Origin of the sequence: Arthrobacter sp. zg-Y919 (assembly GCF_030142045.1) — a bacterium.
In the GTDB taxonomy this organism is placed as follows: Bacteria; Actinomycetota; Actinomycetes; order Actinomycetales; family Micrococcaceae; genus Arthrobacter_B.
The window spans coordinates 511,119-1,428,308 of record NZ_CP126242.1; the positions used below are offsets into that span (position 1 = coordinate 511,119).

The 917,190-nt window shown below is 66.1% G+C and carries 838 protein-coding genes, 15 tRNA genes, 3 rRNA genes, 1 other RNA gene, 5 pseudogenes and 3 riboswitches (2 of these 865 running past the window's edge); of the genes and pseudogenes, 555 read left to right on the forward strand and 307 right to left on the reverse strand.

Annotated features, from left to right (window positions below; genetic code table 11):
- Positions 1–560 carry the 5' portion of a tyrosine-protein phosphatase gene (locus QNO10_RS02465; protein ID WP_229949157.1) on the reverse strand. 208 nt of this gene lie to the left of the window's left edge, so the window shows 560 of its 768 coding nt (coding positions 1–560); its start codon is at positions 558–560; its stop codon lies beyond the left edge, outside the window.
- Positions 561–716: 156 nt separating this feature from the next.
- On the opposite strand from QNO10_RS02465, the gene scpC reads away from it, so the two are divergent.
- Entirely contained in the window at positions 717–2,243 is a 1,527-nt protein-coding gene (scpC, locus tag QNO10_RS02470) for a succinyl-CoA:acetate CoA-transferase ScpC (RefSeq protein WP_229949160.1), read from the forward strand.
- Between the two features lie 20 nt (positions 2,244–2,263).
- Here scpC and QNO10_RS02475 read toward each other — a convergent pair whose 3' ends face one another.
- The 3 genes from QNO10_RS02475 to QNO10_RS02485 are packed head-to-tail and all read right to left on the reverse strand — an operon-like array spanning position 2,264 to position 3,839.
- Positions 2,264–2,644 (reverse strand): RNA-binding S4 domain-containing protein, encoded by a 381-nt coding sequence (locus tag QNO10_RS02475; protein WP_229949162.1) that lies wholly within the window; start codon positions 2,642–2,644, stop codon positions 2,264–2,266.
- A gap of 13 nt (positions 2,645–2,657) precedes the next feature.
- The gene (locus QNO10_RS02480) at positions 2,658–3,545 is read right to left on the reverse strand and encodes an HNH endonuclease (protein WP_229949164.1); all 888 of its coding nucleotides are present in this window, start codon (positions 3,543–3,545) and stop codon (positions 2,658–2,660) included.
- A 3-nt stretch (positions 3,546–3,548) separates the two neighbouring features.
- Positions 3,549–3,839, reverse strand: a complete 291-nt coding sequence (locus tag QNO10_RS02485; RefSeq protein WP_229949166.1) for a DUF1540 domain-containing protein — start codon at positions 3,837–3,839, stop codon at positions 3,549–3,551.
- A gap of 137 nt (positions 3,840–3,976) precedes the next feature.
- Here QNO10_RS02485 and zapE point away from each other — a divergent pair, with 137 nt between their 5' ends.
- Positions 3,977–5,062 carry a cell division protein ZapE gene (gene zapE / locus QNO10_RS02490; RefSeq protein ID WP_229949168.1) on the forward strand — a complete coding sequence of 362 codons (1,086 nt, stop codon included), beginning with the start codon at positions 3,977–3,979 and terminating at the stop codon, positions 5,060–5,062.
- A gap of 16 nt (positions 5,063–5,078) precedes the next feature.
- Here zapE and QNO10_RS02495 read toward each other — a convergent pair whose 3' ends face one another.
- From QNO10_RS02495 to QNO10_RS02510, 4 genes are all read right to left on the reverse strand, one after another.
- Positions 5,079–6,050 (reverse strand): hypothetical protein, encoded by a 972-nt coding sequence (locus QNO10_RS02495; protein WP_229949170.1) that lies wholly within the window; start codon positions 6,048–6,050, stop codon positions 5,079–5,081.
- The gene (locus tag QNO10_RS02500; RefSeq protein WP_229949172.1) at positions 6,047–6,418 is read right to left on the reverse strand and encodes a DoxX family protein; all 372 of its coding nucleotides are present in this window, start codon (positions 6,416–6,418) and stop codon (positions 6,047–6,049) included. The genes QNO10_RS02495 and QNO10_RS02500 overlap by 4 nt, the downstream gene beginning before the upstream one ends.
- Positions 6,419–6,568: 150 nt before the next feature.
- The gene (locus tag QNO10_RS02505) at positions 6,569–8,275 is read right to left on the reverse strand and encodes a glycoside hydrolase family 13 protein (RefSeq protein ID WP_229949175.1); all 1,707 of its coding nucleotides are present in this window, start codon (positions 8,273–8,275) and stop codon (positions 6,569–6,571) included.
- A 216-nt stretch (positions 8,276–8,491) separates the two neighbouring features.
- On the reverse strand, positions 8,492–9,469 hold the full coding sequence (locus QNO10_RS02510) for an aldo/keto reductase (protein ID WP_229949243.1): 978 nt from the start codon (positions 9,467–9,469) through the stop codon (positions 8,492–8,494).
- Positions 9,470–9,604: 135 nt separating this feature from the next.
- Here QNO10_RS02510 and QNO10_RS02515 point away from each other — a divergent pair, with 135 nt between their 5' ends.
- The 4 genes from QNO10_RS02515 (at position 9,605) to QNO10_RS02530 (ending at position 15,933) form a co-directional block, all read left to right on the forward strand.
- Positions 9,605–11,113 (forward strand): CHAD domain-containing protein, encoded by a 1,509-nt coding sequence (locus tag QNO10_RS02515; RefSeq protein ID WP_229949177.1) that lies wholly within the window; start codon positions 9,605–9,607, stop codon positions 11,111–11,113.
- Positions 11,114–11,192: 79 nt separating this feature from the next.
- Complete coding sequence (locus QNO10_RS02520; protein WP_229949178.1) at positions 11,193–12,761, forward strand: MFS transporter; 1,569 nt, start codon at positions 11,193–11,195, stop codon at positions 12,759–12,761.
- Between the two features lie 129 nt (positions 12,762–12,890).
- Complete coding sequence (locus QNO10_RS02525; protein WP_229949180.1) at positions 12,891–13,964, forward strand: lipid II:glycine glycyltransferase FemX; 1,074 nt, start codon at positions 12,891–12,893, stop codon at positions 13,962–13,964.
- Positions 13,965–14,025: 61 nt separating this feature from the next.
- On the forward strand, positions 14,026–15,933 hold the full coding sequence (locus tag QNO10_RS02530; RefSeq protein WP_331460335.1) for a threonine/serine exporter family protein: 1,908 nt from the start codon (positions 14,026–14,028) through the stop codon (positions 15,931–15,933).
- A gap of 73 nt (positions 15,934–16,006) precedes the next feature.
- Here QNO10_RS02530 and QNO10_RS02535 read toward each other — a convergent pair whose 3' ends face one another.
- Positions 16,007–16,870, reverse strand: a complete 864-nt coding sequence (locus tag QNO10_RS02535; protein WP_229949182.1) for a siderophore-interacting protein — start codon at positions 16,868–16,870, stop codon at positions 16,007–16,009.
- Positions 16,871–16,898: 28 nt separating this feature from the next.
- A complete protein-coding gene (locus QNO10_RS02540; RefSeq protein ID WP_442860261.1) occupies positions 16,899–17,678 on the reverse strand; it encodes a uracil-DNA glycosylase in 780 nt (259 codons plus the stop codon).
- 125 nt (positions 17,679–17,803) lie between these two features.
- Between QNO10_RS02540 and QNO10_RS02545 the strand changes: the two genes are divergently transcribed.
- The 4 genes from QNO10_RS02545 (at position 17,804) to groL (ending at position 21,253) form a co-directional block, all read left to right on the forward strand.
- Positions 17,804–18,112 (forward strand): DUF3263 domain-containing protein, encoded by a 309-nt coding sequence (locus QNO10_RS02545; RefSeq protein ID WP_229949184.1) that lies wholly within the window; start codon positions 17,804–17,806, stop codon positions 18,110–18,112.
- 67 nt (positions 18,113–18,179) lie between these two features.
- Positions 18,180–18,806: a LytR C-terminal domain-containing protein gene (locus QNO10_RS02550; protein ID WP_269437842.1), complete on the forward strand. Its 627-nt coding sequence runs from the start codon at positions 18,180–18,182 to the stop codon at positions 18,804–18,806.
- A 197-nt stretch (positions 18,807–19,003) separates the two neighbouring features.
- Complete coding sequence (locus tag QNO10_RS02555; RefSeq protein ID WP_229949186.1) at positions 19,004–19,207, forward strand: cold-shock protein; 204 nt, start codon at positions 19,004–19,006, stop codon at positions 19,205–19,207.
- Between the two features lie 408 nt (positions 19,208–19,615).
- Positions 19,616–21,253 (forward strand): chaperonin GroEL, encoded by a 1,638-nt coding sequence (gene groL, locus QNO10_RS02560; protein WP_227922944.1) that lies wholly within the window; start codon positions 19,616–19,618, stop codon positions 21,251–21,253.
- A 112-nt stretch (positions 21,254–21,365) separates the two neighbouring features.
- Here groL and QNO10_RS02565 read toward each other — a convergent pair whose 3' ends face one another.
- The 6 genes from QNO10_RS02565 to QNO10_RS02590 form a co-directional block, all read right to left on the reverse strand.
- Positions 21,366–21,656, reverse strand: coding sequence for a WXG100 family type VII secretion target (locus QNO10_RS02565; protein ID WP_229949188.1), 291 nt, complete (start codon positions 21,654–21,656; stop codon positions 21,366–21,368).
- Positions 21,657–21,822: 166 nt separating this feature from the next.
- On the reverse strand, positions 21,823–23,238 hold the full coding sequence (locus QNO10_RS02570; RefSeq protein WP_229949190.1) for a sensor histidine kinase: 1,416 nt from the start codon (positions 23,236–23,238) through the stop codon (positions 21,823–21,825).
- A 55-nt stretch (positions 23,239–23,293) separates the two neighbouring features.
- Positions 23,294–24,007, reverse strand: a complete 714-nt coding sequence (locus QNO10_RS02575) for a response regulator transcription factor (RefSeq protein WP_227913521.1) — start codon at positions 24,005–24,007, stop codon at positions 23,294–23,296.
- A 90-nt stretch (positions 24,008–24,097) separates the two neighbouring features.
- A complete protein-coding gene (locus QNO10_RS02580) occupies positions 24,098–25,744 on the reverse strand; it encodes a DNA repair helicase XPB (protein WP_229949192.1) in 1,647 nt (548 codons plus the stop codon).
- The gene (locus QNO10_RS02585; protein WP_229949194.1) at positions 25,737–28,172 is read right to left on the reverse strand and encodes a helicase-associated domain-containing protein; all 2,436 of its coding nucleotides are present in this window, start codon (positions 28,170–28,172) and stop codon (positions 25,737–25,739) included. The genes QNO10_RS02580 and QNO10_RS02585 overlap by 8 nt, the downstream gene beginning before the upstream one ends.
- A 39-nt stretch (positions 28,173–28,211) precedes the next feature.
- A complete protein-coding gene (locus QNO10_RS02590) occupies positions 28,212–28,520 on the reverse strand; it encodes a hypothetical protein (protein ID WP_229949196.1) in 309 nt (102 codons plus the stop codon).
- A 247-nt stretch (positions 28,521–28,767) separates the two neighbouring features.
- Here QNO10_RS02590 and QNO10_RS02595 point away from each other — a divergent pair, with 247 nt between their 5' ends.
- From QNO10_RS02595 to QNO10_RS02605, 3 genes are read left to right on the forward strand one after another with little or no spacing between them, the layout of a single operon-like run.
- Entirely contained in the window at positions 28,768–29,151 is a 384-nt protein-coding gene (locus QNO10_RS02595; protein ID WP_229949198.1) for a cold-shock protein, read from the forward strand.
- A 21-nt stretch (positions 29,152–29,172) separates the two neighbouring features.
- Complete coding sequence (locus tag QNO10_RS02600) at positions 29,173–29,757, forward strand: DUF3027 domain-containing protein (protein ID WP_229949248.1); 585 nt, start codon at positions 29,173–29,175, stop codon at positions 29,755–29,757.
- Positions 29,758–29,811: 54 nt separating this feature from the next.
- Complete coding sequence (locus QNO10_RS02605) at positions 29,812–31,092, forward strand: MFS transporter (RefSeq protein ID WP_229949200.1); 1,281 nt, start codon at positions 29,812–29,814, stop codon at positions 31,090–31,092.
- A gap of 66 nt (positions 31,093–31,158) precedes the next feature.
- Here the strand turns inward: QNO10_RS02605 and serC are convergent, their stop codons facing one another.
- Complete coding sequence (serC, locus tag QNO10_RS02610) at positions 31,159–32,286, reverse strand: phosphoserine transaminase (protein ID WP_229949202.1); 1,128 nt, start codon at positions 32,284–32,286, stop codon at positions 31,159–31,161.
- 220 nt (positions 32,287–32,506) lie between these two features.
- On the opposite strand from serC, the gene QNO10_RS02615 reads away from it, so the two are divergent.
- The 9 genes from QNO10_RS02615 to fdhD all read left to right on the forward strand — a co-directional run bounded on the left by QNO10_RS02615 (position 32,507) and on the right by fdhD (position 40,184).
- Positions 32,507–33,205, forward strand: coding sequence for an iron-dependent transcriptional repressor DtxR (locus QNO10_RS02615; RefSeq protein ID WP_229949205.1), 699 nt, complete (start codon positions 32,507–32,509; stop codon positions 33,203–33,205).
- Between the two features lie 100 nt (positions 33,206–33,305).
- Positions 33,306–33,489, forward strand: a riboswitch (cyclic di-AMP (ydaO/yuaA leader).
- A 111-nt stretch (positions 33,490–33,600) separates the two neighbouring features.
- Positions 33,601–34,257: a M23 family metallopeptidase gene (locus tag QNO10_RS02620; protein WP_229949208.1), complete on the forward strand. Its 657-nt coding sequence runs from the start codon at positions 33,601–33,603 to the stop codon at positions 34,255–34,257.
- 148 nt (positions 34,258–34,405) lie between these two features.
- Positions 34,406–34,564: riboswitch (cyclic di-AMP (ydaO/yuaA leader) on the forward strand.
- Between the two features lie 3 nt (positions 34,565–34,567).
- A complete protein-coding gene (locus tag QNO10_RS02625) occupies positions 34,568–35,371 on the forward strand; it encodes an NlpC/P60 family protein (protein ID WP_229949211.1) in 804 nt (267 codons plus the stop codon).
- A gap of 26 nt (positions 35,372–35,397) precedes the next feature.
- Positions 35,398–36,180, forward strand: a complete 783-nt coding sequence (locus QNO10_RS02630) for an NlpC/P60 family protein (protein WP_229949213.1) — start codon at positions 35,398–35,400, stop codon at positions 36,178–36,180.
- Positions 36,181–36,448: 268 nt separating this feature from the next.
- A complete protein-coding gene (locus tag QNO10_RS02635) occupies positions 36,449–36,949 on the forward strand; it encodes an HNH endonuclease (protein WP_229949215.1) in 501 nt (166 codons plus the stop codon).
- The gene (gene mobA / locus QNO10_RS02640) at positions 36,949–37,626 is read left to right on the forward strand and encodes a molybdenum cofactor guanylyltransferase (protein ID WP_229949217.1); all 678 of its coding nucleotides are present in this window, start codon (positions 36,949–36,951) and stop codon (positions 37,624–37,626) included. The genes QNO10_RS02635 and mobA overlap by 1 nt, the downstream gene beginning before the upstream one ends.
- Positions 37,627–37,662: 36 nt before the next feature.
- Positions 37,663–37,947, forward strand: coding sequence for a DUF6457 domain-containing protein (locus QNO10_RS02645; RefSeq protein WP_229949219.1), 285 nt, complete (start codon positions 37,663–37,665; stop codon positions 37,945–37,947).
- Positions 37,944–39,239 (forward strand): molybdopterin molybdotransferase MoeA, encoded by a 1,296-nt coding sequence (locus tag QNO10_RS02650; protein WP_229949221.1) that lies wholly within the window; start codon positions 37,944–37,946, stop codon positions 39,237–39,239. Before QNO10_RS02645 ends, QNO10_RS02650 begins: the two co-directional genes overlap by 4 nt.
- Positions 39,240–39,338: 99 nt before the next feature.
- Complete coding sequence (fdhD, locus tag QNO10_RS02655; RefSeq protein ID WP_229949222.1) at positions 39,339–40,184, forward strand: formate dehydrogenase accessory sulfurtransferase FdhD; 846 nt, start codon at positions 39,339–39,341, stop codon at positions 40,182–40,184.
- Positions 40,185–40,237: 53 nt separating this feature from the next.
- On the opposite strand, the gene QNO10_RS02660 is transcribed toward fdhD, so the two are convergent.
- Positions 40,238–41,947: an ATP-binding response regulator gene (locus QNO10_RS02660; protein ID WP_229949223.1), complete on the reverse strand. Its 1,710-nt coding sequence runs from the start codon at positions 41,945–41,947 to the stop codon at positions 40,238–40,240.
- A 194-nt stretch (positions 41,948–42,141) separates the two neighbouring features.
- Here QNO10_RS02660 and QNO10_RS02665 point away from each other — a divergent pair, with 194 nt between their 5' ends.
- A complete protein-coding gene (locus QNO10_RS02665) occupies positions 42,142–44,031 on the forward strand; it encodes an ABC transporter ATP-binding protein (protein ID WP_229949224.1) in 1,890 nt (629 codons plus the stop codon).
- 3 nt (positions 44,032–44,034) lie between these two features.
- Here QNO10_RS02665 and QNO10_RS02670 read toward each other — a convergent pair whose 3' ends face one another.
- The 3 genes from QNO10_RS02670 to QNO10_RS02680 form a co-directional block, all read right to left on the reverse strand.
- Positions 44,035–44,781, reverse strand: a complete 747-nt coding sequence (locus tag QNO10_RS02670) for a glucosamine-6-phosphate deaminase (protein ID WP_229949225.1) — start codon at positions 44,779–44,781, stop codon at positions 44,035–44,037.
- A gap of 222 nt (positions 44,782–45,003) precedes the next feature.
- Positions 45,004–45,077, reverse strand: a tRNA-Arg gene (locus tag QNO10_RS02675).
- A gap of 32 nt (positions 45,078–45,109) precedes the next feature.
- Complete coding sequence (locus QNO10_RS02680) at positions 45,110–45,643, reverse strand: MarR family winged helix-turn-helix transcriptional regulator (RefSeq protein WP_229949226.1); 534 nt, start codon at positions 45,641–45,643, stop codon at positions 45,110–45,112.
- 85 nt (positions 45,644–45,728) lie between these two features.
- Between QNO10_RS02680 and QNO10_RS02685 the strand changes: the two are divergent.
- Positions 45,729–47,690 (forward strand): annotated as a pseudogene (locus QNO10_RS02685) (MMPL family transporter); the annotation flags it as partial.
- A gap of 21 nt (positions 47,691–47,711) precedes the next feature.
- Here QNO10_RS02685 and QNO10_RS02690 read toward each other — a convergent pair.
- Positions 47,712–48,356, reverse strand: a complete 645-nt coding sequence (locus QNO10_RS02690; protein ID WP_229949227.1) for a hypothetical protein — start codon at positions 48,354–48,356, stop codon at positions 47,712–47,714.
- Between the two features lie 92 nt (positions 48,357–48,448).
- Between QNO10_RS02690 and QNO10_RS02695 the strand changes: the two genes are divergently transcribed.
- The 5 genes from QNO10_RS02695 to QNO10_RS02715 all read left to right on the forward strand — a co-directional run bounded on the left by QNO10_RS02695 (position 48,449) and on the right by QNO10_RS02715 (position 55,586).
- Positions 48,449–49,252: an inositol monophosphatase family protein gene (locus QNO10_RS02695; RefSeq protein WP_229949229.1), complete on the forward strand. Its 804-nt coding sequence runs from the start codon at positions 48,449–48,451 to the stop codon at positions 49,250–49,252.
- Positions 49,253–49,344: 92 nt separating this feature from the next.
- Positions 49,345–51,795 (forward strand): DNA helicase PcrA, encoded by a 2,451-nt coding sequence (gene pcrA / locus QNO10_RS02700; protein WP_229949231.1) that lies wholly within the window; start codon positions 49,345–49,347, stop codon positions 51,793–51,795.
- A gap of 201 nt (positions 51,796–51,996) precedes the next feature.
- Complete coding sequence (gene sucC / locus QNO10_RS02705) at positions 51,997–53,166, forward strand: ADP-forming succinate--CoA ligase subunit beta (protein ID WP_229949233.1); 1,170 nt, start codon at positions 51,997–51,999, stop codon at positions 53,164–53,166.
- A 36-nt stretch (positions 53,167–53,202) separates the two neighbouring features.
- Positions 53,203–54,105, forward strand: coding sequence for a succinate--CoA ligase subunit alpha (gene sucD, locus QNO10_RS02710; protein WP_227905829.1), 903 nt, complete (start codon positions 53,203–53,205; stop codon positions 54,103–54,105).
- Positions 54,106–54,182: 77 nt separating this feature from the next.
- Entirely contained in the window at positions 54,183–55,586 is a 1,404-nt protein-coding gene (locus QNO10_RS02715) for a sugar porter family MFS transporter (RefSeq protein ID WP_229949235.1), read from the forward strand.
- Between the two features lie 63 nt (positions 55,587–55,649).
- Here the strand turns inward: QNO10_RS02715 and QNO10_RS02720 are convergent, their stop codons facing one another.
- From QNO10_RS02720 to QNO10_RS02730, 3 genes are all read right to left on the reverse strand, one after another.
- Positions 55,650–57,206 carry an alpha/beta hydrolase family protein gene (locus QNO10_RS02720; protein ID WP_229949252.1) on the reverse strand — a complete coding sequence of 519 codons (1,557 nt, stop codon included), beginning with the start codon at positions 57,204–57,206 and terminating at the stop codon, positions 55,650–55,652.
- 285 nt (positions 57,207–57,491) lie between these two features.
- Positions 57,492–59,276 (reverse strand): BCCT family transporter, encoded by a 1,785-nt coding sequence (locus QNO10_RS02725; protein ID WP_229949728.1) that lies wholly within the window; start codon positions 59,274–59,276, stop codon positions 57,492–57,494.
- A 384-nt stretch (positions 59,277–59,660) separates the two neighbouring features.
- Positions 59,661–60,791: a VIT1/CCC1 transporter family protein gene (locus QNO10_RS02730; RefSeq protein WP_229949253.1), complete on the reverse strand. Its 1,131-nt coding sequence runs from the start codon at positions 60,789–60,791 to the stop codon at positions 59,661–59,663.
- A 334-nt stretch (positions 60,792–61,125) separates the two neighbouring features.
- On the opposite strand from QNO10_RS02730, the gene QNO10_RS02735 reads away from it, so the two are divergent.
- Together QNO10_RS02735 and QNO10_RS02740 are read left to right on the forward strand one after the other, a co-directional pair.
- Positions 61,126–62,907 (forward strand): long-chain-fatty-acid--CoA ligase, encoded by a 1,782-nt coding sequence (locus tag QNO10_RS02735; RefSeq protein WP_283995888.1) that lies wholly within the window; start codon positions 61,126–61,128, stop codon positions 62,905–62,907.
- 16 nt (positions 62,908–62,923) lie between these two features.
- Positions 62,924–64,090, forward strand: coding sequence for an AI-2E family transporter (locus tag QNO10_RS02740; protein WP_229949255.1), 1,167 nt, complete (start codon positions 62,924–62,926; stop codon positions 64,088–64,090).
- Positions 64,091–64,214: 124 nt separating this feature from the next.
- Here the strand turns inward: QNO10_RS02740 and QNO10_RS02745 are convergent, their stop codons facing one another.
- Entirely contained in the window at positions 64,215–65,888 is a 1,674-nt protein-coding gene (locus QNO10_RS02745; protein ID WP_229949257.1) for an FAD-dependent monooxygenase, read from the reverse strand.
- A 124-nt stretch (positions 65,889–66,012) separates the two neighbouring features.
- On the opposite strand from QNO10_RS02745, the gene speB reads away from it, so the two are divergent.
- From speB to QNO10_RS02770, 5 genes are all read left to right on the forward strand, one after another.
- Complete coding sequence (gene speB / locus QNO10_RS02750) at positions 66,013–66,981, forward strand: agmatinase (protein WP_229949259.1); 969 nt, start codon at positions 66,013–66,015, stop codon at positions 66,979–66,981.
- Positions 66,978–68,651, forward strand: a complete 1,674-nt coding sequence (locus QNO10_RS02755) for a thiamine pyrophosphate-binding protein (protein WP_229949260.1) — start codon at positions 66,978–66,980, stop codon at positions 68,649–68,651. Before speB ends, QNO10_RS02755 begins: the two co-directional genes overlap by 4 nt.
- Positions 68,644–68,922 (forward strand): ACT domain-containing protein, encoded by a 279-nt coding sequence (locus QNO10_RS02760; protein WP_229949261.1) that lies wholly within the window; start codon positions 68,644–68,646, stop codon positions 68,920–68,922. The genes QNO10_RS02755 and QNO10_RS02760 overlap by 8 nt, the downstream gene beginning before the upstream one ends.
- An 88-nt stretch (positions 68,923–69,010) precedes the next feature.
- A complete protein-coding gene (locus QNO10_RS02765) occupies positions 69,011–69,523 on the forward strand; it encodes a MarR family winged helix-turn-helix transcriptional regulator (protein WP_229949263.1) in 513 nt (170 codons plus the stop codon).
- A 41-nt stretch (positions 69,524–69,564) separates the two neighbouring features.
- Complete coding sequence (locus QNO10_RS02770; protein ID WP_229949733.1) at positions 69,565–71,202, forward strand: MDR family MFS transporter; 1,638 nt, start codon at positions 69,565–69,567, stop codon at positions 71,200–71,202.
- Positions 71,203–71,204: 2 nt separating this feature from the next.
- Here QNO10_RS02770 and QNO10_RS02775 read toward each other — a convergent pair whose 3' ends face one another.
- From QNO10_RS02775 to QNO10_RS02795, 5 genes are all read right to left on the reverse strand, one after another.
- Positions 71,205–72,362: an FAD-dependent oxidoreductase gene (locus QNO10_RS02775; protein ID WP_229949265.1), complete on the reverse strand. Its 1,158-nt coding sequence runs from the start codon at positions 72,360–72,362 to the stop codon at positions 71,205–71,207.
- Positions 72,352–73,095: a class I SAM-dependent methyltransferase gene (locus QNO10_RS02780; RefSeq protein WP_229949267.1), complete on the reverse strand. Its 744-nt coding sequence runs from the start codon at positions 73,093–73,095 to the stop codon at positions 72,352–72,354. The genes QNO10_RS02775 and QNO10_RS02780 overlap by 11 nt, the downstream gene beginning before the upstream one ends.
- Positions 73,092–74,303: a type III polyketide synthase gene (locus QNO10_RS02785; RefSeq protein WP_229949269.1), complete on the reverse strand. Its 1,212-nt coding sequence runs from the start codon at positions 74,301–74,303 to the stop codon at positions 73,092–73,094. Before QNO10_RS02785 ends, QNO10_RS02780 begins: the two co-directional genes overlap by 4 nt.
- A gap of 129 nt (positions 74,304–74,432) precedes the next feature.
- On the reverse strand, positions 74,433–75,215 hold the full coding sequence (locus tag QNO10_RS02790; protein ID WP_229949271.1) for a cytochrome c oxidase assembly protein: 783 nt from the start codon (positions 75,213–75,215) through the stop codon (positions 74,433–74,435).
- Entirely contained in the window at positions 75,208–75,696 is a 489-nt protein-coding gene (locus tag QNO10_RS02795; RefSeq protein WP_229949273.1) for a DUF2243 domain-containing protein, read from the reverse strand. Before QNO10_RS02795 ends, QNO10_RS02790 begins: the two co-directional genes overlap by 8 nt.
- A 77-nt stretch (positions 75,697–75,773) precedes the next feature.
- On the opposite strand from QNO10_RS02795, the gene QNO10_RS02800 reads away from it, so the two are divergent.
- A complete protein-coding gene (locus QNO10_RS02800; RefSeq protein ID WP_229949275.1) occupies positions 75,774–76,067 on the forward strand; it encodes a DUF503 domain-containing protein in 294 nt (97 codons plus the stop codon).
- A 50-nt stretch (positions 76,068–76,117) separates the two neighbouring features.
- Positions 76,118–78,622 (forward strand): Tex family protein, encoded by a 2,505-nt coding sequence (locus QNO10_RS02805; RefSeq protein ID WP_229949277.1) that lies wholly within the window; start codon positions 76,118–76,120, stop codon positions 78,620–78,622.
- Between the two features lie 5 nt (positions 78,623–78,627).
- Here QNO10_RS02805 and QNO10_RS02810 read toward each other — a convergent pair whose 3' ends face one another.
- Genes QNO10_RS02810 through QNO10_RS02820 form a run of 3 tightly spaced genes read right to left on the reverse strand, consistent with a single transcriptional unit; the run spans position 78,628 to position 80,084 of the window.
- The gene (locus QNO10_RS02810; protein WP_229949280.1) at positions 78,628–78,852 is read right to left on the reverse strand and encodes a hypothetical protein; all 225 of its coding nucleotides are present in this window, start codon (positions 78,850–78,852) and stop codon (positions 78,628–78,630) included.
- A gap of 21 nt (positions 78,853–78,873) precedes the next feature.
- Positions 78,874–79,566, reverse strand: a complete 693-nt coding sequence (locus tag QNO10_RS02815; protein WP_229949282.1) for an HAD family hydrolase — start codon at positions 79,564–79,566, stop codon at positions 78,874–78,876.
- A gap of 11 nt (positions 79,567–79,577) precedes the next feature.
- The gene (locus QNO10_RS02820; RefSeq protein ID WP_229949284.1) at positions 79,578–80,084 is read right to left on the reverse strand and encodes a very short patch repair endonuclease; all 507 of its coding nucleotides are present in this window, start codon (positions 80,082–80,084) and stop codon (positions 79,578–79,580) included.
- A gap of 122 nt (positions 80,085–80,206) precedes the next feature.
- Here QNO10_RS02820 and QNO10_RS02825 point away from each other — a divergent pair, with 122 nt between their 5' ends.
- A complete protein-coding gene (locus QNO10_RS02825; RefSeq protein ID WP_229949286.1) occupies positions 80,207–80,440 on the forward strand; it encodes a YegP family protein in 234 nt (77 codons plus the stop codon).
- 90 nt (positions 80,441–80,530) lie between these two features.
- Here the strand turns inward: QNO10_RS02825 and QNO10_RS02830 are convergent, their stop codons facing one another.
- Positions 80,531–80,674 (reverse strand): hypothetical protein, encoded by a 144-nt coding sequence (locus tag QNO10_RS02830; protein WP_229949287.1) that lies wholly within the window; start codon positions 80,672–80,674, stop codon positions 80,531–80,533.
- Between the two features lie 199 nt (positions 80,675–80,873).
- Here QNO10_RS02830 and QNO10_RS02835 point away from each other — a divergent pair, with 199 nt between their 5' ends.
- Positions 80,874–82,544 carry an FAD-binding dehydrogenase gene (locus tag QNO10_RS02835; RefSeq protein ID WP_229949289.1) on the forward strand — a complete coding sequence of 557 codons (1,671 nt, stop codon included), beginning with the start codon at positions 80,874–80,876 and terminating at the stop codon, positions 82,542–82,544.
- A gap of 258 nt (positions 82,545–82,802) precedes the next feature.
- Here QNO10_RS02835 and QNO10_RS02840 read toward each other — a convergent pair whose 3' ends face one another.
- On the reverse strand, positions 82,803–83,336 hold the full coding sequence (locus tag QNO10_RS02840; protein ID WP_229949291.1) for a hypothetical protein: 534 nt from the start codon (positions 83,334–83,336) through the stop codon (positions 82,803–82,805).
- A 243-nt stretch (positions 83,337–83,579) separates the two neighbouring features.
- On the opposite strand from QNO10_RS02840, the gene QNO10_RS02845 reads away from it, so the two are divergent.
- Positions 83,580–84,203, forward strand: a complete 624-nt coding sequence (locus QNO10_RS02845; protein WP_229949293.1) for an FMN reductase — start codon at positions 83,580–83,582, stop codon at positions 84,201–84,203.
- A 1-nt stretch (position 84,204) separates the two neighbouring features.
- Here the strand turns inward: QNO10_RS02845 and QNO10_RS02850 are convergent, their stop codons facing one another.
- The 4 genes from QNO10_RS02850 to QNO10_RS02865 all read right to left on the reverse strand — a co-directional run bounded on the left by QNO10_RS02850 (position 84,205) and on the right by QNO10_RS02865 (position 89,647).
- Positions 84,205–84,657: a MarR family winged helix-turn-helix transcriptional regulator gene (locus QNO10_RS02850; RefSeq protein ID WP_229949294.1), complete on the reverse strand. Its 453-nt coding sequence runs from the start codon at positions 84,655–84,657 to the stop codon at positions 84,205–84,207.
- A gap of 65 nt (positions 84,658–84,722) precedes the next feature.
- The gene (locus tag QNO10_RS02855) at positions 84,723–84,983 is read right to left on the reverse strand and encodes a hypothetical protein (protein ID WP_229949295.1); all 261 of its coding nucleotides are present in this window, start codon (positions 84,981–84,983) and stop codon (positions 84,723–84,725) included.
- A 192-nt stretch (positions 84,984–85,175) separates the two neighbouring features.
- Complete coding sequence (locus QNO10_RS02860; RefSeq protein WP_229949296.1) at positions 85,176–88,517, reverse strand: DEAD/DEAH box helicase; 3,342 nt, start codon at positions 88,515–88,517, stop codon at positions 85,176–85,178.
- 149 nt (positions 88,518–88,666) lie between these two features.
- Complete coding sequence (locus QNO10_RS02865; protein ID WP_229949297.1) at positions 88,667–89,647, reverse strand: hypothetical protein; 981 nt, start codon at positions 89,645–89,647, stop codon at positions 88,667–88,669.
- A gap of 133 nt (positions 89,648–89,780) precedes the next feature.
- Here QNO10_RS02865 and QNO10_RS02870 point away from each other — a divergent pair, with 133 nt between their 5' ends.
- The 4 genes from QNO10_RS02870 to QNO10_RS02885 are packed head-to-tail and all read left to right on the forward strand — an operon-like array spanning position 89,781 to position 93,590.
- A complete protein-coding gene (locus tag QNO10_RS02870; RefSeq protein ID WP_331460336.1) occupies positions 89,781–90,302 on the forward strand; it encodes a gluconokinase in 522 nt (173 codons plus the stop codon).
- A gap of 30 nt (positions 90,303–90,332) precedes the next feature.
- Positions 90,333–91,736, forward strand: a complete 1,404-nt coding sequence (locus QNO10_RS02875) for a GntP family permease (RefSeq protein WP_229949298.1) — start codon at positions 90,333–90,335, stop codon at positions 91,734–91,736.
- A 16-nt stretch (positions 91,737–91,752) separates the two neighbouring features.
- Positions 91,753–92,526 carry an SDR family oxidoreductase gene (locus QNO10_RS02880; RefSeq protein WP_229949299.1) on the forward strand — a complete coding sequence of 258 codons (774 nt, stop codon included), beginning with the start codon at positions 91,753–91,755 and terminating at the stop codon, positions 92,524–92,526.
- 14 nt (positions 92,527–92,540) lie between these two features.
- Positions 92,541–93,590, forward strand: a complete 1,050-nt coding sequence (locus tag QNO10_RS02885; RefSeq protein WP_229949300.1) for an L-idonate 5-dehydrogenase — start codon at positions 92,541–92,543, stop codon at positions 93,588–93,590.
- A 79-nt stretch (positions 93,591–93,669) separates the two neighbouring features.
- On the opposite strand, the gene QNO10_RS02890 is transcribed toward QNO10_RS02885, so the two are convergent.
- The 3 genes from QNO10_RS02890 to ppk2 all read right to left on the reverse strand — a co-directional run bounded on the left by QNO10_RS02890 (position 93,670) and on the right by ppk2 (position 96,324).
- On the reverse strand, positions 93,670–94,455 hold the full coding sequence (locus tag QNO10_RS02890) for an alpha/beta fold hydrolase (RefSeq protein WP_229949301.1): 786 nt from the start codon (positions 94,453–94,455) through the stop codon (positions 93,670–93,672).
- Complete coding sequence (locus tag QNO10_RS02895; protein ID WP_229949304.1) at positions 94,452–95,174, reverse strand: FadR/GntR family transcriptional regulator; 723 nt, start codon at positions 95,172–95,174, stop codon at positions 94,452–94,454. Before QNO10_RS02895 ends, QNO10_RS02890 begins: the two co-directional genes overlap by 4 nt.
- A gap of 121 nt (positions 95,175–95,295) precedes the next feature.
- Positions 95,296–96,324 carry a polyphosphate kinase 2 gene (ppk2, locus tag QNO10_RS02900; protein ID WP_229949306.1) on the reverse strand — a complete coding sequence of 343 codons (1,029 nt, stop codon included), beginning with the start codon at positions 96,322–96,324 and terminating at the stop codon, positions 95,296–95,298.
- Between the two features lie 131 nt (positions 96,325–96,455).
- On the opposite strand from ppk2, the gene QNO10_RS02905 reads away from it, so the two are divergent.
- Entirely contained in the window at positions 96,456–97,457 is a 1,002-nt protein-coding gene (locus QNO10_RS02905) for a GmrSD restriction endonuclease domain-containing protein (protein WP_229949308.1), read from the forward strand.
- A gap of 39 nt (positions 97,458–97,496) precedes the next feature.
- Here the strand turns inward: QNO10_RS02905 and gluQRS are convergent, their stop codons facing one another.
- The 7 genes from gluQRS to QNO10_RS02940 all read right to left on the reverse strand — a co-directional run bounded on the left by gluQRS (position 97,497) and on the right by QNO10_RS02940 (position 103,832).
- Entirely contained in the window at positions 97,497–98,402 is a 906-nt protein-coding gene (gene gluQRS, locus QNO10_RS02910; RefSeq protein ID WP_229949310.1) for a tRNA glutamyl-Q(34) synthetase GluQRS, read from the reverse strand.
- Positions 98,403–98,867: 465 nt separating this feature from the next.
- Entirely contained in the window at positions 98,868–100,244 is a 1,377-nt protein-coding gene (locus tag QNO10_RS02915) for an amino acid permease (protein ID WP_229949737.1), read from the reverse strand.
- A 215-nt stretch (positions 100,245–100,459) separates the two neighbouring features.
- On the reverse strand, positions 100,460–100,897 hold the full coding sequence (locus QNO10_RS02920) for a VOC family protein (protein ID WP_229949312.1): 438 nt from the start codon (positions 100,895–100,897) through the stop codon (positions 100,460–100,462).
- Positions 100,898–100,906: 9 nt separating this feature from the next.
- Complete coding sequence (locus QNO10_RS02925; protein WP_229949314.1) at positions 100,907–101,392, reverse strand: SRPBCC family protein; 486 nt, start codon at positions 101,390–101,392, stop codon at positions 100,907–100,909.
- A complete protein-coding gene (locus tag QNO10_RS02930; RefSeq protein ID WP_229949317.1) occupies positions 101,392–101,898 on the reverse strand; it encodes an SRPBCC family protein in 507 nt (168 codons plus the stop codon). The genes QNO10_RS02925 and QNO10_RS02930 overlap by 1 nt, the downstream gene beginning before the upstream one ends.
- Positions 101,895–102,263 (reverse strand): ArsR/SmtB family transcription factor, encoded by a 369-nt coding sequence (locus QNO10_RS02935; RefSeq protein ID WP_229949739.1) that lies wholly within the window; start codon positions 102,261–102,263, stop codon positions 101,895–101,897. Before QNO10_RS02935 ends, QNO10_RS02930 begins: the two co-directional genes overlap by 4 nt.
- Positions 102,264–102,437: 174 nt before the next feature.
- The gene (locus QNO10_RS02940; RefSeq protein ID WP_229949319.1) at positions 102,438–103,832 is read right to left on the reverse strand and encodes an FAD-binding oxidoreductase; all 1,395 of its coding nucleotides are present in this window, start codon (positions 103,830–103,832) and stop codon (positions 102,438–102,440) included.
- 426 nt (positions 103,833–104,258) lie between these two features.
- Between QNO10_RS02940 and QNO10_RS02945 the strand changes: the two genes are divergently transcribed.
- The 5 genes from QNO10_RS02945 (at position 104,259) to mmsB (QNO10_RS02965) (ending at position 109,435) form a co-directional block, all read left to right on the forward strand.
- A complete protein-coding gene (locus tag QNO10_RS02945; RefSeq protein WP_229949321.1) occupies positions 104,259–104,648 on the forward strand; it encodes a hypothetical protein in 390 nt (129 codons plus the stop codon).
- 161 nt (positions 104,649–104,809) lie between these two features.
- Positions 104,810–105,244: a VOC family protein gene (locus QNO10_RS02950; RefSeq protein WP_229949324.1), complete on the forward strand. Its 435-nt coding sequence runs from the start codon at positions 104,810–104,812 to the stop codon at positions 105,242–105,244.
- Positions 105,245–105,496: 252 nt separating this feature from the next.
- Positions 105,497–106,615 carry a multiple monosaccharide ABC transporter substrate-binding protein gene (gene chvE, locus QNO10_RS02955; RefSeq protein ID WP_229949326.1) on the forward strand — a complete coding sequence of 373 codons (1,119 nt, stop codon included), beginning with the start codon at positions 105,497–105,499 and terminating at the stop codon, positions 106,613–106,615.
- 70 nt (positions 106,616–106,685) lie between these two features.
- On the forward strand, positions 106,686–108,233 hold the full coding sequence (mmsA, locus tag QNO10_RS02960; RefSeq protein ID WP_229949329.1) for a multiple monosaccharide ABC transporter ATP-binding protein: 1,548 nt from the start codon (positions 106,686–106,688) through the stop codon (positions 108,231–108,233).
- Positions 108,230–109,435 carry a multiple monosaccharide ABC transporter permease gene (mmsB, locus tag QNO10_RS02965; protein WP_442860263.1) on the forward strand — a complete coding sequence of 402 codons (1,206 nt, stop codon included), beginning with the start codon at positions 108,230–108,232 and terminating at the stop codon, positions 109,433–109,435. The genes mmsA (QNO10_RS02960) and mmsB (QNO10_RS02965) overlap by 4 nt, the downstream gene beginning before the upstream one ends.
- A gap of 84 nt (positions 109,436–109,519) precedes the next feature.
- Here mmsB (QNO10_RS02965) and QNO10_RS02970 read toward each other — a convergent pair whose 3' ends face one another.
- The 3 genes from QNO10_RS02970 to QNO10_RS02980 form a co-directional block, all read right to left on the reverse strand.
- Positions 109,520–110,521: a sugar phosphate isomerase/epimerase family protein gene (locus QNO10_RS02970; protein ID WP_229949330.1), complete on the reverse strand. Its 1,002-nt coding sequence runs from the start codon at positions 110,519–110,521 to the stop codon at positions 109,520–109,522.
- 54 nt (positions 110,522–110,575) lie between these two features.
- The gene (locus QNO10_RS02975; protein ID WP_229949333.1) at positions 110,576–111,772 is read right to left on the reverse strand and encodes a Gfo/Idh/MocA family protein; all 1,197 of its coding nucleotides are present in this window, start codon (positions 111,770–111,772) and stop codon (positions 110,576–110,578) included.
- 61 nt (positions 111,773–111,833) lie between these two features.
- Positions 111,834–112,874, reverse strand: coding sequence for a substrate-binding domain-containing protein (locus tag QNO10_RS02980; protein WP_229949334.1), 1,041 nt, complete (start codon positions 112,872–112,874; stop codon positions 111,834–111,836).
- A 163-nt stretch (positions 112,875–113,037) separates the two neighbouring features.
- Here QNO10_RS02980 and QNO10_RS02985 point away from each other — a divergent pair, with 163 nt between their 5' ends.
- The 3 genes from QNO10_RS02985 to QNO10_RS02995 all read left to right on the forward strand — a co-directional run bounded on the left by QNO10_RS02985 (position 113,038) and on the right by QNO10_RS02995 (position 116,898).
- A complete protein-coding gene (locus QNO10_RS02985) occupies positions 113,038–114,570 on the forward strand; it encodes a sugar ABC transporter ATP-binding protein (protein ID WP_229949335.1) in 1,533 nt (510 codons plus the stop codon).
- A complete protein-coding gene (locus QNO10_RS02990) occupies positions 114,567–115,622 on the forward strand; it encodes an ABC transporter permease (protein WP_442860264.1) in 1,056 nt (351 codons plus the stop codon). Before QNO10_RS02985 ends, QNO10_RS02990 begins: the two co-directional genes overlap by 4 nt.
- An 82-nt stretch (positions 115,623–115,704) precedes the next feature.
- Entirely contained in the window at positions 115,705–116,898 is a 1,194-nt protein-coding gene (locus QNO10_RS02995) for an ROK family transcriptional regulator (RefSeq protein ID WP_229949336.1), read from the forward strand.
- Positions 116,899–117,122: 224 nt separating this feature from the next.
- On the opposite strand, the gene QNO10_RS03000 is transcribed toward QNO10_RS02995, so the two are convergent.
- Positions 117,123–117,914 (reverse strand): Ltp family lipoprotein, encoded by a 792-nt coding sequence (locus tag QNO10_RS03000; protein WP_229949337.1) that lies wholly within the window; start codon positions 117,912–117,914, stop codon positions 117,123–117,125.
- Between the two features lie 348 nt (positions 117,915–118,262).
- On the opposite strand from QNO10_RS03000, the gene QNO10_RS03005 reads away from it, so the two are divergent.
- Together QNO10_RS03005 and QNO10_RS03010 are read left to right on the forward strand one after the other, a co-directional pair.
- On the forward strand, positions 118,263–119,447 hold the full coding sequence (locus QNO10_RS03005; RefSeq protein WP_229949338.1) for a GDSL-type esterase/lipase family protein: 1,185 nt from the start codon (positions 118,263–118,265) through the stop codon (positions 119,445–119,447).
- A gap of 167 nt (positions 119,448–119,614) precedes the next feature.
- On the forward strand, positions 119,615–120,022 hold the full coding sequence (locus QNO10_RS03010) for a very short patch repair endonuclease (protein WP_331460341.1): 408 nt from the start codon (positions 119,615–119,617) through the stop codon (positions 120,020–120,022).
- A gap of 170 nt (positions 120,023–120,192) precedes the next feature.
- Here the strand turns inward: QNO10_RS03010 and QNO10_RS03015 are convergent, their stop codons facing one another.
- Positions 120,193–121,590, reverse strand: a complete 1,398-nt coding sequence (locus QNO10_RS03015; RefSeq protein WP_229949340.1) for a hypothetical protein — start codon at positions 121,588–121,590, stop codon at positions 120,193–120,195.
- A gap of 184 nt (positions 121,591–121,774) precedes the next feature.
- On the opposite strand from QNO10_RS03015, the gene QNO10_RS03020 reads away from it, so the two are divergent.
- Together QNO10_RS03020 and QNO10_RS03025 are read left to right on the forward strand one after the other, a co-directional pair.
- A complete protein-coding gene (locus tag QNO10_RS03020; protein ID WP_229949341.1) occupies positions 121,775–122,983 on the forward strand; it encodes an MvaI/BcnI family restriction endonuclease in 1,209 nt (402 codons plus the stop codon).
- Between the two features lie 443 nt (positions 122,984–123,426).
- Positions 123,427–124,797, forward strand: coding sequence for a DNA cytosine methyltransferase (locus tag QNO10_RS03025; protein WP_229949743.1), 1,371 nt, complete (start codon positions 123,427–123,429; stop codon positions 124,795–124,797).
- Positions 124,798–125,399: 602 nt separating this feature from the next.
- Here the strand turns inward: QNO10_RS03025 and QNO10_RS03030 are convergent.
- Together QNO10_RS03030 and QNO10_RS03035 are read right to left on the reverse strand one after the other, a co-directional pair.
- Complete coding sequence (locus QNO10_RS03030; RefSeq protein ID WP_284162338.1) at positions 125,400–125,621, reverse strand: hypothetical protein; 222 nt, start codon at positions 125,619–125,621, stop codon at positions 125,400–125,402.
- A gap of 97 nt (positions 125,622–125,718) precedes the next feature.
- Entirely contained in the window at positions 125,719–125,931 is a 213-nt protein-coding gene (locus QNO10_RS03035; protein ID WP_331460342.1) for a DUF1998 domain-containing protein, read from the reverse strand.
- Between the two features lie 15 nt (positions 125,932–125,946).
- On the opposite strand from QNO10_RS03035, the gene QNO10_RS03040 reads away from it, so the two are divergent.
- Positions 125,947–126,096 (forward strand): hypothetical protein, encoded by a 150-nt coding sequence (locus QNO10_RS03040; protein WP_229949344.1) that lies wholly within the window; start codon positions 125,947–125,949, stop codon positions 126,094–126,096.
- A gap of 139 nt (positions 126,097–126,235) precedes the next feature.
- Here the strand turns inward: QNO10_RS03040 and QNO10_RS03045 are convergent, their stop codons facing one another.
- Positions 126,236–126,622: a hypothetical protein gene (locus QNO10_RS03045; RefSeq protein ID WP_229949345.1), complete on the reverse strand. Its 387-nt coding sequence runs from the start codon at positions 126,620–126,622 to the stop codon at positions 126,236–126,238.
- Positions 126,623–126,894: 272 nt separating this feature from the next.
- Between QNO10_RS03045 and QNO10_RS03050 the strand changes: the two genes are divergently transcribed.
- The 3 genes from QNO10_RS03050 (at position 126,895) to QNO10_RS03060 (ending at position 130,706) form a co-directional block, all read left to right on the forward strand.
- On the forward strand, positions 126,895–127,479 hold the full coding sequence (locus tag QNO10_RS03050) for a hypothetical protein (RefSeq protein WP_229949346.1): 585 nt from the start codon (positions 126,895–126,897) through the stop codon (positions 127,477–127,479).
- 206 nt (positions 127,480–127,685) lie between these two features.
- A complete protein-coding gene (locus tag QNO10_RS03055) occupies positions 127,686–128,948 on the forward strand; it encodes an arginine deiminase (RefSeq protein WP_229949347.1) in 1,263 nt (420 codons plus the stop codon).
- A gap of 309 nt (positions 128,949–129,257) precedes the next feature.
- Positions 129,258–130,706, forward strand: coding sequence for a basic amino acid/polyamine antiporter (locus QNO10_RS03060; RefSeq protein WP_283995889.1), 1,449 nt, complete (start codon positions 129,258–129,260; stop codon positions 130,704–130,706).
- A gap of 135 nt (positions 130,707–130,841) precedes the next feature.
- Here QNO10_RS03060 and QNO10_RS03065 read toward each other — a convergent pair whose 3' ends face one another.
- The gene (locus tag QNO10_RS03065; RefSeq protein ID WP_229949348.1) at positions 130,842–132,095 is read right to left on the reverse strand and encodes a serine hydrolase domain-containing protein; all 1,254 of its coding nucleotides are present in this window, start codon (positions 132,093–132,095) and stop codon (positions 130,842–130,844) included.
- Positions 132,096–132,414: 319 nt separating this feature from the next.
- On the opposite strand from QNO10_RS03065, the gene QNO10_RS03070 reads away from it, so the two are divergent.
- On the forward strand, positions 132,415–133,572 hold the full coding sequence (locus QNO10_RS03070; protein ID WP_284162339.1) for a sensor histidine kinase: 1,158 nt from the start codon (positions 132,415–132,417) through the stop codon (positions 133,570–133,572).
- The gene (locus tag QNO10_RS03075; RefSeq protein WP_229949350.1) at positions 133,569–134,234 is read left to right on the forward strand and encodes a response regulator transcription factor; all 666 of its coding nucleotides are present in this window, start codon (positions 133,569–133,571) and stop codon (positions 134,232–134,234) included. Before QNO10_RS03070 ends, QNO10_RS03075 begins: the two co-directional genes overlap by 4 nt.
- A 51-nt stretch (positions 134,235–134,285) precedes the next feature.
- Here QNO10_RS03075 and QNO10_RS03080 read toward each other — a convergent pair whose 3' ends face one another.
- The 5 genes from QNO10_RS03080 to QNO10_RS03100 are packed head-to-tail and all read right to left on the reverse strand — an operon-like array spanning position 134,286 to position 139,635.
- On the reverse strand, positions 134,286–135,455 hold the full coding sequence (locus tag QNO10_RS03080; protein ID WP_229949351.1) for a serine hydrolase domain-containing protein: 1,170 nt from the start codon (positions 135,453–135,455) through the stop codon (positions 134,286–134,288).
- A complete protein-coding gene (locus tag QNO10_RS03085) occupies positions 135,452–136,426 on the reverse strand; it encodes a glycoside hydrolase family protein (protein ID WP_229949352.1) in 975 nt (324 codons plus the stop codon). The genes QNO10_RS03080 and QNO10_RS03085 overlap by 4 nt, the downstream gene beginning before the upstream one ends.
- 34 nt (positions 136,427–136,460) lie before the next feature.
- Positions 136,461–137,285 carry a carbohydrate ABC transporter permease gene (locus QNO10_RS03090; RefSeq protein ID WP_229949353.1) on the reverse strand — a complete coding sequence of 275 codons (825 nt, stop codon included), beginning with the start codon at positions 137,283–137,285 and terminating at the stop codon, positions 136,461–136,463.
- A complete protein-coding gene (locus QNO10_RS03095) occupies positions 137,285–138,274 on the reverse strand; it encodes a carbohydrate ABC transporter permease (protein ID WP_269437849.1) in 990 nt (329 codons plus the stop codon). The genes QNO10_RS03090 and QNO10_RS03095 overlap by 1 nt, the downstream gene beginning before the upstream one ends.
- Entirely contained in the window at positions 138,274–139,635 is a 1,362-nt protein-coding gene (locus tag QNO10_RS03100) for an ABC transporter substrate-binding protein (protein WP_229949354.1), read from the reverse strand. Before QNO10_RS03100 ends, QNO10_RS03095 begins: the two co-directional genes overlap by 1 nt.
- A 163-nt stretch (positions 139,636–139,798) precedes the next feature.
- Between QNO10_RS03100 and QNO10_RS03105 the strand changes: the two genes are divergently transcribed.
- Positions 139,799–140,809 carry a LacI family DNA-binding transcriptional regulator gene (locus QNO10_RS03105; RefSeq protein WP_229949355.1) on the forward strand — a complete coding sequence of 337 codons (1,011 nt, stop codon included), beginning with the start codon at positions 139,799–139,801 and terminating at the stop codon, positions 140,807–140,809.
- On the opposite strand, the gene QNO10_RS03110 is transcribed toward QNO10_RS03105, so the two are convergent.
- Positions 140,791–142,065 carry an MFS transporter gene (locus QNO10_RS03110; RefSeq protein WP_229949356.1) on the reverse strand — a complete coding sequence of 425 codons (1,275 nt, stop codon included), beginning with the start codon at positions 142,063–142,065 and terminating at the stop codon, positions 140,791–140,793. The two genes, QNO10_RS03105 and QNO10_RS03110, sit on opposite strands and share 19 nt — an antisense overlap.
- A gap of 26 nt (positions 142,066–142,091) precedes the next feature.
- Between QNO10_RS03110 and QNO10_RS03115 the strand changes: the two genes are divergently transcribed.
- A complete protein-coding gene (locus QNO10_RS03115) occupies positions 142,092–142,682 on the forward strand; it encodes a TetR/AcrR family transcriptional regulator (RefSeq protein WP_229949357.1) in 591 nt (196 codons plus the stop codon).
- Here the strand turns inward: QNO10_RS03115 and QNO10_RS03120 are convergent.
- Positions 142,645–143,226: a DUF6650 family protein gene (locus QNO10_RS03120; protein ID WP_229949358.1), complete on the reverse strand. Its 582-nt coding sequence runs from the start codon at positions 143,224–143,226 to the stop codon at positions 142,645–142,647. The two genes, QNO10_RS03115 and QNO10_RS03120, sit on opposite strands and share 38 nt — an antisense overlap.
- A gap of 367 nt (positions 143,227–143,593) precedes the next feature.
- Here QNO10_RS03120 and QNO10_RS03125 point away from each other — a divergent pair, with 367 nt between their 5' ends.
- Positions 143,594–144,682: a hypothetical protein gene (locus tag QNO10_RS03125; protein ID WP_229949359.1), complete on the forward strand. Its 1,089-nt coding sequence runs from the start codon at positions 143,594–143,596 to the stop codon at positions 144,680–144,682.
- 30 nt (positions 144,683–144,712) lie between these two features.
- Here the strand turns inward: QNO10_RS03125 and QNO10_RS03130 are convergent, their stop codons facing one another.
- A complete protein-coding gene (locus QNO10_RS03130) occupies positions 144,713–146,026 on the reverse strand; it encodes an acyl-CoA dehydrogenase family protein (RefSeq protein ID WP_442860265.1) in 1,314 nt (437 codons plus the stop codon).
- Between the two features lie 37 nt (positions 146,027–146,063).
- Here QNO10_RS03130 and QNO10_RS03135 point away from each other — a divergent pair, with 37 nt between their 5' ends.
- Positions 146,064–147,248, forward strand: coding sequence for a thiolase family protein (locus QNO10_RS03135; RefSeq protein WP_229949360.1), 1,185 nt, complete (start codon positions 146,064–146,066; stop codon positions 147,246–147,248).
- Between the two features lie 127 nt (positions 147,249–147,375).
- Here the strand turns inward: QNO10_RS03135 and QNO10_RS03140 are convergent, their stop codons facing one another.
- Positions 147,376–148,026 (reverse strand): DUF4352 domain-containing protein, encoded by a 651-nt coding sequence (locus QNO10_RS03140; RefSeq protein WP_229949362.1) that lies wholly within the window; start codon positions 148,024–148,026, stop codon positions 147,376–147,378.
- A gap of 218 nt (positions 148,027–148,244) precedes the next feature.
- On the opposite strand from QNO10_RS03140, the gene QNO10_RS03145 reads away from it, so the two are divergent.
- On the forward strand, positions 148,245–148,634 hold the full coding sequence (locus QNO10_RS03145; RefSeq protein WP_229949363.1) for a VOC family protein: 390 nt from the start codon (positions 148,245–148,247) through the stop codon (positions 148,632–148,634).
- A 195-nt stretch (positions 148,635–148,829) separates the two neighbouring features.
- Here the strand turns inward: QNO10_RS03145 and QNO10_RS03150 are convergent, their stop codons facing one another.
- Positions 148,830–149,384: an FMN-dependent NADH-azoreductase gene (locus QNO10_RS03150; protein ID WP_229949368.1), complete on the reverse strand. Its 555-nt coding sequence runs from the start codon at positions 149,382–149,384 to the stop codon at positions 148,830–148,832.
- Between the two features lie 80 nt (positions 149,385–149,464).
- Here QNO10_RS03150 and QNO10_RS03155 point away from each other — a divergent pair, with 80 nt between their 5' ends.
- Positions 149,465–149,803, forward strand: coding sequence for a winged helix-turn-helix transcriptional regulator (locus QNO10_RS03155; protein ID WP_229949369.1), 339 nt, complete (start codon positions 149,465–149,467; stop codon positions 149,801–149,803).
- Between the two features lie 4 nt (positions 149,804–149,807).
- On the opposite strand, the gene QNO10_RS03160 is transcribed toward QNO10_RS03155, so the two are convergent.
- The 12 genes and pseudogenes from QNO10_RS03160 to QNO10_RS03210 form a co-directional block, all read right to left on the reverse strand.
- Positions 149,808–150,605 carry an HAD family hydrolase gene (locus tag QNO10_RS03160; RefSeq protein WP_229949752.1) on the reverse strand — a complete coding sequence of 266 codons (798 nt, stop codon included), beginning with the start codon at positions 150,603–150,605 and terminating at the stop codon, positions 149,808–149,810.
- A gap of 5 nt (positions 150,606–150,610) precedes the next feature.
- A complete protein-coding gene (locus tag QNO10_RS03165) occupies positions 150,611–152,467 on the reverse strand; it encodes a cysteine protease StiP domain-containing protein (RefSeq protein WP_442860270.1) in 1,857 nt (618 codons plus the stop codon).
- Between the two features lie 132 nt (positions 152,468–152,599).
- Positions 152,600–153,529: pseudogene (locus QNO10_RS14605) on the reverse strand (phosphoribosyltransferase domain-containing protein); the annotation flags it as partial.
- A complete protein-coding gene (locus QNO10_RS03170) occupies positions 153,436–154,584 on the reverse strand; it encodes an HpcH/HpaI aldolase/citrate lyase family protein (RefSeq protein ID WP_231707596.1) in 1,149 nt (382 codons plus the stop codon). The gene QNO10_RS03170 and the pseudogene QNO10_RS14605, both read right to left, overlap by 94 nt.
- 47 nt (positions 154,585–154,631) lie before the next feature.
- Positions 154,632–155,540 (reverse strand): hypothetical protein, encoded by a 909-nt coding sequence (locus tag QNO10_RS03175; RefSeq protein ID WP_229949373.1) that lies wholly within the window; start codon positions 155,538–155,540, stop codon positions 154,632–154,634.
- Positions 155,541–155,543: 3 nt separating this feature from the next.
- Positions 155,544–156,095, reverse strand: coding sequence for a TerD family protein (locus QNO10_RS03180; RefSeq protein ID WP_229949376.1), 552 nt, complete (start codon positions 156,093–156,095; stop codon positions 155,544–155,546).
- Positions 156,095–156,604: a hypothetical protein gene (locus tag QNO10_RS03185; RefSeq protein WP_229949378.1), complete on the reverse strand. Its 510-nt coding sequence runs from the start codon at positions 156,602–156,604 to the stop codon at positions 156,095–156,097. Before QNO10_RS03185 ends, QNO10_RS03180 begins: the two co-directional genes overlap by 1 nt.
- A 38-nt stretch (positions 156,605–156,642) precedes the next feature.
- A complete protein-coding gene (locus QNO10_RS03190; protein ID WP_229949380.1) occupies positions 156,643–157,836 on the reverse strand; it encodes a toxic anion resistance protein in 1,194 nt (397 codons plus the stop codon).
- Positions 157,837–157,924: 88 nt separating this feature from the next.
- Positions 157,925–158,506, reverse strand: coding sequence for a TerD family protein (locus tag QNO10_RS03195; RefSeq protein WP_229949382.1), 582 nt, complete (start codon positions 158,504–158,506; stop codon positions 157,925–157,927).
- Positions 158,507–158,537: 31 nt separating this feature from the next.
- Positions 158,538–159,119 (reverse strand): TerD family protein, encoded by a 582-nt coding sequence (locus QNO10_RS03200; RefSeq protein WP_229949384.1) that lies wholly within the window; start codon positions 159,117–159,119, stop codon positions 158,538–158,540.
- Between the two features lie 26 nt (positions 159,120–159,145).
- A complete protein-coding gene (locus QNO10_RS03205; RefSeq protein ID WP_229949386.1) occupies positions 159,146–159,736 on the reverse strand; it encodes a TerD family protein in 591 nt (196 codons plus the stop codon).
- A 12-nt stretch (positions 159,737–159,748) separates the two neighbouring features.
- Positions 159,749–160,858 (reverse strand): DUF475 domain-containing protein, encoded by a 1,110-nt coding sequence (locus QNO10_RS03210; RefSeq protein ID WP_229949388.1) that lies wholly within the window; start codon positions 160,856–160,858, stop codon positions 159,749–159,751.
- A gap of 295 nt (positions 160,859–161,153) precedes the next feature.
- Between QNO10_RS03210 and QNO10_RS03215 the strand changes: the two genes are divergently transcribed.
- A complete protein-coding gene (locus QNO10_RS03215; protein ID WP_229949391.1) occupies positions 161,154–161,459 on the forward strand; it encodes a variant leucine-rich repeat-containing protein in 306 nt (101 codons plus the stop codon).
- 98 nt (positions 161,460–161,557) lie between these two features.
- Here the strand turns inward: QNO10_RS03215 and QNO10_RS03220 are convergent, their stop codons facing one another.
- Positions 161,558–162,370, reverse strand: a complete 813-nt coding sequence (locus QNO10_RS03220) for an anti-sigma factor (protein ID WP_229949393.1) — start codon at positions 162,368–162,370, stop codon at positions 161,558–161,560.
- Positions 162,367–162,990, reverse strand: coding sequence for a sigma-70 family RNA polymerase sigma factor (locus QNO10_RS03225; RefSeq protein ID WP_229949395.1), 624 nt, complete (start codon positions 162,988–162,990; stop codon positions 162,367–162,369). The genes QNO10_RS03220 and QNO10_RS03225 overlap by 4 nt, the downstream gene beginning before the upstream one ends.
- A gap of 350 nt (positions 162,991–163,340) precedes the next feature.
- On the opposite strand from QNO10_RS03225, the gene QNO10_RS03230 reads away from it, so the two are divergent.
- The 4 genes from QNO10_RS03230 (at position 163,341) to QNO10_RS03245 (ending at position 166,195) form a co-directional block, all read left to right on the forward strand.
- A complete protein-coding gene (locus tag QNO10_RS03230) occupies positions 163,341–164,114 on the forward strand; it encodes a hypothetical protein (RefSeq protein WP_229949397.1) in 774 nt (257 codons plus the stop codon).
- Positions 164,115–164,138: 24 nt separating this feature from the next.
- Entirely contained in the window at positions 164,139–164,831 is a 693-nt protein-coding gene (locus tag QNO10_RS03235) for a class F sortase (protein WP_229949399.1), read from the forward strand.
- Positions 164,832–164,934: 103 nt separating this feature from the next.
- Positions 164,935–165,324: a hypothetical protein gene (locus QNO10_RS03240; RefSeq protein ID WP_229949401.1), complete on the forward strand. Its 390-nt coding sequence runs from the start codon at positions 164,935–164,937 to the stop codon at positions 165,322–165,324.
- Between the two features lie 70 nt (positions 165,325–165,394).
- Entirely contained in the window at positions 165,395–166,195 is an 801-nt protein-coding gene (locus QNO10_RS03245; RefSeq protein ID WP_229949403.1) for an enoyl-CoA hydratase/isomerase family protein, read from the forward strand.
- A 57-nt stretch (positions 166,196–166,252) separates the two neighbouring features.
- Here the strand turns inward: QNO10_RS03245 and QNO10_RS03250 are convergent, their stop codons facing one another.
- Positions 166,253–167,290: a nucleoside hydrolase gene (locus tag QNO10_RS03250; protein ID WP_229949405.1), complete on the reverse strand. Its 1,038-nt coding sequence runs from the start codon at positions 167,288–167,290 to the stop codon at positions 166,253–166,255.
- Between the two features lie 83 nt (positions 167,291–167,373).
- On the opposite strand from QNO10_RS03250, the gene QNO10_RS03255 reads away from it, so the two are divergent.
- Positions 167,374–168,504: an NAD(P)/FAD-dependent oxidoreductase gene (locus tag QNO10_RS03255; protein WP_229949407.1), complete on the forward strand. Its 1,131-nt coding sequence runs from the start codon at positions 167,374–167,376 to the stop codon at positions 168,502–168,504.
- Positions 168,505–168,560: 56 nt separating this feature from the next.
- Here the strand turns inward: QNO10_RS03255 and QNO10_RS03260 are convergent, their stop codons facing one another.
- Complete coding sequence (locus tag QNO10_RS03260) at positions 168,561–169,745, reverse strand: ROK family transcriptional regulator (RefSeq protein ID WP_229949409.1); 1,185 nt, start codon at positions 169,743–169,745, stop codon at positions 168,561–168,563.
- A 199-nt stretch (positions 169,746–169,944) separates the two neighbouring features.
- On the opposite strand from QNO10_RS03260, the gene xylA reads away from it, so the two are divergent.
- The 4 genes from xylA to QNO10_RS03280 all read left to right on the forward strand — a co-directional run bounded on the left by xylA (position 169,945) and on the right by QNO10_RS03280 (position 174,142).
- Positions 169,945–171,132, forward strand: a complete 1,188-nt coding sequence (xylA, locus tag QNO10_RS03265) for a xylose isomerase (RefSeq protein WP_229949414.1) — start codon at positions 169,945–169,947, stop codon at positions 171,130–171,132.
- Between the two features lie 103 nt (positions 171,133–171,235).
- Positions 171,236–172,657, forward strand: a complete 1,422-nt coding sequence (locus QNO10_RS03270) for a xylulokinase (RefSeq protein ID WP_229949416.1) — start codon at positions 171,236–171,238, stop codon at positions 172,655–172,657.
- A 9-nt stretch (positions 172,658–172,666) separates the two neighbouring features.
- Positions 172,667–173,602: an aldose-1-epimerase gene (locus QNO10_RS03275; protein WP_229949418.1), complete on the forward strand. Its 936-nt coding sequence runs from the start codon at positions 172,667–172,669 to the stop codon at positions 173,600–173,602.
- Between the two features lie 9 nt (positions 173,603–173,611).
- Positions 173,612–174,142 carry a GNAT family N-acetyltransferase gene (locus tag QNO10_RS03280; protein ID WP_229949420.1) on the forward strand — a complete coding sequence of 177 codons (531 nt, stop codon included), beginning with the start codon at positions 173,612–173,614 and terminating at the stop codon, positions 174,140–174,142.
- Between the two features lie 81 nt (positions 174,143–174,223).
- Here the strand turns inward: QNO10_RS03280 and QNO10_RS03285 are convergent, their stop codons facing one another.
- A complete protein-coding gene (locus QNO10_RS03285; RefSeq protein ID WP_229949422.1) occupies positions 174,224–176,065 on the reverse strand; it encodes an HNH endonuclease in 1,842 nt (613 codons plus the stop codon).
- A 164-nt stretch (positions 176,066–176,229) separates the two neighbouring features.
- Positions 176,230–176,619 (reverse strand): VOC family protein, encoded by a 390-nt coding sequence (locus QNO10_RS03290; protein ID WP_229949424.1) that lies wholly within the window; start codon positions 176,617–176,619, stop codon positions 176,230–176,232.
- 142 nt (positions 176,620–176,761) lie between these two features.
- On the opposite strand from QNO10_RS03290, the gene QNO10_RS03295 reads away from it, so the two are divergent.
- Complete coding sequence (locus QNO10_RS03295) at positions 176,762–177,682, forward strand: DUF5996 family protein (protein WP_229949426.1); 921 nt, start codon at positions 176,762–176,764, stop codon at positions 177,680–177,682.
- A gap of 16 nt (positions 177,683–177,698) precedes the next feature.
- Here the strand turns inward: QNO10_RS03295 and QNO10_RS03300 are convergent, their stop codons facing one another.
- Together QNO10_RS03300 and tcuA are read right to left on the reverse strand one after the other, a co-directional pair.
- On the reverse strand, positions 177,699–178,382 hold the full coding sequence (locus tag QNO10_RS03300; protein WP_229949428.1) for a GntR family transcriptional regulator: 684 nt from the start codon (positions 178,380–178,382) through the stop codon (positions 177,699–177,701).
- A 92-nt stretch (positions 178,383–178,474) separates the two neighbouring features.
- Complete coding sequence (gene tcuA, locus QNO10_RS03305; RefSeq protein ID WP_229949430.1) at positions 178,475–179,953, reverse strand: FAD-dependent tricarballylate dehydrogenase TcuA; 1,479 nt, start codon at positions 179,951–179,953, stop codon at positions 178,475–178,477.
- A 219-nt stretch (positions 179,954–180,172) separates the two neighbouring features.
- On the opposite strand from tcuA, the gene QNO10_RS03310 reads away from it, so the two are divergent.
- From QNO10_RS03310 to QNO10_RS03325, 4 genes are all read left to right on the forward strand, one after another.
- The gene (locus QNO10_RS03310; protein ID WP_229949432.1) at positions 180,173–181,153 is read left to right on the forward strand and encodes a Bug family tripartite tricarboxylate transporter substrate binding protein; all 981 of its coding nucleotides are present in this window, start codon (positions 180,173–180,175) and stop codon (positions 181,151–181,153) included.
- Positions 181,150–181,779, forward strand: coding sequence for a tripartite tricarboxylate transporter TctB family protein (locus QNO10_RS03315; protein ID WP_229949434.1), 630 nt, complete (start codon positions 181,150–181,152; stop codon positions 181,777–181,779). Before QNO10_RS03310 ends, QNO10_RS03315 begins: the two co-directional genes overlap by 4 nt.
- Positions 181,779–183,320 carry a tripartite tricarboxylate transporter permease gene (locus tag QNO10_RS03320; RefSeq protein WP_229949436.1) on the forward strand — a complete coding sequence of 514 codons (1,542 nt, stop codon included), beginning with the start codon at positions 181,779–181,781 and terminating at the stop codon, positions 183,318–183,320. The genes QNO10_RS03315 and QNO10_RS03320 overlap by 1 nt, the downstream gene beginning before the upstream one ends.
- A 183-nt stretch (positions 183,321–183,503) precedes the next feature.
- On the forward strand, positions 183,504–183,959 hold the full coding sequence (locus tag QNO10_RS03325) for a DUF3817 domain-containing protein (protein ID WP_229949438.1): 456 nt from the start codon (positions 183,504–183,506) through the stop codon (positions 183,957–183,959).
- Positions 183,960–183,980: 21 nt separating this feature from the next.
- Here the strand turns inward: QNO10_RS03325 and QNO10_RS03330 are convergent, their stop codons facing one another.
- From QNO10_RS03330 to QNO10_RS03345, 4 genes are read right to left on the reverse strand one after another with little or no spacing between them, the layout of a single operon-like run.
- On the reverse strand, positions 183,981–185,303 hold the full coding sequence (locus tag QNO10_RS03330; protein WP_229949440.1) for a multidrug effflux MFS transporter: 1,323 nt from the start codon (positions 185,301–185,303) through the stop codon (positions 183,981–183,983).
- Between the two features lie 36 nt (positions 185,304–185,339).
- Complete coding sequence (locus QNO10_RS03335; RefSeq protein ID WP_229949442.1) at positions 185,340–186,188, reverse strand: NAD-dependent epimerase/dehydratase family protein; 849 nt, start codon at positions 186,186–186,188, stop codon at positions 185,340–185,342.
- Between the two features lie 3 nt (positions 186,189–186,191).
- A complete protein-coding gene (locus QNO10_RS03340) occupies positions 186,192–186,893 on the reverse strand; it encodes a type 1 glutamine amidotransferase domain-containing protein (RefSeq protein WP_229949444.1) in 702 nt (233 codons plus the stop codon).
- A 43-nt stretch (positions 186,894–186,936) separates the two neighbouring features.
- The gene (locus QNO10_RS03345) at positions 186,937–187,827 is read right to left on the reverse strand and encodes an aldo/keto reductase (protein WP_229949447.1); all 891 of its coding nucleotides are present in this window, start codon (positions 187,825–187,827) and stop codon (positions 186,937–186,939) included.
- A gap of 127 nt (positions 187,828–187,954) precedes the next feature.
- On the opposite strand from QNO10_RS03345, the gene QNO10_RS03350 reads away from it, so the two are divergent.
- The 4 genes from QNO10_RS03350 (at position 187,955) to QNO10_RS03365 (ending at position 191,424) form a co-directional block, all read left to right on the forward strand.
- Complete coding sequence (locus tag QNO10_RS03350; protein WP_229949449.1) at positions 187,955–188,347, forward strand: VOC family protein; 393 nt, start codon at positions 187,955–187,957, stop codon at positions 188,345–188,347.
- A 124-nt stretch (positions 188,348–188,471) separates the two neighbouring features.
- The gene (locus QNO10_RS03355) at positions 188,472–189,293 is read left to right on the forward strand and encodes a (Fe-S)-binding protein (protein ID WP_229949451.1); all 822 of its coding nucleotides are present in this window, start codon (positions 188,472–188,474) and stop codon (positions 189,291–189,293) included.
- Positions 189,293–190,810 carry a LutB/LldF family L-lactate oxidation iron-sulfur protein gene (locus QNO10_RS03360; protein ID WP_229949453.1) on the forward strand — a complete coding sequence of 506 codons (1,518 nt, stop codon included), beginning with the start codon at positions 189,293–189,295 and terminating at the stop codon, positions 190,808–190,810. Before QNO10_RS03355 ends, QNO10_RS03360 begins: the two co-directional genes overlap by 1 nt.
- Complete coding sequence (locus QNO10_RS03365; RefSeq protein WP_229949459.1) at positions 190,807–191,424, forward strand: LutC/YkgG family protein; 618 nt, start codon at positions 190,807–190,809, stop codon at positions 191,422–191,424. Before QNO10_RS03360 ends, QNO10_RS03365 begins: the two co-directional genes overlap by 4 nt.
- 23 nt (positions 191,425–191,447) lie before the next feature.
- Here QNO10_RS03365 and QNO10_RS03370 read toward each other — a convergent pair whose 3' ends face one another.
- From QNO10_RS03370 to QNO10_RS03385, 4 genes are all read right to left on the reverse strand, one after another.
- Entirely contained in the window at positions 191,448–192,860 is a 1,413-nt protein-coding gene (locus tag QNO10_RS03370; protein WP_229949460.1) for a DUF5129 domain-containing protein, read from the reverse strand.
- 170 nt (positions 192,861–193,030) lie between these two features.
- The gene (locus QNO10_RS03375) at positions 193,031–194,086 is read right to left on the reverse strand and encodes an alpha/beta hydrolase (RefSeq protein ID WP_229949463.1); all 1,056 of its coding nucleotides are present in this window, start codon (positions 194,084–194,086) and stop codon (positions 193,031–193,033) included.
- Positions 194,087–194,261: 175 nt separating this feature from the next.
- Entirely contained in the window at positions 194,262–196,001 is a 1,740-nt protein-coding gene (locus QNO10_RS03380; RefSeq protein WP_229949466.1) for an L-lactate permease, read from the reverse strand.
- 123 nt (positions 196,002–196,124) lie between these two features.
- Positions 196,125–196,853: a YoaK family protein gene (locus QNO10_RS03385; protein ID WP_442860266.1), complete on the reverse strand. Its 729-nt coding sequence runs from the start codon at positions 196,851–196,853 to the stop codon at positions 196,125–196,127.
- 122 nt (positions 196,854–196,975) lie between these two features.
- Here QNO10_RS03385 and QNO10_RS03390 point away from each other — a divergent pair, with 122 nt between their 5' ends.
- The gene (locus tag QNO10_RS03390; protein ID WP_229949471.1) at positions 196,976–198,787 is read left to right on the forward strand and encodes a gamma-glutamyltransferase family protein; all 1,812 of its coding nucleotides are present in this window, start codon (positions 196,976–196,978) and stop codon (positions 198,785–198,787) included.
- A 169-nt stretch (positions 198,788–198,956) separates the two neighbouring features.
- A complete protein-coding gene (locus tag QNO10_RS03395) occupies positions 198,957–199,919 on the forward strand; it encodes an L-lactate dehydrogenase (protein ID WP_229949473.1) in 963 nt (320 codons plus the stop codon).
- 33 nt (positions 199,920–199,952) lie between these two features.
- Here the strand turns inward: QNO10_RS03395 and QNO10_RS03400 are convergent, their stop codons facing one another.
- Positions 199,953–200,678 (reverse strand): DUF72 domain-containing protein, encoded by a 726-nt coding sequence (locus tag QNO10_RS03400; protein WP_229949474.1) that lies wholly within the window; start codon positions 200,676–200,678, stop codon positions 199,953–199,955.
- A 179-nt stretch (positions 200,679–200,857) separates the two neighbouring features.
- Between QNO10_RS03400 and QNO10_RS03405 the strand changes: the two genes are divergently transcribed.
- The 4 genes from QNO10_RS03405 (at position 200,858) to QNO10_RS03420 (ending at position 203,429) form a co-directional block, all read left to right on the forward strand.
- Positions 200,858–201,847, forward strand: a complete 990-nt coding sequence (locus QNO10_RS03405; RefSeq protein WP_229949476.1) for an LLM class flavin-dependent oxidoreductase — start codon at positions 200,858–200,860, stop codon at positions 201,845–201,847.
- 47 nt (positions 201,848–201,894) lie between these two features.
- The gene (locus tag QNO10_RS03410) at positions 201,895–202,365 is read left to right on the forward strand and encodes an acyl-CoA thioesterase (RefSeq protein WP_229949478.1); all 471 of its coding nucleotides are present in this window, start codon (positions 201,895–201,897) and stop codon (positions 202,363–202,365) included.
- 108 nt (positions 202,366–202,473) lie between these two features.
- Complete coding sequence (locus QNO10_RS03415; RefSeq protein WP_229949480.1) at positions 202,474–203,049, forward strand: DUF421 domain-containing protein; 576 nt, start codon at positions 202,474–202,476, stop codon at positions 203,047–203,049.
- A gap of 176 nt (positions 203,050–203,225) precedes the next feature.
- Positions 203,226–203,429, forward strand: coding sequence for a cold-shock protein (locus tag QNO10_RS03420; RefSeq protein ID WP_146362594.1), 204 nt, complete (start codon positions 203,226–203,228; stop codon positions 203,427–203,429).
- Between the two features lie 383 nt (positions 203,430–203,812).
- Here QNO10_RS03420 and glsA read toward each other — a convergent pair whose 3' ends face one another.
- The gene (gene glsA, locus QNO10_RS03425; RefSeq protein WP_229949482.1) at positions 203,813–205,627 is read right to left on the reverse strand and encodes a glutaminase A; all 1,815 of its coding nucleotides are present in this window, start codon (positions 205,625–205,627) and stop codon (positions 203,813–203,815) included.
- Between the two features lie 207 nt (positions 205,628–205,834).
- On the opposite strand from glsA, the gene QNO10_RS03430 reads away from it, so the two are divergent.
- The 7 genes from QNO10_RS03430 (at position 205,835) to QNO10_RS03460 (ending at position 212,944) form a co-directional block, all read left to right on the forward strand.
- A complete protein-coding gene (locus tag QNO10_RS03430; RefSeq protein ID WP_146362590.1) occupies positions 205,835–206,038 on the forward strand; it encodes a cold-shock protein in 204 nt (67 codons plus the stop codon).
- A 277-nt stretch (positions 206,039–206,315) separates the two neighbouring features.
- On the forward strand, positions 206,316–207,614 hold the full coding sequence (locus QNO10_RS03435) for an Nramp family divalent metal transporter (RefSeq protein WP_229949484.1): 1,299 nt from the start codon (positions 206,316–206,318) through the stop codon (positions 207,612–207,614).
- A gap of 185 nt (positions 207,615–207,799) precedes the next feature.
- Positions 207,800–209,290, forward strand: coding sequence for a serine/threonine-protein kinase (locus QNO10_RS03440; protein WP_269437852.1), 1,491 nt, complete (start codon positions 207,800–207,802; stop codon positions 209,288–209,290).
- Positions 209,291–209,317: 27 nt separating this feature from the next.
- Positions 209,318–209,722, forward strand: coding sequence for a YchJ family protein (locus tag QNO10_RS03445; protein ID WP_229949488.1), 405 nt, complete (start codon positions 209,318–209,320; stop codon positions 209,720–209,722).
- Positions 209,723–209,871: 149 nt separating this feature from the next.
- On the forward strand, positions 209,872–210,927 hold the full coding sequence (locus tag QNO10_RS03450) for a zinc-dependent alcohol dehydrogenase family protein (RefSeq protein ID WP_229949490.1): 1,056 nt from the start codon (positions 209,872–209,874) through the stop codon (positions 210,925–210,927).
- Positions 210,928–211,055: 128 nt separating this feature from the next.
- Positions 211,056–212,072 carry a zinc-binding dehydrogenase gene (locus QNO10_RS03455; RefSeq protein WP_229949491.1) on the forward strand — a complete coding sequence of 339 codons (1,017 nt, stop codon included), beginning with the start codon at positions 211,056–211,058 and terminating at the stop codon, positions 212,070–212,072.
- Positions 212,073–212,194: 122 nt separating this feature from the next.
- A complete protein-coding gene (locus QNO10_RS03460; protein ID WP_229949493.1) occupies positions 212,195–212,944 on the forward strand; it encodes a sulfite exporter TauE/SafE family protein in 750 nt (249 codons plus the stop codon).
- 10 nt (positions 212,945–212,954) lie between these two features.
- On the opposite strand, the gene QNO10_RS14560 is transcribed toward QNO10_RS03460, so the two are convergent.
- Positions 212,955–213,644, reverse strand: coding sequence for a hypothetical protein (locus QNO10_RS14560; RefSeq protein ID WP_331460337.1), 690 nt, complete (start codon positions 213,642–213,644; stop codon positions 212,955–212,957).
- A 196-nt stretch (positions 213,645–213,840) separates the two neighbouring features.
- Here QNO10_RS14560 and QNO10_RS03470 point away from each other — a divergent pair, with 196 nt between their 5' ends.
- Complete coding sequence (locus QNO10_RS03470) at positions 213,841–214,737, forward strand: phosphodiesterase (RefSeq protein ID WP_229949495.1); 897 nt, start codon at positions 213,841–213,843, stop codon at positions 214,735–214,737.
- Here QNO10_RS03470 and QNO10_RS03475 read toward each other — a convergent pair.
- The gene (locus QNO10_RS03475) at positions 214,734–215,159 is read right to left on the reverse strand and encodes a pyridoxamine 5'-phosphate oxidase family protein (RefSeq protein WP_229949497.1); all 426 of its coding nucleotides are present in this window, start codon (positions 215,157–215,159) and stop codon (positions 214,734–214,736) included. The two genes, QNO10_RS03470 and QNO10_RS03475, sit on opposite strands and share 4 nt — an antisense overlap.
- Before the next feature lie 141 nt (positions 215,160–215,300).
- Here QNO10_RS03475 and QNO10_RS03480 point away from each other — a divergent pair, with 141 nt between their 5' ends.
- A complete protein-coding gene (locus tag QNO10_RS03480; RefSeq protein ID WP_229949500.1) occupies positions 215,301–216,974 on the forward strand; it encodes a catalase in 1,674 nt (557 codons plus the stop codon).
- Positions 216,975–217,063: 89 nt separating this feature from the next.
- Here QNO10_RS03480 and QNO10_RS03485 read toward each other — a convergent pair whose 3' ends face one another.
- The gene (locus QNO10_RS03485) at positions 217,064–218,509 is read right to left on the reverse strand and encodes a stealth family protein (protein WP_231707606.1); all 1,446 of its coding nucleotides are present in this window, start codon (positions 218,507–218,509) and stop codon (positions 217,064–217,066) included.
- Between the two features lie 336 nt (positions 218,510–218,845).
- Between QNO10_RS03485 and QNO10_RS03490 the strand changes: the two genes are divergently transcribed.
- The 3 genes from QNO10_RS03490 (at position 218,846) to QNO10_RS03500 (ending at position 221,284) form a co-directional block, all read left to right on the forward strand.
- Positions 218,846–219,559 carry a hypothetical protein gene (locus QNO10_RS03490; RefSeq protein WP_229949501.1) on the forward strand — a complete coding sequence of 238 codons (714 nt, stop codon included), beginning with the start codon at positions 218,846–218,848 and terminating at the stop codon, positions 219,557–219,559.
- A gap of 212 nt (positions 219,560–219,771) precedes the next feature.
- On the forward strand, positions 219,772–220,380 hold the full coding sequence (locus tag QNO10_RS03495; protein WP_229949504.1) for a DUF6318 family protein: 609 nt from the start codon (positions 219,772–219,774) through the stop codon (positions 220,378–220,380).
- A 190-nt stretch (positions 220,381–220,570) separates the two neighbouring features.
- Positions 220,571–221,284, forward strand: coding sequence for a hypothetical protein (locus QNO10_RS03500; protein WP_229949506.1), 714 nt, complete (start codon positions 220,571–220,573; stop codon positions 221,282–221,284).
- A gap of 45 nt (positions 221,285–221,329) precedes the next feature.
- Here QNO10_RS03500 and QNO10_RS03505 read toward each other — a convergent pair whose 3' ends face one another.
- From QNO10_RS03505 to QNO10_RS03515, 3 genes are all read right to left on the reverse strand, one after another.
- Positions 221,330–222,124, reverse strand: a complete 795-nt coding sequence (locus QNO10_RS03505; protein WP_229949508.1) for an MSMEG_6728 family protein — start codon at positions 222,122–222,124, stop codon at positions 221,330–221,332.
- Positions 222,125–222,136: 12 nt separating this feature from the next.
- Positions 222,137–222,685 (reverse strand): GNAT family N-acetyltransferase, encoded by a 549-nt coding sequence (locus QNO10_RS03510; RefSeq protein ID WP_229949510.1) that lies wholly within the window; start codon positions 222,683–222,685, stop codon positions 222,137–222,139.
- A gap of 83 nt (positions 222,686–222,768) precedes the next feature.
- The gene (locus QNO10_RS03515; RefSeq protein ID WP_229949512.1) at positions 222,769–223,404 is read right to left on the reverse strand and encodes a DUF1684 domain-containing protein; all 636 of its coding nucleotides are present in this window, start codon (positions 223,402–223,404) and stop codon (positions 222,769–222,771) included.
- A gap of 22 nt (positions 223,405–223,426) precedes the next feature.
- Here QNO10_RS03515 and QNO10_RS03520 point away from each other — a divergent pair, with 22 nt between their 5' ends.
- Together QNO10_RS03520 and QNO10_RS03525 are read left to right on the forward strand one after the other, a co-directional pair.
- Positions 223,427–224,173: a sulfite exporter TauE/SafE family protein gene (locus QNO10_RS03520; protein WP_229949516.1), complete on the forward strand. Its 747-nt coding sequence runs from the start codon at positions 223,427–223,429 to the stop codon at positions 224,171–224,173.
- A gap of 116 nt (positions 224,174–224,289) precedes the next feature.
- Positions 224,290–225,540, forward strand: a complete 1,251-nt coding sequence (locus tag QNO10_RS03525) for a cell division protein PerM (protein WP_284162439.1) — start codon at positions 224,290–224,292, stop codon at positions 225,538–225,540.
- Here QNO10_RS03525 and QNO10_RS03530 read toward each other — a convergent pair.
- A complete protein-coding gene (locus QNO10_RS03530) occupies positions 225,537–225,962 on the reverse strand; it encodes a hypothetical protein (protein ID WP_229949521.1) in 426 nt (141 codons plus the stop codon). The genes QNO10_RS03525 and QNO10_RS03530 overlap by 4 nt on opposite strands.
- A gap of 40 nt (positions 225,963–226,002) precedes the next feature.
- Here QNO10_RS03530 and purN point away from each other — a divergent pair, with 40 nt between their 5' ends.
- On the forward strand, positions 226,003–226,581 hold the full coding sequence (gene purN, locus QNO10_RS03535) for a phosphoribosylglycinamide formyltransferase (RefSeq protein ID WP_229949522.1): 579 nt from the start codon (positions 226,003–226,005) through the stop codon (positions 226,579–226,581).
- 7 nt (positions 226,582–226,588) lie between these two features.
- Here the strand turns inward: purN and QNO10_RS03540 are convergent, their stop codons facing one another.
- Positions 226,589–227,941 carry an MFS transporter gene (locus tag QNO10_RS03540; RefSeq protein WP_229949525.1) on the reverse strand — a complete coding sequence of 451 codons (1,353 nt, stop codon included), beginning with the start codon at positions 227,939–227,941 and terminating at the stop codon, positions 226,589–226,591.
- Positions 227,942–228,055: 114 nt separating this feature from the next.
- Between QNO10_RS03540 and QNO10_RS03545 the strand changes: the two genes are divergently transcribed.
- The 4 genes from QNO10_RS03545 to QNO10_RS03560 all read left to right on the forward strand — a co-directional run bounded on the left by QNO10_RS03545 (position 228,056) and on the right by QNO10_RS03560 (position 232,865).
- Positions 228,056–228,508, forward strand: a complete 453-nt coding sequence (locus QNO10_RS03545) for a hypothetical protein (protein WP_229949527.1) — start codon at positions 228,056–228,058, stop codon at positions 228,506–228,508.
- Positions 228,509–228,732: 224 nt separating this feature from the next.
- Entirely contained in the window at positions 228,733–230,346 is a 1,614-nt protein-coding gene (gene purH / locus QNO10_RS03550) for a bifunctional phosphoribosylaminoimidazolecarboxamide formyltransferase/IMP cyclohydrolase (protein WP_229949528.1), read from the forward strand.
- A gap of 177 nt (positions 230,347–230,523) precedes the next feature.
- On the forward strand, positions 230,524–231,759 hold the full coding sequence (locus tag QNO10_RS03555) for an NADP-dependent isocitrate dehydrogenase (RefSeq protein WP_283995890.1): 1,236 nt from the start codon (positions 230,524–230,526) through the stop codon (positions 231,757–231,759).
- Positions 231,760–231,902: 143 nt separating this feature from the next.
- Positions 231,903–232,865 carry a bile acid:sodium symporter family protein gene (locus QNO10_RS03560; RefSeq protein ID WP_269437853.1) on the forward strand — a complete coding sequence of 321 codons (963 nt, stop codon included), beginning with the start codon at positions 231,903–231,905 and terminating at the stop codon, positions 232,863–232,865.
- A gap of 323 nt (positions 232,866–233,188) precedes the next feature.
- On the opposite strand, the pseudogene QNO10_RS03565 reads toward QNO10_RS03560, so the two are convergent.
- From QNO10_RS03565 to QNO10_RS03575, 3 genes and pseudogenes are all read right to left on the reverse strand, one after another.
- Positions 233,189–233,581: pseudogene (locus QNO10_RS03565) on the reverse strand (Hsp20/alpha crystallin family protein); the annotation flags it as partial.
- A gap of 232 nt (positions 233,582–233,813) precedes the next feature.
- Entirely contained in the window at positions 233,814–235,283 is a 1,470-nt protein-coding gene (locus QNO10_RS03570) for a glutamate-cysteine ligase family protein (protein ID WP_229949531.1), read from the reverse strand.
- Positions 235,284–235,289: 6 nt separating this feature from the next.
- Positions 235,290–235,823 (reverse strand): hypothetical protein, encoded by a 534-nt coding sequence (locus QNO10_RS03575; protein ID WP_229949533.1) that lies wholly within the window; start codon positions 235,821–235,823, stop codon positions 235,290–235,292.
- 234 nt (positions 235,824–236,057) lie between these two features.
- Between QNO10_RS03575 and QNO10_RS03580 the strand changes: the two genes are divergently transcribed.
- Genes QNO10_RS03580 through QNO10_RS03590 form a run of 3 tightly spaced genes read left to right on the forward strand, consistent with a single transcriptional unit; the run spans position 236,058 to position 237,867 of the window.
- The gene (locus tag QNO10_RS03580) at positions 236,058–236,816 is read left to right on the forward strand and encodes a hypothetical protein (protein WP_284162340.1); all 759 of its coding nucleotides are present in this window, start codon (positions 236,058–236,060) and stop codon (positions 236,814–236,816) included.
- Positions 236,816–237,241 (forward strand): phage holin family protein, encoded by a 426-nt coding sequence (locus tag QNO10_RS03585; protein WP_229949539.1) that lies wholly within the window; start codon positions 236,816–236,818, stop codon positions 237,239–237,241. The genes QNO10_RS03580 and QNO10_RS03585 overlap by 1 nt, the downstream gene beginning before the upstream one ends.
- A complete protein-coding gene (locus QNO10_RS03590) occupies positions 237,238–237,867 on the forward strand; it encodes a DUF3618 domain-containing protein (protein ID WP_229949541.1) in 630 nt (209 codons plus the stop codon). Before QNO10_RS03585 ends, QNO10_RS03590 begins: the two co-directional genes overlap by 4 nt.
- 150 nt (positions 237,868–238,017) lie before the next feature.
- Here the strand turns inward: QNO10_RS03590 and QNO10_RS03595 are convergent, their stop codons facing one another.
- From QNO10_RS03595 to purU, 7 genes are all read right to left on the reverse strand, one after another.
- The gene (locus tag QNO10_RS03595) at positions 238,018–239,106 is read right to left on the reverse strand and encodes a Gfo/Idh/MocA family protein (protein WP_229949544.1); all 1,089 of its coding nucleotides are present in this window, start codon (positions 239,104–239,106) and stop codon (positions 238,018–238,020) included.
- A gap of 182 nt (positions 239,107–239,288) precedes the next feature.
- The gene (locus tag QNO10_RS03600) at positions 239,289–240,371 is read right to left on the reverse strand and encodes a substrate-binding domain-containing protein (RefSeq protein ID WP_229949545.1); all 1,083 of its coding nucleotides are present in this window, start codon (positions 240,369–240,371) and stop codon (positions 239,289–239,291) included.
- 54 nt (positions 240,372–240,425) lie between these two features.
- Positions 240,426–241,718, reverse strand: coding sequence for a multiple monosaccharide ABC transporter permease (gene mmsB / locus QNO10_RS03605; RefSeq protein ID WP_229949547.1), 1,293 nt, complete (start codon positions 241,716–241,718; stop codon positions 240,426–240,428).
- Entirely contained in the window at positions 241,715–243,292 is a 1,578-nt protein-coding gene (mmsA, locus tag QNO10_RS03610) for a multiple monosaccharide ABC transporter ATP-binding protein (protein WP_502864963.1), read from the reverse strand. The genes mmsB (QNO10_RS03605) and mmsA (QNO10_RS03610) overlap by 4 nt, the downstream gene beginning before the upstream one ends.
- Before the next feature lie 231 nt (positions 243,293–243,523).
- On the reverse strand, positions 243,524–244,738 hold the full coding sequence (locus QNO10_RS03615) for an ROK family transcriptional regulator (RefSeq protein WP_229949552.1): 1,215 nt from the start codon (positions 244,736–244,738) through the stop codon (positions 243,524–243,526).
- Positions 244,739–244,788: 50 nt separating this feature from the next.
- Positions 244,789–245,316 (reverse strand): gamma carbonic anhydrase family protein, encoded by a 528-nt coding sequence (locus tag QNO10_RS03620; protein ID WP_229949555.1) that lies wholly within the window; start codon positions 245,314–245,316, stop codon positions 244,789–244,791.
- 31 nt (positions 245,317–245,347) lie between these two features.
- A complete protein-coding gene (gene purU / locus QNO10_RS03625) occupies positions 245,348–246,220 on the reverse strand; it encodes a formyltetrahydrofolate deformylase (RefSeq protein ID WP_229949768.1) in 873 nt (290 codons plus the stop codon).
- 54 nt (positions 246,221–246,274) lie between these two features.
- Here purU and QNO10_RS03630 point away from each other — a divergent pair, with 54 nt between their 5' ends.
- Entirely contained in the window at positions 246,275–246,811 is a 537-nt protein-coding gene (locus QNO10_RS03630; RefSeq protein WP_229949557.1) for a GNAT family N-acetyltransferase, read from the forward strand.
- Here the strand turns inward: QNO10_RS03630 and QNO10_RS03635 are convergent.
- A complete protein-coding gene (locus QNO10_RS03635) occupies positions 246,780–247,856 on the reverse strand; it encodes an FAD-dependent oxidoreductase (RefSeq protein WP_229949559.1) in 1,077 nt (358 codons plus the stop codon). The two genes, QNO10_RS03630 and QNO10_RS03635, sit on opposite strands and share 32 nt — an antisense overlap.
- A 317-nt stretch (positions 247,857–248,173) precedes the next feature.
- Here QNO10_RS03635 and glyA point away from each other — a divergent pair, with 317 nt between their 5' ends.
- From glyA to QNO10_RS03660, 5 genes are all read left to right on the forward strand, one after another.
- Positions 248,174–249,457 carry a serine hydroxymethyltransferase gene (gene glyA, locus QNO10_RS03640; protein ID WP_283995891.1) on the forward strand — a complete coding sequence of 428 codons (1,284 nt, stop codon included), beginning with the start codon at positions 248,174–248,176 and terminating at the stop codon, positions 249,455–249,457.
- A 101-nt stretch (positions 249,458–249,558) separates the two neighbouring features.
- Positions 249,559–250,452: a bifunctional methylenetetrahydrofolate dehydrogenase/methenyltetrahydrofolate cyclohydrolase gene (locus tag QNO10_RS03645; RefSeq protein WP_229949772.1), complete on the forward strand. Its 894-nt coding sequence runs from the start codon at positions 249,559–249,561 to the stop codon at positions 250,450–250,452.
- 78 nt (positions 250,453–250,530) lie between these two features.
- Entirely contained in the window at positions 250,531–251,496 is a 966-nt protein-coding gene (locus tag QNO10_RS03650; RefSeq protein WP_229949561.1) for an ABC transporter ATP-binding protein, read from the forward strand.
- A complete protein-coding gene (locus tag QNO10_RS03655; RefSeq protein WP_229949563.1) occupies positions 251,489–252,382 on the forward strand; it encodes an ABC transporter permease in 894 nt (297 codons plus the stop codon). Before QNO10_RS03650 ends, QNO10_RS03655 begins: the two co-directional genes overlap by 8 nt.
- On the forward strand, positions 252,379–253,212 hold the full coding sequence (locus tag QNO10_RS03660; RefSeq protein WP_229949565.1) for an ABC transporter permease: 834 nt from the start codon (positions 252,379–252,381) through the stop codon (positions 253,210–253,212). Before QNO10_RS03655 ends, QNO10_RS03660 begins: the two co-directional genes overlap by 4 nt.
- Positions 253,213–253,214: 2 nt before the next feature.
- Here QNO10_RS03660 and QNO10_RS03665 read toward each other — a convergent pair whose 3' ends face one another.
- Complete coding sequence (locus tag QNO10_RS03665; protein WP_229949568.1) at positions 253,215–253,736, reverse strand: O-acetyl-ADP-ribose deacetylase; 522 nt, start codon at positions 253,734–253,736, stop codon at positions 253,215–253,217.
- A gap of 89 nt (positions 253,737–253,825) precedes the next feature.
- On the opposite strand from QNO10_RS03665, the gene QNO10_RS03670 reads away from it, so the two are divergent.
- From QNO10_RS03670 to QNO10_RS03685, 4 genes are all read left to right on the forward strand, one after another.
- The gene (locus QNO10_RS03670) at positions 253,826–254,329 is read left to right on the forward strand and encodes a hypothetical protein (protein WP_229949570.1); all 504 of its coding nucleotides are present in this window, start codon (positions 253,826–253,828) and stop codon (positions 254,327–254,329) included.
- A 118-nt stretch (positions 254,330–254,447) separates the two neighbouring features.
- Positions 254,448–255,275 (forward strand): exodeoxyribonuclease III, encoded by an 828-nt coding sequence (locus QNO10_RS03675; protein ID WP_229949773.1) that lies wholly within the window; start codon positions 254,448–254,450, stop codon positions 255,273–255,275.
- A gap of 12 nt (positions 255,276–255,287) precedes the next feature.
- Complete coding sequence (gene trpS / locus QNO10_RS03680; protein WP_229949571.1) at positions 255,288–256,322, forward strand: tryptophan--tRNA ligase; 1,035 nt, start codon at positions 255,288–255,290, stop codon at positions 256,320–256,322.
- A 4-nt stretch (positions 256,323–256,326) separates the two neighbouring features.
- Entirely contained in the window at positions 256,327–256,926 is a 600-nt protein-coding gene (locus QNO10_RS03685) for a 2'-5' RNA ligase family protein (RefSeq protein WP_331460338.1), read from the forward strand.
- Here QNO10_RS03685 and QNO10_RS03690 read toward each other — a convergent pair.
- The 5 genes from QNO10_RS03690 to sdhC all read right to left on the reverse strand — a co-directional run bounded on the left by QNO10_RS03690 (position 256,923) and on the right by sdhC (position 261,255).
- On the reverse strand, positions 256,923–257,699 hold the full coding sequence (locus tag QNO10_RS03690) for an alpha/beta hydrolase family protein (protein ID WP_229949572.1): 777 nt from the start codon (positions 257,697–257,699) through the stop codon (positions 256,923–256,925). The genes QNO10_RS03685 and QNO10_RS03690 overlap by 4 nt on opposite strands.
- A gap of 80 nt (positions 257,700–257,779) precedes the next feature.
- The gene (locus QNO10_RS03695; RefSeq protein ID WP_227914227.1) at positions 257,780–258,556 is read right to left on the reverse strand and encodes a succinate dehydrogenase iron-sulfur subunit; all 777 of its coding nucleotides are present in this window, start codon (positions 258,554–258,556) and stop codon (positions 257,780–257,782) included.
- Positions 258,556–260,322, reverse strand: a complete 1,767-nt coding sequence (gene sdhA / locus QNO10_RS03700) for a succinate dehydrogenase flavoprotein subunit (RefSeq protein ID WP_229949574.1) — start codon at positions 260,320–260,322, stop codon at positions 258,556–258,558. Before sdhA ends, QNO10_RS03695 begins: the two co-directional genes overlap by 1 nt.
- 67 nt (positions 260,323–260,389) lie before the next feature.
- Entirely contained in the window at positions 260,390–260,872 is a 483-nt protein-coding gene (locus tag QNO10_RS03705; RefSeq protein WP_229949577.1) for a succinate dehydrogenase hydrophobic membrane anchor subunit, read from the reverse strand.
- Between the two features lie 5 nt (positions 260,873–260,877).
- On the reverse strand, positions 260,878–261,255 hold the full coding sequence (sdhC, locus tag QNO10_RS03710) for a succinate dehydrogenase, cytochrome b556 subunit (RefSeq protein ID WP_146363726.1): 378 nt from the start codon (positions 261,253–261,255) through the stop codon (positions 260,878–260,880).
- A 236-nt stretch (positions 261,256–261,491) separates the two neighbouring features.
- Here sdhC and QNO10_RS03715 point away from each other — a divergent pair, with 236 nt between their 5' ends.
- The 18 genes from QNO10_RS03715 (at position 261,492) to QNO10_RS03800 (ending at position 281,604) form a co-directional block, all read left to right on the forward strand.
- On the forward strand, positions 261,492–262,631 hold the full coding sequence (locus QNO10_RS03715) for a mannose-1-phosphate guanylyltransferase (protein WP_229949581.1): 1,140 nt from the start codon (positions 261,492–261,494) through the stop codon (positions 262,629–262,631).
- A 97-nt stretch (positions 262,632–262,728) separates the two neighbouring features.
- Positions 262,729–263,919, forward strand: a complete 1,191-nt coding sequence (locus QNO10_RS03720) for an amidohydrolase (protein WP_229949583.1) — start codon at positions 262,729–262,731, stop codon at positions 263,917–263,919.
- 291 nt (positions 263,920–264,210) lie between these two features.
- A complete protein-coding gene (locus QNO10_RS03725) occupies positions 264,211–265,293 on the forward strand; it encodes a BMP family lipoprotein (RefSeq protein WP_442860267.1) in 1,083 nt (360 codons plus the stop codon).
- A gap of 171 nt (positions 265,294–265,464) precedes the next feature.
- Positions 265,465–267,009, forward strand: coding sequence for an ABC transporter ATP-binding protein (locus QNO10_RS03730; protein WP_229949585.1), 1,545 nt, complete (start codon positions 265,465–265,467; stop codon positions 267,007–267,009).
- A complete protein-coding gene (locus tag QNO10_RS03735; RefSeq protein WP_442860268.1) occupies positions 267,006–268,373 on the forward strand; it encodes an ABC transporter permease in 1,368 nt (455 codons plus the stop codon). Before QNO10_RS03730 ends, QNO10_RS03735 begins: the two co-directional genes overlap by 4 nt.
- Positions 268,370–269,656, forward strand: coding sequence for an ABC transporter permease (locus QNO10_RS03740; protein WP_229949587.1), 1,287 nt, complete (start codon positions 268,370–268,372; stop codon positions 269,654–269,656). The genes QNO10_RS03735 and QNO10_RS03740 overlap by 4 nt, the downstream gene beginning before the upstream one ends.
- Before the next feature lie 43 nt (positions 269,657–269,699).
- Positions 269,700–270,131, forward strand: coding sequence for a cytidine deaminase (locus QNO10_RS03745; protein WP_229949589.1), 432 nt, complete (start codon positions 269,700–269,702; stop codon positions 270,129–270,131).
- Positions 270,128–271,417: a thymidine phosphorylase gene (locus QNO10_RS03750; protein WP_229949591.1), complete on the forward strand. Its 1,290-nt coding sequence runs from the start codon at positions 270,128–270,130 to the stop codon at positions 271,415–271,417. Before QNO10_RS03745 ends, QNO10_RS03750 begins: the two co-directional genes overlap by 4 nt.
- Positions 271,418–271,798: 381 nt before the next feature.
- Positions 271,799–272,467, forward strand: coding sequence for a DedA family protein (locus QNO10_RS03755; protein WP_229949785.1), 669 nt, complete (start codon positions 271,799–271,801; stop codon positions 272,465–272,467).
- A 19-nt stretch (positions 272,468–272,486) separates the two neighbouring features.
- Positions 272,487–273,623, forward strand: coding sequence for an adenosine deaminase (locus QNO10_RS03760; protein WP_229949593.1), 1,137 nt, complete (start codon positions 272,487–272,489; stop codon positions 273,621–273,623).
- Entirely contained in the window at positions 273,616–274,314 is a 699-nt protein-coding gene (locus tag QNO10_RS03765) for a MazG nucleotide pyrophosphohydrolase domain-containing protein (protein WP_229949596.1), read from the forward strand. Before QNO10_RS03760 ends, QNO10_RS03765 begins: the two co-directional genes overlap by 8 nt.
- 170 nt (positions 274,315–274,484) lie before the next feature.
- Entirely contained in the window at positions 274,485–275,771 is a 1,287-nt protein-coding gene (eno, locus tag QNO10_RS03770; RefSeq protein WP_229949598.1) for a phosphopyruvate hydratase, read from the forward strand.
- A 409-nt stretch (positions 275,772–276,180) separates the two neighbouring features.
- Positions 276,181–276,840, forward strand: coding sequence for an FtsB family cell division protein (locus tag QNO10_RS03775; protein WP_229949600.1), 660 nt, complete (start codon positions 276,181–276,183; stop codon positions 276,838–276,840).
- A gap of 63 nt (positions 276,841–276,903) precedes the next feature.
- Positions 276,904–277,581 carry a DUF501 domain-containing protein gene (locus QNO10_RS03780; protein WP_229949602.1) on the forward strand — a complete coding sequence of 226 codons (678 nt, stop codon included), beginning with the start codon at positions 276,904–276,906 and terminating at the stop codon, positions 277,579–277,581.
- 29 nt (positions 277,582–277,610) lie between these two features.
- On the forward strand, positions 277,611–278,555 hold the full coding sequence (locus QNO10_RS03785; protein WP_229949787.1) for a Ppx/GppA phosphatase family protein: 945 nt from the start codon (positions 277,611–277,613) through the stop codon (positions 278,553–278,555).
- A complete protein-coding gene (locus QNO10_RS03790; RefSeq protein WP_229949604.1) occupies positions 278,552–279,967 on the forward strand; it encodes a S8 family serine peptidase in 1,416 nt (471 codons plus the stop codon). The genes QNO10_RS03785 and QNO10_RS03790 overlap by 4 nt, the downstream gene beginning before the upstream one ends.
- Positions 279,968–280,036: 69 nt before the next feature.
- Positions 280,037–281,422, forward strand: coding sequence for an NAD(P)/FAD-dependent oxidoreductase (locus QNO10_RS03795; RefSeq protein WP_229949606.1), 1,386 nt, complete (start codon positions 280,037–280,039; stop codon positions 281,420–281,422).
- A 105-nt stretch (positions 281,423–281,527) separates the two neighbouring features.
- Positions 281,528–281,604, forward strand: a tRNA-Leu gene (locus QNO10_RS03800).
- Positions 281,605–281,666: 62 nt separating this feature from the next.
- Here QNO10_RS03800 and QNO10_RS03805 read toward each other — a convergent pair.
- The gene (locus QNO10_RS03805) at positions 281,667–282,197 is read right to left on the reverse strand and encodes a hypothetical protein (protein ID WP_229949608.1); all 531 of its coding nucleotides are present in this window, start codon (positions 282,195–282,197) and stop codon (positions 281,667–281,669) included.
- A gap of 212 nt (positions 282,198–282,409) precedes the next feature.
- Between QNO10_RS03805 and QNO10_RS03810 the strand changes: the two genes are divergently transcribed.
- Positions 282,410–283,801: an ABC transporter substrate-binding protein gene (locus QNO10_RS03810; RefSeq protein ID WP_229949610.1), complete on the forward strand. Its 1,392-nt coding sequence runs from the start codon at positions 282,410–282,412 to the stop codon at positions 283,799–283,801.
- A 129-nt stretch (positions 283,802–283,930) separates the two neighbouring features.
- Here the strand turns inward: QNO10_RS03810 and QNO10_RS03815 are convergent, their stop codons facing one another.
- The 4 genes from QNO10_RS03815 to QNO10_RS03830 all read right to left on the reverse strand — a co-directional run bounded on the left by QNO10_RS03815 (position 283,931) and on the right by QNO10_RS03830 (position 288,026).
- The gene (locus QNO10_RS03815; protein WP_229949612.1) at positions 283,931–284,674 is read right to left on the reverse strand and encodes an ABC transporter ATP-binding protein; all 744 of its coding nucleotides are present in this window, start codon (positions 284,672–284,674) and stop codon (positions 283,931–283,933) included.
- A complete protein-coding gene (locus QNO10_RS03820; protein WP_229949790.1) occupies positions 284,671–285,618 on the reverse strand; it encodes an ABC transporter ATP-binding protein in 948 nt (315 codons plus the stop codon). Before QNO10_RS03820 ends, QNO10_RS03815 begins: the two co-directional genes overlap by 4 nt.
- 116 nt (positions 285,619–285,734) lie before the next feature.
- A complete protein-coding gene (locus QNO10_RS03825; RefSeq protein ID WP_229949614.1) occupies positions 285,735–286,715 on the reverse strand; it encodes a branched-chain amino acid ABC transporter permease in 981 nt (326 codons plus the stop codon).
- Between the two features lie 9 nt (positions 286,716–286,724).
- Positions 286,725–288,026 (reverse strand): branched-chain amino acid ABC transporter permease, encoded by a 1,302-nt coding sequence (locus QNO10_RS03830; RefSeq protein WP_229949792.1) that lies wholly within the window; start codon positions 288,024–288,026, stop codon positions 286,725–286,727.
- Positions 288,027–288,372: 346 nt separating this feature from the next.
- Here QNO10_RS03830 and QNO10_RS03835 point away from each other — a divergent pair, with 346 nt between their 5' ends.
- From QNO10_RS03835 to QNO10_RS03860, 6 genes are all read left to right on the forward strand, one after another.
- Positions 288,373–289,215 carry a Bax inhibitor-1/YccA family protein gene (locus tag QNO10_RS03835; RefSeq protein ID WP_229949616.1) on the forward strand — a complete coding sequence of 281 codons (843 nt, stop codon included), beginning with the start codon at positions 288,373–288,375 and terminating at the stop codon, positions 289,213–289,215.
- A gap of 186 nt (positions 289,216–289,401) precedes the next feature.
- Positions 289,402–290,109 carry an ANTAR domain-containing protein gene (locus tag QNO10_RS03840; RefSeq protein WP_229949618.1) on the forward strand — a complete coding sequence of 236 codons (708 nt, stop codon included), beginning with the start codon at positions 289,402–289,404 and terminating at the stop codon, positions 290,107–290,109.
- Between the two features lie 43 nt (positions 290,110–290,152).
- The gene (locus QNO10_RS03845) at positions 290,153–291,115 is read left to right on the forward strand and encodes an aldose 1-epimerase family protein (protein WP_229949619.1); all 963 of its coding nucleotides are present in this window, start codon (positions 290,153–290,155) and stop codon (positions 291,113–291,115) included.
- A gap of 48 nt (positions 291,116–291,163) precedes the next feature.
- Positions 291,164–292,387 carry an AI-2E family transporter gene (locus QNO10_RS03850; RefSeq protein WP_229949621.1) on the forward strand — a complete coding sequence of 408 codons (1,224 nt, stop codon included), beginning with the start codon at positions 291,164–291,166 and terminating at the stop codon, positions 292,385–292,387.
- The gene (ilvA, locus tag QNO10_RS03855) at positions 292,384–293,625 is read left to right on the forward strand and encodes a threonine ammonia-lyase (RefSeq protein ID WP_229949624.1); all 1,242 of its coding nucleotides are present in this window, start codon (positions 292,384–292,386) and stop codon (positions 293,623–293,625) included. Before QNO10_RS03850 ends, ilvA begins: the two co-directional genes overlap by 4 nt.
- A gap of 4 nt (positions 293,626–293,629) precedes the next feature.
- On the forward strand, positions 293,630–294,211 hold the full coding sequence (locus tag QNO10_RS03860) for a rhomboid family intramembrane serine protease (RefSeq protein ID WP_229949626.1): 582 nt from the start codon (positions 293,630–293,632) through the stop codon (positions 294,209–294,211).
- A 33-nt stretch (positions 294,212–294,244) separates the two neighbouring features.
- Here the strand turns inward: QNO10_RS03860 and greA are convergent, their stop codons facing one another.
- On the reverse strand, positions 294,245–294,736 hold the full coding sequence (gene greA / locus QNO10_RS03865) for a transcription elongation factor GreA (RefSeq protein WP_229949628.1): 492 nt from the start codon (positions 294,734–294,736) through the stop codon (positions 294,245–294,247).
- 222 nt (positions 294,737–294,958) lie between these two features.
- Positions 294,959–295,417: a DUF4307 domain-containing protein gene (locus tag QNO10_RS03870; protein ID WP_229949630.1), complete on the reverse strand. Its 459-nt coding sequence runs from the start codon at positions 295,415–295,417 to the stop codon at positions 294,959–294,961.
- A 57-nt stretch (positions 295,418–295,474) separates the two neighbouring features.
- Here QNO10_RS03870 and mca point away from each other — a divergent pair, with 57 nt between their 5' ends.
- Genes mca through QNO10_RS03885 form a run of 3 tightly spaced genes read left to right on the forward strand, consistent with a single transcriptional unit; the run spans position 295,475 to position 298,880 of the window.
- On the forward strand, positions 295,475–296,392 hold the full coding sequence (gene mca, locus QNO10_RS03875; protein ID WP_231707585.1) for a mycothiol conjugate amidase Mca: 918 nt from the start codon (positions 295,475–295,477) through the stop codon (positions 296,390–296,392).
- 51 nt (positions 296,393–296,443) lie between these two features.
- Complete coding sequence (locus QNO10_RS03880; RefSeq protein WP_229949632.1) at positions 296,444–296,758, forward strand: hypothetical protein; 315 nt, start codon at positions 296,444–296,446, stop codon at positions 296,756–296,758.
- Between the two features lie 10 nt (positions 296,759–296,768).
- The gene (locus QNO10_RS03885; protein ID WP_229949634.1) at positions 296,769–298,880 is read left to right on the forward strand and encodes a thioredoxin domain-containing protein; all 2,112 of its coding nucleotides are present in this window, start codon (positions 296,769–296,771) and stop codon (positions 298,878–298,880) included.
- Here QNO10_RS03885 and trhA read toward each other — a convergent pair.
- The gene (gene trhA, locus QNO10_RS03890) at positions 298,877–299,527 is read right to left on the reverse strand and encodes a PAQR family membrane homeostasis protein TrhA (protein ID WP_229949796.1); all 651 of its coding nucleotides are present in this window, start codon (positions 299,525–299,527) and stop codon (positions 298,877–298,879) included. The genes QNO10_RS03885 and trhA overlap by 4 nt on opposite strands.
- 285 nt (positions 299,528–299,812) lie before the next feature.
- Between trhA and QNO10_RS03895 the strand changes: the two genes are divergently transcribed.
- The 4 genes from QNO10_RS03895 (at position 299,813) to QNO10_RS03910 (ending at position 303,127) form a co-directional block, all read left to right on the forward strand.
- Positions 299,813–300,574 (forward strand): isoprenyl transferase, encoded by a 762-nt coding sequence (locus QNO10_RS03895; RefSeq protein WP_229949636.1) that lies wholly within the window; start codon positions 299,813–299,815, stop codon positions 300,572–300,574.
- Positions 300,575–300,727: 153 nt separating this feature from the next.
- Positions 300,728–302,056, forward strand: coding sequence for an RNA 5'-3' helicase PhoH2 (phoH2, locus tag QNO10_RS03900; protein ID WP_229949638.1), 1,329 nt, complete (start codon positions 300,728–300,730; stop codon positions 302,054–302,056).
- Positions 302,057–302,118: 62 nt separating this feature from the next.
- Positions 302,119–302,652: a prepilin peptidase gene (locus QNO10_RS03905; protein ID WP_229949640.1), complete on the forward strand. Its 534-nt coding sequence runs from the start codon at positions 302,119–302,121 to the stop codon at positions 302,650–302,652.
- Positions 302,653–302,656: 4 nt separating this feature from the next.
- Positions 302,657–303,127 (forward strand): NUDIX hydrolase, encoded by a 471-nt coding sequence (locus tag QNO10_RS03910; protein WP_229949642.1) that lies wholly within the window; start codon positions 302,657–302,659, stop codon positions 303,125–303,127.
- 80 nt (positions 303,128–303,207) lie between these two features.
- On the opposite strand, the gene QNO10_RS03915 is transcribed toward QNO10_RS03910, so the two are convergent.
- The 5 genes from QNO10_RS03915 to QNO10_RS03935 all read right to left on the reverse strand — a co-directional run bounded on the left by QNO10_RS03915 (position 303,208) and on the right by QNO10_RS03935 (position 308,580).
- The gene (locus QNO10_RS03915; RefSeq protein ID WP_229949644.1) at positions 303,208–304,926 is read right to left on the reverse strand and encodes an MDR family MFS transporter; all 1,719 of its coding nucleotides are present in this window, start codon (positions 304,924–304,926) and stop codon (positions 303,208–303,210) included.
- Complete coding sequence (locus QNO10_RS03920) at positions 304,923–305,648, reverse strand: TetR/AcrR family transcriptional regulator (protein WP_229949646.1); 726 nt, start codon at positions 305,646–305,648, stop codon at positions 304,923–304,925. The genes QNO10_RS03915 and QNO10_RS03920 overlap by 4 nt, the downstream gene beginning before the upstream one ends.
- Before the next feature lie 167 nt (positions 305,649–305,815).
- Positions 305,816–307,237, reverse strand: coding sequence for a class II fumarate hydratase (locus QNO10_RS03925; protein ID WP_229949648.1), 1,422 nt, complete (start codon positions 307,235–307,237; stop codon positions 305,816–305,818).
- Positions 307,238–307,278: 41 nt separating this feature from the next.
- The gene (locus QNO10_RS03930; protein WP_229949650.1) at positions 307,279–307,941 is read right to left on the reverse strand and encodes a carbonic anhydrase; all 663 of its coding nucleotides are present in this window, start codon (positions 307,939–307,941) and stop codon (positions 307,279–307,281) included.
- Positions 307,942–307,986: 45 nt separating this feature from the next.
- The gene (locus QNO10_RS03935) at positions 307,987–308,580 is read right to left on the reverse strand and encodes a DUF4245 domain-containing protein (protein ID WP_229949652.1); all 594 of its coding nucleotides are present in this window, start codon (positions 308,578–308,580) and stop codon (positions 307,987–307,989) included.
- A gap of 157 nt (positions 308,581–308,737) precedes the next feature.
- Between QNO10_RS03935 and glpX the strand changes: the two genes are divergently transcribed.
- Entirely contained in the window at positions 308,738–309,778 is a 1,041-nt protein-coding gene (glpX, locus tag QNO10_RS03940; RefSeq protein WP_229949654.1) for a class II fructose-bisphosphatase, read from the forward strand.
- 120 nt (positions 309,779–309,898) lie between these two features.
- Positions 309,899–310,927, forward strand: coding sequence for a lipid II:glycine glycyltransferase FemX (locus QNO10_RS03945; RefSeq protein ID WP_229949656.1), 1,029 nt, complete (start codon positions 309,899–309,901; stop codon positions 310,925–310,927).
- A gap of 3 nt (positions 310,928–310,930) precedes the next feature.
- Here QNO10_RS03945 and manA read toward each other — a convergent pair whose 3' ends face one another.
- From manA to QNO10_RS03965, 4 genes are all read right to left on the reverse strand, one after another.
- The gene (gene manA / locus QNO10_RS03950; RefSeq protein WP_229949658.1) at positions 310,931–312,253 is read right to left on the reverse strand and encodes a mannose-6-phosphate isomerase, class I; all 1,323 of its coding nucleotides are present in this window, start codon (positions 312,251–312,253) and stop codon (positions 310,931–310,933) included.
- Positions 312,254–312,315: 62 nt separating this feature from the next.
- Positions 312,316–313,935: an LCP family protein gene (locus tag QNO10_RS03955; protein ID WP_229949660.1), complete on the reverse strand. Its 1,620-nt coding sequence runs from the start codon at positions 313,933–313,935 to the stop codon at positions 312,316–312,318.
- A 7-nt stretch (positions 313,936–313,942) separates the two neighbouring features.
- Positions 313,943–314,473: a 5-(carboxyamino)imidazole ribonucleotide mutase gene (purE, locus tag QNO10_RS03960; protein WP_229949662.1), complete on the reverse strand. Its 531-nt coding sequence runs from the start codon at positions 314,471–314,473 to the stop codon at positions 313,943–313,945.
- 4 nt (positions 314,474–314,477) lie between these two features.
- Positions 314,478–315,644, reverse strand: coding sequence for a 5-(carboxyamino)imidazole ribonucleotide synthase (locus tag QNO10_RS03965; RefSeq protein WP_229949664.1), 1,167 nt, complete (start codon positions 315,642–315,644; stop codon positions 314,478–314,480).
- 181 nt (positions 315,645–315,825) lie between these two features.
- Here QNO10_RS03965 and QNO10_RS03970 point away from each other — a divergent pair, with 181 nt between their 5' ends.
- Positions 315,826–316,389: a GtrA family protein gene (locus QNO10_RS03970; RefSeq protein WP_229949666.1), complete on the forward strand. Its 564-nt coding sequence runs from the start codon at positions 315,826–315,828 to the stop codon at positions 316,387–316,389.
- Here QNO10_RS03970 and QNO10_RS03975 read toward each other — a convergent pair.
- Entirely contained in the window at positions 316,367–317,101 is a 735-nt protein-coding gene (locus QNO10_RS03975) for a TIGR03089 family protein (protein WP_229949668.1), read from the reverse strand. The genes QNO10_RS03970 and QNO10_RS03975 overlap by 23 nt on opposite strands.
- A 337-nt stretch (positions 317,102–317,438) precedes the next feature.
- Between QNO10_RS03975 and QNO10_RS03980 the strand changes: the two genes are divergently transcribed.
- The 3 genes from QNO10_RS03980 to QNO10_RS03990 are packed head-to-tail and all read left to right on the forward strand — an operon-like array spanning position 317,439 to position 323,070.
- The gene (locus QNO10_RS03980) at positions 317,439–317,978 is read left to right on the forward strand and encodes a WhiB family transcriptional regulator (protein WP_229949669.1); all 540 of its coding nucleotides are present in this window, start codon (positions 317,439–317,441) and stop codon (positions 317,976–317,978) included.
- On the forward strand, positions 317,978–321,412 hold the full coding sequence (locus QNO10_RS03985) for a glycosyltransferase family 2 protein (RefSeq protein WP_229949799.1): 3,435 nt from the start codon (positions 317,978–317,980) through the stop codon (positions 321,410–321,412). The genes QNO10_RS03980 and QNO10_RS03985 overlap by 1 nt, the downstream gene beginning before the upstream one ends.
- On the forward strand, positions 321,412–323,070 hold the full coding sequence (locus tag QNO10_RS03990) for a DUF5719 family protein (RefSeq protein WP_229949670.1): 1,659 nt from the start codon (positions 321,412–321,414) through the stop codon (positions 323,068–323,070). Before QNO10_RS03985 ends, QNO10_RS03990 begins: the two co-directional genes overlap by 1 nt.
- A gap of 7 nt (positions 323,071–323,077) precedes the next feature.
- Here the strand turns inward: QNO10_RS03990 and QNO10_RS03995 are convergent, their stop codons facing one another.
- Positions 323,078–323,590 carry a metallopeptidase family protein gene (locus QNO10_RS03995; protein WP_229949672.1) on the reverse strand — a complete coding sequence of 171 codons (513 nt, stop codon included), beginning with the start codon at positions 323,588–323,590 and terminating at the stop codon, positions 323,078–323,080.
- Positions 323,591–323,755: 165 nt separating this feature from the next.
- Between QNO10_RS03995 and QNO10_RS04000 the strand changes: the two genes are divergently transcribed.
- The 4 genes from QNO10_RS04000 (at position 323,756) to QNO10_RS14565 (ending at position 327,882) form a co-directional block, all read left to right on the forward strand.
- A complete protein-coding gene (locus QNO10_RS04000; RefSeq protein ID WP_229949675.1) occupies positions 323,756–324,142 on the forward strand; it encodes a DUF3499 domain-containing protein in 387 nt (128 codons plus the stop codon).
- A gap of 89 nt (positions 324,143–324,231) precedes the next feature.
- Entirely contained in the window at positions 324,232–324,417 is a 186-nt protein-coding gene (locus QNO10_RS04005) for a Trm112 family protein (RefSeq protein ID WP_229949677.1), read from the forward strand.
- Positions 324,418–324,452: 35 nt separating this feature from the next.
- On the forward strand, positions 324,453–325,937 hold the full coding sequence (gene ahcY, locus QNO10_RS04010) for an adenosylhomocysteinase (RefSeq protein WP_229949679.1): 1,485 nt from the start codon (positions 324,453–324,455) through the stop codon (positions 325,935–325,937).
- A 133-nt stretch (positions 325,938–326,070) separates the two neighbouring features.
- Positions 326,071–327,882: a TIGR01906 family membrane protein gene (locus QNO10_RS14565; protein ID WP_331460339.1), complete on the forward strand. Its 1,812-nt coding sequence runs from the start codon at positions 326,071–326,073 to the stop codon at positions 327,880–327,882.
- A gap of 84 nt (positions 327,883–327,966) precedes the next feature.
- Here the strand turns inward: QNO10_RS14565 and QNO10_RS04020 are convergent, their stop codons facing one another.
- Both QNO10_RS04020 and QNO10_RS04025 read right to left on the reverse strand, forming a co-directional pair.
- On the reverse strand, positions 327,967–329,775 hold the full coding sequence (locus QNO10_RS04020) for an AMP-dependent synthetase/ligase (protein ID WP_229949681.1): 1,809 nt from the start codon (positions 329,773–329,775) through the stop codon (positions 327,967–327,969).
- A gap of 43 nt (positions 329,776–329,818) precedes the next feature.
- The gene (locus QNO10_RS04025; protein WP_442860269.1) at positions 329,819–331,486 is read right to left on the reverse strand and encodes a dolichyl-phosphate-mannose--protein mannosyltransferase; all 1,668 of its coding nucleotides are present in this window, start codon (positions 331,484–331,486) and stop codon (positions 329,819–329,821) included.
- 67 nt (positions 331,487–331,553) lie between these two features.
- Between QNO10_RS04025 and rsmI the strand changes: the two genes are divergently transcribed.
- Both rsmI and QNO10_RS04035 read left to right on the forward strand, forming a co-directional pair.
- The gene (gene rsmI, locus QNO10_RS04030) at positions 331,554–332,444 is read left to right on the forward strand and encodes a 16S rRNA (cytidine(1402)-2'-O)-methyltransferase (RefSeq protein WP_229949803.1); all 891 of its coding nucleotides are present in this window, start codon (positions 331,554–331,556) and stop codon (positions 332,442–332,444) included.
- 114 nt (positions 332,445–332,558) lie between these two features.
- A complete protein-coding gene (locus QNO10_RS04035; protein WP_229949683.1) occupies positions 332,559–334,040 on the forward strand; it encodes an NAD-dependent succinate-semialdehyde dehydrogenase in 1,482 nt (493 codons plus the stop codon).
- 25 nt (positions 334,041–334,065) lie between these two features.
- Here QNO10_RS04035 and QNO10_RS04040 read toward each other — a convergent pair whose 3' ends face one another.
- Genes QNO10_RS04040 through QNO10_RS04050 form a run of 3 tightly spaced genes read right to left on the reverse strand, consistent with a single transcriptional unit; the run spans position 334,066 to position 338,881 of the window.
- Complete coding sequence (locus QNO10_RS04040) at positions 334,066–336,417, reverse strand: transglutaminase TgpA family protein (protein WP_229949685.1); 2,352 nt, start codon at positions 336,415–336,417, stop codon at positions 334,066–334,068.
- The gene (locus QNO10_RS04045) at positions 336,414–337,754 is read right to left on the reverse strand and encodes a DUF58 domain-containing protein (RefSeq protein ID WP_229949687.1); all 1,341 of its coding nucleotides are present in this window, start codon (positions 337,752–337,754) and stop codon (positions 336,414–336,416) included. The genes QNO10_RS04040 and QNO10_RS04045 overlap by 4 nt, the downstream gene beginning before the upstream one ends.
- 44 nt (positions 337,755–337,798) lie before the next feature.
- Positions 337,799–338,881, reverse strand: coding sequence for an AAA family ATPase (locus QNO10_RS04050; protein WP_229949688.1), 1,083 nt, complete (start codon positions 338,879–338,881; stop codon positions 337,799–337,801).
- A 144-nt stretch (positions 338,882–339,025) separates the two neighbouring features.
- Here QNO10_RS04050 and QNO10_RS04055 point away from each other — a divergent pair, with 144 nt between their 5' ends.
- Positions 339,026–339,955 carry a TatD family hydrolase gene (locus QNO10_RS04055; RefSeq protein ID WP_229949689.1) on the forward strand — a complete coding sequence of 310 codons (930 nt, stop codon included), beginning with the start codon at positions 339,026–339,028 and terminating at the stop codon, positions 339,953–339,955.
- 310 nt (positions 339,956–340,265) lie between these two features.
- Positions 340,266–341,414, forward strand: coding sequence for a resuscitation-promoting factor (locus tag QNO10_RS04060; protein ID WP_283995892.1), 1,149 nt, complete (start codon positions 340,266–340,268; stop codon positions 341,412–341,414).
- 1 nt (position 341,415) lies between these two features.
- Here the strand turns inward: QNO10_RS04060 and QNO10_RS04065 are convergent, their stop codons facing one another.
- Positions 341,416–342,627, reverse strand: a complete 1,212-nt coding sequence (locus QNO10_RS04065) for a helix-turn-helix transcriptional regulator (RefSeq protein ID WP_229949690.1) — start codon at positions 342,625–342,627, stop codon at positions 341,416–341,418.
- A gap of 259 nt (positions 342,628–342,886) precedes the next feature.
- Here QNO10_RS04065 and rsmA point away from each other — a divergent pair, with 259 nt between their 5' ends.
- Genes rsmA through QNO10_RS04080 form a run of 3 tightly spaced genes read left to right on the forward strand, consistent with a single transcriptional unit; the run spans position 342,887 to position 346,646 of the window.
- Positions 342,887–343,771 carry a 16S rRNA (adenine(1518)-N(6)/adenine(1519)-N(6))-dimethyltransferase RsmA gene (rsmA, locus tag QNO10_RS04070; protein ID WP_229949693.1) on the forward strand — a complete coding sequence of 295 codons (885 nt, stop codon included), beginning with the start codon at positions 342,887–342,889 and terminating at the stop codon, positions 343,769–343,771.
- Between the two features lie 19 nt (positions 343,772–343,790).
- A complete protein-coding gene (locus tag QNO10_RS04075) occupies positions 343,791–344,747 on the forward strand; it encodes a 4-(cytidine 5'-diphospho)-2-C-methyl-D-erythritol kinase (protein WP_229949695.1) in 957 nt (318 codons plus the stop codon).
- 6 nt (positions 344,748–344,753) lie between these two features.
- On the forward strand, positions 344,754–346,646 hold the full coding sequence (locus tag QNO10_RS04080; protein ID WP_229949697.1) for an ABC-F family ATP-binding cassette domain-containing protein: 1,893 nt from the start codon (positions 344,754–344,756) through the stop codon (positions 346,644–346,646).
- A 90-nt stretch (positions 346,647–346,736) separates the two neighbouring features.
- On the opposite strand, the gene QNO10_RS14610 is transcribed toward QNO10_RS04080, so the two are convergent.
- On the reverse strand, positions 346,737–347,183 hold the full coding sequence (locus tag QNO10_RS14610) for an NUDIX hydrolase (RefSeq protein ID WP_229949805.1): 447 nt from the start codon (positions 347,181–347,183) through the stop codon (positions 346,737–346,739).
- Between the two features lie 6 nt (positions 347,184–347,189).
- A pseudogene (locus QNO10_RS14615) lies at positions 347,190–347,774 on the reverse strand (TetR/AcrR family transcriptional regulator); the annotation flags it as partial.
- A 276-nt stretch (positions 347,775–348,050) separates the two neighbouring features.
- Here QNO10_RS14615 and QNO10_RS04095 point away from each other — a divergent pair.
- The 12 genes from QNO10_RS04095 to sufU all read left to right on the forward strand — a co-directional run bounded on the left by QNO10_RS04095 (position 348,051) and on the right by sufU (position 368,170).
- Positions 348,051–348,122 (forward strand) — tRNA-Gln (locus QNO10_RS04095).
- Positions 348,123–348,197: 75 nt separating this feature from the next.
- On the forward strand, positions 348,198–349,730 hold the full coding sequence (gene glmU / locus QNO10_RS04100; protein WP_283995893.1) for a bifunctional UDP-N-acetylglucosamine diphosphorylase/glucosamine-1-phosphate N-acetyltransferase GlmU: 1,533 nt from the start codon (positions 348,198–348,200) through the stop codon (positions 349,728–349,730).
- On the forward strand, positions 349,730–350,713 hold the full coding sequence (locus QNO10_RS04105) for a ribose-phosphate diphosphokinase (protein ID WP_229949700.1): 984 nt from the start codon (positions 349,730–349,732) through the stop codon (positions 350,711–350,713). Before glmU ends, QNO10_RS04105 begins: the two co-directional genes overlap by 1 nt.
- 247 nt (positions 350,714–350,960) lie before the next feature.
- Positions 350,961–351,569 carry a 50S ribosomal protein L25/general stress protein Ctc gene (locus QNO10_RS04110; protein WP_229949702.1) on the forward strand — a complete coding sequence of 203 codons (609 nt, stop codon included), beginning with the start codon at positions 350,961–350,963 and terminating at the stop codon, positions 351,567–351,569.
- A gap of 66 nt (positions 351,570–351,635) precedes the next feature.
- Positions 351,636–352,223 (forward strand): aminoacyl-tRNA hydrolase, encoded by a 588-nt coding sequence (pth, locus tag QNO10_RS04115; RefSeq protein WP_229949705.1) that lies wholly within the window; start codon positions 351,636–351,638, stop codon positions 352,221–352,223.
- 348 nt (positions 352,224–352,571) lie between these two features.
- Positions 352,572–355,166, forward strand: coding sequence for a helix-turn-helix transcriptional regulator (locus tag QNO10_RS04120; RefSeq protein WP_229949706.1), 2,595 nt, complete (start codon positions 352,572–352,574; stop codon positions 355,164–355,166).
- 31 nt (positions 355,167–355,197) lie between these two features.
- On the forward strand, positions 355,198–357,888 hold the full coding sequence (locus QNO10_RS04125; RefSeq protein WP_229949708.1) for a helix-turn-helix domain-containing protein: 2,691 nt from the start codon (positions 355,198–355,200) through the stop codon (positions 357,886–357,888).
- 362 nt (positions 357,889–358,250) lie between these two features.
- The gene (locus tag QNO10_RS04130) at positions 358,251–360,467 is read left to right on the forward strand and encodes a LuxR C-terminal-related transcriptional regulator (RefSeq protein ID WP_229949710.1); all 2,217 of its coding nucleotides are present in this window, start codon (positions 358,251–358,253) and stop codon (positions 360,465–360,467) included.
- A gap of 295 nt (positions 360,468–360,762) precedes the next feature.
- Entirely contained in the window at positions 360,763–363,522 is a 2,760-nt protein-coding gene (locus QNO10_RS04135; RefSeq protein WP_229949712.1) for a helix-turn-helix transcriptional regulator, read from the forward strand.
- On the forward strand, positions 363,519–366,272 hold the full coding sequence (locus QNO10_RS04140; protein WP_229949714.1) for a helix-turn-helix transcriptional regulator: 2,754 nt from the start codon (positions 363,519–363,521) through the stop codon (positions 366,270–366,272). The genes QNO10_RS04135 and QNO10_RS04140 overlap by 4 nt, the downstream gene beginning before the upstream one ends.
- Before the next feature lie 119 nt (positions 366,273–366,391).
- Positions 366,392–367,708, forward strand: a complete 1,317-nt coding sequence (locus tag QNO10_RS04145; RefSeq protein ID WP_283995894.1) for a cysteine desulfurase — start codon at positions 366,392–366,394, stop codon at positions 367,706–367,708.
- Positions 367,709–368,170 carry a Fe-S cluster assembly sulfur transfer protein SufU gene (gene sufU, locus QNO10_RS04150; protein WP_229949716.1) on the forward strand — a complete coding sequence of 154 codons (462 nt, stop codon included), beginning with the start codon at positions 367,709–367,711 and terminating at the stop codon, positions 368,168–368,170.
- 156 nt (positions 368,171–368,326) lie between these two features.
- On the opposite strand, the gene QNO10_RS04155 is transcribed toward sufU, so the two are convergent.
- The 3 genes from QNO10_RS04155 to QNO10_RS04165 form a co-directional block, all read right to left on the reverse strand.
- On the reverse strand, positions 368,327–369,109 hold the full coding sequence (locus tag QNO10_RS04155) for a hypothetical protein (protein ID WP_229949718.1): 783 nt from the start codon (positions 369,107–369,109) through the stop codon (positions 368,327–368,329).
- A 532-nt stretch (positions 369,110–369,641) separates the two neighbouring features.
- The gene (locus tag QNO10_RS04160) at positions 369,642–370,955 is read right to left on the reverse strand and encodes a UDP-glucose dehydrogenase family protein (RefSeq protein WP_229949721.1); all 1,314 of its coding nucleotides are present in this window, start codon (positions 370,953–370,955) and stop codon (positions 369,642–369,644) included.
- A 69-nt stretch (positions 370,956–371,024) separates the two neighbouring features.
- A complete protein-coding gene (locus QNO10_RS04165; protein WP_229949723.1) occupies positions 371,025–372,620 on the reverse strand; it encodes a sensor histidine kinase in 1,596 nt (531 codons plus the stop codon).
- A 192-nt stretch (positions 372,621–372,812) separates the two neighbouring features.
- Between QNO10_RS04165 and QNO10_RS04170 the strand changes: the two genes are divergently transcribed.
- Complete coding sequence (locus QNO10_RS04170) at positions 372,813–373,637, forward strand: response regulator transcription factor (RefSeq protein WP_229949727.1); 825 nt, start codon at positions 372,813–372,815, stop codon at positions 373,635–373,637.
- 85 nt (positions 373,638–373,722) lie between these two features.
- On the opposite strand, the gene QNO10_RS04175 is transcribed toward QNO10_RS04170, so the two are convergent.
- The gene (locus QNO10_RS04175; RefSeq protein WP_229949815.1) at positions 373,723–375,399 is read right to left on the reverse strand and encodes a sensor histidine kinase; all 1,677 of its coding nucleotides are present in this window, start codon (positions 375,397–375,399) and stop codon (positions 373,723–373,725) included.
- A 101-nt stretch (positions 375,400–375,500) separates the two neighbouring features.
- A complete protein-coding gene (locus tag QNO10_RS04180; protein WP_229949817.1) occupies positions 375,501–375,875 on the reverse strand; it encodes an Hpt domain-containing protein in 375 nt (124 codons plus the stop codon).
- A gap of 633 nt (positions 375,876–376,508) precedes the next feature.
- Between QNO10_RS04180 and QNO10_RS04185 the strand changes: the two genes are divergently transcribed.
- The 5 genes from QNO10_RS04185 (at position 376,509) to QNO10_RS04205 (ending at position 379,944) form a co-directional block, all read left to right on the forward strand.
- Entirely contained in the window at positions 376,509–377,006 is a 498-nt protein-coding gene (locus QNO10_RS04185) for an alternate-type signal peptide domain-containing protein (protein WP_284162341.1), read from the forward strand.
- 85 nt (positions 377,007–377,091) lie between these two features.
- Positions 377,092–377,640, forward strand: a complete 549-nt coding sequence (locus QNO10_RS04190) for a hypothetical protein (RefSeq protein WP_229949820.1) — start codon at positions 377,092–377,094, stop codon at positions 377,638–377,640.
- A 14-nt stretch (positions 377,641–377,654) separates the two neighbouring features.
- Positions 377,655–378,416, forward strand: coding sequence for a signal peptidase I (locus tag QNO10_RS04195; RefSeq protein ID WP_229949822.1), 762 nt, complete (start codon positions 377,655–377,657; stop codon positions 378,414–378,416).
- Positions 378,416–379,357: a hypothetical protein gene (locus QNO10_RS04200; RefSeq protein ID WP_229949825.1), complete on the forward strand. Its 942-nt coding sequence runs from the start codon at positions 378,416–378,418 to the stop codon at positions 379,355–379,357. The genes QNO10_RS04195 and QNO10_RS04200 overlap by 1 nt, the downstream gene beginning before the upstream one ends.
- Positions 379,354–379,944: a hypothetical protein gene (locus tag QNO10_RS04205; protein WP_229949827.1), complete on the forward strand. Its 591-nt coding sequence runs from the start codon at positions 379,354–379,356 to the stop codon at positions 379,942–379,944. Before QNO10_RS04200 ends, QNO10_RS04205 begins: the two co-directional genes overlap by 4 nt.
- Here the strand turns inward: QNO10_RS04205 and nhaA are convergent.
- From nhaA to QNO10_RS04225, 4 genes are all read right to left on the reverse strand, one after another.
- The gene (gene nhaA, locus QNO10_RS04210; RefSeq protein ID WP_229949829.1) at positions 379,941–381,305 is read right to left on the reverse strand and encodes a Na+/H+ antiporter NhaA; all 1,365 of its coding nucleotides are present in this window, start codon (positions 381,303–381,305) and stop codon (positions 379,941–379,943) included. The two genes, QNO10_RS04205 and nhaA, sit on opposite strands and share 4 nt — an antisense overlap.
- A gap of 166 nt (positions 381,306–381,471) precedes the next feature.
- Positions 381,472–381,693, reverse strand: coding sequence for an SCO4848 family membrane protein (locus tag QNO10_RS04215; protein WP_229949831.1), 222 nt, complete (start codon positions 381,691–381,693; stop codon positions 381,472–381,474).
- Positions 381,694–381,696: 3 nt separating this feature from the next.
- Complete coding sequence (locus QNO10_RS04220; protein ID WP_229949833.1) at positions 381,697–382,200, reverse strand: DUF2505 domain-containing protein; 504 nt, start codon at positions 382,198–382,200, stop codon at positions 381,697–381,699.
- 125 nt (positions 382,201–382,325) lie between these two features.
- The gene (locus QNO10_RS04225) at positions 382,326–383,003 is read right to left on the reverse strand and encodes a hypothetical protein (protein ID WP_229949835.1); all 678 of its coding nucleotides are present in this window, start codon (positions 383,001–383,003) and stop codon (positions 382,326–382,328) included.
- 279 nt (positions 383,004–383,282) lie between these two features.
- On the opposite strand from QNO10_RS04225, the gene mfd reads away from it, so the two are divergent.
- Positions 383,283–386,882, forward strand: a complete 3,600-nt coding sequence (gene mfd / locus QNO10_RS04230; RefSeq protein WP_229949837.1) for a transcription-repair coupling factor — start codon at positions 383,283–383,285, stop codon at positions 386,880–386,882.
- 9 nt (positions 386,883–386,891) lie between these two features.
- Here the strand turns inward: mfd and QNO10_RS04235 are convergent, their stop codons facing one another.
- From QNO10_RS04235 to QNO10_RS04250, 4 genes are all read right to left on the reverse strand, one after another.
- Positions 386,892–387,029, reverse strand: a complete 138-nt coding sequence (locus QNO10_RS04235) for a hypothetical protein (protein WP_229949839.1) — start codon at positions 387,027–387,029, stop codon at positions 386,892–386,894.
- A 151-nt stretch (positions 387,030–387,180) separates the two neighbouring features.
- Entirely contained in the window at positions 387,181–387,432 is a 252-nt protein-coding gene (locus QNO10_RS04240) for a hypothetical protein (protein ID WP_229949840.1), read from the reverse strand.
- A gap of 39 nt (positions 387,433–387,471) precedes the next feature.
- Entirely contained in the window at positions 387,472–388,146 is a 675-nt protein-coding gene (deoC, locus tag QNO10_RS04245; RefSeq protein ID WP_229949842.1) for a deoxyribose-phosphate aldolase, read from the reverse strand.
- A 135-nt stretch (positions 388,147–388,281) separates the two neighbouring features.
- Entirely contained in the window at positions 388,282–388,443 is a 162-nt protein-coding gene (locus QNO10_RS04250) for a hypothetical protein (protein WP_229949845.1), read from the reverse strand.
- A gap of 235 nt (positions 388,444–388,678) precedes the next feature.
- On the opposite strand from QNO10_RS04250, the gene QNO10_RS04255 reads away from it, so the two are divergent.
- The 3 genes from QNO10_RS04255 to QNO10_RS04265 all read left to right on the forward strand — a co-directional run bounded on the left by QNO10_RS04255 (position 388,679) and on the right by QNO10_RS04265 (position 391,900).
- Positions 388,679–389,710, forward strand: coding sequence for a hypothetical protein (locus tag QNO10_RS04255; RefSeq protein ID WP_229949847.1), 1,032 nt, complete (start codon positions 388,679–388,681; stop codon positions 389,708–389,710).
- 163 nt (positions 389,711–389,873) lie between these two features.
- Entirely contained in the window at positions 389,874–390,335 is a 462-nt protein-coding gene (locus QNO10_RS04260; RefSeq protein WP_229949849.1) for a DUF7793 family protein, read from the forward strand.
- Positions 390,311–391,900 (forward strand): putative bifunctional diguanylate cyclase/phosphodiesterase, encoded by a 1,590-nt coding sequence (locus tag QNO10_RS04265; protein ID WP_229949851.1) that lies wholly within the window; start codon positions 390,311–390,313, stop codon positions 391,898–391,900. Before QNO10_RS04260 ends, QNO10_RS04265 begins: the two co-directional genes overlap by 25 nt.
- A gap of 20 nt (positions 391,901–391,920) precedes the next feature.
- On the opposite strand, the gene QNO10_RS04270 is transcribed toward QNO10_RS04265, so the two are convergent.
- The 3 genes from QNO10_RS04270 to QNO10_RS04280 are packed head-to-tail and all read right to left on the reverse strand — an operon-like array spanning position 391,921 to position 395,121.
- Positions 391,921–392,484 carry a dihydrofolate reductase family protein gene (locus QNO10_RS04270; protein WP_229949853.1) on the reverse strand — a complete coding sequence of 188 codons (564 nt, stop codon included), beginning with the start codon at positions 392,482–392,484 and terminating at the stop codon, positions 391,921–391,923.
- A gap of 17 nt (positions 392,485–392,501) precedes the next feature.
- Positions 392,502–394,265: a phospho-sugar mutase gene (locus QNO10_RS04275; protein ID WP_229949855.1), complete on the reverse strand. Its 1,764-nt coding sequence runs from the start codon at positions 394,263–394,265 to the stop codon at positions 392,502–392,504.
- 55 nt (positions 394,266–394,320) lie between these two features.
- Positions 394,321–395,121 (reverse strand): purine-nucleoside phosphorylase, encoded by an 801-nt coding sequence (locus QNO10_RS04280; protein ID WP_229949857.1) that lies wholly within the window; start codon positions 395,119–395,121, stop codon positions 394,321–394,323.
- A 91-nt stretch (positions 395,122–395,212) separates the two neighbouring features.
- Between QNO10_RS04280 and QNO10_RS04285 the strand changes: the two genes are divergently transcribed.
- Positions 395,213–396,619 carry an NAD(P)H-quinone dehydrogenase gene (locus tag QNO10_RS04285; protein WP_229949859.1) on the forward strand — a complete coding sequence of 469 codons (1,407 nt, stop codon included), beginning with the start codon at positions 395,213–395,215 and terminating at the stop codon, positions 396,617–396,619.
- A 221-nt stretch (positions 396,620–396,840) separates the two neighbouring features.
- Positions 396,841–398,256, forward strand: a complete 1,416-nt coding sequence (locus QNO10_RS04290; protein ID WP_229949861.1) for an MFS transporter — start codon at positions 396,841–396,843, stop codon at positions 398,254–398,256.
- Between the two features lie 91 nt (positions 398,257–398,347).
- Here QNO10_RS04290 and QNO10_RS04295 read toward each other — a convergent pair whose 3' ends face one another.
- A complete protein-coding gene (locus QNO10_RS04295; RefSeq protein WP_229949863.1) occupies positions 398,348–400,150 on the reverse strand; it encodes an acetyl/propionyl/methylcrotonyl-CoA carboxylase subunit alpha in 1,803 nt (600 codons plus the stop codon).
- Between the two features lie 432 nt (positions 400,151–400,582).
- On the opposite strand from QNO10_RS04295, the gene QNO10_RS04300 reads away from it, so the two are divergent.
- Positions 400,583–401,344 carry an endonuclease domain-containing protein gene (locus QNO10_RS04300; protein ID WP_229949865.1) on the forward strand — a complete coding sequence of 254 codons (762 nt, stop codon included), beginning with the start codon at positions 400,583–400,585 and terminating at the stop codon, positions 401,342–401,344.
- Between the two features lie 142 nt (positions 401,345–401,486).
- On the opposite strand, the gene QNO10_RS04305 is transcribed toward QNO10_RS04300, so the two are convergent.
- The 5 genes from QNO10_RS04305 to QNO10_RS04325 form a co-directional block, all read right to left on the reverse strand.
- Complete coding sequence (locus QNO10_RS04305; protein ID WP_229949867.1) at positions 401,487–402,122, reverse strand: Maf family protein; 636 nt, start codon at positions 402,120–402,122, stop codon at positions 401,487–401,489.
- Positions 402,123–402,215: 93 nt separating this feature from the next.
- The gene (locus QNO10_RS04310; RefSeq protein ID WP_229949873.1) at positions 402,216–403,607 is read right to left on the reverse strand and encodes a dicarboxylate/amino acid:cation symporter; all 1,392 of its coding nucleotides are present in this window, start codon (positions 403,605–403,607) and stop codon (positions 402,216–402,218) included.
- 173 nt (positions 403,608–403,780) lie between these two features.
- On the reverse strand, positions 403,781–405,511 hold the full coding sequence (locus QNO10_RS04315) for a DUF885 domain-containing protein (RefSeq protein ID WP_442860271.1): 1,731 nt from the start codon (positions 405,509–405,511) through the stop codon (positions 403,781–403,783).
- 43 nt (positions 405,512–405,554) lie between these two features.
- A complete protein-coding gene (locus QNO10_RS04320) occupies positions 405,555–405,812 on the reverse strand; it encodes an acyl-CoA carboxylase subunit epsilon (RefSeq protein WP_229949876.1) in 258 nt (85 codons plus the stop codon).
- Positions 405,809–407,332: an acyl-CoA carboxylase subunit beta gene (locus QNO10_RS04325; RefSeq protein WP_442860273.1), complete on the reverse strand. Its 1,524-nt coding sequence runs from the start codon at positions 407,330–407,332 to the stop codon at positions 405,809–405,811. The genes QNO10_RS04320 and QNO10_RS04325 overlap by 4 nt, the downstream gene beginning before the upstream one ends.
- A gap of 320 nt (positions 407,333–407,652) precedes the next feature.
- Here QNO10_RS04325 and QNO10_RS04330 point away from each other — a divergent pair, with 320 nt between their 5' ends.
- The 6 genes from QNO10_RS04330 (at position 407,653) to QNO10_RS04355 (ending at position 412,474) form a co-directional block, all read left to right on the forward strand.
- Entirely contained in the window at positions 407,653–408,510 is an 858-nt protein-coding gene (locus QNO10_RS04330; protein ID WP_229949878.1) for an SDR family oxidoreductase, read from the forward strand.
- Positions 408,511–408,589: 79 nt separating this feature from the next.
- Entirely contained in the window at positions 408,590–409,450 is an 861-nt protein-coding gene (locus tag QNO10_RS04335) for a biotin--[acetyl-CoA-carboxylase] ligase (protein ID WP_284162342.1), read from the forward strand.
- Between the two features lie 34 nt (positions 409,451–409,484).
- Positions 409,485–410,054, forward strand: coding sequence for a PH domain-containing protein (locus tag QNO10_RS04340; RefSeq protein ID WP_229949882.1), 570 nt, complete (start codon positions 409,485–409,487; stop codon positions 410,052–410,054).
- Positions 410,047–411,192, forward strand: a complete 1,146-nt coding sequence (locus QNO10_RS04345) for an adenylate/guanylate cyclase domain-containing protein (RefSeq protein WP_229949884.1) — start codon at positions 410,047–410,049, stop codon at positions 411,190–411,192. The genes QNO10_RS04340 and QNO10_RS04345 overlap by 8 nt, the downstream gene beginning before the upstream one ends.
- 106 nt (positions 411,193–411,298) lie before the next feature.
- Positions 411,299–412,129 (forward strand): PP2C family protein-serine/threonine phosphatase, encoded by an 831-nt coding sequence (locus tag QNO10_RS04350; RefSeq protein WP_229949885.1) that lies wholly within the window; start codon positions 411,299–411,301, stop codon positions 412,127–412,129.
- A 27-nt stretch (positions 412,130–412,156) separates the two neighbouring features.
- Entirely contained in the window at positions 412,157–412,474 is a 318-nt protein-coding gene (locus QNO10_RS04355) for a DUF6457 domain-containing protein (protein ID WP_229949890.1), read from the forward strand.
- A gap of 75 nt (positions 412,475–412,549) precedes the next feature.
- Here QNO10_RS04355 and QNO10_RS04360 read toward each other — a convergent pair whose 3' ends face one another.
- Positions 412,550–414,898: an FdhF/YdeP family oxidoreductase gene (locus tag QNO10_RS04360; RefSeq protein WP_229949891.1), complete on the reverse strand. Its 2,349-nt coding sequence runs from the start codon at positions 414,896–414,898 to the stop codon at positions 412,550–412,552.
- 233 nt (positions 414,899–415,131) lie between these two features.
- Between QNO10_RS04360 and ligA the strand changes: the two genes are divergently transcribed.
- Together ligA and QNO10_RS04370 are read left to right on the forward strand one after the other, a co-directional pair.
- Complete coding sequence (gene ligA / locus QNO10_RS04365; protein ID WP_229949893.1) at positions 415,132–417,387, forward strand: NAD-dependent DNA ligase LigA; 2,256 nt, start codon at positions 415,132–415,134, stop codon at positions 417,385–417,387.
- Positions 417,387–418,178, forward strand: a complete 792-nt coding sequence (locus QNO10_RS04370; protein ID WP_284162343.1) for an inositol monophosphatase family protein — start codon at positions 417,387–417,389, stop codon at positions 418,176–418,178. The genes ligA and QNO10_RS04370 overlap by 1 nt, the downstream gene beginning before the upstream one ends.
- Here the strand turns inward: QNO10_RS04370 and QNO10_RS04375 are convergent.
- Together QNO10_RS04375 and QNO10_RS04380 are read right to left on the reverse strand one after the other, a co-directional pair.
- Positions 418,147–418,743: a GNAT family N-acetyltransferase gene (locus QNO10_RS04375; RefSeq protein ID WP_229949899.1), complete on the reverse strand. Its 597-nt coding sequence runs from the start codon at positions 418,741–418,743 to the stop codon at positions 418,147–418,149. The two genes, QNO10_RS04370 and QNO10_RS04375, sit on opposite strands and share 32 nt — an antisense overlap.
- 56 nt (positions 418,744–418,799) lie before the next feature.
- Positions 418,800–419,552 carry a class I SAM-dependent methyltransferase gene (locus tag QNO10_RS04380; protein ID WP_229949901.1) on the reverse strand — a complete coding sequence of 251 codons (753 nt, stop codon included), beginning with the start codon at positions 419,550–419,552 and terminating at the stop codon, positions 418,800–418,802.
- A 147-nt stretch (positions 419,553–419,699) separates the two neighbouring features.
- Between QNO10_RS04380 and QNO10_RS04385 the strand changes: the two genes are divergently transcribed.
- The 8 genes from QNO10_RS04385 (at position 419,700) to QNO10_RS04420 (ending at position 427,546) form a co-directional block, all read left to right on the forward strand.
- Positions 419,700–420,176 (forward strand): TraR/DksA family transcriptional regulator, encoded by a 477-nt coding sequence (locus QNO10_RS04385; RefSeq protein WP_229949903.1) that lies wholly within the window; start codon positions 419,700–419,702, stop codon positions 420,174–420,176.
- A gap of 128 nt (positions 420,177–420,304) precedes the next feature.
- Positions 420,305–420,799 carry a GNAT family N-acetyltransferase gene (locus QNO10_RS04390; RefSeq protein WP_229949908.1) on the forward strand — a complete coding sequence of 165 codons (495 nt, stop codon included), beginning with the start codon at positions 420,305–420,307 and terminating at the stop codon, positions 420,797–420,799.
- A gap of 173 nt (positions 420,800–420,972) precedes the next feature.
- The gene (gene gatC, locus QNO10_RS04395) at positions 420,973–421,269 is read left to right on the forward strand and encodes an Asp-tRNA(Asn)/Glu-tRNA(Gln) amidotransferase subunit GatC (protein WP_227924393.1); all 297 of its coding nucleotides are present in this window, start codon (positions 420,973–420,975) and stop codon (positions 421,267–421,269) included.
- Between the two features lie 8 nt (positions 421,270–421,277).
- On the forward strand, positions 421,278–422,780 hold the full coding sequence (gene gatA / locus QNO10_RS04400; protein ID WP_229949910.1) for an Asp-tRNA(Asn)/Glu-tRNA(Gln) amidotransferase subunit GatA: 1,503 nt from the start codon (positions 421,278–421,280) through the stop codon (positions 422,778–422,780).
- Complete coding sequence (gene gatB, locus QNO10_RS04405; protein ID WP_229949914.1) at positions 422,781–424,298, forward strand: Asp-tRNA(Asn)/Glu-tRNA(Gln) amidotransferase subunit GatB; 1,518 nt, start codon at positions 422,781–422,783, stop codon at positions 424,296–424,298.
- 98 nt (positions 424,299–424,396) lie between these two features.
- The gene (locus QNO10_RS04410) at positions 424,397–425,296 is read left to right on the forward strand and encodes an aminoglycoside phosphotransferase family protein (RefSeq protein ID WP_229949916.1); all 900 of its coding nucleotides are present in this window, start codon (positions 424,397–424,399) and stop codon (positions 425,294–425,296) included.
- A gap of 20 nt (positions 425,297–425,316) precedes the next feature.
- A complete protein-coding gene (locus tag QNO10_RS04415) occupies positions 425,317–426,474 on the forward strand; it encodes an NAD(P)/FAD-dependent oxidoreductase (RefSeq protein WP_229949917.1) in 1,158 nt (385 codons plus the stop codon).
- 184 nt (positions 426,475–426,658) lie between these two features.
- Positions 426,659–427,546: a hypothetical protein gene (locus QNO10_RS04420; protein ID WP_229949919.1), complete on the forward strand. Its 888-nt coding sequence runs from the start codon at positions 426,659–426,661 to the stop codon at positions 427,544–427,546.
- A 231-nt stretch (positions 427,547–427,777) separates the two neighbouring features.
- Here the strand turns inward: QNO10_RS04420 and QNO10_RS04425 are convergent, their stop codons facing one another.
- Positions 427,778–428,077 carry an acylphosphatase gene (locus QNO10_RS04425; protein WP_229949921.1) on the reverse strand — a complete coding sequence of 100 codons (300 nt, stop codon included), beginning with the start codon at positions 428,075–428,077 and terminating at the stop codon, positions 427,778–427,780.
- Positions 428,078–428,172: 95 nt separating this feature from the next.
- On the opposite strand from QNO10_RS04425, the gene QNO10_RS04430 reads away from it, so the two are divergent.
- The 3 genes from QNO10_RS04430 to QNO10_RS04440 are packed head-to-tail and all read left to right on the forward strand — an operon-like array spanning position 428,173 to position 431,198.
- A complete protein-coding gene (locus QNO10_RS04430; protein WP_229949923.1) occupies positions 428,173–428,535 on the forward strand; it encodes a dihydrofolate reductase family protein in 363 nt (120 codons plus the stop codon).
- 42 nt (positions 428,536–428,577) lie between these two features.
- Entirely contained in the window at positions 428,578–429,366 is a 789-nt protein-coding gene (locus tag QNO10_RS04435) for a CPBP family intramembrane glutamic endopeptidase (RefSeq protein ID WP_229949926.1), read from the forward strand.
- A gap of 29 nt (positions 429,367–429,395) precedes the next feature.
- Positions 429,396–431,198 (forward strand): glycoside hydrolase family 2 protein, encoded by a 1,803-nt coding sequence (locus QNO10_RS04440; RefSeq protein ID WP_229949983.1) that lies wholly within the window; start codon positions 429,396–429,398, stop codon positions 431,196–431,198.
- 90 nt (positions 431,199–431,288) lie between these two features.
- Here QNO10_RS04440 and QNO10_RS04445 read toward each other — a convergent pair whose 3' ends face one another.
- Both QNO10_RS04445 and QNO10_RS04450 read right to left on the reverse strand, forming a co-directional pair.
- On the reverse strand, positions 431,289–432,266 hold the full coding sequence (locus QNO10_RS04445) for a hypothetical protein (protein WP_229949928.1): 978 nt from the start codon (positions 432,264–432,266) through the stop codon (positions 431,289–431,291).
- Between the two features lie 159 nt (positions 432,267–432,425).
- Positions 432,426–433,076: a VOC family protein gene (locus QNO10_RS04450; RefSeq protein WP_229949929.1), complete on the reverse strand. Its 651-nt coding sequence runs from the start codon at positions 433,074–433,076 to the stop codon at positions 432,426–432,428.
- A 160-nt stretch (positions 433,077–433,236) separates the two neighbouring features.
- Positions 433,237–433,353, forward strand: a riboswitch (SAM riboswitch).
- Positions 433,354–433,430: 77 nt separating this feature from the next.
- On the opposite strand from QNO10_RS04450, the gene QNO10_RS04455 reads away from it, so the two are divergent.
- The 4 genes from QNO10_RS04455 to QNO10_RS04470 are packed head-to-tail and all read left to right on the forward strand — an operon-like array spanning position 433,431 to position 436,746.
- Positions 433,431–434,747, forward strand: coding sequence for a bifunctional o-acetylhomoserine/o-acetylserine sulfhydrylase (locus QNO10_RS04455; protein ID WP_229949931.1), 1,317 nt, complete (start codon positions 433,431–433,433; stop codon positions 434,745–434,747).
- Positions 434,748–434,752: 5 nt separating this feature from the next.
- Positions 434,753–435,901, forward strand: coding sequence for a homoserine O-acetyltransferase MetX (gene metX, locus QNO10_RS04460; RefSeq protein WP_229949934.1), 1,149 nt, complete (start codon positions 434,753–434,755; stop codon positions 435,899–435,901).
- A 60-nt stretch (positions 435,902–435,961) separates the two neighbouring features.
- Positions 435,962–436,402 carry an SRPBCC domain-containing protein gene (locus QNO10_RS04465; protein ID WP_229949936.1) on the forward strand — a complete coding sequence of 147 codons (441 nt, stop codon included), beginning with the start codon at positions 435,962–435,964 and terminating at the stop codon, positions 436,400–436,402.
- Positions 436,403–436,434: 32 nt separating this feature from the next.
- Complete coding sequence (locus QNO10_RS04470; RefSeq protein WP_229949938.1) at positions 436,435–436,746, forward strand: hypothetical protein; 312 nt, start codon at positions 436,435–436,437, stop codon at positions 436,744–436,746.
- Here QNO10_RS04470 and QNO10_RS04475 read toward each other — a convergent pair.
- Positions 436,743–437,594, reverse strand: coding sequence for an SGNH/GDSL hydrolase family protein (locus QNO10_RS04475; protein WP_442860272.1), 852 nt, complete (start codon positions 437,592–437,594; stop codon positions 436,743–436,745). The two genes, QNO10_RS04470 and QNO10_RS04475, sit on opposite strands and share 4 nt — an antisense overlap.
- Positions 437,595–437,678: 84 nt before the next feature.
- On the opposite strand from QNO10_RS04475, the gene QNO10_RS04480 reads away from it, so the two are divergent.
- Complete coding sequence (locus tag QNO10_RS04480) at positions 437,679–438,341, forward strand: alpha/beta hydrolase (RefSeq protein ID WP_229949940.1); 663 nt, start codon at positions 437,679–437,681, stop codon at positions 438,339–438,341.
- On the opposite strand, the gene QNO10_RS04485 is transcribed toward QNO10_RS04480, so the two are convergent.
- Entirely contained in the window at positions 438,338–438,568 is a 231-nt protein-coding gene (locus tag QNO10_RS04485) for an RNA-binding S4 domain-containing protein (RefSeq protein WP_229949942.1), read from the reverse strand. The two genes, QNO10_RS04480 and QNO10_RS04485, sit on opposite strands and share 4 nt — an antisense overlap.
- Before the next feature lie 89 nt (positions 438,569–438,657).
- Here QNO10_RS04485 and QNO10_RS04490 point away from each other — a divergent pair, with 89 nt between their 5' ends.
- The 16 genes from QNO10_RS04490 (at position 438,658) to QNO10_RS04565 (ending at position 457,393) form a co-directional block, all read left to right on the forward strand.
- Positions 438,658–439,686: a DMT family transporter gene (locus QNO10_RS04490; RefSeq protein ID WP_229949944.1), complete on the forward strand. Its 1,029-nt coding sequence runs from the start codon at positions 438,658–438,660 to the stop codon at positions 439,684–439,686.
- 155 nt (positions 439,687–439,841) lie between these two features.
- Entirely contained in the window at positions 439,842–441,230 is a 1,389-nt protein-coding gene (locus QNO10_RS04495) for a glycine--tRNA ligase (RefSeq protein ID WP_229949946.1), read from the forward strand.
- Positions 441,230–442,135 (forward strand): GNAT family N-acetyltransferase, encoded by a 906-nt coding sequence (locus QNO10_RS04500; protein WP_229949948.1) that lies wholly within the window; start codon positions 441,230–441,232, stop codon positions 442,133–442,135. Before QNO10_RS04495 ends, QNO10_RS04500 begins: the two co-directional genes overlap by 1 nt.
- A gap of 115 nt (positions 442,136–442,250) precedes the next feature.
- Positions 442,251–443,423, forward strand: coding sequence for a tRNA dihydrouridine synthase DusB (gene dusB, locus QNO10_RS04505; protein ID WP_229949951.1), 1,173 nt, complete (start codon positions 442,251–442,253; stop codon positions 443,421–443,423).
- Positions 443,424–443,431: 8 nt separating this feature from the next.
- On the forward strand, positions 443,432–444,715 hold the full coding sequence (locus QNO10_RS04510; protein WP_229949953.1) for a deoxyguanosinetriphosphate triphosphohydrolase: 1,284 nt from the start codon (positions 443,432–443,434) through the stop codon (positions 444,713–444,715).
- Positions 444,716–444,839: 124 nt separating this feature from the next.
- Entirely contained in the window at positions 444,840–447,890 is a 3,051-nt protein-coding gene (locus tag QNO10_RS04515) for a thioester domain-containing protein (protein WP_229949955.1), read from the forward strand.
- Positions 447,891–448,002: 112 nt separating this feature from the next.
- On the forward strand, positions 448,003–450,087 hold the full coding sequence (gene dnaG / locus QNO10_RS04520; protein WP_229949957.1) for a DNA primase: 2,085 nt from the start codon (positions 448,003–448,005) through the stop codon (positions 450,085–450,087).
- A gap of 73 nt (positions 450,088–450,160) precedes the next feature.
- Positions 450,161–450,233: transfer RNA gene (locus QNO10_RS04525), tRNA-Asn, on the forward strand.
- A gap of 135 nt (positions 450,234–450,368) precedes the next feature.
- Positions 450,369–450,441: transfer RNA gene (locus QNO10_RS04530), tRNA-Asn, on the forward strand.
- 267 nt (positions 450,442–450,708) lie between these two features.
- On the forward strand, positions 450,709–452,145 hold the full coding sequence (locus tag QNO10_RS04535; RefSeq protein WP_229949959.1) for a sugar porter family MFS transporter: 1,437 nt from the start codon (positions 450,709–450,711) through the stop codon (positions 452,143–452,145).
- Positions 452,146–452,243: 98 nt separating this feature from the next.
- Complete coding sequence (locus tag QNO10_RS04540; RefSeq protein WP_229949961.1) at positions 452,244–453,032, forward strand: phage holin family protein; 789 nt, start codon at positions 452,244–452,246, stop codon at positions 453,030–453,032.
- Positions 453,033–453,068: 36 nt separating this feature from the next.
- The gene (locus QNO10_RS04545; protein ID WP_229949963.1) at positions 453,069–453,704 is read left to right on the forward strand and encodes a CDP-alcohol phosphatidyltransferase family protein; all 636 of its coding nucleotides are present in this window, start codon (positions 453,069–453,071) and stop codon (positions 453,702–453,704) included.
- A gap of 48 nt (positions 453,705–453,752) precedes the next feature.
- Positions 453,753–454,682, forward strand: a complete 930-nt coding sequence (locus QNO10_RS04550; protein WP_229949966.1) for a DMT family transporter — start codon at positions 453,753–453,755, stop codon at positions 454,680–454,682.
- Complete coding sequence (locus tag QNO10_RS04555) at positions 454,682–455,875, forward strand: glycosyltransferase (RefSeq protein WP_229949969.1); 1,194 nt, start codon at positions 454,682–454,684, stop codon at positions 455,873–455,875. The genes QNO10_RS04550 and QNO10_RS04555 overlap by 1 nt, the downstream gene beginning before the upstream one ends.
- Before the next feature lie 60 nt (positions 455,876–455,935).
- Positions 455,936–456,009, forward strand: a tRNA-Ile gene (locus tag QNO10_RS04560).
- A 199-nt stretch (positions 456,010–456,208) separates the two neighbouring features.
- Entirely contained in the window at positions 456,209–457,393 is a 1,185-nt protein-coding gene (locus tag QNO10_RS04565) for an acyl-CoA dehydrogenase family protein (RefSeq protein ID WP_229949972.1), read from the forward strand.
- Positions 457,394–457,467: 74 nt separating this feature from the next.
- Here the strand turns inward: QNO10_RS04565 and QNO10_RS04570 are convergent, their stop codons facing one another.
- On the reverse strand, positions 457,468–458,043 hold the full coding sequence (locus tag QNO10_RS04570) for a M23 family metallopeptidase (RefSeq protein WP_229949974.1): 576 nt from the start codon (positions 458,041–458,043) through the stop codon (positions 457,468–457,470).
- Positions 458,044–458,501: 458 nt separating this feature from the next.
- Between QNO10_RS04570 and rpsB the strand changes: the two genes are divergently transcribed.
- From rpsB to QNO10_RS04600, 6 genes are all read left to right on the forward strand, one after another.
- A complete protein-coding gene (gene rpsB / locus QNO10_RS04575; RefSeq protein WP_229949976.1) occupies positions 458,502–459,407 on the forward strand; it encodes a 30S ribosomal protein S2 in 906 nt (301 codons plus the stop codon).
- Between the two features lie 129 nt (positions 459,408–459,536).
- Positions 459,537–460,376: a translation elongation factor Ts gene (gene tsf / locus QNO10_RS04580; protein WP_229949986.1), complete on the forward strand. Its 840-nt coding sequence runs from the start codon at positions 459,537–459,539 to the stop codon at positions 460,374–460,376.
- Between the two features lie 135 nt (positions 460,377–460,511).
- Entirely contained in the window at positions 460,512–461,243 is a 732-nt protein-coding gene (pyrH, locus tag QNO10_RS04585; protein WP_229949989.1) for a UMP kinase, read from the forward strand.
- 292 nt (positions 461,244–461,535) lie between these two features.
- On the forward strand, positions 461,536–462,093 hold the full coding sequence (frr, locus tag QNO10_RS04590) for a ribosome recycling factor (RefSeq protein ID WP_229949991.1): 558 nt from the start codon (positions 461,536–461,538) through the stop codon (positions 462,091–462,093).
- 77 nt (positions 462,094–462,170) lie between these two features.
- Positions 462,171–463,058 (forward strand): phosphatidate cytidylyltransferase, encoded by an 888-nt coding sequence (locus QNO10_RS04595; RefSeq protein WP_229949993.1) that lies wholly within the window; start codon positions 462,171–462,173, stop codon positions 463,056–463,058.
- A gap of 182 nt (positions 463,059–463,240) precedes the next feature.
- A complete protein-coding gene (locus QNO10_RS04600; protein ID WP_229949995.1) occupies positions 463,241–463,819 on the forward strand; it encodes a DivIVA domain-containing protein in 579 nt (192 codons plus the stop codon).
- A 20-nt stretch (positions 463,820–463,839) separates the two neighbouring features.
- Here the strand turns inward: QNO10_RS04600 and QNO10_RS04605 are convergent, their stop codons facing one another.
- From QNO10_RS04605 to QNO10_RS04620, 4 genes are read right to left on the reverse strand one after another with little or no spacing between them, the layout of a single operon-like run.
- Positions 463,840–465,336: a sodium/solute symporter gene (locus QNO10_RS04605; RefSeq protein ID WP_229949998.1), complete on the reverse strand. Its 1,497-nt coding sequence runs from the start codon at positions 465,334–465,336 to the stop codon at positions 463,840–463,842.
- A 26-nt stretch (positions 465,337–465,362) separates the two neighbouring features.
- A complete protein-coding gene (locus QNO10_RS04610) occupies positions 465,363–465,743 on the reverse strand; it encodes a hypothetical protein (protein ID WP_229950000.1) in 381 nt (126 codons plus the stop codon).
- The gene (locus QNO10_RS04615; protein WP_229950002.1) at positions 465,740–466,480 is read right to left on the reverse strand and encodes a LytR/AlgR family response regulator transcription factor; all 741 of its coding nucleotides are present in this window, start codon (positions 466,478–466,480) and stop codon (positions 465,740–465,742) included. The genes QNO10_RS04610 and QNO10_RS04615 overlap by 4 nt, the downstream gene beginning before the upstream one ends.
- A 10-nt stretch (positions 466,481–466,490) precedes the next feature.
- Positions 466,491–467,702 carry a sensor histidine kinase gene (locus tag QNO10_RS04620; RefSeq protein ID WP_229950004.1) on the reverse strand — a complete coding sequence of 404 codons (1,212 nt, stop codon included), beginning with the start codon at positions 467,700–467,702 and terminating at the stop codon, positions 466,491–466,493.
- 225 nt (positions 467,703–467,927) lie between these two features.
- On the opposite strand from QNO10_RS04620, the gene QNO10_RS04625 reads away from it, so the two are divergent.
- Both QNO10_RS04625 and QNO10_RS04630 read left to right on the forward strand, forming a co-directional pair.
- Positions 467,928–468,299 carry a DUF485 domain-containing protein gene (locus QNO10_RS04625; protein ID WP_229950006.1) on the forward strand — a complete coding sequence of 124 codons (372 nt, stop codon included), beginning with the start codon at positions 467,928–467,930 and terminating at the stop codon, positions 468,297–468,299.
- 68 nt (positions 468,300–468,367) lie between these two features.
- Complete coding sequence (locus QNO10_RS04630; protein ID WP_229950209.1) at positions 468,368–469,924, forward strand: monocarboxylic acid transporter; 1,557 nt, start codon at positions 468,368–468,370, stop codon at positions 469,922–469,924.
- A gap of 37 nt (positions 469,925–469,961) precedes the next feature.
- On the opposite strand, the gene QNO10_RS04635 is transcribed toward QNO10_RS04630, so the two are convergent.
- Complete coding sequence (locus tag QNO10_RS04635; RefSeq protein WP_229950008.1) at positions 469,962–470,450, reverse strand: Lrp/AsnC family transcriptional regulator; 489 nt, start codon at positions 470,448–470,450, stop codon at positions 469,962–469,964.
- Between the two features lie 178 nt (positions 470,451–470,628).
- On the opposite strand from QNO10_RS04635, the gene pdhA reads away from it, so the two are divergent.
- Genes pdhA through QNO10_RS04650 form a run of 3 tightly spaced genes read left to right on the forward strand, consistent with a single transcriptional unit; the run spans position 470,629 to position 474,151 of the window.
- Positions 470,629–471,762: a pyruvate dehydrogenase (acetyl-transferring) E1 component subunit alpha gene (pdhA, locus tag QNO10_RS04640; RefSeq protein WP_442860274.1), complete on the forward strand. Its 1,134-nt coding sequence runs from the start codon at positions 470,629–470,631 to the stop codon at positions 471,760–471,762.
- Complete coding sequence (locus QNO10_RS04645; RefSeq protein ID WP_229950009.1) at positions 471,759–472,778, forward strand: alpha-ketoacid dehydrogenase subunit beta; 1,020 nt, start codon at positions 471,759–471,761, stop codon at positions 472,776–472,778. Before pdhA ends, QNO10_RS04645 begins: the two co-directional genes overlap by 4 nt.
- Positions 472,778–474,151, forward strand: coding sequence for a dihydrolipoamide acetyltransferase family protein (locus QNO10_RS04650; protein WP_229950011.1), 1,374 nt, complete (start codon positions 472,778–472,780; stop codon positions 474,149–474,151). The genes QNO10_RS04645 and QNO10_RS04650 overlap by 1 nt, the downstream gene beginning before the upstream one ends.
- A gap of 79 nt (positions 474,152–474,230) precedes the next feature.
- On the opposite strand, the gene QNO10_RS04655 is transcribed toward QNO10_RS04650, so the two are convergent.
- Together QNO10_RS04655 and QNO10_RS04660 are read right to left on the reverse strand one after the other, a co-directional pair.
- Positions 474,231–474,698, reverse strand: a complete 468-nt coding sequence (locus QNO10_RS04655) for a GNAT family N-acetyltransferase (RefSeq protein WP_229950012.1) — start codon at positions 474,696–474,698, stop codon at positions 474,231–474,233.
- A 65-nt stretch (positions 474,699–474,763) separates the two neighbouring features.
- Complete coding sequence (locus QNO10_RS04660; RefSeq protein ID WP_229950013.1) at positions 474,764–475,393, reverse strand: TetR/AcrR family transcriptional regulator; 630 nt, start codon at positions 475,391–475,393, stop codon at positions 474,764–474,766.
- Between the two features lie 142 nt (positions 475,394–475,535).
- Between QNO10_RS04660 and QNO10_RS04665 the strand changes: the two genes are divergently transcribed.
- The 18 genes from QNO10_RS04665 (at position 475,536) to QNO10_RS04750 (ending at position 494,415) form a co-directional block, all read left to right on the forward strand.
- On the forward strand, positions 475,536–477,140 hold the full coding sequence (locus QNO10_RS04665) for a carboxyl transferase domain-containing protein (protein ID WP_229950014.1): 1,605 nt from the start codon (positions 475,536–475,538) through the stop codon (positions 477,138–477,140).
- A 6-nt stretch (positions 477,141–477,146) separates the two neighbouring features.
- Positions 477,147–479,333: an acetyl/propionyl/methylcrotonyl-CoA carboxylase subunit alpha gene (locus tag QNO10_RS04670; RefSeq protein WP_229950016.1), complete on the forward strand. Its 2,187-nt coding sequence runs from the start codon at positions 477,147–477,149 to the stop codon at positions 479,331–479,333.
- Positions 479,320–480,483, forward strand: coding sequence for an acyl-CoA dehydrogenase family protein (locus QNO10_RS04675; RefSeq protein WP_229950019.1), 1,164 nt, complete (start codon positions 479,320–479,322; stop codon positions 480,481–480,483). The genes QNO10_RS04670 and QNO10_RS04675 overlap by 14 nt, the downstream gene beginning before the upstream one ends.
- A 44-nt stretch (positions 480,484–480,527) precedes the next feature.
- Entirely contained in the window at positions 480,528–481,313 is a 786-nt protein-coding gene (locus QNO10_RS04680) for a CoA transferase subunit A (protein ID WP_229950021.1), read from the forward strand.
- A gap of 1 nt (position 481,314) precedes the next feature.
- Complete coding sequence (locus tag QNO10_RS04685) at positions 481,315–481,956, forward strand: CoA transferase subunit B (RefSeq protein WP_229950022.1); 642 nt, start codon at positions 481,315–481,317, stop codon at positions 481,954–481,956.
- Between the two features lie 31 nt (positions 481,957–481,987).
- Positions 481,988–482,494: a MaoC family dehydratase gene (locus QNO10_RS04690; RefSeq protein WP_229950213.1), complete on the forward strand. Its 507-nt coding sequence runs from the start codon at positions 481,988–481,990 to the stop codon at positions 482,492–482,494.
- A 45-nt stretch (positions 482,495–482,539) separates the two neighbouring features.
- Entirely contained in the window at positions 482,540–483,352 is an 813-nt protein-coding gene (locus tag QNO10_RS04695) for an HpcH/HpaI aldolase/citrate lyase family protein (protein WP_229950023.1), read from the forward strand.
- Between the two features lie 31 nt (positions 483,353–483,383).
- Complete coding sequence (locus QNO10_RS04700) at positions 483,384–484,061, forward strand: NAD(P)H-binding protein (protein ID WP_229950025.1); 678 nt, start codon at positions 483,384–483,386, stop codon at positions 484,059–484,061.
- Between the two features lie 69 nt (positions 484,062–484,130).
- Complete coding sequence (gene dxr, locus QNO10_RS04705; protein ID WP_229950027.1) at positions 484,131–485,375, forward strand: 1-deoxy-D-xylulose-5-phosphate reductoisomerase; 1,245 nt, start codon at positions 484,131–484,133, stop codon at positions 485,373–485,375.
- A 37-nt stretch (positions 485,376–485,412) separates the two neighbouring features.
- Positions 485,413–486,756: a M50 family metallopeptidase gene (locus tag QNO10_RS04710; protein ID WP_229950029.1), complete on the forward strand. Its 1,344-nt coding sequence runs from the start codon at positions 485,413–485,415 to the stop codon at positions 486,754–486,756.
- A 377-nt stretch (positions 486,757–487,133) separates the two neighbouring features.
- Positions 487,134–487,601 carry a hypothetical protein gene (locus QNO10_RS04715; RefSeq protein WP_229950031.1) on the forward strand — a complete coding sequence of 156 codons (468 nt, stop codon included), beginning with the start codon at positions 487,134–487,136 and terminating at the stop codon, positions 487,599–487,601.
- Between the two features lie 540 nt (positions 487,602–488,141).
- Positions 488,142–488,780, forward strand: coding sequence for a MarR family transcriptional regulator (locus tag QNO10_RS04720; protein WP_229950033.1), 639 nt, complete (start codon positions 488,142–488,144; stop codon positions 488,778–488,780).
- The gene (locus tag QNO10_RS04725) at positions 488,781–489,137 is read left to right on the forward strand and encodes a hypothetical protein (protein ID WP_229950035.1); all 357 of its coding nucleotides are present in this window, start codon (positions 488,781–488,783) and stop codon (positions 489,135–489,137) included. It begins immediately after the preceding gene.
- A 48-nt stretch (positions 489,138–489,185) separates the two neighbouring features.
- The gene (locus tag QNO10_RS04730) at positions 489,186–489,476 is read left to right on the forward strand and encodes a YciI family protein (RefSeq protein ID WP_229950041.1); all 291 of its coding nucleotides are present in this window, start codon (positions 489,186–489,188) and stop codon (positions 489,474–489,476) included.
- 137 nt (positions 489,477–489,613) lie between these two features.
- A complete protein-coding gene (ispG, locus tag QNO10_RS04735) occupies positions 489,614–490,780 on the forward strand; it encodes a flavodoxin-dependent (E)-4-hydroxy-3-methylbut-2-enyl-diphosphate synthase (protein WP_229950043.1) in 1,167 nt (388 codons plus the stop codon).
- Positions 490,755–491,639: a GNAT family N-acetyltransferase gene (locus tag QNO10_RS04740; RefSeq protein ID WP_331460343.1), complete on the forward strand. Its 885-nt coding sequence runs from the start codon at positions 490,755–490,757 to the stop codon at positions 491,637–491,639. Before ispG ends, QNO10_RS04740 begins: the two co-directional genes overlap by 26 nt.
- A gap of 172 nt (positions 491,640–491,811) precedes the next feature.
- Positions 491,812–493,611 (forward strand): proline--tRNA ligase, encoded by a 1,800-nt coding sequence (locus QNO10_RS04745; RefSeq protein ID WP_229950218.1) that lies wholly within the window; start codon positions 491,812–491,814, stop codon positions 493,609–493,611.
- Between the two features lie 6 nt (positions 493,612–493,617).
- The gene (locus QNO10_RS04750; RefSeq protein WP_229950045.1) at positions 493,618–494,415 is read left to right on the forward strand and encodes a sulfite exporter TauE/SafE family protein; all 798 of its coding nucleotides are present in this window, start codon (positions 493,618–493,620) and stop codon (positions 494,413–494,415) included.
- Here the strand turns inward: QNO10_RS04750 and QNO10_RS04755 are convergent.
- Positions 494,412–495,398, reverse strand: a complete 987-nt coding sequence (locus QNO10_RS04755; protein WP_229950047.1) for an aminoglycoside phosphotransferase family protein — start codon at positions 495,396–495,398, stop codon at positions 494,412–494,414. The genes QNO10_RS04750 and QNO10_RS04755 overlap by 4 nt on opposite strands.
- A gap of 85 nt (positions 495,399–495,483) precedes the next feature.
- Positions 495,484–496,725 (reverse strand): DUF4439 domain-containing protein, encoded by a 1,242-nt coding sequence (locus tag QNO10_RS04760; protein WP_229950049.1) that lies wholly within the window; start codon positions 496,723–496,725, stop codon positions 495,484–495,486.
- Positions 496,726–496,811: 86 nt separating this feature from the next.
- On the opposite strand from QNO10_RS04760, the gene rimP reads away from it, so the two are divergent.
- From rimP to rbfA, 5 genes are all read left to right on the forward strand, one after another.
- Complete coding sequence (gene rimP / locus QNO10_RS04765) at positions 496,812–497,438, forward strand: ribosome maturation factor RimP (protein ID WP_442860275.1); 627 nt, start codon at positions 496,812–496,814, stop codon at positions 497,436–497,438.
- Positions 497,439–498,410 (forward strand): transcription termination factor NusA, encoded by a 972-nt coding sequence (gene nusA / locus QNO10_RS04770; protein WP_229950054.1) that lies wholly within the window; start codon positions 497,439–497,441, stop codon positions 498,408–498,410.
- 48 nt (positions 498,411–498,458) lie between these two features.
- The gene (locus tag QNO10_RS04775) at positions 498,459–498,854 is read left to right on the forward strand and encodes a YlxR family protein (RefSeq protein WP_331460344.1); all 396 of its coding nucleotides are present in this window, start codon (positions 498,459–498,461) and stop codon (positions 498,852–498,854) included.
- A 132-nt stretch (positions 498,855–498,986) separates the two neighbouring features.
- Positions 498,987–501,872, forward strand: a complete 2,886-nt coding sequence (infB, locus tag QNO10_RS04780; protein ID WP_229950056.1) for a translation initiation factor IF-2 — start codon at positions 498,987–498,989, stop codon at positions 501,870–501,872.
- Between the two features lie 71 nt (positions 501,873–501,943).
- Positions 501,944–502,417, forward strand: a complete 474-nt coding sequence (gene rbfA, locus QNO10_RS04785; RefSeq protein ID WP_229950058.1) for a 30S ribosome-binding factor RbfA — start codon at positions 501,944–501,946, stop codon at positions 502,415–502,417.
- 83 nt (positions 502,418–502,500) lie between these two features.
- Here rbfA and QNO10_RS04790 read toward each other — a convergent pair whose 3' ends face one another.
- A complete protein-coding gene (locus tag QNO10_RS04790) occupies positions 502,501–503,658 on the reverse strand; it encodes a pyridoxal phosphate-dependent aminotransferase (protein WP_229950061.1) in 1,158 nt (385 codons plus the stop codon).
- A 75-nt stretch (positions 503,659–503,733) separates the two neighbouring features.
- Here QNO10_RS04790 and truB point away from each other — a divergent pair, with 75 nt between their 5' ends.
- The 8 genes from truB (at position 503,734) to QNO10_RS04830 (ending at position 511,699) form a co-directional block, all read left to right on the forward strand.
- The gene (gene truB, locus QNO10_RS04795; RefSeq protein WP_229950063.1) at positions 503,734–504,642 is read left to right on the forward strand and encodes a tRNA pseudouridine(55) synthase TruB; all 909 of its coding nucleotides are present in this window, start codon (positions 503,734–503,736) and stop codon (positions 504,640–504,642) included.
- Positions 504,643–505,017: a hypothetical protein gene (locus QNO10_RS04800; protein WP_229950065.1), complete on the forward strand. Its 375-nt coding sequence runs from the start codon at positions 504,643–504,645 to the stop codon at positions 505,015–505,017. It abuts the gene before it with no gap.
- On the forward strand, positions 505,014–505,463 hold the full coding sequence (locus QNO10_RS04805; RefSeq protein WP_229950068.1) for a hypothetical protein: 450 nt from the start codon (positions 505,014–505,016) through the stop codon (positions 505,461–505,463). Before QNO10_RS04800 ends, QNO10_RS04805 begins: the two co-directional genes overlap by 4 nt.
- An 84-nt stretch (positions 505,464–505,547) precedes the next feature.
- On the forward strand, positions 505,548–506,225 hold the full coding sequence (locus QNO10_RS04810) for a DUF4345 domain-containing protein (protein ID WP_229950070.1): 678 nt from the start codon (positions 505,548–505,550) through the stop codon (positions 506,223–506,225).
- Between the two features lie 103 nt (positions 506,226–506,328).
- Entirely contained in the window at positions 506,329–507,312 is a 984-nt protein-coding gene (locus QNO10_RS04815; protein ID WP_229950072.1) for a bifunctional riboflavin kinase/FAD synthetase, read from the forward strand.
- 145 nt (positions 507,313–507,457) lie between these two features.
- Positions 507,458–507,727 (forward strand): 30S ribosomal protein S15, encoded by a 270-nt coding sequence (gene rpsO / locus QNO10_RS04820; protein ID WP_229950074.1) that lies wholly within the window; start codon positions 507,458–507,460, stop codon positions 507,725–507,727.
- 345 nt (positions 507,728–508,072) lie between these two features.
- Complete coding sequence (locus QNO10_RS04825; RefSeq protein WP_229950076.1) at positions 508,073–510,298, forward strand: polyribonucleotide nucleotidyltransferase; 2,226 nt, start codon at positions 508,073–508,075, stop codon at positions 510,296–510,298.
- Positions 510,299–511,699 (forward strand): M16 family metallopeptidase, encoded by a 1,401-nt coding sequence (locus QNO10_RS04830; RefSeq protein WP_442860276.1) that lies wholly within the window; start codon positions 510,299–510,301, stop codon positions 511,697–511,699.
- Positions 511,700–511,778: 79 nt separating this feature from the next.
- On the opposite strand, the gene QNO10_RS04835 is transcribed toward QNO10_RS04830, so the two are convergent.
- Together QNO10_RS04835 and moaA are read right to left on the reverse strand one after the other, a co-directional pair.
- Positions 511,779–512,039, reverse strand: a complete 261-nt coding sequence (locus tag QNO10_RS04835; RefSeq protein ID WP_229950078.1) for a MoaD/ThiS family protein — start codon at positions 512,037–512,039, stop codon at positions 511,779–511,781.
- On the reverse strand, positions 512,040–513,185 hold the full coding sequence (moaA, locus tag QNO10_RS04840) for a GTP 3',8-cyclase MoaA (RefSeq protein ID WP_269437871.1): 1,146 nt from the start codon (positions 513,183–513,185) through the stop codon (positions 512,040–512,042).
- Between the two features lie 56 nt (positions 513,186–513,241).
- Here moaA and modA point away from each other — a divergent pair, with 56 nt between their 5' ends.
- The 9 genes from modA (at position 513,242) to QNO10_RS04885 (ending at position 520,657) form a co-directional block, all read left to right on the forward strand.
- A complete protein-coding gene (modA, locus tag QNO10_RS04845; protein WP_229950080.1) occupies positions 513,242–514,066 on the forward strand; it encodes a molybdate ABC transporter substrate-binding protein in 825 nt (274 codons plus the stop codon).
- The gene (locus QNO10_RS04850) at positions 514,056–514,910 is read left to right on the forward strand and encodes a molybdate ABC transporter permease subunit (RefSeq protein ID WP_229950083.1); all 855 of its coding nucleotides are present in this window, start codon (positions 514,056–514,058) and stop codon (positions 514,908–514,910) included. Before modA ends, QNO10_RS04850 begins: the two co-directional genes overlap by 11 nt.
- An 83-nt stretch (positions 514,911–514,993) precedes the next feature.
- Complete coding sequence (locus tag QNO10_RS04855) at positions 514,994–516,484, forward strand: molybdopterin-dependent oxidoreductase (RefSeq protein WP_229950227.1); 1,491 nt, start codon at positions 514,994–514,996, stop codon at positions 516,482–516,484.
- A 109-nt stretch (positions 516,485–516,593) separates the two neighbouring features.
- Entirely contained in the window at positions 516,594–517,922 is a 1,329-nt protein-coding gene (locus QNO10_RS04860) for a molybdopterin molybdotransferase MoeA (protein ID WP_229950085.1), read from the forward strand.
- A gap of 46 nt (positions 517,923–517,968) precedes the next feature.
- On the forward strand, positions 517,969–518,463 hold the full coding sequence (gene moaC, locus QNO10_RS04865; RefSeq protein WP_283995895.1) for a cyclic pyranopterin monophosphate synthase MoaC: 495 nt from the start codon (positions 517,969–517,971) through the stop codon (positions 518,461–518,463).
- On the forward strand, positions 518,460–518,951 hold the full coding sequence (locus tag QNO10_RS04870) for a MogA/MoaB family molybdenum cofactor biosynthesis protein (RefSeq protein WP_229950087.1): 492 nt from the start codon (positions 518,460–518,462) through the stop codon (positions 518,949–518,951). Before moaC ends, QNO10_RS04870 begins: the two co-directional genes overlap by 4 nt.
- On the forward strand, positions 518,941–519,378 hold the full coding sequence (locus tag QNO10_RS04875) for a molybdenum cofactor biosynthesis protein MoaE (RefSeq protein ID WP_229950089.1): 438 nt from the start codon (positions 518,941–518,943) through the stop codon (positions 519,376–519,378). Before QNO10_RS04870 ends, QNO10_RS04875 begins: the two co-directional genes overlap by 11 nt.
- 17 nt (positions 519,379–519,395) lie before the next feature.
- Positions 519,396–520,154 carry a 4-hydroxy-tetrahydrodipicolinate reductase gene (gene dapB, locus QNO10_RS04880; RefSeq protein WP_229950091.1) on the forward strand — a complete coding sequence of 253 codons (759 nt, stop codon included), beginning with the start codon at positions 519,396–519,398 and terminating at the stop codon, positions 520,152–520,154.
- Between the two features lie 8 nt (positions 520,155–520,162).
- Complete coding sequence (locus QNO10_RS04885) at positions 520,163–520,657, forward strand: hypothetical protein (protein ID WP_229950093.1); 495 nt, start codon at positions 520,163–520,165, stop codon at positions 520,655–520,657.
- On the opposite strand, the gene QNO10_RS04890 is transcribed toward QNO10_RS04885, so the two are convergent.
- Entirely contained in the window at positions 520,654–521,841 is a 1,188-nt protein-coding gene (locus QNO10_RS04890) for a heparan-alpha-glucosaminide N-acetyltransferase domain-containing protein (protein WP_229950095.1), read from the reverse strand. The two genes, QNO10_RS04885 and QNO10_RS04890, sit on opposite strands and share 4 nt — an antisense overlap.
- Positions 521,842–522,018: 177 nt before the next feature.
- Between QNO10_RS04890 and dapA the strand changes: the two genes are divergently transcribed.
- The 6 genes from dapA to QNO10_RS04920 all read left to right on the forward strand — a co-directional run bounded on the left by dapA (position 522,019) and on the right by QNO10_RS04920 (position 529,287).
- Positions 522,019–522,936, forward strand: a complete 918-nt coding sequence (gene dapA / locus QNO10_RS04895) for a 4-hydroxy-tetrahydrodipicolinate synthase (RefSeq protein WP_229950097.1) — start codon at positions 522,019–522,021, stop codon at positions 522,934–522,936.
- Between the two features lie 6 nt (positions 522,937–522,942).
- A complete protein-coding gene (locus tag QNO10_RS04900) occupies positions 522,943–524,634 on the forward strand; it encodes a ribonuclease J (RefSeq protein ID WP_229950099.1) in 1,692 nt (563 codons plus the stop codon).
- Between the two features lie 96 nt (positions 524,635–524,730).
- Positions 524,731–527,622, forward strand: coding sequence for an FtsK/SpoIIIE family DNA translocase (locus tag QNO10_RS04905; protein ID WP_229950101.1), 2,892 nt, complete (start codon positions 524,731–524,733; stop codon positions 527,620–527,622).
- Complete coding sequence (pgsA, locus tag QNO10_RS04910) at positions 527,601–528,233, forward strand: CDP-diacylglycerol--glycerol-3-phosphate 3-phosphatidyltransferase (protein ID WP_442860278.1); 633 nt, start codon at positions 527,601–527,603, stop codon at positions 528,231–528,233. Before QNO10_RS04905 ends, pgsA (QNO10_RS04910) begins: the two co-directional genes overlap by 22 nt.
- Positions 528,230–528,715, forward strand: a complete 486-nt coding sequence (locus QNO10_RS04915; RefSeq protein WP_229950103.1) for a CinA family protein — start codon at positions 528,230–528,232, stop codon at positions 528,713–528,715. The genes pgsA (QNO10_RS04910) and QNO10_RS04915 overlap by 4 nt, the downstream gene beginning before the upstream one ends.
- Before the next feature lie 146 nt (positions 528,716–528,861).
- Positions 528,862–529,287 (forward strand): helix-turn-helix domain-containing protein, encoded by a 426-nt coding sequence (locus QNO10_RS04920; RefSeq protein WP_269437869.1) that lies wholly within the window; start codon positions 528,862–528,864, stop codon positions 529,285–529,287.
- A gap of 164 nt (positions 529,288–529,451) precedes the next feature.
- Here QNO10_RS04920 and QNO10_RS04925 read toward each other — a convergent pair whose 3' ends face one another.
- The gene (locus tag QNO10_RS04925; protein WP_229950105.1) at positions 529,452–530,057 is read right to left on the reverse strand and encodes a MarR family winged helix-turn-helix transcriptional regulator; all 606 of its coding nucleotides are present in this window, start codon (positions 530,055–530,057) and stop codon (positions 529,452–529,454) included.
- A gap of 105 nt (positions 530,058–530,162) precedes the next feature.
- Between QNO10_RS04925 and QNO10_RS04930 the strand changes: the two genes are divergently transcribed.
- The 8 genes from QNO10_RS04930 to dapF all read left to right on the forward strand — a co-directional run bounded on the left by QNO10_RS04930 (position 530,163) and on the right by dapF (position 538,604).
- On the forward strand, positions 530,163–530,387 hold the full coding sequence (locus QNO10_RS04930) for a DUF3046 domain-containing protein (RefSeq protein ID WP_229950107.1): 225 nt from the start codon (positions 530,163–530,165) through the stop codon (positions 530,385–530,387).
- Positions 530,388–530,626: 239 nt separating this feature from the next.
- Positions 530,627–531,679, forward strand: coding sequence for a recombinase RecA (gene recA / locus QNO10_RS04935; protein ID WP_229950108.1), 1,053 nt, complete (start codon positions 530,627–530,629; stop codon positions 531,677–531,679).
- Positions 531,680–531,808: 129 nt separating this feature from the next.
- The gene (locus QNO10_RS14575) at positions 531,809–532,735 is read left to right on the forward strand and encodes a regulatory protein RecX (RefSeq protein ID WP_331460345.1); all 927 of its coding nucleotides are present in this window, start codon (positions 531,809–531,811) and stop codon (positions 532,733–532,735) included.
- Between the two features lie 197 nt (positions 532,736–532,932).
- On the forward strand, positions 532,933–534,156 hold the full coding sequence (locus tag QNO10_RS04945; protein ID WP_229950110.1) for a coiled-coil domain-containing protein: 1,224 nt from the start codon (positions 532,933–532,935) through the stop codon (positions 534,154–534,156).
- Positions 534,157–534,257: 101 nt separating this feature from the next.
- Entirely contained in the window at positions 534,258–535,058 is an 801-nt protein-coding gene (locus QNO10_RS04950) for an aggregation-promoting factor C-terminal-like domain-containing protein (protein WP_229950112.1), read from the forward strand.
- Between the two features lie 71 nt (positions 535,059–535,129).
- A complete protein-coding gene (gene miaB / locus QNO10_RS04955; RefSeq protein ID WP_283995897.1) occupies positions 535,130–536,650 on the forward strand; it encodes a tRNA (N6-isopentenyl adenosine(37)-C2)-methylthiotransferase MiaB in 1,521 nt (506 codons plus the stop codon).
- Positions 536,650–537,648: a tRNA (adenosine(37)-N6)-dimethylallyltransferase MiaA gene (gene miaA, locus QNO10_RS04960; RefSeq protein ID WP_442860279.1), complete on the forward strand. Its 999-nt coding sequence runs from the start codon at positions 536,650–536,652 to the stop codon at positions 537,646–537,648. Before miaB ends, miaA begins: the two co-directional genes overlap by 1 nt.
- On the forward strand, positions 537,645–538,604 hold the full coding sequence (dapF, locus tag QNO10_RS04965) for a diaminopimelate epimerase (RefSeq protein ID WP_229950114.1): 960 nt from the start codon (positions 537,645–537,647) through the stop codon (positions 538,602–538,604). The genes miaA and dapF overlap by 4 nt, the downstream gene beginning before the upstream one ends.
- Here dapF and QNO10_RS04970 read toward each other — a convergent pair.
- Positions 538,601–539,212, reverse strand: coding sequence for a class I SAM-dependent methyltransferase (locus tag QNO10_RS04970; protein ID WP_229950121.1), 612 nt, complete (start codon positions 539,210–539,212; stop codon positions 538,601–538,603). The two genes, dapF and QNO10_RS04970, sit on opposite strands and share 4 nt — an antisense overlap.
- Positions 539,213–539,378: 166 nt before the next feature.
- Here QNO10_RS04970 and hflX point away from each other — a divergent pair, with 166 nt between their 5' ends.
- Together hflX and QNO10_RS04980 are read left to right on the forward strand one after the other, a co-directional pair.
- Positions 539,379–540,950 carry a GTPase HflX gene (gene hflX, locus QNO10_RS04975; protein ID WP_229950123.1) on the forward strand — a complete coding sequence of 524 codons (1,572 nt, stop codon included), beginning with the start codon at positions 539,379–539,381 and terminating at the stop codon, positions 540,948–540,950.
- A complete protein-coding gene (locus tag QNO10_RS04980; protein WP_229950124.1) occupies positions 540,943–542,988 on the forward strand; it encodes an ATP-dependent DNA helicase in 2,046 nt (681 codons plus the stop codon). Before hflX ends, QNO10_RS04980 begins: the two co-directional genes overlap by 8 nt.
- A gap of 85 nt (positions 542,989–543,073) precedes the next feature.
- Here QNO10_RS04980 and lexA read toward each other — a convergent pair whose 3' ends face one another.
- Positions 543,074–543,883 (reverse strand): transcriptional repressor LexA, encoded by an 810-nt coding sequence (gene lexA, locus QNO10_RS04985; RefSeq protein WP_229950126.1) that lies wholly within the window; start codon positions 543,881–543,883, stop codon positions 543,074–543,076.
- Positions 543,884–544,361: 478 nt separating this feature from the next.
- On the opposite strand from lexA, the gene QNO10_RS04990 reads away from it, so the two are divergent.
- The 8 genes from QNO10_RS04990 to QNO10_RS05025 all read left to right on the forward strand — a co-directional run bounded on the left by QNO10_RS04990 (position 544,362) and on the right by QNO10_RS05025 (position 550,498).
- The gene (locus tag QNO10_RS04990) at positions 544,362–544,772 is read left to right on the forward strand and encodes a LysM peptidoglycan-binding domain-containing protein (protein ID WP_229950128.1); all 411 of its coding nucleotides are present in this window, start codon (positions 544,362–544,364) and stop codon (positions 544,770–544,772) included.
- A gap of 80 nt (positions 544,773–544,852) precedes the next feature.
- A complete protein-coding gene (locus tag QNO10_RS04995) occupies positions 544,853–545,953 on the forward strand; it encodes a histidinol-phosphate transaminase (protein ID WP_229950130.1) in 1,101 nt (366 codons plus the stop codon).
- Between the two features lie 136 nt (positions 545,954–546,089).
- Positions 546,090–546,707, forward strand: a complete 618-nt coding sequence (hisB, locus tag QNO10_RS05000; protein WP_229950133.1) for an imidazoleglycerol-phosphate dehydratase HisB — start codon at positions 546,090–546,092, stop codon at positions 546,705–546,707.
- Entirely contained in the window at positions 546,704–547,342 is a 639-nt protein-coding gene (gene hisH / locus QNO10_RS05005) for an imidazole glycerol phosphate synthase subunit HisH (RefSeq protein ID WP_229950135.1), read from the forward strand. The genes hisB and hisH overlap by 4 nt, the downstream gene beginning before the upstream one ends.
- 8 nt (positions 547,343–547,350) lie before the next feature.
- Positions 547,351–547,509: a CG2302 family histidine operon protein gene (locus QNO10_RS05010; RefSeq protein ID WP_229950136.1), complete on the forward strand. Its 159-nt coding sequence runs from the start codon at positions 547,351–547,353 to the stop codon at positions 547,507–547,509.
- Between the two features lie 22 nt (positions 547,510–547,531).
- Positions 547,532–548,281: a bifunctional 1-(5-phosphoribosyl)-5-((5-phosphoribosylamino)methylideneamino)imidazole-4-carboxamide isomerase/phosphoribosylanthranilate isomerase PriA gene (priA, locus tag QNO10_RS05015; protein ID WP_229950137.1), complete on the forward strand. Its 750-nt coding sequence runs from the start codon at positions 547,532–547,534 to the stop codon at positions 548,279–548,281.
- A 2-nt stretch (positions 548,282–548,283) separates the two neighbouring features.
- Positions 548,284–549,132: an SseB family protein gene (locus QNO10_RS05020; RefSeq protein ID WP_229950138.1), complete on the forward strand. Its 849-nt coding sequence runs from the start codon at positions 548,284–548,286 to the stop codon at positions 549,130–549,132.
- A gap of 34 nt (positions 549,133–549,166) precedes the next feature.
- Positions 549,167–550,498 (forward strand): MFS transporter, encoded by a 1,332-nt coding sequence (locus QNO10_RS05025; RefSeq protein ID WP_229950140.1) that lies wholly within the window; start codon positions 549,167–549,169, stop codon positions 550,496–550,498.
- A 112-nt stretch (positions 550,499–550,610) separates the two neighbouring features.
- Here the strand turns inward: QNO10_RS05025 and QNO10_RS05030 are convergent, their stop codons facing one another.
- Positions 550,611–551,039 (reverse strand): DUF1844 domain-containing protein, encoded by a 429-nt coding sequence (locus QNO10_RS05030; protein WP_229950142.1) that lies wholly within the window; start codon positions 551,037–551,039, stop codon positions 550,611–550,613.
- Between the two features lie 389 nt (positions 551,040–551,428).
- On the opposite strand from QNO10_RS05030, the gene infC reads away from it, so the two are divergent.
- The 5 genes from infC to QNO10_RS05055 all read left to right on the forward strand — a co-directional run bounded on the left by infC (position 551,429) and on the right by QNO10_RS05055 (position 555,532).
- Positions 551,429–552,445: a translation initiation factor IF-3 gene (infC, locus tag QNO10_RS05035; RefSeq protein ID WP_229950146.1), complete on the forward strand. Its 1,017-nt coding sequence runs from the start codon at positions 551,429–551,431 to the stop codon at positions 552,443–552,445.
- 109 nt (positions 552,446–552,554) lie between these two features.
- Positions 552,555–552,749, forward strand: a complete 195-nt coding sequence (gene rpmI / locus QNO10_RS05040; RefSeq protein ID WP_146363238.1) for a 50S ribosomal protein L35 — start codon at positions 552,555–552,557, stop codon at positions 552,747–552,749.
- 119 nt (positions 552,750–552,868) lie between these two features.
- Positions 552,869–553,522, forward strand: a complete 654-nt coding sequence (gene rplT / locus QNO10_RS05045) for a 50S ribosomal protein L20, sunset domain variant (protein ID WP_229950148.1) — start codon at positions 552,869–552,871, stop codon at positions 553,520–553,522.
- 18 nt (positions 553,523–553,540) lie between these two features.
- Positions 553,541–554,458, forward strand: coding sequence for a TrmH family RNA methyltransferase (locus QNO10_RS05050; protein ID WP_229950150.1), 918 nt, complete (start codon positions 553,541–553,543; stop codon positions 554,456–554,458).
- Positions 554,459–554,584: 126 nt separating this feature from the next.
- Positions 554,585–555,532 carry a cation diffusion facilitator family transporter gene (locus QNO10_RS05055; protein WP_229950152.1) on the forward strand — a complete coding sequence of 316 codons (948 nt, stop codon included), beginning with the start codon at positions 554,585–554,587 and terminating at the stop codon, positions 555,530–555,532.
- On the opposite strand, the gene QNO10_RS05060 is transcribed toward QNO10_RS05055, so the two are convergent.
- Positions 555,465–556,718: an MFS transporter gene (locus QNO10_RS05060; protein WP_229950154.1), complete on the reverse strand. Its 1,254-nt coding sequence runs from the start codon at positions 556,716–556,718 to the stop codon at positions 555,465–555,467. The two genes, QNO10_RS05055 and QNO10_RS05060, sit on opposite strands and share 68 nt — an antisense overlap.
- 210 nt (positions 556,719–556,928) lie before the next feature.
- Between QNO10_RS05060 and QNO10_RS05065 the strand changes: the two genes are divergently transcribed.
- Positions 556,929–557,741 (forward strand): putative protein N(5)-glutamine methyltransferase, encoded by an 813-nt coding sequence (locus QNO10_RS05065; protein ID WP_229950155.1) that lies wholly within the window; start codon positions 556,929–556,931, stop codon positions 557,739–557,741.
- A gap of 9 nt (positions 557,742–557,750) precedes the next feature.
- A complete protein-coding gene (locus QNO10_RS05070; protein ID WP_229950158.1) occupies positions 557,751–558,233 on the forward strand; it encodes a (deoxy)nucleoside triphosphate pyrophosphohydrolase in 483 nt (160 codons plus the stop codon).
- Between the two features lie 4 nt (positions 558,234–558,237).
- Here the strand turns inward: QNO10_RS05070 and QNO10_RS05075 are convergent, their stop codons facing one another.
- Positions 558,238–559,353, reverse strand: a complete 1,116-nt coding sequence (locus tag QNO10_RS05075; RefSeq protein ID WP_229950160.1) for an Rv2578c family radical SAM protein — start codon at positions 559,351–559,353, stop codon at positions 558,238–558,240.
- Between the two features lie 38 nt (positions 559,354–559,391).
- On the reverse strand, positions 559,392–559,901 hold the full coding sequence (locus QNO10_RS05080; protein WP_229950163.1) for an eCIS core domain-containing protein: 510 nt from the start codon (positions 559,899–559,901) through the stop codon (positions 559,392–559,394).
- A 104-nt stretch (positions 559,902–560,005) separates the two neighbouring features.
- Between QNO10_RS05080 and pheS the strand changes: the two genes are divergently transcribed.
- From pheS to QNO10_RS05100, 4 genes are all read left to right on the forward strand, one after another.
- On the forward strand, positions 560,006–561,103 hold the full coding sequence (gene pheS / locus QNO10_RS05085) for a phenylalanine--tRNA ligase subunit alpha (protein ID WP_229950165.1): 1,098 nt from the start codon (positions 560,006–560,008) through the stop codon (positions 561,101–561,103).
- Positions 561,104–563,644 (forward strand): phenylalanine--tRNA ligase subunit beta, encoded by a 2,541-nt coding sequence (pheT, locus tag QNO10_RS05090; protein ID WP_229950167.1) that lies wholly within the window; start codon positions 561,104–561,106, stop codon positions 563,642–563,644.
- 102 nt (positions 563,645–563,746) lie between these two features.
- A complete protein-coding gene (locus QNO10_RS05095; RefSeq protein WP_229950169.1) occupies positions 563,747–564,136 on the forward strand; it encodes an HAD family hydrolase in 390 nt (129 codons plus the stop codon).
- Positions 564,137–564,364, forward strand: a complete 228-nt coding sequence (locus QNO10_RS05100; RefSeq protein WP_229950170.1) for an HAD-IA family hydrolase — start codon at positions 564,137–564,139, stop codon at positions 564,362–564,364.
- Positions 564,365–564,402: 38 nt separating this feature from the next.
- Here the strand turns inward: QNO10_RS05100 and QNO10_RS05105 are convergent, their stop codons facing one another.
- Complete coding sequence (locus QNO10_RS05105) at positions 564,403–565,365, reverse strand: quinone oxidoreductase family protein (protein ID WP_229950172.1); 963 nt, start codon at positions 565,363–565,365, stop codon at positions 564,403–564,405.
- A gap of 120 nt (positions 565,366–565,485) precedes the next feature.
- On the opposite strand from QNO10_RS05105, the gene argC reads away from it, so the two are divergent.
- The 11 genes from argC to QNO10_RS05160 all read left to right on the forward strand — a co-directional run bounded on the left by argC (position 565,486) and on the right by QNO10_RS05160 (position 576,514).
- Positions 565,486–566,517 carry an N-acetyl-gamma-glutamyl-phosphate reductase gene (argC, locus tag QNO10_RS05110; RefSeq protein WP_229950175.1) on the forward strand — a complete coding sequence of 344 codons (1,032 nt, stop codon included), beginning with the start codon at positions 565,486–565,488 and terminating at the stop codon, positions 566,515–566,517.
- On the forward strand, positions 566,517–567,713 hold the full coding sequence (gene argJ, locus QNO10_RS05115; RefSeq protein WP_229950177.1) for a bifunctional glutamate N-acetyltransferase/amino-acid acetyltransferase ArgJ: 1,197 nt from the start codon (positions 566,517–566,519) through the stop codon (positions 567,711–567,713). The genes argC and argJ overlap by 1 nt, the downstream gene beginning before the upstream one ends.
- 13 nt (positions 567,714–567,726) lie before the next feature.
- Complete coding sequence (gene argB / locus QNO10_RS05120) at positions 567,727–568,653, forward strand: acetylglutamate kinase (RefSeq protein WP_229950179.1); 927 nt, start codon at positions 567,727–567,729, stop codon at positions 568,651–568,653.
- Positions 568,646–569,968: an acetylornithine transaminase gene (locus QNO10_RS05125; protein ID WP_229950181.1), complete on the forward strand. Its 1,323-nt coding sequence runs from the start codon at positions 568,646–568,648 to the stop codon at positions 569,966–569,968. The genes argB and QNO10_RS05125 overlap by 8 nt, the downstream gene beginning before the upstream one ends.
- Positions 569,965–570,930 carry an ornithine carbamoyltransferase gene (argF, locus tag QNO10_RS05130; RefSeq protein ID WP_229950185.1) on the forward strand — a complete coding sequence of 322 codons (966 nt, stop codon included), beginning with the start codon at positions 569,965–569,967 and terminating at the stop codon, positions 570,928–570,930. The genes QNO10_RS05125 and argF overlap by 4 nt, the downstream gene beginning before the upstream one ends.
- The gene (locus QNO10_RS05135; RefSeq protein WP_229950188.1) at positions 570,927–571,463 is read left to right on the forward strand and encodes an arginine repressor; all 537 of its coding nucleotides are present in this window, start codon (positions 570,927–570,929) and stop codon (positions 571,461–571,463) included. Before argF ends, QNO10_RS05135 begins: the two co-directional genes overlap by 4 nt.
- Positions 571,464–571,561: 98 nt before the next feature.
- Positions 571,562–572,770, forward strand: a complete 1,209-nt coding sequence (locus QNO10_RS05140; RefSeq protein ID WP_229950191.1) for an argininosuccinate synthase — start codon at positions 571,562–571,564, stop codon at positions 572,768–572,770.
- Positions 572,771–572,774: 4 nt separating this feature from the next.
- Positions 572,775–574,232 (forward strand): argininosuccinate lyase, encoded by a 1,458-nt coding sequence (gene argH, locus QNO10_RS05145; protein ID WP_229950193.1) that lies wholly within the window; start codon positions 572,775–572,777, stop codon positions 574,230–574,232.
- A gap of 99 nt (positions 574,233–574,331) precedes the next feature.
- Positions 574,332–574,853 carry a pyridoxine/pyridoxamine 5'-phosphate oxidase gene (locus tag QNO10_RS05150; RefSeq protein WP_229950195.1) on the forward strand — a complete coding sequence of 174 codons (522 nt, stop codon included), beginning with the start codon at positions 574,332–574,334 and terminating at the stop codon, positions 574,851–574,853.
- A gap of 67 nt (positions 574,854–574,920) precedes the next feature.
- Positions 574,921–575,778, forward strand: a complete 858-nt coding sequence (locus QNO10_RS05155; protein ID WP_229950198.1) for an SRPBCC domain-containing protein — start codon at positions 574,921–574,923, stop codon at positions 575,776–575,778.
- 58 nt (positions 575,779–575,836) lie between these two features.
- Positions 575,837–576,514: a DNA-3-methyladenine glycosylase gene (locus QNO10_RS05160; RefSeq protein ID WP_229950200.1), complete on the forward strand. Its 678-nt coding sequence runs from the start codon at positions 575,837–575,839 to the stop codon at positions 576,512–576,514.
- 91 nt (positions 576,515–576,605) lie between these two features.
- On the opposite strand, the gene QNO10_RS05165 is transcribed toward QNO10_RS05160, so the two are convergent.
- On the reverse strand, positions 576,606–577,598 hold the full coding sequence (locus QNO10_RS05165) for an aldo/keto reductase (RefSeq protein ID WP_229950203.1): 993 nt from the start codon (positions 577,596–577,598) through the stop codon (positions 576,606–576,608).
- Positions 577,599–577,770: 172 nt separating this feature from the next.
- Here QNO10_RS05165 and QNO10_RS05170 point away from each other — a divergent pair, with 172 nt between their 5' ends.
- From QNO10_RS05170 to thiL, 14 genes are all read left to right on the forward strand, one after another.
- Complete coding sequence (locus QNO10_RS05170; RefSeq protein ID WP_229950204.1) at positions 577,771–578,325, forward strand: adenine phosphoribosyltransferase; 555 nt, start codon at positions 577,771–577,773, stop codon at positions 578,323–578,325.
- 149 nt (positions 578,326–578,474) lie between these two features.
- Entirely contained in the window at positions 578,475–580,736 is a 2,262-nt protein-coding gene (locus QNO10_RS05175) for a HelD family protein (protein WP_229950207.1), read from the forward strand.
- A gap of 13 nt (positions 580,737–580,749) precedes the next feature.
- On the forward strand, positions 580,750–582,075 hold the full coding sequence (gene tyrS / locus QNO10_RS05180; RefSeq protein WP_283995898.1) for a tyrosine--tRNA ligase: 1,326 nt from the start codon (positions 580,750–580,752) through the stop codon (positions 582,073–582,075).
- A gap of 565 nt (positions 582,076–582,640) precedes the next feature.
- A 16S ribosomal RNA gene (locus QNO10_RS05185) occupies positions 582,641–584,167 on the forward strand.
- A gap of 519 nt (positions 584,168–584,686) precedes the next feature.
- A 23S ribosomal RNA gene (locus QNO10_RS05190) occupies positions 584,687–587,821 on the forward strand.
- A gap of 273 nt (positions 587,822–588,094) precedes the next feature.
- Positions 588,095–588,211, forward strand: a 5S ribosomal RNA gene (gene rrf / locus QNO10_RS05195).
- Together the 16S, 23S and 5S rRNA genes form the textbook arrangement of a ribosomal RNA operon.
- A 146-nt stretch (positions 588,212–588,357) precedes the next feature.
- Positions 588,358–589,107 (forward strand): DUF1648 domain-containing protein, encoded by a 750-nt coding sequence (locus tag QNO10_RS05200; protein WP_229949092.1) that lies wholly within the window; start codon positions 588,358–588,360, stop codon positions 589,105–589,107.
- 45 nt (positions 589,108–589,152) lie between these two features.
- Positions 589,153–589,926 (forward strand): fumarylacetoacetate hydrolase family protein, encoded by a 774-nt coding sequence (locus QNO10_RS05205; protein WP_227923562.1) that lies wholly within the window; start codon positions 589,153–589,155, stop codon positions 589,924–589,926.
- Complete coding sequence (locus QNO10_RS05210) at positions 589,926–590,528, forward strand: hypothetical protein (protein ID WP_229949091.1); 603 nt, start codon at positions 589,926–589,928, stop codon at positions 590,526–590,528. The genes QNO10_RS05205 and QNO10_RS05210 overlap by 1 nt, the downstream gene beginning before the upstream one ends.
- A gap of 39 nt (positions 590,529–590,567) precedes the next feature.
- Entirely contained in the window at positions 590,568–592,085 is a 1,518-nt protein-coding gene (gene gltX / locus QNO10_RS05215) for a glutamate--tRNA ligase (RefSeq protein ID WP_229949090.1), read from the forward strand.
- A 12-nt stretch (positions 592,086–592,097) separates the two neighbouring features.
- Positions 592,098–592,826, forward strand: coding sequence for an HAD family hydrolase (locus QNO10_RS05220; protein ID WP_229949089.1), 729 nt, complete (start codon positions 592,098–592,100; stop codon positions 592,824–592,826).
- 111 nt (positions 592,827–592,937) lie between these two features.
- Positions 592,938–593,009 (forward strand) — tRNA-Gln (locus tag QNO10_RS05225).
- 122 nt (positions 593,010–593,131) lie between these two features.
- A tRNA-Glu gene (locus tag QNO10_RS05230) sits at positions 593,132–593,204 on the forward strand.
- 131 nt (positions 593,205–593,335) lie between these two features.
- Positions 593,336–594,346, forward strand: coding sequence for a thiamine-phosphate kinase (thiL, locus tag QNO10_RS05235; RefSeq protein ID WP_229949088.1), 1,011 nt, complete (start codon positions 593,336–593,338; stop codon positions 594,344–594,346).
- Between the two features lie 39 nt (positions 594,347–594,385).
- Here thiL and QNO10_RS05240 read toward each other — a convergent pair whose 3' ends face one another.
- Entirely contained in the window at positions 594,386–594,814 is a 429-nt protein-coding gene (locus QNO10_RS05240) for a potassium channel family protein (protein ID WP_229949087.1), read from the reverse strand.
- Between the two features lie 53 nt (positions 594,815–594,867).
- Positions 594,868–595,587 carry an IclR family transcriptional regulator gene (locus tag QNO10_RS05245; RefSeq protein ID WP_229949083.1) on the reverse strand — a complete coding sequence of 240 codons (720 nt, stop codon included), beginning with the start codon at positions 595,585–595,587 and terminating at the stop codon, positions 594,868–594,870.
- A 111-nt stretch (positions 595,588–595,698) separates the two neighbouring features.
- On the opposite strand from QNO10_RS05245, the gene leuC reads away from it, so the two are divergent.
- The 6 genes from leuC (at position 595,699) to QNO10_RS05275 (ending at position 602,317) form a co-directional block, all read left to right on the forward strand.
- Entirely contained in the window at positions 595,699–597,168 is a 1,470-nt protein-coding gene (gene leuC / locus QNO10_RS05250; protein WP_229949082.1) for a 3-isopropylmalate dehydratase large subunit, read from the forward strand.
- A gap of 11 nt (positions 597,169–597,179) precedes the next feature.
- Positions 597,180–597,779 (forward strand): 3-isopropylmalate dehydratase small subunit, encoded by a 600-nt coding sequence (leuD, locus tag QNO10_RS05255; protein ID WP_229949081.1) that lies wholly within the window; start codon positions 597,180–597,182, stop codon positions 597,777–597,779.
- A gap of 226 nt (positions 597,780–598,005) precedes the next feature.
- The gene (murA, locus tag QNO10_RS05260; protein ID WP_229949080.1) at positions 598,006–599,346 is read left to right on the forward strand and encodes a UDP-N-acetylglucosamine 1-carboxyvinyltransferase; all 1,341 of its coding nucleotides are present in this window, start codon (positions 598,006–598,008) and stop codon (positions 599,344–599,346) included.
- Positions 599,347–599,355: 9 nt separating this feature from the next.
- Entirely contained in the window at positions 599,356–600,123 is a 768-nt protein-coding gene (locus QNO10_RS05265; RefSeq protein WP_229949079.1) for a lysophospholipid acyltransferase family protein, read from the forward strand.
- Complete coding sequence (locus QNO10_RS05270) at positions 600,120–601,163, forward strand: NAD(P)H-dependent glycerol-3-phosphate dehydrogenase (protein WP_229949077.1); 1,044 nt, start codon at positions 600,120–600,122, stop codon at positions 601,161–601,163. Before QNO10_RS05265 ends, QNO10_RS05270 begins: the two co-directional genes overlap by 4 nt.
- Positions 601,164–601,174: 11 nt before the next feature.
- Positions 601,175–602,317 (forward strand): D-alanine--D-alanine ligase family protein, encoded by a 1,143-nt coding sequence (locus QNO10_RS05275; protein ID WP_231707569.1) that lies wholly within the window; start codon positions 601,175–601,177, stop codon positions 602,315–602,317.
- On the opposite strand, the gene QNO10_RS05280 is transcribed toward QNO10_RS05275, so the two are convergent.
- Positions 602,314–602,862, reverse strand: coding sequence for a DUF3515 domain-containing protein (locus QNO10_RS05280; RefSeq protein WP_229949073.1), 549 nt, complete (start codon positions 602,860–602,862; stop codon positions 602,314–602,316). The two genes, QNO10_RS05275 and QNO10_RS05280, sit on opposite strands and share 4 nt — an antisense overlap.
- 26 nt (positions 602,863–602,888) lie before the next feature.
- On the opposite strand from QNO10_RS05280, the gene QNO10_RS05285 reads away from it, so the two are divergent.
- The 12 genes from QNO10_RS05285 to QNO10_RS05340 all read left to right on the forward strand — a co-directional run bounded on the left by QNO10_RS05285 (position 602,889) and on the right by QNO10_RS05340 (position 624,267).
- Entirely contained in the window at positions 602,889–603,890 is a 1,002-nt protein-coding gene (locus QNO10_RS05285) for an LCP family protein (RefSeq protein WP_229949071.1), read from the forward strand.
- Between the two features lie 767 nt (positions 603,891–604,657).
- On the forward strand, positions 604,658–605,857 hold the full coding sequence (locus QNO10_RS05290; protein ID WP_229949069.1) for a glycosyltransferase family 4 protein: 1,200 nt from the start codon (positions 604,658–604,660) through the stop codon (positions 605,855–605,857).
- The gene (locus QNO10_RS05295; RefSeq protein WP_229949067.1) at positions 605,854–607,611 is read left to right on the forward strand and encodes a glycosyltransferase family 4 protein; all 1,758 of its coding nucleotides are present in this window, start codon (positions 605,854–605,856) and stop codon (positions 607,609–607,611) included. The genes QNO10_RS05290 and QNO10_RS05295 overlap by 4 nt, the downstream gene beginning before the upstream one ends.
- Entirely contained in the window at positions 607,611–608,492 is an 882-nt protein-coding gene (locus QNO10_RS05300; RefSeq protein ID WP_229949063.1) for an ABC transporter permease, read from the forward strand. The genes QNO10_RS05295 and QNO10_RS05300 overlap by 1 nt, the downstream gene beginning before the upstream one ends.
- A complete protein-coding gene (locus tag QNO10_RS05305) occupies positions 608,485–609,372 on the forward strand; it encodes an ABC transporter ATP-binding protein (protein WP_229949060.1) in 888 nt (295 codons plus the stop codon). Before QNO10_RS05300 ends, QNO10_RS05305 begins: the two co-directional genes overlap by 8 nt.
- On the forward strand, positions 609,373–611,274 hold the full coding sequence (locus QNO10_RS05310) for a glycosyltransferase family protein (protein ID WP_229949058.1): 1,902 nt from the start codon (positions 609,373–609,375) through the stop codon (positions 611,272–611,274).
- Positions 611,255–612,541, forward strand: a complete 1,287-nt coding sequence (gene wecC, locus QNO10_RS05315; RefSeq protein WP_229949056.1) for a UDP-N-acetyl-D-mannosamine dehydrogenase — start codon at positions 611,255–611,257, stop codon at positions 612,539–612,541. The genes QNO10_RS05310 and wecC overlap by 20 nt, the downstream gene beginning before the upstream one ends.
- Before the next feature lies 1 nt (position 612,542).
- Positions 612,543–615,677, forward strand: coding sequence for a bifunctional glycosyltransferase/CDP-glycerol:glycerophosphate glycerophosphotransferase (locus tag QNO10_RS05320; RefSeq protein WP_229949054.1), 3,135 nt, complete (start codon positions 612,543–612,545; stop codon positions 615,675–615,677).
- Positions 615,670–618,384 (forward strand): bifunctional glycosyltransferase/CDP-glycerol:glycerophosphate glycerophosphotransferase, encoded by a 2,715-nt coding sequence (locus tag QNO10_RS05325; protein WP_229949052.1) that lies wholly within the window; start codon positions 615,670–615,672, stop codon positions 618,382–618,384. Before QNO10_RS05320 ends, QNO10_RS05325 begins: the two co-directional genes overlap by 8 nt.
- A gap of 292 nt (positions 618,385–618,676) precedes the next feature.
- Positions 618,677–619,387 (forward strand): phosphocholine cytidylyltransferase family protein, encoded by a 711-nt coding sequence (locus tag QNO10_RS05330; protein ID WP_229949050.1) that lies wholly within the window; start codon positions 618,677–618,679, stop codon positions 619,385–619,387.
- A gap of 212 nt (positions 619,388–619,599) precedes the next feature.
- Positions 619,600–623,226, forward strand: a complete 3,627-nt coding sequence (locus QNO10_RS05335) for a bifunctional glycosyltransferase/CDP-glycerol:glycerophosphate glycerophosphotransferase (RefSeq protein ID WP_229949048.1) — start codon at positions 619,600–619,602, stop codon at positions 623,224–623,226.
- A gap of 120 nt (positions 623,227–623,346) precedes the next feature.
- On the forward strand, positions 623,347–624,267 hold the full coding sequence (locus QNO10_RS05340; protein WP_229949046.1) for a GT-D fold domain-containing glycosyltransferase: 921 nt from the start codon (positions 623,347–623,349) through the stop codon (positions 624,265–624,267).
- A gap of 62 nt (positions 624,268–624,329) precedes the next feature.
- Here QNO10_RS05340 and wecB read toward each other — a convergent pair whose 3' ends face one another.
- A complete protein-coding gene (wecB, locus tag QNO10_RS05345; protein WP_269437838.1) occupies positions 624,330–625,466 on the reverse strand; it encodes a non-hydrolyzing UDP-N-acetylglucosamine 2-epimerase in 1,137 nt (378 codons plus the stop codon).
- A gap of 101 nt (positions 625,467–625,567) precedes the next feature.
- Positions 625,568–625,735, reverse strand: a complete 168-nt coding sequence (locus tag QNO10_RS05350) for a hypothetical protein (protein ID WP_284162358.1) — start codon at positions 625,733–625,735, stop codon at positions 625,568–625,570.
- A 334-nt stretch (positions 625,736–626,069) separates the two neighbouring features.
- Between QNO10_RS05350 and QNO10_RS05355 the strand changes: the two genes are divergently transcribed.
- The 3 genes from QNO10_RS05355 to rsmD are packed head-to-tail and all read left to right on the forward strand — an operon-like array spanning position 626,070 to position 629,906.
- Positions 626,070–627,029: a DAK2 domain-containing protein gene (locus QNO10_RS05355; RefSeq protein WP_229949095.1), complete on the forward strand. Its 960-nt coding sequence runs from the start codon at positions 626,070–626,072 to the stop codon at positions 627,027–627,029.
- Entirely contained in the window at positions 627,019–629,244 is a 2,226-nt protein-coding gene (locus QNO10_RS05360; protein ID WP_229949040.1) for an ATP-dependent DNA helicase RecG, read from the forward strand. Before QNO10_RS05355 ends, QNO10_RS05360 begins: the two co-directional genes overlap by 11 nt.
- Positions 629,245–629,300: 56 nt before the next feature.
- Positions 629,301–629,906 (forward strand): 16S rRNA (guanine(966)-N(2))-methyltransferase RsmD, encoded by a 606-nt coding sequence (gene rsmD / locus QNO10_RS05365; RefSeq protein WP_229949038.1) that lies wholly within the window; start codon positions 629,301–629,303, stop codon positions 629,904–629,906.
- Here rsmD and QNO10_RS05370 read toward each other — a convergent pair.
- Together QNO10_RS05370 and QNO10_RS05375 are read right to left on the reverse strand one after the other, a co-directional pair.
- Entirely contained in the window at positions 629,903–630,679 is a 777-nt protein-coding gene (locus QNO10_RS05370; protein ID WP_229949036.1) for a spermidine synthase, read from the reverse strand. The two genes, rsmD and QNO10_RS05370, sit on opposite strands and share 4 nt — an antisense overlap.
- Positions 630,676–631,941: an aminotransferase class I/II-fold pyridoxal phosphate-dependent enzyme gene (locus tag QNO10_RS05375; RefSeq protein ID WP_229949034.1), complete on the reverse strand. Its 1,266-nt coding sequence runs from the start codon at positions 631,939–631,941 to the stop codon at positions 630,676–630,678. Before QNO10_RS05375 ends, QNO10_RS05370 begins: the two co-directional genes overlap by 4 nt.
- 40 nt (positions 631,942–631,981) lie before the next feature.
- Here QNO10_RS05375 and coaD point away from each other — a divergent pair, with 40 nt between their 5' ends.
- Positions 631,982–632,452, forward strand: coding sequence for a pantetheine-phosphate adenylyltransferase (gene coaD / locus QNO10_RS05380; RefSeq protein WP_229949032.1), 471 nt, complete (start codon positions 631,982–631,984; stop codon positions 632,450–632,452).
- Positions 632,453–632,461: 9 nt separating this feature from the next.
- On the opposite strand, the gene QNO10_RS05385 is transcribed toward coaD, so the two are convergent.
- Positions 632,462–633,043, reverse strand: a complete 582-nt coding sequence (locus QNO10_RS05385; RefSeq protein ID WP_229949030.1) for a YdcF family protein — start codon at positions 633,041–633,043, stop codon at positions 632,462–632,464.
- A gap of 237 nt (positions 633,044–633,280) precedes the next feature.
- Here QNO10_RS05385 and QNO10_RS05390 point away from each other — a divergent pair, with 237 nt between their 5' ends.
- From QNO10_RS05390 to mutM, 4 genes are all read left to right on the forward strand, one after another.
- Entirely contained in the window at positions 633,281–633,847 is a 567-nt protein-coding gene (locus tag QNO10_RS05390) for a YceD family protein (RefSeq protein ID WP_229949094.1), read from the forward strand.
- 2 nt (positions 633,848–633,849) lie between these two features.
- Positions 633,850–634,053 carry a 50S ribosomal protein L32 gene (rpmF, locus tag QNO10_RS05395; RefSeq protein ID WP_146364453.1) on the forward strand — a complete coding sequence of 68 codons (204 nt, stop codon included), beginning with the start codon at positions 633,850–633,852 and terminating at the stop codon, positions 634,051–634,053.
- Positions 634,054–634,141: 88 nt separating this feature from the next.
- Positions 634,142–634,849 carry a ribonuclease III gene (gene rnc, locus QNO10_RS05400; protein WP_229949028.1) on the forward strand — a complete coding sequence of 236 codons (708 nt, stop codon included), beginning with the start codon at positions 634,142–634,144 and terminating at the stop codon, positions 634,847–634,849.
- Between the two features lie 12 nt (positions 634,850–634,861).
- Positions 634,862–635,857 (forward strand): bifunctional DNA-formamidopyrimidine glycosylase/DNA-(apurinic or apyrimidinic site) lyase, encoded by a 996-nt coding sequence (gene mutM, locus QNO10_RS05405; RefSeq protein WP_229949026.1) that lies wholly within the window; start codon positions 634,862–634,864, stop codon positions 635,855–635,857.
- Positions 635,858–635,872: 15 nt separating this feature from the next.
- On the opposite strand, the gene QNO10_RS05410 is transcribed toward mutM, so the two are convergent.
- Positions 635,873–636,268: a VOC family protein gene (locus QNO10_RS05410; RefSeq protein WP_229949022.1), complete on the reverse strand. Its 396-nt coding sequence runs from the start codon at positions 636,266–636,268 to the stop codon at positions 635,873–635,875.
- Positions 636,269–636,476: 208 nt separating this feature from the next.
- Between QNO10_RS05410 and QNO10_RS05415 the strand changes: the two genes are divergently transcribed.
- The 4 genes from QNO10_RS05415 (at position 636,477) to QNO10_RS05430 (ending at position 640,262) form a co-directional block, all read left to right on the forward strand.
- The gene (locus QNO10_RS05415) at positions 636,477–636,989 is read left to right on the forward strand and encodes a winged helix-turn-helix domain-containing protein (protein ID WP_229949020.1); all 513 of its coding nucleotides are present in this window, start codon (positions 636,477–636,479) and stop codon (positions 636,987–636,989) included.
- Position 636,990: 1 nt separating this feature from the next.
- Positions 636,991–638,076: a serine hydrolase domain-containing protein gene (locus QNO10_RS05420; protein ID WP_229949018.1), complete on the forward strand. Its 1,086-nt coding sequence runs from the start codon at positions 636,991–636,993 to the stop codon at positions 638,074–638,076.
- Complete coding sequence (locus tag QNO10_RS05425; protein ID WP_229949016.1) at positions 638,076–638,708, forward strand: hypothetical protein; 633 nt, start codon at positions 638,076–638,078, stop codon at positions 638,706–638,708. Before QNO10_RS05420 ends, QNO10_RS05425 begins: the two co-directional genes overlap by 1 nt.
- Positions 638,709–638,828: 120 nt before the next feature.
- Positions 638,829–640,262, forward strand: a complete 1,434-nt coding sequence (locus QNO10_RS05430; RefSeq protein ID WP_229949015.1) for an HNH endonuclease — start codon at positions 638,829–638,831, stop codon at positions 640,260–640,262.
- 15 nt (positions 640,263–640,277) lie between these two features.
- Here the strand turns inward: QNO10_RS05430 and QNO10_RS05435 are convergent, their stop codons facing one another.
- From QNO10_RS05435 to QNO10_RS05450, 4 genes are read right to left on the reverse strand one after another with little or no spacing between them, the layout of a single operon-like run.
- Positions 640,278–641,096 carry a serine hydrolase domain-containing protein gene (locus tag QNO10_RS05435; RefSeq protein ID WP_229949014.1) on the reverse strand — a complete coding sequence of 273 codons (819 nt, stop codon included), beginning with the start codon at positions 641,094–641,096 and terminating at the stop codon, positions 640,278–640,280.
- Between the two features lie 9 nt (positions 641,097–641,105).
- Positions 641,106–642,113: an NAD-dependent epimerase/dehydratase family protein gene (locus QNO10_RS05440; protein ID WP_229949013.1), complete on the reverse strand. Its 1,008-nt coding sequence runs from the start codon at positions 642,111–642,113 to the stop codon at positions 641,106–641,108.
- The gene (locus tag QNO10_RS05445) at positions 642,110–644,725 is read right to left on the reverse strand and encodes an alpha/beta fold hydrolase (RefSeq protein ID WP_229949012.1); all 2,616 of its coding nucleotides are present in this window, start codon (positions 644,723–644,725) and stop codon (positions 642,110–642,112) included. Before QNO10_RS05445 ends, QNO10_RS05440 begins: the two co-directional genes overlap by 4 nt.
- Positions 644,719–645,744, reverse strand: coding sequence for a 3-oxoacyl-ACP synthase III (locus QNO10_RS05450; protein ID WP_229949093.1), 1,026 nt, complete (start codon positions 645,742–645,744; stop codon positions 644,719–644,721). The genes QNO10_RS05445 and QNO10_RS05450 overlap by 7 nt, the downstream gene beginning before the upstream one ends.
- A 214-nt stretch (positions 645,745–645,958) precedes the next feature.
- On the opposite strand from QNO10_RS05450, the gene smc reads away from it, so the two are divergent.
- Positions 645,959–649,558 carry a chromosome segregation protein SMC gene (smc, locus tag QNO10_RS05455; protein WP_229949011.1) on the forward strand — a complete coding sequence of 1,200 codons (3,600 nt, stop codon included), beginning with the start codon at positions 645,959–645,961 and terminating at the stop codon, positions 649,556–649,558.
- Here the strand turns inward: smc and QNO10_RS05460 are convergent, their stop codons facing one another.
- Both QNO10_RS05460 and QNO10_RS05465 read right to left on the reverse strand, forming a co-directional pair.
- Entirely contained in the window at positions 649,559–650,290 is a 732-nt protein-coding gene (locus tag QNO10_RS05460) for a glutamine amidotransferase (protein WP_229949010.1), read from the reverse strand.
- Complete coding sequence (locus tag QNO10_RS05465; RefSeq protein WP_229949008.1) at positions 650,287–651,516, reverse strand: MFS transporter; 1,230 nt, start codon at positions 651,514–651,516, stop codon at positions 650,287–650,289. Before QNO10_RS05465 ends, QNO10_RS05460 begins: the two co-directional genes overlap by 4 nt.
- A gap of 62 nt (positions 651,517–651,578) precedes the next feature.
- Between QNO10_RS05465 and ftsY the strand changes: the two genes are divergently transcribed.
- Positions 651,579–652,766, forward strand: a complete 1,188-nt coding sequence (gene ftsY / locus QNO10_RS05470) for a signal recognition particle-docking protein FtsY (RefSeq protein WP_229949006.1) — start codon at positions 651,579–651,581, stop codon at positions 652,764–652,766.
- A gap of 65 nt (positions 652,767–652,831) precedes the next feature.
- Here the strand turns inward: ftsY and QNO10_RS05475 are convergent, their stop codons facing one another.
- Complete coding sequence (locus QNO10_RS05475; RefSeq protein ID WP_229949003.1) at positions 652,832–654,487, reverse strand: hypothetical protein; 1,656 nt, start codon at positions 654,485–654,487, stop codon at positions 652,832–652,834.
- A gap of 233 nt (positions 654,488–654,720) precedes the next feature.
- Here QNO10_RS05475 and QNO10_RS05480 point away from each other — a divergent pair, with 233 nt between their 5' ends.
- From QNO10_RS05480 to QNO10_RS05550, 15 genes are all read left to right on the forward strand, one after another.
- The gene (locus tag QNO10_RS05480) at positions 654,721–656,019 is read left to right on the forward strand and encodes an ammonium transporter (protein ID WP_229949001.1); all 1,299 of its coding nucleotides are present in this window, start codon (positions 654,721–654,723) and stop codon (positions 656,017–656,019) included.
- A complete protein-coding gene (locus QNO10_RS05485; protein WP_146364419.1) occupies positions 656,016–656,354 on the forward strand; it encodes a P-II family nitrogen regulator in 339 nt (112 codons plus the stop codon). Before QNO10_RS05480 ends, QNO10_RS05485 begins: the two co-directional genes overlap by 4 nt.
- Positions 656,355–656,515: 161 nt before the next feature.
- On the forward strand, positions 656,516–658,099 hold the full coding sequence (gene ffh, locus QNO10_RS05490) for a signal recognition particle protein (RefSeq protein WP_229948999.1): 1,584 nt from the start codon (positions 656,516–656,518) through the stop codon (positions 658,097–658,099).
- Between the two features lie 85 nt (positions 658,100–658,184).
- Positions 658,185–658,787, forward strand: a complete 603-nt coding sequence (locus QNO10_RS05495; RefSeq protein ID WP_229948996.1) for an alpha/beta fold hydrolase — start codon at positions 658,185–658,187, stop codon at positions 658,785–658,787.
- Entirely contained in the window at positions 658,784–659,302 is a 519-nt protein-coding gene (locus QNO10_RS05500; protein WP_229948994.1) for a GNAT family N-acetyltransferase, read from the forward strand. The genes QNO10_RS05495 and QNO10_RS05500 overlap by 4 nt, the downstream gene beginning before the upstream one ends.
- Positions 659,303–659,311: 9 nt before the next feature.
- A complete protein-coding gene (locus QNO10_RS05505; RefSeq protein WP_229948992.1) occupies positions 659,312–660,193 on the forward strand; it encodes a VOC family protein in 882 nt (293 codons plus the stop codon).
- A gap of 194 nt (positions 660,194–660,387) precedes the next feature.
- Positions 660,388–660,795, forward strand: coding sequence for a 30S ribosomal protein S16 (rpsP, locus tag QNO10_RS05510; RefSeq protein ID WP_229948989.1), 408 nt, complete (start codon positions 660,388–660,390; stop codon positions 660,793–660,795).
- 1 nt (position 660,796) lies between these two features.
- On the forward strand, positions 660,797–661,039 hold the full coding sequence (locus tag QNO10_RS05515) for an RNA-binding protein (protein ID WP_104053842.1): 243 nt from the start codon (positions 660,797–660,799) through the stop codon (positions 661,037–661,039).
- A gap of 178 nt (positions 661,040–661,217) precedes the next feature.
- Entirely contained in the window at positions 661,218–661,778 is a 561-nt protein-coding gene (gene rimM, locus QNO10_RS05520) for a ribosome maturation factor RimM (protein ID WP_229948987.1), read from the forward strand.
- On the forward strand, positions 661,779–662,558 hold the full coding sequence (trmD, locus tag QNO10_RS05525) for a tRNA (guanosine(37)-N1)-methyltransferase TrmD (RefSeq protein WP_229948984.1): 780 nt from the start codon (positions 661,779–661,781) through the stop codon (positions 662,556–662,558). It abuts the gene before it with no gap.
- Between the two features lie 233 nt (positions 662,559–662,791).
- On the forward strand, positions 662,792–663,151 hold the full coding sequence (gene rplS / locus QNO10_RS05530) for a 50S ribosomal protein L19 (protein WP_146364401.1): 360 nt from the start codon (positions 662,792–662,794) through the stop codon (positions 663,149–663,151).
- A 5-nt stretch (positions 663,152–663,156) separates the two neighbouring features.
- Positions 663,157–663,867: a signal peptidase I gene (gene lepB, locus QNO10_RS05535; RefSeq protein WP_229948982.1), complete on the forward strand. Its 711-nt coding sequence runs from the start codon at positions 663,157–663,159 to the stop codon at positions 663,865–663,867.
- A gap of 11 nt (positions 663,868–663,878) precedes the next feature.
- The gene (lepB, locus tag QNO10_RS05540; protein WP_229948980.1) at positions 663,879–664,643 is read left to right on the forward strand and encodes a signal peptidase I; all 765 of its coding nucleotides are present in this window, start codon (positions 663,879–663,881) and stop codon (positions 664,641–664,643) included.
- The gene (gene rnhB, locus QNO10_RS05545; RefSeq protein WP_229948978.1) at positions 664,640–665,386 is read left to right on the forward strand and encodes a ribonuclease HII; all 747 of its coding nucleotides are present in this window, start codon (positions 664,640–664,642) and stop codon (positions 665,384–665,386) included. The genes lepB (QNO10_RS05540) and rnhB overlap by 4 nt, the downstream gene beginning before the upstream one ends.
- Before the next feature lie 7 nt (positions 665,387–665,393).
- The gene (locus QNO10_RS05550) at positions 665,394–665,714 is read left to right on the forward strand and encodes a DUF2469 domain-containing protein (RefSeq protein WP_227901490.1); all 321 of its coding nucleotides are present in this window, start codon (positions 665,394–665,396) and stop codon (positions 665,712–665,714) included.
- On the opposite strand, the gene QNO10_RS05555 is transcribed toward QNO10_RS05550, so the two are convergent.
- On the reverse strand, positions 665,686–666,276 hold the full coding sequence (locus QNO10_RS05555) for a GNAT family N-acetyltransferase (protein ID WP_229948976.1): 591 nt from the start codon (positions 666,274–666,276) through the stop codon (positions 665,686–665,688). The two genes, QNO10_RS05550 and QNO10_RS05555, sit on opposite strands and share 29 nt — an antisense overlap.
- Before the next feature lie 42 nt (positions 666,277–666,318).
- Here QNO10_RS05555 and QNO10_RS05560 point away from each other — a divergent pair, with 42 nt between their 5' ends.
- The 4 genes and pseudogenes from QNO10_RS05560 to QNO10_RS05575 all read left to right on the forward strand — a co-directional run bounded on the left by QNO10_RS05560 (position 666,319) and on the right by QNO10_RS05575 (position 669,199).
- On the forward strand, positions 666,319–666,909 hold the full coding sequence (locus tag QNO10_RS05560; RefSeq protein WP_229948974.1) for a 2'-5' RNA ligase family protein: 591 nt from the start codon (positions 666,319–666,321) through the stop codon (positions 666,907–666,909).
- Positions 666,910–666,952: 43 nt separating this feature from the next.
- Positions 666,953–667,692 (forward strand): annotated as a pseudogene (locus QNO10_RS05565) (SDR family oxidoreductase).
- Between the two features lie 24 nt (positions 667,693–667,716).
- Positions 667,717–668,745, forward strand: coding sequence for a hypothetical protein (locus QNO10_RS05570; RefSeq protein ID WP_229948971.1), 1,029 nt, complete (start codon positions 667,717–667,719; stop codon positions 668,743–668,745).
- Positions 668,746–668,842: 97 nt separating this feature from the next.
- The gene (locus tag QNO10_RS05575; RefSeq protein ID WP_229948969.1) at positions 668,843–669,199 is read left to right on the forward strand and encodes a YraN family protein; all 357 of its coding nucleotides are present in this window, start codon (positions 668,843–668,845) and stop codon (positions 669,197–669,199) included.
- Positions 669,200–669,275: 76 nt separating this feature from the next.
- Here the strand turns inward: QNO10_RS05575 and QNO10_RS05580 are convergent, their stop codons facing one another.
- Positions 669,276–670,112 (reverse strand): hypothetical protein, encoded by an 837-nt coding sequence (locus tag QNO10_RS05580; protein ID WP_229948967.1) that lies wholly within the window; start codon positions 670,110–670,112, stop codon positions 669,276–669,278.
- A 323-nt stretch (positions 670,113–670,435) separates the two neighbouring features.
- Between QNO10_RS05580 and QNO10_RS05585 the strand changes: the two genes are divergently transcribed.
- From QNO10_RS05585 to QNO10_RS05605, 5 genes are all read left to right on the forward strand, one after another.
- On the forward strand, positions 670,436–671,983 hold the full coding sequence (locus QNO10_RS05585; RefSeq protein WP_229948965.1) for a YifB family Mg chelatase-like AAA ATPase: 1,548 nt from the start codon (positions 670,436–670,438) through the stop codon (positions 671,981–671,983).
- Entirely contained in the window at positions 671,980–673,221 is a 1,242-nt protein-coding gene (dprA, locus tag QNO10_RS05590; protein WP_229948963.1) for a DNA-processing protein DprA, read from the forward strand. The genes QNO10_RS05585 and dprA overlap by 4 nt, the downstream gene beginning before the upstream one ends.
- A 48-nt stretch (positions 673,222–673,269) precedes the next feature.
- Positions 673,270–673,815 carry a methylated-DNA--[protein]-cysteine S-methyltransferase gene (locus tag QNO10_RS05595; protein WP_229948961.1) on the forward strand — a complete coding sequence of 182 codons (546 nt, stop codon included), beginning with the start codon at positions 673,270–673,272 and terminating at the stop codon, positions 673,813–673,815.
- An 80-nt stretch (positions 673,816–673,895) separates the two neighbouring features.
- The gene (locus QNO10_RS05600; protein ID WP_229948959.1) at positions 673,896–674,840 is read left to right on the forward strand and encodes a tyrosine recombinase XerC; all 945 of its coding nucleotides are present in this window, start codon (positions 673,896–673,898) and stop codon (positions 674,838–674,840) included.
- 171 nt (positions 674,841–675,011) lie between these two features.
- Entirely contained in the window at positions 675,012–675,515 is a 504-nt protein-coding gene (locus QNO10_RS05605) for a DUF3145 domain-containing protein (RefSeq protein ID WP_229948957.1), read from the forward strand.
- A 93-nt stretch (positions 675,516–675,608) separates the two neighbouring features.
- Here the strand turns inward: QNO10_RS05605 and fabF are convergent, their stop codons facing one another.
- From fabF to QNO10_RS05645, 8 genes are all read right to left on the reverse strand, one after another.
- Positions 675,609–676,847: a beta-ketoacyl-ACP synthase II gene (gene fabF / locus QNO10_RS05610; protein WP_229948885.1), complete on the reverse strand. Its 1,239-nt coding sequence runs from the start codon at positions 676,845–676,847 to the stop codon at positions 675,609–675,611.
- A gap of 79 nt (positions 676,848–676,926) precedes the next feature.
- On the reverse strand, positions 676,927–677,172 hold the full coding sequence (locus QNO10_RS05615) for an acyl carrier protein (RefSeq protein ID WP_055240832.1): 246 nt from the start codon (positions 677,170–677,172) through the stop codon (positions 676,927–676,929).
- Positions 677,173–677,286: 114 nt separating this feature from the next.
- Positions 677,287–678,348, reverse strand: coding sequence for a beta-ketoacyl-ACP synthase III (locus QNO10_RS05620; RefSeq protein ID WP_229948882.1), 1,062 nt, complete (start codon positions 678,346–678,348; stop codon positions 677,287–677,289).
- Complete coding sequence (locus QNO10_RS05625; RefSeq protein WP_229948879.1) at positions 678,345–679,298, reverse strand: ACP S-malonyltransferase; 954 nt, start codon at positions 679,296–679,298, stop codon at positions 678,345–678,347. The genes QNO10_RS05620 and QNO10_RS05625 overlap by 4 nt, the downstream gene beginning before the upstream one ends.
- Positions 679,299–679,407: 109 nt before the next feature.
- The gene (locus tag QNO10_RS05630) at positions 679,408–680,631 is read right to left on the reverse strand and encodes a PucR family transcriptional regulator (protein WP_229948877.1); all 1,224 of its coding nucleotides are present in this window, start codon (positions 680,629–680,631) and stop codon (positions 679,408–679,410) included.
- 108 nt (positions 680,632–680,739) lie between these two features.
- Positions 680,740–682,251 (reverse strand): carboxyl transferase domain-containing protein, encoded by a 1,512-nt coding sequence (locus QNO10_RS05635; RefSeq protein WP_229948874.1) that lies wholly within the window; start codon positions 682,249–682,251, stop codon positions 680,740–680,742.
- Complete coding sequence (locus tag QNO10_RS05640) at positions 682,248–683,468, reverse strand: CaiB/BaiF CoA transferase family protein (RefSeq protein WP_229948870.1); 1,221 nt, start codon at positions 683,466–683,468, stop codon at positions 682,248–682,250. Before QNO10_RS05640 ends, QNO10_RS05635 begins: the two co-directional genes overlap by 4 nt.
- A gap of 57 nt (positions 683,469–683,525) precedes the next feature.
- Positions 683,526–684,887: an SLC13 family permease gene (locus QNO10_RS05645; RefSeq protein ID WP_229948867.1), complete on the reverse strand. Its 1,362-nt coding sequence runs from the start codon at positions 684,885–684,887 to the stop codon at positions 683,526–683,528.
- Positions 684,888–685,066: 179 nt separating this feature from the next.
- Between QNO10_RS05645 and QNO10_RS05650 the strand changes: the two genes are divergently transcribed.
- Positions 685,067–685,762 (forward strand): FadR/GntR family transcriptional regulator, encoded by a 696-nt coding sequence (locus QNO10_RS05650; protein WP_229948864.1) that lies wholly within the window; start codon positions 685,067–685,069, stop codon positions 685,760–685,762.
- A gap of 81 nt (positions 685,763–685,843) precedes the next feature.
- Here the strand turns inward: QNO10_RS05650 and aceE are convergent, their stop codons facing one another.
- A complete protein-coding gene (gene aceE, locus QNO10_RS05655) occupies positions 685,844–688,588 on the reverse strand; it encodes a pyruvate dehydrogenase (acetyl-transferring), homodimeric type (protein ID WP_231707478.1) in 2,745 nt (914 codons plus the stop codon).
- 303 nt (positions 688,589–688,891) lie between these two features.
- Here aceE and QNO10_RS05660 point away from each other — a divergent pair, with 303 nt between their 5' ends.
- The 6 genes from QNO10_RS05660 (at position 688,892) to gnd (ending at position 693,414) form a co-directional block, all read left to right on the forward strand.
- Entirely contained in the window at positions 688,892–689,311 is a 420-nt protein-coding gene (locus QNO10_RS05660; protein WP_229948860.1) for a DUF3052 domain-containing protein, read from the forward strand.
- The gene (locus tag QNO10_RS05665; RefSeq protein WP_229948858.1) at positions 689,308–689,772 is read left to right on the forward strand and encodes a peroxiredoxin; all 465 of its coding nucleotides are present in this window, start codon (positions 689,308–689,310) and stop codon (positions 689,770–689,772) included. Before QNO10_RS05660 ends, QNO10_RS05665 begins: the two co-directional genes overlap by 4 nt.
- 68 nt (positions 689,773–689,840) lie before the next feature.
- Positions 689,841–690,749, forward strand: coding sequence for an NAD-dependent protein deacetylase (locus tag QNO10_RS05670; protein WP_442860260.1), 909 nt, complete (start codon positions 689,841–689,843; stop codon positions 690,747–690,749).
- Positions 690,750–690,834: 85 nt separating this feature from the next.
- Positions 690,835–690,910 (forward strand) — tRNA-Val (locus tag QNO10_RS05675).
- A 110-nt stretch (positions 690,911–691,020) separates the two neighbouring features.
- The gene (locus tag QNO10_RS05680) at positions 691,021–691,875 is read left to right on the forward strand and encodes a serine hydrolase (protein WP_229948854.1); all 855 of its coding nucleotides are present in this window, start codon (positions 691,021–691,023) and stop codon (positions 691,873–691,875) included.
- Positions 691,876–691,977: 102 nt separating this feature from the next.
- Positions 691,978–693,414 carry an NADP-dependent phosphogluconate dehydrogenase gene (gnd, locus tag QNO10_RS05685; protein ID WP_229948852.1) on the forward strand — a complete coding sequence of 479 codons (1,437 nt, stop codon included), beginning with the start codon at positions 691,978–691,980 and terminating at the stop codon, positions 693,412–693,414.
- A 79-nt stretch (positions 693,415–693,493) separates the two neighbouring features.
- On the opposite strand, the gene epsC is transcribed toward gnd, so the two are convergent.
- The 3 genes from epsC to msrA form a co-directional block, all read right to left on the reverse strand.
- On the reverse strand, positions 693,494–694,078 hold the full coding sequence (gene epsC / locus QNO10_RS05690) for a serine O-acetyltransferase EpsC (RefSeq protein ID WP_229948850.1): 585 nt from the start codon (positions 694,076–694,078) through the stop codon (positions 693,494–693,496).
- Positions 694,079–694,127: 49 nt separating this feature from the next.
- Positions 694,128–695,063 (reverse strand): cysteine synthase A, encoded by a 936-nt coding sequence (cysK, locus tag QNO10_RS05695; protein ID WP_229948848.1) that lies wholly within the window; start codon positions 695,061–695,063, stop codon positions 694,128–694,130.
- 80 nt (positions 695,064–695,143) lie between these two features.
- The gene (gene msrA / locus QNO10_RS05700) at positions 695,144–695,668 is read right to left on the reverse strand and encodes a peptide-methionine (S)-S-oxide reductase MsrA (protein WP_229948846.1); all 525 of its coding nucleotides are present in this window, start codon (positions 695,666–695,668) and stop codon (positions 695,144–695,146) included.
- Between the two features lie 168 nt (positions 695,669–695,836).
- Here msrA and QNO10_RS05705 point away from each other — a divergent pair, with 168 nt between their 5' ends.
- The 3 genes from QNO10_RS05705 to QNO10_RS05715 all read left to right on the forward strand — a co-directional run bounded on the left by QNO10_RS05705 (position 695,837) and on the right by QNO10_RS05715 (position 698,501).
- Complete coding sequence (locus tag QNO10_RS05705; protein WP_442860259.1) at positions 695,837–696,718, forward strand: Nif3-like dinuclear metal center hexameric protein; 882 nt, start codon at positions 695,837–695,839, stop codon at positions 696,716–696,718.
- Positions 696,719–696,785: 67 nt separating this feature from the next.
- Positions 696,786–697,526, forward strand: a complete 741-nt coding sequence (locus QNO10_RS05710) for a zinc ribbon domain-containing protein (protein WP_229948832.1) — start codon at positions 696,786–696,788, stop codon at positions 697,524–697,526.
- Between the two features lie 3 nt (positions 697,527–697,529).
- Positions 697,530–698,501 carry a reverse transcriptase-like protein gene (locus tag QNO10_RS05715; protein WP_229948830.1) on the forward strand — a complete coding sequence of 324 codons (972 nt, stop codon included), beginning with the start codon at positions 697,530–697,532 and terminating at the stop codon, positions 698,499–698,501.
- Here the strand turns inward: QNO10_RS05715 and QNO10_RS05720 are convergent, their stop codons facing one another.
- A complete protein-coding gene (locus tag QNO10_RS05720) occupies positions 698,502–699,266 on the reverse strand; it encodes a YaaA family protein (protein ID WP_229948828.1) in 765 nt (254 codons plus the stop codon).
- A 94-nt stretch (positions 699,267–699,360) separates the two neighbouring features.
- Here QNO10_RS05720 and rnpB point away from each other — a divergent pair.
- The 3 genes from rnpB to QNO10_RS05735 all read left to right on the forward strand — a co-directional run bounded on the left by rnpB (position 699,361) and on the right by QNO10_RS05735 (position 702,779).
- Positions 699,361–699,765: RNase P RNA component class A (rnpB, locus tag QNO10_RS05725), an RNA gene on the forward strand.
- Between the two features lie 126 nt (positions 699,766–699,891).
- Positions 699,892–701,205 (forward strand): MFS transporter, encoded by a 1,314-nt coding sequence (locus QNO10_RS05730; protein ID WP_229948826.1) that lies wholly within the window; start codon positions 699,892–699,894, stop codon positions 701,203–701,205.
- A 110-nt stretch (positions 701,206–701,315) separates the two neighbouring features.
- Positions 701,316–702,779, forward strand: a complete 1,464-nt coding sequence (locus QNO10_RS05735; protein ID WP_283995883.1) for a glyceraldehyde-3-phosphate dehydrogenase — start codon at positions 701,316–701,318, stop codon at positions 702,777–702,779.
- Between the two features lie 94 nt (positions 702,780–702,873).
- Here QNO10_RS05735 and def read toward each other — a convergent pair whose 3' ends face one another.
- From def to QNO10_RS05760, 5 genes are all read right to left on the reverse strand, one after another.
- Positions 702,874–703,446: a peptide deformylase gene (def, locus tag QNO10_RS05740; protein ID WP_229948823.1), complete on the reverse strand. Its 573-nt coding sequence runs from the start codon at positions 703,444–703,446 to the stop codon at positions 702,874–702,876.
- Between the two features lie 38 nt (positions 703,447–703,484).
- Positions 703,485–704,642 (reverse strand): acyl-CoA dehydrogenase family protein, encoded by a 1,158-nt coding sequence (locus tag QNO10_RS05745; RefSeq protein ID WP_229948820.1) that lies wholly within the window; start codon positions 704,640–704,642, stop codon positions 703,485–703,487.
- 165 nt (positions 704,643–704,807) lie between these two features.
- Positions 704,808–704,883, reverse strand: a tRNA-His gene (locus QNO10_RS05750).
- A gap of 140 nt (positions 704,884–705,023) precedes the next feature.
- Positions 705,024–705,626, reverse strand: coding sequence for an oligoribonuclease (orn, locus tag QNO10_RS05755; RefSeq protein ID WP_283995882.1), 603 nt, complete (start codon positions 705,624–705,626; stop codon positions 705,024–705,026).
- A 51-nt stretch (positions 705,627–705,677) separates the two neighbouring features.
- Complete coding sequence (locus tag QNO10_RS05760; protein ID WP_229948818.1) at positions 705,678–706,169, reverse strand: hypothetical protein; 492 nt, start codon at positions 706,167–706,169, stop codon at positions 705,678–705,680.
- 378 nt (positions 706,170–706,547) lie between these two features.
- Here QNO10_RS05760 and mptB point away from each other — a divergent pair, with 378 nt between their 5' ends.
- On the forward strand, positions 706,548–708,089 hold the full coding sequence (mptB, locus tag QNO10_RS05765; RefSeq protein ID WP_229948816.1) for a polyprenol phosphomannose-dependent alpha 1,6 mannosyltransferase MptB: 1,542 nt from the start codon (positions 706,548–706,550) through the stop codon (positions 708,087–708,089).
- On the opposite strand, the gene QNO10_RS05770 is transcribed toward mptB, so the two are convergent.
- Positions 708,052–709,317, reverse strand: coding sequence for a glycosyltransferase family 87 protein (locus QNO10_RS05770; RefSeq protein WP_229948814.1), 1,266 nt, complete (start codon positions 709,315–709,317; stop codon positions 708,052–708,054). The genes mptB and QNO10_RS05770 overlap by 38 nt on opposite strands.
- Positions 709,318–709,435: 118 nt before the next feature.
- Between QNO10_RS05770 and QNO10_RS05775 the strand changes: the two genes are divergently transcribed.
- Entirely contained in the window at positions 709,436–709,855 is a 420-nt protein-coding gene (locus QNO10_RS05775) for a DUF3224 domain-containing protein (protein ID WP_229948811.1), read from the forward strand.
- A 15-nt stretch (positions 709,856–709,870) separates the two neighbouring features.
- On the opposite strand, the gene QNO10_RS05780 is transcribed toward QNO10_RS05775, so the two are convergent.
- From QNO10_RS05780 to QNO10_RS05800, 5 genes are all read right to left on the reverse strand, one after another.
- Positions 709,871–710,608: a M50 family metallopeptidase gene (locus QNO10_RS05780; RefSeq protein WP_229948810.1), complete on the reverse strand. Its 738-nt coding sequence runs from the start codon at positions 710,606–710,608 to the stop codon at positions 709,871–709,873.
- Positions 710,609–710,634: 26 nt separating this feature from the next.
- Complete coding sequence (locus QNO10_RS05785) at positions 710,635–711,399, reverse strand: anti-sigma factor (RefSeq protein ID WP_229948808.1); 765 nt, start codon at positions 711,397–711,399, stop codon at positions 710,635–710,637.
- Entirely contained in the window at positions 711,380–711,952 is a 573-nt protein-coding gene (locus QNO10_RS05790; RefSeq protein ID WP_229948807.1) for an RNA polymerase sigma factor, read from the reverse strand. Before QNO10_RS05790 ends, QNO10_RS05785 begins: the two co-directional genes overlap by 20 nt.
- A gap of 62 nt (positions 711,953–712,014) precedes the next feature.
- On the reverse strand, positions 712,015–712,674 hold the full coding sequence (locus QNO10_RS05795; protein WP_229948805.1) for a class F sortase: 660 nt from the start codon (positions 712,672–712,674) through the stop codon (positions 712,015–712,017).
- An 88-nt stretch (positions 712,675–712,762) separates the two neighbouring features.
- The gene (locus QNO10_RS05800) at positions 712,763–713,590 is read right to left on the reverse strand and encodes a DUF4397 domain-containing protein (RefSeq protein ID WP_229948803.1); all 828 of its coding nucleotides are present in this window, start codon (positions 713,588–713,590) and stop codon (positions 712,763–712,765) included.
- Positions 713,591–713,771: 181 nt separating this feature from the next.
- On the opposite strand from QNO10_RS05800, the gene QNO10_RS05805 reads away from it, so the two are divergent.
- From QNO10_RS05805 to ettA, 4 genes are all read left to right on the forward strand, one after another.
- A tRNA-Arg gene (locus tag QNO10_RS05805) sits at positions 713,772–713,844 on the forward strand.
- Between the two features lie 257 nt (positions 713,845–714,101).
- Entirely contained in the window at positions 714,102–714,722 is a 621-nt protein-coding gene (locus QNO10_RS05810; RefSeq protein ID WP_229948801.1) for a single-stranded DNA-binding protein, read from the forward strand.
- Positions 714,723–714,793: 71 nt separating this feature from the next.
- Entirely contained in the window at positions 714,794–715,258 is a 465-nt protein-coding gene (locus QNO10_RS05815; RefSeq protein WP_229948799.1) for a DUF6993 domain-containing protein, read from the forward strand.
- 118 nt (positions 715,259–715,376) lie between these two features.
- On the forward strand, positions 715,377–717,059 hold the full coding sequence (ettA, locus tag QNO10_RS05820; RefSeq protein ID WP_229948796.1) for an energy-dependent translational throttle protein EttA: 1,683 nt from the start codon (positions 715,377–715,379) through the stop codon (positions 717,057–717,059).
- 76 nt (positions 717,060–717,135) lie between these two features.
- On the opposite strand, the gene QNO10_RS05825 is transcribed toward ettA, so the two are convergent.
- On the reverse strand, positions 717,136–718,020 hold the full coding sequence (locus QNO10_RS05825) for an acyl-CoA thioesterase (RefSeq protein WP_229948794.1): 885 nt from the start codon (positions 718,018–718,020) through the stop codon (positions 717,136–717,138).
- Positions 718,021–718,163: 143 nt separating this feature from the next.
- Here QNO10_RS05825 and QNO10_RS05830 point away from each other — a divergent pair, with 143 nt between their 5' ends.
- Together QNO10_RS05830 and QNO10_RS05835 are read left to right on the forward strand one after the other, a co-directional pair.
- Positions 718,164–718,637 (forward strand): acyl-CoA thioesterase, encoded by a 474-nt coding sequence (locus QNO10_RS05830; protein WP_229948792.1) that lies wholly within the window; start codon positions 718,164–718,166, stop codon positions 718,635–718,637.
- Entirely contained in the window at positions 718,638–719,309 is a 672-nt protein-coding gene (locus tag QNO10_RS05835; RefSeq protein WP_229948789.1) for a DUF8185 domain-containing protein, read from the forward strand.
- A 22-nt stretch (positions 719,310–719,331) separates the two neighbouring features.
- Here the strand turns inward: QNO10_RS05835 and QNO10_RS05840 are convergent, their stop codons facing one another.
- From QNO10_RS05840 to QNO10_RS05860, 5 genes are all read right to left on the reverse strand, one after another.
- Positions 719,332–719,817: a globin gene (locus tag QNO10_RS05840; protein WP_229948788.1), complete on the reverse strand. Its 486-nt coding sequence runs from the start codon at positions 719,815–719,817 to the stop codon at positions 719,332–719,334.
- Positions 719,810–720,472: a mechanosensitive ion channel family protein gene (locus QNO10_RS05845; RefSeq protein ID WP_229948786.1), complete on the reverse strand. Its 663-nt coding sequence runs from the start codon at positions 720,470–720,472 to the stop codon at positions 719,810–719,812. The genes QNO10_RS05840 and QNO10_RS05845 overlap by 8 nt, the downstream gene beginning before the upstream one ends.
- Positions 720,473–720,522: 50 nt before the next feature.
- Entirely contained in the window at positions 720,523–721,041 is a 519-nt protein-coding gene (locus tag QNO10_RS05850) for an OsmC family protein (RefSeq protein ID WP_229948784.1), read from the reverse strand.
- 57 nt (positions 721,042–721,098) lie between these two features.
- Entirely contained in the window at positions 721,099–723,651 is a 2,553-nt protein-coding gene (gene pepN / locus QNO10_RS05855) for an aminopeptidase N (RefSeq protein ID WP_229948946.1), read from the reverse strand.
- A 112-nt stretch (positions 723,652–723,763) separates the two neighbouring features.
- Positions 723,764–726,994: a hypothetical protein gene (locus QNO10_RS05860; RefSeq protein ID WP_229948781.1), complete on the reverse strand. Its 3,231-nt coding sequence runs from the start codon at positions 726,992–726,994 to the stop codon at positions 723,764–723,766.
- A 246-nt stretch (positions 726,995–727,240) separates the two neighbouring features.
- Here QNO10_RS05860 and QNO10_RS05865 point away from each other — a divergent pair, with 246 nt between their 5' ends.
- Both QNO10_RS05865 and QNO10_RS05870 read left to right on the forward strand, forming a co-directional pair.
- Positions 727,241–727,711 carry a ribose-5-phosphate isomerase gene (locus QNO10_RS05865; RefSeq protein ID WP_229948944.1) on the forward strand — a complete coding sequence of 157 codons (471 nt, stop codon included), beginning with the start codon at positions 727,241–727,243 and terminating at the stop codon, positions 727,709–727,711.
- A complete protein-coding gene (locus QNO10_RS05870) occupies positions 727,711–728,616 on the forward strand; it encodes an Fpg/Nei family DNA glycosylase (protein ID WP_229948780.1) in 906 nt (301 codons plus the stop codon). Before QNO10_RS05865 ends, QNO10_RS05870 begins: the two co-directional genes overlap by 1 nt.
- Positions 728,617–728,725: 109 nt before the next feature.
- On the opposite strand, the gene QNO10_RS05875 is transcribed toward QNO10_RS05870, so the two are convergent.
- Positions 728,726–728,799 (reverse strand) — tRNA-Gly (locus QNO10_RS05875).
- Positions 728,800–728,949: 150 nt separating this feature from the next.
- Between QNO10_RS05875 and QNO10_RS05880 the strand changes: the two genes are divergently transcribed.
- The 6 genes from QNO10_RS05880 to QNO10_RS05905 all read left to right on the forward strand — a co-directional run bounded on the left by QNO10_RS05880 (position 728,950) and on the right by QNO10_RS05905 (position 734,238).
- Positions 728,950–729,023 (forward strand) — tRNA-Pro (locus tag QNO10_RS05880).
- A gap of 54 nt (positions 729,024–729,077) precedes the next feature.
- Positions 729,078–730,430 (forward strand): trigger factor, encoded by a 1,353-nt coding sequence (gene tig, locus QNO10_RS05885; RefSeq protein ID WP_229948778.1) that lies wholly within the window; start codon positions 729,078–729,080, stop codon positions 730,428–730,430.
- Between the two features lie 278 nt (positions 730,431–730,708).
- On the forward strand, positions 730,709–731,329 hold the full coding sequence (locus QNO10_RS05890; RefSeq protein WP_229948941.1) for an ATP-dependent Clp protease proteolytic subunit: 621 nt from the start codon (positions 730,709–730,711) through the stop codon (positions 731,327–731,329).
- 49 nt (positions 731,330–731,378) lie between these two features.
- Positions 731,379–732,053, forward strand: coding sequence for an ATP-dependent Clp protease proteolytic subunit (locus tag QNO10_RS05895; protein WP_227921049.1), 675 nt, complete (start codon positions 731,379–731,381; stop codon positions 732,051–732,053).
- A gap of 169 nt (positions 732,054–732,222) precedes the next feature.
- On the forward strand, positions 732,223–733,515 hold the full coding sequence (gene clpX / locus QNO10_RS05900; protein WP_229948776.1) for an ATP-dependent Clp protease ATP-binding subunit ClpX: 1,293 nt from the start codon (positions 732,223–732,225) through the stop codon (positions 733,513–733,515).
- Between the two features lie 66 nt (positions 733,516–733,581).
- On the forward strand, positions 733,582–734,238 hold the full coding sequence (locus QNO10_RS05905) for a mycothiol-dependent nitroreductase Rv2466c family protein (RefSeq protein WP_229948774.1): 657 nt from the start codon (positions 733,582–733,584) through the stop codon (positions 734,236–734,238).
- Positions 734,239–734,303: 65 nt separating this feature from the next.
- On the opposite strand, the gene valS is transcribed toward QNO10_RS05905, so the two are convergent.
- Together valS and QNO10_RS05915 are read right to left on the reverse strand one after the other, a co-directional pair.
- The gene (gene valS / locus QNO10_RS05910; protein WP_229948773.1) at positions 734,304–736,931 is read right to left on the reverse strand and encodes a valine--tRNA ligase; all 2,628 of its coding nucleotides are present in this window, start codon (positions 736,929–736,931) and stop codon (positions 734,304–734,306) included.
- Between the two features lie 47 nt (positions 736,932–736,978).
- The gene (locus tag QNO10_RS05915; protein ID WP_229948771.1) at positions 736,979–737,302 is read right to left on the reverse strand and encodes a hypothetical protein; all 324 of its coding nucleotides are present in this window, start codon (positions 737,300–737,302) and stop codon (positions 736,979–736,981) included.
- Positions 737,303–737,682: 380 nt separating this feature from the next.
- Here QNO10_RS05915 and QNO10_RS05920 point away from each other — a divergent pair, with 380 nt between their 5' ends.
- From QNO10_RS05920 to ndk, 6 genes are all read left to right on the forward strand, one after another.
- A complete protein-coding gene (locus tag QNO10_RS05920) occupies positions 737,683–738,627 on the forward strand; it encodes a hypothetical protein (RefSeq protein WP_229948769.1) in 945 nt (314 codons plus the stop codon).
- Between the two features lie 9 nt (positions 738,628–738,636).
- Positions 738,637–739,422 (forward strand): SDR family oxidoreductase, encoded by a 786-nt coding sequence (locus tag QNO10_RS05925; RefSeq protein WP_229948765.1) that lies wholly within the window; start codon positions 738,637–738,639, stop codon positions 739,420–739,422.
- A gap of 338 nt (positions 739,423–739,760) precedes the next feature.
- A complete protein-coding gene (ileS, locus tag QNO10_RS05930) occupies positions 739,761–743,063 on the forward strand; it encodes an isoleucine--tRNA ligase (RefSeq protein WP_229948763.1) in 3,303 nt (1,100 codons plus the stop codon).
- Positions 743,060–744,439, forward strand: coding sequence for a bifunctional folylpolyglutamate synthase/dihydrofolate synthase (locus tag QNO10_RS05935; RefSeq protein WP_229948761.1), 1,380 nt, complete (start codon positions 743,060–743,062; stop codon positions 744,437–744,439). Before ileS ends, QNO10_RS05935 begins: the two co-directional genes overlap by 4 nt.
- Before the next feature lie 10 nt (positions 744,440–744,449).
- The gene (locus QNO10_RS05940) at positions 744,450–744,926 is read left to right on the forward strand and encodes a DUF4233 domain-containing protein (protein ID WP_229948759.1); all 477 of its coding nucleotides are present in this window, start codon (positions 744,450–744,452) and stop codon (positions 744,924–744,926) included.
- Between the two features lie 39 nt (positions 744,927–744,965).
- A complete protein-coding gene (gene ndk, locus QNO10_RS05945; protein ID WP_229948757.1) occupies positions 744,966–745,382 on the forward strand; it encodes a nucleoside-diphosphate kinase in 417 nt (138 codons plus the stop codon).
- Positions 745,383–745,464: 82 nt separating this feature from the next.
- Here ndk and QNO10_RS05950 read toward each other — a convergent pair whose 3' ends face one another.
- Complete coding sequence (locus tag QNO10_RS05950) at positions 745,465–746,565, reverse strand: SDR family oxidoreductase (RefSeq protein WP_229948756.1); 1,101 nt, start codon at positions 746,563–746,565, stop codon at positions 745,465–745,467.
- 124 nt (positions 746,566–746,689) lie between these two features.
- Between QNO10_RS05950 and QNO10_RS05955 the strand changes: the two genes are divergently transcribed.
- Positions 746,690–747,328 carry a CG0192-related protein gene (locus tag QNO10_RS05955; RefSeq protein ID WP_229948754.1) on the forward strand — a complete coding sequence of 213 codons (639 nt, stop codon included), beginning with the start codon at positions 746,690–746,692 and terminating at the stop codon, positions 747,326–747,328.
- Positions 747,329–747,335: 7 nt separating this feature from the next.
- Here the strand turns inward: QNO10_RS05955 and QNO10_RS05960 are convergent, their stop codons facing one another.
- A complete protein-coding gene (locus QNO10_RS05960) occupies positions 747,336–747,995 on the reverse strand; it encodes a vitamin K epoxide reductase family protein (protein ID WP_442860253.1) in 660 nt (219 codons plus the stop codon).
- 438 nt (positions 747,996–748,433) lie between these two features.
- Between QNO10_RS05960 and QNO10_RS05965 the strand changes: the two genes are divergently transcribed.
- The 15 genes from QNO10_RS05965 to QNO10_RS06035 all read left to right on the forward strand — a co-directional run bounded on the left by QNO10_RS05965 (position 748,434) and on the right by QNO10_RS06035 (position 762,445).
- On the forward strand, positions 748,434–751,715 hold the full coding sequence (locus QNO10_RS05965; protein WP_229948751.1) for an Rne/Rng family ribonuclease: 3,282 nt from the start codon (positions 748,434–748,436) through the stop codon (positions 751,713–751,715).
- A gap of 342 nt (positions 751,716–752,057) precedes the next feature.
- Positions 752,058–752,369, forward strand: a complete 312-nt coding sequence (gene rplU, locus QNO10_RS05970) for a 50S ribosomal protein L21 (RefSeq protein WP_146361875.1) — start codon at positions 752,058–752,060, stop codon at positions 752,367–752,369.
- Between the two features lie 84 nt (positions 752,370–752,453).
- On the forward strand, positions 752,454–752,717 hold the full coding sequence (rpmA, locus tag QNO10_RS05975) for a 50S ribosomal protein L27 (protein ID WP_104053918.1): 264 nt from the start codon (positions 752,454–752,456) through the stop codon (positions 752,715–752,717).
- Positions 752,718–752,824: 107 nt separating this feature from the next.
- The gene (obgE, locus tag QNO10_RS05980; protein ID WP_229948749.1) at positions 752,825–754,402 is read left to right on the forward strand and encodes a GTPase ObgE; all 1,578 of its coding nucleotides are present in this window, start codon (positions 752,825–752,827) and stop codon (positions 754,400–754,402) included.
- 54 nt (positions 754,403–754,456) lie between these two features.
- Positions 754,457–755,668, forward strand: a complete 1,212-nt coding sequence (gene proB, locus QNO10_RS05985; protein WP_229948748.1) for a glutamate 5-kinase — start codon at positions 754,457–754,459, stop codon at positions 755,666–755,668.
- Positions 755,665–756,981, forward strand: a complete 1,317-nt coding sequence (locus tag QNO10_RS05990; RefSeq protein WP_229948746.1) for a glutamate-5-semialdehyde dehydrogenase — start codon at positions 755,665–755,667, stop codon at positions 756,979–756,981. Before proB ends, QNO10_RS05990 begins: the two co-directional genes overlap by 4 nt.
- A 120-nt stretch (positions 756,982–757,101) precedes the next feature.
- Positions 757,102–757,335, forward strand: coding sequence for a hypothetical protein (locus QNO10_RS05995; RefSeq protein ID WP_229948743.1), 234 nt, complete (start codon positions 757,102–757,104; stop codon positions 757,333–757,335).
- Between the two features lie 35 nt (positions 757,336–757,370).
- On the forward strand, positions 757,371–757,994 hold the full coding sequence (nadD, locus tag QNO10_RS06000) for a nicotinate-nucleotide adenylyltransferase (protein ID WP_269437828.1): 624 nt from the start codon (positions 757,371–757,373) through the stop codon (positions 757,992–757,994).
- Positions 757,995–758,060: 66 nt separating this feature from the next.
- Positions 758,061–759,362, forward strand: coding sequence for a hypothetical protein (locus tag QNO10_RS06005; RefSeq protein WP_229948741.1), 1,302 nt, complete (start codon positions 758,061–758,063; stop codon positions 759,360–759,362).
- Between the two features lie 24 nt (positions 759,363–759,386).
- The gene (gene rsfS / locus QNO10_RS06010; RefSeq protein ID WP_229948739.1) at positions 759,387–759,773 is read left to right on the forward strand and encodes a ribosome silencing factor; all 387 of its coding nucleotides are present in this window, start codon (positions 759,387–759,389) and stop codon (positions 759,771–759,773) included.
- A gap of 10 nt (positions 759,774–759,783) precedes the next feature.
- Positions 759,784–760,467, forward strand: a complete 684-nt coding sequence (locus tag QNO10_RS06015; RefSeq protein ID WP_229948737.1) for a histidine phosphatase family protein — start codon at positions 759,784–759,786, stop codon at positions 760,465–760,467.
- A gap of 126 nt (positions 760,468–760,593) precedes the next feature.
- A tRNA-Ala gene (locus tag QNO10_RS06020) sits at positions 760,594–760,669 on the forward strand.
- A gap of 49 nt (positions 760,670–760,718) precedes the next feature.
- A tRNA-Ala gene (locus tag QNO10_RS06025) sits at positions 760,719–760,794 on the forward strand.
- A gap of 171 nt (positions 760,795–760,965) precedes the next feature.
- Positions 760,966–761,628, forward strand: coding sequence for a nicotinamide riboside transporter PnuC (gene pnuC, locus QNO10_RS06030; RefSeq protein WP_229948735.1), 663 nt, complete (start codon positions 760,966–760,968; stop codon positions 761,626–761,628).
- Between the two features lie 82 nt (positions 761,629–761,710).
- Positions 761,711–762,445 carry an NUDIX hydrolase gene (locus QNO10_RS06035; protein WP_229948733.1) on the forward strand — a complete coding sequence of 245 codons (735 nt, stop codon included), beginning with the start codon at positions 761,711–761,713 and terminating at the stop codon, positions 762,443–762,445.
- Positions 762,446–762,475: 30 nt separating this feature from the next.
- Here the strand turns inward: QNO10_RS06035 and QNO10_RS06040 are convergent, their stop codons facing one another.
- From QNO10_RS06040 to QNO10_RS06050, 3 genes are read right to left on the reverse strand one after another with little or no spacing between them, the layout of a single operon-like run.
- Positions 762,476–763,177 carry a lysoplasmalogenase gene (locus QNO10_RS06040; protein ID WP_229948731.1) on the reverse strand — a complete coding sequence of 234 codons (702 nt, stop codon included), beginning with the start codon at positions 763,175–763,177 and terminating at the stop codon, positions 762,476–762,478.
- A gap of 56 nt (positions 763,178–763,233) precedes the next feature.
- Positions 763,234–764,541, reverse strand: coding sequence for a D-arabinono-1,4-lactone oxidase (locus QNO10_RS06045; protein WP_283995881.1), 1,308 nt, complete (start codon positions 764,539–764,541; stop codon positions 763,234–763,236).
- Complete coding sequence (locus QNO10_RS06050; RefSeq protein WP_229948727.1) at positions 764,538–765,839, reverse strand: amino acid deaminase/aldolase; 1,302 nt, start codon at positions 765,837–765,839, stop codon at positions 764,538–764,540. The genes QNO10_RS06045 and QNO10_RS06050 overlap by 4 nt, the downstream gene beginning before the upstream one ends.
- Positions 765,840–766,036: 197 nt before the next feature.
- Here QNO10_RS06050 and QNO10_RS06055 point away from each other — a divergent pair, with 197 nt between their 5' ends.
- Positions 766,037–767,134, forward strand: coding sequence for a fatty acid desaturase family protein (locus tag QNO10_RS06055; protein ID WP_229948725.1), 1,098 nt, complete (start codon positions 766,037–766,039; stop codon positions 767,132–767,134).
- Between the two features lie 62 nt (positions 767,135–767,196).
- The gene (locus QNO10_RS06060) at positions 767,197–768,270 is read left to right on the forward strand and encodes an App1 family protein phosphatidate phosphatase (RefSeq protein WP_229948721.1); all 1,074 of its coding nucleotides are present in this window, start codon (positions 767,197–767,199) and stop codon (positions 768,268–768,270) included.
- Positions 768,271–768,310: 40 nt separating this feature from the next.
- On the opposite strand, the gene QNO10_RS06065 is transcribed toward QNO10_RS06060, so the two are convergent.
- Entirely contained in the window at positions 768,311–769,411 is a 1,101-nt protein-coding gene (locus QNO10_RS06065) for an FUSC family protein (RefSeq protein WP_229948716.1), read from the reverse strand.
- A 40-nt stretch (positions 769,412–769,451) separates the two neighbouring features.
- A complete protein-coding gene (locus tag QNO10_RS06070; protein ID WP_229948714.1) occupies positions 769,452–770,390 on the reverse strand; it encodes a LysR family transcriptional regulator in 939 nt (312 codons plus the stop codon).
- 440 nt (positions 770,391–770,830) lie between these two features.
- On the opposite strand from QNO10_RS06070, the gene nrdH reads away from it, so the two are divergent.
- From nrdH to nrdF, 4 genes are all read left to right on the forward strand, one after another.
- Positions 770,831–771,076 (forward strand): glutaredoxin-like protein NrdH, encoded by a 246-nt coding sequence (nrdH, locus tag QNO10_RS06075; protein WP_227901614.1) that lies wholly within the window; start codon positions 770,831–770,833, stop codon positions 771,074–771,076.
- A 101-nt stretch (positions 771,077–771,177) separates the two neighbouring features.
- Positions 771,178–771,687: a class Ib ribonucleoside-diphosphate reductase assembly flavoprotein NrdI gene (nrdI, locus tag QNO10_RS06080; protein WP_442860252.1), complete on the forward strand. Its 510-nt coding sequence runs from the start codon at positions 771,178–771,180 to the stop codon at positions 771,685–771,687.
- Positions 771,657–773,822, forward strand: coding sequence for a class 1b ribonucleoside-diphosphate reductase subunit alpha (nrdE, locus tag QNO10_RS06085; RefSeq protein WP_269437827.1), 2,166 nt, complete (start codon positions 771,657–771,659; stop codon positions 773,820–773,822). Before nrdI ends, nrdE begins: the two co-directional genes overlap by 31 nt.
- Positions 773,823–773,876: 54 nt before the next feature.
- Positions 773,877–774,851 (forward strand): class 1b ribonucleoside-diphosphate reductase subunit beta, encoded by a 975-nt coding sequence (nrdF, locus tag QNO10_RS06090; RefSeq protein ID WP_229948712.1) that lies wholly within the window; start codon positions 773,877–773,879, stop codon positions 774,849–774,851.
- An 82-nt stretch (positions 774,852–774,933) separates the two neighbouring features.
- Here the strand turns inward: nrdF and QNO10_RS06095 are convergent, their stop codons facing one another.
- Positions 774,934–775,392, reverse strand: coding sequence for a DUF2975 domain-containing protein (locus QNO10_RS06095; protein ID WP_229948710.1), 459 nt, complete (start codon positions 775,390–775,392; stop codon positions 774,934–774,936).
- Positions 775,393–775,526: 134 nt separating this feature from the next.
- Here QNO10_RS06095 and QNO10_RS06100 point away from each other — a divergent pair, with 134 nt between their 5' ends.
- The 4 genes from QNO10_RS06100 to QNO10_RS06115 are packed head-to-tail and all read left to right on the forward strand — an operon-like array spanning position 775,527 to position 778,419.
- Entirely contained in the window at positions 775,527–776,132 is a 606-nt protein-coding gene (locus QNO10_RS06100; RefSeq protein ID WP_229948707.1) for a DinB family protein, read from the forward strand.
- Between the two features lie 9 nt (positions 776,133–776,141).
- The gene (locus tag QNO10_RS06105; protein WP_229948705.1) at positions 776,142–777,110 is read left to right on the forward strand and encodes an ABC transporter ATP-binding protein; all 969 of its coding nucleotides are present in this window, start codon (positions 776,142–776,144) and stop codon (positions 777,108–777,110) included.
- On the forward strand, positions 777,107–777,901 hold the full coding sequence (locus QNO10_RS06110; RefSeq protein ID WP_229948703.1) for an ABC transporter permease subunit: 795 nt from the start codon (positions 777,107–777,109) through the stop codon (positions 777,899–777,901). Before QNO10_RS06105 ends, QNO10_RS06110 begins: the two co-directional genes overlap by 4 nt.
- Positions 777,902–777,957: 56 nt before the next feature.
- Complete coding sequence (locus QNO10_RS06115; RefSeq protein WP_229948701.1) at positions 777,958–778,419, forward strand: hypothetical protein; 462 nt, start codon at positions 777,958–777,960, stop codon at positions 778,417–778,419.
- Positions 778,420–778,443: 24 nt separating this feature from the next.
- Here QNO10_RS06115 and arfB read toward each other — a convergent pair whose 3' ends face one another.
- The 5 genes from arfB to QNO10_RS06140 all read right to left on the reverse strand — a co-directional run bounded on the left by arfB (position 778,444) and on the right by QNO10_RS06140 (position 781,767).
- The gene (gene arfB / locus QNO10_RS06120) at positions 778,444–778,866 is read right to left on the reverse strand and encodes an alternative ribosome rescue aminoacyl-tRNA hydrolase ArfB (RefSeq protein ID WP_229948699.1); all 423 of its coding nucleotides are present in this window, start codon (positions 778,864–778,866) and stop codon (positions 778,444–778,446) included.
- Between the two features lie 70 nt (positions 778,867–778,936).
- Positions 778,937–779,506, reverse strand: a complete 570-nt coding sequence (locus tag QNO10_RS06125) for a DUF1697 domain-containing protein (protein WP_229948697.1) — start codon at positions 779,504–779,506, stop codon at positions 778,937–778,939.
- The gene (locus QNO10_RS06130) at positions 779,503–780,285 is read right to left on the reverse strand and encodes an alpha/beta fold hydrolase (RefSeq protein WP_229948696.1); all 783 of its coding nucleotides are present in this window, start codon (positions 780,283–780,285) and stop codon (positions 779,503–779,505) included. Before QNO10_RS06130 ends, QNO10_RS06125 begins: the two co-directional genes overlap by 4 nt.
- A 149-nt stretch (positions 780,286–780,434) precedes the next feature.
- Entirely contained in the window at positions 780,435–781,268 is an 834-nt protein-coding gene (locus QNO10_RS06135) for an SDR family oxidoreductase (RefSeq protein WP_229948695.1), read from the reverse strand.
- Between the two features lie 70 nt (positions 781,269–781,338).
- Entirely contained in the window at positions 781,339–781,767 is a 429-nt protein-coding gene (locus tag QNO10_RS06140) for a VOC family protein (RefSeq protein WP_229948693.1), read from the reverse strand.
- A gap of 100 nt (positions 781,768–781,867) precedes the next feature.
- Here QNO10_RS06140 and QNO10_RS06145 point away from each other — a divergent pair, with 100 nt between their 5' ends.
- Complete coding sequence (locus QNO10_RS06145; RefSeq protein ID WP_229948690.1) at positions 781,868–782,851, forward strand: helix-turn-helix transcriptional regulator; 984 nt, start codon at positions 781,868–781,870, stop codon at positions 782,849–782,851.
- Positions 782,852–782,866: 15 nt separating this feature from the next.
- Here the strand turns inward: QNO10_RS06145 and QNO10_RS06150 are convergent, their stop codons facing one another.
- The 5 genes from QNO10_RS06150 to QNO10_RS06170 all read right to left on the reverse strand — a co-directional run bounded on the left by QNO10_RS06150 (position 782,867) and on the right by QNO10_RS06170 (position 786,897).
- Positions 782,867–783,433 (reverse strand): MOSC domain-containing protein, encoded by a 567-nt coding sequence (locus QNO10_RS06150; protein ID WP_229948687.1) that lies wholly within the window; start codon positions 783,431–783,433, stop codon positions 782,867–782,869.
- A 31-nt stretch (positions 783,434–783,464) separates the two neighbouring features.
- A complete protein-coding gene (locus QNO10_RS06155; RefSeq protein ID WP_229948685.1) occupies positions 783,465–784,769 on the reverse strand; it encodes a Y-family DNA polymerase in 1,305 nt (434 codons plus the stop codon).
- The gene (locus tag QNO10_RS06160; RefSeq protein WP_229948683.1) at positions 784,762–785,181 is read right to left on the reverse strand and encodes a LexA family protein; all 420 of its coding nucleotides are present in this window, start codon (positions 785,179–785,181) and stop codon (positions 784,762–784,764) included. The genes QNO10_RS06155 and QNO10_RS06160 overlap by 8 nt, the downstream gene beginning before the upstream one ends.
- Positions 785,182–785,288: 107 nt before the next feature.
- Positions 785,289–785,807, reverse strand: a complete 519-nt coding sequence (locus tag QNO10_RS06165) for a TM2 domain-containing protein (protein WP_229948681.1) — start codon at positions 785,805–785,807, stop codon at positions 785,289–785,291.
- Positions 785,808–785,889: 82 nt separating this feature from the next.
- Positions 785,890–786,897 carry an NAD-dependent epimerase/dehydratase family protein gene (locus QNO10_RS06170; protein WP_229948679.1) on the reverse strand — a complete coding sequence of 336 codons (1,008 nt, stop codon included), beginning with the start codon at positions 786,895–786,897 and terminating at the stop codon, positions 785,890–785,892.
- Between the two features lie 121 nt (positions 786,898–787,018).
- Here QNO10_RS06170 and QNO10_RS06175 point away from each other — a divergent pair, with 121 nt between their 5' ends.
- Together QNO10_RS06175 and QNO10_RS06180 are read left to right on the forward strand one after the other, a co-directional pair.
- On the forward strand, positions 787,019–787,864 hold the full coding sequence (locus QNO10_RS06175; RefSeq protein ID WP_229948677.1) for an aldo/keto reductase: 846 nt from the start codon (positions 787,019–787,021) through the stop codon (positions 787,862–787,864).
- 25 nt (positions 787,865–787,889) lie between these two features.
- Positions 787,890–788,234 (forward strand): hypothetical protein, encoded by a 345-nt coding sequence (locus QNO10_RS06180; RefSeq protein ID WP_229948675.1) that lies wholly within the window; start codon positions 787,890–787,892, stop codon positions 788,232–788,234.
- A 53-nt stretch (positions 788,235–788,287) separates the two neighbouring features.
- Here the strand turns inward: QNO10_RS06180 and QNO10_RS06185 are convergent, their stop codons facing one another.
- Positions 788,288–788,617, reverse strand: a complete 330-nt coding sequence (locus QNO10_RS06185) for a hypothetical protein (RefSeq protein WP_229948674.1) — start codon at positions 788,615–788,617, stop codon at positions 788,288–788,290.
- A gap of 77 nt (positions 788,618–788,694) precedes the next feature.
- Here QNO10_RS06185 and QNO10_RS06190 point away from each other — a divergent pair, with 77 nt between their 5' ends.
- Complete coding sequence (locus tag QNO10_RS06190; protein ID WP_229948673.1) at positions 788,695–789,399, forward strand: SOS response-associated peptidase; 705 nt, start codon at positions 788,695–788,697, stop codon at positions 789,397–789,399.
- A 70-nt stretch (positions 789,400–789,469) separates the two neighbouring features.
- On the opposite strand, the gene QNO10_RS06195 is transcribed toward QNO10_RS06190, so the two are convergent.
- Positions 789,470–790,444: an aldo/keto reductase gene (locus QNO10_RS06195; RefSeq protein WP_229948671.1), complete on the reverse strand. Its 975-nt coding sequence runs from the start codon at positions 790,442–790,444 to the stop codon at positions 789,470–789,472.
- Between the two features lie 98 nt (positions 790,445–790,542).
- Between QNO10_RS06195 and QNO10_RS06200 the strand changes: the two genes are divergently transcribed.
- The 3 genes from QNO10_RS06200 (at position 790,543) to QNO10_RS06210 (ending at position 792,952) form a co-directional block, all read left to right on the forward strand.
- Positions 790,543–791,328, forward strand: coding sequence for a thioesterase family protein (locus QNO10_RS06200; RefSeq protein ID WP_229948668.1), 786 nt, complete (start codon positions 790,543–790,545; stop codon positions 791,326–791,328).
- A 3-nt stretch (positions 791,329–791,331) separates the two neighbouring features.
- Positions 791,332–792,072 carry a lipoate--protein ligase family protein gene (locus QNO10_RS06205; protein WP_229948665.1) on the forward strand — a complete coding sequence of 247 codons (741 nt, stop codon included), beginning with the start codon at positions 791,332–791,334 and terminating at the stop codon, positions 792,070–792,072.
- A 100-nt stretch (positions 792,073–792,172) separates the two neighbouring features.
- A complete protein-coding gene (locus QNO10_RS06210) occupies positions 792,173–792,952 on the forward strand; it encodes a pullulanase X25 domain-containing protein (protein WP_229948664.1) in 780 nt (259 codons plus the stop codon).
- Here QNO10_RS06210 and QNO10_RS06215 read toward each other — a convergent pair.
- The 3 genes from QNO10_RS06215 to QNO10_RS06225 form a co-directional block, all read right to left on the reverse strand.
- The gene (locus QNO10_RS06215; protein ID WP_229948662.1) at positions 792,949–794,391 is read right to left on the reverse strand and encodes a lipase maturation factor family protein; all 1,443 of its coding nucleotides are present in this window, start codon (positions 794,389–794,391) and stop codon (positions 792,949–792,951) included. The genes QNO10_RS06210 and QNO10_RS06215 overlap by 4 nt on opposite strands.
- Positions 794,392–794,452: 61 nt before the next feature.
- Complete coding sequence (locus QNO10_RS06220; protein ID WP_229948660.1) at positions 794,453–795,136, reverse strand: SDR family NAD(P)-dependent oxidoreductase; 684 nt, start codon at positions 795,134–795,136, stop codon at positions 794,453–794,455.
- Between the two features lie 159 nt (positions 795,137–795,295).
- Entirely contained in the window at positions 795,296–796,018 is a 723-nt protein-coding gene (locus tag QNO10_RS06225) for an SDR family oxidoreductase (RefSeq protein ID WP_229948656.1), read from the reverse strand.
- A 61-nt stretch (positions 796,019–796,079) separates the two neighbouring features.
- Here QNO10_RS06225 and QNO10_RS06230 point away from each other — a divergent pair, with 61 nt between their 5' ends.
- The 3 genes from QNO10_RS06230 to QNO10_RS06240 all read left to right on the forward strand — a co-directional run bounded on the left by QNO10_RS06230 (position 796,080) and on the right by QNO10_RS06240 (position 798,139).
- On the forward strand, positions 796,080–796,436 hold the full coding sequence (locus QNO10_RS06230; protein ID WP_229948651.1) for a MerR family transcriptional regulator: 357 nt from the start codon (positions 796,080–796,082) through the stop codon (positions 796,434–796,436).
- A gap of 76 nt (positions 796,437–796,512) precedes the next feature.
- Positions 796,513–797,019, forward strand: coding sequence for a CGNR zinc finger domain-containing protein (locus tag QNO10_RS06235; RefSeq protein WP_229948649.1), 507 nt, complete (start codon positions 796,513–796,515; stop codon positions 797,017–797,019).
- Between the two features lie 268 nt (positions 797,020–797,287).
- Positions 797,288–798,139, forward strand: a complete 852-nt coding sequence (locus QNO10_RS06240) for a PIG-L deacetylase family protein (RefSeq protein WP_229948647.1) — start codon at positions 797,288–797,290, stop codon at positions 798,137–798,139.
- On the opposite strand, the gene QNO10_RS06245 is transcribed toward QNO10_RS06240, so the two are convergent.
- The 3 genes from QNO10_RS06245 to QNO10_RS06255 all read right to left on the reverse strand — a co-directional run bounded on the left by QNO10_RS06245 (position 798,136) and on the right by QNO10_RS06255 (position 800,810).
- A complete protein-coding gene (locus tag QNO10_RS06245) occupies positions 798,136–798,954 on the reverse strand; it encodes a DUF427 domain-containing protein (RefSeq protein ID WP_229948645.1) in 819 nt (272 codons plus the stop codon). The genes QNO10_RS06240 and QNO10_RS06245 overlap by 4 nt on opposite strands.
- 129 nt (positions 798,955–799,083) lie before the next feature.
- On the reverse strand, positions 799,084–799,725 hold the full coding sequence (locus QNO10_RS06250; protein WP_229948644.1) for an MBL fold metallo-hydrolase: 642 nt from the start codon (positions 799,723–799,725) through the stop codon (positions 799,084–799,086).
- On the reverse strand, positions 799,725–800,810 hold the full coding sequence (locus QNO10_RS06255; protein ID WP_229948643.1) for an S-(hydroxymethyl)mycothiol dehydrogenase: 1,086 nt from the start codon (positions 800,808–800,810) through the stop codon (positions 799,725–799,727). The genes QNO10_RS06250 and QNO10_RS06255 overlap by 1 nt, the downstream gene beginning before the upstream one ends.
- Before the next feature lie 211 nt (positions 800,811–801,021).
- Here QNO10_RS06255 and QNO10_RS06260 point away from each other — a divergent pair, with 211 nt between their 5' ends.
- The gene (locus QNO10_RS06260) at positions 801,022–802,038 is read left to right on the forward strand and encodes a zinc-dependent alcohol dehydrogenase family protein (protein ID WP_229948642.1); all 1,017 of its coding nucleotides are present in this window, start codon (positions 801,022–801,024) and stop codon (positions 802,036–802,038) included.
- Between the two features lie 67 nt (positions 802,039–802,105).
- Here QNO10_RS06260 and QNO10_RS06265 read toward each other — a convergent pair whose 3' ends face one another.
- Positions 802,106–802,330, reverse strand: a complete 225-nt coding sequence (locus tag QNO10_RS06265; protein WP_229948929.1) for a mycoredoxin — start codon at positions 802,328–802,330, stop codon at positions 802,106–802,108.
- Between the two features lie 134 nt (positions 802,331–802,464).
- Between QNO10_RS06265 and QNO10_RS06270 the strand changes: the two genes are divergently transcribed.
- Positions 802,465–803,247: an SOS response-associated peptidase gene (locus tag QNO10_RS06270; protein WP_229948641.1), complete on the forward strand. Its 783-nt coding sequence runs from the start codon at positions 802,465–802,467 to the stop codon at positions 803,245–803,247.
- 9 nt (positions 803,248–803,256) lie between these two features.
- Here the strand turns inward: QNO10_RS06270 and QNO10_RS06275 are convergent, their stop codons facing one another.
- Complete coding sequence (locus QNO10_RS06275) at positions 803,257–803,715, reverse strand: VOC family protein (protein ID WP_229948640.1); 459 nt, start codon at positions 803,713–803,715, stop codon at positions 803,257–803,259.
- Positions 803,716–803,811: 96 nt separating this feature from the next.
- Here QNO10_RS06275 and QNO10_RS06280 point away from each other — a divergent pair, with 96 nt between their 5' ends.
- From QNO10_RS06280 to QNO10_RS06290, 3 genes are read left to right on the forward strand one after another with little or no spacing between them, the layout of a single operon-like run.
- Positions 803,812–804,150 (forward strand): chorismate mutase, encoded by a 339-nt coding sequence (locus QNO10_RS06280; RefSeq protein ID WP_229948638.1) that lies wholly within the window; start codon positions 803,812–803,814, stop codon positions 804,148–804,150.
- A gap of 51 nt (positions 804,151–804,201) precedes the next feature.
- Positions 804,202–804,771 carry a DUF2087 domain-containing protein gene (locus QNO10_RS06285; protein ID WP_229948635.1) on the forward strand — a complete coding sequence of 190 codons (570 nt, stop codon included), beginning with the start codon at positions 804,202–804,204 and terminating at the stop codon, positions 804,769–804,771.
- Complete coding sequence (locus QNO10_RS06290; RefSeq protein WP_229948633.1) at positions 804,764–805,543, forward strand: tyrosine-protein phosphatase; 780 nt, start codon at positions 804,764–804,766, stop codon at positions 805,541–805,543. The genes QNO10_RS06285 and QNO10_RS06290 overlap by 8 nt, the downstream gene beginning before the upstream one ends.
- A 10-nt stretch (positions 805,544–805,553) precedes the next feature.
- Here QNO10_RS06290 and QNO10_RS06295 read toward each other — a convergent pair whose 3' ends face one another.
- Entirely contained in the window at positions 805,554–806,597 is a 1,044-nt protein-coding gene (locus QNO10_RS06295; protein ID WP_229948631.1) for a DUF2776 family protein, read from the reverse strand.
- A gap of 272 nt (positions 806,598–806,869) precedes the next feature.
- Here QNO10_RS06295 and QNO10_RS06300 point away from each other — a divergent pair, with 272 nt between their 5' ends.
- The 6 genes from QNO10_RS06300 (at position 806,870) to pgsA (QNO10_RS06325) (ending at position 815,835) form a co-directional block, all read left to right on the forward strand.
- Positions 806,870–808,591 carry an MDR family MFS transporter gene (locus QNO10_RS06300; RefSeq protein ID WP_229948628.1) on the forward strand — a complete coding sequence of 574 codons (1,722 nt, stop codon included), beginning with the start codon at positions 806,870–806,872 and terminating at the stop codon, positions 808,589–808,591.
- A gap of 185 nt (positions 808,592–808,776) precedes the next feature.
- Positions 808,777–809,088: a DUF6504 family protein gene (locus QNO10_RS06305; RefSeq protein ID WP_229948625.1), complete on the forward strand. Its 312-nt coding sequence runs from the start codon at positions 808,777–808,779 to the stop codon at positions 809,086–809,088.
- A gap of 20 nt (positions 809,089–809,108) precedes the next feature.
- Positions 809,109–812,522 (forward strand): DNA polymerase III subunit alpha, encoded by a 3,414-nt coding sequence (locus QNO10_RS06310; protein ID WP_229948622.1) that lies wholly within the window; start codon positions 809,109–809,111, stop codon positions 812,520–812,522.
- 75 nt (positions 812,523–812,597) lie between these two features.
- Positions 812,598–814,610, forward strand: coding sequence for a threonine--tRNA ligase (gene thrS / locus QNO10_RS06315; RefSeq protein WP_229948621.1), 2,013 nt, complete (start codon positions 812,598–812,600; stop codon positions 814,608–814,610).
- A gap of 16 nt (positions 814,611–814,626) precedes the next feature.
- Positions 814,627–815,211, forward strand: a complete 585-nt coding sequence (locus QNO10_RS06320; RefSeq protein WP_229948619.1) for an HIT family protein — start codon at positions 814,627–814,629, stop codon at positions 815,209–815,211.
- 3 nt (positions 815,212–815,214) lie between these two features.
- Positions 815,215–815,835 (forward strand): phosphatidylinositol phosphate synthase, encoded by a 621-nt coding sequence (gene pgsA, locus QNO10_RS06325; protein ID WP_229948615.1) that lies wholly within the window; start codon positions 815,215–815,217, stop codon positions 815,833–815,835.
- 79 nt (positions 815,836–815,914) lie between these two features.
- On the opposite strand, the gene QNO10_RS06330 is transcribed toward pgsA (QNO10_RS06325), so the two are convergent.
- Complete coding sequence (locus QNO10_RS06330; RefSeq protein WP_229948613.1) at positions 815,915–817,939, reverse strand: M3 family metallopeptidase; 2,025 nt, start codon at positions 817,937–817,939, stop codon at positions 815,915–815,917.
- Between the two features lie 118 nt (positions 817,940–818,057).
- Between QNO10_RS06330 and QNO10_RS06335 the strand changes: the two genes are divergently transcribed.
- A complete protein-coding gene (locus QNO10_RS06335) occupies positions 818,058–819,374 on the forward strand; it encodes a CapA family protein (protein ID WP_331460331.1) in 1,317 nt (438 codons plus the stop codon).
- Between the two features lie 470 nt (positions 819,375–819,844).
- Here QNO10_RS06335 and QNO10_RS06340 read toward each other — a convergent pair whose 3' ends face one another.
- A complete protein-coding gene (locus tag QNO10_RS06340; RefSeq protein WP_229948611.1) occupies positions 819,845–820,444 on the reverse strand; it encodes a class I SAM-dependent methyltransferase in 600 nt (199 codons plus the stop codon).
- A gap of 358 nt (positions 820,445–820,802) precedes the next feature.
- Here QNO10_RS06340 and QNO10_RS06345 point away from each other — a divergent pair, with 358 nt between their 5' ends.
- A complete protein-coding gene (locus QNO10_RS06345) occupies positions 820,803–821,909 on the forward strand; it encodes a type I phosphomannose isomerase catalytic subunit (protein WP_229948609.1) in 1,107 nt (368 codons plus the stop codon).
- Positions 821,910–821,945: 36 nt separating this feature from the next.
- Here the strand turns inward: QNO10_RS06345 and QNO10_RS06350 are convergent, their stop codons facing one another.
- Together QNO10_RS06350 and QNO10_RS06355 are read right to left on the reverse strand one after the other, a co-directional pair.
- Positions 821,946–822,692, reverse strand: a complete 747-nt coding sequence (locus tag QNO10_RS06350) for a type 1 glutamine amidotransferase (protein WP_229948607.1) — start codon at positions 822,690–822,692, stop codon at positions 821,946–821,948.
- A complete protein-coding gene (locus QNO10_RS06355) occupies positions 822,689–823,960 on the reverse strand; it encodes a Mur ligase family protein (protein ID WP_229948605.1) in 1,272 nt (423 codons plus the stop codon). Before QNO10_RS06355 ends, QNO10_RS06350 begins: the two co-directional genes overlap by 4 nt.
- Positions 823,961–824,237: 277 nt before the next feature.
- Here QNO10_RS06355 and QNO10_RS06360 point away from each other — a divergent pair, with 277 nt between their 5' ends.
- From QNO10_RS06360 to QNO10_RS06395, 8 genes are all read left to right on the forward strand, one after another.
- On the forward strand, positions 824,238–824,996 hold the full coding sequence (locus tag QNO10_RS06360) for a YebC/PmpR family DNA-binding transcriptional regulator (RefSeq protein ID WP_227921280.1): 759 nt from the start codon (positions 824,238–824,240) through the stop codon (positions 824,994–824,996).
- 11 nt (positions 824,997–825,007) lie between these two features.
- Positions 825,008–825,604 (forward strand): crossover junction endodeoxyribonuclease RuvC, encoded by a 597-nt coding sequence (gene ruvC / locus QNO10_RS06365; protein ID WP_229948604.1) that lies wholly within the window; start codon positions 825,008–825,010, stop codon positions 825,602–825,604.
- Between the two features lie 77 nt (positions 825,605–825,681).
- Positions 825,682–826,308, forward strand: coding sequence for a Holliday junction branch migration protein RuvA (ruvA, locus tag QNO10_RS06370; protein WP_229948602.1), 627 nt, complete (start codon positions 825,682–825,684; stop codon positions 826,306–826,308).
- A gap of 1 nt (position 826,309) precedes the next feature.
- Entirely contained in the window at positions 826,310–827,386 is a 1,077-nt protein-coding gene (gene ruvB, locus QNO10_RS06375) for a Holliday junction branch migration DNA helicase RuvB (protein WP_229948600.1), read from the forward strand.
- Between the two features lie 120 nt (positions 827,387–827,506).
- Positions 827,507–827,944, forward strand: coding sequence for a preprotein translocase subunit YajC (locus tag QNO10_RS06380; protein WP_229948598.1), 438 nt, complete (start codon positions 827,507–827,509; stop codon positions 827,942–827,944).
- A 93-nt stretch (positions 827,945–828,037) separates the two neighbouring features.
- Positions 828,038–829,759: a protein translocase subunit SecD gene (gene secD, locus QNO10_RS06385; protein WP_229948595.1), complete on the forward strand. Its 1,722-nt coding sequence runs from the start codon at positions 828,038–828,040 to the stop codon at positions 829,757–829,759.
- Positions 829,759–830,775 (forward strand): protein translocase subunit SecF, encoded by a 1,017-nt coding sequence (secF, locus tag QNO10_RS06390; protein WP_229948594.1) that lies wholly within the window; start codon positions 829,759–829,761, stop codon positions 830,773–830,775. The genes secD and secF overlap by 1 nt, the downstream gene beginning before the upstream one ends.
- A gap of 175 nt (positions 830,776–830,950) precedes the next feature.
- Positions 830,951–833,392, forward strand: a complete 2,442-nt coding sequence (locus QNO10_RS06395) for a RelA/SpoT family protein (RefSeq protein ID WP_442860251.1) — start codon at positions 830,951–830,953, stop codon at positions 833,390–833,392.
- Positions 833,393–833,404: 12 nt separating this feature from the next.
- Here QNO10_RS06395 and QNO10_RS06400 read toward each other — a convergent pair whose 3' ends face one another.
- The 3 genes from QNO10_RS06400 to QNO10_RS06410 form a co-directional block, all read right to left on the reverse strand.
- Positions 833,405–834,016 (reverse strand): hypothetical protein, encoded by a 612-nt coding sequence (locus QNO10_RS06400; protein WP_229948591.1) that lies wholly within the window; start codon positions 834,014–834,016, stop codon positions 833,405–833,407.
- Between the two features lie 94 nt (positions 834,017–834,110).
- Positions 834,111–835,529: a DUF349 domain-containing protein gene (locus tag QNO10_RS06405; protein ID WP_229948589.1), complete on the reverse strand. Its 1,419-nt coding sequence runs from the start codon at positions 835,527–835,529 to the stop codon at positions 834,111–834,113.
- Between the two features lie 53 nt (positions 835,530–835,582).
- Positions 835,583–836,350 (reverse strand): peptidylprolyl isomerase, encoded by a 768-nt coding sequence (locus QNO10_RS06410; protein ID WP_229948587.1) that lies wholly within the window; start codon positions 836,348–836,350, stop codon positions 835,583–835,585.
- A 182-nt stretch (positions 836,351–836,532) separates the two neighbouring features.
- Here QNO10_RS06410 and hisS point away from each other — a divergent pair, with 182 nt between their 5' ends.
- Positions 836,533–837,888, forward strand: coding sequence for a histidine--tRNA ligase (hisS, locus tag QNO10_RS06415; RefSeq protein ID WP_229948585.1), 1,356 nt, complete (start codon positions 836,533–836,535; stop codon positions 837,886–837,888).
- Positions 837,889–837,964: 76 nt separating this feature from the next.
- Positions 837,965–838,975, forward strand: a complete 1,011-nt coding sequence (locus tag QNO10_RS06420; protein WP_229948583.1) for an adenosine deaminase — start codon at positions 837,965–837,967, stop codon at positions 838,973–838,975.
- 6 nt (positions 838,976–838,981) lie between these two features.
- Here the strand turns inward: QNO10_RS06420 and QNO10_RS06425 are convergent, their stop codons facing one another.
- The gene (locus QNO10_RS06425) at positions 838,982–840,283 is read right to left on the reverse strand and encodes an APC family permease (protein WP_229948581.1); all 1,302 of its coding nucleotides are present in this window, start codon (positions 840,281–840,283) and stop codon (positions 838,982–838,984) included.
- 125 nt (positions 840,284–840,408) lie between these two features.
- On the opposite strand from QNO10_RS06425, the gene aspS reads away from it, so the two are divergent.
- From aspS to QNO10_RS06440, 3 genes are all read left to right on the forward strand, one after another.
- On the forward strand, positions 840,409–842,202 hold the full coding sequence (gene aspS / locus QNO10_RS06430) for an aspartate--tRNA ligase (RefSeq protein WP_229948579.1): 1,794 nt from the start codon (positions 840,409–840,411) through the stop codon (positions 842,200–842,202).
- Between the two features lie 128 nt (positions 842,203–842,330).
- Positions 842,331–843,167, forward strand: coding sequence for a PhzF family phenazine biosynthesis protein (locus tag QNO10_RS06435; protein ID WP_229948577.1), 837 nt, complete (start codon positions 842,331–842,333; stop codon positions 843,165–843,167).
- A gap of 10 nt (positions 843,168–843,177) precedes the next feature.
- Positions 843,178–844,227, forward strand: a complete 1,050-nt coding sequence (locus tag QNO10_RS06440; protein WP_229948575.1) for a nitronate monooxygenase — start codon at positions 843,178–843,180, stop codon at positions 844,225–844,227.
- Positions 844,228–844,240: 13 nt separating this feature from the next.
- Here the strand turns inward: QNO10_RS06440 and QNO10_RS06445 are convergent, their stop codons facing one another.
- Positions 844,241–844,828, reverse strand: coding sequence for a Vms1/Ankzf1 family peptidyl-tRNA hydrolase (locus tag QNO10_RS06445; RefSeq protein WP_229948572.1), 588 nt, complete (start codon positions 844,826–844,828; stop codon positions 844,241–844,243).
- A 67-nt stretch (positions 844,829–844,895) separates the two neighbouring features.
- Between QNO10_RS06445 and QNO10_RS06450 the strand changes: the two genes are divergently transcribed.
- The 13 genes from QNO10_RS06450 to nusB all read left to right on the forward strand — a co-directional run bounded on the left by QNO10_RS06450 (position 844,896) and on the right by nusB (position 857,404).
- Positions 844,896–846,311 (forward strand): replication-associated recombination protein A, encoded by a 1,416-nt coding sequence (locus tag QNO10_RS06450; RefSeq protein WP_229948571.1) that lies wholly within the window; start codon positions 844,896–844,898, stop codon positions 846,309–846,311.
- Between the two features lie 176 nt (positions 846,312–846,487).
- The gene (gene rpsD / locus QNO10_RS06455) at positions 846,488–847,114 is read left to right on the forward strand and encodes a 30S ribosomal protein S4 (RefSeq protein WP_146361840.1); all 627 of its coding nucleotides are present in this window, start codon (positions 846,488–846,490) and stop codon (positions 847,112–847,114) included.
- Between the two features lie 225 nt (positions 847,115–847,339).
- The gene (locus tag QNO10_RS06460; protein ID WP_229948568.1) at positions 847,340–847,714 is read left to right on the forward strand and encodes a DUF948 domain-containing protein; all 375 of its coding nucleotides are present in this window, start codon (positions 847,340–847,342) and stop codon (positions 847,712–847,714) included.
- Positions 847,715–847,751: 37 nt separating this feature from the next.
- Positions 847,752–848,006: a hypothetical protein gene (locus QNO10_RS06465; protein WP_231707476.1), complete on the forward strand. Its 255-nt coding sequence runs from the start codon at positions 847,752–847,754 to the stop codon at positions 848,004–848,006.
- Positions 848,007–848,100: 94 nt separating this feature from the next.
- Entirely contained in the window at positions 848,101–850,794 is a 2,694-nt protein-coding gene (gene alaS / locus QNO10_RS06470) for an alanine--tRNA ligase (protein WP_229948567.1), read from the forward strand.
- A gap of 1 nt (position 850,795) precedes the next feature.
- The gene (ruvX, locus tag QNO10_RS06475; RefSeq protein WP_229948564.1) at positions 850,796–851,368 is read left to right on the forward strand and encodes a Holliday junction resolvase RuvX; all 573 of its coding nucleotides are present in this window, start codon (positions 850,796–850,798) and stop codon (positions 851,366–851,368) included.
- Positions 851,365–852,573, forward strand: a complete 1,209-nt coding sequence (gene mltG / locus QNO10_RS06480; RefSeq protein WP_229948562.1) for an endolytic transglycosylase MltG — start codon at positions 851,365–851,367, stop codon at positions 852,571–852,573. The genes ruvX and mltG overlap by 4 nt, the downstream gene beginning before the upstream one ends.
- Before the next feature lie 29 nt (positions 852,574–852,602).
- Complete coding sequence (locus QNO10_RS06485) at positions 852,603–853,460, forward strand: shikimate dehydrogenase family protein (RefSeq protein WP_229948559.1); 858 nt, start codon at positions 852,603–852,605, stop codon at positions 853,458–853,460.
- 32 nt (positions 853,461–853,492) lie between these two features.
- Positions 853,493–854,701 (forward strand): chorismate synthase, encoded by a 1,209-nt coding sequence (gene aroC, locus QNO10_RS06490; RefSeq protein WP_229948557.1) that lies wholly within the window; start codon positions 853,493–853,495, stop codon positions 854,699–854,701.
- Positions 854,691–855,227, forward strand: a complete 537-nt coding sequence (locus QNO10_RS06495) for a shikimate kinase (RefSeq protein ID WP_229948555.1) — start codon at positions 854,691–854,693, stop codon at positions 855,225–855,227. Before aroC ends, QNO10_RS06495 begins: the two co-directional genes overlap by 11 nt.
- The gene (gene aroB, locus QNO10_RS06500; protein WP_229948553.1) at positions 855,228–856,349 is read left to right on the forward strand and encodes a 3-dehydroquinate synthase; all 1,122 of its coding nucleotides are present in this window, start codon (positions 855,228–855,230) and stop codon (positions 856,347–856,349) included. It begins immediately after the preceding gene.
- An 84-nt stretch (positions 856,350–856,433) separates the two neighbouring features.
- A complete protein-coding gene (gene efp / locus QNO10_RS06505) occupies positions 856,434–856,997 on the forward strand; it encodes an elongation factor P (RefSeq protein WP_227911484.1) in 564 nt (187 codons plus the stop codon).
- Entirely contained in the window at positions 856,994–857,404 is a 411-nt protein-coding gene (gene nusB / locus QNO10_RS06510; RefSeq protein ID WP_229948550.1) for a transcription antitermination factor NusB, read from the forward strand. Before efp ends, nusB begins: the two co-directional genes overlap by 4 nt.
- A gap of 45 nt (positions 857,405–857,449) precedes the next feature.
- Here nusB and QNO10_RS06515 read toward each other — a convergent pair whose 3' ends face one another.
- Positions 857,450–858,655, reverse strand: coding sequence for a PrsW family intramembrane metalloprotease (locus QNO10_RS06515; protein WP_229948548.1), 1,206 nt, complete (start codon positions 858,653–858,655; stop codon positions 857,450–857,452).
- Between the two features lie 144 nt (positions 858,656–858,799).
- On the opposite strand from QNO10_RS06515, the gene pyrR reads away from it, so the two are divergent.
- From pyrR to QNO10_RS06580, 13 genes are all read left to right on the forward strand, one after another.
- Positions 858,800–859,384: a bifunctional pyr operon transcriptional regulator/uracil phosphoribosyltransferase PyrR gene (gene pyrR / locus QNO10_RS06520; RefSeq protein ID WP_229948546.1), complete on the forward strand. Its 585-nt coding sequence runs from the start codon at positions 858,800–858,802 to the stop codon at positions 859,382–859,384.
- Positions 859,381–860,376, forward strand: coding sequence for an aspartate carbamoyltransferase catalytic subunit (locus QNO10_RS06525; RefSeq protein ID WP_229948544.1), 996 nt, complete (start codon positions 859,381–859,383; stop codon positions 860,374–860,376). Before pyrR ends, QNO10_RS06525 begins: the two co-directional genes overlap by 4 nt.
- Positions 860,373–861,710, forward strand: coding sequence for a dihydroorotase (locus tag QNO10_RS06530; protein ID WP_229948542.1), 1,338 nt, complete (start codon positions 860,373–860,375; stop codon positions 861,708–861,710). Before QNO10_RS06525 ends, QNO10_RS06530 begins: the two co-directional genes overlap by 4 nt.
- Complete coding sequence (locus tag QNO10_RS06535; RefSeq protein WP_229948540.1) at positions 861,710–862,225, forward strand: PH-like domain-containing protein; 516 nt, start codon at positions 861,710–861,712, stop codon at positions 862,223–862,225. The genes QNO10_RS06530 and QNO10_RS06535 overlap by 1 nt, the downstream gene beginning before the upstream one ends.
- A 38-nt stretch (positions 862,226–862,263) precedes the next feature.
- Positions 862,264–863,409: a glutamine-hydrolyzing carbamoyl-phosphate synthase small subunit gene (carA, locus tag QNO10_RS06540; RefSeq protein ID WP_229948921.1), complete on the forward strand. Its 1,146-nt coding sequence runs from the start codon at positions 862,264–862,266 to the stop codon at positions 863,407–863,409.
- Positions 863,409–866,705, forward strand: a complete 3,297-nt coding sequence (carB, locus tag QNO10_RS06545; RefSeq protein WP_229948537.1) for a carbamoyl-phosphate synthase large subunit — start codon at positions 863,409–863,411, stop codon at positions 866,703–866,705. Before carA ends, carB begins: the two co-directional genes overlap by 1 nt.
- Complete coding sequence (gene pyrF / locus QNO10_RS06550) at positions 866,698–867,594, forward strand: orotidine-5'-phosphate decarboxylase (RefSeq protein WP_283995880.1); 897 nt, start codon at positions 866,698–866,700, stop codon at positions 867,592–867,594. Before carB ends, pyrF begins: the two co-directional genes overlap by 8 nt.
- Before the next feature lie 115 nt (positions 867,595–867,709).
- Entirely contained in the window at positions 867,710–868,027 is a 318-nt protein-coding gene (gene mihF, locus QNO10_RS06555; RefSeq protein ID WP_229948535.1) for an integration host factor, actinobacterial type, read from the forward strand.
- 27 nt (positions 868,028–868,054) lie between these two features.
- Positions 868,055–868,639: a guanylate kinase gene (gene gmk, locus QNO10_RS06560; RefSeq protein WP_284162437.1), complete on the forward strand. Its 585-nt coding sequence runs from the start codon at positions 868,055–868,057 to the stop codon at positions 868,637–868,639.
- Between the two features lie 26 nt (positions 868,640–868,665).
- The gene (rpoZ, locus tag QNO10_RS06565) at positions 868,666–868,929 is read left to right on the forward strand and encodes a DNA-directed RNA polymerase subunit omega (RefSeq protein ID WP_231707475.1); all 264 of its coding nucleotides are present in this window, start codon (positions 868,666–868,668) and stop codon (positions 868,927–868,929) included.
- A 30-nt stretch (positions 868,930–868,959) separates the two neighbouring features.
- On the forward strand, positions 868,960–870,204 hold the full coding sequence (gene coaBC / locus QNO10_RS06570) for a bifunctional phosphopantothenoylcysteine decarboxylase/phosphopantothenate--cysteine ligase CoaBC (RefSeq protein ID WP_229948530.1): 1,245 nt from the start codon (positions 868,960–868,962) through the stop codon (positions 870,202–870,204).
- 55 nt (positions 870,205–870,259) lie between these two features.
- Positions 870,260–871,483: a methionine adenosyltransferase gene (gene metK / locus QNO10_RS06575; RefSeq protein WP_229948525.1), complete on the forward strand. Its 1,224-nt coding sequence runs from the start codon at positions 870,260–870,262 to the stop codon at positions 871,481–871,483.
- Between the two features lie 6 nt (positions 871,484–871,489).
- Entirely contained in the window at positions 871,490–873,607 is a 2,118-nt protein-coding gene (locus QNO10_RS06580) for a primosomal protein N' (protein WP_229948523.1), read from the forward strand.
- 9 nt (positions 873,608–873,616) lie between these two features.
- Here the strand turns inward: QNO10_RS06580 and QNO10_RS06585 are convergent, their stop codons facing one another.
- The 4 genes from QNO10_RS06585 to QNO10_RS06600 form a co-directional block, all read right to left on the reverse strand.
- The gene (locus tag QNO10_RS06585; RefSeq protein WP_269437825.1) at positions 873,617–873,751 is read right to left on the reverse strand and encodes a hypothetical protein; all 135 of its coding nucleotides are present in this window, start codon (positions 873,749–873,751) and stop codon (positions 873,617–873,619) included.
- Between the two features lie 153 nt (positions 873,752–873,904).
- A complete protein-coding gene (locus QNO10_RS06590) occupies positions 873,905–874,639 on the reverse strand; it encodes an MBL fold metallo-hydrolase (protein ID WP_229948521.1) in 735 nt (244 codons plus the stop codon).
- A 37-nt stretch (positions 874,640–874,676) separates the two neighbouring features.
- Positions 874,677–876,392 (reverse strand): HNH endonuclease, encoded by a 1,716-nt coding sequence (locus QNO10_RS06595; RefSeq protein ID WP_229948519.1) that lies wholly within the window; start codon positions 876,390–876,392, stop codon positions 874,677–874,679.
- Between the two features lie 318 nt (positions 876,393–876,710).
- Positions 876,711–877,682, reverse strand: coding sequence for a phosphotransferase (locus QNO10_RS06600; protein WP_229948518.1), 972 nt, complete (start codon positions 877,680–877,682; stop codon positions 876,711–876,713).
- Between the two features lie 122 nt (positions 877,683–877,804).
- Between QNO10_RS06600 and QNO10_RS06605 the strand changes: the two genes are divergently transcribed.
- Together QNO10_RS06605 and QNO10_RS06610 are read left to right on the forward strand one after the other, a co-directional pair.
- The gene (locus QNO10_RS06605) at positions 877,805–878,239 is read left to right on the forward strand and encodes a MarR family winged helix-turn-helix transcriptional regulator (RefSeq protein WP_229948515.1); all 435 of its coding nucleotides are present in this window, start codon (positions 877,805–877,807) and stop codon (positions 878,237–878,239) included.
- 55 nt (positions 878,240–878,294) lie between these two features.
- A complete protein-coding gene (locus QNO10_RS06610) occupies positions 878,295–879,308 on the forward strand; it encodes an NADP-dependent oxidoreductase (protein WP_229948514.1) in 1,014 nt (337 codons plus the stop codon).
- 37 nt (positions 879,309–879,345) lie between these two features.
- On the opposite strand, the gene QNO10_RS06615 is transcribed toward QNO10_RS06610, so the two are convergent.
- From QNO10_RS06615 to QNO10_RS06625, 3 genes are read right to left on the reverse strand one after another with little or no spacing between them, the layout of a single operon-like run.
- On the reverse strand, positions 879,346–880,437 hold the full coding sequence (locus QNO10_RS06615) for a glycosyltransferase family 4 protein (protein WP_229948916.1): 1,092 nt from the start codon (positions 880,435–880,437) through the stop codon (positions 879,346–879,348).
- A 2-nt stretch (positions 880,438–880,439) separates the two neighbouring features.
- Positions 880,440–881,369: an alpha/beta fold hydrolase gene (locus QNO10_RS06620; RefSeq protein ID WP_229948512.1), complete on the reverse strand. Its 930-nt coding sequence runs from the start codon at positions 881,367–881,369 to the stop codon at positions 880,440–880,442.
- A complete protein-coding gene (locus QNO10_RS06625) occupies positions 881,370–882,206 on the reverse strand; it encodes an aldo/keto reductase (protein ID WP_229948510.1) in 837 nt (278 codons plus the stop codon).
- Between the two features lie 197 nt (positions 882,207–882,403).
- Here QNO10_RS06625 and QNO10_RS06630 point away from each other — a divergent pair, with 197 nt between their 5' ends.
- The 7 genes from QNO10_RS06630 to QNO10_RS06660 all read left to right on the forward strand — a co-directional run bounded on the left by QNO10_RS06630 (position 882,404) and on the right by QNO10_RS06660 (position 891,838).
- Positions 882,404–883,147 (forward strand): MIP/aquaporin family protein, encoded by a 744-nt coding sequence (locus QNO10_RS06630; RefSeq protein ID WP_229948508.1) that lies wholly within the window; start codon positions 882,404–882,406, stop codon positions 883,145–883,147.
- Positions 883,148–883,211: 64 nt separating this feature from the next.
- Entirely contained in the window at positions 883,212–884,735 is a 1,524-nt protein-coding gene (gene glpK / locus QNO10_RS06635) for a glycerol kinase GlpK (RefSeq protein WP_229948506.1), read from the forward strand.
- A gap of 169 nt (positions 884,736–884,904) precedes the next feature.
- Positions 884,905–886,257 (forward strand): flavin-containing monooxygenase, encoded by a 1,353-nt coding sequence (locus tag QNO10_RS06640; protein WP_229948505.1) that lies wholly within the window; start codon positions 884,905–884,907, stop codon positions 886,255–886,257.
- Positions 886,257–887,195 (forward strand): bile acid:sodium symporter family protein, encoded by a 939-nt coding sequence (locus tag QNO10_RS06645; protein WP_229948504.1) that lies wholly within the window; start codon positions 886,257–886,259, stop codon positions 887,193–887,195. Before QNO10_RS06640 ends, QNO10_RS06645 begins: the two co-directional genes overlap by 1 nt.
- On the forward strand, positions 887,192–888,142 hold the full coding sequence (locus QNO10_RS06650; protein ID WP_229948503.1) for an SDR family oxidoreductase: 951 nt from the start codon (positions 887,192–887,194) through the stop codon (positions 888,140–888,142). The genes QNO10_RS06645 and QNO10_RS06650 overlap by 4 nt, the downstream gene beginning before the upstream one ends.
- A 223-nt stretch (positions 888,143–888,365) precedes the next feature.
- A complete protein-coding gene (gene leuS, locus QNO10_RS06655) occupies positions 888,366–890,867 on the forward strand; it encodes a leucine--tRNA ligase (protein WP_442860258.1) in 2,502 nt (833 codons plus the stop codon).
- A 95-nt stretch (positions 890,868–890,962) separates the two neighbouring features.
- Complete coding sequence (locus QNO10_RS06660; protein ID WP_229948501.1) at positions 890,963–891,838, forward strand: DegV family protein; 876 nt, start codon at positions 890,963–890,965, stop codon at positions 891,836–891,838.
- 367 nt (positions 891,839–892,205) lie between these two features.
- Here QNO10_RS06660 and QNO10_RS06665 read toward each other — a convergent pair whose 3' ends face one another.
- On the reverse strand, positions 892,206–892,571 hold the full coding sequence (locus QNO10_RS06665) for a hypothetical protein (RefSeq protein WP_229948500.1): 366 nt from the start codon (positions 892,569–892,571) through the stop codon (positions 892,206–892,208).
- A gap of 1,105 nt (positions 892,572–893,676) precedes the next feature.
- Here QNO10_RS06665 and QNO10_RS06670 point away from each other — a divergent pair.
- From QNO10_RS06670 to holA, 3 genes are all read left to right on the forward strand, one after another.
- Positions 893,677–894,489 (forward strand): helix-hairpin-helix domain-containing protein, encoded by an 813-nt coding sequence (locus QNO10_RS06670; RefSeq protein ID WP_229948498.1) that lies wholly within the window; start codon positions 893,677–893,679, stop codon positions 894,487–894,489.
- Positions 894,490–894,533: 44 nt separating this feature from the next.
- Positions 894,534–897,197 (forward strand): ComEC/Rec2 family competence protein, encoded by a 2,664-nt coding sequence (locus QNO10_RS06675; RefSeq protein ID WP_229948496.1) that lies wholly within the window; start codon positions 894,534–894,536, stop codon positions 897,195–897,197.
- Between the two features lie 192 nt (positions 897,198–897,389).
- A complete protein-coding gene (gene holA, locus QNO10_RS06680; protein ID WP_229948494.1) occupies positions 897,390–898,424 on the forward strand; it encodes a DNA polymerase III subunit delta in 1,035 nt (344 codons plus the stop codon).
- Between the two features lie 189 nt (positions 898,425–898,613).
- Here holA and rpsT read toward each other — a convergent pair whose 3' ends face one another.
- Together rpsT and QNO10_RS06690 are read right to left on the reverse strand one after the other, a co-directional pair.
- The gene (rpsT, locus tag QNO10_RS06685; RefSeq protein WP_227911452.1) at positions 898,614–898,874 is read right to left on the reverse strand and encodes a 30S ribosomal protein S20; all 261 of its coding nucleotides are present in this window, start codon (positions 898,872–898,874) and stop codon (positions 898,614–898,616) included.
- Positions 898,875–899,047: 173 nt separating this feature from the next.
- Complete coding sequence (locus QNO10_RS06690; protein ID WP_229948491.1) at positions 899,048–899,653, reverse strand: type II toxin-antitoxin system PemK/MazF family toxin; 606 nt, start codon at positions 899,651–899,653, stop codon at positions 899,048–899,050.
- A gap of 186 nt (positions 899,654–899,839) precedes the next feature.
- On the opposite strand from QNO10_RS06690, the gene lepA reads away from it, so the two are divergent.
- Together lepA and hemW are read left to right on the forward strand one after the other, a co-directional pair.
- A complete protein-coding gene (lepA, locus tag QNO10_RS06695) occupies positions 899,840–901,693 on the forward strand; it encodes a translation elongation factor 4 (RefSeq protein WP_229948489.1) in 1,854 nt (617 codons plus the stop codon).
- Positions 901,690–902,922, forward strand: coding sequence for a radical SAM family heme chaperone HemW (gene hemW, locus QNO10_RS06700; protein WP_229948487.1), 1,233 nt, complete (start codon positions 901,690–901,692; stop codon positions 902,920–902,922). Before lepA ends, hemW begins: the two co-directional genes overlap by 4 nt.
- A gap of 43 nt (positions 902,923–902,965) precedes the next feature.
- Here hemW and QNO10_RS06705 read toward each other — a convergent pair whose 3' ends face one another.
- Positions 902,966–903,394 carry a DUF4870 domain-containing protein gene (locus QNO10_RS06705; protein WP_442860250.1) on the reverse strand — a complete coding sequence of 143 codons (429 nt, stop codon included), beginning with the start codon at positions 903,392–903,394 and terminating at the stop codon, positions 902,966–902,968.
- 117 nt (positions 903,395–903,511) lie between these two features.
- A complete protein-coding gene (locus tag QNO10_RS06710) occupies positions 903,512–904,360 on the reverse strand; it encodes a DUF3097 domain-containing protein (protein ID WP_229948485.1) in 849 nt (282 codons plus the stop codon).
- Between the two features lie 266 nt (positions 904,361–904,626).
- Here QNO10_RS06710 and hrcA point away from each other — a divergent pair, with 266 nt between their 5' ends.
- The 3 genes from hrcA to QNO10_RS06725 all read left to right on the forward strand — a co-directional run bounded on the left by hrcA (position 904,627) and on the right by QNO10_RS06725 (position 907,681).
- Positions 904,627–905,640: a heat-inducible transcriptional repressor HrcA gene (hrcA, locus tag QNO10_RS06715; RefSeq protein ID WP_229948483.1), complete on the forward strand. Its 1,014-nt coding sequence runs from the start codon at positions 904,627–904,629 to the stop codon at positions 905,638–905,640.
- Between the two features lie 105 nt (positions 905,641–905,745).
- On the forward strand, positions 905,746–906,888 hold the full coding sequence (gene dnaJ / locus QNO10_RS06720; protein ID WP_229948482.1) for a molecular chaperone DnaJ: 1,143 nt from the start codon (positions 905,746–905,748) through the stop codon (positions 906,886–906,888).
- Position 906,889: 1 nt separating this feature from the next.
- On the forward strand, positions 906,890–907,681 hold the full coding sequence (locus QNO10_RS06725) for a 16S rRNA (uracil(1498)-N(3))-methyltransferase (protein ID WP_229948480.1): 792 nt from the start codon (positions 906,890–906,892) through the stop codon (positions 907,679–907,681).
- Positions 907,682–907,720: 39 nt separating this feature from the next.
- Here QNO10_RS06725 and QNO10_RS06730 read toward each other — a convergent pair whose 3' ends face one another.
- The gene (locus tag QNO10_RS06730; protein WP_229948478.1) at positions 907,721–908,692 is read right to left on the reverse strand and encodes a GerMN domain-containing protein; all 972 of its coding nucleotides are present in this window, start codon (positions 908,690–908,692) and stop codon (positions 907,721–907,723) included.
- A 371-nt stretch (positions 908,693–909,063) separates the two neighbouring features.
- On the opposite strand from QNO10_RS06730, the gene QNO10_RS06735 reads away from it, so the two are divergent.
- The 7 genes from QNO10_RS06735 to recO form a co-directional block, all read left to right on the forward strand.
- On the forward strand, positions 909,064–910,134 hold the full coding sequence (locus tag QNO10_RS06735) for a PhoH family protein (RefSeq protein ID WP_442860257.1): 1,071 nt from the start codon (positions 909,064–909,066) through the stop codon (positions 910,132–910,134).
- Entirely contained in the window at positions 910,131–910,607 is a 477-nt protein-coding gene (gene ybeY, locus QNO10_RS06740) for an rRNA maturation RNase YbeY (protein ID WP_229948475.1), read from the forward strand. The genes QNO10_RS06735 and ybeY overlap by 4 nt, the downstream gene beginning before the upstream one ends.
- A gap of 20 nt (positions 910,608–910,627) precedes the next feature.
- The gene (locus QNO10_RS06745; RefSeq protein WP_442860256.1) at positions 910,628–911,938 is read left to right on the forward strand and encodes a hemolysin family protein; all 1,311 of its coding nucleotides are present in this window, start codon (positions 910,628–910,630) and stop codon (positions 911,936–911,938) included.
- On the forward strand, positions 911,931–912,860 hold the full coding sequence (era, locus tag QNO10_RS06750) for a GTPase Era (RefSeq protein WP_229948470.1): 930 nt from the start codon (positions 911,931–911,933) through the stop codon (positions 912,858–912,860). The genes QNO10_RS06745 and era overlap by 8 nt, the downstream gene beginning before the upstream one ends.
- A gap of 85 nt (positions 912,861–912,945) precedes the next feature.
- Entirely contained in the window at positions 912,946–914,469 is a 1,524-nt protein-coding gene (locus tag QNO10_RS06755; RefSeq protein WP_229948469.1) for an LCP family protein, read from the forward strand.
- 176 nt (positions 914,470–914,645) lie between these two features.
- Entirely contained in the window at positions 914,646–916,388 is a 1,743-nt protein-coding gene (leuA, locus tag QNO10_RS06760) for a 2-isopropylmalate synthase (RefSeq protein WP_229948468.1), read from the forward strand.
- A gap of 66 nt (positions 916,389–916,454) precedes the next feature.
- Positions 916,455–917,190, forward strand: the 5' portion of a protein-coding gene (gene recO, locus QNO10_RS06765; RefSeq protein ID WP_229948467.1) for a DNA repair protein RecO. It continues 14 nt past the right edge of the window; the window shows 736 of its 750 coding nt (coding positions 1–736); the start codon lies at positions 916,455–916,457; the stop codon falls past the right edge of the window.

Sequence of the window (917,190 nt, forward strand, 5' to 3'; positions counted from 1 at the left end):
AGCCGTCGGTAGACCCCGGGTAAACGGTTCTGCGTCAGGGCATAGTCCTCGGCGATGGCCTCCGGCTCAGCCCCCAGCACCGCCAGCAGTGCTGCGGCGAACAGGCCGGTGCGGTCCTTGCCGGCGGCACAGTGGAACAGCACCGCACCGGGGGAGTCAGCCACGGCCTGCAGGCCCCGCACGAGGGCCTCTTTCTGTGAGAGGAGAAGCTTCGCGTACCACTGGCCCACGTGCTCCGGGGAGCGGACCGAGTCCAGCAGGTGCACGGCCGGTTCCGTCGGTGTGCCCAGGGAATCGGTCAGGGGCAGGGCCAGATACTGCACCGGGTGGTCCGCGGACGGGCCACGTCCGGTGCGTTCCGCTTCGTCCGCCGAGCGCAGATCGATGATGGTGCGCAGGCCCGCCTTCACGAGTTCGGCCACCTGTTCCGCGGTGGTGGTCGCGACGTCGTCGGCCCTGAACACCAGGCCCGTGCGGATCTTCCCTCCCTCCACGGGAATCCCGCCCAGATCCCGCAGGTTCGCCAGCGGCGTCGGGGCGGGAACGATGGGTTTAGGCATGGCAGGTTTCCTCCCGGGTACCGTCCGCAGGGCATGGCCGGCGGCGCGTGTGGGCACCATCTTAGGCACGATCGACAGCCTGTGCCGGGCCCAACTATGAGGCATGGCTCACATAGCGATAGGGTGAATTGATCTCGTTCTCTGAAAGGCTCCACCATGCACTGCCGCATCTCCCATCCCGGACTCCAGAAACTCGTTATGACCGCCGAGCAGGCGGCGGCACTGATCAGACCGGGAATGACGGTGGCAATGAGCGGTTTCACGGGGGCCGGCTACCCCAAGGCTGTCCCGCAGGCGCTCGCCGCCCAGATGGAAGCGGCACATGCCAAGGGCGAAGACTTCCAGATCAAGGTCCTCACCGGTGCCTCGACGGCCCCGGAGCTCGACGGCGTGCTGGCCAAGGCCGGCGGTATGGAACTGCGCCTGCCGTACCAGTCCGATCCCACGCTCCGGAAGCGGATCAACGACGGCGAACTCGAGTACATCGACATCCACCTGGGGCACGTGGCCCAGTACACCTGGTTCGGGTTCTACGGGCATGTTGACCTGGCCGTAATTGAGGTGGTCGGCATCAACGAGGACGGCAGCCTCATCCCGTCCTCCTCGGTGGGGAACAACAAGACCTGGCTGGAGCAGGCGGACAAGGTCATCATCGAGGTGAACCGCCAGCAGCCGGAAGCCATGGACGGCATGCACGATGTCTACTACGGCACCGCGCTGCCCCCGCACCGCAAGCCGATCATGCTGGTGAACCCGGATGACCGCATTGGCGAGCCGTACCTGCGCCTGGACCCGGACAAGGTCATCGCCGTAGTGGAAACCGATGCGCCGGACCGCATGACGCCGTTCGCAGCGCCGGATGAAACCTCGCAGCAGATTGCCGGGCACCTGCTGGACTTCTTCGACTCCGAAATCAAGGCCGGACGGCTGACCGATAAACTCCTTCCGCTGCAGTCCGGGGTAGGCAACATTGCCAACGCCGTCCTCGCCGGCCTCTCGACCGCCGGGTACACGGGGCTCACCGCCTACACCGAAGTGATCCAGGACGGGATGCTGCACCTGATCCGTGACGGCGTGATCCGGGTGGCCTCCGCAACGTCCTTCTCGCTCAGCCCGGCAGGGATCGAGGAGTTCAACTCCAACATCGACTTCTACCGCAAGCGCATCATCCTGCGTACCCAGGAGATCTCCAACCATCCCGAACTGATCCGCCGGCTGGGGTGCATCGCCATGAACGGGATGATCGAAGCCGACATTTACGGCAACGTGAACTCCACCCACGTGGCCGGCACTGCCATGATGAACGGCATCGGCGGCTCCGGGGACTTTGCCCGCAACGGCTTCCTCTCCGCCTTTATGTCCCCGAGCACGGCCAAGGGCGGGAAGATTTCCGGGATCGTCCCCATGGCCGCGCATGTGGACCACACCGAGCACGACACCATGCTCATCATCACCGAGAGGGGCCTGGCCGACCTCCGCGGCCTCTCACCCAAGCAGCGGGCACGAGTCATCATCGACAAATGCGCCCATCCGGACTTCCAGCCGCTGCTGCAGGACTACTTTGAGCGCGCCAGCCGGGACAGCCTCGGCAAGCACACACCGCATCTCCTGGACGAGTCCCTGGCCTTCCACCAGCGGTACGTGGAAACGGGAACCAGCCTGCCGGAGCCTGCGGGCCTTTAGGCCCCTGAGTTGCGGGGCGCCTAGCTTCCGCGCAGCCGGTCCAGTTCGCGGCGGTCCTTCTTGGTGGGGCGCCCCGCGCCCCGGTCCCGGACCGGTATCCCCAGTGCCGGGGCGGCGGGCCGGGCGGGCGTGTGGTCGGTGAAGCAGTGCGACGCCGCCTCCGCGCCGACGCGTTTGGCTATCAGTTGCCGCACCTCCAGGATCCGCTCGAAGCCGGGCTGCCGGATCCGGACGGTGTCCCCGGGCTGCACCGGCTGCGCCGCCTTGGCCGGATTGCCGTTCAGCCGGACGTGGCCGGCACGGCATGCGGCAGTAGCCGCGGAGCGGGTTTTATAGGCCCGGACGGCCCACAGCCAGGCGTCCACCCGGACGGATTTGGAAGTGCTTGCTGGAATGCTCATGGGAATTCCGAGTCTAGCGAAGTCCGCGCAGCCGGGCAGCGTCATCCAGCGCCTGCTGCTGTTCCGCAGTCACCACGGACCCGACGACGACGGCAGCCACCCCGGTCCCGGCAGGGTCCACCTCCGCCGCCGCATCCGGGGCAGCGGAGAGCAGGGCACGAACCTCCGCCGGGGTGTAGGGGACCGGCACCCGGGTGTGTGCCACGGTGTGGCAGGTGGGACACAGCGGCACCAGGTCCGACACCGGATCCAGGATGTACCCGGCCGGCAGGTCCGGGCCCGGCACCAGATGGTGTACTTGCAGCAGGGCCTGGGCTCCGGGGCCATACCGCTGGACGGGGACCAGCCCGCAGGCCGCGCAGCTGTCGCCGTGGTAGGCCAGGCACAAGCGCCGTGCCTCGGCGTCGTGCTCGTATCTATTGGCGGGCTGCAGGACGAGGGCCTGGGCGTCCAGCGTTCCCGGGACCGGGCTCAGGGGATCCGGTCCGGAACCGAGGAACCCGGACCACAGCCGGCGCAGCGCGGGAACCGAGGCAGGGGGAACGGCCGCAGCGCCGCCGTCGGACAGGGCAGGCAGGGCCGGCACGCTTTCCTGCAGAAGCACTGCCGGCAGTTCCTCGCCCAGGGGCAGCAGCAGATCGAAGTCCACCGTGACGGCTCCGGGTCCGCCGTGGTTTTCGTCGGAAGAGACGATGCCGTGGCCCGCCAGTCCGCGCGGCCCCCGCCCGCTGTTTCCGCACAGCACGAGCCAGACCTCGGCGCCGGGTGCCGGCCGGGCTCCGGACAGCGGAACACTCCGGCGGACGGTTCCGCCGCCGGCTACGGTGCTTACGGCAGGGCCGTAACCGCCCGGCCAGGGATCCGGCAGGTCAGCATTCCACGGGAGAAGGACGGAAGGCACCGGTCAGCGGGGCTGATAGGTAAGGCAGTCCGCCAGTTCGGCGCCGGGCCCCACCCGGACATCATGGGCGTCGCACATCAGGTGGTTGTTGAACCGGCACTCGTTGCGCTGGCAGGCGCCAACCTGGGCGAGGACCTTCGGCAGGCCACCGGTCGCAGACGTGTCAATGAAGGTGGCGCAGCTGGCGTGGTCCGGAGTGCCGCCGACGGTGATGGCGTAGGCGGTGCAGCCCTCGTGGTTGAAGTCGCAGCTGGACACCGTGCAATCCTGCACGTGGGCAACATGATCGGTCATGGTTCCTCCCAAAAGGTGGTCATTCGTTCCGTGCCTGGTGTCGAACGTACCACCGCCGCGCGGGAATAATTAGCGCGAATTTCCCTACCCTATTAGGCGGGTTTGGCCTGTGCCGTCCGGTTGGGTAGAACGGAAGGATGACCGCACCACGGGCCTCAGCCGCCGCCGCCGAATTCCACCTCGCAGCGCGCGGGCAGGGCCTGGACCTGGATGCCGGGCAGCTGGCCGTCCTGCCGGCGTTGGCCCGGGCTGCGGACGCGGCCCGGTCCCCGGAACCCGCGCCGGACCAGTCCTCCGTCTACCTGTGGGGGCCGCCGGGGCGCGGCAAGACCTGGCTGCTGGACACCCTGTTCGCTTCCGTGGACATCCCGGACAAGCGCCGGCTGCATTTCCACGACTTCTTCCGGGAATTGCACGCCCTCGTTTTCGCCGGCTACGGAAACCCGGGGTACCGGCAGGATTCCGCCTTCGCCGCAGCACTGGACCGGATGCTGGGTTCGGTGCGGCTGCTGTGCTTTGACGAATTCCATGTCAACGACCCCGCCGATGCCGCCTTCATCACCCGCCTGCTCCGCACCGTGCTGGACCGCGGGATTGTCTTGGTGGCCACGTCCAACTACGCGCCGGAGGAACTGCTGCCGGACGAAATGTTCCACCATCTCTTCGAACCCGGGATTGCCCTGATCACGCAACACCTGCAGGTCAGGGCACTGGACGGGGACGTGGATTACCGCACCGTTGCCCGCTCCCGCCACGCCTCCGGTTTCGCCGCCGGGCACCACCTGCGCAGCGACGGCGCCGGGATGATGGCCTCCGCCGGGCTGGTCCCTCCCTCCCCGGCGGAAGCGGTGAAGCTGACGCCCGGTACCCGGACGCTGCGGGCGCTGCGGGCCGACGGCGCGCAGCTGTGGTTCGATTTCGAGGACCTCTGCCACGCCCAGTCCGCCACCTCGGATTACCTGTCCCTGGCCCAGTCGCACCGGCACTGGGTGATCAGCGGAGTGCCGGCAACCGGCGGATCCAACCCCTACGGCTGGCAGCGCTTCGGCAACGTCGTTGACGTGCTGTACGACGCCGGGTGCCGCCTGGACGTCATAGGGCTCCCGGATTACGACGGCGTGTTCCCCGGAACGGCCCATTCCACCGATCTGGCACGGATCCGCAGCCGGTTCGGGATGCTGCAGGGACTGCCGCAGCCCGAGCCGGGGTGGCTGGGCAGCTAGGGCCGGACGCCCGGCGCTAGCTGCCGTCGTCGGCGAGGTTTTCGGCGTCCGCCAGCTTCTGCCGGGCCTTTTCCGCCGTCCGCCGGGCGGAACGGGAGGCGCGCCGGGCCTGGTCCCGCTCGCGCTCCAGTTTCCCGGAGCGCCGGTCCACGGCGGACACTTCCCGCTCGAGCTGGCGGATCCGTTCCCGCAGTTCGTCGATCTCATCCGTGAGTTCGTCCCGGTGGCCGGCGGATTCGTCCACCGCCCGCTGGGCGGTGTCGAGTGCTTCCTGCGCCTGCTGCTCCGCGCCGGCCGCTTCGTCCAGCTCAACGCGGGCCGTCCGGACGGCCCGCTGTGCCTCGGCCTGCCGCCGTCGTACCGCGGCGCTGTCCTGGCTGCCGCCCTTGGAACCGGAGGTATCCTTCGCACTGCGTCCGGCCGGGGTGCGAGAGCCCGCCCCCGCGCCGTGCGGCACCGAATCGGGGTCGGCAACCGCGCCGTCCAGGTCCACCTCTTCCCAGCCGCTGGCGGCGAGGGACCGGACCAGCTGGCCGCTGGCGACGACGTCGGCTGCCGAGGGATCGGTCATTGCTGCCCAGAGGGTCTGTTCGGCCTCGCCGGCCAGGGTTTCGCTGACGGGGTGGTCCAGTTCCGCAGCCAGGTCCCGTGCGTCCCGGATGATGGCGCGCAGCAGCCGTTGGCGTTCTGTGCTGAGCCGGCGCAGCTGTTTCTGGTCCAGATCCTCCTGGGCCTCCCGCAGGGCCGCCCCCAGTTCCAGCACCTGCCCAAGCTCTTCCTGCCGCTGGTGGGCCAGCAGGTTGACCAGCCAGGCCGCCGTCGACGGTTTCGGAAGGGCCTTGATGCGGGTGGCCAGATCCTTGTTCCCGGCTTTCCCGGCCGCTGCGGCCTTGGCATTGCGGGCGGCGGTAAACTCAGCGGGCAGCAGCGAATAGAGGTCGGCGACGGCGGTGCCAAGCGAAGAGGGGCCGGCGTCGTCGGCGCTCACGCGAAGAGGCCAAACCGGCCCAGTGCCACCACCAGGGAAAGCACCATCAGGATGACGGCGAGGGCAATCCGGTTCCGCTCGCCGCGGCGCACATGGACCAGGACGGCCAGCGCCATCAGCACGGCCAGCGCGGAGGCTGCCACCGCCGTCAACACGGGCAGGACGCCGGTGACCCCGGGGAGGATCAGGCCGAGGGCTCCCAGGACTTCGAGGACGCCGATTAGTTTTACGGTTCCCGCGGAGAAGTCCTCCGGCCAGCGGAGGTTCTCCTTGAGGCGGTCATAGCCCTGGAAGATCTTCATAAAGCCGACCCCGGCAAACAGCAATGCCAGTACCAGTTGAACAAGCCACAAGAGCAGAGACAGCATGGGTACCTAAGCGTCTTTCTGTGTACGGGCGGGGGCGGCGCACGGAACCACTGGGGAAACTACTGGGCAACCACTATGGAACCATCACCATCCAAGCATCGTCTGTCTGCCGGGAACTGCGCAATAAGCCGGCGTGGCGCGGTGCGGCGCCTAGCCCACCCGGACCCAGGCGCTGCAGTCCGGCAGCAGGTACCCGTCCCAAACGGCACCGTTCCGGCTGCAGGCAATCAGCTCTCCCGCCGGCAGCTCCACATCCGTTCCACCCATGTTCATAACGGCAATAACATTGCCGTTGGCGAAGGCAAGCACCTGCTCGGAGTCGTAGCCGGGCCACCAGGCCAGCGAACCGTTGCCCAGGTCCAGCTCGCGGCGCAGGTCCAGGGCGATCCGGTAGAGGTTCAGTGTTGAGTCCGGGTCCTCCCGCTGCACACCGCGGGCCAGCTCGCCCCACCCCTGCGGCTGCGGGAGCCAGGATTCCCCGGTTCCGTTGAAGCCGAAAGCCGGACCGTCCGGTGTCCATGGCAGCGGAACACGGCATCCGTCCCGGCCCAGCCGTTCGCCGGCGGTGCGGTGGTACGTCGGATCCTGGCGGAAGGCGTGATCCATCTGGGTGTGGTCCGGCAGGCCGAGTTCCTCGCCTTGGTAGAGGTAAACACCGCCGGGCAGTGCCAGCATCAGCAGCGTGGCGGCGCGGGCACGGGTAATGCCAAGGTGATGGTCAGGCTGGGTATCCGCCGCGCCGATACCGTCGCCCGGGCGTTCCTGCCAGCCGGTTTGGCCGAAGCGGCTGGTGTGCCGGACGACGTCATGGTTGGACAGGACCCAGGTGGTCGGGGCGCCCACGCTGTCGAACGCACGCAGGCTGGACTCGATGACGTGGCGCAGGGCCGGGGCGTGCCAGGGGTGGTGCAGGTAGGAGAAGTTGAACGTCTGGTGCATTTCGTCCGGGCGCACCCAGTCGCTGAGGCGTTCGATGGGGTCGATGGTCGCTTCGGCGCAGAGCACCCGGTCGCCGTCGTAGGAGTCCAGGATCTTCCGCCAGGAGCGGTAGATGTCGTGGATGCCGGGCTGGCCGAACATCGGGGCCGCGTGGCCGGGGAACCCTTCGGAGGAGGACCCGTCGGCCCGTCCGCCCCAGTCCGGGAGCCCGGATTTCTTGATCAGGGCGTGCGCGACGTCGACGCGGAACCCGCCGACGCCGCGGTCCAGCCAGAACCGCAGGATCTTCTCGAATTCGGCGTGCACTGCCGGGCTGTCCCAGTTGAAGTCCGGCTGGGAGGTGTCGAACAGGTGCAGGTACCACTGCCCGGGGGTGCCGTCGGGTTCGGTGACGCGGGTCCAGGCGGGGCCGCCGAAGTGCGACTGCCAGTTGTTCGGCGGGTTTTCCCCGTGTTCCCCGGTGCCGTCGCGGAAGATGAACAGGTCCCGGGCCGGGGAGCCGGCGGGGGAGGCCAGGGCAGCCTGGAAGAGGGGGTGCTGGTCGGAGCAGTGGTTGGGGACCAGGTCCACGATGATGCGGATGTTATGGCGGGAGGCTTCGGCGACGAGGGCGTCGAAGTCGTCCAGGGTGCCGAAGAGGGGGTCCACGGAGCAGTAGTCGGCGACGTCGTAGCCGGCGTCCTTCTGGGGTGAGCGGTAGAAGGGGGAGAGCCAGATGGCGTCGATGTCGAGTTCGGCCAGGGTGGGGATCTCGGCGGTGATGCCGGGCAGGTCCCCGATGCCGTCACCGTTCAGGTCACGGAACGAGCGCGGGTAGATCTGGTAGATCACCGAGGACCGCCACCATTCACGACCGGTGGACGCCGGGTGGACGGGAACTAATTCGGTCAAGGAATCATCAAGAACGGTCCGGAACATTTGGCTATCCTAGGTGCGCGGACGCCAGGACCGAAACGTTTCCTTTTGTGTGTCGCTAACGGTTTGAATTTCCTCTTGATTACGGGCACTAGAGATGAAATAAGACTTTTCGAACGTGTTTTCCGCCTTTTGATATCAGCTGGTTCCGCCGGCTGGAGCACGCGCCAACGGGGTGCCGCCGTCGTTCCGCCATGTTGTCCGGACCTGGGCTGAAGCTCAGAACCCCGCCACGGGACGGGGGCGGTAGGACTCCTCCAGAGCGGCGAATTCCTCTTCGGTCAACTGGATATCCAGGGCCTCGATGTTGTCATCCAGGTGGGAAGCCGCCGTGGCACCGATCAGCGGGGAGGCGACCACAGGATTCGCCAGCACCCAGGCGAGGGCGATTTGGGCGCGGGTTGCACCGCGGCCCTCGGCGACGTTGCCCACGGCATCGGTGATGCTGTGGTCCGCTTCTTCATTGCCGCGGTAGAGCTCATGGCCCTGCTCGTCGTAGCCCTGGCGGACCGTCCGGGCCCCCCACGGGCGGGCCAGGCGGCCGCGTGCAAGCGGAGAGTAAGGCAGCGCCCCAATCCCCTGGTCCGCGCAAAGCGGAAACATTTCCCGTTCCTCTTCCCGGTAGAGGAGGTTGTAGTGGTTCTGCATCGTAATGAACTGCGCCAAGCCGTGCTTCTCCTGCAGGGACAGGGCCTGGGCGAATTGCCAGGCGTGCATGCTGGATGCACCCAGATACCGGACCTTGCCGTCCCGGACCAGCTGGTCAAGGGTTTCGAGGGTTTCTTCCAATGGGGTGCTCCCGTCCCACCGGTGCACCTGGTAGAGGTCGATGTACTCAGTGCGCAGCCGCCGCAGGGTCTCCTCCACCTGCCACAGGATGTGTTTGCGGGACAGCCCCCAGCCGTTGGGTCCCGGCCCCATTTCGCCGTGTACTTTGCTGGCGATCACCACTTCTTCCCGCCGGCAGTATTCCGCAACTGCCGCTCCCAGAATTTCCTCGCTGTGGCCGGCGGAATACACATTGGCGGTGTCGAAGAAATTGATCCCGAGTTCCACCGCGTGCCGCAGCAGGGATTTGGCCTCATCCTCCCGGAGGGTCCACGCGTGTGCGCCCCGGTCCGGGGAACCGAACCCCAGGCAGCCCAGCCCGATGGCCGAGACCGTAGCCCCTGACTTGCCGAGCTTGCCGTATGTCATCGAGTTCATCCGCTGGCCTCCGCTGCTGCCGTGCCGGTTCGATTACCGAGATGCTACCGGGGCCGGGGCTCCGCCGGGTAGACAGGACGCGGAAGGGCTCCCGGCAGCCGCCCACACGGACCTATACTGGCGCACATGGTCGCCGGAACGGGTACCGAAAGCCGCCGCAGCTTCACGGCGGGGGAAGCACTGATGCTGCCGCCGCTGCATGAGTTGGCAGGTGTCGCCAAAGTGGCGCAGCCGAGGGAAGGCCGGCGCACGGAAGTCCGTTACGACACCACTGATCGGGCCCTGAAACGGCACGGCTTCCGCCTTTCCCGAATCACGGACCACGACGGCGGTGCCCGCTGGGAGCTCAGCGCGGTGTCCCTGGACCCCTCCACACGCGTCAGCGCCGGGCAGGATGCCGGGATTCCGCCCGAAGATGCGGTCATACCGCCGGAGCTCATGGAGGACGTCCAGGCGGTTGCCCGGGGGCGGGAGCTGCTGCCGGCGGAAACCCTCACGACCAGCTTCCTGGACTACGGGCTTTTAGACGGCACGGGGGCGGTCCTGGGCAGCGTGACGGACGAACGCGTCGTGGGAAGCGGGCCGGATACCCCCGGAAGCGGGCGGCGGGTCTGGGTGGTCCGTGCCGGTGACGAGGGCTTGGCTGAAGCGGCGGAGGCCGTCCTCCTCGCCGCCGGTGCCGCCATGACCGGACCCGGGACCGCGGAGGAACCGGAGCTGGAGCAGGCCGGGCCCGACACCGCAGGGACCGGTGCCGTGCCGCTGACCACGGACGGCCCGGTGTCCGCCGTGTTGCTGCAGTACCTGCGCGCGCAGTTCGACGAGTTGCTGCGGCACGAACCCCGGGTGCGCCGGGGGGAAGCGGACGGAATCCACAAGATGAGGGTGGCCACCCGGCGGCTGCGCTCGGCCCTGTCCAGCTACCGCAGCACGATGGACCCCGAGCCGGGGAACACCCTGCGTGAAGAGCTGCGCTGGCTTGCGGGAGTCCTCGGCCAGGCCCGGGATGCCCAGGTGATGCGGCACCGGCTCCAGCAGCTCATTGCTGACGAACCTGGCGACCTGGTGATGGGCCCCGTTGCCGCCCGCGTGGATGAAGAACTGCTTTACGAGTATCGGCAGGCGTACGGACAGATTCGGGAAGCACTGCACTCCCGGCGGTACTTCCAGGCGTTGGATGCGTTGGAAGCGCTGGTGGACGGACCGTCCTGGACCGGAACGGCCCGGGAGCCGGCAGGCCCTGCCTCCGCCCGCATGATCCGGCGGGACCGGAAACGCCTGCACCGCCGGGTACGCGCTGCCCGGACCCAGGAAGGTGAAGCCTATGCAGAGGCGCTGCACGATGCGCGCAAGGACGCCAAGCGGCTGCGTTACGCGGCCGAAGTCTGGGGTCTCGTGCAGCCCAAGGAGGCGAAGGTCATGGTGGACGCCGCCGAGCATGTGCAGAAAATCCTTGGTGAGCACCAGGACAGTGTGGTGACCCAGGGGTACCTGCGGCGCATGGGGGCAACGGCGTCGGCCGCCGGTGAGAACGGATTCACCTACGGCCGGCTCCATGCGCTGGAACAGGTCCGCGCCCGGGCCGCGCAGGAGCGCTTTGACCATGCCTGGAAAGGCTTCCCTTCCAAACCCTGACCGGAGCCGTTATCTGGACCCTGCGGGAGGGTCCGACGTACCCTGCTTTAAACCGGGGGACCTCGACGGAGGAATTCGAATGGAATCGCCCTGGGCTCCGCTGCGCCGGAGGATGTTCCTCATCCTGTGGCTTGCGCAGCTGGGCTCCAATATCGGCACCTGGATGCAGACCGTGGGCGCCCAGTGGTTCCTGGTGGAAACCAGCGACAACCCCGCCCTGGTTTCCCTGGTCCAAACCGCGAACCTCGCGCCCTCGCTGCTGCTGGGACTTATTGCCGGGGTACTGGCAGACGCCTTCAACCGGCGGCGGCTGATCCTGGGCGCCAACATTTTCGCTGCCGGTGCCGCCTCCGTACTGACAGTCGTGGCCGCCCTGGACCTGCTGGATCCGGATTCGCTGCTGCTGTACACGTTCCTCATCGGCTGCGGCATGGCGCTGAGTGCACCTGCCTGGCAGGCCATCACACCCACCCTCGTGCCCCGGGAGGAAATCCAGGCGGCCGCGGCCCTCGGCAGCGTGGCCATGAACACCGCCCGCGCCGTGGGCCCGGCAGTGGCCGGTGTGCTGGTGGCCCTGGCAGGTCCGGCTTTTGTGTTCGGGATAAACGCACTGTCCTTCATTGGCACCTCGCTTGCGATCTACAGCTGGCGGGCGCCCCGCGACGATCCAGCCGAGCGGGAACACATGGGGGAGGCGCTTGCCGCAGGAATCCGGTACATCCGGGCTGCCCCGCTCATCCGGCGGATACTGCTGCGGTCCGGGTTGTTCATTTTCCCGGCCAGTGCCCTGTACGCCCTGCTGCCCGTAGCCGTCAACGGACATATTGGACTGGGCTCGGCGGGGTACGGGTTGCTGCTGGGAGCGTTGGGCTTCGGTGCCGTACTGGGCGTGGTGCTCCTGCCCCGGCTGCGCTCGATCCTGCCGGATAACGTGCTGCTCGGGGCCAGCGCCGTGGCTTTTGCTGCCGGAACCTTTGCCGCCGGTTACCTGCCAGCGTGGGCCGTGGCACTGCTGTTGGTGCTCGCGGGGTTCGCCTGGATCTCCACGTTCTCCACCTTGAACGCCGCAATGCAGCTGACCCTGCCCGAATGGGTCCGTGCCCGCGGTTTGTCGGTCTATCTCATGGTTGCCTCGGGGGCGCAGGCCGTCGGCGCCGTCTTCTGGGGGTCCGGTGCCACCGGCGCCGGGTACGCGCCCACCCTGGCCTTCGCCGCCGGTGTCCTGGTGCTGGCAGGAGCCAGTGTCCTGGTGCTTCCCCTGCTGCCGGGAACCGGCCGGTTGGACCGCCGCGTGGCGGGGGCGGAACTGCACCTTCCGGCAGCAGCCAGAGAGCCGGACCCCGCAGCCGGTCCTGTGACCGTCCTTATTTCCTACGAGGTGCCGGCGGAGCGGAACGCCGATTTTGTGGATGCAATGCACAGAGTCCGCCTGTCCCGCATGCGCACCGGTGCCACCGACTGGGAACTGGTGCATTCAGTCACTGACCCGGACCAGTTTCGGGAAATCTACGACGTGCCGACCTGGCGGGAATATCTGCGGCAGGAACAGACCCGGACCACGGGGGAGGACCGCCGGATTATCCAGGATGCGTGGGACCTGGCTGAGGCGGAACCCCGGGTCAGATGGTTCCTGCCCGCGTCCGCCTAAGCGTTCGGTCCGGCGCCGGTGCAACGGATAGACTGGGAGCCGGTTCGAAGGCCGTTTCCGCGGCGGGCCGGCGCGTTGGTTGCGATGCGCTGAAAACGATGCAGTGAACAAACCATTAGTTGAGGTATTTTGCGAGATTTTAGTGCACGCCTGGCCACTGCCGAGGAGATCGCCAACTGGGATAAGCACGTGCTTGCCAACCCCGGCGGCGGCAATGTCCTCCAGTCTGCATCCTTCGCGGAAGTTAAGTCCCACCACGGCTGGAATCCCGTGTACCTGGCCTTCACCGGGCCCGACTACGTCACCTACACGCTGGCGATCGAGAAAAAGGTTCCGGTACTCGGCAGCCTTTGGTACCTGATTAAGGGACCCGACGTCGCCGCCCCCGAAGACGTGCCCCTGGTGGTCGAGGCCCTGACCCGGTTCATTAAGCAGACCCGCCGCAAGGTTTTCGCGATCAAGGTCGAGCCGGACATCGTGGACAGCGAAGAGGTCCAGGCGCTGTTCACCGGCGCCGGATTCATCAAGACCTTCAACCTGCAGCCCAACGATTCAACGGCGCTGCTGGACACGACGCCGGACGAAGAGCAGCTGCTCAAGAACCTCTCCTCGCGCGGCCGCAACGCCGTCCGGCGGGCCATCCGTGAAGGCGCAGACGTCCGCCGCGTGGAGCCCACCGAAGAAAACATGCGCACCATGTACCGCCTGATGGCGCACATTGAGGACCGCTCCGCGGCGCGACTGCGTTCCTACGAGTACTACCACCGCTTCTGGTCCAACTTCGTGGCTGCCGGGCAGGGGCGCTTCTACTTTGCGTTCGAGGACGGCGAGCCCACGGTGGGTGCCTTCGTGATTGCCTACGGCAACAAGGGAACATACAAGGACGGCGGATCCAAGCCACGCCGTTCCCAGTACGGTGACTCCCATCTGGTCCAATGGACGGCGATCACCGAGCTCAAGGACGAGTGCGGCATTACCTCCTACGACTTCTGCGGCACTCCGCCCAGCAGTCAGCTCAAGGACAAGAGCCACCCGCACCACGGACTCGGCCTGTTCAAGACCAGTTTCTCGAAGACCGTCACCGATTTTGTGGGCTGCTATGACTTTGTGGTGGATCCGGTTCGCTACCGTATCTGGAACACCATCGGAGAACGGGTAGCGCGGCAGATTTACTGGCGCCGCCACCAGCAGCCGTTCTACTAAGCAGCAGTTCCACCAGGCAATACCCCGGGCAGGGTCCCGGAACAGGCGAAAGGGCTAGTCCTTGGAGAACACATCCGATCCGGGTGGGCGCAAGCCCGGATCGAATCCGGATTCGGCACCGAACCCGGACCCGGCCGCGGGGCTTATCCCGCTGATCAGCATGCCGGCGGGCCGCCGCGTCCAATCCGGAAAACGCCAGGCGGGAACACCGCCCGAAAAGGCACAGCCCGGAAAAGCACAGTCCGGGAAAGCGCAGTCCGGGAAAGCACAGTCCGGGAAAACGTCGGGCCGGCAGGAGAAGCGGCAGGCCGGACGGCCGACGTCGGGCATGGAACCCGGGCAGCCGCCCGCCACCACTGACATGCCCACCACTGCCCTGCGCAGCACCCGGCCCAAACCGCCGCCTCCCACAACGTCGGTGGCCCGGCCGGCCGGCTCCAGGATCTCCCGGCCCCAGACCAACCGCATCCGGACGACGGCGGACCCGGGCGAGAAACGCCCCCCGCGCCCGCGCAGGACGGCACCGGCAGGTCCCGCACCGCTGGGCTCCCCGGCGGTCCGGGCCGACCGCTCCTCTGCCGCAGCACGGCGGATGCTGCGCAAACTCGTCCAGGGGGAGAACCCGCCCACCCAGGCCATGTCCATTGTGGAGCGGCTGGCAGGCAGCCCCTACGCCAACCCGCTGGTGCGCACCGGCGGTCCGGACGCGAGTGCCCGCAAAACCCTGGATCTCGCGCTGGGCATGGCCGAGTCCATGTTCCGCTACGGCGCCGGTGCGCTCGAAGTGGAAACCGCCATCATCGCGGTGACCGCCGCCTTCGGGCTGGAAAGCATCGAAGTGGACATCACCAACCAGTCAGTGCTGCTGAACTACTCCCCGAAGGACCAGACCCCCATCACGGTAATGCGCGTGGTGCGGTCCTGGACGAATAACTATGCCGGCCTGGGCCTGGTTCACCAGCTGGTGACGGAGATTATCGACGGCGGGCTCTCCCGTGCCGAGGCGTCCAACCGGCTTAACGAGATCACGCACCAGCCCAAACCGTTCCCCCGCTGGGCGGTCACGGCGTCCGCAGGTGTCTTCGCCGCAGCCATCGTCGGGTTTATCGGCGGTGGTCCGCTGGCGTCCCTGGTGGGATTCACCGGCACCGTGATGGTCAGCCTCCTCCAGCGCGTGCTGGGCAGGTGGCGGGTTCCGGACTTCTTCACGACGGCGGCCAGCGGCTTCGTGGTCACGGCGATGGCCATGCTGTTCTGGTCCATGGAGGTGCCGATTTCGCCCGGCATTGTCGTCGCGGGCGGAATTCTCGTGATGCTGCCCACCGGCCGCCTGGTTTCCGCGGTGCAGGATGCGATCAACGGGTTCCCCGTGACGGCATCGGGCAGGTTCCTGTCTGCCTTCCTGACGTTCGGCGCCCTGGTGGCCGGCATTGCCGTGGCGCTTGTCCTGGGAGTCCTGATGGGAATGGGGAGGCTGAACGTCACCGACGTGGCCTCGTCACAGTATTCCTTCGCCGTGACCCTGCTGTTGCTGGCCATTGCCTTGGCCGCCATCTGCGTTGTGGAGCAGTCCCCACGCCGGCTGGTCCTCCCCACGGTCCTCATCGGCGTGGCCGGATTCCTGGTCTACCAGGCGGCGGAAGCAGGCGGCATGGGTGCGCGCCTGACCCCGGCGGTCTCTGCCATCTTCATCGGCATGGTGGCCCGCATCGTGGCCCTGCGGATGGGCGCCCCGCAGCTGATCGTCGCCGTGCCCGCAGTCCTGTTCCTGTTCCCGGGACTGGCGATCTTCCGGTCCATGTACGGCCTGAGTATCGGGACCGAAGAGATGTACCAGGGGGTAGTGGGGCTCTTTGACGCGCTCACCGTCATCCTGGCCATTTCCGGCGGCGTGGTGCTGGGCGACAACCTGGGCCGCCCCTTCACCCGGAACCTGAACGGCAACGACCGGCGCAACCGCCGGCGTTAGCTGCCCAGACAGAAGAGCCCGTCCCCGCCGCTGCGGGACGGGCTCTTTGCTGTGTGGCACCGTTTCCGGTTGGCTACAGGATCTTGCCGACGGGGGTGCGCTTTTCCGCCTGGAAAACGTCTTCGGAACGCCCGGCAGCCCAGTACCCGGACAGGGATACCTGCCGCCGTTCCAGCCCCCGGTGGCTGAAGAGGACATCCCGGAGGGACTTCATGACCTCCCGCTCACCGTGCGCAAAGACCTGCACGGCGCCGTCCCGCCAGCGCACGGTGGACACGGCATCGGTCAGCAGCCGGCTCCGGCCGGCCGGAGTGTCACCGCGGTGCAGCCAGGTCAGCTCAACGCCGGCAGGTTTCTCCACCGGCTGCTGGTCCTGCGGTCCGGCGACCTCGACGAAGGCGTGCCCGACGGCGTCCTGCGGCAGGGCGCGGAGCACGGTGGCCACAGCGGGGAGAGCCGATTCGTCGGCAGCCAGGAGGTACCAGTCGGCGTCGGGGTCCGGGTTGAAAGCTCCACCGGGCCCGGAGAAGGTCAGCGGTTCGCCTGCCTGCGCCGAGGCTGCCCACGGCCCGGCCAGGCCTTCATCGCCGTGCACTACGAAATCGATACTGACTTCCCGTGCCTGGTGGTCCACATTCCGGATGGTGTAGGTACGGGACACCGGCCAGTGCTCACGTTCGCTCCGGGACCGGAGGGTTTCCAGGTCCTCCGAACCGTCGATGGGGCGGCCCTGTGGCCCGAACCAGATTTTGCAGTAGGCATCGGCGCAGGAATTCGGCTGGAACCGGTCAAAGCCGGGGCCGCCGGCCACCACCCGGACCATGTGCCCGCTGATCTGCTCGCGCCGGAGAACCTCAAGGGTCACGAGCGGGCGCTGCCGCCGCGGAATGTCCTGGGTAGGCCCGGCCGGGCGCGGGGGAGTTGGTGATTCGGGCATGGGGTGTCTCCTAGGAAAGGGCCTCAAACTACCGTACCGTGCCCAGGCGCCAGTCCACGGGCCCGGAACCCTGCTGGACCAACAGCTCATTGACGCGGCTGAACGGGCGGGAGCCGAAGAAACCGCGCGAGGCCGACAACGGACTTGGATGCGCCGATTCGACCGTTGGCACACCGTTCAGGAACGGAACGATGCCCTGGGCATCGCGGCCCCACAGGACCGCGACCAGGGGAATATGGGTGCCATCCGCGCGGCGGCGGCCGGCCAAGGAGCGGACGGCGAGCTCGGTGATGTCCTCCCATCCCCGCCGGCGGTGCGACCCCGCCTCTCCCGCACGGACGGTGAGCACCCGGTTCAGGAGGACCACACCCTGGTCCGCCCAGCCGCTAAGGTCCCCGGAGGCCGGGGGATCAATCCCCAGATCGGCTTTGAGCTCGGCAAAGATGTTGTTCAGGCTGCGGGGGAGTGGACGCACATCCGCGCCCACGGAAAAAGACAACCCGACGGCATGGCCGGGAGTGGGGTAGGGATCCTGGCCCACGATCAGCACACGCGCATCGGCCAGCGGACGCTGGAAAGCGCGCAGGATACTGCCGGGCGCCGGTAGGATGTGCTGCCCGGCACGGCGTTCCGCCTCCAGCCCGGCCGCAAGTTCCGCAAGGCGTCCCTTCGCGGGTGCAAGTGCTTCGGCCCAGTCAGGCGCCATCAGGTCTTCAAGCCGTGCGGGGGCGGCGAAGGGAAAGGGCGCATCCGCTATCGGTGCGTCGGGGCGGGGGCAGTCAAAGAGCCGGGGTTCGTCAGTGGTCACCGGTCCATTTTGCCACCGGACCGTTTTTGCCGGGGCGCGCACCCCTCCTCCCCTAAATGACAACCCTGTTATTCCCAATTAGCATGGGCGGGTAGGTATGACAGGGATCTTTTTTGGGAGCGTGTGTGGCTGAACCGACAGAAGCCGAGCGGTTTTCACTCGACGACGCAGTGGATCCGGAAAGCCCGTTGGGTGCCCAGGAACAACAGATGCTCGCATTGGAGCGGGCCTGGTGGAAGTACGCCGGTGCCAAGGAACAGGCCATCAAGGACCTGTTCGGAATGTCGGCCACGAGGTACTACCAGGTCCTGAACGCCCTGATCGACACGGAAGAAGCGCTGGCGCATGATCCGATGCTGGTCAAACGATTGCGTAGACTACGAACGACCCGCCAGCGTGCCCGTACAGCCCGCCGCCAGGGCACCGGCATCTAAGGCCGGTTCCCATCAGCGTTGGCGGGCCAGGACGCGGCGCCACCAGAACAAGGATTGAAACTCCACTATGAGCCAATACCCTCGGGACGAGTTCGACAAGGTCCCCGAAACCTCGGCGCGGCAGGGCGTGCACCGCGAACGCCTCATTCCCCCGCGTTCGAGCGGACTGGGCCTGCTGATCACCGTGGGTGTTCTGGCGCTGCTGATCGGCCTGGCAGCCTACTTTGTCCTGCCGCGGCTGGGTATCGGTTCAGGCTCTTCCGCCCCGTCCCCGGCGGCGCAGGCCACCGTGCCGGCATCCGCTTCACCTACCGCCACGCAGACACCGTCCCCTGACGCGGACACCCGCACGGCATCCCCCAGCCCGAGCGCTGCATCCACCCCTACGCCGACTCCGGAACCGACGCCGTCGACGCCGCCGGTTGACCGCACGCAGCCTGTCTCCGTGTTCAACGCCAGCGGCGTTACGGGACTCGGTGCCGGCGTTTCCGGACGGATCTCCAGTGCAGGCTGGGCGGTGGGAACGGTCGGCAACTGGGCCGGCGCCCCCCAGCAGGCCTCCGGGGTCTACTACAGTTCTCCGGACCAGGCAGCCAATGCGCAGGAGGTCGGCGCCCAGCTGGGCATTCCCACGGTCGCCGAAGTCCCCGGCTTCACGGGCGTCACTGTTGTCCTTGGCCCCGGATTCCGGTAGCCGGCGGCCCGGGGTAAAAAGACCATAACGATATCAACAGCCCGTATGTGATCGCTATCACCATGGTTAGAGTGATGCCAGCCGGTTTGCGCCGCTGACCTAGGTCTCCTCTGGAGCCGGCCGTCCGCGCCGGGCCAGGCACCTCCGGTGTCCAAGCATGCCGCCGGAGGCATCGGAATCAAGGTTGGAGAAAGATCATGGCGCAGGGGATCGTCAAGTGGTTTAACGGTGAGAAGGGGTATGGCTTCATTACCCTCGACGAAGCAGCAACGGACGTGTTCGTTCACTGGTCGGCCATTCAGGCCTCCGGGTACCGGACACTGGAAGAAGGCCAGCGGGTTGAATTCCAGATCGGCCAGGGCGAGAAGGGGCCGCAGGCCGAGGAAGTCCGCGCGGTATAGACCCCTTCAGGCACCTCCTCCCGGCTTCGGGCGGAACCGGCAGCGGCGGAGCCTCGGCTCCGCCGCTGCTTTTTGCCGTGGTGGCCCGCTTTTCGCAGTGGTCTCCGGCGCGGAGCCGGCCGGATCCCGAGCTGTCCCGCCAGTGGTGCCGGGATCGCTGTGAACCGGGCTGCATGTCGGCGTGATCGCTTGCACTCAGTGTGTGGGAGTGCTAATTATTGACTTAGCACTCTTGCCGGATGACTGCTAAATGTCCGACGGCGTTGAGTGAACAAGCAACCCACTGGGGTGAGGGTACGGGGACCGCGTAAAGAGATCGCGCGAGCCGGCCCGTCCGTCGCGGGCACCCCGGCAGGCAATGCAAAATTTTGCTCCAAGCATGACTGTTCCGGAAGGACGATAGCCGTTATGGCCAAGATCATTGCATTTGAAGAAGAGGCACGCCGCGGCCTCGAGCGCGGGTTGAACATCCTCGCCGACGCCGTCAAGGTGACCCTCGGCCCGCGTGGCCGCAATGTTGTTCTCGAAAAGAAGTGGGGCGCCCCCACGATCACCAATGACGGTGTTTCCATCGCCAAGGAGATCGAGCTGGACGATCCCTACGAGAAGATCGGCGCTGAGCTGGTCAAGGAAGTTGCGAAGAAGACTGACGATGTTGCCGGTGACGGCACCACCACCGCAACCGTTCTCGCCCAGGCCCTGGTCCGGGAAGGCCTGCGCAACGTTGCCGCCGGCGCCGATCCGCTGAGCCTGAAGCGCGGCATCGAGAAGGCTGTTGCCGCTGTCACCGCCGAACTGATTGCTTCCGCCAAGGAGATCGAAACCAAGGAGCAGATCGCCGCTACGGCTTCCATCTCCGCCGGTGACCAGCAGATCGGCGACCTGATCGCCGAAGCCCTGGACAAGGTCGGCAAGGAAGGCGTCATCACGGTCGAGGAGTCCAACACCTTCGGCCTGGAGCTGGAACTCACCGAAGGCATGCGCTTCGACAAGGGCTACATCTCCGGTTACTTCGTCACCGACGCCGAGCGCCAGGAAACGGTCCTCGAGGATCCGTACATCCTGATCGTCAACTCCAAGATCTCCAACGTCAAGGATCTCGTTGCCGTCCTCGAGAAGGTCATGCAGTCCGGCAAGCCGCTGCTGATCATCGCCGAAGACGTTGAAGGCGAAGCCCTGGCAACCCTGGTCGTCAACAAGATCCGCGGCACCTTCAAGTCCGTCGCCGTCAAGGCACCGGGCTTCGGCGACCGCCGCAAGGCACAGCTGGCCGACATCGCCATCCTCACCGGCGGCCAGGTCATCGCTGAAGAAGTTGGCCTGAAGCTCGAGAACGCCACGCTGGACCTGCTGGGCAAGGCCCGCAAGGTTGTTGTCACCAAGGACGAAACCACCATCGTCGAAGGCGCAGGCGACGCCGAAGAGATCGCCGGCCGCGTCAACCAGATCCGTGCCGAGATCGAGAACTCCGATTCCGACTACGACCGCGAGAAGCTGCAGGAACGCCTGGCCAAGCTGGCCGGCGGCGTTGCAGTCATCAAGGCCGGTGCGGCAACCGAAGTTGAGCTGAAGGAACGCAAGCACCGCATTGAGGACGCTGTCCGCAACGCAAAGGCTGCAGTGGAAGAAGGCATCGTCGCCGGCGGCGGCGTGGCCCTCATCCAGGCCGGCCTCAAGGCCTTCGCCAACCTGTCCCTCGAGGGCGACGAAGCAACGGGCGCGAACATCGTCCGCGTTGCCATCGACGCTCCGCTGAAGCAGATTGCCTTCAACGCCGGCATGGAGCCGGGCGTAGTTGTGGACAAGGTCCGCGGCCTGCCGGAGGGCTTCGGCCTGAACGCAGCAACCGGCGAGTACGAAGACCTGCTGGCTGCCGGCATCAACGACCCGGTAAAGGTCACCCGTTCTGCCCTGCAGAACGCTGCATCCATCGCCGGCCTGTTCCTGACCACCGAAGCAGTGGTTGCGGACAAGCCGGAGAAGTCGGCCCCCGCTATGGGCGGCGCTGACGAGATGGCCGGCATGGGCGGCATGGGCGGTTTCTAAGCCCCCGCAGTTCAAGCCTGACGCGTAAGCAGACGCGGCACCCGGTCCGGGTGCCGCGTCTGCTTCGTTTAAACCCGGGGATAAACCCGGGTAAAAGACAGGCGGCGATGGCTCAGTGCATAAACAGCGAGGTGTTTGCCGCTTCCGTTTCGGCATACTGCGCCGAGGCGAAGGCCAAAGCCTGGTTGATGCTGTCCAGCGACTCCTCCACACGGGCCTGCGTGGCCCGCCAGTCCGTGACCAGCAGCTGGAAATTGGACGACGCTGCTCCCCGCCAGATGTCGCTCAATGAGGCCAGGCCGGCCTGCATTCCGTTGACGTCCGCCCGCAGGCGGTCGATGGTTCCCTGCACCTCGGCACTCTTGGCGGCAAGCGCCTCGCTGTCCACGGCAAATAACGGCATGGTTTCCCTCCTGGTGATGGCCTGCGTCCGATCCCGGAAGGCTAGGGTCCCCGCCGTCCGCCGGCGCGCGTAGGACTCGTGGCTGTGGAGCGCACCAGCGGAACTGCGCTCCCGGCCCGGTTGTGGAGGGAAGCTCACTCACCTCAGGGCAGGGCCGCGGAACGGCTCAGCTGTCGTCGCCGTCGTCCGGACGCTCGGGGAACTGTTCCGGCGCCCGGTAGGGCAGCCGGATAGCGAGGGTGGCGCCGCCGCCCTCCGTCTCCGCAAGGCGCACCGTGCCGTCGTGCTGTGCCACCAGGGCCGCCACAATGGCCAGTCCAAGGCCCGTGCCGCCGGTCTCCCGGTAGCGGGAGGAATCCGCACGGTAGAAGCGCTCGAAGACCCGTGCGGCGTCGTCCTCGGAAATTCCGGGACCGTGGTCGCGTACCTCCAGCACCGCATCCATCCGGTCGTGGATGACAGGGGCCACCCCGACGGCCACTTCGATGGGGGAGCCGGCGGGGGTGTAACGCAGCGCATTGGTCATGAGGTTGGCCACGACCTGCCGCAGCCGGGCCTCGTCGCCCATGGCCGGCGCGCTCTGCGGTGCGTGGCCGTCCAGCCCCACCACCTTGATGTCACGGTCCGGTGCACTTGCCCGGGCGTCCAGCGCGGCGTCGTTGCCCAGGATCATCAGGTCCACCGGCTCGTATTCGAGCGGCCGCTGCTCATCCACCCGGGCCAGGGTGAGAAGGTCCTCGACCAGCCTGCCCATGCGTTTGGCTTCGCTCTCGATCCGTCCCATGGCGGCGGAGATCTCTTCCGGCTGCTGCAGAGCGCCGTGCCGGTAAAGCTCGGAGAACCCGCGGATGGTCACCAGCGGGGTCCGCAGCTCATGGGATGCGTCCTGGACGAAGCGCCGCATCTTGCGTTCGGACTGCGTGCGGGCGGCAAACGCGGTTTCAATGTGCGCGAGCATGGCGTTGAGGGACCGGGACAGGCGGCCGATCTCTGTTGCGGGGTTGCCCACTTCCACACGCCGGGACAGGTCACCGGCGGCAATGGCTGCAGCGGTCTTCTCCACCTGGCTCAGCGGACGGAACTGCCGGGTCACCGCCCAGTACGCGATTCCGGTGGCACCCAAGGTGCCGAGCAGGCCCACGGAAAACACCAGGGACGCGGCTTCATCCACCGTCGCGGCTACCGAATCGAGCGGAATGGCCACGGCCACGGAACCGGGCAGGTTTTCGAAGTCATAAATCCGCACCCGCCAGCCCTTGGACGTCGGGGAAGTGCCGCGGACATCAAAGCCCTCAGTCCCCATGGCGGCAACGTCGTCTGCGGTGTAATCCCCAAGCTGCGGGATGTCGGCGGCCGACTCCGAATGGGTCGCCGGACCGTGGCTGCCGTCTTCGTTCAGGTACAGGCCGTAGTACCGGAACAGGGAGGCATCGGTGCTGGGTTCGTTGACCAGCAGGTACCGGGAGACATTCGAGGCGTTTTCCTCAATGTCCGCGTCCAGCCGGTCCACCAGGATCTGGCGCAGCAGGGTAATGGTGGCCAGGCCGGTGATCGTCACCGTGACCACCATGAGCACCGCCATGATGGCAACCAACTGCGACCGCAGCGAAGCGGATTTCCAACGCCGTACCAAGGTCCTAGCGCTTCTCCGAGGAACGCAGCAGGTACCCGACGCCGCGCTTGGTCTGGATCAGCGCCGGCGCATCCGGGCTGCGGTCGATCTTGCGCCGCAGGTAGGAAATGTAGGACTCCACAATGGAGGCGTCGCCGTTGAAGTCGTATTCCCAGACGTGGTCCAGGATCTGGGCCTTGGAGAGCACCCGGTTGGGATTCAGCATCAGGTAGCGCAGCAGTTTGAACTCGGTGGGGGACAGGTCGATGGTGACGCCCCCGCGGCGGACCTCGTGGGCATCGTCGTCCAGCTCCAGGTCATCCACGCGGATGACGGCGTCGTCGTCCTCGAGCGGCTGGGTGCGGCGGAGGACAGCGCGGATCCGCGCCACCACCTCGTCCAGGCTGAAGGGCTTGGTGACGTAGTCGTCGCCGCCCACGGTAAGACCGGTGACCTTGTCCTCGGTATCGTCGCGCGCGGTCAGGAAGACCACGGGGAAATGCTGTCCGGCGGCGCGCAGGCGCCGGGTGAGCGTGAAGCCGTCCATGTCCGGGAGCATCACGTCCAGGACCGCGAGGTCCGGGTTATGGGAGTCGACGGCGGCCAGCGCCTCACGGCCGTTGGCCGCGGCGACCACGTCGAACCCGGCAAAGCGCAGCGAGGTGGACAGCAGCTCGCGGATATTGGGCTCATCATCGACAACAAGGAGTCGTGCTTCGGGTGCAGACGATTTGTTCACCCGCCCAGTTTCTTACATTTAGCTGGACGTTGTCTGTAGACGGGCAGAATGAATTCTGGGAGTGTCCCGGGAACGCGCCCGGGAACCCGGCTAGACCGGTTTTTCGATGTCGGTGGCGTCCAGGATGGAATAGGCATAGCCCTGCTCGGCGAGGAACCGCTGCCGCTTGGCCGCGAAGTCCTGGTCCAGGGTGTCGCGGGCAACCACGGTGTAGAAGTGCGCCGCCTTGCCGTCGGCCTTGGGCCGCAGCAACCGGCCCAGCCGCTGGGCCTCCTCCTGCCGGGAGCCGAAGGACCCGGACACCTGGATGGCCACGGAGGCCTCGGGCAGGTCGATGGAGAAGTTGGCAACCTTGGACACCACGAGGGTGCTCAGGACCCCTTCCCGGAATTCGTTGAAGAGCCGCTGGCGTTCCTTGACCGGGGTGTCTCCCTTGATGACCGGTGCGTCCAGCCGTTCGGCGAGCTCATCCAGCTGGTCAAGATACTGCCCGATTACCAGGGTCTGCTCACCGGTATGGCGGCGGACCAGCTGTTCGACGACGCCGGTCTTGGTGTCCGACGTCGAGCACAGGCGGTACTTGTCCCCGTCCTCGGCCATGGCGTAGGCCACGCGCTCGTCGCGCGGCAGGTCGACGCGGACCTCGATGCATTTAGCCGGGGCAATGTAGCCCTGCGCTTCGATGTCCTTCCAGGGGGCGTCGTAGCGCTTGGGACCGATCAGGGAGAACACTTCGCCCTCACGCCCGTCCTCACGGACCAGGGTGGCGGTCAGCCCGAGGCGGCGCCGCGCCTGCAGGTCCGCGGTCATGCGGAAAATCGGGGCGGGGAGCAGATGCACCTCGTCATAGATGATCAGGCCCCAGTCGTTCGCATCCAGCAGCTCCAGGTGCGGATAGAGTCCGCCGCGCTTGAGCGTCAGCACCTGGTACGTGGCGATGGTGACGGGGCGGACTTCCTTCACCGCGCCGGAGTATTCCCCGATCTCGTCCTCGGTCAGGGAGGTCCGCTTCAGCAGCTCGTCCTTCCACTGCCGGGCGGAAACGGTGTTGGTGACCAGGATCAGGGTGGTGGTGGAACTGGTGGCCATAGCCGCAGCACCCACCAGGGTTTTGCCGGCACCGCAGGGCAGCACCACGACGCCGGAGCCACCGGCCCAGAAGTTCTCGGTTGCGAGTTTCTGGTAGGGGCGCAGCGCCCAGCCGTCTTCATTGAGCACGATCGGATGGGGAGTGCCGTCCACATATCCGGCCAGGTCTTCGGCGGGCCAGCCCAGCTTGAGCAGCAGCTGTTTCAGCTGTCCGCGCATGGCGGACTGCACGACCACTGTCTCGCCGTCGATCCGCGGGCCAAGGAGCGGCTGGATCTTCTTGGCGTGCATCACTTCTTCGAGCACGGGGTAGTCATTGGTGCGCAGCACCAGCCCGTGCTGGGGGTCCTTCTCCAACCGCAGCCGGCCGTACCGGGACATCGTTTCCTCGATGTCGATCAGCAGCGAGTGCGGCACCGGGAAGCGGGAATAGGTGAGCAGGGTGTTGAGCACCTGCTCGGCGTCGAGCCCCGCGGCCCGGGCGTTCCACAGGCCCAGCGGCGTCAGCCGGTAGCTGTGGATGTGTTCGGGTGCGCGCTCGAGTTCGGCGAACGCCGCGATGGCATGCCGCGCCTCCGTGGCCTGGTCATGATCGACCTCCAGAAGAATTGTCTTATCGCTCTGGACAATCAACGGTCCGTCAACCATGTGCCGGGCTACCCTCCACTATTTCCACGTCCATAATCCGATGTACTGACACTGTGCGCTCGACGTCGTGGCGCGGGTCGTAGACCCGGACCCTGCCGTCGCTTACTGACAAGGGAACGAATATTTCCTGCCGCTGATTCCCCTGTGCATCCACCACACCCATGCGGACCGAACTCTTGGTCCGGATGGCCTTGCGCAGGGTTTCCAGGCTGACCAGGGACTGGCTTTCGCCGCTGGCGTTTGGCACAGGACCCCCGCCGCGCAGGGCCGCCAGCTGCCGGTCCAGGTCCTCGTCCGTCAGTTCCCAGGGGTTTAGCCGGGTCTTGGAGGAAGTGGGTGCTGCCACCGGGACCATCCGGTGGGAGCCCACGGGTTTGCGTGCGGGCCCTTCCAACGCCGGGGGATAGCCCAGCTCGCGGAGCGTGAAGGTGAGTTCCTTTGCGGAGGCGTTGGCTGCGACCACGGTCGGGGCCAGCCGCACCAGTCCCAGCGAGGCGGTCCGCGGATCGGCCAGCAGGGCGTTCAACCCTGCCTCGTCGTCGCTGCGCAGATAAGACCCGGCCGCACCCACCCGCAGCCGGCCGTACCGGGCGGCGGTGTCCTCCACCAGGTAGCGCAGCGGCTGGGGGACGTCCGTTGCCGAATGCCGGTGCAGGAAGGCGAGGATGCCGTCGGCGTCGAGCCCTTCATCCAGCGCCCGCCGGATGGAATCGGCCGAGAACCGGTAGGTGGCAGCCGGTCCCTGTCCTTCCGCCGTGGAAATCAGCGACAGTTCCCGGGCAACGTCCGGATCCAGGTATCCGGGTGCCACTGCCGTGAGGTCGGCCTGCAGCAGGAAGGAGTTCAGGGGTGCCGGCAGGGCATCGCGCAGCACGGAGGTTGCGCGGGAGTACTCGCCCGCGGCCACAGCCGAGCCAAGGACGGTCAGCGCGCCGGCGCCGAGCAGTCCCAGCTGTGCTGCCTCTTTGAGGATCCCCGGGACCAGACGGGCGAAACGCCGCTGCAGCCGTGGCTGGTGCCAGGTCAAGGCGCTGATGAGATCCTCGGTTTCGAAGACTCCCACCGTTCCGTTGACGGAGTCCCCCTCCACATCGGAAAGCAGGGCAAGCGTTTCCAGTGCGCGGCGCCGGACCACGGGGGCGTCCGGCCGGGACACCTCGGCGGCCAGCGCGTTGACCGTTCCCCCTGCCGGCAGAGGTGCGCCCACCAGCGAGGGTGCACGGTCTGCGTCCAGCCAGGCTTCCACCAGCCGGCGCCATTGCTCTTCACGGTTCTCCGTGAGCCAGGTTCCCTCGCTGGCACCCCAGCGTGAAGTTGCGGCATCCAGCGTGATCAACCCGGACAGGGCCGCCAGTTCCAGCAGCCAGGAGGTGGTGGCGCCGTCCAGCCGCAGCGCTTCCGAGAGCCGGCGCACTTCCCGCACGCCCACACCTCCGGAACGCAGCGTCCCAATCGGGTTTTCCGCGGCAAGCGCCAGCAGCTCCGTGACCAGGCGCAGGGTTTCGGCCACCGCGCCGAATGCGGCATTGTCCCGCAGGTTGCGGCCCACGCTGCGGGGTTCCGGCCGGGGCGCTTCCAACTGGAAGTCCGCGACGATGACGTGCCCGCGGGAGGCCTGGCCCACCGGGCGGGGAAGCTCCACATGCAGTGCATCCAGGGGGACCAGGAGGCCACGGGCTACCAGCCACTCCACCGGCGTGGGGTTGGGATTGTCCAGGACCGCCCGTCCCATGGCGGCTTTCTTCGGGATGGTTCCCACCGGGGAGTACTTGAACCGCCGTAGCAGCTCGACGGTCTGCGGGGGAGCGCCCGCCATGAGAGCTGCCCAGCCTGCCGGATCGGAAACCAGGTGATGCAGGGAATGGGCGGCCGTGCCCGGGGTATCGGCTTTCTCCAGCGGCAGGCCCGTGGCACGCAGTCCTTCGACAATGCCCACCAGCCGCTGCCCGAACTCCGGATGCTGAGCCGCCAGGGTGGAATAGGGCCGGCCGAGCCCCGCGGGGTAGGCCCCCAGTGCCTCGCCCAGGACGGACACAGGAAGGTAGAAGCGGCGTGAGGCGTCCGCTTTTGGGGCTCCGGGGTGCGGCGTGGCACGGCGGAGCAGGGCCAGGGAATGCAGATGGCCCAGGATGACATCCAGGGATTTGATGGTGGAGCCGGAGATGGCGGCTTTCAACCATGACGCGGTGGTGCTGAGCTGGGAATCCTCATTGGTGGTCAGGTCCACTGCTTCAAGGACCTGAAGCTCGGGTGCCGTCAGTTTCTCGAGGATCCGCTGGACACTGACCCGGGTGGAAGCACGGGCAGCCATGGCCTGGAAATCGGGGACCGGAGGAAGCGCGAGGTCCGGCCGGGCCGTGAGCAATTCACGCAGTTGGTCGTCACTGCGTGCTGCTAGATCGTCGGCCAGAGCTCGAATCGCGGACATCAGAACCACGTTACCTGAGTGGGCGGGAAAACGGACCGATCAGTCCCGGCGCCGGCGCCTGATCCCGTCGATCACCAGGCCTGCCAGCAGGAGGAATGCGGCCGGCAGCGCGTAGAGGGATGCAGCCACGAGCCAGGGTGCAACCTGCTGGCTTTGGAGGGATAGGACCAGCACCGCACCGAGAGTCCCCAGGCCGAACAGTGCCAGGGCACCCGCAAGGACGCCGGCCGCCCGGCGGAGCGTTCCCGGGCGGGGGCTGGGCGGGGAGTCCGGTGTGGGGTCCTCCACCGGCTGCTTCCGGGCGGCGGACATGGGGGACCGGACCTCATCCGGTGGGGCGCTGCTCATGGAGATTAACGCTAGCAGCGGAAAACAGCGGGACAAAGGGGATGGCTTGGAGCCCTCTTGCCTTGTCGGGATATTCTAAAGGGAACAGACTTCCCCGTAGTATCTCAGGAGGTACTCCAGCTCTGCAGATACTTCGTCTCCAGAGTTACCCCCGGCACTACTTCGGGCCTGGCGGACCAACGCGGGTTCCGATCATTCCCGCAGCAGGTGTCCTGCTGCGGTCAGAACTAAGAACGAGGTAACCGAAGTGCCCATCGGCAAGGTCAAATGGTTCGACACTGGTAAGGGTTTTGGTTTTCTGGCCACGGACGATGGGCAGGAAGTCTTCCTGCATGCCTCTGCCCTTCCTGCAGGTGTCACTGAGGTCAAACCCGGGACCCGCATGGAGTTTGGCGTGGCAGACGGCCGGCGGGGACCGCAGGCACTTTCGGCCCGCATCCTCGAAGCTCCGCCCTCGGTTGCCAAGGCAACCCGCAAGGATGCGGAAGACATGGCCGTGATCACCGAAGACCTGATCAAATTGCTGGACGGCATCTCCAACGGACTGCGCCGGGGCCGGTACCCGGACAAGAAGCACGCTGCCAAGGTGGCCGCCGTGCTGCGTGCCGTTGCCGATGACCTGGATATATAAGGTTCGTGCGCTGAAGTGACTATGACAAACCCCTCTCCCGACATGCCCTCCGAACCCGTCGCGGATGCAGCAGTGGACGCTGCCTCCCCCGCCGCGGCCAAACGCGCCCCGCGGCGCCCGGCAAAGGCCGACGCCGTCCTCGCGGCCGCGGTGGATGAAGCCCGCGCCGGACTCCTGGAAGTCGTGGCCCCTGCTGAAGTTGGCAACTATGTCGGTGCTGTGGCCGACGCCGAGCGGCTGGTGACCCACCGGTTTACGTCGCTCCGTCCCGGCTACCACGGATGGTACTGGTATGCCACGGTGGCCCGGGTGCCCCGAAGCAAGAAGGTAACGGTCAGTGAGGTAGGACTGCTGCCTTCCGACGAGGCTTTGCTTGCGCCCGAGTGGGTGCCTTGGTCAGACCGGCTGCGGCCGGAAGACATTGCTGCCGAACAGGAACAGCAGGCCCAGGAAGAGGCCGCCCGGGAGGCGGCCGCCGCAGGCCATAACGATGCTGACCGGGACGACGCCGACCGGGACGACGCCGACGACGCCGACCGGGACGACGCAGACCAGGACCAGGAACAGCGCCCCGCCGAAATGACGGGTGTACAGGAGGACGAGTAATTCCGTGGCGGTTGCGGCAACAGGTTCACTATTCCCCCAGGGGGCGCTGAACTGATGTTCCGCTCCCTTCGCATCTTCAACTACCGCATCTGGTTCATCGGTGCCCTGGTTTCAAATATCGGCACCTGGATGCAGCGCACCGCGCAGGACTGGCTGGTCTATGACATCCTCACCGACCAGGACGCAGCCGCGATGGGAATCGTCATGGCGCTGCAGCTGGGGCCGCAGCTCCTCCTCGCCCCATGGTCCGGCCTCATTGCGGATACCTACAACCGGCGCAAGGTCCTCCTGCTCACCCAGGTCAGCATGGGCGGCCTCGGCCTCGCACTGGGCCTGCTGGTGCTGTCCGGTCATGCAGAGTTGTGGCACGTCTACGCTTTCGCGCTGGCGCTGGGCGTTGTCTCCGCAGTGGACGGGCCGGCACGGCAGGCCTTTGTCTCCGAAGTAGTCTCGGAGCGGGACCTACCCAACGCCGTCGCGCTCAACAGCGCCTCCTTTAACGGGGCGCGCATGGTGGGTCCGGCGGTTGCCGGCCTCCTGACCGTGGCCGTGGGTCCCGGCCTCGTGTTTGTCCTTAACGCCGTAACGTTCGGCGCCATGGTGATCGCCCTGCTGAAGATACGCTCCGCCGAGCTGCGCGTCCTGCCAAAGGCACCGCCCGGGAAGGGCCGCATCCGGGCCGGGATTGCCTACGTGCGCCACCGGCCGGACCTGATCATGGTGATGCTCGCGATCTTCATCGTGGGTACCTTCGGCATGAACTTTGCCATTTATATAGCGGCCATGGCGCGTACCGAGTTCGGCCGCGACGCGGGTATCTTCGGCGTCCTTAACTCGGTGATGGCGATCGGCTCGGTTTCCGGGGCGCTGCTCTCGGCCCGGCGGGACCGGCCGCGCCTGCGATTCGTCTTCGGTGCGGCCGGCGCCTTCGGCCTGTCCTGCATCCTGTCAGCCGTGGCACCCACCCTGACCCTGTTCGCACTCTCGCTGATCCCCGTCGGCCTGTTTGCCCTGACCCTGATGACCAGCGCCAATGCGTATGTGCAGACCACCACCGCGCAGATCATGCGCGGGCGGGTGATGGCACTGTACTTCGCCATCTTTATGGGCGGCACGCCGTTGGGCGCCCCCGTGGTGGGCTGGGTGTCCAATGCCTTCGGTCCCCGCTGGAGCCTCGGCGTTGCCGCCGCCTCGGGACTGCTGGCCGCCGCGATCGGCTTTGTCTGGGCCTGGCGGACGTACGGAATGCGGTTCCACTACGACCGCAGCCTGCCGCGCCGGCTGAGCATGACCACGGACGTTACGGAAAAGCAGCAGGACCCGGACGGCGTCTAGGTCCGGGTCCTGCTGTGTACTGCCAAGGCCCCTGCAGTCCTGCCGGAAGCGGGGGACCGGAGCGGGTCAGGAATTCGCGATGACGAAATCGATGCAGTCCAGCAGTGCGCTGACGTCGTCGGGCTCGATGGCAACGAACGTGGCAATCCGCAGCTGGTTGCGGCCGAGCTTGCGGTAGGGCTCCACGTCCACCACTCCGTTGGCACGCAGGGTCTTGGCGATGGCCGAGGCGTCGACGTCTTCGGCAAAGTCGATGGTGGCAATCACGTTCGAGCGGTCTTCAGGACGGGTAACGAACGGCGTGGCCACCGGGGAGTTCTCCGCCCAGGAATAGATGCGCCCCGCTGAGTCGGCGGTGCGGCCCGCGGCGAACGGGAGGCCACCGTTGGCATTGAGCCATTCAACCTGCGCGTTGAGCGTGACGAGGGTGGACAACGACGGCGTGTTGTAGGTCTGGTTCAACCGGGAGTTGTCGATGGCGGTCTGCAGGTTGAGGAAATCCGGAATCCAACGGTCACCGGCGTTGATCCGGGCAGCCCGTTCGAGGGCGGCCGGCGAGAACATCCCGAGCCACAGGCCGCCGTCGGAGGCAAAGTTCTTCTGCGGCGCAAAGTAATAGACATCCGACTGGCTGAGGTCCACGTCCAGGCCGCCGGCCGCGGAGGTGGCATCGATCAGGACCAGGGATCCGGCGTCGGCCCCTTCCACCCGCCGCACCGGAGCGGCCACGCCGGTGGAGGTCTCGTTCTGCGGCCAGGCATAAACGTCGACACCGGCTTCGGCAGCGGGCTCGGGACGCGTGCCCGGAGCGGAGGTGATGATGCTCGATGCGGAGAGGAACGGAGCCTTGTTGGTGGCAGCGGCAAATTTCGAGCCGAACTCACCGAAGGACAGGTGCTGGGCTTTCTCCTCAACCAGGCCGAAGGATGCAATGTCCCAGAAAGCGGTGGACCCGCCGACACCCAGGACAACTTCATAACCCTCCGGGGCGGAAAAGAGGGTGGACAGGCCTTCGCGGATGCTGCCCACCAGGTTCCGCACCGGCGCCTGCCGGTGGGAGGTGCCCAGGAGGCCGGTCCCGGCACGGGTGAGGGCCTCTAGCTGTTCCGGACGGACCTTCGAAGGGCCGGCACCGAATCGGCCGTCCTTCGGGAGGAGCCCGGCGGGAATTTTCAGTGCGGCGGTATCGCCCATGAGGTGACGCTCCAAGCGTGTTTCGAAGGTGGCGGATATGCACTTTCCATTCTGCCGTATGCCCTCGTACGGAGGCGATATATGACCCGCACCACGGCGCGATGTGCCGGGCACCGCGGAATTATCGGGCGGTCCGGCCGATAGGCTAACGTGTTGCCGTACACCCCCGGGGCAGCGGCCTGCTGGCCTTCTTTTCTTCCGTACATAGGAGCGGCCCGTCATGACGGATCTCATTGACACCACTGAGATGTATCTCAGGACCATCCTGGAGCTGGAAGAAGAGAACATTGTCGCCCTCCGGGCCCGTATCGCTGAACGGCTCCGCCACTCCGGGCCCACGGTGTCCCAGACCATCGGCCGCATGGAACGTGACGGACTTGTCGTGGTTGCCGGGACGCGGCGGCTGGAGCTGACCGAGTTTGGCCGCCGCCGCGCCACCGAGGTGATGCGCAAGCACCGCCTCGCCGAAAGGCTCCTCTCCGACGTGATCGGCCTCGACTGGGCCTATGTGCATGACGAAGCCTGCCGATGGGAACACGTGATGAGTGAGCGGGTGGAACGCCGGCTGTATGAACTGCTGGGCCACCCCACGGAATCGCCGTACGGCAATCCGATTCCCGGACTCGAAGGAATCGGCGGGGTTGCAGCGGAAGTCTTCCACGCCGGCGTCGTTAACCTTGTGGCCACCGTCGCCGCCGTCGAACCCGGAACGAAACTCCGGCTGGTCCGGCTTGCCGAGCCCATTCAGGTGGAACCGGAACTCTTGTCCCAGTTGGACGAGGCGGGATTGCGCCCCGGAGCGCAAATGACCGCTGAGGTAGTCGGTGGATACATTTCCGTGCGGGTTCCGGGTATCGAGGGAGCCCTTGAATTGCCGGCCGAAGTAGCTGCGCATGTATTTGTTTCACAGCTTGGGTAACGGAATGGTCACTTTTCCGGCATTTATCCTATAGTGTGTTCCTGACGCTGAACCACCATCGTTATCCGGTCCGTCCGCCGAGCCCTGCCAGCGGACCGGAGCACTACATTCGTCCAGGCAGGGGCGGAGGACCCATTCTCCGGCAGCCAGGCTGCCTTGGGGTGAAGCCTTCCGGGAGACGGCGGTATTACTGCATAGCCGCGTAATACCCGCCTATTCCGGAGGCCGAGTTTTCTCTACTCGAATCCGACAGCTAACTTCGCAGGCGATCAATGAGAGGGAAACACTTGTCGAAGCATGCTGCTTCGGGGAGGCGCCGTGCGCCTGCCCCTGCCGTCCCACTGCGACCCCGAAACGCCTCAGCACCTGGCCGCCGGCGCGCAGAAACCAAATCCGTGTCTGTTGGCGGTGCCGCCCAGAAGATTGCCATTACCGCAGCCACCTCGGGCCTGATCCTTACCGCTGCGCTGCCGACCACTGCGGCAGCGGACAATCCGGCTGAACGCCAGGCCACGGGCGCCGACGCGCCCGTCTCTGCCGACCCCAACGCCGATATCGGCTTCGCCCGGGCCGGGCTGAGCAGCGAATTCGACCCCGATGCCAAGCTGGCGTCCGTCACGGTTGCAGCCGGTTCCCACGCGGTTCCAGCCGCAGCCAAGGGCACGCTGTCCACGCCCCTGAACACTGGACTGATTCAAACCTCCGGGTTCGGCCACCGGACCAGTCCCATCACCGGGGCTGCCGGCGAGATGCACAACGGGCAGGACTTCGCCGCAGTCTGCGGCACAGCTGTCAGTGCTGCGGCATCCGGCACCGTGGTCTTCGCCGGCTGGCACGCCTACGGCGGGGGATACCGCGTGGTGGTTGACCACGGCAACGGAGTCGAAACCACGTACAACCACCTTTCCACCATTGCCGTCTCTGTGGGTGCCGCTATTGAACGCGGACACCTGGTGGGAGCCAGCGGCACCACGGGCTCGTCAACCGGTTGCCACCTGCATTTCGAGGTAATGGTTAACGGCGAAGTAGTGGACCCGCTCAATTGGTTGTAACTGCCTAGAATCAAAGCGTTGTAACCGCTTGAATATCGTTTCGTGATCGGAACGTGACATAGCTCAATTGTTGCTGTACGCTCAACCTCGTGCCCGATTCGCAAAGGTGGGGCACCTTCGAACAGATCGCCTAGCTCTGCCACTGTTTGAAGTCCGTTCGCAGAATCGCATGGCAGAGGCGGGGGAACCAATTTCGGGTTTCGAAAGAAACCCTTGGGGTTAAGTTGCAAAAGGCCATAGGCCGGGCAACCGGGTGACTCCCATCCGAATCCGACAGCTCACCTCGTAGGCAATTGGGAGAGGCAAACTTGTGTCATCAAACGTTCACGGCCGCCGTCGCGCTGCCACCGTACAGACCAACCCGATCGCTGCACTTTCCAAGGCAGTCACCAGCAACGCCGGAACCGTAGGCCGCCAGGCCGCCGTCGTCGTTGCAGCATCCGGCCTCGTGCTGGCTGCAGGACTTCCTGCACAGGCTGCATCCGTAAGCACGGACCGCCAGGCCCTTGAGGCCACCCCCCTGAACGTCGTCACCGGCAGCGTTACTGCTCCCGCAGACGCACCGTTCGAGCTCTACACCCTCGAGTCCGCAGACATCGCCAAGATCTCCACGATCTCCGGCGCCGACTACCGGGCACAGGTTGCCGCCGAAGAGGCCGCTGCCGAAGCCGCCGCGCAGCTGGCCGCCACGCAGGCCGCAGCAGCTAAGACCGCTGCAGCCGCCCGCGTTGCTCCCGCAGCCGCCGCTTCGAACATCACCACCGCTTCCAACGGTGGCGCAGCAGATGCCCAGGCTCCGGTTTCCGGCAACGTCGCAGCCGGCCTCGTGGCTTCCGCCTACGCCCAGATCGGCGTTGCGCAGGACTGCACCGCCATGGTTGAGAAGGCACTGCGCTCCGTCGGCAAGTCCGTCGGCGACCTGGCCCCGGGCCAGTTCTACCAGTTCGGTTCCGTGGTCGGCTCTCCCGCTCCGGGTGACCTGGTCATCAGCGCCACCCACGTTGCGATCTACGTCGGCAACGGCCAGGTTGTCAGCGGTGGCCTGAACGGCATGAACACCGGCCTGCACGCCCTGTCCGACCTGCGTGGCGTCAGCTTCGTCCGCGTCAGCTAATCCAGAAATTCGAGACGCGGAGAATCATGACCACGACAGTTGAGCGCGCCCGTCACCGGGCGCCGGTGGAACGCACCACCACGCTGAACGCCCTTGCCGGCGCCGTCAGCTCCAACGCCGGAACCGTAGGCCGCCAGGCCGCCGTCATTGCGGCAGCCTCCGGGCTGGTGCTGACGACCGGTGTTGCAGCCAACGCCTCCGGGGCCGATGTAGTGCGTGACGTCCAGACCAGCACGCTGGACCTTTCCGCGGCCAAGACCCTCCAGGTCCCCGCGGACGTGGCTATCTCCTTTGAGCGGGATGGGATCAACGGCGTGATCGTTGCGCCGGAACCCGCAGCAGCGGTCGAAGCAGCGGTTGCTCTAGAGGCACCCGCCGCCGTGGCCACCGGCCAGCAGCAGGTCCGCGGCAACGCGGCAGTTGCCGGGAACTCCACCAGTCTCACCACGGCGTCCGCACGGCCCGTACAGGCTGCAACAGGTGTGGCTTCAACCATTGCCTCCGCAGCCTACGCGCAGCTTGGCGTGGGCCAGGACTGCACCAGGCTGGTGACCAACGCCCTGGCCGCAGCCGGCATCAACCACCACGGCTATCCGGCAAGCTACCTCTCCCTTGGACGGACGGTGAGTGCAGCTGAGGCTATGCCCGGTGACTTGATCTACTACGTCAACGGCGGCATGGGCCTGGCCCACATTGCCGTGTATGTCGGCGGCGGACAGGCCGTTCACGGCGGGTTCAACGGCGGCTCCACTGTTGTGGCGCCGGCCGAGCTCGGCTCCGGCGGCGTGTACATCCGCGTAGGCGGCTAAGCAGCCAGCGCACCAGGTAAGGCCCCTCCTTCGGGAGGGGCCTTACCCCTTTAACCCGGTTTCTTTAACCCGGTTTCCACTTCCATACCCGGGTTCCCGGGGCGCGGAAAGCGGGGTCCGGGTACCAGGGGACCGGTCCGGGTACTGCCGGTGTAAATGGCAAAGATCGCAAACGCGTTCTACTCTTGCATAGACAATCCGAAGTGCCGTTTGCGGAACGGTGTCTTGTACTCACCGGTTCGTGGGCGGCAGACGAAGAGGTATGTGCATGCGCACTCTCGTTCTGAACGCTGGATATGAGCCGCTGGCCGTGATCACCTTCCGCCGTGCTTTGGTACTGGTATTGAACGGAAAGGCGAGCGTGGTGGCAGAGAGCGGCGAACCCGTGGTCGGACCCAACGAAATCCTCCCCAGGCCGTCGGTTATCCTGCTCCACCGCTATGTCAAAGTTCCCTACCGGGAGGGCACCGTTGCCACCCGCCGGGGCGTCCTGCGGCGGGACAACCATGAATGTGCCTACTGCGGAAAGGCCGCTGCCACCGTGGACCACGTGGTCCCTCGGTCCCACGGCGGTGACGATAGCTGGGAGAACCTGGTTGCCTGCTGCCTGCGCTGCAACAACACCAAAGGCAACCGGACGTTGGCACAGCTTGGTTGGGAACTGCGGATTTCGCCTAAGGCTCCCCGCGGTGCCCGCTGGCAGATCCGCGAACTCGAACGCCCTTCCCCCCAGTGGGATCCGTTCCTGCAGAATGACACGGCAGCCTGATGTCCGCCACCCTCCGTTATAACGCAGTGATCCTCGCCGGTGGCCGGTCCACGCGGCTTGGCGGCACGCCCAAGGCGCTGCTGCTGGCTGGGGATCGCACCCTCCTGGAAACCACCCTCGCCGCGGTGCCCGAGGCCCGGCAGACCGCCGTCGCCGGGCCTCCCGAGCTGGCGGCCGTACTGGCCCGGCACCCGGAGACACCCACCCTGCTGGTCCGCGAAGAGCCTGCGTTCGCCGGTCCGGCTGCAGCGGTGGGGGCCGCCGTTGCTGCCTTGACCGCCCAGGACGCCGGCCGCGATCCTCGTCACACCGGTAACGCCACCGACGACGGCGACACTGCCGGGAGTCCGTGGACCCTGGTCCTGGCCTGCGACATGCCCCAGGTGTCCACCGCCGTACGGGCGCTGCTGACCGCGGCCGCTGAGCCGGGGAACGAAAGCCTGCTGGCCGTCGATTCAACCGGCAACCGGCAGCCGCTGGCAGCCCTCTACCGCACAGCCGACCTCCGGGCAGCGGTCGACGCCGCTGCCTCCGAAGGTTTGGCGAACAAGTCCATGAAGGCGTTGCTTGCTAGGGTGCAATGGAGGGGTGTTGATGTTCCCCCGATGAGTACAGCCGATGTTGACACCTGGAACGACGCGCAATCGCTGGGTGTGAGCGCCGGGGACCTGCCGTAGCAACGGGCAGTCCCCAAGCGATACGAAGGAGCACGAATGGCAAGCCAGCAGGAACTACTCGAGGCATGGAGCGCCAGGCTGCTGCAGGCGCTGGAGCTCGAGGGCACACCGGTGGATGTCGCCGCTGTCCTCGACCTGGCTGCAGTTGCAGCGCATAGCGTAGTGCGGCCCGCTGCGCCGCTGACCACCTTCATTGTTGGGTATGCCGCAGGCCTTGCAGCGGCGAGCGGCCAGGCCGAGGACGCCGTCGCCATGCGTTCCGCCATGGCTGTGGCTGCCGATCAGTGCCGCGACGCCGCGGCGGAAGGAGACGCCCAGTGACCGAACCCGCCGTACCCGTGATCCTGCCGGTCCAGCCCAACGCGTCCTGGGCGCAGGCGCGTCACGCGGCCTATGCCGCTGCCCGCCCGCTGCCCTACGAGACGGTGCCGCTGGACGAGGCGCTCGGCCGGATCCTTGCGGTCGAGACCGCCGCCCTGCAGCCGGTGCCGCATTACGCCTCGGCGGCCATGGACGGCTGGGCAGTTGCGGGGGCGCCGCCGTGGACGGTCATCACCCAGGAAGAACCCGAGGTGGAACGCTGGCAGGTCCACCGCGAATCCGGACGCCGCGCCCTGCAGCCGGGGGAGGCAGTGGAAATCCTCACCGGCGGGCTGATCCCGGAGGGCGCCGAAGCCGTCCTGCGCTCGGAAAGCGGTACGGTTTCCGCCACGACCCCTCCGCAGCTGAGCCTGGGCGACCGGGCGCGGAAAGGCGAACCGCGGGCGGGCGAACACATCCGCCCTGCCGGGGAAGAAGCAGCGGCGGGGGAGACCACCATCCCCGCGGGAAAACTGCTGAACCCCGCACACATTGCCCTGGCCGCCGTCTGCGGGCATGACACGCTGCCGGTGCTGCGCTCCCCGCGCGTGTCCCTGCTGCTGACCGGGGATGAAGTTATCGAAGCCGGCCTGCCCGAGCCCGGCCAGGTCCGGGACACCTTCGGACCCCAGCTGCCGCAGCTGATCACCATGCTGGGCGGACGGATCGACGTCGTCCGGCGCCTGCCGGACCGGCTGGAGGAAGTGGTGGCAGCGCTGAGCAGCGAAGCCACGGATGAACTCTCCATTGCCATGTCCTCCGGAGACGTCCTCATCACCACGGGCGGTACCGGGCGTTCCGACGCCGACCACCTGCGCCGTGCCCTGGAGGAGGTCGAGGCGGAGCTCCTGATTGACGGAATCTCCATGCGCCCGGGACATCCCACCATGCTCGCCCGGCTGCAGGACGGCCGCCTGCTGGTTGCCCTGCCCGGCAATCCGCTGGCGGCGATGATGGCAGTCTTCACGATTGTCCAGCCGTTGCTGGACGGGCTGCGGGGAGCCCCGATTTCCCGGGAACGGCATGTCCTGGCCGGAGTTGACCTGGAACCGCTGCCGGGCAGGACCCGGCTGGTTCCCTGCAGTATCCAGGAGGACCGGGCCATGCCCTCACCGTATTTCCGCTCCGGAATGCTCCGGGGACTGGCCGAGGCCGACGCCGTTATGGTGGTGCCTCCGGAAGGCTGCATCAGGGACCAGGCCGTAATGGCGCTGCCCCTCCCGTGGCAGGTCAACCGCGCACCGTCCTGGTAACCGGTGGAGAAACCGGACCGTACGGGCAACAAAAACCGGTAATACCGGGCAGTGCCGGCATCCGCCGGCGGATTTAGGCACCACAGACAGGGAGACATCATGGGACGGGTTACCCAACGAGGACGGGTCACGCGGTTCCGACTGGACGGCAACGTCAGCCGGCGGGACGACGTACTGGCCGGGGAGGAACCGCTGGAAATCCGGATCGGCGGCAAGTCCTTCACGGTCACCATGCGCACGCCGGGTGACGACTTCGACCTGGTCGCTGGATTCCTGGTTTCCGAAGGGGTGATCTGGGATCCGGCGCAGCTGGTCAGTCTGCGGTACTGCTCCGGAGTGGATGAGGAAGGTAACCAGACCTTCAACGTGGTGGACGTCCAGCTGCGCCCCGGTACCGCGCTGCCGGACACGGGGATGGAGCGGCACGTCTACACCTCCAGCTCCTGCGGCATCTGCGGCACGGCGTCCATCGAGGCCGTACGGAAGTCTTCGCACTTCGACCCGTCCACCGACGGTGTGCGGCTGCCCCTGGAAATGCTGGCCTCCCTGCCGGACCGGCTGCGCGAGGGCCAGAAGGTCTTCGACCGGACCGGCGGCGTGCACGCGGCAGGCCTGTTCAACGCCGACGGCGAACTGTTGTGCCTGCGCGAAGACGTGGGCCGGCACAATGCCGTAGACAAGGTGGTTGGCTGGGCGCTGCGTGCCGGGATGCTTCCGCTGAGCGGCATGGTGCTGCAGGTCTCCGGACGCGCGTCCTTCGAGCTGGTCCAGAAGGCCCAGCTCGCGGGTATCCCGGTGCTTGCGGCGGTCAGCGCACCGTCTGCCTTGTCCGTGGAACTGGCCAAGGACGGCGGGATGACGCTGATCGGTTTCAGCCGCGGCGCGTCCCTGAACTGCTACTCCGCGCCGGAACGGATCCTCGCCGGGACCCCCGCCCTCGCCTAGCGGCTTAGGCCCCGCCTCGCGCCGCGGTGAGGTCCTGCCGCTTCCGCACTTACCTAGCGCGAGGCGGGAAGCAGGACCGTCACCGTGGTGCCCTGGCCCACCTTGGAATCGATGCCCAGTTCCCCGCCGTGTTGGAGCACAATGTCCTGAACGATGGCCAGCCCCAGCCCGGTTCCCGGAATGGCAGCGGCGGTGGCGTTGGAGGCGCGGAAGAAGCGGCGGAAAAGATTGGGCAGGTCCGCTTCCGGGATGCCGATTCCGGAGTCCCGGACCTGCACCCGCACACCGGGTCCGGCGCCGTCGGGCCGAACCAGCTCCGCACAGACCTGCACGGACCCGCCGGCGGGTGTGAACTTTACAGCGTTGGAGCAGAGATTCGTGAACACCTGCTCCAACTGGGCACGGTCACCATCCACGAGCAGCGCCTCCGGGCCGAGGTCCAACCGCAGGTCCAGGTTGTTGGCACCGGCGGCGGGCGCCAAGGAGGCGGCGACGGCGCTGAGAAGTTCCGCCAGGTCGACTTCCTCCACCGCGAGGCTGCTCTCATCCGCGTCCTGCCGGGAGATGGTCAGCAGATCGCTGATCAGCTGATTCAGCCGGACGGCGTTGCGCCCAACGATCTTCAGCATCTGCGCCACATCGTCCGGGATATCCCCGCTGGAGCCGTCAAGAATGAGGTCCAGGTACCCGGTGATCGAGGTCAGCGGGGTCCGCAGTTCGTGGTTGACGGTGGCCACGAAGTCGGTCTTCGCCTGGTCCAGGTCCCGTTGCCGTTTGAGTACCATCCGCTGCGCCGTGATCAGGTTGCCCTGCACCAGGCCGTGGGCCAGGTTTCCGCTGACATGCCTTATTAGGGAAGTTTCCGTACCCGTCCAGTCCCGTGGGGCGCTTTCCCCGGCAAGCCAGAGCAGGCCAAAAGCCTTGTCCCCGTGACCGAGCGGCACCACCATGGAGGTCCGCAGGCCCGCCGCCAAGGAAACGGTGCTTATCGGATCCGGCTCGCTTCCCGGCTGGGCGTGGTGGTCCTCGACTGCGAGGGCACGGCCGCGTTCCCACAGGGACTCTGCCAGTTCACCGGCGGCGTGCCCGGAAAGTTCAGGTATGCCCCCGGCGGTTTCCTCCCGGGCCCAGGCCAGGCTCAGTTCGGGAACCCGTTCGTCGGGAAAGGTCACCAGCCGCACATGGTCCGCTTCAAACGTCGCGCCAAGACCGTGCACCACCAGTTCGGCCATCTGCTGGGGATCGTTCGTCGCCCGGATGGCGGCGGAAATGCGGCGGGTCTCCTCCCGCAGGCGGGCTGCTGCCGTCCGCCGGTCCCGGCGTGCCTCAGCGGTGGCAAGGATGAGGTTGACCCTGCGCGCGAGGTCTTCGGGGTCCACCGGGCTCGCCACGAAGTCGGCGATGCCCAGTTCGATCATGAAGTCCATATCCAGCCCGGCTTCGCCTGCCACCAGGATCACCGGAATCTTCGTGATTGCCGGCTCGTACCGCAGGCGCTTGAGCATGTCCATGCCGGTGACCTGCCGGATCGTGGAATCCACTACGGCCAGCACCGGCGAGTCGGTCCGTGCGGCCTCCATGGCCTCGTCGAGGTCCAGCACGGGCACTGCATCAAGACCCGCGTCGGCGAGGATTCCTGCCACGACGGAGAAGACCTCGGGCTCCTCAATGGAAACGAGGGCCTTGGCTCGCGTGGTGGGGATACTGCCCTCCGAAGAGGCGCCGCCCCTTGGGGCGGCGAAGGGTTTCAGTGCCGGGGACATTACGGCCTTTCGTCGGTGCCCGGTTCAACTCCAGGGGCAGCGATTCGAAGTGTATCAGCGCCCGGAGCGAAAACAGTGACCTGGTTCACTGCGCCTTCGGGGGAATTCCGGCACTGTTTCAGCCCCTGGCGATCGCCCGGGAATGGTCCCCGCGCGGGCTTAAGCTGGAACGTGCAGATATCGGAGGAACAGACATGAGTATGGAAGGCGCAGCATGGGGTTCACTCATGCAGATTTCGCGCGCGAAGGGCGTTGACGGCAAGATCTCGCGGGAAACCGTGAAACGGATTGTCCGTTTCGCCGCCCCGTACCGGAAACGTCTCCTCGGTTTCGTACTGCTCTCCGTAGTGGGCGCGTTCCTAGCCGTGGCCACTCCTGTCCTGGCCGGGCAGGTGGTCAATTCCATTGTGGCCGGTACTGCCCCGGGTGTCGTGACCCGGCTGGCACTGCTGATTGCCGCCGTCGCAGTAGCGGACGCCGCCGTCTCCCTGGCGACGCGCTGGTTCTCCTCCCGCATCGGCGAAAGCGTCATTCTGGACCTGCGCACCGCCGTCTTCGACCACGTCCAGAAGATGCCGATCGCCTTCTTTACCCGCACCCGGACGGGTGCCCTGGTGAGCCGGCTCAACAATGACGTGATCGGCGCCCAGCAGGCCTTCAGCGGAACCCTCTCCGGGGTGGTGAGCAACGTCGTCGCCCTGATCCTCACCCTGATCGTGATGCTGGGGACCTCCTGGCAGGTGACGGTGCTGGCCATGCTGCTGCTTCCGGTGTTCCTGCTGCCGGCACGGCGGATGGGCGGCCGGCTCGCCGCACTGCGCCGGGAAGCCGCGAACCACAACGCCTCCATGGGCACTCAGATGACCGAGCGGTTCTCCGCACCCGGTGCCACCCTGGTGAAGCTCTTCGGCCGGCCGGACGCCGAATCCCGTGAATTCGCGGTGCGTGCCTCGCGGGTACGGGACATCGGCGTGAAGATGGCCATGATGCAGGCGGTCTTCGTGACCGCCCTGACGCTGGTGTCCGCCCTGGCCCTGGCCCTGGTTTACGGGTTGGGCGGCTATCTTGCCCTGAGCGGCAGCCTGAACACGGGCGACGTCGTGACCCTGGCACTGCTGCTGACCCGTCTGTACGCCCCGCTGACCTCCCTGGCCAACGCCCGGGTGGAGATCATGAGCGCCGTGGTGAGCTTCGAGCGGGTCTTCGAGATCCTGGACCTGCGGCCGCTGATCCGGGAGAAGGACTCGCCGGCACCGGTGCCTCAGGGCCCGCTGAGCGTGGAGTTCGACGACGTCCGGTTCGCCTATCCCACCGCGGACAAGGTGTCCCTCGCGTCCCTCGAGGACGTGGCGGTGCTGGACAACCGCGGGGGCGAGGAAGTCCTGCACGGGGTGTCTTTCCGGGTGGAACCCGGGCAGACCGTGGCCCTGGTGGGGACCTCGGGTGCGGGAAAGTCGACCATCGCCCAGCTGCTGGCACGGCTGTACGACGTCGATTCGGGCGCCGTGCGCTTCTCCGGTACCGATGTGCGGGACCTGGGTTTTGCCGGCATCCGGCAGGCGCTGGGCATGGTGACCCAGGATGGGCACCTGTTCCACGAAACCATCCGCGCCAACCTGCTACTGGCCCGCCCCGAAGCCAGCGAAGACGAAGTCTGGGACGCCCTGCGCCGGGCCCGGCTGGAGGACATGGTGCGTTCCCTGCCGGACGGGCTGGAGACGATGGTGGGGGAGCGCGGCTACCGGCTCTCCGGCGGTGAGCGCCAGCGCATGACCATTGCCCGGCTGCTGCTCGCCCAGCCGCGGATCGTGATCCTGGACGAAGCGACTGCGGCCCTGGACTCCACCTCTGAAGCCGCGGTCCAGGCGGCCCTCGGTGAGGCGCTGCAGGGACGCACCGCCGTCGTTATTGCGCACCGGCTGTCCACCATCCGCAATGCGGACCGCATCCTGGTGATCGAAGGCGGACAGATCGCCGAACAGGGCACGCATACCCAGCTCCTGGAGCAGGGCGGGCGGTACGCGGAGCTGTACAACACGCAGTTCGCGGTGGCAGGGGAGCGGGACGCCGCGGGCCGTCCCTGACCGTCACGGAATGCCGTGCTCCTGCACGTTCCGGTAGTACTCCTGCAGGGTCAGGTCCCGGGCCGCTTCCCGGTCCAGGACAAACACGGCGTCCGGATGCAGCTGGAGTACCGACGCCGGGCACATGCCGGCCAGCGGTCCTTCCACGGCGCTGGCCACCGCTGCGGCCTTAGCGGCACCCTGCGCCACCAGGATCACCCGGCGCGCCTCCAGGATGGTGCCCAGTCCCTGGGTGACGCAGTGCGTGGGCACGCAGGATGCGTCGGAAAAGAAGCGGGCATTGTCCCTGCGCGTCGCGGACATCAGGGTCTTGACCCGGGTACGGGAGGCAAGCGACGACGTCGGCTCATTGAAACCGATGTGTCCGTTGCGTCCGATCCCGAGGATCTGCAGGTCGATCCCTCCGGCGGCGCGGATGGCGGCCTCGAAAGCGGTGCAGGCGGCGGCCAGGTCCGTTGCGCTGCCGTCGGGCACGTGGACGTTTTCCGGATCCAGTCCGAGGCGTTGGGTGACTTCCCGGTGGATCACCGCGTGGTAGCTTTCCGGATGCTCCGGCGCCAGGCCCACGTATTCGTCCAGCGCGGCGAGCCGGCTGCTGCGGTGGCGTTCCAGCACCTTGTAAAGGGACAACGGTGACGAGCCGGTGGCGACGCCGAGGTTCCTGATCTGCCCTGCGTCGACACTCCGCAGGATTTCCCGGGCGGCATAGTCCCCCACGCCTGCGGGCGTCTCGAGGATGACAACGTGCATCAGTGGATTCCTGCCCGGTTCTGGGAGTATGGTGCTGCTCCTCCGGATCGTCCCCCCGGTTCCTTCGGGAGCGGACGAAAAGTTGCTCAATGATGAACCCCCGGCGGAGTTGCTGTCCAGAGGCCAGGCACTACGCGGCTGCTGCGGGAGGACGGGCTGCCGGGAAACGCGCGTCGCAAACCGAAGCGGCGGTAAACACGGATGCGGGGTTAAACAAAAATGTGCCCCCGGCCGGAATCGAACCGACGACCTGCCCTTTAGGAGAGGGCCGCTCTATCCTACTGAGCTACGAGGGCGCACCCCCGGCTTCCCGGCGGGCGCTACCAGCTTACCCGTTTCTTCCGGCGGGCGTTTGCAGGCCGTGCGCGTCCGTGCCGGTACCCCCAACGGCACCGCCGTCGGGCTGCTGTGCTGCGATGTGCCGGGAGTAGCTCTCGCGGATGGCCTGCATAAAACCGAGGATGGTGCGCAGCTCAGTTTCCGTGTACCGGTTCATCACCTCGTCGGTGAGTGCGCCCAGGGGACCGAAGTAGGCGCCGGCAAGCTGCATGGCCAGCGGCTCGAAGTGCAGGGTGACCTTCCGGCGGTCCGCGTGGGTCCGGTTGCGGTGGATGTGGCCGATCCGCTCCAGCCTGTCGATCACTGCCGTGGTGGCGCCGGAGGAGGTTCCCAGCTGGTTGCTGAGCTGCCCGGCCGTGAGGGCCTGGTGCCGTATTTCCGCCTCCATGATGAGCACCAGTGCGCGCATGTCCGTGGCGTTGAGGCCGTGTGAGTGCGCAAAAGCGTCCGCGACACGCTGCCCGTCCAGGCTCATGCCGCGGAGTGCGTCCACAATATCCCGCCGTAGCTCCCGATCCTCCACAGCCCAATAGTAACTGGGAGTTGAAGTATCTCGATAGCTGAGATACTTTCAAGCAGAGATACTTACGTCACTGGGAGATACGCACATGTACGCAGGAATAGTGAAGAACGCCAAGTCGGCGTGGATCACGCTGCTGATCGGGGTGGCTGTCATCGTCGGCCTGTTCGCCCTGCCGGCTCAGGAAAACGACAGCACCGACGTGGGCGGACTGAATGACAAGTACCAGTCCGCCCAGGTGGCCGACCTGCTGCAGGAGTTCCCTGACGCGCAGGAATCCTCCGCCATTGTGGTGATCTCCCGTGAGGACGGGAACCCGCTGACCGACGCGGACACCGCGTCAATCCCGGAGATCAACGCGGCCGCCACGGAGGCGGGTGCCTCAGGCCCGCCGCCGCAGGTCCCGCCGGTGGTTTCGGAGAATAAGCTCGTGGCCATTGTTCCGCTGACGCTGCAGGCCGCAGCCGACGACGGCGATGCCGTCTCCGCGGAGGTCGAGGATCTGCGCAGCGCGGTTGCCGATGCTGCTCCGGAGGGCGTCAAGGCGGAACTGACCGGCGGGGCAGCGTTCAGCGCCGACCTTGCAGGGGTGTTCTCCGGTGCCAACTTCGTGCTGCTGACTGTCACCGCCGGCGTCGTCGCCGTACTGCTGCTGATCACCTACCGGTCGCCGTGGCTCTGGATCGTGCCGCTGGCGATTGTCGGCGCCATTGAACAGCTCGCAGCGAAGGTGGTGGACCTGCTGGCCCCCGCCACCGGAATCACGGTGGATCCGTCTGCCGTGGGCATTACGAGCGTCCTGGTGTTTGGTGCCGCAACCAACTACGCCCTGCTGCTGATTGCCCGGTACCGGGAGGAACTGCGCGTCCACGATTCCGTGTACGAGGCCATGGGCAAGGCCCTCATCCGCACCCGCGAGGCCATCATTGCCAGCGGCGGCACCGTCATCCTGGCCCTGCTCACCCTGCTGTTCGCCGACACCCAGAGCTACCGCGGCCTCGGTTTCTCCGCCGCCATCGGCATTGTCCTCGCCATCTTCAGCGCCTTGTTCCTGCTCCCCGTCGCGTTGGTGCTGCTGGGACGCAAGCTGTTCTGGCCGTTCGTGCCCAAGGTGGGGGACCCGGCCAAGGAAGGCAAGTTCTGGGGCCGCCTCGGCGAAGCCACTGCCCGCCGGCCCAAAACCATCGCGGGCAGCGCCGTCATTGTGCTGCTGGCCCTGGGCAGCGCCCTGTTCACCCTGCAGATCGGGCTAAGCGAAAACGAACAGTTCCGCGACGAGCCGCAGGCGGTCACCGCTGCGGAAACCCTCTCCGAAGGCTTCCCCGCCGGCTCCTCCTCACCCGTGACCGTACTGGTCGATACCGAAGCGGCGGACGACGCCGTCGCGCAGCTGGCCGGCCTCGAAGGCGTCACTACAGCGACTGCCGGCACCGAGCATGACGGACGCACCCGGGTGGAACTGATCACCGGCTACGAGGCAGGCACCGACGAAGCGAACACCTTCATCACAGACCTCCGCGCGGACCTGGCCGGGGAGGACTACGAGGCGCTGGTGGGCGGTGAAGCGGCCGAGCGGGTGGACCAGCTGGCTGCAAACCAGCACGACACGGTCCTCGTGGGCACCTCGGTGATTGTCCTGGTGTTCCTGGTCCTGATGATCCTGCTGCGTTCCCTGGTGGCACCTGTGCTGCTGGTCGCGTCGGTGCTGCTGACATTCCTGGCCGCGACCGGGCTGAGCTGGCTGTTGTTCGAGAACGTGCTGGACTTCCCCGCCATGGACGTCCAGACGCTGCTCTACTCGTTCCTGTTCCTGGTGGCTCTGGGCGTGGACTACAACATCTTCCTGACCACCCGGGCCCGGGAAAACGCGGCCTCGATGGGAACGAAGCAGGGCATGCTGGCGGCCCTGCGCTCCACCGGCGGGGTGATCACCAGCGCCGGCATCCTGCTGGCCGCCGTCTTTGCCGTGCTGGGCGTGCTTCCGCTGGTGACCCTGACCCAGGTGGGCATCATCGTGGCCATCGGCGTCCTGTTCGACACCCTGCTGGTGCGGACCGTAGTGGTCCCGGCCCTAACCTTTGTCCTGGGCGACAAGTTCTGGTGGCCGTCCAACCCGGCTGGTAAAGACGGACGCCACGGACGCCACCAGGCTGAGCCCCAGCAGGACCCAGCGGGCGACGGTCAGCGCAGCGGCCAGGGCGGCATCACCGCCCGTTAGTTCGGCGGCGCCGAGGGCATTGTCGATGGCAATGTTCTCCCAAAGGTCGGCCACCACAAAGAGGATCGGCGCACTGAAGAACACCCAGCGCAGCATCCGGCGCTGGGTGTTCAGCCCGATGATCAGCAGCCAGGTCAGTCCGAAGACCAAGGGAAAGAGCGTCCCGGCAGTCTTGTGCACGTAGCTGAGTTGGCCCAGGGCATCCGCGTCCATGGCGGCACGCAGGTCCGCCAGATGGTCCTGACCGTAGCCGAAGACCAGCGAATCGGGCATGGCCAATCCGTCGGCGAGCTGGCTCAGCTGGCCCAGCACCAGCAGGTGCAGGTACCAGAACAGGAACAGCGTGGTCACGACGCCGGCAATAACCACGAGTCCGGGACTGCTCTTGCCCTGCGGGCGCTGGCCCGGGGCGGTGTTCGCTGTCCCCGGGACACCCGTGCGGGGAGATCCGGCGTCGGGTCCGTGTTTGGCAGCGCGCTGTGCGGCGGTTTTTCCCATAGGTACAGTATGGCCGCACTGCTCCCGGAGCCCCGGAAGCCGGCCTCCGCGCGCCTGTCCCGGACGCAGCCAGGCGACTACGCTGGTGGGTTATGAGTGCCGTTGCGTCCCCCGAAGACTTGTTCCTTGCCGCTGACCTGGTGCGGGAAGCCGGGCAGCTGGCCCTGCGTATGCGGTCGGAGGGATTGACCGCCAGCGAGAAGACGTCGGTGTCCGACGTCGTGACCGCCGCCGACCGAGAGGCCGAGGCCCTGGTGGTGAACCGGCTGCGCGAGCTGCGCCCCGACGACGGGATTGTGGGGGAGGAGGGTGCCAGCCATCAGGGCACCTCGGGCAGGTCCTGGGTCATTGACCCAGTGGACGGCACCTACAACTTCTTCGCCGGATCCACCTACTGGTGTTCGGCCATCGCGCTGCGGGCCGACGCCGGGCCGCATGCCCTGCCCGGAGATCCGGATGTCCTGCTCGGCGCCATTTACCAGCCGCAGGAGGACCGGCTGTGGATCGGCGGCAAGGGCTTCCCGGCCACGCTGAACGGGGTGGCCATCGCCCCGCCGGCGGACGAACCGCTGAACCGCCTCTCGGCGGGTACGTATATCCATCCCACCTGGCTGCTGCGCCCGGAAGTGACCGGACCCTGGACGGCGGCAGCGTCCCGGGCCGCGACCATCCGGATGATGGGCTCGGGTTCCTGCGACCTCGCCCGGGTGGCCACCGGCCAGTCCGGTGCGTGGTTCCAGCACAGCTGCCCGGAGTGGGACTGGCTCCCGGGCAAGGCCATTGTCCTGGCCGCCGGGGGCAGCACCGCCGTCGTCGAAGTAAATGGTTTCCGTTGGCACATCGCCGGCACCGCGGCAGCCGTCCGGGAAATCCACGCGGCGTTGACCTCCGCCTGACCTCCGCCCGACCGGCGGGGCCGGGTGGCACAGGTGGGCCGGATTCCGCTCTCACCGGAATGTCAGCCGCAGCGCCTAGACTTAAAGCCATCATGGACTACCTCTTTGATCCACTTTTTCCCGCACCCCGCAAAGATGTGCCCGCGCCTGCCGCCGGGGCGCCGCATCCCGAGACCCAGCGGAGGGGTTCCTCCTACGCGGATGAAAGCCGTGCCGCGGACCTGCTGCAGGGACTGAATCCCCAGCAGGAGGAAGCGGTCAAGCATGCCGGTTCGCCGCTGCTGATTGTTGCCGGGGCCGGATCCGGCAAGACCCGGGTGCTCAGCCACCGGATCGCCTACCTGCTGGCCACCGGCCGCTCCAACCCGGGGCAGATCCTGGCCATCACCTTCACCAACAAGGCCGCCGCGGAAATGCGCGAGCGGATCGAAGCCCTGGTGGGCGGCGTCGCCAAGACCATGTGGATTTCCACCTTCCACTCCTCCTGCGTGCGGATCCTGCGCCGAGAAGCCAAGACGGTGGGGATGAACTCGAACTTCTCCATCTACGACTCCGCGGATTCGCTGCGCCTGATCACCCTGGTGGCGAAGGGGTTGGACCTGGATCCCAAGCGCTTCACGCCGAAGTCGATCATGCACAAGATCTCGGCGCTGAAGAACGAACTCATCGACGAAGAGTCCTACGCGGAATCGGCCAACTACGCCGACCCCTTCGAGCAGGCCGTCGCCGATGTCTACAAGGGCTACGCGCAGCGGATGCGCCAGGCCAACGCCATGGACTTTGACGACCTGATCGCCCAGACCGTGTTTATGTTCCGTGCCTTCCCCGGCGTGGCCGAGTACTACCGCCGCCGGTTCCGGCACATCCTGGTGGACGAGTACCAGGACACCAACCACGCACAGTACGCGCTGGTTAAGGAACTCGTGGGCGGCGACGACGACGCCCTGGACCTTCCTCCGGCCGAACTCACCGTCGTGGGCGACTCCGACCAGTCCATCTACGCCTTCCGCGGCGCCGACGTGCGCAACATCAATGACTTCGAGAAGGATTACCCCAGCGCGCGGACCATCCTTCTGGAGCAGAACTACCGGTCCACGCAGACCATCCTCAACGCTGCCAACGCAGTGATCTCCCGCAACCCCAACCGCCCCGAGAAGCGGCTGTGGACGGCGGAGGGCGACGGCGAAAAGATCATCGGCTACGTTGGCGAGAACGAACACGAGGAAGCCCGGTTCATCGCCGAGGAAATCGACCGGCTGCAGGACGAGGAAAACCTGCGCCCGGGCGACGTTGCGGTGTTCTACCGGACCAACGCCCAGTCCCGTTCCCTGGAAGATGTCCTGGTGCGGGTGGGCCTGCCCTACAAGGTGGTCGGCGGCACCCGGTTCTACGAACGCAAGGAAATCAAGGACGCGCTGGCGTACCTGCGCGTACTGGTGAACTCCGACGACGTCGTCAACCTGCGGCGGATCCTCAACGAACCCAAGCGCGGCATCGGCGACCGGGCCGAGTATTCCGTGGCGGCACTGGCCGAACGCGAGCGGATTTCCTTCATGGCCGCCCTGCGCCGCGCCGAGGAGGCCCCCGGACTGGCCACCAGGTCGCTCAATTCCATTAACGGCTTCGTCAAGATGATCGACGACCTCGCCGAGGTGGCCAGCGGATCCGGCGCCTCCGCGGCACTGGAAGCGGTGCTGGAACAAACCGGCTACCTGGCCCAGCTGCGTTCCAGCAACGACCCCCAGGATGAGTCCCGGGTGGAGAACCTGGCGGAACTGGTGGCCGTGGTCCGCGAATATGAACGTGACAACCCCGAGGGCTCCCTGGGGGAGTTCCTGGAACAGGTCTCCCTGGTGGCAGACGCCGACTCGATTCCCGACGCCCCCGGCGGCTCGGCCGAGGAAGTCGCCGCCGCCGTCGAGGAATCCCGTCGGCAGGGCGTGGTCACCCTGATGACCCTGCATACCGCCAAGGGGCTGGAATTCCCGGTGGTCTTCCTCACCGGCATGGAGCAGGGCCTGTTCCCGCACCAGCGCTCGGCCACGGACCCGGCCGAACTGGCCGAAGAGCGGCGTCTTGCCTACGTGGGACTTACCCGCGCACGGCAGCGCCTGTACCTCACCCGGTCCGAAGTCCGCAGCATGTGGGGCCAGAGCCAGTACAACCCGGCCAGCCAGTTCGTGGGTGAAGTGCCGCCGGAGCTGATCGAGTGGAAGCGGGAGGGCATGGACCGTCCCACCTGGGGCGGAGGCGGCAGCATCACCTCCAGCCACTACGGCGGCTCCTCCTGGGGTGCCGGAGCGCCGATGGGAACGGGCGGCAGCACCGCCAACTCTCCCGTGGCGAAGGCCATTGGCCGTGTGCAGCCACAGAAGGAGGTCCTGTCCGTGGCCGCCGGGGACAAGGTCAACCACACATCGTTCGGCCACGGCACCGTGCTTGCCGTGGAAGGCGCAGGGGATAAGACAGTGGCGAAGGTGAAGTTCGACGTCGGCGAAAAGCGCCTGCTGCTGCGTTATGCGCCGCTCACCAAAGAGGTCTGAGAGGGGAGTTTTTCATAACCCACACGGGGTAATTTCTACAAACGATAGAACTGTGTGCTTCATCACTAAAGGGGTAGTCTGGGATCGGCGTTCAGCCCCAAGGGACTAAAGTTCCTCGTGGGGCAGACCGGCCGGATGCATCTGCCCTGCGATCGTCCAGATCGCATGTAAACCTACTTCGACGTAGAAGGACACTAGCCCGTGGACCTGTTTGAATATCAGGCGCGCGATATGTTTGAGGCGCACGGTGTACCCGTGCTTGCCGGAATCGTGGCGCACACTCCTGAAGAAGCCAAAGCTGCTGCTGAGAAGATCGGCGGCGTTGTAGTCGTCAAGGCGCAGGTCAAGGTTGGTGGCCGAGGCAAGGCCGGCGGCGTGAAGGTTGCCAAGACTGCCGATGAAGCTTTCGAGCACGCATCCAACATCCTGGGCATGGACATCAAGGGCCACACGGTCAACACCGTGATGATTGCCCAGGGTGCCGACATTGCTGAGGAATACTACTTCTCGGTCCTGCTGGACCGCGCAAACCGCAACTACCTGGCCATGTGCTCGGTTGAGGGCGGCATGGAGATCGAGCAGCTGGCCGTGGAGCGTCCCGACGCCCTCGCCCGCGTTGCCGTTGATCCCGCCGTCGGCATCGACTCCGCAAAGGCCGCAGAGATCGTCGACGCCGCCGGGTTCGCCCCCGAGCTGCGCGAAGGCGTCATGAACGCCATCATCAAGCTGTGGGACGTCTTCACCAAGGAAGACGCCACCCTCGTAGAGGTCAACCCGCTGGTGAAGACCGGCAGCGGTGAGATCCTGGCCCTCGACGGCAAGGTCTCCCTGGACGAAAACGCCGACTTCCGCCAGCCCGGCCACGCCGCCCTGGAAGACAAGGACGCCGCGGATCCGCTCGAGGCCAAGGCCAAGGAAAACGACCTTAACTACGTCAAGCTGGACGGCGAAGTAGGCATCATCGGCAACGGCGCCGGCCTGGTTATGTCCACGCTCGACGTCGTCGCCTACGCCGGCGAAAAGCACGGCAACGTGAAGCCCGCCAACTTCCTGGACATCGGCGGCGGAGCCTCCGCCTCCGTCATGGCTGCCGGTCTGGATGTCATCCTGAATGACGCCCAGGTCAAGTCCGTGTTCGTGAATGTCTTCGGCGGCATCACCGCCTGTGACGCCGTGGCCAACGGCATCGTCAAGGCCCTGGAAATCCTGGGCGACGAAGCCAACAAGCCGCTGGTCGTCCGTCTCGACGGCAACAACGTCGAGGAAGGCCGCCGCATCCTTGCCGAGGCCAACCACCCGCTGGTCACCCTGGCCACCACCATGGACGAAGGCGCCGACAAGGCCGCCGAGCTCGCTCACGCCGCTCGCTAACCGAGCCTGTCGAAACCTAGAAGAGAGAACTCACCTATGTCTATCTACTTGAACAAGGACTCCAAGGTCATCGTTCAGGGCATCACCGGCGGCGAAGGCACCAAGCACACCGCCCTGATGCTCAAGGCCGGCACCCAGGTTGTCGGCGGCGTCAACGCCCGCAAGGCCGGCACCACCGTCACCCACGGTGACGTTGAGCTGCCCGTCTTCGGCACCGTTGCCGAGGCCATCGACAAGACCGACGCCGACGTCTCCATCGTCTTCGTGCCGCCGGCCTTCACCAAGGACGCCGTCATGGAAGCGATCGACGCCGGCATCGGCCTCGTCGTCGTAATCACCGAAGGCGTTCCGGTCCAGGATTCCGCCGAGTTCTGGGCCCACGCCCAGTCCAAGGTGGACGCTGACGGCAACCAGGTCACCCGCATCATCGGCCCGAACTGCCCCGGCATCATCACCCCCGGTGAAGCACTGGTCGGCATCACGCCCGCCAACATCACCGGCAAGGGTCCGATCGGCCTGGTCTCCAAGTCCGGCACCCTGACCTACCAGATGATGTACGAGCTGCGCGACCTCGGCTTCTCCACCGCCATCGGCATCGGCGGCGACCCGGTTATCGGCACCACCCACATCGACGCCCTGGCGGCGTTCGAAGCGGATCCCGAGACCAAGGCCATCGTGATGATCGGTGAAATCGGCGGCGACGCCGAAGAGCGTGCCGCAGAGTTCATCAAGGCCAATGTCACGAAGCCGGTCGTCGGCTACGTGGCCGGTTTCACGGCTCCCGAAGGCAAGACCATGGGCCACGCCGGCGCCATCGTCTCCGGTTCCGCCGGAACCGCCCAGGCCAAGAAGGAAGCCCTCGAGGCTGCAGGCGTCAAGGTCGGCAAGACGCCGTCCGAGACCGCTACGCTGCTGCGCGAAGTCTACGCAGCCCTCTAGGTCCGTACCAGCACGCCCCCGTCCACCGGAATCATATGGTGGACGGGGGTTTTGTGCGTCCCAGAAGAAAGACGGAAATGTCCACCTCAGTTTCAAACGGCTCTGCCCCGAAAGCCGGCCCGCACCGGCGGGCGCTGCGCCGTGCTTCCTGGATCGTTACCCTCGGCGGTTTCCTGTTCGGTTATGACACCGGCGTCATTAACGGCGCGCTGCCGTACATGCAGGACGATCTGGGGCTTACCCCGTTCACCGAGGGCCTGATTACCTCCAGCCTGCTCTTCGGCGCGGCCTTCGGCGGAGCCATCTCCGGGAAACTGACGGACAGGTACGGCCGGCGCCGGATCCTGATGGCCCTCGCCGTCGTCTTCCTGCTGGGCACCCTCGGCACCTCCCTGGCCCCGACGATCGCCGTGATGGTGCTGTCCCGGATTGTGCTCGGCCTGGCCGTGGGCGGCGCCTCGGCGCTCGTCCCCGTGTTCCTCGCCGAGCTTGCCCCGGCGGAACGCCGCGGACAAATGGTGACCCGGGACCAGCTGATGATTGTGACGGGCCAGCTGGTCGCCTTTGTGGCCAACGCGGTCATCGGCAACATCTGGGGTGAAGACCAGGGCGTGTGGCGCTGGATGCTGGTGGTTGCCACCCTGCCGGCCATTGCCCTGTGGATCGGCATCGCGTTCGTTCCGGAGAGCCCCCGCTGGCTCGCCTCGAAGGGGCGCTTTGCGGAAACCCTCGCCGCCCTCCAGCGGATCCGTAGCGCCGACGACGCACAGGCCGAATACAGCGAAGTGCGAGGCCTTGCGGAAAAGGAGTCGGCCCAGGCAGGAACGCTGCGCGACTTCGCCGAGCCGTGGCTGCGGCGGGTACTCCTGATCGGCATGGGCCTGTCCGTGGTCCAGCAGATCACCGGCGTTAACGCCATCATGTACTACGGCACGCAGATCCTGGCGGACGCCGGGTTCGGCACCGAAGCGGCCCTCACGGCCAACATTGCCAACGGTGTGGTCTCCGTGGCGGCCGCCATCGTCGGCATTTGGCTGCTGGGCCGGGTCCGCCGTCGGCACATGCTGATGACCGGCCTGATCGGCACCGGCTCGTCGCTGCTGCTGATTGGCCTGGTGTCGATCTTCGTCACCGAAGGCACCGTCCGCGGTTACCTCATCCTGGCCCTGACGGTCACGTTCCTGGCCTTCCAGCAGGGCGCAGTGTCGCCGGTGACCTGGCTGATGCTCTCGGAAATCTTCCCGCTGAAGGTCCGCGGGCTGGGCATCGGGCTGTCCGTCTTCGTCCAGTGGATGACCAACTTCGCCGTCGGCTTCTCCTTCCCGATCCTGATGGATGCCATCGGCATTTCGAAGACGTTCTTTATCTTCGTGGTGCTGGGAGTGCTGGCGCTGGCCTTCGTCCGCCGCTATGTCCCGGAGACCCGGGGCCAGAGCCTGGAACAGGTGGAAGAACACCTCCGGGCGGTCGGCAGCAAGTAGAAACCGTGCACAGAGAAGGGACCCTGCCGCTGGCAGGGTCCCTTCTCTGTGTTTAGGGCCTAGTTACGGGATCACCGGGTAACTGGCGATCGTCGGCACAGCGACCGACGCTTCGAAGCTCGTCAGCGCCGTAGCCTTGGGCAGCGCATAGACGGACGTCGCGGGCGTGATCTGTAGGACCAGCCGGGTAGCCGGACCCACGGTGTAGGAAACCTCCTCCAGCGGAACCGTCAGGGTGTGTGACTGCCCGTCCAGGATGAGGGGCACCGGTGTGACCTGGTTGCCCAGGACCAGGGAAGACCGGGACCGGTCGATGATCTGGGCATAGACATGGGTGTTCGCCTGCCGGGCCGACCCGCGGTACGTGAGCGTCAGCTGCGGGGCGCCGAAGGCCGACGTCGTTACGGCGGGTGCGGTGATGGGAACGTTGACTGCCACCGGCGCGACGGTGGCCGCGACGACGGCTCCGCTGACGGCGGCGGGGGACAGGATGATTGAACCCTTTCCCGTACCGTTCAGGGTGCCATTGGCCTGTGGGTAGCCCGGTGCTCCGCGGGTCACGCCGGCCTGGTCGATGAACTGGAACGCAGCCCCGGTATCGACCGGTTCATTCCGCAGGTAGCGGGCAAACCAGTTAAGTACGGCGGGGGTGATCCGGTCCGGACCGGCAGTGGAATTGCACAGCCCGTGTCCGCCGCAGAACTGCAGCATCTTGGTGGGGGTGCCGGTGCCGCGGATGAGCTCGTAGTTGCGGGTGGCCTCGTTCAGGGTGAAGAGGGTGTCCGCCGTGCCCTGGATGATCAGGGTGGGAGCCGTGATGGAGGTGAACAGCGAGTCCGGTGTCAGGGACTCGAAGTACGCGATCGACTCGGCGCTGAGCTGGTTCGGGTACGTCAGACCCTCCCGGCAGGCCTTTCGGACCGGGGCTGCCAGGGCGCCCTGGTTCCCCACCAGGGAACCCAGCTGTCCCAACGCGGTTCCCTCGGCACACAGCAGGGCGCCCCAGCCGCTCTTGAAGGAGCCTGCCTTGTAGAGGCTGGTGGTGAGGTCGTTCCAGGCAATGGTCGGGGTGATGGCGTCCACCCGCTGGTCCTGCGAGGCGAGGACAAACTGGATGCCTCCGCCGTAGGAGGCGCCGGCCATGCCCAGGACGGGATCTCCGGGGGAGTCCAGGCTCGCTTCGGGCTGGGCCGCAATGTAGTCGATGATCGCCGAGCCGTCCCGGCCCTCATAAGCAGGGTTGTTTACATACGCCTCGCCCCCGCTGAGGCCGAAGCCGCGCGGGTCCCAGGTCACCACGTTGTAGCCGGCGTCCCGCAGGGGAGCGATGCCGATGGAACCGATCAGCGTGCTGGTGGTTGATGACGGAATCCGTCCGCCCGGGAGCCCGAACCCTGGGCCCACCATGACCGTCGGTGCTTTCTGTCCGGCAGTGAGGCCCGTGGCCGGGAAGAAATTCGTATGGATAGGTGTGCCGTCGAAACTGGTGACCACGACGTCGGTGCGGATGGCTGGTGCGGCCGGTGCGGCTGGTGATGGTGCGGCGACGGCGGGAGCCGCCACCAGGGAGGTGCCCAACAGGGCGGCGGACGCCGCCAGAGTGCCCAGAAGTTTCCTCATAATGACCTCATTGTCGAAAGAGGGGAATTAGTTACCGTGCGGTAACTTTCCGCAGGCTATGAGGAGGGAGACCCGGGGTGCAAGGGCGCTGGGGAAAATGTCGCCCGACGGGTGCGGATTACGTGGGGAACTCTTGTGCCTGGCCAGTCGCTGGGGTAAAAGCCTGCCGGAATCGCGAACCTAGCGCAGACAGGTCCCCGCACGGATGTCCGTGCGGGGACCTGCTGGTTACTGCTTCTGCCGTGCCGGTGGAACTGCGTGCGGTCCGGAGCTACACGTCCAGAACTACAGCCGGTCCGGTGTGCTCTTTCCGGTGCCGGTTCCAGGTGCGGAATCGCCGGCACGAACTCCGGCCGCCTCGGGGACGTCGTCGTGCTCTGTGGTGTGCAGGTCGAAGGACGAACCGTGCTCCTCGACGCCGGACTGGATGGCCCGGTCGACCACGGAAACAGCCAGCCGCCGCCGCAGCGAGAGGGGATCCTTCGCCAGATCCTTCGCCAGGGCAATCGTCATCAGGAGCATCACGACGGCGAACGGCAGCGCGGCCACAATCGTGATCCGCTGCAGGCCATCCAGGGCTTCGGCAGGATCATCGCCGCCGGCCAGCAGCATCACTGCGGCCACGGCGCCGGTAAGGACACCCCAGAAAATGACGACGCCGCGGGACGGGTGCTCGGCACCGTTGGAGCTCAGCGACGCCATGATGATGGAGGCCGAATCCGCTCCGGTCACGAAGAAGATGGCGACCAGGACCATGGCGAGGATACCCACTCCTGCGGCCAGCAGGTTGGGCATGGGGAGGGCGGCAATCAGGTCGAACAGCGAGCCGTCGAAATCAATGGTGGGTTCGCCGTCGACCATTGTGGTGAGTCCGGCTGAACCGCTGGCCGCCGCGTCGCGCTGGATTCCGATCGCGGCGCCGCCGAAGATGGAGAACCAGACCACGCTGACTACGAAAGGAACTGCCAGGACGCCGGTGACGAACTGGCGGATGGTGCGGCCCCGGCTGATGCGGGCAATGAACATACCGACGAACGGCGTCCAGGACAGCCACCAGGCCCAGTAGAAGATGGTCCAGCTGGAGAGCCAGGCGCGCATGGATTCGTCGCCTGCCACCTCGGTGCGGGAGGCCATCGAGGCCATATTGGCGGCGTAGTCGCCGATGGCTGCCGGGATGACGTTGAGGATGAAGAGCGTCGGCCCCACAACGAAAACGATGGCGGCCAGCACCAGCGCGAGGACCATGTTGATGTTGGACAGCCACTGGATGCCGCGGGAAATGCCCGAAACGGCGGATGCCACGAAGCAACCGGTGAGGATCGCGACGATCGCAACCAGGACGGTGGTTCCCGCGGTCCCGAGGAAACCAACGGACTGCAGGCCGCTGCCGATCTGCAGGGCGCCGAGGCCCAGCGAAGCGGCGGTACCGAAGAGGGTGGCGAAAATGGCAAAGATGTTGAGTACCTTGCCCAGCGGTCCCTCCACCCGCTTCACGCCGAAGAGTGACGTGAAGGCCGAGGAGATCAGCTGGCGGCGGCCAAGGCGGTAGGTGCCGTAGGCCATGGCAACGCCGACGACGGCGTACATGGCCCACGGATGCAGGCCCCAATGGAACAGGGACGTGCCCATGGCGGTCTGCAGCGCTTCGGGGGTCTGGCCCTCAACGGTGCCGGGGGGAGGGGAGATGTAGTAGAACAGGGGCTCGGCCGCGCCGTAGAACATCAGACCGATGCCCATGCCGGCGGCGAACATCATGGAGATCCAGGAAACCGTCTTGAACTGCGGCTCTTCACCGTCCTGGCCCAGGGGGATCTTTCCGTACCGGCCCACGGCCAGCCAGATCACGTACGCCACGAGGAACGAGGCAAGGAGCACAAAGAACCAGCCCGCGTTAGTGATAACCCAGTCCAGTGCCGTGGTGGAGACGGAGGAGAGGTTGTCCCTCCCGAAGAAGCCCCAGGCAATGAAGGCGAGTGCAAGGACACCGGTGACGGCGAAGATCACTTTATCGAGCTTCGCCGGCACGCCGCGCCGGAGTGCTTCTTCCTGCTCGCGCTGCCCCTCGATCATCTGCTGGACGAGTGCTTCTTCCTGCTCCACGATGGGCATCGATGAAGTGGAGGGATCCGCAACGGAGGTGGAGCTGGTGGCGGGTACCGGCGGGGCGGGGGTGTCAGCAGCGTGCTTCCCGACGTCGCGCGTTGGACCTTCTGTGGTAGCCATAGGCCTTCCTTATGTCAGCGCAAAAGGGTCCCGGGTCTGGTGTGGACCCGGGCAGGCAGAATGGCAGTTCCTCTTTATTTGAGCGTGCAACGGACCTGAAACGGTCCGCCGGAATCTATAAAGTAACGCTGCCGTGCTTCTGCGTCCCTTTACATAATTCGCAAGTGTGTTGCTTCCAGACTCGCGGCCTGCGGCACGCCAAGTCAAATTGGCTTTTAGGCTCCACGGGGCCTAGAGCGCGGTTGTTCCGAAGAGCATTCCCAGCAGATATGTGGCGGCAGCAGCGCCGAATCCGATCGCCAGCTGGCGCAGCGCGCGCTTCAGCGGGGAGCCACCCGAGAGCAGGCCGACGACGGTGCCGGTGGTCAGCAGCGCCAGTCCCACCAGGACGCAGGAAAGGACGACGGCGGTCATCCCCGTCAGGCCGAACAGGTAGGGGAGGACGGGAATGACGGCGCCGGATGCGAAGAAGCAGAAGCTGGACGCCGCAGCCCCGAGGCCCGTCCCGACGGATTCGTGTTCATCGCGTGTGGTGTCCGCGTCGGCTTCGGGGTTAAGGGAGAAGCTAGGATCGCAGTCGCAGCTGTAGAGACCCATCCGCTCGGCAGCACGGTGTTCGGCGGCCTCCCGCGTCATGCCGCGCGCTCGGTAGACCAGCACCAGCTCGTTGGCATCGATGTCCAGCGATTTCGCAGCCGAAAGCGTGATCTGGGTGGGACGGGACGCATCCAGCAGCTCACGCTGGGACCGGACCGAGACATACTCTCCCGCACCCATGGACAACGCCCCGGACAGCAGGCCGGCCAGGCCGCTGATCAGGATGAATGTACTGGATACCCCTGTGGCCCCAATGCCCATAATGAGGGCCAGATTGCTGACCAGCCCGTCATTGGCCCCGAACACCGCCGCGCGGAAGTTTCCCGACAGGCGGGTCCGCCCCCGGGTCGCGAGTCCGCGGATCACTTCCTCGTGGATCTGTTCATCGGCGGCCATGGCGCTGGGGACATGGGGATCATGGGCGTAGGGGGAGCGGCTCTCGGCACGCTGCGCCAACGCCAGGACGAACACGGAGCCAAAGCGCCGGGCGAGCAGCCCGAGGAGACGGTTACGGAAGGAAGCGCGTGTCCTGCGTCCGGCGTCGTCGCCCAGCAGTGTGCGCCAGTACGCTTCATGGCGGCCCTCCGCCTCGGCCAGCGCGAGCAGGATGTCGCGTTCCTCGCCGTCGCGGCGTTCGGCCAGATACCGGTAGGTTGCCGCTTCCGCCTGCTCATCGGCAAGGTATTGCCGCCAGCGCTTTATCTCGGCAGGGGTCGGCACGCTGGAGTCGCTGGATGCGGGCTCCGGCAGGGATTGGGGGTTCACGGTACTCCTGACAGGGACCGGAAAGGGGAATCCGGTCAGTTTGAACACAGCTTAAACACAGCTCTTCTGACCGAAGGTCTCGCTCGCCCGCGGCTGGTGCCGGCGGGTGGACTGCCGGGACGCCGCAGCGTCCAGTATGTCGACAGGCCTCGGCTTGGAATGGACTCGTATCGTCACTCAAATAGTCACGCTCATGGTCCCGCCGGAGCTACTCCCCTTCGCGTGTCCCAGTGTAGTCGAATCCGCCGGTCGGATCGGCGGATCCGCCGGGGCGCGGTTGGAGGCGGGGACGTGCTGGCTTAAGTCAATGACGGGCAGGCGCTAAAGTCATTTCGTGAGCAAAAACTACCCTCTTCCGGATCCGAACCGCCCGTGGACCCGCCACTACAGCGAGGGAGTACTGGAAGGCTTTACCCTTCCGGACGAATCCCTCGTCGACGTCGTGGAGAGGTCCGTCCGCAACCACCGGTCCAAGCCCGCCCTGCAGTTCTTCGGTGCCACCACTTCCTATGGGGAATTGGGAGACCAGATCCGCCGTGCCGCGGCGGGATTGTTGAAGCTCGGTGTCCGTAAAGGCGACCGGGTGGCGCTCGCGCTGCCCAACTCGCCCCAGCATGTGGTGGCGTTCTACGCAGTGCTGCGCCTAGGCGCAGTGGTGGTGGAACACAACCCCCTCTATACGGACCGTGAACTCCGCCACCAGTTCGAGGACCATGGCGCCACTGTGGCGATCGTCTGGGACAAGATCGTGGAGAACATCCAAAAGCTTCCCGCAGACATCCCGGTCCGGACCATTGTCTCCGTGGAACTGATCCCGGCCATGCCGCTGGTGAACCGGCTGGCCTTGAAGCTTCCCGTCCCGGCGCTGCGGGAGGCGCGGGCAGCCCTCTCGGCTGCCAAACACCCGCCCCGCCGCCCGCGGAAACTGGTCCGCTGGCAGGACCTGCTGGACAACCGTCCGCTGCGCAGCCGCCACCCCCGGCCTGAACCCGAAGATCTGGCGGCCATCCAGTACACGAGCGGCACCACCGCCGATCCCAAGGGCGCGATGCTCACGCACGCGAACCTCGTGGCCAACGCGGCACAGGGGCGCGCCTGGGTCCCCGGGCTGAAGCCCGGTCACGAAACCTTCTACGCCGTGCTGCCCATGTTCCACGCCTACGGACTGACACTGTGCCTCACCACCGCCATCAGCCTGGGCGCCCGGATTGTGCTGTTCCCCAAGTTCGACGTCGATATGACGCTCAAGGCGATGAAGAAGACACCCGCCACCTTCCTGCCCGCCGTGCCGCCCATCTATGAGCGTTTGGCAGCAGGAGCGGCGGAACGGGGTATTTCCCTTCAGGGTGTCCACGCCGCCATTTCCGGTGGCATGAACCTTCCGCCCCGGACGGTGGAGCTGTGGGAAAAGGCCACCGGCGGGCTCCTGATCGAAGGCTACGGCCTCACCGAAACGTCGCCGATTTCCCTGGGTAACCCCTTTGCGGCGTCGAGGAAGCCGGGAACGGTGGGCGTTCCCTTCCCGATGGTCGACATCCGGGTGGTGGACCCCGAACACCCCACCGTTGAGGTGCCCAAGGGAAACCGCGGAGAACTGCTGATCAAGGGACCCCAGGTTTTTCAGGGCTATTGGAACAAGCCCCGCGAAACCGAGGCGGTACTGCTCGACGGCGGCTGGTTCCGGACCGGTGACATTGTCACGGTGGATGAGGATGACTTCGTCACCATTGTCGACCGGATCAAGGAGCTGATCATTACGGGCGGCTTCAACGTTTCCCCGTCCGAGGTGGAAAATGCCCTGAAGCGCCACGAGTCCGTGGACGACGTCGCCGTCGTCGGCCTGCTCCGCTCCGGCGGCGGGGAAGACGTAGTGGCCGCGGTGGTCCCCAAGGCAGGATCCCGCTTCAACGCCGAAGAGCTGCGCGCCTTCGTGCGCAAGGAATTGGCCGCCTACAAGGTTCCCCGCCGGATCGTGGAGATCCAGGAGCTGCCCAAGTCCCTGATTGGCAAGGTGCTGCGCCGGCATGTCCGCGACAGCCTGCAGGACAACGGTGCCGGACCGGGCGCTGACGGCGCCGCCGAGAAGATTTCCCCAACCCTCCAGACCAAACCCTGAGCAGGAAAGAGCGAACATGAGCGCATCAAGCCCCGACAGGGCCGAACGGCACACCGAACCGGAGCATGCGAGACCCGGCCGCTATTGGAGTGGTGCCCTCGGCCATGCCGGGCAGCGTTCAGCCCAGATCCTGCTGATCCTGCTGCTGGTCTCGGTCACGGTCTACGGGCTGCTCCAGGTCACCCTGGTGGTGATCCCGGTGCTCCTGGCGCTGATCCTGGGGGCGGCGATTGCGCCGTTCGTGAACTGGCTGCGCCGCAAGGGCTGGCCCAGTGCCCTGGCCACGGGATTGTCCTTCCTGCTCCTGCTCGCCATCTTCGGTGGCCTGATAACCGGGATCGCGTTCGCTATCCGCAGCGAATGGGACGACCTGGTGGACCAGGCCGTCGCGGGCTTCGACAAGCTCTATGACTTCGTGCTCAACGGGCCGCTTCCCGTGGATGACGAGATGCTCGGCAATGCACGCGACAGCGTGATCGACTTCGCGACCAGCAGCACGGTCAGCAGCGGTGCCATTGCCGGTATCTCCGCCGCGACCTCGTTCGCTACCGGATTCCTGCTGATGGCCGTAGTGCTGTTCTACTTCCTCAAGGACGGCGACCGTATCTGGGCGTTCTTCCTGCGGCTGTTCCCCGCCGGTGACCGGCGGGACAAGGCCCGGCTCTCCGGCTTCCGAGTGATGGAGGTCCTCGGCGGCTACGTCCGCGGCACGGCCATTGTGGCGCTGGTTGATTCGGTGTGCATCGGTGCGGCGCTGTTCATCCTGCAGGTTCCGCTGGCACTGCCCCTGACGGTGATTGTTTTTGTTGGTTCCTTCATCCCGCTGGTCGGTGCCACGGCGGCCGGTGTCTTCGCCGCCCTGATCGCGTTGGTGGCCAACGGGCCGGTGGTGGCCCTGATTGTGATCATTGTGATCATTGCGGTCAACCAGCTCGAGGGCAACTTCCTGCAGCCGGTGGTGATGGGCAAGTCCCTGAGCATCCACGCCCTGGTGATCCTGCTCGCCCTGACCGCCGGAACCATCCTGGCCGGCATTGTCGGCGCCATCCTGGCTGTCCCGATTGCCGCCGTCGGCTGGGCCGTCATCAAGGTCTGGACCGGGGAGGACGACGGCGAGGATCTCGACGCGAAGGAGATCCCGGACCCCAAGGACCAGCCCGAAATGGAATCCCTCGACAAGTAAAGTACGGGACTTCCAAGGGGCCGGCACCTCATCCGCTTCGACGGATGAGGTGCCGGCCTCCGCTTTTCCCTCCGGCTGACCAGGTCCCGCAGAGCGTGGGACGGCGGTGACAGGGCTGGGCTGCCTACACCCCGGCGGCAGGTCCGCTGGTCAGTCGCTGCAGGTAGTCCACGGCTCCGGTGATATCCCGCCCGGAGGACCGGTAGCCTACATAGCCGTCCGGACGGATGACCAGGAGTTCGGCCCGGCGGGAGCTCAAGCCCAGCCGGTGGAACGCCAGGCCGCTGACGTCCTTGATGATGCCCGGAGCGTTGGCAATCAGGCTGCTGCCAACGGTGAGGTACTGGACATTAAGCAGACCGGCGAGCCCGGGCAGAGCGGCATGGAGCTGGGGAACCGCGTCCTGGGGCCAGCCGGGGCCGGTGAGCAGGACGGAGAAGCCCGGCATGGACACCAGGTCCTGCAGGCGGCGTTCCCGGTCCTGGTAAATCACATCGGCGTCGGGCAGGCGGTCACCCGGCTGCGGTCCGCTGGCCAGGAGCGCCGGCCGGTGGGAGGGCCCGGATTCGACAATGCTGCTGCCGCGGTAGTTGACGTTCAGCTGGGCCATGGTCCGGAAGAGCCGAGCGCGGAGTCCGTCCCAGCCCATGGCCTTCGGGGCCAGTGCCGGCAGGAGTTTGGTGCGGGGGAGTTTCTTCAGCCCGTTGCGGCTGGTGGCCAGCCGGAAAATGCGGTCCGTCGAGGACACGACTTCCTGGTCCACCGGCCGGCGCTCGGCGTGGTAGCTGTCGACCAATTCATCGCTGGCGAGGCCACGGGCGCCAAGCGCGAGTTTCCAGCCCAGGTTCAAGGCATCCTGGATCCCAGTATTCATCCCCTGTGCGGCAACGGGGGAGTGGACATGGGCGGCGTCCCCGGCCAGGAAGACGGAACCCCGCTGGAAGTATTCGGCCATCTGATGCGACAGGCGGAAGGTGCTGATCCAGCGCGGGTCGTGCACCTTGAGGGCGCCATGCGCAAAGGTGTCGGCCAGTCCCTGCAGTGTTTCGAGGTTAGCGGGTTTGTGCGGCGGTTTGATGGAGATCATCCGCCATGTGGCGGTGCCGCCGAGCGGGAACAGGAAAAGGAAGCCGTCCTCGGTGGGGTAGGAGTGCACGGCGTCCGGCTCCGCACCCTCGATTTCGACGTCCGCCAGGATGAAAGTCTCGGGGTAGGCTCCGCCACGCCAATCCATGCCGGCCTTGGCCCGGACGGTGCTCTCGGCACCGTCTGCCCCAACCACATAGCGGGCACGGATACGCTCGATGCCCCGGTCCATCCGCTGGATCTTGGCTTCCATACCGGCAAACGGATCCTCGGGATCCAGGCGTTCAAGGTCCTGGAGCTCGGCACCGCGTTCGATGCGTACCCGGCGGGAAAGCAGATGCTGGGTGAGGATGCGTTCGGTTTCCGTCTGGGACAGGAACAGCAGCTGCTGGAAGGCGGAGTCCTCGAGTCCGGTGTCGAAGAGATCGACTTCCAGCGTTTCCTCCGGCAGATGGAGGTGCAGTTCGCGGGCGGGCCGCCCGGCGGACACCAGCTCGCCGCTGATCCCGAAGGGCCGCAGTGCTTCCAGGGTGCGCGGCTGGATGGCGATGGCCCGCGATTCGGTGCCCGGCGTCTGCCGCCGGTCAATAATGCGGAAACTGGCGCCGAACGCTGCCAGCTGGGCGGCCAGAGCCAGGCCCGTAGGCCCGGCACCCACGATCAGGACATCGACGTCGTAGTTAGGGTCTTCGCTGTTATCGTGGGCCGCCATGCCCTCAGCCTAGTCTTGACCCCAACCGCAGTTCCACTTTAGCTTTCGACTACACCTCTGGTTACCCCACGTAACCCCCCGACGGCGGACGACGATGCCCGCCCTGGATCCGGAGACAGCGCCCATGGATGAGACTCCCCGCGTGAACGCCAACGGCCGCTTGGGGCCGGTGGATGCCGCACAGGTCCCGCGGTACGCCGGGGCAGCCACATTCGCCCGGCTGCCCCGCCTGGACCAGGTGGAACGGGCGGACGTTGCCGTGGTGGGGGTGCCGTTCGACAGCGGAGTGTCCTATCGTCCCGGGGCGCGGTTCGGCGGCAACCACGTCCGGGAAGCCAGCCGGCTGCTGCGTCCGTATCACCCGGCGCTGGACGCGTCGCCGTTCGAAAACCTGCAGGTGGCCGATGCCGGGGACATGGCAGTGAATCCCTTTAACATCAGTGAAGCCATCGACACAGTGCAGCAGAACGCCCTGGGTCTGACCGGACACGGCACCAAGCTGCTGACTCTGGGTGGGGACCACACCATCGCCCTGCCCCTGCTGCGCGCGGCGGCCGAACGGGCCGGGTCCCCGGTGGCACTGCTGCACTTCGACGCGCACCTGGACACCTGGGACACCTACTTCGGTGCCGCCTACACACACGGCACGCCGTTCCGCCGGGCGGTCGAGGAAGGCATCCTGGACACGGACGCCATGTCCCATGTGGGCACCCGTGGCCCGCTCTATGGGAAGAAGGACCTGGCGGATGACCGGCGTTTCGGTTTCGGCATCCTCACCTCCTCCGACGTTTTCCGGCAGGGCGTGGACGAGGTCGTGGCGAAGCTGCGCGACCGCATCGGCACCCGGCCGCTGTACATCTCCGTGGACATCGACGTCCTGGACCCGGCACACGCCCCGGGGACCGGCACCCCGGAGGCCGGCGGCATCACCAGCCGCGAGCTGTTGGAGATCCTGCGCGGGCTGCGTGGGCTGAACCTGGTGGGCGCCGACGTCGTCGAGGTTGCCCCGGCCTATGACCATGCGGACATTACCGCGGTGGCCGCCTCGCATGTTGCCTACGACCTGATCACCCTGATGGGACTGTCCGCATGAGCGGTGAGTCCAGCGCCTCCGATGCCTTCTCCGGGACAGGCCCCGTCCGTAACGGCGGAGACCTGGTGGTGGAAACACTTGAAGCCCTCGGTGCCAGCAAGGTTTTCGGCATTCCCGGCCAGCACGCGCTGGGGCTCTTTGACGCACTGTCCCGTTCCCGGCTCGATTTCATCTCCTCCCGGGTGGAAAACAACTCCGCGTTTGCGGCCGACGGCTTCTCCCGGGCCACGGGACAGGTGGGGGTGCTCTTCCTCTCCACCGGCCCCGGCGCCCTGACCGCCCTGTCCGGACTGCAGGAGGCCTATGCCACCGGGGTGCCGATGATCGTGGTCGCCAGCCAGATCCCCCTGGACGGGCTGGGCGCGCGGCGCCGGGGGATGCTGCACCAGCTGGATGACCAGAAGGCCTCGGCAGCGAATGTCACCAAGAGCCAGCGGCTCATCCAGCATGCCTCCGGTATCCCTTCGGCCATCCAGGATGCCTGGACCGAGGCCATTTCCTCGCCTGCGGGACCGGTCTGGATCGAGATTCCGCAGAACGTGCTGCTTCACCCCGTGCTGGTTCCCGCGGTGGAAGACGCGCTCGCGGAGCCGTTCGACAATCCGCCGCGCAGCGAGCTGGTCAAGGAGGCCGTGCGCTGGCTGGAAGCAGCGCGGCGTCCGGCGGTGATCGCCGGGGGAGGGGTGCGCCGCAGCGGCGCCGAGGCCCCGCTGCTATCGATTGCGGAGAAACTGCACGCGCCGGTCATCTCGACGCCGGGCGGCAACGGCGCCTTCCCCTGGAACCATCGGCTATCACTGCAGGCCTGGATGGAAGACCGGTATATGACGGAGGTGCTCGAGGATGCCGATGTCCTGGTGGTCATCGGTTCGTCGCTGGGGGAAGTGACGTCCAATTACTTCACGATGGCACCCCGCGGCCGGATCATCCAGATCGACGCCGAACCCCGCGTCCTGGAATCGAACCGTCCCGCCCTCGGTATCCGTGCCGACGCCCGGCAGGCGCTGGATGCCCTCGACGAGGTCCTCCGGCCGGCGGAACGCCTCCCCGACTGGCACGGGCAGGGCGCCGAGGAGCTGGTGGCCGGTGCACTGGCACGGGTACAGGCCCGGCTGGATGCCCAGGACCTCGACATGGAGCGCCGCTTTATGGCGGACATCCGAGCCGCAGTGCCGGACGGTATGCAGACCTACTGGGACATGACCATCGCCGCCTACTGGGCGTGGAGCTGCTGGGACTCGAAGGCAGGCCGGTTCCACTCCGCCCAGGGAGCCGGCGGCCTGGGTTACGGCTACCCGGGGGCGATCGGAGGTGCGGTGGGCCTGGGGGAGCGGGTGCTCGCCGTGTCCGGCGACGGGTCGGCCATGTACTCCATTGCCGAACTGGCCACGGCCCGGCAGCATAACCTTCCGGTGACCTGGCTGATTGTCGACGACGGCGGCTACGGCATCCTTCGCGAATACATGGAGGACGCCTTCGGCAAGGCCACGGCCACGGAGCTGGCCCGTCCGGACTTCGTGAAGCTTGCGGAATCATTCGGCGTGCCGGCCCGGCGCTGCGCCCCCGTGGACATCCGCCCTGCCTTGGAGGAGTCCTTCACTGCCGAGGGGCCCAATGTGGTTGTGGTTGAAGCGAGGATAGGGCTCTTCGCTCCCACGCATCTTGTCTGACGGGGATTGGGGGGCGGACCCCGACGCGCCCGCCGCTGCGGTTGCCCCGGCGGACGCCGAAATTGACGGAATGTGGGCCGCGTTTTATGCCTCCGGTCCAATTCCGTTCGGGCTGACCGGTGTGGTGACCTCCCTGGTTGCACCGCTCTCAGCCGCCGGCTGCCCGGTGTTCGTCGTTTCGACTTTCGACGGCGACATCCTCATGGTTCCCGCGCCGCAGTACGGCCAGGCCCGCGACGTACTGCAGGCGGCAGGCCACACGCTTCGCTAGGACTGTTTAGTTAGTTGACCTAGGCAAATTTCCGCGTATAGTTGCCTAGGTCAACTATCAGTACCCAACACCCCCGGAGACCATCCCCATGCCTATGCAACAGGAAACGGCGGATGATCTGATCCGGAAGATCTTCGCCCTGCAGCGAACGCTGCGGTGCGTCACCCAACACAGTGCCGACCACGGTGGACCCGGCGTGGCACTGCAGGGAGTGATGCGGATGATCGGCGAAGACGGTGAGCTGCGGGCAACCGAGCTTGCCGCCAAACTCGGCATCGGCCCCGCTGGCCTCAGCCGCCACGTCGCCGAACTCGAAGAACTCGGTTACGTCCGGCGCCGCCCGCACCCCCAGGACCGCCGCGCCTACCTCATCAGCCTGTCCGAACTGGGGGAGTCGGTTCTTCACGACGCCATGAAAAACCGGGCAGCCGTGCTGCAGGAAGCGCTCGCCGCCTGGTCCGAGGACCAGGCCCGGCTTGCCGCAGAAACCATCGGGTCGCTCTCCGACTCGCTTTTTACGTCTATCCGCCGCGCACCCGGAACCCCCGGGCAGACGCCGGAAACCTCCGAATCCTATCCACAGGAGCAAACAGCTAAGTGACCGAGACCAAGACTGTCCGGAAGAAACATATTCCCGGCGAGATGAGCCACCGCCAGATCCTGCAGGCCCTGACCGGCCTGCTGGCCGCATTGTTCACGGCGATGCTGAGCACCACCATCGTGGCCAATGCCCTGCCCACGATCATGGCCGACCTGCACGGAACCCAGACGGACTTCGCCTGGGTGGTCACGGCAGCCCTGCTGGCCAACGCGGTGAGCACACCCATCTGGGGCAAGCTCGCGGACCTGTTCAACAAGAAGCTGCTGGTGCAGCTGAGCATCGTGATCTTTGTTGCCGGTTCCGTCCTCGCAGGTTTTTCCCATTCCATGGACCTGCTGCTGACCGCACGCGTCATCCAGGGACTGGGCATGGGCGGCCTGACCGCACTGGCCCAGGCGATCATCGGTTCCATCATTCCGCCGCGGGAACGCGGCCGGTACTCCGGCTACATGGGTGCCGTCATGGCCGTGGCCACAGCCGGCGGCCCGCTGCTGGGCGGGTTCATCGTCGACAGTCCGCTGGGCTGGCGCTGGACCTTCTTCCTCTGCGTTCCGCTCGCCGTCGTCGCCCTGATCCTGCTGCAGGTCACCCTGCGCCTGGAACACGTACGCCGCCCCGCGAAAATCGACTGGCTCGGTTCCATCCTGCTCACCGCAGGTGTCTCCCTGCTCCTGATCTGGGTCTCTTTCGCAGGCAAGCCCGACTACTACGAATGGTGGTCCTGGGAAACGGCCGCCATGGTGGGCGGATCCCTAGTCCTGCTGGCCCTGCTGGTGCTGGTGGAGGCAAAGGTCTCCGAACCGATCATTCCGCTGAAGATCATCAGCCAGCGGACCACCGCCCTGGCCATCCTGGCTTCCGTAGCCGTGGGTATCGCCATGTTCGGCTCCACCACGTTCCTGGGCCAGTACTTCCAGCTGGCGCGCGGCTTCACCCCCACCGAGGCCGGACTCCTGATGCTGCCCATGATTGCCGGCAACCTGCTCGGTTCCGTGGGATCCGGCCTGCTCATCACCCGCTTCGGCAAGTGGAAGCGCTTCCTGATTATCGGCACCATCCTGGTGATCCTCGGGACGGGACTGGCCGGCTTCATCGACCACGAAACCGACATGGTCCTCGTCAGCCTGTTCATCTTCATCCTGGGCATCGGTATGGGCCTGCTGATGCAGAACTTGGTGCTGGCCGTGCAGAACACGGTCAAGGTCACGGATGTCGGTTCCGCCAGCGCCTCCGTTGCCTTCTTCCGCACCGTCGGCGGCGCCATCGGCGTCTCGGTCCTCGGCGCAGTGCTCTCCAGCTCGGTCAGCCGCCGCGTCACGGAGGAACTGGACAAGGCCGGTATGCCCACCAACGCAGGCGGCACCACCGCCACGCTGGACATCGGAGAGCTTCCGCCGGCAGTCCAGATGTTCTTCCGGATCGCCTATGCGGAGGGTACGGCGGATATCTTCAAGATCGCCGCTGCCGTTGCGGTCATCGCCCTGGTCGCGGTGCTGTTCATCAAGGAGCAGGCGCTGCGCCGGACTTTGGACATCAAGCCGACGTCGGCCAACCCGCTTGAGCCCGGCCTCACCGGCGGCGCGGAAATGCTGCACACCGGCGCCATGTCCACCGTGGATCCGGTAGCACCGGTTCTCACCGACAGCACCGGCTCGCGGAACGGCAGCAGCTCGAAATAGCCCTACTGCATGGTGAAACGCCGTGCCACGGCCCCGCCCAACGCCGGGACCCGGAACATCCGTTCCAGCCCGGCGTTGCGCAGGGCCATTGCTCTTTGAGGCAGCGGCCGGCCCAGCACCATGTTGGCGCGTGCCTGCGCCGAGGCCACAACGGCGCCGCGCCGCCGCCGCCGTTCGAAGTCCTGAAGCGCCCGGCCCATCGGTTTCCCGTGCAGGGACGCGGCAATAAGCGGTGCCACGGCGGCCGCGTCCAGCCAGCCAAGGTTCATTCCCTGGCCGCCGATCGGACTGATCTGGTGGGCCGCGTCCCCGATCAGGACCGTACGTCCGTGCACCAAGTGGTGCGCCCGGCCAATCCGGACACCGAAGGCGCTGAGCATGGAATTTCCGGCCACGTCCAGGCGGTGCCCGGTCCGCCTGCGGACCAGCTGCGCGAGGCCGGCGGCGGTCGCTTCCTGCGGCAGGGCGCCGGTATGCGCCACCCACCGGCGCAGCCCGCCGGGCAACGGAAACGACTCCACGATCCCCTCCGGCTCCAGGTAGAGCACCGCCAGCGCCCCGTCGCCGGTACCGTCCGGGTAATCGCCCATCACGTAGGTGTCCGGCAGATCGCGTGCGGACCAGCGGGTGCCCAGTGCGGACCGGATGCCTGACCGCGCGCCGTCGGCCGCCACCAGGAGGGCCGCCTGGGTGATGAAGGGCTGTCCCTCGCTGGTCCCGTACACACGGACGGAGGACCCGAGGTCGTCAAAGGATTCGACCTTGCTGCCCCGGACCAGCGCGCCGGGATCCAGGGCACGCAGCCGCTCCTCCAGCAGATGTTCGGTACGGACCTGGGGCAGGGTAAGGACAAAGGGGTAACGGTCCGACGCCGCCGCGAAGTCCAGGCGGGCCACGGTCCGCCCCGCACTGCGGGCTTCCCCGTGGGTGATGCGGACGCCTTCGCGGATCATGGCATCGCCAATGCCGGCCTGGGCCAGGGACTCCAGGGCGGGCGGATGGACCCCGATCGCCCGGGAATGGCTGCTGCGGCTCGGCCGCTGTTCCAGGACCTGGACGGACACCCCTGCCTGCAGCAGCAGGCAGGCCAGGTACAGGCCGACAGGGCCGCCGCCCGCCACCACGACGTCGGTGCTGCGGCGCGGAAGATCAGCCGGCATCGAACTGGCCCGTGGGGGTCCGCGCAGGAACCGGCGGCCGGTAAAGAAGCAGGTTCTGCCACGGCTTCTGCTGCAGTCCCTGCCAGCCCGGCGGTGTCACCGCCGCGAGTTCCGAAGCCGTGTAACTGCGGCGGATGGAGGTCAGGCCGTCTGCCCGGATGAACGAGCCGGGGAAGAACGGCAGCGTCCCGACGGAGAACAGGGCATAGGCCCACCGGCTGCGCTGAATGTCGCTGTGCAGGCACAGTTTCCGTCCCAGCAGCTCCGAGTCGGCCAGCAGCCCCCGCAGTTCCTTCGGAGCCAGATGGTGGAGCATGTGGTTGGAAATCACCGCGTCGTAGGACCGTCCCTCGGCCACCAGATCCCCGCTGAACGCCCGGCGGAAGGTCAGTCCCGGCATCGGTGGACGCGAGGAGGCAAACGTATGCGCCCTCGGGTCCGGGTCAATCGCGGTGATCTCCACGGCTAGCCCATCCCGCCGGGACCAGCGGGCGATGCAGCGGGGGACATCCCCTCCACCGGAGCCGACGTCCAGCAGGGTGCCGCCGCCGTCCTGCCTGAACAGCGGACGGAGGTAGCGGACATAGTTGCGCCGCCACCCCGAAACCACGGCATTGATCAGCCAGAACTGCGCGTAGGTGCGCTCGAGGCGCAGGAGATCCGCGTCGGGCCGGTCCATTTCCTCCACGGCGTCGAGGGCCCGGGTGGAAAGGGAGGGGAAAACGGCTGTCATGCGGGAACACCCGCGGGCTCCACCTGGCCTCCCGGCACCGCCGCCTGTTCCGTTGCCGCGGCCGCCGGCTGGACCGGGCCGCCGACCCGGGTGAACAGACCGGTTTCCACGGTGAGGCCGGGACCGAAGGCCATGGAGCAGATCCGCTCATTGCCGCCGGTGAACGGCTGCTCCAGGATGTACTTGAGCACAAACAGGACGGTGGCGCTGCTCATGTTTCCCACCGTGCGCAGGGTTTCCCGGGCCGGCCCCAGCTGCTGTGCACTGAGTTCGAGTTTTGCCTCCACCTTGTCCAGGATGGCGCGGCCCCCGGGGTGGATGGCCCAGTGCCCAATGTCCCGGTAGGGGTGGACGCTCACCGACTCGTCGTGGGCCAGCAGGGGAGCCAGTGCGCCCACGATGTGGTCGTCGATGATGTGGGGGACGTAGGTGCCCAGGACCATCTCGAAGCCTTCATCGCCAATGTTCCAGGCCATGGCTTCCTCGCCGACGGGGGTCAGGACCGTTTCGAAATGGTCCAGCTGGATGGCCGGACCGGCGTCGGGCAGGTCGTCGCGGGCGGTGATGACGGCGGCGGCCGCACCATCGGCGAAGAGCGAGGACCCCAGGATGGCATCGGGATCGTTGGAGGTGCGGACGTGTAGGGAGCACAGCTCCGCGCTGACCACCAGGACGACGGCGCGGGGGTCGGCTTCACAGAAGGATTTCGCGGCCCGCATGGCCGGGAAGGCGGCGTAGCAGCCCATAAACCCCAGGTGGTAGCGCTGGACCGAGGGATTCAGCCCGAGGGCACGGGTGACTTTGTAGTCCGGGCCCGGGTTGAAGAAGCCGGTGCAGGAGACCGTGATGACGTGCGTTATGTCCGCCGCGTTGATGCCGGTGCAGGCAGCCAGCGCCTTTGACGCTGCTTCGATGAAGAGCTTGGTGGCCTCCACGGCAAAGATGTCGTTCCGGGTCTTGGTGCTTGGCCGCAGCAGCAGGCCGCTGCGGGCGTCGTAGAAGAGGGGATGTTCCGAGGTGTCCGTCAGGGAGAGCTCGGCCAGGGCCGTGCGGCGGGTGTCGATGGCCGCGGAATCGAAGCAGGTGCGCACCAGCCGCTGACCCAGGCGGGTCAGGCCGGGCTGGGCCACGAAGGTGTCACGGACTTCGGACTGCACCAGGACTGTTGGAGGGATCGCAGTTTCCAGGGACCTCAGGGTAACCGTCATAGTCCATTGTTGGGGGAGGGCAACGCTCTGCACAATGGCAACGGTTGCTGGAAAGTTGCCTTGAGCCACTGGTTTTCCGGAACCCCGGCAGGGAAACCGGTTGCCGGTCGCCCCGGCAACTGGGCATACCTAGTGAGGGGAAGCGGTGGATGCCACCCGGCCCCGCGGCCGCGCCGACGCATACCACTGCCGGCACAACAGGACGATCAGGGCCAGTTCCAGGACCCCGCCGCCGTAGTACATGACCAGCGCACCCTGTTCCGCGGCCGCGGCGGAAATCCCGGGAGGCGGATCGGCGTAAATGCTCTTGGCGAGGATATTGTGCGCGGCGATGGAAAGCACCAGCACCGCTGCCCGCAACCGGTATCCGGACCGGTGTGGAGAGGGGTCCCGTCCCACCATGGAGGCGGTGAACAGATAGCCGGCCGCCAACAGATGCAGGGTCACCAGCCAGTGCACGGGCATGGATTCCTGCATGGACTGCAGCAGCCCGGTGCGGAACATCAGGATCATGCCGCCGGTGTTCAGCAGCGCGGCGGTAACCGGGAAGGACAGGAACCGGGCAAACCTGCTGCGCAGCAGGCGGGAGAGGCGGCGTGCCGGAAAAACATCGAGTGTGCGCAGCGCCAGGGTGAACGGCCTCGAGAGCACCAGCAGCAGTGGGGAGAGCATCCCGGCCAGGAGGTGGGACAGGCTCAGCACGGCGAAATCTTCGTGGGCGAGTCGTGCCAACGGGTTCAGGACCGTGGCGAGTACGGCGGCCACGCCCAGGGTGAATAACGCAGTCCGGTACCAGGGCCACCGCCCGGAACGCGGTGAGAGGGCGCCGGCCCAGTAAGCGACCACAGCCACCACGGCGGGAATGAAGAACAACGACTCTGCGGGAAAGTCGCCGCCGCCGTGGCTATGCATCGGCGGGGGTTTCCCGTTCCCGAGGAACAGCAGTGCGGGTGCGGCAGGTGAGCCATGCACCGGCAAGAATCAGCAGACCGGCAATCACGTTCCAGACCGTGTCATAGGCCAGCAGGTCCACCTCGTAGCGGATCTGGTGCAGTCCGAGCAGCTTGTGCTGCACCGTCCCGTCGTAAAGCTGGAAAACTCCGGCGCCCAGCAGGACCCCGCCAATCCAGCGCTGCCAGAGGGTCTCGTGCCACCGGCGCAGATCTGCGAACAGGAAGAGACCGGCTACGACGGCAAACCAGCCGAAGGCATGGAACAGACCGTCCGAAAACAGCCCGACGGAGGTAGTGGAGCGGTCGTAGAAATGGTGCCACTGGAGAAGCTGGTGGAAGATCACTTCATCAACGAAGGCAGCCAGCCCAATGCCAAACAGCAGGCCGGAAACCAGGTTACGCAGGCGCGGAGAGCGGCGCGTGCGGAGGGTAGAGCTCATTCTTCGAACATAACACCGGTGCCGTCCCGCCGCAGGCCCGCGTGACAGGAGCGGACTCCCCGGCAAGGATGGGGTGCATGTGGATAGGCGCACTTGAACTGGACCTGCTGCTGGGAGACGTGCACTCCCTCAAAGGCAAACGGTCGGTGGTCCGGCCGATCCTTGCCGAACTGCGGCGTAAGTTCGACGTTTCCGCTGCCGAGGTTGGTTCTTTGGACCTGCACCGCCGGTCCGGGATTGGGGTTGGGCTCGTGGCGGCGGACCGCTCCCATGTGGTGGACGTGCTCGACGCCGCGGAACGGCTCGTGGCCGGCCGCCCCGAAGTGGAACTGTTGAGCGTCCGGCGTCAACTCTTCACCGGGGAGGACTAGGCGCTCCGTCCGGCTGACATCGGTCGGAGAAATGGGGAACAATTGGGCGCGTGAGTCTTAGCGCCGTAGAACCCGTCAACCTTTCCGGATCCACCGATGAGCAGGTGATCGCCCAACTGGCCGCCGAACTGGGGGTAGCGCCCTGGCAGGTCCGGGCCGCGGTGGAGCTGCTCGACGGCGGCGCCACGGTTCCGTTTATTGCCCGGTACCGGAAGGAGGTCACCGGCACGCTGGATGACGCCCAGCTGCGGGACCTGGATGAACGGCTGCGGTACCTGCGCGAACTGCAGGACCGCCGGCGGGTCATCCTCGAGGCGATTGATGCCCAGGGGAAGCTGACGAAAGAGCTGCGGGCCGCCGTCGTCGGCGCCGAGACCAAGTCCCGGCTGGAGGATATCTACCTGCCCTACCGGAGCAAGCGGCGGACGAAGGCACAGATTGCCCGCGAAGCAGGCCTGGAACCGCTCGCGGATACGCTGCTGGCCGACCCCCGGCATTCTCCGGAAGCCGAAGCTGCGCGGTACGTGCGCGACGGCGTTCCGGACGCGGCCGAAGCGCTCGCCGGAGCGCGGGCCATCCTGATTGAACGGGTGTCCCAGGACGCAGACCTGTTGACCGAGCAGCGCGAGAAGCTCTGGCGGCAGGGACGGATGCGCTCGCAGGTACGTCCGGGGAAGGAAGCCGAAGGGCGTAAATTCACCGACTACTACGATTTTTCCCAGTCACCCGCCGGCATGCCCTCGCACCGCGTCCTGGCACTGTTCCGCGGCGAGAAGGAGGGCATGCTGGAACTGGCGCTGACCGAGGGCGATCCGGCGGATGCCGAGGCCCTTGCCGCCGCCCGTGCCCGATACGAACGCTCCGTCGCTGCCCGTCTGGGGGTGGCCGAGCGTGGCCGGCCCGCCGATGCCTGGTTGATGCAGACAGTGCAGCTCGCCTGGCGCCGGATCCTCGCCAAACTCGCGGTGGACCTGCGCGTCCGGCTCTTCACCGACGCGGAAACCGAGGCTGTGCGGGTTTTCGCCGCCAACCTGCGCGATGTCCTGCTCGCCGCCCCGGCGGGAAACCGGGCCACCCTCGGACTGGATCCAGGGCTCCGGACGGGTGTGAAGGTGGCGGTGGTGGACGGTACCGGCAAGGTGGTGGCCACCGATACGGTCTACCCGCACGCACCCATGCGACGCTGGGACGACGCCCTGGCTACGCTGGCGGAGCTGGTGAAGGAACATGGGGTGGAACTGATCGCGATCGGCAACGGCACCGCGTCCCGGGAAACGGACAAGCTGGCCGCGGAGCTGATCCGGCTGGTGCCCGGCGGGTCGGTGCGCAAGCTGGTGGTGTCCGAAGCCGGTGCGTCCGTCTATTCCGCCTCGGCTCTCGCCTCCGCCGAACTTCCCGGGTTGGATGTCTCCCTGCGCGGCGCGGTATCCATTGCCCGGCGGCTGCAGGATCCCCTGGCGGAACTGGTCAAGATCGATCCGAAGTCGATCGGAGTGGGGCAATACCAGCATGACGTGACACCGGCGAAGCTGGAGCGCTCGCTGGACGCCGTGATTGAGGACTGTGTGAATGCCGTGGGGGTGGACGTCAACACCGCCTCCCCGTCGCTTCTGTCCCGGGTGGCCGGCGTCGGTCCGCTGCTGAGTGAAAACATCGTGGCCTACCGCAACGCGAATGGACGGTTTACCCGGCGGCAGGACCTGCTGAAGGTGCCGCGGCTGGGGGCCAAGGCCTTTGAACAGTGTGCCGGGTTCCTGCGCGTCAGTGCGGGAACGGAGCCGCTGGACGGTACCAGCGTGCACCCGGAGTCCTACCCGATTGCCCGGAAGGTCCTCGCGGCGGCCGGGGAAACCATGAGCTCCTCCGGTGCCGTCCTGGACGGGGTGGATCCGGCTGCGTTCGTGGACGAGCACGTGGGCCTGCCCACCGTCCTGGACATCATTGCCGAGCTCCGCAAGCCCGGGCGGGATCCGCGGCCGGCGTTCGAAACGGCGACCTTCTCGGAGGGGATCGAAAAGATCGCCGATCTGCACCCCGGAATGGTGCTCGACGGCGTGGTCACCAACGTTGCTGCCTTCGGGGCATTCGTGGACGTGGGAGTGCACCAGGACGGACTGGTACACATCTCCGCCATGTCGCACACGTTCATTTCGGACCCGCGCGAGGTGGTCCGCTCCGGCCAGGTAGTGAAGGTCAAGGTGATGGAGGCGGACCCGGAGCGGAAGCGGATTTCGCTCACGCTTCGCCTTGACGACGACGCCGCCGAGCCGGGTGGGCGGTCCGGCGGACCGAAGGCTGGCGCAGGCAAGCCGGGTGCAGGCAAGCCGGGAGCTGGCAAGCCGAAGGCGGCGAAGCCTGACTCGGCGCATCGAGACGCGGCGAAGCCCAACGCCAAAAAGCCCGGTGCTGCCAGGGTGCCGGCATCCGGTGGGAAATCCGGTGCTCCCCGGTCCGGCTCGCCCGCATCTAAAGCCACCTCACCCAATACACCCGCATCCAACGCGCCCGCCGGAGCGATGGCGGACGCGCTGCGTGCGGCCGGGTTGCTGAAGTAACTCCCCTAGTCGGAGTCTGCCGGGCTCCCGGCCTCGGCGGCTTCGTCAGCCTTCTCGGGGGCGGCGGGAACAGTTCCGGCAGGGGACGTTCCCTGGTCATCGCGGATGTTGCCGGCCGAATGTGAAGCGCTGCCCGGCTTGCGGGGTTCACCCGTGGGTCCGGGCTGCGGAGCGCTGGGGCCGAGCGGATCGTCGGCGTCGTTGGCAGGTCCGGTGGGTTCAGTGGTCACGGGGGATCCTCTCGGTGATGCCTAGCTTCGGTTGATGAGTGCGCCCAGCAGGCTGGTGTCCAGGGCCGCAAGAAGGGTCCGGGGGTTTTCGTAGACTTCCTCGGCGCCGGCCTCGCGCAGTTCGGCTTCGCTGGTGCCGCCGCAGGTCACGCCGATGGTGGGAATGGAGAGCTTCGCGGCAGCCTTGATGTCCCAGACCGAGTCACCCACGAACACCGTGTTGGCAGCCTCGAGGCCGCCGGCTTCCAGGGCAGCCTCGAGGATGTCCGGTGACGGTTTGCTGGCCTCGGCGTCTGAGGAGCTGGTGGCACCGGTGATGGCGGATTCGGCTTCAATCACGGTGCGTAGGAACTCCAGCTCCGCACCGGAAGCAGAGGATGCGAGGACCACTTCGAGGTCCTTGCCCGAGCAGGCTTTCAGCAGTTCGCTGGCACCGTCGAAGGACCGCAGCGACGGCCACCACGTGGAAAAGATGGCGCCGTGCGTAGCATCGAGCTGTTCGTCCTCGTCTTTGTTGCGGTCCTCGCCCAGGAGGTGCTCCACGAGCTTGTCTCCGCCCATGCCGATGGCACGGTGGATGGCGGACATCGGGACGTCGTGCTCCATCCGGCGGAAGGCCTGCCACCACGCGACGGCGTGCAGGTAGTTGGAATCCACCAGGGTGCCGTCCACATCGAAAAGTACGCCCCGCTTGCCGTTGCCCGAACTGCTCATGGTGTGCCGCCTCAGTCTTGATTGGTGCTGATATCTGGTTCCGAGTCTAGTGGCGGCGGTACCGCCAGCGGTGCCGGTACTGAGGGAACGCGCCCGGGCGGGCCCAGGAAGGTCCGCAGCTGCTGCTCGAGGAGGCTGCGGTCTTTTAGCTCGCATTCCCAGACCACCAGGACGTCCCAGCCTTCCGCTTCCAACCGTGCCTGGGCGGCAGCATCCCGCTCGACGGTCCGGTTGCGTTTCGCGGCCCAAAACCCGCTATTGGTTTTTGGTGCCCGCTGTCCTGCCAGGCATGAGTGGAAATGCCAGAAGCACCCGTTGACGAAGAGGACTTTCCGGCGCCCGGCGAAAACGAGGTCGGGCTTTCCCGGAAGCGGGGCCTTCCCAAAAGAGCCGTGCAGCCGGAAACGGTACCCCGCGGCGTGGAGGATGCTGCGGATCAGCAGTTCGGGTTTGGTGTTCTTGCCCCGGATGCGGGACATGTTGCGGCTGCGCTGTTCCGGCGTGACGGTATCGGCCATGGGTCCAGTCTAGAGATCACAATTGCATCTCACGGTGCCTGATTTTGCCCGGAGGGGTCTGCGGACTCGTAAGGTGACTTACTATTGAAACCACTGATACGACCCTTACAAGGAGGTAAGAGATGTCGGGCTATTTCAAGCTGGTTGACGCCCATGAGGGCTACCGCATTAAGCTCATCGCCGGCGACGGAACGCTGATGGCGGTATCCACGACTTTCGAAACCAAGCAGGAAGCAGCGGCTGGAATTGCCCAGCTGCGGGAAATTGCAGGAACGGGTCCTGTGGTTGACCAGAGCAGGGATTCGGACGTACTGGGCGATGCCAGGACCTCGGCCCGCAAGGCGGCAGCCGGCTGACGAGTCAACGTGCACGAACAATCGGTCAGGCCTCCGGCTCCCCCTCGGGGAACTGGAGGCCTGGCTGCGTTGAAGGTGAATCCAACCGGCTCAGGACTGGTCTTCGCCGCCCTCGGCAGGCTCCTGGGTGTGCTCGCGCTGCGCGTTCTCCTTCTCGTCCGTAGTCCCTTCGGAAGGCTCCTGCGGATGGGTCCGGTTGGAGTCCTTTTCCTCGTTGGCACCCTGTTCACTCATGTGAATCTCCGATTCGTTTCCAGCCGACACCGGCATTTGCCGGTTCTCCTTCAGAGCGGCCCTGCCTTCCAGTCTAGAAACTCCGGCGCGAGTCTAGAAGCCCTGGACGGATCCTCCGGGCGCCGCCGGGGCAGACACCCCAGACACGCCTGGCGCACGCTGCTGGCCAGGGTCGGCCGGCGCCGGTAGCGTGTGCCGGATGCAGCCCAAAGACGCAGACGTCATTGTTGTTGGTGCCGGACTTGCCGGCCTGGTGGCCACCGCCGAGCTGGTGGACGCCGGGCGCTCGGTGATCCTGGTTGAACAGGAGGGCGCCCAGAGCCTGGGTGGCCAGGCCTGGTGGTCCTTCGGTGGGCTTTTCCTCGTGGATTCACCGGAGCAGCGCCGGCTGCGGGTGAAGGACTCTGTGGACCTCGCCTGGCAGGACTGGCTGGGCACTGCGGGTTTTGACCGCGACGAGGACCTCTGGCCGCGCCGGTGGGCCGAGGCCTATGTGCATTTTGCGGCAGGAGAGAAGCGGGCCTGGCTGCAGCAGATGGGGCACCGGCTGTTCCCGGTGGTGGGCTGGGCGGAGCGCGGCGGCTACGGTGCCACCGGGCCGGGCAACTCGGTTCCGCGCTTCCACATCACCTGGGGTACGGGGCCGGGGATCACCGCACCGTTCGAGGCCAAGGTGCGCGACGGCGTCGAACGCGGGCTGGTGCGTTTCGCGTTCCGCCATCGCCTTGATGACCTGGTCCTCACCGGCGGTGCCGTGACCGGGGTGCGGGGCAGCATCCTGGAGCCCACGACGGCGGCCCGCGGCACCGCGTCCAGCCGGAACGTTGTTGGGGACTTTGAGTTCAGTGCCGCCGCGGTGGTGCTCACCACCGGAGGTATCGGCGGAGACCACGACGCCGTCCGGGCGTCCTGGCCCGGACGCCTGGGTTCGGCGCCGGCAACCATGCTTAGCGGTGTGCCGGAGCACGTGGACGGCAGGGGTATTGGAATTGCCCAGGCCGCGGGTGGGCGGGTCATCAACCCCGACCGCATGTGGCATTACGTGGAAGGAATCCGGAACTGGGACCCGGTGTGGAAGAACCACGGGATCCGGATCCTCCCCGGTCCGTCCTCGCTGTGGCTGGACGCGGCGGGAAACCGGTTGCCCGTGCCGTTGTTCCCGGGATTCGATACCCTCGGCACCCTTGACCACCTGCGCCGCACCGGTTCCGACTACAGCTGGTTCATTCTGAACAAGGCGATCATCCGCAAGGAATTCGCGCTCTCCGGCTCGGAACAGAATCCGGACCTCACCGGAAAATCCCTCCGGGACGTCCTGAAGCGGGCCACGGCTGGAGTGCCCGCACCGGTGCAGGCGTTCCTGGACCACGGCGAGGACTTCATTACAGCGGATTCGGTCGAGGAACTCGTGGCGGGCATGAACCTGCTGGCCAAGGGCTCGTCGCTGCAGGGGGACGCGCCAGTGTTGTCCGCTGAAGCGGTGCGGCAGGAGCTGGAGGCCCGGGACCGGGAGATCCGCAACCCGTTCACGAAGGATTCCCAGGTCACCGCCATCCGCGGAGCCCGTACCTATCTGGGCGACCGGTTGATCCGCACCGCGGCGCCACACCGCATCCTCGACCCGAAGGCCGGCCCCCTGATCGCCGTCCGGCTGTCAGTGCTGACCCGCAAAACGCTTGGCGGACTGGAGACGGACCTGCAGTCACGGGTCCTGGCAGACGACGGCGCTCCGGTCCCCGGGCTCTTTGCCGCGGGCGAGGCCGCCGGATTCGGCGGCGGCGGTATGCATGGCTACCGTTCGCTGGAGGGGACGTTCCTCGGCGGGTGCCTGTTCAGCGGCAGGTCGGCCGGGCGCGCCGCGGCCGGCTAGAGTGTCGCCTGGCTAGCAGGGCAGGGGACAGCCCGCCGCCCCTTAGCGCAGCGAACCCACCCTGGCCTCGCAGGCTCGGTCAGGGAACCCTGGTTCGCTGCTTCCCCGCTCGTTCCTCGCTCGGCGATGCGGGGCTCACGGGTTGTCCCAGCCCCGCTAGGACCGCCGAGATTAGACGGCGTCGAACATAAACAGGACGGCCGGGACGCCGCGAAGGCGTCCCGGCCGTCGTCTGTCACGGGCCGGAGTTTTTGGCTGCTAGCCGGCGTAGCCCAGGGCTTTTGCCTGGCGGTACTGCTTCATCTGGGCAAAGAAAGCACTGGCCGGCTTGGTGAAGAACAAGACGACAGCTGCGACGGTCAGCAGGACGGAAAGAAGGCTGAGGATGCCCGCGGCCGAGCCGTCGATGCCGATCAGGGTGAGGAGGGACAGGGCCGCGAAGACGGTGATGACAATCCGCGCCCAGTTGTGGCCCTTGCGGGCGAAGATGGCGAACAGCACGCTGACGGCCACGCTGACCAGGCCGATGGTGATCGCCGTGACGAGGCCGATGGTTACTGCCGTATCCACCTCGGCCGCAGACAGGCCGCTCTGGCGGGCCAGTTCACTGCGGGTTTCATCCGAGGTCAGCTCCGGGAGGGCCAGGAGCAGGCCGAGCAGACTGGCCACAGCGGAGGCAATCAGGAGCCAGAACCCACGTTCGACGGCGGCCGGACGCTGCGGTGCCGCGGGGGGATTTGCAGGCTGGCCGCTGCTGTAGGCGCCGTAGTTGTAATTCGGAGGCATGCTCATGTATTTCTCCCTAAAGGTTTAGTCCACATATCGTCAACGAAGGACGAATAAGAAAGTCTTCCGGCAAGCCTAGCCATAACCCCGCCTTCGCACTTCCACACTCCGGGGGAGATTTGCGCTGTTTTTCGACGGGGGAAGGGCTTCCGGTGCTCCCGGTTCCACCGAACGGACTATCGGGCCCGGAATAAGGCAGCCCCCGCCGCGGTTGAAACAAACATGCAAACGCATGAAGAGGAGGATGGCGTGGTGGATCGCAGAATAGTGGTGGTGTCGGGCGGACTGGGTGTTCCGTCGTCGTCCCGGATGCTTGCCGATGCCCTCGCCGCGGCCGCCAAGACAGAGATTGAAGCCCTGGGTTCGACCGTCAGCGTCACCACCTTCGAACTGCGTGAATACGCGGTGGACATCGCCAACAACATGGTGACCGGTTATGCCGCACCGCGGTTGGAAGCGGCCATCAATGAGCTTGTCGCGGCGGATGCACTGGTCGCGGTGACGCCCGTCTTCACGGCCTCGATGAGCGGATTGTTCAAGTCTTTCTTCGACGTCGTTGATAACAGTGCGCTGGACGGCAAGCCCGTTCTGCTTGGTGCCACCGGAGGCAGTGCGCGGCATTCCATGGTCCTGGACTATTCCCTGCGGCCCATGTTCAGCTACCTTCGGGCACGGATCGCCCCGACGGCTGTTTATGCGGCACCGGGTGACTGGGGATCGGGCGAGACCGGTACCGGAACTTTGGACCAGCGGGTCCGCCGAGCTGCCGGAGAACTGGTGGCGCTCCTGGGGGATGCTCCGGTGCAAAAGCGCAGTAACCCGGCCGAGTCGCTCCCGTTCGAGGAACTGCTCGCCCAGACGCAACGCAACTAGCCTAGGTATCCACGCGCGGGCCGGAGGCGACGTCGCCGTCCCAGCCTAGGTTGCTGGCCATCCGCTGCAGGACAGCCAGCAGAGCACCGTATTCCTCTTCGGTGATGTTGTCCGTCATGAGCTGCCGAATGCGGTCCACGGCACCACGGAGATTTTCCAGGCTGCGGCTGCCCAGATCGGTGAGCCGGTACTGGCCGTCTTCCAAAAGCACCCAACCGGATTCCCGCAGCTCTTCGATGAGCTCGGCGGACGTGCCGGTCTCCACTGCGGGGAAGAAGGGGCGCAGGCCGTCCGAGAGCTGCTTCTGGGTTGCGGGCCCTTCCACCAGCAGGTTCATCATCTGCCATTGCCGTCGGGTGACGCCGTGTTCTTCGAAGCTGGCGCCAAACTGGTCATCAACCAGCTGGTCGACGAGCTTGAGCCAGAATCCGATGGGACGCTCCTGATTGGCCATCTCTCCACTGTACAAATCAATTCCGGTACAGGGAATGGCTCTGGTACAGCCTCCGGTGGTTCGGCTCAGGCGAAGCGGGCCATGGTTCCACACCGGGGACAGGGCGCGGAGCGGGCCAGATCCAGGCACACTGCGCAGACGGGAAGATCTCCGGTGTCGTCCTTCAGTGGGCGGTTGGGCATTTGTTTGCCGCAGTAGGGGACCGGGCGGCGCGCACGGCTTCGTGCCCGGCGTTTGCAGGGGGTGCAGAAAACATGCACCAGCTCGTCTTCATCCTTCGGGGGAGTCTCCACCGGCCGGACCAGCGTGGATTCCTGGACGCTCATTGCCTTTCCTCGGTACGCGTGTAGCTCGCCCGCGACCGTCCGACGGCGGCAGCGGACCCTGTTTCCACGGTAACGGTTTCTACGGACTGTAGAATTCAGCGGAGGCGCGGACAGCCGCGCGATTATGCGGGTGCCGAAGGAACACAGGTGCCCGAATTCACTCTGGGCACCCTCTCCGCTGGAGTCGTTCCGCTACTGCAGCAGGGAACGGATATCGTCGGCCGTGAGTGCGGAGCTGAAGACGGCGTCGTCGTCCATCACGGAGGAGAACAGCTTCGCTTTCTGCTCCTTGAGCGCCATGACCTTTTCCTCGATGGTGTCCTTGGCGACCATGCGGTAAACCATGACGTTGTTCTTCTGGCCGATCCGGTGCGTGCGGTCCACGGCCTGGGATTCCGCTGCAGGGTTCCACCACGGATCCAGCAGGAAGACGTAGTCCGCCTCGGTCAGGTTCAGCCCGAATCCACCGGCCTTGAGGCTGATCAGGAACACGGGGACCACGCCGTCCTTGAAGGACGCGATCACCTCGGCCCGGTTGCGGGTGGAGCCGTCGAGGTAGGCGTACTTGATGCCCTGTTCGTCCAGGCGCTGCGCTGCCTTCTTCAGGAAGGAGGTGAACTGGCTGAAGATCAGCGCGCGGTGTCCTTCGGCCGTGACGTCTTCGAGCTGGTCAAAGAGCACGTCCAGCTTTGCGGAGGGCACGCCGTCGTACTCTTCCGGCTCGACGAGCGAGGCGTCCAGGCTGAGCATGCGCAGCAGGGTGAGCGAGCGGAACACGATCATCCGGTTCCGGTCCATGTCCTGGATCAGGCCCATGAGTTTCTGGCGTTCGCGCTGCAGATGCGTCTCGTAAATCTTGCGGTGCTTCGGATGCAGCTCCACCTCGAGGATCTGCTCCTGCTTCTCCGGCAGGTCCTTGGCCACGGCTTCCTTGGTGCGGCGCATCAGCAGCGGCTTGATGCGCCTGCGCAGCCGTGCCAGCAGTTCGGGGCTGTCGCCGCGTTCGATGGGCCGCTGGTATTCGTCGGTGAATTTGCGGGCGGACGGGAACAGCCCCGGCGCCACAATGGCGAACAGGCCCCAGAGCTCCATCAGGTTGTTTTCCATCGGGGTGCCGGTGATGGCCAGCTTGAACGGGGCCGGCAGGTCGCGGGCGCACTGATGCACGCGGGTGACCCGGTTCTTGACGAACTGCGCCTCGTCCAGGATCAGTCCGTCCCACTCCAGTTTCCGGTAGGAGGCGAAATCGAGCCGGAACACCGCGTAGGAGGTGAGGACGACGTCGGCGCCGGTCACGACGTCGGCCAGCGGTACGCGGGACTTTCCGGTGGTGTCGGAGACGGAGACTACCTTCAGTCCCGGGGTGAAGCGTGCGGCTTCGGAGGCCCAGTTGGGCACCACCGAAGTGGGGGCAACCACCAGGAATGGTTTGCGGGCCGGCGCGGTCTCCGGTGATTCTGGAGTCGATTCAGCCTGCTTTTCCCGGGCATGGGCGAGCAGGGCCAGGGTCTGCAGGGTCTTCCCGAGTCCCATGTCGTCGGCCAGGATGCCGCCCAGGCCGTGGTCCCACAGGAAAGCCAGCCAGTTGAAACCTTCATGCTGGTAAGGGCGCAGGCTGGCCTCGAGTCCGGCGGGCAGCGGCACCGGGTCCACGGACTCCAGGTCCAGGAGGGCGGAGACGGACTGCCGCCAGGCGACGGCTTCCTCGGTTTCCTCCGCCAGTTCCTCCAGCTCGGACCACAGCCCGGCCTGGTAGCGGCTGATGGACAGTTCGCCGGTATCCCATTCCTGCAGGCCCTGTGCCTCATTGATCAGGGCATGCAGGTGCTCAAACTCGGGACGGTCCAGGGAAAGGTAGGTGCGGTCCACCAGCATCAGCTTGGTTTTGCCCTGGGCAATGGCCTTGAAGATTTCCGCGAACGGCACCAGCCGGCCCTCCACCGTGACCATCACGGCGAGGTCGAACCAGTCCCGGCGTTCGGTTTCCACCGTGGTGATCTTCAGCTTCGGTGCCTCAAGCAGCTCCCGGTAATCGGGTCGGGTTCCCTCGATCTCCACCCGCACCCCGTCGAGCTTTTCCAGCTCCGGCAGGACATGCTCGGTGAATTCGGCGGCCTCGATGTCGCGCAGCGTTCGGTTCCGGGGGACCGCATGCAGGGTCTTTCCTGCGGCAGCCAGGAGTTCCGCCTCGGCGGGGATATCACGGTAGGAGGCATCGTCGTCGTCCGCCGTCCGGCCTGCCTGCGGCGCACGGGTGAGCGGCAGCAGGGTCTGGGAACTGCCGTGCCGGTAGGACCAGTTCCAGGTCAGGGTCAGCTCATCCTCGGCGCCGAATGCGGCCGTGAGGACCAGGACGGGTGGCTCGATCTCGGGGAACTCCACCGAGTCGTCACTGCTGGTGACCGGCAGGACCTGCCGCAGCCGCGGGTAGAACTTCTCCAGGAACACGGGAGCGTCCGCCTTCGGCACCATCACCGGGGCACCCTGCAGCAGCAGTCCCTTGTCCTGCTCGGTCAGGGTCTTGGCCGTGGGGGCCAGCGTGATGGAGTTTTGCGGGGACCGAAGGTAGACCCCGTGACTGCCGATGATGCCGGCGTCTTCCAGCGGGACGGGCTGCCCGTCGATTTCCAGGGTGGGCAGCAGCTGCAGGGGCGCGGGAGTCTCGGCGCCTGCTGCCCGGACATCCAGGGACAGGGTGGCCAGTTTCCCCACCCGGACGTGGGTGTCTTTCTTGGTGCCGACGAAAGGGATGCCGAGACGCACTGCTTCATCCAGCAGCTGCCAGAGCAGGGGGTTGGCGAAGTCGTCGAGGTACAGCCAGGAGTCGTTCTGGCCGAAATAGCTGACGCCGTTGGAGCGGTGCAGGGCGGGGAACTGGGAGAACCAGCGGTGCTGGTCCGGGTCCAGCCGCAGCCCGTAGGTCTGATAACTGATGTTGCTCCAGGCCAGGTTGTTCTTGACCCAGTTGCCCTTGGCATTGCGCACCACCGGACGGACGCCCAGACGGAAGGGGGTGGCCCGGTGCCGGCTGCGCGGGGCGGGGGCGGCGCCCCAGCGGGACGCGGCAGCGGCGGCGAAATTCCGCAGTTCAAACTGCAGAGCCAGGGGCGTGGTTTCGGTGGGTCTGGAGCTGTCCGCCAGATCAGCATCGATCAGGGTCTGCAGCGACTGCTGCCAGGCCGGCACGGATTGGCGTACGGCAGGAGCGGAGAGTTCCTGCCGGGAAATCAGGTGCTCGGTGTTGCTCTGCAGTGCCGCGGCGGCCACATGCTTGCAGTCAAAACCGAGGGGGCAGCTGCAGTGGTTGTCCAACAGGCGGTAGTCGCCCTGGCGCTTGGCGCCGAGCTGAAGCATGATCCGGTAGGGAACCGAGGCACTGCCTCGGACCGAGGCGCGCAGCACTTCGCCCTGCGGGTCCCATTCCAGCGCCTCGACGGCACCGCCCTTGGCGTAGGTTTGGCCCCGTTGAAACGCCGAGCCGCCAACCACGCGGATGACGTCGGTGACGTCTACGAGCGGAGGGGTTTCGAGCATGGTTTTATCGTCTCACGCAGCGCTGACGGTTTCCGCCGCCGGTTCCCTCCCCGCGGATTTGGCCTCGGTCCGGGGGCCATGCCTAGGATGGTGGGTAACGCAGGTCACAATGGCGTGATCTGCGTGTAACTCATCTTTTTGTTGTTCGGCTACTGGTCGGCGCAGGCCGTCTGGACGAAGCCATAGACCGCAGCCGTGAATTCGTCCGGAGGCGGCAGGCGGACCTGGCCCGAGTATCCGGCCACCGTCACGGTCAGGGGCAGATAGGTCCCCAGTTTGTCCTCCGCAAGTGCATGCGCGTCGCAGCGCTGGGGGGCCACGCCCAGCACCAGCTCCCGTGGCCCGTCCATGCTGTTCAGCGTGGTTTCCGTCGGCCAGGGGTGACCCGCCGGTGCCAGCAGGGGAGTGGCATCAATCCGGTGCAGGATCAGGCCGCCGGTGACGGTGGGCTCAATGCCGGTGGGTTGAATCAGGACGCGGACGACGGCGGTCCGGCCGTTGGGTGCCACCTCCAGCTGCGGAACGAAACGGGCGACGCCGGCCATGCCCTGCCGCAGGCAGTCCTGGTAGTGCAGTGCCGAGAAGTCGCCGCGGGGATCGGCCGCAGCCAGTTCCAGGACGCCGGTGGACAATTCCACGGAGACCACAGCGGGACGGAGATCCGGACCATCCGGAGGACAGGCCGGCCCGGCCAGGGGAACCGGCAGGCTCACAGTTGCTCCGGAGCGCAACCGGACCGGTTCCGGGCGTGCGGGCACCCACTGCTGCGGCTCGGCATAGCCTTCCGAGAGCAACCGGGCGCCGGCGACCTCCACCACGTCCGGCGTCGAATTCGAGAGTTTCAGCAGAACGGTGGGTTCGGCCCCGAACAACCTGCTGGCCGACAGCTCTGCACTGAGGCCGGAAGTTGCCCGTTCCGTCGGGGAATCCGTCGCCGCCGTCGAACCCTCCGACGGTGCGCCCTCCGCCGTCGAACCCTCCGACGTCGAACCCTGCACGGTGTCTCCGGTGAGGAAGCCTCCCATCAGACCAGCCGCCAGCCCCACTGTCAGGGCGCTGACGGCAACGCCCGTCCGGCGCCGGCGGAACCGGGACTGAACAGTTGACCGGGAAGCAACCGTGCGGGTCATGGGCTCAACGCTCCCACTGTGGATGGCAGAAACCCAGACCCCGTACTGTGCTACCTTGTGGAGGAAAAATCTGATTTATTGTCTGCCTGGTCACACAAGATCAGATCCAACGACGTGTCTGAGGAGTGCAGCCATGCAGATGTCCGGTGTTCCACCGCTGATCGTTATGGGTGTGCAGGGAAGCGGCAAATCCACGTCCGGCCGGGCCATTGCCGACGCCCTGGGCCTGCCGTTCATTGATGGGGATGATCTGCATCCGGTTGCCAACAAGGAAAAGATGGCTGCCGGGCACCCCTTGACCGACGAGGACCGGGACCCTTGGCTTCGCGCCATCGGCACGGCCCTCGCCGACGGACTCGCCCGCGGGGAATCCACCGTAATCGCTTGCTCGGCGCTGAAACGCCGGTACCGTGACCTCATCCGCTCCTTCGCACCGGAAACCCGGTTTGTGCACCTGACCGGTGAGCGCAACCTCATTGCCGAACGCCTGTCCCGCCGGAACCACGAATACATGCCCGCCACCCTGCTCGACTCCCAGTTCGAAACCTTGGAACCACTTGCTGCCGATGAAGCAGGGATCCCGGTGGACATTCACCTCACACCAACTGAAATTGCCGCAGCCGTCGCTGCGGCACTCACCACTGCCGGACGCTGACGTCCGCGCCGTACCCCAGATAGGACGAAGATGACCGACCTAGAACTCAACTGGACGTTGAGTACTCCCGGCCTGCTCCTTGTCGCCGTCGCAGCCATCGCGCTGCTGCTGGTGATGATCATGAAATTCCGTATCCACGCGTTCCTGGCGCTGATCACGGTCAGCCTGCTGACCGCCGTCGCCACCGGCATTGCCGCCGCCGACCTGGTGCCGACAATGCTGAGCGGCTTCGGCACCACCCTGGCCAGCGTCGCGCTGCTGGTGGGCCTGGGCGCCATGCTGGGACGGATGCTCGAAGTATCCGGCGGTGCAGAGGTCCTGACCAACGCGCTGATCACCAAGTTCGGACAGAAGCGGGCCTCGCTGGCCCTTTCGGTGGCCTCGTTGATGTTCGGCTTCCCGATCTTCTTCGACGCCGGCCTCGTGGTGATGCTGCCGATCATCTTCACCGTAGCCCGCCGCATGGGTGGCTCGCTGCTGACATACGCCTTCCCCGCAGCCGCGGCGTTCTCCGTAATGCACGTGTTTGTGCCCCCGCACCCGGGCCCCGTGGCCGCCACCGGCCTGCTCGGCGCCGATATCGGGCTCGTCCTGATCTTCGGCCTGCTTATCGCCATCCCCACCTGGTACCTGGCCGGTTACCTCTTTGGCACCTTCCTGGGCCGCAAGTACAACATCCCGGTGCCCTCCATCCTGGACGCACCTAAGGGATCGGCGGAGTCCGAATTCCGCTCCGCTCCGAAGCTCGGCACCATCGTGCTGCTGCTCCTGCTTCCGTTCGTTTTGATCTTCCTCAATACCGGCCTGAACATGCTGGCGACCGCCGAGGTCGTCTCCCTGGACACCGGCTGGGTGCAGGTCCTGCGTGCGCTGGGTGAAACCCCTGTGGCCCTGCTGATCACCGTTTTCCTGGCGATGTGGCTGCTCGGCCGCCGGGAGGGCAAGAACGCCTCCCTGATCGAGACCGTTGTGGACAGTGCCCTCGGCCCGGTCTGCTCCATCATCCTGATCACCGGCGCCGGCGGTATGTTCGGCGGCGTGCTGCGTGCCAGCGGCATCGGCACCGCCATCGCCGATTCGCTGGATGCGGTGGGACTGCCCGTTATTGTGGCGGGCTTCCTCATCGCCGCCATCGTCCGCCTGGCCCAGGGCTCGGCCACCGTTGCCTTGACCACCGCCGCTGCCCTGGTGCAGCCGGTGGTCCTGGACAACCCGGACTTCAACGGGGTCCAGGTGGTGGCCATTGTCCTGGCACTTGCCGGCGGCTCGGTCTTCGCCGGACACGTGAACGACTCCGGTTTCTGGCTGGTCAGCAGGTTCTTCCAGATGGACACCAAGACCACCCTCAAGACCTGGACCGTGGGCCAGGCCCTGATCGGCGTGATTGGCTTTGTCTTTGCCCTGGTGATCTACCTGGTCGCCGCGCAGTTCTAGCTGACAGGTACTGCTGATGAATGCCAGCTTGTTTGATATTTCCGGCCGGGTCGCCCTGGTCACCGGGTCCAGCCGCGGCATCGGCCATGCGATTGCCCGCGGCCTGGCCGCCGCGGGCGCCGTCGTTGTGCTCAACGGACTGGATCCGGACCGGCTGGAGGCAGCCCGCGCGGAGCTCGCGGCAGAGTTCGGCGCGCACCGGATCTTCGCCCGCCGCTTCGACGTCACCGATGCGGAGGCAGCGGCCGACGGCGTGGCCTGGGTGGAGCGCGAAGTCGGGCCGCTGAGCATCCTGGTGAACAACGCCGGCGTCCAGCACCGCGAACCGATGCTGGACCTGGACGTGGCCGATTGGGAACGGGTGCTCCGCACCAACCTGACCAGCGCGTTCCTGGTGGGCCGCGAGGCCGCACGGCACATGATTCCGCGGGGTGCCGGCAAGATCATCAATATCGCTTCGGTCCAAACGGACCTGGCCCGGCCGACCATTGCTCCGTATACGGCGTCAAAGGGTGGGATCCGCAATCTCACCCGGGCCATGACGGCCGAGTGGGCGGGGGAGGGGCTGCAGATCAATGCGATTGCCCCGGGCTACATCCACACCGAAATGACGCAGAACCTCGTCGATGATGAGGCATTTAATTCCTGGATCCTCGGCCGCACCCCGGCGCACCGGTGGGGAACCGTGGAGGACATTGTGGGCCCGGCGCTCTGGCTGGCGTCGGACGCGTCGAATTTCGTCAACGGTCAGGTCGTCTTCATCGACGGCGGCATGACCACCGTGGTCTGAAAGGACACCCTGCCATGACCGAACTGCCAACCAGCACCCTCGGCGTCGTCGCCCACGGCGCCGGCGATATGCGGGTGGAACCGGTGGCACTGGCTGCCGCACGGGCTGACGAAGCCGTCGTCGAAATTGCGTACGGCGGCATCTGCGGATCCGACCTCCACTATTGGCAGCACGGGGCGGCGGGGGAGTCCATCCTGCGGGCACCCATGCTGCTCGGACACGAGGTCGTGGGACGGGTGCTCGCGCCGGCGGCGGACGGGACCGGCCCTGGCGCCGGAACCGCCGTCGCCGTGCACCCCGCCACCCCGGGACCCGGAGACGGAACCCGGTATCCCGAGGACCGGCCGAATCTCTCTCCCGGGTGTACGTACCTGGGCAGCGCCGCACGGTTTCCCCACACCGACGGTGCCTTTGCCCGGTATGTGAACCTGCCGGGACGGATGCTCCGGGTGTTGCCCGCCGAGTTGCCGCTCCGCCGCGCTGCGCTGGTGGAACCCGCCGCAGTGGCCTGGCATGCGGTATCCCGTGCCGGCGATGTGCGGGGTAAACGGGTGCTGGTGGTGGGTTCCGGGCCGATCGGCGCGTTGATTACGGCGGTGCTGCGGACCCGCGGAGCCGGGGAAATCATCACGACCGACATGCACGAAGGACCGCTGGCCATCGCCCGTACGCTGGGTGCCGACCGCAGCCTGCCGGCAACGGACGCCGAGGCCATTGCCCAGGTCGATGCGGATATCTGCTTTGAATCCTCCGGAAGCTACCGGGGCCTGATGTCTGCTGTCACGGGAGCCACCCGCGGCGGCCGGGTGGTAATGGTCGGGCTGCTGCCCTCGGGCGAGCAGCCGGCCCTGATCTCGCTGGCGATCACGCGGGAACTGGAACTGGTGGGCTCGTTCCGGTTCAACGACGAGATTGACGCGGTCATTGCCGCCCTGGCGGACGGCAGCCTGCAGGCCGACGCCGTTCTGACGCACGAGTTTGCCGTCGAGGATGCCCTCGAAGCGTTCGATACGGCCCGCGATGCTTCCCGCAGCGGGAAGGTGCTGCTGCGCTTCGGCGCCTGATCCGCCGTCAACTGCCCCGAAGCGGGAAGGCAACCCGGCTCTCGAGGAGGAGTACCGGGTTTCCCCGGCGGGGTAGCGGCTACTGGGGGAGAGCGGGCGCGTGTGCCCGGGAGCTGGTCAGCCAGTCATCCACGAGCACCGAGACTGCGGCGGGACGCTCCATGTACAGGTGGTGTCCTGCGGCGTCGAGCACTACGAACGTTCCGCGCACGTAGTGGTCCCTGAGCGCCAGACCGTCCTCGTATCCGGTGACGTGGTCCTGCCGGCCGAAGATATGCAGCGACGGCGCCTCGAACGGTTCCGAATGAGCTGTCTCCGGCTCCCACCGCAGCGCGTAGTCCGCGGCAATCCGCTCGGTCACCTGCCGATCCGTCCCCCGAAGACCGGGAAGGACAAATTCGTTGAAGGCAGCGAGGGTGCCCGGAGTCTGGATTACGGCTATTTCCAGGAAGTCATCATCGGCTGTTAGGTCCGGAAGAGCCGCGGAGATGACTTCGCGTGCGGGGAGCACCCGCTTGCGGTGGTCGGCTGTGAAGACCGCCCCGAGGGTGGCCAGCCCGAGCACCTGGCTGCGCATCGCGTGCGCCACATGGCGGGCAACCATGCCGCCGAAGGAATGCCCGATGATCGCGAACGGCTCGTCTCCCAGCCGGTCCCGAAGTTCACTGACGACGCCGTCGGCCACGTCCTGTGCGCTGGCGACCGGTCCGGGAACCGCCTGTTCGGTCCACGGCAGGTCGAGGTAGATGCGCCGCCACGGACTGTCAGCCAACGAGCTTTCGAGGGGCAGCATGCTGCGGTGGTCGAGCTCGAAACCGTGTATCAGTACCAGCGGCCTGCCGTGTCCCAGCTCGCGGGCGATCACGGCAGGGGCTCGAAGATCCGGGGTTCGTGTGCCCAGACGGCACCCACTTCGTCCATGGTCCGGCGCATAATCTGGTCCATCGCGTTCCGTGCCGCCTCGGGACGGTGGGCATTGATCGCAGAGGCGACATCCATATGCAGCTCCAGGGCTTCCTCATGCGGGCGGTCGGGCATCAATCCGTAATGGGTCCGGCCGCGCAGGACCTCGGCGATCATGGACTGCATCTGGCCGAACATCTCGTTGCCCGAAGCGGCAAGCACCAACCCGTGAAAGCGGATGTCCAGGTCCAGGAACCGCTCCAGGTCTCCGGCCTGGCCGGCTGCCCGCATCTGCGCCGCCACCGAGAGTAACTCGGCTGACAGTTCGGCGGGGGCATGCACGGCGGCCAGCTCTGCGGCAGCGGGTTCGACGGCGGAGCGCAGCTCCGTCAGCGAGCGCAGCTGGAGACCCTTTTTCGAGGATGCGAGCCGCCAGCGGATTACCGTGGGGTCAAAGACATTCCAGCGGGCTGCGGGAAGGACCCGGATGCCCACGCGTTTGACGGACTCCACCAGGCCCAGGGACTGCAGCACCCGCACGGCCTCGCGTGCGACGGACCGGGATACCTGGAGTTCGGTTTCCAGATGTTCCGAATGCATGGTGTCTCCGGCAGCAAGTTCACCGGAGATGATCCGCATACCCACCGTTTCAATAACGAGGTTGTGCAGCCGCGAACTCATGCGGGCTGCCGGGTCATCACGGCGGAAGAAATCACCTTTGTATTCTATCCACGCATGTGTGACCGCCGTCGCACCCCGGGCGAGCTTCCAGCACTGCCCTCGGGGCGCGGCCGTTCGAGCGTTAGCCGGGGACGGTGCCGTTGCCCTGCGGTTTCACCACGGGGAAACTGCCGTGCGGTTCATCGTCCTCTTCGAAGTGGTTGTAGGCGCGTCCCACAATCAGCGGATCCGGGGCATGGGCAATGGATGAGTCCTTGTTCGGGTAGTCCACCGTGTTCAGCACGTGGCGCATCGCCTCAAGCCGGGCACGTTTCTTGTCATTGGACTTCACCGCGGTCCAGGGCGCGTCCCCGGTATCCGTGTAGAAGAACATGGCTTCCTTCGCCTCGGTATAGGCATCCCACTTGTCCAGGCTGGCCAGGTCGGTGGGGGAGAGCTTCCACTGCTTGACGGGGTCGGTTTCACGCGCTGCGAACCGGGCCATCTGCTCCGCCCGGCCCACCGAGAACCACAATTTGTACAGAAGCGTGCCCGAATTGACGAGCATGCGTTCGAGTTCCGGAACCTCCCGCATGAACTCCAGATACTGCGCCGGGGTGCAGTACCCCATGACCCGCTCGACGCCGGCCCGGTTGTACCAGGAGCGGTCCATCATCACCATCTCCCCGCCGCTGGGCAGAGTCCGGATGTACCGCTGGAAATACCACTGGGTCTGCTCCTCGGAGGTGGGTTTCTCCAGCGCCACCACCCGTGCGCCGCGGGGATTCAGGTGCTCGTCAAACCGCTTGATCGCCCCGCCTTTTCCGGCGGCGTCACGGCCCTCGAAGATGATGAGCATCTTCTGCCCGGTTTCCTTGACCCACAGCTGCATCTTCAACAGTTCAATCTGCAGGCGCCGCTTCTGCCGGTCATAGGTCCGCCGGCTGAGCTTGGTGTCGTACGGGTAGTTCTGCCGCCAGGCGTCGTCGTCGACGTCGATCTTGAGCTTTTTGCCCTTCTTCTTCAGCTCCTGCAGCTCGTCGAGTTCCTGGGCGTAGTCCGCCGAAACCACCACGCGCTCACCATCCAGGTCGGGCGCATCTGTTGCCGCCCCGTCGGTTGCTGGCCGCTGGGTTGAAAGTTCCTTGGTGCTGTTCTTATTGGTTGCCATGGCATCTCCACTGCAGGGTCGGTTCTCCGAATTTACGCGGCACCGCCGCCGGTTGGAAGAGGGTCCGGCTCCCGGCCGCGGGCGGCGCGCCTGAGCGGGACCCGGGGCCATGCCGCCGATAATGGAGGACGATGACCTCACTACGCACCAAGACTTTGTCCCTCGTTGCCCTGCTTGCCTTCGGCGCGGTCGGCTGCACACCCGTCGCCGACACCGGTTCCGCACCGGCCCCGTCCTCCACCACCCGGCCCTCCGACGTCGAGCCCTCACCTCCCGCGGAAACGGCACCTCCGGCCGATCCCGCCGCCCCGCCCGCCGACCTGGTGGCGGAAGGCACCGCGCTGGAGCAGCTGGCGGGCATATCGATCAAGGGCCGGGCGCCGAAAACCGGCTATGACCGTGAGCAGTTCGGGCCGGCGTGGGCCGATACGGACCGCAACGGCTGCGACACCCGCAACGACATCCTCGCCCGGGACCTCGTGGACATCGTCTACAAGGACGGAACCAAGGAGTGTGTGGTTGCCTCGGGGACGTTCCTGGATCCCTATACGGGAGCAACCATTGCCTTTGTCCGCGGCAACACCACCAGCACGGCCGTGCAGATCGACCATGTGGTGGCCCTGTCCGATGCCTGGCAAAAGGGTGCCCAGCAGCTGTCCGCCGATGAACGCCGGCAGCTGGCCAATGACCCGTTGAACCTCATGGCCGCCGACGGTCCGGCGAACGGAGCCAAGTCCGACGGCGACGCCGCCACCTGGCTGCCCGCGAACAAGGCCTTCCGGTGTGAATACGTCGCCCGCCAGACGGCGGTCAAAGCCGAATACCGGCTCTGGATGACGCAGGCCGAACACGATGCCATCGCCGCCGTGTTGTCCGGTTGTCCGGAGGAACCGGTTCCGCTGCGGGAAGGCTCTGCTTCAGCGGCCGCAGCTGTCGGTGCCGGTGCCCCGGCTGCGCAACAGGCCGCGGAGCCCGCTGCCGTTCCCGCCGTTCCCGCCGCTCCCGCGGGTCCGGTCGCGTATGCCAACTGCACCGCCGTGAAGGCAGCCGGCGTGGCACCGATCCGTCCGGGGGACGCCGGCTGGGATCCGAAGTTTGACCGCGACGGCGACGGCGTCGGCTGCACGTCCTGACCCGCTAGTCCCCGGGTTCCCCGGTCAGTGCCGTAAAAGTCAGTGCCGCAGATCCATGGCGGGATCGACGATCCACGGTTCCAGCGGAATCCGGGCCGGGCAAAACTCCGCCAGGGCGTCGCGAAGATTCCCGGGCAGCCCCAGGGAGCCGAGGATCAGGGTGCGGACGGCGTCCGCGTCCAGGCCGGCGGCCGCCAGATCCGGGAGGGTCACGGCGCCGTCGCGTTTGGCCAGCCGCTGCCCAGCAGTGTTCAGTGCCAGCGGAACGTGGGCATAGCTGACCGGCGGCAGGCCGAGCAGGGAACCGAGATAGGCCTGCCGGGGAGCCGAGCTGAGCAGGTCGTCGCCGCGCACCACCTGGTCGATGCCCTGCAGCGCATCGTCCAGGACCACCGCGAGGTTGTAGGAGGGGACTCCGTCGTTACGCAGCAGCACGAGGTCATCCACCGCCGAGGTGTAGCTGCCGTGCAGCTCGTCGGTAATGGTGAACTGGTCCACCTGGGCGCGCAGGCGCAGCGCGGCGGGACGTTCACGCCGGCGTTGTGCGCGTTGTTCCTCGGTGAGGTGTCGGCAGGTGCCGGGGTAGGCTCCGGGCGGGGCGTGCGGGGCTGACGCCGCTTCGGCTACCTCGCGCCGGGTGCAGAAGCACTCGTACACCAGTCCGGCGCCGCGCAGCTCCGCGATGGCGTCCAGATAGAGGGCGGTGCGTTCGGACTGCCGGAGGATGTCGCCGTCCCAGTCGAGCCCGACGGCGGCCAGGTCGCGCAGCTGTGCGGCGTCGGCTCCGGAGCGTACCCGGTCCAGGTCTTCCATCCGCAGCAGGAACCTGCGGCCGGTGCTGCGGGCAAAAAGCCACGCCAGCAGGGCCGTGCGCAGGTTTCCCACATGCAGTTCGCCGGTGGGGCTGGGGGCGAAGCGGCCGGCGGCTGCGGAGAAAGGAGGCACACCCCCAGTCTATTCGGGTGTTGTGTGCCCCTTCGGTATTCCCCGTTCCGCGGCAGTTTCGTTGCGGACCGCACGTGTCCGCAAGGGCATGGCTCTGCTCTGGGTGTGGTGCCTAGCGTTGCCGGTATGGGACTTATGGAACTTGAACTTGCCCAGATGGAACACCGGCTCCGGACAGCCGAGGTGGAACGGCGGAACAGCCTTCGGTGGACACTGAGGGAACGGTCGGAACAACCACAGCCTGGAGCGTCACAGCCGGGACCGGAGCCCGCCAAGATCGACTGGCCGCTGATCACCCTGCGCTTTGGCGCGTTCAGTGTTGCGCTGTTCCGGACGGTCCGGTTCCCTGCTGCGGGTCCGTCTTCCCGCAGGACGTCCAGCCCCCTCCCGGGGTAGCCGGGCCGGGGGAGGCGGGGCTGGAGGCGCCGTGTTTAGCGCTGCCTGGTGCTCAACTAGACCCGGTGCTCAACTGACCCGGTGTTCAGCGGCGCCCGATGTTCCGGCGTCGTCCGTTTCATCGACCAGTTCCGCGCGGAGCCGTCCGTTGCCGCGCACCCACAGGCGGTAGGCCGCGAACAGCAGGACAATCCACGCGGCGCCGACGATCAAGGCCACGCGCGTCTCCGGCATGATGCCGAGCAGCACCACAATGAACACCATGAAGGCCAGCGCCGCGTAGGACGCGGCCGGCCAGAACGGCACACCGAATTCCGACGCCGGGAGGTTGCGGCGCTTGATCTCCCGCTTCATCGCGATGTGCGAGAGCAGGATCATCAACCACACCCACACGGTCGCGAAGGTGGCGATGGACGCGATGATCGTGAACAGCGATTCGGGCAACAGGGCGTTGAGGACGACGCCGGCCAGCAGCACCACGGCCATGGTCGCCACGGTCATCCACGGCACGCCGTGCCGGGAAATCTTCGCGAACGACGCCGGCGCCTGGCTTTCCTGCGAGAGACCGTAGAGGACGCGGCCGGCTCCGAAGATGTCGGAGTTGATGGCCGAGATTGCGGCGGTGATGACCACGGCGTTGAGGATGTGCGCTGCGGCGGGGATGCCCAGGGTGTCGAAGATCTGCACGAAGGGGCTGGTCTCGCCGTTGATGTCCTGCCACGGAAAGATCATCATGAGGATGCCCAGGGCGCAGACGTAGAAGAGCAGGATGCGTACCGGCACGGTGTTCACGGCGGCAGGGATGGCCTTCTTGGGATTGTCCGCTTCGCCGGCGGTGATGCCGATGGTTTCGATGCCGCCGAAGGCGAACATCACGATCGAGAAGGATGCCAGCAGGCCCCAGAAGCCGTTGGCGAAGAACCCTCCGGAGCCCAGCATCGTGTCCAGGCCGGGGTTGGCGGCGTCGGGCAGTCCGAAGCCGAACACCACGATCACCGCTCCGCCGACGATCATGGCGATGATGGCGGCGACCTTGATCAGCGAGAGCCAGAATTCGGTTTCTCCGAACACCTTCACCCGCATCAGGTTCAGGGCGGCGATCAGGAACACCACGGCAAGGATCCAGATCCAGCGCGGAACGTCCTCGAACCAGAAGCCCATATAGATGCCGAAGGCCGTGACGTCGGCAATCGCGACAATGGCCATTTCGAAGGCGAAGGTCCACCCGGTGATGAACCCCGCAAACGGGCCCAGGTAGCGGCTGGCATAGTGGCCGAACGAGCCTGACACCGGATGCCGTACGGCCATCTCGCCGAGCGCCCGCATGACCAGGAACACGGCTGCGCCGCCGATCATGTAGGCCAGCAGGACGGAGGGGCCGGCGGACTGGATGGCCGATGCCGACCCGTAGAACAGGCCCGTGCCGATTGCCGATCCGAGCGCCATGAAGCGGATGTGCCGGACATTCAGCCCGCGGGCCAACGCCTGGGTAAAGGAGGACTTCAAGAAAACGCACCTTGGAATGTGGGGGTAGGCCCAGTTGAGGGGCCAATCCATATTACGCCCGACGGCGGCGTGTCCGTTTTCGTGAGGGCGGGGGCACAGCGAACGGTGGGGACTCCTAGTAAGGAATCCCCACCGTTGAATGCTGTTCAGGTCGTCTAGTGTTGCTCGGCGCCGTAACTGATGCGGGCCTCGTGCGGAATCAGGGGCTTGTCCGCACGGACCTTCATCTCCTGCACGGTCCAGGCGTTGCCGTCGGGATCCGCAAAGCTGAAGAAGGTTCCGCCGTCGCGCTCATCAAAAACGGTCACGTCGCCAACTTCCACGCCGCGGTCCAGCAGTTCCTGACGTGCGGCCTGCGCGTCGGAAACCACTAGCTGCAGCCCGCGCAGCGAGCCGGGCACCATCCCCTGCTGGGAGCCCGTATCCCCGAGCACAATCGAGCAGCCGGAGCCGGGTGGCGTCAGCTGCGCGAAGTCCATCTGCTCGGTCGACGTGCGGTGATCCAGATTAAAGCCCATCTGGTCGCGGTAGAACTCAATCGCCCGGTCCTGGTCGCTGACCGGGACAATTACCACCTCGAGGGTCCAATCCATGCTCGGCACCTACCTTCCGGCCCGGACGGAACCGAGCAGTGCATCCAGCTGGTCATAGCCGTCAGACATGCCCTCTTCCATGCCGTTGCCTAGGAACTCGTCCCGGGATTCAACCGACGGGTACAGGGAGCGGCCGGTCAGCAGTGTCCTGCCGCCGGGCAGCTCGGTGAACGTGCTGTACTCCAGCGTCACCACGTCCGGGTAACCTTCGAATTCGAAGGTCTGCAGCACGAAGTCGTCCTGGCGCAGAGTGTGGAAGACACCCCGGAATGCGTATTCGTCCTCGCCCCTGGACTGCACGAATCTGTAGGCGCCGCTGGTACGAGGTTCGAAGACATCAATCCGGGTGGTGAGGTCCTGCGGTCCAATCCACCTGGCGAACAACTCCGGGTCCGTGTGGGCGTGGAAGACTTCACTGACCGGGAAATCGAACTCACGGGAATAATCCATATAGGGTTCGCCCGCCGGCGCGCTGAGCTTCAGTGGGTTGCTCATCACGCTCCCCTTCCCTGCAGCGCTTCCGGCTGGAGCTGTGCGAGGAGCTCCTCCATCCGGTCGAACCCTTCGGCGACGCCGGCCTCCATGCCCGAGGCAGCCATCCCGTCCCGCGCCTCCATGGAAGGGTAGACCGCGTGGGCGGAGATCCGGGTGCGGCCGCCGTCGAGCGCCTCCAGGGTCATGAACTCCAGGCTGGTGACGTCGGGATAGCCGGAGAACTCGAAGGTCTGGATCGCGGACTCGTTTTCCCGCACCGTGTGGAAGATGCCGCGGAACTCATAGGGAACTCCCTCCGGACCGGTGTGGATGTAGCTGTAGGAGCCTCCCGTGCGGAAATCGTAGTGGTTGATGTCCATCTTCATTCCGCGCGGGCCGAGCCACTGGGCCAGAAGGTCCGCCTCGGCATAGGCCCGGAAGACCTGGTCCACGGGGTAGTCCACTTCGCGGCTGAAATCTATGAAAGGGACACCCTCGGGGACCGTGAGCTGCAGTGCATTCGTCATGATGAATCCTTTGCCTGCGGGCCGCCTTTCGCGGCGGCCTGTGCGCGAAGCACGGCGTCAAGGCTGCGGAACTGCTCCTCGCGGACCAGCCGGTACTGGCCGATCCAGGCGGTGAGCGCCTCCAACCGTGCGGGATTCAGGTGGACGGGCCGGCGCTGGGCGTCACGGCTGCGCGTGACCAGCTGCGCTTGCTCGAGGACCTGAATGTGCTTCGAGACGGCCTGCTTGGAGATCTCGAAGGGTTCCGCCAATTCGTTGACCGTGGCAGGGCCCCGGGAAAGCCGGGCAATGATCTGGCGGCGGGCCGGATCGGCCAAGGCCAGGAAGGCCCTGTCCAGAAGGGGTTCGTCGCTGTGGGAATCCATGCGCTGGGTCAGCTTCTGTCGATGTGTAATCAAGGTGCTGGTTGTTCAACCTTTCGGTTGATTACGAAGCTACGACTGCGCGGAAGGCGGGTCAAGGGTGTTCAGCAATAATTTCCGGCGGTTGGCGATTGGCGGCTGTCCGAACCGGCAGCCGGCGGGACGATTGTCCAGCCTTTAACCGCTGGGCACGATGTTGTGGTTCCGTCGGAAGAGGTTCTGCGGATCGTAGGCGGTCTTCAAAGCCGTCAGGCGGGCGAGTTTGTCCTTTCCATAGACCGACGGGACGGTGCCCTGCGCCACCGGATCCTCGGCGCCCATAAAGTTCACGTACTGCGCGCCCGAGGAAAACGGTTCCACGCTGGCAGCGACCTGCCGGATAAAGGCCGTATGCGCGTCGTCGTCGGCCGGGTCTGCCCAGAACCCGTAGATATTCAGCCAGAACGGAGCCGACCGGGTGGGAAAGGCGGTGTCCTCCTCCGCCACCCGGCCGTAGGCTCCGCCGAGATGGTGCAGATCGAACGCGGTACCCCGCCACGTCTGGTCACTGCCGGCACGCACCAGGGCGTCAATGGCAGCCTGGTCCAGCCGGTCGACCGCGGCGTTCTTCCAGTAGGCACGCACCCCGTGTGGAAAGAGCATGTCCGCGGAGGACTGCCACGACCGCCAGGGCATCGACGCCCGCAGGTCCGCGTCGGGCGGCGCAGCAGCGGCCAGCCGGTCCACCAGCTCGACGCCGGCACCCTCATCGGCACCGGACCAGACAAACCCCACCACCATCAGCGGCTGGTCGCCCAATTCCCACTCCGGCGGCGGCACCAGGAAACTGATGATGGTGGTCATTTCCTCCGGCAGGTCCTGAACCCACTGGGCGTAGGCGGTGAGGGCCCGGTGCCAATGCATGTTCCCGTAGCCGAGGTTGCCGGAGTACACCTGTGCGGGCAGCGGATGCGCGGCGAAGGTGAAGGAGGAGACAACACCGAAGTTCCCACCGCCGCCGCGCAGCCCCCAGAACAGTTCCGGATGGTCGTTGGCATCGGCGTGGACCGCCTCGCCATCGGAGGTGACGACGTCGGCCGCGAGCAGGTTGTCGATGCTCAGTCCGTGCGCGCGGGTCAGCCAGCCAACACCTCCGCCGAGGGTCAGCCCGGCGACGCCCGTTCCGGAAATGACACCCAGGGGCACGGCCAGTCCGTACGGTTCGGTGGCGGCGTCGACGTCGGCCAGGGTGGCTCCCGCCTGCACCGTGACGGACCTGGTGTCCGGGTCCACGCCGACATCGCGCAGCGCACCCAAATCCAGCACGATTCCGTCGGCCACTGTCCCGTTGCCCGCTACATTGTGCCCGCCGCCGCGGACCGCGAGCGGCAGCTCCCACTGCTGGGCAAAGGCCAGCACGGGAGCGATGTCCTCGACGGTGCCGGCGCGGACGACCATTGCGGGCAGGACATCGATCATCCCGTTCCAGATGCGGCGGGCGTCGTCGTACTCCTCGTCCTGCGGCAGGACGACGGAACCGGACACGGACGCCCGCAGGTCCGCTACGGCGTCGGCGGAAAGCTGGGGGTCCATGGGATACCACCTTTGGACGGCCGCGCCCGGACGCCCGGATGGTGCCCGGTCCTGTGGCTCTGCTCCGTCCTCTAGTGAAAATTCTTCGCCTTTGCTGCGGCGGTATCAAGGGTCCGTGCTGCCGCAAGTGGCAGAGCAGCGGAGCTAATTCCACGGACACCACGGGCATCCGGCCCACCGCGGAGCAGGTGGGCTCGGCTGACTGCGATCAACAAAGAACCTCCCGGCAGAGGGCCTCAGCCGTTCCAACGGGGGCCAAAAGTGCCGGGCGTCACGGGCCAGCCGCCGTCGTTACACAGTTGATGCTTCGGGAGGGCGAAAACCGCGCAATCCCGCTCCGGCGGCTGAAATAATAGGAAAGGCGGCTTACTTCTTATCGACCGCCCGTACCACCAGAGTCTCGTGCCCAGGAATGGAGCCCCCCCAGTGTCTTCCGAATCAGCCCAGCCGTTCGATATTTCCGCGGCCGACCGCGTCACCGTCTACGGTGCCAAGAGCTTCCCCGAGGTGGCCGGGCTGCTGCCGGACTCCGCCTTCTTCGCCGAGGATGACGGACATTTCCCGGCCGACGTCGTACTGCTGTTCGTGGCATCCGCAGCGGACCTGGCCCACGATCTCGCCTCGGCCGCTGCCGCCGTCGAACCGGGCGGTTCGCTCTGGGTCTGCTATCCGACGGCGGAGGTCGACGGCGGCGCCCCGGACCTGAACCGGGACACCGTGGCTTCCCTGTTTGAAACGAACGACTGGGAACCGGTGGGCGACGCCGTGTTCAGCAGCGAGTGGTCTGCCGTCCGTGGACGTCCGGCCGGTAAATAGCCGGGCTTCCAGCCGGTAAATAACCGGCCGAAAATTCCTCGACGGGGCATTGGAACGGGACCGGAAGCGGTGGCAGGGAAATACGCCCGGCCGCTTCCACCGGGACGGACGGCGGCGCATACTCGGGTGCATCCGATCCGTTCCCCCGTCAGGAGACCGTTATGTCCTCGAACATGAACCCCTACCTCAACTTCCGGGACAACGCCGCCGAGGCGATGTCGTTCTACCACGACGTTTTCGGCGGCACGCTGGAAAGCTCCACGTTCGCGGAAATGAACATGTCCGACGACCCGTCCGAGGGAAACAAAATCATGCACTCCACGCTCACCACGGACAGCGGCTTTGTGCTGATGGCCTCGGATACGCCCAACAGCATGCTGGGTCCGGAAGGCGCGGTCTCCGATTCCGGGAACGGCTACGCCATCGCACTCAGCGGCGACAACGGTGACGAGCTGCGCGGGTACTGGGACAAGCTGCTCGACGGCGGCCAGATGACGCTCCCGCTGGAAAAGGCTCCGTGGGGAGACATCTTCGGCATGGTGACCGACAGGTTCGGCACCAGCTGGATGATCAGCATCGAGGATGAGGACTCCTAGCAGGCACCCCAGGCTGGCCTGAACCTGGAGAGTTGCCCGGGAATTAGTTGCTGATTTCTCTTGTCTGCAGGCGGGTGCGGCGATATGTTGTGCTCGCCTACAAAATCGTCGGAGTCGCGGTCGACGTCGACAGGGCGCTACAGCGTTGTATCCGCTCGATCCAGCCAAAGGACGAATCCGCACTTACCCGCTGCACGGCGGGCACCAACGGGAAGCTCCGCAGCGGCAGGATCCTTTTCGAAGGTTTCCAGCATGAGCAGAATGAAGAATTTCTCGGCCGCTGTCCTGGCTTTGGGCCTGGCGGCAGGCATGTCGGCGTGTGCGCCGGCGGGTTCCACCGAAAGTGAAGGCGACGGCGAAGGCACCAGCTGCAGCGTTGGTATCTCCATGCCCACCCGTAGCCTCGAGCGCTGGATCAATGACGGCGAAGGGCTGAAGGAGAAACTCGAGGCCAAGGACTGCGATGTTGACCTGCAGTACGCCGATAACAAAACCGACCAGCAGATCAGCCAGATCCAGAACCAGGTAGCCGGCGGCGCGAAGATCCTCGTGGTCGCGGCCATCGACGGCGAGACCCTCGGTCCCACGCTCGAAGACGCCAAGGACCAGGACGTGCAGATCATTGCCTATGACCGCCTGATCAACGGCACCGAAGCGGTGGATTACTACGCCACCTTCGACAACTACCAGGTGGGCCAGCTGCAGGGGGAGTTCATCGAAGAGCAGCTGGGCCTGGCCGACGGGGAGGGCCCGTACAACCTCGAGCCCTTCGCCGGAAGCCCGGATGACAACAACGCCGCCTTCTTCTTCTCCGGAGCATGGGATGTGCTGCTGCCCTACGTGGAAAGCGGCCAGCTCGTAGTTCCCTCCGGCAAATCGCCGGCCAGCAATGAGGAATGGACGTCCATCGGCATTCTCGGCTGGGAGTCGGCCGACGCCCAGGCGGAAATGGATAACCGCCTGCAGTCCTTCTACACCGGCGGTGAGAAGGTCGACGTCGTCCTCTCCCCGAATGACAGCCTGGCGCTGGGCATCGAGGCGTCCCTGGATGCTGCCGGGTACCAGCCGGGAACGGACTGGCCGCTCATCACCGGCCAGGACGGCGATGTCGCCAACGTCAAGGCGATGCTGGGTGACATGCAGTCCATGACGGTCTGGAAGGACACCCGGGAGCTCGGCAGCCAGGTGGAAACGATGATCGACGCGCTTGTGGCGGGCGAGGAGGTGGAGGTCAACGACACCGAAACCTACGACAACGAGGTAAAAGTGGTTCCCACCTACATCCTCGAGCCCCAGGTGGTCACCAAGGACAATGTGCAGTCCGCCCTGGTGGACTCCGGCTTCCTTGACGCGGGCGACGTCGGCCTCTGATCCCCGGCTGCGGTGGGGTGCGGCGGATGGCCGCCGCACCCCCCCCGCCCAGTACCGAAGCGAGAACCATATGACCGACGTCATCCTGTCCATGGACGGCATTGTGAAGGAGTTCAACGGCATCCGCGCCCTCGATGAGGTGTCGGTGAATGTTGAACGCGGCGAAGTCCACGCCATCTGCGGCGAGAACGGCGCCGGTAAGTCCACCCTGATGAAGGTGCTCAGCGGGGTCTACCCGCACGGCAGCTTCTCCGGAACCATCACCCTTGAAGGCAAGCCCGTCAGCTACAACTCGATCAATGACAGCGAGCGCGACGGCATCGTGATCATCCACCAGGAACTGGCACTGAGCCCGTACCTGTCCATCGCGGAGAACATCTTCCTGGGCAACGAGGTGGCCCGCGGCGGGGTGATCGATTGGAATAAAACCAACCTGCAGGCGGTGAAGCTGCTGGAGCGGGTGGGGCTGGACGAAAATCCGGCGACGAAGATCCTCGAACTCGGCGTGGGCAAGCAGCAGCTGGTGGAGATTGCCAAGGCGCTCTCCAAAGAGGTGAAGATCCTCATCCTGGATGAGCCCACCGCGGCACTGAACGACGACGACTCCGCGCACCTGCTGGGCCTGATCGACCAGCTGCGCGGGCAGGGGATTACCTCGATCGTCATTTCCCACAAGCTGAAGGAAATCCGGTCGATTGCCGATACCGTCACGGTGATCCGGGACGGCCGCACCGTTGACAACTTCCCGGTGGAGGACACCGAGGCCATCGAAACCCGGATCATCCGCGCCATGGTGGGCCGCCCGCTGGACCACCAATTCCCGCCCCGGGAACCGCATATCGGCGAGGAGAAGTTCCGAGTGGAGAACTGGACCGTGCACCACCCGGTGGATCCGGACCGGGTGGTGGTGGACAACGCGTCCTTCACCGTCCGGGCCGGGGAGATTGTGGGGTTCGCCGGGCTCATGGGAGCCGGCCGGACGGAGCTGGCCATGAGCATCTTCGGCCGCTCCTACGGCACCGGCATTACCGGGCGGGTCTATAAGGACGGCGTGGAAATCCGCACCCGAACCGTGGGCGAGGCGATCCGGCACGGCCTCGCCTACGTCAGCGAGGACCGCAAGCGCTACGGGCTGAACCTGATCGGCAGCGTCACGGTCAATATCTCGGCTGCGGCGCTGGGGAAACTGGCCCGGCTGGGCGTCATCGACCGGCACCGCGAATACTCCGTGGCCGACGAGTACCGGCAGCGGATGAACATCCGCACCCCAAGCGTCACCTCGACGGTCAGCAACCTCTCCGGCGGGAACCAGCAGAAGGTGGTCCTGAGCAAATGGATCTATTCCGGCCCGGACGTGCTGATCCTGGATGAACCCACCCGTGGGATCGACGTCGGCGCCAAATACGAAATCTACGGAATCATCAACGAGATGGCAGCCCAGGGCAAAGCCCTGATCGTGATCTCCAGTGAGCTGCCCGAACTGATCGGGCTCTGCGACCGCATCTACACCATCGCTGAAGGCCGCCTCACGGCGGAGGTGCCCCGGGCCGACGCGACCCAGGAAGAGCTGATGCGCCACATGACCGCCGCCAGGACCCAAGGAGCACAAGTCCAGTGACCACCACTACTTCAGAGCAGGCGAAGGCGCCGCTGCCGCCGTCATCCGGTGCGGCACCGAAGAAGCGCCGTCGGGTCGACCTGCGCCAATACGGGATCCTCGCCGCACTTGTCGTGATCATCCTGCTGTTCCAGGTGCTCACCGGCGGCCGGCTCCTCTATCCGGGCAACGTCAGCAACCTCATCCAGCAAAACGCGTACGTGCTGATCCTGGCCATCGGCATGGTCATGGTGATCATCGCCGGGCACATCGACCTGTCCGTGGGCTCGGTGGTGGCCACCGTCGCTGCCATTGCCGCCCTGGCCATGAACAACTGGGGGATGCCCTGGTGGTCGGCAGTGCTGCTCTCGCTGCTGGTGGGTGCACTGATCGGTGCGTGGCAGGGGTTCTGGGTGGCGTTTGTGGGGATACCCGCGTTCATTGTCACGCTCGCCGGGATGCTGGTGTTCCGCGGCGTCGCGCTGGTGCTGCTCTCCGGCGGCACCATCAGCGGCCTGCCGCGGCCGTACAACTCGATCGGCTCCGGCACCCTGCCCTCCACCGGCACGCCGGACCTGCTGACCCTGGGCATCGGCGCGCTGGCCTCGGTTGCGCTGGTGGCGCAGCAGCTCAAGGGGCGGGCGGACCTGCGCCGGCTGGACCTGCCGCGCGAGCGGACGGCGTCGTTTGTCTTCAAGATGGCCGTGGCCGTCTTCGCGATCATGTATCTCTGCTATCTGCTGGCCTACAACCGTGGCATGCCGATCATCCTGATCATCCTGGCCGCGCTGGTGCTGGCGTACTCGTTCCTGCTGGGACGTACGGTGTTCGGCCGGCACATCTACGCGATGGGCGGGAACCTGAACGCCGCCATGATGTCCGGGGTGAAGACCCAGTGGGTGAACTTCCTGGTGTTCGTGAACATGGGCTTCCTCGCTGGACTCGCTGCCGTGGTCAACAGCGCCCGGGCCGGCAGTGCGGTGGCCGGGGCCGGCGCAGGGTTTGAGCTCGACGCCATTGCCGCGGTGTTCATCGGCGGCGCCTCGGTGCAGGGCGGCGTCGGCACGGTGGTCGGTGCCGTGATCGGCGGCCTGGTGATGGGCGTGCTGAACCAGGGTCTGTCCATCCTGTCCGTCGACGCCGCGTGGCAGCAGATCATCAAGGGCCTGGTGCTGCTGGCGGCGGTCGCGTTTGGGTTCAGCCGCCGGCGCAGCGCCCGGTAGGTTCCGCGCAGCTCCAACGACGACAACCGGAACGACGACGGCGGCCGCCTCACGAAGGAGGGGCCGCCGTCGTCGTGAGTCGCCCTACCGCGAGGAAAAGGCGGCGTCGAACGCCGCGGCAGGCGGATCCAGGGCCAGTGAACGCACGAACGCCAGTGCTTCCGGGGCGCCGACCAGCCGGTCCATCCCGGCGTCCTCCCACTCCACGGAGATGGGCCCCTCGTAGCCGATGCTGTTGAGCATCCGGAAGGCGTCCTCCCACGGAACGTCCCCGTGGCCGGTGGAGACGAAGTCCCAGCCGCGCCGCGGATCAGCCCAGGGCAGGTGCGACCCGAGCCGGCCGTTGCGGCCGTTGCTCATGCGCTTCTTCGTGTCCTTGCAGTCCACGTGGTAGATCCGGTCCTGGAAATCCCAGAGGAACGCGACCGGGTCCAGGTCCTGCCAGACAAAGTGGCTGGGGTCCCAGTTCAGGCCGAAGGCCGGCCGGTTCCCGATGGCTTCCATCGCCCGCTGCGTGGTCCAGTAGTCGTAGGCAATCTCGCTGGGATGGACTTCGTGGGCAAAGCGCACCCCCACCTCGTCGAACACATCCAGGATGGGATTCCAGCGGTCGGCAAAGTCCTGGTAGCCGGCGTCGATGGCCTCCGCGGACACCGGCGGGAACATCGCCACGTATTTCCAGATGGACGAGCCGGTAAAACCGATCACGGTATCCACCCCGAGCGCTGCGGCGAGCCGGGCGGTGTGCTTCATTTCCTCTGCCGCACGGCGCCGGACCCCCTCCGGATCACCGTCGCCCCACACGGCGTCGGACACCATGTCCCGGTGCCGCTGGTCGATCGGGTCGTCGCAGACCGCCTGCCCCTTGAGGTGGTTGGAAATGGCGAACACCTTCAGGTGGTACTTCTCCAGGATGTCGCGGCGGCTCTGCACGTATTCCTCGTCATCCCACCGCCACGGATCCAGATGGTCGCCCCAGCAGGCGAGTTCCAGCCCGTCATACCCCCAGCCGGAGGCGAGCCGGGCCACTTCTTCGAGCGGCAGGTCCGCCCACTGGCCGGTAAACAACGTGACAGGTCGGGACATGGCAGGCTCCTTCGCCTTCGGGATAGAGGAACGACCTTCGATACCGCGGGAGAGTCAGTGCACGGGCAACCATACGCTCGATTTGGTGGCGCTGCGGGAAACGGCAGCCAGTACTTCCTGGACCTGCAGCCCGTCAGCGAACGACGGCGTGGGGGCAGTTCCGGCGGCAATCGACTCCAGGAAATCCTTCGCCTGGTGCACGAAGCCGTGTTCGTAGCCAAGCGAATGGCCCGCCGGCCACCACGCGGATAGATAGGGGTGTTCCGGTTCGGTCACCATGATGCGGGTGAAGCCCTGCCGGTCCGGTGGAAGCGTGTAATCCATAAAGCCCAGGAAGTTCAGGTCCTCCAGATCGAAGCTGATTGCGCCGAGGCTGCCGGAGATCTCCAGCCGGAACGCGTTCTTGCGTCCGGTGGCCATCCGGCTGGCTTCGAAGGACCCGAGCACACCGTCCTCGAAGCGGCCGAGGAACAGTGCGACGTCGTCGACCGTCACCGGCCCGCGGGGGCCGTCGTCGGTCCCCGAACCGCTGCCACCGCCCAGGCCGGGTCCGCGCCGGTCCGCCGCCGGGACCGGACGGCTGGGAACCAGGGTGGCGAGGGTGCCGCTGACCTCGGCCAGTGGCACCCCGGTGATGTACTGGGCCAGGTCGATGGCGTGCGCGCCCAGATCGCCGAGGGCACCGGACCCGGCTTCATCCTGCTGCAGCCGCCAGGTCAGCGGGGAGTCCTCGTCCACCAGCCAGTCCTGCAGGTACACGGCCCGCACCTGCCGCACCGTGCCGATCGCCCCGGACGCCACCAGGTTCCTGGCATGCGTGGTGGCGGGCAGCCGCCGGTAGGTGAAGCCCACCATCGCCTGCACGCCCCGGGCCTCGGCGCGGGCGGCGGCGTCGGCCATTGCCTGCGCCTCCTCCACGGTGTTGGCCAGCGGCTTTTCGCAGAGGACATGCTTGCCGGCGTCGAGCGCGGCAATCGCGATTTCCGCATGCGAGGCACCGGGCGTGACGATATCGACGACGTCGATGTCCTCCCGGGTGACCGCCTCCCGCCAGTCGGTGGTGGACCCGGCCCAGCCCCATTTCCGGGCGGCGGCGGACGTGCGCTCCGCATCCCGGCCCACCAGCAGCTCCATCCGCGGCTGCAGGGGCAGATCGAAGAACCGGGGAGCCACCCGCCACGCCTGCGAGTGGGCCGCCCCCATAAAGCCGTGGCCCACCAGCGCCACCCTCAGCGGCTTATCGTCCTGCATGGTTTCTCCTTCGTGCTGTGTTGCGGGGTAGCTGTGTTGCGGTAGTGCTGAGCCTGCCGGGTCAGGACTCGAAGGCGGTGGGCAGGTATTCCTCGACGTTCTCGCTGGTGACCACCGGGGCGTTGAGCACCACGCGGTTGGGCACCTCAATTTCGACCAGGTCGCTCATCGCCTTGTCCTGAGCCAGCAGCCGGGCCAGCCGGATGCCGTCCGCGGCCTGGGTGTGCGGGTAAATGATGGTGGCCTGCAGGACGCTGTCCCCGGACTCGATTTCCCGCATGGCGTTCGCGGAACCGGCACCGCCCACCATGATGAACTCGTCCCGGCCGGCGGCGTCGATGGCGGCCAGGACGCCGATGCCCTGGTCGTCGTCGTGGTTCCACAGCGCGTCGATTTCCGGCGCGGCGGAGAGCAGCTGACCGGCAGCCACCTCCCCGCCCTGCACGGTGAAGTCCGCCGCCACCCGGTTGCTGACCTCAAGCCCGCACGCCTCCAGGGCGTCCTCGAAGCCGGCGCTGCGGTCCTGGGTGAGCGGCAGGGCATCGACGCCGGCGATCTCGGCCACCACGGCGTCGGGCTGGTCGCCCACCTGTTCGCAGATGTAGGTGCCGGCGCTGACGCCCATCCCGTAGTTGTCCCCGAGCACGGTGGCGCGGGCGGCGAAGGGGCTGGAGAACTCCCGGTCCACGTTGATCACCGGAATGCCGGCGTCCATGGCGCGGATGGCGACGTCGGTGAGGGCGGCGCCGTCGGTGGGCAGCAGCACGATCGCGTCCACCTGGTCGTTGATGAACTGCTCCACCTGGCTGATCTGCAGGTTCGCGTCGTTGGTGCCTTCGGCCACCCGCAGGTCGATGTCCGGGTATTTTTCGGCCTCGGCGAGGGCGGCGTCGTTGATGGCCTTCAGCCAGCCGTGGTCCGCGGCGGGGCCGGAGAAGCCGATGACCACGGTCTCGCCCTCGGACTCGTTGCCCTCCACGGAGTTGTTGGTTGGTTCGGCGTTGGTGTCCTCGCCCGCGGTGCAGCCGGTGAGGGCAAGCCCGCCGACGGCGAAGAAGGCGGCAGCGGTGGTGATCTTCCCGCGCATGCGTGCTGCGTGCATGGTTCTCTCCTCTGTAAATGGGGGCGCTGACGCAAGTCCCGCACCCCATCGGAACCATCCAGCGCTCTGCACATCATCGTGACATGCGTCACAGTAACAGAACTCTGACGATAAAGCGCCAACATACTACTGGTGATCGACATAAGTGTGTAAGCTCCGTGCCATGACCGCATCGGGAGCCCCCGCCGCGCATCCCCAGCCCCTGCTGGAGGTGCGTAGCCTGAGCAAGAGTTTCGCCGGAGTCCGCGCGCTGCGCGGAGTGGACCTGGAGGTCCTGCCCGGCGAGGTGCACTGCGTCCTGGGCCAGAACGGCGCCGGGAAATCCACCCTGATCAAGGCGCTGTCCGGGGTGTACCAGCCCGACGGCGGGGAGATCCGCTGGAACGGGGAGCCGGTGCAGCTGGCCCGGCCCGCCGACGCCCTGGCCCTGGGCATCGCCACCATGTACCAGGAACTGGATGTTGTGGACGGACTGACCGTCACCGAGAACATCTTCCTGGGCCATGAAGACGCCCGCGGGGGAGTGCTCCGGGTCCGGGACGCCCGCCGTCGGGCCCGGGACCTGCTCGCGCGCCTGGGCCACAATGACCTGTCCGCATCCGCGGAGGTGGGCAGCCTGTCCGCGGCCGGAAAGCAGATTGTCAGCATGGCCCGTGCGCTGTCCCGCAATGCCCGGCTGATCATCATGGACGAGCCGAGTGCCATCCTGGACTCCGGCGAGGTGGCGAACCTGTTCCGGGTGATCCGGGAGCTCACCGCGCAGGGCATCGCGGTCGTCTACATTTCGCACCGGCTGGAGGAGATCCGGCAGATCGGCAACCGGATTTCGGTGATCAAGGACGGCTACAGCACGGCATCCGCGCTGCCGGTGGCGGAGACTTCCCGCGCGGAACTGGTCCGGCTGATGACCGGCAGGGACGTGGCCAACGTGTTCCCGCCGCGGCAACCGCCGTCGTTGGATGCTCCGGTGGCGCTGCAGGTGGAGGGACTCGCGCTCGACGGCTCGTTCCGGGACGTGAGTTTCGAGGTCCGGGCCGGGGAAATCTTCGGCCTTGCCGGGCTGGTCGGCTCCGGCCGCTCCGAGATTCTGGAGACCATTTACGGTGCCCGGCGTGCGACGTCGGGCACCGTCACTGTGGAGGGAAGGACGCTGCGGCCCGGCTCGGTGCGGGTGGCGGTGAACGCTGGGCTCGGCCTGTCCCCGGAGGAGCGCAAGAGCCAGGGGCTGCTGCTGGAGGAGCCCATCTACCGCAACGTCACGCTTTCCACCTTCGCCCGGTTCGCCCGGCACGGCTGGCTGAACGAACGCGCCGAGAAAGCCGCCGCCCGGAAGCAGGCCGAGGCGCTGCAGCTAAACCCGCCCGATCCCGACCGGCAGGCCCGTACGCTGTCCGGCGGGAACCAGCAGAAGGTCCTGCTGGCCCGCTGGCTGATCCACGGCACCCGGGTACTGCTGCTGGACGAACCGACCCGCGGCGTCGACGTCGGCGCCAAGACCGAGATTTACTCGCTGATCCGCACCCTCGCGGCGACCGGGGTGGCGATTGTGGTGGTGTCCAGCGAGATCGAGGAAGTCCTCGGCCTGGCGGACCGGATCCTGGTGCTCGATGCCGGGAGGGTCCTGGCCACCGGCAACGCGGAGGAGATGGACGAGCACGCCGTGCTTGACCTGGTGCTGAAAGGAAGTGCGCAGTGAGTGAATCAACGACGGCGGCGCTGCAGCCGACTCCCAGCGGCGGCACCGCCGTCGCACCCCGCAGCAGCCCGCTGGGGAAATTCCTGGGCGGATCCGCCGGACGCAACATCGGCCTGGTCATCGCACTAGCGCTGCTGTTTATTGTCGGGGCGGTCACCAGCGGCGAGCGGTTCCTGAACCTGGACAACATGCTGACCATCGTCCGGTACGCCTCGATTGTGGGGGTGATCAGCATCGGGGCCACCTTCGTGATCACCGCCGGCGGCATCGACCTCTCGGTGGGATCGGTGATGGGCCTGAGCACTGTGCTGGCCACCCTCACCTCCGTGCAGCTGGCCGCCACGAACAGCAGCTGGCTGCTGATGGTACTGGTGGCGCTCGCGGTCGGGGTTGGGGCGGGGCTGATCAACGGGGTGATCATCGCGTACGGGAACGTGGTGGCGTTTATTGCCACCCTGGCGATGCTGGTGGGTGCGCGCGGCGTCGCGGAGCTGGTCTCCGGCCGCAGTACGCAGATTGTCACCAACCGGGATTTCCTCTCTGTGATGCGCTCGAACTTCCTGGGCGTGCCGCTGCTGATCTGGATCTTCTTCCTCGTGGCCGCCGCCGGGTGGTTCCTGCTCAACCGCACCACCTTCGGCCGGAGGACGGTGGCGATCGGCGGGAACCTGGAAGCTGCGCGGCTGGCAGGCATCAAGGTGAAGCGGCATATTGTCTGGCTGTATGTGCTCTCCGGCGTCACCGCTGCCATTGCCGGGATCATGATGATGGGCCGCACCACCGCCGGGACCTCCACGCACGGGCTGCTGTATGAGCTGGACGTGATTGCCGCCGTCGTCGTCGGCGGGACGCTGCTGATCGGCGGGCGCGGCACCATTGTGGGCACCGTGCTGGGTGTGCTGCTGTTCAGCACGCTCACCAACGTTTTCACCCAGAACAACCTGGACACCTCGGTGCAGGCCGTGGCCAAGGGCGCGATCATTGTGCTGGCCGTGCTGCTGCAGCAGCGGTTCGCCGTGCGGGGGACCGGCCGAAGGAAGGGGGCGCTGTGAGCGTGTCTGTTGGTCCTTTCCCGGGCCGGTGCCGTTTCCGGGACCGGCGCCGTAACGTCGATCCCTATGCTTCAATTGCCCAGTGGTCGATCTAAGGAATAACCCCACCGCTCCCGGGGCCAGCGAACTGTTCCAGCTCCTGCGGGACGGACAGCCCCGCACCCGCAGCGAGCTGGCCGATCTGGTGGGGGTGGCCCGCTCCACCATCGCGCTGCGGCTGGAGCTGCTGATGGACCTCGGGCTCGTGGCACCCATCGAAGACGCCGTCTCCACCGGCGGGCGGCCATCTTCCCGGTTCGCGCTGCAGACCGGCGCGCGGGTGGTCCTGGGGGTCGACGTCGGCGCGAGCCACCTGCGCGTTGGCCTCACCGACCTGGCCGGCACCGCCCTGGCCGATGCCTCCCGCGACCTGCTGGTCAGCGACGGACCCGTGGCCGTGCTGGACACCGTCGTGGAGCTCGGCACTGCGCTGCTGGCCGAGACCGGCCGGTCCGCCGCCGAGCTGCTCGCCGTCGGCGTCGGGCTGCCCGGACCCGTGGAACACCGCACCGGCCGCCCGATCAACCCACCCATCATGCCCGGCTGGCACGGCTTCGATGTACCCGGCTACCTGCAGGAATCCTTCCGCGTCCCGGTCCTGGTGGATAACGACGTCAACGTGATGTCGATGGGGGAGCGCCAGGCGGCGTGGCCGCACGTAGAAAACCTGGTCTTCGTGAAGGTCGCCACCGGCATCGGCGCCGGGATCATCTGCAACGGCGTCCTGCTGCGCGGTGCCGACGGGGTGGCCGGGGACATCGGGCACATCCGGGTGCCGTCCGGCGAGGACCTGCTGTGCCGGTGCGGGAACCACGGCTGTTTGGAGGCGCTCGCTGCCGGTCCTGCCGTCGCCGCGCGGCTGCGTTCTCTTGGGCTGGTTGCTGAGGACGGGCGCGACGTTGTCGCCCTGGTCCACTCCGGCAACCAGGAGGCGGTGCAGGCCGTGCGGCAGGCCGGCCGCGAGGTGGGCGAGGTGCTCGCCGCGTGCCTGAGCATGCTCAACCCCGAGGTCATTGTCTTCGGAGGCTCGATGGCGCTGACCGGCGAGCACTTCATTGCCGGGGTGCGCGAAGTGGTCTATTCGCGCACCATGCCGCTGGCCACCCAGCACCTGCGGATTGTGCAGTCCGCGTCCGGGCTCGACGCCGGGATGCTCGGCGCGTCCCAGCTTGCCATCCAGCACGCGTTGTCTGCGGAGAGCGTGGAGCGGATGCTTGCGGGGCGGGTGGGGGTTTAAGTGGCTGGGTGCCCTGGGTGCCCTGGGTTGCTCCCCCGACATGGAAACGGACGACGGCGGTCGCCTCCCGGAGGAGGTGCCGCCGTCGTTGGTGTGCGGGACTTATGCCGGGGGAGTCTCCCGGTAAAGCACGAGATGCTCGTGGTAGAGGACGCCGTCGAGGATGCTTGCGGGGCGTGTGGCGGTTCAAGGGTCAACACCGGTGGACAGGGCGAGTCGCACCGCTAAAGGCCTGCTTGGCCTGCCCCGTATTCAGCCTCAGCGGGAGTGAAGCCCTCATAGATCAGTTGTTCAACCAGGCCTGGCCGGGAGAACGGCATGAACTCGAGGTAGTCCTCGGCAGACTTGGCAGCCTGTGCGTTCCAGTCCACGGTCATATGGTCCAGAGCCCACGTCGCATCTTCGGTTGAATACTGCTCATATTCGAGTTGTGCGATCAGGCCAGGGCGCGAGAAAGCCATGAATTTGAGGTAATCCTGGGCCGCTCGGAGTGCATTTTGCTGGCTATATGTCCCGGCCGCTTCGGCAGCTGCTTTGGCTGCGGCGTCAGCTTTCACCTTTGCATCTGCCTCCGCCTGTGCTTTTGCTGCGGCTTCGGCTTGTGCTTTCGCGGCTGCGTCAGCCTCGGCCTTCGCTCGAGCTTCGGCGTCAGCTTTGGCCTTGGCTTCAGGATCAACTGTGACTGTTGGTTTGGCGGTCACGCTTCGTTTCGGCGTGGGGGCCGCCGTCGTTGGAGCCTTCGTGGCGGAGGCAGCCGCTGTATTCTCCGTTTCGGCCGGGACAGGAACCAGCACCACGGCAAGAACGAAAAGGACCAGCGCCACTCCCGTGGTTGCGCCACCCCACTTGCGGCCGGGCAGCCGCAGCCAGGAAGGCCGTCCAAAGATCAGGACGTACAACCCGGTGAAAAACAAAAAGAAGGAGATGTACATAAGAGCACCTCCGACACCCGCGGCTGTGATGCCAAGGATGATGAAGAACAGCAGGACGGCCCCCATGATCCAGGTTGAGATCATCGCTTTGGGCTGCGTGGGCTGCGTGAGCTGCGGCGGACCGGGCGGAAGGGGCGGAAATTGGGCAGGGTCAGGCTGAAATGACGACATTGAATCCCCCCGAAGATGGTGTGCCAGAGATTGAATCGCAGGGCCCAACTATTTGGCCCAGGTATGTTGATTCAGAATCTGTGACCGCGGTGACCGTGGTCAAGCTGATTGTTTCACATGCGGCAGGCGGGGAACCGAGTACCAATCTTGGGTTGAATCTCGACTCCCATCCACCCGGGAGCCGATGCCGCATGTGCATTATCTGCGCCGTAAACTGAGGATTCCTAACCTTTGAGCCGGACCTTTGGGAGAACCATCCACATGATCACCACCCCCATTACGCCTGCACTGGTGCGCGGAGCCACGGAATTGGAAACAACTCCCCGCGGTCTGCGGCCGCATCGGCTGCCGGCGGAGGTGCGTACGCGTTTTCCCGATCCGCAGCTGCTGATGGCGGAAGGCCAGCCCTCCGGTGTGCGGCTGGTTTTCTCGACGACGGCGGAGGTCCTGGAGGTTGTGACGCACCCGTCCCGGGTGGTGTACCGGGGTGCGGACCGGGCTCGGGGGTCGGTTGATCTGGTGGTCGACGGGAAGCTGCTCCAGAGCGACGAGCTCACCGGCGGCGACTACACCGAGGTGGACATGTCCACCGGTGCGGCGACTCCGTTTGAGGGGCCGTCGCATACCAGCGAGTTCCGGCTGCCTTCGGGCTCCAAGGTGGTTGAGGTCTGGCTTCCGCACAATGAGGCAGTTGAGCTGGTAGAGCTGCGCTCGGACGCTCCCGTGGAGCCGCATTCCTCGGGAAAGCCCGTCTGGCTGCACCACGGCAGTTCCATCAGCCACGGCTCGAATGCGGCCACGCCGTCTCAGATTTGGCCTGTTGTTGCTGCCCAGCTAGGCGGGGTGGAGCTGCACAATCTCGGTCTGGGCGGCAGCGCCCTCGTGGATCCGTTTACCGCTCAGGTAATGCGCGATACCCCGGCCGACCTCATCAGCGTGAAGCTCGGCATCAACGTCGTGAACATGGACTCCATGCGGCTGCGCGCCTTTGTGCCTGCGGTGCACGGCTTCCTCGACACGATCCGGGAAGGACATCCTGAGACGCCTTTGGTGCTGATCTCGCCGATCTTCTGCGGTATCCACGAAGACACTCCGGGTCCTGGCGCAATTGATCCGGCATCGTTCGGGACGGACCAGGTTCGGTTTATTGCTACCGGTTCGCCGGATGGCGTGGCTGCGGGCCAGCTGACGCTGCGGGTGATCCGCGAGGCGTTGGAGTCTCTGGTCGCCCGCCGGGCGGAGGACCCGAACCTTCACTTCCTGGACGGTCTGAGCCTCTACGGCGCCGATGACGCCGAGGTGCATCCGCTGCCCGATGCTCTGCATCCGGACAGCGCAACGCACCAGCTGATCGGGGAGCGGTTCGCCAAGTATGCGTTTGCGGCGGAGGGGCCGTTCGAGTTCGAGAAGGTATCTCAGGACGGGAAAGTGAGGAGAGGAGCTTGAGCCATACACTTTTCTGGTGGTGCCGCTAGTACCCGAACTCTGCCTCTGGCTGTTCGTTACTTCGTGAATTGCGGGTTGTGGTGCTCCAGTGCTTCTGGTCATAAGGTCTCAGATATGGCCTTTGCCTCTCATTTGCGGATGCTTAGAATCGAAACATGGCAGACTTTATGGATGCGAAACGTCGCAGTGAACATATGGCAAAAATCAAGTCTAAGAATACGAAGCCCGAGATTACGGTTCGGAGGGCTCTCCACCGCCTTGGGTATAGATACCGTTTGCACGACGCTAGGCTGCCGGGAAAACCTGACCTTGTTTTTCCCGGACGTAAGAAGGTGGTATTTATAAATGGCTGTTTTTGGCATGGACATGATTGTCCTGTAGGTGCGCGACTTCCTAGGACAAACACCGAGTTCTGGCGGAATAAGCGCCTAAAAAACCAAGAGCGAGATCGGCGGCAGATACTACTTCTCAAAGATCTAGGCTGGGACTCCCTCGTGGTCTGGGAATGCCGTGTCAAAGCCTCGGAGGGAGTGCCCGAGGAGGTGCTTGAGTATCTAGGGGGTCCTCGCGCGTAAATGGTCCTGCTAATGACGCGTCGCGGTAACCAAATCTCCGTTCCGCGTAGCGAACGGCGTGAAGAGTGGTTTGTGGTGTGGCATAAGCGACTTCACCACCCGACAGCTGAAGATTTTTTGCTTAGGGTCTGCGTCTGGGAATGCCTGCACCTGATGGTGAATCCGATGCGCTAGGAATGTTGACTCCCTTTGCTTTTAGCTTCACGCCTCTTCCGGAAAAGGAACGCTAAAGCGCCGATTATAGCGACCACTGAGCAGGCAACAGCGGGAATTGTCCCCTGCTGAAAGCATAAAGCCCCAACCGCGATGCAAATGCTTAAAATTGTGAGGAATGCAGCATTCTTTTCGGCCTTCGTAGACTGCTGGACTTGAGCAAGCAGCTCTAAGTGTGAATTCCAGTGGGAGAAGTCATCCATCAACGCGTTATATGATGGTCCGAGCTTAAGTGCCGCTTGAATATCGTTGAGGTAATCCGTTAGATCAGGACTGAAGGATAGAGTGGTCACCCACGTCAAGCTTCGGAAAACCAGTAAATCGTGCGCCAAGGCCCGCGATATTCCAGCTTGAGCGAGCACGTCGAGATCCCGCCTGCTAGAGAGGGTGGAAAACTCAGTTCGTAGTTCGGCAATAGCGAAAGCTTGCTGGATTACTAGGAGGACTGGCATCGTGACGTCGTTGAATAGCGTCGAATGCTTTGACTTATCGACTCCTGGAGCTGATCCCAACATCTTGTTGGGTAATCCCGTTTGCTTCCCGCTTTTCGATACGACCCAGACCCTGTGGTCCGCCCACCAGTAGAAACTTCTACCATCGTGCGTGTGGGACATGGCTTGTACTTCGGGGTGGGCGAACCGAGAAACCACGAGGGCATGGGCCCGCCCACGTTGCGGCAAGTACGTGGGGGAAGGATTCGCAGCAGCAGCAGAGTCATGCTCATCTAATTTCAAGGCGAAATTGCCATCGCCCCGGAGGGTGAATTCTAGAGGCACACTGTTCCCCTCGGTTTCGGCTCCTGGGCCGGAGTTAAGGTCTCTAATTACGGCAGCTATTTCGGCCCTGATGCTCACACACAACCCCTGATGTCCTCTCGAAATGCACCCGGCTCTGCCGGCACACTTGGACGGTCTGTGGAGAAACGCTGCTATCTCACCGACTGCTTCGGTGTCGCAGTTGAAGGAAACAAACGCTAGGAAAAGATCTGTGACCTCTGGATCTTTTCCGCTCCGACCAGCTTCCAAATGGGACTTCCCCCGGAGGACGAAACAATCCAGCGTCGCTGTGATCGCGTTGGTCCCTTGACCTGACACGATCCCACATGGTCCTTTTACGCGTTCGAGGCGGCCTGCCCCAACCCCGCACACGTTCTCCATGAAGCTCATGTCCAGCTCATCGGATCGGAATAGGTCAGGCTCCAGATCGAGCAATGCTTGCTCGCCATCGTTTCCTGCGAAGTTGAGATCATTTATTGGCCTGAGACGCCGCAATGGAAACACCATCATCGTCATTGCCTTCGCCAAGAAGGAGTTAGCTGGTGCGGCACTCGAAGGTGCGGGCTCGGTAGTCAGCATGCGTGTGTCTCTTTCGCGGTATGGCAGGAGGGAGTCCGCGGCTTATGGCAGCTGTGTTCGGCTATGTCAATTTGGCTTTTGCGGATGTATCAGGATTTCATACATATTGATGCCGGCTGCAATCTTTGCATGGCCGCGTCTCATCACCAAGCCGAAAAATTGTGCTTCAACTAGAAAGACGTTCATGCGACCCCTGACAGAAGATGAGAGCGCCTCTGTGGCGTTAGCGGAGCGAGCCGGCACGCCTTTTGCGCTGGTCCATCTCACCAGAACGATTCTCGATAAGAGCTATTGGGACGCGACCAGTAGCATTCGTGAGTTCCTCCGCGAACAGGGCATTCACGATTACGACCAGCAGCGTCAGGGTCAGGAAGCAAAGCAATACATCCCCGGAGTTATCGTTCTGCCGGACGGTAGAACGGAAGATGCTCCAGCGTCCCTCTATCGGCCGCTAACTAAGCAAGGCGACCCTAGGATGTGGTTGTCCAAAATGAGTCGCCATTCCAGCCCTGACGACATCCTGTTGCTTATCTGGCACGACGGCCGGATTTGTGCAATCAACCTCTCAACCACTCCTTCTAAGCTGTTGGACTCCACGCAGCCTCCGTTCTCGACTCTCTTCACCCCTCGAGCTAATTCGGCGGAATCCTTGTTGGAAGAACTCCTCGTTGAGATGGTTTCACTTCATAAGGAAGGATTCATCCCCACCCTGAGGGCGGGTGATACAGGTGTGGGGCATCTCTTAGAGACACGCTTGGGTATCGAAGCGAACTCGCGGCAAGCACCTGACTACAAGAACGTCATTGAACTCAAGTCAACTCGAGCATCCAAGCCGCGCGGACACACTTTGTTTGCCAACGTACCGGATTGGTCAGAGAGTCCTTTGAGGAGTTCCAACGCAATCCTCGATGTATTCGGTTACGAGCGAGTAAAGAGGTCCGGTGGCAAGGAGCTCGCCCTAAACTGCTCGGTCGATACCATCCGGCGGAACTCGCAGGGGCTTCGCATGGAAGTACGGGAAGAGCAGGGCTTTCTGCTGGAAGTCTCTGAGAATCCTGCATATCCCGTTGTCGCAAAGTGGTCTTTGGAAAAGCTAGAAGCAAAATTAGCAAGTAAGCACAAGAACACGCTCTGGGTGAAGGCGACCTCTGAATCGCGCGGCGGACAAGAGTTCATTCGCTTTGATGGGGCGCACTTCCGCAGCCAGCCGGTGATCCCGCAATTTGTGCCACTGATAGAGTCCGGGGCCATCTATATGGATCATCTCATCAGCAGACCTTTCGACAAGACCGAGGGTGCACGTGAAGCGGGACCGCTATTCAAAATTCGGCCCCAGAGCTTCGATCTCCTCTTCCCCAAGCCTCGTTATTTCGACTTCAGCAAGCTGAGTTAGTGACGGCAGATAGTGGCGGACCCTAGGCCAGACCTAGAACCGCCTGTTGGGGATCAATCCCCTTAGGGCTTGCATCCGTGGAGTGGATGAGGATCGGTGATTCGGCGCGCCCACCTCTGCAGATGTAGCCGAGGCTCAATGCGTCCCGACGTGAGCTCATCCCGCGACCAGAAGGACATGACGTGACACATCGCACGCGAAATCCCCTTCTCATATCTGGGGACTAGGAACCGTACGGCCCGCACGGACGCCAGACGCAGGGCGAAATGAACGGAACAGGTGAGCGGTGCAGAGGGACGCGGCGATGGGGCGTAAGATTGTCTTTCCCCTTCTGGCCGCCCTACAGGGTAGTCAACTGCCGCAACAGTCCCACGCGTCATATGAAGGCTGACCATAGTGTCGCCTGGACTTTTGTCGGTGCAATAAGCAAGAATCGTGGTGTGATGAAATACGTAGACCTATTCGCCGGTTGCGGCGGCCTTTCCCTCGGCGTTGAACGAGCCGGGGGCGAGCTGCTCCTTGCCGTAGAGAAGTCCGACATGGCAGCTCGGACCTTCGCCCACAACCTGATACGCGACGCGTCTGACATGGCCGAGTGGCAGGCCTATGTTAGCAAGCCGGTGGAGGAGCAGGTTCAGGCCGGCCTCCTCGTCAAGGAACTGAGTTCGCTTCTGGAACAAGACGGACTGCTCGAAGGTATCCGCGCCCAGGGGCTCGATCTAGTTGTTGGCGGGCCGCCTTGTCAGGGGTTCTCCCTCGCTGGCCGCCGAAACCCCGAGGACGTCCGTAACAAACTGCCGTGGGAGTACCTCGAGTTCGTGGGGAAGACGGAACCGAAGGCCGTTGTCATCGAGAACGTTGTTGGCATGAACCAGAAGTTCAGCAGCGAAGAGGAATCGTCGTTTGTGCAACTGCAGGTTGCCCTAGCCGAAACGGGCCCAGGTTACCTTGTGCAAGGCATGCTTGTTAATGCGATGCATTACGGCGCACCTCAGCACCGACCTCGCCTGATGATCATCGGTCTGCGTAGGGATGTGGCTGAAGCGTCAGGAACTACCGTTACTGGGAACCTTTGGAAATCGGACTTTACCGACCGTATTTCCCATCCACTGCCTGATCTTGTGCCCCGTCCTACGGTAAGGTCTGACGAAGTTCGAACTGTCGCCACTGCCATTGTGGACCTGTCCAACCTCCGCCGTCGGGCCAACGGTGCCTATGTTAGGGAGATGAGGAATCCTGCATGGGGACTCAAGAAGAGAGCCGCTAGCCCGCTAAATCATGTACCCAGAAAGCATGCCGAGAGGACGAGGCAGAGGTTCCATCTTTATCAGTACCTCGTCCTTGCGGGCTTGGAACCAAAGCTGATCTCTAAGGCGTCCGGGCTCCCGCTTATGGATGCCGAGATATTTATCAAGTCTCAGGTTGTGGATGCTCCTATCCCGGCCGTTGCTCCTGATGGCGAAGTACTCGCAAACTCGCTGGACGAACTTACAGCACTGATACTCTCTCTGTTAACGAAAAAGCATTCGCAGAAGGTTCTGGCATGGGACAAGCCTGCACGTACAGTCGTTACCCTTCCCGATGACTACGTTCACCCTGCTGAACCTCGAATTTTCACGGTGAGGGAATTGGCCAGATTCCAGGGCTTCCCGGACGACTTCGAGTTCCTTGGAAAGGAAACCACAGGCGCCCACCGGCGGCGCGTGGAGGTGCCCCAGTATTCGCAAGTCGGGAATGCCGTGTCACCATGGCTGTCTCTCGCAGTGGGAAACAATATCGAACGGGTTCTAAACCTGCCCCGGTCCGATAAATAGAGTAGGCAATGGTCGGTCGGCATTCGACCGACCATTGGGCACCTCTGGACTGGTTGGGGGAGCCCGCCGGGCGGAAGCCGACAGGCCAGCGTCCATTTAGGGATCTGCGGCTCCACCGAGGGGACAGCCACACATTGGCTTGGAATGTGACGGGCGCCCGGCCGGTTCGTCGTCAGCAAAGGCCGAAGGTCTAGGAAGCGCGGCGAAGACTGCTCGGCAACATGTCCTTGTTAGCACTTTTCACGACAGAAGGACCTCGGTGGAGCTCGGCCATGTCCGTATCCGACGGTTGCCTGATGACGCGTTTCCGACGGAAGCTAACATGGAGGTGTTTCTGAGCAAGCTGGACCGCATCTCAAGCCGAGCTGATGCCGAGAGGAATCTGCGAGCCGACATGGGCTCGAATCGTTGGACGAAGTATCGGGACAGCGAGGAATCGGTGCATTTTGATCCCGCTGAGTGACGGATGGCTCCATTTCCAAGGGTGGCTCCAGCGTCATGAAACAAACCGGCGGAATGGGATGGCCCTATCGGCGCTGGCATTTGTGCCTGCCGGTGCTCACCCGTCCTTGGGTTATTGATGCTCCCGCCCCCTCAAGCGGTCAGAGATCGAGTTCGCTGACTATGACGTTGGCCAGGTCGTCCGGGGCATAATCGGGCAACTCGAGAACGTTCCATCCTTGGTCGCCGAGCCACGTGTCGGGCTCTTCATTCGGTTCCACCACATCTGCCATTCTTTGTCCGGGCCAGGTTAGGTCTACCATCCATTGGTTTTCGGGCCCCATGTCTGGTCCCCACTGATCCGGCACCACACCGAGTTCCACCAGTTCAAGAATGAGATCGCGAAGGCCGGGCGCGTCTTCATAGATGTTTTCCCAGTGACTCTGATGAACGGCATCCGGAATTGGTTCCGTTGTGTCGTCATCGGTTGTTCGGCGGGGGCCGGCGCAGGCCCTCATCCAACGCCTGTGAGAGTCTCTCCGGATGTGCTTGGGCAGCCACCCCGCCGAGGCTGCCGGCTGAGTCGGATGAAGCGGTGTACAGCAGGATGCCTGCTGCTCCTTCGCCAGAGTAGAGTCTTTCCCGAATCGAGGACGCCGGGTAGCCCGCGTCCAGCGCCAGCTGATCGATCATCACGTGGGCTAGCGTATGAAGGAGAAAATCCCTGGGGTCAGCGCCGACGCCGTGACCTGCCTGGAGTTCCAGTCGACAGCCGGGCGGGCCGACGTGGTCGTTCTGGATGTCGACGACCAGGTGACGCTCATGAAGTGCAAGCTCGCCAGCAACCCGCAGATATGACGCGAGATTGTGGGACAGATGTTCGACTACGCGTCGCGTCTGCGAAAGATGGGCATCGAGGACTTCGATGCGCTGGCAGGACCGATCAATACCGTTCCATGTAAACGACACGGAAATCGAAGAACGTTTGGCTGCTCACTCAGTTACCGATGCTGACAACGTCCTTACCCAGAGATTCCGCAACCTTGGTCACGGCACCTTCATCACCGCTTATACGCCATTGTTGTCCCCGGATCATGTGAAGATCCACCGAATATGCGGTAGGTACTCCCTCGTAGACGGATGACGCCGCTTCGAAGGATGCTGCCTCATCACTGGCGCTCGGGTACCAAGTTGCGTAAATCTCCTCGCCACACGACACGCCCTCTCGATCATCGCCTTCATCGGTGGGGTTCTCGCATTCGTAGCCCGCTGACTCAATAACTTCGCTGAGATCGTCGATGGATTTCGGCGAGCTGGAGCCGCACGCCGAAAGTCCGAGGACCAACGTAGCGCCGAGCAAATAGGTACCTGCGTGACTACGCACGTTATTCCTCCAAAGTCCTGGTAATTATCGCTCCAGTCTAACCGTATATGTGGTCTAAGAAATACGTTCATCTATTCGCAACATCAGCCTCGGCTAAGTCGAATCGGAGAAACCGAAATGTATTAGGGCATCTGCCGCGCTCGCTACTTTCATCGGTGCGCTATAGACAACGCTCGTCGTCACCAGTCGGACGCAGGGCGGGTAAGCTATGTCACCGTACTCGAGTCCAGCTCAGGGTTCGTGAGTTACGTCATTCCCTTTCGAAAGGCACCATGGACAGCACCGCCGGTCAAACCCCGCAGCCACCGACGCCGCCTGCGGCACCCCAGGTTGTTTATCTTCAGCCGGGGCAGCAAGCCGTTTACCTTCAACCCGGCGAAATTGCTCCCGAAACTGCTCGGATGTCCTCGCCAGCGCTTTTGACAGGACAGTGGATGTACCAGCAGCCCTATCCGGCGCCTCCGATGCGGCAACCGTCGTCGGGGCTGCGCATCAGCGCGGGTGTATTAGGCATCGCTCTGGGCACTTGGAACATGGTGATGTTTTTTGCGATTATGGCCAGTTCTTATGGTCCTTCCACCCCACTGGTTGGATGGATCAATTTCCTCCATCTCGTTGGAACCTTGGCGGTGCTGACCTTGGGAATCTTGATCATCGTCAAGCATCGCCGCCGATCTCGCCCTATTCCAGCTATGTTGCTCGGTTCCACGGCGGCCCTGATCCTTGTGGACATTGCCGCGGCTGATTTGAATTGGCTCCCGGGTCTCGCGACTCTCACCCTCTCTGGCGGGGTGCCGACAGTGGCGTTGTCCCTATTGGTTCTCGCCCGAGAAACATCTACTTCTTATAAGGAGTAATCCCTGGTTGCCGTCTGAGGCTTACTAGCCTGGTAGCCGTGTACAGCTTGCGTGCCCTGAGGCTGCTGCGGGGGAGCGGACCCGTCTCGTCGGACAGCGCCCCGCCGCTGCCCTAATGGGACAAGCCACGAGGGCGGGGCCCCGATTCGGCCCCCGCCCCTCCGTCTGCAAGGATGCTTGTAAGCCTGCTGATAAAGGAGTCACCTATGCCTTCCCCCGCCTCTACCCTGACCAGCGCCACCTACGGGGTGCACTCGGAGGTCGGCAAACTGCGCAAGGTCCTCGTCTGCGCTCCGGGCCTGGCGCACGAACGGCTGACCCCCACCAACCGGGAAGACCTGCTGTTCGACGATGTGATGTGGGTCGAGAACGCCCAGCGGGACCACGCCGACTTCGTCACCAAGATGGAAAACTCCGGCGTCGACGTCGTCGAGCTCCACGATCTCCTGGGACAGACCATGGACCTGCCCGAGGCGCGGACCTGGCTGCTGGACCGCAAAATCATCGCCAACCGGGTCGGACTGGGACTGGTGTCCGGCACCCGGGCCTTCCTGGATTCGCTGACCGGAGCGGACCTGGCACGCTACCTCATCGGCGGGCTCGCGACGTCGGACCTTCCCGCCGACTACCGCACCGGTTACATCGCCCTGGCCCGGGAATCCTCCGGGCGGCCCGAGTACCTGCTGCCGCCGCTGCCCAACACCCTCTACACCCGGGACACCACCTGCTGGGTCGGCGAAGGGTTGACGCTGAACCCGCTGTACTGGCCGGCACGCCACGACGAGACCCTGCTGATGCAGGCCATCTATAAGTTCCACCCCGAGTACGCGGCCTCCACCGTCTGGTGGGGCGACGGGGAACAGGACTGGGGCCAGGCCTACCTGGAAGGCGGAGACGTGATGCCGGTGGGCAACGGCACAGTGCTGATCGGCATGGGGGAGCGCACCTCGCGCCAGGCCATCACCCAGCTCGCACAGTCGCTGTTCGCCGCCGAGGCCGCCGAACGGATCGTCGTGGCCGGGATACCCAAGCTGCGGGCGGCGATGCACCTGGACACCGTGTTCACCTTCGCTGACCGGGACCTGGCGACCATCCACCCGGCCATCGTCGACGGCATCCACGCCTTCACCCTCCACCCCTCGGACCGCAGCCCCGGGGTGGAGGTGCGGGACCACCGCGACCGCCGCTTCGTGGACGTGGTGGCCGAATCCATGGGCTACAAAAAGCTGCGCCTGGTGGAGACCGCCGGCGACTACTCCGCCTCCGAGCGCCAGCAGTGGGACAGCGCGAACAACGCCGTCGCCCTGGAACCGGGCGTGGTGCTCACCTATGACCGCAACACCCAGACCAACGCGGCCCTGCGGAACGCCGGCGTCGAGGTCATCCCGATTGTCGGGGCCGAACTTGGCCGCGGCCGTGGCGGCGGACACTGCATGACCTGCCCCATCATTCGGGACGGGATCGAGTAACGACGGCGAAGGCGGGCCGCGGCTGGCATGTGACCGCGGCCGCGGCCACGCCCGACATCGGAATTCCGGCCGCGGTTTCAAGTTGGGCTTACGTGAACGCACCATCTCTGACGGGTACATGCCTTTCCACTGCAGGGACCCGTCCGACATCCGCCTCGAGGTGCTGGCCGCCGATTCGGACCCTGCCGTCTCCCTCTGAGAGGATTGTGGTGAGCCGCTGACGGAGGAGCCTCCGCAGGAAGCGGTCCCCTCCATAGATGTCTAAGCGGTGTTGCCTCAGTGGCCGCCACATCCGATTGGAAAAGAACCGTGTCTAATGCGCCTGCTTCAGGGGACAAAGCCCCAGCAGCCAAACTCTCCCTGCTGACCCTCACCACCGTGGTGATCGGGTCCATGGTCGGGGCCGGGGTGTTTTCCCTGCCCCAGCGCTTCGCCGAGGAAACCGGGGTGTGGGGTGCGCTGGTCGCCTGGCTGATTGCGGGTTCCGGCATGCTGATGCTGGCTTTCGTGTTCCAGCGGCTGTCCATGCGCAAACCAGCGCTTGATGCGGGGGTCTTCGCCTACGCCAAGGCCGGCTTCGGAAATTACGTGGGGTTCTTCTCCGCAGCAGGTTACTGGGCCAGTGCCTGTGTTGGAAACGTCACCTACTGGGTGCTCACCATGTCCACGCTGGGAGCCCTGTTTCCGCAGCTGGGCGCAGGGGACACCCTCCTCGCCGTCGTGCTGTCCTCGGCCGGGCTGTGGGGATTCTTCTTCCTGATCAGGCGCGGCATCAAAGAAGCCACGGCCATTAACCGGATAGTCACGATCGCCAAGGTAGTTCCCATCCTGGTCTTCGTGCTGTTTGCTGTCTTCCTGTTCGACCCCGCCGTCTTCGCGGGAAACCTTAGCGGGGCGGACTATACGGGGCCGCTGTTCGAGCAGGTCAGCAACACGATGCTGGTGACGGTGTTCGTGTTCCTGGGTGTTGAAGGTGCCAGCGTGTATTCGCGTTATGCCCGACGGCGGGAGGACATTGGCCGGGCCACCGTCCTCGGATTCCTGAGCGTCTTTGCCATCTTTGCCTCGGTCACGATCGTTTCCTACGGCGTCCTGCCGATGGAACAGCTCGCTGAGCTGCGCCAACCGTCCATGGCTGGTGTCCTGGAAGCGGGGGTGGGAGCCTGGGGGCTGGTGTTCGTCAGCGCAGGCCTGATCATTTCTGTGATGGGGGCTTACCTGGCCTGGAGCCTGATGGCAGCGGAGGTTCTGTACGTGGCCGCCACGGAGAAGGACATGCCGCGGTTCCTGTCCCGGGTCAGTGAGGACGATGTCCCGGTCAACGCCCTGCTGCTGAGCACACTGCTCAGCCAGCTGGTAATGGTCATCACCTACTTCTCCGGGGACGCCTTCGACTTCGCACTGGACATGACCGCGGTCCTGACGTTGTTTTCCCTCCTTTTCGCGGCCCTCTACGCCCTCAAGCTCGGTTGGAGCGGGGAAACGTATGAAGGAGCCCCGAGCCGCACCCGGCGGGGCGACCTGGCCATTGCCGTCATTGCCACCATTTATTCAGTGTTCCTGGTCTATGCCGCCGGGCTGCCCCTGGTGCTGCTTTCGATGATCTTCTACGCCCCCGCCACCGTCCTGTTCGTGATTGCCCGCCGTGAACAAGGGCAGCGCGTTTTCCGGGGAGGGGAGCTGGTTCTTTTCCTCATGACTTTGGCAGGAGCCGTTGCAGGCGTGCTCGCCCTGGCCCGGGGCTGGATAGCGCTCTGAGTTAGCGGACTCGGGGCTGGCCACAGTCGGGACCCAACGACGACGACGGCGGCCCAGTGTGGGTGCCGCCGTCGCCAGTCGCCGGGCCGCCGCCTGCCGAGACGACGGCCTCCCGGTGGACCTGCCGCGGACCTCCTACTTTTCGCAGAAGGCCGCATCCACGGTTGTCATGACGGACTTGTAGTGCTCCAGCATCTCCTCTTCGTTCGACGGATCGCCGATGCCCCCGGGAAGTGAAGTCACAGCCACGGTGAAGGCGGTGCCGTCTTCGGCCACTCCGTTGCGCGTCTCGTAGCCGTGGATGTCGCCACCGTGGCCCCAGATATCGCCGCCGCAGCTCAGCGGATGGCTCTGCAGACCGAGCCCGTATTCCGAGCCCGGCCAAAGGCTTTCCTCGTCGGGTATGGGTACCGTCTTTTGCATTTCGGTCATCGACTCTTCGCTGAGCAGGCGGCCGTCGAGTACAGCCCGGGTGAACTCGTTGACGTCGCTGGGGCTGGCGATGATCTGCCCCGCCGCCCAGGCCCAGGAGGGGTCCAGTGTGGTCACGTCGAACCGTTCGCCGTCGGCCTCCATGTGGTATCCGGACGGATGGTCACCCCGGAAACCCTGCTCACCCACGGACGGAAAATAGGTGTGTTGGAGGTCGAGGGGTTCGATGATGCGTTTTGTGATCTCCTCGGAGAGGGGACGCTGCGTCACCTTCTCCACAATCAGCCCCAGCACGACGTAATTGGTGTTGGAGTAATCCCAGCTTTCCCCCGGGGCGAACTGCGCCGGATGCGCAAGGGCCAGATCGAGCAGGTCCCGGGGCGACATATAGGCGTGCTGAATCTTCTTGATGTCGACGGCAAGTTCATCCGAGAACTCGGGCAGCCCGCTCGTATGCTGCAGCAGCTGCCGGACGGTGATGTTCGCGCCGTCGATCCCTTCGCCGCGCACGAGCCCGGGCAGGTACGTCTCGACGGGAGCATCGAGCTCCACAAGTCCCTGCTCCACGAGCTGCAGCACGGTGACGGCGGTGAACGTCTTCGTGTTGCTTCCAATGCGCACCTCCCCGTCGACCGGTACGTCCTCGCCGGTCTCGACGTTTCCCACACCGGAAACGTAGTCATCATGGCTGCCGTCCGGGTGCGTCACTGAGGCCAGTGCGGCGGGAAAGCCGCGGTCGACCAGCCCGTCCAGCTGCTCCTGGACCACCACGTTGCCGGCAGCACCGGTGGGGGAGCCGGTGGCATCAGCGGCGACGGAGCCGATGCCCCACCACGCACCGGCGCTTATGGCGCCGGCCGCTAGGAGGCCCGTCGCTGCGAAGCCCAGGGTCCGGTTTAGCGACGACGGCGTCTTGGTTCCGCCCGGGGTTGTCGCGGGTTCTGTTTCGTAGGACATGGTGGCGTTCCTTCCGTTTCGAGGGAGGGCACGTGGTGCTCCTGGTCCCTCTGGCTAGTGGTTACCACCAGCCTTCCCGGAGGCGGGTCCCAGCGCCCCAGACCTGCGAACAGGATCCGGACTGTCCTTGCGGATAGGGTGCCGGCAGGGTTCCCGCGCTTAGGCTGAAAAAATGCTTGAATCTACCTCACCAGCCAGTCATGGGCATTCTGAAAGAACATTTCGGCCTGAGGTAAATGGGAACGATGCGATGCTAAAGATTTCGGCCCAGCCCCGGGCAAGCAATGCGCTGTGGGATTTAGTACCCATAGTGCTCATTGTGTTGCTGGCACTCGGTTACGTGTTCGGGGTCCTCGCGTTCGAACCCGATGCGCTGGAAGGTCCCGGAGATTTCCTGCCGGTGGAATTGATGCTCGCCCAGGCCGTGTTCCTGCTCGCCCGGCACCGCTTTCCAGCGGGGGTGCTTCTGGCAGTTGTTGCGTTGGATGGCCTCACGCTGGTGTTTTCCTCCGGCGAGGTGGGCACCGGCACCATTGCGGTGATGGTCGCGGTGTATACCTGCGTCCGCGCAACCAGCGGCCGGAGGCGCTACCTGGTACCGGCGGGACTTGCCGCGGCCGACGTCGTCGTCACGATGTTCGCCGTGCAGAGCAGCGCCGTGGTTCCTCCCGAGCTGGCACCCACGTTTGCCGTGGCACGCACCCTCTTGGTCTTTGGACTTGGCGTGGGCGCCGCAGAAATCCTCGGCGGCAGGGCCCGTCTCCTGGAGGCCCTCCGCGAGCGGGCGGAGGCCGCCGAACGCGAAAAGGAACACCGGGCCGAGGAAGCAGTCCTCCGTGAGCGGACACTGATGGCCCGGGAACTGCACGACGTCGCGGCCCACCACCTGACCGGCATCATCGTCAGCGCCCAGGCGGCGCATGCCCTGCGGACCTCCGATCCCGAGAAAGCCGGAGAGTACATCCGCCAGGTGCAGGGTGCCGCGAGGACAACCCTGGATAACCTCCGGCAAACGGTGGGGCTCCTGCGCGCCGACGCCGAAGGGGAGCTTGCTCCCGTGGCCTCACTGGAGAATCTCCCTGCCCTGGTGGCGGAAGCATCAGCAGCCGGCGCCGACGTCGTCTTTGAAGAGTCCGGCTCTCCTCGCGATCTCCGGCCACTGGCAGGCATCGCGGCGTACCGGATGGTGCAGGAATCCCTCGCCAACTCACTTCGCCACGCTCCCGGTGCAGCCCGCGCTGTGCGGGTGGATTACGGGCCGACGTCGGTGCGGCTGACGGTGAGCAACGAGTCGCCGCGGGCAGGCGCGCCGGGGGCAATGGACAAGCCGCGTTCCCGCGAAGGGTACGGTCTGATCGGCATGGCCGAGCGTGCAGCACTTGTCGGCGCGACACTTCGCACGGGCCCCGATGAGAACGGCGGATGGGTCAACAGCATGGTCATTCCGGACGACAACACCTACGAGGACGGCAAATGACCATCACCGTAGCCATAGCCGATGACCAGGCCATTGTCCGTGCCGGACTTCGGGTCATTCTGGAAACCAGCCCGGACATCGAGGTCGTTGGTGAGGCATCCGACGGACACGAAGCGGTGGCGCTGGTGCGCGCAAAACGTCCCGACGTCGTCTGCATGGACATCCGGATGCCCGGCCTCGACGGCATCTCCGCGACACGGACCATAACCGCCGATCCGCAGAACACCACAGGTGTACTGATGCTGACCACCTTCGAACTCGATGACTATGTCTTCGGAGCCCTCGAAGCCGGCGCCTCGGGATTCCTGCTGAAAGGCGCCGACGAGGATTCGCTGCTGGACGCGGTCCGTTCCGTCGCGCGCGGGGACGGCACCCTCGACCAGCGGCTGACCCGCCGGGTGCTGATCGAGTTCGCGAACCGGACTGCCGGGCCGCGCCGCCCGCCGACGTCACTGGCGGTGCCCCTGACAACCCGGGAAACGGAAATCCTGACGCTCCTTTGCGAAGGGCTTTCAACCTCGGAAATCGGTGAACGGCTATTTGTCGAGTCCACCACCGTCAAATATCACGTCGCAGGAATCCTGACGAAGACGGGCGCGCGGGACCGGCTGCAGGCCGCGGTCTGGGCCTTCCGGAACGGTGTTGTCTCCGTTCCCCGCTAGTCGGCGCTCCATCGCGACCAGCGCTCCACGACCGCTAGCGCCCCAGGGCAACTACCGCTCCATCACCTTCCGCAGCTCGTCGACAATGCGGGTGGCCCGGTCATCGTCCCCGAATTCCATCCAGTTGGTAATAAACGCCATGCTGAGGTCCAGTCCGGGCTCGGCAAAGGCCACCTGGCCGCCGGCGCCGTCGTGCCCGAACCCGTCCGCCGAGACGTATCGCCGCGCACCGGAATCCAACTGGAAGCCGGCGCCCCAGCGTGGCCACGGAGCAGGTGCAGGAAACACGGGTGCTCCTTCGCTGCGGACCTCGGTGGCCCGTTTGAGCACCACCGGGTCCAGCCGGCGGGTGGCGGCGGTGTCATGGATGGCGGATGACCAGGCGGCGGACAAACCGCGGGCCGTGGCAACGCCTCCGGCCCCCGGGAACTCCGCAGCCCTGACATCGGGACGGTTGAAGCCGGCGTCGGGACCCACCAGTTCCTGGGGGAAGGCATGGCCCAGCGTCATCGCGGCACTGGGCCAGTCCGGTTCCCCGGGCCAGCTTGCCGCCTGCTGCGCCCGAACGGACTCGAGCAGGCTTTCCGCCGCTTCACTGTGGGCAATGTTCGTCTGCTGTTCCACCGGCACACCGAGATGCAGGTCAGCGCCCAGCGGATTCGCCAGTGTTTCGGCGAGGAACGTCCCCGGCATCTGTCCGGTGACCCGGCGGACGATTTCGCCGCTGAGCCAGCCGTGCGTCAGCGCGTGGTAGCCGTAGCCGGAGCCGGGCTCCCACAGGGGTTCCTGCTCCGCAAGCAGGCCCGTCATGGTCTGCCAGTCGAGGGCTTCCGCCAGCCCCACAGGCGTTCGGAGGGCCGACACTCCCGCACGGTGGGCGAGTGCGTCACCCACGGTTACCGCGCCTTTGCCGTGGGCGCCGAACTCCGGCCAGATATCGGTGAGCAGCATGTCGTAATCCAGCTGCCCGGCCTCGACCAGCCGGGCGATGAGCAGTGACATGATCCCCTTGGTACAGGAGAAAACCACCGTGGAGGTGTCGCTGGTCCACGGGCTGGAGCTGCGCGCGTCCGCCACCCCGCCCCACAGGTCGACCACCAGCTGGCCCTGATGGTGCACGGCCAGTGCCGCACCCATCCGCGGTTTCCCCTCGAAGGCAGCGGCAAAGGCATCCCGCACCGGCATGAACTGTTCCGTTACTGTCCCGTGGATCGCGCTCATGCGCTGACCTCGGTCCGGGCGAACGAAAGGGATCCGTTCGGCGCCCATTCCAGGGGCAGTGGGTCAGAGATCCCGCCGATGAAGGTGCCCTCGCTGTCAACGTTCTCAAACGCCAGCAGCGCCCACTCGCCGGTCCTGGTGCGGACGGCACGTCCGGCGTAGAGGTCTTCGGTAGTCAGCTGCACGGCGGAGGCGACGTCGAGTGGACCGTCCAGCACATCGGTATCGAGGGGCAGTGCCCAGATTCCGCCCTGGACTCCGTCAGCCTTCCGCTGGCCGGCAAGGTGGGCGGTGTCGCACGAAAACAGCAGGACAGGCCGGTCGTCGATGGTCACCAGCTGGATCACCTCGAGGTGGGCGAACCCGGCACCCGGCTCGCTGAGCGGCGGTTGCACCGTCCAGTGCTGGAGGTCGGTAGACGTGGCGTGGCCGATGACTCCGCGGTCCCGGCCGGAACCGGCCCGCGACCTGGCCGTGAGGAGCATGTGCCAGAGGCCGGCGGAATCACGGTGGATCCAGGGGTCCCGCCAGGCTTCCTCGTGCCAGGTGTCGTCAGCGAGGGTTTCGTACCAGCGGGGATCGGCTGAGAGGGATCCCGTCTGCTTGGTCCAGGACACGAGGTCGGTGGAAACGGCGCGGCCGACCGTTTCCACATTGGTGACCGTATCAGCGGAGAGGAAGCGGGTGCCGGTGTAGAACATGTGCCACGAACCGTCGTCGTCCTGGACAACGCTGCCGGTCCAGGTGGCGCTGCCATCAAAGTCGGCTGTCCCTCCGGGTTCGAGCACGACGCCGTGGTCGACCCACCGCTGGAGGTCCGCGGAGGTGGCGACGCCGATGCGCGCGTTCCGGTGGCGAAGGTGGGGGTCCAGCAGGGATTTCGGGGCGTGGAGGTAGTAGAGGAAATCCTCGACGCCGTCGTTGGCGTGCCAGAAATCCCAGACCCAGTGGTCGGTACGGGTGAAGCCCATGGTGCGGTTCCTTAGGTGGGTAAGAGGTGCAGGGTCAGCCCTTGACGGCGCCCTGCAGCAGGGCGCGGACGAACTGGCGCTGGAAGATGAGGAACACCACGATGGCCGGCGTGATGATGAGCAGTGCTCCTGCGTTCAGGAGGGGGATGCTCAGGGAATACTGCCCCTGGAAGAAGGTGAGCGCGCCGGCCACGGTCCGGTCCAGCGGGTCGGCAATGAGCACCACCGGCAGCAGGAACTGGTTCCACGTCCAGAGGAACAGGAGGATGGCCAGGGCCGAGAGTGCGGGCAGGGCGAGGGGGAGCTGGATCTGCCGGAACTCCTGCAGGACCGATGCCCCGTCCACGCGGGCGGCTTCGGACAGCTCGCGGGGCACATTGATGAAATGGGCACGCATCCAGAAGACGCTGAAGGGCATAAACAGTCCCAGGAGGGGGAAGATCACGGCCCAGGGCGTATTGAGGGTGCCCAGGGACTGGGACTGGTAGTACAGGGGGATGATCAGCGCCTCGAACGGGATGGTCAGTCCTGCAACGAAGAAAATCAGGACCGCCCGGCCGCCCTTCGGGGCCAGCGCTCCGAGGGCATACCCCGCGAGGGTAGCGATGAGCATGGACGCAGGCACCACCCCCAGGACGATGAACGCGCTGGAGGTCATGAGCCGCCAGACGTTCCCCACCTCAAAGGCCGTGACGAAGTTGCCCCACTGCGGATCGGTGGGCCAGACGATGCCGGTGGGATTCCGGTCCGCCGGCTGCAGCGCCGCAGACAGCATGCTGATCAGGGGCAGCAGGGTCAGGATCAGCGCCGCCGCAAGCAGCAGCCGGCCGAGTATCAGTTCACTGCGGCTGGTACGCATCAGTCGTTCACTTTCGAAAGTCGCTGGATGGGAAGGACCACGAGCAGGACCAGGACCATAAGCACAATGCCGAACGCGGAGGCCAGGCCGACGTCGCTCTGCGTAAATCCGATCCGGAAGATCGAGATGCCCGGGACCAGGGTGGTCCGGCCGGGGCCGCCCTGCGTGGAGGTGTAAATGATGTCGAAGCTGCTCAGGGCGGCAATGATGGTCAGCGTCGCGAGGACGGCGATTTCCTGCCGCAGCCCCGGCAGCGTCACGGTGAAGAACTCCCGCCACCAGCCGGCACCGTCCAAACGGACGGCCTCATAGAGCGACGAGTCGATCTTTCCGATGCCGGTCAGCAGCAGCACTGTGCACAGCCCGGTCAGGACCCATGAACCGATCAGCCCGACGGCGGGAAGTGCCGTGCCGTAGTCGGCCAGCCAGGACCGGGTAATACCGCCAAGGCCGACGGCGCTGAGGAACTGGTTGACCGTGCCCGTCTGCGCGTACATCCACGACCAGGCAATACCGGCCGCGGCAAGCGGCACAATCTGGGGAAGGAAGAGAATGGTCTGCGCGGCGGAGGACAGCAACCCCTGGCGCATCGACCGGATCAGGCTGGCCAGGATCAGCCCCACGCCTATGGGTATGAGGGTGAAGTAAATGATCAGGGTCAGCGCGTTCAGGATGGAGCCGAGGAGCTCGGGGTCCGTGACGACCTGGAGGTAGTTTTCCAGTCCCGCGAAGGTGGCGACCCCGACGCCGTTCCAGTCATAGAACGAGTACTGCAGTCCCATGCCAAGCGGAACGACGACGAACCCGACATACACGGCAAGGGCTGGAAGGAGCATCAACCAGGCCACGTAGCCTGCCCGGCCCGGCCGTTTGCGTTTTCCCTGTTTGGCTGCGGCCGCGACCGGCCCTGCCGACGTCGAACCTGCGGCTGTGGTCTCGTCACGGCCGACGGAGCGGCGGCGGACAGGACCGGTGGCGGCCTTCTGCATTAGTCGCTCACTTCGCTCTCGTAGAACTTCTGCACGCGGTTGACGAACTCTTCACCGCTGATCTCGCCCGTCACCAGCAGCTGGGACTCGGGAATGATGGAGCCGGAGTAGATGCCCGCCGTCGTGTTGGACATGAAGTCGACCTGGCCGTTTTCCTCACCAACCTGGGCAGCCATCTCCAGCGCAGAGGCGATCAACGATCCTTCCTCCACGGTGGGCTGTTCCAGTGCGGGATCCCCGCCGGGGGAGGCTCCGGTGACGTCGGAAATGATCTGCCGGGCTGCCGGGTCCGTGTGGATCCAGTCGAGGAAGTACGTGGTGGTATTCAGGTCATCGGAGCCGGCCGCTACGGAGAACGAGTTGGCAGCGCCCATGGCAACGTGGTCGCCGCCCGCTTCGACCGGCGGGACCAGGAAGAAGGAAACGTCGTCGCCCAGGGCCTTCTGGTAGTTGGCGGCCTCCCAGTTGCCGTTGAAGGTGAACAGGCCGTCGCCTTCGGAGAACCGGCTGACGAAGGTGAAGTAGTCGATGGCGTTGATGTCGGAGGGGAAGTATCCCTTGTCGGCCCAGGTGCGGATCACTTCGGCGCCCTGGATGTTGCCTTCGGTGGCGTACGAGCTGCCCGGTTCGTTGAACATCCAGGAGAGGAATTCGTCCTTGTCCGCGTACTGGTTCATGGCTGCCTGAATGGCAAAGTTCACCACGCCGTCCTTGTCTCCGGCCATGATGGGCTGGACTCCGCCGGCCTTCGCTGTGGCCAGATCCTCTTCGAGCTCGGCCATGGTCTGCGGAGGACCATCAATGCCCAGCTGCTCGGCAATGGCGGTGTTCATGAAGATGCCGGTGACGCTGTAGCCCAGACCCACTTGATACAGGGGACCGGAACCGCGTGTGCCCTCGTCATTCATGCGCAGGGGTGCCAGCTGCGATTCCGGCCAGGCATCCCATCCGTAGGCCTCGGCGTACGGATCCAGGTTTGCGAGCAGCCCGTCACGTGCAGTGTCGCCGATGGTGGGCAGCCGGATCAGGTCCGGCGGATTGTCTCCGGCAAGCAGCTTGGGGGCGTTGGCCGTGAGGTTTTGGAAGGTGTCCCGGGTGACCTCAAAGGTGACGTTGGGGTGCTGTTTGGTGAACTCCTCCGCCAGTTTGTCCGTGACGGGGAAGCCTGTTTCGTCAGCGATCGTAATCGTGACTTCCTCAGAGGTCAGCTCGGTGCTTACCTCGACGCTGGCATCGGAGGAATCGGCAGCCGGTCCGCTGCTTCCCGGAGCGCATCCGGCGAGGGTGATGCCGGCGGCGGCCATGAAGGCAGCTACGGCAACTGGTCGACGGCGCCCCGGGCGCTGCAGTAATGAATTCATGCTTGACTCCTTTGTCAATGATTCTGGTGGCTGTCGGTATGCCGTGTGCTAAATCCATTCAGCACTACACAGCCTGCTGCCTATTCGTCAATTGCGCAAGTGAATTTGTGGAGTCGTTATAGAGAGTTAGCATCAAGCAGGAGGAAATATGACCACCAAGCGTGTGACGCTTGCCGACGTCGCTCATCGGGCAGGTTTGTCATCTTCCGCTGCGTCCATGATTCTTAACGGCCGTCCGGATACCAGGCTGTCCAAAGATGCCCATGACCGGGTCAACCGGGCGGCAGCCGAGCTGGGTTATCGCCCGAATGTCGCGGCGCGCAGCCTGCGGATAGATAAAACGCAGACCATTGGATTTGTTTCGGACACCGTTGCCACCACGCGTTTCGCGGGCGGTCTCATCAAGGGAGCTTTGGCTGCAGCCGAGCAGGCCGGTCATGTCATTCTGCTGGCCGAAACAGGCGGGGCTCCCGCACGTGAAACCCAGGCCATTGCCGCGCTGCTTGACCGGCAGGTGGATGGAATTGTTTTTGCCACCACGCGGGCCCGTGAACTGTTCATTCCCGACCTGCCGGGAAGCACACCGGTAGTGCTGCTCAATGCCATCAATGAGCACTATTCGACGTCGGTCCTGCCCGACGAGGAGCGTGGAGGCCGTGCGGCGGTCTCGCTGCTCGCGGATGCCGGCCACCGGACGGGCCTGGTGCTCATAGGCCATAACGAATTAAAGGAACGGGACGTTTTCCGGTCAACGACTGTTGCCCGTCGGCTGAATGGGATCCGGGCGGAAATGAAAGATAGGGGACTGTCTTTTGCGCGGGAGGAATCCATTTGGGACTGGGAACCGCACACCGGCTACGCGGCGGTGAATGTCCTCCTGGAGGAGATGCCGGATGTCCGGGCGCTGGTCTGCCTGAATGACCGGCTGGCCTTTGGGGCGTATCAGGCACTTACCGAGCGGGGCCTCCGGGTGCCGGAAGATGTTTCAGTGGTGTCCTTCGACAATGACGAAATTGCCTCCTATCTCCGCCCCGGCCTGACGACCGTTGGGCTTCCCCATGAGGAAATGGGAGCACGGGCGGTTTCGCTGCTTCTGGAGGGAGAAGCGCATGGCGAGCACCTCATCGAAATGCCCGTCATTATCCGTTCGTCAATTCAGTCGGTGGAGCGCTGACCCTGATATTTCGACCGCACCGTTTCTCCGGATTCCGGGGTGGTCCGGGCAGGGGCGACGACGCCGAGCCCGCTGATCCCGCACGCCGCCGCGGCAACGGCAAAGGCCAGCCCGTAGCCGGCCGCTTCAATCAGGGTCCCGGTCAGGGCCGACCCGGCCGCCTGCCCGAGGATGAGACTGATGAACAGCACCGATGTCCCGGCGGCACTGCTGGCTGCCGCCTGTCCCGCCCAGATGATGAGGACCGACGTCGCGGCGGTGTAGGCGAGTCCGAACAGGGCCGCGGTGGTAAATGAGACCGTGATGCTCCCCGGCGCGAAGGCCATGGCACCGGTGGCCGCCCCGGTGGCCAGCACCGTGACCGGCCAGGTAAGCCGGATCGAGTGCCGGGCCAGCCACGGGGCGGTCAGCACCGCTGCTGCACCGCCGACGCCGAGTGCAATCCACGCGCCGGCAGAGAGTGCGACGGGCATCCCGCCGGAGTCTTCGAGCAAGGTTCGGCCGTAGACCCAGATTGCGGCGCAGCCGATGCCGAAGACGAAGGCGGCAAGGATCGGCCGCTGCAGTTCACGCAGTCCCAGTCCACGCAGGCCCCGTCCCGCTCCCAAGCCCCGGACCGGCTGTCCGCCGCGTTCTAGGGCGGCGCCGTCGTCGTCCCAGCCTCCGGCGCTGCTCGCGCGGAACCGCGAGACGTCGGCGCGCAGCACCCCGACCATTCCGGCCACCGCGATCACGGCAATGAGTGCCCAGGCCAGCCGCCATGAGGACCCGAACGCCAGCGCGAGCAGCCCGGCTGCCACGACACCGAACCCGGTCCCGGAATTCACCACCGACTGCCGCTTTGCCGCGTGGATCGGTTTCGTGTTGCGCTGGACGAGTTCCACCAGCGCGGGGGAGGCGAAGCCCGCACCCATTCCGGCCAGCAGGACCGCTGCGGCAAAAAACCCCGTGGACGGAGCGGCCGCAATCCCCGCGGAGCCGACTGCCGCCGTCGTGCCCGCCAGGACCGTGACCAGACGGGGATGCCGCGGCGCATAGACAAACCCCAGCCCGGCGGAGACGCAGTAGATCACCGAGGCGCCGGAGGCGAGCAGCCCGCCGACGGCCGGCGTCAGTTCAAAGGAGGCCGAGAAGGCCGGCAGGAACAGGCCGTAGCCCAGCCGGGCCAGCCCGTAGGTTGCCGCGATGAGGGTCACGGCGGCAACCGCGAAGAGCGGTCCGGCGGTGGAGACTGAAGGATGTAACGGTCGTTTCATTGAAACGTACGTTATATGGTGGACCCATGGTTGGACAACCCAGTGCACGTGAGCGTCTGCTCGACGCCGCCGAAGAGCTCGCTTTTACCCGCGGTGTCGCGGCGACGCCGGTGGACCGGATTCTGGAGCGTGCCAACGTCTCTCCGGCGACGCTGTATGCGCACTTCGGCAACAAGGAGGGGCTGATTGCGCAGGCGCTGCGCCGCCGGCTGGAGAACTGGGATGCGGCTTGGCAGCACGAAATCGACGCGGCCGGCACCGAGCGGGACCGGTTGCTGGCGGTGTTTCCGGCCCTGACGAGCTACCGGTCGGGCGCCTCGGCCGCCCGCTGGTGTGCGGCGCTTGGCGTGGCGGCGGAAACCGTCGAGCCGGGCCGGGAGCTCGCCGAAACCCTGACGCAGGATACGCAGTTGCTGACCGGCCGCTTCCGGGACCTTGCGGTGCCTGTCGTCGGTGCGGATTCGGCGGATGCGGTGGCGGGCCACCTGCTGCTGATCTTCACCGGCGTCCTGGGCATGCTGCTCCGGGGCGTCTCGCCGGAGGATGCTGCGGCCACCGGCCGGGCGACGGCGGGGTTCGTTATCGACGGGTTCGGGCCGTCCCGTCCGGCTGGGTAGTTCCGGGCGTTCCTGACTTCCTGCTCGTTCCTGATTTCCCGCCCGTTCCGGACTTTCCGTTCTTCCCGCCCGACGACGGCGGCACCCCCTTGCGTGCCGGTGCCTCGCCGGGGCTGAGGTACTCGACGTCGCGCCGTCCGTCCGTGAGGATCCGCAGGTCCTCGTCGAGGTTCCGGCGCAGCTCGACCAGGTCGAACTGGTACCGTCCCGGATCAGCGGCGGCATCGCGCAGATAACGGTTACAGGCCGCGGACATGCGCATCAGGACCTCGGTGGCGGCGGAACGCGGGGAGAGGTGCGCCAGCGTCTCCATCAGGTTCTCGCGCAGGTCCTGCACCGCGGACCGGTGCCGGGCTTCCATCGGCCCGGCTGCCGAAGGCTGCGGTGTGACCGGGGCCAGCGTCCGTTTCAGGTGAAGATAGGTGACCAGTTCGTTGAGTGCCCGGGATTCCTCCCGCCGGCCCAGGTGCCGCTTGGCCAGCCAGCCAACTGCGAACCCAAACAGCACCCCGAGGACCGTCCAGATCACATTGATCCAGTCCATTCGTGCCTCCCGCTTGATGCGCCGATCTGCACGCAGGTTATGGCGCGGTTCCGGGTTCGACCAGAGGGGAGCGGCAACAGGCCCTCCAGGAGAAGTTGGAGGCAGTTTCCGGAAGCCCTAGATGTTGCCCTTGGACCCGCCTAGCGTGGATGCCAAGGGCAACGTCCGTCGGGCAGAAACACGGTGACTGACCACGGACCGCCCCACCAGAAGCCAGCCTGGGTCAGCGACCCGGGGGGAGGCCGGCACGGCACCACCCTGCTGAGGCACCATGTCCCACGAACCAACACCAGCAGCAGCTCCCTCCAGCCCGTTTCCGCCGGAGCGAAGTCCCGGGATTTCCACCCCCCGCTCTGCATGGTTGGTCGTGGGTTTAGCTGCCGGACTGTTGTGGGTCGCCGCCCTGCAGGGCAGCTTCGGCGTCGTTATGTGGATGCTCGCCTCCGGGTCACTCCTGGTGCTCACCGCGCTCTATGCGCTGGGTTTCCGGCGCCGCACCTGGGCCGGCCTCGATACGGTTGAACAACGGAAGTTTGCCCTCGGACTAGGCTCCGTGGTGCTGGTGGTCGGAATCGTTACGGCTGTTGTGTCCACACCGCAGCCGGTCACCGGCCGGGTCAGCGCGGACGCCGAAGGCCTCCGGCCACGGCCGGATCTCTTCGCCCTCCCGACGGCGCCGGCCCCCGGGTCCGTGCTCCAGGTCCCCCTGCCGCCCCGCACGGAGGAAGCGACAGGGGACTCGTTACTGGACGGGTCCGGCAGCTATGCGCTGCTGGGGGAGGTGTCCCAGATGGAACCGGATGATGCGCTCACCGGCACACCGTGCACCGTTGCCGGAAGCAGCCGAACACAAGGGCAGACCGTATACCGGTGCACCCGCAACTCCGCGGGGGATCTTGCCTGGCTCGATGCCGCTTCCGCCCAGCAGTTGGTTGAGGAACGGATGGCCGAAAGCCAACGGGCGGAAGCCGCCCGTCAGGAGGAACGGGCACGCCAGGCCGAAAACGACGCCCGGCTGGAACAGGAGAGGGCACAGCAGCGGGCAGCGGAAGAACAGACCCGCGCGGAGCGCGATGCTCCGGCACCGCAGCCACCGGCCCAGCCGAACGAGCCACAACCGCCGGCGGACAACCCCCGGCCCCCGCCGGTCGAGCCACCTGTCGGACCACCGGTGGAACCCCCGCCGGAACCACCCACGGAGCCGCCCATGCCGCCGCCGAGTCCCGACCCGACGGTTCCGCCCCCGGATCCGCCTACTCCTCCCGGCCCGCCGGACCCGCCGGTCCCGGGCACTCCGGACCCGGACATTCCGGTCATTCCGCCGGAATTCCCCGTACCGCCGTCCCCGCCGGCACGGGAGCGCCCGGTCCAGCCGCCGTCGTCGTTCGCACCGCCGTCAGCTACACCCGAAGCCACCGAGGCTGCCGCCGAGCAGGTACTGCCGGCCGCCAGATAAACCAGGACCCCGGAAACCACCAGAACCCGCCTACCGGAACGCGGAAATCCCGGTGATGTGCTGGCCCAGGATCAGGGTGTGCACCTCGTCGGTGCCCTCGTAGGTCCGTACCGACTCGAGGTTGTTGGCGTGCCGCAGCGGTGCGTAGTCCAGCGTGATGCCGTTGCCGCCCAGGATGGCCCGGGCCTCGCGGCAGATCGCGATGGCTTCGCGCACGTTGTTCAGCTTGCCCACGGAAATCTGCACCGGTTCCAGCATGCCGTCGTCCTTGAGCCGGCCGGTGTGGATGGCCAGCAGCACGCCTTTCTGTATTTCCAGCAGCATGTTCACCAGCTTTTCCTGCGTGATTTGGTACGCGGCCAGCGGCTTGTCGAACTGCTGCCGTTCCAGCGAATACGTCAGCGCCGCTTCGTAGCTGTCCCGGGCCGCGCCCATGGAACCCCAGAGGATGCCGTAGCGGGCCTCGTTCAGGCAGGAGAACGGTCCGCGGAGGCCCTTCGCCCCGGGCAGCAGCGCCGAGTCCGGCAGCCGCACGTCCTCAAGGAACACGTCGCACTGGATGGAGGCGCGCATGGAGAGCTTCGGTTCGATCGGAACCGCCGAGAAGCCCGGGGTATCCGTGGGCACCAGGAAACCGCGGATGCCGTCGGCGGTCTGCGCCCAGATCACCGCGACGTCGGCAATCGAGGCCAGCCCGATCCAGCGCTTGGTGCCGCTGAGGACCCAGCCGCCGCCGTCGTGCACGGCGTTGGTGGTCATGCTCGACGGATCGGAGCCGGCGGTCGGCTCGGTGAGGCCGAAGCAGCCGATCAGCTCCCCGCGCGCCATGCCCGGCAGATACCGGTTCTTCTGCTCCTCGGAACCCCACCGGTGGATCGCGGTCATGGCCAGGGAGCCCTGCACGGAGACGAAGGTGCGCAGACCCGAATCGCCCGCCTCCAGTTCCATGGCGGCGATCCCGTATTCGACGGCGGAACGGCCGGGACAGCCGTAGCCCTCCAGATGCATACCGAGCAGGCCGAGAGCGCCGAGCTCCCGCACAATCTCCACCGGGAAATGCGCGTCCTCGTACCAGTCCTTGATGTTCGGGCGGATGCGCTCGTCCACGAAGGTCCGGACCCGGGCACGCAGGGCGAGTTCATCTTCGCTCAGGAGTCCGTCCAGGCCGAGGACGTCCGACGCCGAGCGGAGGCTTTCGAGGTCCGGACCGGCGTTAGGGGCCGTTGTGGAGGACGCGTCGGACGGCGTCGTGGGCATGCTCATGGTTTCTCCTGCAGCCGCAGCGCCGCGGCGAAACTGGCGGGATGCAAGCTGGTCGGTGGTGGTCAGGTCGATGTATTCCAAGTCACATTACTAGTTCCGGCGCAGTACCATTTCCAGCATGACTGAGGCCTATCTCGTGTCCGGCGTCCGCACCCCCGTCGGCTGTTACGGCGGTGCCCTGTCCGGCGTCCGGCCCGATGACCTTGCGGCCCTGGTGCTGCAGGAAGCGGTGGCCCGTGCGGGGGTGAGGCCGGCCGACGTCGACGAGGTGCTCCTGGGCAACACCAACCAGGCAGGGGAGGACAACCGGAATGTGGCGCGGATGGCGGTCCTGCTCGCCGGGTTCCCCGACACCGTGCCCGCGATGACGGTGAACCGCCTCTGCGCCTCCGGGCTCAGCGCGATCATCACCGCCTCGCAGATGATCAAGACTGGTGCCGCCGACATTGTGGTGGCCGGGGGAGTGGAATCCATGTCCCGGGCGCCGTGGGTGCTGGCGAAGCCGGAGAAGGCCTTCGCGAAGCCGGGGGAGCTGGCGGATTCGGCCATCGGCGCCCGGTTCACCAACCCGAAGTTCTACGACCTGCCCGGTACCACCTGCTCCATGCCGGAAACCGCCGAAGAGCTCGCAGCCCGGGACGGGATCTCGCGTGAGGATTCCGACGCGTTTGCGCTGCGCTCGCATACCCGGGCGCTCGCCGCCATTGACGATGGCCGGTTCAGCGACGAGATCGTGCCGGTGGAAACGAAGGAGGGCGTAGTGAAGACCGATGAGGGTCCACGCCGGGAAACCAGTATCGAGGCCCTGGCGAAGCTGCGGCCCATCGTGCGGCCCGGCGGGGTGGTGACCGCCGGGAACTCCAGCTCGCTGAACGACGGCGCGTCCGCCGTCGTCGTGGCCAGCGCTGACGCTGTCCGCCGGCTCGGGCTGAATGCCCGGGCGCGGATTGTCGACGGCGCCTCCGCCGGGGTGGCACCTGCCGTCATGGGTATCGGTCCGGTGCCTTCGACGCAGAAGGTGCTGGACCGGGCGGGCTGGTCGCTGGGCGACATCGACGCGGTGGAGCTGAACGAGGCCTTTGCCGCCCAGTCGCTCGCCTGTATCCGGGCCCTGAATCTGGACGAGTCGATTGTGAACCGCGATGGAGGCGCGATTGCCCTCGGTCATGCGCTGGGGTCGTCCGGGTCCCGGCTGACGGTGACGATGCTGAACCGGATGGAACGTGAAGGTGCCTCGAAGGGCCTGGTGACCATGTGTGTGGGACTGGGCCAGGGCGTCTCGATGCTGCTGGAGCGGGTGTAGGCGCGTATCTAGGGGGCGGAGGGCAACTCGTTGACATGTTCCGTCTCCGGGTACGGATATGTCCTTTGGTGGAAGTTAAACTTTGAGGGGCCCCTGGAATCCAGAGGCCCCTCAAAAACGAGTTTACTTAGCGGTTATTGATCCAAGCAGCTCGGTCAGAGAAGAAGTCAAGAATCGGTTCGTAAAGGACTACAAACTGGCCGGCTTCGGCTGTCTTGTTCTCGAAGCAAACATCACCGGTGGCGGTACCGCCGGGAGCGACCTGCCCGGTGGAGAGCTGGTTGTCGCTACCCATGAAGGACGGATCGTTGATGGTGCCTGACGGTGCCTGCAACTTCCAGTCGTATGCGTTAAAGTCGATGGTCTTGTCCGAGGTATTCTGCAGCGTCGCCGTCGTGCACAGAGTTGCACCAAGCGTCGCGTCGCCATCCATCAGAGCGGTAGAGGTTACTGAGACCTTGCCCAGAGTCAAGGCATCTCCGCCCTGCCCGACCACATCGTTCTTCTCAGCGCCGGGGAAAGCCGGCGCTGCATCTTCCGCGGGTGCCTGTTCGGCGGGAGCACCTTCGGCGGGAGCGGCTGCCGTGTCCGAAGCCGAATCGCTGTCATCGCCACCGCTGGTGGCAACCGAAATGACGATGATGAGCAAGAGGATCAGCCCAAGGATGAAGCGCTTCTTCTTGAACCAGGGTCGGTTGGCCTTCTTGTAGGCCTTGTCGGCTGCGGCACGTGCTTTGGCGTCGCTCTTGGTTTCCGTCGACTGGATGTTTTCAGACATCGATATTCCGTCTCATTCTCAGGTAGTTAATTGGTGGGGGTAATCTCCCGCTGGCAACTAACGTGCTGAGCGCGCAAGGCATAATTCACTTGACGGTAATTCCCCCAGAGCGAGTGTACCCCAGCTTTATGATTTGCTAGGAATGTCAAAAGACGAGTCGGAATTCCGATGGAACGTTGGGCGTAGGAATGTCCGTGTCGTCGTTTAGGCTTCAGCCCATGACCGCCTTGATCTCCCACACGACCTTTGACAGCCTCGATGCCTACGCCCAGTCCGTGTTCTGGGCCCAGGTGCTCGACTTCCGCGAAGATCCGCAGGATCCCAACCAGCCCGACGACGACGAGTGCATGATTTTCTCCGCTGACGGCTCTCAACGGTTGCTGTTCATCAACGTTCCGGACCGCAAGCAGGTCAAGAACCGGGTGCACCTGGACCTGCAGCCTGCAGAAGTCGGCGGCCGTGACCAGGAGCTCGCACGGCTGCTGGCATTGGGAGCCACCGAAGTGGATGACCAGCGCCGACCGGATGGAACGGGCTGGGTGGTGCTGGCCGACCCCGAGGGCAACGAATTCTGCATCCTCCGCAGCGAGGCGGAACGGTCCGCCTGAGGCCGGCGGGCCGCTCTGCCTGCACCGGCCCTGTTGCAGGAAACGGCACCCGTCGGGTGCTGGGAGGCCTGTGTGCTGGAACGGGCGGGCTAGGCGCCGTCGTTCCGGCCGCGCAGGCCGGCGATTTCCCTGCCGTATTTAGCGGCAGCCGTCTCTGCCTCGCTTTTCAGGTCCGCCGCCATCTCCTTGAAGGGATCAAGGGCGGGGTTCAGGCCGACGAGGGTGAAGGGGCGCTCCACAACTCGCAGGTCCAGGCCCCCAGACGTCTTCCAATACCCGACGCAGCCAAGGAGTCGAATGGTCCCAACCCTCCCGCGGGGTACCGGGAGTGTAGTTTCCACCCTGCGCCGTGACCAGAACGGCAGGCTTGCCGCGGAGTGCGGTGCCCTCCGGGTCAATACGGGGATCCGTATACGCGAGGTCAAACCAGGTCTTGAAGTGTTGAGAAACACCGAAGTTGTACAGCGGGACGGTGAACAGGAGGGCATCGGCGCTGGTCACTTCGTCGGCCAGCTCGGTAGCAAAGGCAAGAGCCTGGTGCTGGGTCTCCGTGCGCTCCTCTTCCGGGGAGAAACCTGCCGTGACGGCTTCCTTCCAGATGGAGGTAGGGATGGGGTCTGCGGCGAGGTCGCGGCGTATGACGCTCGAGTCAGGGTGGGTGGCCACCCATTGCTTCTCAACCAGGTCGCCCAGGGTACGGGTGGCCGAGATGGCCGGAAGAATACTGGCATCGAGACGGAAGAGCGTCATGGGATCTCCGATCAAAAGTTTTTATAGTTGCTCTGTTTTTCAGAGCGATAGGCCAGAGGCTACCACGCTAGAATCGAAGAATGAATACCGGGCCAAGCGAACCGCACGCATGCGATGCTGCGGTCAGTCTTGCCTTCTCGATCCTGGGTAAGCGCTGGAACGCCATGATCGTGGATGCCCTTAGTGCCGGCCCCCTGTCCTTCGCGGCCCTGCGCCGCACAGTGGCGGGCATCAGTGACGCTGTCCTTTCAGACCGTCTGACCGAGCTGGCTGAAGCCGCCCTGTTGTCCCGCGTGGTGGAACCCGGGCCTCCGGTGGCTGTCACCTACACCCTCACCCGAAGCGGCGAACAACTCGTGCCGGTGCTGCGTCAGCTGGGTCAGTGGGCATCCATGAACCTGCCGCATCCCTCGGCGTAATAACCTACCCCCGCACCAGCTCCAGCATCCGCCGGATAATTTCTTCGCCGGCCAGAATCCCGCGTGCCTCGGTGACGTGCAGGTGCGGATCGAGGTAACCGGCGTCGTCCAGTTCCCCGTGCGCGGGACGGAAGGCGACGTCGGCGCACTCCAGCATCGGGCGGTCCAGCAGGGAGTCCCCGGCAGCGATGATGCGGTCAGCACCGATCCGGCGGGCAACCTCGGCCACGGCCTGCTGCTTGGTCACCGGAGTGGGCACGCAGTAGAGCTTGCGGCCCTGCAGGGAGACAGTCCAGCCGCGCGCATCGCACCAGTCCTCCAGAGCCAGCAGGAACTCACCGGGCAGCGCGTCCCGGTCCACAATCGCGTAGGCGAACAGGTCCTCGGCGGAACGCAGCTTCAGAATCCATTCATGGAACTCAGGACGGCCCAGGTAGGCCTCGATCTCGGCAAGCGGCGCGCATCCGGAGGTGAGGAGGCCGCGGACGGAAGTCTGCCAGTCGGCGTCGGGCTCCCCGTGATGGAGGATGACGCCGCCGTTGGTGGTGACCGCGTACTCCGGCGCCGGCCCGGGCAGCTGGATGCGCCGGTACTGCGCCACGGTCCGCGTGGTCACCGGGACAAACACCGCAGCCTCGGCAGCGGAGACCAGCAGCGCCTCGGCGGCACGGGTCATGAAGGACAGCGGCTTTCCTTCATAGACCTCGGACACAACCATCGCCGGAGCTCGGGCATCCTCGGTGTTCAGGAACAGTGCGTTGGCGGAATAGATCAGGGTACGGTCCAGGTCGGACGCGAGCATCGTTTTCACGCGTCGGCCCCCGGAACGCCGGCACCGGCAACGGCCCGGCCGTCGGCGCCCACGGCACCTGCGGTGAACCGCGGATGAATCAGGCCGACGCAGCTGAACGGCAGATCCGGCACCTCCTCCACAGGTACGCCACGCTGTTCCGCCAGGAGCAGCACATGCGCCACATCCTCCAGCGCGTCCGGATGCACCAGCACCTTCCACGGCACCCGGCGCAGCAGCACACGGGTGGTCTCGCCGACACCGGGCTTCACCAGGTTGACGTTGTGGATGCCGTATTCCTCGCTCAGCCGCTCCACCGCCTGCCAGCCCACCCAGGTGGGGGTCCGGTCGGCGTGCACCAACGACGCCGCGGCAGCCTCGGCTTCGGGCCGCACGTCGTCGAAATGGGACTCGATCGCGGTCAGGAAATCCCGGGAGACATCGGCAGTGGCCAGGTGCGAGTAGAACTTGGCCCCGTGGAAATCGTGCGGCGCGATGAGGTCCTTGTTGAACACCGTGCGGGACACCAGCCCGGAAACGGTTGAGTTCAGGCAGGCCGAGGGAATCAGGTAATCCTCGCGCGTGCCGAACAGCTCCACCGAGTGGCCGGGATCGGCCAGCACCGCGAGCTCCGAGGAGAACCGCACGCCGTCGCTTGCTTCGAACTTCTCCAGCGCCGCGGTCAGTTCGCGGGTGATCGCGCCCTTGCCGGTCCAGCCGTCCACGAACAGGATTCGCTCAGAGGCGTAGGTGCGGGCCAGATAGCGCAGCGCGGTCTCGTCCATGCCGACGCCGCGGACAATGCTCATGGTGTAGTGCGGCAGGTCCAGCCCGTGCATCCGCTGCGCCCAGCGGCGCATCAGAATGCCGATGGGGGTGCCGGCCCGGGCGAGCGACACCAGCACCGGCTCCCGGTTCCGGGCAGCCAGCGCCAGTTCAGTCACGGTGCCGACGGCGGCGGCCACCCGCGGCGCGGAACGCCTCAGCGCCTCCTCGTACAGGTCCTGGTACTGCGCCGACGGCAGGTATTCCATGGGCAGCGACTCGGCGTAGTTCGCCCCGCCGGACTGGATGGCGGCTTCGCGCTCGGCGGTCGGGGCTTCCAGCGCCGCGTCGCGCAGATCCTTCAGCAGCCAGGTCACATCCTCGGGCGCATAGGAGCCAAATTCGGGTCCGGTCAGCGGCACCGCTGCGGGCACGGCGGCCGGTCCCGTCCAGTCCTCCGGCGTGGGGACATCGGCCGGCAGCAGCACAACGACGACGGCGCCGGTCACCGCGCGCAGGGCTTCGGTCACGCTGCCGGGACCGGTGATGGAAGCAAGGTCGGTGCCGGGCTCGGGCAGCAGCACAATGCTGCCGAAACCGGTCCCGGCCGCACCGGCGGCAGTGCCGTCCGCACCAGCAGTGCGGTCCGCACCCACGGCGTCCGGGCCGGCCGCACCCACGGTGTCCAGACCGGCACCAGTCCGCCGGGCTCCGACGTTGTAGGCATGCCGCGGCCCGGGGCCGTCCTCGGTCACGTCATGGCTGGCGAAGGCCACGGCGTTGGCAATTGCGTAGTCCGACCGGTCGATTGGGACGATGGGGGAGCGGGTGGTGGTGGAGAACCGGACGGGTACACCGGGCAGGGCTTCGGCCAGGGCGTTGGCAATGGTCAGCGGCACATGGATGAATTCCTCGCAGCCGAGCACCAGCACCGGCTCCGCCGGATCCGGCAGGCTGGCGGAGATGCGCGAAGCGATGAGGGCCAGGCTCTCGGCCGAAACGGCTCCGGGCAGGGCGGCAGGCAGGGTGCCGAGGTATTCCGACGAGACGCCTGCACGGTTGCCGAAGCGGTCACTGCGCAGGCCGCGCGCAGCATCGGAGTAATCCAGCACGGTCACGGGTGCCGGATCGACAACCCCGGGACCGAACTCAGTAGCCTCAACCTGATCCGGGAGTCCGCCGATCAGCCCCTGGGCCCGGGCCAGGAGATCCTCGCCAAGGTCAATGCGGCCGGTGCTCAGCGCAACCACCCGGATGCTGCAGCCCAGCTGTTGGGCCAGCTCATCGAAACGTGCACGGTCGGCGTCGGAACGCAGATCGATCAGCGACGCCACCACATAGAGCGGATGCGGCGCGGCGGCGTGCAGTTCGGTGATGGTGTTGATGACGGTGGCGCCGGTGCTGAGCTCATCGTCCACCAGCACCACCGGTGCCGGGCTGTTCAGCAGCGCCGGGTCCACGGGCAGCAGCCGGTGCGAGGTGGCATGCGAATGCGCTTCCTCAAACGAACCGTAGGCCACGGCGTCCGCGGGGGCATGCCGGGTGGAATGGATGTAGTAGGAGCCCAGGACGTCGGCCACCAGCCGGCCCAGCCCTGTGGCGGTTTCCGCGTAGCCGACCGTCACAACATCGGGGTGGGAAATCGGCAGATCCCAAAGCTGTTCGCGGGCATGCTGCAGCCGGGTCCGCGGGGACCGGGCGGCAGCAGAGCGGGCACGGCCAGCGCTGTCACGTCCCGCACTCGTACCCGGCCCGCCGTCGTCGTCCGCCGGCGCTGTCCCGTCCTCGAGAGCCGCAGCGAGTTCGGCGGCGGCACCGCGCAGCACGGCGTCGTCCACTGTGCTGCCCAATGCCGCACCGGCGAGGGCGCCGAGCAGCTCCCCGGCGGCCAGGACCACAGCCGGTTCGGTGGGCACGTGCTTGGCCAGCACCCGGGAAACGAGCAGGTGCGCGCGCCGCGGATTGCGGCGCAGCGCCAGCCCCACCAGATCCTCCACCGGCAGGAGGGCCGCCGGATCCGAGGTGATCCGCACTCCCAGGGCCTCGTGGACAAATCCGCCGGTCCAGGGGTGCTGGTTCAATTCATGCTCGCTTCCAGAAGATCTACATAGCTGATGTCGGGGGCCGCGACGCCGAACGCGGCAGCCCGGACGAGGGTGGAAGCTGCCCACGCCTGATGGGGTTTCATTTCGTTCATCTTGTTGCGGTACGGCGACGCCGCGGCGCCGCCCCCGGCCGTGCCGGAAATATGCAGGGCGTCGAGGTACGCCTCGTGGCTGACCACGGACATCGCGTGGACCAGGGGAACATGCGAGGGGTGGATGACCGTCTTGCCGAGCAGACCGTTCGCCTGGTCCAGTTCGATTTCGCGGATCAGTCCGTCCAGGTTCGCGGTCAGCAGGCGCTGGCGCAGGTCCAGTTCGTCGGCATCTGCGAACGGGGTAGAGCGCAGCATCGGGCGCATTAGCCGTTCCCCGGAGCTGTAGTGTTCCCAGACCGGTCCGCTGATGATGAAGCCGTCGGGCCGGCCGAAGGTGTTCACGATGTCACCGATGACCGCGGAGACCACCTTGACGTCATAAATGGTCAGGTCACGGGAACGGCGTAGCCCGTAGGCGCTGGACATATCCGTGGCGCCGATCCGCACGGCCAGGATGTCCTGCCGGTTCGCTTCGAGCACCTCGAGGATGCCCGTGAGGGTGGCGGACCGGGTTTCGGCGTGGATCATCAGCGGCGATTCGAGGATGGGCATGGCACGCAGCGGCCGGGCATTGGGATCGTAGGCCCGCCGGGCGTCGTTCACAGTATGCAGGGCGTCGAGGAAACGCTGTGCCGTGCCGGAGGTGTTCTCGAATTTCGGCAGCACGAATCCCGTGAGGACGTCCAGGGCGGGACCGCTCCGCTCGGCCAGGCTGAGGAGCTGCTCGGGGGTGCGGACACGGACGAAGAGCATCAGGTCTGCGGTATCGCCCGTCCGGCGGGCTGCGGCACTGTGAAGCTGTTCGAGGGCGTCCACCACATTGGTCTCCGCGGCGGGGACCTCGGCGTCGGCAATGGAATCCTCCAGGCAGAGGACCATGCTGACGGCACCGCTGGCGGCCTGCCTGCGGATGTCCTTGACCAGGTCCGGCCGGGTGGCTGGACAGTACAGGGTGGCACCGAGGGCACTGGCCAGCAGTCCGGGATCTGTTTCCAGGGTCAGTTCCTGCGGCGGGAGGTGGAACAAGCGGGCGGTCTCGGGTCCGCTCAGAAAAGAGAAGTGACGCACGGGGCTCAGCGGTTCCTGCCGGGGAAGGAGGCAATGGTGAAGCCGAAGGCCTCCCAGATGGCCTTGAGTTCCATCCCGTAGGGCATGATTTCGGCGCGCAGTTCCAGCACCTCGCCGATCCGCAGCACGGACAGGACATAGAAGGTGCGTTCCCCGGCCTTGGGCGGAATGGTGACGGACTGGCCGTTGTAGATGCCCACGGTCATGGTCTGCTTGGGCTGGGGGAAGAACAGGGCGCGGCGCAGCAGCCCGGCGTGGCGCAGGGGAATCAGCGCCAGATCGTCTTCATAGCCCACCAGCGGCCGGTTGCCCGGAGTGTCGACGACCGTGCCCTCCAGGGTGCCGCGGTCCAGCGGACCCGCAGGCATGCCGCCGGTCGTGTATTTCCGGTCTTCCCAGACCGCATGAATGGTTCCGCTGATGGCAAGGCTGCCCACGGCGGATTCCATCGGCGTCAGGCGCAGCACGGGATTGTTCCGGTCCAGCATGCGCACGTCACGGATGCCCGGGGCCGGGAACAGGCGGGTATGCAGGGGCGCGGGAACGGTACGGGCGGGTGCCGACGGCGTGCCCGACGACGGCACGGACGCCGCCGACGCCGGCCGCGACGCGGAGCGGGTGGAGGCGGCCTCGGCGTTGGGCGACAGGCCCAGGGAGAGCGACGGCGACGGCGGCGCCGGCGGCGCAGGACGGGTCGGTGAGGACAGCGTGAGGGACCCCGGCGCTGAAGCGGGGGGAGCCGGCGTCGTTGGCCGCGGCGACGTGCGTGGGGGCGTTGCCTGCGGCGGTGTGGCCGGCGCGGGCGTCGAAGCAGGAGCCGCAGGAGCGGAAGCAGGCGCGGCAGCGCGCGGCTTGACCCGCCGGCTCAGGAAAGGCAGGTCGGTACGCACATCCGAGGAACGGTTAACCGCCATCGCCTAGAGATCGAATCCGAAGTCGCTGGCCAGTCCGCGCAGCCCGGTGGTGTAGCCCTGGCCCAGGGCACGGAACTTCCAGTCGCTGCGGTGGCGGTACAGCTCGCCGAACATCATGGCCGTGATGGCGTCACGGTTGGCTGCGGGCAGATCAAAGCGGACCAGTTCGGAGCCGTTGGCCCGGGCCACCCGGATGTAGGCGCTGCGGACGGCGGCGAAGTTGCCGGGGCCGCGCATCTCGGGGTCGGCATATACGGCGAAGACAATCTTCGTGACGTTGTCGGGGACCCGCGAGAGGTCGACGTCGATCTGTTCCTCGTCCTCCTCGCCGGCAAACTGCACGGAGGCATCCGGGCTGGCGATCTGGTTGAAGAACACCAGATGCGCGTCCGAAAGCACCCGGCCGTCCGCGCCCAACAGCAGCGTGAGCGGAACCAGTTCGGCAGCGGGGCCGCGGCTGGGGATCACATCCCATCCCAGTCCCACCAGCACGGACGTCAGGCCCGGGTTTTCCGCGGTCAGGGCGGCGTTGGCGCCGGCCACCAGGGTGCCCATCAGCGCTCCCCGAAGGTCAGGGAAGAGGGGGAGAACTTGTCATCAAGGAACCGCCCGTGGGTGGACAGTTCGGCAATGGCACCGGAGCGGACCTGGTTTTCCAGGTCCCGGGCAATGCCTTCCAGGATGGTCAGCTGTTCAACGAGCAATCTGGTGGCCTCGGAATCGTCGGTCCGCTCCCGGTCGTTCAGGGCCACGTAGGCCCGCAGGGGAGTGGGGAGGTAATTGGTAATGATGGCGTTGAGCAGCACCCGCTGCTCGGTGGAGGCACCCTGGGCGCCGACGTACTGGACCAGCGGCACCAGAATGTCGTCGATCTGCCGGACCATGGAGGACACCAGCGTCGGCAGCGCGGCACCGGCCCGCCGGACGGCGATGCGCAGGTTCCGCAGCGAATCGGCGGTCTCCCGGTGTTCGGCGTCGGGGCCCGACGCCGGCGCGGCAGGGGGCAGCCCCGATGCCGGTTCGGGTTCCGGCGAGCCGAAGAGCGAACCGAAGAACTTCACCACGGCCGTTTCCTCAGCATCGGAGCTGCCCTGCCCTGCATCTAGCGGGACTCGCTCTGGCGGGAGCGTTCCAGGTAGGGCTTGGCCTGCGTGATGGTGGACTCCAGGGACTTCACGGTCCCCTCCATGTTGCGGGCAGCCTCGGACCGGAACGTGTCGATCGCGTCCATGGTCTGGTACACGTTGTCGAACGCCTTCTGCAGGGTTTCCACGCTCACGCCGGAGGTGGACGCCTGCTGGTGGATGCGGGCGGTCTGGTCCTTGAGCATTTCACTGGTGCTCAGGATCATGTTGTTCGTGGTGGTGTTCACCGCATCGATCTGGTCCAGCACCATCTTCTGGTTCGCCAGGGCACCGGCCACGATCACGGCGGTGCGCAGGGCGGAAATGGTGGTGGTGCGCGCGCGTTCCACGCCCTTGATCAGTTCCACGTTGTTCTTGCGGATCAGGTCCATGGCCAGGTAGCCCTGCACGGAGACGGCCAGCTGGGTGAGGATGTCCTGGCGGCGCTGGCGGATGGGGAAGAGGACGTCCGCTTCCAGGGCGTTGGCCTGCTCAATCTGCCCGGAATTCTTGAGCTCGTCCACCTTCTGCACGGCCGCCGCATCCAGCGACTCGGCGAGCACGGAGTATTCGCTGAGGGTCTGCATGGTCTTCCACAGCTCCACCTTTTCCCCGGCGAGGGAGGCGTTGTCCTTGAGCAGCTCATCCTGGCCGGACATCAGGGCCTTGATGATCTTGTCCAGCTGGACCTGCGCCGACTCATACTTCTGGAAGTACTTGGCGAGCTTGTTGCCGCCCGGGATGAAGCCCAGGATCTTGCGTCCGGTGCCCAGGTTCGCCTGGTTGGGGGTCAGGTCCTCGACGGTGGTGCGCAGGTCTCCCAGAGTGACGGCGACCTTCTTCTGCGCGTCGTTGCCGGACTTCTTTGCCCCGGCGACGGAGGTGGAGGAACGCTCCAGCAGGCGGGAGGAGTAGCCGGCGGACTGCACCATTTCCGCGCCGGCCAGCTTGTTGATGGAATCCACCTGTGCGGTGAATTCCGGGCTGCGCGCATCCAGCTTGGACACTTCCTCCATGAAGGACTTCGCCTGCGCGGCGATTTCGACGCGGCGTTCCTCCGGCACCGGGACCATGCCCGGGGCACTCTCGGGTGCAACCGGAGCGGGCGGTTCCGGAGCCTTCAGCACCAGGGCGGCTTCGGTGGCGTCCGGGGGAGTCAACGGTGTGGTCATGGTCCAGCCTTTTCTTCGGTGTCTACGGATGCGGGGAGTGTCCCGGCCTGCGGAACACTCCCCGCAGGGTGTAACTGAAAGCCCGAGCTTAGCTCAGCTGCACGCCGAAATCGGTGGCGATCCCGGCCAGGCCGGTGGCGTAACCCTGGCCAACGGCCTTGAACTTCCATTCGCCGTTGTTGCGGTACACCTCGGCGAAAATCATGGACGTTTCCGGCGCAGCGTCTTCGCTGAGGTCGAACCGGACAATTTCGCTGTCGTTCTCCTGGTTGATCACGCGGCAGTACGCCCCGCGGACCTGGCCGAAGTTCTGGTTCCGGACCTCGGCCTGATCGATGGAAACCACAATGACCACACGGTCGACGTCGGCCGCCATCTGCGTCAGGTCGAGCAGGATCTGTTCGTCGTCGCCTTCGCCGGCGCCCGAACGGTTGTCGCCCAGGTGGGTGACGGAGCCGTCCTTGGCTGCGGGCTGGTTGTAGAAGATGAAGTCATCCGAGGACCGCACCTTGCCGTTGGCGGCGATCATCAGTGCCGACGCATCCAGGTCGAAGGGATCGCCCGTGGTGGTGCGCGGGTCCCAGCCCAGGCCGACGACGGCCTTCTGCAGTCCGGGATCGGTCTTGGTCAGGGAAAGGTTGTTGCCCTTGGTGAGGGTCAGACCTGCCATGGTGTTCAGCTCCTTGTAGACGAAGGGATGATTAGTCGAGGGCGATGCCGAAGTCGGTGGCAACCCCGTACAGCCCGGACGCGTAGCCCTGGCCGATAGCACGGAACTTCCACTCACCGCGGTTGCGGTAAATCTCGGCAAAGATCATGCATGTTTCTGCAGCAGCATCTTCGCTGAGGTCGTAGCGGACCACCTCAGTGTCGGTGTCCTGGTTGACCACCCGGCAGTAGGCATCGCGCACCTGGCCGAAGTTCTGGTGCCGGGCGTCCGCCTGGTCGATGGAAACCACAATGACCACGCGGTCGACGTCGTCGGTCAGGATGCTGAGGTCAATCAGGATCTGCTCGTCGTCGCCGTCGCCCAGGCCGGTGCGGTTATCGCCCAGGTGGACCACCGAGCCGTCCTTGGCGGACAGCTGGTTGTAGAAAATGAAATCGTCCTGGGAGCGCACCTTGCCGTTGGCGCCGAGCAGCAGTGCGGAGGCGTCCAGGTCGAACGGATCTCCGCTGGTGGTGCGCGGATCCCAGCCCAGGCCGATCACGGCCCGTTCCAGGCCTGGATCGGCCTTGGTCAGGGAAAGGTTGCTGCCTTTACTAAGCGTCAGGCTGGACAAGGTGCGCTCCTTACGGACGGGGGTGGTTAGAGCGAGCGGGCTGCCGTGGGGATCAGGTCCATGACGGTGCGGCCCTGGGCACGTTCGCCCAGTGCCTTGAAGCTCCAGCCGGACCCTTCCCGGCCGACCTTGGCCATCACCATGGCCGTGTGCGTACCGGCGTCGGTCAGCTGGTAGCGGGCAATCTCGGGGCTGCCCGGCGTGGAGTCGTCAACGAGGCGGCAGAAGGCGTTCTGCACCTGGTCGAAGGTCTGCCGGCTGTAGCTGGAGATGACGAACACGATGTTCTGCACGGCGGGGGAAACAGCTGACAGGTCCACGAGGATGACCTCGTCATCGCCCTCGCCGGCACCGGTGAGGTTGTCGCCGGTGTGCTTGGCGGAGCCGTCCTTGCTGGCGAGCTGGCCGTACCAGACCTGGTCAACAGCGTTGCCGTTCGCATCGAAGAAAATGGCCGAGGCATCGAGGTCCACTTCGGCGGCTTTCTTTCCGCCGAACAGACCGCGCTTGACCGGGGCAGCGGAATCCCAACCCAGTCCCAGGCGCGTCTTGCTCAGTGCGCCGCCGTCCTTCTTCGTCAGTGAAAGCGACTGACCTTTCTGCAGGCTCAGGCCCATGATTCTCCCTCGTTAGTTTGTGTAAACAGATTCTTTGGCAGCGCCGGACTTTGCGGCACGCTTGTTGCGCACGATCGAGGAGGTCAGGGCGGCGAGGATGAAGACGACGCCGATCAGGCCGGTGAAGACCTCGTTGATCTCGATTTCGATGGTGAGCAGCAGGATGGTCGCCAGGGCACCGATGGCCCAGTGGGCACCGTGGTCCAGGTAAACGAACTCGTCCAAGGTTCCCTGCTTCACGAGGAAGACGGTCAGGGAGCGGACGAAGATCGCGCCGATCAGGCCCAGGCCCAGGGCAATGATGATCGGGTCGGAGGTGATGGCGAAGGCGCCGATGACGCCGTCGAAGGAGAAGGATGCGTCAATGACTTCCAGGTAGAGGAAGAGCATAAACGCCGCCTTGCCGGTGGCCTTTACCAGGGCGCCGTTGCCGGACTTCGGGGCGAGTGCCTCGACGTCGTCGGCATCGAAGTCCCCGTCGCCGTCGACGTCGAACATGTCACCCAGGCCGGTGACCAGAAGGTAGGTGATCAGGCCGGCGGCACCGGCGACGAAGACATCGGTGGTGTGCTCGGGATCCGCGAGCGAACCGGCGGCCAGCAGGGCGCCGAGGCCGACGATCAGGGACGCACCGGTGACCTTGCCGATCTTGTTCATCGGGGTTTCCAGCCAGCGCAGCCAGCGGATGTCGCGGTCTTCGAACATGAAGTCCAGGAAAAGCATCAGCAGGAACAGCCCGCCGAAGGCGGCAATCTGCGGGTGGGCTTCATGCAGGAGGTAACCGTAGCTGCCGGGCTCATCCGGATCGCCCTTTTCGAGGGCCAGCTGCAGGGCTTCAATCGGGTTGATGCTGGCGGTGACGCCCACGATGACCAGAGGGAAGACGATGCGCATACCGACGACGGCAATCAGGATGCCCACGGTGAGGAACATCTTCTGCCAGAAGGGGCTCATCTTTTCGAGAATGCGCGCGTTGACCACGGCATTGTCGAAGCTCAGGCTGATTTCCAGGACGCCCAGGATGGCGCAGAGGATAAGTGCCTCTACTCCGCCATAGAAGAACGCCGTGACCAGCGCAGCGGCCGTGATAACAAACGACCAACCGAAAGTTTTGAAGAACACTCTGCTTGCAGCTCCTTCAGTTCCTGCGCGCAGCCGGTGGCCGGAGTATGGCAAAAACCAAGTAGGGGATGGGTACATCCGAAACGATTTAGGCTTCAGTATGTCGCACCCCGGATGCCACGGGCAACTACCGGCGGCGCTGTTCGCGGAGAGGGTAGCCCCAGGGCGGTTCAGGGCACCAGAGCGGCGGTGAACTACGGCGGCCCAGCGGCCTCCATGATTGGGAGGCGGGCCTCGTGGTCTGAAAGAATAAGGAAAGCCTACTTACCCGGGCACCCCTTTGAAGGAGGACTGCATGCAGGACGAAGTGTATGAAAACACGAATCCGGAACCGGTCATGAACATTCCGGCGGCCGACATCGTCAACGGCGGCGCGTCTGCCGCTCCGCCCGCCGAGGTGGATCCGGCCGAGGTCGCCATACTTGCCCAGGCCGAGGATCCGGGCACTGATCCCCTCCGGCTGCAGGAACTGGCTACCGACTATCCGCTGGCCCGCCCCGCGGTGGCCGCCAACCCGGCTGCCGGCCCGGAACTGCTTTCCTGGCTCGGTGCGCTGGGCGACGCCGGCGTGAACGAGGCGCTGGCCCGCCGCGGCGCGTAGCCTTTCCGCAGATCCAACATCCCGCCGCACAGTGACTGTGCGGCGGGATGCTGTCTTTAAGCGGTGGTTGCCGTCCCGGGTTTTGGGGGTGCCCGAGACTAGATCTCCGCGACGGCCACTATCGGGAAAGTGGGGGCCGTGGATCCGCCCGCAGGTTCCACGGTCAGGGCCACGGCGCCGGCCTTGTCGAGGTCGCCGCTGAGCCAAACGCTGACGTCGCCGCCGGAAAAGTGCTGATCCGGAATGGGCGTGTCGGCCTCAAGCAGCCACAACTGGTACTCGCGTCCTTCCCCGGGATCCGGAAGGCCGTCCGCGACGAACAGTGCCTCATCCTGCTCACGGGACACCACGAGGGTGGCAGAGTGTCCGTTGACCTCCACCTGGTGCGTGGCGAGGTCCGGGGCGCTGAGCAGCCGGTTCTCCTGCTCCTGCTGCTGGGCTGCCACCTCCGCCTGCTGCCGCTGCTCCGACTGGACTCCCAGGCTCCAGCCACCCACGGCAATTCCCGGAAGCAGGACTGCGGCTGCCGCGGCGGTCAGCAGGCGGCGGGTGCGTCGCCGCCGTCGTTCCTCGAGCGAGACGACGACGCCGGACGGGCGGGTCTCGACGTCGGTACCGGTACCTGTACCAGACGCGGTGCCCGCCTGGGGACCCTGTGCAGGCAGCGGCCGGGTGCCGTGGATGCTGTCCAGCACGGAGGCGCGCAGTTCAGGCGGGGGAGTCTGGGCGGAACCGGCGGCAAGATGCGCGGTGACCTCGGCGTAGCCTGCAAGCTCGGCCTGGCACGGCAGGCAGTCGGCCAGATGCTGCTCGAATTCGGCGCGCTCGGCCGGTTCCAGTGCATCGACGGCATACAGCGGAGCCAGCTCATGGAAATCCCCGGCGTCAACGCCGTTGCTGTGATGGTTCATGCCTGTCCCCCCAATGCTGACCGCAGGTTCTTCAATCCGTCCCGGATCCTGGCCTTGGCAGTGCCGAGCGGAACATCGAGGCGCACCGCAACCTCCTGGTGCGTATAACCCTGGTAATAGGCCATGGCCACGGCCTCGCGCTGGAGCGGGGTGAGGCTGCCCAGCCCGTTCCGCACCTCATGGGTGTTCATGCTCTGTTCCACTTCCTGCCACGTCTGGTCCGTCGAAGTTTCCGCCCGCTGGTCCTCGTAGGTCTGTTCCCGGTCCCGTTCCCGCGCCACCTGGCGAACCCGATCCACCGCCCGGCGGTGGGCCAGGGTGCATAACCATCCCAGCACTGTTCCCCGGCTGGCGTCGAAGCGGGCCGACTGCTGCCAGGCCATCAGATAGACCTCCTGGACAACTTCGGCCGCGATCTCCGGGGAACGGGTCACCCGCGCCGCCATCCCGTAGACCTTGGAAGAAGTGGCATCATAAAGGGCCGCAAAACTCGCTTCGTCGCCCTCACCGCAGCGCCGCAGCAGAGCCGCGAGCCCGGACGCGCCGCTGTCCGCGGTGTCCCGTGCCGCGGCCGCGTGCGGGTCGGAGAAGTCCGTCCCGCCGGTACCGGGGTCAGTCATGGGCTCCCACAGGTGATCCCTTCGGCGACGTCGCCCCGCCGCGGTAACGGGCGGGGATATCTTCGCTGAGAACACTGCCATACTCACCAGCCAATCGGCGACCCGCCTCCCTGCCGGAGCCTCCTGCGGCGTGCCGGACGGCAGGCCAGTAGCTGCCGGGGGATTTTGCGCTGCCGGAAAAGTTGTTCCATGCCCGGTATTCGGAACCGGGGAGCTAACGGACGGGTGGGCGGGGGCAAAAGTATTTTTCCGCTGCACCCATCCAAGCGCCGATCTGCTCCGAACCTTCTGTGTCTAACCACCGATGCACAGCACCTCGATGTGCACACCGACACGACGAAGGAACGATCATGAACAAGAAGATGCGCCTGCTTGCTGTCCCCACCCTGGCCCTGGGTGCGATGGCCCTGTCGACGGCCCCCGCGATGGCACACGGTGAAGACTCCTGGTCGAGCCAGGCAACGCTGAACACCATGAACAACTCCGGCACCACGGGCCAGGCCATGGTGGAAGTGCACGGCATGGAGGCCAAGGTGACGGTCAACGTCGCCGGTGCTGCAGAGACGTTTATGGACGGTCCCTTCCCGCACGCCCAGCACATCCACATCGCCGCCCAGGGCGTCTGCCCCGGACCTGACGCGGATACCGACGGCGACGGCGTCGTGAACACCACCGAGGGGCACCCCTTCTACGGCCACATCGGCAACTCCCTCACCACTGAGGGTGACACCAGTGCCGAGTCCGCACTGGCCGTGGAGCGCTTCCCGGGTGGATCCGCGTACACCTACGAACGCACCTTCGACCTGACTCCGGAGACTGCGGCGTCGCTGAAGGACGGATCCGCCGTAGTGGTAGTCCACGGTGTGGACCCGGCGCTGATGCCCGCCGCAGCAGCCGAGAAGATGTCCGACCTTGACCCGTCGCTGCCTGCCGCCGCAACCCTGCCCGCAGCCTGCGGCACCCTGGCCGGTTCGCAGATGGCGGCAATGCCTGAAGGCGGAGCAGATACCGGAGTGGAAAGCGCAGCGGACAACGGCAACACCGCCGGCATCGCCGTGGCCGGTGCCGGTGCACTGACCCTGGCCGGAGCGGTTATGGCCTTCCGCCGCCGCGCCCGCGCCTAGTTCCTAGCTGAGGCTCCGATCCCCATGACGGCATCGCGACACGGCCGCCGCGCAGGTCTCATGACCGGCGCGGCGGCCGCGCTTCTTCTGTTCACCGGATGTACCGGCACCTCCACACCGGAAGGAGGGGGACAGGCCAGCAACTCGACGGCTACTTCCTCCGCCGTTCCGGGCGGGTCTCCGGGCGAACCGGGCCAACCGGGCGAACTGTCGGGTCCGCCCTCCGGCCAGCCGGAGGCTGCTGCCGGCCAACCCCCTGTCCTGGCCGCTTCGAAACCGGTATCCCTGACCATCCCGTCCGCCGGCGTCGACTCGCCGCTCCTGCACCTTGGGCTGCGGGAAGACGGCACCCTTGAGGTCCCGCCTGTTCCACCCGGCTCACCGGCCAGCTGGTACACGGGATCGCCCACCCCCGGCGAACGCGGTCCAGCCCTGCTGCTGGGCCACGTCAATGCCACCGGCGGCGGTGCGGGAGTGTTTGCCAACCTGCGGACCCTGAAACCCGGCGACCGGATCGAGATTGCCCGGGAAGACGGGACCACCGCGGTTTTCACCGTTGACCGGGGAGAGCAGTACGGGAAGGACAGCTTTCCCACTCTGGAGGTCTATGGAAACACCGAGGGTGCGGAACTGCGGCTGATCACCTGCGACGGTTTTGACGCTGGCACCGGGAACTTCGACGACAACTATGTCGTGTATGCGTCGCTGGCTCCCTGAGTACCGCGTGTTAGGGTCTGGGGCGATATGTCATTGTTGGCTCGGGGGGACCACCATCATGTCCTTACTTCCGGGCGCTTGCGGAACCATCCTGGGAGAAGACATGAAACACTGCCTGTCCTGCGGCGCTGAACTGCTGCCGCCGTCGGAAATCTGTCCCGCCTGCCGCGCTCCGCAGTCGGCAGCTCTGTACGTTCCGGTTCCGGCAACGTCGGTCTTCGATCCGCCCGTGGTCGCCCCGACGGCGGGCTTTATCCCGTCGCAGCCCGCTGCTTCCCCGGGAACACCAGCAGCCCCACGCCCCGCCGCCCGGGATACGCCCGAAGTGCGTACCCGCAGGACGATCATCCTGGTGTCGGTGCTTGTCCTTCTGCTGGTCCTGGGACTCGCGGCGTACGCCGTCGGACGCGGCGGAACAGCGGAGAACGCAGTGGACACCGTGGCTTCCGGCACCGGGGGAGACGGAACGCGGTTCTCGCCCGTGCCTGCATAATCCCGTGCCTGCGTAATACTGGACTCGACTGTCGGCAAGGAGGCCGGGAGGAACGAAAGGATAGGCGCACGTGACGCACTCCCCGACCCAGGCATTCGAAGGATTTACCACGCTCCGGGTAACCGAAGGCGCGGACCGGGTCCACGTCCAGCTCCACCGGCCAGAGGTCCGCAACGCCATTGACTCGGCCATGGTGGAAGAACTGCACCAGGTCTGCAGCGTGCTGGAGCGGCAGCCGCGGATCCTGATTCTCTCCGGCACTGAGGTAGGCGGAAAAGGGGTCTTCGCCTCCGGGGCGGACATCAAGGAACTACGGGAACGGCGCCGCGATGACGCCCTGGCCGGAATCAACTCCGGCATCTTCTCCCGGATCGCCTCCCTGCCGCTGCCGGTGATCGCCGCCGTGGACGGATGTGCGTTGGGCGGCGGAGCGGAACTGGCCTATGCCGCGGACTTCCGGGTCGGTACGCCACGGCTGAAAATCGGCCAGCCGGAAGCGGGACTGGGCATCATGGCCGCAGCCGGCGCCACCTGGCGGCTGAAGGAACTGGTGGGGGAACCGCTGGCCAAGGAGATGCTGCTCGCCGGACGGATCCTGACCGGGGAGGAAGCGCTGGCTGTCCGGCTGGTCACCGAGCTTCATGACCCCGCCGGCCTGCTTCCGGCCGCCCATGCGCTCGCGGACCGCATCACGGCGTCGGACCCGCTGGCCCTCCGCCTGACCAAGGCGGCCTTCGCCGCCCCGCGCGGCGCCCATCCGCTGATAGACAACCTGGCCCAGGGCATCCTCTTTGAGTCGGACGCCAAGTTCGACCGGATGCAGGCCTTCCTCGACGGCAGGGAGAACGCCAGCGGCAGCGAAGAGCGCTGACGCCGTGTCCGTCCCGTCCGGGTGAGATCCCCGGCCGGAACACCGAACGGGGATTCTTCAGATAGGAAACGCCTCGCCGGGGGCCACGGTTTCCAGGAAGGTGCGGACCATGGCGGCGTGGTCCAGGGCCATGGCCACCGATACGACGGGTGCTGGAGACAGCAGGCCGTGCACGGTGTCCTCGCCGGGTATCAGCCGCCGGTCCACCAGGGTCTGCCCACGGCTGTGTCCGGCCAGCTCCACGCGGACCGGATAATCCTCCAGCACCACGGTCTCCGGGGCGGCGATCAGGCAGGCGGCACCGGCGTCGCCAATCGTGACCGGCGGCAGTGTGCCGTCGTTGGCGGTCACCGTGACGACGGGCTCCTCGCCCAGGATGCCGGCCACAGCCCGCGTCCGTGCGCCCGAGGCCAGCAGCGATCCCACCAGCCGGGCACCCGGATCGGTGGAGGCTTCCAGCAGCAGGTACTGCGGCGCATCCAGGGTCGCCAGCATAAAGACGTCCAGCCCGTACATGGTCACCGGCACGCCGCTGTCCAGCACCACGGCCAGCGCCTCCGGATCGTGCCACGCATTGAACTCGGCATGCGAGGTGGCGTTGCCGATCCCGGCCGATCCGCCCATAAACACAATCCGTTCCAGCTTCCGGGCGGTCAGCGGGTAGGCGCGCAGGAATACCGCCAGGTTGGTCAGCGGGCCGATCCCGAGCAGGGTCACCGGTTCGGCGGAGTCTTCAATGGTGCGGTGCAGCAGTTCGACGGCGGCCAGCGGAGAGGCCGGTGTGCTGCTGGCCGGCAGCTGCAGCCCGCCGATCCCGTTGGAGCCGTGGAACGCGTGGGCATTGCGGGTCTCATTGACCAGCGGCCGCTCAGCGCCACGCGCCACCGGAACGTCCGGCCGCCCGGCAAGATCCAGCACGTCCAGGGTATTGCGCAGCACCTGGTCGACGTCGGTGTTCCCGGCCACGCAGGTCACTGCCCGCAGATCGATGCGCGGGCTGCGCGCCAGGAAGGTCAGGGCCATGGCATCGTCCACACCGGTGTCGACGTCGGCAATTACGGGAATGCGGTGCGCGGAATCAGGGGAGGAAGGCATGGCGCCGTCTTTCGTTGAACTGCGGGGGATTACCGGGGAAGGTAATCAAAGAACACTGCCATTCTTCATGAAGGAGACAATCCATGTCACAGGCGCCGCTCCCTCCCGCCAGCGTTGCCGTCCTGGGCGGCGGGGTCCTGGGACTGTCCACCGCGGTCCAGCTGCTGCGCGGCGGGGCGGACGTGCTGCTGGTGACGGAAGCGGAGGTGGGCAGCGGGGCGTCCGGGCGCTCGCTGTCCTGGCTGAACGCGGGCGGCGGCTACGGCGAGGACTATTACCGGCTGCGGATGGCCGGCATCGACCGCTACCGCACCCTCCTGGCGCAGCACCCCTGCGTCGACTGGCTCGCCTTCGACGGAGGCCTGTACTGGGACGATGACCCGTTCACCGTCGTCGAGCGGCACAACACCCAGTCCCGGCAGGGCTACGACGCCCGGATGCTGGAGCGCGAGGACGTGCCGGGTTTCGTGCCCGGTGTTGACCCGGGCGTGCTGCCGCACCGGGTGCTGGCCAACCCGGGCGAGGGCTGGGTGTCCCTGCCGCACCTGGTCCGTCACCTGGCCGGGGAATTCACGCTGCGCGGCGGCACCCTGATTGAGCACGCAGGGCTGTGCACGGTGACCCGCGGAGCCGACGACGACGGCGTGCGGGCACGCGGGCTGCGCACTGCCGGCGGGGAGGAATACGCCGCCGACGCCGTCGTCGTTGCCTGCGGGGCAGGCATCCCGGCTGTCCTCGCCGCGGCTGGCATCGACCTGCCCGACGCGTCGGATCCGGCGATGCTGGTGATCAGCGAACCCGTGGAGCACGGGCTGCGTGCAGTGCTGAACACCCCGCGGATTTCGCTGCGCCCGCATCCCGGCGGGCGGCTGGCGATGGATTCCACCTGGTATCTGGACCGGGTGCAGCGCCGGAGGGATGGTGGCTGGGACGTGGACCCGGAGGTACCGGTGGAACTGGCAGCCGAGGCAAGCCGCGTGCTCGCGGGACACCCCGAGGTGGTGCCGCAAAGCTGGCACCCCGGACTGAAGCCGGTGCCGGGAGATGGTGAGCCGGTGCTCGGTGAACTGGACGCACTGCCCGGCTGCTGGGCCGTTTTTACGCATTCCGGGGCAACGCTGGGACTGATTGCCGGAGAGCTGGTGGCCGGGGAGATCCTGACGGGCCGCCGGTATCCGTTGCTGGAACCGTTCCGGGCGGAACGTTTCCGCTAAACCGGCTGTGTTTCCGCTAGCTGGCAGCCCTGGCCGACGGGCCTATTTCGACGGTGCTATTTCGACGGCGCAGCCAGCACCGGAGCGAAGGCCAGCTCAGCGGCACCGACCAGCAGCAGTTCCGAGCGCAGCGCGGCCCGGCGCAGCTGCACCCGCTGGCCCAGGCCGGCCATCGACTCTGCGGCAACGGCGTCGACCAGGCGCTGCTGGTTGGCCGCAAACAAGGTGCCGAGAAAACCGCCCAGGACGATGGCTTCCGGGTTGAAGATATTCACGAAGTTCGTCAGTGCCACCGCAAGCTGGTCCAGCTGCCGGTCCACCTCTGCACGGACTTCGGCGGTCTGCGGCTGTTCCATTGCGGCATCGAGCGTGTCCTGGTCGGCCCGGTCCAGCCCGAGCACGTCCAGCAGCCGGTCAAGGTTCACTTCGGTTTCCAGGCAGCCGCGGCGCCCGCAGTGGCAGGGTTCGCCGCCGCTGCGGACCAGGGTGTGGCCGAGTTCGCCCGCATAGCCGTCCGCTCCGCGCAGCGGTACGCCGGCAACGATGATTCCGCCGCCGATCCCGCTGGCACTGCCGTTGAGGTAGACGGCATTCCCGGTGTCAACGGCGGCACCGAAGAGGCTTTCCGCCACCGACCCCAGTGTGGCGTCATTGCCGGCGAAGACCGGCAGGTCCAGCGCCTGGGACAGGGGAGCGGCGAGGGGTTCGTTCCGCCAGCCCAGGTGCGGGGCCAGCAGTACGTGTCCGTCGGAGGTGCGGGTTAGTCCGGGCACGGCCACCCCTACGCCGGTGATCCGGTCCATGGCGGCCAGTTCCGGGGCCATGCCCGCCAGCACGGCACGGGTGATGCTGACCGTTTCCTCCACGCTCGGCGGGGTGAGGGTGTCATGGCGGACCCGGCGGTGCACCCGGCCGCCTAGACCCACCAGCCCCACGGTCACGGCGTCGACGTCGGGGTGGACCACCACGGCGGCCACCCGTTCGTTGGGGTGGACCAGCGGACTCGGGCGGCCGACCCGGCCGGCGGGGGGATCGGTTTCATAGGCCAACCCCAATGAGGTGAGATCGGCTGTCAGTGTTCCCACGGTGGAGCGGTTGAAGCCGGTGAGCCGGGTCAGGTCCGCCCGGGACAGCGGGCCGCTGCGGTGCAGGAGGGTCAGGATGCGGGAAAGGCTGGTGGACCTGTCGGTACCGCGCCCTGCCGGGGCCGGGGCGGGGGCGCTGAGGATGCCGCTGTCCACGTCTCGTGTTTCCTTCCCGGTAGCTCGTTCCCTTCAGCCTACCCGGCGTCGGACGCGCTTAGTTGAAGGTGGCAACAAACCTAATTTGATCCAGCGGTGGAGGTTGGCGAATCCGCGGAGTCGGGCCGGAAAACCATTGACACGCTCGCACTGCACCAATATGTTGTTGATTCCAACTAATTCGTGATCTGGAGTTCCCATGACAATGACGCCATCGCCTTCCGACCGTTTTACCTTCGGCCTCTGGACCATCGGCTGGACCGGAACGGACCCCTTCGGCACTCCCACCCGCGCGGCCCTGGATCCGATCAAGGGCATGCATAAGCTCGCCGAACTCGGCGCCTACGGGGTGACCTTCCACGACAATGACCTCGTTCCCTTTGACGCCACGGCGCAGGAACGGGACCTCATCCTCAAGAACTTCACCAATGCCCTGGCCGAAACCGGCCTGAAGGCACCCATGGTGACCACCAACCTGTTCAGCCATCCGGTCTTCAAGGACGGCGGCCTGACCTCCAATGACCGCTCGGTCCGCCGGTTCGCGCTGCGCAAGGTCCTGCGCAACATCGACCTCGCCGCGGAGCTTGGCGCGGAAACCTTCGTGATGTGGGGCGGCCGTGAAGGCAGCGAATACGACGGTTCCAAGGACTTCGCCGCCGCTTTCGACCGGATGCGTGAGGGTATCGACACCGCCGCCGGCTATATCAAGGACAAGGGCTACGGGCTGCGCATTGCCATCGAGCCCAAGCCCAACGAGCCGCGTGGCGACATTTTCCTACCCACCATCGGGCACGGGCTGGCGTTCATTGCCCAGCTTGAGCACGGCGATATTGTCGGCCTGAACCCGGAGACCGGGCACGAGCAGATGGCCGGGCTGAACTTCACCCACGGCATCGCCCAGGCCCTGTGGTCCGGCAAGCTGTTCCACATCGACCTCAACGGGCAGAAGTCGATCAAGTTCGACCAGGACCTGGTCTTCGGCCATGGCGACCTCACTAGCGCGTTCTTCACCGTGGACCTGCTGGAAAACGGCTTCCCGAACGGCGGCCCGCGCTACGAAGGCCCCCGCCACTTCGACTACAAGCCTTCCCGAACCGAGGGCTACGCCGGCGTATGGGAATCCGCCAAGGCCAACATGGACATGTACCTGCTGCTCAAGGAACGCGCGCTGGCCTTCCGTGCCGATCCCGACGTGCAGGAAGCACTGCAGTACGCGGGCATTGCCGAGTTGGCTTCGCCCACGCTGGCTGCGGGCGAATCGGTCACGGACCTGCTCGCGGATGCCTCCTCCTTTGAGGACTTCAACGCCGACGCTGCTGCGGAGCGCGACTTCGGTTTCGTTCGGCTGAACCAGTTGGCGCTGGAACACCTGATGGGTGCCCGCTAGGCTACCTGCGCACGGGACACCCAGCGCCACCACCAGCACCGATTCGTGCACTGCCGGCTCTTCCGGGGGAGAGCCGGCAGCAGCACCCGTTGAAAGGCCCGTTATGCCGCTCGTTGCCGGAGTCGACAGTTCCACCCAGTCCTGCAAGATCGTCATCCGCGACGCGCAGACCGGGGCCTTACTGCGCGAGGGCACCGCCCGCCACCCTGCCGGCACAGAGGTCGACCCGGAAGCGTGGTGGTCAGCGTTTCGAGAAGCCGCCGCCGCTGCCGGTGGACTGGACGACGTCGACGCCGTCTCCGTGGGCGGGCAGCAGCACGGCATGGTCTGCCTGGATGAGACCGGCGCCGTCATCCGGCCGGCCCTGCTCTGGAACGATGTCCGGTCCGCGGCCGCAGCGGACAAGCTGATCGCCGACGCCGGTCCCGACGGCGCCCGGTACTGGGCCGACACCACGGGGACGGTTCCGGTCGCCTCGATTACGGCGGCGAAACTGCGCTGGCTGGCGGAAAACGAACCGGAGAACGCTGCCCGTACTGCCGCTGTCTGCCTGCCGCATGACTGGTTGAGCTGGCGTCTGGCCGGCTTCGGCCCCGGCAGCGGCGCGGAAGGGCTGGCGGCACTGACCACCGATCGGTCCGATGCTTCCGGCACCGGCTACTGGTCCCCATCCACGGGGGAGTACCTGCCCGAGGTACTGGAACAAACGCTCGGCCATGTGCCTCAGCTGCCGCGGGTGCTCGGCCCGCTCGAAGCGGGCGGCCGCACTCCAGCCGGTGCGCTGATCGGTCCCGGTGCAGGGGACAACGCCGCTGCCGGACTTGGTGTTGCCGCCGGAGTGGGGGATGTCGTGGTCTCCATCGGCACCTCCGGTACCGTGTTCGCCGTCGTCGACTCCCCGGCGTCGGACGCCACCGGACTCGTGGCCGGTTTTGCCGACGCCACCGGCCACTTCCTGCCGCTGACCGCCACCCTGAACGCCTCCCGCGTGCTGGACGCGACCGCGGCCCTGCTGGGGGTGGATCTGAATGAACTGACCCGGCTCGCCCTTTCCGCTCCGGCCGGTGCCGGCGGACTGGTGATGGTGCCCTACTTCGAGGGCGAACGCACCCCCAACCTTCCGGACGCCACCGGTTCCCTGCACGGCATGACCCTGCAGAACTTCACCTCCGCCAACCTGGCCCGTGCCGCCGTCGAGGCTGTGGCGTGTTCCCTAGCCGACGGTTTTGCGGCCTTGAAGAACACAGGAGTCACCGCGCAGCACGTGATCCTGGTTGGCGGTGCTGCCCGGTCCGAAGCGGTCCAGCAGGCCATCGCTGCAATCTTCGAACTTCCCGTCACCGTGCCGCGTCCGGGGGAGTACGTGGCCGACGGCGCCGCCCGGCAGGCCGCTGCCGTCCTCACCGGCGCGTGGCCTGAGTGGAGCGACAGCGCTTCCGTGGTGGTGACGGCCGATCCCACTCCCGAAGTGCTGCACCGCTACCGGCAGGCTGCCAGACGTCCAGCGCTTCCGGCTGCCCGATAGGATCGGCCCATGACAACTTCCTTCGGCCCCAACGGGCGTCCTGTCTCCCTTGCGGCCGGAGATTACCGGGCCACCATCCTGCCCGTGGGTGCCACGCTCGCCGGACTGACCCATGGCGGCCGGGACGTTGTGCTGCCGCTCGCCGTGGATGAAATTCCGCAGGCCTTTTCCGGCAAGGTGCTAATGCCCTGGCCGAACCGAGTTGTCGGCGGCCGCTACACGTTCGAGGGCACCGAGTACCAGGTGCCGGTCAACGAACCCGAGACCGGCATGGCACTGCACGGGCTGGTGGCCTGGGATGCCTGGGACGTTGCGGAGACTTCGCCGGAGGGAGTGGTCCTGCGGCACCGGCTGATGGGCCAGCCCGGGTATCCGTTCCAGCTGGAACTGGAAGCCGTTTTTGAGCTCGACGCCGAGACCGGGCTGCGCGTTTCGCTTACTGCCCGGAACGCGGGCACCGGCCCGGCACCCTACGGTGTTTCGGCCCACCCGTACCTGACCGCCGACCGGATTCCGGTGGACCGCTGTGTGCTGGACGTGCCTGCCGCTCAGGTTCTCGGGGGTCCTGACCAGTCCGGCAGCCCTCTTGACCTGAGCGAACTGCGGAATACCGAGGGCACCGTGCTGTCGTTCTCAGCGCCCGAGCCGATCGGCGCACGTACGGCCGACCATGCTTTCACCGGCCTGCCCGACGGCGAGTGGCAGGTGTCGCTCACCGATCCGGAAACCGGGTTCGGTGCCGTGCTGTCGGCCGACGGCACGGGTGCGCCGTGGCTGCAGGTTTACACCGGGGAGAAGATGGACCGCCTCGGTGTCGCCGTCGAACCGATGACCTGCCCTCCGGATGCCTTCAACTCCGGGGAAGATCTGATTGTGCTGGCTCCCGGCGAGGAGCACCGGCTGTCCTACGGGATTACTGCTGTTACGGTCGGCCTGCATCGGTAGACTGCCCCGATGCAAACCTTGGAGACGACTCGCCTGCTTCTGCGCCCCTATGACGCCGGCGATGTCGATTTTGTCCTCGACATGTACTCCCGCATGGAAGTCCAGCGTTTCCTCGGTGCCGCTCCGAAGCTTATGAAGAACCTCGACGAGGCTCAGGCCCTGATCGAGGCTTGGGGTCGCGTGGAAGACGGTATCTGTGGTGTGTGGGCGGTGGAGGAAAGGGACACCGGAAAGCTGGCCGGGACCCTGCTGTTGAAGCCCATTCCTGCGTCGGGACCGGAGAGGCAACCTTCCGGCGATATTGAAATCGGTTGGCACTTCCACCCCGCGAGCTGGGGACAGGGCTTCGCTGCCGAAGCTGCTGCTGCCGTTTTGGAGCACAGTTTCAGCCTGGGGCTTCCCCGGGTAGTGGTCGTCATCGATCCGGCCAATACTGCCTCCCGGCGGGTCTGCGAGAAGATCGGTGTGGTTCCGCAGGGCAACACCGATCGGTATTACAACACCGTCCTGGAGCTGTTCACGGCCGAGAATCCGGGCTAGCGCGCTGGGTGGGTTTGCCGGGTTTACCGGGTTGCTGGGGATGGGACTTTGGGCCGGGATGATGCGACTGAGGGTGCATGGTCAGAACGGAGGTTCCACTTCCTGCCCGTGTTCCTCCCACTTGTGGTTCTTCCACCCGCCGGCCTTCTGCCTATCTTCCGTTCGCGGGTCCGTTGCCGGATCCGGCGGGCCGAGTTCCAGGAAGGGTTCGGTCCGATAGACCCGGCCGGTCGGCGAGGTCCACTCAATCACCCCTGGTGTGGGTTGGCAGGCCTTCCAATAACCCAGTGTCTTGAACCGGTGGTGCCGCCGGCAGAGATGTTCCAGGTTCCCATGGTCGGTGGGGCCGCCGCGGGCCCAGTCTGTGGTGTGGTCGATGTCCGAGTTCGCGGTGCTGACCCGGCACCCAGGGAACCTGCAGGTTCCATCCCGGGCCCGAAGCCAGCGGCGGAGCCCCGCCGGGACCTTTCTGCGGCGCCCCACCCCGAGGATTTCTCCGGTGTGCGGGTTCTGCGCCAGACCGGTCCATCCGGCTGCGTTGCGGGCTAGCCTTCGGGCCGTTTCGGCGCTGATGGGTCCGTAGCCGTGCAGTTCGGCCGGCTGATCGTCGGCACCGAAGAGTGTTTCGGCACTGATCAGGACCATGATTTCCGCCCTCGGGACGGCGCCCATGTCGTCGCAGCTGGTCCCGTCCGTGCCGGGCGAGCCGCCCGCCCGCCTTGCTCCACCATTTCTAGTGATTCGCGTTGGGCCTAGCGTGACGGCTCCACCCGCACCGCCGGCTTCAGTTACCAGCAGCGGGCCAGACGCGGCGGCTCTGTCCGCACCGCCGCTAACGTGCATTGCCCCGAGTCCGCCCATTAACAGTTGCGCCAGGATGTCGGCCCGCAGCTGGTCCGTAGTCCTCGGGTCGCCGCCCGCTTGCTCTCCCCGAGCCGCCGTGCTGAGGGTCGTGTAGATCTGCTGGGCTTCCTCGGCCCGTAGATGAGCCGACAGGCAGGACATGCCATCCTCCTCCCGGTTCAGGGTGACCTTGCGCTGCTCGAACGCGGACTGGTGCCGTTTGCTGATCGTCGCCGGGTACTGTTTCTCGCGCAGTCGCCGGGCCTTCGCCGAGAACTGCGCCCGGGTCTGCCCGGCTGCAGCGGCCAGCAGGCCGGCTTCGAATTCCGGCAGTGCAACGGGAAGAACGTTCTCGCACTGGTCCAACACCACCTGGGCGTGAGCGTAGCTAAACCGTCCCTCTTCCAGACCAGTCAATGTGGCGGCATGGGTGCTGCATAGGACGCGCGCTTCACTCAGCATCCGCTGACCGGTGGCCTGCGGAACGTGCAGGATGGTCGCGCATTCAGAGGCTGCGAGACTGAAGACCAGCCCGGGTTCGGCCTTGCCCCAGTCCGACTCGATGCCGTCCCGGAAGATCACCTCCATCCGGTTCATCAGCCGGGCCTGCTGCGCCTGCGCCCAGGAAATCAGATGCGCCACCCGTCCTAGAGCGTCTCCGACAGTTCTCTCGTCGAAGGCTTCAATGTTCTGTAGCGCCAACGTTCCTGTGAACCCGTCCGGGTACCCGTCGGCGGTGGAAGGCTCGTTAGCAGTGGAAGGGCTGGCTGCGGGTTCGGACGTATCATCGTCGGCAGGTTCGGCAGGTTCGGCAGGTTCGGCAGGTTCGGCAGGTTCGGCAGGTTCGGCAGGTTCGGCAGGTTCGGCAGGTTCGGCAGGTTCAGAAGTGGCAGTGGCAGTGGCAGGCTCGGAATTGGAAGCACCGGCGTCCGTGGTCTCTGCATCCGCGAGATCCGCACGGTAAACAGCCAGAGTGACCGAGGAGCAGGACGCCTCTGCGTCACCAGCCTGCCCGTCCGGCTGCTGGTCTTCGCCATCCTGCTCTTCGGTTATCTGTTCGGTGTTCCCGAGCTGATCCATACCTCAGGATTTCATCCCGCACCGACATTTCCGGCCCGAAAACAGGCCCAAAACGACGCTCACAAAAACTGGAAATACCTGTCTTTTGAACGCGACTACCTGCCTGCCGATCCCGTCGATCGAGGGGGCACTTTTCCCTGAGTTCCGCCGGCCGCCCTACGCATTCAGTCCGCAGGCGGTGAAAGGATTTCCACCCGGTTCCCGAACGGGTCCCTGCAGTGGAACCGCTCGTAACCCTCGAAGGTGTACCGGTCGGCCCAGGAAACCTCGAAGCCCTCCAGCGAGAGCCGGGCCCCGAGTTCCTCAAGTGCGTCCGAAGATTCCAGCACCAAGGCCGGGTGCGCCTTCTGCGCCGGAATAAAAGGGGAGTCCACTCCGAGATGGATTTCGGCCGCCACCGTGTCGCCGTCGAACGCCCGGAACCAGCAGCCTCCCCGCCCGGCGAGCGACGGCGGTTTTGCCACCTCGGTCAGGCCCAAGCCCTCGCCGTAAAAGCGTCGGGCCTGGTCTTCCCCGTCCTTGGGTATTGAAACCTGTACATGGTGAAGCCGCATGAATTCCCCCGAGTGTTCACTGATTGCAGTAATGAACCGAATTGTGCCAGAAGGTTGCGTTGACGGCTCCGGGACCGGGTTTCAGACTGGGAGCAGCACGTTCGCTGTCCGCCCAAGCCGCACCCCACCGAAGGCGCTTCCCATGGACAAGAACTTCCTCACCTATCCGGACTGGCAGGCCACCGCCGATACCCTGCACCTGTATCTGCAGGTGGCGGGCAAGGTGAAACTGGAACGCAGCTACCCGGAACCGGAGTGGGGCCACGTGCGGATGCCGCTGACCGTCCAGGGGATCGGCACCGGCATCATCCCCGGCCCGGACACGAACTTCGAGATCTATTTCAACCTCCGCCAGCACCACGTGGACGTCCAGAACAGCAACTACATCCGCACCCGGATCGAGCTCAGCGACGGGCTCAGTGTGGCCGACTTCTACCGCCAACTGATGGGAGCGCTGGAATTCATCGAAGCGCCCACCAGCATCAACACCGCGCCGCAGGAATTCTATGACCCGGTGCCTTTCGACTCCGACACCAAACACTCCACCTACGACAAACACGCGGTGGAGCTGTTCCTGGACAACCTGCATTTCGCGCACCGCTGCCTCACCCAGTTCCTGGGACCGGTGCGGGGGAAGGTCTTCGCGCCGTCGTACTGGTTCGGAACCATGGACCTTTCCGGAACCATCTTCAGCGGCCAGTCCGAGCCCTACCCCGGAAACGGCGTCATTCCCGTGAACTGCTTCGATGAGAGGTTCTGTGAATTCGGTTTCTGGCCGGGGGACCCGTCAGCTCCGGAACCCGCGTTTTACGCCATGCCGTATCCGTTCCTCGCCAACATTGGCAGCTACGGCAGCATGCTGGCCCCGGATAAAGCCGAATTCCGCACCACATCCAGCGAATTTTTCCTTACACTCAAGGACGCGTTCTCCTACGCCGATCCGCAGCGGGCAGTAGTGGATTTCTGCCGCACCACCTTCGACATCGTGCAGCGGATGGATAGGTGGAGCGGGATCGAATGGATCACCGAACCGCTGAACTACGAGAGGCCGGATCGCACTTAGCGGGTGAACGGCGCGGTTAGCGGGTGAACGGAGGAAGCGGCTGCCGAAGCGCTCCCTCGCGGAGGAGTTTGAGGCGGATTTGCCGGGCGGTCCCCATGTGGTCGCGGGCTATGCGGCGGGCCGCCTCCACATCCTGGCTTTCGATGGCGCGGATGAGTGCGGCATGCTCGTCAAGAGCGGCATCCCAGCGCGAGTCCACGGACAATGTGGATTGCGGAGCGTGGACGAGGTGCGTGCTGAGCCGTTCCAGCAGATCGGTCAACACGGGGTTGTGGGCGCACTCCCATACAGCGGCGTGGAACTCCAGGTTGGTGGTGATCCGGGTGACGTCGTCCGGATCGCTGAGCTGGCGGTCCCGCTCCAGCAGGGCTTCGAGCCGCATCAGGTCCGTAAACTGGCGGGCCCGTGCCGCCTGCCCCGCGGCTTCTTCCTCCAGCAGGATGCGCATGTCGTAAATCTGAATGACCTGCGCCGGGTCGATCCGGGTCACCTGCAACCCGCGGGCAGCCCGCTCGAGCAGGCGTTCCTGCAGCAGGCGCGAGAGCGCCTCCCGGACCGGTGTCCGGGAGACGCCGAACCGCTGAGCCAACGTCACTTCCCGCATCGCGGTGCCGGGACGGTGCACGCCGGAGAGGATCTCACTGCGCAGGGTTGCGAAAATGCTCGCCCCGTCCATACGTGCTGATGCTGCTTGCGCCACTTGGTGTCCTTGGAAAAGATACGGAAATGAGCCGGAATTGACGGTCCCCACACTACGGGAGCCCAGGCCGGGCACCGGCCCGGCACGGGAGGTCAGGCCAGGGCACCGGCCCGGCGGCCGAAGACACAGCCGGCAGCAAGGCCTGAACCGCCGGGGTAGTTGGTGCTGAACAGCCCGCCAAGCATCTCGCCGGCAGCGTACAGTCCCGGGATGTGGTTGCCGCCGGCGTCGAGCACCCGGCCGTGCGTATCGCCCTTGACCCCGCCGAAGGTGAACGTGATGCCGCAGGTGACGCCGTAGGCATAGAACGGCCCGGTTTCCAGCGGAACCGCCCAGTTGCTCTTCACCGGTTCGGTCTGCGCCGACCGGCCGTCAAGCACGTTTGGGTCGAACTCGACATCGCGGTCCACGGAGGCGTTGAACGAGGTGACGGTCTTTTCCAGTGCCTCCGGATCAATGCCGACCTTTGCCGCCAGCTCGGCGATGCTGTCGGCGGTTTCCACGGAAACGCCGGGCATGTCGTATTCCTCGGTCCGCAGCATCGGCCGCAGCGTGGCGTCGAATATCTGCCAGGCAACCGATCCCGGCTGGCGAAGGATCTCGCGGCCGTACTTGGCATAGGTGTAGTTGCGGAAGTCGGCGCCCTCATCCAGGAACCTCTCGCCGTCGCGGTTGACGATGATGCCCAGGGGATAGCTCTGCCGCGTCAGGCGGTTGGTCAGTTCCCGGTTGCTTTCATTGTTCTCGGTGAAGGCATCCCACTGCACACTGTGGCAGGTGTTCCAGTCTCCGCCGCGGGCCGCGCCGGCGTCGAGGGCGGCGAGGATCATGTCCCCGGTGTTGCAGGGAGTGCCCCGCACCTTGGCGTTTTCCCAGCCCTCGCCCAGGTGCTCACGGCGCAGTTCCGGGCTGGATTCGAAGCCGCCGGCAGTCAGGACCACCGATTCGGCCGCGATTTCGTAGTCTCCCTCGGGACCTGAGACGACGACGCCGGTGACGCGGCCGCCGTCGAGCAGCAACCGGGTGGCGGGGCTCCCGTAGCGGATGTCGACGCCGTGCTCCCGGGCCACGCGGGTGTGGTCGGCCATCATGCCCTCGCCGCCGCCCACGTTGCCGACGTGCAGCCCGCCCCAGAAGAGGTAGCTGCCGTCAGGGCGCTCGTACGCCTGGCGTTCGTACATGAGCCGGTACTTCAGGCCCAGGCTGTTCAGCCAGCGGAGGGTGGACTGGCTTTCGGCAATGAGCACCTCGGTGAGCCCTGGGTCATTGCGGCCCTCGGTCACCTTGGCCAGGTCGGAGGCGTAGTTTTCCGCGGTGTACGGCGGGACCACGGTGGAGGCGTGCCGGTCGTCGGGTTCGATCAGGCCGGCGAGGTCCTCGAGGCCGTCGTGGACAATCCGCGTGGCTCCGGCGGTGTAGAAGCTGTTGCCGCCGGAAAGTTCCTCGGTTCCCTTTTCCAGCAGGATGACCGAACGGCCGCGTTCGGCTGCAGCGTGGGCCGCGGTGAAACCGGCATTGCCGCCGCCCACCACTACGACATCCGCGTGGACGGTGCCTGGATTCTCTGCCATTTCATCGCTCCTGTGATTCGGCGTATACGAATGTATACAGTGACGCTTGGAATGGCACTGAGTCTACGAGACTTCGGCACTTCGTCAAATAACCGGACGCATATTCGTATTGTGAATTAGGGGTGACGGAGCATACTGTGGTGATCCAGCTCACTTGGTGTATTTGTATTTGAGTGTGTACAAACGTCTCCACCACAACGATGTAATGGAACGGGAACTATGAAAAAGTCCATCCGCACGGGAGCCTTTGCTCTCGTGGTTGCCGTGGTCACCCTCCTGGCGTTCGTGAATGCCGCGGCATCCGGCGGCACCGCAACAGCCCGCAGCAAACTCACCCTGATTGCGCCGGCGGCACCCGGCGGCGGGTGGGACGGTTTCGCCCGGGAGGCGCAGCAGGGCCTGCGCAGCAACGGTGTGGTCAACAACCCGCAGGTAGTCAACGTCCCCGGAGCCGGCGGCACCATCGGCCTGAGCCAGTTCGTCCAGACACCGGGGCGGGAGGATGCCCTCCTCGTCACGGGTGGCGTTATGGTGGGCGCCATCGAACTGGCGGACAATCCGGAGTCCATGGCCGACGTCGTACCTATTGCCCGCCTCGCCGATGACTTCGCGGCGCTGGTGGTCCCGGCCGATTCGGAGTTCCAGACCCTCGACGACTTCCTCGCGGCATGGAAGGCGGACCCGGGGGCCAACTCGATCGGTGGCGGCTCCCTCGGATCCATCGACCATCTGCTCAGCGGACTGCTCGCGCAGAAGATCGGCATGGATCCGAGCACCGTGAACTATGTGGCGTACTCCGGCGGCGGCGAGGCGCTGACCTCCCTGCTGTCCCACACCACTGCCGTCGGGATGTCCGGATACAACGAAGTAGCGGACCAGATTGAGTCCGGCACCCTGCGCGCGCTGGCCATTTCCTCCGCGGAGCGGCTCGACGGCGTGGACGTACCCACCTTCAGGGAACAGGGCGTGGACGTATCGATGTCCAACTGGCGCGGCGTCGTTGCCGCCCCGGGAATTTCGGATGAGGCGAAGGCCGAGTTCATTTCCATCATTACGGAACTGCGCGAATCGGATGACTGGAAAGAGACCCTGGAGCGCAACAGCTGGACGGACAGCTTCGCCACCGGCGAGGAATTTGAAGCCTTTATAGAAGAAGAAGTCGCCACCGCGCAATCAATTGTTAAGGAGCTCGGACTATGAGTCTTGCCCAGGACAAACCGGCTCCCCTGCAGCGGACGGCGCCGCACCGGAGTCCCGCGCTTGAGGGCCGCAGCGAATTGATTGTGGTGGCGGTGCTGTATGCCCTTGCCGTTTTCCTCACCGTCGGCACCGTCTCCATGAACGTCCAGGGCAGTGCCGTACCCGGGCCGCAGTTCTTCCCGGTGCTGGTCAGTATTGCCCTCTACGTAGTGGCCACGGCGTTGGCGGTCTCCGTCATCCGGCGGCCGAATGTGCCGGACACCCGCATCCACCCCGGGCACGGCAACTTCTCCGGAGCCATGCTCGATGACCTGGCCGGCGAACACGAGTTCTCCACACCGCACCCGTCCGCCGACGCAGCCCATCCCACCTGGAAAACCTACTCCGACTGGCGGACGGTGGGCCTGGTGGTGGGCGGAGTGGTGGTCTTCACCGCAGCGCTGAACATCCTGGGCTGGATCATCAGCGCCGCGTTCCTGTTCTGGGTGATCTGCTACGCCATGGGCAGCAAGCGCCCCGGCTTTGATGTCGGGGTCTCCCTGCTGTTCTCCTCCATTGTCCAGCTGGCCTTCGGCGCCGGTCTTGGTCTCAACCTGCCCTCCGGCTTCCTGGGAGGGATGTTCTGATGGATCAGCTTGCACTGCTTTTTGAAGGGTTCGCGCACGCGCTCACGCCCGTGAACCTGCTCTGGGTCTTTATCGGTGCCGTACTTGGCACGGCCGTGGGCGTCCTGCCCGGACTCGGCTCGGCCATGGCGGTGGCACTGCTGCTGCCCGTGACCTTCTCGCTGGAACCGACGGCGGCTTTCATCATGTTCGCCGGAATCTACTTCGGCGGGCTCTTCGGTGACTCCACGGCAGGCATCCTGCTCAACACGCCGGGCAACTCCTCGGCCATCGCCTCCACCTTCGAGGGGCACCGGATGGCCAAGAACGGCCACGCCGCCAAGGCCTTGGCCACCGCCGCGATTGGTGCCTTCATCGGCGGGCTGATCGCCACAACGCTGGTGGTGTTCTTCGCGCCTACCCTCGTCCGCCTGGCCACTGTCTTCGGCCCGGCTGAGTACTTCGCCCTGGCGGTCTTCGCCTTCCTGGCCATCTCCGCCGTCGTCTCCGAATCGGTCATCCGGGGAGTCGCCGCACTGTGCATCGGCCTGGCCCTCGCACTGGTCGGCATTGACGGACCCAGCGGCACGGCCCGCTTCACCCTGGGTCTGCCGCAGCTGTTCGATGGCATCTCCATCATCGTGATCACCGTGGGGCTGCTGGCGCTGGGGGAGGTGTTCCACGTAGCCTCACGGATCCACCGCGACCCGGTGGCCACCAGGATCAAGGCGGGTGGCAATGCCCGGATCAATCTCCGCGACTTCCGCAAAGCGCTTCCGGCCTGGCTGCGCGGCACCGCGTTCGGTGCACCCTTCGGGCTGATCCCGGCGGGCGGTGCCGAGGTGCCCACCTTCCTGGCGTACGGGACGGAGAAGCAGCTGGCCAAACGCCGCAACGACCCCGAGTTCGGCACCACCGGCTCCATCAAGGGGCTGGCCGCACCGGAAGCGGCGTCGAACGCCACCGCGGGAACGGCGATGGGCGCGTTGCTGGCACTGGGGCTGCCGACGTCGGCGACGGCGGCAATCATGCTCGCCGCCTTCCAGCAGTACGGCATGCAGCCGGGCCCGTTGCTCTTCGAGCGCAGCGGGGACCTGGTGTGGGCACTGCTGGCCTCACTGTTTATCGGCCTGGTGATGCTCCTCATCATCAACCTGCCGTTCGCAAGTGTCTGGGCCAAGCTGCTGAGTATCCCGCGGCACTACCTCTACGCCGGCATTACGGTGTTTTCGGTGCTGGGCGTCTACGCGGTGAGTTCCTCGCTCATCGACCTGTGGCTGCTCATCGCCATCGGGCTGGTCGGCTTCATGATGCGCCGCTACAGCATCCCGCTGGCTCCGGTCCTGATCGCGGTGATCCTCGGCCCGATGGCCGAGACGGAACTGCGGCGGGCGCTGGCCGTGTCCGAAGGGGATCTGGGCATCCTGGTCGGCAGCCCGATCACCGTCACCCTCTACTTGGTGCTCGTGGTGGCGCTGGCCGTCAGCGCAGTGCAGCATCTGCGCCACCGTCGGGATGACCGCCGCGCGGCAGACGCTGAACCGGAGCACGAAACGGTCTAGCAGGTTCACCCGGAGGCGACGGCGGCCAGACGCGGCCGTCCCCGCGGCCGTCCCCTCCGGCGGGAGTTAACAGCCCGTTCGCCGACAGGTTGATCTTCCTCGCACCGGACGTTTCGGTGGGGTCCGGCACCAACGGCCGGGATACGATGCTGAACAGCAACCGCACCCCACCGAAAGACCCCGATGTCACCCCGCAAACTGTTCCGCAGCCTCGCACTGGCCGAAGCCGTGACCTGGACCCTGCTCCTGATCGGCATGTTCGCCAAGTACGTGCTGGACTTCGAAGCCCTCACGCCCATCTTCGGCGGCCTGCACGGCTTCGTGTTCCTCGCTTACGGCGTGGTCACCCTGTTTGTCTGGGCCAACCAGAAATGGCCGGCACGTACCGGCATCCTGGGCCTGGCCACCACGGTGATCCCGTGGGCCACCATTCCCTTCGAAAAGTCCGTGGACCGCCGCGGCCTGCTGAACGGCGGCTGGCGGATGGCACCGGGCGGCGGCGAGCCCACCAACGCCGTGGACCGGGTCTCGGCCCTCGTCCTGCGCCGGCCCATCGTGGCGGGGATCGTGGCGCTGGTGGCCGTTGCCGTGGTCTTCAGCGTCCTGCTGTACCTGGGCCCGCCGGTTCCTCAGGGATAACTGTTCCGAACGGGATAACCGCTAGGACTCCGCGGGCAGCGGGGCGGCACCGGCGGCGCCTGGCTCTGCACCGGGCTTACCACCGGGACGCAGCCGACGCCGGTCCGGACGGTTGGTACGTCCCCCGCGGTACGCCGTCGTCCCCGTCGCCAGGATGAGGACGATCAGGACGGCACAGCCGATGATCACCGAGACCATGGCCATGGCGCCGCCGCCCAGGATCCCGACCAGCGGGCTGATGATCCCGGCCAGGCCCACCTGCAGCGCCCCGATCAGCGCTGCGGCACTGCCGGCCATGTGGCCGTAGTTGTTCAGGGCGAGGATGGAGGAGTTCGAGGCAATGAAGCCGTGCATGCCCAGGACCAGCCACAGCCCGGCGGTCAGGCCGGCGACGCCGCCCAGACCGGTTAGTACGATCACCGGCAGCAGCATGGCCAGACCCAGCAGCAGGAGCACAGCGAGCCGCAGGATTCCCAAGGGGTTATAGCGGCCCACGAGCCAGGCGTTGAGCTGTGCGGAAATCACCATGCCGACGCCGTTGATCGCGAACACGGCGGCGTACTGCGCCGGGCTGAGTCCGTATTCGTCCTGGAAGACGAACGGTGAACCCACCACGTAGCTCATGATTACGGCCATGCCCAGGCCGGGAATCGTGGCCAGCGCCAGGAACTGCCGGTCCTTGAGCAGGACCCGGAAGCCGCTGAACGTACTGGCACCGCCCTTGGTCCGGCGGCGTTCCGGCGGCAGGGTTTCGGGCATCCACTTCAGGACAATTGCTCCGAGGACGACGCCGATCAGGGCCAGAGCGAGGAACACGGCACGCCAGTTCCACAGCCCGGAAACCGCCTGCCCGATGGTGGGGGCCAGCAGTGGGGCCAGACCGATGATCAGCATCAGCCGGGAAAGCATCGCGGCTGCGGAGGATCCGGTGAACCGGTCCCGCACCACGGCCAGGGCCACCACGCCGGCGGCGGCGTTGAAGAAGCCCTGCAGCAGGCGCAGCACAATCAGCGCCCCGATGTTGGGCGCGAGGAAACACAGCAGCGACACCACCACGTGCAGGGCAATGCCGATGATCAGCGGCAGGCGCCGGCCGAAGCGGTCCGAGAACGGACCGATCACCAACTGCCCGACGGCGGCACCAAGCAGCGTGCCGGAGAGGGTGAACTGCGCCGCGGCGGCGCTGGTGTGCAGGTCCTCGGCTACCTCCGGCAGCGCCGGAAGGTACATGTCGGTGGTCACCGCCGGGAGCGCAGCCAGGGCACCGAGCATCAGGATGTACTTGATGCTCGTGCGGGCTGCAGTGCGGTTTCGTGTTCCAGTTTCGGGCGGGGTATCGCTCACAGGCACTCCTGGTGCGGGTTGCGGTTTTCTAAATCCTTACGGGTGCCGGACGCCGGCTCCAGCCAGCACGGCGCGGTAGCCTTCCCGGTACGTGGGGTAGGCAAACTCGAATCCCGTGCCGCGCAGCCGCCGGTTGCTCAGCCTGCGGTTGCCGCCGCGGCTGGTGGATGTTTCGCTTGCGGGCGGCAGTTGCCGGCCCAGTTCGGCGGCGAGGAATCCGAGCACATCTGCCAGCTCCACCGGCTCCATATCCACTCCAACATACAGGGGCGCGGGAGAGGAAACCCGGGTGGTGAGGTGCACGATGGCAGCGGCGGCGTCGTCCCGGTGGATCCGGTTGGTCAGCTGGGTCCGTGCCGGGACGACGGCGGTTCCTGCGGTGACGGAGTCGATCAGCCGGGTGCGTCCCGGCCCGTAAATGCCGGATAAGCGCAGCACCACCGCGTCGGGCCGCCGGGTGTGCAGCAGCTGCTCGGCCTCGAGGATCACGGCACCGGTGGCCGACGCCGGGGCGGCCGGTGTTTCCTCGTCCACCTCGCCGCCGTCGGCGTCGCCGTACACGGCGGTGGAGGAGACGAAGAGGATGCGCCGCGGCTGCACGCCGTCGCGCTCCAGGGCGTCCAGGACGTTCGCGGTACCGGTGAGGTAGGCCGCGCGGTAGGCCTCTTCGGTCCGCTGGTCGGCGGCCACCGCAATCACGACGACGTCGGTATCCGCCGGGATGTGCGGCAAATTCCCGGCGGTCAGGTCCACTGCGGAGCCGGTGATTTGCGCCGGGAGCTTCTCCGGCGAGCGGCGCCAGCCCAGCACGGAAAAGCCGGCCGCAGCGAACCGCAGGCCGGCTTCCGTGCCCAGATCGCCGCAGCCGGCGATCAGGACCGTCATGTTCTACTCAGCCAGGGCGGAGATGACGGCCTTGGCCACATCCTCGCTGGACTGGGGGTTCTGGCCGGAGATCAGGTTGCGGTCGCGGACCACGTAGCTGGTCCAGGCCGGACCGGTCTCGATCTCGGCGCCCTTGTTCCGCAGGACTTCCTCCACGAACCAGGGGGTGTTCTCCCCGGTGCCGCCATTGAGCTCTTCCTCGTCCGTGAAGACGGTGAGCTTGCGGCCGGCGAAGATGAATTCGCCGTCTTCGGTCTCGGCAGCCAGCAGGCCGGCGGGGCCGTGGCAGAACGGGGCAATGATCTTGCCCGCGGCGTCGGCCTCAATGAGGATCCGGCCCATGTCCTTGTCGAAGGCCAGGTCCGCCATGGGGCCGTGCCCGCCCGGCATCACTACGGCGTCGTACTCAGCGGTATCCGCGTCGGCGAGCACCAGCGGCGAGGAGAGCTCGGCGTCGATGAAGGAGATGTACTGCGTGAAGGCTGCGGCCTTTTCCACGCTGCCGGCCGACTCGGGGGCCAGGGACACCTGGTCTACGGTGGGCTTGGCGCCGCCGGGGGTGGCGATGCGGACGGTGTGTCCGGCCTCGCGCAGCACGCGGTGCGATTCAACCAGTTCTTCGGCCCAGTAGCCGGTGGGGTGTTCGCTGCCGTCCCTCATGGTGAGGGAGTCTGCTGCGGATACAACCATCAGGATATTTGCCATGCGTTCTATCTCCTCTGCTTGGCGGGAAAAGCGGAAAGTGTTGTTACTTGGCCGGGGCGGCTGCGGCGCCGGCGGCGTCCAGTTCGGCGAAGGTGGCGTCGTCGAGCTCGATGTTCGCGGCGCCCAGGTTGTCCTCGAGGTGGGCGATGGAGCCGGTGCCCGGGATCGGCATCATCACGGGGGAGCGGCGCAGCAGCCAGGCCAGGGCTACCTGGGAGGTGCTGGCGTTCAGGCGCTTGGCGGCTTCGTCCACGGGGCCGCCCGGCTGGGCCAGCTCGCCGGCGGAAATCGGTGCCCACGGGATGAAGCCGATGCCGTTGTCCTCGGCGTACTTGAGCACGTCCTCGGAGGAACGGTCGGTGAGGTTGTATCGGTTCTGCACGGTGGAGACGGTGAAGAACTTCGCAGCTGCCTTCAATTCCTCAACGGAAACCTGGGACAGGCCGAGGGCCTTGACCTTGCCCTCCTGCTGGAGGTCGCGCAGGACGGCGAACTGCTCTTCGGGATCAACCTTGGGGTCAATGCGGTGCAGCTGCAGCAGGTCCAGGGAGTCTACCTTCAGCTTGCGCAGGGCGAGTTCGGTCTGCTGGCGCAGGTACTCGGGGCGGCCCACCGGAACCCAGACGTCCGGACCGGTGCGGACGAAGCCCACCTTGGTGGCGATGCGGACGCCGTCGGGGTACGGGTAGATCGCTTCGGCGATGATTTCTTCGCTGATGTTCGGTCCGTAGGAGTCGGCGGTGTCGATGAAGTCGACGCCCAGCTCGACGGCGCGGCGCACCACGTCGACGGCGGTTCCGCGGCTTTCCGGTTCGCCCCAGACACCGGGTCCCACAATGCGCATGGCACCGAAGCCGAGGCGGTGTACGGTGCCCAGGTCCTTCAGATCGATGGTGGGGGACAGGGCGGGGGAAGTTTCCGTCGTATCAGTCATATAGGCGTCAACATACGGTGCGTCCGGGTTTATTCCTCAGCAGCCTTAGTTCTGCACGAGGCCTCCGGACCGTTCCTGTCCGGAAAGGGGCTGTTGGCGGGGCGCGGGCGGGGTCTACCTTGGCTGCATGGACTGGAAAATCGAGCTTGTCCCCGTGCCGGTGTCCGACGTCGACGCCTCCAAAAACTTCTACGTGGACCAGGTGGGTTTTAACGCCGACTTTGATGAACGGGTGGATGATAACCTGCGTTTTGTGCAGCTGACGCCGCCCGGCTCCGCCTGCTCCGTGGTCATCGGCCCCGGCACCACCGACATGGTTCCAGGCACCCAGCGGATCCAGGTGGTGGTGCCCAGCGCCGCCGATGCCCGGCAGCACCTGGTGAACCACGGTGTGGCCGCGAGCGAGATCACCCCGCTGGACTGGGGCACCTTCGTGTACTTCAGCGACCCGGACGGCAACCAGTGGTCGCTGCAGGAACTTCCGGAGATTCCTCCCACACTGCCGTCGGAGTCCTTATAGGGAACCCGCGGTGGAGCGCTCCGTCCCGGCGTTCGTCCCCTCGGGCATATCAATCCTCGGGTTTATATTGAAAGATGGTTCCACCCGAGGAGGTGCAGCGCTGCACTTCCGCTGAAAGGCAGCCATGAAGATTGCACTGTTTGCCACCTGCATTGTGGACGCCATGTACCCCTCCACCGGGCGAGCCACGGTGTCGATCCTGGAGCGGCTGGGCCACGATGTTGTGTTCCCGGCAGGTCAGGCCTGCTGCGGGCAGATGCACCTGAACTCCGGGTACTTCCCGGAAGCGGTGCCGGTGGTCCGCAACCATGTGGAGGCCTTCGAAGCCCAGGATTACGACGTCGCCGTGGCGCCTTCGGGTTCCTGCGTCGCCTCGGTGAAGCACCAGCACGCGATGTTGGCCCGCTCCATAGGAGACGCGGACCTCGAAACCCGGGCCACCGCCGTCGGCGCCCGGACCTACGAACTCTCCGCCCTGCTGACCGATGTGCTGGGCGTGACGGATGCCGCCACACAGCTGGGCTCCTGGTATCCGCACCGGATCACCTACCACCCCAGCTGCCACGGCATGCGGCTGCTGCGGCTGGGGGACCGGCAGGCGGATCTGCTCCGTACCGTGGAGGGACTGGAGCTGGAACCGCTGCCCGAAGCGGATCAGTGCTGCGGCTTCGGCGGCACCTTCTCGCTCAAGAACTCGGACGTCTCGTCGGCAATGCTCGCGGACAAGAATGCGAACATTGCGGCCACCGGCGCAGAGCTGTGTACAGGCGGCGACGCATCCTGCCTGATGCACATCGGCGGTGGGCTGTCCCGGCAGGGCAGCACCATCTCCACCCTCCACTTCGCCGAAATACTGGCCAGCACCCGTGACAACCCAGCTCCCGCCCCGGATGCGCTTCGCGGCCCGGCCCGGAAAACCGCCCACACCACCGGAAAGGCCGGCTGATGAGCCCCACTTACCTTGGCATGCCGGGGCTGCCCGTCTACGGTGACGGGAACCTCCACGCATCCGAAGCATTTCCAGCAGCCGCCAGGCGGGAACTGGGCAACGCGCAGCTGCGCGCCAACCTCGGCCACGCCACGCACACGATCAGGGACAAGCGGCTGCGCGTGGTGGCCGAACTGCCGGACTGGGAAGACCTGCGCGAGGCCGGCAGCGCCATCAAGGCGTCGGTCATGGCACGGCTGCCCGAGCTGCTGGAAGAATTCGAAAAGAACTTCACGGCGCGCGGCGGCATCATCCACTGGGCACGGGACGCCGATGAGGCCAACGGGATTGTCCGCGACCTGATCCGGGACGCAGGCGCGGACGAAGTGGTCAAGGTCAAGTCCATGGCCACGCAGGAAATCGGCCTCAACGAGTACCTCGAAGAGCAGGGCATTTCCGCGTTAGAAACCGACTTGGCGGAGCTGATTGTCCAGCTGGACCATGACAAACCCAGCCACATCCTCGTGCCGGCCATCCATAAGAACCGCGCCCAGATCCGGGAAATTTTCCTGCGGGAGATGCCCGACGTCGATCCGGACCTCACCGACACCCCGGCACGGCTGGCCGAAGCCGCACGGCTGCATCTGCGCCGGAAGTTCCTCTCCGCGAAGGTTGCCATTTCCGGTGCGAACTTTGCGCTGGCCGATACCGGCACGCTCGCCGTCGTCGAATCCGAAGGCAACGGCCGCATGTGCCTGACCCTGCCCGACACCCTGATCACCGTGATGGGAGTGGAAAAGCTGCTGCCCTCGTGGACGGACCTGGAGGTGTTTATGCAGCTGCTGCCGCGTTCCTCCACGGGGGAGCGGATGAACCCTTACACCTCGCTCTGGACCGGGGTGACTGAAGGGGACGGCCCGCAGAACGTGCACCTGGTGCTGCTGGACAACGGACGCAGCGCGGCGCTCGCCGACGAGATGGGACGTTCGGCCCTGCACTGCATCCGCTGCAGCGCCTGCATGAATGTCTGCCCGGTGTATGAGCGCACCGGCGGCCACGCTTACGGCTCCACCTATCCCGGACCCATCGGTGCCATCCTGTCGCCGCTGCTGACCGGGATTACGTCTGAGGAGAATGCGTCCCTGCCGTATGCGTCCTCGCTGTGTGGTGCCTGCTACGACGCCTGCCCGGTGAAGATCAACATTCCGGAGATCCTGGTCCACCTGCGCTCGGAGGATGTGGAGAGTCGCCGCGGGACCACGAAGGTGCCGGGACAGATGGACGTCGCCATGAAGGCTGCTTCCTGGGTGATGGGCTCCGGCCGCCGGATGGCCCTGGCGGAAAAAGCACTGCCGTTGGGGAAGCTGGCGGCCGGACCGGACCGGAAGATCAAGAAACTTCCCGGCATGGCGGCCGGGTGGACCCAGAGCCGGGACATCCCGGCTCCGCCCGCGCAGTCCTTCCGGGATTGGTGGGCGAAAGAGCATCACGATCCTGGGTCGGAAGAGCACACCGAATTGGAAGAGAAGGCATGAGCGCGCGTACGGAAATCCTGGACCGGCTCCGGGCGGCCCTCCATGATTCGCCCGAAGCGCCGGAGATCCCCCGGAAGTACCGGCACACCTCAGGCATGAGCGAGGACGAACTCATCGAACTGCTCAGCGACCGGCTGCTGGATTACAAGGCCGGGGTCAGCGTGGTGGATGAAGCCTCGGTCCCGGCCCGGGTTGCCGAGCTGCTGGCTGGAGAGAAGTCCTACGTGGTTCCCGCGGGACTGGATGAGCGCTGGACGGCTCTGGTTCCGGGGCGGGTGGTGGATTCACCGCAGGAACCGCTGAGCGTGGAAGAGCTGGACGGTATCGATGCCGTGGTGACCGGCAGCGCGGCGGCGGTGGCTGAAACGGGGACCATCATCCTGGACGGCAGCCCTGGCCAGGGCCGGCGGGCCTGCTCCCTGATCCCGGACCACCACGTCTGCATAGTGAAGGCAGGTGACATAGCCGGAGTGCTGCCGGAGGCGGTGCGGCGGCTCGACGTCACCCATCCGTTGACCTGGATCAGCGGTCCGAGCGCCACCAGCGACATTGAACTCGAGCGTGTGGAAGGTGTGCACGGCCCGCGGAGGTTGGACGTGGTTATTGTCCGCTGACGCGGAGCACGGGATGAATACCCCTAGAAGCTGCCGGAACTCCCCGCACCGGAGAAGCTTCCCCCAGTGCTGCCGTAGCCCGTGGTGCTGCTGGACTCTCCCCGCGCGGAGCTGATTTCCGTGGTGCCGGTTTCAAGACCGGTATTAAAGGTGCCTACCGTGTAGAAGGCGTAGTAGGGGAAGGCCGTATCCAGGATGGAGGGTTGGTAGCCCTCCCGGCTGCCGGGCCGGCGGGCGCCCTTCTTCTCCAGGGCTTCGCGCATCAGGTCGCGTTCCTTGTCGTTTTTCGCGTACCCGGCAATCACCGTTTCGGAGTGGTTCTTCAACAGATCCGAAAGCTCGCTCCGGGCATCGCGCAGCCGGTCCAGGGCAGTTTCGGGGTTGATGCTTCCCTCCGAGAGCTCGGCTGCCCAGGTCTGCACGTCCTGCCGCACCCGGCCCCGGAACGCGACGAGCGCGGCGGCGGTCGAGGAGTCCTTCTGACCCTCCTTGGAGTCCAGGAGATCGTCGAGTTTGGCCAGGTCGGCTTCGAACGGAGCAACCTGCCGGTCCCAGGCCCGCTCCCACCCGTGCGCCTTGTTGAGTAGGGAATTCGTGTCCGCAATGACGTCATCCAGGCCATCCAGCTCCATTGCCGCATCCGCGTAGTCCTCGATGACGGCGGTGCTGCTGCGCTTCCGCAGGTCCTTCGCCGGTAGGTCATGAGCTGCGTTGTTTTGCCTGGTAGCGGCGTTGTAGCGGGTTCTGAAGGTGCGGTACTGCTCCAGGACCTTGGCTCCGTACGTCGATTCGGAGGGAATGGTCTGGGCGTTCACCTCGGTGGCTTCCAGATCCCGCGTCACGCTGGAATAGGCGGCGTCCGCTTCATTCAGCAGCTTGGTGTTCTTGGCCCCGCGGTGGCGCCGGACTCCAACACCGACCCCTGCGCCTGCCAGCACCGCTACACCGCCCACAACCGACGCTCCGATGAAACCGTCAGAGGCGTACCAGGGCTGGTTGATCAGTTCGGCGGCTTCCTCGGTTGCGGCTATGGTGCCGTCGGTCCACTGGGCTTCGCGGAAAAGATCAGTGACCTCTTCGCGGATGTCTTCCTGCTGGTCCAGGGAAATCTTCCGGTCTTCACCGAAGTAGGTGCCGATATGGCGTCCCACGGGATCCAAGGCAAAGATGAACAGCCCGTCTGCCCATTTCTGTCCGTCCTCGCTGAGCCACTCCGGGTGCTCGGCACGGGCGAAGCTCAGAACGTCCTCATTCAGGTTCGCAGTCCCGCTGCCGTTGTAGGTATATACGGCCACAGTGGTGGGGTCGCGGAACTCAATGTCCTCGATCGCCGGCAGCAGTGTGTTGGCGTCCAGCACCCCGGCGGTGTCCTCGACAACCACTCCTGTCGGCGTCACCGCCGCGGCGGGCGGGATGCCCAAAAGGAAGGCAGACATCAGAAACAGCAGGGCAGTGAGTACGCGGCGCAAGGTCCCCCCTCGTCGTGAAGCGTGGTGCCCCGATCCTAACTGCTCCTCCGCCCGGCCGGACAGGCACCGCAAACCGCCGCGCCGCCTTCGTGCCCCGACGACGACGGCGGGTGTGGTGCGGTACGGCGAAGCCTCCGCTAGGCCGTGAGTTCGTTGTGCTCCTGCAGGGCGGACCGCGCCGGAGCCGAAGTCACCGCGTCCAGGAACCCGATAGTTTCCGCCAGTACCTCGCGTGCTTCCGGCCGGTCCAGCCGGAACTGGTACTCGTGGCCGAGGGCAGGCTTGTAGTCCTCCGGCCAGAATCTGCGGGTCACCGGAACCCCCAGCTCCTCCAGCCGATCGGCAAGGGGGAGGGACTGGTCAGCGGTCAGTGGGTCGCCGTTGCCTCCGGAAATATACGTGGGAGGAAAGTCTGGATTCACGTGGTCAAAGATGGACATGTGTTCTGCGGCGGAGGTGGAGGCCCAGTCCTTCGATCCGGTGTAGGCCCACAACGCCTTCCTCAACCCCCACCCGAAGACGCCGTTGAGCTTGGCAACGGACTGGAAGTCGTAGACCCCGCAATTCAGCAGGATCCCGCGCAGGTGCTGCGGAGCCGCAGCGGGCGTAATACCGGTGCGGCGGGCGTAGTCGGGGTTCGTGATCCCCAGGGCCAGCTGTGCTGCAAGCTGGGCTCCGGCGGAGTCTCCGGCCAGGACAATCCGGTCCGGGTCCAGCCCGTACTTGTCTGCGTGTTCGCGCAGATAGCCCAGGGCTGTGTTCAGTTCCCGGACCGCCGTCGGATAGCAGGCCTTGGGGGAGATGGTGTACCCAACACCCACCACCGCATATCCGTAACCGGCGAGGACCCGCAGGTAGGGTTCCACGTCCTTCTTCGACCCCGAGATCCAGGCGCCGCCGTGGACCCACACCACGACGGGCAGCGGTTTCCTTGCCTCGGTGGGCAGGAAGAGATCCAGGGTGGGGTTCACTGCGGAGCCCAGATACTGCAGCCCGCGATGGCCGGTGATGCTCCCCTTCAGAAGGTGCGGTCCGACCCTGTGCGATTGAAACTTTCCGGCACCGGAGAATACTCCGCGGATCAACAGGGCTGAGGGGCGGGGGTCGCGCTGCAAAGTGGCGGCGGCAACGGTTCCGGCAACGGCGGCCGCCCCGGCCAGGAGCCCCGCTGCCGGCAGCGACAGGACTTTCACGTTTTTAAATTAGGACCGGCCTAAGGGTGCCATTTTGCGCCTTGCCCGCAGGCACGGCTTTCTCCGGCGGTGCCCGTGCGGCATCTCATGGCAGCCAGTGGTTGCCGCCACAGGGGGAGGACCTCCTGGCCCCGAGGCCCAGCCTGTCCCGAGGCCCAGCCCGTGCAGCCAGGAGCTACGGCAGCATCCACTCCAGGACCGGGGTGGACTGCAGGAAGACCAGGATGCACAGGGCCAACAGCAGCAGCACGCTCCAGCCGATCACCTTGCGCAGCAGCACCGATTCCTGGCCGCTCATGTTCACGGCCGCGGCACCGATGGCGAGGTTCTGCGGACTGATGAGCTTGCCCATCACACCGCCGCCGGTGTTGGCAGCGACCATCAGCTGGGGATCCAGTCCGGCTTCAATCCCGGCAGTCTGCTGCAGCTTGGCGAACAGGGCGTTTGCCGAGGTATCGGAACCGGTCACTGCCGTACCAATCCAGCCGAGCACGGGGGAGAGGAAGGCGAAGAACGCGCCGGTGCCCGCCAGCCAGGTGCCGATGGACACCGTCTGCCCGGAAAAGTTCATCACGTAGGCCAGGGCCAGGACGCCCAGGATGGTCAGCGCCGCCGAACGCATCCGCACCGCCGTCGTCCAGATCTCCCGGACAGCCGTGCCCATACTCAGCGGATACCGGCCGTTTTCGTTGAAGCGTGAGTAGACCAGCGCCACGATCAGGCCGGTGATCAGCAGCAGTGTGCCCGGGCTGATCAGCCACTCGAACGAGTAGATGGTGGAGGACTGGGTCTGGCCGGTGCTGTCCAGCAGTGCTTCGTGCAGCACCGGCCAGGGGATCTCGATGTTGGTTTTCGCCAGCGCCGCGGGCACATCGATGCCGAGCGTCCACAGGTTCACGAACCCGAAGATGACGATGACCGCCACGTAGGGGAACAGGGCCATCCAGGCCCGGGACGGGGTCAGGCGGTCCGCCTCGGTGTCGTCGGCGGAGGTGAGCACATCCGAGGTCCCGCCGGAACCGGCCGGCGTCCAGCCGTCGGCCCGCGCTTCGGCCAGCTCGGCCTTCATCCGCTGGTCGGCCTCCGCTCCGTTGCGTGGATGCCAGAACCGCAGGAAGCCGACGGCGGCGAGCATCGCGACAAGGGAGGCCACGATGTCGGTGAGTTCGTAGGAGAAGTAATTCGAGCAGAGGAACTGGAAGACGGAGAATACGACGCCGGTAAAAAGGGCGACGGGCCAGCAGTCCCGCAGGCCCCGGCGTCCGTCCAGGATGAACAGGAGAATCAACGGGACGAAGACGGCGAGCACCGGCGTCTGCCTGCCGACCACCGCGCCGATCTCCTCGCCGGTGTAGTTGGTCAGGTTGGCGGCGGTGGTGATGGGGATGGCCAGGGCGCCGAAGGCCACCGGAGCGGTGTTGGCCACCAGCACCGCGGTCGCAGCGCGGATCGGGGCGATGCCCAGGGCCAGCAGCATGGTCACGGTGATGGCCACCGGTGCACCGAATCCGGCCAGGGCCTCCAGGAGGCCGCCAAAGCAGAAGGCCACCAGGATGGCCTGGACCCGAAGGTCTCCGCCCCCAATCGCATCGAAGACCCGGCGCAGGTCCTCGAAGCGGCCGCTCAGCACGGTCACCTGGTACAGCCAGACGGCCATCACGATGATCCAGACCACCGGGAACAGCCCGAACGCCGCACCCTGCGTCGCGGAGAGCAGGGCCAGGCCTATCGGCATGCCGAACCCCAGGACGCCGACGGCGAGGGCCACCAGCAGTGCCCATCCGCCGGCAACATAGGCGCGGGTCTTCGCGAAGGCCAGCAGGAAGAAGAACGTCAACAGCGGCAGCAGGGCCACCAGGGCGGACAACGCCACACTGTTCAGGACGGGGGAGGTGCTGGGAGTAAAGCTGTCCATAAAGACCTCCGCGCCGGCTACTGGCCGGCTCAACCGGGGAAGCACTGGAACAAGCGCTACTTAAGCGTACGGCGGTGTTCCCTGTAGGTAACCCCCGGACGCCCGGCAGAGGGGGTCAGCCGGCTATACGCTGCCCGACGCCGGGGCCGCGTTCCCGGCGGTGCGTTCCCGGTGGTGCCGCAGATAACCCGCCGCTGCCACCAGGATCGAGATGAGAGCGGAAAACGCCAGCCCCAACCAGAGCCCCACGTTCAGGGCTGCAGCTCCGGCGACGGCGCCGAGGAGGATCAGTGCGATGGCCAGGGCCCGGCGCACCCAGTACTGGCTGTTCCCGCCGGCCAGGCGGGAATCGGAAGCCAGTCCGGTAATCGTGGAGGTCACTACTACGGTCGTGATTTCGGCGACCTTCAACCGCTTGGCGGTCGCGGCCTGTATGCCCATGGCGGCGGCGAGCGCCGACGTCGTGATGCTCCCCAGCACGCTGATGCCCTGGACGTCCGCCACTGCCGTAAACACGGCCAGCGCGGTAATGATGCCCGCCACCACCATCAGCGAAACGGAGGTGCGGAGGGACCAGCCTTCCGGTCCCTTGCGCAGCATCCGCCCGGCAAGGGCAGCGCCCAGCATAAAGAAGATCAGTGCCAGGACCGGGCGCAGGATCGGCAGGTTGGCTCCGCCGGCGAAGGCCATGCCCAGCAGCACCACGTTGCCCGTCATGTTTCCGGTGAAGACCCGGTCCAGGCCCAAGTACCCCACGGCGTCGACGACCCCGGTGGAAAAGGTGAGGGCCAGCATCAGCCACAAATGCACGCGGTCGGTCGGTACTGCGTTAAGTCGCTTCACTGGCGGCATGTCTCCTTGGGCGGGCACCGTCCGTGTAGACGAACGCGTGGTGGAAGTCCGATTGTATTCAAAACCGGATGCGAATAATGCAAGGATTCCCCTGACCCAGTTACCGGCCGAAAGCTGCCCCCATGACCTTTACAGCACCTGATCCCTTCACCACCCGGCCCACCCTGCAGGGCACCTTCGGCATGAGTGCCTCCACGCACTGGCTTGCCACGGCTTCGGCACAGGCGGTGCTGGAGCGCAGCGGAAACGCGTTTGACGCCGCCGTTGCAGGCGGTTTTGTGCTGCACATCGTGGAACCGCACCTGAACGGGCCGGGCGGCGACATGACCGGTGTTTTCGTGACGGCCGAGCATCCCGCAGACCCGGTGGTGCTGATGGGACAAGGGCCCGCCCCGGCTGCTGCCACGCGGGAGCATTATCTAGCCGAAGGGCTGGAACTGGTGCCCGGTGCCGGTGCGCTCGCCGCAGCGGTTCCCGCCGCCGTCGACGCCTGGCTGCTGTTGCTTCGGGACCACGGCACCTGGGAACTGGCCGATGTCCTGGCCTTCGCCATCGGTTACGCCCGCAACGGCCACCCCGTCCTGGCAAGGGTCGGCGCCACTGTCGAGTCCGTTGCCGAGTTGTTCACCGAACACTGGCCCACTTCGGCTGCGCAGTGGATGCCGGAAGGCCGGGCGCCGCGCGAAGGCGAAATCATCCGCAACCAGGCCTACGCATCGGTATTGGAGCGGCTGGTGCTGGCCGGTCCCGGCACGGGTACGCGGGCCGAACGCATCGACGCCGCCCGGCGCGAATGGCGGACGGGCTTTGTTGCGCGCGCCGCCGTCGACTTTGTTGCTGCGCCGCACCGCCACTCCTCGGGCACCGACCATGCCGGGGTCATCAGCACGGCCGACTTCGCCGGTTTCGAAGCCGGCTTTGAACCTGCCGTCACCTTCGACTTCCGCGGTTACACCATTGCCAAGACCGGTGCGTGGGGGCAGGGACCCGCGCTGCTGCAGACCCTAGCTATCCTTGCCGGTTTCGACGACGACCGGCTGGACCCGTCCTCCGCATTGGGTGCACACACCATCCTGGAGGCCCAGAAGCTCGCCATCGCGGACCGCGAGGCGTACTACGGCGACGCGCCGGTGCCGCTGGACTACCTGCTCAGCGAGGAATACGCCGCCGGCCGCCGTGCCCTGATCACCGACACGGCTTCCCACGAGTTCCGTCCCGGAACCGTGCCCGGCCACACTCCCTTCGTGCCGCCGCTGCGCACCGAATACCTGCCGCCGGCCCTGGCCGACGGCGGCGCTGGCTTCGCCGGCGTCGGGGAACCCACCGTGATGCCCACGGGCGAAACCCGCGGGGATACCTGCCATATCGACGTCGTGGACCGCTGGGGGAACATGGTTTCCGCGACCCCGTCGGGAGGCTGGCTGCAGTCCTCCCCGACCATCCCGGACCTGGGTTTCTGCCTGGGCTCGCGGCTGCAGATGACCTGGCTGGAAGCGGGGGCACCGTCCACGCTGACCCCGGGGAAGCGGCCGCGCACCACGCTGACCCCCACCCTCGTCCTGAAGGACGGCCAGCCGGTCGTGGCACTGGGCTCACCCGGCGGGGACCAGCAGGACCAATGGCAGCTGCTGTACCTGCTGCGCACCATTGTTGGCGGATACACCCCGCAGCAGGCCATTGACGCCCCCGCACTGCACACCACATCCATTCCCGGGTCGTTCTTCCCCCGCACCTGGACACCCGGCGGTGCGGTGGTTGAGGACCGTCTGGGGGAGGAAGTCATCGCCGGGCTTCAGGCCCGCGGCCACGTGGTGACCCGGGCCGGGGACTGGGCCCTCGGCAGGCTTTCCTCGGTGCTGCGCGATCCCGGCTCGGGCCTGCTGCAGGCCGCGGCGAACCCCCGTGGCGCGCAGGGGTATGCCGCCGGGCGTTGAGGGACCGCTGCGCGTCCGGGACGGCCGGTTCGGCGCTTCCCGGACGTGGGCCGTTCCCGGGGGCTGGGGTGGCTCTGCCGGTGCGTTCAAGCGGCTCTTCCGTTCCGTTCCCGGGGGCGGGAACCTATAGTTCAAGAGGGGTTCCTCCTACTGTGAGCGAGGCTTGGCCATGGCCAACATCACCACCCGACCCGTCACCAAACTTGGAATCGTGGGAGCCGGAAGCGTCGGCACATCGCTGGCCTACGCGGCGATCATCCGGGACACTGCCCGCCAGATCGCCATTTACGATATCGATGCCGAACGGGCCGGAGCCGAAGGCCTCGATCTTGCCCACGGCACCCAGTTCACAGGCGCCAATACCGTGACCGGCGGCGGAAATATTGAGGATCTGGCCGGATCCGACGTCATCGTTATTACGGCCGGAGCCCGCCAGCAGCCGGGCCAGAGCCGGCTTGACCTGGCTGGCGCCAACGTGCGGATCCTGGAGAAGCTGATGCCGCAGCTGATGGGACAGGCGCCGGACGCCGTGTACATCATGGTGACCAACCCGGCAGACGTGCTTGCCGTTGCTGCACAGAAGATAGCAGGCCTGCCGCGCAACCGGATCTTCTCCTCCGGCACGGTCCTGGATACCTCCCGGCTGCGGCTGCTGCTGGCCCGCGAAGCACACGTGCTGATGACCAGCGTGCATGCAACCATCATCGGCGAACACGGGGACACGGAGTTCCCCGTGTGGTCCAACGCCACCATCGGGCCCGTGCCCATCCGGGAATGGGAAATCAGCGGCCGGCAGGTGTTCACCGACGCGTTCCTCGCCGCCGCCACGGACGACGTCGTCAACGCCGCCTACAAGGTGATCGAGGGAAAGGGCGCCACGAACTACGCGATCGGCCTGGCTGGGGTGCGGATTGTCGAGGCGGTGCTGAACGCGGAAAACGCAGTGCTGCCGGTGGCGGCCACGCTGGACGGGGAGTACGGGATAAGCGGTGTTGCGCTGTCCCTGCCGTCAATCGTGGGCCACAACGGCGTCTACAAGATGCTCGAGATGCCGCTGGATGAGACCGAGCACGGAAAACTTATGGCCTCCGCCGAAACCCTGCACAGCACGCTGGACTCGCTGGGGATCTGACCTGCTCCGAAGACTGACGGCCTGCAGTCCCGCTCAGGCCAGCAGCTCCCGCAGCCGCCGGGCATTGCGGACTGCATGGCCTTCGAGGTCGTTGTTGAAGTAGGCGTAGACGTCCCTGCCCGCGGATTCCCATTCGCAGATCCGGTCCGCCCACCACTGCAGGTCCTGCTCGGAGTAGGAACCGACGTAGAGGTGTTCCGGGTCCGGGCCGTGCAGGCGGACATACACGAAGGGTGCGGTGGCGCGCAGTGTGCACGGCAGGTGCGCACCGCTCATCACCGTGTACGCGGCACCGTGCCGTTCCAGCAGGTGGAAGACGTCTTCGGAGTTCCAGCTGTCATGGCGGAACTCTACGGCGACGCGGATCTCCTTCGGAAGGTTCGACAGGACATACTCCAGTCGGCCGTCGTCGCGCTCCATGTCGGGGGAGAGCTGGAGCAGGAAGACCCCGCTGCGGTCGCGCAGCTCGGCGAAGCAGCGCTGGATCCGTCCGATCCACTCGTCCGGATCCCGCAGCTTCCGGGCATGGGTGAGCCCGCGCGGCGCCTTGACCGAAAAGACGTACCCTTCCGGCAGCCGGTCCCGGTAGGCGGCGAAGGCTTCCTCACGGGGCCAACGGTAGAAACTGCCGTTCAGCTCCACGGTGTCGAATTCCTCCGCGTATTTTTCCAGCCACACCCGTGCCGGCACTCCCTTGGGGTACAGCACATTGCGCCAGTGGTTGTAGGCCCAGCCTGATGTCCCGATATGGATGCTCACACCATCCAAACTAACGGTCTCCGGGCAGGCCCCGCGGTGGCTGCGCGGGGGAGCGGTGTGGGGTAACTGTTGGCGGCCCGGTCCGCGCGCGTGAAATAAGCAGGGTGCTGCTGCGGTTGCATCTAGCGTGCCCGGACAAAAAGGCCCGGTGCACAAGCAACTGAAAGGCACGCACTCCTATGACTGTTCCGCTCTCCATTCTCGATCTCGCCATCATCGATGAGGGCGAGAGCGCACGTGATTCCTTCGCTTCCTCCCTGGCGCTGGCGCGGGAAGCGGAAGCGCTTGGCTACACCCGCATCTGGTACGCCGAGCACCACAACATGCCGACCATCGCCTCCTCCGCCACCAGTGTGCTGATCGGCTACATTGCCGCGCACACCGAAAGTATCCGGCTCGGAGCCGGCGGAGTTATGCTGCCGAACCATGCGCCCCTGACTATTGCGGAGCAGTTTGGCACGTTGGAAACCCTGTTCCCGGGCCGCATCGACCTGGGCCTGGGCCGTGCCCCCGGCAGCGACCAGAAGACCATGCGTGCGCTGCGCCGCGACCCGATGTCCTCGGACAGCTTCCCGCAGGACGTGCAGGAACTGCAGGGTTACCTGACCGGCAACACCCTGATCCCGGGTATCCATGCGACGCCGGGTGCCGGCACCAACGTGCCGCTGTACATCCTGGGTTCCTCCCTCTTCGGTGCCAAGCTTGCCGCCGCCCTGGGCCTGCCGTACTCCTTCGCCTCGCACTTCGCGCCGCAGGCACTGCAGGACGCCGTCACCATCTACCGCCGCGACTTCAAGCCCTCGGCACAGCTGGCCGAGCCGTACGTCATCGCCGGCGTGAATGTCGTGGCCGCCGAAACCAGCGAAGAAGCCAAGCAGATGTTCGAGGATTCGCAGCGCCGCCGGGTAACCCAGCTCTTCGGCCGGGACCGCACCTTCACCGACGAAGAGGCGGACGCCATCCTGCAGTCGCCGGGCGGCCAGCAGGTCAAGCAGATGGGCCGCTACTCCGCTGTTGGCAACCCCGAGGAAGTCCGGGACTACCTCGACTGGTTCGCCGGGCACGCGCAGGCCGATGAGCTGATCGTCGCCACGCAGACCGCCACACTCGAATCACGGCTGCTTTCCTTCCGGCTGCTCGCGGACGCCGCCCTGCCGGTCCGTTCCTGAGCATTGCCCCTCCCGAGGGACTGGAAACCCTGTGCTAGATATGAAGGATGAGTTCCAGCCCCCAGATCATCTCCTGTTCCGTCAGCATGCGCTGGGGAGATATGGATGCCTACGGGCATATCAACAATGTTGAGATTGTCCGCATGCTCGAGGAAGCACGCGTGCATGCCTTCGGCCCTCCCGGCGGAACGGGAGGTCCCGGGCGGGAACCTGCCGTCCCGCTGTTCACCGATGTTCCGCCCGGCACGCAGTCCCTCGTGGTGGAACACCGTGTCCGGTACGTGGCGGAACTGACCTACCGGAACATCCCCGCCGACGTCGACGTCTGGATCAGCGCGGTCAAGGGCGCCAGCCTGACGATCGCGTACGTCATCCACGATCCGGTGACGCACCAGGCCTGTGTGCGCGCCGAGACCACCCTGGCCTTCGTCGACGGCGCTACCGGCGCCCTGCAGCGGCTGACGCCGGCTCAGCGGGAGATGGCAGCCGCCCACACGGGAGCTTCCGTCTTCGCCTGAGGTCCACACCCGGGTTCCTGCAGCCGGGCCCTGTGATCGGCTGAGCACGGCCACTAGCATTTTCGGTAGTCCCGGCAGTTCCGCTGCGGAATTCAAAGGAGATGCACCGTGTGGCAGAACCTTGGCATCACACCGACCGAAGCACTCTGGGTTGTTCTCAGCGCCCTGGGGATATATGCCGTCTTCTTCCTGCTGATCCGTGGTTTCGGGCAGCGCGCACTGGCCAGCTGGTCCACTCTGGACCGTGCCGTCGTCATCGCTCTTGGCTCCGTACTTGGCCGGGTTGTCCTCGGCTACACGCCTACCCTCGCTGCCGGCGTCATTGCGCTGGCCACCATGTTCGGGATGCTCCGCGTGGAGGGGTACCTGCGCCGGACGCGGCGCGGCGCGTACCTCACCAGCCGGCCCATTCTCCTGATGGCGGGGAACGAGGTCCTGGAGGAAGGCCTGCGTAAGGCCCGGATCCTGGAGGACGAGCTGTACTTCAAACTGCGGCAGTCCGGAATCCGGAACCTGTCCGAAGTGGCGATTGCCGTGCTGGAGCCGACCGGGGACGTCAGCGTACTGCGCCGCGGCCAGCTCATTGATCCTGTGCTGCTGCGCCGGGTCACCAACCAGTCACGTATTCCCCGGGATCTGGTGCTGCCGGGGCAGGGACCCGGCAGGGCAGGGGAGGCTGATTAGGCGTCCGGGCAAACCTCGTGTAGGCTGAAACGCAGTTGTTGTGTTGCGCATTTTGTATTTCAAGTGGCGAAACCCAATTGGTCTAGCTGCTTTTTCTGTAGAAGCGGTAAAGGAACACCGCGACTGAAACCGCCCGAAAGTCGGGATGTGTTTCGAATGCAGAAGGAATTAAAAAAATGGCTACAGGTACCGTAAAATGGTTCAACTCCGAAAAGGGCTTCGGCTTCATTGAGCCCGACGACGGCAGCGCCGACGTCTTCGCTCACTACTCCGCGATCAACTCCAACGGCTACAAGTCGCTGGACGAGAACCAGAAGGTTAGCTTCGACACCGAGCAGGGCCCCAAGGGCCCGCAGGCCTCGAACATCCAGGCCCTCTAATTTCTTAGAGACTTTGTAACGGCCTAGCGCCGATACTCCAAGAGCAGGACGGGATCTCCCGTCCTGCTCTTGTGTTTAACCCGGGTGTTCTGCTGCGTTGCTTCCCCGGCCTGGGCGCTGAGGTCTGGCCGTGCTCTCCGTGTAGCGCGTTGCGCCGTCCTCGGATCCCGACAAACCGCAGCGATCCGGACAGTCCGTATGGTGGGGGCTGTCCCATTCCGCGCAGGCGCCCGGGTTAGGCGGCTTTAATATTCCTGCGAGCTCTGCGAGCGAGGAATTTCGTTGCCGCCGTTCCGGGCTCCGGAGCGGAACCCGGCCACCTTCGCGGTGCGGAGCGGAACCCAGCCACCTGCGCGGAAACCCGGAACCCGGCCCCCAGACGCCTAGTCGTGAATCCGCACAGCCGCTTCACGCAGATACTGCTCGACCCGGCTGTAGGCATCCTGGGTCAGCGCCTTCCACAGGTTCATGCTCAGCACGGGGTCCGCCGCAGCCAGCTCATCAATGGCTTCAGCCGTCAGCACCTTCACCTTGACCGGCCCAGCGGCCTTAACCGTGGTCTCCTGGCGCTTATCTTCGCCCATAGCCATCTCGCCGAAGGTCATCCCCGGACCCAGTGTTGCCAGCTTGACCCTGCTGCCGTCCGGACCGGGCATGGAGGTGGTGATGTGCCCGGACACAATAAAGAAGACGCCCCCGAACCGCTGGCCTACGCGCCGGACCACGTCGCCGTCGTCGTACGTCCGGTCCTCCATCATTTTCTGCAGCAGCTGTGCCTCTTCCGGATCCAGCGGGCTGAGCGCCGGGGAATCGGCGGGGTCGATGGCGTCCGGAAGGACAAGTTCGGTGCCGTGCTGCTCGAGCAGCCTGTTCTCGCACCACTCGATCGCAGCGGAGCGCAGGGTGAAGGATTCGGTCTTCCGGCCCAGTTCCTGCAGGGCGGACGTGACCGATCCTTCAACGTCCACCAGGGCCAGTTCGCGCCCGGCCTGGCGGAGCATGTCCTCGGCTTCGGCAATCAGGCGGATGGCGACGTCGGACACCTCGTCCACGCTGCGCAGATCGGCAACCACCAGTTCGACGTCGTCGGGCAGGTCGGTGAGTGCCCTCACCATGGACTCGGCCCCGGCGAAGAGCAGGTCGCCGTTGAGTTCGATGACCTGGACACGGTGGCCGTGTCCGGCCAGGATCTCGGCGGCTTCGTCGGTCCGCCGGATACCCGAGGGTGTCGACGTGATGTCGTAGATGGCCCGGATGGCGGAGCGGCCGGTCCGTGCTGCCCGGACAAAGTGCAGCCCCAGGTCGTGGGAGAGCCGCTGGCTCACGGCCACCCCGCGCACGCTGTTGCCGTGCGCGTCCAGGGGAGGGGAGTAGACCGCCAGGCCCACCTGTCCGGGCAGGACGGCGAGGATGCCGCCGGCCACCCCGGACTTGGCGGGCATACCCACGCTGCTGATCCACGAGCCGGCGTCGTCGTACATGCCGCAGGTGGTCATGACGGACAGGACGCGTTCCACCGAGGCGAGGTCCAGGACCTCGTCGCCGGTGAGGGGATGGCGGCCGCTGTTGGCCAGGGTTGCCGCCATCAGTGCGAGGTCCCGTGCGTTGACCATGACCGAGCATTGCCGGAAATAGTCCTTGATGATGGGCGCCGGGTCGGACTCAATGATCCCGAAGGACCGCAGGAGGTAACCAAGGGCGGTGTTGCGGTGCCCGGATCTCAGCTCGGAGGTGTAGATCCGCTGGCTTACGTCGAGGTCGCGTCCGGCGAACGCCGAATAGGTGTCCAGGATGCGCTTGAAGCGGGACCTGCCGCCGGACCCCTTGACCAGGGACGTGGCGGTCAGGGCGCCGGCATTGATCATCGCGTTGGCGGGCCGGCCGGTGCCTTCAGCCAGGGAGATTTCGTTGAAGGAGTCTCCGGACGGTTCCACGTCCACCTTTTCATCCACCGCCTCCATCCCGAGGTCCGCGAGGGCCAGGGCATAGGTGAAGGGCTTGGAAATGGACTGGATGCTGAATTCTTCGCGGGTATCCCCGACCTCGTAGACGAAGCCGTCGGCGGTGGCCAGTGCTATCCCGAAGCAGTCGGGGTTGACGTTGGCCATGGCCGGTATGCCGCGGTACGGGGTGCCGTCTTTTACGCCGGCTATCTCGGCGTGGATCCTGCGTAGGTAGTTCTCGATCGGGGAGTCCATACTTCAAGCGTAGGGGCTGGCGGAGGGGTGACTCTCCACGGTGTCCGCGGTATACTTTTTCCTGTTGCAGTGTTGTGCAATTTGTACGTTCAAGCGGCGAAACCCAGATCTAGGGCCAGCCGCTTTTTCTGTATTTTGCACGGAAGGCACGGCAGCGTGAAACTCCCCGAAGGTCGGGGCAGGTTTCGTTCAGAAGGATGATTAAAAATGGCAACAGGTACCGTGAAATGGTTCAACGCTGAAAAGGGCTTCGGCTTCATCGAGCCCGACGACGGCAGCGCTGATGTTTTCGCCCACTACTCCGCTATCAACTCCAGTGGCTACCGGTCTCTCGAAGAGAACCAGAAGGTCACTTTCGACACCGAGCAGGGCCCCAAGGGTCCGCAGGCGGTTAACATCCAGGCTGTCTAATAAGACATTAGGTCCGTTTCACGGGCCGGCTTGAATCAGAAGCAGGACGGGATTAATTCCCGTCCTGCTTTTGTTTTGCCCGCCGGAATTTATACGTAAACGCCCTTGTGATGGAGGCGGAGCGCCGGACAGCCGGGTGAGCAAGCTAACGCCGGAAGGGCGGGTCAGATTCCCTGATAGCGGTGCGAAGTGCGAAGATAACTGGGCTGGGGTGACGTACAGCACACTGTATGGATACCGCGCCCCGGACATCGCACCCAGGGATAGGAACGAAGGTATGTCTACTGACAATTTCCCCAAGCGGCCGCTGAACCACGCAGACGCTGTGGATGACGACGGCGGCACCCCCGCCAAGTGGAAGGTCGTCGGTCCCGGACTGGTGGTTGCCGCCACCGGCGTCGGCGCCGCAGACATGGTGGCCACACTGGTGGCCGGATCCCGCTACGGGTACGCATTGCTTTGGGCAGTGGTCCTCGGCGTGGTCCTGAAAATCATCCTGGTGGAAGGAGCCGGCCGCTTCACCCTGGCGACCGGCCTGACCATTTTCGAAGGCTGGCGGTCGCTGGGTAAATGGACCACCTGGTACTTCGGCCCCTACATCATGATCTGGGGCTTCATCTACGGGGCCACGGCCATGTCCTCCGCTGCCCTGCCGCTGGCGGCAGTCTTCCCGGTCCTGCCGCTGACTGCCTGGGCGGTCCTGATGGGCCTGGCCGGTTTTGTTATGGTCTGGTTTGGCCGCTATGCCACCTTCGAGAAAATCACCGCCGTGCTGGTCGGGCTGATGTTCGTAACCGTGGTGGGGCTGGCCGTGATCGCCGTGCCCAACATTCCGGCAATGTTCACGGGCCTGATCCCGATGATCCCCGAGGGCGGAGTGTTCTACACGCTGGCTCTCGCCGGTGGTGTGGGCGGAACGATCACCCTTGCTGCCTACGGCTACTGGCTGCGTGAAAAGGGCTGGTACACACCCAAGTGGATGCGGGTCATGCGGATCGACAACTCCATGGCCTACGTGATGACCGGCATCTTCGTCATCGCGATGCTCATTGTCGGAGCCGAAGTGGTCCGTTCGGCTGGAGTATCCCTCTCCAGCGGCGACGCCGGACTGCTGGACCTCTACGACGTGCTCAAGGCGGAATACGGCGACGTCGTCGGCACCGGCTTCCTGATCGGATTCTGGGCTGCGTCCTTCTCCTCGATCCTCGGGGTGTGGAACGGGGTGTCCCTGATGTTCGCCGATTTCTGGGGAAATATCCGCGGCAAGGAATCCGGCCACCCGGACACCCGGATCGGTGGCAAGTACTTCCGCTTCTACGTCCTCTGGCTGACCTTCCCGCCGATGATCCTTTTCCAGCTCGGACAGCCCATTGGCCTGATCCTGGCCTACGGTGTGCTCGGCTCGCTCTTTATGCCGTTCCTTGCCGTGACCCTGCTCGGCCTGCTGAACGGCCGCCGCATTCCCAAGCAGTGGGCCAACAAGCTGCACACCAACCTTACCCTCGGCTTCACGGCCCTGCTGTTCATCGCACTGGGTATCCAGCAGCTCTGGGACAACATCGCCAAGGTGCTGTAGCGGCACCGAATTACTAGGGAAGAGCCCCGCAGACTGGCCCGTCACCGACCATCGGTGGCGGGCCAGTTTAGCGCAGCAGCCGTGCTTCTACGAGGGGTGAAACCAAGTAAAAGAAAAGTCGTTACGGGCCATCTACGCAGCGATTCTGCTCAGCTACGCTATTAGCGGCGAGGGAAGGTTGCAGGATGGAAACCAGCGCAACGGGTGGCCTGAACAGGGTCATCGCAGGCCGATACCGACTCATCGAACCAATTGGACGGGGAGGTATGGCCACCGTCTACCGGGGCCAGGACGAAGCGCTGGGACGCGACATTGCTGTCAAACTTTTCCGTGCCAGTGCGGTGGCTCCGGACGACGTCGGGCGGCAGGACAACGAGATGCGCCTCCTTGCGTCACTGTCCCATCCGGGGCTGGTCACCCTGTTCGATGCGGGCAAGGAGGACCCCGGGACCGCTGGTGCCGATGACGGCGGAGGCGGGGAACCGCGGACCTACCTGGTCATGGAACTAGTGGACGGGCCGGACCTCCGCAGGCGCCTGCGCGGCGAGGCGGTCCCGCCTACCGACGTTCCCTCCATCGGTGCCGACCTTGCCGCCGCCTTGGCGTATATCCATGACCGGGGGGTGGTGCATCGGGACGTGAAGCCGGCGAACATCCTGCTCCCGTCCAACGCCACGGGAACAGCGCCGCGGGCCAAGCTGACGGATTTCGGCATTGCCCGGATCCTGGACGGTGCCCGCATTACAGCCGCCGGTGCCACCCTCGGCACGGCCAACTACCTCAGCCCGGAACAGGCCTCCGGGCTCGGGGCGGATGCAGCGAGCGATATCTACTCCCTGGGCCTGGTCCTGCTTGAAGCCGTCACGGGAAGGGTGGAGTTCAACGGCAGCGCGGTCGAGTCCGCCGTCGCCCGCCTCAGCAGGGACCCCCAGATTCCGGTATCCCTTGAAAGCCACTGGCGCGGTCTCCTGGCCGCCATGACCACACGCGACCCCGACCTCCGCCCGACGGCGGCAGAAGTGTCCGCGACCCTGCTGGACTACCGCTGGGCGGAAGGCGTTACGCAGCCGGGGCTGATACCGCAGCTGGCATCGGGGCAGGGCAGTCCCTCCCTTCGGACCTCTCGTGCGGACTCCTCGTGGGACCCGTGGAGCGGGCCGGCAACGGCGGAGGCCTCACCGCTGCCCGACGGCGTCGGCACCGGGGCAGCCGGCCCCGACGGTTCTGCCGCAGATTTTGCCGAAGGGTCAGCCGCAGCGAACCGCGGGGCACTGGGGAGGCATCCCTCGGAACCGCTGCCCTCGGTACCTCCTCCCGTCGACCTTCCGCCCATCGACTCTCATGCCGTCGACCCTGCCGACTTTCCTGCAGTCGACCACCCGCCCAGCGACCACCCTGCCCTGTCCGGAGGCCTGCCGCCGGCGTTCCCGCCGAAGATCCCGCCGCCGGTGGGAACTCCATCCGCCGCACAGCCCGCGGCAACCCGGGTACAGGTGCTGGCCGAGCCGCGGCTGTCTTCGGCAGGACGTGCCCTGCTGGCGTTGCTGGTCATGGCAGTGCTGACAGCGGCGGTGGTCCTGATGCTCGGCAGAGCGGGTGCCCTGCCGGACGGAGGAGTCCTTCCGGGCGAGATCGGGCAGAACCTGGACCGGGTGCAGGACAGCTTCGGCCCGTAGCCGTGTTCCGCGCGGGATACTGGAGGAATGAGTACTTCCACCCCCGCCGGTCTTCCCAGTGACAGCCGCTGCCCCTGCCTCAGCGGGGAAACCTATGGAAACTGCTGCGGACGCTTCCATTCCGGAGCGGCCGCCGCTCCCACGGCTGAGGCATTGATGCGTTCGCGGTACAGCGCCTTTGCCACCGGCAACGCCTCCTACCTGCTGGACACGTGGCACCCGGACCACCGCCCCAAGACGCTGGACTTGGACCCGGACATCGAATGGCGCCGGCTGGATATTCTTTCCACCTCCGGCGGCGGTCCCCTGGACACCACCGGGACGGTGGAATTCCGGGCACACTACCGGCAGGACGGCCAGCGCGGTACCCAGCAGGAACTCAGCAGCTTTGTCCGGGAACGGGGCCAATGGCTGTATCTGGACGGACGATAACCCCCGGCATCTTCCGGCCCGGTCGGGGTGGCACCTAGGCTGGAAAGCATCCGACGGCGGCCCCGTAAACAGGCCCGCTCAGGGAAGCTCCCGAAACGCAGGCACATCAGAGGCCCTGCATCTAAGTCGGATGAGCAGGCGAGGACACCATGAAAGCACTCGTTTACGAAGGACCCGGACAGAAGTCGTGGAAGGACGTGCCGGATCCGCAGATCCAGGACCCGCGTGACGCCATCGTCAAGATAGATACCACCACCATCTGCGGCACCGACCTGCATATCCTCAAGGGCGACGTTCCGGCAGTCACTCCGGGCAGGATCCTGGGCCATGAGGGCGTCGGCACCGTGACCGAGACCGGCTCCGGTGTGAACGCCTTCAAAACCGGAGACAAGGTAATCCTGTCCTGCGTCTCGGCGGACGGCTCCTGCAGTTTCTGCAAGGACGGGCTCTACTCGCACTGCACCGGAGAGGAAGGGCAGTCCGGCATCGGCTGGATCTTCGGACACCTGATCGACGGAACGCAGGCCGAGTACGTCCGCGTACCCTACGCGGACACCTCCATGTACCGGCTGCCGGAAACCGTCTCACAGGAGCACGGCGTCCTGCTCAGCGACATTTTCCCCACAGGATTTGAAATGGGTGTGCAGTACGGGCAGGTCCAGCCGGGCGACGTCGTCGCAGTGATCGGTGCAGGCCCCGTGGGGCTGGCTGTGATCGCGACCGCGGGACTGTACGGTGCGGCGAAGATCATCGCCGTGGACCTGGACGCCAACCGGGTGGAACAGGCCCAAAGGTTCGGTGCCACCCACGGAGTGAATTCCGGGGATAAGAACTGGCGCGAACAGATCATGGACCTGACCGACGGCTGGGGCGTGGACGTCGCGGTGGAAGCCGTGGGCATTCCGGCCACGTTCGAGATGTGCACCAATATCGTCCGGCCCGGGGGCAACGTGGCCAACGTGGGGGTACACGGGACGCCCGTGAGCCTGGACCTGGACCGGCTCTGGATCGAGAACATCAACATCAGCATGGGCCTGGTCAACACAAATACCCTGTCCATGCTCCTGAAGCTGATTGCCGAGGGGAAGCTGCCGGCCGAGGAGTTCATCAGCCACCGCTATCCGCTGGGCGACATCCTCACGGCGTACGACACCTTCTCCCGGGCCGCCGAAACCAACGCGCTGAAGGTGATCCTGCAGGCCTGAGCGGCGCACCTGGAGTGGACGGGCGGCAGCTGCCGCCCGTCCACTTTTTGCGCACCGGCGGCACAGGCAGATAATGGGGACCGCGGCCGCGTTCGCCCCCGCAGTTCTTCGCCCAAAAGAGGTTTTCCATGTCTAACGGCACCATGATCGCAGGACGGCTCAACGTCGAGACGGGCACCTTCGCCATGAAGGAAGTTCCGATTCCCGATCCCGGGCCGGGTTTTGTCCGTATCAAGGTCGGAGCGGCCGGCGTCTGCCTGTCCGACGTGCACCTCATCCAGGGCCTGTTGCGCCCGCAGTTCCTCAAGGGCAACGAGGTCACCCTCGGCCATGAGGTGGCCGGAACCGTGGATCTGCCCGGGGCTGGTGTCACCTCCGTGGCTCCCGGCGACCGTGTGGTGCTCCAGGCCGGTTACGAATACAACGGCGCCACGCTCACCATGGGTGTTGACTACGACGGCGGCTGGGCCGAGTACCTGGTGGTTCCCGCCGGCGTGCTGGTACCGCTCGGCAATGACATCCCCTTCGATCAGGCCTCCATCATCCCCGACGCCGTGTCCACACCGTGGGGCGCCATCGCTTCCACCGCCGATGTGCGTGCCGGTGAAGCAGTAGGGGTCTGGGGGATCGGCGGACTCGGCGCCCACGGTGTGCAGCTGCTGCGCCTGATCGGTGCCGCGCCGATCATTGCCGTTGATCCGATCCCCGAGGCACGCGCACGGGCCCTGGAATTTGGGGCCGACATTGCGCTCGATCCGATGGCAGAGGACTTCTCCGCGGCCATGAAGGCAGCCACCGGCGGCAAGGGGCTCGACGCCGCCCTCGACTTCGCCGGCGTCGACGCCGTCCGTGCCCAGGCCATCAAGTGCCTGGGCCGGGGCGGACGCCTCGTGCTGGTAGGCCTGTCCGGCAAGCCGATGACCATTGATGACAGCACCGGCTTTTCCTACGCACGCAAGCAGATCCGGGGCCATTACGGCTCCGAGGCGCACCACGTGCCGCAGCTGGTGTCCCTGGCCCGGCTCGGCCGGCTCGACTTCGCCAAGTCCGTCAGTGCGCGCATTCCGCTGGCTGACGCGGAGCAGGCCGTCAAGGCCCTCGACGCCAAGGAAGGCAACCCGATCCGTTTGGTGCTGATCCCGTAGCTTCGGAAGGTGACACAGCAGGAGCTCCCCGCACGTGCGGAGAGCTCCTGCTGTTTAATCCCGGCCGGAATGGAACTGCGTGGAATTGGGACGAAGGGAAGTCCGGGCCATAGACTTCGGCGGTGAATTCCGGACTGCTCCTGACCATCCTGATTGCCGTATTTGCCGGGGGCATCGCGCAGCGTGTGGCCGGGATCGGATTCGGGCTGCTGCTTGCACCGTTCTTCATCATTGCCCTCGGCCCGTATCCGGGGGTGGTGGTGACCAACGTGTGCGGTGCGCTCGCAGCCGGTCTGGTGATCACACAGGTCTGGCGGAACATCGACTGGAAGATGTACGCGACGCTGGCGGTGCCGGCCGCGGCCGGTGTGCTCGGGGGAACCTATGCTGCCTCGGTCCTCCCGCCGGGACCGCTTGAAATCGGAGTCGGCCTCTTTATGCTCGCCGCACTGACCTCGTCGCTCGTGCTGAACCGGGCGGACGTGGTCCTGCGTGGCGAATCCCCGAAAGTTGCCGCCGGCCTGCTGGCCGGAATCAGCAACTCCATGGCCGGAGCAGGGGTTCCCGCCGTCAGCGCCTATGCGGTGCTGGCACGGTGGCCGCAGGCATCCTTCATGGCAACCATGCAGCCTTTCCTGGCTACGCTGAGCCTTACAACTATTGCTGTCCACGCCGTCATTGACCCGGGGGAGTGGCCGGAACTCGCCTGGTGGACCTGGGTGCTGCTGTGCGTCCTGACGGTCGCCGGGCTGCGGGCGGGAAACTGGCTCGCACCGCGCGTCAACGAAACCGCCGCCCGCCGCGTCGTCGTCGTACTGGCCTATCTGGGTGCCGTTTCCGCCCTGGTCAAGGGGATCATCGACCTGCAGTAAGGCCGGGGACCTACTTGGATTTGCCCGCGTGTTCCTTGGCAGCCTTGGCGGCCTTTGCCGTGGCACCAACCTTGGCAACCTTGGCCACCCGGGCCGCCTTGGCCTTCCTGGCATCTTTGGCAACCTTGGCGGCCTTGCCAGCTTCGGCTGTCTTCGCCGCCTTCGCTGTCTCGGCTGTCTTGGCGGCCCTGGCACTCTTATTGGCCTTCGCCGCAGCCTTCGCGGCCGCCTTGGCGCCAACGGCCACCGCGGCGCCCTTCACCGGCGTCGGGACCTTTACGACCTTGATCTTGGTCTTTGGCCGCTTGCGGTCCAGGATCAAAGCCGCCGCAACGCCCGCCATCCAGGTGTCCTTGGCCAGCCCCATGCCGTCTGCGCTGGGGCGGATACCGTCCTGCTCAGTCATGCCCGGCGTCTTCAGGTACATCCGGACCATGCCGCCGGAGAAGCAGCCCAGGATGAGTCCGGCGAGCCGGCTGGGTACGAAGGGAAGCAGCAGGGACAGCCCCACGCAAATCTCGGCATTGCTCAGCAGCTTGCCGAATTTCACCGGCTCAATGTCCTGGACCTGGGGAAAGGCATTGGCAGCCATCTGCTGCAGGCCTGCCGCGCTTTCGGCATCCAGATTGCGCTTGTTGAGGCCGGAGTTGAGGATATAGGCGCCGGTGGTCAGGCGCAGGGGGATATGGCTGATTTTCATGGGATTCCCTTCGCAGACGATGCAATTCCGAGCCTACGGCGGTCTCCGCCCTGCGCGCCAGAGTGGAAGCCGGAAGAATCCGGCACGTAACTCCCGGTAAATTCCCGAAACGCGCAGGAACAGGTTACTCACCAGTCGCTAAGTCTGGTTTCATGAAGGGGTACGCCGCAGCAGCTGCCGACACGAGAAGGTTCCGATGGAATTGCTCCCGGCCGAGCATCCCCGCCCGCGCCATTTCCTCCTCCATCTAAGCGACACGCACCTGCTCGGGGGGGAGGACTGCCTGTACGGTGCGGTTGACAGCCACGCCAAGCTCCGGGACCTCTTTACCCGCCTTGAGGACGGAGGCCAGCGGCCCGACGCCATCATCTTCACGGGCGACCTTGCGGACCGGGGTGAGGCCCGCGCCTATGCCCGGCTGCGGGAAACCGTCCTCCCGGCCGCCGACAGGATGGGCGCCAGGGTGATCTGGGCGATGGGCAACCACGATAACCGCGCGGCCTTCCGCGAGATCCTGCTGAGCGAAGCGCCGGACATGTCTCCGGTGGACCAGGTGCACCACCTGGGCGGGCTGCGGATCATCACCATGGACACCACGGTTCCGGGCTACCACCACGGGGAACTCAGTGAGGGTCAGCTCGCCTGGCTGCGGCGTGAGCTGCAGACCCGCGCTCCTGAGGGAACCATCCTCGCCATGCACCACCCGCCGGTCCCCAGCGTGCAGGACCTCGCTGTCCTGGTGGAACTGCGGAAACAGCACCGGCTTGCCGAAGTGCTGGCAGGAAGCGACGTCCGGGCCATCATTGCCGGGCACCTGCACTACTCGACCTTCAGCACCTTCGCCGGGATCCCCGTCTCCGTGGCATCCGCCACCTGCTACACGCAGGACCTGACGACGCCGGGGACGCGCGGGCAGGACGCCGGACAGGGATACAACATGGTCCACCTGTACGAGGACTCGGTAGTGCATTCCGTGGTGTCCCTGCAGGAAAGCCGCACCGTTGGGAAACCCGTGGGGCCGGAGGAAACGGAGGCGCGCCTCGCCGCAGCCGGTATCAGCATTGCGGATGCCCGCGCCCTCGCGTCCGCCTAATCCGTTGCCGGTTCCGGACCCAGATTGAAGAACCGCCCGGTCACCGATTCAGGGATAATCTCCACGTATCGGTACTTCTCCGTCCGGACCCAGGGCCGCAGGGGAAGCGCGTCCGCGGCCTCAATCTCGCCCGACGTTTCCAATGGCCGGGTGGTTCCCTTGACGACGACGGACCATGCCTCGGCGCTGTGGATGCCGTCGGCTTCGAAAGCGACGTGCGTATTAACCGTCATTTCCGCCAGTTTGGTGCCCGGCGCCGTGCGGATGAGGAGTACGCCGTCGTGCGCCAAATAGTTGATCGGATAGATGCTGGGCCGGTTGGCCACGCTGACCGCGAGCCGGCCGTGGTGCGTGTTCTCGAGGTACTTCCAGCTCTGTTCGGCGGACAGTTCAACGACTGGTGGCAGCTCTTCAGTGCTCATGAACACAGTGTGCCAAGGGGTGTCCCGGACCGCCACTATCAGGCTGCTTATGAACTTGACTCGGCCCCGGACCTTGCAAGAGAGTGGACTAGGTAGTATTTACCACCAAGCTAAGTACCGCACCCTCGAGGAGCACACGTTATGACAGACGCAGAACAGCAGAATCCCGCAGACGGACAGAACGCTGCCGGCGATCCGAAGACCCTGACCACCCGTCAAGGACACCCGGTCTACGACAACCAGAACACCCGTACTGTGGGATCCCGCGGTCCGGCTACCCTCGAGAACTACCAGCTCCTCGAGAAGATCAGCCACTTCGACCGCGAGCGGATCCCCGAGCGGGTGGTGCACGCGCGCGGTTTCGTGGCGTACGGCGAGTTCGAAGCCACCGGCAAGTGGGGCGACGAGCCCATTGCCAAGTACACGCGCGCGAAGCTCTTCTCCGAGCCCGGCAAGAAGACTGACGTCGCCATCCGCTTCTCCTCCGTGATCGGCGGACGCGACTCCTCCGAGGCCGCACGCGACCCGCGGGGTTTTGCCGTCAAGTTCTACACCGAAGACGGCAACTGGGACCTGGTCGGCAACAACCTCGGCGTCTTCTTCATCCGCGACGCCATTAAGTTCCCCGACGTCATCCACTCCCTGAAGCCGGACCCCGTCACCTTCCGCCAGGAATCGGCACGCATCTTCGACTTCATGTCGCAGACCCCCGAGGCCATGCACATGCTGGTGAACCTCTTCAGCCCGCGCGGCATCCCCGCCGACTACCGCCATATGCAGGGCTTCGGCGTGAACACCTACCGCTGGGTCAACGCTGCCGGTGAGTCCAAGCTGGTCAAGTACCACTTCCAGCCGCGCCAGGGCGTGAAGTCCCTGACCGAGGAAGATGCCGCCAACATCCAGGCCAATGACCTGGGCCACGCGTCGAAGGACCTCTACGAGGCCATCGAACGCGGCGACTTCCCCAAGTGGGACCTGTACGTGCAGCTGATGGACGACCACGACCATCCGGAACTGGACTTCGATCCGCTGGATGACACCAAGACGTGGCCGGAGCAGGAATTCGAACCCAAGCTCATCGGCACCATGACCCTGAACCGCAACGTCGTCGACCACCACAACGAAAACGAGCAGATCGCTTTCGGCACCGGTGTCCTCGTGGACGGCCTGGAGTTCTCGGACGACAAGATGCTTGTTGGCCGTACGTTCAGCTACTCGGACACGCAGCGTTACCGCGTAGGCCCGAACTACCTGCAGCTTCCGGTGAACTCCGCGAAGAACGCACGGGTTGCCACCAACCAGCGCGGTGGCCAGATGTCCTACGGCACCGACCTCGCGCCGGGCCAGAACCCGCATGTGAACTACGAGCCGAACATCACGGGCGGCCTGCAGGAAGCACCGAAGCCGGAGCAGGCCGAGGTTGGCCCGGAACTCGTTGGCCGCCTGACCCGCGCCCGCCTGAACCGCACGAACGACTACATGCAGGCCGGACAGCGCTACCAGCTGATGGAGCAGTGGGAGAAGGACGACCTGGTCGCCAACTTCATTGCCAACGTCGGCCAGGCAGCCCGCCCGGTGCAGGAGCGCATGCTCTGGCACTTCTACATGAGCGATGACGAGCTGGGTGCACGCGTCGGCGAGGGCCTGGGCATCAGCCTGGACGAGATCAAGGATCTCGGCCCGCTGGCCACCCAGACGCTCAATGAGGAAGAAACCGAGCGGATGAAGAACCTGGGCCACAACGGTCCCCGGAACGTCGAGGGCCTCACCATGACCCACTGCGTGCCCAACGAGCACGTAGTCGTCACCCGGTAAGGCACCGGTTCCGACTCAACGCAGTCAACGAGCAGTCAACGACGGCGCGGGCGCACTTCGGTGCGCCGGCGCCGTCGTCGTTTAACCCGCTACTTCTCCCACGGAGCCACGATGGGGAAGTACTTTTCGAGGAACTCCGTCACGCGTGCGGTCCGCTCCTCGGCGGGGACTTCCGGGAAGCTCCCGTCGTTGAGGCAGAACATGTCCACGTGCCGCTTGGCGAGCAGCCTGTCCATCACCTTCAGGCCCGCGTAGCTGGTGGTGTCGACATACCGGACCTTCGCCGTCTCCTGCGTGACCGCCCGGCCGGTGAGCAGCGCATAGTAGTGATAGAGCGAATTGGTGACGGAAATGTTGTCCTTGGCCCGGAATGTGCTGGCCGCAGTGGCGGCGAACTCCTCGGGAAAAGCCTCCTCCATTTCCAGCAGGACGCTGCGGCGCAGGGGAGCGGCCGAGTGTTCCAGATGGCGGGTGGTGACCCTGCCGAAACGTTCCCAGAGCAGGCGCCGGTTCACCCGGGCCGCGTTCTCGAAGCCGCTGCGCTCGGGATCGTTCGCGCCGAGGCCGATCCGGGTGTTGGCCTCAATGAACTTCGTAATCCCACCGGGGGAGAAGAACATGTCCGGGGCAACCGGCCGGCCGAAGAACATGTCGTCATTGGAGTACAGGAAGTGCTCCGCGAGTCCCGGTATGTGCTGAAGCTGGGCTTCGACGGCCTGGGAATTGTGGGTGGGCAGCACCCCCGGGTCCTTGAAGTGCTCCGCCGCCGGAACGAAGGTGACGGACGGGTGGTCAGCCAGCCAGTCCGGCCGCGGGGAATCCGAGGCAATGAAGATCCGGCGGATCCAGGGTGCGAACATATGCACCGACCGGAGCGCGTATTTCAGTTCGTTGATCTGCCGGAACCGGGCTTCGTGGTCATCCCCTTCACCCACAACGGCGCCCTGCATCCGGGCGGCGCGCGCGGCCTGGAACGCGGGGGAACTGCCGTCCACCCAGGAGAAGACCAGATCGATGTCGAACCGGATATCCGTGGCGTGGTCGGCGAACATGTTCTCGATGGTCGGCCAGACCAGGCCGTGCTTTTCCACCGTGCCGCGGACCACCTCGGAGGCGGGGAGCGTGCGGCGGGTCAGGGAGTTTTCCACCGGAAGGGTGATGTTCTCGCCGTCCAGGTCCCAGAGTTCAATCTGCACACCGGCTGCACCCGAGATCAGCAGATTGGTACCGGTGAAGGCCCTCGGCCGGTACACCCGGATGATGCGGGCCTTGTCGCTGGCGGAGAGGCTGCCGTCGGCAATCAGCAGGGTGCGGCTCTTTTTGGTATCCACGGTGCGGGCGTAGAAGGGCTCGTCGCGGCAGGCCTCGACCAGTGCCTTCGTCAACTGCTTTCGCATCCGCAGGTCGACGGCGATGACCGGACGCTGGTCGTTGCCGCGCACCAGCAGGTACGTGATGCCGGCGTCGTCGAGCACCCGGCGGATAAACAGCAGGTCCGCCACCATCGCCTCGTGCGGTGTGAGCCCGGTGTCCATAAGCGCCAGGCGGCCCTTGACGAAGGCGACGTTCGGGCGTCGCTCCACCCGGTGGAGCACGGCAGGCGAAGCGGGCTGGAGGGACTCCGGTGCGATATCCGGTTCCGGCGCTCCGAAGTAGACATCGTGTTCGGCGGCTGTATCGGTAATGGGAACCTCCTATGACGGTTCGGCGCCCGCAATGCAGGCGCTGGTTGAGTGCTGCGCTGCACGGGAGCTGCTTGCCGGTCATCCGGCGGGGTCCTTCGGGAAGCGCCCGAGAGGTCCGGGCGCTATGTGCTCAACTGTAGGCCGCCAGTAGCATTGATTTCGGACACGGACATTCCGGGAGTCGATGTGGGATACCGTAACACCGCCCGAAGCAGCACCGCCCGAAAAGCCATCACGCGTAACAGTTTTGCCCCTCAAAGCGCCCTGATCGCGGCAGCATTGCTCCTCACCAGTATCTCATCCTGTGCTGCGCCGCCCCAGTCCGGGCCGACGTCGTCGGACTCTGCCGATGCATGGTCCAGTTACACGACGGCGGACGGCAGCCTGCGCTTTGACTACCCGTCGGACTGGGAGGTCGTCGAGCTGCCGTCCCGGGCCAACGATCCGTTGGGCGGCGTCTCCCTGCAGGTGGTCGACGGCGGCCGGGTGCTGGCCCAGCTGGATACGGGTATCATCACCGACCTGAGCTGCACCGCGCCCGCGGAACCCGCCTCCTACGAGGAGTACGAGAGTGTCCCGATGCCGGGACTGGAGTCGAAGCAGGGGACCGATCAGCGTTTTGTGTACCGTTCCCTGGCGCCGTCCGGCCCCTGGGGGGCCCAGGCAACCTACGCGGTGGTGAGCGGAGAGCCCCAGGCGGTGCAGTGCGGGTTGTTCGATTTCTTTACCTTGACCGAGTCCAGCGGCGGCCGGTTCGCGGGGGAGTACGGGAATGCTGCCGGAACTGCGGACGGGCCGGAAGCTGTGGAGGACTATCTTGACGGCGCCGAGCAGTACCGGGAGACGCAGGAATACCAGGATCTGAAGGAGATGCTGACGTCACTGCGCAACGCCCGGTAGCGGCCGGGGTTCCGGGGTCCTTCAACAAACCCATAAGTAGCTTGCTGTTATTGAGCACTCTGGCGGCATGTGGATAAGTGGGTAGGCCCTGCGGCGGGCTGATTATCATGGCCTGATCGAGTGCTTTATCCTGTCTCGCAGCCGACCCACCTCCTGGGGGTTTTCGAATGTTCAGAAGTACTGCGCTCCGTTGTACCGTGCGGTTGAGATTTGTGGCTGCGGCAGTTGTGGTTCCGATGCTGTTCCTGACGGCGTGCACCGACGCATCGGGGGATTCGGGGGATGGTGACACGCCGTCGACCCAGGCTTCCACACCGACGCCGACACCAAGTCCGACGCCAAGCGCCACGTACAAGCCTGCGTCGGCCGAGGGGCCGGCGGAGAATGTTCCGCTGCCGGTGATGCCGGAGGAGGCGAAGGTCCAGTCGAAGGAGGGCCTGGAGGCGTTCGCTAAGTATTGGTACGACCTGATCAACTACGGTTTTGAAACCGGAGATGCGGAGCCTATCCGGGCGATCAGCGGCTCGGACTGCGCCGTGTGCAAGAACTTCTACCAGATGCTTGGATCTGGTTACAAAGATCAGGACTGGATCCGCGGGGGACATGTCGAGGTGCGGGGAGTGCATTCGGACTACGTGCTGACCCCTGAAGGACGCTATCAGGTGCTGATACAGAACGTTCAAGAGCCGTTGGATTACTTTGGACCCGGTGTCCTTTACGGCACGCGTGGTGGTTACTCGGTGCCGGTAGTACAGATGATCGAAGCACGGTACAACCCAAGCGGCTGGTACGCCGAGAGCGTCGTAACCATCAAAGGCTGAGAAGATGATCATGATCCGTCGGCGAAGATTTACTCTTGTCGCATTATGCTCGGTGGGTCTCGTGTTCGCGTCTGGTGGCGCTGCCCGGGCAGTTGTTGAAGACGTAGTGTTCGAGGAGGATTCAGTAACGTCTGGAGCAAGGTTTCAACAGGACCCAACCTCGGGTGTTTGGACAACGATGCCGGTGGGCATGCCTAACGACCCGAGTGGCTACCGTTTCGAACTTGTCTGCTTTGACGATACGACTGGGTACCTTGACTGTCTGGCGGGGAACGAGGACGCGTGCACGGCAGGCGAAGACGGCCGGCTGGTTTATTGGTTTTCCGGCCTGAGGAACACTGATCCGGCTACGTGGATGAGGGTCAGCGATACCCCGTCCTGCATCTATTCCGAAGAACCCCTGGACGTCGGTGAGCAGATTCAGCAGCAAATCCTCACTGCCTTCCAGGAACGGCCGATAGCCGCAGGGAAACTGGTTCTGCAGCCCAGCCCGCACACCCTGGTCGGGATGGAAACCAACGCCTACGTCGAAGCCGCGGAGCAGGTTTTCGAGATGGTCCTGCTGGACCAGACAGTGCGGATTGTTGCCACACCCACCGAATTCGAACTGAACTACGGCGACGGCACCGTTTACGGCCCCACCAATGTGCCGGGCGCGCCGCTGTCCCAGGACCGGTGGGGAGAGCAGACCAGGACGAGCCATAAATATGCCGCCAGCGGCGATTACCAGGTGGGGGCCACTGTTCATTTCTCCGGAACCTACTCGGTGAACGGCGGGCCGATGATTCCCATCGACGGCCGCGCCGCCGTGTCCTCCGAACCGCAGACCCTGCGCGTGTGGCGGGCCGAAACCCGCAGCGTCGCGGATAACTGCCTGGTTAACCCGAACGGCGTGGGTTGCTAGGTCCCCATAAAAGGTCCTGCTGCGGGGCAGGACCGATGACAGTTGCTACACGGAAGTAGGCCGCGGCACCGCAAAGAGCGTCCGGGGGTCCTGCAGCACGGCTGGATACGCGAACGCAGAGCGGGGAATTTCTCCGGTCAGCTTCACTGGCCGCACGGCCGTATCGTTCGCGAGCTCCACCGGACCGGCACGGCCCAACAGCAGTGTGTTCCTGTCTGCAGGAGAAAGGACAGCCACCGGATCACCGTCGTCCATATCCTCCAACAGCCGCACCAGCTGCCGGCCCTTCTTGCCGGTGATCGGAGCCCCCTTCACGGAAAGCATCGGCAGGACAATCGCGGCAGCATCGCCGTCGGGCACGGCACGGGCCACCCACAGCGCCTCGCTGGGATCCGGATCCACCGGATCGGGAACGTCGGCAGGGGAGGGCCAGACATACGGCAGCCCGCCGTCGGTATCCGGAAACAACGGACCGTAGACCTCGGGGGACTTCGTGATCAGGTTGGACCGGTGGCTGCGGTGCAGCTCCTCGTCGCCGATCCAGGCCGGAAGGACGACGTCGGCCGCCGCAGCATCCGGCGCGAACTCCAGGATCTGTTCCCGGACGGTATCGGCATGTCCGCGGGCAATCCACTCGTCCGTCATGGCCAGCCCGTATGCGGTGAGCGCCGGCACGAAGCCCTTCCACATCAGCAGGGCGGGGTGGCGCTGCCAACCGTAGTCGGGAACCACCAGTCCGCGCAGCAGCTGCAGTGTCTCCACCCGCTGCTTGCCCAGCCGCGCCTGGTCCAAGACGGCGGCGCTGCGGGTGAAACTCGGATAGGGAAGGAAGGTCTGCACGGGCCTAGTCTGTCACTGCGGTCCGGTGCCAAGCCGCCGGACCATGATCAGGTCCCGGAAGGTATGCCCGCCCACCTGGAAGGATCGGCGTCCGGAGGTCTGAAACCCCGATTTGCGGTAAAAGGACTGCGCCCGGACATTGCGGTTGTTTACGCCCAGCCACAGGGACCGGGCGCCTCCGGATTCCGCCGCTTCCGCAGCCGCCTCAATCAACTGCCCCGCCAGCCCGCTTCCGTGCACGTCCGGATGCAGATAGAACTTGCTCAGTTCGGCCGAGGGACGCCCCGGATCCAGCGCGTCGAGCACCTCCGGGTCTGACGGCGGTGTCAGCACCAGCAGGCAGTACCCCAGGAGCCTGCCGTCCTGCCGGGCCACCAGCACCTGGCAGGACTCGTCAGCGAGGAAACCGGTGAACCGTGCGGCGGAAAGATTCGCCGCAACAAACGCTGCACTGTCTTCCGGAGTTACTTCCGGCGGGCAGGCCAGCGGAAAGGTGAGGGCAGCCAATTCGGCGAGCCCGGGCACATCTTCAGGTGTTGCGGAGGAGATGGAAGCTTGCACCCTTCCAGCATAGGCACGCGCGGGTGCGTGACCCCGTCCGGCTGCGAGACCAGCCGCGAGACCGGACGGAGTCCAGCAGGAACTCAGTAGCGTGCGTACAGCTCGCCGACGTTCAGGGCGGCCGCTACGGTGTTGTCCGGCCCCGGCAGCGGGCAGGCCCAGGCCTCGTCGTAGGCACAGGACGGGTTGTAGAGGAAGTTGAAGTCCAGCACCAGGCTGCCGGGCAGCTCACCGGCACCCAGGTTGGCGCCCTTGATGGTGTCCAGCAGGTAGCGCCCGCCGCCGTAGCTGCCGCCGTCTTTGCCGGAGGTGGCGTCCCGGACGGGAATGAAAATCCCGCCGCCGTAGGTGTCGAGATGCCACACCGCCAGGCTGCCTACACCGTCAACGGCAACGGTGCCAAGCCGGGTGAACGGAACCACGCCGTCCGTCCCGGTGGCAACTTCCATCGTCTGCCCGGCGCCGGCGTCGTCAATCACGGCCTCGAACCGGAACGCGGGATCGTAGCGGGCGGTCTGCAGCCCGCGGAAGCGGCGCCGCACGTCCTCGGGAAGGGGCGACGCCGGGTGGGTGCCGAAGAGACGGTCCCGCCCGGTGGCCCACAGGGCATGGGCGTGCGACGGCGAGATGCCCTCGGCAGCGCGCCTGGCCTGCTCATAAAGGGCGAACATGTTACGGCGCCAATCGGCGGTGGCAAGGGCTGTGACGGAAGATACCATTCTTCCAGCGTAGTGTGTTCGGGTGACTACCGGACTCCTCATCGTGGTGCTAGGCGCCGTCTTTATCGGTGCCATCGCCCAGCGCATCGCCGGCCTGGGGTTCGCGCTCCTGATTTCCCCGTTCCTCGTGATCATCCTCGGCTCCCACGGGGGAGTGCTGATGGTGAACATCTGCGGACTGGTCTCCTCGCTGCTCATCATGAGCCGCGTGTGGCGGGACGTGGACTGGTCCATGTACCGCTGGCTGGCCATTCCCGCAGTCATTGCCAGCGTGCCGGCCTCCGCTGCCGCGGTATATCTGCCGGCAGCGCCGCTGGCCGTGACCGTGGGCGCCGTCGTCCTCGTAGCCCTGAGCATCTCCCTGCTGCTGCAGCGCACCTCCCTGGTGCTGACCGGAAACGTCTCCAAAGCCGTGGCTGGATTCGCCTCCGGAATCACGAACGCGCTGGCCGGCGTCGGCGGTCCCGCCGTGAGCGTGTACGCGCTGTTGTCCCGGTGGCCGCAGCGGTCGTTCGCCGCCACCCTGCAGCCGTTCTTTGTCACCATCGCCATCGTCACCCTGACCTCCAAGCTGCTGCTGGACCCGGGACAGGTGCCGCCGTTCCAGCCGTGGGCATGGGCGCTGATCGGACTCATGATTGTGGGCGGCATCTACACAGGTGAAAAACTGCAGCGTTTCATCCGTGATGACCAGGCCCGGCTCGCCGTGATTGTCATTGCGTTCATCGGTGCCGCCGCCGCCCTCACCAAGGGCCTGATCGACCTCTAGGAACAACCGGCCGTTATCCGACTCACGCCGGCACCTCAGCGGGCTGCACCAAGCCGGATGGCACGATAGAAGCGATGAAAATTTTATTGCGGCCGAAGAAGCCGGGCGTGCCACCCATGCCGCTCTGGCTGCAGGGAACGTTCGAACTGGGCCAGGCCGCGCTGCTATCAGCGCTGCTGGTACTCCTGCCGCTGGCAGGCGTGTGGCTTACCCACGGATTCACCGATCTGGCCTTCCCCTCCGTGGCCCGGCTCGGCGGACAGGCCTGGCTGCTGATCCACGGTGTGCCGCTGTCCCTGAGCTTCCCCGCTGGCGAACTGGGTTCGGATCCGGCCTCCGGGCTGCTCTCCTTCTTCCCGCTGGGGCTGACGCTGGTTCCGTTCTTCCTGTCCTGGCGGGCAGGCCGCCGGCTGGCGCGTGCCTGCTACACCGACCAGCTGTGGCAGGCGCTGCTGGGCGCTCTGGGAACGTATGCGCTTCTCGGCGCCGCAGCCGCGTACTTCAGCAGCACCGACGGCGTACGGATATCCCTGACAGCCGGAGCCCTGGTTCCCCTGATCGCCGCCGGTGCGGGGGTCATCGTGGGCGCCCGGATTGAAGCCGGTTCGTGGGTGCGGCTTATCGGCATGGACCTGACGGATTGGATTGCCCGCACCAGCCAGCATTCCCGCTGGGCTGGCTCCTATTTGTGGGCCGCACTGCGGGCCGGAGCGGTGGGCATACTCGCCGCACTCGGCCTCTCCGCCGTGCTCCTGGTGGCAGCGCTGGCGATGAACTGGGCCGCGATCGCGTCGGTTTACGAACGGCTCGACGCCGGTGTGGTGGGCGGGGTGGTGCTCACCGTGGTGGAACTGGGACTGATGCCCAACTTCGTGGTCTGGACCCTCGGCTGGGCGTCGGGTGCCGGCTTCTCCCTCGGAACCGGCAGCATGATCAGCCCGCTGGAAACCACGGTAGGTCCATTGCCCGCGCTCCCGGTCCTGGCCGCCCTGCCGGTGGGGAACATGGAATACGCATACGTGGCGCTGCTGATCCCGGTACTGGCCGGCATCCTCGCCGGCTGGTGGTTCCTCCGGGAAGGGGAAAACCACTTCGACGAGTGGCTCTCCATCAAGATCCGCGCCCGTTGGTTTACCGCCCCGGTGTCGACGCTGGCGCTCGGGCTGATCGTGGGCCTGGTCTCCGGACTGCTCGCCGCCGGCGCGGCATGGCTGGCCCTTGGATCGCTGGGCATCGGACGCTTTGTGGGCCTCGGCCCGGATCCGCTCTGCCTGGGACTGTGGGTCGCGGCTGAAGTGGCGGTCGGCGTCGTCATCGGTTACGCCGTGGGCCCGTGGCTCGAGCGTGAACCGAAGCTGGAGGCTTAGCGGATCTGCTGGAAGGGCAGGTATTCGGCCTCGCAGGCATCCACGCCGTCAAGGGTGAGGGCGGAGCGCATGCAGGTCTCGTAGGCCGCAGTCTCATCCCAGAGCAGGACCATGCCGGCCAGCCCCAGGGTGGTGAGGGCCGCGACCAGCAGGCCGACGGAGACGAGAATCGGCATGGCCGGGCCCATCCGGCGCCGCGCCAGCTTGACCAGGGCAATGACGCCGACCACCAGGGCGGCAACACCCAGCGCGAGCGGGAACAGCTTCCACGGCAGCACCAGGTTGCTGCTCAGCAGCATGGCCGCGACCAGCAGCCAGAACACGCGCACGTACTGCACGGCGCTGCGCTTCTGCTCGGGTCCGGCGTGGCTGCTGCCGGGCGCGGGCGGGGTGGAGGTCTGGTTCTGCGTGCCGTCATTCATGGGTTTAACCCTAGGCGACGCCGCCGCCTATGGTTGACGCATGCGCATCGTTGTCCTTGTGTCCGGCACCGGCTCCAACCTTCAGGCAGTGCTGGACGCCGTCCGGGAGGGAAGGCTCGACGTCGAGGTTGCGGCCGTGGGCTCGGACCGCCCCGGCACCTACGGGGTCCAGCGCGCCGCCGACGCCGGCTACCCGACTTTTGTGGTTCCCTTCCGGGAATATCCGGTCCGGGCGGACTGGAACCGGGCGCTCACCGAGAAGGTGGCCTCCTACGACCCGGACCTTGTGCTCTCCTCCGGCTTTATGCGGATTGTGGACGAGCATTTCATCAACAGGTTCGAGGGGCGGTACCTGAACACTCACCCGGCCCTGCTGCCGTCTTTCCCTGGCGCGCACGGGGTACGTGATGCGCTTGCCTACGGTGTGAAGGTCACCGGCTGCACGGTGCATTGGGCCGACGCCGGCGTCGACACCGGTCCGATCCTGGCCCAGGCCGCCGTCGAAGTGCTCGACGGCGACACCGAGGAAACGCTGCACGAACGGATTAAGGTACAGGAACGGCGGCTTCTCATCGAAACCCTGGACCGGATCAGCCGCGAGGGCCTGCCGTCCCTGTAACCACCGGCTAGTCCAGCGCCGCTCCCTTGGTTTCCGGAGCGAACCGGGCCATCCACAGCACGGCCAGCAGGACCAGGATCCCGGCCAGGGCGAAGGACATCGGCAGGCCGAGGTAAGGCCAAAGCACCGACACGAAGATCAGCGGACCGAAACCGGCACCGATCCGGGAAATGGTGGACGCCCAGCCGAAGCCGCTGCCGCGCAGATGGGTGGGGTAGAGCTCCGACACATAGGCGTAGAGCACCGGGATGGCCACCTGCACCACAAACCCGTACACCAGCAGCCAGATCGTCGCCGCCGTGGGAACATCCACCACCAGTGCCACCACCACGAGGATGGCGGCCGAGAGCGGGCCGGTGACCGCAAGGATCCACTTCCGGCCGACCTTCTCCACCAGCAGCGCGGCGGCAACCACACCCAGCAGGCCGACGGCGGCCATCCCCGAGGTGGTCAGGAAGGCGCGGTATTCGGCGAACCCGGCGTCGACGAGGATTTTCGGCATCCACTGCAGGGCCAGGTAGTAGACCAGCAGGATGGTCAGGAACAGGGACCAGGCCGCAATGGTGGTTTTGGTGCTGAACCGCCAGAGGTCCGCGAGCTGGGTGCCCATCGTGCCCAGGGACAGCTTCTCGGGGGCCTGCGGTTCGGGGAGGGTCCATTCGGTCTGGGTTCCGCCGGTGCGACGCACCAGATCATCAATTACCGCGGTGGCTTCCTCCGTACGGCCCTTCCTGACGAGGTAGAGCGGAGATTCAGGGACCGAGCGCCGCACCCAGAAGACCAGGAAAGCAGGGATCACCATAACCAGCATGGTGTAGCGCCAATCGGCAAAGGTGGCCATGATGACCGCGGAGGTGACACCGCACAGTGCGGCGCCCACGGGCCACCACCCGTCCATTCCAGTCAGCACGCGCCCGCGCTGCTTCTTGGGCGTGAACTCACCCACCAGGGCGTAGTCCACCGGCACGCAGCCGCCCAGACCAAAGCCCGCCATGAAGCGGAAAACGCAGAACCAGACAATGTCCGGGGAAAAGGCGCCGAGCACCGTAAAAATCGAGAACACCAGCAGGGTCGCGGAAAAGGCCCGCTTCCGGCCGATCGCGTCCGCAATGGAACCCCAGACAAAGGCACCGATCGCCATGCCCAAGAGGTTGGCCGTTCCGATCCACGCCGCCTGTGCGGGAGCCAGATCCCATTCCTTTGACAGGAGCGGAATCAGGATGCCGTTCAGCGTGACGTCCCAGGCATCGAACATAAAACCGAGGCCGCCGATGAGGAAGATTTTGCCCTGGACTCTCCACCGCCACGGCAGATTTTGGACCACCTGGTCTCCGGTGGGCAGGGCATTGGTGACGGACATCGGCATGGTGCCTTTCGGAAGGGAGGTGCGTGGGTTCGGCAAAACAATACATGCACCCGGGGGAGACCTGTGGATAACGCGGTAGCGGCTTTCGGTGTCTCCCAAAATGGTGCCGTGGCTGAACATCCACCGGGCAGACCCGGCCCCCGCCGCAACGTGCTGCCCGGCCCTGTCTTCACTCTCGACGAGGCCCGTGCCCTTGGCATCACCGCCCCACGCCTTCGTCGGAAGGAATTCGACGCCGCGGGGTACGGTCTGCGTGCACAGCGGGGCCGGGAGTGTTCCCTGCCGGACCGCGTCCGGCCGCTGGCGCCGGACCCGGGGCCCACGGTGGCGAGCCACACTACGGCAGCCGTCCTCTGGGGCATGTGGTTGCCGCGCCACCTCGAGGCAGGACCGCTGCACCTCACTCGCCCGCTCCGGTACGGCCAGCCACGCCGACGCGGCATTGTGGGCCACAACGCCGCCCTGCAGCAGCGGGACGTGCTTCAGAACGCGCCAGCGACTGCTGAGAAGATCCGCAGTACGCTTTTGGGCCGTGGATGGCGTCCCGGATACCCGTCCTGAGAATCGAGTCAGCACAATTTACCGATTTCCCGGGCGGAAACCGGTAAATCGTGCTGACTCGATTTCGGGAACGGTAAATTGTGCAGAGTCGATTGCTGGCCCTGGCCCCGCCCAAGACAGGTTGTTACATCCGCCCCGGCACCCCGCCAAAAATGAGGGCATAAACTTCTCGCAGGGCCCCACGGCCTGCGCGCACCGATCATCGACCACTTGGAGTGTCAGTTGTGAGCAATCCCGTCCCCGACCGTGTTCCCATCCGCCGGGCGCTGATCTCGGTGTACAACAAGACCGGCCTGACGGAGCTGGCGCGGGGCCTCGCTGCGGCCGGCGTCAGCATCGTGTCCACCGGCTCCACCGCGAAACAGATTGCGGCCGCCGGCATCGCCGTCACCGAGGTTTCGGAAGTCACCGGTTTCGCCGAATGCCTGGACGGACGGGTCAAGACGCTGCACCCGCGGGTCCATGCCGGAATCCTGGCCGACCGACGCCGGGAAGACCACGTGGCCCAGCTGGAGGAGATGGGCATCGAACCCTTCGACCTCGTGGTGGTAAACCTCTACCCCTTCGTGGAGACCGTCCGCTCGGGTGCGGACCAGGACGAAGTCGTGGAACAAATCGATATCGGCGGACCGTCCATGGTCCGTGCCGCCGCGAAGAACCACCCTTCGGTGGCCGTGGTGGTGGATCCGGGCAAGTACTCCGACGTTGTCACTGCCGCAGCCGAGGGCGGGTTCGATCTTACGGAACGACGCCGGCTGGCCGCCGAAGCGTTCGCCCACACCGCCGCCTATGACACGGCCGTCGCCACCTGGACGGCAGAGCAGTTCGGGGACGGAACGGAGGCAGCCAGCACCTGGCCTGCCTACACCGGCCTGGCCCTGGAACGCGCCGAGGTGCTGCGCTACGGCGAAAACCCGCACCAGGATGCTGCGCTCTATGTCGACAAGGCTGCCCGGCCCGGAGTCGCCCAGGCCGACCAGCTGCACGGCAAGGCCATGTCCTATAACAACTACGTGGACGCCGATGCCGCACTGCGGGCCGCCTTCGATTTCACCGAACCGGCAGTCGCCGTCGTCAAGCACGCCAACCCGTGCGGCATAGCGGTTGCCTCCACCGACGCCGCGGACCCGATCGCCGACGCACATGCCAAGGCCCACGCCTGCGACCCGGTTTCGGCCTTCGGCGGGGTGATCGCCGCCAACCGCACCGTGACGGCGGGCATGGCGCAGACCGTGAAGGACATTTTCACGGAAGTGGTGATTGCACCGGACTTCGAGCCGGAAGCCGTGGACATCCTGTCGGCCAAGAAGAACATCCGCCTGCTGGCGCTGCCGGACGGCTATGGACGCAGCGACACCGAATTCCGCCAGGTCTCGGGCGGCGTCCTGCTCCAGAAGGCAGACCGGCTGCAGGCCGAAGGCGATGACCCGGCACACTGGACCCTTGCCGCGGGCGAAGCAGCGGACGAAGCCACGCTGGCGGACCTCGCCTTTGCCTGGTCCGCCGTGCGCGCCGCCAAGTCCAACGCCATCCTGCTGGCCAAGAACGGCGCCGCCGTGGGTGTGGGAATGGGACAGGTGAACCGGGTGGATTCCTGCCGGCTGGCCGTCGAACGCGCCAATACCCTGGCCGGGGCCGGCGAAGACCGCGCCCGCGGCTCCGTGGCCGCATCCGATGCGTTCTTCCCCTTCGCCGACGGACTGCAGATCCTCGCCGACGCCGGCGTCCGCGCCGTCGTGCAGCCCGGCGGGTCCATCCGGGACAACGAAGTGATTGAAGCGGCAGCCGCCGCCGGCATCACCATGTACTTCACCGGAGCGCGGCACTTCTTCCACTGACGCAGAACCCGTCGTGGACGGCGGGAACAGAGGGACGGTACGGGTAATCCGCCGTCCCTCTGTTTAGGGTGCGGATAGTGGGCTGTGGCATAGTTGGACTCAAATAAAAGCCAAAAAGACGGGTTCCGTCATGCCACAAGACATGCTCCGGTGCCCACCAACACACAAGGAGACCGTGTGGCTGAGAAAATTAAGGTTGTGGGCTCTGTAGTAGAGCTCGACGGCGACGAGATGACCCGCATCATCTGGCAGTTCATCAAGGATCGCCTGATCAACCCGTACCTGGACGTCGACCTGAAGTACTACGACCTCTCCATCCAGAACCGCGACGCAACTGATGACCAGGTCACCATTGATGCCGCCAACGCCATCAAGGAACACGGCGTCGGCGTCAAGTGCGCCACCATCACCCCCGACGAAGCACGCGTCGAGGAATTCGGCCTGAAGAAGATGTGGGTCTCCCCGAACGGAACCATCCGCAACATCCTCGGCGGTGTGGTCTTCCGCGAACCGATCATCATCTCCAACATCCCGCGCCTGGTCCCGGGCTGGAACAAGCCGATCATCATCGGCCGCCACGCCCACGGCGACCAGTACAAGGCCACCAACTTCAAAGTTCCCGGTGCCGGTACCCTGACGCTGACCTACACGCCTGCCGACGGCAGCGAAGAAATCAAGCAGCAGGTTGTTACGTACAACGAAGATGGCGGCGTCGCCATGGGTATGTACAACTTCAACGATTCCATCAAGGACTTCGCCCGCGCTTCCTTCGCCTATGGCCTGCAGCGCAACTACCCGGTGTACCTCTCCACCAAGAACACGATCCTGAAGGCCTACGACGGCCAGTTCAAGGACCTGTTCCAGGAAGTCTTCGACGCCGAGTTCAAGGACCAGTTCGAAGCAGCCGGCCTCACCTACGAGCACCGCCTGATCGACGACATGGTTGCCTCCGCGATGAAGTGGGAAGGCGGCTACGTCTGGGCCTGCAAGAACTACGATGGCGACGTCCAGTCCGACACCGTGGCACAGGGCTTCGGCTCGCTGGGCCTGATGACCTCCGTGCTGATGACCCCGGACGGCAAGACCGTCGAGGCCGAAGCCGCACACGGTACGGTCACCCGCCACTACCGCCAGCACCAGCAGGGCAAGCCCACCTCCACGAACCCGATCGCTTCGATCTTCGCGTGGACCCGTGGCCTGATGCACCGCGGCAAGCTGGACAACACCCCCGAGGTCATCCGCTTCGCCGAGACCCTTGAAGACGTAGTCATCAAGACGGTCGAATCCGGCAAGATGACCAAGGACCTGGCACTGCTGGTCGGACCGGACCAGCCGTACCTGACCACCGAAGATTTCCTCGCCGCACTGGACGAGAACCTCAAGGCCCGACTGGGCTCCGAGGTTGCCGCCTAAGCGGTAGTTTCTTCACCACGACGACGGCGCGCTGTCCCTTCCGGGGCGGCGCGCCGTCGTCGTTTCCCCGGGGGTGTAGTCCGCGGTGTTAAGCGGGGGCGTAACAAATAGCGCCGTTGCGGTGCCGGTGCCACGATGTGGGGATGTCGAACTCCGTCACAGCGCAGCCCTCCGCGAAGAACGCGGAAGCCCGCAGCGCCCGCATAGCGGTCACCGTGTTCCCACTGATGATTGTTGCCGGGGGAGCGGTGGCACTGTTCTTCCCGCAGTCCTTCACCGGCCTGTCCGCCTTTATCAACCCGGGACTGATGCTCATTATGTTCGGGATGGGGTTGACCCTGACCCTGCCGGACTTCGCGCTGGTGGTCCGGCAGCCGCTGCCCGTTCTGCTGGGCGTGGTGGCGCAGTATGTGATCATGCCGCTGCTGGGCTTCGGGATCGCCTGGGCGCTCCAGCTCAGCCCCGAACTGGCCGCCGGCGTGATCCTGGTCGGCTGCGCACCGGGCGGCACGGCGTCGAACGTCGTGACGTACCTGGCCCGGGGCAACGTGGCCCTGTCCGTCGCCATGACGTCTGTCTCCACGCTGCTGGCACCCCTGCTGACCCCGATGCTCGCGCTGTGGCTTGCCGGGCGGTACATGGCGGTCGACGCCGGTTCCATGGCCTTGTCGATCGTTCAAATCGTGCTGATTCCGGTTGTGCTTGGTCTGGTGATCCGGTACCTCGTGCCGCGGCTGGTGGACCGGGTCCTTCCCGTCCTGCCGTGGATCTCGGTTGTGGCGATTACGTTCGTGGTGATTGCAGTCGTCTCCGGAAGTGCCGAAGCCATCTTCACGGCCGGCTGGCTGATTCTGCTGGCTGTGGTGCTGCACAACGGACTGGGACTGGGCCTGGGGTACGGTGCCGCAAAACTCTTCCGCCAGCCGATTCCCTCCCGGCGGACCATGGCCATCGAGGTCGGTATGCAGAACTCAGGACTGGCGGCGGGACTGGCCAAGCAGTACTTCGCTCCCGAGGCGGCCCTGCCGGCAGCGGTGTTCTCGGTCTGGCACAACGTCTCCGGGGCGCTGATGGCCGCCATCTGGCAGCGGCGGCCCTCGGCCTGACCGGCCCGCCGGGAATCCCGGCGGACATGCTGCAGGCCCCGGGCACGCCGCAGGCCCCGGGACATTCCGTCCCGGGGCCTGCAGGTGTTTCGCCTGGCATCAGCTAGACAGTGGCGTCAGCTGAATACCGCCGTCAGCTAGATGCCGGCGCCGTGGTCGCCCGAGGACGCCGGCCCGCTGGAACCACCCGAGCCGGATGACGCGGAACCGCTGCTGCCGGATGAACCGGATCCCGATGAACCGGAGCCGCTGCCGCCGGAGGAGGACACCGAGGCCGGCTCAGAAGACGACTGGCCGGAAATGGTGCTGCTGTCCTTGTAGGTGGCGGACACTTCGATCTTGCGCGGCTTGGAGCGTTCGCTCACCGGGATGAACACGCTCAGCACGCCGTTCTCGTACTTGGCGGAAATGGAATCAATATCGATGCCCTGCCCAAGGTTCAGCTGACGCAGGAAGCTGCCGCTCTCCCGTTCCCGGGTCAGCCACGTCACGCCTTCGGTGGTGTGGATGGTCCGCTCGGCCCGGATAGTGAGCAGCTGTCCGTCCACGTCCACATCCACCGACCCGGGGTCGATTCCCGGAAGGTCCGCGTTGAGGATGTAGTGGTCGCCTTCGCGGAACAGGTCGATCGGCATCAGCCGCAGCCGCTGCCTCGGATCAAGGAGCGCACCTGCCATCCGGTCCAGCTCACGGAATGGATCAAACTTCATCGCCATGGTCATCAACTCCTGTTGCACCGGTCCCCACCGGGGTACCGGAGGTTGGAATACCGCTGTGGAAAAGGGTCGATAAAGGTTGAGTCAGCCGAACTCAACGATGCAAAAAACGCTAGCACTCGCCGGTTTTGACTGCTAGATCACAGTCCGAATCCGCTGCCTGGCTGCCCCACTTTCTTCGGCGGCGTTTTCGTCGCCGGGCGGCTTCCTCCTGCAGAATCAGCTTCCTTCGTCAGACGATCGGCCAGGAATGCACCGCCGCATTGCTGTGCATGTTCTCCCAATACAGCCGGGAGAGCTCGGTCAGGGCCGCAGGGCGGCTAAGACCCGACTCCTCGAGCCTGTGCAGCGTAGCGATCTGCCACGCCGCACCGTTCTGCTCGGTGCGGGCACGCTCGGTCACCACATCCAGGTAGCGGTCGATCAGCGACGAATCCACCTTCAGTTCCCTCAGCCCCTCCGCAGCCTGCGGAATCAGGTGGCGCACAAGGAGCTCCGCCACCGGAATCTCACCGGTCCCCGGCCAGTACACGGTTGCTTCCAGTCCGTACCGGGCGCAGTTCAGGAAGTTATCCGACGCCGTCTTGAAAGCCATGCGGCTCCAGAGCGGCCGGTCCGCGGTGCGGAGGTACTCGACCAGTCCGTAGTAGAACGCCGCGTTGGCCACCACGTCCAGGACGGAAGGGCCAGCCGGCAGAACCCGGTTTTCCAGGCGTAGGTTGGGTGCTCCGGAGCCGGGGTCGTAGATAGGGCGGTTCCAGCGGTAGACCGTGCCGTTGTGGAGGCGCAGTTCGGGCAGCAGTGGAGCACCGGCCGGGGTCGCTTCCGAGCCGTTGCCCGAGAGCTCCGGCAGGAGGGCAGGGAAAAAGCGCACGTTCTCTTCGAAGAGATCGAAGATCGAGGTAATCCACCGTTCGCCGAACCAGACCCGCGGGCGTACTCCCTGGTTCCGCATCTCCGGCGGCCGGGTATCGATGGCCTGCTTGAAGAGTTCTATCCGAGTTTCGTGCCAGAGCAGATGCTCCATGAAGACAGGCGAATTTGCGGCCAGGGCAACCTGTGGCCCGGCGATCATCTGCGCCGCGTTCCAGGCCGGTGCAAACTGCTCCGGAGAGACCTCCAGATGCAGCTGGACCGAGGTGCAGGCGGCCTCGGGGGCGATGTTCTGGGCGTAGAAGGACAGCGGCTCCGGGCCGGATAGGTCCACCAGGACGTCTTCCCCGCGGGCCTGGAGGACCGAGGTGTTCAGGGCGGCATAGCGCTGCCCGCTGCTGAGCCATGCCCAGCCGTCCATGAAATCCGGAGTCAGCGTGGGGAGGATTCCCACCATCATGATGTCTGCAGCTTCCTGCGCGGCCCGCTCGTCGGCCCGATTCAGCTGCAGCCGCAGGCTGTCCTCGAGCTCCTTCAACCCGAACTGGCCCACCGACATGGCGGGGTGGTTCATTTCGATGTTGAAGGCGCCGATTTCGGTCTGGAAGGCCGGATCGGCGATCCGCTCAAGGACAGCCTTATTGCGCAGGGCGGGGGAGAAGTCGCGGTTGGTCAGGTTCAGCTCGAGTTCCAGGCCAATGCTTGCGGTGTCCGCAAACTGGGCGGTGGAAAGGTAATGAGCGAAGTGGTCAAGGTTTTCCAGCAAACGCTGCCGGTAAGCCGTCCGCTGCGCCCGGCTGAAGGTCCTGCTCGTGACTTCCGCACCCATGGTCGGCTACTTCTTCTTCAAGCCCTTGAGGACGCGGGCCGGCCGCTGCATTTCACCATGCTGCGCGCCCATCACGATCACTGCACCGGAAAGGGCGGGGATGCTCCACTGCAGGACTTTCAGCTGGAGCTGCGCCGATTTCAGTTCCTTGGAGGCGTCCTCCCGGGGTTCCGTGGCCCCTTGGCTGCCCTCGTGGGAGAGCTTTCCAACCTTCCCGCCCAGGATCCCCGAATAGAGTGTGACCACAGCCGCGAGAACGGTAACCGCCGTTTTGTACGCCGTGAGGCGGCCGACGCCCTCCTGCTCGGAAACCCGGACCTTGTTGTCTCCGATGAGGGCGAGTCCTGACAGGAAGTGCAGGCCGATCGCCGCCGCCTGTACCGGGGCCCACTTCTTCCAGCCCAGTGCGGAAAGCCGCGCTCTCTCGGTGGGGTCCTTCGCTGCCGCTGCCGCACCGTTGAGTCCGACAGCGCCCATCAGGGAACCTCCGAACCAAGCTGCAGCCGTTAGGTCGTGGACAGAGCGTGTCAGTGCCGCCATGGTGATGCTCCTGTGGTTTGGAGACCAGCGCTGCATTCAGTACCGGATATCCGGCAGCGAACAGGGGTCGTCGGGTCTCATCTGATCGGTGCAAAAAGAAAACCACGCACAGAATCCAATAGCAAGGGCGCTTATAATTCTAACACGCTACACATTCGTAACTAAGTGTGCTTATTATCGATGCACGGAACATCCGATCTTGATCAGCAGTTGCAATGACGAAAGAGAGCGATGATGACAGAGAACTTCACCCCGCGTGACGGAAGCCATGCCGCATCCGGTGCCAGCAGCACCGGCGATTCGACGGCTTCGGCAAAGGCCGATGCCGCCAAGCAGCAGGCAGGCGATATCGCCCAGCAGGCCAAGGGCAACGCCGCTCAGGTAGCGGACACCGCCAAGACCGAAGCGGCCGGTGTTGCCTCTGAAGTGAAGGGCAACGCCAAGGAACTCTTTACGCAGGCCCGCTCCGACCTCACCGACCAGGCAGGTGCCCAGCAGCAGAAGGTCGCCGAAGGGCTGCGTTCGATGGCTGACGAGCTCCACTCCATGGCGCAGTCCGGCCAGTCCGGCGTGGCCGCCGACCTCGTTGGTCAAGCGGCCAGCCGCGCATCCTCCGCAGCCACCTGGCTCGACGGCCGCGATCCCGGATCCCTGCTGGACGAGGTCAAGGGCTTCGCCCGCCAGCGTCCCGTTGCCTTCCTTGCCATTGCAGCCGGTGCGGGCTTCCTTGCCGGCCGCCTGAACAAGGGCCTGAGCGCCGGCGTGCCGAGCCAGGGAACCAACTCGAAGGGCCAGCATGTGGGCCCGGCTGTACCGCCCGTTACGCCCGTGCCGGAGGCCCCCGCCGCGCAGCCCACCGTGGGTACCACCGACCCGTTCGGCACCGAGCCGGTGCGCCCCGCCGGCACCGGTCCTGCGTCTGCCCAGAATCTTCCCCCCACGCCCTCCACCGGTGTTCCGGCTGCTGATCCCTACAGCGGTGGTCGGCACTGATGAGTACCGAACTCCCTCCCACACCCGCGCAGGCTAAGGCAGAGTCCACTTCCCTGGGCGACCTGCTCGGCCAGGTAACGCAGGACATGTCCACGCTCATGCGTCAGGAAGTGGAGCTGGCGAAGGTCGAACTGAAGCAGTCCGCCACACGTGCGGGCAAGGGCGCCGGAATGTTCGGCGGAGCAGCAGTTGCCGGGTACTTCGTCCTCCTCTTCCTGTCAGTTGCCCTGTGGTACGCCCTGGGCACGACCGCGATCGGCTTCGGCTGGTCCGCAGTGATCGTCGCAGTCATCTGGGCCATCGTTGCAGCCGTCCTGGCCTCCCGTGGACGCAAGGAAATGAAGAAGATCAAGGGCATGCCGCAGACGTCCGAGACGCTGCAGGAGATCCCCCAGACCATGAAACCTAGCGAGGAAACACGATGAGTGAAAACCCTGATGAGATCCGCGCCGACATCGAAGCAACCCGCCGGCGCCTAGGCACCAATGTGGACGCGGTGGCGGACAAGGTAACTCCTTCCCACATCGTCCAGCGCCAGACGGACAAGATGAAGGACAAGGTATTCGGAGTGAAGGACAAGGTGATGGGTGTGGCCGATTCCATGGGTAACAGTGCCAGCAACACCGGCAGCAATATCAGCGGCGGCGTCTCCAACATGGGTGGCAGTGTCTCCGACGGCGTCTCCGCTGCCGGTTCGGCCGTCCAGGGCGCTCCCGCAAAGCTTGCCAACCAGGCCCAGGGTAACCCTGTGGCCGCGGGCCTGATCGCCTTCGGCGCGGGTCTGCTGGCAGCAACGTTGATCCCCACGAGCGACAAGGAACGCGTCGCTGCGGACAACATCAAGACCGCTGCGCAGCCGATGACTGACGAGCTGGCCGGGGCTGCCAAGGAAATGGCAGAGGGCCTAAAGGAGCCGGCGCAGGAAGCGGTCGAGAACATCAAGACCACCGCAGCCGACGCCGCGCAGACCGTAAAGTCGGAGGGCCAGGCCGCGGCTTCCGACGTGAAGGATTCCGCCTCTGACGCTCCGCAGAACGTCAAGAACGCGTAACCGGACTCTCCGGTGGACCCCGCGTCCACGGGATTAAACAACGGCATTACGCGACGGCGGTGCCGCACCCTTCCCGGGTGTGGCACCGCCGTCGTTTTTCTGCCGGGGTTCTTATGCCCACGGGCTTAGTTCCGTGCCAACGCCTCACCCTCAGCGCGGGACGCCGGCTTCGTCGTTGCTGTACAGCACACCCATTTGTGCCCGCACCGCATCGAACAGGCGCATGGTCCGCAGGGAATCCGCCCAGGTCATGGTGGGGCTTTCCACCAGGCCTTGCTGGATGCAGCGGGTCACCTCCCGCAGTTCATAGGCGTAGCCATTGCCGACCTGCGGGAATCTCTCTACCCGCGCCTCGCCCGTATGGGGGACGATGGTCAGTTCCACCGGGTTATGCAGGGGCGAACCGGTGCGGATCCAGCCCTTCGTGCCGGAAATGACGGCGGTACGCGGGCTGGAGGAGACCAGCGAAGAGGCGAGCTGGGCCAGCCCGCCGGAGGCATATCCCAGCGTCAAAGCGTTCTGCGCGTCCACACCGTCGGGGTTGATCCTGCCCACGGCATGGACGGTCTCGGGGTACCCGAGCGCGCCCAGGGCAAAGGTCAACGGATACACGGTCAGATCCAGCAGCGCTCCGCCGCCAGCCGCCGGGTCCCAGAGCCTGTTTGCCGGGTCATAGGGGGCCGGGAAGCCCAGATCGGCCTGGACCCAGTTGATATCTCCGAGCTCGCCGGAGGCAATCAGCTCCCAGATGTGGTTGATGCATGGCAGGAAGCGCGTCCAGACCGCCTCCATGAGGAACAGGTTGCGGGACCGGGCCAGTTCGATCAGTTCCTCCGCCTCACGGGCGTTGATGGTGAGGGACTTTTCGCACAAGACGTGCTTGCCGGCCTCCAGCGCACGGCGGGCAATCGCGTAATGCTGCGCGTGCGGGGAAGCGATGTACACAACGTCCACATCGGGATCCGCGAACAGGTGGTCGTAGCCGCGGAGCTCGTCGGAGTCCCAGTAGCTGGTGGCGAACCCGAAGCGGGAGGCGAATTCTTCGGCGGAGGCCTGCCGGCGGGAGCTCACAGCCTGCAGGACGGCGTCCTCGAGCCGGGCAATATCTTCGGTGACACGCTCGGCGATGTTTCCGGTGGCGACTACGCCCCAGCGCAGGGTCCGGCCCGTGGACTGTACGGGGCTGGGCGCTCCCGGCTGTACACAGGGCGGGGTGGGAATGTGTTGAACGGCAGTCATGGTCCTCGTCTTCCGCGTCGTTGCAGGGAGTACCCCTACTCTATGGTTGCCGCAGGCCGGAGCCTAGGGGGTTGCCCGGAGCTCTGCCGGGGCACTGTGCGCCAAGGGAACAGCCCGGGTCTCCGCTGAAGGGAAACCCGGGCCGTTCCGCCCGAAAGGGCTGGTATTGCGTACTTGCTGAGTTACTTGGTCAGCTCGGAGAGCGTGGGGTCGTTGGCGTAGGCCTCGGCAGCGTTGTCCTTCGTGACGATGACCGGCTCCAGCAGGTAGGCCGGAACAATCTTCGTGCCGTTGTCGTAGCTCTCGTCGTCGTTGATCTCCACGTCTTCACCGGCGGCCAGGTTCTTGACCATCTCGATGCTGTGGTTCACCAGGTTGCGGGTGTCCTTATTGATCGTGGAGTACTGCTTGCCTTCCATGATCAGCTTCACGGACTCAACCTCGGAGTCCTGGCCGGTGATTACCGGAAGCGGCTTGCCGGCGGCCTCGATGGAGGTCAGTGCGGCGCGGGCCAGGGTGTCGTTGGGGGAGAGCACGCCGTCCAGTTCAGCGGAGGAGTAGTTGCCCGAGAGCAGGGTGTCCATGCGCTTCTGGGCGTTTTCTGCCTTCCAGCCCTGGGTAACAACCTGCTCGAACTCGGTCTGCCCGGAAACTACGTTCAGGTTGCCCTTGTCGATCTCCGGCTGGAGCACGTCCATGGCGCCGTCGAAGAAGACCTGGGCGTTGGCATCATCCGGGGAACCGGCGAGCAGTTCGACGTTGTAGGGGCCCTCGGGCTTCTTTGCCTTCAGTCCGTCCAGCAGGGCCTGGCCCTGCAGCTGGCCGACCTTGAAGTTGTCGTAGGCCACGTAGTAGTCGACGTTTTCGGTGTTGGTCAGCAGGCGGTCGTAAGCGATGACGGTGATGCCGGCATCCTTGGCGTCCTGCAGCTGCGAGCCGAGCTGCTTGCCGTCGATTGCACCGACGATCAGGACCTTGACCCCGTTGGTGATCATGGAGCTGATCTGGTTCTGCTGCTCGGAAACGCCGCCGTTGGCGAACTGGACCTGGCCTTCGTAGCCGGCCTCCTTGAGCCCGTCATTGAAGAGGGTCTCGGCAAGCACCCAGTTCTCGGAGGTCTTCTGGGGCAGTGCGACGCCGATGGCCGAGCCTTCCTCGAAGCCCCCTTCGGAGCCGGAAGCGGCTTCCTCGGAGCGGCCGCAGGCGGACAGCGACAGTGCTGCGACCGTTGCGACAACGGCGAAGGACTTTGCGAATTTACGCATGATGTTCTCTTTCTTGATAGCGGTGAACTGAGTCGTACTGGTCAGTGGAACGGTCTAGGCGCCAGTGGAGATGACGGTCTTGGTGCCGGTGGGCATCTCGGGAGTGGCATCCACGACGGCGGGGCCGCCCTTGGGCTTGTTCCCGCCGAAGCCGCGCATAAGGAGGCCGGTGATGGAGGGCTTGCCCTGGGTCTTGTTGTAGACGTCCAGGGCCACGGCCAGGAGCAGGACGAGGCCCTTGATGATGGAGGTCAGGTCAGCGCCGACGCCGAGCAGCTGCAGGCCGTTGTTCAGCACGGCCATCACCAGGCCGCCGACGATGGAGCCGACTACGGTGCCGACCCCGCCGGAGACGGCGGCCCCGCCGATGAAGACCGCGGCAATCGCATCCAGTTCCCAGTTGGTGCCGTCAAACGGACCGGAGGCAGTGGAGCGGGCCACGAAGATCATGCCGGCCAGCGCGGCCAGGATGGACATGTTCATCATGACCATGAAGTTCACCTTCTTGCCCTGGACACCGGAGAGCTCGGCAGCGTGCCGGTTGCCGCCCACGGCGTAGACGTGGCGGCCGAAGATGGTCTTGTTCGAGACAAAGCCGTAGAAGAGGACCAGTACGCCGAGAATGATGCCCGAGACCGGGAAAGAGGTCCCCGGGCGGCCGGTGGCGAAGAGGTACGTGGCGTACAGGATGACGGCGCAAAGCAGGCCGATCTTGACCACGGGGACCCAGGTCGGTGCGTTGCCGGTGCCGAGCTTGGCGTTGCGGGCGCGCTTGCGCATTTCCCCGTAGACCACCGCCGCACACAGGATCAGGCCAAGCAGCAGGGTCAGGTTGTTGTACCCGGTGTCCGGGCCGATCTCCGGCAGGTAGCCGGCACCGATGAACTGGAATTCGCGGGGGACCGGCACGGTGTTGGACTTGCCGACCCACTGGTTGGCTCCGCGGAAGATCAGCATGCCGGCCAGCGTCACGATGAAGGCCGGGATGCCGATGTAGGCGACCCAGAAGCCCTGCCACGCGCCGATGGCCGCGCCGACCACCAGGCCGAGGAGGATGCCCATGTACCAGGGCAGGCCCCAGTCGCGCATGGCCATGGCGACAACGATGCCGGAAAAGGCCGCCACGGACCCGACCGAAAGGTCGATGTGGCCCGCGATGATCACGAAGACCATGCCCACGGCGAGGATCAGGATGTAGGAGTTGCCGTTGAACAGGTTGATCATGTTCGTGGGAGTCAGGGTTTTGCCGCCGGTGAGGACCTGGAACAGGCCCACCAGGATGGCCAGGGCGAAGATCATCCCGAATTGACGGCCGTTGCCGCCCAGGAGTTGTTTGATGGCGTTCATGAAAGGGTTCCTTGAGTGGCGTAGTCGGCGGGCTTCCGGGCGGGGGAGGTCATGAGCCTCATGAGGTTCTCCTGGGTGGCTTCCGCCTGGGAGACCTCGCCGGTGATGGCACCTTCGAAGATGGTGTAGATGCGGTCCGAGAGGCCCAGGAGCTCCGGGAGCTCCGAAGAGATCACGATGATTCCCTTGCCCTGGTTCGCGAGCTGCTGGATGATTCCGTAGATTTCGTATTTGGCACCCACATCGATGCCGCGGGTCGGCTCGTCCAGGATCAGCAGGTCCGGGTCGGTGAACATCCACTTCGCCAGGACAACCTTCTGCTGGTTGCCGCCCGAGAGTTTGGAGACGCCTTCGTCCACGGTGGGTGCCTTGGTGTGCAGGCTCCTGCGGTACTCCTCCGCATAGCGGAATTCGGCGTCGTCGTCGACGACCAGTCCGCGGGTGATCTTCTTTAGATCCGCCGAGACCGTGGTGGCCTTGATGTCATCCAGGAGGTTCAGCCCAAGGGTCTTGCGGTCCTCGGTCACGTAAGCCAGGCCGTGGCGAATCGCCGAGTGGACGGTCTTGAGCGTGATCTCCTTGCCGTCCTTGATGATCTGGCCGGAAATGTAGTTGCCGTAGGAGCGGCCGAAGATGGACCGGGCGAGTTCGGTGCGGCCGGCACCCATCAGGCCGGCGAATCCAACGATCTCTCCGCGGCGGACGTGGAAGTCGGAGCCCTTGGCGACCAGGCGGTCCGGAACTGTCGGATGACCCACGGTCCAGCCGCGGACCTCGAAGAATGTTTCACCGATCTGCGGGGTGTGGTCGGGGAACCGGGATTCCAGGGAGCGTCCAACCATGCCGCGGATAATGCGGTCTTCGTCGGCACCCTCGGCAGCGACGTCGATGGTTTCCACCGACCGGCCGTCGCGGATGATGGTGATCGAGTCCGCGATCTGCTCAATCTCATTGAGCTTGTGCGAGATCATGATGCAGGAGATGCCCTTGTCCCGCAGTCCGGACATCAGGCCCAGCAGGTGCTGGGAATCCGTCTCGTTGAGGGCGGCCGTGGGCTCGTCGAGGATCAGCAGCCGCACGCTCTTGTTCAGGGCCTTGGCGATCTCGACCAGCTGCTGCTTGCCGACGCCCAGGTCCTTGATGGGGGTGGTGGGGTCTTCCTTCAGTCCCACCCGTTCCATCAGGTCGAGGGTGTCGAAGTTGACCTTGTCCCAGTCGATGACGCCGAACCGGGTGGGTTCATTGCCCAGGAAAATATTCTCCGCAATGGAGAGCTCGGGGATGAGCGCGAGTTCCTGGTGGATGATGGCAATTCCGGCTGCCTCACTGGAGCGGATATCCCGGAACTGTACGGGCTCGCCCTGGAAAACAATCTCTCCGGTGTATGTGCCGTGGGGATAAACGCCGGAAAGGACCTTCATCAGGGTGGATTTACCGGCACCGTTTTCACCGCAGATAGCGTGGATTTCACCGGCACGGACGTTAAGTGAAACGTCTGCGAGGGCTTTGACTCCAGGGAATTCCTTGGTGATGGAGTGCATTTCAAGAATGAATGGACTACCCGACATGCGCATTGCCCCTGCCGTGGTGGCAGGGGGCGCGTCGCGCGCCTACTGCCGGAGCTGCTTCTGCTGCTCGCATGAGTGCCTCCGTGTGACCTCTTTGTCGTGATATGGCCCACAGGGTGGGCCGATAAGGAAGTTAACATGGTCACAGGCACTGCCGTCAAGTCTTGAACGCATTCCCCCGGATTGACGGTAAGTTTTTGAAGTCCGGGGGAGGGTGCCCCACGGCCGCGCGGCAGGCTATGCGGCGGCGGCGCCCTGCTCCTGCAGGACGAGCGCCGCTGCGCCCAGCGCCTCCGCCCGGTCTCCGAGGGAGGACATAAGCACCGTCGACGTTTCACCCACGAGGGGGACGGTGTGCCGGAGCAGTCCGCGGCGGATTGGGTCCAGGAAGGTGTCGCCCAGCCCGGTCAGAGACCCGCCGATGATGATGAGCTCCGGATTCAGGGTGTTGGCGAGGTTGGCGGCTGCCCGGCCCACCGCTGCGCCGGCGTCCTCAATGACGCGCAGGGTGGCCGGGTCCTTTTCGGCGGCCTGCGAAATGATGTCCGTGGTGGTGACAACCCGGTTGGCGGCGCGGCTGAGCAGCTCGATCATGATGGACGTGGAGGCGATGGTTTCCAGGCAGCCGCGGTTGCCACAGCGGCAGATTAATCCGTGGTCGAAGATGGTGGCGTGGCCGATTTCGCCGGTGACGCCGACATTGCCGTAATACAGCGACCCGTTGATCACCAATCCCGCACCGATGCCTGAGGCAACCTTGACGAAGATCAGGTTTTCCGTACAGCCGTGCGGTCCCCAGGTCACCTCGGCCAACGCCCCCAGGTTGGCGTCGTTGTCGACGAAAACGGGTACGCCCAGCCGGTCGGCGAGGTCCTCGCGCATGTTGATTCCGACCCACTCGGGCAGGATCGCGCCCTGGACCACAGTGCCGGTCCGCCGGTCGATGGGGCCGGGGATGCCGACGCCGGCCCCCAGGACCGCGCTGCGGTCCACGCCCTGGCGGCGCAGGAGGCTGGCCAGCAGGGCTGCTGCGGTGTCCATGCCTTCGGCCGCGGTGTGGCCCAGCGGCAGCGGGACGGACTCCTCCTGGAGGATCCTGCGGCCGAGGGAGGCGAGGACCACCCGGACGTGCCGCCGGCCGATGTCGATGCCGGCAGCGACGGCCCCTGAATCGTTGAGCCGGACGGATAACGCGCGGCGTCCGGAACTGGTGGTCGGCTCGGTGACCACCAGCCGGTGTTCGTTCATCACCCGCACGATGTTGGAGACGGTGGCGCCGGAAAGGCCGGTCTGGCGGGAAAGTTCAGCCTGGGTCTGTGGTCCGGATTCCAGCAGCGCATCAATGATGCGCTGCCGGTTGCGTTCGCGGAGGGCGCTCTGGGAACCCGGTCGAGGGGTGTTGGTTCCGGGCGTTCGGGCGGTCCTCAACGGCGAGGATGGATCGGCTGGCATCAATTAAGAGTGCTACATCACACTCTTGCAGTCAAGAAGTGAACGCAAGCCTAGGACTGAGCCGCGACCGCGGCACGGTGGTCCGCCGCCGTCTGCCGGTAGTTCTCCGCGTTCGCCTGCACGCCGGCGAATTCCTCGTCCGTGAGGGGACGGCGTACCTTGGCCGGCATCCCCGCCACCAGGGACCGCGGCGGTACCACGGTGCCTTCCAGGACCAGGGCCCCGGCGGCCACCAGGGAACCTGCCCCGATCACGGCTCCATTCATGATGGTCGCGCTCATCCCGATGAGGCAGTCATCCTCGACCGTGCAGCCGTGCACCACGGCGTTGTGCCCGATACTCACCCGTTCACCCACCGACGTCGGAAAGCCGGGGTCCGCGTGCAGGACCACATTGTCCTGGAGGTTGCTGCCGGCGCCCACAGTGATGCTGTTGGAATCGGCGCGTACGCAGACGCCGTAGAAGGCGCTCGACCCGGCGGCCATGCTGACGTCGCCGATCAGCGAGGCGGTGGGGGCGAGGAAAACGCTCGGATCAATGGACGGGGCCTTGCCCCGGAATTCAATAATGTGTGCCATGCCACCCAGCGTAGCGCTGCCGGTACGGGCCTTAGTTGAAGACGATCGTGCGCCGGCCGTCCAGCAGCACCCGGTGCTCGGCATGCCACTGCACCGCCTTGGAGAGCGCGCGGCCCTCGACGTCGCTGCCCAGCGCGGCCAGCTGGGCGGCCGAACGGGCGTGGTCCACGCGGATGACTTCCTGCTCAATGATGGGACCCTCGTCCAGGTCCGAGGTGACGTAGTGGGCGGTGGCGCCGATGAGCTTCACCCCGCGGGCATGGGCCTGGTGGTACGGCCTGGCGCCCTTGAAGGATGGGAGGAAGGAGTGATGGATGTTGATCGCTCTGCCGGAAAGCTCCCGGCAGAGGTCGTTGCTCAGGATCTGCATGTAGCGGGCCAGGACCACCAGTTCAATGTCCAGCTCTGCCATCAGGGAACGCAGCCGGTCCTCGGCCTCGCCTTTGGTATCCGCGGTGACGGGAATGTGGTGGAACGGCACGCCGTAAAAGTCCGCAAGGGACTCCAGATCGCGGTGGTTGGAGACGATGGCCGGGATGTCGATGGGCAGCGTTCCGGCACGCTGCTGGAACAGCAGGTCATTGAGGCAGTGGCCGGACTTCGACGCCATGATCAGGGTGCGGGTCCGGCGGCCGGCGCGGTGGAGCTCCCAGTCCATGCCGAACGTGGACGCCGTTGCAGCGAGTTCCGCCTGGACCTGTTCGTAGGAGCGGGGGGAGGTGAAATCCACCCGCATGAAGAACGAACCGGTTTCGGGGCTGCCGTACTGCGCGGACTCGGTGATGTTGCCCTCGGCCGCCACGAGTGACGCGCTGACGGCATGGACAATTCCCGGGCGGTCGGGGCAGGACAGCGTCAGGGTGTAGGCATTGGGGGACGCGGGCGTGCCGGGAGGCGGAATCATGTCTGTCACCCTTGCAAGGTTACCGGTTTGGGCGCCCTGGCCTACTGTGGGCACATGGATGTGATGTTCCTGCCTTTTTCGGACAAGGACGAGGGAGAGCTGGTCCGTTTTCTCACCACCAACAGCTTTCCGTACCACCGGATCAAGGCACCGTCCGAAGGCCTGGTGCGGCGCCTCATGATCGAAGGACGCTTCGACAGCGACGGCGTCCGTACCTTCTGGGTGTTCGGCGACAACCAGCGCATGGGCCTGGTCATCCTCGAGGACCTGGGGACAAACACTCCGATGCTGGATCTGCGGCTGGTGGAGAAATTCCGGGGACGGGGAAACGGGGTACCGGTGACGAAAGCGCTGACGGGAATGGTGTTCACCGCTTACCCCGATTCGAACCGGTTCGCGGGCCGGATGCGGGAGGACAACATTGCCATGCGGAAGACCCTGCTGCGGTCGGGGTTCCTGAAGGAAGCCCACCACCGGGAGGACTGGCCGCTGGAGGACGGGCGGAGAGTGGCAACGGTGGTTTACGCCATCCTCCGCCGGGACTGGGAGCAGGGCACGGTTACTGCTTTTGAGTGGGAAGAGCTTCAGTAGCCAGCTGCCTCACAGCGGCCAAAGCCGCGGCCCGGCCGGCGCGGGTGGCCCCGAGCGTCGAGGAAGATTCACCGTAGCCCACCAGCAGCAACCGGGGTTCGCGCACCACCCGCACCCCGTCCATCCGGATGCCGCCGCCGGGCTCGCGCAGGTGGAGGGGTGCCAGATGGTCCAGGGCGGCCCGGAAACCGGTGGCCCACAGCACGGAGTCGACCGGCTCCGCGGACCCGTCGGCGAAGACCACGCCGCCTTCGTTGAGGCGGCGGATGGGTCCGCGGGAAACCAGGATCCCGTCCTCGATGCCCCGGCGGTATTCCTCGGTCAGCGGCAGGCCGGTGGCCGAAACCACGCTCAGCGGCGGCAGGCCGGCACGGGTCCGCGCGCCGACTTTCGCCTCCACCGCCCGTCCCCACTCGGCGTCGAACGGGCGGAGCGTGAACTCCGGCGGCCGGCGGGTGGACCAGACGGTGGCAACGCCCGCCCGGTGCAGCTGCAGCAGGAACTGGACCGCCGAGGTCCCGCCACCGACCACCAGGACCCTCTGCCCGGCGAATTCGTCCACCGAACGGAAATCACGGGTATGCAGCTGCCGGCCCTGGAAGGTCTCCCGTCCGGGGTAGTAGGGCCAGTACGGGCGGTCCCAGGTTCCGGTGGCGTTGATGACGGTCCGGGCCTGCCAGCCGCGCCCGTCCGCCGCCCGGACAGCCAGCCGGCCGCCGTCGCCCTCCGCCACAGCAGCCACGGCAACCGGACGGACGACGTCGAAGCCAAACGTGCGCTCATACTCCCCGTAATAGCGGGTGACGACGGCGGACGCGGGTTCGCTGGGATCGGGTGCGCCGAGCGGCATGCCCGGCAGGTCGTGCAGGGCATGCGCGGCCCCGAAGGTAAGGGAATCCCAGCGGTGCCGCCAGGCCCCGCCCGGGCCGGGATTTGCGTCCAGCACGGTAAAACCGGCGCCGGGTTCCAGGCCGCGGCGGCGCAGATGGTAGGCGGCGCTGAGCCCGGCCTGCCCGGCCCCGATCACCAGTACATCCGTCTCCATCCGTACCTCCCTTTCGTCGAATCCTAACCATCCCGGCGGAGGCCCTATTCCGGCAGGCCCTGCCCCCGGGGGGCAGGCCCTGCCCCCGGGGGACAGGGGAGGCTAGGATGGAAAACGCCGCGACTGGCGTCAGGTGGATTACCACCAGGAAGCGGCACGGCACCCCCTCAGGGTGTCTTCACGACCACGGATCGCACGCCTGGGCCGCGGGTCACGCTCGAAACTGTCTGCCATGCCCGCAGAGTCTGTTCCGCGGACCCCTGCTGTGCACGGACGGGTAGCCTGACCTATAGAGAACCCCTTCCCAGGAGATCCATGTGAGAGTATCCACCCAGCCCGTCACCAACGCGCCGCTAATCGATGTTGATCCCGAAATAGCCGCCGTCCTGAAGGATGAACTGTCCCGCCAGCGCAGCACCCTCGAGATGATCGCATCCGAGAACTTCGCCCCGCGGGCCGTCCTGGAAACCTCCGGGTCCGTCCTCACCAACAAGTATGCCGAGGGTTATCCCGGCCGCCGCTACTACGGCGGCTGCGAATATGTCGATGTCGCGGAGAACCTGGCCATTGACCGGGTCAAGGCGCTGTTTGGTGCCGAGTTCGCCAACGTGCAGCCGCACTCCGGCGCGCAGGCCAACGCCGCGGCGCTCGCAGCCCTGATGAAGCCCGGCGAGAAACTGATGGGCCTGAACCTCGCCCACGGCGGGCACCTGACCCACGGCATGAAGCTGAACTTCTCCGGCAAGCTCTACGAAGTGGCCGCCTACGGGGTGGACGAACAGACCTACCGCGTAGACATGGACCGGGTCCGGGAACAGGCCCTGGCCGAGCGCCCGCAGGTCATTGTCGCCGGCTGGTCCGCCTATCCGCGGCAGCTGGATTTTGACGCGTTCCGTTCCATTGCCGACGAAGCTGGCGCCTACCTCTGGACGGATATGGCGCACTTTGCCGGACTGGTGGCGGCGGGGCTGCACCCGAACCCGGTGCCGGTGTCCGACGTCGTTACCTCCACCGTGCACAAAACCCTCGCCGGCCCCCGCTCGGGCATGATCCTGGCCAAGGAGGAGTATGCGAAAAAACTGAACTCCGCCGTCTTCCCCGGTCAACAGGGCGGCCCCTTGATGCACGTGATAGCGGCCAAGGCCGTGGCCTTTAAGATCGCAGGCACCGAGGAATTCCGCGAACGGCAGGAACGCGTGCTCGAAGGTGCGCGGATCATCGCTGATCGCCTGAATGCGCCCGACGTCGCTGAACATGGAGTGTCCGTGCTTACCGGCGGTACCGACGTGCACCTGATCCTGGTGGACCTGCGGCACTCCGCCCTGGACGGCAAGCAGGCCGAGGACCTTCTGGAGGCCGTGGGAATTACGGTGAACCGCAACTCCGTGCCGTTCGATCCGCGGCCGCCGATGGTCACCTCGGGCCTGCGGATCGGCACCCCGGCCCTCGCAACCCGCGGCTTCGGCGCAGTGGAATTCACCGAGGTGGCCGAGATCATCGCCGCCGCACTGAAACCGGCCCCCGACGTCGAGGCACTCCGTGCCCGCGTGGCTGCGCTGGCTGAGAACTTCCCGCTCTACCCCGGACAGGAGGAATGGTAACCGTGGAGAAAGGAACCAATATGGAGGGCACCGCGACCGACGAGGCCGCCAGCGTCAACCTTGGCTGGGACGCTAAGGAAAAGACCGACTTCGGCACTCCGGTGGCGGCGAAGATCCTCGATGGACGCGCCGCCGCCCGGGAGATCAAGGACGACCTGGCCGAACGGGTCCGGGTGCTGAAGGAAGAGCACGGCATCACCCCGGGCCTGGGCACCGTACTGGTGGGCGATGATCCCGCCAGCCACTCCTACGTGGGCGGTAAACACAAGGACTGCAAACAGGTGGGAATTAACTCCATCCGCAGGGACCTTCCCGGCGACATCAGCCAGGAAGACCTGGAAAAGGTCATTGATGAGCTGAACGGGGATCCGGCCACCACCGGCTACATTGTCCAGCTGCCCCTGCCGGCACACATCGATGCGAATGCCATCCTGGAGCGGATCGATCCGGAAAAGGATGCGGACGGGCTGCACCCGGTCAACCTGGGTCGCCTAGTGCTCAACGTCAGCGAACCGATGACGTCGCCGCTGCCCTGCACCCCGCACGGGATTGTGCAGCTGCTGGTCCGCAACGGGATTTCGCTGAACGGAAAGAAGGTCCTGGTGGTTGGACGCGGCGTCACCGTCGGGCGGCCGCTTGGCCTGCTCCTGACCCGCCGGCCGATCAACGCCACAGTCACCCTGGCGCACACCGGGACCGCGGACCTGTTCGAGCACCTGCAGTCAGCCGACGTGGTGGTTGCCGCTGCGGGATTCCCGGAAATGATCCGGGCCGAGGAACTCAAGCCCGGTGCGATCGTCCTGGACGTCGGCGTCACCCGGGTCACTGATCCGGACACCGGGGAAACCACGCTGACCGGCGACGTCGAGCCGGCAGCGGCCGACGTCGCCTCCTGGATCTCGCCCAACCCCGGCGGAGTCGGCCCGATGACCCGGGCCATGCTGCTGGCGAACGTGGTGGAAGCGGCCGAACGGCAGGCCGGGATCCTGGGCTAGGACGGTTTTGCCGTCATGGAACGGGCCGGGGCGCCCCAGTGTGCGCCGGCCCGTTCCGTGTCCACTACACTGTCGTGAGTGTCGCAGATCACATCAAGTAGAACCGCCCCTGAAACCCGCTCCGATTTTGTTATTTCCGCACGGGACCTGACCAAGTCCTACGGGGATTTCACCGCAGTGAACGGCATCTCCTTCGACGTTCCGCCGGGGGAGTCCTTTGGGCTGCTCGGCCCCAACGGTGCGGGAAAGTCCACCACCATGAAGATGATCGGCGGCGTTTCCCAACGCACTGCCGGCGACCTCAGCATCATGGGGCTGGACCCCAACACCTACGGCCCGGAAGTCCGTGCGCACCTGGGTGTGGTGCCGCAGCAGGACAACCTGGATGAGGACCTGCGCGTCCGGGACAACCTGCTGGCCTACGGACGCTATTTTGGGCTGCCCAAGAGCTACCTGCAGTCCAAGGCGGACGAACTGCTCGAATTCGCCCAGCTGACGGACAAGGCCAAGGCACGCGTCGACTCGCTCTCCGGCGGCATGAAACGCCGGCTGACCATCGCACGGTCCCTCATCAATGATCCGAAAATCCTGCTGCTGGACGAACCGACCACCGGCTTGGACCCGCAGGCCCGGCACATCCTCTGGGACCGGCTGTTCCGGCTCAAGGAAGCCGGTGTCACCCTGATCCTCACCACCCACTACATGGACGAGGCCGAGCAGTTGTGCGACCGCCTGATCGTGGTGGACAAAGGCACGATCATGGCCGAAGGTTCGCCTGCCGCCCTGATCCGTGAGCATTCCACCCGGGAGGTGGTGGAACTGCGTTTCGGGTCGGAACGGAACACCACCGTGGCTGCGGAGCTTGAGGGGATCGGCGAACGGCTGGAGACCCTGCCGGACCGGGTGCTGATCTACGCCAACGACGGCGAAGCCGCCCTCGAAGCCGTGACCAGCCGCGGGCTGCGGCCCATCACGTCGCTGGTGCGCCGCTCCTCGCTGGAAGACGTGTTCCTGCGCCTGACCGGTAGGAGCCTCGTTGACTAGCCCTGAGCCCACCGGCACTGCGGTGCGGAGCCACGAGGTGCTTGGGCTGCGGTCGCCGCTGACACCCCTGGAAACCGCCGCCAAGGCCCGGCGTTTCGGTTCCTTCTACTATGCCGACATGTGGATCCGGCGGATGCGCGGCTATCAGTGGACCGTGCTGATGACCGCCGTGGGTACCCCGCTGGTGTACCTGCTGGGCATGGGCACGGGGCTGGCGGTGCTGATCGACGGCAATACCAATGCGGGGTTCCCGGGTGCCGGAGGGTCCACCGTCTCCTACCTGGTGTTCCTGGGACCGGCCCTCGTGGCCACGGCGGCGCTGATGGTCTCCAGCGAGGAAAACACCTACACCATCATGGGCGGTTTCAAATGGCACCGCACCTACTACGGACCCAATGCTTCTCCGCTCTCCAGTGGACAGATTGCCCTCGGCCACGTCATGGGGCTCACCGTCCGCATCCTGTTTACCACGGTCATCTACTACCTCTTCCTGCTCGCCTTTGGCGCCGTGGAGCAGCCGGCCACCGGATGGCTGATGGTTTTCACGGCGCTGCTGGCCGGGCTGGCCTTCGGTATGCCGCTGATGGCCTTCAGCGCCACGCTGAAGGAGGACAAGGGCCAGTTCGCCATGGTCCAGCGCTTCATTGTGATGCCGTTGTTCCTGTTCTCCGGCACGTTCTTTCCGCTGGATTCCCTGCCGCTGGCCGTCCGCTGGATCGGCTGGGTTTCCCCGCTCTGGCATTCCACCGAACTGGGCCGGGTGCTCAGCTACGGGCACCCCGAACCGGCAGTCATGACTGCCGTCCACGTGGTGTACCTGCTGGTCCTGGCCGTTGGCGGCCTGGTACTGGCCCGGCGGAACTTCACGAGGAGGCTCGACGGATGAGCGTTGAAAACCGCACGGCGCCAACTGCGCTGGTACCGCAGGACAGGTTCCTCGGCTCCCTGTATGGACGGAACATCCGGGCGGTGATTGCCCGCGGACTCAAGGCCACGTGGGGCACCAACTGGAGCATCATGGTGAGCGGTTTCGTGGAACCGGTGCTCTACCTCGTGGCCATGGGTATTGGCCTTGGCGCCCTGGTGGGCACCGTTGTGGGCCCCGGCGGGCAGGAAATGGAGTATGCCAACTTCATCGCGCCCGCGCTGCTGGCTGTGTCGGCGATGAACGGCGCGGTGTACGACTCCACCATGAACGTGTTCTTCAAGCTCAACTATGCCCGCCTCTACGAAGGCATGCTTTCCACGCCGCTGGGGCCGCTGGACGTCGCGATGGGGGAGATCTTCCTGGCCCTCCTGCGGGGCGCCATGTACGCCACAGGCTTCACTGCCGTGATGGGCGCAATGGGGCTGATCACCTCGCCCTGGGCGCTGCTGATGATCCCGGCCGCCGTGGTGATCGCCTTTGGCTTCGCCTCCTTCGGGATGGCCGTGACCAGCTATATGAAGACCTTCCAGCAGCTGGACTGGGTCAACATGATCATGCTGCCGATGTTCCTGCTCTCAGCCACCTTCTATCCGCTGAGCGTGTACCCCGAAGCGGTGCAGTCGGTGATCCAGGCTCTGCCGCTGTGGCACGGAGTCGAACTGCTCCGGCAGATCAGTGTAGGGATCTTCAGCTGGGGAACGGCAGGGCACCTGCTGTACTTCGTGGTGATGATTGTGCTGGGCCTGACCCTGACCACTAACCGGCTCCGGGCGCTGTTCCTCAAGTAGGCTCAGCCCGTCAACTGCCCATACCTGCGGGCGAAGATCCCCGCGAGGCGGTCGTTGAACAGGACGAACTCTGCACGCTTCAACGTCCGCGGGGTATGGTCCAGGAGCTCCTGCAGCCCGATCCCGGCAACGGTCTCCGGGTCCCAGCCGTAAATGCCCGCACTCACGGCCGGGAAGGAGATGCTTTCGGCGCCGAGCTCCTCGGCTGCCGCCAGGGCGGTGCGGAAACAGGACCTCAGCAGTTCGGGGTCGGTTTCCCCCGCCCCCGCATTCGGGCCCACGGTATGCACCACCCAGCGTGCGGGCAGGTCGAAGGCATCCGTGGCCACGGACAAACCGGTGGGAAGCCCCTTGGGCAACGACGTGTTCCGCAGCTCCCGGCAGGCCGCCAGCAGCTGCGGGCCCGCCGCCCGGTGAATCGCGCCGTCCACGCCGCCGCCGCCGAGCAGGGACGAATTTGCAGCATTAACAATGACGTCGGTGTCCCGCTTCGTGATGTCTCCGGTGGTGATGGTGATCTGCATCGAGCCAGTTTCCCACCCCGGAGAAGCAGGTGCCAGCGCGCAGAGCGAACACGGCACGGGCACCCGCGGGAGTTTGAGAGAATAAAACCATGCAGTCGATCCGAAACGGCAAGACGCCGTCGTCCCCGTCCACGCCCGGCCACGGCATTAGCCGCCGGATGGGCTCCACGGGCATCGTCGTGATGCTCATAGTCTTCCTCGTGGCAGTTGTTTTCGCGGCTAACCAGAATGACGTCATCGGGTGGCTGGTGGTGATTGTCTCCCTGGGCTGGCTGTTCCTCGCAACGTTCGTGGTGTTCTCCGTCCGGAGTGCAACGCGCAAGGCCACCGCGAAGATTGCCGAAGCCACCGCCGACCTTGCTCCCCGCGCAGGAGTGCAGGTCCTCGACGAAGACACCGTGGTCCGCGACCGGAAACTGGACCACAGCTTCAAGATCATCGAGGTCCAGGCAAAGGTCATCGCCGACAACCTGGACACGGACCGCGGGATGGTGGACCGGGCCCTCGATACCATCGGGATCACCGCCCACAACGGTCGTGGCATGATCAAGAAGGACGACGGTGGAACCGTCGAAGGCACCGTAGTCGACTAGTTCCCGCCCGCTGTTCCGTGTACCGCCGCAGCTCAGCGGCGTGCCGGGGCGGCCGTTTCGGGATGAACAGCTACTGAGGAGTAAGGTTATTCGCGTGAGTTCGGCATCAGCAGGGACTATGGACAGTTCCGGGGAAACACTGCGCATTGCGTCCGTGAACGTCAACGGCATCCGCGCCGCCTACAAGCGGGGCATGGCCGAGTGGCTGGCAGCACGCGATGTCGACATCCTGTGCCTGCAGGAGGTACGCGCCCCCGACGCCATCCTGAAGGACCTCCTCGGTGATACGTGGCACGTCCAGCACGCCGAATGCCTCGACGCCAAGGGCCGCGCCGGCGTCGCCATTGCCTCCCGCACCGCACCTGTCGCGGTCCGCGAACATATCGGCGACGAATACTTCGCGCGTTCGGGCCGCTGGGTGGAAGCCGACTACAAGGTGTCCGTCGCCGGCGAAGAAAAGCTCCTGACCGTGGTCAGCGCCTACGTCCATTCCGGCGAAGTGGATACACCCAAGCAGGTGGACAAGTACCGTTTCCTCGACACGATGGCCGTCCGGCTGCCTGCCCTGGCCCAGGAGAGCGACTTTGTCCTGGTGGTGGGGGACCTGAACGTGGGCCACACGCCCCTGGACATCAAGAACTGGAAGGGCAACGTCAAGCGTGCCGGCTTCCTGCCCGAGGAACGGGCCTACTTTGACCGCTTCTTCGGCGAGGAAATCGGCTACACGGATGTCCACCGGTCCCTGGCCGGCGAGGTCAACGGACCCTACACCTGGTGGTCCTGGCGCGGACAGGCGTTCGACAACGATTCCGGTTGGCGGATCGACTACCACATGGCCACCCCGGACCTGGCGGCGCGGGCCGTCAACGCCGTCGTGGACCGTGCACCTACCTACGACTCCCGCTTCTCAGACCACGCTCCAGTAGTGATTGACTACCAGTTCTAAGGGCCTCCTTCCATGACATCCGAGTCTTCCAGCAGCCGTCGGCGCATCCTCTCCGGGATGCAGCCGTCCGCTGATTCCCTGCACCTGGGCAACTACCTCGGCGCCCTGGTGAACTGGGTGCGGCTTCAGAACGAGTACGACGCCTACTTCTTCATCCCCGACCTGCACGCCATCACGGTGCCCCAGGATCCTGCCGACCTGCGGAAGCGGACCCGCGTCACCGCCGCCCAGTACATCGCCGGCGGAGTCGACGTCGACAAGGCCACCCTGTTCGTGCAGTCCCAGGTGCCTGAGCATGCCCAGCTGGCCTGGGTGCTCAACTGCCTCACCGGATTCGGCGAAGCGTCCCGCATGACGCAGTTCAAGGACAAGCAGCAGCGGTTCGGCTCGGACTCGGCCAGCGTTGGTCTGTTCACGTACCCGATCCTGCAGGTCGCGGACATCCTGCTCTACCAGCCGCACGGCGTGCCCGTGGGCGAAGACCAGCGCCAGCACGTCGAACTGAGCCGGGACCTCGCCAAGCGGTTCAACACGCGTTTCGGCGACACCTTCGTGGTGCCCGAGGTGTTTATCCAAAAAGAAGCAGCCAAGATCTACGACCTGCAGAACCCGGCGGCGAAAATGTCCAAGTCCGCCGCCTCACCCGCAGGGCTGATCAACCTCCTCGATGAGGACAAGGTGATAGCCAAGCGGATCAAGTCGGCCGTGACCGACGACGGCAGCGAGATCCGTTTTGACCGGGAGGCCAAGCCCGGGATCTCCAACCTGCTGTCGATCTACTCCCTGATCAGCGGCCGAAGCGTGGAAACCCTGGAAAAGGAGTACGAGGGCCGGATGTACGGACACTTGAAGGTGGACCTTGCCGAGGTGGTCACGGAACACGTCCGGCCCATCCGGGAACGTGCCCTGCATCTGCTGGACGATCCCGCCGAACTGGACCGCCTGCTGGCCGTGGGTGCCGCCAAGGCGCGGGAGGCCGCGTCGGTGACGTTGGCCGATGTGTACAACAAGGTCGGCTTCCTGCCCCTGGGCAGCGTCACCGCATAGTGCCATGAAAATCACCGAATCCCTCGACCAGGCCATGGCGCCGGGCACCGTCAACAACTGCCACGCCCTCGACTGTGATGCCCGCTGCGTGGGGATCGTGATTGCGGTCCCGGAGCCGATGGCCACCGAGCTGCGGGCGGCCCGCGCATCCTTCGGCGACCCCATGGCCGCTGTCATCCCTGCGCACATCACCCTGGTCACCACTACGGAAACCACGGATTGGGAGGCGACACTGCGCCACGTGCGCAGCGTCGCTGCGGCGCAGGAGCCGTTCCGGGTCACCTTGGAAGGGACGGGGTCCTTCCGCCCCGTTTCGCCGGTGGTTTTCCTGAAGGTGGACGCAGGCTTTGATGAGTGCACCGCGCTGCACAAGGAATTCCAGAGCGGACCGCTGGACCGGGACCTGGCCTTCCCGTTCCACCCCCACGTCACGGTGGCACACGACGTCAGCGAGGCGAGCATGGACGAAGCCGTCCGCTGCCTGGAGGGCTACTCCGCCGGCTTTACGGTGGAGACCGTAGGCCTCTACGAACACGACGCCACCGGAATGTGGAAACTGCACGAGCATGTCCGCCTCGGCAGCGCAGGGGAGCCCCGGGACTAGGAGTCCGCTCCCAGATCCAGGTAGGTGCCCGCCCATGCGGCGATGATCGACGCCGCCCGGGTGGTCTGCGGGCGTTCGACCATCAGATGGTCGCTGCCTTCCAGGGAAATGAAATTCCGGGGATGGCGGGCGGTCCGGAAGATCTCGCTCGCGTTCTCGATTCCAACGGTGTTGTCGGTGGGGGAGTGCATCACCAGCAGGGGCAGGTGCAGGTCCCGGATACTGTCCGTGAGGTCATGGCTGTGCAGGTCCTCGATCAAGTGCCGGCGGATCTCCCGTTCGCCGCCGCCGAGATCGACGGAGGCTGAGCCGTGTTCGGCAATCCGGTCCAGCTCCGACTCAAACAGGTGGACGACGTGGGATGGCCGGAAGGGTGCGGCGATGGTCGCCACCGCCTCCAGGCCGTCGACCCGGGATGCGGCCGCCAGCACGGCGGCACCGCCCAGGGAGTGGCCGATCAGCAGGGACACCTGCCGGCCGCTATCCGCCATGAACCGGGCTGCACTGAGGACATCCGCCACTTTGGTGCTGAAACTGCCGTCCTCCCAGTTGCCGGTGGAACTGCCCAGCCCGGCAGCGTCATAGCGCAGCACCCCGATGCCGTGGCCGGCGAGGGCCTTGGAGATCCGCGAGGCGGCAGCACTGTTCTTTCCCAGTGTGAAGCCGTGGCAGAAGACGGCCCAGGCGCGGGCGCCGCCGTCGGGAATGTCGAGGGTCCCTGCGAGCGTGGTCCCGTTGACGCCGGGAAAAGAGACGGATTCAAACGAAGGCATGGACCTACTCTATCCAGAACGCAAAAGGCGCCGGCCAGCGGTGAAAACCGCTGGCCGGCGCCTTCGCAGCGCAGGACCGGTTAGAGCGAGCGGGCCAGGATGGCCTGCTTGACCTCTGAAATGGCCTTGGTGACCTGGATGCCGCGGGGGCAGGCTTCCGAGCAGTTGAAGGTGGTGCGGCAGCGCCACACGCCTTCCTTGTCGTTCAGGATCTCCAGGCGCATGTCCCCGGCGTCGTCACGCGAGTCGAAGATGAAGCGGTGGGCGTTGACGATGGCCGCAGGACCGAAGTACTGGCCGTCGGTCCAGAAGACGGGGCAGGAGGACGTGCACGCGGCGCACAGGATGCACTTGGTGGTGTCGTCGAAACGCTCACGGTCTTCGGCGGACTGCAGGCGTTCCTTCGTGGGCTCGTGGCCCTTGGTCACCAGGAACGGCATGATTTCGCGGTAGGACTGGAAGAACGGTTCCATGTCCACGATCAGGTCCTTTTCCACCGGCAGGCCCTTGATGGGCTCGACGAGGATGGGCTTGGAGGTGTCCAGGTCCTTCAGCAGGGTCTTGCAGGCGAGGCGGTTGCGGCCGTTGATGCGCATGGCATCGGAGCCGCAGACGCCGTGGGCGCAGGAACGGCGGAAGGAAACCGAGCCGTCGTGTTCCCACTTGACCTTGTGGAGTGCGTCCAGCACACGGTCGGTGCCGTACATCGTCAGCTTCCACTCATCCCAGTAGGCTTCGTCGGAAACCTCGGGGTTGTAGCGGCGGACCTTCAGGGTGATCTCGAACGAGGGGATCTCTCCGCCGATCGATTCGGGGAGTTCGACCTTCGAGGCCGGCTCGGCGATTTCGGTTGTCATTAGTACTTCCTCACCATCGGCTCGTAGCGCGTGAAAATGACCGGCTTGGTGTCCAGCCGAATGCCGGCGGTGTGCTCGGTATTCTCGGCTTCGTCGACCTTGTAGGCCATCGAATGCTTCATGAAGTTCTCGTCATCGCGCTCCGGGAAGTCCTCGCGGAAGTGTCCGCCGCGGGATTCGGTGCGGTGCAGGGCGGCAACGCTCATGACCTTTGCCAGTTCCAGGAGGAAGCCCAGTTCCACGGCCTCGAGGAGGTCGAGGTTGAAGCGCTTGCCCTTATCCTGGACGCTGATCTTCTGGTAGCGCTCCTCGAAGGAAGCGATATCCGTCAGGACCTTCTGGATGGTCTCCGCGGTCCGGAACACCTGCATGTTCAGGTCCATGGTGTTCTGCAGGTCGCGGCGGATTTCGGAGACACGCTCGGTGCCTTCGGAATTGCGGACGTGGTCCAGCAGGTTGACCGTGTCCATTTCGGAGTTCTCCGGCAGGTCGACGAAATCGGCCGTCAGGGCGTACTCGGCAGCGTAGATGCCGGCCCGCTTGCCGAAGACGTTGATGTCCAGCAGGGAGTTGGTGCCCAGCCGGTTGGAACCGTGCACGGACACGCAGGCCACTTCGCCGGCCGCGTACAGTCCGGGGATCACGGTGTCGTTGTCCTGGAGCACCTCGGCCTTGATGTTGGTGGGGATGCCACCCATCACGTAGTGCGCCGTGGGGAATACCGGTACCGGCTCGGTGTAGGGCTCCACGCCAAGGTAGGTACGGGCGAACTCGGTGATGTCCGGAAGCTTCGCATCAATGTGCGCCGGTTCCAGGTGGGTCAGGTCGAGCAGGACGTAGTCCTTGTTCGGCCCGCAGCCGCGTCCTTCACGCACCTCGTTGGCCATGGAACGGGCCACGATGTCACGGGGTGCCAGGTCCTTGATGGTGGGGGCGTAGCGCTCCATGAAGCGTTCGCCCTCGGAGTTGCGGAGGATGGCGCCTTCGCCGCGGGCAGCTTCCGAGAGGAGGATGCCCAGCCCGGCCAGGCCGGTCGGGTGGAACTGGATGAACTCCATGTCCTCCAGGGGGATGCCCCGGCGGAATGCGATGCCCATGCCGTCGCCGGTCAGGGTGTGTGCGTTGGACGTGGTCTTGTAGACCTTGCCGGCGCCGCCGGAAGCGAACACCACGGACTTGGCCTGGAAGATATGCAGCTCACCGGTGGCGAGGTCATAGGAGATAACGCCGGCAACCCGCTTCTGGCCGTCGAGGTCGACGACGGTGATGAGGTCCAGGACGTAGTACTCGTTGTAGAACTCCACGTTGTGCTTGACGCAGTTTTGGTAGAGCGTCTGCAGGATCATGTGGCCGGTGCGGTCGGCGGCGTAGCAGGCACGGCGGACCGGTGCCTTGCCGTGGTCACGGGTGTGGCCACCGAAACGGCGCTGGTCGATGCGTCCCTCGGGCGTGCGGTTGAACGGCAGCCCCATCTTCTCCAGGTCCAGCACGGCGTCAATGGCTTCCTTGGCCATGACCTCGGCTGCATCCTGGTCCACCAGGTAGTCACCGCCCTTGACGGTGTCGAAGGTGTGCCACTCCCAGTTGTCTTCTTCGACGTTGGCCAGTGCTGCGCACATGCCGCCCTGGGCCGCGCCCGTGTGGGAGCGGGTGGGGTAGAGCTTCGTCAGTACCGCCGTACGCGCGCGCTGACCTGATTCGATGGCGGCACGCATACCGGCGCCGCCGGCGCCGACAATGACGACGTCGTACTTATGGACCTGCATAGCAGATGCTCTTTCTGTTGAAACCACTAGAAATTCCTGGGCGTACCCGTGCTCGTTTCGGCGGGAGCTAGCTGGCTCCGCAGAACTCCTGGAGCGTCTCGGCCGAGGCGCCGGCGAGGCAGGGGTCAAAGGTGAAGATGACCAGGGTGCCGAGCACGATGATCACGAAGGTGGCGACGTACAGGACCGTCTTGAGCCACATGCGGGTGGCCTTCTTGTCTGCGTAGTCGTTGATGATGACGCGGACGCCGTTGGTGCCGTGGAGCATGGCCAGCCAAAGCATGACCAGGTCCCAGACCTGCCAGAGCGGACTCGCCCACTTGCCGGCAACGAACCCGAAGTCGACGGCGTGGATGCCGTCGCCGAGAACCAGGTTCATAAACAGGTGGGTGAAGATCAGGACCACCAGGATGACGCCCGAGACACGCATGAACAGCCAGGCAAGCATTTCAAAGTTGCCGCGGCCGGACGCGTTACGGGTGTATCTGGGGGCGATGCGTCCTGACCGGGGTGCTTCGAGGGCATGCGCTTCGTTAGTTGATGTGGTCATGGTTATTAACCCCCGAAGACGTTGGGCAGGTGGCGGATGGAGAAGCCGATAACCGTTACGGCCCAAAGGGCGACGACGCCCCAGAGCATCTGGCGCTGGTATTTCGGCCCCTTCTTCCAGAAGTCGATCAGGACTACGCGCAGGCCGTTGAAGGCGTGGAACACGATGGCGGCGACGAGTCCAAGCTCGCCGAGGCCCATAATCGGGTTCTTGTAGGACTCGATCACCACGTTGTAGGCCTCAGGCGAAACCCGCACCAAAGAGGTATCCAGAACATGGACCAAAAGGAAGAAGAAGATCGCCACGCCGGTGATACGGTGCACAACCCACGACCATTGGCCCTCGCGGCCACGGTAGAGAGTGCCTGCTGGTAACTTCGACACTGAATTTTCCTCCCTGCATCGCAGCGGTGTTAGCGCGTGTTCCACGCAGTGAAGACGCCGGTGCGACAGCGATATAAGCTCTACCATAATCTAGGCTCGAGTGACCGGCGTTTCAATTTAGGTTGCCCTATGGTGTGACCCTGATTACATTTATCCCCGCCTGTCGACCATGTAAGCAGCCATGTAGGTAGTCCGTTTCCTCGCCTTCTCAGGCAGCTGGGCTAATCTTGGCTGTGATGAGTAACGAAAAGCCGCAAGCCCACCTTCCGTCCGCTGCCCTTGACCGTTTCTACGGCGTCATCCCGGCGGGTGGCGTCGGGACGCGTCTCTGGCCCCTTTCGCGGGCGGCCGCGCCCAAGTTCCTCCACGACCTCACCGGTTCCGGGTCCACCCTCATCCGGGCCACCTATGAGCGCCTGAGCCCGCTCAGCGGAGACCGCGTCATGGTGGTGACCGGTGCCGTGCACCGGCAGGCCGTGCGGCAGCAGCTCCCGGAGATCTCCAACAAAAACCTGGTTCTGGAACTTGAACCCAAGGATTCGGCCGCAGCCATCGGCCTGGCCGCGGCGATCCTCTACAAGCGCGATCCCCAGATCATCATGGGATCGTTTGCGGCAGACCAGGTGATTGCTCCGGTGGAGGTTTTCCAGGCGGCCGTCCGGGAGGCAGTACATACTGCGGCGCAGGGCTACATTGTCACCATCGGTATCCAACCGACCCATGCGTCCACCGGATTCGGCTACATCCGGGCAGGCGAGCAGCTGCAGGTCGCCGGCGCTCCCACCGCCCGCTCCGTGGTCGAGTTCGTGGAGAAGCCCTCGGCGGATGTCGCACAGACCTATCTGGACAGCGGCAGCTACAGCTGGAACGCCGGTATGTTCGTTGCGCCGGTGGATCTTATGCTCAAGCACCTCGAAGCCAACGAACCGGTGCTCTACTCCGGCCTGATGGAAATAGCGGAGGCCTGGGACACCACCCGGCGCCGGGAAGTGGTCCGCCGGATCTGGCCCACCCTGCCCAAGATCGCCATTGACTATGCGGTGGCGGAACCGGCAGCGGCGGCTGGGGACGTAGCGATGATCCCGGGAGCCTTCAGCTGGGACGACGTGGGTGACTTTGCCGCGATCGGCCGCCTGAATCCGGCTGCGGAGAACAGCGAACTGACAGTGATGGGCGAGGGTGCCCGGGTCTACTCCGAGAATGCCTCCGGAATCGTCGTCTCCGACACCAAGCGCGTGATCGCACTGATTGGCATCGAGGACGTCGTTATCGTCGACACCCCGGACGCCCTGCTCGTGACCACCAAGGAACACGCGCAGGAAGTCAAGAAGGCAGTGGAGCATCTGAAAGCCAGCGGCGACACGGACGTCCTCTAGCCTCCGCAAGTCCCGTCACGGGGAGTCGTTTCCCAGGCTGCACATTCCCGTTTTAGTCCTGAAATTGGCTAACCTTGAGGTTGTGCAGACTATTCCAGTGAGCAATTCGCCCATCCCCTCAATACGGGGGAGCGTGGCGCCGCTTCTGGGTGGATTGATTGCGTTCCGGCGCGACCTGCATGCGCACCCAGAACTCTCGCACAAGGAATTCCGTACCACCGACCGCATTGTCGAGGCACTCGAGCACGCGGGACTGGCGCCCAAGCGGCTGGAGAACACCGGCGTCGTGGTGGACATCGGCGACGGCCCCATCCGTCTCGCCGTGCGTGCGGACATCGACGCCCTTCCTGTCCTGGAGGAGACCGGCCTTCCGTATTCTTCGGAGCACACCGGCATAGCCCATGCCTGCGGCCACGATATCCACACCACGGTGATGCTGGGCGTAGCCATGGTGCTCGCAAAGCTCGACGCCGCTGGCGGCCTGGGCGGGCGCGTGCGGGTGATTTTCCAACCGGCTGAAGAAGTAATGCCGGGAGGCGCGCTCTCGGTGATCGAACAGGGCGCCCTCGACGGCGTCCCGCGTGTGCTGGCGCTGCACTGCGACCCCCGGGTGGATGTGGGCCAGGTGGGTACACGCATTGGAGCCATCACCTCCGCCTCGGACACCATCCGGATAGAACTCAGCGGCCGCGGCGGGCACACGTCCAGGCCGCACCTGACCGAAGACCTGGTGTTCGCACTGGCCGAGATCGCCGTCAGCGTCCCGGCAGTGCTCTCCCGCCGGATCGACGTGCGCAGCGGCGTCTCGGTGGTCTGGGGACAGATGCATGCGGGGTCGGCTCCGAATGCCATTCCTGGGCATGGATTCATGGCCGGCACCATGCGGTGCCTCGACGCCGAAGCCTGGCATGCCGCCGGCGAGCTGCTGGACACAGTGGTCCGGGAAATCGCCGCGCCGTTTGGCGTTGACGTGCACCTTGAGCACACCCGCGGTGTTCCGCCGGTCATCAATGCCGACGCGGAGATCAGCCTGATCGAAGCGGCAGCCCGCGCGGAACTGGGGGAAGACGCCGTCGTGCTGGCCCCGCAGTCCATGGGCGGGGAGGACTTTGCCTGGATGACGCAGGCAGTGCCCGGGGCACTGATGCGGCTGGGAACGCGTTCACCGGGCGGAGAAACCTTCGACCTGCACCGGGGCGACTACAACCCTGACGAACAGGCCATCAGCTGCGGGGTCAGCGTGATGGCGGCGGCCGCCCTGCGTGCCGCCAAGGGCCTGCGGCACTAGGCGGCGCTGTCCACCACAGGACCGGACCCGCGTAACTTTCCGACATTTGACGCGGGAAAACCACCGGCCAGCCAGGCGGGGCAGGACAATATCAGCCGCGCTCCGGTCCAATGCGCTGCTTTGATAACAACATGTAAACAATGTCCGGCTCACCCCGGATTTGGAATTAGTGTTGCCTCCGACACACTATGGTTATGTTGCTGCGGTCCAACGACGGACGGAGCGCTGCGCCTAACGCTGCACATCACAGGGCACCGTAGGGCGAATCCCATTTTCTTTTCTGGAGGAACATTGAAGAATTACCCGCGCAGCTTTAAGCGCAACGCAGGCGTTTCCGCCGCTATGCTCGGCGTTTCGGCGCTCCTGCTTTCCGGCTGCGGCGCGGCCCCCGAAGAAGAGGGCGGCTCTGCTGAAGGCGCCACCGATTTCCTGGGCTGCATGGTTTCCGACTCCGGTGGATTCGATGACAACTCGTTCAACGAGTCCACGCACAACGGCATGATGAAGGCGGAAGAGGAGCTCGGCATCGAGGTCAAGACCGCTGAGTCCCAGTCCGAGACCGATTTCGCGCCGAACGTGGACAGCATGGTCCAGGCCGGCTGCGACCTGACGGTTACCGTCGGGTTCCTGCTCGCCGACACCACCCGGGACGCGGCCGAGGCCAACCCGGACAGCCACTTCGTGATCGTTGATGACCAGTCCATCGAGGCTGACAACGTCAAGCCGATCATCTACGACACGGCCCAGGCTGCCTTCCTGGCCGGCTATGTTGCGGCCGGTACCTCCCAGACCGGAAAGGTTGCCACGTACGGCGGCCTGGACATCCCCACGGTCACCATCTTCATGGAAGGCTTCCAGCAGGGTGTGGAGTACTTCAACGAGGAGAACGGCGGCGACGTCCAGGTTCTCGGCATGGATTCCTTCACCGGCGGCTTCGACGATGTCTCCGCAGGCAAGACCACCACGCAGAACTTCCTCAACGAAGGCGCTGACGTCATCATGCCCGTTGCCGGCCCCGTAGGCGCAGGCACCATCGACGCCGTGCTGGCTGCTAACGCCGCCGGCAAGGACGCCAAGGTTATCTGGGTTGACTCCGATGGCTACGAGACCGTGACCACGGGCAAGGAAGTTATCCTCACCTCCGTCATGAAGCTGATGGGCGAAGCCGTTGAGGACGTCGTGAACACCGACGTCGAAGGCGAATTCGACAACAGCCCGTACGTCGGCACCCTGGAGAACGGCGGCGTTGCGCTGGCTCCGTTCCACGACCAGGAAGCCAACGTTCCCGAGGACGTGAAGAAGGCCGTTGAGGACATCAAGGCCAAGATCATTTCCGGTGACATCAAGGTTGAATCTGCTTCCAGCCCGAAGTAGCACCTCCACGTAACATCTGTGGCCCGGGAAATAGCCGGGCTACAGTAAGCACCGCATGCACTAAAAGTGACCGCCGTCTTCCCGGCAGCCTTGAGCAGCCGGGAAGACGGCGGTTGTTTTGCGTCGCAATTGTTCTCTGTTTTCTTATCTCGAAAAAGATAGGTTGGGGTTTTGAAACTCGAACTCAAGGGCATCACCAAACGCTTCGGCACCCTGGTGGCCAATGACCACATCGACCTGGTGGTCGAGCCGGGGCAGGTCCACAGCCTGCTCGGCGAAAACGGCGCGGGCAAATCAACGCTCATGAACGTGCTCTACGGGCTCTACGAACCCACCGAGGGCGAAATCCTGGTGGATGACCAGCCGGTGGCTTTCAACGGTCCGAGCGACGCCATGGCTGCGGGCATCGGCATGGTGCACCAGCATTTCATGCTCGTCCCTGTCTTCACAGTTGCCGAAAACGTGGCGCTCGGAAACGAGAAGACCAAGTTTGCGGGAATGCTGAACCTGGACCAGACCCGGAGCCGCATCCGCGAAATTTCCGACCAGTACGGGTTCGACGTCGATCCCGACGCCGTGGTCGAGGATCTTCCCGTGGGGGTCCAGCAGCGGGTGGAAATCATTAAGGCACTGATCCGTGACGCTGAAGTCCTCATCCTTGACGAACCCACCGCCGTCCTCACACCCCGCGAAACCGACGAACTGCTGGGCATCATGCGCCAGCTCACCGAAGACGGAAAATCGGTGGTCTTCATCTCGCACAAACTGCGCGAAGTGAAGGCTGTCTCGGATGTTATTACCGTGATCCGCCGCGGCAAGGTGGTTGGCTCCGCCGAACCGAGTGCCTCCACCACGGAACTGGCGTCCCTGATGGTCGGCCGGTCGGTCAGCCTGAACCTTAACAAGGAGCCCGCGAAGCCCGGCGAGGAGACGTTCGTCGTCGAAAACCTCACTGTTGCCTCCGCGTCCGGTCCGGCTGTCCTTGACGGGGTCAGCTTCGGGATCCGGCGGGGAGAAATCCTGGCCGTCGCCGGCGTCCAGGGCAACGGCCAGACCGAACTGACCGAGGCGATTCTGGGCCTGCAGGACCACGTCTCCGGTTCCATCCGCCTCAACGGCGAGGAGCTGGTGGGCCGCAGGACCCGCGACATCATCAACGGCGGCGTGGGCTTTGTGCCCGAAGACCGCAACGTGGACGGCCTGGTGGGAACCTTCTCCGTAGCGGAGAACCTGGTACTGAACCGCTACGACCAGGCACCGTTTGCCCGGGGCGTCTCCCTGCTCCCGGCGGTGATTGAAGCCAATGCGGCGGAAAAGATTGCCGAGTTCGACATCCGTACCCAGTCCGCTGCCACCGCAGCAGGCACGCTGTCCGGTGGCAACCAGCAGAAGGTTGTGATGGCGCGGGAGCTGTCGCGCCCGCTGCAGCTCTTCATCGCCTCCCAGCCCACCCGCGGCGTGGATGTGGGATCCATCGAATTCCTGCACCGCCGGATTATCTCGGAGCGCGACGTCGGCACACCGGTAATGATCGTGTCCACCGAACTCGATGAAGTTCTTGAACTGGCGGACCGGATTGCCGTTCTTTACGGCGGCCGCCTGATGGGCATTGTGCCCGCAAACACCTCCCGCGACGTGCTGGGCCAGATGATGGCAGGCATGCCCGCGGACGAAGCTATGACGCAGAATACAGATTTCAAGGGAGGGGCCAAGTGAGCCCGGAGGATTCCACCAAGCAAGACCCGCCGGGGGAGCGCAGCATTGCAGCTGCGGAAGCCACCCGGCTCGAGGCCGCGGCGGAAACCGCCGGCGGTACTGTAGCTCCGCCCGCGGTGCCCGCAGCGCACCAAAGCGGCGCATTGGGCGGTGAACCGCAGCAGCAGTCCACGGTGCGGCGGATCCTCTCTTCGAACGCCATGGTTTCGATCCTGTCCGTCCTGCTCGCCCTCGTGGTGGGCGGCATCCTCATTGCCGCCACCGACGAGGAAGTGGGCGAAGCGGCGTCGTACTTCTTCTCCCGGCCCACTGACATGCTGTCCGCTGCCTGGTCCGCCGCAGCCGGCGCCTACATTGCCCTGTTCCAGGGTGCGTTCTTCAACTTCGAGGCCGAAACAGCGGCACGGTTCTTCTACCCGCTGACCCAGACCCTCACGGTGGCAACGCCGCTGATCCTGGCAGGCCTCGGCGTCGCCGTCGCTTTCCGGACCGGCCTGTTCAACATCGGTGCGCAGGGGCAGATCATCATCGGTGCTGCCATGGCAGCCTGGGTGGGTTTCGCCGTCCACCTTCCGGTGGGCCTGCACCTGCTCCTCGTGATTCTCGCGGGCATGCTCGGCGGCGCCATCTGGGCCGGTATCGCCGGCCTCCTGAAGGCAAAAACCGGTGCACACGAAGTCATCGTCACGATCATGCTCAACTACGTGGCCATCAACCTGGTGCTCTTCCTGCTCAGCACGCCGGCTTTCCAGCGGCCGGGATCCTCGAACCCGATCAGCCCCCAGCTTGACGCCAATGCCATGTTCCCGCCCCTGCTCGGCAGCGGTTTCCGCCTGCACTGGGGCTTTGTCCTGGCCGTGCTTGCCACCGTCTTCATCTGGTGGCTGATGAACCGCTCCACGATCGGTTTCGAACTCAAGGCCGTGGGCGCCAACCCGTCCGCTGCCCGCAATGCAGGCATCAGCATCACCAAGGGATACGTCGTCGTGATGCTGATCGCCGGTGCCCTCTCCGGGCTTGCCGGTGTGGCGCAGGTGGCCGGCACCGAAAAGGTGCTGACCTCCGGTGTGGCCGCCAGCTTCGGCTTCGACGCGATCACCGTCGCCCTGCTGGGCCGGTCGAGCCCGTGGGGCACCTTCGCGGCAGGCCTGCTGTTCGGCGCTTTCCGTGCCGGCGGCGTGACCATGCAGACCAACACGGGAACCAGCATCGACATTGTCCTGGTGGTGCAGTCGCTGATCGTCCTATTTATCGCAGCCCCGCCCCTGGTGCGGTCGCTGTTCCGTATTCCGCCGCCCGGAGCGTTGAAGACCTCCGGCAAGCGTCTGTCCAAGAACACTGAAGCCGCCGGAGGCGCAGCATGAGCACCGCAACAACGCTTCCGGCTCCCAAGGCGGCCACCCTCAGCGGTGTCCGCAGCTGGAAGACCCCGATCATCCTGATTGTCCTGTCCCTGCTGGGACTGTTTGTCTTCGCCCTGGGGGCCCCGTCCAACGACGTGACCTTCCGGCTCTCCGATCCCGGAGAGGCGATTGTCCTGCCCGAACTGGTGGTTTCCGCCCCCATGGTCGGCTGGCTGACCGCTGTGCTGATGGTGGCCGCCGCAGCCTGGGCCCTGATGCTGACGCGCAGCGGCCGCCGGGTACCCGTCTGGCTGATCGCCGTCTTCGGCGTGCTCTTCGTCCTGGGCTTCCTAACCTGGGTCGTGGGCAGCGCCAACACCCCCAACGTGGCCCTCTACGGACTGCTTTCCGGATCCTTCGCCCTGGCCATCCCGCTGATCTTCGGTTCACTCTCGGGTGTGCTGTGCGAGCGTTCCGGCGTGGTCAACATCGCCATCGAAGGACAGCTGCTCTTCGGCGCCTTCGCCGCCGCCGTGGCAGGTTCGCTCTCCGGCAACGCGTTCGTCGGGCTGTTTGCCGCCGCCGTCGCCGGTGCGCTGGTCTCCCTGGTGCTGGCCGTGTTCAGCATCAAGTACATCGTCAACCAGGTGATTGTCGGCGTTGTGCTGAACGTGCTGGTCTCCGGCCTCACCGGCTTCCTGTTCTCCACGCTGCTGTCCTCGGACGCTGCGAAGTGGAACTCCCCGCCGTCGCTGCCGCCGATCCGGATCCCGCTGCTGGCGGATATCCCGGTCCTCGGGCCGATCCTCTTCAACCAGTCGATCGTGGGCTACCTCATGTACATCGCCCTTGCGGCGGTCTACTTCGGACTGTTCCACTCCAAGTGGGGCCTGCGCACCCGCGCAGTGGGCGAGCACCCCAAGGCTGCTGACACCCTGGGCGTGAACGTGAACCGCACCCGGTTCATCAACGTCCTGCTCGCCGGTGTGGTGGCCGGTATCGGCGGCGCCTTCTTCACCCTCGTTTCGGTGTCCGCGTTCAACCGCGACATGACCGGCGGACAGGGCTACATTGCCCTGGCAGCGCTGATCCTGGGCCGCTGGAATCCGCTCGGCGCCCTGCTGGCGGCACTGCTGTTCGGCTTCGCCACCAACCTGCAGTACGTGCTGAGCCTGTTGGGAACCGCTGTTCCCAACCAGTTCCTGGCCATGCTGCCGTACGTGGTGACGATCTTCGCCGTCGCCGGTGTGGTCGGCAAGTCCCGGGCACCTGCGGCCAGCGGTGTGCCTTACATCAAGGGCTAGAAACGCTACGCACCCGCTAGAAATGCACCAGCTAGGACTAAGAATGACAACTACCCCCCACCCGGACCAGCCGCAGGCGGTGGACTGGGAGCTGCTCCTGGAAACCGCCCGGGCGGCCCTGGCCCACGCCTACGTGCCCTACTCGAAGTATCCGGTAGGCGCCGCGGCGCTTACCGACGACGGCCGGATAGTTTCCGGCTGCAACATCGAAAACGCCTCCTACGGGCTGACACTGTGTGCCGAGTGCTCCATGATCAGCCAGCTGCGCATGACCGGAGGCGGCAGCCTTGCCGCCTTTGCCTGCGTGGATGGATCGGGCAATGTCCTGATGCCGTGCGGCCGCTGCCGGCAGCTGCTGTACGAATTCCGGGCACCCGGGATGCAGTTGATGACCGTAAGCGGCATCCGGAGCATGGACGAAGTCCTGCCGGATGCCTTTGGACCGCAGCACCTTGAAGGGCAGGACAACCAATGAGCGCTGAAAAGTTCGACGCCGTAGACATCATCGGCATCAAGCGGGACCGGGGCACGCTGAGCCCGGAACAGATTGACTGGACGATCGACGCGTACACCCGCGGCGCCATTGCGGATGAGCAGATGGCGGCGCTGAACATGGCCATCCTGCTCAACGGCATGAGCCGGGATGAAATCTCCCGCTGGACCAACGCCATGATCAATTCCGGGGAGCGGATGGACTTCTCCTCCCTGGGCAAGCCGACCTCGGACAAGCACTCCACCGGCGGCGTGGGGGACAAGATCACCCTGCCGCTGGCCCCCCTGGTGGCGGTGTTCGGCATCGCCGTCCCGCAGCTCTCGGGCCGCGGACTGGGCCACACCGGCGGCACCTTGGACAAGCTTGAAGCCATCCCCGGCTGGCAGGCGTCCCTGAGCAACGACGCCCTGATGGCCCAGCTGCGCGACGTCGGCGCGGTCATCTGTGCCGCCGGCGCAGGCCTGGCTCCTGCCGACAAGAAGCTGTACTCGCTGCGTGACGTGACGGGAACGGTGGAAGCGATTCCGCTGATCGCGTCTTCGATCATGAGCAAGAAGATCGCCGAAGGCACCGGCTCGCTGGTGCTCGACGTGAAGGTGGGCAGCGGTGCCTTCATGAAGGACGAGGCCCGTGCCCGCGAACTGGCCGAGACCATGGTTGCCCTGGGTAAGGACGCCGGCGTCAACACGGTGGCCCTGCTGACCGACATGTCCACTCCGCTGGGCCTGACCGCAGGCAACGCCATCGAAGTTCAGGAGTCCGTGGACGTCCTGGCCGGCGGCGGCCCGGAAGACGTCGTCGAGCTCACGCTGGCCCTGGCCCGCGAAATGCTCACGGCCGCCGGGCGGCCCGACGCCGACCCGGAAGCGGCGCTGAAGGACGGCCGGGCAATGGACGTGTGGCGCCGCATGATCTCCGCGCAGGGCGGGGATCCGGACGCAAAGCTGCCCGTGGCCCGGGAATCCGAAACCATCTACGCGCCTGCCGACGGCGTGCTGGTGGAACTGGATGCCCTCTCCGTGGGTGTTGCGGCCTGGCGCCTTGGTGCCGGCCGTGCGCGCAAGGAAGACGCCGTCCAGGCCGGTGCCGGCGTGGTTATGCACGCCAAACCGGGAGCCGTGGTCCGGGCCGGAGAGCCGCTGATGACGCTGCTGACCGACACCCCGGAGAAGTTCGACCGTGCCCGTGAGGCACTCGAGAACGCCGTCGTCGTCGCTCCCGAGGGATCGCGGCCGGCACGGAAGCTGATCATCGACCGGATCAGCTAGGGCTTCGGGGCCTCTTTCCGGTGCCCGGGGGCCCGGGGGTGCCGGGGTGCCGGGCCCTGCGGGTCCCGGAACGGCGGCAACGAAATTCCTTGCTCGCAGAGCTCGCAGGAATATTAAAGCCGCCTTCCTCCGGGACCCTACGGGTCCGGCAGCGGCCGGTGCCTCCGGGACCCTACGGGTCCGGCAGCGGCGGGGCCTCCGGGGCCCTACGGGTCCGGCAGCGGCGGTGTCGCCCGCGGGCCCAGGCCCGGCCGGGGTAGACCCGAAAGTGCCCCTGCAGCGGTTCGCCGCCGGGGGACTGCAGTGTCCGTGGCATGCTTGTAAATGGACTTGGACAGCTAACTCAAGGAGCGGCACCAGTTGGATGTTTTCAGTGCCACTGTGGACGGCATTAACAACTTCATCCTCGCTTCGGCAGGCTCGCCGTGGGTCTACATCGGGCTCTTTGCCTGTTGCCTGATCGACGGATTCTTCCCCCCGGTGCCCAGTGAGTCACTGGTGGTGGCGCTGGCGTCGCTGGCCCTCAGCGGCGCAGGGGTGAACGTGTGGTTGATTATTCCGGCCGCCGCACTGGGTGCCTTCGTGGGCGATAACCTCGCCTACCTGATGGGCCGGGGGATCGGCATCGAACGGTTTGCCTGGATGCGCAGGCCCAAGCTGCAGCGCTCCATCGCCTGGGCCCGCCACGAGCTCGACAAGCGCTCGGTGTCCCTCATCCTTGTGGCGCGGTTCATCCCGGTGGGCCGGGTGGTGGTCAACGTGACCGCCGGTGCCACCGGCTTCCCGCAGCGCCGCTTCATTGCGCTCACCGGCATCTCCGGGATTGTCTGGGCGGCCTACAGTGTGGCCATCGGCTCCATTGCCGGGGCCTGGTTCAACGAACACCACCTGCTCGGCGTCGTCGTTGGCGTCAGCGGCGCGCTGGTCCTGGGCCTGATAGTCGACCGGCTCATCACCATGGTCCGGGGAACGGTGCCGGAGACCCAGCACCAGGTTCCGGACGACATGCCGAAGGCCGACGACGGCGAGAGCTCGCAGAAGGCCGCCTGAAACCCCGTAGAGTTGCCGTGTGACTGAGCCTACAAACCTCCCCTCGAACCGTTCCTTCGACGTACGCAGCCTGCCGAAGGTATCGCTGCATGACCACCTTGACGGTGGCCTCCGTCCGGCCACCATCATTGAGCTGGCTGCCGCCGTCGGTCATTCCCTGCCGGCCACGGACCCGGCGGCGCTGGGGGAGTGGTTCCGTCAATCGGCGGATTCGGGTTCGCTGCCGCGCTACCTCGAAACCTTCGACCACACCATCGCCGTTATGCAGACCCGTGAGGGCCTGATCCGCGTAGCCCGTGAATTCGTCGAGGATCTTGCAGCCGACGGTGTGGTCTACGCGGAGATCCGCTGGGCACCCGAACAGCATGTGCAGGCAGGACTGAGCCTGGACGAAGCCGTGGAAGCGGTTCAGGCAGGCATTGAAGAGGGCGTGGCGAACGCGGAAGCGGCGGGCAGCTTCATCCAGGTGGGCCAGCTGATCACCGCTATGCGGCATGCCGACCGGGCCATGGAGATTGCCGAACTGGCTGTCCGGCACCGCGACTCCGGGGCCGTCGGTTTTGATATTGCCGGGCCGGAAGACGGTTTCCCGCCCGCACGGTTCAAGGATGCCTTCACCTACCTGGCCGAAAACCAGTTCCCGGCGACGGTGCATGCCGGCGAAGCAGCAGGGATCGAGAGCATCGTGGACGCCCTGGTACATGGCCGGGCGCTGCGGCTGGGACACGGCGTGCGGATCGCCGAAGACATTGACGTTGAATTCGAAGACGACGCCATGGCGGATGCCGAAGTGGGCATTGTCAGCATGGGCCGGGTTGCTGGCTGGGTCCGGGACCGCGGCATCGCCCTTGAGGTCTGCCCGTCCTCGAACCTGCAGACCGGCGCCGTCGCCTCCTTCGGTGAGGACATCGAAACGCACCCGATCGACCTGCTCTACCAGACCGGCTTCGCCGTTACGGTCAACACCGACAACCGGCTGATGAGTAACGTAACGCTCACCGGGGAATTTGAACTGCTGATGGACACCTTCGACTACGACCTCGACGATGTCCTGGAACTGACAATGAACGCCGTCAACGCAGCCTTCCTCCCGCTGGACGAGCGTGCCGCGCTGTCCGCATTCGTCACCGAGGGATTCAACCGCGCCCGTGTCTGATCTGGCCCTCCCTGATGATCTCGGCGGGCGGTTCACCCGCCTCGCCGAGGTCATCGGTGCCCTCCGTGAGCGTTGCCCGTGGACCCGGGCCCTGACCCACGAATCCCTGCTCGAGTACCTCGTGGAGGAAACCTACGAGCTCATCGAAGTGGTGGAAGGCGGCACGGCCGGCCCGGAACGCGCCGCCGAACTGCGCGGCGAACTCGGGGATGTGCTGCTGCAGGTGCTGCTCCATGCCCGGCTGCAGCAGGAAGCCGGAAGCTTTTCCGTGGCGGACGTAGTCGATGAGCTGACCGCCAAGATGATCCGCCGCAATCCCCACGTCTTCCGCCCTGACGGGACCCTCCGGGAAGAGGGGGAGGAATCGGATATCGCGGCGATCGAACAGGCCTGGGACGACGCCAAAAAGGCGGAATCCCCGGCCCGGGTCTCCGCTTTCGAAGGGATTCCGGCCGGGTTGCCGGCGCTGCTGCTGGCCGCCAAGACCCTGTCCCGCGCCCAACGCGCAGGCCGTCCGATGCCGCCGCAGACTGTCGGTGGAGATGTGGCCGGAACGGGTTTCGCGGATGAAACCGAGCTCGGGGATGTGCTGTTCTCCTTGGTCCGCCGCGCCTCCGAGCAGGGGCTCGACGCCGAGGCGGCACTTCGCGCGGCGGTCCGCCGGTACACCGGCAAAGACGCACAAAGCTGATTTCCTCGCCCCTTCCGTGCGGTAACTGACCGGTCCGATCCACCCGATTCACCTGCCGGACGTTCCCCGCGGCCGCGATTCTATTAGGCTAAGAAGCAGACACAGGAACCTGCTGTCCCAGCAGGACTGCGGTTTTCTGCCCATTCGTTCCAATGAACAGGAGCAATTCAATGGCCATCATCGATGCCATCCACGCCCGCGAGATCCTCGACTCCCGCGGCAACCCGACCGTTGAGGTGGAGGTGCTGCTCGACGACGACACGTTCGGCCGCGCAGCTGTTCCCTCCGGTGCCTCCACGGGTGCCTTCGAAGCCAACGAACGCCGCGACGGCGAGAAGAACCGCTACCAGGGGAAGGGTGTGCTGCAGGCCGTTGAAGCCGTAATCGACCAGATCCAGCCGGCCCTGCTGGGCTACGATGCCGCGGACCAGCGGGCCATCGACCAGGCCATGATGGATCTGGACGGCACCGAGAACAAGTCCAGCCTGGGTGCCAACGCGATCCTCGGTGTCTCCCTCGCCGTCGCCCGTGCCGCTGCCGAGTCCGCCGCCCTGCCGCTGTACCGCTACCTTGGCGGCCCTAACGCGCACATCCTGCCCGTGCCGCTGATGAACATCCTCAACGGCGGGTCCCACGCGGACTCCGACGTTGATATCCAGGAATTCATGATCGTTCCCCTGGGCGCGCAGACCTACTCCGAGGGCCTCCGCTGGGGCGTTGAGGTCTACCACAACCTCAAGTCCGTACTGAAGGAAAAGAACCTTTCCACCGGCCTGGGCGACGAAGGCGGCTTCGCACCGAACCTGCCCTCCAACCGTGCAGCCCTGGACCTGATCATCGAAGCCATCGAGCGCGCCGGCTACGTACCGGGCAACGACATTGCCCTGGCACTGGACGTGGCAGCGTCGGAGTTCTTCAAGGACGGGGCGTACCTCTTCGAGGGGCAGAACCGGACCGCTGCGGAGATGTCCGCGTACTACGAGGAACTGGTCCGCGACTACCCGCTGGTATCCATCGAGGATCCGCTGGATGAGGAGGACTGGGACGGCTGGAAGACCCTGACGGCGTCCATCGGCGACAAGGTGCAGATCGTCGGTGACGACCTCTTCGTCACCAACCCCACCCGCCTGGAGACCGGCATCAAGAACAACGCCGCCAACTCCCTGCTGGTGAAGGTCAACCAGATCGGCACCCTGACCGAGACCCTGGACGCCATCACCATGGCCCAGCGTGCCGGCTACACCACCATCACGTCCCACCGCTCGGGTGAGACCGAAGACACCACCATCGCGGACATCTGCGTTGCCACCAACGCCGGCCAGATCAAGACCGGTGCGCCGGCCCGCTCGGAGCGCGTAGCCAAGTACAACCAGCTGCTGCGCATCGAAGAGGAACTGGACGACGCCGCACGCTACGCCGGGCGCAGCGCCTTCCCGCGTTTCAACCCCGGCCAGTAGCCGGACCGCTGTAACTGTGCCGTCGTAACCCCAACGCCTACACACCCGGTGAATCCGGGTGTGTAGGCGTTGCGGAACGGCTGCGGAACACCACGGGTGGGTAACCTCATAGGAGGGGACCCGCCCGCGGTGGTTCCGGGACGGGTTTACCCCGCGTTTTCGACGGCTGCCCTGCCGCCGGCACCGAGTTCTGCAGCACGTAGTTCAGCACTGACAAAAAACAGCACTGATAAAAAACAGCACCAATCAAGACAGGAACGGCATGTCAACCCGACGCCCCAAGGTGCCCAGGCCCGCGGCCCCCGTAAATCCGGCCCCCGTAAACCCGGCGGGGCCGAAAGCGAGTGGGCCGAAAGCAAGTGGGGCGAAAGCAGGCGGGACCAAACCTGCCGCGTCAAAGCCGGCTGCCGTGAGGCCGTCGTCAGCGAAGGCTGCTGCTCCCAAGAGTGCCGCTCCCAAGGCTGCTGCGCCGAAGGCTGCCGTTCCCAAGGCCACGGCGTTCAAGTCTGCCGCGCCTAAGTCTGCCGCGCCTAAGTCTGCCGGGGCGGGCGAGCGTTCCCGGAAACTGTCGGCGTCGGACGCCCGTGCCGCCGTGCGGTCCCAGCTCTCCGGCGGCATCCGGCGTCAGGCCGACCCGGCACCGGAAAATTCCACCCCGGAGCCGGAAACCCAGGACGAGCTGCTGCCGGTACCTGCCAAGGCGTTCTCCGGCAGGCTGCTGGTGCTCGCCATGGTGATGGTCGCTATCACGGTCCTTCTGGCTCCGTCGGTGCGGACCTACCTCCAGCAGCGCTCGGACATTGCGGTGACCAAGTCGGAAATCGCCGAGGCCCGCGCCACCCAGGCCGAACTGGAGGTCCAGCTGGGCCGATGGGAAGATCCGGCCTACGTCAAGCAGCAGGCCCGTGACCGTATTTTCCTGGTGATGCCGGGGGAGAAGCGGTACCTGGTCAAGGGCGAAAACGGCCTGGAAGAAGCAGAGCAGCTGGCAGCCGAAGAAGAGCCGGAGGACCTGCAGTGGGTTGATTCGCTCTGGGACTCGGTCAAGAAATCCGCCACGGCACAGTAATCTGGAGGCTGATAGAAGTAGCAGCCCGGGGCCTCAACGGTCCCCACGGAAGGAACCTCCTGCATGACCCAGGACCAGCTTGCCCCCACCCAGGAAGACCTGGAAACCCTGAGCAGGCAGCTTGGCCGCCCGGTGCGCGACGTCGTTGAAATCGGCGCCCGCTGTGTCTGCGGCAACCCCCTGGTGGCCACCACCGCTCCCCGCCTGAGCAACGGGATCCCGTTTCCCACCACGTACTACCTGACGCATCCGGTCATCACCGCGGCCGTCTCCCGGCTGGAAGCAGCCGGACTGATGACCGACATGACCCGGCGGCTGGAGGAGGACCCGGACCTGGCGCAGCGCTACCGCACTGCCCACGAACATTACCTCCAGGTCCGCAATGAAATCGGAGAGCGCACCGGAACCGGGCCCGTTCCGGAAATCGACGGTGTCTCCGCCGGCGGAATGCCTACCCGGGTAAAGTGCCTGCACGTGCTGGTCGGCCACTCCCTGGCCGCAGGTCCCGGCGTCAATCCGCTGGGCGACGAAGCGCTGGCCGCCATCGAGCAATGGTGGACAACCGACCGCTGCTACTGCGAAGGTGCTTGGGATACAGCCGCTCCCGCCCCGGAGCGGGACCTCAGCCGCCACACCAGGACACAGGGCCTGAGCCCGGAAGAACTTGAAAGCAAGAAGGCTGCCCGCCGGCAGGGCAGCGAAGCAGCGGAACAGACTGCGACCAACGAGGGGGAACTGTGACAGGCCAGGAAGACAGCCGCGCTGAGAGCATGCGGGTTGCAGCCATCGACTGCGGCACCAACTCCATCCGTCTGCTCATTGCGGACGTGAGCCGGGACGGACAGGGCGTGGCGCAGCTGACCGACGTCGTCCGCCTTATGCGCGTGAACCGGCTGGGACAGGGCGTGGACGCCACCGGAAGGCTGGCCCCGGAAGCGCTGGAACGCACCTTTGCCGCCGCTGACGAGTACGCGGACCTGATCCGCCGGCACGGCGCGTCCCGGGTCCGGTTCGTAGCCACCTCCGCCAGCCGCGACGCGGAAAACCGGCAGGAATTCGTGGACGGCATCCGCGCCCGGCTCGGGGTCGAACCCGAGGTCATCAGCGGGGACGAGGAAGCCGCGCTGTCCTTCGCCGGTGCAGCCAGCGTCTTCGCAGGCGGAAACGGCGCCAAGACACTCGTAGTGGATCTTGGCGGCGGCAGCACCGAGTTTGTGCTCGGTGACGGCAGCGGCGTCCTTGCGGCCAAAAGCACCAACATGGGCTGCGTGCGCTTTACCGAACGGTACCTGCTCTCCGATCCGCCCACCGAGGCGGAAATTGCGGCGGCACGGGCGGACATCCTGGACATGATCGCCTCCGCCCTCGCCACCGTGCCGCTGGCCCGGGCCGACCGGCTGGTGGGTGTGGCCGGAACGATTACCACCGTCACGGCCGCCGCGCTGGGCCTGAGCGAGTACTCGCCCGACGCGATCCACGGCACCGAACTGAGCAGGGAGCAGATTGACGACGCAGCCGACGCGCTGCTGCGCCGGAACCGTGCCGCGCGGGCGGCCCTGCCGTACATGCATCCGGGCCGGGTGGACGTGATCGGTGCCGGCGCCCTGATCTGGCGCACCATCGTGGACCGCGTGGACGAACTGACGGACGGCCGTGTAGTCACGGCCTTCGCCAGCGAACACGACATCCTTGACGGCATTGCGCTGAGCGCATGAGCCCGATGGGAACCGGCCCCGGCCGACGCCGGGGCGGCGCAGCACGCCTTCGAACCGCCGCAGCCGCGCTCTGTGCCGCCGTGGCGCTGCCGCTTCTGGCACCCGTCCCCGCCTACGCCGATGAATGGCGGGACAAGCAGTACTGGCTGGCCGATTACGGGGTCATTGATGCCTGGAAAACCACCAAGGGTGCGGGGGTGAAGGTAGCCGTCATCGATACCGGTGTGGACGCCAGCCACCCCGATCTTGCCGGTGTGGTCACCGGCGGCGTGGACGTGTCCGGAGCAGGAGATCCCAAGGGCGCCAAGGGCCTGGGCAGCACGCCGGAGCACGGCACACTCGTGGCCACGCTGCTTGCCGGACGGGGGCACGAGAAGCCCAACGACGATAAGGGCGATAAGGGCGATAAGGGTGCCAAGGAGGACAAGCCCGCGGAAGACAAACCCGCCGACCGTCCCGACGGCATCATCGGGGTTGCCCCGGAGGCCGAAATCCTCGCTGTGTCGACCTGGATCGGCGGGACCAATCCCGGCGGTGTACCGATCGACCAACAAATCCCCAACGCCGTCCGCTGGGCCGTAAACAACGGCGCCAAGGTCATCAACATGTCCCTGGGCAGCACCTCCACCGCCTGGCCGGAGAGCTGGGACGACGCGTTCCTCTACGCCGAGCAGAATGACGTGGTGATTGTCGCGGCTGCCGGCAACCGCGAAGGAGGCATGGTCCAGGTGGGCGCACCCGCCACCATCCCCGGAGTCCTGACCGTGGCGGGCCTGAACCGGCAGGGTGAGGCCAGCTGGGACTCGTCCTCGGAAGGCATCAGCATCGGCGTGGCCGCTCCGTCCGAAAAGCTGGTCGGCGGGCTGCCCGAGGGGACCAGCCGGTATGCCGGGTGGGAAGGCACTTCCGGTGCCGCACCGCTCGTCTCCGGAGTCGCCGCGCTGATCCGGTCGGCGCACCCGGAAATGAGTGCGGCGGAGGTGGTCAACCGGATCGTCCGCACTGCCCGCGACGCCGGGGCCCCGGGTGTGGACACCATTTACGGCTACGGAATCCTGGACGCCAACGCGGCAGTTAATGCCGATGTTCCTTCCGTCACCAGCAACCCGCTGGGCACCATTGCGGAGTGGATCCGGGTGCACCGGCGCGTGACGGACGTATCGCCAGGTGCGGCCGACATTCCGGCCCCCACTGTTCCGGACCTGCCGGAGCCGGCCGTCCCGGTGGCGCAGGAGCCGGCCGCGGAGAAGGACAACCTGCCCGCCGTCGTCGTGCTCGGTTTCAGTGCGCTCCTGGTGCTCGTGCTGGTGGGCGGCACCGTCCATGTCAGCCGGGTAAGGCGCCGCGGGACAGCTGCAGGAGATCCCGAAAACACCACCACCGGATCCCTGGACGAAGCCGGGGTCCGGTAGCAAACCGCCGGCTGAGCTGTTTGTCAAATGGTTCGTGAAGACTTTCACAAACTCAGGTAGGATTGGGTCATGGCATCGAACAAGCAGTTTTCTGATCGTCCCCGCGTTCTGGTGGTCGGCGGTGGTTACGTCGGTCTGTACGTGGCCAAAGACCTCCAGAAGAAGGTAAGGGAACAGGGCGGCATCGTTACGGTAGTGGATCCGCTGCCGTACATGACCTACCAGCCTTTCCTCCCCGAGGTTGCCGCAGGCACCATTGAAGCCCGCGACGCCGTAGTGTCCCACCGCATGCACCTCAAGAACACCGAGCTGATCACCGGCAAGGTCACGTCCATCAACCATGCCGCGCGTACCGCGACGATCGAGCCGGGCGACGGCAGCGAGCCGTTTGAGCTGCCCTACCAGGACGTTGTCCTGGCGGCCGGCTCAATCACCCGCACCTTCCCGATCCCCGGACTCGCCGAGGCCGGCATCGGTATGAAGAGCATCGAAGAAGCAATGGCCACCCGCAACCACGTGCTTGAGCGCATTGAAACCGCATCGCTCATGCCCGCTGGCCCGGAACGTGAACGCGCTCTGACGTTCGTCGTCGTCGGCGGCGGCTTTGCCGGCATCGAAACCCTGACCGAGCTTGAGGACATGGCCCGCGACGCCGTCCGCATCAATGACCGGCTGCGCCGCGAAGACCTCCGCTTCGTCCTGATCGAAGCCATGGGCCGGGTAATGCCCGAGGTCAAGCCGGACCAGGCCGAGTGGGTTGTCTCCAGCATGCGTGAGCGCGGCATCGAGGTTCTGCTGAACACCTCGCTGGCGTCCGCCGAAGACGGCGTCCTGAAGCTGATCAACATGGCTGACAAGTCCCCGGCCGGCGAGTTCGGTGCGGACACCCTGATCTGGACTGCCGGTGTGCAGGCCAACCCGATGGTCCGTGCCACCGACTTCCCGATCGACGACCGCGGCCGCGTCCGCGCCAACGCCGAACTGCGCATCACCGGCGACGACGGCCCCCTCGAGGGTGCCTGGGCCGCCGGCGACGTCTCCGCTGTTCCGGATCTTTCCGGCGGCGGCGTAGGCGGCTTCTGCGTCCCGAACGCACAGCACGCTGTCCGCCAGGCCAAGCTGCTGGCCAAGAACATCATGGCCGCCCGCTACGGCGTTGGCAGCGTTGAAGAGTACAACCACAAGAGCCTCGGCGCTGTTGCCGGCCTGGGCCAGTACAAGGGTGTTGCCAACATCATGGGCTTCGGCCTGAAGGGCTTCCCGGCCTGGCTGGCACACCGTGGCTACCACGGCATGGCCATGCCGATGTTCGAGCGCAAGTTCCGCGTCATCGCGGGCTGGCTCCTGAATGTCAGCTACGGCCGCGACCTGACGTCCCTGCGCAACCTGGAAGACCCGCGCCGCGGCTTCGAGGAAGCCGCAGCGCCGGCCAAGAAGCCGGCCGTGAAGGCCTAGTCTTCGCCCCAGGTTCGTAAACGACGACGGCGGTCCTCCTGCAGGAGGGCCGCCGTCTTCGTGTGCATCAAGGTGTTTCCAGTAGGCTTGGAAGGCACTTACAGAGCCCCAGTAGCCCAATTGGCAGAGGCAACCGACTTAAAATCGGTGTGTTGTCGGTTCGAGTCCGACCTGGGGTACCAAAAGAAACCGGTGGTTCCTGCCGGTTTAGCCGTGTTTCAGCAGCGTGTATCAGCAGTGCGTATTAGCCGCGTGCCGAACGGCGGTTGCGGTGCCGCAGCAGCAGCCCCCCGGCCAGCAGGCCCAGGATGACAATTGCGGCAGCAGCGGGAAGCACCATGTCCGAGCCGGCCCGTTCTTCGTCCGGTGTGGCTGTGGAGGACGGTGAGGGGCTGGCCGTGCGGCTTGGGCTCTGTGACGGCGTGTTGGCAGGGGTTGACCTGCTTTCGCCGGTGTTTCCCGCGGTGCCGGGCGTTGCCGGGGCAGTGGACGGCGCCGGGTCAGCTGTCGGGGTCGGAGCGGGATCCGGATTGGCCGGCGGCACCGGAACCGGCACCGGGACGGCCGGAACCGCTTCCGAATAGTGGCCGGTGGCAGGATCGTAATGGCTTTCACCCGGGTTGTAGCCTTCAACGCAGACCTCCACCCCGTAGGAGACGGCGGGAATAAAGCCCGGTCCGCACTCCAGCGCCTGTGCGCTGCCAGCGTTCCCCAGCAGGAGCAGGCCTGCGAGCGGCAGTGCGGAAGCGGCAGCGGATAGCCGTAATGCGTGCATTGTTTTCCCCCAAATAAGTGTTCTACCGCCATCGTATAGGCCGTAGGTCGACTTCCCGGCAAGGGCACAAACATCGAAATGTGACGAGCGTTACAAGGCTGTAACCGCAGGCTCTTATATTCGTCACAATGTTCCACTAGCTTTTCTTCTAATCAGGAACACCTGGTAATTGCATCAAAGGCACCCGCCTTTCGATCGGGGAGATAACTTTTATGACTGCACTACGCACTGCCGGCGGACTGGGCCAGGGCACGGCATACGCCCGTACCGCCAAAATCGCCGCTCTAGGACTGGGGCTGGCACTGTTTGCCAGCGGCTGCAGCGGCGGCGGGGATTCGTCCGCCGAAGACACCTCGGGAGCCGGGGAGACCGAAACCGCAGCATCCGGACTGTCCTGCCCCGAGAACGAAGGCGGCAAGGGTGAGGATCCGGGTGCCAAGGGGGACGTCGCGGCTGTTCCCGCTTCCACGGGAACCACTGACGTTCCCCTGAAGATCGGGTCCCTGCTGCCGACCACCGGCGAACTTGCCTTCCTCGGCCCGCCCGAAATTGCAGGCGTCAACTACGCCATCGAGCAGGTGAACGAGGCAGGCGGCGTCCTGGGGAAGCCCGTGGAGGTCATTCACCGCGACTCGGGCGACACCACCACGGACATTGCCACCCAGTCGGTCACGGACCTGCTCAGCCAGGATGTGAGCGCCATTGTCGGTGCGGCATCCTCCGGCGTTTCCAAGACCGTCATCGGGCAGATCACCGGAGCCGGCGTCATCCAGTTCTCCCCGGCCAACACCTCGCCGGACTTCACCGACTGGGATGACAACGGACTCTTCTGGCGCACCGCTCCGTCCGATGTGCTCCAGGGCCGTACCCTGGGCAACTACATCATGAGCTGCGGCGCCCAGACCGTCGGCATGATCGTCCTCAACGATGCCTACGGCACCGGCCTGCAGAGCAACGTTACGAGCAGTGTTGAGGCAGCCGGCGGGCAGGTTGTCATCTCCGAAATGTTCAACGAAGGCGATTCCCAGTTCAGCAGCCAGGTCGACGCCGTGGCTGCCGCGGATCCGGACGCCATTGTGGTCATCAGCTTCGCGCAGGCCAAGAGCATCGTGCCGCTGCTGACCGCAAAGGGCGTGGACGCCTCGCAGCTGTTCTTCGTGGACGGCAATACCTCGGACTACAGCAAGGACCTGGAAGCCGGAACGCTTGAAGGTGCCCAGGGCACCATCCCCGGCCCGTTCGCCTCGGACAACTTCAAGGAGTCCCTGCTGGAGATCGACCCCGCGCTGAAGGACTGGTCCTACGCCGGTGAAAGCTATGACGCAGTCACCATGCTGGCACTGGCTGCTGAGGCCGCCGGTTCCACCGACGGCCAGGCAATGGCCGCACAGCTGCAGGGTGTTTCCGCAGAAGGCGAGAAGTGCTTCGACTTCGCCGGCTGTGTGACCATCCTGCGCAACGGCGGCGACATTGATTACGACGGCTATTCCGGGCCGGTGACGTTCGATGAGAACGGCGACCCGACGGAAGCGTTCATCGGCATCTACCAGTACGACGCCGAGAACAAGCCGGTGCCGAGCCGCTCCGAAGAGGGCAAGCTCTAACCGTCCCGTACAACCGGCGCTCGCACGGAGCGCCAACAGAACAGCCCCCGCCGGTACCGGCGGGGGCTGTTCTGTTCTCCTGCTGCGGGGGAGGCGCGGGTTGTGCCAGGCCTGCGGAGCGCAGGCGTGCTAGGCGTCCGCCAGTGTGCCGAGGTAGAGCTGGATGACCTTCGGGTCCTTCATCAGCTCGCGCCCCGTCCCCGTGTAGGCGTCGCGGCCCTGGTCAAGCACGTAGGCGCGGTCGCAGATCTGCAGGCAGCGCCGCGCGTTCTGTTCGACCATAATCACCGAAACCCCGGCCCGGTTGATCTCGTGGACGCGGAGGAACGCCTCATCCTGTTTGACGGGGGAGAGGCCGGCCGAAGGCTCGTCCAGCAGCAGCACGGCAGGTTCCATCATCAGTGCCCGGCCCATCGCCACCATCTGGCGCTCACCGCCGGACAGCGAACCGGCCCGCTGTGCCCGCCGCTTGTGCAGCTCGGGGAACAGATCGGCCACGAACTCGAACCGTTCCTTGAACCGTTTAGGCGCCTGGTACAGGCCCATCTGCAGGTTCTCTTCAATGGTGAGGGACGCAAAGACATTGTTGTTCTGCGGCACGAATCCCACGCCGCGGCTGACCAGCTTGTTGGCCTTCAGTCCGGTGAGGTCCTGTCCGCGGACCACCACGGTTCCCGAGTGCACCTTCACCAGCCCGAACATGGCCTTGAGCAGCGTCGACTTGCCTGCGCCGTTGGGTCCAATGATGCCGATCAGCTCTCCGCGGCGGGCCTCGATGCTGCACCCGTTGAGAATGTTGACCCCGGGGATGTAGCCCGCCACGAGGTCGGTCACCTTGACGACTGAGTCGCCTTCGAATGCATCGGCAGTCATGCCTGGTCCTTCCGCTCGTTGATCCGCCCGCCGACCACGCCGTCAGGTTCCGTACCCACCGAGGATTCGGCGTCGTGCTCCAACTCCGCTTCCAGCTTTTCGAAGCCCGCAGAGTCACCCAGGTCCACATCATGGTGCGCACCCAGGTAGGCGTCGATGACGGCCTGGTCCTTCATGACCTCGCTGGGCGGGCCTTCGGCGACGACCTTGCCTTCGGCCATCACCACGACCCAGTCGGCGATGTGCCGGACCATGTGCATGTCGTGCTCCACGAACAAGACGGTCATGCCTTCGGCCTTGAGGTTCTTGATGTGGTCCAGCAGCGACTGCGTCAACGCTGGATTCACGCCGGCCATGGGCTCATCGAGCATCACCAGCTTGGGACGGACCATCAGTGCGCGGGCCATCTCCAGCAGCTTGCGCTGGCCACCCGAAAGGGAGGCGGCGTAGTCGCTGCGCTTGGTGTCCAGCTTGAACTTGGCCAGCAGGACGTCCGCCTGCTCGGTGATCTCCCGCTCCCGTGCGCGCCACAGGGGAGGCAGGAAGGCCCGCCACAGGGATTCACCGGGCTGGGAGGCAGCCCCCAGCCGCATGTTCTCGATGACCGTGAGCTTGCCCATGACCTTCGTCAGCTGGAAGGTACGGACCATGCCCAGGCGTGCCACCTTGTAGGCGGACATTCCTGCCAGGTCGTGGCCCTCGAACTGCCATTCGCCGGACTGCGGGGTATCGAATCCGGTGAGCAGGTTGAACAACGTGGTCTTGCCGGCACCGTTGGGTCCGATGAGGGCGGTGATCTTGTGCCGCGGGATTTCCACGTGGGCGACGTCGACGGCGTTGATGCCGCCGTAGGTCCTGGTGACGTTCTTGGCCACCAGGATGGGATCCCGCTTCCGACAGCCGGGGCCGACGTCGCCCGCCGCAATGGGCCGGGTGTCGGTCATGAACTCGTTGCTGCCGTCGCCGGGTTCGGGAGCGACAGTTGTGGCTGTGGTGGCAGGTTCGGCGGCGTGTGCCCCGCCGGCGCGGACCCTCGCCCGCGGCTGGTCTGACTGGGAACTCATGCGAACGCCAGCTCCTTCTTATTGCCCAGGATGCCCTGGGGCCTGAAGATCATTAGCAGCATCAGTGCCACACCCACCAGGATGTAGCGGATCTGTCCTGCCTGCGAAGTGGAAATGAAAGTGATGTACCCGGCTTCGATGGCGCCGTACAGCACGCCCTGGGTCACGGAGAGCAGCACCCAGAAAATCATGGAACCGAGTACCGGCCCGAGCACCGTGGACATGCCGCCCAGAAGCAGGGCGGTGTAGAGGTAGAAGGTCAGTTCCGTACCGTAGTTGGCCGGCTGTACTGCCCCTCGGGGGAGAGTGAAGACGATGCCCGCGAGGGAGCCGAGGACACCGCCGATGACCAGCGCCTGCATCTTGTACGCGTAGACGTTTTTGCCAAGGGCGCGGACGGCGTTTTCATCCTCCCGGATGCCCTTCACGACCCGGCCCCACGGGCTGCGCACCAGCAGCCAGACCAGGAAGCAGGCGCCGATGACCAGTGCCCAGGCGACGAGCCGGACCCAGACGTCGCGTTCGTTCATGGCAAACGGACCCAGGTCGTAACTGCCGGAGGGAATCGGGTTCAGGTCGTAGAAGCTGCCGGTGAAGGCTGCGAGGCCGTTGGCGGAACCGGTGATCGGCGTCATGCTGTTGGTGGTCACCACGTACCTGATGATTTCGGCCGCGGCGATGGTCACGATGGCCAGATAATCGGCGCGTAGGCGCAGCGTCGGGATGCCGAGGATGACGGCGAACACCACTGAACCGAGCAGCGCTATCAGCAGAGCCAGGGGCAGGGGTGCATTGAAGGACAGGATCGGAATGGCGAAGCCGTACGCGCCCACGGCCATGAAGCCGGCCTGGCCGAAGTTCAGCAGTCCGGTATAGCCGAAGTGGACGGCAAGCCCCAGGGCCGCCAGTGCGTACGCCGCCGTGGTGGGGCTGATGATCTCGTTGAGTGCGCCGAGAAGAATGTTCGAGAAATCCATGAGGGGCCCCTAACCAATGCGCTCGCGGCGGCCCAGGATCCCCTGGGGACGGACAAGCAGGACAAGAATCATGATGACCAGCGCGCCCACGTATTTCAGGTCCGCCTCCAGCCAGAGAGTGGAGATTTCCACAAAGAGCCCCACAATCACGGAACCGATCAGGGCGCCGAAGACGGTGCCGAGACCGCCGAGGGTGACGCCGGCAAAGATGAGGAGCAGGATCTGCTGGCCCATGTTGAAGGACACACCGGGGCGGTAGTACGCCCAGAGGATGCCGCCCAGGGCCGCGAGTGCGCCGCCGACCACCCAGACGAGCCGGATGACCCGGTCCACGTCGATGCCGGAAGCGGCGGCCAGCGCCGGGTTGTCGGAAACGGCCCGGGTGGCCTTGCCGATCCGGGTGCGCAGCAGGAGGAGGGCCACGACGAGGATGACGGCCAGGCTGACCACGAGCGAGATCAGGGTGTTCTGCGGAATGGAGACCGGCCCGAGTTCCAGGGTGGGACTCTGTGCCCCGGGCAGCTGCTGGGTGCCGCCGCCCAGGAAGAACAGCACGGTGTACCGGACGGAGACGGCGAGGCCGATGCTGATGATCATCATCGGGATCAGGCCGGTGCCGCGCCGCCGCAGCGGCTTCCACAGCCCGGCGTCCTGGACGTAGCCGAAGGCCGCGCCGCCGACGACGGCCAGCGGGATGGCCACCCAGGTGGGCATCCCCAATGCGGCAAAACCAAAGGTCAGGACGGCGCCCATGGTGACCATCTCGCCGTGCGCAAAGTTCGTCAGGCCGGTGGTGCCGAAGATCAGGGACAGGCCCACCGCGCTCAGGGCAAGCAGCAGGCCGAAACTCAGTCCGGCCACCGCCCGCTCCGTGATGGCGGAGGCCAGGCTCTCCTGCTGTACGACGATTCCTTCGCCAAGCAGGAAGAGCGTGGTGATGTTGGAGGTGCCGGCGAAGGTCACGGTGCGGGGATTCTGCTGTCCCTCCGCCAGGGCGACGTCGTCCGGCAGCGTGGATTCGTCCAGCTCCACTTCGTAGGCGCCCTGTTCGGGAACGCCGATGGACCAGGATCCGTTGGCTCCGGTCTCCGCCTCACCTTCATATCCGTTGCCGGTGGCGGTGATTTTGACCCCTTCAAGGGGTGTGCCCTCGTTCTTGACGACGCCGCTGATCCGGTCGCGGTATTCCGACCCGTCCGTGGGGCCGGGGCTGGTGGCGGACGAGGTGGCGTCCGGTGTGGCTGTGGTTGCGGAAGCGGCAGGGGCTGCGAGCAGCAGGGCGGCAAACATTGCCGCCACGGCCGCCAGCATCCCCAGATACCGGGTCAGCGCCGATGTTCTTACCAAGTTTTGAAACCTCCACGCAGGGCTGCGAAACCGAAGATGCGGCGCGCAGGCGGGCAGATGTGACACGGGTCACCGATTGGGGAACATGCTACCTACTGAATGTTTCAGGCAGTGACGTTTGTCCCGGCACGCATGTCGCGATCGCGTAACGACTTTGTTGCCGGGACCGCAAGGCGGCGGGCCCTGTGGAGGACGCTCGTGTACCGAACCGTGACCCACGGGCGCGGATTTCCGGGAATCCGCAGCCCGCCGTCGTCGTTGTACTTGGTAGGCTGGGCTGAAACAGCCCCCCAGATGGAGGACAGATTCAATGGCACTTGGCGGAAATCCGGTTTTCAACGGAAAGAACTTCCGTTCCCAGACCCGCGGCGGCACCGCCACGGGTTCACTGGCAACAGACAACAGCTACATGACCCCGCAGCAGCTGCAGGATCTTTACTCGGCGCCGTCGGCCAAGCCCTCGGACATGGGCCGCATGACTTACGACGACGTCATCATGAAGACCGTCTTCTGCCTGGCCATGGTTCTGGTGGGTGCCGCGGTCCCCACCTTCATCCTTCCGGGCATGGGTGGCGGGCTGATGATCCTGGGCGCCCTGGGCGGCTTCGTCCTGGGCCTGGTGAACTCCTTCAAGCGTGAGCCGGTTCCTGCACTGATCCTGGCTTACGCCTTCCTTGAAGGCATGTTCCTCGGCGGTCTCACCGCTGTCCTGGACAACGCGTACCCGGGCGTCGGCCTGCAGGCAGTGCTGGGCACCCTGGCAGTCTTCGGCGTCACCCTCGTGCTGTTCCGCAGCGGCAAGGTGCGCGCCACCCCCAAGGCCATCCGCTTCTTTATGATCGCCATCATCGGCTACGCCGTGTTCTCGCTGCTGAACGTGGGCCTGATGATCTTCGGCGGCGTGCAGGATCCGTGGGGCCTGCGCGGAAGCGTGGAAATCTTCGGCATCCCGCTGGGCGTATTCATCGGGGTCCTGGCCATCGGCCTGGCAGCGTTCTCGCTGATCATGGACTTCACGTCCATCGAACAGGGCGTCAAGGCGGGCACCCCGGAGCGCTACTCCTGGACCGCAGCCTTCGGTCTGACCGTCACCCTGGTGTGGCTGTACGTGGAGATTATCCGTCTCCTCTCGATCCTCCGGGGCAACGACTAATCGGCGAGAACTCCGCAGCGGTGACTTAACGACTCCGCAGCAGTACTTCTGGGAAGGACCGCAGGCACACCGCCTGCGGTCCTTCCGCTGTTTGGGCTGCGGTGAATCCTCATACGGCCGCGCACTCTGTGCACCTTCCGCCCGGCGACGTAGCATGGCGGCAGGTGCCGCCTGGAAGGAGTTTTCGTGGCCCATCGGCAGTCTGTAGTCGAGGAGCTCATTGATGTCCTGCTGGCCGGAACGGAACCGGCCGTCTTCCTTGCGGAAGCTGCCGGCATCGCGGCCGGACGGCTCGGCCTCGCCGCTCCCGCAGGCTGTTCGATCGCCGTTGACCGCAGCCGCCGGCCGCGCCTGACGGTCCGGACCCCGGGACTTCCCGCCACGCTGGGCGAGGCGGAGTACGGGCCGGGAAGCCCGGGCGGCACGGTGCTGGGCGGCGGTCCCGACGTCGTGGTGCCGGACCTTGCTGCGGACCGGCGTTGGACCAACATGACCGGGGGAGCCGGCAACGGAATCCGGTCCCTTGCGGCCGTTGCCCTCCCGCTGGCGGGGGGCCGGGGAGTCCTCAGCTGCTATTCGGCACGGGTCCACGCGTTCGCGCCGGGCGCCGACGAAGTCCGTGCCGTCGCGGCAGCACTCGCCAAGGCCGTGCGGGTGGCCCTGCTGATCGATACCCAGGCCAACCGTGCCGCGAACCTCCAGGCAGCGTTGGAATCCCGGACCGTAGTGGACCTGGCGGCAGGCATCATCATGGGGCAGAACGGCTGCAGCCAGCAGGCAGCGGTCGACATCCTCCGCAGCGTTTCAAACAGCCGCAACATCAAGATCCGGAACGTCGCAGCCGGAGTCGTGGCATCCGTCAGCGACCGGGTAAGCACCCATTTCGATGAGTGACACACGGCGGCCGACGGGAAGCACACGGGTAACATAAGTGGACATGAACCTCACCGGCAGCGAACCAGCCCCTCCGGCCACCGGCACGCAGTATGAAATCAGCAACGGCGGCGCCCGCGCCGTAATCGGGACCCTGGCCGGCGCGCTGCGGCGCTACACCCTGGACGGGGTGGACCTGGTGCAGACCTACCCGGACAGTGCCATACCGCCTTTGGCCAACGGGATGCTGCTGGCACCCTGGCCCAACCGGACGGAGGATGGGCGCTGGATCCTGGACGGAGAAACCCAGCAGCTGGACATCACCGAACCCTCCCGCGGGCATGCCAGCCACGGGCTGCTGCGCAACACCGGCTACACCCTCCGGGAGCAGGTTCCGTCTGCGGTGGAACTGAGCGCGGAAATCTTCCCGCAGCACGGGTATCCATTCCACCTTCTGCACCGCGCCCGGTACACCCTGGACGACGCCGGCGGGTTGCGCGTGCACCAAAGCCTGACCAACTTAGGGACCGCGGCCGCTCCCGTTGCCCTCGGCGCCCATCCGTTCCTGCGCCTTGGCGAGGTGCCGACCGGGGACCTGGTTCTGACGGTGGCGGCGGATACCGTACTCACTGCTGACGACCGCCTTATTCCGAACGGCAGGCAGGAGCCAACCGGTTCCGCAGACCTTCGTGCGGGAGTGCGGGTGGGCGGACTGGACCTCAACAGCGCGTATACGGACCTGGCCTTCAGTGCTGCTGAGCCGGGCACGTACCGGCATACCCTCACAGCTCCGGACGGCCGCACGGTCAGTCTCTGGACGGGACCTGAATGCGGCTACGTCCACGTCTTCGTGACGGACAAATTCCCCGGCCAGGCGTGCGCCGTGGCGCTGGAACCGATGACCGCCCCGGCCAATGCCCTGAACTCGGGGGAGGGACTGGCCTGGCTGCAGCCGGGACAGGATTTTTCCGCCCGATGGGGCATCCGGGCGGAGCTGGACCCGGTCAGCGGTAACAGCAGGGGATAGGCACGTAAAGACGGGTCCGGGACCGGCCCGGTGTGGAAAGATGGCCCCATGAAACCCCACGTACGCCGCACCGCGGCGCCCCGTGCGTTGCAGGCGGCCGCGGCGAACTCCAGCCGGAACAATGACGAGGTCCCCTTCGCCCTCCGGGTAAGCGCCGCCTGGGCCTGGCGCCTCGGTGTTGTCCTGATCGTTGGCGCCGGGCTCATCTGGATACTCAGCCACTTCTCGCTGCTGATCATTCCGCTGATGATTGCGGCCCTGCTGGCGGGCCTGCTGTCACCTGTGGCGAACTGGCTGCGGCGGAACCGGCTGCCCCGCGGCCTCTCGGTGGCAGTCACCATCGTGACCTTCCTCGGCGTCATCGCCGCAGCCCTGACCCTGGTGGGACGGCAGCTTGCCCTCGGGTTCCAGGATCTTTGGGGAGAGACACTGCAAGGGGTCCGCCAGGTCCAGGGGTGGCTCTCCTCCGGCCCCCTGAACGTCACGGCCGGCGACCTTGACTCCCTGCTGAATGAAGCCACCACCACTCTGCAGGACAACTCGGCCAATATCCTGTCCGGTGCCTTGAGCGTGGGCAGCAGCGCCGGCCACTTTGCGGCCGGGATCCTGCTGACCCTGTTCGCCCTGGTCTTCTTCCTGCTGGACGGCCGGCGGATCTGGGAGTTCACCTCCGGCCTGCTGCCGCGCCGGGCACGTCCGGCCGCTTATGGTGCCGGCATCCACGGCTGGGAGTCCATGGTCAACTATGTGCGGGTACAGGTGGTGGTCGCGCTCATCGACGCCATCGGCATCGGCGGCGGAGCAGCCCTCATCGGTGTGCCGCTGGCGCTGCCCCTGGGCGTCCTGGTTTTCCTGGGGTCCTTCGTTCCCCTCGTAGGTGCCTTTGTCACCGGCTTCGTGGCCGTCCTGCTGGCGCTGGTGGCTAACGGTGCGGTCAATGCGCTGATCATGCTGGGCATCGTCCTGCTGGTGCAGCAGCTGGAATCCCATATCCTCCAGCCGCTGGTCATGGGCAGGGCAGTGTCCCTCCACCCGCTCGCCGTTATTCTGGCCGTCACCGGCGGCACTCTCGCCGCCGGCATTGCCGGAGCCCTGTTCTCCGTCCCGCTGCTGGCGATCCTCAACACGATGGTCCGCTACATTGCCGCCCGCGGCTGGGAAGACGATCCGGCCATGGACGAGGACGGGAACGGGGATGAGGACGACGCCGGGACCGACGACAGTCCCGGCGCGGAGGAATCGCCGGCGGCAGGGGAAGGGAAGCGCCCATGACCGATCTGGCCAACCTGCCTGTCACCCTGGACGATATCCGGGCGGCCGCGAAACTCCTCGACGGCGTCATAGCCCACACCCCCATCGAGATGTCCCGGGCGCTGGCCCGCGAGACCGGGTCCCCGGTCTATCTGAAGTGTGAAAATCTGCAGCGGGCCGGTTCCTTCAAGGTCCGCGGAGCCTATGTCCGCATGGCCAAGCTGTCGCCCGCAGACAAGGCCCGCGGAGTAGTGGCGGCCTCCGCCGGGAACCACGCCCAGGGCGTGGCCGTGGCGGCGGCACGGCTGGGCATTGCCGCCCGGATCTACATGCCGCTGGGCGTTGCGCTGCCCAAGCTGGCCGCCACCAGGGGCCACGGAGCGGAGGTCATCCTGCACGGCCACAGCGTCGATGACGCCCTGGCCGAAGCCCAGGCATACGCCGACCAGACGGGCGCGGTGTTTGTGCATCCATTCGACAACGTGGACGTCGTGGCCGGGCAGGGGACCGTCGGACTGGAGCTGCTGGACCAGATCCCCGACCTGGACACCGTGCTGATGGGAGTGGGCGGCGGCGGACTGCTGGCCGGCGTCGCCGTTGCACTGAAGTCCCGCGCCCGGGAACTTGGCCGGGACATCCGGATCATCGGCGTCCAGGCCGAAAATGCGGCGTCCTACCCGCCGTCGCTCGCTGCTGATGCCCTGGTGCCGCTGACGCGGGTCACCACCATCGCGGACGGCATCGCCGTCGGGCGGCCGGGGCAGCTGCCGTTCTCCATCATCCGGGAGCTTGTGGACGATGTGGTGACCGTCAGCGAGGACTCCCTGGCCCGGGCACTCATATTCCTTCTGGAGCGCGCCAAAATGGTCGTGGAACCGGCAGGCGCCGTGGGAGTGGCCGCCCTGATGGACGGGAAGATTGAAAGTCCCGGGACGACCGCAGTGATCCTCTCCGGCGGCAACATCGATCCGATGCTGATGCTGAAGGTGATCCAGCGGGGACTGGCCGCCGCGGGCCGCTACCTGGTGGTCCGTATCCTCCTCGATGACCGGCCCGGATCACTGGCGACCATCTCGCGGATCATTGCGGAATCGGATGCTAACGTCACGGGCGTGGACCACACCAGGGTTGGAGGATCCATCAGCATGGGAGACGTTGCTATCAGCATCAACATGGAAACCAAGGGCCACGAACACTGCGAACTGGTGCTGAAGAACCTGCGGGCCGAAGGTTTCCAGCCCGTCGTGCTGCCGGGTTAAGCGCATGTTCGCCAACCGTGCCCGCACCGCCCTTACCGGGTCGCTCCTGTTCGCGGCCGTCCTGTGGGCGGTCTACCTATTCACGCCAGCCTTCTCGCCGGTCCTCTTTCCGCTGCTGGGAATTCTTCCGCGGCAGATGGAGGGGCTCGACGGCGTGGTCTTCGCCCCGCTGCTGCACGCCGGGGCAGCCCATCTGATCGGCAACACGCTGCCCCTGATCGTCTTTTCGTTCCTCACCCTGCTGGAGGGCGTCCGGCGGTTCGTGTCGGTACTGGCGATTTCCTGGCTGTGCTCCGGCATCGGAGTGTGGCTGTTCGGCAGCGGGCTCACGGTGGGCGTCTCCGGCGTCGTCTTCGGCTTGTTTGCCTACCTGATGGTCCGGGGATTCTATAACCGCGATATTTTCCAGATCCTGGTCAGCGGAGTGCTGTTCCTGATCTACGGATCAATCCTGTGGGGACTTTTCCCCACCACGCTGGGCGTCTCCTGGCAGGCGCACCTGTTCGGGGCGGCAGGCGGGGTGCTGGCCGCCGTCGTACTGCGGCGCGGGCGCCGGACGGCAACACAAAGGCGGGCCCTCCCGTAGGAAAGCCCGCCTCCGGCGGTTCAGCGGAAGAACCTAGCCGACGTACGGCTTGGCGGAGATGATTTCCACGGAGATGCTCTTGCCGTTCGGCGCGGTGTACGTGGTGCTGTCCCCGGCCTTGAGGCCCTGGATGGACGCACCCAGCGGAGACTTCTCGCTGTAGACCACGATGTCGCCGTCGCCTGCAATCTCCCGGCTGCCCAGCAGGAAGGTTTCCACGTCGCCTGCAACGCGGGCTTCCACCAGCATGCCCGGCTCCACGACGCCGTCGTCCGCCGGAGATTCACCAACATGTGCGGTCTCAAGAAGCTGCGTCAGCTGCCGGATCCGGGCCTCAGCCTTGCCCTGTTCCTCTTTGGCTGCGTGGTAGCCGCCGTTTTCCTTGAGGTCGCCCTCGGACCGTGCCTGCTCGATACGGGCAACAATTTCCGTCCGGCCGGGACCGGACAGGTGCTCGAGTTCCGCCTTCAGGCGGTCGTAAGACTCCTGCGTGAGCCAGGCGACAGATGCGCTGTTGGTTGACACGGGTATCTCCTTAGATAAACGTCCGGGCCATCGGATGGTCCGGCATGGCTGAATGCCGCCGGCCGGATCGGCCTGACAAGCAAAGACCCCGCCGGGCGGAGCCGTTCGGCTTTGGGATGTGTACCAAAGACCAGCCGGACACCTGGGCGGGGCATGTCGTGCTAACCATACTAGTTTGCGTGCGGGCTTAACCCAATATGGCGCGCCCAGACGTCACGGCGCCTAGTCCCCGTCCACCACCCAGCAGCTGTAGACGCCGCCGGTGACCGCCGGGGAATCGGTGCGGAGTTCAAGGTGCTGGCTGCTGCTGTCCGGGGCGTCCGGTCCCAGTACCACCGTCTTCCAGCCGACGACGGCGTAACTTTCGTTGAGTGCCTGCACCGCGCAGGCAGCAGTGCTGCCGGCGGACTTGTCGACCTTGAAATCAACAATGACCCGGTCCTCGGCAGGGAAGCTGAAGCCCACGTCCTTGGAGGTTACCGTTCCGGTGGAAGAGGGGACGTTCATCCACGCTGCGGCCCCTACCGCGGCAATGACCGCGGCGGCCGCTGCAATGATGCGGGTGCGCCGGGTGAGGCGCCGCTTTGGGGCGCCGTAGCGATTGGCTAATCTGGACTCGGACGTGGAAACGTCCGGCTGCTGGGGTGCCGACGTCTCGGGCTGACCTTCCGAAGTACTCACAGCCCCATTTTAGCTGGTCGATTTCCACGCCATATTCCGCTTAGCTCAGGAGTTGCCTTGTCTGCCCGTGAAAGCGCCGAAATCCGGCCCACCGCTCCACTGCGCCTGCTCGCAGTACACGCCCACCCCGATGACGAGGCCAGCAAGGGTGCGGCCATGATGGCCTCCTACGCCGCCACGGGCGTCGACGTGATGGTGGCCACCTGCACCGGCGGGGAACGCGGTTCCATCCTGAACCCCGGCGCCGAAGGCGATCCCGCCGGCAAACGGGACCTGGCCGGACTGCGCCGCCGGGAAATGGCTGGCGCGCAGGCCGCCCTGGGTATTCAGCACCGCTGGCTGGGCTTTGCCGATTCCGGGCTGCCCGAAGGCGATCCGCTGCCGGACCTGCCCTTCGGCTGCTTCGCCCTGCAGCCGCTGGAACGTGCCGCCGCGCCGCTGGTGAAGCTGGTCCGGGAGTTCCGGCCGCACGTCATCATCAGCTACGACGAAAACGGCGGCTACCCGCACCCGGACCACATCATGGCGCACAAGGTTGCCGTGGAGGCCTTCACTGCCGCCGGGGACCCCGCACGCTACCCGGGGACCGGAGCGGCGTGGGAGCCGCTGAAGCTCTACTATGACCGTGCCTTCAACCCCGAACGGTTCCGCGCCCTGCACTTTGCCCTCGAGGAAGCGGGCCTGCAGTCCCCGTACGCCGAGCGCATCGCGGCCTGGCAGGAAACCGACACGGAGGGCCACCAGCCGCCGGCTCCCACGCATGCCACCACTACACAGATCGAGTGCGGAGACTTCTTCGAGGTCCGTGACGAGGCACTGCGCAGCCACCGCACCCAGGTGGATCCCGAAGGATTCTTCTTCGCCGTGAGCCCGGAGATGCAGCGCAAGGTCTGGCCCTGGGAGGACTACTCCCTGATCGAGTCCCGCGTGGAAACCGAACTGCCTGAAACTGATCTGTTCGCTGGCATACGATAGACCTCGGGAACGTAGGTTCCGCCGCAGTATTGGCTAAAAGAGAGATATACCGTGAACTTCCTGTACAGCCTGGCTACGGCCGTTACCCCGGCACCCGAGGAGACCCTTGCGCCTGGGGTCGACCCCAGCGATGTCACACCCGGCACGCTCGGGTTCCTCTTCACCCTCTTTATGGTGATCGCGATCATTTTCCTGATCCGCGATATGACCAAGCGCATCCGCCGGGTGCGTTACCGCGAGCAGCTGGTCACCGAGAAGCTGGAACGCGAAGCTGCCGCCGCCCCCGACGCCGCCGGACCCGTGCCCGCCAAGAGCACCCCCAGTGCTCCTGAGGACCGGGACACCACCTGGGACCACCTGAAGTAGCAGGCACACCATGGCTGAAAGACTGAGGAAGCAGGCATCGGCCTACCTCCGCCAGCATGCGGACAACCCGGTTGACTGGTGGCCCTTCGGCGAAGAAGCCTTCGCCGAAGCCCGCCGCCGAAATGTCCCAGTCTTTATTTCCGTGGGCTACGCGGCCTGTCACTGGTGCCATGTGATGGCCCACGAATCCTTCGAGGATGCCGCCACAGCGCAGTACCTGAACGAGTTCTTCGTCTCGGTGAAGGTGGACCGCGAGGAACGCCCGGACGTCGACGCCGTGTATATGGCAGCCACCCAGGCACTCACCGGCCAGGGCGGCTGGCCGATGAGCGTGTTCACCCTCCCTGATGGGCGCACCTTCTACGCCGGCACGTATTTCCCGCCCCGGCAGCTGCAGGGCATGCCGTCCTTCCGGCAGGTGCTGGAGGCGGTTTCCTCCGCCTGGCGGGACCGCCCGGAGGAAGTAGAGGCCAGCGCGGCCCAGATCGCCGCGCACCTGGCCTCGGCCCAGGCCGGCAACCGCCGGCTGGTCGGTACCCTGGAGCTTGCCCCCGGCGGGTCTGGCCCGCTCTCCGGTGAGGTGCTTGCCACAGCGGTGGAGACCGTCGCCGAGCAGGAAGATCCCCGTTTCGGCGGACTCGGAGGTGCTCCGAAGTTCCCGCCGTCGCCCCTGCTGCGGTTCCTCCTCGAGTACGGTTCCACCGGGCGGCCCGCAGCCGGCACCGCTGCCGCCGTCGCCGACCGCACCATGGAAACCATGGCCCGCAGCGGGCTGTACGACCAGCTCGAAGGGGGCTTCGCCCGGTACACGGTGGACCGCGCCTGGGCTGTTCCGCACTTCGAAAAAATGCTTTACGACAACGCCCAGCTGCTGCGCCTCTACGCCCACTGGAGCCGCTCGGCACCCACCGGAGATCAGCGGAACCTGGCACTGCAGGTCAGTACAGATACTGCGGCCTGGCTTGCCAAACGGCTGCGCGTGGACGGGGGAGGGTTCGCCTCCTCGCTCGATGCCGACACCCTCGTGGACGGGCAGCGGCGGGAGGGTGCCACCTATGTGTGGACCTCTGATGAGCTGCGCTCCGTGCTGGCCGGCGCCGGTCCGGATACAGATGCCGTCCTGGCCCTGCTTGACCTTGACACCGGGCGGATGGAGGACGGCGCCTCAACCCTGCACTTTGGGCGCAGCCTCGCGCCGGAGGAGGACCAGCTGTGGCAGCGTTACCGGCCCGACCTGCTGGCGGCCCGGGACCGGCGGCCCCAGCCGGACCGGGATGACAAGGTCGTCGCGGGTTGGAACGGGCTGGCCATAGCGGGCCTGGCCGATGCTGCCGTGGCCCTGGCGGACGCAGGCTCCGTTCAGGCTGCCGGGCTGCTGGACCTGGCGCGGGAGGCCGCGGCCTACCTGCTCCGCGTCCATTACCGGGACGGCATTCTGGCCCGGGTGTCCCACAACGGCAGGGCCTCGGGCATCGAGGGCCTGCTGGAAGATTATGCGGGCACTGCGGAGGGCCTGTTTGCGCTTTTCGCGGCCACGGGCGAGGAAAAGTGGTACCTGGCCGCCGAGGAGCTGGTCCTGGCTGCAGAGCAGCGGTTCATTTCCGAAGGGACCCTCCAGGACACCGCCGTGCGCACTGACCAGCTGGCCGCTGCGCAGGGATCACTTTCCGCCGCCGATCCCATGGACGGCCCCACACCCAGCGGAACCGCCTTGTTTGCCGGGGTGCTGGTCACCTACGCGGCGTATTCGGGTTCCTCCCGGCACCGTGCCCTCGCCGAAGCGCTGCTGTCCCATGTGCAGCTGGTGGCGGCACGTGCGCCCCGGGCCGGCGGCTGGGCCATGTCCGTCCTGACGCAGGCATTGGAAGGTCCGCTGGAACTGGCCGTGACCGGCAGCGATCCCGTCTTGGTGGAGCAGCTGCTGCGGGCCGGCAGGAGCGCGGGCGGGCCCGGCGTCGTCGTCGCCCGCGGACCGGGCACGCAGACGCAGGTTCCGCTGCTGCGTGGCCGGACCGCCCCGGACGGCGGCGCCCTGGCCTACCTGTGCCGGGGCATGGTCTGCAGCCGCCCGGCCGCGGATCCCCAGGAGCTGGTGGAGCAGTTCCGCGGACTGCGTTCCTAGCCGGCCACTGAGCGGACAGCCAGCATGATCGCCGCGTAGTGCGCGGCGAATCCGGCCAGCGTCAGGGCATGGAAGATCTCATGGAAACCGAACCAGTCCACGGACGGATTGGGTTTCTTCATGGCGTACATCACGGCGCCGGCGATGTACGCCACGCCGCCCACGCAGATAAGGATTGCCGCCGTGGGGTTGGTGCCGTAGAAATCCGGAATGTAGAACAGGGAAGCGCAGCCCAGGGCGATATAGACGGGGGTGTAGAGCCAGCGGGGCGCGTTCAGCCAGAGCAGCCGGAAGGCGACCCCGACGAGGGCGCCGGACCAGATGATCCACAGCAGCGTCGAGGCGCTCTCCCGGGGGAGCAGGGACCAGGCAAGCGGGGTATAGGAGCCGGCGATCACCAGCATGATGTTGGTGTGGTCCAGGCGCTTAAGTACCCGTTTGACCTTGGGGGACCAGTTGCCGCGGTGGTAGACGGCGCTGGTGCCGAACAACAGCACACCGGTGAAGGCGTAGATGGCCGAGGCAATCCGGGTGCCGGTGGTCGGGGCCACGGACACGAGGATGATCCCGGCCGCGAGGGCCAGGGGAGTGGCGCCGGCATGCAGCCAGCCACGCAGGCGCGGCTTGACTTCGAGTTCTTCGGCAATGGCTTCAACGGCGTTTTCAAGGGGGCCGGGCGCGGTCCGGGACTCCGGATCATGCTGGGCGGGAACACCTGTTGGGCGGGCGGAAAATGGTGACGAATCCATAACGGAATTCTAACTTACGATCGGGTAACTTAGCGCGAGGCGGGTCGTTGCCCCCGCCGGTCGGCGCACCGGCAAGCCGGGCTAGCGGTAGCCTAGGAGAAGATTTTTCTACTTTGGGCAGAGCCGGAGCCTGCGGAACGTTCAGTTGCGTCTGTCCCGGACCCCAGGCACGTGAGGCAAACAATGAAATTCCCCGGTGTTGTCTACGCCTACTACGAGCGTAAGCTGCGGCGGTCCCTGATTGGAGACCGCATCCCCGAACACATCGGGGTAATGGTGGATGGAAACCGGCGGTGGGCCAAACTCGCCGGTGCGCCCACCAGCGACGGGCACCAGGCCGGAGCGGACAAGATCCTGGAGTTCCTGGGCTGGTGCCAGGAACTCGGTGTGCGGATGGTGACCCTCTACATGCTCTCCACCGACAACCTGAACCGTGACGCGGACGAGCTGGAACCGCTGCTGGACATTATCGGCAACACCCTGGACCGCCTGGGCGAAGAGGGCAACCTGCGGGTCCAGCCGGTGGGGGCCCTGGAGATCCTTCCGTCACGGCTGGCCAAGCAGCTCACTGAGCTCGGCGACAGCACCGGCGACGCCGACGGGCTGCATGTAAACGTGGCCATCGGCTACGGCGGGCGGCGGGAAATTGTCGACGCCGTCAAGGAACTCCTGCGGGACGCTGACGCCGAGGACAAGTCAATCGCGGAAGTAACCGAGGAAATCTCCGACACCAAAATTTCCGAATACCTTTACACCCGCGGCCAGCCGGACCCGGAACTGGTCATCAGGACCTCCGGCGAGCAGCGTCTCTCCGGCTTCCTGATGTGGCAGAGCGCCTACAGCGAGTTCTATTTCTGCGAAGCACTGTGGCCGGATTTCCGGCGGGTGGACTTCCTGCGGGCCCTGCGTGACTACGCCAACAGGCAGCGGCGCTTCGGTTCCTGAACCGCCTTCCCTGTGCGGCCGCCGACGGCCGTGTCCTGCTGCGGAACAGCGGGCCGCGGGCGTACTTTGGTGCTATCGGTCAGCTTAGGTGCCGGCCGAACTGTGTTTCATCCAGCGACCGGGGCCTTGGGGCGCCCCTGACGGGAGTTCCACATGGCAGCTGAACAGCAGGAAAATGCAGCGGAATCCGGGAGGTCCAGCTTTGTGCTGGACACTTCGGTGCTTTTGTCCGATCCCCGGGCGATACTCCGGTTTGCCGAACACGAGGTGATTCTTCCCCTGGTGGTGATTACCGAACTAGAGCGCAAGCGGCAGGATCCCGAGCTGGGCTATTTCGCGCGGAATGCCCTACGCCTGTTGGATGACCTGCGCGTTCAGCACGGCGGCCTCGGAGCGGCCATTCCCCTGGGGGACAACGGCGGCACACTGCGGGTGGAGCTGAACCACATCTCCACGGACGTCCTGCCCGCCGGTATCCGGGGAAGCGACAATGACAGCCGGATCCTGGCCGTCGCCAAGAGCCTGGCCGACGGCGGCCGGAACGTCACCGTGGTGTCCAAGGACCTGCCCATGCGGGTGAAGGCCTCGGCGATGGGGCTGGCCGCGGATGAATACCGCAACGAACTGGTCCGGGATTCGGGCTGGACCGGAGTGGCCGAACTGGACATCTCCGACGCGGACATGGCGCTGCTCTACGACCACCAGGCGCTGTTGATCCCCGAAGCCGCGGAACTTCCCGTCAACACGGGTGCGGTACTGATGGCCGGGCGTGCTTCCGCCCTCGGCCGGGTGGGCGCCGATAAGCGGCTGCGGCTGGTGCGCGGGGACCGGGACGTCTTTGGGCTGCACGGACGCTCGGCCGAACAGCGGCTGGCCATCGACCTGCTGATGGACCGCGAGGTGGGGATAGTCTCGCTGGGCGGACGGGCCGGTACCGGAAAGTCCGCGCTGGCACTGTGTGCCGGGCTGGAAGCGGTACTCGAACGCCGGGAACACCGCAAGGTCATGGTGTTCCGGCCGCTTTACGCCGTGGGCGGGCAGGAACTCGGCTACCTCCCCGGCACCGAGGCCGAAAAAATGGGGCCCTGGGGGCAGGCGGTCTTCGACACCCTGGAGGCGCTCGTCTCACCGGAGGTGGTGGAAGAGGTCCTGGACCGCGGCATGCTCGAGGTGCTGCCCCTGACTCACATCAGGGGGCGCTCCCTCCACGACGCGTTCGTGATCGTGGACGAGGCGCAGTCGCTGGAGAAAAACGTCCTGCTCACCGTCCTGTCCCGGATTGGACAGAATTCCAAGGTGGTCCTGACCCACGACGTCGCCCAACGCGACAACCTGCGGGTGGGCCGGCACGACGGCGTTGCTGCCGTGGTCGAGACGCTCAAGGGCCATCCGTTGTTCGGGCACGTGACGCTGACCCGCTCCGAGCGTTCGCCCATCGCGGCACTCGTGACGGAACTCCTGGAGGAAGGACAGATCGGCTAGCTTGTCCACAGCACCTGGCCGGTGTTCCGCGGAGGACTCCCGGGGTCGGTACGGTGGGCCCCATGGTGGAGATCCTGGCGGGTTACTACGGTGCGGGTGCGGCCGGAACGGCGGGTGCTTCCGTCGCCGCGGTCCTGCTGGGTGCGGCCCTTGCCTGGTTCGCGGCTGTGGGCCTCCGGCTGGCCGTGATCGATATCCGCACCCGGCGGCTGCCCAACGGGCTGGTCCTGCCCTCCTACCCGGTTGCGGGGGTGCTGCTGGCCGGTGCCGCGCTCGCCGCCGGGGAACCGGACCGGATTGCCGCCATGCTGCTGGGTGCGGCAGGGCTGTGGGCCGGGTTCTTCGCGCTGAGGCTGGCGAATCCTGCGGGCCTGGGCTTCGGGGACGTGAAGCTTGCCGGACTGCTGGGCCTCTATCTGGGTTTTCTCGGCGCCGGCCACGTCCTGGCCGGGATGGTGGCGGCGTTTGTTTTCGGCGGCATCGGCGGGGTGGTGCTGATCCTCACCGGCCGCGGCACGGCGTCGTCGACGGTGGCCTTTGGCCCGTTCCTGCTCCTGGGATCCGCCGTGGCCATGATGGTCCCTGCCCTACAGTAGGAGGATGCCTACCCCAGATTTTGTCCTGTCCCTGCGCGAACGGATAGGGCACGATCCGCTCTGGCTGCCCGGCGTCACGGCCGTGGTGTTTAACGCCGCGGAGCAGGTCCTGCTGGGCCGGCGGGCGGATAACGGACGGTGGGCGCTGATCACCGGCATGCTCGAACCCGGGGAAGAAGCCGGGCCGGGTGCCCTGCGTGAAGTGGAAGAAGAAACCGGCGTCCACGCGGAGCTTGAACACCTCATCCATGTGGGCGCCCACGGTCCGGTGACCTTTCCGAACGGCGACGTGTGCTCCTTCCTGAACCTCGCCTTCAGCTGCCGGTATCTCTCCGGTTCCGCGCGGGTGAACGACGACGAATCCACCAAGGTGGGCTGGTACGCCCTGGATGACCTGCCGCCGCTGAGCGACCGGCACCGCATGCTGATTGACCTGGCCCGCACGGCGACCGGTGTTCCCGTCTTCGAGCGCTGAGCCACTGACAACCCAAACAGGAAAGGGCCGCCCCGCAGCAGCGGGACGGCCCTTTCGCCGGTTAATGCAAAACGAATCCGTTACTTCTCCCGGTAGGGGTTCTCCGGAGCCTGCAGCGGAGCCTCTGGAGCTTCCGCACGGCCGCCTTCCGCAGGAGTGCCTGACGGGGAGGTAGCCTCCCGGCCGGTCCCCTTCAGCGCGGCGAGACGTTCTGCTTCCAGCCGGTCCGCCTCGGGGCCGCCCACTGCTTCGCCCCGGGCCACCATGCCGGCCACATCGGACAGCGGGATTTCCTTCAGGAAGAACGCAAGGACCAATGCGATGACGAGGAACGGGATCAGGTACCAGAAGACCGGGGCAAGCGAATCGGCGTAGGCCGTGACGATGCCCTCCCGCAGCGGCTCGGGCAGGGTGTCGAGCACCGACGGCTGCAGGGTGGCAGTCGCCTCGCCTGCCGCACCGGCGTCGAGCCCGGCCCCTGCGAAGGTCGCCTCCAGGTTGTCCGAGAGCCGGGACGTGAACATCGCACCGAAGATGGCGACACCCAGGGAAGCGCCAACCTCACGGAAGTAGTTGTTGCTGGAGGTGGCCGTGCCGATCTGGTCCACGGGCACCGAGTTCTGCACCACGAGCACCACCACCTGCATGATGTAGCCCAGGCCGGCGCCGAACACGAACAGCTGTGCGCAGATGACCCAGACCGGAGTGTCGGCGGAGAGGGTGGTCATCCACAGCATGGCGAGTATCACCAGCGCGGCACCCATAATCGGGTACTTCTTGTAGGTCCCGTGCTTGGTGATGGCGAGGCCGGAGTAGATCGAGGTGCCCATCATGCCGACCATCATCGGCAGCATCAGCAGGCCGGAGACGGCTGCGGAGGTACCGGTGGACATCTGCAGGAAGGTGGGGACGAATGCCAATGCGGCGAACATCCCCATGCCCAGGGTGAACCCGATGGCCGTGCTGTTGACGAAGATCGGATTCCGGAACAGGCTCAGCGGAATGATCGGATCCTCGACGCGGCGCTCGATCATCACGAAGATGAGGGCCGCCGCAAGCATTCCCGCACCGAATGCGAGCGTCATCGGGTCGGTCCAGCCGTAGTCGTCGCGTCCGCCGAAGTCGGTGAAGAAGATCAGGCAGGTGGTGGCGATGGACAGGAACACCACGCCGCCGATATCGATTCGCTTCTGTGCCTTCTTGGTCGGCAGGGTCAGGGTGAAGAAGGCAATGAGGAAGGCGATGATGCCGATGGGGATGTTGATGTAGAACGCCCACTGCCAGGTCATGTGGTCCACGAAGAAACCGCCCAGCAGGGGGCCGGCCACGGCGGACAGACCGAAGATGCCGCCCAGCGGGCCGAGGTATTTGCCGCGCTGGTTGGCCGGCACAATGTCGGCGATGATGGCCTGCGAGAGGATCATCAGGCCGCCGCCGCCCAGGCCCTGGATGGCGCGGAAGACCACGAATGCCCAGAAGTCGGTGGCGAAGGCGCAGCCCACGGATGCCGCCGTGAAGAGGGCAATCGCGAACAGGAACAGGTTGCGGCGCCCCAGCACATCGCCGAATTTGCCGTAGATGGGCATCACGATGGTGGTTGCGAGCAGGTAGGCGGTGGTGATCCAGGTCTGGTGCTCGACGCCGCCGAGTTCCCCGACGATGGTGGGCATCGCCGTCGAGACAATGGTCTGGTCGAGGCTCGAAAGCAGCATTCCGGCGATCAGGGCGGAAAAGATGATCCAGATGCGTTTCTGGGTCAGCAGAAGCGGCCCGGAAACAGGTTCAGCGGTGGTGGTCATTCGGTGTCCTTGGCGGTATCGACAGAGCCGGTAGTGGCAGGGGAAGTGGATGCTGGGCGGGGATCCGCCGGTTCGATGGGGAGCAGTGACGCAGGCGAAAACACTTCGATCGCGGCATTGACCTCAGTGACGAGCGTGCGGCGGTAGGAATCGGTATTTGCCGGATCGAAGAAGCGGAGTCCAGCGCGCTGGACCATGGCTCCGAAGACTGTGACTACGGCCCGGACCCGCGCATCATCGACAGGGAGGGATTCGCGGGTGGCCACGATCCGGGCAAAGGTTTCCTCTGCCTCCTGCGAGCCGTGCATGGCCTTGTGGATGAGCCGGGGCTCGGCGCCGACGGCTTTCTTCAACTGGGCCATCTCCGTTCGCGACATGGCCATGCGTTCAGTCATGCCGACGGCCAGATCCACGAAGTCCGCAACCAGGGTGGGGGAGAGCCCGTTCCCAGCGGCCCCGGGACCACCGGCTATGAAGCGCTGGACCAGGTCCTCGGGAAGATCGTCAGCCGGTGAACCCAGGATGGCGTCTTCCTTCGCGGGAAAGTAATTGAAGAACGTGCGGCGGGAAATGCCGACCCGCTCGCACAGTTGTTCAACGGTGAAACCGTTGACGCCGTGGGCCGCGGTCAGGGTCCGGGCATGGGCCGTAATCGCCGCCCGTGTCGCGGTGCGCTTGCGTTCCCGCAGGCCGCATTCGTCCCCTGGTGCACTGTTTATCACGGAGCAAAGTTTTGCACTCTGGTACATCAGAGTGCAAATTGTGCCCGGGGATGTGTCGGGCGCGCCGGACGCACGGGGCAGAGCAAAGGAGCGCCCGGATGTCCGGACGCTCCTTTGGCTGAAATGAACCGCCCCGGCTGTGGCTGATACCCGCCGGGGCCGGGGTACTAGGCCTGCGGCGGCTTCGTCATCGACAGGACGTCCAGTGCCTTGTCCAGCTGCTCCACGGTCAGCTCACCGCGTTCCAGATAGCCGAGATCCTCGACGGCCTGGCGGATGGTTTTGCCTTCCTTGACCGAGTACTTGGCGATCTTCGCCGCGTTTTCGTAGCCGATGAACTTGTTCAGCGGAGTCACGATGGACGGGGAGGCTTCGGCCAGGTAGCGGGCGCGCTCCACATTGGCCTCGATGCCGTCGATCATCTTGTCCGCCATCACGACGGAGGAATTGGCCAGGAGGCGGATGGACTCCAGCAGGTTCGCGGCGATCACCGGGATACCCACGTTGAGTTCGAAGTAGCCGAAGGTTCCGGCCCAGGCCACGGCGGCGTCGTTACCCACCACCTGGGCGGCAACCTGGAGGACGGCCTCGGAGATGACGGGGTTGACCTTGCCCGGCATGATCGAGGAGCCCGGCTGCAGATCGGGGATGGCAATCTCGCCCAGGCCCGTGTTGGGGCCGGAGCCCATCCAACGCAGGTCATTGGCGATCTTGGAGAAGGAGACGGCGATGGTGCGGAGCATGCCGGAAACCTCGACCAGCGCATCGCGGTTGGCCTGGGCCTCGAAGTGGTCGCGGGCCTCGGTCAGCGGCAGCCCGGTGTCGGCCGCCAGCAGCTCGATCACGCGCTGCGGGAAGCCTGCAGGGGTGTTGATGCCGGTGCCGACGGCGGTGCCGCCCAGCGGAACCTCTGCCACGCGGGGGAGCGAGGCGTTGACCCGCTCGATGCCGTAGCGGACCTGGGCAGCGTAGCCGCCGAATTCCTGGCCGAGCGTGACCGGGGTGGCATCCATCAGATGGGTACGGCCGGACTTGACGACGTCCTTGAACTCCTCGGCCTTGCGCTCCAGGGACCCGGCAAGGTGTTCCAGGGCGGGGATCAGCTTGTTGATCAGTGCGGACGTGGCTGCAACGTGAACCGACGTCGGAAAGACATCATTGGAGGACTGCGAAGCGTTGACGTGGTCGTTGGGGTGGACAGTTGTCTCGCTGCCGGCGTCCTTCAGTGCCCGGGTGGCCAGCTCGGCCAGGACCTCGTTGGTGTTCATATTCGAGGAGGTGCCGGAACCGGTCTGGAAAATATCGATCGGGAACTGGTCGTTGTACGTGCCGCCGGCCACGGCATCGGCCGCTTTTTCAATGGCCCGGGCGCGCTCTTCGTCGAGCACCCCCAGTTCGGCGTTGGCGGTCGCTGCGGCCTTCTTGATCCGGGCGAGCGCTTCGATGTGCGAGGGTTCCAGCGTGGTGCCGGAAATGGGGAAGTTCTCGACCGCGCGCTGTGTCTGGGCGCGGTAGAGTGCGGAGGCCGGAACGCGGACCTCACCCATGGTGTCGTGTTCGATGCGGTATTCGGGGGTGTCGGAAGTCATGCTCCCCAGCCTAATCTCCGAACGCGCCGCAGTGATAACCGCTACTTGGGCAGTGTCGTACGCAGGACGGCGGGGTGTTCCAGGGCGCCGAAACCGGAGACGAGTTCGGCGCTGCCTTCCGCCAGCCGGTAGGACAGCCCAATCACGGCAACCCGTCCCTCGTCGACGGCGGCCGCGATGAGCCTGGAGCTGTCCACCAGACGTTCGGCGGTCTGCTTCGTATGCTCCACCACCATGTCATTGACCTCGTGCAGGTCCTTGCGCTGTGCCGCGAGCACGGAAGGGGTGATCCGTTCGACCAGGGAGCGGACATACCCGCTGGGCATCTCGCCGGTGTCGACGGTTTCCTTCGCGGCAGTGACGGCGCCGCAGTTGTCATGTCCCAGCACCGCAATCAGGGGTACACCCAGTGTGTCCACGCTGTATTCCAGCGAACCAAGGACGGCATCGTCGATCACCTGGCCCGCGGTGCGGACGACGAATGCGTCGCCGAGGCCGAGGTCAAAAATGATCTCAGCGGCAAGACGGGAATCCGAGCAGCCGAAGATGACGGCGAACGGGTTCTGTCCTTCCACCAGGGAGCTGCGCCGCGGCGCGTCCTGATTGGGGTGGCTCGCTGTGCCGGCAACGAAGCGTTCGTTGCCTTTACGCAGCCGATGCCAGGCCTGGGCGGGAGTGATGGTCGTTTCAGTCTCTGTTTCCACGCTACCGAGGTTACTCCTGTGGTGCGGCCGGATGCGGGCGGAAGGTCAGTTGCCGCGCAGGTCCTGGACCGCGTGTTCGGCCAGGACATCGAATTCAGCCAGATCGGCGGAGCCGGACAGCAGGAGGGTCTGCCCCTCGATCTCGGTGACCAGCGTTGCCTCGCCGTTGGAGGAATCACGCAGCTCCCACGTCACTCCGCCGGACTGGCGTTCCCCGGAGACGGTCGAGTCACCGGTGTGCTGGAAGATCCAGGTGGGATTCGCGGCGTTGGTCTGCGTCAGTGAGATGAATTCCGTCTCCGGGGTGAGATATCCCACCTCCCAGTTCGGGACGCCGTCATTGGTCCCCGCGTTCCAGCGGGCGTAGTTCGCGGTCCAGCCGTCCGGCAGCTCCAGGGCCAGCGGGACGTATCCGGCATCACCGGCGGCCTGGTTGGCGGCCGCAGCGACATCGACGTCGCGCGCCTGCATCTTGGGGGCTGGGTTGAGCAGCACCGGCACCAGGCACAGTGCCAGTGTGAGGCCAGTGGCGATCAGCATGCCCATCACCGTGGCATTGGCCCGCTTTGCCTGCTTGGCGGTCAATACCGGCGTTACGGCGTCATCGGTCTGCTGGGGGTCGGGGTGCGTTTCGCTCACCCCTCCATAATCTCTTATGCGGGCGCGATGTCCTACTCGGTACAGCCACTGTCAGTGAAATCCCCGCGCAGGGTGGTGACGGGAGGCACTCAGACTATGATCGGACAAAAGGACATCCGCTCCCTGGCGGGTGTCCGTTTACATCGAAATTTCGAAGATGAGGTTTGACGTGTCCAAAGGTGCCCAGTACTCCACACTTTCCCCCGCATTGGCAGTCGGGGATTCCGAGCCGGACCGGAACCTGGCCCTTGAGCTCGTCCGGGTCACCGAGGCAGCAGCCATCGCCGGCGGCCACTGGGTGGGCTTCGGCGACAAGAACGCCGCCGACGGCGCCGCCGTGGACGCGATGCGTTCACTCATTTCCACTGTCCACTTCAACGGCGTCGTCGTCATCGGCGAAGGCGAAAAAGACGAAGCGCCGATGCTCTACAACGGCGAACACGTGGGTGACGGCACCGGAGCACTGTGCGACGTCGCCGTGGACCCGATCGACGGAACCCGCCTGACCGCGCTCGGCATCAACAATGCCCTCGCCGTTCTTGCGGTGGCGGAGCGCGGCACGATGTTTGACCCCTCGGCCGTGTTCTACATGGAGAAGCTGGTCACAGGTCCCGAAGCCGCCGACATGGTGGACCTCCGCCTGCCGGTGAAGCAGAACCTGCACCTGATCGCCAAGGCCAAGGGCAAGAAGATCAACCAGCTCAACGTGATGGTCCTGGAACGCGACCGCCACAAGCCCCTCGTCCAGGAAATCCGCGATGCCGGCGCACGCACCCGGATGCTGATGGACGGCGACGTCGCCGGCGGCATCGCGGCGGCACGTGAAGGCACCGACGTCGATGCGTTGATGGGCATCGGTGGAACCCCGGAGGGCATCATTACCGCCTGTGCCGTCAAGACACTCGGCGGCGTCATCCAGGGCCGCTTGTGGCCGACGTCGGACGACGAGAAGCAGAAGGCGATCGACGCCGGCCACGACCTGGACCGCGTGATGTCCACCAATGACCTGGTCTGGAGCGACAACTGCTACTTCGCCGCCACGGGCATCACCGACGGCGACCTGCTGCGCGGCGTGCGTTACAAGAAGGACCGTGTGCTGACCCAGTCGATCGTGATGCGCTCCAAGTCCGGCACCATCCGCGTGGTGGACGGCGAACACCAGGCGCACAAGTGGGAGTCCTACGCCCGCTCGATGTAAGGGGCAGCGGCTCTCCAGGAAAACCCAGTAAGGGAAACAGGCGGCCGGATATCCGGCCGCCTGTTTCCCTGTCACGCGCCTTTTTCGGGTGCGGCGGGGGAGCCAAGTAGGCTGGAAGGCATGACTCTGCGCGTTACCCCCTGCTCCGATGCCGCCTCCTGGAACGAAACCGTTAACCGCTTCCGCGGACATCCGCAGCAGTTGTGGGGCTGGGGCCAGACCAAAGCCCAGCACGGGTGGAGCGTTGACCGTGTGCTGGTGAGTGACGACTCAGGCACCGTCCTCGGCTCCGCACAGGTCCTGCTGCGGGCCCTGCCCTTCCCGTTCCGTGCCCTGGCCTACATTCCCCGCGGACCCCAGGGGGAACCCGGGCGTGAACTGGACGTCCTGGACGCCGTAGGCAGCTATGTAAAGAGCACGCATTCCGCGGTGGCCCTGTCCATCGAACCGGACTGGGACGCTGACGGGAAGCTCGTGGCGGGACTGCCCGGACTCGGCTTCCGCCGCAGCGAGAACACCATCCTCATCGGCCGGACGCTGATCCTGGACCTGCAGCGCAGCCTCGAGGACCTTTCCGGCGACATGAGCAAAAAACACCGCCAGTACATCCGGAAGTCCGGACGCGAAGACCTGACCTACCGGCGCGTGACGCGCGCGGAAATCGCCAAGTGCCTGGCGGTGTACAAGCTCACCGCCCAGCGGGCGGACTTCGGCATCCACGAAGACGCCTATTACCTGGATATCTTCGACAACCTGGGTGAGGATTCACCCGTCTACGCAGCCTTCAAGGGCGAGGACGTGGTCGCCTTCCTCTGGCTTTCCACGAGCGGCTACACCGCATTCGAGCTCTACGGGGGAATGACGGAGGAAGGCGAACGGCTGCGGGCCAACTACGCCCTGAAGTGGCACGCCATCTCCGACATGAAGGAGCGTGGAATCACCCGGTATGACTTCAACGGCCTGCTCAATGACGGGGTCTCGAAGTTCAAGATGGGCTGGGCGAAACACGAAGACCAACTGGCCGGCACCTGGGACAAGCCCCTGTCGCCGCTGTACCCGGTCTTTTCCACCGCACTGCCCGTGGCCAAGACGGGGATGCGGAAGGCCCGCGGGGTGCTTACCGCCGTGAAGAGCCGGCTCGGCCGGTAGGGCCTAGGCCCCCAAATCCAGTCGGGGAGCATCCGGCTCCCGGTCCGGCGCCGTTCCGACGGTCACCGCAAAGGCGAGGGCGCCGTCGTCGTGCTGGGCGGAGTCGGCGGCGAGACGCGCCGTGACCGGGGCCTCGGCCGCCGGAACGAAGGCGCTCTGCCCGGCCTCCAGCGTGAGGCTGCCGGTGGGGGAAGCCAGGACGATGGTGCCCCGCACAGCGATAACAACGGCTGGCCCGTTCTGCAGCACCGGCAGTTCGGTGGGGAGGGAATCCCCGGCACTGCCCGCGGGTCCCTGTGCCAGTTCGAGGCGCTGGAGCGCGAACTCCTCGAACGGCGGCCGGAACACCTGCTGTCCGGGACCGGTGGTGTCGGCGGACAGGTAGGGGACGCCCAGGGGGCGGAAATCGACGGTCTTCAGCAGTTCGGGCACGTCGACGTGCTTGGGTGTCAGACCGCCGCGCAGGACATTGTCGGACGCTGCCATGACTTCCACGCCCAGGCCGCTGAGATACGCGTGGACGTTCCCGGCCGGCAGGTATACGGCGTCGCCGGGCTGCAGCGAGACGCGGTTGAGCAGCAGGGAGAGCAGGACGCCGGGATCGCCCGGGTAGTAACCGTTCAACTCGGCTAGGGTGGCCATTTCCCGCCCGTACGTGCCCCTGGCGGACTCCGCCGCAGCTGCGCTCAACTCGACGGCCGCGCGCACGGCTTCCCCGTCGTTGATCAGTGCGCGGAACACGGACTGCAGTCTTTCGGGTGCGGGATGGCCGGAGGACAGCTCCGCCACGATCCATTCCAGCAGCTCGGGCACGTCCCGGCCGGAAGCGGAAACGGCAGCAGTGAGGGCGCGGAAAAGCCCCGCAGCCTCGTCCGGGCTGCGGAATCCGCAGAGCGCTTCGAACGGCGTCAACGCGAAGATCATCTCCGGCTTATGGTGCTCGTCCTTGTAATTGCGGTCGCGGGCGCCGCGGTCAATGCCGGCCTCCTCCTCGGCGGCATAACCGGCGCGGGCCTGCTCGGGCGTGGGATGGACCTGCAGCGACAGGGGAGCGCCGGCCGCCAGGATCTTCGCCAGGAACGGCAGCTCCGGGCCGAAGCGGGCCACGGCATCGGCACCGAGCATCCGCTCGGGGTCGGTGGCAATCAACTCATCGAGCGTGTCGCTGCCCGCTACGGGGGGTACCAGCACCGAAGGCGCCCCGGAGTGCGCGCCGATCCACAGCTCGGCCTCGGGTTCGCCTGAGGGTTCGCGGCCGAATAGCTCGGCCATCGCCGTGGTCGATCCCCAGGCGTAGGGGCGAAGGGTGTTCCGGAGCAGGTACACGGGCCTCTTTTCGGTTGCTGGGCGGACGGCGTGCGGGGAAGCAGAGCGGCGGAGGTCCGGGTCTATCCCGGGCTGCACTCACCGTTGTTGTTCAGGATCGAGCCGAGGGTGACATCGTCGCCGATTTCCGCCAGATACTGCAGGTATTCCACCGTGATTTCCGCTTCCTCCTCCTGCGGCACCTCGGTCAGCGGGGTTCCGTCGGCAGCTTCGCCGTCAGTACCGGCATCCGGCGCGGCTTCCGCAGGGGCCGCTTCTTCCGGGGCGGCTTCTTCGGCCGGGGCCGGTGCGGGATCGGGTTCAACAGGCGACGATTCGGTGCCGGCCAGGAAATCCTGCACCCGGGCGTGGATCAGGTTGAAGTCCGGATACGTCACGAAGTTTTCCGCTGCTGAGCCGAAGTCCGGAGGACCGATGGTCATCCGCTGCATCGTGAGGCCCTTTGCCTTGAGGGCCAGGTCCACGAAGCTGCCCAGCTGGTCCTGGGGCAGATCCGTTTCCACAATCTCTTCACCTGCTGTGGCGATGGCCTGGAAGCGGGTGAGGAGGGTGGCCGGGTCCATTTGGGCAATCATGGCCTGCTGGACGCACTGCTGCCGGGAGATCCGGTGGTAATCGGTCACGAACTCGCGCGACCGCGCATACCAAAGGGCGTGGTAGCCGTCGAGTGTCTGGACGCCCGGGGGAATCCAGCCGTCCGGGGGATAGTGCCGGTTGGTGCCGGGAATCTCACCGGCAGTGATGGGCACCCAGCCGCCGGAATTGATCTTGATTCCGCCCATGGCGTCAATCAGGTGCGAGAAACCTTCCATGTCCACAATCACGTAGCCCTGCACCTCGAGGCCGAGGGTGCCGCTCACGGCGTCCATCATGGCTTCGGCACCGGGATCGTCGGAACCGGGGTAGAGATCCGCGTAGTTCTCCGTGACGGTCTGGTAGAGGCTGTTGATGATGCACTCGTCACCGCAGTCGTAGCCGGTGGGGTACACATCGTTGAGCGGGGAATCGGCGGGGAACTGGGCGTTCTGGAAGTTGCGGGGGATGCTGAAGGTCACCGGCTGGCCGGTCTTGGCATCCACGCTGATCATCGAAATGCTGTCCGGACGCAGGCCTGTCCGGTCCTCGCCGGCGTCGCCGCCCATCAGGAGGAAGTTGTAGCGGCCGTCCACGGGATCAAGCGAAGGTCCGGAGGCGAAGATCGAGCCGAAGGTCTGGCGGCTGACGTTGAGCAGGTAGGCCCCGTAGGCGAGGCTGCCGCTGGTTGCGATCATCAGCAGTGCCAGACAGATGGAGACGAGGGGGCGTACGCCGCGCTCCAGCAGCGGAGGTCGGATGATGCGCAGGGTGTTCAGGAACAGCAGGGCCCATGCGACGGCTAGGACGGCCAAGATAATCATGACCAGGAACGAGGCCCACCCATGGGTAAGGATATCGATGACCAGGGCGCGGTTTGTCAGGGCGAGCACCACTGCCGCGATGGCGACGGCCCAGGCTGTGAAGGTGACTTTGAGGGCGCGCCGGCCGAGCCGCCGGTCGCCGGCGACCACCTGTGCAGCTCCCGGAATCACCAAGGTCAGCAGCAGGAGGATAAAGGCACGTTTTGTCCGCACGCCCGGGGCGGCGGCCTGGGGGTAGCGCACGGGATCGGTGTAGCCGCTCCCTGCGTTGTATTGCTGGTTCATTGCTGTCCTAGTCCGTTCCGGCCAGGGCGGTGCGCAGGGCAGCGCCCTTCGCCATGGCGGACTGGCGCAGTCCCCCGGCAAAATCGATGAGCTGCTGCTGCAGGCGGGCTGCCAGGGGATCGGTACCTGCGGCCAGCATCCGCACCGCCAGCAGTCCGGCGTTCCGGGCACCGCCAATGGAGACCGCAGCAACCGGCACGCCGGCAGGCATCTGGACGATGGACAGCAGGGAATCCATGCCGTCCAGGTACTTCAGCGGCACGGGAACACCGATGACGGGAAGCGGAGTCACGGAGGCAAGCATGCCGGGCAGATGGGCCGCACCGCCGGCTCCGGCAATGATGACCCGCAGGCCGCGCCGGTGGGCATTCTGTCCGTACTCCAGCATGTCCGCCGGCATCCGGTGGGCGGAGACGACGTCGGCTTCGTAGGGAATGTCGAATTCGGCCAGCGCGGCAGCTGCGGCGTCCATGACCGGCCAATCGGAGTCCGAACCCATAACGAGGCCTACCAGCGGTGTGGTAGCACGGTGGGGCATGCTTTCAGTTCTCCTTCAGGGGGTCGCGGCCGTCACGGATGATGGCCGCCGCCCGGCCGGCACTGCGGCGGAGGGCGGGGACGCCGTCGGCGGAACCGACGGCATTAACGTGGCCGATCTTACGTCCCGTACGCACCGATTTGCCGTAGGTATGGACCTTGGCGGCGGGTTCGGCCGCCAGGGCCAGGGGATAGGAGGCAAACAGGTCGCTGTTTTCCCCGCCGAGGATGTTTTTCATCACGGCCGCCCCGCCGGTCAGGTCCGTTGACCCGAGGGGGAGGTCCAGGACCGCCCGCAGGTGCTGTTCGAACTGGCCGGTGACGGAGCCGTCCATGGTCCAGTGCCCGGAGTTGTGCGGGCGCATCGCAAGTTCATTGACCAGAAATCCGGGGCCGCGGCCGGGAGTCTCGAAAAGTTCGGCAGCCATCACACCGGTCACGCCCAGTTCAGCGGCCAGGCGCAGGGCGGCGGCGGCAGCAGCTTCCGCGACAGCAGGATCAAGATCCGGCGCGGGCGCAATGACCTCGTCGCAGACCCCGCGAACCTGGATGGACTCAACGACGGGCCAGGCCGCCGTTTCCCCGCTTGGTGTGCGGGCGACGAGGGCCGACAACTCGCGGCTGAAGGGGACTTTTTCCTCGGCCAGCAGCGGCCCGTTGCCGAACCAGTCGGCGCTGTCCCTGGCGGAACCGGCGTCGTCGACAACCCGCACGCCCTTGCCGTCGTAACCGCCGCGCGGTGTCTTCAGGACCACGGGCCAGCCAGCTGAGTTGCCGAAGGCCACCAGCTCCTCGACCGTGGTCACCTCCGCCCAGCGGGGATTGGGCAGGCCCAGGCGTTCCACGGCAGCACGCATAACGAGCTTGTCCTGTGCATGGATCAGCGCAGCGGGACCGGGCCGGACGTTGGTGCCCTTCTCGACCAGGGCCAGCAGATGCTCCCCGGGGACGTGCTCATGGTCAAACGTGACCACGTCCACTCCGGCGGCGAAATCGGCAAGGACCTGCAGATCCCGGTAATCGCCTACTGTGGCATTCGCCACGGCCGGTACCGCCGACACATCGAGGCCCTCGGCGAGCACACGCAGCTCGAATCCGAGGGCTGTGGCCGCCGGGGCCATCATCCGGGCGAGCTGGCCGCCGCCTATCACGCCGATAATTGGGAAATCCACGTCTTAAGGGTACCTATAAGGGCAGTAGTTCCAGCGGTGCGACCCCGCCGTTCCCGCGGTCCCCGGGAAACTCCCATAAAGGACCGGTATTATCGGGAGTTGACCGCCGCGCGCCCGCGCGTCGGGTTTTGGCAGCCATCGATCCTCAGGGAGTGCTGCCGTTGATCGGCCACGGAGGGTCATGTTTACATCGCTGTCAGCTCGGATGCGGGGCCTCGTGTCCCTTTTTTGGCGCGAGGTTGCCAAGTTCGGAACGGTGGGCGCACTGGCCTTCATTGTCGACAACGGACTTACCCTGTACCTGATGCACGGGCCAATGTCCGGCAGTGAGGTCAAGGCACGTTTCGTGGGCGCCGTCGTCGCCACCATGTTCTCCTGGGTCGCCAACCGGTACTGGACATTCCGACGCCGCCGCAGCGTTGACAACGTCGGCCGCGAACTCGGGTTGTTCCTCCTCATCAATGGTGTGGGCATCCTTATCTCCACCGGATTCACCTGGGTGGCGCGCTACCCGATGGGCATTGAAGACAAGAACATGCTCTTCCTGGCGGGCGTGCTGGGCATCGCCGTGGCCACGGTGCTGCGTTTCTTCGCCTACCGTTTCTGGGTGTTCAACGCCGAGCTGGACCAGGAACCCGGATTCGAGCAGGACCGCGCGCTCCTCGCGGAGCCCGTGGTCCAGCCCGGCAGTGCCGTCAATAACAGCGCCGTCAATAACGCGGTTAAGCCTCCAAGCGCTTCGTAACCCGTTCCGACGCCAGCACCCGTTCATCCGGTTCCACGCCGGCTGCCGTCAGCACGACGGCGCCTCCCGACGCCCAGGTGCGCACTGCCCCGGCCAGGACGAGCGGCAGGTCCGGCCCTGAGGCCAGAAGTACTTCCGCGGCCGCACCGGTGCTCTCCAGCAGGGCGCCGAGCGATCCGTAGGACACCGTGCCGGTAAGGTCCCGGGCCGCGGTCGGGCCGGCGACCTCGAGTGCCGGCTGTCCGGCGTCGGGCAGGGCGGCCTCCATATAGGTGTCCGCGTACGAGCGCACCTCGGCTGCATAGTCGACGACGCCGGCCGGCAGTTCCGCAGGAAACGCCAGGTCAAGCGCCCCAAGCGCCACCGCAACCACTGTCCCCGCGGCACCGCTGTCCGGTGAAGCCGTCACGGTGACGTCCCTGGAACGCGCTTCCTCCGGGGAACCGAGGAGCACCGTGCATCCGGTCTGCCAGGCGGCCAACACCCACACCAGCGTCTTCCAATGGACCGGGAGATCCAGCTGGACGCGCAGGCCCGGCTCGGCGTCGAGTTCATCGACCAGGAAATTGGAGGTCTTGGCCACCCAGTTGTCCAGCACCTTGCCGGAGAGTTCGATCCGCTCGCCGCCGTCGCCGTACCAGATCAGGGCGGGGGAGGTGGCTTGGTGGGTGCGCAGCCCCGACAACAAGGTGCTGGCTGCAGACATAGACATGGGAATGGGCCTCTTTCATTTGGTTCCTGCCGGTGAACGCTGCATGCGCCGGCGTCGTCATACGAGCGGATGGATGCGTAGAATTTTTCGATTCCGGCTGCCCGGGAACGCGTGTAGTGTGCGACGCGCCGGGTAGTGGAGCGGAATCCCGGGCGTGGCGTTCCCCGCATCCGACGATTGAACTCTATATGATGCCGGAACAGCTTGACGGAGTCGTATTACACGCGTGTAATTAGGTATCGGATTTGTTCCAGCCAAATGGACGGACCCGCGGGGCCCCGGTCCTGCCGGTGCAGCCACACAGCCGCCGCTGGAGCAGTAACACCGGGAGGACTCCATGGGGCAAGCAGAAGAAAAGCAGGACCGTACCGTCATAGCCGAGCAGGCTTCGGCCAGCTACGGCTCGAGGGGTGTTCCCGTCGACTGGTACGTGGATCCCGCGGATCCGGCTGCCGCCGAGCGGTACCGCCGGGAAACGGTCGGCACCCTCGAAGACCAGGCCACTGCTTTCCTTGCAGCGCATGAAGCGCTGGCCGATGTCCCGGAAGACCTCGTCCTTGACCCGCCCGTCTCGCTGTTCCCGAGTCCCGCCGAGTCCGAAAACCGGCCCGTCTGGATTGGCCTGCCGGGCCTGGGCCAGGATTACGCCGACGAAGGCGAACTGGGGTGGCAGGCGGACGCCCTCTGCGCCCAGACCGACCCCGAAGCATTCTTCCCGGAAAAGGGCGGCTCCACGCGGGACGCTAAAAAGGTCTGCGCCGCGTGCAACGTCCGGTCGCAGTGCCTGGAATATGCGCTGGCCAATGACGAGCGGTTCGGTATCTGGGGCGGCCTTTCCGAGCGCGAACGCCGCCGGCTTCGGAAGCAGGCAGTCTAATTCATTCGCACGTCCACGTCTGTGCCGTTGTTGTAGCCCATAACGGTGCCGCTTACCTGCCCGAGACCCTTTCAGCCCTGACATCACAGACCCGCCCTGCGGATTTTTACATCGGCGTCGACGCCGGTTCCACTGATGCCAGCGCCTCCCTGCTGCAGCTGGGGCTTCCGGTGGGGAGCCCCGTCATTGCCGGACCGGCGCGGGGCGGCTTCGGTGCCGCCGTGAAGGCGGGCCTGGCCGAACTCCCCGGGTCCGCCCGCACCCCGCACGGTGGCGGGGGCGGCGCTGATGCCGTGCAGGAATGGATCTGGCTGCTGCACGATGACTCGGCTCCGGACCCCGGAGCCCTTGAAGAACTGCTCCTGGCGGTGGAGCGTGCGCCGTCCGTGACGATCGCCGGCGCCAAGCAGGTGGAATGGGTCAATGACCGCCGCCTGGTGGACGTAGGCGTCAGCATCAACCGGTGGGCGGAACGGCTCACGCTGATCGACGCCGACGAACTGGACCAGGGCCAGTACGACTTCCGCAGCGACATCTTCGCGGTGAACTCCGCGGGTATGCTGGTCCGCCGCGATGTGTGGGATGCGCTCGGCGGATTCGACCCGGCGCTGCCCGGAAGCGGCGACGACATTGACCTCTGCTGGCGGAACCGGCTGGCCGGAAACCGTGTGGTGGTGGTGCCGTCCGCGCGGATGCGCCACGCGGGCAACCGTCCCGGTCCTGCAGCCTCGGCCCCCGCGGCCCGCAAGGCGGAAATCTACCTCCGGCTCAAGCACGCACCCCTGTGGCAGGTTCCCTTCCTGGCCGTAGGCGCGGTCCTGGGCGGCATCGGCCGCTTTTTCCTGGGGATGGTCGCCAAGGATCCCGGCTATGCAATCTCCTCGCTGATCACCAGCACCGCCGCCGTCCTGCGTCCGGTGGACCTGTACCGGTCCCGGCGGCAAGCCGCGGCAACGCGGAAGCGCCCGCGCAGCGCCGTCAATGCCCTCCGCAGCGGAAACCGGGAAGTGCGCGAGCACCGACGGTCCCTGACCGAGTACCGGGCTGCGGCCCCGGACGGCAGGGAAACGGGCAGCGAGGAATACGTCCCCAGCGGGGATACGAATAACGACTTTGCCGCCCTGGCGGGCCCGGGCCGGGCCTGGGTGGGGCTCGGCGCCCTGATGGCCGCACTGCTGCTGACCGGAATCTCGCTGGCCGGCCTGCATCGTCTCTTCGGTTCCCCGGCAGTTGCCGGCGGAGCACTCGTGCCGCTGGGCCAGGGCGTAGGAGACATGTGGGCCGCAGCCACCGGCTGGTGGGCGCAGGTGGGCTCCGGAGCCCCCGCCCACGGCGACCCGTTCAACTATGTCCTCTCCCTTTTGGCCGTGGCCGGGTTCGGTAACGGCAATGCCGCCGTGCTCATCCTGCTGCTGCTTGCGCTTCCGTTGGCCGGGCTGAGCGCCTGGTTTGCTGCCGGGGCGTTTACCGGGCACCGCGGGCTGCGGTTCTGGGCGGCTATCTTCTGGGCGGCGGTTCCGGCGTTCCAGGTAGCCCTTGGCAGCGGCCGGCTCGGTGCGTTGATTGTCCACATCCTGCTTCCCCTGGCGGTGCTGGCCATGGCCCGTGCCGTCGGTGCAGGGACTCCCCGGGCCGCCGACATACCGGCAGGAGCGCCGTCCTGGACGGCCGCGGCTGCCGCCGGGTTGCTGCTGGCGGCTGTCAGTGCTTCAGCGCCGCTGCTCTTCGTGCTGGCTGCCGTGGCAGTGCTGCTCCTGACCCTGGGTCTCCGGCGCCGCGCGCGGACCCTGTGGTGGTCGCTGCTGCCGGCTGCCGCGCTCCTCCTCCCGCAGGTCTTGTCGGCAGCTCCGAACCTCCGCGCGGTCCTGGCGGATCCCGGAGTACCGCTCGCTTTTGTCCGGGCAGAGGCCTGGCAGCAGCTGCTGGGTTATCCGCTGGCCTTCGAGGTGAACGGCACATTGGGGGGCCTGCTCCCGGGCGGTCCCTGGAACCTGGTTCTTGCCCTTGTGGTCGGTGGCCCGGTTGTGCTCCTGGCTGCGCTGGCCCTCTTCCGGCCCGCGTCCGCACCGCTCGCCCGGCTGAGCTGGCTGCTGGCCCTGGCGGCACTTGCGCTCAGTGCTGCTGCCTCCTACATCGGAACCGCTGCTGCCCCGGACGCCGTGGTAACAGCGTTCACCGGTCCGCTGGTCTCCGCATCCGTTGTGCTCCTGCTCTGCCCGGCCCTGGCCGCCGCCGGTGACATCCGTGTGCCTCGCCCGGGGGCTGCGCGCAACAGACGCCTCCTGGCCGCCGTGCTGGGAACGGTGCTGGCGGTAGGCCCTGCTGCCAGCCTGGGATTGTGGGTCATCCCGCAGTTCACGGGCAGTGGCTTCCCGGGTACCCAGGACCACGCCGCCGCTGACGCGGGTGTCCTGCCCGGCTTGACCACCGGCATCCAGGGTGCGGAGGACCGCACCCTGCCCGCTACCGCCGCCGATGCCGGCCGCGGTGACGCCCAGTCGCGGAGCCTGGTGCTCCATGTCGACGCTGACGGCAACGTCTCCGCCGCGCTGATGCGCGGGGGCGGAACAACCCTCGAACAGCACTCCACCATCTACGCCGCCCGCGATATCCAGGGCAGCATGGGCGGGGAACAGCTGTCTGACGGCGACCAGGCGACGGCGGACCTGCGCCAGGCGGTTGCTGTGATCACCGCCGGAACCGGTGTGGATCCGCGTGAGGACCTGGCCCGGCTCGGCGTCGCCTTCGTGGTGCTCCAGGAATCCGACACCGCTGCAGAACTGCTGGCCGGAAGGATGGATTCCGTTCCCGGGCTGTCCGCCGTGGGACAGACCGGTTCCGGATGGCTCTGGCGCGTGAGCGAGCCGTTGAGCTCGGCCGGTACGGAAACGCAGTCCGGGGCCGGGGCCAGGGTACGCATCCATAACGCGGATGGCAGTACGGCGGCCGAAGTTCCCTCCGGGAACGAAGGCGTTTCCACCTCCATCCCGGCCGGTGACGACGGACGCCTGCTGGTGCTGGCTGAGCGTGCCGATGCCGGTTGGCGGGCCACGCTGAACGGCCAGCCGCTGACTGCCGCGGAACAGGAATGGGCGCAGGCTTTCGAACTGCCGGCCGAGGGCGGGGAGCTGAACGTGGACTACGTCAGCGCCGCCTCACCGTGGCTCGAGGCACTGCAGGTCCTGATCATCGGGCTGACCCTGCTCCTGGCGCTCCCAACGCCGAGCGGCCGCACCATCCGCCTCCCCGGAAAACGTGAATCCTCCGCCGCGGAGGCTCCTGCTGCGGACCTGCATTCCGCTGCCGATCTTCCCTCCGGGGACCTACCAGACGGCGGTTCCGGTCCTGCGGGGCATCCGGAGACAGCAGAAACACCGGTGCCTTCCGGCGCCGGCCCGCACCGGGAAAACCGGGCCCCGGAAGGACGCCAGTAATGAGCAGTAAAAACATGGGCAGCGAGTCCGCACAGCCGGGCCAGCCGGCCGGGGAGCCCGCAGCCGCCGGTGACCCTCAAGTAAGCAGCCCCAAAACAACCGGCCGCAGGACGAACGGCGCCAAGACCGCCGGACGCTGGGCCGGGGGAGTCCTGCTCCTGGCATCAACCGGAGCGCTCATAGCCGGGACATCGCTCGTCGGCATCGGAACGTCGGACGGCGCTGTCGAGGTCCCGTATGCGGAGGTACCGGCCGGCCCGCTGACAGGCGTGTGCCCGGAGCCGCCGCGCCTGCTCGCCGGCAATGTTGCGGGCACCGACGCGGAATTCAGTGCTGAGTCCAAGGATGCCAAGTCCACGGTGACCTCCGTCGTGCTCGCGGCTGCGGGCACTCCGGTGCCCGCAGCCGAGCTGACAACGGTGAAGGACGGCTCGGTGCTGAAGAGCATGGGCGGCGGCACCGACCTCCCGCTTGCGGGCGTCCGGACCGCCGGCGTCGTCCGCAGCCAGCCGGTTTCCGCGGCGGCGCTTTTGAGCGCGGAGCCGGAAGGTGCCCAGCAGGTCACCGCCGGTGCCGCCCTGGCCTACACGGCCACCGACGGCGACCTTGCCGGGCTTACCGCCGCCAACTGCCAGGCTCCGGCCAACGACCTGTGGCTGGTCGGCGCCCGGACCACTGTCGGTGCCACCGCCGTGCTGCAGTTGACCAATCCCTCCCAGACCGCCGCCGACGTCGACCTGGAGCTTTATGGATCTGCCGGGCCGATTTCCGGACCCGGCACCAGGGGCATCGCCGTGGGTGCCGGCGAAACAAAGTCCGTAGTCCTTGCAGGGCTGGCCGCCAACCAGGAGACCCTGGCCGTACGGGTGCGGAGTTCGGGCGGCCCGGTGGGTGCGGTGATCGCGCAGAACCTGCTGCGCGGTCTCACGCCCGGGGGTGTTGAGCTGATCCAGCCCACGGCCGCGCCCGGACCGGCCCAGGTGGTCGGCGGCGTGCGGATCCAGGATCCCACCGCCACCCGCAACCTCGCGAAGGAAGACGGATACGCATCGGTGGGGCCTTCGCTCCAGATCGCCGTTCCGGGGGCGAATGACGCGGTAGTGAACGTCCGTGTCTTCGGCAGCCAGGGCGAAGTGGTCCTGGAAGGTGGTGGAAGCTACAACGCCGCTGCCGGCACAGTGACCCGGCTTCCGCTGGATACGCTGCCGGAGGGCACGTACACGCTGGATATTTCCTCCGACGTCGCCGTTGCCGCTACTGCCGTGTTCAGCCGGGGTTCCGATGCCAAGGTAGGCACCGACCTGGCAGTTGCTCCTGCCGTCGAACGGCTGGGCAGCGAAAATCTGGCCGTGCTGCCCGCAGGCGACGCGACCCTCTCCTTCACGGCGCCGGCGGGCGCTGCCGAAGTCCGCCTGGCGGCAGTGACCGCGGAAGGTGCCCTCCTGGCCGAGAAAACGGTCCAGCTGTCAGCTGCTTCCACTGTGTCCGTGCAGCCGGGTGATCTGGGCGAGTCCGCAGCAGCGGTCCTGATCAGTGCTTCCGGCGCACCGGTCTACGGAGCGCAGGTAGTGACCAGCGGTGATACCGGGATCAGTGTGCTGGCCTTGCCGCGGGGAAACGTCGGCGGCAGCCGGGTACAGGTCGGCGTGGGTTACTAGCCTTTAGCTAGAGGGGCCGGAAACGGCCATACGCTGGATCAACGTTCTCGGGGTCCATTCCCATCAGCACCGCCAGCTGCTCAACGATGACGTCATGCACCAGCTCGCTGGCCGGCACCAGTCCACGGGCTGCTGTTTCGACTGCATGCCGGTAGATGGTGATGACAGGAGGCCGGTTCGGCGCGGGCGCCGTACCGGCGCCCAGCGGGATGGGCCCGCCGGAGCGTGCCAGCTCCTCGAGGCCGGGCGGGATTTCCTCCACGACGAACTGGTAGGCCTGTATCTTTTCGCCCCACAACCGTTCCAGCCGCTGTGCGGATTCAAGTACCCACTCGTCAAAGCGTTCGGCCCGCGTGCGGGCGCCGGCCAGGTGCGGGGGAATCACGTCTCCCCGCAGGCCCCGCCCGTGGCGGTTACGCCGCCGCTGCCGGAAGGACCGGGCAGGAGCGCCGGGGGAGGAAGCGGCCGCAGCACTCGACTCATCATCAAGGCGCACCCGGAACGAAGATCCCGTGAACATGTAAGAACTCTAACCGTTGTCCCCCGGCCCGTGGACCCCTTTCCTGCAACGCTGCGTTCCTCGGAGGTGCGCGCGCCCTCGCTGCGCACCCGCGCCCGGGCCCGCGGGCGCTGGTCCGGCGCGCCTGTGCGTCCGCCGCCCGGGGAACAGGTAAAGTGATCCTCCGTGGAATCCTTACGTCAGTGCTCCCGTTCAGCCTGCCGCCAGCCGGCGGTAGCCACGCTGACCTATGTTTATGCGGATTCCACCGCAGTGCTGGGTCCGTTGGCCACCTACGCCGAGCCGCATTGTTACGATTTGTGCGCCGGCCACTCCGCCCGGCTGACCGCACCCCTGGGATGGGAACTGGTCCGCTTGAACCTGGACGGCCAGCCCCGGACCCCGAGCCCCGATGAGCTCTCCGCCCTTGTGGATGCCGTCCGGGAACAGGCTGAGGAAGCTCCGGAAGCGGATGCCGAGCCCAGGACCGGCGGCAAGCATGCACTGGAAGCACCTGCCGAGACCCCGGGAACCCGCAGGGCGCACCTGCGGGTGCTGCGCGAACAAAACTAAGCACCTCCTTGCCGCTCTCCGCCACGCGCTACGCTTGGCTGTGATGCGCCGCCAACCGCGGCACCTGATTTCAAGGAAGTGCTGTACCAATGGCCAGACTGACAGCCGGACTTCTCTCCGTCCTGCGTTGCCCCACCACCGGATCCCCGCTTGTCCAGGACGGTGACGAACTTATCTCCACCGTTCCCGGCCCGGCAGGCACGGCAGTCCGGTACCGCTTGGAGGAGGGAATTCCCGTCCTGTTGAAGGCCGCCGCCCCCAGGCAGGAGGGCTAGCCGCCCGGTCCCGCCTCAACCCTGAGGATTCCAGCGTGAGCATTGAGTTCAAAGTAGCCGACCTTTCCCTCGCCGAAGCCGGACGCCACCAGATCCGCCTGGCCGAACACGAAATGCCCGGCCTGATGGCCCTGCGCCGTGAGTACGGCCCCAGCCAGCCGCTGGCGGGTGCCCGCATTGCCGGATCCCTGCACATGACCGTGCAGACGGCTGTGCTCATTGAGACGCTGACGGCGTTGGGAGCCGAAGTCCGTTGGGCGTCCTGCAACATTTTCTCCACCCAGGATGAAGCCGCTGCGGCCGTGGTGGTGGGCAACGGAACCATGGACGAACCTGCCGGAGTTCCCGTCTTCGCCTGGAAGAATGAGTCACTCGAGGACTACTGGTGGACGGCCGAGCAGATCCTGACCTGGCCCCAGGGCTCCGGGGGACCGAACATGATCCTGGACGACGGCGGCGACGCCACCCTGCTGCTGCATAAAGGTGTGGAATATGAGGCCGCCGGGTTCGTCCCGGAAAACCCGCAGGACGGGGATGAGGACTACTCGTTCGAATTCACCGTTATCCTGGACCGGCTGCGCCGCAGCCTGGCACACACCCCGGGGAAATGGACCGCAATCGCCGGGGGCATCCGCGGCGTCACCGAGGAAACCACCACCGGCGTCCTGCGCCTGTACCAGCTGGCGGCGGAAGGCAGGCTGCTCTTCCCGGCCATTAATGTCAACGACTCCGTCACCAAGTCCAAGTTCGACAACAAGTACGGCATCCGGCACTCCCTGCCGGACGGCCTTAACCGTGCCACCGACACCCTCATCGGCGGCAAAGTAGCCGTTGTCTGCGGCTACGGCGACGTCGGAAAGGGAGCCGCGGAGGCGCTGCGCGGGCAGGGGGCACGTGTCATCGTGACGGAAATCGATCCCATCTGCGCGTTGCAGGCCGCCATGGACGGCTACCAGGTGGCCAGGCTGGAATCCGTGCTGGCGCAGGGCGACATCTTCATTACCACCACCGGCAACAAGGACATCATCATGGCCCGGCATATGGCCGCGATGAAGCACCAGGCCATCGTCGGAAATGTCGGCCACTTCGATAATGAAATCGACATGGCCGGGCTGGCCCGGATCCCGGGCATCCGCAAGGTCGAGATCAAGCCGCAGGTCCACGAATGGGTCTTCGACGAAGGCACCGGCACGCAGCGCAGCATCATCGTGCTGTCCGAGGGCCGCCTGCTGAACCTGGGCAACGCCACCGGCCATCCGTCCTTCGTGATGAGTAACTCCTTCGCGAACCAGACCATTGCCCAGATTGAACTCTTTACCCGGCACGGGCAGGCCGACGCCGACGGCAACCCGGTCTACGGCCGCCAGGTCTATGTGCTGCCGAAGGTGCTTGACGAGAAGGTGGCCCGCCTGCATCTGGGGGCACTCGGCGTCGAGCTGACGGAACTGACCAAGAGCCAGGCGGATTACCTTGGAGTCGACGTCGCCGGACCCTACAAATCCGACCAGTACCGCTACTGAGGGCCGGACTCCCGGCGCCGGGCCCCGGAGTGCCGCTGATCACCGCCTCGCGAATGGGCGGGGTGGCGCGCGCCTCCACCCGGAGTCTCCCGGTAGGGTCGAAGTTAAGACCAGCGGAGTACAGTTTTTGGAAGTGAAAGAGGAAGCAGTGGCCAGCCACGACGAAACCCCCACGCATCGATCGACGGCGGGAGGGGAGCCCTCAGACGGAGCTCCGGTGCAGTCGCCCGGTGAAGCAGAGTCCGGTGCCGGTTCCTCCGCAGTGACCTCCCCGGGACTGTCCGGGGCCGGTGAACATGCCGATTGGGATGCGGAGTTCGACAGCCTCACCGGAACCGAGCGGGCAGAAGCGGAAGCAGCCAGGGAAGCGGAGGCTGCTGAGCCTGAAGCAGCTGCTGAGCCTGAGCCGGACATCGTTCCGGCTGACAACGCGCCGGCTGACCGCGCCGCGACGGACACTTCCGCTGATTCTGAGTTCCACGCTGCTGAATCCCACGCTGCCGAGCCTGACACCGCTGAATCAGACGCTGTTGAATCAGACACCGTTGAACCTGACGCTGTTGAACCTGACACCGTTGAGGCCCACGCTGTTGAGGCCGACGTCCTGGCCGCAGAGCAGGCCGAGTCCGGCAGCCCCGGCACTGCGGTTGCCGGCGGAACGGTTCCGGGCGGACATCCGAAGGTCGCCCAGCGCAGCCAGCTGCCGATGCGCCGTGCCAGCACCCTGCCCGATTTGAGCGGCTATGCCCCCGACGGCGCGGACAGCGATGCACTCACCGACGCAGCGGACCTCCCGGCGGAAGGGACCGAGGAGGAACGGCCGCAGGCTGTGCCTTCCGGGTCCCACGAAGCGGGCCAGCACGCGTCCGGCAGGTCCGGTTCCCATGAAGCTGCGCCCGCCCCGGCGGATGAAGGAGTGTTCGCGGCGTCGAAAGAGGCCAACGACGACGGCGCCGGCGACGACGGTGACGACGCCGGTGTAGCCCAGGGCCGGGCAGCCCAGGGCAGTGCCGTTGACGGCGCGGCTGGGGCCTACGCCGCCGGAACCGTCGGCACCGTCGGCACCGCCGGCATAAGCACCGCTGCCGGAACCAACGACGCGGCTGCAACTGACGACGCGGCCGATGCACCCGCGGCTGCAACTGACGACGTGGACCCTTCACTCTCAGCCGCCGAAGTGCAGCGGCGGGCGCAGGAACGCGAAAAGGCCGCGGCCGGAAAACCCGTCCTCGCCCGTGTCCTGCAGGTGATGATTGCCGTGTTCTTCCCGGTCATGGTGCTGGCAGCAGCCATCCGTGCCGTTGCGACGCCGTTGTTCCTCTGGGTGGAGTACCACCGTCCCGGCTTCCCGGCAGACAGCTTCGGCTTCTCCACCGACGACCGCATGACCTACGGATCCTATGCCGTGGACTACCTGCTGAACTGGAGCGGTTCCCGGTACCTGGGGGACCTGGTCGGGGACGGCGGGGAGCCGCTGTACCTGGACACCGAGGTCAGCCATATGGCCGACGTCAAGACGGTGCTGACGGTTGCCTTCGTGGCCGCGACTGTGATGGCGGTCCTGAGCCTTTTGGCCGCACTGTATCTGTGGCGGCGCAGCCCGGGCGGCATCCGCCGGTCGCTCTTCTCCGGCGCAGTGCTCACACTGGTGTTGGTGGCCGTGATGGTGGTCCTGGCTGTCATGGGCTGGGAGATGTTCTTTACCCAGGTGCATTCGATTTTCTTCGCCAACGGCAATTGGACGTTCCGGATGGATGACACGCTGATCCGGCTCTTCCCGGCCCAGTTTTGGATGGACGCCGGGATAGCCATTGCTGCGCTGGTGCTGCTCACCTGCACCGTGGTGCTTGTCTGCTGCTGGCCCACCCGGGCGCGCCGGGAACGTGTGCAGCAGGAACGTGCTGATGCACGCCGCCGCTACGACGAATCGCTCGATGCCCTTTAGGCAGCCCACCCCTGGGGCCAGGGCCAGGCAGTAAAAAATCCCCCGCACCGGAACAGGTGCGGGGGATTTTTTACTGCCTGATGCCTACTTGGCGTAGAGCTTCTCGACCTCGTCGGAGTAGTCCGCAATGACAGCGTTGCGGCGCAGTTTCAAGGTGGCCGTGAGATGTCCCGATTCCAGGGTGAAGTCCTTGGCCAGCACGGAGAATTTGCGGATCTGCTCGGCGCGGGAAACCGTGGCGTTGGCGGCGTCGATGGATTCCTGCAGAAGCTGCTGCACCCGGGGATCGTCGGCGGGGACTCCATCCGGTGCCCCGTTTTCCCGGCTCCAGGCGGCAAGGGCTTCGTCGTCGAGGGTGATCAGCGCCGAAACGAACGGGCGTCCTTCACCCACCACGATGGCCTGGGACACCAGGCGGTTTTCCCGGATCTTTTCCTCCAGTGGGCCGGGGGCAACATTCTTGCCGCCCGCGGTGACCAGCAGGTCCTTCTTACGGCCGGTGATGCGCAGGAAACCGTCGTCATCGAGGACGCCCACATCGCCGGTCTTGAACCAGTCCCCTTCAAAGGCTTCGGCTGTGGCTTCCGGATTGCGGTGGTAGCCCTTGAACACGACGGCGCCGCGCACCAGCACCTCGCCGTCGTCGGCAATCCGGACCGTGGTGCCCGGCATCGGCAGACCGACGGAACCAACGCGTGTGCGCGACACCTGGTTCACGGTTGCCGGCGCGGTGGTCTCCGTCAGGCCGTAACCCTCCAGGACGGTGACGCCGCAGCCGCGGAAAAAGTGGGCCAGCATCGGGCTCAGCGCGCTGGCGCCCGAGATGGCGAAGGCAGCGTTGCCCCCAAGGACAGCGCGAACCTTTGGGTAGAAGAGCCGCTCGAACAGCTTGTGCTTTACGGTCAGTGCCGCCGAGGGGCCGCGTCCGCCGCGGGCAGCGGAATCCTGCGCCTCCGAGTACGCGACGGCGACGGCCGCAGCGGCGGTAAAGGCCTTGCCCTTGCCGGCCTGCTCGGCGGATGCCTGGGCGCCGCTGTAGATCTTCTCGAAGATCCGCGGTACGGCCAGGAGGAAGGTGGGGGAGAAGGACTTCAGGTCCGACATCAGGTCCGAGGCGCTGCGGGAGTGGCCCACCTTCACACCGGCGTGCAGGCAGCCCACCTGGACTGCACGGGCCAGCACATGCGCCAGCGGCAGGAACATCAGGGTGGTGGGGTTCGGAACCTTCAGCATTTCCGGCAGGACTTCGAGGACGTTGACGCCGAAGAGGGCGAAGTTGCCGTGCGTGATCTCGCAGCCCTTGGGCCGGCCCGTGGTACCCGAGGTGTAGACCATGGATGCGGTGTCGGCGAGGGTGGCGGTGCTGCGGGCTGCCTCCAGCGTGTCGTCGCTGACACTGCTTCCGGCGGCGGTGAGGGCAGTGAACGTGTCGGCGCCGTCGCCGTTGTTCATCAGCCAGATGGAAAATTCCCCTTCAAGGGCGGAAGCGGCGGCCAGCACGACGGCGGCCTTGCGCTCGTCCTCCACGAACACGTGCCGGGCACCGGAATCCTTGAGGATCCATTCGACCTGGGACGGGGAGGAGGTTTCATAAATCGGGATGGTGACGGCACCGGCGAACCAGTTGGCCATATCCGCCACGGTCCACTCATAGGAGGTCCTCGACATCACGGCGACGCTGTCGCCGGGGCGGACGCCGGAGCCGATCAGGCCCTTGGCCAGCCGGGTGACCTCCGCGAGGAACTGAGCGGCGGTGACGTCTTCCCAGCTGCTGCCGTTCTTGACTGCGTACAGGACGCGGCCGGGATCTTTTTGATGCATCTGGAGCAGGAGATCCGTAACATTCGAATCTTCGGGAAGGCTAACCAGGAGGTCAGTGGCGGACTCGCGCACTTATGACCCTCTCTTTCTGTGCCTAAGCACATGGGTAATGAGACTAAATCCAGCTGGGCATCCACATACGCAGCCGCCAGCCAGAATACGGGATGGTTTCCGCCGTCCAGACCGGCAGGAAATATGCCGAGAGTGCCAGGACCCCTGCGGCAAAGCAGCAAATCACCAGCAGCCCTATCCGCCGACGCCGCGCACTGTCGGTGCGGCGGCCCCGTATCAGGCCAAGCACATACACCAGGGCGAGCACTAGGAACGGTTCAAAGGACACCGCGTAGAAGAAGAAAGTGGTCCGTTCAGGATAGGCGAACCACGGCAGGTAGCCAGCCGCCACTCCGGCCAGCAATGCACCGGCCCGCCAATCCCGCCGGCCCGCCCAATAGAACAGCACCACCAGCAGGGCCAGGGCTGCACCCCACCAGACCAGGGGATTGCCCACGGAAGTGACGGCCGTGGAGCAGGTGTCCACGGCGCACCCGGACTCGCCCCCCGCAGCGGACTCGTAGTAGAACGAGGTGGGCCGGCCCATAAACAGCCAGGTCCAGGCGGACGATGAGTAGCTGTGCTCGGAACTGAGCCCGTTGTGGAAGGCGTAGGCGCTGCGGTGGTATTCAGCCAGGGACCGCAGCGGGGCGGGCAGCCAGCTCCACCCGCTTTCCGGGTTCTGCTCGGCCCATTGCCGGTTGTATCCGTCCTCCGACCGCAGCCACCCGGTCCAGCTGGCCAGGTAGGTAATCAGAGCGGTGGGAATGAGGGTCAGGAAGGCCGGCACCCCGTCCCGGAGCAGGGCTGACTCCCACTGCAGGACGCCGGCAACCCGCCTGGCGCTGACGTCCCAGAGCACGGTCATCACTCCAAAGACGGCCACGAACGCAAGAGCGGACCATTTGGTGCCAACCGCCAGGCCGAGGCAGACGCCCGCGGCAATCCGCCAGGGGCGCCAGAGCAGCCACGGCCCATACAGCAGCCATGGCGCGTCCAGCCGCGGTCCGCCCGGGGGCCGGGCGGAGTCCGGCCCGGCCCGGCCCGCCCGTCCGGCGAGTGCGCGGGCCAGCCGCAGCCGGCCGTCGCGGCGGTCCAGAAGCAGGGCGCCGAACGCTGCCACGATCCAGAAGGTCAGGAAGACGTCGAGCAGGGAGGTGCGGGAGTGGACCAGATGATGTCCGTCCACGGCGAGGAACAACCCGGCCAACGCGCCCAGGAGGGCCGAGGAGAACAACCGGCTGGCGATGAGAGCCAGAAGCAGGACCGTGAGGGTGCCCGTCAGGGCTGCACCGAAGCGCCAGCCGAAAGAGTTGTCCGAGCCAAAGAGTGCCATGCCAAGGGCGATCATCCATTTGCCCACCGGCGGATGCACGACGTATTCGGGCTCATCCAGCAGGATCTCCGGCCGTCCCGCGGCAAAGGATTCATTGGCGTCTTCGGGCCAGGCTCGTTCATAGCCGGACTGCAGCAGCGAGTAGGCGTCCTTGACGTAATAGGTCTCGTCAAAAACCAGCTCGCCCGGTTCACCCAGGCGGGTGAACCGCAGCACACCGCCCAGCACGGCCATCACCAGCGGCAGGATCCAGCCTGCCGGTCCCAGCGGCACCAGGGCACTTCCCAGCAGCCGGTTCCGCAGGGCTTCGTAGGTGAAGGCATGCTGCGGGGACTCAACCCGGGCCTGCGCCCCGCGGCGGGTCGTCGAGGTACCGGAGAGACTCACGCGCCCCACTCTATAGCCTGTCGCGTAGGGTTAGAGGGTGGACTCGAGCAAGGAAACCGGCAGTATGACAAGCAGCATGACAGGCAGCACCGCAGGCAGCACATCAGGCACCGCAAAGGACGGCGGCGCAGGTCCCGGACAGATTGTCCTGGCGGCAACACCCATCGGCAACATGGGGGATGCCACCAACCGGCTGATCGGCCTGCTGGAAAGTGCCGATATCATCGCCGCTGAGGACACCCGGCGGCTGCACCGGCTGGTGACTGCCCTGGGCATTACCACCCGTGGCAGGATCATCAGCTACCACGAACACAACGAGGCAACACGTACCGCAGATCTGCTGGAAATGGTCCGCGGAGGCTCCACCCTCCTCATGGTGACCGACGCCGGGATGCCCGCAGTATCGGATCCCGGTTTCCGCCTGGTGGAGGCTGCGGCGGCCGAAGGCCTCACTGTCACTGCCGCGCCCGGGCCGTCCGCAGTACTGACCGCCCTCGCGCTTTCCGGCCTGCCCACCGACCGGTTCTGCTTCGAAGGTTTCCTGCCGCGGAAACCGGGCGAACGCAGCGGCCGGCTGGCGAAGCTGGCGGGTGAACAACGGACCATGGTGTTCTTCGAAGCCCCGCACCGCCTCGAACCGATGCTGCGCGCCCTGGATGCGGCGTTCGGGGGTGACCGGCGTGCCGCCGTCGCCCGCGAGCTGACCAAGCTGCACGAACAGGTGCTGCGCGGACCCCTGCGGGAGCTGCTGGAATGGGCCGAGGCAGGGGATGTCCGCGGCGAAATTGCGGTGGTGGTGGAAGGCGCCCCGGACGCTGCACCTGAACAGGCAGCGGACCATGTGGGTGCCGTGAATTCCCTGGTGGAGCAGGGCATCCGGTTGAAGGATGCCGTCGCAGCAGTGGCCGAGGACGCACGGATCAGCAAACGCGAACTCTATTCCGCGGTGCTGGAAGCGCGCAGCTGACCCGGCGGCGGCCGTGACGGCCGCATTTACAGACATCACCCCGGAAGCCTACGGTGAAGGAAACAGCGGGCAGGCTGCCCGTGATGGATCCGATGAACTTTGGAGGCATTCCCCATGGGTATTCCCGCAGACCGTGAAGCCGAACTGCTGGCACAGGTCCCCACCGGCCTGTTGATTGACGGGCAGTGGCGGGACGCGTCGGGCGGCCGTACGTTCGACGTCGAAGATCCCGCCACCGGCAAGGTGCTGCTCAGCATTGCCGATGCGTCCACCGAAGACGGTGCGCTCGCCATGGACGCCGCCGCTGCCGCGCAGGACGACTGGGCCCGGACCGCCCCCCGGGAGCGGGGCGAAATCCTGCGCCGTGCCTTCGAGCTGGTCACGGAACGCACTGAGGACTTCGCCCTCCTGATGACGCTGGAAATGGGCAAGCCGCTGGCCGAATCCCGCGGAGAGGTGGCCTACGGCGCCGAGTTCCTGCGCTGGTTCTCCGAGGAAGCCGTCCGGATCTCCGGCCGCTACAGCACCTCCCCGGATGGGAAGTCCCGCCTGCTGGTGAACAAGAAGCCCGTAGGGCCCTGCCTGCTGATCACCCCGTGGAATTTCCCGCTGGCCATGGCCACCCGCAAGATCGCCCCCGCCGTGGCGGCCGGCTGCACCATGGTGCTCAAACCTGCCAAGCTCACCCCCCTGACCTCCCAGCTTTTCGCCGCGGTAATGCTCGAAGCAGGGCTGCCGGCCGGTGTACTGAACGTGGTCCCCACCACCTCGGCTGGCGACGTCACCGGACCCATACTCAAGGATTCCCGCCTGCGGAAGGTCTCCTTCACCGGGTCCACCCCGGTGGGCCAGGGCCTGATCCGCGATGCGGCCGAAAACGTCCTGCGTACGTCGATGGAACTGGGCGGCAACGCACCGTTCCTCGTGTTCGAAGACGCAGACCTGGACAAGGCCGTGGACGGTGCCGTGACCGCGAAGCTGCGGAACATGGGCGAGGCCTGCACCGCAGCCAACCGTTTCATCGTCCAGGACACGGTGGCGGAAGAGTTCGCGGAAAAGTTCGCGGCGCGGGTGGGTGCCATGACTACCGGCCGTGGAACTGAGGAAGACACCAAAATCGGGCCGCTGATTGACGGTAAGTCACGGGAGAAGGTGCACGCCCTGGTCAGCGAAGCGGTCGACGGCGGCGCCGTGGCCCTGGTGGGCGGGTCACCGGTGGACGGTCCGGGGTACTTCTACCGGCCCACGGTCCTGAAGAACGTGGCCCCGGAGGCCCGGATCCTGAAGGAGGAAATCTTCGGGCCGGTGGCCCCGATCGTCACCTTCTCCACCGAAGACGAAGCAGTGGCACTGGCCAACAACACCGAATACGGTCTGGTTTCCTACGTCTTCACCCGCGACCTGAACCGCGGGCTGCGGATCGGCGAAAAGCTGGAGTCCGGCATGCTCGGACTCAACGCCGGAGTGGTCTCCAACGCGGCAGCCCCTTTCGGCGGCGTGAAGCAATCCGGCCTGGGCCGTGAAGGCGGCGCCGAAGGCATCGAGGAATACCTGTACACCCAGTACATCGGCATCGCCGACCCCTACGCCGGATAGCTCCTGCGCCCACCGGGCCGCGCGGTCACTCGCGCCGGAAGCGCAGGGCGAGCGACGGCGGGAGGAACCGGGCGTGGAGCCGGGCCGGCAGGCCCGCACCCCGGTCCAGTTCCTCCCGCACGGTCTGCAGGTCCGCCCAGGTGGGAGCGGGTGCCCGTCCGTCGCGGCCGGCACCTGCATAGGCTTCTTCCTCGAACGAGCGGCGGATCCGGGTCAGCGCTTCCTCGGCCCGCGGGGAGAGGCCGGCTTCTCCGGCCAGCCGGAGGGCATATGTCCGGGGTGTGTCGGACCTCCTGCCGGGATATCCGTAGTCGGTTCCCAGATCCGCGAGTTCATCCCAGACCGGCCCCGTGCGGGGACCGTCCGGCCCGGCGGCTGCGTGCCGCTGCCGGACCGTGCGGCGGCGCCGCCGCATCGCCCAGGGAGTCAGGACGGCACCGGCGGCAGCCAGCACTCCCAGCAGCGCGCCCAACCAGGCGGTCCCGCCGGCGGTGCCCGGTTCCAGCACGGTTTCGGGTGCCAGCGGCCCCTCCTGCGGGGCGGCCGGTGCGGACGGAAGCGCGTCAAGGGCCCGGGGATCGTCGTCGTCGTGGATAGTGGCATCGGAAGGCGTGCGCTGCTGCAGGGCATACGCCGGGACCGATCCCCGGGACGGTGTGGGCTCAAAACGGACCCAGCCGGCACCCTCGAAGTACAGCTCGGGCCAGGCGTGCGCGTCAGTTGAATCAACCTCGAATTCGCGCAGCGCTTCCCCGTTGGGTCCGGTCCCGACCGGAGTTTGCCCGGTGCTGCGCCCCGGGGCATATCCCAGTGCCATCCTGCTCGGAATGCCTTCGTTCCTCGCCATAACGGTCATGGCGGCAGCGAAATGGATGCAGTAGCCGGCCTTGTGCTCCAGGAATTCGGACAGGACCCCCATGCCGTTCCCGTCGTAACCGCCGTCCACTGGAGCCTCCAGCGAATAGGAGAACTCCGGACCGCGCAGGTACCCCTGGATCGCCATGGCCTTGGCGTAAGGGGTGGAAGCATCCCCGACCGCGTCGTCGGAGGCTTCCCGGATGTTCGCGGGAAGATCCTCTGGCAGGTCCGTGAACACGGAATCGACGCTTCCACGGTCGGCCTCCGGAAGTGCCGCCAACTGCTCGGGGGTCAACTCCGCGGAAACACTCAGGACCTGGTAGTCCTGCATGGCCGCACCGTCTGATTCGTCGTCGAGCACGGTCATCGTCTTGGGGTCCCAGGACCAGTTCCCTTCGGCGCCGGTGAACCCCAGCGGGAAGTAGGGGGCCAGCAGCCAGGGACTTGAATACGTCTCGGAGCTGATCCTTGTCACCACCGGAGCGCCCCGGGACCCGGGAGCCTGCCCGGTACCCTGCGCAATCTGGGGCACGCCCTCCCGGCGCTCGTCCGCACGAACGTCAGGAGCCCACCGGTCACCGGAAAAATCCTCCAACGTGGTGGAGCGCAGGTACACCGGCTCGTCTGAGGAGGTGGCATAAGTGATCCGCCCCGCGGATTGGGGCTGGCGAAGGTCGTTACCCAGCGTGACAACCGGGTTCAAGCCGGTGCTGCCGGACCAGAAGTTGAATCTGGTGCCTTCCGGGAACGCGCCGCCGGTGAATCCCGGCAGGACCGCCGGCAGCACCAGGGCCAATGCGAGGGCCGACGCCGAAACTGCGGTTCCCCTGGCCAGCCAGGTCCGCGGAACACGGGTTCCGGCGCGGTGCTGCTCCCGCCGGGCCCCGGCAGCAAGCAGCAGCAGGTATCCGGCGGCTGCGAGGAGGAAGTACCAGGTTCCCAGGCTCTCGGGTTTCAACACCGCGGGGATCATCAGGACCGCGAAAAGGCCCAGGCCGGCTGTGGCCGGCATCCGCAGCGTTGCCGCCAGGGTATCCGTCAGGACCGCCACCAGGCCGATTCCCGCGCAGCACAGGAACAGGATGCCCGGCAGCGGCTGCACGGGGGTGACCTCTGTGATCACCACGGTGCGCGCCTCCGCCAGCAGCGCATCGGCCCGGGCGAGGGTACCCGGCCCGGGCAGGAACCCCAGGAACGACTCCTGGGCAGCGAACAGCCAGGTGAGCGTACAGGCCAGGACAGCCATGCCGGCCACCGGAACGAACGGCTGGGGTACCCTCAGCCGCCGGGCGCCTGCAGTGGCCGCCAGCGGAAGCAGCACCGTCAGCAGCAGCGGCACCAGCCAGGACCATCCGGCGATCACCCCATGCACGCTGAGCGAACACAGCATCACAGCCGCGGCGGCAGCCGCCCCGACCCCCAGATTGGCAGCACCGCGGCCATCCTGGGGCGGGGAGGCCTGATCAGGAAGCCGGCCCTCCTGCGGAGCTGCCCCAGGCCGCGTCAGCACAGCGCTCATACGAGTTCCCCGGCTGCGTGCAGGCCAGGCCGGTCCTGGTCAAGGAGGGACCACGCTGCCGGCACCGAAGTTGCCGGCGTTACCGCCGCGGCAATCCAGCCTGCCTCCCGCAGGATTTTTAAGACAGGACGCAGCCCTGCCGGCCGTTCGGTGACCAGCAGTACCAGCGGTTGGCGGGCGTAGCGGGATGCCGGTGCCAGAGTGGCGGCTTCCGCTGTGCTGATCCGCCCCGCGATAACCAGCAGGGGTCCGGGTGCGTGGCCCGAACCGTCCAGGGCCAAAAACGGCGCAGGGTCGGTGCCCGGGGGTTGGGCTGCCGGCGAAGGCGGTGGCTCCAGTCCCAGGGCGGCCAGCCCCTCGGCAAGGTTCTGCACCCCGTCCGTACCGCGGAATCCGGCGGCTCCGCCGTCCAGCGCGGACGGAGAACGGGCCAGCCCGGGACGGGAAAGCTCATCGGTAAAGCGCACGCTGTAACCGGATTCGGTGAAGAAGACGGCACAGGAGATGACGGCGGAAACCGCCCACTCGAACGTTTCCGAAGTCACCAGTTCCCCGGTATCGGACGGCGGTACGGATCCGTCAGCATAGGAGAGGAACCGCTGGTCAAGCAGGATGGATGCGGTGGGAGCGGTGACCGGTTCCTCCTGCCGGACCATCAGCTCGCCGTGCCGGGCCGTTGCAGCCCAGTGCACCCGGCGCATGGGGTCCCCGTGCCGGTACTCCCGGGTCGAGACGTCATCTTCGCTTGCCGTTCCGCGGCGCCTGCTCGGCGTGGTGCCGTCAGTCCCCGGAGCCCCGAACAACGACGACGCCGGGAGTTCAAGCGGTGCCGGGGCCACCGCCAGCTGGTCCGTTCCGCCCAAGGTATGCACGGTCCTGGCCAGGCCCAGGGGATCGGTAAAGTCCGCGGTTACCGGGCCGATGTCGTAGAGTCCGCGGCGGCTGGACCTCAGCCGGTATTCATAGGTGCTGAGTCCATCCCCTACAGCGTAGCCAGACGGAAACCGGAACACCGGGCTGGGTCCGAAGCGGAACGGCAGTCCCTCCCGCATGACTGCAGCCGACGCCGAGGCGCCGCGGCTCCGCACGCGCAGTGCGACGGTAGCCGCCGTGCCTGTCTCCACCAACGGCGGAGTGAAGGTCCGTTCGACGTCGAAGCCGGGCTTGACCAGCCGCAGCAGGGCGGCGGCCAGGAGCGGAAGCCCGATAAGCAGGATGGACAGCGCCAACAGGTCCCTGCGCCCCAGCGCCGCAGCTCCGAGGAACGCTGCGGCCCCGGCGGCCAGCAGGCCCCAGCCCCGCGGGGTGAAAAACCTCGTGACGGAGGCGGGTTCCATGGTGGCCTTTCGCTCGAAGGTGCGGCAGGAACTGTCGGGTGCAGCTAGCGGTGCAGACGCTCCGGCGCAGCGGCCGTGCGGGGCACCGGGACGGACGCAATGATGGAAGCTATAACGCCGGCTGCGCTTTCACCGGCTCCGGCAGCCCTGCGCTGCAGCAGGAGCCGGTGGCCGAGGACAGGATCGGCGAGCCCCGCGACGTCGTCGGGCAGGACAAAATCGCGGCCCTCCAGTGCCGCATAAGCCTTGGCCGCACGCAGGAGCTGCAGGAGTGCGCGGGGACTGGCACCGAGCCGCAGATCGGGATGTTCGCGGGTGGCCCGGCCCAGCGCAACGGTGTAGTCCTTGACGGCGTCCGACACGTAGACGTTCCGGACCCGGGCGATCATGGCCGAGGCTTCACCTACCCCGACCACAGGGGTGATGCTCTCCAACGGTGAGCCGGCCTGATGGTTTTCCAGCATCTCGGCTTCGGACCGGGCATCCGGGTAACCCAGGGACAGCCGGGCCATGAACCGGTCCCGCTGGGCTTCGGGCAGAGGATAGGTCCCCTCCATCTCGATCGGGTTCTGCGTTGCCACGACCATGAAGGGTGCGGACAACCGGTGCGTGCCGCCGTCGACGGTGACCTGGTGCTCTTCCATGCACTCCAGCAGGGCGGACTGCGTCTTGGCCGAGGCCCGGTTGATTTCGTCCGCGATCACCACGTTCGCGAAGACCGGGCCCTGTCGGAACTCGAACAGGTGGCTGTCCTGGTTGTAAATGGAGACCCCGGTGACGTCGGACGGAAGCAGATCCGGAGTGAACTGGATGCGGCTGACGGTGCAGTCAATGGTGCGGGCCAGGGTCTTCGCAAGCATCGTTTTGCCGACACCGGGAACGTCTTCAAGCAACACGTGCCCCTCGGCCAGCAGGACCGTGAGTACCAGCCGCGCGGCCTCCTCCTTGCCGTCGATCACCGTGTTGACGGCGGCAAGGATTCCCTCGGCGGCCGTCTGGAAGGATCCCGCGTCGACCGTGGGAGAAGCGGAGGAGGACGCGGAAGAGGAATGGAGGACTGTGGCCGCACGGGGAGAGGGGAAGCCGTTCAGGGACGCTGCTGAGGCAGAGGGGATCGGAGCGTCCATGGACACCTTCCATATTCGGCGGTTGCAGCTGCAGCATCACCAGCCGCACCGGTACGGCGGCGGAGTCGGAGCAGCGAAAACTCCAACGTCAGCTTCAACGGCAGTTTGTCTGTTCAGGCTACTAGCTCACCTAGGCTTAAGAACATGAATAATCGAAGTGGATTTGTCCCGGGCAGCACACCGCCGGCCTACCTGCCGCCAGTTGAAGGTGCCGGACCCCTCCGGCACAAGGGCAAAGGCTATCCTCCGGCCCCCGAGCCGCTGCCCGTGCCCGTGATGGATAACCACACGCACTTCGATTTCCCAGCCGACGGCGCCACCGGCGACTTCGCGGTTGCGCTCGCCGATGCGCTTGATGCGGCCGAGGCCGTAGGCGTCCAGGGCGCCATCCAGGTGGGCACCGACCTTGAGTCCTCCCGCTTCACCGCTGCCGCCGTTGATGCAGATCCACGCCTCCTCGGTGCGGTGGCCATCCATCCCAACGACGCGCCCGTGCTGGCGGCCCAGGGGACGCTGGAGCAGGCGCTCGCCGAAATTGAGGCACTCGCGGCCCACCCGCGGATCCGGGCCATCGGCGAGACCGGACTCGACTACTTCCGGACGGGGGAGGACGGCCGGGAACAGCAGCATTATTCGTTTCGCCGGCATATCGACATTGCCAAGCGCCTTGGACTGGCCCTGCAGATCCACGACCGTGACGCCCACGACGACGTCGTGCGCCTGCTGAAGGAGGAGGGCGCCCCGGAGACGGTGGTGTTCCACTGTTTCTCCGGGGACGGCGAACTGGCACGTATCTGCAACGAGAACGGCTGGTACCTGTCCTTCTCAGGCACCGTCACCTTCAAGAATTCGCACAACCTCCACGAGGCGCTCACGGCCGCGGACCGCAGCCTGCTCCTCGTGGAAACCGACGCACCGTTCCTTACTCCGCACCCGCACCGCGGACGGCCAAACGCCAGCTACATGGTGCCTTACACGGTGCGCTCCATGGCCAGCCGCCTGGATGCCGATCTGTCCGAGCTGGGCGCCGGACTGGCGGCCAATACCGTCCGGGCCTACGGTTCCTGGGCCTAGGGATCGGGCGGCACCGGCCCGCCGCGCCCGTGCTGCCCTGCGGACCGCCTCCGGCACCGGCCGAAAGCCCCGGTTGCCCTCAGATCACGGTTCGGTTACGGTAGGGAGCAATTAGCCGGGGTCGGGGAAGGCATCCGGACTATTACCTTTATAAGCAGTACCTCTCTGTCCGCAGCAGTCACCGGCTGCAGACACGGGGTCCGCTATGCCTGTGCCTGACCGTGTCCGTTTTCCGCCCTCCGGCGGGAAGCCCGGAATATGACGGCGCTCTAAGTCCCCGTGCCCGGATTCTCTGAGCGTTTGGAATTTCGTGGCCAGTTCACTCGCAAGGCGTGGGGTAAAGCTTCTCGGACAGGCAACCGTCATGGTGTGCCTCCTGCTCGGGCTCGTTGCCTATGTGGGTGCCACCAAATCGGTGGTGTTGACGGTCGACGGCGAAAGCCAGGAGGTGCAGACCTTCGACGGCACCGTTGCCGATGTACTGGCCAAGGCAGACGTTTCCGTGCGGACCGCGGACCGGGTAACGCCGGAACCCACAGCCGCGTTGGAGGACGGGGCCACCATCGAAGTCCAGCGTGCACGCGCCGTCGACGTCATGGTGGACGGCAACGGAACCACTGTCCACACCACGGGCGAGACAGTCGCCGACCTGGTCTCGGAGCTCCGGGTCTCGGCCCGCTCCGCTGTGTCCGCCCCGCTGGATACCTCGCTGGCCGGGTTGGACGGAAGCATTTCAATCTCCACTCCCAAGACAGTGTTCGTCACGGTGGACGGGCAGACCCACGAGCGAAACACCACGGCGGCGACCGTGAGGGACCTGCTGAAGGAATCCGGCGTCAGCCTCGCGGCGGCCGACCGGGTGTCGGCGCCGAGGAGCGCGGCACTGGTGAATGGCATGGGTCTGAAGGTCACGCGTATTGCCGCCGGTGTTGAGCAGACCGTGACCGAGCCGGTCCCCTTCACCAGCTCCGAGGTCCCCAACGCGGACCTGCTGGAGGGGGAGAAGAAGGTCACCACTGCCGGCGTGAACGGTGAGCGTTCCCGCGTCTTCTCCGTGACCCTCGTGGACGGCAAGGAAGTTTCCCGCTCCCTCCTGAAGGACAGCGTTACCAAGGAACCGGTGGCCGAGGCGGTTGCCAAGGGCACCAAGAAGCGCCCTGAGGCTAAGCCGGCCACCCCTGCTGCCGGCGGCGGCGGCGGAGAAGCACCGACGTCCGGAACGTGGGCTTCCCTTGCCCAGTGTGAATCCGGTGGAAACTGGCACATCAACAGTGGCAACGGCTATTACGGCGGCCTGCAGTTCAGCCAGTCCAGCTGGCTCGGCGCCGGCGGTGGAGCGTACGCGCCGGTTGCCAGCGATGCCACCCCGGAGCAGCAGATCGCTGTGGCTGAGCGGCTGCGCGCCAACGGTGGATGGGGTCACTGGCCTTCCTGCTCCTCGAAGCTGGGGTTGCGCTAGCTCAGCCGGCTGCCAGCTCGTGGGCCAGCGCCGCCGCATGTGCGGCGCGGTCCCGGGCCCCGGCGGAGCGGAAGGACTGTTCGCTGTCCACCAGGCAGGCCGATCCGGCGTCGGGCCGGCCGGTATGCGCCAGGGCCAGGCCAAGGTGGAGTGCCAGCTCGCCCGAGTCCTGCGGAGAAAGCTCGTCCCGGTGGGCATACACATCCAAAAGCATGCCCACCGCCCTCAGATGCTCGCCATTCAGGTCCAGCCAGAGTCCACGGCTATGCGCTGGCTCCAGCCGTTCTGGTCCATACAGGCCGACCACCGACATGGCCGCCTCGGCGTGCTCTATGCAGGCAAGCGTCTCATCGTCGTGGATCCCCGCGGCAAGCCGCATGGCCGCCGTGGCACTGTTGAAACGGGCCCACAGTTCGACGTCGGTACCTGGCTGCAGCAGGGCGGCTGCAGCCCGGTGGTGCAGAAGTCCGGTGTAGACGTCCCCGCGGCGGAAAGCCACATTGCCTGCGGCCCACAGTGCTTTGCCCTTGGTCTGGCGGTCCACCCCGGTCTCCAGCAGCGGAAGTACGAAGGTGCGGCAATAGCTCCAGGCTTCGTCCAGCCGGCCCGCTTCGGCCAACGCGGACACCAGTGCCCCGCAGGCTTCCAGGAAAACGGCTCCGCCGGTTGCCGGCACTCCCTCTACGGCAGTGCGCGCATGGGCAATGGCCCGGCCCAGCTCTCCGGTGCCCTGGTAGGCCGTGGCGAGCAGCGTCTCGGCCTGGGCGCGGAGAACGGGATCCGCCGTGAGCGGATGGCAGGAAAGCAGCGACGCTTTTCCGATGCATTCCCGGTACGCATGCAGGGTGCAGAGGCAACGGGCGGCCAAAAAGGTCATGCCCCACCAGGTAGGGGGATCTCCGGCAGCCAGCGCTGCTTCCGCTGCTGTTCCTGCCAGCCCACAAGCCGCAGCGTAGTCGCGCTCATCCTCGGCCTGGCGGGCCGAAAGTTCCAGGAACAGGGGCGTCGCCGCTACTGCCCGGTGCCCGTCCACTGTGCCGTGGGACGCGAGGCGTTGGGAGAGGATCCGGACGGCACCGGAAACGGGCTCCCTCCGTCCGGTCTCCAGCAGGGAAATCTCCCGCGGCCGGAAGGTTCCATTTCCAAGTTGAGCCTGCGTTATGCCCCGCTTCAACCGCTCTGAACGAAGCTTGTCACCGAATGATTTACCCATGGCAGATTCCGCCGATCCCGGATGCGGCACACTGTCACCGGTGCCGGCAATGCATTCGATGCTACCGGCCGGGTCCGGCTGCGGGCAGAGGAGCAGCGCCTAATCGCAGGCAAAACAGGGAACTACATTTTGCGTCCCCGGGAAAGCCTGGGGAAACCCCGGCGGGCGCCGGGAATCAGGTTCCGCGGACTGTGCCGGCGGCCTGCAGCTACCGGACGACCGGAGCCGGCTGCGGTGCCCGCTCGGCTAGTATTACTGGGTGAGTGAATCCGAACCCGCCCCCCGAACATCTGTCCCCGCACTCCTTGGTGCCACGGACATCCGGTCGCTGGCGGAGGAGCTCGGGGTCCGCCCCACCAAGACCCTCGGCCAGAACTTCGTGATCGATGGAAACACCATCCGCCGGATTGTGGCTGCGGCTGATATCGCTCCCGATGAAACCGTGCTGGAAGTTGGGCCCGGGCTCGGGTCGCTGACCCTCGGACTCCTCGACGCAGCCGAGTCAGTGGTGGCCGTGGAGATCGATCCCGTCCTTGCCGGGAAGCTGCCGTCCACCGTGGCTGAACGGCGTCCGGAAGCGGCCGGCCGGCTGCACGTTGTGCTCGGCGACGGTATGCGGATTAAGGAACTGCCCAAGGAGCCCACCGCACTGGTGGCGAACCTGCCGTACAACGTAGCGGTCCCGGTGGTGCTGCACCTGCTGGAGCACTTCCCGTCCCTGCGGCACGGCCTGGTTATGGTCCAGGACGAAGTGGCGGACCGGATGGCCGCCAAACCAGGGTCCAAGACCTACGGCGTGCCGTCCGTGAAAGCAGCCTGGTATGCGCAGATGCGCAAGGCCGGAGTCATCGGCATGAACGTGTTCTGGCCCGCCCCGAAGATTGCCTCCGGGTTGGTGGGGTTCGTCCGGCACGAGCCGCCGCAGACGCGTGCCACCAGGGAAGAGGTATTTGCCGTCATCGATGCCGCCTTTGCCCAGCGCCGCAAGACCCTGCGTGCCGCCCTCGCGGGCTGGGCGGGCAGCCCCGCCGAAGCGGAAAAGGCGCTGCGCGCTGCTGGGGTGGATCCCAGTGCCCGCGGTGAGGTCCTGGACATCGCCGCGTTCGCCCGCATTGCCGAGGCCCGGAAGCCGCTCGTTGCCTGAGGACAAGGGAACCGAAGCAATGCCGCAAACGCGCTCCGTTAGTGTCCGGACCCCCGGCAAGATCAACGTCTCCCTCCGGGTGGGTCCGCCCCGTGCGGACGGCTACCACAGCGTGGCCAGCGTGTACCTGGCCGTGTCCCTCTTCGAGGAGGTCACCGCTACGGCGCTGGCAGGGGACGAGATCCGGCTGACACTCAGCGATCCCGACCACCGCCTCCCGGACGGCGGCATCCCGCTGGACGGGGACAACCTGGCTGCCCGGGCTGCCCGGGCCGTCGCCTCCCGCGCCGGCCGGAAGCATGCGGGCGTCCATCTGCACATCACTAAGCGGGTGCCGGTGGCGGGCGGAATGGGCGGCGGCTCAGCCGATGCCGCAGCCGCACTGGTGGCCTGCAACGAACTGTGGAACACGGGCCTGGACCCGGTCGAACTGGCGGAGCTGGCGGCCGGACTCGGAGCCGACGTGCCGTTCGCCCTGCTCGGGGGAGCCGCCGCCGGGCTGGGCGTGGGGGACCGGCTGACCCCGGTACCGGCACCGCAGCCGCTGCACTGGGTTCTGGTTCCGGCGCCGTACGGGCTCTCCACCCCGGAGGTCTATTCCGCCGTCGACCGCCTCCGCGCCGGGACAGATGTCCCCGAGCCGGACGAAGTGGACCCGGTGATCCTCGCCGCCCTGGCCGACGGGAACACCGCCGCGCTGGCAGGCGTTCTAGTCAATGACCTGCAGCCGGCAGCACTGGAGCTCGCCCCCCAACTCGCATCCGTGCTGGAAGCGGGAACCCGGCTCGGCGCCCTGGCGGGCATGGTCTCCGGATCCGGCCCCACCCTGGCCTTCCTGGCAACCGATGAAACCGCAGCGTCCGTCCTGGCCGCGGCCCTGCGCGCGGAGGGCCACGCTGCACTGGCCGTTTACGGACCCGCCGAGGGTGCCGTTGCGGCTGCCGACACCACCGCACCTCAGACGTACAGAAAGTAGTACCGATTGGCACACCTGCTTGGTGCTGAAAACCTCAGCATTTCCTTTGGCACGCGCACCATCCTCGACGGGGTTTCCCTGGGCCTGGAAGAGGGGGACCGCATTGGCGTCGTCGGCCGCAACGGCGACGGCAAGTCCACCCTGATGCGCCTGCTGGCCGAACGGCAGACGCCCGATGAGGGCCGGGTCACCCGCCGCCGCGACGTCACCGTTGGCTATCTGGACCAGTCCGACGTGCTCGACGGCGACCTCACCGTCGGCGAAGCGATCGTCGGTGACGCCGCAGACTACGAGTGGGCTTCCAACGCCCGGATCCGCGACGTGATGAGCGGGCTGATCCAGGAAGTGGACTGGAACGCCCGGGTTTCCTCGCTCTCCGGCGGGCAGAAGCGCCGTGTGGCACTGGCCAAGCTCCTGACCGGCGACGACGACGTCGTCATGTTGGACGAGCCCACCAACCACCTGGACGTGGAAGGCGTTGCGTGGCTCGCCAAGCACCTGAAGACCCGCTGGCGCTCAGATGCCGGCGGCCTGCTCGTGGTTACCCACGACCGGTGGTTCCTGGACGAAATCTGCACCCGCACGTGGGAAGTCCACGACGCGGTGATTGACCCGTTCGACGGCGGCTACGCAGCGTACGTGCTGGCCCGCGCCGAGCGCGACCGCATGGCCGGCGTCATCGAGGGCAAGCGCCAGCAGCTCGTGAAGAAGGAACTGGCCTGGCTGCGCCGCGGTGCCCCGGCCCGCACCGCGAAGCCCAAGTTCCGCATCGAGGCCGCGAACAACCTGATTGCCGACGTACCCGAACCGCGCGACACCCTCTCACTGAACAAGATGGCCACTGCGCGCCTGGGCAAAGATGTGCTTGACCTCGAGGAAGTGTCGCTGACCCTGGGCGACACCGAACTCTTCAAGAACATCACCCTGCGCCTGGCACCCGGTGAGCGGCTCGGCCTGGTCGGCGTCAACGGTGCCGGCAAGACCACCCTGCTGCGCCTGCTCAACGGCGAAATCGAGCCCACCAAGGGTCGGCTGAAGCGCGGCACGACCGTGCAGACCGCCGTGCTCACCCAGGAGGTCAAGGAGCTCGACGAGGTCGCGGACCTGCGCGTCATCGAGGTCATCGAAAACGAGAAGCGCGTCTTCAGCGTCGGCGGCAAGGAGGTTTCAGCCGGGCAGCTCGTGGAGCAGCTGGGCTTCAACCAGCAGCGCCAGTGGACTCCGGTCCGTGAGCTCTCCGGCGGTGAGCGCCGCCGGCTGCAGCTGCTGCGCCTGCTCGTGGGCGAACCCAACGTGCTGATGCTCGATGAGCCCACCAATGACCTGGACACGGACACCCTTGCCGCGGTCGAGGACGTGCTGGACGGCTGGCCCGGAACCCTCGTGGTGGTCTCGCACGACCGGTACCTGCTCGAGCGCGTCACCGACCACCAGATGGCACTGCTCGGCGACGGCAAGCTGCGCGGCCTGCCCGGCGGCGTGGACCAGTACCTGGAACTGCGTAACGAAGCGCTGGCCGCCAACTCTTCCGCGTCGACTGCAGCGCGGGGCTCCTCGCAGGCGGCCCGTGCGGCTGCGGCAGGGTCCTCCCGTCCCGGCGGTTCCTCCGCCTTCACTGCACCCTCCGGCGGCGGAACGGCGACGGCGCTGGCCGGTTCGGGTGCTTCGGAAGCCGAGAAGCGGGCCGCGAAGAAGGACCTGACCCGGATCGAACGCCAGCTGAGCAAGCTCACCGCGCAGGCCGAGAAGATCAACGCCCAGATGAATGAGGCGACGCAGAAGTCCGGCGGCGCCGACTTTGAACTGATCGGCGAGCTCAACGCCAAGCTGCAGGCCGTCGCGGCCGAGCAGGAGGGCCTCGAAATGCAGTGGCTGGAGGCGTCGGAGATCCTCGAATAGGGCGCAGCGTGCGGTTCTGCTGCCGTTTTGCTGTTCTGCTGCCGGGTTAAACCGGCAGCAGAATCCCGAAGCGGCGGGAGAAAGCGGCAGCTAGCCCAGCAGGCGCGGCAGGAGGTACTCGCTAAGCAGCGGGGACAGGTCGGTGCGTTCCGCCGCGTCCGCAGGTGCGGCCCAGAGGATTTCCTCGATCTCCGCAGCCGCGGCCGGGGGAGCGCTGCCTGCGGGCAGGGTCCAGCCAAACAGGCCCGCGTCTATGGAGGTGTTTTCCTCGTTCGCGGCCGGTCCGTACCAGCTGCCCAGGTCTTCAAGATCCTCTGCGGCAACCGCCAGTCCAAGTTCTTCGCGTACCTCCCGGACGGCGGCCTGCACGAAGGTCTCCCCGGGCTCCAGTTTTCCGCCAGGCTGCATAAAGCGCGAGGTTCCGCGTTTGCGCACCAGCAGGATGCGGCCGGCGTCGTCCCTGACCAGGACCGCCGAAAGCCGAAGGACGGCGGTGCCGTCACCGCCGGCGCGGGCGCCGTCCAGGTCAGGCGGCATATGGGAAAGCCGGGGATCCTTTTGCAGGCCCGCGAGGCCGTTCCAGGACAGGTTCACCAGATGCGCAGCCACGGCGGCCTTGTCCGGGGAGCGGGTATCCAGCCACCACTGGCCGGTCATGGCAACCATGCCCACCAGCATCTGCGCGTACATGCCACCCACCTCGGCGCTCAGGCCGCGGCTGCCGAACTCCTTGGACAGGATGTGTTCCACGTGCCGGGTGATCGTGGACAGCAGGGTGGAGAATGTTCCCTCCGGCTGCGACGGCGGCGCGTCCCGGGTGAGGATCCGGAAACCGTCGGTGTGTTTTTCGATGTAGTCCAGCAGGGCGTAGGCCGCACGTTCCAGCAGGACCCGGGGACCGGCGTCGGCGCTGAGGGACTCGGTCATCACGTCCAGCAGGCGGCGGAACTCAATGTCCACCACCTCGGTGTACAGGCCCTCTTTGGAACCGAAGTGTTCGTAGACCACCGGTTTGGAGACGCCTGCCGCGGCCGCAATGTCCTCGATGGTGGCGCCGTCCAGTCCGCGCAGGGCAAAGAGCCCGCGTGCCACTTCGATCAGCTGGGCGCGCCGCTGGACGCCGGTCATGCGCAGGCGCGTTCCGCCGGCGGGAGTCTTTACCACCGGACCAGTCTACCCACGTGTCCCGTGGAGGGCCGTCGATGCCGCCGCGCCGGCCGTGCGCCCCGTCCCGCCCCCTGTCCCGCGCCGGCCGTGCCCTGGCTCTGCATCCTGTCCTGCTGCATGCTGCATGCTGCACCGCCCGCCCCGCATCCTGCCCCGCGCAGCCGCAGCCCAACTCGCGTCCGCATCGGCTCCCGTGGCAGACTAAACTCTTGTGTGCGTGGCTCGCCAGGCACATGATCCGCCCTGGTGTAATGGCAGCACCCCGGCCTTTGGAGCCGTGGAGTATAGGTTCGAATCCTATGGGCGGAACGCTATGCAGTGTGCCTGTGAAAGGCTGCCGCGCAGCAGATATACCCCGGCCGGACCACTAAGGAGCGCCATTTCGTGACCACCAACGATGCCCGATCCAGCGGAAACCCTCCGGGCAGTTTGTCGGCGGTGATCGTCCTTGCCGCCGGGGCCGGTACACGAATGAAGTCCCGGACCCCGAAAATCCTGCACCCCGTGGGCGGCATTTCGATGCTCGGCCATGCCCTCGCCGCGGCACAGGAGCTGCACCCCCGCTTCCTGGCGGTTGTCGTGCGGCACGAACGCGACATGGTGGCGGCACACGCCGCCGCACATGCGCCGGCCGCCGTCATCGTTGACCAGGACGAGATCCCCGGCACGGGCCGCGCGGTCCAGGTGGCGCTCTCGCAGCTGGACGCCGCCGCCGGGCTGGAAGGCACCGTCGTAGTGACCTACGGGGACGCCCCGCTCCTCGAAGCCCAGACACTGCGCAACCTGGTCGCGGTGCATGAAACGGACGGCAACGCCGTAACGGTCCTCACCGCCCGGCTGGCGGATCCCACCGGCTACGGACGCGTGCTGAGGGCGGAAGACGGCACGGTCACCGGCATCGTCGAGCACAAGGACGCCACCGACGAGCAGCGCGCCGTTCGCGAAATCAACTCCGGCATCTACGCCTTCGACGCCGCAGTCCTGCGCAGCGCGCTGGCATCGGTGACCACCTCCAACTCGCAGGGAGAGATGTACCTGACCGATGTCCTGGGCATCGCCCGCTCAGCCGGCGGCCGCATCAGCGCCGTTGCCACTGACGACACATGGCAGGTGGAAGGCGCTAACGACCGCGTCCAGCTCGCCGCCCTCAATGCCGAACACAACCGCCGCAATCTGGATAAATGGATGCGGGCCGGCGTGACCGTTGTGGATCCGGCCACGACCTGGATCGACTCGACCGTGACCCTGGCCGAAGACGTCACCATCCTGCCCGGCACCCAGCTGCATGGCGCCACGACCATCGCCCGGGACGCCGTCGTCGGACCGGACACCACGTTGACGGACGTGTCCGTAGGGGAGGGGGCAAGCGTGGTCCGGACCCACGGCAGCAATGCCGTCCTTGGCGCCGGCAGCAGCGTGGGGCCCTTCGCCTACCTGCGTCCGGGAACCGTACTGGGTGCGGACGGAAAAATCGGCACCTTCGTGGAAACCAAGAACGCCAACATCGGCGCCGGGTCCAAGGTTCCCCACCTTTCCTATGTGGGGGATGCCACAATCGGCGAGCAGTCCAACATCGGTGCCGCGTCCGTCTTCGTGAACTACGACGGCGTGAACAAGCACCATACGACCATCGGGTCCCACGTACGCATGGGCAGCGACAACATGTATGTAGCCCCCGTCACGGTAGGCGACGGCGCGTACAGTGGAGCTGGAACGGTGGTCCGCAAGGACGTCCCGGCCGGCTCCCTGGCCATCAACGTGGCGCCCCAGCGCAACCTCGACGGCTGGGTGCTGACCAACCGTCCGGGCACCGCGGCAGCCGACGCGGCGGCCGCGGCCAACGCTTCCGCTACGGCCACTGATTCCACAACCTCTTCCGCCGATACTGATTCCCCCACGCGAGAAAGCGATCATTAATGAGCAGCGAGATCACCGCACAAGGTGAAAAGAAGCTTGTCCTTGCCACTGGCCGGGCACACCCGGAACTGGCCGAGGAGATCGCCCGCTGCCTTGACACGGAGCTGCTGCCGCTGGCCTCCTACGACTTCGCCAACGGCGAGATCTATGTCCGTCCCGGCGAGAGTGTCCGCGGCACCGATGCCTTCGTCATCCAGGCGCACCCGGCACCGATGAACAACTGGCTGATGGAACAGCTGATCACCGTTGACGCACTGAAGCGGGCCTCCGCCAAGCGCATCACCGTGGTTTCCCCGTTCTACCCGTACGCCCGGCAGGACAAGAAGGGACGCGGCCGCGAGCCGATTTCCGCCCGCCTGATTGCCGACCTGTACAAGACCGCCGGCGCGGACCGCATCATGAGCGTTGACCTGCACACCTCGCAGATCCAGGGCTTCTTCGACGGCCCCGTGGACCACCTGATGGCCATCCCGCTGCTGGCAGACTACATCCGCACCCGCGTGGATGTCTCCAACGTCACGGTGGTCTCCCCGGACACCGGGCGCGTCCGTGTTGCCGAGCAGTGGGCGGAACGCCTCGGCGGCTCGCCGCTGGCGTTCGTGCACAAGAGCCGCGACCTGACCGTCCCGAACCAGGCTGTATCCAAGCAGGTCGTGGGACAGGTCGAGGGGCGTACCTGCGTGCTGATCGACGACATGATCGACACCGGCGGCACCATCGCCGGCGCCGTGCGCGTCCTCAAGGAAGCCGGTGCCAAGGATGTCATCATCGCGGCCACCCACGCCGTGTTCTCGGATCCGGCAGCCCGTACCCTGGCCGAGTCCGGTGCCCGCGAAGTAGTGGTCACCAACACCCTGCCGATCCCGGCCGCCAAGCGCTTCGACCAGCTGACGGTGCTGTCGATCGCACCGCTGATCGCCCGGGCCATCAAAGAGGTCTTCGAAGACGGGTCCGTCACGAGCCTCTTCGACGGCAAGGCCTAGGCACTGTCCGTTTGATCCACCGCCCGCCCGGACCCGGAGTAACCGGCGTTCGGGCGGGCGGACTTGTGCTGGTAGCATTGAGACCGATGCCTAGGCGAGGGAGCGGCCCGGAGAATTCCGGCCGAACTCCGTTATCGACGGTGGCTGGCAACTTCTGGCCGTACACAGGGACCCTCCGGTCCGTACGGTGGAGTGTTCCGAAACCGGCGCCTGAGGCAACCACGGAACACCACTTACAGGAGTAGCAATGTCTGAGCAGAAGCTCGCAGGAACCGCCCGCACCGAGTTCGGCAAGGGAGCAGCCCGCAAGGCCCGCGCCGCCGGCCAGATCCCGGCAGTCATCTACGGCCACGGCGCCGATGTTATGCACATCCTGCTGCCGGCCAAGGCCACCACGCTGGCTGTCCGCACCTCCAACGCCCTGCTGGAAATCGACGTCGACGGCGAGTCCCACCTGGCCCTGGCCCGCGACATCCAGCGCGATCCGATCAAGCAGATCATCGAGCACATCGACCTCCTGACCGTCCGTAAGGGCGAAAAGGTCGAGGTCGAGGTCAACATCCACGTTGAGGGCGAACTGGCTGCAGGCGACTCGGTCTACAACCAGGAAGCCAACACGGTCCTGGTTGCTGCCGACGCCACCAACCTGCCGGAAACCATCGTGGTCAGCATCGAAGGCCGCAAGGCCGGCGAGCACATCTACGCCTCGGACCTCGTACTGCCTGCCGGCGTCGAGCTCCTGCTGGATCCCGAAACCATGATCATCAACATCTCCGAGCCCACCGTGCAGGACCTTGGCGCTCCGTCCGACGAGCAGGTTGCTGTTGCAGCTGCTGAAGTTGGCGCTGAAGCGTAATTCACTTCCGGGGTCTGCTCCCCGCAGCGGAGCCGTCCGGTTCTCATCGAAGGAGCAGTACCCGCAGTGAACAGTAACACCTGGCTTGTAGCCGGGCTCGGAAACCCCGGGCCCGGCTACAGCCGTAACCGGCACAATGTCGGCCAAATGGTTTTGGACGAACTGGCCCTCCGCATGGGCGGAAAATTCAAGGTCCACCGCTCGCACGCGTCCATTGTCGAAGGACGCCTCGGCATCGGCGGTCCACGCGTGGTGCTAGCGAAGCCGCTGACCTATATGAACCTGTCCGGGGGCCCCGTATCCTCTCTGGCCCGCTTCTTCGATATTGACCCGGAGCAGGTGGTGGCGGTCCACGACGAGATCGATATCCCCTTCAACACCGTCCGGCTCAAGCGCGGCGGCGGAGAGGGTGGCCACAACGGTCTCCGGGACATCAGCAAAGCCCTGGGTACCAAGGATTACCTGCGGGTCCGGGTGGGCGTCGGCCGTCCCCCGGGACGTATGGACACGGCCGACTACGTACTCAAGGACTTCTCGGGGACCGAGGCGAAGGAACTTCCGTTCCTCGTCGGCGATGCTGCGGACGCTGTCGAACTCCTCCTGACGGAGGGGTTGACGGCCGCCCAGCAGAAATTCCACGGCGCCGGGTCCTGACTCTTTGGCCTAGGTATCAGCGGGGCAGAATGGAGTAGTTTTCCAGCGTCCCGAATAGCGGGGAAGCATTGTTTCGGTTCCGTTACCCGGCCTAAAATGGAGCCAGCCTGAAGGGCTCCCAAAGCGGGGCCGACGTCGGGAGGCCTCCGAGACTGGGCCACCCCCATCCCGGCGTCGGTCCCTTATTCTGTTCCCGCGACCAGCCGCTCCCTCCTGCATCTAGACGCTGCCCCGGGCCGGGCGTATGCTCCAGTCCACCGAGCAGTTGCTACCAAAAGCAGCCGGTGTCCGGAACCCGGATCCGGTGCGGGCGTTGTGGGGGGCGTGGGCTGGCTGATGAAAAGTGCGTTGAGCGTAGCTGAGCTTGTAGGGCGTGCAGAAATCATTGATGAGCTCTGCTCCGCACTCGCCGGCGGCGGCGCAGGCGCAGTGATCCTCGGACGTTCCGGAGTGGGCAAGACCGCGGTGCTCAACGCCGTGGCGGGCCGCCTCCAGGCCGACTTTCACATCGTCCCGGTGCGGGGCACCGCCATTGCCGCCGAGACACCTTATGGAGCCTTGGCCTACCTGATCAGCGGACTGCCTGAAGACGCGGCACACAATCCTGTGAAGCTGCTGCAGGACCTTAGCCGCTCCTTCGTGGCGCGGGCCGGGGGAAAGCGTGTCCTGGTGGCGGTGGACAACGCGGACCGGCTGGACCGGTTCACCATCATGGCCTTGTCCCAGTTGCTGCGGCGCGGGACCGTCGCCGTGGTGGCGGCTGCTTCCGTCCATTGGGAAGCCGACCCCGAACTGGTGCGCCTGTGGAGCGAAGGGCTGCTGGCGAGGGTTGATCTCGCGCTCCTCACCGAGCGGCAGACCCGCCAGCTGATGCAGCAGATACTGGGCGCGGCGGTCTCCGGGCTTGCGGCGGCCACTATGTGGCAGGAAACCGAGGGCAGCCCGCGGTTAATCCGGCTCATGACCAACGTCCAGGTCCACTCCGGAACGTTGGTCCGCAGGGAATCCACCTGGGTCCGCACGGCCCCCTTCACCCGCACCGGTGAGGTCAGTGAAGTCGTGGACACAGTTCTGGCCCGGCTGGACGCCCCTGAACGGCAGCTGGTGGAAGTCCTGGCGCTGTGCATCACCCTTCCCCTGCCCCGGGCCCTGGAACTGGTCCCGGCCGCGGCCCTTGATGCCCTCGAGGAGCAGCAGGTGATCTCCGTGGCCGGCAACCCGCCGCGGGTCCGGCTAAGCGGCGGAACCCCGGGGTCAGTCATAGCGGCGAGCATGGCACCGGGACGGAGGAGGGAACTGTGGGAGGACATGTCGCCCCGGATGGACCCCGCCGGGCTGGAAGCAGAGGAACTCACCGCCTACGTGGGCTGGGCCCTGTGCTGCGGTGAGGAGCCCGGCCCGTCCGTGGCCCTCCGCGCGGCGCGTGCGGCCAACGAACGGGCGGATGGGGCCGCCGCCCTCCGGTTTGTCCGCGCGGTGCCCGTCGGGACGCGCAGCCAGGAGCTGGTCTGTGAAGAGGTCCGTGCCCTGCACGGCGCCGGGAAGCTGGCGGAAGCACTCGCCGCCTTCAAACAGATCGAACCGCGGCTGTCCCCTCAGGAGCGGGCGGGCTACGTGCCCCTGCAGCTGCTGCACAGCCAGACGCTTGCCCGTGTGCCGGGAGCCGGTGACCCTTTGGAGCCGCTGCTGGCAGTGGAGGGATCCCGCCCGGCGGAAGGGGACCAGCCGGAGCTGGCTGCGGCCCTGATCCTGGCGCACAGCAGGCTCGCCGCTGACGGGGGCCGTGTCCGGGAGGTTCCGGACGAACTCTTCGGCCTGTCCGGGAAAGCGGAGCTGAAACCCTCCACCCGGATACATGCCGCCGCGCTGTCGGCGAATATCCTGGCCCTGTCCGGGCGGACAAGCGAAGCGCTGGATATTCTCGCGCAGCTGGGGGCGCCCAAGGATTATGCCCTCGGTCCCGGGAACGCCACGGAAGTCTGCACCCGCATCTTCGATACCTATGTCCTTTCGGGCGAGCTCGACCGGGCAGCGGATTTCGTCAAAGCCTTCGACAAGACCGGAATCCGGCCTTCCTATGCGGGCAGCGCCGGTGAACTGGCGGTGGCGGTCCTGGCCGCCTGGCAGGGGCAGGACGGTGCCGCCCGGGAAGCACTTACCGGCGGCATGGGGCAGCTCAGGGTCCACGATCCGCACGATATGCTCCCACTTGCCCGCACCCTGTCTGCCTACCTCAACCGGGAGCGGCACGCTGAATCCGGCGAAAGCCTGAACCAGGCACACAACGCGAAGCAAAACTCCGGCTACTTCCGGGGATTCCTGATCCGCTATTTCGCTCTCCAGGCCGGGAACAACGATGCCGGGCTCCGCTGCAGGCGGCTCCGCGAGGAAGCCGGGTCCGCCCAGGCTGCAGGTTACGCGGCGCCGGCGCTCCATTTCCTGGCGGCAGCCGTCCAGTCGGGGGACCGGCAGGCGGCCGCGGACCTCCTCGCGGCAGCGGACGACGCCGGCGGAAGGTTCGGTTCCCTGGTGTCGGACTTCGCCGCCGGCGTCCTCCACGATGATCCTTCCCTGCTCGTAAACGCCGCACAGGGTTTCCGGAACCTTGGACAGCACCTGTTGTGCCGTAGCGCCGCCCACGCGGCGGAGGAAAGCGCGGTGCACGGCAGTCCGGGGGAGCGCAGGGCACTGGCGAGGTCTGCCCGCGCCCTGGCAAACGCCAGTCTGCGGTCAATGCAGCACGTCGGCGGACGGGCGGAAACTCTGGCCGGATTGAGCGCATTCGAGGCGGATCTTGCGCACCGGGCCGTCACGCTGGCCACCACCACGCAGATCGCCGGGGAGTTGAACCTATCGCCCCGAACCATCGAGTGGCACCTGGGAAAGATCTTTGCGAAGCTCCACGTCTCCGGGCGTTCCGAACTTGCCGAGATCCTGGCCTAGGAACAGAAGGGCAGGGGAAGGGATGTACGGGTTGAACCCGAGGTCGCTGGCAGGCAGGGACACCATGCTTGTCGCCGTGCTCGAGAGCCTCCGCCGGCCACCCGGGCACGGGGCCGTCATCGCTGCGGAAGCCGGGATGGGCAAGACTGCGGTGGCTACGGCTGCCGTGCAGGAACTGCAGGGCCCCGTGTACTGGGTCTACTCAAGCCCGGCACTGAAGTCCGTACCGTACGGTGCGCTCGCAGCACTCCTGCCAGACCTCGCTCCGGGGCAGACCGGGTCTTCGCTGGCAGTGATGCGGGCGCTCATGGCGCGGTTCTTTCCGACGTCGCCGCCAGGGGGAGCACCCGCTTTCCAGCCGGGCCGGGAACCCCTGGTCGTCGTCGACGACGCGCACGACATCGACGGGTATAGCCTCGACCTCCTCGCCCAGCTCCTTGATGCCCGGTACATCAGGCTTCTTGTCCTCACCCAGGCGTTCGCGGACATTTCCGGCATCCTTCCGCACATGTGGGACGGGCAGCTGACCCGCCACCGGCTGCGGGCCCTGGCCGAACCGGAAGTCCTGCAGCTGTGCGAGCAGGAGCTTCAGGGGCAGGTCAGCACTACAGCCGCCGTCGAGTTGACCCGCCTGACCGGGGGGAACCCGATGTACCTGCTCGCGCTGATTGACGAGTCGGTCCGCAGCGGCTTCCTGGTTCAGCGGCACGGAGTCTGGGTAACGACCGAGAGCGAGCCTCCGGTGGGCGGGAGGGTCGGAGACCTCGTCAAGGCGCAGGTAAGGAGCCTCGGCCCCGCAGACCGCACAGCGATGGAGACAATCTGCCTTGCCGAACCGCTGCCCCTGCGGTCGGCTTTCCGGCTCGGCCTGCACGCCTCGGTGGACCGTCTCACGGAGGCCCTCCTTGTGGTGGTTTCAGGAGACCACGACGGCGGACAAACGCTGCGGCCCCTGCATCCCATCTATGGGGAAGTGGTCCGGTGGATGGTCCCGGCAGCGCGGAGCGCGCGTCTCCTGAAAGAACTGGAAAGCGTTCCGGCAGGGATGGGCCTGGGGGAGGAGGGGGTGCTCCGCCGGGTTTCCTGGTCGCTGGCACTGGGGGCGCCGGTCCCCGGGCGAGAGCTGCTGCGCGCGGCCGAAAGCGCAAACAACCGCTCGGATCCGCGGCTGGCCCTCCGGGCCGCTGCCGCAGTGGGGAGCGGCGAACTGCGGATCTGCGCACGGGTACAGGAGTCCCGCGCGTTGCTGCTGCTGGGTGAGACTGCCGCCGCAGCGGAAGCCCTGGAGGGGGTGCTTGAGCAGGCGCCGGATCTGCGCACCGTGAAACAGGCAATGATGGTTCATATCCAGCTGGCGTTGCAGTCGGCGGCGGCATCCGGGTGGGCGGTTCCCCTGGCACAGCGGTGGAACCGGGAAATTGACCGCCTTTCCGGACGCGAATCCTCCGACTCCGAGGAACGTGCCCGGGGCGGCGCGCAGATGCTCGATCTGCTCGGCCGGATCAGGAAAGGCGAGTATGCCCACACCGAACTGGAACTCGCGGAGCTCCTCCGCAGTGCCCGTGCGGGTGGCCACACAGAGGCGGTCGTCATGGCCGAGGCCATGATGGCCGAAGTCCTGGTGGCAACCGGTCGCGCCCAATCAGCGCTCGGACATAGTACGGCCGCCATGGAACTGCTGCGGGAAGGTACTTCCGGGTCCCGGCTCTTTGGTCCGTTTGTCCTGCACCGGCACCTCACGGTCCTGACGTGGCTGGGGGAATGGGAGCAGCTGCAGCAGTGCGTCGCCTCTGCGGATTCCCCCGACCAACGCACGCTGTTGCATTCCGGCGGCTTCGCAGACTTCTCCGTGGGGATTGGCCACCTGCGCGCCGGGTCCCTGGAAGATGCCGTAAAGGACTTTTGTGCAGCGGCCGAAGCAGCTGCGATCAATGATCCTGAAGGTATTCTCCCGCTGTCCCTGGCACTTGGCTCCTTTGCCGCAGGCAGCCTGGGCCACCGGGACCTCGCTTCGCGGCTGCTTGAAACCGCAGAGCGGACAGCCCCGCGGGGAGCCGAGCATTACCAGCTGCTGGCCGAAGGCATCCTGGCCGGTGGAAGGCTCGCCCGGAATTCAGACGATGCTGCCCTGCACGAACTGCGGAACGCGGCCGCCGCCGCGCAGGAGCGGTCATTCACCGCCACGGAATTCACCCTGCGCCATTTCGCGATGCGCATGGGTGATTTCTCCGATGCCGGGCGGCTGTTGAAGGTAACAGAAGGATTCGAAGGTCCGCAGGCGCCCGCGTTGAACCGGGTGGCGCGCGCCGTCGTCGACCAGGACAGTGCGGCGCTGGTGGCGCTGGCCTCGGACCCGGACCCGGAACTGGACCCGCAGCTGGCACGCCAGTGCCTGCTTGAAGCCCAGCGCCTTGCCCGCAGGAATGATGACCGTGTACTGCTGAACCGGATACAACGGCTGCTGGGGCGGAACGGCGGCGGCAGCCGCGGTGCGCTTCCCCAGCTGACCCGGCGGGAACGCGACGTCGCGGCGCTGGTAGCGGCCGGACAGCGCAACGCCGACATTGCCAAGGCATTGAAACTCTCCGTCCGGACCGTGGAAGGCCACATCTACCGGATCTACGAAAAGCTCGGGATCAGCCGCCGGGATGAACTGAAAGCCCGGTTCCCCCTGCTGGACCACCCCTCCGGCGGCTGGAGCCGACCGTTGCCGGCCGAGTAATTTGCTGCACAAACACCAGTAGCTTTTACTCGGGTGCCGCTGTTGGAGGGTTCGTAGCGTTAGAAGCGCAACTCAAGGTCCAACCGGACCGCAGCGGGCACATCCAGGGCACATCTGGCATTATCCAGAGCTCAACGGGCGGCCCACTGCACCGGTACCTCGGGTCCCATATACGGAGCCGGCGGCGTCGATGCCCTCTGAGACCGGGGCGTCCCCCCAGCCGCCGCCGGCTCCTTCCCGGAACATTCCATGGCGCTGCCCAATGGACGCTGGCCGATTTGGCGCCGGCTGACCCACAACGCTGACCCACTACAAGACCGTGACGCAACAGCGGCGGGTGACGCCGGCGGAGGAGCCGTTCGATGGAAGTTGCCGGACGCCCACTGCACCGTGAAGACAGCCGCCCCGAAGACAGCCGGAACCCCGGTAACGAAGCCGGTTTCCGTCCGGGCGTCCCTGTGCTGGCCCAGATGAAGTATGCCGCGGCCCGTGCAATTGAAGCACTCTCGGAAGGCAAGAGTGTTGTGGTCACGGGGGCACCGGGAACAGGTAAATCCACTGTTATGGCCGGCGTCCTGGCCGGCCTGGGCAGTGGTTATTCGGTGCTGCAGCTTCGCGGAGCAGCATCGTGGTCCGGCAGGCCGTTCGACGGACTGCTCTGGCTGTTGAGCGAGCTTCCGCCCGAGTCCCTCTCGGATCCGGTCTATGTCCTCCAATACGTCCGGAGCGTGTTCCGGGAAAGGGCGACCGGTCGCACGCTGGTTCTTGCCGTGGAGAACATAGAGGATCTGGATGGGGCAACCACTGCCGTCCTCCTTCAACTGTGCAGGGCGGGTTCGGCGCTCATCCTGTGCACCGTCCGGGACCTGTCCGCCTGCACCGGGGAATTCGTCCGGTGGTGGGCCGAAGACGGGGTGCATAAGGAGAGTCTCGAGGCGCTGCGTCCCAGTGGAACCCGCGCCTTGCTGGAGGGGTTGGCAGGAGGAGCGGTTTCGAGCCGGCTAGTGGCGCAGGTGCAGGCGAGAAGCCGGGGTAATCCGCTGCTCTCGGCATTGTTCCTCCGCGAACAAATGGACGCCGGGACGGTCCTGCGCAGGCGGGGGACCTGGGTATGGACGGGAGCGGTGTCATATTCCGGGGTACTGGCGGAACGGGTGGAGGCAGAGACCGGTGGACTGTCCGCGGAGGAACGGTACGCTGCGGACGTACTGGCCGTCAGCGGCTCCCTTCCGTTGCTCCAGCTTCTGGAGCTCGCCGACCCGCCGGCTGTGGAACGCCTGGAACAGGATCTCCTGATTGCCTCCGGTCCGGTCCGGACGGTTCAGCTTAAGGATCCGCTGCTTGCCGAGGCCGCGGCGGCACTGGTCGCGCCGACCCGTGCCGCGGAAATCCGGTCCCGGCTGGAGACAGTGCGGGAGCTGTATGCCTCCGGAGCCGGAAACGAACCGCAAACTGCTGCAGCGGCACGGACAGCCGCACTGAACGCCAGGGATCTGTCCCTGCGCGGGCGATGGGCAGAAGCCGCAGCAGCCGCACAGGTCTGCCGGGAATTGATGGAAAAATCCGCCGGGGCCGGAAGCTGGAGCCGGGAGCTGTTGTCGGAACTGTTTTGCGTGTACGTGCGCTGTGGCGACTTGCGGCAGGCCGCCGCCCTTCTGGCACAGACGGATGAGGCCGCCGTTGAACTCCATGGCGGCAACGATCTGTGCGAGGGCATTGTGCAGGTCCTCGGTGGGCGGGCGGACCGTGCGCTGGACTACCTGCAGCGGGCACTCGCCCAGCTCGAGGAGGAAGGCCCCGCAGACCTGCTTCCCCTCGCGGAAACGGCGGCAGCCTATGCATGCCTCCTGCTTAACGACGGCGATGCTGCCCGGGGTTATCTTGCGGCGGCGGACCAGGCATCCGGACTGGCCGATGCAGGGGTCTCCCAGCCGGGGGGAGGACTTGCCCGGCGCTTTGCCTGGCTGTGCGCTGCGCGCGGCGCGGCTTTCCACGGCGAAACAGAGAGGCCGGTGGACGTGGGTTCCGGCGGAGCCGGGGAAGACCTTTCCGGCGCCATGCTCGCACTGGCAACGGCGGCGCTGCAGGGCTGTGCGGATGCCGCCGTCGAACTTGGGGAAGCGGCGGCCGCCTGCAGCGGGGATGCAGCGGATTTGTACGCGGAACTGGCTGAGGGACTTGCCGCGTCCCGTCCCGCCAGCATGCTCCACGCCGCGGAGAGAGCGCATGGTCTGGGGCAATACCGGATGGCGTATGAGGCGGCCCGGGGAGCCTCCCGGCTGGCCCGCGAGCAGTCAGCGCGTTCCCTGCTCCGCGCCGCGCGACGGATCGAGAACGTCAGTTACCGGATGCTCAGTGCAGCACATTCGGTGGCCGACAGGCTGCCGGAACTGTCGGACTTTGAACGGGGACTGGCCCTGGAGGCGGCCGGCGGTAAAAGCAGTTCTCAGCTGGCTGCCAGCCTGCACCTGTCACCCCGGACCATCGACTGGCACCTGGGCCGCATCTTCCAGAAGCTGCGGGTGACGGGCCGTGCGGAACTGCGCGAGTGTCTCGAGCCGGAGCGCACGCAGCTCTGAATTGCTGCCGCCGATTGCGTGCGGGCACAGGGTTGCAAGTGGTTTGGACCCATGAATTACGTAGAGGGGCACTGGGTGAACCCTCGATTTCCAAGTAACCGCGTATTGCGACTAGGGAGCGCTACTCGTGTAGCACCCGGGGGCCCTTCCTACTCTGGTGCCCAGCAGCAGCGGCGGGTCCGCAGCGGCACCCGCATGGCGGTGGTGCCGTGCTGCGGATCCATCCCAGGAACCTGTTCCAGAACCGCTTGTACGTGAACCGAAAAACCTGAACCGACAGAAACCGGGTCTCAAAGTGCAGCCTCATGATGATCAGCCGTCCTTCAACCATCTATCCACTGCCGACCTGCCGGCCGCTGCAGTGAATGCTGCAGTGAACGCCGCGGCCCGGCAGGGGGCACAGTCCGCCGTCGTGGGCAGGACAGAGCTGCTGGAGGAAATCCTGCGGCACCTGTCGGGGGCCGCCCGGGGGTCCGGCTGCCTCCTGGTGGGGGAGGCGGGCATCGGCAAGACCGCCGTGATGCAGCACGTACTTCGAAACCTGCAGGAAGATACCTACATTGTGCAGGTGCGTGGCTCGGAGTTCGCGGGGCGTACGCCCTTCGGTGCGCTGACGTTCCTGCTCTCGGACCTGGACCCGGAGCTTTCCACCCATCCGGTGATGATCCTGCGCGGACTGACCAGGCTGGTTGCGGAACGTTCCGGCGGGCGGCCCGTCCTCCTGGCCGTGGACAACGCCGAGGAGCTTGACGAGTTCTCCGCCATGGTACTTACCCAGATGGTACTCAACCGCAGTGCGGGGATGCTCGTGGCGTTCCGCGACTTCAGTTCAGCTCCGGCGGAATTCGCCGGGCTGTGGCGTGACGGCATTCTCGCCCGGGTGGATCTTGAACCTTTGAGCGTGTCGGAAACCGCCGCGTATCTCGGTTCGCTGCTGGGAGGTACGGTCTCGCGGGCAGCTGCGGCCGCTGTCCATGGCTACGCCGGTGGCAACCCGCACCTGCTCTCCCTGGCACGGACGGACTTCCAGGACGCAGGACGGCTCCGGCAGCATAACGGCTGCTGGATCCTTGCACCAGGCCAGGAGCTGCACGGCGGACGGGTGGCCTCAGCAGTCATGGGCAGTCTTGCCGGCCTGACGCCCGCACAGACACGTTTGCTGCAGCTGCTGTCCATGGCGGAGTCGCTTCCGCTTCCTGTTGTCCTTTCGAGGCTGGACAGCCCGGACCTGGATGCATTGCAGGAACAGGGAATAGTCACCCTCGATGCACGTCCGGTTCCGGATGTGCTGATTACGAGCCCGGTAACGGCACGGTCTGTCCGTGCTGGACTGAGCCGTGCACGGCAGCGCCAGCTTTTCGAAGAACTCGCGCCGGCATTGAACGAGGGGCTGGTCCTGGATCCACTCGTCCTGGCCCGCTGGCTGAACGGAATCGGCGAACTGCCTGCCCCGGAGCTGGTGCTGCGGGCGGCGCGCCAGGCCACCGACTCGGGACAGCCGGAGGCCGCCGTCGGGTTGCTGTCAGCAGCCTTCGACGGGGAGGGGACTGCCGGGGCCGCCGTCGAGCTGGCGCGGGCGCGCACGGCACAAGGGGAATACGGGGCAGCCCTGGGAGTGCTTGCCCGCTTCCGCGGCAGCGACTCGGTTCCCTCGGCCGAGGACCGGATCCGGCTGCAGCTCGCCGAAGGACGGGTGCTGTGCATCCAGGCAACAGGGCTGCGCGACCCCCGCTCCACGGAGGCTCCCACGGAACCGGCCAGGATGCGGCACACGGACCTCTTCGAACAGGCGGAACGGGAAATCGGTGCGCTCGCCACAGCGGACGGGGCGGATACCGCTGATCTGGTGCGGGAACTGGTCCTGGCCCGCGCCGAATGCCACTCCGCCCACGGCCGGTTCCAGGCGAATGCCTCCTACCTTGCCGATCTCGAGATCGCCGATACGGACTTCCGGATCCTGCGGGCCGCCTGGCTATGCGAGGCCTGGAGCATGACCAACCGCCAGGACGACGCCGTTGAACAGGCTGCACGGGTGGAACGCCAGCTTCAGGGCGCCGGGCTCAGCACCGGAACACGTATCCGGGTAGTCAGCAGGCTGCTGCATACGTACGCGCTGGCGGGAGCGCTTCCGGCCTGCGAACGGCTGCTGGCACGGTCGGCTGCGGACGGCATGGAGGGAACGTACACCGAGTTGGCCGAGGGGTTGCTGCATGCCTTCGCCGGCAGGCCCGAGGCCGCGCTCGCCGCCCTGACTCCCGCCGTCAGCCAGTTGATGGCCAGCGGACCTGCCGCATTCCTTCCGCTGGCCGCGGCGGCGGCGGCGCACTGCCACGCGGCCGAGGGGCGGAGCGAGGAAGCCCGCCGCTACCTGCAGGTACAGCGTTCGGCGGCCGACGGCGGCCCCTGGGCGGTCCGGCGCGGTGCCCGGCATTTCGCGGCCCTCAGCGAAGCAGCGCTGGGATCGGAGACCGGCAGCGGACGCTTCTCATCCCTCGCCGCGCAGGACCACCGGCGGGGGGCCTACGCGTACGAACTCCTGGCCCGGTTTACCGCCATGCGGCTGGGGGATGAGGAGAGCCTGGATGATGTCCTCTCCGTGGCGGCGAACCAGCAGGGGGACTTCGCCGCGCTGTGCGAGCTGTACGCCAAAGGCCTGGGCAACGGGGACGCCCAGGTCCTGCTGCGGGCATCGGAGGTTGCCGCCGGGATTGGACACGTACTGTTGGCCCGGGAAATCTCCGAGCATGCCTTGGGGATCGCCTCCGGGGCAGGTGACCGGGCGACCGTACGTTTTATCCACCGCAGCCGCCGGGTGGCAGCCACCGATGCACCGCCCGAAGCCGCCGACGAGTTCCTTGGCGCGCTGACTGCCCGGGAGCGCTCCATTGCACGGAAGGCAGTGGCCGGCACGAGCAATAAGCAGATCGCCGAGGACCTGGGCATATCGGTGCGAACCGTCGAAGGGCATCTCTATCAGGTCTACTCCAAACTCCATGTCGGCAGCCGGCGGGAGCTCGCACGCACTATTGCTGAGCAGTCAGGGGCGAAGAAATGACGTATTGGGGGCAGGGCCGTCAGCTGTTCGGCCGGGACCGCGAACTTGCCGAAATCACTAACCGCCTGCTGGAACCGGGGCTGCGCGGCGTCGTCCTTCTCGGGGCCGAGGGGATCGGCAAGTCGTCGCTTGCAGAATTGGCAGCGGAACGGCTGGGCTCCATCATGGCTCCCTACTACGTGTGCGGAAGCCCCGTATTGTCACGGATGCAGTACGGCATCCTCTCCACCTATCTGGGTGCCGCCACAGCCGCTGAAATGGAGTCTCCGCTTGCGGTGCTGAGAGCGGTGCGGGCGCATTTCCAGCGGCTTGCGGAAACCAGTGGGATGCAGACCCTGCTGGTGGTGGACAATGCCCAGCACATTGACGAGGCCAGCGCCCACCTGCTCAGCCAGCTGGCCATGTCGGGGGAACTGCGGCTGATGGTTATTTCCCGGGCACGGGCACCAAGGATCCACGAGCTGCTCTCGCTGGCACGGGATGGTCTGCTGGCGCGGATAGACCTGGGTCCGTTGCCCCGCCAGGCAGTTCATGAGTTCTGTGTGAGCGTCCTCGGCGGGCCGGTGCTGCAGGCATCCAGTACCCTGCTGAGCCGGATGTCCGGCGGCAATCCGCTCTACGTCAAGGAACTGATGGCGCGCGCCCGGCGGCAGAAGCGGTTGATGGAGGTGAACGGGGCCTGGTACCTGACGGAGGAGCCGGACAGCCTCGACACCTCGCTGGTGGATCTGGTCAAGGGCATGCTTGCTTCCCGCAGCCCGGCGGAACGCCACGTCCTCGAGACCGTTGCCCTCGCCGAGCGCCTGCCGCGTTCCATCGTGTCTTCCGTCTCCGACGAAGAAGCCGTGCGCTCGTTGGTGATCGACGGCATCCTGGAGATCCTGCCGGACCGGGACGAATCGGCGCACCTCGTGCAGCCGCTGCATGAAGACATTATCCGCAGCCTGGTCCCGGCGGCCCGCAGCGCCGAAATCCGTGCCCGGATCATGGAACGCTACCACCCCGGATCGCTGCAGGATCCCGGCGGGCCGGCAGCCCTGGACGCCCTGCTCCGCCACGCCGAGTGGGCAATGGACTGCGGCGAACGGCTTGCCCCGGAGGACCTGCTCGCGGCTGCCCGGGCGGCAAACGGGATGGGGGACGCTGCAAGGGGCCAGCGTTTCGCGTCCGCCGTGGATTCCCTTCCCCTCCGCAGGGCGGCGGAAGTGGAGGTTGCCGCTGCCTATGTATGGCAGGGCAGCTACGGCCTGGCCCGCACGCACCTGGAAGCCCTGGCGGCCGTGGCTGACGACGCCGGCCCCTGGGATGAGCGCAGCCTTCAGCGGGGGGCTTTCACCACCGCGATGATGCTCCGCCAGACCAACGCGCAGAGCACGGATGTGAACGCCCTGGCACACAGATGGATCGAAGTGGCGACAGGGCTGGTCCCGAAGGACGCGGCGTCCGCCCAAACCCCTCCCGGGGTGTCCGCCGGTGCGGGGGTGCTTACCGCCGCCGCGCTGATCCTCGACGGCGCGTATACCGAAGCCTGCAGCCGGCTGGCTGCGCTCGCCGCGGAAGAGGGTGAGCCGCAGACAATAGGCGACGCCGAGCGGGCACTGCTCATCCACGGGCTCTATGCGGAAGTCCTGGCGGCGTGCGGCGAGGTGGGGCAGGCGCTGCAGCAGGCGCAGGCCGCCACCAATCTGCTCGACGCCAGCGCCGGGCAGCTGAGGAGCTACTCGGGATTCGTGTTCGTACGCCATGCCCTGGCCCTGCTGCACGGCGGCCGGTTCGCCCAGCTGGAACAACTCATCACCCGGATGCATAACGGACCCCGCCACCTGCTGACCCTGCTGGGTGGAACGCTCGGCGTTTTCGAGGCGGCACTGGAAATCCACCGGGGCAGGCTGCATGAAGGGCTGCGGCGGCTCCGGCCGGCAGTGGAAGCACTGCGGGGGAGGGATCCTGAGTCGCTGCTTCCCTATGCGCTTGGACTGGCCGGCTACGCGTCAACGGTGGTCGGGGACGGCACCCCCGCCGCGGGGTTCGGGACCCAGGTGCACTCCGCCGGGTATACGGGTCCGCCGCATTTGTGGCTCACGGCTCAGGCGTACGCGGCGGCGGCTGAAGCTTCGCAGGCCACCGAGGGGCCCACCACCGGCGCGCTTGCCGGCCTTGCCGCCGAGGCGCGGGAGGCGGGACTCCGCAGCACTGAAAAGGACATCCTGGAACTGTGCCTCGCGGTGGGCGATCTGGGGCAGGTCACCCGGCTGGCCGAGTTGACGGCGGACTTCGAAGGAGGGGAAGCACAGGCACTGCATGCCTACGCCGCGGCAGTTGCTTCCGGCAATCCGGACCGCATGGTGGCGGCAGCGGAGGACGCCATCCGCGCCCAGAAGTACCTGGTCGCCGTGGAGAGCATTGGACACGCCATCCGGTTCTACGGGAACCACGGCAACCTGCGCCGGCAACGCGCGCTCATCCAGCAGCTGCGCCGGCGGCGGGAGGAACTGGCCGGAGTAACGGTGTCGTATCTGAGCCCGTCCCTGCATCTGGTCCGCCTGACCCGGCGGGAGCACGAAATCGTGGACCTGCTGCTCTCCGGGGCGACCACCAAGGACATCGCTGCGCACTTCACCCTGTCGCAGCGGACCGTGGAGGGGCACGTGTACCGGATCTACGTAAAGCTGGGCATCAGCCGCCGGGCGGATCTGGAATCGGCGTACCGTGCGCTGGAGCCGGGCCCGCGCAGCGGCTCCCTGTTGTAGCTCCGGCACGGGCGCCCACTAAGGCTGCACTCACATGCGGCCGGTGTTCCCTGCATGGAATGATTAGGGCAGACTTGTCTTGCGAAATGCCTCGGGCAGTCCCTAATTGAGGAGTTTTTGTGTCGGTTGTTTCCACTCCCGCGAGCCTTCACCGTGCCGGCGGTTCCATGGACAATGCCGAGGTGGAGCGGATCCGGAACGACTTTCCGATCCTCGACCAGGAAGTCAACGGGCACCGGCTTGTCTACCTCGACTCCGGCGCCACCTCGCAGAACCCGCTGAGCGTCATCGAGGCTGAACAGGAGTTCTACGAGCAGCGGAATTCGGCCGTCCACCGAGGCGCCCACACTCTGGCCGTTGCGGCCACCGATGTCTACGAGCAGGCCCGCGAAACGGTGGCCGCGTTCATCAACGCCCGCCCCAATGAGCTGGTGTGGACTTCCAACGCCACCGAGGGGCTCAACCTGCTGGCCTATTCCTTCTCCAACGCCTCCCTGGGCCGTGGGGGAGAGGCGGCGGCGCGCTTTGTCCTAAAACCCGGCGACGAAATAGTCGTCACGGAAATGGAACACCACGCCAACCTGATCCCCTGGCAGGAACTGGCGGCCCGCACCGGGGCCACGCTGCGCTATGTACCGGTGGACGACGACGGCGCGCTGCGGCTGGAAGAAGCCGAACGCATCATCGGTCCGCGCACCAGGATCCTGGCCTTTTCCCACGCCTCCAACGTGCTCGGGACCATCAACCCGGTGGACACCCTCGTGGCCATGGCCCACCGCCACGGCGCCCTGGTGGTGCTGGACGCGTGCCAGTCGGTGCCGCACATGCCGGTGGATGTGAAGGCCCTCGACGTCGACTTCCTGGTCTTCTCCGGCCACAAGATGCTCGGTCCCACCGGAATCGGCGCCCTTTACGGCAAGTCCGAACTGCTCGACGCAATGCCTGTTTTCCTCACGGGCGGCTCCATGATCACCACGGTCACCATGGACAAAGCGGAGTATCTTCCCGCCCCGCAGAGGTTCGAGGCAGGAACGCAGCGCATCTCCCAGGCAATGGCCCTGGGCACGGCGGCTAATTACCTCACCGAAACCGGGATGGACCGCATCCACGCCTGGGAGGCTGCCCTGGGCCAGCGCCTGGTGGAAGGCCTGGAGCGGATCGACGGAATCCGTGTCCTGGGCCCGAAAGCCGGCGTGGAGCGGATCGGCCTCGCGGCGTTCGACGTCGACGGCGTCCACTCCCACGACGTGGGCCAGTTCCTGGATGACCAGGGGATTGCGGTGCGGGTAGGCCACCACTGCGCACAGCCGCTGCACCGCCGGCTGGGGCTGGTCTCCACTACCCGTGCCAGCACATACCTCTACAACACCACCGGCGACGTCGACGCATTCCTGGCCGCCGTTGCCGGAGTCCGTCCCTTCTTTGGAGTGAAGTAAATGAGCTCGGACCTGCAGCAGCTCTACCAGCAGATCATTTTGGAGCATGCGAAGCGGCGCCGCGGCGACGGGCTGCTCGATGCTCCGGCCGGGGTTGCTTCAGGGGAATCCCATCAGCTGAACCCCACGTGCGGAGACGAGATCACGCTGCGCGCCGTCGTGGACGGTTCCACTGTGGAGGGCGTCAGCTGGGAGGGACAGGGCTGCTCCATTTCCATGGCCTCGGCGTCGGTGCTGACCGAGCTTGCGGCCGGCACGGACCGGGACACAGTTCTCTCACTTGTCGACGAGTTCCGGACGCTGATGCGCTCCCGCGGCAGCATCGAACCGGATGAGGAAGTGCTCGGGGACGCCGCGGCGTTTGCGGGCGTGGCACGGTATCCGGCGCGGGTGAAGTGCGCCATGCTGGCCTGGGTGGCGCTGGAGGAAGCGCTGCTGGCAGCGAACCCGCCGGTAGGCTAAGGGCTTCGAAACGGCTGAGGGCTCCGAAAGCAGCTCCCACCGGACCCGCGCAGGACCCACAAAGGAAGGACCCACGGCCCGGTGTGAACCGGGGCCGTGGGTCTGTGACCGTGATTGCTACTGCGGCTGCGGTGTCGTAGCCGCTTCAACCCGCAGCTACACGCTGTCCGTCCGCCGTCGGCTGATCATCACGGCTGCACCGCCTGCCAACAGCGTGCCGATGCCAGCTGCTCCCCACAGGGCCAGGGACCCATCGGCTCCCGTCGTGGCCAACGTGGCCGGGTTGCTCCGGACTGCTCCACCGCTGGAAAGCACGTTGATGCCGGCTGCCGGTGGAACAACCGGATCGTTGGGCGGGTCGATGAGCAAAACCTGCGGATCGGTTGGGTCGGCCGGTGGGAGCGCTATCTCAGTCGACGGGTCCGTAGGGTCCGACGGGTCCGTGGGGTCCGCGGGCGGATCGATAACGGTGACCGGCGGGTCCGTCGGCTCCTCCGGTGGATCGGTAGGCTCCGGTGTCTCCGTTTCCTCGCAGTCATCGTCGTGGCCGTGGCCGGGCTTGTCCTTGTCGGGTTTCCCGTGGCCGTGGCCGGGCTTGTCCTTGTCCGGTTTCCCGTGGCCGTGGCCGGGCTTGTCTTTGTCTGGTTTCCCGTGGCCGTGGCCGGGCTTGTCCTTGTCGGGTTTCCCGTGGCCGTGGCCGGGCTTGTCTTTATCCGGTTTCCCGTCGCCCTTGTCCGGTTTCCCGTGGCCGTGGCCGGGCTTGTCTTTATCGGGTTTCCCGTCGCCCTTGTCCGGTTTCCCGTGGCCGTAGCCGGGCTTGTCTTTATCCGGTTTCCCGTCACCCCTATCGGGTTTCCCGTGGCCGTAGCCGGGCTTGTCTTTATCCGGTTTCCCGTCGCCTTTATCCTCCCTTTCCCCGCCACTGCCGGATTTACCCATATCCCCAACATCTGGTTCACCATTGTCGGGCTCTCCTGCTGTTTCTTCGGGAGCAGCAGGAGCCGCGGGTAGCTCCAGGCCGGGAGAGGGTGCTGGGTCGGCTGGCTCCGCGGGTACGTCAGGTGCCTGGGTATCGGCGGGAGGTACCGCATCAGCGGCCGGATCCGTTTCACCGGCCTGTGCAGTACCGGTCCCGGCGAGCATCAAAACGCCCGCAAGCATAAAGGCGGAAGTGGTTTTCTTCATATTAGGTCCCCAAAAGTCATTAGATATCGGAAGGCCGAACAATGTCGGCAGAGGCCGACCGGCAGGGGGAACCTAGCAGTCGGGCTGCAATATCTGAATGCGTATTTAGGCGACCAAGTAGGCATTACTCGGGTATCGAGAAATGCTGTGTTTTAAATGCGTTTACACACCACGTAATTCGATTGCACGTGTTTCTCCGGGCTTGGCGGGGGCATGCGCAGCGTCGGCCGTGAAGGGCAGGCCGGGAGGGGTATGCAGCTTTCCTTGTCTCCCGGCCGGGTGGTCCTCAGGGCCGGCCCATGCCCTTGTAGTTCCAGCCTGCAGCCCGCCATGCGGCCGGGTCAAGGACATTGCGGCCGTCGATGATGTTCTTGTCTGCGACCAGTGGCCCGGTGGATACCGGGTCAAGAGACCGGTATTCCTTCCACTCGGTGAGGAGCACCACCACGTGGGCGCCGAGCAGGGCGTTTTCGGTGGCCGGTTCGTAGCTCAACTCGGGGAAGCGGCCCTTGGCGTTCTGCAGTGCCTGGGGATCGGTCACTGTGACGGTGGCACCCTGGAGCTGGAGCTGCGCTGCGGCACTGAGGGCGGGGGAGTCGCGGACGTCGTCGCTCTCCGGCTTAAAGGCCGCACCCAGGATAGTCACGCGTTTACCCAACAGGGATCCACCGCAGACCTCCCGCGTCATCTCCACGACCTTGGACCGGCGCCGCATATTGATTGCGTCCACCTCCCGGAGGAAGGTGAGGGCCTGATCGGCGCCGAGTTCGCCGGCACGGGCCATAAAGGCGCGGATGTCCTTGGGCAGGCAGCCTCCGCCGAACCCGACGCCCGCATTCAGGAAACTCCGCCCGATGCGTTCGTCCATGCCAATGGCATCGGCGAGGGCCGTGACGTCGGCTCCGGACGCGTCACACACCTCCGCCATGGCATTGATGAAACTGATCTTGGTGGCGAGGAAGGAGTTTGCGGCGGTCTTGACCAGCTCGGCCGTCGCGTAGTCCATGGTCAACCGGGGTGTGCCTGCGGCCAGCGGTGCCGCATATGCCTGGTCGAGGACCGCGGTGGCGGCAGCGCCTGACGGGCCTTCGGGCAGTCCGTAGACCAGGCGGTCAGGGGAGAGGGTGTCCTGTATGGCGTGGCCCTCGCGCAGGAATTCCGGGTTCCAGGCCAGGACGGCTCCGGGTGCTTCATGCGCCAGATACTCGGCCAGCCGCGCGGCGGTACCCACCGGAACCGTGGACTTGCCCGCTATGACGTCTCCGGGTGCCAGATGGGGTGCCAGCCCGGCGACGGCTGCATCCACGTAGCGCATGTCTGCCGCGTATTCGCCCTTTCGCTGCGGCGTCCCAACGCAGAGGAAATGAACCTCAGCGCCGGCTGCATCGGCCGGATCCGTGCTGAATGCCAGCCGGCCGCTCCCGAGCGCTTCCGCAAGAAGCTCAGGCAGCCGGGGCTCGAAAAAGGGAGCGCGTCCAGCGGCCAGGTCTCCGATCCTTGCTGCGTCGACGTCGATACCCACTACGTCGTGCCCCAGTTTCGCCATGGAAACCGCGTGGACGGCCCCCAGATAGCCGCAGCCAATAACGGAAATACGCACTGTTCCCCTATGTTTCATCACGGTTTTTCGGGCCGCAACAACCTTATCCTGCGCGCAGGATAGGCGGCATCAGGGGACTTCGACCGGCAGGACCACACGGAAGGTGCTTCCGGCACCGAGCTCTGAGGTGAAGGAGATACGGCCCCCGTGTGCCTCGACAATGGACTTCGTAATGACCAGTCCCAGGCCGACGCCGGGGATGGCGGCCTTCTTTACCTGGCCTGTCCGGAAAAACTTAGTGAACACATCCCGCTGGTCCTCCTCACTCATGCCGATGCCGGTGTCCTGGACCTCCAGGACTACGTGTCCGCCCTCCCGGCGGGAACGTACGGTGACCGAGCCGCCGTCGGGAGAGTATTTGACGGCGTTGGAGAGGAGGTTATCGAGCACCTGGGAGATCCGGTCCGGATCAACCTCTGCTTCCAGCGTCGGTTCACAGTCACAGTCCACGGTGACTCCAATGACCGAAGCCCGGGGCCTCACGGTATCCAGGCTGGCACGGACGAGTTCGGCGACGTCCGTTTTCCGGCGGTGCAGGTGCATGGTCCCTGAAGCGGTGGTCAGCAGGTCGGCAACCAGCAGCAGCAGGCGTTCGGCATTGCGCTGGGCAACCCGCAGCGCGCTGTGGAGGTGGCCGGGGACCCCGTCCATCTCCGGGTCATCCAGGACCAGGTCGAGGTAGCCGATGATCGACGTCAGGGGTGTCCTGAGCTCGTGCGACACGCTGGAGACGAAGTCTTCCTTGGCATTGAGTGCGTTCACCATGTCGGTCACGTCGCTGTAGGCCAGCACCGAGCCGGCAAACTCCCCGTTGTCCCGCAGCGCCCGGGAACAGACGGCCAGCGCGCGCTGGTGGTTGGCCGGCCCGACCCACATGATGACATCGGAAAAGGACTCTTCACGCAGTGCCCGCTGGGCCGGGCGTTGGGCCGGTGCCAGGGGCGTGACCTGGTCCAGATCGAAAATGAGGGCGTCCTCGCCATGGATGGGTACGCCATCCGCGATGGCGAGGGCATGGTTGGCCCGTTGCCGGCTGTTCATGAGGATGGTCTGCCCCTTGGCATCGATGGCCATAACGCCAACGTCCACCGTCTCCAGCACTCCATCAAGCAGCTGGGAGCGCAGCCGTGTTTCCTGCAGGCTGCCCTGCAGCTGCGCCTCGGCCGCGGTGAGCCGTGCACGTTGAACGGATGTATCGTTCTCCACCGTCGAGACCACTATGGCGATGCCCATCATGACGAACGGAATAAGCAGCGGAGCGGCCAGTTCTACCAGCTCGGGTGATCCCTGGCTGAAAATCGGGGCCCACAGCACCAGCGTGGTGCAGACATAGCTGAGTATCCAGGCCGCACGTGGTGCCGCACCGGACCAGGCCATCCAGAAAACAGGGAAGACGGCCAGGAAACTCAGCCCGATTACGGAGTTTCTGCCGTCATGGTAAAGGCCGCCCACCACAGCGAAATCCAGCACAGGGATAATCCAATAAGCCAGCGGGGAATACCGCTCCCACGGCACCGCCACGCAGGCCGCAGTCAAGAGGGCAAGAAGTACCAGGCCTAATTGAAAACTGTGGCTGCCGAAAACGGCGGGGGCGACGACGGCAGTAATCGGCAGCGCTACGGCAACCGAAATCACGAGTGGGAGCTGGCTTATCAACAGTCTCAATCGAAGACTTAGTTCATTAAACTGCGATTTGATCCCCATCATGGCAGCCGCACGGTCTTGGAGACTGGACATATAAAATTGGAACCCCCGGATTCCTATAGTGGTAGCTCAGATTATAGGGGTGCTCCTGTAAGATACGGTGCAAGGGGTGCGGACAATCAGAACGTCCGCGGGACAGGAAAAAATACAGGCATGGAAATACAGCGCGTAGCCGTCATCATCGAAGACGACGCAGATATCCGGGATCTTCTATATGCAGTTCTGCAGCAGTCCGGTTTTAAGGTCTTCACTGCACCGAACGGCTCGGAAGGCGTCGAAACCGTGCGGCTGCATAATCCCACGGTCGTCACCCTGGATCTGGGCCTCCCCGACATTGACGGGTTCGAGGTGATTCGGCAGCTGCGGCAGTTCAGCGACGCGTACATCGTGATGCTCACCGCCCGCGCCGAGGAGCTCGATACCCTGATGGGACTCGAAGCCGGAGCAGACGACTACATCACCAAGCCTTTCCGGCCGCGGGAGCTCCGCGCACGGATCTCGGCCATGCTCCGCCGCCCGCGCGGGGAATCCGGTGCAGCGTCAGACATCCCCGATTCCGGCGGTACTGCTGCTTCCGCTCCCGAAGGGGCGCCGGTGGCAACCCTCACGGCATCAGCCCCCGTGTCCGCGCAGATGGTCCCGGCCGCTCCGGGGACGTTCGCCCACAACGGCCTGACCCTGGACCCGGGCACCCGGACCACCGAGATTAACGGTGAGGGCGTGGAACTGACCCGCACCGAATTCGACCTGCTGCATGCCCTTCTGGAGGGAGGCCGGCTGGTACGGACCAAGACGGACCTGGTCCGGCGGCTGCGCGGCGAGGAATATGACACGGGCTCCTTCATCAGCGATGCGGATGAGCGGACTGTGGAAGTGCATGTGGGTAACCTCCGCCGCAAACTTGGCGACGATTCGAAGTCGCCGCGCTGGCTCGAGACCGTACGCGGCGTCGGCTACCGTCTGGCACCGCAGGTTTGATGGCGCGGTTCCGGGTCCCTGACCCGGAACCCCGCCGCCCGTGCCCGGGCCTACACGCTGCCCGGGCTTAAACGCGGCCCGGCGCCTATGCGCCGGCCGGCAGTTCGACGGTAAAGGCGGTGCCGCGTCCCTGGGCGCTTTCCACCCGGATGCTGCCGCCGTGCGCTTCGACAATATCCTTGGTGATCGCCATCCCGAGTCCTACTCCGGGGATACCCGCCAGCCGCACCGTACCGGCCCGGAAGAACTTCTCAAAGACATCCTCCACATCGTCGGCGGACATGCCCATACCGGTATCCGCCACACGGAACACCGCGCTGCCGCCTTCACGCCAGGCACTTACCGTAACCGTGCCGCCGTCGGGGGAGTATTTGACGGCGTTGGAAAGCAGGTTGTCCAGTACCTGGGTGATGCGGTGCGGATCCGCGGTCAGCGGCAGGTCGGCGGGGGTGTCGTCGACCAGTACGACGCCGGCCTCCCGCGCCTTTGTCTCTGCTGTGCCGAGACTGCTGCGGATGAGTTCAGCGAGGCACACAGGGCGGGTCTCCAAATGGACTGTGCCCGAGGCTGCGGTGAGGAGGTCCGACACCAGGCGAAGCAACCGCTCGCTGTTCCGCAGTGCAATCCGCAGGGATCCTGGGATCCCGCCCTGCAGCTGGCTGTCCTCGGCTTCGTCCAGCGCGAGCTCCAGATAACCCATGATCGACGTCAATGGGGTGCGGAGCTCGTGCGAGACGCTGGCAACAAAATCGTCCTTGGCTGCCAGCGCTCCGACAAGGGCGGTCACGTCGGAAAAAACGAGGACCGCGCCATTGAAGCCGCCGTCGTCGGTGCGGAGTACGGCCCCGGAAGTGTTGAGGGCCACCTGCGCGCCGGGAGGGCCCAGCCACAACTGGACGTCGCGGAAGTCCGAGCCTTGCAGGGCGCGTGCAACGGGACGCTGGTCATCGGGAACCGGAGTGGTGCGGTCCAGGGTGTAGAGGAGCAGGTCGCGTTCATGCGGGTCCACCGTCCCGGCCGGCAGGGCACGCTCCTGGAGGAGTCGTTGACGGCTGTTCATATGCCGGGGCAGACCGTCCTCGTCCACCAGGAGGACGCCGACGTCGATCGCGTTCAGCACTCCGTCGAGCTGCTGGGACCGCCGCTTGCTCTCCGCCAGCGCAGCTTCAAGGAGCCGGTCCTTGTTCTCCAGGGTTTCGCGCTGGGAGCGGATATCTTCCCGGAGCACTGAGACAGTGACCGCGACGCCGAAGCTCACCAGTGGAACGAGCAGCGGGGCGGCAAGATCCGCTCCGTCGAAGGGACCGGAACCGCCCAGGATGAACGGATGCCAAACCGACAGCAAGGGGCAGAAAAGACTCAGTGCCCGGGCGGCTACGGGGGAGACCCGGGACCACGACATCCAGAAGACCGGGAAAACGTGGAGAAGGCTCAGGCCGGTAAGGATGCCAGTGCTGCCATGGTGCAGCATGGCGATGGCGACGAAGTCGAGCAGTGGAATGATCCAATACGACGGGTACCAGAGGCGGTTCCATGGAATAGCGATGCACGCGGCGGTAACGAGCACCAGCATGATGAGTCCCGCAACGAATTCCTGCCGTTCGAAGACCTCCGGCAACTGCCAGGCAGCGACGGCGCTGATAACCCCCACAACGATGACCAACGGTGCCTGGCTCAGCGCTGTCCGGATACGCAGCGGCAGTTCATGGAATTGCGAGCTTATGCCGAAAAACCCCAGCGTCGACTGCGACAACCGCGACATGCGTGACCCCCTTGTAAGCACAACAGGGTCTAACGATACCGGTGGTACAGGTGTCAAATGACCGTGCCGGTCCGGTGCGGACCCGCCGGAAGGACGGTCCCTTACCGGGACACTTCCACATCCAGGGAAGCCGAGAGAAAAGACATGGTCTCGGTGCCGCAGCGGTCAATCGTCTGGACCATATTCCTTAGTCCGGCCAGGTCATAAGCGGCCACCAGATCCTGCGCCTGGCTGGCCAGGGCAGACAGGCGTTCGGCCCCTGCCATGTGGCTGGAAATCTTGATGCTCAGGACTACGTCCATCGCAGCATCGAAGTCCTGGTGTTCCACAGCCTGCACGAGGCGGGTGAACCGTCCGTCCCACATGGAGAGGTAATTCCCGATGTACTGCCGGCACGTACGTGCGCCCATCTGCTCACTGAGGTCCAGGAGGGTGCCCAGGGCAATCAGCCGGGGCTGTCCGCCGCGATGCATCATGCGGCACTTCCCTGATGGTGGTGGCGGGAGGCGGCCGGGCCGGGCCGGAGCCGGCAACCGGTGACGGCCAGCGGCTGGACCGGTGTCCCGGTCCGCTGGTCCCGCGGGAAAGAGAGGTACAAAAAAATTTCCTTCGAGTGTGGGGCTCGTCGATGGTCGTGAAACTGTCCTGGCAGGGAAACTTCCTGCGACACGTCCCACAGTGGCACTAAAACCTCAGGATGGAGTGCCCGCGACACTCAAGATCGAGGCAATATTTAGTGCGCGGTTTAGTGCGCCCTTTAAAGCGTTCCGGCGGGCTCTGCCGAACGCCGGGCGGCATCCCTCCCCAACGCTCCGGTGGATGCCCGCACCAGGACCGGTCCGTCGACGTCGACTGCCCCCGGCACTGCATTCCGGCACTGCATTCCGGCCATGCAGGAGGTGCGTTTCGCTGGTTGACTCCGGTTCGTGGGACCCGGTTGAGGGGACATTGCGGTTGTCTTGCGCAGCAGTTGAGGTTTTGCGGAATGTTTCTCCAACCCTGTGTGAAGGGCGCCGCGATTCTTGAGGACGGCCGGGGAAAGTGGAAGCCAACGGCAGGAAGAACTTCCTGGCCCAAGACTTTCGAACAAGGGGAACAAGATGAACAAGATGGCTAAAGGCGCACTGGCAATCGGTCTCGGCTCGGCAATGCTGCTCGGCGGCGGCGGAACGCTCGCCGTCTGGAATGACAAGGCAACCGCCGATGCGGGAATCATCCAGGCCGGCAGCCTGGATGTCGCAGCCGAGCCGGGTGTCTGGACCAACGCCGCCGGCGTGATCGACATTGCCTCGTACAAGGTTGTACCGGGCGAGCAGCTCACCTTCATCCAGAACGTCGACGTTACCCTCGAGGGTAACCAGATGAAGGCCCAGCTGAGCCTGGACCCCGTCGCGGCCAACAGCTTCAAGGGCAGCGCGTATCCCGTGGTGACCTACACGAAGGGCGGCCAGAAGTTCGATCCCGCGAAGGACTTCCTGACCACCACCAGCGAGATCACCGCGAAGGCCGTCTTCACCTTCAACCCGAACACCACGGGTCAGCAGGACATGGGCGCGACCCTGGACCTCTCGAAGGTCAACTACATCCTGACGCAGGTCGCCAAGTAACACCCGCCCCACCCCCTTGTTCTAACCCTGGTTGTGCGCGGCGCCTACGCACCGCGCACAACCTGTTCCCCTGGAGGAAGAATCCGTGAAGAGCCTACTGAAAGCAGCCGGGTTGATCCTGGCCGCTGTCGTACTGGGGCTCATGACGGTCCAGGGGAGCTACGCACTGTGGAACGTTATGGTTCCCCAGAACGCCGGCACCGTCCAGGCAGCTGACTTCACTGTCCTGGTGAATGAAGCCAACATGGCCTCCACTCCGGCCCTGGCGCTTAACGCCGGCGGATTGAACCGCGGAACGGCGGCCTACACCGCTGTGCGGGTGACCAACACGGTCAACGTCACCGCGCAGTCCCCGTTGGTCCTGCAGCCGTCGGTATCGCTTCCCCCGGCCGCCAGCATGCTGAACGGGAACCTGACGGTAGCCACCACGGTTCTCCCGGGATCGACCTCCTGCCCCGAAAATCTTGCCTACAAAGCGGGCGCCCCTGTTCTTCCGGTCCTGGCTACGGGAACCACCCAGACCATTTGCTTCAAGGTTTCGCTGAACAGCAATACCCCGGCGAACCAGCTCGGACAGCCGGTCAACATCCCGGTAAACCTCAGCGTGGCGCAGCTCGCGCCGGCAGCTAAGTGACGGATAGGAAAACCATGTCGAGTGGCCGCAGGACAGCAGAGAAGCCCGCCAGCCCGCTGCGTTTCATCGGAGCCGGGTTGAGCTACCTGGCCCTGTGTGCCACGGCTCTGGTTGCCCTGGTCCTGATAGTCATTCCGCTGGTGACCGGTTCGCAGACCTTCAGCGTCCTGACCAGCTCCATGGCACCGCACTACGCTCCGGGCACCTTCCTGGTGGTCAAACCCACACCGTTCGAGGAACTGCGCACCGGCGACGTGATCACCTACCAGATCGAGTCCGGCAGCTCTGCAGTCATCACCCACCGGATCAATTCCATCGGCACCGCCCAGGACGGGGAACGGACCCTGTTCACCAAGGGTGACAACAATGCCATTGTCGACCCCGAGCCGGTACGCGAGGTCCAGGTCCGCGGCAAGCTCTTCTACGCCGTCCCCTTCATTGGTTTTGCCGCCAACGCCCTGGGCAACTCGGACCGGGGCGAGGCCATCCAGTGGGGCGCGGTAGCGCTGCTCGGCTACGGCATCGTCACCATGGTCCGCGGTGCCCTGGCCAAGAAACGTGGAGAAGGCGACTCCGGGCCGGCTGAAGCCGACAACGGAAACCCCGGCAATGACCTCACCGACGGCGGCGCGGCCCCGGTGCAGGCTCCCCGTGCCAGCGTCCCCATGCAGGATCCCTTCGGCCATGACGATCCCCACCTGGAAGAGTGCGAGCACTGCAACCATGACAGTGCACACCCGCACATCCACAGCCGCCGGAAGCCCGTCGCTGTCTGATGCCCTTCCCTGGACGGGCGAAGCAGTGGCTCACCGCCGGCGCGGTGGGCGTTGCCGCCGCAGCCATCACGTTTGCCGGTTCCCCTGCGGCCGTTGCCGCCGGCAGCTACCTCACCTTCAGCCCTGACGGCAGCACGTACAGCCCCACCCTCGACGGCCCCGTCTTCGCCGAAAGCGCCCGGTTGGTCCCCGGTGGATCCACCGGCGGAAGCGTCTGGATCCGCAATGACGGTGCCGATGCGGCTTATCTTTCGGCCGGTGCCGTCAGCGCCGGGATGGATCCGGAGCTCGTGGGCATGCTCAGTGTGAGCGCATCCGCCGGTGCCGTGGGCGGGCCGCCGGCAGTCCTGGGCTCCAACGGGATGTGCAGCGACGTTTACCAGGGATGGGTGCTGGGGGCCGGGGACGCCGTCCGCATCCAGCTCACTGCCGGCCTGTCGCCGGACGCTCCGAACGCAGCCATGGGCCGCAGCGCCCGGTTCGACGTCGTGTTTTACCTGCAGTCCACGAACATCGCAGGTACCGGTCCCAGCGCCTGCGAAGCACTGGGGATTCTCGACGCTTCCGTGCCGCCGTCGGACCCCGGAGTGGCGGCAGGCAACGGCCCCGGCAACGACGCCCGGACTACCGGCCGGCAGGCACCTGCGCCGCGGCCGGGATCCGGGACGGTGCCGGGCCTGGCACCAGCCGGTGACGGAGGCGCGGCAGCCCTTGCCGGATTCCCCACCGCACCGGCGGCCCCCGGCGAGGAGGACAGGAACGCCGCCTTCAACACCAACGTTCCGCCGGTGGCCGCCGGACGTTTGGAAGAGTCATCGCCGGCGTCGTTCGAGAGCACGGTGGAACCCGTGATCCGTTCCCTGTCGGGTACGCTCCTGATAGCACTTTCGGTGGCGTTCTTCGCCACCGCGGGAATCCGACTACGAAGCAGGAGCCGATGAGCAGGAAATCGCAGCAGGGGGCTGCGGAGAGCGCCGAAGCTGGACAGGACACGCGGTCCGGACCGGCAGCGCGGCTGCGTCCCCAGCCGGGGTTACGCACCGCTGCGGCCGCGTTTATCGTGACTGTGCTCCTTGGCCTGGGCGGGACTGCCGCGTACGCCTACTGGAGCCAGTCCACGACGGCGACCATCACGGTCCTCCCGACGGCGAAGGTCCGGACGCCCGGCCCGCTTCATTGCAACCCCTGGGGCACGAATGAGCTTTCCTGGAAGACCGTTGCCGACGTTGATTCTGATGTGGTCTACGTGCTCACCTTCGCCATGGGTTCGACCAGCAAGACCTATGCACTTCCGCTGACCACGACGGAGGTGAAGCCCGTATATCTGTCCGGCCTGGCATCGGCGCTCGGGACCAGCAAAATGGTGCCGCTGACCGTAACCCTGCGGACCGCCACCGTGAACAAAGCCGTTCCGGCAGCCACGGCCATCGCCGCCTCCGACATTCTGGCCGCGTCGGAAGCGTCCACGCTCCAGATGTCCTACTGGTCGCTGGTGGCGGGGGCCGGCAACTATCCCTGCGCCGGCTAGTCGTCCCGGCCTTCGTACACGTCAGGGATCCCATCCGAGTCAGCGTCAACCCGCTCCCGGGCCTCGATGAGACGGTACCGCCGGTTGCGGGCCGTCAGCAGCACCGAGGCCAGCAGGGCGGCGAGGACCGAAGCCATCAGGATGCCCACCTTGGCATCGTCGTTGTGCAGTGACCCGACGTCAAAACTCAAATCGTTGACCAGCAGGGACACGGTGAAGCCGATACCGCCGAGGATGCCTATGCCGGCCAGGTCCACCCAGCGGACGTCCGGGTCCAGCTTGGCCCGCGTCCCTGCAGTGACAGCCCAGGTGGTGAGCAGGATGCCGATGGGTTTGCCTACCACCAGGCCCAGGATGATCCCGACCGCCACCGGGTCTGTGACGGCCGCACTTACGCCACTCCATCCGCCGAGGGCAACACCGGCGGAAAAGAAGGCGAAGATAGGCACGGCGAAGCCGGTCGAGACAGGCCGGAAGCGGTGCTCGAATATTTCCGAGAGGCCCGGGCGCTCCGGGTCGGCGGGCAGTTTCTGCCGGTCCGGCCCGCGGCGCAGCACGGGCACCGCAAAGCCCAGCAGCACCCCGGCCACGGTGGCGTGGACACCGGAGGCATGCATCAGTGCCCACGTGGCTACACCAAGGGGCAGCAGGATCACCCAGGCCGGCCAGACGCGGGTGCCGAAGAACCGGGGGACGCGCTGGACCAGGAACGTGAACGCGGCCAGCGGGAGCAGCATCCACAACAGGTAGCTCAGGTGTACGTCTTCGGAGTAGAAGAAGGCAATGATGGCGATTGCGATGAGGTCATCCACCACGGCGAGGGTCAGCAGGAAGATCCGCAGCGCGCTGGGCAGGTGCGAACTGATCACTGCGAGGACGGCCAGGGCGAATGCGATGTCGGTGGCGGTGGGGATAGCCCAGCCCCGCAGGCCGTCCGAACCGGCAATCACGTTGACGGCTACATAGACCAGGGCGGGGACGACGACGCCGCCCGCGGCGGCAGCAATCGGAACGATTGCCTGCCTCAGGTCTCTTAGGTCCCCGGCAATGAATTCCTTTTTCAGCTCCAGACCGACCAGGAAGAAGAAGATGGCCAGCAGCCCATCAGCCGCCCAGGTGCCGATGCTCAGCTTCAGGTGCCACGGCTCGTAGCCGATTTCGAAATCACGTACGGCAAAGTAGGTGTCTGCTGCCGGGGAGTTGGCCCAGATCAATGCGGCGACGGTCGCAATCAGCAACAGGATCCCGCCTACGGTTTCCTTGCGGAGGATCTCGCCGATGCGGAGCGTTTCACCGTAGCTGCGCCTGCCCAGGATGGTGCGCGCGCCGGTTGGCTTGGGGGAAGAGGGGTCTGAGGCCATGGGATGGATCCTAACGAATTCGGGTACGGCAAACTTATTGCCGACCAGACTTCCCGGCGCACCGTGTACCAGTCTAACCGGCTCAGGGCGCCAGCGCGTGACGCACGCCGCGCCGGCAGTGAAGCGCCCCGGCAGGAAACCTGCCGGGGCGCGTGACAAACGGAACTCAGCCGATGAGGCCGCGGACCCCGATCACGAGGGTGGCCAGTGCGAAGACCATGGCCGTGCTGATCTTCATCAGGTTCATCGTCATGTAGCGGGTGGGTGCCCCGTTGGTGTCCCGTGCCTGCGGGGACTTCAAGGCGTCCCGCAGATAGGGCGGCCACATGAGGAGGGACCAGAGGCCGGCGATAACCAGGACCAGTGCAAGGGGAGTAGGGAGGTCCATGGGTTAGTGCTGCCGGCTTTCAATCCACTTGCCGGCCTGGCCCGCCTGGATGGTCAGTGCCTTGCCGATCATCGGCTCGGCCGCCTTAGCGATCTTGTCGCCAAGGAACGGGATGGAGGAAGCCACCTTGCCGTCGACGTCGACGCGGGTGCCCTCGGGGGTGCTGATAAGGCGCTGTACGGCGTTGACCTTCAGCGGCACCCCGCCCACGGAGAGTTCCACGTCGGCTTCCCGGGATCCGTCTGCGGCAGGGGCGGCCCACTGTTCCTTCTGGGTGACGGTCAGGGTGGCGCCAACGAACTTCTTCACCATGTCCGGCAGCCGGTCCGTCGGCATGGTCCGCACGGCGGTGAGGACGAAGGCTCCCGCAGTGTCACCGTCCACGGAAGCGGACACCAGGGAGCCGCCGACGTGCTCGCTGATGCTGCGCAGGAAACCTTCATCGGCGAATGTGTCCGTCACGGTGCGTACGTCGTAGGGCAGGATGGTTGATGCGTTCAGGGCCATGGGTCCTCCGTAAGGTGGGCGGGAAGCCGGAATCCGCGGGACTGCAAGCCCGCCGACCGGCCAACCCTCATCCTAAACCGGACCTTTCGCTGCCCCGAAACTGCCCAGACCTCCGGATGCACGGGCTAGGGTTCCAGGTTGATGCAGCCCACCGGGTTCCCGGCTGCGCCGCCCTGTCCTGCGTCGAGGATGAGGAGGGACTCGGCGCCGTCGTCCGGCAGCGTCCACGGCACCGTCGTGCCTGCGGTGGCGGTGCCGGCGGCGTCGGTCGTGAAGTCCAGGACCAGGCCACCCTGCGGGCCCTGATACTCCGGGCCTGCATCGGCCGGGTCCTCGCCGCAGTCATCCCGGTGCAGCCGGGCACTGAACGTCGTATTCGCCGCGAAGCTCTGCGCCTGCAGCTGCACGGTAGTGTCCTCCGGGGTTTCCCCGACAGTCACGATGGCAACGGACTCGTCAGGGATCAATGCCGTGTTGTAGGTGGTCGCGACGGCGTCATCGCAATACGGCCCAAACGTTCCTTCAAGGATGCCGCCCGGAGTGGGGGAGGCGGTGAACCTTCCGCACCGGTCGGGGTTGGAGGTGCGGCCCGGAATGCCGGCCGCCTGGCAGTTTTCTTCGCCGGGGCTGTTCGGGGAGATGGTGGCGCAGGACGACGGGCCGGAAGCGGACTCCGTGCCGGTGGAGGTGGAACCACCTTCGGGATCGTTGTAGCCGTCGCCGTCGGGGTTGCCGGCGCAGCCGGCAAAGGTGAGCGCGAGTACGGCAAATCCGGTGGCCAGAAGGGTCGCGTTGCGAGCCATGGGGCAGTCCTTACGTCGGTCAAAGGCGAGACTGAAGAAAGGGGAATCGCTGTCCGGTTATGCCCGTGCCCTTCCAGCGTGGCAGGCGCTCCAGCGAAAATCCAGATCCACGGCGGCTGGGCGGTTCAGCTGGCCGGGACGGAGGCGCGTGGCCTGTTTCCGCTCTCAGCGGCAGCGCCATACCACCGGGCCGGCAGCGGGTAATGTTGAAGAAAACCCCGGGGTTCCGTTTGTGGACTTCGGGTATTTGCGTTGCCGTCATGAAGGAGAAACCACCCCATGAGCCTGAACGGACTGCGTGCCGCCCTCGCTGAGGACCCCTCGTACGCAAGGGTGCGGACCCTTTCCTCCCGGCCGCCCGCAGGCCGCAGTGAAGATCTTCAGATCGGAGCGCCGCAGGGCATGCGCGCTGCCTTGCTGGCGGAAGTCGTGGACGGGATCGCGGCGGCCGGGGCCGGCGACGGCGTCCCTCCGGTGGTGCTGGCCGTCACGGCAACGGGCCGCGAGGCCGAGGATCTGGCGGCTGCGCTGCGCAGCTACCTGCCGCTGGCCGGTATTGAGGAATTCCCCAGCTGGGAGACCCTGCCGCACGAGCGCCTTTCTCCACGCTCGGACACCGTGGGACGGCGCCTGTCCGTGCTCCGCCGGCTGGTTCATCCGGAAACCGCGCCGGTCCAGATAGTGGTTGCCCCCGTGCGTGCCGTGGTCCAGCCCCTGGTGGCCGGGCTCGGCGAACTGAAACCGGTGGCCCTGAAGGTCGGCCAGGAACAGCCTTTCGACTCCGTGGTGCAGGCGCTGGCAGAGGCCGCCTACGCACGGGTGGATATGGTTTCCCACCGCGGTGAGTTCGCCGTCCGCGGCGGCATCCTCGATGTTTTCCCGCCCACCGAGGACCACCCCATCCGCATCGATTTCTTCGGTGACGAGGTGGATTCCATGCGCTGGTTCGCGGTCGCTGACCAGCGGACCCTCACCGGGGAGCACGTCACCCACCCCTCCGAGCTGTACGCCCCGCCGTGCCGGGAAATCCTGATCACGCCGTCGGTGATGAGCCGTGCCGCCAAGCTCAAGGACCAGATGCCCGCAGCTGCGGACATGCTGGAGAAGATCGCTGGCGGGATTGCCGTGGAAGGCATGGAATCCCTGGCTCCCGTTCTCGTGGATTCCATGGTTCCGCTGATGGGCGAGCTGCCCCGGGGATCCATCACCGTGGTCATCGAGCCGGAAAAAGTACGTGCCCGGGCCCACGACCTGGCTGCCACGAACGAGGAGTTCCTGGCAGCGGCGTGGGCCACGGCGTCCGACGGCGGCGCCGCACCCCTGGATCTTTCGGCCGGGCTCGCAGCGGACCTCGACGCCGCCAGCTTCCGCTCCCTGGCGGACACCCGCACGGCTGCGCACGCCAACGACGTCGCCTGGTGGTCCATCACGTCCTTCAACCCCGATGACGAAACCGTCCTCGATATCGACACCCTGACCATCAACGCGCGCGAACCCCGCGGGTACCGCGGCGACGTCGCGGAAATGATGGACTTCATCGGCGGCCGCGTCCGGGATGCCTGGCGCGTGGTGGTGGTGACTGAAGGCCCCGGCCCGGCCGCCCGCCTGGCCGAACTGTTCCGGGAAAACGACATCCCCGTCTCCCTGGTCGATTCCGTGGACGAGGAACCGCGTCCCGGCGTCATCTCCATCACCACCGCCAGCGCCGGCCGCGGGTATGTCTTCGACAGCCTCAAGACCGGCCTGCTGACCGAGGCTGACCTGCTCGGCCGCGCCAGCACCTACTCCACCCGCGACATGCGCAAGATGCCCTCGAAACGGCGCAACGCCGTCGACCCGCTGCAGCTGCAGGAGGGCGACTTCGTGGTGCACGAGCAGCACGGCGTGGGTAAGTTCATCGAACTGATCCAGCGCGCCACCGGCGCCGGCACCAACAAGACGGTGCGCGAGTACATGGTGCTCGAATACGCGTCCTCCAAACGGGGTGCGCCGGGGGACCGGCTGTTTGTTCCCACCGACCAACTGGACCAGATCACCCGGTACGTGGGCGGGGAAACCCCTGTGCTGTCAAAGATGGGCGGCTCCGACTGGGCCAAAACCAAGAGCCGGGCGCGCAAGGCGGTCAAGGAAATTGCGGGCGAGCTGATCCGGCTCTATTCCGCACGGATGGCGTCCAAGGGCCATGCCTTCGGCCCGGACACCCCCTGGCAGCGTGAACTTGAGGAAGCCTTCCCCTATGTCGAGACCCCGGACCAGCTGACCACCATCAACGAGGTCAAGGCGGACATGGAACGGGAAGTGCCCATGGACCGGCTCGTTTCGGGCGACGTGGGCTACGGCAAGACCGAAATCGCGGTACGGGCTGCATTCAAGGCCGTGCAGGACGGCAAGCAGGTGGCGGTTCTGGTGCCCACCACACTGCTGGCCCAGCAGCATATGGAAACCTTCGCCGAACGCTTCTCCGGTTTCCCCGTCCGCGTGGATTCCCTTTCCCGCTTCCAGACGGCCAAGCAGGCCAAGGCCACCATTGAGGACGTCAAGGCCGGCTCGGTTGACGTCGTCATCGGCACACACCGCCTGTTGTCCCAGGAGGTCCAGTTCAAGGATCTGGGCCTGGTGATCGTGGATGAGGAACAGCGCTTCGGTGTTGAACACAAGGAAGCGCTGAAGAAGATGCGCACCAACGTGGACGTGCTGGCCATGAGTGCCACCCCAATTCCGCGGACCCTGGAGATGTCCCTGACCGGGATCCGCGAGACCTCCACGCTGGCCACCCCGCCCGAGGAACGGCACCCGGTGCTGACCTACGTGGGTCCGTACACGGACAAGCAAGCTTCCGCCGCGATCCGCCGTGAGCTGATGCGCGAAGGCCAGGTGTTCTTCGTCCACAACCGGGTTTCGTCCATCGACCGCACCGCCGCGCACCTGCGTGAGTTGGTTCCGGAGGCACGCATCGCCGTCGCCCACGGCCAGTTGAGTGAGTCCAAGCTCGAGCAGATCATCGTGGATTTCTGGGAGAAGCGTTTCGATGTGCTCGTGTGTACCACCATCATCGAAACCGGCCTGGATATCTCCAATGCCAACACCTTGATAGTCGACCGGGCGGACCACTTCGGCCTGTCGCAGCTGCACCAGCTGCGCGGCCGCGTGGGCCGTGGCCGTGAGCGGGCCTACGCCTACTTCCTGTACCCGTCGGAGAAACCGCTGGGCGAGGTCGCACTCGAGCGGCTGAAGGCCGTGGCGACCCACAACGAACTGGGTGCGGGTATGCAGCTTGCCATGAAGGACCTGGAAATCCGCGGCGCAGGAAACCTGCTGGGTGGGGAGCAGTCCGGCCACATTGCCGGCGTCGGCTTTGACCTGTACATCCGGCTGGTCGGCGAAGCCGTGGCGGATTACCGCGGCGAGGCCGAGGAGAAGGCCGCGGAAATGAAGATCGAGCTGCCGGTTAATGCCCATCTGCCGCACGAATACGTGCCGGGGGAGAGGCTGCGGCTGGAGGCCTACCGCAAGCTGGCCTCGGCACTGACCAACGAGGCCATCGACGAAGTCCTGGCCGAGCTGGTGGACCGCTACGGCGAGCCGCCGCAGGAAGTGAAGAACCTGATCGACGTCGCCCGTTTCCGGGTGGACGCACGCGCCGCCGGGCTGACCGACGTTGCGCTCCAGGGCAACTTCATCAAGTTTGCTCCGGCGGACCTGCCCGAATCGCGCACCATGCGGCTGCAGCGCATGTACCCCGGCGCACTGGTGAAGCCCGCATTGAACGCCGTGCTGGTGCCCAAGCCGAAGACAGCCAGGATAGGCGGCCGGGATCTGGTGGACGCCGAAATCCTGGCCTGGGCCAAGCAGGTGCTTGACGCCGTGTTCAAGGAGTAAGGCGGCTGGCTAGCCTGTCACCGCTATAACGAAGACAGCTGCGGCAGCCACGACACACGAGGCGAGTACCGCGTAGCCAATGAGGAGAATCCGCTGCTGCCGGGCCCGGTCCCGGCGCCATTCCCTACGGGTCATGGTGGTAGTCATGAAGCCGAATCTAGGGACCGGCCGGCAGAGGCGCTAAGAGTAGGAGACACCTGCCTGTCCGCAGCCACTACTCAGTTAAACACTGATGCACCCGAGCCCGAAGGCTGGGGTGCATCAGTGTTTAGAGCAACTGGCCTGTGAACGGCCGGGCCTACTCGTTGTGCGAGTAACCCTTGGCGAGCTCCGTGGTGGTGTCGGAACGGCCGATGCTGAATGCCACGAGGTACATGCCGGTCGCAGCAATCAGCAGGACTGCCATGGGCCAGACATTGTCCAGGGTCAGCCAGTTAACCGCGTAGATGGCGCCAAGGAAGATGGCGAACATCACGGCGAAGATGAGGACGTTGCTGACCAGATGGCCCTCGCCCGAGTGTGAAGGCTGCTTTGACCGTGTTCCAACCATGAAGTTCTCCGTTTCAAAAAGTGTCAGTAGCTATGCCGGTCAGTAGCCCGACGTGGCTTTGCTTCCATTAACAATAGCGATTCCCGAGCTCGCTCCGATACGCGTGGCTCCTGCATCGATCATTGCCTGTGCGTCTTCGAGGGAACGGACACCGCCGGAAGCCTTGACTCCGAGGTCCGGGCCGACCGTACGGCGCATCAGCGCGACGTCGTCGGCCGTCGCTCCGCCGCCATTGAATCCGGTGGAGGTCTTCACGAAATCAGCGCCGGCTTCGACGGAGGCTTCGCAGGCCAGAACCTTCTGCTCTTCATTGAGCAGCGAGGTTTCGATGATGACCTTGAGGATGCCACCGGCAGCGTGGACGGCGTCGGCCACTGCTGCGATGTCCCTGACCAGGGCAATCCGGTCGCCGCGGCGGGCGGCTGCGATGTCAATGACCATGTCGATTTCATCCGCACCGTCCTGAAGCGCCCCCTGGGCTTCGAAGACCTTCACTTCGGTGGTGGTGGCGCCCAGCGGGAAGCCAATGACCGAGCAGGTGAGCACTCCGCTGCCCTTCAGGGCATTGTGGACGGTGCCGACCCAGAGCGGGTTTACGCAGACGGACTTGAACTGGTATTCAGCGGCTTCGGAGCAGACCCGGAGGATGTCGTCGCGGCTGGCCTCGGGTTTGAGGAGCGTGTGATCAATATACGAGGCAATGGGTGTAGACATGGGTTCTATCTTGCCATAGCGGAGTTGAGGCGCGTGGCCGGGATCACTGCCGGCGCCGGAGAAGTACCGCGGTTAGTGCCATAGCAAAGACCCGGCCGCCTTATGTTCTTCGGCCGGGTCTTTGCGGTGACGCTGTTAGGTCCGAAGGGGCCACATTCCGAAAATGGAAACAACGTTCGTTTTCACGGTTACTTTTTCCGAGGCTGCCGCGGAAACAGATGCGGCCGACGCCGGTGCCGCCACACCGGCCCCGGTGATGACAGCGGTCAGCAGCATTGCTGCACCAAGCTTTTTCATGTTCTGCTCCTAGGAAGATGTAGGACTGAGGAATTCAGACACTTGGAGTATAGCTACACGTCGAGCTGAGAAAATATTGATTCTGTTGCTGGTGCGGCAATCCTGCGGGGAACCTGCGGTGGTGTTAGGTTTGCAGTGATTTTGGAGCCGATGCGGCGTTTGCTGGAAGGAACCGGTTGCAGCTCCCATAACCCCGAATCCCTCTGGATAAATACCGTGAGAAGGTGCCTGACACGTGGATAGCAATGCAGCATTCATCTTGGACGAATACCGTGCCATGCAATCTCAGCAGCGACGGGATTACCGGGATGCCATAAGTCATTCGCAATCCGCAGCAGAAGCCGCAAGGAAAAGCGGAGACGCTTTAGGGCTTTGTCGCATGGAGTTTCAAACGGGTCAGCTCCAACTTGACCTCGGGCTGATTCAGGATGCCATTGCGACCTGCCGAAAGCTGCTGGAGTCCGAAGCGATAAAGCAGTATCCCGACCTCGAGTCCCGCACCAGGGTGCTCTTGTCGCGCATTTTCCACAATGACGGCCAAATGCACGATGCGCTCGAAGTCGCGAGGGAAGCCACACGCATTCCGGCGGACGACCTGTCGCTGGATGCACGCCGAAGTGTTCAGCACGCGTTGGTCGCTGCGCTTGCTGAGGATGGCGATACTGAGGCGGCATGGGCCGAGGCCATGAATCTTGCCGGCATGCTGGAAGGGGAAACCAGCTACTACGATCTCGGAGTTGCACAGTGGACCATCGGGAACGTCGCGTTTATGTCCTCCCGGCTGGATGAAGGATTGGCGTACCAAAGCCTGGCAATGGAAAACCTTTCACGCTTGGACAACGTCAATCTCTGGGCCCAATTCAACAAGGCAACCGCGCACATGCGCTTGACGGCAGGGCTTACCGGCCCGGAAACGGCAGAGTTCGTAGAGCGGGCCGAGGTGGCTTTTGCTGTCGCCGGAGGCAAGGAAATCGATCTGTACGAAGTCCGGATCACACGTGCCTGGTGGGAACTTGCGTCCGGGAATCCATCCACCGCGGAAGAGCTGCTCCGTCCACTGGACAAGGAGCTTGCTGGTCCCTATCCGTTCCTTCAAGCGCGGGTGCTGTTGTTATTGGCACGCTGCTTCCACGCCCTGGGGCGCACCGGCGAGGCCTTGAGAAGTGCCAGACAGAGCGAAGGCATCTTCATCGAGGTCGGTGCCGACGTGTTTGCGTCCGAGTCCCGGGCGTTTATTGCAGTCCTTCAGGAGGCACCGACGTCATGATGTGCCATGAAAAATAGTTTCGGAGTGGGGAACTCGATATTTAAGCATCGAAGGCGCACAATACAGACTTAGGTACCGATCCGGGGCGGTCATGCTGTGGCCCTTCGGTACGGTGAAGCAGATCCGCTGCATTGAGGTCCTGCGCGGCGACTTGGGGGAAGCTATGGCAAGACACGACACCGCGGACCGCAGCGGCGCAGAACCGTCCACCGTCACACCGGGAAACGCACGCACGGCTCCCGGGCAGGGGCTGCAGTGCCCGCCACCTCTTGGGACGGTCCAGGTGAGCCTGGCTGATGAGGGCCACCTGTTGCTGGTGCTCCCACCCGGAGAGGTGGTTACCGGGTCCATGGCTGCCCAAGCAGCCGAGGAAATCGACCGCCTGGCTTCCCTGCACAGCCTGCCAATGCTCCTGACCCTCTCCGGGGTCGAGTCTATTTCCCGCAGCGCCCGGGATGTCTTCAGCGCCGCGCGGTCCCTTACCGCCGTCGCCGTGCTGGGGATCTCCCCGGTGGATCGGGTGATCGCCAATTTCCTGCTCGGGGGAGAGGTCCAGCCGTGTCCCACACGGTACTTCTCCTCGGAAGATGCGGCGCTTAGATGGCTGAAGCGGTACAGCGCGTGACACTGGAGCACGGTCAGGATGTAACGTCGGATCCCCGCCTGGACCGGATCGTCGAGGGCATTGTCAGTATCGCGGCCGGAAACCTGACGGCCCGCATCCCCATCTCGCCGACCCGGGACCAGATCGACGCCGTCAGCACCGGTATCAACCTCCTGGCAGCCGAACTGGACGACGTCTACCAGGACATGGAACACCGGGTGGAGTCCCGGACGCTGGAACTGCGGGAAGCACACCGGCAAATGGAGCGGATGGCCTTGTCGGATCCGCTCACGGGGCTGGGGAACCGGATAGCCCTGATGCAGCAGGTGGAGCTGGCCCTCGAGGACATGGCAGGCGGAGCGGCGGCGCCCGGCGTCCTGATGATTGATTTGGACGGTTTCAAGGAAATCAATGACAGTTTCGGGCACCGGGCCGGTGACCTGGTGCTGCAGGAAGTCGCCTCCCGGATGCTCGCATCCGTCCCGGAGGGAAGCCTCGTGGCGCGGCTGGGCGGCGACGAATTCGCCGTGCTGCTCCCCGCCGTCGGGCGGCCCTCCGCACATGGCGTTGCCGAAGCGATCCAGGCCTCCCTCGGAGTCCGGATTCTCGTGGAGGAACTGGATGTCTGGCCCCGGGCAAGCATCGGTGCCCATGTGGCCCAGGCAGGGCAATCCGCGGAAGACCTGCTGCTGTATGCCGATACGGCAATGTACGTGGCGAAGGAGGAAGGCCCGGGACTGATCAGGTCCTTCGAACCTGTGATGCTCTATGCCCGCCAACTGCGCCGGGAGATGGTTTCTGAACTGCGGAACGCCGTGGACCGGGACGAGTTCCGTCTGGCGTACCAGCCGGTGGTTGACCTGGTGACCGGCCGGATGCAGGGCGTTGAGGTCCTGCTCCGCTGGGAGCACCCGACGCAGGGGCTGACCATGCCGGATGCCTTCATTCCGATGGCCGAGGAAAGCGGTGCCATCCTGCGTATCGGGCGCTGGGTGCTGCGGTCCGCACTGGAGCAGCTGGCCGCCTGGCGTGCGGAAGGGCGGAGCCAGGAGGGATTCCACGTCCGTGTGAATGTTTCGCCGTCCGAGCTGCAGAACATGGACCTGGTGGACTATGTCCGGGCTGCCCTGCGGGACACGGGTGCGGCGCCGCAGGATCTGGTCCTCGAGATCACGGAGAGCGCGTTCGTCGGCGGCGGTGACGTGGAGACCTACTCCATGAGGTCACTCAAGGCCCTGGGCGTCCGCCTGGAAATCGACGACTTCGGTACGGGTTATTCATCCATCAGTTATCTGCGCCGGCTGCCGGTGGACACGGTCAAGGTGGACCGGGCCCTGATTGCCGATATCAGCCGTGACGAGGGCCAGCTGCAGTTTGTCGACGCAGTCCATCGGCTGATTCAGGCCGCCGGGATGGAAGCGGTTTTCGAAGGCATCGAAACACGCAACCAGGCGGGGCTCCTGCGCCGGATGGGCTGCTCCAGCGGGCAGGGGTACTTCTTCAGCCGGCCCCTGACCGCTGATCAGGTGGGGACGCTCCTGGCCAGCGGCAGCCGCCTGCCGCTGGCCACCGAACTGCTGGCCTGATCCGCTCCGGCGGACCTGGTTCAGGACCCTTTCAGGACCCGGTAGCGCAGGAACACGACCCCGTTGCCAAACCGTCTCTCCTCCAGCAGCTCGAGGTCCAGACGGAGCCCGTCCGGAAGGAACCGCTTCCCGCCGCCAATGACCACGGGCGAGAGCAGCTGCTGCAGCTCGTCGACCAGTCCCGCTTTCAGTGCCTGGCCGGCGAGGTTCGCACCGCCCACGGACACGTCGCCGTCGGACGCCTCGACCAGGGCCCGCACGGCAGCGGGAGCGAATTCCCGCTCCAGCCGGGTGCGCGGCGCGGTGACTTCGGACAGGGACCGGGAAAAGACCACCTTGTCCGCCGCCTGCCAGATCCCGGCGTATTCCAGGATGGCAGGGGGCTCGCCTTCGGCCGGCACTGAATCCCAGTACGTCATCACCTCGTACAGCTGCCGCCCGAGCAGATACGTACCGATGCTGCGGTCGAGTCCGTTGACGAAGCTATGCACCTCTTCATCGGGCATGCTCCAGTCAAAGGATCCGGCCTCATCCGCTACGTATCCGTCGAGCGAAGTGATGCTGGTGTAGATCAGCCGTCCCATGCCGGCCTCCCGCCTGGTTAGAGTCCCAGGGCCGTCCGTACATCCGCCAGCACGGCGTCCAGCGTCGCGCGGGCATTCGAACGCGCCGCCAGCAGCTCCGCGGCCGAACCGACGGGCTCAATCACCTCGAGGTAGCACTTGAGCTTGGGTTCGGTTCCGCTGGGCCGGATGATGACCCGGGTGTTGTCCCGGGTAATGTAGCGCAGCCCGTCTGTGGGCGGAAGGCCGTTGGCGCCCTCCGCGAGGTCGACGGCGGTGTCCACTTCCGAGCCGGCGAAGGATTTCGGCGGGTGCTCGCGCAGCCGCTGCATCATTTCGGTCAGCAGCCCCAGGTTTTCCACCCGGACGGAGAGCTGGTCGCTCTGGTGCAGGCCGTGCTGCAGTGCGAGCTCGTCGAGTTCGTCAAAGAGCGTGCGCCCCGCAGCCTTCAGTGCGGCCGCAAGTTCCGCGATCAGGACTCCGGCGGAGATGCCGTCCTTATCCCGGACCTGCCCGGGTGCAACGCAGTATCCCAGCGCTTCCTCATACCCGTAGACCAGGTTCGGCACCCGGGAGATCCACTTGAAGCCGGTGAGGGTCTCCTGGTGCTCAAAACCTGCAGCATCCGCGATGCGTGCCAGCAGGCGGGAGGAAACAATCGAGTTGGCGAAGACGACGCCGGCGCGGGTCTTCTCGCCCCGGACCTTCCAGCGGCCGTCCGCAATCCGGCGGGCGATGTGGCGGCCCAGCAGGGCACCCACTTCGTCGCCGCGGAGCATGCGCCATTCACCGGTGGCCGGATCTTTGGCGGCGACGGCGGCGCGGTCGGCGTCCGGGTCGTTGGCCAGGACAAGGTCCGCGTCCCGGTCCACGGCAAGCTTCAGGGCCAGGTCCAGTGCACCGGGTTCTTCGGGATTGGGGAAGGCGACGGTGGGGAAGTCCGGGTCCGGCAGAGCCTGCTCCGGAACCAGGGTGACCGAGGTGAAGCCGGCGCCGCGGAGTACGGCGGACATGGTTTCGCCGCCGACGCCGTGCATGGGCGTGAGGACGATGTCCAGGTCCCGTGCGGGGTAGCCTTCGCGGTGCGCGAGGTCGTCCACGCCGCCGATGTAGTCGGCAATCAGTGACTCGGAGACTTCGGTGTAGCCGTCCGGTGCCAGCTCAATGGACTCCAGCGGCACGGTGTAGTCGATCCGGGCGGCAATCTCGGCGTCGTACGGGGTGACGATCTGCGCGCCGCGGCCCGGCCCCTTGACCGTGCGTCCACCGAGGTAGACCTTGTAGCCGTTGTCCGCCGCCGGGTTGTGGCTGGCGGTGACCATGACGCCTGCATCCGTGTCCAGTGCACGCACCGCGTAGGCGAGCAGCGGCGTCGGCAGCGTGCAGGGCAGCAGGAACGTTTCAATGCCCGCGGCACCGAAGACGGCAGCTGTTTCCAGGGCGAAGTCCTTCGACTTGTACCGGGCGTCGTAGCCGATGACGGCGCTGGGGGTCCAGCTGTCGCCGGCAGTGTCCTGGAGGAAGGACGCGATACCGGCAGCGGTGCGCCGCACCACCACGCGGTTCATCCGGTTGGGGCCGGCGCCCAGCTCCGCACGCAGCCCCGCAGTCCCGAATTCCAACGTGCCGGCGAAGCGGTCCGCCAGTTCTTCGGCCGCCGCCGCTGCCGCAGCGTCCGTACCGTCCGAGATGGTGCGCAGGAGGGTGCGGAGCTGGCGCACGGTGTCAGGATCGGGATCGCTGTCGGCCCATTCCTGCGCGACGGCGGTGAGTTCTTCGAGTTCAGCGGGAATCAGAGTCATGTTGTGTACCTACTGTTGTGGTGCTGGTGCGGATAGCTGAGCGGCGCCGAAGCTGCTAGATCTTGTTGATGATCTCGGCGAGCAGCTTGGAAATGCGCGGTCCGGCGGCCTGTCCGGCTTCCAGGACCTCGCCGTGGCTCAGTGCCACCGGGCTGATGCCTGCTGCCAGGTTGGTGACCAGGGAGATCCCGAAGACCTCCATGCCGGCGTGGCGCGCGGCGATGGCTTCGAGGGCCGTGGACATACCTACCAGGTCGGCGCCGATGGTCTTGGCGTAACGGACCTCGGCGGGGGTTTCGTAGTGCGGACCCGTGAACTGGGCGTAGACACCTTCATCGAGGGTGGGGTCCACGGTGCGGGCTACATCGCGCAGGCGCGAAGAGTAGAGGTCCGTCAGGTCCACGAACGTGGCGCCTTCGAGCGGGGATGCGGCCGTGAGGTTGAGGTGGTCGCTGATGAGCACCGGAGTGCCGGGCTGCCAGTCGGGGTTCAACCCGCCGCAGCCGTTGGTGAGGACCATGACCTTGGCGCCGGCGGCTGCTGCCGTGCGGACGCCGTGGACGACGGCGCGGACACCCTTGCCCTCGTAGTAATGCGTGCGTGCACCCAGGACGAGGGCGCGCTTGCCGTCGGTGGTGAGGACGGAGCGGATGGTGCCGACGTGCCCCTGCACGGCCGGAGCGGAGAAGCCCGGGATATCGGCGGCGGAAAGCGTAGCGGTGGTCTCGCCGATCAGTTCGGCGGCTTCACCCCAGCCGCTTCCAAGTACGAGGGCAATGTCGTGGGAGGGCACGCCGGTGTGCTCTGCAATGTAGTCGGCGGCCTGCTGGGCAAGTTCAAATGGGTCGTTAGTCACTTAACAAACTTACAGCCTGCAGGGACCACCGGAGTCCGCGCCGGAGGCCACCGTTTGAGCAGCGTCACTGGATGGGACAGAATAGAGCCTTGTGACCAGCCAACTAGATTTTACTGCCCGGAAACTTGCGATTCTCGGAGGGGGCCCCGGCGGCTACGAGGCTGCCCTCGTGGCGGCATCCCTCGGCGCCGACGTAACCATTGTCGAACGGCAGGGACTGGGCGGCTCTGCGGTGCTCACCGACGTCGTTCCCTCCAAAACGCTTATCGCCACCGCCGACGTGATGACCCGGATGAACGCTGCCCGGAACCTCGGCGTGGAATTCGGGGACGTCGCCTCACCGGTCTTCGCGGACCTCAAGGTGGTCAACCACCGTCTGCTGGCCCTGGCCAAGGAGCAGTCCAACGACATCCGCAGCACCCTCGAACGGGTGGGTGTGAAGGTGAAGATCGGCGACGGCCGGCTGCTGGACAACTCCACCATTGAGGTCACCGCCCCGGACGGCACCGTGGAAACGGTCACGGCCGAGGCGCTGCTGATTGCCACCGGCGCCAACCCCCGCGAGCTGGACACGTCCGTGCCGGACGGCGAACGGATCTTCACCTGGAAGCAGATCTACAACCTCACCGAGGTTCCGGAGCACCTGATTGTCATCGGCTCCGGCGTGACCGGCGCTGAATTCGCGTCCGCGTATAACGGCCTGGGGAGCAAGGTCACACTGATCTCCAGCCGCGACCGTGTGCTGCCGGGCGAGGATGCGGATGCCGCCGTCGTCCTGGAGGACGTCTTCCAGGCCCGCGGCATGACGGTGCTCAGCCGGTGCCGTGCGGATTCCGTGAAGAACACCGGCGACGGGGTGCTGGTGACCCTCGCGGACGGCCGCACCCTTGAGGGCAGCCACTGCCTCGTGGCCGTCGGCGCCATCCCGAACACGGCCGGAATCGGTCTGGAAGAGGCCGGCGTGCAGCTCGACGAGCGCGGCCAGATCCGGGTCGACGGCGTCTCCCGCACCACGGCGGACAATGTCTACGCCGCAGGGGACTGCACCGGTGTGTTCAACCTGGCGTCCGTGGCGGCCATGCAGGGCCGCATCGCGGTGGCGCACCTCATGGGCGACGGCGTGAGGCCGCTGAAGCTCAAGACAGTGGCGTCGAACATCTTCACGTCCCCGGAAATTGCATCCGTGGGTGTCACCGAAGCCGACGTCGCCGAGGGCCGCTACCAGGGCGACGTCATCAAGCTCTCCCTGCACACGAACGCCCGCGCCAAGATGATGGACGTCAAGGAGGGCTTCGTGAAGATCATTGCCCGCAAGGGCTCCGGAAGCGTGATTGGCGGCGTCGTGGTGGGGCCGCGTGCCTCGGAGCTGATCTTCCCGATCGCCATTGCCGTCACGCAGAAGCTGCATGTGGATGACCTGGCCAACACCTTTGCCGTGTACCCGTCCCTCACCGGATCTATTTCGGAGGCTGCCCGGCGGCTGCACGTGCATCTGTAGGGATTACTCTTTTCATTCCCGCGTCCGCGGCGGATCATCCGTCGCGGGCGCGGGATTTTTTATGTCCGATTAGTGGATTGCGGGAAGCCCATTGCCCGGTTTTTCGGAGCGGCCGATGACGGATGACGAAATGTGTGTCCAGTATTTGGACAGAAATCTCACATGACGGACTCGGGCTCCTAGGATATGGATACTTCAATTCCTCTTGCGAAAGAGTTCCAATGTCTACAAAGAATCCCTCCGCGTCAGCGGCGCCGGCTAAAGCCAATTCCAAGGGCCGTGTGATTGTTGCCAGCCTCGTCGGAACCTCCATCGAGTTTTATGACTTCTACGTCTACGCTACGGCCGCGGTCCTGGTCTTTCCCCGGTTGTTTTTTCCAAACGCCGAGGGGGTAACCGCCCTGCTCAGCTCGTTCGCCGTGTTTGGGGTGGCCTTTATTGCACGGCCGCTGGGCTCCATCGTCTTCGGGCACTTCGGTGACAGGGTGGGCCGCAAGGGAACACTGGTGGCCTCTCTGCTGACCATGGGCATCGCCACGTTCCTGATCGGCTGCCTGCCGACCGCGGAAAACGGCTGGACGATCCTTGCTCCGGCAATGCTGGTGGTCCTGCGGTTTGCCCAGGGCCTGGCCCTGGGTGGGGAATGGTCCGGAGCCGCGCTGCTCGCCACAGAGAACGCGCCGGCCAACAAGCGTGCCGTCTGGGGAACCTTCCCGCAGCTGGGCGCGCCGATCGGCTTTATCCTGGCCAACGGCCTGTTCCTGCTGCTGAGCTTCCAGCTGGATGCCGAACAGTTCGACTCCTGGGGCTGGCGCGTACCGTTCCTGGCCAGCGCCGTCATGGTGATCATCGGCCTGTACGTCCGTCTGAAGCTGGTTGAGACGCCGGCCTTCCAGAAGGTTGTGGATTCGGGCGAGGTCAGCAAACTGCCCCTGAGCCGCGCCTTCAAATACAGCTGGCGCCAGATGATAGCCGGCACCTTCATCATGCTGGCAACGTATGTGCTCTTCTACTTGATGACCACCTTCACCCTGTCCTACGGCACCGCTGCCAAGTCCGAGGAAGCCGCCCGTGCCGCGGCGGAGAAGAGCGGCAAGGTATTCGACCCCGAGACCTTCGCCGCCGGCCTGGGCTACGCCCGCAACGATTTCCTGATCATGCTGATTATCGGCGTGGTGTTCTTCGGAGTCTTCACGCTCGTCGCCGGTCCGCTGGCGGAGAAGTTCGGGCGCCGCAAGACACTGCTGGTGGTGACCGCCGGCATCTTCCTCTTCGGCTTCACGTTCTCGCCGCTGCTGGGCGGCGGAACCGTAGGGGTGATGGCGCTGCTGATCATCGGCTTCACCCTGATGGGGCTGACCTTCGGACCCATGGGAGCCCTTCTGCCCGAGCTGTTCCCGACCAATGTGCGCTACACGGGCTCGGCCATTGCCTACAACTTCTCCTCGATCCTGGGTGCGGCAGTGGCACCGTTCATCGCCGTCGCCCTGTGGCAGGCCGCGGACGGCAGCCCGTGGCTGGTGGGCATCTACCTGTCCTCCATGGCGGTGCTGACCCTGGTAGCCCTGTTCGTGACGAAGGAGACGCGCGACGTCGACTACGAAAACAACTCCAGTGAGGCCGTGAAGGTCGTCTAGCCGGTTCAATGCAGCAGGCCCGGTTCCCTTGGTGGGAACCGGGCCTGCTTTATTTTGGGTGCTTCTGCTGGTGTCTCCCGTTTGTCCGGGATTAGTCCTGGATGGAGGCGATGACGGCACCGGCGGAGACTGTCGCGCCGGGGAGGGCGCTCAGGCCCGTGATGGTGCCGGACTTGTGCGCAGTCAACGGCTGTTCCATCTTCATGGCTTCCAGCACCACGACGAGGTCGCCCTCGTTGACTTCGGCTCCATCCTCGACGGCAACCTTGACGATGGTTCCCTGCATGGGGGAGGTGAGGTCGTCGCCAGCGGCAGCGGTGGACGCTCCGCCCCGGGAGCGCTTGCGGGCCTTCCCGTTGCCCCGAGTGCCGTTGGACGCGCCGTTGGCAGGGGCGCCCAGCCCGGCCGGCAGCACGACTTCCAGCCGCTTGCCGCCTACCTCGACGGTGACGCGCTGGCGCTCGTCGTCGTCGCCTGTTCCCGGCTCGCCGTTCCACGCCGGAATGGTGTTCACAAACTCGGTCTCGATCCAGCGGGTATGCACGCCGAACGTGTCCTCGCCCGTGAATGCGGGGTCTGCTGTGACGGCGCGGTGGAAGGGCAGCACGGTGGGGAGCCCGGCGACGTCGATCTCCGCCAGCGCGCGCCGCGCCCGCTCCAGTGCCTGGCGGCGGGTGGAGCCGGTGACAATCAGCTTGGCGAGCATGGAATCGAAGTTCCCGCCCACGGTTTCACCGGCTTCGATGCCTGAGTCCACGCGGACGCCCGGCCCGGTGGGCAGCTTGAAATCGGAAACCGTGCCGGGAGCGGGCATGAAATTGCGGCCCGGATCTTCACCGTTGATGCGGAACTCGAAGGAGTGTCCGCGCACTTCGGGATCGCCGTAGCCCAGTGCTTCGCCGCGGGCGATGCGGAACTGTTCGCGGACCAGGTCCAGCCCCGTGACTTCCTCGGACACCGGGTGTTCCACCTGGAGCCGGGTGTTGACCTCCAGGAAGGAGATGGTGCCGTCCTTGCCGACCAGGAATTCGCAGGTTCCGGCACCCTGGTAGCCGGCCTCCTTCAGGATGGCCTTCGACGCCGAGTAGAGGCTGGCGTTCTGTTCCTCGGTGAGGAACGGTGCCGGTGCTTCCTCGACCAGCTTCTGGTTGCGGCGCTGCAGGGAGCAGTCGCGGGTGGAGACGACGACGACGTTGCCGTAGGCGTCGGCCAGGCACTGGGTTTCCACATGGCGGGGTGCGTCAAGGAAGCGCTCGATGAAGCACTCGCCGCGGCCAAACGCGGCCGTGGCCTCACGGACGGCGGAATCAAACATCTCGGGGATTTCCTCGCGGGTCCGGGCGACCTTGATGCCGCGGCCGCCGCCGCCGAATGCAGCCTTGATGGCCAGCGGGAGTCCGTGCCGGTCCGCGAAATCCAGGACGTCCTGGGCGGATTCCACCGGATCCTGCGTGCCCGGAACCAGCGGGGCGCCGACCTTGGCGGCGATGTGCCGGGCCTGGACCTTGTCACCCAGGGAGGAAATCGCGCTGGGGGAGGGGCCGATCCAGGTCAGTCCCGCGTCAATGACGCGCTGGGCAAATTCGGCGTTTTCCGAGAGGAACCCGTAGCCCGGGTGGATGGCGTCGGCGCCTGCGCGGGCTGCGGCGTCGAGGATCTTTCCCATATCCAGGTAGGACTCGGCGGCGGTGCTGCCGCCCAGCGCGTAGGCCTCATCTGCGAGGCGGACGTGAAGGGCGTCGCGGTCCGGATCGGCGTAGACCGCAACGGCGGCAATTCCTTCGTCTCGCGCGGCCCGGATAACCCGTACTGCAATCTCGCCGCGGTTGGCAATGAGGATCTTGGTGAGTGCCTTTGCGGGGGTCGCAGCAGGCGCGGGGGTGTTCTGGCTCATTGGTGCACTGGCTCCTTTTGATCTCTTCGGAGCCTAGCGCGGTTTTGTGGTCTCGGGCCATAATACGTGCTGTTTCTGCGTGGGAACGGTCCATTCGTTGTGGGGATTCTACAAAGCGGAGGTTGCCCGGGTGTGAGGCGATGCGCCTCCCAGCTTTCCTCCACATGTCGATTGGGTTTGCCGGCCGCTTCACCGTCGGTGCTGCACGGGGTGGAGTGCACATGCTCTCGGGTAGTTGATGAACGTATGAGACCACCTAGTCCACTTCCGGATGAGCTCCGCACCCAACCCTTTACTGTCGCGGAAGCTAAAGTCCACGGCGTCGGAAAGGAACGTCTCCGTGCCTCCGATCTGCGTGTCCCGAGCCGCTCGATCCGCGTGCCTCGGGGGATGCCTGGCGATTTGGCGGGGAGCTGCAGACCATATATCGACTTGCTGCCGGACGCGGTCATCAGTCACGCGACGGCTGCCAGGCTGCATGGCTTGGTGCTGCCGCGGCGGCTCGCGGAGGAACCGCTGCTGCACCTGAGCCGGCGTCCCGGGTATGGGATGCCGCGACGACGAAATGTGGTGGGACACCGGCTCGATCTGTCCGAGCCGGAGACCGATGTGGTCATGGGCCTGCCCGTGACCGGGATTGCCCGCACCTGGATGGATCTCGCGGGCGCATTGTCGCCTGATGAGCTGATTGCTATGGGGGACCAAATCATCAGCGAGCATCACCGGAGCTTCGGCCCGCCGCGATTGGCTCTCGTTCCGTTGGAAGAGCTTAAGGGATTCATTGCGGGTAAGGCACATGTTCCCCATCTCGCAAAGTGCCGCAATGCCTTGGAGCGCCTGCGGGTGGGCGTAGATTCGCCGCCGGAGACCCTGCTGCGGCTTATGCTGCTGAAGGACCCACAGCTGCCCGAATTCCTGCCCAATGTTGCCATCTGCAATACCGGGGGAGAGGCCCAGGTATGGACGGACCTCGGGTGCAGGGAATTCCGAACATGTCTCGAGTACGACGGCGCGCACCATCTCACCCCGGAACAGCAGGCCCGTGACCACTACAGGGATCTCAAAACCGCCGAGCTGGGATGGACGCAGGTGAAAATCAGCAAAACTGACTTCGCCCAGGGGCAGCACCGCGTCCGGGCAAAAGTGCGGCGCGGTCTGGCAATAGCTGGATGGCGTCCCGGCAAGGACGTATAGGGCAGCGGGGATCCGCGTTGATAGGACAGATAATGGGGCTCTGTGCCCCGGATAAGCCCGTTATCTGTACACCGATGGATCGTCAGCCCCGGATAAGCCCGTTATCTGCTGCAGGGTAGGGGCGCCCGCCACGCGAAGGAAACTACTTCCAGAGGTCGATGATCCGCACGTCGGCGCTGGCCAGAAGCTGGCGGAGCGTCGACACGGAGAGCCCGACGACGGCGTGGGGATCGCCGTCGACCCGCTCGATGAACGCCCCGCCCAGGGAATCGATGGTGAAGGAGCCGGCCACCTGCAGCGGCTCACCGGTGGCGATGTACGCCTCGATCTCTTCCTCGGTCAGCTTCGCGAAATGCACCTCCGCCGAGGAAACCGCACCCAGGGTCGCCCCGGAGCCGTCTTCGTCGGTATCGCGGCAGTCCACCAGCCAGTGCCCGGTGTGCAGCACCCCGGAAGACCCGCTCATCCGGCGGATCCGTTCGCGCGCGACGTCGGCCTCCCACGGCTTCCCATGCGCCTCGCCTTCGAACTCGAAGACCGAATCGCAGCCGATCACCAGTGCCCCGTCCGCCTCCGGCAGGGAGGCTACGGCTTCTGCCTTCGCGCGGGCCAGCAGCAGGGCCGTGTCATGGGGGTCCGTCAGGCCGTAGCGGGCGGTGACGGCATCTTCATCCACATCGGAGACGAGGACGGTGTGGGCAATGCCGGCATCGGTCAGGAGCTTGGTGCGGGCGGGGGACGCGGAGGCCAGGATGAGGCTCAGATTCGGGTTGGTCACGGGATCAAGCCTAGTGCCGGTGCGGACCGGTCCGGAAACCAAAAACGCCGGGCCGCCCCCGAGGGGACGGCCCGGCGTTTACTGCAGGAGGAGTCAGCTCTTGGACTCGACGAGCAGCGGAACCTCAATCTCCTCGGAGTCATCCACGAACGGATCACCCTGCCGGCGGGCGTTGTACAGCCCGGCATCCAGCAGTCCGTTGCGCTTGGCCACGAGGGTGGGGACCACGGTCTGTCCGGCCACGTTGACGGCCGTGCGGCCCATGTCCAGGATCGGATCGATGGCCAGCAGCAGGCCGACGCCGGCCAGCGGCAGGCCGAGGGTGGACAGGGTCAGCGTGAGCATCACGACGGCGCCCGTGGTGCCGGCGGTTGCAGCGGAACCCAGCACGGAGACCAAGGCGATCAGCAGGTACTGCGTGAAACTCAGGTCAATTCCGAAGAACTGGGCCACGAAAATCGCGGAGATTGCCGGGTAGATGGAGGCGCAGCCGTCCATCTTGGTGGTTGCGCCCAGCGGCACGGCGAAGGATGCGTAGGCCCGGGGTACACCGAGGTTGCGTTCGGTCACCCGCTGCGTCAGCGGCAGTGTTCCCACGGAGGAGCGGGAGACGAAGGCCAGCTGGATGGCCGGCCAGGCGCCGGAGAACCACTGGCGGATGGAAAGGCCGTGGGCCTTGATGAGGACCGGGTAAACGACAAACAGCACCAGGAACAGGCCGATGTAGATGGTCAGGGCGAACATGCCCAGGGAGCCGATGGTGTCCCAGCCGTACGTCGCCACGGCGGTGCCGATGAGGCCGACGGTGCCGACCGGAGCCAGGCGGATGATCCACCACAGGACCTTCTGGATGACTGCCAGGGCAGAGGCGTTCAGCGCCAGGAAGGCTTCGGCGGGCTTGCCCACCTTCAGGGCGGCGATGCCGACGGCGATGGCGATCACGAGGATCTGCAGCACATTGAAGCTGACGCTCGTGGTGACGTCACCGGACTCCGCAACCTTGGAGCTCGCACCGAGGCCCAGGAAGTTAGCCGGCACCAGGCCGGTCAGGAATCCTACCCAGCTGCCCTGGCTTCCGCTGAACTCGCTGCCCTCGACGTCGGTATTGCTGCCGGGCTGCATCAGGACGCCCAGCAGGATGCCGATCGTTACGCTGATCAGCGCCGTGATGGCGAACCAGAGCAGTGTCTGCCAGGCAAGCCGGGCGGCGTTGGACACGGCCCGGAGATTGGCGATCGAGCTGACGACGGCCGTGAAGATCAGCGGGACGACGGCGGCCTTCAGCAGCGATACGTAGCTGGTGCCGATCGTGTCCAGCGTGGTGGTAAGCCAGTTCGGTTCGTCGTCAACGGTGCCCATGGACTTGGCCAGCAGGCCCAGCGCGAGGCCCGCAATGAGGGCGGCGATGATCTGCGGGCCGAAGGACGTTGCCCACTTGGGCAGCCGCCGGGCAGGGGATTTCGGGGAAGAGGTCTGTGAGGTCACCCGAAAGACTCTAGCTGCCGTTCTTTATCAGACCTGTCTCAAAGTTGCGAAATGTTACGCAGGCCTTGGCGGGCAGCGCCGGGTCGCCGGTTCGGCAATCCCCGCCAGTCCCTGCAGCTGCGCCAGTGGCCCGGGGCATTCCCCGGGCCACTGCGACGAAGATCGCAGAACCGCTATCCGTCCAGCAGTGCCCGCCGCAGGGTGTCCAAGCCCACGGAACCCAGCTGCAGGGCACGGGTGTGGAAGGCCTTCTGGTCGAACGCGTCGCCCTCGCGGGTGCGGACCTCGTCGCGGATCTGCTCCCAGAGCCGCTGGCCCAGTTTGTAGGAGGGCGCCTGGCCCGGCCAGCCCAGGTAGCGGGTGAACTCGAAGTTCAGCTGCCCCTCGCTGATGGACATGTTTTCCTTCAGGAACGCGTAGCCCTTGTCGGCGGTCCAGGTGCCCTCGCCCCAGCGCTCGGGAATCTCCAGTTCCAGATGGACGCCGATGTCAAAGACCACGCGCGCTGCCCGCATCCGCTGCGCATCCAGCATGCCCATCCGGTCGCCCGGATCGCTGAGGTAGCCCAGCTGCTCCATCAGCCGCTCGGCGTAGAGCGCCCAGCCCTCGCCGTGGCCGGAGACCCAGCAGACATTCCGCCGCCAGTCGTTGAGCAGCCCGCGGGACGCCGTCGCCGTCGCAATCTGGAGGTGGTGGCCCGGAACGCCCTCGTGGTAGACGGTGGTGGTTTCCTGCCAGGTGGTGAAGGTGTCCTCACCGGCCGGCACGGACCACCACATGCGGCCCGGACGGGAAAAATCGTCGCTGGGTCCGGTGTAGTAGATGCCGCCCTCCTGCGTGGGGGCAATCATGCACTCGATCCGGCGCATTGGCCCGCTGATCTCGAAGTGGGACCCGGCGAGGTCGGCAACAGCGCGGTCTGCCAGGTCCTGCATCCAGGCCTGCAGTTCATCCGTTCCGTGCAGCTGGCGTGCCGGATCCGCGTCCAGGATCCGCATCGCCTCGGCCACGGTCGCACCGGGCCGGATCTGCTGGGCCACGGCTTCCTGCTCCGCGATGATGCGGTCCAGTTCCTCGACGCCCCACTGGTAGGTCTCCTCCAGATCCACGGCGGATCCGAGGAACTGGCGGGACATCAGCGCGTAACGCTCCCGGCCCACGGCATCCCCCGCCGGTGCAGCGGGAAGGAGTTCCTCCTCCAGGAAGGAGGCCAGGCCTGAATAGGCGCGGCGGGCCGAGTCAGCTCCGCTCCGTACCTCTGCCAGCAGTCCCTCAGACAGTTCGCCGCCGTCGGACAGCGAGGCGTTGGCGGCGAGGGCAGCGAAGAATCCGCCGTCTTCGGCATATGCGGAGGCCTGCTCCATCACGATCTTTACCTGCCGGCGGGCAGCCACCCGGCCGTGTTCGATTCCGCTGCGCAGGCTGGTGATGTAGCCGGCGACGGCATCCCCTACGTTGTTCAGGCGGCCCGCAATATGGTGCCACCGTTCCTCAGTGTCCGTGGGCATGAGGTCGAAGATGGTGCGGATGCCCTGCGCGGGGGAGGCAATGTTGTTCAGTTCGGCCAGGTCCCAGCCCGAGGCGTGGATCTCCAGGTCAAGGCCGAGGCGCTCGCGCATGGCATCGAGGGTCACGCGGTCGACGTCGTCCGCCGGCTCCAGGCCGTCCAGCCGGCTGAGCGTCTCCCGGACGGCTTCGGCGTAGGACTCAAGGCCGGCCGGCGAATAGTCACCGTATTCGGTCTCCCGCCCCGGGATGCCCAGGGACGTGGCGAAGGATGGATCCAGGTGCAGGAAGGTGGCGGTGAAGGCATCGGCAACGGCGTCGATGGCGGTGGGCTGGCGCGCGGGGGCGCTGCCGGCAGAGGGGAACTCGGGCGGGGAGGATGGTGTCGTTTGGCTCACAAACGTAGCCTAACCGCACACCCGCCCGGGGGTCCCAATGTGTCTAGCGGAAGCTCCGCCGCCAGGAGCCGGGACCGGGTTTCGGGTCCAGGCGCAGGTTCCGCCGGCGGACCCAGGCCCGGTGTGCCGGCCGGGCAGGGGGAAGCGGTGCGGCCTGCGCGCCGAGCCCGGCGACGACGGCGGCCAGGGCTGCCAGCTCCTCTGGGGTGGGGTTGCCGGAGACGACCGAAAGCAACGGCTTCGGTTCCAGGTCTCCGGTACCGACAGTGTCTGTGGTACCTACGGCGTCTGCGGAACTCACAGCGGCATGTTTCCATGCTTCTTGGCGGGCAGTGAGGCCCGCTTGTCCCGCAGGGCCCGCAGGCCGCGGATGAGCTGCAGGCGCGTCTCCGAGGGGGCGATCACTGCATCCACGTAGCCGAGCTCGGCAGCCTGGTACGGGTTGAGCAGCTCGTCTTCGTACTGTTCGATGTATTGGCGCCGCACGTCCTCAACGTCGCCGCCGGCGTCGGCCGCTGCCTTGAGCGGGGCGCGGTAGAGAATGTTCACGGCGCCCTGGGCACCCATCACGCCGATCTGCGCGGTGGGCCACGCGAGGTTGATATCGGCACCGAGCTTCTTGGAGCCCATCACGATGTACGCGCCGCCGTAGGCCTTGCGGGTGATGACCGTCAGCTTGGGCACGGTGGCCTCGGCGTAGGCATAGAGGAGCTTGGCGCCGCGGCGGATGATGCCCTGGAATTCCTGGTCCTTGCCGGGCAGGAAGCCGGGAACGTCCACGAAGGTCAGGATCGGGATGTTGAAGGCATCGCAGTTGCGGACGAACCGGGCGGCCTTTTCGGAGGCGGCGATGTCCAGGGTGCCGGCAAACTGCATCGGCTGGTTGGCGACGATGCCCACGGTGTGCCCCTCGACCCGGCCGTAGCCGATGATCACGTTGGGTGCGTACAGGGCCTGCATTTCCAGGAAGTGTCCGTCATCAAGGACATTTTCGATGACGGCCCGGATGTCATAGGGCTGGTTGGCGGAGTCCGGGATCAGCTCATCGAGCGCCAGATCAGCTTCCGTGGGCTCGGGATCGGAGTCGAAGGCGGTCAGCGGCGCTTCGGCGAGGTTGTTCGAAGGGAGGAAATCGAGCAGTTCGCGGACGAACTCGATGGCGTCCTCTTCATCGGAGGCCAGGTAGGCGGAGGTTCCCGTATTGGCATTGTGCTGCCGCGCGCCGCCGAGGGTCTCCATGTCCACGTCCTCGCCGGTGACGGTCTTGATGACATCGGGGCCGGTGATGAACATGTGGGAGGTCTTGTCCACCATCACCACGTAGTCAGTGAGGGCGGGGGAGTAGGCAGCGCCGCCTGCGGACGGGCCCATGATCAGCGAAATCTGGGGAACGACGCCGGAGGCGTGGACATTGTTGCGGAAAATATCGGCGAACATGGCCAGCGAGGCAACGCCTTCCTGGATGCGGGCGCCGCCGCCGTCCAGGATGCCGATCACCGGGCAGCCGTTGCGCAGGGCAAATTCCTGCACCTTGACGATTTTCTCGCCGTTGACCTGGCTCAGGGAGCCGCCGTACACACTGAAGTCCTGGCTGTAGACGGCCACGGGCCGCCCGTCCACGGTGGCGTAACCGGAGACCAGCCCGTCACCGAGCGGCTTTTTCTTCTCCATGCCGAAGGCGGTGGAGCGGTGTACGGCCAGGGCATCGAACTCCACGAAGGATCCCGCATCCACCAGCAGGTCGATGCGCTCGCGGGCGGTGTGCTTGCCGCGGGCATGCTGCTTTTCCACGGCAGCCGCACCCGAGGGCACCGCTGCCATGGCCTGGCGGCGCCGGAACTCGGCAATCTTGCCGGCAGTCGTATGCAGGGACAGGTCCTGGTCGATGCTCAAGGGGGCCTCCGGGTGCTTCAGTTGAGACGCCGTTCGGCCTCCACAGGGGAGGCGGTGCGGGCGTTAAGTAGGTTCCGCACAAAATGCGTGGCGGTTTACCCAGTCTAATGAGCGCATGCAGGGGGACCGAGTGTAGAAAACCTACAATTTCGTCTCCCGCCGGTTGGTCCGGGTGCTTCGTGGACGGACAGCGGCGCACTGATGTTACTCACTAGTAACATCAGTGGAGGGTGCATTACCCTGTGGCTATGAGCATCCCCAACAGCACCCCGGAAACGGCGTCGCGGTCTCTGGCCGGACGCACCATCCTGATGTCCGGCGGCAGCCGCGGCATCGGCCTGGCCATCGCCCTGCGCGCCGCAGCCGACGGCGCGAATATCGCCATGCTGGCGAAGACTGCGGAGCCCCATCCAAAGCTGGAAGGGACCGTGTACACGGCCGCCGAGCAGCTGGAGGCAGCAGGCGGCAAGGCACTGCCGATCATCGGCGACGTGCGCCGCGACGAAGATGTCGCCCGTGCCGTCGAAGCCACCATCGAGCAGTTCGGCGGTATCGACATTGTCCTGAACAATGCCTCCGCCATCGATCTCTCCGGCACCGACGCCGTGACGATGAAGAGCTACGACCTGATGGCCGATATCAACACCCGCGGCACCTTTATGCTTTCCAAGTTCTCCCTGGACGCCCTGCGCCGCTCGGACAACGGGCACATCCTGACCCTTTCCCCGCCCCTGAACCTTGATCCCAAGTGGGCGGGCGGCTACCTGGCCTACACGATGGCCAAGTACGGTATGTCCCTCACCACCCTCGGCCTGGCCGAGGAACTGAAGAACGACGGCGTCGCCGTCAACTCCCTCTGGCCGGTGACCGGCATCGACACCGCGGCCATCCGCAACATGCCCGGGGGAGCAAAGCTGGCTGCGGCCTCCCGCAGCACGGACATCATGGCCGATGCCGCCCACGCCATCCTCACGCGCCCCAGCAGTTCCTCCACCGGCAACTTCTACACCGACGAGGAGGTGCTGCGGGAGGAAGGCATCACGGATTTCAGCCGCTACGCTCCCGGGGTCCCGGCGGACAAGCTGATGCCGGACTTCTTCCTCTGACCTTCGCCGCGGAAGCGGGCGCCCGGGATTGTCCGGGCGCCCGCGTAAGATCGGAACCATGCAACTGCACTACTCCAGCATGGAAAGACCGGCACTGGATGCCGGCCACCTGAGGGCAGCCCTGGTGGCCCCGAATGGTCCCCTGGCCGCGCTGGAGGTAGTGGAGGAGACCGGCTCCACCAATGCCGACCTGGCCGACGCCGCACGGCTGCGCCCCTGGGAAGCGGCGGACCTGACCGTCCTCACAGCTGAACTCCAGACCGCGGGCCGCGGGCGGATGGACCGCAGCTGGGTTGCGCCGGAACGTTCCTCATTATTTGTCAGCGTGCTGCTGCGTCCCGTAAATGCCGCCGGGCGCCCGCTGCCCACTACGTCCTACGGTTGGCTGTCCCTGCTTGCCGCCCTGGCCATGGCCGAGAGCGTCGCCGCGCGCACCGGCGTCGAGGCGCGCCTGAAATGGCCGAACGATGTCATGGTCGACGGCCGCAAGCTTGCCGGTGTGCTGGCACAGCTGGTGCCCGCGTCCGACGGCGGCCCGCCGGCCGTGGTGGTCGGTGCCGGGCTGAACGTCAGCCTCACGGATGACGACCTGCCTGTTCCCACGGCCACCAGCCTGCTGATGGAGTACGCCTCCACCACCGACCGCAACATCCTCCTGCAGGATTACCTGCTGGCGTTCACCGCCCGGTACCGGACGTTCTGCTCGGTCGACGGCGACCCGGAAGCCGTCGCATCCGGTGCGTCGCTCCGCGATGAGGTCACCGCACGCCTGGACACCCTCGGCCGCGCCGTGAGCGCCCAGCTGCCCGGAGGCGGCGTCCTCACCGGCCGCGCCGTGGCCCTGGCACCGACCGGTGCGCTGGTGATTGTCGACGACGCCGGCGCCACCCACACCGTCAGCGCGGCCGACGTCGTGCATCTGCGGCCCGAGCCGTCGTGAGGGCACCACTGAACCGCCTGCGCGGAGGGGTGCCGTGCGCCTGAAACTCTCTCCCGGCGAGCACATTATTGCCGCCGGCCGGCCGCATGCCCGCGCACTGTGGAAACCGCTGGTGCTTGCCGGAATCACCGGTGCCCTGGGCGGATACGCCATCGGATGGCTGGGGCGGGACTCGCTGCCCGGACAGCTGGGCGAGTGGAGCCCCTACCTGCAGGTCGCCGCCGTCGCCCTGGCCGTGCTGGTGCTGGCCCGCTACTGTGTTCCGCCCGTGCTGCGCTGGCTGGCCGGACGCATCATCCTCACGGACCGGAGACTGATCCAGCGGCAGGGAGTGCTCCTGCGCCGTGAACACGAAATCGCCCTCGCCGCCATTTACCAGCTGGAAATCCGGCAGTCCGTGCCGGACCGGATGCAGCGCAGCGGAACGCTCATCCTCGATCTGGGACACGGGCGGATCATGCAGTACCCCGCGGTACCCGAGGTGCACCGTTTCCGCTCCATTGTGGTCTCTGCCATCGGGCAACTGCCGCTGACGGCAATGTTCGATGGTGTAGATATGGAAGGTGACGGGCAATACGACTACGAAGGGAGGGACGATGACTGACGCGCACGGCGGATTCGGCCCCGCAAACCACCCCGAACCGATACCGCAGCCGGTGGACGCCACGCCGACGCGACGTCCCGACTACTCGCTGGCCAGTACGGGCACCGAGATTGACCGCGAGGACGTGCGGCGGCTGGAAGCCCAGTTGCTGGGCGGCCCGCGTACCCTCCGGCGCCGGGAGGCCGCTGCCGAGGCAGGGGTGTCCCTGCTCTCGGCCCGCAAGCTCTGGCGGGCCATGGGGTTTCCGAACCTCGACGACGAGGCAGTCTTCTTCACGGAACAGGACCGCGAGGCACTGACCACCGTCATTGAGCTGGTGCGCGATGAGCAGCTCACCGAGGAAGCGGCCATTTCCATCATGCGGTCCATCGGGCAGATGACGGACCGGATGGTTGTGTGGCAGGTTGAAGCGCTGGTGGAGGAAATGGTGGTGCGCCGCGGCATCACGGACGCCGAAGCCCGCAAGCGGCTGGTCGAAGCCCTGCCCGATCTGATTGAGCCGCTGGAAAAGACCCTCGTTTATGCCTGGAAGCGCCAGCTCAATGCTGCTATTCAGCGCCTAGCCCTTCGTGCAGAGGCCGGACTGGCGAGCCACGACGACGGTGCCTCCGACGACGCCCCGCTGCCGCTGGCCCGGGCGGTGGGTTTCGCGGATCTTGTTTCCTACACCAGCCTTTCCCGGCAGATGAATGAGAAGACGCTGGCCCAGATGGTGCAGCGCTTCGAACACATGTGCGCGGAGATCATCTCGGTGGGTGGCGGACGGCTGGTGAAGACCATCGGCGACGAAGTCCTCTTCAACGCGGAAAGCCCCGAGGCCGGAGCCGAGATTTCGCTGGCGCTGGCCAAGGCCTTCACCGAGGATGATCTGCTGCCCTCGGCCCGGGTCTCACTGGTCTGGGGACGGGTGCTCTCGCGGTTGGGCGATATTTACGGTCCCACCGTAAACCTCGCGTCCCGGCTGACGTCCCTGGCCGAGCCGGGCACCGTCCTTACCGATGCATCCACCGCCGCGGCGCTGAAGGACAATCCCAAGTTCGTGCTTATCCCGCACCAGCCGCGCAATGTGCGGGGCTTCGGCGAAATCCATCCGGTGACCCTGGCCCGGGGGACCGGTTCGGGGCTGGTGCTGGACTAGCGACGCGGTTCCGTCACGGCGGAGCGGCAGGTGCCTGCGTCGGCTAGGGTATTCAAGAGACCTCGTAAGCCAGATCACTTTTGTGAACCTTCCGGATAGGGCGTGAATGAACTCCGACGAAACGACATCCCCGGATACTGACGTGCATGCCGTTTTTGGTTATGCGTCCGACCGGGGACTGCGCCGCGAACTGAATGAGGATTCACTTATCGCCGCCGATCCGATCTTTGCGGTCGCGGACGGCATGGGCGGCCACGAGGCCGGGGAAGTGGCCAGCAGCATCTGCGTGCGGACCCTGGGCGATTCCCCGATTGTGGGGAAGCACCTGCCCGAGTTCTCCCCCCAGCAGTTGGAGGCCCTGATCCTGGAGGCCGACGAACGCATTCGTACAGCCACGGGCGGACGTGCCGGAACCACGCTGACCGGTGCCGTTCTGGTCCGGGAAGGGGGACGGCCCCACTGGCTGGTGTTCAATGTGGGCGATTCCCGCACCTACCGGGTAAACCACGGGGTGCTGGAGCAGGTCACCGTGGACCACAGTGAAGTCCAGGAACTCGTGGACCTGGGGCAGATCACTGCCGCCGAAGCCCTGGTACACCCACGCAGGCATGTGGTGACGCGGGCCCTGGGCACGGGCAATGACGCCGAGGCGGATCTGTGGCTTATTCCGGTGGAGGCCGGCGACCGGCTCGTGGTCTGTTCCGACGGGCTGACCGGCGAGGTGGCCGACGAACACATCGAACAGATCCTTGCGTCCGCGGAGAACCCGCAGGACGCGTGTGCTGCCCTTGTGCAGGCCGCGCTGCGTTCGGGCGGACGGGACAACATTACGGTCCTGGTGGTGGACGCCGTGGGCGGTCCCGACCGTTCCGAATCCGCCGCCGTCACGCTGCCGGGAACGCCGGACCCCGCTGAGCCTAATAAGCTTGACGAATAACAACCGCACCACACTGAAGGAGCCGCAATGAGTACTGACCCGGATATGGAAGAGCGCCGCCTTAGTGACTGGAGCAGGCGCCTGACGCAGGCGCTGCAGATCCTCGATCTTGAAGTGGACCACAAGATGCTCGTGGAACTCGGGGAGAAGTCGGCCCAGACGGTGTCCGGCAACGCAGGCGTGATCAGCGCCTTCGTCGTTGGGTATGCAGCCGGACTTACCACCACCAGCGGCCGTAAGGGCGCAGACGAGGCCGTCCAGAAGGCTGCCGATACTGCTTTCCAGCTGGCCGAGACCGGTATCGACGGACCGGATAATCCGGGTTGGAAGGGCTCTGCCCAGTAAGCAGCCGCGTTAGATACACAGAGTTAGACACACAACAGGCCAGGACCGAAGTCCTGGCCTGTTGTGTGTGCGGGATCAGGCGGTGGCTGCCGCGTGGCGCATCTTATCCTCGGGCTTGGCGTCCGGCTGCGCAGCCGGTTCCACCCGGACCACTACGGCCTTGGAGACCGGGGTGTTGCTGCCCTCGGCTACATGGTCCATCGGTACCAGGACGTTGGCCTCGGGGTAGTAGGCGGCGACGCAGCCCTTGGGGGTGGGGTAGGAAACCACCCGGAAGTTACGCACCACCCGCTCGACGCCGTCCTTGTAGACACCGTGGATATCGATCTGCTGGCCGTCCACCAGACCGAGTTCCTCAATATCCCCGGAGTTCATGAACAGGATGTGGCGGCCGCCCTTGATGCCGCGGTACCGGTCATTGTGTCCGTAGATAGTGGTGTTCCACTGATCGTGGGAGCGCAGGCTCTGCAGCAGCAGCGTGCCTTCCGGACGCTCAACGGCTTCGAGGTCATTGACCGTCAGGACGGCCTTGCCCGTGGGCGTGTTGAAGGTCCGCGAATCGCGGGGACCGTTGGGGAGCACGAACCCGCCGTCCTCGCGGATCCGCTCGTTGTAGTTTTCGCAGCCTACAACCACGCGGGAAATGTGGTCCCGGATCAGGTCGTAGTCCTTCTCGTAGCCGGCCCAGTCGGCATCGATCTTGTCACCGATCACCAGGGCGCCGAGGCGCGCCACGACGGCTGGCTCGGAGAGCAGGTTCTTGGACACCGGCTTCACTCCGCCGTGCGAGGCATGCACCACGCAGACGGTGTCTTCCACGGAGACAAACTGGCGGCCGGACTCCTGGTCGTCGAATTCCGTGCGTCCCAGGACCGGAAGGATGAGTGCTTCCTTGCCGGTGACGAGGTGCGAGCGGTTCAGCTTGATGGACATCTGGACCGTCATGTCGGTCTTCACCATGGCGGCTTCGGCGAACTGCGTGTCCGAAATGGCGGAGATCAGGTTTCCGCCCAGTGCCATGAAGAACTTGATGCGTCCGTCATGCATCCGGTGGAACGTTTCGACGGCGTCGGCCCCATGCTCGCGGGGCGGGTCGAAGTTGAACTCCTTGCCCAGCGAATCGAGGAACGCCGGGGGCATCTGCTCCCAGATGCCCATGGTGCGGTCGCCCTGGACGTTGCTGTGCCCGCGGATCGGGGCGGCGCCGGCGCCAGGCTTACCGATGTTGCCACGCAGCAGCAGCAGGTTGATGATCTCCTTGATGGTGGCGACACCCTTTTTCTGCTGGGTGATGCCCATGGCCCAAGTGATGATCACCTTTTCCGCACGCAGGTAGCGGTCGGCCAGCTCGTCGATTTCCTCGACGCGCAGCCCGGTTGCTTCGAGGACTTCGGCGTCGTCGAGCAGCATGATGTGTTCCTTGAGGTCCGCGAGGCCCTCGCAGTGCTTTTCCAGGAAGTCGTGGTCAAGGACCGTTCCCGGATTCTTTTCCTCGGCCTCGAAGACCCGCTTGGAGATGGCCTGGAGCAGGGCCATGTCGCCGCCGAGCCGGATCTGCAGGAACTGGTCGGCCAGTTCCGTGCCCTTGCCAGCGATGCCGCGGGGCTTCTGCGGGTTCTTGTAGCGCTTCAGCCCTGCTTCGGGGAGCGGGTTGACGGCGACGATGTTGCCGCCGCTGCGCTTGCAGTGCTCCAGTGCGGTCAGCATGCGCGGGTGGTTGGTGCCCGGGTTCTGGCCCATCAGGATGATCAGGTCGGCTTTTTCGAAGTCGTCATAAGCCACCGTGGCCTTACCGATGCCGATGGTCTGGCCCATGCCCCAGCCCGAGGACTCATGGCACATGTTGGAGCAGTCCGGCAGGTTGTTCGTACCGTAGGCGCGGATGAACAGCTGGTAGAGGAAAGCGGCCTCGTTGGAGGTACGCCCGCTGGTGTAGAACGCGGCCTCGTCGGGGGAGTCCAGAGCCTTGAGCTTGTCGGCCACAATGCCGAGCGCCTCATCCCAGCCAACGGGACGGTAGTGGTCTTCGCCCGCAGGCTTGTACAGAGGCTCGGTGAGCCGGCCCTGCATACCCATCCAGTATTCGCTGCGTTCGCGCAGTTCGGTGAGGCTGTGCTCTGCCCAGAACTCCGAGGGAATAACCACAGGAGTGGCTTCCCACGTAACGGCCTTGACGCCTTCTTCGCAGTATTCGAACGGGCTGCGGTCCTTCGGATCCGGCCAGGCGCAGCTCGGGCAGTCAAACCCGTGCTTCTGGTTCATGCGGAAGGTGGTACCGAGGGCACGGGAAAGACCCATGTGCTCGATGGCCGGCTTCATGGAGTGGTAGACAGCAGGGATTCCCGCCGCCCATTCCTTCGGATGGCCCTTAACCTGTATCTCGTTCTCGTCTACTTCTTTTACGCGGGGTTCATTCTTGGCCACGCCGCACTTCCCTTCATTGCATAACTTCAGGGCCACCGAAGCGGCTTCTGCCTCTCCCGTAGTTTACCTATGATCAGGCCTAGCAGCCCCGGCGCACCGCCCGCAAGCGTTGCGGGGTGTGCGGACATTGATCCCGGGGCGGGGGTGCAGGGCAGAACCAGGGCCGGCAACAGAACCCGTGGGGAAGCCTTCCGGCTCCCGCAGAACAGGCCCGATGGGGCAAGATTGGTTAGGTGAGCACAGCCAAGACATCCCCGGAAACCACGGACACCGCAGCCGCCGTTGAGTCGGTCAGCACAGATACCCCGCCGGCAGGGGACCTGCGCGAGGAGTACCAGGTACTGGCCGAACAGGTACGCCGCTACCGCTTCGCGTATTACAACGACGACGCGCCGCTGGTCTCGGACGCTGAGTTTGACCGGCTCTACCGCCGCCTCGAAGAGCTGGAGGGGCTGCACCCCGAGCTGGTCACCAATGATTCACCCACTCAGGAAGTGGGCGGCGAGGTGTCTTCCGCCTTCGCGCCGGTGGAACACCTGCAGCGCATGTACAGCCTCGAAGATGTCTTCTCCCTGGATGAACTCGACGCCTGGGTACGCAAGGCCGAGGCCTCCGTGGCCAACATTGCTCCCGGCACGAAGATCAAGTGGCTCACCGAGTTGAAGATCGACGGACTTGCCGTCAACCTGCTCTACCGCAACGGTGAACTGGTCCGGGCCGCCACCCGCGGCGACGGCACCACGGGCGAGGACATCACCCACAACGTGCTCACCATCACCTCCATCCCCCGCACCCTCAAGGGCGAGAACCTGCCGGCGGAAATGGAAATCCGCGGCGAGGTCTTCATTCCCTCGAAGGAATTCGCACACCTGAACGAAACCATGGTCGAAGCGGGCAAGGCCCCCTTCGCGAACCCGCGCAATGCCGCCGCCGGTTCGCTGCGGCAAAAGGATCCGGAAGTCACTGCCCGCCGCCCGCTGAGCATGTACGTGCACGGCATCGGGGCCCGCGAAGGCCTCAACGTGGCCAGCCAGTCCGAAACCTATGAGCTGCTGAAGCAGTGGGGACTGCCGACGTCGCCTTATTACAAGGTGCTGGACACCTACGAAGAAGTACTCAAGTACATTGCCGACAACGGCGAACACCGTCATGACCTCTCGCACGAGATCGACGGCATTGTGGTCAAGGTAGACGACTTCGGCCTGCAGCGTGCCCTGGGTAACACTTCCCGTGTTCCGCGCTGGTCCGTGGCGTACAAGTACCCGCCGGAGGAAGTGAATACCAAGCTCCTGGACATCCGCGTGAATGTCGGCCGCACCGGGCGGGTCACGCCGTACGGGATGATGACGCCGGTGCTGGTTTCGGGGTCCACGGTGGAAATGGCCACGCTGCACAACCAGGACGTGGTGAAGGCCAAGGGGGTGAAGATCGGTGACACCGTGGTGCTGCGGAAAGCCGGTGACGTGATTCCGGAAATTGTGGGTCCCGTCGTCGCGCTCCGGGACGGCAGCGAACGCGACTTCGTGATGCCCACGCACTGCCCCTCCTGCGGCACGGAGCTAAAGCCGGCCAAGGAAGGGGACGTGGATATCCGCTGCCCCAACTCCAAGTCCTGTCCCTCGCAGCTGCGTGAGCGCGTGTTCCATCTGGCCGGCCGCGGTGCGTTCGACATCGAAGCGCTCGGCTGGGAAGCGGCCATTGCCCTTACCTCGCCGGCCGAACCGGAAACCCCTCCGCTGACCAGCGAGGCGGGTCTGTTCGACCTGAAGATCGAGGACCTGGCCGAGGTGCGGATCGAACGGCCAAAGCGCGTCAAGGGTGTAGTGGACGGCACCGAACTGGTGCCGTACTTCTACACGAAGGGCACGGCCAAAAAACCGTCCGTGCCCAGCGCCACGACGCACAAGCTGTTCACCGAACTGGAGAAGGCCAAGACCCAGCCGCTGTGGCGGGTTCTCGTGGCGTTGTCCATCCGGCACGTGGGCCCGACGGCTGCCCGTGCGCTCGCCGGGTCCTTCGGCTCCATGGAGGCCATCCGGGCCGCTACGGAAGACCAGCTGGCCCACGTGGACGGTGTCGGGCCCACCATCGCCGCCGCGCTGAAGGAATGGTTCGCCGAGGACTGGCACCGCGAGATCGTGGATGCCTGGGCTGCCGCCGGAGTGCGGATGGCCGATGAACGGGACGAAGCCACACCCCGCACCCTGGAGGGCCTGACCGTCGTCGTGACCGGCACGCTGCCGAACTTCAGCCGGGACGAGGCGAAGGAAGCCATCCTGACCCGCGGCGGCAAGGCTTCCGGTTCGGTTTCCAAGAAGACCGACTATGTGGTGGCCGGGGAAAATGCCGGCACCAAGCTCGACAAAGCCGAGCAGCTGGGCGTCCGCGTGATTGACGAAGACGGCTTCCGGACGCTGCTGGCAGAGGGGTCTGTTCCCGGCGGGGCTGAGCCGGCTGCTGAGTCCGAGCCTGCTGGAGAATCCGAATGATGCCGCTGCCCGATGCGGCGGATCCGCTGGAACTGCTTGAGGTGGCCCGCGAAGCCGCGGCAGCCGGTGCCGCGGTGCTTGCCCAGCGTTCCACCGGCGGCCTGAACGCGGTAAACAAAAGCGCCGACGGCGACTGGGTCACCGATTTCGACACCGCCGCCGAGGTGGCGGTCCGGGAGGTCCTGGCCCGCCTCCGCCCGCACGACGTCGTGATGGGGGAGGAGCTGGAGCCTGCGGTTCCTGTACATCCCTCCGGCATCCGCTGGTCCATCGATCCGCTGGACGGCACCACCAACTTCATCCGCGACATCGTTTATTACGGCACGTCCGTTGCGGCGGTGAACGACGACGGCGAGTGGCTGGCCGGCGTCGTCCACGCTCCGGCGCTGGTGCGGGTGTATTCGGCGGCGCGGGGGCATGGTGCCTGGCTGGCCGCGCACGGCAACGTGCGGAAGCTGACCGGTCCCGACCCGCAGCGGGTGGGCAAGGTGCTGGGGACCGGGTTCTCCTACGACGCCGGGGTGCGTGCGGAGCAGTATGCCGCTTTGCCGGATCTGGCGGGGAACTTTGCCGATGTGCGGCGGCTCGGGTCTGCCGCCCTGGACCTTTGTATGGTCGCGGACGGGACCCTGGACGCCTACATCGAGCGGGGTCTCAACGAATACGACTATGCTGCCGGTGCCCTGATTGCCGAGGAAGCGGGCGTACGGGTGCAGCGCCCGCCGCAGCCGGCCAACGACGCCGAGCGGCTCGACGCGGTCACGGCTGCCGGGATTGTGCTGCCGGAGTAGCGCGCCATTCATCGGCCAGGAGCGCGTAACGGAGGTCGTCGAGCCAACGGCCCGAGCGGTGCAGGGACCCCTGGCGGGACCTCCCCTCACGCCGCATACCCACCTTTTCCATCACCCGCCAGGATGCGGTGTTGTCGGCGAAACACTCCGCGACAACGCGGCGCAGGCCCAGTTCCTCGAAACAGATGCGCACAAGTTCGGCCACTGCTTCGCTCGCATACCCCCGCCCGGCGAATTCCGGAGCTATGGTGTAGCCGATCTCCGCCTGCGTGCCGCGCGCCAGTTCCTCTACTTCCCGCTGGGCCCAGGCGTCCTGGCGGGCGAGATAGAGGTCACCGACCAGGGTTCCGGCTTGTTCCACGACGAGGATGGCGGCCAAACGCTCCGGCTGGCTAAGCCGCTCCACGAAGGCATCCATATCCGTGGCCCGGGCTGTTATCCATTGAGCGACCTCGGGCGTCCGGCGGTACTCAAACATGTGCGGCAGGTCTTCGACTACGGCGGGGCGGATAGACAGGCGTGGGGTGAGGACGGGCCAGCGGAGGCCGGGGGAATTGGCGGTCATGGCACCATCATGACCTATCCCCGTCCCCGGAGACGCCGGGATGTCCCGGCAGCCCGCTACCGTCGGGCGGCGATAATGATCTCCCGGCTCTCCGCTGCCAGGAACGGGCCGCCTTCCCAGTCCCCGAACCAGTCCACAGAAGTGAAGCCGGCCCGGTCCAGCAGCTCCTTCAGTACCTCGGCCCGCACGAACTTCAGCGTGCTGCGGCTGACGAACCGTTCGCCGTCGGACCGGAAAACGGTGCGGTCCTCGAAGGTAACCAAAACACCGTCGGGCTGGTCTTCAGCCGCGATCAGCTCCCATTCCAGCTCCAGCGTTCCCGCTGAGGAATCCTGGATCGCCGGTCCGGTCCTGCCGCTGTCCCACTCCAGCCAGGCCTTCGCCGTTGGATTGCGTGTCTCGAAATAGAAGGCTCCCCCGGGTACGAGCCGGGACCGGACGGCGGTCAGTGTCTCGAGAATCTCGGCCTCTGTCAGCAGGCACTGGAACGCGTGCCCGGTCATCAGGGCAGCATCAAACGGACCCGGAGGCAGATCCGGCGCGGTGCCCTGCAGCCAGGTAACATTCCCGCTGCCGTCGCGCGAACGCGCCACCTCCAACATCCCGGAGGCCGGATCGACGCCGGTCAACGTGTGTCCCGCCTGCGCCAGACGCACGGCGAAACTGCCGGTACCGCATCCGACGTCGGCAATCCGGAGCGGCTTATCGCCGATCAACCCTGCGTAGAAGTCGGTGTCCCACTGCCCGGCATTGTCTTCGTCATAGAGCGCCACCAGCCGCGGCTCGTTGTAGAACGTGTCAACCATCATTCCCCCGGATTTCGGACTGTTGACCCGAATCCTACCGGGATTAAGCCCTGAGGAAAGGGCGGTCCGGAGCAGCCGTTTTGCGCGTTCGAGCGGCGGATAATTTATCCGATGCATCCAGTGCAGCACTGACTCACAGGAGGAATACGCATGCCTCGAAAAGCACCCCCGGCCCCGCGGAAGACTATCCACGGGACCTCCGGGCCCGGGCTGCCCTCGCAGTCGCCGCCCGCGCCTCCCGCAGCGCAGACCGCGCCGCAGACTCCACCGGACCTGGACGCCGCCTACTTCGCCCGCCTGATCGATGAGCGGATGGAGCACACCCGAGAGCAGATCAGTACGCTGACGGCCGTCATCCGGGAAGTCACGCTGGCCGCCAAGGATATTCCCGCAGACGACGAACATGATCCCGAAGGAACCACCGTGTCCGTGGAACGGGCCAACGAGGTGGCCCTGCTCGCCGCAGCGGAAACGTCCCTTCTGGAACTGATGGAGGCACGCGAACGCCTGAACACAGACGCTTACGGAATCTGTGAACGGTGCGGGACCCCCATCCCGGCAGCAAGGCTGGAGATCCGTCCAGAAACCCGTTTCTGCGTGGAGTGCGCGGCCGCCCGTCGCCGGTAGCGCGACTGCCCAGCGGCCGCCCATGGCGCGGGACCATGTGCGCCGCCTCACCACTGTCCGGAGAGCCTCCCGGACGGGGATAGAATCTACGTGCACTTCAACCATGACCTTAAGGATTCGTACCACGCATGAGCATCACCATCCGGCTTGCCACCGAGGCTGACTATGAAGACATCCGCCGGATTACCCGTGAGGCTTACCTGCACGGCAACCACATCGAAGCCGACAATCCGTACGTCAAGGAACTGGAAAACGTAGAGGACCGGGCCAAGCACACCGAGCTCTGGGTCGCCGAGCTCGACGGCAAGGTGGCCGCCTCCGCCGCCATCACCTACACCGGCCAGCCCTACACGGACATTGCCATTGAGGGTGAGCTGGAATTCCGGATGCTCGCCGTTGACCCCGCCCTCCAGCGCGGGGGAGTGGGCCGCGCGATGGTCAACGCCATCGTCGACTACGCCCGGAACAAGGAAGGCATCGAGGCGGTCAGCCTGACCAGCATGACCACCATGAAGAAGGCGCACGCCCTTTACCTGTCCTGCGGGTTTGAACGGGTTCCGGAACGCGACTGGACTGTTCCCGGCGAGGACTACATTCTCTGGGTCTTCCGCAAGGCGGTTTAGTTCTCCGTCCAGCACACGGCCCCTGCCGTCCCGGCGCCCGACGGCGGCGGGACGGCTTTTGCATGTCGGCGGGCATGTGGCGGCGGCCTCCATGCCGTGCCCCCGGACGCCGTAGACTGGAACCGATACCGGTGAAAGCCGAAACACGTTCCTATAAGACGCATGGGAGACTCATGTCTGAGATCAATCGTGAGGCTGTGGCGCATCTTGCGCGGCTGGCCCACATTGAGATGACCAACGACGAGCTGGACAAGATGGCCGGCGAACTCGATGTCATCGTGGATTCGATCAAATCCGTAAGCGAAGTTGCCGGCGAGGACATCCCGGCCACCTCCCACCCCATCCCGCTGGTCAACGTCTTCCGCGAAGACGTTGTGGGCCAGACGCTGACCAATGAAGAAGCCCTGTCCGGCGCCCCGGACAATGCCGCCGGCCGCTTCAAGGTCCCTGCCATCCTGGATGAGGAGTAAAAGCTTCCATGAGTGAACTGATTACATCAAGCGCCGCACAGCTGGCCGCCAAGCTGGCCAGCGGTGAGGTATCCGCCGTCGAGGTTACGCAGGCCCACCTGGACCGCATCGCCGAGGTCGACGGCGCCATCAACGCCTTCCTGCACGTCAACACCGATGAAGCGCTGGCCGTTGCCGCCGACGTCGACAAGGCCCGCGCCAACGGCGAGGACCTGCACGAACTGGCCGGCGTGCCCATCGCCATCAAGGACCTCATCGTCACCAAGGGCCAGCCCACCACGGCAGGCTCCAAGATGCTCGAGGGCTGGATGAGCCCCTACGACGCCACGGTGATCTCGAAGATCCGTGCCGCCCGTATGCCGATGCTCGGCAAGACCAACCTGGACGAGTTCGCCATGGGCTCCTCCACGGAACACTCCGCGTACGGCCCCACCCGCAACCCGTGGGACCTGGACCGCATCCCGGGCGGCTCCGGCGGCGGCTCAGCTGCCGCCGTCGCCGCCTTCGAAGCACCGCTGGCGCTGGGCACCGACACCGGCGGATCCATCCGCCAGCCGGCCGCGGTCACCGGTTCAGTGGGCGTGAAGCCCACCTACGGCGGTGTCTCCCGCTACGGTGCCATCGCCATGGCTTCCTCGCTGGACCAGATCGGCCCGGTCTCCCGCACCGTGCTGGACGCTGCCCTGCTGCAGGAACTCATCGGCGGCCACGATCCCCGCGACTCCACCTCCCTCACGGATCCGGTGGGTGCACTGGCCGACGCCGCCCGCAACGGCAACGTTGCCGGCATGCGCATCGGCGTCATCAAGGAACTGCAGGGCGAAGGCTACGAAGCCGGCGTACAGGCCCGCTTCACCGAGTCCCTCGACATGCTGCGGGATGCAGGAGCGGAAATCGTTGAGGTGTCCTGCCCCAACTTCAAGTACGCACTCGGTGCCTACTACCTGATCATGCCGTCCGAGGCCTCCTCGAACCTGGCCAAGTACGACGGCGTCCGGTACGGCATGCGCGAGCTGCCCGCCGAGCCGCCGCTGACCATCGAACGCGTTATGGGTGCCACCCGCGCCGCCGGCTTCGGCGACGAGGTCAAGCGCCGCATCATCCTGGGTACCTACGCACTCTCCGCGGGCTACTACGACGCCTACTACGGCTCGGCCCAGAAGGTGCGCACCCTGATCCAGCGCGACTTCAACGCCGCGTTCGCCCAGGCCGATGTGCTTATTTCCCCGACCTCGCCGAACACGGCCTTCAAGCTGGGGGAGAAGCTGGACGATCCGCTGGCGATGTACCTGAACGACGTCGCCACGATCCCGGCCAACATGGCCGGCGTTCCGGGTATCTCCATTCCCGGCGGCCTGTCCGACGGCCTGCCTGTCGGCATCCAGTTCCTGGCCCCGGCCCGCGAAGATGTCCGCCTTTACCGTGCCGGTGCCGCCCTTGAGCGCATGCTGGAACAGAAGTGGGGCGGCCCGCTGCTGGCCTCGGCACCCGTACTCGGAGGAGTGAAATAAATGTCCGTCCACATCCAGGATGAAACCCTGTCCTTCGAAGAGGCCATGGAGAAGTACGACCCGGTACTGGGGTTCGAGGTCCACGTGGAGCTGAACACCAAAACCAAGATGTTCTCCGACGCCCCGAACATCTTCGGCGACGAGCCCAACACGGCCGTCACCCCGGTGGACCTGGGCATGCCCGGCGTCCTACCGGTCGTGAACAAGAAGGCCGTGGAGTACTCGATCCTCATTGGGCTCGCGTTGAACTGCAAGATCGCTGAATCCTGCACCTTCGCCCGGAAGCAGTACTTCTACCCGGACACACCTAAGAACTTCCAGACGTCCCAGTACGAAGACCCCATCGCGTACGACGGCTACCTGGACATTGAGCTTGAAGACGGCACCATGTTCCGCGTCGAGATCGAACGCGCGCACATGGAAGAAGACGCCGGCAAGCTCACGCACATGGGCGGCGCCGCCGGACGTATCCAGGGTGCCGACTTCTCCCTGGTCGACTACAACCGCGCCGGCGTGCCGCTGGTGGAAATTGTCACCAAGCCGATCGAGGGCGCCGGATCGCGTGCTCCCGAGCTGGCCAAGGCCTACGTGGCGGCCATCCGGGAAATCGTGAAGAACCTGGGTGTCTCCGATGCCAAGATGGAGCGCGGCAACGTCCGCTGCGACGCCAACGTTTCCCTGCGCCCGTACGGCCAGGAAAAGTTCGGCACGCGTTCGGAAACGAAGAACGTGAACTCGCTGCGCGCCGTCGAACGCGCCGTCCGCTTCGAGATCCAGCGCCACGCCGCCGTCCTGGACTCCGGCAACGAAATTGTGCAGGAAACCCGGCACTGGCACGAGGACACCCGTTCCACCACCTCGGGACGGCCGAAGTCCGACGCCGATGACTACCGGTACTTCCCGGAACCGGACCTGCTGCCCGTGGTCACCACCACGGAATGGATCGAAGAGCTGCGCTCCCGCCTGCCCGAGCCGCCGGCCGAGCGCCGCAAGCGGCTGAAGGAAGACTGGGGCTACTCCGACGCCGAGTTCCGCGACGTCGTCAACGCCGGAGTTATGGAAGCCATCGAGGAAACCATTGCCGCCGGCGCCTCCGCTCAGGTTGCCCGCAAGTGGTGGATGGGCGAAGTTGCCCGCCGCGCCAAGGAAGCCGAAGTGGACCCGGTGGACGTCGGCGTCACGCCCGAGCTGATCGTCGAACTGGACCGCCTGGTCCAGACCGGCAAGATCAACGACAAGCTGGCCCGCCAGGTCCTGGACGGCGTCCTCGCCGGCGAAGGCACCCCGGAGGAAGTCATCGAGAAGCGCGGCCTCGCCGTGGTGTCCGACGACGGCCCCCTGCTTGAGGCAATCGACGCAGCACTGGCGGCACAGCCGGATGTTGCGGACAAGATCCGCGGCGGCAAGGTCCAGGCCGTCGGCGCCATCGTCGGTGGTGTAATGAAGGCCACCCGCGGACAGGCCGACGCCGGCCGCGTGCGCGAGCTGATCCTGGAACGCCTCGGCGTACAGGGCTAACGTACCGACAGATTGACGGGGGACCCCGGCAGGCATCGTGCCTGCCGGGGTCCTGCTGTTTCATGGCCGGGGGCACACTTCGCAGGTACGCTTTCGAAATGGCCAACCTTCCCGCCGCCGAAATCTCCGCTGATCCCGCGCTGGTGCGGCAACTGGTGCTGGAACAGCATCCGGAGCTGGGCGGGCAGGCACTGCGGCAGGTGGCCAGTGGGTGGGACAACTACATATACCGCCTCGGAACCGAGTACGCGGTCCGGCTGCCGCGCCGCCGCTCTGCTGCCGGACTGACCGCGAACGAACAGCGCTGGCTGCCGCAGCTGACCGCTGGTGTCCCCGTCCAGACCTCCGCCCCGCTGTATTGCGGAACCCCGTGCGAGCTCTACCCGTGGCCGTGGAACATCACCGCCTGGTTCGATGGCCAGGATGTTTCCCTGTCACCCCGCGACCGCAATGTTTCCCTGGCCGAGCCGCTGGCCGCTTTCCTCAACGCCTTCCACCGCCCGGCGCCACCGGATTTTCCCCGCAACGCGGTCAGGGGCGGGCCGTTGTCCGGGAGGGACGAAGCAGTGCAGGGCAGGTTGAACAGCGGGATGGTGCCGCACGCCGCCCGGGTACAGGAACTCTGGGACGAGGCACAGAACATCCCGGCATGGACCGGCCCCCCGCTGTGGCTGCACGGAGACCTCCACCCGGCGAACCTTGTGGCCAAGGACAACACCCTGCAGGCCGTCATCGACTTCGGTGATCTCACTGCGGGCGACCCGGCCACCGACCTTGCCGCCGCGTGGCTGGTGTTCGACGCCGAAGGCCGGCAGAAGTTCCGCAGTGCCCTGGGCAGCCAGTACGACGGCGACCCTCACGTGTGGGAGCGGGCCCGCGGCTGGGCGGTCTGCATGGCTACGAACCTCCTGGCGAACTCCGATGACGCGCCCGGGCTGTACCTCGTGGGCTCGGAAACCCTGATGGAAATCCTCACCGGTGACCGGGAGAGGTTCTGAGCAGTGGAAAGGATCATCCTGTGAGCCAGGCAGAGGCTGAAACCCGGCACGAGGACCTTGAATGCGAGGTCCTGGTGATCGGAGGCGGAATCGCCGGACTGTCCCTGGCCGGCGAACTGGCCTCACGGCTGGGCGCCTCGCAGGGGGCATCGGGAAACGAGGCCGCCCGCGTGGTCCTCGTGGAAGCTGAACCGACACTGGGCTACCACACGTCCTCCCGCTCGGCCCGGCAGCTGATTCCCAGCTACGGCCCTCCGGCCATCCAGGACCTGACCCTTCGGACGCTGGCCTTGATCCGGGCGGCGGAGGCGCGCCTGCCGGAACCTATCCTGGCGCCGCGGAGCTTCCTGCTGATCGGAGACGAAGAAACCGTGCGGGACCGGGCAAGCGCCCATATGCATCCGGTCATGCAGGCTGAAGCCCTCGGACTGTCGCCGGAACTGAGGCCGGAGGCCTTCACCGCCGCAGGTTTAGACACAACCTCGGTGGCCTGCAACACGGACGCGCTGCTGGAATATCACCGGGCACGCCTCACAGCCGCCGGCGGACGGGTCCTGACCGGCCGGCGGGTGGAGTCGGCCCGCCGGACGGGGGAGGGGGATGCGCAGCGGTGGGAAGTCAGGTCTGCGGGGACACGGTTCCAGGCCCGGGTGGTAGTCAACGCCGCCGGTGCCTGGGCGGACACCATTGCGGGAATCTTCGGGGCGGAACCACTCGCGCTCACGCCCTACCGGCGCACCGCCGCCGTCGTCGATGTTGAACGGCCGCTGGAAGCCGGGGCACCCATGGTGGCCGACGCCGCCGACCGGTTCTACTACCGGCCCGAGGGTGGGCAGGTACTGATCTCTCCCGCCGAAAGGGAGCCGAGCGTGGCGGAGGATGCCAGGCACCGGGACACGGAGGTGCAGGCACTGGTGGATCTGATCAACAGCGTCACAACCATGGGCATTACCGGGGTCTCGCGCGCGTGGACCGGACTGCGGACCGAGGCGCCGGACGGGCTGCCCGTGGTGGGGTGGGACCCGGCGGTTCCAGGGTTTTTCTGGCTGGCGGGTCAGGGCGGTTACGGGTTCCAGACATCGTCCGCGATTGCAGAGCTGGCGGCGGGGATCCTGTGCGGTGAATCCGTCGGAAACGGCCCCGCCGAAGCACTGAGTCCCGCCCGTTCCAGAGTGTGACCAAAGTCTCATCCTTTGGCGCGTAACGAATCAGCCAACGTGCGCGGGAATGGTCATTAGGCTCCCGAGACATGCCTAGAGTTAGTACCAAGCCCGTCCGCGAATGCTTCAATGCCTCGCAAAAAAGTCAGTGCCCGAAAGGTTAGTCTCAGTGCCAGATTTCTTGCCGCCGAAAGTTGTTGGCGTGCAGCAGCGTCCGCTTTATATCCGGGTACGTTCGATCCTGACAATTCTTAGTACCCTGTGGCTGGTTTTCGCTGTTATCGGCATCGGGTTCTTTTCGGGAGGGACCACGTCCCTCGCATTTTCGCTGATTCTTCTTTACGGCACAGGCGCGGCCCTGTTGGTCGTCATTTCGGCTCTTTACCGGGTCCTCACCCGTGCCGCCGTCCAGCGCGCGGAAGCTGTTCCCGAAGACAATGCCGCCGCTGTGTTCGTTGACACGACCAGGTCGGCAACCGAAGAGATCATGGCGGCCCTGCGCCCGGCAGCTCCCCATGGCCGGCCCGCCGTATCCGTGCGGATGCCCCAATCCGTGGACGCCGTGGACGTCGCTGCCGCCCTGGCGGCACGAACCGCCGTCATGACCTCCGCGGCTGCCGCGGACAAGGCCGCAGCCGCCGCCGCGGCGATGGTGGCCGGCGGGAAACCGGCAACGAGCAAGTCAGTTGTGAACAAGTCTGCCGTGAACAAATCGGCCACCAAGAAGAAAGCCGCACCGAAGCAGCCTTCCCAGCCGAAGAAAACCCAGGCGGGTAAGTCCCGCCCCGCCAACAACGCGGGATCGCGCGGCACGGGTGGCCAGGCCGGCACGGCGCCGAAAAAGGGTACCGGTGGCAAGAAGCCCGGTTCGGCGGGCAAAGGCTCATCCGCGGGCAAGGGCTCAAAGAACGGGACAGCCAGTGGGACGAAGGGGCCTTCCGGGGCAGGCCGGTTGTCCATGACAGTAGCCGGCATCCGCACCGCCCAGCAGGACCTGCTGCCGCGGCTGGCCGGAGCTCCGTCCTGCCGCTTTCCCGGCGGCCCCGCAGGCTTGGGACCTGCAGGTCCGCATCAGCTCGTGGCCGCCTGAAGGCGAAATACTCAGGTAGCTATCAGGTTGCCTTCAGCGCCCACCCAGACGAGACGTTTATTGTCGTTAGTACCTCATAAGGGTGCGAGTGATGAATGGACCGAGTAGTGACCGGTCCGGACGCCGGCAGACTAGGTTGTTTCCCCCAACCAACCCAAGTCTGCCGGCGTTTTCCCTTTTAACCGGCTGATGGGGCCCAGACCCGGTTTGGGGCAACCCAGCCAGGCACAGTCATTCGGCGCGGAAATCCTCAAATTCCCCGGCAGCCGGGGAAAAGGATTCCTCGACGTTGGCCACGACTCCCGGTGCCTTCGGTCCGCGCAGAAATTCCAGCAGTCCGTCGAGCGCCGGCCCCCTGCCCTCGGCCACCACATGGACCGACCCGTCGGCTGCATTGGAGACGACGCCGGTCAGGCCCAGCTGTACCGCCTGGCGAAGCGTGCGGTACCGGAACCCCACACCCTGGACCTCTCCGGTGACCCGGGCAGTCAGTCGGCGGGCGGTTCCTTCCGGATGCTCTTCCTCGTTCATCCGCATAGCCTAGCGCGGAGAAACACATGGGCAGCTGGTAAACCGGGAATCTCCGCACCCATGTTCTCCGCAATGCGTCCGGGTTGGGTTGTGGGATGGGAAAACTCATTTATTCGCTCTCCTCCACCTTGGACGGCTACAACTCAGACGCCCGGGGAGACTATTTCTGGGCCTTTCCCGGGGAAGCAGCGGTTGCGGCCATCACCGAAGACATGGCCAATGTGACCACACATCTGTACGGACGGCGCATGTACGAAACGATGGCCATCTGGGAGACCGGTCCCTCCGCGGCGGAGGAGTCACCGGTATCGGCGGATTTCGCTGAATTCTGGAAACGGTCGCGGAAAGTGGTCTTTAGGAGGACCTTGGAAAATGTCTGGACGGAACGGACCCGGCTGGTCCGCGAACGGCGCTTCGAGGAGAACGGTATGGTCCAGGTCCGTTACGAACCCCGGTGACCCTGCCGTGCCGGCCGGGTGGCATCCGGCACAATGGTGTCCATGCGTGCTGCCTTCCCCTCCGCCCCCGCCGGATCCCTGGATCCGCATGCACGGCGGATGCTGGTCTTCGAAATCCTGATTGTGCTGGGACTTTCGCTCGGCAGGTCCGGGGTTTACGCCGTCGTCGAGCTCATCGAGAAGGCCACCCAGGCACCGCTGGGCGACCAGACCACCACACTGAATCCGGTCCTCGACGAGCGGCCCTACTTCGACCTGGTGTACCAGTTGCTGGGCATATTCTTTTCGCTGCTGCCGGTGGCGCTGGTCCTGTTCCTGCTGACCGAACCCGGAAAATCCGCATTCCGCCGTCTCGGCTTTACGTTCGCCCGGCCGCTCCGCGACTTCGGGCTGGGCGTCGGGCTGGCTGCCGTGATCGGCGTCGGAACCCTCGGGGTGTATGCGGCCGGCCGGGCGCTGGGAATCACCACCGCCATCATCCCGGCGGCGCTGGACACCTACTGGTGGACGCTGCCCGTGCTGATCCTCTCCGCCATGCGGCATGCCGTGCTGGAGGAAGTGATTGTGGTGGGGTACCTGTTCCTGCGGCTGCGGCAGCTGGGCTGGGGGGCGCCGGCGGTTATCCTCACCAGCGCCCTGATCCGGGCCAGCTACCACCTGTACCAGGGGATCGGTCCGGGCATCGGCAACTTCCTGATGGGTCTGCTCTTCGGGTACGCCTACTACAAGACCCGCCGCGTGATGCCGCTGGTGATTGCGCACGCGCTGGTGGACATTGCCGGGTTTGTCGGGTTTGCCCTGTTCGGATCGGCTATCGGGATCGGCGACTGAACGTCACATAGGCTGGTCCGGTGACACTGATGACCCCGTGGGGCGAAGCATTGAACCCCGAATCCGTCCTGCCCGAATACCCCCGGCCGCAACTCGCCCGGGACAGTTACCTGAACCTCAACGGCTACTGGCAGTACGCGTTCACTTCCGCCGGACAGGCGCAGGCACCGGACGACGGCGAGTGGGACGGCGAGATCCTGGTGCCGTTCTCACCCGAGGCCCCGCTGTCCGGAGTTCGCCGGCACCTGCAGCCGCAGCAGCTGCTCTGGTACCGGCGGACCCTGACCTTGCCGGAGGGCTTTGCAGGCGAACGGGTCCTGCTGCACTTCGGAGCCGTGGACTCCAGCTGCTGGGTCACCGTCAACGGCGTCCCGGTGGGCAGGCACGACGGCGGCTACCTGCCGTTCTCCCTCGACATCACCGACGCACTGGCCGCCGGTCCCGGTTCCCCCGGGGCCGAGCACGAAATCGTGGTCCGGGTGCGGGACCTGAGCAACACCGGATCCGCCAGCCGGGGCAAGCAGACGCTGGACCGCGGCGGCATTTGGTACACCGCGCAGTCCGGGATCTGGCAGACGGTCTGGCTGGAAGCCGTACCCCGGGTAAGCATCACACGTCTGGCGCTTGTGCCGGATCTGGGCTCCGTGACCGCCACGGTCCTGGTGGATGACGTCCGCCCAGCCCCGGACAGCACTGGCCTGCGGGCGGAAGTCACCGTATCCGCGCACGGGCAAACGGTGGCGGACGCCGTCGTCGTTCCCGGTGTCCCGGTGCGTCTTCCTGTGCCCGACCCGCACCTCTGGTCCCCGGAGGATCCGTTCCTCTACGACATCACTGTGCGCCTGCTCGCCGACGGGATCGAGGCCGACCGGGTCCGCAGCTACACAGGCCTGCGGACGGTGGGGATGGGGCGCGACGGCGCCGGGCACCTGCGTTTGCTGCTGAACGGGCAGCCGTATTTCCACGTAGGTTTGCTGGATCAGGGGTACTGGCCGGACGGGCTCTACACGGCGCCGTCGGACGATGCCCTTGCCTCGGATATCCGTGCCGCGAAGGACCTGGGGTTCACGATGCTGCGCAAGCACATCAAGATCGAACCCCTGCGCTGGTACTACCACGCGGACCGGCTGGGCATCCTGGTCTGGCAGGACCTGGTCAACGGCGGCAGCACCTACCGGCACTCCGTGGTCACTCCTCCCGCCCAGGAGGCAGCGCACCTGCGCGATGATGACTATCCAACTTTCGGGCGGTCCGACGTGCAGGGCCGGGAACAGTTCCTGGCCGACCTGCGCGGCACGGTGGAGACGCTGGGCAACAGTCCGTCGATCGCCGTGTGGGTGCCGTTCAACGAGGGATGGGGTCAATTCGACGCCAATGCCGTCACCGACCTGCTGCGCGGCCTGGACCCGACGCGGACCATCGACCATGCCAGCGGCTGGCATGACCAGGGCGGGGGAGACCTCAAGAGCGTGCACGTGTATTTTGCGCCGTTCCGGCTGCGGAAGGGCTGGCTCGCCGGGGACCGCGCCGTCGTCCTGTCCGAATACGGCGGATACAGCCTGCGCATCCCCGGCCACACCTTCAACGACAAGGAGTTCGGCTACCGGCGCTTCCGGTCCCGGGGCGCCCTGGCCCGGGCCTACGAGCGGCTGCACCGGCGTCAGATCGAACCGGCCGTTGCTGGCGGACTGGCTGCAACGGTCTACACCCAGCTCACCGACGTCGAGGACGAGGTGAACGGCCTGCTCACCTATGACCGCCGGGTGGTGAAGATTGATGCGGCGCTGGTGCGCCGGATCAATGCCCGGCTTATCCGGGCTGCGGGGCGCTGAGGGTTTTGCTGCCATTTTGAACATCTGCTGCCGTTCCAAAGCGGCAGCAGAACACGAAAGGGGCAGCAGAAACGGGAAGCGGCAGCAGGATTAGCGCCGGCGAACCCTAGGGAGCCCGGCCCGCACAAGCAGTTGGACCATGCCGTCTGGATCCTGCGGACTACGGGTGATGTCTTCCCACGACCAGCGGGCGAACCTTACGCCCATAGCCCTGATTGCGTCTTCACGCCGTTTCTCCTGAGTAAGTGTTTCCCACGACGGTCGCAGTGCCGTTACCTCGGCGGACGCCAGAGCACCCCGGCCGTATTTGACGGCACCGTCGAACTCCCCGACGAGTCTCTGTTCGGACCAATAAAAGTCTGTCCGGCCTAAGAACTTCCCACCGGCCGAAAAGAACTCCTGCTGCAGTTCCGGCACGGGGAATCCCTGCCGGTAGAGAACTGCACGCGAGTAGGACTCACCTGGCGATTCCGACCGGCCATCGGCAAAGTCGATTACCTGGCGGGCCCGGCTGCGTTTGGCCTGGTCCGGAAGTAAGGCGGCGGTATTGAGCAGGTCACTCTTCCTGAGAGGTGCCAGCATGCGGACGGGATCGGGCCGCAGGACATGGTCCATGGCGGGAACCGCCCGCTGGAAAGGAAGATAGGCGGCCATATCGAGGACCGTCTGAATACGGGACGTAAGCTGTACTCCGTCTCGCTGCACCACAGGCGCCAGAAGCCTGCGCTCGGTCCAGCGGAGGTCACCGCGGCGCCGGCCGTGGGAGGTGCGGGAGGCCAACAGCATGATATCCGGAGTGGCACCAATGACGGGGATACCCCAGATCACGGCCGCGGACTCCTGCACCAGAACCCTCTGCCCATGGCCTTTCTCAATGGCAGCTTTGATCCGCAACCGGTCGCGTTCCCAACGTGGAAGCTGGTCCCATGCGGCGGCGGCTACGTAGACACCTGGCCGCACCCGGACCACTTCACCGTTGCCGCAGCGGCGAGCGAGCGTGGACCTGCGGGCACCGCTGAGTGCGTCGTCGGCAGCGAAAAGGAACTCCGGATCCATGTGTTCAGGCATACCGGCACGCCGTGCTGGGGGCAGAGAGTGGCACCGGCGATTGTGGAAAACTGACCATTTCGCCAGGAATCGACCGGTTTCGATTTCTGCTGCCGGTTTAAACCGGCAGCAGAAGAGCAAAACGGCAGCAGAACAGCAAACCGGCAGCAGAACCCAGAACTAGATCTCGACGGGACCGTTCGCGGTGTCGAAGGTGACCGACATGATGCCCGGCGTGCCGGCAGGGGCAATCCAGGTGACGTCCACGTTCTCCAGCGGCTTCTCCACCGGATGGCCGAGCCAGTCGGTGACGCGGGCAGCGGATCCGGCGATGGTCAGCGACTTCAGCTTCACCGAGCCGGGCATGCCGGGGATCGCGTTGGAGGGGTGCAGTTCCTCGGTGTTGTCATCCCAGCGCAGCAGGTAGGGCACCTGCGGGTCGGCGATGAGACCGTTGATGCCGATCTGCCGCCAGGTGAGCTCCTGGCCGTCGGGGAATTTGCGGTTGCCCGGCACGGAGGACCGGCCCAGGCGTTCCTCGAAGGGGGAGAGATCGTCCACGGCAACACACCAGCCCATCCAGCCGCCGCCGCATTCGGAACGCTGGCGCACGGCCTGCCCGAAGGGCGCCTTGTCCGACGCCGGGTGGTTCAGTACCTCCACCACCTCGACGTACTGGTTGTTGGCCAGGGGCAGGATCATATTGCGGGTACCGAACCGGGGGTGGACGCCACCCTTCACGAAGTCGGCACCGAGAGCAGCGGCAATCCTCTCTGTGGTGGCCAGAAGACCGTCGGATTCACAGGCATAAGAAACATGGTCCAAGCGCATGCGGCCCATTGTGGCACGTTGTGATACCCGTCTCGACCAAGGGATGCCTAAGTGCGGATTTTTTCCCTCTCCGGCACCAAACCGCCACCGTAGCGGCAGGTTTTTTCATGGTCCGTCACAGAGCTTGCAGAACGCCGATGTTTCGGTTTCCATTGGTGCAGGTCATGAGTGCCAGCAGATAGCCCCGGCTTGCTGGCCGGCAACCCTCCAACCGCGGTGGGGTGCCCCGGGTGAAGACCTGGCCGTACGCCAAACGGGCGTCCGGCAAGCGCGGGTCCCACGACCCCACCGGATATCCGGCGTACCCGGATGCACCCCGGCGGCGTTGTGCGGCCCCTGGTTTGAGGGAGCATCATGAGTGCAGATTGGTCATTTGAAACCCGCCAGATCCACGTAGGCCAGGAGCCCGACGCCGTCACCGGCGCACGTGCCCTGCCCATCTACCAGACAACGTCCTTCGTTTTCCCCAGTGCCGAAGCCGCAGCCAACCGGTTTGCGCTGGCCGAACTGGAACCCATTTACACCCGGATCGGCAACCCCACCCAGGAAGCGGTGGAAAACCGGATCGCGTCGCTGGAGGGCGGCGTCGGCGCCCTGCTGCTGGCTTCCGGACAGGCGGCGGAAACCTTCGCGCTGCTGAACGTGGCGCAGGCCGGCGACCATGTGGTCGCCAGCCCCAGCCTCTACGGCGGCACCTACAACCTGCTGAAGCACACCCTGAAGCGGTTCGGTATTGAAACCACCTTCGTGCAGGACCCGGACAACCTGGACCAATGGCGCGACGCCGTCCGGCCCAACACCAAGGCGTTCTTCGGCGAGGTGGTTTCCAACCCCCGGCAGGATGTCCTGGACCTGGAAGGCATCAGCGCCGTGGCCCATGACGCGGGCATTCCGCTGATTGTGGACAACACGCTGTCGACGCCGTACCTGATCCGCCCGATCGAGTGGGGCGCCGACATTGTGGTCCACTCGGCCACCAAGTACCTCGGCGGACACGGAACCGCCATTGCCGGCGTGATCGTGGATTCGGGCAACTTCGATTTCGCTGCCGATCCGGAGAAGTTCCCCGGCTTCAACACGCCCGATGAAAGCTACAACGGGCTCGTCTACGCCCGGGACCTGGGCGTCAACGGAGCGCTGGGGGCGAACCTCGCGTTCATCCTCAAGGCACGCGTCCAGCTGCTGCGCGACCTCGGATCCGCGGTGTCGCCCTTCAACGCCTTCCTGATTGCCCAGGGCCTGGAAACCCTGAGCCTGCGGATCGAACGGCACGTATCCAACGCCGTCGCCGTCGCGAACTGGCTGGAACAGCACGACGACGTCGTGTCCGTGGCGTACGCGGGCCTGGAGTCCAGTCCGTGGTTTGACCGTGGCCGCACCTACGGTCCGCGCGGCACCGGCGCCATTGTCTCCTTCGAAATCGAGGGCGGCATAGACGCCGGCAAACGCTTCGTCGACGGACTGGAACTGCACTCGCACGTGGCCAATGTGGGGGACGTGCGCTCCCTGGTGATCCACCCGGCATCCACCACGCACAGCCAGCTCGGAGCTGAAGCGCAGCTGGCGGCCGGTGTCAGTCCGGGGCTGGTCCGCCTCTCCGTGGGCATCGAACATATCGACGACATCCTCGCGGACCTCGACGCCGGGTTCCGGGCTGCCAAGGGAGCGTAGGCTCCATGACCCGGCACCCGGCACCCCAGGGCAAGTCCCTGCAGGTGCCACCGCTGCAGCACCCCACCGCTAAGGACGGGGTGCTGCAGTATGCCTCCATAGGGGGACTGGACCTGGAAACCGGTGGGTACCTGCCCGACGTCGTCCTCGCCTACGAGACGTGGGGCCAGCTGAACCCGGAGGCGGGCAATGCGGTCCTGGTTCCGCATGCCCTGACAGGAAGCAGCCATGTGGCGCGGGGGAGCAGCGGCGAGCCGGGCTGGTGGGAGGAGCTCGTGGGCCCGGGGCGGACCGTGGACACCAACCGGTACTTCGTGGTCTCGGTCAACATGCTCGGGGGGTGCTACGGATCCACCGGTCCGGCATCACCGGACCCGGACGGACTGCCCTGGGGGTCGAGGTTTCCGTTCGTCACCATCCGCGACTCGGTCCGGGCGGAGGCGCGGCTGGCGGACCGGCTCGGCATTGCCCGCTGGCATGCGGTGCTGGGTGGTTCCCTCGGGGGAGCGCGTGCCCTGGAATGGGCGGTGACCGAGCCGAACCGGGTGCTGCACTGCGGGGTGATCGCGGCGACGGCGGCCAGCACGGCAGAGCAGATCGCCTTCGCCCAGGCGCAGCTGACCGCGATCCGCCTCGATCCCGATTTCAACGGGGGCGACTACTACAACGGTTCCCCGCCGCTGGCCGGACTCGGGCTGGCCCGGCGGATCGCGCACATCACCTACCGGTCCGAACCGGAGCTGGAATACCGGTTCGGCCGTTCCCCGCAGGGGGCCGAGGACCCGTTCGGAGCGGTATTCCCAGCGGGGAGGGGGCGGTATTCCGTGGAGAGCTACCTGGACCACCAGGCCCGGAAGCTGGCCGGCCGGTTCGACGCGAACAGCTATCTGGTGCTCACCGAGGCCCTGGTCAGCCACGACGTCGCCCGGGGCAGGGGATCCCTCCGCGCCGCGCTCGCAGGCACAACCGCGGCTTTCTTTATTGCGGCGGTGGAATCGGACCGGTTGTACTTTCCCCAGCAGTCGGCGGACCTGGCCGCAGCCCTTCCCCGGGGGACCTCCGTCCACCTCATCCGGGCACCCATCGGGCACGACGGTTTCCTGACGAGCGTCCAGGAGATTTCCGGTGCCCTGAAGCGGGAGGTGTTCGGGTAGGCGGATGACAACAGGGACTTCCTCTTGCCCGCCGCAGCAAATCATGGGAGAACATTCCCCATGGCAGATCGGATCTCTCTTTCCGGCCGGGCGCAGTGCACCCCGGAGGTTCTCTGGCACGTGCTCGTCGATAACCGGGCGGCCTGGTGGCCGGACATGGACTTCGCTCCGCACCCGGGTGCGCCCCTGAAGGAACGGTGGAGTGAGGACGGCGTGGAGCACACGGCCACCGGTACGGTACTGGCCGTCGCCCCGGGTCGGCTGCTTTCCTTCCGCTGGACCGCACCCGAATGGGGTGCTCACACGGTAGTCAGTTTCGAACTGACCGATGAGGTCGATGCCACGGGGGTAGCGGTGACCGAGAGCGGCTTTGCGGGGCTCGACGCCGGAGTGGGCGCCGAACTGTCCGCAGCTCACCGGGAAGGGTGGGCCTTCCACCTGGCGAACCTCATTGAGCAGGCCGAAAAAACCGACCAGGCACAGCATTCGGGCGGTTCCTGACGAAGCACGGCGGAGTGCGCTAGCGTGGCGGCATGATGGAGGAACGAGGCTCCCGCTGGTGGAAAAGGCTTCTTGTTGGGGCCGCCGTGCCCGTGACTGCCGGGGCACTGGTTGTTGCCGGCGTCGTGTTGGCCGTAACTGCTCCCCGGCCTGACTCCTTTGGCTGGTTTGCGTACAGTCCGCTGCAGGACGGCAGCCAAGGGCCGGGAAACCCGATGCTGGTTACGGGAACCATGCGGCTCGGGTACCTCCTGGCCGTTCTCGGGCTGGTGGTGGCGGCTTTCTGGGCAGGACTCCGGATCGGCAGGCGTCCGGTCCGAACCGCGGAGCAGACTGGTTCCTAGTCCGCAGACCCCTGCGGCATGCCCTGCCCGAACATCGGTCCGGCCTCGGGACGCTTCGCGGAAATCCCGTCGCCGGAGGACTGGTGGCGCACCCGGCGGACGACCCAGGGGAAGAGGAATTCCCGGGCCCAGACCAGGTCCTCGGAGCGGGCCGTGCGCCAGTTCTTGGCCGGCAGCGGCTTGGTCTCCAGGGGCTGCAGGGAGTGCGGTACATGCAGGGTATCCAGCACCATGGCAGCGATGGTGTGGTGTCCCAGCGGTGAGAAGTGCAGCCGGTCCGGTGCCCACATCTGCGGATCGCCCAGTTCACGCAGCGCCCACATGTCGGCGACGATGGCCTTATGCCGCTTGGCGACGGTCCGGAGGTTTTCGTTGTAAATGGCAGCCCGCCCGCGGACGGAACCCAATACGGGAGTGTTGCCCAGATCCGGACCGGTGAACAGCACCACCCCTGCACCGGAGGCCCGGAGCCGGGCAACCGCACCGTCCATACGTTCGGCGAGCCGGTCCGGATCTCCACCGGGGCGGATCACGTCATTGCCGCCGGCGCAGATGGTGACCAGATCGGGCTGAAGGGCAAGGGCCGGTTCCAGCTGCTCATCAATAATCTGGTCCAGCAGCCTGCCCCGGACAGCGAGGTTGGCGTAGGCGAAATCCGGGTGTTCGGAGGCGAGTTCCTCTGCGACGCGGTCCGCCCAGCCGCGGTTCCCGCCCGGGCTGTCCGGGTTGGGATCCCCGATCCCTTCGGTAAAGGAATCACCCATCGCCACGAACCGCGTCCAGAGGTGCAGGGGAGGCTGTTCCGGCTGGGTTTCGGTGGAAAGGGCGGCAGCAGGCGGAGTACTCACCGCTCAATACTGACAAACGGCCCTTCGGCTACGCGACCGTAGGTTTTAAACAGGTTGTAAATACCGGCATGCCAGAATAAAAGCATGACGAAATCCGCGTGGAATCCTGTTGTCCTCTGGTCAAAACCCGAAGCCGAACGGGCAGGTACCCCGCTGCTGGTGCTGTTCCATGGCTACCTGGCCAACGAAGAGGACCTGATGGGGCTGGCCGATTATCTGCCGGCGGAGTTCACCATCGCCTCCGTCCGGGCGCCGCAGGCACAGGGCCCCGGGTACACCTGGTTCCCGCTGATGAGCGAGGCCGACTACTCAGTCGACGCGGTGGTGGAGTCCGTGGCGGATGTCGCGGCGTGGCTGGACACGGTTAAGGACGGCCACACCAGCGTCACCCTGCTGGGCTTCTCCATGGGGATGGCGGTGGCCACCACGCTGCTGCGCCACCGCCCCCGGGACTTCGCCGCCGTCGTCGGGCTTTCCGGGTTTGTTGTCCCATCGCAGGACAATCCGTTCTTCCACGACGACGACCTGCAGCCTGGCGGCGTGCCGTTCTTCTGGGGCCGCGACCAGGCAGACCCGGTCATCGACGCACCGCGGATCGAATACACGCACGCGTGGCTCAATGCCCACACCGCGCTGACCAAGATCCTCTACTCGAACATGGGCCACGGCATCAACATGCAGGAACTGGGCCATGTGAAGGAGTTCCTGGTGCACACGGTGCTGCGCGCCGGCAACCGGGTGGGTTAGCCCTCGCGGGTAATCCGCAGCGTCTCACCGTTGACGGACACCACATCACCGGCATGCAGCTGGCGGCCGCGGCGCTCTTCGATGTCGCCGTTCACCTTCACCATGCCGTCTTCGATCAGCTGTTTGGCCTCGATGCCGTCTTCGGCCAGATTGGCAAGCTTGAGCAGCTGGCCCAGGCGGATCATTTCGTCACGAATGGGCAGGTCTTGGGGATTGGGGGAACTCATGCCTCCATTCTGCCCGATTTTGCCGCCCCGGCCTTCCCGAAGACGGCCGGCGTGAGCGGTAGGGTGGTCGGGTGCCTCATGCTGTGCGGATGTCCCCGCTGATCGGTCTGCCCCTGTCCCTACTGGCCGGAGTTGCCATTCCGTCCCAGGCCCGCGTCAACGGCGCCCTGGGGGAGCGGCTCGACGACGGCCTGGCCGCCGCGCTGGTCAGCTTTGTGGTCGGACTGGTGGTTATGGTCATCATCAGCCTGGCCCTGCCCCGCGGCCGCGCCGGAGCCGGACAGCTGATTCCCTCGCTGCGGGAACGCCGGTTCCCCCGGTACTACGTCCTGGCCGGCATGATCGGCGGATACTTCGTCCTGTCGCAGACCCTCACCGTCGCCGTGCTGGGTGTTGCGGTGTTCACCGTGGCTGCCGTCGCCGGACAGACCCTGACCGGACTGGTGGTTGACCGGCTCGGCATCGGACCGGCCGGCAAGAAGGCACTGACAGTGATGCGCGTGGTCGGAGCGGTGCTGACCATCGCTGCGGTGGCGTGGGCAGTCAGCCCGAAGCTGGGCGGCGGGTCGGAGCCATCCGAATGGCTCCTGCCGGTGCTGCTGCCCCTGACGGCCGGCATGCTGATGAGCTTCCAGCAGGCCATGAACGGTACTACCGGCATGCATTACGGCACCCCCATCACGGCCACGCTCGTGAACTTCATCGCCGGCACCGTCCTGCTGGCCGTGATGTGGGGAATCAAGGTCGCCGTGTCGGGAGCCGGCAATCCGCTCCCGGGGGAATGGTGGCTCTACCTGGGCGGGCCGTTGGGTTGCATCTTCATCGGCGTCGGCGCCCTATTGGTCCGCAGCCTGGGTGTGCTGCTCACCAGCCTCGGCCTCATCGGCGGGCAGCTGATCGGCTCGCTCCTGCTGGATATTGTCTTCCCCGCACCGGGCAGCGTGGTGGTGGCAGCCACTGTGCTCGGGACCCTGCTGACCCTCCTCGCCATCGTGCTGGCCACGCTGCCGTGGAACATGCCCGGCGGCGGGCCGTTCCGCCGTCGTCGTACCGGGACAACAGGGGCCGGGAACGTGCCGTCCCGGGACCGGAACGCCGCGCCCAAGCCGCCCCGGTAGGTCCGCGGGCGCTGTCGCCTTAAGCTGGTAGTTGTAGCTTTGCCCGGCGGCGAACTTCCGTGCACCCTTTTGGTGGTGGCGCGGATGCCAAAGGGACCAGAAGAGGACCGCACCCAGCGGCCCTCTAGACACGAAAAGAACGGCGGTACCATTCCATGGCTTCGACCAAATCCAAGCTGGATCCCATCATCTCCCTCGCCAAGCGCAGGGGGTTTGTCTTCCAGTCGGGTGAGATTTACGGCGGGTCCCGGTCCGCATGGGATTACGGCCCCCTGGGCGTCGAATTCAAGGAAAACATCAAGAAGCAGTGGTGGCAGCACATGGTCCGCGGGCGCGACGACGTCGTCGGGCTGGATTCCGCAGTCATCCTTCCCCGCCCGGTCTGGGAAGCCTCCGGACACGTGGAGGTCTTCTCCGATCCGCTGGTCGAGTGCCTCAGCTGCCACAAGCGCTACCGTGCCGACCACCTCGAAGAGGCCTACGAGGAAAAGAAGGGCCACGCCCCCGAAAACGGCCTGGCCGACATTGCCTGCGCCAACTGCGGCACCAAGGGACAGTGGACCGAGCCGCAGGAATTCTCCGGCCTGCTCAAGACCTTCCTCGGCCCGGTGGCCAATGAAGAAGGCATGCACTACCTGCGCCCGGAGACGGCCCAGGGCATCTTCGTGAACTTCAACAACGTGCTGACCACGTCGCGCAAGAAGCCGCCGTTCGGCATCGGCCAGATCGGCAAGAGCTTCCGCAACGAAATTACGCCGGGCAACTTCATCTTCCGCACCCGCGAGTTCGAGCAGATGGAAATGGAGTTCTTCGTCGAGCCGGGCACGGACGAGGAATGGCACAAGTACTGGATCGAAAACCGCTTCAACTGGTACACCGGCCTGGGCATCAACCCGGACAACCTGCGCCTCTTCGAACACCCGCAGGAAAAGCTGAGCCACTACTCCAAGGGCACCACCGACGTCGAATACCGCTTCGGTTTCCAGGGCTCCGAGTGGGGCGAGCTCGAAGGCATCGCCAACCGCACCGACTTCGACCTCGGCACGCACTCCAAGCACTCCGGCACCGACCTGAGCTACTTCAACCAGGCCACCAACGAGCGGTTCACCCCGTACGTGATTGAGCCCGCCGCCGGCCTGACCCGGTCCTTCATGGCGTTCCTGGTGGATTCCTACACCGAGGACGAGGCACCCAACGCGAAGGGCGGCGTCGACAAGCGCACCGTCCTGAAGCTGGATCCGCGCCTGGCCCCGGTCAAGGCTGCCGTGCTGCCGCTGAGCCGCAACGAGGACCTCTCGCCCAAGGCCAAGGACCTCGCCGCACAGCTGCGCCGGAACTGGAACATCGACTTCGACGACGCCGGCGCCATCGGCCGCCGGTACCGCCGCCAGGACGAGATCGGCACCCCGTTCTGCATCACCGTGGACTTCGACACGCTCGAAGACCACGCAGTCACCGTGCGTGAACGCGACACGATGGCGCAGGAGCGGGTGAGCCTGGACAAGGTTGAGGGTTACCTCGCCGAACGCCTGATCGGCGCGTAATGGCTATCTCGTTCCGCGAATGGCGTGAAGATGACGACCTGAAACTCAACCAGCTCTGGGGCGACCCGGAAAGCGCGCAGGCCGGGCAGTTCCGTGCCGTGCTGCGGCCCTCGTCCAACGAGCCGTGGAGCCGCTGCATCGTGGCCGAAGACGACGGTATCCCGGTAGCCGCCGGCGTCGTCTACGAAACGAGCCTGCATCCGGACCGGCTGTGGGCCTACGTTGAGGTTGCCCGGGAAAACCGGCGCACCGGACTGGGCAGCACCCTGCTCGACATGCTGCGCAAGGAAGCCGAGTCCGCGCCGTCGGGCGTGCGGAAGCTGCGCGCGAAGGTGGAGCCGGGCACCCCTGCCGCCGCGTTCGCCGAGGCCGCCGGATTGACTCTGATCCAGCGTTCCTGCGTGGTTTTGGTGGAGCCGGGCCGGCTGAAGCTGCCCGTGTTCACCGATGACGGACCCCAGCTGGATGAGGCAGCCACCGGTTCGGTGGAGCTCACCCAGGCCGTGGTCCAGTTCTACAACGCGGTACACGGCTGGGACCGCGCCGACATGAACCTCGGCCGCGCCCAGCAGATGCTGCTCAACGATGCCACCGGTGCCTCCGGCGCCGTGGTGCTGCGTGACAAGCCGAAGAAGGACGGCGGCAAGATCGCCGCCTTCGCCGTGAGCTACACGCAGGAACGCACGGATGAGCCCGCCGACGTCCTGGTCGGGTACGACACCACCCTGGACCTCGACGAGGCACAGGCCGCGGTCGAGTCCCTGGTGGCCATGCTGGCCTACCAGTACCCGGTGCAGCTGGAAGTGGACGAATCCATGACCGCCGTGGTGCGGGCACTGGAACCGCTGATCAAGGCCGGCGTCGCCCGGCAGATCGGCAGCGAAACGCTGATCCTCAGCGACTAGCACCCAGCACCACAGGAGGCGGTCCCGGCAAAATGCCGGGGCCGCCTCCTGCGCGTTGGGCACATCAGCTGCGGCGCGGCATTCCGGATTTGCATCGGCTTGCGAGAATAGTCAGGTGACTGTTTTATCTCCGGAACTCAAGCTTGAACTTCCCCCGCTGCAGCTGGGCCCCATCACCGTGGACACCCCGGTGATCCTGGCGCCCATGGCCGGCATCACCAACAAGGCCTTCCGCCGGCTCTGCCGCGAATACGGCGGTGGACTCTACGTGACTGAAATGGTCACCTCCCGCGCCCTGGTGGAACGCTCGCCCGAGTCCATGCGGATCATCAAGCACGACGACGACGAAAAGGTCCGGTCGGTCCAGCTCTACGGCGTGGACCCCAAGACTGTCGGTGCAGCCGTCCGCCTCCTGGTCGAGGAGGACCGCGCCGACCACATTGACCTGAACTTCGGCTGCCCGGTCCCCAAGGTCACCCGAAAGGGCGGCGGCTCCGCCCTGCCCTGGAAGCTGGACCTGTTCACCGCGATTGTGCAGACCGCCGTGAAGGAAGCTTCCCGGGGAAACGTGCCGCTGACCATCAAGATGCGCAAGGGCATTGACGAGGACCACCTGACCTTCCTCGACGCCGGCCGGATCGCCCGTGATTCCGGCGTGGCCGCGGTGACCCTGCACGGCCGCACGGCATCGCAGTTCTACTCCGGCAAGGCCGACTGGTCCGCCATTGCCGAGCTGCGTGAAGCCCTGCCGGACATGAACGTGCTGGGCAACGGCGACATCTGGTCCGCCGAGGACGCCATCCGCATGGTGCGCGAAACCGGTGTGGACGGCGTCGTCATCGGACGCGGCTGCCAGGGCCGCCCGTGGCTGTTCGGCGACCTGGAAGCGGCCTTCGAGGGGCGCTCCGAACGGCACCGGCCGGGATTGAAACAGGTGTCCGACAGTGTGTACCGGCACGCCGAACTGCTGGTGGAGACCTTCGGCGACGAAGTCATTGCCCTGCGGGACATCCGCAAGCACATGGCCTGGTACTTCAAGGGCTACGTAGTCGGGGGAGACCTCCGCGCTAAACTGGCGACGGTACCGTCCCTGGCGGTGCTCCGTGAACTGCTGGACCAGCTGGACCCCGATGCACCGTACCCCGGCACAGACGCCGAGGGGCCGCGCGGACGGGCCGGAACACCCAAAAAGACAGCGCTGCCGGAAGGCTGGCTGGACGGGCGGGAACTTAACGCCGCCCAGAAATCCATCATTTCCGCAGCCGAACTCGACATATCAGGCGGCTAAAGCACCCCATGACCTTCCCGCAGGCAGTCCAGACCGCTGGCTACACCGACGTTGACCTGGCCCGTTGGGTCCAGGAACCGGCGAAGAACACCAACCGCACCCAGTTCGGCCGCGACCGGGCACGGGTGCTGCATTCCTCCGCGCTGCGCCGGCTCGGCGCCAAGACCCAGGTGGTCGCCCCGGACACGGACGACTTTGTCCGCACCCGGCTGACGCACAGCCTCGAAGTGGCGCAGGTGGGCCGCGAACTGGGCAACGCACTGGGCTGCGACCCCGACGTCGTCGACGCCGCCTGCCTCTCCCACGACCTGGGGCACCCGCCCTTCGGGCACAACGGCGAGACCGCCCTGAACGATATTGCGCATATGATCGGCGGCTTCGAGGGCAACGCGCAGACGCTGCGGCTGCTGACCCGCCTGGAACCGAAGATCATTGCTCCGGACGGCACCCCGGCAGGGTTGAACCTGACCCGCGCCAGCCTGGACGCCGCCACCAAGTACCCCTGGTCCATTGCGGACGCCCCGCTGGTGAACGGCCACCGCACCACGAAATTCGGTGTCTACGAGGATGACCTGCCCGTTTTCACCTGGCTGCGCGACGGCGCTCCGGCCGGCCGCTCCTGCCTCGAGGCCCAGGTGATGGACCTCGCGGATGACATCTCGTACTCCGTGCACGACGTCGAGGACGCCATCGTGGCCGGCCATGTGCAGCTCAAATGGCTGGACAACCCCGACCAGCGCGCCCGCGTGGTGGGCTACACCCAGCAGTGGTACCTGCCCGGCGTCGAGGCTGCCGCGATTGAGGCTGCCCTCGCACGGTTGGAAGCCACCAATGTCTGGGTGCGCGAGTCCGACGGCAGCCGCCGGGCCATGGCCGCGCTCAAGGACATGACCAGCCAGCTGATCGGCCGGTTCTGCAACAGCGCACTGGAGGCCACCCGCGGCATTTACGGCACCGATCCGCTGACCCGGTACAACGCCGAAATGGTGGTCCCCGAGGGCACCCAGCTGGAAATCGCGGTGATGAAGGGGCTGGCGACCACGTTCGTTATGACCACCGACCAGCGCCAGCCGCTGTACGAGCGCCAGCGCGAAATCCTCACCGCCCTCGTCGCCCAGCTGGAAGCCACCGGCGACCGCCACTTGGAGCCCATGTTCGCGGCGGACTGGCGGGACGCGGCCGACGACGGCGCCCGGCTGCGCGTCGTCGTCGACCAGGTGGCTTCGCTGACGGATGGTTCGGCACTCGCCCTGCACGAGCGGCTCGTAGGCCCGGTCCCGGCGCTCTGGTAGGAATCCCCGCCTGCTCTCTGGTGGAGGGGCAGCTGGACCGTTAGCCTGTGGCGCGGGGTGGTCCAGCGTTCGGTGATTCACTATTGCCGGGCGGTCGGCCGGACACGCGCACCAGAGGACCGCTATGAGCACTCAGCAGACACCCCGTTCCCGCCAACCACGTCGCGTCAGGGACGGAAGTCGAAGGTTCCGCTCCCGGAGCCTCCTGGTTTTCCTGCTGGGCCTGGCGATGTTACCGCTGGGGCTGCCCGCGCAGGCCGCCGTGGATCCCGGGCCTCTTCTGGGTGCGCCTCCTGGCAGCAACACGAACACGGACATCGTGATCACGTCGCTCGGCGCCGGGACAAGGGTGCAGGGAGGGTTGCCGCCCCTGGGGCAAACCTGGCCCATTGATGCGTATCCCGACGGTGTTCCGGCCGGGTACCAGACGGAAAACGTAAGCTTTGCCGGCATCATCAATACCCAGGACGCCAGCGGCACCACCACGGCCGAGATGTACTGCATCGACCTCCGCACCTCCACACGGGTCGGTATCGGCTACGGAAACGGCAGCTGGGACGAGTCCAACGTCCCCAACATCGGATACGTCAACCGGATCCTGAACAACTATTATCCGAGCACGAATCTTCCGGCGGGCGTGAACAACAACACGCGGGCCGCGGCCGTGCAGGCTGCCATCTGGTTTTTCACGGACGGATATGTGGTGAACCGGCAAAGCTCTCTCTACCCGATTGTGGCTTCGATCGTGAATGCCACCATTGACGCCGGGCCGTTGGAGGAGCCCGACCCTCCGGCCATTGCCATCACACCGCCCACCACGGGAGCCCCCGTGACCGGTGTTGCCGGGCCGCACACGGTGACGTCGGAAGCGGATGAAATCGAGGTGACGATCGATGAAGGGTTCAGCCTCTACGCTGATGCCGAAGGTACTGTGCCGCTCAATAGTCCCGTGCCCAGCGGAACGCAGTTCTGGGTGCGAAGCGATACCGGCGCCACGGGCCCGGCAAACATCTCGGCACGTGCGGCCGTCACCGTACCCACGGGCAACGTCTATCTATACGACGCCGGGACTGCGGGGGTGGAGAACGCGCAGAAGCTGATCCTGGCGGTCACCCGGGAGCTCAGCTCCAACGCGACGGCGGCCGCCGCGTTCACCGAAGTGGGATCGCTGACCGTTACCAAGTCCATTGTCGGCCCTGCAGCAGGCAGCCAGGGTGCCGTGGTGATCAGTATCGACTGCGGCACTGATAACCAGTTCACCTTTAGCATCGAGGCGGAGACCACCGGAACGCCGTCGCAGACCTTTAATGACATTCCCGCGGGGTCTACCTGCACCATTACCGAACCCACCACCGGAGCCAACGAAAGCGTCCAGGTGAGCACCATCCTGCCCGGCGCGGTCACCATCGTGTCCGGAACGACGGCGACGGCGGCGGTCACCGACACCTACACCTTCACGCCGGGAACGCTGGTGGTCACGAAAACCAATACCGGGGAGGCCGCCGGGGCCCAGGATGAGGTGACGATTTCTGTCGTCTGCACCCTGGACGGGGCCACCGTCCTGGACACCACGGTCACCATTCCGGAGGGGACCATTACCCCGGAGGCGGCCGAGTTCCCCGACCTTGCCGCCGGCACCAGCTGCACCGTGACGGAAACGGTTGACGGTTCAACCGCTGCTGTGGCCGTCACTGTGACCGGGGAAGGGACCGTAACGGTTCCGGCCGCGGGCAGCGTTACCGCCGCACTGGCGAATGACTACACCTTCACTACCGGAACCCTCGCCGTCCGCAAGGACATCGCCGGGACCGGGGCGGGCCGGCAGGGCGCCGTCACGCTGCAGGTGACCTGCTCCTCCGGCCTGAACCAAACCTTCACCATCCCGGCCGGAACCATCGAACCCACCACCGAGGAATTTGAGGGCCTTCCCTCCGGCACCACCTGCACGGTTACGGAGACCGCTAACGGGGCCACGACCGAGGTCAGCGTGACCACGGCTGTGACTCCTGCCGGCGGTGCCGTGACCATTCCTGCCGGTGACGGCGTGGAAGTGGTCTATACAGACACCTACACGGTGAACCCGGGCGCCCTGATCGTCGACAAGGTGATTGCCGGACCGGCAGCACGGCAGCAGGGCCCCATCACCGTGGAGGTCATCTGCACCGCTGGCGGACAAGAGGTGATACGGCAGGGCATCACCATCGAAGCAGGTGCCGGAGGAACCGTTCCCGGCACAGTCAGCGGAATTCCGGAAGGTGCCAGCTGCGGGGTCACCGAACCCGTTACGGGTGAAACTCCCGCGGTGGGCGTCACCGTGGACCTGCCGGAAGACGTAACCATAGCCGCCGGGGGAACAGCGGAAGCTACCATCACCAACACTTACGTGGTGAACCCCGGCACCTTGAACGTCACCAAAGTCATTGCCGGTGCGGGGGCCGGGAACCAGGAATCCGTGGAGGTCGATGTCCTGTGCACCCTGGATGGGGCCACAGTGTTCGAGGAGGTTTCCCAGGTGCCGGCCGGGACCACCGAAAACGTCGGGGCGCAGTTCTCGAATATCCCGGCAGGTGCCTCCTGTGCCATTACGGAACCGGTGACTGGGGCCACCGCCGCGGTCACCGTGAGCACCGAATTGCCCTCGGACATCGAAATTCTCGCCGGCGATACCGTCGACGCGACGGTGACGAATACCTACAGCTTGCTTCCGGGTGTCCTAGTGGTCACCAAAGTCATCACCGGGGCTGCTGCGGGCGAACAAGGTGAAGTCGTCCTGGAAGTCCGGTGCGGCACGGACGGGTCCGTCCTGGACGAGACGGTAACCATTCCTGCCGGCACCACAGGAGAGGTGACCACCGAGTTTGCGGGCCTCACCGCCGGCAGTGAATGCGTCGTCACTGAGACCAGCACGGGTGCAACCTCAACTGTGGAGGTGGAATCCACGTTGCCCGCAGCGGTGACGGTAGTGGCCAGCGACACTGTGACGGCCGTGGTCACCAACAGCTACGAATTCGCTGCCCGGCCCGCATTTGTTCGTCCCGAGCTGCAGCCCGCCCGTCCGGACCTGCCGGCTACCGGTGCCACCTCGGTTGCAGGTCCGCTGGCTCTGGCCGCCGGGCTGCTCCTGAGCGGGGGGCTGGGAATCTACCTCAGCCGCCGTCGGCAGGCAGAGGAGTAACGGATAAGGACACAACAGCGGGGGCGTTCCCGGCCGGCTTCGGACGGCAGGGACGCCCCCGTTGCTGTGCCGGGAGGGCGCCGGTTTGGCGGGGAAGAATAGACTGGTTGTTATGGCCGGACTGATCAAGCGTGAAGATATCGATGAAGTGCGGCTGCGCACTGACATCAAGGCAGTGATCGACGGTTATGTGACCTTGAAATCGGCGGGCATCGGCTCCTTCAAGGGGCTGTGCCCCTTCCACGATGAGCGCTCGCCGTCGTTCCATGTCCGGCCGCAGGTGGGCTCCTACCACTGCTTCGGCTGCGGGGAGAGCGGCGACGTCATCTCCTTCGTGCAGAAGATGGACCACGGCACCTTCTCCGAAACGGTGGAGAAACTTGCCGCCCGGCTGGGCTACGAACTGCACTACGAAGACGGCGGCACGGGTCCGCGCCGTGAAGACGTGGGCAAGCGCCAGCGCCTGCTGGATGCACACAAGGTGGCAGCGGAGTTCTTCCGCAGCCAGCTGGGCACGCAGGGCGCCGCAGCGGCCCGGAATTTCCTGCAGGAACGCGGCTTCGACCCGTCAGCGGCCGAACATTTCGGCGTCGGCTACGCACCCCAGGGCTGGGATTCGCTGCTCAAGCACCTCACGTCCAAGGGCTTCACCCGCGAAGAGCTGGCTGAGACGGGCATGTTTTCCACGGGTTCGGACGCCTCGCGGTTCTATGACCGGTTCCGCGGCCGGCTGATCTGGCCGATCCGGGACCTAACCGGCGCCGTGATCGGCTTCGGCGCGCGCAAGCTCTACGAAGACGACCAGGGCCCGAAGTACCTCAACACCCCGGAAACCCCGCTCTACAAGAAGTCCCAGGTGCTCTACGGGATCGACCTCGCCAAGCGGGACATTGCCAAGACCCGGCAGATCGTCGTCGTCGAGGGCTATACCGACGTGATGGCCTGCCACCTGGCCGGCATCACCACCGCCGTCGCCACCTGCGGCACGGCGTTCGGCACCGACCACATCAAGATCGCCCGCCGGCTGCTTTCCGACGACGGCACCGGGGGAGAGGTCATCTTCACCTTCGACGGCGACGCCGCCGGACAGAAAGCCGCCCTGCGTGCCTTCGAAGAGGACCAGCGGTTCACTGCGCAGACCTACGTGGCCGTGGACCCCAACGGTATGGACCCCTGCGACATCCGGCAGACCCACGGCGACTCGGCGGTAGCCGAGCTGATCCATTCCCGCCGCCCCTTGTTCGAGTTCGCCATCCGGTCAACGCTGCGCAAGTTCGATCTCAACACGGTGGAAGGCCGCATCTCGGCCCTGCGTGCCGCGGCGCCGGTGGTCGCGGACATCCGTGATCCGGCCATGCGGCCGGCATACGCGCGGGAGCTCGCCGGCTGGCTGGGTACCGACGTCGACGACGTCACCCGGGCGGTCAACGCCGCAGCGAAGCGCGGTAAGACCGGAGACAGCTCCGGCCAGCAGATACCGGCCGGACGCCGCCAGGACGGACAGCAGAACTCGCAGCAGTTCTCTCAGCGCGGCCAGCAGCAGACCGGGCAGCAGACCGGGCAGCAGTATGGGGGACAGCAGCGCGGCGGCCAGCAGCAGTACGGCCAGCAGCGCGGGGGACAGGCACAGTACGGCCAGCGCGATGACCGACAGCAGTACGGCCAGCGCGGGGGACAGCAGCAGTACGGCCAGCAGCAGGAACCGGAGGCCGCGCCCGCTTTCGGCCGTCCGGATCCGAATGATCCTGCCGCCAGGATGGAACGCCAGGCGCTGGAAGTCGCCCTGCAGCAGCCGGGCATGCTGGACGCCGGGCAGTGGGAACGCTTCAAGGCAGCCCGGTTTACCGTGCCCGCCTATGTCGCCGTCCACGACGCGGTCCGTGCGGCAGGGGAAGCCGGCGACTCACCTGCCGCCTGGGTGGAGCGGGTACGCGAGGAGCTGCCGGACGCACTGCGTGGTTTCGTCAGCGAATTGGCTGTCACACCGCTGCCCGCACGGGACGCCGATGCGCTGCTGCTGTACTGCCGTGACATCCTGAACCGGCTCTTTGAGCTGCAGGTGACGCACCTCAAGGCGGAGAAGCTGGGCCAGCTGCAGCGCCTGGATCCCAACGCCGATCCGGAACTGTTCCACCAGCTCAACCGGGAACTTATGGAGCTCGAGACGCAGCGCCGCGCACTGCGCGGAGACCAGTAACGGCCAGGGTTCCTCCGGCCGGGCGCCGATTTCGTTTCGGCGCGGAATCTCTGTAAAGTAAAACCTGCCGCTTTCCCCCGTAGCTCAATTGGCAGAGCATTCGACTGTTAATCGAAGGGTTACTGGTTCGAGTCCAGTCGGGGGAGCAACGATAAGACCCCTGGCCTGCAGACATGCAGGTCAGGGGTCTTTTTTGTGCCTGCTGAACAGGTCCGGGTGGCAGGGACTCGCCTCCGGTTCGGATGCACCGGCAACGTCCTGTATAGTTGAGGACGCCGCTTTCCCCCGTAGCTCAATTGGCAGAGCATTCGACTGTTAATCGAAGGGTTACTGGTTCGAGTCCAGTCGGGGGAGCAACGCAAAGGGTCTGTGACCGGGTTTTCCCCGGCGCAGGCCCTTTTTCTTTGCCCGCGGACGGCGCTCCCGGAGCGACCCGTGGGGGAGTGCCCGTTGGCGTTACCCGCGTACCGCACCCGGCAACGGAGCGGCCCTGATCGGCGGCCGGAAGAGCGCTTCGGCTACCGTGCATGCACAAGCATGCTTAGGGTTATGCGTAGGCTTAAGTGTTTTGACACCAGTCACGTGTACGCAGCAAGTTGAAGAGAAAACGAGGAACGGTCGATGGGTGCGACTCAGCCAGGACCTAACAAGGGCGGATCCGAACGGATAGCCCACCCCGGCAAGGTGATCGGTGTCACCGTTGCCGCAGCGGTGGGTGGTCTGCTGTTCGGCTTCGATACCGCCGTCATTAACGGTGCCGTGGATGCCATTGGTGAGGAGTTCACCCTTAGCCCGGGCATCCTTGGTTTTACCGTAGCCATCACCCTGCTCGGCTGCGCTGCCGGCGCATGGTTCGCCGGCCAGCTGGCGGACAAGCTGGGCCGCAAATTGGTTATGGTCGGCGCCGCCATACTGTTTGCCGCCAACTCCGTGGGGTCGGCCCTGGCCTTCTCCGAATGGGACCTCATGCTCTGGCGGCTGATCGGCGGCCTCGCCATCGGTACCGCGTCAGTGATCGCCCCCGGCTACATCGCGGAAGTGGCGCCCGCGAAATGGCGCGGCGCCCTGGGCTCCGTCCAGCAGCTGGCCATCACCCTCGGCATCTTCGCTGCCCTGCTGTCCGACGCGTTCCTGGCCAATACCGCCGGCAGTGCGCTCGGCGAACTTTGGTGGGGCCTGCCCGCCTGGCGCTGGATGCTGCTGGTCGGCGTCTTTCCCGCCATCGTCTACGGTGTCCTGGCACTGACCATTCCGGAATCCCCGCAGTACCTGGTCCGGAAGAACCGGGACGCGGAAGCAGCCAAGGTCCTCACCAGTATTTCCGGCGTGACGGACACGGACCGCAAGATCGCCGACATCCGTGAGAGCTTCAAGAGTCCCCAGCCGACGTTCCGCGACCTGCGCGGCCCCCGCTTCGGACTCCAGCCCATCCTCTGGGTCGGTATGGCCATTGCAGCGTTCCAGCAGCTGGTCGGCATCAATGCGATCTTCTACTACTCCACCACCCTGTGGCGGTCCGTGGGCTTCAGCGAGAGCGATTCATTCACGACGTCGGTGATCACCTCGATCGTGAACGTGCTGATGACCCTGGTCGCGATTGCCTTCGTGGACCGCATCGGCCGGCGCAAGCTGCTGATGATCGGCTCGGCGGGCATGTTCGTGGGCCTGCTGGCAGCCACGGTTTCGTTCTTCCAGGCTGTGGACGTAGACGGTGAGGTGTCGCTCCCCGGCATCTGGGGGCCGGTCGCCCTGGTCGGAGCGAACCTTTTTGTGGTCTTCTTTGCGGCCACCTGGGGTCCGGTCATGTGGGTGACGCTCGGCGAGGTTTTCCCGAACAACATCCGGTCGCTGGCCCTGGGCCTGGGCGCCATGGTCAACTGGATCTTCAATTTCATCGTTACCCTTGCCTTCCCGTGGGTCAGCGATAACTTCGGGGTCTGGATCATGTACGCCATCTTTACCGCATTCGCAGTGCTGTCCTTCTGGTTCGTGAAGACGAAACTTCCAGAGCTGTCCGGCCGCGAGCTCGAGGACCGCGAGGGCCTCGAAACGTCCTGACCTGCACATGATGCTGATGTGCTGGCAGTTATCGCTGAGGAGAATGGTAATTTGGGGTTATGGCAACGGTGAATACTCAACAGACGGAGGCTGGGCGCATGAACCGCTCCGCTAGCACTCGGACGCAGCGCACGGCAGGAAGCTCGTCGCTGGTGGGGCTGGCGAAGGTTCTGGCCCGCCTGACACCGCGTCAGCTGAATGACGAGTTTGCCCTCGCCACAGCGGAAATGAAGCAGAAGGGCATCAAAGCCGGCATCGCGGCGGCCTTTATAGTGGTGGCGCTGCTGATGGTTGCTGCGCTGGCCATTTCCCTGCTCGTGGCCGCCATCCTGGCGCTTTCACTGGTCCTCCCGGGCTGGCTGGCCGGTCTGCTGGTCGCCGCGCTCTTCCTTGTGATCGCAGGCATCGCCGGGTTTATCGGCTACAGCCGCTTCAAGAAGGCACTGCCCCTGCTTCCCGAAGAGGCCATCCGCGGCGTGCGCTACGACGTCGGCGTGCTGAAGGAAGGCCGCAGCTTCGACCCGGCAACCCTGGACAAGCCCAAGGAGCCGAAGGAGAAGAAGGACAAGAAGGCGGAGAAGGCCGACCAGCCCGAAGGCCCGAAGCCGCCCACGCCCGAGGAACTGCGCACCCGTGCCCGGCAGCGCCGCGAGCACCTCGCCGCCGTCCGTGACGGACTGGGCGAAAAGGTCGACGTCAAGGCACGCATCAAGGAGCTGAAATCCCGCCGCGCCGCCGCATCACGCGGCACCGGGGACAGCACCGGTGCGCCGTCCACGTCGGACGATGTCCTGGCCATGATCAAGGAACGCTGGCAGCCGCTGTCGGTAATGGCCGCATCCCTGCTTGCACTGCTCATCATGTTCCGGCGGCTCGCACAAAAGTAAGCTGTACTCGTACATCTTTGACGAGGGGAACGGACCGTGATCAGATTCATCGGTGCCGGAGCGCGTCCCGATACGGAAATCACCGTATTGGAACGGTTCTGGACCATACCGAATCTGGTCACGGTCCTTCGCTTTCTCGGCATCCCCCTGTTTGTGTTGTTCGTCAGCCAGGACCGCTATGGGAGCGCCTTCCTGACCCTGGCAGCGGTGGGGTGCACGGACTGGGTGGACGGATATCTGGCCCGCCGGCTGAACCAGGTTTCCACGACGGGTCAGTGGCTGGACCCCGTGGCGGACCGCGTCGCGCTCATCATCGTGGCGGCCACCTTCGTGGTGGACGGCATTGCCCCGGCCTGGCTGATCCTCAGCATCGCCATTCCCGACGCCCTCCTGACCATCAACTCGCTGCTGCTCTTCCGGGGCAGCCCCCAGGTGGAGGTCAGCATCCTTGGCAAGATCCGCACCGCGCTGCTGGTCCTTGGCACGCTCCTGCTGCTGCTGGACCGGGTTGAAGGGTTTGGGTTCCGGGAGCTGGCGTCCGCCGGCCTGCTTATGCTCGCCCTGGGGTGCATCGGCCATGTCGCAGCCTCCGCCGGATACCTGGTCGCCGCCTGGCGGAAGTATCTGCACCAGCGCGGGCACGCCACGGCCGGAACCGGCCATGCACCCTAGGACTCCATCCCTCCGGCCGGTAGCCGCGCCAACCCCGGGAGCGCGACGATGGTAGGCATCGCCGTCGCCTGCGCCCTGGCCAGCGCCTTCTTCCTTGCCTTCGGCGCCCAGCGCCAGGGAAGCGCAGTCAGCGCCGACACCGGCGGGCTGTCCCTGAACTCGTCCCAGATCACCCGCCTGCTGCGCAATCCCCGCTGGCTTTTTGGCCTTCTCCTGCTGGGCACCGGCATGGCCCTGAATGTGGCCGCGCTGTCCATGGCTCCGCTGACGGTCGTGCAGCCCATCGGTTCCATTGCGCTGGTGATCACCACCGTGGTGAATTCACGGGACCAGGGCCTGCACCTGAACCGCATCACCGTCGCAGCGATCACGGCGTGCGTGGCCGGCAGCATGCTGTTCGTGTCGCTGGCCATCCTCGTGACGCGCACCGAACAGGTGGTGGAGCCCCGGCAGGAAATAACCATTGTCCTCATCCTCGCCGTCGTTGTGGTTTTCTTCGGCGGCCTGAACCTGGTCTTCGGCAAGCGGCTCAAGGCCATTGCCCACATCCTCGGTGCCGGCGTGCTCTTCGGGTTCGTGGCCGTCCTGACCAAGGTCATCGCCGGCGACCTGCTGAACCCCAACGGCCGGTTCCTGCTGAACGTCCCGTGGTACACCATCGTGGCCATTGCCGCTGCCGGTGCGCTGGGATCCTGGTTTGTGCAGAACGCGTACTCGAGCGGCCCGCCGGACCTGGTGATCGCCGGACTGACGGTGATCGACCCGATGGTGGGGATCGCCATCGGCATCGGAGTCCTGCACGAACTGCGCCCGGATGTCCCGGCCGTCGCCGCCGTGGCCATGTCGATTGCTGCGCTCATTGCTATTGTTGGGGTCGTTGCCCTTTCGAGGTACCACCCTGACGTCATCAAGCGTCGGAACGAAGAGCGGAGGCGGCAAAAGCCGGCCTCAAAGAATCCGAAAGCAGGACCTTCATAGTGACCGACGCCCCGGTAGACAAACCGCTGACGATCCTCATTGCCTGTGACACATACCCTCCCCACCTGAACGGCGCCGCCCAGTTCGGCTTCCGGCTGGCCCAGGGAATGCACGGGCTCGGGCACAATGTGCACGTCCTGGCGCCGAACGACGTCGACGGCGGGAGCCGCAGCGACCTCGACGGTGAATGGCCGGTCCACCGCCTGCGTTCCCACGGAGTTCCCACCCACGAGTACTGGCGGATCTGCCTGCCGTGGGAGATCAAGAAGGAAATCACACTGCTGTTCGACCGGGTGCAGCCCGACGTCGTGCACATCCAGTGCCACTACATGGTGGGGGAGTACACCCTCTACGAGGCCCGCAAGCGCGGCATCCGCGTGATCGCGACCAACCACTTCATGCCGGCGAACCTGGACCCGTTCCTGCCGTTCCCGAAATGGCTCAAGCGGATTGTGGCCACCAACTCCTGGAAGGACATGGGCAAGGTGATGGGCCAGGCCCAGGTAGTCACCACGCCTACGCCGCTGGCTGCCGAAGCAATGCACCGCCACGCCTTCCTGCACGACGTGATGCCGCTCTCCAACGGGATTGATGCATCGGTTTACGAGCTGCATGAGGGTGAGCAGATCACCCCGCACGAGGCTCCCACGGTCCTCTTTGTCGGCCGGCTAGCCGAAGAAAAACACGTGGACGTGCTGATTGACGCCGTCGCCAAGACCCCCACCCACCTGGGCGTGCGGGCGGAGATTATCGGCGGCGGCGAGGTCCGCACTGCCTTGGAAGCCCAGGTGCAGCGGCTGGGCCTGCAGGACCGGGTGGTCTTCCGCGGGTTGGTCTCCGATGAGGAACTGCGCGAGGCGTACCTCCGGGCGGATCTGTTCTGCATGCCCGGCACCGCCGAACTGCAGTCCCTGGTCACGCTGGAGGCCATGTCGGCCTCGAAGCCAGTGCTGCTGGCTGACGCGATGGCCTTGCCCCATCTGGTGGACAAGGGCCGCAACGGGTACCTCTTCACGCCGGGGGACAGCGACGAGCTGTCCGGCCGCATCACGGAGATCCTGGAACTGCCCCCGGAGCAGCGGCGGGAAATGGGCAAGTTCAGCCGCGAGATGGTGGACCGGCACAGCCTGCAGGCCACGCTGGCCACCTTTGAAGGCCTCTACCGCGGGAAACCGGCGGAAGGCGTCGTGTGAACTGATTGGTTGTCCAGTCCCCGGACCCACTAGGATGGCATCGTTGCCTTTTGGGCATCCGGGGCTGTAGCTCAGCTGGTCAGAGCAGCGGACTCATAATCCGTGGGTCGTGGGTTCAAGCCCCACCAGCCCTACAGGCAAAACCCGCCAGGTCATGTACCTGGCGGGTTTTTTCATTGGAGATTCCCTGCCCCGGCAGGCCGCGTGGTGCCCTGGCGGGAACAAATCCGGCTGGACGTTGTGATCGTTGTTACTCGTGGGTAACATGGTCCCTGCCGGTTCCCGAAGGGTTCCAGCAGATCACCGATGATCAGCAGCGAAGGAATATTTTCCATGGGAATTATCGACGTCGACAACCTTCCGTACCCGGACGGCGACTTCTACGCATTCGAGGACCTGCTCACTGATAAGGAGCGCGACCGCCTGCACGAAATCCGTGCCTGGCTCGCAGCAGAGGTCAAGCCGCATGCAGCGGACTGGTGGAACGCCGGTGAATTCCCGCACCACATGATCCCCAAGCTTGCCGAACTGGACGTTATGAGCCCGGTGTACCGCCAGGGCTACTCCAACCTCTTCGCCGGTCTCTGCCACGCAGAAGTGACCCGCGCCGACACGTCCTTCGCCACCTTCCTCGGCGTCCATGACGGTCTCTTCACCGGCTCCATTGAAGCGCTGGCCTCCGAGGAGCAGAAGGCAGCCTGGCTCCCGGACATCTACGCCATGAAGAAGATCGGCGCGTTCGGCCTGACCGAACCGCTGGGCGGATCCGACGTCGCCGGCGGCACCCGCACCACCGCCCGCCGCGAGGGGGACAACTGGATCCTCAACGGTGAAAAGCGCTGGATCGGCAATGCCACGTTCTCCGACTGGGTAGTCATCTACGCCCGCGACCTTGAAGACAACCAGGTCAAGGGCTTCCTCGTGGACACCAAGACCCCCGGCTACAGCGCAACCAAGATCGAAAACAAGATTGCCCTGCGGACGGTACAGAACGCGGACATCGTCCTCGACAACGTTGTGGTGAGCGATGACTTCCACCTCAAGGGCGCCAACAGCTTCCGTGACACCAACAAGGTCCTGAAGGTCACCCGCCTGGCTGTCGCCTGGCAGGCAGTCGGCCAGCAGATGGCCGCCTTCGACGTCGCCCGCAAGTACGCCGTGGAGCGCAAGCAGTTCGGCAAGCCGCTGGCATCCTTCCAGCTGGTGCAGGAACAGCTGGTGAAGATACTGGGCAACACCGTCGCCTCACTGGGCATGATGGTGCGCCTGGCACAGCTCGAAGACCTGGGACAGGCCAAGGACGAACAGTCCGCCCTGGCCAAGGCCTTCACCACCGCCCGGATGCGCGAATCCGTAGCCCTGGGACGCAGCATCCTGGGCGGCAACGGCATTGTCACCGACTACGGCATGGCGAAGATCTTCGCCGACGCCGAAGCAATCTACTCGTACGAAGGCACGTATGAGATCAACACTCTGGTCACCGGACGCGCGATCACCGGAGTGGCTGCGTTCGTCTAGCCCTCCCGGGATCCCGTCTGCGGGACCAGTAAAGAACCCCGGCCGGGTCCTGCACAAGGACCCGGCCGGGACGTTTAACGGGACGGCACCGGCAGCAGCACCGAGGGCCGCCGGTCGGAAACATAATTCAGCGGATCGACGTAGTCCCCGTCCAGGCGCACTCCCCAGTGCAGGCATGCCAGGCTGCAGTGCGCTCCGGAGCCGACCGACCCGATCGCGGTGCCTTTAGTCACTTCCGTGCCCACCGGAACGGAAGCCTCGACGGGTTCGAAACTGCTCTTCAGGCCGCCGCCGTGGTCAATCGTCAGGACCGGCCGGTCCACCACCCGGCCGGCAAAGACAACGAGTCCGTCCGCCGGGGCCAGTATCTCCATGCCGTTGGAGGCTGCGAGATCCACTCCCCGGTGTCCCGCAAGCCACGGCTGCGCCGGAGGATCAAAGTAGCGGATACGGGTGGGTGCCGGGTCCAGCGGCCAGTCCCAGGGCGGCGAATACGCGGCAGCCGTGCCTGGGGTTGGAACGGCAGCCTGACCGGGGGCGGAAACAGCAGAGGAAGCGGGGTCCGCGGGGGCGGGGTCCGCCGTCGCCGCCGGTGCCAGTGCGGCCGCAGCCAACACCGCGGCAAGCAGCAGCGGATGGGGTTGGTTCATTTGGCAAGAGTGCGCCCGGACGGGTTCCGTCAGATCCCAACCCGGGCGGCCTGTGGAGCGCGGGGGGACCGAAGCCGGGCGGGGAGGCAGGGTGCAGGAGCGGGGGAAGGAGCAGCCGGGCGCTGTAGTACACTTGACGGAGCAGCTTGCTGTGCCATGGGACCCTGCCCGGACGCTCGCGTCCGGATCTGGTCCAGGTTCAGCCCCTGGGGATTTACCCCCGGGGATTGAATAACAGGCACGGAAATCTGACTACGCGTGTCCCAATTATCTCCGCCACGGCGGGGGTGCATCTCCAACGGTCCGGCAACGCCGGCAGGGGAAGCATGCTGAAGCCCTCAGGGGTAACGGCTGATGGACACCAGGAGCTCCGCCCGCCCGGGCGTACAGCTAAAACCGTCAATTGGCAGTAGGACCAGTGCGCCGTGCGCACGGCTGCTGCCGGAAGGAGTGACGACATGCCCGTCGTTACCATGCGCCAGCTGCTCGACAGCGGCGTTCACTTTGGTCACCAGACCCGCCGTTGGAACCCGAAGATGAAGCGTTTCATCTTCACCGAGCGCAACGGCATCTACATCATTGACCTGCAGCAGTCGCTGTCCTACATCGACCGTGCCTTCGAGTTCGTCAAGGCCACTGTCGCCCACGGCGGAACCGTCCTGTTCGTCGGCACCAAGAAGCAGGCACAGGAAGCCATCGCAGAGCAGGCCACCCGTGTTGGCCAGCCCTACGTGAACCAGCGTTGGCTCGGTGGCATGCTCACCAACTTCCAGACTGTCGCCAAGCGCATCCAGCGCATGAAGGAACTCGAAGAGATCAACTTCGACGACGTTGCTTCCTCCGGCCACACGAAGAAGGAGCTGCTGCTCCTCCGTCGTGAACTGACCAAGCTGGAAACCAACCTCGGCGGCATCCGCAACCTGACCAAGGCTCCGTCCCTGCTCTGGATTGTTGACACGCAGAAGGAACACCTCGCCATTGACGAGGCCAAGAAGCTGAACATCCCCGTTGTTGCCATCCTGGACAGCAACTGCGATCCGGACGACGTCGACTTCCCGATCCCGGGCAACGACGACGCCATCCGCTCCGTGAACCTGCTGACCCGCGTCATTGCCGACGCCGTGGCTGAGGGCCTGATCGTCCGCCACAACAAGTCCGGCAACACGGAAGCTCCGGCTGAGCCGCTGGCCGAGTGGGAGCGCGAGCTCCTCGAAGGCGCTGCTGAGACCCCGGCCGCTGACGCCGCTGCTGAAGCTCCGGCCGCTGAAGCTGCCGAAGCTCCCGCCGCCGAAGCTGCTGAGGCTCCCGCCGCTGACGTCGACGCCATCGTTGACGCCCCGGCAGCCGAAGTAACCGAGAAGTAAAGAACGTATTTCCTGAGTCCGGGGATCGATTCCCACGGACCTTAGGTTGTGGTGCGGCTGGCCGGTATAACCGGCCAGCCGCACTGGCAGAACCGCACCAATACTTATTACGGGAGGACTGGAGTCCAAATGGCGAACTACACTGCTGCTGATATCAAGGCACTGCGCGAACGCACCGGCGCAGGCATGATGGATGTAAAGAAGGCTCTGGACGAGGCTAACGGCGATGCCGACAAGGCCATGGAGCTTATCCGCATCAAGGGCCTGAAGGGTGCGACCAAGCGTGAAGGCCGTTCCACCGCTGAGGGCCTGGTTGCTGCCAAGGTCATCGACGGCACCGTCGGCGTCATGGTCGAACTGAACTGCGAGACTGACTTCGTAGCCAAGTCCCCGAAGTTCATCGAGCTGGCCGACAAGGTCCTGGCCGCTGCTGTTGAGTCCGCTGCCGGCGACGCCGAAACCCTCCTCGCTTTCAACGTCGACGGCAAGCCGCTGTCCGAGGTTGTTGTCGAAGAAGGCGCCATCCTCGGCGAGAAGGTTGTTGTCCGCCGCGTGGCACGCATCGAAGGCAAGACTGTCGACGCTTACCTGCACAAGACCTCCAAGGATCTTCCGGCGCAGGTCGGCGTGCTGTTCGCTGTTGACGGCGAAGGCGCAGAAGCTGCAACCGCAGCCCACGACATTGCCGTGCACACCGCTGCATACGCTCCGACCTACCTGACCCGCGACGAAGTTCCGGCAGAAACGGTCGAGAACGAACGCCGCATCGCTGACGAGACGGCCCGCGCCGAGGGCAAGCCCGAAGGCGCACTGGCGAAGATCGTGGAAGGCCGCCTGACCGGTTTCTTCAAGGAAATCGTCCTGGTGGACCAGCCGTTCGCCAAGGACGCTAAGAAGACCGTAGGCAAGGTGCTCGAAGAAGCCGGTGTTGCACCGGCAGGCTTCGCCCGCTTCCGTGTAGGCGCCTAATTATTTAGGCAGCAACGGCTTCGACGGAAACGTCATCAAGACAGAGGGGGTGGTCACCGAGGTGACCACCCCTTTTGCCTGTCCAGAACAGCTCACTAGTCTTAAAGCAGTAAGCACCTATGCCCGGGAGGCACAATGGCCCACGTACTGAAAGAAACCGATTCCCCGCGACGACGGGTCCTGCTGAAGCTCTCCGGCGAGGTGTTCGGCGGCGGCAAGCTGGGTGTGGATCCCGACACGGTGCGGGCAGTGGCGAAGCAGATCGCAGCGACTGTCGGTGAAGTGGAGGTGGCCATCGTCGTCGGCGGCGGAAACTTCTTCCGCGGCGCCGAACTGTCCACCAGCGGCATGGACCGCTCCCGCGCGGACTACATGGGCATGCTTGGCACAGTTATGAACTGCCTTGCCCTGCAGGATTTCCTGGAGCAGGCCGGCGTCGAGACCCGGGTCCAGAGCGCCATCACGATGGGACAGGTTGCCGAGGCGTACATCCCGCGGCGCGCCATCCGGCACCTGGAAAAGGGCCGCGTTGTCATTTTCGGAGCCGGTGCCGGACTGCCCTACTTCTCCACGGATACTGTTGCCGCGCAGCGTGCCCTCGAAGTCCACGCCGACGAGGTCCTCATGGCCAAGAGCGGCGTTGACGGTGTCTACACCGCCGACCCCAACAAGGATGCCAGCGCAGTGCGGCTCCAGACCCTGACCTACGACGACGCCCTGCGCCAGGACATCCGGGTGATGGACCAGACGGCCATGACCATGTGCAAGGACAACGACCTGGACATGGTGGTCTTTGGCATGGAGGGTGAAGGCAACGTGACCCGCGCCATCCGTGGGGAGAAGATCGGCACCATCGTTTCGAACTAGGGTCCGGTGATGGTCCCTGCGGGACCTGGAACGGCGACAACGAAATCCCCTCGGCCGCAGGCGGCCTCCGGAATTTAAAGCCGCCTTCCTCCAGGTCCCTACGGGACCGAGCGGGCCCCCTGATTTCGAAACGCAATACCTTGTTCTCCGCAGCGGGGCGGTTGCCGTTCAACCTCCAGCCCTGAGGCGGGGCTCGGTGCAGGGAACCCGCACCCTTTTGGCTTAGGATGATATTAGAGTCCAGCCACTAAGCGGGTAGCGCTTTGTGGACACTGTTTTATGAGGAGAGACCGTGATCGAAGACACCTTGAAAGAGGCCGCCGACAAGATGGACAAGGCGGTGGAGGTCGCTAAGGAAGACTTCGCTGCTGTCCGCACGGGCCGCGCCAACCCGGCACTGTTCAACCGGGTGCTGGTGGACTACTACGGTTCCCCGACCCAGCTGCAGCAGCTGGCGTCGTTCGCCACGCCGGACGCACGTACCCTGCTTATCACTCCGTACGATGTCTCCGCCCTGCGGGCCATCGAGCGGGCACTGAGCGACTCCGAAGTGGGAGCCAATCCGTCCAACGACGGCAAGGTCATCCGGGTCATCATGCCCGAGCTGACGCAGGACCGCCGTAAGGAATACGTCAAGATCGTCCGCGGCAAGGCTGAGGATGCGAAGGTCTCCGTCCGTAACATCCGCCGCAAGGCCAAGGACGGCATTGACCGCCTGGTCAAGGACAGCGAGGTGGGCGAGGACGACGGCGCCCGCGCTGAAAAGGATCTTGATGCCCTGACCAAGGCGCACACCGATTCCATCGATGAGCTCCTCAAGCGCAAGGAAGCCGAGCTTCTCGAGGTCTGATGAGTGACGCCCAGCCTCCCACCCAGGCTGGCGGTTCACCGTCCGTCGAGACAGTTCCGGCAGCAAAGGCCACGGACATGAGCGCAGCTGAACCCGGACAGGTCCGGAGCCGCCGCTCCCGCGACCGCCGGGGTACGGACAAGCCCGTGAAGGTCTCACGAGCCGGACGAAACCTGCCTGCAGCCATTGCCGTAGGCGTGATCCTGCTGGGGTCACTGCTGATCGGTCTGCTTTTCTTCCCGTTCGCGATTGTGATCATCGCCGTCGGCTTCGCCGCCGTCGGCGTCTGGGAAGTCAACCGTGCCCTCGAGGTCCGCGGCATGAAGGTGCCGCAGGTGCCGGTCCTGGTCGGCTCCGTCGCGCTGCCGTTTGCGGCGTTCTTCGGCGGGACCGAGGCCTTGGCGTTTGCCATGGTGGCAACCGCCGTCGCAATCCTCCTGTGGCGCAGCATCGACACTGCCGCTGAAGCGATCCAGAGCATCCTCGCGGGAATCTTCGTGGTTCTCTGGGTGCCGTTCCTGCTGAGCTTCGCCCTGTTGCTGCTGCGCGAACCGGACGGACAAATCAGCGTTGCGGTGCTGCTCCTGCTTGTGGTTTCCAATGACACGTTCGGCTACCTGGTAGGCGCGTTCTTCGGCAAGCATCCGATGGCGCCGAAGATCAGCCCGAAAAAGTCCTGGGAAGGCTTTGCGGGATCCGCCGTCGGCGCCGCCGTCGTAGGCGTTGGTGCCGCGGTCCTGTTCCTGGACCAGCCCTGGTGGTTCGGCGTGGTTCTAGCCGTCGCCACCGTTGCTGCAGCCACTGCCGGTGATTTCTCCGAGTCCATGGTCAAGCGGGAACTCGGAGTGAAGGACATGTCCAACCTCCTGCCGGGCCATGGCGGAGTGATGGACCGGCTGGATTCAGTCGTCTTCGCTTCTCCGGTGGTCTTCCTGCTGTCGGTCCTGCTTTCCTCCGTTTCCTAGGCCGGCCGGCGTAAAACCGTAACGGTCCGGCAACGTCCGGTGTGCCTTGGCAGGTCCTTTGGTGCGGGCATCGTAAGATGTTTCACAGTTTTTAGACGTTGCCCGGCAGGAATCCTGTGGTAGAAAACCGGCTCCACCGGCAACGACTCCATAGGCAATAACCACAGAGGAACAGTAAATTCATGGACGATGCGCGGCAGGCCAGTGCCCCTTTCGAACGGGTGGGACGAAGGGACTACGGCTACAACATCCGCCAGGTCGATGAGTTCCTGACCAAGGCCCGGAACTACTACAACTCCGATTCGACATCGGCCCACCGGGTCACCAGCGCCGATGTCCGGTCCATGGCCTTCGATCCGGCCAAGGGCGGCTACGAGCCGCAGGCGGTGGACGCCGCCCTGGACCGCCTGGAGGATGTCTTCGCGCAGCGCGAGCGTGACCACCTCATTGCCGAGCGCGGAGAAGAAGCGTGGCTGCTGCAGATCGGCCGGATGTCCGCAGTGCTCCGGGCCCGGCTGCACCGCAAGCCGGGGGAGCGGTTCCGCCGGCCGGCCAAGAAGCGCGTGACCAGCTACAACGTCAAGGACGTTGATGCCCTGTGCAACGAGCTCCTCGGCTACTTTGAACATGACCGGCCGCTCAGTGTTGACGTGGTGCGCCGCGCCGTCTTCCGCGAGACGAAGGGTGGCCAGGGCTACGAGGAAAGCCAGGTGGACGCCTTCCTGGACCGCGTCGTCGAACTGATGGCGTCCATAGACTAAGAACGCCCCACGTCCCGCGCCTACGGCGTTCCGGCCCCCGGCCGGTCCCGGTCGAGGGGCTCCGGGGTATGCAGCCGGGCCAGGAATTTGGCCGCACCGCCCGGCGTGGAACCGCCAGTCATCCGGGACACCAGCACCATCACGCCAAACGCCGCAGGCACTGTCCACGCAGCAGGCTGCTCGATCCAGGCGGGAATTGCCGCGCCGGTCCGGGGCAGGACGGCGCCGGCCGCCATCGCACCGCCGCACAGCAGTGCACCCGTCAGCATCCCCGCACCGGCACCGGGTGCCGTCAGCCGGCGCCACCAGACCCCGAGCACGAGCAGGGGGCAGAGGGTGGACGCGGTGAACGCAAACACCATGCCGACGCTCCCCGCCAGCGCCGAGGATTCGGTGAGCAGGGCAATGCCCAGCGGTACGACGGCGGCCAGCACGGCTGAGACCCGGAACCCGCGGACGCTGCCGCGGAAGAATTCCTGGCTGATCACCCCCGCCAGTGAGACGGTCAGTCCGCTGCTCGTGGAGAGGAACGCGGCAAACGCTCCGGCAGTGACCAAAGCTGCCAGCAGGTCCCCGGAGGCCCCGTCGAAAACACGCCCGGGCAGCAGCAGCACGGTGGAGTCCGACGCCCCCTCGGCCGCAAGGTCCGGGGCATAGATCCTGCCCAGCACCCCGTAGGTGATCGGGAAGATGTAGAACAGCGAGAGCAGGCCCAGGACAATCAGCGTGGTCCGCCGGGCGGACGCTCCGTCCGGGTTGGTGTAAAAACGCACCAGCACGTGCGGAAGGCCCAGGGTGCCGCAGAGCAGGGCGATGCTCAGGGAAATGTTCCGGTAGAGCGGTGCATGCGTTTCCGGGTTCAACGCCTCGGCCAGGAGCTGCCCGCCGTCGGCCCCCGGCGGTCCGTCGCCGGCAAGCCGGAACAGAATGAAGAGCACCGGCACCGCAATGGCCACCAGTTTCAGCCAGTACTGGAAGGCCTGGACAAACGTAATGGAGCGCATTCCTCCGGTCACCACGCTCAGGCAGACGACGCCGGTCACTACCAGGCAGCCGATCCACGCGGGCAGCCCGGTGGTGATGCGCATGGTGAGGGCCGCGCCGTGCATCTGCGGCACGATGTACAGCCAGCCGATTGTGATCACCAGCAGGCTGGTCAGCCTCCGCACCGGAAGGGACTCCAGCCGGGCGGCGGCGAAGTCCGGAACCGTGTAGGCCCCGGAGCGGCGCAGCGGAGCCGCCACGAAGAGCAGGAGCATCAGGTAGCCGCCGGTATAGCCGATGGGGAACCACAACGCATCCACGCCGGAAGCGACAATCAGGCCGGCCACCCCCAGGAAGCTGGCCGCCGAGAGGTATTCACCGCCGATGGCCGACGCATTCCACCAGGGCTTCACGGTGCGTGATGCTACGTAGAAGTCGCTGGTGGTCCGTGAAATCCGCAGTCCGTAGAACCCGATCAGCAGTGTTGCGGCGCAGACCAGGGCCAGCGCTGTGTAGCCGATGCCGGGGCTCATAGCCGCTGCCGTGTCCAAGGCCACTGCTACTGCCCGTCCATCAGGTCGCGGTACCGGTTTTCGTTGCGCTGGGCGCTGAGCACGTAGAGCAGACCGCAGCCGATGACGAGCGGATACACACCGACGCCGAGCAGGATCCACGGTGCGGGGACGCCGAAGACCGACAGTTCGGCGATCACCGGCAGGAACGCCAGCAGCACCGGGACACCAAGAAGGATCAGCAGGAATCCGCCGCCGACCACCAGTGCCAGTCGGAGCTGGCTGCGGATCAGCGAGCCGATGATCAGCTCGCCCACCTCGGACTGTTCATCAAGTTCCCGGGACACGGGGAAGGGTGCCGCCCCGGTGCCGGGCGCGGTGACGCGGATCCGCTCCGGCACCGGATCCGGGGTTGACTGCCCGTTCACTGCGTGGGCCGGACGCGGCCGGCGTCGAGCGTGGTGCGCACTGCCGGCAGATGCCGCCGGCTGACTGGCAGGTCCACGTCGCCCAGCCGCACACTGGTCCGGCCGCCCGTCAGCCGTACCTGGCGGATGTGGCTCCGCGCCACCAGGAACGACCGGTGGATCCGCACGAAACCGGCACCGGCCCACTGTTCTTCCAGATCCGCCAGCGGTACCCGGATCAGGTAGCTCGCGTCCGCGGTGTGCAGCCGGGCGTAATCACCCTGCGCCTGGACGTAGCGGATCTCCCCGCGCGGGATGATTTTGGTCGTGGCACCCTGGACTACGGTGACGACGTCGGCGTCTTCGGGCTCGGCGTCGGAAACGGTCTCGCAGATCCGCCGCACGGACTCGGCCAGCCGCTCCGGCCGGACCGGTTTAAGCAGGTAGTCCAGTGCGGCCAGGTCGAAGGCGTGCAGGGCCTGGTCCTCGTCCGCGGTCACAAAGACGACGGCGGGGGGACGTTCCCGCCGGCCCAGCGCCTTCGCAATCTCCAGTCCGGAGAGGGCGGGCATGTGGATGTCGAGGAACACGGCGTCGACGTCGCGGGTCTCTATCTCGTGCAGTGCCTGGGCGCCGCTGGCGGCCCGGTGGACCGTGCCGATGCGGGCATCCTGGCCCAGGAGGTAGGCGAGCTCCTCGACGGCGGGGGCTTCGTCGTCGGCCACTACGACGGTGAGCGGCCGGAGGGGTTTGCGCATGGTGAACAGGTTACGCGTTCGTGGGGCGGTTCTCGGGCTGCGACTTGGGAACACGCATGGTGATCAGGGTTCCGGCGCCGGGGGCAGTGTCAATGACCAGCCCGTGGTTTTCGCCGTATACCTGCCGCAGCCGCACGTCCACGTTGCGAAGACCCACGTGGTCGCCGTCGGCATGCCCGGCCAGGACGGAGCGGAGGTAGTCGGGGTCCATGCCCACTCCGTTGTCTTCGATGGTGATCACCGCGTCCGCGCCGGCGTCGACGGCGGCAATGCTGATCCGTCCCTGTCCGTCTTTGGTTTCCAGGCCGTGGCGGACAGAGTTTTCCACCAGCGGCTGCAGGGACAGGAACGGGATGACCGTGCCCAGCACCTCGGGGGCAATCTGCAGGGCGACCTTCAGCCGTTCCCCAAAGCGCGCCCGCTCCAGCAGCAGGTACCGGTCAACCGATTCCAGTTCCTGGGCGATGGTGGTGAAGTTGCCGTGCCGGCGGAACGAATAGCGGGTGAAATCGGCGAACTCGACCACAAGTTCCCGGGCACGGGAAGGATCGGTATTGATATAGGAAGCGATGGCGTTCAGCGAGTTGTAGATGAAGTGCGGGCTGATCTGCGCCCGGAGCGCCCGGACTTCGGCCTCCATCAGCTGGGCCCGGGAGGCATCGAGCTCGGCCAGCTCCACCTGCGTGGCAAGCCAGGCCGCCACCTCGTTCACCGCCCGGACAAGTCCGGCACGGACCTCCGGGGCGAAGATGGCGACGGTTCCCACCGTCTGGCCGTTCACCGGCAGGGGGGAGATCAACAGTTCGCGGCCGGTGTCCTGCAGTCCGAGGGCCCGCAGCGCGGCACCACGGAAGACCCGGGTCCGGCCGGAACCCAGGACCAGTGCCGCAGCGGCCAGCAGCCGCTCCCGGCGGAAGGGCGAGTCATTGACCGTGCCGTCCCAGGCCAGGACGGCCGACGCGTCCGTGATCACCAGCGTGTCGCAGCCCAACAAGTCACGCAGGTGACGGCTGGCCCGGCCCGCCCCGGCGGGGGTCAGCCCGGCGCGCAGATGTGCGGACGCGAGCGAGGCGGTGTGGAGGGTGGCGTAGGTGGCCCGCTCGGCGTCGGACCCCAGATCCCGCTGCGAGCGGCTGAGCCGGAAACCGAGGGTGCCCACCGCTGCCACTGTCAGGACGGCTATGGCGCAGACCAGGGCGATGTCGACGGCGGGACTCAGCATGGACCAACCCTAACGTCCCGGAGCCCGCACTGCCGTTTAGCGCTGTTGAGTGCTGTTCGGCGCCGTTCACCGCATGGAACTGACCGTTCACCGACGCAGAGCGCGCCGGGCGGACACGGACGCCGCGGGTGTAGGAAAGTGATGAGCGTCACAGCTTGCACAGCGTCGTGTCCTGACCTCCACAGGTGGATGCCGCGCCGAGCGGGCCCCTATGAAGGAGGAACAATGGCTGAAGAGCAGCCGGTTTCACACGCTGCGCACCCGGAACAGGTGGACTTCCGGGAAGTCCAGAGCTCGCCCGAGTTCCAGGAACTGCGCAAGCGCCAGCGCAGCTTTATTTTCCCGATGGCCGTGGTTTTCCTGGTCTGGTATTTCGCCTACGTCCTGCTGGCCGATTACGCGCACGGGTTTATGTCCACCCCAGTGATCGGGAACATCAACATGGGCCTGATCCTCGGCCTGCTGCAGTTCGTGAGCACGTTCGGTATCACCATGTGGTACGTCAGCTACGCCAACCGCAAGATGGACCCCATCGCGGCGGACCTCCGCCGTGACCTTGAGGCACACGGAGTGCGCCGCCCGGAGGAGACCAAGTGAACAGCCTGCACATTTCCGCCGCCACCGAAGTCACGGCGGAGTCCATCAAGGACACCGGACTGCTGAACATGATCATCTTCGGCGTGTTCGTTGCCGTCACCCTCGTGGTGGTGCTTCGCGCGAGCCGCAACAACAAGACGGCCGCCGACTACTACGCGGCCGGCCGGTCCTTCACGGGCCCGCAGAACGGCACCGCCATTGCCGGCGACTACCTCTCGGCCGCCTCCTTCCTGGGTATTGTCGGAGCCATCGCGGTCAACGGCTACGACGGCTTCCTGTATTCGATCGGGTTCCTCGTCGCCTGGCTGGTGGCACTGCTCCTTGTCGCCGAAATGCTCCGCAACACAGGCAAGTTCACGATGGCGGATGTGCTGTCGTTCCGCCTCAAGCAGCGTCCTGTCCGCATCGCCGCAGCCATCACGACGCTCGCTGTCTGCTTCTTCTACCTGCTGGCGCAGATGGCAGGCGCCGGCGGTCTGGTGTCCCTGCTGATAGGTATTGACAGCAAGGTCGGACAGTCTGTGGTGATCAGCGTCGTCGGCGCCCTGATGATCATCTACGTACTGGTCGGAGGCATGAAGGGCACCACCTGGGTGCAGATCATCAAGGCCTTCCTGCTGATTACCGGTGCGGCCGTCATGACGGTGTGGGTCCTGGCCCTGCACGGGTTCAACCTCTCGGAGCTCCTTGGAGCGGCCGTCGAGACGACCGGCAACGCCGCCATCCTGGATCCGGGGCTGCAGTACGGCAAGTCGGAGACCTCCAAGCTGGACTTTGTCTCCCTCGGACTGGCCCTGGTGCTCGGCACCGCAGCCTTGCCGCACGTGTTGATGCGCTTCTACACCGTTCCCACGGCAAAGGAAGCCCGCCGTTCGGTCGTGTGGGCCATCTGGCTGATCGGCATCTTCTACCTGTTCACGCTGGTTCTCGGCTACGGAGCCGCGGCCCTGATCGGTTCGGAAGCCATCGCGAGCGCTCCAGGCGGAGTGAACTCGGCAGCACCGCTGCTGGCCTTCGCACTGGGTGGACCGGTGCTGCTGGGACTGATCTCCGCCGTTGCCTTCGCCACCATCCTCGCGGTGGTTGCCGGCCTGACCATCACGGCAGCAGCGTCCTTCGCCCACGACATCTACGCCAACGTCATCCGCAAGGGTGAGGTCGACGCAGACGGGGAGGTGAAGGTAGCCCGCACCACGGTGGTGGTGATCGGCATCATCTCGATCCTGGGCGGCATTGGTGCACAGGGGCAGAATGTCGCCTTCCTGGTGGCCCTCGCCTTCGCAGTGGCGGCCAGTGCCAACCTGCCCACGATCATCTACTCGCTCTACTGGAGGAAGTTCTCCACGCAGGGTGCCCTGTGGAGCATGTACGGCGGCCTCGGGTCGGCAATCCTGCTCATTGCGTTCTCGCCCGTGGTTTCAGGTGCGGAAACCTCCATGATCGCCGGTATGGACTTCCAGTGGTTCCCGCTCAACAACCCCGGAATCGTTTCCATCCCGCTGGCCTTCTTCCTGGGCTGGCTGGGCACGGTGTTGGATAAGAACACCGAATCCGCCGTCAAGCAGGCGGAAATGGAAGTCCGGTCCCTGACCGGCGTCGGCGCCGAGAAGGCCGTGGACCACTAAAGGTCCCGTTCAACCGCAGTACAAAGGCAGGCTCCGCTTAGGCGGGGCCTGCCTTTGTTGCAGCAGCGCCGCGGTGCAGCAGGGGAGCGGTACGCAGGGGAATGAGTTCACCCATGGCCAGGTTGGTGTCGCAGCGTTCGACGCCCTCAACGGCCAGGATCTGTTTGTTGATGCGGAACAGGTCCTCGGCGTCCGCGGCCACCACGCGCAGCAGGAGATCGGCATCACCGGTGAGGCCGTGGGCCTCCGTCACCTCCGGCAGGCCGGCCAGGTCCGCCGTGATCCGGGCCAGGCTGGGTTGATGGACATGCACATGGACAAAGGCCATCAGCGGATAGCCGAGCGCGGCAGTGCTGATCCGCCGTTCAAACGGCAGGAACGCCCCCTTGCGTTCCAGGCCCGCCAGCCGGGCCTGGACAGTGTTGCGCGAGAGGCCGAGTTCCGCTGCCAGGGCCACCGCCGTCCGGGTTGAATCCTCCGTGAGGGCCAGCAGAAGCCGGAGGTCGGTGGCGTCTAGGGGCTGCATAGTGCGCAACGCTAGCACGGGGATTTTCCCCTTTATAGGGCAGGATGCCCAGTTTTTCCGGGAATGGTTGTGCCGGGTGCCGGGTGTGAGTAGGGTCACACTTACCCGGGCAATGGAGCCCGGGCATCGGTTTGGTCCCGCCACCCAGGGGCCGAAACACGGAAGGATGCGTATCCAAGTGTCCCTGCATTCCCCGGTGCGGCACCCGGAAAACTCCGGCAGCACACCCACCGACCCCTACGTCCAGCTGATCACTCCGGACGGTGTCCGCACCCCGGACCCCCTCTATGACCGATGGGTCCAGGACATCGACGGTGCCCGCCTGCGGGAGCTGTACATCGATATGGCCGTCATCCGCCGGATCGACACCGAAGCCACCGCCCTGCAGCGGCAGGGCGAACTGGGGTTGTGGCCGCCGCTGCTCGGCCAGGAAGCCGCACAGATCGGGTCGGGACGCTCGCTGCGAACCTCGGACTTCGTTTTCTCCAGCTACCGTGAGAACGGCGTCGCCTACTGCCGCGGGGTGGGCATGGAGGACCTGATGCGGGTCTGGCGCGGCAACGCTGCCGCAGGCTGGGACCCCTACACAGTTAACATGGCACCCACTCAGGTGATCATCGGTGCCCAGGCACTGCATGCCGCCGGCTATGCCATGGGCATCACGCGTGACGGTTCCGACGACGCCGCCGTCAGCTACTTCGGCGACGGAGCCACCAGCCAGGGGGACGTCAACGAAGCCATGGTCTTCGCCGCCAGCTTCAGCGCCCCCGTGGTCTTCTTCTGCACCAACAACCAATGGGCGATTTCCGAGCCGGTGACCCTGCAGGCCCAGGTCCCCATCGCCAACCGCGCCCCCGGTTTCGGCATCCCGTCCATCCGGGTGGACGGCAACGACGTGCTGGCCGTGATGGCCGCCACCCGGGAAGCCTTGGACCGTGCCCGCAGCGGCAACGGACCCACCTTCATTGAAGCCGTGACTTACCGGATGGGTCCGCACACCACGGCGGACGATCCCACCCGCTACCGCGACGACGCCGAACTGGAACAGTGGCGCGCCAAGGATCCGCTGTCCCGGGTCCAGGCACTGCTGGCGTCCATGGGACTTTTCACCGACGAATTCGCGGCGGAGGCCCGCACCCGTGCCGACACCGCAGCCGCCGAGCTGCGTGCGGCCTGCCTGGGCATGCCCGACCCTGTACCCGCGGACGTTTTCGCCCATGTCTATTCCGAGCCGCACTCCTGGCTGGACCGCCAGCAGGAGCAGTACTCGCGCTATCTCAGCGCTTTCGCCGGCGAGGAGAACCGTAAATGACCAGCATGACTTTCGGCCGGGCGATCACCGCCGGCCTGCGGCGCGCAATGGAGCAGGATCCCAAGGTCCTGATTATGGGTGAGGACGTTGGCAAACTCGGCGGCGTCTTCCGGATCACCGACGGACTCCAGCAGGACTTCGGGCCGCAGCGGGTGGTGGATACCCCGCTCGCCGAGTCGGGAATCATGGGTACCGCCGTCGGCCTGGCCTTCCGCGGCTACCGGCCCGTGGTGGAGATCCAGTTCGACGGGTTCATCTACCCGGCCTTCGACCAGATTGTGTCCCAGGTGGCGAAGATGCATTACCGCACCCGTGGAGCCGTGAAGCTGCCGCTGACCATCCGTGTTCCGTTCGGCGGCGGCATCGGCTCACCGGAACATCACTCGGAATCACCCGAAGCCTATTTCACCCATACCTCCGGGCTGCGCGTGATCAGTGTGTCCAATCCCCAGGACGCGTACACGATGATCCAGCAGGCCATCGCCTCCGATGACCCGGTGCTCTACTTCGAACCGAAGCGCCGCTACCACGTGAAAGGGGAGGTGGATGAGGCCGCAGCCGCGCAGCTGCCCATGGGTGCCGCCCGCGTGGTGAGCGAAGGCAGCGACGTCACGCTGGTGGCCTACGGGCCGCTTGTTCCCACCGCCCGCGATGCCGCGGTGGCTGCCTCGGATGAGGGAGTCTCCATTGAAGTGATTGACCTGCGGTCGCTGGCGCCCATCGATTTCGCCACCGTGGAGGCATCCGTCCGGAAAACCGGCCGGCTGGTGGTCACGCATGAGGCTGCCCAGTCCGGCGGACTCGGTGCCGAGATTGCGGCCAGCATCACCGAACGCTGCTTCGAGTACCTGGAGCACGCCCCGGTGCGGGTGACGGGTTTCGATATCCCGTATCCGCCGGCCCGGCTCGAATCCCATCATCTTCCGGACCTCGACCGGATCCTCGACGGAGTGGACTGCGTCCTGGACCGGCCCAGCTCCCTGTCCGGTGCGGTCTCCGGATCGGCGGCGGGCTGATGCTGCGCGAATTCCGCCTTCCGGATCTGGGGGAGGGGCTCACCGAATCCGAGATCCTGAACTGGCACGTCAATGTGGGGGACAACGTCGAGCTGAACCAGGTAATTGCCGATGTGGAGACCGCCAAGGCCATAGTCGAGCTCCCGTCACCGTACGCCGGAATCGTGGCCCGCCTGCACGAACAGGCCGGGACCGTGGTCGAGGTCGGGTCGCCGATCGTGTCCTTCGAGGTGGCCGCGGGTGCGGACGCGCCCGACGCCGCCGGGGAACCCGTGCCGGGAAAACGGGAGCCGAACCTGGTGGGCTACGGGGCCATGCCGGATGCCACCGGGCGGCCGGCCCGACGGCGGCGGCCGGCTTCCGGACCCGCACCTGCACCCGCAGCACCACCTGCTCCCGCAGCACCACCTGCTCCCGCCGCACCACCTGAACCTGTTCCGTCACCTGTACCCGCACCCGACCCGATGGCCGCACCGTCCCGGGAGCGGCCGCGGTCCACGCCGCCGGTCCGCAAGCTGGCCCGGGACATGGGGGTGGACCTCACCCAGGTGCAGGGATCGGGACCCGGCGGACTCGTGGTGCGTGCCGACGTCGTCCGCGCTGCTTCACCGGCGGCTCCACCCGACGCCACCTTGCCGATCACCGGGCCACCGGCGCCGGCAGCAGCGCCGGAACGGGAGGAGCGGATACCGGTCTCAGGCATGCGGAAGCACACTGCGGCCGCCATGGTCGCGAGTGCCTTTACGGCGCCGCACGCCACTGTCTTCCTCACCGTGGATGTCACTCCCACCATGGACCTGCTGGCGCGGCTCCGGCAGCAGCCGGCCTTCAACGGGGTGAAGCTGTCCCCGCTGACGCTGGCAGCCAAGGCGGTCTGTCTCGGGGTGCGGCGCTTTCCTGCACTGAACTCGCGGTGGGACGAGCAGGCGCGGGAAATCATCACTTACAACTACGTGAACCTCGGCATTGCCGCGGCTACGCCGCGCGGGCTGATGGTTCCGAATATCAAGGATGCCCAGACGCTGAGCCTGCACGGACTTGCCACTGCGGTGACGTCGCTGGCGCAGACAGCACGGGACGGGAAAACCCAGCCGGCGGACCTGGCCGGCGGAACCATCTCCATCTCCAATGTGGGGGTGTTCGGCGTCGACGCCGGAACGCCCATCCTGAATCCCGGTGAAGCAGGCATCCTGGCACTGGGGGCGGTCCGGCGGCAGCCGTGGGAGTACGAAGGGGCCGTTGCCCTGCGATCGGTGATGACGCTGAGCCTGTCCTTCGACCACCGTTTGGTGGACGGCGAGCAGGGGGCAGGGTTCCTGGCCGACGTGGGGGCCGTGCTGGCCGAGCCCGCACTGGCGCTCGCCATGGCCTAGCCCTGCATTAACGCAGGCAGGGCCCGGACCGGATCAGCTCCGGTACGGGCCCTGCTCGTTTGGAACCAGGGTGGGGAGCCTAGTTCAGCTCGAGTTCGAGTTCCTTCACGACGGCGCCGCGGGCATTCGCGAAGCCCTGCGTTTCACCGATGACGGTGAAGCCGTATTTCTCCAGGATGCGGATGGAGCTGGCGTTGTCCGCAACGGCGCGTGCGCGGATGGGACGTTCGGTGAACTCTTCGAGGAAGAGCCCCACCGCCGCGGTGGTCAGGCCCTGGCCCCAGTGCTCCTTGTCGATCCAGTAGCTGATCTCGGGGATGTCCCCATCCCGGTAGGCGAGGATGCTGCCTACCACCTCGCCGTCCGCCACGATGGTGCGCACGGTGATGGCCGGGTCATTGAGGATGCTCTGCCAGTGATGGTCAAAAACGCCGCGGTCCGCCGGGTTCTTGGCACTGAACGCAGCCATATGGTTGGCACTCGGGTCCAGCTGGTGGGAGAAGAACTCCTCCAGGTCGGCGGGAACTACGGCACGAAGCTCAATCACGGCAGGTCTTTCTGCTCGGGGGGGGTGGAGTTCAACCTGCCGGGAAGGGCCGGCAGGACTTGCAGCTACTGGGCGTTCAACGCCGCCCACGCCATTCTATCGAGCAGCGAACGCAGCTTTGCCGTGTCACGGGCGCTTGTGCTCCCGTGGACGGAATGGGACGTGGAATTGATCAGGCCGAAGATGCCCTGCGCCCGGCGGCGCAGCAGCGGAAGGTCGGAGCCCGGATGCAGAGCGGACAAGGCATCCACCCAGACCTCTACATACTGGCGCTGCAGCGAGCGGACCCGCCGCTCATCGTTTTCGGGCAGGCTGCCGAGATCCCGGTCCTGGACCCGGATCACGTCCGCCTGTCGGAGGGCGAAGTCGACCTGGAATTCCACCAGGCCGCGCAGTGCGATTTCCGGTGTCGCTGATTCGGCGACCACCGCCTTCCCGCCCTCGAGCAGATCCTGGCTGACTCCGATCAGCAGGGCGGAGAGCACCGCGGGCTTGCCGCTGAAGTGCCGGTACACCGCCGGTCCGCTGACACCTGCGGCGGCGCCGAGCTCCTCAATGGAGACCCCGTTGTAGCCGCGCTCGGCAAAGAGAGCCGCGGCGGCGTCGAGCATCGCTGCCCGCCGTGAGGCTTTCGCCTGGCTGCGGCCCGTTATCCGGACCGCGTCATTAGCTGCTTGGTCACTTGCTACGTCCATTCCCACCCTCCTGATTGGATCGCGCATTTATCCCCATTGTGGTGGACACCTCAGTTATTAACCAATAACCTGACTTGGGTTAGGGGTTATTAACCCAGCTTAGTGCACGGTTATCCCTCGCCACTGTTGCAGAAAGATGTCAATGGAGACACTGAAATCCGGGCTGGACACAGCTGCGGCGTCCTTTATGGAAAACACCGCGGCGCAGCAGGCCCTGGCACAAGAGCTGCGCGGGCGGCTGGCCGCGGCCGCCGTCGGCGGACCGGAGCTGTCCCGCGAGCGGCACACGGCACGGGGAAAACTGCTGCCCCGGGAGCGCGTTGCCCGGCTGCTGGACGAGGGCAGCCCCTTCCTGGAGGTCGCGCCGCTGGCCGCCACCGACATGTACGACGGCGAGTGCCCCGGAGCGGGCCTGATCGCCGGCATCGGACTGGTGCAGGGCCGCCAGGTGATGGTCCTGTCCAATGACGCCACGGTCAAGGGCGGCACCTACTATCCAATGACCGTCAAAAAGCACCTGCGGGCCCAGGAAATTGCCTTGGAGAACCGGCTGCCGTGCATTTATCTCGTTGACTCCGGTGGAGCTTTCCTGCCCCGCCAGGATGAGGTGTTTCCCGACCGGGAGCATTTCGGCCGGATTTTCTTCAACCAGGCACAAATGTCCGCCGCGAAAATTCCGCAGGTCGCCGCCGTCCTCGGTTCCTGCACCGCGGGCGGTGCCTACGTTCCCGCGATGAGCGATGAAACCGTGATTGTGCGCAACCAGGGCACCATCTTCCTGGGCGGTCCGCCGCTGGTCAAAGCTGCCATCGGCGAGATCGTGACCGCGGAGGAGCTGGGCGGCGGAGACATCCACTCACGCATCAGCGGGGTCACCGACCACCTGGCCGAGAATGACACCCACGCCCTGGAGATCGTCCGCAGCATCGTGGAGACGTTTCCCCGGCAGGACCCCGTGATGGACCTGGCCGAGGTCCGGCCGCCGGCCTATGACCCGGAGGAAATCTACGGCGTCGTGCCCACCGATCTGCAGACCCCGTACGACGTGCGCGAACTGATTGCCCGCTTGGTGGACGCCAGCGAGTTCCACGAGTTCAAGAAGGAGTACGGCACCACCCTGGTGACCGGATTCGCCCGGCTGCACGGCCACCGGATCGGCATCGTGGCAAACAACGGGGTGCTGTTCAGCGAATCCGCACTCAAGGGCGCCCACTTCATTGAGCTGTGCGACCAGCGCGGCATCCCCCTGGTCTTCCTCCAGAACATCTCCGGCTTCATGGTGGGCCGGGACTATGAAGCCGGCGGCATCGCCAAGAACGGCGCCAAGATGGTCACCGCCGTCGCCACCTGCAGGGTTCCCAAGCTGACGGTGGTGGTGGGCGGATCCTTCGGGGCCGGCAACTACTCCATGTGCGGACGCGCCTACTCGCCGCGTTTCCTGTGGATGTGGCCGGCGGCCCGGATCTCCGTGATGGGCGGCGCCCAGGCCTCCTCGGTCCTGGCCACCGTCAAGCGGGACCAGATTGAGGGCCGCGGCGGGGAATGGTCCGCCGAGGAAGAGGAAGCGTTCCGGGCTCCCATCCGCGAAACCTATGAAACCCAGGGCAACCCGTATTACTCGACGGCCCGGCTCTGGGACGACGGCATCATCGACCCCCTCGATACCCGCACCGTCCTGGGCCTGGCCCTGGACGTCTGCGCCAATGCGCCTCTGCCGGAGACTTCCTTCGGCCTGTTCCGGATGTGAGCGACTATGACCCCGCAGCCCTATAACGCCGCACCGCTCTTCGACACTGTCCTCGTCGCGAACCGCGGTGAAATCGCCTGCCGCGTGATCCGCACCCTGCGGGCGCTGGGGATCCGTTCGGTGGCCGTCTACAGCGACGACGACGCCGGTGCCCGCCATGTGCGTGAGGCCGACGTCGCGGTCCGGCTCGGCCCGGCGCCGGCGCGGCAGAGCTACCTGTCCGTGGACGCCGTCCTGGCCGCCTGCCGCAGCACCGGAGCGCAGGCGGTACACCCCGGATACGGCTTCCTGAGCGAAAACGCCGATTTCGCCTCCGCCCTGGCGGACGCCGGGATCACCTTCATCGGCCCGCCCGTAGGCTCGCTCGAGCTGATGGGGGACAAGATCTCCGCCAAGAACCATGTGAAGGCCCACGGGGTGCCGGTGGTCCCGGGCATTGCGGAACCGGGCCTGGACGATGCCCGGCTGCGGGAGGCAGCGGCCGGCGTCGGCTATCCCCTCCTGATCAAACCGTCGGCCGGCGGCGGCGGAAAAGGCATGCAGGCAGTGCTGGCGCCCGAAGACCTGCCGGCGGCACTGCAGACCGCCCGGCGGGTCGCGGCCTCGGCCTTCGGCGACGACACGCTGTTCCTGGAGCGGCTGATTGCCTCACCCCGGCATATCGAGGTGCAGATCCTCGCGGACACGCACGGGAACGTGATCCATCTGGGGGAGCGGGAGTGCTCCCTGCAGCGCCGGCACCAGAAGGTCATCGAGGAGGCACCTTCGGTGCTGCTGGACGCCGCCACCCGGGAGCGCATCGGCGAGGCCGCCTGCAACGCCGCCCGGTCCGTGGACTACACCGGCGCCGGCACCGTGGAGTTCCTGGTCTCCGACGCCGCTCCCGACGAGTTCTTCTTTATGGAGATGAACACCCGCCTCCAGGTGGAACACCCGGTCACCGAAATGGTCACGGGAGTGGACCTGGTCGCCGAGCAGGTCCGGATTTCCGCTGGGCATCCGCTGTCCCTCAAGCAGGAGGACGTGGTCCTCACCGGGCATGCGGTGGAAGCCCGGATCTACGCCGAGGACCCGCAGCGGGACTTCCTGCCGACGTCGGGGTCCGTGCAGTGGCTGCGGGAGCCCGTTGGCGAGGGCATCCGCGTGGACTCCTCGCTGCTGCCCGGGCTGGCCGTCTCCTCGAGCTATGACCCGATGCTGGCCAAGGTCATTGCCTGGGGTCCGGACCGAGCCGCCGCGCTGACCCGCCTGGACACCGCGCTCGCGGATACGGCCGTGCTGGGCATCGGAACCAACGTGGAATACCTCCGGCTGCTGCTGGCCGATCCCGATGTGAGGGCCGGACGGCTGGACACCACCCTGATCGAACGGCGGCTGCCCGGGCTGAAGTTCCGGTCCCCGCAGCTGCCCGAGTTCGCCGCCGCCGCGCTGCTGTATCTGCAGCGCTTGGCCGTGGCAGGCGCGGGTGCGGGCACGGGGTCGCCCTGGCGGCGGGCGGACGGCTGGCGGATCGGCGGCAGCGGCGCCGGCGGTCCGGACGGGCAGGGAAATGCCGGCGGGGCGCCCCTGCATCTGGTGTTCGCCGCCCCCGTACCGGACGGCGACGACGTCAGCGTGAGCGTGACCGGCACTGCCGCACAGGCGACGGTACGGATCGGTGGGACCGTGCACAGGGCGGCCCTGCTGGGCGGAACCGGGACCGCGTCAGAGGCACGCGTACGCCTCACCCTGGACGGCGTCCTGCATTCCTTCACGGCTGCCACCGAACCGGACACCGGTGCCTTCTGGCTGGCAGGTGCGAGCGCCGGGGAACTGTTCACCGTGCGCCTGCGGCTGCGCAGCCGCCGGGAACAGCTGGACCGCTCCACCGCGGCGGCCGGCCGGGAAGCGGGCGAAGCCGACCCGGTGGTGCGCTCGCCGATGCCAGGAACCGTGGTGGCCGTAGCCGTGGCGGACGGTACCCGCGTGCTGGCCGGAGCGCCGCTGCTCAGTGTGGAGGCCATGAAGATGGAACACCAGCTGCGGGCTCCGATGGACGGCATTGTCCATCTCAGCCTGAAACCCGGAGACCTGGTGAAAGCCGACCAGGTCCTCGCAACACTCATACCGGAGCCCGCATCCGGCACCACAGTCCCCACCGACCCGCACACCGAGCCCCACACCGAGCAAGGAGCAGACCATGCCCGACTTTGAACTCAGCGAGGAATACCAGGATCTCTCCGATACGGTGCGCGACTTCGCCGACGAAGTCATTGCCCCCGTGTCCGCCCAGCACGACGCGGAACATAGCTTCCCGTACAAGGTGATCTCCCAGATGGGGGAGATGGGACTGTTCGGGCTGCCCTTCCCGGAGGAGTACGGCGGAATGGGCGGGGACTACTTCGCCCTCGCGCTCGCACTCGAGCAGATTGCCCGTGTGGACCAGTCCGTGGCCATCACCCTGGAAGCCGGGGTGTCCTTGGGTGCCATGCCCATCTACCGGTTCGGCAACGAAGAGCAGAAGCAGCAGTGGCTGCCCCTGCTGGCCAGCGGTGAAGCGCTCGCCGGGTTCGGCCTCACCGAACGCGAGGCAGGTTCCGACGCCGGCGGCACCAAGACCACCGCCCGGCTCGAGGACGGGCAGTGGGTGATCAACGGCAGCAAGGAGTTCATCACCAACTCCGGCACGGACATCACCCGCCTGGTGACGGTCACCGCCGTCACGGATACCGTCACGGAACCGGACGGTTCGGTGCGGAAGCTGATCTCGACCATCCTGGTGCCTACCGAAACCCCGGGCTTCACGGCCGAAAAACCGTACAACAAGGTGGGGTGGAATGCCTCCGACACGCATCCACTGACGCTCACCGACGTCCGGGTGCCCGAAGCCAACCTGCTGGGTGCCCGCGGCCGGGGCTTCGCGAACTTCCTCCAGATCCTGGACGAGGGCCGCATCGCCATCGCGGCCCTGGCCACCGGTGCCGCGCAGGGGTGCGTGGACGAGTCCCTGCGCTACGCCAAGGAACGCGAGGCCTTCGGAGCGGCCATCGGCACCTATCAGTCCATCTCCTTCAAGATTGCGCGCATGCAGGCCCGGGCGCACACCGCCCGGCTGGCTTATTACGACGCCGCCGCCCGCATGCTGGCCGGCCGCCCGTTCAAGACGCAGGCCGCCATCGCCAAGATGGTGGCTGGGGAAGCAGCCATGGACAACGCCCGTGACGCCACGCAGATCTTCGGCGGCTATGGCTTCATCAACGAGTTCCCCGTGGCCCGCCACTACCGCGATTCCAAGATCCTCGAAATCGGCGAGGGCACTACTGAGGTGCAGCTGATGCTGATTGCCCGCAGTATGGGCCTGTGACAGGAGACAGCCATGGACCTCACTGAGCAGGAACGGACAAAGCCATGATCAACAAGGTGTACCCCGATGCGGCCGCCGCCGTCGCCGACATCCCGGACGGCGCTTCACTGGCTGTGGGCGGCTTCGGTCTCTGCGGCATCCCGGTGGCGCTGATCGACGCGCTGCATAACGCCGGCACCACCGGCCTGGAGACCGTGAGCAACAACTGCGGCGTGGATGACTGGGGTCTGGGCCGGCTGCTCGCCGACCACCGGATCAGGCGCACCACGAGCTCCTACGTGGGCGAGAACAAGGAATTCGCCCGCCAGTTCCTGGCCGGGGAGCTGGAAGTGGTCCTCACCCCGCAGGGCACCCTCGCCGAGAAGCTGCGCGCCGGCGGCGCGGGCATCCCCGCGTTCTATACCCCTGCCGGAGTGGGCACCCAGGTGTCCGACGGCGGCCTGCCGCAGAAGTACGACGCCGAGGGTGGCGTGGCGCTGGCCTCAGCACCGAAGGAGGTCCGCAGCTTCGGCGGCGCGGACTACGTGCTGGAGGAATCCCTGACACCGGACTTCGCCCTGGTCCACGCAGCCAAGGGGGACCGGCACGGCAACCTGGTGTTCCACGCGGCCGCCATGAACTTCAACCCGCTCTGCGCCATGGCCGGGCGGATCACCATTGCCGAGGTCGAGGAACTGGTGGAACCCGGGGAGCTGGACCCCGAACACATCCACGTTCCGGGAATCTTCGTGCAGCGGGTAGTCCTGGCCCCCGCCGGCGAGAAGCGCATTGAAAAGCGGACGGTCACGGCCGCCGCCGACGACGGCACCAACGGAAGCAAGGAGGGCTGAGATGGCACTGACCCGCCAGGAACTGGCCGCCCGGGTCGCCCGGGAACTGCACGACGGCCAATACGTGAACCTGGGCATCGGCATGCCCACCCTGATTCCCAACTACATCCCCGAGGGGGTGGAAGTGGTGCTGCACTCCGAAAACGGCATCCTCGGCGTCGGGCCGTATCCCACCGAAGAGCAGCTGGATCCGGACCTGATCAATGCCGGTAAGGAAACCGTCACCGTGAACAGTGGTGCCTCCTTCTTCGACTCCGGTGCGTCGTTCGGCATGGTGCGCGGCGGGCATGTGGATGTTGCCGTTCTGGGCGCCATGGAAGTGGCGGCGAACGGCGACCTGGCCAACTGGATGGTGCCCGGGAAGATGGTCAAGGGCATGGGTGGGGCCATGGACCTGGTGTTCGGTGCCAAGCGGGTGATCGTGATGATGGAACATCTCGACCGGACGGGCCAGCCCAAGATCGTGCGCGAATGTTCCCTGCCGCTGACCGGAAAGGGATGCGTGGACCTGATCGTCACCGACCTGGCCGTGATCGAGGTGGGGCCCGAGGGGCTGGTGCTGCGCGAGACCGCCCCCGGCGTCAGCGTCGAGGACGTGGTTGCGGGCACCGGTGCGCCGCTGGAGGTGTCCCTTGACGTATGAGGAGCCCGACGCCGGCACCGAGGAAGTGGCGATGGCGCCCCGGGTCGTTGAGCAGCGCGGCCTCTGGTACGAGGAGTTCGAACCGGGAACCCTGTACCGGCACCGGCCCGGCCGTACCGTCACCGAGGCGGACAACGTCCTGTTCACCACCCTGACCATGAACACCCAGGGACTGCACCTGGATGCCGCCTACAGCGGGCAGCAGCCCTTTGGCCAGCGGCTGGTGAACTCCATGTTTACGCTGGCCACCATGGTCGGCCAGTCGGTGGGGCAGCTGACCCAGGGCACCCTGGTGGCGCAGCTGGGGCTGGGGGAGATCAGCTTCCCGCATCCGCTCTTCCATGGGGACACCCTCTACACCGAAACCGAAGTGGTGGATAAGCGGCTCTCATCCTCCCGGCCAGGCCAAGGGATTGTGACGCTTGCCCACACCGGCCGGAACCAGAACGGAGACGTGGTGGGGAGGTGCACCCGGACCGCCCTGATGTGGACGGCCGAGGGATACGAAGCGCAGGAGGCAGGTGCAGGCACGCGATAGGTTGGATATCCGTCAGTACAACCGGAAACACCGAGGAGTCTCACCATGACCACCTTCCCCATGGGACCAGCGCTGCTTTTCTGCCCGGGGGACCGGCCGGAACGCTTCGGCAAGGCTGCCGAGCGGGCAGACGCGGTCATCCTGGACCTCGAAGATGCCGTGGCTCCGCGGGACAAGGAAGCTGCCCGGAAGAACCTCATCGCCGCGGACCTGGACCCCGAAAGCACCATCGTCCGGGTCAACCCCCTCGGGACCGAAGACTTCGAGCGGGACCTCGCCGCCCTGTACCAGACCCCGTACCGCACCGTGATGCTGGCCAAGACGGAGGACGGACCCGCCGTCGCCCGGGCGCTCGCAGGCTTCACCGTCGTCGCACTGCTTGAAACAGCACTCGGTGTGGTCCGGGCCGCGGACATTGCCTCCACCGGAAATGTCGCAGCACTGATGTGGGGCGCCGAGGACCTGCTTGCCTCGCTGGGCGGGGAATCCAGCCGCCACCAGGACGGCAGCTACCGCAGCGTTGCCATGCACGCCCGGTCCACGGTGCTGCTGGCCGCCGGTGCCTTCGGCAAGGGCGCCATTGACTCGATCTACGGCAACATCCCCGATATCGAGGGGCTGGAGGAGGAAGCGCGCGACGCCGTCGCCTCTGGTTTCGCGGCGAAGGCCTGCATCCATCCAGACCAGGTCGCTGCCGTCCGTGCTGCCTACGCCCCGGACCCCGCCGACGTCACGTACGCCGAACAGGTGCTGGCCGAGGCCCGCAACCACGGGGGAGTGTTTAACTTCCGCGGACAGATGATCGACGGGCCGCTGCTGAAGCAGGCCGAGCAGACGCTGCGCCGGGCACAGGGCTGAAACTGCCGGTGACGGCCGCTACGCTGTCCTCATGCGCATAGTCATAGCGGGAGCCCACGGAAGAATCGCACGCGAACTGGGCCGCCTGCTGGCGGCCGATGGCAACGATGTTGCCGGCCTGATCCGCAACCCCGAGCACGCCGCGGACCTGGAGGCGGACGGCGTCGCCCCCGTGGTGCTGGACCTGGAAAACAGTACCCTCGAGGACGTCGTCCAGGTCCTCACCGGCGCCGATGCAGCTGTGTTCGCCGCCGGTGCCGGGCCGGGCAGCGGGGCGGCCCGCAAGGACACCGTGGACCGGGCCGCTGCCGTACTGCTGGCCGACGCCGCCGAGCAGGCCGGCGCCGGACGCTTCCTGCAGGTCTCCTCGGGTGGCTTGGACGCCGTGCGCGGAGGCTCCCGTCCCGAAGGACTGGATGAGGTCATGTACGCCTACCTCCTAGCCAAACTGGCCGCCGAAGAGGACCTGATGGCCCGCAGCCAGCTGGACTGGACCATTCTCCGCCCGGGCATCCTGACCAACGACGCCCCGTCGGGGCTGGTGGAGCTGGCTCCGGCAGTGGACCGCGGGCCCATCCCACGCGCCGACGTCGCCGCCGTCCTGGCCGAGCTGCTCAGGACCGGCAACGGTGTGCATCAGGCACTGGGCGTGATCTCCGGGGACACTCCCGTTGCCGAGGCCGTCCAGGCCCTGCAGACCGCGGGCTAGGCTGCCGTTCCCTGCCGCACGGTTTCCCCGGCAATGCCGAAGCGAGCCCGGCTGCGGGATACTGGAGGCATGCAGCCTCCCGAATCGATCTCCTCCGACTCCGACTACGTCCGTTCCCGCCGACCGGGCTCGGACCACCTGCCCCGCCGCGTGGTCCTGCTCGGTTCCACCGGGTCGATCGGAACGCAGGCCATCGACGTGGCCGACGGCGCCCCGGAACGGTTCCGCATCGTGGCACTGGCCGCCGGCGGATCCAACCTGGAGCTCCTGGCCCAGCAGGCCGTCCACACGCTGGCCGAAGCGGTCGGCTGCGCCGCCGTCGACCTGCCCACCCTGCACCGGCACATCTCTGACGCTGCAGCCGCAGCGGGGATCACCGGATACGCCCCGGAGCTGTTTGTTGGAAAGTCGGCAGCGACCGCTATTGCGGGGTGGACCGAAGCCGACGTGGTTCTCAACGGCATTACCGGGTCGATTGGACTCGAACCCACGCTGGCTGCCTTGGCTGCCGGACACCTGCTGGCCCTGGCGAACAAGGAATCCCTGATCGTCGGCGGGGAGCTGGTGAAGCGTGCCGCTGCCCCCGGGCAGCTCGTTCCCGTGGATTCGGAGCATTCCGCGCTGGCACAGGCGCTGCGCTCCGGAACCCATGCCGAAGTGGACCGCCTGGTGGTCACGGCTTCCGGCGGCCCGTTCCGTGGACGGAAGCGCTCCGAGCTGGCCGATGTCACGCCCGAGCAGGCACTGGCCCACCCGACCTGGAACATGGGCCGGGTGATCACCACCAACTCGGCCAGCATGGTCAACAAGGCGCTCGAAGTCATCGAGGCACATCTGCTCTTCGACATCCCGCTGGACCGGATCGACGTCGTCGTCCATCCGCAGTCCATGGTGCATTCCATGGTGCAGTTCGTGGACGGCTCCACGATTGCCCAGGTCTCGCCGCCGGACATGCGCCTGCCCATCGCCCTGGGGATGGGCTGGCCGCACCGCGTGCCGGGCGCCGCGCAGGCCTGCGACTGGACACAGGCCACCGAGTGGACTTTTGAACCGCTGGACGAGGAAGCCTTCCCCGCCGTGGCCCTCGCCAAGCGGGCGGCGGCCGCCGGAGGCACGAACATGGCGGTCTACAACGCGGCCAACGAGGAAGCCGTGGACGCCTTCCACGACGGGTTGATCGGATTCACAGACATCGTTGATACGATCGCGGCCGTACTTGAGGAAGCCCCGGACTCGGGGCCGCTCACGCTGGAATCGCTGCTGGCCGCGGAGGCCTGGGCACGTGCCGCTGCGCGGAAGCGTTGTGGAAGATGACAAACCCCGCAGCCGCAGTTGAACTGAAGGAAACCCGTTGACCATTCTGCTATTCATCCTTGGCGTGCTGTTCGTGGCGGTGGGCATTGCTGCCTCCATCGCCCTGCACGAAGTGGGCCACCTGCTGCCGGCCAAGGCCTTCAAGGTCCGGGTCACCCAGTACATGATCGGTTTCGGCCCCACCGTCTTCTCCCGGACCCGGGGGGAAACCGAATACGGGTTCAAGGCGCTGCCCCTGGGCGGCTACGTGTCCATGGTCGGGATGTTCCCGCCTAACAAGGAGCACGACGGCGAGGTGCGGCGCTCCAGCACCGGCATGTTCCAGCAGCTCGCCACCGAAGCCCGGCAGGCCGAGACGGACCGCCTGGTCGAGGGCGACGAGAACCGGGTCTTCTACAAGCTTCCGGTCTACAAGCGGATCATCATTATGCTTGGCGGGCCGTTTATGAACCTGCTGATCGGCGTCGTGCTTTTCGCCGTCCTGCTGATGGGCTTCGGCACCGCGCAGACCACCACCACACTGTCCGAGGTCAACAAGTGCGTCATCACCGCCGAGCAGCAGGCAGCCACCGGCCAGACCGACTGCACGGAGGCTGATCCGGCCGCTCCCGCATACGAAGCGGGCCTGCTGCCCGGGGACACCATCACCAAGTTCGACGGCCGGGACGTTACGTCCTGGGAAGAGCTGACGGGCTGGATCCGTGAGGCGGCCGGACAGACCGTTCCGCTCACCTACGAACGGGACGGCGTCGAGGCGCAGACCACCATCACGCCGCTGCTCACCGAACGTCCGGTGTTGGACGACGACGGCGCGGCCAAGACCGACGACGACGGCAACTACCTCACGCAGGAAGTGGGATTCATCGGCGTCGGCGCCGAACAGGAACTGGTGAGCCAGCCGGCCGGAGCCGTCCTGCCCACCGTGGGGGAGAACCTGGCGAACATTGCCGGGGTCGTGGTCAACCTTCCCCAGCGGGTGGTGGACGTGGCGCAGGCGGCGTTCTCCTCCGAGCCGCGCGACCCGAACGGTCCCATGAGCGTGGTGGGCGTGGGCCGCATTGCCGGGGAAATTTCGTCCCAGGAAGTCATCCCGGTCGAGTCCCGCGTGGCGACGCTTATCGGGCTGGTCGCCAGCGTGAACCTGGCACTGTTTGTCTTCAACCTGATTCCCCTGCTGCCCCTGGACGGCGGACACGTGGCCGGCGCCCTGTGGGAGGGGCTGCGCCGCGGCGTGGCAAAGCTGTTCCACCGTCCGGACCCGGGGCCCTTCGACATGGCGAAACTGCTCCCGCTGACGTATGCCGTGGCGGTGCTGCTGATGGGGATGGGTGCGCTGCTGATCTACGCGGACATCGTGAAGCCGGTCAGCCTGTTCAACTAGGTTTCCTGTGTTCTTCGCCGGCCGGGGGCCCCGTTCCGGCGCCCGGAACGGCGGCAACGAAATCCCTTGCTCGCAGAGCTCGCCGGGATATTAAAGCCGCCTAACCCGGGCGCCTGCACGGGTCCAGCGGCTCCGGCGCGGGAATGGCGGTACCCGGGCGCCTGAGCGGCCACTGTCCCCAGGATGCCCGCTAAACACGGGCACCTGCACGGAATGGGGCCGAACTGGGAAGAATCGACCGGTTTGGGAAATCCCTGCACTGCGCAGCGAACGCTTTTTCCCAAACCGTACGGTTTTTCCCACACCGGAGGGATTCGGGGTGCGGGAGTCGGAGGGGAGCCGCACCCTTCAAAAGCCGGCATGGCAGACTGGCAGGCATGATTCCCGGGGGAGAAGCCGAAACAACCACCTTCCGTACCGTCATGCCGGTGCGGTACCGGCTGATCGTGGGCCTGCTGGGCTTCGCAGCCACCGGTGGGACCGTTCTGGCCACTCTGGGAGCAGGACCGGCACCGTTCGTAGTTGGCCTGCTGATGGCCTTGGCGTTCAGTGCAGTCGTCATGATGACGGCCCGCGTCGGGGTGGGACCTGGAAGCGTGCAGATCCGGGTGGCGGCAGTGTTTGCCACGGAGATTCCCTACCGGGAGATCAGAGGGGTCTCAGCAGGACCGGTGACGGGGCTGCGCGAGGGCATGGGGCTCCGGATCCTTCCCGGGGCCACCGGCTACCTGGTGGGCGGACCATCGATTCGGATCGAATGCGGTCCGATCGCCGTGCTGGTGTCCTGCCGCGAACCGGAACGGCTCCTGTCCAGCCTGGCCCGACAGGGCGTGCCCACGGCATAGGGCTCGGGTGTTCAGCCGGACCCAAGATCCCCCAAATCCCAGTCCCGCCGCATCCCGTCCCAGCTCGATCTCATGCTGGCCCGCGTCCCGGGCCGCTGAACAGCAGAGGGTCCCACGGATTGGGGCTGGAGGGCACTGGTGGGACCACATTGGTTTCACCAGCACCACCGGCTGGGACGCTGTGCACCACCCTGGCTGGGATGCTGTCTGGCTGGGACACACCGCCGCATCAGCCACAGCAGCCGCGCCAGCCCTGCCCGCTTGCGGCCCAAGCCCCAGGTACGCGACCTCCACCAGCCCTGCCCGCTTGCGGCCCAACCCCGGGTACGCGACCTCCACCAGCCCTGCCCGCTTGCGGCCCAAGCCCCGGGTATGCCAGCTTCACCAGCGTGGCCCGACAGGGCGTGCCCACGGCATAGGCATCCCAGGCCAGCCGCACCAGTCCTGCCCGCTTGCGGCCCAAGCCCGGGTACGCAGTTGCAAATAGAATTGAACCCATAAAGGGTTGCAATCGTGTTTGCATACGTTTACGGTTGCAACATGTTCGTCCTCACCATAGATCAGCGCAACAGCCAGGGCAGCGGAGATCAGGTTCCGCAGCTGCTGGACGCCCTCGCAGGCCTCCCCATGCTCCTGGCCTTCGAACGGTCGGTGGGCGATGAAATCCAGGGGGTCTGTACCTCCGCGGAAACCGTTACCGACGCCGTGCTCCAAGTCCTTCGGGACGGGAACTGGTACGTGGGTATCGGCGTCGGCGCAGTCCATGAACCCCTGCCGGGTAGTCCCCGCGAAGCAGGAGGCCCTGCATTCGTTGCGGCCCGGCAGGCAGTGGAGCGGGCCAAGAAAAGCGGCGACCGGCCTCCTGTTGCCGTGGAGGGATCACCCGGCGCCCCCGAAGCCGAAGCGGTGCTGATCCTGCTCGGACGCCTGATCGCGGAACGGACAGCAGCCGAATGGCGGATCCTGCAACACGTCGAACCCGGCAAATGGGGTGCCCAGACGGCCGCCGCCCGTAAGCTCGGCATCAGTTCCCAAGCCGTGAGCAAAGCGGCCCGGCGGGCCGGCTGGCAGGAGGAATGGGCTGCCCGGCCGGCGGCGGCGGTGTTGCTGGAGCGCGCGGATGCCCTGGCCAACAGCCCGGCCACCAGCCCGGCAAACAGCTCAACGAAGGACGGATAAATGACGATTGTCTGGGTCGTGACCGGGCTGCTGGCCGCAGGGTTCCTCGGCTGGCCCGTGACCTACGGCGTCCTCCGCCTGGCCCGCGCCGTCGAGCAACCGCGCCCGGCGCCCGAACCCAACGCCATCCTGCGCGGCGGCCTGGCCATCGGGGTGCTGGAACGCCTGGCGGTGGCGGCCGCCGTCCTCGCCGATGAACCGGTGGCCATCGCCTACGTCGTGGCGGTGAAAGGCCTGGGCCGCTATGCCGAGCTCAAGGAAACACCGGCAGCCGCCGAACGGTTCATTATCGGCACCCTGGCGTCCATGCTCTGGGCTGTAGCGGTCGCCGTTCCCATCCGTCTGTACCTGCTCTAAACCGCCGGCCGACCGGCCATAGTCCGGGCATCCCGTAGGCTTGGGGACATGAGTATTTTCGCAGTTGAGTATGTCTACGACGCCGATTCGGCCGATCTCCGCGACCAGCACCGTCCTGCACACCGCCAGTGGCTGCAGCAGCTCGTGGATGAGGGGCACGTCCTTTCGGCAGGCGCATTCGTAGACGGCGCGGGGGCTCTGCTCCTGTTCGTCGCAGAGGATGAAACCGGTCTGCTGGCTCTGCTGAAGCAGGACCCGTTCGCCGTCGTCGGCGCTATCTCCGGCATGAAGACCACAGCCTGGAAGCCGGCCCTCGGAGCGTTCTCCGACCTCGCGTAACCATACGTTCTAAGCCCAGAGTGATATTGGCCCGGCCCCGGCAGTCTCTGCCCGGGCCGGGGTGATAATAGGAAGGGCGCGTTTCATGCGCGCGTTTCACAGCCTAATACCTGCCGTTTCGGCACATGGAGGACGTTTTGACCTCGGTCAACCTTGGAATGCCAGCAGCACCGCCACCCACCCTCGCGCCGCGGCGCAAGACCCGCCAGATCAAGGTGGGCTCGGTCGGTGTCGGATCCGATTCCCCGATCAGCGTCCAGTCCATGACGACGACGCCCACCACTGACATCAATGCGACCCTGCAGCAGATCGCCGAGCTGACGGCGTCGGGCTGCGACATTGTCCGTGTGGCCTGCCCCAGTGCCGACGACGCCGCCGCGCTGCCGATCATTGCCAAGAAGTCGCAGATCCCCGTGATCGCCGACATCCACTTCCAGCCGAAGTATGTCTTCGCCGCCATCGAAGCCGGCTGCGCCGCGGTCCGGGTGAACCCGGGCAACATCCGTAAGTTCGACGATCAGGTCAAGGAAATCGCACAGGTCGCCAAGGACCACGGCACCTCCATCCGCATCGGCGTTAACGCCGGTTCCCTGGACCCGCGCCTGCTGGCCAAGTACGGCAAGGCAACCCCCGAAGCACTGGTCGAATCCGCCGTCTGGGAAGCATCCCTCTTCGAGGAACACGACTTCCACGACTTCAAGATCTCGGTAAAGCACAACGACCCCGTGGTGATGGTGCGCGCCTACGAACTGCTGGCCGAACGCGGCGACTGGCCGCTGCACCTGGGCGTGACTGAAGCCGGCCCCGCGTTCCAGGGCACCATCAAGTCCGCCACCGCCTTCGGCGCCCTGCTGTCCAAGGGCATCGGCGACACCATCCGGGTTTCCCTCTCCGCTCCTCCCGTGGAGGAGATCAAGGTGGGCAACCAGATCCTGCAGTCGCTGAACCTGCGCCCGCGCAAGCTCGAAATTGTCTCCTGCCCGTCCTGCGGCCGTGCCCAGGTGGACGTCTACACCCTGGCCGAGCAGGTCACCGCAGGCCTCGAAGGCATGACCATCCCGCTGCGCGTTGCCGTCATGGGCTGCGTAGTAAACGGACCCGGTGAAGCACGCGAGGCGGACCTGGGTGTAGCCTCCGGTAACGGCAAGGGCCAGATCTTTGTCAAGGGCGAAGTCATCAAGACCGTCCCTGAGGACCAGATCGTTGAAACACTCATCGAAGAAGCGATGAGGATCGCAGAAGATATGGGAGAACCCGATGGCGAGGATGCTGGGACGGGTGGCCCCATGGTTACCGTCAGCTAAGCCTGATATCCGCAGCGCCGCCTCCGGTGCGGCGCTGCGGATCCTGCGCGACGAGGACACCGTTGCGCTCTGGGACCTGGCCGCGGCCGACCCGGTGGCGAACATCTTTATGCTCTCCCATCTGGAATCGGCGCGCACGGCCGCACCCACCTCCTCGGGCGGACGCGTGGTGGGAGTGTTCGACGGCGGCACGCTGGTTGGCGCCTGCTGGGCCGGAGTGAATGTGGTGCCCATCGGTCTTGACGCAGACACCGGCCCGGAGGTCGGGCAGTATCTGGCCCGGTCACGGAACCGGTTCTCCTCGATTTTCGGCCCCGCCGACGCCGTGCTCTCCCTTTGGTCCGAGCTCCGGTCCGGCTCCCCGCAGCCCTTCGACGTCCGGCCCGAGCAGCCCCTGCTGCAGATGGCGGCCCCGTCGCAGGTGGCCCCCGCACCGGGACTGCGTCCCGCACACCCAAACGAGCTCGACGTCCTGCTGCCCGCCTGCACTGCCATGTTCGAGGAAGAAGTGGGCTACTCACCGGTGGCCAACGGGGACCGGCACTACCGGCAGCGGGTGAAGGGACTGATCGAACGCCGCCAGTCACTGGTGGACTTCGACGCCGCCGGGCGGGTGGTCTTCAAGGCCGAACTCGGCACGGTCTCCAGCCAGGCCGCCCAGGTCCAGGGTGTCTGGATGAACCCCGAATACCGCGGACAGGGGCTGAGTGCCGCCTACATGTCCGCCGTCGTCGGCGCTGCACTGGACGTCGCCCCGGTAGTGAGCCTGTACGTGAACGCCTACAACTCGGCAGCCCGCGCCACCTACGACGCCGTCGGCTTCGAGCAGGTGGGCACCTTCGCCACCATCCTGTTCTAGCCCGGCGGCTGTCCACCCGGCCCGGAGCAGTGCACGGACCGGCCGCGCAGGGACCGGCCCGGCCCCGCCGTCGTCCTACGCCTGTCCGGCATCGGCGGGCGCACGCGCTAGATTAGTAGGGCATACATTCTTGACGGATGCAGCCGCGTGGCTGCAGAAACGGATTCCCAGCGTGGTCCTTCGACTTTCCACCCTTTTCCTGCGCACCCTGCGCGAAGACCCGGCCGACGCCGACGTCGCCAGCCACCGGCTCCTGGTCCGCGCCGGCTATATCCGCCGCGCCGCGCCGGGCATCTACTCCTGGCTGCCGCTGGGCCTGCGGGTGCTGGGGAAGGTGGAGACCATCATCCGTGAGGAGATGGAAGCCATCGGCGCGCAGGAAGTGCATTTCCCCGCACTGCTGCCGCGCGAGCCCTACGAGACCTCCAACCGCTGGACGGAATACGGCGAGAACCTGTTCCGCCTGCAGGACCGCAAGGGTGCGGACTACCTGCTGGCACCGACCCACGAGGAAATGTTCACCCTCCTGGTCAAGGACCTCTACAACTCCTACAAGGACCTTCCGGTCTCCCTGTTCCAGATCCAGACCAAGTACCGCGACGAGGCACGGCCGCGCGCCGGGCTGCTCCGCGGCCGCGAATTCATCATGAAGGATTCCTACTCCTTCGACATGGATGACGAAGGCCTGGACGCCAGCTACCAGGCGCACCGTGAAGCCTACCTGCGGATCTTCGAGCGCCTGGGCCTGGAGATCGTCGTCGTCTCGGCCGTCTCCGGAGCCATGGGCGGCTCCAAGAGCGAAGAGTTCCTGCACCCGATGGCGGTTGGCGAGGACACCTACGTGCGCTCCGCCGGCGGCTACGCGGCCAACGTCGAAGCCGTCACCACCGTGGTTCCGGCCGACATCGATTACTCCGGCGCCCCGGCCGCCCGTGTGGTGGACACCCCGGACACCCCCACCATCGAGACGCTGGTGAATGACGTCAACGCCCGCTTCCCGCGGGAGTCCGGCGAGTGGTCGGCCGCGGACACACTGAAGAACGTGGTCCTGGCCGTCACCCTGCCCACCGGCGAACGCCGGATCGTCGTGGTCGGCGTGCCGGGGGACCGCGCCGTGGACCTCAAGCGCATCGAAGCCAACATTAGCTCCCATGTGGGTATGGGCGGCGAGCTGGCCGTCGACGCCGCCACGGATGAGGACCTCAAGAAGCACCCGGGCCTGGTCAAGGGCTACATCGGCCCGGGCCTGGACCCGGCCGAGCCCGTGCTGGGCACCGAGTCCGCCACCGGCCTGCTGTACCTCGTGGACCCCCGCGTCGTCAGCGGCACCAGCTGGATCACCGGCGCCAACGAGCCCGGCAAACACGTCATCGGACTCGTTGCCGGCCGTGATTTCACCTGGGACGGCACCATCGAGGCCGTAGAGGTGCGCGAGGGCGACGAAGCACCGGACGGCTCCGGTCCGCTCGAAGCTGCCCGCGGCATTGAAATGGGCCACATTTTCCAGCTCGGCCGCAAGTACGCCGACGCCCTGGGCCTGAAGGTCCTGGACCGCAACGGCAAGCTGGCCACCGTGACCATGGGGTCCTACGGCGTCGGCGTGACCCGTGCGGTGGCAGCCCTGGCCGAGTCCCACCATGACGACAAGGGCCTGACCTGGCCCCGCGCGGTCGCCCCGGCCGACGTGCACGTGGTTGCAACGGGCCGCGGCGAGGAAATCTTCGAGGCGGCTGCGAAGCTCGCCGAAGAGCTCGAGGCTGCGGGACTGGAAGTCATCTATGACGACCGGCCCAAGGTGTCCCCGGGCGTGAAGTTCGGCGACGCCGAGCTCATCGGCGTTCCGACCATCCTGGTGGTCGGGCGCGGCCTGGCCGACGGCGTTGTGGAAATCAAGGACCGCGCCACCGGGAACGCCGAGAACGTTCCCGTCGCCGAAGCGGTGGAGTACGTGCGCCGCGCCGCCGCGCAGTAACCTCCGGTGGTCTCGGTTCTCGAGGACGTCACGTTTGCCACCATCGCCCTTGTGGTGGTGGCAGGCCTGGCGGCCGGCTGGGTGGATGCGGTGGTTGGCGGCGGCGGGCTGATCCAGCTCCCCGCCCTCCTGCTGGTGCCCGGCATCAGCCCGGTGCAGGCGCTGGCGACCAACAAAATGGGTTCCATCTTCGGGACCACCACCAGTGCCGTGACCTACTACCGGCGGGCCCATCCGGACCTGAAAACGGCGCTTCCCATGGCCGGCGTTGCCCTGGCGGGAAGCTTCGGCGGCGCCGTCCTGGCGGCGTCGCTGCCGTCGTCGGTCTTTAAACCCATCATCGTGGCGGCCCTCGTGGCCGTAGCCGTCTTCACCGCCACCAAACCAACGGTGGGTGAGCTGACGAAGCTGCGCCATACCGGTGGCCGCCATTACGGCACCGCTGCAGGCATCGGCCTGCTGATCGGTTTCTACGACGGCCTGATCGGCCCGGGCACCGGCTCCTTCCTGATCATCGCGATGGTCACCCTGCTCGGATATAACTTCCTCGCGGCCAGTGCCAAGGCCAAGATCGTGAACATGGCAACCAACCTCGGTGCCCTGGCCTTCTTCCTTCCCCACGGCTCGCTGCTCTGGGGCCTGGGCCTGGTGCTCGGCTTCGCCAACATGATCGGCGGTTATCTCGGTGCGCGGATGGCGGTTCGGCAGGGCAGTAAATTCATCCGCGTGGTTTTCCTGGTGGTCGTTGGCGCCCTGATCATCAAGCTCGGCCACGACGTGTGGGTGGAGAACATCCGGGGCTAGGCCGCCGGCAGCTCCTGGACCGGGGGAATCCCCGGGTGCCTGCGGCCGGCCAACGCTGACGCCACCCACACGGAGCGCTGAGCATCTCCGTGCCGCCCCTCGCGCACGTAATCCAGGGCGTTCGCCACCTCCCGCAGGATGCTCCAGTCCAGGGCGGCTTGCCGGTCCAGTCCCGCAGCGGAGCAGAGTGCGTCCAGCCGGGCGAGGAGTGCCTCTTCCGGCGCCTGGATGCCAAGATCCTGCAGCCGGTTCCACAGCATCGGAGCCACGGCGTACTCGGCCTCGCCGAAGACCGCCTGCGGATCGATGCCCACGTACCCGCCGGGCTCTCCCGGACGGGCCAGGACATTTGCGTAGTGCAGGTCCGCGTGCACCAGGACATCCCGGACGGACCGCCGGCCCACAGCGCCGCGCGTCTGGCAGACCTGCAGCGCCGCCTCCAGCAGCCAGCGTTCAAACGGCTGCCCCAGCTCCTCCCACACCGCCGGCAGTTCATCCGAGAGCTGTTCGGCCTGCTCGGCGAGGGAGGGGATGGCAGCCCAGTAGGGTGAGTCGGATTCGGGCACACTCAGCCGGCGCACCAGGGACCCCCAGATCCGCACGGCATCCGCCATCTCCACGTCCAGCAGTGTCCGGTCCGGGTCCAGCCGCTCCAGGACCAGACAGGTCCCGGCGGCATCGCGGTCCAGGAGCCGCACGGCCGCGTTCCCGTTCCACAGGGCCAGGGCCGCCGACTCGGTGACCGCCTCCGGATGCGGAAAAGGGAACTTCAGCACGGCCGGCGTACCGTCCGCTGCCCGGACGGGCAAGACCAGTGCCCCGTGCCCGTGCCAGGGCGCCGCGCCGGGCGGATCCGGAACCAGCTGGAAATCCGCCAGGGAGCTTTCGACCAGGCCGGGCAGTTCCGCCAGCCAGGTCCGGCCGTCCCTGCTGCCGAGGTAGCGCCGGCGCAGGGCGTCAGGGACGACGACGGCGGGTGCCATGCGCTTCCTCCTTAGCGGTCGGGATGTGCGGACTACAGCGGGCGGAGCCGGGGACGGCTGTACCGGGGGACCGGCAGGCGAATGGTCAGTTCCACGGCAGGTTCTCCGGAACGGCATCCAGCCCCGGTGTTGCGGGGACAGTGTCCGCCTGCAGGTACAGGTCCTCCGAGACGTCGGCGAGCCGGGCAATCGCCCAGCCGCGGAGGTTGCCGTCGGACAACGCCACGAGGTCAGCGTAGACCGCCGGAAACTGCTCTTCCAGTGCGGGCAGGGCATCGGCCGGATTCCGCAGGAAACCTGCATCAAGCCGGTAGGCAGCCACCGGGGCGATGGCGGGCAGGCACAGCTCGGCCAGGTAGGCGACGGCATCCGTTCCGGAGGATTCGTGCGCAGCGGCACGTTCACGCCACTGTTCACCGCGTTCCGCCGCGGAAGGGGCCTGCGCGAAGGCGACCTCGTACGCGTAAGCGGCCCCGAACTCCGCGTCGATGGCGGCAGTGAGGGCGTCGGCCGCGCCGGGTGCCGCAGTGCCGGAGCCACCGCTGCCGTCTCCGTCCGGCGCCGGCTGCGTGCTGCCGGACCCGGGCTCCGGACGTTGCGCGTCCGGGCACGCTGACGCGTCCGGGCCGGCGCCGGTCCCGGACGGTTCGGTGTCCGCAGCCGGGGATCCGCCGTCAGTGCCGGGGAACTCCTCATCCGGCAGCGTCAGGCCGTAACGGTTGGCGTTCCGGGTGGCCCACACCTGCTGTGCGGCGCCGGTTGCGGCAAGCAGCCGTGCCGTGCCGGCGTCGGCCCGCCAGGCGGCCTGCAGGTTGGCCTGCGCCGAAGCGGCCAGGGCCTGCACGTAATGGTCCAGGTTCCGTCGGTCCGGCCCTGTTCCAGCTGCCGGAGTTCCGGAACCGGTGCCGTCCGTGCCGGCGCCGCCGGGGACGTGCAGCGGCTCCTCGGAGCTCCTGCGGGTCGGCACGGCGGCAGGATGGCGTCCTAGGCCGGTCAGGAGGGCTGCCTGGCTGCGCAGGCCCTCGGCCTGGGCCGTGAACTCCGCGGCCCCGCCGTTTCCTCCCTGGGCGGCCAGCACGCGCGCCTCTGCCGCCAGCTTCCCGGCGTCGGCCTGCGCCTGGGTCAGGGCCAGGTCGGAGAAGGTCCGGGTGGAGTCCGCGGCATCACCGGATCCGGCTACCAGGCCGAAACTGAGGACCACTGCTCCCAGTGCGAGAAACAACACAAGACGCCGGACGCGGGCACCCCAGCGGCCCCGGCCGCGGGCGCGGCCGGGCTCGGCTCCGGGGTTCTCCAAAGGCGCATCCACAACTGTCGATAATGCCACGAACGCGCTCCCATCTGCATCGATGCCTCAAGGGCCGCGGAATGTCGGTAGTCTAGGACTACAACAACATCTAGTGGGAGGCAGCTATGGCGGTTCGGCCCAACCCCAAAAAAGACACGTCGTCGGATTACCGCAGGAATGCGATGCGTGCAGAAGTGGCCGCGGAAACACAGCGGCTGAAGACTTACCTGGCCCCCACGGTAGAGATGCAGGATTTGTTCCTCGAGGACATCGAGATCAAGATGGCCGGCGCCCACCGCACCGTCCACGTCATTGTGGACCTTCCCGAGGGCGAGTCCGGAGGCGTGAGCCTGGACCGGATTTCAGCCGCGGCGCAGGTCATTTCCGAGGCGATGGATAACGATCCCGGCGACGACGGACGCCCGTACAACCTCGAAGTCTCGTCCCCCGGCGTGTCCCGTCCCCTCACCGAGCCGCGCCACTGGCGCCGCAATACCGGCCGGATGGTCTCGGTTTCCGTGGAGCGGGGAGACGACGTCATGGGACGGCTCGTTTCCGTAGAGGACGACGGCATTACGTTGATACCGGAAATCCCGGTCAAGAAGGGGATGAAGGCGAAGCAGGGGGATCAGGTCCACCTGCCGTTCGCGGACATCCGCAAGGGGCGCGTGGAAGTTGAATTCGCCCACCTTGAAGACGACCCGGCAGGCGATGACGCCCCGGATGATGAAACCACAGCTGAGGAGGCCTAGATGGAAATAGATATGAGTGCGCTGAGGCTGCTGGAACGCGAACGGGAGATCCCGCTGGATCTGCTCGTCCCGACCATTGAGCAGGCACTGCTGGTTGCGTACCACAAGACCAACGGCGCCCAGGACCAGGCACGGGCGGAATTGGACCGGAAGACCGGCCACGTGACCATCTGGGCTGCCGAGCTCGACGACGACGGCGCCACCGTGGGGGAGTTCGACGACACCCCCGCAGGTTTCGGCCGGATCGCCGCCAGCACGGCACGGCAGATCATCCTGCAGCGCCTGCGCGACGTTGAGGATGACAACATCCTCGGCGAATTCAAGGGCCGTGAAGGCGAACTGGTCTCGGGCCAGATCCAGCAGGGGAACAACCCCCACATGATCCAGGTGAACCTCGGTTCGGTGGAGGCACTGCTGCCCCCGCCCGAGCAGGTCCCGGGAGAGAAGTACACCCACGGATCCCGCCTCCGGGCCTTCGTCGTCGACGTACGGCGCGGCTTCAAGGGCCCGTCCATCACCCTCTCGCGGTCCCACCCGGGTCTGGTTCGTAAGCTCTTCGAATTGGAAGTTCCGGAAATCGCCGACGGCAGCGTGGAGATCGTGGCCCTGGCACGCGAAGCCGGACACCGCTCCAAGATCGCGGTCAAGGCCAACATCCCGGGTATCAACGCCAAGGGAGCCTGCATCGGTGAAATGGGTTCGCGTGTCCGTGCCGTCATGAACGAGCTGCACGACGAGAAGATCGACATTGTCGACTTCAGCGAGGATCCGGCGACCTTCATCGCCAACTCCCTCTCGCCGTCGCGCGTGAACTCCGTGACCATCACCGATGAGGACCTGCGTTCCGCCCGGGTGGTTGTTCCCGACTACCAGCTTTCCCTGGCAATCGGCAAGGAAGGCCAGAACGCCCGGCTCGCCGCAAAGCTCACCGGCTGGCGGATCGACATCGTTTCCGACGCGAAGGCCTCCTAGGCTCCGGTGCCGGAAGCGGATGCGGCGCCGAACGAGAAAGGCGCTAGAATGTATAAGGCCGGGTCACCCTCCGCCTCCCATACAACGGCAGCCGCTTCCGGCGCCGCTCCGGGAAATCGGGTATCCAGGCACGTTCCGCAACGAACGTGCATAGGGTGCAGGAAAAAGGATGACCAAGCTGTTCTGCTGCGGCTGGTCCGTGTCAGCATGGAAGGCGGCAACGCCGTCCATGTGGACGAGGACCGCCGAATGCCGGGAAGAGGTGCTTGGTTGCACCCCGACACGGCATGCCTGAGATTGGCAGTGAAACGTTCGGGTTTTCCGCGGGCCTTCAGGGGTGCCGCGGAAATAACGGACGTTGAACGTTGGTTCAAGGCCCTTGAGGACGTTCCGACCGGGAACGGACTCAAAACCGTCCAACCTGAAAGCGGGTCAGAAATCTGATGGAAACCCGATGAGTACCCAGCGATGAGTACTTTGTTGTGCTCTGTGATGGGCCCCGCTGCAACTGCAGTGGAAGCCCGCAGTAAATAGACGGTTCGTACCTGGCTCGGTGCGGACCGAGACAGGAGAAATGTGGCCAAGGTCCGCGTACACGAGCTTGCTAAAGAGCTCGGCATTACCTCGAAGGATGCAGTTGCAAAACTGCAGGAACTGGGCGAATTCGTCCGTTCCGCCTCATCAACTATTGAGGCCCCGGTAGTCAAGAAACTTCGGGGCGCCTTCCCGGCGTCCGAGAACAAGGCCGCCCCGGCGGCCCCCGCGAAGGCCGACGCTCCGGCGTCGCAGCCCGCATCATCATCCCCCAAGCCCGGCTCGAAGAAGCCTGCTCCGGCAGCACCCGAGGCTGAGCAGCCGGCACCGGCAGCGTCCGCTCCCGCAGAGGCCGCTCCGGCGGCACCTGCCCAGGAGGCACCGGCAGCTCCCGCCGCTCCGGCAGCTCCGGCTCCCGCAGCAGCCGAGACAGGTACGGACGACGCCGCCAAGGCATCTTCGGCACCCCGTCCCGGTGCTCCGCGGCCCGCTGCAGGCGGCCCCCGCCCGGGCAACAACCCGTTTGCACCTTCCCAGGGCATGCCGCGTCCGCGTGGCCGCGGCGACGGCGAGCGGGGAGCCGGGGCACCCCGTCCCGGCAACAACCCGTTTGCACCCTCGCAGGGCATGCCGCGTCCGGGTGGACGCCGCGATGAGGCCGAGCGTCCCGCAGCAGGCGCGGGCGGCCCCCGCCCCGCAGCCGGTGCAGGTGGACCCCGTCCCGGCGCACCGCGTCCGGGCGCTCCCCGCCCCGGTGCAGCACGTCCCGGCGCAGCAGCACGTCCGGGCGCACCGCGTCCGGCAGGAGCCGGTGCCGGCGGCACCCGCCCCACACCGGGCATGATGCCCAACCGCACCGAACGTCCGGCAGCCCCGGGCCGTCCGGGTGCCGGTGGCGGACCCCGCCGTGGACCGGGCGGAGCCCCGGGTACCGGCGGCGGCGGCGCACCTGTAGGCGGCGGCTTTGGCAAGGGCGGCCGCGGACGCGGCGGCACTGCCGGTGCTTTCGGCAAGGGCGGCGCAGGCCGCGGCAAGCAGCGCAAGTCGAAGCGGGCAAAGCGGCAGGAACTGGAGCAGATGTCGGCTCCGTCGCTGGGTGGCGTTTCGGTACCCCGCGGCGACGGCAACACTGTTGTCCGTCTGCGCCGCGGCGCGTCCATCACGGACTTTGCCGACAAGATTGAGGCAAACCCGGCCGCACTGGTCACCGTGCTGTTCCACCTTGGTGAAATGGCAACGGCCACGCAGTCCCTGGACGAGGAGACCTTCGGTGTCCTCGGCACGGAGCTGGGTTACAAGATCCAGGTTGTCTCGCCGGAAGACGAAGAGCGCGAACTGCTGAGCACGTTCGACATCGACTTCGAGGCGGAACTGGAAGCCGAAGGCGACGACGACCTCGAGGCACGTCCTCCGGTAGTCACCGTTATGGGCCACGTCGACCACGGTAAGACCCGCCTGCTGGACGCCATCCGCAACTCGAACGTTGTCGAAGGCGAACACGGCGGTATTACCCAGCACATCGGTGCCTACCAGATCGACTTCGATCACGAGGGCATCGAGCGCGCCGTCACCTTCATCGATACTCCGGGCCACGAGGCGTTCACCGCCATGCGTGCCCGTGGTGCGAAGGTCACCGACATAGCGGTCCTGGTTGTCGCAGCCGATGACGGCGTTATGCCGCAGACGGTGGAAGCGCTCAACCACGCACAGGCAGCCAATGTGCCGATCGTCGTGGCAGTGAACAAGATCGATAAGGAAGGCGCCAACCCGGAGAAGGTCCGCGGCCAGCTGACCGAGTACGGTCTGGTTCCCGAGGAATACGGTGGCGACACCATGTTCGTTGAGGTTTCGGCACGCCAGAACCTCAACATCGACGCACTGCTCGAGGCCGTGCTGCTTACCGCAGACGCTGCCCTGGACATGCGCGCCAACCCGAACAAGGACGCCCGCGGTATCGCTATCGAAGCCAACCTGGATAAGGGCCGCGGTGCAGTTGCCACTGTGCTGGTCCAGTCCGGAACGCTGAAGGTCGGCGACACGATCGTGGCGGGAACGGCCCACGGCCGCGTCCGTGCCATGTTCGACGAGAACGGCGACACCGTCACCGAAGCCGGACCGTCGCGTCCGGTCCAGGTGCTCGGCCTGTCCAACGTTCCCCGTGCCGGCGATACGTTCTTCGTGACCGATGACGAGCGCACCGCCCGCCAGATCGCTGAAAAGCGTGAGGCTGCGGACCGCAACGCCGCCCTGGCCAAGCGCCGCAAGCGCATCAGCCTTGAGGACTTCGACCAGGCTGTTGCTGACGGCAAGGTCGACACCCTTAACCTCATCCTCAAGGGTGACGTTTCCGGTGCCGTCGAAGCCCTGGAAGACTCGCTGCTCAAGATCGACGTCGGCGAAGGCGTGCAGCTGCGCGTCATCCACCGCGGCGTCGGTGCCATCACGCAGAACGACGTCAACCTGGCGACGGTGGACAACGCCGTCATCATCGGCTTCAACGTCAAGCCGGCCGAGCGCGTTGCCGACCTGGCAGAGCGTGAAGGCGTGGACATGCGCTTCTACTCCGTCATCTACGCAGCAATTGATGACATTGAGCTTGCACTCAAGGGCATGCTCAAGCCCGAGTACGAAGAGGTCCAGCTCGGCACCGCCGAGGTCCGCGAAGTCTTCCGCTCCTCCAAGTTCGGAAACATCGCCGGCTCGATCGTCCGCTCCGGTGTCATCCGACGCAACGCCAAGGCACGGGTCACCCGTGACGGCAAGGTCATCGGCGACAACCTCACCGTTGAGTCGCTCAAGCGGTTCAAGGACGACGCCACCGAGGTCCGTACGGACTTCGAGTGCGGTATCGGCCTGGGCTCGTTCAACGACGTCAACCAGGGCGACATCATCGAGACCTTCGAAATGCGCGAGAAGCCGCGCGTCTAATCCGTGGCCCGGGCCGCCGGTTCCCCCGGCGGCCCCGGGCGACGATTTCCAGTCTTTAGTAAGGAGAGGTTATGGCAGATCCAGCACGCGCTGCGAAGCTCGCTGACCGCATCAAGGTAGTAGTGGCCCAGGCGCTCGAGCGCCGGGTGAAGGATCCGCGGCTCGGTTTTGTGACCATTACCGATGCACGGGTCACCAACGATCTGCAGCACGCCACTTTGTACTACACCGTCTTCGGTGACGAGGAACAGCAGGCAGACACCAAGGCTGCACTGGAATCCGCACGCGGAATCCTGCGCGCCGAGGTAGGCAAGAACATCACCGTCCGCCTGACGCCCACGCTGGAATTCGTTGCCGACGAAATTCCGGTGAACGCCAGCCACCTGGAGGAACTGATCCGGGCGGCCAAGCAGCGCGACGCCGAACTGGCAGCGCTGAAGGAAGGCGCCACCTACGCCGGCGACGCCGATCCGTACCGCAAGGACGATGAGGACTTCGACGAAGACCTCGAATCCGACGCACCGGTGGACGCCGACGCAAAGTAGGTTCGATACACACAAAGGGAGCGGTTCCGTAAAGGAACCGCTCCCTTTGTCGTTGATGCAGCTGTTGTTGGTACCGCTTCTGCTTAGGCCGCGTTCGCCGGTGCAGGCAGCCGGCCGACGCCTTCCACCAGCTCGTCACGGTCCCCGCACAGCGCAATCCGGATCCAGCCTTCGCCGATGGATCCGAAGGCGGTGCCGGGAGCTACGGCCACCGACTGCTCTTCGAGGAAGCGCAGGGTCCAGTCCCGGACGTTCCCTCCGGTGGAGGCGGACAGATCGGCCCAGAGGTAGAAGGCGCCCCGGGCCTCGAGATAGGGGATTCCCTTCCCAGCGAGGACGGCGCAGGCGGCGTCGCGGTTGGCCCGGTAATGCGCGGAGGCCATTGACACATAGTCCTGCGGTCCGGTCAGCGCAGCCAGCGCCGCGTACTGCGAGGGGGAGGCCACGCAGGAAACGATGGATTCCATGACGGTGCTCAGCGCCGGTTCCAGTCCCTCGGGCAGGACCAGCGCACCGATGCGCAGCCCGGTGAGGCCGTAGGTCTTGGACAGCGTGAGGGAGGTGATCACGCGCTCCCCGGAGCCGCCGTCGAACGCCAGCGGGCTGACGTGGGGCACATCGAAGGTGAAGGCCTCGTAGCACTCATCCGAAATTATCCAGAGATCGTGCCGCCGTGCCAGCTCCACCAGCTGGCGGGTGAGTTCTTCGCTGAAGACCGCCCCCAGCGGGTTGGACGGGGAATTCAACAGCAGGACCCGGGTGCGTGGCGTCAGCAGTGCCTCGATGTCCTCGATCCTCGGCTGGAACCCGTGCCCGGGATACAGCGGGTACTCCACCGGTACCGCATGCAGCAGCTGTGCCGTCATGGCGAACGTCGGGTAGCCCGGATTCGGCACCAGGACCTCGTCGCCGGCATCCAGCAGCAGGCTCATGGCCAGGTGCAGGCCCTGCTGCGCCCCGGCGGTGACAAAGACCCGGTCGGGGGAGATGTCCCGCCCGCAGGAAGCGCCGGCATGACGGGCGAAGGCGGCGCGCAGGGGAGCGATGCCCGCATTGGGGGTGTAACCGGTTTCATCCCGGTCCAGCGTGGCCCGCGCAGCGTCCAGGATATGCGCGGGGGTGGGGAAGCCGGGCTCGCCGATACTCAGGACTATGGCGTCCGGTTTCGCCCAGGCGGCCTGCGTGATTTCACGGATCTGGTTCGCCGGGACCTTCCGGACGTGTGGTGAGAGCTGTGCCATATCCGAATGCTATCGCCGCTGCCGGCCGTGGCGGTGCGGCAGTTGCGCCGCGCGGCGCAACATATACTGAAAGGCGTGAATTCTGGGCAGGTCCAATCGGGACTGATTATTGTGGACAAGCCGCAGGGATGGACGAGCCACGATGTGGTCGGACGCCTGCGGAGACTGGCAGGCACCCGGAAAGTCGGGCACGCAGGCACCCTGGATCCGATGGCGACCGGTGTGCTGGTGGTCGGCATCAACAAGGCCACCCGCCTGCTGACCTACATTGTCGGGACCACCAAGACCTACGAGGCGACCATCCGGCTGGGCCAGTCAACCGTGACCGACGACGCCGAGGGCGAAGTCACGGCCGAAACCATCGCCGCCGCGGTGACGGACGAGGACATCCGTGCAGCGGTGGCGAACCTCACCGGGGACATCCAGCAGGTCCCGAGCAGCGTCAGCGCCATCAAGGTCAACGGCGAACGCTCCTACGCGAAGGTCCGGGCCGGCGGAGAAGTGAACCTGCCGTCCCGCCCGGTTACCGTTTCCCGCTTCGAAATCCATGACATCCGCCGCGAAAACGGCGGCCGCCTCCGCGACGTCGATGTCACCGTTGACTGCTCCTCCGGCACCTATATCCGCGCGCTGGCCCGTGACCTCGGTGCTGCGCTCGGCGTCGGCGGGCACCTGACCGCCCTCCGCCGGACCTGCGTGGGACCGTTCGGCATTGAGTCCGCCTCCACCCTCGACGAACTGGCGGAGGACCTGCGGGTCCTGGACCTGGACGACGCCGCCGCGGACCTTTTCCCGGTGCGTACCCTCTCCGCGGCCGAGGCCGAGGACCTCTCCCACGGCCGCCGGATCACGGCCACCGGGGACGGACAGCCCGGACCAGTGGCCGCCATCGACCCGGACGGCCGCGTAGTGGGCCTGCTGGAGGACAAGGGCACGCAGGCGAAGGCCCTGCTGGTCTTCGCCCCCGGAAATGAGAAGGCGTAAATGGGCGTGGACCCGCTGTTCCTTGTCGGCTCCCTGGTGTGCCTGGTGTCCGTGGTGCTGTGCATCGGGGCCGCCGCGCTGAAGCACGGACCGAACGACCTCACCATCCTCTCCGCCGCCGCCGTCGAACTGTTCCTGCTGGTGTACGGAGTGGCTTCCCTCATCCGCCTGGCCGGCGGCGAGGGGATTGCCGGTGAAGCCTGGGAATTCTGGGGCTACCTGCTGACCGCACTGATCATTCCGGTCGGTGCCCTCTGGTGGTCCCTCATGGACCGGACACGGTGGAGCAACATTGTGCTGGCTGCCGTGGGAATCACCGTATTTGTCATGCTGTTCCGGATGGAACAGATCTGGGACGGAGCAACTCTTCTATGAACCGCAGTATCAACCCCGACGACGCCGGGTCCAAGGACATCCCACAGCCGGCGGCCCGCAATGCCGGTCCCGGCCGCCTGCTGGTGGCGGTCTACGCGATCTTTGCCCTCGCAGCCTCGGCCCGGGCGGCCTTCCAGATCCTGACCAAGTTCGACCACGCCCCGCTGGCCTACCTGCTGTCCGCCTTCGCCGCGGCGGTCTACGTCGTGGCGACGGTCGGCCTCGCCCGGTCCGGCGCCACGGCCTACCGGATTTCGGTGGCAGCCGTCGGCGTGGAAATGGCCGGCGTCCTGGCCGTGGGGATCTTCGGGCTGGTCGACCCCGCCGCCCTGCCCGACGATACGGTCTGGTCCGGCTTCGGCAGCGGCTACGGCTATGTACCCCTGATCCTGCCGATGGTCGGGTTGTGGTGGCTCTACCGGCACCGCGCCGACGCGCGCCGATGAAATAAGTATGCTTACCTGTTCCGCGCCGGTGCGTGAGACGATGGCAGGAACAACGAGCCGTTCCAACTCCGTCAAGGGGGAGCCATGAGCAACACAGCGCCGACACCGGGCGACAGGTCCAATCCCGCAGGCACCGGCCTGCCCGAATCCCAGGGACGGGACACTCAGGCACCGTCACCCCAGGCGCCGTCTTCGCAGGCACCGTCTTCGCAGGGACCCCGGACGCAGCCCGGCAAGCAGTCAGCCCGGAAGCAGGGACGGAACACCCGGCAGCCCAAGGCCGCCAAGCCTTTCAAGAGCAGTGACGACTGGGGTGTCTTCCGCGCCGTGGTCATCGGCGTCGGCATCCTGGTGGCCGGCTTCGGACTTTACAACCTCATCACGGGAACGGCAGGACTGCCCGAGGGGTCCGGGGGAGAGGTCAACCCCACCCTGGAGAGCCAGTACCGGTTCTTCGCCGCCATGATGGTCGGCGTGGGCGCCGCGTTCGTGGCCATAGCCGTGAAGTTCCAGTGGGCAAACATGCTCTGGCTCGTCTGCCTGATGGTGTTCCTGGGCGGCATCGGCCGGGTCCTGTCCTGGGCGTTCTCCGGAACCCCGCACTTCACCTTCATCGTGCTGATGATTGTTGAACTCGCGTTCCCGCCCGCACTGCTCGTGTGGCACCGGTTCATCGCCAAAACATCCGACCTGCGCCGCCAGTACACCCAGCAGGACACAGGGGAGGCCGGCGGTCCCGGTATTGCGGGCGGTTCCCGGTAAGCGCCGCTGATCGGACATAATGGATAGGTCCGCGACGGTGAAGCCGCGCGGAGCCGGTCCTGCCGTCCGACCGGCACCGGAAAAATGCTGCTAAGGAGCCTGTGTGTACTACTGGAATGACCTGGCGGAAATACCTGCCGATATTGGTCCGACAGTAATCACCATTGGCAACTTCGACGGCGTGCACCTTGGCCACCAGCATGTGCTCAACCGCTTGGTGAAGGTGGCACGCGCGCAGGATGCGGCCGCCGTCGCCATCTCTTTTGATCCGCACCCCGCACAGGTCCACCGCCCCGGAAACGCACCGGAACTGATCATGGGAACCATGGACCGCGTGCAGGCGCTGGCGGATACCGGGCTGGACGGCCTGTTGATGATGCATTACACCCTGGAGCTGGCGTCCCTGACCGCCGAGGAATTCGTCCGCCGGGTACTCGTGGACGCCCTGCACGCGAAGACCGTCGTCATCGGCCACGACGTACGCTTCGGCAAGGGCAACGCCGGAGACCTGGACACCATGCGCGGGCTCGGCCGCGAACTGGTCTTCGCCGTTGAGGCAGTGGATGATTTCGGTGCCCTTCCTGACGGCCCCGACTCCGGCCGGCGCTGCTCCTCCACCTGGATCCGCGAGGCACTGCGCGAAGGTGACGTCCGGACCGCCGCGCGCCTGCTGGGCCGCAGCCACCGGATGCGCGGAGAGGTGGTGCATGGCGCTGCCCGTGGCCGCGAGCTGGGTTTCCCCACGGCCAACCTGGCTCCCGAGGCTTCGGGGCTGATCCCCGCCGACGGGATCTACGCCGGCTGGCTGGTGGATGAAGCCGGCACGCGGTGGCCTGCCGCCGTGTCGGTGGGATCCAACCCGACCTTCGAGGGCGTGAGCCGGCAGGTGGAAGCCCACGTCATAGACCGCCCCGCCGAGAAGGTGGAGGACTTCGACCTGTACGGGCAGCACGTTGTGGTGGAATTCGTGGACCGGCTGCGCGGCATGGTGGCGTACACCGGCCCCGAGGCCCTGGTGGAGCAGATGCGGCTCGACGTCGGACGCACCCGTGAGGTCCTTTCGACAGAAAGCGGCACGGGCAGGTAAACTGGACTCAAATTCGGCTGCGGTCCGTGGCGGCTGAATTTCTTTATGTTCCGGGGTATATGCCCCAGGGTCCGCCCAAGGAGCAGAAAGATTCCCGGCAGCGAAGTGCTGACTCGGGCCTCACGGCACAACTGTAGGAGTTACATTGGCACTCGATCCCGCTGTCAAGCAGGAAATCATTCGGGAATTCGCTCGCGCTGAAGGGGACACCGGTTCCCCTGAGGTTCAGGTTGCTGTGCTTTCACGGCGCATCCTCGACCTGACCGAGCACCTGAAGACGCACAAGCATGACCACCACACCCGCCGTGGCCTGATGGCCCTGGTTGGTCGCCGTCGTCGCATGCTTACCTACCTGCGCGACACCGACATCGCCCGCTACCGTACGCTCATCGAGCGCCTCGGCCTGCGTCGATAGTCTTTGTGAAAGGCGGCACCTGTGCACTGCACGGGGAGCCGCCTTTTGCGCAGGCAGGCATGGACACCGGGAAAGCCGGAAGCGCACCTGTCTGATCTCGGTCCCCTTCGGGCGGGCCGGCGAAGGTAGTTAAGCAGTAAAGAAGCAGTAAAGAAGCACAGCAAACATCACAGGAGTCAGCCAGCATCGCAGCATTCGCGGTCCTCGGTAGTGGTCTCCGGGAGATTCTGCCCGAGGACCTCGATCGAAGACCGGGTGTTGAACGTGCGGCCCATGCCGTACGGAAAGAAGTTCGAAACGGTGCTGGGTGCCTCCGCCCACAGAAGAAACGGAGGTGACTCTCATATGGAGGGTCCCGAAATTCAGTTCGCAGAAGCCGTTATTGACAACGGCAAATACGGCAAGCGCGTCATCCGGTTCGAAACCGGCCGCCTTGCCCAGCAGGCCGCCGGTGCGGCGATGGTCTACATTGACGAAGACACCGCCCTGCTCTCGGCCACGTCCGCCGGTAAGTCCCCGCGTGAAGGTTTCGACTTCTTCCCGCTGACCGTGGATGTCGAGGAGCGTATGTACGCTGCCGGCCGCATCCCGGGCTCGTTCTTCCGCCGCGAAGGCCGCCCGTCCACCGAAGCCATCCTGGCCTGCCGCCTGATGGACCGCCCGCTGCGCCCCGCCTTCGTCAAGGGCCTGCGCAACGAGGTCCAGATCGTGGTCACCGTCCTGGCGATCAACCCGGACGTGCTCTACGACGTGGTGGCAATCAACGCTTCGTCCATGTCCACCCAGCTGAGCGGCCTGCCGTTCTCCGGCCCGATCGGCGGCGTCCGCGTTGCCCTGGTCGACGGCCAGTGGGTTGCCTTCCCGAAGCACTCCGAGCTTGAGCGCGCAGTGTTCTCGATGGTGGTTGCCGGCCGCATCGCCGGTGACGACGTCGCCATCATGATGGTGGAAGCCGAAGCCACCGACAACGCCTGGACCCTCATCAAGGAAGAGGGCGCCACCGCCCCGACCGAAGAGGTTGTGGCAGAAGGCCTGGAAGCGGCCAAGCCGTTCATCAAGGTCCTGTGCGACGCCCAGTCCGACCTGGCTGCCCGTGCCGCCAAGCCGACCGTCGAGTTCCCGATCTTCCTGGACTACCAGGATGACGTGTACGAGGCCGTTGAAGCCGAAGCCGCCGAGAAGCTGGCCAAGGTCTTCTCCATCGCCGACAAGCAGGAGCGCGACACCGCCGCCGACGCGCTGAAGGACGAAGTCAAGGCCGCACTGGCCGGGAAGTTCGAAGGCCGCGAAGGTGAAATCTCCGCTGCCTTCCGCTCCGTCACCAAGCACGTTGTGCGCCAGCGCATCCTCAAGGAGCAGGTCCGCATCGACGGCCGTGGCCTGACGGACATCCGCCAGCTCACCGCCGAGGTCGAGGTTCTGCCCCGCGTGCACGGTTCGGCCATCTTCGAGCGCGGCGAAACCCAGATCATGGGTGTCACCACGCTGAACATGCTGAAGATGGAACAGCAGATCGACTCGCTGTCGCCGGTAACGCGCAAGCGCTACATGCACAACTACAACTTCCCGCCGTACTCCACCGGTGAAACCGGCCGCGTGGGTTCGCCCAAGCGCCGCGAAATCGGCCACGGTGCCCTGGCAGAGCGCGCGCTCATGCCGGTGCTGCCGACGCGTGAGGAATTCCCGTACGCCATCCGCCAGGTCTCCGAAGCCCTGAGCTCCAACGGTTCCACCTCGATGGGTTCGGTCTGCGCCTCGACGCTGTCCATGCTCAACGCCGGTGTTCCGCTGCGCGCTCCGGTTGCCGGTATCGCCATGGGCCTGGTCTCCGACCAGGTCGACGGTGAAACCCGCTACGCCGCCCTGACCGATATCCTCGGCGCCGAAGATGCCTTCGGCGACATGGACTTCAAGGTCGCCGGTACCTCCGAGTTCGTCACGGCCATCCAGCTGGACACCAAGCTCGACGGTATCCCCGCCTCCGTTCTGGCTGCAGCACTGAAGCAGGCCCGCGAAGCCCGCCTGCACATCCTCGACGTGATGCAGGCCGCGATCGACGCTCCGGACGAGCTCTCCGAGTTCGCCCCGCGCATCATCTCGGTCAAGATCCCCGTGGATAAGATCGGCGAGGTCATTGGCCCGAAGGGCAAGATGATCAACCAGATCCAGGAGGACACCGGCGCTGACATCTCCATCGAAGATGACGGCACCGTCCTCATCGGTGCAACCGACGGCGGCTCCGCCGAGGCTGCCCGCTCGGCGATCAACGCGATCGCCAACCCGCAGGTCCCCGAGATCGGCGAGCGTTACCTCGGTACGGTAGTCAAGACCACCACCTTCGGTGCTTTTGTCTCCCTGACCCCGGGCAAGGACGGCCTGCTGCACATCTCCGAGCTGCGTAAGCTCGCCGGCGGCAAGCGCGTGGACAACGTCGACGACGTCGTCTCCGTGGGCCAGAAGGTCCAGGTGGAAATCACCAAGATCGATGACCGTGGAAAGCTTTCGCTCTCCCCGGTGGTTGCTGAAGACGCCGAAGGCGAAGAAGCAGCAGAAACCGAGTCTGCAGAGTAAATGCAGGACTTCTCCGATGGAAACCGTTCCGTGTCCACTTCCTCACCGAAGGGGCACGGGACGGTTGTCCAGCTTCCGCTGACCACTCTTTCCTCCGACCCGACCCTCGTAGTCGGCACTCCGGGAGGCGCCGTCGTGCGCCGTTCGGTACTGCCCGGTGGCGTCCGGGTCCTGACCGAGGAAATGCCCGGCCAGCGAAGCACGGCCATCGGATTCTGGGTTGGTGTCGGCTCGCGGGATGAAGCCGCGGGCCGGCACGGCTCCACACACTTCCTTGAGCACCTGCTATTCAAGGGCACCACCCGGCGCTCGGCGCTGGATATTGCCTCGGCCTTTGACGAGGTGGGCGGCGAGTCCAATGCGGCCACCGCCAAGGAAAGCACCTGCTACTACGCACGGGTGCTGGATACCGATCTTCCGATGGCCATTGACGTCATCACCGATATGGTCACGTCCGCCGTCCTGGATCCGGAGGAACTGGAACAGGAACGCGACGTCATCCTGGAAGAGATCGCCATGGACAATGACGATCCGGCTGATCTCTGCCATGAAAAGTTCTCCGAGGCCGTCCTGGGCGAGCATGCCCTGGGCCGTCCCATCGGCGGCACCCCCGAGGCCATCCGCAGTGTCTCCCGCGAAGCGGTCCTCGAGCATTACCGGCGTTACTACCGTCCGGAGGAGCTGGTGGTCACTGCCGCCGGGGGACTGGACCACGAGGAGGTCTGCGCCCTGGTGCTGCAGGCCCTGCAGACCGCCGGCTGGGAGCTGGACCCGGCGGCAACGCCCGCACCGCGCCGGAACACCGAGCCGGCAGTGATTTCCGGGACCGCCGGAGTCCAGGTCATCAACCGTCCGGTGGAGCAGGCCAACATCGTCATGGGCTGCCCCTCGCTGACCGCCACCGATGACCGCCGCTTCGCCATGAGCGTGCTGAACACGATCCTTGGCGGCGGGATGTCCTCCCGCCTGTTCCAGGAGATCCGCGAGAAGCGCGGCCTGGTCTACTCCACCTACTCGTTCTCGGCGTCGTACGCCGACGCCGGCTATTTCGGCATGTACGCGGGCTGCTCGCCGGCCAAGACCCGTCAGGTCATCGACCTGCTGGGCAGCGAACTGGAACGCCTTGCAGCCGACGGCGTCGAGCCGGCCGAGCTGGCCAAGGCCCTGGGCCAGATCTCCGGCGGAATGGTGCTTGGCCTCGAGGACTCCGGCTCGCGGATGTCCCGGCTGGGCCGGGCCGAACTGGTCAGCGGCGAGTTCATCGACATTGACGAGTCCCTGCGCCGGATCCATTCGGTCACGGCCGAACAGGTGCAGGAACTGGCCGCGGAACTCGCGGCGGCGCCGCGGACCATCACCGTGGTGGGCCCGTTCGAATCAGCCGTGGAACTGGGCTTCTAACTCCTCAAGACTTCCCAAGACAAAAGGCACACCCGGCGTCCGGGTGTGCCTTTTGTCGTACCTGGGGTTAGAGCAGGCGTTACCCGCCGGCGAACGGCGGCAGGATGTCGACGACGTCGTCCGCCTCCAGCAGCATGCCGGGATTGCGTGCTGCCGTCTCATTGACCAGGAACGTGCTGCGCGCAATCACGGTCGCCAGGGCCGGAACGCCGGCGCCCTGCGCCGGGTAGCGGGCGGCAAGTTTTTCCGTCAGCTCGGCCAGCGTCAGCGGGCCCATATCGAATTGTTCTTCTTCTATGCCGGCTGCCGCTTTCGCAGCACCGAAGTATCGGATCAGCACTTAGCCGCCTATCGCACTCATGGTTCGGTCGGGCTGGACGTAGTCGGAGTCGCCAAGCCCGGTGTGGGCCATGCCGTGGGCCTTGGGCTTGCCCCACATGGCTTCCTGCCAGCGGCGGACGACGGCGTCGTCATCCACCCCGCTGCGCAGCAGGTCCCGCAGATCCGTTTCCTCGTGGGAGAAGAGGCAGCTGCGCACCTTTCCTTCCGCCGTGATCCGGGTGCGGACGCACTCCGCGCAGAACGGCTCGGTGACAGAGGCAATAATGCCCACCGTTCCGACCACCGTTGCCGGATCCGCGTTCCGGCGTACCTCCCACCGCTGGGCCGGCGCACCGCCGCGCTCCCGGGGGTCCGGCGTCAGCACGAAGTCCCGTTCCAGCAGCGTCCGCATCTCCAGGGCAGTGATCATCCCGTCCCGGGTCCAGCCGTGGTCGGCGTCCAGGGGCATCTGCTCGATGAAGCGCAGCTCGAAGCCGCGGCTGACCGCCCATTCCAGCAGGTCCGGAGCCTCGGCGTCGTTGATGCCGCGCATGAGGACCGCATTGATCTTGATCAGGCCCAGGCCCACCCGGGCGGCTTCCTCCACACCACGCAGCACCCGGTCCAGGAACGGACGGCGGGTGAGCTGGGCGAAGGTGTCCGGGTGCAGCGAATCCATGGACACATTGATGCGGGTCAGCCCGGCATCCTTAAGCGCCTGGGCCTTCTTGTCCAGACCGAGGCCGTTGGTGGTCAGCGAAATGGGCAGGTCCGGATGGTTGGCATGGATGCCCGCCACGATCTCCACCAGGTCCGCGCGCACCAGCGGCTCGCCGCCGGTCAGGCGCAGTTCGCGCACACCCAGCCGGTCCACGCCAAGACGGACCAGGCGCACGATTTCGTCCCGCGAGAGGACCTTGTCCCGGGCCAGCCAGTCGAGGCCTTCGGCGGGCATGCAGTAGGTGCAGCGCAGGTTGCATTTGTCCGTGAGCGAAAGCCTCATGTCGGTGGCCTTCCGGCCGTACCGGTCCAGCAGCCCGTCCGCGGGCGTGAGCGCGAGCGCAGACGCGGGAGGGGGCAGGGGAGCGGATGTAGTGCTGCTGCCCACCGGGGATTGGCGGGCGCTGATGTCTGATGTACTGGGGGAAGGGCTGATTACAGGCATTCCCAGCTGAGTTCCCATCCCTCGAGGTTACGCCCTTTCACAGTTAGGCTCTATAAATGCGCTTTGTTCTCCGGGCCCGCCGGGCCCCGGCGGCGTGCGTTGTGATGATTCTCACGGCTTTCACCGCCCTTACCGCCGGGTGCGCGTCTCCCGAGCCCGCCGGCAGCACGGACGGTGGTGGCCGGATCACGGTCTTTGCGGCGTCGTCACTCACCGATGTGGTGGAGTCACTGAACGCGGCGTACGACGGCGGCGGGCGGCTGCGCGTGAACGTGGGGTCCAGCAGTCAGCTGGTGGCGCAGCTGCAGTCCGGCGCGGAAGCGGATGTTGTGATCACCGCCGACCTTGAGGCGCTCGAACCCCTGCGGAACGGCCTGGACCGGGAAGCGGTGCTGGCCAGCAACCAGCTCGTGCTGGCCCTGGCGGCCGGCAACCCCGCCGGGATCACAGTGTTACGCGATGTTGCGGCCGACCGCGTCCGCGCGGCCCTGTGCGCACCCTCGGTCCCGTGCGGCCGGGCCGCGGACCGGGTGCTGGCTGCGGCCGGCGTCGCGGTTCCGGACCCGAGCCTTGAGGACAGTGCCCGTTCCGTGCTGACCAAGGTCTCCAGTGGGCAGGCCGACGCCGGACTGGTCTACCGGACCGACGCCCTGGCCGCGGCCGAGGCGGGCGTGACCTACCTGCCGCTGAGCGATCCCGGGCCTAACCGGTATCCGGCCGCCCTGACCGCCCAGGGGGCGGAGAACACGGACGCGGCAGCCTTCTTCGACTGGCTCACCGGTCCCGACGCGGCGGCAATCCTCGCCGAGGCGGGTTTCGGCCCTCCGGAACCGGGCAGCGGCCCCGCAGACACTGCCCCGGGGAGCACCGATGCCCCTTAAGTCATCTGGTACCCGCGGGCCGGCCTCCGGCTCCACCTCCGCCATGAGCCGGGAGGCCCGTGCCACCACTCCAGCCTGGCTGTGGCTGCCGGCCGGACTCGCCCTGCTGCTGTGCGCGGGGCCGGTTGCCGCCCTGCTGCTCAACGTGCCCTGGACGTCGCTGCCGGAGCTGCTCAGCACGGATGCGGCGCGGACTGCGCTGGGACTGTCCCTGGCCACCTCCGCCGGCTCCACGCTCCTGTGTGTGCTGCTGGGCCTGCCCCTGGCTGTGCTGCTCAGCAAGCTGGAGGGGCCGTGGATCCAGCTGATGCGCGGCATCCTGCTGATCCCGCTGGTCCTCTCGCCCGTGGTCTCCGGCATCGCCCTGCTGTATTTCTGGGGCCGGCAGGGGATTGCCGGACGGCTGCTGGGCACCGTGGGCCTGGACGTCGGGTACTCGCCGGCCGCCGTCGTGATTGTGCAGGTGTTTGTCTCGCTGCCCTTCTTCGTGGTCGCCTCGCTGAACAGCCTGTCCGCCGTGGACCGGGACCTGGAAATGGCTGCGGCCACGTCCGGGGCCGGCCCCACCGCGATCCTCCGCCACATCACCCTGCCGCTGGCACTGCCCGGCATCGTGGCCGGCACCCTGCTGGCCTTCGCCCGGTCGCTGGGCGAGTACGGGGCCACCATCACCTTTGCCGGGAGCATCGCGGGAAGCACCCGGACCCTGCCGCTGCAGATTGAACTAAGCCTGAACTCCAACCAGCCCCAGGCCGCCCTGGGCATCTGCCTGATGCTTATTGCCCTGTACCTCCTGGTCCTGCTGCTGGCCCGGGTCGCCACCGGACGGTTGCTGCCGCGATGAGCGGCCCCGGGCAGGGCGGGCGCGGTGCTGGCGGCGGAACCGGCCGGACACGCTCACACCCGTGGTGGGCGGTGGCCGCAGGGATGGTCGCCGCCGCACTGGGCGTCGCGGCCGGGGAACTGCTGGCCGCCATCGTCAGCCCGTCGCTGTCCCCGGTGTCCGCGGTCGGCTCGGTAGTGATCGATGCCGTCCCCGGCCCGGTCAAGGACGCCGCGATTGCACTGTTCGGCACAGCGGACAAAACAGCGCTGCTGGTGGGCATGGGACTGGTCATCGCCCTTGCGGCCGCCGCTGCCGGCCGCCTGGAACTGCGCCGTCCGCCGTCGGGCGCCGCGGTCCTGGGCCTCTTCGGAGCCGCGGGCCTGGCGGCGGTCTTCTCCCGTCAGCAGTTCTCGCTGCTGTCGGTCCTGCCGCCCGTGGCTGCCGCCGTCGTCGCCGTCCTGGTCCTGCGGGCACTCGCGGCCCGGATCCGGGACCTGGCTGCGGCACCGACGGAAAATGACGCCTCGGTGCGCCGGCGTACGGTGCTGGCCTCCGTAGGCGGGGGAGCGGCGGTGGCCCTGGTCGGCGCGGCGCTGGCAGGCATTGCCCGCGGCGGGCAGGTGGGCGTCACCGCCCTGCGCGGGGCTGTCCGGCTTCCGGCTCCGTCCCGGCCCGCCGCACCCGTGCCGGCCGGAGCCGGGCTCGCCGTCGACGGGCTGGCACCGCTGGTGACGCCGGCCGAGGACTTTTACCGGATCGACACGGCCCTCAGCGTGCCGCTGATTGATCCGGCGGACTGGCGGCTGCGGGTCACCGGAATGGTGGACCGCGAGGTGGAGCTGAGCTACGCGGAGCTGCTCGCCGAGCCGCTGCAGGAAAGCTACGTCACCCTCGCCTGCGTTTCCAACGAGGTGGGCGGGGACCTGATCGGCAATGCACGGTGGCTGGGGCTGCCGGTCCGGGAGCTGCTGGCCCGGGCCGGTATCCGGCCCGGTGCGGACATGGTGCTGTCCACGAGCCGGGACGGCTGGAGCGCCTCCACCCCGTTGGAGGCGCTGACCGATGACCGGGACGCGCTGCTGGCCGTGGGTATGAACGGGGAACCGCTGCCGCTGGAACACGGCTTCCCCGTCCGGCTGGTGGTCCCCGGACTTTACGGGTACGTCTCCGCGACCAAATGGGTCACCGAGCTGCGGGTCACGCGGTTCGCGGACGAAACCGCGTACTGGACGGACCGGGGCTGGGGCGAGCGTGGTCCGGTCAAGCTCTCCTCACGCATCGATGTTCCCGGCCGGGCGCCGGTCTCCGCCGGTGCTGTCACCGTGGCCGGCGTGGCGTGGGCACAGCACACGGGCATCAGCGCGGTACAGGTGCGGGTCGACGACGGCGGCTGGCAGGACGCCGAGCTCGCCCCCGGAATCTCCGCCGACACCTGGCGCCAGTACCGGATCAGCGTGGACCTGGCACCGGGCGGCCACGACCTCGCCGTGCGCGCCGTGGATGCCAACGGGGTGCGGCAGGCCGAAGAAAAACGGCCGGTGCTTCCCGACGGAGCCACGGGGCTGCATACAATTCGGGTGACGGCCCGCTGAGGACCGTCCACCGGCATCGATCCGCTCCGCGAGCTGCATCCATCAGTCCGCTCCCGCCCGTCCGCATTCCAACGGCCGCATCCCGCCCGTCCGCATCACAAGGAGGAACATGTCCGCACAATCCGTCCCGCCGGGTGTCCCGGCGGCGGTGCCCGCCGTTCCGCCCGCAGCCGGACCGCGGCCGGTGGAAGTGCACCGGCAAGCGGTCGAGGATCTCCTGGGGGACTGGTTCCGGGCGCATCCGCCCACGGGGGAGACCATCCAGCTTGATCAGGCGGCCGGCCGGATCCTCGCCGCGGAGGTCCGGGCCCCGGGGAACCTGCCGCCCTTTACGAATTCCCAGATGGACGGTTACGCGGTCCGCACCGCCGACCTCGCCGGCAGGGCAACCGGGTCCGGCAGTGCTGGACTGGTTTCCCTAGCCGTCGCCGCTCCGATCCCCGCCGGATCGGAAGCGCCGCCGCTGCTGCCCGGAACAGCCGCCCCCGTCATGACCGGAGCCATGCTGCCCGAAGGCGCCGACGCCGTCGTACCGATCGAGGCCTGCACTCCCGACTATTTCCTGCCCGGCTCCGGCTCCGGCTCTGGTCCCGGCAGCGCCGCCACCGTCGCCGTCCCGGCCGACGCGTCCGCCGGCCAGTTCGTCCGCAGGGCCGGCAGTGACATTGCCGCCGGAGCCCTGGCGCTTCCCGCCGGCACCGTCCTGGGACCGCTGCAGCTGGGACTGCTTGCCGCCCTCGGCCTGGACCGGGTCACCGTCCGGGCACGGCCGCGGGTGCTGCTGCTGGCCACCGGCGATGAGGTGATTGAGCCCGGCATGCCGCTGGGACCGGGCCAGATTCATGACGCAAACACCACCCTGCTCCGCAGTTCGCTGGAGCAGGCGGGCGCAGAGGTACTCCGGTCCCGGATCCTGGTGGACTCCCCGCAGGAGTTCCTGGACCGGCTCCGTGCCGACCTCGCCGCCGACACACCGGACCTGGTCCTCACCTCCGGCGGCATAAGCAAAGGTGCCTACGAGGTCGTCCGCCAGGCCCTGACCGCGCAGGACGTGGAGTTCCTGTCCGTGGCCATGCAGCCCGGCGGTCCGCAGGGCATCGGCACGGTCCAGGGCATCCCGTTCCTCGGCTTCCCCGGCAACCCGGTCAGCTCGCTGGTGTCCTTCGAAATGTTCCTGCGTCCGGCCCTGACCGCCGCCACGGGAGCACCGCGTCCCCGGACCGAAGTAGTGGCGCGCCTCTCAGCGCCGCTGGGGAGCCCGGCCGGCAAGCACCAGGTGCGCCGGGGCCGGTTCACCGCCGGGACAGTGGAACCGGTGGGTGGTCCGGGGTCCCATCTGGTCCACGCCCTGGCCTCCTCCAACGCCCTGATCTCCGTCCCGGTGGGGACCGAACACCTCGAGGCGGGCGCGGAAGTGACAGTATTGCTATTGGAATAACCCGACCGCGTCCCGCCCGGACGCCGTGTCCCGAAAGGACCCTGCAGTGAGCGCCGAACCCGAAGACCTCCACCCCGCCGGACTGACCCACGTCCGTGAGGACGGCTCCGCGCACATGGTCGATGTGTCCGCCAAGGTTGAAACCACGCGGCAGGCCACCGCCCAGGCCGTGCTGTGCAGCACCGCCGAGGTAATCCGCCTGATCGCCGACGGCGGCCTGCCGAAGGGCGACGCGCTGGCCGTGGCCCGGGTTGCCGGCATCATGGCCGCCAAGCAGACCTCCAACCTCATCCCGTTGTGCCATCCGCTGCCGCTGACGAAGGTCACTGTGGATTTCACCCCGCAGGACGGCAATGTCCTGATCGAGGCCACGGTCAAGACCAAGGGGCTGACCGGCGTCGAAATGGAGGCGCTGACCGCCGCTTCCGTGGCCGCCCTGACGCTGTACGACATGATCAAGGCCGTGGATAAGCACGCCCGGATCACCGACACCATGGTGCTGGCCAAGTCCGGCGGCAAGAGCGGGGACTGGACCCTGTGAGCAGCCCAACACCCCGGCGCACCGCCGGGGTCCTGATTGCCTCCACCCGCGCCGCCGCGGGTGTCTACCAGGACGAATGCGGGCCGCTGATAGCCGACTGGCTGTATGCCCTGGGCTACGACATTGTGCTGGCCGAAGTGGTCCCCGACGGCGTGGAGGTCGCTGCATCGCTGCAGCGCATCCTCGCGCTGAAACCGTCTGTCCTGCTGACCAGCGGCGGCACGGGGCTGAGCCCGGACGATGTCACCCCCGAATCCACCGAACCGCTCCTGGACCGCCAGGTGCCCGGAGTGATGGAAGCCATCCGCGCCAAGGGACTGGCCGCGACGCCGATGGCCGCCATCAGCCGCGGTTTCGCCGGCACCGCCGGAGCCACGTTCGTGGTCAACCTGCCCGGTTCGCCGGGCGCCGTCGCGGACGGGCTCGCCGTACTTGAACCGATCATCGGCCACATCTGCGGCCAGCTGGAAGGAAAACGTGAACACTAGCGAAGTCATCCACGCGGCGGTTTCCGCCGAACCGCTGAACAGTGCCGACGCCGAACGCGCCGCCTGGTCCCCGGACTGCGGTGCAGTGGTGCTCTTCAGCGGCATTGTGCGCAACCACGACGACGGCAAGTCCGTCACCGCCCTGGGGTACAGCTCCCACCCCACCGCCCAGTCCGTGCTGGACTCGGTCGCCAACGGGATTGCCGCCAAGTATGACGGCATCCGGATCTGGGTGGCACACCGCACCGGAGACCTGGAGATCGGCGACGCCGCCCTGGTGGCGGCCGTCGCCTCGGCCCACCGCGGCACGGCGTTTGCCGCCTGCAGCGAGCTGGTGGACACCATCAAGGCGAATGTACCCATCTGGAAGGAGCAGGGGTTCACGGACGGCAGCACCGAGTGGGTAGGCGTCAGCGACCGGCCCTGACCGGTAATCTGGTGCCTATGAGCGAAAAACTTGCCGTAGCGGTCCTCGGTGCCGCAGGCCGGATGGGATCCGAGGCGGTCGCCGCCGTCGAGGCGGCGGCGGACATGGAACTCGTCGCCGCGCTGGGCCGGACCGACCCGCTGGAAACCCTGGTCTCCGCCGGTGCGCAGTACGTGGTGGACCTGACGGTGCCGGACAGCACCGAGGCCAACGTCCGCTTCGCCGTCGAACACGGCATGCACGCCGTCGTCGGCACCACCGGCTGGGACGCGGACCGGCTGGACCGGCTCACGGACCTGCTGGAACGCTCTCCCGGCACCGGTGTGCTCATCGCCCCGAACTTCGCCCTGGGCTCGGTGCTGGCCTCGGCGTTCGCAGCCAAGGCAGCCCGTTACTTCGAGTCGGTGGAACTGATCGAACTGCACCACCCGGACAAGGTGGACGCCCCGTCCGGCACCGCCGTACGCACCGCCCAGCTGATCGCGGCCGCCCGGGCCGACGCCGGCACCGCGCCGTCGCCCGATGCCACCACCAAGGCGCTGGAGGGCGCACGCGGTGCCGAAGTGGACGGAGTGCACGTGCATTCGGTGCGGCTGCGGGGCCTCGTCGCGCACCAGGAAGTCCTGCTGGGCGGACCCGGCGAGCAGTTGACCATCCGCCACGATTCCTTTGACCGTGCCTCCTTCATGCCCGGCGTCCTGCTGGGCCTGCGGCAGGTGGCGGACCACCCCGGACTGACCGTCGGACTTGACGGCTACCTCGACCTGAACGACTAAGGAACACGTTGTCTTTCTTCACCGGCCTTTTCGCCAACCGCGCCAAGCTGGGCGTTGCGCTCGTGACCCTGCTCCTGGCCTTTTACCTGGTGGTCTCCGCCCAGCGCGGCCTGCAGCTGCTGACCGCTCCGGAGCTCACCGCGAAGTTCATGGGTGCCGCGTACCTGGTGCTGCCGGTGGTGGGTGCCTGGGCGCTGATCCGCGAACTCATGTTTGGGGCACGCACGGAAAAGATGGCCGCGATCCTGGCCGCGGAAGGCCGGCTGCCGGTGGATAACCTGCCGCGCACACCGGCGGGACGGATTGTCCGCGAAGCGGCCGATGCCGAATTCCCCCGATACAAGGCCGAAACCGAGGCGGCACCGGAGGACTGGCGCAGCTGGTTCCGGCTCTCCTGCGCCTACGACGCCGCGGGGGACCGCACCCGGGCCCGCCGGACCATGCGGCAGGCCGGGAAGCTCTTTGCCTCAAACCGGCCCACGCAGAACGCGCCGGGCGCCTAGCGTTTCGGCCGGGCAGCGGCCGTGCCGCGCCCGGTTTTGCCCCGGGCCAGCCGGGATGCACCCGAGGTAACGAGTTCCAGCGGTCCCCGGGCATTGATCTTCTGGAACAGGATGGCCAGCACCACGTAGAACGTCACCTGGATCCAGTAGACCGGCAACGGCTCCAGCGGCGGGTTCTGCAGGTCCACGATGGTCATCACCCACACGTGCATGCTGTACAGCGTCAGTGTCATGGCACCGGCGGCGGAGAGCGGCAGCAGCAGGTTCGGCCGGGCCCGCGTGAGCAGCAGGCAGATGCCCAGTACCGCCGCAGCCGTGCCGGAGGTATGCAGCATGTCGAGGCTGGTGTTGGAATGCGGTCCGGACAGGGCCAGCCACCACCAGGAACCGGTCTGTTCCACCGAAGACAGATTGACCTCCATCATCCGTTCCAGCGGCCACACCTGTCCCGAGTCGGTGCCGGCGAGAACGTCCAGCCCGCCCAGTTCCCGGAGCAGGTAGGAGGACATGAACTTGGCGGCCACGGCGGCGAAAACCCCCGCGGCAAGCAGCCCCACCTGGACGCGCAGGTCGGTCAGCGCGAGCCGCCCGATGACCAACCCGAGCAGGATGTAGCTCAGCCACTGCAGTACGGGGTAGAAGCCGGTGACGAAAACGTCCGCAGCCAGCACCGCCGGGGTTCCCCAGGCGTCCCAGGTCAGGTTTCCCTCGATTTCCGACGGCGATAGGTTCTGCAGCAGCCATCCCCGCAGCAGGTACGCGAGCACGGGGGAGAGGAGCAGCCAGCCGCCGGCCCAGCAGGCGAGGCGCCGCAGCGGCATCCCCAGGAAAGGCAGCGCCAGCAGGAACAGGACGGCGTAGTGGAACAGGATGAGGGCGATGTTGGTTTCCAGGCCGCCCAGCGCCAGTCCCACCACGGCGATGATGAGCGCACGCACTGCTATTCCGCGCCGGTCCCGGCCCACCGCCTTGGCGTCGTGGGGTTCACTGCCGCCGGTCAGCAGCGCGAGTCCAACGCCCGCCACCACCGCGAACAACGCCGAGGAACGGCCGGAGAACACCAGTCCGGTGAGTGTGGGATCGCCGGTTTCCGGGTGGTAGAGCGGCAGCGCATGCGTGGCAATCATGCCCAGGAGGGCGATGCCGCGGGCAGCGTCGATGCCGGTCAGGCGGCGTTGGATCATGCACAGAATCGTCTCACAGCCCGCCGGGCCGGACCCTATCCGGCCAGGACCGTGACCGGACCTTCCTCCGGACCGGAGAACGCGTGCCACAGGGGTCCATGTCCCCCTGAAGCCCGGCGGCTCCACTTCCTCCGCCTTGTTGTCCCATTGCGCCGCGTAACGGGTAACGTTTTACCCATGGATTTCCAAAACCGCACGCTTCCCTTCGGCACCCTCGTCACCGCCATGCTGACCCCGTTTACCGAGGACGGGGACGTGGACTTCGACGCCACGGCTTACCTCGCGAACAAGCTGGTCGACGACGGCTGCGACGGCCTGGTGGTTTCCGGCACCACGGGCGAGACCTCCACCCTGGAGGACAGCGAGAAGGAAGACCTGTTCCGTGTGGTTGCCGAGACCGTAGGCGGCAGGGCCAAGGTCATTGCCGGAACCGGCACCAACCACACCTCCCACTCGGTGGAGATGGCCCGACGGGCCGAGCGTGCCGGCGTCGACGGCCAGCTGGTGGTGACCCCGTATTACAACAAGCCCACGCAGGCGGGCGTGATCGCGCACTTCGACGCCGTCACTGCCGCCACCGACCTCCCGGTCATGGTCTACGACATTCCCGGACGTTCGGGGATTGCCCTGAGCACCTCCACCATCTTCAAGCTGGCGGAGAACCCCCGGATCCTGGCCCTGAAGGACGCGAAGGGCGACTTCGCCGGCATCACCCGGGTACTGGCCAACACCACCCTGGACGTGTACGCGGGCGACGACGGCCTGACCCTGCCCTGGATGGTGGCCGGCGCCGTCGGCGTCGTCAGCGTTTCCGCCCACGTGGCCACCGCGCAGTTCCGTGCCCTGGTTGATGCCGCGGCCGCCGGGGACTTCGCCACCGCCCGCCGGATCCACTTCGAACTGGACCCGGTGATCCGTGCGGTGATGACCCACATCCCCGGTACCGTCTCGGCCAAGCAGATCCTCGCGATGCAGAAGGTCATCCCCTCGGCCGCCGTCCGGCTGCCGCTGGTGGCGCCCGACGCCGTCGAGATGGAAGCCATCCTGACCGACCTTGCCGAAGCCGGCATGGACTTCTCCCGGACCGAGGCCTAGGCACCCATGAGCGAAACCGCCGGAACCGGCCTGCTGACCCCGCCGCCGCTGGAAGAAGGAACCCTCCGCATCGTCGCCCTGGGCGGGCTGGGGGAAATCGGCCGGAATATGGCCGTGTTCGAAATCGGCGGCAAGCTGCTCATCGTGGACTGCGGGGTGCTCTTCCCCGAGGAGACCCAGCCCGGCGTCGACCTGATCCTGCCGGACTTCTCCTACATCGAGGACCGGCTGGACGATGTGGTTGGCGTGGTGCTCACCCACGGCCACGAAGACCACATCGGCGCGGTGCCGTACCTGCTGCGGCTCAAGAACGACATTCCGCTGGTCGGCTCGCAGCTGACGCTGGCGCTCGTGGAAGCGAAACTGCAGGAACACCGCATCAAGCCGTTCTCCCTCACGGTCACCGAGGGCCAGATCGAGCAGCTCGGCCCGTTCGAATGCGAATTCGTGGCGGTCAACCACTCCATCCCGGATGCGCTGGCGGTGTTTATCCGCACCGAGGCCGGCACCGTACTGCACACCGGCGACTTCAAGATGGACCAGCTGCCCCTGGACGGCAGGATCACGGACCTTCGCGCCTTCGCCCGCCTGGGCGAAGAGGGAGTGGACCTGTTTATGGCCGACTCCACCAATGCCGACGTGCCCGGGTTCACCACCGCCGAACGGGAGATCGGCCCGGTGCTGCAGGAACTCTTCGGCAAGGTGGACAAGCGCATCATCGTCGCCTCCTTCTCCTCGCACATCCACCGCGTGCAGCAGGTCCTCGACGCCGCCGCCGCGCACAACCGCTTTGTCTGCTTTGTCGGCCGGTCCATGGTGCGCAACATGGCCATCGCCGAAAAGCTCGGCTACCTGAACGTGCCCGAAGGTATCCTCGTGGACCTGAAGAACGTGGACGAACTGCCGGACAACAAGGTGGTGCTGATGTCCACCGGGTCCCAGGGCGAGCCCATGGCGGCACTGTCCCGGATGGCCAACGGGGACCACCGCATCCGCATCGGCAAGGGGGACACGGTCATCCTCGCCTCGTCCCTGATCCCGGGCAACGAAAACGCCGTGTTCCGCGTGATCAACGGCCTCATGCGCCTCGGCGCCGACGTCGTGCACAAGGGCAACGCGAAAATCCACGTCTCCGGGCACGCCGCAGCCGGGGAACTGCTCTACTGCTACAACATCCTCCGGCCGAAAAACGCCATGCCGGTGCACGGCGAAACCCGCCACCTGATCGCCAACGGCCGGCTGGCGGCCGCCACCGGTGTCCCGGAACAGAACATCATCCTGGCCGACGACGGCACCGTGGTGGACCTGCGGGACGGCAAGGCCCGCGTGGTGGGGGAAGTGGAGTGCGGCTTCGTGTATGTGGACGGCTCCAGCGTCGGCGCGATTACCGACACCGACCTGAAGGACCGGCGGATCCTCAGCGAGGAAGGCTTCATTTCCATCATTTCCGTGGTGAACCGCAGCACCGGCACGATCGTTTCCGGGCCCGAGATCCACGCCCGCGGGTTCGCCGAGGGTGATGCAGTGTTTGACGAGATCATCCCGAAGATCAGCGCTGCCCTGGAGGAAGCCGTACGGTCCAACACGGACCACACCACCTACCAGCTGCAGCAGGTGGTCCGGCGGGTAGTCGGCACCTGGGTCAACCGGCGGCTCCGGCGCCGGCCCATGATCGTGCCGGTGGTGGTCGAGGCTTAGCGCCGGCCGTGGTAGGCGGCCCGAAAGTTCTCCCCAAGCCGTTCCGGGCCGCGTAAATCCGGGGAACCGGGGGCGCCATCGGGTAGCGTGGCTCGTATGGCGACTCGTACTTCCCCTGCCGCAGGCAGCGGTGCTTCCGGCCGGACAACGGCCCGGAGCTCCGGCGGCAACTCAAGCAAGACTTCAGGCAAAGGCAGCTCACGCGGCGGATCCGGAGGCCGGGGGACCTCCACCTCGCGCCAGGCGCCCCCGGACCAGCTGCCCCTGCCGCTGCGTGCCGTCGAGAGCGCCTGGATGGGTATTTCCCGCATTGCCGGCGGCGGTGTCCGCAAACTCGGCGCCGATGTTTCCCCCGACTACGAGATCCGCCGCGACGGTACCGGCTTCTTCCTGATCCTGCTTGCCCTGGCCGTGGCCACCGTGGAGTGGTGGGCCCTGCGGGGACCGGTCGCCGACGTTATCCACGCCGGTGCTGCCGGAACGGTCGGCTGGATGGCAGTGGTGCTGCCCTTTATGCTCACCACCGGAGCCATCCGCCTGTTCCGCTACCCGGAGCGCCACCGCGCCAACAGCAGGATCAGCATCGGCCTGGTCATCATGCTGCTGGCCGGTTCGGGCATCACCCACATCATCGGCGGCCTGCCCGCCCTGTCGGACGGGTTCGACCGGCTCTGGGTCTCCGGCGGCATTGTCGGCTTCCTGGTTGCCGGGCCGCTCTCCGCAGTCCTCACCCAATGGCCGGTGCTGGTCCTCCTGGCTTTCCTGGCGTTCGTGAGTATCCTCATCATCACGGCCACGCCGTTCCGCCACATACCGCTGCGCCTGCGGGCGCTTTATGAACACCTGATGGGCCAGGACCTGGCCCCGGATGATCCCGAAGCGCACGACCAGAGCTACCTGTACGGCGCGCCCAAACCGGAGAAGGTCCGCAAGCCGCGCAAGAGCCGGCGCGAGAAGGAAGCCGAGGCCGCCGCGCTGGAAGGCTTCGCCGGCGACGAAGCGTTCGAACGTGCCCTGCTGCAGGACGAAGAAGAGGAAGCGGCAGCCGCCGCAGCCGCTACCGCACCGGCCGTTCCGCCGGGGGTCCGCCGCCCTACGCAGGCCGAACTCGCCACCCAGAAGATCCGCCGCAACCAGGGCCTGCCCGTCGACGGGGACATCGACTCCGCCGAGCCGCCCACGGAAGCCATCAGCACGGTTCCCGGGGCCACCGAGGTCCTGAACCTGACCGCGGTCCCGCCGGTACCGCCCGTACCCTCCCGGGCCGTGCAGCCGGTACCGCCGTCCACCCCCATCCCGCAGCGCACCGAGCAGCTGCAGCTTTCCGGCGACATCACCTATACGCTGCCGCCGTCGGACTTCCTGCCCCCGGGCCCTCCCGCAAAGGAGCGCTCGGAAGCCAATGACGCCGTCGTCGCTGCCCTGACGCACACGCTTGAGCAGTTCAACGTAGACGCCAAGGTCACCGGTTTCTCCCGCGGTCCGACGGTCACCCGCTACGAGATCGAACTGGGTGACGGCACCAAGGTGGAGCGGGTGACCGCGCTGTCCAAGAACATTGCCTACGCCGTGGCCAGCTCCGACGTGCGTATCCTCTCGCCCATTCCCGGCAAGTCCGCGATCGGCATCGAAATCCCGAACGCGGACAAGGAAGTCGTGGCCCTGGGCGACGTCCTGCGGTCCAACTCCGCCCGGAAGACCGAACATCCCATGGTGATGGGTGTCGGCAAGGACGTCGAAGGCGGCTTCGTCGTGGCCAACCTGGCCAAGATGCCCCACCTGCTGGTGGCCGGCGCCACCGGTGCCGGTAAATCCTCCTTCGTGAACTCCATGATCACGTCCATCCTGATGCGCTCCACCCCGGACGAGGTCCGCATGGTGATGGTGGACCCCAAGCGCGTGGAACTGACCGCGTACGAGGGCGTCCCGCACCTGATCACCCCCATCATCACCAACCCGAAGAAGGCAGCCGAAGCGCTGCAGTGGGTGGTCCGCGAAATGGACACCCGCTATGACGACCTCGCGAACTTCGGGTTCAAGCACATCGACGACTTCAACAAGGCCGTCCGCAACGGCAAGGTAGTGCCGCCGGCCGGCTCCAAGCGGGTCGTCCGGCCCTACCCGTACCTGCTGGTCATCGTGGACGAGCTTGCCGACCTGATGATGGTTGCCCCCCGGGACGTCGAAGACTCGATCGTGCGCATCACCCAGCTTGCCCGTGCCGCCGGCATCCACCTGGTGCTGGCCACCCAGCGGCCCTCGGTCGACGTCGTTACCGGCCTGATCAAGGCCAACGTGCCCTCACGCATGGCCTTCGCGACGTCGTCAGTCACCGACTCCCGCGTGGTCCTGGACCAGCCCGGCGCGGAAAAGCTCCTGGGCCAGGGTGACGCCCTGTTCCTGCCGATGGGATCCAACAAGCCCATCCGTGTGCAGGGTGCCTGGGTCACCGAGTCGGAGATCCACCGGGTCGTGGAGCACGTCAAGAACCAGCTCCAGGCCGTCTACCGCGACGACGTCACGGTCACGGCGCCCAAAAAGCAGATCGACGACGATATCGGAGACGACCTCGACGTCCTGCTGCAGGCGACCGAACTGGTGGTGACCACCCAGTTCGGGTCCACCTCCATGCTCCAGCGGAAACTGCGCGTCGGCTTCGCCAAGGCCGGACGGCTCATGGACCTGCTCGAGTCCCGCGGCGTCGTCGGACCTTCCGAGGGTTCCAAGGCCCGCGACGTGCTCGTCAAGCCGGATGACCTGGCTGCCACTCTCGCCGCCATCAGCGGCGGGGAAGCTCCGGCGGCATCCGGGGGAGCCGACGCCGGTGCGCTGGCGGACAACGCCAACGCCAACCACGGCTTCGACCCCGACGGTCCGGTGGACCTGGTCGCCGCAGATCTGGACGGCCGCCCGCAGGTGACCGAATACCACGACGGCGCGGACGACCCGGACGGCTCCGAAGACGCATGGAACCTCACCGGCCGGTGAATCTTCGCTACGCTGAAGGCGTGAGCAATTCTCCTACCGAGAGGGTCCCGACCCTCAATATCGCCAATGCACTGACCGTCGCGCGGATCCTGATGGTCCCGCTCTTTATCTGGTTCCTGGCGGCCGACGACGGCCGTGACGGCCTGTTCCGCTGGCTCGCCGTGGCAACGTTCGCGGTCGCCATCTACACCGACAAGCTCGACGGCGATATTGCCCGCAGCCGCGGACTGATTACCGACTTCGGCAAGATCGCCGATCCGATCGCCGACAAGCTGCTGATCGGCTCGGCTCTGGTCATGCTGTCTTTGCTGGGGGAGCTGTGGTGGTGGGTAACCATCGTCATCCTCGTCCGCGAACTCGGCATCACACTGATGCGCTTCGTGGTGATCCGGTACGGGGTCATGGCAGCCTCCCGTGGCGGCAAACTGAAGACCGTTGTCCAGACGTTCGCCATCTTTGTGTTCCTGCTTCCCCTCACCGCGTGGCTGGGTGCCTGGGCCTGGTGGATCGGGGCCGTGCTCATGGCTGCCGCCCTTGTGATCACCGTGGTGACCGGCGTCGACTATGTCCTGCAGGCAGTGAAGCTTCGCCGGGCCGGTAAGCGCGGATGAACCTGCCGCCGGACGCCGTTCCGGCGGGAGAAGTCCTTGCCGCAGCGCGCCGGGCGGGGCTGACCGTCGCCACCGCCGAATCCCTGACAGCCGGGATGCTCTGCGCCGAACTGGGGTCGGTTCCCGGTGCGTCCTCCGTTTTGCAGGGCGGCGTGGTCGCGTATCAAAATAGTGTCAAGCTTTCCGTCCTCGGGGTTCCGGCGGAGCTCCTGGCAGAAGCCGGATCCGTCGACGGAAGGGTTGCCGGGCACATGGCGGCCGGAGCGCGGCGTGTCCTTGGCGCCGACGTCGGGGTGTCCACCACCGGGGCGGCCGGGCCTGAGGCACACGACGGGAAGCCGGTTGGTACCGTGTTCGTGGGGATAGCCACTTCCGAAGGAACCTCCTTCCGGGAATTCCATTTTTCCGGGGACCGCACGGCCATCCGCACGGCGGCATGCGAAGCAGCGCTGTCTCTGCTGGCGACAGCACTGGACCGGTAGCAAAGCGGGAGGCGGCCAGGCCGGGAACAAAACCGGCAGGGCTTCAGTTGTTAGTATCAGGAACCGCCAAGGTTCTTTTATTACGATCTTTGGATAGGCCTGCGGTACCGCCGCAGTCCGCACTCACAGGGAGCAGGACGATACACATGGTTAAGCAACCCGTATCCGTGAACGGCGTGGTCCGCTGGCGGGATGTAGGGTTGGCGGAAGACGCACACCGGGAGCCTAAGGAGCGCAAGATGGTAGTTCTTCGTCACGAGATTGGTGATGTTCTCCGCGACGTGCGCCAGCGCCAGGGCCGTACCCTGCGTGAGGTGTCACATAGCGCCCGTGTCTCTCTCGGCTACCTCAGCGAGGTGGAGCGCGGACAGAAGGAAGCGTCATCCGAACTCCTGTCCTCAATCTGCAGTGCCCTCGATGTGCCCTTGTCCCTGATGCTCCGCGAGGTCAGCGACCGGGTGGCCAGCGCCGAAGGCGTGGCCATTCCAGATACCGTACCGTCGGAGTTTTCCAGGGAGTTCGCGCGCGAATTTCCCGAAGACCTGGCACGGGACCTGGCCCGCACATCCTAGGACCACACCCCGCAGTGCTGCTTCCGAGCCGGAGCTAACCGGCTGCAGCGGCAGCGCTGCCCAAAGACATACCCCTGATGCCGCGGCAGCGGGGCGATATACAGTAAAGACCCCCGCAGGCAGGGTGCCTGCGGGGGTCTGCTCTGTCCGGCTGCCGGTGCTGGTCAGCCGCGGTTCTCACTCCGGCTTGGGTTCCCATCCTGGTCTGCGGTGCCGTCCGGTGCGCTGCCGCCGCTGCCGCCGCTGCCGCCGTTGTCCTCAGCGGGCTGTTTATCCGCCTGGCCGGCGGCGGGCCGGACCGAGGCATTCAGCTTGTGCAGCAGCCGGACCAGGGTCTGCAGCTCCTCCGTTTCCCACCCGGTCCACGTCCGGCGGAAGTGTTCCTTGCGCGCCGTAGCCGTACCCTCCAGCCGGGAAGCGCCCACCTCCGTGAGGTTGATCGGCTGGGCCCGCCCGTCCACCGGATCCGTATGTTTTTCCACGAGCCCCAGCGCCTGCAGCATCGCGACCTGGCGGCTCAGCGACGGCTTACCCACGCCTACCGCTGCGGCGAGGTCCGTCAGGCGCATTGGTCCCTGCTGATGCAGCAGAACCATGAGGCCGTAGGCGGAAGGTTCCATGTCCGGATGAACCTCCCGGGCCATCCCGAGCGAGCTGGCCCGGGCTCTGCGCCACAGCACACTGAGTTCCTGCTCCAGGTCCTCGATCGCTGTGTCGGTGCTCCGTTCGGCGCCGTCGGGGGCCCCTGCGGGACCGGATGTCTCGGTCATCCTCCATTGTAGGATCGGGGGTTCCGGTGCGGCACCGTAAAACGTCCGCCATGGGGGAGCGCAGCCCGGTTCGCTGCCGTGTTTTGTGCGTGAGAGGATTAATCGATGCGTATCAGTGACTTCTGGCGGCTTATGGATGACGAGTTCGGACCGGCCTACTCACGCGTCCTCGCAGCGGACCTGGTCCTCGGCCAGCTGGGCGGTGTGACCGCCGCCCGGGCACTCGAAAAGGGCCTGGAGCCCAAATCCGTGTGGCTGGCAGTCTGCGAGATCCAGGACGTGCCGCCGGAACGCCGGCTGGGCCGGGACGTCAAGCCGAAGGCCAACTAGTTCCGGAAAATCCGGACATCGGCGGGAACAGACACGCCGGGCCGGTATTCGAATATTTGTTCGGATAAAGATATGCTCCTACACAGGGGCCGGTCCTGGCGGATGCGGCCCGGGGATATCCACAAGATAATGAGTAATACGTTCCGGTCAGCCGTTTTGTCAGTGCCGCCGGATAGGGTCGTAGATAAGAAATGACGACCGGCCTACGGGCCGCCCACAACCACAACACGAGGTGAAGAATGGCTGCTCCAGCCGACCGCGCAAAAGCCCTAGAGGCAGCGCTGGCCCAGATCGACAAGAATTACGGCAAGGGCTCGATCATGCGCCTGGGCGACGAGGTCCGCGCCCCCGCCGAAACGATTTCCACCAGCTCCGTCGCGTTGGATGTGGCGCTGGGCATTGGCGGCCTGCCGCGCGGCCGCGTGGTGGAGATCTACGGTCCGGAATCCTCCGGTAAGACCACCCTGGCCCTCCATGTGGTGGCTAATGCGCAGAAGAACGGCGGCATCGCCGCGTTCATCGACGCCGAGCACGCCCTGGACCCCATTTACGCCGCCAAGCTGGGCGTGGATACGGATTCACTGCTCGTGTCGCAGCCGGACACCGGTGAGCAGGCCCTGGAAATCATGGACATGCTGATCGGTTCCGGTTCGGTCGACGTCGTGGTCATTGACTCCGTTGCCGCACTGGTTCCGCGCGCCGAAATCGAAGGCGATATGGGCGACAGCCACGTTGGCCTCCAGGCCCGGCTGATGAGCCAGGCGCTGCGTAAGATCGCCGGCCGCCTGAGCCACACCAACACCACTGCAATCTTCATCAACCAGCTGCGTGAAAAGATCGGCGTCTTCTTCGGCAGCCCGGAAACCACCACCGGCGGTAAGGCACTGAAGTTCTACGCCTCCGTCCGGATCGATGTCCGCCGCATCGAGACGCTGAAGGAAGGCACCAACCCGGTTGGTAACCGCACCCGTGCCAAGATCGTCAAGAACAAGATGGCTCCGCCCTTCAAGCAGGCTGAGTTCGACATCATGTACGGCGTGGGCATTTCCCGCGAGGGCGGTTTGATCGACATGGGTGTGGAACACGGCCTGGTCAAGAAGTCCGGTGCCTGGTTCACCTATGACGGCGACCAGCTGGGCCAGGGCAAGGAAAACTCCCGCAACTTCCTCAAGGACAATCCGGATCTGGCGGACGAGCTGGAGCGGCGTATCCGCGAAAAGCTGGGGATCGGTGTTCCCGCCGCCGAAACGCCGGCAACACCCAAGCTGAAGGCAGTCGGAAAGGACTCCTAGCAGTCCACGTTCCTGCAGCCACGGGAGGCCGCCCGCACGCGCGCGCGGCCTCCCCCCGGCATCGTGAACCCTGACTGCCGGCTCCTGACTGCTGACTCCTGACTGCCCAGGGCCTTGGAGTAGATACCTATGAATACCCCGCAGCACGAGACCCTCGCGGAATTGAAGCAGCGGCTCGCCGACATCCAGGCCCGGACGGCCGAAGCGGAAACCCCCGGCGGGGCAGTCCGCCACGGAGACGCCCCTGCTGCGGACGAGGCGAAGACAGCCCCCATGACAGCCCGTGGTGCGGCAGACGCCGGCACCACTAAGCGTGCCCGCCGCCGGAAGCCGCAGTCCAGCACGCCGGAAGCCTTCAAGGAAGACGGATTCGGCGAGGAAGCCCCCGCCGATGAACCGTGGGGTGAACCCGGGACGACCACCCGCAAGCGGGGAGGGAAAAAGTCCGGTTCCGGCCGACAGGGCTGGGGGCGGCAGGATGCCGCCGGGGACAGTTCGGACCCGACCCCCGAGGACCAGTTCACCGGGCCGGACGGGGAGGATCCCCTGACCCCGGAGGAAGCCTATGCAGAGGCGAAGGCGATAGTCCTGCGCCAGCTCACGGCCGCTCCCAAAAGCCGCCGGCAGCTCGAAACCAAGCTTGCCGAACGGGACATTCCAGCCGATGCCGCAGCTGCAGTCCTGGACCGCTTCGAAGAAATCCAGCTGGTTGACGATGCCGAGTTCGCCCGCTTGTGGGTCCGCAGCAGGTCGCAGAGCAAGTCGCTCGCCCGCGGCGCCCTGCGGCGTGAACTGACGGAAAAGGGTATCGCCCCGGATCTGGCTGCGGAGGCGCTTGAACAGGTCAGCGCCGATGATGAACTGGAGGCGGCCCGCGCCCTGGCCCGGAAAAAACTCCAGACCTCCGCCGATCTTTCAGACCGCGGCGTGCGCGATAAGCAAACCCGCCGCCTGGTGGGAATGCTGGCCCGGAAAGGCTATTCGCCCTCGCTGGGTTTCCGCGTGGCCGGTGAAGTGATCAGCGAAGCACGGGACAACGGGAGCGGCTCCGTCTAAGCTCCCGGAACAGCCCCCCGGACGCATGGGCTTTTGCAGTGGTGTCAATTCGACGCGCCGTATCGTATGCTGTGCCGACTATGTTAAAGATGAGGTTGGCGGGGCCCCTGTTGCATACGGCGGAACGATCCCCCAGATTGCGGCTCCGGTCGGTTCCACTCTATGCAGCGCTTCTCAGCGGCGTTCTTGCCTCGGCGGTGCTCACTGCGGCGCCCGTTTCCGCTGCCGACCCGTACCCCTCCTGGGAAGACATCCAGCAGGCAAAGTCCTCCGAATCGGCCAAAGCCGCCGAAGCCGACAAGCTTGAAGGCCTGCTGACCGGACTGCGCGAGGAGGCAGGCAGTCTTGGCGATGCCGCCGTGACGGCCAGGAGCCGCTACAACGCGGCGAAGGACGCCCTGGCTGCCAGCGACAAGGAACTCGCCTCGCTTGCTGCGCAAAAGGAGGCAGCCGCGGGGCGCTCGGCAGAGTTGCTGCGCCAAGTCGCCGCCCTCGCAGCCCAGACCTACAAGACCGGGGGCGCGGCATCGGACAGCACAGCCTTGCTGCTGCTCGACCCCGAGGCCTCGGCTGATGCGCTCCACGGCGCGGACCTGATGGACCGGGTCTCGTCGCGGGCAGGGAACCTGTACGCCGAAGCCATGGCGGCGGAAAAAATTGCCGCCGGGCTGGGGGAACAGGAACAGCAGGCCCGGAACGTCCGAGCCGGGCTGGCCGCTGACGCAGAGCGGGCGCTGGACGACGCGGGAGCTTCCGCAGCCGCCGCCGGCAAGGCCGTGGAGGAAGAAGAAGCCCGGAAGTCTCAGCTGCTCGCCCAGCTGGCGGACCTGCACGGCAGTACTGCCGAGGCGGAGGAAGCACGGCTGCGGGGGATAGCGGCTGAAAAGGCATTTGCAGAGCAGCAGGCCGCAGCCGAGCGGGCGGCACGTGCCGCGGGATCCGGCCAGGCCGGTCAACCGGGTCAGCCGGGGAAGCCGGGGGCACCAATCCAACCGGCCGCCCCTGCTCCGGCGCCTGCACCCGTTCCGGCTCCCGCTCCAGCACCCGCTCCTGCCCCGGTTCAACCCGCGCCGGTTCAACCCGCGCCGGCGCCTGCCCCGGTACAGCCGGTGGACGATCCGGCCGGGGCACAGAACTACGCTGCGGGGCGTATGGGTGCCTACGGCTGGGACTCCAATGAGTTCCGCTGCCTGGTGAATCTTTGGAACCGGGAGTCGAATTGGCGTACGAGTGCGGATAACCCCTACAGCGACGCCTACGGTATCCCGCAGTCACTGCCCGGCAGCAAGATGGCCACCCACGGCGCCGACTGGCAAACGAACTACCGGACCCAGATCAACTGGGGCCTGGACTACATCAAGTCCCGCTACGGAACGCCGTGCGGGGCATGGGCCCACTCAGAGCGGGTCAACTGGTACTAGCCGCCTACCTGCTGCGGCCCACCACGCTACCTGCACCAAGTCAATAACGCCGTTACCGTTTTGAGACTTTTCCCAGAAAACTCCGATAGCGTCCTGCGCTTGTGACCTCATTAGACTCTTCGCGACGTGAACAGACCCGTATCCGGCGAGCCCTGCGGCGACGCCGGCGGCTTGGCTTCGGTGCGGCAACAGCGGCCGGCTCCCTGGCGGTTCTGGGGATTTCCGGAACTGTCCTTGGCACCGCAGGGGGCACGATGCGGGCCGCCGCTGGTATCCAGCTGGTGAACCTTGCCGGGCCGCTGGTCGCCAACGATGCGGCGGGATCCGGTGAGGCAGCCAAAGATGAGGCGTCCAACGATGCGGCGGCAGAAGCGGCGCGGCCGGAGGATGGCCGCGGCGGTGACATTGCGCCGGACCCGGCCGCCGGGGGAGCAGCCACCAACGCTCCCGGTCCGGAACCGGAGGCCGGAGCTGAAGGGGAGCTGAGCGTCATGGCAATGCCGACGGCGGAGGAGGAGCAGCGGAAGGCAGCAGCTGAGGCTCAAGCGCAGCAGGCTGCCCAGGAGGCCGCCGCCCGTGCCGCGGTGCCCGTGGACGATCCCGCCGCAGCAAAGGCCTACGCCGCGTCGGCCTTGCCGGCCCGGGGCTGGGACGCCTCCCAGCTGACCTGCCTGGACAAGTTGTGGACCAAGGAGTCGGAGTGGCTGACCAGCGCAGTCAACCCCAGCAGCGGTGCCTACGGCATTGCGCAGTCCCTGCCCGCCGGGAAGATGGCACTGTCCGGGGACGATTGGAACGTCAACTACCAGACCCAGATCAACTGGGGGCTGGAGTACATCTCCTCCCGGTACGGGACTCCCTGCAGCGCACTCACTTTCCATTACGCAAATAACTGGTACTAGGGATAACTGGCACGGGGAAAATTGCCGCGGGGCATACCGGGCGCCACCGCTGTTCGACGTAACCTAGGAGGGTGAGTTTGACTGTTTCCTCTCCTGCCCCCGCGGCCCCTGCTGTGCAGCCCCGAACCTATGAGGTGCGCACCTTCGGCTGCCAGATGAACGTGCATGACTCGGAGCGTATTTCAGGGCTGCTGGAAGGCGCCGGTCTGGTGCCGTCCGACGGCGAACTGGCCGACGTCGTCGTGTTCAATACCTGTGCGGTGCGGGAGAACGCGGACAACAAGCTGTACGGCAACCTCGGCCTGCTCGCGCCGGTCAAGGAGAAACGGCCCGGAATGCAGATTGCCGTTGGCGGCTGCCTGGCCCAGAAGGACCGGGACACCATCCTGCGGAAGGCACCCTGGGTGGACGCAGTCTTCGGCACCCACAACATCGGCTCGCTGCCCGCCCTGCTGGAACGGGCACGGCACAATGCCACAGCCGAACTGGAAATCCTCGAATCACTGGATGTCTTTCCCTCCACCCTGCCCACCAAACGGGACTCCGTGTATTCGGGCTGGGTCTCCATCTCCGTGGGCTGCAACAACACCTGCACCTTCTGCATCGTGCCCTCGCTGCGCGGCAAGGAACGGGACCGGCGGCCGGGGGAGATCCTGGCCGAAATCCGCGCCCTGGTGGACGACGGCGCCATCGAAGTCACGCTGCTGGGCCAGAATGTGAACTCCTACGGGGTGGAATTCGGCGACCGCGGGGCCTTCGCGAAGCTGCTGCGTGCCTGCGGAGACATCGAAGGGCTGGAACGTGTCCGGTTCACCAGCCCGCACCCCGCCGCATTTACCGACGACGTCATTGAAGCCATGGCCGAGACCCCCAACGTGATGCCGCAGCTGCACATGCCGCTGCAGTCCGGTTCGGACAAGGTCCTCAAGGACATGCGCCGCTCCTACCGCTCGAAGAAGTTCCTGGGCATCCTGGACCGGGTCCGGGAACGGATGCCGCACGCCGCCATTTCCACGGACATCATCGTGGGATTCCCGGGGGAGACGGAGGCGGACTTCTGCGCCACGCTCGACGTCGTCGAGCAGTCCCGTTTCGCGAACGCCTTCACCTTCCAGTACTCGAAGCGCCCGGGCACCCCGGCGGCCGAGCTTGCCGACCAGCTGCCCAAGGCTGTGGTGCAGGAACGGTATGAGCGCCTCACCGCACTGCAGGACCGGATTGCCGCAGAAGAAAACGCCAAGCAGATAGGCACCACGGTCGAGGTGATGGTCACTGCCGCGTCCGGCCGCAAGTCCGGTGAAACCGGGCGGCTCTCCGGACGTGCCCGGGACCAGCGCCTGGTGCATTTCTCGGTGCCCGACGGCGCGCCGGTGCCGCGCCCGGGTGACCTGGTGACCGTGCCCGTTACGGCTGCGGCTGCTTTCCATCTGATCTCCGACCCTGCCGGTCCGGCCGATTACTCCCTGCGGCGCTCACGGGCGGGCGATGCCTGGGACCGGTCGCTGGCCGAATCCTGCGGTGTGCCCGCCGGACCGGCAGCAGCCCGCAGCGGTGTGTCCCTGGGTATGCCGGCCCTGCCCCCGCGTTCCTGATGCACGTGAACCCTTCCGAAGCCGGCCGCGGAACCCCTGCAGTGCCTGACCTGGGCGGCACCGGACGCTCCGCCGCTGAACGTCCCGTGATCGCCGTCGTCGGCCCCACCGGCTCCGGTAAGTCCGATCTGGGTGTTGCCCTCGCGCTGGAACTCGGCGGGGAGGTGATCAATGCGGATTCGATGCAGTTCTACCGGGGCATGGATATCGGCACCGCGAAGATTACCCTCGCCGAGCGGCGCGGTGTGCCGCACCACCTGCTGGACATCCTGGATGTCACCGACGAGGCCAGCGTGTCGGCGTTCCAGGGCTCCGCGCGTGCCCTGATCGAAGAGATCCGGGGACGGGGAAACTTCCCTATCCTGGTGGGCGGTTCCGGCCTGTACGTCCGGGCTGCCCTGGATGTCCTTGAATTCCCGGGTACCGATCCCACTGTCCGTGCCGGCATCGAGGCCGAGCTGGAGGTCCGGGGCCTGCCGGCCCTGCAGGCGAGGCTCCGGGACGCGGACCCGGTGTCCGCCGAGCGGATCTCCGATGCCCGCCGGGTGGTGCGCGCCCTGGAAGTGTTTGAGCTGACCGGACGCCCGTTCAGTTCCTTCATGCCCGTGCGGGAGTATGTTTCCCCCGCCGTGCAGATTGGCCTGAGCGTGGAGCGGCCGGTGCTGCACGAGCGCCTGGCGCGCCGGGTGGACGCGATGGTGGACGCAGGGCTGCTGGAGGAGGTCCGGCGGCTGGAGCCGGCCGGGCTGCGGACAGGCCGCACGGCATCGCGTGCCCTCGGCTACGCCCAGTTCCTGGCCGTCCTGGACGGGAAAGCCACCACGGCGGAGGCCGCCGAGGCCACTGTGATCGCAACCCGCCAGTTCGCCCGGCGGCAGCTGACCTGGTTCCGTGCCGATCCCCGGATCACCTGGTTGGACCATAACGACCCCGACCTCCTCAGCCATGCGGCGGCAGCCGTCCGGGCAGCGTGCCGGCCCAGTATCCTTGATAGGTGACCAACACTTCTGCCGTCTCCGCTGCTTCCCTGTCCGCCTCCGGCTTTCCCGCCTCCCTGTCCGGACTGCCCTTTGCGAAGGGACACGGCACCGGCAACGACTTTGTGCTGGTAGCCGATCCCGGGGGTACCCGTGAATTGTCCGCCGGAGACGTCGCTGCTGTCTGCGACCGGCACCGCGGCGTAGGTGCCGACGGTTTCATCCGCGCCGTCCGCTCCGAGCATGTCCCCGAAGGCCGCGCCCTGCTGCAGACGGCCCCCGAGGCGGAATGGTTTATGGACTACCGCAACTCGGACGGCAGCGTCTCGGAGATGTGCGGCAACGGAGTCCGTGTGTTTGTGCACTTCCTGCTGGCCGAGAATCTGGTGGAACTGGCGGAGGGCGCAAGCCTGGTCATCGGCACCCGCGCCGGCCTCAAGACCGTCACCCGGACGGCCGGCGGCTACGCGGTGGACATGGGCCCCTGGGAGTTCATCTACCCCGACCACGCGGCGGCCAAATCCATGGATACCGTCGTGGACGCGGACGGGCTCGAAGTTCCCCGGCCCGGCCTCTCGGTCAGCATGGGCAACCCGCACACCGTGGTGGCCCTTGCCGAACTGAAGGAACTCGCAGCGACCAATCTGGCCAAGGCACCGTCGGTGCAGCCCGAGCCCGCCAACGGAACCAACGTGGAGTTTGTGGTGCCCGCCGAGCCGCTCGTGGAAGACGGCGTGGGACTGGTGACCATGCGCGTGCACGAGCGCGGTGTGGGTGAAACCCTGTCCTGCGGGACGGGCGCCTGCGCCGCCGCCGTCGCCACCCGGTTCTGGGCCGGACCGGAAGCACCGGATGCGTGGGCCGTGACCGTACCGGGCGGCGTCGTCGGCGTCCGTTTCCTTACCGGTCCCGAGGGGCGCGAGCACGTGGAACTGAGCGGTCCCGCCGTGCTCGTGGCACGCGGAGTCCTGCTCTAGGCGCTGCGCTCCACCTTCAGGATCCGGAAGGACTTGGAAGTGCTGTGCCGCGAGACAGCGAAGCCGGCAGGAAGCGTTTCCGCCAGCCAGCGCTGCAGGGAGTCGGCACCGAGATTCTTCTGCACCACCATCCACGCCGTACCTCCCGGGGCCAGCCGGGGGAGCCAGAGCAGCAGCAGGGCATGCAGCTCCTCCTTGCCGATCCGGATAGGCGGATTGGACCAGATGGTGTCAAAGCGCACTTCCGGATCCACCTCCCCGGGCAGGGCGGCTTTGATGTTCGTGCAGCCCAGCGCGGCGGCGTTGTCGCGGGTCAGCGCGAGGGAGCGCTCGTTAACGTCGACGGCGTAAACCCGTGCGGCCGGGGACTTCAGTGCCAGAGTCAGCGCAATGGGACCCCAGCCGCACCCGATGTCCAGGAAGTTGCCCGTCTGCGGCGGGGCGGGGACCTCCTCCAGCAGCACAGCGGTGCCCTTATCGATTCCGCCTGGGCTGAAGATTCCGCCCGCGGTCTGCAGCGTCCGTTCGGTCCCGTTAAGGCTGACGCGCAGCGGCCTGCGGACCTCGGGTCCGGACGGAGTGGAAGAGAAATAGTGGTCTGAACCCATAACAGTCCAGATTAGTCGTTCAAGGCTCCCGGCATGGAATTTATGGGCCGCCACCCGGGTTGTAGAAGACGGTGGGCGTGGCAGGCATCCATTGCGGAGAAGGTTGTTTCTCCCCGAAAATGTCAGTCACTGGCCTACCATGGAAGTACGTCCTCATAAGGAGAATATGACCATCCACAACCCCCGTGCCACGAGTTCTGACCAGAATTCCACCCCGGAACTGAGCCCTTCGGACATCCAAGGGGTCATCGACAGGATTCTCGCCAAGGACACCGCGGTCGAAACCAAGACCGCCGCTGCCGGCGACCAGACGCGCGGGCGCGCTCTGGCACTATCCGACGACGACAACGGGCACTCCGCCCACGACGGCGAGCAGCAGGACCTGGAAGAACGCCGCGCACTGCGCCGCGTTGCAGGCCTCTCCACGGAACTCGAGGACGTCACCGAGGTTGAATACCGCCAGCTGCGGCTGGAGCGGGTTGTCCTCGCCGGACTCTGGAGCGAAGGCACTTCCGCCGACGCGGAGAACTCCTTGAAGGAACTCGCCGCCCTGGCGGAGACCGCGGGCTCGGAAGTCCTCGACGGAATCATCCAGCGCCGCCAGAAGCCGGACCCCGGCACCTTCCTCGGCTCCGGCAAGGCCCAGGAACTCAAAGAGATCGTGATGGCCACCGGAGCGGACACTGTCATCGTGGACAGCGAACTGGCTCCGTCCCAGCGCCGCGGGCTGGAAGACATCGTCAAGGTCAAGGTCATCGACCGGACGGCACTCATCCTGGACATCTTCGCCCAGCACGCCAAGTCCCGCGAGGGCAAGGCCCAGGTCGAGCTGGCCCAGCTGGAATACCTCCTTCCGCGCCTGCGCGGCTGGGGTGAATCCATGTCCCGCCAGGCAGGCGGCCAGGTCGGCAGCGCCAGCGCAGGTATGGGTTCGCGCGGTCCCGGTGAAACGAAGATCGAACTGGACCGCCGGAAGATCCGCACCCGGATGGCGAAACTGCGCCGCGAAATTGCGGCCATGAAACCGGCACGCGAAACCAAGCGGGCCAACCGCCACCGCAACTCCGTGCCCTCGGTAGCCATCGCCGGCTACACCAACGCGGGCAAGTCCTCGCTGCTCAACCGGCTCACCGATGCCGGCGTGCTGGTGGAGAATGCCCTCTTTGCCACCCTGGATCCCACCATCCGCAAGGCCCAGACCGAAGACGGCATTGGCTACACGCTGGCGGACACCGTCGGCTTTGTCCGGTCGCTGCCCACCCAGCTGGTCGAAGCCTTCCGGTCGACGCTGGAGGAAGTGGCCGACGCAGACCTCATCCTGCACGTGGTTGATGCCTCGCATCCGGACCCGGAGGGCCAGATTGCGGCCGTCCGTACGGTCCTGGCCGAGGTGGACGCCCGCAAGGTCCCCGAAATCATCGTGCTGAACAAGGCCGACGCCGCTGATCCGTTCGTCCTGGAACGGCTGCGTCAGCGCGAGTCCCGGCACGTAGTGGTTTCCGCCCGCACCGGTGAAGGCATCCCCGAGCTGATGCAGGCGATTTCCGAGGGGATTCCGCGCCCGGGTGTCGACCTTGAATTGCTGGTGCCCTACGAGCGCGGCGACGTTGTCTCCCGGCTTCACCAGCAGGACGCCGAAATCCTCGCCCTGGAACACGGCGAGGAGGGCACCCGGCTGCATGTGAAGGTCCGTGAAGGACTGGCAGCGGAGCTGGAGCCGTTCGTGGCCCATGGGTAGGAAAGGCACGCAGGGGCCGGAGCAGGTCCTGGAACTGCTCGACACCGCGGTGTCGGCCATGGGCGGGCAAAACCGCCCGGGCCAGCACGAGATGGCCCGGCAGGTGGCTGAGGCCATCGAGTCCGGCGACCACCTGCTGGTACAGGCGGGCACCGGTACCGGTAAGTCCCTGGCGTACCTCATTCCGTTGATTGCCCATGCCCTAGAGAGCGACAAGCCGGCCCTGGTCTCGACCGCGACCCTCGCCCTGCAGGCCCAGATTGTGGGGCGTGACCTTCCGCGCCTGCTGAAGACCCTCGAGCCGCAGCTTCCGCGGGAGGTTGATGTGGCGCTGCTCAAAGGCCGCAGCAATTACGTCTGCCTGCACAAGACCGGCGGCGGCTTCCCCGAAGAAGATGAAGCCGGGACGCTGTTTATGATGGGCGGCGAGCAGGCCGTCACGCACCCGGTACCGGCCGGCGGGCCCACCTCGGCGCTGGGGCGCGACGTCGTCCGCCTGCAGGAATGGGCGCAGGAGACCGAAACCGGTGACCGGGATGAGCTGCTGCCCGGTGTCAGCGACCGTGCCTGGCGCCAGGTGTCCGTCACCTCCATGGAATGCCTGGGCGCGCAAAAGTGCCCGGTGGCGGATTTGTGCTTCAGCGAACGTGCCCGGGCCAAGGCCGCCGAGGCCGACCTGGTCATCACGAACCACGCCATGCTGGCCATCAGTGCCTTTGAAGGACTCGCTGTCCTGCCCGATTACGACGTGGTGGTGATTGACGAGGCCCACGAACTGCAGGACCGCGTCACCGGTGCCGTCACCGGGCAGCTCTCCGGAACCATCATCTCCGCCGCCGTCTCGGCCGCACGCAAGCACACCTCCGCCACGATGGAGCCCCTGGCTGCAGCGGGCCGGGCGTTCGACCAGGTCTTTGCCCCGGTTCCCTCCGGCCTGCTGGCCGCCGGGTTGTCCGAAGACCAGGAACTGGTGCTGGGCCAGGTCCGCGAAGCGTGCCGCACGGCCCTGTCGGATTCCAAGCCGGAAGGTTCGGACAGCGTGGACGGCGGGCGGCAGATGGCCCGTTCCCGGCTCATGGCGGTTCTGGAACTGTGCGAACGCGTCCTCGACGCCGTGAACTCGGGTGAGGTGCTCTGGGCCTCGCGCGCAAGCACCTTCACACCCGGAGCCGGCTACACAGCTCCGGAGGAAGATGCACCACCCACCCTCAACGTGGCACCGCTGTCCGTGGCCGGACGGCTGCGTGAAGGCCTCTTCGACGGGCACACCGTAGTGCTGACGTCGGCCACACTGGCCATCGGCGCGGAGTTCGGCCCGGTGGCCGGAGCCCTGGGGCTGCTGGGTGCCGGTGCACCCAAATGGACCGGCACCGACGTCGGCAGTCCATTCGACTATCCCCGACAGGGTGTCCTGTATGTGGCCAAGGACCTGCCGAAGCCGGGGCGCGGCACGTCCCCGCAGCAGCTGGACGAGCTGGAGGCGCTGATCACGGCCTCCGGCGGGGGAGCACTGGGCTTGTTCTCCTCCCGCCGCGCCGCCGAAGAAGCGGCGGAAGCCATGCGCAAACGCGTGGACTTCCCGATCCTCTGCCAGGGGGAGTCCACCATGTCCGCCCTGGTGCAGCAGTTCGCCGACGACGACGAAACGTGCCTGTTCGGCACCATGTCCCTGTGGCAGGGAGTGGACGTTCCCGGTGCTTCCTGCCGGTTGGTGATCATGGACCGGATTCCGTTCCCGCGCCCTGATGATCCGTTGATGACCGCGCGGACGCGGGCCGTGGCCAAAGCGGGTGGGAACGGCTTTATGAGCGTTTCAGCCACCCATGCCGCGGTCCGCCTGGCCCAGGGAGCTGGACGCCTGATCCGGGCGTCCGGGGATAAGGGCGTAGTCGCGGTGCTCGACTCACGCCTGGCGACGGAACGGTACGGAAGCTTCCTGCGGGCAGCGCTGCCGCCCTTCTGGGCGACTACTGACCGTTCCGTGGTGCTGAAGGCGCTGCAGCGGCTTGCCGCGGAACCGGCAGGCGCGGGGAAGTAGAAACGCAAAAAGCAGCGCCGCCGGAGACCGGCGGCGCTGCTTTTGAGTTGTCCTCCTAGGTGGCCGCGTCCTCTTGAACGAACGCCTAGAGCGAACGCATGACGCTGACAACCTTGCCCATGATGGTGGCTTCGTCACCGAGGATGGGTTCGTAGCGGGTGTTCTGCGGCAGCAGCCAGGTGTGTCCATTACGCTGCCGGAACGTCTTCACGGTGGCCTCATCTTCGAGGAGTGCGGCAACAATGTCGCCGTTTTCGGCGGTGGGCTGACGGCGCACCACCACCCAGTCCCCGTCGCAGATGGCGGCATCCACCATGGAGTCTCCGGCGACCCGGAGCATAAAAAGATCACCGTGTCCGACCAGCTGGCGCGGAAGGGGAACCACCTCTTCAACCTGCTGGTCCGCAAGGATAGGACCGCCGGCGGCGATGCGTCCCACCAGCGGCACCATGGCCGTGTCGATGGCGGTGGTGAGGTCGGGAACGCTCTGCGAACCCGCAGAGCGGTTGGCACCGTCCATGCGGGACACGGAGCCGTCCTTTGACGCAGCCTTACCGCCGGTGCCGGCGCTGTCTGCCGTGTCGGCGCCTCCCCGGCGCGGGGAGCCGTCACGGAGCAGGAGCGGAACCAGGATCTCCATGGCGCGCGGGCGCTTGGGATCGCGGCGGATGTAGCCGAGCTTTTCCAGCTGGCTCAGCTGGTGGGTGACGCTCGACAGGCTGGCCAGCCCAACGATGTCGCCGATTTCCCGCATTGACGGGGGATAACCGTTGGTATTCACCGAGCGCTGGATGGTCTCCAGGATCTTGGTCTGCCGGGCAGTGAGGCCCTTGGTGCGCCCCGCCGGCGCGGGCGCGGCAGAGGAGGGGGTGCTGCCATTGGTAACACGGGCCACGTCGGCTTCCCTTCACAGTCGGCCTGCGGATGCGGGCCGGATGGTTCTAGCGGTGTATCTGGGTCTGTGCTGCTGAGATGCTGTGCTGCTGCTGCGCTGCTGATGTTCGCTGCAGCTGGGTTTTGCTGTTCTGTCCTGCTGACTTTGGCGTGCCGGCCCCCGCCTGCCAAAGAATCGCCGAGCCGTTTTGTCAGTGGCGGATGGTTAGTTGATGTCAGCCGCTTCCTGCAGGTTCAACGCTAAGGGAGTGCAGAAGATTTTTCAAACATATATTCGAGCGAGTCTCGACAATGTTCGTAGATAAGTGCTAGAAATGTTCGAGTACACGTTAGAACGTATGTTCGACTACGGCCCGCCGACACCTCGTCGGGCTCACCAGATGTTCGAATGCAGTTTCGAGCCACAGTATTTTCCCGGTGCTCTTGCGGGAGATGCGGGGGACCGGCATTGCTGCTTTTCGGACCGGAAAGGTATTGACATGTCAGTACACGTACTTCCCTTTGCATCCGCACACAGCCACGCTCCTGCCCGCAATCATGCTGCTGCCCGCAGCCTTGCTCCTGCTGCATCCGCTGAATCCGCGCCGCTCCGCCTCACCCGCCGCGGCCGCCTGATCCTGGTCGGTGCACCCCTGATGCTCGCAGCCGCTGCCCTGCTGGCTTTCCTGGGCTTCTTCACTGCGCCCGCCATGGCCTCCGGCGGCTCCCCGGAGCAGACCCGCACCATCCAGGTGGGCGTCTCAGCAGGCGACTCTCTGTGGTCCCTTGCCACGGAGTTCGCCCCGGACCGTGACCCCCGCACCGTGGTGGCTGACATTGTGGAACTGAACAACCTGGACAACGCCACCGTTCCGGCCGGCCGCCAGCTGTACATCCCCGTTTCCCGCTGACCTTCGCCCCCTATGACGTTTTCCGGCGGTCTGCAGGACCCGGATGCAGCTCCCCGGGCAGGGCGTCCTAAGCTGTAGGGGTGAATGAACAGCTGGAAAACCTGAACCGACTTCCCCTGCGAGACGATCTGCGCGGCCTCACCCCTTACGGTGCCCCGCAGCTGGATGTGCCGGTTCTGCTGAACGTGAACGAAAATACCCATGGACTTCCGGATCATGTGCGCCGGGCCATTCTGGCGGAGATTGAATCCGTCGTTTCCGGCCTGAACCGGTATCCGGACCGGGAATTCACCGAGCTGCGGGAAAACCTGGCCAAATACCTCGGCCACGGACTGACGGCCGGGAATATCTGGGCCGGCAACGGTTCCAATGAAGTGCTGCAGCAGATCCTGCAGGCCTTCGGCGGTCCCGGCCGGACCGCCATGAGTTTCCCGCCCACCTACTCGATGTATCCGCTGCTCTCCAGCGGCACCGGCACCGCCTACGTCACCGGAACCCGGGAAGCGGACTTTTCCCTGACCCCCGAATCTGCCGCGGAGCAGATCCGGGCGCAGGCACCGCACATCATCATCCTGTGCACCCCGAACAACCCGACAGGCACTGCCCTGGGTCTGGACGTCATCGAAGCCGCCTACGAGGCCGGCCGGGCGTCCAATGCAATCGTGGTGGTGGATGAGGCGTACGCGGAGTTCTCCCACGCGGATACCCCCAGTGCCCTGCAGCTTCTGCCCGGACGGGAACGGCTGATCGTTTCCCGCACCATGTCCAAGGCGTTCGCCCTGGCCGGAGCCCGCATCGGTTACCTGGCTGCCGCCCCGCAGATTACCGACGCACTGCGCCTGGTCCGGCTGCCCTACCACCTGTCCGCCATCACACAGGCCACGGCCAACGCCGCCCTCACGCATTCCGATGCTCTCCTCGCGAACGTCGAGGACATCAAAGGCCAGCGGGACCGGATCGTGGAGGAGCTCCGCGGTCTGGGACTCTCCCCGGCCCCCTCGGATGCAAACTTTGTGCTGTTCGGCGGGATGGAGAACCCCCGCGCCGTATGGGAAGGCCTGCTCGAATCCGGAGTGCTGGTCCGGGACATCGGTATTGAAGGCCATCTGCGCGTCACCGCCGGTACCGAAGCCGAGACAACGGCGTTCCTGGACCGGCTGCGGGAACTGCTTTCAGCCTGAGTATCCGGACGCGCCCGTGTACGGGAAAACCTGTCCAATGCCGGACGTTTCGGGGAGTCCGTACGTTCGGGACTAAACTGATGTCCTGCCGGAGCTTTGCCTATTGCCCCGGCCCCAACCTTCGTGAAGGAACCCCATGACCGTGGAGACCGCCACCGGACGCACCGCCCGCCTCGAGCGGACCACCAGCGAGTCGTCCGTCGTCGTCGAGCTGGACCTGGACGGCACCGGCCGCGCCGACATCAGCACGTCCGTACCGTTCTACGACCACATGCTGACCGCGCTGGCCAAGCACTCACTGATGGACCTCACGGTCCGGGCCACCGGCGATACCCACATCGACGTCCACCACACGGTGGAGGACATTGCCATCACCCTCGGCGAGGCCCTGAAGGTTGCCCTGGGCAGCAAGGCCGGCATCCGGCGGTTCGGCGAAGCCACCGTACCCCTGGACGAGGCACTGGCCAACGCCGTCGTCGACATTTCCGGGCGCCCGTACCTGGTGCACACCGGGGAGCCCGCGGGCCAGGAGTACCACCTCATCGGGGGACACTTCACCGGATCGCTCACCCGGCACGTCTTTGAGGCCATCGCTTTGCATGCCCAGATCTGCCTGCACATGCGGGTCCTGGGCGGGCGCGATCCGCACCACATCGTCGAGGCCCAGTTCAAGGCCTTCGCCCGCGCACTGCGTGCGGCCGTCGAGTCCGATCCGCGCGTTGAGGGCATCCCCTCGACGAAGGGAGCACTGTGAGTCCCCGTAACGTCACCGTTCTGGACTATGGTTCCGGCAACATCCGTTCGGCCGTGCGTGCCCTGGAGCACGCCGGCGCCAACGTCACCCTCAGCGCCAAACCCGATGACGTGCTGAACGCCGATGGCCTGGTGGTGCCCGGCGTCGGAGCCTTCGCTGCGGTAATGCAGGGCCTGAAGGATGTTGACGCCATCCGCATGATCGGGCGCCGCGTAGCCGGCGGCCGGCCGGTGCTCGGTATCTGCGTGGGCCTGCAGGTCCTCTTCGATGAAGGAGTGGAACACGGCGTCCGGACCAAGGGCATGGGCGAATGGCCCGGAGTGGTCGAACGCCTGGCCGCCGACGTCGTCCCGCACATGGGCTGGAACACCGTCACGCCGCCGGAGGGTTCGGCCCTGTTCGAGGGCATCGAGGACCAGCGCTTTTACTTTGTGCACAGCTACGGCGTGCAGAAGTGGGATTTCGATGTCACGCAGCCGGCCATGCGCCCGCCGCAGGTGACCTGGGCCGACCACGGCGGACCGTTTATCGCCGCCGTGGAGAACGGTGCGCTGTCGGCCACCCAGTTCCACCCGGAAAAATCGGGGGATGCCGGCGCGGCATTGCTCAACAACTGGCTGAAGACCCTGGGTTAGGCGCCGATATGTGGAGCGTTGTCCTTATGGGCCTGGCCGGGCTGCTGATCGGCGGAGCAGTGTCTTTCCGCAGCCAGGGAATGTCCAAAATCATCGTCATCAGTTTCTGGGTCCTGGCCGGAATGGCCCTGCTGGGCGCCTATCTGCTGACCCTCGACCTGTCCTGACCCCACCATCGAAAGCATCCTGATGTCCCTCCTCGAAACTCCCGTCCTTGAACTCCTGCCCGCCGTGGATGTTGCAGACGGCCAAGCCGTGCGCCTCGTGCAGGGTGAAGCAGGCAGCGAGACCAGCTACGGCGATCCGCTGGACGCGGCCCTGGCCTGGCAGAACGACGGTGCCGAGTGGGTGCATCTGGTGGACCTCGACGCGGCCTTCGGGCGCGGCTCGAACCTGGACCTGCTCAGCCGCGTGGTGAAGTCCCTGGACATCAAGGTGGAACTCTCCGGCGGCATCCGCGACGACGAGTCCCTGGAGAAGGCACTGGAGCTGGGTGCGGCGCGGGTCAACCTGGGCACCGCAGCACTGGAAAATCCCGGCTGGACTGCCAGTGCCATCGCCCGCTACGGCCATGCGATCGCCGTCGGCCTCGACGTGCGCGGCACCACCCTCGCGGCCCGCGGCTGGACCCAGGAAGGCGGCGATCTCTGGGAGGTCCTGGCCCGGTTGGAAGAAGCCGGCTGCCCGCGCTACGTGGTCACCGATGTCACCAAGGACGGCACGCTGCGCGGACCCAACCTGAACCTGCTGCGCGAGGTGCTCAAGCGCACCGACCGGCCCGTGGTCGCTTCCGGCGGCATCTCCAGCCTCGATGACCTGGCAGCACTGCGGGAACTGGTGCCGCTGGGACTTGAGGGCACCATCGTGGGCAAGGCGCTCTACGCCGGTGCCTTCACGCTGCCCCAGGCCCTCGACGTCGCCGGGCACCCGGCCCGCTGAGCATGGCGGCTCGTGAACTTCCCGGCCACATCGCCGCTGCGCTTGCCGGAGCCGGTGGCGCCGTTGATTCCGCCGGCCGTCCCTGGTCCGGCCGGGATCTTGCGGGCGACGGGAACCCGCTGCACAACTTCGACGCCGATGACGGGCTGGCCGACGCAGGCTATACCGAAGCGCTGAAGAACCTGATCGCCGGAAGCGGCACCGAAGCGGACGTCGTGGCTTCGCTGGCCACTGCCCGTGTCTTTGTGCCCATCGTCGCTGTCCTCGGGGAGGAAGCCGAATCGGAGCACGGCCTCACCGCCGATAAGCAGGCCGACATGGCGCTGGTATCGCTGACCGCCCCGGACGGCCGTAAGGCACTCCCGGTCTTTACCTCGGTGGCAGCCCTGGAACACTGGCATCCCGAAGCGCGGCCCGTTGCCGTCTACACCGCCCGTGCAGCACTGTCCGCCGTCGCCGAGGATGCCCAGCTGCTGGTCATTGACCCCGGCGCGGAATTCACCTTCGTGGTGCGCCGCCCCGCCATGTGGGCCCTCGCCCAGCAGCGGAAGTGGGTGCCCTCCTATGCCGACGCGGAATTGGTATCCATGGCCGAAACGGCAGCGGCGCCGGACCGGCGGATCCTGGCCGTAACACTCCAGCAGGGGCAGGGAACGGCGTCCCGGACCGCGGCCGGCGCTCCCGTGGCCGGGGGAGGGGCAGGCCCTGAGCTTAGAATGGTGCTTCAGCTTGCGCCCGGACTCGATCCGCAGGACGTCTCCGCCCTCGCGGCCGGCCTGCAGCAGCGCCTGACTGCCAACCCCGAGTTTGTTGAGCGCGTGGATTCACTGGACCTGAAAATCACCCGCTGACCCGTCCGGCGCAGCCCGCCAGAAGAGAACCACTGTGAATTTTGGCCTGTACCGCGAGATGCTGCGGATCACACCCATCCGCCGCGTCCTGCTCATCGGAATGATCGCCCGTTTCCCGCACTCCGCAGCTGGTGTCCTGCTGACCCTGCACGTGGTCAACACCATGGACAAGGGCTACGCCGCCGCCGGAGCGGTCGCCGCCGTCGTCACCATCGGCATTGCGGTCGGTGCCCCCTGGCGCGGCCGCCGCGTGGATACGGTAGGACTGCGCCGGGCGCTGATTCCGTCGGTCATTGCCGAAGCAACGATATGGAGTATCGCTCCGCACGCCAGCTTCGAATGGCTGCTGGTCCTTGCCCTGATCGGCGGTCTGTTCACCCTTCCGGTCTTCAGCGTCGTCCGGCAGTCCCTTGGCGTCCTGGCCACCGGCGAGCAGCGGCGCACCGCCTTTGCACTTGACTCCATCGCCACTGAGCTCGTCTTTATGATGGGCCCGGCACTGGGTGCGGTGATAGCTACACAGATCTCGTCCGTCATCGGGCTGACGGCCGTCGGGCTGTCCGCGGCGGTGGCAGGGCTCCTGCTGATCTGGTTCAATCCGCCGACCCGGTCACTGGAACCGCGGAACTCGGTGACCGCCGCGGATGAGCAGGACGCAGCCGCGGCAGCCGCTGTCGCAGTGGCCCCGGCGAATGTGCAGGAAGCGCCGATGGAACTCACCGGTGCGGGCCTTCCGAAGGGGCCGCAGAACCTGTTCGGCCGGCTGCGGAACGGGGTTGCGGGCAACTTCGGCTGGTTCAACCCGAGCGTGGCAGTGGTCTTTGCCGTCGCCGTAGGCGCGGGCCTGCTGCTGTCCAGCACCGACGTCGGCATGGTGGCGTCGGTGGAGGCAGGCGGCAATCCGTCAGAGGTCGGCATTGTTTTCGTAGCGTGGTGCGCGGCCTCCGCTGTCGGCGGGATCGTCTACGGTGCCATGGACCGGCGCATCTCCCCAATGCTGCTTCTGCTGGCGATGGCCGTGCTGACCATACCCATGGCCTTTGCCACCGGCACCCTCAGCCTGGCACTGCTCTCGATTCCGGCGGGCCTGCTCTGCGCACCGGTGCTGTCATCCGCCTCCGAACGCGTGGCGGACCTGGTGAGCGAGGAACGGCGGGGTGAAGCCATGGGGTGGTACGGCTCGTCAATGACCGCCGGCACCGCCCTGGGCGCGCCTGTGGCAGGGCTCGCCATCGACGTCATCGGCCCGTGGTCGGGCTTCCTGATGGCCGGCGGCGCCGCATCGCTGCTGGTGCTGGCGACGCTCGCGGTTCGGTGGTTCGTGCGGCGGCCGGCAGCCAACGCCAAGACCGGCTCCGCCCTGTAGCAGTGCGTCAGGGAAGCACCGGCACAAAAAAGCCCGAAGAGCCTGCCCGGACTATCCGGGGCGGGGCTCTTCGGGCGTGTAGCGGTGGAGAAGACGGTGCTGGAGATTATGCCTAGCTGACGGGGCCGGTGAACTTCTCGCCCGGACCCTTGCCCGGTGCATCCTGGAGAATGGACGCCTCACGGAAGGCCAGCTGCAGGGAACGAAGTCCGTCGCGCAACGGTCCGGCATGCTGGCTGCCGATTTCCGGAGCGGCGGCGGTGACAAAACCGGCCAGCGCGGTGATCAGCTTCCGGGCCTCGTCCAGGTCCTTCAGCTCCTCGGCGTCATCACCTTCAGCCAGGCCGCATTTCACGGCTGCTGCGCTCATCAAGTGGACGGCCGCCGTCGTAATGACCTCGATGGCCGGAACTTCGGCAATGTCGCGCATCTGCTCGGCGACTTCCTGCTGTGCTGCTGCCGCAGATTCGGACTCTGCGGATGTTCCGGGAAAGGAGTGGCGGGTTGCTTCCCCTGCCGGATTGCTCTGTGGGCTACTCATACTGGTAAGCTTGTCACAGACCGACTGGTTGTCGTTACTTTCAATGCTCCTCGCGGGCAGGATGAAGATCACACTTCTCCTGGAAGCCTACGGCGCCGGTATGCAAGCGGAGACCCCTCCCACCCGCGTCAGCCTGACCGCCCTCGTAGGCGTCAGAGTTGCCGGGTTCAGGTCGGCTCCGGACGGGCCGCAGTATTACTGCAGCACATTCCGGGAGCCAACAGCCTTCGAACAGGTTTCGAGGCTGTTGCCGCCGACCCCACTACGGGCCTTCGATTGCGCTTGCAATTGGAGGCCTTCTTCATTTGCAGGCGGTAGCCGTTTTTGAACTACACAGGAGCTGCAACATTAGCGAGCCAAGAATCAATGATCGGATCCGCGTCCCCGAGGTGCGGCTGGTAGGTCCGGCAGGTGAACAGGTCGGAGTTGTCCGGATTGAGGACGCACTTCGCCTGGCTGCCGAGTCTGACCTGGATCTTGTTGAGGTAGCACCGCAGGCCAAGCCTCCGGTGTGCAAACTAATGGACTTCGGCAAGTACAAGTACGAAGCCGCCGTCAAGGCACGTGAAGCCCGGAAGAACCAGACGAACACCGTTCTGAAGGAAATCCGTTTCCGCCTGAAGATCGACACCCACGACTACGAAACCAAGCGTGGACACGCCATGCGCTTCCTGGCCGCCGGTGACAAGGTCAAGGCCATGATCCAGTTCCGTGGACGTGAACAGCAGCGCCCGGAAATGGGCATGAAGCTGCTGAACAAGTTCGCGGAGGACGTTGCAGAAGTAGGCGTGGTTGAATCCACCCCGCGGATCGACGGCCGCAACATGGTTATGGTCATTGGACCGGTCAAGAACAAGGCAGAGGCCAAGGCCGAAGCCCGCCGCGCAACACAGCGGGCCGATGCCAAGGCAGCGAACGAGGCTGTTCGCAACGGCGAGGCTCCTCCCCGTGTGGATACCTCCTCGGACAAGGCGCCTCTGACGCAGAGCCTCGCGGATCTGCTGCCGGACGGACTGCGTCTGGGTTCCTCCGCTGCCGAGGCCGACAAGGCCCGTGCAGAGCAGGAACAGGCTGAGAAGGAACAGGCCGCAAAGCGCGCCAAGGCTGCTGCCCAGGAAAAGGCCGCAACCGAGGCACGCCGTGTTGCCGCAGCCAGCAAGCCGGCCGCAGCGCCGGCCGCTGAAGCTGCTGCTGCTCCCGCCAGCCCCGCTGAGGCTGCCAAGCCTGCTGAGGCCGCGAAGCCTGCCGCAGCGCCGAAGCCTGCAGCTGTGCCGAAGCCGGCCGCGGCAAAGCCTGCGCCCAAGCCCGCTGCACGGCCCAAGCCCGCCGCAGCACCGAAGCCTGCCGGCAAGCCGTCCTCCTCACGGGGGACCACCGGCCAGAACAAGCCCGGAACTGCAGAGTAGTTTCACTGCGCTGCGCCTGTTCCGGCGTCCAGTAATAAGCCCTGGCACCCGCAAAGGTGTCCAAAGCCCCGCGGGCCTGCCCGCGGAAACCTAAAGGAGATCGGTAGACATGCCGAAGATGAAGACCCACAGTGGCGCCAAGAAGCGCTTCAAGCTGACCGGTACCGGCAAGCTCAAGCGCCAGCAGGCTAACCGCCGCCACTACCTGGAGCACAAGCCCTCCACGCTGACCCGCCGCCTCGCCAACGACAAGCTCGTGGCACCGGCGGACGCCAAGGTCATCAAGAAGATGCTCGGCATCTAGCCAGTCCCCGATAGCTGTCCCGTCCGGGACGGCGTCACCCATCAAGCTTTCCCCGCCTGGAATCCCAGGTGCAGAGACTTTTTTGAAGTCGGGGAGATTTACCAATAAGGAGTACGCACGTGGCACGTGTGAAGCGGGCGATTAACGCCCACAAGAAGCGTCGGGTTATTCTCGAGCGCGCCAAGGGTTACCGCGGACAGCGTTCGCGCCTGGTCCGTAAGGCCAAAGAGCAGCTGCTGCACTCGTTTGTGTACAGCTACGGCGACCGCCGCAAGCGTAAGGGCGACTTCCGCCGCCTGTGGATCCAGCGCATCAACGCTGCTTCCCGCGCCAACGGCCTGACCTACAACCGCCTGATCCAGGGCCTGAAGCTGGCCGAGATCCAGGTTGACCGCCGCATGCTGGCCGAACTGGCCGTCAATGACGCCGCTGCCTTCGCCGCACTGGTCCAGCTCGCCAAGAACGCGCTGCCGTCCGACACCTCCGCTCCGGCCGTTGCCGCTGCTCCGGTCGCCAAGACTGCTGCTGCCCCCGCCGCCAAGAAGCCGGCTGCTGCCGTTGCCACCGCCCAGGGCGGTTTCAAGGCTTCCGAGGGCGACGCTCCGGAAGGCTTCGTTATCAAGGGCAACCTTGGTTCCGGTAAGTACCACGTCCCGGGTTCCACCTGGTACGAGCAGACCGTTGCCGAGTACTGGTTCAACTCTGTTGAATCCGCCAAGGCTGCGGGCCTCGAGCCCGCCGGCGGAGAATCCCGCCAGAAGTTCCAGGGCTAATTCGGTTTCCTAAAGCCGATGAACCTTGAAGGGCGCCCGCAGGCACCGCTGATGTCCAACCCCCGAGCTGATCGGGTCCGCGATACAGCGAAGCTTGCCGGGCGCTCTTCGCGCTTAAAAACCGGCCGCTTCCTGGCCGAAGGGCCGCAGGCCGTGCGGGAGGCGCTTTCCGCGCACCGCGCGGCCGCGGCCGGCGGCGGTCCCGCCGTCGTGCACGAGGTCTACGCCACGCAGGCGTGCCTGGACCGCCTTCCCGAACTGGCGGACCTGGCCCGGGGCGTGACCCTGCGCCTTGCCACCGACGAGGTCCTGGCCGCGATGGCGGACACCGTTTCCCCGCAGGGCATCATAGCTGTCTGCCACACTTCCACGGCCACGCTGGAAGACGTGCTCGCATCCGGCGCGAAGCTCATCGCCGTCCTGTGCGAGGTGCGGGATCCGGGCAACGCCGGAACCGTGCTGCGGGCCGCCGATTCCGCCGGCGCCGACGCAGTAGTCCTGACGGCGTCCAGCGTGGACATTTACAACCCCAAAGCGGTGCGGTCCACCGCGGGCTCCCTTTTCCACCTGCCGGTGGTGACAGGTGCGGAGTTCACCGCCGTCATCGACGCCCTCCACGCAGCCGGTGTGACCGTCCTAGCTGCGGACGGCTACGGCAACGTGAACCTGGACCGGCTCCAGGACCTCAGCGCGGTACGCCGCTTCGGCACGCGCGGCGACGGCGGAAGCGAAGCACTGTCCGACGACGGTATGCCCCGCCTGGAAGCCGCCACGGCGTGGCTCTTTGGCAACGAAGCCCAGGGCCTGTCCGACGCCGAACTTGCCGCGGCCGACCACCGCGTCGCAGTCCCGCTTTACGGCCGGGCGGAGAGCCTGAATGTCGGCACGGCGGCAACCGTCTGCCTGTACGCCTCTGCCCGCGCACAGAACGGGTAATCCCAAGGTCCTTCCGTAGCCGGCGGAACCCGGCACGGACCGCCGCTTCTCCATGTAGCGTATTGGTAACAGCTGTTTCGGACAGCTGAATCAACCAGTCCATTACCAAAGAGAAGCGGGTCTTATATGTCTGCCAGCGGCGGTAATAAGGCGATTGTCGCGGCACTGAGCGCCAACCTGGCCATTGCGGTCATGAAGTTCATTGCTTTCGCCTTGACGCGTTCATCCTCCATGCTGGCGGAGGCTATCCACTCGGTTGCCGACTCCGGCAACCAGGCACTGCTGCTTGTGGGCGGCAAGCGTGCACGGCGCCAGGCCAGCCCTGAGCACCCCTTCGGCTACGGCCGGGAACGCTACGTCTACGCGTTCATCGTGTCGATTGTGCTCTTCAGCGTCGGCGGTTTGTTCGCCCTCTACGAGGCCTACCACAAGTGGCAGGACCCGCACCCGATCGAAGGCCGCTGGTGGTGGGTGCCGCTCGCCGTCCTCGTGGGTGCGATCATTGCCGAAGCGTTCTCCTTCCGCACCGCCATCCGGGAATCGAACCACACACGCGGCAAGCAGAGCTGGAAGCAGTTTGTCCGCACCGCCAAGGCGCCGGAGCTGCCGGTCGTCCTGCTCGAAGACCTCGGTGCCCTCCTCGGCCTGGTCTTCGCCCTGTTCGGCGTGAGCATGACCCTGCTGACCCACAACGGCATCTGGGATGCGCTGGGCACCGCCATGATCGGCATCCTGCTGGTCGTGATTGCCGTGATCCTGGGCATGGAGACGAAGTCCCTGCTGCTCGGTGAGTCTGCCACGCAGGACGATGTCCGCAGGATCGAAGCGGCCATCCAGGAGGATCCCGATACGCGGATCATCCACCTCAAGACCCTGCACCTGGGTCCCGAGGAACTGCTCGTGGCCGCCAAGATCACCATGGCCAAGTCGGAAACGGGTCAGGAAATCGCTGACGGCATCAACGCCGCTGAAGCACGGATCCGTGCCGCAGTGCCGATCGCCGGGGCTATTTACCTGGAGCCGGATATATTTGTTGCGATGAACGCGCAGGACGCCGGTCAAGTGACCCGCTGATCAGCGCAATAGCCAAACCAAGCAGGGCGAGTACCGCTCCCACCACAGCGGGGGAGCGGTACCCCCAGCCCCAGGCAATAACGACGCCGCCCAGCAGGGCACCGAGGGCATTGGCCAGGTTCAGGGCCGCATGGTTCAGGGACGACGCCAGTGACTCGGCGCCGGGCGACACATCCAGCAGCCTGGTCTGCAGCGGAGGCGTTAGCATCGAGCCGATCAGCCCAACCAGGAAGACGAGCACCATGGCCGTCGCCGCGTACTGCACCGCCCAGGCATAGGCCAGCAGAATCACGATGGTTCCGCCCAGGATCGCGTAGATACTGCCCATCACGTTGATATCGGCCAGCCGGCCGCCAGCCACATTGCCGACCACCTGACCCACGCCGTAGAGCCCGACGACGACGGGCAGGATGTTTTCGGAGATGCCTGCCACTTCGGTCATGGTGGGTGCGATGTAGGAATACACGGCAAAGAATCCGCCGAAACCGACGGTTCCCACCAGCAGCGCCAGCCAGACCTGTGCACGCCCGAGGGCACTGAGCTCATTCTTGATGCTCGCACCGGCCAGTGTTGCCTGGTACGGCACGAACCGGGCCACCATGGCCACCGTCAGGAGCGCGATGGCCGCGACCAGGACAAACATCCACCGCCATCCGGCCTGCTGCCCCAGCCAGGTAGCGAACGGCACCCCCACGACATTGGCGATGCTCAGGCCCAGCATCACCATGGAGATGGCCCACGCCCGGCGCGTGGGAGCAACTAGGGAGGCGGCAATGACCGCTGCCACACCAAAGAACGCGCCGTGCGGCAGGCCGGACAGGAACCGGGTGAAGAGCAGCCAGGAGTAGTCCGCGGCAAAGAACGAGGAGAGGTTACTCAGGGCGAAGAAGAGCATCAGCCCCAGGACCAAAATCTTCCGCGGCACGCGGGCGCCCAGGGCTGCAAGTACGGGTGCACCCACCACCACGCCGAACGCGTAGGCCGAAATGACATGGCCGCCGGCGGGAACGGAGATGCCGAGGTCATCGACCATCTCCTGCAGCAGTCCCATGATGCTGAATTCCGTGGTGCCGATGGCAAAGCCGCCCACGGCCAGGGCAACTATCGCCTTGGCTGCCGTGGTTCGGCGTCCGCCGGGGGTGCGCTGGCCGGACAGGGAAATGGACGCGGTGGTGCTCCGGGACATGCTTCGCTTTCACAAGTGGGGATGCGGCTGTGCCGCTGAGGACGGCGTCCGCGGTCAACGGACAGGAAGTGCTCCTGCCGGACGCCACGACGGCTTCGTCACCTACAGCCTAGTGCACGGCTGGGCATGAGGAAGGCTCCCTGCTGCAGGTGGGCATGGCCGGCGCACGGGGCACTGGTGCCGGCAGTGTCGGTCTGTCACCGTTAATGCGTGCAGAGCTCCGAAAGTCCCGAGGGGCTGGTGTCCCGCCTGCGGGATGCAGGGTGTGTGTTCGCCGAAGAAGAAGCGCTTCTGCTGCTGTCGGACGCTCCCGGCGCAGCGGTGCTGGACCGCAGGGTCGCCCAACGGCTGGCCGGACAGCCGTTGGAGCAGGTGCTCGGCTGGGCGTCTTTCGGAGGTCTTCGGGTAGCGCTGCGGCCGGGGGTCTTTGTTCCACGGCGGCGCACGGAGTTCCTGGCCGCACAGGCGGTCCATGTGCTTGCAGGACGGAGTGCGGCCCTGGTGGTGGAGTTGTGCTGCGGATCGGGGGCGGTCGCGATGGTGGTCTCGGCGGCCGTGCCGGGCTGCCGGATCTACGCCGTTGACCTTCTCCCGGAAGCAGTCGAATGTGCCCGCGGCAATCTGCCGCAGGCCTCCGTCCTGAAGGGTGACCTCTTTCTGACGCTGCCCCAAGAGCTGCGCGGGAGGGTCGACGTCGTTGTTGCCAACGCACCCTACGTCCCCACCGCGGCGTTGGCCACGCTGCCGCGCGAAGCACGAAACTACGAGCCTGCCGCCACCTTCGACGGCGGCCGGAGCGGACTCGAAACGGTGGGACGCATTGTCAGCGAAGCTCCGCAGTGGCTCGGCTCCCGGGGGAAGGTTCTGCTCGAATGCGGCGAGGACCAGGCAGCTGCCGTGAACGGGTTGCTTGCTGCGGCTGGACTGGCCCCGCAGATCCTCCGGAATGAGGAAACCGATGCCACGGTGGCCGTGGGCAGTGCGCCGCCCCGGAGGATCAAGGGCAGCGGGGAAACCGGTTAAGCTCGGTGGATGCATTCACAAGAGAACTCCAGCCAGGCCGGTACGGCTGTTCCCCAGGCTTTGCCGCGCGTGCAGGTGGTCGGCGCGGCGGTCCTGGATTCCCTCGCCAGGCCCTCGAAGCTCCTGGCGGCACGCCGAAGTGCTCCGGAAGCGTTGGCGGGCCTGTGGGAGTTCCCCGGCGGAAAGGTGGAGGCCGGGGAAGGCTGCACGGAAGCGCTGCACCGCGAACTGGCAGAGGAGCTCGGGATCCGGGTCGAGCTGGACGCTGAAGTGCCTGGCCCCTCGGAGCAGGGCTGGCCGCTCAACCGCTCCGCCGCCATGCGCGTGTGGCTGGCGGAAGTCACCGATGGGACACCCGAGCCGCTGGAAGACCACGACGAGCTTCGTTGGGTGGACCTCACCGAAAAGGCACTGACGGCACTTGCATGGATACCGGCAGACCTGCCGATCGTTACGGCACTGCTGGACGCCGTCGCTGCCCGAAAGGCTTAGGGCCCTAGAAGAGTGCGTCCTGGCTCGCCGGGACCGCAGCCGCCGCCTGTGCGGCAGGAGTCTTCGACGAGACAGCCGGCCGCAGGAACCGGGCACCGCTGGTGAAACCGTACTTCGCCTTGAAGAACCGGATCCGCCCGGCCAGCCAGTCCCGGTATTCCTTGGAGGCGTAGGTGCCCTTGCCGTACAGATCGGCGTACTTGCCGGAGAGCTCCGGGTAATGCCGGGCCAGGAACTGCAGATACCACTCGCGGGCTCCGGGGCGCAGGTGCAGGGCACCCGCCGTGACACCCGTAGCCCCGGCAGCTGAGAGCGCAGAGAAAAGGGCATCCAGGGATTCGTCACCGTCGGTTAGCCAGGGCAGGATCGGCATGGCCATGACTGAACACGGCAGGCCGGCATCCCGCAGCCGGCTGATCAGTTCCAGCCGGGCCCGGGGCGTGGGGGTTCCCGGTTCAGCCACCTTGGCCAGCTCCGGATCGACAAGCGCCAGCGAAATGCCCATGCCGATTTCGGTCTGCGCGGAGGCTTCCTTCAGGAGCGGGATGTCGCGGGCCAGCAGGGTGCCCTTGGTCAGGATGGAGAACGGGGTGCCGCTGTCCGCCAGGGCGCGGATGATGCCCGGCATCAGTTTGTAGCGGCCCTCGGCGCGCTGGTACGGATCCGTATTGGTGCCCATGGCCACATGGTGGTGCTGCCAGGAGGGGCGGCTGAGTTCGCGCCGCAGGACCTCGGCTGCATTGACCTTGACCACCAGCTGGCTGTCGAAATCGGCACCGCTGTCCAGGTCCAGGTAGGTGTGGGTCTTGCGGGCGAAACAGTAGACACAGGCGTGGCTGCAGCCGCGGTAAGGATTGACGGTCCATTCGAAGGGCATGTTGGAGCCGCCGCCCACCTTGTTCAACACCGACTTGGCAACAACCTCGTGGAACGTCACCCCGGCAAAGTCCGGAGTGCGTACGGAGCGGACCAGGCCCTGCAGCGGAAGCAGGGGATCGGTGGTGCCGGGCACCGCCGGCAGGGGCAGTACCGATTCGGATGCCGCCGGGCCGGCAGGTTCGGTGCCGCTATCGTCGCCCTGCGCGGGCGGTGCATTGAGTTCCTGACCTTGCCACCTCATTCCCTCATTAGAACATATGTTCGAAAGAGGGGGTAGATCTATCTGCTGCGGAACGGCCGGCGGGACCGGCCCGGATCGGTAGCCCGCGGGTGCCGCCGCCTGCGCGGCCGATACCCGCCGTCGTGCAGGCCGGCCAGGCGTTCAAACGGATTGGCCGACGCCGGGTCGCCGCTAACCACGCGTGAGAGGGCGGACGCAGCGGCATACAGGGGGAGGAAGAACGGCCCCAGCAGGGCGTACTGGGTACTGTGCCGCATCTCATGCCGCAGCAGCCGGCTGTCCGGTGCGTGCATGCGGCGGGCCGTGGACGAACGGTAAAACACCACGTTCCCCACCGTGAAGGCCGCAGCGCGGGGCAATGACAGCGGATACCCCTCGGCCAGGGTGATTTTCTGCGGTCCGGTCCTGGTCGCGCATCCGGTCAGGCGGGCCAGCAGCATGCCGGCGGGAGTGGAAAGGTTCAGCAGGTTGATCCAGTGACGTGCCGAGGCGGCACGCCCTGGCGGGAAGTCCGGGCGCGGCGAGGGGGAGGGACGAACGGACGGCATGGCAACCTCCCTGCGGGAGTATGACGGCCCGGTGAGGGGCGTCTACTAGACTTGCAATGATAAGCCAGAACCCAACTAGGGCCGGAAACAGGTAAGCACAGTACATGTCTAACTCCACACCGGGGACCGGTTCCCCAGATACCTCCCCAGAGGGCACCCAGCCCGAGCCGCCGAATCCGCTGGACGAAGGCGCTATTGCCGCCGCCGTCGAGCAGGCGCTCGCCGCCATTGCCGCCGCCGCGGACCTCACCGAGCTCAAGGATGTCCGGATTGCCGTCACCGGAGAGAAATCTCCGCTGAGTGGAGCCAACCGGACCATCGGCAAGCTCCCCAAGGACCAGAAGGCCGCCGCCGGGAAGCTCGTTGGCCCCGCCCGCGGCCGGATCAACTCCGCGCTCGCCGCCCGCACCGTCGAACTCGAAGCGGAGCGGGACGCCCGGATCCTCGTCGAAGAGGCCGTGGATGTCACCGCGGCTCCCCGCCGCCGGCGCATCGGCGGGCGGCATCCGATTTCCACCCTGCAGGACCGGGTGGCGGACGTCTTCGTCGGAATGGGCTGGGAAATCGCCGAAGGACCGGAAGTGGAATCCGAGTGGTTCAACTTCGACGCGCTGAACTTCAAGCCGGACCACCCGGCCCGCGAAATGCAGGACACCTTCTTCGTGGAGCCGCCCGAAGCGCATCTGGTCATGCGTACCCACACCTCCCCGGTCCAGGTCCGGTCCATGCTCGAGCGTGACCTGCCGATCTACGTGCTCTGCCCGGGCAAGGTGTTCCGCACCGACGAACTCGACGCCACCCACACCCCGGTCTTCCACCAGTTCGAGGGCCTCGCCATCGACAAGGGCCTCACGATGGCCGACCTCGTCGGCACCCTCGAGCACTTCACCCGTGTGCTCTTCGGCGATGAAGCGAAGGTCCGGCTGCGGCCGAACTACTTCCCCTTCACCGAACCCAGCGCTGAGCTGGACATCTGGCACCCCGGTGCCAAGGGCGGCGCCCGCTGGATCGAGTGGGGCGGCTGCGGCATGGTCAATCCCAACGTGCTCCGCGCCGCCGGGATCGACCCCGAGGTTTATACAGGTTTTGCCTTCGGCATGGGCATTGACCGTGCCCTCATGTTCCGCAACGAAGTTTCGGACATGCACGAAATGATTGAAGGCGACGTACGTTTCAGCGAACACTTCGGGATGGAGATCTAAGTGAGAATCCCACTTTCCTGGCTGCGCGAGTATGCCCAGGTACCGGCGGACGCAACCGCCGAAGACGTGATGGAAGACCTCGTGAAGGTCGGCCTGGAGGAGGAGGACGTCCACCGTCCCACCGACGAGCTGCAGGGCCCCATTGTGGTGGGCCAGGTGCTCAGCATGGAGCCGGAGCCGCAGAGCAACGGCAAAACCATCAACTGGTGCTCGGTCCGCGTTGTGCCCGAAGGGGCAGAGCAGACCCTGACCGGCAAGGGGATTGAGCCCTCCGGTGTGCAGGGCATTGTCTGCGGCGCGCACAACTTCAAGGTGGGGGACAAGGTTGTTGTCACCCTGCCCGGCGCCGTGCTGCCCGGGGACTTCCGGATCAGCCCGCGCAAGACCTACGGCCACGTCTCCGCCGGCATGATCGCCTCCGTGCGTGAACTCGGCATCGGCGAGGACCATGACGGGATCCTCGTGCTCTCCACCCTGGGGCTGGACCCCGAGGTCGGCACGGACGCAATGGAACTGCTGGGCCTGTACGACCAGGCAGCGGAAATCAACGTCACCCCGGACCGCGGCTATGTCTTCTCCATCCGCGGTGCCGCCCGCGAATACGCCCACGCAACCGGCACCAAATTCACCGACCCGGCGGCCGCCGTCGTTGTGCCCATCGCCGACGGCATGGGCTACCCGGTCCGGCTGCAGGATGAGGCCCCGATTTACGGCAAGCCCGGCTGCGACCGGTTCGTTGCCCGCACCGTCCGCGGCGTCGATACCTCCCGGCCCACCCCGCCGTGGATGTCCTCGCGCCTGCGCCTGGCCGGCATGCGGTCCATCTCGCTGGTGGTCGACATCTCCAACTACGTGATGCTCGAGCTCGGCCAGCCGCTGCACTTCTACGACCTGGATAAGCTCACCGGCGAGATCGTGGTCCGCCGCGCAGCCGACGGCGAAACGCTGAAGACCCTGGATGAAAAGGAACGCCGGCTCTCCCCGGAGGACCTGCTGATCACGGACGGCTCCGGTGCCATCGGCATTGCCGGAGTGATGGGCGGTGCCACCACCGAGGTTTCCGGCGGAACCCAGAACGTCCTGATCGAAGCCGCCCACTTTGAAGAAGTCAGCATTGCCCGCTCCCGGCGTCGGCACAAGCTGCCCTCGGAAGCGTCCAAGCGCTTCGAACGCGGCGTGGACTGGAACGTAGCCGACGTCGCCGCGCAGCGTGCGGTCGACCTGCTGGTGGAACTCGCCGGCGGCACCGCCGACGAGGCGATTACCGACGTCGGCACCGCTCCGGAGCCGCGGCGCATCGAACTGCCGGCACAGTTCCCGGCCCAGCTGATCGGCCTGGACTTCACCGAATCCCAGATCACCGGAACGCTGGAGGACCTGGGTGCCTCGGTCGAAAAGACCGACGCCGGCTACCTGGTGACGCCGCCGAGCTGGCGTCCGGACCTGGAGACACGGGAGGACCTCACCGAGGAAATCATCCGCCTGGTCGGGTACGACAAGATTCCGTCCACCCTGCCGGTCGCCCCTCCCGGGCGCGGGCTGACCCGCCTGCAGCAGCAGCGCCGCCGCCTTCTGCAGTCCCTCGCGGCTGCCGGGCTCACCGAGGTGCTGGCCTACCCGTTCGTCACCGAGGCGGACAACAACACCTTCGGTGCGCCGGAGCCGGGCACCCGAACGGCCCTGAAGCTCGCCAATCCGCTCAGCGCCGAATACGGCTACCTGCGGACCTCGGTGCTGCCCGGACTGTTCGAGGTGGCCAAGCGCAACATGTCCCGGGGTTTCCGCGATCTGGCCCTGTTCGAGTCCGGCACGGTCTTCCTGCCCGGCGAGCACCTGGGCACCGAGAGCATCCCGCCGCTGGGCGCGAAGCCGTCCGAGGACGTCCTGGATGAGCTGTACGCCGGAATTCCGGACCAGCCGCTGCACGTGGGCGTTCTGCTGGCGGGCCACGAGTCCGCTCCCGGGGCCGGCAACACGCCGCGGACCTGGGACTGGGCCGACGCCCTCGATTTCGCGCGGCTGATGGGCGACGTCCTGGGTGTGGAACTGGTGGTGGAACAGGGTACCCACCAGGCGTTCCACCCCGGCCGCACCGCGCGCATTGCACTGCGCAGCGGCGAGACCGTGGGCTACGCCGGTGAACTGCACCCCAAGCTCCTGGCCGAACGGGACATGCCGGCCCGCACGGTTGCCGCGGAGCTGAACGTGGATGCCCTCTTCGACGCCGCACCCGACGTCATCGTGGCCCGTCCGATCTCCAGCTTCCCGATTTCCACGCAGGACGTGGCACTGGTCGTTGCGGAGGATGTTCCCGCCGAGCAGGTCCGCGAGGCCCTGCGTGAGGGAGCCGGGGAGCTGCTTGAAGACGTGGCCCTGTTCGACGTGTACGCCGGCTCCGGTATTGAGCCCGGGCGCAAGTCGCTCGCCTTCGCGCTGCGCTTCCGTGCCCCGGACCGGACACTCACCGCCGACGAAGCCTCCGAGGCCCGTGCGGCCGCAGTTGCCCTGGCAGCTGAACGGTTCGGTGCCGTCCAGCGCTAGCCACTGGGAACCTCTTTGCCGGCCCCTTCGGATCCTGGATCCGGAGGGGCCGGCTTTGCTTTAACGCCTCCGGTGCACCGCCCGGCTGGCTAGGCTGTGGCGATGACTCCTTTATCCCGCAGCGGGGACTGGTACCTCTTCGACTACGGCATGGTGGTTTCGACGGCTCCGTCCCCGGAGGATTGGCGGTTGCTGGAACAGGCAACCGGCCTACCGGACCTGGCAGCGGGTACGAGCCGGTACTGGGAACAGCGCGAAGAGTTCGACGCCGGCCGGCTGACCCCGGCGCAGTACTGGGGAGGCGTGCTGGGCCGGGCGGTGCAGCAGGAGACGGTGGACACCCTGGAGGCGTTGGATGCGGCGCAGTGGTCCCATCTGAACCCCCGCACCATGGAGGTGCTTCAGACGCTGCACGGCGAGGGTGCGGCCCTGGCCCTGCTCTCCAACATGCCGGACGGCATGTCACGGAGGTATTCGGTCGAATCGCCCTGAGTGCAGTATTTCTCGAAGCTGTATTTCAGCGGGCAGATGGGTCTGGTCAAGCCGGATCCGCGGATCTTTGACCGCGTCGTTGCCGATCTGGGGGCGGCACCCGAGGGCATCGTCTTCATTGACGACAACCCGCAGAACATTTCGACCGCGCGGGATATGGGATTTCAAACGGTGCTCCACACCAGCGGAACAGACCTCCGCGCGGAACTTGCCGCGCTCCGCCGGTAAGCCGCAGCCCCGGGACGAATTCCGCGGCGCCGTATCCGTTAGGGAACCAGCAGCACCTTTCCCGTGGTCTTCCGGCCTTCCAGATCAGTGTGCGCCCGTGACGCCTCGGCCAGCGGATAGGTCTGCCCGATCCGCACGTCCAGTTTTCCGGCCAGCACCGCGTCAAACAGTTCACGTACCCGCCACTGGCGTTCCTCCGGCGTGAGCAGGTGGTGCGCGATGGTAGGCCGGGTGAGGAACAGGGATCCGGAGGAATTCAGCCGCTGGATATCGAACGGCGGCACCTGGCCGGAGGCGGCGCCGAAGAGCACCAGCATGCCCCGGATGCGCAGGCTGGCCAGCGAGCCGTCGAAGGTCGCCCGGCCCACGCCGTCGTACACCACATCCACGCCCCGGCCGTCCGTGAGGGCACGCACCTGCCCGGCGAAGCCGTCGTAGCGCAGCACATGGTCGGCACCGGCACCGCGCGCCAGGAGTTCCTTTTCCTCGGTGGAGACTGTGGTGATCACGGTCGCGCCCTTGGCCTTGAGAAGTTGGATCAGCAGTAGTCCGACGCCGCCCGCTCCGGCATGCACCAGCACCGTCTGCCCCTCCTGCACCGCAAAGGTGGAGTTGCACAGGTAATGCGCAGTGATGCCCTGGAGCAGCAGCGCCGCGGCGGTGTCATCCCGGATGCCGGCCGGCACCGGCAGCGCCACCTCGGCGTCCAGCAGCATGTACTCGGCATAGGCACCACCGCCCTCCGCGGTGGCCACCCGGTCGCCTTCCCGGAAGCCTGACTCGAGTCCGGCAGCCACGACAGTTCCGGCGGCCTCGGAGCCGGGTGTGAAGGGATATGACATGGGGTAAACCCCGGCGCGCTGATAGGTGTCGATGAAGTTCACGCCCACGGCAGCGACTCGAACCAGCACCTGCCGCGGTCCGGGCTCCGGCAGTGCGACGTCTTCATAACGCAGGATTTCCGGTCCGCCCGGTTGCGGGACGACAATTGCTTTGTGCATGGCATGGCCTCTTTTACTGGCTGGTACGTGCTGGGCTGTTCCCGCTGTTCGATGTGCTGCCCATCATACTGTTTGCATAAATATTGGTGACACTGCATAAATGTGCTGTAGGGTGAAGGCATGACGATTTCCGTAGCGGTCTCCGGTGCCAGCGGCTATGCCGGCGGCGAAGTGCTGCGCCTGCTGGCCGGCCATCCGGAGGTGGCCATCGGCGCCATCACCGCCCACAGCAACGCCGGCAGCCGGCTGGGGGAGCTGCAGCCGCACCTGCATTCCCTGGCCGACCGGGTGCTGGAGGAAACCACCGTCGAGACCCTGTCCGGACACGACGTCGTCTTCCTCGCCCTGCCGCACGGGGCCAGCGCGGCCATCGCGGCGCAGCTGGATCCGGACACCCTGGTGATCGACGCCGGTGCCGACCACCGGCTCGAGGATCCGCTGGCGTGGGAAAAGTTCTACGGTTCCCCGCATGCCGGCACCTGGCCCTACGGCCTGCCCGAACTGCCGGGCCACCGCAGCCGGCTCAAGGGCGCCCGCCGCATCGCGGTCCCCGGCTGCTACCCCACAAGCTCCCTGCTCGCCCTGGCTCCCGGCTTCGCCGCCGGGCTGCTGGAACCGGACGACGTCGTCATCGTTTCGGCCTCCGGCACCTCGGGTGCCGGCAAGGCCGCCAAGCCGCACCTGCTGGGCTCTGAGGTCCTGGGCGGCATGAGCCCATACGGAGTGGGCGGCAGCCACCGGCACACCCCCGAAATCGAACAGGGCCTGTCCGCGGCCGCCGGCGAGTCCGTCGCCGTGTCCTTCACGCCCACGCTCGCGCCGATGGCCCGCGGCATCCTGACCACGGCCACCGCCAAGGTCCGCCCCGGGATCGACGCCGGCGCCCTGCGCGCCGCGTGGGAACAGGCGTACGCCGGGGAACATTTTGTCCGTGTCCTGCCCGAAGGACAGTGGCCCGCCACCAAAATGGTGGTCGGCTCCAACTACGCCGTGATGCAGCTGGCCTACGACGCCCATGCTCGCCGGGTAATCGTCAGCTGCGTCATCGACAACCTCAACAAGGGAACCGCCGGCGGCGCCGTGCAGTCCATGAACATTGCCCTCGGCCTGGAAGAAACCGCGGGACTGACGCAGCAGGGGGTGGCACCGTAATGAGTGTCGAATCAACGATCGGCAGCACCACGGGTATCACCGCCCCGGCAGGCTTCCGCGCCGCCGGGGTGGCTGCGGGTCTGAAGGACTCCGGCGGCCGCGACGTCGCCCTGGTGGTCAACGACGGTCCGTCCAAGGCAGCAGCCGCCGTGTTCACCCGCAACCGGATCACCGCAGCCCCGGTGCTGTGGTCCCGGCAGGCGGTCTCCGATGGACGGGCCGACGCCGTGGTCCTTAACTCCGGCGGCGCGAATGCCTGCACCGGCCCGCAGGGATTCCAGAACACCCACGCCACCGCGGAAAAGACGGCCGGACTCCTGGGGCTGAGCGCCTCCGATGTCCTGGTCTGCTCCACCGGCCTGATCGGCGTCCAGCTGCCGATGGACAAGCTTCTCTCCGGCGTTGAAGCGGCGGCCGGCGCCTTGTCCGCCGACACGGGTGCCGACGCCGCGCATGCCATCATGACCACCGATACCGTGCCCAAGCAGGCTGTGTTCACGGGTACTGACGGTGCGGGCCGGACCTACCGGATCGGAGGAATGGCCAAGGGTGCGGGCATGCTTGCTCCCGGACTGGCCACGATGCTGGTGGTCCTGACCACCGACGCCGACCTTGCCGCCCCGGCCCTGGATACCGCCCTCCGGACTGCCACGGCCGTCACCTTCGACCGCACCGACTCGGACGGCTGCATGTCCACCAACGACACCGTGGTCTTGCTGGCTTCCGGCGCCTCGGGTGCGGCACCGGATGCCGGCGCCTTCAGCAGCGGACTCACGGAGGTCTGCTTCTCCCTGGCTCAGCAGCTGATCACCGACGCCGAGGGTGCCAGCCACGACATCGCCGTCACCACGGTCAACGCCGCCACCGTGGCCGACGCCGAGGCGGCATCGCGCGCCGTCGCCCGCTCCAACCTCTTCAAGACCGCCATCTTCGGCAACGATCCCAACTGGGGCCGGGTGCTGTCCGCCGTCGGCACCACCGATGCAGCGTTCGAACCGGACCGGATCGACGTCACCATCAACGGAGTGCAGGTCTGCCGGAACGGCGGGATCGGCGATCCCCGGGAGGGCGTCGACCTGTCCCCGCGGGCGGTCAGCGTCGAAATCGACCTGCATGCCGGGACCGAAAGCGCCACCATCTGGACGAACGATCTCACCACGGATTACGTCCACGAGAACTCTGCGTACAGCAGCTGACCGGGGGATAGGCATGATCACACCAGCAGCGGCCGGAGAACGGCTGCGCGCACAGGACAAAGCGGCAACGCTGGTCGAGGCGCTGCCCTGGATCCAGCGCTTCGCCGGCACCACCATGGTCATCAAGTACGGCGGCAACGCCATGGTCAATGACGAGCTCCGGAAGGCCTTTGCGGAGGACATTGTGTTCCTCCACCATGCAGGGGTACACCCGGTGGTCGTCCACGGTGGAGGCCCCCAAATCAGCGCGCTGCTTGACCGGCTCGGGATCGCCTCCGAATTCCGCGGCGGCCTGCGGGTCACCACTCCCGAAGCCATGGATGCCGTACGCATGGTCCTGACCGGCCAGGTGGGCCGAGAGCTCGTCGGACTGCTCAACGCGCATGGTCCCTACGCCGTCGGACTCTCCGGTGAGGACGGAGGCCTGCTGGAGGCGGTCCGCACCGGCGCCGTAGTGGACGGCGTGGAAGTGGACCTCGGCCTGGTCGGGGAAGTCGTGGGGGTCAACCCCGGGGCCATCCAGGACATCATTGCCGCCGGACGGATCCCGGTGATCAGTACGGTGGCGCCGGAGATCAACGCCGACGGCGGCACCACCGGACAGGTGCTTAACGTCAATGCGGACACGGCTGCCTCCGCGCTGGCGGTAGCGCTGGGCGCCTCGCGCCTGGTGGTGCTCACCGATGTAGAGGGCCTCTACGGCGACTGGCCGGATAAGTCCTCGCTGATCTCCTCCCTGACCACGGGAGAGCTGAGGGCCATGCTGCCGGACCTCGAAGCCGGAATGATCCCCAAAATGAACGCCTGCCTGGCTGCTGTGGACGGCGGGGTGGACCGTGCCGCCGTGGTGGACGGACGGATGGCCCACTCCATGCTCCTGGAAATCTTCACCGAAGCCGGAATCGGTACCCAAGTAGTACCGGAGGACGGTCATGAGTAACCCCGAAAGCCAGCTGCCGCAGCCCGGCACCGCAGCTGCGGACGGCCAGGGCGAATGGCTGGAGCGCTACGATTCCTCCCTGATGGGCGTCTTCGGCGCTCCGCAGCGCGTACTCGTGCGCGGCAGCGGCTGCTATGTCCAGGACGCGGACGGAAAGCAGTACCTCGACCTCCTGGGCGGGATTGCCGTCAACGCCCTGGGCCATGCCCATCCCGCCCTCGTCGCCGCGGTGTCCGAGCAGCTCGGCACGCTCGGCCACATCTCCAACTTCTTCACCAGTCCTGCCCAGATACAGCTCGCCGAACGGCTGCTGGCGCTCGCAGGTGCCCCGCAGGGGTCCAAGGTCTTCTTCGCGAACTCGGGTACGGAAGCCAACGAGGCCGCCTTCAAGCTGGCCCGGCGCAATTCCGGTCCGGGCCGCACCCGGATCCTGGCCCTTGAGGGAGCCTTCCACGGCCGGACCATGGGAGCCCTGGCGCTCACAGCCAAGCCCGCCTACCGGGAACCGTTCGAGCCGTTGCCCGGCGGAGTGGAACACCTTCCGTTCGGCGACATCGACGCGCTGGTCGCCGCGGTGGACGAGACCGTGGCCGCCGTGTTCCTGGAGCCGATCCAGGGCGAGGCGGGCGTGCGGATGCTCCCCGCCGGCTACCTGCAGGCGGCCCGCGAGGCCACCCGTGCTGCCGGTGCGCTGCTCGTTATTGACGAGGTGCAGACGGGAATCGGCCGCACCGGAAAGTGGTTCGCGTCCGAAGGTGTGCTCCCGGATGCCATGACGCTGGCCAAGGGACTCGGCGGCGGATTCCCCGTCGGCGCACTGATCACCTTCGGCGGCGGGCCGTCCGGCCTGCTGGCCGCGGGAATGCACGGCACCACCTTCGGCGGCAATCCGGTGGCCGCCGCGGCGGCCCTGGCGACCCTGTCCGTTCTGGAGTCGCAGGATGTGCTGGCCAGCGTGCGTGCCACGGGCGAGTACCTGCGCCGGGAACTGGCCGCGATGGACTCCGTGGCCGAGGTCCGGGGGGAGGGCCTCCTCATCGGCATCGAGCTGCGCGACGACGTCGCTCCCGCCGCCGTCGCCGCCGCCCTGGAAGCCGGTTACATCATCAACAGCACCGGGCCGGCAACGCTGCGGCTCGCGCCTCCGCTGATCCTCACCGCAGAACAGGCCGGTACGTTCCTGGCGGCCCTGCCCGGTATCCTGCACTCGGTCCGGACATCGGCTTCCGGAACATCCCCCAGTGCGGCCACCCCCAGCACCACCCCCAGCACCACCCCCAGCACCGCCGGCACAACCACCGAAGGAAAACCATGACCCGTCATTTCCTGGTCGACACCGACCTCACCCAGGCGGAACAGGCCGAAGTCCTGGATCTGGCCGACGCCTTGAAGAAGGACCGCTACACGCACCAGCCGTATGCCGGTGAATCCACCGGCCGCAAAACCGTTGCCGTCATCTTCGACAAGACCTCCACCCGGACCCGGGTGTCCTTCGCCGCCGGCATCTCGGACCTGGGCGGCGTGCCGCTGATCATCGGTGCGGGGGAGTCCCAGCTCGGACACAAGGAGAGCGTCGCGGACACCACCAAGGTGCTCGAACGCATGGTTTCCACCATCGTCTGGCGGACCTACGCACAGTCCGGTCTGGAGGAGATGGCCGCCAACTCCTCGGTTCCGGTGATCAACGCACTGTCGGACGATTACCACCCCTGCCAGCTGCTTGCCGACCTGATGACCATCCGCGAACACAAGGGCAGGCTCGCCGGCCTCACCCTCGCCTACCTCGGCGACTGCGCCAACAACATGGCCAACTCCTACCTGCTTGCCGGTGTCACCGCCGGTATGCACGTCCGGGTGGCCGGTCCGCTGGGCTACCTGCCGGATCCGCGGATTGTCGACGCCGCCGCGGCCCGCGCCGACGAAACCGGCGGGTCCGTCACCATCACCACCGATGCCGTTGAAGCCCTGGCCGGCGCCGACGTCGTCGCCACCGACACCTGGGTATCCATGGGCCAGGAAGCAGAAAAGGCAGCCCGGCAGGAACTGTTCCGCAGCTACGCCGTGGACGCCGATGCCATGGCAGCAGCCGCGGAAGACGCCGTCGTGCTCCACTGCCTCCCCGCCTACCGCGGCTACGAAATTTCCGCCGACGTGCTTGACGGGCCGCAGTCCGTGGTCTGGGACGAGGCAGAGAACCGCCTGCACGCACAGAAGGCGCTGATGGTCTGGCTCATGGCGCAGTCAGGCATCACCGAGGCTCCGGAGGTGCGGTCATGACCATGCCGGCAACGAAGACCGCGCGCCAGGCGCGCATCCGCAGCCTCCTGACCGGTTTGTCCGTCCGGTCGCAGGCTGAACTTGCCGCCCTGCTGGCCGGCGACGGCGTGCAGGTCACGCAGGCGACGCTCTCCCGCGACCTGGTGGAACTCGGGGCCGTGCGTATGCGCGGCAAGGATGGGGCACTGGTCTACGCCGTCCCGTCTGAGGGCGGAGAGCGCGCGCCCAAATCGGGAGTAACCCAGGAAGTCCTCGATGCGCGGCTGGCCCGGCTGTGCGGCGAACTACTCGTCACGGCCGAGGCCTCCGCGAATATCGTGGTGCTGCGCACTCCGCCCGGAGCTGCGAACTTCCTGGCCCTCGCCATCGACCATTCGGTGCTTCCCTCAGTTCTGGGCACCATCGCCGGTGACGACACCGTGATGATGGTGACGCGGGACCCCGACGGCGGCCCCGACCTGGCCGCACGGTTCCTGCGGATCGCCGATGAGGCCAGCAACAACGGGTCCGCCCCCGAGAGCCGGATCCTGTAGCACCGGCCCACGCTGCAGCGAACCCGAACCAAAAACTTTCATCCTGAACCAACCAGCGGCCCGTACGGGCCGCAATCAATGCAAGAGGAGCAAAATCCGTGAGCGAACGTATTGTTCTGGCCTATTCCGGTGGCCTGGATACGTCAGTAGCCATTGGCTGGATTGCCGAGGCAACCGGCGCTGAAGTCATCGCCGTGGCTGTTGACGTAGGGCAGGGCGGCGAGTCCCTGGAGACCGTGCGCCAGCGGGCCCTGGACTGCGGCGCCGTGGAAGCCTATGTGGCAGATGCCCGCGAGGAATTCGCCACCGAGTACTGCATGCCGGCGCTGAAGGCCAACGCCCTCTACATGGATGCCTACCCGCTGGTTTCGGCGCTCTCGCGTCCCGTGATCGTGAAGCACCTGGTGGCTGCCGCCCGCCAGTTCGGCGCCACGACCGTCTCCCACGGCTGCACCGGCAAGGGCAATGACCAGGTGCGCTTCGAGGTCGGTATCCAGACCCTGGGCCCGGACCTGAAGTGCATTGCACCGGTCCGCGACCTTGCCCTGACCCGCGACAAGGCCATCGCCTTTGCCGAGGAGAAGAACCTGCCGATCGTCACCACCAAGAAGAACCCGTTCTCCATTGACGCCAATGTTTGGGGACGTGCCGTGGAGACCGGCTTCCTCGAAGACATCTGGAACGGCCCCACCCCGGACGTGTACGAGTACACCTCCGATCCGGCGTCGGCTTCCGCCCCGGATGAAGTCGTCATCACGTTCAAGGAAGGCGTCCCGGTCGCGATTGACGGCAAGCCCGTCACCCCGCTGCAGGCCATCGAGGAAATGAACCGCCGCGCCGGCGCCCAGGGCATCGGCCGGATCGACATTGTCGAAGACCGCCTCGTGGGCATCAAGAGCCGCGAAATCTACGAAGCCCCCGGTGCCATGGCACTGATGGCTGCGCACCGCGAACTGGAAAATGTCACGGTGGAGCGCGAGCAGGCCCGGTTCAAGAAGACGGTCGGCCAGCGCTGGACCGAGCTGGTCTACGACGGCCAGTGGTTCTCCCCGCTGAAGCAGTCCCTTGACGCGTTCATTGGGGACACCCAGAAGTACGTCTCCGGCGACATCCGGATGACCCTCGACTCCGGACGCCCCGTGGTCACCGGCCGCCGCTCCGAGTCGTCGCTGTACGACTTCAACCTGGCCACCTACGACACCGGTGACAGCTTCGACCAGTCCATGGCCCGCGGCTTCATCGAGCTGTTCGGGATGTCCTCCAAGGTGGCCTCCGGCCGCGACCAGCGCCTAGCAGAAGGTAAGTAAGCAGATGACAGACGGCACGTCGCCAGGCGAAGCAGCGGGAACCGGGACCCCCGGGCCCACCGTCCAGGGTGCCCTGTGGGGCGGCCGGTTCGCCGGCGGTCCCGCAGACGCCCTTGCGGCGCTGAGCAAATCCACCCACTTCGACTGGCGGCTTGCCGGCTATGACATCGCCGGCTCCCGCGCCCACGCCCGGGTGCTGCACAAGGCCGGCCTGCTCGACGACGGCGAGTTGGAGGGCATGCTCGCGGCCCTGGACCGGCTCGACGCCGACGTAAAGTCCGGCGCCTACGTTCCGGCCGAGTCCGACGAGGACGTCCACGGGTCCCTGGAACGCGGCCTGATCGAACGGGCCGGCCCGCAGCTGGGCGGCAAGCTCCGTGCCGGCCGGTCCCGCAACGACCAGATCGCAACACTGGGCCGGATGTACCTGCGCGACCACGCCCGGATCATCGGCGCCGGCGTTGTGTCCGTTATCGATGCCCTGGTGGGCCAGGCGCAGGCGAACCTCGGGGTGGCCATGCCCGGACGCACCCACCTGCAGCATGCGCAGCCCATCCTGCTCAGCCACCACCTGCTGGCCCACGCCTGGTCCCTGCTGCGCGATGTGCAGCGGCTGGCGGACTGGGACAAGCGGGCGGCAGTCTCTCCGTACGGTTCCGGCGCCCTGGCGGGTTCCTCGCTGGGACTGGATCCGAACGCGGTGGCTGCCGAGCTGGGCTTCGACTCCGCGGTCTGGAACTCCCTGGACGGGACGGCCGCACGAGATGTCTACGCGGAGTTCTCCTGGGTGGCCGCCATGATCGGCGTCGACCTTTCCCGCGTCAGCGAAGACATCATCCTGTGGGCCACCAAGGAATTCTCCTTCGTCACGCTCGATGACGCGTACTCCACCGGGTCCTCGATCATGCCGCAGAAGAAGAATCCCGATGTTGCCGAACTTGCCCGCGGCAAGGCCGGACGTCTGATCGGCGACCTTGCCGGGCTGCTGGCCACCCTGAAGGGCCTTCCGCTGGCGTACAACCGGGACCTGCAGGAAGACAAGGAACCGGTCTTCGACGCTGCCGACACCCTCGAAATCCTGCTCCCGGCAGTGTCCGGAATGATCGCGACCCTGAAGTTCAACACAGAGCGGATGCAGTCCCTGGCACCGCAGGGCTTTGCGCTGGCCACCGACATTGCCGAGTGGCTGGTCCGCCAGGGTGTGCCGTTCCGTGAGGCGCACGAACTCTCCGGGTCCGCCGTCCAGCTGGCCGAGGGCCGCGGCGTCGAACTGTGGGACCTGACCGACGACGACTATGCCGGCATTTCACCGCACCTGACGCCGGATGTGCGCTCCGTACTCAGTACCGAGGGGTCGCTGGACAGCCGCAGTTCCCAGGGCGGCACCGCCCGGTCCGCTGTGGAGCTGCAGTTGGCGGAGCTGACCCGGCAGATCGGCGAGGTCCGCGGCTACGTCGGCTGATTCCGCCGACACTGCGGCGGACCTGGAACAGGACGGACCCCGGGGGGAGTTTCCCCGGGGTCCGTTCCCGTACCGCGGGCGACGGTTAGGCTGGGCGCCATGAATGATTCCTTCCGGGCCCGGCTGCGTGCCCTGCCGGACTTTCCCGAGGACCTGCCGTCCTTCGATCCGGCTGCGGCGCCGGGGGACCCCGTGGAGTTGTTCCGCCTCTGGCTGGAGGGTGCGCTGGCCGCCGGGGTGCGGCAGCCGCATGCGTTTTCCCTCGCAACCGCGGACGCCGGCGGGCGTGTTTCCTCCCGGATGCTCATTCTCAAGGACATCGACGACGACGGCGGCTGGCAGTTCGCCACCTCCCGCGCCTCGCGCAAAGGCGGGGAACTGGCGCAGAATCCAAACGCTGCGATGAACTTCTACTGGCCGGAACTGGGCCGCCAGATCCGGGTGGCCGGGGACGTTGTGCAGCTGTCCTCTGAAGCGTCGGCCGCCGACTGGGACGCCCGTCCGGCGTCGGACGGAAGCCCGAACCCGACATGGCAGCTGTATGCGCTGAAGCCGCGGGAGATCGAATTCTGGCAGGCCCGGGCGGACCGGCATCACATCCGGCATCAGATGGCGTTCTAAGACACCTGCCCCTCCCGGCGTCGCACCCGTCGAAGCTACCCTTGAAACGACCCCAGGAGGACACGCCATGACCGAGTCCAGCCCCGCCAAAACCCCCGTCCCCACCGGGCGGATCGAGCGCCGACCAGACGGCTACACCTTGGCCTTTGAGCGCCGGCTTGATTTTCCCGCAGCCCACATCTGGGACGTTCTGACCAACACGGACAAGGTCGCCCATTGGCTCGGCATGGTCACTCCCGGCTGGCAGCTCGGCAAGGAATACCGGCTGGACATGGGGAACGCCGCGGTGACCGGAACCGTGCTGCAGATGAGCCCGGGACTCAGCCTGCAGTTCAGCTGGGAAGACCCGCTGGGGGACGAATCGGTCCTTGACTGGCAGGTGCTGGAAACCTCCGACGGCGCCCTGCTGCAGTTCCGTACGCACGAGACCAGCGCGGATTTCCTCACGGAAGGAGCCGCAGGCTGGCAGGGAATCCTGGAAGCCTTTGACGACGTGGCCGCCGGCCGGGAACCCGACCGCGCGTCCGTGGACCAATGGCAGGCACTCCGCGACGCCTACGCGGAGCAATTCGACGTTTCGCCAACCATGGGACACGTGGATACTGCCGGGATCGTCATCGAGCGCTGGTACAACGCACCCGTCGATGAAGTCCGCAGCGCACTGGACCGTACGGCAGCGGAGTTGGGGGTCGGCGGGGAAGCCTCCGTCGACATTGCCGACGACGGCGGGCGGGTGCGCGTCGTCGTCCGGCAACCGGTGACCGGCGGGAACGGTGAACCGGACGAGGCATCCGGCGTGCTCGCCGCCTGGCACCAGGCCCTGGATGCTGCCGGAGACCACCTCGCAGGCGATCCCTGGCACCCCAGTTCCCGCAGGTTGGCCGCACTGAAGGAGTTTTACGGCAGTTCCGCAGCGGACGCCTGAACGGGCAGCCGGGCCCACCCTGAAAAACCGCCCCGGGTCTTCTTGCTAACGTCGGAGTATGGCTTTTTCGAATGACCGGCACCGTCTGGCCGTGCCTGCCACGGAGGCGGCCCGCCACCTGCTGGGCGCAGTGCTGACCCACGACGTCGACGGCGAACGGGTGGGCGTACGCATCACCGAGGTGGAGGCCTACATGGGCGACGCCGATCCGGGCTCCCATGCCTTCCGCGGCCAGACCGCCCGCAACGCGACAATGTTCGGTCCCGCCGGGCACCTGTACGTGTACTTCACCTACGGCATGCACTACTGCGCAAACGTGGTCTGCGGAGCCGAAGGGGAAGCCACCGGACTGCTGCTGCGTGCGGGCGAGATCGTTGAGGGAGCCGACATCGCCGCAGTGCGCCGCGGAAACCCCCGCACGGCATTGGACCTCGCCCGTGGCCCGGCCCGGCTGGCGCAGGCGCTGGGGATCGCCCGGCCGCTGGACGGCGCGGACCTGTTCGCGCAGCCGCTGCATCTTGCCCTGCCCGCCGAGCCCGTCAGTGCGGACCGGATCTCCACCGGACCACGCGTAGGCGTCAGCGGCCCCGGAGGAACGGACGACTACCCCTGGCGGTACTGGCTGACGGGGGATCCCACCGTGTCCAAATACCGGCCCGCGAAGACGCGCCCCCGGCCCGCGGCGGGAGCTACCGTCCTGCAGCCGTCGAAGGCAGCGCGGGCAAGCGCACATTAAAACCAAACGCACATTAAACGCAGAACGGCGTTCAGGGAAACCCTGAACGCCGTCCGTGAAGCTTTCAAGCCGTGAAGATAAAAGCTAAAAGCTAGGAGCGCGGAAGCGGAGCCTGCGCGGAAATAAGCTTCTTTTCCAGCAGTTCGTCCCAGAACGCCCCCGGAATCTCGGCCTTCATGGCCGCGACATCCTCTGCCACGCGTCCGGGCCGGCTTGAGCCCGGGATGACTGCAGCGACAGCGGGGTGGGCAGCGGAGAACTGCAGGGCAGCAGCCTTCAGGCTCACGTCGTGCCGCCCGGCTACCGAGCCCAGCTCGGCGATACGTGCCTTGACCTCCGGGGGAATCTCGGCGTAATCGAACTTGTCGCCGCCCAGCAGGGCACCGGAGTTGAAGGGTCCACCGACAATAATGCCAACGCCCAGCTCCTGCGCCTTGGGCATCATGCGCTGCAGGGCACGCTCGTGCTGCAGCAGCGTGTACTGGGTGGCGGAGAGGCTCATGGTAGGAGCAGCCTCGTCCATGTCCATGGCCAGCTCGATTGGTTCGGTGGTGTTAACGCCGAGGCCCCAGCCGTTGATGACGCCCTCGTCCTGGAGCCGGGCGAGAACCCGGAACGCGCCGGTCCTGGCCTCGTTGAACTTGGCTACCCACTCATCGCCGAGGAAGTCCCGGGACGTGTCATGGATGAAGACAAAGTCCAGACGGTCCGTCTTCAGCCGCTTCAGGCTCTCCTCGATCGACCGCAGGGTCGCATCCGTGGTGTAGTCCGTGGCGATCTTGTTCGAACGCCCGTGGGTGAAGAGGCCGGGGCTCTTCTCCTCTTCCTCGTCCAGGATCAGCCGTCCCACTTTGGTGCTGAGCACATACTCGTCGCGGTTGTGCTGGGAGAGGACTTCGCCCAGGCGGGATTCCGCAAGACCGGCTCCGTAGAAGGGCGCGGTGTCGAAGTAGCGGATGCCTTCGTTCCAGGCGGCTTCAACTGTTGCCAGCGCCTCGTCCTGGGGAATGTCACGGAACATGTTTCCCAGCGGAGCCGTGCCGAATCCGATTTTGTTCTTGAGCACTTCGTGCAGGTTAGCCATGTGTTGAAATCCTTGACTGTTGGTGCGGCAAAATTCCGGGCTCTTTCGAAGCAGCCCGCCAATTGGCAACCTCCGCACTTTGTCCTTTATTCCGGTACGCCGGGGCGAGACAAGTGCCACAGCGCCCCGGCGGGCCGTGGGAGGCCAGCCCCTGAGCGGGTAAGGTGGACGGGTGAAAGATGCCCCGGCAGAACCGGTTAACCACGAGTCCATTGAACAAACCATCGATCGCCTGGGCGCAGTCATTCCCGATTACCCCCAGCCCGGAATTGTCTTCCGGGACCTGACCCCGGTCTTTGCGGACGGCCCGGCCCTCCGTGGCGTCGTGGATGCCCTCATCGCCCCGTTCGAGGGCCAGTTCGATTTCGTGGCAGGCGTCGAAGCCCGTGGCTTCCTCCTGGCCGCAGCCGCTGCCTACGCCTCCGGCAAGGGTGTCATCACGGTCCGCAAGCCCGGCAAGCTGCCGCGTGAGGTCTTCTCCGAGAGCTACTCCCTGGAATACGGCGAGGGCGCCTTGGAACTGCACCGCGACGATATGCCCGTGGGCTCCCGCGTCCTGATCCTCGACGACGTCCTGGCCACGGGCGGAACCCTCGGTGCGGCTGCCCGCCTGATCCGCAAGGCAGGCGCGGAAGTGGCCGGATTCGGCGTCGTGCTGGAGCTGGGCGATCTCGGTGGACGGGACCGCCTCGGCGAGACTCCCGTCACCGCGCTGGTCCGTTACTAGGCACCGGCGGGCCTGCCCCGCGGTGCCGGCCCACGACACGCGTTCCTCGCAGGCAGCAGCTGAGAGAGAAACCGCATACATTAGTGACCTGCAAAAGTGCAAATGCACTGTAAGATTGACGCTCTGCCTTTGCGAGAGGGAACGCGAACATGCCTGAAACACCTTCGGCTTCCAACGAGCTGGAACACGAGCGTCAGTACGTCGCCGGTCTGTACTCACGCCTCGATGAGCTGCGTGAGGAAAAGCGGGAGCAGCTGGCCGCGATCCGGCGCAGCCAAGCCTCGGGTTCCCACCAGAACCGTTCCGAGCGGGATGCCTTCGCCACCATGTACGAGGACCGCCTCGCGCAGCTGAACGCCGTGGACGACCGGCTCGTTTTCGGCCGCCTGGACCTCGACGACGGCGAGGAACGCTACATCGGCCGCATCGGCCTGTCGACGGCGGAGCTGCAGCGCCTGATGGTCGACTGGCGCGCCCCCGAAGCCGGCACGTTCTACCAGGCCACCGCCTTTGAGCGCCAGGGCGTGCGGCGGCGCCGGCACCTGATCCTGAAGGGCCGCGACGTGCAGGCCATCGAGGACGATGTGCTGGACTACTCCATGCTCGAGGACGAGGCAGCGCTGCAGGGCGAAGGCGCGCTGCTCGCGGCACTGAACTCGAAGCGGACCGGACAGATGTCCGACATTGTCGGCACCATCCAGGCCGAACAGGACCGCATCATCCGGGCACCCCTTTCCGGCACCCTGGTGGTGCAGGGCGGTCCGGGCACGGGCAAAACCGCCGTGGCACTGCACCGCGCCGCCTACCTCCTCTATACCCACCGCGAACGGCTGAAGTCCGCCGGCGTGCTGCTGGTGGGACCCTCCAATGCCTTCATCCGGTACATCGAACGCGTGCTGCCGTCGCTGGGCGAGACCGGCGTCGTGATGTCCAGCCTCGGACAGCTGATGCCGGGCATCACCGCCACCCATGAAGAGGACCCCGCCACCGCCGAGGTGAAGGGCCGGCTGTACATGGCCGACGTCGTCGCCCGCGCGGTTGCCAACCGGCAGCGCCTGCCGCGCGAGCCGCGCAAGCTCAACGTCGAGGGCACCATCCTCACGCTGACGCCCAAGCAGGTGCAGCGCGCCCGGGACAAGGCCCGCGCCACCGGCAAGCCGCACAACGAGGCCCGCGTGACCTTCGTGAAGATCCTGCTGCGCGAGTTGACCGAGCAGATGACCGAGCAGCTCGAGGAATCCGCCGGCGCCGGCAACAGCACCGACCGCGCCTACCTCGCCGAGGACGTCCGCAGCGCCCGCGACGTGCGCGTGGCCCTGAACCTGTGCTGGATGCCGCTCACCCCCGAAAAGCTCATCACGGAACTGTTCAGCAAGCCCGGGCACCTGGAAGCGGCCGCACCGCAGCTGTCCGACGAGGAGCTGGACCTGCTGCGCCGCAGCCCCGACGCACCCTGGACCGAATCCGACGTGCCGCTGCTGGACGAAGCCGCCGAACTCCTCGGCGAACTGGACGCCTCCGCAGGCCGGGAAACCGCCCTCCGTGAGGAACAGCGCAAGCGTGACCTTGCCAACGCCGAAAGTGCCATTGCGAACACTGAGGGATTCCTCGAGGACTCCGGCGCCCACGGCATCCTGTCCGCCGAGGACCTGGCGGACCACAACGCGGTGGGGGAGCAGCGGCTGACCGCCGCCGACCGTGCCGCCGTCGACCGGACCTGGGCCTTCGGGCACATCGTGGTCGACGAGGCGCAGGAGCTTTCCGCCATGCAGTGGCGGCTGCTGATGCGCCGCTGCCCGCTGAAGTCCTTCACCGTGGTCGGCGACATTGCCCAGACCAGCTCGGCGGCCGGGGCAACGTCCTGGCAGGCCGCACTGGATCCCTTCGTGGGGGAGCGGTGGACGCTGGAGGAACTGACAGTGAATTACCGCACCCCGGCACAGATTGCCGAGGCAGCTGTGCGGATGGCCAACGCGGCCGGACTCGTGGTTTCCGCTCCGAAGGCGGTCCGCGAGGGCCGCTGGGCGCCGTTCCTCGATGAGGTTGCCGAGGGCGGGCTCATCCAGCGTCTGCTGGACACCCTGCCCGAGGATCTGGAAGCGCTCGACGGCGGCCTCCTGGCCGTTATCGCCGAAGACCACCGCCTTCCCGACGTCCGCCGGGCGCTGACCCAGGCCTACGGTGCGCGCGTGGGATCCGGTGCAGGCGGCCTGGAGCAGGACATCGTCGTGACGTCTCCGCGGGAGGCAAAGGGCCTGGAGTTCGACGGCGTCGTCATCCTGGAACCGTCCGAACTGCTGACCGCGGCCGCCGGCAAGGTCGGCGACCTGTATGTGGCCATGACCCGCCCCACCCAGCGGCTGCGTCTGATCGCAGCCAACGGGATCCCGGCAGGTATTCCCGAAGACTGATAATTTAGAAGGCGTGTCAGACAATATCGAGAACCCCGAGGGCCTCGGCGCCCAGCAGAACGATTCCTCCTTCGCCAACATCTGGCAGGAGCTCAAGTGGCGGGGCCTGATCCAGGTCTCCACCGATGAGGCGGAGCTGGAAAAGCTCCTCGCCGGGGAGCCGATCACGTATTACTGCGGCTTCGACCCGACGGCGCCGAGCCTTCACCTGGGCAACCTGGTCCAGCTCCTGACCATGCGCCGGCTGCAGCTGGCCGGCCACCGGCCGCTGGCGCTCGTGGGCGGTTCCACCGGGTTGGTCGGTGACCCGCGTCCGACGGCGGAACGCACCATGAACACCAAGGAAACCGTCGGCGAGTGGGTCGGCTACCTGCAGGGACAGGTGCAGCGTTTCCTCAGCTTCGAGGGCAGCAATGCCGCACGCATGGTGAACAACCTGGACTGGACCGCTCCGATGAGCGCCATCGACTTCCTGCGGGACATCGGCAAGCACTTCCGGGTGGGCACGATGATCAAGAAGGAGATTGTCTCCTCCCGGCTGAACTCCGACGAAGGCATCAGCTACGCCGAGTTCAGCTACCAGGTCCTGCAGGGCATGGACTACCTGGAACTCTTCCGCAACTACAACTGCGTGCTTGAAACAGGCGGTTCGGACCAGTGGGGCAACCTGACCAGCGGCACCGAACTGGTGCGCAAGGTCGAGGGTAAGACAGTCCACGCGCTGGGCACGCCGCTGATCACCAACAGCGACGGCACCAAGTTCGGCAAGAGCGAAGGCAACGCGGTCTGGCTCGACGGCACCATGACCAGCCCGTACGCCATGTACCAGTTCTGGCTCAATACGTCCGACGCGGACGTGGTGAACCGGCTGAAGGTCTTTACCTTTATGAGCCGGGCACGGATCGAGGAACTGGCCCGCGCTGTTGCAGAAGCACCGCACCGGCGTGAGGCCCAGCGTGCATTGGCGTACGACGTGACGTCGCTGATCCACGGGACCGAAGCAACCGACAAGGCCATTGCCGCTTCGGCTGCACTGTTTGGCCAGGGTGAGGTCCGGGACCTGGATGAGGGCACCTTGAAAGCGGCCACTGCGGAGCTGCCGGCCGTCACCGTGTCGCGGGAATCCCTGGGGATTATCGACCTGCTGGTTGCTTCCGGCCTTTCCGGCAGCAAGTCGGAGGCACGCCGCACGGTCGCCGACGGCGGTGCCTACGTCAACAACGTCAAGGTCGCCGACGCCGACGCCGTGCTGGGCGGGGAGGACCTGCTGCACGGCAAGTACCTGCTGCTGCGCCGCGGCAAGCGGAACCTTGCAACCGTCGAGGTCTCCGCCGTATAGTTTTAATGCTTCCTTCGGGAGGCATATGAGGGGCTGAAGGCCGGCCCCGGAGGCTGTGCGGCGGATCACCCCGATCCGGTTTGCAAGGACCGGAACCGGTGTGTAAAGTTGCATGAGTCGCCGCGGCCGGGACGCTGGAAAAGCGCCCGAGCATGGCGGCCAAACCCCATCACAAAACAGAGTCCAACCAGTGCGCCCTTCACGGGGACGGTGGAAAAGACTCCGGTGAGTGCTGGGTCCGGAACGGCGGAAACGCTTTTCACGGTGGTCCGGATCACGGATACCGCGAATTGCGGAAAACGCCGGAATGGAATAAGATATATAAACATTGCAGCGAAGAAGAAAAGGAAAACATTTGTTTTCCCGAGTATTTTCGGATTGCGTCTGTTGTTTGAGAACTCAATAGTGTGCCAAGTTTATTGATACCAATTTATTTATATTGATTGGTTGAACAGGCCGTTTCCGCCCACCCCGTGGGTATGGGACGGTTTTTTTAGCCGGTTTCGAATTTAGTGCAGGACGGACGACCAATTTTCCTTGGTCCCCGGACTGTGTCTGTAACACATTTACGGAGAGTTTGATCCTGGCTCAGGATGAACGCTGGCGGCGTGCTTAACACATGCAAGTCGAACGATGACTTCTGTGCTTGCACAGAATGATTAGTGGCGAACGGGTGAGTAACACGTGAGTAACCTGCCCCTGACTTCGGGATAAGCCTGGGAAACCGGGTCTAATACCGGATACAACGGACCACCGCATGGCGGTCCGTGGAAAGCTTTATGCGGTTTTGGATGGACTCGCGGCCTATCAGCTTGTTGGTTGGGGTAATGGCCCACCAAGGCGACGACGGGTAGCCGGCCTGAGAGGGTGACCGGCCACACTGGGACTGAGACACGGCCCAGACTCCTACGGGAGGCAGCAGTGGGGAATATTGCACAATGGGCGGAAGCCTGATGCAGCGACGCCGCGTGAGGGACGAATGCCTTCGGGTTGTAAACCTCTTTCAGCAGGGAAGAAGCGAAAGTGACGGTACCTGCAGAAGAAGCGCCGGCTAACTACGTGCCAGCAGCCGCGGTAATACGTAGGGCGCAAGCGTTATCCGGAATTATTGGGCGTAAAGAGCTCGTAGGCGGTTTGTCGCGTCTGCTGTGAAAGCCCGGGGCTCAACCCCGGGTCTGCAGTGGGTACGGGCAGACTAGAGTGATGTAGGGGAGACTGGAATTCCTGGTGTAGCGGTGAAATGCGCAGATATCAGGAGGAACACCGATGGCGAAGGCAGGTCTCTGGGCATTAACTGACGCTGAGGAGCGAAAGCATGGGGAGCGAACAGGATTAGATACCCTGGTAGTCCATGCCGTAAACGTTGGGCACTAGGTGTGGGGGACATTCCACGTTTTCCGCGCCGTAGCTAACGCATTAAGTGCCCCGCCTGGGGAGTACGGCCGCAAGGCTAAAACTCAAAGGAATTGACGGGGGCCCGCACAAGCGGCGGAGCATGCGGATTAATTCGATGCAACGCGAAGAACCTTACCAAGGCTTGACATGAACCGGAAAGGCCTGGAAACAGGTCCCCCACTTGTGGCCGGTTTACAGGTGGTGCATGGTTGTCGTCAGCTCGTGTCGTGAGATGTTGGGTTAAGTCCCGCAACGAGCGCAACCCTCGTTCTATGTTGCCAGCGCGTTATGGCGGGGACTCATAGGAGACTGCCGGGGTCAACTCGGAGGAAGGTGGGGACGACGTCAAATCATCATGCCCCTTATGTCTTGGGCTTCACGCATGCTACAATGGCCGGTACAAAGGGTTGCGATACTGTGAGGTGGAGCTAATCCCAAAAAGCCGGTCTCAGTTCGGATTGAGGTCTGCAACTCGACCTCATGAAGTTGGAGTCGCTAGTAATCGCAGATCAGCAACGCTGCGGTGAATACGTTCCCGGGCCTTGTACACACCGCCCGTCAAGTCACGAAAGTTGGTAACACCCGAAGCCGGTGGCCTAACCCCTTGGGGAGGGAGCCGTCGAAGGTGGGACCGGCGATTGGGACTAAGTCGTAACAAGGTAGCCGTACCGGAAGGTGCGGCTGGATCACCTCCTTTCTAAGGAGCACCTCAGGGTGGCATTGCCTTCCACAGTGTGGGTGGTGTGCCCTGCAGGAGATGCCCATATCGGAGACATATGTTCTCCGGTGGGTGCTCAAGGGTGGAATATCAATGGATAGGCGCCGGCATGCCGGTTTCAGAGGCCAGTACGTTCCCTTCGGGGTTCCTGGAAAACCTCCTGTTACCGTGTGGGTCCGGTTCGTCGTTTGGCACACTGTTGGGTCCTGAAGCAACAGGCACCCGTTGTTCCTTCCCCTTTCGGGGCGGGGGTTCGCGGGTAACTGGTTTGTTTCTGTTTGTTCCTGCGCAGGCCGGAACCGTATCACTGACACCCTTTGCGGGGTTGTCCGGTGCGGGGATGGGTGTGACGGGGTTGTTGTTTGAGAACTACATAGTGGACGCGAGCATCTTAAAATATTAAGTGCAATTTCAGAAAAACCTGGTAGATCCGGGTGCCCGTCAGGGTGCCTGGTGAGACCGTGGTTTTCTCGATAGCGATAATAAATTGATCTTAGTGGTCAAGTTTTTAAGGGCACACGGTGGATGCCTTGGCATCAGGAGCCGAAGAAGGACGTAGGAATCTGCGATAAGCCTGGGGGAGTTGATAACCGAACTTTGATCCCAGGATGTCCGAATGGGGAAACCCCGCCCGGCGCGCGAGTGACCGGGTGACCCGCATCTGAACACATAGGGTGCGTGGAGGGAACGTGGGGAAGTGAAACATCTCAGTACCCACAGGAAGAGAAAACAACAGTGATTCCGTTAGTAGTGGCGAGCGAACGCGGAAGAGGCTAAACCAGTGGTGTGTGATAGCCGGCGGGCGTTGCATCACTGGGGTTGCGGGACTTTCCGTACCGATTCTGCCGGATCGGTGAAGTGAGTGCAGGTGCATAGGTGAACTGGTTTGAAAGCCAGGCCGTAGAGGGTGTTAGCCCCGTAACCGGAATGTATGCTGCCGCTTGGAGAGGATCCCAAGTAGCACGGGGCCCGAGAAATCCCGTGCGAATCTGCCAGGACCACCTGGTAAGCCTAAATACTCCCTGATGACCGATAGCGGACAAGTACCGTGAGGGAAAGGTGAAAAGTACCCCGGGAGGGGAGTGAAATAGTACCTGAAACCGTGTGCCTACAAACCGTTGGAGCAGCCTTGTAGCTGTGACAGCGTGCCTTTTGAAGAATGAGCCTGCGAGTTAGTGTTACGTCGCGAGGTTAACCCGTGAGGGGAAGCCGTAGCGAAAGCGAGTCTGAATAGGGCGATGCAGTGGCGTGATCTAGACCCGAAGCGGAGTGATCTACCCATGGCCAGGTTGAAGCGACGGTAAGACGTCGTGGAGGACCGAACCCACTTCAGTTGAAAATGGAGGGGATGAGCTGTGGGTAGGGGTGAAAGGCCAATCAAACTCCGTGATAGCTGGTTCTCCCCGAAATGCATTTAGGTGCAGCGTTGCGTGTTTCTTACCGGAGGTAGAGCTACTGGATGGCTAATGGGCCCTACAAGGTTACTGACGTCAGCCAAACTCCGAATGCCGGTAAGTGAGAGCGCAGCAGTGAGACTGTGGGGGATAAGCTTCATAGTCGAGAGGGAAACAGCCCAGACCACCAACTAAGGCCCCTAAGCGTGTGCTAAGTGGGAAAGGATGTGGAGTTGCCCAGACAACCAGGAGGTTGGCTTAGAAGCAGCCACCCTTGAAAGAGTGCGTAATAGCTCACTGGTCAAGTGATTCCGCGCCGACAATGTAGCGGGGCTCAAGTACACCGCCGAAGTTGTGGATTTCAGATATTAGATAAGCCTTCGTGGTTCAGTCGTCTGGAGTGGTAGGGGAGCGTCGTGTGGGCAGTGAAGCCGCGGTGGAAACCAGCGGTGGAGCCTACACGAGTGAGAATGCAGGCATGAGTAGCGAAAGACGGGTGAGAAACCCGTCCGCCGAATGATCAAGGGTTCCAGGGTCAAGCTAATCTGCCCTGGGTAAGTCGGGACCTAAGGCGAGGCCGACAGGCGTAGTCGATGGACAACGGGTTGATATTCCCGTACCGGCGAAGAACCGCCCATACCAAGCAGGGGACACTAACCGTCCGGAGCCTGCCCGATCACCCTTGTGGTGTGAGGGTTTTGGCCGAGCACGGGACCTGATCCTGGGAGGTAAGCGTATTAACAGGTGTGACGCAGGAAGGTAGCCGGGCCAGGCGATGGTAGACCTGGTCTAAGGACGTAGGGTCCGTGATAGGTAAATCCGTCACGGTGTCTTGGATGACGAACCTGAGATCCGACGGGACCCCCTCACGGGGGGATCCGGTGATCCTATGCTGCCTAGAAAAGCATCGGCGCGAGGTTCCAGCCGCCCGTACCCCAAACCGACACAGGTGATCAGGTAGAGAATACTAAGGCGATCGAGAGAATTATGGTTAAGGAACTCGGCAAAATGCCCCCGTAACTTCGGGAGAAGGGGGGCCCCAACCTTGATGGACACTTGCTGTCCGGAGGGGATCGGGGCCGCAGAGACCAGGGGGAAGCGACTGTTTACTAAAAACACAGGTCCGTGCGAAGTCGCAAGACGATGTATACGGACTGACTCCTGCCCGGTGCTGGAAGGTTAAGAGGACCGGTTAGCCCTTACGGGCGAAGCTGGGAATTTAAGCCCCAGTAAACGGCGGTGGTAACTATAACCATCCTAAGGTAGCGAAATTCCTTGTCGGGTAAGTTCCGACCTGCACGAATGGAGTAACGACTTCCCCGCTGTCTCAACCATAAACTCGGCGAAATTGCAGTACGAGTAAAGATGCTCGTTACGCGCAGCAGGACGGAAAGACCCCGAGACCTTTACTATAGTTTGGTATTGGTGTTCGGTGTGGCTTGTGTAGGATAGGTGGGAGACTGTGAGACCCGGACGCCAGTTCGGGTGGAGTCATCGTTGAAATACCACTCTGGTCATACTGGATATCTAACTTCGGCCCGTAATCCGGGTCAGGGACAGTGCCTGATGGGTAGTTTAACTGGGGCGGTTGCCTCCTAAAGAGTAACGGAGGCGCCCAAAGGTTCCCTCAGCCTGGTTGGCAATCAGGTGTCGAGTGTAAGTGCACAAGGGAGCTTGACTGTGAGAGAGACATCTCGAGCAGGGACGAAAGTCGGGACTAGTGATCCGGCGGTACATTGTGGAATGGCCGTCGCTCAACGGATAAAAGGTACCTCGGGGATAACAGGCTGATCTTGCCCAAGAGTCCATATCGACGGCATGGTTTGGCACCTCGATGTCGGCTCGTCGCATCCTGGGGCTGGAGTAGGTCCCAAGGGTTGGGCTGTTCGCCCATTAAAGCGGTACGCGAGCTGGGTTTAGAACGTCGTGAGACAGTTCGGTCCCTATCCGCTGCGCGCGCAGGAAATTTGAGAAGGGCTGTCCTTAGTACGAGAGGACCGGGACGGACGAACCTCTGGTGTGTCAGTTGTACTGCCAAGTGCACCGCTGATTAGCTACGTTCGGATGGGATAACCGCTGAAAGCATCTAAGCGGGAAGCCCGCTTCGAGATGAGATTTCCATACACCTTGTGTGTGAGAGGCCCCCAGCCAGACCACTGGGTTGATAGGCCGGATGTGGAAGCGGGGACTAAAGACCCGTGAAGCTGACCGGTACTAATAGGCCGATAACTTACACCACAACAACACCTGGACGGACACGACTTCAAACGGTCCGTCAAAGTATAAAGGGTGTTGAAGATCATGCTGCTTGCGTCCACTATGTGGTTCCCGGACAACAACCCGTGTTGTTGCCGTAGGAACCGAACCCACTCCCTTGTCCGGGGGGTTGGTTCACCTTTTTTACCGCACTGCCGGCACCCTTGCAGCGTCTTTTTGGCGTGATAGGGGTTCCGGGACGTGCTGTAACCATGGTTTTCCCCACCCCGCTTTGCGGGGGTGCGGGTAGCAGGGTTACGGCGGTCATAGCGTGGGGGAAACGCCCGGTCCCATTCCGAACCCGGAAGCTAAGACCCACAGCGCCGATGGTACTGCATCCGGGAGGATGTGGGAGAGTAGGTCACCGCCGGACAATATTTGAATAACAAGGTGAGAGCCCGTACCAGTGCTGGTACGGGCTCTTCCTCTTTAACCCGCCGGGCCTAACCCGGCCAGATTTCTCCCGCCAGGGGTGCGGGCCTGACCTGTTTAAGCCACCGGCCCGGATAGGTTTGTGGGATGGGATCCGATACTGCGATAAAAATCACTGGCACCCGGGCGGCGCTTTGGCTGCCGCATGTGGCCGCCGTCCTTGTGCTTGCTTCGTGTTTTGCCTACGGAACCACGATTTACGATTCCCTGCCGGAAACCATCCCGACCCACTGGGGCGGCGGCGGCCGTCCGGACGAGTGGGACACGAAGTCCTTCGGCACCGTGTATATGCCCCTGCTGATGGGCGCCGGCATAAGCGTCCTCCTGGCTGTGGTGTCCGCCGCCATACCCGCCATGATCCTGCCGGATAAGGATCCGTCCGACTGGGAGCTGTATCGCCGGGAGGGGATGATCCGCGGCACCGTTGCTGCCCTTGGCGGGACCTCTGTCCTGGTTGCGGCGCTGATCGGCGGGCTCACGGTTTCCGGCTGGCGGACCCCCGACCATGTGCCTGCAGGGCCGGCCCTGATGATAATTCCCCTGATCCTTGGCTTCCTGGTCCTTTCCTATACGGCTGCCGGCCGCTGGACGCGTCGAACGGCTGAGCGGGACGGTGTCCACCCGACAGCCGAGGAACAGGAAGAGGATAAACGGTGGGTGGGCGGCATCCTCTATAACGATCCGAATGATCCCCACATCCTGGTACCCAAGCGCAGCGGATCCGGCACCGGCCTTACAGTGAATGTCGGCAACCGCAGGGGGCGCACCGCCGTCGTTGTGTTCCTGATGGTCTTTGTTGTCCTTCCGACTGTTTTCGGAGTCTTCATGGCCCTCTAGGTACCGCCTGCCGGCTTGGTCCGTTTCTCCACTAGGCTTAGACGCATGCGTATTGCTCGATTTGTACAGGACAGCGACCCCGCCTTCGGCGTGGTCGGAGGAGAAGAAGGCAGCGAAGAAATCGCCGTCATTAAGGGTGACCCGTTCTTTTCGGGCGTCCAGCTGACAGGGGAGCGGCACAAGCTGGAGGACGTACGCCTGCTTGCCCCGATCATCCCGCGCAGCAAGGTCGTGGGCATCGGCCGCAACTATGCCGACCACGCCAGCGAAATGGGCAACGACGTTCCGCCGGCTCCACTGATGTTCCTCAAGCCCAACACCTCGGTGATCGGCCCGAACGATCCCGTGGTTCTGCCCTCCTTCTCGGACGAGGTGTCCTACGAGGCCGAGCTCGCCGTCGTCATCGGCCGCATCTGCAAGGACGTCCCGATCGAACGCGTGGACGAAGTGATCTTCGGCTACACGTGCGCCAACGACCTCACCGCCCGTGACGCCCAGCGCACCGACGACCAGTGGGCCCGCGCCAAGGGCTTCGACACCTCCTGCCCCCTGGGCCCGTGGATTGAAACCGAGTTGGATCCCGAGAACACCGCGGTCCGCGGCTACCTGAACGGTGAACTCGTTCAGGACGGGAACACCAACTCGATGATCTGGGGCGTCAAGGAACTGGTGTCCTACGTTTCGCAGGCCTTCACCCTGCTGCCCGGCGACGTCATCCTCACCGGTACCCCTGCGGGCGTCGGCATCATCAGCGACGGCGAACGCTTCGAGGTCGACATCGAGGGCATCGGCCGGCTGGTCAACACCGTCCGCAGCTGATGCCCCGCGGAGCGGACCGGGAGGCCGGCCGGAGCGCAGCCTGGGCTGCGCTCATCTGGTCGCTGATCCTCCTGGCCGCTCCGTTCCTTGGTTTTCCGCCGGATGCCGCCCTGCCCTGGGGTGCCGGTGCCGCCCTGTTGATGGGTGTCTTCCCGGCAGCCCTGGTTTTCCAGCTGCAGCGGCGCAACGACCTTCGGCGGCTGCCGCCGTCGTCGCTTCCGCCTGCAGTGCTGGGTGCGGCTGCGCTGGCGTTTATGTTCCAGCGGCTCATCCTTTGGCTGGACGGTCCGTTACCGCTCTCGGCTGCGGTTTTCAGCCTGCTGGCTGCAGCCCTCGTGCTGCTCATCGCCAACTCCTTCACTCACTGGTCCTGGCTGGACCTCACGCTCGGTGCGGTCCTGGTCATTCTCGGTTCGACGGCGGCACTGCTTATCCCGGGGCTGCCGGGAACTGCGGCGGCGATCCTCATCGCTGCCGTCATGGCAGGTACCCTCGCCGCCAGGCTGCGGCGGGGGAAGCCCGCAGCACACCTTGCCGCCGCCGCGGCCGGCGCACTTGCCGGCGGTGGAGTCTTCCTCTGGCTGCTGTCCTACTCGGCTTAAGGCACCCCGCGGAGGGAAGAGTCTAAACTGGGAAACATCATGACTAACGCTCCCACTCCCTTAGCAGACCTTCCCACCGTCACCGATGACACGCCCGTACGCGTGCGCTTCTGCCCGTCTCCCACGGGCACCCCGCACGTTGGCCTCATCCGGACCGCCCTTTTCAACTGGGCCTACGCCAAGCACACCAAGGGCACCATGGTGTTCCGGATCGAAGACACCGACACCGCCCGTGACAGCGAGGAGAGCTACCTCCAGCTCCTCGACGCGCTGAAGTGGCTCGGCATCACCTGGGACGAAGGCGTGGAAGTGGGCGGCCCGCACGAACCGTACCGGCAGTCCCAGCGCGGCGAAATCTACCAGGACGTGATCGCCAAGCTGCGCGACGCCGGTTACGTCTACGAGTCCTACTCCACCCCGGAGGAAATCGAAGCGCGCCACCGCGCGGCCGGACGCGACATCAAGCTCGGCTACGACAACTATGACCGCGACCTCACCGCGGAGCAGATCGAAGCCTTCCGCGCCGAAGGCCGCTCGCCGGTGCTCCGCGTCCGGATGCCCGATGAAGACATCACCTTCACCGACCTGGTGCGCGGCGAGATCACCTTCAAAGCCGGAACGGTTCCGGACTTCGTCGTGGTCCGCGCCAACGGTGCACCCCTCTACACGCTGGTCAACCCCGTCGATGACGCACTCATGGGCATCACCCACATCCTGCGCGGCGAGGACCTGCTGTCCTCCACCCCGCGCCAGGTTGCGCTGTACCGTGCGCTGATCGACGTCGGCGTCGCAAAGTACATGCCCCTGTTCGGACACCTGCCCTACGTGATGGGTGCAGGCAACAAGAAGCTCTCCAAGCGGGATCCGGAGTCCAGCCTCTTCCTGCACCGGGAGCGCGGCTTCATCCCCGAAGGCCTGCTGAACTACCTGTCCCTGCTGGGCTGGTCGCTGTCCGCCGACGAGGACATCTTCACCGTCGACCAGCTGGTGGAGAACTTCGACATCCACAATGTGCTGGCCAACCCCGCCCGCTTCGACCTGAAGAAGGCCGAAGCCATCAACGGCACGCACGTACGGATGCTCGAGGCCGAAGACTTCCGTAACCGCCTGGTCCCGTACCTCCAGCAGGCAGGCCTGGTGGGGGAGACCCTCACCGCCCGCGAGGAACAGGTCCTGACCGAGGCCGCACCCCTGGTGCAGGAACGCATCACCCTGCTGGGCGAGGCCCCGGACATGCTCGGCTTCCTCTTCAAGGCCGACGACGCCGTCGACGTCGCCGACGACGCCCGGAAGGGACTGCCGGCTAACCTGGCCGAGGTGCTCGACGCCGCGCTGGCGGCCCTCGAATCCGTCTCCGACTGGACGGCGGAGAACATCCAGGCCGCCCTGCGGCAGGCCCTCGTGGAAGACATGGGCATCAAGCCGCGGCTGGCGTTCGGCCCGGTGCGCACTGCCGTCTCGGGACGCCGGATCTCGCCGCCGCTGTTCGAGTCCATGGTGATCCTGGGCCGCGATTCCTCCCTGGCGCGGCTCCGCACCTTCCGCGCCGCGGCATAAGGTCCGTACACAGTGGGCGGCGGGTCCATCAATGCGGTGCTGTTCGACATCGACGAGACACTCGTTGACCTGCAGGCGGCCATGGGTGCCACGCTGCAGGTGGTTGGCACCGAGGACCTGACCCACTTCACGGCGGCGGACTGGGAGGCTTATACCTCCCTGTTCGCCGCCGATCCGCAGGGGCATTACAACGCGTACCTCGCAGGCCGGCTGAGTTTTGCCGACCAGCGGGTGCTGCGCCTGCAGCACGCCCGGGAACGGGCGGGGCTGGCGCCGCTGGACAGCGACACCGCGCGCGTCTGGAACCAGGCCTACGAAGCGGCACTGCCGCAGTACTTCCGCGCGTTCGACGACGTCGTTCCCGTCCTGGATGCCTTGGAGGCCCGCGGCATTGCCTACGGTGCCGTCAGCAACAACGTGCACGACTACCAGCGGGCCAAGCTGGACGCCGCCGGGCTGACGCGGATCAGGGTCCTGGTGGGCATCGACACCGCCGGCTCCGCCAAGCCGGAACCGGCGATCTTCCACGAGGGGGTACGCCTGCTCGGCAGTACCCCGGAGCGCAGCGCCTACGTGGGGGACAACCTGCGGGTGGATGCTGTGGGGGCGGCCCACGCCGGCCTGCTCGGAATCTGGCTGGACCGCATCGGCAACCCCTCACCCGTGCGGGACGGGGCGGCCGTGGTTCCTCCCGGAGTGCACACCATCGGGTCCCTCGGGGAGCTGCTGGAACTGGTCTGACACGGCAGTCGGCCCGTTTTGTACTTGCTCTGGAACCCGTGTATAGTTATATCTCGTGCTGAGGGGCTGCGGCCGGGGATAAGTCCTCGCAAAGCAGTCGGATAAGCGCATTGGGATATGGTGTAATTGGCAACACATCGGTTTCTGGTACCGACATTCTAGGTTCGAGTCCTGGTATCCCAGCGGTCATCAATAAGCGGTTCACCGCGATTGGTCTCCTCTGAAAGAGTATGAAATACTCTACAGGCCGGTTCTTCGAAACCGGCAAGGAAGTGCCCGGACAGTAAGCCCGGAGCACTGTACACGGCCCCATCGTATAGCGGCCTAGTACGCTGCCCTCTCACGGCGGTAACGCGGGTTCGAATCCCGCTGGGGTCACAGATAACCGGCTCCGGACACTATGTCCGGGGCCGGTTTTGTTTTGCCCTCCGAACCGGGCGGCCAGCGGTGCGGGACCGCGCGTGATAATTTCAAAACCTTGCTCCCAATCCCAACCCGAGGAACAGCCTGTGCCGTCCGAAGCCCTGACCGTGGACCAGCTCGATGAGAAGGCGCTCCTGGCCCGGATCTTTCCCCGTCTGGGGCCGGATACCGCGCTGCTGGGGCCGGGCGACGACGCCGCCGTGATCGCTGCTCCGGACCGCCGAACGGTAATCTCCATCGACACCTTGGTCCAGGATGCCGATTTCCGCCTGCTCTGGCCCTCGGGGTACCGGACCACGGGGTTCGACGTCGGCTGGAAATGCGTGGCGCAGAATGTTTCCGATATCCGTGCCATGGGCGCTGTGCCCACCTCGCTGGTGGTCAGCCTCACCCTTCCGGGCAGTACGGAGGTCGCGTGGGTGGAGCAACTCGCCGCGGGACTCGCCGCCGGTATTGATTCCCTGGCGTTCGAGCGGTGCTCCGTGGTGGGCGGCGACCTCGGCCGGGGCAGCCAAATCGTCGTCACGGCAGCTGTCACAGGCGATTTGGAGGGGCGGGACCCGGTATTGCGTTCCGGCGCCCGGCCAGGGGACGTTGTGGCCCACAATGGGTCGCTGGGACTTGCGGCAGGCGGGCTGGCGGTACTTGAGAGCAACGTCGACATGACAGACCCCGGGGATTCCGAAGACCACCTCCTTGCCGTGCTGGCCATGGCGCAATGCAGGCCGCGTCTGCCGCGGACCGGCGCCGGACCCGAAGCCGCTGCTGCCGGAGCCACGGCCATGCTGGATGTCTCCGACGGACTGGTACGCGACGCCGGCCGGATCGCCCGGGCCTCTGGCGTCGGCATTGACCTGGACCGGGGCTATCTCACCTCCCGGGCCGAGGCGCTGGCACCGGCTGCGGAACGGTTGGGCGCAGACCCGCTGGCCTGGGTGCTGGGCGGGGGAGAGGACCATGGGCTGCTGGCGGCCTTCCCACCGGATGCGGTCCTGCCCCAGGGGTTCGTCCGCATCGGCACGGTGTCCGACGGCGAAGGCGTCACCTTCGGCGGCGAGGTGCCCCCGGCGACCGGCTGGGACCACTTCGCCGGATAGCTTACTGTCGCGCCTTCACCGCGACGTCAACGGACCGGCTCAGGAATCCGGCAGGATCCGCCGGTTCCGGATCCGCTCGGCCAGCTCCAGGATCTGTTCCCGGGACAGGTCCGGCAGGTGCTCGAGCTCGGAAACGAAATCATCGAGCGCATTGGTCGCCCTGGCTTTGAGGAGCTCGGTGTAAAAGCCCACGATAATGCCGGTCATCAGGGCCACCACCAGGATCCCGTACAGGGTGACGACCACCGTAATGATCCTGCCCGCCGGTCCGGTGGCCACGTAGTCGCCGAAGCCCACCGTGGTGAAGGAAACGAACAGGTACCAGAGGCCGTCGCCGAAGTTCTCGAACTCCGCCTCGAGCCGCGGCAGCAGGAAGCTTGCGACCCCAAGGACAATCAGGAAGCCGGAGAAAATATAATCGGCGCCGGAGATTCGGACAATGTGCCACAGCACACGCATCCGCTTCATGGGAACCCCCTGGGCTCTTGGACCCCCAACGGTTTCAGGCTCCCAATATAGGCTTACTCGCCGCCCTTGCGCAGCGCCTCGGTGAGCTGGGCCGCGGCCTTTGCGACCACTTCGGCGTGGATGCGCCCGGGCTGCCTGGTCAGGCGTTCAATTGGCCCGGAGATCGACACGGCGGCGATGACGCGGCCGGCCGGTCCACGCACCGGTGCCGACACGGAGGCCACTCCGGGTTCGCGTTCGCCCAGGCTCTGGGCCCAGCCACGGCGCCGGACACCGGCCAGGACAGTGGGCGTGAAGCGGGCATTATGCAGCCCCTCGAGGAGCCGGTCGTGGTCCTCCCAGGCCAGCAGGCACTGGGCAGCGGAACCGGCCTTCATGGACAGCTGGGTGCCGACGGGAATGGTGTCCCGCAGGCCGATGGGACGCTCGGCGGAGGCAACGCAGACCCGCCACTCACCCTGCCGCCGGAATACCTGCGAACTCTCCCCGGTGGCGTCGCGGAGGGCCAGCAGTACCGGTCCGGCGGAGGCGATCAGACGGTCCTCGCCGGCAGCGGAAGCCAGTTCGACCAGCCGCCCACCCAGGACGAACCGGCCCTGGATGTCGCGGCCCACCAGCCGGTGGTGCACCAGGGCCAGCGCCAGCCGGTGCACCGTAGGGCGGGCGAGTCCCGTCGCGGACACCAGTTGAGCCAGTGTGGTGGGTCCGGCTTCCAGTGCGTCCAGCACCATGGCCGCTTTGTCGATGACGCCTACCCCGCTCGCTGTGTCCATAAACTGATACTGCCGTCTCATTATCTGAGATGCAAATTGAAAAGGTGGCGCGTCCCACCCGCAGGCTGGTTCTCTTAACCCCACAGGGAAAGACAACGAGGGGTACCTGATATGGGTGAGCACGTAGCAGGCAGGACGCTTGCACGGAAAGTCTGGGACGAGCATGTGGTCAGCAAAGGGGAGGACGGTGCTCCCGACCTGCTGTACATCGATCTCCACCTCGTCCACGAAGTCACCTCCCCCCAGGCCTTCGAAGGTCTTCGGTTGTCGGGACGCGGGCTGCGCCGTCCGGACCTGACCATCGCCACCGAGGACCACAACACACCGACGCTGGCGATAGACAAGCCCATTGCCGATCCGGTGAGCCGCACCCAGATCGAAACTCTGCGGGCCAACTGCGCAGAATTCGGCGTCCGGCTGCATCCGCTGGGAGACGCCGAGCAGGGGATTGTCCACGTTGTCGGTCCGCAGCTGGGCCTGACCCAGCCCGGGCTCACCGTGGTCTGCGGTGACTCCCACACCTCCACGCACGGGGCGTTCGGGGCGCTGGCCATGGGTATCGGCACCTCCGAGGTGGAACACGTGATGGCAACCCAGACCCTGTCGCTGAAGCCGTTTAAGACCATGGCCATCAATGTCGAAGGCACGCTGCGTCCCGGCGTCACGTCCAAGGACATCATCCTGGCGGTGATTGCCCGGATCGGCACCGGCGGCGGACAGGGCTACGTCCTGGAATACCGGGGCTCGGCCATCCGTGCTCTGTCGATGGAAGCGCGGATGACCATCTGCAACATGTCCATCGAAGCTGGTGCCCGGGCCGGCATGGTCGCCCCGGACGAAACCACCTTCGCCTACCTCAGGCACCGCCCGCACGCCCCGCAGGGACGGGACTGGGACGCCGCCGTCGAACACTGGAAGTCCCTGGCCACCGACGCCGATGCCGAGTTCGACGCCGAGGTCTTCCTGGATGCCGACACCTTGGAGCCGTTTGTCACGTGGGGGACCAACCCCGGGCAGGGCGTCCCGCTCTCGGAAGCCGTCCCGGCCCCCGAAGACTTCTCCGACGAGAACGCCCGTGCTGCCGCTGAGCGGGCCCTGGCCTACATGGATCTTGCCGCCGGAACGCGGATGAAGGACATCCGGGTGGACACGGTCTTCCTGGGTTCCTGCACCAACAGCCGTATCGAAGACCTGCGCGCGGCGGCCGATATTATCCGCGGCCGCCGGAAGGACCCGGCGGTCCGCATGATGGTGGTGCCCGGCTCCGCCCGGGTGCGGCTGGAAGCCGAGGCCGAAGGGCTGGACCGGGTGTTCAAGGACTTCGGGGCGGAATGGCGTTTTGCCGGCTGCTCGATGTGCCTGGGCATGAACCCGGACCAGCTCGAACCGGGGGAACGGTGCGCGTCCACGTCGAACCGCAATTTCGAGGGCCGCCAGGGCAAGGGCGGCCGGACCCATCTGGTGTCACCGGTGGTGGCCGCCGCCACCGCGGTCCGCGGGACCCTCAGCTCACCTTCCGACCTCGATCCGCTGCCGGACAGTGCCGGGACCTCCGCCGTCAACGCCTCCACCGCCGCTTAGGGGAACCACCAATGGAAAAGATCACCACCCACACCGGGATCGGCGTTCCGCTGCGCCAAAGCGACGTCGACACCGACCAGATCATCCCTGCCGTCTACCTCAAGCGGATCACCCGCACCGGGTTCGAGGATGCACTCTTTGCCGGCTGGCGGAAGAATGCGGATTTCATCCTGAACCAGGAACCCTTCCGGCAGGGCTCGGTCCTGGTGGCCGGGCCGGACTTCGGCACCGGCTCCTCCCGTGAGCATGCCGTCTGGGCGTTGAAGGACTATGGCTTCCGGGCCGTCCTCTCCTCCCGCTTCGCGGATATCTTCCGCGGGAATGCCGGCAAGCAGGGCCTCGTCGCCGCTGAGTTGGCGCAGGATGACATCGAACTCATCTGGAAGGTCCTGGAGAACTCTCCGGGAACAACGGTCACCGTGGACCTTCAGGCCCGCACCGCAGTCTGCGGCAGCGTCACGGCTCCGTTCGAGATTGATGAATACACCCGCTGGCGCCTCCTCGAAGGGCTGGACGACATTGCCCTGACCCTGCGCCACGAAACAGAGATCACGTCGTTCGAGGCACGCCGCCCTTCCTATAAGCCGCTCACCCTCCCCGCCCGGCACTAGGCCCACAGCGCGGATGATTTCCCGGCCCCTCCGCCGGCCCGATATTATGGATAGGCCCCGCTTCGGCGGGGCCTATCCGCGTCCGCTGCGGGCTGCATGACCGGAATCACACCGGTCCGGGCCCGGTGAAGGGCGGCGTTATTTCAGTAAGCAGGCGCTTGCTCATATGCTTGAGTGCAGTCTCTTATTGCTTCCGGGGCCAATCTATTTAGGAAATCAGGTATTCATGGGTAGCGTCCTCACGATCCGAGGCGGTGTTCCTCTCTCAGGGAAGGTACCGGTCCGCGGGGCGAAAAATCTGGTCCCCAAGGCGATGGTTGCGGCCCTGCTCGGCAACGGGCCGTCCACGCTGCGCAACGTTCCGGAAATCAAGGACGTTGAGGTCGTGACGTCCCTGCTGCAGCTGCACGGCGTCGAGGTCACCAAGGACCCCGTCACCGGCGACCTCACCATGGATCCGAAGAACGCGAAGACGGCGGCGTCCAAAGACATCGACGCCCACGCCGGCGATTCGCGCATCCCGATCCTGCTCTGCGGACCGCTGATGCACAGCCTCGGCGAGGCGTTCATCCCTGACCTTGGCGGCTGCAAGATCGGCGACCGGCCGATCGACTTCCACCTGCAGATGCTGCGCAACTTCGGCGCCGTAGTGGAGAAGCGCCCCGGCGGCATTTCCATCTCCGCACCCAAGGGCCTCAGCGGCGCCAAGCTGGAACTGCCCTACCCGAGCGTCGGAGCCACCGAACAGGTGCTCCTGACCGCGGTCAAGGCCGTGGGCATCACTGAACTCCGCGGTGCCGCCGTCGAGCCGGAAATCATGGACCTGATCGCCATCCTGCAGAAGATGGGCGCCATCATCTCCGTGCAGACGGACCGCGTCATCCGCATCGAGGGCGTTTCCGAGCTGACCGGTTACAACCACCGTGCGCTTCCGGACCGCAACGAAGCCGCGTCCTGGGCCTCCGCCGCACTTGTCACCAAGGGTGACATCTACGTTGAAGGCGCCGACCAGAAGGACCTCACCGCGTTCCTGAACACCTACCGCAAGATCGGCGGAGCGTTCGACGTCGACGACGGCGGCATCCGGTTCTACCACCCGGGCGGGGCACTGAACCCGCTGGTGCTGGAAACCGACGTGCACCCGGGATTCATGACCGACTGGCAGCAGCCGCTCGTGGTCGCCCTGACCCAGGCCGAGGGCGTCTCCATTGTGCACGAGACCGTGTATGAGAACCGTTTCGGCTTCACCGACGCCCTCATCCGGATGGGCGCCAACATCCAGGTGCACCGCGAATGCCTCGGCAGCGTTCCCTGCCGTTTCGGGCAGCGCAACTTCCTGCACTCGGCCGTGATTGCCGGTTCCGTGCAGCTGCGCGGCGCCGAGATCGACATCCCGGACCTGCGCGGCGGCTTCAGCCACCTCATTGCCGCGCTGGCAGCCGAGGGCACGTCGCGGGTGACCGGCATTGAGCTGATCAACCGCGGGTACGAGCACTTCCAGGGCAAGCTTGAGGGGCTCGGCGCGGACTTTGACGTCGCTTCCGGCGTATCCGCCGGACTCCGGTAGCCTGACCGCATGACGGATTCGAATAAGTCACGGGTTGCGTTTGCGCTGCTGGCCGGAACCCTCCGGCCGCTGTTCAATGTCTTCCTGAAAAAGCAGTGGCAGGGGGCGGAGAACCTGCCCCGGGACACGGGCTTCATCGTCTGTCCCAACCACGTGACTGAAATCGATCCGGTGGTGGTGGGGCACTTCCTGTACAACAAGGGGTACCCGCCGCACTTCCTTGCCAAGGCATCTCTGTTCAAGGTTCCCGTCCTGGGAACCGCGCTGTCCGCGACGAACCAGGTCCCGGTGGAACGGATCACCACCGGGGCCGCCGGTTCCCTGGACGCCGCGCGCAAGGCACTGGAAGCCGGGCACACCCTGGTGATCTATCCCGAAGGAACCCTGACGCGGGATCCCGACCTCTGGCCGATGAAGGGCCGGACCGGCGCTGCCCGGCTGGCCCTGCAGACCGGCGTTCCCGTGCTCCCGGTGGCGCACTGGGGATCCCATGAACTCTTTCCCCGCTACGCCAAGTTCCCGGCACTGTTCCCGCGCAAGCGGGTCCGGCTGGTGGTTGGCAAGCCTGTGGACCTGTCCGAATTCGCCGGCCTGCCGATCAGTAAGGCCGTCCTGGACGCCGCCACGGATCGGATCATGTCCGACATTACGGACATGGTCTCCAAGCTCCGCGGCACGCAGCCACCCGCTGAGCGGTGGGACCCCGTGGCCAAGGGCCAGCGGCAGGTCGGCCGCTCCTTTGAATCCAAACCAACCCAACCGGAGGCCGGACAGTGACCGCCCGCAGTGAATACCCCGCCGTCGTCGCCGTCCTAGGCGCAGGAAGCTGGGGTACCGCCTTCGCCAAGATCGCCGCCGACTCCGGCGCCGGACGGGGCACCGATGTCCGGCTCTGGGCCCGTCGCCCCGAGGTGGCCGCCGACGTCAATGACAGGCACCGCAACACCCAGTACCTCAAGGACACTGTCCTGCCCGCCAACCTGCGCGCCTCCACGGACCTCGCCGAGGTCCTGGCCGATGCGGAGATCGTGGTGCTCGCCGTGCCTGCACAGTCACTGCGCGCCCAGCTGAAGGACGTTGCGGGCCTCATTCCGGCCGGCGCCGTCGTCGTGTCGCTGATGAAGGGCCTGGAACGTGGCACGGACGCCCGGATGAGCCAGGTGATCGCCGAGGAACTGGGACTGCCCGCCGAGCGTATTGCCGTGGTCTCCGGCCCGAACCTCGCCATGGAGATTGCCCGCCAGGAGCCCACCGCTTCCGTGGTGGCCTGCACCGACCTGGACACGGCCGCCTGGATCGCCGAAGCCTGCACTGCGCCGTATTTCCGGCCGTACACCAACGAGGACGTGGTGGGTACGGAGATCGGCGGCATCGTGAAAAACGTGATTGCCCTCGCGGTGGGGATCTGCGACGGCAAGAACATGGGTGACAACACCCGGGCGTCCGTGATGACCCGCGGCCTGGCCGAAACCACCCGGCTGGCCCTCGCCCTGGGCGGCAGCGCCGAGACCATGGCAGGACTGGCGGGCATGGGCGATTTGATTGCCACCTGCTCCTCACCCCTGTCCCGCAACCACACTGCGGGAACACTGCTGGCGCAGGGCCTGAGCCTGGCGGAGGTCAACGCGTCCATGACCCAGACCGCCGAAGGTATCAAGTCCGCGCAGGCCGTGCTGGACCGTGCCACCCAGCTGGGTGTGTACATGCCGATCACCGAAAACGTTGTCGCCGTCCTGCAGGGCGTTATTAGTGTTGATGAACTGGGCCCGCGGCTGCTGGCCCGCGAACTGAAATCCGAAGGTGTGTCCGCCCCGTGACTGTTGAACCCCTGCCCGCCGGTACCGTAGAGGACCGCTCCGGAAACGCCCGGCCGAGGGTGGCCGTCCTGTTCGGCGGACGCTCCAGCGAACATGCCGTCAGCTGCGTGACTGCGGCCGGTGTGCTGCAGGCCATTGATACGTCCAAGTACGACGTCGTGCCCATCGGTATTGCGAAGAACGGCCAGTGGAGCCTCGTCTCCGCCGATCCGGCGCAGTGGTCGCTCCGCGCAGCCACCCTGCCCGAGGTGCCGGTCTCCGCGGAATCAGTGGTCCTGTCCTCCCAGGACGGAAGCCGTGAGCTCGTCGCGCACACTCCCGGCGGCCTGCCGCGCAGCCTGGGGTCCATCGACGTCGTCCTGCCGCTGCTGCACGGTCCCTTCGGCGAGGACGGCACCCTGCAGGGGCTGCTGGAAATGGCCGACGTCCGGTACGTGGGCGCCGGTGTCCTGGCGTCCGCCGTCGGCATGGACAAGCACTACATGAAGGTGGTCTTCGAGGCCGCCGGCCTGGCCGTTGGACCCTACGAGGTGCTTACCGACCGGCAGTGGCTGCGGGATCCGCAGTCCTGCCTGGACCGTGCCGGCGCCCTGGCCTTCCCCTTGTTCGTGAAGCCGGCCCGCGCCGGATCCTCCATGGGCATCACGCGGGTCACCGATCCCGCGGAGCTCCCGGCCGCCATCGAAGCCGCGCGCCTGCACGATCCCAAGGTGGTCGTCGAAGCCGGGATCACCGGCCGCGAAATCGAGGTGGCTGTCCTGCAGGGGCGCGGCACCGAGGACCCCCGCACCAGCCAGCCCGGCGAGATTGCGGTGCGCGACGGCGGCCACGAGTGGTACGACTTCGAAGCCAAGTACGTTGACGGTGCAGCCGTCGACCTGAGCTGCCCGGCGGACCTGCCGGCGGACGTTTCCGCCGAAGTCCGCCGGCTGGCCGGTGCCGCCTTCGACGCGGTCGGAGGAGAGGGCCTGTCCCGGGTGGACTTCTTCTACACCCCGGACGGTGCGCTGATCATCAACGAGATCAACACGATGCCCGGGTTCACCCCGATCAGCATGTATCCGCAGATGTGGGCCAAGTCCGGTCTCCCGTACACCGAGCTGATCGATGAACTGATTTCCCTGGCGCTGAGCCGGAAGACCGGCCTGCGCTAGCCCGCCTGGCTGTCCAGTTCCAGGGTGTCCGCGGGGCTGAGGCACTGACGGGTGGATTCGATGTTGGAGACCGCGTTCTCCAACTGGACCAGCACCTCGGAGGAAGCCACCTCGTTCGGATCGAACATCACCTCGACGGCCGGCTCCCGGCCGAACGTCGTGGCGGTCCAGGTGTCTTCGCCCTCGCGCAGGATCCAGTCGATGCCGTTGACCTCGGCGCACGGATCGGTCGTCGGTCCCGGCACCGGGACGCCGCACTTGAGGATCGCCCGGGACGGGTTGCCCCAGGCCGCGGTGGACTGGCTGTCCGTGTCCCTGAGCTGATAGCCCGCCATCTCGTCCGGGAGCGCCACCATCACGGAGGCGCAGTCGGGGTTCGCCGCGTCTGGCGCGGAATCGACATTGGCCACTGGGCTGCAGCCGGTGGCCGCCACTGCCACGAGCACGGATACTGCGGGTAACGCGTAGAGCTTCATGATCCAAGCGTATCCGGCACGGTACGTCGAGTCGGAATCGGTCTGGTACCGGGAAATGTATAGACTCATAGCGCCCCCGATCTGAGGAAAAACACTTGAGCGAGTACACGATGTCCCCCACCACCCAGCCGAAAAAGAGGCATCCGGTCCGCACCACCATGCTGGTGATGCTGACCGTCGTGGTGGTGGCCGCAGTAGCGGTGGGCGGTTACCTATGGCATCTGGCCCGGACCTTCGACTCCGGTACCAACACCATAGCCAATGCACTTCCTGAGGCACGGCCGGAGAAGGAAGCCGCCGCAGCGGATTCGCAGAACATCCTTCTGATGGGCAGCGATACCCGCGATCCAGCCGGTGGCGACGCTCGGTCGGACACGATGATGCTCGTCCACATCCCGGGGGACCGAAGCGGGGTTTACGTCATGTCGATCATGCGCGACACCTGGGTGGAGATCCCCGGTCACGGGGAAGATAAGATCAACGCCGCCATGGCTCTTGGAGGTGTTGCCCTGACCGTGGACACTGTACAGACGCTGTTTGATGTCCCCATCGACCACGTGGCAATCGTCGATTTTGAAGGTTTTAAGGGTCTGACGGATTCTCTGGGCGGGGTTACCCTCAACAATGAAGTTGCCTTCCAGTCCGACGGCGTCGAGGGCGAGTATTTCCCCGCGGGGACCATCAGCGTTAAGGGCGAGTCAGCTCTCAAATACGTCCGCGAGCGTTATGCCTTCACGGATGGGGACTACCAGCGCGTCAAGAACCAGCAGGCATTCCTGCGTGGGGTCATTTCCGGCGTCCTCAACAAGGGGACCTTGACGGACCCGGTGAAGGTCAGCAACGTCGTGGGCGAACTCTCGCCGTACCTGAGCGTGGATGAAGACCTGGACGCATCGGCGGCAGGGGCTTTGGCGGTCAGCCTGCGAAACGTCCGTTCGGGCGAGGTCTCCATGTTCACCCTGCCCAACGCCGGAGTGGGCACTTCTCCTGACGGACAGTCGATTGTGGTGCCGGATCACGCTGCCATCAGTGAAATTTCCGCGGCACTGGACGCCGATGACTTCGATGCGTATGCCGCTGCCGTCCAGGGGAACTGACTTTATGCCATCGACCCTCCCACGCCGTGCCGCCGGCAGCCTGTTGACAGCCTGTTTGGCTGTTGTGGTTCTGGCTGTCCCCGCGCAGGCCCAGGGGGGCCCACCGGTCGATCCGCCGGTTGTTGTGACCACTCCGGAGCCCGACCAGGTCGATCAGCCGCCGGCGCCCACGCCCGAACCTGCGCCGGCTCCTGCGCCGGCTCCCGCGCCCGCTCCCGTGCCGGCGCCTGCCCCCGCGCCGACCCAGCTCGCGAACCAAATCGATCCGGTCACGGGTTACGTTGTGGATCCCGCAACGGGGTACCCCGTCCACCCGGGCACGGGTCTGCTCATTGAGCCGGGAACCGGCAGTCTCATCGATCCGGTAACCCGCTTATACACCGGTACGGTCTGGGATCCGGAAACGATGCAGATAGTGGATCCGAGTGCCGATCCTTCCCCCACACCGACTCCTTCTCCCTCGAATCCGCCGTCGGCGTCACCTTCACCGACCCCGTCGTCCACAGTTGCCACGCCTGCACCCACGGCCTCCGCACCTGCCATGGAAAGCATGAATTCCGATTCCGGTGGTTCAGGCTGGGCAGTGCGAGGCGGCGTCATACTTTTACTGCTGGGGGCCGGGGCGCTCTATTATCTGAAGCTTCGCGCGTCCACAGCGTCGCTCCCGTTCAAAGTTGGAAAAAACAACGGATAGAATAGGAACAGTCTTCCTGGGCCAGTTGTGCGCAGGCTTTTTCGTTTAGGGTGTTCGTAATGGGGGAATGGTAGTGCGGATTCAATTGCTGACCCATTCGTATTCCCCCGAGCACAGCCCGCCCCAACGCCGCTGGATGCAGTTCAACCGGTATTTCCGCAGCCTTGGCTGGGACATCGACGTGATCACTCCGGTCGCTCACGCTCCGCACGGCCGCCGCACGCTGCCGAAACGTGAAGCGGGCCGTGCCTTTCGCCGGGACACTGGCCGGTACGGAGAACGCATCCTCCGGGTTCCCTACCTGTGGCACCGCACTACCCGTCTGGGACGGCTGCTGGACCACTGCTTCAGCGCAGCTGCCTCGGTGGCGGCGGGGATGGCGACACCCCGGCCCGATGTCGTCGTCGTTACTGTTCCCAGCCTTCCCATCCTGGGCGCCGGGTACGCAGTCTCCCGGCTCCGGCGCGTGCCGCTGGTGGTGGACATGCGCGATGCATGGCCCGACATTGCCCGTGATGCCCGCATAGTCCGGGGGAGCGCCAAGAGCCTGACCGAACGGGCAGTAGTGGCGTTCCAGGAACGCGCGGACCTGGTGGTGACCGTGACCTACGGTTTCGCCTCCACACTCCGGGACCGCGGGTTGGGGAACGTTGCAACCGTGGTGAACGGCGTGGACATTTCGGTGCGGGAGCTGCTCCCTCCTCCACCCGAAGACCGGGACCGGCTGAATGTGCTGTACCTGGGCAACCACGGGGAGAGTCAGCGGCTGGATCTTGTGGTGCGGGCTGCCGCCCTCGCCCGCGATTACGTACGTCTGACCATGGTGGGCCACGGTGTGCAGCGGCGTGAGCTGATGGCGCTGGCCGAGGAGCTTGACGCTCCGGTAACCTTCCACGGCCCTGCCCAGCGGCGTGAAGTCATGGAGTTTTACCGCGCCGCGGATACCTGTGTGATTTCCCTGCGGGATGACTGGAAGTCGTTTGAAACCACCATCCCGTCAAAAACCTACGAGGTCTTGGCGGTGGGCCGTCACGTCACGGGAATCGTCCGCGGCGAAGCCCGCCAGATTATTGAAGACGCAACCGCCGGCGACGTCGTTGAGTCCACAGCCGAGGCCGTCGCCCAACTGTGGAAGGAACTGCAGGCTGACCGCATCCGTCTCTTGACCGGGACTGCGGGCCGGGACTGGGTGCATAACAACGCTAACCTCGACGCACTTTCAGCTACCTATGCGGACCTCCTGCGAAGCGTGGCGGTAGGCCGGCCGGAGTGAAGGTACAGAGCTACGCACGAAACGCCGCCCTCGCAGCTGCGACGGTACTGGAACATCTGGGCGATGACCCCGTGGTCCTGGCGCTGCAGGTGTCCCGGCGGCTCCCGGCACGCCTGGTTCATCCGCTGGCAACCGGTGTCGGAAAAATCGCCGGCACCGGCTTTATCGGCCCCTTGACCGCCTTCGTCCGGGGCGACACCGCAGCGCTGGCCCGCAGCCTGTCCGCCGCAGCAAGCCTGGGGCCGCACGCCGGCGCAAGCCGGCACGCCCTGCACATGGCGGACGTTGCCATCGCTGCGGGCTTCCCGCAGGAGGCAGGGCAGCTGCTCTCGCGTGTACACCCGGATACACCCGGCCTCGCGGGAACCCTTGCGCGCAGCCTTTGGTATGCCGGGGACATGAGCGGAGCCGTCCAGGTCCTGTCGAAGGGACGCGGGAGTGAGCGCCGCCAGCAGCGGCGGCTGGAATCCGAGCTGGCCGTGTTCCAGGGCTGGCGGCCCCGGCTTGCCCGCGTGCAGTCTTATAAGCCGGATCCCGACGCCGTCCTGCATGTCCTGACCAATTCCCTGCCGCACACCGGCAGCGGCTACGCACAGCGAAGCCATTCGATTTTGACGGCGCAGCATGCACTGGGATTGAAGGTCCATGCCGTGACCCGGCCGGGGTATCCGGTCCAGGTGGGCAAGCTGTTCGCCCGGAACGAGGACCGGATTGACGGCGTGACCTATCACCGGCTGCTGCCGGCACGGCTGCCTTTCGGTATGCAGGGACGGCTGCAGCTCCAGGCCGAGCTGACGCTTGCCCTCGCCCTGAAGACACGGCCGGCGGTTCTGCATACCACCACGCACTTCGTGAACGGGCTTGTGACCGCCGCTGTCGCAGAGGCCCTCGGCATCCCCTGGATTTACGAGGTCCGCGGACAACTGGCCGATACGTGGGCCTCGACCCGCCCTGCGGAAGCAAAACAGAGCGAGCGGTACCGGCTCTTCCGGGAACGGGAAGCCGAAGTAATGTGCCGGGCTGCCCTGGTTCCCACGCTCGGGACCGTGATGGCCGGAGAGATTGCCGCCAGCGGAGTTCCGCAGGACCGGATCCGTCTGCTCCCCAACGCCGTGGGGGAGGGATACCTCGAAAGCCCGCTGCCGGCGCCTGAAGCCCGGAGGGCGCTCGGAATGGACCCGGACACCGTACTGATTGGAACGGTCAGCAGCCTGGTTGACTATGAGGGGCTGGATGACCTCATCAGAGCCTTCGGGCTGGTCGCAACCCGGCAGCGGCACCTCAAGTGCCTGATTGTGGGCGACGGCGCCGCCGCGCCCCGTTTGAAGGCGCTGGCTGCCGAGCTCGGATTGGCGGACCGCGTGATCTTCACCGGCCGGGTTCCCCGGGAACAGGCCCATTTGCACCATCAGGCAATCGACGTCTTCGTTGTGCCTCGGAAGGATCTAGACGTGACACGAGCGGTAACTCCGCTGAAACCGGTGGAGGCCATGGCCTGCGCCCGGCCCGTAATAGCCAGCGACCTGCCCGCCCTCGGCGAACTGGTGCGGCACGGCACCAACGGGCTCCTGGCCCGGCCTTCAGACCCGCAGCACCTGGCAGACGCGATTGATTCCCTGGTGTCCGACGCCGCGCTCAGGGCCGAACTCGGAAGCAACGGACGAGACCACGTCCTGGCCACCCGTACCTGGGGATCCGCTGCGGAAAAGACCGCCCGCTGGTACCGCAGTCTGGCATCGGCGGGCGCACTGTAATGGCGCGTCCCGGCAAGGAAACCAACGCCGCCGTCCAGCCCCTGTCCGTAGACATCCGCGGACTGCAGCGCGTCGGCGCCCGTCCGGGTTTTGTGGATTACCTCGTCCAGGTGTGGAACTACCGGCAATTCATCGCCTACGACGCAAAGTCTCGGGTGCAGAGCGGCAACCGCAGGGACAGGCTGGGCAGCGCCTGGCTGATCCTCAACCCGGTGCTGAACGGCTTGACCTACTTCCTGATCTTCGGCCTCCTGCTGAACACCGGTGGTGGCATCGAGAACTTCATTGGCTATCTGGTCATCGGAATCTTCCTGTTCCAGTTCAGCTCCCGGTCCATCACCAACGGGGCACGCTCGATCCAGCAGAACCGTGCGGTGATCCAGGCCTTCAGTTTCCCGCGTGCCACGCTGCCGATATCGGTAAACCTGCGCGAGCTGCTAGCCAACATCCCGGTGCTGATCGTGATGATGCTGATTGTGCTGCTGGTGCCTCCTACGGAGGACATCACGTGGCGGTGGCTGCTGATCATCCCGGCGCTGGCACTGCAATGGATCTTTAATCTGGGTGTGGGACTGATCTTGGCGCGGGTGGTCTCAAAGGTGAACGACGTCGTGCATCTGCTGAGCTTTGCCCTGCGCGCCTGGATGTACGGCAGTGCCGTTTTTTACAGTTTCGAGCGTTTCGTTGACCATCCGATGCTGTTGCAGGTTCTTGAGCTGAACCCGTTGTTTACCGTCCTGGATATTGTCCGGGACTGCCTGTTGTATGCGCAGGTACCGTCCTGGCAGTCGTGGGCCGTGCTCACCTGCTGGGCCCTTGGTGCCCTGGGAGTAGGAGCTGTTTATTTCTGGCGGGCTGAGGAGACATACGGACGTGGCTGAAAATCTGCAGTTCCTCGAAGAGGACCCGTGTGTGGTCATTGACGAGGTCAGCATGCGGTATCGGGTGCCCTCCAGCGAATCGGTGCCCGGGAGCCGGAGCGGCCTCCGCGGCCTGATGGGCCGGGTCGTCGGCAAGCCGAACCTGGTTACGGTGAATGCGCTGAACCCGATGTCGCTGGTGGCGGTCCGGGGTGAGTCGATCGGGATTGTCGGACGCAACGGCTCCGGGAAAAGCACGCTGATGAAATTGATCAGCGGACAGGTGAAGCCGGACAGCGGGGCCGTATATGCCTCCAGCACCCCGATCATGCTTGGTGTCAATGCTGCCCTCGTCCCTGAGCTCCCCGGCGACCACAACGTGGTGCTCGGCTGCCTCGCGATGGGGTTGAGCTATGCGGAGATCGCCGAGCGGTATGAATCCATAGTTGAACTTTCCGGTTTGGAAAAAGCGATCCACCTGCCCATGCGTTCGTACTCCTCCGGCATGTCCTCCCGGCTTCGGTTTGCCATCGCGGCCAGCATCGACCCGGAGGTCCTGCTCATCGATGAAGCGCTCAACACGGGCGACGCGCAGTTCGCGGACAGGAGCCGCAAGCGGATGGACGAGCTGCGGAAGAACGCCGGCTGTGTCTTCCTGGTCAGCCACAGCCTGGAGACTGTCTTGGAGATGTGTTCGCGGGTGGTGTGGATGGACAAGGGTGACCTGCTGATGGACGGGGAGCCGCGGGAGGTGGTGAAGGCCTATAAGGACTTCACCCGGCACCTGTCCAAGGGCAACAACATCAGCGCGGACAAAATCCGGACGGACGCCATGGAAGCACTCACCGTCACCCGCATCCGGGAACGTTCCACCGGCCGCCGCAGTGCGAAGGTTCAGTAAATGGCATCGCTACAGGATTTCCGTACCGGCCTCTGGCATCTGCGTTCCGGCGGACCGGCAGAACTGCGTGAATGGAACGGCCGCCGCCGCGCCGAACGGGGTTTTGCCGACCCGTCGAACGCCCGGGGCGTGGAAGCAGGGTGGATCGGCCGCGGAACAAAGCGGCGGCTGTCGATTCCCGCAGCAACGGTACCGGGGCGCCCTCCCCGGCGCAGCGACCTCACCGTCGGAGTCATCCTGGACGAATTCTCTGCGTCCGCCTTCGCCTTCGAGTGGAACACAGTGGCCCTGGACCCGGCCGGCTGGCGGCAGCAGCTTGCCGACCAACCGCTGGACCTGGTGTTCATCGAGTCCGCCTGGGCCGGCAACAACCGATTGTGGCGGGGAAAGATTGCGGGGCCCAATGGCCCGGCCCCCCAGCTGGTCGAACTGCTGGCCTTCAGTCGCAGCCAGGGCATCCCGACCGTCTTCTGGAATAAGGAAGACCCGCCCCACTACGAAGATTTCCTTCCGGCTGCGGCGTTGTTCGACCACGTCTTTACCTCGGACGTCCGGAAAATCGGGGATTACCGGCGGGACCTTGGCCACGACAACGTCGATGTCCTTCCTTTTGCGGCCCAGCCTGCCATTCACAACCCTGCGCGGCCGAAGTACGGCCGCCATTCCCGGGACATCGGTTTTGCCGGCATGTACTTCGCCCACAAATATCCGGAGCGGCGTGAGCAGATGGACCTGCTCCTGGGCGGGGCCATGGATGCGAAGCTTCCGACCGGCCTGGAGATCTTCTCCCGGAAGCTCGGCGGCGATCCCAACTACCAGTTCCCGGCACCGCTGGATTCCCGGGTGGTCGGTTCGCTCTCATATCCGCAGATGCTCTCCGCCTACAAGGCCTACAAGGTGTTCCTGAACGTCAACTCCGTGGTGGATTCCCCGAGCATGTGTGCCCGGCGCATCTTCGAAATCAACGCAGCGGGAACTCCTGTCATCAGCACCCCCAGCGACGCAGTGGCCCGCTTCTTCACACCTGACGAAGTACCCGTCGCCTCCACGCGGGAAGAAGCAGCCGCGCTCAGCGGCGGACTGGTCCGCAACGCGGAATACAATGACCGCACCGTCCACCGTGCCCAGCGCAGGATCTGGTCCGCCCATACCTACGCACACCGTGCCGAAACCATTGTTGCCGCCGCGGCACCGACGAAGGCCCGTCCGCTGGTCCGGCCTGCTGTGTCAGCCCTGGTGCCGACCATCCGCCCGCACCAGGTCGAAAACGTCTTCCGGACACTCGCTGCACAGCAGGACGTGGACGTCGAACTTGTGCTGCTCACGCACGGATTCACCCTCGAGCCGGAACGGCTGCAGGAGCTGCAAACCGCGTACGAGCTGCAGAAAGTCCGGCTACTCACGGCCGGCACCGAAGTGTCGCTCGGGGAGTGCCTGAACCGCTGCGTCCAGGCCGCCTCGGGAGACATAGTCGCGAAGATGGACGACGACGACCATTACGGACCGCACTACCTCAGCGACCAGCTTCACGCACTGGAGTACTCGGGTGCGGATGTAGTGGGAAAACAGGCCCACTACATGCACCTCCGCAGTTCCAAAGCAGTCATTCTGCGCTTTGGCCACCGCGAACACCGCTACACAGACTTCGTCATGGGACCGACTATTGTCACCCGACGCAAACTGGCCCTTGAACTCCCTTTCCCTTCACTGGGGTTGGGGGAGGACACCGGCTTCCTGAAGCAGGCCGCCGCCGCCGGAAAACGGATCTACTCGGCGGACCGCTTCAACTATTTCCAGGTCCGCGAAGGCAGCGGACATACATGGAAGGTCGACGATGCCACCTTGCTGGCCTCGGGGGACCTCCGATTCTATGGGGAACCGAATGAACACACTGACATATAGCGCCGGCGAGACCACTACCGGAGTCGCCACCGTCGCCGTCATCGGCCTGGGCTACATTGGCCTGCCGACCGCCGCCATCCTTGCAGGCAAGGGCCTACACGTGATCGGCGTCGACGTTAACCCGCACACGGTGGAGGCTGTGAACGAAGGCCGCGTGCCCTTCGTGGAACCCGACCTCGGGGTCCACGTGGCCGGCGCCGTCAGCCAGGGCCATCTCGTAGCTCAGTCCACAACGCCGCAGGCCGACGCCTACATCGTTGCCGTACCGACGCCGTTCCGTCCGGATAAGACAGCGGACCTGATGTACGTGGAGCAGGCGGCGCGGAAGATCGCCCCGCAGATCCAGCCCGGCAACTTGGTCATTCTGGAGTCCACATCTCCTCCCGGAACCACGCAGCGGATGGCAGACGTCATCCTGGCCCTGCGCCCGGACCTCGCAGCGGAAGCCAACGGCGGCGAGCCCGCCGTGCTGTTTGCCCACTGCCCCGAGCGGGTACTGCCCGGCCGGATCATGATTGAACTGGTCACCAATGACCGCATCATCGGCGGGCTTACCCCCGAGGCCGCCACTGCCGCCGCCGCCCTCTACAGCACCTTCTGCCAGGGCGGCGTCCACCTGACCGATGCCGCCACCGCGGAAATGGCCAAGCTGGTGGAAAACGCGTACCGCGACGTCAACATTGCCTTCGCCAACGAGCTCTCTGTTATCAGTGGGAATCTCGGCATTGATGTCTGGAACCTGATCGAGTTGGCCAACCACCATCCGCGGGTGAACATCCTGCAGCCGGGCCCGGGCGTAGGCGGCCACTGCATCGCTGTGGACCCCTGGTTCATTGTGTCGGCGGATCCGGAAAACTCCCGGTTGATCCGCACCGCACGCGAAGTAAATGACACCAAGCCGGACCACGTGGTGGCTGCCGTGGAGTCCGCGATAGCCGGGCACGAGGCTCCTACCATCGCTGCTCTGGGCCTGGCGTTCAAGGCCAACGTGGACGACACCCGCGAATCTCCGGCGGTGGAGATCGTACTGCGGCTGGCGAGCGGCAACCCGGGTGCCCGGATCATTGTGGGCAGCCCCTTCACCGATCCGGTCCTGCCGGAACCCCTGACCGCCTTGGGTAACGTTTCGCTGGACGGGGCCGACGCCGCCGTGGAAGCGGCGGACGTCGTCGTCCTCTTGGTGGACCATGACGCCTTCCGGGAGATAACCCCCGCACAGCTGGCAGGCAAGGCGATTGTCGATACACGGGGATTCTGGCGGGCCTGAGATGCCATATGCATCCGTCCGCGCCCTGAGCGGCCTGGCCGGCAAGCTGCACCCCGCGCTGAGGGCACGGCTCCGCCGGTTGGCTTCGCCCGGATCCGGAACGGCCGGTCCCGGGCTGCTGAGTGTGGTTGTTCCCATGTACAACGTTTCTCCGTACCTGGAACGGTGCCTGACCAGCCTGGTGGCGCAAACCTACCGGGAACTGGAAATTATCCTGGTGGATGACGGTTCCACGGATGGCACGGCGGCCATCGCCGCCGGCTACGCTCGGCATGACCGTCGGATCACAGTGCTCACGCTGCCGCACGGAGGAAACGGACGGGCGCGTAACGAGGGCATCAGAGCGGCTACCGGCCGGTACCTGACCTTCGCCGACGCGGACGACGTCGTTCCCCCGGATGCCTACGCCACAATGGTGACGCATCTGGCACGCAGCGGGTCCGATTTCTGTGTGGGGTCCTACGGCCGGATCCGGGGAAGCAAGCGCACTCCGGTCCGCCTGGCTGAGCGGATCCATGCGCAGCAGCGCATCGGGATCCACCTGGCCGACTGTCCCGAGGCGATCGACGACGTGTTCCTGTGGAACAAGGTGTTTGTCCGGGAGTTCTGGGACCGCTGCGTGGGCCCCATCCCGGAGGGCATCCGCTACGAGGACCAGGAAACGACCAGCCGTGCCTACCTCCGGGCCGAGAACTTCGACATCCTCAGCCCCATTGTCTACTGGTGGCGGATCCGTGAAGACGGCTCCTCCATCACGCAGGCAAAACACCTGCTGGAAGACCTCCAGGACCGGCTGACCGTGGCCCGGGACGTCACCGGGCTGTTCCGGAAGGAGGCGCCGGCACCAGTCCTGGTGCACTGGTATCGAAGGTTGCTCGGCACGGATCTCATCCCGTACATCGAACAGGTTCCGGACGCCGCCGACGCTTTCCGGCAGCTGTTGTTCAACGGCCTGCAGAATCTGTACCCGCCAGCCCGGCAGTACCTCGCGACGACCGATCCGCAGTCCCGGGTACTGCTGCACCTGGCCGCCGGCGGACACTGGGCTGACATTCGCCGCGCGGTAGTGGAACGGATCAACAACGGCACCGCGAGCCCGCTGGTGTTCGACGACGGGCGTATCTTCGCGGTGCCGCCGTTGCTGGACGTGCTCCAGCTGCCGGTGAGCCGGGACCTGCTCGAGGTTTTGCCCCAGCAGCTTGAACTGATGGCCGTCCTGGGGGAGCCGGTTCCCGGAGCGAACGGCACACTGACCGTCAGTGGGCATGCCTATCTGCGCAACGTGGACCTGCGGAACTATACTCTGGACCTGCACGTAACCCCGGGTTCCGCAGCGGCCCCCGGCGCGGTATCCGTGACTCGCTGGACCAATCCGGAGATCGATCTCCTATCCGGCGACCGCAACTGCAGCTATGCGGCTTCCGCCTTCACTGTTGAATTGACAGCGCCCGCCGCCGAACTGACGGTACGCGTAGAGCTTGACGGCCACCGCGTTGAACGGACCATGGCCGTCCCGCGCCCGGCGGGGGAGCCGCGCCGGCCCGGGCCGGTGGTCACGGCGATGTCTGCCGCATCCCGGGACGGCGCGGATGAGCTGCGGATCGATGTAGCCGGCGCTCCGGCCGGCGCCGCCTTCGCCCTGGTGACGGCGCGCTTCCAGATTTCCGCCACCGTGGAGGCCCAGCCGGACGGGACCGTCCGGCTCCGCATGCCGGTCTCGACGCAGAGGTGGGGCACCAAGCTGCCCGCGCCGCCGTCGGGCTCCTATACCCTGCGCATGAGCCGTTCCGGTGGCGCGGCGGGCCCCGGTGATCCGGCTGTTGGGGTGGATGAGGGCACCTCCCATTCGTTCCGGTCCGAGATGCTTCCCGGGGCACGCGTCCGCGGGCTGCGGACTTCTTCTGGAGCCATGGCCGTCAGTATCGGTGCACCTCTGGCCGACGACGAAACCGGCACCTTCCACCAGTATCGGCTGCGGCGGGAAAACTTCGGGCCGGCGGCCGTGCGCAGGACCGTGCCCGGCATCTTCTTTGAAAGCTTCGGCGGCAAGAGCTGTACCGACAGCCCCCGCGCAATTTCGGATTATCTTGCCGGTGCCGGCTTTGACGAACCGCTCTACTGGTCCGTGGCGGACCGTTCCGTTCCCGTACCCAGTTACGCCGTGCCGCTGCTGCAGGGCTCGGCCGAGTGGTACGAAAAGCTCGCTGCAGTCCGGGTGCTGGTGAACAACAACAATTTTCCCTGGTATTTCCGGAAGTCTCCGGATCAGTTCTACCTGCAGACCTGGCACGGGACGCCACTGAAAAGAATCGGCCTGGACATTCCGCAGCATCTGCTCTCGTTATCCTACCGGGACCTGATGGAACGGGAAGCACAGTGGTGGGACCTGTTGCTGGCGCAGAACGATTTCGCCGCGGACGTGCTCCCAAAGGCGCTCGGCTACGCCGGGGCGGTCCTGACAGCCGGATATCCGCGCAATGACGCGCTGTTGCATCCGGACGCGTCGGAGACCCGGAAGCGGGTACGTGCACTGTTGGGGATAGCTCCGCATCAGAAGGTGCTCCTGTACGCTCCTACCTGGCGGGACGGCGCCCGCGACAGCGACGGCAGGTCCGATTGGGTGGGGTTCCTGGACGTCGAAGAAGCCAGCCGCCGCCTGGGACCGGAGTACACCTTCCTGATTCGCGGCCATCACAATGTGGCCGGCCAGCGGCGGATCGAGGACCATCCCTCAGCGGTCGACGTGACCGACTACCCGGAGGTCAACGACCTCTACTTGGCGTCGGACATGATAGTCACCGACTATTCCTCGGCGATCTTCGACTACGCGGTGCTCAACCGGCCCATCTACCTGCTGGCACCGGACCTCGAGGAATACCGGAACTCGCGGGGACTGTATCTGGATCCAGAAGCTGATCTGCCCAGCATTCCTGTGCTTTCGACGACTGCGGAACTAGTGTCTGCGGTGCGATCCGGTCCGGCGCCGGTCATCCCGTCGGACCAATCTGACGGGATGGCCGAACGCTTTACCTCTTTGGACGCAGGTGCCAGTGCCGCTTTGTCCGTCGCTGCCCTGGCAAAGCGCACGATTCTCGCTGGCAAGAAGACTCAATTGACTGGAGATCAACGTGGCTAAAGGCCAGTTTTCCCTTGTAGTGGCACTGTACAACGTGGCGGAGTACGTGCCGGCGTTTCTGGAGTCCCTGCGCACGCAAAGTTATCCGGTGCGTGACCTGGACATAATTGTCGTCGATGACGGCTCCACCGACGTTTCCGCGGACGTGGTAGAACGGTGGGCACAGGAACACCACGCGGAGCTGCGGCTGATCCGACAAGAAAACGCAGGTCCGGGTGCTGCCCGGAACGCAGGACTCAAGCTGGCACAAAACACCTGGGTGACCTTCTGCGATCCTGATGACGTATTTCATCCCGGATATTTCCGCGCGGTTGCTGATTTCCTTACCGGGGATTCCAACGGGTCTGCCCAGCTTTTGGCGACGCGCTTAGTTCAGTTCCAAGACGGAACTACAGCCACCAGCCATACCCACCCGCTGGGCAAGAAGTTCCGGCTGGGAAACGTCCTTGCTGACTTGAATGCCAACCCAGAGTTTATTCAGCTTCACGGCCCGACAGCATTTCTGCGACGTTCGGTGCTGCAGGAGCATGCCCTGACCTTCGATGAACAGATCCGTCCGAAATTTGAAGACGCACACCTGATCGGCAGGTATCTGGCCGTTGTTGAAGCGCCCGTGATCGGCGTCGTTGCCACTGCCCGCTACCTGTACCGCCGCAATCGCCGGACCGGTTCATCGCTGGTGGCCGGCGCTTGGGCGGACCCCAGAGCCTATGACGAGCTCCCGCGCTACGGCTATCTGGGCATGCTCACCGCTATCCAGGAACGGCTGGGGCATGTGCCGCAGTGGGCCCAATACATGGTTCTCTATGACCTCGTGTGGCTCTACATTGACGACAAACGGATGCACAGCAGGACTGCTGCTGCCACAGCGGAGCAGCAGGCAAGCATGCATCGGCTACTCGAACAGATCATTGACCTGATTGACGATGAGGTAATCGGAAGCTTCAGCGTGGTCAGCCAGGGCTGGGTCTTCCACAACGTCCTACGAAGTTACTACAGGCGGCAGGAAATTGTTTTACCTGTGGTCCAGGAATGGAAGCGAGACGAACAGCGCCGCACGGTGCGCTACTCCTATCTTTTCCAAGGGACATGCCCGGAGGAAAAGGTCTACGTGGATGGCGCCGCGGTGGTTCCGCTTGCAGCTAAGACACGGGACCATCGAATCCTGGGTAAGACGCTGATCCGCGAACGCATTCTTATTCTCCCCATGGGCGGGGAACCGGAGTTTCTTCTGGATGGTAAACGGACCACCGCGACTACCGACCGAGGCGTGCCGCTGCAGGCGGGCCGCTCTCCCGAACAACGGCCAGGGTTCGATCTGCGGCCGCCGGCTGTGCCTGCCTCATCAGGCAACCCGGCCGGACGGAAACTCGCGGCACTGGGTGCCAAGGCCGCCCGGTTCCGGGAGAACCGGATCCTGCACCGGTCCCTGACCGGCACGGGGACTCTGGCCGAGATCCGGGGCAGCGGAGCCAGAGCGGTGCAGAGAGCCGGAGGCAGGCATGCGGCTGCACAGCAGGCGGCAGCGGATCAACGTCTGGTGGTTGCTGCGGGAAGTGAGCCTGCTGTCACGGTTTACCGCGACGCCTGGCTGCTCATGGACCGGATGGACCGGGCCGACGACAATGCCGAGCATCTTTACCGGTATCTCCAGCGGGAGCGGCCGGACATCAATGCGTGGTTTATGTTGGACCGGGGGAGCGATGACTGGGAGCGTCTTGCGGCGGACGGCTTCCGGTTGGTCGCGTACGGCTCCGACGAGGCGGTGCTCCTGGTGATGAACGCCGCGTATAAAATCTCTTCACATGCGAACGCCGACATTGAATTCCCCGTAAGCCGCAAGCGTTTCGGTGAGGGTCCTGGCCGGTTTGTCTTCCTGCAGCACGGGGTGACCAAGGACGACATGTCCCGCTGGCTGAACATGAAGAAGATCGCGCTAATGATCACGGCCACTGCTGCCGAGCAGGAGTCCATCACCGGTGACGGGAACACCTACGACTTCACTTCGCACGAGGTCCAGCTGACCGGCTTTCCCCGGCACGACGAGCTGCTGAAAGCTGCGGAGAAAGTCCCCCTGTCGGAGCGGTGCCTAATCTTGGTAGCTCCCACTTGGCGCGAGTACCTGCGCGACGAGCTAGCCGGATCCCCGTCCGACGAGGAGCGAGCCGAGCGCTTTGAACGAAGCGAGTTTGGTCGGCACTGGCTAGCGCTGCTGCGTTCGACGAAGCTGCGGCAGTTGTGTGTCCAAGAGGGGTATCAGATGGTGTTCCTGCCACATCCTGAGCTTGCATCTCTGGTTCCGCTTCTAGAACTTCCTGAGCATGTGCGGGCTGTTTCCTACACGAACATCCGGGTGCAGGAACAACTGGTGAAGTCCCATACCCTGATCACCGACTATTCCTCCATTGCCTTCGACGCCGCTTACGCCGGCTCACGGGTGCTCTACATGCAGTTTGACGGAGATGAAATCTTCGAAGGCGGGCACGTCTACCGGAAGGGCTATTTCGATTACCGCCGTGACGGGCTGGGCCCGGTGGTTACCGACAGCGAGGGAGTGGTCGATCAGCTGTTGAAAAGGTCGAATTCCGCGGGGGGCATCTATACGGACAGGATCCGGAAGACCTTCCGGTACTGGGACAAGCAGTCTTCTCGGCGGACAGCACTTGCCATTGAGAACCTTAGCTCGGGCGAAACAGCTGGCATGTGATGGATCGCATGGATATAAGCCTCGGTGCAGTCCGCCCGATCGGCAAAGAATCCGCTTCTGCAGCCGCGGAACGAATCAGTGTTTGAGCTAGTTTTAGCTGTACCACCCAAGCGGTATCGCTCCAACCAGGTCCTAGGTCGTGTAGGAAATGTAGATTAACGCAAATTCGTCTTCGGCTCCAGAAACGGTAAGGTTCAATTGGGGGACAATAAGCTGCGCTGCTATATGCGGCGGAAGATTCGCTCTGCTTGCTGATTCCCATTGTTAGCTCTTCGACGAACAGGAACACCGCATGGCAGTGCAAGCCGTAATTCTAGCCGCTGGTATGGGAACCAGACTGGCCCGGCCACATCCCAAGGCTCTGACGGAGCTGGAGGACGGCCGAACCATCATGACTCAACAAGTGGATAATCTCAATGCGGCGTTCGGGGATGAGCTTCGTTTGACCGTGGTGGTCGGTTATAAGCTCGAGCAAATTATGGAACACATTCCAGAGGCCTCCTTCGTATACAACGAAGCATATGACCAGACGAACACGTCTAAGAGCCTCGTGAAGGCACTACGTAACTCCGCCGATGGCGGCGTGCTGTGGATGAACGGAGACGTCGTATTCGATCCGGAGATGCTGGGATACCTCGATCCTTACATCAGGGCCGATCGATCCTTTATTGCAGTGGATACGTCTACTGTTTCAGACGAAGAGGTCAAATACACCGTCAACGAAGCCGGGTATATCGACGAACTGTCCAAGAATGTTCTAAATGGCCTCGGCGAGGCAATCGGGATCAACTATGTCTCCTCAGCGGACAAGCACATGCTAATCAAGCGGTTGGAGGAGGTAGATGACCAGGAATACTTTGAAGGCGGCATCGTCCTGACGATTCAGAAGGACTTTCAGGAATACCTTCCCATAGATATCAGCAGTTTTTATGCCGTCGAAGTGGATTTCGCAGCAGACCTAGTCCGTGCCAACGAGCAACTGGTTTTGAACGCCGCATCTTAGCAACATGCCTACCATCGGCATGGGGAACCACGGGCCGCTACGCATTGCGAACTGCGGACCACTCTAAGCAGCGAGGGGCCGGCGGCGGCACGACTATGATAACGATTCCATGAGCTTATTGGAAGCGCAAGGCTTACGGAACGTCGTGCATCGACGGGCTGAAACGTATTTCGAAACAACGCCGAATATGTCGGTAAAGACGCAAGGAAATAATGTCACAGGTAAAGAACTCTATTGACGTGGCCGTTCGACGAAGCTGGAATGCGTTACCTAAGGGCGTGCAGTCCAATATCCGCCCATTATTGAGGAAGCAAGATAAGTCCGGCTGGCGACGATACACAGGGTCTGTGAAAGAACCTTTACTGAGCGTAATTATTCCTGTCCACAACGTTAGCGCGTATCTCAAAGCGTGTTTGGAGAGCGTACTCTCCCAAGACTATTCGCGGCTCGAAGTAATAGTGGTGGATGACGGTTCAACTGATGGATCGGACGACATCGTAAGGCAATATGGGGAGCGCGACGAAAGGATCAAGTTTGTCCAAATACCGCACTCGGGTAACGGGATAGCTCGTAATCGGGGAGTCGCTATAGCCCGAGGCGAATACTTGACCTTCGTGGACTCCGACGATGTCGTTATGCAGGGCTCGTATTCGCACATGGTAGGGCGACTCGTTGAATCGGGTTCCGATTTTGCCGTCGGCGCATTTCGTCGCCGGAAAGGGGGGCGCGAGTGGCTGCCGGAAATGATGGCCGAGTTGCATGGTACCGACCGCATCGGTATACGAGTCGAGGAGTTTCCCGATATTCTTCGGGATGTCTTCTTATGGAACAAAGTCTTTAGAAAAGACTTTTGGGACGCTTCTGTCGGCGCGATTCCTGAAGGCGTCCTTTATGAGGATCAGGAGCCTATTGTTCGTGCATTCCTTAGATCACGTTCATTCGATGTCCTGAGTCGACCTGTTTATGTCTGGCGTATTAGGGAGGATAATTCCTCTATTACGCAGCAGAAGGGAAGCTTGACGGACCTCATAGATCGTATGAAGGCGGCGCGGATCGTGACGGACTTCGTCCTGGCTGAAGCAAGCGAAGGAGTTAGAAACGCTTGGTTCACCAAGTCTCTGGGCGAGGACCTGCGTCTCTATATTAATAAGGTGCCGAATAGTGGTGACGAATATTGGAGCGTCCTTCAAAGGTCCGTAAGCACCTTGTATGGGCTCTCCGGTCCTGACGTACTTTGTTCTTTACCTCTCCAGGACCGAGTCCTCGCTTTTCTTATTGCAGAAGACCGGCGTAGCGATGTAGAGGCAGTGCTGGTGGGAATGCGTGACCATGGGAGGACGTTCCCTGTGGCTCCAACAAGGGTTGGCTTGGTCGGTCTGCCGATTTTCAGCCAAGGACTGAGCGTGCCTTTGCCGACGACTGTGCTACGAGTGGAGGAAGCTGACATAGCGATCCGCACGAGGCTGTTGGACTTTAAGTGGTTGACCCCGGATACCGTCCAAATCCGAGGCGCGGCGTACCTCACGGGCATCGACTCATCGAAATTCACCTATACGACCTCTCTCTCGCTCATCAATACGGCAACCGGCGAGTCAAAGACCCTAGATGCCGTAGTGGAACCCGATGCGCGTATAGATCAGGTGAGTGAAGACCGTTGGAACACGTACGCTGAGACAGGTTTTACGGCGCTTATCCCCACAGCGAACCTCCTAGGAGCAGGAGCTGCCAGCACAACTAACGGCCAAGAGTGGGTCCTGCGGGTGATCGTCAGCGCTGGCGGGTTCACCAAGTCAGACGTTATCCGGCACAGAGACGGAGAGCTTCTGCCGTTCCAGTTGCCCAAAGGGCCAGCATTGGGCAGACGACGTGTAGTCGCGCAAATGGATAGGGCCAAAGGTTTTCGGCTTAGGACTGTTGGCTATGAGTTGATGGCCCACAGTGTTTCCTCCCGCGGTCGGTTCGTAGAGTTCACATTTGACGGACAAGCATCGCCTCTGCCGTTGCTGCTGGTTTTAAAAAACGAGCATGAGCATCTGATATCAACGGCGACAGATACGGTATTTGGGCGGTGTTTCAGAGTCGAGGTGCCGGAGACGCCTGCGAGTAACCGGGAGGTATCTTGGGACGTTGTGGCCCAGTACGAAGATAACAAGTCTCACTACGTGGGATGGCCGGGATCGAGTGATGACCTGGACTCGCTACCATCTCCTGACCGGGCCGTTCGCATTGGTACTACAGGTTACGGATATCTTCGTGTCTCGGCACGGGCATGGCGTGTAACAGTATCGGACTGCAGGATCGACAATGAGGGTAAGTTTTTGACCCTTAGCGGCAGGTCGGCGCATATGAAGTCGCGTGGTGAGCGAGTCCTCGATCTCATTCTTGCGACAAACCGAAACGTAATAGCTCCGCTATCCGTAGATCTAGTCCCCGGCACGGAAAACTTTACCGCGGTGTTCCCTTTGACCTCGGATAAATGGGGATACGGAGATGCGTATCCAGACGCGGGGCACTACAGGCTACTTCTGCGGACAATCGCATCCACTGGGCAAGTTAGTCGCCAGAGGGTCCAGGCTAGCGGCGGAATGCTCAGCCGGCTGCCGGAAGAGCATATGGGCGATAAGGCGAGGATAGCCCTGACCGCGGAAGACAGAGATCGCAACTTCGTCGTTAAGATTTTGGCTCCTTTCAAGCAAAATGAACGAGGACCTCGCGCCCAGCAACTTCTTCGCGAAGAATATCTAACCGGAAAGGGTGAAATTGACAAAGATGCGATACTCTTTGAAAGCTTCGCGGGTAAGTCGGTCACGGACAGTGTGAAAGCAATTTCAGATGAGTTGGCCCGGAGATCCGATGCCCGTCGGCGCTATTGGTCAATTGCGGATTACTCCGTCCCTGTCCCGGATGGTTGCACCGGTGTCCTGATGTATAGTGCCGAGTGGTATCGGCTATTGAACTCGGCCGGGACATTGATTAATAACAACAACTTCCCGCATTACTTCAGGAAGCGCGACGGGCAGTCCTATATTCAGACCTGGCACGGAACCCCTTTGAAGAAAATCGGAAACCATACGCCCCTGGTAAACCTGACCTCTTCCTATCGTCAGCTGATGACTCGAGAGGCGGCTGCGTGGGACGCACTATTGGTGCAGAATCAGTTTGCTGAGTCTGTACTGCCGGAGGCGTTCGGGTACTCGGGGCGCGTCATTTGTGGCGGCTATCCTAGGAATGACATATTGCACGGAGTCGCCTCGCCGAAGAGGCGTGTCGACGTGCGGAGAACGTTAGGGCTCGCTGAAGGAACGACCGCTATCCTCTACACGCCCACGTGGCGCGATAATGTCCGCACCGATCAGAACAAGTTTGCCGCGGTGAACTACTTGGAATTCGAGAAGGTCATTGAGGCGTCGGGGAATGATTGTGTTGTGCTTTTCCGCGGTCACCACAATATTGCAGGCCAACGAAACACAGCGGGAGGATCCACATTCATAGATGTGACCGCCTATCCGGAGATTGCGGATCTGTATTTGGCGGCTGACATGATGATCACCGATTACTCGTCCTCGATGTTCGATTTCTGCGGAACCGGCAAACCTCTTCTGTTTCTCGCGCCGGACATCGACGAGTATCGGACAGTGACGCGAGGATTCTACTTCGACTTCGAGTCTGAGGCACCGGGCCCCATCCTGTCCTCAACAGAGGAAGTCATCGATGCAGTAACTCGAATGGAATCAATCCGCGAGGAGTATCGAGAGGCCTACAAGAACTTTGCGTATAAATATGCGCCTCTTGACGATGGCCATGCGGCCCACCGAATCGTTGATATTTTGTTTACGTAATCGTTTTCTGATCGACCAAAGCCTCAACGAACACGAGTTCACGCACATTACGGGCTGTGTCCACATGAAGGTTTCGTTGGCCCCGGTATGTGCACTTATTTAGTGACTAAAGGAATAAATATGGACAGCAAAGCTTTCAAGGCCCTATCCGAGTCCTTCGGTAATATGGCCGGCCAATTGGAGCAGCAGAACGCCCTATTAGGGCAAATCCTTGAAGACGCACACGCTTTGCGGGAGACTGTGAAGAAAATCCATTGGGAAGCCGAAAGAGCGAGAAACTACCAGGATACCCTTCAGAGGGTTGCGCTTTCCGGCTACATGGAAGAAATACGACAGGCTATGCGGAGCCATCAGTTGGGTTATTTGAGAACACTGGAGACGATCCGTGCGAAGAATTTGAGTTTTGCTCGATTTGGAGACGGGGAGCTTCAACTCATGACGAGAACAAGCTACCGTCTACGCTTCCAGCGCAACAGTGCCGAATTGCAGAACGCGCTCGAAGAAGTTTTGGCCACACCTGTCCCGAATCTTCTCCTAGGCATGCCGAACTTGTTCAATGATATGCATTGGCGGTGGGTTTGGGCCGATATTTGGCCTAGCGTGCGGCCCTATTTTGCTGACGGAGCAACCTTCGGAAATAGCCATGTCTGCAGGCCCGTGTTCTTTCAAGCCTACGGAGAACTGGGTGTCAAAGCATGGGCGTCTGTGTGGGAAGGGAAGAGTGCCCTGGTTATCACAGGAGAGGGATCCCGTTTCGATATGGTGCCGGCGCTGTTTAGCGGTTTGACGAGCGTTGAGACGCTTCATTCCCTGCCTGAGGATGCCTTTGTCGATTTGGACCGAGTTCTGGAGAGAGCAAGGGAGAGTACGGCGGATGTAGTCCTAATTTCGCTCGGACCCACCGGTACGCTCCTCGCACATAAGCTCGCGCAGGAGGGCCGTCAAGCCCTGGATATCGGTCATCTGTCTAGTAGTTATCTGAATGCAATGGAGGGCGGGGCATTCCCCGAAGCTATGCCCGTTGCACGGCTAGTGAGGTAGAGCTTCCCGTACGGGATGCAGGAGGGCTCTCTCCTTCAGCGGGAGCCCTCCTGCTTGCCTTCCTATGCTTTCTGAATGTACTTACGGTTCGCTTCCTCTTCGGGAAAAATCGTCGAGATAGCCTCCACGCTCCGCTTCGCCGCAGTGCCGTCCCCATACGGGTTCATGGCCTCGGCCATGGAGTCGTAGTGCTCCTGGTCATGGAGCAGCCGATCCACTTCCCAGACGATTCGGTCCTCATCGGTGCCGATGAGCTTCACCACGCCGGCCACGACGGCCTCGGGGCGTTCGGTGTTGTCCCGCATAACCAGGACGGGCCTACCAAGGCTGGGGGCCTCTTCCTGCACGCCGCCGGAATCGGTCAGGATGACGTGGGCCAGGGACAGCACGCGGGTGAATTCGCCGTATTCGAGCGGCTCGGTGACGAGCACGTTGCGTGCGGATTCAAGATGGGGGAGGACTGCCTCCCGCACCACAGGGTTGCGGTGGATCGGCAGGACGATTGTCAGATCAGGCTCGGCGGCGGCAATACGGGCCAGCGCCCGGCCTATATCGTTCATTGCCTCGCCCTGGTTTTCCCGCCTGTGGGTGGTGACCAGAAGAACCCGCCGGCCGGACGACGCCAGCTCTTCCAGCCTCGGATCCACAAACGGCACCTGCTTCTGCACAGTGGCCAGCAGTGCGTCTATGACCGTGTTGCCGGTGACCACAATGCTTGTTGGATGAATGTTCTCGGCCAGCAGATTGGCGCGGCTGGTCTCAGTCGGGGCCAAGTGGAGACTCGCGATCTGGGACGTGATCTTCCGGTTGCCCTCTTCGGGGAACGGAGAGAGCGGATCGCCGCTGCGGAGGCCGGCTTCGACATGAACCACTGGAATTCCGTGGTTGAAGGCAGCAAGCGCCGCGGCTGTGGATGTGGTGGTGTCGCCCTGGACTAGAACGGCATCCGGCCGGTTGACTGCAAAGAGTTTATCCAGCCCGCCGATAGTCCGGACAAGTATCTCGTTGAGTGACTGGCCTGGTTCGAAAATATTCAGGTCATGGTCTGGCGAGATGCCGAAAAGCTGGTTGACCTGGTCCAGCATCGAGCGGTGCTGGCCCGTCACCGTAACAAAACATTCCAGACCTGGGGTCCGCTGAAGCTCGGCGATAATCGGTGCCATCTTGATGGCCTCGGGGCGCGTTCCGTAAATAGGCATAACGACTGGCAAAAAATAAACCCCCGGTAAGACTGTAAAGACTTTGAATTCCCCTAGCTTATGTCAAGAGGTCAAATTCTACGGTCCGAACGGCACTCTCTTTAGCCGAACAGGACGAGCAGCGTCACCAGAGTGGGGACGGCCAGGAACGTCAGGACTACCAGGGAGACGGCGATCAGCCGCTGCCGGCGGTAGTCCGTGCTCGGGGCATTCTTGGTCCCCGCCGGCTTCCCACCCGGGATGGGATCCCGCCGGCGTGAGGGTTTCACCCTTTTGACCCTCGTAGGGTTATCTGCCGTGTCCGTAGGAACCTGAGTCGGACCGGCGGCTGACGTCATGTGCCGGGCAGCGGCGATCTCCGGATAGGGCTTGATGGGCATGGGTCAACCATTCCACATACGCGGCCCATCCGGCGGGAAATCGTTATCGGTCACTGTCAGTGCCCTACGGTAGGCTTCCTAATGACATAGACGGTTGGCGGCAATGACGGCGAAGACCGGACGGGACGGACCCAGATGAGCGGGACCAGCAGGATCAAAGGCAGATACGCAGGCAGGAAACGGGATTACTTTGCAGACTAAAATCACCGCCAACGCGCAGGCGTTGAAGCGATGGTTGAGCAATGCAGAGGTCTCGCTTGGCAACCACAGCGACCGGCTCAATGCCATCAATATCTTTCCCGTCGCCGACGGCGACACAGGCACCAACCTCTACCTGACGCTGCGGGCCGCGTCCTCGGCTGCCGCAGCCGCAGACACCTCCGATATCGGTGAGCTGCTGGGCACGGCCGGCCGTGCCGCCATGGAGTCGGCGCGGGGCAACTCCGGAACCCTGTTTTCCGTTTTCCTTACGGCCATGGCCGAGCCCCTGGCCGGAGCCACCCGGCTCTCTGCACCGCTGCTCGCCTCCTCCATGCAGCGTGCACAGCTGCGTTCCTGGTCGGTGCTCAGCGACCCGGTGCCCGGCACCATGCTCTCTGTCCTTGAGGCGGCTGCCCATGCAGCCTCCGACAGCGAAGCAGCCGTCACCGGCGACGACAGCAACGTCGGACTGGCACTCACGCTGCGGGCGATGATGGACGCCGCCCTGGCCGCCGTCATCCACACCGAGAGCCAGTTGGATGCCCTCACCCGGGCCCGTGTGGTGGACGCCGGAGGCGTCGGCTTCCTGCTGGTGCTCGACGCGCTGCGTGCGGCTGCCCTGGGGGAGGAGCTGCAGGAGGAACTGCTGGACGGGCTGCACGGCTATGACGTACAGGATCCGCATATCCACGCGCACATGCCCCGCATGGAAGGCGTGGAAGTCATGTGCACCATCACCCTGAGCCCGCTGGATGCCGCCACCCTGCGGCTGCAGCTGGACGAACTGGGGGACTCCGTCATCATGAGTGCCGTCAGCCCGGTTGGGGACGGCTACCGCTGGCGGATCCACGTCCACACACCGGATGCCGGCACCACCATCGACCTGCTGCGCAGCCTGGGCGAACCCCAGAACCTGACCATCACCGAGCTGTCCGCCGACGGCCACGAAACCAATGAAATCCCCGGGGCACATGGACTCTAGGCTCCCCGGGGAACTCGACTTTCCACTGGACCGACGGATCGGCAAAACCACGGCCAATGCCATGGAGAAACAGCTTGGCCTGAAGACCGTTGGCGATCTGCTTCACCATTTCCCGCGCCGGTACCTGGAGCGCGGCGAGCTCACGCCCATCGCCGACATACCGTTCGACGAAGACGTCACCCTGATTGCCCGCGTGCAGAGCAATAACCGCCGGCAGATGCGGGCCCGCAAGGGGACCATCGTCGAGGTGGTGGTTACCGATGACACCGACGGCAGCCTTGGGCAGCTTCACCTGACGTTTTTCAACGGATTCAATGCGTCCAAGGAACTCACTGTGGGCACCCGGGCCATGTTTTCCGGCAAGGTGGGCGCCTACAAGGGCCAGCTGCAGCTGACCAATCCCAGCTATGTGCTCCTGGACGAGGAAGCCGTGGATGAGGAGGAAGCCAAGCGCCCCATCCCCGTGTACCGCGCTTCGGCCCGGGTGGCCAGTCCGACCATCGCCAAGTCCGTGTCGATGCTGCTGGACACGATGGAAGGCGCCCGGCTGCGCGATCCGATCCCGACAGCGATCCGGCAGCGCGACCGCCTTCCCGACGTCGTGGAGGCCTATAACAAGATCCACCGTCCCGCCACCATGGAGGAGGCCTACGCCGCCAGGCACCGGTTCCGGTACCAGGAAGCCCTGGTCCTGCAGACCGCACTGGCCCGGCGTCGTGCCCTGACCGCCCAAGAGGAAGCCACCGCACGTCCTGCCGTGCCCGGCGGGCTGCTGGACCGCTTTGACGCGTCCCTTCCCTTTACCCTGACCAACGGCCAGGCCTCCATCGGCGCCGACCTATCGGCCGAGCTGGCCGGTGACCACCCCATGAACCGGCTCCTGCAGGGCGAGGTCGGGTCGGGCAAGACGCTGGTGGCACTGCGGGCCATGCTGCAGGTGATCGACGCCGGGGGACAGGCGGCCCTGCTGGCCCCCACGGAAGTCCTCGCGGCCCAGCACTACGAATCCATCAGCGCCATGCTCGGCCCGCTGGGACGCGGCGGGCAGCTGGACGGCGACCCGGACGGGACGCGGGTGGCACTGCTCACCGGTTCGATGAACACCGCCGGACGCAAGGCAGCCCTGCTGGACGCCGCCAGCGGCGCGGCCGGGATCATCATCGGCACGCATGCCCTGCTGTCCGAGCATGTGTCCTTCGCCGACCTCGGACTGGTGGTGGTGGATGAACAGCACCGGTTCGGCGTCGAGCAGCGCGATGTGCTGCGCACCAAGGGCCACAGCACCCCGCACCTGCTGGTGATGACGGCCACGCCCATTCCGCGTACGGTCGCCATGACCGTCTTCGGGGACCTGGAGGTCTCCACCCTGACCGAGCTGCCGGCGGGACGTGCCCCCATTTCCACCTTCGTTTCACCGCTGGCCGAGAACCCGCGGTGGGAGCCGCGGATCTGGTCCCGTGCGCGGGAAGAGATCGACGCCGGCCGGCAGGTCTACGTGGTCTGCCCCAAAATCGGCGCCAAGGAAGACGAGCCGGGGACCGACCTGGCACTGTTCGATGCGAAGGAAGCAGCGGAGCGACGTGCGCGTGCCGAGCGGCAGGAGCTGACCTCCGTGACCGAGCTGTCCGAGTACCTGACCACGGTGCCCGCCCTTGCCGGCAAGAGCATTGCGCCGCTGCACGGCCGGCTGGACCCGGCCGACAAGCACGAGACCATGGCCGCCTTCAACCGTGGAGAAATCGATGTGCTGGTTTCCACCACCGTCATCGAGGTGGGTGTGGACGTTCCCAACGCCTCACTCATGGTGATTATGGACGCGGACCGTTTCGGTATCTCCCAGCTGCACCAGCTGCGTGGACGGGTGGGCCGCGGCGGGCTGCCCGGTACCTGCCTGCTGGTGACGCAGCTGGAACCGGGGCATCCGAGCCGTGAACGGCTGGAGGCCGTGGCCGCCACCACCGACGGCTTTGAACTCTCCCGCAAGGACCTGGAACTGCGCCGCGAAGGCGACATCCTCGGCGCCAGCCAGTCCGGCGGCCGGTCCACCCTGAAGCTGCTGCGCGCGGTCCAGGACGAAAAGCTCATCGAAAAGGCCCGGGCGGACGCCGTGGCCCTGGTCGCCGAGGATCCGGACCTGCGCGAATACCCGGCCCTGGATGAGGCGATCGAGGCCTACCTGAATCCCGAGGCCGAAGCGTTCCTGGAACGCGGCTGACCGCCGGGGTAAGGCCCGGGTTCGGGCCGCCGGCAGGGGCCGGATAAAGTGAAGGCATGAGCCGCATTATTGCCGGGGCTGCCGGCGGAACCACCCTGTTCAGTGTTCCCGGAGACGGGACGCGTCCCACCACGGACCGCGTGAAGGAAGCACTTTTTTCCCGCCTGGAGTCCTACGGGGTCCTGCAGGACGCCAAGGTGGTGGACCTGTTCGCCGGCTCCGGGGCATTGGGTGTGGAGAGCGCCAGCCGCGGTGCCGCCGCCGTCGACCTGGTGGAACTCGCCGATAAGCCGGCAGCCACGTGCCGGGAGAATGCCGGGCTGGTCAACAAGATCCTGGGCCGGACCTGCGTGAACGTGCACCGGGCCAAGGTGGAAACCTTCCTGCTGCGTGTCCCTGCCGACGTGCTGTGGGACGTGGTCTTCATTGACCCGCCCTATGCCTTGACCGAACCGGAACTGGCCACGGTGCTCACCTCGCTGGCCGGGCACCTCGCGGACGGAGCCGTTGTGGTGCTGGAACGTTCCACGCGTTCGCCCGAACCGGTCTGGCCGGAGGGGATGGAGCGCTTCAGCGAGCGGAAATACGGCGAGACCACCCTCTGGTTCGCGGAGCCTGCCGCTGAGGATACCGGGTCCGCTGAGGATACAGCGCAGGCCTAGCCGGTAAACACGTCCAGGTCCTCGCCGGTCAGTACCGCCGCCGGCTGCGGTCCGGCGGCGTGGAGCTGCTCGGTCCACTCGCCCGGCCAGGGGACGAGGGTCGCCGCAAGCACGATGTTTCCGGGATAGCGGCCGCTAAACATGTCCTGCTGGGCCAGCGCCGCCACCTCTCCGGCCGTGCCCACGGCAGACTGCAGCTCCCGCACCTGCCGGCGCGCGAAGGTAAGGGGCGGGTCGTCCCCGACGTTGACCAGCAGCACGCCGGCGGGGGAGAGCAGGGCCGCCAGCTCGTCGTAGAAGTCCGCCGTCGCCAAATGGGCCGGGGCGTCCGGGCCGGCGAAGATGTCCAGCACGATGACGTCGAAGCTCTGCCCGGCAAAGCGGCCGAGTGACTCGCGGGCATCGCCGATCACGGTTTCCAGGACCGTGCCGTCCGGCAGCGGCAGATGCGCCAGCACGAAGTCCAGCAGTTCGCGTTCGAGTTCCACCGCCACCTGTTTCGATCCGGGGCGGGTGGCCTGGAGATAACGGGTGAGGGTCAGCGCCCCGGCGCCCAGGTGCAGGGCGCGCAGCGGCTGCCCGGCCGGTGCGGCCAGGTCCAGGACATTTCCCATCCGGCGCAGGTATTCGTAGAAGATCTCATGCGGCCGGGCCAGATCCACGTGCGACTGTTCAGCGCCGCCGATGCTCAGTATGTAGGCGCCGGGTGTGAAGCCGTCCTCGGTGATGGTGGCGTGGGCGCCGATGCCGCGCAGTAGCCGGGACGCGTTCACAGCAGGCCGCCCAGCCGCGCAAGGCGCTCGGAGGCGGAGTCCAGGACGTCGGTTTTCTTGCAGAACGCGAACCGGAGCAGCGACCGGGTGCGCTGCGCACCTTCGGCGTGGCAGAACACGGCGACGGGAATGGCGGCGACGCCGATCAGTTCCGGGAGCCTGCGGGCCAGCTCCGTGGCGTCCGTAATGCCCAGGGCCGAGGTGTCGGCGGTGACGAAGTAGGTGCCGGACGAGGGCAGGACCTCCATCCCGGCGGCCCGGAGCCCCGAGCCCAGCAGATCCCGTTTCGCCTGCAGGGCGGCGGCGGCGCCGGTGAAGTAGGAATCATCCAGTCCCAGGCCGACGGCGACCGCGGACTGGAAGGGTGTGCCGGAGGTGTAGCTCAGGAAGGTCTTGACGGTACGGACTGCGGCCACCAGTGGTGCCGGGCCGGTGAGCCATCCGATCTTCCATCCGGTCACGGAGAAGGTCTTGCCGGCCGAGGAAATGGTCAGCGTCCGTTCGGCGGCACCCGGTAGTGTGGCCACGGGGATATGCACGGGTCCGAAGGTCAGGTGCTCGTAGACCTCGTCGGTGACGATGACGGCGTTGTGCTTGGCCGCAAGGTCCACGATCTCCTGCAGGACTTCCCGGGGCAGGACGGCGCCCGTGGGGTTGTGCGGATTATTGACCAGGACCACGCGGGTGCGGTCGGAGAACGCGGCGGCCAGGGCGCCGTCGGCCGGCAGGAAGCGCGGCGCCTCGAGGGCGACGGTGGTGTGCGTGGCACCGCTGAGTCCAATGACGGCGCCGTAGGAGTCGTAGAACGGTTCGAAGGTCAGCACGTCGTCGCCGGGACCCGTCAGGGCCAGCAGGGCCGAGGCGATGGCCTCCGTGGCACCGGTGCTGACGATGACCTCGCTGTCCGGGTCCACCTGCAGCCCGTAGAAGCGTTCCTGATGTGCGGCGACGGCGGAGCGCAGGACCGGCAGGCCCTGTCCCGGGGCGTACTGGTTGGCCCCGGCGGAGATGGCGGCCCGGGCCGCTTCGAGTATTTCCACCGGGCCGTCTTCGTCGGGAAAGCCCTGGCCCAGGTTGATGGCTCCGTGCCGTCCGGCCAGGGCAGTGATCTCCTCGAAAATGGTCACCCCGAGGTTGCCGTCCGGAGCCAGAAGGTTGGCACCAGCGGCCGTCCGCTGCCAGGGCTGGGCTGTACCTGCTCCGGTGCCTGGTCCGGTGCCGTGCTGTGCGCGGAGCAGGGACGCGGCTGTGGTTGCACTCATTCAACAAGTATTACCCGCCTGCACCCGGTAGATTCGACTCATGCAACGTGCTGTATGCCCAGGCTCCTTTGATCCCATCCACAACGGACACCTCGAGGTGATCGCCCGCGCGGCCAATCTCTTCGACGAAGTCATCGTGGCGGTATCGACCAACTATGCGAAAACGTACCGGTTCAGCTCCGAGGAACGCCTGTCCCTGGCAGCCGAAACCCTCGGGTCGCTGCGCGGGGTGTCCGTGGTTCCCATGGGGGACGGGCTGCTGGCCGACTTCTGCCACGACCACGGTGCCTCTGCCATCGTGAAGGGACTGCGGTCCGTCCAGGATTACCAGTACGAACTGCCGATGGCCGTGATGAACCGGCAGCTCACCGGCGTCGAAACCGTGTTCCTGGCTGCGGAAAGCAGTTATGCCCATCTCTCCTCCTCCCTGATCAAGGAAGTGGCGGCTCTGGGCGGCGATGTCTCCGGTTATGTTCCGACGGCGGTGCTGAAGCGCCTGACGGAAGGCTAGACCGGCAAGCTAAACCGGGTTGGCGCAGGCGGGGCGGATCAGCCCGGCCGCCACCCCGCCGGTCTCTTCCACGAAGCGGCCAAGCCACTGCCCGGGTCCCAGCTGTGGCGCGGACTCAACCATGGTGATGTTCGCGGAGCTGCACTGATCCAGGTTCAGTTCAGCACGGGTCACGTGATAGCGCGAAGTCACCACGAGGATGTCCGTCCAGCCTCTGTCCTTCGCCAGCCGGGCGACGGCACGCGCCTCCCCGCGGGTGGTCATCGGGGCCGGGGAAAAGCAGACCACGCGCGGATTGAGGTTCCGGGCGCAGATAGCGTCAGTGTCCCTGTTGCCGGGCGTGTAGGTTGCGGAAAGGACCAGCACCGGGGCGTAACCCTGTTCCAGCAGGTCCAGCCCCACCGGCAGCCGCTCGCTGCTGGCACCGGCCAGGACGACGACGGCGTCTGCCCGGGCGGGTACACCGGCACTGGCCGAAGGATAGACAAATAGGTTCGATGCAACCAGGATCCAGACTGCCAAAAGGCACAGAGCCGCCGTCGTGCAGCGCCGGAGCAGCCGGTGCCCCAGGAACCAGCGGAGGAAAGTCACGTTCCAACAGTAGGGGACGCCTCCGCTCCCGGCCGTGAGGAGCCTCCCGGACGCCGATTAGCCGGATCCGCGACGGCGGGTAAACTGGAGAGCGGAGCACGTGCCTGCACGGGTTCCCTGGCTGCGGTGCAGCTGCAGTTTGAGAGATTCCGGCAACTCAGGCTAAGATGATATGTCGGTCTATGTTCTACAGGAGTTCTCATTAGCGAATTTTCGCGGTCCAATCCGGAAACTCCCCTGGCGGTAAACGTCAGGGATCTCGGGCGCAGCCCGGGAACGATGCGGACTCTTCATGAACATGTTCCGGCACCGAAAGACTTCGGTGTTGCGCTTATCGGCGTTCCGGAAGGATCCAGCCTCGAGCTAGACCTGAGGTTGGAGGCCGTGCACGAAGGGATTTTGGTATCCGGCATTGCAATCGCTCCCGTAAGGGGCGAATGCGGCCGCTGCCTGAAGCCACTCGCGTACGACCAAGAAGTCGATGTGCAGGAACTCTTCTACTACGAGGACGCCGAGTCCTTCGAAGAAGAAGATGAAGAAGAGCAACACCGGATCGAGCGAGATGTCATCGATCTTGAACCGGTATTGCGGGACGCAGTGGTTCTTACCATGCCGTTCCAGCCGGTGTGCCGGGAAGACTGCCCAGGCCTTTGCTCCGAATGCGGAGCGCGCCTAGAGGAGGATCCGGGTCACCACCATGAAGTTGTGGATCCTCGCTGGGCAGCCCTCGCCGGGCTGACCGGCACGGCCGCAGAAGATACTGCGGCACCAAGTACAGAGTCAGACGAGAGAGAAGAGAGTTAGCCGTGGCTGTTCCGAAGCGGAAAATGTCCCGCGCGAATACACGTGCACGCCGGTCCCAGTGGAAGGCGACCGCGCCCAACCTGGTGAAGACCGTGGAGAACGGCCGCGTCACCTATAGCCTGCCGCACCAGGCCAAGGTCGTAACCGACTCCGCCGGCACCGCGCTGTTCCTTGAATACAAGGGCCGCAAGGTAGCGGACGTCTAAGACCAGTGTTCGGCCCGGTTTTGCGCTTCCCTAAGGGAACTGTTGCAGACGGGCACATGAATACTGCTTTTCGGGTTGTATCCAAAAAGTGAAGAATACTGAAGAGCTTATGAAGCGTCTCGGTGTCGATATCGACGCCGGGACGCTTCGTCTTGCACTCACGCACCGTTCCTACGCTTACGAGCAGGGCGGCATCCCCACGAACGAGCGCCTGGAATTCCTTGGCGACTCCATCCTGGGGTTCTCGGTAACCGATGCGCTTTACCGGGATAATCCTGATCTTTCCGAGGGCGAGCTGGCCAAGCGCCGCTCCGCCGTCGTGAGTACCCGTGCCCTTGCCGGTATCGCCCGGAACCTGGGCCTCGGGGAGTACATCCTGCTGGGACAGGGCGAAAAGCTCACCAACGGGCGGGACAAATCCTCCATCCTTGCGGACACCACCGAGGCAATCATCGGTGCCGTGTACCTGGACCACGGGATCGAAACCGCCCGGCAAATGGTGATGCGTCTCGTGGGCCCGCTGCTGTCCAACGCCGAAGCCCTGGGCGCCGGTACGGACTGGAAGACGAGTATCCAGGAAATCGCTGCCGGCCGGAAAATGGGCGACATCGAATACCGGGTTTCCGGTTCCGGTCCCGACCATTCCCGCAGCTTCGTCGCCGTGCTCCACATCGGCGACAAGCCGTACGGCACCGGTACCGGCCATTCCAAGAAGGAAGCCGAGCAGGAAGCCGCCGCTGCCTCCTGGAAGATGATCAACGCTAAGGAAGCCGACTCCGCGGCTGCCGGCGCCTAGGGCTGCCCGGCGATGCCTGAGCTTCCCGAAGTCGAGGTGGTCCGCCGCGGACTGGCGTCATGGGTCCGCGGCCGCACCATCACCGGCGTCGAGGTTGTGGATCCACGGTCCGTGCGGCGTCACGCTGCCGGTCCCGAGGATCTCAAAGGCAACCTTGAAGGCGCGGTGGTGGCCGACGTCGTGCGCCGCGGCAAGTTCCTGTGGCTGCCGCTGCTGGAGGGTCGTTCTTCATCAATTGTTCCTTCGCCGGCTGGCACGGCCGACGACGTCGTGCCCTCCTTCGCGCTGATGGCCCACCTCGGTATGAGCGGCCAGCTGCTGATGGAGGACTCGGCGCTTCCGGACGAAAAGCACCTGAAGGTCAGGTTCACCCTGAGCCCCGCGCTGGACGCTTCCGGTGCTGCGATGCCGGATGAGCTGCGCTTCGTGGACCAGCGGATTTTCGGCGGGGTGTTCCTCACCGATCTGGTTCCCACGCCCGATGGCGCTCCCGGCGGCCTGTCCGAAACCGCGCTGCCGCTGGTGGCGCAGGAAGCCGCGCACATTGCGCGTGACCCGCTGGATCCGGCGTTTTCCTTTGATGAGTTCTACCGCCGGCTGCGGGGCAGGAAGACCGGGATCAAGCGTGCCCTGCTGGACCAAGGGCTGATTTCAGGCGTCGGCAATATTTATGCCGATGAATCCCTGTGGGCTGCACGGATGCACTTTGCCCGCCCCACGGACACCATGCGCAGGGCCGATGCGCTGCGGCTGGTCGAGGCTGCAAGGGACGTGATGACCCGGGCCCTGGCTGCGGGCGGCACCAGCTTCGATTCGCTCTACGTCAATGTCAACGGCGCGTCAGGGTATTTCTCCCGGTCCCTCAACGCCTACGGCCGCGAAGGTCTGCCCTGCCCGCGGTGTGAAGAGCTGGGGCTGCATACCCTGATCCGGCGGGATTCGTTTATGAACCGGTCTTCGTATTCCTGCCCGGTCTGCCAGCCGCGGCCCCGGAACGGGCGCTGGTAGGTTTCACTCCTTCCTTTAGGGAGCCAGCCGTTCCACGAACTGGACCGGATGCCCGTCGAAGTCCTCGACGAATGCAACGCTGAGTTTTCCATCCAGGAACGGGTGCGGTCCTTGAAGGCCTCTTGCTCCGGCGTCGAGCGCAGCGGCGTAGGCGGCTGCGGCGTCATCCGTCCAGAGCGTGAGGCACGCGCGGTGTCCGGCCGTGACCGGGGTGAGCCCGTGGGCTTCGGCCGCCGGTCCGGGCAGTGCGAGCCCGAGGTTGAAGCCTTCCAACGACATTTCTATTTTGACGGGCGCTGTCCCTGCGCCTGTTAGGCGGGATTCTTCCACGAAGCCGAGGGACGCGTAGAAGCGTGCCGCCCGCGCGACGTCGGCGACGAACAGGATGACCTGCGGATTGAAGATTTTCACGGCTGTCCTCGTCTCGGGCGTTGGAGTGCGCCCGTTCACGGCACCTTTGCGTACGGTAACAAATCCGGGTGGTATCCGTCGCCAAGCAGCCGGCGTCACACCGGGCGCGCTCCGGACGGGCATCCAGGGCCGGTCCCGCCACCAGCGTCAGGAACAGAAAAATTACGAAACTCTTGCAATCTTTTCGGAATTACGTAATTCTCTATTCATGACCCCACGAGACGACGCCCGGCTGGAGGCGTTGGAAGCACGCGTGGCAGCCCTGGAGCAACGCACGGAAGCCGCGGAGCCGACGTCGGCCGCGGACGGGGCAGACGTGTTCTGGGCCCTCGAAGGGGTGCGGAAGCGCCATCCCGAGCCGGGAGCCGTGCTGTTCGCCGGCACCGCCACGACCGGTGCCGGTGCCCACTTCGAGTACCAGTACGGGTTGGAGACCGGGCATCTGCTCGACGTCGACTGGACGCAGTTCGCTGACTCCCTTGCTTCCCTCGGCCATCCCGTCCGTCTGGCTGTGCTCCGGGCCGTTCTCGGCGGAACCGAGACCGTGGCAGATCTGGTGGAGGAACTGGGTTCCGGAACCTCCGGACAGATTTACCACCACGTTCACCAGCTGACCGCCTCGGGCTGGCTCGCACCGCACGCCCGGTCCCGCTACCAAATTCCGCCGGCCCGGGTCATCCCGCTGCTGGCGATTCTGACCGCTGCCTCCGGAGGTAACTGACATGTCCAGATACAGACGCAAGACCGTGGCCGTCCTTGCCGCTTCAGCTGTCCTGGCCTGCGGGCTCCTTGCTGCCCCGTGGACGCCGCGCCTGTCGACGCAGGTTTCGGGGGATGCAGCCCTCGCGGAGGCTGTCGGGCCCTTGCTGCAGACACCTGCCGATGCGGTCAGCGTGGCTTACCTGGAAGACGGCACTGTCCGGTTTGCCGGGTTCGGTGCAGACGAGCGGACCGAGTTCGAAATCGGTTCGGTGTCCAAGACGTTCACGGCAGCACTGCTGGCGGACGCCGTTGAGCGTGGTGAAGTGACCTTAGAGACCACTGTTGCCGAGATCCTGGGCCCTGAGCTGCGGGACCCGGAGGCCGAGATCGGCACAGTCACCCTGGCCGAGCTGGCCAGCCACCGTTCGGGGCTTCCCCGGCTTGCCACCAACACGCGAGCGCTGGTCTCCCTGGTCGCCGGAACGATGCTCCACCGCGACCCCTACACAGCCTCACCTGCGGAGGTGCTGGATCAGCCACTGTCTGCGTCCGTGGGAGGGAGGGGCACGGTGGAATACTCCAACCTCGGTTATGCCTTCCTTGGGCAATTGCTCGCCAAGGCAGCCGGGATGGAATACGCCGACCTGCTGCAGCAACGGATTCTCGGGCCATTGGGCATGAAGGACACGTACGTGCCGGTCACTCCTGAGAACCTGCGTTCCGGTGCTCCGACCGGGCGGGGGACAAGCGGACTGTCGGAGGCCGCCTGGACCGCCAACGGCACGGCACCGGCGGGTGGGATCCGCTCTACGGCAGCGGATATGTCGCTCTACCTCGAGGCGTTGCTGGCGGGGACGGCACCGGGTTCCGGCGCTCTGGACCCTCGTTGGGATACCGATGACGACGGCGAGCAGGTGGGCCTGGCATGGTTCACCTCCCTCTCCCCATCGAGTGGACAGGCAACGACGTGGCACAACGGCCAAACCGGAGGCTTTGCCGCTATGGCGGCGATGGACCGTGAGGCAGACAGGGCCGTGCTGGTCCTCTCCAATGTGGCTGCCGGACAGGAAGAAGCTGCGTTGGCTTTGCTGAAGGAAGGTCTCTAATGACATTCACCCTGATGTCCTGGATCCTCGCCGCCTGGCTGGTCCTGACCTGTTTGTCCGTGGCGGTCCCCGTCTGGAAACGGGCGGGCCAGCCTTCCGGTCCCAGCCGGAGGTCACTGCTGGCCGGTTTGATGGAAGCGGCTTCGCTCGCGGGCCTTTTGCGGCTGGTGGTGCCGTGGAGCCCAGGGCCGGTCGTCCTCTGGGTAGTGGCTATCGTCGCGCTCGCGGCGGCTGTTGCCGGTGCCGTTCTCCGCTGGCCGGACCTGCCGGGCCGGGGGTCTGAGTCTGTGGGCCCGGCGGGGGAGGCAGGCTCGGAGGCTTCGACGGGACCGGAGGACGCCGAGCAGGAGGCGTGGGATCACACCCGAAGGCCACAAGCCGCGGCCGCGAAGGCACTGCCGTCGGACCCGTCCCTGCAGCCGGGTCTCCCTGCGCGGGGAACCCCGCATTGGCCCGACACCGATAAGCCCGGCCGGAAGGTGAAGGCCGGGACGCCAGGCAGGAAGGTGAAGGCCGGGAAGTCCGGCCGGAAGGCGGCGGCCGGGAAGAAGAAGGAGCCGGGAAATCTTGCGTTGACCGGGCAGGCGGCCCTGCTGGTCGCCGTCATCGTCCTTTCTTTTCTAGTCGGTTAGGGAGGGTTTCGGCCGCGAGGGCATCGCCTGGAAGACCTGGAAAAAGACTCGATAAAACAGGTGGTGGAACAGGTATTTTTTCCCTAGAGCGTGTCTGGAATTCCCACTAGACTCGAACACATGTTCGAATCATTCCAGTCTCCAGCCTCTCCGCGGACCGGTGGAACCACTGCCGGGGCTGCGGTGGTGACTGCCTGGGTCGGGGTGCTGGGGGACCAGGCGGAAGGCCTGGCCGGCGGGGAGCCGGAGGACAGCGAACTCATCGACCGGATCAGGATCCTTGAGGAACTCAAAGCCGCAGCGTCGGCAGCTCAGGCCCGGGCTGCCGCCCAGTTCGATGCTTCGCAACGCCGGAAGCAGGCTAACGCCGGAGTACGGCGCGAGGATCTGGGCCGCGGCGTCGCATCCCAGATTGCCCTGGCCCGGAGGGAGTCACCGCACCGCGGTGGACGGCTGCTGGGGTTCGCAAAGGTCCTGACCACCGAGATGCCGTGCACCTTCCACGCACTGGCCCAAGGAAAGATCAATGAATGGCGGGCAACGCTGCTGGTCCGCGAGACCGCCTGTTTGAGCGTTGAAGATCGTCGCCGCGTGGATCAAGAGGTCGCGGGTAATCCCGAGGTGCTCGAAACGCTGGGGGACCGGCAGATCATTTCCCGTGCCCGGAGTGCCTCCTACCGGCTGGACCCGCAGGCAGCCATCAAGCGTGCAGCCAAAGCCGAATCCGAACGTTTTGTCTCCTGCCGTCCCGCACCGGACACCATGACCTACCTGACGGGACTGCTGCCGGTAGCCCAGGGGGTAGGCGTTTATGCCGCGCTGTCCCGTGAAGCGGACCGGCTGCGTGCGTCCGGGGATTCCCGGGGGCGGGGCCAGATTATGGCCGACACCCTGGTGGAGCGCGTGACCGGGCAGGCCGAGGCAGGCCAGATGAAGGTGGAAGTGCAGTTGGTGATGTCGGACCGGACGCTTCTGGGTTCAGGCTCAGAGCCGGCTGTGGTCCCCGGATACGGTCCCGTGCCGTCACAGTGGGCGCGGGATCTGGTCCGTGGCAGCGCTGGCCGGGACAAGCAGGCAAAACGCTGGATCCGCCGGCTCTATACCGAACCGGCCACCGGCGAACTAACCGCAATGGATTCCCGGGCACGCTTGTTCCCTCGATCGCTGGCACGCTTTATCGCAACACGGGACCAGACCTGCCGAATGCCGTGGTGCGGAGCGCCTATCCGGCATGTGGATCATGTCCGTCCACATCGGGACGGCGGGGATAGCAGTACCAAGAACGGGCAGGGACTGTGTGAGGCGTGCAATCAGGCAAAGGAAGCACCCGGTTGGAAGGCGTACTCGGTTGACCCGTCGGGAACTAATACACCGCACACCATCGAGACCACCACTCCGACCGGACATACCTATCGGTCAACGGCACCGCCGCTGCCTGGAGGCAAGGTCGAGGCCAGCAGAGGGAATCGGCTCGGAACGAATTCAAGGTCAGGAGCTCCTCCCGCCGAGGGCCTCCTGGAAGATTGCATAACCGACCTTATTTGGGCTGCCTAACCGTTCTGCCGAACCTTAGCGCCCGGAAAGCTCCGCAAGGATCCCGTCGGTAAAGGGAGGCCACACTTCCGCTGCCCAGGGACCGAAATCACGGTCCGTCAGGCACACGGCGGCAGCCTGAGCCTCCGGATCGACCCATAGGAAGGTGCCCGACTGGCCAAAGTGCCCGAAGGTGGCCGGCGAGCTGTTGGCACCGGTCCAGTGCGGAGACTTGTGGGCACGGATTTCGAAGCCGAGCCCCCAGTCATTTTCCTTCTGCCGGCCGAAACCGGGAAGCACCCCGGCCAGCCCGGGGAAGACCACCTGCGTGGCTTCGGTCAGCCGGCCGGGATCGGTGAGCGTGGGAGCCTGCAGCTCGGCAGCAAACCGGCTCAGGTCCGCAGCAGTGGAGACGGCACCGGCAGCAGGGGAGCCCTCTAACGCGGTGGCGGACATACCCAGCGGGACCAGCACGCCTTCCCGCAGGTATTCCCCAAATGCCATGCCCGTGGCCTGTTCCAGTGTCTCGCCAAGCACCTCAAAGCCGGCGTTGGAATACAGGCGGCGGGTGCCGGGGGTGTAGCGGACCGTGCGCTCGCCGAAGTCGTAGCCGCCGGAATGGGCCAGCAGGTGCCGCACGGTGGAACCCTCAGGCCCCGCAGGCTGGTCGAGTTCCAAGGCTCCCTCATCGAGGGACACGAGCACGGCGTAGGCACTGAGCAGCTTGGTGACGGATGCCAGTGGAAAGCGGCGGTCCTGGTCGCCGGCAGTGCCGAGCACCTTGCCGTCGGCGGCGACGACGGCGGCAGCGGTATGCTCCACCGGCCAGGACTCTATCTTCTGCAGGCTTTTCACGAAATCATCCTAAGACGTGGGGGAGTAGTGCCGGGCAAGCCGGACCAGACCGTCTTCGATCGAAACCTCGGGAACCCAGTCCAGGACTTCACGGGTTTCGCGCTGGTCGAACCAGTGCGACGTCGAAAGCTGCTCGGCCAGGAAGCGTGTCATGGGCGGTTCGTCGTGAACCAGACCCCGCTTGCCAGCCGCAAGCCACACCTTCTCGATCAGGCTTCCGGCGCCGCGGGCCACCTTACCGGGCACGCTCCAAGCTGGAGCAGCTACTCCTGCGGCAGCACAAATACCGGCGATCAGTTCACCCACCGGCCGGGGCTGGCCGTTCGTGACCACGAGCGCACGGCCGGCCGCCGCATCCATCCGTTCCAGGCCGCGGACAATGGCAGCTGCCGCGTTATCGATGTACGTGGTGTCGATCAGGGCCGCTCCGCCGTCCAGCAGCGGGAGGCCGCCGGACCGTGCGCGGTCGATCACGCGTTCCACCAGCTGCGTATCGCCCGGACCCCAGACAACGTGCGGCCGGATGGCAGTAACCCGGAAATCCGTCGAGTTCTGCCCCAGCGCAATCAGCTCAGCTTCGGCCTTGGACGCGGCGTAGAAACCGCGGGCACGGGCCGGATCCGCGGTGCCGGCACCGGCACCCGAAATCGGCTCGCCGAAGTGGGCTACGGACGGAGACGAGACAAATACGACGTCGCGTACCCCCGCCGATCGTGCGGCCTGAAGCAGGACCCGCGTACCGGTGATGTTGGTTTCCTCGAACTCATGCCACTCGCCGGTGAAGGAGACCTTCGCCGCCAGATGGATGACGGTGTCCATGCCCTCCACCGCCCGGGCGGCGGCAGCGGCGTCGGAGACCGAACCGGCAACCGACTCCCGGCCCGGGACTCCCGGCCGGCGTTGGAAGGTGCGGACCTTGTGGCCCTTGGCTTCCAGCAGGTCGGCTACTGCACCGCCGAGCAGTCCGCTCGCACCGGTGACGAGGACCTTGCGGGGCACTGCGTCAGCCCCGTTCACCGGCGGCCCTTCAGGCGCGGCACGGGACCGCCGGCCAGCAGCCGGGAGGCCCAGCCCGCCAGGGCCGTGCGGTCGATCTTGGAGTTGTGCCGGATGTCTGTGGGCATCTGCGGCAGCACCAGTACCGCCGCGAGATCAAGCCCGGTCAGCTCGTGCACCCGGGACCGTACGGCCGTGGCCAGGCCGGGTGCTGCGGTGCCTGCCCGGCGTGCGGGAGGATCGGTTTCCACCACGGCCACGGGAACCTGGGCACCGGCGGGTCCGACGCCGACCAGCGCCACCCTGCCCACGCCGTCGACCGTCTCGGCCGCCTGTTCCGCTGCAACCGGAGTCCGGACCCCTTCGGCCGTGGTGAGGATGTGCCCCAGGCGGCCTTCCACCCAGAGCCGGCCCTCGTCGTCGAAGTGGCCCACATCGCCGGTGCGGTGCCAGCCGTCGATGGAGGAACTGTGGCTTTCGGTGATCCAGAGCCGGTCGTAGCGGTCCTTGACGTGCGGAGCACTGACCAGGATTTCGCCGGTGCGGTTCGCAACGGTCAGTGGTTTGCTGCCCACGGATCCGTCCGGGAAAACTTCGGCAATGGCCACCTCGGCCCCGGATACCGGCGTGCCCACGCAGACTCCGTTGCCGGAACCGGCGGCACGGATGCCCTCGAGGCTGATGTCGGTGACAGGCAGCGCCTCGGTCATCCCATACGGGGTGTGCAGGGACGCCTTCGGCACCAGGTCCTGCACCTGGGCCAGCAGCGGCTCGGCAATCGGTGCACCGGCGGAAAGCAGCAGCTCCACCTGTGCCAGCGCGGCCCGCTGCGGAGCGTCCAATGCACCGGACGTGGCCAGCACGTTGGTCAGTGCCGCAGGAGACGCGAAGATCGTGGTGGCGTCCACGGCAACCGCCGCGTCGGCCAGTGCGGCAGCCGTCAGGGTGCGCGGGGACGTGACATCCATGTCCGGAGTCACCGACGTCGCCCCCAGAGCCGGACCCAGCAGGGCGAACGGCGCAAAGCCGGCCACCAGGGAGGTTCCGGCCCGCAGGTTATAGGTGTCCTTGATCGCATCACGCATGGCCGCCAGCTGCCGGTGCGTGTACACCACACCCTTGGCGGGACCGGTGGAACCGGAGGTGAAGAGGACGGCGGCGTCGGCGTCGGGATCCGTGGGGTGCCACGGCACCTCGGAGCCGGCGCCGTCGGCAATCAGACCCTCGACGGAATGCCGGACCCCCAGCAGCCGCTTGCGCGCCGGGGACAGCTCGGACACGCTGATCCGCGTCCCCGGCCAGCCCAGCGCCCGGGCACCGGTGAGGGCCCGGTCAATACCGATCAGGAAGGCAGGCCCGGCACCCTTGATGGCCCGGCCCAGTCCCTTGGTGCCCAGCCCGGCGTCGGCCACCACAATGACGGCGTTCAGGCGCAGGCAGGCGTAGATCAGCGAGGTCAGTTCAATGCCCGGCGGCACGAGCAGGTTCACCCGGGTTCCCGGACGTACACCGGCGGCGGCGAGTCCCGCGGCCAGCGCGTTCACCCGTTCGGCGAGTCCCGCCCAGGACAGGGTGCGTGGTCCGGCGTCCCCGCCCAGCGGTGCCATGTCGACGACGGCGGCAGTGGTGTCTGAGGCGCGTTCGTCCAGCTCCGCCAGCATGGGACGGAACGGGTCAGTGCGCCGGAGGGCGGAATCCGCGGGCGCTTCGACGGCGGTCCGCAGCCATGAGAACACCGGGGCGGCAATGTCGACGTCTTCGGGCAGCAGGTGCCCCGCCCCCTCGAACCGGTGCACCGAGGATGCCGGCAGCCGCTCCAGCACATCGCGCAGGTAGCGGTCCGAAAAGACCGGGTCCTTGGGCCCCCAGAGCACCAGGGAGGGAACGTTGAGCCGCCGGATACCGTCCGCGACGGTATTGAGGGTGCGCCAGCTCGGATGGCTTTCGGCCGCGGGAATGTCGGCCACGAAGTTCGCCACACCCTGCCGGCGGGCGGCACTCCGGTAGGGCAGCGCAAAGGCTTCCCGCACGGGACCGGGCAGGGCGGGGGAGGCGAGGGAGTGCGTGATGCGGATGAAGGCGTCGGTACTGCGCGTTCCCCAGGGATGGACGGCCGGGTGCAGGGCGAGCTTCAGTGCCGGCGGCAGCGAATACCCCGCCGGATGCACAGCTGTGTTGGTCAGGACCACACCGGCCAGCTGGCGGCGGTGCCGCAGCGCCCAGCCCAGGGAGATGACGCCTCCCCAGTCGTGGCCGACCGTCACGACGGGACCGGTGATGTCCAGCGCGTCGGTCAGGTTCCCGAGGTCCGTGATCCGGTCCTCGAGCCGACGGAAGGCACCCGTGCGTTCGGAGAAGCCCATGTCCAGCTGGTCCACGGCGACCACGCGCCAGGGCTTGTCCGCGGAAGCACCGGCTACCAGCAGGGTGCGCCAGAGGTAGGACCAGGTGGGATTGCCGTGCACGCAGAGCAGGGTTCCGGCCGGTTCGACGCCGGCAGCGGCCAGATCAGGGCCGTTATCAAGGACGTGCCACTTGCGGACCGTACCGGGGACCTCGACGGCGGCGGTGGAGGGAACAGGGACAAACGAGGACCAGGAGTCAGGAACGCCGGGCCAAAGCTCCTCTACCACGCAATTTCCATCATGGTCGTGTTCAGTCCGGAGCCCACGCCCATGCACAGCACCCGGTCGCCCGGGTTCAGGGAACGGGATTCCTGGGCGAGGGTCATCGGCAGCGACGCCGGGCCCACATTGCCCCAGTTCGGGAAGGTTATCGGCACGCGCTTCCGGTCCAGGTCCACGGCCTTGATGATGGCGTTGGTGTAGGAGTTGGAGACCTGGTGGGTGACGTAGCGGTCCATGCCGGACCAGTCCCAGCCGTTGCCGTGCGCTTCGTGCCAGGCGTCAACCACGAGTTCGAGCCCGCCGTCCAGCAGCCCCTTGGTGTCGGTGTACATTCCGTCGATGCCGCCCACGCACAGTTCGTGGTGCTGGGTGCCGGCACGCGACACGCCGCCCAGGATGCGGTGCGATCCGGGGTGCCGGTCGGCCCGGCCGATGACGGCCGCGGCGGCACCGGAGCCGAGGGTGAGGGTGGCGAATTCGCGCAGATAGTCGTCGCGGGTGGAATCCGGGCGGTTCAGGCGCTCAAAGGTGGCTTCCTGCACGCCCTGGGCATCTTCGCCCGCCACGATCAGGGCATAGTTGATCTGCCCGGAGTCGATCATGTTGGAGGCCAGGGTCATGCCGTTGACGAAGCCCAGGCACGCATTGGCCAGGTCGAAGTTCATGGCGGAGGACGGAAGTCCCAGGCCGTTGTGGATCTTGACGGCAACGGAAGGCTCAAGGTTGCGGCGCGTGACCGAGGTATTGATGAGCAGCCCGATTTCGGAGGCCTCCACACCTGCCTCGGCGAGGGCCTTGGCGCCGGCCTCGGTGGCGCCGTCGTCGAACGCAGTGCCCGGGGCCCACCAGCGCCGCTCACTCACGCCGGCCACCCGCTCCAGCATGCGCTTGGAAAGCCGCAGCCGCTTGAGGGAAGGCTCAAGGCGTTCATCGAATTCACTGGAACTCATCACCACCGGAGCTTCAACGCTGTTAACGCTGAGGATGGCCGAGTTGGAGTGCTGGAAGTTGAAGTTCCCGGTCAAAATGCCTGCCTTGTCTGCTGCTGGACCTGTCGCGCTGGCGGCCGCCGTGAAGCCTGCATCCACGCCCTAAAATCATATGACTCATTTAGAAGCCTACTGACCGGGCCCGCGATTCAGCAGGGAAATGCCCGATTACGCTCTCCGAGTAGAGCGGAATTTCGACGCTAACCGCGTAGATTTAGGGAATCAACCCCGGCAGGAAAGATTAACCCCCGTGCATCTGAAGACCCTGACTATGCGAGGATTCAAGTCCTTCGCATCGGCCACCACCTTTGAGTTCGAACCCGGCGTCACCGCGGTTGTGGGTCCCAACGGGTCCGGCAAGTCCAATGTGGTGGACGCCCTGGCCTGGGTGATGGGCGAACAGGGTGCCAAAACCCTGCGCGGTGGAAAAATGGAGGACGTGATCTTCGCCGGCACCTCGGGCCGGTCACCCCTGGGCCGAGCCCAGGTCTCGCTGACCATCGACAACGCCGACGGCGCCCTGCCGATCGAGTACTCCGAGGTCACCATCTCGCGCACGCTCTTCCGCGCCGGTGGATCCGAGTACGCCATCAACGGCACCCCCTGCCGGCTCCTCGATATCCAGGAACTGCTTTCCGACTCCGGGTTGGGCCGGGAGATGCACGTCATCGTCGGCCAGGGGCAGTTGGACAAGGTGCTGCATGCCTCCGCGGAGGAGCGGCGCGGCTTTATCGAGGAAGCCGCAGGCATCCTCAAGCACCGGCGCCGCAAGGAAAAGACCCTGCGCAAGCTGGACGCGATGCAGGCGAACCTGGCCCGGGTCACCGACCTGACGGCCGAACTGCGCCGCCAGCTGGGACCGCTGGGCAAGCAGGCCGCCGTCGCCCGCCGGGCAAAGACCGTGCAGCAGGATGTCCGGGACGCCCGGTCGCGCCTGCTGGCCGATGACTTGGCCACCCTGACGGCGGCCTTTGAAAAGGAAGCCGCCGACGAATCCGCCCTGAAGGCACGCCGGCTGGAGGTTGAAGCCGCCGTGAACAGCGGCCGGCAGCGCCAGGCTGAACTGGAGGCACAGGCCGCCCAGGCGGCACCGCAGCTGAACGCGGCGCGGGACACCTGGTACGAACTGTCGTCCCTGCAGGAACGCTTCCGTTCCCTGTCCGCTCTCGCGGCCGAACGCGCCCGCCTGCTGGGGGCCGTGGAACCCGACGCCGGCAGCGGCCGTGATCCGGAGCAGCTGCAGGCCTCGGCGGACCGGGTGCGGGCCGAGGCTGCCGCACTCGAGACCGAAATTGAGGACCGGCGGGCACGGCTGGATGATGCCGTGGAGATCCGCGAGGCGGCTGAAGAAGAAGCGGCAGACGAGGAAAAGCGGTATGCCGGCCTGCTCCGGGCCGCGGCGGACCGCCGGGAGGGCCTGGCCCGGCTGGCCGGCCAGATGGAGGCGGCCCGGTCACGTGTGGCCTCCGCGCAGTCCGAGCTGGGCAGGCTGCAGAAGTCCATCACGGCTGCGGAGGCACGCCGTGCCGGTGCGCAGGAAGAGTTTGGACAGCTGGAGGGATCGGCCGCCGGCGCCGAAGCCGGTGAAGCGGACCTGGACGCGGAGTACGAAGAAGCGCAGGCCGCGCTGGAGGAAGCCCAGGAGGCGCTGCAGCAGCTGCGGCTGACCGAGGGGGAGGCCGTCCGCGAAGCGGAGAACCTTGCGGCCCGCCGCGAGGCGCTCGCCGTCGGCCTGGACCGTAGGGACGGCAGCGCCGCCCTCCGCGCGGCCGGGTTGAGCGGGGTGCTGGAACCGCTCGCGGATTTGATCAGCGTGAAGCCGGGGTCCGAACGGACGGTTGCTGCGGCCCTCGGTACGGCTGCCGACGCCCTGGCCGCCGATGACATTGACGCCGCCGCGCGTGCCCTGCGCCATCTGAAGGACACCGGGGAGGGGCAGGCGGAACTGGTGGTGGGTGGAACTCCCACCCCGGCCGTGGAACTGCCGGCGCACCTGCCGCCCGGCGCGGTGCCGGTGCTGTCGCTGATCAGCGCTGACGCCAAGGTCCAGGACGCACTCAACGCGCTGCTGGGCAACGCCGTGGCCGTGCAGGACCTGGACGCGGCAGTCGGGCTGGTGTCCCTCCATCCCGGGGCCACCGCCGTCACCGCCGACGGTGATGTCCTAACGGCGTTCGGCGCCCGGGGGGGATCGGCCTCGGCTCCGGGCCTGCTGGAGATTTCCGCCGCAGTCGAAGAAACGGATGCCCGTCTGTCGGCTGCACGGACCCGGGCGGAGGAGGCCCGGGCCGGGATCGGGGAGGCAACAGCGCGGGCGGATGTCTGCCGCGCCCGCACGGACGCCGCCCTGGCGGCCCTGCACGAATCCGATGCCCGGCTCGCCGCAGTTGCCGAACGGCTCGGCACCCTGGGGTCGGCGCTGCGCGCCGCCTCGGGTGAAGCGGACCGGCTCGCCGCCCTGGTGTCCGTCGCCGAAGCGAACGTGGTGGACGAGGAAGCGAAACTGGCTGCGGTGTCCGAGCGCCTCGCCACCGCCGGTGAGGAACCCCAATCCGAGGAGGAACCGTCAGCCGACCGGCGGGACGCCCTGGCCCTGGCAGCCGCCTCCGCCCGGCAGGCGGAAATGGATGCCCGGTTGGGCCTGCGGTCCACCGAAGAACAGCTCAAGGCCGTCTCCGGCCGCGCCGAATCCCTGGAACGTGCAGCCGCGGCCGAACGCCGGGCCCGGATTGCCGCCGCCGAGCGGTCACGTCTCCGGTCCCTGCAGCGTGCCCGGGCCGTTGCCGTCGGCGCGGCAGCGGATGCCGTTCTGGCCCACCTGCAGGTCTCCCTGGGGCTCGCGTCCGGAGAGCGGGACCGTGCCGAGGAAACCCGGACCGCCCGCGAGGCCGAGCTGGCCGCCGTCCGCAGCAGCAATAACGATGCCGCGGCGGAACTGGCCCGGCTCACGGACTCGGTCCACCGCGACGAACTGGCCCGGGCGCAGCAGCGCCTGCGCATCGAGGCCCTCGAAACCCGCGCCCTGGAAGAGCTGGGCATGACGGCGGAGCATCTGGTGGCCAACTTCGGGCCGGACCAGCCCGTGCCGGTGCCCGCCGAGCCGGATGCCGGTGATAAGTGGGCTGCCCTGCACGCACCGGTGGACGAGGACGGCAATCCGCTGCTGGACGGCATCCCGTACGTCCGGGCAGAGCAGGAAAAACGGCTGAAGCGCGCCGAACGCGATCTGGCGGCGCTGGGGAAGGTCAACCCCCTGGCACTGGAGGAATTCGCCGCGCTGGAGGAACGCCACCAGTTCCTGTCCACCCAGCTGGAGGACCTCAAGGCCACCCGTAAGGACCTGCTGGACATCATTGCCGACGTCGACCGCCGGGTCGAGGAGGTCTTCACCGCCGCCTACCGGGACACCGCCAAACAGTTCGAGCACGTATTCGGCCGGTTGTTCCCGGGCGGGGAGGGGCGCCTGATCCTGACCGACCCGGACAACATGCTCACTACCGGCATCGAGGTCCATGCCCGTCCCGCCGGCAAGAAGATCAAACGGCTGTCGCTGCTCTCCGGCGGGGAACGGTCACTGACGGCGGTGGCGCTGCTGGTGGCCATCTTCAAGGCCCGGCCTTCGCCGTTCTATGTCATGGATGAGGTGGAAGCAGCCCTGGACGACACGAACCTCGGCCGGCTGATCACCATTTTCGAAGAGCTGCGCGAGTCCAGCCAGCTGATCGTCATCACCCACCAGAAGCGCACCATGGAGGTGGCCGACGCGCTCTACGGCGTAACGATGCGGGGCGACGGCGTGTCCACCGTCATCAGCCAGCGGATCGAGCGCACGCCCGCGGAACAGGAGTAGCTACGAGGCGTAGCGGCTAACGAAGTTCCGCAGCACCCGGGGCGGCACATGCACGGCCGTTCCCCGGGCCGCGTCCATCACCGTCTGGGCCTCTTCCGGCGGGAAATAGCCGGCGTTCCGGTACACGGAGATCCGCGTCAGCAGCCCGGCCACGTCCAGCTCCGGATGGAACTGGGTGGCGTACAGGTTGGACCCGACCCGGAACATCTGCACCGGGCAGGTGGCTGAACCGGCAAGGTTCACCGCATGCGGCGGAAGTTCGGCGACCGCCTCCTTGTGTCCCACATAGGCGGCAAAGCTGTCCGGGATCCCCTCCAGCAGCGGATCCCGGCGGCCTTCCGGGGTGAGGTGGACCTCCACCGGCCCCACGGGCTCGCCGTACCGGCGGTCCACGGTGGCCCCCTGGTGCCGGCCGAGGGTACCTACGCCGTAGCAGGCGCCGAAGAACGGGAAGTCGCGGGCAACGACGTCGTCAAGCAGCTTGGCCATCTCCGACTCCACGCGCAGCTGGACGGGTGACTTGGATTCCTCCGGATCGCTGGAGTTGAACGGCCCGCCGCCCACAATCACCCCGCTGTAGTCCTCCAGGTCCACCGGGGGCAGCGGTCCGGCTTCGAGGCGGACCCGGTGCAGCTGCTCCTCCTCGAGGCCGCCGAAGCGCAGGAAGGAGGCATATTCCTCGTCGGCGGCGTCATCTTCGGCGCGTGTGGCCAGGAGCAGGAAAGGCTTCATTCCTCGATGGTAGTGGGGGTCGGAGCCGGTTTCCGTGCAGGCAGGGTCTCCCGTGCGGTCAGCCAGGCGATGAAGCCCAGGGCGACGATGGCGCCGGTGACGCCGAAGGCCCAGGAGTAGCCCAGCGAGTCGGCGAGCATGCCCGCAAGGATCGGCCCGGCAATCGCGCCGCTGTCGCTGGCCATCTGGAAGGTGGCCAGGACCTTGCCGCCGCTGCGGCCGTTGCCGATGATGTCACCCACCGCCGCCTGCTGGGCGGGGTTGAGCAGGCCGGTTCCCATACCGGCAATGACGGAGATGATCAGGAACTCGGGCACGCTGGAGCTGAAGCCCATCAGCGCGGTGGCTGCAGCGTTCACGGCCAGTCCGATGAGGAGAAGAGGTTTGCGGCCCCAGCTGTCGGCCAGCCGGCCGGAGAAGGTCAGGACGACGGCGGTGCCGGCGGCGAACGCGGTCAGGGAAATGCCCGCCACCTCCGGGCCGGCGGACAGTGCAGCGGCGGCGAACAGCGGCACCAGGGCATTGCGCACACCGAAGGAGGACCACCCGTTGGCGAAGGAGGAGACCAGCGCCGCACGGTAGGACGAATCGCGCAGGGCCTCGGTCACGGTGAGCACGGGCAGCGCTGCCGGCTTGGCATCGTCGGGTCCGGCCGCGGGATGGGCATCCTTCAGCCGGAGGAAGACGACGCCGGCGGCGAGGACCAGTGCGGCGGCGTAGACGAGGAAGGGAACCCGCAGTCCGAGCCCGGCCAGGAGGCCGCCGAGCAGCGGACCGCCGATGTTGCCCAGCAGGAAAGAGGACGCATAGGCGCTGGAGACCCGGCCGCGGACCTCCGGGGGAGCGAGGCGGATGATCAGGGCCATGGCCGAGATGGTGAACATGGTGGAGCCGATGCCGCCCAGGCCGCGGAAGACCAGCAGTTGCCAGTAGCTCTGGGCAAAGGCGCAGGCAGCGGTGGACAGGGCCACGATCAGCAGGCCGGCAATGTAGACCGGGCGCTCGCCGAGCTTTTCCAGCAGCATGCCGCCGGCGGGGGCGAAGATCAGGCGGGTGAATGCGAAGGCGCTGACAATGACGGAGGACGCCGTGACGCCGACGTCGAAACTCTGCGCAAACTGCGGCAGCACCGGGGCGACGAGGCCAAAGCCGAGGGCGATGACGAAGGCGGCCGCGATGAGGACCTGGATTTCCTGCGGGATTCGGATTCGGGGAGAGCGCACCATGATAAGGCGATTCTCTCAGATCCCCGGAGATGGGATGAACGGTATGTGAGAAGCTTGGGAGCGTGAATGAGACCCTTTCGATAGTGATTTATGTCCTTGTTGCCATCGCCGTGGTCGGCTTCTCCGCGGCACTGCTGGTACGGACCCGGCGCACGCCCAAGAGCATGTACCCCACCCGTCGGGACCCCAATGATCCGGTCACCGGAGGCGGCGCCGGCACCGACACCCTCGAGGCACCGCCCGAAGACGGCACCGTCGTTGTTCCGGATGACCTACGCGGCCTGGAGGAAGCCCCCGCCGAAGAGGCGCCCGCCCTCGAGCGGCCTGAACCGGTCCAGGGCCGCCTGGCCCGCCTGCGCGCCCGGTTGGCGAAATCCAACAACGCCATGGGTAAGGCGCTGCTGGCGCTGCTTTCCCGCGACACGATCGACGAGGATGTCTGGGACGAGATCGAGGAGACCCTCCTCCTGGCGGACCTGGGCACCGAGCCCACCATGGAACTGGTGGATGCGCTGCGCCAGCGGGTCCGGATCTCCGGCAGCCAGGACCCGCATGAAGTCCACGCCATGCTGCGCGAGGAACTGATCAAGCTGGTGGATCCCACCATGGACCGTTCCCTCGCCGTCCAGCGCCATGCAACGGCCCCCGCCGTCGTGATGGTGGTGGGCGTCAACGGCGTCGGCAAGACCACCACGGTGGGCAAGCTCGCCCGCGTCCTCGTGGCAGAAGACAAGGACGTTCTGCTGGGTGCCGCGGATACCTTCCGCGCCGCGGCCGCCGAGCAGCTGGCAACCTGGGGCCAGCGGGTGGGTGTCCCCACCGTGCGGTCCGAGATTGACGGCGCCGACCCCGCTTCCGTCGCCTTCGAAGCCGTCAAGGCCGGCATCGACGGCGAAGTCGACGTGGTCCTCATCGATACTGCAGGACGCCTGCAGAACAAGGTGGGCCTCATGGACGAGCTCGGCAAGGTCAAGCGCGTCATTGAAAAGCAGGCCGCCGTGGACGAGGTGCTGCTGGTGCTGGACGCCACCACCGGCCAGAACGGCCTGACTCAGGCCAAGGTCTTCGCCGAGGTCGTCAACATCACCGGCATTGTCCTCACCAAGCTCGACGGCACCGCCAAGGGCGGCATCGTCGTCGCCATCCAGCGGACCCTGGGTGTGCCCGTGAAACTCATCGGACTCGGCGAGGGCGCGGATGACCTCGCCCCCTTCGAAGCCGAGGGCTTCGTGGACGCCCTGCTGAGCTAGTCGGCACCTAAAAGGGCTCCCCGCACCCTTTGGTGCGGGGAGCCTTTCTGTTTATCCGGCTGCTCCTAAAACGTGAAGTTCAGGACGGTCACCGTACCGGCAGTCAGGGCAACTTCCTGGGTCTCGGAACCGTAGGTGAAGCCCGGCATGGTCAGCCGCTCGGTAACAGACACGGCCTCCACCTTTTGGCCGTCGATCATCGTGCTGTCTTCGGCGGCATACGAAGCGCCGCTCATCTGGGTCATAGCCGCGGTCAGGGGACGTCCCGGCAGCTTGAGGTTCACCGGCATCTGGGCGTCGGTTTCGGGGTTATTGGAATTGATCAGGACCACGCTGATACTGCCGTCCGCATGGAGGACCGAGTACGAGTGGCTCAAGCCGCCACCCGCTTCGGTGGACGCAAGGAAATCGCCGGGCTGCAGTTCGGCAATCATGGACAGGCCGAAGAAGTTTGCCCTCTCGTCTACGGCGCCGTTGGGCTGCAGGTATTCGCCGCCGGTGCAGATGGCGGACATGGGCGGCCCGCCCTTGCAGGTGAGCAGGGAGCTGTGGAAGCTCAGGCGGCTGACGCCAAGCTTGGCGGCGCTGATGGCATAGTCAGCGGCCCACAGGGCTGAGGCGTGGGTCTTCGTTGTTTCGTTGGAGCCAGGGCAGGCGGAGACACCGGTTTCCGTGATCCAGGTTTCCAAGCCCGCGGCCCTCGCCGGTTTCAGGCCCTCCCCGCGGTAATGGTCGGCACGGTCGTGAATGTTCTGGCTCATCAGGTTGGCGAGTATCGGTTCGCCGCTGGGGTCGTTGGCTCCGTCGCAGCTGGACAGGGGGTAGTGGTGGAAGGAGAGCACCTTCTGCTGAGGCAGGTCAACCTGTGCGAAGGGTTCCCACCATGACTCGGAGTACACGCCAGGACCCACGATCCGGACCTCAGGTGCAGCCTGGTACATCGCGTCGGCATAAGCCTTCAGCTCGCCCAGGTAGTCCTCCACATCCCAGTCGGAGTCGCGGAGCCCATTGCTGGCATACCCATTGGGTTCATTGCCCACGGTGATGCCCACCAGTCTGTCGCCGAAAATCCGTGCGGCGTGGAACGTCATGTCCGCTGCGCGGTCCGGGTCATAGTTGCCGAGATCAACCGTGAGATTGATTGTGGCATCAACTGCGTCCAGAAGGGTTTTCACCCGTTCCAGGTCAGCCGGGGTGACGGCACGGACCGGATGCGCAATGTCTCCCTTGAGGTTCCCGGGGATGGCCTCGCCGGTTGAGGTCCAGAAGAAACGGCGGTCAACGGCGTTGCCGCCGAAACGCAGCAGCGGCTGGCCCAGTCCTGACAACGACTGCACCATTTCCGGGTTGTCGCCGGACAGGGCAGGATCCGCGAGATCGGTGGCTTCCAGGGAGAGGCCGATCAGCCCGGCGGGCAGGGAAGTGCCGGTGGTTTCCGCCGCCACGTTGAGGGTCAGCGGCTCCACCGGATTCAGCGGAGAGCCCGCCGGTGGTCCCGCCTGTTCGTAGTACGTGAAAGCCGGGGCCGGAGGCAGCGCCGCCCGGGTTGCCACGTTAACGGCAGTGCCCACAGGTTCGCTGTCTTCGTTCAGCACCAGCGGCACAGTGACCGCAGCGGCGACCACCGTCAGCCCGGCGAAGCCGGCCAATATTCTGCTGCGACGGCGCAACGGCCGCTTCATGGCGCGGGCATGGCGTTGGGTGTGAACTTTTTCTGGCACGGGGGAATGGTCCTTCGAGAGTGAGACAGTGCACCCATCCTAGCGAGGCGGGAAGCAGGTCCTGCCCGGCCACACCGCACGGGGAAACGTTTATGAAATGTGGCCGTCACGAGCCTTTTACCGGAGCAGCCGGTTTGTAACCTGCCGGCAACACCTTCGGGGCGGGACGGAAATCTGGCCCCGGCAGAGTTCCTTGTGCGGGAGATGCCCGCCATACGTGAAGGGACGTGAAGATGGATCTGTCAGCAGGTCACGTCTGGGTAATGATTTCGGCGGCACTGGTGCTGCTCATGACACCGGGGGTGGCATTCTTTTACGGCGGCATGACCCGCGCCAAGGCAGCACTGAACATGATGATGATGAGCTTTGTCTCGATCGGACTCGTCGGTGTGGTCTGGGTGCTCTGGGGCTTCTCCATGACCGGTGGGGACGGCATCGCCGGACTGTTCGGCAACCCCTTCACATCCTTCGGGCTGGAAGACATCCTCGGCACCGAAGACCTCATCACCGCCGGGTACGGGGCAACGTTCGCCATCATCACCGTGGCCCTGATCAGCGGCGCGGTGGCCGACCGGACCAAGTTCGGCGCCTGGGCGGTCTTCGTGCCGGTCTGGGTGACACTGGTGTACTGCCCGCTGGCCTTTATGGTCTGGGGCGGCGGCCTCCTCGGGGCCGAGGGCGCCATTGGCTCGGTGGTCGGTGAAGCCATCGACTTCGCCGGCGGCACAGTGGTCCACATCAACGCAGGCGTGGCGGGCCTGGTCCTGGCCCTGATCCTGGGTAAGCGGATGGGCTTCGGCAAGGACCCCAACCAGCGTCCCCACAACATTCCCTTCGTGATGCTCGGCGCCACACTGCTCTGGTTCGGCTGGTTCGGCTTCAACGGCGGCGCAGCCGGCACTGCGGAAGAAGCGGGCCTGATCTGGATCAACACCCTGGCCGCACCCGCCGCCGCGATGCTGGGCTGGCTGCTGACCGAACGCCTGCGCGACGGCCGGGCCACCTCGCTCGGAGCCGCATCCGGCGTCGTCGCGGGGCTGGTTGCCATCACCCCGGCCTGTGCCAACGTCAGCCCGCTGGCCGCAGTGGGACTCGGACTGGTTGCAGGTGTCCTTTCCGCGCTGGCGGTGGGACTGAAATACCGGTTCGGTTATGACGACTCGCTCGACGTCGTCGGTGTGCACCTCGTGGCAGGCCTCGTCGGCACGCTCGCCCTGGGCTTCATCGCCCTGCCGGCCGACGGCGTGGGCGGCGGCCTGTTCTACGGCGGCGGACTCGGCCAGCTCGGCGCCCAGGCTGCAGCAGCCGCTGTAGCAATCGTCTTCTCCGGCGTCCTGACCCTGCTGATCGGGCTCGCCATCCACAAAACGATGGGCTTCCGGATCTCCGAGGAGGACGAAGTCAACGGCGTGGACCTGAGCGAACACGCGGAGACCGCCTACGAGTTCGGCGGCCTCGGGACCGGCGGCTCCTTCAGCCCCTTCCCGGATTCGGCACGCACCACCACCACCAAGGAGACGGTCAACTCATGAAACTCGTAACCGCTATTGTCCGGCCGGAGAAGCTTGACGCGGTCCGGGGCAGCCTGGAGAGCTACGGGGTCCAGGGCCTGACGGTCAGCTCCGCCAACGGATACGGCCGCCAGCGCGGGCACACCGAGGTTTACCGCGGCGCGGAATACACCGTGGACCTGCTGCCCAAGGTCCGGGTGGAGATCCTCGTGGCCAACGACTGGGTCAACGACATCGTGGATGTGCTGGTCTCCACGGCAAACACCGGCCGCGCCGGTGACGGCAAGGTCTGGGTCGTGAACGTGGAGGAAGCCCTCCGGGTCCGGACGGGGGAGCGCGGGGACTCCGCCCTCTAGCCCGGTAAAACGCAACTGACCGACCGCCCGGCTGGGACTCCAGCCGGGCGGCCGTGCGTTCCGGTACGGTCCATGCCTGAATTACCCAACCCGGCTTGGTACCCTTAACAGCTGGGCCTGGCAAACAAGGCAACGAACCTGACGAAAGAAGTGCGCGGCACGTGTTCAATTCACTGTCTGACCGGTTGACTTCAACCTTCAAGAACCTGCGCGGCAAGGGCCGGCTCACCGAGGCCGACGTCGATGCCACGGTACGCGAAATCCGCCGCGCCCTTTTGGACGCCGATGTCGCCGTACCGGTGGTCCGTGCGTTCACTGCCACCGTCAAGGAGCGCGCCCTCGGCCTCGAGGTCTCCCAGGCGCTGAACCCGGGCCAGCAGGTCGTCAAGATCGTCAACGAGGAGCTCAAGGCCATCCTCGGCGGCGAAACCCGGCGGCTGCGCCTTGCGAAGAACCCGCCCACGGTCATCATGCTCGCGGGCCTGCAGGGTGCCGGTAAGACCACCCTCGCCGGCAAGCTCTCCAAGCACCTCAAGTCCCAGGGCCACAGCCCGCTGCTGGTCGCAGCGGACCTGCAGCGCCCCAACGCCGTCCGCCAGCTGCAGGTCAACGGCGAACGCGCAGGCGTTCCCGTTTATGCTCCGCACCCGGGCGTCTCCTCCGAGTTCGAGGCAGCCACCGGCGACCCGGTCGCCGTCGCGCGCCAGGGCATCGAGGAAGCACGCACCAAGCTGCACGACGTCGTTATTGTCGACACCGCCGGCCGCCTGGGCGTTGACGCCGAACTGATGCAGCAGGCCGCGGACATCCGCGCCGCCATCAACCCGGACGAAGTCCTGTTCGTGATTGACGCCATGATCGGCCAGGACGCCGTCAACACGGCACAGGCCTTCAACGAGGGTGTGAACTTCACCGGCGTCGTCCTCACCAAGCTCGACGGCGACGCGCGCGGCGGTGCCGCACTGTCCGTAGCCTCGGTGACCGGCAAGCCGATCATGTTCGCCTCCACCGGCGAAGGCCTCACCGATTTCGAGGTCTTCCACCCGGACCGCATGGCCAGCCGCATCCTGGACCTCGGTGACGTCCTCACGCTCATCGAGCAGGCCGAGCAGAGCTGGGACAAGGACGAAGCCGACCGGATGGCGAAGAAGTTCGTCGATCAGGAAGACTTCACCCTCGACGACTTCCTGGCCCAGATGCAGCAGATCCGCAAGATGGGCTCCATGAAGAAGATGCTCATGATGATGCCCGGCGCCGCCGGCATGCGTGAGCAGCTGGAGAATTTCGACGAACGTGAAATCGACCGGGTTGAAGCGATCGTCCGCTCCATGACCCCGCACGAGCGGGTCGCCCCCAAGATCATCAACGGCTCCCGCCGCGCCCGCATTGCCCGCGGTTCCGGCGTGCACGTGTCCGAGGTCAACGGGCTGCTGGAGCGCTTTGTACAGGCCCAGAAGATGATGAAGAAGATGGCTGCCGGCGGCGGCATTCCGGGTATGCCCGGCATGGCCGGTCCCGGCGGCTTCACCGGCGCCCGCAAGAAGCAGCAGGCAGCCAAGGGCAAGAAGAAGGCCAAGTCCGGCAACCCGGCCAAGGCTGCCCAGGAGCGGGCCGAAGCGGAAGCCCGGCGTGCCGGTGCCCGTACGGCACTGCCCACCGGCAGCGCCTTCGGCGGCCAGGACACTGACTTCGACCCCGCGTCGCTGAACCTGCCCAAGGGCTTCGATAAGTTCCTCGGCAAGTAGGCAGGAAATAAGCACGCACCGCCGGACCAGCGTCCGGCGGTGCGTGCGTTAACGGCCGGTTACACCCCTGCGGGAAAGGAGTCCAATGCTTCGGCAACGAGTGGTTTTTGTGCACGGCGCCGGCAGTTCCGGCGCAGCCGCGTGGCCCCGGCAGCACGGGCTTGCCCTGGACTATGACTGCCTGTTCCTCCGGCGTCACGGTTATGACGCCGGTGCGGAACCGTCCCCGCCGGATCTCGAGGCGGACATCGCCCTGATCCGGGCGGAGCTGGCCGACGGCGGGCACCTGGTGGCGCACTCCGCCGGTGCGGTACCCGCCATGCTGGCGGCACTGCGCGATCCCGGCAAAGTGTCTTCCCTGGTGCTGTGCGAGCCGGCGGTCTTCTCCCTGACCCGTGGCCTGCCGGCGGCCACGGCCCACCGCGACCTGCTCCGGCCCGTCTCCGATCCCCGGCCGCCGGAAGGGCCCGCCTGGGATGCGCCGCTGGACATTGTTCCGGGCCTTCCCACGCTCGTCCTCACCGGTGGGTGGGAGCCGCTGTACGAAGAGGTCGCTGAATTCCTCGTCTCCACCGGAGCCGAGCACCGGCAGGTCGGCGGGAACCACCGCCCGCAGGATACGGACGCCGGGCGGCTGGCGATCCGCGACTTCCTCTCCCGCCGGCGCCGGACGGACGCGGGCAAATGAAACCGTCCATCCGGGACGCGGTCCCCTCCGACCTGCCCTTCCTGCCTCCAGTCGAGGAGGCGTCCGACACCCTGCTGGAGGGGATGACGGGCGTCGCGAAGCTGACCTTCCTGCCGCCGGTGTCCACCGAGCGGGAGCTCGCGGCTTCCCTCCACCTCCTGGTTGCAGGAAAGCCGCCAGCTGGATTTGCCCGCCTGGAGGAAGTCGACGGCCAGGCCCACCTGGAGCAGCTTTCCGTCCACCCTGATGCTGCCGGCGCCGGGCTGGGCCGGGCGTTGGTGAAGGCTGCACTCGACTGGGCGCGGGAGCAGGGCTATGCGTCCATGACCCTGTGCACCTTCGCGGACGTGCCGTTCAATGCTCCGTTTTACGCCACCTGCGGTTTCGAAACTGTCGAGGACCCGGCCGGCGAACTGGCGGCGCTGCGGCGGCACGAAGTCAGCCTCGGCCTGGATTCCCTGGGCGAACGCGTGGCTATGCGCGCGCAGCTGGTGAATAGGCAAAGCTCCACGTAAGCTCATTACATGAACCTTCAAGTAAACGACCTGTTGCCGGATGCACTCTCGATGGGCACGGTGATGCTGAAGGTGGGCGACCTGGGGAAAGTCTCCGCGTACTACCGCGGAGCCCTCGGGCTGGAGGTGCTTGCCGAGGCCGACGGCGGAATGTATCTGGGCCGCGGCACCGTCCCGGTGGTCCATCTGGAGCCGGCGCCGGGCCTGCAGGTGGCCTCCCGCGGCGAGGCGGGCCTGTTCCATACCGCCATTCTCTTTGACACCCAGGCGGACCTGGCCGCCACTGTTGCAGCAGCGGCGGAGTATGACGCCTCGGCCTTTGCCGGCTCCGCGGACCACCTCGTCAGTGAGGCGTTCTACTTCACGGATCCCGAAGGCAACGGCATCGAGCTCTACTTCGACAAGCCGCGCGAAAGCTGGGAGTGGGACCGGACAGAAACCGGCCGGGAGGTGCGGATGGCGTCGCTGCCGTTGTCTCCGCAGGCCTATTTCCGCGACCACCTCACCGAAGCGGCACTGGACGGATTGCGGGAGGCCGACACCGCCGTCGGACACGTTCACCTCCAGGTAGGCGATACCGCAACCGCCGAGGCGTTCTACGTTGGCATCCTGGGCTTCGAACGGACGGCCGGCTTCCACGGGCAGGCGCTGTTCGTCTCCGCCGGCGGCTACCACCATCACATGGCGATGAATGTGTGGAACAGCCGCGGAGCCGGACCGCGCCGCGACACGCTGGGACTGGGGGAGGTGCTGATCAGCGTTCCGTCCGTCGACGACGTCGCGGGGCTGGCGGACCGGCTCCGGGTCGCCGGTATTGCCAGCCATTCGACCGGTGCGGAACTGCATTTCGAGGACCCGTGGCGCAACCGGCTGCGCGTTGCCGCCGGCTGAAATTACGCGGATACCGGCCGCGGCCGCGTGAGTCGCAAAAGATGAAGTCATCTGGCACAATGGTCAGGTACTCGATCTGCGCGGGCCCTCTCTCCGTGCATGCATCTTGTCCTTTTGAACCCCAACGTTATGGCCCGCCCCACGGGAGCAGAAGTACGGGTTCGCCCCATTTCAGATCAGGAGTGACCACAAAAGTGGCCGTAAAGATTCGCCTTAAGCGCCTTGGCAAGAAGTTCTCAGCACACTACCGCGTTGTTGTCATGGATTCCCGTGCCAAGCGCGATGGCCGTGCCATCGAAGAAATCGGACTGTACCGTCCGACCGAAGAGCCGTCGTACATCGACATCAAGTCGGACCGTGCGCAGTACTGGCTCGGCGTCGGCGCCCAGCCCACCGAGCAGGTCGCAGCACTGCTGAAGATCACCGGTGACTGGCAGAAGTTCAAGAACATCGAGGGCCAGGAAGGTACCCTGCGTACCAAGGCCCCGAAGGAGCCTTTCGTGGTTCCCGAAAAGAAGTCCGTGATTGTCCCCGAGGCCATCACCCCCAAGGCCAAGAAGGAAGAGGCCCCCGAGGCCTCCACCGAGGCTGAGGCAGAGTAACTTGCTCGCTGAAGCGCTGGAGCACCTCGTGCGCGGAATCGTTGACAGTCCTGAGGACGTCAAGGTTTCCGCCAAGAGCAACCGCCGTGGGGAAACCCTCGAGGTTCGGGTTCACCAGGACGACCTCGGCCGGGTCATCGGCCGGCAGGGACGGACCGCACGCGCACTGCGCACGGTCATCGCCGCCCTTGCCAACGGTGAACCGGTCCGGGTGGACGTTGTGGACACGGACCGCCGCCGCTGATCTGAAAATGATCACAGACGGCGGAGCGGAAGCGAACAGCTCTTCACTGCAGTACCGGAAGTAGAGAAGTAACAGCAGTACACAGGATCCGGCCCCGACACCAGATAATGGTGAAGGGGCCGGATTTTTTTCCGGCGCCGGCAAACCCGGGCGACGAAACCCCCATAGAGGAGATCCCATGCAGTTACAGGTGGCACGCATCGGCAAGCCGCACGGCATCCGCGGCGAAGTGACCGTCCAGGTGCTGACCGACGCACCCGAGGACCGCTTTGTTCCCGGCACCGAACTCACCGTTGAGCCGGCCGCCAAGGGCCCGCTGACCGTGATCAGCGCGCGCTGGAACAAGGACATCCTGCTGCTGGGCTTCGACGAAATCACCGACCGCAACGGCGCCGAGGAACTGCGCGGCGTGAAGCTGTTCATCGACACTGAAGCGGTGGAGGAGGACGATGACGACGAGGGCTGGTACGAGCACGAGCTGGTCGGCCTGAAGGCACGGGTGGGCGGCGACGTCGTCGGCACCGTCAGCGGCCTGCGCACCCTCACCGTCCAGGACCTGCTGGTGGTCGAAGACGTCCGCGGCGAGGAAATCCTCGTACCGTTCGTCGAGGCGATCGTCCCGGAAGTGAATGTCGAGGACGGCTACGTCCTGCTCACGCCGCCGGAGGGGCTCTTCGAGCTGAATAAGCCCGAGGATAAGAAGTCCGCCCCGGCCGACACGAAGGAAGCCGGACAGTAAGTGCGTATCGACGTCGTCAGCATTTTCCCGGAGTACCTGGCGGCCCTTGAGCTGTCCCTGATCGGCAAGGCCCGGCAGGACGGACTGCTCGAGCTGGCCGTGCATGACCTGCGGGACTTCACCACGGACCGGCACCGCACAGTGGATGACACCCCGTACGGCGGGGGAGCAGGCATGGTGATGAAGCCCGAGCCGTGGGCCGCCGCGCTGGATTCGGTTGCCGGCGACGGCGGAGAGCGGCCGGTCCTGATTGTCCCCTCACCGGCGGGCGCGGTCTTTACCCAGGCCATGGCCTACGAACTGGCCGAGGAGAAACACCTGGTCTTCGCCTGCGGACGCTACGAGGGGATCGACGAACGGGTCCTGGAATGGGCCGGGGAACGCTTTGACGTCCGGCCGGTCAGCCTCGGCGACTACGTGCTGAACGGCGGCGAAGTGGCGGTACTGGCCATGGTGGAGGCCGTCGGCAGGCTGGTGCCCGGCGTGGTTGGCAATCCCGCGTCGCTGGTGGAGGAGTCGCACTCGGACGGCCTGCTGGAATACCCGGTCTACACGAAGCCCTCGGACTGGAGTGACCGCCCCGTTCCGGAGGTCCTGCTCAGCGGCAACCACGGGAAGATCGCCCGGTTCCGGCGGGACGAGCAGCTGCGCCGCACGGCCGACCGGCGTCCGGACCTGATCGAAAAGCTCGACGCCGCGACGCTGGACAAGGCCGACCGGGCCACCCTGGCGGCGCTGGGCTATGAAATCCGCGGCGGACAGGTCATTCGGCCTGCCTGACCCCGGATTGGTGCGCTTCGTGCCGGTGTGGCAAAATAGGGAGTTGTGTCATCTGGGTCCGTACCTGCCACAGGGGGAACGCGGCCAACAGATCTGTACACACCGGTAGACCAACCTAGGTCCTGCCGGTCTTTCTAGCTTCGACAGCATCCGTGCAGCCCGTAGTTACGGACGCATTCTTGCTGTCGTTACCAAAGTGGATGACCTGTGGCGTTCACCAGGAGTGATACAAAATGCACATCCTAGATTCTGTTGACGCAGCTTCACTGCGTACGGACATCCCCGAGTTCCGCGCCGGTGACACCGTCAAGGTTCACGTAAACATCATCGAAGGCAAGAACACCCGTGTTCAGGTCTTCCAGGGCTTCGTGCTCAAGCGCCAGGGCGATGGCCTCCGTGCGACCTTCACGGTCCGCAAGGTCAGCTTCGGCGTCGGTGTTGAGCGTACCTTCCCGGTACACTCCCCGGTCATCGACAAGCTCGAGGTCGTCTCCAAGGGTGACGTCCGCCGCGCAAAGCTGTACTACATGCGCGACCTGCGCGGCAAGGCAGCCAAGATCAAGGAAAAGCGCGACTTCCGTCCCGCCAAGTAATTTACTTGACTGCAGCATCCGCCTCCGGGGATCCCTCCGCGAAGCACACGAAACGCCGGCCCCGGTTTGTGGGCTGGCGTTTTGTGCTATGTGCTCTCGCTGCCGCCGTGATCCTGGCCGCACTTGTCCGGGCGTTCCTGTTTGACATTTTCTACATTCCGTCCGACTCGATGCAGCCGCTGCTCGAGCCCGGCGACCGGATCCTCGTCTCCCGCACCGCCTACTCCTCCGCGGAAATCGAGCGCGGGGACGTAGTGGTGTTTGACGGCAGGGGTTCGCTGGCCCCGCTGCACAGTGGACGCCCTGCACTGGCCGACGCCGCCGCGACCGTAGGCCGCTGGCTGGGTCTGGCCGGCAGCGACACCGTGTACGTGAAGCGCGTCATAGGCGTGCCCGGGGATCACGTCAGCTGCTGTGAGGACGGGGATCCCCGGATCACGGTTAATGGAACCCCGGTGGAGGAGCCGTACGTTTACCCTGGAGACGCTCCCAGCGACTCCAGGTTCGACGTCGTCGTCCCGGAAGGCCGGCTGTGGCTGATGGGGGACCACCGGTCCGAGTCGGCGGACTCCCGCTCGCTGCTGGGAGCTCCCGGCGGCGGCCTGATCTCCACGGAACGGGTCATCGGACAGGCTCAGCGGATTCTTTGGCCGCTCGAACGCGGTACCAATATTGACCGGCTATCCTTAGGAGCCGAGTGGAACACGGAGAAATAAGAGGAAAAGCAATGTCGCAGCAACCGGACCAGTCCCCTGAGGGGACGCCCGGCTCCGGGGAACAGCGGGACTCCGCAGCACACGCAGCGGAACCGAAGGAAAAGAAGCGCGGCTTCGGTGCCTGGCTGCGGGAAGTCCTCACGATCGTGGTGGTCGCCCTGGTGCTGTCCTTCCTGATCAAGACCTTCCTCTTCCGGGCGTTTTACATCCCCTCGGGGTCCATGGAAGAGACGCTGGAAATCAACGACCGCATTTTCGTCAACCTCCTGGTCCCCGAACCTATGGACCTGAACCGCGGCGACGTCGTGGTCTTCAAGGACACCAAGGGCTGGCTGCCCCAGGCCGCGGAGAAGGCAGCGAATCCGATCCGTGAGGGCCTGACCTTCGTGGGACTGCTCCCGGACGAATCCCAGCAGCACCTGGTCAAGCGCGTCATTGGCACCGAAGGCGACCACGTGGTCTGCTGCGACTCCGAGGGCAGGATCACGGTCAACGGCGAGCCCCTGGACGAGCCTTACCTGTACCCCGGCGCCGCCCCCTCCGACATCCCGTTCGACGTGGTTGTCCCCGAAGGCAAGGTCTGGGTGATGGGCGACCACCGCAACGCCTCCGCAGACTCCCGCGAACACCAGTACGGTGAGGGCGGCGGCTTCGTCGATGTGGACGACATCGAGGGCAAGGCCGTGGTCACCGCCTGGCCGCTGAACCGCGTGGGTGGGGTCAGCAGCTACTCCGAGGTCTTCGAAGACGTGCCCGAACCGAGCGGCAGCAAGTGACTTCCACCGCCAAGGCCCCCACCCTCCGGCTTGAGCGTACGTTTGCCGCCTCCGGCCACCGGATCCTGGCCGGCTGCGACGAGGTGGGCCGGGGCGCCCTGGCGGGACCGGTATCCGTGGGAATGGTCGCCGTCGACCTGGCCACGGTGCGTTCGCTCAAGGGTGTGCGGGACAGCAAGCTGCTGTCCGTCACGGACCGGAATGCGCTGGTGCCGCAGATTAAGAAATGGTCCCTCGCCTGGGGAGTGGGCCATGCCAGCGCCGCGGAGATCGACCTCCACGGCTTGACGGCCGCCCTCCGGATCGCGGGAACGCGCGCCTGGGGCCAGGTGTGCCAGACGCTGCGCCCCGACGTCGTCCTCCTGGACGGCAACTACAACTGGCTCTCACCCGAACGGCAGGGCAGCCTCTTCGACGTGGATGAGCCGGCCGGCGGGGAAGAACCCGGCTGTACCGCACCGGTGCACACCCGGATCAAGGCCGATATGCAGTGCCTGAGCGTGGCCGCTGCCAGCGTCCTGGCGAAGGTGGAACGCGACGCCATGATGGTAGAGTTTGCCGCTTCGAACCCGCACTATTCGTGGGAGATCAACAAGGGTTACGCCACCGGCTCACACCGGGCGGCCATCGACGTCCACGGTCCCACACCGCTTCACCGGATGTCCTGGCGGCTGGGCTCCAAGCCCCGCCCGGGCGAACCGGTGCTGGAACCCGAGGACGAGCTAAGCATAGTTGGGGGATGATGGGAACATGAGCGCCGAAGACCTTGAGAACTATGAAACGGACATGGAGCTCCAGCTGTACCGGGAGTACCGCGACGTCGTAGGCCTCTTCAGCTACGTCGTGGAGACCGAGCGGCGTTTTTACCTGGCCAACCACGTGGACCTGCAGGCACGCTCCGCCGACGGCGAGATCTACTTTGACCTCACCCTGCAGGACGCCTGGGTCTGGGACGTCTACCGGTCGGCGCGGTTCGTTAAGAGCGTCCGCGTCATCACGTTCAAGGACGTCAACGTGGAGGAACTGACCCGCAACGACGACCTCACGCTGCCGAAGGCGGACGAGCTGTAAGCACCGCCGCGGCTTCCTCCCAGCTGCCCGCCGGTTCCCGGGGATCATCCCGGCCGAGGCTGGAAATCCAGCCTTCAACCATCTTTCCCCGGTGGTTCAGCAAATACGGCACGGTGATCGGCTGCGGGAAACCGCAGCGCCAGACCGTCTTGTAGCTGCCGGTGTTTCCGGTATTCGCCGACCAGGTCACTACGTCCCAGTCCAGGTCCTCAAAGGCATGGCCCACCACAAGCCGGACCGCGCGTGACATGAGGCCGCGTCCCCGGTATTCCGGCGACGTGACGAACCCCAGCGAACCGGAGGCGGCGCCCTGGAAGCGCAGGTCAATGGTCCCGGCATAGCTGCCGGCGACATCGATAGCCCACGACACCGCGTTTTCCTGGGGAACCGAGATGGTTTCCAGATACTCCTGCGCCATCGGCCGCGTGTAGTCCAGCGGGACGGTGGTCCACTTCACCGTCAAGGGGTCGACGCACCGCGCGTGGACGGCGTCGAGGTCGGCAAGGGTGTGCGGGCGCAGCTGGAGCACGTCATCGGTGAGCAGCGGAATGTCGAAAGCCATGCCCCACAGCCTAGCCGTGGGAGCCCCGCCTAGACTTTTCCCATGCCCGAACGCCGTTCATCCGGTTTCGATTCCAATCTCCGCCTGTATGCGCAGCTGCAGCCCGACGCCGCCTCGCTGGCCCACCTGCTGTCCCTGCGCCAGGCGGTGTCGGCCCCTGCGCGGCCGGTGCCGCGGCACCAGCTGCACCTGACGCTGATCCATTTCGGCAAGGTGCTGGACGTGTACCGGATCATCAGTGCGCAAACGGGTATTGAGCTGCCTGCCTACAAGCAACTGCTCTCCGGGTACATCGCCCGGACCGAGAAGCTGCTGCCCATGGATTCTTTCCGGCTGGAGCCGGCGGGACTTGCCGGCTTCGGGGCCCGGGGGACAACGTTGGTGGTGGAGTATTTGCCGTCACCGGAAATAACCGCGTTGCACCGGGAGCTGTATGCGGTCCTGGCCGGTTTCCTGGCCGACTGCGGGGTCGCGGACACGGTGGGCTTTATGGCCTCGGATCCGAACTTCATGTTTGCCTCACAGCTGCGGCCGCATATCACCCTGGCACGGGGGTTTTCCGGTGCCTTGCCTGCACTGCCGCTGGAAACCGTGACCCTGAAACCGATGCCGGTGATGTACCCGCTGGATTGAAAACGCTAGGGTCCTGCCAACGGATCTACTGAGGGAGCCTCCCATGAGCACAGAAACCGCCGGACGCGTTGCCCTGGTCACCGGAGGATCCGGTGGGATCGGCGCGGCGGTGGTCCGCCGGCTGGCTGCGGACGGTTATTCGGTGGGGGTGCATTATGCCCGCAACAGTGCCAAAGCCCAGTCCCTCGTGGCGGACGTGGCGGCGGCGGGCGGGCAGGGCCTCGCCGTCGGCGGTGACGTGGGGGATGAAGTGGATATGGCCGCCGCGTTCGACGCCGTCGAGGCAGCATTCGGCGGGATCGACGTCGTCGTGAATACCGCCGGAATCATGATCATTGCGCCCATCGCCGAGTTGAACCTCGCGGACCTGGACCGGATGCACCATACGAATATCCGGGGCACGTTCGTGGTGTCGCAGCAGGCGGCGCGCCGGGTCCGTCCGGGCGGCGCCATCATTAACTTTTCCACCACGGTACGGCGCACCCAGTACCCGGCTACGGTGCCTACGTGGCCAGTAAGGCGGCTGTGGAGGGGATGACGCTGATCCTGGCGCGCGAACTGCGCGGCCGCGACGTCACGGTCAATGCGGTCGCACCCGGGCCGACGGCGACTGCACTGTTCCTGGATGGCAAGGACGAGGACACCGTCCGCCGCCTGGCCGAGGCGCCGCCGCTGCAACGGCTGGGCCAGCCCGGGGACATCGCGGAAACCGTTGCCTTCCTTGCCGGGCCGGGCCGCTGGATCAACGGCCAGGTGCTCTATGCGAATGGGGGACTGGCGTAAATCGGCCTGTGCGAGGATGGGCCGGTGAACGCACTTCTCGCCGGTCCGCGCGGCCGCCGCCTGTGCCTGGAACTTGTGTCGGAACTTGATCCGCGGGTCAGGGCAGCCGTGTTTGAGCTGGGGTACGAGCTCGACCCCGGAAAAGGAATGTCGGTGGTCCTGTTTGGACCGGGCGCCGGGGCTTCCCGGGTCATTCCTTCGCCGCAGGAGCTGGCTGCGCTCCTCGTATCCGTTGACCTGAGCCGGGTGGATGCCGAACTGGTCTTCGCAGCCCTCGAAAGCACTGTGCTCACCGCTATGTACTGGCAGCCGCCGGACGGAGTCGACGTGCTCGCGGCACTTCCGGCTATTCAGGAGGCCCTCGGTCCTGTGGCCGCGCGGGTCGCGGACGCTGCGCCGCACCTGGGCCGGCCCCGCCGGACAGAACAGTGGGCCATCGACTGGCGGGAGCCGGACGACCCGGCGCCGCTGGGATCGGATCTGCGGCAGGCATTGGAGCGGTGGAGCCGGAACATACGGATGGACGAGGCCCGGGCTCTGGAGGCGGCGCGTGAGGTGCGCTCCAACTGGTCCGGTTCCTGGTGGTCGATTCCGTCCGGACTACTGAGCACCGTGGGATGCATACCAGCCGGGCTGAGCCTTGTGGAGGATGCCCCGGGGTGGCACGGTGCTGTGACCATCCCGGTCCGTGGAACCGGCCGGACCTTCGAGATCCACACTGCGGAGGACTGGGTCCACTTGTGCAGGAGGCACCCGCTTGGGGTGACCGCTTCGCGCCGGCACGACTGGTTCCGCGTGACCGGCCGGGACGGCCGTTGGGTGATCCCCGACTGGGAAGGCGTTGCGGACGAGTGGGACGCCGTTCATCTGACGGTCGAGGGCTACCTCAGCAGTGCCGGGCGGGCATTGGAGGTCGACGCTGAGCGGGCGTCGGTGATTGCCGGGTGGGATCCGGACCGGACCATCTGGCTGTCAGATGTGGTCCGTGAGACGGGACCGCGGCAGTTCTGGCACCGCGCCCAGCAGGGCGACCTCTGGAGGCAGTCCACCTAAGCGGCTGTTCCTCCACTGCTGCACCGCGAAAGGAGCTTCTCCACATGCCGGGTGTCCGGGGGTGGGACCTTGTTGGACGGCGGCCATTGTTGTGGGCATGAGAGCCAAAGACATCCTGGGCAACCGCGGCGAAGAGCTCGCGGCGCAGTATCTGACCGAGGCCGGGTTGAGCATCATTGACCGCAACTGGCGGTGCCCGGAGGGGGAGATCGATCTGGTGGCGGTGGACGGTGCCACCCTGGTGGTGGTCGAAGTGAAGACGCGCTCCTCCGTGAATTTCGGACACCCGTTTGAAGCTATTGGCGAGGATAAGCTGGCCCGCCTGTATTTGCTGGCCGGCGCCTGGGCGCGGGCTCACAGCCGCTATTTCACCCACCGCCGGGTGGACGCCGTGGCGGTGCTCGACGACGGCACGAATCCGCCGGTCGTGGAGCATCTGCGGGGGATTTCCTAGGCGGAAGCCAAAGAACCCCGGCATCTCGGGCTGTTAGGCCGGGACGCCGGGGTTCCTATAGGGATGCGTAGGCTGATTAGCGACCACTGCACATGACATGGTCCGCAATTTGGGTGCAACCACCACCTCCGCCGCTACCAGCGGGTGGGGGAGTCCATCCGCCTGTGCCACTGCCTCCGCTGACCGGTGCGGGAGCTGGGGCAGGAGCCGGTACATAAGGAGCCGGTGCGACAGGTGCAGGAGCGTAGTTGCTGGGAGCCTGCGGAGCCGGAGCATAGGCAGTGCCGCCGCCGGCGTACTGGGGCTGTGCCGCCGGTGCCGGGACTTGCGCTGCACCGGTCTGTGCAGCCGCCGCCTGTTCAGCCACCGCAGCTTCGCCCGTCGTTGCGTTCCCGGCTTCCTCGAGGGTCTGTGCTTCAGCGGCATCTGCTGCTGCCTTGTCCTCGGCTGCACGCTTCGCCCCCGCCTGGAAAGCGCTGATGTCCGCATTCAGCTCCTCGGCGGCTTCATCGAGCTTGCCCGCCTGTGCGTTGGCCGTCTTACTGCTGTCCCGGAGTGCCTTGGCCTCTTCGCGGCTGTCGCAGTCGCCCGCAAGATCGCTCTCGGTGAGGCCGGCCGTGGCGTTGTCCATGGTCTTCAGCAGGGCCGCTGCGCCGTCGTGTTTGTCGTAGCCTTCAGCGCCGTTTGCCAGTTCACGGGCCTTATCCGCCGTCTCGACGGAGGCCTTGACGGTTTCGGCGGTTTTCTCCGCGGACGTGGTTGCGTCGGTGCAGAGCCGGTTGGTCTGGCCGTTGCTGATGTTCGCACCGACGAAGGTGCCGGCGGTCAGGACGCATACGGCCGCTGCGCCGAGGGCAGCGATGACCAGTGTCTTCCTGCCGCGGCTCGGAGGGGTCTGCGGGCTTTCGGTCATGATGGATTTCCTTGTTCAGGTGCCCGCAGTGCTTGAAAAACCATGGGCTGATGTTTGATTTCCTGCTGATCTCTATCGGCGGGGATCGGCGGGTCGAAAGTAAGGGCCCTTTGGGAGCGTCCGTTTCCACCGCCACTCGTCCTTTCCTCCCCAGCCGGCAACGAGGTCCCGGAGCCCGGGGAGTTGTCGACATCCGCAGACCATGACGCCACGCGTCCGGTGAGGGCCGGACATGCTCGGGCCATGAACACCCAAGACACACGCTGCAGCGCCGTTCCTCGCCGCGAAGATACCTCCGGCGACACCGCCGCCGAGGCAGCTCAGTGACACTCGGACGCACCTACGGCGTAGGACTCGTAGGCCTGCAGGGCAGGATCGTCGAGGTTGAAGCGGATATCGGGCAATCCCTGCCCTCCTTTATCCTGCTGGGGCTGCCCGATGCCTCCCTCAACGAAGCACGGGACCGGGTGAAGTCCGCGGCAAAGAACGCCGGGCTGCCGCTGAGCCGGCGCCGGATCACGGTCAACCTGATGCCGGCGGACGTACCGAAGCATGGCTCCGGGTTTGATCTGGCCATTGCGGTCGCCGCCCTCTGCGCCGGCGGGGTATTGCGGAGCCCCGGCCGGTGCATCTTTCTGGCGGAACTCGGACTGGACAGCAGGCTCCGCCCGATCCGCGGCATCCTGCCGGCGGTCATGGCGGCGGTCTCTGCCGGACACACGGACTTTGTCGTTGCGGCGCAGAACGCAGAGGAAGCAGCGCTGGTTCCCGGTGCACGGGTACGCGGCTATTCCTGTCTAGCAGAGGTAGCAGCGGATTTTGGTGCCGATCCCGAACAGTTGAACTTTCCGGCACCAGTCGCCAGGACGGAGGAGGGAACGGATGAGAATGAAGACGAGTCCGACATCAGGATTCCTGACCTCTCCGACGTCGCCGGGCAGCCCGAGGCCCGGTTTGCCGTGGAGGTGGCTGCGGCCGGGGCGCACCACCTCCTGATGACCGGGCCGCCTGGGGCGGGAAAGACCATGCTGGCGGAACGGCTGCCCGGCATCCTTCCGGACCTTCCGGACGACCAGGCCATGGAGGTCACCGCCATCCATTCGCTGGCCTGGCAGGGACGACCATGCCGTCAGCTGCTCCGCAGGCCGCCGTTCGAAAGCCCGCACCACACTGCCTCCACCGCGGCGGTGATCGGCGGCGGCGCGGGCATACCCCGTCCCGGTGCCGCTTCCCGCGCACACCGTGGTGTGCTCTTCCTCGACGAAGCACCCGAGTACGAGCGGCGGGTCCTGGACGGGCTGCGCCAGCCCCTGGAAAGCGGAAGGCTGGTGCTGCACCGGGCGGCGGGAACAGCCGTGTACCCGGCGCGCTTCCAGCTGGTCCTGGCGGCGAACCCGTGCCCCTGCGGCCTGGCGACAGGGAAGGGGATTGAGTGCACCTGCACCGCCACCCAGCGGCGCCGGTATTTCAGCCGGCTCTCCGGCCCGCTGCTGGACCGCGTCGATCTGCAGCTCTCGGTCCAGCGGGTTTCACTGGGCGATTATTTTGCCCAAGAGTCCGCAGAGGCGAGTTCCGCGGTGGCAGCGCGGGTGCGGGAGGCGCGGAAGCTGCAGCGGGACCGGCTCCGGCCGCTGGGCGCGGAAACAAATGCCGAAGTCCCCGGCACCCTGCTGCGGGACACCCTGCGTCCCCCGGCCGTCGCGACCGCGGCACTGGACCGGGCGATGGAACGCCAACTGCTGACCGCACGCGGCTATGACCGGGTATTGCGTGTGGCCTGGACCATCGCGGATCTGGTCGGGCACGGGACGCCGGATGCCGACGACGTCGGCCAGGCCCTCGCGTTCCGGCGGCAGGACGCGGCGGCATGAGTATCGAAGAGGTGCTGACCGCGCGGGCGGCTCTGTCGCGACTGTTCGAACCCTCGGACATGGCAGGCCTCGCCCTGGTGGCCGCCACCGGTCCAGTCCATGCCCTGCAGATCGCCACCGGCAGGTCGACGGCACCTGGTGGAGTGCGGGCCGAAATTGCCACGCACGCGTCCTCGGGCGGCAGCGGGCAAGGTGACGCGCTGGCAGAGGGGCTCCAACGGTGGAAGCCGCGGGTCGCGGATCTCGCGCCGGACCGGGACCTGGAGACGATCCGCCGGCTGGGCGGGGAACTCCTCGTGCCGGAGGATCCCCGGTGGCCGGAAGCCCTGCTGCATCTGGAGCTGGGGATGCCGCTCTGCCTATGGGTCCGGGGAACCCTTGACCGGGGACTGCCGGCGCTCGGCCGCACCGTCGCGGTGGTTGGATCCCGGGATGCGACCGGGTACGGGCTTTCCATAGCCGGAGATATTTCCGCGGGGCTTGCCAACCGCGGATTCACCGTCGTCTCCGGAGGTGCTTACGGAATCGACGCGCAGGCGCACCGTTCGGCCCTGGCCTCCGCTCCCGCCGGCACTGCTGCAACCATCGCCGTGATGGCCGGCGGAGCGGACCGGTTCTACCCGGCCGGCAACGAAGACCTGCTGCGTGCAGTGGCATCCCGAGGGGTGCTGCTGTCCGAGGTACCGCCCGGATCGGCCCCCACCCGGTGGCGGTTTCTCCAACGGAACCGGATCATCGCCGCACTGAGCGCTGTCACCGTGGTGGTGGAGGCGCGCTGGCGCTCCGGAGCGCTCAACACCGCGCATCACGCCGCCGGCCTGGGCCGCGAGGTAGGTGCCGTGCCCGGGTCCGTCTATTCGGCCAACTCCGCCGGCTGCCACCGGCTGCTCCGGGACGGCAGTGCCGTCTGTGTGACCGATGCCGGGGAAGTTGCCGAACTGGCCGGACCGTTCGGCTCGGGTGCAGCTGCGGGGGATGCGCCGGGGGACTCCGGCGGACGTGAAGGCGGCGGACGCGGGGGCGCGAGCGGGGAGAAGCGGTCCGACCATGACGGGCTGGCCGTGCAGGACCTGCTCCTGCTGGATGCGCTCCCGGTGCGGAACGGAACGACCGTGGACAAACTCGCGTCCGTCGCGGGACTGTCTCCGCCGGGAGTGCGTGCGGGGCTCGCCCGGCTGGAGCTGGAAGGACTCGCCGTGCGTTCCGAAGCGGATCTCTGGCGTCGGTCCCGGCGCTAGAAGCAGCACCATCGCTCCACCCCACCATCACCCAGGAAGGGAAACACCATGATCATGCACAAGATTGTCACCTCACCCCTCGGCGTGCTCACCCTAGTCAGCTCGGAGGGCGCCCTGAGCGCAGTCCGGCTGGGACCGCCGCCGGCACCCGCAGGTGCAGGCACGCCGTACGGCATCGCAGTGGAGGACGGATTCGAGGACGTTGAACGTCAGTTGAGTGAGTACTTCGAGGGCCGGCGGTGCTGCTTCACCGTGGCAACCAGTCCCGAGGGCACCGAGTTCCAACAAAAGGTATGGGAGCAGGTTGCGGGCATCGGGTACGGCCGGACGGCCAGCTACAAGCAGCTGGCGGTGCTTCTGGGCGACGCAGCCAAGGCCCGAAGCGTCGGTGCGGCCCTGGCCCGCAACCCGCTGAACCTGGTGGTCCCCACGCACCGCGTCGTGGGCTCCCGCGGAGCACTGACGGGTTACTCCGGCGGTGTGGACGCCAAGCGGTACCTGCTGGAACTGGAACAGGCACCACAGACCGAGCACCTGCGCCGCAGCTGTGGGCAGGCGGTTACCGCCTCGGCGGAAACCTCCAGGTCCGCTTGAACCGCAGCGACGGGCCGAGTGTCCGGCCCTCCACCGCGTGCCTGCTTGAACGGCAGGGGCAAAGAGAGAACAGTGAGGAGGTGACGTCAAAGGGAACAGCAGGGAGCACGGCATGGCCAGCGGAGTTCCATGCCGCGCTGGAAGGCTTTTGCCGCTACCTCACGGCGGAGCGCGGTAGGTCCGAACATACCGTCCGGGCCTACGAGTCGGACGTGGCGAAACTGCTCGATTACGCGCTCGGCACCGGAGCGGGCTCGCTGAAGGAACTGGACCTGGGGATCCTGCGCGGCTGGTTGGGGGAGCTCAGCGCCGCCGGACAGGCCCGCTCCACCCTGGCCCGCCGTGCCGCCACCGCCCGCAGCTTCGCCAACTGGGCGCTGCGCGAGGAACTGATTCATGAGAATCCGGCCCTGCGGCTCCGGGCACCCAAGAAGGAAAAGACCCTGCCCGGAGTGCTGCGCAGCAGCCAGCTGGACGACCTCTTCGAAACCCTGAAGACCGCCGCTGCAGAAGGGGATCCGCTGGCCCTGCGGGACCGTGCAATGGTCGAACTGCTCTACGCCACCGGCACCCGGGTGGGGGAACTGGCAGGCCTGGACGTGGATGACCTCGATCCCGACCGCAGGACCCTCACGGTGCTGGGCAAGGGTAATAAGGAGCGCACCGTCCCCTACGGCCTGCCGGCGGCGCTTGCGGTGGACGATTGGCTGCGCCGGGGCCGGCCCGCTCTGGCCACCGGAGAAAGCGGTCCGGCACTTTTCCTGGGCAAGCGCGGCGGACGCGTCGACCAGCGCCAGGTCCGCAGCGTCGTCGCCGGTCTCCTGGCGGACATGCCGGACACCTCCGCGTCGGGGCCACATGCGCTGCGCCACTCTGCAGCAACCCACCTGCTGGACGGCGGAGCGGACCTGCGCGCGGTGCAGGAAATCCTGGGCCACTCGTCCCTGGCCACCACCCAGCTGTACACCCACGTCTCCGTGGACCGGCTCCGGCAGAGCTACAGCCAGGCCCATCCGCGGGCCTGAGCGCGCGGTCGACACGCGCACTCTGCTCACCTTGCGCGGGGGCACCAAACGATACATTGGCACATAGACGTAACTTACGGCACAATGATGGACAGCGGACACCTGGCACAATATCCGTCCATACAGCAGCAGGTCGTTGGGGAAGACGTACCTACAGCTATGGAGGATGGAATGTCTGTTGTGATGGCGCGCGGCGTACTGTTTGTGCACTCAGCCCCTTCCGCGTTGTGCCCTCATATTGAGTGGGCCATCGGATCCGTCGTGGAAAAGCGAACGGATCTTCAGTGGACCCCTCAGCCGGCGGCGCCCGGAATGGTCCGGGCCGAGATTGCCTGGACCGGGCCGCAGGGCACCGGTTCCCTGCTCGCGTCCGCCCTGCGTGGCTGGGCGCACCTCCGCTACGAGGTAACGGAGGAACAGAGCGCCGGCGCCGACGGCAGCCGCTGGGCGCACACCCCCGAGCTGGGCATCTTCCACGCCGCCACCGATGTGCACGGCAACATCATGATCTCCGAGGACCGTATCCGGTACGCCTATGAGAGCGGTGCCGGGGATCCCTCCGCCGTCTACCATGAGCTGTCCCTCGCCCTGGGCGAGGCCTGGGACGAGGAACTCGAGCCGTTCCGCCACGCCGCCGACGGCGCGCCGGTGCGCTGGCTGCATCAGGTCGGCTAGCTGCATTAGGCCGGTAGTCCCACAACCCATAGCAAAAACAAACAGGCGTCCGGGCCCCGCGGGGACCGGACGCCTGTTTCGTGTGGGAAACGGTCAGTGGCTGCGCAGCACGGCAACGGCGTTGTGGCCGCCGAAGCCGAAGGAGTTGCTCAGCGCGACGATGTCGCCGCCACGGAGCTGGCGGCTCGAGGTCACCACATCAAGCGGGATCTCCGGATCCTGGTTCTCCAGGTTGATGGTGGCCGGGGCCTGGCGCTCGTAAACCGCCAAGGCCGTGAGCACTGCCTCGACTGCACCGGAGGCACCCAGGAGGTGGCCCATCTGTGACTTCGTCGCGGACACGGCCACGCCGTCGAGCGCGCTGCCAAGGGCCGCCTTCAACGCCGTGTATTCGGGCTTATCTCCCACGGGGGTGGAGGTGGCGTGCGCATTGACGTGCACAACGTCCTCGGCCTGGGCACGCGCATCATAGAGAGCGGACTTCAGTGCCCGGGTGGCGCCAAGGCCTTCGGGGTCCGGTGCGGTGATGTGGTACGCGTCGGCGGTGACTGCGGTGCCGGCGAGTTCAGCGTAGATCCGGGCGCCGCGGGCCAGGGCGTGCTCTTCGCTTTCGAGGACCAGAGCACCGGCACCTTCGCCCATAACGAACCCGTCGCGGTCGCGGTCGTACGGCCGGGAGGCACGGGCGGGATCGTCGTTGCGCTTGGACAGTGCCTGCATGGAAGCAAAGGATGCCAGGGGCATCGGATGGATGCAGGCTTCCGCGCCGCCGGCGACTACGATGTCGGCCTTGCCGGAGCGGATCATGTCCAGGCCCTGATGCAGTGCTTCGGTACCGGATGCGCAGGCGGAAACCGGGGTGTGGGCGCCGGCACGGGCACCCAGGTCGAGGCTGACGGCAGCCGACGGGCCGTTGGGCATCAGCATCGGTACGGTCATGGGCAAGACACGCCGCGGACCCTTCTCGCGCAGGGTGTCCCACGCGTCGAGCAGGGTCCAGATGCCGCCAATGCCGGTGGCGAAGGACACGGCAAGCCGGTCGTGGTCAATATCCTCCGTCAGGCCGGAATCGGCCCATGCCTCGCGGGCTGCGACGACGGCGAACTGGGTGGAGGGGTCCATCCGCTTGGCTTCGACGCGGGCAAGGACCTCCGAGGCGGGCGTGGAGGCCCGCGCGGCGAAGGTGACGGGCAGGGAGTACTTCTCCACCCATTCATCTTCCAGTGTGCGGGCACCGGAGACACCCTGCAGTGCGTTCTTCCACATGGTGGGAACGTCCCCGCCGATGGGCGTGGTCGCGCCAAGGCCTGTGATGACTACTTTGCGGGCCATGATTCACTCTCTTGAAGCAGTTGCTGGTGCTGGTGCCGGCGGCGCCGGGCGGCCGCCGCGGACGGCGGCCGCCATGGGGTTAAGCCTGGGCGTTGGAGATGAAGTCGACGGCGTCGCCGACGGTCTTCAGGTTCTTGACCTCTTCGTCCGGGATACGCACGCCGAACTTCTCTTCGGCGTTGACGACGATGGTCATCATGGAGATGGAGTCGATGTCCAGGTCATCGGTGAAGGACTTGTCCAGCTCGACGGCCTCGGGGGCCAGACCGGTCTCTTCATTGACGATCTCGGCGAGGCCGGCCAGGATTTCTTCGTTGCTAGCCATGGTGGCTCCTTCTTCTCGTAGTGCCGGTACGGGACCGGTTCGGTGTTCCAACCGCCGAAGCGGTGTGGTTTTTGGGGGCTGAACGGTCCGGGACCGGTGCAGCGGGTGGTGCGGCTAGGGGAGGACTACTACCTGAGCGCCGAAGACGAGCCCGGCGCCGAAGCCGATCTGCAGCGACAGCTTGCCGCTCAGTTCGGGGTTTTCCTTCAGCAGGCGGTAGGTGGCCAGCGGGATGGAAGCCGCGGACGTGTTTCCGGCATCGGCGATGTCACGGGCAATAACGACGGATTCTGGCAGCTTCAGCTGCTTGGCCATTTCGTCGATGATGCGCATGTTCGCCTGGTGCGGCACAAAGGCGGAAAGATCCTCCGCGGTGATCCCGGCGGCGTCGAGTGCCTGCTGGGCGGCCTTGGCCATTTCCCAGACGGCCCAGCGGAAGACGGTCTGGCCGTCCTGGCGCAGGGTGGGCCAGAGCTTGGTCTCCCGGGTGGCGAGGTCTGCGGGGGTCATGCCGCCGTCGGCCTCCGCCGCGAGGGAAAGCTCGCGGACGTCCAGCATCGAGTGGGTCATGCCGATCGCGCCGGACTTGCTGCCGTCCGAGCCCCAGACCGACGGGGCGATGCCCGGGGTGTCGGAGGGGCCGACGACGACGGCGCCGGCGCCGTCGCCGAGCAGGAAGGAAATGGTGCGCTCGGTGTTGTCGATGAAGTCGGAAAGCTTCTCCACACCGATGACCAGCACATAGGTGGCGGCGCCGGAGCGGACCAGCGCGTCGGCCTGGGCAACGCCGTAGCAGTACCCGGCGCAGGCGGCCGAAACGTCGTAGGCCGGGGCCGGGGTGGCGCCGAGGCGCTCGGTGATCTGGGTGGCGGCGGACGGCGTCGCGTAGGGGTGGGTCACTGTGGAGACAATGACCGCGCCCAGCTGTGAACCCTCGATGCCGGCGTTTTTCAGCGCCTCGTGGCCGGCGGCCTCGGCCATGTCCACCACGGACGTGCCCTTGTCCGCACGGTGCCGGGTCACGATGCCGGTGCGCTGGCGGATCCACTCATCGGAGGAATCGATCCACTGGCAGACGTCGTCGTTGCTGACAATGACATCGGGACGGAACGCGCCGATGCCGAGAATCCGGCTGAATTCGTTGACGGGGGACTGCTTCAGGGTGGGCGTGCTCACGCGTTACCTTCTCCGGTTGGTGCTGCCGTTCCGGAATGCTCACGGATGAACTCCCGGGCAGCGTCTAGATCTTCTGGGGATTTCAGGGCCAGGGTTGGAACGCCCTTCATGCCGCGGCGGGCGAGGCCGGTGAGGGTTCCTGCGGGGGGCAGTTCCAGCAGTCCGGTCACGCCCATGGCCAGCATGTTTTCCATGCACAGGTCCCACCGTACCGGCCGGGACACCTGGGCGATGAGGCTGTCCAGATTTGCGTCCCCGGACACTACGGCCGCTCCGTCGCGGTTGGACAGGAGGGTGGCGAGGGGTGCCTGCGGTGAGAGGGAGGGGCGCAGGTTTTCCAGGACCGTCACGGCCGGGGCCATGTGGACGGTGTGGAAGGCACCGGCGACCTTCAGCGGAATCACCCGCGCTTTGGCGGGCGGAGCGGCGGTGAGGACTTCGAGCTGGTTGTGCGTTCCGGCGGCCACGGTCTGTCCGCCGCCGTTGGCGTTGGCCGCGGTGAGTCCTGCGGCTTCCAGGACGGCGGCGACGTCGTCGGGGTCCCCGCCGAGGATGGCGCTCATGCCGGTGGGCTCGACAGCCGCGGCCCGGGCCATGGCGTTGGCGCGTTCACGCACGAAGACCAGGGCGTCCTTTTCCGGCAGCGCACCGGCAATGGCCGACGCCGTGATCTCACCGACGGAGTGGCCGGCCAGGACTGTGGATGCGGTCAGCGCCGCGGGATCCAGCAGCAGCCGTGCGGCCATCAGGCCGGCGGCAACGATCAGGGGCTGGGCGACGGCGGTGTCTTTGATGGTCTCTTCGTCGGAGACCGTTCCGTGCGCGATCAGGTCAAGACCGGCGACGTCGCTGAGCGCGGAGAGGTGATCCCGCACGCCGGGCAGTTCCAGCCACGGCGCAAGGAATCCTGGCGTTTGGGACCCCTGGCCGGGGCAGACAATTGCAAGCACGTATACAGCTTTCCAAACATAGGGAGCGGGACCGGGTGTTTGCGTAGACCAAGCTCCCCGGACGCCTTTGTAGGAAGTCTACAAGCCGGGGGAGGTGCTTGGGCAGGGTTCAGAGGCGGGTGGCGGGCTTCTCCGGGGCCGCCTTTCCCGCGGGGGCGAGGCGTCCAACCACCAGTGCGGTCTGCAGGACGAAGGCTTCCCGCGGCAGCATGGGGTCCCAGCCGGTCACGTCGCAGACGCGGCGCAGCCGGTACCGCACGGTGTTGGCGTGCACAAAGAGTTCGCGTGCGGTGGCTTCCAGCGAGTGTCCCAGGGAAAGGTACGCGCTGAGGGTTTCGGCCAGGCCGTTCGAGGCACCCAGCAGGGGGGTGTAGATGCTCTGTACCAGGGCGCGGCGTGCAGTGTCGTCGCCGGACATCACGCGTTCGGGCCAGAGGTCATCCGCGGCCACCGGGCGGGGAGCGGCAGGCCAGGCGCGGGCCGCGGTAAGTCCGGCGAATGCTGCCTGAGCCGCCGGGCCGGCTTCGACGAGGGACGGTGCGGGCGGGCCGTAGACCACCGGGCCGGGGCCGAAGAGTTCGGACAGGCGGGTGTAGGAGAAGGCCTTGTCCTCCAGCCCGCCAAGGACCAGGATCAGTCGTTCGCCCTGGATGCCCACGAGGGTGTCTTCTGCCAGCCGGCCGGTGGCGCGGCGCAGTTCATTGACGAAGGTTGCATTGGCCTCGGCGGGGGAGCCGCCCACCATGACGGTGACCGGCGCCGCGGAGGTCCAGCCGACGGCGGCGATCCGGGAGCGCAGCGCATCCGAGCTTTCGCCGCGCAGGATGGCATCCACGACGAGGGCTTCGAGCCGGGTGTCCCAGGCGCCGCGGGTTTCGGCAGCGCGGGCGTACACGTCGGCAGCGGCGAAGGCCACCTCACGCGAGTACCGCAGCACCGCTTCACGCAGCTTCGACTGGACCTCGTTTCCGGCCAGTTCCGGTACCCGGTCCTCCACCACCTGGACCACGACACGGATCAGCTGCAGTGCTTTCTGCAGGCTGATCGAGCGGGTGAGCTCGGTCGGGGCGGTGCCGAAAACGTCGCTGAGGACCCAGGCCGGCGAGGCAGGACGCTGGTACCAGTTCACGAAGGACGCGATGCCCTTCTGCGCGACCATTCCCAGCGCGGAGCGTTCGTCCGGGCGCAGCCCCCGGTACCAGGGCAGGGAAATGTCAAGCTGCTGCAGGGTGGCGGTGGAAAGCTTGCCGATATTCGCCTTCAGGCGCTCGACCGTGGGTTGGTCTGCTTCCGGCGGGGCCGAGGCAGCGGACGTAGTGGGACGCACTGGCATACAGGCGAGCTTACGGCCTGCACCGGTGAACCGCCATTTTGTGTGAAGGCTACAAGTTGGCTAGGCGTCCAGCTTCGGCCGCCGACATCCGCCGCCGTGCCGTTTCCACTACAGCGCAGACCCCAGCCGGCGGAACCTCGCCGTCCGCCGCTCCAGCCGTTCCGACGCAGGGACGGTCCGCAGTGACGCCAGTTCGTATTCCACGGCCAGGGCCAGGCGCCGGCAGAAGGCGGGTGCCTCGGCGGCGGCGTCGGGCAGTTCGGCAACGGTATGGTCAACAATCCCGTGCTCGGCCAGCGCGGAAACCGTCACGCCCTGGGCCTCGGCCATCTCCGCGCCGTGCAGTGTGTCCCGGTGGACAATGGCGCTGGCCCCCTCGGGAGGCAGTGAGGAGAGCCAGGCATGCTGGGCCGCAACGGTGCGGTCTGCGGGCAGCAGGGCCAGTGCCCCGCCGCCGGCACCCTGACCCAGCAGCACGGAGACCGTGGGGCAGTCCAGGCCGACGAGGTCGTTGAGGCACCGGGCGATTTCTCCGGCCAGGCCGCCCTCTTCAGCTTCCTTCGACAGGGCAGCGCCGGCGGTGTCGATGACGGTCAGCAGCGGAAGGTTCAGCTCTTCGGCGAGCCGCATGCCGCGGCGCGCCTCCCGCAGGGAAGCCGGTCCCAGTGCCGGCTGCTGTGTTCCGCGCTGCCGGTCGTGGCCCAGCACAACGCAGGATGTCCCGCCGAAGCGGGCCAGGGCCAGCAGCAGGCCAGGGTCTTTTTCGCCCTGCCCGGTGCCGTTCAGCGGCAGGACGTCGCCGGCACCGAAATGCAGCAGCTGGCGGACTCCGGGGCGGTGCCGGTTGCGCGAAATGCTGATGGACTCCCAGGCCGGGACGCGCTGCGGACTGCTCTCCAGCGACGCGGGAGCGGGGACGGGGGCTGCCGGGCCGGGCAGCAGCATGGCCAGGGCGCGGTGCACGGTGCCGGCGAGTTCCTCCGGGGGCAGCACCGCATCCACCAGTCCGCGCGCCTGCAGGTTTTCGGCGGTCTGCACGCCTTCGGGGAACGGCTCGCCATAGAGGGCCTGGTAGACCCGCGGGCCCAGGAAGCCGAGCAGCGCCCCGGGTTCGGCCACGGTGATATGTCCCAGCGATCCCCAGGACGCCATCACGCCGCCGGTGGTGGGATGGCGCAGATAGACCAGGTAGGGCAGGCCCGCTTCCTTGTGCCGGCGCACGGCGGCGGTGATCTTGACCATCGACAGGAACGCCAGGGTGCCTTCCTGCATCCGGGTGCCGCCGGAAGCGGGTCCGGCGAGGAGGGGCAGTCCTTCACGGGTGGCGCGCTCGACGGCAGCCGTCAGGCGGTCAGCGGCGGCAACGCCGATGGAGCCGCCCAGGAATCCGAACTCGCAGACGACCAGGGCAACGCGACGCCCCTGTACGAGGCCTTCACCGGTGAGCACCGATTCGTCTTCGCCGGTTTTCTGCCGCGCCGCCACGAGGTCCCGTTCATAGGCCGCGTTGTGCTCGGTGTAAACCACCGGGGTATCCCAGGAGCGGAAGGAACCAGGGTCCACCACCAGGTCCAGCAGTCCCCGGGCATCCAGCCGCCGGCGCGGCGCCTGCACGCTCATGCTTCGGTTCCTGCTGGGGCTGCGGATCCGCTGTCGGAGAGCCAGCTGCGGATCCCGCTGCCGTGCTGGTCGAGCAGCGGCGGGGCGGTGTGGACACGATGGGTGGTTTCAGTGCCCTCGGCGGCATCGAAAAAGCGCAGCGGCGGCCCCGGCAGGGAGACCTTGCCGAGGACGGGGTGGTCGACGTCGACCACCAGTCCCTGTGAGTGGACCTGTTCCCAGTCGTACACTTCGTCCAGGGTGCGTACCTTGCCGGCGGGAATGCCGGCGGCTCGCAGCTTTTCCAGCAGCGGTTCGGCCTCGATGTCCGCGAACGCCTGCTCGACGGCGTCGATCACGGCCTGCCGGTTGCGCACCCGCTGCGCGTTGCCGGTGAACTCGGGGCGGGAGGTGTCAATGCCGAACGTCGCGGCGAAGGTCTCCCAGAGCTTCTCGCTGCCGACACTGATCTGCACCTTGCCGCCCCGGCAGGAGAAGAGCCCGTAGGGGGCAATGGACGGATGGTGGTTGCCCTGCGCCGCGGGGACTTCGCCCGCGACCGTGTGGCGGGTGCCCTGGAAGGCATGGACACCGACGACGGCGGCCAGCAGCGAGGTCCGCACGACCTGCCCCTTTCCGGTGCGCTCGCGTTCGAGCAGGGCCGCCAGCAACCCGAACGCACCGTACATGCCCGAGAGCAGGTCGGCGATGGGCACCCCCACACGCTGCGGGTCCTCCGGACCTGAGCCGGTCAGGGACATCAGTCCGGCCTCGCCCTGGACGATCTGGTCGTAGCCGCTGCGGGTGGCCTCGGGTCCGTCGTGGCCGAAGCCGCTGATGGAGAGGATGACGAGCCGGGGATTGAGCTCGTGCATCCGGGCGGGGGAGAAGCCCAGCCGGTCAAGCACCCCGGGCCGGAAGTTTTCCACCAGCACATCCGCCCGCCGGACCAGGTCCTGCAGGACCTCCACGCCGTCACCGGACTTCAGGTCCAGGGCGATGGATTCCTTGTTCCGGTTGCAGGAGAGGAAATAGGTCGCCTGCTGGTCGTCTTCCGGGCCGACGAAGGGCGGACCCCAGCTGCGGGTGTCGTCGCCGGTGCCGGGGGTTTCGACCTTGATGACGCGTGCCCCGAGGTCGGCGAGCATCATGCCGGCGTGCGGGCCCGCCAGGGCTCGGCTGAGGTCGACGACGAGGTAGCCGTCCAGCGGGCCGCGGGAGGTGGAATCGGTGCTCATGGGTAACTCTTTTCCTGAAGTCTTGCGGGCGGAACGTGGTGCGGGAAACGGGTGGGGCTAGAGCCAGCCGGGAACCACCATGATCAGCCAGGCCACCAGCGGCCCGGCTACAACGACGATGCCGCTGTAGGCGAGGATGTGCTTGTAGAAGCGGTCCTTGTCCAGGCCTTCGGGTGCGTTGGCCAGCACCAGGGCGCCATTGGTGGAGAACGGGGAAACATCCACGATGGTCGAGGAGACGGCCAGGGCGCAGATGAGTCCCACCGCGCCGATCTCGCCGGACGCGAGGAACGGAACGGCCAGCGGGATCAGTGCGGCGAGGATGGCGGTGGAGGACGCGAAGGCGGACACGACGGCACCGATATAGCAGATAAGCAGGGCGGCCAGCAGCGGCATCCCGAGGCTGACCACGCCGTCGGACACGTATTCCACCGTGCCTGCTTCCTGCAGGACCCCCACGAAGGTGAGCATGCCGCAGATGAGCAGGACCGTGGTCCAGCTGATCTTGTTGATCGCTCCCTTCTGCGCCTGAGGCGACACCAGGGCAAGGATCGTGGCGATGGTGATGGAAACGAAGCCGACGTCGATCTTGAATCCAAGGGCGACCACGGCCAGGGTGACCAGGCCGGCGATGGTGACGATCTGGGGGAAGGTTTCACTGCGGGTCTTGGTGGCGGCAAGCCCGTCGCCTGCGGGATCCCGCGGGCCGTAAATGTCCGATCCGGTGCCCTTGTAGGCGACGTCGGCCCGGCCGGCGACGCTGAGGTTCATCCGTGCCTCGGCAACCTGCTCCACAAACGCTCCCGTGGTGCTGTTGCGCAGCTTGCTGCCACCCAGGACGAAGTAGAGGATCACGGCGATGAAGGTGTTGAACAGCAGGCTGGCCATAAAGACGGCGAACGGGCTGGAGTCCAGATCGGTCTCGGCGATGATGCCGTTTACCGTGACGCCGTAGACGGCGATGGGGGAGAAGCCGCCGGCCTGCGCGCCGTGGATAACCATCATGCCCATCATCAGCGGGTTGATCCGGTACTTTGCGGCGAACCCGAGGGCGATGGGAGCCACGATGGCGACGGCGGCCGGTGACAGTGCGCCTACTGCGGTGATGACCGCGGTGATGGCGAACATGATCCACGGGATGAGCGCCACCCGGTTACCGACAAGCTTCACCGCTCCCCGGACCAACAGGTCGATGGTGCCGTTGTTCTGGGCAATGGCGAACAAATACGTCACGCCGACGATGGTCAGGAACAGGCCGCCCGGGAAGTTGGCGAGGATATCCTCGGTGCTCATGCCCAGGAAAACAAAGCCCAGCAGGAAGGCTCCGACGAAGGCGAGTGCCCCCATGTTCAGTGGCAATACGGTGGCCAAAAGGAACATGGCCACCAATATCAGGATGGAAAGGAGCGGAGCGGACATCATTGTTCCCTCGGTCGATGGTCAGGGGCCGCCCGGCAGCGGCGGCGGTGAGTGTGATCTACACCACACGCACTGGACTAGCCTCCTAAACTCTCACCGTCTTGTCAACGCGTAATCCGGGCTGGCTATACTCGGATTCCTGGCCGGCGGATGCCGTGCAGGCGAAGAGAGAGGTTCCAATGCCCGGCAGTAACGGCGGCGGCGGGTTTGTCCGGGTGTCGCGTCCCCGGTTGTACGAGCGCCTGGTGGAACAGCTCCTGGGGTTCATTGCCGCGACGGGACTGGGGCCGGGAGACCTGCTGCCCGCTGAGCGGGAGCTGGCCGAGCGGATGGGTGTATCCCGGGCCACACTGGCGCAGGCACTGGTGGCGCTGGAGGTGTTGGGCGTTATCGATGTGCAGCATGGCACCGGTGCCGTACTGGTATATCGGCCCAGCGTTGCCTCCGTGCTGCGGGAACTGCGCGAGCACCGGGACCGGATGCCGGAAATCGTTGAAGCGCGCAGCACCCTGGAGGTAAAACTCGCAGCGCTTGCCGCCGAGCGGCGTACGCCCGCCGACCTTGCGGCGGTGGAGGCAGCGCTGGAAGCCATGGCCGGGGAGATTTCCAGCGGCAGCCGCGGCACCCATGGGGATGAACTCTTCCACCAGGCAGTGGCTGCCGCGGCGCACTCCTCCATCCTCGCGTCCATGATGACGTTCATTTCCGAGCTGGTCCGCGAGACCCGGCTGGCCTCCCTGGGGCAGCCCGGACGTCCGGAGCGCTCCCTGGAATCCCACCGCGCCATTGCCGATGCCATCCGTGCGGCGGACCCGGACGCCGCGGCTGCGGCGATGCAGGCCCACATCGACCTGGTGTCGGAAACCGGCATCTAGCCGGGCATAAAAAAGGGAACCGCCACATGTGTGGCGGTTCCCTTTTGTGGTTTCTCCTAGGCAGGAGACGCGGCGGGACGCTTAGGCGTCGCCCCCGGCGTTTCCGCTGGTGCCGGCGTTCACGTCCAGCAGGTGGTACTTCTCCATTGCCTCCTTGGGGGCGTTGGCATCGACTTCACCGCGGCGTGCAAGCATTTCGAGCGCCCGCACCACCATCGAGTGGCTGTCGATCTTGAAGTACCGGCGTGCTGCTGCCCGGGTATCCGCGAAACCGAAGTCGTCGGCACCAAGGGTGGCGAATTCGTTCGGCAGGAACTGGCGGATCTGGTCCGGTACGGCCTTCATGTAGTCCGTGGAGGCAACGATCGGACCGGTGGCTCCGGCCAGCTGCTGCGTAACGAACGGCACGCGGGGCTCCGAGCCGGGGTTGAGGAAGGCTTCCTCCTCGGCGGCCAGGCCGTCGCGGCGCAGTTCGTTCCAGGAGGTGACGGACCAGACGTCGGCCGAAACTCCCCAGTCCTCAGCCAGGAGCTGCTGGGCTTCCAGCGCCCACGGCACGGCAACGCCGGAGGCCAGCAGCTGCGTGCGGGGGCCGTCGATCTTGGCCGGTGCAAGCAGGTAGATGCCCTTGATGATGCCTTCCACGTCCAGGTCCTCGGGGGCCTTGGGCTGCTGGATCGGCTCGTTGTAGACCATCAGGTTGTAGATGACGTTCGGATCCTTGGAATCCGGGCCGTACATCTCCTCGAGGCCGTGGCGCACGATGTGCCCGATCTCGTAGCCGTACGCCGGGTCGTAGGTCTTCACCGCGGGGTTGGTGGAGGCCAGGATCGGCGAGTGGCCGTCGGCGTGCTGCAGGCCTTCACCGGTCAGGGTGGTGCGGCCGGCGGTTGCCGAGATCAGGAACCCGCGTGCCATCTGGTCAGTGGCTGCCCAGATGTAGTCGGCGGTGCGCTGGAACCCGAACATCGAGTAGAACACGTAGACGGGGATCAGCGGCTCGCCGTGGGTGGCGTAGGACGTGCCCGCGGCGGTGAAGGCCGCGATCGAGCCGGCTTCGTTGATGCCCACGTGGACGATCTGGCCCTGCGGGGACTCCTTGTAGGCCAGGACGAGGTCCCGGTCCACGGAGAGGTAGTTCTGCCCCTTGGGGTTGTAGATCTTGGCCGTCGGGAAGAACGAGTCCATGCCGAAGGTGCGTGCCTCGTCGGGAATGATCGGCACAATGCGCTTGCCGAATTCCTTGTCCCGCATCAGGTCCTTGAGCAGACGGACGAACGCCATGGTGGTTGCAGCCAGCTGCTTGCCGGAGCCGCGGTTGGCTACTTCGTAGGCCTTGTCGTCCGGAAGGTGGACCGGTTCGTGCTTCACCCTGCGTTCGGGGACGTTGCCGCCCAGTTCGCGCCGGCGCTCCAGCATGTACTTGATCTCCGGAGCGTCGGCTCCGGGGTTGTAGTACGGCGGCCGGTACGGATCGGCTTCAAGCTGCTCGTCGCTGATCGGGATCCGCAGGTGGTCGCGGAAAGCCTTCAGGTCATCGAGGGTGAGCTTCTTCATCTGGTGGGTCGCATTGCGGCCCTCGAAGTGCGTACCCAGGCCGTAGCCCTTGACCGTGTGGGCCAGGATGACCGTCGGGGCGCCCTTGAACTCCGTGGCGGCCTTGTATGCGGCGTAGACCTTGCGGTAATCGTGGCCGCCGCGCTTGAGGTTCCAGATTTCCTCGTCGGTCAGGTTGGCGACGAGTTCCTTGGTCTCCGGGCTCTTGCCGAAGAAGTGCTCGCGGACGAACCCGCCGGACTCGGCCTTGTAGGTCTGGTAGTCGCCGTCGGGGGTGGCATTCATGATGTCCACCAGCGAGCCGTCCTTGTCGCGCTGGAGCAGGTCATCCCACTCGCGGCCCCAGACAACCTTGATGACATTCCAGCCGGCGCCGCGGAAGAAGGCTTCCAGTTCCTGCATGATCTTGCCGTTGCCGCGGACCGGTCCGTCGAGACGCTGCAGATTGCAGTTGATCACGAAGGTCAGGTTGTCGAGCTTGTCATTGGCGGCCAGCTGGAGCAGGCCGCGCGATTCCGGCTCGTCCATTTCGCCGTCGCCCAGGAACGCCCACACATGCTGTTCGGAGGTGTCCTTGATGCCGCGGTTCTGCAGGTAGCGGTTGGACTGTGCCTGGTAGATGGCGTTCATGGGACCAATACCCATGGAAACCGTCGGGAATTCCCAGAAGTCCGGCATGCTGCGCGGATGCGGGTAGGACGACAGCGCATGCCCCTCGCGGGACTTCTCCTGGCGGAAGCCGTCCATGTCCTCTTCGGACAGGCGGCCTTCCAGGAAGGCGCGGGCATACATGCCGGGGGAGGCGTGACCCTGGAAATAAATCTGGTCTCCGCCACCCGGATGGTCCTTGCCCCGGAAGAAGTGGTTCATGCCCACTTCGTACAGGGTCGCTGCGCCTGCGTAGGTCGAGATATGCCCACCGACGCCGATACCCGGGCGCTGGGCCCGGTGCACCATGATCGCGGCGTTCCACCGCAGCCAGGCGCGGTAACGCCGTTCAACTTCCTCATCGCCGGGGAATTCTGGTTCCTGATCAACCGGGATGGTGTTGACGTAGTCGGTGGTGGTTACCATCGGCACGCCCACGCTCTGGGAACCGGCACGCTGGAGCAGCGAACGCATGATGTACTGCGCGCGCTCAGTGCCCTGCGAACGGATCAGCTCATCGAGTGATTCGATCCATTCTGCGGTTTCCTCAGGATCACGGTCCGGCAGCTGGTTGGTTAACCCGCTCAGGATGTCCGTTGTGTCTTCTGCGGCCACGGCCAACCTCTCTCATGTACAGATTGTGTCTGCGACATTCTTTACTGTGGGAATCCGGCCGGTGTCCGCCGGATCTTCACTTGCGCGTTTTGCGCGTGTGCGCGCCTCGGCGCCCGGATCTGCTTTCCTTCCACTCTAGTCCCGTGCCCCGGTTGTTGCGTAGCCTGCACCGGGAAGCATCGCTGACGGCGTACAGCCCGCTGGGCCTTGAAGCCTGCAGGTTTTAGGTGTTTCGTTGACTCTGAGACAGCGCGGATCAGGCAAATGTGTGATTCCCTTGTATTTATGCAGTCAACCAGGAGGAGTGAAGTGAGCGAGGCCGAGGCCGTCACTGAGGAAAACGTGGCGAGCAGATTGGGTTTCAAGGACGGCGACCTGGTTCAGGAGTTCGGCTACGACGAGGATGTGGATTTCGACTTCCGTGAGGACCTGGAAGACCTCATCGGCGGCGAACTCCTCACGGAAGACGACCACGATGTTGTGGATGGCGTCATCCTCTGGTGGCGTGCCGACGACGGCGACCTCGTGGATGCGCTGGTCGATTCCCTGACCACGCTGGACGAGGGCGGAACGGTCTGGGTGCTGACGCCCAAGTCCGGCCGGGACGGCTACGTTCCTCCGGCGGATATCGAGGAAGCGGCACCCACGGCGGGACTCCACGTCACCACCTCTCCGGGTGTCAGTGACGACTGGGCCGCCACCCGCCTGGTGAGCCGACGCAAGAAGTGACTGCAGGCCTGCCAGCGGCAGGTGCTGTGGTTCCCGGTTTCTGCCTCCCCAACCAGTTCGGCGAAGACATCCGGCTGGAAGGCCTGCGGGGCACCGGCGTCGTGCTTGTGTTTTTCCCCTTCGCGTTTTCGAAGGTGTGCCGGGGCGAACTTGAGGAGCTGCAGTCCGCGAAGGGTCTGTTCGCCGACGCCGGCGTCCGCCTGCTGGCTGTCTCCTGTGATTCGAAGTACACCCTCCGGGCCTGGGCGGAGCAGGAGGGGTTTGGCTTCGACCTGCTTTCCGATTTCTGGCCCCACGGAGAAGCCGCCCGGACGTTTGGCGTCTTCGACGGACGCCGCGGGCTGGCCGAACGGGCCAGCTTTGTCATTGACGGCGGGGGAGTCCTCCGCGCATCGATCCGGACGGAGTCCGGGGTCCCGCGTCCCCTCGACTGGTACCGCACCGCTTTGGAGGACCTGTGAATGCGGAGCAGGATTCACGGCCCGGGCAGGATTTAAGGGCGGACCAGGATCCACGACCGGGGCTGGGACTGACGGGCTTCGCCAGCGGACGTGCCCGCGGCACCGCACCTGCGCCTACCGAGACGGAGCTGCGCCTGCTCAGGCGCGCCGCTGAATACCTCGGCGGGCAGCGTCTCGCCCTGCTCACAGGCGCAGGGCTGAGCACGGACTCCGGAATCCCCGACTACCGCGGGCCGGACGCTCCGCCGCGCAATCCGATGACGTACCAGCAGTTTGTTGGCGACCCGGTACTCCGCCGCCGCTACTGGGCCCGCAACCATGTTGGCTGGCACCACCTGCGCCACGCCGTACCCAACTCCGGCCACTCGGCAGTAGTGGAGCTGGAACATCGGGGACTGCTCTCGGGCGTGATTACCCAGAACGTGGACCGGCTGCACACCGACGCCGGCAGCGTCAACGTCGTGGACCTCCATGGACGCTACGACAGAGTGGTCTGCCTGGCCTGCCATTCCGGCTTTTCCCGCTCCGAAGTCGCAGAACTGCTGGAGGAACTCAACCCGGGCTACCTGGACCGCCCCCGTCACGACGGCGAGATCGCCCCCGATGCCGACGCCGACGTCGTCGACACCGAAGACTTTGTGGTGGCGGACTGCCCGGTCTGCGGCGGCATGCTCAAACCCGATTTTGTGTACTTCGGTGAGAATGTCCCCAAGGACCGGGTGGCACGGGCCTTTTCCATGGTGGACGACGCCGGTGCACTCCTGGTGGCCGGCTCGTCCCTGACCGTCATGAGCGGCCTTCGCTTTGTCCGGTACGCGGCGAAGGCGGATAAGCCCGTAGTCATCATTAACCGCGGCGCCACCCGCGGGGATCCGCTGGCCACCCTGAAAATCGATATGGGAGTCAGTACCGCCCTAAGCTGGCTGGCGCGGAACCTGCCGGACCTGCCTGCACCGCAGGACCAACCCGCCGATTAGGCATCCGTGCGCTGAATGCGGTAACGTAGTTCCTCGTGATGCAGGGCCTGCGGAGTTATCTCGCCTCGGCCGGGCAACATGTTTTGGGTCTTTAGCTCAGCTGGTAGAGCGCCACGTTTACACCGTGGATGTCATCGGTTCGATCCCGGTAGGACCCACCAACGGCCGCCGTTACATTCCGCAGAAGCGGGAAGTAGCGGCGGTTTTTTGTGTGCCCCAATGCATCCTTCCGAAGGATTAACCGCACAGCTATACGGAACACAGGGGATTGATGGGAAATACGGGGAAATCCGTCTGCGCCGCCGTGACGGCGCTGGTCCTGCTGGCCGGGTGCACGGCGCCCACGGATCCGGCTCCGGTGGACTCCACCACCGGCTCCGCCCCGGCACCCTCAGCTCCAGCGGAAGAAACTGTTCCTGCCCCGGTTGCCGCCGCTCTCGATGTGGTTGCTGCGGACCGGAAGGACGACTTCTCCGTCGCCGTCCAGGACAACACGACCGGCCGGTCCTGGAGCTACAACCCGGACGCGCGGTACCTGGAGGCGAGCCTGGTCAAGGTGCCCATCCTCCTGACCCTGGTTCGCCAGGCCACGGAGGAAGACCGCAGCCTGACGGCGGAGGAAGAGGAGCTCGCCACCCTGATGATCGAATACAGCGACAACGAGGCCACCGCCGAGTTGTACGCCCGGCTGGGCGGCCGGGACGCGCTGGACCGCACCTACGATCTCATTGGGGTGACCGACACCGAAGCCGGCGAGATGTGGGGTGCCAGTGAAACCACCGCCGGGGACCAGGTGTTGATCGCCCGGACGGCGGCCAACGGCGCCGACTGGCTGGACGCGGACCTGCTGGCATTCGCCGTCGGCCTGATGGAGAACGTATGCCCGGAGCAGAACTGGGGGATCAGCGCGGGCGTTTCCTCACCCCTGACGGAAGTGGCCCTGAAGAACGGCTGGCTGCCGGATGACGACGACGAGTGGGCTGTCGGCAGTTCGGGTTTTATCCGCGACGGGGAAAGGAACTACAGCATCGCGGTGCTCAGTTCCCGGAACAGCACGCTTTCGGAGGGTATCGGCGTCGTCGAAAACGTTGCCTCCGTGATCAACGGCTACGAAGCCGGTGCCTAAGGGCGCGCGTGTGGCGGCGGGATAGCGAAGAAGCATAGGCTGGAGCCTGAACACGGCGTGGCCATCCTGCCCCGTCCCGCCCGAACGATCCTTGGAGAGAACTTGAGTGCACAAATTGGTGTAACCGGCCTTGCCGTCATGGGTGCGAATCTCGCCCGCAACCTTGCCCGAAACGGTTACACGGTGGCCCTGCACAACCGTTCCATCGAAAAGACGGACGCCCTGCTTTCGGCGCACGGTGATGAGGGGAACTTCATCCGCACCGAGTCGCTCCAGGAACTCGTGGACTCCCTGGAGACACCGCGCCGCGTCCTGATCATGGTCAAGGCCGGTGCGCCCGTGGATTCCGTGATCAGCCAGCTGGTGCCCCTGCTGGAACCGGGCGACATTGTGATTGACGGCGGCAACTCCCACTTTGAAGACACCCGCCGCCGTGAGGCCGCGCTGGCCGAGAAGGACCTTCACTTTGTTGGCGTCGGCGTTTCCGGCGGTGAAGAGGGCGCGCTCCTGGGGCCGTCCATCATGCCCGGTGGTTCCCGTGAGTCCTATGACTCCCTCGGGCCGATGCTCGAAAAGATTGCGGCCAAGTACGAGGGCGAACCCTGCTGCACCTGGATCGGCACCGACGGCGCCGGGCACTTCGTGAAGATGGTGCACAACGGCATCGAATACGCGGACATGCAGGTGATCGGCGAGGCCTACGACCTGCTGCGCTCCGCCGCCGGCATCGAGCCGGCCGAGCAGGCAAAGATCTTCAACGAGTGGAACACCGGCCAGCTCAGCTCCTTCCTGATCGAAATCACCGCCGAAGTCCTGGGCCACGTGGATGCCAAGACCGGGAAGCCCTTCGTTGACGTAGTCGTGGACTCCGCCGGCCAGAAGGGCACCGGACGCTGGACCGTCGTGTCCGGCCTGGACCTGGGCTCCCCGGTCTCCGCCATTGCCGAGTCCGTTTTCGCACGCGCGCTGTCCTCCCAGCGCGGGCAGCGGGAAGTTGCCCAGGAGACGCTCCAGGGCCGCGAATCCACCGTCGAGCTGCCCGAGACCTTCGTGGAGGATGTACGCCAGGCCCTCTACGCCTCCAAGCTGGTCAGCTACGCGCAGGGCATCGACATGCTCAACGCTGCCGCGAAGGAATACGGCTGGGAACTGAAGCTGGATGAGATCGCCTCGCTCTGGCGTGCCGGCTGCATCATCCGCGCCGAGCTGCTGGACGACATCATGAAGGCCTACGCGGGCAGCGAAGCTCCTGCCAACCTGCTGTTCGCCCCCGCCTTCGCCGAGTCCATCGCCGCCGCCGTCCCGGCCTGGCGGCGTGTGGTCTCCGTTGCCGTGCAGCTGGGCATCCCCGTACCGGTGTTCTCCTCCTCGCTGGCCTACTACGACGGCCTGCGCCGCAAGCGGCTCCCGGCGGCACTCACCCAGGGACTGCGCGACCTCTTCGGTGCGCACACCTACCACCGGGTGGATGCCGAAGGCACCTTCCACACCATGTGGGGCCAGGACCACGCCGAGGTCGAAGCAGTGGACACCCACTAGGGCACATCGCTTACAGGACATACAGAAAGGCCCGCAGCGGACGCTGCGGGCCTTTCTGTATGTCGGCCTTGCGGACCGGCTAGATGTAGATGGCGGGGTCGACGTACTCCGCCGGATCCACGGCCGGCTGGGTCATCTTGGTGTCCCGGTGCCGCCACGTGGCGGGAATGCCGGTAATGATCGAATCCGCGGGAGCGTCCTTCACCACCACGGCATTGGCTCCCACCGCGCTGTTGGCGCCGATGACCACGGGACCGAGGATCTTCGCGCCGGCACCCACCGTGACGCCGTCGCAGATCGTGGGATGCCGCTTGACCTTGGCCAGTGAACGCCCGCCCAGGGTCACCCCGTGGTAGAGCATGACATCGTTGCCGATCTCGGCGGTTTCACCGATGACGACCCCCATGCCGTGGTCGATAAAGAACCGGCGGCCGATTGTGGCACCGGGATGGATTTCAATGCCGGTGGCGAAACGGGTCACCTGCGACAGGACACGGGCCGGGAACCGCAGCGCGGGCCGTGCCCACATGCGGTGCGTCACCCGGTGCATCCAGATGGCATGCAGGCCGGAATACACAACGAAGTTTTCAAACGAGCCCCGGGCCGCCGGATCATGTGATGCGGCGGCGTCGAGGTCTTCGCGCAGTCGGGCTAACAGACTCACAGAGAACTTTCTGCTCGGTTGGTCCGTCCCGCAGGGGGCGGAGCGCGGTCTAGCCGCGGATGTCGTCGTACAGGACGGTGGAGATGTAACGCTCTCCGAAGTCGCAGACAGTGGCAACAATCAGCTTACCGGCGTTCTCTTCCCGCTTGGCCAGTTCCAGTGCGGCCCAGACGATGGCCCCGGAGGAAATGCCGCCCAGGATGCCTTCCTGCGTGCCCAGTGCCCGGGCGGTGGCGACGGAGTCCTCGATGGAGGCGTCGAAGACCTCGTCGTAGATGGTGGTGTCGAGGATCTCGGGAACAAAGTTCGCGCCGATGCCCTGGATCTTGTGCGGGCCGGGGGAACCGCCGTTCAGGATGGGGGAGTCCTTCGGTTCCACGGCAACAATCTTCACATCCGGCTTGCGTTCCTTCAGGACCTGCCCGACGCCGGTGATGGTGCCGCCGGTGCCGATGCCGGCAACGAAGATGTCCACCTGGCCGTCCGTGTCCGCCCAGATTTCCTCGGCGGTGGTGGCCCGGTGCACAGCCGGGTTCGCTTCGTTCGCGAACTGCTGGGCCCAGATGGCGTTCTCGGTGGTGGCGACAATTTCCTTGGCCTTGTCCACTGCGCCGCGCATGCCGTCGGCACCGGGGGTGAGGACAATTTCGGCACCGTAGGCACGCAGCATGACCCGGCGCTCGGTGGACATGGTCTCGGGCATGGTGAGGATGACCTTGTAGCCGCGGGCTGCGCCCACCATGGCCAGGGCGATTCCGGTGTTGCCGGAGGTGCCCTCCACAATGGTGCCGCCGGGCTGAAGGGCGCCGGCCTTCTCGGCGGCGTCGACAATTGCCACGCCGATCCGGTCCTTGACGCTGTTGGCCGGGTTGTAGAACTCCAGCTTTACGGCGACCTGGGCGTGGAGTCCCTCAGTGAGCCGGTTCAGGCGCACCAGCGGGGTTCCACCTACGAGCTGGGTTACATCGTCATAAATACGAGCCATGGTTTTCCTCTATTCCTTCAACGTTCGTTTCACCGGATGGAGTGATATCCGTTCCAGCCTATCGGCGTGGATGCAGCGGCCTAGTCCTGGAGCCATTGGGAGTAATACTTGCGCGCTTTGGCCAGTTTCGGATTAATAATCACCTGGCAATAGCCCTGGCCGGGGTGCTTTGCGTAGAAATCCTGATGGAAGTCCTCCGCCGGGTAGAAGCGCGGAAGGGGCACGATCTCGGTGACGATCGGATCCTTCCAGTTCTCCCGTGCCCGCTCGACGGCGGCTTCGAAATCACTGCGCTGGCCCTCATCGGCGTAGAACATGGACGAACGGTACTGGGTGCCGACGTCGTAACCCTGGCGGTTCAGGGTAGTGGGATCGTGCTGCGAGAAGAACATGTCCAAAATGACTTCGGAGGGGATGATCTCCTCATCGAAAGTCACGGCCACCACCTCTGCGTGCCCGGTGATCCCGGCGCTCACACTGTCATAGTCCGGGTTCTCGGCCGCGCCTCCGGTGTAGCCGGAAACTACGTCGGTTACGCCGCGGACCTTGCGGTAGAGAGCATCGAGGCACCAGAAGCAGCCTCCGCCTAATACGTAAGTCATCATGCCTTTAACAATGCGCCCGGGACGGCTTTGATTCCCGGCGCCCGGCAAGGGGCCCGGGGACTGTTCCCTGCATCACGGCAGGCGCGCCGGAATTGAGCAGGGCAACGGCCGCAGGGTAGAACTAGAGCTATGGAAGCGGATTCCCCCCACGAGCGCTCCGGCGCGGACATGCCCGAGGACCAGGTTCAGGCACCCGAGGCCGACGTGCCTACCCTGGGTGACGTACTGCTGGCGGCCGAAGAACTCTGGCCCGAATCCCTGGCCGAGGGCTGGGATGCTCCCGGCCTGGTGTCCGGACGCGTCGACCGGGAGGTCCGGCGGATCCTGTTCGCTGTTGATCCCACCCGGGAAGTCATCGACGAGGCCCTCGAATGGGGCGCGGACCTGCTCCTGACCCACCATCCACTGCTGCTGAAGCCGGTGAATTCCGTCGCCGCCAGCACCTTCAAGGGCGAGGCCGTGCACCGCCTGATCGAAGGTGGCTGCGCGCTCCTGACAGTGCACACCAACGGTGACAGCGCCGTCGGGGGAGTATCCGATGTCCTGGCCGATGCCTTCGGCCTGCGGCACGTTGCCCCGCTGGTGCCGGCCGCCGAAGGACTGCCCGAAGAGGGGATCGGCCGGGTCGGCGACCTGCCCGAGGTGCTCAGCCTGGCCGACTTCGCGGAACGTGTGTTCAGCATCCTGCCCGCCGTCGCCGGCGGCGTGCGGGTTGCCGGGGACCCGGACGGCCTGGTCCGCAGGGTCGCCGTCTGCGGAGGTGCCGGCGACGGCCTGTTCGACGCCGTGCGTGCCCAGCAGGCGGACGTCTATGTCACCGCGGACCTGCGCCACCACCCGGCGTCGGAACTGCGGGAGCGTGCCGCCACCGGCAACGGCCGCCCGTACCTCATCGATGTGTCCCACTTCGGCAGCGAATGGCTGTGGCTGACACCCGCTGCGAACGCCTTGGAAAACGTCCTCACGGACCAGGGCTTCGCCGCTGACGTGCGCGTCAGCGGAGTCAACACCGATCCATGGGACTTCGTACTTACTCCCGGGCTGAAGTGATCCCCTCCAGTGGCATAGGCTTAGGAGAGCCGGGCCAGGCAGGTCCGGATATACACGGAGGTATTCGGTGGCAAAAGCATCGCCCGCGGAGCAGCTGAGGCTGCTGGATCTGCAGGCCCTGGACAGCAGGATCAAGTCCCTGCGCAATCAGGCCCGCAACGTTAGCAACAATCCCGAGATCGCGTCCCTTGGCGATGCCGTAGCCGCCGCCGAAAGCGCACGCGTGTCCGCCGGTACCGAGGTCGCCGATATTGAACGCGAACTGGCGCGGGCCGAAGCGGACGTAGCTTCGGTCGTCGCGCGGATGGCCCGTGATCAGCAGCACCTGGACAGCGGGAAGGGCGGCTCCAAGGAGCTCACCGCCCTGCAGGCGGAGATCGTTTCCCTCGAACGCCGCCGGTCCGACTTGGAGGACGTTGAACTCGACGTGATGGAACGGCTGGAAACAGCCCGCACCCGCGAGGCCGAGGCAGGCGAGGCCCTGGGTGCCCTGCACGCCAAGCGCCGGGAACTGGAGGAAAAGCGCGACGCCGAGCTGGCAGTGATCGGCACCGACACCGCAGACGCTGAAGCCCGGCGCGGAGAACTCGCCGCCAGCTTCGAACCGGCCCTCCTGGCGGTGTACGAAAAGACCCTTTCCAAGCACGGTATCGGCGCTGCCCGCCTGTTCCACGGCACGTCCGAAGGCTCTGGGATGCAGCTGAGCCCCGGCGACCTCGCTGATATCCGTAAGGCCGCCGATGAGGACATTGTGTTCTGTCCGGATTCGGGCTGCATCCTGGTCCGCTCCGCCGAGTGGGGCAGCTGAGAAGTGACATTGTTTGACCCGGAGCCGGAGCCGGACTCCGGCGCCGAAGCTGAGGTTGCCCGCGTCCCGGCCGGCGGACCCCGTCGTACCCTCATCGTCGAAGCGGATGGCGGTTCGCGCGGCAATCCGGGAATCGCCGGCTACGGCGCTCTGGTCCGCGATCCCGACACCGGCCGCATCCTCGCCGAGAAGGCGGAATACGTAGGCCGCGTGTCCAATAATGTCGCGGAGTATTCGGGCCTCATCGCCGCCCTGGAGCTGGCGCACAGCATCGACCCGGACTGCTGGATCCTGGCCAAGATGGATTCCAAGCTGGTCGTCGAGCAGATGAGCGGCCGCTGGAAGATCAAGCACGCCGATATGCAGAAGCTCGCGGCTAAGGCACGTTCGATCGTGAATCCGCAGCGGGTTAAGTACCAGTGGATTCCGCGCGAGTTAAACAAGGACGCGGACCGGCTGTCCAACGAAGCGATGGATGCCGGAACCGCCGGAATTCCGTGGAAGCCGCGCGCAGGCGCAGACACCAAGGCGGCGGCTGCCGCAGCCGTACTGGAAGCGGCTGCGTCTCCGGCTCCTGCGCCCGCTCCCACGGGACGGCTGCACCACACGGAGATCTGGGTCAATGACTTCGCAGCGGCGGAGAAATCCCTCGGCTGGCTGCTGGAGCGGCTGGGCTACGTCCGGAAGGAAACCTGGTCCACCGGCGGAAGCTGGCAGGGCGCTGAGGGGTACATCGTGCTCGAGTCCGGGCCCGACGTCGAACGCGGCCCCTACTCCCGGAAACGGGCGGGCCTGAACCACCTGGCGTTCCGTGCAGGTTCGGAGGCCGACGTCGAGCTCCTGGCCCGTCGTGCGTCCAGCCACGGCTGGACCCTGTTGTTCGCGGACCGGCATCCCCACGCCGGGGGAGCGGAGCACTACGCCGCATACCTCGAAAACGACGAAGGCTTCGAAGTGGAACTGGTCGCCGGCTAGTTACCCGTGCAGGATGACGTTGAGCTGGTACGGTTTCCGGCCTGCCGGAGGCACCAGCTCGGCGTCCCACTTTTCCTGCGCGGCAGCCAGGAGCTCCTGAGGCGTAGCCGGCTCCACACCGGCCCGCTCGAGCAGGTGGCGGGCCAGCTCGCCCCGGGTGTGCTTGGCGAAATGCGAAACAACCTTCCGTTCGCCGTTGCGCACGGAGAACACGTTGACCGCCGCCGTGTTCCGGGGATCCGGTGACCAGGCAGCCGCGTAGGTGCTGGAGCGGCAGTCAACCACCAGGGAGTTCCCCGCATACTCATCCAGCGGGCCCGTGAGGTGCTGCTTCCAGAAAGCGGCGAGCCGGCCGGTTTCCGGCAGCCGCACCGACATGGAGAGCCGGTAGGCTGGGATCGGATCAGCAAAGCCAAGGGCACCCCACAGCGCGGACATCACAAGCACCGCGTCATCGGCACGCCGCTGCGCCGTGGATGAAAGCGTCGTGTAGCCCAATGCGTCGTACAGCACGCCCGTGTAGACCCGGTGCGCGGGCGCACAGGGTTCCATCTCCAGAGTGGTGTTGCGGCGCACTTCCGGTGCCAGCGTCGCCCCCACGCCCAGAACTGAGAGGGCGTCGCCGGAACTGCTCGCTTCGGCCAGGGCCTTGAGCACCAGGGAGCGGGGTTCGGACAGCAGCGGGAAATGCAGCCGGGACAGGTCCAGGGCGGCTCCTGTCGGGGCGGGCGTTTTTCCTTCGGAGGGCGGGAGCAGGATCAGCACCGGTTAATCCTACGCGAGCCGGGCGGCGGGTTCCGGAACACCCCGGACGTCCGGGACGGGGCGGACCCCGCGGGACGGTAGAGTTGACGATGGACGGGTTGGCCAGGCAATCGCGTCGGTGCGGATGCCTTCGGGACATCCGCTGCCGCCGAGGAAAGTCCGGGCTCCACAGGGCAGGGTGGTGGGTAACGCCCACTCGGGGAAACCCGCAGGCCAGTGCCACAGAAAAGAAACCGCCGGCCCGGGCTGCTTTGCAGCCTGAGCAGGTAAGGGTGAAAAGGCGGTGTAAGAGACCACCAGCGTCCCGGGTGACCGGGACGGCTAGGTAAACCCCACCCGGAGCAAGGCCATACAGGACACGTTTGAGGGCTGCCCGCCCGATGTGTCCGGGTAGGCCGCTCGAGGCCGCCGGCAACGGCGGTCCTAGATGGATGATTGCCGCTCCCGGTCCGGTAACGGTCCGGGCGTACAAAACCCGGCTTATCGGCCAGCCCGTCCACCCATCCTTACGCCGAACATTCCGCCCGGCTGCCGCAGAACGCGCGTGAGCCACGCTTTAGCGCAAAGTTCACTGTTTGGTACGTTGACGGATCTCATTTCCCGGGTGCTGGGCTATTCTGTGGCAATGCCCAAGACCGAGGCGGCCGCAAGGCCACTGGTTATCAGAAACGCCAACTTCCGGCGGTTGTGGATCTCGTCGACCGCCGGCATCTTCGGCACGGCCGTCACCAGTGTTGCGCTGCCCGTCATCGCGGTCATGGAACTGGACGCCTCCAATGCCACAGTTGCCGTCCTCTCCGGCATGGCCTTCCTTCCCTGGCTCCTGTTTGCCCTGCCCATCGGCGTATTGGTGGACCGGCAGCGGCGCCGGCCCCTGATCGTGGTCTCACTCGCCGTACGGACCCTGTTGCTCGCCAGCCTGCCCGTGGCTTGGTGGCTCGGGCTCCTGACAGTTACCCAGCTGTTCGTAGTGTCCTTCGGCGCTGGGCTGGCAGCGGTGTTCTTCACCCTTGCGGAGCAGGCGCTGGTGCCCCAGGCAGTGGACCGGGAGGAACTCGTGGAGGGCAACGGGCTGATGACGGGTTCCGGTGCACTGGGCGACGCCGGCGGGCGGGCACTGGGCGGCTGGGTCACCGACGCCTGGGGTGCGTCCAATGCGCTGCTTCTCCAGGTAGCGGCCTCATTTGCTTCGCTGGCGGCGATCCTGCGCCTGGACATTACCGAACCCCGTCCCGGCCGTGCGGAGAAGCGGCACGTCGTGAAGGAGATGGCCGAGGGGGTGCGGTACATCTTCAGTACCGTGGCCCTGCGGATGCTGCTGATTACCGGCGCGTTGTGGAACCTCGGCGGCAACATCGTCAATTCGCTGCTGGTTCTGCTCGTGCTCCGGTCGCTGGGGGAATCGCCCGGCATGCTGGGCCTGCTCACCGCGGCCACCGCCGTGGGAGGCACTGTGGGCGGACTGTCAGTGAAACGCTTGGCCGACCGATTCGGCTCCGGCCGGGTCTGGCGCTATTCGATGTTTCCCGCCGTGGCAGGTTACGCGAGCCTGTTGTTTATCTCCCCGGGCTGGGGGATGGCGGTCGGATTCGTTGGGCTTTTTGTCGCCGGCTTCTCGATTTCCCTGAACATTGTGGTCGCCACCGCGTTCCGCCAGCGTGTCTGCCCGCCGCAGATGCTTGGCCGCCTCGGTTCTGCCCAGCGGATGGTGAGCTGGGGGATGCTGGCCGTAGCTGCTTTTGCCGCCGCCCTGCTGGTGGAATTCCTCAGTATCCGCGGTTCCATCCTGACGGGGATCCTGGTGGCTGCCCTGGCGCCTTTGGTGGCTGCGTTCGGCCCGCTGCGCGGGATCCGGGACCTTGCCGAACTGGAGCCGGACCGGCCGGAGCTTCCGGCAGCCAGCCCTGCCACGACCGGACGGCACTCCGCGAAGATGTGACCTTTCTCTCCCCAGAGATACGGGTGGGAAGTTTGTGACCTAATACACTGGGAGGGACTACCGCCAACCGGCACAACGCAGTGCCGGCTGATAGAAGGATGTGAAGTTCTGTGAGCTCCAATTCGGATACGTGCCTTGACGCCTGGATGGATCGGGAGGCCCTCGCCGAGGCCATGATTCCGCTGATCGGACGGCTCTACCGGGAAAACAGCGTGGTGACCTCGGTGTACGGGCGTCCGCTCGTCAATAAATCGGTGATCGACATCCTGAAGGCTCACCGCTTTGCCCGTCAGATCGACGAGACCGAACTGCCCGTGGCCGAAACCTATCCGCTGCTGCTGGCGCTGAGCGAGCTGGAACTGGGCGCCGCGTCCGTGGACCTGGCCCGGATGGGCAACAAGTACAAGGAACACGGAGGGGATCTCAAGGAGTTCCTACGGACCGAGCTGGCCGACGTCGCCGGTAAGCGCGGCGCGGACGAGAGGACCAGTACCGACGTCGTGCTCTACGGCTTCGGCCGGATTGGACGCCTGCTCGCCCGGATCCTCGTGGAGAAGGCAGGCGGCGGACGCGGCCTGCGGCTGCGCGCCGTCGTGGTCCGGAAGGGTTCGGAAAACGACCTCGTCAAGCGCGCCAGCCTGCTGCGCCGGGATTCCGTCCACGGTGCCTTCAACGGCACCATTTCGGTGGACGAGGAAAACAACACGATCCTCGCGAACGGGACGCTCATCCAGGTCATCTACTCCAACGATCCCGCCACAGTGGACTACACCGCGTACGGCATCAACGACGCAGTGGTGGTGGATAACACCGGTCGTTGGCGCGACGAGGAGGGACTCTCCCGGCACCTAGCAGCGAAGGGTGTGTCCCGGGTGCTGCTGACCGCTCCGGGCAAGGGCAGCCTGAAGAACATCGTGCACGGAATCAACCATGGTTCCATCACCGACGACGACCGCATCATTACGGCCGCCTCCTGCACCACCAACGCCATCACTCCGGTGCTCAAGGTCCTCAACGACAAATACGGCATTGTGAACGGGCACGTTGAAACGGTGCATTCCTTCACCAATGACCAGAACCTGATCGACAACTTCCACAACGGCGACCGGCGCGGGCGCTCGGCGGCGCTGAACATGGTCATCACGGAAACCGGTGCGGCCAAGGCAGTGGCCAAGGCCCTGCCCGAGCTTGAGGGCAAGCTCAGCGGCAACGCCATCCGGGTCCCCACCCCCGACGTGTCCATGGCGATCCTGAACCTCAACCTGGAGAACGCCACCACCAGGGACGAAGTGAACGCGTTCCTGCGCGAAACGTCGTTGAACTCGCCGCTGCACAAGCAGATCGACTACATCGCGTCACCCGAGGTGGTTTCCAGCGACTTCGTCGGCTCCAAGCGTGCGGGGATCGTGGACGGACTGGCCACCATCTCGAACGGCAAAAACCTCGTGCTGTACGTCTGGTACGACAATGAATTCGGCTACAGCTGCCAGGTCGTCCGGGTGCTGGAGGAGATGGCACGCGTCAATCCGCCGGCCTTCCCGAAGGCGGAGTCGCTGGCCGCCATCGCCGGCTAGCAGCAGGCCCGGCTGGGGCATCCAGACAGGTTAGGACAGCACAGGCCCGCAGGAGGAATCCTGCGGGCCTGTGCCGTTGTTTGGGGCAGTGGCGTCAGTGCCCGAACGGGTCCGGATCCACGCCCGGCATCCAGGTGTTGCCGGGAACAGTCCAGCCCTGGGCCTTGAGGACCTTCCGTGCCTTCCGGCTCCACCGGTCATTGAGCCGGTCCACGTAGAGCTTGCCGTCCAGATGGTCGTACTCGTGCTGCAGTACGCGGGCAAACCAGTCGGTCGCCTCGAACTCAACCGGCGCCCCGAATTCGTCAAAGCCGCTGATCTTGACCCAGTCCGCGCGGTTGACCGGGAAGTTCTCCCCGGGAACGGAGAGGCAGCCTTCCGAGGTTTCGTCCGGATCGGGGGCGGAGCCCGGGACCTTCGAGGTGATCAGGGTCGGGTTGATGACAACGCCGCGGTCCGGGGCGTCGTCGTCGTTCGCGTAGTCGAACGTAAACAGGCGTAGGCCGACGCCGATCTGCGGGGCAGCCAGGCCCACCCCGTTGGCCACGTCCATGGTCTCGTACATGTCCGCAACCAGGGTGCGGAGTTCTTCGTTGAACTCTTCCACGGCGGCAGCCCGGCGGTGCAGAACGGGTTCTCCATGGATGACGATGGGACGAACGGTCATTACTGTCTTTCTCTCGTGGTGATATGCGGTGATCAGGCTCAGCGTGCGATGCCGCGCCCGATGACTTCCCGCATGATTTCGCTGGTGCCGCCGAAGATGGTCAGCAGCCGGGCCGCCAGGAAGGCCTGGGCCACCGGGTATTCCAGGATGTAGCCGTAGCCGCCGTGCAGCTGCAGGCAGCGGTCCGTGATGGACTTGGCGCGTTCGCTGGCCCAGAGCTTGGCCTTGGCGGCCGAGACGGCGTCCAGCTTCCCCTCGTTGAAGGCGAGGATGGCGGAATCGACATAGGCTTCAGTGACTTCGACCTCGGTAAGGATGTCGGCCAGCACGAACCGGCTGTTCTGGAAGTCGGTGATCCGTTCCCCGAAGGCGTTGCGGTTCCTGGTGTACTCCAGTGTTGCTTCGTAGACCTGCCGGGCGACGGCGGAGGAGGCGACGGCGATGGCCAGCCGGCCCTGGGGGAGCTGGCCCTCGGCATACTCCAGCCCGCGGCCGACTTCGCCCACGAGGTTTCCGGCCGGAACGTACACGTCGTCAAAGAACAGCTCCGCCGTGTCGGACGCTTTCAGGCCCATCTTGTCCAGCTGCCGGCCGGTGCTGTAGCCCTCGGTCTTCTCCACCATGAACATGCTGAAGGAATCGCGCATCCCGCGGCCGGTGCTGCCGTCGGTCCGGGCCAGGACCAGGGACGCGTCGCCGCTGATGCCGTTGCCGATGAAGGTCTTCTGGCCGCTCAGCCGCCAGCCGCCGTCGTCGGCCCGGACCGCCTTGGTGCGGATACCGCGCAGGTCGCTTCCGGCGCCGGGCTCGGTCCAGGCAACGGAGGTGACCTTGTCCCCGGACACCATGTCCGGCAGCCAGCGTTCCTTGAGCTCGTCGGAGCCGTAGGCAAGCAGGTGCGGGAGGACCATGTCATCGTGGAGGTGGAAGGCCAGCCCGACGGCGAGATGGTTGTTCCGGGCGAATTCCTCATCCATCACGGCTCGGAAGCGGTAATCCGGCATACCGGCGCCGCCGAACTCTTCCGGGACGGCCAGTCCGAGCAGGCCCTGCTCGCCGGCGGCTTTCCAGAGACCGCGGGGCATCATGTGCGCCGCATCCCAGTCGGGGTATGCTGCAGCGATTTCGCGGGAATCGAATTCCCGGACGACGTCCCGGAACAGCTCGTGGTCCTCTTCGAACAGTCTGCGGTCCAAGGCGGCCTCCTCATTGGTAAGCCACGCGCAGGCGCAGCAGGTCCGGCACGGGCCGGTACCCGTGGGCGCCGTGCGCACCGTGCCGCTAACAGTGAAAGACAAACATAAAAGGCCGCCCCGGACTAATCCGAGGCGGCCTTTGGAAGCTGGAACTGCCAGCCTCATTGGGGTGAGTAACGGGGGTTGAACCCGCGACCTCCTGGACCACAACCAGGCGCTCTGCCAACTGAGCTATACCCACCATGTGCCTCAAACGTTCATCCGCGAAGTCCAGGCGAGTGGTCTTGCGGACTCATTTATCTGAGGCAGCGGAATCAAGCTTACACGGTTTTTTGAGTGCTTCTGACACACCCGGCCACCGGAGGCCCGATTGTGACAGACCTAACCCGAAATCCCGGCGGCGATCTTCTTGGCCGTGGCGGAATCCGGTCCCGGGGCGGGAACGAAGACAGCTTCCCGGTAGTAGCGCAGCTCGTTGATGGAATCGCGGATATCACCGAGGGCGCGGTGTCCGCCGCTCTTGGCCGGAGCCTGGAAATAGGCCCGCGGGTACCAGCGGCGGGCCAGCTCCTTGATGGTGGACACGTCAATGATCCGGTAGTGCAGGTAGTCGATGACTTCCGGCATGTCGCGGGCCAGGAACATCTTGTCCGTTCCCACGGAGTTGCCGGCGAGCTGGGCCTTCTTCGGCTCGGGGACCCATTTGGTGATGTATTCGACGACGGCGGCCTCCGCCTCGGCCATGGTGATGCCGTTCGGCAGTTCATCCAGCAGCTTCGAGGTGGTGTGCATCTGGCGCACAAAGTCGCCCATCTGCGCCAGTGCGGCGTCGTCCGGCTTGATGACCACGTCCACACCGTCGCCGAGGATGTTCAGCTCGGAGTCCGTGACGAGGACAGCCACTTCGATCAGGGCGTCGTTCTTGATGTCCAGACCGGTCATTTCACAGTCGATCCAGACCATACGTTCATTTGTTATTGGCACGTGTCCAATGTACCGCTTCCACACGGACACTTCCGGGCGGCGGCTCCGGAACTAGAGGCTGGAGTGGCTGCGCTGGCGCCGGTCCGGCAGCCCGGCATCGGCGGTGGCATAGCTGGCCGGAATACCGCTCCGGTAGGGCTGCAGGGGGATCTGGCCGGTGTCGGGCGGCCCGAATGTACGGGTCCAGCGGCTTGGCTCTGCGGGCATCTCGTGGAACACCGGAGTAACGGCGGCCCGCCGGCCGTGCGGCGCGGTGCGGACGCGGACCGGGTGGGAGGCAGCGGGGTGAAGCGGGGCCGCTGCGGTGCGGACCGGAGCGGCTGCGCGGACGGCTGGTGCCGGCAGGCGCTCCGCAGCAGGTGCGGCGGCCGCCGTCGGACGCGGGGGAGTGAGCGCCCAGCTGAGCGCAAAAGCGAAAAGCAACAGGGCCGAAGCGGAGGTGACCCCGCCGTACGGCACACCCACCCACAGCATGGCCACGGTGGCCACCACGGTGAGGAAGGCACCCCAGGCCAGCAGTTCGTGACTGCGTTCCTGCTTCACCGCTTGCTTCACCGCCTGCTTCGGTGCCGGCTTCACCGCCGGTTTCACCGCCTGCGGGGACGCCGATTGTGCAGCCTCGGCCCGTCTCCTTGGGTGTTTGCTGGTCCTAACAGGTTCTGCCCGGTGGCGCCCCACAGCCAATACCGCCTTGCTTCGTTTATCACAACAGAAATTCCAGTCTATGCGACCGTGCGCCGGCTCACAGCATTGACACCGGCCGAGTCGGGGTATCTCCCGGGGAGGTGCAGGCCGCGATGCTAATATCAGCCTGTTGAAGGTACCCGGGCATTCCTGTGCCGGCATTCAGTCCGCTACCGGACCCTGACTGCTGCCAGGCCCGCAGGACAAGTGTTTTACCCAGAGATTGGAACCACGTAGATGACCGCCCAGGTCCCAGCGACTGAGCCTTCGTCTCCGGGCCCGGAGATAGCGAAAGCCGACCGCCCCAACATTGCGATTCTGCAGGGGTTCATCGGGTCCCTCTTGATGCTCTTCGGCTCCTTTGGTGTGGGGTGGCTTTCGCTGGACTCAGCCGAGCTGCGGAGCAATCCGCTGATTATCTGGATGCGCTTCGACGAGCCGATCGGCGCCGTTGCAGCAGTCCTGATGCTCGCGACGGGCGGCATGCTCCTGGTGCGGTCCTGGCTGCGCCTGGGGCAGCGGATGAAAGGATGGGGTCCCGAATCCAGGCCGGTGATCCTGCGCGCCGTCATCGCCTGGTCCGCCCCGATGTGCTTCACCCTCCCGCTGTTCAGCCGCGACGTTTTCGCCTACATCGCCCAAGGCCTCGTGATGGTCAGCGGACTCAATCCGTACAAGGACGGCTATTCCCAGATCTCCAACTACCTGCAGCTCGGCGCGGACGATCTCTGGGCGCAGAGCCCGACCCCGTACGGTCCGGTCTTCCTCTGGATCGAGGAACTGGTGGTGCGGATCACGGGCGGCCAGCCCGAGTTCTCCATCCTGCTGTTCCGCCTGATTGCACTGGTCGGCGTTGCCCTTTGTGTCTACTACGTGCCGAAGCTGGCCGAACTGCACGGCATCAACCCGAACCGGGCACTGTGGCTGACCGCCGCCAACCCGCTGTTCCTGGTGAACTTCATCGCGGCCGTCCACAACGATGCCCTGATGATCGGCCTGGCCCTGGCCGGGCTGTACCTGGCCGCGACCAACCGCGCCCTGGCCGGGATCCTGCTGGTAACCCTGTCCATCGGCATAAAGCCCATCACCGTTATCTTCCTGCCGTTCATCGGCCTGCTGTGGGCCGGGAAGAATGCGTCGTGGCGGCGGAAATTCGCTTACTGGGCCATGACGGCCGGCATCTCCCTGGGGCTGCTGTGGGTCATGGGCCTGATCAACGGCTTCGGTTTCGGCTGGGTGGGGGCGCTCAGTACGCCGGGCAGTGTCTGGATCTGGTACGCCCCGGTGGGCTTTGCCGGGATGCTGGTGGCCACGTTGGGCAACGCCCTCGGACTGCCGGGCTGGACGCTGGCAGACATCGTGCACACCATCGGGCGGCTGGCCTCCGTGGCCATTGTGCTGTGGCAGATGTTCGTGGGGCAGCACAGCCGCATGATCAGGCGCCTGGCACTGGCCTTCGCGGCCATCGTGATGCTGGCACCGATGATCCAGTCCTGGTACGTCGTCTGGCTCATCCCGCTGTTCGCGGTGACTGGCCTCCGCGATGACTGGCAGGCGAAGACGCTCTACCTCTTCGTTTCGTTCTTTATGGTCTACGCCATCAGCGACCAGCTGGACATCTGGCCCTACTTTGAGTTCAGCCTCAGCGCGGCCCGCCAGATTGCCGCAGTCACCGCGCTGGGCTTCGCCCTCTACCTGATCTTCGTGGACCCCAAGACCAAGGTCCTGTTCCGCAAGCGGCTTACGGCGCCCGCTCCGGGCGAACTGCGGACGCACTAAGCGCCGTGCCGCCCGCCCGGGTCAGGCGGATGACCCGGGCCAGCGACCAGCCGAAGAGCACCAGCAGCAGGATGTTGCGGGCGGTCAGGAGCAGGGCCACGGCAACATTCAGGTCGTTGTACAGGGCCGAGTAGAACATCGGATACACCAGCGTGGTCAACGCCGCAATCGCGGGCATCAGCATCCCGGGCACCTTCCAGGACCGGCCCTCCCACGCCAGTCCGACGGCCACCACCGCACCCAGCCACAGCATGAACTGCGGCGAGCCCACCTTGTTGAACACAATGAACGCACTGACCAGGGCCAGTGACCCGGAGATCAGCAGCGCACGCGGATCCGCGCCGCGGCGCAGGGCCCAGATGAGCAGCCCGACGACGGCGAGGGCAGCCAGTGCCAGCAGAGGCGTCATCAGTGCGGCCACCGGCTCGCCCAGGGCGCCGCGGACTTCGCGGGTGTTGATGATCTTGTCTTCATAGATGTGCGCATCCGACGAGCCAAGGATCGCCTGCCAGAGACCCGGCGTCGTGAACGGTGCTTCCATCTGCATGCCCCGGGCACCCTGTTCACCGAAGAAACTCAGCAGGTGGGGCAGGCCGCCGGAAACCGCCACGGCTACGGCGATCACCGCCGACACGGCGGCACCCGTGGCCAGCAGGGTGAGGCGCTTCTTCCACGCAACGAGCACCGCCAGGATAACCGCGGCAGGCCAGACCTTGATCCAGGTTGCCACTGCCAGCAGTGCGGAGGCCAGTACCGGACGGGCGGCCAGGAACAGCAGGCCCATGATCACCAGGGGCGCGGTCAGGCCGTCCACCCGTCCCACGGCAACCGGTCCCAGCAGGGAGGTAACGGCCAGCCACCAATACGCCGCCGCGGTGCCCCGGGACCCCGCACGGCGGCTCAGGACAGCCACCCCGCACGCGTTGAGGGCGGTGAAGAGCAGGAACCAGGCAAACTGGTAGCCGCCGTAGCCGAAGACCGCGGCCAGGACCATCGGCACCAGGGCGGCGATGGGATAAACCCAGCCGGCGTCGATCCCGACCCAGTGGCCGTCCTGGAGTCCCTCGAACGCCCAGCGCCGGTAGAAGCCGACATCGCTAAGGACATCGCCGTTCAGGATGCGCGAAGCGAGGGCGGCAAGGAAGCCCAGATGGACTACGGCAAATACCGTCCAGAGGGTGGCCGGGCGCAGTGCCCACTGCCGAAGGGAAGCCGGTTTCCGGGTCATGCGAGGGTGGTGCTCCTTAGGTAAATCCGCTGCCGTGCCGCGTCCGGGCACAGCGATAAGGCTACCCAAGCCACACACCCGGCATGCAATCCGCGCCCGGACACGGGATACTGAAGTAATGACCGACCTAACTGAAGAAGTAATTGTGGCGGATTTTGACGTTTCGGAGTGGGAACCCACCCCGTACCAGGTGGAAGGAACCAACAGCGAACTCTCCACGGTCCGGGCAGTGAAAATCTTCGAGGGAGACATCACCGGGACCAGTGTTGCGGACCTGATCATGGCCGGAAATTCCGTGGGCGCAGGCTATGTCGGCTCTGAGGTGTTCGCTGGAACCATTGCCGGGCGCTCCGGGACCATGGTCATCCAGCACTGGGGCCTCGCCGAGGGCACAGCCACGGCGAGCTCCGGGCACATCATCCCGGGCTCCGGCACCGACGGACTCGCCGGCATTGCCGGCAAGGCCATCTACACCCAGGAAGAAGACGGCCAGCACCGGCTCGAACTGCGGGTGACCTTCCCCGCTCCCCAGGCCTAGGGGCCCCGCGCGGAATTATCCGCGCAGGAAGGCGAGGACCGCTGTAGCCAGCGAAGCGGCGATCACGAGGGCGAACCCCGCCAGCCAGACGACGGCAGGAACCCCGGTGCGCCGGGAGAGGATGTAGGCGTCGGAGCTTTCCAGGTTCCGGCGCCGGCGTGTGTGTACGCCCAGCAGGTTCACCCAGTCCCGGACCGCCCCGACCAGGAGCGCAATCCCGGTGCACATGGCCACATAGCCGGCCACCGGCGGGGCCGCGAACCAGACCAGCAGTACCGAAATCCCGGCGCAGCCAAAGGCGATCACGAATCCCTGCCCGTTCCGGATGAACAGCAGCGCACCGAGCAGCACCAGGGCACTGGCGGACAGTGCTGCCCCGGACCAGCCGCCAAGGGCGGCAAGGACCAGGACAGTACCCACCACGGCCGGTACGGGGTAGCCCCAGAAGCCGGCCCACGCTGCAGGGAACCCGCCCCGGCCCAGGGACCGCATGTCGCCGGAATGATCGAAGCGCAGACGGATGCCCTTGACCACCTGCCCGGTCATCAGGGCGGCAAAGGCGTGGCCGAGTTCGTGGACGAAGGTCACGAACAGCCCGAACCACCGCCAGGTTCCCCGGGGGATGCTGAGCAAGGCGGCTACGGCTGTAATCAGCAACAGCACCCGGGCATCCGGATCCACAGCGGGAACACGGCCGAAGCCGGCCAAGACCCGGGACCACCACTCGGCGGCGACGTCCAGCGCTTCAGCCACGGCCGGCCGGACCCTGCGTGGAAACCCTAGGGGTCAAGGACGCCGCGGAGGATCGAATCCCCGGAGTGCGTGGGGTTGCCGTCAAAAGGCTCGTCGGAGATGTCAACAATTGGGTACTCATCGAGGTCAAGGTTAGCCGGGATGGTGAACCGGCCTTCCGTCCCCTCCATCGTCCCGAGGCTAACCATCCGCTCGACGTCGGGGGCGATCAGCCACACCTCGCGGAACCCCTGCGCACCGGAACCGGTTGCCGTGACGACCAGCTCGCGGCCGCCGTCGGACCGCTGGTCCACCTCCGCGCGCCCCGATTCCGAGTACGCGGGCAAAGGATCCAGGTCCACCGCGGCGATGGTTTCGCTCCGGTCCGCCACAATGCGCGAGATGCCCCAGGTGCCGGCGGCAGCCAGCACCACCGCCGCGGCCGCAGCGCCGAGGATCTGAGGCAGCCGCCGCCTCTCCCGCCGCTTCCGGACGGAATCCAGCGGTACCGGGGAAGCCCCAGCGGTGGGCGGCGCTTCGACCGGCGGGGCTTGATTCCAGGGTGCCGCCTCAAAGGGATCAGTGCGGACGGCATCACTGAGCCCAAGCCGGTCATGGATGCCGGCCCAGACCTGCGACGGCGGCCGGGGGAGTCCCTCCGGTGCGGCCGGTGCCCTTCCAGCGGTTACAACCCGCTGCAGTGCAGTGACCTCGGTGGTGCATTCGGTGCAGCTGTCGAGATGGGCAGCCTCTTCCGGCCCGGCCTCGCCCAGGGCGCACAGGGCCAGCGCTTCAGGTGGCAGATGCTGCATCGCTGACCTCCAATCGCTGCCGGAGTTGGACAAGACTTCTTCGGATGTGGCTCTTTACGGTACCCAACGGGAGTTTCAGTGTTTCCGATATCTGCTGATGTGTCAGGTCTTCGTGGAAGGCCAGGCGGAGGATGGAACCCTGTGGTTCCCCGAGCCTGGCCAGTTCGGCGTCAAGGACCACACGGTCCGCCACACCATCGGGATCCGGGCCGGCGGGTGGAACCTGGGTCCGTCCGGTCTCCGGGGTTTCCATCAGGGTCTCCGAGGAACGGGCCCTTGCCATGGCCATGCCGGCGGCCACGTTCCGTCCGATCCCGACCAGCCAGGCGGCCAGGGTGGATCGGTCAGGTGCGTAGCTGTCCCGGTACTTCCAGGCCCGGATGAACACTTCCTGAACGGCGTCGTCGGCAGCGCCCGGATCGAGCAGCCTGCGCAGCGCCAGCGCGCGGATCAGGGGTGAGAAGCGGCGGTAGGCCTCGGCCAGCGCTGCTTCGTCCCCCGCCGCGAAGGCAGAGTCCATCGCGGCGTCGTTCTCTGGCGCTCCCGTGGGCATCAGTGCCGTTCTCCTGCCATACGGGGCTGCCTCCGGTACCCGGCAGCTCTCTGGGGTTGCCACTATGGTACGGGTACGGCGGTAAGCACAACGTTGTCTTCATAGTCACCCTCGGATTCCAGCCATTTCCCGCCGCAGGTAACCAGTTCCAGCCGCGGCGCGCCGTCGCGGTCAAAGAGGTTGAATTCGTCGAGTGAGGCCTTGGGAATGTTCTGCACCTTCTCGGTGGTGTAGCGCAGGACCGTTCCGTCGCTGCGGGTCACGGTGACGGGGGTGCCGGCAGGAACATCGTCCAAGTCAGCGATGGGAAGTGCTTCGGTCCGGGAATCCACATGCGCTGCCAGCACCGCCGCTCCGCGGGAGGAGCCGGGTGCCGGACCGTAGCGGTACCAACCGGCCTGGTAATGGTTGTCCGGCAGCGTCATGGCTCCATTCGTTTCCTGGCCCACGGGGATGACCTCCAGCTCAATGCCGGTTCCCTCCACGCTCACCCGGACGGGCTCGGGAACCTCTTCCGCAGGGGTGGGTACGGCCGGCCGCACGGGTATCTCAGCGGAGGGGGCTCCGGACGGCGCCGACGGCGGGGCGGATGTTGGCGCCGCCGAAATGGAGGTGGGCGGCGATTCGGCTTCGGGGGTGCCGCCGCACGCCGCAGTTCCGGCAAGGACGGCCGCAGAGAGAGTGGCCGCTGCTGCGAACCGCCGCAGGGGGGTAAGGGGCATGGATGGACCTCCGGAAAAGAAAGGGGCCCCGGTGCTGCCGCGCGGAAAGGGGGTGCGCAGCAGCACCGGGGGGATCGGGCGGGTGCTGCTAGCTGCCGCTGACCGCGGAACGGCGGCGGAGCAGGGCGGCGCCCAGGGCGAGCAGTGCAACGCCGCCGGCGGCAGCAGCCGCCGTCAGGGCCTGGTCATCCCCGGACTGGGCGACCTGCTCCATGGCACCCGGCACCGCGTGGGGTGCGGAGTGCATCCCCTCGATGGTCTGGGTGGCGAGGGCCAGGTTCCCCGCTTCAAGTGAGCCCCACGCATAGACAATCGTGTTCGTACCTTCGGCCAGGGCCAGGTCCGCCGGACCGATCACCGGCGTCGTGGTGCCCGCCGCGGCGACCGACGCGGAGACTGTTCCGGCGTCGACTGTCAGCGCCTTCTCATTGGGGTTGGTCAGGCCGGAGATGACCGGCGTTCCACCGGCCAGGACATCGACGGCGGGAGCGGCCGCTACGTGCCGGACGGTCAGACGGGACTTGCCCGCTTCGACGGCCGATGTGTCATTGGTGAACAAATTCGCCGTCGGGCTGCCCGAGGCATCGAGGTTGGCCGTGGCGGTGTAGTTTCCTCCCGCTGCCAGATCCGCAGATACCGGGCCGATGATCGGGGCGGATGCATCCGTGGCATCGGCGGCGGTGATGGCGAGCTGGTAGTTCCCGCCGGGCAGGTCCAGCGGCCCGGCAAGTTCACCGGGCATGAAGTCGTCCAGGGTAAGCGTGCCGTTGACGTACACGTCCACCGGGGTGTCCGGTACGCCGTGCAGTACCGACAGTTTTGCCATATCCGTGTCGGCTGCCGATGCCGGTACAGCGGAGAAGGCTGCGGCGGTACCTAGGCCGAGGGCCGTAAGAGCGGTAGCGGTCTTGCGCATGGTCTGAGCTCCTTGATCTGCCGCACCCATCGGTACGGGTTAGTGACTTACACCCCTATTACTTCCGGGGGGGCTGTCTTGGATGCAGACCGGCTGGAGTTTTTTTCGCAGGGTTGCGGAACGCCGTCCGCCGGGCGGTCCGAAACGCAGGATGTGGTCGCCGTAGTATCATCGTGAGGTTGCCCCCGTAGCTCAATGGATAGAGCAACGGCCTTCTAATCCGTAGGTTGCGCGTTCGAGTCGCGCCGGGGGCACTTTGCAGTTTGGGCCGGTTGTCTTCCACAGCCTGTCCTCTACAGCCTGTCCTCTACAGCTTGTCCTCCACATCCGTCCTCCCGTCGAGGCAGGCTCCGCCGGTATCCACAACCGCGGCTGTCCCGGGGTCTCTGCCTGCGGCAAGCCGGAAACTGGCTGAACCGGCGGACCCGCCGGTACCCAGGCCGCCGGACCGTGCAGGGCCGTACAGGGCACGGCGCAGCACGCCGCGGCAGTGAGCCGAAGGCAGGACAACATGACCGACACCATTACGCTCCGGGGCTACGTCGCCACCGATATCCGCCGGAACACCACCGACAACGGGCTCGCGGTGGCCAGCTTCCGGATGTGCACGACGGAACGCCGTTATGACCGCGACACCGGGAGTTGGCTGGACGGGCAGACAAATTGGTATGCCGTCAGTCTTTTTCGCCAGCTCGCCACCAATGCCGCGTTCAGCATCCATAAGGGCGACCGGGTGGTGGTGACCGGGCGGCTGCGCCTGCGGCAATGGGCCACGGAGGACGGCCGAAGCGGCACCAGCGCGGACATCGATGCAGACACGGTGGGCCACGACTTGATGTGGGGGACGGCCAATTTCCGCCGCACCCTGTCCGCCGGAACGGACGGATCCGCAGGGGATCGGGGCGAGGGCGGGGACCGGGGCCGGGACAGTGCAGGCGTCGGCGGAACCGCGGGCGACCCTGACCTCGATGGGTCCCTGGGCCGGCTGGACCCGCTGACCGGGGAGCTGCTCGATCCCACCGGAGAAGGCAGCGCCGATGAAGACAGCAGCGATGAAAGCCGCACCGTCGGACCCGGGGAAGAGGTCTTAACGACCGGGGACGAGCGCGAACCGGCCGTCACACCGTATTAGGCGCGGTTCGCTGCGGCTTTCCTTGCCCGGCTACCTTCTCCCGGCAGTATGGCGCATGGCACAATCACCGGATGACGGACCGCCGCAGACCCCCGCACGCCGCTGCCATTGCGCTGGCGGGAGGCTCTATGGCGCTCGCAGTGGTCCTTGCCGGCTGCATCATGACGGGGGAGGGCGCCGGGGAAGACAAGGTCGCGGCGCCCGCCGGTTCCGCGGCCACGGAACCGGCCCCGCCCCGCGCTGCCGAGTCCAGTCCCACGCCGGTGGAAACGCTGGAATCGGAACTCGGGAAGCTGGCCGCATCCGATCCATCCCCGGACCGGCAGGCCATGGCTGACGCCTTCGCCGCGGCCGGGTTCCCGGCGGCATCGGTGGAAGTCTCGGCTGACCGGACCCCCACCGGGCTGGAGATCGACTCGATCCAGGCCGCCGCCTTGCAGGGCGGGGAATGTGTGTTCGGCGAAGTGAGGGACGGTGCGGCCACCGTGACCGTGCTTCCACCGCTGTCCGACGGCGGCTGCTTCGTGGGGGACTGAAACCGGGACTGACGCCGGGGACTCAAGCCGGGACTGACGCTGGATCTGGGACTGGAGCCTGCCCTGCCGAATCGGGACAAATGGTATATATCGGCGCTGACACATTAGCCTTGGTGGTATGGCGGAATTTATCTACACGATGACCAAGGCCCGCAAGGCCGTTGGCGACAAAGTTATCCTCGACGACGTAAGCATGTCCTTCTACCCCGGTGCCAAGATCGGCGTGGTGGGTCCCAACGGTGCGGGTAAGTCCACCATCCTCAAGATCATGGCTGGACTGGACACCCCCTCCAACGGTGAGGCCCGGCTCAGCGCCGGCTACACGGTGGGAATCCTGCTCCAGGAACCGCCGCTGAATGAGGAAAAGACCGTACTCGGCAACGTCCAGGAGGGCGTTGGAGAGATCTACGGCAAGATCCAGCGGTTCAACGAAATTTCTGAAGAGATGTCGCAGCCGGACGCTGACTTCGACAGCCTGCTCGAGGAAATGGGCAAGCTGCAGGAAGCCATCGACGCCGCCGATGCCTGGGACATTGATTCCCAGCTCGAACAGGCCATGGACGCCCTGCGCTGCCCACCGCCCGAAGCCGATGTCACCCTTCTCTCCGGTGGTGAGCGGCGGCGCGTGGCACTGTGCAAGCTGCTGCTGCAGAAGCCGGACCTGCTGCTCCTTGACGAACCCACCAACCACCTCGACGCGGAGAGCGTGCTCTGGCTTGAGCAGCACCTGTCGGCCTACCACGGCGCCGTCCTGGCCGTGACCCACGACCGGTACTTCCTGGACCACGTGGCCCAGTGGATTGCCGAGGTCGACCGCGGGCACCTGTACCCGTACGAGGGTAACTACTCCACCTACCTGGAGAAGAAGCGTGCCCGCCTGGAAGTCCAGGGCAAAAAGGACCAGAAGCTGGCCAAGCGCCTCACCGATGAGCTGGACTGGGTCCGCTCCAATGCCAAGGGCCGCCAGACCAAGTCGAAGGCCCGTCTGGCCCGCTACGAGGAAATGGCCGCGGAGGCCGACCGCACCCGCAAGCTGGACTTCGAAGAAATCCAGATCCCGCCGGGCCCGCGGCTGGGTTCCCTGGTCCTTGAGGCCAAGAACCTGCAGAAGGGCTTCGGTGACCGGCAGCTTATTGACGGCCTGTCCTTCTCCCTGCCCCGCAACGGCATTGTCGGCGTGATCGGCCCGAACGGCGTTGGTAAGTCGACGCTGTTCAAGACCATCGTCGGCCTGGAAGAGCTCGACGGCGGTGAACTGAAGATCGGCGACTCCGTGAAGATCTCCTACGTGGACCAGTCCCGCGGCGGGATCGATCCGGAGAAGAGCCTGTGGGAAGTCGTTTCCGAGGGGCACGACTGGATCCAGGTGGGCCAGGTGGAAATGCCGTCGCGTGCCTATGTGTCGGCCTTCGGCTTCAAGGGTCCGGACCAGCAGAAGAAGGCCGGGGTGCTCTCCGGTGGTGAGCGCAACCGCCTGAACCTGGCGATGACCCTGAAGCAGGGCGGAAACCTGCTCCTGCTCGATGAGCCCACTAACGACCTGGACGTGGAAACCCTTTCCAGCCTGGAAAACGCACTGCTGGAATTCCCCGGCTGTGCCGTGGTGGTCTCCCACGACCGCTGGTTCCTGGACCGGGTGGCCACCCACATCCTGGCCTTCGAAGGCACCGAAGAGAACCCGGCGAACTGGTACTGGTTCGAGGGCAACTTCGAGTCCTACGAGCAGAACAAGATCGAACGACTCGGCCCGGACGCGGCCAAGCCGCACCGGGTAACCCACCGCCGCCTCACCCGCGACTAAGGGCGCTCCCGGATAACGAAGAGCTCCGCTTCCCCCAGGGGAAGCGGAGCTCTTTTTGTGTCTGCGGCGGATGCAGCTACTGCGGAATGCGGATCATTCCTTCCTGGGCCACGGTGGCCACCAGTTCGCCGCTGCGGTTGAAGATCCGGCCGGTGGACAGGCCACGGGCGGCGGAGGCGCTCGGTGATTCCTGGACATACAGCAGCCAGTCATCAACCCGCACCGGGCGGTGCCACCACATGGCGTGGTCCAGGCTGGCAATGCTCATGCCGGGGGTGGTCCAGGAAAGCCCGTGCCCGCGCAGGACCGGTTCCAGCAGCGTGTAGTCGCTGGCATAGGCGAGGACCGCGCGGTGCAGGTTCTCGCCGTCGGGCAGCGGCTTGAACGTCTTCATCCAGACCGCGTTGTGCGGTGTCTTTTCGCGGCCGGCGCGGACGTAGACCGGGTCCATGACGTGGCGGATATCCATCGGGCGCCGGTGGGACCAGGCTTCGGCCACGGGATGGTCGAAGTCCTTCAGCAGTTCGGCAGTGGTCGGCAGGTCCTCCGGTTCGGGGATGCCCGCAGGCATCTCCTCCTGGTGGTCGACGCCGGAATCGGGAATCTGGAAGGAGGCAATCATGGACAGGATCGGTTTGCCGTCCTGGTACGCGTGGCTGCGCCGGGCGGAGAAGGACCGGCCGTCCCTTAGGCGTTCCACGCCGAAGGTGATGGGCACTTCGGTGTCACCGGGACGCAGGAAGTAGCCGTGCATGGAGTGCATGACCCGGTCTTCGGGAACGGTCCGGGCAGCGGCGACGAGGGACTGGCCCAGCACCTGCCCGCCGAAGACCCGCTTGCGCGGCTCCGGCTGGGAGTCACCGACAAAGATGTCCTCATCCGTCTTCGCACCGCCGGCAGAGCTGAGGTTCAGCAGTTTCAACAGCGAGGCTGTCGGATCGAAGGACTCATCAATGGACATCAGGGACTATCTCCTAGCAGCAAAGGCAACGCTTCCGGGGGAACCACGGAACACTCTTATCTTAAACGTACCGGGCAGTAACATCGCCGCCGGACCGCGGACGGCGTTTTAGGGCAAACCTCACTCTCTGAAAGGATGGGAGCATGCATCGTTTTCCCATCCAGCTTCGGTTCGGCGACCAAGATCCCAACGGCCACGTTAACAACGTCGCGTTCGTCCAGTTCCTCGAGGAGGCACGGGTCCAGCTGGGCCTGCTGCCGCTGCCGGAGGGTGCCGGGGGACCGGGGAGCTTTCGCGACCTGACCGGGGACCGGACGGCAACCTATGTGGCCCGGCAGGAAATCGAGTATCTCGCGCCGCTGCTCCACGGGAAGGAACCTCTCTGGGTGGACGTCTGGGTGACACGCATCGGTTCCAGCAGTCTCAGTTACGGCTTCCGGCTGGCCGATGAAGACCGGGACACGGTGTATGCCCACGCCGAAGCGGCCATGGTGCAGGTGGAGGCGGCCACCGGCAAACCCATGCCGCTCACCGACAGACAGCGCCGGGTGCTCCAGGAATGGCTGGGCGAGCCTGTGCCGTTCCGTGCCGCCGCCACTGCAGGAAAAGGAAACTAGATGGACACCGAGCTCCAGCTGGCGGATCCGCAGGTCACGGCTGATCTGCGCAACTTCATCACCCGTGCCAGGGCCGCCGATGACGGTGCCGTACGCCTGCAGGCGGTCGGCAGTGTCCTGGCCGCCTATGTGTGCATCCTGCGCCCCCGCATCCTGGGTGAGGGCACCCCGACCGTGCTGGGCCTGCGGACCATGCCGTTGGCGTCCCCCGCCGAGGTTGACGCCACGGTGCAGCTCTCGGCGGTAGGCGACCGGCTGGCCCGGATGGGATCCGCCGAGACGCTGCTTCAGGTGCCGCCGATGACCGTGCGTGAGACCTGGGCGGGCATTCTGCCTCCGCGGTCCGGCTGGGAGCCGGCCGGCCGGGTCCCCGTCCAGCTCCTGGAGCAGACCGCGCACCGCGGAATCCGTGAGGTGGCTGCGATGCTGCCGCAGAGCCCGGGAGCCGCCGTCGTACACAGTGCGCGTTCCGGAGTCTGGGCGCAGCCAATGGGCGGAACCGCGGTGCCGGTGCCGGCGGGAGCCGCATTTGCGGCGCTCTCCCTCGGCTTCCTGCCGGGGGACGGCCCGGACGCCGGAGGCGCCGAGGCCGCCCTGTTCAGCAACGGGCGCTGGCTGCGGCTGAGCACAGCCCGCGGGCACGTCCTGACGCGGCTGCCGGCGGTCCTGTAGACGCTGGCAGCCCGGCGCGGCTTTACGCCGAGTTGACCATGGAGTGGGCGGCCCGCTCCAGGTAGTCCCACAGGGTTCCCTCGTGCAGGGGAGAGAGGTCGAGGGAGTCGACGGCGGCGCGCATGTGGCGCAGCCAGGCATTCCGGGCCGCGGGGGTGACGATGAACGGCATGTGCCGCATCCGCAGGCGCGGATGTCCGCGCTGTTCGCCGTAGGTCTTCGGGCCGCCCCAGTATTGCTCCAGGAAGAGCAGCAGGCGTTCCTTGGCGGGGCCCAGGTCCTCTTCGGGATACATCGGGCGCATCAGCGGATCGTCAGCCACACCGTCGTAGAACACGTCAACGAGCTTCACGAAGGTGGGGTGGCCGCCTACGGCCTCGTAGAAGTTGTCGGTGTACTGCGGCTGCTGGAAGGCCGGCGGCTGCTGGCTGGACGGCTGCGCGGGCTGCAGCGGGAGGGATGAGGCGCTGGGCGGCGCCGGTTCGCCCAGCGGGGCCGGATCAGTCATTGGCGGCCATTCCGTCCTTGACGGGTTCCGTCTTCGCCGGTTCGGCCTCGCCCACGTAGGTGCCCTGGGAGCGGTTGCCGATCTTGGCGATTTCACCGTTGCGGATGTACCAGATGACGCCGCGGTCATCGATGATCCGGGTAATCCGGATCCCCACCGACTGCACCGTTCCGGCGGTGTCACCAACTTCGATGACGTCGCCGATCCCGTACTGGTCCTCAATGGTGATGAAGAATCCGGCCAGCGCGTCGCGGATGAGTTCCCGCGCGCCGAAACCAAGGGCAATACCGACAATGCCGACGCTGGCCAGCAGCGGGGCGATGTTGATTCCGATGGCGTCCAGCACCATGATGATCGCGACAGTCCAGATGGAGACATTGACGGCGCTGCGGAGCAGGGCGCCGATGGTGTCGGCACGCTGGGCGCGGCGTTTCTTGTCCAGGTTGCGCATCACCGGCTGCGCCCATTTGATCTTGGAGGAATGCAGCAGCGAATAGCCCTTCTGGGCACGCGCCACCAACCGGTTGATCAGGAAGCGCGCGGCGAACCAGACGCCGGTGGCGGCCAGGACAATAACGGCAGCCTCGATCAGGCCCGACATGTCAAAGTCGTTGAGGGTCACTGACGAGAGGTCAATTTCGGAAGCGGAAAGCACGGGTAGCTGGTCATCCTTATGTTGTAGCCGGAGAGGGTCTGCGGTTAAGGCTACCCGGCCACGCCGTCCCCGGACGGTATCCCGGTGCTGCTGAAGATTACCGGCTGGTGCTCCACCGGGAAGTTCACGCTCCTGGCGATGAAGCAGAGGCGGTGCGCCTCGCTGTGCATCGGGCCTCCGGCCAGCTCGACGGCGGCGGGACCGCCGGCGTCATCGATGGTCACCTGGGGGCGCAGCAGCACCGAGGTGAATTCACCGCTGCCGTCCCGGTTCAGGCGCAGCAGACCCTCGGGGGAGTCCTGGTAGGCAAGGACACGGATGCCGTTCCGGACCGCGACATGGAGGTAGGACAGCATATGGCACTGTGCCAGGGCGGCAAGCAGCAGCTGTTCGGGGTTCCAGCGGTCGCGGTCCCCATGGAAGGTTGGATCGGCGGTTCCGGGCAGGTCGGGCAGCCCGGCGGCCCGGATGAGGTGGTCGCGGCCGTAGCCGCGGTACGAGTCCGTGCCCCCGCCGCGGTTTCCCGTCCATTCGAGCTCGAGCGTGTAACGGTGTTCGGAAAGGTTCACGCTCTCCAAGCTACCGTCTCCGCCCTCACATGGAAGGGAAACCGCCGCGGTTTGGTGCTACCGGTCGGCGTCCTGGGCCTTCAATGCGCGGACGACGCCGTCGCGGTTTTCCAGGATCAGGCGGCGCAGTGAGGGGGAGTCCGCGCCCAGATCGGCCAGGAAGGAATCGGTGGCCTCCACCGTTTCCCGACGGGTCAGCCGGGAGGGATAGAGGCCGACGGCGATCTGCTGGGCAATCTCATGGGTCCGGCTGGCCCAGACATCGCGGATCGACGCGAAGTACTTGTCGGCATACGGTTCCAGCAGCTGCGCGTCGTGGACCCGCATGAACCCGGCGATGGCGGAACGCTGGGCGGCGTTGGGCATGTCCGACCGTTCCACGATCGCTTCCCAGGCCGCCGCCTTTGCCTCGGCGGTGGGCAGCGCCGCCCGTGCCATGGCGCCGGCAAGGGCACCGGTGGCGGTGGCATCGCGTTCCAGCTCGGCGTCGATATCTTCGGCACCCATCCGGCCCCCCGCCACGAGGCCGGTGAGCAGCTCCCACCGCAGGTCCGCGTCAATGCTCAGCCCTTCAAGGGACTGGCTGCCGGCGAACAATGCCGCCAGCGTGTCCAGCTGCGCGCCGGAGGAGGCATGGGCGGCAAAGGCCTTGACGAACTGCAGCTGGGAATCCGAACCCGGCTCCGCAGCGGAGGCCAGCTCCCAAAGGCTGTCCGCGGCGGCAACCATCATGGGTTCACGGTCTGCGGGGCTGACATAGAAGGCCAGGGTGGTGGCCAGCTGGCGCAGCAATACCTGCACCACGGTGGAATCGGATTCGGAGGCGATGTTCTGCAGGACCAGTTCCACATAGTTGCGGGCCGGGATCTCCGCATCCCGCGCAGCGTCCCAGGCCGAGGCCCAGACGAGGGTGCGGGGAAGGGAATCGGCAATGTTGCGCAGGTTCCTGGTGGCGGTGTGCTGCGAGGCATCGTCGAGGCGGATCTTTGCGTAGGCAAGATCGTCGTCGTTGAGCAGCACCAGGGCCGGCCGGGGCTGACCGGCGAGGTCGGGCACCTCGGTGCGTCCGCCGTCGACGTCGAGCTCCACGCGGTGCGTGCGCTGCAGCCGGCCGTCTTCGTCCGGGTTGTAGAAGCCGATGGCCAGGCGGTGCGGGCGCAGCGTGGGGTATTCCTCGATGGCGCTCTGCAGGACGGCGAAGGAGGTGATGGTGCCGTCCCCGTCGGTCTCGATTTCAGGGCGCAGCGTGTTCACGCCGGCGGTTTCCAGCCACTGGGCGGACCATTCCTTCAGGTCCCGTCCGCTGGCGGTTTCCAGCTCCGACAGCAGGTCCGCGAGCTCCGTGTTGTGCCAGGCGTGCTTGCCGAAGTACTCGCGCACCCCGGCCATGAACTTGTCCTGGCCGACCCAGGCCACCAGCTGCTTGAGCACCGAAGCGCCCTTGGCGTAGGTGATGCCGTCGAAGTTGACCTGGACGTCTTCCAGGTCGCGGATTTCGGCGACGATCGGGTGGGTGGTGGGCAACTGGTCCTGGCGGTAGGCCCAGGCCTTTTCCAGGGAGGCGAAGGTGGTCCACGCCTGCTTGAACTCCGTGGCCTCCGCCGCCGCGAGGGTGGACATGAACTCCGCGAAGGATTCGTTCAGCCAGAGGTCGTTCCACCAGCGCATGGTGACGAGATCGCCAAACCACATGTGTGCCAGTTCGTGCAGGATGGTCACTGCGCGGCGTTCAACCGTGGCGTCCGTGACCCGGGAGCGGAAGACGTAGCTCTCCAGGAAGGTCACGGCGCCGGCGTTTTCCATGGCGCCGGCGTTGAACTCCGGCACGAAGAGCTGGTCGTACTTTTCGAACGGGTAGGGGGTGCCGAACTGCTCCTCGTAGAAGGCAAAGCCCTGCCGGGTCAGTTCGAAGATGTTCTCTGCGTCCATGAACTGCATCAGGGACCGGCGGGCAAACACACCCAGGGGGATGGTGCGTCCGTCGGAGCTGGTCAGTTCGCTGCGGACGGACTGGTACGGGCCGGCGATCAAGGCGGTGATGTAGGACGAGATGCGCGGGGTCGGCTCGAAGGACCAGGTGGAGCGCGGGCTGGCGTCGTTCAGGTCGCCGGCGGCAACGGGTTCCGGGGTGGGGGAGTTGGAGATGACATCCCAGTGCGACGGCGCCGTGACCGTAAAACGGAAGGTGGCTTTGAGGTCGGGCTGCTCGAAGACTGCGAACATCCGGCGGGAGTCCGGCACCTCGAACTGCGAATACAGGTAAACCTCGTTGTCCACCGGATCAACGAAGCGGTGCAGGCCCTCACCGGTGTTCATGTAGAGGGCGTCGGCCTCCACCACCAGTTCATTGGACTCGGCGAGGTTCGGCAGGGAAATGCGTACGCCGTCGGACACCTCCGCCGGGTCCAGGGATACGCCGTTCAAGGTAATCCGGTGGACGGCGGCGGTAACGGCATCGATAAACGTGGAGGCGCCCTGCTGTGCGGAGAACCGGACAACCGTGGTGCTGCCGAAGACCTCATCCCCCCGGGTGAGGTCCAGATTCACGTCATAAGATTCGACATTTATCAGTTCAGCGCGTTCACGGGCCTCGGAGCGCGTGAGATTCATACCTGGCAAGGGGGTGCCTTTCGAAAGGGGCGTGTCCAGCGGTTCCACGGGTCCGTGGAACCGCTGGACTATTTACGACAATTGCAACATTGTCTCACCAGATGTCCTTTTCTTACACGTAGGTGATCTGAACCGAACCGTTGGAGCGAAGCGTAATTTTGCCACCCTGGAACAATTGTTCTGTCCCACCGGGAACGGCATATTCGCCGGACCTCGGATAGCCCAGCCGTCCGTTTTCCCAGCCCTGTTCCGCATAGGCAGTGCGTATGCGTCCGGCGTTAATCTGGGGTCCTGTTGCGGCTGACCAGTAAATGGTTCCTCCCTGGAAGGACTGGTACGCGCCCCCATCCCTGATCTTGATCTCCCCGGTGACAGGGAATCCCAACGGGCCGTTTTCCCACCCCTGGTTGGCGTATGCCGTCCTGATTCCGCCGGCGTTGGCGTGGGCACCGGTTGCGGGCGACCAGTAGATGGCGCCTCCCTGGAAGGACTGGTAGACACCGCCGTCCTTGATGGGCACCTCACCCGAGGTCGGCATCCCCAGGAAGCCATGTTCGTAGCCGTTTGCCGCATACACGGCTCGGACACTGCCGATGTTGCTGTGCGCACCCGCCGAGGGGGACCAGTAGATGGCCCCGCCTTGGAAGGACTGGTAGACCCCATTAGCCAAAGGAACTTCAGCAGCAGTCGGATAGCCCAGCTTACCCTTCTCGCTTCCCTGCTTGCGGTAAACATCCAGCAGGGCGCCATTCCGGATAGGGGCCGAGCCCGTGGCCGTGCTCCAGTAGATGACACCGTTTTTGAAGTGCTGCACTGCCCCCTGGGCCAGAGCGGATTCCTGTCCGAGCGGGAAACCGTATACCCCGGAAGGTCCGCCGGCCATCGAGTAGGCGTAGCCGATGGAACCGGCAACGCTGTTGACCTTGGTCTCCGGGGACCACGTCAGGCGTCCGCCCTGGAATTCCTGGGTAAGACCGCCGGCAACGGCCGACTGCCCGGAGACGGGATAGCCAAACTTGCTGTTCTGGGCACCCTGTTTGCGGTACTCGTCCGAAATGACGCCGTCAGGCAGGTGAACAGATCCGGTCCCGGGGCTCCAGTAAATGGTTCCGTACTGGAACCGCTGTGAGGCACCGCCGTTGTTCAGAACCACTTCGTTTTCACTGGGGAAGCCCAATTTTCCTGCGGGTCCACCCGAAGCCATGTACGAGTACCCGATAGACCCTGAGAGTGTCCGGGTGCCGTGCGAGGCAGACCAGATGAGGCGTCCGCCTTCATAGTCCTGGATCAGGCCGCCGGCCGACGCATACTCGTCGGAGAGGGGGAAGCCAAGCTTTCCTGTCTGATAGCCCTGTGCGGCATAGACGTCCCGGATCGGTCCCGCTTTTGACACATACGCCCCAATACCCGAGCGCCACATGATGGATCCGCCCTGGTAGTTCTGGAACGTGCCGCCCCCGGGGATCGCCACGATCTCGGTCGTCGGGTAGCCAAGGCTTCCGTGCTCCCAGCCTTGGCGGGCGAATGCCTGCCGGATCTCGCCATTGGGGGAAACGCGGGCACCAGTGGGTGCGCTCCAATAGATGACGCCGCCCTCGAAGTTCTGGTAGACGCCGCCCTTACCTCCGGGGAGTTCTCCCGAGGTGGGGTAGCCTAGTGGGCCGTCCTGGGAATTCTGGGCGACATACCCGGAACGAACAGCGCCACTGACTGCATGGGCGCCGTAACCGGGCGCCCAAATAATAACGCCGTTCTGGAACGTCTGGTAGGAGCCTCCATCACGAAGTCCGCCGACGACTTCCGACGTCGCGTTACCCAGCCACGGCTGGGCAGAACGGACGGAAGCAATGTCCTGCCCGGCACGTGCGGCGCTGCCGCCGGTGACGGTGACCGAAGCCGCATCCGCGCTGATCCAATCAATCTTGACGGTAGTGCCCGTGTGGGTACGGAAGGTCTGGCCTGCCTGCCAGGTGCTGTTTGCGTTGGTGTATCCGGCGAAGTCGCGGGTATTCGGTGCCACCACGAGCGAATTGAGCGCCCAGTTGTTGGCCAGGTCCCGTTTCACGATCTTGACTCCGCGGTTTCCTCCGACGGCTGTGGAAGCGTCATATCCCACGGGAAGCCGCAGCTCCAGATAGTAGGTTTCCCCTGACGAGTCCTTGAACTTGACGGCCCGGTTCGAATCCGACCCTGCCCAGGCCCTCAGGGTATAGCTGGTGGACGACGCCGGAGTGCCCGCATTGCGTATTTCATCGCCGCGGCCGAATCCGCCTATGTCCCAGAAGAAGGAGTTGATGACCGGCATCGGGTACTGGGCATAGCCCATCAGATCCGAGGTATCTCCGTATTCGCGTGAAGTACAGGATCCGTCGCCCCACGCACCGTTACCGCCAAGCCAGACGTCGGAGAGCCCGTTGTTGCATTTGAGGCTGTTGGCGTGGAGCAGGCCCAGGACATGGCCGAGCTCGTGGGTGACCACGTTATTGGTGAAGCCGGAGGGGCGGGGCATAAGCACCGAGCCGCTCGTTGGTCCGCTGGTCCAGCCGCCGCCCAGAATGCCGCCGTAGCCCCCGCTGCGCAGGTCCCCTGCCGGGACGAAGACCACCAGGGCCTCATCGGGATCTTCGTACCAGTTGAGGTCCCGCCTGATGGTGTTCATCATGTCCGCGTAGTCCTGCCCGGAGTTCGCGCTGCTGTTAATGGATCTTTCCGCCACGATGCTCATACCCAGCCGGTTGTTGGACATGGCGCGCCAGTATTTGTTTGCCTCGGCGATGGAGCCGCGGGCGGCGTTCTGGTCCACCCCGTTGCGGTTATCCGTCAGGGTGGCAAAGACCAGGGTGACCTTGATGGTTCCGCTGCGGGCCGCCGCACCCGCGGTGCTTGCTCCGCCATTCCGTGCACTGAAGGTGGAGGTGCCGTGATCGTGGACCGCGGAGATGTCGGTCTCGACGGCCGACCGGACGGTTCCGTCGGGGTCCGTCACCATCGGGGTGTTAGGCCCGGGAACGGGGAAACCGCCGCCGACCACCGGCTCGTAGCCCTCGTCGTCCTTCGGATCGTCCGTCTCACCGCCGGACTGCTCGGATTTCGCGTCCGCAGGGGCGGTGGGCTGCACCGGTTCCGTGGCTGCCGCTTCGGGCGTGGCCGGTACCGTAGCCGCCGTCGCATCATCCGCCGGCTCCTGCGCCGGGGATGTGGGAGGCAACGTCGATGCGGCGCCCCCGGCGGGCGCGCCGGTGGCAGCCGGGTCCGGGAGGTCGGTGTAATCCTGCGCCGGCAGTCCACCGGCCGTCAGGGCAACGGCGAGGACGGCCAGAACTGCGAGTTTTGCACTTTTCAATGTAATTCCTTGTAGAGCGAGACATGGTGGACGCTGCGGTGGAACGGCTGCAGCGCCCGCGTCCGACGTGGGGGGACCGGGGCCGAACCCAGGGGGATCGGAATATGGTCCTATCTGCCTTATCGGCAGGCCCGCGCGGAATGTAAGCCGGATTTTCTGACCAGGAGCCGTGGATTTGGAAAGGCACTCCACGGGAAAGTTAGGCTGGACATGTTCCCCACCCCCGACGAAACGGACTTACTCCACATGCGCGTCCACATTGCCACCGACCATGCAGGCATGGACCTGAGCTCCCACCTCATTGCCCATCTGGCGGGCAAGGGGTACGACGTCGTCGACCACGGTCCGCGGAAATACGATGCGGAAGACGATTACCCGGCGTTCTGCATTGACGCCGCCGAGGCAGTGGTCCGGGACCAGGAAGCCGGCACCGCAGCCCTGGGAATCGTGCTGGGAGGATCAGGCAACGGCGAGCAGATCGCCGCCAACAAGGTCCGCGGCGTCCGCGCGGCATTGGCCTGGAACCTGGAAACAGCCAGGCTCGCCCGGCAGCACAACGATGCGAACATCGTGGCTGTCGGCGGCCGGCAGCACACCGTCGAGGAAGCCACGGAAATCATCGAGGCCTTCCTTGCCGAACCCTTCAGCGACGCCGAACGCCACGTCCGCCGGATTGGGCAGATTGCACGGTACGAAGCCACCGGTTCAACTCTCTGATGCCCGAGGGCCACTCCATACACCGCCTGGCCCGGCAGTTCTCCTCCGTATTCGGCGGGTCCAGGCTCGCGGTCAGCAGTCCGCAGGGCCGGTTCGCCGCAGGTGCCGCGCAGCTGGACGGCCACGTGCTCGAGGGCGCGTCCGCCACGGGGAAGCAGCTGTTCCTGCACTTCGACAACGATCTGTATCTGCGTATCCACCTCGGCCTGTACGGTGCCTTTGATTTCGGCGGAGATGAAACGTTCGCCGGTGCCTCCAGCATCGGTGCGCCCAGACGGGTGGGGGAGCGCGAGACAGCAGGGGACGACGGCGCGGGATACGCCGGGCCGCCCGAGCCAAAGGGGGCCGTGCGGGTCCGGTTGGTCTCCGACCACGGCTGGGCGGATCTACGCGGCCCCACCGCCTGTGAGGTGGTGACGGAAGCCGAGCGCAGCAAGGTGCTGGCACGGCTGGGGCCGGACCCACTGGCGGACGGAGCCGACGGCACCGCTGGAGCCGAGCGGGCGGCCGAATTCACCCGCCGGCTGTGCAGCAAGGGCTCGCCGATTGGCCTGCTCCTGATGAACCAGGAGGTGTTGGCCGGAGTGGGCAATGTCTACCGTGCCGAAGTCCTCTTCCGTGCCGGGATTTCCCCGTGGCGGCTGGGGCGGAGCGTCAACGGGGACGAAGCGCGGGAGCTGTGGAACGACGTCGTCCGGCTGATGAACGACGGCGTGCGGCAGGGCAGGATCATCACCACCCTTCCCGGGGACCGGGAAGACGCCGGCGAACCTGTTCCGGTGTCCGAAGCCCACTATGTCTACCAACGCACGGGGCTGCCGTGCCGGCGGTGCGGAACGCCGGTGTCTGGAACCGAGATGGGTGCGCGGAAACTGTACTGGTGCCCGTCCTGCCAGGCGGACTGACCAACCGGCCGGCACCGGGGGACCGGCACCCGCGGCAAGGCGCCGTGCGCCCCGGTGCACCCCGGCAAACGCAGAAGGGCCTTCCGCACAGCGGAAGGCCCTTCTAAGGTGGAGGGGATGACGGGAATCGAACCCGCGTAATCAGTTTGGAAGACTGAGGCTCTACCATTGAGCTACATCCCCGGCGCCGTAAGGCAGGTTTTACCTTAGCACGCGACAACCGGCCGTGAATAATCGGCCAGCATCCGGTTCCCTGCCGGGTGTGGAATCCGTCCCGGAGCGCGGAAATTCGTCATACCCGCTTCAGGGCAGGTAGGCTGTCAGGTGCACTGACGGGGTGTAGCTCAGCTTGGAAGAGCGCCTGCTTTGGGAGCAGGAAGTCGCAGGTTCAAATCCTGTCACCCCGACTCTGTATAACCATGGTGCAGACCAATCCCAGAACCCTCAGGAGAACTTACGCTGTGAAGAGCGCCGTAGAAAACCTCACACCCACGCGGGTAAAGCTCAACGTCGAAGTTCCGTTCGAGGAACTGAAGCCGAGCATCGAAGAGGCCTACAAGACCATCGCCACTCAGGTGCAGGTCCCGGGCTTCCGCAAGGGCAAGGTTCCCAACCGCCTCATCGATCAGCGCGTTGGCCGCGGCTACGTTCTCGAGACGGCGATCAACGACGGACTGAATGGCTTCTACGCGGAGGCCGTCCAGGAAACCGGTATCAGCCCCATGAGCCGGCCCGAAGTTGAGATCACCGAAGTGCCGGACCCGGCCACCGACGAAGGCCAGCTGGTCTTCACTGTCGAGCTTGACGTCCGCCCCGAGATCGAGCTGCCGGACTACGCCGGCCTCGAGGTCACCGTTGAGCCGGCCGAGGCGTCCGACGAGGACGTCGTCAAGGCCCTGGACGAACTGCGCAGCCGCTTCGGCACGCTGAAGTCCGTGGACCGTCCGGCAGCTGCCGATGACTTCCTGACCATGGACCTGGTTGCCAAGGTTGACGGCGAAGAGGTCGACTCGGCCGCAGACCTGTCCTACCAGGTAGGCGCCGGCACCATGCTTGAGGGCATGGACGAGGCCGTCACCGGTCTGAGCAACGGTGAATCCGCCACCTTCAACACCAAGCTGGCAGGCGGCGAGCACGCCGGCGCCGACGCCGTGGTGACCGTGACGGTCAAGGCTGTCAAGGAGCGCGAGCTCCCCGAAGCCAACGACGACTTCGCCCAGCTGGCAAGCGAGTTCGACACCATTGCCGAACTGCGTGAAGACCTCACCAAGCGGGCCGCTGAGTCCAAGCTGATGGAGCAGGGCGTCGAGGCCCGCGACAAGGTCCTGGAGAAGCTGCTCGAGCTCGTTGAGGTTCCGGTTCCGGAATCCGTTATTGAAGAGCAGATCGAACAGCACTTCAACTCCGAGAGCGCCCAGACCTCCGGTCCGGACCACGACACCGAAGAGCACCGCGCCGAGGTCCGTGCCAACACGGAAGCCGCCTTCAAGAACGAGATCATTCTTGACGCCGTAGCCGAGAAGGAAGAAGTAGGGGTCAACCAGAACGAACTGATCGACTACATCGTTTCATCCGCCTCGCAGTACGGCATGGATCCGAACCAGTTCGCCCAGCTGATCGACCAGAGCGGCCAGGTTCCGATGATGGTCGGCGAAGTCCGCCGCCGCAAGGCGCTGGCCAAGGTCCTCGAGCTGGCCAAGGTCACCGACACCAACGGTGCCGAGATTGACCTGACCGAATTCGTCCGGCCCGCCGGCGAAGAGGCCGAGGCAGTAGAAGCAGACACCGAAGATCAGAACGAAGACAAGGCCTAGCCTGTCCGGTTCTCCCCGGAGAGCCACTGTGCCGCCGTCCCTCCGGGCCGGCGGCACAGCTGTTTAAGCGGGGTTTTCCCCGGTGGGCCGTGCCGCACACCGATGTGACGCGCATCGTGCGCCGTCAGCGAACAGCCAGCGAAACGGCAGCAGGGGACAGCCGCAACAGGCTAGTGTCCTAGAAGAGACAAACGGCAGGAGCCGCTGGCACGGCCAGCACCCGTTCCTGCCAGAGCGAGAGGTCACTCAGTATGGCAACTGCACCGAACACACCCACCATGGCAACGGTGGACCCGGCCGGCCGGGACGACTACATCTACAACCGCCTGCTCAAAGAGCGGATCATCTGGTTGGGCTCGGAAGTCCGGGACGAGAATGCCAACGCGATCTGCTCCCAGCTTCTGCTGCTTTCCGCGGAAGACCCTGAGAAGGACATCTACCTTTACATCAACTCTCCCGGTGGTTCCGTGACCGCAGGCATGGCGATCTACGACACCATGCAGTTCATTCCGAACGACGTCGTCACGGTGGCAACGGGTCTTGCCGCCTCCATGGGCCAGTTCCTGCTGTCCTCCGGCACCAAGGGCAAGCGCTACGCGACCCCGCACGCCCGCATCCTGATGCACCAGCCCTCCGGCGGAATCGGCGGTACGGCTTCGGACATCAAGATCCAGGCTGAGCTGATCCTGAACATGAAGCGTGTGATGGCTGAGCTGACCGCCGAGCAGACCGGCCAGAGCGTTGAGACCATCCTCAAGGACAATGACCGCGACAAGTGGTTCACCGCGCAGGAAGCCCTGGAATACGGCTTCTTCGACAAGATCTCCGCGCACGCAGGCGGAGTGACCGGCGGCGGCGGAACCAACCAGGACCAGGCAGAGGGCAAGGACGAGGACTAAGGTCCCCCCGGCCAGCCACCCCTCCATTTGCAGACTTCAGGAGTAATTCATGAACCATAATTTCGGCACCGCCGGCTCCGCCGTCGCCCCGCAGATGCCCACCAGCCGCTACGTCCTGCCGCAGTTCGAAGAGCGTACGCCCTACGGCTTCAAGCGCCAGGATCCGTACACCAAGCTGTTCGAAGACCGCATCATCTTCCTGGGCGTCCAGGTTGACGACGCGTCTGCAGACGACGTCATGGCCCAGCTGCTGGTCCTTGAGTCCACCGACCCGGACCGCGACATCACCCTGTACATCAACTCCCCGGGCGGATCGTTCACGGCCATGACGGCCATTTACGACACCATGCAGTACATCCGCCCGGAGATCCAGACGGTCTGCCTCGGACAGGCAGCCAGCGCGGCCGCCGTGCTGCTCGCTGCAGGCACGCCGGGCAAGCGCCTGGCACTGCCGAACGCCCGCGTGCTCATCCACCAGCCCTCCCTGTCCGGCGGCCAGGGAGGACAGGCCTCCGACCTGGAAATCCAGGCCGCCGAGGTCATGCGGATGCGCACCTGGCTGGAAGACACCCTGGCGCTGCACTCCAACCGGACCTCCGAGCAGGTCAACACGGACATTGAGCGCGACAAGATCCTGACCGCCGATTCGGCCCTGGAATACGGGTTGATCGACCAGGTGCTTGATTCCCGCAAGCTCAAGACGCCGGCCATCAACAAGATGTAACCAGCTGCACCAAGAAGTAAGCCTGTTCCGGCGGCCCGTGGCGCGTAATATCGCACCACGGGCCGTCTGGTTGCTGAATAGCTCCGCCAAGTGTCCTAGAGTGGATCATGGTTGGCTCAGCACCTGCTGCGGAACCGGTTTTTGAAGGACCATCTAAGGGGACTGAACTATGGCTCGCATTGGTGAGAGCACGGATCTGCTCAAGTGCTCTTTCTGCGGAAAGAGCCAGAAGCAGGTGCGCAAACTCATTGCCGGCCCCGGCGTGTACATCTGTGACGAGTGCATCGACCTCTGCAATGAAATCATTGAGGAAGAACTCTCCGAGGTTGCCGATCTGGGGACCTTCGAGCTGCCCAAACCCCGGGAAATCTTTGACTCGCTGCAGGAATACGTCATCGGCCAGGAACCCGCCAAGCGTTCGCTGGCCGTCGCCGTGTACAACCACTACAAGCGCATCCAGGCCGGCCATGCCCCGCGGGGTGCCGGAAACCTTGCCGATGCCGTAGCCGCCGACGACGTCGAAATCGGCAAGTCCAACATCCTCCTGATCGGCCCCACCGGCTGCGGCAAGACCTATCTGGCGCAGACGCTGGCCCGCCGCCTGAACGTCCCGTTCGCCGTCGCCGACGCCACCGCGCTCACCGAAGCCGGGTACGTGGGTGAAGACGTCGAAAACATTCTGCTGAAGCTCATCCAGGCCGCCGACTACGACGTCAAGAAGGCCGAGCAGGGCATCATCTACATTGACGAAATCGACAAGATCTCCCGCAAGAGTGAGAACCCCTCCATCACCCGGGACGTTTCCGGTGAGGGCGTCCAGCAGGCGCTGCTGAAGATCCTCGAAGGCACCGTTGCCTCCGTGCCGCCACAGGGCGGGCGCAAGCATCCGCACCAGGAATTCATCCAGATCGACACCACCAACGTCCTCTTCATTGTTGCCGGCGCCTTCGCCGGCCTGGAGGAGATCATCGGCTCCCGGTCCGGCCGCAAGGGCATCGGTTTCGGTGCGCCGCTGATCGAAACCACCAAGGGCACGGACTCCTACGCCGAGGTCATGCCCGAGGACCTGCTGAAGTTCGGCCTGATCCCCGAGTTCATTGGCCGCCTGCCGGTCATCACCACCGTCTCCAACCTGGACCGCACGGCCCTGATCCGGATCCTGACAGAGCCTAAGAACGCCCTGGTGAAGCAGTACCAGAAGATGTTCCAGCTCGACGGCGTCGAACTCACCTTCGAGCAGGGCGCACTGGACGCGATCGCCGACCAGGCGCTGGAACGCGGCACCGGCGCCCGCGGCCTGCGGGCCATCCTGGAGGAAGTCCTGCTGCCGGTGATGTTCGATCTGCCGAGCCAGGAAAACGTCGCCACCGTGGTGATTACGGCGGATACCGTGGAGAAGAAGGCCGAACCGACCCTCATCTCCCATGCTGTGGCCACGAAGCGCCGGAACAAATCCGCCTGATCCACGGTTTAGGGAAGTAGTACCAAGGGCGCCAAAGCGCCGCCGACTGCTTCGAAGGAGTTCTCCATGACCGCTGATGCCTCTGTGTCCGCTGCCGGTTCCGCATCCACTGCCGGTTCGGTATCGACTGCCGATTTCTGGTTCGATCCGATGTGCCCGTTCGCCTGGGTCACGTCCCGGTGGATGGACGAGGTGGAAAAGGTCCGCAATGTCCGCACCAACTGGCATGTGATGAGCCTGTCGGTGCTCAACGAGGGCCGCGACCACCTCCCGGAGGACTACCGGAAGCGCATGGACGCTGCCTGGGGACCGGTGCGCGTGATCATCGCGGCCCGGGAACTGCACGGCACCGAGTACATCAAGAAGCTCTACGACGCGATGGGCACCCGCATCCACACCGGCGGGAACTCCGACTTCCCGACGGTGATCCGTGAAGCGCTGGCCGAGGTCGGCCTGCCTGCCGAGCTCGCGCAGTACGCTGACACCGAGGAGTACGACGCGCAGCTGCGCGCCTCCCACAAGGAAGGCATCGCCAAGGTCGGCGACGACGTCGGAACCCCCATCGTGGCCTTCAACGGCACCGCGTTCTTCGGCCCCGTGCTGACCCGCATCCCACGCGGCGAGGAAGCCGGCCGGATGTTCGACGGCGCCGTCATGCTGGCTTCAAACCCGGCGTTCTTCGAACTCAAGCGCAGCCGGACCGAGCACCCGCAGTTCGACTAGGTCCTCAGCACAAAAAACGCCCGGCCGGGTAACCCGGCCGGGCGTTTTCTGCTTGCGGCTCTTTTTTACTCGGCCGGCGGAGCCAGCTCCACGTCGGAGACGGCCAGCTCGCCCTCACCGACGGCGAGGTTCAGCTCGCGGACGTTGCCGGCGGCCTTCAGATCCGCCTGTCCGGCCCGGAGGCGGGCCACTGCACCCTCAGGCGCGGTGACGGTCGCCTTCAGGACCTCGGTCCGCTGCTTGACCTTGGCTTCCGACTTGGCCTTGCGGATGCCGCCCAGGGCGGTGGCAACCGTGCCGAGGATACCGGCGTCGGCGTCGGCCACCGCGGTGGAGAGACCGTCCACGTTCGGCCACGGAGCCCGGTGCACCGAACCCGCACGCCACCAGCCCCAGACCTCTTCGGTTGCGAAGGGCAGGAACGGCGCAAACAGGCGCAGCAGTGCGTCCAGGGTGGTGGCCAGGGTGGCCAGCACCGAGGCCTGCTCCGCCTCGCCTGCGGCACCGTAGGCACGGTCCTTAATCAGCTCCACGTAGTCATCCGTGAAGGACCAGAAGAAGGACTCGGTCAGCTGCAGGGCCTTGGCGTAGTCGTAGCGGTCAAACGCGCTGGTGGCGGCCTGGACGACGTCGGTGAGCTGGGCCAGGAGGGACAGGTCCAGGGCGTTGGTGATGACCGAGGTGTCCTCCAGCGCCACGTTCTTCTCCGTGGCACCCAGGTTCAGCACGAACTTGGACGCGTTAAGCAGCTTGATGGCCAGGCGGCGCCCGATCTTCATCTGCGCAATTTCGTAGGCCGTGTCCGCGCCGAGCTTCGCCGAGGCTGCCCAGTAACGCACGGCGTCGGACCCAAACTCGTTGAGCACATCGGTGGGGACCACCACGTTGCCCTTGGACTTGGACATCTTCTTCCGGTCCGGATCCAGGATCCAGCCCGAAATCGCGGCGTGCTTCCACGGGGCGGCGGCGTTCAGCGCATCGGCGCGCACCACGGAGGAGAACAGCCAGGTGCGGATGATGTCGTGGCCCTGCGGACGCAGGTCGAACGGGAAGACCTTTGCGAACAGGTCCTCGTCCACACTCCAGCCGCCCACGATCTGCGGGGTCAGCGACGACGTGGCCCAGGTGTCGAGCACATCCGCGTCGCCGATGAAGCCGCCCGGCTGGTTGCGCTGGGATTCTTCGTAGCCCGGTGCCGCTTCCGCGGCCGGGTCCACCGGAAGAGACGCGGAATCGGGCAGCACAGGATGGTCATAGTCCGGGTTTCCGGCGGCATCCAGCGGGTACCAGACGGGCACGGGGACGCCGAAGAAGCGCTGGCGGGAGACCAGCCAGTCACCGTTCAGGCCCTCGATCCAGTTCTCGTACCGGGAGCGCATGAACGCGGGGTGGAAGTCGATTTCCTTGCCGCGGGCAATCAGGCGTTCGCGGCGCTCCTCGTCACGGCCGCCGTTGCGGATGTACCACTGGCGGCTGGTGACCACTTCGAGGGGCTTGTCGCCTTTTTCGAAGAAGTTGACGGGGTGGGTGATCTTCTTGGGTTCGCCGTCGAGGTCGCCGCTTTCGCGGAGCATCTCCACGACGGTTTCCTTAGCGCTGAAGACCGTCTTGGTGGCCAGGGCGGCGTAGTTTGCCTTCGCCGTCTCGGTGGCGATCCACTCCGGGGTATCCGCGAGGATCCGGCCGTCGCGGCCAATCACGGCGCGGGTGGGCAGGTTCAGTTCCCGCCACCAGGTCACGTCGGTCAGGTCGCCGAAGGTGCAGATCATGGCGATGCCGGAGCCCTTGTCGGGCTTGGCCAGCGGATGCGCCTTCACCTCCACCTCGACGTCGAACAGCGGGGACTTCACCGTGGTGCCGAACAGGCGCTGGTACCGCTCGTCGTCGGGGTGTGCCACCAGGGCCACACAGGCGGGAAGCAGTTCCGGGCGGGTGGTCTCGATGTAGATCTTTTCGCCGTCGGGGGCATGGAAGCTCACCCGGTGGTAGGCGCCGGGCTGCTCGCGGTCCTCGAGCTCGGCCTGCGCCACGGCGGTGCGGAAGGTGACGTCCCAGAGGGTCGGTGCCTCGGCCATGTAGGCGTCACCGGCGCGCAGGTTGTCCAGGAAGGCGCGCTGGCTGACGGCACGCGAGTGGTCGTCGATGGTGCGGTAGGTGCGCTTCCAATCCACGGACAGGCCGAGGGTGGAGAAGAGGTCCTCGAAGACCTTCTCGTCCTCCACTGCCAGTTCCTCGCACAGTTCGATGAAGTTGCGGCGGGAAACGACGTCGAAATCACGCTGGTTCTTCGCGGCCTTGGCGGGCGGGCGGTAGTCGGCGTCGTACGGCCTCGTGGGGTCACAGCGCACGCCGTAGTAGTTCTGCACGCGGCGCTCGGTGGGCAGGCCGTTGTCGTCCCAGCCCATCGGGTAGAAGACGTTCTTGCCGGTCATCCGCTTGTAGCGGGCCATAACGTCGGTCTGCGTGTAGGAGAACATGTGCCCCACGTGGAGCGAGCCGGAGGCCGTGGGCGGGGGAGTGTCGATGGAGTAGACCTCGTCGCGGACCGTGTCCGGGTCAAACGCGTACGTTCCCTCCTCGCGCCAGCGGGCGCTCAGCTTGGACTCGAGCCCCTCAAGGGCCGGCTTGTCGGGGACGGATACGGTCTGGGGTTCGTTGTCGGGCGTGTCTGTGCCCGGGATATGTTCAGCCATGGTGTCCATTCTTCCATGCAGGCTTATGGTCTGAGGCACTGCCGGACTTACCGGACTGTCGGGGGTGTTGCTGCCTGTGTCCCATCCTGCGGTGACTTGCCGAAGTAATGGGCCAGGAAGAAGGTCATGGCCAGGGCTCCGGCCAATGTCGGGATCCGGTCGCGGGAACCTGCTCTGGTCCGGCCGAGCAGTGCCGCACCGCCGGCGGCATTCAGGGCGCTCCACGCGGCGTTGGCCATGGGTCCCGAGAGTCCGACGCCGGGTGGATTGGCAAACGGGGTGGGAAACCTCCGCCCCTGGACGGCGCTGACCCCGTGCGGGACCGCATTGGCGAGGAGCACTCCGGCGAGGAATCTGGTGACGAGGGGCATGGCTGTCCTGTTCGGTTGGCGGGCCGGTGGGCTGGCGTACCGAGAGCCTACAGCTATGGCACCAGTCCAAGGCGCCGCACAGCATCCCACCGGGTGGTGCTGCTGGTGAGAGGGTGGGGCCTCAGCAGGAAACACCAGTCCCAAACCGTGGGACAGCGTGCCGGACTGGGCCGCCCGCCGCACAGCATCCCACCGGGTGGTGCTGCTGGTGCGGGTGGGACCTCAGCAGCTACCAGCAGCCCCAAACTGTGGGATGGCGTGCGCGTAGCCCGCGGCTTCTATCCCTCCACACATGCTCCAACGGCCCCGGATGCGTGGTTGTGCTCCATCCCGCAGCTTGAAAGAGCAATGATCGGCCGGAGAGACATCATTGTGTGGGGATGCAGCAGCTGGAGGCGTTCCTGCTCACACGTTACGGAGTAGCCAGCTACGGGACGCTGACTGCCAATGGGTTCCCCCGGCGGACGGTCGACCAGGCTGTGCGGACCGGGATGGTCCGGCGAGTGGCCCGCGGGACGTTTGCGCTGCCCCAGGCAGACGCCCGGTTGGTTGATGCCGCACGCAACCGGGCCTCGTCGACATGTGTCTCGGCGGCGCACCTTCTCGGCTGGTGGGTACTGACCCCACCGGTAACTGCACATGTCCGGTGCGACGCGGCCCGTTCCATACCCGGCGCGGTCGTCCACCGGGGACAACGGTCGGCACACCGGCTGATAGCGCCGCCGCAGCAGATCCTCCGGGACGCCTTCCGATGCCTTCCCCGGCTGGACGCACTGGTCATGGCGGAATCAGCAGTCATAACCAACGCCGTGGGACTGCAGAGCCTGCAGAAGGAATTCTCCAGGCAGCAGGACTGGCCGGTCCGGGCACTGCTGGGGACGATTCGGCGCACCACGGCATCGCCGCTTGAGGTCTGCGCGCGGTTCCACCTGCTGAACGCGGGACTACGCGTCGAGACAGAGGTGCTCCTGCCCGGTATCGGACGAGCTGATCTGCTTGTAGACGGGTGGCTGATCGTCGAGATTGACGGGTTCGCTTTCCACAGCAGTAGGGAGCACTACCGCATGGACCGGCGACGGTGGAACGCTTCGTCCGCGGCCGGGTGGATCACGCTGCGGATCACCGCGGAACTTGTCCTGCACCGGCCGGACGAGTTTGTGGATCTGGTGAAGAAGACGCGGGATACGTGGGGCCACCGGTTGCGGCAGCAGCCGCAGTACCAGGGCAGCAGCAGTGGACCAGCAGCCGCGACCGCAGCAGCCGCAGGCGTAACAGAAGGGCTGGACCCGCCGAAGAACCCCGGCGGGCATCGGAACACTGGCTAAGGTGTTTCCATGACTGACATCACACCAAAGCGGGCCGTTGTTACCGGAGCAAGTTCAGGGATCGGAGCCGCGGCAGTACGTGCGCTGCGGGCCTCGGGCTGGGACGTTGTGGCGGTGGCCCGCCGCGAAGAGAAACTGCAGGCGCTCGCCGAAGAAACCGGCGCGGAAGCCATCGCGGCGGACGTCACCGATGACGGCTCCGTGACAAGGCTCGCCGAACAGGTCCTCGCCGGCGGGGGAGTGGATGCCCTGATCAACAACGCCGGCGGAGCCTTCGGGCTGGACCCGGTAGCCAGTGGAAGCACCGCGGACTGGCAGCGTATGTACGACGTCAACGTCCTAGGCGCCCTGCGGATGACACAGGCGTTCCTGCCGGCACTGCGGGACAGCGGACAGGGATCGGTCCTGCTGCTCACGTCGACGGCGGCCTACACCGCCTATGAGGGCGGTGCCGGATATACGGCCGCCAAGGCCGGGGAGCAGATGCTGGCCAGGACCCTGCGGCTAGAGGAAGCCGAGCACAACGTACGCGTCATCGAGATTGCCCCCGGCATGGTGAAGACCGAGGAATTCTCCCTGAACCGGCTGGGAGACAAGGAAGCGGCGGAGAAGGTCTATGACGGGGTCGAAAACCCGCTCACCGCTGAAGATGTTGCCGGGGTGATGGCGTTCGCCTTGAACGTTCCGCACCACGTGAACCTGGACCAGGTGGTGGTGCGGCCGCTGGCGCAGGCCGCCCAGCACAAGGTCATCCGCAGCAGTCAGTCAGGTACTGCGCAGCAGCCCGGCAGATAGTACGCAACAGCCCGGCAGGGCAGCAGGGGCCCGCCCGGAGGACAGTGCTTCGACAACCCTCCGGGCGTGGCCTAAACTTGACCGGAGCAGCACTGACCCGGCCATCACCGGTGAGCTTCCGGAAGAACAGCCGCATCTGCCCCCGCAGATTGCAGCCCAGTAGAACCGGACGGGTAAGCCCGTCACAGCAGTCAATGAGCGGCAGCCGCGCGGCCCCCAGCACACCGGGGAACGTACGGCGGCAAGCGAGGTGGTACCGCGGTTACCGCCGGTCTTCGGACCGGTAGAGGCCGCCCTCGCATCCTGTTCCACAGCCAGATTCACTTGCCGCTATCAGGATGACGAATATGCCCTCTATATACCCCAAAGCCAGCACCGGCGACTCAGCCGCTGCTACTGTTCCCTCCTCACCCCGGTTTCCGGAACTCGAAGAACGCGTTCTGAAGTACTGGGACAAAGACGGCACCTTCCAGGCCTCCATTGACGCCCGCCCCGCCGGAAAAGACGGCGACAACGAGTTCGTCTTCTACGACGGCCCGCCCTTCGCCAACGGCCTGCCGCACTACGGGCACCTGCTGACCGGCTACGTCAAGGACCTGGTGGCCCGCTACCAGACCCAGCGCGGCCGCCGCGTGGAGCGCCGGTTCGGCTGGGACACGCACGGCCTGCCCGCCGAACTCGAAGCCATGAAGCAGCTCGGCATGAGCGACAAGGTCCAGATCGAGAAGATGGGCATCGACAAGTTCAACGATGCCTGCCGCGCCTCGGTCATGAAGTACGCCGGTGAGTGGCAGGACTACGTCACCCGCCAGGCCCGCTGGGTGGACTTCGAGAATGACTACAAGACGCTCAACGTCGAATACATGGAATCCGTCATCTGGGCGTTCAAGACCCTGCATGAAAAGGGCCTGACCTACAGCGGCTTCCGCGTCCTTCCGTACTGCTGGAAGGACGAGACGCCCCTGTCCAACCATGAGCTGCGCATGGACGACGACGTCTACAAGATGCGCCAGGACCAGACGGTCACGGTCACCTTCCCCATCACCGCCGGAGACAACCCGCTCTCCGCGGAGCTCGACGGCGTGAACGCGATCGCCTGGACCACCACCCCCTGGACCCTGCCCACCAACATGGCCCTCGCCGTCGGACCCGAGGTCCGCTACGCCGTCGTGCCCGCAGGCCCGAACGGCACTCAGGCAGGCGAGGGACGTTTCCTGCTGGCTGAAGACCTCGTGGGTTCCTACGCCAAGGACCTGGGGTACGACGACGCCGAGGGCGCCCGCGCGGCCGTCACCGCCGTCCACCTGGGCAAGGACCTGGCCGGGCTGCGCTACGCCCCGCTGTGGAACTACTACACCGACACCGAGAAGTGGGGCACCGCCAACGCCTGGCAGATCGTCACCGCTGACTATGTCACCACCACTGACGGCACCGGCATCGTCCACCAGGCACCCGCCTACGGTGAAGACGACCAGAAGGTCTGCGAGGAATACGGCATCCCCGTAATCCTCTCCGTGGATGAGGGCGGCAAGTTCCTGCCCATGTTCGGCACCGGGGAACTCGCCGACATCGCCGGACTGCAGGTCTTCGACGCCAACAAGCCGATCACCAAGGTGCTCAAGGCAGAGGGCCGGCTGCTGCGCCAGGCCAGCTACGAGCACAGCTACCCGCACTGCTGGCGCTGCCGGAACCCGCTGATCTACAAGGCGGTCTCCTCCTGGTTCGTGGAGGTCACCAAGATCAAGGACCGCATGGTCGAACTGAACCAGCAGATCAACTGGATCCCGGACAACGTCAAGGACGGCCAGTTCGGCAAGTGGCTGGAAAACGCCCGCGACTGGTCCATCAGCCGCAACCGCTACTGGGGCAGCCCCATCCCGGTCTGGGTGTCGGACGATCCCAACTACCCGCGCACCGACGTGTACGGTTCGCTGGCCGAGATTGAAGCCGACTTCGGCCGGCTGCCGCTGAACAAGGAAGGCCAGCCGGACCTGCACCGCCCGTTCATCGACGAGCTGACCAGGCCCAACCCGGACGACCCCACCGGCCAGTCCACCATGCGCCGCGTGGAGGACGTCCTGGATGTGTGGTTCGACTCCGGGTCCATGCCGTACGCCCAGGTGCACTACCCGCACGAGAACGCCGACTGGTTCGAGAGCCACAACCCCGGCGACTTCATCGTCGAGTACATCGGCCAGACCCGCGGCTGGTTCTACACCCTGCACGTCCTGGCCACCGCACTGTTCGACCGCCCGGCGTTCCGCAACGTCATCAGCCATGGCATCGTCCTGGGCTCCGACGGGCAGAAGATGTCCAAGTCGCTGCGCAACTACCCGGACGTGTCCGAGGTGCTGGACCGCGACGGTTCCGACGCCATGCGCTGGTTCCTGATGGCTTCCCCGATCCTGCGCGGCGGAAACCTGATCGTCACCGAACAGGGCATCCGCGACGGTGTCCGCCAGGCCATCCTGCCGCTGTGGAACGTCTGGCACTTCTTCAGCCTCTACACCAACGCCGCGGACAACGGCAACGGTTACGAGGCCAAGGCCTGCTACGACTCCAGCGAACCGCTGGACCGCTACCTGCTGGCCGCCACCGGCGACCTGGTCCGCGACATGGGCGCTGCGCTGGACTCCTACGACGTGTCCGTGGCGTGCGAGATCCTGCGCGCCTACATGGACACGCTCACCAACTGGTACATCCGCCGCAGCCGTACCCGCTTCTTCGAAGAAGACACCCAGGCCTTCGACGTGCTCTACACCTGCCTGGAGACCGTGTGCCGGGTGGCGGCTCCGCTGCTGCCGCTCATCGGCGAGGAAATCTGGCGCGGCCTTACCGGTGGACGATCGGTGCACCTGACCGACTGGCCGGACGCGGACCTCTTCCCGAGCGACCCCGCACTGGTGGAACGCATGGAAGCCACCCGGCGGATTGCCTCCGTCGGTTCCTCCCTGCGCAAGGGCGCAAACCTGAGGGTTCGCCTGCCGCTGTCCGAGCTGACCGTCGTCGCCCCTCAGGCGCAGGCACTGGCCGGCCAGTTCGCCGCGATCATCGCTGACGAACTGAACCTGAAGAATGTCCGCCTGGTGGATGCCTCCGACGCGGATCCCGCCGAGTTCGGCATCAGCCAGAAACTCGTGGTCAACGCCCGCGCCGCCGGTCCCCGCCTGGGTAAGAACGTGCAGACGGCCATCAAGGCCGCCAAGTCCGGCGACTGGTCAGTGGACGACGCCGGTGCGGTCACCGCCGGCGGCCTCGCCCTGGAGCCGCAGGAGTACACGCTGGAGACCGTCGTCGAAACGGGCGAAGGGGAATCCGCGAAGGCCGTTGCCGTGCTTCCCGGCGGCGGCTTCCTGGTGCTCAACACGGAGGTCACCCCGGAACTGGCTGCCGAAGGCGCCGCCCGCGACGCCATCCGCGCCATCCAGCAGGCCCGCCGCGACGCGGACCTGCACATCAGCGACCGCATCCGGACCCGCGTCACGACGGGGGAGCAGGAAGCGGCCGCGCTCGAAGCCAACGCCGGCCTCGTAAAGGCCGAAACGCTCACGGACGAGCTGATTGTCACCGGCGGCCTCGCCACCGGCGACACAGACGCCGACAGCGAGAAATACATCGTCACAGTGGAGAAAATCTCATGAGTTCAGCAGACACCCCGTCCGGTTCCATCGACGGGTTCTCCGTGGAGAGCGTTTATGCCGAACTGCTCAGCCGCGCCCCGGAGAACAAGATGGAGCCGCGCATGGCTCCGCTGTTCCGGGCGATGGAGGTGCTGGGGGAGCCGAACAAGGCGTTCCCGATCATCCACATCACCGGCACCAACGGCAAGACGTCCACGGCCCGCATGATCGAGGCCGGACTGCGGGCCTACGGGCTGCGCACCGGCCGGTACACCAGCCCGCACCTGAGCAGCGTCACCGAGCGGATCAGCATTGACGGCGAGCCTGTCAGCGATGAAACGTTTGTCCGCATCTGGGATGAAATCCACCCTTACCTGGACATTGTCGACGCCGAGCTGGAGGCAGCGGGCGAGCCCCGGCTGACCTACTTCGAAGCAGTGACCATCCTGGCGTTCGCCGTCTTCGCGGACGAGCCCGTGGACGTAGCCGTGATCGAAGTGGGCCTTGGCGGCATCACCGACGCCACCAACGTGGGCGACGGCTCGGTGTCCGTGGTGACTCCCATTTCGCTGGACCACACTGAGCTGCTGGGTGACGACGTCGCCGACATCGCCCGGGAAAAGGCCGGCATCATCAAGGAGGACGGGTTCCTGATCAGTGCCGCGCAGCCCATGGAGGCCGCACAGGTGCTGCTGGAAAAGGCACACGAAGCCGGCGTCCCGTTCCGCTTCGAAGGCGTGGAGTTCGGTGTGGAATCGCGGGTCATGGCCGTGGGTGGGCAGATGATCACCGTCAACGGCCTGGCCGGCCGCTACGAGGACCTGCAGGTGCCGCTGCACGGCGCCCACCAGGCCGAAAACGCCGCGGTTGCCGTAGCCGCGCTGGAGGCCTTCATCGGCGGCGGAACCAAGGAGCTCGACGTCGAACTGCTGCGCACCGGGTTCCTGACCGTCACGTCGCCCGGCCGCCTTGAGGTGGTGCGGACCGCTCCCACGATCGTGGTCGACGCCGCACACAACCCCGCCGGTGCCAAGGCAGCAGCCGCGGCACTGCGCGAGGCGTTCAACCTCACCACGCTCGTGCTGGTGGTGGGCATCCTGGCGGAGAAGGACGCCGTCGGGATCCTCAGCGAGCTCCGGGAGGAGCTCGGGGACCTGGTCAGCGGTGTGGTGCTGACCCAGTCCAGCTCGCCCCGGGCCATCCCGGCCGAGGAACTGGTCCAGGACGCCGTGGATGCCGGCTTCGCGGATGAAGACATCCAGGTCGAAGCCGGCCTGGACAACGCCCTCGAATGGGCCGTGGCCAAGGCCGAGGAGAACAACGACCTCTCCGGCGGCGTGCTCGTGGTCGGTTCCATTACCGTGGTCGCGGAAGCGCGCACCCTCCTCGGAAAGTAGGCATGCAGCTATGGCAAAACTGACCAAGGCGCAGCGCGAATGGCGCCCGGGCATGCCCAAGAAGCGCCGTTCCATCAAGGTGATGTTCGCATCCACGGTCCTCACGCTCGAAGCGTTCGTGGTCCTGTTCGGGACGCTCGCCGTCTTCGGCGTGCACCGCGACACTGTTTCCCCGCCGCTGCTGCTCGGCGGCGGACTGCTGCTGGCAGCGGCGATGATCGGAACCTGCGCCGTGCTCTCCAAGCCTGCGGGGCCGGCGATCGGCTGGATCCTGCAGCTGGTGCTCATTGCCACCGGTTTCCTGGACGCCATGATGTTCCTCGTGGGCGGGCTTTTTGCGCTGACCTGGTGGTACGGGCTGCGCGCCGGCCAGCGGCTGGACCGCGAGAACCGTGAACGCGACCGGATGCAGGCGGAATGGGAGAAAGCACATCCCGAAGAGGGGGATGCGGCCGCGGCCCCCGAACCACCCGTCGGCACCGACTAGGCTTAGAACCGATATCCGACCGTTCCAAGGAGATACCCCGTGAGCACCGAGCGCACACTTGTCCTGATCAAACCCGACGGCGTCGAGCGCCGGCTCACCGGCGCCATCCTGGCGCGCATCGAAGCCAAGGGTTACACCGTGGCGGAATTGAAGAAGACCGAGGCCACCCGCGAAATCCTCGAAGAGCACTATGCCGAGCACCAGGGCAAGCCGTTCTACGACCCGCTGGTGGAGTTCATGCTCAGTGGTCCGGTCGTTGCCGCCGTCCTCGAGGGACAGCGCGTGATTGAAGGCTTCCGGTCCCTGGCCGGAACCACCGATCCGACGACGGCGGCCCCGGGCACCATCCGCGGCGACTTTGGCCGCGACTGGGGTACGGCAGTGCAGCAGAACCTGGTCCACGGCTCCGATTCGGCGGAATCCGCGGCCCGCGAAATCGGCATCTGGTTCAGCTGACACCGGTTTTAGCGTAAATAAGACAGGGAAAGGGCCGGCACCCATGGGGTGCCGGCCCTTTCCCTGTCTTCGATGCTCGAAGCTACGGGATCAGCTTTTCGTCCCGAAGGCGAGCAAAGAGTGCCTTGAAGGCATCCTCGGTACGGCGGTAGCCGGTGAAGCCTGCCACCCGGCTCTTGCTCATGTCCGTCAGCACCTCGACCTTCCGGCCCAGATCGGCATCCGTGTGCCACCACGAGGCCAACCGTCCAAGGTCGGGTTCGGCCAGGCCGTGACGGTCCGCGATCTTGGCCCAGGCATCGGACATGCCGGCCATCTGCTCTTCGAGCGGCCGCGGAGCGGACTCGTAACCGACCGGCTCGACGCCGAACTCCGCGGCCAGCCGCGGCCACAGGGAGCGCCAGCGGAAGACATCGCCGTTGACCACGTTGAAGGCCTCGTTGGCGGTCTGCTCATCCGTAGCCGCCCAGAGCATGTGCTCCGCAAGCAGTCCGGCGTCGGTCATATCGGTGACCGAATTCCACTGGGTCTCCGAGCCCGGGAAAACAAACGGCATCCCGAGTTCGCGGCACAGGGTCGCCTGCACGGCCAGGGTCTGGCCCATGTTCATGGCGTTGCCGACAGCGAAGCCGATGACAGTGTGGGCGCGGTGGACGGACCAGGCGAAGCCCTGCCGTTCGGCGGCCTCCATCAGTTCGTCTTCCTGGGCGTAGTAGAAGTTCTCGACCGGCAGGCGGGGCTCGTCTTCGGAGAACGGGGTGTCCGGCATGGGGCCCTCACCGTAGGCTTCAAAAGGTCCCATGTAGTGCTTGAGGCCGGTCATCAGGGCAACGTGCTCCAGCGGGGCGTCCGCCAGGGCTGTGAGCAGGTTGCGGACCATGGCCGAGTTGACGGCGATGTTCTGCGCCTCCGTCTCCTGCCGGGACCAGGAGGTGAAGAACACATGCGTCGGCTTCGCGCCTTCCAGCGCCTTGGCCAGGGTTTCGGGGGAGCTCAGGTCTCCGGCCACCGGTACGACGGCGGGGCGCGCCGGATCGGGGGCGCCGGGCTTCCGCGACAGGGCCAGGACTGTCCAGCCCTGATCCTCGAGCAGGTCCACCAGTGCGGCTCCGGCGATTCCGGTGGCACCGGCGACCAGTGCCGTGCGGGGGGATTCCTGGCGGGCAGGAATGGTTCTGAGCATGGTTCTCCTCATAAGTTGAAATGCAGCGCTGCGGTGCAAACGTCCGGACGCCTTCCTTTGCGGCAACGGCGAAGCGCCTGGGGAAATTCCTGACGGCCGCGGGAAAGACGCCTAGGCTATGCCCATGGCACTTATATACGACGCTGAACTGCGCCCGGGCAAAATGGAACTCATTTCCGGATGGCTTCCCGGAACCTGGTGGTTCCCCTCAACAGAGCCGGTCCCGGTCCAGAAGCTGGGGTCCTTCCGGTTCGACGACCCCGAGGGTGAGGTGGGCATCGAAACCACCATCGTGGCGGCCGGATCAACAGTGGTGCAGGTTCCGCTGACCTACCGGGGCGCGCCGCTGCAGGGCGCGGAGGAATTCCTGATCACCGAAATGGACCACTCGGTCCTCGGCCGGCGCTGGGTCTACGACGCCCTTGGCGATCCCGTCTACGCCCGGGCGCTGGAGGCCGCCGTGCTCGCGCGGCAGCCGCAGGCGGTCCAGCACATGGACAACGACGGCGTCCGTGAAGTGCTGCCCGAGACCATGCAGGTCAGCAGTACGGGAATGCCCAGCGGTGCCGAGCTGGTGGATGCCCCTGCCTCCGAGCCGGAGGGCTGGGCAGCTTCGGTCCTGACGTCGGGTGGCTGGGAGTTCTCCGTGGTCCGGGTGCTGGATCTGGACGGACGCACGGCGCCTGATCCCGCGCTCACGGCGACCTGGAAGGGGCAGGACATTCCGGTGGTGCTGGCCTGGGGCCTCCCGCTGGGCAGCTGAGCGGGAGCTAGCCGCCCACGAACGAGTTCAGGAACCGGAAGAAGATGGACGCCGCCGTCGCGATCCAGAGCAGGACGACGATCGGCCAGGACCAGTCGGTAAGGAACCGGACCAGGTTCGCCGGTGCCGGGATGGTACCGGCGGCCAGGTTGCGGATGGTGGTGAAGACAAACAACGGAATCATGGCTGCCCAGACCACGATGCAGTAGATGCACAGGACGTAGATGTCGAACAGGGCCTGGCTCCACAGCCACACCACGAACACCATGCCCAGGGTCACGCCGATCTGCAGTCCGATCCAGTACCACCGGGCAAACTGCGCACCCGACAGCAGTCCTGCGGCGGTGGTGATCACCACTGCAAAGGCCACGATGCCGATCAGCGGGTTGGGAAAGCCGAAAATCGAAGCCTGCCAGGTCTGGAACACGGTGCCGCAGGAAACCCACGGGTTGATGTCGCAGCTGGTGATGTAGTCCGCGTCGGCATAGACGCGGAGGCGCTCAATGACCAGGATTCCCGAAGCGATCCAGCCGACGGCCGCGGTGAGGAGCAGGGTCCAGATGAAGGACCGGCGTTCCGGCCGGACCGCCGGAGCAGCTGTTGTCCCGGCGCCGGAAGCTTCGGCGGGAACGGTTCCGGGAGATGGACGGGCTGCGCTGGAGGGCACGGAAGCTCCTTACGGAGGAGGTGTCGGAAGTAACTATCTGCCTCGAGTCTATGCGCAGAGACGGGCCAAAAAGGCGGCCGTATGCGATAATGAAGCTTGGCTGATGGCGGAACCACATTCCGTCACCGGTCCAGCGACAGGCTTCCGGTTCTGCCGGTGACGCTTCCCATGTAGTTAGCCCATCAATCCGGATGGGAACCAGGGAATCCGCCGGACAGACCTACCCATGGCCGTAACGAAGATTATCCGTTCCACGGGGGTAGCAGGAAAAGCGCCGCTGGTCTTCGAGTGATACCGCGCCCCACAGCTGGCGCGACCTCGGATGACATCCAGACGACTTCCGGCTGGCGGGATGGCTGCGATGCCACCGCACAGCCGACACATTGCCTTGGGGCATTGGAATGTGGCCAGTGCCGCAGGGCCGGAGCTTAGGCCTAAATGAATAATCAGAACGAATTGACCAGTGAACTGAACGCAGAAGCTGCTTCGGTTTCCAACGGGCAGGAGGCGGTCGAAGAGCAGCAGGCGCCCGTCAAGAAGGCAACCCGCAGTCGGCGCAAGTCCGTCCCCGCTTCCTCTCCCGCAGAGCCTCAGTCCCTTCCGGTGGACGCAGCAGCCGCTGAAACACCTGCCGCAGAAACCCCGGCGAAGCCCAAGCGCACGCGGGCTCCCCGCAAGAAGGCAGCACCCGCCGCAGAGGCGCCTGCCGCACCGGAGGAAACCCCCGAAGCTGTTGCTGAATCCGCTTCCGCCGCCGCAGATTCGGCATCGGCCGACCTTTCCACCGACGCCGCCCCCGCCGAAGCAGCGCCCGCCAAAACCGTCCGCCGCCGCCGCAGTCCGGCGAAGAAGGCCACAGCCGAACCGGTTGCCCTTACTGAGAGCGAAGCCGCCGGCGAAGTAACGCTGGCCGCCGGGCCCGAGTCCACCAACACGGCCGAGCCCGCCGCAGAAGCTCCCGCTCCCAAGACCCGCACCCGCCGCCGTGCCAGCACCCCCTCGGGCCCGGCACGCTCCGCGGAATCCGCAGCCGGTGCCGGTGCCGCCGAAGCCGCGGCCGAGCCCGTGCTCCCCGCTGCGGCCCAGGAGGACGCGCCGGTGCAGGACAAGCCGCAGGACAAGGCCGACGCGAAGGCTGAAGCTGCCGGTCCCACCTCGGCACTGGATCCCTTCTCCGTCCCGGAATCGCCCACCTCGGTGCTGTTCCACGCCCCCGACCTCACCTCTGTCCGTTCCGTGCCCGTAGTCCGGGCTGCCGAACCGGAAGAGACCGAAGAAGAAGACACTACCGAGGAGCCCGGCCGCTCACGGCGCCGCTCCCGCCGCGGCCGCAGCCGGCAGGGTTCCGACACCGTGGACAGCGGATCGGACGCCGCCGCGGACGACTCGCCGGCGGGTCCCGCCGACAACGAGGCCGACGGCGTCACGTCCCGTCGTCGTCGTCGCCGCCGCCGTGGAGATGCCGACCTGGAACTGACCGGGGGAGCGGACGATGATCCGCCCAACACGGTCACCCGTGTCCGCGCCCCGCGGGCACATGCCGACGCCCCGGTGTCGGACCGCGTCACCAGCGTCAAGGGCTCGACCCGGCTGGAGGCCAAGAAGCAGCGCCGCCGCGAGTCCCGCGAATCAGGACGCCGCCGCCACGTGATCACCGAGGCCGAGTTCCTGGCCCGCCGGGAATCCGTCGACCGCCAGATGATTGTCCGCCAGCGTGACGAGCGGATCCAGATCGGCGTGCTGGAGGACGGCGTCCTTGCGGAGCACTTCGTGTCCAACACCCAGCAGGACTCGCTGATCGGCAACGTGTATGTCGGCAAGGTCCAGAACGTGCTGCCCAGCATGGAGGCAGCGTTCGTGGACATTGGCCGCGGCCGCAACGCCGTGCTGTACGCCGGCGAGGTTAACTGGGACGCCGCCGGCCTCGACGGCCAGCCGCGCCGCATTGAACTGGCGCTCAAGTCCGGTGACTCCGTCCTGGTGCAGGTCACCAAGGACCCGGTGGGCCACAAGGGCGCACGCCTGACCAGCCAGATTTCCCTGCCCGGCCGGTACCTCGTGTACGTTCCGGGCGGCTCGATGACCGGTATCTCCCGTAAGCTCCCCGACGTCGAGCGCAACCGGCTCAAGAAGATCCTCAAGGACCACCTGCCGGAAAACGCAGGCGTCATCGTGCGCACCGCCGCCGAAGGTGCCAGCGAGGAGGAGCTGATGAATGACATCAACCGGCTCCGCGCGCAGTGGGAGAACATCGAGGCGAAGTCCAAGTCCACCAAGACCCTCCCGCCGGAACTGCTGTACGGCGAGCCCGACCTGACCATCAAGGTGGTCCGTGACGTCTTCAATGAGGACTTCTCGAAGCTCGTTGTCTCCGGTGAGGAAGCCTGGGACACCATCGAGGCCTATGTCACCTACGTGGCACCCGACCTGGTGGGACGGCTCGAGAAGTGGACCAAGGACGAAGATATCTTCTCGGCCCACCGGATCGATGAGCAGATCGCCAAGGCCCTGGACCGCAAGGTGTTCCTGCCCTCGGGCGGCTCCCTGGTGATCGACCGCACCGAAGCCATGACTGTGGTGGACGTGAACACGGGCAAGTTCACCGGCAGCGGCGGCAACCTGGAAGAGACCGTCACCAAGAACAACCTGGAAGCGGCCGAAGAAGTGGTCCGCCAGCTGCGGCTGCGCGACATCGGCGGCATCATCGTCATCGACTTCATCGACATGGTCCTTGAAGCCAACCGTGACCTGGTGCTGCGCCGCCTCGTGGAGTGCCTGGGTCGGGACCGGACCAAGCACCAGGTGGCAGAGGTGACGTCGCTGGGCCTGGTCCAGATGACGCGCAAGCGCATGGGCACCGGACTGCTGGAAGTCTTCGGCGAGACCTGCGAGCACTGCGAGGGGCGCGGCGTCGTCACGCAGGACGTCCCCGTGGAGCACCGCCGCAGCACCAGCCACACGGCCAACGGCCACGCTGTTGCCGACGACAACCACCAGCAGCACCTCAAGCAGGAGAAGCAGTCCCGCGGTGACCGCAAGCGCAACCGCAGCCGTGGACAGAACGGCAACGCTCCCGCCGTCGAGGAAGCGGCACAGCAGGACGAGCCGGTGCAGGAGGATGCCGAGCGGCAGGCGAAGGCCGAAGCCGCCCGTGCCGCCCTGGCCAGCATCGCTGCGGCAACCGCCGCCGCACATGAAGTAGTGGATGCGGCGGTCAACGGCAACGGAGGAGCCGCCGAGCCCGCAGCCGGAGACCAGCAGGTCGACGATTCGGGCACAGAGCCCGGTGCGGTGTTGAACATCCAGGGTGAAAACGTGGTGGTGCCCCGCCGCCAGCGGCGCCGTCCGGTCAAGGAAGAACCCACGCTGACGCTTGAAAGCCTCACCGAGGCCTTCAACGAGGTGGCCTCTGCCGTCTCCTCGGAACAGAAGGCCCCGCAGAGTGCGGCACCGCCGGCAGCGCAGACGTCCCAGCCTGACCGGGAACAGCCGGACCGGGAGCAGGAGACGCCGGCCCGTCCGGCGCGGCGCCGCCGGGCTGCCAGCAGCCCGCAGGGCGCAGCCGAGGTGACGGCACCGGCTGCGGGGGAGTCCGCTCCTTCCGCAACGGTCCGGCACACGGCTACGGCCGCGGCCAAGGCACAGGTGGCCCCGGAGGAGAAGACCGCAGCTCCGGCCCCGGTCATCCTGGGCGTCGGTGTGCCGGCCTCCGAACTGTAGCCGCACAGGAACCGCAGCGGGCGGCCTGGTCCTTCGGGGCCGGGCCGCCCGCGGGCGTTAAGCCGTCAGTCCGACCCGCCCCGGGTGCCCGATGCCCGGAACTGCCGCTGCATGGGATAAAGTAGAAACCGAGCAGTGGCACCGGTTCGGTGGCGCGTGGCCCGGCCGGCAGATGCAGCGCATTTGCGGGTTATGGGGCCGTTAGCGTAGCCTTGAACTTCGGTGCGAACGCCTTCCAACCGTTTATCGGTTCAGGCGGAACTGCATGGCGCTGGGCGGGCCAATCTGGCCCCACCCAAATGCGCATCCAAGTATTAAACGTCGAGAGAAGTGAGTTCCCAAGTGGTGTACGCGATTGTCCGCGCTGGCGGCCGCCAAGAAAAGGTTTCCGTCGGAGACCTCGTAACCCTGGACCGCGTCCCCGGTGGAGCCGGTAGCACCTTTGAGCTGCCTGCCCTGCTTTTGGTTGATGGCGACAAGGTCACCTCTGCTGCACAGGACCTGGCCAAGGTTACCGTGACTGCAGAAATCGTCGAGAACTTCCGGGGTCCGAAGATTGTCATCCAGAAGTTCAAGAACAAGACCGGCTACAAGAAGCGTCAGGGCTACCGCTCCTCGCTGACCAAGGTCAAGGTTACGTCCATCAACTCCTGATTCTCCTGCCGGCCCCAGGGCCGGGACCGCGGGTGTGATCCCGCCTGAGGGTTTCAATATCAGTTAGCAAAGGCAGGCAAAGAAATGGCACATAAGAAAGGTGCGAGTTCCACTCGCAACGGTCGCGACTCCAACGCCCAGTACCTCGGCGTAAAGCGTTTCGGCGGCCAGGTTGTCAAGGCAGGCGAAATCATCGTTCGCCAGCGCGGCACCCACTTCCACCCCGGTGAGGGTGTTGGCCGTGGAGGCGACGACACGCTGTTCGCCCTGGAAGCAGGCGCAGTTGAGTTCGGCAGCCGTCGTGGCCGCCGTGTCGTGAACATCGTGGCTGCTGCAGCCGCCGAGTAATCACCGGCAATTAGCTTTTCCGACGGGGCGGGCCTTGATGGCCCGCCCCGTCGTTTTTTAAGCCAAGTAGAATTGGCATGATCAAGTAGTTCCTTTGAAGGAGAACCATGGCCAGCTTTGTAGACCGCGTAGTGCTGCATGTTTCGGGCGGTACAGGCGGCCATGGTTGCGTGTCCGTCAAGCGTGAAAAGTTCAAGCCGCTGGGTGGCCCCGACGGCGGCAACGGCGGCGACGGCGGCGACGTCATCCTCCGCGTTGACTCCAATACCACCACCCTGCTCGACTACCACCACGCCCCGCACCGCCACGCCACTAACGGCGGCAACGGCATGGGTGACTGGCGCAACGGTAAGACCGGCGAGACGCTGATCCTCCCCGTTCCGGACGGCACGGTCGTCAAGAACAAGGCCGGCGAGGTCCTGGCGGACCTGGTAGGGGAGGGCAGCGAGTACATCGCAGCCGCCGGTGGCCAGGGCGGCCTCGGCAACTCCTCGCTTTCCTCGCAGAAGCGCAAGGCTCCCGGATTCGCGCTGCTGGGCGTCCCCGGCGAAGAGTCCGACATTGTCCTGGAGCTGAAGTCCATTGCCGATATTGCACTGGTTGGCTTCCCGTCGGCCGGCAAGTCCTCGCTGATTGCGGCCATTTCCGCAGCCCGGCCGAAGATTGCCGACTACCCCTTCACCACGCTGATCCCGAACCTGGGCGTTGTCCAGGCCGGAGACGTGCGCTTTACCGTCGCCGATGTTCCCGGCCTGATTGAAGGCGCCTCGGAAGGCAAGGGCCTGGGCCACAACTTCCTGCGCCACGTGGAACGCTGCGCCGCCTTGGTGCACGTGCTGGATTGTGCCGCACTGGAAACGGACCGCGACCCCATTGGGGACCTGGAAGTCATTGAGCGCGAGCTCGAGAAGTACGAAGTGGACATGAGCTACGCGGGCACCGACGGCGACGTCGTGCCGCTGAACCGCCGTCCCCGCCTTATCGCACTGAACAAGGTGGACGTTCCTGACGGCCGCGACATGGCTGAGTTCGTGCGGCCGGAACTGGAGAAGCGCGGCTACCGCGTGTTCGAGGTTTCCGCGTCCAGCCATGAAGGCCTGCGTGAGCTCGGGTTCGCCATGGCTGCCATCGTCAAGGACGCCCGGGATGCCGTGGAGAAGGCTCCGCCGCGCATCCAGCCGCCGGTCTTGAAGCCGCGCGGCGTCAACTACAAGGGCGGCTTCCTGATCCGCCGCGAGGAGCGCAACCTCGAGCCGCTCTTCCGCGTCCTGGGAGAGAAGCCGGTTCGCTGGGTCCAGCAGACCGACTTCACCAATGACGAAGCCGTGGGCTACCTGGCGGACCGCCTGGCTAAGCTGGGCGTGGAGGAGAAGTTGTTCAAGGAAGGCGCCAAGCCCGGTGACGCCGTGGTCATCGGCGAGGGCGACGGCGTCGTCTTCGACTGGGAGCCCACGATGATCGGCGGTGCGGAACTGCTTGCAGCTTCCCCGCGCGGCAGCGACATCCGTGTCGAAGACTTCTCCCGTCCGACCCGCGAGGAAAAGCGCGGCGACCACCAGAAGCGCAAGGACGCCCGCGCCGCCGCCCGTGAGGAGCTGGAAGCCGAGCGCAAGGCAGGTATCTGGACCGAGTCCGTGAACTACAAGAACTCCCCACGGCCCGCAGAGGGCACCGACGGGGAGTAACAACACCTTCATGGTCCCGCAGCGACCGTGAACAGCGCATAGGCTGGGCAGGTTATGAGTGAACACACCGAATTCGCCGTACCTGCCCGCCGTGCGTTAACCGCCCGTTCCGGACTGGCCCGCGCCCGCCGGGTGGTGGTCAAGGTCGGCTCCTCGTCCCTGACCTCCGTGGCCGGTGGTATTTCCGATGCCGCCCTCCGGTCCCTCGCGGACGTGCTGTCCGCCCGGCATGCCCAGGGCACCGAGATCATCCTGGTGTCCTCCGGCGCCATCAGTGCCGGGCTGGCCCCGCTGGGCCTCACCAAGCGCCCGGCGCAGCTTTCCTCCCAGCAGGCCGCGGCCAGTGTGGGACAGGGCCTGCTGATGGCCCGCTACACCGCCGCCTTCGGTGCACACGGTGTGACGGTCAGCCAGGTGCTGCTGACCGTTGAGGACCTGATGCGCCGCGCCCACCACGCCAACGCGCACCGGGCCATGGAGCGGCTGCTGAACTTCGGCGTCCTGCCGATCGTTAACGAGAACGACGCCGTTGCCAGCCATGAGATCCGCTTCGGCGACAATGACCGGCTCGCCGCCCTCGTGGCGCACCTGGTGAAGGCCGACGCACTGATCCTGCTCTCCGACGTCGACGCCCTGTATGACGGTCCACCCTCCGAGGGCGCCCGCCGGATCCCCGAGGTCACCGGGCCCAGGGACCTGGCGGACGTGCGGATCGGACGGGTCGGCAAAGCCGGCGTGGGCACCGGCGGGATGGCCACGAAGGTCGAAGCCGCCACCATAGCCGCCGAGTCCGGCATTCCCGCCCTGGTCACGTCCACCGCCAACGCAGCGGCGGCGCTGGCCGGCGAGGACGTGGGGACCTGGTTCACCACCCGCGGCAGGCGCCGGTCCATCCGCCTGCTCTGGCTTGCCCACCTGGCCCGCATCCAGGGCACCCTGGTGCTCGACGACGGCGCCGCAGGTGCAGTGGGGGACCGGCACCGGTCCCTGCTCCCGGCCGGAATCGTTGCCGTGGACGGACAGTTCGAACCCGGCGACGCCGTTGCGCTGGCGGATACCGCCGGCCGGGTGATCGCCCACGGGTTGACCAACTACGGCTCCGACGAGCTGCCGTCCATGCTCGGCCGGTCCACCCGCGAACTGTCCCGGGAACTGGGCCGCGGATATGAACGGGCGGTGGTCCACGTCAACGACCTCGTCCTCCTGCACCGGAATGAAGCGCAGCCGGGCACGCAGGCCGGGAACGGCCCTACACTGGGGACATGACTAACACCATCGATGCTGCTGCAGGTGGACCGGAGACCGCCGAGACCTCGGCCGAGAGTGTCGAAGCCCGGGTCCACGCCCTCGCAGACCGTTCCCGCACCGCAGCGCGGCGCCTCGCCGGAGCCAACCGTGCCTGGAAGGACCGTGCCCTGCTGCGGATTGCGCAGAACGTGAACGCGGAGCAGGACGCCATCCTGGCGGCCAATGCCGAGGACGTGGCCGCAGGCCGGGCCAACGGCACCTCGGCCGCACTGCTCGACCGGCTCTCGCTGACCCCTGCACGCATCACCGCGCTGGCTGCCGCCCTGGAGAATCTCGCAGGCCTTCCGGATCCGGTCGGATCGGTGGCCCGCGGCCAGACGCTGCCCAACGGGCTCCGGCTGCGCCAGGTGCATGTTCCGCTGGGCGTGGTGGCTGCCATCTATGAAGCCCGCCCGAACGTCACCCTCGACATTGCCGGACTGGCGCTGAAGAGCGGCAACGCGGTCCTCCTGCGCGGCGGCAGCGCTGCCGCCGCAACCAACAGCGTGCTGGTCGGCATCATCCGCAGCTCCCTCGAGGACGTGGGGCTGCCCGCTGACGCCGTGCAAAGCGTGGACCAGTACGGGCGTGAAGGTGCCAACGTGCTGATGAAGGCACGTGGCCGTGTCGACGTGCTGATTCCCCGCGGCGGCCGCTCCCTGATCCAGTCCGTCGTCACCAATGCCACCGTTCCCGTCATTGAAACGGGGGAAGGCAACGTGCACATCTTCCTGGACCGCAGCGCCCCGGTGGAGATGGCGGTCGATATCCTGCTCAACGCCAAAACGCAGCGGCCCAGTGTCTGCAACACCGTTGAAACCCTGCTGATCGCCGAAGGCGCCCCCGCGGCCCCCGATGTCCTGGCGGCGCTGGCCGCCGCCGGCGTCCGCCTGCATGCCGACCCCCGGGCCATGGAACTGCTTCCATCCGGCGTCACCGCCGAACCGGCCGACGACGGCGACTGGGGCCGTGAGTACATGGACCTGGACCTGGCCGTGGCTGTGGTGGACACCCTGGACGACGCCGTGGCGCACATTCGGCGCTGGACCACCGGTCACACGGAAGCGATCATCACCAATGACCTCGCCAACGCCGAGCGGTTTATCGCCGAGATCGATTCGGCCGCGGTGATCGTTAATGCCTCCACCCGTTTCACCGACGGGGGAGAGCTGGGGCTGGGCGCGGAAGTGGGCATTTCCACGCAGAAAATGCATGCCCGCGGACCCATGGGATTGAAGGAACTGACCACCACCAAATGGATCATCCAGGGCGACGGCCAGATCCGCCGCTGACGCCGGGAGCCGGACCCGCGCCGCGTCTGGCTGCGATGTGCCCGCGGTTGCGCGTACCATTGACCAAGAACCCGTTCCGCCGGTTGTCCTGCGGAACCCATTGATCTCTAGGGGAAATACATGCTGATCCAGCTTACGGGCGCCGTGTTTACTGCTGCCGAAGAACACCACGTTGACCTGCCGGCGTCTCCGTACGTCTACGGCGGGGTGATCTTTGCAGCGCTGCTGCTGCTGATGCTGATCACGGTGTCCTTCAGCAACGTGGGCAACCGCCACACGGCCGAGCCGGAGCACGTAGATCCCCAGCGCCAGTTTCCCGACAAGCATGACCACGGCCAGGCCATCCGGGACTGACCTGGTACGTGCAGCCAGCGGAGGCGTTCTTCCCCATGGGTGAACGGCAGCGGACGGAAGCCAACGGACAACGCAGGTTCCGTCTGGGAGTCATGGGTGGAACGTTCGATCCGATCCATCACGGCCACCTGGTGGCGGCCAGTGAAGTGGCCGCAATGTTCGATCTGGATGAGGTGGTTTTTGTGCCCACGGGTGATCCGTGGCACAAGCCGGCCGCCCAGCAGGTAAGTCCGGCCGAGCACAGGTATCTGATGACGGTGATCGCCACGGCGTCGAACCCGCGCTTCACCGTAAGCCGGGTCGACATTGACCGGGCCGGTCCCACGTACACCATCGATACCCTGCGGGACCTCAAAGCGGCACGGCCCGAGGCTGAGCTGTTCTTCATCACCGGGGCCGATGCCATGGCACAGATCCTGTCGTGGAAGGACATCCAGGAGCTGTGGTCACTTGCGCATTTCGTGGGAGTGACAAGGCCCGGGCATGTGCTCAAGGATGTAGGCCGCGACGACGTCTCCCTGATGGAGGTGCCGGCCATGGCGATTTCCTCCACGGACTGCCGGCGCCGCGTGGCTGAAGGCAACCCCGTGTGGTACCTCGTGCCGGACGGCGTGGTGCAGTACATCGCCAAGCACCGGCTGTATGCCGCCGTCAGCTAGACACCGGATTCCGCGGAAACCGAAACAGAACCAGTAGCGTCAACACATAAACCGGATGGGTAGGAAATGACTAACGGTCCAGAGTCCGCGCCGCGGCGCAGCCGCCGGGCGGCCGACGTACCCGTGGATTCCCCGGCCGGGCCGCGGGAACGTGAGTCCCAGCAGCGCGCCCGCGACAGGGAGACGCTGCGGACGTATAAGGCCCTGGCCGAGATCCCTGAGCGTTCGGTTCCCGAGACTGCTCCGCCCACCCGCCGCCAGCTGAGGCTGCAGCAGCAGCAAAGGCTTGCAGCAGGCGGCGACCGGGCCGCGGAGGTCCAGCCGGCGGACGGACCAGAAACCGGGCCCACCGCATCCGCTGCCACCGATGCACCCCTGCGCAGGGAACGGCGCCGCCAGTCGCCGTCGACCCCGGTGGGGGACAACCAGGGGGACACCCAGCGGGACACCCCGTCGGCCGCAGCCGGGCCGGCACCGCGCCGGGACCGCACACCATCCAGTGACCAGGCGCCGCTGTCCCGCCGCCAGTCCCGCAGCACTTCTCCGGCCGTCGAGGCGTCCGGAACCCCGGCCCCGGATGCCCACGCAGCACGCGTGCCGGCGCCGCAGGCTCCGGTACGGGACGCCGTCGGAACCCCCGCTGACGCCACGGACCCGAACACCGACGTCGAGGGCATGAGTGTTGAACAGGCGCTGGTGGCCCGGCAGGCACTCGAAGGCCAGGCCCGCAACCACGTTGCCGCCATGGAAGCCCTTGGAGCGGAGGATCCGCAGGCCGTCGACCTGGAACTGCTGGCGCAGCAGAAGGCCCTCGCCGAACGGGCCAAGGTCCTGAACCGCCGCACCCAGGCCATCCAGAAGCTGTCGCAGGAAAACGAGCAGCGCAGGCCTTCGTCCGGCGACCCCACCACCGCCCATAACCTGGCCATGGTCACACCGCTCGAGTTCGTCAGCGTCCCGGGCATGGAACATCCCGTGATGAAGGCACCGCCCACATCGCATGTGCCCATCGTGACGTCCTCGACACCGGTGGCCGATCCCGAAACGCCGCCTGCCGGAGCCCTGGCCGTGGTTCCGGCCCAGCGTCCGGCATCCGTGCCGCGCCGGGTCCCTGCCGGGGCCACTGATGTGCGCCATTCACGGATCCTGGCCCGCGCTGATGCGCTGGTCAACGCACCCCTCGAAACCGAGGAAGCTGCGCGTCCCATCGGCGCCCGCAGCGCCTTCGGGCTCGACCCCCTAGATGTCATGACGGCCGGACTCGGCCGTATCCGGAGGCTGCGGTTCGCGGTCGCCGGTGTTGCAGGTCTGGGCACACTTGCCCTGATCGTCGGAGTACTAATGATCGTCGGCGGCCTTGGCGGCTGACCGATTACCCCAAGGAGAAACACTTTGAGCGCCACCGAATCTTCCATTGACATTGCGCGGGCGGCGGCCAAAGCGGCGTCGGCCAAGATTGCCGACGACATCGTCGCAATCGACGTCAGCGAACGGCTCGCCATCACCGACGTGTTCCTGATTGCCTCGGCCTCAAACGAGCGCCAGGTCAACTCCATTGTTGACGGCATCGAAGAGGAACTTGCCAAGATGGACCTGAAGCCGGTCCGCCGCGAAGGACGAAGCGAGGGACGCTGGGTCCTGCTCGACTACGCCAACGTCGTCGTGCATGTCCAGCATGAGGAGGACCGGGTGTTCTACGCACTGGAACGTCTGTGGAAGGACTGCCCCGAGGTTGACCTTCAGCTCGAAGACGCACCCGCCGCCGTCGAGTCCGAATAACGCCGTACTCATGAGTGCTCCTGCGCCCTGGGACCCCGGAACCGAATCGCGCCGGGTCGTTTTCTGGCGCCACGGCCGCACCGAATGGAACCGGGTGGGCCGGTTCCAGGGACAGCAGGACATCGCCCTCGACGTCGACGGGGTGCGGCAGGCTGCGGAGGCCGCCGCAGTGCTGCGGTTCCTTGAACCCGCCAGTATTGTCTCCTCGGACCTCAGGCGTGCCCTGAACACGGGACGGGCCCTGGGCACCGCAACCGGCCTGGCCGTCGCGCAGGACAAGCGCCTGCGCGAAACCTTTGCCGGGACATGGGAGGGACGCACTTTTAAGCAGATTGCCGAGCAGGATGCTCCGCTGCTGGCCGCCTGGTCAGCAGGGGTCGGCAGCGCCCGGGCCGGCGGTGGTGAAACGCGTATCGACGTGGGCAGGCGCGTGGCCGAGGCCGTGGCCGAGGCCGTCCAGGCACTTCCCGCAGGAGGCACCCTGGTGGCGGTAAGCCACGGGGGAGCCATCCGTGCCGGAATCTGCGCCCTGCTGGGACTGCCGACCGAGTCCTGGGCGGTCATCTCGGGCGTCTCCAACTGCCACTGGTCCGTCCTGCAGGAAAGTCCGGACCGGCACGGGAATTCGGCCTGGCATCTGGCCCAGCACAATGTGGGGCTGGACTCCCTTCCCAGCGGTCCGGTCGAGGGCTGACAAACGGTCCTTCCGGCCCTTGGGACGGCGGCTGGCTGGATTTTGCGCTCCTCTTGATTTGTACTAAGGTAGAGGAGTTGCTTCGCCCCGGTGAACGGGAAAACGGGGCAATAAACCTTTAGTTTTGGGGCTGTGGCGCAGCTGGTAGCGCACCTGCATGGCATGCAGGGGGTCAGGGGTTCGAGTCCCCTCAGCTCCACCAAAACCTTCGGGAAACCGGAGGGTTTGCGGTGGAAGATCACTGATAGTTTGGGGCTGTGGCGCAGCTGGTAGCGCACCTGCATGGCATGCAGGGGGTCAGGGGTTCGAGTCCCCTCAGCTCCACCAACTAACCGCTGGAACACGGGAAATCCTGTGTCCGGCGGTTTTTTAGTGCCCGCAACACCCCTCGTCCGTTGTGACGCAGCTCTCACTACTGGTCGCCACTAGCTCTTCCGTTCTCCCTCCAACGGCCTTAGGCTCCTCATTGTCACACTGACAATAAATCAGGAGAGCGCCATGAATGCAGTACTGGACTGGATGAACTCGCCCGCGGCAACCCTGCTTGGAGCACCGGTCAGCTGGATCGAAGTCATCGGGTTCGTCACCGGTGCGGCCTGCGTCTACGGCGTCGCCCGGCAGAAGGCCTGGAACTGGCCCGTGGGCATCATTAACAACATCGCGTTTATGGTCCTCTTCTTCGGGGCCGGGCTCTACGGCGAGACCCTCCTGCAGGCCGTGTTTGCCGCTGTCGCCGTTTACGGGTGGTACAACTGGGTCCGCGGCGCCAGGGACACGGAGCAGAAGAGCGACCTGCCGATCCGCGACGCAAGCCGGAACGAGGTTATTGCCGGCATCGCAGCCGTCGTCCTGGCCACCGTGGGGATCGCGATGATCCTCACCCACGGAACCGACTCGGAGGTTCCCTGGCCCGATGCCTTCGTCCTGGCCGCGTCGCTCCTGGCCACGTATGGGCAGGCCAGGAAGATCTTCCAGCACTGGTACGTCTGGATTGCCATCGACCTCGTGAGCGTTCCGCTGTACTTCTCCCGCGGACTCAACCTCACCGCCGTCCTCTACATCGGCTTCACCGCCCTCTGCGTCTACGGTCTTATTGATTGGAAGCGCACCCGCAGCGCGGCAGTACGCTCGGCTGCCGCGGCCGGAAAGATACCGGCATGAGCCTGTTTGCCCGGGGTGCCGCGATCGGCTCGCGATGCCGGCAGCGAGCGGGCGCTGGATCCTTGGTACTGGCAGGAGCCTGATGACACGCGAAGAAGAGCAGTTCCTGTACGCGCCCAGGGAGTATCCCTCCGTAGCGCTGACCGTGGATCTGGTCGTCTTCGCCGTCAAAGGAAGGACCCTCCACGCAGCCTTCGTCCGCCGCGGAGGGCATCCCTTCAAGGGTGCCTTGGCTCTGCCCGGCGGCTTCGTGGGACCGGATGAGGATGCCCTCACGGCCGCGTGGCGCGAGCTGCAGGAGGAAACCGGGCTGGACCTGGGCTCGCACCGCGCCTACGTCGAGCAGCTCGCCACCTACAGTTCACCTGTCCGCGATCCGCGCATGCGCGTCGTATCCGTCGCGCATCTGGCGCTGCTTGGAACCGACGGCAGCGCCCTGCCCGCGCTGAACCCGGGCACCGGCACCGCTGCCGCGCAGTGGCTGCCCGTGTATGACGTCCTTGCCCACGAGACGCTTGCCTTCGACCACCGTGAGATCCTTAGTGCCGCTCTTGACCGCCTCGCCGGCAAGATCGAATACAGTCTCACCGCTGCCAGGCTCCTGCCTGAAGAGTTCACCCTCAACCAACTGCGCCGGGTGTACCAGGCCGTGTGGAACACCGACAAGCTCGACGCCGGCAACTTCACCCGCAAGATGGCCGGCGCGCTGCATGACACCGGACGCAAGGTCGTGCGCGGGAAGGGCGCCCCCGCAGCGGTGTTCACCGTCAAGGACGAGTACCTCAGCCCGCCGATGATGCGCCCCGCTGGGGGATGACCCGAAGCGGATGGTCAGCCTGACGGACCCTCAGCGTCCGTCCCGCCAGCTCCGCAGCAGCCCGGCAACAATGAGTCCCTGCCCGGCGCAATAGGTCAGCATCACCAGGGGATTGGACCAGTCCGGCATCTGTTCGGGCAGGAAGATCCGGCCGGCCAGGACCGTATCCGAGGCCAGGAACAGCAGGCCGCCGGCTGCCACCATGGGCCGGCACCGCGCCGCCGTCGCAGCCGTACCCGCGAGGACAATGCCGTATGCGGCCACCGCGGGAGCCAGGCCACCCAGCGCCGGCCAAAGGACCACGAGCATCAGGACCCACCACAGCGGGAAGACCAGGGCCCACCGGGGAAGCCGTCCGGCACCTCCGTAGCGCGCCAGCAGCCAGATATAGCAAATGTGCGCCAGTCCGAACGACCCGAGCATGACGGGCAGCTCCGGAGCCGACGGGAAGAACGTACCCGCGCCATCACCGATCCAGGAGAAAAACAGGGCGGCCATCAGCAGCACCCCCGGCAGGACACCGCCGGCAGCCCGGACAAGGCCGCGGCCGCCCCACAGGGCCGCAACGGCAAGCAGCGGCATCAGCGTCAGCTTGGTTGGTTCCGCAATGTCTGGGGCGTCCACGGCGCGGGCGGCGATGTGCACTGCGGACGCCGCAATAAACGGCAGGAACCCCCACCACCAGGCGCGGGACGTGGCAGAGGTCTGGCTATGGGTGGGCGCGGCGGTCACGGCACTCCTTCGGGTCGGCTGCAGCCCATCGTACGGTGCCTCCGGCACTGTGGCAGTTAGGCGCCCAGCACCCGGTCCAGATAGGCGTTGGCGAAGACCCTGCCCGGATCCAGCTGCTCCCGTACCGCCAGGAAGTCCTTGAAACGCGGGTACCGCTCCGCCAGTGCTGCCGCTTCCAGCGAATGCAGCTTGCCCCAATGCGGCCGCCCGCCGTGGGCGAGCATTAGTTCCTCGACGGCGTTGAAGTACTCGGCGAAGTCCTCCCGGTAATACCGGTGCACGGCTATATAGGCTGTATCCCGGCCATAGGCGGTGGACAACCAGCGGTCATCGGCCGCCGCCCAGCGGACCTCCACGGGAAACGAGATCCGCCAACGGCGTTCCTCGATCAGCTCCCTCAGGGCGGAGAAGGCCGGGCCAATGCGGTCGGCAGGAACGGCGTACTCCATCTCCCGGAACCGCACGTTGCGCCGGGTGGTGAAGACCCGCGCAGAGGCGTCAGAATAGTCCCGGCCACCGAGCAGCCGTGCAGCTGCGGCGTTCACGGCAGGGACAACCGCCGGTAGTGCACTGCCTACGGCACAGGTACCTCGGAACACGGTGTTTGCCAGCAGGGAGTCGTTGACCCAGCGCGCGGCGGGACCGGGCGGACGGCAGCGGGCAGAGCCGGGCAGGCGGGTGTTCGTCTTGGTGGCAGCGCGGTCGGTGTGCGGAAACCAGTAAAACTCAAAATGGTCGGTTGCTTTCACCCGGTCGTTTAGTCCCTCAAGCACATCCGCCAGGGGCTCGGATCGCTCCTCGGCCTGGAGTACGAACGCGGGTACGCATTGAAGGGTGACGTCGGCGATGACACCCAGGGCGCCCAGTCCGAGGGCTACTGCCGGGAGTAATGGATCGTCGCCGCCCACGCTGAGCAGGCCGCCGTCGGGCTGGACCAGGGTCACGCCCACCACTTGGGTGGCCATCCCGCCGAACCCGGCGCCCGTTCCGTGCGTTCCGGTGGAAACTGCACCGGCGACGGACTGCCGGTCAATGTCGCCGAGGTTCGGCATCGCCAGTCCGTAAGGTTCCAGCAGCGCCGGGATCCGATGCAGCCGGGTGCCGGCCTGTAACCGCACCCGGCACCTTCCAGCGTCCACTGCGACCACCCCCTGCAGGGCGCTGAGGTCCAGTTGGACGCCAACGGTGGCGGCAATGTCGGTGAAACTGTGGCCCGCCCCCACGGCTTTGATCCGCTGCCCGGCACCTGCGGCGTCGGCCACGCAGCGCTGGAGACCGGCGGTATCGAGCGGACGCTCCACGCGAAGCGGTTGCGCTGTAACGTTCCGTCCCCAGTTTTCCCACCCGGCGCCCGACGCCCTCACAGGAACGCCTTCCCCTCGCCGCGGTAGGTGGGCAACGTGTCCACGATCTTCCCGCCGGCCACGACCTGGTACTCGTTGAGGTGTTCGGCAGGCTCGCCGCTCTTGGCGTGCCGGAACCAGATGCGGTCACCGGGATACAGTGTCCCGGCAGCCGCACCGCGCAGGGGAGTCTGTACCTCTCCCGCCCCTTCCCGCGGGAGGAAACGCAGATCCGGCGGCCAGACCGGACGCGGGAGACGGCTGGCTCCCGGTGGCCCCGAGGCGATCCATCCGCCGCCCAGCACGGTGGCGGTGTCCGACGTCGGACGGCGGACGACGTCGAACGCGTAGGCAGCTGCGGGGGCCGGCGTAAACGCACGGTAGTTGTCGAACAGGTGTCCGCCGAAAAGTCCGGAACCGGCCGTAATCTCGGTGACCGCCGGGTCCGCGCGCGTGGCTTCGATGGAGCCGGTGCCGCCGCCGTTCACGAATTCGAGCGGGGCCAGATCGCGCAGCCGCCCGGCAATAAGCTGCCTGCGGCCGAGGAGCTCGGCCATGGACCGCGGCTGCAGGTGCCGCATGAGGACATTCCGTGGGCCTGCCCCGGGAACCGCGTCGCCCACGCCGGCCACCTGGGCTTCGTACATCATCAAACCCACCAGCCGGAAGCCGGGACGGGCGGCGATCCGGCGCCCCAGCCCGACGGCGTCGTCCGGGGTGTGCAGAGGAGACCGGCGGGTGCCGATGAAGCCCAGTGCCGGCGCCTGCCAGGAGGCATCCGCATCCAGGCAGATACGCACCTCCGGGCGTTGGCCCGCCGGTGCCACGTCGTCCACCAGATCCAGCTGGGACTCGTCGTCGACCATCAGTGTCACCCGCGCGGCCAGCCGTTCGTCGCCGAGGAGCCGGGTGAGGGCCGCCCGGTCCGTGCTGGGATATCCCACCACGACATCAGCGCACCGCTCTGCCAGCCACAGGGCTTCGGGGAGCGTGTAGCTGAAGACGCCTTGAAAACCGGGGAGCTGAAGCAGCGCCTCAATGACGCCGCGGACCCGGAGGGACTTGCTGGCGATCCGCAGGGGCATGCCGCCGGCGCGCCGGAGCAGGTCCGCAGCATTGGACCGAAGCGCCTCCAGCCCCAGCACCGCCACCGGTGCGGGAAGTACCGCGGTGGCCTCCGAGAGTGCGGGCCAATAGGTTTCGGGGGTCAGCCAGGGACGGGATACGGCAGTTCCGGATGTGTCCGGCGTTCCCGGCACGCCGGGCGGGAACAGCTGCAGAGGGGGAGCCGGAGTCCCGGCGTCGTTGCGGTTACCCATGGTGACCTCCGTTGTCTGCACCTACCCTAAACGCGGAACGCCGCTCCCTCCAGCTCGCAACGCGCGGCCACGGCCGGCATGCGGGCATGCAGCAATGTCACAGGTAAACACCAGACTTTAGGGTTAGGGTGGTCACATCTCTAGAGCGAATCCGCTCGCCACGCCGGCTGGGAAGTCGTACACCACCAGAAGGCCGCATGAGCATAACCGCTTCCTCCACTGCACCCGTTGAAGAAAACCCGAGCGAAAAGAAGCCGCGCCGGAACAACGTCACCAGCACCTACTCCGGTCTGCTCAAAGCAGTCCGTGACGAAGGCCTGCTGAAGCGCCGGAGCTCTTTCTACATCACAACGTTCGTTTTTCTGTGCATCGGCCTGGTCGCTGCTGCAACGGGGTCGTTCTTCATCGGGGAGAGCTGGTTCCAGCTGCTCATCGCCGCCGCACTGGGCATTCTCCTGACCCAGTTGGCCTTCATTGCCCATGAGGCATCGCACCGCCAGGTCTTCGAATCGGGACCGGCAAATGACCGGGCCGGCAAGTTCGTGGCGAACGCCGTCGTCGGTATCAGCTACCAGTGGTGGATGAACAAGCACAGCAGGCACCATGCCAACCCCAACACGGTGGGCAAGGACCCGGATATCGACATGGATACCATTTCCTTCCTGCCGGAACAGGCCGCAAAGCAGAAGGGCTTCATGGCCTGGTTTGCCCGCCGCCAGGGCTGGCTGTTCTTCCCGCTGCTGACGCTTGAGGGAATCAACCTGCATGCAACGTCCATCAAGCACCTGTTCCAGAACAAGCAGGTCAAGGGACGCATCTCGGAACTGGTCATGGTCTTCACCCGGCTCGGCCTGTATCTGGGCGCCGTATTCTTCTTCCTGCCCGTGGGAATGGCTTTCGCCTTCATCGGGGTGCAGCTCGCCGTCTTCGGCGTATACATGGGCGCTTCCTTCGCGCCGAACCACAAGGGCATGCCCATCCTGCCCAGGGACTCCAAGGTCGACTTCCTCGGCCGCCAGGTGCTGACGTCCCGCAACATCGTGGGCCGCGGCATGAACACCCTGATGGGTGGACTGAACTACCAGGTGGAGCATCACCTCTTCCCGAGCATGCCCCGGCCGTCGCTTGCCCGGGCCAGCGAACTGGTGAAGGAACACTGCGCCAAGCATTCCATTCCCTACACCGAGACCACCCTCGTGCAGTCCTACGCCATTGTGGTCCGGTACCTGAACGAAGTGGGCCTCTCCGCCCGCGATCCGTTCGACTGCCCGGTCCGGTCCAAGTACCGTATCTAGCCTGCGGATCCGCCGGAGCAGCGGCGGATACCTGCGGTCGAAGCATCTGACAGACTAGGAATATGACAAAAAACCCCGCAGCCCGTCCGGCGGAGAAGACTCCCGTGGCCCATCTCGGCATGCGCATGGAGGACTCCCTGCATGCATGGCGCGACGAACGTGCCCGCAAGCGGGGGGACGTGCAGATCGTCCTCCCCTTCACCGGATACGGCTCCACTGAATGGGTGCGGGTACTCGGCAGGGTCATCCTGGCCAAGCCCGGCTACTTTGACGGCGCCGAGAAGTCGATGGCGTCCAAGGCGATCGCCGACGGCATCCGCGGTTGGCGGAACTTCATGAGCCCGCCGGTGAATAAAGCCACGGTCACCGTCGTGGTGGGCGACCAGAAGCACGTCGTCACCGCGGACCGCGGAGGAGTGGTCGACGCCGTCCTTCCCGCGGATCTTGCGCCGGGCTGGACCACCGTACTGCTTCGTTCCGAAGACGGCGAGGAAACCACCGCGCCGATCTACGTGGTGGATCCCGCAGCCGAGGTGGGGGTGGTGTCCGACATTGACGACACCATCATGGTTACTGCCCTTCCGCGGCCGATGCTGGCAGCCTGGAACACCTTCGTCCTTGACGAGCATGCCCGTACGCCCACGCCGGGCATGGCAGTAATGATGGACCGGCTGGCACGGGAAAACCCCGTGGGCCCGGTGCTGTACCTTTCGACCGGCGCGTGGAATGTTGCCGCCACCCTCACCCGGTTCATCACCCGCAACCTCTACCCGGCGGGTCCGCTGCTGCTGACCGACTGGGGCCCCACCACGGACCGCTGGTTCCGCAGCGGACAGGCGCACAAGCGCACGCAGCTGGAACGGCTGGCCCAGGAATTCCCGGACATCAAATGGCTGCTGATCGGCGACAACGGCCAGCACGACGAAGAGATCTACGCGGACTTCGCCCACCGCCATCCGGAGAACGTCCGGGCCATCGCCATCCGCCAGCTCTCGGCCGGGGAAGCGGTGCTCGCCGGCGGGCGAACGGGCAAGCCGGGGGAGACTCCGGTGGATGTCCCGTGGATCTACGCGCCCGACGGCGCCGGAATGGCCCGCCAGCTGGCCGACATCGGCCTGCTGACCGACGAGGGGTAACCCTGGCTTGCCGGTACCGGTCCGGTACCGGCCCGCGGGCCTAGGCGTCGTCGTCGGCCTCCGTGTTGATGATCCGCAGGATCCGGCGGAGGTCCATGGCCAGGGCCGCTGCCGCGTCCACCGGGCTTTCGGCTGAGCCGGAAGTATTAACCAGACGCACCAGTTCCACGAGTGCCTCCGTCGCCGTCGACTGCTCCTCGCTTCCCGGATCCCAGATCTCCACTGCCTCGCCGCAGGCATTCACGGCATTGGCCAGCGGGGCAGTCAGGGAGGCCGGGACGGCTACGTGCTCCGGATTGCGCCAGATGGCATCCGTGAGGACTTCGGTCATGTCCTTCACATGCCGGGTCGCACGTTCCATGGCCCGCAACGCCCGGTAGTCCGCCGTGAAATCGCGCCGGTACTTGCGGCTGCGGATGTTCCCGTGGCGGCTGTTGTCCGCCAGCTCCACTGCTTCGCGGACCTCCCGGGTCAGGGCGTCCAGTTCGCTTTCGCGCTGGGCCCAGTCCTCGTGTTCGGGCGGCCAGGTTTCCTCCATAGCCGTCCCCATGTCCCGCAGCTGGCGCGCCAGCGACTTCCGCAGCGTCACCAGTCCGTTAACCGCGCCGTTCAGGTGCAGCGGTGGAAAGACGAGGGCGTTGACGGCCAGGCCGACCACCACTCCAACCAGCATCTGCACTCCGTAGCCGAACGAGTATCCATCCGGGTCGTCACCGCCCAGAACCAGCACAAACAGCGCGGCCATGGGCACGTATTCCCGGCCGGACGCACCCAGGAAGCGCAGCCCGCCCAGCAGCACGCCGATGCCGACGATCACGGAAATGGTCCAGACGTTGGGGGTGCCGATCAGCAGTGCCCCCAAGGCCAGAAGCATCCCGGTAGCAAGGCCGGCGAGGGTCTCCATGCCGGTGCGGAACGAACCGGAGACAGTGGGGTACATGCTGACGATGGCGCCCAGCGGCGCATAGTACGGGTACTGCGACGCTACCCCCGGGACATGCGGGGCTACTGTCCAGGCGATGCCGACGGCCAGGGTGGCCTTGAAGGCGAGCTGGAAACGGGTGTAGCGCAGGACTCCGGTCACCCGGTTGGTAACGGCACTCAATGACCGTTTGGGGAGTGTTTTTTCACCAGTGGTCATGCTTCGAGTATGGCCCGGGCCCTCCTCCGGAAACGACTTTTCAGCCCTGCTGAAGGCCGGATGTGGGGAGCGGCACTATGCTCCGCCGGCCCAGCACATCGGCCAGCCGGTCCAGGAAAAGGCCGACCTGGACATTCTGTTCGTGGATGAGCAGGGCGAAGATGCTCCGTGCCAGCCTGATCTCGGCGACATCCAGCACGACCGTACCGGCAGGGCGGTCCAGCATCGCCAGTTCCGGCACCAGCGCCGCACCGAGACCGGCGGAAGCCATCGCCAGGCTGGCGTTGAAATCGTCGCAGTAGGCGGCCACCCGGGGGTGGAGGCTGCAGCTGGCGAAAAGCCGTTCAATCACCAGTGCATCGGGGGTGCCGGGGTGATGCATTATCCAGGGCATTCCCGCGAGCTGCTCGGCGGTCACCTCGGCGCCGCTGCGGATACCCCAGGATGCGGGCAGCACCACCCGGAAGTTGTCGTCGCCCAGCCACCGGCGGCTGATCGAGGAGGGCCAGGCGAGCCCGCCCTGCCCCACCTGGTACACCAGCGCGACGTCGAGGTTCCCGCCGGTGCGCAGCCCCTGGATGGTCTGCGCGGGTTCCGCCACGGAAAGCAGCAGGTCAATGCCCAGGTCGCGCCATCCGGGCGAGGCAAGCAGTTCCGGCAGGGCGAAGGTGGCTAGGCTGGGGAAGATGCCCAGCCTCAGCTCCTGCCCGGTGCCCGGCCCGGGCCGGGCGGCTGATGCCAGCAGCGCGTCCATGTCGGTGAGCACCTTCACGGCGTGCCTGGCCATCACGACGGCGGCTTCCGTGGGGGATACCGTGCGCGCGGAGCGTTCGAACGACCGCGTCCCGGTGTCCTTCTCCAGGGCGGACATCTGCTGGGACACTGCCGAGGCGGTGCAGCCCAGCCGCAGGGCCGCCGCGGCAAACGATCCGGTGCGGATCACCTCCAGCAGCGTCTTCAGGTGCACGGGGTTGACCATCCGTGTGCGCTCCTTCCCCACCCCGGCGGGGCGGACCACCATATCTAGTGTTGACCGGCACTAGAGCCGACACGCCCACCGTACGCGACACGCATGAATCTTGCCTGTCCGGTCACATGTGCATCCGGTTCTGCACAGGCTGTGGAGAACCCGCGCCGCGGCGCGGAAATCCCGCCTAATTACGCGGCGTTCCCTGTGCACAAACTGTGGACGGACGCCCTGCGTAATGACATACTTGTAATACATCATGTAGGGGTTCCACCTTAGGGAGCGCACTAGATGTAGTGTCTGGGCATGGAACTGGATGTAGTATCTAGGAACAGACTTCGAGAGCTTCACCAAGCTCCACAAGCCGCTATCCAGCACCATGGATTCCAGTAGCACCAGCACCACCAAGCAGCACAGAACAGACTTCATGCTTCACTAGGGGAGACCACGCCATGACCGTTACGGTTTACACCAAGCCCGCCTGCGTACAGTGCAACGCCACTTACCGTGCCCTCGACAAGAAGGGCATCGTGTACCAGAGCGTGGACATGTCGCAGGACCCCGAGGCCCTCGAGCGCGTCCGCTCCATGGGCTACATGCAGGCGCCTGTTGTCGTCACCGAGCAGGACTCCTGGTCCGGCTTCCGGCCCGACAAGATCGAAGAGCTCGCCCAGGCGCAGGTTTCCTCCGTAGCCTAGGCCTGCGCCGCCTAGGTGCTTCTGAGGATCTACAAGTCCCCGGTTCCCCCTAAGCAGCACCCCGTACCACCCGCGCACTACCCGTCAGGAGCGCAGCAACCATGACACTGGGGATGGCAGGCCGGGCCGGCATCGCGCCGGCATCGGCATCCGCAGGGGATGGGCAGCCGGAAACGGATGCGTCCCTGATCTACTTCTCCTCAGCCTCGGGATACACCCGCCGCTTTGTGGACAAGCTAGGGGTCCGCGCGGCCCAGCTCCCGCTCCACACCTCCCAGCCAACACTGCTGGCCCTCCGGCCCTACGTGCTGCTGCTTCCCACCTACGGGGGAACCGCAGCCCAACCGGGGGCGGCAGCCCGGGGAGCCGTTCCCAAACAGGTCATCAAGTTCCTGAACAATGAGCGCAACCGCTCCTTGATCCGGGGAGTGATCGGCGCGGGCAACACAAACTTCGGGGACTCCTATTGCCTCGCGGCGGACATCATCGCCGTGAAGTGCCAAGTCCCCGTGCTGTATCGATTTGAACTCATGGGCACGTCCGAGGACGTTGCCAAGGTTAACGAAGGATTGGAAAAGTTTTGGACACATCAGTCGCAGAAGCCGGCGTGACGGACTCCAAGGAGCTCCCGGAGGCTTACAAGGGGCTGGGCTACCACGAGCTCAACGCCATGCTGAACCTGTACGGCAAGAACGGAGAGATCCAGTTCGACGCCGACCGCGCTGCTGCGCGCCAGTACTTCCTCCAGCACGTTAACAACAACACGGTCTTCTTCCACGACCTGGAAGAGAAGCTGGAATACCTGGTCAAGAACGAGTACTACGAGCCGGAAACGCTCGACCAGTACTCCATGACCTTCATCAAGGAGCTGTACACCCGCGCCTACAAGAAGAAGTTCCGCTTCGAGACCTTCCTTGGTGCGTTCAAGTTCTACACCTCGTACACGCTGAAGACCTTCGACGGCAAGCGTTACCTGGAGCGCTACGAAGACCGCGTCTGCATGGTTGCCCTGCACCTGGCCCGCGGCGACGAGCAGCTCGCAACCCAGATGGTGGATGAAATCATCGAGGGCCGCTTCCAGCCGGCCACCCCCACCTTCCTTAACGCGGGCAAGGCACAGCGCGGCGAGCTGGTCTCCTGCTTCCTGCTGCGCATCGAAGACAACATGGAGTCCATCGGCCGCTCCATCAACTCCGCACTGCAGCTGTCCAAGCGCGGCGGCGGCGTTGCCTTCGCACTGACGAACATCCGCGAGGTCGGCGCGCCGATCAAGCAGATCGAGAACCAGTCCTCGGGCGTCATCCCCGTGATGAAGCTCCTCGAGGACAGCTTCTCCTACGCCAACCAGCTGGGTGCCCGCCAGGGTGCCGGTGCCGTGTATCTGCACGCCCACCACCCGGACATCAACCGGTTCCTGGACACCAAGCGCGAGAACGCGGACGAGAAGATCCGCATCAAGACCCTCTCGCTCGGCGTCGTCGTCCCGGACATCACCTTCGAACTGGCCAAGCGCGACGAGGACATGTACCTGTTCTCCCCGTACGACGTCGAGAAGGTCTACGGCATGCCGTTCTCCGACATCTCGGTCACCGAAAAGTACTACGAGATGGTGGACGACGCCCGGATCAAGAAGACCAAGATCCGTGCCCGCGACTTCTTCCAGACCCTCGCCGAGATCCAGTTCGAGTCCGGCTACCCCTACATCATGTTCGAGGACACGGTGAACCGGGAGAACCCGATCGAGGGCAAGATCATCATGTCGAACCTGTGCTCGGAGATCCTCCAGGTCTCCCAGCCGACCACGTACAAGGATGACCTGTCCTACGACGAGACCGGCAAGGACATCTCCTGCAACCTCGGCTCGCTGAACATTGCCAAGACCATGGATTCCCCGGACTTCGGCCGCACCATTGAAACGGCCATCCGCGCGCTGACCGCGGTGTCGGACATGAGCCACATCGGCTCGGTGCCGTCCATTGCCAAGGGCAACGACATGTCCCACGCCATCGGCCTGGGTCAGATGAACCTGCACGGCTACCTGGCGCGTGAGCGGGTCTACTACGGCTCCGAAGAGGGCATCGACTTCACCAACATCTACTTCTACACGGTGGTCTACCACGCCGTGCGGGCATCGAACCTGCTCGCGATCGAGACCGGCCGGAAGTTCGCCGGCTTCGAGCGCTCCAAGTACGCCACGGGGGAGTACTTCGACAAGTACACCAACCGGGAATGGGTCCCGCAGACCCAGCGGGTCCGCGAACTGTTCGACGGTGTCCACATCCCCACTCAGGCAGATTGGGAGGCGCTGAAGGCTTCGGTCATGGAGCACGGCATCTACAACCAGAACCTGCAGGCCGTACCGCCCACCGGTTCGATTTCCTACATCAACAACTCCACCTCCTCCATTCACCCGGTGGCGTCGAAGATTGAAATCCGCAAGGAAGGCAAGCTGGGCCGCGTGTACTACCCGGCGCCGTACCTGACCAACGACAACCTGGAGTACTACCAGGATGCGTACGAAATCGGCTACGAGAAGATCATCGACACCTACGCCGCTGCCACCCAGCACGTGGACCAGGGCCTGTCCCTGACGCTGTTCTTCAAGGACACCGCCACCACCCGCGACATCAACAAGGCGCAGATCTACGCGTGGCGCAAGGGCATCAAGACCATTTACTACATCCGCCTGCGCCAGCTCGCGCTGGAAGGCACCGAGGTTGAGGGCTGCGTTTCCTGCATGCTGTAAGGCCTGCCGTCACCGCACCCCTCTCCCCGAATTTTTGAAGACAAGGAACTATTCATGACCGAGAAGCTGAAGCTGATCGAAGGCGTCGAGGCGATCAACTGGAACCGGATCCAGGATGAGAAGGACGTTGAGGTCTGGAACCGTCTGGTCAACAACTTCTGGCTGCCGGAGAAGGTGCCGCTGTCCAACGACGTCCAGTCATGGGCCACGCTGACTCCGGAAGAACAGCAGCTCACCATGCGCGTCTTCACGGGCCTGACCCTGCTGGACACCATGCAGGCCACCATTGGTGCCGTCTCTCTGATCCCCGATGCGCTGACCCCGCACGAGGAAGCGGTCTACACGAACATTGCGTTCATGGAGTCCGTGCACGCCAAGAGCTACTCCTCGATCTTCTCCACCCTGGCTTCGACCAAGGAGATTGACGAGGCGTTCCGCTGGTCCACGGAAAACCCGAACCTGCAGAAGAAGGCCCAGATCATCACGGATTACTACCGTGGCGATGATCCCCTGAAGCGCAAGGTGGCCTCCACCCTGCTGGAGTCCTTCCTCTTCTACTCGGGCTTCTACCTGCCGATGTACTGGTCCTCGCGGGCCAAGCTCACAAACACCGCCGACCTCATCCGCCTGATCATCCGTGACGAGGCCGTGCACGGCTACTACATCGGCTACAAGTTCCAGCGCGGACTGGAGACCATCCCCGAGGAACGCCGCCAGGAGCTTAAGGACTACACGTACGAGCTGCTCTTCGAGCTGTACGAAAACGAAGTCCAGTACACGCACGACCTGTACGACGGCGTCGGCCTGGCCGAGGACGTCAAGAAGTTCCTGCACTACAACGCCAACAAGGCGCTGATGAACCTGGGCTACGAAGCCATGTTCCCGTCCACCCTGACGGACGTGAACCCGGCCATCCTTTCGGCCCTGTCTCCGAACGCCGACGAGAACCACGACTTCTTCTCCGGCTCCGGTTCCTCCTACGTGATCGGCAAGGCCGTGAACACGGAAGACGACGACTGGGACTTCTAGTTCCTGGGCTGGACCAGTCCAGCTGAGCTAACGCAATGCCGCCGCGGCGGGCCTTTCGGGTCCGCTGAGGCGGCAGCGCTGTTTAACGCACGGAATGTTCTTCTTCCAGCCAACCCAGGACCCCGTATCTCAGGGCAAAGGCCACGGGGACGAGGGCGAGGAAGATCAGCAGCCCGAAAAGCATGGCGGGGCCGCCGATGTGTTCGATAAACCCTGCATGGGCGAAGACACCGGCGCAGAGCACCGCCATCACGCCCAGCGAAACCGCCGCGGTGTTGGCCCATCCCGTCGACCCACGTGCCGCCGACGTATCCGCTACCGTGGCTGAGAGTAACTGCCAAGCCGCAAGCAACGCCACCCCGAAGGCGGTCACCGCCACCCCGGTGACCGCGACGTACGGGGCGGCCAAATACGCAACCTCCGGATAGGCGGCGGCGTACCGGGCCGCGGCCCGCGGAACAACCCCAACCTGAAGCAGCAGGGCCGTGACGGCGAACGCCACCAGGGCGCAGCGGAGGGGGAGGGCTTCCTGCCGAGTCATAGCGCGATCCTCGCCCTGCCTGGCAGGGCTGTCAACCACGGTGGAGCAGCTCCTCTCTCCTTCCCGCTGCTGAACCAGCAGTAAAGACCGATTACGGGTGGACCCTGCCCTTCCGGCCCCTTAGCCTTCCGCCCATGACTGAACAAGACCCCGCACCGAAAATCGAACCTCCACTGGCCGGAACGGAAATCGAGACCCTGTTGGGTTCCCTGGACCGGCAGCGCGCCACCTTCGCCTGGAAGACCGGCGGCCTGGATACAGCCGGCCTCACCGCCACTGTCGGTGCCTCCGCCATTACCCTGGGCGGGCTGCTCAAGCACCTGGCCGGGGTAGAGGCCGTGAAGTTCACATGGCAGCTGAGGCGCCAGGACCCTGGAGCCCCGTGGAATGCCGCTGACTGGGAACACGACCCGGACTGGGACTGGCGCACCGCGGCAGACGACACCCCGGAAGAGCTTTATGCCCTGTGGAGCGACGCCGTCGGACGCTCACGGCAACGCCTTGCCGCCGCGCTGGACGACGGCGGACTCGACCAGCTGCTGCCCGCCATTGAGGGCCAGACCGGGAGCCTGCGCCGCATGCTGATCGACCTGATCGAGGAATACGCCCGGCACGTGGGACATGCGGACCTGATCCGCGAGGCCGTGGACGGACTGGTGGGCGAGGATCCGCCGGGGGACGTGTCATGGCCTGCGCCCGCGGCTGCCGTCTCCTATCCGGCTCCCACCGCAGGCGCGTAGCCTCGACCCATGGGTATTGGCCCTGCCTCAGCCGCTGTGCGCACGCGTGGGCTGCATAAGTCCTTCGGCCGCGTTGAGGCGCTGAAAGGCATCGACTTGGATGTCCCAGCGGGAAGCGTCTTCGGGATCATTGGTCCCAACGGTGCCGGCAAGACCACACTGATGCGCCTGCTGCTGGACCTGCTGCGGCCCTGCTCCGGGGAAGTAACCGTCCTCGGGGCTAATCCCCGCCGCGGAGGCCCGGCGCTGCGCCGTCAAATCGGGTTTCTGCCGGGAGATCTGGTCCTAGCGGACAGAGTCAGCGGACGGGAACTTCTCCGCTTTTTCTCGCGCATCAGTGGACCGGTCGATCCCGGAACCGTTTTGGCGCTGGCGGAACGGCTCGACCTGGACCTCGGCCGCCCGGTGCGTGCCCTGTCCAAGGGGAACCGGCAGAAACTCGGACTCATTCAGGCATTCATGCACCAACCCCCGCTGCTCATCCTGGACGAACCCACCAGCGGATTGGATCCGCTGGTTCAGCAGGAGTTCCTGGCCCTGGTGAGGGAGGCAAGCAGCAACGGCCAAACCGTGCTGCTCAGTTCGCACGTTCTCAGCGAGATTGAGGAGGCCGCTGACACTGTGGCCATCCTCCGGTCGGGGACGGTGGTGTCAGCCGCCAGCACCGCCGGCATCCGGGCTTCCGCCGGCCGCCGTGTGCGGATTGGAATCACTGCGGCAGAGGCGCCTGCGCTGATTGAACGCCTCCGGCGGGTGCCCGGATTCGAACTGCTGCAGGTGCCCGCCGACCCCGGGCACGGGGATGCAGCCTCACTCCATGCCCGGTTCGCGGGGGACATGCCGGACCTGATCACGGCTCTGGCGGGATATCACCTCCTCGACCTGGTGGTGCAGGAGCCCGACCTCGAGGAGGCCGTTCTGCGGTTTTACGGGCCGGAGTCCGCTGCCGGGCCGGCCGGCGGCGGTGCCGCCGGATGAGCCGCCTCCCCTTGTTCAGCCGTTCCCTCGCCGCGTCCTGGCGCCCGCTTCTGGGATGGGCGGCGGGTATCCTGGCTGTCCTGAGCCTGTACCTGCCCCTTTATCCGTCCCTGGCCGGCCAGGATTTTCAGGATCTCCTGCAGAGTCTGCCGCCCGAACTCATTTCCGCGCTGGGCTATGACGAGCTGACGACCGGCGCGGGCTACACCCAGTCGACGTTCTTCGGCCTCATCGGCTTTGCCCTCTTCACCATCGCCGCCATTTCCTGGGGCACCCGGGCGATTGCCGGCGACGAAGAGAGCGGGACCCTGGAACTCGTTCTGGCCCACGCCGTCAGCCGGGTGCAACTTGTCCTGGAGCGCAGCGCCGCCATTGCTACGCGCCTGATGCTGCTCGGCCTTTTCACAGGCCTGGCCGTGCTGGCCTTCGACCGCCCGGCACAGCTCGAACTGATTCCCTCCCATATCTGGGCCGGGTGTGCGGCGCTCGTTGGGCTGGGACTGCTGACCGCGTCAGTCGCCCTGGCTGCCGGGGCATTCACCGGCCGCCGTGTCTGGGCACTTGCGGCTGCCGTTACGGCCGCCGTCGGCGGGTATGCCCTCAATGCAGTGGCGAACCAGAATCCGGACCTGGACTACCTCCACTCCTGGACACCGTATAACTGGGCCTTCGGTGCCAGCCCGCTCAGCAACGGGGCCGATTGGGCCGGGCTTGGTGCCCTGTATGGAACAAGTGCGCTGCTGGTGCTGCTCGCTGCCTTCGCACTCACCCGGAGGGACATTGGCACGTGATCCGGTGCCCTGTGCAATGATGTGCCTCACCAATCACGACGACGGGGCGGACGTTGATGCGCGGAACACGGGGATTTGGAGCAGCGGCGGCTTTGGTGCTGCTGCTGTCCGGCTGCACGGCGGCCGGTCCGGAGGATGAAGGCAGCCAGTCGGCTCCGGGCGGGGACGGCCTGTCCTCGTTTGCTTCCGTCGACGACGCGTACGACGCCGTAGCCGCCGTCCTGGACTGCGACCCTGCCACCACCGCCGAACCCGTGACCATCGAGATCGACGGGCATCTGCCGGCGTACCGGATGTGCACGGAGGCCGTTGAGGTCATCCATTACGAAAATGAGGCAGACCGGTCCAAGGCCTCGGACCTGGTTCACGGTGCGGAAAGCGGACCTCCGTACTTCGCCGAGGGCAGTAATTGGCAGGTGCTGGTCCTGCCTGGCCGTGAGGGGCAGGTTCCGGACCCCGATGAAATCACCGCTCTGGCCCGGGAGCTGGGCGGCCGTTACGTCAGGATGTCGGGCTAGCTTGATGCCCAGGCCTCGGCGGAATCAATCAGCCGGCGGCCGTTGCCGTTGCCGCTTCGTGGCAGCCCGTTGTTTCTTTGCATCGAGGCGGCGGTAGTTCGAGCCCCGGGTGGGTTTGGTGGTGCGGCGCGGGGCAGGTCCGGGCGCCAGCCCGTCTGCCGCGAGGGCGGCGAGCTTGGCCAGGGCTGTTTCCCGATTGCGCAGCTGGGAACGTTGCTCGGAGGCCGTCACGGTCAGCACTCCAGACACCAGCCGGCGTTTCAGCCGCTGCAGCAGCAGCTGACGTTGCCGTTCCGACAGCACCGCAGAACCGGCTACGTTCCAGGAGAGTTCGACGCGGCTGTCCGAGGTGTTGACGTGCTGGCCGCCGGGGCCGGACGACCGGGAGAACCGCCAGTCGAGTTCAGCCGCGGGAATCGTGAGCGCGGGAGACACCACCAAATCCATCCCTCCAGCGTCGCACGGTTGCGGGGCGGGAGACGACTCCGGGGCCTTGGTGATCTCCCCGCTCATCGGGTCACCCGGGCAGCAGGTCCCACAGTTTCTGCGTGGTCTTCCAGCTGCGGATCGTCATCGACTTATACAGCGGGGAGGCCGCGATGGCGCTGAGCCGGCTTTTGGTCAGCTCGGCGCTGAGCCGTTGGGAGTAGATGACGCCGTCCCCGGCCCAGACCGTGTCTATGCCTTCCCGCGGCCGGAACGCGCCAAGGGCGGTATCCGTGTCGATGCCCATGAGGAAGATCGCGTCGGAGTGATAGAGGTCCGGCCGCTCGCCGAAATTCTCAGGCCGGTGCTCGACGACGGCATGCAGCTGCGCGCGGTCCAGCACCAGGACCTTGACGAGTTCGTCATCGAGTTCGAGATGGTCGGTAAGGACGGCTTCGATCCGGCTGCCGATTGAGGCGGCGTCATCGTTTGACGCCAGGAGAACATTGCCGCTCGCGATATAGGTGGAGACCTGCTGGTACCCGAGGTCGGACAGGTGCCCCCGCAAGGCCTGCATGGGGACCTTGTTCCGCCCGCCGACATTGATGCCGCGTAGGAGGGCGAGGTAGGAAGGCATGTTCCCACCCGGGTTGTCCGTCACTGCACCGGTATGCGGCGGCGGATTTCGCGCACGGTGCCCGACGGATCGGGGGAGTGGTCATGGGATTCCGGCACTGTCACCAAGACCGCGTGGGGCATGCGCTTGGCCAGCTTCTCGGTGGCATCCATGATCACCGGGTACGTGGTGGTTCCCCGCAGGATCGTGACGGGCACCGAGACCTCCGCCATCGCCGTCGTGGGGGTCGATACGGCCTGTGAGAGGCGGGCGTCGTAGACGGTGGACTGGGCCAGCGGAAGGAGCGCCGGGAAGAACGGACTGGTCCGGATCTCTTCGATCATCGTTTCGGGCAGGCCGATGCCTTCACGCTGGAAGGTGGTCACGGCATCGGTCGGGTTGTCGGCGTCGACGAGGGACTGGAGCCGGTCCGGAAGGTCCGCAGACGGTTCCCCTTCACCGAAGCGGAAGGGCGGCTCGGACAGGAACAGGTGGCTGATGGGTGCTCCTTCCGCCGCGGCCAGCAACGCCAGCATCGCCCCCGAAGAATGTCCGAGGACCACCGCTTCACCGCCGACGGCGTTCAGGACCGCCGTCAGGTCCTCCACCTCCCGCTGCGGAGAGTAGGGGGACGTGTCGCTGCTTTCCCCGCGGGCCCGGCGGTCCACGGTCACGGCCTGGAACCCGGCGTCTTTCAGTGCGTCGGCCAGCGGGGCGCCGGCGTCGGAAGTTGAAAAGGCGCCGCCGACAATGATGACCGGCGGCCCGTGGCCCACCAGGTCAAAGGCGATGCGGGTTCCGTCTGCAGAGGTGGCATACAACATGACCCAGATAAGACCACACCGCAGCCGCCCGGGCAATCAGTGGTTCCGCAACGGCCGTCCCGGACCGGCAACCAAATGCAGTATGCCGGATCCGCGGGTCAGGTTGCGGTCCCGCGGCCGGCTGTGCCGGGCCACGGGACCGCAGCAGTTCAGCCGGTGACCTGGCTGCGCTGGCCGGTATCAACTGCGGCCACGGCACCGCCGTCGACCAGCAGGTCCGCGCCGGTCATGAAGCTGGCATCCTGGCTGAGCAGGAAGGCCGTGGCATTGGCGATGTCGAAGGCGGTGCCCAGGCGCTTGGTGCCGGAGGCCTCGATCATGGCACGCATTTGCGAGCCGGATTCGCCGGAGAGTTCCTGCTGGCCCATCGGGGTGGAAATGACACCCGGGCTGATGCTGTTCACGCGTGCCCCGCGGGCACCCCAGCGCAGGCTGGCCGTCTGGACGCGGACCTGGTTGGCGCGCTTGGCCACGCTGTAGGCGTGTCCGGGGTGGTCGATGCCGGCAACAAACGGATTGAGCAGCAGATCATCGGCGGGTGCGGTGGCCAGGCTTGCCAGCACGTCGGCAGGCATCTGGCCGCCGGCCATGTAGGCGGACATGCTGGAAATGACGACCCCGGCACCGCCCGGGGTGATGACCTTCTCGAATTCCTCCAGCACTACTGCCACACCGAACAGGTCCACCTTCCAGATGGCCTCCACCGGTGCCTGGACGGGGGAGAGTCCGGCAGTGTGGACGACGCCGGTCACGGCACCGAGCTCGCGGGCGGTTGCGGCCAGCGCGGCCACGGACGTCCGTGAGGAGACATCGACCTGCTGGGAGACGACGTCGTAGCCCTCACCCAGAGCGGTGGCCACGGTGCTCTCCAGCAGCTCTTCGCTGAAGTCGGCTACCAGGACCTTCCGTCCCGCACCTGACCGGCGCATCACCGCCTGCCCCATGCCGCCCATGCCGATAATTACCAGTACTTCCGAGGCCATAACGCTCCCATGTCAAAGGTACCGGCGGAGAGAACCGCCGGTACCTCGACAATAATGGTGTCCGGGCCTTTTAGCCGGCGGGGGCATACGCGACTGCGACGTCCAGCACCCAGACGACGCCGAAGCGGTCCTGCACCATTCCGTAGGCGGGGGAGAAGGCCGAGGGGGCAAGGTCCTGCAGCACGGTCGAGCCCTCCACAAGCCGGTTCCAGAGATCGGTGATCTCCTCCGCCGAGTCGCCGCGGACCGAGACGAAGAAGGATTTGTCCCCTTGGTCGTAGGGAACGCTGGACGGGACGTCGTAGGCCATGACAGCGAAGCCGCTTCCGCCGAGGACCTGCCCGAACTTCACCTGGCCGGCCTCCTCCGGCCGCTCGACGCTGTAGGCCTCCTCGTTGGTCACGACGACCAGGGAACCGCCGAAGACCGAGTGGTAGAACTCCAGCGCCGCCTTGGCCTCGCCGCGGAAGTTCAGGTGGGGTGTGGTGGTGACAGACATGGGTTGCTCCTTCTGGATAGCCCGGGTATTTCCCGGTAACACCCAGTCTTCTCGCAGTAGAGGTCAGGTTCTGGCCGCTACTTCGATTATTTTTTATCGTATGACCACCACGACGTCGCGGCTCCTGCAGCTGCTTTCACTCCTGCAGACACCCCGGAAGTGGCCTGGGCAGGCGCTGGCAGACCGCCTCGAGACCAGCCCCCGGACCGTGCGCCGCGACGTCGACCGGCTCCGGGAGATGGGATACCGCATCTCCGCGCTGAAGGGGCCGGACGGGGGTTACCGCCTGGAGGCGGGTTCCGAGCTGCCGCCGCTGCTTTTCGACGAGGACCAGGTGCTGGCGCTCGCCGTCGCGCTGCAGTCCGCACCGCTCACGGGTGCGGGCATCGAGGAGGCCGCCGCCCGGGCGATGGCCACGGTGCGGCAGGTGATGCCCTCCCGGCTCCGCCACCGTCTGGACGCACTGCAGTTCACCGTGCTGCCCGCCGGTTCCGGTGCCGCCGGGTCTGTCCAGCCGGAGGTGCTCCTGGCCCTCTCCACAGCCGTCCGGTCCCGTCAGATGCTGCGCTTCGACTACGCGGGCACAGCGCCGGATAACGACGGCGGGTTCGTCCCGCCGCGCCGGGTGGAACCGCACCATCTGGTGGCCACCCGGGGACGCTGGTACCTGGTGGGCTGGGACCTGGACCGGAACGGCTGGCGGATCTTCCGGGCCGACCGGATTACGCCGAAGCTTCCCGCCGGTGCCCGGTTCCGGCAGCGGGACCTGCCGGGCGGCAGCGTTCAGGCTTTTGTCTCTGCCCGGTTCCGGGGAGCGGAACCGGGTGCGGGTCCCGGCTGGCCCTGCCGGGGCGCCGTGGTCCTGCACCTGCCGGCGGAAGACGTCGTGCCGTTTGCCGGGGACGGCATAGTTGAATCCCTCGGCACCGGCCGGTGCCGGCTGGAAGCGGGCTCCTGGTCCTGGATCTCGCTCGCGGCTTCGTTCGGCAGGTTCGACGCCGGTCTTGAAGTGGAGGGTCCGCCCGAGCTGGCGGCAGCCTTCGGAGAACTGGGCGCCCGGTTCACCTCGGCCGCAGGGCGCTGAGGCATAGACCCAGGCTTAGGGAAGCCGGCCAGGCCTCAGCAGCGAAGGGACGGCAGCCCGGGCCGGGTCCAGCGGCACGGGGCTGATCAGCACGGCCGGCCCGCGGTGAAGTGTTCCGCTGCTCAGCGGCCGGCAGCGCAGCCCGCCCCGGCCCCGCATCGCCTTGTGCGCGCCGGGCGCCAGGACCTGGTCCATCCAGGCGCACGGGTGGGCCTGCCTGCCGCCATGGAATTCCACCCGGCCATCCGCAGACTCCAGAACGAAGTCCTGGCCCAGCAGCGGTGCCAGTTCGGCGCCGCGGAGCACAACGTTCCGGCGGGGGAGCAGCGGGTCGAAGGGGCGCGCACCAAGCTCTGCGGCGATGGCGTCCAGCGACTCAATGGCGAACAGGGTTACGGCCGCATCCATGTGGGCTGCCTTGCCGAAGAACCGGTCGCCCGCGATGCCTTTGCCGGACACCACCTCCACGCTGTCCGCATCCGTGGTGGCGACGTCGGCCGCACCATCCCTGGCCCGGCCGAAGTAGGCATGCGCGGGAGAGACCAGCAGGTGCAGGATCTCGACGTCGTACGCATAACTCATGCCTCCACGCTATCCGGTGCCCGGACGGTCCCTAGACCGCCTTCACCACCGGCAGCTCGCTCCACTCCGTGGTGTACCGCGGGGAGGAGTACCGGCGGGCCATGGTCCATTCCGGCGTCGCCGTGGACATGCCCGCCAAGCCGAGGCCGATGCTCGCCGCGCCGTATTTGTCCGTGACCTTTCCCAGCAGCTCGCCCAGGTTCCGGCGTTCCTGGGCGGAGACGAACTCGTCAAAGAGCGGCTGCGCGCCGGCGGACTCCAGGCCGCTGAGCATCACCCCGGCCTTCGTGTACGGCACGCCCTCCACCACCTGGGCCTCCAGGGCGCCGACGGCGGCCCGGCTGAGGATCACGGGATCCGACGTCGGGGACGCCAGCCGGACAGTGGCCGAGGGGAACGACGCCGCCCGCTCACTGAAATGGGAGGTCCCGGCATATGCGGTCAGGATGCTCGCCTGCTGCCCCTCGCGCTCCAGCCGGGCCGCTGCCTGCTGGGCATAGATGCTCATCACCTGGCGCATCTCCGCGCCCGTGGTGACCGGAGTGGAGAAACTGCGGGAGAAGATCAGCTGCTTGCGGTCGGCCCGCTCCTCCTCGTGCGGGATGCACGCGGTGCCGTTGAGCTCCAGGACGGTGCGCTGCAGGGTGACCGAGAACTTCCGGCGGATCAGCGCAGGATCGGCGGCCCGCAGGTCCGCGACGGTGGAGATCCCCATCGCGTCGAGTTTCGTGCCCAACCGTGAGCCCACACCCCACAGGCCCGTGACCGGGACCCGGGACATGATCGCCTCCACCGCTGCCGGGTCCATGGTTTCCAGGTTGCAGACGCCCTGCAGATGCCGGTTCTGCTTGGCGATCCGGTTGGCGAACTTGGCCAGGGTCTTGGTGGTGCCGATGCCCACGCAGACGGGCAGTCCGGTGTGCGTGGCGACGGCGGTGCGGATGGTTGCGCCCTGTGCCTCCAAGCCGCGCGGAGTTCCAGCGAGCCCGAGTAAGGATTCATCAATAGAGTAGACCTCCTGCCACAACGCGTAGCGGCCCAGCAGCTGCATGACCCGGGAACTGAGATCCCCGTACAGCTCATAGTTGCTGGAGCGCTGGATGAGGCCCACATGCGGGGCGGACTCGGCGAGCTTAAACCAGGGTGTGCCGGTCTTGATGCCCAGCGCCTTTGCCTCATCGGAACGGGCCACCACGCAGCCGTCGTTGTTGGACAGCACCACCACCGGCACGCCGGCGAGTTTCGGATCGAAAGCGCGCTCACAGGAGACATAGAAGCTGTTGACATCCACCAGGGCGATCCGCTGGGAGGCTCCCGGGGTGGAAGACTCAGACATGGTGCAGGCAGCGGGTCACAACGCCCCAGACGGACAGTTCCGACGGTTCGGCCACCAGGATGTCCGGGTACCCGGGCGCTTCGGCGTGCAGCACGATGCGCCCGCCGCCCAGGAGCAGCCGGCGGACCGTCAGTTCCCCGTCCACCACGGCCACGACGACGGCGCTGTCCCGCGGTGTGAGGGAACGGTCCACAATCAGTTCGTCGCCGTTACAGATGCCGGCGCCCGCCATGGAGTCACCCTCCACCCGTACGACGTAGGTGGAGGTGGGATCGCGGATCAGGTGCCGGTTGAGGTCGATCCGGCCGTCGAAGTAGTCCCGGGCCGGGCTGGGGAAACCGGCCGCGGTGGCGGCGTCAGTCTCCGCCGGGGGCGCCGGGCGGCGCGAACGGTCCGCTGAGAAAACCGCCATGCCGAGGCCTCCCTGGGGACATCACTAGAACATACTTTCGAACCCAGCCTAGCACCCGGACAGCCTTCCGCCCGGGACCACGCCCGGGCGGAAAAGCCCCCAGCGGATTACTTGAGCGGGATCCCCTGCGCGTCGGTGCGGAACGTCCGGGCGTTGGCGAGAATCATCACGCCTTCCACGAAGCCCCACACGGCACCCAGACCGGTGAAGCAGGTGAGGACAACCTGTGCGATCCCCACACCGTTATTGCCCAGATAGAACCGGTGGACGCCGAAGCCGCCAAGGAAGACTCCCAGCAGCCCGGCAACGAGGCGGGATTTCTGCTGCCCCTGTTGCGGGTGGTGATAACCGGACTGGTGGTAACCCTGGCCGGGGGCATGCTGCTGCTGGTTCGGATAGCCCTGGACCTGCTGGTTCGGGTAGCCCTGGGCCTGCTGGCTGGGGTAGCCCTGCCCGCTGCCCGGGTACTGGGCGGGCCGGTCCTGATAGCCCGGGGGCTGCTGCTGAGGGGGAGTCGGACGCGGAGCCGGCTCGGCCTTTTTGGGGTAGGCGTATTGCCCGTCCCAGTCATCGGGCTCCCCGTGGTTGTCGTGGTTGCTTCCCGGGTAAGGCCCGTTACCTGACATGGTTTTCCTCCAAAGATTTATGCTGTCTGCACTCTAACAGCCGGCCTGCGCCTCGGGTACGGACTTCACCCCGGCCATATACCTAGGCGCCGGCGCGGACCCACCGCGCCATCCGGTCGCTGAGGTCCATCCAGCCGGTATCCAGTGTTCGCTCCTGCGGATGGGCATCGTGCCACTGCACGATTTCGCGGGCACCTTCGGCAAAGGGGATCACTGCCCGGTAGCCGGGGACCAGGGACTTGATCTTGCTGTTGTCGAAGATCACCGAATGGCTCTTGTCGCCCAGCAGTCCAGGACCGCGCCCCGGATCCTGCTGCGCGATGGTCTCCGAGGCCACATGCACGAGCAGCGGTTCCGGGACGCCGGCCGCCGCCGCCAGGGAACGGTAAATGGCGTCCCAGGGCAAAAACTCATCGGACGTAATGGTGTAACTCTCGCCGATGGCAGCCGGCCGGCCCAGCAGACCCACGAAGGCCTTGGCAAAATCGCGGCTGTGGGTCAGCGTCCACAAGGACGTGCCGTCACCGGGAACCACCACCGGCAGTCCGGCGCGCATCCGGTGGATGTCCGTCCAGTGCCCGGACAGCGGGACCATCGTCGCGTCATAGGTGTGGGACGGGCGGACGACCGTGCCCGGAAAACCCTCGTTCCGGTAGGCCTGCACCAGGATCTCCTCCCCGGCGATCTTGTCCCGCGAATACTGCCAGAACGGGTTGCGCAGCGGGGTGGACTCCAGCACCGGCAGCCGGGCCGGCGGCTTCTGGTAAGCCGACGCGGAGCTGATGAAGACATACTGGCCGGTCCGGCCCCGGTACAGCTCGACCGCGGCTGCCACATGCTCGGCGGTGAAGGACAGGAAGTCTGCGACGGCGTCGAACGTGCGGCCGCCCAAGGCGGTCCGGACAGCCGCAGGATCACGCACATCGGCGGAGAGGACCTCGACGCCGGCCGGCACCGGACGCTTGGTGGAGACGCCGCGGTTGAGCACCGTGACCCGGTGCCCCAGGCTGGAAGCGTGCGCGGCGGCAGCGGAGCTGATCACCCCGGTTCCACCGATGAAGAGCAGATCGAGAGCCGTGGAATGTGTCATGGCAGGTTTCCTCAGGTGATTCCTTGACTGGGGGCAGGAGCCGGGCTTAGGTGGAGGTGCCCGGCTCCAACTGCACCCAGCCTAGATGACCTAGATGACCTCGCCGCAGGAAAGGCATCCCATGACAGAGAGTCCCCGCCCCGTTGTCCCCGAACTGACGCTTGGGAACTCCGTGCGCATTCCACAGTTGGGCTTCGGCGTCTTCCAGGTTCCGCCGGGGCAGACACAGGAAGTGGTGGAGGATGCCCTGGCGGCCGGGTACCGGCACATCGACACCGCGGCCGCCTACCGCAACGAGGCCGGCGTGGGAGCGGCCATCGCGGCGTCGGGCATTCCCCGGTCCGAGATCTTCGTGACCACCAAGCTGCGCAACGGCGACCAGGGACGGGCGAGGGCGGCGTTCCTGGACAGTCGGCGAGCGCTGAACCTCGACGTCGTCGACCTGTACCTGATCCACTGGCCGGTGCCGTCCCAGGGAATGTTCGTGCAGGCATGGAAGGACCTTGAGTCCCTGTACCGGGACGGCTACATGCGGGCGATCGGGGTCTCGAACTTCCTCGCCGGCCATCTGGACGCCCTGTACGAGCAGAGCCAGGTGCTGCCGGCGGTGAACCAGATCGAACTGCATCCCGGTTTCCAGCAGGCAGCGCTCGCCGCCGACACCATGTCCCGCGGCATCGCGGTGGAGGCCTACAGTCCGCTGGGGCAGGGCACCGAGCTGTCCGGGAGCGAAGTGGCGGCGCTCGCTGAAAAGTATGGAGCCACGCCCGCGCAGGTGGTGCTGGCCTGGCACCTGGGGTCGGGGCGGATCGTCATTCCCAAGTCGGCCGACCCGGGGCGGATGCGGGAGAACCTCGCCGCGGCCGCGCTGGACCTGGCGCAGGAGGACCTGGATCTCCTGGACGGGCTCGACGGCGGCCGCCGGATCGGCGCCGATCCGGCGACGGCGGCGTTCAGCCAGCTCTGACTCCGCAGACCGTCCGGGAGGACAGATGCCCCCTTCTCAGACAGTGTTGGAACTCCTGCCCCGGATCGCTGCCGAGCTGCAGGCGGACGGGCCGCTGACCGTGGGCACCATGTTCCGCAGTCCCGGCCTGCGCACCGGAACCAAGATTGTGGCCTTCCTTGGCTCCGGCGATTACCTGATGGTGAAACTGCCACAGCCCAGGGCGGCGGAGCTTATTGCTGCAGGCGCTGCGGAGCCGGTCACCATGGGTAGGCGCACAATGCGGGAATGGATCGAGGTACCGGCTGCCGCAGACCTTGAAGCTACGGCACACCGGTGGACGGAGCTCACCCGCGAGGCGCTGGAATACGTCCGCAGCCTTCCGGGTTAGCGCGGCAATCAGCCGGCCTGGATCCGGGCGTCGGGGTGGCGGGCCGCCCGACTTCAGCCGGTTTCACGGGCCGTGCGGTCCCCGAGCGTCTCCTTGCGGGAGTTGTTGGTCCGGCGGGTCACCGCGGACGCCCATACCCAGGTGGCCCGCCGCAGCCCGGCATCCTCCCAGAGCACCTGCACGGCGCGGGAGGACCAGCTGCACGCCTCGCCCTTCACCCGCTCGGCGGCTCCGGGGAACCGGATCCAGGCCCACACCGGCACACCGGGCACCGAAGTGGTGACCGGATTGTGCTCGAAATCCAGCTCTTCCGGTGTAAGGCTGATCGGCTCGGCCCGCCGCGCATAGCGGGCCGCCAGCCGCTCGGCCGCGTCCTGGTTCATATAAATAGAATATATGTTCGAATATCGGTCCGGATACCGCGGGTGTCCACGGCAGGGCATGGTGCACAATAGGTGCCATGTGCGGACGCTATGTGATGGCAAGGGCGACGTCGGACCTGGTCTCGGCGTTCGCCGTCGAACAGACAGTGGGGCCGGACATACGGCCGTCCTGGAACGTGGCGCCTACCGATGACGTGCGGATTGTCACCGAGCGGTACGCCAACGACGCAGCCGTCCGGCGGCTGGCGACGGCGAAATGGGGGCTGGTGCCTGTCTGGGCCAAGGATCCTAAGATCGGGTCCCGGATGATTAATGCCCGGCGGGAAACCCTCCTGGAAAAGCCGGCGTTCCGCAAGGCGGCCGTGAAGCGCCGGGCCCTGGTGCCGGCGGACGGCTACTACGAGTGGGAGAAGTCCCCGTACGGAAAGATCCCCACCTACCTGTATTCCGGGAAGCAGGATCCGCTGGCCTTCGCCGGACTGTACGAGTTCTGGCCGGATCCGGCGCTGCCTGAGGATCATGAGCACAAGTGGCTGCTGAGCGTCACCATCATCACCACGCAGGCCACGGACGCCCTGGGCCACATCCACGACCGCACCCCGCTGATCATCCCGCCGGACCTTTACTCGGACTGGCTGGACCCGAAACTGACGGACGGGGCCGACGTCGCCCAGCTCCTCGACGCCGTGCCCGAGCCGACGCTCACCCCGCGGGTGGTCTCCTCCGAGGTGAACTCGGTCCGCAACAACGGGCCGCAGCTGATTGAGCCTGCGAGCGCCTGACACAGTGGGTGCCGGCAGCCGGCGGCTGCCACCGGACCCGGCGCTGGACCCGGCACCGGGAGTCCTCACCTCACCAGGCGTAATCCTCCGGGGCGGGCGAGTGCCCGGGAAAGATCTCATCCAGCCGGTCCAGCGCCGCTGAATCCAGGGTCACATCCAGGGCCAGCAAGGCCTCATCCAGCTGTTCCTGGGTACGTGGACCCACTAGAGGCGCGGTCACCGCCGGCTGGTGCAGCAGCCAGGCCAGGGCCAGCACTCCGGGCAGGATCTCCAGCTCCGCGGCCAGGGCCTCGTACCGCCGGATCTGGTCCTCATGCTTCACCAGCAGGTCCCGTACCCTGCCCTCGGCCCGCCGTCCGCCGCCGTCGGCCTCTTTCTGCAGGATCCCGCCCAGCAGGCCGCCCTGCAGGGGAGACCATGGCAGGATTCCCAGCCCGTACTGCTGTGCGGCCGGAAGGACTTCCAGCTCCACGGACCGGTTGATCAGGTTGTAGATGGACTGTTCGCTCACCAGCCCCGCGAAGTTCCGGCGGCGGGCGTTTTCCTGGGCCTGGGCAATATGCCAGCCCGCAAAGTTGCTGCTGCCGTTGTAGATGACCTTCCCCTGCGTGACGGCCACCTCCATGGCCTGCCAGATCTCGTCCCAGGGCGTGTTCCGGTCCACATGGTGGAACTGGTAGAGGTCAACGTAGTCCGTCTGCAGCCGCTGCAGGCTGGCGTCCAGGGCGCGGCGGATGTTCAGTGCGGAGAGGAAGGTGTCATTGGGGCGTTCGCTCATGGAGCCGTAGAGCTTGGTGCCCAGGACGGTGTCCTCGCGCCTCCCGCCGCCCTTGGCGAACCAGCGGCCGATGATCTGCTCGGTCCAGCCCTTGTTCTCACCCCAGCCGTACACGTTAGCGGTATCGAAGAAGTTGATGCCGGTGTCCCGGGCGGAATCCATGATGGCGTGGGCGTCCGCCTCCCCGGTCTTCGGTCCGAAGTTCATGGTGCCCAGGCACAGGCGGGACACGGACAGGCCGGAGCGGCCCAGATGGGTATATTCCATCCGGCCAGTGTGCGCTCCGTTACGCCCCTGGGCCAGCCGTCCGGACGCACTGGGGTAGCCTGAAAGCCAATTCCGGAACGGCAGGGAGAAGCACGCACGTGGCTGAATCGTATTACCGCTCACTGGGCAACGACGCCTATGAGGCAACCATCCATACCCAGGGGGCCTGGAACCCGCAGGAGCAGCACATGGCTCCCATCTCCGGGCTGCTGGCGCACTGCCTGGAGCAGTTCCAGCCCCGCCCCGAGCTCCGCATGGCCCGCATCAGCTACGACATCTTCGGGCTGATCCCGCGCACCACCTTCGAGGTGAAAACCTCCGTCCTGCGTCCCGGGCGCACCATCGAACTGGTGCAGGCCGAAATGGTGGCCGATGGCCGCACCGCCGTGCGGGCCACCGCCTGGCGCCTTGCCCGCGGCGCCACGCCGGAGGTCGCCGCCCTCGAAGACGCACCCATGCCCGGCCCGGCGGAAGCCGGCTCCCACGAGGGGATGACGGCCTGGCCGGGAGCATTCATTGAATCCGTGGAAAAGCGGGCGCTTCCCGGGCTGCGGCCCGGCCGCGGCCGGGCCTGGCTGCGCACCCCGCACGAAATGGTGGAGGGCATGCCGACGTCGGACCTGGTGCGCCTGGTGGGCATGGTGGATACCGCCAACGGCATTTCCACCCGGGTACCGCCGGGCGGGGACAGCTACATGTTCCCGAACGTGGACCTGCAGCTGCACCTGCACCGGGATCCCCGCGGGGAGTGGCTGGGCCTGGATACCCGGGTGACCTTCGGCACCGACGGCATCGGCCTGACCTCGGCGGTGCTGCACGACCTGGATGGACCGTTCGGGCGCAGCGAGCAGATCCTCACCGTCCGGCCGCTCGGCGGAGCGTAGGCAGTGTCCGCCGCGCTGGAGGTGTTCCGGCAGGATGAATCCCTGGGTGCTGCGGCAGACCTCGACTTCGCGCTCGCCATGCTCGATGCCGTCCGCCGCGGCGAACTCGGTCCTGCCCTGCGGATCTACCGTCCCCGGCCCACGGTGGCCCTGGGACAGCGCGACGCCAAGCTGCCCGGCTTCACCGCCGCACAGGACGCCTGCCGCAGGCACGGGTTCGAGCCGCTGGTCCGCAAGGCCGGCGGCCGGGCCGCCGCCTACCATTCCGGCTGCCTGATCGTTGACCATGTGGAGCCCGACGGCGACGCGCTCGCAGGCTCCCGCAGACGGTTTGCCGACTTCGGCGAACTGCTGGCGGGCGCGTTCCGCAAAGCAGGCGTGCCCGCCGGTGTGGGCGAGATTCCGGGGGAGTACTGTCCCGGAGAGTTCACCGTCCACGGTGGACCCGGTGGCAGGGATCGGATCAAGCTGGTGGGCACCGCCCAGCGGGTCGTTGCCGGCGCCTGGCTCTTTTCCTCGGTCCTGGTGGTGGAAAACCCCACACCGCTTCGCCGGGTCCTCACCGACTGTTACGCCGAACTGGGACTGGGCTGGGACCCGCGGACCGCCGGTGCTGCCAGCGACCTTGTGCCGGGGCTGGACCTGGACCAGGTGGAGGACGCCGTCCTGGCGGCCTATGCCGGCTACGCCCCACTGACCCCTGGGGACTTCCCCGGACTGCGGGGGAGAGTTGCGCAACACTAAGGCCGTGGTACTTCGTCCCGCCCGCCCGCGGGGATAGTGTTGATTGAGGTCAGCAGGCTTATCCGAAGCCGCTATCAATATTCATCACAAAGGAATTCCATTGGGCTCTGACACCGTTGAAAACACTGCGCTGCGGCTGCGAGCGGTCCTTGAGATCCTCGCCGCAGAGGACCCGTCAGTCACCGGCAAGGTCAGCCGGGATAAGGTGCTCGGCGCGGCCCTGGACCGGGTTCCGCTCGCAGGACGCGAAGCAGAGACCCTGGCCAGCGGCACCACCCGTGGCGAGCGTGCCCTGGTCAACGCCACCACCAAGCTGGTCAAGGCCGGCTGGATCCTCAAGGAAGCCCGCTCCGGCTGGAGCATCACCAGCCAGGGCCGCCAGGCCCTCCAGGACTTCCCGGAGCCGGCGCACCTCTCCGCCGCACTGAACGGCAAGCCCGCACCCGCACCCGCACCCGTCTCCCCGGCCGAGGAAGTCGTGGAAGAAGCCCTGCGCGACGCCGTCGCCGTTCCCTCGGCCCCCGCGGAGCAGCACGGCTCCCACCCGGAGACCGACGACTATGAGCCGTCCTTCCCGCAGCCGGAATCCGTCGCCCTCGCCGGTGACTTCGGCGCCGCGCTCGGCATCGAGGACTGGGACCCCGCCGGTGCGCAGTTCGTGTTCGACCGCCACGACGAACTGTGGAAGCTCACGCTGGACCTTCCCGAAGGCACGTACGCCTACAAGGTGGCCCTGAACGGTTCCTGGGACGAGAACTACGGGTTCGACGCGCACCGCGACGGCGGAAACATTGAAACCCACCACGAGGGCGGTCCGCTGACCTTCCTGTACGACCACGCGACGCATAACGTGGTCACGAAGTCCGAAGTCCGCGCCTAGTACCGGCGCTGCACAGGACCCGGTCCTTCGACCGGGTCCACCAGCAGCCCCGCCGGCTCCCGTACCCACCACACTCGTTCACGGCGGAGTTCCGCCGGCGTGGAATAGCGGTAGCGGTAGACCCGGGCCCGGATCCAGCGGGGCGGCTCGCCGTCGAAGGGATCCCTGCGCAGCAGGCGTAGGGTCCGGCGGTCGCCGGCGAGCAGTTTCCGCAGCAGTTCCGGGAACCAGGCGCCGGAGGCACCGAGGCCCAGGAACCACATCATCCAGTCCAGCCGCAGATGGTAGGGCGCAAACTGGCGCGGCATCCGCTGCGGATCTCCCGGCTTGCCCTTGAATTCGTACTCCTGCCAGCGGGCCGCAGGCCCCGGCGGATCGTTGGTGCCTTCAATAACCACTTCGTCCCGGTGCCGGGTGATGCTGCCGAACGCGCCGTAGGCGTTGGACAGGTGCCAGCGGTTGAAGCTGGCATTCATCAGCTGGTTGCGGCTCACCAGGTTCTTCAGCGGCGCCCACGCCCAGTACAGCAGCGCCACGGTCACGGCGAGGACGACGACGGCGAACGCCAGCGGGGGTGCCGCAGTCTCCGGTGCGGCGAAGTGCGCCCCCGGGAGCACCTCCTGCACGGCCGAGTCGCTGATCGCGGTGCACGCCAGAAGGATCGTCAGGACGTTCAGCCAGGCGAAGTTGCCCGAGAGCACCAGCCAGAACTGTGTGGCGATCACGACCGCCGCCGCGATGGAGGCCACCGGCTGCGGAAAGAACAGGAAGAACGGCACCACCAGCTGGGCGAAATGGTTGCCCAGCACCTCCACCCGGTGCAGCGGCCGGGGCAGGTGGTGGAAGAACCAGCTGGCCGGGTTCGGCATCGGCTGGGTCTCGTGGTGGTAGTACAGGGCGGTCAGGTCCCGCCAGGCCTTGTCGCCGCGCAGCTTGATCAGGCCGGCGCCGAATTCCAGCCGGAACACCAGCCAGCGGAAGGCCCAGAGCACCGCCACCGGCGCCGCGACGTCGTTCGACCCCAGGAACGCGGCCAGGAACCCGGCCTCCAGCAGCAGCGACTCCCAGCCGAACCCGTAGAACGTCTGCCCGATGTTCACCACGGACAGGTACAACCCCCAGATCATCAGGAACGCCGCCATCGGCAGCCACCACGGCCCGGCCTGCGGTACACCCGCCACCAGCAGGGCCGCAACTGCGGCCCCCACCCAGACGACGGCGAGCAGGAACCGGTCCGAGTAGTGCCAGTGGAAGAGGGTGGGAATGCCCCGTCCCTTGATCCGGGCCAGGAAGCGCGGGGCCGGCAGCAGGCCGTTCTCGCCCAGCAGCGCCGGAAACTGGGCGGCGGCGGAGAGGAAGGCGACCAGGTACACGGCAGCGATGCCGCGCTGCAGCACCTGGCGGGCGAATTCGTATCCTTCGGCGTTGAACCATTCCATGGCATCTTCAGCCTAGCCCTCGATGACGGCCTGGCCGCCGCCGCTTTCGGCCGGGTATCTCCTAGAAGCGCAGCTCCCCGTGCTCGTCCCGGAGGGTTCCGGTCGGGCCCTCCGGGTCAAGGGTGGCGAGGCGTACGACGACTTGTGCGCTTTCTTCCGGTGGCCTCCCGATTCCGAAGCCGGCCGTCATATCCGTGGCAGTCGTGCCGGGTTCGAGTGCGTTGAACTTGATCCCGGGGTGGGCCTTGGCGTAGTGCACCGTGAGCATGGTCGCCGCCGTCTTGGACGCCGAGTAGAGGGCAAGCGGCAGGCCGAACTCCGGCCGATCAGGGTTGGTCACCGCCCAGAAGGACCCGGCGCTGCTCGAGATGGTGACCACATTTGCGTTGGCGGATCTGCGCAGCAGGGGGAGTGCTGCCTGCGTGACGCGGACAATACCTACTGCATTGGTATCGAAGGACCGGAGGGCGGAAGGGCCGTCCATCTCCGTCTCGAGGATGCCTGCGTTGTGGACCAGGACATCGAGCCGGCCCTCGGCGGCATCAATGCTCGCCAGTGCACTGCTGACTGAGGCGTCGTCCGTTACATCGAGCTGCACGAATCGGGCGCCCAGCCCTGCTGCGGCTTTCTCGCCCCGCTCGGCATCACGGGCGCCTATGTACACGACATGCCCCAACTCCAGCAGTTGCCTGGCAGTCTCGAATCCGATGCCCTTGTTTGCGCCCGTGATTAATGTGACGGTCATATTCTGTCCTCTCGGTTGTCTGCTCAAGCTGAGCCATTGCAACCGTATGGATGCCGGGATTCACCGGCCAGAGCCCTGCCCAGCCGGGGGTTTGGCAGGACCTCCTCTGTTGCTGTTCCACCTGCCCTGCCAGGCCCTAGGCTGGCTCCCGTGAGTGACTCAGGCGAAGGGGCCCATGCCTGCGTAAAAAGCTTCGGGAGGCAGGCTCAGCTGTTCTTTGACGGCCTGCGTGTTGACATCCAGAAACTCGTGCGACCCCTTAATCAGGGCATCGAGCACATCCGAGATGATCGCGTGGGGGTCGTTCTTGGGAATGTCCCAGTCCTTCATCATGTCGGTATCGGTGGAAGAGAGGTGCACGCCGATCACGTGTGTGCCCTGGCCCGCAAGCTCCAGCCGCGTGCTGTTGGTGAGCTGCCACTCGGCGGCCTTCGCGGCAGCGTAGGCACCGTTTCCCGGATACGAGCGGAAGGACAGCAGAGACATCACATTCAGAATCGCGCCGCCCCCGTTGGAACCGAGGACCGGCGCGAAGGCACGTGTCATTTCCAGGGTGCCCCAGAAATGGGTGTCCATTTCTGCCCGGATACGGCCGAGATCCCCGGTGAGCAGATTCGTGGCCGTAGCAATGCCCGCATTGTTGATCAGAAGATTCACATCCGTGGCCGTTGCGGCCGCCGCCTCAACGGTGGCCGGATCGGTGATGTCCACCACGAGCGCCTCAACCTGGCCGGGTGCTCCCAACTGCTCAAGAAGGCCGGCCTTCCCGGCCTGACGGGTGGTCGCGTAGATCTTCCGTGCACCCCGCTCAACCAACTGGGTGACGAACTCCCGTCCCAGCCCCCTGTTCGCTCCGGTTACCAGTGCAACTGTCTCAGTCATGTTCATGGCTCCACGGTAAAACCTGACGTCAGTGTCAGATTCAAGTCGAGGAAGGATCCATATGCGTATCGGGGTACTCGCTGCCCGCACGGGTGTAAGCGTGAGGTCGCTGCGGTATTACGAAACCCAGGGGCTGCTGGTCTCTTCCCGCACCGGCGGCGGACACCGCGAATACGAGGACTCCGCCGTCGACCGGGTGATCCTCATCCAGGAACTACTGGCCGCCGGTCTGACCAGCGCGGTGATCGTGCAATTGCTCCCCTGTATCTACTCGGGAACGACAACACCTTCCATGGTCAAACGCCTTGACCAGCAACGTGACCTCCTCGACCGGCGTGCCCGTGAGCTCCTCGCCACCAGGGACCGCCTGGACGACCTCATCATTGAAGCCCGCCACCGGCTGGCCAGCCATCAATAGACCGGGTCCTGACAGGGCCACCCCAATGTAACGGACAGAACTGGTTGTGCCCGTTACAAGGTGCTAGGTTGCAGGCATGAATGAGGATCTGATTGAGGCCTTGGTGAAAGTTGCCAGGACGCGGGCTGAAGGCCAGTGGCCTGAGCAACTGGACCTGGATGTTTTCCATAGGCTTCTCGAAGCCCCGGTGCCCGCAGCCGTGATGGTTGATGACGTGGCAGTTGCCCGGCATATCCGCGACGTGGTGGCCGCGGTCCTGGTGGACGGCACGGATGCCGAGGCCCGGAGCACCCTGAACAGCGTGGCGGAGACATACGCCATCGTGCCGCGGACGGACGAGAACGGACTTTACTTCCTGTCTCTTAGCGGCATCGCTGAGGGTGCCCTTTGGGCGCAGATCCTGGCCGACTTGATGCAGGCGGTCAGCGAAGGATGCCGGGACCGCATCGGCCGATGCGTATCCGCGCCGTGCATCGCACCGTTTCTCGACACCTCAACAGCAGGTGTACGGGAATTCTGTTCCACCCGTTGCGCAACGCGTGCCCGGGTACGCCGCCATCGTTCGAAAGTGAGTTCCTCATGACTGCAGTAATGCCGGCATACGGCCGGTACCGCCTCCCGGATACCGCAAATCTATACTCGCGGCTGCTGCACGCCGCCGGGCTATGGCTGCTTCGTAAGGCGCTGGATCCGCGCCTTACGGCCAATCGACCCAACATCATGCTGGAGCACCGGAACGCTTCCGGGCAGCTGGCCCGAAGGCTGCAGGCAGAGCGCAGGTACCACCTGCTCGTGGGACCCAGATAAGCGGAGACCTGCCGTGGCGTGCCCTGCAGGCCTAGGCTGGAACGGTGGCAATACTCCAAACCCCGGGCCAGGGGCCGGGAGGTGCCGGAAGGGACCCATCGCGCGTCCTGGCCCTCGTCGTCGCCCACCCCGACGATGACGCCTACGGGCTCGCGGGAACCGTGGCACTGCACGAGGATGATCCGGGGTTCCGTTTCGTCCTGGTCCACGCAACCGACGGAGCCGCCGGGCAGATCGATCCGTCGTATCCACCGGTCAACGAGCCGCTGGGCCGGATCCGGCGGCGGGAGACGGACGCCGCCTGGACGGCGCACGGCAGGCCCCCCGACCGCCACGAGTGGCTGGATTACGACGACGGCGCAGTCGCCGCAGTTCCCTTTGCGGAGCTGGTTGAGCGGATCGGCGGCATCCTGGCGCAGGAGCGGCCCGACGTCGTCGCCACTTTCGGTCCGGACGGGCTGACCGGGCACCCGGACCATATAGCCGTGGGTGCTGCGACGGATGAGGCATTCGCGGGTCTGCGGGGCGACGGCGGCCGGGGACTGCAGCGGCTGCTGCACGGGGGCGTGTGCCGCTCCACCTGGGAACGGTGGAACCGCACCCGGATCCGGCACGGCCTCCAACCATGGGCCGAGGACCGGGTGTATGACGTCCATCCGGTTCCGGACGAGCAGATCGGGGTCGAGGTGGACGTCCACAGCGTCGCACACCGCGTTGTGGCGGGCCTGCTGGAACACCGGACCCAGCGCCATGTGGTTTCCCCCGGTGTGCCGCCGGACGTCGACGAAGACGCCCGCTGGGGCCGCACCGTGGCGACGGAAATGCTGGCCATCGCCTGGCCGCCGCAGCCGGCCGGGGCCGCACGGCTCGGTGATGTGTTCGAGGGACTGGACTAGAAGCGGAACAGGGAATCGATTTCCTGCTTGGCGTCGTCGACGTAGACCTCGGTGCGCTCGTCAAAGAACGAAATCCGGTCCTTCAGCTGCGCCGAGTCCGGCAGCACCACCTCGTAAGACCAGGCCAGGTCGGTTCCCCTGGCATGCCCGGCCACCGACCAGTAGTTCGCCGTCCCCTTGTACGGGCAGACGGACCGGGTGAGGGACGCGTCCAGGACATCCCAGTCCACGTCCTGCCGGGGAAAGTACGTCCGCGGCGGCAGCATCGTTTCGTAGACAAGGAGCGGCTGCCGGGTCTCTGCCAGCAGCTGTCCGTCCAGATGCACCCGCACCGCACGCGAGGAATCCCTGGCATCGACCCGGTGGAAGGGATCCCGGGGGTGCCCCTCGACCGTCGTGTCCTCCTCGAGCCACCGGTCAAACGCAGTGAAATCCAGCAGTACATATCCGGCAAGATCCGGATCGTCGGGCCGGAATCCGGCACCCGGCAGGTTATGCAGCCCGGCGCGCAGGTCCAGTGCCTGGCCGGGAGCTGTGTGCGCGGAGAACGGATAGCGCGGGTCCATCAGGGCATCCGGGGGCACCTCGGCCAGCGGGTCCCGGCCGGGTTCGGCCGCGAAGGTCAGTTCCGCGGCGATGTCTCCGGCCGGCACGGCGTAAATGGGGGTGACCCGCCGCGGCTCGTAGGCCAGCACGGCGCTGGTGGAATCCACCACGGTGTTCCCGCCGAGCTGCGCCCGGATACGCCGCGGCGTCGGTTCGTAGCGCAGCTCAGGCAGGAGTCGAAAGAAAGCGGGACTGATGTGCAGCGCCATAGTCCCAGTGTCTGGCGGGCCGGGAGCGGAAACAAGGTCCTGCCGAACGAAATCGGGAGACTTAAAGTGGAATGCCCCGGGCTTCCGACCGGGGCATTCCTTTCCTGTCGCGGGAAATGTGCGGCTGTCCTAGTGCCCCCGGTCGATCCATTCCTGCAGGTGCGGACCTTCGGCGGCGATGGATGTCGAATCCCCGTGTCCGGTGAGCACCTTCGTCTCCGCCGGCAGCGTCAGCAGACGCTCCCGGATGGACTCGATGATGGTCGGGAAGTCGCTGTAGGAGCGGCCCGTGGCGCCGGGTCCGCCGGAGAACAGCGTGTCACCGCTGAACACCACCGGCTCCGGGACGTCCTCGCCGGCGGCCAGCGAGAAGCACACGGAGCCCGGGGAATGGCCCGGGGTGTGCAGGGCGCGCAGGGTATGGCCCGCAATCTCGAACGTGTCACCGTCCTCAATCACGTCGTCGGGTCCCTCGTCCGGGAACACCGCGTCCCAGAGCATCCGGTCCGCCTCGTGCAGGAACACCGGCGCGCTGAACCGGTCGCGGGCTTCGCCGACGGCACGGATGTGGTCGTCATGCCCGTGCGTAAGCAGGATGGCCATAACCTCCCGCTCACCCACGGCTTCGGCTACCGCGTTGATGTTGTGCGCCGGGTCGATGACGATCACCTGGGCGTCGTCGCCGACGATCCAGACGTTGTTGTCCACGTCCCAGGTGCCGCCGTCCAGGGAGAACGTCCCCGACGTGACTACGTTGTCGATCCGGAACATTACAGCTCCACCACCGAACGCAGGACCTTGCCGTCGTGCATCTTGGTGAAGGCTTCCTCAATGTCGCCCAGGCCGATGCGCTCGGTAACGAAGGCATCCAGGTCCAGCCGGCCCAGCCGGTACTGTTCCACCAGCATGGGGAAGTCCCGCGACGGCAGGCAGTCGCCGTACCAGGAGGACTTCAGGGAGCCGCCGCGGCCGAAGACGTCTGCCAGCGGCAGTTCGATCTTCATCTCTGGATCGGGCACACCCACCAGCACCACGCGGCCGGCGAGGTCGCGGGCGTAGAAGGCCTGCTTATAGGTTTCCGGACGTCCCACGGCATCGATCACGACGTCGGCGCCGAAGCCGCCGGTGAGGGCGCGGATGGCCTCCACCGGATCCTCGTCCTTGGAATTGATCCCGTGCGTGGCGCCCTGTGCCAGCGCCAGATCGACCTTGGCGGAGTCGATGTCCACGGCGATGATGGTGGTCGCGCCGGCCAGCTTCGCGCCGGCGACGGCGGCAATGCCCACGCCGCCGCAGCCGATGACGGCCACGGATTCCCCGCGCTGCACGGCGCCGGTGTTGATGGCGGCACCGATGCCGGCCATCACGCCGCAGCCGAGCAGGCCCACGGCGGCGGCGTCGACGTCGTCGTCCACCTTGGTGCACTGGCCGGCGGCCACGAGGGTCTTCTCGGCGAACGCGCCGATGCCCAGGGCCGGCGTCAATTCGGTGCCGTCCTCCAGGGTCATCTTCTGCGTGGCGTTGGCGGTGTTGAAGCAGTACTGCGGCTCGCCCTTGCGGCAGGCACGGCATTCCCCGCACACAGCGCGCCAGTTCAGCACCACGCGGTCGCCCGGGGCCACTTCGGTGACGTCCGGGCCGACGGCGGACACAACGCCGGTGGCTTCGTGGCCGAGCAGGAACGGATAGTCATCATTGATGGCCCCCTGCTTGTAGTGCAGGTCCGTGTGGCAGACGCCGCAGGTGAGGATGTCCACCAGCGCCTCGCCGGGTCCGGGGTCCGGAACCAGGATGGTCTCCAGGGAGACGGGGGCGTTCTTTTCCTTGACGACTACGGCCTGAACCTTATGAACCATGAGTGTGCTGCCTCTTTCGATATCCGGGCGGGGCGCAAAATCCAGCATCCCGCATTTCCATCCTAGGGAGCCGGAGCGCCGGGGGCGAAGCCGGGATTGCTCTTCCGCTCCCGGCTCAACTGCCGGGGGCTGCCGCGGGGTGCGGTGCCGCCCTAGCATGGGAGCGGGGAACGGTCCGGAATCCGCCGCCTACCAGTGCAGGAAGTGCCCCATGCAAGGAACCCTGATGTACGGAGAGCGGGATGTCCGGGTGGAGGATTTGCCCCGGCCGGTCCTCCAGGACCCCACGGACGCCATCCTGAGGGTGGTGGCCGCCTGCGTCTGCGGATCGGATTTGTGGCCGTACCGCGGAATCGATCCGGTACGCCGTCCCCGCCCGATGGGGCACGAATACGTGGGTGTGGTCGAAGACGTGGGCGCTGCGGTTTCACGAATCCGGCCGGGCCAGTTTGTGGTGGGTTCGTTCTTTGCTTCGGACAACACCTGCGAAATCTGCAGGGCGGGATATCAGAGCCGCTGTGTGCAGGCCGCCGGCGTCGGCGGAGCGCAGGCCGAATATCTGAGGATTCCCCTCGCGGACGGCACACTCGTGGCGACGGCGGAAATGCCGGATGACGACCTGGTTCCGTCCCTGCTCGCGGCCTCCGATGTGCTGGGCACCGGATGGTTCGGGGCGGTGGCGGCCGAAGCCGGCCCCGGGAAAACCGTTGCCGTGGTGGGAGATGGCGCGGTGGGACTCCTCGCCGTGCTGGCGGCCCGCGAATTGGGCGCCGAACGGATCATCGCCATGAGCAGCCACCCGGACCGCCAGGCACTCGCCCGGGAGTTCGGCGCCACCGACATTGTTGCGGAACGGGGCGACGACGGCGTGGCCGCCGTTCGGAAACTGACCGGGGGACTGGGTGCGCACAGCGTGGTGGAGGCGGTGGGCACCCAGTCTTCGATGCTGCAGGGCATCGGCTGCACCCGGCCCGGAGGACACATGGGCTACGTGGGCGTGCCACACGGTGTCCAGCTGCCCGGCGAGCAGCTCTTCTTCAGCGAAATCCACCTGCTCGGCGGACCGGCGCCCGTGCGCAGGTTTCTGCCCGAACTGATGGAGCTGATCCTGCAGCGGAAGATCAACCCGGGGAAGGTCTTCACCCTCGAACTGCCGCTTGGGCAGGCCGCGGAAGGCTACCGCGCCATGGACGAGCGGCGGACCATCAAGGCACTGCTGCGTCCCTGACCGCCGTCCGGCCCGGTTCAGGCCGGACTGGTGCAGGCCGGACCGCGGCCCGGGATGACGGGAGCTGCTAGAGCCCCAGCCGCGACTTCACTTCCGAGGCCGAAGGGTTCGTGGCCGAGGAGCCGTCCGGGAAAATCACGGTGGGTACGGTCTGGTTGCCGCCGTTCAGCGAAGCGACCAGGTCCGCGGTGCCTTCAACATCTTCAATGTTGACCTCCGTGTAGCCGATGCCCTGCGCGTCCAGCTGGGACTTCAGACGGCGGCAGTATCCGCACCAGGACGTGGAGAACATGGTGATGGTCCCGGTTGCGGGGGTGAAGGCTTCAGCAGTGGCAGCCACGGGGGTTGCTCCTCTTGGTCGAAATGGATAGTTGCCTCTTTCAACTGTATTCCGGCCGCCGGCATTCCCGGTGGCAGACTGGAGGCATGTGCGGAAGATACGTCATGGCCCGTTCCGTGGGGGACCTGGTGGCTGAGGCCGAAGCGGAGGCCGACGCGAACCTGGAGCTGCGGGCCTCCTGGAACGTGGCGCCGACGTCGGACGTGCCGGTGGTCCTGGAACGGTTGGTGGACGTGCCCGGCCGGGGACGGACGCAGGTGCGCCAGGTCCATGTGGCCCGGTGGGGCCTGGTACCGGGCTGGGCACGCGATGCGTCCGTCGGGTCCCGGGCGTTTAACGCCCGCAGCGAGACGGTGCTGGAGAAACCGACCTTCCGCGAAGCAGTTCTCTCGCGCCGCTGTGCCGTGCCGGTGGACGGCTACTACGAATGGAAGGCCGGACCCGGCTCAAGCCGCCGGCCGTTCTCTGTATCCCGGGCCGACGGTGCCCCGATCTTCTTTGCGGGCCTGTATGAATGGTGGCGGGATCCGGCCAAGGCAGAAGACGATCCGGAGAAGTGGCTGCTCTCGACATCGATCCTCACTGTCGCCTCCCCGCCGGCGGCGAGCGCCGAACCGGTGCTGCGGGAACTGGCCGCCCTGCATGACCGGCTGCCGCTGCCCCTGTCCCGGGACGCGATGGCTGCCTGGCTGGATCCGGCCCGGCACGACGCCGGCGCACTGGTGGCCATGGCCGCGGCGCAGGCGTATACGGCGGCGGCGGACTGGGTGCTGGCAGAAGCCCACCCGGCGGTCGGCAACGTGCGTAATGACGGCGCGTACCTGCTGCAGCCGGATCCGGAATCAGTCCTGCCGGAAGCGCTCTTCTAGTCCTGCCGGCTAGAGTCCAGGTCCGGGTGTCTCGGGGACGATCATGGTCAGGGTGACCTTGCCGTCGGCGTCCACGCTGAGTCCGGGATTGAAGCAGACCTCCCAGCGCAGTCCATCCGGGTCGGTGAAGTAGCCCGAGTAGCCTCCCCAGCTCATCTGGGTCCCCGGGGCGGTGATGAGCCCGCCCGCGGCGGCGGAGCTGGCCAGTACGGCGTCGACCTCGGCGGCGGAATCCACGTTATGCCCGAGCGTGAGGGGCGCGTTGTGGAGTTCCCCCACCGGACCGGCTTCGGCCGCCAAATGGTCGGCCCGGAAGAAGGCCAGGAGCAGGCCATGGTTGATCTGGAAGAAGACAACTTCGTCCGGCTCGTACTGCACCGGCTCCCAGCCCAGGCGCGAAACATAAAAGGCGTAGGTTACTTCGAGGTCCCGTACGCCTACGGTAACCACGGAAACGGAAGGATTCACGTCCTTGATCCTGCCATGAACCCGCGGATTGGCCGCTACCCGTGCAGCGCAGTCCAGGTTCCGCGCCGGTGCGCCCGTGGTGGTTACTCTTAAGGCATGGAAGCAGCTGAGCAGAAACCCGTTCCGGGACAGCTAGACAATGTCCGGACGGCAATTGATGAAATCGACGAGGAAATTGTCGCGCTGATCTGGCGGCGGCAGCGGCTGGTCCGGCTTGCCGGGGGACTGAAGGACAACGACGACGCCGTCCGGTCGCCCAAGCGCATGGAGGAAGTCATTGCCCACGTCCGGCACGCGGCCGAGGAGCAGGACGGCGACTGCAACGTGGTGGAACGCACCTACACGGCCATGATCGAGGCCTTCATCGACTACGAGCTTAAGGTCCGCCACGAGATGGAGACCCAGCGCAAGCTGGACGCATTCAGCCGCAGCTAGCCCGAAGCCATCCGGTAGGTTGTGCCCCATGACAACAACCGTGGCCGCACCATGAGCGGCAGCCTCCCGGCCCCGGATAACCGTTGGCGTCCGGTGGCGGCAGCGCTCGCGGACGGGCGGCGCCTGCACCTGTACGCCCGGGCCGTGCTGGCCGCCGACGACGGCGCGCCACTGGACCCGGATGATCTCACCCCAGCGGAAGCCAAGTCGCTGGCCGTGCTGACGAAGGCCGGCCTGCTCCACATCGGCGGGCGCGGCATCGAGCCCGTCCCGTCTGCCTTCGCCGACCTGCTGGCTGCCGGTGTGCGCCCTCCGGACACCTCCGCACGCCGGTTCCTGGTCAACGGGAAGCTTGAGACCTATCCCCGCAAACGTTCGGACCGGCTCGAGCTGCTGCATTTCCTGGCGGGGGAGGTTTTTGAACATGCCCGGCCTCCGGAACCGGGACTGCGGCCGGTGCTGACGGAGCAGGAACTCACCACCCGGCTGGCGGCCTTCACTGCCGACCCCGCTGCCATCCGCCGCTATCTGGTGGATGAGGGCATCGTGGCCCGGGACGCCGCAGGAACCCAGTACTGGCTCACCCGTCCCCGCCCGGCGGAAGGAATGGAATTTGCCTAGTTTCCCGGATACGGCCAAGCTCGCTGCAGTCGACGCGGCTCCCGGCACTCCCGTCGCCGTGGAAGGCCTGGTGAACTTCCGTGATCTGGGCGGGCGACGCCGGAGCGACGGCACGCTTACTCCGCACGGTGTCTTCTTCCGCTCCGAAACGGTTGACCTGATCCGGCCCGGCGGCTGGGACACCCTCCATGCGCTGGGAGTGCGTACCGTCGTCGACCTCCGCCAGCCGCCCGAACGTACACGGGACACTACCGCCCGCCCGGACTGGCTCACCACGGTTGCCGTGGACCTGGACGGTCTGGCCGGGAACCCGGAGTTCTGGGAGGGGTACTGGGACAACGGGCTGATGGGAACGCCGCTGTACTACCTTCCGCACCTCACCCGGCTGCCGGACCGCATGGGCGCCGTCCTCACCGCGCTCGCCGATGCCCCGCCGGGCGGGGTGCTTTTCCACTGCATGGCAGGGAGGGACCGGACCGGCATGACCGCCATGGTCCTGCTCGCGGCGGTGGACGCGGAGCCGGAGGAGATCCGGGAGGACTACTTCGAAACCGTCCGGAACGCGGACGCCTTCGCAGCAGCAACGGGACGGCCCAATCCGGAGGCAGAGAGCGAAAAACTGTGCGCCGGGCAGGGAACCAGTATGGACGGTGCCTTCCGTGCGGCGGTGGACGGCTTTTCGCTGCAGCGGCTCTTTGACGACGCCGGGCTGCCGGAAGCAGTCCGCACCGGCATCCGCTCCTGGCGGGGAGCAGTTTCCGCCAAGCCTTAACGCTGCTCTGCTACTCCGACGTTCCCGCTTCGAGGATCGACACGATTGAGAAGAGCGTAAAGCAGACAGCTCCGAGTCCAACCAGCACGTGCGCGGGGACAAAGAACGCCGGGTCTGTGCCTGCGGCCTCAAAGAGGAACGCGGCGAAGAACAGGCAGGTGAGCGCTGTTCCGATGGGCATCAGCGGGATGCGGTTGGCCAGGGCAAACGTGCGGCGCCAGACGAGGGCGAGCAACAGCACCTTCGACAGGATGCTGAAGCAGATCAGCCCGAGGCCGATCAGCACACATCCCGGGGCCAGCCGATAGGGCTCGTGTGAGCTGAACAGCACGAATAGCCCGAGCAGCACATTGACCGTGCCTGCGGCAGCGACGAGCCTGGGCCAGGCTAAACGTTCACCATCGCTGAATTCGTTGCGCACCTGGCGCACGATGCTCGCGACCAGGGCGATCAGCGACGTGCAGATCGCCGACAGGCCGATCAGGACGTGCCCGGCAACGAATCCGGGAGTATCTCCGCGCACCAACAGGCCGGCCGCGAGGGAGAAACCGGCGACGGCGGCCACAACCGGGACTGCGAGCAGCACGGCGCCGATGGTGCGGGAGTGGGCACCTTCCGGCGGGCCGCCCTGAGGCTCGAGCAACTGAGCTGACTGGATGAGAGTGAATTTTGTGGACGCAGCCGCGACGGTGCTGACGCACGCGGCGACGAAACCGACGCCGATCACAACGAAGCCCGCCGTGAGGTTCTCCGCGGTGTTCTCCCGGTTGGCTAGAACGATGCCCCAGATGATGGCGGCGGCCGCAGCCGCGTAGCCGGAGAGCGGCAGGATGATCGCCCACACGCGCCCATAGCGGTTGATGAGCTGCCTGATGATGGTGGCCGCCGTAGTGAACAGTGCATAACAGATGGAGGTCAGCCCGACGTTGACGTGTCCGGCGATAAAGTGATCGGCATCGTTCGGCCCGGCCAGGATGTAGAGGCCAAAGGACAGGCAGACGGCGCCCATCAGAAGCGGTATGGCGCGGAAAATGACACTTATTGTACGGTTCATGGCGTACCCCGAAGGTGATCCCGTGCGGCTTCGACATCATGGCCGGTCCGCGGTAGTGCCAGTGTGCGCCTGTCCTCCCCGCGGAACAACGCCGGGGCAGGGAGCAGTTCCTTAGGCTATGTACCTTCACGCCCTCCACCGCCACGACGCTTGTCGCTACCGCGGGCATGGGTGCCCGCCGCCGCCCGTTGACTTGGCAGGACGGCGGGCGTCGAATGGAAGTTCCAACCGGGCTGCCTTCATCCGGCGGAAATTTCCCCAAGGAGGAGTGCATGGCTGACAGGTTTGCTCCCCACGGAGCCACTGCAACACATCCGGTTGCGGGCATGGCCGGTGCCATGGGTGCCCCGGTCAACGCCGTCCCCCTGGTTGCACATACGCCGCCTTCCCAGACAGCGCCACCCACCGGCGGGGCCACCGCACGGGGCGGCACTGATCTGGAAGATGCTGGTCTTCAAGACGCCGGTACGGGTGATGCCCCCGGGCATTCGCGGCGCCAAATCGCCGTCATCTTCACCGGCCTGATGCTGGCGGTGCTGATCGCCGCCCTGGACCAGACCATCGTGTCCACCGCCCTGCCCACCATCGTGGGGGACCTGCAGGGAATGGACCACCTGTCCTGGGTGATCACCGCCTACCTGCTGACCTCCACCATCGGACTGCCGATCTACGGCAAGCTCGGGGACCTGCTCGGACGCAGGAACATCTTCATTTTCGCCATCGTGGTCTTCCTCGCCGGCTCCGCCCTGTCCGGGCAGGCGCAGAGCATGGCCGAGCTCATCACCTACCGTGCGGTCCAGGGCGTGGGCGGCGGCGGGCTGATCATCGGTGCGCAGGCAATCATCGGCGACATTGTTCCCGCCCGCGAGCGCGGCAGGTACATGGGACTGATCGGAGCGGCATTCGGCATTGCCTCCGTGAGCGGACCGCTCCTGGGCGGCTACCTTACCGACTACTGGTCCTGGCGGTGGGTCTTCTACATCAACCTGCCCATCGGCCTGATCGCGCTCGCAGTCATCATCGCCGCCCTGCATCTGCCGCGCTCGGACCGCAGGGGCATCCGGCTGGATTATGCCGGAGCCGCCCTGCTGGCCATCGGCAGTGCCGCCCTGGTGCTGCTGACCAGCTGGGGCGGGAACAACTACGCGTGGACCTCACCGACCATCCTCACGCTGGGAGCGGTGGCCGCCGCCGCCGTCGCAGTCTTCATTCCCGTGGAGTTGCGCGCACCCGAACCGATCCTCCCGCTGCGCCTGTTCAGGATCCGCAACTTCCTGATCTGCACGCTGGTGGGGCTGGCGGTGGGGCTGGCCATGTTCGGCTCCATCGCCTACCTGCCCACCTTCCTGCAGATCGTCAACGGGGCAAACCCCACCATGTCCGGGCTGATGATGCTTCCGATGACGGCGGGGCTGCTGACCACCTCCATAGGCACGGGGCAGCTGATTGCCCGGACCGGCAGGTACAAGATCTATCCGATTCTGGGGTCCCTCACCATGGTCGGAGGCCTGCTGCTGCTCTCACGCATTTCCAGTACGACGCCGTACATCCTCACCGCACTCGGCATGTTCGTGCTGGGGCTGGGAATCGGCGCCCTGATGCAGAACGTGGTGCTGATTGTGCAGAACAGCGTCCCCGCCAAGGACATGGGCACAGGGGTCTCCACCGCCAACTACTTCCGGCAGATGGGCGGGTCGCTGGGGATTGCCCTCTTCGGCTCCCTGTTCATCCGGCGGCTCAATGACCAGCTGGTCTCCGCCCCGCCGGGTGCCGGCGACGAGGCCTCCGGAGGCGCCAACTCCATCAGCCCGGACAGCATCAGGGCGCTGCCTGTCCCCGCCCAGGACTTCATCAAGTCCGCCTTCGGCGAGGCGCTGCCGCCGATCTTTCTGCTGGGGGTGCCGATCCTGGGGGCGGCCTTTGTCCTGACGCTGTTTATCGTGCAGCAGCCGCTGGCCCGGACGGCACGGGTGGACGTGGACGGGAACCGGTAGTCGGGACGCCCGGCTCCACTTCGATCCATCCTGCATGTGGTGTCGCTTGTCCCCGGCTGGTCGTACACTGGTGGCGGAGCTATTCGAACATATGTTCGAATTGGTTGCCAATGGATAACCAACGGATAACCAGAGGGTGAGGACGTCGGCGCAGAGCAGACGTACCGGGGCGGGGAGGAAGCTGAATGGGTGTCTTCAGCGAAGCAATAGAGGTGGTGTGCTCGCCCGCGGGCCAGCCTCTCCGGATCGTCTGGGGTGGACGCACCTACAAGGTGGGGGCCGACCCGGTGCGCTGGTATGAACGCCGCAACTGGTGGGAAGAGGAAACCCGCGCTGAACGCGGGCGGGGAGCCGGACTGGTGGATACCGAGATCTGGCGGGTCCAGGCCCGTGCCAATGACCGCTCCGACCTGCGCACCCTGGACCTCTCACACCATGTCCGCAGCAACCGCTGGCGCCTGATCCGGATCCACGACGCCCTGAGGGACAGTGCCTAATGGAAGACGGCGCCTAAACAATGAGCTTCATCCACCTGCACGCAGCCACCGCCTTCAGCGCCCACTACGGGGTGTCCTGGCCCGAGGAGATGGCACAGGCAGCAGCGGCAGACGGCGCTGATGCGCTCGCCTGCACCGACCGGGACGGACTCTACGGAACGGTCAAGCACCTGCGCGCCTGCATGGAGGCGGGAATCGATCCCATCGTCGGCGTGGACCTGGCCGTGCTGGATGCAGCCAATGCCGTGACGGGCCGGGTTGTCATCCTCGCGCACGGGCACAACGGGGGTGCGGGCTACCGTGCACTGTGCCGGCTGATCTCCGCCGCGCACGCTGCGACCTCGGCTTCCCGGGCGCGTGCCGGCAAACCGGTGGGCATCACTGTGGAGCAGCTTGCCGGGTATGTCTGCACCGAGGGGGAGAGTACAGGGGAGGGGGAACCGGTCCTCACCGTCCTGGTGGGGCCCCAGTCCGACGTCGGCCAGGCCATGCGCAGCCGCAGCTACGCCGTCGCCCGCACCCTGTTCACCCGCTGGCGCTCGCTGATCCCGGCCCGGGCGCTCGCCGTCGAGGTGGTCACCCATCTGTCCGCGCCGGGGGAGAACCTCAGCCTGGCCCACGCCGTGCGGATGTTCCGCCTCGCCGATGAGATGCGTGTGCCGGCCATCCTGACCAACGCGGTGAGGTACGTGGACGAGGACGGCGCCGCCACCGCGGACGTGCTCGACGCCGCGCGCTCGCTGACTTCGCTCTCCCACCTTCCGGACCGGCAACCCAACGGGCAGGGATGGCTCAAGGGCACACGGGAGATGACCGCACTTGCCCGGGAAGTCAGCTCGGAGGCGGACTGCGGTTCCTCCGGCGCCGTAAAGATGCTCGCCGACACTGCGGCGCTCGCGGACCTTTGCCGGATAGACCCCGTGGCGGACATGGGCTGGAAGCAGCCCGTAGTGCCCGAAGCCTCGGTGATCGGCATTGAAGCCGAACCCATGATCGAACTGCGCCAGCGCTGCGAGGCGGGGATTACCCGGAGGCTGCGTGCCCGGGACTCCATCGCCGAAGCCGAACTGCGCAACCGGCTCGAACACGAGCTGGGCATTATCGAGCGGCTGGGCTTCGCCTCGTACTTCCTCACGGTTGCCGAAGTCTCGGCCATGATCACCGGCATGGGGGTACGCGCCGCGGCCCGGGGGTCGGGAGCGTCCTCACTGGTGAACTACCTGCTGGGCGTCAGCCACGTGAATCCGCTGGACCACGACCTGATCTTCGAACGCTTCCTGTCCCGGGACCGCTCCACACTGCCGGACATCGACATTGACGTTGAAAGCGCCGAGCGGCACAACGTCTATCACCGCATCTTCGAACGCTTCGGCTCCGAACGGGTCACGCTGATGAGCATGCAGAACGGCTACCGTGCCCGGGGAGCGGTGCGCGACGCCGGCCTGGCGCTGGGTATGCCCGAGGAGGAGATCGGCGCTGTGGCTAAACAGCTGTGGCGTTTCTCGGCCCGCAACTTCCGCGAGGCGCTCGCCGAAAAGCCCGAACTGCGGGAATTCTCCGGCCAGGTGGAAAAGAACCAGCAGCTGGACCTGCTGGTGGACCTCACCGAACGCCTGGACCGGCTGCCCCGGCACATCTCCATGCATCCCTGCGGCGTGATCCTGGGCGACACCTCCCTGCTGGACCGCACCCCGGTGCAGCCCAGCGGCCTGGGCCTGCCCATGTCCCAGTTCGACAAGCACGACATGGACCCCATGGGCATGCTCAAACTCGATGTGCTGGGTGTGCGGATGCAGAGCGCCATGGCCTTCGCCGTGCGCGAGGTGGTGCGGGTGCATTCCTCCCGCGAGGAAGTCATTGCCGCAGGCCGGCACCGGGAGGGGGAGGACCTGCCGGATCCGGAGTTCATCGAACCCGACGGCCGGATCAACCTGGACGCCGTGCCGTTCGACGACGAACCCACCTACGAACTGATCCGCAGCACCCACACCCTGGGCTGCTTCCAGATCGAATCACCGGGACAACGCGAGCTGGTGGGCAAGCTGGCGCCGCGGGAATTCAACGACCTGATTATCGACATTTCCCTGTTCCGGCCCGGCCCGATGAAATCCGACATGGTCCGGCCGTTCCTGGAGCACCGGCACGGCTGGTCCCCGGAGGTCTACCCGCACGAGGCGCTGCGTCCGGTGCTGGCCGAAACCCACGGCGTCACCGTCTTCCATGAGCAGGTGCTGCGGACACTGAATGTTTTCACCGGGTGCGGGTTGGCGAAAGCGGACGAACTGCGCCGCCTGCTGGGCAACGAAACCGCCGAGCCGGGTGTGGAGGAATACTTCCGCAGCAAGTCCGCCGCCCGCGGCTACACAGCGGAAACCATCGACAAGGTCTGGGACACGCTCAAGGCCTTCGGCAGCTTCGGCTTCTGCAAGGCCCACGGGGCGGCGTTTGCCGTGCCCACCTACCAGTCCGCATGGTTGAAGGCACACCACCCGGCGGCGTTCCTCGCCGGGATCTTCGAGCATGATCCCGGCATGTACCCGCGCCGGCTGCTGGTGGCCGAGGCGCGGCGGATGGGCATCCCCATCCTGCCGCTGGACATCAACCGCAGCGGCGAAACCTACCGGGTGGAGCGGCTCGACGACGGCCGGCTGGGCATCCGGCTGTCCCTGGCCGGAATCTACGGGTTGTCCGCCGTCGAGCTGCGGCGTATTGCCGCCGGCCAGCCCTATGACTCCCTGGCCGACCTGCGTGCCCGTGCCCGGGTCTCCCGGCCCACGCTGCGGCGGCTGGCCCAGCTCGGGGCATTCGACTCGCTCAGCAAACAGATCGGCTCCGAGGGCAGCCGGGCGGACCTCATCCAGTACCTGGACGCCGCCCCGGCCAAGTCTGCGTCCCGGAAGCATGATCCGATTCCCGGGCAGCTTGCCCTGCCGCTGGGGGATACCGAACTGGCGAACCTGCACCACCACCTGCCCGAACCGGGGCTGCGGGAAAAGGTCCGCACCGAACTGGATCTGTTGTCCGTGGACGTCAGTGCGCACCTGATGGAGAGCTACGGGCCGCTGCTGCGCGGACTCGGTGTCACTGCCTCGGAGGCGCTGATGGACCTGCGGAACGGGACCGAGGTGCTGGTCGCCGGCATCCGGGTGGCCACCCAGACTCCACCCATGCGCGGAGGACGCCGGGTGGTGTTCATCAGCCTTGACGACGGCACCGGCTGCATTGACTGCACGTTCTTCCATGAGGCGCAGGAAAAATCCGGTCCATTGCTTTTTGGCACGGAACTGCTGCTGGTCCGTGGACTCACCCGCCGCACCGGGCCCAGGGGCATCAGCCTCCAGGCGCTGGAGGCATGGAACCTGGCGGACACGGACTCACTTCCGGTGCCCGGCCGCCAGCGCGGCATGTTGGTGGGGCCGGTCCGCGGCGGATAACATCGGTACGGGCGGAAGTACGGCCGTGTCCAGGCCGTGCAGCAGACGCCGTACAACGAAATCTAGGAGACAACCGTGTCAGTGCCAGAGAATTTCACCCTCATCGTCGACGGCGAAGAGACCACGGTGGATACTGGCACCACCGGTGCGCAGCTCTTCTTCGACCGGCGCGACGTCGTCGTGATGCGCGTCCACTCCGTCCTCAAGGACCTGGATACCCCGCTGGAGCAGGGCGACGTCGTAGAGTCCGTCACCATCGAGTCCGAAGACGGACTGAATGTGCTGCGCCACTCCACCGCGCACGTGATGGCCCAGGCCGTGCAGCAGCTGCGCCCCGATGCCAAGCTGGGCATCGGCCCGTACATCAAGGACGGCTTCTACTTCGACTTCGACGTCGCCGAGCCGTTCACCCCGGAGGACCTGAAGACCCTCGAGAAGATGATGCAGAAGATCATCAACTCGAACCAGAAGTTCGTCCGCCGCGTGGTCAGCGAAGACGAAGCCCGCGAAGCCATGGCCAACGAGCCGTACAAGCTTGAACTGCTGGGCACGAAGGACGGCGCCGAGGAAGCCGGCGAAGGTGCCGGCATCGAGGTCGGCGCCGGCGAGATCACCATTTACGACAACGTGGACCGCAAGTCCGGCGACGTCGTCTGGTGCGATCTGTGCCGCGGCCCGCACCTGCCCAACACCAAGCTGATCTCCAACGCCTTCGCCCTCACCCGTTCCGCCGCCGCCTACTGGCTCGGCAACCAGAAGAACCAGCAGCTGCAGCGCATCTACGGCACCGCCTGGCCCACCAAGGACGCGCTGAAGGCCTACCAGGAGCGCCTGGCCGAGGCCGAGCGCCGCGACCACCGCAAGCTGGGCACTGAGCTGGACCTGTTCTCCTTCCCGGATGAACTGGGCTCGGGCCTGCCGGTGTTCCACCCCAAGGGTGGCATCATCCGCAAGGCCATGGAGGACTACTCCCGCCAGCGCCACACCGAGGCCGGCTACGAGTTCGTGTACACCCCGCACATCACCAAGGGCCACCTGTACGAGGTTTCCGGCCACCTGGACTGGTACCGCGACGGAATGTTCCCTCCCATGCACGTGGATGAGGTCACCGATCCCGAAACCGGTGAGGTCACCAAGCCCGGCCAGGACTACTACCTGAAGCCGATGAACTGCCCCATGCACAACCTGATCTTCCGCTCCCGCGGACGGTCCTACCGCGAACTGCCGCTGCGCCTGTTCGAATTCGGTTCCGTGTACCGCTACGAGAAGTCCGGCGTGATCCACGGCCTGACGCGCGTGCGGGGCATGACCCAGGACGACGCCCACATCTACTGCACCCGCGAGCAGATGAAGGACGAGCTGACCACCACGCTGAAGTTCGTGCTGGACCTGCTCAAGGACTACGGCCTGGATGACTTCTACCTGGAACTGTCCACCAAGGACCCGGAGAAGTATGTCGGCTCCGACGATGTGTGGGAGGAAGCCACCCGCACCCTCGCCGAGGTGGCCGAAGCCTCCGGCCTGGACCTGGTCCCGGATCCGGGCGGCGCCGCCTTCTACGGCCCGAAGATCTCCGTCCAGGCCCGCGACGCGATCGGCCGCACCTGGCAGATGTCCACCATCCAGCTGGACTTCAACCTGCCCGAGCGGTTCGAGCTGGAGTACCAGGCTGCCGACGGCACCCGCCAGCGCCCGGTCATGATCCACCGCGCCCTGTTCGGTTCCGTGGAACGCTTCATGGCCGTGCTCACCGAGCACTACGCCGGTGCGTTCCCCGCCTGGCTGGCACCGGTGCAGGTGGTGGGTATCCCCGTGGCCGAAGCGTTCAATGACTACATGTTCGACGTCGTCGACAAGCTCAAGGCCCACGGCATCCGCGCCCAGGTGGACACCGGAACCGACCGCTTCCCGAAGAAGATCCGCACCGCGTCCAAGGACAAGGTTCCGTTTGTCCTGATTGCCGGGGGCGACGACGCCGAGGCCGGTGCCGTCTCCTTCCGCTTCCGCGACGGCAGCCAGGACAACGGCGTGCCCGTTGAAGAGGCCGTCAAGCGGATTGTCGAAGCCGTCCGCAACCGGGATAAGTAAGGGCGGCGGGGACGCTATGCGGGAACAGCCTGACGACGCCGCGGTGACGGACAAGTTCGAACTCGCCGGCGTCCCCGACGCGTTCCAGCGGCTCTGGACTCCGCACCGGCTGGCCTACATCAAGGGCGGGCAGAAGCAGGTCTCCTCCAAGGAGACCTGCCCGTTCTGCGCCGCACCGGAGCGGACGGACGAGGAATCGCTGATTGTCCACCGCGGCCGGCACGCCTTCGTGATCCTGAACCTCTTCCCGTACAACGCCGGCCACCTGCTGGTCTGCCCGTACCGGCACGTGCCCGACTACACGGACATTGACCCGGAAGAGACCGCAGAAATTGCGGCCCTGACGCAGACCGCCATGCGGGTGCTGCGCAAGGTGTCCAGCCCCACCGGCTTCAACCTGGGCATGAACCAGGGCGAAACCGGCGGGGCCGGGATTGCCGCCCACCTGCACCAGCACATAGTTCCGCGCTGGGGCGGGGACGGAAACTTCCTGCCGATCATTGCGCAGACCAAGGCCATCACCCAGACCCTCGGCGAGGTGCGCCAACAAGTGGCAGATGCCTGGCCCCAAGAGGGCTCCAGCCCGGACAGTGAGGACTGATACGTGCTCAACAAATACGCACGGGGATTCTTCACTGCCGTCTTCACCCCGCTGGCAAGCTGGCTGCTCCGCCGCGGGGTAACCCCGGACATGGTCACCATTGCCGGCACGCTCGGCGTGATGATCGGCGGACTGGTCTTTTATCCCCTGGGTGAGCTGTTCTGGGGAACCATCTTCATCACCGTCTTCATCTTCTCCGACGTGGTGGACGGGATCATGGCCCGGCAGCAGCAGCGCACCGGCAGCTGGGGCGGGTTCCTGGACTCCACGCTGGACCGCTTCGCCGACGGCGCCCTGTTCGCCGGCGTCGCCATCTGGTTCTTCACCGGCGGCGGAAACGATGCGATCGGCATTGCAGCCGTCCTCTGCCTGGTAGTCGGCATGCTGGTGTCCTACATCCGGGCCAAGGCCGAGTCGCTGGGCTTTAACGCCAGCGTCGGCATCGCCGAGCGTGCCGAGCGGCTGGTCTCCCTGCTCGTCGCCACCGGCCTGGTGGGACTGGGGGTGCCGGAGATCCTGCTGCTGGTGGTCCTGGTCCTGCTGACCCTGGCCAGCTGCGTCACCATCGGACAGCGGATGCACACCGTGCGGAAGCAGGCGAAGCTGGGTAACCCGGCCGCATAGAAGCCACATCAAAAAGGCGGGAACCGAATCATCGGTTCCCGCCTTCTTTTCAACCCGTCCGGACTGACCGGGCTGCTGCCTAGGCCAGGCCGCGCCGGTCCAGCAGCGGCTGGATCTGCGCATCGCGTCCGCGGAAGTTCCGGAATGCCTGCAGCGGGTCGATGCTGTTGCCGCGGGAGAGCAGTTCCGTCCGGAAACGGTCGCCGTTCTCCCGGGTCAGGCCGCCGTTTTCCCGGAACCACTCGACCGTGTCGGCGTCGAGCACTTCGCTCCAGATGTAGGCGTAGTACGCCGCAGCGTAGCCGCCGGCAAAGATGTGCTTGAAGTAGCCGGTCCGGTAACGCGGCGGCACCAGGTCCAGGTCGACGCCGGCCGCTGCCAGGGCCGCGGCCTCGAAGGCTTCCGGATCCTCCACCGTCTCGCCGGGTGCCAGTTCGTGCCAGGCCAGATCCAGCAGGGCGGCACCGAGGTATTCGGTGGTGGCGAAGCCTTCGCCCCAGACGGCTGCAGCATTCACCTTGTCGATGACCTCCTGCGGCAGCGGCTCACCGGTGACGTGGTGCTTCGCGAAGTTCGTCACCACCTCGGGCCAGAGCATCCACATCTCGTTGACCTGTGACGGGTATTCAACGAAGTCGCGGGGGACGGCGGTGCCGGAGAACCGGGGATAGGTGACGTCCGAGAACAGGCCGTGCAGCGCGTGGCCGAATTCGTGGAACGCGGTGACCACCTCGTCGAAGGTCAGCAGGGTGGGCTCACCCGCCGGGGGCTTGGTGATGTTCAGGTTGTTCACGACCACGGGCGGGTCGTCCAGCAGCCGGGACTGGTGGACCAGGGAGTTCATCCAGGCGCCGCCGTTCTTGGTGTCCCGGGTGTAATAGTCGCCCAGGAACAGGCCAAGCCCGGTGCCGTCGTCGTTCTTGACTTCCCAGACCCGGACATCGGGGTGGTAGCCCGGCAGGTCCGTCCGTTCGGTGAAGGTCAGCCCGTACAGCCGGTTGGCGGCGTAGAAGACACCGTCACTGAGGACGCGCTCCAGCTCGAAGTAGGGGCGTAGGGCGGCGGTGTCGACGTCGAACTTTTCCCGCCGCACCTGTTCCGAGTAGTACGCCCAGTCCCAGGCTGCCAGCTCGTGTCCGTCCTTCCGGGCCGCTTCGCGCAGCTCTCCGGCCTCCGCCTTCGCGTTGCGGACGGCTGCCGGGGCGAGCTTGTCCAGCATCGCGTGGATGGCATCCAGGGACGGGGCGGTCTGGTCATCGGTGCCGTACTCGGCATGGTTGGCGAAACCGAGAAGTGCGGCCTTCTCTGCACGCAGCGTGGCCAGTTCAGCCGCGAGGGTAAGTGTGTTCGCGTCGTTGTTCCGGAAACCGCGGTTGCGGGCGGCTTCGTGCAGCCGACGGCGGCTCTCCCGGTGAGTGAGTGACGCGAGAGCGGGCTGCGGGGTGGGCAGAACCAGGGACAGCAGGTACTTGCCGTCGTGCCCGGCCTCCTTCGCAGCGGTCGCTGCGGCAGCGATGTCGTCGTCGGACAAGCCGTCCAGTTCGGCGGCATCGTCGACCAGCAGGGCCGAATCGTTGGTGTCCTTCAGCAGCCGCTGGGAAAACTCGGTGCCCAGTTCCGACAGGCGCGCGTTCAGTTCGCGCATCCGGGCCTGCCCGGCGTCGTCCAACTGGGCGCCGGCCCGGATGAACTGGCGGCGGTACTCGGAGACGAGGCGGGCCTGCTCATCGTCCAGGCCCTCTGCCTCTGCCGCGACGGCTTCCACCCGGTCAAAGAGCTGCCGGTTGAGGTACACCGCGTCCTCATGGGCAGCGAGCCGGGGACTGACCTCCTGCTGGATCCGCTGCACACCCTCGGTTGCGTGCGCGGCGCAGAGGGTGAAGAAGGCGACGGCGGTACGTCCCAGCGCCTGGCCCGAGCGTTCCAGCGCCGCAATGGTGTTGTCGAAATCGGGGGCGTCCGGGTTGGCCGCAATCCGCTCAATCTCCGCGGCGTGCCCGGAAATTCCGGAGTCAAAGGCCGGCAGGAAAACGTCTTCGTTGATCTGCTCGAACGGGGGTAGCTGGTACGGCAGGCTGCTCGGGGAAAGGAAAGGATTGTCCATAAAGCCCAACAGTGGCACAGCGCGGCGTCCCGGACCAACATGACGCTGCCGTAGGATCGCACCGATTCCCCGTTGCCCGCAGTCGGCAGGCCTGGGGGCGAGATGCGCGGGGGAGTTCATGAAACGCAACCTTGATGTCCGCAGTGGGGTGAGGGTTCCGGCACAGGTCCGGGTGCCGGGACGGAGCCGCCTGCCGGGACTGATCCGTCTGCCGGGACTGGGGGCGGTGCTGGTGCTGGCCTTGATGCTTGGCGGCTGCATGGCGGAGGAGGGCGCGGGGCCGGAGGGCCGCCGAAATCCCGGTGGGCCGTCGTCGTCGGGGTCGGCACCTGCCGCGCCGCCGTCGTCGTCCGCGGACGCCGTCAGCGCCGGCAAAGGCCCGGACTGCCCCACGGAGAACTGCTTTTCCCTGATGCTTGCCGGCGACCTGCTGATCCATCCGCAGCTGTGGGATCAGGCGGCGGCGGATGCGGCGTCCACCGGCAAGGGGCCGCTGGACTTCGAACCTCTCCTGGCCGGGCAGCGTACCTACATTTCCGCAGCGGATCTGGCGGTGTGCCATATGGAAACCCCGGTGGCTGAGCCGGACGGACCGTATGCGGGGTATCCCATGTTCAACGTGCCGCCGCAGATCCTCACGGCGGCGGACGCAGTGGGTTACTCCGGCTGCACCACCGCCAGCAACCACACCATTGACGCCGGAACCCAGGGGCTGAACCGGACGCTGGGCGTGCTGGATTCCCTCGGCCTGGCGCACACCGGCTCATACGCCGCCGAGGACGGCGCCGGTGCACCCATGGTCCTGTCAGCCCCGGCCGGGGACGTTGCCGTGATCGAGGCGACCTACGGATTGAATGGGCTGGAGGCGGAATACCCCTGGCAAGTGGACCTGCTCGATGCTCCGGCGATGATCACAAAGGCGAAGGCAGCCCGTGCGGCGGGGGCCGACGTCGTGGTTGCTGCAATCCATGCCGGTGATGAATACGCCTCGGCGCCCAATGCCCAGCAGATGGAAACGGCCCATGCGCTGGCGGACAGCGGGGAGTTCGACTTCATTTACGGCCACCATACGCACTCGGTCCTGCCGATCGAGCACTACAACGGCACGTGGATTGTCTACGGGCTCGGCAATGCCGTGACGGAGCTGTCGCCCTGGTACGACGTCAACAATGAAGGCCTCATCGTGCGCGCCCAGTTCGCCCGCGACGATGCCGGGAAGTGGTCCGTCAGCGACCTCGCCTGGGCGCCGTCGGTCGTTGTCCGCGACCCGTACCGGTGGTGTTCCGTCGCCGGCGACCTGCCGCAGGGGGAGTGTGCGCCGGTCCCGCAGCAGGAGGCTGTGCGGGCGCGGACCATCCCCGTGGTGGAGTCTTTGGGAGCGGCCGATGCCGGGGCGCATGAGTGGCTGGTGACTCAGGAGGACGGCGGGCCGTAGGGGGGCGGTGCCTGGGTGTGGGTTCCTGGAGGCCTCGTCCCGCCATCCGTTCCCACCACCAGCCGTCCCTTCCTTCCTCCACAGGGCAGGGCAGGCGGGCAGTAGCGCTTTGCGGAGCGGCTTAGGCGCGTAAGGCGACATGATGAGCGAGGAAAACTGCTGCCCTTAACGTCACCCGTTTGTCAGCTTGGCGGAGAGCTTTAATACCCTCCATGGAATTCGCGTGCCCCGTGTTCCCTGTGCGGTGAAGCACCTCTTCAGCCCATGCAAGTGCGGGCTCAGGAGGCTGAGCGCTCGTGGGAAGCGGACCGCCGAATATGGCCTGCAGTCTCACGCGGGGATCCACCCTGTCTCCAAATATGACCGCGGCCCATGTGCTTTGCATCGTTTTCCTCCTCGCCCTCAAACTACGGGCCCCGCCTGTCGTGCGCCTCCGTCTGAAGACGGAGAATTGCCCGCAGGCTGATCCTTTACAGGACGACGGCGGCGATAGCCGCGTGCGGCCGGCGGCCCGGGTCCTGTCGCGTTTGGACGTCAAGCACATCAAAACCTGCTCCGAGGAGCATCTGTCGCATCTGGTCAATCGACCAGTAATAGGCGGTCGTCACCGCGTGTGCAAAAGGCTCGGCAGCGGAGCCCTCGAAGAATCCTAAAAGCAGGTGTCCGCCCCGGGCCAAAGCGCGGGCGATTTCCGAGAACACCGCAGGAAGCTCGTCGGGATGAACGTGAATCAAGGAGTACCAGGCCAGAACCCCGTGTAATGAGCCATCCGGCACACCGAGAGCACGGAACGAGGCGACGCGAAACGGCACATCCGGGAAACGTGCCCGCGCGCTGTCGATAAACTCCGGCACGAGGTCCATGCCCTGGACGTCCACTCCGCGGCGGTGCAATAGATCCGTCCAATGACCGGGACCGCACCCGACGTCGAGCACGGCGCCCCCGATACGGTCCGCCCACTGTTCAATGCGAAGTCTGTCTACTTCGTTCATGTCCTCGACGGAGCCCAGGAGGCCCGTGTACTCCGCGGCGCGTGCCTGGTACGCGGTCCGGACAAGTTCATCAGCCATGCGCACGAGACTACTTGGTGGGAAGCTCGAGTGGATTGCCACCTCAGGAGCTCCCCTCACCCGCAAACGCTGTTGCTGGTCTCACCGCCGCCGTGATCGCTGCCGCTGCAGCCATCTGCTGGTTCCATTTCCCGGCCTGCCCGCTGCGCAAAGCACTGGCCCCGCCCGCCGGACCGTCCGTCCGTTCGCCTACGCGCTGACGGTTCGACGGGCAAAAATCACGCTGCCCTGCCGCCGCGGCCGGCGCCCACCCGGCGGCAGGATTGCCTATGATTAAAGGACCGGTTGTGTAGCTGCAGGGCACTCCGGTCCCTAATAGCTTCGCTGTTGTTCCCACCTGGTGATGTAAATGACCCTAGTGCGTCATGATTCTGCCCTCCCAAAGTCCGTAGCACCCGCCCGCCGGCCGGCGTCGCTGTCCGCCCGCGGCCTGCTTATTGACTGGGATCCCGCGACCTACCGGCAAACGCTCGAGCGGTTTGCCGGGGACCGGCAGATCGCCGTCCCCCATCGGGAAGCCGAAACCGGCTCCCCGTTCCCCTTCCGCCTCATGGTCCTGGACGCCGAGGTTCCGCCGCCCATCATGCTGCACCCGCATTGGGAGCAGGCGTTGGCGGGTTTTGTCCGGGAACAGGCACGGGGCCTTCCACTGGGTGCCGGAAACCGCAACTACAAGGACCGCAATCCGAAATGTGAGGTTGCCGTAGCCCTCACGCCGCTGCGCGTGCTTGCCGGGGAACGGACCACGGAGGAACTCCAGGCCATCACTTCCGGGCTGGACCTGCCATGGCTGCGTTCCTACCTCCGCTTCCGCCATGAGACGGTCATCCACTCCGTACTGCGCATGACACCCGGCGAAACCGCAGCCGCACTGCGGGAAACGGCCGACGCGGTGGACCGGATCGGGGACGTTGAAGGACCGGCCGCTGAGGCAGTCGCCGTAGTACGCCGGCTGCGGCAGCTTTTCCCCAAGGACCGCGGCATCCTGCTGGCCATCTGCATGAACTTGATCCGGCTGGATCCCGGACAGGCAGCCGTGATCCCTCCCGGGTGCCTGCATACCTATCTGTCCGGCCAGGCGGTGGTGGTGATGGGCACCTCTGATAATGCGCTGCAGGCCGGCCTGACCAGGGAACATGTGGACCTCTGCGAACTGCAGCATCTGACGGGCGGCGGACAGCCTCAGCCGTCCCCCCTGCCCGTGCTTGACACCGGCCGCGGCGAGCAGCACATTCCGCTCTGGAGCGAGGATCTGGACCTGCGGCGGGTCGTCGTCGAGGACGATCCAAAGCCCGTCCGCGTGGGGCCGTTCAGCGTAGTGCTGGCCGCGCTGGAACCGGCCTGCATCACCGTGGATGAGGTCACGGCGGATATGGAGCCCGAAGCGAAGATCCTGTACGCCGGCGAGCCCGTGACGGCCACACTCACGGGACCATCCCAGGTCTTCGTGGCCTCAACGCTCTAGCTGCCCTCCAGGGTTCGCGTCCCTAGGCCCGCCGTCTTACCGCGGCCGCTGCCCGGCGTGCTGGCGTGCCAGTTCCGAGAGCTTCGACAGCTGGGCCAGGTCCTCTTCGGAACGGGGCACGGGGGAGAAGCTGCCGAACTTCCGGATGGCCGCCTTCTCGATCAGGAAGTCGGCAATAGCCGGGTTCTTCGGCAGGAGGGAACCGTGCAGGTAGCTCGCCACGACATTCTTATAGCGGGCACCCTCGGTGCTGTCCTTGGTGTTATTGCCTTCACCCTTGCGGATCTCCGCCAGCGGTTCCACACCCGGGCCGAGGAAGGTCTGGCCGCTGTGGTTCTCGTAGCCGTGGATCTCGCCGAACTCCTTGCTGAGGGACAGCACGTTGCCGATCAGCCGCACGTCGCCGCCATGGGTCTCCATATCCAGGATGCCGATGCCCGGAATGAGGTCGCCCTCATGCGTCTTGAAGAACCGTCCGAACAACTGGTAGAGACCGCAGATCACCAGCATCGGCAGGCCGTCGTCGGCGAGCCGCTGCAGCGTCGGGGCGAGCTGCTGCAGGTCCTGCTGGATTACCACCTGCCCGCTGTCCTGGCCGCCGCCGCCAACAATGATGTCGACGTCAGCCGGGAACTCGTCGCCGGCGTTGTATTCCTCGACAACAGGGGAGTAGCCGTACCACTTCAGGCGCTGCTTGAGCACCAGCACGTTGCCCCAGTCGCCGTAGATGTTCATTTCCCGCGGGTACAGCTGCAGGATCTTGATTGTGCGGTCCTCGGTCATGAGACCACCTCTACCTTCGTGATCTTGGAGAGCTCCCGGCGCACGGCCAGCATGGCCGTGTACGTGCAGAAGATCCGCATGGGAACCCCGGGGGAGTCCTTGATGAATCGCTTGAGCCCGTCCGTGATGTCCGGTTCGATCGTGCGCACCGGTACGTCGTCGTAGTTCAGGCGCAGTGCCATGTCATAGGCCCGCACGCCGCTGACGACGTCGACGCCGCCCTCGGCCAGGGACTCGAAGTCCACGTCCCAGAGCCAGGACATGTCCCGGCCGTCGGCGTAGTTGTCATTGATCGCGATCATGGTCGAATAGCCGTGCGCGGCAAAGGACTTCAGTCCCAGGCGGAAGCCGCTGGGGTTCTTTACCAGCACCAGTTCCAGCGGCTGGCCGTTGACGGTCAGGGACTCCCCGCGGCCGAACGCAGGCTCCACATTGGCCAGCGCCTCGAACAGTGCGTCGGAGTCGAGGTCGCTGCCCTTGATCGTCCGGGCAAACGCCAGGGCGGCAGCGGCATTGAAAATGTTGTAGACGCCGCGCAGCTTCAGCCCGGAGGTGCGGACCTGTCCGTCGATGAGGAAATCCGCTTCCGTTTCGCCCACGCGTTCAAGAACGACGTCGGCCTCCTGGGTGGCGGCCAGCGCCTCGGCAAGGCTGCCGCGCATCTCGTCGTCGTTGGGGAAGGTGCTGCGCAGCGACGCGTCGAGCCCGAAGTACACGGCACGCTGGCCGTTGAGGGACTCGGCGATGCCCGCGACGCGGGGGTCTTCGCGGTTCAGGACCACAGTCTCGGTGGTGGCCCGGGCAATGGACTCCAGCAGGCGGGTCGTTTTGTCGATTTCGCCGAACCGGTCCAGCTGGTCACGCAGTACATTCAGCAGCAGGCTGTACCGCGGCTGGATCAGCTTCACGAAGTGCACGGCGTGGGCCTCGTCCAGTTCCAGGACCGCGATATCGGCGTCCAGGTGCCCGCGCAGGCTCACTTCGCCCAGCAGTGCCGCCGCGACGCCGCGGGTGAAGTTGCTGCCCGTGCGGTTGGTGAAAACCTTCAGCCCCTGGCTTTCGAGGAGCTCCACCACCATCTTGGTAGTGGTGGTCTTGCCGTTGGTGCCGGAGACGACGGCGACGCCGAGCGGCAGGTCTGCAAGGGTGCGGCGAATGAAATCGGGATCGATTTTCTCCACCACCAGGCCCGGCAGGGCGGAGCCGCCGCCACGCAGTTTAGAGGCACTGCGGACCAGTTTTCCGACCAGGATGGAGAAAGAACTCATGGTTACTGAATATAGCGCACACCCCTGTTCCGGCAGTGGTTCCAACGCGTGAGGCTGCACGCATCCGGGCCGTTCCACGCCGGTTCAGTCCCCGTGATCGTGCCTGGAATCGGAGATCGGACGCGTTTCCGGCCCGGGAAACGGAATCGGTCGCTAGAATTGTGGCAGTGCGTTCGGGACGCTTAGCCTGTCTCCCTGTTCGGCCCGGGTTCCCGGAGGCCTGGACGGGCGGCCGGCAGCCGGACTTTTTTTATCGATCAGAGGAGAAGCGTAGAGCATGTCGGGCCACTCTAAATGGGCAACCACCAAGCACAAGAAGGCCGTAATTGATGCCAAGCGCGCCAAGTCCTTCGCCAAGCTGATCAAGAACATCGAAGTCGCGGCACGCGCCGGCGGAGCTGACATGGCAGGCAACCCTGCCCTTGAACTGGCCGTGTCCAAGGCCAAGAAGACGTCGGTGCCGATCGACAACATCAACCGCGCCGTCAAGCGCGGCGCCGGCCTGCTCGGCGAGGCCGTCGACTACCAGACCATCATGTACGAAGGCTACGGACCCCAGGGATCCGCTCTGCTGATCGAGTGCCTCACGGACAACAAGAACCGTGCGGCCTCCGAGGTCCGCCTCGCCGTGACCCGCAACGGCGGCAACATGGGTGATCCCGGTTCGGTGGCCTACATGTTCACCCGCAAGGGCGTCGTGAACCTGCCCAAGAACGGCCTCACCGAGGATGACCTGCTGATGGCCGTGCTCGACGCCGGTGCGGACGAAGTGAAGGAATCCGGCGAGAACTTCGAAATCATCTCGGAGCCGCAGGACCTGCGTGCCGTCGTCGGCGCCCTCGAGGAAGCCAGCATCGAGTACGAAACCGATGAAGCCGAATTCGTACCGTCCATGCACGTGGAACTGGACGCCGATGCCGCCCGCAAGTTCCTGAAGCTCGTGGACGCCCTCGAAGACCTCGACGACGTACAGAACGTCTACTCCAACGCTGATATCCCGGCCGCCGTGATGGCCGAGCTTGAAGAAGACGACTAAGCGCCGCCTCCGTGTCCTTACGCGTCCTGGGGGTGGACCCCGGCCTGACCCGGTGCGGCCTTGGTGTAGTCGAGGTTGAGGGAAACCGCCGGGCCACCCTCGTGGCCGTCGGAGTCGTCGGCACTGTGGCCGGAACCGCGCTGGATGCGCGGCTGCTGGTCATCTCCGAAGCCATCGACCTGTGGCTGGACACGCACCGGCCGGATGTCCTGGCCGTGGAACGCGTGTTCAGCCAGCTCAATGTCAGTACCGTCATGGGCACCGCCCAGGCCTCCGGCGTCGTTATTGCCGCTGCTGCCCGGCGCGGCATCCCGGTTGCCCTGCACACGCCCACCGAGGTCAAGGCAGCGGTCACCGGCTCCGGCTCGGCCAACAAGGACGCCGTCGGCAAGATGGTGACCAAGATCCTGCGGCTGGACGAAATGCCCAAGCCGGCCGACGCCGCCGACGCGCTGGCCCTGGCCATCACGCATGCCTGGCGACGCGGCGTGGCCGGTCCCGGACCGACGGCCGGCTCCGCATCGCGGGGTGCGGCACCCAGGACCGGCCTGACGCCGGCCCAGCGGCTGTGGGCGGAAGCCGAAGCCCGGGCAAAACGCGGAAGCTAGCGGGCATCAGGGGAATGCGGACACCAGCAAGTAGGGTATTCGTAGATATGTTCTATACAGCCTCTGGGAGTTCCTTCATGATCAGTTCCCTCCGCGGGGTCGTTTCGCACGTGGGCCTCACTTCCGCCGTCATCGATGTCCACGGACTCGGGATGCTCGTTCAGGCGACCCCCCAGACGCTGGCGGCGCTGCGGACCGGAAGCGAAGCCTTCGTGCACACCGCCATGATCGTCCGCGAGGACTCCATGACGTTGTACGGATTCACCGACGCCGATCAGCGCGAAGTCTTCGAGATCCTCCTCGGAGTCAGCGGCGTGGGACCGCGCATTGCCCTGGCCGTGCTGGCTGTCCACACGCCCGAAGCCATCCGTGTGGCAGCGTCCAGCGGCGACGATAAGGCCTTCAGCAAGGTCTCCGGCATCGGCCCCAAGGGCGCGCGCCGCATTGTCCTGGAACTGGCGGACAAACTCGTGCCGCACGGAACAGTGGAAAACCCGGCAGCGCCGCGTTGGCAGGAACAGGTCCTGGCCGCAATGACCGGCCTCGGCTGGTCCGAAAAGGACGCCACAGCGGCCATCGAAGACACGGCCGCAGAGCATCCCGATATCGCTGCCGCCGGCAACGTGGGGGAGATCCTCAAGCTCACCCTGCGGCGCCTGGGTACCGACGGCGCGCGGACCTCCCCGCGCCGGAAGGTCGGCTGAGATGTCCACAGCAGACTCCCTGGTCGCCTCCGGACCCGATCCCGACGACAAAGCCATCGAAGCCGCGCTGCGGCCGAAGAACCTGGACGACTTCGTGGGACAGAAACGCGTCCGCGAACAGCTTTCGCTGGTGCTCGAAGCGTCGAGGCTGCGCGGCCGCAGCGCGGACCACGTGCTGCTCTCCGGCCCTCCCGGCCTGGGAAAAACCACCCTGTCCATGATCATCGCCGCGGAAATGAACGCACCGCTGCGGATCAGCTCCGGCCCGGCCATCCAGCATGCCGGCGACCTTGCGGCCATCCTGTCCTCCCTGACCGAGGGCGAGGTGCTGTTCCTGGATGAAATCCACCGCATGTCGCGGCCGGCCGAGGAAATGCTCTACATGGCCATGGAGGATTTCCGCGTCGACATCATCGTCGGCAAGGGCGCCGGTGCCACCGCCATACCCCTGGAGCTGCCGCCGTTCACCCTCGTGGGTGCCACCACCCGCGCCGGTCTCCTCCCCGGGCCGCTGCGTGACCGCTTCGGCTTCACCGGCCACCTGGAGTTTTATTCGACGGACGAACTCGAACTGGTGCTGCGCCGCTCGGCCATGCTGATGGACATGAAGGTCAACTCCGCGGGCTTCGCCGAGGTCGCCGGACGCTCCCGCGGCACCCCCCGAATTGCCAACCGGCTGCTGCGCCGCGTCCGCGACTGGGCGCTGGTCCACGGCATCGAGCAGATCGATGCCCGCGCGGCCGGGGCCGCCCTGGATATGTACGAAGTGGACGTCCTCGGACTGGACCGGCTGGACCGGGCCGTCCTCACGGCGCTGATCACCAAGTTCAACGGCGGACCTGTAGGACTGTCCACGCTGGCGATAGCCGTCGGAGAGGAACCGGAGACGGTGGAGACGGTGGCTGAACCCTATCTCGTCCGCGAAGGGCTGCTCGGCCGGACCCCGCGGGGCCGGATCGCCACCCGCGCCGCCTGGGAACACCTGGGACTCCGGATGCCGGAGAGCGTCGCGGCGGCGATGCCGGAGAACATGTTTTCCGGCCCCGGGACAAACACCGCATCCACCCCGGTGGACTAGGCCCAACCGAAACTTAACCACCGCCGTCTGCGTTTCCCTTTAGACTGGCCCTAGTGCACGGTCCCGGCATCACGCCCGGACCCGCCTGACCCTTCCCCGACAGAAACAGGAACCATCCACGTGAATCCCGCTGATCTCTTTATCCCTCTGCTGCTGGCAGTCTTCGTCATCATGATGTTCCGCAAGCAGAAGAAGACGACGCAGTCGGTGGCCCAGCAGCGCGCCCAGATGCTTCCGGGTACCGAGGTCATGACCCAGTTCGGGCTTTTCGGCCGGATCGTGTCCGTGGACCAGGAAGAGAACAAGGCCGTGCTTGAGCTGTCCCCGGGCAACACCGCCACGGTGCACCTGCAGGCACTGACCAAGGTCGTCACCGTGCCCGCAGAAGAAAAAGACGAAGAAGAAGCAGCTCCTGTCGAAGGCGCCACAGTGGTCCCCGACGACGCTTCCTCCCTCACTCTCGGCAAGAACGACGACGCCGCCCGGGACAGCGCGCAGGACGAGACTCCTGAAGAAACACTCAAGCGCCTGAACCGCGACGACAAAAAAGAGAACTAGACTCTCCACGAGCTAAGCGGGGCATCGGTGCCCCGCTTACCCGCCGGACCGGCTGACGGTTCCGGTGATCCTCGCCCTTAAGGAAAATTCCCTATGCCCCGAACCGGCCCCGCCTCGGCCGCGAAAAAGACGCTCCTCTGGTTGGGCGTCATTTTTGCGGCCCTGGCCCTTTTGCTTGGCGGTGGTTCCATGTGGAGCAACGCCAGCTGGACCCCGAAACTCGCCCTCGACCTCGAGGGCGGCACCCAGATGATCCTGGCTCCCGAAGTGCAGGGTGGTGACTCCGAAATCACCACCGAGCAGCTCGAACAGGCTGTGGAAATCATCCGCCAGCGCGTGGATGGCAGCGGTGTCTCCGAAGCGGAGATCAGCACCCAGTCCAACCGGAACGTCGTGGTGTCCCTGCCCGGCGTCCCCGATCCCGAAACCCGCGAACTGATCCAGGCATCGGCGAACATGGAGTTCCGTCCGGTCCTGGCCGGCGGCGGGGGACAGGGTGCAGCGGTAACGGATCCCACCCCTGCCGAGCAGCTGCCCACACCGACCGCGGAACCCACTGATGCCTCAGATCAGAATTGGATAACACCTGAGCTGCAGACGCAGTTCGAAACCACGGACTGCCTGAACCCGGATACGGTCGCCAACGCGGAGCAGGCCCCGGCGGACCAGCCGATGGTCGCCTGTGAACCCGGCACCGCCGGTAAGTACATCCTGGGCCCGGTGGAAGTTCCCGGCGTGGACATTTCCACCGCCAGCTTCGGCATGGCACAGGGGAACAACGGCGTTTCCACCGGCCAGTGGGCCGTGAACATTGAATTCAATGGAACGGGCACTGATAAGTTCCGCGACGTCACTGAGCGTCTCTTCGCCTTCCCCGAAGGCGACCCGCGGAACCAGTTCGCCATTGTCCTGGACGGGCAGATCATTTCGGCTCCGACCGTCAACGCCGTGATTACCGACGGGAAGCCCCAGATCACCGGCAACTTCACGCAGGAAAGCGCCGAAGCGCTGTCCGAGCAGCTGAAGTACGGCGCACTGCCGATCAGCTTCGAGATCCAGAGCGAACAGCAGGTCTCGGCAACCCTCGGTTCGGACCAGCTCCGGATGGGCATCATCGCCGGCCTGATCGGCCTGGCCCTGGTGGCCGTCTACTCGCTGTTCCAGTACCGCGCACTGGGCCTGGTCACCATTGCTTCGCTCGTCGTCGCCGGTCTGCTGAGCTACCTGGCCATCGCCATCCTGGGCTGGAGCCACAACTACCGCCTCTCGCTGGCGGGCGTCGCCGGCCTGATCGTCGCCATCGGACAGACCGCGGACTCGTTCATCGTCTACTTCGAACGCATCCGCGATGAGCTCCGGGACGGACGCGGCCTGGTCTCCGCCGTGGACAACGGATGGAAGCGCGCCAAGCGCACCGTCCTGGCCTCCAAGGCCGTGAACATCCTCGCCGCCGTCGTGCTGTACTTCGTGGCGGTCGGCAACGTGCGCGGGTTCGCGTTTACCCTGGGCCTCACCGCCATCGCCGACCTCATCGTGGTCTTTATGTTCACGCACCCCACCATGGTGCTGCTGGCCCGTACCCGGTTCTTCGGCGAGGGGCACCGGTTCTCCGGCCTCGACCCGCGCCGTCTGGGTTCGGTGCCGCTTTACCGCGGTGCCGGCCGCCTCCGCGACCCTGCCGAATCACCGGCTGCGCGCGGCAAGAACAAGGGTGCAGCGAAGGAAGCCGAACGGCGGATGACCATCGCCGAACGCAGGCTTGCCGAAAAATCCATGGCCGGCTCCGGCCGCAGCTCTGAAAAGGACGGCGAGTAATGAGTAAGCTTCCCAGTTTCGCCGCATTCGGCAATGACCTGTACAGCGGAAAGCGGTCCTACAACTTCGTGGGCAAGGCCAAGCTGTGGTTCCTGATCGCAGCAGCCGCCGTGCTGCTGTCCATCCTCATTCCAGTAGCCAAGGGCGGTTTTAACCTCGGCATCGAGTTCCGCGGCGGCTCCGAGTTCACTGTCTCTAACGTGGCCAATACCGATGTCAGCGGCGGCGAGAAGGCAGTGACCGGGATTGCCGGCACCGCCGACCCGCGGGTGACCAATATTGCCCCCGGCACGATGCGGGTGCAGACCGAGAAACTGAGTGACGACGAGACCATCGAGGTCAAGGAGTCGCTCGCAGAGACCTACGGCGTCAGCCAGGACGAGGTCACGTCCACGTTCATCGGCCCCACGTGGGGAAGCGACGTGAGCCGGCAGGCCCTGGTTGGGCTCGTCGTCTTCGTGGCACTGGCCGCGGTGCTGATGGCCCTCTACTTCCGGACCTGGAAAATGTCGGTGGCCGCCGTCGTCGGACTGCTGGTGGTCATGGTGGTTACCGCAGGCGTCTACGCACTGAGCGGTTTCGAAGTGACGCCGTCGGCAATCATCGGTTTCCTTACCGTGCTCAGCTACTCGCTCTACGACACGGTGGTCGTCTTCGACAAGGTCCGGGAAAACACGAAGGACCTGGACAAGCGGACGCGGCGGACGTTCGCGGAGGAAGTGAACCTGGCCGTGAACCAGACCCTGGTCCGGTCCATCAATACCTCCGTGGTGGCCGTCCTTCCGGTGGCCTCCATCCTGTTCATCGGAGCCCTGCTGCTGGGCGCCGGCACCCTGAAGGACCTGTCCCTGGCCCTGTTCGTGGGCATCATCCTGGGCACCGTCGCGACCATCTACATCGCCGCGCCGATGTACGCCTGGCTGCGCCGCAACGAACCGGACATCCGTAAGCAGGCCAAGCGGGTGGCCGAACGCCGGGCAATGGAAGCCAAGAGCCCGGCGGTGGCTGAAGCTTAGCCTCAGCCCCGCCGTGACCCGCCGGTTCCGTATTCCTTGGGAAAGGAGTGCGGAACCGGCGGTTTAAGTGCGGTGCGGGCAGGCTTAGACTGGTTGACGGGAGCCGCACCGCGCAGCAGCCGGCAATACAACGTTTTGAGCACCTGCTTTGAAAAGCATGGAAGAAAGGTCGTCAGTGGCCAACAGTGCAACGCCCGCCGATGAGGCTGGAAACAACGGGACCACGGGGATCCAGCCGGGGACCGAGAGCACCGCAGCCAGTGAAGCTGCGGCGCGGGATGCTGCCGCGGGTAAGTCCGACGCACTGCTGCCGGTGCCCGGCCCGGCCAAGACTCCCGCGCAGGTGAAGGTAGGAAGCGGAGCGGGACGTGCGGCGTCGACCGGCCGCCGCGCCTCCACACGCGCCCGGCTCGCCCGGCTGGCCGGCCGGGGCAACCCGGAGTACTCGCCGATGCTCGAGCCGCTGCTGCGCACGGTACGGGTGAACAACCCCAAGGAAGACCTGGACCTGATCCAGCGCGCCTACGTGGTGGCCGAACGCAGCCACGAGGGGCAGAAGCGCAAGAGCGGCGACCCGTACATTACGCATCCGGTTGCTGTGGCGACCATCCTGGCGGAGCTGGGCATGACGGGCACCACCCTGGCGGCGGCGCTGCTGCACGACACGGTGGAGGACACCAGCTACACCCTCGACGAGCTGCGACGGGATTTCGGTCCCGAAGTGGCCATGCTGGTTGACGGCGTCACGAAACTGGACAAGGTCACCTTCGGTGACGCCGCGCAGTCGGAAACCGTGCGCAAAATGGTCGTGGCGATGGCCAAGGACATCCGCGTGCTGGTGATCAAGCTCGCGGACCGGCTGCACAACGCGCGTACCTGGCGTTTCGTCTCGCCGGAATCGTCGGCCAAAAAGGCCCGCGAGACCCTGGAGATCTTCGCCCCGCTGGCCCACCGCCTGGGCATGAACACCATCAAGTGGGAACTGGAGGATCTTTCCTTCGCCGCGCTGCACCCCAAGGTCTACGACGAAATTGTCCGGATGGTCGGGGACCGGACGCCGGAGCGGGAGAAATACCTGGGCACCGTGCGTTCCCAGATCGCCGACGACCTGCACGCCGTCAAGATCAAGGCCACCATCACCGGCCGGCCCAAACACTATTACTCGATCTACCAGAAGATGATCGTGCGGGGCAAAGACTTCGACGACATCCATGACCTGATGGGCGTCCGCGTGCTCGTGGACTCCGTCCGGGACTGCTACGCCACCCTCGGCGCCCTGCATTCGCGGTGGAACCCCCTGCCCGGGCGGTTCAAGGACTACATCGCCATGCCCAAGTTCAACATGTACCAGTCACTGCATACCACGGTGATTGGTCCGGGCGGCAAGCCGGTGGAAATCCAGATCCGCACACACGACATGCACCGGCGGGCCGAATACGGTGTGGCGGCACACTGGAAGTACAAAGACGGCAGCAAGGGACCCGAAGCCCCCGATGACATGGGGTGGCTGCGCAGCCTCGTGGACTGGCAGCAGGAAACCTCCGACCCGGACGAGTTCCTGGACTCCCTGCGGTTCGAGATCAACGCGCGCGAAGTGTTTGTCTTCACCCCCAAGGGCGAGGTCATGGCCCTGCCTGCCGGTTCGACGCCGGTGGACTTCGCCTACGCCGTCCACACGGAGGTGGGGCACCGGACCATCGGTGCGCGCGTCAACGGAAAGCTGGTGCCGCTCAACAGCGAGCTGCAGCACGGCGACTGGGTGGAGATCTTCACGTCCAAGGCCGAAGGCGCCGGGCCCAGCCAGGACTGGCAGGGCTTCGTCAAGAGTCCGCGTGCCCGGAACAAGATCCGCCAGTGGTTCACCAAGGAACGCCGCGAAGAGGCGATCGAAAAGGGCAAGGACCTGCTGACCCGCGGCATGCGCAAGCAGAACCTGCCCCTGCAGCGCCTGATGACGCATGACGCGCTGGTCGCAGTGGCCGAGGAACTGCACCACCAGGACATTTCCGGCCTGTACGCGGCGGTCGGTGACGGCCATACCTCCGCGCAGAACGTCATCGAGCACCTCGTGAACCTGATGGGTGGACACCAGGGGGCCGAGGAGGACCTGGCCGAAACTCCGGTGGCCACGGCCGCCCGGCGGCCCAAGTTCACCGACTCCGGTGTCACGGTGCGCGGCACCGGCGACGTGTGGGTCAAGCTGGCCCGCTGCTGCACGCCCGTCCCACCGGATCCCATCATCGGGTTTGTGACGCGCGGCTCGGGGGTTTCCGTACACCGCAGCGACTGCCGCAATGTGCAGGAGCTGCGGGCCACGCCGGACCGTATTGTTCCCGTGGAATGGGCGCCCACCCAGTCCAGCGTGTTCCTGGTCGAAATCCAGGTGGAGGCACTGGACCGCAAGAGCCTGCTCTCGGACGTGACCCGGGTCCTCTCCGAGAACCACGTCAACATCCTCTCGGCCAGCGTGAACACCTCCAGCGACCGTGTGGCCATGTCGAAATTCGTTTTCGAGATGGGGGACCCGAAGTATCTGAGCCACATCCTCAGTGCCGTCCGGAAGATCGACGGCGTGTTCGACGTGTACCGGACCACCGGGTCCCAGCGCCGCAGCTAGCCGTCCGGGTCGTTACGGTGCAGCGGCAGCGGCTACGCGGTCCAGCGCGGCGGCCTTGCCCGGCACCCGGTGTCCTGCGGCCAGGGCGCGGAGCACGAGGTCCAGCCGGCAGCCCAGGTCCGGATGCGCCGCGAGGCGCCGCAGGGTAGGCACCGCGTCGGAGCTGCCGGTGTGCAGCGCGACGTCGACGGCGGTCCGCAGCGGCGACGTGACGGACACTGTGCCTACCTCCACCCGGTCGGCGGGCCCGAGCAGCACCTCGTGGAGGACTGCGGTGCTGAAGGGCGGCAGGGCACCGGTGCGGCTGCGGCGGTCCGCCAGCACATCGAGCCGTGCCGGACGCGGTGCGCACCCGAAGATCCAGGCTGCGGTCATCCTGCCGAAGGTGAGCCGGCGGCGAAGCTGCCGGGGGAGTTCCGCTGATGCTGCGAGGGCACGGACCACCGGGTCCGGCCGGACATCCCACCGCACGAATGTTCCCGCATAGACGTGGCGCAGCAGCCCGTCCATCGTCATTGCCTGGAGTTCCTCATGCCGGAAGACCCCGCCGGCCGTGAACAGCGCGCCGCCGGTGGACGTGACCTGGGGGAGGGCGCCGGGAGAGGGAAACAGCTGCACGGGCATGGGCACCAGCATGTGGAGTCCGGCGGCAAAGCGAAAGCCCCGGCCCGCCCGCTGTGGAAAACGGGGGACCGGGGCTTTGCCGTGGAGTCAGGGCCTAGGCGAAGTCCTGCGCCGACTTCTGCAGCATGGCCAGCCACTGCTGACGGGCTTCGAGGGCGTCGCGGGCATCCGCGATCTTTTTCGCGTTGCCGGCCTTCTCGGCGTCGGCCAGGTCCTGCTCGAGGGAGGCGATGGTCGCTTCCAGCTGGGACAGGGCCGAGTTGGTGCGGGCCTTGGTTTCCGGGTTGCTGCGCTGCCAGTGCTCGTCCTCGGCGGCCTTCACGGCTTCCTCGACCTTGCGGATGCCTGCCTCCATGCGGCCCATGTCCGCCCGCGGCACCTTCCCGGCGTCTTCCCAGCGTTCCCGGATGGACTGCAGCGCCTTGCGGGCGGCAGCCAGGTCCGTGACCGGCAGCAGGGCCTGGGCTTCGCGGAGCAGCTCTTCCTTCACGACCAGGTTCGCAGCGAATTCCTCGTCAATAACCTCGTTGGCCGCCTGGCGGGCGGCGAAGAACTTGTCCTGGGCTGCACGGAAGCGGGCCCACAGGGCGTCGTCATCCTTGCGGCTGGCCCGCTTGGAAGCCTTCCACTCATCCATGAGCTGCCGGTATTCCGCGGCGGTGTTGCCCCAGTCGGTGGAGGTGGCCAGTTCCTCGGCGCGGGCGATCAGGGCTTCCTTGGCGGCCTTCGCGGACGTGTTTTCGTTGTCCAGCTGCGAGAAGTAGGCACGGCGGTGGCGGTCGAAGACCGTACGGGCCGAGCGGAACCGCTTCCAGAGGCTGTCCTCTGTACCGCGGCCCAGACGTGGGCCGTTCTTCTGCGCCGTCTTCCAGGCATCGAACAGCTCGTTCATCCGGTTGCTGCTGGTTTTCCACTGGATGGTGGCCGGGTCCTTGGCGGCGATTTCCTCCGCCTCGGAAACGATGGCCTCGCGGGCGGCGAGTTCACGGGCCTTGGCGGCCTCGGTTTCGGCCCGCTCGGCGGCTTCGGCTTCCTTGAGCGAGGCTTCGAGCGACGCGATGCGGGCGTCGAGCGCCTTGATGTCGCCCACCATCTTGCGGTCGGCCACCTGCTCGGCCAGATGCTTCAGGGTCTTGTGGATGTCTGCGGCGGGGGCCTTGAGCTGCATCCGCTGTTCCAGGAGCAGGAGCTGGCTGGCGACGTCGTCGTACTTCCGAACGAAGTAGGCCAGGGCTTCTTCCTTGGAGGCATCGGGGAGCTGGCCGACGGCGGTTTCCTCGCCCTCAACGATCAGGAAGACGTGGCCGTCCTCCTCCACACGTGCAAAGCGGGCGGCCTCTTCCAACGGGGTGGAGTGGGCTGCCGGAACGGCAACCACCGGCTTTGCCGCGGCACCTACCGCTGCGGGGGAGGGCCGGCGCGCCGCGAGGGCTGCGGGGCTCGGAGTGGCAGGACTGGACGTTTCCGTGGACGCCTGGTCTGCTGTTTCGTCGGATTTCTGACTGTCTGTCACCGCTAAAAGTCTTTCACTCGATGGATGGCAGTTTGCGAAGCCCGCGCCGCCGTTTAGTTCAGGGTGAACGAGCTGATCGTCACCGGGTCGTTCGGAGAGCCGTCGGTCTTCCCGGAGTCAATGCCCTGGGAAGCAATGGCTTCCAGTACGTCAAGACCTGACGTTACCTTACCCATTATCGTGTAGCCGCCGGTTTCCTGCGTTATCGTCGAATCCTTGTAAACGATGAAGAACTGTGTGCCGTGGCTCATGACGTCTTCGCCGCGGGCCACGGCAATCGTGCCCGCCGGGTAGAAGCCGTCGGCCGGCGTATTCTCCACCGGTCCCCACTGGAAGTCGGGGTCCGCCTGGCCGTCTCCGGTCTCTGACCCGCACTGCAGCACAGACATGGATTCAGTGGCGGTCATCCGGTGGCAGGACTTGCCGGCAAAGTAGCCCTCGTCCGCCAGCGTCTTGAAGACAGCCGCGGCCTGCGGTGCGGCGTTTCCGTCCAGTTCCACACCGATCTCGCCCTGCCCCAGGGACAAGGATCCGGTGAACGTCTTCCCTTCGGCGAGCGACGGATCCGGCACCTCCCGTACGTCCGCGACGGCGGCCTGTTCCCGCAGCAGCGCCAGCTCCTCGGCAGAGGGGTTGGAACCGAACCAGCTCACCTGCAGGGCAACGGCAAGGGCCAGGACGGCGGCGGCTGCGGAGGCGGCGAAAACGTTGTCACGCTTCCGGCGGGCGGTGCGGGCGGCGGCAAACGCCCGGCGGGCTTCCATCCGGGCCACGCGGCGCTTGTCCTCGCGGCTGGTGCGGCTGGTGCGGTGTGCGGCCACCGGTGCCTCCTGTGTTGGGTCGGGACTGGTCGGTCGGAACGGGGCACCCGCGCGCCTGAAACGGGGGCTGCGTTCAAGTTCGCTAAAATGAGTGCCGCACATAGTTTATGCACGCCCCGCGTGCACTTTGGCCGGGCGGGTATTGCCTGTGCCTTTTCCGCCCACCTAAGGAGTCTGCCACCATGGCACGCAAGGCCTCACTGTCCGGTTTCCCCGAATGGCTACCGCAGGAGCGCCTGGTTGAACTCCATGTCCTGGACGTCCTGCGCCGGACCTTCGAGCTGCACGGCTTCTCCAACATTGAAACCCGTGCCGTGGAGACGGTGGGCCAGCTGCTGCGCAAGGGCGAGATCGACAAAGAGGTCTATGCGCTCAGCCGCCTGCAGGCGGAGGAAGGCGAGGCATCCGGCAAGGAAGATCCCAACCAGCTCGCCCTGCACTTTGACCTGACCGTGCCGTTTGCCCGCTACGTGGTGGAGAACGCCGGCCACCTCTCCTTCCCGTTCCGCCGCTACCAGATCCAGAAGGTCTGGCGCGGCGAGCGTCCCCAGGAGGGCCGCGCCCGCGAGTTCACCCAGGCGGATATCGATGTGGTGGGCGACGGCGACCTGCCTTTCCGGTACGACGTCGAGCTGGCGCTGGTGATTGCCGAAGCCCTCGGCGCCCTGCCGATCCCGGACTTCAAGATCCGGGTCAACAACCGCAAGCTGGCCGAAGGCTTCTACCGCGGCATCGGCCTGGACGACACCGCCGGGGTGCTGCGCAGCATCGACAAGCTGGAGAAGATCGGCGCGCAGCGCGTGGCTGAACTCCTGCAGGAGGAACTCGGTGCCACCCCGGAGCAGGCGGAAGCCGCCCTGAAACTGGCCTCCATCCGTACGGAGGACACCTCGTTCGTGGAGCAGGTGCGGGCCCTGGGTGTGTCCAACGACCTGCTCGAGGAAGGCCTGGACGAACTGTTCCAGGTCATCAGCGAAGCCTCCCGCCGCGCACCGGGCCGGGTCCTGGCGGACCTCAGCATTGCCCGCGGACTGGATTACTACACCGGGACCGTCTACGAAACGGTCCTGGTGGGCCACGAAGCGCTCGGCTCCATCTGCTCCGGCGGCCGCTACGATTCCCTGGCCAGCAAGGGCAGCCGCACCTTCCCCGGCGTCGGACTCTCCATCGGCGTCACACGGCTGGTGATGCGTATCCTCAGCCAGGAATTCGCGCAGGCTTCACGCAGCGTACCCACCACCGTGCTCCTGACGCTGGCCACGGACGACTCCTGGTCCGAGGCCCAGGACACCGCAGCCCAGCTGCGCAGCCGCGGCATCTCCGTGGAAGTGGCACCCAAGGCGGAGAAGTTCGGCAAGCAGATTAAGTTTGCCGACCGGCGGGGCATCCCGTTCGTCTGGTTCACCGCCGAAGACGGCAGCCACGAAGTCAAGGACATCCGGACCGGTGACCAGGTGCCGGCCGATCCCGCGCTCTGGACTCCGCCGGCCGAGGACCTCACCGTGCAGGTGACCCCGGTGCAGGTGCCGTCCGCCTAGCGGAAGGCACCCGGGCCGCCGCCGCATTGCTGGCAGGCGATGGCGGTCCACGGCGCAGGAACCCTAGGCTTGAACCATGGCCGCCAACCTGCTTCCCACTCCGCCCTGCTCCGAGCTCCACCTGCACATCGAGGGAACGCTTGAGCCGGAGCTGATCTTCGAACTCGCCGCGCGTAACGGCATCGACCTGCCCTATCCGGGGCTGGAGGACCTCCGCGACCGTTACCGGTTCAAGGACCTGCAGTCCTTCCTGGACCTCTATTACTCCAACATGGATGTGCTGCGTACCGAGGCGGACTTCACCGACATGACCCGGGCCTACCTGCGCCGGGCAGCAGCGGGCGGCGTACGGCATGTGGAAATGATGATGGACCCGCAGGCGCACCTGGTCCGCGGAGTTCCGCTGGAGGTCTCGGTCGGCGGCGTCTGGGCGGCCTTGTCCCGCAGTGAGGAAGAGTTCGGCATCTCCACGGAGCTGATTGCCGCGTTCCTGCGCGACCACCCCGTGGCCGACGCGCTGGAGGTGCTGGACGAACTGCTGGCCATGGATGCCCCCATCATCGGAATCGGCCTGGACTCCGCGGAAGTGGGGAACCCGCCGTCGTCGTTCATCGAACTGTACCGGCGTGCCCGGGAGGCAGGGCTGAGGACCGTAGCCCACGCGGGTGAAGAGGGCCCGTCCACCTACATCGAACAGGCGCTGGACCTGCTTCAGGCGGACCGCATCGACCACGGGATCCGCTGCCTGGACGATCCCGAACTGGTGAAGCGGCTGGTCCGTGGGAGGGTGCCGCTGACCGTCTGCCCGCTGTCCAACGTGCGGCTGCAGGCGGTGGCGCGCCTGGCCGATCATCCCTTGCCGCGGATGCTCGAGTACGGCCTGAACATTTCCGTGAACTCGGATGACCCGGCGTACTTTGACGGTTATGTGGACGAGAATTTCCGTGCCGTGCAGGAAACGTTCGGATTCAGCCGTACGCAGCTCGCCCTGCTGGCCGCCAACTCGATCAACGCTTCGTTCGCGTCGGCCGGACGCCGTGCCGAGCTGCTGGAGGAAGTCCATGCGTGGGAGGCAGCCGGCGCCTAGGCAGGCCTAGAACGGCGGCGGGGTCCGTTGGGTCCGCGGCCGGCGGAAACTCAACCGGACCACGAGCCCCGCCACCAGGATGATCAGGGTCAGGCTGATGGCTACCGGCGGCAGCGCAAGGGCCAGCAGCAGTGCCCCCAAGGCACCGGCCAGGTTCAGGACCCGGGGTGCGTAGCGCGTGCGGTCCTTCAGTGTGAAAGCACACACGGTCGTGATGGCCGCGTAGAAGAGCAGTGCGAAGGAAGCCATCCCGAGCAGCGCGTCCACGTCGCCGAAGAAAACCAGCAGCAGGACGACGGCGGCCGCCGCGGCTTCGGCGGCCCAGGGGGTTTCCCCCGCTCCGAAGCGGGCCGGCCGGGACGCCGCGAAGAGGGACGGGAAATCCCGGTCGGCGGCCATCGCGGAGGCCGTCCTGCCTGCGGATTCCAGCAGCGACCACAGGCCACCGAGTGCGGCCGCGGTTACTGCGAGGACAAGGGCACCCGTACCTACGTTGGCGCCCACGCTCTGCATGGGGTCCAGCAGGGGAGCGGTCTCCGCGGAAAGGGCCGCCGCACCGTAGTAGGCCAGCATTGACTGCCCCATGAACCAATACAGCGTGAAGGCCACCGCGATGGCTGCCGGGATGGCGATCGGCAGGTTGCGTGAGGGATTGCGCACCCCGGAGCCGAGCGTGGCCAGCCGCGTGTAGCCGGAGAAAAGGAAGAACAGCAGACCGGCGGCCTGCAGCACCCCGGAGGGCGTAGCCTCTATCTCCGCTCCGACCCGCACCGGCTGGTTTGGTGCCTCATTGAAGAGCACCACCACGGTGAAGGCGAGGACGCCGAAGACAAAGGCCACGATGAAGCGGGTGGCCCAGGATCCGCGGTTCAGTCCCAGCAGGTTCACTACCAGCATTGCGACGACGGCGCCCGCCGCGCCGACCCGTGGATGCTCCGGAAAGACGTAGGCGCCGAACGCGATGGCCAGGACGGCGGAGGACAGCAGCAGCGACCAGAGCAGCGTCCAACCCGAGAGGAACCCGCTGTACGGTCCCAGCAGGATCCGGGCGGCCGTGCGGGCCGTGGCATCTCCGCCCTGGTCCGCAGGCAGCCGGCGCGAGACGGCCCGGCTGAGCTGGAACGTGGAAAGCCCACACAGGAACGCAACAATGGCGGCTATCCCGAGGGCGGCGCCCACGGCAGGACCGGCGGCGGCAGCAGCCGGCGCGAAGGCGACGAAAGCACCTGCACCCACAATGGAGCCAAGGCCGGCAGTGGTGGCATCAAAGCCGCCCAGGGGAACACGCGGCTGGGTATTGCCGGACAACAGGCTTATCCAATCGGTAGGTACTTGGCGGGGAGGGGGTCGGTTCACCGGTAAACTCTGAAGGAGAACGTGTATTCACAATGGGCGGAAACAGTGGTTTCCGCAAGTTTCTCGAAAGGACAGCTGTGCTGCGCACTCATGCCCTTGGTTCCCTGAGGGCCGAGCATATTGGACAGACCGTTACTCTCGCAGGCTGGGTCGCCCGACGGCGCGACCACGGCGGCGTTGCCTTCCTCGACCTCCGCGATGCCTCGGGCGTGGCCCAGGTTGTGGTGCGTGAAGAGGATGTCTTCCACGGCCTGCGCAACGAGTACGTCCTGCAGATCACCGGCACCGTGCAGAAGCGTCCCGAGGGTAACGAGAACCCGGCGCTGGCCACCGGTGAAGTCGAGGTGATTGCGGACGACGTCGTTATCCTGAACACCTCGGACCCGCTGCCGTTCCAGATTGACGAGCACGTGGAGGTCGGCGAGGAAGCCCGCCTGCGCCACCGCTACCTGGACCTGCGCCGCCCCGCACCGGCCGCTGCCATGCGCCTTCGCTCCGAGGCCAACCGCATTGCCCGCGAACTGCTGCACGACGAGGGCTTCGTCGAAATCGAAACCCCCACGCTGACCCGTTCCACCCCCGAAGGTGCCCGCGACTTCGTGGTTCCGGCACGTCTTGCCCCGGGGTCCTGGTACGCCCTGCCGCAGTCCCCGCAGCTGTTCAAGCAGCTGCTGCAGGTGGGTGGCTTCGAGAAGTACTACCAGATTGCCCGCTGCTACCGCGACGAGGATTTCCGCGCCGACCGCCAGCCGGAATTCACCCAGCTGGACATCGAAGCCAGCTTCGTCGAAGAAGACGACATCATCGCCCTGGGCGAGCAGATCGTGAAGTCGCTGTGGAAGCTGATCGGCGTCGACATCAGCACGCCCATCCCGCGCATGACCTACGCCGATGCCATGGCACGGTACGGTTCCGACAAGCCGGACCTGCGCTTCGGGCTGGAACTGACCGAACTCACCGAGTTCTTCAAGGACACCACCTTCCGCGTGTTCCAGGCCCCGTACGTCGGCGCCGTCGTGATGCCCGGCGGTGCCTCCCAGGCACGCCGCACCCTTGACGCCTGGCAGGAATGGGCCAAGCAGCGCGGCGCCAAGGGCCTGGCTTATGTCCTGATCCAGGAAGACGGCACGCTGACCGGCCCGGTGGCCAAGAACCTGACGGACTTCGAGCGCGAGAACCTCGCGGAGAAGGTCGGCGCCAAGCCCGGCGACTGCATCTTCTTCGGCGCCGGCGAAAAGAGCGAGGCACGCGCCCTGCTCGGTGCCGCCCGCGTGGAAATCGGCCACCGCACCGGCCTGATCGATCCCAAGGACTGGGCCTTCGTGTGGGTTGTTGACGCTCCCATGTTCGAGCCGGCCTCCGCCGCTGTCGCAGCCGGCGACGTCGCCGTCGGCGGCGGTGCCTGGACCGCAGTGCACCACGCCTTCACCTCGCCCAAGCCCGAGTTCATGGACACCTTTGACACGGATCCCGAGTCCGCAGTGGCCTACGCCTACGACATTGTCTGCAACGGCAACGAAATCGGCGGCGGTTCCATCCGTATCCACCAGCGCGACGTGCAGGAGCGGGTCTTCAAGGTCATGGGCCTGTCGCAGGAAGACGCCCAGGAAAAGTTCGGGTTCCTGCTTGAAGGCTTCAAGTACGGCGCACCGCCCCACGGCGGCATCGCCTTCGGCTGGGACCGCGTCGTGGCCCTGCTGGCCGGCACCGACTCCATCCGCGACGTCATCGCCTTCCCGAAGTCCGGCGGCGGCTTCGATCCGTTGACGCAGGCTCCGGCGCCGATCACGCCGCAGCAGCGCAAGGAAGCCGGCGTGGACTTCAAGCCGGAAGCCAAGAAGGACAAGGAAGCACCCGCGAAGGAAGCATAGCCTCCAGCGCACAGTCGGTACCCGGTCGCACTGCGGCCGGGTACCGTGCGTTAACCCAGGTGTTGTAACCCTGAAGCGGGATGCACGCCTGCGCTGGACAGTCCGGCGGCACCAGATAGTGTTTGGGCATGAGAGATCGCTGGTTCAAGCAGGTGGACGTCTTCGGCACGAAGCCTTACTTAGGCAACCCGGTGGCCGTGGTGCTGGATGCGGAGGGCGTTTCCGACGCCGCCATGGCGTCCTTTGCCCGGTGGACCAACCTTTCGGAGACCACCTTCGTGCTGCCGCCCGCGGAGAAGGACGCCGACTACAAGGTCCGCATCTTCACGCCCGGGGGAGAGATCCCCTTCGCCGGACATCCGACGCTGGGCACCTGCCACGCCTGGCTCGAAGCCGGCAACACTCCGCATTACCCCGGCGTCGTTATTTCCGAATGCGGCGTGGGGCTGGTCACCCTGCACGCCTCCGCAGGGATGGCCGCCTTCGGGGCTCCGCCGCTGATCCGCTCGGGTGAGCTGGAGGAAGCCGTGCTGAAGCAGGCGGTGGAGGCCCTCGGCATTACCCGGGACCAGGTGTCGGCCTCGAACTGGATCGACAACGGTCCCGGCTGGCTGGGCCTGCTCCTGAAGGACGCGGAAACCGTGCTGTCCCTGACCCCGGATGCAGCCGCCCTCGGACCCCTGGCCGTAGGTGTTATCGGACCGCAGGAAGACGGCGCTGAGACCGACTACGAAGTCCGCGCGTTCGCGCCGGGCCACGGCGTGCCGGAGGACCCGGTCACCGGCAGCCTCAATGCCGGGCTCGCCCAGTGGCTGATCGAAGCCGGCCTTGCGCCGGAACGCTACACGGTCACCCAGGGCACCGTCCTGGAGCGCTCCGGGCTGGTGCGGATCTTCACGCGGGATCGGCGGATCTGGGTCGGCGGGGAAACCACCACCTGCATTGACGGCACCGTGAAGCTGTAGCGTGCCGCAGGTGTTTACGCTGAAGTCCCTCCCTTCCGCCGTCATCGGCGCCCCCATGGCAGGCGGACCCTCCACTCCGGAACTGGCCGCGGCCGTCAGCGGCGCCGGCGGGCTGGGATTCCTGGCCGCCGGCTATAAGAGCGCCGAGGCCATGGCCGGGGAGATCACCCGGACCAGGGAGCTGACCGGCAAGCCGTTCGGCGTGAATCTTTTTGTGCCCGACGCCGCCAATACACGCGGTGCGGGAACGTCGGGACAGTTGACTGCGGCCCTGGCCTACCGGGAGCAGCTGGCCCGGGACTATCCACCGGAGCTGCTGCCACTGCCGAACCCGGATGACGACGACGACTGGGATGCCAAGCTCGACGTGGTCCGCCGGGAGCGGGTGCCCGTGGTGTCCTTTACCTTCGGCCTGCCACGAAAAGACGTTATTACTGCACTGCAGGATGCGGGCAGCGCCGTCGTCGTGACCGTGACCACCGCGGAGGAAGCCGTCCTGGCCGTTGCGGCAGGTATCCGGATCCTGTGCCTGCAGGGGCCAGCTGCCGGGGGCCACCGCGGGACCTTCGACGCTGCGGCGGAACCGTCCGCGCAGCCGTTGGCCGGGCTGGTGCGTGAGGTGCGCGGCGCCGGGAGCGGTGTGGGTGCCGACGTCGAACTTATTGCCGCCGGAGGCATCCGCACCTCCGCGGACGTGCAGGCCCTGCGCGCCGAGGGCGCCGAAGCCGTACAGGTCGGCACTCTGCTGCTGCTGACTCCGGAGGCGGGGACAGCCGCGGTGCACCGTGCGGCCCTCCAGGACCCGCAGTTTACGCAGACCGCCCTGACCCGGGCCTTTTCCGGGCGCACCGCCCGCGGACTGGCTAATCGGTTTATGGCGGAACATGCCGACGCTCCGGCCGCCTACCCGCTGGTCAACCAGATCACCAAAGCCCTCCGGGCGCAGGCAGCAGCTGCCGGGAACCCGCACCGCACCAGTCTTTGGGCCGGAACCGGCTACCGGTCGGCAGTGCCGGAACCCGCCGCCGCCGTGGTTGCCCGGCTGGGTGCGCAGCAGTAGCGGCGTCTGCCCCTCAGGGCAGCGTGATCCGGATGAACACCGACGCCGCATCCCGGGCCGCCTGCGCCAGGACCGCCGCTTTCGGGTCGGCCACGTCCAGCGGCCGCAGCCGGGGCAGCCCGGCCCAGCGGGCAAACTCCCGGCGTCCGGCCACCTGCTGGGCCAGCATCCGGTCGCCGCCGAAAACCAGGTACTCGGGTGCAGAGCCGGAGAAGACCGCCGCGGCCTGTTCCGCGGCGGCGGCAGCCAGGGCATCGGCGGCGTTGGCCCGGCGGCTGTTGGATGAACCGGTTTTCGAGACCAGAACGCGGCCTTCACGAGCCACACCCACGGCATAACCACTGCGGCGGACCAGCACCAGTCCCAGCGTCCGTGCCTGCTCGGTCAGAGACGCGAGGCGTTCGACGTCGTTGGCTCCCCGCCCGGGGCGCCCGTCGGCAGGCCATGGTTCCATCAGTTCAGCCACCGCGCCGGAAGCTGCCTGCACCCGGAGCCCGCCGTTTTCGGGCAGGAACTCCAGGGCGCCCTGGCTCGCCTCGAACCGTTCCAGCCAGCCGGGCAGCCGGTCCGCCGGAACATAGACGGTGCGGGAGGCAGGCATAGCCGGGGCTGCTTTCAACGAGAGAGGGGTGGACCAGCTCAGGTTACGGCACGAGTAGCCTTGAAGCGTGAATGGTTTGCCGGGGAATGATTTGTTCAGCGTTGACGGAGACGACGACGCGGAGTTCGACGACGCCGGGGACACCGCCGGCACGAGGATAAGGCCGCGCAGCCCACTGGCAGTCCGGATGCGGCCGCGCACGGTGGACGAGGTGGTGGGCCAGCAGCACCTGCTCGGTCCCGGCTCGCCGCTGCGCACCTTGGCGTCCTCCGCCGATGAACGCAACCCCGCCGGCCCGTCCTCGGTGATGCTCTGGGGGCCGCCCGGCACCGGCAAGACCACCCTGGCGCACGTCGTCGCCCGTGGCGCCGGACGAAAGTTCGTCGAACTCTCCGCCATTACCGCAGGCGTCAAGGACGTCCGCCGGGTCATGGAACAGGCACTGACGGACCGGGACCTGCATGGCGTCACAACCATCCTCTTCCTGGACGAGATCCACCGGTTCAACAAGGCCCAGCAGGATGCGCTGCTTCCCGGCGTGGAGAACCGGTGGGTGGTCCTCATGGCAGCCACCACCGAGAATCCGTCCTTCTCCGTGGTCTCCCCGCTGCTCTCCCGGTCGCTGCTGCTGACCCTGAAACCGCTGACCGAGGAAGACATTGCCGCCCTGCTCCAGCGCGCCGTCGAGGATGAGCGCGGACTGGCGGGCCGGGTCACACTCAGCGCCGAAGCGCTCGAGCACCTGGTCCGGTTGGCTGCGGGGGACGCGCGCCGCGGACTGACCGCGCTGGAAGCCGCCGCCGGCGTCGCCTACTCCGGGAAAGGTGACGACGAGGACATCCCCGAAGTCACCCTGAAGCACGCCGAAAAGGCACTGGACGTCGCGGCGCTGCGCTACGACCGGGCAGGGGACCAGCACTATGACATCACCAGTGCGTTCATCAAGTCCCTGCGTGGATCCGACGTCGACGCCGCCCTGCACTACCTGGCGCGGATGCTGGAATCGGGGGAGGACCCGCGGTTCATTTCCCGCCGCCTGATCATCTCCGCATCGGAGGACGTGGGCATGGCGGACCCGACGGCGCTGCAGACCGCCGTCGCCGCGGCCCAGGCCGTCCAGCTGATCGGCATGCCCGAAGGGCGGATCATCCTGGCCGAGGCGGTGGTGCATATTGCCACCGCACCGAAGTCCAACGCTGCCTACAACGGGATCAATGCGGCGATTGCCGATGTCCGGGCCGGACGCGGACAGGGCGTGCCTGCGCACCTGCGAGATGCCCACTACCCGGGTGCCAAACAGCTGGGCCACGGCAAGGGCTACGTATATTCACACGATTCACCGCACGGCGTCGCGCGCCAGCAGTACGCACCCGATGACCTGGTGGGACAGAACTACTACGAACCCACCGGCAATGGAGTGGAACGCGACATCTCCGCCCGGCTTGAGCGGCTGCGGGGGATCATCCGGGGGGAGAAGTCCTGATCGTCCGTGTTAGCATTGATGGTTGACTGGCAAGCCCGGTGTTGATTTCGGCATCCGTGGCTGTAGCAGACGGCAGCGGTTGGCCGGAGCTCTCCCTCATGGAGGCCAGCATATTTCGCAGCAGTCACGGCACGCCTTACCGCCGTGGCCAAACCGCCAAACAGTGAAAGGTGAACGTGGCTAACAACACACGTGCACGCCGTCAGGCACGCGCATCGCGCGCCCTCGGCATTGCTTTGACCCCCAAGGCAGCAAAATACTTCGAGCGTCGGCCTTACCCCCCGGGTGAGCACGGCCGCGCCCGTCGCAAGCAGGACAGCGACTACGCGGTACGTCTGCGCGAAAAGCAGCGTCTGCGCGCCCAGTACGGCATCCGCGAAGCACAGATGACCCGTGTCTTCGAAGAAGCCCGCCGCACTGCCGGCCTGACCGGTGAAAACCTGATCGAGCTGCTCGAAATGCGTCTCGACGCACTCGTGCTGCGTGCTGGCTTTGCCCGCACGATCGCCCAGGCCCGCCAGCTGGTTGTGCACCGCCACATCCTGGTTGACGGCGCCCGCGTGGACCGCCCGTCCTTCCGCGTTTCCGAAGGCCAGCTCATCCACGTGCACCAGCGCAGCGAGACCATGACGCCGTTCCAGGTTGCCGCAGCCGGCGCCCACCGCGACGTCCTGCCCGCCGTTCCGGGTTACCTCGATGTATCCCTGGACAAGCTGCAGGCACGCCTCGTGCGCCGCCCGAAGCGCTCGGAAGTCCCCGTGACCTGCGAAGAGCAGCTCGTGGTGGAATACTACGCACGCTAATAACGGAAAACATTCCGTTTATAGAACAGCCCGCGGCCTTGTGCCGCGGGCTGTTTTGTTGTCAGGGCACATGCGGCGTACGTGGCGCACACGGCAAAAGTAAGTGCCGCGGCGCTGCAGTAGGTAAGGTACATACCGGGGTCTTTTGCCGTATCGAGGCGGGACACCCGGGCGGAACCGTTTCCGGGGATGCGAACCACGAATTTTTTGCGTAAAAGGAGTCCCATGTCGGGTGGAGATATAGCCGGTCTGATCGCGGCCGGTGTGTTTGCCGTATTGGTCGCGTTGCTGGCCGTTCCCGTCTGGAAACTGGGGAAGGTCTTTGACGAGATGCGTGGAGCCATCCGGACCCTCAGCGAAGAGACCACACCGCTGATCGACGAGGTCACCACCACGGTGTCCACCACGAACCAGCAGCTGCAGAAGGTCGACGGCATCTCCTCGAACGTCTCCGACGCTTCAGCCAACCTGTCGGCACTGTCCTCCCTGGTGGCCGCCACCGTCGGATCCCCGCTGATCAAGGTTTCGGCGTTCAGCTACGGCGTCCGCTCCGCCCTCGCTTCCCGCAGGACTGCGGGACGCGGCCGGCGCAGCCGCTAAGTACGCCAGCACACCTCAACAACTACAGGAGCCAGCCATGATCAAGCGCGTATTTTGGATGTCCATCGGCGTCGCCATTGGCGTCATTGCCGTCCGCAGAGTGACCGAGGCAAAAACCACCCTGCGCCAGGCGGGGATCAACCGTGCGGTCGATTCCGCCGCGGGTGCCGTACAGAGCTTTGCCGAAGCCCTGCGCGAAGGCATGGGCCAGCGCGAAGGCGAACTGCGCGCCGCCCTGGGACTCGATAACACAGACAACGTGGCCGAGACCCTCAGGTCCACCCGCCGCTAAGCGCCGGCGCCTGGTCGTCACCGGCACCACAGTATGAGGCACGCAGCGCCGCCTGCATGCCGCACCATCATTACCGGAAGGGTATAGAAGCACCATGAAGTCCCACGAGATTGCACGCCGCTGGCTGGATTACTTCAGCGATAAGGGACATACGGTGGTGCCCTCGGCGTCGCTCGTCTCCAACGATCCCTCGCTGCTGTTCACCGTGGCCGGCATGGTGCCGTTCATCCCTTACCTGACCGCCCGCGAAAAGGCCCCGTACAGCCGGGCCACCAGCGTGCAGAAATGCATCCGCACCGCGGACATCGAAGAAGTCGGCAAGACCGCCCGCCACGGCACGTTCTTCCAGATGGCCGGCAACTTCTCCTTCGGCGATTACTTCAAGGAAGAAGCGATCACGTACGCGTGGGAGCTGCTGACGTCCGACGTCGACAAGGGCGGCTACGGCCTGGACCCGCAGCGCCTCTGGGTCACCGTCTATGAAGACGGCGACGAGCGCGACGACGAGGCCCGCGCCATCTGGCGCGACAAGATCGGCATCCCGAACGAACGCATCGTCGGGACCGGCAAGGCTGACAACTACTGGAACACCGGCCAGGCCGGCCCCGGCGGCCCCTGCTCCGAGATCTACTACGACCGCGGCCCGGCCTACGGCCAGGAGGGCGGCCCGGCAGTAGACGAGACCCGCTACATCGAAATCTGGAACCTGGTCTTTATGCAGTACCAGCTCTCCGCGGTCCGCTCCAAGACCGACTTCGACGTCGCCGGTGAACTGCCGCAGAAGAACATCGACACCGGCCTGGGGCTGGAACGGCTCGCCATGATCCTTCAGGGCGTGGAGAACATGTACGAGACGGACCAGGTCCGCCCGGTCCTGGACAAGGCTGCTGAACTTTCCGGCAAGGCCTACACCTCCGCCGAGGATCCCTCCGATCCGCACCACACCGACGACGTCCGCATGCGCGTGGTGGCCGACCACATCCGCTCCGCCCTGATGCTGATCTCCGACGGTGTCAGCCCCTCCAACGAGGGCCGCGGCTACGTGCTGCGCCGCCTGATCCGCCGCGCAGTGCGCGCCATGCGCCTGCTGGGCGTGGAAACCGCCGTCCTGCCCGAGCTGCTGCCCGTCTCCCGCGACGCCATGAAGGGTACCTACCCGGACGTCGAGACGGACTTCGCCCGGATCAGCCGGATTGCGTACGCCGAGGAGAAGGCATTCCTGCGCACCATCGCCTCCGGCACCGAGCGCCTTGAAGAGGCCGTCAAGGTCTCCAAGGCTGCCGGGGCTCCGCTCAGCGGCGAGGAAGCCTTCGCCCTGCACGACACCTACGGTTTCCCCATCGACCTCACGCTCGAAATGGCCGAGGAAGCGGGACTGAAGGTCGATGAGGCCGGTTTCCGGTCCCTCATGTCCGAGCAGCGCAAGCGCGCCCAGGCTGACGCCCGCGGGAAGAAGCACGGGCACGCCGATATGTCGGTGTTCAACGAACTTCTGGCCGCCGGTTCCACAGTGTTCACCGGCTACGACGAGCTGAAGACCGAATCGAAGGTCCGCGGCATCATTTCCGGGAACTCCCGGGTGGAATATGCCGGCCAGGGTTCTGAAATCTCCCTGGTCCTGGACGAGACTCCGTTCTACGCCGAAGCCGGCGGCCAGGCTGCCGATACCGGCCTGATCACCGGAGACGGCTTCGTCATCGAGGTGCAGGACGTCCAGCGCCCCGTCAAGGGCCTGAGCGTGCACAAGGCCATCGTCCGTGAAGGGGAGATCGCCGCCGGAGCCAATGTCCTTGCCGCCGTCGACGCCCAGCGCCGGCACGAAGCCGAGCAGGCGCACTCCGGCACGCACATCGTGCATGCCGCCCTGCACCAGATCCTCGGCCCGGAGGCGCTGCAGCGCGGCTCCTTCAACAAGGCCGGCTACCTCCGCTTCGACTTCTCCTGGGGTGAAGGTCTTTCCGACGCCGCAAAGTCCGAAATTGAAGAGGTCTCCAACCTCGCGATCCGCAGCAACTACCAGGTCGAGACCAAGATCATGTCCCTCGCCGAGGCGAAGTCGCTGGGCGCCATGGCCCTGTTCGGTGAAGCCTACGGCGACACCGTCCGCGTGGTGGAAATGAACGGCGACTGGTCCCGTGAACTGTGCGGCGGAACGCACGTGGCATCGACCTCCCGCATCGGCAGCCTGACGCTGCTGGGTGAGCAGTCGGTCGGCTCGGGCAACCGCCGCGTCGAGGCCTTCGTCGGCATGGACGCCTTCCGCCACCTGGCCGCCGAGCGGGCACTGGTGAACGAGCTTTCCGAGATGCTCAAGGTTCCTTCCGCGCAGCTGCCGGACCGGCTTGCCGCCACCCTCGCGAAGCTGAAGTCCACCGAGAAGGAACTGGACCGGCTGCGCCGCGAACAGCTTGCCGCCTCCGCCGGTGCCCTGGTGGGAACGGCCGTCGATGTTGACGGCGTGCGGCTCCTGGCGCACGACGCCGGAGAGGTCGGGGGAGCGGATGATCTGCGTACCCTGGCCCTCGACCTGCGCTCCCGCCTGGGCAGCGAACCCGCTGCCGTGGCCGTGGCCGGTGTGTCCAACAACCGTCCCGTAGTTATCGTCGCCACCAACGAAGGTGCCCGCAGCGCCGGCGTCAAGGCCGGTGCCCTCGTCAAGGTTGCCGCCGGTGTACTGGGCGGCGGCGGCGGAGGAAAGGACGATGTCGCCCAGGGCGGCGGGTCCGACGCAGGCCGGATCGCAGACGCACTGACGGCCATCCGCGAAGCCGTCGCCGGGCGGGCCTGACTTGACTGAGCTGCGCGGCGTGAAGCTGGGTGTCGACGTCGGCCTCGTACGGGTCGGCCTTGCTGCCAGTGATCCCGACAGCGTCCTGGCCATGCCGGTCAGGACACTGAAGCGGGACGCGAAGAAAAACAGCGACATCCGCGTAGTGGTCCGTGAAGCTGCGGACCGGGGGGCCGTTGAAGTATTTGTCGGCCTGCCCCGCAGCCTGAGCGGCGGCGAAACCGCCTCGACCCAGATGGCGCGCGACTACGCGCAGACCCTGGTCCAGGCACTGGCGGACGCCGGGCAGGAGGTGCCGGTGAGGCTGGTGGATGAACGCCTGACCACCGTCTCGGCGCACCGTTCGCTGCACGAAGCTGGAATGAACAGCCGGAATCACCGTACAGTGGTTGATCAAGCAGCAGCTGTAGCTATTTTGCAGCAGTCTATTGACACACAACGATCCCTGAACAGGGACGTAGGGGAGCTGGTTACATTGCGCCGGACGCACCGCCCAAGCGGCGGAGCTCCGGCCCCGACTGAGGAGTTCGAAATTTCGCAGGACATCGAGCGCGAAGGCGGCATCACGCCATGAGCCACAGATATCCCGAGTACCCCGCCATGGCGGAACCGGAGCGCAACCCCGGTGAAGGCCGCGGACTTCCCGTCGGGCAGTTCTTCGAAGAGCCGGAGGACCTGCCCAGCCGCAGGAGCCAGCGCCCGTCGCGGGAGAAGCAGCGCCGGCGCCGGCGCCGCACCATCATCATGTTCACCGTGCTGGCCGTTTTCGCTGCCGTCATCTTCGGGCTCATCATGTTCCTCAGGGACCTCCTGGGCATGAATGAGATCCAGGACTACGAGGGTGCAGGCAAAGGCACCGTGGCCTTCACCGTCGACGAGGGCGACGGACCGCTGTTGATCGGCGGCAAGCTTGAAGCCGAAGACATCGTGGCGACCTCCGATGAATTCGTCAACGCCTTCACCGCGCAGTCGGACGGCCGGGAAATCCAGCCAGGTACCTACGAGATGAAGTACCAGATGTCTTCCTCCGCAGCCGTGGACGCCCTGCTGGGCGACGGCGGCAGCCAGGTCCATTACGCAGCCGTGGCCCGTGACCTGCGCCAAAACGAGGTTTTCGAGGTCCTGAACACCTCCACCCGGATTCCGCTGGCGGAGTTCCAGGCGCTGGCGGGCAACCCGCAGCAGTTCGGCCTGCCCAAGGAAGCCGTGAGCCTGGAAGGCTACCTGTTCCCGGGTGAATACCGGTTCGACGTCGAAAAGGACGCCACCGAGATCATCACCGAAATGGTGGACAACACCTTCGCCGAGCTCGAAGAAGCCGGTATTACTGATCCTTCCGAGCAGTACCGGATCCTGACCAAGGCAAGCATCATCCAGGCCGAAGCAGGAGAAGCGGACTACGGTGCCGTGGCCGGTTCCATTGAGAACCGCCTGGGCCCGGACAACAAAGAAACCAACGGACTGATCCAGTCAGACGCAACGGTGACCTATGGCCTCGGACGTAAGAGCTACGAACTGACACCGGAGGAAAAGGCGGACAAGTCCAATCCGTACAACACCTACGCCAACCCCGGCCTGCCCGTCGGACCGATCGGCTCCCCAAGCCGTGAGGCCATCGACGCGGCAGCGAACCCGGACGACGTCCCGTACTTCTACTGGGTGACCGTCAACCTGGATTCCGGTGAAACCAAGTTCTCCACCACCCTGGCTGAGCATTCCAAGTACGTGGAGGAATACCAGGACTGGTGCAGCAGCCAAAAAGCCGGGCGTTGCGGTTAGCGGCGGATAACCCCTTGAGGCGGGCAGCCGTGCTGGGACATCCAATCAGCCATTCCAAGTCCCCGCTGCTGCACCGTGCGGCCTACGCCCACCTTGGCTGGGAGTGCCGCTACGACGCCATTGACCTCCGCGAAGAGGAGGCCGCAGCGTTTGCGGCCTCCCTCCGCGCGGAGGCGGGCTGGACCGGGCTGTCCGTCACCATGCCGCTGAAAGCGGCGATGGTGGCACACATGGATCAGATCCAGCCGCTGGTGCGGGCGTTGGGCGTACTCAACACCGTGACCTTCGCCCGGGAGGGCGGCCGCACAGTGCTCACCGGCCACAACACCGACGTCGCCGGCATTGTGGGTGCGCTCCGGAACGCCGGAATGCGGGACCGGCCCCGCGCCGTCGTACTGGGCTCCGGCGGTACTGCATGTGCCGCCGTTGCCGCGCTGGCCCAGGTGGATCCGGCCGGCGGCGTCGACGTCTGCGCCCGGCGCTTTCCGGAGGCGGGAGTGAATCAGGCGGGGGTCGTCGCTGCCGGTGCAGCGGTCGGAACCACCGTGAACGCCCGTCCCTGGGCGGAAGCTGCCGCCGCGTGCGCCGGAGCCGACGTCGTTGTCTCCACGTTGCCGCCGCACGGCGCCGACCGCCTGGCAGAGGAACTGGCGGGGGAACTGGCGGCGGTGCAGCCCGGCGCGGTCCTTCTGGACGCGGCCTATGACCCGTGGCCCAGCCGGCTGGCTTCGGCGTGGGCCGGCCTCGGCGGAGTGGTGGCCCCCGGCATCGAGATGCTGCTCTACCAGGCCGTCGAGCAGGTGAAACTCTTCACCGGTGATGCCTTCTGCGATGAACCCGGCGTCATAAACGCCATGTGTGACGCAGTGGGAATCGCGCGGCGCTGAACGCCCGTGCCGGGCATGGCAGTATTGAAAGCATGTTGCGTTGGTTGACCGCCGGTGAGTCCCATGGACCGGCACTGGTCGGAATTATTGAAGGTGTCCCTGCGGGTGTGGAAGTGGACAGCACACGCGTCCAGGCTGCCCTGACCCGCCGCCGGCTCGGCTATGGGCGTGGCGCGCGGATGAAATTTGAACAGGATGCCGTGCGCATCCTGGGCGGCGTCCGCCACGGCCTCACCCAGGGCGGCCCGGTAGCGATCGAAATCGGCAACACCGAGTGGCCCAAATGGGAGCAGGTGATGGCCGCCGATCCTGTGGATCCTGCCGTCCTCGCCGATTCCGCGCGTAACGCGCCCCTGACCCGGCCCCGCCCCGGACACGCAGATTTCACCGGCATGCAGAAATACGGCTTTGACGAGGCACGGCCCGTCCTCGAACGCGCCAGTGCCCGGGAAACTGCCACCCGTGTGGCCCTCGGCGCCGTGGCGTCGGCGTTCCTGAAGCAGCTGGGCATAGAACTGGTCAGCCACACCGTGGGCATTGCCGGCGTGATGGTGCCGGCGACGGCGGTGCTGCCGCTGCCCGGCGACGTGGACGCCCTCGACGCCGATCCGATGCGCTGCTTTGACGCGGGTACCTCCACGGCGATGGTGGCCGAAGTCGATGCGGCGCACAAGGAGGGCGAGACGCTTGGGGGAGTGGTCGAGGTCCTGGCCTACGGGCTGCCGCCGGGACTGGGCAGCTATGTCCACTGGGACCGCCGGCTGGACGCGCGGATCGCCGGGGCGCTGATGGGTATCCAGGCCATCAAGGGCGTGGAGGTGGGTGACGGCTTCCTCACCGCTGCCCGCCGCGGTTCCGCAGCCCACGATGAGATTCTCCAGGATGCCGACGGCCGTGTGGTCCGCTCCGGAAACCGCGCCGGTGGTATCGAGGGCGGCATGAGCATCGGCGAACTGCTGCGGGTGCGGGCTGCCATGAAACCCATTGCCACCGTGCCGCGCGCCCTGCGGACCGTCGACGTGCGTACCTCCGAGCCGGCCCGCGCCCACCACCAGCGGTCGGACGTGTGCGCGGTGCCGGCTGCCGGAGTGGTCGCCGAAGCCATGGTTGCGCTGGTCCTGGCCGAAGCCGTGATCGAGAAGTTCGGCGGCGACTCCGTGCCGGAAACCGCCCGGAACCTCCGCGCCTACCTGGCCGCCATCCCTGAGCCGCTGGAATCCGCCGGCACCGATGTCCTCTAGGAACGTCCCGCCCCGAGGCCGGCACCTGGTCCTGATGGGCTTTATGGCTGCCGGAAAATCCGTGGTCGGGCGCGGCTACGCAGCCCGGCAGGGAATGCCCTTCCTGGACACCGACGAAGCCGTGGTGGCGCGCTACGGACCCATTGCCGGTATTTTCAGTGCCTATGGCGAAGGCTATTTCCGTGCCGTCGAAGCCAGGACCGTTGCCGCTGCACTGGAGACACCCGTTCCCACAGTGATTTCGCTGGGCGGCGGCGCAGTGCTGGACCCGGGGACGCAGCAGCTGCTGGACGCCGCCACGGTAGTGTTTCTGGATACGGACCTTGCCACCGTGCTTCCGCGGATCACCCGCGCAGGCCACCGTCCACTGCTGGCACCGGACCCGGTCCGGCGCTGGCAGGAACTGGCGGATGTCCGCCGCCCCATTTACGAATCCCTGGCCGACATCACCATTGACACCAGGGGACTTACCATTCCGGCCATTATTGACCGGCTGACTTCCGTCCTCACCCAAGGAGAAGACTAGATGCCCTCCGAACCGACGATCATCCCGGTGACCGGCTCCACCCCCGCTGACAATTACGACGTCGTCGTAGGCAATGGGCTGCTCGCCCGGCTGCCGGACATGCTCGGTGAGCGCGTTCGCCGCGTCCTGGTCATCCACCCGCGCGCCCTGCGCACCACGGGCGACACGGTGCGCGACGAGCTTGCCGCGACGGGCCTGACCGCTGTCACGGCCGAAATTCCGGACGCCGAAGAGGGCAAGCACATCCAAGTGGCGTCCTTCTGCTGGCAGGTCCTGGGCCAGAATGACTTCACCCGGTCCGATGCCATCGTGGCCGTCGGCGGCGGAGCCGTCACCGACGTCGCCGGCTTCGTGGCGGCCACCTGGCTGCGCGGCATCAAGGTGGTGCATATCCCCACGTCCCTGCTGGGCATGGTGGACGCCGCAGTGGGCGGCAAGACCGGCATCAACACCGCCGAAGGCAAGAACCTGGTGGGCGCTTTCCACCCGCCGGCCGGCGTCCTCGCTGACCTTGACGCCCTGGCCACCCTGCCGAAGAACGAACTGCTCAGCGGCATGGCCGAGGTCATCAAGTGCGGTTTCATTGCCGACCCCGCCATCCTGGACCTGGTCGAAGCGAACCTGGAGGCAGTGGCCGACGGCGCGTCCGACGTCGTCCGCGAACTGGTGGAACGCTCCATCCGGGTCAAGGCCGACATCGTTTCCTCCGACCTGCGTGAATCCGGCCGGCGGGAATTCCTGAACTACGGCCACACCCTGGGCCATTCCATCGAACTGGCCGAGCGCTACCAGTGGCGGCACGGCGCCGCAGTGTCCGTGGGGCTGGTCTTTGCCGCGGAGCTGGGCCGGACCGTAGGCCGGCTCGATGACGCCACGGCAGACCGCCATAAGGAGATCCTTTCCTCCCTGGGCCTTCCTGTTACTTACCGTAAGGACCGCTGGTCCGCGCTGCTGGACGGAATGCGCCGGGACAAGAAGTCCCGCGGCGACCTGCTGCGGTTCGTCGTGCTGGACGGGTTGGCGAAACCGTCCATGCTGGAGGTCCCGGACACCTCGCTGCTGTTCGCCGCCTACCAGGAAATCGCTTCCGAGCCGCAGGGCGGAATCCGCCTCAGCCTGTAGGTTCGGCGCGACCGGGTAGAATAGTCGACGGACTTGAATAAAACGTACTTTGACTAACGACTGACGAACAACGGAAGAGAAACTGTGGCGACGACCAACGACATCAAGAACGGCACCGTGCTGAAGCTTGAAGGCAACCTCTGGAGCATCATCGAGTTCCAGCACGTGAAGCCGGGCAAGGGTGGTGCGTTCGTCCGTACCAAGATGCGCAACGTGACCTCGGGCAAGGTAGTGGACAAGACGTTCAACGCCGGCATCAAGGTCGAGACCGCCACGGTGGACCGCCGCGATTACCAGTACCTGTACCAGGACGGCGAAGACTACGTCTTCATGGACACCTCCGATTTCGACCAGCTGACGGTTCCCGGCAAGATCGTCGGTGACAACGCGAACTTCATGATGGAGTCCATGATGGTCACCATCGCCATCCATGAAGGTTCGCCGCTGTACATCGAGCTGCCGCCGTCGGTCACCATGGAAATCACCTACACCGAGCCGGGCCTGCAGGGCGACCGCTCGACCGGCGGCACGAAGCCCGCCACCATCGAGACCGGTTACGAGATCCAGGTGCCCCTGTTCCTGGAACAGGGCACCAAGGTCAAGGTTGACACCCGCACCGGCGACTACCTGGGACGCGTTAACGAGTGAGCGCACGCAGTAAAGCACGGACCCGGGCACTGGAGGTCCTCTTCGAAGCCGAACAGCGTTCGATGTCGGCCTTCGATGCCATTCGGGCCCGCCGCGAAAAGACCGACCAGACCATCAACCCCTACACCATGGACCTGGTGGAAGGCGTGGTTGCGATGCAGGAGCAGATCGACGAGTTCCTGAGCACATATTCGCAGGGCTGGACGCTTGATCGCATGCCTTCGGTGGACCGCATCATTCTCCGCCTGGGCACGTGGGAACTTCTCTACAACGACGACGTTCCCGACAAGGTGGCCATCAGCGAAGCCGTGGAACTGGCGAAAGCACTCTCCACGGACGAATCCCCGGCCTTCATCAACGGCCTCCTGGGCCGGCTGCAGGAACTGAAGCCGTCCCTGCTGGCGTAGACAGAACATCAAAAAGACCGGCCCCTCGGGGCCGGTCTTTTTGCGTTAGCGGAGCCGCTGTCCCGCCAGCATGCCGGTCCGGATCGCCGTAATTTCACCCAGCAGGCCCCGTTCGGTTTCCAGGTTCGTGGCAACGTCGCGGCCGGCGGCAATCTGCTGCCGGGTCAACGCGAGCCGGGTGGCGCGGCGGATGAATTCCTTCATCACCGGAGCCACGCCGCTGGCCCGGGCCCAGCCCATGGCCTGGCGCCGGCCGGACCCCGTGGACAGCATCCCCACTTCCGCGGGAGTGAACCAGCCGGCGGAAGCGTACTCCGCCAGCCGGCGCCTCGTCAGGCGCTGTTCAGCCCGGCGCAACAGCCAGACGCCGGTGACCGCTGCGGCGAAGAAGGGTACCTGGAGCACAAAGTAGAAGAGGAAGAAGTCCCCGAACAGCAACGCCGGTCCGGCGTTCCAGAGCATGTGCCCCAGGATCGCCGGAATCAGTCCGATGACAAAGGCGGGCAGAATCCAGGCGTTGCCCGCCCGGCGCGATGCCAGGCCCAGGGCGAGCCCGGTGCAGGCGGTGAACAGCACATGCGCGAAGGGGGAGAGCAGCCCGCGGAGGATGAAGGTAAAACCGAGCTGGTAGACGGTGTCCGGGCCGGCGGCCAATAGTGCCGAACCGAAATAGAGGATGTTCTCCGTAAAGGCGAAGCCCGCAGCCACCGCGGCGGCAAACACTATGCCGTCCACCGGCCCGTCAAAGATCCGCCGGCGGACCAGCAGCAGCAGGAGAATTCCCAGCCCCTTGGCCGTTTCCTCCACCACCGGGGCCTGGACCACCGGGCCCACCAGGTCGGCTGTACCTGCCGGCACCACCTGCAGCAGCGCAAGCGTGACGTACGGGCCGACCAGCAGGGCAGCCGCGACCGAAACCCCGGCACCCCAGAGGAAGGAAAACAGCAGGGCGCTGCGGGGTTCCGGCTCCCAGCGGTCCACCCACCGGATCCCCAGGCCACAGATGGCCAGGGGCACCAAGGCCAGGAAGCCGCAGATAATGAAGGCCGGCGGGCCAAGGCGGCTGAGCAGGAACAGGCCAACCCAGGCCAGCACCACAGCGGAGAGCACCGTCAGCACCACCATGGCAGCCAGCCCCTTATCCCGCCGTGGCGCCGGAGGCGTCCAGAACGGCTGGACGGGGGCGGAACCGTGGGCGGGTCCGTAGCCGGGAGGCGCGGGATGCGTACGGACGGGATCGGGAAGGCTCATGTTCGGGACCTGGTCATAGCAGTCAGGATAGTTCGCCGGCGGGCATACCCCGCACCCGGCGGACGCCGGTATGCCCTGTGATAGCTTGAAGGCGCATTCAACCTTTAAATTCCGTCCTGTGAGGCGGGGAAGGAGGAAGCGGAAATGACGGGCAACGACGCCGTATCCACCCGTACCGTTCTGTCTTCAGCTGACATTGACCGCGCCCTGACGCGCATTGCCCACGAGATCCTCGAGGCGAACAAGGGACCCGAGGACCTGGTCCTAATGGGCATTCCACGCCGCGGATATCCGCTGGCCCGGCGCCTCGCCGCCAAAATCGCCGCAGCCGCCCCGGGCGTTGATCCCGCTGCCATCACGGGCCAGCTCGACGTCACCATGTTCCGGGACGATCTTGCCCGCCGGCCCACCCGGCCTCCGTATGCCACCCGCGTTCCGGTGACCGGAATCGACGACAAAGTAGTGGTCCTGGTGGACGACGTGCTGTATTCGGGCCGCACGATCCGCTCGGCACTGGACGCACTGGTGGACCTGGGCCGGCCGCGCATCGTCCGGCTGGCGGTACTGGTTGACCGCGGGCACCGGGAGCTGCCCATCCGCCCCGACCATGTGGGGAAGAACCTGCCCACCGCGTCCCGGGAGCAGGTGCGGGTCCGGCTGACGGAGAGCGACACCGCCGCCACAGGTGAACCGGCCACAGACGAGGTTGTCATCGAGGGCCCTGCATGAGGCATCTGCTTTCCACCAGGGACCTGCCCCGCGGGGATGCCCTGGCCATCCTGGACACGGCCGAGGAGATGGCCGCGGTAGGGGAGCGGGAGGTCAAAAAGCTACCTGCCCTGCGCGGTCGCACAGTGGTGAACCTCTTCTTCGAGGATTCCACGCGCACCCGGATATCCTTCGAAGCCGCCGCAAAACGGCTCTCGGCCGACGTCATCAATTTCTCCGCCAAAGGCTCCTCGGTGTCCAAGGGCGAGTCGCTGAAGGACACCGCGCAGACGCTGGCTGCCATCGGGGCCGACGCCGTGGTGATCCGCCACGGCTCCTCCGGGGCACCGGCGCGGCTGGCCACGTCCGGCTGGATTAACGCTGCCGTCCTGAACGCCGGGGACGGAACACACGAGCACCCCACCCAGGCGCTGCTTGACGCCTTCACCATGCGCCGGCACTGGGCGGGGCTGCACGGCATCCCCTCTTCCGGCACCGACCTGGCCGGCATGAAGGTCATGATTGTCGGGGACGTGCTGCACTCCCGGGTGGCCCGCTCGGACCTGTGGCTGCTCCGGACCCTGGGCGCCGAGGTGACCCTGGTGGCGCCGCCCACGCTGCTGCCGTTCGGCGTCGAAAGCTGGCCGTGCACCGTCAGCTACGACCTGGACGAAGCCCTCTCTGCCGGACCGGACGTGGTGATGATGCTGCGCGTCCAGGGGGAACGGATGCACTCGGCCTTCTTCCCCTCGGTCCGCGAGTACTCCCGCCGCTGGGGCCTGGATGATGTCCGGCTGGACCGGCTGGACACCATGGGCCTGAAAGACACCATCATCATGCACCCGGGACCCATGAACCGCGGCCTGGAAATTTCCGCCCGTGCGGCTGATTCACCCCGCTCCACCGTCCTGGAACAGGTCAGCAACGGCGTCGCCGTACGCATGGCTGCCCTCTACCTGCTGCTCTCCGGTGAGAACAGCCCCGCATCCACTCCGCAGGAGCAGCCCCAATGAGTCCCACAACCACCACCGGCAGCTATCTGATCCGCGGCGCCTCCGTGCTCGGCGCCGAACGCGCGGACATCCTCATCGAGGACGGCCTGATCACGGCCGTCGCCCCCGTGCTGCCGGTGCCGACGGATGCCGTCGTCCTTGAGGCGGACGGCCTGATCGCCCTGCCCGGCATGGTGGACCTGCACACGCACCTCCGCGAACCGGGCCGGGAGGATGCCGAAACAGTGGAAACGGGTTCCCGGGCCGCGGCGCTGGGCGGGTTCACCGCCGTCCATGCCATGGCCAACAGCATGCCCGTCGCCGATACCGCCGGCGTGGTGGAACAGGTCCTGAGCCTGGGGGAGCGGGCCGGCTGGGTGGATGTGCGCCCGGTCGGGGCGGTCACCGTGGGCCTGGACGGCGGGCAGCTGGCCGAACTGGGCGCAATGGCCGATTCCCGGGCGCAGGTGCGCGTCTTTTCCGACGACGGCAAATGCGTTTCGGATCCGGTGCTGATGCGCCGTGCCCTCGAATACGTCAAGGCTTTCGACGGCGTCATTGCCCAGCATGCGCAGGAACCCCGGCTGACCGAGGATGCGCAGATGAACGAGGGGGAGGTCAGCGCCGTCCTAGGACTGGCCGGCTGGCCTGCCGTTGCGGAGGAATCCATCATCGCCCGGGACGTCCTCCTGGCCCGGCACACCGGATCCCGTCTGCACGTCTGCCATGTGTCCACCGCCGGGTCCGTCGAGATTCTCCGGTGGGCCAAGGACCGCGGCATCCAGGTGACCGCCGAGGTCACCCCGCACCACCTGCTGCTGACCGATGAGCTGGTGCGCACCTACGATCCCGTCTACAAGGTGAACCCGCCGCTGCGCACCGAAGCCGATGTCCAGGCGGTCCGCCGCGGCCTGGCCGACGGCACCATCGACATCGTCGGCACCGACCACGCCCCGCACCCGAGCGAGCACAAGGAAGGCGAATGGGCGAACGCCGCCATGGGCATGACCGGCCTGGAAACCGCCCTGTCGGTGGTGCAGCACGCCATGATCGACACCGGGCTGATGGACTGGGCCGGCTTCGCGCGGGTCACGTCCACGACGCCGGCCCAGATCGGACGGCTGCCGTCCCAGGGCCGGCCCCTCGCCGCCGGTGAACCAGCCAACGTCATATTGGTGAACCCTTCTGCGCGTCGGAGGGTCGACCCTTCTAAGATGGCAACTAAGGGACGCAACAGTCCGTTTGCCGGACTGGAACTGCCCGGTGGAGTCGAAGCGGTGTTCTACGCCGGCCACCCCACCGTCCTGGACGGCAGATTGAACTCGCCCCACCCCGCTGCCGTAAAGGAATCCTGATGGAACTGGTCTTTTTCTTCCTGGGCCTGGCCGCCCTCATAATCGTGGTCCTGGGCCTGTTCGCCCTGGGCTGGCGCGGCCGGCGACGACGCCAACAGGACATTCCCCGTCCCCAGGCGCTGCCGGAGGAGCTGTCGGATCCCGGATTCCAGGCGTTGGGCCAGTACGTCGCCACCACCACCGCCGGTGACTGGCTGGACCGCGTGGCCCTGTACGGCCTGGGGTTCAAGTCCAATGCCACCGCCGCCGTCTTTCCCGAAGGCGTGCTTTTTGCCCGCTCCGGCGCCGACGATCTCTGGATCCCCCGGCAGGACCTGCACGGGGTCCGCCTCGAGCGCGGCATGGCCGGGAAATTCGTGGAAAAGGAGGGACTGGTTACCGTGACCTGGCAGCTGGGCTCCAAACGCGTGGATACCGGTTTCCGCACCCGCTCCGCCGAGGACAAGACACCCCTGGTCACCGCAATCACCGAGCTTCTGCCGGAAACGGCCACCCCTAACGAGGAACAACTGTGACAGTGCACGAGATCATCAATCCCACGCCCGCCGTCCTGATGCTTGAGGACGGGCGTACCTTCCGCGGACGTGCCTACGGCGCGCAGGGAACCGCCCTGGGCGAAGCAGTCTTCGCCACCGGCATGACCGGTTACCAGGAGACCATCACCGACCCGTCCTACGCCCGCCAGCTCGTGGTCCAGACGGCTCCGCACATCGGCAACACCGGGGTCAACGGCGACGACGCCGAGTCCCGGCGCATCTGGGTGGCCGGGTACATTGTGCGCGACGCCGCCCGGCGGCCCTCCAGCTGGCGGTCCGAGTCCACCCTGGACGAGCAGCTGGCGGAGCAGGGCGTCGTCGGCATCTCCGGCGTCGACACCCGCGCCGTGACCCGGCACCTGCGCGAACGCGGCGCCATGAAAGCCGGGATCTTCTCCGGACCCGACGCCGGCCGTCCGGACGCCGAGCTCCTCGCCGAGGTCCGCGCCCAGCAGGGCATGGAAGGCGCCCGGCTGGCCGAAGAGGTCAGCGTGGATGAAACGTACCTGATCGACCCGGCCGACCACGGCTGGGACAAGGAGCCGCTGTTCACCGTGGCGGCCATCGACCTGGGCATCAAGTCGATGACCCCGGTACGCCTGGCCGAGCGGGGGATCCGCACCTACGTGCTGCCCGCCGCCTCCACCTTCGAGGACATCACCGCCCTGAACGCGGACGGTGTGTTTATGTCCAACGGCCCCGGCGACCCGGCCACCGCCGACGTGCAGGTGAAACTGCTGCGCGAGGTCCTGGACGCCCGGATCCCGTTCTTCGGCATCTGCTTCGGCAACCAGATCCTCGGCCGCGCGCTGGGATTCGGCACCTACAAGCTGCGCTACGGCCACCGCGGCATCAACCAGCCCGTGATGGACCGGCGGACCGGGAAGGTGGAAATCACCTCGCAGAACCACGGGTTCGCCGTCGACGCCCCGCTGGATGGACCCGTCACCGCCCCCGAGGCCCGCTACGGCCGGGTGGAGGTCAGCCACGTGAGCCTGAACGACGACGTCGTGGAAGGGCTCGCCTGCCTGGACATCCCCGCATTCTCGGTCCAGTACCATCCCGAAGCCGCCGCCGGACCGCACGACTCGGCCTACCTCTTCGACCGCTTCGTGGACCTTATGGCGTCCAGCGCCGCCAGCAAAAGCAAGGAAAGCATCTAATGCCCCGCAGAACCGACCTCAAGTCCGTCCTGGTCATCGGCTCCGGCCCGATCGTCATTGGCCAGGCAGCGGAATTCGACTATTCCGGCACGCAGGCGCTGCGGGTGCTCAAGGAGGAGGGCCTGCGGGTCATCCTCGTGAACTCCAACCCGGCCACGATCATGACCGATCCGGAGTTCGCCGACGCCACGTACGTGGAACCGATCACCCCGGAGGTAGTCGAGAAGATCATCGCCAAGGAACGCCCCGACGCCATCCTGCCCACCCTGGGCGGGCAGACCGCCCTGAACACCGCCATCGCGCTGGACAAGAGCGGCGCCCTGGAGAAGTACAACGTGGAGCTGATCGGCGCGAACATCGCCGCAATCGAACTCGGTGAGGACCGCGAAAAGTTCAAGGGCGTCGTCGAACGCTGCGGTGCCGAATCGGCCAAGTCGATCATTGTGCACAGCATGGACGAAGCCTTCGCCGCCGCGGAGAAGCTGGGCTACCCGATGGTGGTCCGCCCCTCCTTCACCATGGGAGGCCTCGGCTCCGGCCTGGCGTACAGCGCCGAGGACCTGCGCCGGATCGCCGGGGCCGGCATCCAGTACAGCCCCACCTCCGAGGTATTGCTCGAAGAGAGCATCCTCGGCTGGAAGGAATACGAGCTGGAAATGATGCGGGATAAGAACGACAACGTGGTGGTTGTCTGTTCCATCGAGAACTTCGACCCGGTGGGTGTGCACACGGGGGACTCCATCACGGTGGCCCCCGCCATGACCCTCACCGACCGCGAGTACCAGAAGCTGCGTAACATCGCGATCGCGGTCATCCGCGAAGTGGGCGTGGACACCGGCGGCTGCAACATCCAGTTCGCCATCGAACCGGACACCGGCCGGGTGGTCGTCATTGAAATGAACCCGCGCGTCTCCCGTTCCTCCGCCCTGGCCTCCAAGGCCACCGGCTTCGCCATCGCCAAGATCGCCACCAAGCTTTCCCTCGGCTACACCCTGGACGAGATCCCGAACGACATCACCAAGAAGACCCCGGCGTCGTTCGAACCCACCCTGGACTACGTGGTGGTGAAGGTCCCGCGGTTCGCGTTCGAGAAGTTCCCCGCGGCGGACCCCACCCTGACCACCACGATGAAGTCCGTGGGCGAAGCCATGGCGATCGGCCGCAACTTCACCGAAGCACTGCAGAAGGCGCTGCGCTCCTTGGAACAGAGGGGCGCCACGCTGTCCTTCGACCCGGTCGATGCCGCCGATGTGCCTGGACTCATTGAAGCTTCCAAACGGCCCACCACCGCCCGCCTGCAGCAGGTGCAGCAGGCGCTGCTGGGCGGGGCGTCCATTGAGCAGCTCTTCGACGCCACCGGCATCGACCCCTGGTATCTGGACCAGCTGGTGCTGATCAATGAAACGGCGGAGCAGATCCGTTCAGCGCCGTCGGTCAACGAGGACATCCTGCGCCTGGCCAAGAGGCACGGTTTCTCCGACGAGCAGATCGGCGCGCTGACCAACACCCCCGAAGCGGTCATACGCGGTGTCCGGCACGCACTGAACGTACGCCCGGTCTACAAGACCGTGGATACCTGCGCTGCCGAGTTCGCCGCCTACACGCCGTACCACTACTCCTCCTACGACGAGGAGGACGAGGTGGCCGAGCACGCCAGGCCGTCCATCATCATCCTCGGCTCCGGGCCGAACCGGATTGGACAGGGCATTGAGTTCGACTACTCCTGCGTCCACGCGACCATGGCGCTGCGCGAGGCCGGCCACGAGACCGTGATGATCAACTGCAACCCGGAAACGGTCTCCACCGACTACGACATCTCCGACCGGCTCTACTTCGAGCCGCTGACCTTGGAGGATGTCCTCGAGGTCATCGCCGCGGAGCAGCGCACCGGCGGTGTGCTGGGCGTCTTTGTCCAGCTGGGCGGGCAGACACCGCTGAAGCTGGCGCAGGCCCTGGCCGACGCCGGAGTGCCGATCCTGGGCACCTCTCCCGCGGCGATCGACCTGGCCGAACACCGAGGAGCGTTCCAGCAGGTGCTGGACGAGGGTGGGCTGACCGCCCCGAAGAACGGCACCGCCGTGTCCTTCGAGGACGCCAAGCGCGTAGCGGACGAGATCGGCTACCCCGTGCTGGTCCGCCCGTCCTACGTGCTGGGCGGCCGCGGCATGGAGATCGTGTACGACGAAGCGAACCTGTCCCGCTACATCACAAATGCCACGGAGATCACCCCGGACCATCCTGTCCTGGTGGACCGGTTCCTGGAAGACGCCATCGAGATCGACGTCGACGCGCTCTTCGACGGCACCGACCTCTACATGGGCGGAATCATGGAGCACATCGAGGAAGCCGGCATCCATTCCGGCGACTCCGCGTGCGTGCTGCCGCCGATTACCTTCGGCACCGACGTGATCGACCGGGTCCGCGAGGCCACCCGGGTGATCGCGGCCGGCGTCGGCGTCCGCGGCCTGATCAACATCCAGTTCGCCCTGGCCTCGGACATCCTCTACGTCATCGAAGCGAACCCGCGGGCCTCCCGCACGGTGCCGTTCGTGTCCAAAGCCACCGGCGTCCAGCTGGCCAAGGCCGCGGCGCTGATCGGCACCGGCAGCAGCATTGCCGAGCTGCGGGCGGCCGGGAAGCTGACCGCCGACGGCGACGGATCCACCCTTCCGCTGGATGCCCCCGTGTCCGTGAAAGAAGCGGTGCTGCCGTTCAGCCGTTTCCGCACGCCGGAAGGCACCGTGGTGGACTCCCTGCTGGGCCCGGAAATGCGGTCCACCGGCGAGGTCATGGGCATCGACAAGTACTTCGACACGGCCTTCGCCAAATCCCAGGCCGCCGCGAACAGTGCCCTGCCCACCGCGGGCAAGGTCTTCGTCTCGGTCGCGAACCGTGACAAGCGCTCGATCATCATGCCGGTGAAGCTGATGAGCGACCTTGGCTTCGAGATCCTCTCCACCGGCGGCACGGCCGAGGTGCTGCGCCGCAACGGCATCACCGCCACCGTGGTGCGCAAGGTCGGCGAGGGCGCCGGACCGAACGGGGAGGGGACCGTGGTGGACCTGATCACCGCCGGCGAAATCAACCTGGTGGTGAACACTCCCTCCGGCGGCCAGGCCCGCGGTGACGGATACGAGATCCGTGCCGCCGCGACGTCGATCGGCTGCCCGGTGGTCACCACTGTCTCCGAGTTCGGCGCGGCCGTCCAGGCGATCGAGGCCATGCGCTCCTACGAATGGGACGTCACCTCCCTGCAGGAACACGCGGCCCGGCTGAAGGCCGCCACCGGTGCCTGAGGCGGGACCGGCCGTACGTTCTGCCTTCGGCACCCGCCTGCGGGCGGCGATGGACCGCCGGGGGCAGCTGTGCGTCGGCATTGATCCGCATCCCGGGCTGCTGGCGGACTGGGGCCTGAACGATGACGCCGCCGGGGTGGAGCGCTTCTCCCTCACCGTCCTGGAGGCGGTGGGGGAGCAGGCCGCCGCGTTGAAGCCCCAGGTGGCGTTGTATGAACGCCACGGGTCGGCCGGCATGGCCGTCCTGGAACGCCTGCTGGCCGCCTGTGCGGAGGCTGGAGTGCTCAGCATCGCCGACGCCAAGCGCGGCGATATCGGCTCTACCATGGCAGCCTATGCCGACGCCTGGCTGCGCGACGGTTCGCCGCTGGCAGCCGACGCGGTGACGCTGAGCCCCTACCTCGGGTTCGGCTCCCTGCGTCCGGCCCTGGACCTGGCGGCAGCGACCGGCCGCGGAGTGTTTGTCCTGGCCCTGACCTCGAATCCGGAAGGGGCCGGCGTACAGCATGCGGGCGGACCGCCCCTGGCCGGACGTGCCGTGGCGGCGCGGATCGTGGATGCCGTGGCGGCGGAAAACGCCGGTCCGGGCTCCGGTGCGGAAACAGGTGGGTCGGCGGGTCTGGGCTCCGTAGGGCTGGTGGTGGGGGCAACTGTGGGCACTGCCCTGGCGGACCTGGACATCGATCTCGCAGGCTCCCGGGCGCCGGTGCTGGCCCCCGGGCTGGGAGCACAGGGAGCCACGGCTGCCGGCCTGCGCGCGACGTTCGCCGCGGCCTACCCGAATGTCCTGGCCACCTCCAGCCGGGGCATCCTGCGGGCCGGACCCGATCCCCAGGCACTGCGCCGGGCGGCACATGAGGCAGCCCGGGAACTGGCATCCGAGGGGTAGTCGTGAAGCTTCCGGTGCCAAGCGGTTTCCATTGCAATTGGGCTTCGGTTGCGGATAAGTTCGGACCTACCAGCAGTGCCGCTGCCAGCGGTATGTCTTCGTCCGGGAGTGTCCCTTGAACCTCAAGCCACTGACAGAAGCCGAGCGTACGCGGGCGCGGGAAAAGGCCACAGCCGCCCGGGCCGTACGCGCCGAGGTGAAGTCCCGCGTCAAGTCCGGAGATCTCAGTATCGAAGAGGTCATTCTGTCCCGCTCTGGGGAGGAAGCCATAGGCCGGCTGAAGGTCATGGACCTGCTGCGCGCCCTGCCCGGTGTGGGGGAACGCCGCGCAGCTGGAATAATGGCTACGGTAGGTATAGCGCCGACCCGCCGGGTCCGGGGGTTGGGTGTGCATCAGCGCAAGGCGCTGATCGACCTGCTGGAGACCCATTGAGGCAAGCAGTTATCAGTGAATTAACGAGTGAATGAGGTTTACGTGTCGCAACCGCGGCTGACAGTTCTTGCAGGTCCAACCGCAGTTGGCAAAGGCACTGTATCCACCTATATCCGTGACAACTATCCGGAGGTCTGGCTTTCCGTGTCGGCCACCACCCGCGCCCCCCGGCCGGGTGAAGAAGACGGCGTGCATTACTTCTTCGTCAGCGCCGAGGAGTTCGATGCCATGATCGAGCAGGACCAGATGCTCGAGTGGGCCGTGGTCCACGGCCGCAACCGCTACGGAACTCTGCGGCGCACCGTTGAGGCAGCCATGGCTGAAGGTCGAAGCGTGTTGCTCGAGATCGATCTGCAGGGTGCCCGGCAGGTTCAGAAGTCCATGCCGGACGCAAATTTCGTCTTCCTGGCACCGCCGTCGTGGGACGAAATGGTCCGCCGGCTGGTAGGACGCGGAACCGAAACGCCCGAAGAGCAGCAGCAACGGCTGGAAACCGCTAAACTGGAACTTGCTGCCGAGTCCGAGTTCGATCACACCGTCATTAATGACGACGTCCAGCGGGCTGCAGCTGAGCTTGTATCACTCATGGGAATCAGTCCGCGCACGCGCTGACAAACCGCGAATCCCGTTCAAGAATTTTGGAGAACCCTGTGTCTGAAGGCATCATCAACCCGCCGATCGACGACCTGCTGAACGTAGCCGACTCGAAGTACGCGCTGGTCATCTACGGTGCCAAGCGCGCCCGCCAGATCAACGCCTACTACTCCCAGCTGCACGAGGGCCTGTTCGAGTACGTCGGCCCGCTGGTGGAAACCAAGCTGAACGAAAAGCCGCTGTCCATCGCCCTGCGCGAGATCAACGACGGCATGCTCGTGTCGCGTCCGAGCGAGAGCGCCGAGTAAAGCTCAGCAACCACAGGGGGAGGCGGCAGCGTGCGCATAGTGCTGGGCGTTGGCGGCGGCATTGCCGCCTATAAGGCTGCGTCGCTGCTGCGGCTTTTCACCGAGGCCGGGCATAACGTCACCGTTGTCCCCACCGAATCCTCCAAGCAGTTCGTCGGAGTGGCCACCTGGGAGGCTCTCTCCGGCAATCCCGTTTCCTCCTCGGTCTTTGACGAGGTGGAGAAGGTCAACCATGTGCGGCTCGGCCATGAGGCGGACCTGATTGTGGTGGCCCCGGCCACGGCCGATCTGCTGGCCCGGGCCGCCGGCGGCCAGGCCAATGACCTGCTGACCAACACCCTGTTGATGGCCCGCGGTCCCGTGGTCTTCGCTCCGGCGATGCACACCGAGATGTGGACCCATCCCGCGACGGCGGCCAACGTTGCCACGCTGCGCAGCCGGGGCGCCGTCGTCCTGGAACCCGGCATCGGACGGCTGACCGGCAAGGACACCGGTCCCGGCCGCCTGCCGGAACCCGAAGCAATCTTCGCCGCCGCACTGGCCGCCGTCGACGACGGCGCAGCCGAAGCCACGCGCGTCCTCACCGGATCCACGGTCACCATCACAGCCGGCGGCACCCGTGAACCGCTGGATCCGGTACGGTTCCTCGGCAACCGGTCCTCCGGCAAGCAGGGGACAGCCCTGGCGGAAGCCGCACTGGCCGCCGGTGCCCGGGTCCGGCTGATCGCAGCGCATATGGACGTTCCGGCTCCACGAGGCGTCGAGCTGGTCCGGGTGGAAACAGCCCTTGAACTGCGTGCCGCGGCCCACGCCGCAGCCGCGGACTCCGACGTCGTCATCATGGCCGCTGCAGTGGCGGACTTCCGTCCGTCCGAGGTGGTGGACACCAAGATCAAGAAGCGCGACGACGAAGCGGACCCCGTCATCACCCTGGTCCGTAATCCGGACATCCTGCAGGAACTCGTCCACGCACGCGACACGGCCGGGACCGGCATTCCGAAACTCATTGTCGGCTTTGCCGCCGAAACCGGCGACGCCAACGGCGACGTGCTGGAATACGGCCGCAAGAAACTGGCCCGTAAAGGCTGCGACCTGCTGGTGCTCAACCGCGTCGGCACCTCCCTGGTCTTCGGCCAGGACGAGACCGAGGTGAGGATTCTCTCACCCGCCGACTCTGGGCAGGAAGCAGTGGAAAGCGTGGCCGGGACCAAAGCGGACGTATCCGCCCGCATCGTCGCCCGGATTGCGGCGGAACTCGCCGCCCGCAGCGACTGACGCCGCAGCCCGGCCCGTGCCGGGATGGTCGGTGCCGCCCGGTAGAGTAAATCCCGTGACTCCTACTTCTTTCCCCCCTAAGCCGCAGTCCAACCTGCGCCTTTTCACTTCGGAATCCGTCACCGAGGGCCACCCGGACAAAATCTGTGACCAGATCAGTGACGCCATCCTGGACGGCCTACTCAAAGTCGACCCCGAGTCCCGGGTCGCCGTGGAAACCCTGGTGACCACCGGTCTGGTGCACGTCGCTGGAGAAGTGACCACCGAGGGCTACGTCGAAATCCCGCAGCTGGTCCGCGACACCATCCTGGACATCGGCTATGACTCCTCCGCCAACGGATTCGACGGCGCCCGCTGCGGTGTGTCCGTCTCGATTGGCCAGCAGTCCCCGGAAATCGCCTCCGGAGTCTTCAACTCCCTGGAGAACCGGACCGGCAAGGTCGTTGACCCCTACGACGCCCAGGGCGCGGGGGACCAGGGCATTATGTTCGGATACGCCAGTGACGAGACCTCGGTACTGATGCCGACGCCGATCTGGCTCGCCCACCGCCTCTCCGAACGCCTCACCACCGTCCGCAAGGACGGAACCTTGCCGTACCTTCGCCCGGACGGCAAGACCCAGGTCACCGTGGGATACGACGGCGACCGGCCGGTTTCCGTTGACTCCGTGGTCGTTTCCACCCAGCACGCCGCCGACCTGGACCTGGAGCAGCTGCGTGCCGACATGGTGGAATACGTGGTCAACCCGGTACTGGCCGGCACCGACCTGGACATCTCCGCCGTCGAGCACATCATCAACCCCGGCGGCCCCTTCGTTATCGGCGGCCCCGTGGGTGACGCCGGCCTCACCGGCCGGAAAATCATCGTCGACACCTACGGCGGGTTCGCCCGCCACGGCGGCGGTGCCTTCAGCGGCAAGGATCCGAGCAAGGTCGACCGTTCGGCCGCCTACGCGATGCGCTGGGTAGCCAAGAACGTGGTTGCCGCCGGCCTGGCGCGGCGCGCGGAAATCCAGATTGCCTACGCGATCGGCATGGCCCGCCCCGTAGGTATCTACGTCGAAACCTTCGGCACCGAAACGGTGGACCCGGCGCGGATTGCCGACGCCGTGCAGGAAGTCTTCGACCTGCGTCCGTTGGGCATCATCAACGGCCTGGACCTCAAGCGTCCCATCTACCAGCGGACTGCCGCCCACGGCCACTTCGGCCGGGAGGACGAAGGGTTCACCTGGGAGCGCAAGGACAAGGTCGAGGACCTCCGCAGCTACTTCAACGTGTAGCCGGCCATGCCTGCGGACCGTTCCGGAGAAGCCGTGCAGCTGTCCCTGCTGCACGGCTTCACGCCGTCGGAAAAGGCCGTGGGCAAGGCCCAGCCCGCTTCCGCCCTCCCGATTGCGCGCGTGCTGCTGGACTCGCCGCTGCCGCATCTGGACCGCCCCTTCGACTACCTGGTCCCCGCCGACCTCGACGCCGACGCCGTGGCAGGTGCCCGGGTCAAGGTGCGTTTCGGCGGACAGGAACTGCCGGGCTTTATCACCGAGCGCGCGGCGGAAGCAGACACCACCGCACGGTTGATGCCGTTGGGCAAGGTGATTTCGCCGCAGCCGGTCCTCACTCCGCAGATCCTGCGCCTGGCCGAGGCCGTCGCCGCACGCTACGCCGGAACCGTGCATGACGTGCTTCGGGTGGCCATTCCGCCGCGTGCGGCACGGGTGGACAAGGAATTCACTGCCGCGGCGCGGGCTGAAGCTGCCGGGGGAACAGCCACCGGGCCAAAGGAGATCCCCGCGGGACCGGAGGGTGCCGGGACGAACCCCCTGACGCGGTACCCGCACGGACCACGTTTCCTGACCCACCTTGCCGCAGGCCACAGTCCACGTGCCGTGCTCTCTTCGCTCGGCGGATATGGTCCCCGGGACTGGCCGGCCGAAGTTGCCGAAGCCGTCCGGTCCACGCTGCTCTCCGGGCGCGGCGCCGTCGTCGTGGTGCCCGACAACAAAGACCTGGCCAGGCTGCAGGCTGCGCTCACTGCACGCATCGGAGCCGACGCTTTTGTCCGGTTGACCGCCGAAGACGGACCGACGCCGCGGTACCGGAGTTTCCTGCAGCTGCTGCACGGCGATGTCCGGGTAGCCGTGGGGACGCGGTCCGCCGCCTATGCACCGGTCCGGGACCTGGGCCTGGCCGTCATCTGGGACGACGCCGATGAGCTGCACGCCGAGCAGCGGGCACCGTACCAGCACGCACGCGACGTGCTGCTGCTTCGTGCCGAACTGGAAGATGCGGCCCTGCTTATGGCCTCGCATTCGAGGAGCACTGAAGCCCAGCGGCTGGTGGCCAGCGGCTGGGCTGCAGGCATTGCCGCGGAGCGTTCAACCGTCCGTGCCCACGCCCCGCGCGTGGTCAGCACTACCGACTCCTTCACGATGGAACGCGATCCGCTGGCCGCACGGGCACGCATACCGCACGCGGCGTGGAAGGCTGCCCAGGACGGGCTGACCCGCGGCCCCGTGCTGGTGCAGGTGGCGCGGACCGGGTTTTCGCCGGCACTGTCCTGCCAGGAGTGCCGCGAACCTGCCCGCTGCCGGAACTGTTCCGGTCCACTGGGACTGGCCAGCAGGAACGGGATCCCTGCCTGCCGCTGGTGCGGACGCCCCGAACCGCTGTGGCATTGCGGAAACTGCGGCGGAACCCAGCTGCGCGGTTCCACCGCGGGGGCCGGACGTACTGCCGAGGAACTGGGCCGCGCTTTCCCTTCCACCACTGTCATCTCCTCTGCGGGGGACCACATCCGCACCGACATCCCCGATACTCCGGCGCTGGTGGTGGCTACCCCCGGAGCCGAGCCCGTTGCAGCGGGCGGCTACGCCGCGGCGATCCTGCTGGACGGCAACGCGATGCTCTCGCGCGAATCCCTGCGGGCAGGCGAGGACACCCTGCGGCGCTGGTTCACCGCAGCGGCCCTGGTCCGTCCCGCTTCCGAAAAAGGCCTGGTGGTGGTGACGGCTGACGACACGGCAACGGTCGGGCACCTGCTCCGCTGGGACCCGGCGTCGGCGGCGGAACGGGAATTGGAGCTCCGGCGCCAACTCGGGCTGCCTCCGGCTGTGCGCTATGCCGAGCTGACCGGTTCCCGGGAGGGGCTGGAAGCGTTTACCGCCCGGCTCGGGCTGCCCGAGGGTGTCCGTGCGGTGGGACCGGCGCCCCTGGCAACCGCAGTCGCCACCCCTGCTCCGGACGGGCAACTGGGTGGCGCGGGCGGGCGCTACCGCACGCTGCTGTTCTTCCCGTACAACGCGGCTCCGGCCATGACCGCGGCGCTGCGTTCGACCAAGGCGGCTGCCTCGGCCCGCCGGACCGGGGATCCCGTCTATATCCGGGTGGACGGCACGGACGTTCTCTAAGGGGTAGTGCTACAGCAGTTCCAACAGGATGGCGCTGGCACCGAGCAGGGAAAGCAGCGCCAGCTGGGCGGCGCTGCCTAGGCGGGACAGCTGGCCAAACAGCCCACGGGGTACTCCGTGGATCATCCAGTGCCGATGGTTCAAGATTGGCATCCTCACCCGGGGATCCCCTTTCCCGCCGGGTTTAGTCAGAGGCGCCTAGCTGTACCCCGGCAGACTTGGTTCAATGGCGTACATTTCCCAGTATCCCGCTCTGCGCACAGGCGAATTGACCGGAAGAGCGGTGAATTTGACCACCTAGATTTCCCCCTTGGACGTTTGTTGCATGGCCAGCCGGGCAAGGTCCTGTAGAGCTTCGGGATTGCCGCGCCAAGGAGCGCCGTGCCCGGGCAGCACCCAGCTGGCTTCGACGCCCGCGAGCCGGCCGAGGGAATCGAGGGCTGCGTCCGGATCGTCGGTGAACGGTGCGGGCTGAATGCCCGACACCCCGGTCAGGACGTGGCGGGTAGTCAGTGCATCGCCGACGAAGACGGCATCCGCGGCCGGAACGTGGACGGCGATGCTGCCCGGCGAATGACCAGGCATGCCGATCACCCGTGGTGAGCCAGGCAGCGGAAGGACGTCTCCATCTGCCACCTCTGTGACCTCGGCGAGATATTTTGGGCGCCAGCCACGCTTACGCAGCCCGTATAGGGCGAACTGAGTCAGAGGGAAAACCCTCCACGGACCCATGGTGGTTTTAGGCTTATTGCCGCCACGGGCACGTTCAGCGTCCAGGGAGTGCACAAACACAGGTATGCCCATTTTCTGCCGCAGCTTCTCAGCAAAGCCGACATGGTCGCTGTCGCCGTGGGTCAGGATTGCTCCGCGCACATCGTCCAGGGGGCGGCCCATTGCCTGCAGCTCGGTGAGCAGGTCCTCCCAATGCCCGGGTAATCCGGTGTCGATAACGGTTACACCATCCTCCGTGTCGACCAGATAGGCAGCAACGATGTCATTGCCGATGCGGTGCAGATGAGGTCCGAGTCTCATGGGGGCTCCTTATGCAGTCGGGGTATCGGTATCCACGTCACGCTGCCCAAATCAGATCGACAAGGCAGGCTTCGGCGGGTGAGTTTTCAGTGGTCTGGTCTTTGACGGTCCGGTGTTCAATGGTCCGGTCTATACCGGGCAAGTCTTCGACCAGGCCGGGCACCCGAATCGATGGCGGTTTTCCCGTCAGGGGAGGTGCGGTAGACCGATAGGTATGTCCGGTGGGTGTGGTCGTCTCCACCGTGCTGCGGAGGCCGGTACCTGTTCCGGTTCCCGTGACGGCAGTCGGCCCATCTGCGGTTGGTCCTCGTGTCCGCGCGCTCCAGCCCGGCGCTTCCTTGGCATGGTTGCACGCTTCACACAGGCCTTGCCCGTTGGCCGCACTCGTTGGTCCGCCCCGGCGGTGGGGCTGGATATGGTCCAGATGCCGGATCGGAGCTCCGCACCAGGGTGTTCTGCAGGTTTGGTCCCGGGTAGCTATAAAACGGGCCAAAGAGGTGGGAAATAACCGCGCATGGGAATCCATCGCCACCAGTTCGCCGGATTCCGGGGCCGTATAGAGCCTCCGGATCCAGCGTTCCGCCTCTTTCCCGGATGTACCCCTGCGCGTTGTCAGATGGTTATCCCGGTCCCCATTCCGGGCTGGGTCCCGGTCCCGCCTCCGATTTCGGTCAAGGTCCCGGGCCCGCTCCCGAACCAGGTTCCGGGCCCACTGAGCCGGAACCGGTCCGTATCCGGGGATCAACGCTGGTTCGGAATCTCCGGCCAGTAAGGTCCGGTCGGTCATGACCAGCTGAATCTCGACTTTCATCTGGCCCGCGTCCGCCTGGCCCGTGACCCGTTGCACCAGGGTGTCCGCCATGATCTGACCGCGGCCCCGGGTATCGCCTGCGGCGCGCAGGCGGTCGGCTTCGCGGCAAAGAGCCGCATAAACGCCCACGCCCTGGGCCACCGGCAGCAATCCGGTCAGGTAGGTCATGGTGTCCGGTGCCGGACGGCAGGAGACGAAGCGTTCGGAAACGGCCTTCGCTGCACGGTTCACCGCAGCCTGCGGATCCAACCGGTATGCAGCAGCCTTGGTACGGGCAATGATCTGCCGGTCGCCGAGAGACTCCAGGAGCGGGAGATCACCGGCTACTTCCTCGTCCACGCGCCGGCGGTCCTCCGCAGACAGGCATGCCGTTTCGCGGACCAGCAGCGTCGCACGCCACTCATTAATTTTTCCAAGCGTCAGAGCCTGCAGCGTGTATGGCATTTCCGTGGTGAGGGCCTTGGCGAAACCGAGCAATCTTCCGCCTTTGTTGGGGGATTCCTTCCTGGCCAGAGCGACCTGCGCTGCGACCCCGCGGCCCAGATTTTCCCGCTCCACTCCGGCCTGCACCTGCAGGCGGCGCTGCGACGCATCGAATGCCGCAGCGATCCGCGCCTGCGCAGCTGCAGCGGCTGCCTTAAGCTCTTCCAGCGCACGCAGCTGGTCGATCAAATCCCCGTCTGAGGCGGTGCCTCGTTCGCGCCCGGAAGAGCTGCCGGACTGGGAAATGAGGCCGGTGAAAGGGGTAACGGCGGGTGCGGCGGGGCCACCGCCTGCGGAAGTGGTGCCCGACGGCAAGCCCGCACCAGCGACAGCATCAGACGGGCCCGTGGGATCGAGGACAACCTCAGCCAGATACTCCACCCAGGCGCCGAACACCGTGGAGTGGGAACCCAAGGGTGCCCTCTCACGATGCGAAGCAGTGGGGGTGTATTCGAACATGTATTCGAGTCTAGTCAGTTGAGAGTCGCATCTAAAGGGAAAATTTACGCAACTGACTACCCGTTTTTCCGCGTTTCGGGTCAGGAAATCAGAGCTTCAGGGTTGTCCTGAATCCCGGCGGCAGGAAGGTCCAGAAGGCCATGCCGGGTGGCTGATCTATGGCCGCGCGGGAGATGGTCGGGTGCAAGCGGTAGGCCCCAGCGGATTACCGGAGCAGTCACCGGAAGCACCAACCACCCGAAGCGCCGCCACGCTGATTGTCCTGGCGCCCTTCATCATCGGACTGTTTGACCTCAACATTGTGGAAGTCGGCCCGGGCTACCCCCGTAAGCCGAGCCGGCTGACCAGCCACGCGTAGATCAACCGTGCGGTGTGCCTGCCGTGGCTGCGCAGATGCGGACTGGAGGGGACTTCCGGCTTGTTGCCCGAATCGATCATGTAGTTCAGCAGAGCCGCCAGCCAGGCGTCGATATGCCGCGCCGGAACGTCCCGCGTAAGGAGCGAGCGCTGAAGCTCCGCGTCGACGTCGAACCCGTCGGCACGCACGTAGGGGAGCACCCCGACCCAGTCCAGCCACGGCGCACCGGTACCGAGGAAATTCCAGTCACAGATCAGTGCCCGGCCGGAACTGATCAGGATGTTGTCCGGCCGGAGATCACCGTGAATGACGGAGTCGCCGGCCAGGGCTTCCGGACACAGCTCCAGCAGTTCCTGGAACATCCGGGCTTCAGAAGCCGTCAGGTCCGGGAGGAACCACGGAGCAGGGCCGCCACCGGCCACCGGGGCGAAGCATGTTGGTACTCCGGCCATATCGTCGGCCACCGGGGTGCCCGCAGCAGCACGGGGAAAGCCGGCCAGAAGCCGGGCGGCTGCGCTGCAGGCAGCTTCCAGCGCAGCAAGGTCTGCCTGGGTCCAGGGGTGCCCCGGCATGTATCCGTCCACCGCTTCGTAGATCAGCAGCTGCCAGGCAATACCGTCGGCCACCAGGCTCTCGGTCGCCTGCAGTGCCGGCATGGGCATCCCCGCCGGCATCAGGGGAACCACCTGCGACTCGCGGAGATAGGACGGGTAGATCACCGAGTCCGACGCCGGTGCGGCCTTCGCGAACACGCGTGCCCCGGCGTCGGACACCAGAACCGCGGCAAAACCCGGCGTGAAACCGCCGCCCGCCGGCTCGACCGAGGTGATGCTGCCGCCCAGCCGCGTGCTGAAGGTCTCCTGCAGGACCGGCGGAAGGTCGCTCCAGCTGCGGCGCCTGGCGGTGCGGCGGTAATCCGGGATGATCTGCATTCGGAACAGCATAGGCCAGCACCCCACCCCGGAACCTGAACTGGAACTGGAATCGAGCCGGAAAGGGAAAGCGCTGCCAAAAATAGGTTGTGCACAATTGAATTTGGGCCTACGGTGGGGAAATGAACGAATCACTGCAGCGGCAGGTGTGCTTCTCGCTGTACTCCGCCTCCCGGGCGGCCACGGCCCTCTACCGTCCGATGCTCGACGAGCTGGGGCTGACCTACCCGCAGTACCTGGTGATGTCGCTGCTCTGGGAGGAAGACGCCCAAAGCGTCCGGGACCTGGGGGAGGCGCTGGACCTGGACTCCGGAACGCTTTCGCCGCTGCTCAAGCGGCTGGAAGCAGCGGAACTGGTGCAGCGCATCCGTGCGGCCGAGGACGAAAGGCGCGTCCGTATCCACCTCACCGATGCCGGACGTGCACTTGAACAGCACGCCCGGCAACTGCCGGACCGGCTCGCCGAGTCCGCCGGACTGGCACCGCAGGACCTGGAAAGCCTGCAGGAGACCCTTGCCAAGGTCACCGCCGCCCTGCGGCAGGCCGTGGCGAAATAGTGGCGGACTAACCGCAGCGATTCGTACCATCAACCCCAACAGTAAGGTTCACTCCATGAGCAGTTACCCCGCAACCGGCCGCGAAATCCAGCTTGCTTCCCGCCCTGAAGGGTGGCCCACGGAGCAGAACTTCCGCCTCGTGGAGGTCCCTGTCCCCGAGCTGCAGGAGGGCCAGGTCCTGGTCCGAAACCTGCACATGTCCGTGGACCCGTACATGCGCGGGCGGATGAATGATGCCAAGTCCTATGTACCGCCGTTCCAGCTCGACGCTCCGCTGGAGGGCGGCGCCGTCGGCGAAGTTGTGGAGTCGCGCTCACCGGACCACAGGCCGGGGGACAAGGTGCTGCACGGACTGGGCTGGCGCGACTACGCCGTCCTGGACGGCCGCCGCGCGCGGGTCATCGACACGGATGCCGCTCCGGCCAGCGCGTACCTGGGTGTGCTGGGCATGACCGGCGAGACTGCCTATGCCGGCCTGACCAAGGTGGCTGAGTTCAAGGAGGGCGACGTCGTCTTCGTCTCGGGAGCCGCGGGCGCCGTGGGCGCCGTGGTGGGCCAGATCGCCAAGGCCATGGGGGCCAAGAAGGTCATCGGCAGCGCCGGGTCCGCCGAAAAGGTCCAGCGGCTGCTCGATCTTGGCTTCGACGAGGCGTTCAACTACCACGACGGCCCCGTGAAGGATTCGCTGAAGAAGGCCGCCGGGGCCGACGGCATTGACGTCTACTTCGACAACGTCGGCGGCGAGCACCTCGAAGCGGCCCTTTCGGTCATGAACAAGTTCGGCCGGATCGCCATGTGCGGCGCCATCTCGCAGTACAACGATGCGCCCGTCGGCCCGCGCAACCTCGCCATTGCCATCGGCAAGGAGATCACACTTCGCGGGTTCCTGGTGGGCAGCTACAAGCAGTACGCCGACGAGTTTGCCGCTCTGATGACCGGCTGGCTGCAGGAAGGCCTGGTCCGCTACGACGAGACGTTCGTGGACGGACTCGAAAACTCCCCGCAGGCCTTCATCGACCTGATGAAGGGTGCCAACAAGGGCAAGATGATCGTGAACCTCGGCAAGTAGGGATCAACGGCAAGTAGCGATCAGCGGCAAGTAGGGATCAACGACGACGGCGGCGGCCGGGGAACAGGCGGACAGCCTCCCCGGCCGCTTCCATGAGCTGGCCTGCGGAGGCACCCCAGCTGTAGTCCGCCGCCCGGTCCACTCCGGCGTCGGACGCCTTCCTCCACCGCCCCGGCTCCCCAAGCTGCTCCACGGCAGCTGCAAAGCCCGCCGGATCATCCGGATCCACCAGCAGCGCCGCACCGCCGGAAACCTCGCGGAAGATCGGAATGTCGCTGGCAACCACCGGTGTGCCCACGGCCATGGCCTCAATCACCGGAAGCCCGTAGCCCTCGGCCTTCGAGAGGGTCACCAGCGCCGTGGTGCGGCGCAGGAGCTGGTCGTACTCCTCATCGGTGACCCCGTTGTGGAACTGCACGCGCGCGCCGGGGGGAACCAGCGCTTCCAGTTCGCTTCGCCGCGCATCGGTAATCCGGCTGAGCAGGTGCAGGGTGAAGCCCGGCAGATGTTCCATGCCGCGGATGATCGTCTCCACGTTTTTGTACGGCATGAACGAGCCCATATACAGCAGCGAAGGTTCCGCCCCCGCGTCCGGGTCCCGCGGCACGGCACCCGCCTGGGGTGCGTTGGCCACGATGCGGACCGGGCGTTTCGTCAGCCGGTGGCGGGACATCAGCGCCCGCGTCGTGTCGCTGATGGTGGCGACGACGTCGGCCCTGTCCAGCAGCAGCCGCTGCGGCCAGTAGGCCAGATGGTAGAGCCGCCACAGCCCCCGCACCGGAAGGGGCAGGAACGACGGCGGTGTCGGGTTCTGGTAGTAGATCAGGTCATGCAGGGTCAGGATCAACGGATACTTCCGGCCCCAGCTGCACATGGTCTGCATGGGGCAGAAGACGGCATCCGCGCCCAGCCGGTTCAGCCGGAAGGCGACGAACAGCTCCGCGGGAGAGAGCGGGCTGTTGATTTTTACCCACGGCAGGTCGGGGAGCAGGGCCAGCTGGCGTTCGTCCGAAATCAGCATCACGACGTCGGCATGCGCGCTCACGGCTTCGATCAGGCTGGCCCCGTACCGGCTGATGCCGTCGTGGTGGTCGATGCGGGTAAACCGGGCGTCTACGGCCAGGCGCAGCCTCATGTATGCCTCCGGGACAGGAAATCCTCGATCTTTTCGGCTGCCTCAGCCGGCTTTTCGTAGTGCACCAGATGTCCGACGCCGGGCAGGACGTGCAGCTCCGAATCCGGGACCAGCTCCGCGAGCCGCCGCTGTCCCTTCACCGAGCCGATGTCGTCCAGCTCGGCGGCAATCAGCAGCACCGGCATGGGCAGCCGGGCGGCGACGTCGCGCACGGTGTCGCTGATGGACGCACGGAAGGCATCCAAAACCACCCGCCGGCTGGCGAAGGCACTGAAATACGCATCGTGCTGGGCGTGGATCCAGCGCCGCAGGCCCGGATCCCGGGTCTTCGCCATCAGCATGCTCATGCCGCGGACAATGACCGGGCTGCGCAGCAGCCCCATACCGGGTTTTTCCGGCAGGGCCGCAGCCAGCCGGTAGTAGAGTTCCGCAGCCTTGCTGGTGATCCCCTTGGGACCCTCCAGCGCAGGCTCGCAGATGGGGTTAACGAGGATCAGCTCACTGATGAGTTCCGGCGACTCCGCCGCAAGGTGCGCGGCGATGATCGAGCCGAAGGAGTGGCCGAGCAGGACGGTGTCCGGACCCAGGTCCAGGGCGGCCAGCGCGTCCCGGACAAAAGCGGTGTACGCGGGGACGTCGTGCGGGCGGGGAAGGGCCGCACCGGCGCCGAAACCGGGAAGGTCCGGCACCAGGACACGGTGGCGGGGGAGCGCTTCGACAATCCGCAGCAGCCCGTGGTGGTCGCCGCGGAAGCCGTGGACCATAAAGATCGGCGGAAGGCCGGCGCCGCCGTCGTTCACTGGTGGGAAGTCCCGGCAGACCTGCTGCGTGCCGTCCACCGTAAAGGAGCGCACGGCGGGTGTCCGGGTGAAGGGGGCGGGGGCGCCCGACGGCGTTGGGGTGCGGCGGGCGGCGGTGCCGGACATTCAGTTCACCTCGTCCGGATGGGATCCGGACCGCTGGCCGCGGTCCAGTGCGTTCAATGCTGTCCGGTGCCCGTCGGTCAACCCGAAGGAGTACAGGTCCAGGTTTCCGGCGATCCGCTCCGGGGTGCTCGCCTTGGGAATCACGATGTTGCCCAGGTCCAGGTGCCAGCGGAGGATCACCTGCGCCGGGGTGCGGCCCAGTTCTGCGGCAATCCGCACGACGACGGGATCCGCCAGAACCGCCCCGCGGCCCAGCGGACTCCACGCGGCCGTGCGGATACCGAGCTGCTGATGCAGCTGGCGCAGTTCCTCCTGGGCGAGCCAGGGGTGCAGCTCAATCTGGTTTACCGCGGGGACAATTCCGGTCGCGTCCAACAGCTGTTCCAGGTGGGCGGGCTGGAAGTTCGAGACGCCGATGGCCCGGACCCGGCCCTCGGCGTAGAGCGCCTCAAGCGCACGGTAGGTATCGATGAACAGGCCGCGCTCCGGGCAGGGCCAGTGGATCAGGTAGAGATCCAAGTAGTCCAGCCCCAGCCGGGCGAGGGACGCGTCGAAGGCCCGCAGGGTCGAGTCGTAGCCCTGGTCCGTGTTCCAGACCTTGGACGTGACGAAGAGGTCACTGCGCCCGGCACCGCCTCCGCTTATGAAGGAGTCCAAGGCCTCGCCGACCCCGGCTTCGTTGCCGTACAGGGCTGCAGTGTCGATGTGGCGGTACCCCGCCCCGAGGGCGTCCAGGCACAGCCCTGCTGCGGCGTCGGGCGGGATTTTGTATGTACCGAAACCAACCTCGTCCATCAGGACGCCGTTATTGAGCGGGATTCGCGCTGCAGGCTGCATAGGACGACTTTACCGAGGTCCCGGCAGACGGCCGAATCCCGTCCTGACTACCTGTTTTGCCACCCGTTGGTTGGCGTGGGGTCAAACAGGTCGGCTAAGGTAATGGCGCTTCTTGCAAAAGATTGGTTGCATAGAACCCAACAGTCCGCCCTCCCAATTGGGTCGTGGACAGATACGAATGATCGGAGGAGTCGATGGTGACTCTGGGAGAAGTTTTCGTCAGCGAGCTGGCCGGCACGGCCATCCTCATTATTCTCGGCTGCGGTGTCGTGGCGAACGTGGCCCTGGCCAAAACAAAGGGTGCCGGCGGCGGGTTCCTGATGGTCAACTGGGGGTGGGCCATCGGTGTGTTTGCGGGCGTGTACGCGGCCGCACTTTCGGGTGCACACATCAACCCGGCGGTGACCGTGGGCCTGTGGGCCAGCGGTGCGGACGAGTTCGCGGACGGCGTCGAGGTTTCCTTCGGGGCAGCCATGGTCTACTTCGCCGGGCAGATGGTCGGCGCCATTATCGGTGCGGTGGTGGCCTGGCTCGCGTACAAGAAGCAGTTCGACGACGAGCCTGACGCCGCCAACATCCTGGGCGTGTTCTCCACGGGCCCTGCCATCCGTTCCTACGGGTGGAATGTGGTGACCGAAATTGTGGGCACCTTCGTTCTGGTCTTCATCATCGTTGCCTTCGCCGGGACCCCCTCGGGACTCGGCCCGCTGGCTGTGGCACTGCTCGTGCTCGGTATTGGTGCCTCACTCGGCGGTCCCACCGGATACGCCATCAACCCCGCCCGTGACCTCGGACCGCGGATCGCGCACGCGCTGCTTCCCATCCCCGGCAAGGGCAGCAGCGACTGGGCCTACGCCTGGGTGCCCGTAGTCGGACCGCTGATCGGCGGCGCCCTGGGCGGCCTTGTGGGCGCACAGCTTCCCCTCCCGCTTCCGGTATAGCGAAACCGGCCGGGCCACGCCGGCCCGCCACCCCCAAAGACCCCCACCGCAAGGAGCAGAAACAATGCCTGACAATCCCAGGTACATCATCGCCATTGACCAGGGCACCACGAGCAGCCGTGCCATCGTCTTCGGTCACGAGGGAAACATCGTTTCCACCGGGCAGAAGGAACACGAGCAGATCTTCCCGCACGCCGGGTGGGTCGAGCACGATCCGATGGAGATCTGGACGAATGTCCGCGAGGTTGTGGGCAGCGCCCTGTCCAAGGCGAACCTGACCCGGCACGACATTGCCGCCGTCGGAATCACCAACCAGCGTGAAACGGCCGTCGTCTGGGACCGCAACACCGGTGAGCCCGTCTACAACGCCATTGTCTGGCAGGACACCCGCACGCAGCCCATCGTCAACGAGCTGGCCCGAAACGGCGGTCTCGACCGTTTCAAGGACACCGTTGGCCTGCCGCTGGCAACGTACTTCTCGGGCACGAAGATCAAGTGGATCCTGGACAACGTAGAGGGGGCGCGCGAACGGGCTGAGGCGGGGGACCTCATGTTCGGCAACACGGATTCCTGGATTGTCTGGAACCTGACCGGCGGGACGGACGGCGGCGTGCACATCACCGATGTCACCAACGCCTCCCGCACCCTGTTTATGAACCTTGAGACCCTGACCTGGGATGATGACATCCTCAAGGAATTCGGCATCCCGAAGTCCATGCTCCCGGAGATCAAGTCCTCGTCCGAGGTGTACGGCATGGTTGCCGGCTCGCAGCTGCTGCGCGAGACCCCGGTGGCCGGCATCCTCGGCGACCAGCAGGCGGCGACGTTCGGGCAGGCCGCCTTCGAAAAGGGCGATGCGAAGAACACCTACGGCACCGGCTGCTTCCTGATCTTCAACACCGGTGAGGAGATTGTCCGTTCCGAGAATGGACTCATCACCACCGTTGCCTACCAGCTGGGCGACGCCAAGCCGGTCTACGCCCTCGAGGGTTCCATCGCCGTCACCGGTTCCCTGGTCCAGTGGCTGCGCGACAACCTGGGCATCATCAACAGCGCCCCGGAGATCGAAGAGCTCGCCCGCAAGGTGGAGGACAACGGCGGCGTGTACATTGTGCCGGCGTTCTCCGGACTCTTTGCACCCTACTGGCGTGCGGATGCGCGCGGTGCCATGGTGGGCCTGACCCGTTACGTGAACAAGAACCACATCGCCCGGGCCGCCCTGGAAGCCACCGCCTTCCAGACCCGCGAGGTGCTGGACGCCGTGAACGCCGACTCCGGCGTGCCGCTGAGCGAACTGCGCGTGGATGGTGGCATGGTCGCCAATGATGCCCTGATGCAGTTCCAGGCAGACATCCTCGGCGTGGACGTGGTCCGGCCCAAGGTCATCGAGACAACGGCGCTGGGTGCTGCCTATGCTGCCGGCTTGGCCGTCGGGTTCTGGAACGACACCGACGAACTCGAGCAGAACTGGGCGGAAGGCAAGCGCTGGTCCCCGCAGATGGAGGATTCCGAGCGTGAGCGCCAGATGCGTCTCTGGAAGAAGGCCGTCACCAAGACCTTCGACTGGGTTGACGACGACGTTCAGTAATTCGAACGCAGCGTAGTAGTGAAAGGCCCCGGCAGCGAGACTGCCGGGGCCTTTCGTGTCTCCCCGGCCGGTTCTCTTCGCCCGACCCGGCCGGTTTGACGGGCGCCTCTACCCTTCGGTAGCGTTCGGGCAGCATCGACGGTGATGCAGGTCACAGAAACTGGTGGAAGTGTCTCCCGAAATTAACTCCGAACGGACGGATTTTCCTGTCGCCGTCATCGGCTCCGGTCCCAGCGGGCTTGCCGCCATGCGTGCCCTGTCCCGGCAGGGGCTGGATTTTGTCGGCTTCGAGCAGCACAGCGACGTCGGCGGACTCTGGAACATCGGGAATCCGGCCAGTACGGTCTACGAATCGGCGCACCTGATCTCGTCGAAATCCACCACGCAGTTTGCTGAATTCCCCATGCCGGAGGACACTCCGGATTATCCCGGGCACCGGCACCTGCAGGCCTATTTCCGGTCCTACGCCGACCACTTCCACCTGCGTCCATCCATCCGCTTCGGCGTGCGCGTCGCTGCAGCGGTGCCGTCATGCGACGGTACGTGGACGGTCTCCTGGGACGGTGCCGACGGACCGGGCAGCGGACGGTTCAGCGCCGTCATCGTCGCTTCGGGCACGCTGCACACCCCGGCACTCCCGGATCTGCCCGGGCAGTTCGACGGCGAGATCCGCCACACCGCTTCCTATAAGGACCCGCGTGAGCTCGCCGGCAAACGCGTGCTGATTGTCGGGGCCGGCAACAGCGGCTGCGACATAGCCGTGGATGCCGTGCACCACGCCGCCGCCGTCGACATCAGCGTCCGGCGGGGTTATTACTTCGTTCCGAAGTACGTGTTCGGCCGGCCGACGGACACCCTGAACCAGGGCAGGCCCATGCCGAGGCCCCTGAAGCAGTTCTTCGACAAGCGGCTGCTGCGCATGTTTACCGGCGACCCGCACCGGTTCGGGTTCCCGAAACCCGACTACCGGATCTACGAGTCCCATCCGGTGGTGAACTCCCTGATCCTGCACCATCTGGGACACGGGGACCTTCAGGTCAGGGGTGACATCGCCCGCCTGGACGGGCACACGGTGTCCTTCCGGGACGGGACCGCGGGGGAGTACGACCTGATCCTGCTCGCTACGGGCTACGTCCTGGACTATCCCTTCCTGGACCGGGCGCTGCTCGGCTGGGACGGCCCGTCGCCGTCGTTGTACCTGAATATCTTCAGCCGGCAGGCGGAAAACCTGCTGGTCGTCGGGATGGTGGAGGCCTCGGGGCTGGGCTGGGAGGGCCGGTTCCGGCAGGCCGAGCTCGCAGCCGCCTACCTGGCTGCCCAAAAACACTCCCCGGCGGCCGCGGGGGAGTTCCGGGAGCTGCTGGCCGGGAAGTCCCCGGATGTCACCGGCGGCTACCGCTACCTGGGCCTGGACCGGATGAGCTACTACGTCAACAAAGACGCCTACCGGGCGGAACTGGAGGCACACCTGGACCTGCTGTCCACGGGTGCCGCGAAGACACGGAAAAAGGTGGACCGCTGATGCCGATCGACGACGTCGTCCTGAGCTTTACGCCTGCCTCGCTGGTGATCCTGAATGCGGTGCTGGCGCTCATCATTCTCGGCATCGCGCTCGAGGTGCGGCCGGCGGACTTCCGCGCCGTGGCACGCAGCCCCAAAGCGGTGCTCCTGGGGATCTGCGCGCAGTACCTGGTGCTGCCTGCCGTGACCGTGGCGCTGGCGCTCGTGCTGAAGGTGCCGGCGTCCATTGCACTGGGCATGATCCTTGTGGCCTGCTGCCCGCCCGGCGGCATCTCCAACGTGCTCACGCACCGCGCACACGGCAATGTGGCGCTGTCGGCCTCCATGACAGCTGTCTCCAACCTGGTGGCCATCGCCGTGATGCCGCTGAACGTGGCGCTGTGGGCCCGGCTCAATCCGGCCACCGCCGGACTCATGCGGAACTTCTCCCTGGACCGCTGGGAAATGCTGGTCCAGGTCCTGCTCATCATCGGCCTGCCGTTTGCCGTGGGTATGCCGCTGGCCCGGCGCTTCCCGGCAGTGACGGAGGTTGTGCGCCCCTGGGTGCAGCGGATCGGACTGGTGGCGCTGCTGGTGTTCATCATCGCCGGCGCAGCCAGCAACCTTGGTCCACTCCGCGAGCACCTGGGCACCATCTTCCTGGTGGTCCTCCTCCACGACGCGGTGGCACTGGCCGTGGGCTACTGGACGGCGGCTGCCGTCCGGCTGGACGAACCCAGCAGGCGCGCCTTCACCTTCGAAGTGGGCGCCCGCAATACCGGACTGGGCCTGGGGCTGACCCTGGCCTTCTTCGCCGGGCTCGGCGGCATGGCAATGGTCGCTGCCTGGTGGGGCATCTGGGACATCCTGGCCGGACTGCTGCTGGCGCAGTGGTGGCGGCGGCGGGATGCGCGCCGCAGTGCGGCCGCCGCAGCAGAGCAGACGGGGACAACCCGATGACCCGGGTCTGCGTCACCGGCGGCAACGGTTTCCTGGGCAGTGCGGTGGTCGCAGGGCTGGCACGCAACCCGGAGATCACGCATGTGCTCAGCCTCGACATCCGCGAACCCGCGGAACAGCTGGACGGCGTCGAATACGCCATCGCCGACGTGTGCTCCCCGGAGGTGGCACACCTGCTGCAGGCCCACCGGATCGACACTGTGGTCCATTTGGCTGCGATCGTGAATCCCGGGAAGAACACCACGCGGGAGCAGGAATTCTCCGTGGACGTGGAGGGCTCCCGCAACGTGCTTTCAGCCTGCCTTTCCTCGGGGGTCAAGCACGTGGTCATTTCCTCCTCCGGAGCCGCCTACGGCTACCACCGCGACAACCCCGCATGGCTCACGGAATCCGCTCCGATCCGCGGCAACGACGAATTTGCCTACTCCCGGCATAAGCGGCTGGTCGAGGAAGAGCTGGCCCGGCTCCGGACCGAGCACCCTGAACTGCAGCAGACCATTTTCCGGATCGGCACCATCCTCGGTGAGCGGGTGCGTAACCAGATCACCGCGCTTTTCGACGCGCCACGGCTGCTGCGGGTCAGCGGCAGCGAATCCCCGTTTGTCTTCATCTGGGATGAAGACGTCGCCGGGATCATGGTGCAGGCCGTCCTGACGGGACGCAGCGGCATTTTCAACGTCGCCGGAGACGGTGCACTGACGGTCCGGGAGATAGCCGGACTGATGGGCAAGGGGACCGTGACGGTTCCCGCTCCGGTCCTGGCAGCCGGGCTCTGGCTGGCGCATAAACTGCGCCTGACCGTCCACGGGCCGGAACAGGTGCGGTTCCTGCGCTACCGTCCGGTGCTGGATAACACCGCACTGAAGCAGGAGTTCGGCTTCACTCCCAGCCGCACCAGCCGGGAAGCGTTCCTCGCCTTCCGGGCCGCGCGGGACGCTGCCGGCTAAACCTCCTGCGGCTCACCCGGACGCACTGGCTCCGGCGGGGGTGTGCTGTTGTAAAGTGGAGAAATGATCGCAGTACTCCTCCTTAGCTAGCCGCGCACCGTCCGTGCGCGGCCGCCCCTTGCTTGTCGAGGGGCTTTTGTGTGTCTGGGGAGGACCCAAAATTTTAGCGGGCCGGATTTGGCCCGCAGCGCGGATCCATTTTCTTTGAGGACAGAGGCGAAGCATAGTGAGCACGCAGTCACAGACTGATCAGCAGGAAGAGGCCGTCTACAGTTTCGCGGCCATCGAGCAGAAATGGCCGAAGGTCTGGGAGGACCTCGGCGTTTTCACCCCTGCCGACGACGGCTCGCGCGAACGGCGCTATGTACTGGACATGTTCCCGTACCCCTCCGGCGACCTGCACATGGGCCACGCCGAAGCGTTCGCGATGGGCGACGTCGTCGCCCGTTACTGGCGCCAGCTCGGGTACGACGTGCTGCACCCGATCGGCTGGGACTCCTTCGGCCTGCCTGCGGAGAACGCGGCGATCAAGAACAACGCGCACCCCAGCGACTGGACCTACCGCAACATCGAAACGCAGGCGGAGTCCTTCAAGCGCTACGCCATCAGTGTTGATTGGTCGCGCCGGATCCACACCTCCGACCCCGAGTACTACCGCTGGACCCAGTGGCTGTTCACCCGCTTCTACGACCGCGGGCTGGCGTACCGGAAGAATTCGCCGGTCAACTGGTGCCCCAAGGACCAGACCGTGCTGGCCAACGAGCAGGTAGTCAACGGCGCCTGCGAACGCTGCGGCACCCAGGTCACCAAGAAGTCCCTGAACCAGTGGTACTTCAAGATCACCGATTACGCCGACCGCCTGCTCGATGACATGGAACAGCTCAAGGGCCACTGGCCCGAGCGCGTCCTGGCCATGCAGAAAAACTGGATCGGCCGCTCCGAGGGCGCACACGTCCGGTTCAACATCGAGGCCGACGGCGGCAAGCCCGCCGAACAGGTCACCGTCTTCACAACCCGCCCGGACACCCTGGCCGGCGCCACCTTCTTCGTTGTCGCCGCGGACGCCCCGCTGGCGCTGGACCTGGTGACGGACGAAAACCGTGATGCCCTGCTGGATTACCGCGAATCGGTGAAGGCACTCTCGGATATCGAGCGCCAGTCCACCGAACGCGTCAAGACCGGCATCTTCACAGGCCGGTACGCCGTGAACCCACTCAACGGAGAGAAGCTGCCCGTCTGGGCCGCCGACTACGTGCTGGCGGACTACGGCACCGGCGCCATCATGGCCGTCCCGGCGCACGACCAGCGTGACCTGGACTTCGCCAAGACCTTCGACCTGCCGGTCAAGGCAGTGCTGGACACCGGTGAAGAGGATCCCGCCGTCAGCGGTGTGGCCACCACCGGCGAAGGCACGCTGATCAACTCCGGCGCCCTGGACGGCCTGCCCAAGGCCGAAGCCATTCCCGCCGCGGTCCGGATGCTCGAGGAACAGGGCACCGGCGAAAAGTTCGTGAACTTCCGCCTGCGTGACTGGCTGCTGTCCCGTCAGCGTTTCTGGGGCACCCCCATCCCGATCATCCACTGCGAAAACTGCGGCGAGGTCCCGGTTCCCGACGACCAGCTGCCCGTCACGCTGCCCACCGGGCTGCGCGGCGAAGCACTGGCCCCGAAGGGCACCTCCCCGCTGGCTTCCGCCGAGGACTGGGTCAACGTGGCCTGCCCGAAGTGCGACGGTCCCGCCCGGCGCGATACCGACACCATGGACACCTTCGTGGATTCCTCCTGGTACTTCATGCGCTTCGTGTCCCCGGACTTCACGGACGGACCGTTTGATCCGGAGGCGGCCAAGAACTGGATGCCTGTCGGCCAGTACGTGGGCGGCGTCGAACACGCCATCCTGCACCTGCTCTACGCCCGCTTCTTCACCAAGGTGGTCCATGACATGGGCCTGCTCGAAGCCAGCGAGCCGTTCAGCTCCCTGCTGAACCAGGGCCAGGTCCTGAACGGCGGCAAGGCCATGTCCAAGTCGCTGGGCAACGGCGTGGACCTGGGCCAGCAGCTGGACAAGTACGGTGTGGACGCCGTGCGCCTGACCATGATCTTTGCGTCCCCGCCCGAAGACGACGTCGACTGGGCGGACGTCTCGCCGTCGGGCTCCGCGAAGTTCCTCGCCCGCGCCTGGCGCCTGGGCCAGGACATCACCAGCGAACCCGGCGTGGACTACTCGACGGGGGACCGGAAGCTGCGTTCGCTGACGCACCGGACCGTTGCCGATGCCACTGAACTGCTGGAAAACAACAAGTTCAACGTGGTCGTCGCCAAGCTCATGGAACTGGTCAACGCAACCCGCAAGGCCATCGACTCCGGTGCCGGCGCTGCCGACCCCGCGGTGCGCGAGGCTGCCGAAGCGGTCGCCGTTATCCTGAGCCTTTTCGCGCCGTACACGGCCGAGGACCTCTGGAACCTGCTCGGCCGTGAAGCCTCCGTGGTCACCGCCGGCTGGCCCGCCGTGGATGAAACGCTGCTGGTCCAGGACACGGTCACCGCTGTCGTCCAGGTTCAGGGCAAGGTCCGCGACCGCCTTGAGGTTGCCGCGGATATCAGCGAAGACGACCTGCGGGAGGCTGCCCTGGCCTCCGACGCAGTGCAGCGGATCCTTGACGGACGCGGTATCCGCACGGTCATCGTCCGGGCACCCAAGCTCGTCAACATCGTCCCGGCATAGGCCGCGCGCCCATGGACTGGCTGGAACGGCTCGCTTCGCGGGCCAGGGGGCGGCAGCGGTCCGCTGCCGCCGTCCCCAGGCCGTCCGTGGGTGTCGTGACTGACTCCGCATCGGGGCTGCCGGTGGGCTGGGAGGAAGCCGCGAATGCCTCCGCGTTCGTCCGGGTGGTTCCCATGCCCGTGATGATCGGGGAGCAGATCTATGGTGAAGGCTCCGAGGACCTGATCCCTGCCCTCGCCCTGGCATTGGCACAGGGGCACGAGGTGCGTACGTCGCGACCGGCTCCGGGACAGTTCGAGGCCGCCTACCGGGAACTGGCTGCCGCGGGGTGCGCCAGCGTGGTGTCGGTCCACCTCTCCGGGCATTTGTCCGGAACAGTGGATTCGGCGCGGCTGGCGGCCCGCTCGGCCGGCATTCCGGTGGAGGTCGTCGACAGCGCGACGGCGGCAATGGGCCTCGGTTTTGCCGTAGCCGCCGCGGCCGAGAGCGCCCGCGCCGGTTCCTCCGCAGCGCAGGTTGCGGCCTGCGCCCGGGCGGTGGCCGCTGATTCCAATATCCTTTTCTACGTCCCGAGCCTGGAGCAGCTGCGCCGGGGCGGGCGTATCGGTGCGGCAGCCGGCTGGCTGGGCACCCTGCTTGCCGTCAAGCCGATCCTGGTGGTCCGTGACGGCAGGGTCCTTCCGCTGGAGCGGGTCCGGACCGCACCCAAGGCGCTGGCCCGGCTGGCCGAGCTCGTGCAGCAGGACATTGCCGGCCGCACCGGTAGGGTCCGCGCGGCAGTACACCATTTCGGTAATTCCGCCGAAGCCGAGCGGCTTGCGGGCGTTATCGGTGCCGCCGCACCCGAGGTGGAAGTCCTCATCTGCCCGCTGCCTGCCGTGCTGGCCGCACATGTGGGTCTGGGCGTGCTGGCGGTAGCGGTTGCCGGCGAGGAAAGCGGCCCGACGGCGCCTACAGGCACGGCGGAATAAAGCGGCCGCTGGTGGTGGACGCCTGCGGGGCCCGGCTCAGGCGGCAACGAAATTTCCACGCTCGAAGCGTCTTTCCCTCAACAAATGAAATGTCCGGCAGCGGGCCGCCGGTACGCATCCACCGGGTGCGGGCGCTGCGCGGAACGGAAAGTCCACGGCAGCTAGTTTTGCCCGAGGGCACAGCATTAGACAGGGACCTGGTAAATCTGGCTGGCCGCCTATGCGACCGCTGAAGGCGGGAGTAAGGTGCGGGCATCAACTACCAAGAGGTGGGCGCTTTCTCGCCGCTTGATTGCATCCCGTGCAGCGCTTCCACGAGCTCCACTTTATTCGCCAGGGCTTCGTTGCCTCCGGTTTCCCTAGCTCGTCACGGTGCCAGGTAATGGAAGTACAGGTAGGCAGCGAAGTACGAGATGCCGGCGACAAGTAAGCCAACCATAATTCCCGCTATTTCTGGGTGGAAATTCTCCGCAGTGAGAACGGTACACCAGAGGTCTGGCTGGTACGGGGCTGCATAAGGGGACCCTGGGGCTTCCGAAGCTTTTTCCCTGCACTCCGAAGCAGCGAACCCAAACGCCACACCAAAGATTCCCCCAGAAACTAGCGAAAAGAACCAGCTTCCCACTTTGTCAGCCTTCTCTTCGGACTCTTCTCGACGCTGCTTGGCCTCCCGCCGGCGCTTGGCATACTCGTCCTCAGCGGGTGCCGGATTGCTACCTACAGAATCGTTCATGGAACGGATTATGATCCTGGCTTCGCAACGTAACAAGAGCTCACGGTCTGGCTGGCCATAGGGGAGGGGAACTGGATGAGAACTCCAGCATCCGCCCCACTCAGTGGTACTGAACCGGAACATTGCTCATAAGGGCACCTAACGACCGACTCCGAGAGTGCCGCAGCAATACCCTCGAGCTGATGAATATTCCAATCGGCTATCTGATCCATCTACACAAGGATTTAGACCCCGAAAACGACGTATAGAACTGTCACCCTCCCAACCGCATGGCAGAAGCCCCACGGGCCACACAAGCGGCTCGGGAGCAGTTAGAAGACCGTATGTCGCCTGCTTCTCGGACAAAGCAGCTGAAGGGCTGGCAGCAGGTAAAGGAAGAACCGCGCTAGGCACGCCTCGACAGTATTTCTTCTTCTGCAGGTGAGATTCAGCCCGATGTGTTGCACGCAATGGGGGCAACTTTGGGGCTTTGCGGAGGGCTCCACCTGCCCACAATGGGCACCCACATCTCTACAAGTGCGGCGAGGTGAACGAATTTCCGGGAGAGTCCCTCAACTACATTCCGCAAAGAACCGCGAGACCAGCGGTCAGTTTCCGTGCACCGTTTCGGCAACGCCGGAAGCCGAGCGGCTTGCGGGAATTATCCGTGCTGCCGCACCAGGTAGAAGTCCTCATTTGCCGCTGCCTGCCGTCCTGGCCGCACATGTGGGTCTGGGTGTGCTGGCGGTAGCGGTTGCCGGCGAGGAAAGCGGTCCTGCGGCGTCTAAAGGCACGGCGGAATAAAGCTGCCGCTGGTGATAGCCGCCTGCGGGGTCTGGCTCCGCAGATGACCATCGCCTACGGAGCCTGGCTCGGGCGGCAACGAAATTTCCACGCTCGCAGAGCTCGCGGGAAATATTAAAGCCGCCTGCGCCAGGCCCCTACGGCTTGCGTCTCACTGTTGGCTTCGGCGGTTTCGCCTTGGCCCGTCTTCCCCTCAAATGGTCCTGTTCTGAGGGCGTCTTCTCCTCAACAATGAAGCGCCAGGCAGCGGGCCGCCGGTTCGCGTCCACCTGGAGCGGGCGACGCGGAGGATCGGATAGACCACGGCAGCTAGTTTTACCCGATGGCACAGCACCGTTGGGACACCGCCCCCGGCACTGCGCGGGACCCTGCACTCGACGGCATCGAAGACCGGAACGGCCGGGGACGCCGGTGGGCGTTTTCCCTTCCCGCAGCCGTCCTGGCCGTGTGCCTGCTGCTGGGGTGCGGGGCAGCGGCATTGCTGCTTCGGGACCGGGATCCGGTGCCGGTGGCCACGGTGGATCTGCCGACGGCCGGCGGTCCTTCGGCATCGGTTTCAGCGGCGGATCCAACGAACGCGGAATCCGGTTTGGAAGCGGGTGAACCAACTGCCGCCGTCCCGTCCGCCGCGGCGGGACCGACGGGCAGCCCTGCCGCAGGGGTGGTGGTGCATGTGGCTGGGGCCGTGCATCGTCCCGGAGTGGTGACGTTGAAGCCAGGAAGCAGGATCGTTGACGCGGTTGACGCCGCAGGGGGCACAGTGGCCGACGCGGACCTGTCAGCGATCAATCTGGCGGCGGTGGTTGAAGACGGAGTGATGGTGTTCGTTCCCCGGGTCGGAGAGGAGGCGCCGGTCGCCGGAACCGGCAGCACGGGCGGCAACGCACCCGGCGGCAGTGCAGGAGGAAGCAGTGCAGGGGGCGGCGGACCCGGCGCAGCCCCGGTCAGCATCAACGTGAACACTGCGGACTCGGTCCAGCTTCAGACGTTGCCGAGGGTCGGGCCGGTATTGGCCGAGCGGATTATTGCCTGGCGGACCGATCACGGAAAATTCCTGCGTCCGGAGGATCTAGACGCAGTGCCCGGCATCGGCGAGGCAATGATGGCGGCCCTCCTTCCCCTGGTGACGGTCTAGGCATCCGGGTGGCCAACCGGGACGGCAGCAGATGGTCCAGGTATGTGACCGCAGCGCTCACTCCAGAAGCGGAGCCCTCCGCTCCACCCGGAACCGTGCCGGTGGAAGCGGACAGGGATGCTGCCATCAGGACGGGCAGGGCACCATCCCGCCTCACCACTAAGGCGCGGGAGGCATGGCACAGCGGGGAAACGGCAGAGCTGCCGGAGCCCCTCCGGGAGCTGCGGCTGTTGCCGGCCGCGGCAGCGGTATGGGCGGCAGCGTTCGTTGCCGTCCGGTTACCCCCGTCAGGGGGTACGGTGCTGGCCGGGTCGGCTGCTGTGCTGGCGGCGCTGCTGCTCCTGTTGGCTGCACGGGGCGGCCCAACGAGCCGGGCGCGGGCCTCCGCCTTCCTCCGGGCCTCAGCGTTCCTCCGGGGCGCCGCGGTTCCGGCCGCGGCGGCAGCCCTGGTCTGCGCCGGCGCTGCCGCAAGCTTGGCGGTGCGCACCGGCGGTCCCATCTCCGGTCTCATTGCCGAAGAGGCTGCGGTGACCGCGCAGTTGCGTGCGGCATCGGACGCCCGTCCGGCGGCGGCGGACCGGTTCACCGGCCGTCCACGGTATCTCATCGATGCCGTGGCAGCGTCGGGGACCGCAGATGGCCAGCGGTTCGGGACATCGGCTACGCTCCTGGTGGTCGGCGGGGAGGACTATGCCCGGATCCGGCTGGGGGACCGGTTCACCAGTGTGGGATCCCTGCAGCCGCTCCCGGCGGGGGACCGGAACCTTGCCCTGCTGCGGGCTGCTGCACCTCCCGCCGTCACCGCCGCAGGAGGATGGTACGCGGTTACTGCGGACCTCCGCACCTCGTTCGTGGAGGCGGCAGAGGAGCATGGCGCAGACGTGGACGGGCTGCTTCCCGGGATGGTGCTGGGCGACCGCGGGAACTTGGATGCCGGTCTGGAGCAGGCCCTGAAGAATACGGGCCTGACCCATCTGACGGCTGTATCAGGCACCAACTGCAGTTATCTGCTGGCCTTCCTCTTCCTGGCGGCGAGGTCCCTGCGGATCCCGCGGGCCGCCGGGGTTCTGCTGGCATTGGCCGGCCTGGCCGCGTTTGTCCTCCTGGTCCGTCCGGACCCTAGCGTGCTTCGCGCAGCAGTGATGGGCGGACTGGGGACCCTCGCGGTGCTCAGCGGGCGGGGGCGTCTTTCCGCTGCCTTACTGTTCCTGTCGATCACGGTGCTGCTGTGTGTGGACCCGTGGTTGTGCGGAAGCTACGCGTTTATGCTCTCGGTCTGCGCCACCCTTGGATTGGTGGTTCTGGGGCCGCACCTGGTGCGGGTGCTGTCCATCCGTCTGCCGCGCTGGGCCGCAGCTGCCCTGGCCATACCCGTGGCAGCACAGCTGTTCTGTGCGCCGGTGCTGGTGCTCCTGCAGCCCCAGCTGCCGGTGTACTCAGTTCCGGCCAACCTCGTTGCGGCTCCCGTCGTGCCGGTCGTCACCGTGGCGGGAATGTTTGCGGTCGTTTTCGCCGGCATAATCCCGGTACTGGCCCCGCCACCCCTGTTGCTTGCAGGCGTGGGTGCAGAGTGGGTGGCCGGAACGGCGCGCTTCTTCGAATCCGCTCCCGGAGCGCTGGCGGCGTGGCCGGAGGGAACTCCCGGCGTGGCGCTGATGGTGGTTGCCGCGGCAGGGACAGCCATCGGAATCCTCGACCTGTCGCGGCGCGGCGTCGGCGACAGCCGGTTTCCGCCCGGGGCAGGCCGGGGGAGGTCCCGGCGGCGGGCAACCAACCCGGGGTCCGGCTTCGCAGACCGGTCCGGCATCCGCCGACGGACCTGGCTGGTGTCGGGGGCCGTCGCCTCACTGGTAGTGCCCGGCGGCGCGGTGCTTGCTGCCCGGAGCCTGCAGGGGGAAACAGGGCCGGCATCGGACTGGGTGCTTGCTGCCTGCGATGTCGGGCAGGGGGACGGGCTCGCTGTCCGTACGGGACCGGACAGGGCCGTGGTGATCGACGCCGGAGGAGAACCTGCGCCCATGGATGTCTGCCTGGACCGGCTGGGAGTGCGGACCGTGGAGCTTCTTGTCTTCACGCATGCGCATCTGGACCACTACGGCGGTGCCGGCGGTGTACTCGACGGACGGTCCATCGTGCAGATCGGCTATTCGACCGCTGGCCCGGAACTGCCGGACGAACTGACCGGAGTGCTGGATGGGTCCGGCGCGCCACGGACAAAGCTGACCGCGGGAATGGCAGGAACGGCCGGCAACGTGCGGTGGGACGTCCTCTGGCCTCCGCCAGGGCCTGACACTGTCGGGCCCGCAGGCGGAGACGGGGAAGAGAACAACGCCAGTTCCATCCTGCTGCTCACCGTAGAGGCACCGGAACAGCGGGAGCGGCCGCTGCGGATACTGTTCACCGGCGATGCCGAGGAGGACGCCGCCGCAGCGGTTCTCGCAACCCACCCGGATCTCCATGCCGGCGTCGATGTGTTGAAGGTTGCCCATCATGGTGCCCGCAACGGTGGGGACGGCTGGCTCCGGTCCGTCAGGCCATCCCTGGCCCTGATATCGGTGGGAGCGGACAACGACTACGGCCATCCTGCACCGGAAGTCCTGGCCGGCCTCCAAGCCGCCGGGACAGCGGTGGCACGGACAGACCGGGACGGAACGGTCCTGGTGGCACGCGTTGACAACACACTTGTGGTCCGCGGCCTGCCGCCGTAGCGCGGGTGGTATGGCAGTCGGTAATCGGTGGACAGGGGGACGGACCCAGTCCGAGCCGCGCCAAAATTGGCCGCCGCCGAGGACCGTGGCAATCTTGGAGGGAAGCCCTCCGCATTGCGGCGGCGTTTCGAATCATTAACCCCGGCGGGACCGTACACATGGACCCGCCACACTAGCCCAGGAGCGCCTGCTGTGAATCCGGCCGTCCCATCCAAACGCAGCTCCGGCGGCAAGCCCTCCCCAAAGTCCTCGGCGACGGTCTCCTGGCGTGAGGTCGAACCTGCCCCCGTGGTGCTGCTGGCAGGTCCGGAGGATTATCTGGCGTCCCGGGCGAGGGACCGGCTGCGGGGATTGCTGCGGGAGAAGCAGCCCGACACGGAGCTGGTGCACTTCGACGCCGCCACCTACGTCTCCGGTGAACTCACCCTGCAGTCGAGCCCCTCGCTGTTCGGCGAAGCCAAACTCATCGAGGCCGTGAACCTGGCATCCATGAACGAGGATTTCCTGACCGAGACCCTGGCCTATTTGAAGGATCCTTCCCCGGACGGGGTACTGGTGCTGCACCATGCCGGCGGTAACCGCGGTAAAAAGCTGCTGGATGCGGTCAAAGCTGCCGGTGCGCCCGTCGTCGAGTGCCAGCCCTTCAAGAAAGACGCCGAAAAACTCGATTTCGTGGCCTCGGAATTCCGTTCCGCCCGTCGCCGGGTCGAGCCTTCCGCAGCGCGGGCGCTGGTCAACGCCGTCGGTTCCAGCCTTTCCGAGCTGGCAGCCGCCTGCCAGCAGCTGATCAGCGATTCCACCGGGGAAGTCACCGAGGAACTGGTGGAGCGTTATTACGGCGGACGGGTCGAAGCCACCGCGTTCAAGGTCGCCGACGCAGCCCTCGCCGGGCGTGCCGCGCAGGCACTCTCGATGCTTCGGCATGCCCTCGACACCGGAGTGGATCCGGTTCCGCTGGTCGCTGCCCTGGCCATGAAGGTGCGGGCGGTGGCGCGCGTGGCGAACCTACGCGGATCCTCCGCCTCGATGGCCAAGGACCTGTCCATGGCTCCGTGGCAGGTCGACCAGGCCCGGCGGGATGCGCAGCGGTTTTCTTCGGAGTCGCTGATTGAAGCGGTTCAGGCCCTCGCTGAGGCCGACGCCCAGGTCAAGGGCGCCGGCCGGGACCCGGTCTACGCCGTGGAGCGGGCCGTCACCGTCATCGCCCTGGCAGCATCCGGACGGTAAGCGGGAGGTTTCCGCCCCGGGCCCGACCCGGGCGGCTTGCCGGGCAGTAGGCGGGCGGGCCTGGTGCTTGGCGGGTCCGGGCCCGGCCCGGGGTCCGGCGGAGTCCGCCGTCACACTAACCGCTTAAAACAAAGCGCGGCCGGTCCCGAAGGACCGGCCGCGCCGGATAAATCTGAGGGGGGCGGCTGCTTAGAGCGCGCTGACCTTCTTGGAGATGGCCGACTTGCGGTTTGCAGCGTTGTTCTTGTGGATAACGCCCTTGCTGACGGCCTTGTCCAGCTTGCGGCTGGCGGTCTTCAGCGCTTCTGCTGCTGCGTCCTTGTCGCTGGCCTTGACAGCTACATCAACCTTGTTGATGACGGTCTTCAGCTCGGACTTCACCGAGTTGTTACGCTGACGCGCCTTCTCGTTAGTGAGGATGCGCTTCTTCTGGGACTTAATATTGGCCACTTATAAACTCTCTTTGTATTGCGGACTTGGTCGGTGAGGGTATTTCAGCCCAGACATTGACTGAGCGGCGTGGGGATACCGTAATGGCGCCTGAACCAAAGTGCCCGTCGACCTGCGCGGACACACAGCAATAAATGTTAGCAGAGTTTGGGCGCCGGTAACGAAAACGGTGCTCAGCGCGCCGGACGCATGACCGCCAAGCGGCGGACAACCGTCTGGAAAACGTTCCTGTCCATTATCGCACCTTCCCGGCGCACGCCGTCCGGGTCGAGCTGCAGCACCCGGTCCAGCCTTACCTCGCTGGGGCGCCCTTTACTATCCCAGGAACCGGTACCCACGTCGAGATAGCGCGGGTCGGAGCTGCCGGGTGAATTCCGGTCGCGGCTGGTCATCATCAGGGCCAGCAGATACCCACCGCTGCGTCCGATCAGCAGGACGGGGCGGTCCTTGCCCTGGGTAGGGTCCTCCTCATACGGCACCCAGGCCCAGACAACCTCGCCGGGGTCCGGATCGCCGTCGGGCTGCGGGGCATACACCGGGTTCACCGGCCCCCGGTAGTCACCGGCGTAACGGGGGGAAGCGGAGGAAGGCGTCGGTGCCCGCCCGGCCGGTGCGGAACGCGTTCGTGCAGGGGGCGGCGACGGCCTGGTTCCGGGGGAGGGGGAAGGTGTGCCGCTGCGACCGGTGGTGGTGGGGGAGCCGGATGCGGAGCCGGCCGAACGCAGCAGGCGGACCGCGGAGCGGGCGAAGGAGGCAAAGGAACGGGCGTTAAAGGGCATGGCATAACGTTATGCTCCCGGCGCCAGCTCCAAGGGTGTGTTTCCGGTTCCTGTTGCGGGAGGCAAACGTGGGAGACTGTTAACTCAAGAGAACACCTACCAGACCCGCCAGGACTTTGCCTCCGGATACCCGCGCGCACCGCGTACCGTCCGGCTCGTCCCGGAAACAGTAAAGGAACCGCCACAGTGTCACCCATGGCCCGCTTCTCGCCGGTGCCTGCCGCGACGGATCCGGCGATCATCAGAAACTTCTGCATCATCGCCCACATCGACCACGGCAAGTCCACCCTGGCCGACCGCATGCTCCAGTCCACCGGAGTGGTTGAGCACCGGAACATGAAGGCCCAGTACCTGGACCGGATGGATATTGAGCGCGAACGCGGCATCACCATCAAGTCCCAGGCCGTGCGTATGCCGTGGGAGCTCGACGGCGAGTCCTACGCCCTGAACATGATCGATACCCCGGGCCACGTGGACTTCACCTACGAGGTGTCCCGGTCCCTCGCGGCCTGCGAAGGCGCAGTGCTGCTGGTGGATGCCGCCCAGGGCATTGAGGCGCAGACCCTGGCGAACCTGTACCTGGCGATGGAAAACGACCTCACCATCATTCCGGTCCTGAACAAGATTGACCTCCCGGCCGCGCAGCCGGAGAAGTACGCCGAGGAACTGGCGAAGCTGATCGGCGGCGATCCGGAGGACGTGCTGAGGGTCTCCGGTAAGACCGGCGTCGGCGTTGAAGCCCTGCTGGACCAGATTGTCCGTGAGATTCCGGCACCGGTGGGCGATCCCAACGCCCCCGCCCGGGCCATGATCTTTGACTCCGTCTATGACACCTACCGCGGCGTCGTTACCTATGTCCGCGTGGTGGACGGTTCGCTGTCCCCGCGCGAACGCATCCAGATGATGTCCACCCGCGCCAGCCATGAACTCCTGGAAATCGGTGTCAGCTCCCCGGAGCCGACTCCGTCTAAGGGCCTTGGCGTGGGCGAGGTGGGTTACCTCATCACCGGTGTGAAGGACGTGCGCCTGTCCAAGGTGGGCGACACCGTCACCAACCTCGCCAAGCCGGCCGCGAAATCGCTCGAAGGCTACGCCGATCCCAAACCCATGGTCTTCTCCGGGCTGTACCCCATCGACGGCGCCGACTACCCGGTGCTGCGCGACGCGCTGGAAAAACTGATGCTTAATGATGCCGCGCTGGTGTATGAACCCGAGACGTCCGCGGCGCTGGGCTTCGGCTTCCGGGTGGGCTTCCTGGGCCTGCTGCACCTGGAAATCACCCGTGAACGGCTCGAGCGTGAGTACAACCTGGACCTGATCTCCACCGCGCCCAATGTGGAGTACGAGGTGACGCTGGAGGACAAGAAGGTGGTCACGGTGACCAACCCCAGCGAGTACCCCGAAGGCAAAATCAACGAGGTCCGCGAGCCGATGGTTGCCGCTACGATCCTGGCGCCGAGCGAATTTGTCGGCGCGATCATGGAGCTGTGCCAGACCCGCCGCGGCGTCCTGGGAGGGATGGACTATCTCTCCGAGGACCGGGTGGAAATCCGGTACCGCCTGCCGCTGGCCGAGATCGTTTTCGACTTCTTCGACGTCCTCAAGTCCAAGACCCGCGGCTATGCCTCACTGGACTGGAAGGCCGACGGCGAACAGGTCGCCGACCTGGTCAAGGTGGACATCCTGCTCCAGGGTGAACAGGTGGACGCGTTCAGCTCCATCACGCACAGGGACAAGGCATACTCCTACGGCGTGATGATGACGGGCAAGCTGCGCGAACTGATTCCGCGCCAGCAGTTCGAGGTGCCCATCCAGGCGGCCATCGGCTCCCGGATCATCGCCCGCGAATCCATCCGCGCCATCCGCAAGGACGTGCTGGCCAAGTGCTACGGCGGCGACATCAGCCGTAAGCGCAAGCTGCTGGAAAAGCAGAAGGAAGGCAAGAAGCGGATGAAGATGGTCGGCCGTGTGGAGGTTCCCCAGGAAGCCTTCGTGGCAGCGCTTTCCTCCGACGAATCCAAGGACAAATCCAAGAAGTGACACCCAGCGCACTGCCCCTCGGGGACCCGGCACCCGCCGACGGTCTCCTCCCCGCGCAGGCCGCGGACGGCGCAGCGGAGCGGAACTTCGGACTCTATGTCCATATTCCGTTCTGCGCCGTCCGCTGCGGCTACTGCGATTTCAACACCTATACCGCCACGGAGCTCGGCGGCGGAGCGGACCAGGCCGCCTACGGGGGTACGGCGGCACGGGAAGTCGTTTTCGCCGCGGACGCGCTGCGGCGCTCGGGCCTGCCGGAACGCCCAATGGGCACCGTCTTCTTCGGCGGCGGCACCCCCACGCTGCTCCCGGCTGAGGACCTGGCGCTGATCCTGCGCACCGCCGTCGACCAGTGGGGACTGGCCCCCGGCGCGGAGGTCACCACCGAAGCGAACCCGGACTCCGTCACTCCGCAGTCCCTGCAGCTGCTTGCCGATGCCGGTTTCACCCGGGTGTCCTTCGGTATGCAGTCCGCTGTGCCGCACGTGCTGGCGGTGCTCGACCGGACGCATACTCCCTCCCGTGTCCCGCAGGCCGTGCAGTGGGCGCGCGACGCCGGACTGCACGTCAGCGTGGACCTCATCTACGGGACCCCCGGCGAATCCATGGCCGACTGGCAGCACTCGCTCGAAGAAGCGCTGAGCTACGAGCCGGACCATATCTCGGCCTACGCTCTCATCATCGAGGAAGGCACGAAGCTGGCTGCCCGGATGCGGCGCGGGGAAGTTCCACCGATCGACGACGACGACCACGCCGACAAGTACCTGCTCGCCGACGAACTGATGTCTGCCGCGGGACTGTCGTGGTACGAGGTCAGCAACTGGGCACGCACGCCCGCGGACCAGTGCCTGCACAACCTGGCCTACTGGCGCAGTGACGACTGGTGGGGCATTGGTCCCGGAGCCCATTCCCATGCGGGCGGGGTGCGCTGGTGGAACGCCAAGCATCCGACGGCCTATGCCCAGCGGATCGGGGCGGGGGAGTCACCCGCCGTCGGGCGCGAAACCCTCGACGCGGATACCCGGTACGTGGAGGATGTGATGCTGCGCGTCCGGCTGGCCGAGGGCCTGGAGCTGTCGCGCCTGAAGGACTCCGGGCGGCTCGCCGTCGCGGGTCTGATTGCTGACGGACTGGTGGACCCTCAGGCTGCCTTCACGGGGCGGGTCCTGCTGACCACAAAGGGCCGGCTGCTGGCCGACGCCGTGGTCCGGCGCCTGCTGCCGGACTAAGCTGCCCAACTGGGCTGCCCGGAGGGGCGCCCGGCTGCTTGGCCTACTTGATCCGGCGCAGGTTGAACGGGTAGCGGTAGGGCCGGCCGCGGTTGCACTCGATGCCCGCGATGACGGAGGACACGGCAACGTAGACCCAGATCAGGGCGTTGAGGACGGCGAAGAATCCACCGACAACGGGGATGAAAGACAGTGCCCAAACCGTCAGGGCAGCAATGCTGGGAGGAAGCGTGAAGTTCAGCGCCTCCTTGGATTCCTGGGCGGTGAACGGGCCGCGGTCCCGGAACACCAGGTAAATGATCAGGGACGGAACAAAAGCGAGGATGCCGCCGAAGTGCGCCATGGTCGCCCACTGCCGGTCCTCGGACGCGGTCAGCGGCAGGGCATTTGCCGGAGCCCCCTGGTACACGGGACGGGGAACCCCGCTCCGTTCTTCCGGCCGGGGCTGGTGATTCTGGCGTGTGTTGGACACGGCGTATATTCCTTTTGGCTCATGGTGACACAGGGTCGGTCCGCTACTACGTATCCCTCAAGGGTACTGGCTTGGCCGCTTTGTCACGGAACGGCGGCACGCGGAGAGGCGGAGATCTCAGGCGGGAACGGTCAGGAAGTCGATGACTTCCTCCACCCGTCCCAGCAGCGACGGTTCCAGATCCGCATAGCTGTTCACCTGGCCCAGCAGTTTCTTCCAGCCCAGCGCGACGTCGGTATGGTCCCGGTGCGGCCACCCGAGTCCCTGCAGGATGCCGGTCTTCCAATCCAGGTGCCGGGGGACTACGGGCCAGGCGCTGCGGCCGATCACGGACGGCTTGATGGCCTGCCAGACATCCACGTACGGGTGGCCGACAATAAGCACGTTGCCGCGCGCGCCGGGGGAGGTCATAGCCTCGGCGGCAATGCGGGATTCCTTGGATCCCGGCACCAGGTGGTCCACCAGAATTCCCAGCCGGCGGCCCGGCCCCGGGGCGAACTCGCGGACAGCGGAGTAGAGGTCATCCACGCCGTGGAGGGGCTCGACGACGATTCCCTCGACCCGCAGGTCATCGCCCCAGACCTTTTCCACCAGCTCGGCGTCGTGCTTGCCCTCCACCCAGATGCGGCTCGCCCGGGCAGTGCGGGCGCGCTGGTTGGCAACGCGTACCGAGCCCGACGCCGTGCGCGCCGAACCGGTCTTCGCGGCTGCCGGGGCGGCGGCCACCACTTCGACCGGCTCTCCCTCGAGCAGGAAACCAAAGCCGAGCTCGAAGGATTTTGTTTTGCCGCGCCGGTCTTCGAGCACCATCAGGTGCAGCCCGCCGGATTTCTCGACGCGCACCACTGCACCTACCCAGCCGGTGGCAACATCCTCCACCACGAGGCCGGGTTCGGCGCCGACTTTACGCAGGGAGGTCCGGGCCGGTGCAGTGATGTCCTGCGGACCCCAGGAAAAGCTGGACACGGAAGTTGCCTCGCTTACGGAACTGGATCGGATGGATAACCGCAGCAGGCCACGGGTTCTCCAATGCTAGCAACGGTGGTGATCCGTATTAGACTTAGCACTTGGACAGTGCGAGTGCTAAGCCGGGTTCCAAGTCGATTGCCGAATCGATTGCCGAGTCGATTTGCCAAGCCGATTGCCAAGCACCGTCTCCACCGTTTTAGGAGCCTGCCCAGCAGGCCGGTCAGCACCACGATCAATCCGCCGATCAACAGGGAGGGAAAACCATGAGTGAGCCACGCAGACTCGAGGTCCTCCGCGCCATTGTTGAGGACTACGTCCATTCGCGTGAGCCCGTGGGCTCCAAGGCACTGGTGGAACGCCACCATTTGGGGGTTTCCTCCGCGACGATCCGCAATGACATGGCCGCCCTGGAGGAAGAGGGGCTCATTACCGCTCCGCATACTTCCGCCGGCCGGATCCCCACCGACAAGGGCTACCGCCTTTTCGTTGACCGCATCTCCGACGTCAAGCCCCTCTCTGCCCCCGAGCGCCGGGCCATCCAGTCCCTGCTGGAAGAGGCGGACGACCTCGATGACGTGATGGACCGCACGGTCCGCCTGCTGTCCCAGCTGACCAACCAGGTGGCCGTGGTGCAGTATCCGCACCTGGGCAATGCCAAGGTGCGCCACATTGAATTTGTCCTGCTGGCACCGGCGCAGGTGCTGGTTGTCCTGATCTCGACCACAGGGCGGGTGGAACAGCGGGTGATGACGGTTCCCCAGCCGGTGACCGAACCGGACCTGATGGACCTGCGCCACCATTTCCTTTCCGCGCTGGCAGGCAAACCCCTGAGCAGCATCACCAGCCAGCTGGCCAACGCCCTGGCCACCGTGCCGGCCGACCGCAGGCGCGTGGGAAACTCCCTGGGGCACTGCCTGGAGCAGCTTGCGGGCATCAACCGCGAGGACCGCATGGTGATGGCAGGGACCGCCAACCTGGCCCGCTCCACTGTAGACTTCCCGCTGACGATCGGTCCGGTGCTGGAAGCGCTCGAGGAACAAGTGGTGATGCTGCGGCTGCTGTCCGAGATGGAGCAGGATGCCCGCGGTGTCGCCGTTCGGATCGGACGGGAGAATCCGCACGGCGGGCTGTCGGAAGCCTCGGTGGTGGCAACCGGCTACGGTCCGGATGCCACGGCGAAGGTCGGCATCCTCGGCCCCACCCGCATGGACTATCCCACCACCATGGCCGCAGTGCGTGCCGTGGCGCGGTACCTGTCCCGGATACTGAACAACTAGCCCGGTCCCCAGCAGTTACGGACCTCCCCGCCGGGCAACCTGCGGGATTCCCAACTCCGCCTTCAAACGCTGAAGGTACGCAATACAGGAAAGCGATGTGCACGAGTGAGCGATCACTACCAGGTTCTGGGTGTCGGACGAGACGCCACCGGTGAAGAAATCAAGAAGGCGTACCGGAAGCTTGCCCGCAAGCTGCACCCCGACGTCAACAACGCCCCGGGCGCCTCGGATGAGTTCAAAGCCGTAACGCACGCCTACGAGGTTCTCTCCGATCCGGAAAAGCGGCGGATCTACGACACCACCGGTAACGAGAACGGCAACGACAACGGCTTTGGCGGCGGCGGGGGCTTCGGTGCCCAGGGCTTCGGCTTCCAGGACATCTTCGATACGTTCTTCGGCGGCGCCGCTCCGGGCGGCGGGCGTGGACCGGCATCGCGCAGCCGCCGTGGCCAGGATGCGCTCATCAATGTCCGCATCGACCTCAAGGACGCCGTCTTCGGCGTCAACAAGAAGATCGACGTCGACACCGCAGTGGTGTGCCCCACCTGCGACGGTTCCTGCTGCCAGCCCGGCACCTCGCCGCGCACCTGCGACATCTGCCACGGCACCGGCCAGGTCCAGCGGGCCGTGCGCTCCATCCTGGGCCAGGTCATGACCTCCGCACCCTGCGGAACCTGCAACGGTTTCGGCACCGTCATCCCCGATCCCTGCCACGAATGTTCCGGTGAAGGCCGCGTCCGCAACCGCCGCACCCTCACCATCAAGGTTCCCGCGGGCGTCGCCACCGGGACCCGGATCCAGCTCGGGGGACAGGGTGAAGCCGGCCTCGCCGGCGGTCCCGCCGGTGACCTTTACGTGGAGATCAGGGTCAATAACGACCCGACGTTCCTGCGCGAAGGCGATGACCTGCACGCCACGCTGACCGTGCCCATGACCGCGGCGGCCCTTGGCACCACCGTGACCCTGGAAACGTTCGACGGCGAACGAGACATCACGGTCAAGCCCGGCACCCAGTCCGGCGAGGTATCCGTGCTCAACGACCTGGGCGTCACGCACCTGCGCGGCCACGGCCGTGGAGACCTGCGCGTCCACCTGCACGTGGAGACCCCGCAGAAGCTGGACGCCGAACAGGAGGAGCTGCTGCGCAAGCTGGCCAAGCTGCGGGGCGAGGAGTACAGCGAGGGGCGGCTCAACAGCTCCGGTACCGGCGTCTTCGCGAAGCTGCGGGACCGGCTGGGCAACCTCTGAGATGACCAACCCCATCTTCTTCGGTGACCCGGTTCAGGTGGCTGCCGCCGGGCCCGGAGATGTTTTCCGACTGGAAGGTCCGGAAGCCCGGCACGCTGTGTCGGTCAAACGGCTCGGCATCGGTGAGGACGTGGACGTGGTTGACGGTGCCGGCCGCCGGCTGACCGGCACCGTGACGGATACCGGTGCCTCCGTGCTGGAACTGCGGGTGGCGGCGGTCCTCGAGGAACCGGCGCCGTCCGAACGGTTTCTCCTGGTTCAGGCCCTGGCCAAGGGGGACCGCGACGAGCAGGCAGTGGAAGCGGCCACCGAGCTGGGCGTGGATACGGTGATCCCGTGGCAGTCGGACCGCAGCATCGTCCGCTGGCGCGCCGAGAAGGCGGCAAAGGGGCAGGCGAAGTGGCAGGCGCTGACCACTGCCGCCGCCAAGCAGTCGCGGCGTTCCCGTATCCCCGGGGTCGAGCCGGTGCTGGACAGCAGGCAACTGGTGGACCGCCTCCAGGGCATCGACCTGGTCCTCGTCCTGCATGAGGAAGCCGACGCACCCCTGGCCGGGGCGCTAAGCGAAATGACCGGCCGCCGTGCCGACCCCGCAGCCGATCCCGCAGACGGGACTGCGCCGGTGTCGATTGCCGTTGTGGTGGGTCCCGAAGGCGGCATCAGCCCCGCGGAGCTGGACGCGATGCGCAGTGCCGGTGCCGTGGCGGTGAGGCTGGGACCGCATGTGCTGCGCTCTTCGACTGCCGGTCCCGCCGCGCTGGCGCTGCTGAACCAGCTGCTCGGGCGCTGGTAGGAGACACCGGCAGGCCGCGGGAACCGGGAGGGACCGGGGTTAGTCTTCCGGTGCCTCTGCGGGCAGGTCGACCTTGATGCGCTTGGAATCGCCTGCCGCCTCCTGGCCGTCGTAATACACCCGGAGGTTGTACTCACCGGGCGCCAGTTCAGCGGTGAAGCTGAATTCGCCGGTCTCGCCCTGCGCCTGTGCCAATTCCACCTGGCCCGAGGCCGCGGCGGCTGTGGACGGCCGCCCGTCCACGATGGGCTCGGCGCGCCAGCGCAGGCCGGCCGGCTGGGCGACTGCCGTGCCGCTCACCGTGAGGTCGCTGTTGCGCTCGTCGGATTCCTGCGGATCGATCACCCAGATCGGTGCGACCAGGGAGGGGTCCCGGCTGAGCGGTTTGTCGAGCGGCACGTGGCCGAATGCACGGTATCCCTCTTTTCCGTCCACGAGGATCACCACGCTGCTGACCTGTCCCACGGTGGTCAAGGCGGCGTTTGCTGCGGCAGCGGTGGCGGTGTACACCAGCTGCTGGACCGCACGGTAGGCCATGCCCGAGTCAAGGGAGCCCTTGAAAGCATCCGAGGAGATGTCCACGGTAATGACGTTCTTGCTGGAAATCGATGCGGTGACGCTCTCCGCTGCATGCCAGGGCGAGAAATAGTCCTTGTCCAGCGGCGTCTGGGCGGTCATGGCCTGGACGGCTTCGCCGATGGGGTCCCCGGCGTTGCTGGAGTGAAGGAACTCACGGTAAAGACTGACCGTTGAGTCGTTCAGTCCAAGCCAATACACCGGCATGAGCGTTGGTCCGGAGCTTGCCTCGGCCGGGGAAGGGACCGCCATCGGCGCTGCGGCGGAGGCGGCAGCGGCGTCGTAGTTGGAGGGCATGGTGATGGTGGGATTCTCCGCCAGGACACCGCACCCCCCCAGTCCGAGGGCGGATGCGGCCACGAGGGAGGCGGCCAGTAAACGTTTGCTGCGGAGCCCTTGAAGGGAGGACATTCCGCGGTTGGCTGGGGCGTCCATCTATCCTTCCGGGGCGTCGTGAAAAAGGTACGTGTTCAACCTTTGCACAGGTAGTCGGGGCTACCCGTGCAGGTAAGCGGCCCGTGCCCGGACTGAAACACGATTGAGACACCACCGTTGCGGACCCGAGATAAATCGGTTGCCGCACCGCGCGCCGGTGAGTGCATCAAGTAAGATTTAGGTGTCGGGCGGGAGTGCGTCCATGCGGGACGTGTGTACGCCGCGAAGGAAATAAACATCTCGGCCGGGGCGTTTGCCTTGGCGGGAGAGGTAACCGGGCTCCAACCGGGTTTCACCGCCCGATGCGGAAACAAGACTCTATAAGGGGCGATGAAAGGCCTGAAAAGGCCGTCTATATGACCGAATCTTCAATGGAAATCGGCACCATACGGCTGGATAACCAGACCATAGTCTTTGACTCCACCGAACATATGGTCCAGTCGCTGGGTGCGAATGACGAGGCACTCAGGATCATTGAGACGGCCAATCCCGAGGTGACCCTGATGGTGCGCGGGAACGAGCTCTCAGTCTCCGGTCCCGCCGCCGAGGTGGAGCAGACCGTGCGCCTGATCAATGAAGTCCGCGTGCTTGCGCGCAACCAGACCCGGGTGACGCCGCAGGTCCTCGAGCAGCTGATCAGCATGCTCCGGGACCAGAGCACCCACCGCCCCTCGGACGTCCTGACCCAGAACATCCTTTCCACGCGCGGAAAGACCATCCGGCCCAAGACCCTGAACCAGAAGAACTACGTGGATGCGATCGACCGCAACACAGTGGTCTTCGGCATCGGTCCCGCGGGTACCGGAAAGACCTACCTGGCCATGGCCAAGGCCGTCCAGGCACTGCAGCAAAAAGAAGTGAACCGGATTATCCTGACCCGTCCGGCTGTCGAGGCGGGGGAGCGGCTTGGCTTCCTCCCGGGCACGCTGAGCGACAAGATCGACCCGTATCTGCGTCCGCTCTACGATGCCCTCCACGACATGATGGATCCCGAATCCATTCCGCGCCTGATGGCAGCCGGCACCATTGAAGTGGCCCCGCTGGCGTATATGCGCGGCCGGACCCTAAACGATGCCTTCATCATCCTGGACGAAGCCCAGAACACGACGCCGGAACAAATGAAGATGTTCCTCACCCGGCTCGGCTTCGGTTCCAAGATGGTGGTGACAGGCGACGTCACCCAGGTGGACCTGCCCGGCGGCACCGCGTCAGGCCTGCGGATCGTGCACGACATCCTGGGCGGCATTGAGGATGTCGCGTTCTCCGAGCTGCAGGCCGTGGATGTTGTACGGCACCGCCTGGTCAGCAACATTGTCACCGCCTACAGCGAGTGGGACGAATCCCGGCGGCGCAGCGCAGCAGACGGCGGCCGGAACGACGGCGGCCGGTTCAATGGCAGCGGCCGCGCCAATGCAGGACACAACCGGGAGGGACGCGCATGAGCATCGAAGTGAACAACGAGTCCAGCGCACCCGACGTCAACGAAGAAGAACTGGCCAGGCTTGGCCGGTACCTGCTGGACAGCCTCTACGTGCACCCCGAAGCGGACCTGTCCATCATCCTCGTCGATGAGGACGCCATCGAGAAGCTGCATATCGAGTGGATGGACCTGCCCGGTCCCACCGATGTGCTCTCCTTTCCGATGGACGAACTCCGTCCCGGCACGGCCGGACGCATTACGCCCGCCGGTGTCCTGGGCGACATCGTGCTGTGCCCGCAGGTTGCGGCACGCCAGGCACGGGAGGCCGGCCACGGAACGGACGAGGAGCTGCTGCTCCTGACCACCCACGGCGTCCTGCACCTGCTGGGTTATGACCACGCCGAGCCGGAAGAGGAAAAGGAGATGTTCGGCCTCCAGCGCCGCCTCCTGTCCGCCTACCTCGGCAAACAGGCGCCCAAGGAGACCCGAAGTTGAGTATTGGCGTCCTCATCGTCATGGCCATGGTGTTCATGGTCCTGGCGGGCCTGCTGACAGCCGCCGAGTCAGCGTACGGCTACCTGCCGCGGCAGGACGCCGAAGCTCTGCTCCACGGGAAGGCAGGGGCACCGCTCCGCCGCATCCTGGCGCATCCGGTGGCACATATGCACGCGCTGCGTTTCTGGCGGGTGTGGTTTGAAATGGCCATGGCCGTGTCCGTGGCCACGCTGTTCCAGCTCGTGGTGGACAACATCTGGCTGGCCGGACTGCTGGCCACGGTGACCATGGCCGGCGTCGGCTTTGTGCTCGTTGGTGTCTCGCCCCGGCAGATCGGGCGCAAGCACGTCACCGCCGTCGTTGTCCTGACAGCCGGGCTGGTCCGCGTGCTGCGGGCCGTCCTGGGGCCGATCCCCGGCTGGCTGGTCCGGCTGGGTTCGGCCGTTGCCCCGGGCACCCAGGGACCCGACGCAGCGTTCTTCACGGAAGAGGAATTCCGTGAACTGCTGGACCGCGCCTCCGACGCGGACATGATCGAGGACACCGAGGCGGAACTGATCCACTCTGTCTTCGAACTCGGCGATACCAAGGTCCGGTCCGTCATGGTCCCGCGCACCGACATGGTGTGCATCGAAGCCGGCAGCACGCTGCGCCAGGCCATGTCGCTGTTCCTGCGCTCGGGCTACTCCCGCGTCCCCGTCATCGAAGACAGTGCGGACCACCTCGTGGGAATCCTCTACCTCAAGGACGTCGCGGCGCAGATGCACAGCGACCCCGAGCGCGCCTCGGTGCAGAAGGTGGAGGACTACGCCCGCAGTGTCCGCTACGTGCCGGAGTCCAAGGCCGTCAGCGAGCTGCTGCAGGAGCTGCAGCGCGAGTCCACCCATGTTGCCATCGTCATTGACGAATACGGCGGAACGGCCGGATTGGTTACGCTTGAGGACCTGATCGAGGAGATCGTCGGCGAAATCGTTGACGAGTACGACTCGGAGCGCCCCGAGATCGAAGGCCTCGGCGACGGCCGCTACCGCGTCAGTTCCAAAACCGGCATCGACGACCTCGGTGAGCTGTTCGACGTCGAACTGGAGGATGATGAAGTGGACACGGTGGGCGGCCTCCTGGCCAAGGCCCTGGGCCGCGTCCCGATTGTCGGCAGCGAGGTAGTGGTCGAAGGCATTGCCCTGCACGCCGAACGGCTGGAGGGCCGGCGCAACCGGGTCTCGCACGTACTGGCCTGGAACACCGCAGCAGATAACGAAGAATCCAGCGACGACGGCAGGAACCCTGCCCCGCGCACCCGCTCTACAGAATTGGTACCCCGTAATGACTGACCCGAAGTTCCGCGCAGGATTCGTTTCCCTGGTGGGCCGGCCCAATGCCGGCAAGTCCACCCTCACCAACGCGCTGGTCGGTTCCAAGGTGGCCATCACTTCTGCCAAGCCGCAGACCACCCGGCACACCATCCGCGGCATCGTCCACCGTGAGGACTCCCAGCTGATCCTGGTCGACACCCCGGGACTGCACCGTCCGCGCACCCTGCTGGGAAAGCGGCTGAATGACCTGGTGGCGGACACGCTGGCCGAAGTGGACGCCATCGGCTTCTGCCTTCCCGCCAACGAGGCCGTAGGCCCCGGCGACCGCTATATCGCCGCCCAGCTGGCAGCACTGAAGCGCACACCGGTCATCGCGCTGGTCACCAAGACGGACCTCGTGGACCGTGCGGCGCTGGCGAAGCAGCTGATGTCGGTCACCGCGCTGGGCAACGAGGTGCTCGGGGAGGCGGGATGGGCCGACGTCGTACCAGTCTCCGCAGCCGACGGCTTCCAGGTGGACACGGTCGCGGATGTCCTGGTCAGCCACATGCCCGCCTCGCCGCCCCTGTACCCGGACGGCGAACTGACGGACGAACCCGAGGCCGTGATGGTGGCCGAGCTCATCCGCGAAGCAGCCCTTGAAGGCGTCCGTGATGAGCTGCCCCATTCGCTGGCGGTGGTGGTGGATGAAATCGTCCCCCGCGAGGGACGCAGCGAAGACAACCAGCTGCTGGACGTCCGGGTGAACCTCTATGTGGAGCGCTCCTCGCAGAAGGCCATCATCATCGGCCGCGGCGGGTCCCGGCTGCGTGACGTCGGCACCACCGCCCGGCGCGGCATCGAGGCGCTGCTGGGCACCAAGGTCTACCTTGACCTGCATGTCAAGATTGCCAAGGACTGGCAGCGGGACCCCAAGCAGCTTGTAAAACTGGGATTCTAGGCGCTGCGCTCTGCGCACTTTCAGGAGCGCCCCGTACACTTTGAAACATTCGTTTGTGCATATTGATTCATGAAGGGGACCGGCTATGTCATCTCGCCGTGCCGCAACGGGCGGCGGCCCCTTGGGAAAACCGACTGCAGACCAGGGTTCAGCTGAACCCAGCGGCAGACACCTGTCCACCGGGGCCTCCGGCCACACCGCGCTCAAGGCCATTGCTGCTGTCCTGGCCCTGGTGCTGGTGGGCGGGGTGGTCTTCGGGGCCGTCCAGCTGCTGCGGCTCAGGGGGAACTTCGATACCCAGCCCCTGAACCTCGGCTCCGGCGACGCACCGGCGGAAGTGGTTGATACCAACACCGATCCCATGCAGATCCTGGTACTGGGAACCGATGAGCGTGACGGCCAGAACTCGAACAACTCGGACGTGATGATGCTGGTGAACCTCTCGGCGGACCGGTCCAATGTCACCGTGGTCAGTTTCCCCCGCGACCTTCTGGTTCCCCTGCCGGAATGCGAGGATCCCTCGTCCGGGACGGTGTATGACGCCATGGACCTCGGCCAGCTGAACGGCGCCCTGGGCAACGGCGGGCCCGGCTGCACCGTTGCGGCAATCAACGACGTTACCGGCCTGTCGATCGACCACTTCATGATGGCCGACTTCGACGCGGTGAAGGAACTGTCCAACACCCTTGGCGGCGTCGAGGTCTGTGTCAACCAGCCCGTCGATGACCCGCTGTCCGGCCTGGACCTGCCGGCAGGTGTGAGCAGCGTCCAGGGCGACCAGGCCCTCGCCTTCCTGCGGACCCGCCACGGGTTCGGCGACGGCGGCGATGAGGGCCGCATCCGCGCCCAGCAGAGCTTCCTTGCCTCCATGGTCCGTAAGGTCAAGGAGGAAGGTACGTTGAACAACCTTCCCAAGCTTTATTCGCTTGCCGAAACCGTCACGAAGAACCTCACCGTGGACGACGGCCTGGCGGACATTCCCGACCTGGTTTCCCTGGCGACCCGCCTGAAGGACGTCGACCTGGGCAAGGTCGCCTTCGTCACCGTTCCGGTCATGCCCTACGAATACGACACCAACCGGCTGGTCATCAACGAGGAAGCCGCGCAGCCGCTCTTCGATGCGCTGGTCTCCGACCAGGGCGTTTCCGCTGCGGAAACGTCCGCTCCGGCCCCCCCTGCGGAGACGGGAACTCCGGGTGCCCCGGCGGCAACTGAACCGGCCGCCGTCGAGCCTGCCGCCGTCGACCCCGCTGCCGTCCCGGTGACGCTGGTCAACGCTTCCGGCAAGGCCGGCCGGGATGCCCAGGTCGTGGAGTTCCTTACCTCCAAGGGCTTTGTCCAGGCACTTGCCGGTGGCTCCGCTGCCGCCGAGAGCCCGGCCACGCAGATCTTCTACGGCTACGGCTACGAAGAGATGGCCCTGGAAGTCGCCCGGACGCTGAACATCCCCAGCGTGCAGGTGGTACTCAGTGCCGTCACCACGGGAGTGTACCTGGAGGTCGGTGCGGACTTCGCTACCGGGTCGACGATGCGTGATCTCGGAGACCTGGGGGACCTGGACGGGCAGACCGCCGCGCAGGTTACGTGCCAGTCGGCGTTTGGGAACTAGCCCTGGCTGCACCGAGGGGACTGCGTGTTAGTCTGATCACGTGCACGCAGAGATCTTTCTCCTTAGCTGCCGCGGCGAGGCCACACAAGCACCTGCTTAGGCCGCCCCTCGCTGCGGAGTTTGTGTTGCCCGGCCACCATTTCTGATGTTCGACAAGAAAAGGCCAGACCAACACCATGCGCAACGCACAGCAGTCCTCGGGCATGCCGATCTTCAAGTACGTCCCTTTCCACGAGCAGATTGCAGTTGACCTGCCGGACCGGACCTGGCCCGACAAGGTCCTCACCAAGGCTCCGCGCTGGTGCGCCGTCGACCTCCGGGACGGCAACCAGGCGCTGATCGACCCGATGACGCCCGAACGCAAGCACAAGATGTTCGACCTGCTGGTGAAGATGGGCTTCAAGGAGATCGAAGTCGGTTTTCCGTCGGCGTCGCAGTTGGACTTCGACTTTGTCCGCCAGCTCATCGAGGGCGACCGGATCCCCGACGACGTCACGATCCAGGTCCTGACCCAGTCACGGGAACACCTGATTGAGCGCACCTACGAATCACTCCAGGGCGCGGACCGGGCGATTGTCCACCTCTACAACTCCACATCCGTGCTGCAGCGCCGCGTCGTGTTCAACACCGACCAGGACGGCATCGTGGACATTGCACTGTCCGGTGCCCGCCTGTGCAAAAAATACGAGGAGCAGCTCCGCGGCGTCGACGTCACCTATGAGTACTCGCCGGAGTCCTACACCGGTACGGAAATGGATTTCGCCCTGCGGATCTCGAACGCCGTCGCCGAAGTGCTCGAAGCCTCCCCGGACCGGCAGATGATCCTGAACCTGCCGGCAACCGTCGAAATGACCACGCCGAACGTCTACGCGGATTCCATTGAGTGGATGCACCGCAACATCGCCAACCGCGAGTCCATCATCCTGTCACTGCACCCGCACAACGACCGGGGCACCGGCGTGGCGGCCGCTGAACTGGGTTACCTGGCCGGGGCGGACCGGATCGAGGGGTGCCTGTTCGGCAACGGGGAGCGCACGGGCAACGTGGACCTGGTAACGCTGGGCATGAACCTGTTCAGCCACGGCATCGACCCGCAGATCGACTTCTCCGACATGGACGAAATCCGCCGCACCGTGGAGTACTGCAACCAGCTCCCCGTGCCCGAACGGTCGCCGTACGGCGGTGACCTCGTCTTCACGGCCTTCTCCGGCTCGCATCAGGACGCCATCAAGAAGGGCTTTGAGTCCATGGAGAAGGACGCAGCGGCCGCGGGCACAACCGTGGACGAACTGCAGTGGGGCGTGCCGTACCTGCCGATCGATCCCAAGGACATCGGCCGCAGCTACGAGGCGGTCATCCGCGTCAATTCACAGTCAGGCAAGGGCGGAGTCGCCTACCTGCTCAAGAACGAGCACAACCTCGACCTGCCGCGCCGCGCCCAGATCGAGTTCTCCGGCGTCATCCAGCGCCGCACGGATACCGCCGGCGGCGAGGTCACCGGAGCGGAGCTCTGGAAGGTGTTCCAAGATGAGTACCTGCCGCATACGCCCGGGTCCGACGCCGCGGCCTGGGGACACTACGAACTCACCTCGGTCAACGCAGACACGGCGGCCGACGGCGGCTTCAACCTGACCGCGACCCTTCATGTGGACGGCATGCGGCAGCGGCGGATGGCCAGCGGAACCGGACCCATCGCAGCGCTGCTGACAATCCTGGGACAGGACGGCATCGACGTGCGGCTCTTGGACTACACCGAGCATGCGCTCTCCGCCAGCGGCAACGCCCACGCTGCGGCGTACGTGGAGCTGGCCGTGGGGGAGCGGGTGCTCTGGGGTGTGGGCATCGACCCCAACACCACCATGTCCGCGTTGAAGGCCGTCATTTCCGCAGTCAACCGGGCCATCCGGGACCAGGCCTAGACAAATCCGGGGCACGCCGGGCGGCAGCGGTCCGCCGGGCGTGCCCGGGCGTGGGAAAATAACAGCGTGGCCAAATCCTTTGCATCCCGCACCTACCGGGATGACGCGGTTGTCCTGCGCACCCACAAGCTGGGCGAGGCGGACCGCATCCTCGTCCTGCTGACCCGCGAACACGGGCAGGTGCGCGCTGTAGCCAAGGGCGTCCGGCGGACCTCGAGCAAGTTCGGCGCACGGCTGGAACCGTTCATGGTCGCTGAACTGCTGCTCTCGCACGGACGTAACCTCGACATTGTGACGCAGGCCCAGACCAAGGGCGCCTACGGGCACGGGATCGCGGCGGACTACGCCAGATACACCGCGGCAGCCGCGATTGCCGAAACCGCCGAGCGCCTCACGGACATTGACGGCGAATCCGCGAAGGCCCATTACCAGCTGGTGATCGGTGCCTTTGCCGCCCTCAGCCGCGGTTCACACGCCCCGGAACTGATCCTGGATTCCTACCTGCTGCGGGCACTGGCCACCGCCGGGTGGGCACCGAGTTTCACTGACTGCGCCCGCTGCGGCGCTCCCGGACCGCACACGGCGTTTTCCGCGCCGCTGGGTGGTGCGGTCTGCCCCGTCTGCCGGCCGCCCGGCTCGGCGTCCCCCTCTGCCGAGACGATGGCACTGCTCGCGGCGCTGCTCACCGGAGACTGGCCCGCGGCGGATGCCTCGGGTCCGCAGCCACGGCACGAGTCCGCCGGCCTGGTCGCCGGATATCTTCAGTGGCACCTGGAACGGGTGCTGCGGTCCCTTCAACATG

Excerpts from the sequence above, each read along its gene's own strand:
- scpC (WP_229949160.1), top strand. The coding sequence starts at position 717 with ATGCACTGCCGCATCTCCCATCCCGGACTCCAGAAACTCGTTATGACC.
- QNO10_RS02475 (WP_229949162.1), bottom strand. The coding sequence starts at position 2,644 with ATGAGCATTCCAGCAAGCACTTCCAAATCCGTCCGGGTGGACGCCTGG.
- QNO10_RS02485 (WP_229949166.1), bottom strand. The coding sequence starts at position 3,839 with ATGACCGATCATGTTGCCCACGTGCAGGATTGCACGGTGTCCAGCTGC.
- zapE (WP_229949168.1), top strand. The coding sequence starts at position 3,977 with ATGACCGCACCACGGGCCTCAGCCGCCGCCGCCGAATTCCACCTCGCA.
- QNO10_RS02500 (WP_229949172.1), bottom strand. The coding sequence starts at position 6,418 with ATGCTGTCTCTGCTCTTGTGGCTTGTTCAACTGGTACTGGCATTGCTG.
- QNO10_RS02505 (WP_229949175.1), bottom strand. The coding sequence starts at position 8,275 with ATGTTCCGGACCGTTCTTGATGATTCCTTGACCGAATTAGTTCCCGTC.
- QNO10_RS02510 (WP_229949243.1), bottom strand. The coding sequence starts at position 9,469 with ATGACATACGGCAAGCTCGGCAAGTCAGGGGCTACGGTCTCGGCCATC.
- QNO10_RS02515 (WP_229949177.1), top strand. The coding sequence starts at position 9,605 with ATGGTCGCCGGAACGGGTACCGAAAGCCGCCGCAGCTTCACGGCGGGG.
- QNO10_RS02520 (WP_229949178.1), top strand. The coding sequence starts at position 11,193 with ATGGAATCGCCCTGGGCTCCGCTGCGCCGGAGGATGTTCCTCATCCTG.
- QNO10_RS02535 (WP_229949182.1), bottom strand. The coding sequence starts at position 16,870 with ATGCCCGAATCACCAACTCCCCCGCGCCCGGCCGGGCCTACCCAGGAC.
- QNO10_RS02550 (WP_269437842.1), top strand. The coding sequence starts at position 18,180 with ATGAGCCAATACCCTCGGGACGAGTTCGACAAGGTCCCCGAAACCTCG.
- QNO10_RS02555 (WP_229949186.1), top strand. The coding sequence starts at position 19,004 with ATGGCGCAGGGGATCGTCAAGTGGTTTAACGGTGAGAAGGGGTATGGC.
- groL (WP_227922944.1), top strand. The coding sequence starts at position 19,616 with ATGGCCAAGATCATTGCATTTGAAGAAGAGGCACGCCGCGGCCTCGAG.
- QNO10_RS02565 (WP_229949188.1), bottom strand. The coding sequence starts at position 21,656 with ATGCCGTTATTTGCCGTGGACAGCGAGGCGCTTGCCGCCAAGAGTGCC.
- QNO10_RS02570 (WP_229949190.1), bottom strand. The coding sequence starts at position 23,238 with ATGGCGGTGCTCATGGTGGTCACGGTGACGATCACCGGCCTGGCCACC.
- QNO10_RS02580 (WP_229949192.1), bottom strand. The coding sequence starts at position 25,744 with ATGGTTGACGGACCGTTGATTGTCCAGAGCGATAAGACAATTCTTCTG.
- QNO10_RS02585 (WP_229949194.1), bottom strand. The coding sequence starts at position 28,172 with ATGTCCGCGATTCGAGCTCTGGCCGACGATCTAGCAGCACGCAGTGAC.
- QNO10_RS02590 (WP_229949196.1), bottom strand. The coding sequence starts at position 28,520 with ATGAGCAGCGCCCCACCGGATGAGGTCCGGTCCCCCATGTCCGCCGCC.
- QNO10_RS02600 (WP_229949248.1), top strand. The coding sequence starts at position 29,173 with ATGACAAACCCCTCTCCCGACATGCCCTCCGAACCCGTCGCGGATGCA.
- QNO10_RS02605 (WP_229949200.1), top strand. The coding sequence starts at position 29,812 with ATGTTCCGCTCCCTTCGCATCTTCAACTACCGCATCTGGTTCATCGGT.
- serC (WP_229949202.1), bottom strand. The coding sequence starts at position 32,286 with ATGGGCGATACCGCCGCACTGAAAATTCCCGCCGGGCTCCTCCCGAAG.
- QNO10_RS02615 (WP_229949205.1), top strand. The coding sequence starts at position 32,507 with ATGACGGATCTCATTGACACCACTGAGATGTATCTCAGGACCATCCTG.
- QNO10_RS02630 (WP_229949213.1), top strand. The coding sequence starts at position 35,398 with ATGACCACGACAGTTGAGCGCGCCCGTCACCGGGCGCCGGTGGAACGC.
- QNO10_RS02635 (WP_229949215.1), top strand. The coding sequence starts at position 36,449 with ATGCGCACTCTCGTTCTGAACGCTGGATATGAGCCGCTGGCCGTGATC.
- mobA (WP_229949217.1), top strand. The coding sequence starts at position 36,949 with ATGTCCGCCACCCTCCGTTATAACGCAGTGATCCTCGCCGGTGGCCGG.
- QNO10_RS02645 (WP_229949219.1), top strand. The coding sequence starts at position 37,663 with ATGGCAAGCCAGCAGGAACTACTCGAGGCATGGAGCGCCAGGCTGCTG.
- fdhD (WP_229949222.1), top strand. The coding sequence starts at position 39,339 with ATGGGACGGGTTACCCAACGAGGACGGGTCACGCGGTTCCGACTGGAC.
- QNO10_RS02660 (WP_229949223.1), bottom strand. The coding sequence starts at position 41,947 with ATGTCCCCGGCACTGAAACCCTTCGCCGCCCCAAGGGGCGGCGCCTCT.
- QNO10_RS02665 (WP_229949224.1), top strand. The coding sequence starts at position 42,142 with ATGAGTATGGAAGGCGCAGCATGGGGTTCACTCATGCAGATTTCGCGC.
- QNO10_RS02670 (WP_229949225.1), bottom strand. The coding sequence starts at position 44,781 with ATGCACGTTGTCATCCTCGAGACGCCCGCAGGCGTGGGGGACTATGCC.
- QNO10_RS02690 (WP_229949227.1), bottom strand. The coding sequence starts at position 48,356 with ATGGGAAAAACCGCCGCACAGCGCGCTGCCAAACACGGACCCGACGCC.
- QNO10_RS02695 (WP_229949229.1), top strand. The coding sequence starts at position 48,449 with ATGAGTGCCGTTGCGTCCCCCGAAGACTTGTTCCTTGCCGCTGACCTG.
- pcrA (WP_229949231.1), top strand. The coding sequence starts at position 49,345 with ATGGACTACCTCTTTGATCCACTTTTTCCCGCACCCCGCAAAGATGTG.
- sucD (WP_227905829.1), top strand. The coding sequence starts at position 53,203 with ATGTCTATCTACTTGAACAAGGACTCCAAGGTCATCGTTCAGGGCATC.
- QNO10_RS02715 (WP_229949235.1), top strand. The coding sequence starts at position 54,183 with ATGTCCACCTCAGTTTCAAACGGCTCTGCCCCGAAAGCCGGCCCGCAC.
- QNO10_RS02720 (WP_229949252.1), bottom strand. The coding sequence starts at position 57,206 with ATGAGGAAACTTCTGGGCACTCTGGCGGCGTCCGCCGCCCTGTTGGGC.
- QNO10_RS02725 (WP_229949728.1), bottom strand. The coding sequence starts at position 59,276 with ATGATCGAGGGGCAGCGCGAGCAGGAAGAAGCACTCCGGCGCGGCGTG.
- QNO10_RS02740 (WP_229949255.1), top strand. The coding sequence starts at position 62,924 with ATGAGCGCATCAAGCCCCGACAGGGCCGAACGGCACACCGAACCGGAG.
- QNO10_RS02745 (WP_229949257.1), bottom strand. The coding sequence starts at position 65,888 with ATGGCGGCCCACGATAACAGCGAAGACCCTAACTACGACGTCGATGTC.
- speB (WP_229949259.1), top strand. The coding sequence starts at position 66,013 with ATGGATGAGACTCCCCGCGTGAACGCCAACGGCCGCTTGGGGCCGGTG.
- QNO10_RS02755 (WP_229949260.1), top strand. The coding sequence starts at position 66,978 with ATGAGCGGTGAGTCCAGCGCCTCCGATGCCTTCTCCGGGACAGGCCCC.
- QNO10_RS02765 (WP_229949263.1), top strand. The coding sequence starts at position 69,011 with ATGCCTATGCAACAGGAAACGGCGGATGATCTGATCCGGAAGATCTTC.
- QNO10_RS02770 (WP_229949733.1), top strand. The coding sequence starts at position 69,565 with ATGAGCCACCGCCAGATCCTGCAGGCCCTGACCGGCCTGCTGGCCGCA.
- QNO10_RS02775 (WP_229949265.1), bottom strand. The coding sequence starts at position 72,362 with ATGCCGGCTGATCTTCCGCGCCGCAGCACCGACGTCGTGGTGGCGGGC.
- QNO10_RS02780 (WP_229949267.1), bottom strand. The coding sequence starts at position 73,095 with ATGACAGCCGTTTTCCCCTCCCTTTCCACCCGGGCCCTCGACGCCGTG.
- QNO10_RS02785 (WP_229949269.1), bottom strand. The coding sequence starts at position 74,303 with ATGACGGTTACCCTGAGGTCCCTGGAAACTGCGATCCCTCCAACAGTC.
- QNO10_RS02790 (WP_229949271.1), bottom strand. The coding sequence starts at position 75,215 with ATGCATAGCCACGGCGGCGGCGACTTTCCCGCAGAGTCGTTGTTCTTC.
- QNO10_RS02795 (WP_229949273.1), bottom strand. The coding sequence starts at position 75,696 with ATGAGCTCTACCCTCCGCACGCGCCGCTCTCCGCGCCTGCGTAACCTG.
- QNO10_RS02800 (WP_229949275.1), top strand. The coding sequence starts at position 75,774 with ATGTGGATAGGCGCACTTGAACTGGACCTGCTGCTGGGAGACGTGCAC.
- QNO10_RS02815 (WP_229949282.1), bottom strand. The coding sequence starts at position 79,566 with ATGAGCAGTTCGGGCAACGGCAAGCGGGGCGTACTTTTCGATGTGGAC.
- QNO10_RS02820 (WP_229949284.1), bottom strand. The coding sequence starts at position 80,084 with ATGGCCGATACCGTCACGCCGGAACAGCGCAGCCGCAACATGTCCCGC.
- QNO10_RS02825 (WP_229949286.1), top strand. The coding sequence starts at position 80,207 with ATGTCGGGCTATTTCAAGCTGGTTGACGCCCATGAGGGCTACCGCATT.
- QNO10_RS02830 (WP_229949287.1), bottom strand. The coding sequence starts at position 80,674 with ATGAGTGAACAGGGTGCCAACGAGGAAAAGGACTCCAACCGGACCCAT.
- QNO10_RS02835 (WP_229949289.1), top strand. The coding sequence starts at position 80,874 with ATGCAGCCCAAAGACGCAGACGTCATTGTTGTTGGTGCCGGACTTGCC.
- QNO10_RS02840 (WP_229949291.1), bottom strand. The coding sequence starts at position 83,336 with ATGAGCATGCCTCCGAATTACAACTACGGCGCCTACAGCAGCGGCCAG.
- QNO10_RS02850 (WP_229949294.1), bottom strand. The coding sequence starts at position 84,657 with ATGGCCAATCAGGAGCGTCCCATCGGATTCTGGCTCAAGCTCGTCGAC.
- QNO10_RS02855 (WP_229949295.1), bottom strand. The coding sequence starts at position 84,983 with ATGAGCGTCCAGGAATCCACGCTGGTCCGGCCGGTGGAGACTCCCCCG.
- QNO10_RS02860 (WP_229949296.1), bottom strand. The coding sequence starts at position 88,517 with ATGCTCGAAACCCCTCCGCTCGTAGACGTCACCGACGTCATCCGCGTG.
- QNO10_RS02865 (WP_229949297.1), bottom strand. The coding sequence starts at position 89,647 with ATGACCCGCACGGTTGCTTCCCGGTCAACTGTTCAGTCCCGGTTCCGC.
- QNO10_RS02870 (WP_331460336.1), top strand. The coding sequence starts at position 89,781 with ATGCAGATGTCCGGTGTTCCACCGCTGATCGTTATGGGTGTGCAGGGA.
- QNO10_RS02875 (WP_229949298.1), top strand. The coding sequence starts at position 90,333 with ATGACCGACCTAGAACTCAACTGGACGTTGAGTACTCCCGGCCTGCTC.
- QNO10_RS02880 (WP_229949299.1), top strand. The coding sequence starts at position 91,753 with ATGAATGCCAGCTTGTTTGATATTTCCGGCCGGGTCGCCCTGGTCACC.
- QNO10_RS02885 (WP_229949300.1), top strand. The coding sequence starts at position 92,541 with ATGACCGAACTGCCAACCAGCACCCTCGGCGTCGTCGCCCACGGCGCC.
- QNO10_RS02895 (WP_229949304.1), bottom strand. The coding sequence starts at position 95,174 with ATGAGTTCGCGGCTGCACAACCTCGTTATTGAAACGGTGGGTATGCGG.
- ppk2 (WP_229949306.1), bottom strand. The coding sequence starts at position 96,324 with ATGGCAACCAATAAGAACAGCACCAAGGAACTTTCAACCCAGCGGCCA.
- QNO10_RS02905 (WP_229949308.1), top strand. The coding sequence starts at position 96,456 with ATGACCTCACTACGCACCAAGACTTTGTCCCTCGTTGCCCTGCTTGCC.
- QNO10_RS02915 (WP_229949737.1), bottom strand. The coding sequence starts at position 100,244 with ATGGCGCTCGGATCGGCAATCGGCACGGGCCTGTTCTACGGGTCGGCA.
- QNO10_RS02920 (WP_229949312.1), bottom strand. The coding sequence starts at position 100,897 with ATGGATTGGACCCTCGAGGTGGTAATTGTCCCGGTCAGCGACCAGGAC.
- QNO10_RS02925 (WP_229949314.1), bottom strand. The coding sequence starts at position 101,392 with ATGAGCAACCCACTGAAGCTCAGCGCGCCGGCGGGCGAACCCTATATG.
- QNO10_RS02930 (WP_229949317.1), bottom strand. The coding sequence starts at position 101,898 with ATGACGAATGCACTGCAGCTCACGGTCCCCGAGGGTGTCCCTTTCATA.
- QNO10_RS02935 (WP_229949739.1), bottom strand. The coding sequence starts at position 102,263 with ATGGATTCCCACAGCGACGAACCCCTTCTGGACAGGGCCTTCCTGGCC.
- QNO10_RS02940 (WP_229949319.1), bottom strand. The coding sequence starts at position 103,832 with ATGGACCCCCAGCTTTCCGCCGACGCCGTAGCGGACCTGCGGGCGTCC.
- QNO10_RS02950 (WP_229949324.1), top strand. The coding sequence starts at position 104,810 with ATGTCCTCGAACATGAACCCCTACCTCAACTTCCGGGACAACGCCGCC.
- chvE (WP_229949326.1), top strand. The coding sequence starts at position 105,497 with ATGAGCAGAATGAAGAATTTCTCGGCCGCTGTCCTGGCTTTGGGCCTG.
- mmsA (WP_229949329.1), top strand. The coding sequence starts at position 106,686 with ATGACCGACGTCATCCTGTCCATGGACGGCATTGTGAAGGAGTTCAAC.
- QNO10_RS02970 (WP_229949330.1), bottom strand. The coding sequence starts at position 110,521 with ATGTCCCGACCTGTCACGTTGTTTACCGGCCAGTGGGCGGACCTGCCG.
- QNO10_RS02975 (WP_229949333.1), bottom strand. The coding sequence starts at position 111,772 with ATGCAGGACGATAAGCCGCTGAGGGTGGCGCTGGTGGGCCACGGCTTT.
- QNO10_RS02980 (WP_229949334.1), bottom strand. The coding sequence starts at position 112,874 with ATGCACGCAGCACGCATGCGCGGGAAGATCACCACCGCTGCCGCCTTC.
- QNO10_RS02985 (WP_229949335.1), top strand. The coding sequence starts at position 113,038 with ATGACCGCATCGGGAGCCCCCGCCGCGCATCCCCAGCCCCTGCTGGAG.
- QNO10_RS03000 (WP_229949337.1), bottom strand. The coding sequence starts at position 117,914 with ATGATCTCAACCTGGATCATGGGGGCCGTCCTGCTGTTCTTCATCATC.
- QNO10_RS03005 (WP_229949338.1), top strand. The coding sequence starts at position 118,263 with ATGATCACCACCCCCATTACGCCTGCACTGGTGCGCGGAGCCACGGAA.
- QNO10_RS03010 (WP_331460341.1), top strand. The coding sequence starts at position 119,615 with ATGGATGCGAAACGTCGCAGTGAACATATGGCAAAAATCAAGTCTAAG.
- QNO10_RS03015 (WP_229949340.1), bottom strand. The coding sequence starts at position 121,590 with ATGCTGACTACCGAGCCCGCACCTTCGAGTGCCGCACCAGCTAACTCC.
- QNO10_RS03020 (WP_229949341.1), top strand. The coding sequence starts at position 121,775 with ATGCGACCCCTGACAGAAGATGAGAGCGCCTCTGTGGCGTTAGCGGAG.
- QNO10_RS03025 (WP_229949743.1), top strand. The coding sequence starts at position 123,427 with ATGAAATACGTAGACCTATTCGCCGGTTGCGGCGGCCTTTCCCTCGGC.
- QNO10_RS03035 (WP_331460342.1), bottom strand. The coding sequence starts at position 125,931 with ATGATCGATCAGCTGGCGCTGGACGCGGGCTACCCGGCGTCCTCGATT.
- QNO10_RS03040 (WP_229949344.1), top strand. The coding sequence starts at position 125,947 with ATGAAGGAGAAAATCCCTGGGGTCAGCGCCGACGCCGTGACCTGCCTG.
- QNO10_RS03050 (WP_229949346.1), top strand. The coding sequence starts at position 126,895 with ATGGACAGCACCGCCGGTCAAACCCCGCAGCCACCGACGCCGCCTGCG.
- QNO10_RS03055 (WP_229949347.1), top strand. The coding sequence starts at position 127,686 with ATGCCTTCCCCCGCCTCTACCCTGACCAGCGCCACCTACGGGGTGCAC.
- QNO10_RS03065 (WP_229949348.1), bottom strand. The coding sequence starts at position 132,095 with ATGTCCTACGAAACAGAACCCGCGACAACCCCGGGCGGAACCAAGACG.
- QNO10_RS03075 (WP_229949350.1), top strand. The coding sequence starts at position 133,569 with ATGACCATCACCGTAGCCATAGCCGATGACCAGGCCATTGTCCGTGCC.
- QNO10_RS03080 (WP_229949351.1), bottom strand. The coding sequence starts at position 135,455 with ATGAGCGCGATCCACGGGACAGTAACGGAACAGTTCATGCCGGTGCGG.
- QNO10_RS03085 (WP_229949352.1), bottom strand. The coding sequence starts at position 136,426 with ATGGGCTTCACCCGTACCGACCACTGGGTCTGGGATTTCTGGCACGCC.
- QNO10_RS03090 (WP_229949353.1), bottom strand. The coding sequence starts at position 137,285 with ATGCGTACCAGCCGCAGTGAACTGATACTCGGCCGGCTGCTGCTTGCG.
- QNO10_RS03095 (WP_269437849.1), bottom strand. The coding sequence starts at position 138,274 with ATGCAGAAGGCCGCCACCGGTCCTGTCCGCCGCCGCTCCGTCGGCCGT.
- QNO10_RS03100 (WP_229949354.1), bottom strand. The coding sequence starts at position 139,635 with ATGAATTCATTACTGCAGCGCCCGGGGCGCCGTCGACCAGTTGCCGTA.
- QNO10_RS03110 (WP_229949356.1), bottom strand. The coding sequence starts at position 142,065 with ATGAAACGACCGTTACATCCTTCAGTCTCCACCGCCGGACCGCTCTTC.
- QNO10_RS03115 (WP_229949357.1), top strand. The coding sequence starts at position 142,092 with ATGGTTGGACAACCCAGTGCACGTGAGCGTCTGCTCGACGCCGCCGAA.
- QNO10_RS03120 (WP_229949358.1), bottom strand. The coding sequence starts at position 143,226 with ATGGACTGGATCAATGTGATCTGGACGGTCCTCGGGGTGCTGTTTGGG.
- QNO10_RS03135 (WP_229949360.1), top strand. The coding sequence starts at position 146,064 with ATGACTGAGGCCTATCTCGTGTCCGGCGTCCGCACCCCCGTCGGCTGT.
- QNO10_RS03140 (WP_229949362.1), bottom strand. The coding sequence starts at position 148,026 with ATGTCTGAAAACATCCAGTCGACGGAAACCAAGAGCGACGCCAAAGCA.
- QNO10_RS03145 (WP_229949363.1), top strand. The coding sequence starts at position 148,245 with ATGACCGCCTTGATCTCCCACACGACCTTTGACAGCCTCGATGCCTAC.
- QNO10_RS03150 (WP_229949368.1), bottom strand. The coding sequence starts at position 149,384 with ATGACGCTCTTCCGTCTCGATGCCAGTATTCTTCCGGCCATCTCGGCC.
- QNO10_RS03155 (WP_229949369.1), top strand. The coding sequence starts at position 149,465 with ATGAATACCGGGCCAAGCGAACCGCACGCATGCGATGCTGCGGTCAGT.
- QNO10_RS03160 (WP_229949752.1), bottom strand. The coding sequence starts at position 150,605 with ATGCTCGCGTCCGACCTGGACCGTACCCTGATCTATTCCGCCAACGCA.
- QNO10_RS03175 (WP_229949373.1), bottom strand. The coding sequence starts at position 155,540 with ATGGCGGTTAACCGTTCCTCGGATGTGCGTACCGACCTGCCTTTCCTG.
- QNO10_RS03180 (WP_229949376.1), bottom strand. The coding sequence starts at position 156,095 with ATGGGCACCCTGGTGGCCGGCGCCAACGCCGCCCTGACCGCGGAAAAC.
- QNO10_RS03190 (WP_229949380.1), bottom strand. The coding sequence starts at position 157,836 with ATGACCACACCGTTGACTCCCCCGGACGCCACCGAAGCCGCCCTGGTG.
- QNO10_RS03195 (WP_229949382.1), bottom strand. The coding sequence starts at position 158,506 with ATGGCAGGTCTGACCCTCACCAAGGGCAACAACCTTTCCCTGACCAAG.
- QNO10_RS03205 (WP_229949386.1), bottom strand. The coding sequence starts at position 159,736 with ATGGGCCTGAGCCTGCAGAAAGGTCAGTCGCTTTCACTGACGAAGAAG.
- QNO10_RS03215 (WP_229949391.1), top strand. The coding sequence starts at position 161,154 with ATGCAGGACGAAGTGTATGAAAACACGAATCCGGAACCGGTCATGAAC.
- QNO10_RS03220 (WP_229949393.1), bottom strand. The coding sequence starts at position 162,370 with ATGAACCATCACAGCAACGGCGTTGACGCCGGGGATTTCCATGAGCTG.
- QNO10_RS03225 (WP_229949395.1), bottom strand. The coding sequence starts at position 162,990 with ATGACTGACCCCGGTACCGGCGGGACGGACTTCTCCGACCCGCACGCG.
- QNO10_RS03230 (WP_229949397.1), top strand. The coding sequence starts at position 163,341 with ATGAACAAGAAGATGCGCCTGCTTGCTGTCCCCACCCTGGCCCTGGGT.
- QNO10_RS03235 (WP_229949399.1), top strand. The coding sequence starts at position 164,139 with ATGACGGCATCGCGACACGGCCGCCGCGCAGGTCTCATGACCGGCGCG.
- QNO10_RS03240 (WP_229949401.1), top strand. The coding sequence starts at position 164,935 with ATGAAACACTGCCTGTCCTGCGGCGCTGAACTGCTGCCGCCGTCGGAA.
- QNO10_RS03250 (WP_229949405.1), bottom strand. The coding sequence starts at position 167,290 with ATGCCTTCCTCCCCTGATTCCGCGCACCGCATTCCCGTAATTGCCGAC.
- QNO10_RS03255 (WP_229949407.1), top strand. The coding sequence starts at position 167,374 with ATGTCACAGGCGCCGCTCCCTCCCGCCAGCGTTGCCGTCCTGGGCGGC.
- xylA (WP_229949414.1), top strand. The coding sequence starts at position 169,945 with ATGACAATGACGCCATCGCCTTCCGACCGTTTTACCTTCGGCCTCTGG.
- QNO10_RS03270 (WP_229949416.1), top strand. The coding sequence starts at position 171,236 with ATGCCGCTCGTTGCCGGAGTCGACAGTTCCACCCAGTCCTGCAAGATC.
- QNO10_RS03275 (WP_229949418.1), top strand. The coding sequence starts at position 172,667 with ATGACAACTTCCTTCGGCCCCAACGGGCGTCCTGTCTCCCTTGCGGCC.
- QNO10_RS03280 (WP_229949420.1), top strand. The coding sequence starts at position 173,612 with ATGCAAACCTTGGAGACGACTCGCCTGCTTCTGCGCCCCTATGACGCC.
- QNO10_RS03285 (WP_229949422.1), bottom strand. The coding sequence starts at position 176,065 with ATGGATCAGCTCGGGAACACCGAACAGATAACCGAAGAGCAGGATGGC.
- QNO10_RS03290 (WP_229949424.1), bottom strand. The coding sequence starts at position 176,619 with ATGCGGCTTCACCATGTACAGGTTTCAATACCCAAGGACGGGGAAGAC.
- QNO10_RS03295 (WP_229949426.1), top strand. The coding sequence starts at position 176,762 with ATGGACAAGAACTTCCTCACCTATCCGGACTGGCAGGCCACCGCCGAT.
- tcuA (WP_229949430.1), bottom strand. The coding sequence starts at position 179,953 with ATGGCAGAGAATCCAGGCACCGTCCACGCGGATGTCGTAGTGGTGGGC.
- QNO10_RS03310 (WP_229949432.1), top strand. The coding sequence starts at position 180,173 with ATGAAAAAGTCCATCCGCACGGGAGCCTTTGCTCTCGTGGTTGCCGTG.
- QNO10_RS03315 (WP_229949434.1), top strand. The coding sequence starts at position 181,150 with ATGAGTCTTGCCCAGGACAAACCGGCTCCCCTGCAGCGGACGGCGCCG.
- QNO10_RS03320 (WP_229949436.1), top strand. The coding sequence starts at position 181,779 with ATGGATCAGCTTGCACTGCTTTTTGAAGGGTTCGCGCACGCGCTCACG.
- QNO10_RS03325 (WP_229949438.1), top strand. The coding sequence starts at position 183,504 with ATGTCACCCCGCAAACTGTTCCGCAGCCTCGCACTGGCCGAAGCCGTG.
- QNO10_RS03335 (WP_229949442.1), bottom strand. The coding sequence starts at position 186,188 with ATGACGGTCCTGATCGCCGGCTGCGGCGATCTGGGCACGGAAGCCGGC.
- QNO10_RS03340 (WP_229949444.1), bottom strand. The coding sequence starts at position 186,893 with ATGGCAAATATCCTGATGGTTGTATCCGCAGCAGACTCCCTCACCATG.
- QNO10_RS03345 (WP_229949447.1), bottom strand. The coding sequence starts at position 187,827 with ATGACTGATACGACGGAAACTTCCCCCGCCCTGTCCCCCACCATCGAT.
- QNO10_RS03350 (WP_229949449.1), top strand. The coding sequence starts at position 187,955 with ATGGACTGGAAAATCGAGCTTGTCCCCGTGCCGGTGTCCGACGTCGAC.
- QNO10_RS03355 (WP_229949451.1), top strand. The coding sequence starts at position 188,472 with ATGAAGATTGCACTGTTTGCCACCTGCATTGTGGACGCCATGTACCCC.
- QNO10_RS03360 (WP_229949453.1), top strand. The coding sequence starts at position 189,293 with ATGAGCCCCACTTACCTTGGCATGCCGGGGCTGCCCGTCTACGGTGAC.
- QNO10_RS03365 (WP_229949459.1), top strand. The coding sequence starts at position 190,807 with ATGAGCGCGCGTACGGAAATCCTGGACCGGCTCCGGGCGGCCCTCCAT.
- QNO10_RS03370 (WP_229949460.1), bottom strand. The coding sequence starts at position 192,860 with ATGTCTGCCTTCCTTTTGGGCATCCCGCCCGCCGCGGCGGTGACGCCG.
- QNO10_RS03380 (WP_229949466.1), bottom strand. The coding sequence starts at position 196,001 with ATGGACAGCTTTACTCCCAGCACCTCCCCCGTCCTGAACAGTGTGGCG.
- QNO10_RS03385 (WP_442860266.1), bottom strand. The coding sequence starts at position 196,853 with ATGCCGCCAGTGAAGCGACTTAACGCAGTACCGACCGACCGCGTGCAT.
- QNO10_RS03390 (WP_229949471.1), top strand. The coding sequence starts at position 196,976 with ATGACCTTTACAGCACCTGATCCCTTCACCACCCGGCCCACCCTGCAG.
- QNO10_RS03395 (WP_229949473.1), top strand. The coding sequence starts at position 198,957 with ATGGCCAACATCACCACCCGACCCGTCACCAAACTTGGAATCGTGGGA.
- QNO10_RS03405 (WP_229949476.1), top strand. The coding sequence starts at position 200,858 with ATGACTGTTCCGCTCTCCATTCTCGATCTCGCCATCATCGATGAGGGC.
- QNO10_RS03410 (WP_229949478.1), top strand. The coding sequence starts at position 201,895 with ATGAGTTCCAGCCCCCAGATCATCTCCTGTTCCGTCAGCATGCGCTGG.
- QNO10_RS03420 (WP_146362594.1), top strand. The coding sequence starts at position 203,226 with ATGGCTACAGGTACCGTAAAATGGTTCAACTCCGAAAAGGGCTTCGGC.
- glsA (WP_229949482.1), bottom strand. The coding sequence starts at position 205,627 with ATGGACTCCCCGATCGAGAACTACCTACGCAGGATCCACGCCGAGATA.
- QNO10_RS03430 (WP_146362590.1), top strand. The coding sequence starts at position 205,835 with ATGGCAACAGGTACCGTGAAATGGTTCAACGCTGAAAAGGGCTTCGGC.
- QNO10_RS03435 (WP_229949484.1), top strand. The coding sequence starts at position 206,316 with ATGTCTACTGACAATTTCCCCAAGCGGCCGCTGAACCACGCAGACGCT.
- QNO10_RS03440 (WP_269437852.1), top strand. The coding sequence starts at position 207,800 with ATGGAAACCAGCGCAACGGGTGGCCTGAACAGGGTCATCGCAGGCCGA.
- QNO10_RS03445 (WP_229949488.1), top strand. The coding sequence starts at position 209,318 with ATGAGTACTTCCACCCCCGCCGGTCTTCCCAGTGACAGCCGCTGCCCC.
- QNO10_RS03450 (WP_229949490.1), top strand. The coding sequence starts at position 209,872 with ATGAAAGCACTCGTTTACGAAGGACCCGGACAGAAGTCGTGGAAGGAC.
- QNO10_RS03455 (WP_229949491.1), top strand. The coding sequence starts at position 211,056 with ATGTCTAACGGCACCATGATCGCAGGACGGCTCAACGTCGAGACGGGC.
- QNO10_RS14560 (WP_331460337.1), bottom strand. The coding sequence starts at position 213,644 with ATGAAAATCAGCCATATCCCCCTGCGCCTGACCACCGGCGCCTATATC.
- QNO10_RS03470 (WP_229949495.1), top strand. The coding sequence starts at position 213,841 with ATGGAATTGCTCCCGGCCGAGCATCCCCGCCCGCGCCATTTCCTCCTC.
- QNO10_RS03475 (WP_229949497.1), bottom strand. The coding sequence starts at position 215,159 with ATGAGCACTGAAGAGCTGCCACCAGTCGTTGAACTGTCCGCCGAACAG.
- QNO10_RS03480 (WP_229949500.1), top strand. The coding sequence starts at position 215,301 with ATGACAGACGCAGAACAGCAGAATCCCGCAGACGGACAGAACGCTGCC.
- QNO10_RS03485 (WP_231707606.1), bottom strand. The coding sequence starts at position 218,509 with ATGGACACCGGGCTCACACCGCACGAGGCGATGGTGGCGGACCTGCTG.
- QNO10_RS03500 (WP_229949506.1), top strand. The coding sequence starts at position 220,571 with ATGCCTAACGACCCGAGTGGCTACCGTTTCGAACTTGTCTGCTTTGAC.
- QNO10_RS03515 (WP_229949512.1), bottom strand. The coding sequence starts at position 223,404 with ATGGTATCTTCCGTCACAGCCCTTGCCACCGCCGATTGGCGCCGTAAC.
- QNO10_RS03525 (WP_284162439.1), top strand. The coding sequence starts at position 224,290 with ATGCCGCTCTGGCTGCAGGGAACGTTCGAACTGGGCCAGGCCGCGCTG.
- QNO10_RS03530 (WP_229949521.1), bottom strand. The coding sequence starts at position 225,962 with ATGAATGACGGCACGCAGAACCAGACCTCCACCCCGCCCGCGCCCGGC.
- purN (WP_229949522.1), top strand. The coding sequence starts at position 226,003 with ATGCGCATCGTTGTCCTTGTGTCCGGCACCGGCTCCAACCTTCAGGCA.
- QNO10_RS03540 (WP_229949525.1), bottom strand. The coding sequence starts at position 227,941 with ATGTCCGTCACCAATGCCCTGCCCACCGGAGACCAGGTGGTCCAAAAT.
- QNO10_RS03560 (WP_269437853.1), top strand. The coding sequence starts at position 231,903 with ATGTCGAACTCCGTCACAGCGCAGCCCTCCGCGAAGAACGCGGAAGCC.
- QNO10_RS03570 (WP_229949531.1), bottom strand. The coding sequence starts at position 235,283 with ATGGGTGCGGAAGTCACGAGCAGGACCTTCAGCCGGGCGCAGCGGACG.
- QNO10_RS03575 (WP_229949533.1), bottom strand. The coding sequence starts at position 235,823 with ATGGCGGCACTGACACGCTCTGTCCACGACCTAACGGCTGCAGCTTGG.
- QNO10_RS03580 (WP_284162340.1), top strand. The coding sequence starts at position 236,058 with ATGACAGAGAACTTCACCCCGCGTGACGGAAGCCATGCCGCATCCGGT.
- QNO10_RS03585 (WP_229949539.1), top strand. The coding sequence starts at position 236,816 with ATGAGTACCGAACTCCCTCCCACACCCGCGCAGGCTAAGGCAGAGTCC.
- QNO10_RS03590 (WP_229949541.1), top strand. The coding sequence starts at position 237,238 with ATGAGTGAAAACCCTGATGAGATCCGCGCCGACATCGAAGCAACCCGC.
- QNO10_RS03595 (WP_229949544.1), bottom strand. The coding sequence starts at position 239,106 with ATGACTGCCGTTCAACACATTCCCACCCCGCCCTGTGTACAGCCGGGA.
- QNO10_RS03600 (WP_229949545.1), bottom strand. The coding sequence starts at position 240,371 with ATGCGTAAATTCGCAAAGTCCTTCGCCGTTGTCGCAACGGTCGCAGCA.
- mmsB (WP_229949547.1), bottom strand. The coding sequence starts at position 241,718 with ATGAACGCCATCAAACAACTCCTGGGCGGCAACGGCCGTCAATTCGGG.
- mmsA (WP_502864963.1), bottom strand. The coding sequence starts at position 243,292 with ATGCGCATGTCGGGTAGTCCATTCATTCTTGAAATGCACTCCATCACC.
- QNO10_RS03615 (WP_229949552.1), bottom strand. The coding sequence starts at position 244,738 with ATGCCAGCCGATCCATCCTCGCCGTTGAGGACCGCCCGAACGCCCGGA.
- QNO10_RS03620 (WP_229949555.1), bottom strand. The coding sequence starts at position 245,316 with ATGGCACACATTATTGAATTCCGGGGCAAGGCCCCGTCCATTGATCCG.
- purU (WP_229949768.1), bottom strand. The coding sequence starts at position 246,220 with ATGATTCCGCCTCCCGGCACGCCCGCGTCCCCCAATGCCTACACCCTG.
- QNO10_RS03630 (WP_229949557.1), top strand. The coding sequence starts at position 246,275 with ATGGATGTGATGTTCCTGCCTTTTTCGGACAAGGACGAGGGAGAGCTG.
- QNO10_RS03635 (WP_229949559.1), bottom strand. The coding sequence starts at position 247,856 with ATGGAGACGGATGTACTGGTGATCGGGGCCGGGCAGGCCGGGCTCAGC.
- QNO10_RS03660 (WP_229949565.1), top strand. The coding sequence starts at position 252,379 with ATGAGCGTTGAAAACCGCACGGCGCCAACTGCGCTGGTACCGCAGGAC.
- QNO10_RS03665 (WP_229949568.1), bottom strand. The coding sequence starts at position 253,736 with ATGCAGATCACCATCACCACCGGAGACATCACGAAGCGGGACACCGAC.
- QNO10_RS03670 (WP_229949570.1), top strand. The coding sequence starts at position 253,826 with ATGCAGTCGATCCGAAACGGCAAGACGCCGTCGTCCCCGTCCACGCCC.
- QNO10_RS03675 (WP_229949773.1), top strand. The coding sequence starts at position 254,448 with ATGGACAGTTCCGGGGAAACACTGCGCATTGCGTCCGTGAACGTCAAC.
- trpS (WP_229949571.1), top strand. The coding sequence starts at position 255,288 with ATGACATCCGAGTCTTCCAGCAGCCGTCGGCGCATCCTCTCCGGGATG.
- QNO10_RS03685 (WP_331460338.1), top strand. The coding sequence starts at position 256,327 with ATGAAAATCACCGAATCCCTCGACCAGGCCATGGCGCCGGGCACCGTC.
- QNO10_RS03690 (WP_229949572.1), bottom strand. The coding sequence starts at position 257,699 with ATGCCTTCGTTTGAATCCGTCTCTTTTCCCGGCGTCAACGGGACCACG.
- QNO10_RS03695 (WP_227914227.1), bottom strand. The coding sequence starts at position 258,556 with ATGACAACCGAAATCGCCGAGCCGGCCTCGAAGGTCGAACTCCCCGAA.
- sdhA (WP_229949574.1), bottom strand. The coding sequence starts at position 260,322 with ATGCAGGTCCATAAGTACGACGTCGTCATTGTCGGCGCCGGCGGCGCC.
- QNO10_RS03705 (WP_229949577.1), bottom strand. The coding sequence starts at position 260,872 with ATGACCACATCAACTAACGAAGCGCATGCCCTCGAAGCACCCCGGTCA.
- QNO10_RS03715 (WP_229949581.1), top strand. The coding sequence starts at position 261,492 with ATGAGTAACGAAAAGCCGCAAGCCCACCTTCCGTCCGCTGCCCTTGAC.
- QNO10_RS03740 (WP_229949587.1), top strand. The coding sequence starts at position 268,370 with ATGAGCACCGCAACAACGCTTCCGGCTCCCAAGGCGGCCACCCTCAGC.
- QNO10_RS03745 (WP_229949589.1), top strand. The coding sequence starts at position 269,700 with ATGACAACTACCCCCCACCCGGACCAGCCGCAGGCGGTGGACTGGGAG.
- QNO10_RS03750 (WP_229949591.1), top strand. The coding sequence starts at position 270,128 with ATGAGCGCTGAAAAGTTCGACGCCGTAGACATCATCGGCATCAAGCGG.
- eno (WP_229949598.1), top strand. The coding sequence starts at position 274,485 with ATGGCCATCATCGATGCCATCCACGCCCGCGAGATCCTCGACTCCCGC.
- QNO10_RS03780 (WP_229949602.1), top strand. The coding sequence starts at position 276,904 with ATGACCCAGGACCAGCTTGCCCCCACCCAGGAAGACCTGGAAACCCTG.
- QNO10_RS03785 (WP_229949787.1), top strand. The coding sequence starts at position 277,611 with ATGCGGGTTGCAGCCATCGACTGCGGCACCAACTCCATCCGTCTGCTC.
- QNO10_RS03790 (WP_229949604.1), top strand. The coding sequence starts at position 278,552 with ATGAGCCCGATGGGAACCGGCCCCGGCCGACGCCGGGGCGGCGCAGCA.
- QNO10_RS03795 (WP_229949606.1), top strand. The coding sequence starts at position 280,037 with ATGGCATCGAACAAGCAGTTTTCTGATCGTCCCCGCGTTCTGGTGGTC.
- QNO10_RS03805 (WP_229949608.1), bottom strand. The coding sequence starts at position 282,197 with ATGCACGCATTACGGCTATCCGCTGCCGCTTCCGCACTGCCGCTCGCA.
- QNO10_RS03810 (WP_229949610.1), top strand. The coding sequence starts at position 282,410 with ATGACTGCACTACGCACTGCCGGCGGACTGGGCCAGGGCACGGCATAC.
- QNO10_RS03815 (WP_229949612.1), bottom strand. The coding sequence starts at position 284,674 with ATGACTGCCGATGCATTCGAAGGCGACTCAGTCGTCAAGGTGACCGAC.
- QNO10_RS03820 (WP_229949790.1), bottom strand. The coding sequence starts at position 285,618 with ATGACCGACACCCGGCCCATTGCGGCGGGCGACGTCGGCCCCGGCTGT.
- QNO10_RS03825 (WP_229949614.1), bottom strand. The coding sequence starts at position 286,715 with ATGGATTTCTCGAACATTCTTCTCGGCGCACTCAACGAGATCATCAGC.
- QNO10_RS03830 (WP_229949792.1), bottom strand. The coding sequence starts at position 288,026 with ATGCTGGCGGCCGTGGCGGCAATGTTTGCCGCCCTGCTGCTCGCAGCC.
- QNO10_RS03835 (WP_229949616.1), top strand. The coding sequence starts at position 288,373 with ATGGCACTTGGCGGAAATCCGGTTTTCAACGGAAAGAACTTCCGTTCC.
- QNO10_RS03845 (WP_229949619.1), top strand. The coding sequence starts at position 290,153 with ATGAACCTCACCGGCAGCGAACCAGCCCCTCCGGCCACCGGCACGCAG.
- QNO10_RS03850 (WP_229949621.1), top strand. The coding sequence starts at position 291,164 with ATGAAACCCCACGTACGCCGCACCGCGGCGCCCCGTGCGTTGCAGGCG.
- ilvA (WP_229949624.1), top strand. The coding sequence starts at position 292,384 with ATGACCGATCTGGCCAACCTGCCTGTCACCCTGGACGATATCCGGGCG.
- QNO10_RS03860 (WP_229949626.1), top strand. The coding sequence starts at position 293,630 with ATGTTCGCCAACCGTGCCCGCACCGCCCTTACCGGGTCGCTCCTGTTC.
- QNO10_RS03885 (WP_229949634.1), top strand. The coding sequence starts at position 296,769 with ATGGCTGAAAGACTGAGGAAGCAGGCATCGGCCTACCTCCGCCAGCAT.
- QNO10_RS03895 (WP_229949636.1), top strand. The coding sequence starts at position 299,813 with ATGAAATTCCCCGGTGTTGTCTACGCCTACTACGAGCGTAAGCTGCGG.
- phoH2 (WP_229949638.1), top strand. The coding sequence starts at position 300,728 with ATGGCAGCTGAACAGCAGGAAAATGCAGCGGAATCCGGGAGGTCCAGC.
- QNO10_RS03905 (WP_229949640.1), top strand. The coding sequence starts at position 302,119 with ATGGTGGAGATCCTGGCGGGTTACTACGGTGCGGGTGCGGCCGGAACG.
- QNO10_RS03910 (WP_229949642.1), top strand. The coding sequence starts at position 302,657 with ATGCCTACCCCAGATTTTGTCCTGTCCCTGCGCGAACGGATAGGGCAC.
- QNO10_RS03915 (WP_229949644.1), bottom strand. The coding sequence starts at position 304,926 with ATGACCACCACCGCTGAACCTGTTTCCGGGCCGCTTCTGCTGACCCAG.
- QNO10_RS03925 (WP_229949648.1), bottom strand. The coding sequence starts at position 307,237 with ATGACTTCCGACACCCCCGAATACCGCATCGAACACGACACCATGGGT.
- glpX (WP_229949654.1), top strand. The coding sequence starts at position 308,738 with ATGAGGTTTGACGTGTCCAAAGGTGCCCAGTACTCCACACTTTCCCCC.
- QNO10_RS03945 (WP_229949656.1), top strand. The coding sequence starts at position 309,899 with ATGACTCTGCGCGTTACCCCCTGCTCCGATGCCGCCTCCTGGAACGAA.
- QNO10_RS03955 (WP_229949660.1), bottom strand. The coding sequence starts at position 313,935 with ATGAACCAGCAATACAACGCAGGGAGCGGCTACACCGATCCCGTGCGC.
- purE (WP_229949662.1), bottom strand. The coding sequence starts at position 314,473 with ATGCCCCACCGTGCTACCACACCGCTGGTAGGCCTCGTTATGGGTTCG.
- QNO10_RS03970 (WP_229949666.1), top strand. The coding sequence starts at position 315,826 with ATGTTTACATCGCTGTCAGCTCGGATGCGGGGCCTCGTGTCCCTTTTT.
- QNO10_RS03975 (WP_229949668.1), bottom strand. The coding sequence starts at position 317,101 with ATGTCTATGTCTGCAGCCAGCACCTTGTTGTCGGGGCTGCGCACCCAC.
- QNO10_RS03980 (WP_229949669.1), top strand. The coding sequence starts at position 317,439 with ATGGGGCAAGCAGAAGAAAAGCAGGACCGTACCGTCATAGCCGAGCAG.
- QNO10_RS03990 (WP_229949670.1), top strand. The coding sequence starts at position 321,412 with ATGAGCAGTAAAAACATGGGCAGCGAGTCCGCACAGCCGGGCCAGCCG.
- QNO10_RS03995 (WP_229949672.1), bottom strand. The coding sequence starts at position 323,590 with ATGTTCACGGGATCTTCGTTCCGGGTGCGCCTTGATGATGAGTCGAGT.
- QNO10_RS04005 (WP_229949677.1), top strand. The coding sequence starts at position 324,232 with ATGGCCAGACTGACAGCCGGACTTCTCTCCGTCCTGCGTTGCCCCACC.
- rsmI (WP_229949803.1), top strand. The coding sequence starts at position 331,554 with ATGACAGGCAGCACCGCAGGCAGCACATCAGGCACCGCAAAGGACGGC.
- QNO10_RS04035 (WP_229949683.1), top strand. The coding sequence starts at position 332,559 with ATGGGTATTCCCGCAGACCGTGAAGCCGAACTGCTGGCACAGGTCCCC.
- QNO10_RS04040 (WP_229949685.1), bottom strand. The coding sequence starts at position 336,417 with ATGAGCGCTGTGCTGACGCGGCCTGGGGCAGCTCCGCAGGAGGGCCGG.
- QNO10_RS04045 (WP_229949687.1), bottom strand. The coding sequence starts at position 337,754 with ATGGAACCCGCCTCCGTCACGAGGTTTTTCACCCCGCGGGGCTGGGGC.
- QNO10_RS04050 (WP_229949688.1), bottom strand. The coding sequence starts at position 338,881 with ATGGACGCTCCGATCCCCTCTGCCTCAGCAGCGTCCCTGAACGGCTTC.
- QNO10_RS04055 (WP_229949689.1), top strand. The coding sequence starts at position 339,026 with ATGAATAATCGAAGTGGATTTGTCCCGGGCAGCACACCGCCGGCCTAC.
- QNO10_RS04065 (WP_229949690.1), bottom strand. The coding sequence starts at position 342,627 with ATGGGTAAATCATTCGGTGACAAGCTTCGTTCAGAGCGGTTGAAGCGG.
- QNO10_RS04075 (WP_229949695.1), top strand. The coding sequence starts at position 343,791 with ATGCCGCAAACGCGCTCCGTTAGTGTCCGGACCCCCGGCAAGATCAAC.
- QNO10_RS14610 (WP_229949805.1), bottom strand. The coding sequence starts at position 347,183 with ATGCCGCCTGACCTGGACGGCGCCCGCGCCGGCGGTGACGGCACCGCC.
- QNO10_RS04105 (WP_229949700.1), top strand. The coding sequence starts at position 349,730 with ATGAGCAGCGAGATCACCGCACAAGGTGAAAAGAAGCTTGTCCTTGCC.
- QNO10_RS04110 (WP_229949702.1), top strand. The coding sequence starts at position 350,961 with ATGTCTGAGCAGAAGCTCGCAGGAACCGCCCGCACCGAGTTCGGCAAG.
- QNO10_RS04130 (WP_229949710.1), top strand. The coding sequence starts at position 358,251 with ATGGAAGTTGCCGGACGCCCACTGCACCGTGAAGACAGCCGCCCCGAA.
- QNO10_RS04140 (WP_229949714.1), top strand. The coding sequence starts at position 363,519 with ATGACGTATTGGGGGCAGGGCCGTCAGCTGTTCGGCCGGGACCGCGAA.
- sufU (WP_229949716.1), top strand. The coding sequence starts at position 367,709 with ATGAGCTCGGACCTGCAGCAGCTCTACCAGCAGATCATTTTGGAGCAT.
- QNO10_RS04155 (WP_229949718.1), bottom strand. The coding sequence starts at position 369,109 with ATGGGTAAATCCGGCAGTGGCGGGGAAAGGGAGGATAAAGGCGACGGG.
- QNO10_RS04170 (WP_229949727.1), top strand. The coding sequence starts at position 372,813 with ATGGAAATACAGCGCGTAGCCGTCATCATCGAAGACGACGCAGATATC.
- QNO10_RS04175 (WP_229949815.1), bottom strand. The coding sequence starts at position 375,399 with ATGTCGCGGTTGTCGCAGTCGACGCTGGGGTTTTTCGGCATAAGCTCG.
- QNO10_RS04180 (WP_229949817.1), bottom strand. The coding sequence starts at position 375,875 with ATGATGCATCGCGGCGGACAGCCCCGGCTGATTGCCCTGGGCACCCTC.
- QNO10_RS04185 (WP_284162341.1), top strand. The coding sequence starts at position 376,509 with ATGGCTAAAGGCGCACTGGCAATCGGTCTCGGCTCGGCAATGCTGCTC.
- QNO10_RS04195 (WP_229949822.1), top strand. The coding sequence starts at position 377,655 with ATGTCGAGTGGCCGCAGGACAGCAGAGAAGCCCGCCAGCCCGCTGCGT.
- QNO10_RS04200 (WP_229949825.1), top strand. The coding sequence starts at position 378,416 with ATGCCCTTCCCTGGACGGGCGAAGCAGTGGCTCACCGCCGGCGCGGTG.
- QNO10_RS04205 (WP_229949827.1), top strand. The coding sequence starts at position 379,354 with ATGAGCAGGAAATCGCAGCAGGGGGCTGCGGAGAGCGCCGAAGCTGGA.
- nhaA (WP_229949829.1), bottom strand. The coding sequence starts at position 381,305 with ATGGCCTCAGACCCCTCTTCCCCCAAGCCAACCGGCGCGCGCACCATC.
- QNO10_RS04215 (WP_229949831.1), bottom strand. The coding sequence starts at position 381,693 with ATGGACCTCCCTACTCCCCTTGCACTGGTCCTGGTTATCGCCGGCCTC.
- QNO10_RS04220 (WP_229949833.1), bottom strand. The coding sequence starts at position 382,200 with ATGGCCCTGAACGCATCAACCATCCTGCCCTACGACGTACGCACCGTG.
- QNO10_RS04225 (WP_229949835.1), bottom strand. The coding sequence starts at position 383,003 with ATGGCTCGCAACGCGACCCTTCTGGCCACCGGATTTGCCGTACTCGCG.
- mfd (WP_229949837.1), top strand. The coding sequence starts at position 383,283 with ATGAGCCTGAACGGACTGCGTGCCGCCCTCGCTGAGGACCCCTCGTAC.
- QNO10_RS04235 (WP_229949839.1), bottom strand. The coding sequence starts at position 387,029 with ATGACTACCACCATGACCCGTAGGGAATGGCGCCGGGACCGGGCCCGG.
- QNO10_RS04240 (WP_229949840.1), bottom strand. The coding sequence starts at position 387,432 with ATGGTTGGAACACGGTCAAAGCAGCCTTCACACTCGGGCGAGGGCCAT.
- deoC (WP_229949842.1), bottom strand. The coding sequence starts at position 388,146 with ATGTCTACACCCATTGCCTCGTATATTGATCACACGCTCCTCAAACCC.
- QNO10_RS04250 (WP_229949845.1), bottom strand. The coding sequence starts at position 388,443 with ATGAAAAAGCTTGGTGCAGCAATGCTGCTGACCGCTGTCATCACCGGG.
- QNO10_RS04260 (WP_229949849.1), top strand. The coding sequence starts at position 389,874 with ATGGCAAGACACGACACCGCGGACCGCAGCGGCGCAGAACCGTCCACC.
- QNO10_RS04265 (WP_229949851.1), top strand. The coding sequence starts at position 390,311 with ATGGCTGAAGCGGTACAGCGCGTGACACTGGAGCACGGTCAGGATGTA.
- QNO10_RS04270 (WP_229949853.1), bottom strand. The coding sequence starts at position 392,484 with ATGGGACGGCTGATCTACACCAGCATCACTTCGCTCGACGGATACGTA.
- QNO10_RS04275 (WP_229949855.1), bottom strand. The coding sequence starts at position 394,265 with ATGACTCTGATTCCCGCTGAACTCGAAGAACTCACCGCCGTCGCGCAG.
- QNO10_RS04290 (WP_229949861.1), top strand. The coding sequence starts at position 396,841 with ATGTCTACAAAGAATCCCTCCGCGTCAGCGGCGCCGGCTAAAGCCAAT.
- QNO10_RS04295 (WP_229949863.1), bottom strand. The coding sequence starts at position 400,150 with ATGAGCCAGAACACCCCCGCGCCTGCTGCGACCCCCGCAAAGGCACTC.
- QNO10_RS04325 (WP_442860273.1), bottom strand. The coding sequence starts at position 407,332 with ATGGCAGCGGTGCCCTCGGGTGCGGCTGCCGTGGAAAAGCAGCATGCC.
- QNO10_RS04330 (WP_229949878.1), top strand. The coding sequence starts at position 407,653 with ATGAGCATCCCCAACAGCACCCCGGAAACGGCGTCGCGGTCTCTGGCC.
- QNO10_RS04335 (WP_284162342.1), top strand. The coding sequence starts at position 408,590 with ATGGAAAGACCGGCACTGGATGCCGGCCACCTGAGGGCAGCCCTGGTG.
- QNO10_RS04345 (WP_229949884.1), top strand. The coding sequence starts at position 410,047 with ATGACTGACGCGCACGGCGGATTCGGCCCCGCAAACCACCCCGAACCG.
- QNO10_RS04350 (WP_229949885.1), top strand. The coding sequence starts at position 411,299 with ATGAACTCCGACGAAACGACATCCCCGGATACTGACGTGCATGCCGTT.
- QNO10_RS04355 (WP_229949890.1), top strand. The coding sequence starts at position 412,157 with ATGAGTACTGACCCGGATATGGAAGAGCGCCGCCTTAGTGACTGGAGC.
- QNO10_RS04370 (WP_284162343.1), top strand. The coding sequence starts at position 417,387 with ATGCCGCTGCCCGATGCGGCGGATCCGCTGGAACTGCTTGAGGTGGCC.
- QNO10_RS04375 (WP_229949899.1), bottom strand. The coding sequence starts at position 418,743 with ATGACCGCCAATTCCCCCGGCCTCCGCTGGCCCGTCCTCACCCCACGC.
- QNO10_RS04380 (WP_229949901.1), bottom strand. The coding sequence starts at position 419,552 with ATGATGGTTGACACGTTCTACAACGAGCCGCGGCTGGTGGCGCTCTAT.
- QNO10_RS04385 (WP_229949903.1), top strand. The coding sequence starts at position 419,700 with ATGCCTCGAAAAGCACCCCCGGCCCCGCGGAAGACTATCCACGGGACC.
- QNO10_RS04390 (WP_229949908.1), top strand. The coding sequence starts at position 420,305 with ATGAGCATCACCATCCGGCTTGCCACCGAGGCTGACTATGAAGACATC.
- gatC (WP_227924393.1), top strand. The coding sequence starts at position 420,973 with ATGTCTGAGATCAATCGTGAGGCTGTGGCGCATCTTGCGCGGCTGGCC.
- gatA (WP_229949910.1), top strand. The coding sequence starts at position 421,278 with ATGAGTGAACTGATTACATCAAGCGCCGCACAGCTGGCCGCCAAGCTG.
- gatB (WP_229949914.1), top strand. The coding sequence starts at position 422,781 with ATGTCCGTCCACATCCAGGATGAAACCCTGTCCTTCGAAGAGGCCATG.
- QNO10_RS04410 (WP_229949916.1), top strand. The coding sequence starts at position 424,397 with ATGGCCAACCTTCCCGCCGCCGAAATCTCCGCTGATCCCGCGCTGGTG.
- QNO10_RS04425 (WP_229949921.1), bottom strand. The coding sequence starts at position 428,077 with ATGAACGAGGAAGAGCATCCGGAAGGAACCGCCCGCCGACTGACTGCC.
- QNO10_RS04430 (WP_229949923.1), top strand. The coding sequence starts at position 428,173 with ATGGGAAAACTCATTTATTCGCTCTCCTCCACCTTGGACGGCTACAAC.
- QNO10_RS04435 (WP_229949926.1), top strand. The coding sequence starts at position 428,578 with ATGCGTGCTGCCTTCCCCTCCGCCCCCGCCGGATCCCTGGATCCGCAT.
- QNO10_RS04440 (WP_229949983.1), top strand. The coding sequence starts at position 429,396 with ATGACCCCGTGGGGCGAAGCATTGAACCCCGAATCCGTCCTGCCCGAA.
- QNO10_RS04445 (WP_229949928.1), bottom strand. The coding sequence starts at position 432,266 with ATGCCTGAACACATGGATCCGGAGTTCCTTTTCGCTGCCGACGACGCA.
- QNO10_RS04450 (WP_229949929.1), bottom strand. The coding sequence starts at position 433,076 with ATGCGCTTGGACCATGTTTCTTATGCCTGTGAATCCGACGGTCTTCTG.
- QNO10_RS04455 (WP_229949931.1), top strand. The coding sequence starts at position 433,431 with ATGAGTGCAGATTGGTCATTTGAAACCCGCCAGATCCACGTAGGCCAG.
- metX (WP_229949934.1), top strand. The coding sequence starts at position 434,753 with ATGACCCGGCACCCGGCACCCCAGGGCAAGTCCCTGCAGGTGCCACCG.
- QNO10_RS04465 (WP_229949936.1), top strand. The coding sequence starts at position 435,962 with ATGGCAGATCGGATCTCTCTTTCCGGCCGGGCGCAGTGCACCCCGGAG.
- QNO10_RS04470 (WP_229949938.1), top strand. The coding sequence starts at position 436,435 with ATGATGGAGGAACGAGGCTCCCGCTGGTGGAAAAGGCTTCTTGTTGGG.
- QNO10_RS04480 (WP_229949940.1), top strand. The coding sequence starts at position 437,679 with ATGACGAAATCCGCGTGGAATCCTGTTGTCCTCTGGTCAAAACCCGAA.
- QNO10_RS04485 (WP_229949942.1), bottom strand. The coding sequence starts at position 438,568 with ATGAGTTCCCCCAATCCCCAAGACCTGCCCATTCGTGACGAAATGATC.
- QNO10_RS04490 (WP_229949944.1), top strand. The coding sequence starts at position 438,658 with ATGTCCCCGCTGATCGGTCTGCCCCTGTCCCTACTGGCCGGAGTTGCC.
- QNO10_RS04495 (WP_229949946.1), top strand. The coding sequence starts at position 439,842 with ATGGCTTCGACCAAATCCAAGCTGGATCCCATCATCTCCCTCGCCAAG.
- QNO10_RS04500 (WP_229949948.1), top strand. The coding sequence starts at position 441,230 with ATGGCTATCTCGTTCCGCGAATGGCGTGAAGATGACGACCTGAAACTC.
- QNO10_RS04510 (WP_229949953.1), top strand. The coding sequence starts at position 443,432 with ATGACCTTCCCGCAGGCAGTCCAGACCGCTGGCTACACCGACGTTGAC.
- QNO10_RS04515 (WP_229949955.1), top strand. The coding sequence starts at position 444,840 with ATGAGCACTCAGCAGACACCCCGTTCCCGCCAACCACGTCGCGTCAGG.
- dnaG (WP_229949957.1), top strand. The coding sequence starts at position 448,003 with ATGGCCGGACTGATCAAGCGTGAAGATATCGATGAAGTGCGGCTGCGC.
- QNO10_RS04535 (WP_229949959.1), top strand. The coding sequence starts at position 450,709 with ATGGGTGCGACTCAGCCAGGACCTAACAAGGGCGGATCCGAACGGATA.
- QNO10_RS04540 (WP_229949961.1), top strand. The coding sequence starts at position 452,244 with ATGAACCGCTCCGCTAGCACTCGGACGCAGCGCACGGCAGGAAGCTCG.
- QNO10_RS04550 (WP_229949966.1), top strand. The coding sequence starts at position 453,753 with ATGGTAGGCATCGCCGTCGCCTGCGCCCTGGCCAGCGCCTTCTTCCTT.
- QNO10_RS04565 (WP_229949972.1), top strand. The coding sequence starts at position 456,209 with ATGGGAATTATCGACGTCGACAACCTTCCGTACCCGGACGGCGACTTC.
- QNO10_RS04570 (WP_229949974.1), bottom strand. The coding sequence starts at position 458,043 with ATGAACCAACCCCATCCGCTGCTGCTTGCCGCGGTGTTGGCTGCGGCC.
- rpsB (WP_229949976.1), top strand. The coding sequence starts at position 458,502 with ATGCCCGTCGTTACCATGCGCCAGCTGCTCGACAGCGGCGTTCACTTT.
- tsf (WP_229949986.1), top strand. The coding sequence starts at position 459,537 with ATGGCGAACTACACTGCTGCTGATATCAAGGCACTGCGCGAACGCACC.
- pyrH (WP_229949989.1), top strand. The coding sequence starts at position 460,512 with ATGGCCCACGTACTGAAAGAAACCGATTCCCCGCGACGACGGGTCCTG.
- QNO10_RS04595 (WP_229949993.1), top strand. The coding sequence starts at position 462,171 with ATGAGCGCAGCTGAACCCGGACAGGTCCGGAGCCGCCGCTCCCGCGAC.
- QNO10_RS04600 (WP_229949995.1), top strand. The coding sequence starts at position 463,241 with ATGGACGATGCGCGGCAGGCCAGTGCCCCTTTCGAACGGGTGGGACGA.
- QNO10_RS04605 (WP_229949998.1), bottom strand. The coding sequence starts at position 465,336 with ATGAGCCCCGGCATCGGCTACACAGCGCTGGCCCTGGTCTGCGCCGCA.
- QNO10_RS04615 (WP_229950002.1), bottom strand. The coding sequence starts at position 466,480 with ATGCGCAAACCCCTCCGGCCGCTCACCGTCGTAGTGGCCGACGACGAA.
- QNO10_RS04620 (WP_229950004.1), bottom strand. The coding sequence starts at position 467,702 with ATGCTGAGTCCCGCCGTCGACATCGCCCTGGTCTGCGCCATAGCCGTC.
- QNO10_RS04625 (WP_229950006.1), top strand. The coding sequence starts at position 467,928 with ATGGCTGAAGAGCAGCCGGTTTCACACGCTGCGCACCCGGAACAGGTG.
- QNO10_RS04630 (WP_229950209.1), top strand. The coding sequence starts at position 468,368 with ATGATCATCTTCGGCGTGTTCGTTGCCGTCACCCTCGTGGTGGTGCTT.
- QNO10_RS04635 (WP_229950008.1), bottom strand. The coding sequence starts at position 470,450 with ATGCAGCCCCTAGACGCCACCGACCTCCGGCTTCTGCTGGCCCTCACG.
- QNO10_RS04645 (WP_229950009.1), top strand. The coding sequence starts at position 471,759 with ATGACCAGCATGACTTTCGGCCGGGCGATCACCGCCGGCCTGCGGCGC.
- QNO10_RS04650 (WP_229950011.1), top strand. The coding sequence starts at position 472,778 with ATGCTGCGCGAATTCCGCCTTCCGGATCTGGGGGAGGGGCTCACCGAA.
- QNO10_RS04660 (WP_229950013.1), bottom strand. The coding sequence starts at position 475,393 with ATGGACGTAGCAAGTGACCAAGCAGCTAATGACGCGGTCCGGATAACG.
- QNO10_RS04665 (WP_229950014.1), top strand. The coding sequence starts at position 475,536 with ATGGAGACACTGAAATCCGGGCTGGACACAGCTGCGGCGTCCTTTATG.
- QNO10_RS04670 (WP_229950016.1), top strand. The coding sequence starts at position 477,147 with ATGACCCCGCAGCCCTATAACGCCGCACCGCTCTTCGACACTGTCCTC.
- QNO10_RS04675 (WP_229950019.1), top strand. The coding sequence starts at position 479,320 with ATGCCCGACTTTGAACTCAGCGAGGAATACCAGGATCTCTCCGATACG.
- QNO10_RS04680 (WP_229950021.1), top strand. The coding sequence starts at position 480,528 with ATGATCAACAAGGTGTACCCCGATGCGGCCGCCGCCGTCGCCGACATC.
- QNO10_RS04685 (WP_229950022.1), top strand. The coding sequence starts at position 481,315 with ATGGCACTGACCCGCCAGGAACTGGCCGCCCGGGTCGCCCGGGAACTG.
- QNO10_RS04690 (WP_229950213.1), top strand. The coding sequence starts at position 481,988 with ATGGCGCCCCGGGTCGTTGAGCAGCGCGGCCTCTGGTACGAGGAGTTC.
- QNO10_RS04695 (WP_229950023.1), top strand. The coding sequence starts at position 482,540 with ATGACCACCTTCCCCATGGGACCAGCGCTGCTTTTCTGCCCGGGGGAC.
- QNO10_RS04700 (WP_229950025.1), top strand. The coding sequence starts at position 483,384 with ATGCGCATAGTCATAGCGGGAGCCCACGGAAGAATCGCACGCGAACTG.
- dxr (WP_229950027.1), top strand. The coding sequence starts at position 484,131 with ATGCAGCCTCCCGAATCGATCTCCTCCGACTCCGACTACGTCCGTTCC.
- QNO10_RS04715 (WP_229950031.1), top strand. The coding sequence starts at position 487,134 with ATGATTCCCGGGGGAGAAGCCGAAACAACCACCTTCCGTACCGTCATG.
- QNO10_RS04720 (WP_229950033.1), top strand. The coding sequence starts at position 488,142 with ATGTTCGTCCTCACCATAGATCAGCGCAACAGCCAGGGCAGCGGAGAT.
- QNO10_RS04725 (WP_229950035.1), top strand. The coding sequence starts at position 488,781 with ATGACGATTGTCTGGGTCGTGACCGGGCTGCTGGCCGCAGGGTTCCTC.
- QNO10_RS04730 (WP_229950041.1), top strand. The coding sequence starts at position 489,186 with ATGAGTATTTTCGCAGTTGAGTATGTCTACGACGCCGATTCGGCCGAT.
- QNO10_RS04755 (WP_229950047.1), bottom strand. The coding sequence starts at position 495,398 with ATGGCACCCGCCGTCGTCGTCCCTGACGCCCTGCGCCGGCGCTACCTC.
- rimP (WP_442860275.1), top strand. The coding sequence starts at position 496,812 with ATGGCGGTTCGGCCCAACCCCAAAAAAGACACGTCGTCGGATTACCGC.
- nusA (WP_229950054.1), top strand. The coding sequence starts at position 497,439 with ATGGAAATAGATATGAGTGCGCTGAGGCTGCTGGAACGCGAACGGGAG.
- QNO10_RS04775 (WP_331460344.1), top strand. The coding sequence starts at position 498,459 with ATGTATAAGGCCGGGTCACCCTCCGCCTCCCATACAACGGCAGCCGCT.
- rbfA (WP_229950058.1), top strand. The coding sequence starts at position 501,944 with ATGGCAGATCCAGCACGCGCTGCGAAGCTCGCTGACCGCATCAAGGTA.
- QNO10_RS04790 (WP_229950061.1), bottom strand. The coding sequence starts at position 503,658 with ATGGCACAGCTCTCACCACACGTCCGGAAGGTCCCGGCGAACCAGATC.
- QNO10_RS04800 (WP_229950065.1), top strand. The coding sequence starts at position 504,643 with ATGGGCGTGGACCCGCTGTTCCTTGTCGGCTCCCTGGTGTGCCTGGTG.
- QNO10_RS04805 (WP_229950068.1), top strand. The coding sequence starts at position 505,014 with ATGAACCGCAGTATCAACCCCGACGACGCCGGGTCCAAGGACATCCCA.
- QNO10_RS04810 (WP_229950070.1), top strand. The coding sequence starts at position 505,548 with ATGAGCAACACAGCGCCGACACCGGGCGACAGGTCCAATCCCGCAGGC.
- QNO10_RS04825 (WP_229950076.1), top strand. The coding sequence starts at position 508,073 with ATGGAGGGTCCCGAAATTCAGTTCGCAGAAGCCGTTATTGACAACGGC.
- QNO10_RS04830 (WP_442860276.1), top strand. The coding sequence starts at position 510,299 with ATGCAGGACTTCTCCGATGGAAACCGTTCCGTGTCCACTTCCTCACCG.
- moaA (WP_269437871.1), bottom strand. The coding sequence starts at position 513,185 with ATGCCTGTAATCAGCCCTTCCCCCAGTACATCAGACATCAGCGCCCGC.
- modA (WP_229950080.1), top strand. The coding sequence starts at position 513,242 with ATGCGCTTTGTTCTCCGGGCCCGCCGGGCCCCGGCGGCGTGCGTTGTG.
- QNO10_RS04850 (WP_229950083.1), top strand. The coding sequence starts at position 514,056 with ATGCCCCTTAAGTCATCTGGTACCCGCGGGCCGGCCTCCGGCTCCACC.
- QNO10_RS04855 (WP_229950227.1), top strand. The coding sequence starts at position 514,994 with ATGGTCGCCGCCGCACTGGGCGTCGCGGCCGGGGAACTGCTGGCCGCC.
- QNO10_RS04860 (WP_229950085.1), top strand. The coding sequence starts at position 516,594 with ATGTCCGCACAATCCGTCCCGCCGGGTGTCCCGGCGGCGGTGCCCGCC.
- dapB (WP_229950091.1), top strand. The coding sequence starts at position 519,396 with ATGAGCGAAAAACTTGCCGTAGCGGTCCTCGGTGCCGCAGGCCGGATG.
- QNO10_RS04890 (WP_229950095.1), bottom strand. The coding sequence starts at position 521,841 with ATGATCCAACGCCGCCTGACCGGCATCGACGCTGCCCGCGGCATCGCC.
- dapA (WP_229950097.1), top strand. The coding sequence starts at position 522,019 with ATGGATTTCCAAAACCGCACGCTTCCCTTCGGCACCCTCGTCACCGCC.
- QNO10_RS04900 (WP_229950099.1), top strand. The coding sequence starts at position 522,943 with ATGAGCGAAACCGCCGGAACCGGCCTGCTGACCCCGCCGCCGCTGGAA.
- QNO10_RS04905 (WP_229950101.1), top strand. The coding sequence starts at position 524,731 with ATGGCGACTCGTACTTCCCCTGCCGCAGGCAGCGGTGCTTCCGGCCGG.
- pgsA (WP_442860278.1), top strand. The coding sequence starts at position 527,601 with ATGGAACCTCACCGGCCGGTGAATCTTCGCTACGCTGAAGGCGTGAGC.
- QNO10_RS04915 (WP_229950103.1), top strand. The coding sequence starts at position 528,230 with ATGAACCTGCCGCCGGACGCCGTTCCGGCGGGAGAAGTCCTTGCCGCA.
- QNO10_RS04920 (WP_269437869.1), top strand. The coding sequence starts at position 528,862 with ATGGTTAAGCAACCCGTATCCGTGAACGGCGTGGTCCGCTGGCGGGAT.
- QNO10_RS04925 (WP_229950105.1), bottom strand. The coding sequence starts at position 530,057 with ATGACCGAGACATCCGGTCCCGCAGGGGCCCCCGACGGCGCCGAACGG.
- QNO10_RS04930 (WP_229950107.1), top strand. The coding sequence starts at position 530,163 with ATGCGTATCAGTGACTTCTGGCGGCTTATGGATGACGAGTTCGGACCG.
- recA (WP_229950108.1), top strand. The coding sequence starts at position 530,627 with ATGGCTGCTCCAGCCGACCGCGCAAAAGCCCTAGAGGCAGCGCTGGCC.
- QNO10_RS14575 (WP_331460345.1), top strand. The coding sequence starts at position 531,809 with ATGAATACCCCGCAGCACGAGACCCTCGCGGAATTGAAGCAGCGGCTC.
- miaA (WP_442860279.1), top strand. The coding sequence starts at position 536,650 with ATGCACGTGAACCCTTCCGAAGCCGGCCGCGGAACCCCTGCAGTGCCT.
- QNO10_RS04970 (WP_229950121.1), bottom strand. The coding sequence starts at position 539,212 with ATGGGTTCAGACCACTATTTCTCTTCCACTCCGTCCGGACCCGAGGTC.
- hflX (WP_229950123.1), top strand. The coding sequence starts at position 539,379 with ATGACCATCCACAACCCCCGTGCCACGAGTTCTGACCAGAATTCCACC.
- QNO10_RS04980 (WP_229950124.1), top strand. The coding sequence starts at position 540,943 with ATGGGTAGGAAAGGCACGCAGGGGCCGGAGCAGGTCCTGGAACTGCTC.
- QNO10_RS04990 (WP_229950128.1), top strand. The coding sequence starts at position 544,362 with ATGTCAGTACACGTACTTCCCTTTGCATCCGCACACAGCCACGCTCCT.
- hisB (WP_229950133.1), top strand. The coding sequence starts at position 546,090 with ATGACCGTGGAGACCGCCACCGGACGCACCGCCCGCCTCGAGCGGACC.
- QNO10_RS05010 (WP_229950136.1), top strand. The coding sequence starts at position 547,351 with ATGTGGAGCGTTGTCCTTATGGGCCTGGCCGGGCTGCTGATCGGCGGA.
- priA (WP_229950137.1), top strand. The coding sequence starts at position 547,532 with ATGTCCCTCCTCGAAACTCCCGTCCTTGAACTCCTGCCCGCCGTGGAT.
- QNO10_RS05020 (WP_229950138.1), top strand. The coding sequence starts at position 548,284 with ATGGCGGCTCGTGAACTTCCCGGCCACATCGCCGCTGCGCTTGCCGGA.
- QNO10_RS05030 (WP_229950142.1), bottom strand. The coding sequence starts at position 551,039 with ATGAGTAGCCCACAGAGCAATCCGGCAGGGGAAGCAACCCGCCACTCC.
- rpmI (WP_146363238.1), top strand. The coding sequence starts at position 552,555 with ATGCCGAAGATGAAGACCCACAGTGGCGCCAAGAAGCGCTTCAAGCTG.
- QNO10_RS05050 (WP_229950150.1), top strand. The coding sequence starts at position 553,541 with ATGAACCTTGAAGGGCGCCCGCAGGCACCGCTGATGTCCAACCCCCGA.
- QNO10_RS05055 (WP_229950152.1), top strand. The coding sequence starts at position 554,585 with ATGTCTGCCAGCGGCGGTAATAAGGCGATTGTCGCGGCACTGAGCGCC.
- QNO10_RS05060 (WP_229950154.1), bottom strand. The coding sequence starts at position 556,718 with ATGTCCCGGAGCACCACCGCGTCCATTTCCCTGTCCGGCCAGCGCACC.
- QNO10_RS05070 (WP_229950158.1), top strand. The coding sequence starts at position 557,751 with ATGCATTCACAAGAGAACTCCAGCCAGGCCGGTACGGCTGTTCCCCAG.
- QNO10_RS05075 (WP_229950160.1), bottom strand. The coding sequence starts at position 559,353 with ATGAGGTGGCAAGGTCAGGAACTCAATGCACCGCCCGCGCAGGGCGAC.
- QNO10_RS05080 (WP_229950163.1), bottom strand. The coding sequence starts at position 559,901 with ATGCCGTCCGTTCGTCCCTCCCCCTCGCCGCGCCCGGACTTCCCGCCA.
- pheS (WP_229950165.1), top strand. The coding sequence starts at position 560,006 with ATGTCTAACTCCACACCGGGGACCGGTTCCCCAGATACCTCCCCAGAG.
- QNO10_RS05095 (WP_229950169.1), top strand. The coding sequence starts at position 563,747 with ATGACTCCTTTATCCCGCAGCGGGGACTGGTACCTCTTCGACTACGGC.
- QNO10_RS05105 (WP_229950172.1), bottom strand. The coding sequence starts at position 565,365 with ATGCACAAAGCAATTGTCGTCCCGCAACCGGGCGGACCGGAAATCCTG.
- argC (WP_229950175.1), top strand. The coding sequence starts at position 565,486 with ATGACGATTTCCGTAGCGGTCTCCGGTGCCAGCGGCTATGCCGGCGGC.
- argJ (WP_229950177.1), top strand. The coding sequence starts at position 566,517 with ATGAGTGTCGAATCAACGATCGGCAGCACCACGGGTATCACCGCCCCG.
- argB (WP_229950179.1), top strand. The coding sequence starts at position 567,727 with ATGATCACACCAGCAGCGGCCGGAGAACGGCTGCGCGCACAGGACAAA.
- QNO10_RS05125 (WP_229950181.1), top strand. The coding sequence starts at position 568,646 with ATGAGTAACCCCGAAAGCCAGCTGCCGCAGCCCGGCACCGCAGCTGCG.
- argF (WP_229950185.1), top strand. The coding sequence starts at position 569,965 with ATGACCCGTCATTTCCTGGTCGACACCGACCTCACCCAGGCGGAACAG.
- QNO10_RS05135 (WP_229950188.1), top strand. The coding sequence starts at position 570,927 with ATGACCATGCCGGCAACGAAGACCGCGCGCCAGGCGCGCATCCGCAGC.
- argH (WP_229950193.1), top strand. The coding sequence starts at position 572,775 with ATGACAGACGGCACGTCGCCAGGCGAAGCAGCGGGAACCGGGACCCCC.
- QNO10_RS05150 (WP_229950195.1), top strand. The coding sequence starts at position 574,332 with ATGAATGATTCCTTCCGGGCCCGGCTGCGTGCCCTGCCGGACTTTCCC.
- QNO10_RS05155 (WP_229950198.1), top strand. The coding sequence starts at position 574,921 with ATGACCGAGTCCAGCCCCGCCAAAACCCCCGTCCCCACCGGGCGGATC.
- QNO10_RS05160 (WP_229950200.1), top strand. The coding sequence starts at position 575,837 with ATGGCTTTTTCGAATGACCGGCACCGTCTGGCCGTGCCTGCCACGGAG.
- QNO10_RS05165 (WP_229950203.1), bottom strand. The coding sequence starts at position 577,598 with ATGGCTAACCTGCACGAAGTGCTCAAGAACAAAATCGGATTCGGCACG.
- QNO10_RS05175 (WP_229950207.1), top strand. The coding sequence starts at position 578,475 with ATGCCTGAAACACCTTCGGCTTCCAACGAGCTGGAACACGAGCGTCAG.
- QNO10_RS05200 (WP_229949092.1), top strand. The coding sequence starts at position 588,358 with ATGGGATCCGATACTGCGATAAAAATCACTGGCACCCGGGCGGCGCTT.
- QNO10_RS05205 (WP_227923562.1), top strand. The coding sequence starts at position 589,153 with ATGCGTATTGCTCGATTTGTACAGGACAGCGACCCCGCCTTCGGCGTG.
- QNO10_RS05210 (WP_229949091.1), top strand. The coding sequence starts at position 589,926 with ATGCCCCGCGGAGCGGACCGGGAGGCCGGCCGGAGCGCAGCCTGGGCT.
- gltX (WP_229949090.1), top strand. The coding sequence starts at position 590,568 with ATGACTAACGCTCCCACTCCCTTAGCAGACCTTCCCACCGTCACCGAT.
- QNO10_RS05240 (WP_229949087.1), bottom strand. The coding sequence starts at position 594,814 with ATGAAGCGGATGCGTGTGCTGTGGCACATTGTCCGAATCTCCGGCGCC.
- QNO10_RS05245 (WP_229949083.1), bottom strand. The coding sequence starts at position 595,587 with ATGGACACAGCGAGCGGGGTAGGCGTCATCGACAAAGCGGCCATGGTG.
- leuC (WP_229949082.1), top strand. The coding sequence starts at position 595,699 with ATGGGTGAGCACGTAGCAGGCAGGACGCTTGCACGGAAAGTCTGGGAC.
- leuD (WP_229949081.1), top strand. The coding sequence starts at position 597,180 with ATGGAAAAGATCACCACCCACACCGGGATCGGCGTTCCGCTGCGCCAA.
- murA (WP_229949080.1), top strand. The coding sequence starts at position 598,006 with ATGGGTAGCGTCCTCACGATCCGAGGCGGTGTTCCTCTCTCAGGGAAG.
- QNO10_RS05265 (WP_229949079.1), top strand. The coding sequence starts at position 599,356 with ATGACGGATTCGAATAAGTCACGGGTTGCGTTTGCGCTGCTGGCCGGA.
- QNO10_RS05280 (WP_229949073.1), bottom strand. The coding sequence starts at position 602,862 with ATGAGTCTATACATTTCCCGGTACCAGACCGATTCCGACTCGACGTAC.
- QNO10_RS05300 (WP_229949063.1), top strand. The coding sequence starts at position 607,611 with ATGGCGCGTCCCGGCAAGGAAACCAACGCCGCCGTCCAGCCCCTGTCC.
- QNO10_RS05310 (WP_229949058.1), top strand. The coding sequence starts at position 609,373 with ATGGCATCGCTACAGGATTTCCGTACCGGCCTCTGGCATCTGCGTTCC.
- wecC (WP_229949056.1), top strand. The coding sequence starts at position 611,255 with ATGAACACACTGACATATAGCGCCGGCGAGACCACTACCGGAGTCGCC.
- QNO10_RS05320 (WP_229949054.1), top strand. The coding sequence starts at position 612,543 with ATGCCATATGCATCCGTCCGCGCCCTGAGCGGCCTGGCCGGCAAGCTG.
- QNO10_RS05330 (WP_229949050.1), top strand. The coding sequence starts at position 618,677 with ATGGCAGTGCAAGCCGTAATTCTAGCCGCTGGTATGGGAACCAGACTG.
- QNO10_RS05335 (WP_229949048.1), top strand. The coding sequence starts at position 619,600 with ATGTCACAGGTAAAGAACTCTATTGACGTGGCCGTTCGACGAAGCTGG.
- QNO10_RS05340 (WP_229949046.1), top strand. The coding sequence starts at position 623,347 with ATGGACAGCAAAGCTTTCAAGGCCCTATCCGAGTCCTTCGGTAATATG.
- wecB (WP_269437838.1), bottom strand. The coding sequence starts at position 625,466 with ATGCCTATTTACGGAACGCGCCCCGAGGCCATCAAGATGGCACCGATT.
- QNO10_RS05360 (WP_229949040.1), top strand. The coding sequence starts at position 627,019 with ATGGACTCTAGGCTCCCCGGGGAACTCGACTTTCCACTGGACCGACGG.
- rsmD (WP_229949038.1), top strand. The coding sequence starts at position 629,301 with ATGAGCCGCATTATTGCCGGGGCTGCCGGCGGAACCACCCTGTTCAGT.
- QNO10_RS05375 (WP_229949034.1), bottom strand. The coding sequence starts at position 631,941 with ATGAGTGCAACCACAGCCGCGTCCCTGCTCCGCGCACAGCACGGCACC.
- coaD (WP_229949032.1), top strand. The coding sequence starts at position 631,982 with ATGCAACGTGCTGTATGCCCAGGCTCCTTTGATCCCATCCACAACGGA.
- mutM (WP_229949026.1), top strand. The coding sequence starts at position 634,862 with ATGCCTGAGCTTCCCGAAGTCGAGGTGGTCCGCCGCGGACTGGCGTCA.
- QNO10_RS05415 (WP_229949020.1), top strand. The coding sequence starts at position 636,477 with ATGACCCCACGAGACGACGCCCGGCTGGAGGCGTTGGAAGCACGCGTG.
- QNO10_RS05420 (WP_229949018.1), top strand. The coding sequence starts at position 636,991 with ATGTCCAGATACAGACGCAAGACCGTGGCCGTCCTTGCCGCTTCAGCT.
- QNO10_RS05425 (WP_229949016.1), top strand. The coding sequence starts at position 638,076 with ATGACATTCACCCTGATGTCCTGGATCCTCGCCGCCTGGCTGGTCCTG.
- QNO10_RS05430 (WP_229949015.1), top strand. The coding sequence starts at position 638,829 with ATGTTCGAATCATTCCAGTCTCCAGCCTCTCCGCGGACCGGTGGAACC.
- QNO10_RS05460 (WP_229949010.1), bottom strand. The coding sequence starts at position 650,290 with ATGAAGCCTTTCCTGCTCCTGGCCACACGCGCCGAAGATGACGCCGCC.
- QNO10_RS05465 (WP_229949008.1), bottom strand. The coding sequence starts at position 651,516 with ATGGTGCGCTCTCCCCGAATCCGAATCCCGCAGGAAATCCAGGTCCTC.
- QNO10_RS05480 (WP_229949001.1), top strand. The coding sequence starts at position 654,721 with ATGGATCTGTCAGCAGGTCACGTCTGGGTAATGATTTCGGCGGCACTG.
- QNO10_RS05485 (WP_146364419.1), top strand. The coding sequence starts at position 656,016 with ATGAAACTCGTAACCGCTATTGTCCGGCCGGAGAAGCTTGACGCGGTC.
- QNO10_RS05495 (WP_229948996.1), top strand. The coding sequence starts at position 658,185 with ATGCTTCGGCAACGAGTGGTTTTTGTGCACGGCGCCGGCAGTTCCGGC.
- QNO10_RS05500 (WP_229948994.1), top strand. The coding sequence starts at position 658,784 with ATGAAACCGTCCATCCGGGACGCGGTCCCCTCCGACCTGCCCTTCCTG.
- QNO10_RS05505 (WP_229948992.1), top strand. The coding sequence starts at position 659,312 with ATGAACCTTCAAGTAAACGACCTGTTGCCGGATGCACTCTCGATGGGC.
- rimM (WP_229948987.1), top strand. The coding sequence starts at position 661,218 with ATGCAGTTACAGGTGGCACGCATCGGCAAGCCGCACGGCATCCGCGGC.
- rplS (WP_146364401.1), top strand. The coding sequence starts at position 662,792 with ATGCACATCCTAGATTCTGTTGACGCAGCTTCACTGCGTACGGACATC.
- lepB (WP_229948980.1), top strand. The coding sequence starts at position 663,879 with ATGTCGCAGCAACCGGACCAGTCCCCTGAGGGGACGCCCGGCTCCGGG.
- QNO10_RS05550 (WP_227901490.1), top strand. The coding sequence starts at position 665,394 with ATGAGCGCCGAAGACCTTGAGAACTATGAAACGGACATGGAGCTCCAG.
- QNO10_RS05555 (WP_229948976.1), bottom strand. The coding sequence starts at position 666,276 with ATGGCTTTCGACATTCCGCTGCTCACCGATGACGTGCTCCAGCTGCGC.
- QNO10_RS05560 (WP_229948974.1), top strand. The coding sequence starts at position 666,319 with ATGCCCGAACGCCGTTCATCCGGTTTCGATTCCAATCTCCGCCTGTAT.
- QNO10_RS05575 (WP_229948969.1), top strand. The coding sequence starts at position 668,843 with ATGAGAGCCAAAGACATCCTGGGCAACCGCGGCGAAGAGCTCGCGGCG.
- QNO10_RS05580 (WP_229948967.1), bottom strand. The coding sequence starts at position 670,112 with ATGACCGAAAGCCCGCAGACCCCTCCGAGCCGCGGCAGGAAGACACTG.
- dprA (WP_229948963.1), top strand. The coding sequence starts at position 671,980 with ATGAGTATCGAAGAGGTGCTGACCGCGCGGGCGGCTCTGTCGCGACTG.
- QNO10_RS05595 (WP_229948961.1), top strand. The coding sequence starts at position 673,270 with ATGATCATGCACAAGATTGTCACCTCACCCCTCGGCGTGCTCACCCTA.
- QNO10_RS05605 (WP_229948957.1), top strand. The coding sequence starts at position 675,012 with ATGTCTGTTGTGATGGCGCGCGGCGTACTGTTTGTGCACTCAGCCCCT.
- fabF (WP_229948885.1), bottom strand. The coding sequence starts at position 676,847 with ATGGCCCGCAAAGTAGTCATCACAGGCCTTGGCGCGACCACGCCCATC.
- QNO10_RS05615 (WP_055240832.1), bottom strand. The coding sequence starts at position 677,172 with ATGGCTAGCAACGAAGAAATCCTGGCCGGCCTCGCCGAGATCGTCAAT.
- QNO10_RS05630 (WP_229948877.1), bottom strand. The coding sequence starts at position 680,631 with ATGCCAGTGCGTCCCACTACGTCCGCTGCCTCGGCCCCGCCGGAAGCA.
- QNO10_RS05635 (WP_229948874.1), bottom strand. The coding sequence starts at position 682,251 with ATGAGCGTGCAGGCGCCGCGCCGGCGGCTGGATGCCCGGGGACTGCTG.
- QNO10_RS05640 (WP_229948870.1), bottom strand. The coding sequence starts at position 683,468 with ATGAGCACCGATTCCACCTCCCGCGGCCCGCTGGACGGCTACCTCGTC.
- QNO10_RS05645 (WP_229948867.1), bottom strand. The coding sequence starts at position 684,887 with ATGTCCGCTCCGCTCCTTTCCATCCTGATATTGGTGGCCATGTTCCTT.
- QNO10_RS05650 (WP_229948864.1), top strand. The coding sequence starts at position 685,067 with ATGCCCGGCAGTAACGGCGGCGGCGGGTTTGTCCGGGTGTCGCGTCCC.
- QNO10_RS05680 (WP_229948854.1), top strand. The coding sequence starts at position 691,021 with ATGGGAAATACGGGGAAATCCGTCTGCGCCGCCGTGACGGCGCTGGTC.
- cysK (WP_229948848.1), bottom strand. The coding sequence starts at position 695,063 with ATGGCTCGTATTTATGACGATGTAACCCAGCTCGTAGGTGGAACCCCG.
- msrA (WP_229948846.1), bottom strand. The coding sequence starts at position 695,668 with ATGATGACTTACGTATTAGGCGGAGGCTGCTTCTGGTGCCTCGATGCT.
- QNO10_RS05705 (WP_442860259.1), top strand. The coding sequence starts at position 695,837 with ATGCCCGAGGACCAGGTTCAGGCACCCGAGGCCGACGTGCCTACCCTG.
- QNO10_RS05730 (WP_229948826.1), top strand. The coding sequence starts at position 699,892 with ATGCCCAAGACCGAGGCGGCCGCAAGGCCACTGGTTATCAGAAACGCC.
- def (WP_229948823.1), bottom strand. The coding sequence starts at position 703,446 with ATGACCGTTCGTCCCATCGTCATCCATGGAGAACCCGTTCTGCACCGC.
- mptB (WP_229948816.1), top strand. The coding sequence starts at position 706,548 with ATGACCGCCCAGGTCCCAGCGACTGAGCCTTCGTCTCCGGGCCCGGAG.
- QNO10_RS05770 (WP_229948814.1), bottom strand. The coding sequence starts at position 709,317 with ATGACCCGGAAACCGGCTTCCCTTCGGCAGTGGGCACTGCGCCCGGCC.
- QNO10_RS05775 (WP_229948811.1), top strand. The coding sequence starts at position 709,436 with ATGACCGACCTAACTGAAGAAGTAATTGTGGCGGATTTTGACGTTTCG.
- QNO10_RS05785 (WP_229948808.1), bottom strand. The coding sequence starts at position 711,399 with ATGCAGCATCTGCCACCTGAAGCGCTGGCCCTGTGCGCCCTGGGCGAG.
- QNO10_RS05790 (WP_229948807.1), bottom strand. The coding sequence starts at position 711,952 with ATGCCCACGGGAGCGCCAGAGAACGACGCCGCGATGGACTCTGCCTTC.
- QNO10_RS05795 (WP_229948805.1), bottom strand. The coding sequence starts at position 712,674 with ATGCCCCTTACCCCCCTGCGGCGGTTCGCAGCAGCGGCCACTCTCTCT.
- QNO10_RS05800 (WP_229948803.1), bottom strand. The coding sequence starts at position 713,590 with ATGCGCAAGACCGCTACCGCTCTTACGGCCCTCGGCCTAGGTACCGCC.
- QNO10_RS05810 (WP_229948801.1), top strand. The coding sequence starts at position 714,102 with ATGACCGACACCATTACGCTCCGGGGCTACGTCGCCACCGATATCCGC.
- QNO10_RS05815 (WP_229948799.1), top strand. The coding sequence starts at position 714,794 with ATGACGGACCGCCGCAGACCCCCGCACGCCGCTGCCATTGCGCTGGCG.
- ettA (WP_229948796.1), top strand. The coding sequence starts at position 715,377 with ATGGCGGAATTTATCTACACGATGACCAAGGCCCGCAAGGCCGTTGGC.
- QNO10_RS05825 (WP_229948794.1), bottom strand. The coding sequence starts at position 718,020 with ATGTCCATTGATGAGTCCTTCGATCCGACAGCCTCGCTGTTGAAACTG.
- QNO10_RS05830 (WP_229948792.1), top strand. The coding sequence starts at position 718,164 with ATGCATCGTTTTCCCATCCAGCTTCGGTTCGGCGACCAAGATCCCAAC.
- QNO10_RS05835 (WP_229948789.1), top strand. The coding sequence starts at position 718,638 with ATGGACACCGAGCTCCAGCTGGCGGATCCGCAGGTCACGGCTGATCTG.
- QNO10_RS05840 (WP_229948788.1), bottom strand. The coding sequence starts at position 719,817 with ATGACTGATCCGGCCCCGCTGGGCGAACCGGCGCCGCCCAGCGCCTCA.
- pepN (WP_229948946.1), bottom strand. The coding sequence starts at position 723,651 with ATGAATCTCACGCGCTCCGAGGCCCGTGAACGCGCTGAACTGATAAAT.
- QNO10_RS05865 (WP_229948944.1), top strand. The coding sequence starts at position 727,241 with ATGCGCGTCCACATTGCCACCGACCATGCAGGCATGGACCTGAGCTCC.
- QNO10_RS05870 (WP_229948780.1), top strand. The coding sequence starts at position 727,711 with ATGCCCGAGGGCCACTCCATACACCGCCTGGCCCGGCAGTTCTCCTCC.
- QNO10_RS05890 (WP_229948941.1), top strand. The coding sequence starts at position 730,709 with ATGGCAACGGTGGACCCGGCCGGCCGGGACGACTACATCTACAACCGC.
- QNO10_RS05895 (WP_227921049.1), top strand. The coding sequence starts at position 731,379 with ATGAACCATAATTTCGGCACCGCCGGCTCCGCCGTCGCCCCGCAGATG.
- clpX (WP_229948776.1), top strand. The coding sequence starts at position 732,223 with ATGGCTCGCATTGGTGAGAGCACGGATCTGCTCAAGTGCTCTTTCTGC.
- QNO10_RS05905 (WP_229948774.1), top strand. The coding sequence starts at position 733,582 with ATGACCGCTGATGCCTCTGTGTCCGCTGCCGGTTCCGCATCCACTGCC.
- valS (WP_229948773.1), bottom strand. The coding sequence starts at position 736,931 with ATGGCTGAACATATCCCGGGCACAGACACGCCCGACAACGAACCCCAG.
- QNO10_RS05915 (WP_229948771.1), bottom strand. The coding sequence starts at position 737,302 with ATGCCCCTCGTCACCAGATTCCTCGCCGGAGTGCTCCTCGCCAATGCG.
- QNO10_RS05920 (WP_229948769.1), top strand. The coding sequence starts at position 737,683 with ATGCAGCAGCTGGAGGCGTTCCTGCTCACACGTTACGGAGTAGCCAGC.
- QNO10_RS05925 (WP_229948765.1), top strand. The coding sequence starts at position 738,637 with ATGACTGACATCACACCAAAGCGGGCCGTTGTTACCGGAGCAAGTTCA.
- ileS (WP_229948763.1), top strand. The coding sequence starts at position 739,761 with ATGACGAATATGCCCTCTATATACCCCAAAGCCAGCACCGGCGACTCA.
- QNO10_RS05935 (WP_229948761.1), top strand. The coding sequence starts at position 743,060 with ATGAGTTCAGCAGACACCCCGTCCGGTTCCATCGACGGGTTCTCCGTG.
- QNO10_RS05940 (WP_229948759.1), top strand. The coding sequence starts at position 744,450 with ATGGCAAAACTGACCAAGGCGCAGCGCGAATGGCGCCCGGGCATGCCC.
- QNO10_RS05950 (WP_229948756.1), bottom strand. The coding sequence starts at position 746,565 with ATGCTCAGAACCATTCCTGCCCGCCAGGAATCCCCCCGCACGGCACTG.
- QNO10_RS05955 (WP_229948754.1), top strand. The coding sequence starts at position 746,690 with ATGGCACTTATATACGACGCTGAACTGCGCCCGGGCAAAATGGAACTC.
- QNO10_RS05965 (WP_229948751.1), top strand. The coding sequence starts at position 748,434 with ATGAATAATCAGAACGAATTGACCAGTGAACTGAACGCAGAAGCTGCT.
- rpmA (WP_104053918.1), top strand. The coding sequence starts at position 752,454 with ATGGCACATAAGAAAGGTGCGAGTTCCACTCGCAACGGTCGCGACTCC.
- obgE (WP_229948749.1), top strand. The coding sequence starts at position 752,825 with ATGGCCAGCTTTGTAGACCGCGTAGTGCTGCATGTTTCGGGCGGTACA.
- proB (WP_229948748.1), top strand. The coding sequence starts at position 754,457 with ATGAGTGAACACACCGAATTCGCCGTACCTGCCCGCCGTGCGTTAACC.
- QNO10_RS05990 (WP_229948746.1), top strand. The coding sequence starts at position 755,665 with ATGACTAACACCATCGATGCTGCTGCAGGTGGACCGGAGACCGCCGAG.
- QNO10_RS05995 (WP_229948743.1), top strand. The coding sequence starts at position 757,102 with ATGCTGATCCAGCTTACGGGCGCCGTGTTTACTGCTGCCGAAGAACAC.
- nadD (WP_269437828.1), top strand. The coding sequence starts at position 757,371 with ATGGGTGAACGGCAGCGGACGGAAGCCAACGGACAACGCAGGTTCCGT.
- QNO10_RS06005 (WP_229948741.1), top strand. The coding sequence starts at position 758,061 with ATGACTAACGGTCCAGAGTCCGCGCCGCGGCGCAGCCGCCGGGCGGCC.
- QNO10_RS06015 (WP_229948737.1), top strand. The coding sequence starts at position 759,784 with ATGAGTGCTCCTGCGCCCTGGGACCCCGGAACCGAATCGCGCCGGGTC.
- pnuC (WP_229948735.1), top strand. The coding sequence starts at position 760,966 with ATGAATGCAGTACTGGACTGGATGAACTCGCCCGCGGCAACCCTGCTT.
- QNO10_RS06035 (WP_229948733.1), top strand. The coding sequence starts at position 761,711 with ATGACACGCGAAGAAGAGCAGTTCCTGTACGCGCCCAGGGAGTATCCC.
- QNO10_RS06050 (WP_229948727.1), bottom strand. The coding sequence starts at position 765,839 with ATGGGTAACCGCAACGACGCCGGGACTCCGGCTCCCCCTCTGCAGCTG.
- QNO10_RS06055 (WP_229948725.1), top strand. The coding sequence starts at position 766,037 with ATGAGCATAACCGCTTCCTCCACTGCACCCGTTGAAGAAAACCCGAGC.
- QNO10_RS06060 (WP_229948721.1), top strand. The coding sequence starts at position 767,197 with ATGACAAAAAACCCCGCAGCCCGTCCGGCGGAGAAGACTCCCGTGGCC.
- QNO10_RS06065 (WP_229948716.1), bottom strand. The coding sequence starts at position 769,411 with ATGACCACTGGTGAAAAAACACTCCCCAAACGGTCATTGAGTGCCGTT.
- QNO10_RS06070 (WP_229948714.1), bottom strand. The coding sequence starts at position 770,390 with ATGGTCAACCCCGTGCACCTGAAGACGCTGCTGGAGGTGATCCGCACC.
- nrdH (WP_227901614.1), top strand. The coding sequence starts at position 770,831 with ATGACCGTTACGGTTTACACCAAGCCCGCCTGCGTACAGTGCAACGCC.
- nrdI (WP_442860252.1), top strand. The coding sequence starts at position 771,178 with ATGACACTGGGGATGGCAGGCCGGGCCGGCATCGCGCCGGCATCGGCA.
- nrdF (WP_229948712.1), top strand. The coding sequence starts at position 773,877 with ATGACCGAGAAGCTGAAGCTGATCGAAGGCGTCGAGGCGATCAACTGG.
- QNO10_RS06095 (WP_229948710.1), bottom strand. The coding sequence starts at position 775,392 with ATGACTCGGCAGGAAGCCCTCCCCCTCCGCTGCGCCCTGGTGGCGTTC.
- QNO10_RS06100 (WP_229948707.1), top strand. The coding sequence starts at position 775,527 with ATGACTGAACAAGACCCCGCACCGAAAATCGAACCTCCACTGGCCGGA.
- QNO10_RS06105 (WP_229948705.1), top strand. The coding sequence starts at position 776,142 with ATGGGTATTGGCCCTGCCTCAGCCGCTGTGCGCACGCGTGGGCTGCAT.
- QNO10_RS06110 (WP_229948703.1), top strand. The coding sequence starts at position 777,107 with ATGAGCCGCCTCCCCTTGTTCAGCCGTTCCCTCGCCGCGTCCTGGCGC.
- QNO10_RS06115 (WP_229948701.1), top strand. The coding sequence starts at position 777,958 with ATGCGCGGAACACGGGGATTTGGAGCAGCGGCGGCTTTGGTGCTGCTG.
- arfB (WP_229948699.1), bottom strand. The coding sequence starts at position 778,866 with ATGGATTTGGTGGTGTCTCCCGCGCTCACGATTCCCGCGGCTGAACTC.
- QNO10_RS06130 (WP_229948696.1), bottom strand. The coding sequence starts at position 780,285 with ATGTTGTATGCCACCTCTGCAGACGGAACCCGCATCGCCTTTGACCTG.
- QNO10_RS06135 (WP_229948695.1), bottom strand. The coding sequence starts at position 781,268 with ATGGCCTCGGAAGTACTGGTAATTATCGGCATGGGCGGCATGGGGCAG.
- QNO10_RS06140 (WP_229948693.1), bottom strand. The coding sequence starts at position 781,767 with ATGTCTGTCACCACCACACCCCACCTGAACTTCCGCGGCGAGGCCAAG.
- QNO10_RS06145 (WP_229948690.1), top strand. The coding sequence starts at position 781,868 with ATGACCACCACGACGTCGCGGCTCCTGCAGCTGCTTTCACTCCTGCAG.
- QNO10_RS06150 (WP_229948687.1), bottom strand. The coding sequence starts at position 783,433 with ATGAGTTATGCGTACGACGTCGAGATCCTGCACCTGCTGGTCTCTCCC.
- QNO10_RS06155 (WP_229948685.1), bottom strand. The coding sequence starts at position 784,769 with ATGTCTGAGTCTTCCACCCCGGGAGCCTCCCAGCGGATCGCCCTGGTG.
- QNO10_RS06160 (WP_229948683.1), bottom strand. The coding sequence starts at position 785,181 with ATGGCGGTTTTCTCAGCGGACCGTTCGCGCCGCCCGGCGCCCCCGGCG.
- QNO10_RS06165 (WP_229948681.1), bottom strand. The coding sequence starts at position 785,807 with ATGTCAGGTAACGGGCCTTACCCGGGAAGCAACCACGACAACCACGGG.
- QNO10_RS06170 (WP_229948679.1), bottom strand. The coding sequence starts at position 786,897 with ATGACACATTCCACGGCTCTCGATCTGCTCTTCATCGGTGGAACCGGG.
- QNO10_RS06175 (WP_229948677.1), top strand. The coding sequence starts at position 787,019 with ATGACAGAGAGTCCCCGCCCCGTTGTCCCCGAACTGACGCTTGGGAAC.
- QNO10_RS06180 (WP_229948675.1), top strand. The coding sequence starts at position 787,890 with ATGCCCCCTTCTCAGACAGTGTTGGAACTCCTGCCCCGGATCGCTGCC.
- QNO10_RS06185 (WP_229948674.1), bottom strand. The coding sequence starts at position 788,617 with ATGAACCAGGACGCGGCCGAGCGGCTGGCGGCCCGCTATGCGCGGCGG.
- QNO10_RS06190 (WP_229948673.1), top strand. The coding sequence starts at position 788,695 with ATGTGCGGACGCTATGTGATGGCAAGGGCGACGTCGGACCTGGTCTCG.
- QNO10_RS06195 (WP_229948671.1), bottom strand. The coding sequence starts at position 790,444 with ATGGAATATACCCATCTGGGCCGCTCCGGCCTGTCCGTGTCCCGCCTG.
- QNO10_RS06215 (WP_229948662.1), bottom strand. The coding sequence starts at position 794,391 with ATGGAATGGTTCAACGCCGAAGGATACGAATTCGCCCGCCAGGTGCTG.
- QNO10_RS06220 (WP_229948660.1), bottom strand. The coding sequence starts at position 795,136 with ATGACCGTCACATTAATCACGGGCGCAAACAAGGGCATCGGATTCGAG.
- QNO10_RS06225 (WP_229948656.1), bottom strand. The coding sequence starts at position 796,018 with ATGACTGAGACAGTTGCACTGGTAACCGGAGCGAACAGGGGGCTGGGA.
- QNO10_RS06230 (WP_229948651.1), top strand. The coding sequence starts at position 796,080 with ATGCGTATCGGGGTACTCGCTGCCCGCACGGGTGTAAGCGTGAGGTCG.
- QNO10_RS06235 (WP_229948649.1), top strand. The coding sequence starts at position 796,513 with ATGAATGAGGATCTGATTGAGGCCTTGGTGAAAGTTGCCAGGACGCGG.
- QNO10_RS06245 (WP_229948645.1), bottom strand. The coding sequence starts at position 798,954 with ATGGCGCTGCACATCAGTCCCGCTTTCTTTCGACTCCTGCCTGAGCTG.
- QNO10_RS06250 (WP_229948644.1), bottom strand. The coding sequence starts at position 799,725 with ATGTTCCGGATCGACAACGTAGTCACGTCGGGGACGTTCTCCCTGGAC.
- QNO10_RS06255 (WP_229948643.1), bottom strand. The coding sequence starts at position 800,810 with ATGGTTCATAAGGTTCAGGCCGTAGTCGTCAAGGAAAAGAACGCCCCC.
- QNO10_RS06260 (WP_229948642.1), top strand. The coding sequence starts at position 801,022 with ATGCAAGGAACCCTGATGTACGGAGAGCGGGATGTCCGGGTGGAGGAT.
- QNO10_RS06265 (WP_229948929.1), bottom strand. The coding sequence starts at position 802,330 with ATGTTCTCCACGTCCTGGTGCGGATACTGCCGCCGTCTGAAGTCCCAG.
- QNO10_RS06270 (WP_229948641.1), top strand. The coding sequence starts at position 802,465 with ATGTGCGGAAGATACGTCATGGCCCGTTCCGTGGGGGACCTGGTGGCT.
- QNO10_RS06280 (WP_229948638.1), top strand. The coding sequence starts at position 803,812 with ATGGAAGCAGCTGAGCAGAAACCCGTTCCGGGACAGCTAGACAATGTC.
- QNO10_RS06285 (WP_229948635.1), top strand. The coding sequence starts at position 804,202 with ATGAGCGGCAGCCTCCCGGCCCCGGATAACCGTTGGCGTCCGGTGGCG.
- QNO10_RS06295 (WP_229948631.1), bottom strand. The coding sequence starts at position 806,597 with ATGAACCGTACAATAAGTGTCATTTTCCGCGCCATACCGCTTCTGATG.
- QNO10_RS06300 (WP_229948628.1), top strand. The coding sequence starts at position 806,870 with ATGGCTGACAGGTTTGCTCCCCACGGAGCCACTGCAACACATCCGGTT.
- QNO10_RS06305 (WP_229948625.1), top strand. The coding sequence starts at position 808,777 with ATGGGTGTCTTCAGCGAAGCAATAGAGGTGGTGTGCTCGCCCGCGGGC.
- QNO10_RS06310 (WP_229948622.1), top strand. The coding sequence starts at position 809,109 with ATGAGCTTCATCCACCTGCACGCAGCCACCGCCTTCAGCGCCCACTAC.
- QNO10_RS06320 (WP_229948619.1), top strand. The coding sequence starts at position 814,627 with ATGCGGGAACAGCCTGACGACGCCGCGGTGACGGACAAGTTCGAACTC.
- QNO10_RS06330 (WP_229948613.1), bottom strand. The coding sequence starts at position 817,939 with ATGGACAATCCTTTCCTTTCCCCGAGCAGCCTGCCGTACCAGCTACCC.
- QNO10_RS06335 (WP_331460331.1), top strand. The coding sequence starts at position 818,058 with ATGAAACGCAACCTTGATGTCCGCAGTGGGGTGAGGGTTCCGGCACAG.
- QNO10_RS06340 (WP_229948611.1), bottom strand. The coding sequence starts at position 820,444 with ATGGCTGATGAACTTGTCCGGACCGCGTACCAGGCACGCGCCGCGGAG.
- QNO10_RS06350 (WP_229948607.1), bottom strand. The coding sequence starts at position 822,692 with ATGACCGAGGACCGCACAATCAAGATCCTGCAGCTGTACCCGCGGGAA.
- QNO10_RS06355 (WP_229948605.1), bottom strand. The coding sequence starts at position 823,960 with ATGAGTTCTTTCTCCATCCTGGTCGGAAAACTGGTCCGCAGTGCCTCT.
- QNO10_RS06360 (WP_227921280.1), top strand. The coding sequence starts at position 824,238 with ATGTCGGGCCACTCTAAATGGGCAACCACCAAGCACAAGAAGGCCGTA.
- ruvA (WP_229948602.1), top strand. The coding sequence starts at position 825,682 with ATGATCAGTTCCCTCCGCGGGGTCGTTTCGCACGTGGGCCTCACTTCC.
- ruvB (WP_229948600.1), top strand. The coding sequence starts at position 826,310 with ATGTCCACAGCAGACTCCCTGGTCGCCTCCGGACCCGATCCCGACGAC.
- secD (WP_229948595.1), top strand. The coding sequence starts at position 828,038 with ATGCCCCGAACCGGCCCCGCCTCGGCCGCGAAAAAGACGCTCCTCTGG.
- secF (WP_229948594.1), top strand. The coding sequence starts at position 829,759 with ATGAGTAAGCTTCCCAGTTTCGCCGCATTCGGCAATGACCTGTACAGC.
- QNO10_RS06400 (WP_229948591.1), bottom strand. The coding sequence starts at position 834,016 with ATGCCCGTGCAGCTGTTTCCCTCTCCCGGCGCCCTCCCCCAGGTCACG.
- hisS (WP_229948585.1), top strand. The coding sequence starts at position 836,533 with ATGGCACGCAAGGCCTCACTGTCCGGTTTCCCCGAATGGCTACCGCAG.
- QNO10_RS06420 (WP_229948583.1), top strand. The coding sequence starts at position 837,965 with ATGGCCGCCAACCTGCTTCCCACTCCGCCCTGCTCCGAGCTCCACCTG.
- QNO10_RS06435 (WP_229948577.1), top strand. The coding sequence starts at position 842,331 with ATGAGAGATCGCTGGTTCAAGCAGGTGGACGTCTTCGGCACGAAGCCT.
- QNO10_RS06445 (WP_229948572.1), bottom strand. The coding sequence starts at position 844,828 with ATGCCTGCCTCCCGCACCGTCTATGTTCCGGCGGACCGGCTGCCCGGC.
- QNO10_RS06460 (WP_229948568.1), top strand. The coding sequence starts at position 847,340 with ATGTCGGGTGGAGATATAGCCGGTCTGATCGCGGCCGGTGTGTTTGCC.
- QNO10_RS06465 (WP_231707476.1), top strand. The coding sequence starts at position 847,752 with ATGATCAAGCGCGTATTTTGGATGTCCATCGGCGTCGCCATTGGCGTC.
- alaS (WP_229948567.1), top strand. The coding sequence starts at position 848,101 with ATGAAGTCCCACGAGATTGCACGCCGCTGGCTGGATTACTTCAGCGAT.
- mltG (WP_229948562.1), top strand. The coding sequence starts at position 851,365 with ATGAGCCACAGATATCCCGAGTACCCCGCCATGGCGGAACCGGAGCGC.
- aroC (WP_229948557.1), top strand. The coding sequence starts at position 853,493 with ATGTTGCGTTGGTTGACCGCCGGTGAGTCCCATGGACCGGCACTGGTC.
- QNO10_RS06495 (WP_229948555.1), top strand. The coding sequence starts at position 854,691 with ATGTCCTCTAGGAACGTCCCGCCCCGAGGCCGGCACCTGGTCCTGATG.
- aroB (WP_229948553.1), top strand. The coding sequence starts at position 855,228 with ATGCCCTCCGAACCGACGATCATCCCGGTGACCGGCTCCACCCCCGCT.
- QNO10_RS06515 (WP_229948548.1), bottom strand. The coding sequence starts at position 858,655 with ATGAGCCTTCCCGATCCCGTCCGTACGCATCCCGCGCCTCCCGGCTAC.
- pyrR (WP_229948546.1), top strand. The coding sequence starts at position 858,800 with ATGACGGGCAACGACGCCGTATCCACCCGTACCGTTCTGTCTTCAGCT.
- QNO10_RS06525 (WP_229948544.1), top strand. The coding sequence starts at position 859,381 with ATGAGGCATCTGCTTTCCACCAGGGACCTGCCCCGCGGGGATGCCCTG.
- QNO10_RS06530 (WP_229948542.1), top strand. The coding sequence starts at position 860,373 with ATGAGTCCCACAACCACCACCGGCAGCTATCTGATCCGCGGCGCCTCC.
- QNO10_RS06535 (WP_229948540.1), top strand. The coding sequence starts at position 861,710 with ATGGAACTGGTCTTTTTCTTCCTGGGCCTGGCCGCCCTCATAATCGTG.
- carA (WP_229948921.1), top strand. The coding sequence starts at position 862,264 with ATGCTTGAGGACGGGCGTACCTTCCGCGGACGTGCCTACGGCGCGCAG.
- carB (WP_229948537.1), top strand. The coding sequence starts at position 863,409 with ATGCCCCGCAGAACCGACCTCAAGTCCGTCCTGGTCATCGGCTCCGGC.
- QNO10_RS06580 (WP_229948523.1), top strand. The coding sequence starts at position 871,490 with ATGCCTGCGGACCGTTCCGGAGAAGCCGTGCAGCTGTCCCTGCTGCAC.
- QNO10_RS06590 (WP_229948521.1), bottom strand. The coding sequence starts at position 874,639 with ATGAGACTCGGACCTCATCTGCACCGCATCGGCAATGACATCGTTGCT.
- QNO10_RS06595 (WP_229948519.1), bottom strand. The coding sequence starts at position 876,392 with ATGTTCGAATACACCCCCACTGCTTCGCATCGTGAGAGGGCACCCTTG.
- QNO10_RS06600 (WP_229948518.1), bottom strand. The coding sequence starts at position 877,682 with ATGCAGATCATCCCGGATTACCGCCGCACCGCCAGGCGCCGCAGCTGG.
- QNO10_RS06605 (WP_229948515.1), top strand. The coding sequence starts at position 877,805 with ATGAACGAATCACTGCAGCGGCAGGTGTGCTTCTCGCTGTACTCCGCC.
- QNO10_RS06610 (WP_229948514.1), top strand. The coding sequence starts at position 878,295 with ATGAGCAGTTACCCCGCAACCGGCCGCGAAATCCAGCTTGCTTCCCGC.
- QNO10_RS06620 (WP_229948512.1), bottom strand. The coding sequence starts at position 881,369 with ATGTCCGGCACCGCCGCCCGCCGCACCCCAACGCCGTCGGGCGCCCCC.
- QNO10_RS06625 (WP_229948510.1), bottom strand. The coding sequence starts at position 882,206 with ATGCAGCCTGCAGCGCGAATCCCGCTCAATAACGGCGTCCTGATGGAC.
- glpK (WP_229948506.1), top strand. The coding sequence starts at position 883,212 with ATGCCTGACAATCCCAGGTACATCATCGCCATTGACCAGGGCACCACG.
- QNO10_RS06645 (WP_229948504.1), top strand. The coding sequence starts at position 886,257 with ATGCCGATCGACGACGTCGTCCTGAGCTTTACGCCTGCCTCGCTGGTG.
- QNO10_RS06650 (WP_229948503.1), top strand. The coding sequence starts at position 887,192 with ATGACCCGGGTCTGCGTCACCGGCGGCAACGGTTTCCTGGGCAGTGCG.
- QNO10_RS06665 (WP_229948500.1), bottom strand. The coding sequence starts at position 892,571 with ATGAACGATTCTGTAGGTAGCAATCCGGCACCCGCTGAGGACGAGTAT.
- QNO10_RS06670 (WP_229948498.1), top strand. The coding sequence starts at position 893,677 with ATGGCACAGCACCGTTGGGACACCGCCCCCGGCACTGCGCGGGACCCT.
- QNO10_RS06690 (WP_229948491.1), bottom strand. The coding sequence starts at position 899,653 with ATGCCCTTTAACGCCCGTTCCTTTGCCTCCTTCGCCCGCTCCGCGGTC.
- hrcA (WP_229948483.1), top strand. The coding sequence starts at position 904,627 with ATGAGTGAGCCACGCAGACTCGAGGTCCTCCGCGCCATTGTTGAGGAC.
- QNO10_RS06725 (WP_229948480.1), top strand. The coding sequence starts at position 906,890 with ATGACCAACCCCATCTTCTTCGGTGACCCGGTTCAGGTGGCTGCCGCC.
- QNO10_RS06730 (WP_229948478.1), bottom strand. The coding sequence starts at position 908,692 with ATGGACGCCCCAGCCAACCGCGGAATGTCCTCCCTTCAAGGGCTCCGC.
- QNO10_RS06735 (WP_442860257.1), top strand. The coding sequence starts at position 909,064 with ATGGAAATCGGCACCATACGGCTGGATAACCAGACCATAGTCTTTGAC.
- ybeY (WP_229948475.1), top strand. The coding sequence starts at position 910,131 with ATGAGCATCGAAGTGAACAACGAGTCCAGCGCACCCGACGTCAACGAA.
- QNO10_RS06745 (WP_442860256.1), top strand. The coding sequence starts at position 910,628 with ATGGCCATGGTGTTCATGGTCCTGGCGGGCCTGCTGACAGCCGCCGAG.
- era (WP_229948470.1), top strand. The coding sequence starts at position 911,931 with ATGACTGACCCGAAGTTCCGCGCAGGATTCGTTTCCCTGGTGGGCCGG.
- QNO10_RS06755 (WP_229948469.1), top strand. The coding sequence starts at position 912,946 with ATGTCATCTCGCCGTGCCGCAACGGGCGGCGGCCCCTTGGGAAAACCG.
- leuA (WP_229948468.1), top strand. The coding sequence starts at position 914,646 with ATGCGCAACGCACAGCAGTCCTCGGGCATGCCGATCTTCAAGTACGTC.